General features: G+C 73.5%; 764 protein-coding genes, 3 rRNA genes, 28 pseudogenes and 2 riboswitches (2 of these 797 only partly in view). Of the genes and pseudogenes, 346 read left to right on the plus strand and 449 right to left on the minus strand.

Annotation, left to right across the window (positions count from 1 at the left end):
• Nucleotides 1-1,188, plus strand: partial view of a tetratricopeptide repeat protein gene (locus tag ACPU2J_RS02700; protein WP_423832653.1) — the 3' portion only. 162 nt of this gene lie to the left of the window's left edge; only the last 1,188 of its 1,350 coding nucleotides appear in the window; its start codon lies beyond the left edge, outside the window; its stop codon occupies nucleotides 1,186-1,188.
• A 466-nt stretch (nucleotides 1,189-1,654) separates the two neighbouring features.
• Here ACPU2J_RS02700 and ACPU2J_RS02705 read toward each other — a convergent pair whose 3' ends face one another.
• The 3 genes and pseudogenes from ACPU2J_RS02705 to ACPU2J_RS02715 form a co-directional block, all read right to left on the minus strand.
• The gene (locus tag ACPU2J_RS02705; protein ID WP_423832654.1) at nucleotides 1,655-2,209 is read right to left on the minus strand and encodes a GNAT family N-acetyltransferase; all 555 of its coding nucleotides are present in this window, start codon (nucleotides 2,207-2,209) and stop codon (nucleotides 1,655-1,657) included.
• A 111-nt stretch (nucleotides 2,210-2,320) separates the two neighbouring features.
• Nucleotides 2,321-3,577: a protein-glutamine gamma-glutamyltransferase gene (locus tag ACPU2J_RS02710; protein ID WP_423832655.1), complete on the minus strand. Its 1,257-nt coding sequence runs from the start codon at nucleotides 3,575-3,577 to the stop codon at nucleotides 2,321-2,323.
• 719 nt (nucleotides 3,578-4,296) lie between these two features.
• Nucleotides 4,297-5,303 (minus strand): annotated as a pseudogene (locus ACPU2J_RS02715) (SulP family inorganic anion transporter).
• A 327-nt stretch (nucleotides 5,304-5,630) separates the two neighbouring features.
• On the opposite strand from ACPU2J_RS02715, the pseudogene ACPU2J_RS02720 reads away from it, so the two are divergent.
• Both ACPU2J_RS02720 and ACPU2J_RS02725 read left to right on the plus strand, forming a co-directional pair.
• Nucleotides 5,631-6,039, plus strand: a pseudogene (locus tag ACPU2J_RS02720) (MerR family transcriptional regulator).
• Nucleotides 6,040-6,105: 66 nt separating this feature from the next.
• A complete protein-coding gene (locus tag ACPU2J_RS02725) occupies nucleotides 6,106-6,501 on the plus strand; it encodes a DUF4118 domain-containing protein (protein WP_423832656.1) in 396 nt (131 codons plus the stop codon).
• A gap of 14 nt (nucleotides 6,502-6,515) precedes the next feature.
• Here the strand turns inward: ACPU2J_RS02725 and ACPU2J_RS02730 are convergent, their stop codons facing one another.
• On the minus strand, nucleotides 6,516-7,469 hold the full coding sequence (locus ACPU2J_RS02730; RefSeq protein WP_423832657.1) for a helix-turn-helix transcriptional regulator: 954 nt from the start codon (nucleotides 7,467-7,469) through the stop codon (nucleotides 6,516-6,518).
• A 111-nt stretch (nucleotides 7,470-7,580) separates the two neighbouring features.
• On the opposite strand from ACPU2J_RS02730, the gene ACPU2J_RS02735 reads away from it, so the two are divergent.
• Nucleotides 7,581-8,225, plus strand: coding sequence for a TIGR03086 family metal-binding protein (locus tag ACPU2J_RS02735; protein ID WP_420081890.1), 645 nt, complete (start codon nucleotides 7,581-7,583; stop codon nucleotides 8,223-8,225).
• A 37-nt stretch (nucleotides 8,226-8,262) separates the two neighbouring features.
• On the opposite strand, the gene ACPU2J_RS02740 is transcribed toward ACPU2J_RS02735, so the two are convergent.
• Entirely contained in the window at nucleotides 8,263-9,567 is a 1,305-nt protein-coding gene (locus ACPU2J_RS02740) for a hypothetical protein (RefSeq protein ID WP_423832658.1), read from the minus strand.
• A 423-nt stretch (nucleotides 9,568-9,990) separates the two neighbouring features.
• Between ACPU2J_RS02740 and ACPU2J_RS02745 the strand changes: the two genes are divergently transcribed.
• Nucleotides 9,991-11,166, plus strand: coding sequence for a DNA gyrase subunit B (locus tag ACPU2J_RS02745; RefSeq protein ID WP_423832659.1), 1,176 nt, complete (start codon nucleotides 9,991-9,993; stop codon nucleotides 11,164-11,166).
• 112 nt (nucleotides 11,167-11,278) lie between these two features.
• Here the strand turns inward: ACPU2J_RS02745 and ACPU2J_RS02750 are convergent, their stop codons facing one another.
• The 6 genes from ACPU2J_RS02750 to ACPU2J_RS02775 form a co-directional block, all read right to left on the minus strand.
• Nucleotides 11,279-11,626 (minus strand): VOC family protein, encoded by a 348-nt coding sequence (locus ACPU2J_RS02750; protein WP_423832660.1) that lies wholly within the window; start codon nucleotides 11,624-11,626, stop codon nucleotides 11,279-11,281.
• Between the two features lie 91 nt (nucleotides 11,627-11,717).
• Nucleotides 11,718-12,227 (minus strand): hypothetical protein, encoded by a 510-nt coding sequence (locus ACPU2J_RS02755; protein ID WP_420081886.1) that lies wholly within the window; start codon nucleotides 12,225-12,227, stop codon nucleotides 11,718-11,720.
• A gap of 50 nt (nucleotides 12,228-12,277) precedes the next feature.
• Nucleotides 12,278-12,826 (minus strand): hypothetical protein, encoded by a 549-nt coding sequence (locus tag ACPU2J_RS02760; RefSeq protein WP_423832661.1) that lies wholly within the window; start codon nucleotides 12,824-12,826, stop codon nucleotides 12,278-12,280.
• Between the two features lie 29 nt (nucleotides 12,827-12,855).
• Nucleotides 12,856-14,220 (minus strand): hypothetical protein, encoded by a 1,365-nt coding sequence (locus ACPU2J_RS02765; protein WP_420081884.1) that lies wholly within the window; start codon nucleotides 14,218-14,220, stop codon nucleotides 12,856-12,858.
• 10 nt (nucleotides 14,221-14,230) lie between these two features.
• Nucleotides 14,231-14,581, minus strand: a complete 351-nt coding sequence (locus tag ACPU2J_RS02770; RefSeq protein ID WP_420081883.1) for a hypothetical protein — start codon at nucleotides 14,579-14,581, stop codon at nucleotides 14,231-14,233.
• A gap of 217 nt (nucleotides 14,582-14,798) precedes the next feature.
• Nucleotides 14,799-15,248, minus strand: a complete 450-nt coding sequence (locus ACPU2J_RS02775) for a hypothetical protein (RefSeq protein ID WP_423832662.1) — start codon at nucleotides 15,246-15,248, stop codon at nucleotides 14,799-14,801.
• Between the two features lie 123 nt (nucleotides 15,249-15,371).
• On the opposite strand from ACPU2J_RS02775, the gene ACPU2J_RS02780 reads away from it, so the two are divergent.
• Nucleotides 15,372-16,001, plus strand: coding sequence for a hypothetical protein (locus ACPU2J_RS02780; RefSeq protein WP_420081881.1), 630 nt, complete (start codon nucleotides 15,372-15,374; stop codon nucleotides 15,999-16,001).
• A gap of 138 nt (nucleotides 16,002-16,139) precedes the next feature.
• Here the strand turns inward: ACPU2J_RS02780 and ACPU2J_RS02785 are convergent, their stop codons facing one another.
• The 3 genes from ACPU2J_RS02785 to ACPU2J_RS02795 form a co-directional block, all read right to left on the minus strand.
• On the minus strand, nucleotides 16,140-16,520 hold the full coding sequence (locus ACPU2J_RS02785) for a hypothetical protein (RefSeq protein ID WP_423832663.1): 381 nt from the start codon (nucleotides 16,518-16,520) through the stop codon (nucleotides 16,140-16,142).
• A 104-nt stretch (nucleotides 16,521-16,624) separates the two neighbouring features.
• On the minus strand, nucleotides 16,625-17,074 hold the full coding sequence (locus ACPU2J_RS02790) for a hypothetical protein (RefSeq protein WP_423832664.1): 450 nt from the start codon (nucleotides 17,072-17,074) through the stop codon (nucleotides 16,625-16,627).
• A gap of 116 nt (nucleotides 17,075-17,190) precedes the next feature.
• Nucleotides 17,191-20,460, minus strand: coding sequence for an AfsR/SARP family transcriptional regulator (locus tag ACPU2J_RS02795; RefSeq protein ID WP_423832665.1), 3,270 nt, complete (start codon nucleotides 20,458-20,460; stop codon nucleotides 17,191-17,193).
• 220 nt (nucleotides 20,461-20,680) lie between these two features.
• On the opposite strand from ACPU2J_RS02795, the gene ACPU2J_RS02800 reads away from it, so the two are divergent.
• The 8 genes from ACPU2J_RS02800 (at nucleotide 20,681) to ACPU2J_RS02835 (ending at nucleotide 27,302) form a co-directional block, all read left to right on the plus strand.
• Nucleotides 20,681-21,346 carry a M15 family metallopeptidase gene (locus tag ACPU2J_RS02800; protein ID WP_420081878.1) on the plus strand — a complete coding sequence of 222 codons (666 nt, stop codon included), beginning with the start codon at nucleotides 20,681-20,683 and terminating at the stop codon, nucleotides 21,344-21,346.
• A 143-nt stretch (nucleotides 21,347-21,489) separates the two neighbouring features.
• Nucleotides 21,490-21,972, plus strand: coding sequence for an RNA polymerase sigma factor (locus ACPU2J_RS02805; protein ID WP_361597337.1), 483 nt, complete (start codon nucleotides 21,490-21,492; stop codon nucleotides 21,970-21,972).
• A 78-nt stretch (nucleotides 21,973-22,050) separates the two neighbouring features.
• Entirely contained in the window at nucleotides 22,051-22,926 is an 876-nt protein-coding gene (locus tag ACPU2J_RS02810; protein ID WP_423832666.1) for an NlpC/P60 family protein, read from the plus strand.
• Between the two features lie 89 nt (nucleotides 22,927-23,015).
• Nucleotides 23,016-23,786, plus strand: a complete 771-nt coding sequence (locus ACPU2J_RS02815) for a M23 family metallopeptidase (RefSeq protein WP_361597315.1) — start codon at nucleotides 23,016-23,018, stop codon at nucleotides 23,784-23,786.
• A gap of 35 nt (nucleotides 23,787-23,821) precedes the next feature.
• Nucleotides 23,822-24,187 carry a hypothetical protein gene (locus ACPU2J_RS02820; protein ID WP_420081875.1) on the plus strand — a complete coding sequence of 122 codons (366 nt, stop codon included), beginning with the start codon at nucleotides 23,822-23,824 and terminating at the stop codon, nucleotides 24,185-24,187.
• A 191-nt stretch (nucleotides 24,188-24,378) separates the two neighbouring features.
• Entirely contained in the window at nucleotides 24,379-25,563 is a 1,185-nt protein-coding gene (locus tag ACPU2J_RS02825; RefSeq protein WP_420081874.1) for a hypothetical protein, read from the plus strand.
• 31 nt (nucleotides 25,564-25,594) lie between these two features.
• A complete protein-coding gene (locus ACPU2J_RS02830; protein ID WP_420081873.1) occupies nucleotides 25,595-26,389 on the plus strand; it encodes a hypothetical protein in 795 nt (264 codons plus the stop codon).
• A gap of 58 nt (nucleotides 26,390-26,447) precedes the next feature.
• Nucleotides 26,448-27,302, plus strand: a complete 855-nt coding sequence (locus tag ACPU2J_RS02835) for a tetratricopeptide repeat protein (RefSeq protein ID WP_423832667.1) — start codon at nucleotides 26,448-26,450, stop codon at nucleotides 27,300-27,302.
• 61 nt (nucleotides 27,303-27,363) lie between these two features.
• Here the strand turns inward: ACPU2J_RS02835 and ACPU2J_RS02840 are convergent, their stop codons facing one another.
• A complete protein-coding gene (locus ACPU2J_RS02840) occupies nucleotides 27,364-29,130 on the minus strand; it encodes an IclR family transcriptional regulator (RefSeq protein WP_420081871.1) in 1,767 nt (588 codons plus the stop codon).
• Nucleotides 29,127-29,705 (minus strand): RNA polymerase sigma factor, encoded by a 579-nt coding sequence (locus tag ACPU2J_RS02845; RefSeq protein WP_361608139.1) that lies wholly within the window; start codon nucleotides 29,703-29,705, stop codon nucleotides 29,127-29,129. Before ACPU2J_RS02845 ends, ACPU2J_RS02840 begins: the two co-directional genes overlap by 4 nt.
• A 568-nt stretch (nucleotides 29,706-30,273) precedes the next feature.
• Here ACPU2J_RS02845 and ACPU2J_RS02850 point away from each other — a divergent pair.
• Nucleotides 30,274-32,262 (plus strand): hypothetical protein, encoded by a 1,989-nt coding sequence (locus tag ACPU2J_RS02850; protein WP_423832668.1) that lies wholly within the window; start codon nucleotides 30,274-30,276, stop codon nucleotides 32,260-32,262.
• A 37-nt stretch (nucleotides 32,263-32,299) separates the two neighbouring features.
• On the opposite strand, the gene ACPU2J_RS02855 is transcribed toward ACPU2J_RS02850, so the two are convergent.
• Nucleotides 32,300-32,983, minus strand: a complete 684-nt coding sequence (locus ACPU2J_RS02855; protein WP_423832669.1) for a hypothetical protein — start codon at nucleotides 32,981-32,983, stop codon at nucleotides 32,300-32,302.
• A 135-nt stretch (nucleotides 32,984-33,118) separates the two neighbouring features.
• Here ACPU2J_RS02855 and ACPU2J_RS02860 point away from each other — a divergent pair, with 135 nt between their 5' ends.
• The 4 genes from ACPU2J_RS02860 to ACPU2J_RS02875 all read left to right on the plus strand — a co-directional run bounded on the left by ACPU2J_RS02860 (nucleotide 33,119) and on the right by ACPU2J_RS02875 (nucleotide 38,181).
• Nucleotides 33,119-33,796: a response regulator transcription factor gene (locus tag ACPU2J_RS02860; RefSeq protein ID WP_420081867.1), complete on the plus strand. Its 678-nt coding sequence runs from the start codon at nucleotides 33,119-33,121 to the stop codon at nucleotides 33,794-33,796.
• A gap of 76 nt (nucleotides 33,797-33,872) precedes the next feature.
• Nucleotides 33,873-35,243: a sensor histidine kinase gene (locus tag ACPU2J_RS02865; protein ID WP_420082513.1), complete on the plus strand. Its 1,371-nt coding sequence runs from the start codon at nucleotides 33,873-33,875 to the stop codon at nucleotides 35,241-35,243.
• Between the two features lie 513 nt (nucleotides 35,244-35,756).
• Nucleotides 35,757-37,829, plus strand: coding sequence for an elongation factor G (fusA, locus tag ACPU2J_RS02870; RefSeq protein ID WP_420081866.1), 2,073 nt, complete (start codon nucleotides 35,757-35,759; stop codon nucleotides 37,827-37,829).
• A 154-nt stretch (nucleotides 37,830-37,983) separates the two neighbouring features.
• Complete coding sequence (locus tag ACPU2J_RS02875) at nucleotides 37,984-38,181, plus strand: DUF5133 domain-containing protein (protein ID WP_361606737.1); 198 nt, start codon at nucleotides 37,984-37,986, stop codon at nucleotides 38,179-38,181.
• A 67-nt stretch (nucleotides 38,182-38,248) separates the two neighbouring features.
• Here the strand turns inward: ACPU2J_RS02875 and ACPU2J_RS02880 are convergent, their stop codons facing one another.
• On the minus strand, nucleotides 38,249-38,515 hold the full coding sequence (locus tag ACPU2J_RS02880; protein ID WP_420081864.1) for a protealysin inhibitor emfourin: 267 nt from the start codon (nucleotides 38,513-38,515) through the stop codon (nucleotides 38,249-38,251).
• Nucleotides 38,516-38,697: 182 nt separating this feature from the next.
• On the minus strand, nucleotides 38,698-39,153 hold the full coding sequence (locus ACPU2J_RS02885) for a hypothetical protein (RefSeq protein WP_423832670.1): 456 nt from the start codon (nucleotides 39,151-39,153) through the stop codon (nucleotides 38,698-38,700).
• On the opposite strand from ACPU2J_RS02885, the gene ACPU2J_RS02890 reads away from it, so the two are divergent.
• Nucleotides 39,146-40,039, plus strand: coding sequence for an NAD-dependent protein deacetylase (locus tag ACPU2J_RS02890; RefSeq protein WP_423832671.1), 894 nt, complete (start codon nucleotides 39,146-39,148; stop codon nucleotides 40,037-40,039). The two genes, ACPU2J_RS02885 and ACPU2J_RS02890, sit on opposite strands and share 8 nt — an antisense overlap.
• A gap of 12 nt (nucleotides 40,040-40,051) precedes the next feature.
• On the opposite strand, the gene ACPU2J_RS02895 is transcribed toward ACPU2J_RS02890, so the two are convergent.
• The 3 genes from ACPU2J_RS02895 to ACPU2J_RS02905 all read right to left on the minus strand — a co-directional run bounded on the left by ACPU2J_RS02895 (nucleotide 40,052) and on the right by ACPU2J_RS02905 (nucleotide 43,553).
• On the minus strand, nucleotides 40,052-40,738 hold the full coding sequence (locus tag ACPU2J_RS02895) for a CE1759 family FMN reductase (protein WP_423832672.1): 687 nt from the start codon (nucleotides 40,736-40,738) through the stop codon (nucleotides 40,052-40,054).
• Entirely contained in the window at nucleotides 40,735-41,865 is a 1,131-nt protein-coding gene (locus ACPU2J_RS02900; protein ID WP_420081861.1) for an LLM class flavin-dependent oxidoreductase, read from the minus strand. The genes ACPU2J_RS02895 and ACPU2J_RS02900 overlap by 4 nt, the downstream gene beginning before the upstream one ends.
• A gap of 65 nt (nucleotides 41,866-41,930) precedes the next feature.
• Complete coding sequence (locus tag ACPU2J_RS02905) at nucleotides 41,931-43,553, minus strand: TROVE domain-containing protein (protein WP_423832673.1); 1,623 nt, start codon at nucleotides 43,551-43,553, stop codon at nucleotides 41,931-41,933.
• A gap of 387 nt (nucleotides 43,554-43,940) precedes the next feature.
• Between ACPU2J_RS02905 and cutA the strand changes: the two genes are divergently transcribed.
• Nucleotides 43,941-44,255 (plus strand): divalent-cation tolerance protein CutA, encoded by a 315-nt coding sequence (gene cutA, locus ACPU2J_RS02910; RefSeq protein WP_420081859.1) that lies wholly within the window; start codon nucleotides 43,941-43,943, stop codon nucleotides 44,253-44,255.
• 42 nt (nucleotides 44,256-44,297) lie between these two features.
• On the opposite strand, the gene ACPU2J_RS02915 is transcribed toward cutA, so the two are convergent.
• From ACPU2J_RS02915 to ACPU2J_RS02980, 14 genes are all read right to left on the minus strand, one after another.
• Nucleotides 44,298-44,678, minus strand: coding sequence for a VOC family protein (locus ACPU2J_RS02915; RefSeq protein ID WP_361606709.1), 381 nt, complete (start codon nucleotides 44,676-44,678; stop codon nucleotides 44,298-44,300).
• 51 nt (nucleotides 44,679-44,729) lie between these two features.
• Nucleotides 44,730-45,266 (minus strand): nuclear transport factor 2 family protein, encoded by a 537-nt coding sequence (locus ACPU2J_RS02920; protein ID WP_423832674.1) that lies wholly within the window; start codon nucleotides 45,264-45,266, stop codon nucleotides 44,730-44,732.
• 207 nt (nucleotides 45,267-45,473) lie between these two features.
• Nucleotides 45,474-46,916 (minus strand): NAD(P)/FAD-dependent oxidoreductase, encoded by a 1,443-nt coding sequence (locus ACPU2J_RS02925; protein WP_423832675.1) that lies wholly within the window; start codon nucleotides 46,914-46,916, stop codon nucleotides 45,474-45,476.
• A 238-nt stretch (nucleotides 46,917-47,154) separates the two neighbouring features.
• Nucleotides 47,155-48,447, minus strand: coding sequence for an NADH:flavin oxidoreductase/NADH oxidase family protein (locus ACPU2J_RS02930; protein WP_423832676.1), 1,293 nt, complete (start codon nucleotides 48,445-48,447; stop codon nucleotides 47,155-47,157).
• A gap of 129 nt (nucleotides 48,448-48,576) precedes the next feature.
• A complete protein-coding gene (locus ACPU2J_RS02935) occupies nucleotides 48,577-49,761 on the minus strand; it encodes an MAB_1171c family putative transporter (RefSeq protein WP_420081855.1) in 1,185 nt (394 codons plus the stop codon).
• Nucleotides 49,758-51,020 carry an MAB_1171c family putative transporter gene (locus tag ACPU2J_RS02940; RefSeq protein ID WP_423832677.1) on the minus strand — a complete coding sequence of 421 codons (1,263 nt, stop codon included), beginning with the start codon at nucleotides 51,018-51,020 and terminating at the stop codon, nucleotides 49,758-49,760. Before ACPU2J_RS02940 ends, ACPU2J_RS02935 begins: the two co-directional genes overlap by 4 nt.
• Nucleotides 51,021-51,022: 2 nt before the next feature.
• Nucleotides 51,023-51,580 (minus strand): toxin-antitoxin system, toxin component, encoded by a 558-nt coding sequence (locus ACPU2J_RS02945; RefSeq protein WP_420081853.1) that lies wholly within the window; start codon nucleotides 51,578-51,580, stop codon nucleotides 51,023-51,025.
• Nucleotides 51,581-51,681: 101 nt separating this feature from the next.
• Nucleotides 51,682-52,377 carry a hypothetical protein gene (locus ACPU2J_RS02950; protein ID WP_420081852.1) on the minus strand — a complete coding sequence of 232 codons (696 nt, stop codon included), beginning with the start codon at nucleotides 52,375-52,377 and terminating at the stop codon, nucleotides 51,682-51,684.
• 165 nt (nucleotides 52,378-52,542) lie between these two features.
• Nucleotides 52,543-52,836 (minus strand): hypothetical protein, encoded by a 294-nt coding sequence (locus ACPU2J_RS02955; protein WP_365082456.1) that lies wholly within the window; start codon nucleotides 52,834-52,836, stop codon nucleotides 52,543-52,545.
• A gap of 161 nt (nucleotides 52,837-52,997) precedes the next feature.
• Complete coding sequence (locus tag ACPU2J_RS02960; protein WP_361606734.1) at nucleotides 52,998-53,222, minus strand: hypothetical protein; 225 nt, start codon at nucleotides 53,220-53,222, stop codon at nucleotides 52,998-53,000.
• 219 nt (nucleotides 53,223-53,441) lie between these two features.
• Complete coding sequence (locus ACPU2J_RS02965; protein ID WP_420081851.1) at nucleotides 53,442-53,897, minus strand: transglycosylase SLT domain-containing protein; 456 nt, start codon at nucleotides 53,895-53,897, stop codon at nucleotides 53,442-53,444.
• Nucleotides 53,898-54,185: 288 nt separating this feature from the next.
• Nucleotides 54,186-54,959 carry a YqjF family protein gene (locus ACPU2J_RS02970; protein ID WP_423832679.1) on the minus strand — a complete coding sequence of 258 codons (774 nt, stop codon included), beginning with the start codon at nucleotides 54,957-54,959 and terminating at the stop codon, nucleotides 54,186-54,188.
• Between the two features lie 105 nt (nucleotides 54,960-55,064).
• Entirely contained in the window at nucleotides 55,065-56,294 is a 1,230-nt protein-coding gene (locus ACPU2J_RS02975; RefSeq protein ID WP_423832680.1) for a serine hydrolase domain-containing protein, read from the minus strand.
• 138 nt (nucleotides 56,295-56,432) lie between these two features.
• On the minus strand, nucleotides 56,433-56,981 hold the full coding sequence (locus tag ACPU2J_RS02980) for a hypothetical protein (RefSeq protein ID WP_361607443.1): 549 nt from the start codon (nucleotides 56,979-56,981) through the stop codon (nucleotides 56,433-56,435).
• Between the two features lie 205 nt (nucleotides 56,982-57,186).
• Here ACPU2J_RS02980 and ACPU2J_RS02985 point away from each other — a divergent pair, with 205 nt between their 5' ends.
• From ACPU2J_RS02985 to ACPU2J_RS03015, 7 genes are all read left to right on the plus strand, one after another.
• The gene (locus ACPU2J_RS02985) at nucleotides 57,187-58,452 is read left to right on the plus strand and encodes an FAD-dependent oxidoreductase (RefSeq protein WP_423832681.1); all 1,266 of its coding nucleotides are present in this window, start codon (nucleotides 57,187-57,189) and stop codon (nucleotides 58,450-58,452) included.
• A gap of 145 nt (nucleotides 58,453-58,597) precedes the next feature.
• Entirely contained in the window at nucleotides 58,598-59,137 is a 540-nt protein-coding gene (locus ACPU2J_RS02990) for an FABP family protein (RefSeq protein ID WP_420081847.1), read from the plus strand.
• A gap of 157 nt (nucleotides 59,138-59,294) precedes the next feature.
• A complete protein-coding gene (locus ACPU2J_RS02995; protein ID WP_423832682.1) occupies nucleotides 59,295-60,107 on the plus strand; it encodes a polysaccharide deacetylase family protein in 813 nt (270 codons plus the stop codon).
• A gap of 155 nt (nucleotides 60,108-60,262) precedes the next feature.
• On the plus strand, nucleotides 60,263-60,781 hold the full coding sequence (locus ACPU2J_RS03000; RefSeq protein WP_361607455.1) for a proline dehydrogenase: 519 nt from the start codon (nucleotides 60,263-60,265) through the stop codon (nucleotides 60,779-60,781).
• Nucleotides 60,782-60,899: 118 nt separating this feature from the next.
• On the plus strand, nucleotides 60,900-61,796 hold the full coding sequence (locus ACPU2J_RS03005; protein ID WP_361607458.1) for a sigma-70 family RNA polymerase sigma factor: 897 nt from the start codon (nucleotides 60,900-60,902) through the stop codon (nucleotides 61,794-61,796).
• Nucleotides 61,797-62,224: 428 nt separating this feature from the next.
• Nucleotides 62,225-64,291 carry an RICIN domain-containing protein gene (locus tag ACPU2J_RS03010; RefSeq protein WP_361607461.1) on the plus strand — a complete coding sequence of 689 codons (2,067 nt, stop codon included), beginning with the start codon at nucleotides 62,225-62,227 and terminating at the stop codon, nucleotides 64,289-64,291.
• Nucleotides 64,292-64,437: 146 nt separating this feature from the next.
• Nucleotides 64,438-65,094: a hypothetical protein gene (locus tag ACPU2J_RS03015; protein WP_365496036.1), complete on the plus strand. Its 657-nt coding sequence runs from the start codon at nucleotides 64,438-64,440 to the stop codon at nucleotides 65,092-65,094.
• 16 nt (nucleotides 65,095-65,110) lie between these two features.
• Here ACPU2J_RS03015 and ACPU2J_RS03020 read toward each other — a convergent pair whose 3' ends face one another.
• Nucleotides 65,111-66,055: an ATP-grasp domain-containing protein gene (locus ACPU2J_RS03020; protein ID WP_423832683.1), complete on the minus strand. Its 945-nt coding sequence runs from the start codon at nucleotides 66,053-66,055 to the stop codon at nucleotides 65,111-65,113.
• Between the two features lie 177 nt (nucleotides 66,056-66,232).
• On the opposite strand from ACPU2J_RS03020, the gene ACPU2J_RS03025 reads away from it, so the two are divergent.
• Nucleotides 66,233-67,225, plus strand: a complete 993-nt coding sequence (locus ACPU2J_RS03025) for an endonuclease/exonuclease/phosphatase family protein (protein ID WP_423832684.1) — start codon at nucleotides 66,233-66,235, stop codon at nucleotides 67,223-67,225.
• A gap of 18 nt (nucleotides 67,226-67,243) precedes the next feature.
• Here ACPU2J_RS03025 and ACPU2J_RS03030 read toward each other — a convergent pair whose 3' ends face one another.
• Both ACPU2J_RS03030 and ACPU2J_RS03035 read right to left on the minus strand, forming a co-directional pair.
• On the minus strand, nucleotides 67,244-67,993 hold the full coding sequence (locus tag ACPU2J_RS03030) for an SOS response-associated peptidase (RefSeq protein ID WP_423832685.1): 750 nt from the start codon (nucleotides 67,991-67,993) through the stop codon (nucleotides 67,244-67,246).
• Nucleotides 67,994-68,066: 73 nt separating this feature from the next.
• Nucleotides 68,067-69,626: a DUF6056 family protein gene (locus ACPU2J_RS03035; protein WP_423832686.1), complete on the minus strand. Its 1,560-nt coding sequence runs from the start codon at nucleotides 69,624-69,626 to the stop codon at nucleotides 68,067-68,069.
• Nucleotides 69,627-69,996: 370 nt separating this feature from the next.
• On the opposite strand from ACPU2J_RS03035, the gene ACPU2J_RS03040 reads away from it, so the two are divergent.
• Nucleotides 69,997-71,475, plus strand: coding sequence for a hypothetical protein (locus ACPU2J_RS03040; protein ID WP_423832687.1), 1,479 nt, complete (start codon nucleotides 69,997-69,999; stop codon nucleotides 71,473-71,475).
• 111 nt (nucleotides 71,476-71,586) lie between these two features.
• Here ACPU2J_RS03040 and ACPU2J_RS03045 read toward each other — a convergent pair whose 3' ends face one another.
• The gene (locus tag ACPU2J_RS03045) at nucleotides 71,587-72,075 is read right to left on the minus strand and encodes a hypothetical protein (RefSeq protein WP_361606853.1); all 489 of its coding nucleotides are present in this window, start codon (nucleotides 72,073-72,075) and stop codon (nucleotides 71,587-71,589) included.
• A gap of 158 nt (nucleotides 72,076-72,233) precedes the next feature.
• Nucleotides 72,234-74,465 carry a PIG-L family deacetylase gene (locus ACPU2J_RS03050; protein ID WP_420081838.1) on the minus strand — a complete coding sequence of 744 codons (2,232 nt, stop codon included), beginning with the start codon at nucleotides 74,463-74,465 and terminating at the stop codon, nucleotides 72,234-72,236.
• A 334-nt stretch (nucleotides 74,466-74,799) separates the two neighbouring features.
• Between ACPU2J_RS03050 and ACPU2J_RS03055 the strand changes: the two genes are divergently transcribed.
• The gene (locus tag ACPU2J_RS03055) at nucleotides 74,800-75,174 is read left to right on the plus strand and encodes a VOC family protein (RefSeq protein ID WP_420081837.1); all 375 of its coding nucleotides are present in this window, start codon (nucleotides 74,800-74,802) and stop codon (nucleotides 75,172-75,174) included.
• A 138-nt stretch (nucleotides 75,175-75,312) separates the two neighbouring features.
• Here the strand turns inward: ACPU2J_RS03055 and ACPU2J_RS03060 are convergent.
• Nucleotides 75,313-75,414 (minus strand): annotated as a pseudogene (locus tag ACPU2J_RS03060) (IS5/IS1182 family transposase); the annotation flags it as partial.
• A gap of 220 nt (nucleotides 75,415-75,634) precedes the next feature.
• Between ACPU2J_RS03060 and ACPU2J_RS03065 the strand changes: the two are divergent.
• A complete protein-coding gene (locus tag ACPU2J_RS03065; protein ID WP_423832688.1) occupies nucleotides 75,635-76,141 on the plus strand; it encodes a DUF6193 family natural product biosynthesis protein in 507 nt (168 codons plus the stop codon).
• Nucleotides 76,142-76,221: 80 nt separating this feature from the next.
• Here the strand turns inward: ACPU2J_RS03065 and ACPU2J_RS03070 are convergent, their stop codons facing one another.
• The 3 genes from ACPU2J_RS03070 to ACPU2J_RS03080 all read right to left on the minus strand — a co-directional run bounded on the left by ACPU2J_RS03070 (nucleotide 76,222) and on the right by ACPU2J_RS03080 (nucleotide 78,965).
• Nucleotides 76,222-76,749 carry an SUKH-4 family immunity protein gene (locus tag ACPU2J_RS03070; RefSeq protein ID WP_423832689.1) on the minus strand — a complete coding sequence of 176 codons (528 nt, stop codon included), beginning with the start codon at nucleotides 76,747-76,749 and terminating at the stop codon, nucleotides 76,222-76,224.
• A gap of 87 nt (nucleotides 76,750-76,836) precedes the next feature.
• Nucleotides 76,837-77,532, minus strand: a complete 696-nt coding sequence (locus ACPU2J_RS03075) for an HAD family hydrolase (protein ID WP_361606841.1) — start codon at nucleotides 77,530-77,532, stop codon at nucleotides 76,837-76,839.
• A 26-nt stretch (nucleotides 77,533-77,558) separates the two neighbouring features.
• Nucleotides 77,559-78,965, minus strand: coding sequence for a L,D-transpeptidase (locus tag ACPU2J_RS03080; RefSeq protein WP_423832690.1), 1,407 nt, complete (start codon nucleotides 78,963-78,965; stop codon nucleotides 77,559-77,561).
• A gap of 264 nt (nucleotides 78,966-79,229) precedes the next feature.
• Here ACPU2J_RS03080 and ACPU2J_RS03085 point away from each other — a divergent pair, with 264 nt between their 5' ends.
• The gene (locus ACPU2J_RS03085) at nucleotides 79,230-79,724 is read left to right on the plus strand and encodes a GNAT family N-acetyltransferase (protein WP_420081834.1); all 495 of its coding nucleotides are present in this window, start codon (nucleotides 79,230-79,232) and stop codon (nucleotides 79,722-79,724) included.
• A gap of 86 nt (nucleotides 79,725-79,810) precedes the next feature.
• Nucleotides 79,811-80,827, plus strand: a complete 1,017-nt coding sequence (locus tag ACPU2J_RS03090; protein ID WP_423832691.1) for an NAD-dependent epimerase/dehydratase family protein — start codon at nucleotides 79,811-79,813, stop codon at nucleotides 80,825-80,827.
• A 665-nt stretch (nucleotides 80,828-81,492) separates the two neighbouring features.
• Here ACPU2J_RS03090 and ACPU2J_RS03095 read toward each other — a convergent pair.
• Entirely contained in the window at nucleotides 81,493-83,517 is a 2,025-nt protein-coding gene (locus tag ACPU2J_RS03095) for a prolyl oligopeptidase family serine peptidase (protein ID WP_423832692.1), read from the minus strand.
• Between the two features lie 76 nt (nucleotides 83,518-83,593).
• A complete protein-coding gene (locus ACPU2J_RS03100) occupies nucleotides 83,594-84,658 on the minus strand; it encodes an AI-2E family transporter (protein WP_420081831.1) in 1,065 nt (354 codons plus the stop codon).
• Nucleotides 84,659-84,840: 182 nt separating this feature from the next.
• On the opposite strand from ACPU2J_RS03100, the gene ACPU2J_RS03105 reads away from it, so the two are divergent.
• Nucleotides 84,841-86,145: an MFS transporter gene (locus tag ACPU2J_RS03105; RefSeq protein ID WP_361602628.1), complete on the plus strand. Its 1,305-nt coding sequence runs from the start codon at nucleotides 84,841-84,843 to the stop codon at nucleotides 86,143-86,145.
• Between the two features lie 28 nt (nucleotides 86,146-86,173).
• On the opposite strand, the gene ACPU2J_RS03110 is transcribed toward ACPU2J_RS03105, so the two are convergent.
• The 4 genes and pseudogenes from ACPU2J_RS03110 to ACPU2J_RS03125 form a co-directional block, all read right to left on the minus strand.
• A complete protein-coding gene (locus tag ACPU2J_RS03110; protein ID WP_361602631.1) occupies nucleotides 86,174-86,347 on the minus strand; it encodes a hypothetical protein in 174 nt (57 codons plus the stop codon).
• A 136-nt stretch (nucleotides 86,348-86,483) separates the two neighbouring features.
• A complete protein-coding gene (locus ACPU2J_RS03115) occupies nucleotides 86,484-87,713 on the minus strand; it encodes an MFS transporter (protein ID WP_420081830.1) in 1,230 nt (409 codons plus the stop codon).
• A gap of 62 nt (nucleotides 87,714-87,775) precedes the next feature.
• Nucleotides 87,776-88,624: pseudogene (locus ACPU2J_RS03120) on the minus strand (alpha/beta fold hydrolase); the annotation flags it as partial.
• A gap of 97 nt (nucleotides 88,625-88,721) precedes the next feature.
• Nucleotides 88,722-89,681: an aldo/keto reductase gene (locus ACPU2J_RS03125; RefSeq protein WP_420081829.1), complete on the minus strand. Its 960-nt coding sequence runs from the start codon at nucleotides 89,679-89,681 to the stop codon at nucleotides 88,722-88,724.
• 82 nt (nucleotides 89,682-89,763) lie between these two features.
• On the opposite strand from ACPU2J_RS03125, the gene ACPU2J_RS03130 reads away from it, so the two are divergent.
• Nucleotides 89,764-90,729: an endonuclease/exonuclease/phosphatase family protein gene (locus tag ACPU2J_RS03130; RefSeq protein WP_423832693.1), complete on the plus strand. Its 966-nt coding sequence runs from the start codon at nucleotides 89,764-89,766 to the stop codon at nucleotides 90,727-90,729.
• Here the strand turns inward: ACPU2J_RS03130 and ACPU2J_RS03135 are convergent.
• From ACPU2J_RS03135 to ACPU2J_RS03155, 5 genes are all read right to left on the minus strand, one after another.
• Nucleotides 90,713-92,218 carry a hypothetical protein gene (locus ACPU2J_RS03135; RefSeq protein ID WP_420081827.1) on the minus strand — a complete coding sequence of 502 codons (1,506 nt, stop codon included), beginning with the start codon at nucleotides 92,216-92,218 and terminating at the stop codon, nucleotides 90,713-90,715. The two genes, ACPU2J_RS03130 and ACPU2J_RS03135, sit on opposite strands and share 17 nt — an antisense overlap.
• Nucleotides 92,211-95,981 carry a bifunctional glycosyltransferase/CDP-glycerol:glycerophosphate glycerophosphotransferase gene (locus tag ACPU2J_RS03140; protein ID WP_420082512.1) on the minus strand — a complete coding sequence of 1,257 codons (3,771 nt, stop codon included), beginning with the start codon at nucleotides 95,979-95,981 and terminating at the stop codon, nucleotides 92,211-92,213. The genes ACPU2J_RS03135 and ACPU2J_RS03140 overlap by 8 nt, the downstream gene beginning before the upstream one ends.
• Before the next feature lie 354 nt (nucleotides 95,982-96,335).
• Nucleotides 96,336-97,433, minus strand: coding sequence for a hypothetical protein (locus ACPU2J_RS03145; RefSeq protein WP_420081826.1), 1,098 nt, complete (start codon nucleotides 97,431-97,433; stop codon nucleotides 96,336-96,338).
• Nucleotides 97,434-97,657: 224 nt separating this feature from the next.
• On the minus strand, nucleotides 97,658-97,906 hold the full coding sequence (locus tag ACPU2J_RS03150) for a hypothetical protein (protein ID WP_365137099.1): 249 nt from the start codon (nucleotides 97,904-97,906) through the stop codon (nucleotides 97,658-97,660).
• A gap of 44 nt (nucleotides 97,907-97,950) precedes the next feature.
• Complete coding sequence (locus tag ACPU2J_RS03155) at nucleotides 97,951-98,466, minus strand: hypothetical protein (RefSeq protein ID WP_420081825.1); 516 nt, start codon at nucleotides 98,464-98,466, stop codon at nucleotides 97,951-97,953.
• A gap of 305 nt (nucleotides 98,467-98,771) precedes the next feature.
• Between ACPU2J_RS03155 and ACPU2J_RS03160 the strand changes: the two genes are divergently transcribed.
• A complete protein-coding gene (locus tag ACPU2J_RS03160) occupies nucleotides 98,772-99,146 on the plus strand; it encodes a toxin Doc (protein ID WP_361602658.1) in 375 nt (124 codons plus the stop codon).
• A gap of 63 nt (nucleotides 99,147-99,209) precedes the next feature.
• Here ACPU2J_RS03160 and ACPU2J_RS03165 read toward each other — a convergent pair whose 3' ends face one another.
• From ACPU2J_RS03165 to ACPU2J_RS03210, 10 genes are all read right to left on the minus strand, one after another.
• The gene (locus tag ACPU2J_RS03165) at nucleotides 99,210-99,596 is read right to left on the minus strand and encodes a hypothetical protein (protein ID WP_361602747.1); all 387 of its coding nucleotides are present in this window, start codon (nucleotides 99,594-99,596) and stop codon (nucleotides 99,210-99,212) included.
• 309 nt (nucleotides 99,597-99,905) lie between these two features.
• Nucleotides 99,906-100,823 (minus strand): MurR/RpiR family transcriptional regulator, encoded by a 918-nt coding sequence (locus ACPU2J_RS03170; protein ID WP_423832694.1) that lies wholly within the window; start codon nucleotides 100,821-100,823, stop codon nucleotides 99,906-99,908.
• Between the two features lie 64 nt (nucleotides 100,824-100,887).
• The gene (locus ACPU2J_RS03175) at nucleotides 100,888-101,595 is read right to left on the minus strand and encodes an NADPH-dependent FMN reductase (protein ID WP_389069738.1); all 708 of its coding nucleotides are present in this window, start codon (nucleotides 101,593-101,595) and stop codon (nucleotides 100,888-100,890) included.
• Between the two features lie 146 nt (nucleotides 101,596-101,741).
• Nucleotides 101,742-102,074: a TcmI family type II polyketide cyclase gene (locus ACPU2J_RS03180; RefSeq protein ID WP_361602750.1), complete on the minus strand. Its 333-nt coding sequence runs from the start codon at nucleotides 102,072-102,074 to the stop codon at nucleotides 101,742-101,744.
• A 52-nt stretch (nucleotides 102,075-102,126) separates the two neighbouring features.
• Complete coding sequence (locus ACPU2J_RS03185) at nucleotides 102,127-102,606, minus strand: SRPBCC family protein (protein ID WP_420081824.1); 480 nt, start codon at nucleotides 102,604-102,606, stop codon at nucleotides 102,127-102,129.
• 1 nt (nucleotide 102,607) lies between these two features.
• Nucleotides 102,608-102,862, minus strand: a complete 255-nt coding sequence (locus tag ACPU2J_RS03190; protein ID WP_365072858.1) for an acyl carrier protein — start codon at nucleotides 102,860-102,862, stop codon at nucleotides 102,608-102,610.
• A 49-nt stretch (nucleotides 102,863-102,911) separates the two neighbouring features.
• Entirely contained in the window at nucleotides 102,912-104,150 is a 1,239-nt protein-coding gene (locus tag ACPU2J_RS03195; protein WP_423832695.1) for a beta-ketoacyl synthase N-terminal-like domain-containing protein, read from the minus strand.
• On the minus strand, nucleotides 104,147-105,418 hold the full coding sequence (locus tag ACPU2J_RS03200) for a beta-ketoacyl-[acyl-carrier-protein] synthase family protein (protein WP_365072863.1): 1,272 nt from the start codon (nucleotides 105,416-105,418) through the stop codon (nucleotides 104,147-104,149). Before ACPU2J_RS03200 ends, ACPU2J_RS03195 begins: the two co-directional genes overlap by 4 nt.
• Nucleotides 105,415-105,858 (minus strand): cupin domain-containing protein, encoded by a 444-nt coding sequence (locus tag ACPU2J_RS03205; RefSeq protein WP_361602679.1) that lies wholly within the window; start codon nucleotides 105,856-105,858, stop codon nucleotides 105,415-105,417. Before ACPU2J_RS03205 ends, ACPU2J_RS03200 begins: the two co-directional genes overlap by 4 nt.
• A 98-nt stretch (nucleotides 105,859-105,956) precedes the next feature.
• Nucleotides 105,957-107,054 carry a SchA/CurD-like domain-containing protein gene (locus ACPU2J_RS03210; RefSeq protein WP_420081822.1) on the minus strand — a complete coding sequence of 366 codons (1,098 nt, stop codon included), beginning with the start codon at nucleotides 107,052-107,054 and terminating at the stop codon, nucleotides 105,957-105,959.
• Between the two features lie 277 nt (nucleotides 107,055-107,331).
• Here ACPU2J_RS03210 and ACPU2J_RS03215 point away from each other — a divergent pair, with 277 nt between their 5' ends.
• On the plus strand, nucleotides 107,332-108,963 hold the full coding sequence (locus tag ACPU2J_RS03215) for an FAD-dependent oxidoreductase (RefSeq protein WP_423832696.1): 1,632 nt from the start codon (nucleotides 107,332-107,334) through the stop codon (nucleotides 108,961-108,963).
• A gap of 50 nt (nucleotides 108,964-109,013) precedes the next feature.
• Here ACPU2J_RS03215 and ACPU2J_RS03220 read toward each other — a convergent pair whose 3' ends face one another.
• Nucleotides 109,014-109,250, minus strand: coding sequence for an acyl-CoA carboxylase epsilon subunit (locus ACPU2J_RS03220; RefSeq protein ID WP_361602688.1), 237 nt, complete (start codon nucleotides 109,248-109,250; stop codon nucleotides 109,014-109,016).
• Between the two features lie 287 nt (nucleotides 109,251-109,537).
• On the opposite strand from ACPU2J_RS03220, the gene ACPU2J_RS03225 reads away from it, so the two are divergent.
• From ACPU2J_RS03225 to ACPU2J_RS03245, 5 genes are all read left to right on the plus strand, one after another.
• On the plus strand, nucleotides 109,538-109,756 hold the full coding sequence (locus ACPU2J_RS03225) for a hypothetical protein (RefSeq protein WP_361602691.1): 219 nt from the start codon (nucleotides 109,538-109,540) through the stop codon (nucleotides 109,754-109,756).
• A 278-nt stretch (nucleotides 109,757-110,034) separates the two neighbouring features.
• Entirely contained in the window at nucleotides 110,035-111,441 is a 1,407-nt protein-coding gene (locus ACPU2J_RS03230; RefSeq protein WP_423832697.1) for a glycoside hydrolase family 16 protein, read from the plus strand.
• 124 nt (nucleotides 111,442-111,565) lie between these two features.
• The gene (locus tag ACPU2J_RS03235) at nucleotides 111,566-112,108 is read left to right on the plus strand and encodes a hypothetical protein (RefSeq protein WP_420081819.1); all 543 of its coding nucleotides are present in this window, start codon (nucleotides 111,566-111,568) and stop codon (nucleotides 112,106-112,108) included.
• Nucleotide 112,109: 1 nt separating this feature from the next.
• The gene (locus ACPU2J_RS03240; RefSeq protein WP_420081818.1) at nucleotides 112,110-112,670 is read left to right on the plus strand and encodes a hypothetical protein; all 561 of its coding nucleotides are present in this window, start codon (nucleotides 112,110-112,112) and stop codon (nucleotides 112,668-112,670) included.
• A gap of 226 nt (nucleotides 112,671-112,896) precedes the next feature.
• Entirely contained in the window at nucleotides 112,897-114,081 is a 1,185-nt protein-coding gene (locus ACPU2J_RS03245; protein ID WP_423832698.1) for an acyltransferase family protein, read from the plus strand.
• Between the two features lie 16 nt (nucleotides 114,082-114,097).
• Here ACPU2J_RS03245 and ACPU2J_RS03250 read toward each other — a convergent pair whose 3' ends face one another.
• Nucleotides 114,098-116,497, minus strand: a complete 2,400-nt coding sequence (locus tag ACPU2J_RS03250) for a SpoIIE family protein phosphatase (protein ID WP_420081816.1) — start codon at nucleotides 116,495-116,497, stop codon at nucleotides 114,098-114,100.
• Between the two features lie 89 nt (nucleotides 116,498-116,586).
• Between ACPU2J_RS03250 and ACPU2J_RS03255 the strand changes: the two genes are divergently transcribed.
• The 7 genes and pseudogenes from ACPU2J_RS03255 to ACPU2J_RS03285 all read left to right on the plus strand — a co-directional run bounded on the left by ACPU2J_RS03255 (nucleotide 116,587) and on the right by ACPU2J_RS03285 (nucleotide 122,178).
• Nucleotides 116,587-117,423 carry a class II glutamine amidotransferase gene (locus ACPU2J_RS03255; protein ID WP_361602709.1) on the plus strand — a complete coding sequence of 279 codons (837 nt, stop codon included), beginning with the start codon at nucleotides 116,587-116,589 and terminating at the stop codon, nucleotides 117,421-117,423.
• Between the two features lie 122 nt (nucleotides 117,424-117,545).
• Nucleotides 117,546-118,727, plus strand: coding sequence for a carboxylate-amine ligase (locus ACPU2J_RS03260; RefSeq protein WP_420081815.1), 1,182 nt, complete (start codon nucleotides 117,546-117,548; stop codon nucleotides 118,725-118,727).
• A 101-nt stretch (nucleotides 118,728-118,828) separates the two neighbouring features.
• The gene (locus tag ACPU2J_RS03265; RefSeq protein ID WP_420081814.1) at nucleotides 118,829-119,116 is read left to right on the plus strand and encodes a hypothetical protein; all 288 of its coding nucleotides are present in this window, start codon (nucleotides 118,829-118,831) and stop codon (nucleotides 119,114-119,116) included.
• The gene (locus ACPU2J_RS03270) at nucleotides 119,113-119,670 is read left to right on the plus strand and encodes a hypothetical protein (protein ID WP_420081813.1); all 558 of its coding nucleotides are present in this window, start codon (nucleotides 119,113-119,115) and stop codon (nucleotides 119,668-119,670) included. Before ACPU2J_RS03265 ends, ACPU2J_RS03270 begins: the two co-directional genes overlap by 4 nt.
• A 134-nt stretch (nucleotides 119,671-119,804) precedes the next feature.
• A complete protein-coding gene (locus ACPU2J_RS03275) occupies nucleotides 119,805-120,158 on the plus strand; it encodes a PRC-barrel domain containing protein (RefSeq protein WP_420081812.1) in 354 nt (117 codons plus the stop codon).
• Between the two features lie 82 nt (nucleotides 120,159-120,240).
• A pseudogene (locus ACPU2J_RS03280) lies at nucleotides 120,241-121,053 on the plus strand (glutathione S-transferase C-terminal domain-containing protein); the annotation flags it as partial.
• A gap of 81 nt (nucleotides 121,054-121,134) precedes the next feature.
• Nucleotides 121,135-122,178, plus strand: a complete 1,044-nt coding sequence (locus ACPU2J_RS03285) for a LacI family DNA-binding transcriptional regulator (RefSeq protein ID WP_391344351.1) — start codon at nucleotides 121,135-121,137, stop codon at nucleotides 122,176-122,178.
• A gap of 38 nt (nucleotides 122,179-122,216) precedes the next feature.
• Here the strand turns inward: ACPU2J_RS03285 and ACPU2J_RS03290 are convergent, their stop codons facing one another.
• On the minus strand, nucleotides 122,217-122,798 hold the full coding sequence (locus ACPU2J_RS03290; RefSeq protein WP_420081811.1) for a HutD/Ves family protein: 582 nt from the start codon (nucleotides 122,796-122,798) through the stop codon (nucleotides 122,217-122,219).
• Nucleotides 122,795-123,241, minus strand: coding sequence for a MarR family winged helix-turn-helix transcriptional regulator (locus tag ACPU2J_RS03295; RefSeq protein WP_423832699.1), 447 nt, complete (start codon nucleotides 123,239-123,241; stop codon nucleotides 122,795-122,797). Before ACPU2J_RS03295 ends, ACPU2J_RS03290 begins: the two co-directional genes overlap by 4 nt.
• 150 nt (nucleotides 123,242-123,391) lie before the next feature.
• Here ACPU2J_RS03295 and ACPU2J_RS03300 point away from each other — a divergent pair, with 150 nt between their 5' ends.
• Together ACPU2J_RS03300 and ACPU2J_RS03305 are read left to right on the plus strand one after the other, a co-directional pair.
• Nucleotides 123,392-124,948 (plus strand): MFS transporter, encoded by a 1,557-nt coding sequence (locus ACPU2J_RS03300; RefSeq protein WP_423832700.1) that lies wholly within the window; start codon nucleotides 123,392-123,394, stop codon nucleotides 124,946-124,948.
• Between the two features lie 82 nt (nucleotides 124,949-125,030).
• On the plus strand, nucleotides 125,031-125,549 hold the full coding sequence (locus tag ACPU2J_RS03305) for a mycothiol transferase (protein ID WP_420081808.1): 519 nt from the start codon (nucleotides 125,031-125,033) through the stop codon (nucleotides 125,547-125,549).
• Nucleotides 125,550-125,581: 32 nt separating this feature from the next.
• Here the strand turns inward: ACPU2J_RS03305 and ACPU2J_RS03310 are convergent, their stop codons facing one another.
• On the minus strand, nucleotides 125,582-126,010 hold the full coding sequence (locus tag ACPU2J_RS03310) for a hypothetical protein (RefSeq protein ID WP_420081807.1): 429 nt from the start codon (nucleotides 126,008-126,010) through the stop codon (nucleotides 125,582-125,584).
• A 204-nt stretch (nucleotides 126,011-126,214) separates the two neighbouring features.
• Nucleotides 126,215-127,576 carry an FAD-dependent oxidoreductase gene (locus tag ACPU2J_RS03315; RefSeq protein ID WP_365072918.1) on the minus strand — a complete coding sequence of 454 codons (1,362 nt, stop codon included), beginning with the start codon at nucleotides 127,574-127,576 and terminating at the stop codon, nucleotides 126,215-126,217.
• 217 nt (nucleotides 127,577-127,793) lie between these two features.
• On the opposite strand from ACPU2J_RS03315, the gene ACPU2J_RS03320 reads away from it, so the two are divergent.
• The 3 genes from ACPU2J_RS03320 to ACPU2J_RS03330 all read left to right on the plus strand — a co-directional run bounded on the left by ACPU2J_RS03320 (nucleotide 127,794) and on the right by ACPU2J_RS03330 (nucleotide 129,633).
• Nucleotides 127,794-127,985 carry a DUF5302 domain-containing protein gene (locus ACPU2J_RS03320; protein ID WP_420081805.1) on the plus strand — a complete coding sequence of 64 codons (192 nt, stop codon included), beginning with the start codon at nucleotides 127,794-127,796 and terminating at the stop codon, nucleotides 127,983-127,985.
• A 175-nt stretch (nucleotides 127,986-128,160) separates the two neighbouring features.
• Nucleotides 128,161-128,574, plus strand: a complete 414-nt coding sequence (locus ACPU2J_RS03325) for a rodlin (protein WP_423832701.1) — start codon at nucleotides 128,161-128,163, stop codon at nucleotides 128,572-128,574.
• Between the two features lie 144 nt (nucleotides 128,575-128,718).
• Complete coding sequence (locus ACPU2J_RS03330) at nucleotides 128,719-129,633, plus strand: glycoside hydrolase family 19 protein (RefSeq protein ID WP_389069785.1); 915 nt, start codon at nucleotides 128,719-128,721, stop codon at nucleotides 129,631-129,633.
• A 21-nt stretch (nucleotides 129,634-129,654) separates the two neighbouring features.
• On the opposite strand, the gene ACPU2J_RS03335 is transcribed toward ACPU2J_RS03330, so the two are convergent.
• The 3 genes from ACPU2J_RS03335 to ACPU2J_RS03345 all read right to left on the minus strand — a co-directional run bounded on the left by ACPU2J_RS03335 (nucleotide 129,655) and on the right by ACPU2J_RS03345 (nucleotide 135,693).
• Nucleotides 129,655-132,423 carry an AAA family ATPase gene (locus ACPU2J_RS03335; protein ID WP_423832702.1) on the minus strand — a complete coding sequence of 923 codons (2,769 nt, stop codon included), beginning with the start codon at nucleotides 132,421-132,423 and terminating at the stop codon, nucleotides 129,655-129,657.
• 234 nt (nucleotides 132,424-132,657) lie between these two features.
• A complete protein-coding gene (locus ACPU2J_RS03340; RefSeq protein WP_423834923.1) occupies nucleotides 132,658-134,421 on the minus strand; it encodes a S8 family peptidase in 1,764 nt (587 codons plus the stop codon).
• Between the two features lie 522 nt (nucleotides 134,422-134,943).
• Nucleotides 134,944-135,693 (minus strand): DUF1838 family protein, encoded by a 750-nt coding sequence (locus tag ACPU2J_RS03345; RefSeq protein WP_423832703.1) that lies wholly within the window; start codon nucleotides 135,691-135,693, stop codon nucleotides 134,944-134,946.
• 352 nt (nucleotides 135,694-136,045) lie between these two features.
• Here ACPU2J_RS03345 and ACPU2J_RS03350 point away from each other — a divergent pair, with 352 nt between their 5' ends.
• The 3 genes from ACPU2J_RS03350 to ACPU2J_RS03360 all read left to right on the plus strand — a co-directional run bounded on the left by ACPU2J_RS03350 (nucleotide 136,046) and on the right by ACPU2J_RS03360 (nucleotide 138,496).
• The gene (locus ACPU2J_RS03350) at nucleotides 136,046-137,044 is read left to right on the plus strand and encodes a DUF1996 domain-containing protein (protein ID WP_423832704.1); all 999 of its coding nucleotides are present in this window, start codon (nucleotides 136,046-136,048) and stop codon (nucleotides 137,042-137,044) included.
• A 112-nt stretch (nucleotides 137,045-137,156) separates the two neighbouring features.
• On the plus strand, nucleotides 137,157-137,768 hold the full coding sequence (locus tag ACPU2J_RS03355; RefSeq protein ID WP_420081800.1) for a sigma-70 family RNA polymerase sigma factor: 612 nt from the start codon (nucleotides 137,157-137,159) through the stop codon (nucleotides 137,766-137,768).
• Entirely contained in the window at nucleotides 137,765-138,496 is a 732-nt protein-coding gene (locus tag ACPU2J_RS03360; protein ID WP_423832705.1) for a zf-HC2 domain-containing protein, read from the plus strand. The genes ACPU2J_RS03355 and ACPU2J_RS03360 overlap by 4 nt, the downstream gene beginning before the upstream one ends.
• Before the next feature lie 479 nt (nucleotides 138,497-138,975).
• Here the strand turns inward: ACPU2J_RS03360 and ACPU2J_RS03365 are convergent, their stop codons facing one another.
• Entirely contained in the window at nucleotides 138,976-139,707 is a 732-nt protein-coding gene (locus ACPU2J_RS03365; protein WP_365072935.1) for a hypothetical protein, read from the minus strand.
• 180 nt (nucleotides 139,708-139,887) lie between these two features.
• Between ACPU2J_RS03365 and ACPU2J_RS03370 the strand changes: the two genes are divergently transcribed.
• The 6 genes from ACPU2J_RS03370 (at nucleotide 139,888) to ACPU2J_RS03395 (ending at nucleotide 145,103) form a co-directional block, all read left to right on the plus strand.
• Nucleotides 139,888-140,838 (plus strand): ATP-grasp domain-containing protein, encoded by a 951-nt coding sequence (locus ACPU2J_RS03370; RefSeq protein WP_423832706.1) that lies wholly within the window; start codon nucleotides 139,888-139,890, stop codon nucleotides 140,836-140,838.
• Nucleotides 140,835-141,632 carry an ATP-grasp domain-containing protein gene (locus ACPU2J_RS03375; protein ID WP_423832707.1) on the plus strand — a complete coding sequence of 266 codons (798 nt, stop codon included), beginning with the start codon at nucleotides 140,835-140,837 and terminating at the stop codon, nucleotides 141,630-141,632. The genes ACPU2J_RS03370 and ACPU2J_RS03375 overlap by 4 nt, the downstream gene beginning before the upstream one ends.
• A 151-nt stretch (nucleotides 141,633-141,783) precedes the next feature.
• Nucleotides 141,784-142,638 carry a DMT family transporter gene (locus ACPU2J_RS03380; RefSeq protein ID WP_365496124.1) on the plus strand — a complete coding sequence of 285 codons (855 nt, stop codon included), beginning with the start codon at nucleotides 141,784-141,786 and terminating at the stop codon, nucleotides 142,636-142,638.
• A gap of 42 nt (nucleotides 142,639-142,680) precedes the next feature.
• Nucleotides 142,681-143,733 (plus strand): zinc-binding dehydrogenase, encoded by a 1,053-nt coding sequence (locus ACPU2J_RS03385; RefSeq protein WP_423832708.1) that lies wholly within the window; start codon nucleotides 142,681-142,683, stop codon nucleotides 143,731-143,733.
• Between the two features lie 558 nt (nucleotides 143,734-144,291).
• Nucleotides 144,292-144,606 carry a hypothetical protein gene (locus tag ACPU2J_RS03390; RefSeq protein WP_423832709.1) on the plus strand — a complete coding sequence of 105 codons (315 nt, stop codon included), beginning with the start codon at nucleotides 144,292-144,294 and terminating at the stop codon, nucleotides 144,604-144,606.
• A 104-nt stretch (nucleotides 144,607-144,710) separates the two neighbouring features.
• Nucleotides 144,711-145,103 carry a DUF4440 domain-containing protein gene (locus ACPU2J_RS03395; protein ID WP_420081793.1) on the plus strand — a complete coding sequence of 131 codons (393 nt, stop codon included), beginning with the start codon at nucleotides 144,711-144,713 and terminating at the stop codon, nucleotides 145,101-145,103.
• A 46-nt stretch (nucleotides 145,104-145,149) separates the two neighbouring features.
• On the opposite strand, the gene ACPU2J_RS03400 is transcribed toward ACPU2J_RS03395, so the two are convergent.
• Nucleotides 145,150-146,037: a hypothetical protein gene (locus ACPU2J_RS03400; protein WP_420081792.1), complete on the minus strand. Its 888-nt coding sequence runs from the start codon at nucleotides 146,035-146,037 to the stop codon at nucleotides 145,150-145,152.
• 233 nt (nucleotides 146,038-146,270) lie between these two features.
• Between ACPU2J_RS03400 and ACPU2J_RS03405 the strand changes: the two genes are divergently transcribed.
• Nucleotides 146,271-147,215, plus strand: coding sequence for an alpha/beta hydrolase fold domain-containing protein (locus ACPU2J_RS03405; RefSeq protein ID WP_423832710.1), 945 nt, complete (start codon nucleotides 146,271-146,273; stop codon nucleotides 147,213-147,215).
• Between the two features lie 127 nt (nucleotides 147,216-147,342).
• Here the strand turns inward: ACPU2J_RS03405 and ACPU2J_RS03410 are convergent, their stop codons facing one another.
• From ACPU2J_RS03410 to ACPU2J_RS03420, 3 genes are all read right to left on the minus strand, one after another.
• Nucleotides 147,343-148,017: an HAD-IA family hydrolase gene (locus ACPU2J_RS03410; RefSeq protein WP_423832711.1), complete on the minus strand. Its 675-nt coding sequence runs from the start codon at nucleotides 148,015-148,017 to the stop codon at nucleotides 147,343-147,345.
• A gap of 136 nt (nucleotides 148,018-148,153) precedes the next feature.
• Nucleotides 148,154-148,783 (minus strand): class I SAM-dependent methyltransferase, encoded by a 630-nt coding sequence (locus tag ACPU2J_RS03415; protein ID WP_420081789.1) that lies wholly within the window; start codon nucleotides 148,781-148,783, stop codon nucleotides 148,154-148,156.
• A 55-nt stretch (nucleotides 148,784-148,838) separates the two neighbouring features.
• Nucleotides 148,839-149,846 carry a LacI family DNA-binding transcriptional regulator gene (locus ACPU2J_RS03420; protein ID WP_423832712.1) on the minus strand — a complete coding sequence of 336 codons (1,008 nt, stop codon included), beginning with the start codon at nucleotides 149,844-149,846 and terminating at the stop codon, nucleotides 148,839-148,841.
• A gap of 530 nt (nucleotides 149,847-150,376) precedes the next feature.
• Here ACPU2J_RS03420 and ACPU2J_RS03425 point away from each other — a divergent pair.
• Complete coding sequence (locus tag ACPU2J_RS03425) at nucleotides 150,377-151,630, plus strand: MFS transporter (RefSeq protein WP_423832713.1); 1,254 nt, start codon at nucleotides 150,377-150,379, stop codon at nucleotides 151,628-151,630.
• Nucleotides 151,631-151,715: 85 nt separating this feature from the next.
• Entirely contained in the window at nucleotides 151,716-152,630 is a 915-nt protein-coding gene (surE, locus tag ACPU2J_RS03430; protein ID WP_423832714.1) for a 5'/3'-nucleotidase SurE, read from the plus strand.
• A 57-nt stretch (nucleotides 152,631-152,687) separates the two neighbouring features.
• Here the strand turns inward: surE and ACPU2J_RS03435 are convergent, their stop codons facing one another.
• Nucleotides 152,688-153,797 (minus strand): DUF2330 domain-containing protein, encoded by a 1,110-nt coding sequence (locus ACPU2J_RS03435; protein ID WP_423832715.1) that lies wholly within the window; start codon nucleotides 153,795-153,797, stop codon nucleotides 152,688-152,690.
• Nucleotides 153,798-153,897: 100 nt separating this feature from the next.
• Complete coding sequence (locus tag ACPU2J_RS03440; RefSeq protein ID WP_420081785.1) at nucleotides 153,898-154,848, minus strand: NAD-dependent epimerase/dehydratase family protein; 951 nt, start codon at nucleotides 154,846-154,848, stop codon at nucleotides 153,898-153,900.
• A gap of 71 nt (nucleotides 154,849-154,919) precedes the next feature.
• Here ACPU2J_RS03440 and ACPU2J_RS03445 point away from each other — a divergent pair, with 71 nt between their 5' ends.
• Complete coding sequence (locus ACPU2J_RS03445; RefSeq protein WP_423832716.1) at nucleotides 154,920-155,873, plus strand: LysR family transcriptional regulator; 954 nt, start codon at nucleotides 154,920-154,922, stop codon at nucleotides 155,871-155,873.
• Here ACPU2J_RS03445 and ACPU2J_RS03450 read toward each other — a convergent pair.
• A pseudogene (locus tag ACPU2J_RS03450) lies at nucleotides 155,824-156,120 on the minus strand (response regulator transcription factor); the annotation flags it as partial. The gene ACPU2J_RS03445 and the pseudogene ACPU2J_RS03450 sit on opposite strands and share 50 nt — an antisense overlap.
• 181 nt (nucleotides 156,121-156,301) lie before the next feature.
• Here ACPU2J_RS03450 and ACPU2J_RS03455 point away from each other — a divergent pair.
• Both ACPU2J_RS03455 and ACPU2J_RS03460 read left to right on the plus strand, forming a co-directional pair.
• Nucleotides 156,302-156,598, plus strand: a complete 297-nt coding sequence (locus tag ACPU2J_RS03455; protein WP_420081783.1) for an FtsX-like permease family protein — start codon at nucleotides 156,302-156,304, stop codon at nucleotides 156,596-156,598.
• Between the two features lie 98 nt (nucleotides 156,599-156,696).
• On the plus strand, nucleotides 156,697-158,172 hold the full coding sequence (locus tag ACPU2J_RS03460) for a condensation domain-containing protein (protein WP_423832717.1): 1,476 nt from the start codon (nucleotides 156,697-156,699) through the stop codon (nucleotides 158,170-158,172).
• A gap of 61 nt (nucleotides 158,173-158,233) precedes the next feature.
• Here the strand turns inward: ACPU2J_RS03460 and ACPU2J_RS03465 are convergent, their stop codons facing one another.
• From ACPU2J_RS03465 to ACPU2J_RS03475, 3 genes are all read right to left on the minus strand, one after another.
• Nucleotides 158,234-159,454: an RNA polymerase sigma factor gene (locus tag ACPU2J_RS03465; RefSeq protein WP_420082511.1), complete on the minus strand. Its 1,221-nt coding sequence runs from the start codon at nucleotides 159,452-159,454 to the stop codon at nucleotides 158,234-158,236.
• 140 nt (nucleotides 159,455-159,594) lie between these two features.
• The gene (locus ACPU2J_RS03470) at nucleotides 159,595-159,951 is read right to left on the minus strand and encodes a YciI family protein (protein ID WP_361598170.1); all 357 of its coding nucleotides are present in this window, start codon (nucleotides 159,949-159,951) and stop codon (nucleotides 159,595-159,597) included.
• A gap of 157 nt (nucleotides 159,952-160,108) precedes the next feature.
• Nucleotides 160,109-160,417 (minus strand): hypothetical protein, encoded by a 309-nt coding sequence (locus tag ACPU2J_RS03475; protein WP_420081781.1) that lies wholly within the window; start codon nucleotides 160,415-160,417, stop codon nucleotides 160,109-160,111.
• 161 nt (nucleotides 160,418-160,578) lie between these two features.
• Between ACPU2J_RS03475 and ACPU2J_RS03480 the strand changes: the two genes are divergently transcribed.
• Nucleotides 160,579-160,953 (plus strand): DoxX family protein, encoded by a 375-nt coding sequence (locus ACPU2J_RS03480; protein ID WP_420081780.1) that lies wholly within the window; start codon nucleotides 160,579-160,581, stop codon nucleotides 160,951-160,953.
• 32 nt (nucleotides 160,954-160,985) lie between these two features.
• On the opposite strand, the gene ACPU2J_RS03485 is transcribed toward ACPU2J_RS03480, so the two are convergent.
• Nucleotides 160,986-161,255, minus strand: a complete 270-nt coding sequence (locus ACPU2J_RS03485; protein WP_420081779.1) for a hypothetical protein — start codon at nucleotides 161,253-161,255, stop codon at nucleotides 160,986-160,988.
• 102 nt (nucleotides 161,256-161,357) lie between these two features.
• On the opposite strand from ACPU2J_RS03485, the gene ACPU2J_RS03490 reads away from it, so the two are divergent.
• Complete coding sequence (locus ACPU2J_RS03490) at nucleotides 161,358-161,696, plus strand: thioredoxin family protein (RefSeq protein ID WP_423832718.1); 339 nt, start codon at nucleotides 161,358-161,360, stop codon at nucleotides 161,694-161,696.
• A gap of 46 nt (nucleotides 161,697-161,742) precedes the next feature.
• On the opposite strand, the gene ACPU2J_RS03495 is transcribed toward ACPU2J_RS03490, so the two are convergent.
• Entirely contained in the window at nucleotides 161,743-162,444 is a 702-nt protein-coding gene (locus ACPU2J_RS03495) for a BtrH N-terminal domain-containing protein (protein WP_423832719.1), read from the minus strand.
• A 146-nt stretch (nucleotides 162,445-162,590) separates the two neighbouring features.
• On the opposite strand from ACPU2J_RS03495, the gene ACPU2J_RS03500 reads away from it, so the two are divergent.
• Nucleotides 162,591-162,944 (plus strand): DUF1304 domain-containing protein, encoded by a 354-nt coding sequence (locus tag ACPU2J_RS03500; protein WP_423832720.1) that lies wholly within the window; start codon nucleotides 162,591-162,593, stop codon nucleotides 162,942-162,944.
• The gene (locus tag ACPU2J_RS03505) at nucleotides 162,941-163,558 is read left to right on the plus strand and encodes a TetR/AcrR family transcriptional regulator (RefSeq protein WP_423832721.1); all 618 of its coding nucleotides are present in this window, start codon (nucleotides 162,941-162,943) and stop codon (nucleotides 163,556-163,558) included. The genes ACPU2J_RS03500 and ACPU2J_RS03505 overlap by 4 nt, the downstream gene beginning before the upstream one ends.
• An 88-nt stretch (nucleotides 163,559-163,646) precedes the next feature.
• Here ACPU2J_RS03505 and ACPU2J_RS03510 read toward each other — a convergent pair whose 3' ends face one another.
• Both ACPU2J_RS03510 and ACPU2J_RS03515 read right to left on the minus strand, forming a co-directional pair.
• Nucleotides 163,647-163,853 (minus strand): cold-shock protein, encoded by a 207-nt coding sequence (locus tag ACPU2J_RS03510; RefSeq protein WP_361598193.1) that lies wholly within the window; start codon nucleotides 163,851-163,853, stop codon nucleotides 163,647-163,649.
• A 161-nt stretch (nucleotides 163,854-164,014) separates the two neighbouring features.
• Nucleotides 164,015-164,392, minus strand: a complete 378-nt coding sequence (locus ACPU2J_RS03515) for an HGxxPAAW family protein (protein WP_420081775.1) — start codon at nucleotides 164,390-164,392, stop codon at nucleotides 164,015-164,017.
• Between the two features lie 104 nt (nucleotides 164,393-164,496).
• On the opposite strand from ACPU2J_RS03515, the gene ACPU2J_RS03520 reads away from it, so the two are divergent.
• Nucleotides 164,497-165,018: a MarR family winged helix-turn-helix transcriptional regulator gene (locus ACPU2J_RS03520; protein ID WP_361598199.1), complete on the plus strand. Its 522-nt coding sequence runs from the start codon at nucleotides 164,497-164,499 to the stop codon at nucleotides 165,016-165,018.
• A 40-nt stretch (nucleotides 165,019-165,058) separates the two neighbouring features.
• Nucleotides 165,059-166,546, plus strand: coding sequence for a DEAD/DEAH box helicase (locus tag ACPU2J_RS03525; protein ID WP_423832722.1), 1,488 nt, complete (start codon nucleotides 165,059-165,061; stop codon nucleotides 166,544-166,546).
• Nucleotides 166,547-166,579: 33 nt separating this feature from the next.
• Here the strand turns inward: ACPU2J_RS03525 and ACPU2J_RS03530 are convergent, their stop codons facing one another.
• The 4 genes from ACPU2J_RS03530 to ACPU2J_RS03545 form a co-directional block, all read right to left on the minus strand.
• Nucleotides 166,580-167,305 (minus strand): GNAT family N-acetyltransferase, encoded by a 726-nt coding sequence (locus tag ACPU2J_RS03530; protein ID WP_420082510.1) that lies wholly within the window; start codon nucleotides 167,303-167,305, stop codon nucleotides 166,580-166,582.
• 556 nt (nucleotides 167,306-167,861) lie between these two features.
• Entirely contained in the window at nucleotides 167,862-168,356 is a 495-nt protein-coding gene (locus tag ACPU2J_RS03535; protein WP_420081774.1) for a hypothetical protein, read from the minus strand.
• Between the two features lie 411 nt (nucleotides 168,357-168,767).
• Nucleotides 168,768-169,268, minus strand: a complete 501-nt coding sequence (locus ACPU2J_RS03540; RefSeq protein ID WP_361598211.1) for an SRPBCC family protein — start codon at nucleotides 169,266-169,268, stop codon at nucleotides 168,768-168,770.
• A gap of 94 nt (nucleotides 169,269-169,362) precedes the next feature.
• The gene (locus ACPU2J_RS03545) at nucleotides 169,363-170,562 is read right to left on the minus strand and encodes an NUDIX domain-containing protein (protein ID WP_420081773.1); all 1,200 of its coding nucleotides are present in this window, start codon (nucleotides 170,560-170,562) and stop codon (nucleotides 169,363-169,365) included.
• Between the two features lie 255 nt (nucleotides 170,563-170,817).
• Between ACPU2J_RS03545 and ACPU2J_RS03550 the strand changes: the two genes are divergently transcribed.
• Together ACPU2J_RS03550 and ACPU2J_RS03555 are read left to right on the plus strand one after the other, a co-directional pair.
• Entirely contained in the window at nucleotides 170,818-172,563 is a 1,746-nt protein-coding gene (locus ACPU2J_RS03550; protein WP_420081772.1) for a VanW family protein, read from the plus strand.
• A complete protein-coding gene (locus ACPU2J_RS03555) occupies nucleotides 172,560-173,969 on the plus strand; it encodes a DUF418 domain-containing protein (protein WP_423832723.1) in 1,410 nt (469 codons plus the stop codon). Before ACPU2J_RS03550 ends, ACPU2J_RS03555 begins: the two co-directional genes overlap by 4 nt.
• A 13-nt stretch (nucleotides 173,970-173,982) precedes the next feature.
• Here ACPU2J_RS03555 and ACPU2J_RS03560 read toward each other — a convergent pair whose 3' ends face one another.
• Nucleotides 173,983-174,366 (minus strand): VOC family protein, encoded by a 384-nt coding sequence (locus tag ACPU2J_RS03560; RefSeq protein ID WP_420081770.1) that lies wholly within the window; start codon nucleotides 174,364-174,366, stop codon nucleotides 173,983-173,985.
• A gap of 130 nt (nucleotides 174,367-174,496) precedes the next feature.
• Between ACPU2J_RS03560 and ACPU2J_RS03565 the strand changes: the two genes are divergently transcribed.
• The 3 genes from ACPU2J_RS03565 to ACPU2J_RS03575 all read left to right on the plus strand — a co-directional run bounded on the left by ACPU2J_RS03565 (nucleotide 174,497) and on the right by ACPU2J_RS03575 (nucleotide 179,772).
• Nucleotides 174,497-174,964: a hypothetical protein gene (locus ACPU2J_RS03565; protein ID WP_423832724.1), complete on the plus strand. Its 468-nt coding sequence runs from the start codon at nucleotides 174,497-174,499 to the stop codon at nucleotides 174,962-174,964.
• A gap of 70 nt (nucleotides 174,965-175,034) precedes the next feature.
• Complete coding sequence (locus tag ACPU2J_RS03570) at nucleotides 175,035-176,870, plus strand: RNA ligase family protein (RefSeq protein ID WP_423834925.1); 1,836 nt, start codon at nucleotides 175,035-175,037, stop codon at nucleotides 176,868-176,870.
• Nucleotides 176,857-179,772, plus strand: coding sequence for a poly(A) polymerase (locus ACPU2J_RS03575; protein ID WP_423832725.1), 2,916 nt, complete (start codon nucleotides 176,857-176,859; stop codon nucleotides 179,770-179,772). Before ACPU2J_RS03570 ends, ACPU2J_RS03575 begins: the two co-directional genes overlap by 14 nt.
• A gap of 51 nt (nucleotides 179,773-179,823) precedes the next feature.
• Here the strand turns inward: ACPU2J_RS03575 and ACPU2J_RS03580 are convergent, their stop codons facing one another.
• The gene (locus tag ACPU2J_RS03580; RefSeq protein ID WP_361598232.1) at nucleotides 179,824-180,741 is read right to left on the minus strand and encodes an NADP-dependent oxidoreductase; all 918 of its coding nucleotides are present in this window, start codon (nucleotides 180,739-180,741) and stop codon (nucleotides 179,824-179,826) included.
• A 163-nt stretch (nucleotides 180,742-180,904) separates the two neighbouring features.
• Entirely contained in the window at nucleotides 180,905-181,981 is a 1,077-nt protein-coding gene (locus tag ACPU2J_RS03585; RefSeq protein ID WP_423832726.1) for an RNA ligase (ATP), read from the minus strand.
• Nucleotides 181,982-182,126: 145 nt separating this feature from the next.
• On the opposite strand from ACPU2J_RS03585, the gene ACPU2J_RS03590 reads away from it, so the two are divergent.
• Nucleotides 182,127-182,870 carry an SDR family NAD(P)-dependent oxidoreductase gene (locus tag ACPU2J_RS03590; protein ID WP_423832727.1) on the plus strand — a complete coding sequence of 248 codons (744 nt, stop codon included), beginning with the start codon at nucleotides 182,127-182,129 and terminating at the stop codon, nucleotides 182,868-182,870.
• A gap of 45 nt (nucleotides 182,871-182,915) precedes the next feature.
• On the opposite strand, the gene ACPU2J_RS03595 is transcribed toward ACPU2J_RS03590, so the two are convergent.
• The gene (locus ACPU2J_RS03595; RefSeq protein ID WP_423832728.1) at nucleotides 182,916-183,662 is read right to left on the minus strand and encodes a peptidoglycan-binding domain-containing protein; all 747 of its coding nucleotides are present in this window, start codon (nucleotides 183,660-183,662) and stop codon (nucleotides 182,916-182,918) included.
• A 61-nt stretch (nucleotides 183,663-183,723) separates the two neighbouring features.
• Nucleotides 183,724-183,849 (minus strand): hypothetical protein, encoded by a 126-nt coding sequence (locus tag ACPU2J_RS03600; protein ID WP_423832729.1) that lies wholly within the window; start codon nucleotides 183,847-183,849, stop codon nucleotides 183,724-183,726.
• Between the two features lie 246 nt (nucleotides 183,850-184,095).
• Between ACPU2J_RS03600 and ACPU2J_RS03605 the strand changes: the two genes are divergently transcribed.
• Together ACPU2J_RS03605 and ACPU2J_RS03610 are read left to right on the plus strand one after the other, a co-directional pair.
• Complete coding sequence (locus ACPU2J_RS03605; RefSeq protein WP_423832730.1) at nucleotides 184,096-184,569, plus strand: hypothetical protein; 474 nt, start codon at nucleotides 184,096-184,098, stop codon at nucleotides 184,567-184,569.
• Between the two features lie 86 nt (nucleotides 184,570-184,655).
• A complete protein-coding gene (locus ACPU2J_RS03610) occupies nucleotides 184,656-185,498 on the plus strand; it encodes a MerR family transcriptional regulator (RefSeq protein WP_420081762.1) in 843 nt (280 codons plus the stop codon).
• Here ACPU2J_RS03610 and ACPU2J_RS03615 read toward each other — a convergent pair.
• Nucleotides 185,485-185,787 (minus strand): hypothetical protein, encoded by a 303-nt coding sequence (locus ACPU2J_RS03615; protein ID WP_365073063.1) that lies wholly within the window; start codon nucleotides 185,785-185,787, stop codon nucleotides 185,485-185,487. The genes ACPU2J_RS03610 and ACPU2J_RS03615 overlap by 14 nt on opposite strands.
• A gap of 104 nt (nucleotides 185,788-185,891) precedes the next feature.
• On the opposite strand from ACPU2J_RS03615, the gene ACPU2J_RS03620 reads away from it, so the two are divergent.
• The gene (locus tag ACPU2J_RS03620) at nucleotides 185,892-186,368 is read left to right on the plus strand and encodes a hypothetical protein (protein ID WP_423832731.1); all 477 of its coding nucleotides are present in this window, start codon (nucleotides 185,892-185,894) and stop codon (nucleotides 186,366-186,368) included.
• Nucleotides 186,369-186,788: 420 nt separating this feature from the next.
• Complete coding sequence (locus tag ACPU2J_RS03625) at nucleotides 186,789-187,316, plus strand: GNAT family N-acetyltransferase (RefSeq protein ID WP_420082508.1); 528 nt, start codon at nucleotides 186,789-186,791, stop codon at nucleotides 187,314-187,316.
• On the opposite strand, the gene ACPU2J_RS03630 is transcribed toward ACPU2J_RS03625, so the two are convergent.
• From ACPU2J_RS03630 to ACPU2J_RS03665, 8 genes are all read right to left on the minus strand, one after another.
• Nucleotides 187,313-188,389, minus strand: a complete 1,077-nt coding sequence (locus ACPU2J_RS03630) for a class I SAM-dependent methyltransferase (RefSeq protein WP_423832732.1) — start codon at nucleotides 188,387-188,389, stop codon at nucleotides 187,313-187,315. The two genes, ACPU2J_RS03625 and ACPU2J_RS03630, sit on opposite strands and share 4 nt — an antisense overlap.
• On the minus strand, nucleotides 188,386-189,588 hold the full coding sequence (locus ACPU2J_RS03635; RefSeq protein WP_423832733.1) for a glycosyltransferase: 1,203 nt from the start codon (nucleotides 189,586-189,588) through the stop codon (nucleotides 188,386-188,388). The genes ACPU2J_RS03630 and ACPU2J_RS03635 overlap by 4 nt, the downstream gene beginning before the upstream one ends.
• Nucleotides 189,585-190,418: an alpha/beta fold hydrolase gene (locus tag ACPU2J_RS03640; protein WP_423832734.1), complete on the minus strand. Its 834-nt coding sequence runs from the start codon at nucleotides 190,416-190,418 to the stop codon at nucleotides 189,585-189,587. Before ACPU2J_RS03640 ends, ACPU2J_RS03635 begins: the two co-directional genes overlap by 4 nt.
• Complete coding sequence (locus ACPU2J_RS03645) at nucleotides 190,415-190,759, minus strand: acyl carrier protein (protein WP_365496206.1); 345 nt, start codon at nucleotides 190,757-190,759, stop codon at nucleotides 190,415-190,417. The genes ACPU2J_RS03640 and ACPU2J_RS03645 overlap by 4 nt, the downstream gene beginning before the upstream one ends.
• Complete coding sequence (locus tag ACPU2J_RS03650; protein WP_423832735.1) at nucleotides 190,756-195,396, minus strand: beta-ketoacyl synthase N-terminal-like domain-containing protein; 4,641 nt, start codon at nucleotides 195,394-195,396, stop codon at nucleotides 190,756-190,758. The genes ACPU2J_RS03645 and ACPU2J_RS03650 overlap by 4 nt, the downstream gene beginning before the upstream one ends.
• 1 nt (nucleotide 195,397) lies before the next feature.
• Nucleotides 195,398-202,486, minus strand: a complete 7,089-nt coding sequence (locus tag ACPU2J_RS03655; protein WP_423832736.1) for an SDR family oxidoreductase — start codon at nucleotides 202,484-202,486, stop codon at nucleotides 195,398-195,400.
• Nucleotides 202,487-202,986: 500 nt separating this feature from the next.
• Nucleotides 202,987-205,719 carry a DNRLRE domain-containing protein gene (locus ACPU2J_RS03660; RefSeq protein WP_423832737.1) on the minus strand — a complete coding sequence of 911 codons (2,733 nt, stop codon included), beginning with the start codon at nucleotides 205,717-205,719 and terminating at the stop codon, nucleotides 202,987-202,989.
• A 178-nt stretch (nucleotides 205,720-205,897) separates the two neighbouring features.
• Entirely contained in the window at nucleotides 205,898-206,539 is a 642-nt protein-coding gene (locus tag ACPU2J_RS03665; protein ID WP_423834926.1) for a helix-turn-helix domain-containing protein, read from the minus strand.
• Here ACPU2J_RS03665 and ACPU2J_RS03670 point away from each other — a divergent pair.
• Nucleotides 206,448-206,756, plus strand: a complete 309-nt coding sequence (locus ACPU2J_RS03670; protein WP_423835052.1) for a hypothetical protein — start codon at nucleotides 206,448-206,450, stop codon at nucleotides 206,754-206,756. The two genes, ACPU2J_RS03665 and ACPU2J_RS03670, sit on opposite strands and share 92 nt — an antisense overlap.
• Here ACPU2J_RS03670 and ACPU2J_RS03675 read toward each other — a convergent pair.
• Complete coding sequence (locus tag ACPU2J_RS03675) at nucleotides 206,680-208,599, minus strand: glycoside hydrolase family 5 protein (protein ID WP_420081754.1); 1,920 nt, start codon at nucleotides 208,597-208,599, stop codon at nucleotides 206,680-206,682. The two genes, ACPU2J_RS03670 and ACPU2J_RS03675, sit on opposite strands and share 77 nt — an antisense overlap.
• 262 nt (nucleotides 208,600-208,861) lie before the next feature.
• On the opposite strand from ACPU2J_RS03675, the gene ACPU2J_RS03680 reads away from it, so the two are divergent.
• The 3 genes from ACPU2J_RS03680 to ACPU2J_RS03690 all read left to right on the plus strand — a co-directional run bounded on the left by ACPU2J_RS03680 (nucleotide 208,862) and on the right by ACPU2J_RS03690 (nucleotide 210,523).
• Nucleotides 208,862-209,164, plus strand: a complete 303-nt coding sequence (locus tag ACPU2J_RS03680) for a hypothetical protein (protein WP_361603518.1) — start codon at nucleotides 208,862-208,864, stop codon at nucleotides 209,162-209,164.
• Nucleotides 209,165-209,298: 134 nt separating this feature from the next.
• Nucleotides 209,299-209,760 carry a Crp/Fnr family transcriptional regulator gene (locus ACPU2J_RS03685; protein ID WP_365496218.1) on the plus strand — a complete coding sequence of 154 codons (462 nt, stop codon included), beginning with the start codon at nucleotides 209,299-209,301 and terminating at the stop codon, nucleotides 209,758-209,760.
• 319 nt (nucleotides 209,761-210,079) lie between these two features.
• A complete protein-coding gene (locus tag ACPU2J_RS03690; RefSeq protein WP_420081753.1) occupies nucleotides 210,080-210,523 on the plus strand; it encodes a subtilase-type protease inhibitor in 444 nt (147 codons plus the stop codon).
• A gap of 113 nt (nucleotides 210,524-210,636) precedes the next feature.
• Here ACPU2J_RS03690 and ACPU2J_RS03695 read toward each other — a convergent pair whose 3' ends face one another.
• Both ACPU2J_RS03695 and ACPU2J_RS03700 read right to left on the minus strand, forming a co-directional pair.
• Nucleotides 210,637-211,494: a GNAT family N-acetyltransferase gene (locus ACPU2J_RS03695; protein WP_423832738.1), complete on the minus strand. Its 858-nt coding sequence runs from the start codon at nucleotides 211,492-211,494 to the stop codon at nucleotides 210,637-210,639.
• A gap of 70 nt (nucleotides 211,495-211,564) precedes the next feature.
• Nucleotides 211,565-212,026 (minus strand): hypothetical protein, encoded by a 462-nt coding sequence (locus tag ACPU2J_RS03700; RefSeq protein WP_423832739.1) that lies wholly within the window; start codon nucleotides 212,024-212,026, stop codon nucleotides 211,565-211,567.
• A 161-nt stretch (nucleotides 212,027-212,187) separates the two neighbouring features.
• Between ACPU2J_RS03700 and ACPU2J_RS03705 the strand changes: the two genes are divergently transcribed.
• Nucleotides 212,188-212,919 (plus strand): SIR2 family NAD-dependent protein deacylase, encoded by a 732-nt coding sequence (locus tag ACPU2J_RS03705; protein WP_420081751.1) that lies wholly within the window; start codon nucleotides 212,188-212,190, stop codon nucleotides 212,917-212,919.
• A 27-nt stretch (nucleotides 212,920-212,946) separates the two neighbouring features.
• On the opposite strand, the gene ACPU2J_RS03710 is transcribed toward ACPU2J_RS03705, so the two are convergent.
• The 13 genes from ACPU2J_RS03710 to ACPU2J_RS03770 all read right to left on the minus strand — a co-directional run bounded on the left by ACPU2J_RS03710 (nucleotide 212,947) and on the right by ACPU2J_RS03770 (nucleotide 227,671).
• Nucleotides 212,947-213,429, minus strand: a complete 483-nt coding sequence (locus ACPU2J_RS03710) for a VOC family protein (RefSeq protein WP_365496226.1) — start codon at nucleotides 213,427-213,429, stop codon at nucleotides 212,947-212,949.
• A gap of 126 nt (nucleotides 213,430-213,555) precedes the next feature.
• On the minus strand, nucleotides 213,556-217,134 hold the full coding sequence (locus ACPU2J_RS03715) for a bifunctional glycosyltransferase/CDP-glycerol:glycerophosphate glycerophosphotransferase (protein ID WP_420081750.1): 3,579 nt from the start codon (nucleotides 217,132-217,134) through the stop codon (nucleotides 213,556-213,558).
• Between the two features lie 196 nt (nucleotides 217,135-217,330).
• On the minus strand, nucleotides 217,331-217,705 hold the full coding sequence (locus tag ACPU2J_RS03720; RefSeq protein WP_361603494.1) for a hypothetical protein: 375 nt from the start codon (nucleotides 217,703-217,705) through the stop codon (nucleotides 217,331-217,333).
• Between the two features lie 128 nt (nucleotides 217,706-217,833).
• Nucleotides 217,834-218,247, minus strand: a complete 414-nt coding sequence (locus tag ACPU2J_RS03725) for a roadblock/LC7 domain-containing protein (protein WP_389069929.1) — start codon at nucleotides 218,245-218,247, stop codon at nucleotides 217,834-217,836.
• A 71-nt stretch (nucleotides 218,248-218,318) separates the two neighbouring features.
• A complete protein-coding gene (locus tag ACPU2J_RS03730; protein WP_361603491.1) occupies nucleotides 218,319-219,110 on the minus strand; it encodes a transcriptional regulator in 792 nt (263 codons plus the stop codon).
• Nucleotides 219,107-219,502: a hypothetical protein gene (locus ACPU2J_RS03735; protein WP_361603488.1), complete on the minus strand. Its 396-nt coding sequence runs from the start codon at nucleotides 219,500-219,502 to the stop codon at nucleotides 219,107-219,109. The genes ACPU2J_RS03730 and ACPU2J_RS03735 overlap by 4 nt, the downstream gene beginning before the upstream one ends.
• Nucleotides 219,503-219,662: 160 nt before the next feature.
• Nucleotides 219,663-219,905 carry a helix-turn-helix domain-containing protein gene (locus ACPU2J_RS03740; protein WP_389069933.1) on the minus strand — a complete coding sequence of 81 codons (243 nt, stop codon included), beginning with the start codon at nucleotides 219,903-219,905 and terminating at the stop codon, nucleotides 219,663-219,665.
• A 118-nt stretch (nucleotides 219,906-220,023) separates the two neighbouring features.
• Entirely contained in the window at nucleotides 220,024-220,644 is a 621-nt protein-coding gene (locus tag ACPU2J_RS03745) for a DUF6461 domain-containing protein (protein ID WP_423832740.1), read from the minus strand.
• Between the two features lie 55 nt (nucleotides 220,645-220,699).
• Nucleotides 220,700-221,263: a TetR/AcrR family transcriptional regulator gene (locus tag ACPU2J_RS03750; RefSeq protein WP_361603482.1), complete on the minus strand. Its 564-nt coding sequence runs from the start codon at nucleotides 221,261-221,263 to the stop codon at nucleotides 220,700-220,702.
• A 110-nt stretch (nucleotides 221,264-221,373) separates the two neighbouring features.
• Nucleotides 221,374-223,314, minus strand: coding sequence for an APC family permease (locus ACPU2J_RS03755; RefSeq protein ID WP_423832741.1), 1,941 nt, complete (start codon nucleotides 223,312-223,314; stop codon nucleotides 221,374-221,376).
• Nucleotides 223,315-223,365: 51 nt separating this feature from the next.
• On the minus strand, nucleotides 223,366-224,793 hold the full coding sequence (locus ACPU2J_RS03760) for a helix-turn-helix domain-containing protein (protein WP_420081747.1): 1,428 nt from the start codon (nucleotides 224,791-224,793) through the stop codon (nucleotides 223,366-223,368).
• Nucleotides 224,794-224,959: 166 nt separating this feature from the next.
• The gene (locus tag ACPU2J_RS03765; protein WP_420081746.1) at nucleotides 224,960-225,415 is read right to left on the minus strand and encodes a (2Fe-2S)-binding protein; all 456 of its coding nucleotides are present in this window, start codon (nucleotides 225,413-225,415) and stop codon (nucleotides 224,960-224,962) included.
• A gap of 21 nt (nucleotides 225,416-225,436) precedes the next feature.
• Entirely contained in the window at nucleotides 225,437-227,671 is a 2,235-nt protein-coding gene (locus ACPU2J_RS03770; protein WP_423832742.1) for a molybdopterin cofactor-binding domain-containing protein, read from the minus strand.
• A 485-nt stretch (nucleotides 227,672-228,156) separates the two neighbouring features.
• On the opposite strand from ACPU2J_RS03770, the gene ACPU2J_RS03775 reads away from it, so the two are divergent.
• On the plus strand, nucleotides 228,157-229,578 hold the full coding sequence (locus ACPU2J_RS03775) for a PP2C family protein-serine/threonine phosphatase (RefSeq protein ID WP_423832743.1): 1,422 nt from the start codon (nucleotides 228,157-228,159) through the stop codon (nucleotides 229,576-229,578).
• A 174-nt stretch (nucleotides 229,579-229,752) separates the two neighbouring features.
• On the opposite strand, the gene ACPU2J_RS03780 is transcribed toward ACPU2J_RS03775, so the two are convergent.
• Entirely contained in the window at nucleotides 229,753-231,246 is a 1,494-nt protein-coding gene (locus ACPU2J_RS03780) for a hypothetical protein (RefSeq protein WP_365496242.1), read from the minus strand.
• A 230-nt stretch (nucleotides 231,247-231,476) separates the two neighbouring features.
• On the opposite strand from ACPU2J_RS03780, the gene ACPU2J_RS03785 reads away from it, so the two are divergent.
• The 3 genes from ACPU2J_RS03785 (at nucleotide 231,477) to kstD (ending at nucleotide 235,034) form a co-directional block, all read left to right on the plus strand.
• The gene (locus tag ACPU2J_RS03785; RefSeq protein WP_399817957.1) at nucleotides 231,477-232,601 is read left to right on the plus strand and encodes an aminoglycoside phosphotransferase family protein; all 1,125 of its coding nucleotides are present in this window, start codon (nucleotides 231,477-231,479) and stop codon (nucleotides 232,599-232,601) included.
• A 122-nt stretch (nucleotides 232,602-232,723) separates the two neighbouring features.
• The gene (locus tag ACPU2J_RS03790) at nucleotides 232,724-233,116 is read left to right on the plus strand and encodes an MmcQ/YjbR family DNA-binding protein (protein WP_423832744.1); all 393 of its coding nucleotides are present in this window, start codon (nucleotides 232,724-232,726) and stop codon (nucleotides 233,114-233,116) included.
• 124 nt (nucleotides 233,117-233,240) lie between these two features.
• Nucleotides 233,241-235,034 carry a 3-oxosteroid 1-dehydrogenase gene (kstD, locus tag ACPU2J_RS03795; protein ID WP_423832745.1) on the plus strand — a complete coding sequence of 598 codons (1,794 nt, stop codon included), beginning with the start codon at nucleotides 233,241-233,243 and terminating at the stop codon, nucleotides 235,032-235,034.
• A 58-nt stretch (nucleotides 235,035-235,092) separates the two neighbouring features.
• Here the strand turns inward: kstD and ACPU2J_RS03800 are convergent, their stop codons facing one another.
• From ACPU2J_RS03800 to ACPU2J_RS03835, 8 genes are all read right to left on the minus strand, one after another.
• The gene (locus tag ACPU2J_RS03800; RefSeq protein WP_361603452.1) at nucleotides 235,093-235,593 is read right to left on the minus strand and encodes a hypothetical protein; all 501 of its coding nucleotides are present in this window, start codon (nucleotides 235,591-235,593) and stop codon (nucleotides 235,093-235,095) included.
• 492 nt (nucleotides 235,594-236,085) lie between these two features.
• Entirely contained in the window at nucleotides 236,086-238,911 is a 2,826-nt protein-coding gene (locus ACPU2J_RS03805) for an ATP-binding protein (protein ID WP_423832746.1), read from the minus strand.
• A 137-nt stretch (nucleotides 238,912-239,048) separates the two neighbouring features.
• Nucleotides 239,049-239,456 carry an ACT domain-containing protein gene (locus ACPU2J_RS03810; RefSeq protein ID WP_389069963.1) on the minus strand — a complete coding sequence of 136 codons (408 nt, stop codon included), beginning with the start codon at nucleotides 239,454-239,456 and terminating at the stop codon, nucleotides 239,049-239,051.
• 112 nt (nucleotides 239,457-239,568) lie between these two features.
• Nucleotides 239,569-239,796, minus strand: a complete 228-nt coding sequence (locus ACPU2J_RS03815; RefSeq protein ID WP_420082507.1) for a DUF397 domain-containing protein — start codon at nucleotides 239,794-239,796, stop codon at nucleotides 239,569-239,571.
• A 132-nt stretch (nucleotides 239,797-239,928) separates the two neighbouring features.
• Entirely contained in the window at nucleotides 239,929-241,113 is a 1,185-nt protein-coding gene (locus tag ACPU2J_RS03820; RefSeq protein WP_361605987.1) for a thiolase domain-containing protein, read from the minus strand.
• The gene (locus tag ACPU2J_RS03825) at nucleotides 241,110-242,183 is read right to left on the minus strand and encodes a thiolase domain-containing protein (protein ID WP_420081741.1); all 1,074 of its coding nucleotides are present in this window, start codon (nucleotides 242,181-242,183) and stop codon (nucleotides 241,110-241,112) included. The genes ACPU2J_RS03820 and ACPU2J_RS03825 overlap by 4 nt, the downstream gene beginning before the upstream one ends.
• Nucleotides 242,183-243,163 (minus strand): Zn-ribbon domain-containing OB-fold protein, encoded by a 981-nt coding sequence (locus ACPU2J_RS03830; protein ID WP_420081740.1) that lies wholly within the window; start codon nucleotides 243,161-243,163, stop codon nucleotides 242,183-242,185. Before ACPU2J_RS03830 ends, ACPU2J_RS03825 begins: the two co-directional genes overlap by 1 nt.
• 102 nt (nucleotides 243,164-243,265) lie before the next feature.
• Nucleotides 243,266-244,066 (minus strand): crotonase/enoyl-CoA hydratase family protein, encoded by an 801-nt coding sequence (locus ACPU2J_RS03835; protein ID WP_420081739.1) that lies wholly within the window; start codon nucleotides 244,064-244,066, stop codon nucleotides 243,266-243,268.
• Nucleotides 244,067-244,252: 186 nt separating this feature from the next.
• Here ACPU2J_RS03835 and ACPU2J_RS03840 point away from each other — a divergent pair, with 186 nt between their 5' ends.
• Nucleotides 244,253-245,926, plus strand: coding sequence for an acyl-CoA synthetase (locus ACPU2J_RS03840; RefSeq protein WP_423832747.1), 1,674 nt, complete (start codon nucleotides 244,253-244,255; stop codon nucleotides 245,924-245,926).
• A 130-nt stretch (nucleotides 245,927-246,056) separates the two neighbouring features.
• Here the strand turns inward: ACPU2J_RS03840 and ACPU2J_RS03845 are convergent, their stop codons facing one another.
• Complete coding sequence (locus ACPU2J_RS03845; RefSeq protein WP_423832748.1) at nucleotides 246,057-246,896, minus strand: alpha/beta fold hydrolase; 840 nt, start codon at nucleotides 246,894-246,896, stop codon at nucleotides 246,057-246,059.
• A 115-nt stretch (nucleotides 246,897-247,011) separates the two neighbouring features.
• Here ACPU2J_RS03845 and paaK point away from each other — a divergent pair, with 115 nt between their 5' ends.
• Nucleotides 247,012-248,343: a phenylacetate--CoA ligase PaaK gene (paaK, locus tag ACPU2J_RS03850; RefSeq protein ID WP_423832749.1), complete on the plus strand. Its 1,332-nt coding sequence runs from the start codon at nucleotides 247,012-247,014 to the stop codon at nucleotides 248,341-248,343.
• Nucleotides 248,344-248,472: 129 nt separating this feature from the next.
• On the plus strand, nucleotides 248,473-249,324 hold the full coding sequence (locus ACPU2J_RS03855) for a YhjD/YihY/BrkB family envelope integrity protein (protein ID WP_361605966.1): 852 nt from the start codon (nucleotides 248,473-248,475) through the stop codon (nucleotides 249,322-249,324).
• Nucleotides 249,325-249,381: 57 nt separating this feature from the next.
• On the opposite strand, the gene ACPU2J_RS03860 is transcribed toward ACPU2J_RS03855, so the two are convergent.
• Nucleotides 249,382-249,837 (minus strand): hypothetical protein, encoded by a 456-nt coding sequence (locus ACPU2J_RS03860; RefSeq protein WP_420081734.1) that lies wholly within the window; start codon nucleotides 249,835-249,837, stop codon nucleotides 249,382-249,384.
• A gap of 78 nt (nucleotides 249,838-249,915) precedes the next feature.
• Nucleotides 249,916-251,532, minus strand: coding sequence for a fatty acyl-CoA synthetase (locus ACPU2J_RS03865; RefSeq protein WP_423832750.1), 1,617 nt, complete (start codon nucleotides 251,530-251,532; stop codon nucleotides 249,916-249,918).
• A gap of 154 nt (nucleotides 251,533-251,686) precedes the next feature.
• Between ACPU2J_RS03865 and ACPU2J_RS03870 the strand changes: the two genes are divergently transcribed.
• Entirely contained in the window at nucleotides 251,687-254,140 is a 2,454-nt protein-coding gene (locus tag ACPU2J_RS03870) for a penicillin acylase family protein (protein WP_423832751.1), read from the plus strand.
• Between the two features lie 36 nt (nucleotides 254,141-254,176).
• On the opposite strand, the gene ACPU2J_RS03875 is transcribed toward ACPU2J_RS03870, so the two are convergent.
• The 3 genes from ACPU2J_RS03875 to ACPU2J_RS03885 all read right to left on the minus strand — a co-directional run bounded on the left by ACPU2J_RS03875 (nucleotide 254,177) and on the right by ACPU2J_RS03885 (nucleotide 258,148).
• Nucleotides 254,177-255,277, minus strand: a complete 1,101-nt coding sequence (locus ACPU2J_RS03875; RefSeq protein WP_420081731.1) for a calcium:proton antiporter — start codon at nucleotides 255,275-255,277, stop codon at nucleotides 254,177-254,179.
• Nucleotides 255,278-255,445: 168 nt separating this feature from the next.
• Nucleotides 255,446-257,029 (minus strand): acyl-CoA synthetase, encoded by a 1,584-nt coding sequence (locus tag ACPU2J_RS03880; protein ID WP_423832752.1) that lies wholly within the window; start codon nucleotides 257,027-257,029, stop codon nucleotides 255,446-255,448.
• 3 nt (nucleotides 257,030-257,032) lie between these two features.
• A complete protein-coding gene (locus ACPU2J_RS03885) occupies nucleotides 257,033-258,148 on the minus strand; it encodes an NAD(P)H-dependent flavin oxidoreductase (RefSeq protein WP_420081729.1) in 1,116 nt (371 codons plus the stop codon).
• Nucleotides 258,149-258,374: 226 nt separating this feature from the next.
• Here ACPU2J_RS03885 and ACPU2J_RS03890 point away from each other — a divergent pair, with 226 nt between their 5' ends.
• Entirely contained in the window at nucleotides 258,375-260,546 is a 2,172-nt protein-coding gene (locus ACPU2J_RS03890) for a serine hydrolase (RefSeq protein WP_423832753.1), read from the plus strand.
• A 67-nt stretch (nucleotides 260,547-260,613) separates the two neighbouring features.
• On the opposite strand, the gene ACPU2J_RS03895 is transcribed toward ACPU2J_RS03890, so the two are convergent.
• Together ACPU2J_RS03895 and ACPU2J_RS03900 are read right to left on the minus strand one after the other, a co-directional pair.
• Nucleotides 260,614-260,991 carry a VOC family protein gene (locus tag ACPU2J_RS03895; protein WP_420081727.1) on the minus strand — a complete coding sequence of 126 codons (378 nt, stop codon included), beginning with the start codon at nucleotides 260,989-260,991 and terminating at the stop codon, nucleotides 260,614-260,616.
• Nucleotides 260,992-261,029: 38 nt separating this feature from the next.
• On the minus strand, nucleotides 261,030-261,662 hold the full coding sequence (locus ACPU2J_RS03900) for a TetR/AcrR family transcriptional regulator (RefSeq protein ID WP_420081726.1): 633 nt from the start codon (nucleotides 261,660-261,662) through the stop codon (nucleotides 261,030-261,032).
• 76 nt (nucleotides 261,663-261,738) lie between these two features.
• Between ACPU2J_RS03900 and ACPU2J_RS03905 the strand changes: the two genes are divergently transcribed.
• Together ACPU2J_RS03905 and ACPU2J_RS03910 are read left to right on the plus strand one after the other, a co-directional pair.
• Complete coding sequence (locus ACPU2J_RS03905; RefSeq protein ID WP_423832754.1) at nucleotides 261,739-262,950, plus strand: FAD-dependent monooxygenase; 1,212 nt, start codon at nucleotides 261,739-261,741, stop codon at nucleotides 262,948-262,950.
• A 39-nt stretch (nucleotides 262,951-262,989) separates the two neighbouring features.
• Complete coding sequence (locus tag ACPU2J_RS03910; RefSeq protein ID WP_423832755.1) at nucleotides 262,990-263,439, plus strand: nitroreductase family deazaflavin-dependent oxidoreductase; 450 nt, start codon at nucleotides 262,990-262,992, stop codon at nucleotides 263,437-263,439.
• 20 nt (nucleotides 263,440-263,459) lie between these two features.
• Here ACPU2J_RS03910 and ACPU2J_RS03915 read toward each other — a convergent pair whose 3' ends face one another.
• The 3 genes from ACPU2J_RS03915 to ACPU2J_RS03925 are packed head-to-tail and all read right to left on the minus strand — an operon-like array spanning nucleotide 263,460 to nucleotide 268,104.
• Complete coding sequence (locus ACPU2J_RS03915; RefSeq protein ID WP_420081724.1) at nucleotides 263,460-265,058, minus strand: phytoene desaturase family protein; 1,599 nt, start codon at nucleotides 265,056-265,058, stop codon at nucleotides 263,460-263,462.
• Nucleotides 265,055-267,172, minus strand: coding sequence for a protein kinase domain-containing protein (locus tag ACPU2J_RS03920; protein WP_423832756.1), 2,118 nt, complete (start codon nucleotides 267,170-267,172; stop codon nucleotides 265,055-265,057). Before ACPU2J_RS03920 ends, ACPU2J_RS03915 begins: the two co-directional genes overlap by 4 nt.
• A 26-nt stretch (nucleotides 267,173-267,198) precedes the next feature.
• Complete coding sequence (locus ACPU2J_RS03925; RefSeq protein ID WP_423832757.1) at nucleotides 267,199-268,104, minus strand: oxygenase MpaB family protein; 906 nt, start codon at nucleotides 268,102-268,104, stop codon at nucleotides 267,199-267,201.
• An 87-nt stretch (nucleotides 268,105-268,191) separates the two neighbouring features.
• On the opposite strand from ACPU2J_RS03925, the gene ACPU2J_RS03930 reads away from it, so the two are divergent.
• Nucleotides 268,192-268,584, plus strand: a complete 393-nt coding sequence (locus tag ACPU2J_RS03930; protein ID WP_365073202.1) for a TOBE domain-containing protein — start codon at nucleotides 268,192-268,194, stop codon at nucleotides 268,582-268,584.
• A gap of 24 nt (nucleotides 268,585-268,608) precedes the next feature.
• On the opposite strand, the gene ACPU2J_RS03935 is transcribed toward ACPU2J_RS03930, so the two are convergent.
• Entirely contained in the window at nucleotides 268,609-269,061 is a 453-nt protein-coding gene (locus ACPU2J_RS03935; RefSeq protein ID WP_423832758.1) for a MarR family winged helix-turn-helix transcriptional regulator, read from the minus strand.
• A 345-nt stretch (nucleotides 269,062-269,406) separates the two neighbouring features.
• Between ACPU2J_RS03935 and ACPU2J_RS03940 the strand changes: the two genes are divergently transcribed.
• The 3 genes from ACPU2J_RS03940 to ACPU2J_RS03950 all read left to right on the plus strand — a co-directional run bounded on the left by ACPU2J_RS03940 (nucleotide 269,407) and on the right by ACPU2J_RS03950 (nucleotide 271,250).
• On the plus strand, nucleotides 269,407-269,655 hold the full coding sequence (locus ACPU2J_RS03940; protein ID WP_423832759.1) for a DUF1398 family protein: 249 nt from the start codon (nucleotides 269,407-269,409) through the stop codon (nucleotides 269,653-269,655).
• 124 nt (nucleotides 269,656-269,779) lie between these two features.
• Nucleotides 269,780-270,502, plus strand: a complete 723-nt coding sequence (locus ACPU2J_RS03945) for an SDR family oxidoreductase (protein WP_420081719.1) — start codon at nucleotides 269,780-269,782, stop codon at nucleotides 270,500-270,502.
• Nucleotides 270,503-270,524: 22 nt separating this feature from the next.
• Nucleotides 270,525-271,250, plus strand: coding sequence for a response regulator (locus tag ACPU2J_RS03950; protein ID WP_420081718.1), 726 nt, complete (start codon nucleotides 270,525-270,527; stop codon nucleotides 271,248-271,250).
• 17 nt (nucleotides 271,251-271,267) lie between these two features.
• Here ACPU2J_RS03950 and ACPU2J_RS03955 read toward each other — a convergent pair.
• Nucleotides 271,268-271,656, minus strand: a pseudogene (locus tag ACPU2J_RS03955) (transposase); the annotation flags it as partial.
• 527 nt (nucleotides 271,657-272,183) lie between these two features.
• Here ACPU2J_RS03955 and ACPU2J_RS03960 point away from each other — a divergent pair.
• Together ACPU2J_RS03960 and ACPU2J_RS03965 are read left to right on the plus strand one after the other, a co-directional pair.
• A complete protein-coding gene (locus ACPU2J_RS03960; RefSeq protein ID WP_423832760.1) occupies nucleotides 272,184-276,911 on the plus strand; it encodes an RHS repeat-associated core domain-containing protein in 4,728 nt (1,575 codons plus the stop codon).
• Between the two features lie 362 nt (nucleotides 276,912-277,273).
• Nucleotides 277,274-277,555: a hypothetical protein gene (locus tag ACPU2J_RS03965; protein ID WP_423832762.1), complete on the plus strand. Its 282-nt coding sequence runs from the start codon at nucleotides 277,274-277,276 to the stop codon at nucleotides 277,553-277,555.
• A 514-nt stretch (nucleotides 277,556-278,069) separates the two neighbouring features.
• Here ACPU2J_RS03965 and ACPU2J_RS03970 read toward each other — a convergent pair.
• The 3 genes and pseudogenes from ACPU2J_RS03970 to ACPU2J_RS03980 form a co-directional block, all read right to left on the minus strand.
• Nucleotides 278,070-278,162: pseudogene (locus ACPU2J_RS03970) on the minus strand (IS5/IS1182 family transposase); the annotation flags it as partial.
• A 16-nt stretch (nucleotides 278,163-278,178) separates the two neighbouring features.
• Entirely contained in the window at nucleotides 278,179-279,921 is a 1,743-nt protein-coding gene (locus ACPU2J_RS03975; protein ID WP_423832764.1) for a GAF domain-containing protein, read from the minus strand.
• Nucleotides 279,922-280,049: 128 nt separating this feature from the next.
• On the minus strand, nucleotides 280,050-280,463 hold the full coding sequence (locus ACPU2J_RS03980) for a universal stress protein (RefSeq protein ID WP_423832765.1): 414 nt from the start codon (nucleotides 280,461-280,463) through the stop codon (nucleotides 280,050-280,052).
• Between the two features lie 21 nt (nucleotides 280,464-280,484).
• On the opposite strand from ACPU2J_RS03980, the pseudogene ACPU2J_RS03985 reads away from it, so the two are divergent.
• The 3 genes and pseudogenes from ACPU2J_RS03985 to ACPU2J_RS03995 all read left to right on the plus strand — a co-directional run.
• Nucleotides 280,485-280,877 (plus strand): annotated as a pseudogene (locus ACPU2J_RS03985) (Acg family FMN-binding oxidoreductase); the annotation flags it as partial.
• A 75-nt stretch (nucleotides 280,878-280,952) separates the two neighbouring features.
• Nucleotides 280,953-281,600, plus strand: a complete 648-nt coding sequence (locus tag ACPU2J_RS03990; RefSeq protein WP_423832766.1) for a CatB-related O-acetyltransferase — start codon at nucleotides 280,953-280,955, stop codon at nucleotides 281,598-281,600.
• Nucleotides 281,601-281,716: 116 nt separating this feature from the next.
• Nucleotides 281,717-282,622: an ADP-ribosylglycohydrolase family protein gene (locus ACPU2J_RS03995; RefSeq protein WP_423832767.1), complete on the plus strand. Its 906-nt coding sequence runs from the start codon at nucleotides 281,717-281,719 to the stop codon at nucleotides 282,620-282,622.
• A gap of 48 nt (nucleotides 282,623-282,670) precedes the next feature.
• Here ACPU2J_RS03995 and ACPU2J_RS04000 read toward each other — a convergent pair whose 3' ends face one another.
• Nucleotides 282,671-283,342 carry a DUF6308 family protein gene (locus ACPU2J_RS04000; protein WP_420081712.1) on the minus strand — a complete coding sequence of 224 codons (672 nt, stop codon included), beginning with the start codon at nucleotides 283,340-283,342 and terminating at the stop codon, nucleotides 282,671-282,673.
• A 233-nt stretch (nucleotides 283,343-283,575) separates the two neighbouring features.
• Here ACPU2J_RS04000 and ACPU2J_RS04005 point away from each other — a divergent pair, with 233 nt between their 5' ends.
• The gene (locus ACPU2J_RS04005) at nucleotides 283,576-283,902 is read left to right on the plus strand and encodes a hypothetical protein (protein WP_423832768.1); all 327 of its coding nucleotides are present in this window, start codon (nucleotides 283,576-283,578) and stop codon (nucleotides 283,900-283,902) included.
• A gap of 698 nt (nucleotides 283,903-284,600) precedes the next feature.
• Here the strand turns inward: ACPU2J_RS04005 and ACPU2J_RS04010 are convergent.
• The 4 genes from ACPU2J_RS04010 to ACPU2J_RS04025 form a co-directional block, all read right to left on the minus strand.
• A complete protein-coding gene (locus ACPU2J_RS04010; RefSeq protein WP_365495127.1) occupies nucleotides 284,601-285,791 on the minus strand; it encodes an acyl-CoA dehydrogenase family protein in 1,191 nt (396 codons plus the stop codon).
• A gap of 148 nt (nucleotides 285,792-285,939) precedes the next feature.
• Nucleotides 285,940-286,464, minus strand: coding sequence for a hypothetical protein (locus ACPU2J_RS04015; RefSeq protein WP_423832769.1), 525 nt, complete (start codon nucleotides 286,462-286,464; stop codon nucleotides 285,940-285,942).
• 29 nt (nucleotides 286,465-286,493) lie between these two features.
• Nucleotides 286,494-287,330 carry a class II fructose-bisphosphate aldolase gene (locus ACPU2J_RS04020; RefSeq protein ID WP_423832770.1) on the minus strand — a complete coding sequence of 279 codons (837 nt, stop codon included), beginning with the start codon at nucleotides 287,328-287,330 and terminating at the stop codon, nucleotides 286,494-286,496.
• Nucleotides 287,327-288,229, minus strand: a complete 903-nt coding sequence (locus ACPU2J_RS04025; RefSeq protein WP_423832771.1) for an SIS domain-containing protein — start codon at nucleotides 288,227-288,229, stop codon at nucleotides 287,327-287,329. Before ACPU2J_RS04025 ends, ACPU2J_RS04020 begins: the two co-directional genes overlap by 4 nt.
• 220 nt (nucleotides 288,230-288,449) lie before the next feature.
• Here ACPU2J_RS04025 and ACPU2J_RS04030 point away from each other — a divergent pair, with 220 nt between their 5' ends.
• Complete coding sequence (locus ACPU2J_RS04030) at nucleotides 288,450-289,229, plus strand: DeoR/GlpR family DNA-binding transcription regulator (protein WP_420081707.1); 780 nt, start codon at nucleotides 288,450-288,452, stop codon at nucleotides 289,227-289,229.
• A gap of 87 nt (nucleotides 289,230-289,316) precedes the next feature.
• Here the strand turns inward: ACPU2J_RS04030 and ACPU2J_RS04035 are convergent, their stop codons facing one another.
• The 3 genes from ACPU2J_RS04035 to tdh all read right to left on the minus strand — a co-directional run bounded on the left by ACPU2J_RS04035 (nucleotide 289,317) and on the right by tdh (nucleotide 292,583).
• On the minus strand, nucleotides 289,317-290,231 hold the full coding sequence (locus ACPU2J_RS04035; protein ID WP_365073268.1) for a LysR family transcriptional regulator: 915 nt from the start codon (nucleotides 290,229-290,231) through the stop codon (nucleotides 289,317-289,319).
• Nucleotides 290,232-290,243: 12 nt separating this feature from the next.
• Nucleotides 290,244-291,452, minus strand: coding sequence for a glycine C-acetyltransferase (locus ACPU2J_RS04040; protein ID WP_361598942.1), 1,209 nt, complete (start codon nucleotides 291,450-291,452; stop codon nucleotides 290,244-290,246).
• A 102-nt stretch (nucleotides 291,453-291,554) separates the two neighbouring features.
• Nucleotides 291,555-292,583, minus strand: a complete 1,029-nt coding sequence (gene tdh / locus ACPU2J_RS04045) for an L-threonine 3-dehydrogenase (protein WP_365073272.1) — start codon at nucleotides 292,581-292,583, stop codon at nucleotides 291,555-291,557.
• Between the two features lie 188 nt (nucleotides 292,584-292,771).
• Between tdh and ACPU2J_RS04050 the strand changes: the two genes are divergently transcribed.
• The gene (locus ACPU2J_RS04050) at nucleotides 292,772-293,680 is read left to right on the plus strand and encodes an alpha/beta hydrolase fold domain-containing protein (protein ID WP_423832772.1); all 909 of its coding nucleotides are present in this window, start codon (nucleotides 292,772-292,774) and stop codon (nucleotides 293,678-293,680) included.
• A gap of 58 nt (nucleotides 293,681-293,738) precedes the next feature.
• Here the strand turns inward: ACPU2J_RS04050 and ACPU2J_RS04055 are convergent, their stop codons facing one another.
• The gene (locus ACPU2J_RS04055) at nucleotides 293,739-294,476 is read right to left on the minus strand and encodes a class I SAM-dependent methyltransferase (protein ID WP_361598933.1); all 738 of its coding nucleotides are present in this window, start codon (nucleotides 294,474-294,476) and stop codon (nucleotides 293,739-293,741) included.
• A gap of 396 nt (nucleotides 294,477-294,872) precedes the next feature.
• Between ACPU2J_RS04055 and ACPU2J_RS04060 the strand changes: the two genes are divergently transcribed.
• The gene (locus ACPU2J_RS04060; protein ID WP_423834927.1) at nucleotides 294,873-296,873 is read left to right on the plus strand and encodes a SpoIIE family protein phosphatase; all 2,001 of its coding nucleotides are present in this window, start codon (nucleotides 294,873-294,875) and stop codon (nucleotides 296,871-296,873) included.
• Between the two features lie 28 nt (nucleotides 296,874-296,901).
• Here ACPU2J_RS04060 and ACPU2J_RS04065 read toward each other — a convergent pair whose 3' ends face one another.
• Nucleotides 296,902-298,713, minus strand: a complete 1,812-nt coding sequence (locus tag ACPU2J_RS04065) for a glycoside hydrolase family 15 protein (RefSeq protein WP_423832773.1) — start codon at nucleotides 298,711-298,713, stop codon at nucleotides 296,902-296,904.
• Nucleotides 298,714-298,815: 102 nt separating this feature from the next.
• Complete coding sequence (locus tag ACPU2J_RS04070; protein WP_420081703.1) at nucleotides 298,816-299,376, minus strand: DoxX family protein; 561 nt, start codon at nucleotides 299,374-299,376, stop codon at nucleotides 298,816-298,818.
• Nucleotides 299,377-299,487: 111 nt separating this feature from the next.
• Here ACPU2J_RS04070 and ACPU2J_RS04075 point away from each other — a divergent pair, with 111 nt between their 5' ends.
• Both ACPU2J_RS04075 and ACPU2J_RS04080 read left to right on the plus strand, forming a co-directional pair.
• Complete coding sequence (locus ACPU2J_RS04075) at nucleotides 299,488-299,952, plus strand: MarR family winged helix-turn-helix transcriptional regulator (protein WP_365132715.1); 465 nt, start codon at nucleotides 299,488-299,490, stop codon at nucleotides 299,950-299,952.
• A gap of 58 nt (nucleotides 299,953-300,010) precedes the next feature.
• Entirely contained in the window at nucleotides 300,011-300,307 is a 297-nt protein-coding gene (locus tag ACPU2J_RS04080; protein ID WP_361598922.1) for a YkvA family protein, read from the plus strand.
• Between the two features lie 29 nt (nucleotides 300,308-300,336).
• Here the strand turns inward: ACPU2J_RS04080 and ACPU2J_RS04085 are convergent, their stop codons facing one another.
• Both ACPU2J_RS04085 and ACPU2J_RS04090 read right to left on the minus strand, forming a co-directional pair.
• Nucleotides 300,337-300,708: a VOC family protein gene (locus ACPU2J_RS04085; RefSeq protein ID WP_361598919.1), complete on the minus strand. Its 372-nt coding sequence runs from the start codon at nucleotides 300,706-300,708 to the stop codon at nucleotides 300,337-300,339.
• Nucleotides 300,709-300,772: 64 nt separating this feature from the next.
• Entirely contained in the window at nucleotides 300,773-301,408 is a 636-nt protein-coding gene (locus ACPU2J_RS04090; RefSeq protein ID WP_423832774.1) for an alpha-ketoglutarate-dependent dioxygenase AlkB, read from the minus strand.
• 380 nt (nucleotides 301,409-301,788) lie between these two features.
• On the opposite strand from ACPU2J_RS04090, the gene ACPU2J_RS04095 reads away from it, so the two are divergent.
• From ACPU2J_RS04095 to ACPU2J_RS04130, 8 genes are all read left to right on the plus strand, one after another.
• Nucleotides 301,789-302,016: a CbtB domain-containing protein gene (locus ACPU2J_RS04095; protein WP_361598913.1), complete on the plus strand. Its 228-nt coding sequence runs from the start codon at nucleotides 301,789-301,791 to the stop codon at nucleotides 302,014-302,016.
• A gap of 12 nt (nucleotides 302,017-302,028) precedes the next feature.
• Nucleotides 302,029-302,847, plus strand: a complete 819-nt coding sequence (locus ACPU2J_RS04100; RefSeq protein WP_423832775.1) for a CbtA family protein — start codon at nucleotides 302,029-302,031, stop codon at nucleotides 302,845-302,847.
• Nucleotides 302,848-303,027: 180 nt separating this feature from the next.
• Complete coding sequence (locus ACPU2J_RS04105; RefSeq protein WP_423832776.1) at nucleotides 303,028-304,443, plus strand: hypothetical protein; 1,416 nt, start codon at nucleotides 303,028-303,030, stop codon at nucleotides 304,441-304,443.
• A 274-nt stretch (nucleotides 304,444-304,717) separates the two neighbouring features.
• Nucleotides 304,718-306,010: an AAA family ATPase gene (locus ACPU2J_RS04110; RefSeq protein ID WP_423832777.1), complete on the plus strand. Its 1,293-nt coding sequence runs from the start codon at nucleotides 304,718-304,720 to the stop codon at nucleotides 306,008-306,010.
• Complete coding sequence (locus ACPU2J_RS04115; RefSeq protein ID WP_423832778.1) at nucleotides 306,007-307,317, plus strand: DUF2201 family putative metallopeptidase; 1,311 nt, start codon at nucleotides 306,007-306,009, stop codon at nucleotides 307,315-307,317. The genes ACPU2J_RS04110 and ACPU2J_RS04115 overlap by 4 nt, the downstream gene beginning before the upstream one ends.
• 131 nt (nucleotides 307,318-307,448) lie before the next feature.
• A complete protein-coding gene (gene dhaK, locus ACPU2J_RS04120; RefSeq protein ID WP_420081696.1) occupies nucleotides 307,449-308,453 on the plus strand; it encodes a dihydroxyacetone kinase subunit DhaK in 1,005 nt (334 codons plus the stop codon).
• A 51-nt stretch (nucleotides 308,454-308,504) separates the two neighbouring features.
• Nucleotides 308,505-309,119 carry a dihydroxyacetone kinase subunit DhaL gene (gene dhaL / locus ACPU2J_RS04125; RefSeq protein ID WP_423832780.1) on the plus strand — a complete coding sequence of 205 codons (615 nt, stop codon included), beginning with the start codon at nucleotides 308,505-308,507 and terminating at the stop codon, nucleotides 309,117-309,119.
• A complete protein-coding gene (locus ACPU2J_RS04130; protein ID WP_423832781.1) occupies nucleotides 309,116-309,547 on the plus strand; it encodes a PTS-dependent dihydroxyacetone kinase phosphotransferase subunit DhaM in 432 nt (143 codons plus the stop codon). The genes dhaL and ACPU2J_RS04130 overlap by 4 nt, the downstream gene beginning before the upstream one ends.
• A gap of 69 nt (nucleotides 309,548-309,616) precedes the next feature.
• Here ACPU2J_RS04130 and ACPU2J_RS04135 read toward each other — a convergent pair whose 3' ends face one another.
• Nucleotides 309,617-310,006: an RNA-binding S4 domain-containing protein gene (locus ACPU2J_RS04135; protein ID WP_420081693.1), complete on the minus strand. Its 390-nt coding sequence runs from the start codon at nucleotides 310,004-310,006 to the stop codon at nucleotides 309,617-309,619.
• A 146-nt stretch (nucleotides 310,007-310,152) separates the two neighbouring features.
• On the opposite strand from ACPU2J_RS04135, the gene ACPU2J_RS04140 reads away from it, so the two are divergent.
• From ACPU2J_RS04140 to ACPU2J_RS04150, 3 genes are all read left to right on the plus strand, one after another.
• Complete coding sequence (locus ACPU2J_RS04140; protein WP_420081692.1) at nucleotides 310,153-310,548, plus strand: TOBE domain-containing protein; 396 nt, start codon at nucleotides 310,153-310,155, stop codon at nucleotides 310,546-310,548.
• Between the two features lie 230 nt (nucleotides 310,549-310,778).
• Complete coding sequence (gene modA / locus ACPU2J_RS04145) at nucleotides 310,779-311,588, plus strand: molybdate ABC transporter substrate-binding protein (protein WP_420081691.1); 810 nt, start codon at nucleotides 310,779-310,781, stop codon at nucleotides 311,586-311,588.
• A gap of 194 nt (nucleotides 311,589-311,782) precedes the next feature.
• Entirely contained in the window at nucleotides 311,783-313,735 is a 1,953-nt protein-coding gene (locus tag ACPU2J_RS04150) for an ABC transporter permease (protein ID WP_420081690.1), read from the plus strand.
• A gap of 73 nt (nucleotides 313,736-313,808) precedes the next feature.
• Here ACPU2J_RS04150 and ACPU2J_RS04155 read toward each other — a convergent pair whose 3' ends face one another.
• Together ACPU2J_RS04155 and ACPU2J_RS04160 are read right to left on the minus strand one after the other, a co-directional pair.
• Nucleotides 313,809-315,878: a SpoIIE family protein phosphatase gene (locus tag ACPU2J_RS04155; RefSeq protein WP_423832782.1), complete on the minus strand. Its 2,070-nt coding sequence runs from the start codon at nucleotides 315,876-315,878 to the stop codon at nucleotides 313,809-313,811.
• A 308-nt stretch (nucleotides 315,879-316,186) separates the two neighbouring features.
• Nucleotides 316,187-317,587, minus strand: a pseudogene (locus ACPU2J_RS04160) (DUF6777 domain-containing protein); the annotation flags it as partial.
• 93 nt (nucleotides 317,588-317,680) lie between these two features.
• Between ACPU2J_RS04160 and ACPU2J_RS04165 the strand changes: the two are divergent.
• Nucleotides 317,681-318,964 carry a streptophobe family protein gene (locus tag ACPU2J_RS04165; protein WP_420081688.1) on the plus strand — a complete coding sequence of 428 codons (1,284 nt, stop codon included), beginning with the start codon at nucleotides 317,681-317,683 and terminating at the stop codon, nucleotides 318,962-318,964.
• A gap of 32 nt (nucleotides 318,965-318,996) precedes the next feature.
• On the opposite strand, the gene ACPU2J_RS04170 is transcribed toward ACPU2J_RS04165, so the two are convergent.
• A complete protein-coding gene (locus tag ACPU2J_RS04170; RefSeq protein WP_420081687.1) occupies nucleotides 318,997-319,671 on the minus strand; it encodes a hypothetical protein in 675 nt (224 codons plus the stop codon).
• 5 nt (nucleotides 319,672-319,676) lie between these two features.
• On the minus strand, nucleotides 319,677-322,055 hold the full coding sequence (locus ACPU2J_RS04175) for an FHA domain-containing protein (RefSeq protein WP_420081686.1): 2,379 nt from the start codon (nucleotides 322,053-322,055) through the stop codon (nucleotides 319,677-319,679).
• 179 nt (nucleotides 322,056-322,234) lie between these two features.
• Here ACPU2J_RS04175 and ACPU2J_RS04180 point away from each other — a divergent pair, with 179 nt between their 5' ends.
• The 5 genes from ACPU2J_RS04180 (at nucleotide 322,235) to ACPU2J_RS04200 (ending at nucleotide 327,454) form a co-directional block, all read left to right on the plus strand.
• Nucleotides 322,235-323,248 (plus strand): cation diffusion facilitator family transporter, encoded by a 1,014-nt coding sequence (locus ACPU2J_RS04180; protein WP_420081685.1) that lies wholly within the window; start codon nucleotides 322,235-322,237, stop codon nucleotides 323,246-323,248.
• A gap of 30 nt (nucleotides 323,249-323,278) precedes the next feature.
• Nucleotides 323,279-323,770, plus strand: coding sequence for an NUDIX domain-containing protein (locus ACPU2J_RS04185; RefSeq protein ID WP_420081684.1), 492 nt, complete (start codon nucleotides 323,279-323,281; stop codon nucleotides 323,768-323,770).
• 49 nt (nucleotides 323,771-323,819) lie between these two features.
• Nucleotides 323,820-325,067: a Tm-1-like ATP-binding domain-containing protein gene (locus ACPU2J_RS04190; RefSeq protein WP_423832783.1), complete on the plus strand. Its 1,248-nt coding sequence runs from the start codon at nucleotides 323,820-323,822 to the stop codon at nucleotides 325,065-325,067.
• 135 nt (nucleotides 325,068-325,202) lie between these two features.
• Nucleotides 325,203-326,852, plus strand: coding sequence for a serine/threonine-protein kinase (locus tag ACPU2J_RS04195; protein WP_423832784.1), 1,650 nt, complete (start codon nucleotides 325,203-325,205; stop codon nucleotides 326,850-326,852).
• Nucleotides 326,849-327,454, plus strand: a complete 606-nt coding sequence (locus tag ACPU2J_RS04200; protein ID WP_420081681.1) for a hypothetical protein — start codon at nucleotides 326,849-326,851, stop codon at nucleotides 327,452-327,454. Before ACPU2J_RS04195 ends, ACPU2J_RS04200 begins: the two co-directional genes overlap by 4 nt.
• On the opposite strand, the gene ACPU2J_RS04205 is transcribed toward ACPU2J_RS04200, so the two are convergent.
• Nucleotides 327,432-327,758, minus strand: coding sequence for a DUF6191 domain-containing protein (locus ACPU2J_RS04205; RefSeq protein WP_420081680.1), 327 nt, complete (start codon nucleotides 327,756-327,758; stop codon nucleotides 327,432-327,434). The genes ACPU2J_RS04200 and ACPU2J_RS04205 overlap by 23 nt on opposite strands.
• A gap of 116 nt (nucleotides 327,759-327,874) precedes the next feature.
• Nucleotides 327,875-329,164 (minus strand): ATP-binding protein, encoded by a 1,290-nt coding sequence (locus tag ACPU2J_RS04210; protein WP_399817671.1) that lies wholly within the window; start codon nucleotides 329,162-329,164, stop codon nucleotides 327,875-327,877.
• A gap of 160 nt (nucleotides 329,165-329,324) precedes the next feature.
• Between ACPU2J_RS04210 and ACPU2J_RS04215 the strand changes: the two genes are divergently transcribed.
• Both ACPU2J_RS04215 and ACPU2J_RS04220 read left to right on the plus strand, forming a co-directional pair.
• Complete coding sequence (locus ACPU2J_RS04215) at nucleotides 329,325-330,803, plus strand: glycosyltransferase family 39 protein (protein WP_423832785.1); 1,479 nt, start codon at nucleotides 329,325-329,327, stop codon at nucleotides 330,801-330,803.
• Nucleotides 330,804-330,966: 163 nt separating this feature from the next.
• Nucleotides 330,967-331,731 (plus strand): trypsin-like serine peptidase, encoded by a 765-nt coding sequence (locus ACPU2J_RS04220; RefSeq protein ID WP_420081677.1) that lies wholly within the window; start codon nucleotides 330,967-330,969, stop codon nucleotides 331,729-331,731.
• Between the two features lie 14 nt (nucleotides 331,732-331,745).
• On the opposite strand, the gene ACPU2J_RS04225 is transcribed toward ACPU2J_RS04220, so the two are convergent.
• From ACPU2J_RS04225 to ACPU2J_RS04245, 5 genes and pseudogenes are all read right to left on the minus strand, one after another.
• A complete protein-coding gene (locus ACPU2J_RS04225; RefSeq protein ID WP_423832786.1) occupies nucleotides 331,746-332,936 on the minus strand; it encodes an acyltransferase family protein in 1,191 nt (396 codons plus the stop codon).
• Nucleotides 332,937-333,038: 102 nt separating this feature from the next.
• Nucleotides 333,039-333,524 carry an NUDIX hydrolase gene (locus tag ACPU2J_RS04230; RefSeq protein WP_365073362.1) on the minus strand — a complete coding sequence of 162 codons (486 nt, stop codon included), beginning with the start codon at nucleotides 333,522-333,524 and terminating at the stop codon, nucleotides 333,039-333,041.
• 47 nt (nucleotides 333,525-333,571) lie between these two features.
• A complete protein-coding gene (gene lnt / locus ACPU2J_RS04235; RefSeq protein WP_399311082.1) occupies nucleotides 333,572-335,185 on the minus strand; it encodes an apolipoprotein N-acyltransferase in 1,614 nt (537 codons plus the stop codon).
• Between the two features lie 102 nt (nucleotides 335,186-335,287).
• Complete coding sequence (locus ACPU2J_RS04240; protein ID WP_365073368.1) at nucleotides 335,288-335,806, minus strand: hypothetical protein; 519 nt, start codon at nucleotides 335,804-335,806, stop codon at nucleotides 335,288-335,290.
• A 61-nt stretch (nucleotides 335,807-335,867) separates the two neighbouring features.
• A pseudogene (locus ACPU2J_RS04245) lies at nucleotides 335,868-336,155 on the minus strand (FAD-dependent oxidoreductase); the annotation flags it as partial.
• A gap of 96 nt (nucleotides 336,156-336,251) precedes the next feature.
• Between ACPU2J_RS04245 and ACPU2J_RS04250 the strand changes: the two are divergent.
• Nucleotides 336,252-336,845 (plus strand): TetR/AcrR family transcriptional regulator, encoded by a 594-nt coding sequence (locus ACPU2J_RS04250; RefSeq protein WP_423832787.1) that lies wholly within the window; start codon nucleotides 336,252-336,254, stop codon nucleotides 336,843-336,845.
• Nucleotides 336,842-337,828, plus strand: coding sequence for an ADP-ribosylglycohydrolase family protein (locus ACPU2J_RS04255; protein WP_423832788.1), 987 nt, complete (start codon nucleotides 336,842-336,844; stop codon nucleotides 337,826-337,828). The genes ACPU2J_RS04250 and ACPU2J_RS04255 overlap by 4 nt, the downstream gene beginning before the upstream one ends.
• Nucleotides 337,829-337,908: 80 nt before the next feature.
• Here the strand turns inward: ACPU2J_RS04255 and ACPU2J_RS04260 are convergent.
• Both ACPU2J_RS04260 and ACPU2J_RS04265 read right to left on the minus strand, forming a co-directional pair.
• A pseudogene (locus ACPU2J_RS04260) lies at nucleotides 337,909-339,489 on the minus strand (ABC-F family ATP-binding cassette domain-containing protein); the annotation flags it as partial.
• Nucleotides 339,490-339,662: 173 nt separating this feature from the next.
• A complete protein-coding gene (locus ACPU2J_RS04265; RefSeq protein ID WP_423832789.1) occupies nucleotides 339,663-340,454 on the minus strand; it encodes a glutamate racemase in 792 nt (263 codons plus the stop codon).
• 431 nt (nucleotides 340,455-340,885) lie between these two features.
• Here ACPU2J_RS04265 and ACPU2J_RS04270 point away from each other — a divergent pair, with 431 nt between their 5' ends.
• The 5 genes from ACPU2J_RS04270 to ACPU2J_RS04290 all read left to right on the plus strand — a co-directional run bounded on the left by ACPU2J_RS04270 (nucleotide 340,886) and on the right by ACPU2J_RS04290 (nucleotide 347,319).
• Nucleotides 340,886-342,067 (plus strand): glycosyltransferase, encoded by a 1,182-nt coding sequence (locus ACPU2J_RS04270; RefSeq protein ID WP_423832790.1) that lies wholly within the window; start codon nucleotides 340,886-340,888, stop codon nucleotides 342,065-342,067.
• 247 nt (nucleotides 342,068-342,314) lie between these two features.
• Nucleotides 342,315-342,818 (plus strand): DUF6643 family protein, encoded by a 504-nt coding sequence (locus tag ACPU2J_RS04275; RefSeq protein ID WP_399817648.1) that lies wholly within the window; start codon nucleotides 342,315-342,317, stop codon nucleotides 342,816-342,818.
• 54 nt (nucleotides 342,819-342,872) lie between these two features.
• Nucleotides 342,873-343,697, plus strand: coding sequence for an MOSC domain-containing protein (locus ACPU2J_RS04280; protein ID WP_423832791.1), 825 nt, complete (start codon nucleotides 342,873-342,875; stop codon nucleotides 343,695-343,697).
• A 345-nt stretch (nucleotides 343,698-344,042) separates the two neighbouring features.
• Nucleotides 344,043-344,711: an Rv1733c family protein gene (locus ACPU2J_RS04285; RefSeq protein WP_423832792.1), complete on the plus strand. Its 669-nt coding sequence runs from the start codon at nucleotides 344,043-344,045 to the stop codon at nucleotides 344,709-344,711.
• A 145-nt stretch (nucleotides 344,712-344,856) separates the two neighbouring features.
• A complete protein-coding gene (locus tag ACPU2J_RS04290) occupies nucleotides 344,857-347,319 on the plus strand; it encodes a right-handed parallel beta-helix repeat-containing protein (protein WP_423832793.1) in 2,463 nt (820 codons plus the stop codon).
• Here ACPU2J_RS04290 and ACPU2J_RS04295 read toward each other — a convergent pair.
• Nucleotides 347,270-349,717, minus strand: coding sequence for a hypothetical protein (locus ACPU2J_RS04295; RefSeq protein ID WP_420081665.1), 2,448 nt, complete (start codon nucleotides 349,715-349,717; stop codon nucleotides 347,270-347,272). The genes ACPU2J_RS04290 and ACPU2J_RS04295 overlap by 50 nt on opposite strands.
• 227 nt (nucleotides 349,718-349,944) lie before the next feature.
• Here ACPU2J_RS04295 and ACPU2J_RS04300 point away from each other — a divergent pair, with 227 nt between their 5' ends.
• On the plus strand, nucleotides 349,945-350,430 hold the full coding sequence (locus tag ACPU2J_RS04300) for an SRPBCC family protein (RefSeq protein WP_423832794.1): 486 nt from the start codon (nucleotides 349,945-349,947) through the stop codon (nucleotides 350,428-350,430).
• Nucleotides 350,431-350,474: 44 nt separating this feature from the next.
• Here ACPU2J_RS04300 and ACPU2J_RS04305 read toward each other — a convergent pair whose 3' ends face one another.
• The gene (locus ACPU2J_RS04305; protein ID WP_365073402.1) at nucleotides 350,475-351,647 is read right to left on the minus strand and encodes a PLP-dependent cysteine synthase family protein; all 1,173 of its coding nucleotides are present in this window, start codon (nucleotides 351,645-351,647) and stop codon (nucleotides 350,475-350,477) included.
• Between the two features lie 199 nt (nucleotides 351,648-351,846).
• On the opposite strand from ACPU2J_RS04305, the pseudogene ACPU2J_RS04310 reads away from it, so the two are divergent.
• Nucleotides 351,847-352,419, plus strand: a pseudogene (locus tag ACPU2J_RS04310) (ATP-binding protein); the annotation flags it as partial.
• 193 nt (nucleotides 352,420-352,612) lie between these two features.
• Here the strand turns inward: ACPU2J_RS04310 and ACPU2J_RS04315 are convergent.
• Complete coding sequence (locus tag ACPU2J_RS04315; RefSeq protein ID WP_420081663.1) at nucleotides 352,613-353,881, minus strand: ROK family protein; 1,269 nt, start codon at nucleotides 353,879-353,881, stop codon at nucleotides 352,613-352,615.
• Nucleotides 353,882-353,924: 43 nt separating this feature from the next.
• Nucleotides 353,925-354,578 carry an alpha-ketoglutarate-dependent dioxygenase AlkB family protein gene (locus tag ACPU2J_RS04320; RefSeq protein ID WP_423832795.1) on the minus strand — a complete coding sequence of 218 codons (654 nt, stop codon included), beginning with the start codon at nucleotides 354,576-354,578 and terminating at the stop codon, nucleotides 353,925-353,927.
• 37 nt (nucleotides 354,579-354,615) lie between these two features.
• Here ACPU2J_RS04320 and ACPU2J_RS04325 point away from each other — a divergent pair, with 37 nt between their 5' ends.
• From ACPU2J_RS04325 to ACPU2J_RS04335, 3 genes are all read left to right on the plus strand, one after another.
• Nucleotides 354,616-355,359, plus strand: coding sequence for a maleylpyruvate isomerase family mycothiol-dependent enzyme (locus ACPU2J_RS04325; RefSeq protein WP_365073411.1), 744 nt, complete (start codon nucleotides 354,616-354,618; stop codon nucleotides 355,357-355,359).
• A gap of 93 nt (nucleotides 355,360-355,452) precedes the next feature.
• The gene (locus ACPU2J_RS04330) at nucleotides 355,453-355,881 is read left to right on the plus strand and encodes a hypothetical protein (protein WP_423832796.1); all 429 of its coding nucleotides are present in this window, start codon (nucleotides 355,453-355,455) and stop codon (nucleotides 355,879-355,881) included.
• Nucleotides 355,882-356,187: 306 nt separating this feature from the next.
• Nucleotides 356,188-356,370: a hypothetical protein gene (locus ACPU2J_RS04335; protein ID WP_420081660.1), complete on the plus strand. Its 183-nt coding sequence runs from the start codon at nucleotides 356,188-356,190 to the stop codon at nucleotides 356,368-356,370.
• A 6-nt stretch (nucleotides 356,371-356,376) separates the two neighbouring features.
• Here ACPU2J_RS04335 and ACPU2J_RS04340 read toward each other — a convergent pair whose 3' ends face one another.
• The 3 genes from ACPU2J_RS04340 to ACPU2J_RS04350 form a co-directional block, all read right to left on the minus strand.
• Complete coding sequence (locus ACPU2J_RS04340) at nucleotides 356,377-357,054, minus strand: M15 family metallopeptidase (protein WP_423832797.1); 678 nt, start codon at nucleotides 357,052-357,054, stop codon at nucleotides 356,377-356,379.
• Nucleotides 357,055-357,407: 353 nt separating this feature from the next.
• On the minus strand, nucleotides 357,408-358,394 hold the full coding sequence (locus ACPU2J_RS04345; RefSeq protein ID WP_423832798.1) for a spherulation-specific family 4 protein: 987 nt from the start codon (nucleotides 358,392-358,394) through the stop codon (nucleotides 357,408-357,410).
• Between the two features lie 183 nt (nucleotides 358,395-358,577).
• Nucleotides 358,578-359,276: a TetR/AcrR family transcriptional regulator gene (locus ACPU2J_RS04350; RefSeq protein ID WP_420081657.1), complete on the minus strand. Its 699-nt coding sequence runs from the start codon at nucleotides 359,274-359,276 to the stop codon at nucleotides 358,578-358,580.
• Nucleotides 359,277-359,471: 195 nt separating this feature from the next.
• On the opposite strand from ACPU2J_RS04350, the gene ACPU2J_RS04355 reads away from it, so the two are divergent.
• The gene (locus tag ACPU2J_RS04355; protein WP_423832799.1) at nucleotides 359,472-359,930 is read left to right on the plus strand and encodes a nitroreductase/quinone reductase family protein; all 459 of its coding nucleotides are present in this window, start codon (nucleotides 359,472-359,474) and stop codon (nucleotides 359,928-359,930) included.
• A gap of 114 nt (nucleotides 359,931-360,044) precedes the next feature.
• Entirely contained in the window at nucleotides 360,045-360,344 is a 300-nt protein-coding gene (locus ACPU2J_RS04360; protein ID WP_420081655.1) for a hypothetical protein, read from the plus strand.
• Between the two features lie 137 nt (nucleotides 360,345-360,481).
• Here ACPU2J_RS04360 and ACPU2J_RS04365 read toward each other — a convergent pair whose 3' ends face one another.
• On the minus strand, nucleotides 360,482-361,684 hold the full coding sequence (locus ACPU2J_RS04365) for a geranylgeranyl reductase family protein (RefSeq protein ID WP_365073891.1): 1,203 nt from the start codon (nucleotides 361,682-361,684) through the stop codon (nucleotides 360,482-360,484).
• A 422-nt stretch (nucleotides 361,685-362,106) separates the two neighbouring features.
• Here ACPU2J_RS04365 and ACPU2J_RS04370 point away from each other — a divergent pair, with 422 nt between their 5' ends.
• Entirely contained in the window at nucleotides 362,107-363,471 is a 1,365-nt protein-coding gene (locus ACPU2J_RS04370; protein WP_361599650.1) for a dipeptidase, read from the plus strand.
• A 102-nt stretch (nucleotides 363,472-363,573) separates the two neighbouring features.
• Nucleotides 363,574-364,250 (plus strand): annotated as a pseudogene (locus tag ACPU2J_RS04375) (MBL fold metallo-hydrolase); the annotation flags it as partial.
• A 269-nt stretch (nucleotides 364,251-364,519) separates the two neighbouring features.
• Here ACPU2J_RS04375 and ACPU2J_RS04380 read toward each other — a convergent pair.
• The gene (locus ACPU2J_RS04380; RefSeq protein ID WP_420081653.1) at nucleotides 364,520-365,557 is read right to left on the minus strand and encodes an NUDIX hydrolase; all 1,038 of its coding nucleotides are present in this window, start codon (nucleotides 365,555-365,557) and stop codon (nucleotides 364,520-364,522) included.
• 186 nt (nucleotides 365,558-365,743) lie between these two features.
• Here ACPU2J_RS04380 and ACPU2J_RS04385 point away from each other — a divergent pair, with 186 nt between their 5' ends.
• Nucleotides 365,744-366,730, plus strand: coding sequence for a LacI family DNA-binding transcriptional regulator (locus tag ACPU2J_RS04385; protein WP_423834928.1), 987 nt, complete (start codon nucleotides 365,744-365,746; stop codon nucleotides 366,728-366,730).
• An 83-nt stretch (nucleotides 366,731-366,813) separates the two neighbouring features.
• On the opposite strand, the gene ACPU2J_RS04390 is transcribed toward ACPU2J_RS04385, so the two are convergent.
• From ACPU2J_RS04390 to ACPU2J_RS04410, 5 genes are all read right to left on the minus strand, one after another.
• A complete protein-coding gene (locus ACPU2J_RS04390; RefSeq protein ID WP_420081652.1) occupies nucleotides 366,814-368,112 on the minus strand; it encodes a DUF6986 family protein in 1,299 nt (432 codons plus the stop codon).
• 174 nt (nucleotides 368,113-368,286) lie between these two features.
• Entirely contained in the window at nucleotides 368,287-369,261 is a 975-nt protein-coding gene (locus tag ACPU2J_RS04395; protein ID WP_420081651.1) for an electron transfer flavoprotein subunit alpha/FixB family protein, read from the minus strand.
• 60 nt (nucleotides 369,262-369,321) lie between these two features.
• Nucleotides 369,322-370,107: an electron transfer flavoprotein subunit beta/FixA family protein gene (locus tag ACPU2J_RS04400; protein WP_361599635.1), complete on the minus strand. Its 786-nt coding sequence runs from the start codon at nucleotides 370,105-370,107 to the stop codon at nucleotides 369,322-369,324.
• Nucleotides 370,108-370,307: 200 nt separating this feature from the next.
• On the minus strand, nucleotides 370,308-370,847 hold the full coding sequence (locus ACPU2J_RS04405; RefSeq protein ID WP_420081649.1) for a flavin reductase family protein: 540 nt from the start codon (nucleotides 370,845-370,847) through the stop codon (nucleotides 370,308-370,310).
• Between the two features lie 295 nt (nucleotides 370,848-371,142).
• Nucleotides 371,143-371,472: a thioredoxin family protein gene (locus ACPU2J_RS04410; RefSeq protein ID WP_365495291.1), complete on the minus strand. Its 330-nt coding sequence runs from the start codon at nucleotides 371,470-371,472 to the stop codon at nucleotides 371,143-371,145.
• 322 nt (nucleotides 371,473-371,794) lie between these two features.
• On the opposite strand from ACPU2J_RS04410, the gene ACPU2J_RS04415 reads away from it, so the two are divergent.
• Complete coding sequence (locus tag ACPU2J_RS04415; protein WP_361599626.1) at nucleotides 371,795-372,517, plus strand: lysophospholipid acyltransferase family protein; 723 nt, start codon at nucleotides 371,795-371,797, stop codon at nucleotides 372,515-372,517.
• A gap of 76 nt (nucleotides 372,518-372,593) precedes the next feature.
• Here ACPU2J_RS04415 and ACPU2J_RS04420 read toward each other — a convergent pair whose 3' ends face one another.
• The 6 genes from ACPU2J_RS04420 to ACPU2J_RS04445 all read right to left on the minus strand — a co-directional run bounded on the left by ACPU2J_RS04420 (nucleotide 372,594) and on the right by ACPU2J_RS04445 (nucleotide 378,784).
• Entirely contained in the window at nucleotides 372,594-373,193 is a 600-nt protein-coding gene (locus ACPU2J_RS04420) for a transglutaminase-like domain-containing protein (RefSeq protein ID WP_420081648.1), read from the minus strand.
• Nucleotides 373,194-373,279: 86 nt separating this feature from the next.
• On the minus strand, nucleotides 373,280-374,374 hold the full coding sequence (locus tag ACPU2J_RS04425; RefSeq protein WP_389070148.1) for a threonine aldolase family protein: 1,095 nt from the start codon (nucleotides 374,372-374,374) through the stop codon (nucleotides 373,280-373,282).
• Nucleotides 374,353-375,114, minus strand: coding sequence for an SDR family NAD(P)-dependent oxidoreductase (locus tag ACPU2J_RS04430; RefSeq protein WP_423832800.1), 762 nt, complete (start codon nucleotides 375,112-375,114; stop codon nucleotides 374,353-374,355). Before ACPU2J_RS04430 ends, ACPU2J_RS04425 begins: the two co-directional genes overlap by 22 nt.
• A 26-nt stretch (nucleotides 375,115-375,140) precedes the next feature.
• The gene (locus ACPU2J_RS04435) at nucleotides 375,141-376,547 is read right to left on the minus strand and encodes a DUF6421 family protein (RefSeq protein ID WP_365073472.1); all 1,407 of its coding nucleotides are present in this window, start codon (nucleotides 376,545-376,547) and stop codon (nucleotides 375,141-375,143) included.
• An 81-nt stretch (nucleotides 376,548-376,628) separates the two neighbouring features.
• Nucleotides 376,629-377,657: an alpha/beta hydrolase gene (locus ACPU2J_RS04440; RefSeq protein ID WP_420081647.1), complete on the minus strand. Its 1,029-nt coding sequence runs from the start codon at nucleotides 377,655-377,657 to the stop codon at nucleotides 376,629-376,631.
• On the minus strand, nucleotides 377,657-378,784 hold the full coding sequence (locus ACPU2J_RS04445) for an LLM class flavin-dependent oxidoreductase (protein WP_420081646.1): 1,128 nt from the start codon (nucleotides 378,782-378,784) through the stop codon (nucleotides 377,657-377,659). Before ACPU2J_RS04445 ends, ACPU2J_RS04440 begins: the two co-directional genes overlap by 1 nt.
• A gap of 387 nt (nucleotides 378,785-379,171) precedes the next feature.
• Between ACPU2J_RS04445 and ACPU2J_RS04450 the strand changes: the two genes are divergently transcribed.
• A complete protein-coding gene (locus tag ACPU2J_RS04450; protein ID WP_420081645.1) occupies nucleotides 379,172-379,864 on the plus strand; it encodes a glycerophosphodiester phosphodiesterase in 693 nt (230 codons plus the stop codon).
• Nucleotides 379,865-379,903: 39 nt separating this feature from the next.
• Here ACPU2J_RS04450 and ACPU2J_RS04455 read toward each other — a convergent pair whose 3' ends face one another.
• Nucleotides 379,904-380,443 carry a GNAT family N-acetyltransferase gene (locus tag ACPU2J_RS04455; RefSeq protein WP_420081644.1) on the minus strand — a complete coding sequence of 180 codons (540 nt, stop codon included), beginning with the start codon at nucleotides 380,441-380,443 and terminating at the stop codon, nucleotides 379,904-379,906.
• 132 nt (nucleotides 380,444-380,575) lie between these two features.
• On the opposite strand from ACPU2J_RS04455, the gene ACPU2J_RS04460 reads away from it, so the two are divergent.
• The 4 genes from ACPU2J_RS04460 to ACPU2J_RS04475 all read left to right on the plus strand — a co-directional run bounded on the left by ACPU2J_RS04460 (nucleotide 380,576) and on the right by ACPU2J_RS04475 (nucleotide 383,665).
• The gene (locus tag ACPU2J_RS04460; RefSeq protein ID WP_423832801.1) at nucleotides 380,576-381,160 is read left to right on the plus strand and encodes a DUF5134 domain-containing protein; all 585 of its coding nucleotides are present in this window, start codon (nucleotides 380,576-380,578) and stop codon (nucleotides 381,158-381,160) included.
• A gap of 81 nt (nucleotides 381,161-381,241) precedes the next feature.
• Complete coding sequence (locus ACPU2J_RS04465) at nucleotides 381,242-382,180, plus strand: M56 family metallopeptidase (RefSeq protein WP_361599597.1); 939 nt, start codon at nucleotides 381,242-381,244, stop codon at nucleotides 382,178-382,180.
• An 82-nt stretch (nucleotides 382,181-382,262) separates the two neighbouring features.
• Nucleotides 382,263-382,907 (plus strand): phosphatase PAP2 family protein, encoded by a 645-nt coding sequence (locus ACPU2J_RS04470; protein WP_423832802.1) that lies wholly within the window; start codon nucleotides 382,263-382,265, stop codon nucleotides 382,905-382,907.
• Between the two features lie 128 nt (nucleotides 382,908-383,035).
• The gene (locus ACPU2J_RS04475; RefSeq protein ID WP_420081641.1) at nucleotides 383,036-383,665 is read left to right on the plus strand and encodes a TetR/AcrR family transcriptional regulator; all 630 of its coding nucleotides are present in this window, start codon (nucleotides 383,036-383,038) and stop codon (nucleotides 383,663-383,665) included.
• 61 nt (nucleotides 383,666-383,726) lie between these two features.
• On the opposite strand, the gene ACPU2J_RS04480 is transcribed toward ACPU2J_RS04475, so the two are convergent.
• A complete protein-coding gene (locus ACPU2J_RS04480; RefSeq protein WP_420081640.1) occupies nucleotides 383,727-385,211 on the minus strand; it encodes an LVIVD repeat-containing protein in 1,485 nt (494 codons plus the stop codon).
• 83 nt (nucleotides 385,212-385,294) lie between these two features.
• Between ACPU2J_RS04480 and ACPU2J_RS04485 the strand changes: the two genes are divergently transcribed.
• Entirely contained in the window at nucleotides 385,295-386,041 is a 747-nt protein-coding gene (locus ACPU2J_RS04485; protein ID WP_420082504.1) for a DUF305 domain-containing protein, read from the plus strand.
• Between the two features lie 52 nt (nucleotides 386,042-386,093).
• Nucleotides 386,094-387,491 carry an FAD-dependent oxidoreductase gene (locus tag ACPU2J_RS04490; RefSeq protein ID WP_420081639.1) on the plus strand — a complete coding sequence of 466 codons (1,398 nt, stop codon included), beginning with the start codon at nucleotides 386,094-386,096 and terminating at the stop codon, nucleotides 387,489-387,491.
• Between the two features lie 19 nt (nucleotides 387,492-387,510).
• Here the strand turns inward: ACPU2J_RS04490 and ACPU2J_RS04495 are convergent, their stop codons facing one another.
• The 5 genes from ACPU2J_RS04495 to ACPU2J_RS04515 all read right to left on the minus strand — a co-directional run bounded on the left by ACPU2J_RS04495 (nucleotide 387,511) and on the right by ACPU2J_RS04515 (nucleotide 391,523).
• Nucleotides 387,511-387,945: a DUF6892 domain-containing protein gene (locus ACPU2J_RS04495; RefSeq protein WP_399817586.1), complete on the minus strand. Its 435-nt coding sequence runs from the start codon at nucleotides 387,943-387,945 to the stop codon at nucleotides 387,511-387,513.
• Nucleotides 387,942-388,505, minus strand: coding sequence for a hypothetical protein (locus ACPU2J_RS04500; RefSeq protein ID WP_420081638.1), 564 nt, complete (start codon nucleotides 388,503-388,505; stop codon nucleotides 387,942-387,944). Before ACPU2J_RS04500 ends, ACPU2J_RS04495 begins: the two co-directional genes overlap by 4 nt.
• On the minus strand, nucleotides 388,502-388,849 hold the full coding sequence (locus ACPU2J_RS04505; RefSeq protein WP_420081637.1) for an ArsR/SmtB family transcription factor: 348 nt from the start codon (nucleotides 388,847-388,849) through the stop codon (nucleotides 388,502-388,504). Before ACPU2J_RS04505 ends, ACPU2J_RS04500 begins: the two co-directional genes overlap by 4 nt.
• Nucleotides 388,850-388,996: 147 nt before the next feature.
• Nucleotides 388,997-390,115: an NADH:flavin oxidoreductase/NADH oxidase gene (locus tag ACPU2J_RS04510; RefSeq protein WP_420081636.1), complete on the minus strand. Its 1,119-nt coding sequence runs from the start codon at nucleotides 390,113-390,115 to the stop codon at nucleotides 388,997-388,999.
• A gap of 79 nt (nucleotides 390,116-390,194) precedes the next feature.
• Nucleotides 390,195-391,523 (minus strand): wax ester/triacylglycerol synthase family O-acyltransferase, encoded by a 1,329-nt coding sequence (locus ACPU2J_RS04515; RefSeq protein ID WP_361599571.1) that lies wholly within the window; start codon nucleotides 391,521-391,523, stop codon nucleotides 390,195-390,197.
• A 248-nt stretch (nucleotides 391,524-391,771) separates the two neighbouring features.
• Here ACPU2J_RS04515 and ACPU2J_RS04520 point away from each other — a divergent pair, with 248 nt between their 5' ends.
• The 3 genes from ACPU2J_RS04520 (at nucleotide 391,772) to ACPU2J_RS04530 (ending at nucleotide 394,572) form a co-directional block, all read left to right on the plus strand.
• The gene (locus ACPU2J_RS04520) at nucleotides 391,772-392,863 is read left to right on the plus strand and encodes a WD40/YVTN/BNR-like repeat-containing protein (protein ID WP_420081635.1); all 1,092 of its coding nucleotides are present in this window, start codon (nucleotides 391,772-391,774) and stop codon (nucleotides 392,861-392,863) included.
• 11 nt (nucleotides 392,864-392,874) lie between these two features.
• Nucleotides 392,875-393,561, plus strand: coding sequence for a uracil-DNA glycosylase (locus ACPU2J_RS04525; RefSeq protein WP_381845168.1), 687 nt, complete (start codon nucleotides 392,875-392,877; stop codon nucleotides 393,559-393,561).
• Between the two features lie 96 nt (nucleotides 393,562-393,657).
• Nucleotides 393,658-394,572 carry a sirohydrochlorin chelatase gene (locus ACPU2J_RS04530; RefSeq protein ID WP_361599562.1) on the plus strand — a complete coding sequence of 305 codons (915 nt, stop codon included), beginning with the start codon at nucleotides 393,658-393,660 and terminating at the stop codon, nucleotides 394,570-394,572.
• An 87-nt stretch (nucleotides 394,573-394,659) separates the two neighbouring features.
• On the opposite strand, the gene ACPU2J_RS04535 is transcribed toward ACPU2J_RS04530, so the two are convergent.
• The 3 genes from ACPU2J_RS04535 to ACPU2J_RS04545 all read right to left on the minus strand — a co-directional run bounded on the left by ACPU2J_RS04535 (nucleotide 394,660) and on the right by ACPU2J_RS04545 (nucleotide 397,765).
• Nucleotides 394,660-395,724: a lactonase family protein gene (locus tag ACPU2J_RS04535; RefSeq protein WP_420081634.1), complete on the minus strand. Its 1,065-nt coding sequence runs from the start codon at nucleotides 395,722-395,724 to the stop codon at nucleotides 394,660-394,662.
• A 54-nt stretch (nucleotides 395,725-395,778) separates the two neighbouring features.
• On the minus strand, nucleotides 395,779-396,915 hold the full coding sequence (locus ACPU2J_RS04540; protein ID WP_420081633.1) for a nitric oxide synthase oxygenase: 1,137 nt from the start codon (nucleotides 396,913-396,915) through the stop codon (nucleotides 395,779-395,781).
• Between the two features lie 253 nt (nucleotides 396,916-397,168).
• Nucleotides 397,169-397,765 carry a GNAT family N-acetyltransferase gene (locus tag ACPU2J_RS04545; RefSeq protein WP_420081632.1) on the minus strand — a complete coding sequence of 199 codons (597 nt, stop codon included), beginning with the start codon at nucleotides 397,763-397,765 and terminating at the stop codon, nucleotides 397,169-397,171.
• 142 nt (nucleotides 397,766-397,907) lie between these two features.
• On the opposite strand from ACPU2J_RS04545, the gene ACPU2J_RS04550 reads away from it, so the two are divergent.
• On the plus strand, nucleotides 397,908-400,199 hold the full coding sequence (locus ACPU2J_RS04550) for a HelD family protein (protein ID WP_420081631.1): 2,292 nt from the start codon (nucleotides 397,908-397,910) through the stop codon (nucleotides 400,197-400,199).
• A 27-nt stretch (nucleotides 400,200-400,226) separates the two neighbouring features.
• Here ACPU2J_RS04550 and ACPU2J_RS04555 read toward each other — a convergent pair whose 3' ends face one another.
• Nucleotides 400,227-401,729 carry an FUSC family protein gene (locus tag ACPU2J_RS04555; protein ID WP_423832803.1) on the minus strand — a complete coding sequence of 501 codons (1,503 nt, stop codon included), beginning with the start codon at nucleotides 401,727-401,729 and terminating at the stop codon, nucleotides 400,227-400,229.
• A gap of 405 nt (nucleotides 401,730-402,134) precedes the next feature.
• Here ACPU2J_RS04555 and ACPU2J_RS04560 point away from each other — a divergent pair, with 405 nt between their 5' ends.
• Both ACPU2J_RS04560 and ACPU2J_RS04565 read left to right on the plus strand, forming a co-directional pair.
• On the plus strand, nucleotides 402,135-402,605 hold the full coding sequence (locus tag ACPU2J_RS04560) for a MarR family winged helix-turn-helix transcriptional regulator (RefSeq protein ID WP_361599544.1): 471 nt from the start codon (nucleotides 402,135-402,137) through the stop codon (nucleotides 402,603-402,605).
• Between the two features lie 141 nt (nucleotides 402,606-402,746).
• Entirely contained in the window at nucleotides 402,747-405,806 is a 3,060-nt protein-coding gene (locus ACPU2J_RS04565; RefSeq protein WP_420081629.1) for an AfsR/SARP family transcriptional regulator, read from the plus strand.
• A 97-nt stretch (nucleotides 405,807-405,903) separates the two neighbouring features.
• Here ACPU2J_RS04565 and ACPU2J_RS04570 read toward each other — a convergent pair whose 3' ends face one another.
• On the minus strand, nucleotides 405,904-406,110 hold the full coding sequence (locus tag ACPU2J_RS04570; RefSeq protein WP_361599538.1) for a hypothetical protein: 207 nt from the start codon (nucleotides 406,108-406,110) through the stop codon (nucleotides 405,904-405,906).
• 198 nt (nucleotides 406,111-406,308) lie between these two features.
• Here ACPU2J_RS04570 and ACPU2J_RS04575 point away from each other — a divergent pair, with 198 nt between their 5' ends.
• The 6 genes from ACPU2J_RS04575 (at nucleotide 406,309) to ACPU2J_RS04600 (ending at nucleotide 415,411) form a co-directional block, all read left to right on the plus strand.
• Nucleotides 406,309-408,180 (plus strand): BTAD domain-containing putative transcriptional regulator, encoded by a 1,872-nt coding sequence (locus ACPU2J_RS04575; RefSeq protein ID WP_423832804.1) that lies wholly within the window; start codon nucleotides 406,309-406,311, stop codon nucleotides 408,178-408,180.
• Nucleotides 408,181-408,286: 106 nt separating this feature from the next.
• Complete coding sequence (locus ACPU2J_RS04580) at nucleotides 408,287-411,586, plus strand: non-ribosomal peptide synthetase (protein WP_420081627.1); 3,300 nt, start codon at nucleotides 408,287-408,289, stop codon at nucleotides 411,584-411,586.
• Nucleotides 411,587-411,643: 57 nt separating this feature from the next.
• A complete protein-coding gene (gene glyA, locus ACPU2J_RS04585; protein ID WP_420081626.1) occupies nucleotides 411,644-413,041 on the plus strand; it encodes a serine hydroxymethyltransferase in 1,398 nt (465 codons plus the stop codon).
• Nucleotides 413,038-413,727 carry a DUF2461 domain-containing protein gene (locus ACPU2J_RS04590; RefSeq protein ID WP_420081625.1) on the plus strand — a complete coding sequence of 230 codons (690 nt, stop codon included), beginning with the start codon at nucleotides 413,038-413,040 and terminating at the stop codon, nucleotides 413,725-413,727. The genes glyA and ACPU2J_RS04590 overlap by 4 nt, the downstream gene beginning before the upstream one ends.
• Complete coding sequence (locus tag ACPU2J_RS04595; RefSeq protein ID WP_420081624.1) at nucleotides 413,724-414,803, plus strand: threonine aldolase family protein; 1,080 nt, start codon at nucleotides 413,724-413,726, stop codon at nucleotides 414,801-414,803. The genes ACPU2J_RS04590 and ACPU2J_RS04595 overlap by 4 nt, the downstream gene beginning before the upstream one ends.
• Nucleotides 414,804-414,829: 26 nt before the next feature.
• Nucleotides 414,830-415,411, plus strand: coding sequence for an N-acetyltransferase family protein (locus tag ACPU2J_RS04600; protein ID WP_423832805.1), 582 nt, complete (start codon nucleotides 414,830-414,832; stop codon nucleotides 415,409-415,411).
• Between the two features lie 67 nt (nucleotides 415,412-415,478).
• Here the strand turns inward: ACPU2J_RS04600 and ACPU2J_RS04605 are convergent, their stop codons facing one another.
• The 15 genes and pseudogenes from ACPU2J_RS04605 to ACPU2J_RS04675 all read right to left on the minus strand — a co-directional run bounded on the left by ACPU2J_RS04605 (nucleotide 415,479) and on the right by ACPU2J_RS04675 (nucleotide 440,819).
• On the minus strand, nucleotides 415,479-416,609 hold the full coding sequence (locus tag ACPU2J_RS04605; RefSeq protein WP_420081622.1) for an acyl-CoA dehydrogenase family protein: 1,131 nt from the start codon (nucleotides 416,607-416,609) through the stop codon (nucleotides 415,479-415,481).
• The gene (locus tag ACPU2J_RS04610) at nucleotides 416,606-417,796 is read right to left on the minus strand and encodes an acyl-CoA dehydrogenase family protein (protein WP_420081621.1); all 1,191 of its coding nucleotides are present in this window, start codon (nucleotides 417,794-417,796) and stop codon (nucleotides 416,606-416,608) included. The genes ACPU2J_RS04605 and ACPU2J_RS04610 overlap by 4 nt, the downstream gene beginning before the upstream one ends.
• A gap of 72 nt (nucleotides 417,797-417,868) precedes the next feature.
• Nucleotides 417,869-419,272 carry a condensation domain-containing protein gene (locus tag ACPU2J_RS04615; protein WP_423832806.1) on the minus strand — a complete coding sequence of 468 codons (1,404 nt, stop codon included), beginning with the start codon at nucleotides 419,270-419,272 and terminating at the stop codon, nucleotides 417,869-417,871.
• Nucleotides 419,272-422,628, minus strand: a complete 3,357-nt coding sequence (locus ACPU2J_RS04620) for a non-ribosomal peptide synthetase (RefSeq protein WP_423832807.1) — start codon at nucleotides 422,626-422,628, stop codon at nucleotides 419,272-419,274. The genes ACPU2J_RS04615 and ACPU2J_RS04620 overlap by 1 nt, the downstream gene beginning before the upstream one ends.
• Nucleotides 422,621-426,706: a non-ribosomal peptide synthetase gene (locus ACPU2J_RS04625; RefSeq protein ID WP_420081618.1), complete on the minus strand. Its 4,086-nt coding sequence runs from the start codon at nucleotides 426,704-426,706 to the stop codon at nucleotides 422,621-422,623. The genes ACPU2J_RS04620 and ACPU2J_RS04625 overlap by 8 nt, the downstream gene beginning before the upstream one ends.
• A 208-nt stretch (nucleotides 426,707-426,914) precedes the next feature.
• Nucleotides 426,915-428,192 (minus strand): MFS transporter, encoded by a 1,278-nt coding sequence (locus ACPU2J_RS04630; RefSeq protein ID WP_391347444.1) that lies wholly within the window; start codon nucleotides 428,190-428,192, stop codon nucleotides 426,915-426,917.
• A gap of 75 nt (nucleotides 428,193-428,267) precedes the next feature.
• Entirely contained in the window at nucleotides 428,268-429,344 is a 1,077-nt protein-coding gene (locus tag ACPU2J_RS04635) for a winged helix DNA-binding domain-containing protein (protein WP_423832808.1), read from the minus strand.
• A 12-nt stretch (nucleotides 429,345-429,356) separates the two neighbouring features.
• Complete coding sequence (locus ACPU2J_RS04640; protein ID WP_423832809.1) at nucleotides 429,357-430,001, minus strand: 4'-phosphopantetheinyl transferase family protein; 645 nt, start codon at nucleotides 429,999-430,001, stop codon at nucleotides 429,357-429,359.
• Nucleotides 430,001-433,942 carry an amino acid adenylation domain-containing protein gene (locus ACPU2J_RS04645; protein WP_423832810.1) on the minus strand — a complete coding sequence of 1,314 codons (3,942 nt, stop codon included), beginning with the start codon at nucleotides 433,940-433,942 and terminating at the stop codon, nucleotides 430,001-430,003. The genes ACPU2J_RS04640 and ACPU2J_RS04645 overlap by 1 nt, the downstream gene beginning before the upstream one ends.
• A gap of 15 nt (nucleotides 433,943-433,957) precedes the next feature.
• A complete protein-coding gene (locus ACPU2J_RS04650) occupies nucleotides 433,958-435,172 on the minus strand; it encodes a cytochrome P450 (protein ID WP_420081615.1) in 1,215 nt (404 codons plus the stop codon).
• Between the two features lies 1 nt (nucleotide 435,173).
• Nucleotides 435,174-435,356: pseudogene (locus ACPU2J_RS04655) on the minus strand (MbtH family protein); the annotation flags it as partial.
• A gap of 105 nt (nucleotides 435,357-435,461) precedes the next feature.
• Nucleotides 435,462-436,211, minus strand: coding sequence for a thioesterase II family protein (locus ACPU2J_RS04660; protein ID WP_365073577.1), 750 nt, complete (start codon nucleotides 436,209-436,211; stop codon nucleotides 435,462-435,464).
• A 3-nt stretch (nucleotides 436,212-436,214) separates the two neighbouring features.
• Nucleotides 436,215-438,143 (minus strand): non-ribosomal peptide synthetase, encoded by a 1,929-nt coding sequence (locus tag ACPU2J_RS04665; protein WP_423832811.1) that lies wholly within the window; start codon nucleotides 438,141-438,143, stop codon nucleotides 436,215-436,217.
• Nucleotides 438,140-439,723: an aldehyde dehydrogenase family protein gene (locus ACPU2J_RS04670; RefSeq protein WP_420081613.1), complete on the minus strand. Its 1,584-nt coding sequence runs from the start codon at nucleotides 439,721-439,723 to the stop codon at nucleotides 438,140-438,142. Before ACPU2J_RS04670 ends, ACPU2J_RS04665 begins: the two co-directional genes overlap by 4 nt.
• Before the next feature lie 115 nt (nucleotides 439,724-439,838).
• A complete protein-coding gene (locus ACPU2J_RS04675) occupies nucleotides 439,839-440,819 on the minus strand; it encodes an AfsR/SARP family transcriptional regulator (RefSeq protein WP_420081612.1) in 981 nt (326 codons plus the stop codon).
• 175 nt (nucleotides 440,820-440,994) lie between these two features.
• Here ACPU2J_RS04675 and ACPU2J_RS04680 point away from each other — a divergent pair, with 175 nt between their 5' ends.
• The 3 genes from ACPU2J_RS04680 to ACPU2J_RS04690 all read left to right on the plus strand — a co-directional run bounded on the left by ACPU2J_RS04680 (nucleotide 440,995) and on the right by ACPU2J_RS04690 (nucleotide 444,589).
• The gene (locus ACPU2J_RS04680) at nucleotides 440,995-442,596 is read left to right on the plus strand and encodes a tryptophan halogenase family protein (RefSeq protein WP_420081611.1); all 1,602 of its coding nucleotides are present in this window, start codon (nucleotides 440,995-440,997) and stop codon (nucleotides 442,594-442,596) included.
• A gap of 102 nt (nucleotides 442,597-442,698) precedes the next feature.
• Nucleotides 442,699-443,322 (plus strand): flavin reductase family protein, encoded by a 624-nt coding sequence (locus ACPU2J_RS04685; RefSeq protein WP_361599439.1) that lies wholly within the window; start codon nucleotides 442,699-442,701, stop codon nucleotides 443,320-443,322.
• Nucleotides 443,309-444,589, plus strand: coding sequence for a cation:proton antiporter (locus ACPU2J_RS04690; RefSeq protein WP_365495395.1), 1,281 nt, complete (start codon nucleotides 443,309-443,311; stop codon nucleotides 444,587-444,589). The genes ACPU2J_RS04685 and ACPU2J_RS04690 overlap by 14 nt, the downstream gene beginning before the upstream one ends.
• Nucleotides 444,590-444,630: 41 nt before the next feature.
• Here the strand turns inward: ACPU2J_RS04690 and ACPU2J_RS04695 are convergent, their stop codons facing one another.
• The 4 genes from ACPU2J_RS04695 to ACPU2J_RS04710 all read right to left on the minus strand — a co-directional run bounded on the left by ACPU2J_RS04695 (nucleotide 444,631) and on the right by ACPU2J_RS04710 (nucleotide 447,792).
• Entirely contained in the window at nucleotides 444,631-445,143 is a 513-nt protein-coding gene (locus ACPU2J_RS04695; protein WP_420081610.1) for a GNAT family N-acetyltransferase, read from the minus strand.
• 40 nt (nucleotides 445,144-445,183) lie between these two features.
• The gene (locus tag ACPU2J_RS04700; RefSeq protein WP_361599448.1) at nucleotides 445,184-445,606 is read right to left on the minus strand and encodes a universal stress protein; all 423 of its coding nucleotides are present in this window, start codon (nucleotides 445,604-445,606) and stop codon (nucleotides 445,184-445,186) included.
• 10 nt (nucleotides 445,607-445,616) lie between these two features.
• Nucleotides 445,617-447,125 (minus strand): APC family permease, encoded by a 1,509-nt coding sequence (locus ACPU2J_RS04705; RefSeq protein ID WP_361599451.1) that lies wholly within the window; start codon nucleotides 447,123-447,125, stop codon nucleotides 445,617-445,619.
• A gap of 73 nt (nucleotides 447,126-447,198) precedes the next feature.
• On the minus strand, nucleotides 447,199-447,792 hold the full coding sequence (locus tag ACPU2J_RS04710; RefSeq protein WP_361599454.1) for a histidine phosphatase family protein: 594 nt from the start codon (nucleotides 447,790-447,792) through the stop codon (nucleotides 447,199-447,201).
• A 61-nt stretch (nucleotides 447,793-447,853) separates the two neighbouring features.
• On the opposite strand from ACPU2J_RS04710, the gene ACPU2J_RS04715 reads away from it, so the two are divergent.
• The 5 genes and pseudogenes from ACPU2J_RS04715 to ACPU2J_RS04735 all read left to right on the plus strand — a co-directional run bounded on the left by ACPU2J_RS04715 (nucleotide 447,854) and on the right by ACPU2J_RS04735 (nucleotide 452,605).
• Entirely contained in the window at nucleotides 447,854-448,657 is an 804-nt protein-coding gene (locus ACPU2J_RS04715; protein WP_420081608.1) for a YoaK family protein, read from the plus strand.
• Between the two features lie 25 nt (nucleotides 448,658-448,682).
• Nucleotides 448,683-449,162 (plus strand): Lrp/AsnC family transcriptional regulator, encoded by a 480-nt coding sequence (locus ACPU2J_RS04720; protein ID WP_361599460.1) that lies wholly within the window; start codon nucleotides 448,683-448,685, stop codon nucleotides 449,160-449,162.
• Nucleotides 449,163-449,207: 45 nt separating this feature from the next.
• A pseudogene (locus ACPU2J_RS04725) lies at nucleotides 449,208-449,884 on the plus strand (HAD family hydrolase).
• Between the two features lie 133 nt (nucleotides 449,885-450,017).
• Nucleotides 450,018-451,379, plus strand: coding sequence for a cytochrome P450 (locus ACPU2J_RS04730; protein ID WP_391347476.1), 1,362 nt, complete (start codon nucleotides 450,018-450,020; stop codon nucleotides 451,377-451,379).
• A 71-nt stretch (nucleotides 451,380-451,450) separates the two neighbouring features.
• Nucleotides 451,451-452,605: an FAD-dependent oxidoreductase gene (locus ACPU2J_RS04735; RefSeq protein WP_423834929.1), complete on the plus strand. Its 1,155-nt coding sequence runs from the start codon at nucleotides 451,451-451,453 to the stop codon at nucleotides 452,603-452,605.
• A gap of 25 nt (nucleotides 452,606-452,630) precedes the next feature.
• On the opposite strand, the gene ACPU2J_RS04740 is transcribed toward ACPU2J_RS04735, so the two are convergent.
• The 3 genes from ACPU2J_RS04740 to ACPU2J_RS04750 form a co-directional block, all read right to left on the minus strand.
• On the minus strand, nucleotides 452,631-453,581 hold the full coding sequence (locus ACPU2J_RS04740) for a hypothetical protein (protein WP_423832812.1): 951 nt from the start codon (nucleotides 453,579-453,581) through the stop codon (nucleotides 452,631-452,633).
• A 69-nt stretch (nucleotides 453,582-453,650) separates the two neighbouring features.
• Nucleotides 453,651-454,514: an endolytic transglycosylase MltG gene (gene mltG, locus ACPU2J_RS04745; RefSeq protein ID WP_423832813.1), complete on the minus strand. Its 864-nt coding sequence runs from the start codon at nucleotides 454,512-454,514 to the stop codon at nucleotides 453,651-453,653.
• Between the two features lie 63 nt (nucleotides 454,515-454,577).
• Nucleotides 454,578-456,440, minus strand: a complete 1,863-nt coding sequence (locus ACPU2J_RS04750; protein WP_423832814.1) for an ABC transporter ATP-binding protein — start codon at nucleotides 456,438-456,440, stop codon at nucleotides 454,578-454,580.
• A gap of 122 nt (nucleotides 456,441-456,562) precedes the next feature.
• On the opposite strand from ACPU2J_RS04750, the gene ACPU2J_RS04755 reads away from it, so the two are divergent.
• From ACPU2J_RS04755 to ACPU2J_RS04770, 4 genes are all read left to right on the plus strand, one after another.
• Nucleotides 456,563-457,015, plus strand: coding sequence for a MarR family winged helix-turn-helix transcriptional regulator (locus ACPU2J_RS04755; protein WP_361599478.1), 453 nt, complete (start codon nucleotides 456,563-456,565; stop codon nucleotides 457,013-457,015).
• A 40-nt stretch (nucleotides 457,016-457,055) separates the two neighbouring features.
• Nucleotides 457,056-459,992, plus strand: coding sequence for an FAD-binding and (Fe-S)-binding domain-containing protein (locus ACPU2J_RS04760; RefSeq protein WP_423832815.1), 2,937 nt, complete (start codon nucleotides 457,056-457,058; stop codon nucleotides 459,990-459,992).
• Nucleotides 459,993-460,152: 160 nt separating this feature from the next.
• Nucleotides 460,153-462,015: an ABC transporter transmembrane domain-containing protein gene (locus ACPU2J_RS04765; RefSeq protein ID WP_423832816.1), complete on the plus strand. Its 1,863-nt coding sequence runs from the start codon at nucleotides 460,153-460,155 to the stop codon at nucleotides 462,013-462,015.
• A complete protein-coding gene (locus ACPU2J_RS04770; protein WP_399310953.1) occupies nucleotides 462,012-463,793 on the plus strand; it encodes an ABC transporter ATP-binding protein in 1,782 nt (593 codons plus the stop codon). Before ACPU2J_RS04765 ends, ACPU2J_RS04770 begins: the two co-directional genes overlap by 4 nt.
• An 87-nt stretch (nucleotides 463,794-463,880) precedes the next feature.
• On the opposite strand, the gene ACPU2J_RS04775 is transcribed toward ACPU2J_RS04770, so the two are convergent.
• On the minus strand, nucleotides 463,881-464,474 hold the full coding sequence (locus ACPU2J_RS04775) for a TIGR03086 family metal-binding protein (RefSeq protein ID WP_423832817.1): 594 nt from the start codon (nucleotides 464,472-464,474) through the stop codon (nucleotides 463,881-463,883).
• 79 nt (nucleotides 464,475-464,553) lie between these two features.
• Entirely contained in the window at nucleotides 464,554-465,345 is a 792-nt protein-coding gene (locus ACPU2J_RS04780; RefSeq protein WP_361599493.1) for a metal-dependent hydrolase, read from the minus strand.
• 82 nt (nucleotides 465,346-465,427) lie between these two features.
• Between ACPU2J_RS04780 and ACPU2J_RS04785 the strand changes: the two genes are divergently transcribed.
• From ACPU2J_RS04785 to ACPU2J_RS04795, 3 genes are all read left to right on the plus strand, one after another.
• A complete protein-coding gene (locus ACPU2J_RS04785; protein WP_423832818.1) occupies nucleotides 465,428-468,010 on the plus strand; it encodes a DEAD/DEAH box helicase in 2,583 nt (860 codons plus the stop codon).
• Between the two features lie 61 nt (nucleotides 468,011-468,071).
• Nucleotides 468,072-468,983: an acyl-CoA thioesterase gene (locus ACPU2J_RS04790; RefSeq protein WP_420081599.1), complete on the plus strand. Its 912-nt coding sequence runs from the start codon at nucleotides 468,072-468,074 to the stop codon at nucleotides 468,981-468,983.
• Between the two features lie 8 nt (nucleotides 468,984-468,991).
• A complete protein-coding gene (locus tag ACPU2J_RS04795) occupies nucleotides 468,992-469,393 on the plus strand; it encodes a YchJ family protein (protein ID WP_423832819.1) in 402 nt (133 codons plus the stop codon).
• Here ACPU2J_RS04795 and ACPU2J_RS04800 read toward each other — a convergent pair.
• Nucleotides 469,357-470,241 (minus strand): DUF6397 family protein, encoded by an 885-nt coding sequence (locus tag ACPU2J_RS04800; protein ID WP_423832820.1) that lies wholly within the window; start codon nucleotides 470,239-470,241, stop codon nucleotides 469,357-469,359. The genes ACPU2J_RS04795 and ACPU2J_RS04800 overlap by 37 nt on opposite strands.
• Nucleotides 470,242-470,346: 105 nt before the next feature.
• Nucleotides 470,347-470,745 carry a roadblock/LC7 domain-containing protein gene (locus ACPU2J_RS04805; protein WP_365073645.1) on the minus strand — a complete coding sequence of 133 codons (399 nt, stop codon included), beginning with the start codon at nucleotides 470,743-470,745 and terminating at the stop codon, nucleotides 470,347-470,349.
• A gap of 106 nt (nucleotides 470,746-470,851) precedes the next feature.
• On the opposite strand from ACPU2J_RS04805, the pseudogene ACPU2J_RS04810 reads away from it, so the two are divergent.
• Nucleotides 470,852-471,288 (plus strand): annotated as a pseudogene (locus ACPU2J_RS04810) (PPOX class F420-dependent oxidoreductase).
• A 53-nt stretch (nucleotides 471,289-471,341) separates the two neighbouring features.
• Here ACPU2J_RS04810 and ACPU2J_RS04815 read toward each other — a convergent pair.
• The 5 genes from ACPU2J_RS04815 to ACPU2J_RS04835 all read right to left on the minus strand — a co-directional run bounded on the left by ACPU2J_RS04815 (nucleotide 471,342) and on the right by ACPU2J_RS04835 (nucleotide 476,766).
• On the minus strand, nucleotides 471,342-472,094 hold the full coding sequence (locus ACPU2J_RS04815; RefSeq protein ID WP_423834930.1) for a GTP-binding protein: 753 nt from the start codon (nucleotides 472,092-472,094) through the stop codon (nucleotides 471,342-471,344).
• Between the two features lie 5 nt (nucleotides 472,095-472,099).
• Entirely contained in the window at nucleotides 472,100-472,501 is a 402-nt protein-coding gene (locus ACPU2J_RS04820; protein WP_361599529.1) for a DUF742 domain-containing protein, read from the minus strand.
• On the minus strand, nucleotides 472,498-472,941 hold the full coding sequence (locus ACPU2J_RS04825; protein ID WP_361599517.1) for a roadblock/LC7 domain-containing protein: 444 nt from the start codon (nucleotides 472,939-472,941) through the stop codon (nucleotides 472,498-472,500). The genes ACPU2J_RS04820 and ACPU2J_RS04825 overlap by 4 nt, the downstream gene beginning before the upstream one ends.
• Nucleotides 472,941-475,733 (minus strand): nitrate- and nitrite sensing domain-containing protein, encoded by a 2,793-nt coding sequence (locus ACPU2J_RS04830; RefSeq protein WP_423832821.1) that lies wholly within the window; start codon nucleotides 475,731-475,733, stop codon nucleotides 472,941-472,943. Before ACPU2J_RS04830 ends, ACPU2J_RS04825 begins: the two co-directional genes overlap by 1 nt.
• A gap of 175 nt (nucleotides 475,734-475,908) precedes the next feature.
• Nucleotides 475,909-476,766 carry an MHYT domain-containing protein gene (locus ACPU2J_RS04835; RefSeq protein WP_420082502.1) on the minus strand — a complete coding sequence of 286 codons (858 nt, stop codon included), beginning with the start codon at nucleotides 476,764-476,766 and terminating at the stop codon, nucleotides 475,909-475,911.
• Nucleotides 476,767-476,954: 188 nt separating this feature from the next.
• Between ACPU2J_RS04835 and ACPU2J_RS04840 the strand changes: the two genes are divergently transcribed.
• Nucleotides 476,955-477,581 carry a class I SAM-dependent methyltransferase gene (locus ACPU2J_RS04840; protein WP_423832822.1) on the plus strand — a complete coding sequence of 209 codons (627 nt, stop codon included), beginning with the start codon at nucleotides 476,955-476,957 and terminating at the stop codon, nucleotides 477,579-477,581.
• Between the two features lie 51 nt (nucleotides 477,582-477,632).
• Here ACPU2J_RS04840 and ACPU2J_RS04845 read toward each other — a convergent pair whose 3' ends face one another.
• Nucleotides 477,633-478,547 carry an oxygenase MpaB family protein gene (locus ACPU2J_RS04845; protein ID WP_420081594.1) on the minus strand — a complete coding sequence of 305 codons (915 nt, stop codon included), beginning with the start codon at nucleotides 478,545-478,547 and terminating at the stop codon, nucleotides 477,633-477,635.
• A 135-nt stretch (nucleotides 478,548-478,682) separates the two neighbouring features.
• Here ACPU2J_RS04845 and ACPU2J_RS04850 point away from each other — a divergent pair, with 135 nt between their 5' ends.
• Complete coding sequence (locus tag ACPU2J_RS04850) at nucleotides 478,683-479,480, plus strand: hypothetical protein (protein WP_420081593.1); 798 nt, start codon at nucleotides 478,683-478,685, stop codon at nucleotides 479,478-479,480.
• Nucleotides 479,481-479,601: 121 nt separating this feature from the next.
• Here ACPU2J_RS04850 and ACPU2J_RS04855 read toward each other — a convergent pair whose 3' ends face one another.
• Nucleotides 479,602-479,784: a hypothetical protein gene (locus ACPU2J_RS04855; protein ID WP_030845327.1), complete on the minus strand. Its 183-nt coding sequence runs from the start codon at nucleotides 479,782-479,784 to the stop codon at nucleotides 479,602-479,604.
• Nucleotides 479,785-479,977: 193 nt separating this feature from the next.
• Here ACPU2J_RS04855 and ACPU2J_RS04860 point away from each other — a divergent pair.
• The 5 genes and pseudogenes from ACPU2J_RS04860 to ACPU2J_RS04880 form a co-directional block, all read left to right on the plus strand.
• Nucleotides 479,978-481,197, plus strand: a pseudogene (locus ACPU2J_RS04860) (GAF domain-containing protein); the annotation flags it as partial.
• A pseudogene (locus tag ACPU2J_RS04865) lies at nucleotides 481,178-482,005 on the plus strand (aldehyde dehydrogenase family protein); the annotation flags it as partial. The pseudogenes ACPU2J_RS04860 and ACPU2J_RS04865, both read left to right, overlap by 20 nt.
• Nucleotides 482,006-483,032: 1,027 nt before the next feature.
• Nucleotides 483,033-483,608, plus strand: a complete 576-nt coding sequence (locus ACPU2J_RS04870; RefSeq protein WP_420081592.1) for a PAS domain-containing protein — start codon at nucleotides 483,033-483,035, stop codon at nucleotides 483,606-483,608.
• Nucleotides 483,609-484,081: 473 nt separating this feature from the next.
• Entirely contained in the window at nucleotides 484,082-485,362 is a 1,281-nt protein-coding gene (locus tag ACPU2J_RS04875) for an ATP-binding protein (RefSeq protein WP_423832823.1), read from the plus strand.
• Nucleotides 485,363-485,739: 377 nt separating this feature from the next.
• Complete coding sequence (locus ACPU2J_RS04880) at nucleotides 485,740-486,672, plus strand: ribosome-inactivating family protein (RefSeq protein WP_420081590.1); 933 nt, start codon at nucleotides 485,740-485,742, stop codon at nucleotides 486,670-486,672.
• 47 nt (nucleotides 486,673-486,719) lie between these two features.
• Here the strand turns inward: ACPU2J_RS04880 and ACPU2J_RS04885 are convergent, their stop codons facing one another.
• Nucleotides 486,720-489,476: a helix-turn-helix transcriptional regulator gene (locus tag ACPU2J_RS04885; protein ID WP_423832824.1), complete on the minus strand. Its 2,757-nt coding sequence runs from the start codon at nucleotides 489,474-489,476 to the stop codon at nucleotides 486,720-486,722.
• Nucleotides 489,477-489,615: 139 nt separating this feature from the next.
• Here ACPU2J_RS04885 and ACPU2J_RS04890 point away from each other — a divergent pair, with 139 nt between their 5' ends.
• The gene (locus tag ACPU2J_RS04890) at nucleotides 489,616-490,647 is read left to right on the plus strand and encodes a helix-turn-helix domain-containing protein (protein WP_423832825.1); all 1,032 of its coding nucleotides are present in this window, start codon (nucleotides 489,616-489,618) and stop codon (nucleotides 490,645-490,647) included.
• Nucleotides 490,648-490,702: 55 nt separating this feature from the next.
• Here ACPU2J_RS04890 and ACPU2J_RS04895 read toward each other — a convergent pair whose 3' ends face one another.
• The 7 genes from ACPU2J_RS04895 to ACPU2J_RS04925 form a co-directional block, all read right to left on the minus strand.
• Nucleotides 490,703-491,575, minus strand: coding sequence for an alpha/beta hydrolase (locus tag ACPU2J_RS04895; RefSeq protein WP_423832826.1), 873 nt, complete (start codon nucleotides 491,573-491,575; stop codon nucleotides 490,703-490,705).
• Between the two features lie 41 nt (nucleotides 491,576-491,616).
• The gene (locus ACPU2J_RS04900; protein ID WP_420081586.1) at nucleotides 491,617-492,456 is read right to left on the minus strand and encodes an alpha/beta hydrolase; all 840 of its coding nucleotides are present in this window, start codon (nucleotides 492,454-492,456) and stop codon (nucleotides 491,617-491,619) included.
• Nucleotides 492,456-492,983 (minus strand): DoxX family protein, encoded by a 528-nt coding sequence (locus ACPU2J_RS04905; protein ID WP_423832827.1) that lies wholly within the window; start codon nucleotides 492,981-492,983, stop codon nucleotides 492,456-492,458. Before ACPU2J_RS04905 ends, ACPU2J_RS04900 begins: the two co-directional genes overlap by 1 nt.
• Nucleotides 492,984-493,000: 17 nt before the next feature.
• A complete protein-coding gene (locus ACPU2J_RS04910) occupies nucleotides 493,001-493,675 on the minus strand; it encodes a hydrolase (RefSeq protein ID WP_423832828.1) in 675 nt (224 codons plus the stop codon).
• A gap of 79 nt (nucleotides 493,676-493,754) precedes the next feature.
• Entirely contained in the window at nucleotides 493,755-495,653 is a 1,899-nt protein-coding gene (locus ACPU2J_RS04915) for an amidohydrolase (protein WP_420081583.1), read from the minus strand.
• A 98-nt stretch (nucleotides 495,654-495,751) separates the two neighbouring features.
• Nucleotides 495,752-496,474 (minus strand): GPR1/FUN34/YaaH family transporter, encoded by a 723-nt coding sequence (locus ACPU2J_RS04920; RefSeq protein ID WP_420081582.1) that lies wholly within the window; start codon nucleotides 496,472-496,474, stop codon nucleotides 495,752-495,754.
• On the minus strand, nucleotides 496,467-497,444 hold the full coding sequence (locus tag ACPU2J_RS04925) for an alpha/beta hydrolase (RefSeq protein ID WP_423832829.1): 978 nt from the start codon (nucleotides 497,442-497,444) through the stop codon (nucleotides 496,467-496,469). Before ACPU2J_RS04925 ends, ACPU2J_RS04920 begins: the two co-directional genes overlap by 8 nt.
• A 233-nt stretch (nucleotides 497,445-497,677) precedes the next feature.
• Between ACPU2J_RS04925 and ACPU2J_RS04930 the strand changes: the two genes are divergently transcribed.
• Both ACPU2J_RS04930 and ACPU2J_RS04935 read left to right on the plus strand, forming a co-directional pair.
• Nucleotides 497,678-498,670, plus strand: a complete 993-nt coding sequence (locus ACPU2J_RS04930; RefSeq protein WP_420081580.1) for an AraC family transcriptional regulator — start codon at nucleotides 497,678-497,680, stop codon at nucleotides 498,668-498,670.
• A gap of 1,057 nt (nucleotides 498,671-499,727) precedes the next feature.
• The gene (locus tag ACPU2J_RS04935; RefSeq protein ID WP_423832830.1) at nucleotides 499,728-507,050 is read left to right on the plus strand and encodes a LamG-like jellyroll fold domain-containing protein; all 7,323 of its coding nucleotides are present in this window, start codon (nucleotides 499,728-499,730) and stop codon (nucleotides 507,048-507,050) included.
• A gap of 597 nt (nucleotides 507,051-507,647) precedes the next feature.
• On the opposite strand, the gene ACPU2J_RS04940 is transcribed toward ACPU2J_RS04935, so the two are convergent.
• A complete protein-coding gene (locus tag ACPU2J_RS04940) occupies nucleotides 507,648-508,787 on the minus strand; it encodes a PucR family transcriptional regulator (RefSeq protein WP_420081578.1) in 1,140 nt (379 codons plus the stop codon).
• A 131-nt stretch (nucleotides 508,788-508,918) separates the two neighbouring features.
• Here ACPU2J_RS04940 and ACPU2J_RS04945 point away from each other — a divergent pair, with 131 nt between their 5' ends.
• The 3 genes from ACPU2J_RS04945 to ACPU2J_RS04955 all read left to right on the plus strand — a co-directional run bounded on the left by ACPU2J_RS04945 (nucleotide 508,919) and on the right by ACPU2J_RS04955 (nucleotide 511,518).
• Nucleotides 508,919-509,929, plus strand: coding sequence for a ferredoxin reductase (locus ACPU2J_RS04945; RefSeq protein ID WP_420081577.1), 1,011 nt, complete (start codon nucleotides 508,919-508,921; stop codon nucleotides 509,927-509,929).
• A 7-nt stretch (nucleotides 509,930-509,936) separates the two neighbouring features.
• Nucleotides 509,937-511,055 carry a fatty acid desaturase family protein gene (locus ACPU2J_RS04950; RefSeq protein WP_420081576.1) on the plus strand — a complete coding sequence of 373 codons (1,119 nt, stop codon included), beginning with the start codon at nucleotides 509,937-509,939 and terminating at the stop codon, nucleotides 511,053-511,055.
• A gap of 85 nt (nucleotides 511,056-511,140) precedes the next feature.
• A complete protein-coding gene (locus ACPU2J_RS04955; protein ID WP_423832831.1) occupies nucleotides 511,141-511,518 on the plus strand; it encodes an FKBP-type peptidyl-prolyl cis-trans isomerase in 378 nt (125 codons plus the stop codon).
• An 18-nt stretch (nucleotides 511,519-511,536) separates the two neighbouring features.
• On the opposite strand, the gene ACPU2J_RS04960 is transcribed toward ACPU2J_RS04955, so the two are convergent.
• A complete protein-coding gene (locus tag ACPU2J_RS04960; RefSeq protein WP_361605310.1) occupies nucleotides 511,537-511,710 on the minus strand; it encodes a hypothetical protein in 174 nt (57 codons plus the stop codon).
• A gap of 212 nt (nucleotides 511,711-511,922) precedes the next feature.
• Here ACPU2J_RS04960 and ACPU2J_RS04965 point away from each other — a divergent pair, with 212 nt between their 5' ends.
• Nucleotides 511,923-513,431, plus strand: a complete 1,509-nt coding sequence (locus ACPU2J_RS04965) for a DUF4246 domain-containing protein (protein ID WP_423832832.1) — start codon at nucleotides 511,923-511,925, stop codon at nucleotides 513,429-513,431.
• Nucleotides 513,432-513,892: 461 nt separating this feature from the next.
• Nucleotides 513,893-515,359, plus strand: coding sequence for an amino acid permease (locus ACPU2J_RS04970; RefSeq protein WP_389070295.1), 1,467 nt, complete (start codon nucleotides 513,893-513,895; stop codon nucleotides 515,357-515,359).
• Between the two features lie 99 nt (nucleotides 515,360-515,458).
• Here the strand turns inward: ACPU2J_RS04970 and rocD are convergent, their stop codons facing one another.
• Both rocD and lysA read right to left on the minus strand, forming a co-directional pair.
• Nucleotides 515,459-516,718 carry an ornithine--oxo-acid transaminase gene (gene rocD, locus ACPU2J_RS04975; protein WP_423832833.1) on the minus strand — a complete coding sequence of 420 codons (1,260 nt, stop codon included), beginning with the start codon at nucleotides 516,716-516,718 and terminating at the stop codon, nucleotides 515,459-515,461.
• A 59-nt stretch (nucleotides 516,719-516,777) separates the two neighbouring features.
• Entirely contained in the window at nucleotides 516,778-518,109 is a 1,332-nt protein-coding gene (gene lysA, locus ACPU2J_RS04980) for a diaminopimelate decarboxylase (protein ID WP_423832834.1), read from the minus strand.
• 102 nt (nucleotides 518,110-518,211) lie between these two features.
• Here lysA and ACPU2J_RS04985 point away from each other — a divergent pair, with 102 nt between their 5' ends.
• From ACPU2J_RS04985 to ACPU2J_RS05000, 4 genes are all read left to right on the plus strand, one after another.
• Entirely contained in the window at nucleotides 518,212-519,849 is a 1,638-nt protein-coding gene (locus tag ACPU2J_RS04985) for a PucR family transcriptional regulator (protein ID WP_420081571.1), read from the plus strand.
• 148 nt (nucleotides 519,850-519,997) lie between these two features.
• On the plus strand, nucleotides 519,998-520,990 hold the full coding sequence (locus tag ACPU2J_RS04990; protein WP_420081570.1) for a polyphosphate kinase 2 family protein: 993 nt from the start codon (nucleotides 519,998-520,000) through the stop codon (nucleotides 520,988-520,990).
• A complete protein-coding gene (locus ACPU2J_RS04995) occupies nucleotides 520,987-523,707 on the plus strand; it encodes a cation-translocating P-type ATPase (protein ID WP_423832835.1) in 2,721 nt (906 codons plus the stop codon). Before ACPU2J_RS04990 ends, ACPU2J_RS04995 begins: the two co-directional genes overlap by 4 nt.
• 13 nt (nucleotides 523,708-523,720) lie before the next feature.
• Nucleotides 523,721-525,499 (plus strand): SulP family inorganic anion transporter, encoded by a 1,779-nt coding sequence (locus ACPU2J_RS05000; protein WP_423832836.1) that lies wholly within the window; start codon nucleotides 523,721-523,723, stop codon nucleotides 525,497-525,499.
• Between the two features lie 19 nt (nucleotides 525,500-525,518).
• Here the strand turns inward: ACPU2J_RS05000 and ACPU2J_RS05005 are convergent, their stop codons facing one another.
• Nucleotides 525,519-526,859: a diacylglycerol/lipid kinase family protein gene (locus ACPU2J_RS05005; RefSeq protein ID WP_423832837.1), complete on the minus strand. Its 1,341-nt coding sequence runs from the start codon at nucleotides 526,857-526,859 to the stop codon at nucleotides 525,519-525,521.
• Between the two features lie 196 nt (nucleotides 526,860-527,055).
• On the opposite strand from ACPU2J_RS05005, the gene ACPU2J_RS05010 reads away from it, so the two are divergent.
• On the plus strand, nucleotides 527,056-527,244 hold the full coding sequence (locus tag ACPU2J_RS05010; RefSeq protein WP_423832838.1) for an antitoxin: 189 nt from the start codon (nucleotides 527,056-527,058) through the stop codon (nucleotides 527,242-527,244).
• Nucleotides 527,245-527,266: 22 nt separating this feature from the next.
• Here the strand turns inward: ACPU2J_RS05010 and puuE are convergent, their stop codons facing one another.
• The 5 genes from puuE to ACPU2J_RS05035 all read right to left on the minus strand — a co-directional run bounded on the left by puuE (nucleotide 527,267) and on the right by ACPU2J_RS05035 (nucleotide 530,374).
• Nucleotides 527,267-528,175, minus strand: coding sequence for an allantoinase PuuE (gene puuE, locus ACPU2J_RS05015; RefSeq protein WP_420081565.1), 909 nt, complete (start codon nucleotides 528,173-528,175; stop codon nucleotides 527,267-527,269).
• A 69-nt stretch (nucleotides 528,176-528,244) separates the two neighbouring features.
• Nucleotides 528,245-528,520 (minus strand): hypothetical protein, encoded by a 276-nt coding sequence (locus ACPU2J_RS05020; RefSeq protein WP_420081564.1) that lies wholly within the window; start codon nucleotides 528,518-528,520, stop codon nucleotides 528,245-528,247.
• A 45-nt stretch (nucleotides 528,521-528,565) separates the two neighbouring features.
• Nucleotides 528,566-528,838, minus strand: coding sequence for a hypothetical protein (locus tag ACPU2J_RS05025; RefSeq protein ID WP_420081563.1), 273 nt, complete (start codon nucleotides 528,836-528,838; stop codon nucleotides 528,566-528,568).
• 67 nt (nucleotides 528,839-528,905) lie between these two features.
• Nucleotides 528,906-529,433 carry a CAP domain-containing protein gene (locus tag ACPU2J_RS05030; protein ID WP_365494629.1) on the minus strand — a complete coding sequence of 176 codons (528 nt, stop codon included), beginning with the start codon at nucleotides 529,431-529,433 and terminating at the stop codon, nucleotides 528,906-528,908.
• Nucleotides 529,434-529,636: 203 nt separating this feature from the next.
• Nucleotides 529,637-530,374, minus strand: a complete 738-nt coding sequence (locus ACPU2J_RS05035; protein WP_423834931.1) for a tyrosine-protein phosphatase — start codon at nucleotides 530,372-530,374, stop codon at nucleotides 529,637-529,639.
• 61 nt (nucleotides 530,375-530,435) lie between these two features.
• Here ACPU2J_RS05035 and ACPU2J_RS05040 point away from each other — a divergent pair, with 61 nt between their 5' ends.
• Both ACPU2J_RS05040 and gap read left to right on the plus strand, forming a co-directional pair.
• Complete coding sequence (locus tag ACPU2J_RS05040; RefSeq protein WP_420081562.1) at nucleotides 530,436-531,392, plus strand: GlxA family transcriptional regulator; 957 nt, start codon at nucleotides 530,436-530,438, stop codon at nucleotides 531,390-531,392.
• A 105-nt stretch (nucleotides 531,393-531,497) separates the two neighbouring features.
• A complete protein-coding gene (gene gap, locus ACPU2J_RS05045; protein ID WP_423832839.1) occupies nucleotides 531,498-532,496 on the plus strand; it encodes a type I glyceraldehyde-3-phosphate dehydrogenase in 999 nt (332 codons plus the stop codon).
• A 78-nt stretch (nucleotides 532,497-532,574) separates the two neighbouring features.
• Here gap and ACPU2J_RS05050 read toward each other — a convergent pair whose 3' ends face one another.
• Nucleotides 532,575-534,014, minus strand: a complete 1,440-nt coding sequence (locus ACPU2J_RS05050) for an MFS transporter (RefSeq protein WP_423832840.1) — start codon at nucleotides 534,012-534,014, stop codon at nucleotides 532,575-532,577.
• A 100-nt stretch (nucleotides 534,015-534,114) separates the two neighbouring features.
• Here ACPU2J_RS05050 and ACPU2J_RS05055 point away from each other — a divergent pair, with 100 nt between their 5' ends.
• The gene (locus ACPU2J_RS05055) at nucleotides 534,115-534,987 is read left to right on the plus strand and encodes a helix-turn-helix transcriptional regulator (protein WP_420081559.1); all 873 of its coding nucleotides are present in this window, start codon (nucleotides 534,115-534,117) and stop codon (nucleotides 534,985-534,987) included.
• An 81-nt stretch (nucleotides 534,988-535,068) separates the two neighbouring features.
• Nucleotides 535,069-536,154: an FUSC family protein gene (locus tag ACPU2J_RS05060; RefSeq protein WP_423832841.1), complete on the plus strand. Its 1,086-nt coding sequence runs from the start codon at nucleotides 535,069-535,071 to the stop codon at nucleotides 536,152-536,154.
• Nucleotides 536,155-536,214: 60 nt separating this feature from the next.
• Here the strand turns inward: ACPU2J_RS05060 and ACPU2J_RS05065 are convergent, their stop codons facing one another.
• Entirely contained in the window at nucleotides 536,215-537,366 is a 1,152-nt protein-coding gene (locus ACPU2J_RS05065; RefSeq protein WP_423832842.1) for an agmatine deiminase family protein, read from the minus strand.
• Nucleotides 537,367-537,526: 160 nt separating this feature from the next.
• On the opposite strand from ACPU2J_RS05065, the gene ACPU2J_RS05070 reads away from it, so the two are divergent.
• Nucleotides 537,527-538,138, plus strand: a complete 612-nt coding sequence (locus ACPU2J_RS05070; protein WP_389070339.1) for a TetR/AcrR family transcriptional regulator — start codon at nucleotides 537,527-537,529, stop codon at nucleotides 538,136-538,138.
• A 12-nt stretch (nucleotides 538,139-538,150) separates the two neighbouring features.
• On the opposite strand, the gene ACPU2J_RS05075 is transcribed toward ACPU2J_RS05070, so the two are convergent.
• From ACPU2J_RS05075 to ACPU2J_RS05115, 9 genes are all read right to left on the minus strand, one after another.
• Nucleotides 538,151-539,023, minus strand: coding sequence for an ABC transporter ATP-binding protein (locus tag ACPU2J_RS05075; RefSeq protein ID WP_423832843.1), 873 nt, complete (start codon nucleotides 539,021-539,023; stop codon nucleotides 538,151-538,153).
• Nucleotides 539,010-540,002, minus strand: coding sequence for an ABC transporter ATP-binding protein (locus tag ACPU2J_RS05080; protein WP_423832844.1), 993 nt, complete (start codon nucleotides 540,000-540,002; stop codon nucleotides 539,010-539,012). Before ACPU2J_RS05080 ends, ACPU2J_RS05075 begins: the two co-directional genes overlap by 14 nt.
• Complete coding sequence (locus ACPU2J_RS05085; protein ID WP_420081554.1) at nucleotides 539,999-540,856, minus strand: ABC transporter permease; 858 nt, start codon at nucleotides 540,854-540,856, stop codon at nucleotides 539,999-540,001. Before ACPU2J_RS05085 ends, ACPU2J_RS05080 begins: the two co-directional genes overlap by 4 nt.
• The gene (locus tag ACPU2J_RS05090; protein ID WP_420081553.1) at nucleotides 540,853-541,812 is read right to left on the minus strand and encodes an ABC transporter permease; all 960 of its coding nucleotides are present in this window, start codon (nucleotides 541,810-541,812) and stop codon (nucleotides 540,853-540,855) included. Before ACPU2J_RS05090 ends, ACPU2J_RS05085 begins: the two co-directional genes overlap by 4 nt.
• A complete protein-coding gene (locus tag ACPU2J_RS05095) occupies nucleotides 541,809-543,473 on the minus strand; it encodes an ABC transporter substrate-binding protein (protein WP_420081552.1) in 1,665 nt (554 codons plus the stop codon). Before ACPU2J_RS05095 ends, ACPU2J_RS05090 begins: the two co-directional genes overlap by 4 nt.
• Nucleotides 543,474-543,561: 88 nt before the next feature.
• On the minus strand, nucleotides 543,562-544,581 hold the full coding sequence (locus tag ACPU2J_RS05100) for an agmatine deiminase family protein (RefSeq protein WP_423832845.1): 1,020 nt from the start codon (nucleotides 544,579-544,581) through the stop codon (nucleotides 543,562-543,564).
• A gap of 287 nt (nucleotides 544,582-544,868) precedes the next feature.
• Nucleotides 544,869-545,450: a TetR/AcrR family transcriptional regulator gene (locus ACPU2J_RS05105; protein ID WP_420081550.1), complete on the minus strand. Its 582-nt coding sequence runs from the start codon at nucleotides 545,448-545,450 to the stop codon at nucleotides 544,869-544,871.
• 83 nt (nucleotides 545,451-545,533) lie between these two features.
• Nucleotides 545,534-546,562, minus strand: a complete 1,029-nt coding sequence (locus ACPU2J_RS05110; RefSeq protein ID WP_423832846.1) for an agmatine deiminase family protein — start codon at nucleotides 546,560-546,562, stop codon at nucleotides 545,534-545,536.
• A gap of 254 nt (nucleotides 546,563-546,816) precedes the next feature.
• A complete protein-coding gene (locus ACPU2J_RS05115; protein ID WP_423832847.1) occupies nucleotides 546,817-548,400 on the minus strand; it encodes a serine/threonine-protein kinase in 1,584 nt (527 codons plus the stop codon).
• 112 nt (nucleotides 548,401-548,512) lie between these two features.
• Between ACPU2J_RS05115 and ACPU2J_RS05120 the strand changes: the two genes are divergently transcribed.
• From ACPU2J_RS05120 to ACPU2J_RS05140, 5 genes are all read left to right on the plus strand, one after another.
• Complete coding sequence (locus ACPU2J_RS05120; protein ID WP_423832848.1) at nucleotides 548,513-549,133, plus strand: TetR/AcrR family transcriptional regulator; 621 nt, start codon at nucleotides 548,513-548,515, stop codon at nucleotides 549,131-549,133.
• A gap of 167 nt (nucleotides 549,134-549,300) precedes the next feature.
• Nucleotides 549,301-550,470, plus strand: coding sequence for an agmatine deiminase family protein (locus ACPU2J_RS05125; RefSeq protein WP_423832849.1), 1,170 nt, complete (start codon nucleotides 549,301-549,303; stop codon nucleotides 550,468-550,470).
• Between the two features lie 43 nt (nucleotides 550,471-550,513).
• Complete coding sequence (locus tag ACPU2J_RS05130) at nucleotides 550,514-551,395, plus strand: DUF4436 family protein (RefSeq protein WP_423832850.1); 882 nt, start codon at nucleotides 550,514-550,516, stop codon at nucleotides 551,393-551,395.
• 62 nt (nucleotides 551,396-551,457) lie between these two features.
• Complete coding sequence (locus tag ACPU2J_RS05135; protein WP_361599933.1) at nucleotides 551,458-551,712, plus strand: DUF6332 family protein; 255 nt, start codon at nucleotides 551,458-551,460, stop codon at nucleotides 551,710-551,712.
• A gap of 178 nt (nucleotides 551,713-551,890) precedes the next feature.
• Entirely contained in the window at nucleotides 551,891-552,760 is an 870-nt protein-coding gene (locus tag ACPU2J_RS05140) for a CAP domain-containing protein (RefSeq protein ID WP_423832851.1), read from the plus strand.
• 207 nt (nucleotides 552,761-552,967) lie between these two features.
• On the opposite strand, the gene ACPU2J_RS05145 is transcribed toward ACPU2J_RS05140, so the two are convergent.
• Nucleotides 552,968-553,546: a hypothetical protein gene (locus ACPU2J_RS05145; protein WP_391347554.1), complete on the minus strand. Its 579-nt coding sequence runs from the start codon at nucleotides 553,544-553,546 to the stop codon at nucleotides 552,968-552,970.
• A 299-nt stretch (nucleotides 553,547-553,845) separates the two neighbouring features.
• Between ACPU2J_RS05145 and ACPU2J_RS05150 the strand changes: the two genes are divergently transcribed.
• From ACPU2J_RS05150 to ACPU2J_RS05175, 6 genes are all read left to right on the plus strand, one after another.
• Nucleotides 553,846-554,634 carry a thioredoxin family protein gene (locus ACPU2J_RS05150; RefSeq protein WP_420081543.1) on the plus strand — a complete coding sequence of 263 codons (789 nt, stop codon included), beginning with the start codon at nucleotides 553,846-553,848 and terminating at the stop codon, nucleotides 554,632-554,634.
• Entirely contained in the window at nucleotides 554,631-555,227 is a 597-nt protein-coding gene (locus ACPU2J_RS05155; RefSeq protein ID WP_420081542.1) for a TlpA disulfide reductase family protein, read from the plus strand. The genes ACPU2J_RS05150 and ACPU2J_RS05155 overlap by 4 nt, the downstream gene beginning before the upstream one ends.
• A complete protein-coding gene (locus tag ACPU2J_RS05160) occupies nucleotides 555,224-556,003 on the plus strand; it encodes a cytochrome c biogenesis CcdA family protein (protein WP_420081541.1) in 780 nt (259 codons plus the stop codon). Before ACPU2J_RS05155 ends, ACPU2J_RS05160 begins: the two co-directional genes overlap by 4 nt.
• A gap of 80 nt (nucleotides 556,004-556,083) precedes the next feature.
• Entirely contained in the window at nucleotides 556,084-556,656 is a 573-nt protein-coding gene (locus tag ACPU2J_RS05165) for a hypothetical protein (RefSeq protein ID WP_423832852.1), read from the plus strand.
• A gap of 122 nt (nucleotides 556,657-556,778) precedes the next feature.
• Nucleotides 556,779-557,501 (plus strand): response regulator transcription factor, encoded by a 723-nt coding sequence (locus ACPU2J_RS05170; RefSeq protein ID WP_420081539.1) that lies wholly within the window; start codon nucleotides 556,779-556,781, stop codon nucleotides 557,499-557,501.
• Nucleotides 557,498-558,901 carry a HAMP domain-containing sensor histidine kinase gene (locus ACPU2J_RS05175; protein WP_420081538.1) on the plus strand — a complete coding sequence of 468 codons (1,404 nt, stop codon included), beginning with the start codon at nucleotides 557,498-557,500 and terminating at the stop codon, nucleotides 558,899-558,901. Before ACPU2J_RS05170 ends, ACPU2J_RS05175 begins: the two co-directional genes overlap by 4 nt.
• Nucleotides 558,902-558,907: 6 nt before the next feature.
• Here ACPU2J_RS05175 and ACPU2J_RS05180 read toward each other — a convergent pair whose 3' ends face one another.
• Nucleotides 558,908-559,393: a MarR family winged helix-turn-helix transcriptional regulator gene (locus ACPU2J_RS05180; RefSeq protein ID WP_420081537.1), complete on the minus strand. Its 486-nt coding sequence runs from the start codon at nucleotides 559,391-559,393 to the stop codon at nucleotides 558,908-558,910.
• An 86-nt stretch (nucleotides 559,394-559,479) separates the two neighbouring features.
• Between ACPU2J_RS05180 and ACPU2J_RS05185 the strand changes: the two genes are divergently transcribed.
• The 4 genes from ACPU2J_RS05185 (at nucleotide 559,480) to galK (ending at nucleotide 563,238) form a co-directional block, all read left to right on the plus strand.
• Nucleotides 559,480-560,340: an SDR family NAD(P)-dependent oxidoreductase gene (locus tag ACPU2J_RS05185; protein ID WP_420081536.1), complete on the plus strand. Its 861-nt coding sequence runs from the start codon at nucleotides 559,480-559,482 to the stop codon at nucleotides 560,338-560,340.
• 111 nt (nucleotides 560,341-560,451) lie between these two features.
• Nucleotides 560,452-560,856, plus strand: a complete 405-nt coding sequence (locus tag ACPU2J_RS05190) for an ATP-binding protein (protein ID WP_361599963.1) — start codon at nucleotides 560,452-560,454, stop codon at nucleotides 560,854-560,856.
• 169 nt (nucleotides 560,857-561,025) lie between these two features.
• Complete coding sequence (galT, locus tag ACPU2J_RS05195) at nucleotides 561,026-562,054, plus strand: galactose-1-phosphate uridylyltransferase (protein WP_423832853.1); 1,029 nt, start codon at nucleotides 561,026-561,028, stop codon at nucleotides 562,052-562,054.
• Complete coding sequence (galK, locus tag ACPU2J_RS05200) at nucleotides 562,051-563,238, plus strand: galactokinase (protein WP_420081534.1); 1,188 nt, start codon at nucleotides 562,051-562,053, stop codon at nucleotides 563,236-563,238. Before galT ends, galK begins: the two co-directional genes overlap by 4 nt.
• A gap of 36 nt (nucleotides 563,239-563,274) precedes the next feature.
• On the opposite strand, the gene ACPU2J_RS05205 is transcribed toward galK, so the two are convergent.
• A complete protein-coding gene (locus tag ACPU2J_RS05205) occupies nucleotides 563,275-563,664 on the minus strand; it encodes a hypothetical protein (protein ID WP_420081533.1) in 390 nt (129 codons plus the stop codon).
• A gap of 188 nt (nucleotides 563,665-563,852) precedes the next feature.
• Here ACPU2J_RS05205 and ACPU2J_RS05210 point away from each other — a divergent pair, with 188 nt between their 5' ends.
• Both ACPU2J_RS05210 and ACPU2J_RS05215 read left to right on the plus strand, forming a co-directional pair.
• Nucleotides 563,853-564,611: a 4'-phosphopantetheinyl transferase family protein gene (locus ACPU2J_RS05210; RefSeq protein ID WP_423832854.1), complete on the plus strand. Its 759-nt coding sequence runs from the start codon at nucleotides 563,853-563,855 to the stop codon at nucleotides 564,609-564,611.
• Between the two features lie 157 nt (nucleotides 564,612-564,768).
• A complete protein-coding gene (locus tag ACPU2J_RS05215) occupies nucleotides 564,769-567,198 on the plus strand; it encodes a SpoIIE family protein phosphatase (protein ID WP_423832855.1) in 2,430 nt (809 codons plus the stop codon).
• 21 nt (nucleotides 567,199-567,219) lie between these two features.
• On the opposite strand, the gene ACPU2J_RS05220 is transcribed toward ACPU2J_RS05215, so the two are convergent.
• Entirely contained in the window at nucleotides 567,220-568,203 is a 984-nt protein-coding gene (locus ACPU2J_RS05220; protein WP_423832856.1) for a serine/threonine-protein kinase, read from the minus strand.
• A gap of 548 nt (nucleotides 568,204-568,751) precedes the next feature.
• Between ACPU2J_RS05220 and ACPU2J_RS05225 the strand changes: the two genes are divergently transcribed.
• Nucleotides 568,752-571,415: a hypothetical protein gene (locus ACPU2J_RS05225; protein ID WP_423832857.1), complete on the plus strand. Its 2,664-nt coding sequence runs from the start codon at nucleotides 568,752-568,754 to the stop codon at nucleotides 571,413-571,415.
• A gap of 125 nt (nucleotides 571,416-571,540) precedes the next feature.
• Here the strand turns inward: ACPU2J_RS05225 and ACPU2J_RS05230 are convergent, their stop codons facing one another.
• From ACPU2J_RS05230 to ACPU2J_RS05245, 4 genes are all read right to left on the minus strand, one after another.
• Nucleotides 571,541-574,573, minus strand: a complete 3,033-nt coding sequence (locus ACPU2J_RS05230; RefSeq protein ID WP_423832858.1) for a helix-turn-helix transcriptional regulator — start codon at nucleotides 574,571-574,573, stop codon at nucleotides 571,541-571,543.
• Between the two features lie 105 nt (nucleotides 574,574-574,678).
• Nucleotides 574,679-575,398, minus strand: a complete 720-nt coding sequence (locus ACPU2J_RS05235) for a DNA-binding response regulator (RefSeq protein WP_423832859.1) — start codon at nucleotides 575,396-575,398, stop codon at nucleotides 574,679-574,681.
• Nucleotides 575,386-576,513, minus strand: coding sequence for a sensor histidine kinase (locus ACPU2J_RS05240; RefSeq protein WP_391347581.1), 1,128 nt, complete (start codon nucleotides 576,511-576,513; stop codon nucleotides 575,386-575,388). The genes ACPU2J_RS05235 and ACPU2J_RS05240 overlap by 13 nt, the downstream gene beginning before the upstream one ends.
• 224 nt (nucleotides 576,514-576,737) lie before the next feature.
• Nucleotides 576,738-577,685: a helix-turn-helix domain-containing protein gene (locus ACPU2J_RS05245; RefSeq protein ID WP_423832860.1), complete on the minus strand. Its 948-nt coding sequence runs from the start codon at nucleotides 577,683-577,685 to the stop codon at nucleotides 576,738-576,740.
• A 283-nt stretch (nucleotides 577,686-577,968) separates the two neighbouring features.
• Between ACPU2J_RS05245 and ACPU2J_RS05250 the strand changes: the two genes are divergently transcribed.
• Both ACPU2J_RS05250 and ACPU2J_RS05255 read left to right on the plus strand, forming a co-directional pair.
• Nucleotides 577,969-580,239: an MMPL family transporter gene (locus ACPU2J_RS05250; protein WP_423832861.1), complete on the plus strand. Its 2,271-nt coding sequence runs from the start codon at nucleotides 577,969-577,971 to the stop codon at nucleotides 580,237-580,239.
• A gap of 8 nt (nucleotides 580,240-580,247) precedes the next feature.
• Nucleotides 580,248-580,970, plus strand: a complete 723-nt coding sequence (locus tag ACPU2J_RS05255; protein ID WP_423832862.1) for a DUF2993 domain-containing protein — start codon at nucleotides 580,248-580,250, stop codon at nucleotides 580,968-580,970.
• A gap of 18 nt (nucleotides 580,971-580,988) precedes the next feature.
• Here ACPU2J_RS05255 and ACPU2J_RS05260 read toward each other — a convergent pair whose 3' ends face one another.
• The gene (locus ACPU2J_RS05260; RefSeq protein WP_420081523.1) at nucleotides 580,989-581,660 is read right to left on the minus strand and encodes a TetR/AcrR family transcriptional regulator; all 672 of its coding nucleotides are present in this window, start codon (nucleotides 581,658-581,660) and stop codon (nucleotides 580,989-580,991) included.
• 28 nt (nucleotides 581,661-581,688) lie between these two features.
• Nucleotides 581,689-582,285 carry a sigma-70 family RNA polymerase sigma factor gene (locus ACPU2J_RS05265; RefSeq protein WP_420081522.1) on the minus strand — a complete coding sequence of 199 codons (597 nt, stop codon included), beginning with the start codon at nucleotides 582,283-582,285 and terminating at the stop codon, nucleotides 581,689-581,691.
• Nucleotides 582,286-582,426: 141 nt separating this feature from the next.
• On the opposite strand from ACPU2J_RS05265, the gene ACPU2J_RS05270 reads away from it, so the two are divergent.
• Nucleotides 582,427-583,395: a MerR family transcriptional regulator gene (locus tag ACPU2J_RS05270; RefSeq protein ID WP_423832863.1), complete on the plus strand. Its 969-nt coding sequence runs from the start codon at nucleotides 582,427-582,429 to the stop codon at nucleotides 583,393-583,395.
• On the opposite strand, the gene ACPU2J_RS05275 is transcribed toward ACPU2J_RS05270, so the two are convergent.
• Together ACPU2J_RS05275 and ACPU2J_RS05280 are read right to left on the minus strand one after the other, a co-directional pair.
• Entirely contained in the window at nucleotides 583,386-584,759 is a 1,374-nt protein-coding gene (locus ACPU2J_RS05275) for a cryptochrome/photolyase family protein (protein ID WP_423832864.1), read from the minus strand. The genes ACPU2J_RS05270 and ACPU2J_RS05275 overlap by 10 nt on opposite strands.
• Nucleotides 584,756-586,354, minus strand: a complete 1,599-nt coding sequence (locus tag ACPU2J_RS05280; protein WP_420081519.1) for an SDR family oxidoreductase — start codon at nucleotides 586,352-586,354, stop codon at nucleotides 584,756-584,758. The genes ACPU2J_RS05275 and ACPU2J_RS05280 overlap by 4 nt, the downstream gene beginning before the upstream one ends.
• A 195-nt stretch (nucleotides 586,355-586,549) precedes the next feature.
• Between ACPU2J_RS05280 and ACPU2J_RS05285 the strand changes: the two are divergent.
• A pseudogene (locus ACPU2J_RS05285) lies at nucleotides 586,550-586,717 on the plus strand (cysteine hydrolase); the annotation flags it as partial.
• 66 nt (nucleotides 586,718-586,783) lie between these two features.
• Nucleotides 586,784-587,974, plus strand: a complete 1,191-nt coding sequence (locus tag ACPU2J_RS05290; protein WP_399817318.1) for an SLC13 family permease — start codon at nucleotides 586,784-586,786, stop codon at nucleotides 587,972-587,974.
• Between the two features lie 81 nt (nucleotides 587,975-588,055).
• Here ACPU2J_RS05290 and ACPU2J_RS05295 read toward each other — a convergent pair whose 3' ends face one another.
• The 6 genes and pseudogenes from ACPU2J_RS05295 to ACPU2J_RS05320 form a co-directional block, all read right to left on the minus strand.
• On the minus strand, nucleotides 588,056-588,253 hold the full coding sequence (locus tag ACPU2J_RS05295) for a hypothetical protein (protein ID WP_423832865.1): 198 nt from the start codon (nucleotides 588,251-588,253) through the stop codon (nucleotides 588,056-588,058).
• Between the two features lie 367 nt (nucleotides 588,254-588,620).
• Nucleotides 588,621-589,217: pseudogene (locus tag ACPU2J_RS05300) on the minus strand (alpha/beta hydrolase); the annotation flags it as partial.
• 95 nt (nucleotides 589,218-589,312) lie between these two features.
• Nucleotides 589,313-590,740: an MFS transporter gene (locus ACPU2J_RS05305; RefSeq protein ID WP_423832866.1), complete on the minus strand. Its 1,428-nt coding sequence runs from the start codon at nucleotides 590,738-590,740 to the stop codon at nucleotides 589,313-589,315.
• Between the two features lie 70 nt (nucleotides 590,741-590,810).
• Complete coding sequence (locus ACPU2J_RS05310; protein WP_423832867.1) at nucleotides 590,811-591,785, minus strand: ParB/RepB/Spo0J family partition protein; 975 nt, start codon at nucleotides 591,783-591,785, stop codon at nucleotides 590,811-590,813.
• 196 nt (nucleotides 591,786-591,981) lie between these two features.
• Nucleotides 591,982-592,805: pseudogene (locus ACPU2J_RS05315) on the minus strand (UTP--glucose-1-phosphate uridylyltransferase).
• A 21-nt stretch (nucleotides 592,806-592,826) separates the two neighbouring features.
• On the minus strand, nucleotides 592,827-593,411 hold the full coding sequence (locus ACPU2J_RS05320) for a TetR family transcriptional regulator (RefSeq protein WP_423832868.1): 585 nt from the start codon (nucleotides 593,409-593,411) through the stop codon (nucleotides 592,827-592,829).
• 310 nt (nucleotides 593,412-593,721) lie between these two features.
• Here ACPU2J_RS05320 and ACPU2J_RS05325 point away from each other — a divergent pair, with 310 nt between their 5' ends.
• The gene (locus ACPU2J_RS05325; RefSeq protein WP_423832869.1) at nucleotides 593,722-594,918 is read left to right on the plus strand and encodes an IS701 family transposase; all 1,197 of its coding nucleotides are present in this window, start codon (nucleotides 593,722-593,724) and stop codon (nucleotides 594,916-594,918) included.
• 131 nt (nucleotides 594,919-595,049) lie between these two features.
• On the opposite strand, the gene ACPU2J_RS05330 is transcribed toward ACPU2J_RS05325, so the two are convergent.
• The 3 genes from ACPU2J_RS05330 to ACPU2J_RS05340 all read right to left on the minus strand — a co-directional run bounded on the left by ACPU2J_RS05330 (nucleotide 595,050) and on the right by ACPU2J_RS05340 (nucleotide 597,489).
• Nucleotides 595,050-596,417, minus strand: coding sequence for a phosphomannomutase/phosphoglucomutase (locus ACPU2J_RS05330; RefSeq protein ID WP_423832870.1), 1,368 nt, complete (start codon nucleotides 596,415-596,417; stop codon nucleotides 595,050-595,052).
• Between the two features lie 107 nt (nucleotides 596,418-596,524).
• On the minus strand, nucleotides 596,525-596,773 hold the full coding sequence (locus ACPU2J_RS05335; RefSeq protein ID WP_420081510.1) for an NAD-dependent epimerase/dehydratase family protein: 249 nt from the start codon (nucleotides 596,771-596,773) through the stop codon (nucleotides 596,525-596,527).
• Nucleotides 596,770-597,489 carry a ScbR family autoregulator-binding transcription factor gene (locus tag ACPU2J_RS05340; RefSeq protein WP_423832871.1) on the minus strand — a complete coding sequence of 240 codons (720 nt, stop codon included), beginning with the start codon at nucleotides 597,487-597,489 and terminating at the stop codon, nucleotides 596,770-596,772. Before ACPU2J_RS05340 ends, ACPU2J_RS05335 begins: the two co-directional genes overlap by 4 nt.
• A 31-nt stretch (nucleotides 597,490-597,520) precedes the next feature.
• Between ACPU2J_RS05340 and ACPU2J_RS05345 the strand changes: the two genes are divergently transcribed.
• From ACPU2J_RS05345 to ACPU2J_RS05365, 5 genes are all read left to right on the plus strand, one after another.
• Nucleotides 597,521-598,534 (plus strand): ScbA/BarX family gamma-butyrolactone biosynthesis protein, encoded by a 1,014-nt coding sequence (locus tag ACPU2J_RS05345; RefSeq protein WP_423834932.1) that lies wholly within the window; start codon nucleotides 597,521-597,523, stop codon nucleotides 598,532-598,534.
• Nucleotides 598,535-598,815: 281 nt separating this feature from the next.
• Nucleotides 598,816-600,036 (plus strand): serine hydrolase domain-containing protein, encoded by a 1,221-nt coding sequence (locus tag ACPU2J_RS05350; protein ID WP_423832872.1) that lies wholly within the window; start codon nucleotides 598,816-598,818, stop codon nucleotides 600,034-600,036.
• 123 nt (nucleotides 600,037-600,159) lie between these two features.
• A complete protein-coding gene (locus ACPU2J_RS05355) occupies nucleotides 600,160-600,774 on the plus strand; it encodes a DUF4352 domain-containing protein (RefSeq protein WP_423832873.1) in 615 nt (204 codons plus the stop codon).
• Between the two features lie 271 nt (nucleotides 600,775-601,045).
• Nucleotides 601,046-603,106: a discoidin domain-containing protein gene (locus ACPU2J_RS05360; RefSeq protein WP_365138665.1), complete on the plus strand. Its 2,061-nt coding sequence runs from the start codon at nucleotides 601,046-601,048 to the stop codon at nucleotides 603,104-603,106.
• A gap of 112 nt (nucleotides 603,107-603,218) precedes the next feature.
• Entirely contained in the window at nucleotides 603,219-603,833 is a 615-nt protein-coding gene (locus tag ACPU2J_RS05365; protein ID WP_420081506.1) for a TetR/AcrR family transcriptional regulator, read from the plus strand.
• Nucleotides 603,834-603,948: 115 nt separating this feature from the next.
• On the opposite strand, the gene ACPU2J_RS05370 is transcribed toward ACPU2J_RS05365, so the two are convergent.
• Nucleotides 603,949-605,613, minus strand: coding sequence for an FAD-dependent oxidoreductase (locus ACPU2J_RS05370; protein ID WP_399310819.1), 1,665 nt, complete (start codon nucleotides 605,611-605,613; stop codon nucleotides 603,949-603,951).
• A gap of 150 nt (nucleotides 605,614-605,763) precedes the next feature.
• Here ACPU2J_RS05370 and ACPU2J_RS05375 point away from each other — a divergent pair, with 150 nt between their 5' ends.
• Together ACPU2J_RS05375 and ACPU2J_RS05380 are read left to right on the plus strand one after the other, a co-directional pair.
• Nucleotides 605,764-606,948 (plus strand): SchA/CurD-like domain-containing protein, encoded by a 1,185-nt coding sequence (locus ACPU2J_RS05375; RefSeq protein WP_361594161.1) that lies wholly within the window; start codon nucleotides 605,764-605,766, stop codon nucleotides 606,946-606,948.
• A gap of 12 nt (nucleotides 606,949-606,960) precedes the next feature.
• A complete protein-coding gene (locus ACPU2J_RS05380) occupies nucleotides 606,961-607,218 on the plus strand; it encodes an acyl carrier protein (protein WP_361594159.1) in 258 nt (85 codons plus the stop codon).
• 102 nt (nucleotides 607,219-607,320) lie between these two features.
• Here ACPU2J_RS05380 and ACPU2J_RS05385 read toward each other — a convergent pair whose 3' ends face one another.
• Complete coding sequence (locus ACPU2J_RS05385) at nucleotides 607,321-608,385, minus strand: methyltransferase (RefSeq protein WP_365138653.1); 1,065 nt, start codon at nucleotides 608,383-608,385, stop codon at nucleotides 607,321-607,323.
• A gap of 35 nt (nucleotides 608,386-608,420) precedes the next feature.
• Entirely contained in the window at nucleotides 608,421-609,503 is a 1,083-nt protein-coding gene (locus tag ACPU2J_RS05390; protein ID WP_423832874.1) for a right-handed parallel beta-helix repeat-containing protein, read from the minus strand.
• 356 nt (nucleotides 609,504-609,859) lie between these two features.
• Between ACPU2J_RS05390 and ACPU2J_RS05395 the strand changes: the two genes are divergently transcribed.
• Complete coding sequence (locus ACPU2J_RS05395; RefSeq protein WP_361594155.1) at nucleotides 609,860-610,222, plus strand: hypothetical protein; 363 nt, start codon at nucleotides 609,860-609,862, stop codon at nucleotides 610,220-610,222.
• 146 nt (nucleotides 610,223-610,368) lie between these two features.
• Nucleotides 610,369-614,196 (plus strand): helix-turn-helix domain-containing protein, encoded by a 3,828-nt coding sequence (locus ACPU2J_RS05400; RefSeq protein WP_423832875.1) that lies wholly within the window; start codon nucleotides 610,369-610,371, stop codon nucleotides 614,194-614,196.
• Between the two features lie 28 nt (nucleotides 614,197-614,224).
• On the opposite strand, the gene ACPU2J_RS05405 is transcribed toward ACPU2J_RS05400, so the two are convergent.
• The 7 genes from ACPU2J_RS05405 to ACPU2J_RS05435 form a co-directional block, all read right to left on the minus strand.
• Nucleotides 614,225-615,790 carry a hypothetical protein gene (locus tag ACPU2J_RS05405; protein ID WP_423832876.1) on the minus strand — a complete coding sequence of 522 codons (1,566 nt, stop codon included), beginning with the start codon at nucleotides 615,788-615,790 and terminating at the stop codon, nucleotides 614,225-614,227.
• A gap of 129 nt (nucleotides 615,791-615,919) precedes the next feature.
• On the minus strand, nucleotides 615,920-616,114 hold the full coding sequence (locus tag ACPU2J_RS05410; RefSeq protein WP_361594149.1) for a hypothetical protein: 195 nt from the start codon (nucleotides 616,112-616,114) through the stop codon (nucleotides 615,920-615,922).
• Nucleotides 616,115-616,212: 98 nt separating this feature from the next.
• Nucleotides 616,213-616,872: an ABC transporter ATP-binding protein gene (locus ACPU2J_RS05415; protein ID WP_361594147.1), complete on the minus strand. Its 660-nt coding sequence runs from the start codon at nucleotides 616,870-616,872 to the stop codon at nucleotides 616,213-616,215.
• Nucleotides 616,865-617,755: an ABC transporter ATP-binding protein gene (locus tag ACPU2J_RS05420; RefSeq protein WP_420082498.1), complete on the minus strand. Its 891-nt coding sequence runs from the start codon at nucleotides 617,753-617,755 to the stop codon at nucleotides 616,865-616,867. Before ACPU2J_RS05420 ends, ACPU2J_RS05415 begins: the two co-directional genes overlap by 8 nt.
• Before the next feature lie 53 nt (nucleotides 617,756-617,808).
• On the minus strand, nucleotides 617,809-618,675 hold the full coding sequence (locus ACPU2J_RS05425; protein WP_420081500.1) for an ABC transporter permease: 867 nt from the start codon (nucleotides 618,673-618,675) through the stop codon (nucleotides 617,809-617,811).
• Nucleotides 618,668-619,633, minus strand: a complete 966-nt coding sequence (locus ACPU2J_RS05430; protein ID WP_420082497.1) for an ABC transporter permease — start codon at nucleotides 619,631-619,633, stop codon at nucleotides 618,668-618,670. Before ACPU2J_RS05430 ends, ACPU2J_RS05425 begins: the two co-directional genes overlap by 8 nt.
• Nucleotides 619,634-619,688: 55 nt before the next feature.
• Entirely contained in the window at nucleotides 619,689-621,284 is a 1,596-nt protein-coding gene (locus tag ACPU2J_RS05435) for an ABC transporter substrate-binding protein (protein ID WP_423834933.1), read from the minus strand.
• A 181-nt stretch (nucleotides 621,285-621,465) separates the two neighbouring features.
• Between ACPU2J_RS05435 and ACPU2J_RS05440 the strand changes: the two genes are divergently transcribed.
• Both ACPU2J_RS05440 and ACPU2J_RS05445 read left to right on the plus strand, forming a co-directional pair.
• Nucleotides 621,466-622,431 carry a fibronectin type III domain-containing protein gene (locus ACPU2J_RS05440; protein WP_389070507.1) on the plus strand — a complete coding sequence of 322 codons (966 nt, stop codon included), beginning with the start codon at nucleotides 621,466-621,468 and terminating at the stop codon, nucleotides 622,429-622,431.
• Between the two features lie 221 nt (nucleotides 622,432-622,652).
• Nucleotides 622,653-624,599, plus strand: coding sequence for an ATP-binding protein (locus tag ACPU2J_RS05445; RefSeq protein ID WP_423832877.1), 1,947 nt, complete (start codon nucleotides 622,653-622,655; stop codon nucleotides 624,597-624,599).
• 229 nt (nucleotides 624,600-624,828) lie between these two features.
• On the opposite strand, the gene ACPU2J_RS05450 is transcribed toward ACPU2J_RS05445, so the two are convergent.
• The gene (locus ACPU2J_RS05450) at nucleotides 624,829-625,014 is read right to left on the minus strand and encodes a DUF5999 family protein (RefSeq protein WP_361594139.1); all 186 of its coding nucleotides are present in this window, start codon (nucleotides 625,012-625,014) and stop codon (nucleotides 624,829-624,831) included.
• A 155-nt stretch (nucleotides 625,015-625,169) separates the two neighbouring features.
• On the opposite strand from ACPU2J_RS05450, the gene ACPU2J_RS05455 reads away from it, so the two are divergent.
• Both ACPU2J_RS05455 and ACPU2J_RS05460 read left to right on the plus strand, forming a co-directional pair.
• Complete coding sequence (locus tag ACPU2J_RS05455; protein ID WP_399823127.1) at nucleotides 625,170-625,607, plus strand: SRPBCC family protein; 438 nt, start codon at nucleotides 625,170-625,172, stop codon at nucleotides 625,605-625,607.
• 129 nt (nucleotides 625,608-625,736) lie between these two features.
• On the plus strand, nucleotides 625,737-626,468 hold the full coding sequence (locus ACPU2J_RS05460) for an LppU/SCO3897 family protein (RefSeq protein ID WP_420081498.1): 732 nt from the start codon (nucleotides 625,737-625,739) through the stop codon (nucleotides 626,466-626,468).
• Nucleotides 626,469-626,526: 58 nt separating this feature from the next.
• Here the strand turns inward: ACPU2J_RS05460 and ACPU2J_RS05465 are convergent, their stop codons facing one another.
• Nucleotides 626,527-627,756 (minus strand): acyl-CoA dehydrogenase family protein, encoded by a 1,230-nt coding sequence (locus ACPU2J_RS05465; protein WP_365494858.1) that lies wholly within the window; start codon nucleotides 627,754-627,756, stop codon nucleotides 626,527-626,529.
• Nucleotides 627,757-627,971: 215 nt separating this feature from the next.
• On the opposite strand from ACPU2J_RS05465, the gene ACPU2J_RS05470 reads away from it, so the two are divergent.
• Nucleotides 627,972-628,619 (plus strand): TetR family transcriptional regulator, encoded by a 648-nt coding sequence (locus ACPU2J_RS05470; RefSeq protein WP_420081497.1) that lies wholly within the window; start codon nucleotides 627,972-627,974, stop codon nucleotides 628,617-628,619.
• Nucleotides 628,620-628,704: 85 nt separating this feature from the next.
• Here ACPU2J_RS05470 and def read toward each other — a convergent pair whose 3' ends face one another.
• Nucleotides 628,705-629,259 carry a peptide deformylase gene (def, locus tag ACPU2J_RS05475; RefSeq protein WP_423832878.1) on the minus strand — a complete coding sequence of 185 codons (555 nt, stop codon included), beginning with the start codon at nucleotides 629,257-629,259 and terminating at the stop codon, nucleotides 628,705-628,707.
• A gap of 123 nt (nucleotides 629,260-629,382) precedes the next feature.
• On the opposite strand from def, the gene ACPU2J_RS05480 reads away from it, so the two are divergent.
• The 6 genes from ACPU2J_RS05480 (at nucleotide 629,383) to ACPU2J_RS05505 (ending at nucleotide 634,652) form a co-directional block, all read left to right on the plus strand.
• Nucleotides 629,383-630,621, plus strand: coding sequence for a Mur ligase family protein (locus ACPU2J_RS05480; protein ID WP_361594127.1), 1,239 nt, complete (start codon nucleotides 629,383-629,385; stop codon nucleotides 630,619-630,621).
• Nucleotides 630,622-630,649: 28 nt separating this feature from the next.
• A complete protein-coding gene (locus ACPU2J_RS05485) occupies nucleotides 630,650-631,378 on the plus strand; it encodes a type 1 glutamine amidotransferase (protein WP_361594125.1) in 729 nt (242 codons plus the stop codon).
• Nucleotides 631,379-631,593: 215 nt separating this feature from the next.
• Nucleotides 631,594-632,619, plus strand: a complete 1,026-nt coding sequence (locus ACPU2J_RS05490) for a 6-phosphofructokinase (RefSeq protein WP_361594123.1) — start codon at nucleotides 631,594-631,596, stop codon at nucleotides 632,617-632,619.
• Between the two features lie 90 nt (nucleotides 632,620-632,709).
• Nucleotides 632,710-633,666 (plus strand): cytochrome c oxidase assembly protein, encoded by a 957-nt coding sequence (locus ACPU2J_RS05495; protein WP_361594121.1) that lies wholly within the window; start codon nucleotides 632,710-632,712, stop codon nucleotides 633,664-633,666.
• Nucleotides 633,667-633,698: 32 nt separating this feature from the next.
• Nucleotides 633,699-633,857: a hypothetical protein gene (locus tag ACPU2J_RS05500; protein WP_420081494.1), complete on the plus strand. Its 159-nt coding sequence runs from the start codon at nucleotides 633,699-633,701 to the stop codon at nucleotides 633,855-633,857.
• An 84-nt stretch (nucleotides 633,858-633,941) separates the two neighbouring features.
• A complete protein-coding gene (locus ACPU2J_RS05505; protein ID WP_420081493.1) occupies nucleotides 633,942-634,652 on the plus strand; it encodes a lysophospholipid acyltransferase family protein in 711 nt (236 codons plus the stop codon).
• A 105-nt stretch (nucleotides 634,653-634,757) separates the two neighbouring features.
• On the opposite strand, the gene ACPU2J_RS05510 is transcribed toward ACPU2J_RS05505, so the two are convergent.
• The 8 genes from ACPU2J_RS05510 to ACPU2J_RS05545 form a co-directional block, all read right to left on the minus strand.
• On the minus strand, nucleotides 634,758-636,434 hold the full coding sequence (locus ACPU2J_RS05510) for an alpha/beta hydrolase (protein ID WP_423832879.1): 1,677 nt from the start codon (nucleotides 636,432-636,434) through the stop codon (nucleotides 634,758-634,760).
• A 180-nt stretch (nucleotides 636,435-636,614) separates the two neighbouring features.
• On the minus strand, nucleotides 636,615-637,421 hold the full coding sequence (locus ACPU2J_RS05515; RefSeq protein WP_423832880.1) for an urease accessory protein UreD: 807 nt from the start codon (nucleotides 637,419-637,421) through the stop codon (nucleotides 636,615-636,617).
• Nucleotides 637,418-638,113 (minus strand): urease accessory protein UreG, encoded by a 696-nt coding sequence (ureG, locus tag ACPU2J_RS05520; protein WP_365080787.1) that lies wholly within the window; start codon nucleotides 638,111-638,113, stop codon nucleotides 637,418-637,420. Before ureG ends, ACPU2J_RS05515 begins: the two co-directional genes overlap by 4 nt.
• Nucleotides 638,114-638,140: 27 nt before the next feature.
• A complete protein-coding gene (locus tag ACPU2J_RS05525; RefSeq protein WP_423832881.1) occupies nucleotides 638,141-638,815 on the minus strand; it encodes an urease accessory protein UreF in 675 nt (224 codons plus the stop codon).
• A 13-nt stretch (nucleotides 638,816-638,828) separates the two neighbouring features.
• On the minus strand, nucleotides 638,829-640,550 hold the full coding sequence (locus tag ACPU2J_RS05530) for an urease subunit alpha (RefSeq protein WP_420081490.1): 1,722 nt from the start codon (nucleotides 640,548-640,550) through the stop codon (nucleotides 638,829-638,831).
• A complete protein-coding gene (locus tag ACPU2J_RS05535) occupies nucleotides 640,543-640,854 on the minus strand; it encodes an urease subunit beta (protein WP_365080793.1) in 312 nt (103 codons plus the stop codon). Before ACPU2J_RS05535 ends, ACPU2J_RS05530 begins: the two co-directional genes overlap by 8 nt.
• Nucleotides 640,855-640,870: 16 nt before the next feature.
• Entirely contained in the window at nucleotides 640,871-641,173 is a 303-nt protein-coding gene (locus ACPU2J_RS05540) for an urease subunit gamma (protein WP_361594105.1), read from the minus strand.
• A 290-nt stretch (nucleotides 641,174-641,463) separates the two neighbouring features.
• Nucleotides 641,464-641,922: an ATP-binding protein gene (locus ACPU2J_RS05545; RefSeq protein WP_420081489.1), complete on the minus strand. Its 459-nt coding sequence runs from the start codon at nucleotides 641,920-641,922 to the stop codon at nucleotides 641,464-641,466.
• Nucleotides 641,923-642,117: 195 nt separating this feature from the next.
• On the opposite strand from ACPU2J_RS05545, the gene ACPU2J_RS05550 reads away from it, so the two are divergent.
• A complete protein-coding gene (locus ACPU2J_RS05550; RefSeq protein WP_361594101.1) occupies nucleotides 642,118-643,002 on the plus strand; it encodes a helix-turn-helix domain-containing protein in 885 nt (294 codons plus the stop codon).
• 13 nt (nucleotides 643,003-643,015) lie between these two features.
• A complete protein-coding gene (locus tag ACPU2J_RS05555) occupies nucleotides 643,016-643,249 on the plus strand; it encodes a DUF397 domain-containing protein (RefSeq protein WP_423832882.1) in 234 nt (77 codons plus the stop codon).
• A 6-nt stretch (nucleotides 643,250-643,255) separates the two neighbouring features.
• On the opposite strand, the gene ACPU2J_RS05560 is transcribed toward ACPU2J_RS05555, so the two are convergent.
• Nucleotides 643,256-644,428, minus strand: a complete 1,173-nt coding sequence (locus ACPU2J_RS05560) for an 8-amino-7-oxononanoate synthase (RefSeq protein WP_361594097.1) — start codon at nucleotides 644,426-644,428, stop codon at nucleotides 643,256-643,258.
• A gap of 156 nt (nucleotides 644,429-644,584) precedes the next feature.
• Here ACPU2J_RS05560 and bioB point away from each other — a divergent pair, with 156 nt between their 5' ends.
• From bioB to bioD, 3 genes are read left to right on the plus strand one after another with little or no spacing between them, the layout of a single operon-like run.
• Nucleotides 644,585-645,844: a biotin synthase BioB gene (gene bioB / locus ACPU2J_RS05565; RefSeq protein ID WP_403632056.1), complete on the plus strand. Its 1,260-nt coding sequence runs from the start codon at nucleotides 644,585-644,587 to the stop codon at nucleotides 645,842-645,844.
• The gene (locus tag ACPU2J_RS05570) at nucleotides 645,837-647,159 is read left to right on the plus strand and encodes an adenosylmethionine--8-amino-7-oxononanoate transaminase (RefSeq protein ID WP_423832883.1); all 1,323 of its coding nucleotides are present in this window, start codon (nucleotides 645,837-645,839) and stop codon (nucleotides 647,157-647,159) included. Before bioB ends, ACPU2J_RS05570 begins: the two co-directional genes overlap by 8 nt.
• Nucleotide 647,160: 1 nt before the next feature.
• Complete coding sequence (gene bioD / locus ACPU2J_RS05575; protein WP_423832884.1) at nucleotides 647,161-647,904, plus strand: dethiobiotin synthase; 744 nt, start codon at nucleotides 647,161-647,163, stop codon at nucleotides 647,902-647,904.
• A gap of 131 nt (nucleotides 647,905-648,035) precedes the next feature.
• Here bioD and ACPU2J_RS05580 read toward each other — a convergent pair.
• A pseudogene (locus ACPU2J_RS05580) lies at nucleotides 648,036-648,451 on the minus strand (GNAT family N-acetyltransferase).
• Between the two features lie 183 nt (nucleotides 648,452-648,634).
• Between ACPU2J_RS05580 and ACPU2J_RS05585 the strand changes: the two are divergent.
• The 5 genes from ACPU2J_RS05585 (at nucleotide 648,635) to mug (ending at nucleotide 653,891) form a co-directional block, all read left to right on the plus strand.
• Nucleotides 648,635-649,978 (plus strand): hemolysin family protein, encoded by a 1,344-nt coding sequence (locus ACPU2J_RS05585; protein ID WP_361594087.1) that lies wholly within the window; start codon nucleotides 648,635-648,637, stop codon nucleotides 649,976-649,978.
• The gene (locus tag ACPU2J_RS05590) at nucleotides 649,975-651,003 is read left to right on the plus strand and encodes a hemolysin family protein (protein ID WP_365138618.1); all 1,029 of its coding nucleotides are present in this window, start codon (nucleotides 649,975-649,977) and stop codon (nucleotides 651,001-651,003) included. The genes ACPU2J_RS05585 and ACPU2J_RS05590 overlap by 4 nt, the downstream gene beginning before the upstream one ends.
• A 58-nt stretch (nucleotides 651,004-651,061) precedes the next feature.
• The gene (locus ACPU2J_RS05595; RefSeq protein ID WP_420081483.1) at nucleotides 651,062-651,844 is read left to right on the plus strand and encodes an SGNH/GDSL hydrolase family protein; all 783 of its coding nucleotides are present in this window, start codon (nucleotides 651,062-651,064) and stop codon (nucleotides 651,842-651,844) included.
• Between the two features lie 71 nt (nucleotides 651,845-651,915).
• The gene (gene purB, locus ACPU2J_RS05600; protein WP_420081482.1) at nucleotides 651,916-653,349 is read left to right on the plus strand and encodes an adenylosuccinate lyase; all 1,434 of its coding nucleotides are present in this window, start codon (nucleotides 651,916-651,918) and stop codon (nucleotides 653,347-653,349) included.
• Nucleotides 653,346-653,891 carry a G/U mismatch-specific DNA glycosylase gene (mug, locus tag ACPU2J_RS05605; RefSeq protein ID WP_420082495.1) on the plus strand — a complete coding sequence of 182 codons (546 nt, stop codon included), beginning with the start codon at nucleotides 653,346-653,348 and terminating at the stop codon, nucleotides 653,889-653,891. The genes purB and mug overlap by 4 nt, the downstream gene beginning before the upstream one ends.
• A gap of 76 nt (nucleotides 653,892-653,967) precedes the next feature.
• Here mug and ACPU2J_RS05610 read toward each other — a convergent pair whose 3' ends face one another.
• From ACPU2J_RS05610 to ACPU2J_RS05620, 3 genes are read right to left on the minus strand one after another with little or no spacing between them, the layout of a single operon-like run.
• On the minus strand, nucleotides 653,968-654,405 hold the full coding sequence (locus ACPU2J_RS05610) for a hypothetical protein (RefSeq protein ID WP_420081481.1): 438 nt from the start codon (nucleotides 654,403-654,405) through the stop codon (nucleotides 653,968-653,970).
• A gap of 40 nt (nucleotides 654,406-654,445) precedes the next feature.
• Nucleotides 654,446-655,195: an ABC transporter permease gene (locus ACPU2J_RS05615; protein WP_420081480.1), complete on the minus strand. Its 750-nt coding sequence runs from the start codon at nucleotides 655,193-655,195 to the stop codon at nucleotides 654,446-654,448.
• Between the two features lie 26 nt (nucleotides 655,196-655,221).
• The gene (locus ACPU2J_RS05620) at nucleotides 655,222-656,133 is read right to left on the minus strand and encodes an ABC transporter ATP-binding protein (protein WP_423832886.1); all 912 of its coding nucleotides are present in this window, start codon (nucleotides 656,131-656,133) and stop codon (nucleotides 655,222-655,224) included.
• Nucleotides 656,134-656,241: 108 nt separating this feature from the next.
• On the opposite strand from ACPU2J_RS05620, the gene ACPU2J_RS05625 reads away from it, so the two are divergent.
• From ACPU2J_RS05625 to ACPU2J_RS05635, 3 genes are all read left to right on the plus strand, one after another.
• The gene (locus ACPU2J_RS05625) at nucleotides 656,242-657,417 is read left to right on the plus strand and encodes a sensor histidine kinase (RefSeq protein ID WP_420081478.1); all 1,176 of its coding nucleotides are present in this window, start codon (nucleotides 656,242-656,244) and stop codon (nucleotides 657,415-657,417) included.
• Between the two features lie 4 nt (nucleotides 657,418-657,421).
• Entirely contained in the window at nucleotides 657,422-658,072 is a 651-nt protein-coding gene (locus ACPU2J_RS05630; protein ID WP_361594029.1) for a response regulator transcription factor, read from the plus strand.
• Nucleotides 658,073-658,172: 100 nt separating this feature from the next.
• A complete protein-coding gene (locus ACPU2J_RS05635) occupies nucleotides 658,173-659,330 on the plus strand; it encodes an ROK family transcriptional regulator (protein ID WP_361594027.1) in 1,158 nt (385 codons plus the stop codon).
• Between the two features lie 105 nt (nucleotides 659,331-659,435).
• Here the strand turns inward: ACPU2J_RS05635 and ACPU2J_RS05640 are convergent, their stop codons facing one another.
• Nucleotides 659,436-660,206, minus strand: coding sequence for a GntR family transcriptional regulator (locus tag ACPU2J_RS05640; RefSeq protein WP_361594025.1), 771 nt, complete (start codon nucleotides 660,204-660,206; stop codon nucleotides 659,436-659,438).
• A gap of 287 nt (nucleotides 660,207-660,493) precedes the next feature.
• Here ACPU2J_RS05640 and ACPU2J_RS05645 point away from each other — a divergent pair, with 287 nt between their 5' ends.
• From ACPU2J_RS05645 to ACPU2J_RS05660, 4 genes are all read left to right on the plus strand, one after another.
• Nucleotides 660,494-661,354: an alpha/beta fold hydrolase gene (locus ACPU2J_RS05645; protein WP_420081477.1), complete on the plus strand. Its 861-nt coding sequence runs from the start codon at nucleotides 660,494-660,496 to the stop codon at nucleotides 661,352-661,354.
• 106 nt (nucleotides 661,355-661,460) lie between these two features.
• Nucleotides 661,461-663,029, plus strand: a complete 1,569-nt coding sequence (locus tag ACPU2J_RS05650; protein WP_423832887.1) for an alkaline phosphatase D family protein — start codon at nucleotides 661,461-661,463, stop codon at nucleotides 663,027-663,029.
• 152 nt (nucleotides 663,030-663,181) lie between these two features.
• A complete protein-coding gene (locus ACPU2J_RS05655; RefSeq protein WP_423832888.1) occupies nucleotides 663,182-664,663 on the plus strand; it encodes an N-acetyltransferase family protein in 1,482 nt (493 codons plus the stop codon).
• Nucleotides 664,664-664,898: 235 nt separating this feature from the next.
• A complete protein-coding gene (locus tag ACPU2J_RS05660) occupies nucleotides 664,899-666,602 on the plus strand; it encodes a DUF885 domain-containing protein (RefSeq protein ID WP_423832889.1) in 1,704 nt (567 codons plus the stop codon).
• A gap of 82 nt (nucleotides 666,603-666,684) precedes the next feature.
• Here the strand turns inward: ACPU2J_RS05660 and ACPU2J_RS05665 are convergent, their stop codons facing one another.
• Complete coding sequence (locus ACPU2J_RS05665; RefSeq protein WP_423832890.1) at nucleotides 666,685-667,200, minus strand: rhodanese-like domain-containing protein; 516 nt, start codon at nucleotides 667,198-667,200, stop codon at nucleotides 666,685-666,687.
• Nucleotides 667,201-667,294: 94 nt separating this feature from the next.
• Between ACPU2J_RS05665 and ACPU2J_RS05670 the strand changes: the two genes are divergently transcribed.
• The gene (locus ACPU2J_RS05670) at nucleotides 667,295-667,741 is read left to right on the plus strand and encodes an Lrp/AsnC family transcriptional regulator (protein WP_361594013.1); all 447 of its coding nucleotides are present in this window, start codon (nucleotides 667,295-667,297) and stop codon (nucleotides 667,739-667,741) included.
• Nucleotides 667,742-667,774: 33 nt separating this feature from the next.
• On the opposite strand, the gene ACPU2J_RS05675 is transcribed toward ACPU2J_RS05670, so the two are convergent.
• The 3 genes from ACPU2J_RS05675 to ACPU2J_RS05685 all read right to left on the minus strand — a co-directional run bounded on the left by ACPU2J_RS05675 (nucleotide 667,775) and on the right by ACPU2J_RS05685 (nucleotide 672,663).
• Nucleotides 667,775-670,786 carry an AAA family ATPase gene (locus ACPU2J_RS05675; protein ID WP_423832891.1) on the minus strand — a complete coding sequence of 1,004 codons (3,012 nt, stop codon included), beginning with the start codon at nucleotides 670,784-670,786 and terminating at the stop codon, nucleotides 667,775-667,777.
• Nucleotides 670,783-671,952, minus strand: a complete 1,170-nt coding sequence (locus tag ACPU2J_RS05680; protein ID WP_399823068.1) for an exonuclease SbcCD subunit D — start codon at nucleotides 671,950-671,952, stop codon at nucleotides 670,783-670,785. Before ACPU2J_RS05680 ends, ACPU2J_RS05675 begins: the two co-directional genes overlap by 4 nt.
• 84 nt (nucleotides 671,953-672,036) lie before the next feature.
• Nucleotides 672,037-672,663: a YigZ family protein gene (locus ACPU2J_RS05685; protein WP_420081471.1), complete on the minus strand. Its 627-nt coding sequence runs from the start codon at nucleotides 672,661-672,663 to the stop codon at nucleotides 672,037-672,039.
• A 102-nt stretch (nucleotides 672,664-672,765) separates the two neighbouring features.
• Here ACPU2J_RS05685 and ACPU2J_RS05690 point away from each other — a divergent pair, with 102 nt between their 5' ends.
• Complete coding sequence (locus ACPU2J_RS05690) at nucleotides 672,766-673,170, plus strand: CoA-binding protein (protein ID WP_361594005.1); 405 nt, start codon at nucleotides 672,766-672,768, stop codon at nucleotides 673,168-673,170.
• A 64-nt stretch (nucleotides 673,171-673,234) separates the two neighbouring features.
• On the opposite strand, the pseudogene ACPU2J_RS05695 reads toward ACPU2J_RS05690, so the two are convergent.
• Nucleotides 673,235-673,801, minus strand: a pseudogene (locus tag ACPU2J_RS05695) (helix-turn-helix domain-containing protein); the annotation flags it as partial.
• A 105-nt stretch (nucleotides 673,802-673,906) separates the two neighbouring features.
• Here ACPU2J_RS05695 and ACPU2J_RS05700 point away from each other — a divergent pair.
• Nucleotides 673,907-674,773 carry a DMT family transporter gene (locus tag ACPU2J_RS05700; protein ID WP_365080860.1) on the plus strand — a complete coding sequence of 289 codons (867 nt, stop codon included), beginning with the start codon at nucleotides 673,907-673,909 and terminating at the stop codon, nucleotides 674,771-674,773.
• Nucleotides 674,774-674,843: 70 nt separating this feature from the next.
• On the opposite strand, the gene ACPU2J_RS05705 is transcribed toward ACPU2J_RS05700, so the two are convergent.
• Nucleotides 674,844-675,650, minus strand: a complete 807-nt coding sequence (locus ACPU2J_RS05705; RefSeq protein WP_423832892.1) for an acyltransferase — start codon at nucleotides 675,648-675,650, stop codon at nucleotides 674,844-674,846.
• A gap of 140 nt (nucleotides 675,651-675,790) precedes the next feature.
• Here ACPU2J_RS05705 and ACPU2J_RS05710 point away from each other — a divergent pair, with 140 nt between their 5' ends.
• Nucleotides 675,791-676,336 carry a gamma carbonic anhydrase family protein gene (locus ACPU2J_RS05710; RefSeq protein ID WP_365080866.1) on the plus strand — a complete coding sequence of 182 codons (546 nt, stop codon included), beginning with the start codon at nucleotides 675,791-675,793 and terminating at the stop codon, nucleotides 676,334-676,336.
• Nucleotides 676,337-676,437: 101 nt separating this feature from the next.
• Here the strand turns inward: ACPU2J_RS05710 and ACPU2J_RS05715 are convergent, their stop codons facing one another.
• The 4 genes from ACPU2J_RS05715 to ACPU2J_RS05730 all read right to left on the minus strand — a co-directional run bounded on the left by ACPU2J_RS05715 (nucleotide 676,438) and on the right by ACPU2J_RS05730 (nucleotide 680,581).
• Nucleotides 676,438-677,106 carry a DedA family protein gene (locus ACPU2J_RS05715; RefSeq protein ID WP_420081467.1) on the minus strand — a complete coding sequence of 223 codons (669 nt, stop codon included), beginning with the start codon at nucleotides 677,104-677,106 and terminating at the stop codon, nucleotides 676,438-676,440.
• 59 nt (nucleotides 677,107-677,165) lie between these two features.
• Complete coding sequence (locus tag ACPU2J_RS05720) at nucleotides 677,166-679,682, minus strand: glycoside hydrolase family 3 C-terminal domain-containing protein (protein ID WP_420081466.1); 2,517 nt, start codon at nucleotides 679,680-679,682, stop codon at nucleotides 677,166-677,168.
• Between the two features lie 121 nt (nucleotides 679,683-679,803).
• Entirely contained in the window at nucleotides 679,804-680,007 is a 204-nt protein-coding gene (locus ACPU2J_RS05725; RefSeq protein WP_360870013.1) for a type II toxin-antitoxin system VapB family antitoxin, read from the minus strand.
• Nucleotides 680,008-680,128: 121 nt separating this feature from the next.
• Nucleotides 680,129-680,581 (minus strand): DUF4442 domain-containing protein, encoded by a 453-nt coding sequence (locus ACPU2J_RS05730; RefSeq protein WP_420081465.1) that lies wholly within the window; start codon nucleotides 680,579-680,581, stop codon nucleotides 680,129-680,131.
• 96 nt (nucleotides 680,582-680,677) lie between these two features.
• Here ACPU2J_RS05730 and ACPU2J_RS05735 point away from each other — a divergent pair, with 96 nt between their 5' ends.
• Both ACPU2J_RS05735 and ACPU2J_RS05740 read left to right on the plus strand, forming a co-directional pair.
• The gene (locus ACPU2J_RS05735) at nucleotides 680,678-681,709 is read left to right on the plus strand and encodes a hypothetical protein (RefSeq protein WP_420081464.1); all 1,032 of its coding nucleotides are present in this window, start codon (nucleotides 680,678-680,680) and stop codon (nucleotides 681,707-681,709) included.
• 81 nt (nucleotides 681,710-681,790) lie between these two features.
• The gene (locus ACPU2J_RS05740; protein ID WP_420081463.1) at nucleotides 681,791-683,104 is read left to right on the plus strand and encodes an MFS transporter; all 1,314 of its coding nucleotides are present in this window, start codon (nucleotides 681,791-681,793) and stop codon (nucleotides 683,102-683,104) included.
• Between the two features lie 24 nt (nucleotides 683,105-683,128).
• Here ACPU2J_RS05740 and ACPU2J_RS05745 read toward each other — a convergent pair whose 3' ends face one another.
• The 4 genes from ACPU2J_RS05745 to ACPU2J_RS05760 all read right to left on the minus strand — a co-directional run bounded on the left by ACPU2J_RS05745 (nucleotide 683,129) and on the right by ACPU2J_RS05760 (nucleotide 687,167).
• The gene (locus ACPU2J_RS05745) at nucleotides 683,129-683,920 is read right to left on the minus strand and encodes a spermidine synthase (protein WP_423834934.1); all 792 of its coding nucleotides are present in this window, start codon (nucleotides 683,918-683,920) and stop codon (nucleotides 683,129-683,131) included.
• A 110-nt stretch (nucleotides 683,921-684,030) separates the two neighbouring features.
• On the minus strand, nucleotides 684,031-684,879 hold the full coding sequence (locus ACPU2J_RS05750; protein ID WP_365138578.1) for a patatin-like phospholipase family protein: 849 nt from the start codon (nucleotides 684,877-684,879) through the stop codon (nucleotides 684,031-684,033).
• 103 nt (nucleotides 684,880-684,982) lie between these two features.
• Entirely contained in the window at nucleotides 684,983-686,164 is a 1,182-nt protein-coding gene (tuf, locus tag ACPU2J_RS05755) for an elongation factor Tu (protein ID WP_365494949.1), read from the minus strand.
• A gap of 286 nt (nucleotides 686,165-686,450) precedes the next feature.
• On the minus strand, nucleotides 686,451-687,167 hold the full coding sequence (locus ACPU2J_RS05760; RefSeq protein ID WP_423832893.1) for a DNA alkylation repair protein: 717 nt from the start codon (nucleotides 687,165-687,167) through the stop codon (nucleotides 686,451-686,453).
• A gap of 49 nt (nucleotides 687,168-687,216) precedes the next feature.
• Here ACPU2J_RS05760 and ACPU2J_RS05765 point away from each other — a divergent pair, with 49 nt between their 5' ends.
• Both ACPU2J_RS05765 and ACPU2J_RS05770 read left to right on the plus strand, forming a co-directional pair.
• Nucleotides 687,217-687,945 carry a TVP38/TMEM64 family protein gene (locus ACPU2J_RS05765; RefSeq protein WP_365080884.1) on the plus strand — a complete coding sequence of 243 codons (729 nt, stop codon included), beginning with the start codon at nucleotides 687,217-687,219 and terminating at the stop codon, nucleotides 687,943-687,945.
• Nucleotides 687,946-687,993: 48 nt separating this feature from the next.
• Nucleotides 687,994-688,872: an undecaprenyl-diphosphate phosphatase gene (locus ACPU2J_RS05770; protein WP_420081461.1), complete on the plus strand. Its 879-nt coding sequence runs from the start codon at nucleotides 687,994-687,996 to the stop codon at nucleotides 688,870-688,872.
• A gap of 378 nt (nucleotides 688,873-689,250) precedes the next feature.
• Here the strand turns inward: ACPU2J_RS05770 and ACPU2J_RS05775 are convergent.
• Together ACPU2J_RS05775 and ACPU2J_RS05780 are read right to left on the minus strand one after the other, a co-directional pair.
• A pseudogene (locus ACPU2J_RS05775) lies at nucleotides 689,251-690,107 on the minus strand (IS5 family transposase).
• 369 nt (nucleotides 690,108-690,476) lie between these two features.
• The gene (locus ACPU2J_RS05780) at nucleotides 690,477-691,211 is read right to left on the minus strand and encodes a DDE-type integrase/transposase/recombinase (RefSeq protein ID WP_423832894.1); all 735 of its coding nucleotides are present in this window, start codon (nucleotides 691,209-691,211) and stop codon (nucleotides 690,477-690,479) included.
• A 622-nt stretch (nucleotides 691,212-691,833) separates the two neighbouring features.
• Between ACPU2J_RS05780 and ACPU2J_RS05785 the strand changes: the two genes are divergently transcribed.
• A complete protein-coding gene (locus ACPU2J_RS05785) occupies nucleotides 691,834-694,677 on the plus strand; it encodes a LuxR C-terminal-related transcriptional regulator (protein ID WP_423832895.1) in 2,844 nt (947 codons plus the stop codon).
• Between the two features lie 327 nt (nucleotides 694,678-695,004).
• On the opposite strand, the gene ACPU2J_RS05790 is transcribed toward ACPU2J_RS05785, so the two are convergent.
• Both ACPU2J_RS05790 and ACPU2J_RS05795 read right to left on the minus strand, forming a co-directional pair.
• Nucleotides 695,005-696,231: a cytochrome P450 gene (locus ACPU2J_RS05790; protein WP_420081459.1), complete on the minus strand. Its 1,227-nt coding sequence runs from the start codon at nucleotides 696,229-696,231 to the stop codon at nucleotides 695,005-695,007.
• The gene (locus ACPU2J_RS05795) at nucleotides 696,228-697,487 is read right to left on the minus strand and encodes a glycosyltransferase (RefSeq protein ID WP_423832896.1); all 1,260 of its coding nucleotides are present in this window, start codon (nucleotides 697,485-697,487) and stop codon (nucleotides 696,228-696,230) included. Before ACPU2J_RS05795 ends, ACPU2J_RS05790 begins: the two co-directional genes overlap by 4 nt.
• Before the next feature lie 430 nt (nucleotides 697,488-697,917).
• Between ACPU2J_RS05795 and ACPU2J_RS05800 the strand changes: the two genes are divergently transcribed.
• The 10 genes from ACPU2J_RS05800 to ACPU2J_RS05845 all read left to right on the plus strand — a co-directional run bounded on the left by ACPU2J_RS05800 (nucleotide 697,918) and on the right by ACPU2J_RS05845 (nucleotide 712,122).
• The gene (locus tag ACPU2J_RS05800) at nucleotides 697,918-699,432 is read left to right on the plus strand and encodes a flavin monoamine oxidase family protein (protein WP_423832897.1); all 1,515 of its coding nucleotides are present in this window, start codon (nucleotides 697,918-697,920) and stop codon (nucleotides 699,430-699,432) included.
• Nucleotides 699,429-702,716 (plus strand): ferritin-like domain-containing protein, encoded by a 3,288-nt coding sequence (locus ACPU2J_RS05805; RefSeq protein ID WP_423832898.1) that lies wholly within the window; start codon nucleotides 699,429-699,431, stop codon nucleotides 702,714-702,716. The genes ACPU2J_RS05800 and ACPU2J_RS05805 overlap by 4 nt, the downstream gene beginning before the upstream one ends.
• Before the next feature lie 108 nt (nucleotides 702,717-702,824).
• Complete coding sequence (locus tag ACPU2J_RS05810) at nucleotides 702,825-704,093, plus strand: cytochrome P450 (protein ID WP_423832899.1); 1,269 nt, start codon at nucleotides 702,825-702,827, stop codon at nucleotides 704,091-704,093.
• 52 nt (nucleotides 704,094-704,145) lie between these two features.
• On the plus strand, nucleotides 704,146-705,009 hold the full coding sequence (locus ACPU2J_RS05815; RefSeq protein ID WP_423832900.1) for an SAM-dependent methyltransferase: 864 nt from the start codon (nucleotides 704,146-704,148) through the stop codon (nucleotides 705,007-705,009).
• A gap of 91 nt (nucleotides 705,010-705,100) precedes the next feature.
• Complete coding sequence (locus ACPU2J_RS05820; RefSeq protein WP_420081453.1) at nucleotides 705,101-706,591, plus strand: NDP-hexose 2,3-dehydratase family protein; 1,491 nt, start codon at nucleotides 705,101-705,103, stop codon at nucleotides 706,589-706,591.
• Nucleotide 706,592: 1 nt separating this feature from the next.
• On the plus strand, nucleotides 706,593-707,591 hold the full coding sequence (locus tag ACPU2J_RS05825; RefSeq protein WP_420081452.1) for an NAD-dependent epimerase/dehydratase family protein: 999 nt from the start codon (nucleotides 706,593-706,595) through the stop codon (nucleotides 707,589-707,591).
• 50 nt (nucleotides 707,592-707,641) lie between these two features.
• Nucleotides 707,642-708,751, plus strand: a complete 1,110-nt coding sequence (locus tag ACPU2J_RS05830; RefSeq protein ID WP_423832901.1) for a DegT/DnrJ/EryC1/StrS family aminotransferase — start codon at nucleotides 707,642-707,644, stop codon at nucleotides 708,749-708,751.
• A gap of 79 nt (nucleotides 708,752-708,830) precedes the next feature.
• Entirely contained in the window at nucleotides 708,831-709,457 is a 627-nt protein-coding gene (locus ACPU2J_RS05835) for a dTDP-4-dehydrorhamnose 3,5-epimerase family protein (protein ID WP_420081450.1), read from the plus strand.
• A 95-nt stretch (nucleotides 709,458-709,552) separates the two neighbouring features.
• Entirely contained in the window at nucleotides 709,553-710,401 is an 849-nt protein-coding gene (locus ACPU2J_RS05840; RefSeq protein ID WP_420081449.1) for an SAM-dependent methyltransferase, read from the plus strand.
• 71 nt (nucleotides 710,402-710,472) lie between these two features.
• Nucleotides 710,473-712,122 carry an FAD-dependent monooxygenase gene (locus ACPU2J_RS05845; protein ID WP_423832902.1) on the plus strand — a complete coding sequence of 550 codons (1,650 nt, stop codon included), beginning with the start codon at nucleotides 710,473-710,475 and terminating at the stop codon, nucleotides 712,120-712,122.
• A 182-nt stretch (nucleotides 712,123-712,304) separates the two neighbouring features.
• Here ACPU2J_RS05845 and ACPU2J_RS05850 read toward each other — a convergent pair.
• A pseudogene (locus ACPU2J_RS05850) lies at nucleotides 712,305-712,925 on the minus strand (linear amide C-N hydrolase); the annotation flags it as partial.
• Between the two features lie 607 nt (nucleotides 712,926-713,532).
• On the opposite strand from ACPU2J_RS05850, the gene ACPU2J_RS05855 reads away from it, so the two are divergent.
• Nucleotides 713,533-714,000 carry a nuclear transport factor 2 family protein gene (locus tag ACPU2J_RS05855; protein ID WP_423832903.1) on the plus strand — a complete coding sequence of 156 codons (468 nt, stop codon included), beginning with the start codon at nucleotides 713,533-713,535 and terminating at the stop codon, nucleotides 713,998-714,000.
• 102 nt (nucleotides 714,001-714,102) lie between these two features.
• Complete coding sequence (gene lnt, locus ACPU2J_RS05860; RefSeq protein ID WP_423832904.1) at nucleotides 714,103-715,668, plus strand: apolipoprotein N-acyltransferase; 1,566 nt, start codon at nucleotides 714,103-714,105, stop codon at nucleotides 715,666-715,668.
• Here the strand turns inward: lnt (ACPU2J_RS05860) and ACPU2J_RS05865 are convergent.
• Nucleotides 715,613-716,518 (minus strand): Gfo/Idh/MocA family protein, encoded by a 906-nt coding sequence (locus tag ACPU2J_RS05865; RefSeq protein ID WP_420082492.1) that lies wholly within the window; start codon nucleotides 716,516-716,518, stop codon nucleotides 715,613-715,615. The genes lnt (ACPU2J_RS05860) and ACPU2J_RS05865 overlap by 56 nt on opposite strands.
• An 84-nt stretch (nucleotides 716,519-716,602) precedes the next feature.
• Between ACPU2J_RS05865 and ACPU2J_RS05870 the strand changes: the two genes are divergently transcribed.
• A complete protein-coding gene (locus ACPU2J_RS05870; RefSeq protein ID WP_423832905.1) occupies nucleotides 716,603-717,127 on the plus strand; it encodes a DinB family protein in 525 nt (174 codons plus the stop codon).
• Nucleotides 717,128-717,248: 121 nt separating this feature from the next.
• Nucleotides 717,249-717,788, plus strand: coding sequence for a hypothetical protein (locus ACPU2J_RS05875; RefSeq protein WP_423832906.1), 540 nt, complete (start codon nucleotides 717,249-717,251; stop codon nucleotides 717,786-717,788).
• 57 nt (nucleotides 717,789-717,845) lie between these two features.
• On the opposite strand, the gene ACPU2J_RS05880 is transcribed toward ACPU2J_RS05875, so the two are convergent.
• The 8 genes from ACPU2J_RS05880 to ACPU2J_RS05915 all read right to left on the minus strand — a co-directional run bounded on the left by ACPU2J_RS05880 (nucleotide 717,846) and on the right by ACPU2J_RS05915 (nucleotide 724,664).
• On the minus strand, nucleotides 717,846-718,379 hold the full coding sequence (locus ACPU2J_RS05880) for a hypothetical protein (RefSeq protein ID WP_420082491.1): 534 nt from the start codon (nucleotides 718,377-718,379) through the stop codon (nucleotides 717,846-717,848).
• A 95-nt stretch (nucleotides 718,380-718,474) separates the two neighbouring features.
• Nucleotides 718,475-719,143 (minus strand): uracil-DNA glycosylase, encoded by a 669-nt coding sequence (locus ACPU2J_RS05885; protein ID WP_361594183.1) that lies wholly within the window; start codon nucleotides 719,141-719,143, stop codon nucleotides 718,475-718,477.
• Between the two features lie 110 nt (nucleotides 719,144-719,253).
• Entirely contained in the window at nucleotides 719,254-720,837 is a 1,584-nt protein-coding gene (locus ACPU2J_RS05890; protein WP_365080901.1) for an ABC transporter substrate-binding protein, read from the minus strand.
• A 152-nt stretch (nucleotides 720,838-720,989) separates the two neighbouring features.
• Complete coding sequence (locus tag ACPU2J_RS05895) at nucleotides 720,990-721,751, minus strand: SDR family oxidoreductase (RefSeq protein WP_420081444.1); 762 nt, start codon at nucleotides 721,749-721,751, stop codon at nucleotides 720,990-720,992.
• A gap of 27 nt (nucleotides 721,752-721,778) precedes the next feature.
• Nucleotides 721,779-722,540, minus strand: a complete 762-nt coding sequence (gene fabG / locus ACPU2J_RS05900; protein WP_365138561.1) for a 3-oxoacyl-ACP reductase FabG — start codon at nucleotides 722,538-722,540, stop codon at nucleotides 721,779-721,781.
• Nucleotides 722,541-722,768: 228 nt separating this feature from the next.
• Complete coding sequence (locus ACPU2J_RS05905) at nucleotides 722,769-723,152, minus strand: DUF3037 domain-containing protein (RefSeq protein WP_361593963.1); 384 nt, start codon at nucleotides 723,150-723,152, stop codon at nucleotides 722,769-722,771.
• A complete protein-coding gene (locus ACPU2J_RS05910; RefSeq protein WP_420081443.1) occupies nucleotides 723,149-723,997 on the minus strand; it encodes a HipA family kinase in 849 nt (282 codons plus the stop codon). The genes ACPU2J_RS05905 and ACPU2J_RS05910 overlap by 4 nt, the downstream gene beginning before the upstream one ends.
• Nucleotides 723,998-724,040: 43 nt before the next feature.
• Nucleotides 724,041-724,664 (minus strand): cysteine hydrolase, encoded by a 624-nt coding sequence (locus ACPU2J_RS05915; RefSeq protein ID WP_361593959.1) that lies wholly within the window; start codon nucleotides 724,662-724,664, stop codon nucleotides 724,041-724,043.
• A 76-nt stretch (nucleotides 724,665-724,740) separates the two neighbouring features.
• On the opposite strand from ACPU2J_RS05915, the gene ACPU2J_RS05920 reads away from it, so the two are divergent.
• Entirely contained in the window at nucleotides 724,741-725,217 is a 477-nt protein-coding gene (locus tag ACPU2J_RS05920; protein ID WP_365080913.1) for a pyridoxamine 5'-phosphate oxidase family protein, read from the plus strand.
• Nucleotides 725,218-725,288: 71 nt separating this feature from the next.
• Here ACPU2J_RS05920 and ACPU2J_RS05925 read toward each other — a convergent pair whose 3' ends face one another.
• On the minus strand, nucleotides 725,289-726,194 hold the full coding sequence (locus ACPU2J_RS05925) for a LysR family transcriptional regulator (protein WP_365080916.1): 906 nt from the start codon (nucleotides 726,192-726,194) through the stop codon (nucleotides 725,289-725,291).
• A gap of 73 nt (nucleotides 726,195-726,267) precedes the next feature.
• Here ACPU2J_RS05925 and ACPU2J_RS05930 point away from each other — a divergent pair, with 73 nt between their 5' ends.
• Nucleotides 726,268-727,269 (plus strand): DMT family transporter, encoded by a 1,002-nt coding sequence (locus ACPU2J_RS05930; protein ID WP_423832907.1) that lies wholly within the window; start codon nucleotides 726,268-726,270, stop codon nucleotides 727,267-727,269.
• 59 nt (nucleotides 727,270-727,328) lie between these two features.
• On the opposite strand, the gene ACPU2J_RS05935 is transcribed toward ACPU2J_RS05930, so the two are convergent.
• Complete coding sequence (locus tag ACPU2J_RS05935; protein WP_423832908.1) at nucleotides 727,329-728,663, minus strand: aminotransferase class I/II-fold pyridoxal phosphate-dependent enzyme; 1,335 nt, start codon at nucleotides 728,661-728,663, stop codon at nucleotides 727,329-727,331.
• Nucleotides 728,664-728,700: 37 nt separating this feature from the next.
• On the opposite strand from ACPU2J_RS05935, the gene ACPU2J_RS05940 reads away from it, so the two are divergent.
• Entirely contained in the window at nucleotides 728,701-729,408 is a 708-nt protein-coding gene (locus tag ACPU2J_RS05940) for a pyridoxamine 5'-phosphate oxidase family protein (RefSeq protein WP_423832909.1), read from the plus strand.
• Here ACPU2J_RS05940 and ACPU2J_RS05945 read toward each other — a convergent pair.
• The gene (locus ACPU2J_RS05945) at nucleotides 729,390-730,415 is read right to left on the minus strand and encodes a DMT family transporter (RefSeq protein WP_401168575.1); all 1,026 of its coding nucleotides are present in this window, start codon (nucleotides 730,413-730,415) and stop codon (nucleotides 729,390-729,392) included. The two genes, ACPU2J_RS05940 and ACPU2J_RS05945, sit on opposite strands and share 19 nt — an antisense overlap.
• A gap of 157 nt (nucleotides 730,416-730,572) precedes the next feature.
• Nucleotides 730,573-731,535, minus strand: coding sequence for an EamA family transporter (locus tag ACPU2J_RS05950; protein WP_389070638.1), 963 nt, complete (start codon nucleotides 731,533-731,535; stop codon nucleotides 730,573-730,575).
• A gap of 171 nt (nucleotides 731,536-731,706) precedes the next feature.
• Here ACPU2J_RS05950 and ACPU2J_RS05955 point away from each other — a divergent pair, with 171 nt between their 5' ends.
• Nucleotides 731,707-732,135 (plus strand): type II toxin-antitoxin system Rv0910 family toxin, encoded by a 429-nt coding sequence (locus tag ACPU2J_RS05955; protein ID WP_361593943.1) that lies wholly within the window; start codon nucleotides 731,707-731,709, stop codon nucleotides 732,133-732,135.
• 103 nt (nucleotides 732,136-732,238) lie between these two features.
• Here ACPU2J_RS05955 and ACPU2J_RS05960 read toward each other — a convergent pair whose 3' ends face one another.
• Nucleotides 732,239-732,862: a PadR family transcriptional regulator gene (locus ACPU2J_RS05960; RefSeq protein WP_420081439.1), complete on the minus strand. Its 624-nt coding sequence runs from the start codon at nucleotides 732,860-732,862 to the stop codon at nucleotides 732,239-732,241.
• Between the two features lie 189 nt (nucleotides 732,863-733,051).
• Here ACPU2J_RS05960 and ACPU2J_RS05965 point away from each other — a divergent pair, with 189 nt between their 5' ends.
• Entirely contained in the window at nucleotides 733,052-733,882 is an 831-nt protein-coding gene (locus ACPU2J_RS05965; RefSeq protein ID WP_361593939.1) for a PhzF family phenazine biosynthesis protein, read from the plus strand.
• A gap of 100 nt (nucleotides 733,883-733,982) precedes the next feature.
• Here ACPU2J_RS05965 and ACPU2J_RS05970 read toward each other — a convergent pair whose 3' ends face one another.
• The 3 genes from ACPU2J_RS05970 to ACPU2J_RS05980 form a co-directional block, all read right to left on the minus strand.
• Nucleotides 733,983-734,717, minus strand: coding sequence for a hypothetical protein (locus ACPU2J_RS05970; RefSeq protein WP_365494995.1), 735 nt, complete (start codon nucleotides 734,715-734,717; stop codon nucleotides 733,983-733,985).
• 84 nt (nucleotides 734,718-734,801) lie between these two features.
• Nucleotides 734,802-735,623 (minus strand): CPBP family intramembrane glutamic endopeptidase, encoded by an 822-nt coding sequence (locus ACPU2J_RS05975; RefSeq protein ID WP_361593935.1) that lies wholly within the window; start codon nucleotides 735,621-735,623, stop codon nucleotides 734,802-734,804.
• 100 nt (nucleotides 735,624-735,723) lie between these two features.
• On the minus strand, nucleotides 735,724-737,256 hold the full coding sequence (locus tag ACPU2J_RS05980; RefSeq protein ID WP_365494998.1) for a glutamate-cysteine ligase family protein: 1,533 nt from the start codon (nucleotides 737,254-737,256) through the stop codon (nucleotides 735,724-735,726).
• Nucleotides 737,257-737,749: 493 nt separating this feature from the next.
• Between ACPU2J_RS05980 and ACPU2J_RS05985 the strand changes: the two genes are divergently transcribed.
• Together ACPU2J_RS05985 and ACPU2J_RS05990 are read left to right on the plus strand one after the other, a co-directional pair.
• Nucleotides 737,750-738,370 (plus strand): hypothetical protein, encoded by a 621-nt coding sequence (locus ACPU2J_RS05985; RefSeq protein WP_420081437.1) that lies wholly within the window; start codon nucleotides 737,750-737,752, stop codon nucleotides 738,368-738,370.
• Between the two features lie 261 nt (nucleotides 738,371-738,631).
• On the plus strand, nucleotides 738,632-738,820 hold the full coding sequence (locus ACPU2J_RS05990; protein ID WP_030009772.1) for a DUF5999 family protein: 189 nt from the start codon (nucleotides 738,632-738,634) through the stop codon (nucleotides 738,818-738,820).
• 91 nt (nucleotides 738,821-738,911) lie between these two features.
• Here ACPU2J_RS05990 and gcvP read toward each other — a convergent pair whose 3' ends face one another.
• Nucleotides 738,912-741,797 (minus strand): aminomethyl-transferring glycine dehydrogenase, encoded by a 2,886-nt coding sequence (gene gcvP / locus ACPU2J_RS05995; protein ID WP_420081436.1) that lies wholly within the window; start codon nucleotides 741,795-741,797, stop codon nucleotides 738,912-738,914.
• A 197-nt stretch (nucleotides 741,798-741,994) separates the two neighbouring features.
• A riboswitch (glycine riboswitch) is annotated at nucleotides 741,995-742,093 on the minus strand.
• Between the two features lie 112 nt (nucleotides 742,094-742,205).
• Between gcvP and ACPU2J_RS06000 the strand changes: the two genes are divergently transcribed.
• The gene (locus tag ACPU2J_RS06000) at nucleotides 742,206-742,571 is read left to right on the plus strand and encodes a PRC-barrel domain-containing protein (protein ID WP_361593927.1); all 366 of its coding nucleotides are present in this window, start codon (nucleotides 742,206-742,208) and stop codon (nucleotides 742,569-742,571) included.
• A gap of 25 nt (nucleotides 742,572-742,596) precedes the next feature.
• On the opposite strand, the gene ACPU2J_RS06005 is transcribed toward ACPU2J_RS06000, so the two are convergent.
• From ACPU2J_RS06005 to ACPU2J_RS06065, 13 genes are all read right to left on the minus strand, one after another.
• The gene (locus tag ACPU2J_RS06005; protein ID WP_423832910.1) at nucleotides 742,597-744,087 is read right to left on the minus strand and encodes a DNA polymerase IV; all 1,491 of its coding nucleotides are present in this window, start codon (nucleotides 744,085-744,087) and stop codon (nucleotides 742,597-742,599) included.
• Nucleotides 744,088-744,130: 43 nt separating this feature from the next.
• The gene (locus ACPU2J_RS06010) at nucleotides 744,131-744,769 is read right to left on the minus strand and encodes a MerR family transcriptional regulator (RefSeq protein WP_423832911.1); all 639 of its coding nucleotides are present in this window, start codon (nucleotides 744,767-744,769) and stop codon (nucleotides 744,131-744,133) included.
• Between the two features lie 181 nt (nucleotides 744,770-744,950).
• Nucleotides 744,951-745,424: a bifunctional nuclease family protein gene (locus ACPU2J_RS06015; protein ID WP_007262890.1), complete on the minus strand. Its 474-nt coding sequence runs from the start codon at nucleotides 745,422-745,424 to the stop codon at nucleotides 744,951-744,953.
• A gap of 63 nt (nucleotides 745,425-745,487) precedes the next feature.
• The gene (locus ACPU2J_RS06020) at nucleotides 745,488-746,234 is read right to left on the minus strand and encodes a MerR family transcriptional regulator (RefSeq protein ID WP_423832912.1); all 747 of its coding nucleotides are present in this window, start codon (nucleotides 746,232-746,234) and stop codon (nucleotides 745,488-745,490) included.
• Between the two features lie 68 nt (nucleotides 746,235-746,302).
• A complete protein-coding gene (locus ACPU2J_RS06025; RefSeq protein WP_423832913.1) occupies nucleotides 746,303-747,259 on the minus strand; it encodes an FHA domain-containing protein in 957 nt (318 codons plus the stop codon).
• A gap of 70 nt (nucleotides 747,260-747,329) precedes the next feature.
• Entirely contained in the window at nucleotides 747,330-748,139 is an 810-nt protein-coding gene (locus ACPU2J_RS06030) for a DUF881 domain-containing protein (RefSeq protein ID WP_420081433.1), read from the minus strand.
• A gap of 5 nt (nucleotides 748,140-748,144) precedes the next feature.
• Entirely contained in the window at nucleotides 748,145-748,477 is a 333-nt protein-coding gene (locus ACPU2J_RS06035; protein ID WP_361593917.1) for a small basic family protein, read from the minus strand.
• Entirely contained in the window at nucleotides 748,474-749,382 is a 909-nt protein-coding gene (locus tag ACPU2J_RS06040; protein WP_361593915.1) for a DUF881 domain-containing protein, read from the minus strand. The genes ACPU2J_RS06035 and ACPU2J_RS06040 overlap by 4 nt, the downstream gene beginning before the upstream one ends.
• 94 nt (nucleotides 749,383-749,476) lie before the next feature.
• Nucleotides 749,477-751,972 carry a mannose-1-phosphate guanyltransferase gene (locus ACPU2J_RS06045; RefSeq protein WP_361593913.1) on the minus strand — a complete coding sequence of 832 codons (2,496 nt, stop codon included), beginning with the start codon at nucleotides 751,970-751,972 and terminating at the stop codon, nucleotides 749,477-749,479.
• A gap of 99 nt (nucleotides 751,973-752,071) precedes the next feature.
• Entirely contained in the window at nucleotides 752,072-752,662 is a 591-nt protein-coding gene (locus ACPU2J_RS06050) for a CDP-alcohol phosphatidyltransferase family protein (protein ID WP_361593911.1), read from the minus strand.
• A gap of 140 nt (nucleotides 752,663-752,802) precedes the next feature.
• A 5S ribosomal RNA gene (gene rrf, locus ACPU2J_RS06055) occupies nucleotides 752,803-752,919 on the minus strand.
• Between the two features lie 76 nt (nucleotides 752,920-752,995).
• Nucleotides 752,996-756,119: ribosomal RNA gene (locus ACPU2J_RS06060) — 23S ribosomal RNA — on the minus strand.
• Nucleotides 756,120-756,402: 283 nt separating this feature from the next.
• Nucleotides 756,403-757,926, minus strand: a 16S ribosomal RNA gene (locus ACPU2J_RS06065).
• The 16S, 23S and 5S rRNA genes sit together here, the layout of an rRNA operon.
• A 762-nt stretch (nucleotides 757,927-758,688) precedes the next feature.
• Here ACPU2J_RS06065 and ACPU2J_RS06070 point away from each other — a divergent pair.
• Nucleotides 758,689-759,138, plus strand: a complete 450-nt coding sequence (locus ACPU2J_RS06070; RefSeq protein ID WP_365078814.1) for a PTS sugar transporter subunit IIA — start codon at nucleotides 758,689-758,691, stop codon at nucleotides 759,136-759,138.
• A 76-nt stretch (nucleotides 759,139-759,214) separates the two neighbouring features.
• Complete coding sequence (ptsP, locus tag ACPU2J_RS06075; RefSeq protein WP_423832914.1) at nucleotides 759,215-760,885, plus strand: phosphoenolpyruvate--protein phosphotransferase; 1,671 nt, start codon at nucleotides 759,215-759,217, stop codon at nucleotides 760,883-760,885.
• A 96-nt stretch (nucleotides 760,886-760,981) separates the two neighbouring features.
• Here the strand turns inward: ptsP and ACPU2J_RS06080 are convergent, their stop codons facing one another.
• Nucleotides 760,982-762,010, minus strand: coding sequence for a hypothetical protein (locus ACPU2J_RS06080; protein WP_423832915.1), 1,029 nt, complete (start codon nucleotides 762,008-762,010; stop codon nucleotides 760,982-760,984).
• A gap of 97 nt (nucleotides 762,011-762,107) precedes the next feature.
• Nucleotides 762,108-764,084, minus strand: a complete 1,977-nt coding sequence (locus tag ACPU2J_RS06085; protein ID WP_423832916.1) for an acetoacetate--CoA ligase — start codon at nucleotides 764,082-764,084, stop codon at nucleotides 762,108-762,110.
• 330 nt (nucleotides 764,085-764,414) lie between these two features.
• On the opposite strand from ACPU2J_RS06085, the gene ACPU2J_RS06090 reads away from it, so the two are divergent.
• On the plus strand, nucleotides 764,415-767,252 hold the full coding sequence (locus ACPU2J_RS06090) for a glycoside hydrolase family 31 protein (protein ID WP_423832917.1): 2,838 nt from the start codon (nucleotides 764,415-764,417) through the stop codon (nucleotides 767,250-767,252).
• Nucleotides 767,253-767,776: 524 nt separating this feature from the next.
• Here ACPU2J_RS06090 and ACPU2J_RS06095 read toward each other — a convergent pair.
• Nucleotides 767,777-768,286, minus strand: a complete 510-nt coding sequence (locus ACPU2J_RS06095) for an NUDIX domain-containing protein (RefSeq protein WP_365078805.1) — start codon at nucleotides 768,284-768,286, stop codon at nucleotides 767,777-767,779.
• 164 nt (nucleotides 768,287-768,450) lie between these two features.
• Between ACPU2J_RS06095 and ACPU2J_RS06100 the strand changes: the two genes are divergently transcribed.
• From ACPU2J_RS06100 to ACPU2J_RS06110, 3 genes are all read left to right on the plus strand, one after another.
• Entirely contained in the window at nucleotides 768,451-768,789 is a 339-nt protein-coding gene (locus tag ACPU2J_RS06100; protein WP_423832918.1) for an Mpo1-like protein, read from the plus strand.
• Nucleotides 768,790-768,887: 98 nt separating this feature from the next.
• Nucleotides 768,888-769,355 (plus strand): Zn-ribbon domain-containing OB-fold protein, encoded by a 468-nt coding sequence (locus ACPU2J_RS06105; RefSeq protein WP_420081427.1) that lies wholly within the window; start codon nucleotides 768,888-768,890, stop codon nucleotides 769,353-769,355.
• The gene (locus ACPU2J_RS06110; protein ID WP_420081426.1) at nucleotides 769,352-770,542 is read left to right on the plus strand and encodes a lipid-transfer protein; all 1,191 of its coding nucleotides are present in this window, start codon (nucleotides 769,352-769,354) and stop codon (nucleotides 770,540-770,542) included. The genes ACPU2J_RS06105 and ACPU2J_RS06110 overlap by 4 nt, the downstream gene beginning before the upstream one ends.
• A gap of 312 nt (nucleotides 770,543-770,854) precedes the next feature.
• Here the strand turns inward: ACPU2J_RS06110 and ACPU2J_RS06115 are convergent, their stop codons facing one another.
• From ACPU2J_RS06115 to ACPU2J_RS06130, 4 genes are read right to left on the minus strand one after another with little or no spacing between them, the layout of a single operon-like run.
• A complete protein-coding gene (locus tag ACPU2J_RS06115; RefSeq protein ID WP_361593877.1) occupies nucleotides 770,855-771,481 on the minus strand; it encodes a GTP-binding protein in 627 nt (208 codons plus the stop codon).
• Complete coding sequence (locus tag ACPU2J_RS06120) at nucleotides 771,462-771,914, minus strand: DUF742 domain-containing protein (RefSeq protein ID WP_361593875.1); 453 nt, start codon at nucleotides 771,912-771,914, stop codon at nucleotides 771,462-771,464. Before ACPU2J_RS06120 ends, ACPU2J_RS06115 begins: the two co-directional genes overlap by 20 nt.
• A 10-nt stretch (nucleotides 771,915-771,924) precedes the next feature.
• Nucleotides 771,925-772,362, minus strand: a complete 438-nt coding sequence (locus ACPU2J_RS06125) for a roadblock/LC7 domain-containing protein (RefSeq protein WP_420081425.1) — start codon at nucleotides 772,360-772,362, stop codon at nucleotides 771,925-771,927.
• Nucleotides 772,359-775,154, minus strand: a complete 2,796-nt coding sequence (locus ACPU2J_RS06130; RefSeq protein ID WP_423832919.1) for a nitrate- and nitrite sensing domain-containing protein — start codon at nucleotides 775,152-775,154, stop codon at nucleotides 772,359-772,361. Before ACPU2J_RS06130 ends, ACPU2J_RS06125 begins: the two co-directional genes overlap by 4 nt.
• A gap of 387 nt (nucleotides 775,155-775,541) precedes the next feature.
• Between ACPU2J_RS06130 and ACPU2J_RS06135 the strand changes: the two genes are divergently transcribed.
• On the plus strand, nucleotides 775,542-776,003 hold the full coding sequence (locus tag ACPU2J_RS06135) for a hypothetical protein (protein WP_420081423.1): 462 nt from the start codon (nucleotides 775,542-775,544) through the stop codon (nucleotides 776,001-776,003).
• 75 nt (nucleotides 776,004-776,078) lie between these two features.
• Here the strand turns inward: ACPU2J_RS06135 and ACPU2J_RS06140 are convergent, their stop codons facing one another.
• From ACPU2J_RS06140 to ACPU2J_RS06150, 3 genes are all read right to left on the minus strand, one after another.
• Entirely contained in the window at nucleotides 776,079-780,752 is a 4,674-nt protein-coding gene (locus ACPU2J_RS06140; protein WP_423832920.1) for a hypothetical protein, read from the minus strand.
• 63 nt (nucleotides 780,753-780,815) lie between these two features.
• Entirely contained in the window at nucleotides 780,816-781,715 is a 900-nt protein-coding gene (locus ACPU2J_RS06145) for a hypothetical protein (RefSeq protein WP_361593865.1), read from the minus strand.
• A gap of 301 nt (nucleotides 781,716-782,016) precedes the next feature.
• Nucleotides 782,017-783,522 carry a hypothetical protein gene (locus ACPU2J_RS06150; protein WP_420081421.1) on the minus strand — a complete coding sequence of 502 codons (1,506 nt, stop codon included), beginning with the start codon at nucleotides 783,520-783,522 and terminating at the stop codon, nucleotides 782,017-782,019.
• 134 nt (nucleotides 783,523-783,656) lie between these two features.
• On the opposite strand from ACPU2J_RS06150, the gene ACPU2J_RS06155 reads away from it, so the two are divergent.
• The 3 genes from ACPU2J_RS06155 to ACPU2J_RS06165 are packed head-to-tail and all read left to right on the plus strand — an operon-like array spanning nucleotide 783,657 to nucleotide 785,933.
• A complete protein-coding gene (locus ACPU2J_RS06155; RefSeq protein WP_423832921.1) occupies nucleotides 783,657-784,451 on the plus strand; it encodes a LamB/YcsF family protein in 795 nt (264 codons plus the stop codon).
• A complete protein-coding gene (locus tag ACPU2J_RS06160) occupies nucleotides 784,448-785,074 on the plus strand; it encodes a 5-oxoprolinase subunit B family protein (RefSeq protein ID WP_420081419.1) in 627 nt (208 codons plus the stop codon). Before ACPU2J_RS06155 ends, ACPU2J_RS06160 begins: the two co-directional genes overlap by 4 nt.
• Nucleotides 785,067-785,933 (plus strand): biotin-dependent carboxyltransferase family protein, encoded by an 867-nt coding sequence (locus ACPU2J_RS06165; RefSeq protein ID WP_420081418.1) that lies wholly within the window; start codon nucleotides 785,067-785,069, stop codon nucleotides 785,931-785,933. The genes ACPU2J_RS06160 and ACPU2J_RS06165 overlap by 8 nt, the downstream gene beginning before the upstream one ends.
• 331 nt (nucleotides 785,934-786,264) lie before the next feature.
• Here ACPU2J_RS06165 and ACPU2J_RS06170 read toward each other — a convergent pair whose 3' ends face one another.
• Together ACPU2J_RS06170 and ACPU2J_RS06175 are read right to left on the minus strand one after the other, a co-directional pair.
• Nucleotides 786,265-787,662: a HEAT repeat domain-containing protein gene (locus tag ACPU2J_RS06170; protein WP_361593853.1), complete on the minus strand. Its 1,398-nt coding sequence runs from the start codon at nucleotides 787,660-787,662 to the stop codon at nucleotides 786,265-786,267.
• A gap of 320 nt (nucleotides 787,663-787,982) precedes the next feature.
• On the minus strand, nucleotides 787,983-788,399 hold the full coding sequence (locus tag ACPU2J_RS06175) for an ankyrin repeat domain-containing protein (RefSeq protein WP_361593851.1): 417 nt from the start codon (nucleotides 788,397-788,399) through the stop codon (nucleotides 787,983-787,985).
• A gap of 303 nt (nucleotides 788,400-788,702) precedes the next feature.
• On the opposite strand from ACPU2J_RS06175, the gene ACPU2J_RS06180 reads away from it, so the two are divergent.
• Nucleotides 788,703-788,897 carry a hypothetical protein gene (locus ACPU2J_RS06180; protein ID WP_007262923.1) on the plus strand — a complete coding sequence of 65 codons (195 nt, stop codon included), beginning with the start codon at nucleotides 788,703-788,705 and terminating at the stop codon, nucleotides 788,895-788,897.
• A 100-nt stretch (nucleotides 788,898-788,997) separates the two neighbouring features.
• Complete coding sequence (locus ACPU2J_RS06185) at nucleotides 788,998-790,608, plus strand: hypothetical protein (protein ID WP_420081417.1); 1,611 nt, start codon at nucleotides 788,998-789,000, stop codon at nucleotides 790,606-790,608.
• A gap of 30 nt (nucleotides 790,609-790,638) precedes the next feature.
• Here ACPU2J_RS06185 and ACPU2J_RS06190 read toward each other — a convergent pair whose 3' ends face one another.
• Nucleotides 790,639-792,141, minus strand: a complete 1,503-nt coding sequence (locus ACPU2J_RS06190) for a PLP-dependent aminotransferase family protein (RefSeq protein ID WP_420081416.1) — start codon at nucleotides 792,139-792,141, stop codon at nucleotides 790,639-790,641.
• 183 nt (nucleotides 792,142-792,324) lie between these two features.
• On the opposite strand from ACPU2J_RS06190, the gene ACPU2J_RS06195 reads away from it, so the two are divergent.
• From ACPU2J_RS06195 to ACPU2J_RS06205, 3 genes are all read left to right on the plus strand, one after another.
• Nucleotides 792,325-793,095, plus strand: a complete 771-nt coding sequence (locus ACPU2J_RS06195; RefSeq protein ID WP_399820942.1) for a glycerophosphodiester phosphodiesterase family protein — start codon at nucleotides 792,325-792,327, stop codon at nucleotides 793,093-793,095.
• A 68-nt stretch (nucleotides 793,096-793,163) separates the two neighbouring features.
• On the plus strand, nucleotides 793,164-794,555 hold the full coding sequence (locus ACPU2J_RS06200; protein WP_389077675.1) for an MFS transporter: 1,392 nt from the start codon (nucleotides 793,164-793,166) through the stop codon (nucleotides 794,553-794,555).
• Nucleotides 794,556-794,869: 314 nt separating this feature from the next.
• On the plus strand, nucleotides 794,870-795,244 hold the full coding sequence (locus ACPU2J_RS06205) for an RNA polymerase-binding protein RbpA (RefSeq protein WP_007262928.1): 375 nt from the start codon (nucleotides 794,870-794,872) through the stop codon (nucleotides 795,242-795,244).
• 93 nt (nucleotides 795,245-795,337) lie between these two features.
• On the opposite strand, the gene fxsA is transcribed toward ACPU2J_RS06205, so the two are convergent.
• The 4 genes from fxsA to ACPU2J_RS06225 form a co-directional block, all read right to left on the minus strand.
• Nucleotides 795,338-795,931, minus strand: a complete 594-nt coding sequence (gene fxsA / locus ACPU2J_RS06210; RefSeq protein WP_420081415.1) for an FxsA family membrane protein — start codon at nucleotides 795,929-795,931, stop codon at nucleotides 795,338-795,340.
• A gap of 73 nt (nucleotides 795,932-796,004) precedes the next feature.
• Nucleotides 796,005-796,823: a polyprenol monophosphomannose synthase gene (locus ACPU2J_RS06215; RefSeq protein WP_423832923.1), complete on the minus strand. Its 819-nt coding sequence runs from the start codon at nucleotides 796,821-796,823 to the stop codon at nucleotides 796,005-796,007.
• Nucleotides 796,824-797,154: 331 nt separating this feature from the next.
• Nucleotides 797,155-798,783, minus strand: a complete 1,629-nt coding sequence (locus tag ACPU2J_RS06220) for an amidohydrolase (protein WP_423832924.1) — start codon at nucleotides 798,781-798,783, stop codon at nucleotides 797,155-797,157.
• A 70-nt stretch (nucleotides 798,784-798,853) separates the two neighbouring features.
• Nucleotides 798,854-799,294, minus strand: coding sequence for an Lrp/AsnC family transcriptional regulator (locus ACPU2J_RS06225; RefSeq protein WP_030240692.1), 441 nt, complete (start codon nucleotides 799,292-799,294; stop codon nucleotides 798,854-798,856).
• Between the two features lie 217 nt (nucleotides 799,295-799,511).
• Here ACPU2J_RS06225 and ACPU2J_RS06230 point away from each other — a divergent pair, with 217 nt between their 5' ends.
• Nucleotides 799,512-799,982, plus strand: a complete 471-nt coding sequence (locus ACPU2J_RS06230; RefSeq protein WP_399313881.1) for a hypothetical protein — start codon at nucleotides 799,512-799,514, stop codon at nucleotides 799,980-799,982.
• A 68-nt stretch (nucleotides 799,983-800,050) separates the two neighbouring features.
• On the opposite strand, the gene ACPU2J_RS06235 is transcribed toward ACPU2J_RS06230, so the two are convergent.
• Together ACPU2J_RS06235 and ACPU2J_RS06240 are read right to left on the minus strand one after the other, a co-directional pair.
• Nucleotides 800,051-801,142: a phosphotransferase family protein gene (locus tag ACPU2J_RS06235; RefSeq protein ID WP_423832925.1), complete on the minus strand. Its 1,092-nt coding sequence runs from the start codon at nucleotides 801,140-801,142 to the stop codon at nucleotides 800,051-800,053.
• Nucleotides 801,143-801,208: 66 nt separating this feature from the next.
• Nucleotides 801,209-802,342 (minus strand): hypothetical protein, encoded by a 1,134-nt coding sequence (locus tag ACPU2J_RS06240; protein ID WP_423832926.1) that lies wholly within the window; start codon nucleotides 802,340-802,342, stop codon nucleotides 801,209-801,211.
• 548 nt (nucleotides 802,343-802,890) lie between these two features.
• Between ACPU2J_RS06240 and ACPU2J_RS06245 the strand changes: the two are divergent.
• Nucleotides 802,891-803,085, plus strand: a pseudogene (locus ACPU2J_RS06245) (IS630 family transposase); the annotation flags it as partial.
• A 492-nt stretch (nucleotides 803,086-803,577) separates the two neighbouring features.
• Entirely contained in the window at nucleotides 803,578-804,108 is a 531-nt protein-coding gene (locus ACPU2J_RS06250; RefSeq protein ID WP_420081410.1) for a hypothetical protein, read from the plus strand.
• A 371-nt stretch (nucleotides 804,109-804,479) separates the two neighbouring features.
• Here ACPU2J_RS06250 and ACPU2J_RS06255 read toward each other — a convergent pair.
• A pseudogene (locus tag ACPU2J_RS06255) lies at nucleotides 804,480-805,284 on the minus strand (IS5 family transposase).
• Between the two features lie 12 nt (nucleotides 805,285-805,296).
• Nucleotides 805,297-805,764: a hypothetical protein gene (locus tag ACPU2J_RS06260; RefSeq protein WP_423832927.1), complete on the minus strand. Its 468-nt coding sequence runs from the start codon at nucleotides 805,762-805,764 to the stop codon at nucleotides 805,297-805,299.
• Nucleotides 805,765-806,682: 918 nt separating this feature from the next.
• Between ACPU2J_RS06260 and ACPU2J_RS06265 the strand changes: the two genes are divergently transcribed.
• Complete coding sequence (locus ACPU2J_RS06265; protein ID WP_420081407.1) at nucleotides 806,683-806,823, plus strand: hypothetical protein; 141 nt, start codon at nucleotides 806,683-806,685, stop codon at nucleotides 806,821-806,823.
• A gap of 21 nt (nucleotides 806,824-806,844) precedes the next feature.
• Here ACPU2J_RS06265 and ACPU2J_RS06270 read toward each other — a convergent pair whose 3' ends face one another.
• The 4 genes from ACPU2J_RS06270 to ACPU2J_RS06285 form a co-directional block, all read right to left on the minus strand.
• Complete coding sequence (locus tag ACPU2J_RS06270; RefSeq protein ID WP_361593904.1) at nucleotides 806,845-808,017, minus strand: acyl-CoA dehydrogenase family protein; 1,173 nt, start codon at nucleotides 808,015-808,017, stop codon at nucleotides 806,845-806,847.
• 701 nt (nucleotides 808,018-808,718) lie between these two features.
• A complete protein-coding gene (locus ACPU2J_RS06275) occupies nucleotides 808,719-808,871 on the minus strand; it encodes an SCO1431 family membrane protein (protein ID WP_361593826.1) in 153 nt (50 codons plus the stop codon).
• 151 nt (nucleotides 808,872-809,022) lie between these two features.
• Nucleotides 809,023-809,451: an SPW repeat protein gene (locus ACPU2J_RS06280; RefSeq protein ID WP_365493344.1), complete on the minus strand. Its 429-nt coding sequence runs from the start codon at nucleotides 809,449-809,451 to the stop codon at nucleotides 809,023-809,025.
• Between the two features lie 97 nt (nucleotides 809,452-809,548).
• Nucleotides 809,549-810,916: a peptidase C39 family protein gene (locus ACPU2J_RS06285; protein ID WP_423832928.1), complete on the minus strand. Its 1,368-nt coding sequence runs from the start codon at nucleotides 810,914-810,916 to the stop codon at nucleotides 809,549-809,551.
• 108 nt (nucleotides 810,917-811,024) lie between these two features.
• Between ACPU2J_RS06285 and ACPU2J_RS06290 the strand changes: the two genes are divergently transcribed.
• Together ACPU2J_RS06290 and ACPU2J_RS06295 are read left to right on the plus strand one after the other, a co-directional pair.
• Complete coding sequence (locus ACPU2J_RS06290; RefSeq protein WP_423832929.1) at nucleotides 811,025-811,615, plus strand: uridine kinase family protein; 591 nt, start codon at nucleotides 811,025-811,027, stop codon at nucleotides 811,613-811,615.
• A 437-nt stretch (nucleotides 811,616-812,052) separates the two neighbouring features.
• Complete coding sequence (locus ACPU2J_RS06295; protein ID WP_423832930.1) at nucleotides 812,053-813,978, plus strand: AAA family ATPase; 1,926 nt, start codon at nucleotides 812,053-812,055, stop codon at nucleotides 813,976-813,978.
• A 44-nt stretch (nucleotides 813,979-814,022) separates the two neighbouring features.
• Here the strand turns inward: ACPU2J_RS06295 and ACPU2J_RS06300 are convergent, their stop codons facing one another.
• The 10 genes from ACPU2J_RS06300 to ribD form a co-directional block, all read right to left on the minus strand.
• Nucleotides 814,023-815,096 (minus strand): hemolysin family protein, encoded by a 1,074-nt coding sequence (locus tag ACPU2J_RS06300; RefSeq protein WP_420081403.1) that lies wholly within the window; start codon nucleotides 815,094-815,096, stop codon nucleotides 814,023-814,025.
• Nucleotides 815,093-816,550 carry a hemolysin family protein gene (locus ACPU2J_RS06305; RefSeq protein ID WP_420081402.1) on the minus strand — a complete coding sequence of 486 codons (1,458 nt, stop codon included), beginning with the start codon at nucleotides 816,548-816,550 and terminating at the stop codon, nucleotides 815,093-815,095. The genes ACPU2J_RS06300 and ACPU2J_RS06305 overlap by 4 nt, the downstream gene beginning before the upstream one ends.
• 199 nt (nucleotides 816,551-816,749) lie before the next feature.
• Nucleotides 816,750-817,214 (minus strand): PH domain-containing protein, encoded by a 465-nt coding sequence (locus ACPU2J_RS06310; protein WP_423832931.1) that lies wholly within the window; start codon nucleotides 817,212-817,214, stop codon nucleotides 816,750-816,752.
• Between the two features lie 151 nt (nucleotides 817,215-817,365).
• Entirely contained in the window at nucleotides 817,366-818,214 is an 849-nt protein-coding gene (gene hisG / locus ACPU2J_RS06315) for an ATP phosphoribosyltransferase (protein WP_365493332.1), read from the minus strand.
• 55 nt (nucleotides 818,215-818,269) lie between these two features.
• Nucleotides 818,270-818,551: a phosphoribosyl-ATP diphosphatase gene (locus tag ACPU2J_RS06320; protein ID WP_361593808.1), complete on the minus strand. Its 282-nt coding sequence runs from the start codon at nucleotides 818,549-818,551 to the stop codon at nucleotides 818,270-818,272.
• 72 nt (nucleotides 818,552-818,623) lie between these two features.
• Nucleotides 818,624-819,109: a 6,7-dimethyl-8-ribityllumazine synthase gene (gene ribH, locus ACPU2J_RS06325; protein ID WP_007262951.1), complete on the minus strand. Its 486-nt coding sequence runs from the start codon at nucleotides 819,107-819,109 to the stop codon at nucleotides 818,624-818,626.
• Between the two features lie 52 nt (nucleotides 819,110-819,161).
• Nucleotides 819,162-820,451: a bifunctional 3,4-dihydroxy-2-butanone-4-phosphate synthase/GTP cyclohydrolase II gene (locus ACPU2J_RS06330; RefSeq protein ID WP_423832932.1), complete on the minus strand. Its 1,290-nt coding sequence runs from the start codon at nucleotides 820,449-820,451 to the stop codon at nucleotides 819,162-819,164.
• Nucleotides 820,448-821,101 carry a nicotinamide mononucleotide transporter family protein gene (locus ACPU2J_RS06335; protein ID WP_361593804.1) on the minus strand — a complete coding sequence of 218 codons (654 nt, stop codon included), beginning with the start codon at nucleotides 821,099-821,101 and terminating at the stop codon, nucleotides 820,448-820,450. The genes ACPU2J_RS06330 and ACPU2J_RS06335 overlap by 4 nt, the downstream gene beginning before the upstream one ends.
• Nucleotides 821,098-821,721 carry a riboflavin synthase gene (locus ACPU2J_RS06340; RefSeq protein ID WP_361593802.1) on the minus strand — a complete coding sequence of 208 codons (624 nt, stop codon included), beginning with the start codon at nucleotides 821,719-821,721 and terminating at the stop codon, nucleotides 821,098-821,100. The genes ACPU2J_RS06335 and ACPU2J_RS06340 overlap by 4 nt, the downstream gene beginning before the upstream one ends.
• Nucleotides 821,722-822,876 (minus strand): bifunctional diaminohydroxyphosphoribosylaminopyrimidine deaminase/5-amino-6-(5-phosphoribosylamino)uracil reductase RibD, encoded by a 1,155-nt coding sequence (gene ribD / locus ACPU2J_RS06345; protein ID WP_391346169.1) that lies wholly within the window; start codon nucleotides 822,874-822,876, stop codon nucleotides 821,722-821,724.
• Between the two features lie 148 nt (nucleotides 822,877-823,024).
• A riboswitch (FMN riboswitch) is annotated at nucleotides 823,025-823,155 on the minus strand.
• Nucleotides 823,156-823,453: 298 nt separating this feature from the next.
• On the opposite strand from ribD, the gene ACPU2J_RS06350 reads away from it, so the two are divergent.
• Both ACPU2J_RS06350 and ACPU2J_RS06355 read left to right on the plus strand, forming a co-directional pair.
• A complete protein-coding gene (locus ACPU2J_RS06350; RefSeq protein ID WP_420081400.1) occupies nucleotides 823,454-825,817 on the plus strand; it encodes a chitinase C-terminal domain-containing protein in 2,364 nt (787 codons plus the stop codon).
• Nucleotides 825,818-825,975: 158 nt separating this feature from the next.
• Complete coding sequence (locus tag ACPU2J_RS06355; RefSeq protein ID WP_420081399.1) at nucleotides 825,976-826,725, plus strand: SDR family oxidoreductase; 750 nt, start codon at nucleotides 825,976-825,978, stop codon at nucleotides 826,723-826,725.
• 45 nt (nucleotides 826,726-826,770) lie between these two features.
• Here ACPU2J_RS06355 and ACPU2J_RS06360 read toward each other — a convergent pair whose 3' ends face one another.
• Entirely contained in the window at nucleotides 826,771-827,361 is a 591-nt protein-coding gene (locus ACPU2J_RS06360) for a hypothetical protein (RefSeq protein WP_423832933.1), read from the minus strand.
• 34 nt (nucleotides 827,362-827,395) lie between these two features.
• Complete coding sequence (locus ACPU2J_RS06365) at nucleotides 827,396-828,553, minus strand: ROK family transcriptional regulator (RefSeq protein ID WP_420081397.1); 1,158 nt, start codon at nucleotides 828,551-828,553, stop codon at nucleotides 827,396-827,398.
• A gap of 74 nt (nucleotides 828,554-828,627) precedes the next feature.
• Here ACPU2J_RS06365 and ACPU2J_RS06370 point away from each other — a divergent pair, with 74 nt between their 5' ends.
• The 5 genes from ACPU2J_RS06370 to ACPU2J_RS06390 all read left to right on the plus strand — a co-directional run bounded on the left by ACPU2J_RS06370 (nucleotide 828,628) and on the right by ACPU2J_RS06390 (nucleotide 833,312).
• Nucleotides 828,628-829,866 (plus strand): MFS transporter, encoded by a 1,239-nt coding sequence (locus ACPU2J_RS06370; protein ID WP_423832934.1) that lies wholly within the window; start codon nucleotides 828,628-828,630, stop codon nucleotides 829,864-829,866.
• An 89-nt stretch (nucleotides 829,867-829,955) separates the two neighbouring features.
• Nucleotides 829,956-831,362: a uracil-xanthine permease family protein gene (locus tag ACPU2J_RS06375; protein ID WP_420081395.1), complete on the plus strand. Its 1,407-nt coding sequence runs from the start codon at nucleotides 829,956-829,958 to the stop codon at nucleotides 831,360-831,362.
• 76 nt (nucleotides 831,363-831,438) lie between these two features.
• A complete protein-coding gene (locus ACPU2J_RS06380; protein WP_423832935.1) occupies nucleotides 831,439-832,080 on the plus strand; it encodes a DUF5995 family protein in 642 nt (213 codons plus the stop codon).
• 45 nt (nucleotides 832,081-832,125) lie between these two features.
• On the plus strand, nucleotides 832,126-832,752 hold the full coding sequence (locus ACPU2J_RS06385) for a hypothetical protein (RefSeq protein ID WP_423832936.1): 627 nt from the start codon (nucleotides 832,126-832,128) through the stop codon (nucleotides 832,750-832,752).
• Entirely contained in the window at nucleotides 832,749-833,312 is a 564-nt protein-coding gene (locus ACPU2J_RS06390) for a hypothetical protein (RefSeq protein ID WP_423832937.1), read from the plus strand. The genes ACPU2J_RS06385 and ACPU2J_RS06390 overlap by 4 nt, the downstream gene beginning before the upstream one ends.
• Nucleotides 833,313-833,432: 120 nt before the next feature.
• Here the strand turns inward: ACPU2J_RS06390 and ACPU2J_RS06395 are convergent, their stop codons facing one another.
• The 5 genes from ACPU2J_RS06395 to ACPU2J_RS06415 all read right to left on the minus strand — a co-directional run bounded on the left by ACPU2J_RS06395 (nucleotide 833,433) and on the right by ACPU2J_RS06415 (nucleotide 838,913).
• Nucleotides 833,433-835,130, minus strand: a complete 1,698-nt coding sequence (locus tag ACPU2J_RS06395; protein WP_365493304.1) for a flavin monoamine oxidase family protein — start codon at nucleotides 835,128-835,130, stop codon at nucleotides 833,433-833,435.
• An 80-nt stretch (nucleotides 835,131-835,210) separates the two neighbouring features.
• Complete coding sequence (locus ACPU2J_RS06400) at nucleotides 835,211-836,011, minus strand: carbon-nitrogen hydrolase family protein (RefSeq protein WP_365078687.1); 801 nt, start codon at nucleotides 836,009-836,011, stop codon at nucleotides 835,211-835,213.
• Between the two features lie 161 nt (nucleotides 836,012-836,172).
• Nucleotides 836,173-836,910 (minus strand): SAM-dependent methyltransferase, encoded by a 738-nt coding sequence (locus tag ACPU2J_RS06405; protein ID WP_365078684.1) that lies wholly within the window; start codon nucleotides 836,908-836,910, stop codon nucleotides 836,173-836,175.
• 61 nt (nucleotides 836,911-836,971) lie between these two features.
• A complete protein-coding gene (locus ACPU2J_RS06410) occupies nucleotides 836,972-837,427 on the minus strand; it encodes an Lrp/AsnC family transcriptional regulator (protein ID WP_361593776.1) in 456 nt (151 codons plus the stop codon).
• A 10-nt stretch (nucleotides 837,428-837,437) separates the two neighbouring features.
• Nucleotides 837,438-838,913 (minus strand): amino acid transporter, encoded by a 1,476-nt coding sequence (locus ACPU2J_RS06415; protein WP_365078681.1) that lies wholly within the window; start codon nucleotides 838,911-838,913, stop codon nucleotides 837,438-837,440.
• A 476-nt stretch (nucleotides 838,914-839,389) separates the two neighbouring features.
• Here ACPU2J_RS06415 and ACPU2J_RS06420 point away from each other — a divergent pair, with 476 nt between their 5' ends.
• From ACPU2J_RS06420 to ACPU2J_RS06440, 5 genes are all read left to right on the plus strand, one after another.
• The gene (locus tag ACPU2J_RS06420) at nucleotides 839,390-840,415 is read left to right on the plus strand and encodes a GDSL-type esterase/lipase family protein (protein ID WP_361593772.1); all 1,026 of its coding nucleotides are present in this window, start codon (nucleotides 839,390-839,392) and stop codon (nucleotides 840,413-840,415) included.
• 118 nt (nucleotides 840,416-840,533) lie between these two features.
• Nucleotides 840,534-841,550: an SCO0930 family lipoprotein gene (locus tag ACPU2J_RS06425; protein WP_399313927.1), complete on the plus strand. Its 1,017-nt coding sequence runs from the start codon at nucleotides 840,534-840,536 to the stop codon at nucleotides 841,548-841,550.
• Nucleotides 841,551-841,710: 160 nt separating this feature from the next.
• Nucleotides 841,711-842,508: a LytR/AlgR family response regulator transcription factor gene (locus tag ACPU2J_RS06430; protein ID WP_420081391.1), complete on the plus strand. Its 798-nt coding sequence runs from the start codon at nucleotides 841,711-841,713 to the stop codon at nucleotides 842,506-842,508.
• A gap of 60 nt (nucleotides 842,509-842,568) precedes the next feature.
• Nucleotides 842,569-844,308 (plus strand): cation acetate symporter, encoded by a 1,740-nt coding sequence (locus tag ACPU2J_RS06435; RefSeq protein WP_365493295.1) that lies wholly within the window; start codon nucleotides 842,569-842,571, stop codon nucleotides 844,306-844,308.
• Nucleotides 844,305-845,537: a sensor histidine kinase gene (locus tag ACPU2J_RS06440; protein ID WP_420081389.1), complete on the plus strand. Its 1,233-nt coding sequence runs from the start codon at nucleotides 844,305-844,307 to the stop codon at nucleotides 845,535-845,537. Before ACPU2J_RS06435 ends, ACPU2J_RS06440 begins: the two co-directional genes overlap by 4 nt.
• Nucleotides 845,538-845,613: 76 nt before the next feature.
• Here ACPU2J_RS06440 and ACPU2J_RS06445 read toward each other — a convergent pair whose 3' ends face one another.
• Complete coding sequence (locus tag ACPU2J_RS06445) at nucleotides 845,614-847,056, minus strand: GuaB1 family IMP dehydrogenase-related protein (RefSeq protein WP_361593764.1); 1,443 nt, start codon at nucleotides 847,054-847,056, stop codon at nucleotides 845,614-845,616.
• A 230-nt stretch (nucleotides 847,057-847,286) separates the two neighbouring features.
• Nucleotides 847,287-848,519, minus strand: a complete 1,233-nt coding sequence (locus ACPU2J_RS06450) for an IS701 family transposase (protein ID WP_420081388.1) — start codon at nucleotides 848,517-848,519, stop codon at nucleotides 847,287-847,289.
• Nucleotides 848,520-848,770: 251 nt separating this feature from the next.
• Here ACPU2J_RS06450 and ACPU2J_RS06455 point away from each other — a divergent pair, with 251 nt between their 5' ends.
• Nucleotides 848,771-849,271: a hypothetical protein gene (locus ACPU2J_RS06455; protein ID WP_423832938.1), complete on the plus strand. Its 501-nt coding sequence runs from the start codon at nucleotides 848,771-848,773 to the stop codon at nucleotides 849,269-849,271.
• A gap of 94 nt (nucleotides 849,272-849,365) precedes the next feature.
• Nucleotides 849,366-849,851: a group II truncated hemoglobin gene (locus ACPU2J_RS06460; RefSeq protein WP_420081386.1), complete on the plus strand. Its 486-nt coding sequence runs from the start codon at nucleotides 849,366-849,368 to the stop codon at nucleotides 849,849-849,851.
• A gap of 46 nt (nucleotides 849,852-849,897) precedes the next feature.
• Here the strand turns inward: ACPU2J_RS06460 and ACPU2J_RS06465 are convergent, their stop codons facing one another.
• From ACPU2J_RS06465 to ACPU2J_RS06490, 6 genes are all read right to left on the minus strand, one after another.
• Nucleotides 849,898-850,317 carry a barstar family protein gene (locus tag ACPU2J_RS06465; protein ID WP_365078654.1) on the minus strand — a complete coding sequence of 140 codons (420 nt, stop codon included), beginning with the start codon at nucleotides 850,315-850,317 and terminating at the stop codon, nucleotides 849,898-849,900.
• The gene (locus ACPU2J_RS06470) at nucleotides 850,314-850,790 is read right to left on the minus strand and encodes a ribonuclease domain-containing protein (RefSeq protein ID WP_420082489.1); all 477 of its coding nucleotides are present in this window, start codon (nucleotides 850,788-850,790) and stop codon (nucleotides 850,314-850,316) included. The genes ACPU2J_RS06465 and ACPU2J_RS06470 overlap by 4 nt, the downstream gene beginning before the upstream one ends.
• Nucleotides 850,791-850,859: 69 nt before the next feature.
• Entirely contained in the window at nucleotides 850,860-851,081 is a 222-nt protein-coding gene (locus ACPU2J_RS06475) for a hypothetical protein (RefSeq protein ID WP_361593752.1), read from the minus strand.
• A gap of 106 nt (nucleotides 851,082-851,187) precedes the next feature.
• Nucleotides 851,188-852,234, minus strand: a complete 1,047-nt coding sequence (locus ACPU2J_RS06480) for a sugar-binding transcriptional regulator (RefSeq protein WP_361593750.1) — start codon at nucleotides 852,232-852,234, stop codon at nucleotides 851,188-851,190.
• A gap of 105 nt (nucleotides 852,235-852,339) precedes the next feature.
• A complete protein-coding gene (rpe, locus tag ACPU2J_RS06485; RefSeq protein WP_361593748.1) occupies nucleotides 852,340-853,026 on the minus strand; it encodes a ribulose-phosphate 3-epimerase in 687 nt (228 codons plus the stop codon).
• A 147-nt stretch (nucleotides 853,027-853,173) separates the two neighbouring features.
• Complete coding sequence (locus tag ACPU2J_RS06490) at nucleotides 853,174-857,124, minus strand: FG-GAP-like repeat-containing protein (protein ID WP_423832939.1); 3,951 nt, start codon at nucleotides 857,122-857,124, stop codon at nucleotides 853,174-853,176.
• 573 nt (nucleotides 857,125-857,697) lie between these two features.
• On the opposite strand from ACPU2J_RS06490, the gene ACPU2J_RS06495 reads away from it, so the two are divergent.
• Nucleotides 857,698-863,925, plus strand: a complete 6,228-nt coding sequence (locus ACPU2J_RS06495; RefSeq protein ID WP_423832940.1) for an RHS repeat-associated core domain-containing protein — start codon at nucleotides 857,698-857,700, stop codon at nucleotides 863,923-863,925.
• A 29-nt stretch (nucleotides 863,926-863,954) separates the two neighbouring features.
• Nucleotides 863,955-864,731: a DUF4253 domain-containing protein gene (locus tag ACPU2J_RS06500; RefSeq protein WP_420081383.1), complete on the plus strand. Its 777-nt coding sequence runs from the start codon at nucleotides 863,955-863,957 to the stop codon at nucleotides 864,729-864,731.
• A gap of 206 nt (nucleotides 864,732-864,937) precedes the next feature.
• Here the strand turns inward: ACPU2J_RS06500 and ACPU2J_RS06505 are convergent, their stop codons facing one another.
• Both ACPU2J_RS06505 and fmt read right to left on the minus strand, forming a co-directional pair.
• Entirely contained in the window at nucleotides 864,938-866,398 is a 1,461-nt protein-coding gene (locus tag ACPU2J_RS06505; RefSeq protein WP_365078645.1) for an RsmB/NOP family class I SAM-dependent RNA methyltransferase, read from the minus strand.
• A 71-nt stretch (nucleotides 866,399-866,469) separates the two neighbouring features.
• Entirely contained in the window at nucleotides 866,470-867,414 is a 945-nt protein-coding gene (fmt, locus tag ACPU2J_RS06510) for a methionyl-tRNA formyltransferase (RefSeq protein WP_361593744.1), read from the minus strand.
• 336 nt (nucleotides 867,415-867,750) lie between these two features.
• Between fmt and ACPU2J_RS06515 the strand changes: the two genes are divergently transcribed.
• A complete protein-coding gene (locus ACPU2J_RS06515) occupies nucleotides 867,751-868,296 on the plus strand; it encodes a hypothetical protein (protein WP_361593742.1) in 546 nt (181 codons plus the stop codon).
• A 156-nt stretch (nucleotides 868,297-868,452) separates the two neighbouring features.
• Here ACPU2J_RS06515 and ACPU2J_RS06520 read toward each other — a convergent pair whose 3' ends face one another.
• From ACPU2J_RS06520 to pyrR, 14 genes are all read right to left on the minus strand, one after another.
• Nucleotides 868,453-870,585 carry a primosomal protein N' gene (locus ACPU2J_RS06520; RefSeq protein ID WP_420081382.1) on the minus strand — a complete coding sequence of 711 codons (2,133 nt, stop codon included), beginning with the start codon at nucleotides 870,583-870,585 and terminating at the stop codon, nucleotides 868,453-868,455.
• A gap of 95 nt (nucleotides 870,586-870,680) precedes the next feature.
• Nucleotides 870,681-871,889, minus strand: a complete 1,209-nt coding sequence (gene metK / locus ACPU2J_RS06525) for a methionine adenosyltransferase (protein WP_365078640.1) — start codon at nucleotides 871,887-871,889, stop codon at nucleotides 870,681-870,683.
• Nucleotides 871,890-872,086: 197 nt separating this feature from the next.
• Nucleotides 872,087-873,301 (minus strand): bifunctional phosphopantothenoylcysteine decarboxylase/phosphopantothenate--cysteine ligase CoaBC, encoded by a 1,215-nt coding sequence (gene coaBC, locus ACPU2J_RS06530; protein ID WP_423832941.1) that lies wholly within the window; start codon nucleotides 873,299-873,301, stop codon nucleotides 872,087-872,089.
• Between the two features lie 128 nt (nucleotides 873,302-873,429).
• A complete protein-coding gene (rpoZ, locus tag ACPU2J_RS06535) occupies nucleotides 873,430-873,702 on the minus strand; it encodes a DNA-directed RNA polymerase subunit omega (RefSeq protein ID WP_004948662.1) in 273 nt (90 codons plus the stop codon).
• Between the two features lie 73 nt (nucleotides 873,703-873,775).
• The gene (gene gmk, locus ACPU2J_RS06540; RefSeq protein WP_361593734.1) at nucleotides 873,776-874,339 is read right to left on the minus strand and encodes a guanylate kinase; all 564 of its coding nucleotides are present in this window, start codon (nucleotides 874,337-874,339) and stop codon (nucleotides 873,776-873,778) included.
• 61 nt (nucleotides 874,340-874,400) lie between these two features.
• Nucleotides 874,401-874,724, minus strand: a complete 324-nt coding sequence (locus tag ACPU2J_RS06545) for an integration host factor (RefSeq protein ID WP_030008746.1) — start codon at nucleotides 874,722-874,724, stop codon at nucleotides 874,401-874,403.
• Nucleotides 874,725-875,028: 304 nt separating this feature from the next.
• Nucleotides 875,029-875,862 (minus strand): orotidine-5'-phosphate decarboxylase, encoded by an 834-nt coding sequence (pyrF, locus tag ACPU2J_RS06550; RefSeq protein ID WP_423832942.1) that lies wholly within the window; start codon nucleotides 875,860-875,862, stop codon nucleotides 875,029-875,031.
• Nucleotides 875,859-876,968, minus strand: coding sequence for a quinone-dependent dihydroorotate dehydrogenase (locus tag ACPU2J_RS06555; protein WP_420081381.1), 1,110 nt, complete (start codon nucleotides 876,966-876,968; stop codon nucleotides 875,859-875,861). The genes pyrF and ACPU2J_RS06555 overlap by 4 nt, the downstream gene beginning before the upstream one ends.
• A 99-nt stretch (nucleotides 876,969-877,067) precedes the next feature.
• Nucleotides 877,068-880,376, minus strand: coding sequence for a carbamoyl-phosphate synthase large subunit (gene carB, locus ACPU2J_RS06560; protein ID WP_423832943.1), 3,309 nt, complete (start codon nucleotides 880,374-880,376; stop codon nucleotides 877,068-877,070).
• The gene (carA, locus tag ACPU2J_RS06565; RefSeq protein WP_420081379.1) at nucleotides 880,369-881,517 is read right to left on the minus strand and encodes a glutamine-hydrolyzing carbamoyl-phosphate synthase small subunit; all 1,149 of its coding nucleotides are present in this window, start codon (nucleotides 881,515-881,517) and stop codon (nucleotides 880,369-880,371) included. Before carA ends, carB begins: the two co-directional genes overlap by 8 nt.
• Nucleotides 881,514-882,095, minus strand: a complete 582-nt coding sequence (locus ACPU2J_RS06570) for a hypothetical protein (RefSeq protein ID WP_361593726.1) — start codon at nucleotides 882,093-882,095, stop codon at nucleotides 881,514-881,516. The genes carA and ACPU2J_RS06570 overlap by 4 nt, the downstream gene beginning before the upstream one ends.
• A complete protein-coding gene (locus ACPU2J_RS06575; protein WP_423832944.1) occupies nucleotides 882,092-883,378 on the minus strand; it encodes a dihydroorotase in 1,287 nt (428 codons plus the stop codon). Before ACPU2J_RS06575 ends, ACPU2J_RS06570 begins: the two co-directional genes overlap by 4 nt.
• Nucleotides 883,379-883,380: 2 nt before the next feature.
• Nucleotides 883,381-884,370 carry an aspartate carbamoyltransferase catalytic subunit gene (locus tag ACPU2J_RS06580; protein ID WP_030965744.1) on the minus strand — a complete coding sequence of 330 codons (990 nt, stop codon included), beginning with the start codon at nucleotides 884,368-884,370 and terminating at the stop codon, nucleotides 883,381-883,383.
• Between the two features lie 129 nt (nucleotides 884,371-884,499).
• Nucleotides 884,500-885,075, minus strand: a complete 576-nt coding sequence (gene pyrR / locus ACPU2J_RS06585; RefSeq protein WP_361593720.1) for a bifunctional pyr operon transcriptional regulator/uracil phosphoribosyltransferase PyrR — start codon at nucleotides 885,073-885,075, stop codon at nucleotides 884,500-884,502.
• Nucleotides 885,076-885,347: 272 nt separating this feature from the next.
• Between pyrR and bldD the strand changes: the two genes are divergently transcribed.
• The gene (bldD, locus tag ACPU2J_RS06590) at nucleotides 885,348-885,848 is read left to right on the plus strand and encodes a transcriptional regulator BldD (protein WP_360865953.1); all 501 of its coding nucleotides are present in this window, start codon (nucleotides 885,348-885,350) and stop codon (nucleotides 885,846-885,848) included.
• Between the two features lie 170 nt (nucleotides 885,849-886,018).
• Here the strand turns inward: bldD and nusB are convergent, their stop codons facing one another.
• The 15 genes from nusB to ACPU2J_RS06665 all read right to left on the minus strand — a co-directional run bounded on the left by nusB (nucleotide 886,019) and on the right by ACPU2J_RS06665 (nucleotide 899,393).
• Nucleotides 886,019-886,453 (minus strand): transcription antitermination factor NusB, encoded by a 435-nt coding sequence (gene nusB, locus ACPU2J_RS06595; protein ID WP_045322065.1) that lies wholly within the window; start codon nucleotides 886,451-886,453, stop codon nucleotides 886,019-886,021.
• Between the two features lie 2 nt (nucleotides 886,454-886,455).
• Nucleotides 886,456-887,022: an elongation factor P gene (efp, locus tag ACPU2J_RS06600; protein WP_361593717.1), complete on the minus strand. Its 567-nt coding sequence runs from the start codon at nucleotides 887,020-887,022 to the stop codon at nucleotides 886,456-886,458.
• Between the two features lie 59 nt (nucleotides 887,023-887,081).
• Nucleotides 887,082-888,188: a M24 family metallopeptidase gene (locus ACPU2J_RS06605; protein ID WP_420081377.1), complete on the minus strand. Its 1,107-nt coding sequence runs from the start codon at nucleotides 888,186-888,188 to the stop codon at nucleotides 887,082-887,084.
• Nucleotides 888,189-888,274: 86 nt separating this feature from the next.
• Nucleotides 888,275-889,045, minus strand: coding sequence for an AAA family ATPase (locus tag ACPU2J_RS06610; protein ID WP_361593713.1), 771 nt, complete (start codon nucleotides 889,043-889,045; stop codon nucleotides 888,275-888,277).
• A 104-nt stretch (nucleotides 889,046-889,149) separates the two neighbouring features.
• Nucleotides 889,150-889,590, minus strand: a complete 441-nt coding sequence (gene aroQ, locus ACPU2J_RS06615) for a type II 3-dehydroquinate dehydratase (RefSeq protein ID WP_361593711.1) — start codon at nucleotides 889,588-889,590, stop codon at nucleotides 889,150-889,152.
• Nucleotides 889,587-890,678, minus strand: coding sequence for a 3-dehydroquinate synthase (gene aroB, locus ACPU2J_RS06620; protein WP_420081376.1), 1,092 nt, complete (start codon nucleotides 890,676-890,678; stop codon nucleotides 889,587-889,589). Before aroB ends, aroQ begins: the two co-directional genes overlap by 4 nt.
• Nucleotides 890,675-891,193, minus strand: coding sequence for a shikimate kinase (locus tag ACPU2J_RS06625; RefSeq protein ID WP_365493249.1), 519 nt, complete (start codon nucleotides 891,191-891,193; stop codon nucleotides 890,675-890,677). Before ACPU2J_RS06625 ends, aroB begins: the two co-directional genes overlap by 4 nt.
• On the minus strand, nucleotides 891,190-892,374 hold the full coding sequence (aroC, locus tag ACPU2J_RS06630) for a chorismate synthase (protein WP_361593705.1): 1,185 nt from the start codon (nucleotides 892,372-892,374) through the stop codon (nucleotides 891,190-891,192). Before aroC ends, ACPU2J_RS06625 begins: the two co-directional genes overlap by 4 nt.
• Nucleotides 892,375-892,506: 132 nt before the next feature.
• Entirely contained in the window at nucleotides 892,507-892,698 is a 192-nt protein-coding gene (locus ACPU2J_RS06635; RefSeq protein WP_420081375.1) for a hypothetical protein, read from the minus strand.
• Nucleotides 892,699-892,730: 32 nt separating this feature from the next.
• Nucleotides 892,731-893,555: a shikimate dehydrogenase gene (locus tag ACPU2J_RS06640; protein WP_423832945.1), complete on the minus strand. Its 825-nt coding sequence runs from the start codon at nucleotides 893,553-893,555 to the stop codon at nucleotides 892,731-892,733.
• A gap of 7 nt (nucleotides 893,556-893,562) precedes the next feature.
• Entirely contained in the window at nucleotides 893,563-895,317 is a 1,755-nt protein-coding gene (mltG, locus tag ACPU2J_RS06645; RefSeq protein WP_423832946.1) for an endolytic transglycosylase MltG, read from the minus strand.
• A 128-nt stretch (nucleotides 895,318-895,445) separates the two neighbouring features.
• Nucleotides 895,446-895,916 (minus strand): Holliday junction resolvase RuvX, encoded by a 471-nt coding sequence (ruvX, locus tag ACPU2J_RS06650; protein WP_361593697.1) that lies wholly within the window; start codon nucleotides 895,914-895,916, stop codon nucleotides 895,446-895,448.
• Between the two features lie 2 nt (nucleotides 895,917-895,918).
• On the minus strand, nucleotides 895,919-898,588 hold the full coding sequence (gene alaS, locus ACPU2J_RS06655; protein WP_420081372.1) for an alanine--tRNA ligase: 2,670 nt from the start codon (nucleotides 898,586-898,588) through the stop codon (nucleotides 895,919-895,921).
• Nucleotides 898,588-898,932: a DUF6167 family protein gene (locus tag ACPU2J_RS06660; RefSeq protein WP_361593693.1), complete on the minus strand. Its 345-nt coding sequence runs from the start codon at nucleotides 898,930-898,932 to the stop codon at nucleotides 898,588-898,590. Before ACPU2J_RS06660 ends, alaS begins: the two co-directional genes overlap by 1 nt.
• 8 nt (nucleotides 898,933-898,940) lie before the next feature.
• On the minus strand, nucleotides 898,941-899,393 hold the full coding sequence (locus ACPU2J_RS06665) for a DUF948 domain-containing protein (protein WP_420081371.1): 453 nt from the start codon (nucleotides 899,391-899,393) through the stop codon (nucleotides 898,941-898,943).
• 159 nt (nucleotides 899,394-899,552) lie between these two features.
• Between ACPU2J_RS06665 and ACPU2J_RS06670 the strand changes: the two genes are divergently transcribed.
• On the plus strand, nucleotides 899,553-901,301 hold the 5' portion of the coding sequence (locus tag ACPU2J_RS06670; protein WP_423832947.1) for an ATP-binding protein. Its footprint extends 456 nt past the window's final position; only the first 1,749 of its 2,205 coding nucleotides appear in the window; its start codon is at nucleotides 899,553-899,555; its stop codon lies off the right edge, out of view.

The raw sequence follows: 901,301 nt of genomic DNA on the forward strand, positions 1-901,301 counted from the left end.
GCGCGGGGGCGGGAAGCCGACGCGGTGGGGGTGCTCGCCCCGTACGTGGCGACGGGTTGGTGGACGGCTGTTGCCGCCGCGGCCGAGCTGCTGGAGGACTGGGGCCACGTAGACGAGGCGATCGAGATGATCCGGCACCGCATGAAGGCCGGACACCCGATGGCACTGGGGACCTACACGCGCCTGCTCGCCCGGTACGGCCGCGCCGAGGAGGCGTTCGAGCTGCTCGTGCCGTACGTGGACGACGGGGCACTGGCCGCCGCCCTGGTGGACGTCGCCGGCCCGGCCGGCCGTGACGAGGAGGCGGCAGAGCTGCTCGTCGGACGGATCAGGTTCGATCACTGCTGCGACGACCCGTGGTGCTGCCGCGGCCTCGACCCGGACACCGCGATCGGCCTGCTCGCCACGATCCGCGAGCGCCAGGGCCGGATCGAGGAGGCGATCGCCCTGCTCCGACGCCGACAGCTCACCTCGGTCAGCGGCCGCGATCAGCTCGCGGACCTGTTGTCCCGGCATGGCCGGATCGGGGAACTGCGCGACTACGCGGCGACCGAGGGCCACAGGGAGGCTCTGCGGCGGCTGGCGGTGCTGTTGGAGGAGGGCGGCGACGTGACGGGCGCGATCGACGTCTACCGGCAGGCCGGCGACTCCGCGAACGTGAAGTGGGAACTCGCGCAGCTCCTGGCACGGCACGGACGGCCCGACGAGGCGATCGCCGTGATGCGCTCCCTGTCCGACACCCACCACAACGACGACGCGATCCTCCACGCCTGGTCCGAGCTGTGTCTGGATCAGGGTCGCCCCGCCGACGGCCTGGCCCACCTCGATGCCCTCGACGCCCGGCGAGGGGGTGTGCCCGCATGGGAGCTGTACTGGATGCGACTGCCGCTGATCGCAGCCTGTGGCGGGGTCGACGAGGCGGTCGCTCGGGCCCGGGCGCACCCCGAGGGCGGCACCTGGTACGCAGCGGAGCACCTTGCCGACCTCCTCGCCCGTGCCGGGCGCGCCGAGGAAGCCGTTGCCGTCCTCCGGCAGCACGACCACGGGAACAGCCATGACCTCGCCGGCCACCTCGTCGACCTCGGCCGCGTCGAGGAAGCCCTGGCCCTTCTCCTGCCCGCGGCAGCCACCCCTACCCCGCCGCTCGTACCGACGGCACGGCTGTGGTCCGACGAGCCGCCGTTCTGAGGTACCGGCCGGGTACGGGTGCTGCCGGGGCACTCACTCGGCAGACGGGGGTGGTTCCGCGGACGGGTCGCCTTGGGAGAATGGTCCCCGCGTACACGATTCGGTCAGGGGTGGGTTCTTGGGGTTGGTGGCCGTGGACGCCTGCCGGGGGCCCACAGGTCAGCCTCGACGGCGTTCCTCTGGTCGGACGGCTGCCGTCCGAACGCGAACCGTGGATCGACGCGACCGTGCCGACACTCGAGGATCCGGATCTGCCCGAGTACGTCGACGGGCTGCGCTTCGGGGCCCGCGGGGAGCCGTGTCTCCTCGGTCTGGGGCTCGTCCTGCGCGGCCGGCAGAACGGTGACCACGTCCGCTGCCGCCCGGTGTTCCTCGCCCCGGGGTGGGCCATGCAGGGCCAGGAATGGATCGAGGACCTGATCCCCGACAGGGAGTGGTGGGGCGCACTGAGCGTCGAGGCCGGGCCTCACACGGTCACGCCGTCACGGCGTCGGGCCGGGCTCGCCCATTCCTCCCTCAGCATCCCGAAGAGCACGCTGTCGTAGCGCCTGCCGTCCATCAGTACGGCCGACCGGCGGCGGCCCTCTTCGCGGAAGCCGAGCGCGGTGAAGGCGCGGACGGCGCGTTCGTTGCCGCTCCAGGTGTCCAGTTCCAGCCGGTGCAGCCCGTACGCGCCGAACAGGTGGTCCACGAGCAGCCGCAGCGCCTCACTGCCGTGGCCGCGGCCCCAGAACTCCCGCTCGCCGATGGTGACTCCGAGCGTGGCCACGCCGGCGTAGGGGTCCAGATCCCGGTAGTCGACCATGCCGATCACGCTTCCGCCTGCCAGGTCCTCGACCGTGAACACGGCCGACTCCCTCGGGTTCAGGCGCAGCATGGTGTCGAAGCCGAGGCCGACCGCCTCCGCGGTGACCGGGCCGAAACACGGGTCGCCCGCCGCGGCCCAGCGCACCACTTCCGGGTCGTTGCGCCATCGAAGATGGTGTTCCGCGTCCTCGGGACGCAGCGCCCGAAGCCTCACTCGTTGTCCTTCGAACATTGCGTCACCCTAAACGATCAAGGGACGCGGCGGCCAGGTCGATACGCGCACTGCGGGCCCGGCCGCCGCTTCGACGCCTGAGGGGGCGAGCGGTTACGGCCAACCCTGCTTCACCTTGGCGGGCGCGGTGTTCCAGCTCTTCGGTATGAAGGTGACGACGTACGTCCCGCGGTCGAAGTCCGCGTATCCGGCCGACCAGCTGCGGAACTTGCTCTCGTACACCTGCATGGGCCCCATGCCGCCTTCCGGCGAGTGGTAGTGGTTGGCGTGCGTCCACACGGTGTTGTCGGGGTTCGATTCCTTCTGGTCGCCGAACCAGCCGTAGTCGAAGTTGACGTAGCTCTCGCCCGGCTTGGCGGGGCTGCGGGAGGTGTTCCTGTCCTTCGCCATGTCGACGAGGCCCGTGCTCGGGTGGGGACGGAAGGCCTCGGGGTCGCCGTACTTGCGCTTGTCGGCGGAGCTGAAGGGGTCCTGCCCGCTCCAGAAGTGCTTCGAGTAGATGACCGCCTTCATCTTGGACGGGTCGTGGTTGCCCCCGTTCCGGTCCTTGAAGGACGGCGTGTTCCGCAGGGCCGCGTAGAAGTTCGAGCGGCTGTCCTCGGCGGCGAGGGCGTCGTCGTTCTTCGCGAGTTCGGCCTTGAGGTTGCTCAGGTAGGTGCTCTCGTCGTGAGCGCTTTCCAGGGCCTTGTTCATGACGGACGCCACGTCCCGGGCACGGTTGAATCCCTTTGTCTCGTCGAAGCTCTGCTTGGCGACGCGCCCCTCGAACTCCGCCCGTGTTTCGCCCGGTCGGGGGCTGCCGTTCTCCAGAGCGCGCCGGTGCTTCTCCTCGTCGAAGGACGCGAAGGCCAGTTTGTTCGTCGGGTAGGGACCTGAATTCACCCAGGTGACACCGACGCACCCGTACGACAGCTGCTCCCGCTGCTGTTCGGTCATCTGCCGTATCTGACCGTCGCGGTGGCTGTAGGCCTGCTGCCACTTGCGTATGTAGTTGCTGATGCCGGTGGTGGCCCGGTCGCCATAGGCCCGGTACGCGTCGGGCATGCGGTCCAGCGGCTCGGCGGGCGGCGTCACCCTGCTGTCGACGGCGGCGGAGCCCCTGAGCGACTCGGTGGCGCTCGGCAGGCCCGCACCAGGGGTCTTGCCGGTCCGACCCAGCTCCAGGGCCTCCTCGTTGAGCGCGTTGATGAGCCTGATGTCGTCCGCTGTGAGGCCGTTGCTGTCGGCGTAGGAGCCCTTCTCCTCGCCCGGACCGGCGGCTGCGTGGCTGACGGACGGCGTGAGGCCGGCGGTGGACAGCACGATGCCGGCGGTGGTGAGGGCGAGTAACCCTGAACGTCGTTTGTACATGGAACCCCGGAATTCCTTTCATTGAAAAGTGAAACAGGAGAGCGCACGGCTTCGGCGCGGCGGCGAAAAGGAGCTGCCGGAGCCGACATGTCACCGACTCCCGCTCCTGCCTCGATGCGTCCGGCAACGGCAACGGCAAGAGAGCAAAACCGCTTGGTATTTCGCTGCTCCTGCACCGGCTCTCGAATGGGCCATCAGGTCGTACGGGAAGTGATCATGTCCCGGTGCCGATTCCTCGACAACACTGCGGCTCCACATTCGGCCAGCGATCCCACGGGATGGAATTCGGTCAGGCGGTCCGGGCCCGCCCTGCTCCGGTACGTGCCGCGGAAGTCCGGCGGAACGGTCCGTGGCGGCGGCGTCAGCCGCGGCAGAAGGCGTGCGGCGCCGGAGGCGATGCGGATTCGGGCACTCCGGCCGATGCGCACGGGCCTCCGGGACGGCGCGGCTCCGCCCGCCGGGAGGACCGCAAGGTCTGCGCCACGCTCCCCCGCGATCCGCGGGCGGCGCGCGGCCGGGCCGGCTCCGTCACGCACCGTCGACCTCCGTAGAACGGCCGGTAACACCCGCTTCGGGCGCCGCCCTTGTCCCGGTGCGACGCCCTCCGTCCGACAACGGCCGGGGCTGACGGGTCACCGGGTCACCGGGTCACCGGGTTGCGTCGAGGCCATCGAACCGGCGGGGCGGCCGCAGCGGCATGCTGCGGCCGCCCCCGCCGGTCAGTGGCCGGCGAGTTCGCCGGTGAGCCTGCCAAGGAGCTCGGCACTGGAGCGGTTGAGGCCCACGAGGTCGACGGTTTTGCCGCGCTGGGCGTTCCTCGCCACGACGGCGTCGAGGGCGGCGACGGAGGAGGCGTCCCAGACCTGTGCCCGGGAGAGGTCGATGACGACCTTGTCGGGGTCCGACGCGTAGGCGAAGCGGCCGACGAGGTCGTTGGAGGAGGCGAAGAACATCTCGCCCGTCACCGTGTACCGCACGCCGCTGCCGTCGGGGGCGGTGGCGGCCGTGGCCTCGGCGAGGTGGGCGACGCGCTGGGCGAAGATGACCATCGCGGTGACGGAGCCGACGACGACGACGCCGACGGCGAGGTTGTGGGTGGCGACCACGCAGACGACCGTGACGACCATGACCGTGATCTCACCGGCCGGCCGGCGATGGAGACCAGCGGGGCCGGGATCACCGTGGAGACCTTCGGGAAGAACACCAGCAGTGCGAGGCCGGCCGCGATCAGGGGATACACCGGCCTGGGGACGTCCGTCATCTCGGGGACCTGGGCCATGAAGATCAGGATCGCGAGGGAGTTGACGAAGCCGACCATCACCGAGCGGGGGACGAAGCGCATCAGCTTCGCCACGCCGAGCGCGCCCAGCACGATCTGGAAGACGCCGGCCAGGATGACCGCGGCGACCAGGTGGCCGAAGCCGTGCTCACGGTTCAGGGGTGCGATCACGAGTGCGACGGCTCCGGTGGCGGCGGAGATCATCGCGCGGCGGCCGCCGACGATCGAGATGACCACGGCCATCGTGAACGAGGTGAACAGTCCGATCGCCGGATCCACACCGGCGATGATCGAGAACGAGATCGCCTCGGGGATGAGTGCGAGGGCGACGACCAGGCCCGCCAGGACCTCGGTGCGCCAGACCTTCGGATCGGTCAGCCAGTCCGGGCGCAGACCGCGCAGCCGTGCGGCGGGGGACGGCGTTCCGCGGACGGCCCCACGGGACACGGGCCGGAACGAGCTGGGGGTGGAGCCGCGGCCCGCGCTCTTGCGACCCAGGCAGGAGCGGCCAGGCTCACGCGGAACGGTGGAGCGTCACGGCGGGCAGGGGGCGGCGACGGGCGTCGTGGGCTTGCGCACGCTCACTCTTGCGGCGATTCGGATCTGCACCAGAGGACGGACGCCGTCGGCACGACGTCCGGGAGGGGAGGGACGACACGGTCTGGCTCCTGGACCGGCAACTCTGCCCTGACGTGAGGGTAGGGATCGGGGTGGGGTCACGTCGGACGAGCGGGCCCGAGCCCGCGGTCACCGGAACGAGCAGGAAGCACGGGCGTGGACGACAGGCACATGCAGATCGGCGAGGTCGCCACGCGCACCGAGCTGTCCCTGCGCACGATCCGGCACTACGAGGAGACCGGTCTCGTCACCCCCTCGGCGCGCTCCCAGGGCGGTTTCCGCCTCTACACCGAGTCCGACGTCGCCCGGCTGATGGTCATCCGCCGTATGAAGCCGCTCGGCTTCACCCTGGATCAGATGCGCGACCTCCTCGAGGCCACCGACCGGCTCGACTCCGGCGCCGAGCCGGTGGACGCCGAACGGCGCGATGCTGGACCGGGTCCGCGCGTACGAGCGGTCGGCCACCGAGCAGGTCGACCGGCTCCGAACCCAGCTGTCCCGCGCAGAGGAGTTCGCCGCGGCCCTCGCCGATCGCCTGGACCAGGCCGCCGTACGGTCGTCCTGACCACCACCCGCGGTAGTGGACTATGGCGGGGGCTCCAACGGCGGGGCTCCGGAGAGGGAGACAGCGATGCTCGAATGGAAGCCGGTGCACTTCGGCCGCCGTCCCGTCCCCGAGCTGTCCGCGACCTCCTCGGTGTGCGCGGTGAGCACGGCGGCGACACTGGCCGTCGTGGTCTCCTTCGACCTCGTCGGCCGCCAGGGTGGCACCACCGCCGGCCTCGTCGTCCTCTCGCTCGTGGTCGCCCTCGCCAGCACCGGCGCCCGCCTCGCCGCCGCACCGGGTACGGCGCTACTGTGCTGGGCGGTCCTCAACGCCTTCGGTGCCCCGCCCATCGGCGAGATCACCTGGGCCGCCCCGCACGACCCCGTACGCATCGCCACGCTGCTCGCGGCGGCCGCCACCGGCACGGCAGCCGCCCGCATCGCCCATGCCCGCGCCGCCTACGGCCGCCTGAACCCCTGACCCGAGCCCCCCGCTCAGAGGTCATCCCCCGCGTACGTCCCCGTCAGTTCGGCGCCGATCCGGGCCAGCCACTGGCGCACCTCGGGCGGCTCCAGCACCTCGACGCGCGCTCCCAGCCCGGCCAGATGGCCCGCCAGCGCCTTGGCCGCCGGACCGTCCACCCGCACCTCGGTCCAGCCGTCGGGCAGCGGGCCTCCGACGCGGACGCGGCCGCCGAGGAACCGTTGCAGCAGGCCCAGCGCGTCGGGGTGGACGCGGGCCCGGGCGGTCACCGCGTGCATGCCGTCCTGGAAGGCTCCGGAAAGCTCCTCCCACACCGTGGCGAGGTCGAAGCCGGGCGGCCGGACCACCGGTTCGCCGGTCGGCTCGACGGAGGTGACCCGGCTGAGCCGGAAGGTGCGCAGGCCCTGGTCCGTGCCGGCGACCAGGTAGTCCACGCCCGCCTTGGCCACGAGTCCGAGGGGATCTACGGTGCGTTCGCCGGCCGGCTTCCCGACGCCCGCGTACCCGAGGCGGACGCGGATCCCGTCCACGACGGCGCTCTGGAGCACGGCGCGGTGGGCGCCGTCCGCGGTGACGGCGCGGCGGGCCCAGTCGGTGGCGTCGACGACCCCCGCGCGGGTCGCGGCCCTGGCCTGCTCCTGGAGGGTGGGCGGGAGGGCCCGGACCAGTTTGCGCAGTGTGGTGCGCAGTTCGGGGGTGGCCGAGAGGGGGCCGGTGGCGAGGAACAGCGCCCGGGTCTCGTCGGCGGTCAGTCCGGTGAGGTTGGTACGGGCCCCGCCGACGAGGGACCAGCCGCCGCCGCGGCCCCGCTGCGAGTAGACGGGGATGCCCGCTGCTGCCAGGGCCTCCAGGTCCCGGCGCGCGGTGCGCTCGGACACCTCCAGTTCGGCGGCCACTTCGGGGACGGTGACCCGGCCGCGTTCCTGGAGGAAGAGCAGGGTCGCCACCAGCCGGTCGGCTCTCATGTGCCTCTTTCCTCCTCACGTGGGTGCCGGGGTGCCGGGGCCCGGCCGGGGCTCTCATTCTCTTGGGGAAACAGGCCAGGAGATGGCCACTTTTGCTTGCAGGATCGCCTCATGAACACGACCGAGCAGCTCATCCCGACCCCGTCCGACTCCACCGGCAGCACCCGCACCGACGCCGTCCCCTCCTCCGTCGACCCGCGTACCGACCTGGCCGCGGCGGTCGCACTGGCCGGCCGTACGCTGGCCGCCGTCCGGCCCGGGCAGTACGACGCACCGACTCCGTGCGAGGAGTTCGACGTACGGCGCCTGTCGAGCCACCTCGTCGCCGTCGTACGCCGGATCGCGGTGATCGGGCGCGGCGAGGACCCGTTCAGCGTCCCGTCCTTCGCCGACGAGATCGCCGACGGCGGCTGGGCGGCGGCCTGGGGGCCGGGCGCGCGCGAGGTCGCGGAGGTGTGGTCGGATCCGGGCGTCCTCGGCCGGCAGCTGCGCCTGCCGATGGGCGTCCTGCCGGGCGCGGCCGCCGCGGCCGTCTACACCCACGAGCTCACGGTGCACACGTGGGACCTGGCCAGGGCCACCGGACAGGACCCCGCCTGGGACCCGGCGCTCATCGAGCGCGTGATCGCCGTGGTACGGCGGGCGCTGCCGGCCGAGCCCCGCGGCGGGCGGATCCCCTTCGGCGACGTGGTGGAGGTGGACCCCCAGGCCCCGGCCATCGACCGCCTGGTGGCCTGGACCGGCCGCCGCCCCTGAGAGCGGCGGCCGGCGGCGGGTCCCGTACGGTGTGCCGCTAGGCCGAGCGGCGGCGGCGGGCCGTGGCGTACAGGGCTGCGCCCAGCGTCACGGCCGCGGCGGCGAGGCCGCCCGCGGTCAGGGCGACGGACCCGGTGTTGGCCAGGTTGCCGCCGGTACCGCCGTTCGGGCCCGGGGTGTTGCCGGTGGCCGTGGTGGTGGTCGCCGAGGCCGTGGCCGTGGGCGTCGCCGAGGCGGACGGGCTCGGGGAGGCCGAGGCCGAGGCCGTCGGGCTGGGCTGCGTTCCCTCGGCCGGGGTGACGGTGATGGTGAGCGCGGCCTTGTTGTTGCCGAGGTCACGGTCGATGTCGACCATCGGGGGGAAGCCGGCGCCGCGGTCGACCTTGTACCGGTACTCGCCGTGGTAGGTGCCCGGCTTGACCCACGACTCGATCTTGAAGATGCCCTTGACCGAGCCGCCGGTGCCGCCCGCCACCCGGCGTCCTTCGGGGCCCGTGCGGCCGCCGGCGAAGGTGATGCCGGGCGGCAGCACGAACTCGGTCTCCACCACGTTGGCTTCGAGGGCCGTGACGGCGACCGATCCCGTGCCCTTGATCTGCCAGCCCGGGTTGAGCAGCGCCTGGCCGCCGGCCGGGCCGCTGCCGGTCGCCCCGTTCACGGTGAAGTCGACCTGGTTCGCCGGGTTTCCGACCGCGACCTCACGACCCCAGAAGCCCCAGTCCTTGAACGGTTCGGACGGTGCGACCTTCAGGGCGGCGGCGGTTCCCTTGACCCCGCCCTGCTCCGGCTTGTAGATCGGCTTGCCGCCCGGGGTCCAGGTGACGTAGAGGGAGTCGCGCCACAGCTCGGGGGTGGCGGTGACGTTCAGGCCCGTGTCGAGCCGGTAGTGCTTGCCGGGCTCGAAGGTGCCGGTGAAGCTGCAGAACAGGTACTCGTCGTGGTACTCCCGCACCGGGTCGACCTTGAAGTGCTCGCAGTTCGAAGGCCGTTCCGCCGGGTTCAGTTCCAGGCCGGGCGGCAGGTGGACGCCCAGCTCCGCACCCTGGACGGGCTTGTCGGCGATGACCTTGAAGCCCAGACGGAGGTTCTGCTTCTGGCCGTTCTCGACCGTGGTGTCGAGGAGCTCCTCGGAAACGGCGAGACCGCCGAAGGAATCCGGCGTGCCCGCGGGCTGGTTCAGGCCCTGCCGGCCGGCCCCGGTGCCCGGCGTCCCCGGAGTCGGTACCGGCGCCGCCTGGGCGGCGGTCGCGGCGCCGAGCACGACCGTACCGGCGGCCAGAGCCGCTCCGATCCGCCGAACTGCCGTGCTGTGCGTGCTGTGCGTGCTGTGCGTGCGGTTCAACCGCATCAGGATGGTCCCCCTCGTGTTCACGTGTGTTTCGGGCGTTCCAGCACACCCGACCCCTGTACGACCAACGGAGGGCATGATCGGTTGCCCGGAGCGATCAAGAAATCGGCGAGCGGGATCCCGACGACCTGCCCGGCGTACGGACGTTGGGTGCGCGCGGTGTTCGTACGGCCCCGCCGAGCCAGGCGCCCGAACCACTTGAGAACGGGGCCCCGGGAGCGCTCGGGAAGGGCCCGTCCACGCCCTCGGCGAGACCGCTGCCGCGCTCCGGAGCCTGGGCCCGCACTCCGGGCCGACGCCCGCCGGGCGGCTCCCCACCGCCCCGCCCGGAGCTTCGCGGAAAGGGCTCTGACCTGGTGTTTTCCCGGAATCCCCCTAGCCTTGTAGGTACTGCTCGACACCACCGGAGGGGACATCGTGAGCGAGGAAGCCACCATGTACGACGCCAGCCACATCCAGGTGCTGGAGGGGTGGGAAGCCGTTCGGAAGCGGCCCGGGATGTACATCGGCAGCACGGGCCCACGCGGCCTGCACCAGATGGTCTTCGAGGTCGCGTACCGGGCGGTGAACGAGGTCCTGGCGGGCCGTGCCACCTCCGTCGACGTCACGCTGACCCCCGACGGCGGCGTGCGCGTCGCCGACGACGGGCCGGGCATCCCCCTCTCCGAGAGCGGGGACGCGGGCGACGGTCCGGGGCTCGAAGCCCTGCTCACCCGGTTCCGTACCGGGGTCAGGAAAGGCCGCGGCCGCGACATGGCGCTCCAGGCGTACGACGTGGGGCCCGGCGTCGTCAACGCCCTGTCGCACCGGATGACGGCCGAGGTGCGGCGTGAGGGGGTCCGCTGGGTCCAGGAGTACGCGCGCGGCCTGGCGACCACCCCGCTCGCCGAGGCGGGGAAGGCCACCGCGAGCGGAACCACGCTCGTCTTCTGGCCGGACGCCGAGATCTTCGACAGCGTGGAGTTCTCCTTCGACGCGCTGGTGGAGCGGTTCAGGGAGCTGGCCTTCCTCAACCGGGGCCTGGACATCTCCCTGACCGATCTGCGCGACCCGGACGAGGCCCGTTCGGTACGGCTCCACTTCCCGGGCGGGACGCGGGACTTCGTCGACTTCCTCGACCTGCGCGACGGCCGCACCACCGCGTCCGCCGCCATGGAACCCGTTTCCTTCGAACGGGAGGATCCCAGGATGGAGGGGGTGATGGACATCGCCTTCCGCTGGTACGACGGGCCCGGGGGCCGGGTCGAGAGCTTCGCCAACAGCTCTGCCACCACCCGCGGTGCACACGTGTGGGGCTTCCGCGCCGGGGTGGCGGCGGCCCTCACCGCGTACGCGCGGGAGCGGGGGCTGCTGACGCCCGAGGATCCGGACTTCGACACCGATGGGATCCTCGAGGGCCTGACGGCGGTCGTGTCGGTGAAGCTGGACGATCCCGAGTTCGACGGCTGCGCGAGCGAACGGTTGGGCAACATCGCGGTGCAACACTGCGTCCGGGAAGCCGTCCAGGATCACCTCGGCCGCAGGCTCCGGCGCCACCCGGAGGAGGCAGCGGCCGTCATCGACCGGCTCGTCCGGGTCGCCCGCCGGGACTGACCGCCGAGACGAACCCCCGGGGACGGGCCCCCTGAACCGGCCGCCGCCGAAGCGCCCTGCCGGGTCCGAGGAGGACGAGACCGGCAGGGCGCCGGCCGGACGCGCACTCCGGTCAGCGGTGGCCCAGGACGTTGACCACCAGGCCGTTGGGGTCGCGGACGAAGAACCGGCGCACCCCCCAATCCTCGTCCTGCAGGGGATGGACGATCTCGGCGCCGCTCCCCCGCACGGCCTCGTACACCGCGTCCACGTCGTCCACCTCGACGCTCATGTCGGGGGTGACCGGTGCCGTCCTGTCTCCGGTCGTGAAGCTGATCTGCGCGACCGGAGTGGCCGGGGAGGCCATCGTCATGATCCACCCGTGGTTCATGACCTCCTCGAATCCGAGCAGGCCGTAGAAATCCCGGCTTTCCCCTGCGGCCTGCGAACGGACGTTGGGTACGACGCGGCGGACGGACATCGGCGACTCCTGGATGAGGTCGGGCCGGGCCCGGGGGCCACGGCTCGGGGGCCACGGGTGACGGGCGCGGGCACGGTGAGCCGGGGAGGGGTCAGAGCTTGAAGAGGGCTCCGCGCCAGGTCCAGCCCGCGCCGAGGACCGCGGTGCGCAGCGGGTCCTTGAGGTCCGCGGTGTCGAAGCGGTAGATCTCCTCCGCCTGCAGGCCGCCCTCGGGGCCCCGTTCGAGCGACCGGCGCCAGGAGACCGTCTTCACCTGCCCGCGCGAGGCTTCGGCCGACACGGCCAACCGGGGGGTGCCGCCGATCCACGAGACCTCGAACTGGCGGTCGACGACGCGGACCTCGTGGGACGCCGGGACCAGACGCATCCTGAACTGGGTGACCCGGCTGACCTGGGTGCGGACGAAGAAGGTGTGCCAGGCGGGATCCGAGATCCGCCATTCCGCCACGAGGTCGGCTCCTTCGGCCTCGCCGCCCCGCACGACGAACGGAACGTCCGGCCCGTTCAGCGCGAGCAGCGCCGCCCGGACCTCCTGGGCGGAGCGGGGTGCCGTGGCGCGGTCGGGGTGCTCGGTGCCGGTCAGTCTGTCGAAGAAACCCATCGGGCCAACCTACGAAGCTCCGGCCCCGACCACAACATCCGCCCCCGGTGTCACGGGGTGCCGCCGGGGGGCTCCTGCCCGGTGTCCGGGCGGGCCCCGGTGTCCGGGCGGGCCCCGGTGTCCGGGCGGACCGTGCGCAGGAAGTCCTGGAAGTCTTCCAGGACGCCGTCGTGCTGGGCCGCGGTGGCGGTGAGGTTCATCCGGATCACGGCGCGCCGCTTCGGGTCCGTGCTGTCGAGCATGGCCAGGTAGACCTGCGACTGGACGAGGTCGCGGCGTACTCCCGCGACGACCGCCGTGAGGGCCAGCCGCTGCGTGAGCCCGGGGGCCTCGGGGGAACCGATGCCGCGGCGCTGGAGGACCGTCACGGACTCGGTGCCCTCGCGCAGGCGCTCCACGGCGCCGTCGGCGACGCCTTCCAGCGTTTCGGTCTCCGCGAGGAGGTCGCCGTCGATGGTGATGTTGGCGGTGAACCCGGCGTCCGCGTGCGGGTGCAGGGCGACGAAGGCGGCGGCCGGTGCGTCGACCTCGTCCGGGGGTGCCGGGATCCAGCCCTCCGGCAGGCGGAACTCGATCGGGAGGGGCAACGTCGTGGCCATGGGGGTCCTTCCTTCCTTCGCACCGTACATCAGTCGAACCAGCTGGTGACTTCGTCCTTGACGGAGCCGGCGGCGTCGCCGACCGCGTTGGCCGCGTCCCCGACGGCGTTGGCCGCGTCACTCGCGGCGGCCGAGACCTTGGCGGGGTCGACCGTGAACTCTCCGCCCAGCTTTCCGCCGAGGCCGAGGGCCACGCCGGCCTCGCCGCCGATGTGGAATTTGCCGTCCTCGCCCTTGCCGAAGGTCACCTTGGCCTCGACGCCCGCGCCGGCCCATCCCTCGGCCGTGCCGCCTGCGCCGATCCCGGCGAGTTCTCCGCCTCCCGCGTAGGTGGCCTTCGCCCCGGCGAAGGCCTTGGCGCCGGCGTTGACGCCGCTCAGGCTGGCCCCGGCGCTGACTCCGGCCTCTGCTCCGGCGAATCCCTCGCCGCGCATGTAGTAGCCCATGTGACCGTATTCCGCCCGGCCCTCGGCCAGGGCCCGGCCGCCCACGGAGGCCTCGGCCTTGCCGGTGAGGCCGCCGTCGGTGAATCCGACGTTGGCGGTGGCTCGGGCTCCCGCGTAGGCGTCCGCGATTCCGGAGAGCTTCATGGACCCGTTGGTCAGGGAGCCCTCGGCGGTGGCGTGGCCGAGGTCGGCGTAGGCCTTGGCCGAGGCCTCCTTGCCGTACTGGGGGCCGTAGGCGGCGGCGCCCGCCGCGGGGCCGGTCGCCGAGGTCTTGCCCTCGGACTGCCACCCGTCGGTTTTGGTGGTGGCGTCCTTGTCGGCCGTTCCCGGCATCGGGACCTTCGCCAGGTCGCCCTCGGCACCGGCGTTGAACCCTCTCAGGGTCTGGTCGGCGCCCTTGCCGAAGTTGTCCTTGTTGCTGTCGGCCACGGCGGCGTCGAGGGCTGTCTTGACGTGCTGGTCCGCCTGGGTGACGGCCTTCACCCGGTCGTCGATGTGCTGCTGCCACTTGGCGACCGCGGTACGGATCGAGGTCTCGCCGTCGGGGTCGTGGTGGTAGGCGCTGCGTTCGGCGGGGGTGAGCCCGGCGTAGTCGAAGGCGACGCGCCCCTGCTCGGACACGGTCATGCCGGCGGCCATCGCGTCGGTCCGGGCGCTCTCGAGACGCTTCTTCAGGTCGGTGAACTGCTCGTGGGCGTCGCGCAGCAGGCTTGCGATGGCCTTGGCCTGGATCTGCGAGGCCGAGTACTCGTAGCGGGTCGCCGCGAAGCCGCTCTGTGCGGTGCCGGCGCTGACACCGACCCAGTTCTGGCCGGTCGACATCTTCTGCACGGTTTCGCCGTAGCGGATCTCGACCTTGTGCATCTCGCCCGCCATCGCGTCCCACTTGGCGGCGGCCGTCGTCAGCAGGCCCAGGTCGGTGTTCATGATCTCGTGGTACGTGGGCACGCCGGTCCCCCTACAGGCCGTTCAGCTTCGACTGCGACAGGAACTGGTTGTTGAGGCCGGTGTCGTTCTGGGTGAAGAGGCCGGAGGCTCCGCGCAGGGCGCTCTTCTCGCCGGCGAGGCGGCCCATCAAGGTCTTCACCTGCTGGTCCCAGGTCTCCGCCACCTTCTTCAGGCCGGCGGCCGTGTCCCAGCCGTCGAAGCCCTTCTGGGCCGAGCCGGTGGCTTCGTCGGCGTGCTCCGAGGCCTTCTTGGTGTTCGGCTCCAGCTCCGTCTCGATCGTGCCGGCCGCGGCCTTCTTCTCGGCCGGCGTCGAGGCGAAGTCCTGGGATCCGCCCGAGAGGTACGGTCCCGCAGCCGGCAATGTGACACCAGGGGCGTACGGGCCGTGCGGTGTGACGCCCGGAGCGTACGGGCCGGGCGGCGGTCCGCTGTTCAGTCGCAAACCCGCGTTCTGATCCGCGCTGGTCGTCGTTTCGAGAACCGGTTCCCGTTCGGAATTCCCTGACATGGTGCGCCTCCCCGTCGGCAGGCATCGATCATAGGATCGGCGTGCGCAGCGAGGTCGAACGGGGTCCCGGTCAGGCCGCGGCGGCGGGGGTGTCGTCGAGCCAGTCGCAGATGCGGACGATGGACAGGCGCATCGCGCCGGGGCGGCAGTGCGCGCCGGCGCCTTCCTCCGTGGTGAACTCCATGAAGGTCTTGGGGCAGGTCAGGTGCTCGTAGAGCTGCTCGGGCCGGCCCTGGAAGAACATGTCCTCTTCGGCGTCGCACACGAGGGTGGGGCACCGGATCCGTTCGGCGAGGGTGTAGTCGAGGTAGGAGGCGCTGAAGGCGCGGGGGGTGTCCACGCCCATGACGTACATGCCGTGGTTGATCGCCCAGCGTGCGAGCGGGTCGTGGGCCATGGCCTGCTCGAAGGCGGTGTCGAGTTCCGGTGCGGAGTCGGCGCGCAGGAGCCGTTCGGCGTCTTCGCGGGTGCCGGGGACGTTGCGCACCGCGACCTGGCCGAGTTCGTGGAGGCCGTCCACGGCGATCCGCGCTCCCGACCGGTGGGGCGCGGTCCGTACGCGGGCGGACACGGAGGCCCGTCAGGGTGAACCCCCGCGCGTCCATGCGGCGTACCGCCCACCGCGCGCCCCTAGGGTCGCTGCGTGGCCGACTGTCTTCCCCGCGACTCCGAGTCCGCCGTTGCCCTCGCATGCCCCCGCTGCCGGGCCCGGCCCTGCGACGGCTGCATCGCGCCGCGCGCCGAACGGCCCCTGGTGACCCGTGCCGCCCGCGTCTTCGGCCGACAGGGCGGACAGGTGTGCTGGCCCTACGGGCTCCGGCGGCCGGCCCCGCCGAGGGCGAGGACCGAGGTGGCACTCCGCCGGCACGAGGCGGCCGTCGCCGACCGGGACGCGGCCCAGGAACAGATCACTTCCTGGGCCGAGTCGCTGGGCCTCAAGCAGAGCCGGTCCGGCTGCTGTCCCCGCTGGCTCCAGCGCGGCCGTAGCGGCCGGTGCACGCCGTGGGCGTGCACGCAGTACGGCAGCAACGGCCTGGACCACGACTGGCTGGACCATCTGATCGCCTGGACCCGCGCCGGGAAGCCCGCGGCGATCACCACCGCGCCCTACGAGGTCGGCGCCAAGGACGAGGAACGGCTGAGCTGGTGGACGGCGACGGACCCCCGCCTCTCCGTGGCCCGAGGCACCGGCTGGCACGGGCTCGGCACCACGCAGATCGTCATGTGGCGCGCTGACCTGGTCAACGCCACCGCGTCCAACCCCACGGCCTGACGAACGGCTTCCCCGGCCGGGGCCGGTCGTGGCTGCGAGCCCGTCGGATCTGCTCCCCGGACGCGACCGGGCCCCGGGGCTCCGGGGGGGCGGAGGGCTCCGGGGCGTGGGTGGTGGCGGGTGCCGGGGGCGGGGCGGTCAGCAGAGGGGGATGCCGGGGGCGGGGTCGGCGCCCACGTTCACGTTGCCTCCCCACATCCACACGTTGCTGTAGATGTGGCCGATGTCGTAGTCGATGACGGTGCCGCGGTACCAGACGTCCGTGGTGTAGCCGCCCGCGGTGACCCGCTGGCCGCGCGCGTAGCACTCGACGCCGGCCTCGGTCACCTTCGTCGTCGTGCCCCAGATCCGGCTGCCGGTGTTGGGCGCGGCGCGCAGGTTGCTGTGGGCCTGCACGGTCGTCGCGTGCCCGCTGGTGCCGGCCTGGGCGGCCCCGGCCGTTCCGGCGGCGCCGAGGAGGGAGAGTGCCGCGCCGAGCGCCAGCCCCGTCGCCACCAGCCCGGTGGATCGCTTCCCCATTGCTTTCCCTTCTGTCGTGAACGCTTGCCGTTCGGCACGGTGACGGACGGCGCGGCGCGTCCGTATGAGCGCACCGCCCAGGACCTTCGCGGAAGTTCCCCCGGTCAGAACGTGCAGTCGCTGACGTGCGCCAGGTGCTCGTCCCCCGTGATGTACACGTTGTTCACCCAGCCCCACATGCCGCTCGGCGACTCCACGTACGTCCACCACCGGCTGCTGTATCCCGCGTCGCTGACGGGCTCCCCCTGCTTCTGGCAGTAGGCGGTCACCGTGGTGCTCGACACCGTGGCCACGACCTGGCAGTTCTGCCGGGACGGGAAGGTCTTGCACGTCTGGAAGGGGACCCCCGAGGCGGCGTTGCGGACGTTGACCCCGGTCGCCCAGACGTGCACCTTCGTGAACTCCATCGCCGCGGCGGCGACCTCGGCGGGCTGCGCGGGCTGTGCCGGCCGCTCCGTCGCCGAGGCGGTCGCGGGACCGGCCGCCACCGCCGCGGCGGCGACGAGGAAAGCCGTGGACAGCGCGCGGAGCGTGCGCGGTGACGTGTTCTTCATGGTGGAGGCCTCTCCCGGCAGTGGTCGCGCGCGGCGGGGTGCCGCGCCGGTCACCGGGGCGACGGGGCGCGGCCGCCCCTCGTATGAGTGCCGGCCGCCGGTCTCCGCACGCGGCCTCAGTGCCCCGGCGCCTCCCCCGGGTCCACGCGTTCCACGGGCTCCAGGGGTTCCAGGGGTTCCAGCGCTTCGCGGGTGCCCAGCCGGCGGAAGACCTCGTACGCCTCCTCCGCGAGCGCGCGCGCCGTCGCCGTCCGGCCGCCCCGGGCCAGGGCGACGCGGGCCAGGTCGCGCAGGGTGCGGGCGCGCCACAGCGGGAGTTGCAGCTTGTCCCACAGTCCGAGGGCCTGTCCCAGGGTCTCGTCCGCCGCCTCCCAGTCCGACACGGCGAGGTGCCACTCGCCGATGGTGCGCAGGACGAGCGCCTCACCGAACATGTCCTGACGCTTGCGGGTGATCTCCAGGCACCGGTCGAGCCGTTCCCGGGGCCCGGCCGTCCGGCCCTGCCGGAACTCGACCTTGGCCAGCGACAGGCTCGCGTACATGACGCCGAAGACGTCGTCCGTCTCCTCAAAGAGGGCGAGCGACCGCCGCAGCAGGGCCGCCGCCCCCGTCAGGTCCCCGCGCGCCCGGTGGCACAGACCCAGTGAGCGCAGGGCGAGCGCCTCGCCGTGCCGGTCCCGGGCTCCGACGTAGAGGCGGTGGGCCCGGGAGATCGCCTCCCACGCCTCGTCGTCGCGGCCCTGCTCCCGGTGGACGGAGCCGATGCCGTAGAGCACGTGGGCCATGGCCGAGCCGTCCTCCGGCTCCCGGTAGAGGCCGAGCGCCGAGGTCAGCAGGGGCAGCGCCTCGTCGAAGCGGGCCTGTTCGCGGCGGGCCGCACCCATGCCGGCCCGCGCGCCCGCGCAGCCGGTGCGTACGGACCGCTCCTCGAACAGGCGCAGCGCGCGGGCGAAGAAGGCGTGCGCCTCGTCGAAGCGGTCCTGCTCCAGGCGCAGTTGGCCCAGCCCGTTCAGGAGCCAGGCCTCGCCCTCGGCGTCCCCGCCCCGGCGTACGGCGGCCAGGGCCGCCTCGTGCGAGCGCGACCAGGCCTCGAACCGGTTGTAGAGGGCCACGGAAGCGGCCATGAGGGTGGCCGCGAGCTCGCGGGCGGCGTCGAACATCCCGTGGTCCGCGCAGTGGATGACGGCGGCCAGCAGACACGGCTGCTCCGCGGCGAACCAGGCGGCCGGATCGTCCGATGTCCGCGGCGGCCCGCCCGGGCCCTCCTCCGGTGCCTCCTGCAGGCCCTCCGTGACCCGCGAGGTCCCCCCGTCCGCGGCTCGCGCCGGTCCGTCCGCGGCGGCGACCGGGAGGAAGCGTGACGCGCCGCCCGGGGCGTGGGCCGCCGCGGTGCGGGCCATGTCCAGCCAGCGGTCGACCAGCCTGCGGACCGCCGCCTCCCGGTCCTCCCGGGGCTCGTCGGCGAGGCAGCGCTCCCGGGCGTACTCGCGCGCCAGGTCGTGGATCCGGTAGCGCGTCCTGCCCGTCTCGTCGGTGCCCACGACCTCCACGAAGTGGCAGTCCACGAGCTGCTCGACCGCGTCCTCGGCGTCGTCCTCGCCCACGTCCAGCAGCGGCCCGGCCACCCAGGCGGCGAAGTCCGGCAGATCCATCAGGGCCAGGCGGCGCAGGGCGCGCTGCTCCTGCCCGGCCAGGTCCGCGTAGCCCATTCCCAGGCTCGCGCGGACTTCGAGGTCGCCCGCCTGCAGCTCGTCCAGCCGACGGCGCTCGTCCCGCAGGCGCGACACCAGCCGCGCCGGCGTCCAGTGGGGGCGGGCGGCGAGACGGGCGCCGGCGATGCGGACCGCGAGCGGGAGCCGGCCGCACAGTGCGACGATCTCGGCGGCCCGGTCGGGCTCCAGCGCGGGCCGGGCCGGACCGGCCACCCGGGCGAGCAGGTCCAGGGCCTCCGGTTCGGACGGCACCCCCAGATCGAGGTGGGCCGCCCCCTCCAGCGCGACGAGCCGGCGGCGGGCGGTGATCAGCACGGCCGAGCCGCCGCCCGGCGGGAGCAGCGGGCGCAGCAGCGCCTCGTTGACAGCGTTGTCGAGGACGAGGAGGACCCGGCGGCGCGCGATGTGCGTCCGGTACAGCCCGAGGAGGTCCTCCTCGTCGCGCGCCGGGGTCTCGGGGTCCACCCCGAGGGTGCGGAGCAGTCGGGCCAGGGCGTCCGCGGTCCGGACCGGCTCGGAGTCCGAGGCGCGCAGGTCCACGAAGAGCTGTCCGTCGGGGAAGAGCGCGGCGGTGCGGTGCCCCACGTGGACGGCCAGGGCGGTCTTGCCGGTGCCCGACCGGCCGGAGATCACCCCGATCGGCGGCGCGGTGCGCGTCGGGTTGCGGACCTCCTCGAGCAGGGCGGTGGCCCAGGCCGTCTGTTCGGCACGCCCCATGAAGTCGGCTGCGTCGGGCGGGAGTTGGGTGGGCACCGGATGGCCGGTGCCGTGGTGCGAGCGGTCGGCCCGGCGGACTCCCGACGCCTCTTCGCCGGAGCCCGGACCCGATTCCGGGTCCGAGTCCGATCCCGGCCGGGGGGCGGCTGCCGCCGCGGGTTCGGCCGGCCTCCCGGCGGGCGCGGCCCTCCGGGGCACCGGCGCTCCCAGCACCGTCGTGTCCGCCCGCAGCAGCGCCTGGTGCAGCGCCCGCAGCTCGGGGCCGGGGTCCGCGCCCAGTTCCGTACGGAGCAGCCGGCGCCCCTCGTCGTAGCAGCGCAGCGCGTCGGACATCCGGCCGGTGCGGAACAGTGCGGTCATCAGCTGGCCGCGCGGGCGCTCCCGGAGGGGGTGGGCAGCGACGTGGGCGACGAGTTCGGAGACGAGGTCGGTGCGGCGGTCCAGGTCCAGTTCGGCGGAGAAGCGGAACTCCTGTGCCTCCAGGCGGAGTTCCGTGAGTCGCATGGCCTCGACACGGGCGAAGGACTGGCCGAGGCCTTCCAGGGCGTCCCGGCCGCGCCACAGGCGCGACGCCGCCTGGAGGATCTCGACGGCCTCCTCGGCCCGGCCCCGTACGGCCGCCTCCCGGCCGGCCGCGAACGCCCTCTCGAAGCACCGGGCGTCCACGGTCTCGGACGGGAACTCCGCGACGTAGCCCGGCGGGCGGGTCCGGATGGCCTCCGCACCCTCCGTACCGGCCAGGACCCGGCGCAGGCCGGAGACGTGCGAGGCGACGAGCGCCCGCGCGGTGGCGGGCGGCTCCTCCTCCCAGACCAGATCGACCAGCCGCTCGACGGACAGCACCTCGCCGAGATAGACGACGAGGGCCGCGAGCATCCCCGTCGGTTTTGCGCCCTTCAGCGCGATCCGGCGCCCCCCGCTCCACACCTCGACCGGGCCCAGAAGGCGAACGTCCACCGTGTCCCCCGATTTCGCGTACCGCAGTCGGGGACAACGTGTCGGTCCCCACTGAGATGAACGCGTTGCACCGGACCTCCGGTTTCACGGAGGGCGGATGTGGAGCGCAGGGTGGCCGAAACCATCGGGTCGCCCGATCCGGGTGGCCCGTTCCCGGCGCTGCATGCGTCCTGCAGAGGATCTGCAGCGATCCTGCAACGCCCGGCCCGACGCTGTGAGCGTGACGGACATCATCCTTCTCTCGGACCCACGGGTCGCCGCCACGCGTGTCACCGAGAACGGTGAACCCCTGATCGACGCAAGGGAGTTCGCCGCACTGCGGATCGACACGCGGAAGACGGACGACGACGGCTCGTACGCCCATCTGCGGGCCGACGTGCTGCGCCGGCTCCTCCTCGCCCAGGAGGCGCTGCCGGCGGGGCTGCGTCTGCTCGTGGTGGAGGGCTTCCGGCCGCCCGCACTGCAGCGCCGCTACTTCGACGAGTACGCGGCGACGCTGCGCACGGCCCATCCCGACGCCGGACCGGACCGGATCCGCGAGCTGGCCAGCGCCTACATCTCGCCCCCGGAGGTCGCCCCGCACGTCAGCGGTGGCGCGGTGGACCTGACGCTGTGCACCGAGGACGGTGTCGAACTGTCCCTCGGTACGGAGGTCAACGCCACCCCCGAGGAGAGCGCGGGCGGCTGCCGCACCGCCGCCCCCAACGTCGGCGCCGACGCCCGCGCCCACCGGGCGGCGATGGGCCGGGCCATGACGGCCGCGGGGTTCGTCAACTACCCGACCGAGTGGTGGCACTGGTCGTACGGGGACCGGTACTGGGCGCTGCTGACCGACGCGCCGGCGGCCAAGTACGGTCCCGCCTCCCTGAACCCCACCACAGCCTGAGAACAGCCGGACCCCGGGGGAACACCGTGGAGTACACCCGCAGCACGACGCAGACGCAGACGCCGATACCGGCGCCCACGCAGGAACCCACCACGAGTACGGGCACCGGCAGCGGCACCGTCGGGACGGGCTTCGCCGACCACATGACCGCCGCCGAGTTCGACGAGGCGTTCACCGCCGTGATGCCGAGGCTGCGGCGCCGGCTGCTGGTCCTCACCGGCAATCCGCACGACGCCGACGACCTGTTGCAGGAGACGTACCTGCGGCTCTCCCGCCGGGCCCGTGCCCGCACCCTGACGCGTCAGCAGCAGCCGTACGCCTACACCTGTGCGGCGGCGCTGAACCTGCTGCGCGACCTGTGGCGGCACCCCTCGCGCCAGGAACGCTGCACCGACCGGCTGCCGGAACACGGCTGGGACGGCGGCTTCGCCGGCCGGGAGGCCGAGGCGGTGACGGCCGCGCTGCTGCGCGGGCTGTCCCCCAAGGAGGCGGCGGCCGTGATCCTCGTCGACCTCGAGGGCCTGACCCACGACATGGCGGGGGAACGGCTCGGCGCCCACCGCGGCACGGTGCAGCGCAACCGCATGCGCGGCCTCGCCAAGATCCGCGCCGCACTCGCCGCCTAGCACCGGCCGCACCGGCCACCACCGACCCGCACCGCACCGCACCGGCGCACATCGCGCCGACCACTCCAGGGGGAAACCATGCACCGCGCCCACCGCACCCTCGCGACGGCGGGAGGACTGCTCCTCGCCACCGCCCTGACCTGTACCGGCACGGCGATGGCCGCCTCCGCGCCGGCCTCCGCGGCGACAGCGGCCGCCGCCGACTGCCGCGCCCTGGCGGACGCGTCCGCCCAGGCACAGGCGATCGTCAACGCCGCCTGCTCGCAGATCGGGGTCCCGTACTCCTGGGGCGGCGGTTCGATCCACGGGCCGACGTTCGGCCAGGACTATCCAGGCGGTGGTCCCGGCGCCCACGACAGCCGGGTGAAGGGCTTCGACTGCTCGCACCTGGTGCAGTACGCGGCCTGGCAGGGTGCGGGCATCGCCCTGCCCGAGGGGACGTGGAACCAGGCCCGGTGGAGCGGCGCCACCGCCCGGTTCGACCGCACCCGGGGAATCGCTCCGCTGCAGCCGGGCGATCTGCTGCTGTGGGGATCGGACCCGGCCAACCTCGGCAGCGTCCACCACATCGCCGTCTACCTCGGCAACGGCAAGATGGTCGAGGCCCGGGAGTCGGGGACGCTCGTGATGGTCAGCGACGTACGGCTCAACGCGCAGTACGCGGGCGCCCTGCGCATCGCCGGCACCGGGCAGCCGCCCGCGAACACCAAGCGGTTCATGACCTGGGGCACCGATGTGAGCCTGCGTCCCGAACCCGGCACCCGGAAGCCTCCCGTGAGCAGGCTGCCCGGCCCCACGGCCGTGGACGTGCTCTGCCAGGCGCGCGGAGAGACGGTCACCGCCGAGGGCTACACCAACGACGCCTGGTCGTACCTGCCCAAGTACAACGCGTGGATCTCGAACATCTACATCGACGACCCGGCCGCCTGGCTGCCCGGGGTTCCCACCTGCTGACGCGGTTCGCCCCGCCGACGCGCCGTTCCACCGCACCGTCCGGATCCCACACCTCTCGTCACCCCTCGCTCTCTCGAAGGAGACCCGCCATGCGCACACTGAAGCGCACCCAGTCCATCGGCCTGCTCGTCGCCGCGGTCACCGCGGCCGGGCTGGTCCCGCTCGCGGCCGGCCAGGCCGCCGCCGCTCCCGCCAAGGCCACCGGCTACGCCGGCTCCTGCCCGACGGCCGGCACGGTGACCCAGGGGTGGCACTCCGGCCACGACGGCGTCGACATCGCCAACAACCGCGGTACGCCGATCCACTCCACCGGGCCCGGCACCGTCATCGTCTCCGGCACCGCCAGCGGCTACGGCCAGTGGATCCGCATCAAGCACGACGACGGCACCGTCACCGAGTACGGCCACATGTACGAGCGTCTCGTCTCCGTGAACCAGCGGGTGAGCAGCGGTCAGCTGATCGCGCGGATGGGCTCCGAGGGCCAGTCCACCGGGCCGCACCTGCACTTCGAGGCGCACTCCTCCACGGCCAGCACCCGGGGCATGGACCCGGTCGCCTATCTGGCCGAGCGGGGTGTGAGCCTGCCGTGCACCCCGGGCAGCGGAACCCCCGGTACGAACTTCACCACCTGGGGCACCTCGGTCCGGGTCCGCGCCGACGCCCGGCTGAACGCGACGGTCGTGCGCACGCTGACCGGGCCGACGCCGGTCTACGTGCAGTGCCAGAAGAAGGGCGACCCGGTCACCGCCGAGGGCTACACCAACGACGCCTGGTCCTACATCCCGGCGCTCGGCGGCTTCATCTCGAACATCTACATCGACCACCCCGCCGCCTGGCTGCCGGGCGTGGGCACGTGCTGACCGGCGCCCTCGCCGGCAGGAGGGGTGCCGCGGCCGTGGCTCTCGCCTCCGCGCTGCTCCTCTCCCCCGGTCTCACCTCGTCCGCGCAGGCCGCCGACTCGGCGCCCTGCACCCCCGACCGGAACTATCCGGGCACGTTCCTGTGCCCGATCTGGGGGTCGAACGTCAATCTGCGCACCGCCCCCGATCCGCAGGCCCCGGTCAGCGCCACTTCGCCCGACGGCGGCGTGCTCAGGGTGCTGTGCCAGGTCAAGGGCGGCCGCGCGACCTACGGCGAGTACTGGCACACCTGGTGGGTCAAGACCCCGGCCGTCGGCATGGCCAAGTCCGCCTACATGAGCGAGATCTTCCTCGTCGGCGGCGGCAACGACGAGCGGGACTCGGGCCTGCCGAACTGCTGACGGACGGCCCGCGCCGGCCGGATGCCCCGGGACCCGCCGCGGCCCCGGGGCATCCGGCGTTCCGGCCCTCGCCGGCTTCACCGCGGCCGCCGCCCCGGTCTCCACCGCGGGCCCCACCTCCGCCTTCAGTTCCCTCCCCTCTTCCGCCGATTCCACCGGACACACCGGCTCCACCGATCCCGAGGACGATCATGACGACCTTGAAGAGCGCCCGCGGCACGATGCGGGCGGGCGTGCTGACCGCCGCCCTCGCCGCGCTCGTGTGCACCACCGCGACCACCACCTCCGCCGCCTTCGCCGAGTCCCCGCCGCCGCGCCCGGCGGCGGCGCAGGCCGAGGTGCCCGCCGGTGTGACGGCCGGCGTCGCCGTCTTCGACCGCCAGACCGGCACTTTCACCGAACAGCTCAACACCTCGGCGCAGTTCAGGTCGGCGTCGGTGGTGAAGCTGCTGATCGCGCTGGACGTGCTCTGGAACCGCAGCCCCGACGCCCTCCCGGCCGCCGACCGGGCCCGGATCGACACCATGCTGCGCGGCAGCGACGACACGGCCGCGAGTACCTTCTGGGCGAACAACGGCTCGGGGGCGATCGTCGACCGGATGGTCGCCCGGCTCGGTCTGACCGACACCGCCCGCCCGCCGGCCACGCACCCCGGCTACTGGGGCTACACGGCCCTCTCGGCCCGGGACACCGTGAAGATCTACCGCCATCTGCTGGACTCGGCGCCGGCGGCCACCCGCGACTACCTCCTCGGCGACCTGCGGCAGTCCACCCGCTGCGCCACCGACGGCTACGACCAGCACTTCGGGATCGCCGGTTCCTTCAACCGGCCCTGGGCGGTCAAGCAGGGCTGGTCGGGCTTCAGTTCGGGCGGCTGCACGGCGACGACCGCCAAGGCGGCGGCCACAGCCGCCGAACCGGAGGGAGCCGCCCCGGCGCCGGCGGGCGCCGACGCCGTGGACCTCTCCCGTCCGGCACTGCACACCACCGGTGTGGTGGGCACGGGCGACCGTTCCATCGTGGCCGTCTTCACCCTGCACCCCGGCGGGACCTCGTACGGCAAGGCCTACACGGACATCGGGCGGCTGACCCGTTCCCTGAACGTGCCCGGCGCCTCCCGTCCCGCCGGTACGTGGATCGGCACCTGGGGCAGCGGGGTCCGGGTCCGCACCCAGGCGACGACCGCCTCCGGCGCGATGACCACGCTGCCCGCCGGAGTGGAGGTCCTGGTGGGCTGCCAGAAGCGCGGGCAGCAGGTCAGCCAGCCGCCGTACCTCAACGACTGGTGGGCCCACCTGCCCCAGTACGGCGGCTACATGACCAACATCTACCTCAGCAGCCCCGAGAACCAGGTGCCCGGGGTGCCGGTCTGCTGAGCGGCGCGAGGGGCGGCCGTAGGATCGGCCGGTGATCCGCAAGCCACCCCCGCCCTCGCCCCCGCCCCCGTCCTCCGTGTGCGTCGACGTCCCCGACGGACTCGGCGCCGTGGAGGTGACGGGGGACGCGGACGGCAGCCTGCTCCTGCTGGCCGGCGATCCGGCGCTGCTGGAAGCCGGTGACGGCTGCGGCAGCCTCGGCCGGCTGGCGGCCCGCGCCGGTGCGGGGGCGCCCGGCATCGCCGAGGTCAGGTCGCTCGCCGCCTGGCTGGGCGCGCCCGGCCTGGTCCCCGATCCGGTCACCGGCCTCGTCGGTCCGCCGGATCCGGGGCGGCTACGGCCCCTGCTGTCGCTGCTGGCCCCGGGACGGTACGTGATGACGGCGGCGGTGGCTCCGGATCTGCTGCGGGTCGTCCGCCCCGACGGCCGCCGGACCGAGGGCCGGTACGCCGACGAGGAACTCGCCTTGGTGACCACCGATTTCCGGCCGCCGTCCGACCACGCGGCGGTGCGCCGGTACGGGGACCTCATCCGCGCCGGGGGCGCCCTGCCGGCGCTGGTGGTGCTGTTCCCCACCGTGGACAGCCGGGCGGGCTACCTCCTCGACGGACACCACAAGCTCGCCGCCTACGAACGCGCCGGCGCCCGGCCGCTGTTCGTCGGCCTCGCCCCGCAGGCGCCCCGCCCGCCGCGGCCCGAGGAGCTGGACCGGGCCCGGGAGGTCTTCCCGTACGGTCCGCACCCGCACCGAAACGACCCGCTGGACCGGGTCTTTTCCGCCATGGGGGCAGAAGCCTCCTTCTCGTCGGCGGGCCGCCGCCCGTAGGCTTGCGCGCTGCCGTCGGACAGCGTGTTCTCTGCCGTCACGAGACATGGACGTGAGTGTGGAACGGGACGATGCGCACCTCCTCGACCGGCGCCGGCTCACGGCGAAGCGCGACAGGGCCGAGGCCCTGGGCGAAGCGGGCAGGCCCCGGGAGGCCCGCCGGGTCCTGGTGGGCCTGCTCGCCGCCTTCGAGCGCGGGCTGGGACCCGACCATCCGGAGAGCCTCCTGACCCGCGGGCTGCTGGCCCGCTGGACCGGCGAGGCGGGCGAGCCGCGGGCGGCGGCCGCGGAGTTCCGGGACCTGGTGCGGCTGCGCGGCCGGATGCTGGGGATGTCCCACCCGGTCACCCTGGAGGCCCGCCACGCCCTGGCCCACTGGACGGCGGAGAGCGGCTGCGGGGCAACGGCGCTGGGGATGCTGGAGGAGCTGCTCGCGGTCCGGCTGCGGGTGCTGGGCGCGGACCATCCCGGCACCCTGGCCACCGAGCACGAGCTCGCCCGGCACATCGGCGGCGCCGGAGAGCCGGCGACGGCCGCCCGGCTGCTGGGCGACGTGTGCGCGGCCCGGACCCGGCTGCTCGGCGGCGACCATCCGCACACCCTCGACTCACGCCAGGAGCTGGCCCGTTGCACCGGCGCCGCGGGCGATCCGGGCCTCGCCGCGGACCAGCTGGCGGTGCTGCTCGCGCTGCGGCGCGGGGTGCAGGGCGACCGGCATCCGGCCACTCTCCTGGCCTGCCACGAACTGGCCGTCTGGGAGCTCGCGGCGGGGCGGGGCGCGGCGGCCCGGACACGGCTGCGGGAGCTGCTGCCGCTGCGCGCGGAGGTGCTGGGGGACGGGCACCCCCACGTCCGGGCGACCGCCGCGCTCCTCGGCCGCACGTCCCGCGCGGGACGGCCCGCGGCGGACTGAGGACGCGGCCGGTCCGCGGTGCGGTGCGGACCGGCGCACGGGAACCCCTCCGGCCACAGCGCTAGAAGGCGTCGGGGAGGGCGGGGACGGCCTGGCGGAGCGGGGCGGCGGCGCCGTCGTTCTGCGCCGTCCCGCCCGGGGCGTCCCGTGGCGGGTCCGCCGCCGGGGTGCGGGCGCTGCCGGCGACGATGAGCGCGAGCAGGACCGCGGCCGCCTCGGACTGCAGGATCCGCGCGGCCTGCTTGAGCCGGCCCGGGTCCGGCACCGGGATGGACAGGGCCAGGCATTCCGGGTTCGGCCCGGCCGTGATGGGCACCGCCGCGCACAGCGTGCCGAGCGCGTACTCCTGGAGGTCGAGGAGGGGGGCGTGGGGCGGCCTGGTGTCCAGCTGGTGGAAGAGGGCCCGCCGGCTGGTGAGGGTGTGGTGGGTGAAGCGGCTGGGCCGGTAGCGGGACAGGTGGTCGCGGCGCTCGTCGGGTCCGAGCTGGGTCAGCAGGGCCTTGCCCACCGCGGTGGCGTGCGCGGCCGCGCGGAAGTCGACCCATTCCTCGACCGCGGGTGCGGCGGGACCGTCCGCGTACTGGGTGATGGACACCTCGCCGTCGGTGTACCGGGCGACGTAGACGGCGGCGCCGACCGTGTCCCGCACCCAGGCCAGGGTTTCGCGCAGGTGCCCGTGCCCCCGGCCGCCCGGCGGGTCGACGGGCAGCAGGGCGTTGCCGGGGACGTACGCGTCAGGCCCGACCGGGGTGGCCAGGTCGGCGCGGATCAGCTGCTCCACGGCCCGGAGGAGGGCGAGTTGCGGCAGTCCGGTCTCGCGGGCGATCTGGGTGAGGTTCACCCCGCCGGAGAAGCGGTTGACGACCTCCAGCACCCGCAGTGCGTGGTGGACGGACTCCAGGGCCACGGGCGCGGGGCGTTCCCCAGGCGGGCGCGGGGCCGTGGGCGGTGGGCCGGGCGGCCGCAGTGCGCCCAGGGCCCAGGCTCCGGCCGCCTCGGTGAGGTGCAGCGGGTCGAGGCGGGCGTTGCGGGCGACGGCGACGGCGACCTGCGGCCCGGGGGTGAAGACCTCACCCAGGTCGGGGTGTTCCAGCGGGGGCCGGGCGGTGACGGCCCGGTGCAGCCGGGCGGGCAGCCGCACCGGCGGCCGCCCGGCCCGGCCCGGTCCCCCGGTGAGGGTGGTGAGGTCCTGGGTGGTGATGGGCGGGGAGGTCCAGATGACGGAGGCGCCGAGGGCGCCCTCCAGGTCCTCCGGGATACGGGGCAGCACGGGCAGGTGCTCGTCGGCCGGGAGGGTGCCCGCCTGGTGCTTCCAGTGCCGGGCGGTCGCGGCCTCGGCACGGGCCAGGTGGTACAGGTAGAGGCAGCGGGCTGCGGTCCGCGAGCCGGCGCCGGCGGCGTACTGGAACCAGAACCGGGCGCCCTCCGTGCGGTCGGCCAGGTGGAGCATGCAGCCGAAGAGCAGTGCGGAGTCGGGTCCGTGGGGCCAGGAGTCGGCGTCGAGGGCGAGGGCGGCGAAGTCCCGGCTCTCCACCAGGGACCAGGCGAGGTCGTCGAGCCCGCGGGCGGCCCGCACGTGGCAGGCCGCGTCGAGGACCAGGGCGTCGGACTCGGCGGGTACGCTCCGGCCGCGGGCCGGCGGGGGCCCGCCGCAGGGGCCGCCGCCCCGGCCGTGCCGGGCGCGGTCGGCGGCGATCCGGCGGGCGATCCGGCGCCGGGCGGCCCCTTCGTCGTAGCCGGCGTACTCCTCGGCGAGCACGGCCGCGTCCTCCAGGGCCGCGTCCAGTCCGCGCAGCGGCATGTCGCGGTGGCGTGGCACGTCGCTCACTGGTCCTTCTCCTCTCCGGGGATCCATTCCACCCCGAGCTTGCGGGACAGGGTGCGGCGCGCGCCGCGGATGTGCGAGCGGACCGTGGCCGGCGAGATCCCCATCATGCGGGCGACGGTGTCGGAGTCGTTGCCCAGCAGGAAGGCGAGGAGCACCACGTCGTACTGCCGCTCGGACAACCCGGCGATCGCCGCGTAGAGCCCGAGTTTGGACTCCAGCAGTTCCAGGCGTTCCCGGGAGGAGCGGCGCAGCGCGGCGAACCAGGCCGTCTCCACCATCGCCACCTGCCGGCCCAGGACGGCCAGTCTGCGTTCGACGTGCTCGCGGAGCACGGCCCAGGCGAAGCCGTGCAGGCTCGCTTCCTTCAGCGCCTGGCACCACACCTTCAGCAGGAAGGTGAAGACATCGTCGACGACCTCTTCCGCGTCCTTGCGGTTGCCGAGCTGGAGGTGGGCGTAGCGCAGGTAGGCGCGGTGCTGCTGGGAGTGGAACGCGGCGAACTCCACCGGCAGTACGCCGGCCAGTTCGCTGGAGACCGCGCGGTCCCCGGACGGGTCGAGTTCGCCTTCGTTCATGCGCTCCCCCACAGCTGTTCGTCGCCGTCCGCGGGGGCGGCGGGGACCTGGCGGTGCCGTGCCGGAGTCCCGGCGCGGCGCGGGGCTGCGGGTGGCCCGCCGGTGGCTCTGCCTCCTCCCGGGCCCGGGGGGCGTCCGGGCGCCCGGGGCCCGTCGGCGGCGACGGCGCGCGGAGCGGGGGCCGACGGGGCGAGGGCGGGCGTCTCGGCAGCGTTCACGGCGAAGTGGAACCTTCCAGGTGGAGTGGGCGCGGGGCGGCGTGCCTCCCCCCGGACCGGCAGCCGCGGAGCGTCGGGCGCTCCTTGTCACCACCCCATCGGAAATCGAGCCCGATCGTGCAAGCCGGTCCGCGGAAATCTTCCGGAGGAAGCGCATCCGCCTCGGTGCGCGCCCCGGCCCGCCCGCGTACGCCCCTCCGGTGGGGTGTCCGGCACCCCCTGACGTGCGCTTCGGCCGGGCCGGGGCGGCGTACTCCCGGCGCACGGGCCGCACTTCCTGTCACACGATCGGATGTAGGTACGGCCCCATCCGGTGGGACACGTCCCCACTCCGTGCTCCCCGGTGCCGGATGGCTGCATGGTGGGTGCAGCTCCCGGCGCCCCGGCACTCGCCGCGCGCCGCCCAGCAACGGAAGGGCCAGTACCCGATGGCGTTCGCGAGGACCCTCCTGCCCGCCCTGCTCTCCCTGGCGCTGACGGGTGTGCCCGCCGCCCTCCCCGACACCGACACCGCGGCCGCGGCCGCGTACGACGGGCAGAGCGCCCACGAGACCGCGCTGTTCAGCGTGAAGGCCGGCAACAACGCGGCGTCCCAGGAGTTCACGGTGGACGGGGCGCGGCTCACGCGGGTCGCCGTCTGGCTGGGCAGCGGGGCGGCGACCGGGTCGGTGACCGCCGAGATCCGGCGGGTGCGCGACGATCCGGCCTCGGTGATCGCCTCCAGGACCCTGCACCTGGCCGCCCTCGGCGGTCCGGGGGCCGGCTGGGTGGAGTTCCCGGTCGACGCCGCCGTGGTCCCGGGCACCACCTACCACCTGTTCGTCAGGGCGGTGACCGCGGAGAGCGGGCCGATCGCCTGGTACGGCACCACCCGGCCCGCGGCAGGGACGCCGGTCAGCTGGAACTACGACCGTTCCCACTGGGGCGGCTGGCACGCCGAGACCTCCCGGCTCGCCTTCCACGTGAACCCCACCGGCGGCGAACGGTGCGGGGAACGCGAGCCCTGCTACGTGCCCGTCTCCGTGCGCGCCGCGCGGACCTCGGGCCTGCTCGCCAACGGGGTGCACACCGAGGCCGTGCTGCCCTCCTTCGCCGTCGGTGCCTCCTACGTCGAGGGCAGCAACGTGCTGCGGCTGCCGTCCGGCCGGTGGCGCTACCTCCCCGAGGGCGCGTCCGTGTCCACCGTGGTCGAGGCCGACGATCCCGGGGCGCTGGCGCAGGTGGCGGAGAGCCGGGCCTGGCTGGCGGCGGGCCGGGTGCCCGGTGGCACCGGCCAGCGGCGGGCGGCCGCGGAGCGCGCCCTGCTGTCGATGCGTGCGCTGCTGAAGCCGAACGGCGCGTTCGCCGCGGCCTGGTCGCCCGCGTGGGCCTACTCCTGGCCCCGTGACGGGGCCTTCGCGGCCGCCGCGTTCGCCGCGACCGGGCACGACGAGGAGGCGTACCGGATCCTGCGCTACGACGCGCGCACCCAGCGGGCCGACGGGACGTGGGAGGCGCGCACCACCCTGGACGGCGCCGGGCCGCCGGACGGGCGCGAGTGGCAGCTGGACGGCAACGGCTGGGTGCCGTGGGCGACATGGCAGTGGTACCGGACGGCCCCGGCCGCGGGGCGGGACGAACGGCTGCGCGCGCTCTACCCGATGGTCCGCAGGGCGGCCGACCACACCGTGGGCGCGCTCGGACCGGACGGGCTGCCGCCAGCGTCCCCTGACTACTGGGAGCTGGGCACGACGAGCACCAACATCGGTACGGCGGCGCCGCTGCTGGCCGGGCTCAACGCGTCCGCCGACCTCGCCGCACGGCTGGGCAGGCAGGACGACGCGCGGCGGTGGTCCGACGCGGCCGGGCGGCTGTCGGCGGGGATCGCCGCCGCGTTCGCCCCGCTGGGATACCAGCGGACGGTCGACGGGGAGCACGGCCGGGACAGCGCGGTGGCGTTCATGGCGCCGCCCTTCAACGCCGCCCCGGCGGGGCTCGGCGAGGCGCTGGACTCCACGTACCGGGCGCTGCTCCTGCCGAACGGCGGCCTCACCCCGGGCGACGACCCCTCCTTCAGCTGGGGTCCGTACGCCTGGACCGCCAGTACGAGCTTCTTCGCGCTCGCGTGGGCCGGTACGGGCGAGCGGGCGCGGGCGGGCCGGGTGCTCGACTGGGTGCTGTCCAAGCGGAACGGGCTGGGCGAGCTGCCCGAGACGGTGAACGGGGACGGCCTGCCCTCCGCGGTGGCGCCCCTGGGCTGGACGGACTCGCTGGTCGTGCTCGCCGCCCTGGCCCTCCAGGGTTCCCCGCAGCCCGCCCCGCCGCTGCGGGCCGCGGTGCCCGCGGGCAAGGCCGGCTGAGCGCGGCTCCGCGTCGCGTCGGCCGGGTGGGTCCCGGTCAGCCGCCGGTGGCGGTGTCGCTGCCCTTGACGGTGTTGCCGGTGACGGTGTTTCCGGTGACCGACCCGTCCGTTCCCGACACGGTGACCGCGTGCCGGACGCCGTCGGGGCCGAGGACCACGGCGCGCCAGGCGCTGCCGCCGCCCTCCTGCCCGACCACGCGCAGGGAGACCACCTTGCCGCCGGTCACGGCCGCGGCGGCCTTCTCGGCCGCTTCGCCCGCGGGCAGCGAGGGCACCGGCGCCGGAGCCCGCTCGGCACGGCCGCCGTCCCCGTCGGCACGGTCGGGGGCGCCCGGACGGTCCGGGGCGGCGGGGCGGTCGGAGCGGTCGCGCTGCCCCGGGATCGCGCGCTGCTCGCCCGGCCCGGCGGCCCGCGGCCCGTGCCCGAAGGGCCCCGGACCGGCCTCGAAGCGGACGGCGTGCGGGCCCCGCCCGTGGTGGTCGTGGTGCGCGACGGCCACGGCGGTCACCACGCCGCCCACGACGACGACGGCGGCCCCGGCCGCGACCCACCGGGCGCTCCGGCCCGGGGGGACGAAGCGGCCCGGGAACCCGCGCCGGCCGCCGGCTCCGGGTTCCTTCCCGGAGGGTGCGGACGGCACGGGCGGTACGGCCGGCGGGGACGGGTCCGGCCGTGCGGGCGGCACGGACGGTTCCGTGGGCGGTACGGGTTCGGACATGCGGCGGCTCCTCGGGACGGCCGGGCACGGTGCCGGGCTCGTGCCAGAGCATGCGCGGCCGAAGCTGAAGCCCCGCTGAAGCCACCTGAAGACCTCTTCAGCCGCGCCCGGTGCGGCCCTGCGATCCTGTTCGGCATGCGCGTACTGGTGGTGGAGGACGAACGGCGGCTGGCGGTGGCCCTGCAGCGCGGGCTGCAGTCGGAGGGGTTCTCGGTGGACGTGGCCCACGACGGGACCCAGGGGCTGTGGATGGCGACCGAGCACGACTACGACCTGATCGTGCTCGACATCATGCTGCCGGGCCTGAACGGCTACCGGATCTGTGCCAGGCTGCGCGCGGCCGGCAACGAGTCGGGGATCCTGATGCTGACCGCCAAGGACGGCGAGTACGACGAGGCGGAGGCGCTGGACACCGGCGCGGACGACTTCCTGTCCAAGCCCTTCTCCTACCTCGTCCTCGTGGCCCGGCTGCGGGCGCTCGGCCGCCGCGCCGGCGGACGCCGGCCGCAGGTGATGCGGTTCGGCGACCTGCTGCTCGACCCGGCCGCCCACGCGTGCTCGCGCGGCGGCACGGAGATCCGGCTGACCGCGCGGGAGTTCGCGGTGCTGGAGTACCTGGCCCGGCGCTCCGGCGAGGTGGTGCCCAAGCGGGACATCCTGGAGCAGGTGTGGGACAGCGCCTTCGACGGCGATGCCAACGTCGTCGAGGTGCACGTCAGTGCCGTGCGCCGGAAGATCGACGCGCCGTTCGGGCGGGCCGCGCTGGAGACCGTGCGCGGCGCCGGGTACCGGCTGGCGGCCGACGGTGGCTGAGCCGCCGGCCCTGCTGCGGCGGGCGGCCCGCGCGCTGGCGGCGCTCCCGGGCGCGGCCGCGACCCGCTGGCCGGTGTTGCGCAGGCTGTGGCCGGCCACCGTACGGGCGCGGGCCACGGTGGCGGCGAGCCTGGTGGTGGCCGCGGCCCTGTCCGTCGCCTCGTTCGCCCTGCTGGGGCTGCTGGAGGCCAACCTGCTGCGGAACGCCGAGCAGGACGCCCGGCGGCAGGCCGACACCGTGGCGCAGCTGGTCGTGGCGGGCAAGCTGAACCGGGCCCGACTGCCCGCCCGCGGCGTGGAGTTCGTGCAGGTGGTGGGCGCCGACGGGCGACTGCTGTTCGCCAGCCCGAACCTGGGCGCCGTGGCCGCCCTGCCCCCGGCCCTGCCGGGCCCGCCGGGCCCGCGGGCCCACACCTGGTACGTCCCTCCGGTCGACGACCAGCACCGGCAGCGGGTGGTCCAGGTCGTCGTGGACACCCCGGACGGTCCGGCCACCGTGTACGCGGGCGCCTCCCTGCGCGGTGTCGACGCCGCCGACGACACGACGACGGCCGCGCTGGTCATCGGCGTACCGCTGCTGCTGGCCACCGTTGCCCTCGTGACCTGGCGGGTCACCGGGCACGCCCTGCGGCCGGTGGAGGCCATCCGCGCCGAGGTCGCCGGGATCTCCGACCGGGAGCTGCACCGCCGGGTTCCGGTGCCCGCCACGCACGACGAGGTCGCCCGGCTGGCGGCGACCATGAACGCCACCCTGGACCGGCTGGAGGCCTCCGGGCGCCGCCAGCGGCAGTTCATCGCGGACGCCTCGCACGAGCTGCGCAGCCCGATCACCGTGCTGCGGACACAGCTGGAAGTGGCCCTCGCCGTGCGCGACCCGGAGCTGTGGCCCGAGCTGATCGGTGGTGCGCTGGAGGACGTCGAACGGCTCCAGCGGCTCGCGGCGGACCTGCTGCTGCTCGCCCGCATCGATGCCGCCCAACCCGTGACGGCCGTACCGCTGGACCTGTCCGCGCTGGTGCGGGAGGTGGTGGACGCGCGCGTCGGGGACCGGGTGCCCGTACGGGTGGACCTGGCCGCCGACGTGGAGGTGAGCGCCGTCGCCCTGTGGCTGGGCCGGATCGTCACCAACCTCGTCGACAACGCGCAGCGTTTCGCCGACCGGCGCGTGGAGGTGACGCTGCGCACGACGGGCGGGTCCGCGGGTCGTGTGGCGGTCCTGGAGGTCGCGGACGACGGGCCGGGGATCCCGGAGGCCGACCGGGAGCGGGTCTTCGAGCGTTTCACGCGGCTCGACGACTCGCGCAGCCGCGACCACGGCGGAGCCGGCCTGGGCCTGGCCATCGCCCGGGACCTGAGTGCCCATCACGGGGGCAGCCTGACGGCGGAGCCGTCCGCGCGGGGCGGCGCCCGGCTGGTCCTGCGGCTGCCGGCGGCAGGCCGGGACTGACGGCCGCGCGGCGGGCGGCGGGCGGCGGGCGGCGGGCGGCGGGCGGCGGGCGGCGGAGGAAGCCCGCACCGGCGGGGCGTTTTGCGGGGCGTTCGAAAATGCGGTGCCCCGGACGGGTCCGGCTCCCTAAACTCGCCGTACGCGCCGCGGCCGAACGCCGCGCGTCCCGTGCCGAGTCCGATGAGAAGGGGAGCAGCCGCCATGCGCACGTACCGCACCGCCGCTGTCGCTCCCCCGTCCCGGTACGACGTGATCCCGGTGTCTCGTGACGCCCGGTGCCGGCTGCGCGGCCGTCACCGCTAGGAGTGCCGTGGCCCTGACCGGCCTGCTCCTCCTTCACCCCTGACGCCCTTTCGGGTTCCGTCACCCCGTCGTCCCGCTTCCGCGGCCCCGTGCCGCCCGGCTCGTCCCGGGCGCCCCGGCGGCTCGGTGGTGTGCGTACGGGGGACTGTGCCCCGCGTCCGGGACATTCGCGCCGCCCTCTCCCTCTCCCCACTCGAAAGGCCTCGGGCCATGCGCGCCAACGGGCGACTCCGCACCACCGTTCCCTCCTCCACCATCCGCAACCTGGGCATCCTCGCCCACGTGGACGCCGGGAAGACCACCCTCACCGAACGCGTCCTCTTCGCGACGGGCACCATCCACAAGCGGGGCGAGGTGCACACCGGTACCACCGTCACCGACTACGACCCGCAGGAGCGCGACCGCGGCATCACCATCTTCGCCGCCGCGGTGAGCTGCACCTGGGACGGGCACCGGGTCAACCTGATCGACACCCCGGGGCACGTCGACTTCTCCGACGAGGTCGAACGCTCCCTGCGGGTCCTGGACGGGGCCGTCGCGGTGTTCGACGCCGTCGCCGGGGTCGAGCCGCAGAGCGAGACCGTGTGGCGGCAGGCGGACCGGCACGGTGTGCCGCGGATCGCGTTCGTCAACAAGCTGGACCGGGCGGGCGCCGATCTCGACACGGCGGTCCGGTCCCTTTGCGACCGGCTGGGCGCCGTACCCCTCGTGGTGCAGCTCCCGATCGGCCGGGAGGACTCCTTCACCGGCGTGGTCGACCTGGTGGCCATGCGGGCGCTGCACTGGCCCGCGGGCGCGGACACCGTCGTGTCGGGCCCCGTGCCCGAGGCGCTGCGCGAGGAGGCCGGCCGGCGCCGCAGGCTGCTGGAGGAGACGGTGGCGGAGCTCCACGCGGGCGCCCTGGAGGAGTTCTGCGCGGACAACGCGCTGGGCGACGCCACCCTGTCCCGGGCGCTGCGGGAGCTGACGCTGAGCGGGGACGGTGTCGTGGTGCTGTGCGGATCGGCCTACCGCAACCGCGGGATCGAGCCGCTGCTGGACGCGGTCGTCGCGTACCTGCCGGCGCCGTCCGACATGCCGCCGGTCCGGGGAACCGCGGACGGGGCGGAGCAGGAACGCGCCCCCGACCAGTCGGAGCCCTTCACCGCCCTCGCCTTCAAGGTCACGGCGACGGCGACGGGCCGGCTCACGCACCTGCGGGTGTACGCGGGCACCCTGCGCAAGGGGGCGACGGTACTGGACGCGGCCACCGGCCGCACCGAGCGCGTCGGGCGGATCCTGCGGGTGCAGGCCGACCGGCACGAGGAGCGGGAGGAGGCGGTGGCGGGTGACATCGTCGCGGTGGTCGGGCTGAAGGCGGCCCGCGCGGGCACGACCCTGTGCGCGCCCGGGGCCCCGCTGCTCCTCGAACCGCCGTCCGTGGCCGAACCGGTGGTCTCGGTCGCGGTCGAGGCCCGCGTCAACGCCGACACCGGGCGGCTGGCGTCGGCGCTGGCGCGGCTCGCCGAGGAGGACCCCTCGCTGGTGGTGCGGTCCGATCCGGAAACGGGTCAGACGGTGCTGTCGGGGCTGGGCGAACTGCACCTGGAGGTGGCGGTGGAGAAGATCCGCCGCGGCCACGGGGTGGAGGTCGTCGTGGGCCGGCCGCAGGTCTCGTACCGGGAGACCGTGGTGCGCGGGGTGACCGGCCTGGTCCACCGGCACGTCAAACAGGACGGTGGCGCGGGCCAGTTCGCGCATGTCGTGCTGGACGTCGAACCGCTGGAGGGCACGGCCTTCGAGTTCCGCTCGACGGTGGTCGGCGGCCGTGTGCCGCAGGAGTACGCGCGCGCCGTGGAGGCGGGCTGCCGGGACGCCCTGGCCGAGGGCCCGCTCGGCGGGTTCCCGGTGACGGGGCTGCGCGTCACGCTGACCGACGGGTCCACGCACTCCAAGGACTCCTCGGAGATGGCGTTCCGGGCGGCGGGACGGTTCGGTCTGCGCGAGGCGCTGCGCCTGAGCACCGTCGAACTGCTGGAGCCGGTCGCCGAGGTGACGGTGAGCGTGCCGGAGGAGGCCGTCGGCGGTGTCCTCGGTGATCTCGCGGCGCGCCGCGGCCGGGTCCGCGGGTCGACCGCGGAGGCGGGCACCGCCGTGGTCACGGCCGTGGTGCCGCTGGCGGAGCTGTTCGGCTACGCGTCCGGGCTGCGCGGGCGGACCCGGGGCCGGGGCGTCTTCACGAGCCGACCGGCCGGCCTGGCCCCGGTGCCGGCCTCGGTCGCGGCGGCCCTCCCGGCCGGCTGACGGCGCCGTGTCCCCGCCCCCTTGTGTACGGGGGGCGGGGACACGGGCGGTTGCGGGGGTGCGCGGGGCGCATGGGACGGGCGGTCGGGGGCATGCGGGTGGCGGTGGCGTCCGGCCCCGGTGTAGGCGACCTGTGTGAAGGAGCGGATTCGTGATGATGGCTCACCCCGATGTGCTGGTCCGGCTGGTGGAGGAGTACGAGACCAGGTCGGCGCTGCGGGACGCGGGGCGGGACGCGCCGGCGCCGGGGCGGGTCGAGGACGTCGTCTACACGCTGTGCGTGACGACCGGGACCCGGGACATCGACGCCGCGCTGGCGGCCGTACGGGAGCGGCTGGCCTCGGCGCGGTAGGGCGCCGAGGTGGTGCCGGGCCGGGCCGCAGGGACACGGCCCGGCACCGCGGCTCACGCGGCGCGGCTCACCCGGCTTCGGCCAGGACCGCGTCGACCAGCTGCTGTTGGGCCTCGGTCAGGTGGGGGTCCTGCAGCTCCACCACCTTGCCGTCGACGTGGACCACGTAGCCGAAGGCGTCCGGGACGGGTGTGCGGGCCACCGGGGTCTCCTCGGCGAGGGCGCGTTCGGCCAGCGCCTCCAGTGCGGGTCCGTCGGGGCGGCACTCGGTCTCGACGGAAGCGGTCCGCTCGCGGCCCGCGAACCCGCCGGTGCGGATGACGGTGATCAGCATGGTGCGACCTCCTTGTGCGGGAGCGCCGCCCGTGCGGCGCGTCCCTGCGGATGGCTTCCGCCTGCCCGCGAACGGCGCTCCTGCGCACCCGCCGGCGGCATCGGGCGCGGATTGTCCGAATCCTGCCCACGGAGCGCGGCCCGTGGCTGCCGGCGACGGTGTACGCCGGGCGCCGCCCGGTGTCAGTCCCGTGCCGCGACCGCCTCGGCGAGGAAGGTCCACCCGTCGAGCCTGGTCTCCCGCCGCTCCCCCGGGTGCCACCCGCGGGCCCGCGCGGTGTCGAGGAGGAACCGGACGGTGCCCGGCTCGTGGAGGTTCAGGGAGCCGACGCCGACCTGGCCCACCTCCCCCGAGCCCGTGGTGAAGCCGGAGACGTACCGGCCGGGCCCCTCGTCGAAGAGGAGGCGCAGCGAGCCGCCGCTGCCGGACGGCTCCGGCCACAGGGCGAGCGTCTGCCGGCAGCCCCCGTCGTCCGTGACGCGGTGGCCGTGGCGGACCGTCCACAGGTAGGTGTCGCCGTCGGCGACGAGCCGGCGGGCGTTCTTCGGGGAGCGGGGCATGCGGTCGAGGGTACGCGGCGGCCAGGACGCGGGGCCGCCGCTGCGCCGGTCCGTTCCGTAGGCTGGCCGCATGCGCATGCGGCCCACTCTGACCTGGACCCCTCCCGAGGGGCTGCCTCCCGGCACCACCGATCTGGAGCCGGTCGCCGAAGTGCTGGGCGCCGGAGGCGTGCTGGTGCTGAGCGGGGCGGGCCTGTCCACGGAGTCGGGCATCCCCGCCTACCGGGGCGAGGGCGGGAGCCTCGGCCGGCACACCCCGATGACCTACCAGGACTTCGTGTCCGGGCCCGCGGCCAGGCGCCGGTACTGGGCCCGCAGCCACCTGGGGCGGCGCACCTTCCGGAGGGCGCGGCCCAACGCCGGGCACCGTGCGGTGGCGGCGTTCGGGAGGCACGGCCTGCTGTCCGGGGTGATCACCCAGAACGTCGACGGGCTGCACCAGGCCGCCGGCAGTGCCGAGGTGGTCGAGCTCCACGGGAGCCTGGAGCGGGTCGTCTGCCTGTCCTGCGACGCCGTGGTGTCCCGGCACGCGCTGGCCGTGCGGCTGGAGGCGGCGAATCCGGGTTTCGCGCCGGTGGCCGCCGCGCTGAACCCGGACGGCGACGCCGACCTCACCGACGAGCAGGTCGCGGACTTCCGGGTGGTGCCCTGCGAGGCCTGTGGCGGGGTGCTGAAGCCGGACGTGGTCTTCTTCGGCGAGAACGTTCCGCCGCAGCGGGTCGCACACTGCCGCGGGCTGGTGGCGGGGGCCGCTTCGCTGCTGGTCCTCGGCTCGTCGCTGACGGTGATGTCGGGGCTGCGCTTCGTCCGCGAGGCCGCCCGGGCCGGCAAGCCGGTGCTGATCGTCAACAGGGATCCGACCCGCGGTGACGGGCTGGCCGTCACGCGGGTCGCGGTCCCCCTGGGGGCCGCCCTGACCGCCGTCGCCGGCCGACTGGCCGTGCCCGTCGGCGACGCGACGTGAAGGGGCGGGGCCCTACACCCTCAGGGCGGCGAGCCGCTGTTCGAAGGGTACGACGGCGAAGCCGTCGGCCGGGTCGACCGAGGTGATCGCTCCCGTACGGGACCGGGGCGGTGAGATCGCGGCGGCGGTGTCGACGTCGGGGGCGATGGCGGCGCCGTCCGGATCCGTGACGGGAGCGGCCCCGCCGACGGACGGCCCGGTGAAGCGCGCCAGTTCCGCGCCCGCGCGGGCGATCCGCCGGGCCAGCCCCTCGTCGCCCCAGTCCTCGGAGGCCGCGTACACGGCGGTCGGGAGGACGAGCGCGCGGAGGTAGGTGAAGAGCGGGCGCAGGGCGTGTTCGGTGACCAGGGAGTGCCGGGCCGTGCCGCCCGTGGCGCCGAGGAGGACCGGCTTGCCGGTGAGGGAGTCCTTGTCGATGAGGTCGAAGAAGGACTTGAACAGGCCGCTGTACGAGCCGGCGAACACCGGTGTCACGGCGATCAGGCCGTCCGCGGCGGCGACCGCGTCGAGTGCTGCGGCCAGCCGGGCGGGCGGGAAGCCGGTCACGAAGTGCCGGGCGATCTCGGTCGCCAGTTCCCTCAGTTCGATCACTTCGAGTTCGGCGTCCACGTGCTCCCGGACGGCCGCGGCGAGCCGGTCGGCCAGCAGCCGCGTGGAGGAGGGCGTACTCAGTCCCGCCGAAACGACGACGATCTTCATGCCCGTGCCTCCTGCTGCGGGGTCTGCTGCTGCTCGGTCCTGCCGGCCGGGGTCCCCTGGGCGGCGGCCACCCGGGCGGCGTGGGTCGGTGCGTCCGGCACGCCCGCCGGGCGCAGGTTCGCGAACTCCTTGCGGAGCACGGGAACGACCTCTTCGCCGAGCAGGTCGAGCTGTTCCAGGACGGTCTTCAGGGGCAGCCCCGCGTGGTCCATCAGGAACAGCTGGCGCTGGTAGTCGCCCGCGTACTCCCGGAAGGAGAGCGTCCGTTCGATGACCTGCTGCGGGGAGCCGACGGTCAGCGGTGTCTGCGAGGTGAACTCCTCCAGGGACGGGCCGTGGCCGTATACCGGCGCGTTGTCGAAGTACGGGCGGAACTCGCGGACCGCGTCCTGGGAGTTCTTGCGCATGAACACCTGGCCGCCGAGGCCGACGATGGCCTGCTCGGGGGTGCCGTGCCCGTAGTGGGCATAGCGCTGCCGGTACAGGTTCACCATCTGCCGGGTGTGGGAGGCGGGCCAGAAGATGTTGTTGTGGAAGAAGCCGTCGCCGTAGTAGGCGGCCTGCTCGGCGATCTCGGGCGAGCGGATGGAGCCGTGCCACACGAAGGGCGCGACGCCGTCGAGCGGGCGCGGGGTGGAGGTGAAGGACTGCAGCGGGGTGCGGAACTTGCCCTTCCAGGTGACGGTGTCCTCGTCCCAGAGGCGGCGCAGCAGCGCGTAGTTCTCGATGGCGAGGTCGATGCCGTCGCGGATGTCCTTGCCGAACCAGGGGTAGACCGGCCCGGTGTTGCCGCGGCCCATCATGACGTCGACGCGGCCGTCCGCGACGTGCTGGAGCATCGCGAAGTCCTCGGCGATCTTCACCGGGTCGTTCGTGGTGATCAGCGTGGTGGAGGTGGACAGGATCAGGTTCTCGGTCCGTGCGGCGATGTAGCCGAGCATCGTCGTCGGCGAGGAGGGGACGAACGGCGGGTTGTGGTGCTCGCCGGTGGCGAAGACGTCGAGGCCGACCTCCTCGGCCTTCTGGGCGATGGCGAGCATCGCCTTGATCCGCTCGTGCTCGCCGGGCGTGCGTCCGGTCGTCGGATCGGCCGTGACGTCACCGACGGTGAAGATCCCGAACTGCATGGCTCGCTCCCCTTCCAAGGTTGTTTACGATTCAACTATACCCCTGAACGGAAGGTGCTCCGGAGCTATTCCCCGCACCACGGCCAGACGGCCTCGCGCCCCGCCTCGATCAGGCCGACCATCCGGAAGGCCGCGTCCGTCAGCCCGCCGAAGGTGTGCCGGTCCGGCCCCGTGGGCCCGTGCGCGGGCCGGTAGCCCGCCAGGTTCCAGGTGTAGACGGGTACGCCGGCCGGGACCGGGTCGGGCGGCACGCCGTCACGCCCGCCCGAGCGGCGGCCGGTGACGTCGGGGGCGCTCTGCTCGTCGGTGACGATCAGGACCCGGTCGTGCTCCCGGTAGTGGGTGCGTACCGCCTTCGTGGTGTGGGTGCCGCCGAGCCGGTGGAACCGCTTGACCACGTCGAGTACTCCCTCTCCCCGCCCGAAGGGCACCTCGGCGCTGCTCCAGCCGAACTCGACCAGGTCGGCGTGCTCGGCCCGCACCGCGAGCGCGGCGCCGAACACGGCCGCCGCGTCCGCCCGGGTCAGCTCCGACCGCTCGGAGAAGGTGTCGAAGAACATCGAGTCCGAGCGGTCCACGAGGATCAGGCTCCGGCCCGGGAGGGCCGGGACGTGGGCCAGGGAGTGGTGCAGCGCCCGCTCCAGGGCCTCGGCCCAGCGCTGCGCCGGCGCGTGCCGCCGGGCCGCGAGGTAGCGGAAGGGGAACTGCCGGGACCGGGCGACCTCGGCCTCGTCCGAGAGCCGGGCCACGACCCGGGCTGCGGCCTCGTCCGACACGCCCGCCCGGTCGAAGTTGCGCAGGTTCCGCAGCAGCGCCATCGGCCCCATGGCCGGGATCACCGCTTCCCAGACCGGCGCGTCCAGCGGCCCGCCCAGCCACCCGGCCAGGGCCTCCCAGGTCATGCCGGCCGCGGCCAGCCGCTCCGCGCCGCCCGGCCCCGTCACCAGCGCGCGCCGCTCGCCGGCGGGCGAGTCCACCAGCTCCTGATGGGCGGTCAGCAGGCGGTCGGAGGCAGGCGGTACGGCCCGCTCCGGGTGATGGCGCCGGTCCAGCGCGTACCGGAAGAGCTCCCCCTGCCAGGGCTTGTCCGGGGCAGGGGCCGCGTGCACGAGGTTGAGCACGTCGCCGAAGCGCAGGTCCTTGGACGCGGTGTCGTACTTGAGCAGGGACCGGGAGGTGTAGAGCCGCCGAACGGCGTCGGCGATCCCGCGCCTGACCGGCTGCGGCACCCGTCGCCCGTAGGCCGACATCCAGTACGCGAGGAGCTCTCCGGGCTCGTCGGCGCGCTGGAGCACCGAGTCGATCACGGACCGGTTGGACGGACCGCCGCAGGCCCCCGCCTCCAGCCGGGCCCGTACGAAGGCGGCGGCCCCCACGAGCGGCGCGGTGCGCAGGTTGCCCTCGGCCCGGAGCCAGCGCAGCAGGCCGGCGGTCCAGTCCGGATCCTCGACGGCGAGCCGTCCGACGAGGCGGACGTACCGCGAGTCCCGCTCCTCGCCGCTCTCGTAGTACGTGGCCTGGCCGACGAAGTCCGCGACCGCCAGGAGGAAGAGCTCCTCGCGCGGCTCCCTGGTGAAGCCCGGCCCTCCCTCGTACGTGCGCACCTCCTGCCCGGAGAGCCTGTGGTGCAGGAGCGCGGGGGGCAGCGGGCGGGCCGCGGCCGCGGACACGTGCGGGGCCACGAGCATCTCGGACCAGACCTTGGAGACGCGTGGGGTGTGACGAGGCAGGAAGACCCCCGGAAGGAGAGGGACGAAAGGGAAGGGCCCGGGCCTGACGGCACACCGGGTGGGAGCGCCCGCGCCTGCCGAGATCCAGGATGGCCGCGGCGTCACTTGGGTGTCAGAAGGAAGTAGCCGCAGCCGAGCGCATCGGAAGGCGCGGTCGCAACGCCACGCTACAAGCCCGCCCGAGCGGCGCACCAGCGAATAAACGCGCCGCGGAGGAGGGGCTCCGCGGGTGTCGGTGGGGCGGCTTGGCAGGTGCCGGAATCGTCGGTGATACTCCGGCCGTCCCCGAAAGTCCGGGGGCCTGGTTCGAGCGGGAGGCGGCGGAGCGTGCCGGACGGTGGGATCGTGATCGCGCAGACGACGGTGGACGACGAGTCGAAGGCGTACGAGCTGGCGCAGGCCGCGGTGACGGCCCGGCTGGCCGCCGGAGCGCACGTCGACGCCCGGATGACCTCGTTCTACTGGTGGCAGGGAGAGGTCCGGCACACCCGGGAGTACCGGGTCTCGTACCAGACCGCCGCGGACGTCCTGGACCGGCTGGCGGAGTGGGTGCACGCCCACCACCCGTACGAGGTGCCGCAGTGGATCGTCCTCCCGGACCTGCCCGCCTCCGAGGCCTACCGGGACTGGACGCGGACGGAGACCCGCGGCCGGGCGTAGCCGGTCCGGGGCCGGCGCCCCCGAGGTGGCGCCGGCCCCGGGTCAGGGGTTCAGCCTGCGGCGCAGCAGGCAGAACTCGTTGCCTTCCGGGTCGGCGAGGACGTGCCAGTTCTCGGTGCCGTCCTGGCCGACGTCCGCGCGCCTCGCGCCGAGCGCGAGCAGCCGCTCCAGCTCGGCGTCCTGGTCGCGGTCGGTGGCGTTGACGTCGATGTGCAGCCGCAGCTTCCCGGTCCGCGGGGCGGCGCCCGGGCTGAGGACCAGCGTGGGCTGCGGGCCGCCGAAGCCGGCGTCCGGCGGCCCGATCTCGATGCTTCCGTCGTCGTCGCGGCCGAGTTCCACGTAGCCGAGGACCTCGCTCCAGAAGAGGGCGAGCCGCTCGGGATCGGCGCAGTCCAGGACGAGTTCACTGATGCGGCATGCCATGCCAGCCAGTGTACGGAGACGGTCCGGGGCCCGGGGCCCGGACGCCGCCGGTCAGGGGGTGGCGGGCGGGGTCCATTCGGCGGGCAGGCCGGACTGGGCGAGGACGGCGGCGAGGCTGTAGTGGTCCTCGTCGGAGGCGATCCGGCAGCGGCTGCCGTCGAGGTCCAGGACGGTGGTCATCGGTACGGCGAAGGGCTTGGGCGCGCCCTTGAGCCGGCCCGAGTAGACGGCGTCGACGGTGATGCGGTCACCGTCGCGGCGAGTGGTGCGCACGGTGACGTGGACGTCGTCGATGAGGCGGTCGGCGCGGGCCTTCCAGCCGGAGATCTCCTTGCGGCCGCGGAAGGTGGCGCCCACGGCCCTGTCGACGTAGACGCCGTCGGCGGTGAACAGCGCGCCGAGCGCGCGGGGGTCGCTTCCGTTCCAGGCGCGGGCCCAGTCGGCGACGATCTTCGGTGTGCGCCGCCCCGCGTCCTGGGCGGCCGGGGAGGCGGGCACCGCGGCGGTGGCGGTGGTCGCGGTGGCGGCGCAGAGGGCCGCGGCGGCCATCAGCACGGTCATGGCTCGGGTGGGGCGGGACGACGTCATGGTGGTGCTCCTCGGGAGGTGGGGCCGGGCTGCCGGTGCGTCCGGCCGGGTACGGTGCCGGACGGCGTGCGTCCGGCGGTCACGGCACCCAGACTCGCCCCGGGCACTGTCCACTTCCCAGGCCCGGCGGGAGCCGCAGACCGTCCACTGCTGTCCGCCCCTGTCCGCACCGGGCAGGGCGCGGGCGGACCGAGGGCCGGCCGGGGGTCAGGGACGCGGGACGGCCTCGCTCCCGTACGCCGTGTCCCGGCCCGGGGCGTCCCGGACCCGCTCCTCGTCGGGGGTGAGGGCGGGCCCTTCGAGTGCGGGCAGGCGCGGGCCGCGGGCCGCGGCCAGCAGGACCCCGGGACGGGCCAGGGCTCCGGCGCCCCGCTGGAGGGTCATGACGTCGGTCAGGGCGCGGACCACGGTGAGGTCGGAGCACGCGGTCCTGATGAGGCGGTGCACGTAGCGGCCGGCCAGCCGGTCGGCGAAGGTCGGGCGCCTGCCCTCCGCGCCGGGGAAGAGGATGTCCTGGTCGGCGCCGAGCATCCAGGCCGCAGCCGCGGGCCGGCCCATCGCGCGCTGGGCGCGCCGGGCGAACCCCGGTGCGGTGATGTCCCGTTGCGCGGCCAGGTCGCGCAGCGCCCGCGCGCTCTGCGCGGCGACCGACATCCCGTGGCCGTAGACCGGGTTGAGCGACGTGGCCGCATCCCCGATGGCGAGGAAACCGTCGGGCATCCGGACCTTCTCGAAGTGCCGGCGGCGGTTGGCCGTGGTGCGGGTGACCGTCACCGGGCCGAGCGGTTCGGCCCGGGCGAGGTACTGGGCGATCAGGGGGCTGCGGAGCTGCTCGGTGAACTCGGCGAACCGCGCCTCGTCACCGCCGGGTTCGCCGCCCCGGGTGCCGGAGACGCTGACCAGCCACTGCGATCCCTCGATGGGGAGGATCGTGGCGGCCTTGCCGGGGACCGGGAGGCGGGAGTCCGCCTGGACGTTGATGACGGGCCAGTCCTCGGGCACCCGCGGTGCGCGGTAGCGGCGGCTGGCGTAGGTGACGCCCGCGTCGATGACGGTCTCGGGGACCTCGGCGACTCCGAGGGCGGCGAGCCAGCGGGTGGCGCGGGAGCCGCGGCCCGTGGCGTCGACGACGAGGTCGGCCTCCAGGTCCTCCGTGGTGCCGTCGGGGCGGCGGACGGCCGCTCCGGTGATGCGGGTGGCGGTGCCGAGCAGCCGCAGGGTCTCCGTCCCGGGAACGACGGTGACCTTCGGGTCCTCCAGGAGCCGGGTGCGTATGCCCCAGTCGATGAGGTCGCGGCCGGCGCTGACGAGGTACTGCACCTCCGGCCAGCACCGCCGGTACCACCCGCCGGGGGACAGGGAGACCATCCCGTTGGGCAGGGAGATCCTGCGGGCACCGGCGCCGGTCCACAGGGCCGTCGTGCCGGGGAGGAGGGACTCGATCGCGTCCGCGCCCCCGGACCAGAGCATGTGCGCGTGGCGGGCCTGCGGGAGCCCCCGGCGCGGAACGGGGGCGTCCGGCAGGGTGTACCGCTCCACGATGACGACGCTGTCGCAGTGCGGTGCGAGGGCTGCCGCGGCCAGCGTGCCGGACAGCCCGCCCCCGAGTACCAGGACTCGGCGGGCACGGTGGTGGGCGGCGGGTGACATGTGGTCCTGCTTTCTGCCGGCGGGATCTCTGTCGGGCCGGGGTCGGGCGACGGGTTGGTGGAAGCGGGGCGTGCGGCGGGGCGGTGCGCCGGGACCGGCACGCTGTGCGGGCGGGCCGGTCCTGTCCTGCGGAGCGCAGCGGAAGGGACCGCTGGGAGGGGATCAGGACGGACCGGGGAGCGGGCCCCGGGGAACCTGCGTGATCCGGCGTGATCCGGCGCGATCCGGAAGGCAGCCTCTAGGGCATTCCGGCGGGGTCGCCGGCCAGGGCGTCCGGGGCGGGGTCGCCCGCGTCCGGTGCGGGGTGGGCCCCGAGCCAGGCCCCGTACGCCCGCACGGCGGCCCGGGCGCGCCGGACGTCCCGTACGAAGATCAGGCGCGTGGGGGTCCGGGGACGGCCGGCCCGGCCGCGGGCGATGCGGCTCATGTGGGCCCGTACGACGGCCAGTATCGCGGCGCTGGCCAGGTCCTGGTCCTTCCAGCCGAGGCGCGGCGGCGGGACGTGGAGTTCCTCCCCCGCCGTCCACCGCGCCGCCAGGTCGGGGCGCAGGGCGAGGGCGGTGGCGATGCCGGCCACCGCGAAGCCCCGTGCGAGGACGCGTTCGGCGGTGGCCCTGCTGCAGATGCCCCCGGTCAGCATGAGGGGGACGGAGGAGGTGGCGACGAGCCGCTCCGCGAGGGACAGGAAGTACGCCTCCCGGTCCAGAGTGGTCTCGTCGGCCGTGCGGCCCATGGTCGCGGCGCTCTCGACGGTGCCGCCCGAGAGTTCCACGAGGTCGACGCCGAGCCCCTCGACGAGTTCCAGGACCCGGGCCACGTCCTCGACGGCGAAGCCGCCGCGCTGGAAGTCGGCCGTGTTGATCTTGATTCCCACGGCGAACCCCGGGGACACCCGGGCCCGCACCGCCCTGACGATCTCGACGAGCAGCCGGGCCCGGTTCTCGGGGCTGCCTCCCCAGCGGTCGGTGCGCCGGTTGACCAGCGGCGAGAGGAACTGGCTGAGGAGGTAGCCGTGGGCGGCGTGGATCTGTACGCCGTGGAAGCCCGCCCGCTCCGCGAGGTGGGCGGTGGTGGCGAACCGTGCGACGGTCGCCGCGATGTCGGCCTCGTCCATGGCGCGGGGGCGGGCGAAGGCCCCGGTGTGCCTGCCGAGGCGGACGGGGACCTCGGACGGCGCCCAGGCCACCCCCGGCAGGTCGGCGCGGATCTGGCGGCCCGGGTGGTTGATCTGCATCCAGACCTGGCCGCCCGCCGAGCCGGCGGCCTCGGCCCAGCGCCGGAAGGGCTCCAGGGGGGTGGCCGAGTCCAGGACGATGGTCTGGGGCGAGGTCAGGGCCCGTCTGTCGACCATGACGTTCCCGGTGATGATCAAGCCTGCCCCGCCGTCGGCCCATCGCCGGTACAACGCCTCGATCCCGGGGCCCGGGAGCTGTCCGGGCTGGACGGCGAGGCTCTCCTCCATGGCCGCTTTCGCCACGCGGTTGGGCAGCCGGGACCCGTTGGGAAGCTCGAACGGTGCGGCAAGGTGCATGGTAAACCCCCTGGTGTTGCTGTCCGGTGACATGTCGTCAGTGTCCGTAGTGTCCGCCGTCGCTTTTCGGCCGTTGTCGGCGGGGCCCCTGTTCGGCGCGTGGAGCGGGTACCGGGAGGGTACGGCTGCTCAGGCCCGGGCGGGGCCGGGGAGCGCGGCGGACCCGCGGACGGCCCGTACCCGTGGGGAACGCGCCAGTGCGTGGGACATGCGGACCAGGTCCTGGGGATCCTCCAGGGAGGTCACCACCCACCTGCCCCCGGGGCCGAACGGCGGCCCGGCGGAGCCCTTCGCGATGACCGCGGCGGCGATCACCGCGGCGTCGGCCTCCTCCCGTGCGCGGCTGCGCTCACGGTGTTCGGCCAGGGCCGCGGCGTAGACCGCCCTGCCCGTCGCGGCGTCGAAGTACGGACCCAACCGGTGCACCACGTCGTGGATGTCCCTCTCCCGCTGGGTGAGGCGCAGGAACACGGACCTCCACCAGGGCATGCTCCGCGGGCTCGTGGGGGGTATCTCGGGGCGGATCTCCAGCCAGAGCGGGCGCAGTTGCCGGAGGCGCCGCAGGGCCTTCCAGGAGGAGACGGCGCCCTCTCCGACGGGCGGGATGAGGAATCCCGCGGCGACCAGGAAGGCGGACACGCCGGCGACGGCGAAGGCCGCCCGGCTGCTCAGCCAGTCGAGGTCCTCGCCCAGCCAACGGGCCACGACGGCGGTGTACTTGAGCACGTCGTAGGCGAAGGTGCCGGTGGCTCCGGCGGCGATGGTGAGCAGTCCGGCGCGGAGGATCCCCGGCACCTGCCGCGACCAGCTCCAGCACAGGAAGGTCATGGTGGCGGCGGCGACGCTGTGCGCGGCCAGGTAGAGCACGATCATCTCGCGGATGTACGGCGTGTTCGCGTAGTAGGTGTCCAGGTCGCGGAGGCGTTCGACGGGGGCGTCGCCGAGCAGGAAGAGGACGGGGATGGCCGCCATGACGGCCGCGTAGGCCGTCAGGCACAGGCGGGTCTGGCGCCGGGTGCGGCGCTCGTCCTCGTTGCCCCGCCAGTGGATCAGCAGGACGATGATGATCCCGGCGAGTGCGGTCATGATGCAGTACACCACCGGGGCGGCGGCGTTGGGGACGCCGATCACGTCGTTCATCACGGCGATGTGCTCCGGGGCCGCCGCCACGAAGAGCAGGGCGGCGACGAAGAGCATGGCGCAGACGGCCCGCAGGAGCGGGTCCCCGGGGTTCTTCCGCAGCGCCCGCACCTTGATGAGGGTCGCCACGAACAGTCCGGTGGCCGCGCAGAGGAAGGCGTCCCCCGCACTCACCTGCGTCCTCCGGCCCCGGTGGGCTCGTCGGCACCCACCGTCAGGCCGGTCGCGTGGATCTCGGAGAAGTGGCGGCTGAGCCGGGCGAGCCCGTCGATTCCGGAGATGCGGACGGAGGGCATGCCTGCGGTGGGAGCCGGGTGGGCTCCGGGAGCCGGGGCCTGCTCCGGGCCGCCGGGGGCCGGCGCGGCTTCCTTCGGACGCCCGGCCGCCGCCGGCGCGACGGGGGTGGGGGCGGTGAGGAGGGCGGCCCTGATCCTGAAGGCCTCGGTCACGAACTGGACGGCCTCCTGCCCGTACCCCTTGGCGGCCGCGTAGCGTTCGGCGGCCTCCTGGTGGGTGATGTCGAAGGAGGGTGCGAGGCGCAGGAGCCGGTCCGCGATCTCGGTGGCGCGGAGCGTCGCGCGCATCTCGGCGGACGAGGTGAGGGGGATCCTCATGCGTGCGCCGCTCCCCCAGGGGTCGAGGGCCCGCCACAGCGGCTCCATGCGGCGGTAGGCGCGCCAGGCGTCGTACGTCGACTCGAGCCGGGGGCCGACCACGGGCACCAGGAAGCCCACCGTGGTCATGCCGGCCCCCAGTCCCGCGAGGGGCGGTGCGACCTCCGTGCTGAGACCGTCCCAGGCGTCGGTGCCGGCCCAGCGGGCCCCGACGGCAACGAACTTGAGCAGGGCGAAGGCGAGGCCCAGCCCGAAGGCCGTCACGAGGATGAGCAGCCCCCACCGGGTCCATCCGGCCTTGAGGTCCCTCAGCTCCTTGGACCACCGCCAGCACTTCGTCATCACGACGATGGCGGTGGCGGCGTGCGCGGTGAGGTAGAGGACGATCATCTCGCGGATGAACGGGGTGGTCGAGTAGAAGGTGTCGAGGTCGCGCGGACGTTCCACGGGGACGTCGCTCAGGGAGAACAGAACGCAGAAGGTCAGCAGGATGCAGCCGGTGGTGGCGATCCACAGGCGGGTCTGGCGTGTGACCGTCCGGCCGCCGCGCCAGTGGATGAGGAGCACCAGCGAGGCGCAGGACAGGCACGACAGGAACGAGTAGACGATCAGGGCGGAGATGTTGGGGACCCCGGTCAGCCGGTTGACGCGTTCCACGGTCGGGGGCGCCGCGAAGACGAAACCGGCGGCCGACGCCGCGATGATCACGAAGATGGCCCGCGACATCGGCGAGTGCCGGTTCTGCCACAGCGACGGCAGCCGCACGAGCAGGGCGACGGCCAGCACGAACGCGGGTATGTAGTAGTCCGGTCCGTCCATCGTCAGAATCCCCGGCCCATGCTGGACTGGATACGGGCGGCCAGACCCGTCGGCGGAACGGGGCCGGCGCCCGCTTCGAGGATCTCGCGGCAGCTGCTCCCGAGGAGCAGGCCGAAGGCCTCGGCGTCGTTCTCCTCACGGGTCTGGAAGTGCGTGCGCGCGGCGAGGGCGAGGACGTCGCTGTCCGCCAGCTCGCCCCCGAAGGAGCGGGCGGCGGCGGAGATCTCGTCGATGCTCGTCCCGTGGGCGCGGCACTGTCCCATGAGGGCGTGCCACATCTCGTGCGCGAAGATCACGAGCTGGTGCAGGGTGGTGGTGTGCCGCTCGACGACGATGACGAGGCGGTCGTCGAAGAAGAGCGTCAGTCCGCTCGCGGTCCCTTCGGGGAACTCCCGGAAGAGCAGCCTGACCGGGCGGTACTGCCCGGTCCCGGCCTCGTTGACCATGCGTTCCAGGACGGCCCTGAGGGACTCGAAGAGGTCGTCGGGGTCCGACGGGACGGGCCGGCCCAGTCCCGCGAGCACCTCGTTGCGGAGCTTGACCATCTTTCGCTTGCTCATGTGCGTTCCCCCCACTGCTGCCTCGGCCCGCGGACCGTTCCCGCCGAGTCCGTTCCGGCGGCTGACGACCAGCCGCCTCCTGTCCCGCTCCCCATGTGCCGCTAGAACTCTGCCCCATGCGGGGCCTGCGCATCGCGGGGGCCGTCGCCCCGTGGTCGGGAGCGGGTGGAGCCCTCCCGCGCGAGTCCGTCGACGAAGAGCATCAGGGCCCGTTCCATGGAGGCGTCGAGCTCCACGTCACCGAGCCGGCGCTGCACCTGGAGCGCGTAGCGGTTGCTGATGGCCCGGGGCCACAGGGAGAGGTGGGCGTCGAGCTGCTGCCCGGCCTCGCTCCGCAGCACGCGCAGCAGTGCCTCGGCCGGCTCGTCGGTGAGGAAGTTCAGCGGCACGCCGAAGAACCGGGCGAGGGCGGTGCTGTGCTTGAGGTTCGGCGAGCTCTGCTTGCGCTGGGTGAGCAGGGTGTTGAGCCACTGCGGGGTCACGCCGATCCCGGCGGCGATCTCGGGCACCGTGTACTGCCGGGTCCGTACCGTGCCGCCGGGGTCCTCCTCGGTGCACAGGCGGGTCTCGATCAGGAACTGGATCCTGCGGGCCACTTCCCGGTGCCCGACCTCCGGAACGTCCAGCTCCGCGCCGTCCAGCAGGCTCCGGACGTCCGCTTCGGAGAGGGAGGTCTGGTAGGAGAGCCTCTTCAGGTCGCCCGGGTGGGACCGGTCGAGGCCGGCGCGGGAGAGCAGGAGCGCCAGGTCGTTCACGGTGGCGGAGCGGTCCTCGTGGCCCGTGGAGCCGTCGTGCATCGACCCTCCTGGTGGACGTGCGGGGGGCGCGGGTCGGGGTGGGCCCCTGACCTGCGCGGTCACTAGATCACGGAAACGACCGTCGACGCAACGAAACGATCGTTTCCGCGGACACCCCGGACACCCCGGACACCCCGACGCAGGGGGACGCGGCCGGCGGCCGGTTCAGTCGCGCCAGGCGTACGCGACGACCTCACCGGCGGTGACCTGCGGTGGGTTCGGGAGGAACGGCGCGAGGTGGTCCCGCACGAAGTCCGCCGCGCGGCCGATCGACGCCTGCGCACCCGCGCGGTCCCGGAAGACGCTGGTCGACACCATCACGCCGTCTCCGGCGTCGACCCAGTAGTAGGCCACGAATCCCGGCACGCGCTGCATGATCGGCACGAACCGCTCGTCGACGATCCGGCCGGCCGCGGCCGGATCGGTCACGCCTTCGTAGCGCCGGACTGCTGCGTACATGGTCGGTCTCCTCGGCGTGGCTCGGCGTTGCGGGTTCGCGAGGACGGCGTACCCGCCGCGGGCCCCGATCCGCCCGCGCCCGGCCACCCGTCACCGGAAGGGACCCGCCCGGTCATCCGGACGGCCGCCGGACGCCCCCGCCGGACGCGCGGGACCGGCGGTCAGACGGGCTCGGTGGCGAAGAGTTCCAGATGGGCACAGCGGGGGCAGCGGAAGGCCTCGATGCGGCGGCGGGGTCTGCCCATCCTCCTCGCGCCGCCGAACAGGCCGCGCTCCAGTGGGCCCGCTATCCAGCGGGCGTAGCCCCGGGCCCCCTCGCCGGCGTCCTCGACGAAGCCGGGTTCCAGGCCGACGGCACCGCAGTACGTGCACCGCATCGCATCCATCGCATCCCTCGCGTCCACCGCAGGAGTGTACGAAGCGGGTTGCGGGCCCCTTCACGCGGTGGCGGCAAGTCGGCTCGCCCGGAAGGGGCCGAGCACCTTGGATGCGACCATGACAAGACATCGCAAGCGGCGCGCCCGTACGCGCGGACGCCCGGCCGGGGTGGTCCCGGCCGGGCGTCCTCACGTACTGCTGGTGCTGCTGGTGCTGCCGCTGGTGGCCTAGTACCAGTGGTTGGCCTGCCAGAAGTTCCAGGCGGCCACGGGGCTGCCGTAGCGCTCGTTCATGTAGTCCAGGCCCCACTTGATCTGGGTGGCCGGGTTGGTCTTCCAGTCGGCACCCGCGGAGGCCATCTTCGAGGCCGGCAGGGCCTGGACCAGACCGTAGGCGCCCGAGGAGGCGTTCGTGGCGGTGTGGTTCCAGCCGCTCTCACGGGAAACGATGTTGTTGAACGCCGCGAACTGCGCCGGGTCCTTGATCATCTGCTGGGCGATCGCCTTGGCGCTCGTCGGGGCCGCCTGCGCGGGAACCGCGGCCAGCATGGAACCGGCGACACCCAGGGCGAGCACGGAACCGACGAGGGTCTTCTTCGAAGCGGCGATGCGGCGGATGACAGCGTGGGACACGGAGGAACCTTCCGACGGGAACAAGGACGGCCGCACGCACACCGAGGACATGCGTGAACCACTCACACGAGGGGGAGAGGAACGCGGGCGGCGGGTGAAGCACCCGTGCCGCCCGGCGACACATCCCGTTCTACCGACACCCCCCACCCCCTGGCAAAGACCCCGCCTACTACCCGACCCGGCACCTACAGGCCCAACGACCCCGGACGAAACCCTCCAAAAAGGGCACCAAAGGTGTCTCGCGGCCCACTAACCGCTCTCGTATGTGACCTGCGTCCTGTGGGCCGCCTCACCGCCCAGGACCCCCGAAATCACCCCGGGTGACCGCGCGGGCACCCGTCAGCGAGCCGCCGGACCCCGGCGGGGACGGTCGAAGCGGACCGGGACCCCCGGGGAGTACAGCACGCTCACGGGCGCCCCGACCGGCGCGGGCAGGCCCGCGGCCGCGATCAGGTCCTCGTCGCAGCCCAGGAGCTCGGCGCGGTGCAGCGCCCAGCGCGGGTGGGTGTTCGGGAGGTACAGCAGACGGCCCGCGAACGCGCTGTGCAGGCCCCATCGCGCGGTGAGGAAGTGTTCGAGTCCGGTCGGCTCCGGGATCGGCTCGCCGACGCGCACGCTGATCGTGCTGTGCGCGCCCCGCGGTCCGGGCCACCTGCGCCTGCTGGTGTACGTCAGCGTGGGGCCGTCGCGGCGGACCGACATCCGCGACCAGACGTAGGGCAGGCGGAAGGCCGACCGGGCGGCGACGACGGGGATCAGACGGGAGGCGTCGAGGGAGCGGAAGACCACGCCGCGGCGGCCGCGGGCGTCCACCGAGTAGAGCCGGACGTTGGTCTCGGGGAACGAGCCGAGGTAGGGGACACCGGGCAGGCGGAACCAGCCGACGCGGTGCATCCGGAACGCGACCAGACCGACGTACGTGAGCCCTTCGTACGTGTCCGGCACGGTGCCCGCGGGGAGCAGGGGCGCGACAGTGGCCGGGGCGGCCGCCCAGTGCAGGAAGGTCAGGTCCAGCCAGGACTGGGTGAGCAGGGGGCGGTCCGTGTGGTGGGGCGGGTCCGCCGTTATCGGCTCGGGGGGTCCGGCGGAGGGCTCGGGCGGTGTGGACGGCATCGGCGGCACCACCTCAGTATCCAGGCGGCGGCTCCGAAGCCGCCCGGCGGCACCCGGCGGCGCGTCGGTACGGCTCCGGGCGCCGGGCCGGCGGGCGAGGGCGCTTCAACGGGTGGGGGCCGCGGGGTGCACGGGGGCGGGAGGGGCGGTCGGTGCGGGAGGGGTCGCGGGGACCGGCTGCGCGGGGCAGTACTCGGCTTCCGTGATCGCGAGGGGGGAGCCCGTGTCCCAGTCGCCGTTGCGGTTGTAGGCGAGCTGGTGCCGGCCGTCCTCGGTGGAGACGGCGAGGGAGGTGGACCCCACCATGCCCCCGCCGTGGCCCCAGAGGGTGGTGCCGCAGCTCGTACGGAACCGCGTGATGCCGAGGCCGTAGCCCGTGTCGGCGCTCCCCGGGACGCCGACGGTGGTCTTCATCGCCGCGAGCTGCTCCGGGGAGAGCAACGCGCCGCGCAGCAGGGCGCGGTAGAAGCGGTTGAGGTCGCCGGTGGTGGTGATCAGGTCGCCGTCCGCCCAGCCCTGCGAACCGTTCATCTCGGTGACGTCGTCGATCCGGTCGGGATCGGCGGGGAACAGCTGGGAGTAACTGCGGCTGCTGGGGCGGGGGATGTGGATGCTGTTGCCGGGGTTGGAGGTCGCGCGCAGGCCCAGCGGGCGGATGATGCGGTCGCGGACCTCGGCCTCGTAGGTGCGGCCGCCCGCCTTCTCGATGATCAGGCCGGCCAGGACGTAGTTGGTGTTCGAGTAGGAGAACCGCTCGCCGGGCGGGAACAGCGGCGCGTGGGAGAGGGCCACCTTCACATGCTTGCGGGGTGAGAGGGTGTCGTAGCGGTGCCGGAGGTAGCCGTCGCCGCGCAGATAGGTGTCGAGGTACTCCTCGTCGGCGAGGTAGTCGTAGAGGCCGCTGGTGTGGTTCAGGAGTTGGCGCACGGTGACGGTGCGGCCGTCGTTTCCGTTGCCCCGTACCAGGCCGGGCAGATGGCGCTCCACGGTGTCGTCGAGGTCGAGCCTGTGCTCCCCCTCCATCTGGAGCAGGACGGTCGCGACGAACGTCTTGGTGATGCTGCCCGCCCGGAACCGGTCGTCCACGGCGCGCGGTGCCCCGCTCCTGCGGTCGCCGACGCCGGAGGTCGCCTGCCAGACGCCGTGCGCGTCGCGCGCCTGGGCGGTGATCCCCGGGATCCCGGCCGCGACCTCCGCGTCCATGGCGCGCCGTGTGGCCTCATGGCCCGCCGGCGGGGCCTGGGAGGCCTGCGCCGGGGACGCGAGGACGGTGGCCGTCACCGCGGCCACCGCAAGTGCCGTCACCACCGACCGCGCGGTCTTCCGTAACCTCATGCGGTTGCTCCTTGTCGTCTGCGCCGCCCGCGGAAGCGGCGCGGCACCCTCTCCCGACAAGACCCCGGCGCACCCCGCCGGGTTGAGCACCCGCCCGACCCCTTCCCCGCAGGACGCACCGTCCGCCGGGCGGGCGGGTCAGGTCTGCTCGGCGGTGGACAGGGCGCGGGTGATCATGCGGGTGGCGTAGTCGCGGTCGTCGGTCAGGCGGTTGATGTGCTCTGCCAGCAGGAAGGCCGTGGCCTCCAGGGGGTTCATCTCCTCCTGGGTCCATTCCCCGTACTGCTTGCGCCACAGGTTGGGGCTGAGGCCGGTGCCCGCCGCGACCACCATGCCCGCCATGGTGGGGATGGCCTCGGGGCGCACGCTCCGCGGCATCATGCGCATGGTGGCGACGAGGTCGGGCACCACGTGCTCGATGGCGTCCCGGTCGTGCGCCTCGTACGCCTTCCGCAGCCAGGTCATGAACATGTAGATGAGAGTGCACGCGCCGTCCAGCAGGTCGCGGGCCTCGCCGGGTGCCATGGAGGCGGCGAACTGGTCGGTCAGCAGCCGCTGTTCCGCCTCGGCTTCGGCATCCGCGCCGACCCTGCCCTCGTAGACGGCCCGCAGCCGCGAGTCGATCACCATGAGCGCCCCGCCCACGTCGCCGGCGGGAGCGTACCGGGGGTCGCAGGGTGATGACACAGGAACCTCCTCGTGTGACCGCGGCAGGCAGCACGGCATGTCCGTACCGTAGACGGCCGCGCCGGGGTAATCCGGCGAATCCCACCGGAAGACCCACCCGGCCGCCGGTCGCGGCGGGGCGCGACCCGGCCGTTCGGGGTCCCCGTGCCGGGCGGCCGGTCGTGGAACAGTCGTCCCAGCAGCCGTCGGAGGAGAAGGTCGGTCAATGGCGAAGCGAAGCACAGCGGGCCCGGTGGTCGTCGTCGGAGCGGGGGTGGCCGGGCTGGCCTGCGCCCTGGACCTGGCCCGCGCGGGCACGCCGGTGCGCGTGCTGGAGGCGTCGGACGGGGTGGGCGGGCGGATGCGCACCGACCGCGCGGACGGGTTCCTGCTGGACCGCGGGTTCCAGGTGTTCAACACCTCCTACCCGCAGGTGAAACGCCGCATCGAGCTGGCCGCGCTGCGGCTGCACCCGTTCACGCCGGGCGTGCTCGTGCACACTCCGCGCGGGCGGGTCCGGTACGCGGATCCCAGCCGCCGGCCCGGGGACGCCCTGCGCATGCTCACCGGCCGGCACACCACGGCGCGCGGCGCCGCCTCGCTCGGTGCGCTGAGCGCCACCGACGCCCTCGCCCCCGTGCGCGCGCTGCGGGCGCTCCCCGAGCGGACGACACGTCAGGAGCTGGCGCGCTGGGGGGTTCCCGAGGAGACCGTGGAGGGGGTGCTGTGGCCGTTCCTGGCCGGGGTGTTCCTGGAGGACGGGCTGGAGACGTCCAGCCGGATGCTCCACCTGACGTGGCGCAGCATGATCCGGGGCAGCCTCACGCTGCCCGCGGCGGGCATCGGGGCGGTACCGGAGCAGCTCGCGCGGGGACTGCCGGCCGGGGCGCTCACGCTGGAGGCGGCGGTGGCGGCGGTCGATCCCGGAGGCGTCACGCTGTCCGAGGGTTCGCGCGTCGAGGCCGCGGCCGTGGTCGTCGCGACCGACGCGCCCGCGGCCGCCCGGCTGCTGCCCGCGCTCGACTCCGTCCCCACGCGCACGGTGACCACGTACTACCACGCGAGCAGCACCTCGCCGCTGCGCGAGCCCACGCTGCTCCTCGACAGCCGGCGGCGCTTCCTCAACTCCTGCGTGCTGACGGAGGTCTGCCCCTCGTACGCGGACGACCGTCGCGCGTTGGTGTCCACGTCGGTGCTGGGCCCCGACGCGCCGGGGCGCGCGGCGGCGCTGCTGCCCGTGCTCTCCGAGGCGTACGGGACGGACGCGGACCGCTGGCAGCCCGTGGCGGCGGTCACCGTGCCGGCGGCGCTGCCCGCGATGGCGCCGCCGCTGAAGCTGAGCCGTACCGGCCGGGTGGCGGAGGGGCTGTACGTGTGCGGGGACCACCGGGCCACCGGATCCGTCCAGGGCGCCATGGCCTCCGGGGCCCGCACGGCCCGGGAGCTCCTGGCCGACCTGGCCGGCCGTGGCGGCCTCGGCCACCGGCCCTGACCCGACGGCCCGGGCGGGCGTCCGCGGGCGGGCGTCCGCGGGCGGGCGTCCGCGGGCGCGGCAGTAGGCTGCGGTCCGGGCGCTGCGACATCCCGGCGGACGGCCGGACAGACGGCCGGACGGCCAGACAGAAGACAAGGTGCACATGTTCGAGCCGGTGCAGGACAATCCGTATCCCGACAGCCACGTCCTCGGCGAGGGTCCCGACCCGCATCCGCTGCTGGGGCCCGTCCTGCCCCTGCTGGGACGCTGGCACGGCAGCGGGGAGGGTGAGTACCCGACGCTGGAGGCGGACTTCCGCTACGAGCAGGAGGTCACCTTCAGCCATGACGGACGGCCTTTCCTGCGTTACGAGGCGCGTGCGTGGCTGATCGACGGTTCCGGAGCCGCGGTGCGGCCCGCCGGGCGGGAGGCGGGGTGGTGGCGGGTCACTCCCGACGCCACGCTGGAGGTGGTCCTCGCCCACCCCACCGGCATCGTCGAGACCTGTGTGGGGCGGGCGTCCGGCGCGGAGTTCGTGATCGAGACGAAGGACGTGTCGCTGACCCCGCTGGCCAAGGAGGTCACCGCGACCCGGCGGCGCTACACGGTGGAGGGGGACCGGATGACGGTCCTCCACGACATGGCCGCCGTCGGCCGGCCCCTCCAGCACCACCTCACGACCCGCCTGCGCCGCCGCCCGTGAACGCGTCACCCGAGTGCCCCGCCCGGGCTGCGCCCGCTGCGGGCGGCTCCGTCGCATAGTCGACTGGACGCTCGGGCGTCCGGTCGCCGCACCACCTCCTCACGGCCGCCGGGCCCGGGCGACGGCGCGGTGAGACGAGGGAGCGACAGTGGCAGGGATGCGACGACGGACCGCGCTGGCGGCACTGCTGGCCGCGGGAGCCGTACCGGCCTCCGCCCGCCTGGCGTACGGCGCGGCCGCCGGCCCGGCGCGAGCGGCCGCCGACACCGGCACCGGCACCGAGGCCGGCGGCGGCCCGCGGCCGCCGGCCTCCCTGCTCGGCGAGGAGATCCGCAGACTGCCCACGTCCCGCAGGGAGGTGGCGCTCACCTTCAACGCCGCCTGGGACGAGGCCGGGATCGCCGAGGTGCTGGAGGTCCTGCGGCGGCGCGGACTGCCCGCCACCTTCTTCCCTACGGGCGCGTTCGCCGACGCGCACCCCGCCGCGGTGCGCGCGATGGGCGCCGCGCACGGGCTGGGCAACCACTCCTACAGCCACCCCTTCTTCGACGACCTCGGCACGCAGGAACGTGCGGAGGAGGTGCGGCGCGCCGACGCCGCGATCCGGCGGGCGTCCGGCACGGAGCCGCTGCCGTTCTTCCGTTTCCCCTACAGCTCGACGACCGAGGAGTCCGTGGCCGACGTCAACGACCTCGGCTACGCGGCGATCGAGTTCACCGCCGACACCAACGGCTACCTCGGCCCGCAGGGCGGGATGACGGCGGCGGCCGCGGCGGGCCGGGCCATCGACGCGCTCGGTCCCGGGGCGATCATCCAGATGCACGTCGGCAGCAACGGCGACGGCGTCGTCCTCGACGCCGAGGCCCTGCCCCTCGTCATCGATGCGGCGGAGGAGGAGGGCTACCGGATCGTCGACCTCCGGGAGTTCCTCGTCCCGGCTCGCGCGGCCACCCCCTCCGGCGCCGCCTGAGCCCCCCCGAGCCGGACCGCACGGGCCGCACGGTCCCGCGGCGCACCGAAACCGCCCCGCCCCGGCGGTCGTTGCGACGGGCGGGCCCGCACCACCGTCCGTCGATCCCGCCCCCTCATGCCGGCGGAGGGGGCGGGCACGGCAGACTGGGGTGCATGGACTCAGGACTCGCCGCACTGCTCGGCGCCGCCGTCGGCTCCGTGACGACGCTCGGGGCCGCGATCGTCAACGGCCGCGCCCAGGCCAGGTCCCAGTACGCCCAGTGGAGCCGCCAGCACCGCCGCGAGGCGTACGTCGGCTACCTCAGCGCCCTGCACGACCGCGACATCGCCATGGACGCCGTCCTCGACGCGCTGCGGTCGGACCAGCCCGACCTGCCCGCCCTCGACGAGAGGACGAGCCGGTTCGTCACCCTGGCCCGCGAGGTGCACCGGGCGTGCGAGCTCGTCATCATCGAAGGTCCCGCGCCCCTCGCGGAGGCGGCGGAGCGGGTGACGAACGCCTCGGCCGGACTCTCCTCCGTCATGCGGCGGTTGGCCGAGGCCGCCCGGGCCGGGGACACCTCCCGCAGGGCGGAGGACCTCGCGCTCGCCGCGGAGCGGGAGCGCGCCCTCTACGAGGCGGTGAAGGAGTTCCGCCTCGCGGCGCGCGAGGGCATCGACGACGCCCGCTGACCGGGCCCGCAGGCTGCCCCGCCCCGGCGGTCGTTGCGACGGGCGGGGCCACGGGTGCCGGTGGGGCGGCTATCGTCCGCGGGGGGACTGACGCATCGCGCGAACGGGGACGTGACGAGTGGGCGGGAACGAGGAGCTGGCACGGCGTTTCGAGGAGCACCGGCCCCATCTGCGGGCCGTCGCCTACCGGATGCTGGGCTCGCTGGCCGAGTCCGAGGACGCCGTGCAGGAGGCCTGGATCAGGCTGAGCCGTTCGGACACCGGCGCGGTGGAGAACCTGGGCGGCTGGCTGACCACCGTGGTCGGCCGGTTGTGCCTGGACATGCTGCGTTCGCGGACCACCCGGCGCGAGGATCCGCTGCACGGGGAGGACGGGCGGGTGCGGCTGCCCGACCCGGTCGTCAGCCGCGCGGACGGGCTCGATCCCGAACAGGAGGTGCTCCTGGCGGACTCGGTGGGCATCGCCCTGATGGTGGTCCTGGAAACCCTGACGCCGGCCGAGCGGCTGGCCTTCGTCCTGCACGACCTGTTCGCCGTGCCCTTCGACGAGATCGCCCCCGTACTGGGGCGCGGCGCCGCGGCGACCCGTCAGCTGGCGAGCCGGGCCCGCCGCCGGGTCCAGGGCGCCGTGCCCTCACCCGCCCCGGACCGTGAACGGCTGCGGGCGATCGTGGACGCCTTCCTTTCCGCCTCGCGCGGCGGGGACTTCGAGGCCCTGATGGCCCTCCTGGACCCGGACGTCGTGGCCCGCTCCGACGGTGGCGCGCTGCGTCCCGGCCTGGTGCGCCGCGGTGCGGCCGAGGTCGCCTCGCAGGCCGTCACCTTCGCCCGGTTCGCGGAGGCCGCGCACCCGGTCCTCGTCAACGGGCTGCCGGGCGTCCTCGCGATGGCGGAGGGCAGGGCCCTGTCGGTCATGGCCTTCACGGTGCGGGACGGCCGTATCACGGCGCTGGACATCCTCACCGACCTCGAGCGGCTGGCGCGCCTCGATCCGGTCGCCCTCGGCGCCGCCTGAGCACCGCGCCCCTCCGCCGCCCCGCGCTGCGGCGGACCTGGGGCTAAACCTCAGTTCTTCCTCAATCGGCCGCCGTTCGGCGCCGCTTCGGCGGGCGGGACGGCGGCGAGCGGAAGGACTCGCTCCTCACCGGTCGTGACCGAGGCAATTCACCAGGTAGCAATTAGGTGAATTACTGACTGAATTCCCGTCAACAAGCCTTCACCCCATATCTCGATTTGATAACAACCAGTCCCGAAAGGCCTGGACCATTGGGGTGCGACGCGCGTAACTGGCCTTTTTTTATTGCCAATTGACTGTTCGTCAAATCAAGCCGACAGGTAACGGAATGATTTCTCGACGCGCGCCCCCGTTTGTCCGAATTCTCCGGCGCGTCCGTCTGGCAGGCTTCCGCGCACCCAGTCATCCGACAACGATTTGAGGTGCCCATGACAGGACGTCGTAGACGCCCGACCGCCGACCACCGCCGCAAACCGCGGCGGTTGGTGCTCGCCACCGCCGCCCTGGCGGCCGCGGGAATGCTCGCCGCGGGCATCGCCTACTCCGGAATCGGCGACGGCGCCCAGGCTGCGGACACCGTGGAAGCGGCCGCCGCCCCCAGCGCCTCCGCCCCGGCCGCGGCCCCCCATCGCGACCAGGAACCGGAGCCCCTCACCGCCGCACCCGCCAACGAGAGCGCGCGCGGCATGGTCTACGACGGCCTGGAGCCGGCGCCCAAGGGCGACCGGTGCGCAGGCGTGTACAAGACCGACAGCGGGCTCTGCAGCCACGGCCCCGACGCCCCGCCCAAGGGCATCGACATATCGAAGGACGTGCCGCCGGCGGTCAAGGAGACGGCCCCCGCGGCCGACCCGGCCAGCCCCGCGTCCGCCGACCCCGCCACCAAGGAAGGCGGCGGCCGGGCACAGGACGCGCCCGCCGCCGACGGCGAGGCGACCAAGGCCACCGCGCCCGAACCGGCCGCCGCCGAAGGCACGCAGGCCGTCGCCGCGGGCCCCGCGGGCCAGACCGTCCAGTGCGACGGGGACGGCAGCACCGGCAACCGCGTCCAGGTGGTGTACGTCCACGCACCCGGCCAGGACCGCTACTCCCAGTACCTCGCCTCCTTCCGCAAGTGGGCGGCCGACGCCGACCTCATCTACGCGAACAGCGCCAAGGAGACCGGCGGCGTACGCCACATCCGCTACGTGACGGCCGCGGACTGCACCCCCACGGTGCTCAACATCGAGCTCTCCTCCTCGGACCTGGCCGAGTTCAGCGCGACCAACCGCGCACTCGCCGCCAAGGGGCTCGACCGCCGCGACCGCAAGTACATGATCTTCGCGGACAGCAAGGTGTACTGCGGCATCGGCACCTTCGCCGGCGACGAGCGTCCCGGCCAGGCCAACCAGAGCAACTTCGGCCCGTCCTACGGGCGTACGGACTCCGGCTGCTGGGGCGGCCACACCGCCGCGCACGAGCTCGGGCACAACCTGGGCGCCGTGAACAACAGCGCGCCCAACACCAGTCGTGGCGCCCACTGCACCGACGAGTTCGACGTCATGTGCTACTCCGACACGCCATACTACCCGCAGATGCGCAACATCTGCACCAACCAGGCGTCGGAGAACATCCTGGACTGCAACCACGACGACTACTTCCACACCAGTCCCAAGGCCGGAAGCTATCTGGCCACGCACTGGAACATCGCCGACAACCAGTTCCTGATGCGCACGAAGGGCGGCGGCGGCACCGACCCCGGTCCCAACCCGAACCCGACGCCGACCAAGAAGCCGTCCCCGACGCCGACGAAGAAGCCCTCCGGCGGCCCCACCGCCACGGCCGGCGACATCAAGGCCGACTCCGTCGTGGTGAGCTGGCCCAAGGTCGAGGGCACCGCCTGGTACCAGGTGATGCTGAACGGCAAGCACCTGACGTGGGTCCAGTCCACGGTGCTGCGCATCTACAACCTCAAGCCCAACACCGCGTACACGGTGACGGTCTCCGCCCGTGACGGCTCCGGCAAGGACAGCGGGCCCGGCAAGGCCGCCTCCTTCCGTACGACCGGTGGCGGCGGCGGGGCGACCACCCCGGGCAGCCGCTACGTGCTCGGCAACGGCAGCACCGGCATGGCGGCCGAGATCTGGGGCGGCCGCACCGCCGACGGCGCCGTACTGGTCGGCGGCCGCACCAACGGCTACGCCCAGCAGCAGTGGTACTTCGACGACGCCGGCAACGGCCAGGTCCGCATCCGGTCCGCCGTATCGGGCAAGTGCCTGCAGCCCGGCGCCGCACCCGCCGCGGGCATGTGGGTGGCCCAGCAGCCCTGCGACAAGGCCAAGGCCGCGCAGGCGTGGAAGATCACGACCCGCGGCAGCGCGGTGACGGTGACGGACCCGAGCGGCGGCTTCGCCCTCACCGTCAGCAACCGCCCCTACTGGGGGAACTGGCTGCTCGACCTCCAGCGTGCGGACGGCCGCGCCGCCCAGGCCTGGAACCTCCAGAAGGCCGGCTGAGCATCGGCCCGAGGGTCACGGGGCGGCGGCTCCCCTGCGAGCGCCGCCGCCCCGCGCACCCGTGACGCCGTGAACCCGCCCCGGCGGACGGCCGCCCCGCGCGGCCGTCCGCCGGTTCCCCTCATCTCGACCGGAGCACCTCGACGATGCGCATACGAATCGCTCTCTCGGCCGCCGTGACCGCACTCGGCCTCCTCTTCCTGCTTCCCTCCGTGGCCCACGCCCACGGCGACACCCTGAAGGTGGTGGTGACCGGGCAGCGGGCGGGCCACGTCACCACCGAGATCACCTGGGAGAACGACGGGGACGCCGTCGACGAGGCGGTGTCCGCCACCGTGAACGCGGTGAGCGTCGACGGCACCCGCACCCTCGGACCGTGGGTCCTGGTCCGCGACCCGGCCGCCGCGCCGGCCGGATGGACCACGGCCGAGGTGCTGCCGCCAGGTTCGTGGAAGGTCAGCGTCGACGTCGGCTTCCCGGCACTCGGACACGGCGAGCTCGAGGTCGGCGTGCCCGTGGTGGACCCGGCCCCCGGCACCGCCGGCGGCACCGGGACGACCGGGGCCCCGACACCGGTCGCCTCCGCCCCCGCCCCGGCGCCCACCACCGCGTCGGGCGCGCAGTCCGCGTCCGCCCAGTCCGCGGTGCCGCCGTCCTCCCCGGCGCCGGCCCCGACGGCGTCGAGCGCCGCGGAAGGGGACGCCGTCTGGTGGACCACGGCGGGCGTGGCCGTGACCGCCCTGGCCGGGGCGGGCGTCGGCCTGCTCCTGCGCCGTCGGCGGCTGCGCCGCCGCCTGGGGTGACGGGAGCGTAGGGCCCTCAGGCCGTGGCCTCCCCGGCCACGGCCTCCCCCGGTTTCCCGGGCTCCCCGGCGACCGCGGCCGTGACCGCGGCGACGAGCCTGCCGAGGCCGTGCGGGTCCGTTCCCAGGAACAGGTTCGGCTCGATGAGCTCCAGTTCCATCACCACCGGTTCCCCCTCCGCGCCCAGCGCCAGGTCCACCCGGGCGAACAGCGGTCCGTCGGGACCGGGGACCGCCGCGAGCGCCGCCCGCGCCGTATCGAGCTCCGCGGCGGTGGGCCGGTACGGGGCGACGCCCGGATGCGCGACCCGGGCGTTGTCGACCACGCCCGGCTCGGTCAGCAGGGGCCCCTTGCGGATGGCGTGACTGAACGCTCCCCCGAAGAACACCAGCGCCCGCTCCCCCTCCTCCACCCGCCGCAGGTACGGCTGGACCATGGCCGTGCGCCCCTGCTCCCGCAGCATGCGCACGTGGCGTGCCGCGTCCGCCAGCTGTCCCGGCTCGTAGCGCGCGGTGTCCCGGGCGCCGGCGGACACGGACGGCTTGACGACCACCGCCCGCCCGGCCTCGAAGTCATCCTCGGCCCAGGGCGCGCCCGGTTCCACGAACCGCGTCGGCACCACGGGGACCCCGCGGGCGGCCAGCTCCAGCAGGTAGCGCTTGTCGCTGTTCCAGCGCACCGTCGCCGCCGGGTTCCACAGCCGGGTGACCCGGGCCGCGGCGTCGGCCCAGGCCAGGAACTCCTCCAGGCGTCCGGCGTAGTCCCAGGTCGAGCGGATGACCGCGAGGTCGTACCGCTCCCACTGCGCGTCGGCGGCGTCCCACGCGACCGACCGCGCGTCCAGTCCCGCGGCGCGCAGCGCCTCCACGATCAGCGGCAGGTCCGCGTCCTCGTGCTCGCCCACCGTGCTCGTCACGACGGCGACCCTCGCGGCCTCCGCGCCGACACCGGCAGCTCTCATCGCGGCTCTCCCGGTCCTCGTTCCGGGCCGCCCCCTGCGGCCCCGGCCGTCACTCTCGCACACGCCCCGTCCGGGAACCCGGGCGCCCGCTCCGGCGTCGTACCCGGCGACCCCGGTACGTGTGAGCGCGCGGGCGCGGGTCCGGAGGAACGGCAGCGGGGCGCGGGCGGGAGGCCGGTGGACGGAACGGGTGGGGGTGCGCGCCACCACGGCGGCGGAAGGTGGCGGGGGCCGGACGCCCGGGGCCGCTCGCCCCTGGTCCGCGGCCGTGTTCCGGCGGCGGTGGCCGTCGCGGCCGCGGGGCTGACGGCCTTCCACCCCGCGGTACCGGACGCGGGCGGTCTCGGCAGTCTGCTGGAGGCGTTCCTGCCCTGGCTCGGCCTCGTCGTGCCGGTCCTGTTCGTGACGGCCCTGGTGCGTCGCTCCGCCGTCGCCCTGGTCGTCCTGCTGCTGCCCGCCGCCGTCTGGGGCGCGCGATTCGGCCCGCTGCTGCTGCCGGCGGACCCCGGAGCCGCGGACGACCTCGTGGTGGTCCAGCACAACGTCGCCGACGACAATCCGGACCCGGCCGGCACCGCGGCCGCCGTGGCCGCGGCCGCACCGGACCTCATCGCACTGGAGGAGCTGACCCCGGCCGCGCTCCCCGCCTACACCGCGGCCCTCGCCGGGGAGTACCCGCACCACGCGGTCGAGGGCACGGTCGGGCTCTGGTCGAAGCGTCCGCTGACGGGCGTCCGGCGCCTGGACATCAGGCCGGCCGGCATCGGCGAGGACTGGAACCGGGGCCTGCGGGCCGTGGTGGGCACCGCGCGGGGCGAGGTCGCCGTGTACGTCGCCCACCTGCCGTCGGTCCGGATCCGGGCCGGCGGGTTCGCCTCCGGGCTGCGGGACGCCGGCGCCGCCCGGCTGGGCGCGGCCGTCGCCGCCGAGGAGGTCGAGCGGGTGGTGCTGCTCGGCGACCTCAACAGTACGGTGGACGACCGCGGACTCGCCCCGGTCACGGCGCTGCTGGACGCGCCCCGGCGGGGGTTCGCCCTCAGCTGGCCCGCCGCCTTCCCGGTCTCCCGCATCGACCAGGTCCTGGCCCGCTCGGTGACGGTGACGGGCATCCGGTCGCTGCCGGCGACGGGCAGCGACCACCTGCCGGTGGCCGCCCGGATCAGGCTCTGAACGCGATGCCGTACCGGGTCAGCGGCCCGGACCCGGGGTCCCGTCCGGGAGGTCGAGGAGCTCGGGGCCGTTGTTGCGGACGTTGTTGACGGCGGTGGAGACCGCCCGGACGTCGAGTCTGCCGCCGGCGGGTGCGGCGAGCAGGGCGCGCAGCTCGTCCGCGTCCTGGTGGGAGGGGTCCAGCCAGGCCTCGTAGTCGGCCGGGGCCAGCGCGAGCGGCATCCGGGGGTGCACCCGGCCGGCCGAGTCGGTGGCCTCGGTGGTGATGACGGTGCAGGTCGCCCACCAGGCCGTGGGATCGTCGTCGGGGACGGCGGGGTCGCGCCAGAACTCGTACAGTCCGGCCATCGCCATCACCTCGCCGCCCTCGGGGCGGATGAAGTAGGGCTGCTTGTAGGCCTTCGCCGTGCCGGAGGCCGGTACGGACTCCCACTCGTAGAAGCCGTCGGCCGGCAGCAGGCAGCGACGCTTGGCGAAGGCGCGCCGGTAGGCCGGCTTCTCGTGGACGGTCTCCACCCGCGCGTTGATCATCTTGGCTCCGCCGGAGGGGCTCTTGGACCAGGAGGGCACCAGGCCCCAGCGCAGCGGCCGCAGCCGGCGCTCCAGCAGCCCGCTGCCCCGGTCCGCCCGCTCCAGGACGGCCCACACCGTGTCGGTGGGGGCGACGTTCCAGCTCGGCTCCAGTGCCTCCCCCGGGTCCGGGGGCGCGGCCTGGAAGAGGCCGGAGAGGTCTTCGGGGCTACGGGTGGAGACGTATCGGCCGCACATGCCCCCACCCTGCCACCTGATCCGCCCTCCCGTCGGGCGCACCGCGAAACGGCCGGCGCGGGATGCGCGTCGTTCAGCGGCGGTGGATCCGGTCGACGCCGTACCAGCGCGCCACGCAGGCGGCGACCCAGTCCCGGTCGTAGGCGCGGGTGTAGAAGGGTTCGGCGAGGTTCCCGATGGGGAGCGGCCGGTAGCCCACGTCCGTCGCTCCGCGGGCGATCTCCGCGCGGATGCGGGCGTTCTGGGCGTCCCAGGCGACGGCGCGGGTGACGGTCGTCGTCGTCAGGTCCCGGACGGCCGGCACGAGGACGGCCACGGAGGCGAGGGTGAGGCAGCCGGCCGCCGCCGCGGCCGCGGTGAGGACGGTGCCCGCGCTCCGCGTGCGGGCGGCGGTCCACCGCCCGCCCCAGGTGCCGAGCAGCACGCCGTAACCGCAGAGCGCCAGTTCCATCAGGGCGAGGTGGCTGGTCCAGGTGCGGGCGTACGTCCAGCCGTCCGGGCCGTAGCCGCTGCGCAGCCCGACGACCACCGCGAACGAGCCGAGGAGCAGGACCGGTACGGGGAGCAGCAGCAGGGCCACCAGCGCCGGGCGCGGGACGGTGCGGCCCCGCCGCGGGCGGACGGGGGCGTGTGCGCCCCGCCCGCGGCGCAGGGCCTGCCCGAGGCCGAGGAGGACGCCGACCGCGGCGGCCCCGAGGTAGGCCCACTGGCCGGTGACGGTGTCCCACATGCGCAGCCAGTCCTCGATGGTGGCGTGCAGCTCGCCCGAGGAGAGCAGGGACTCCTTCTCCGGCTGCTGGGCGCGCCGCCAGCGGGCACCGGGTGAGGTGTAGAGCACGACGAGGCCGCACAGCAGCCCGGCGCACCAGAGCAGGCACCAGGTGGCGGGGCGTCCGTCGCGGGTGAGCCCCCGCCGGGGCAGCGCGAGCAGCGCGACCGCGGCGGCGAGCAGACCGCTGACGAGGGCGAACGGTTCGCTGAGGGTGCCCATGGCGAAGCCGACGAGGAAGGCCGCCGCGAAGCCGGCGGCGCGGGCGGGCGCGCGGGGCTGCCGGACGGTCCACACGCCCAGCAGCAGCGCCCACACCCCGATGACCGCGGGCACGGTGTGGGAGATGGTGGCCGGGGCCCACAGCAGCACCTGGTAGGTGCGGGTGCCCGCGTAGAAGAGCAGCGCCTGGACGACCAGGGCGGCGGCGGTCAGGAGCAGCGGGCGCGGTCTGCCGCCGAGGAGCCGGGTCAGCTCCCGGCCCAGCAGCACGAGGCCCGCGGTGAACGCGACCACGATGACGGTCGGGAGAAGTCTGGTGCCGAGGAAGCCGTCGCCGTAGACGATCCCGCTGAGGAAGGCGTTGGTGATCCTGCCGTTCTGGGTGGTGTAGAAGTCGGACGTGATGCCGAGGACCCCGAGGTCGCGGGCCTTGGCCGCGGCGCACCAGTCGTCGGACGTCGGGCGCAGGTAGAGGCCGAGGAAGCAGCCGACGGCGAGGAGGCCTCCGGCGGCCGCGACCAGGACCGCGCCGATGCCGGGCAGGACGCCGCGGGGGCCGGGGCGGCGGCGGGCCGCGCGGCCGGAGCCGGAGGCGGGGGTGCGGAGGTCCTCGTCCTCGCCCTCGATCGCAGCCGTACTCATCCACCACCCCTTCGCAGCGCGGGCCGGCCGGAGGGGAGGCCGGGAGCGCCCGCCGTCCTCGGGGTGACGGCGGGGCGCGGATTCCCATGATGCGCACGGCCCGGCGGGCCCGGCATCCGGGGATCGGCATCCGGGGACCGCCGGGCGGGGAAGCGGCGCCGGACGTACGCGGTGTCCGCGGTGCGCGGGGCGTACGCGGTGCGCGGGGCGTGCGGGGGTACGGGGTCCACGAGGCGTGCGGGGTCCACCAGGCGAGCGGGGCGTACGGGGCTCACCCGGGCGGCGGGCGTTCCGTGGCGGCGCCCCACCCGCTCTCCGAGGATGGGGATCCGGGTCCCCGCGTCCGGCGGCCCGACGGAGGGAGTCCCCGATGCCCCGTGTCCTGTTCGTCCGGTGGGCGTGTGTCACGGCGGCCCTCGGGGGCGTGACCGCCGCCCTGTGCGCTCCCGGCGCCCCCGCGGGGCGGCCGTCCGGCGACGGGCGGGCGGTGCACTCCGCCGGGCAGGCGGGGCATCCGGCCAGGGGCGCCGTGCCCGGGGTCCCCTCCCCGGTGTCGATGCTGGCCGCCCCCACCGTCGGGCTGCTCGCCAACGCGGCCTCCGCCGAGGGCGTCGCGGCGTCGACCGCGCAGGGCGCCCGGTACGTCGAGCGGAGCAACGTCCTGCGGCTGCCCGACGGCCGGTGGACGTACCTCCCGGAGAACGCGACGGCCTCCGTCGTCGTACCCGCCGACGATCCCGCGGCGCTGGCACAGATCGGACGCAGCCGGGCCTGGCTGGCCGCGGGCACGGTCCCGGGCGCCACGCCGGCGCGGCGCGAGGCGGCCGCGCGGGCCCTGCTGTCCATGCGGGCCCTGCTCCGGCCGAACGGCGCCCTCGCCGCCGGGTGGACCGACGGATGGAAGTACTCGTGGCCGCGGGACTCCAGCTTCGTCGCCGCCGCGTTCGCACACACCGGCCACGACGCAGAGGCCTACCGGATCCTGCGCTACAGCGCGGCGACCCAGCGCCGGGACGGCTCCTGGGAGGCGCGGACCCTGCTCGACGGGTCCGGCCCGCCGGACGCCAGGCGGTGGCAGCTCGACGCCGACGGCTGGGTGCCGTGGGCCGCCTGGCAGTGGTACCAGCAGGCTCCGCGGGCGGACCGGCGCGCCCGGCTGCTCGCCCTGTACCCGATGGTCCGCCGGGCCGCCGACCACGCGGCGGACTCCCTGCGGGCGGACGGCCTGCCGCCGCCGTCCCCGGACTACTGGGAGCTGGCCACGGCCACGCCCAACATCGGCACGGCCGCTCCCCTGCTCGCCGGGCTCCGCGCCTCGGCGGACCTCGCCCGGCAGGCCGGGCGGCCGCAGGACGCGGCACGCTGGGACCTCGCCGCGGGGCGGCTCTCCGCGGGGATCGCGGCGCGCTTCGCCCCGCTCGGCTACCAGCGGACCATCGACGGCCGCCACGGTCACGACAGCGCGGTGGCGTTCATGGCACCGCCCTTCAACCGGGCGCCCGCGGGCCTGGCCCGGGCGCTGGACGCCTCGTACCGGGCGCTGCTCCTGCCGACGGGCGGGCTGACGCCCGGGACCGATCCCGACGCGCCCTGGGGCGGGAACGCGTGGACGCCGAGCACGTCCTTCTTCGCGCTGGCGTGGGCCGGGACGGGGCGGCCCGCACAGGCCGGGCGGGTCGTGGACTGGGTCCTGTCGAAGCGGAACGCGCTCGGCGAGCTGCCGGAGAAGGTGGACCGGGAGGGGCGGGCCTCCTCGGTCGCACCGCTCGCCTGGACGGGCTCGATCGTCGTCCTCGCCCTGGCCGCACTGGACCGCCACGGGCTGCCGACCCCGCCCGCGCGGGGCTAGGTCGTGTCGTCAAAGTCCCGTCTGGTCGCCCTCCGGGCGGCCGACGCCACTTCGACGACACTTCCTAGGCCACAACCCGGCCGGGCCCTGCGGAGGGTCGGACGAGGTGTGTCAGAGGGGGTCCCTGGCGTCCCCGGCCGGCGGGGCGGTGCGCGCGGCCCGCAGGGCGTCGAGGAGGTCGCGGTAGGCGAGCCGCTCGGCGGCCACCGCGCGGGAGAACGGCGGGAAGTGCGGATCGCTACGGGCCCGGGCCTCCCGGGCGGCGATCGCGCGGGCCTCGCGCGCCCGGTCCAGCTCGTTCATGGCCGCGACGTACCCGTGGTCGAGGAGTTCGTGGTCGAGGACCTCGCCGAAGGCGCGCTCGGCGAGCCCGCCGAGCCGGTCCAGGTCCTCCACGCAGCTCTCCGGGACTGCCTCGTCGCAGCCGTCCTCCAGGGCCCGGGACAGTGCGGCGAGGGTCTTGCCGAGTTCGGGGTAGCCCCAGTCCGGCGCGGTCTCCCGTACGCATCCCGCGGCGAGCGCGGACAGGACGGCGAGCGAGGCCACGGTGCGGGCGGTGCCCGTTCGCGTGGGTCCGCAGGGGAGGGAGCGTGGCGTCATGGGAGCCCCGTTCGGCGATGGTGGACCTGCCTGCGCCGGGCCGCGGCCCGGCCTGCGCCGCTCGCCCGTCATCCTCACCCGACGCGTCCGGTCCTGCCACCGGAGGGACGGGCAGCGGCGGGCGGGGAGGGCAGCGGGGGGGGCGGGACGGTCCGGGTCTACGGGCGGTGCTCCGCCGCGGCGGCCGTGTCCGGTGCCGCGGCCTGCGCGGTCGTCCTGGCCGTGACCGCGCGGTGCCACGGGAGGGGCGGGCGGCTGTTCACCGGCTCGGATCCCGGCGAGGGGGCGGACAGGACGTGCAGGCCCGCGTCCAGGCCGAGCGCCGCGGCGACCGCCGTGCCGTCCGGCTCGGCCACCGCGGCGGGCGAGCCGGTGAAGAGCATCTGGGACTCGCGCCAGACCGGCGCGCCGGCCGACGCCGACCCCGACCCCGCCGCCGTGGCCGGTGCCGTGGTCGTGACGCCGACCGTGCCGGCTCCGGCCCGGCCGGCGAGCAGGGGGCCCGCGGCGCCGACACCGCCGTAGCCGCCCGCTCCGCCCGCTTCGGTGACCGGGGAGAACCGCGGCGCCGGTGCGTCCGACGTGGCCAGGGTGGTGGCGACGGTCCCGGTGCCGGGGAGCCGGAAGTACAGCCGGACGCCCCCGCCCTCCGGGGCGGCGGAGAGCGGACCGGTGCCGGTGGGCAGCCCGGTCGGGAACGGCCCGCCGAGCGGGGCGCCGGGGGCGGGCCGGGTCCAGGCGAGGACCGACGTGGCCGTGGCCGCGTACACGTGGGTGCGCCCGGCGGCGTCGGTCGCGGTGACCGGGTCGCCCTGGAGGCCCTTGCCGCCGAGGGACTGCCAGGCGCCGAAGGTCCCTCCCGGGGAGGTCTGGGTGCGCAGGCGCAGGGTGCGCCGCGAATCGCGTACGTACGCGGTCATCCGGCCGTCGGCGTCGACGGAGACGGCCGGGGCGCTGATGGCGGAGGTCCCGGAGATGTCCGCGGTGTCCGGGGTGCCGAGCGACTGCCAGGGCCCGAAGGCTCCGCCGGGCGCGGCCTGGACGGCGTAGACGACGGTGCGGCCGTACGCCTGGGGCGTGGCGCCGAGGGTGGTGCGGGTGCCGAACACGGCGATCCTGCCGTCGGGGAGCCGGGCCGCCGTCGCGCCGGTGTCCATGCCGGTGCCGGGCAGGAGGTTCGGGCCCTCCCAGGAGCCCCGGGGGCCGCTGCGCGACCAGTACGCCATCCGGCCGTCCAGGACGGCGAAGGCCCACAGCCGGCCGGGGACGCCCTCGGTCATCCAGGTGGTGCCTTCGCCCCGGCTGTAGCGGATGGCCCGGTTCCAGCCGGCTCCGGTGGGCCGGGTCGCGGTCTTGCGGTCGCCGCAGCCGGCCGGGCTGCCGCACCAGTCCTCGCGGTCCGTCCAGGCGTAGGTCTTGAGGTAGCCGAGCTTCTCCTCGGCCGTCCGCGGGTCGAGGACCGGCGGCAGGGCGCTGTTGGGGTAGCTCACATAGTTCTGGACGGTGAAGTGGGGCCGCCCGGCGGAGCGGGCGTAGCGCTCGGTGGCCGCCTGCACGAAGCGGGCGCCGTACATGTGGTCCTGGTGGTCGTGGAAGGCGCCGCCGCCCTCGGCCCGGCCGGGGGTCGGGTCCTGCGTCCGTACGGTGGTCGGCCGGTAGCGCTCGAGGACGCCCGCTATCGCGTCCACGGCCTGGTCCTTGGTGTACGAGAACGGGGCCCGGACCGGTGTCCCGGAGGTCAGCTGGGAGCCGAGCGCGGGGACCTTGGCGTCCCATAGGCCGCGCAGGCTGTCGGGGTTGTCGCCGGAGATGCTGCGGGCCTCGCGCAGCTGCATCCACACCAGGTTGACCTCGGGCCGGGCCAGGAGGACGTCGACCTCGGCGCTCCCGCCGCCGGCGGTGGGGACGGCCGCTCGCCGCCAGGCGCTGGTCCGGCTGCCGGTGGCCATCTCGGCGTAGGCGGCGCGTATGCCGTTCTGGCGGGCTTCCGCGTAGGCGGCGCGGTCGGCGGGGGCCGCGGGGTCCTCCAGGTGCGGGCTGTGGGCCTCGTTCCTGCCGTCGGACTCGCCGGACGTGAGGTAGACGGTGGTGACCTTGACGCCGGTGGCTATGGAGCGGCTGAGGTCGGGGTTCATGAAGAACAGGTCGTCGTCGGGGTGGGCGACGAGCTGGACGACGGAGCCCTCGGTGACGCTGGGGCGGACCGCGGCTTCGGGAGCGACCTGCGGCTGCGCGCTGCCGTGTCCGGAGGCCCAGGTCGTCACGCCCAGGGCGCCGACGGTCAGCGCGACGAACAGGGCCGCGAGGCGGGTGCGGCTGGGCAGGGGCATCGACAAGGCCTTGAGGATCGGTCCGGTGCGGGGTTCCGCCGAGGGGAGGTCGGTCGGCACCCCTCGGCTCCACTGCTTCCGGAGACGACCGGGGCCGATTATGTATCGCGTGTCTTGCCCTGACACACCGTCAAGCGACAAATGAAACGAGTCGACTTGATTGCCGGGAATGAGGAGATTTGTCCCTTTCGGAGGCGCCTGACGTGCGACGTCGCAATCGTCGGCCTGGCCGGTCGTGAGCGATGTCACGCCCCCGCCGCCGCCCCGTGTGATCCGGCCCACCGGCGCCGGCGGCCGCGCCGTGCGCCCCTCCCGGATCGGGGGGACCATGGACCGTGCAGGGCCGCGTGCGGCCGCACCGGGCGCGCCGGGCGGACGGAGGGAGCGACACACCATGCTGGGAGCCAGCGAGGCGTTCAGCGGATTCTCGGTGGACTCGATCGAGAACGTGCGGGACTTCTACAGCTCGATCCTGGGCCTGCGGGTCTCCGAGGAGAACGGAATGCTGGTCCTGAACCTCCAGGGCGGCACCACCGTCCTCCTCTACCCGAAGGAGGGCCACTCCCCCGCCACGTTCACCGTGCTGAACTTCCCCGTCCCCGACGTCGACGAAGCCGTAGACGGCCTGGCGGCCCGCGGGGTGGTCTTCGAGCGATACGAGGGTTTCGGCCAGGACGCGAAGGGCATCGCCCGCGGGGACGGGGGCCCGGCGATCGCCTGGTTCAAGGACCCCGCCGGCAACGTCCTCTCCGTCCTCCAGCCCGACTAGGAGCTGGCGGGTCGATCATGTCCGAAGCCGGATGACGACTGCTGCGGCGGCCAGGCCCGTCGACCGCGTTACGGAGACCGCCCGGCCAGACCCCAGGGCGCTTCTGCGCCCGCTCGGGTGCTCGCGGACAGGCGGGGCGGGTACGTCGTTGGTCTGCCCCGGGGTGAGGACAAAGCACAGCGGGCGGCAGCGGCTGTCCGCCGCGAGGTGGATCTCGGCGGTCGTCAGGCCGGAGCGATTCGGCCACACTGGTGCGATGAACTTCGGGGCGGGGCTTGGCGAGGGTGGCTGGGACGATGACGGAGCCCTCCGGGCTGCGCTGGGGCGTACGGCCGAGGGACTCGGGCTTGGCCTGCCCGAGTCGGACAGGAAATGGGGTCGCCTCGCTGAGTACGTCAACGCGAGGAGCGGTCGGCGCGTGCTGGTGTATCCGCCCGGAGATGGGCGTCGGACTTTCCAGGTGAACCTCCTGGACAAGGGCACACGTCTGGCCTGTGGGTGGACCGCAGACCTGGCCGAAGCGGTCAGAGCGACAGCGGCGTGGACGGGCGGCGCGGGCCTCGAGGAGACCAGAGCGCGCACCCCGTTCATCCGCTTCAGGCCCTGGGCCCTCGACCACGAGCGGGAGCCGTTCGGTGAGGTCGAGTTGACGTGGTGCGCCAAGCTCGACCGCATCCACATCCCGCCGGACGACCGGCACCCACGCCCCCACGCGCTGCTGGCGGCGGCGTACGCCCAACCGGTGCTCCGCCGGCTGATGCCGGTCAACAGTCACTTCGACCTCTGGTTCTCCACCAGTGTCGAGGAGGTCTGGAAGGCGCGGGTCGGGTACGGCATCCGCCCGTACGACGAGGGGCTGTACGGGGTGCGGAACAAAGGCGGGCTGGTTGCGCGCACCGAGACGCCGGAGGAAGCCGTCGCCCTCGTGGTGGCCGCCCTCCCGGAGGAGCTCGGGCCGGCGAGCTGAGGCCGAAGACCGCGGGCAGCGCGGGGCTTTGCAGCACGGGCAGTCGGGACGACCACCCTGACATGCCGAGGGCAAGATCCTCAGGACACACCCCGGCCCCCGGCGCTCCCGTCGGCCTGCACGGGCCCGAGCACGCCCAGCTCGACTTCTTCGAACACGCGCGACCACCACGAGTCCTCGTCGGTGAAGACCGGCGGATCCGCCCGTCGGGCCCGCTCGATGACGCCCGCCGCCCAGTCCTCGTAGTCGTCGTCCTCGTCGCTCCTGCCGGAGTGGAGGAACCCCTCCCAGATCCGCAGCACCTCGACGAGGTGGTCCACCGATGTGCTGACCAGCCCGTACTGCTCCTCCGCGGCGTCGTACCCCCTGACCATCCACACCTCGCCACTGCCGGTCAGCAGCCAGTAGGTGTTGACGCCGTCGTCGAACGCGCCGAGGAACACCGCCCGCCCGGCGGGCAGCTCGCGGACAGCGAGCTCCCTGTCCCGGTCACGGACGAACATGCGGTGGCAATCCGCCGGCAGCCCCTGCTCGACGAGGACGCGGGCCGCGCGGCCCCGCACCCCGACGGTGGCGAGACGGTGCTCGTCGTACGGCAGCCAGACCATGCCATCCACCTGTGCACCCAACCCTTCGCGCCCGCCCTCTGCGGTCGGGCCGATCCTGCCAGACCGGCGCGGCGGGCCGGCCTGTGGCTACTCGGGGAGCAGGTTCAGGAGGGGGGTCAGGGCGGTCGGGCGGTGGGTGACCGGGAGGTGGTCGACGAAGTGGACGGGGCAGCCCAGCTCGCGGGCCGCGCCGTCCGCGGTGCGGTCGTCGCCGACCATCAGCACCTCGGCCGGCGGCAGGCCCAGCCGGTCGCAGGCGGCGCGGAACATCCGCGGGTCGGGCTTCTGCGTGCCCAGCTCGAAGGACAGCACGTACGCGTCCACCAGCTCGTCCAGTCCGTGCGCGCGGAAGACCGGCCGCAGGTCCCAGCCGATGTTGCTCACGACGGCCACCGGTACGCCCCGCCGGCGCAGGGCGCGCAGTGTCGGCCCGGTGTCCGGGTACGGCTGCCAGGCCTCGGGGCTCATGTGGCGCTCGTACAGCGGCTGCACCAGGCCGGGCGCGGGCAGGCCCGCCGCCTCGGCCAGGCCCCCGTAGGCGGCGCGGTGGAGGGCCGCGCTCACGTCGCGCTCGGCCCACGCGGCCGCCAGGTGTGGGGGCACCCGCACCGGCGCGGGCCCGCCCGGGAGGGCTCCGTACTCCGTGAGGCGCCGCACCGCGTCCGCGAACTCGGCGTCGGACAGCCGCACTCCGGTCCGTTCCAGGGTGGCCCGGAGCCACTCCTCGGTCGACTCGATGCGCAGCAGCGTGCCGGAGAAGTCGAACATCACTCCCTTGATCATGAGTTGATCGTAGGACAGGGCGGGGCTCAGGTGGTGGGGTGCAGCCGGGTCGGGGTGAGCGGGGTCTGCGCGGGTGCGGTGTCGACGTCCGTCAGGGCGCTGCCGGCCAGCCAGGACCGCCAGTCCACGTTCCAGTCGCCGAAGCCGTTGTCGAAGGGGGCCATCGGCTCCCCGCCGCTGTTGACCACCTCCACGATGTCGCCCTCGCGGACCGTGTCGAAGAACCAGGCGGCGTTCTCGGTGCTCATGCCCGTGCAGCCGTGGCTGACGTTCTCCTCGCCCTGCGCCTCGACCGACCAGGGCGCCGCGTGGATGTACTCGCCGCTCCACGTCACGCGGGTCGCGTAGGAGACGGGCAGGTCGTAGAACTCCTTGGTGCCGCGCGCGATGCCGACGCTGTCCCCGCGCATGCGGACCTTCTGCTCCTTGCGCAGCACGACCTTGATGCCGCTGCGGGTGCGGAAGCCTGCCTTGCCGGTGGTGACGGGAATGGTCCTGATCACCCGGCCGTTGCGGCGTACGGTCATCCGGTGCGTGGCGGAGTCGGTGACGGCCTCGATCCGGTCCCCGATGGTGAAGCGCAGGTCCTCGGAGGGGCCGCCGTATCCGTGCTCGCCGAACTCGACGCCGTCCAGGCCGCTGCGCACGCGGACCCGGGTGTGGGCGGGCCAGTAGGTGCGCGGCCGGAAGTGCAGGGTCGACGCGTCGACCCAGTGCCAGGCGCCCTCGACGTGGGGCTCGGAGGACACCTCCAGCGCCTGTTCCAGCCGGGCCCGGGCGACCGGGTCGGCGGCGGGCACCGGCCGGCTCAGCTCGGCCGTCACGATCTCCCCCGCGCCGTAGGTGCCGGGACCGGGCCCGAACTCGACGGTGAGCCGGCCCCCGTCGGCGGGCGGCGTGGTCCGGAAGGCCATGGTCACGCCGACCGGCGTGCCGGCCGCGTCCTGGGCGCCGACCTGCACCGTGTAGGTCTCCCCGGCCCGCAGCGGCTCGCTGTTGGCCCAGCGTTCGCCGTCGGCGCCGAGGGCTCCGGCCAGCCGGCGGCCGCGCCCGTCCTGGACGGTGACGTCGGTGATCCGGCCCGGCTGCGCGAGGGCGATCTCCAGCGGGCCGCCGGGGTCGGTGGGCGGTTCGCCGGCCCGCGCGGGATGCGCCGTGCGGTCGAGCGTGGGCTCCCGGAGTACGGAGCCCGCGCCGCCCGCGGTGGCCCGTACGCGCCGCTCCTGCCAGCCGCTGCACAGTCCGGGGCGGAACACCCGGGCCGCGCAGGGCCCCGACGCCGCGGCGGGGCCTTCGTCCAGGACCCGCCCCACCAGCAGGGTGACCGCCGCCTCCCGCGGCCGGTCGGTGGCGGTCGGGTCCGCGCTGTCCCCTCCGGGCGCCCGGCCCGGGGCTGCGGCGACGACCAGCATGGTCCCCGTCACCGCAGCCACGGCGCCCCACGCCGTGGTCGGTCGTGTCCGTCGCATTCGTGGCATAGCCGTATCAAACCGATGGAGGGCCAACCCGATGATCATGCACTCGGCCCTGCGTCCGAACGGGCACCGGAAGAGAACTCGTACGGAGCACTCCGCCGACGCCGACGCCGACGCCCGCAGCGCGGAATCCCGGGTGCCGCCCCGGGGCCGGGCAAGCACAATGCCCGCATGCCCATACGACCCGTACGACCCATACGGCCTGTACGACCCATACGGCCCGTGCGCCAGGACGAACTGACGGCCCTCCAGGACATCGAGAGAGCCGCCGGGCTCTGCTTCCGGGAGGTCGGGATGCCGGAGATCGCCGACGACGAGCCGCCCACGACGGCCGAGCTCGCCGCCCACCGGGCCGCGGGGCTGGCCTGGACCGCGGTCGACGCCGCCGACACCCCGGTCGCCTACCTCCTCGCCGAACGCGTCGAGGAAGGCAGCCTCCACGTCGAGCAGGTGTCCGTCCACCCGGACCACGCCCGCCGGGGCATCGGCCGGTCCCTGCTGGAACACCTCGCGCGGTACGCCGTGGGCGAAGGGGCGGCCGCGCTGACGCTGACCACGTTCGCCGAGGTGCCGTGGAACGCCCCCTACTACACGCGCTGCGGCTTCCGCCTCGTGGAGGAGCACGAGCTCACCCCCGGCCTGCGGAGGATCCGCGCGCGCGAGGCGGCCCACGGTCTGGACCGGTGGCCGCGGGTCTGCATGCGGCGCGACCTCTGAACCGGCGCCGGAACCCTCCGCGCCGGGCTCCTTCGCCGAGCGCGAAGGGGGTCCCGGGCGCCGCCGGGATGTGCTGGGGTGGCGGTATGGATCTTCTGATACTGGGCGGGACGGCATGGCTGGGCCGTGAGATCACCCGGCAGGCCCTGCGCCGCGGGCACGACGTGACCTGTCTGGCGCGCGGCGAGAGCGGCGAAGTCGCCGCAGGGGCACGGCTGGTGGCGGCCGACCGGGGCGAGTCGTCCGCCTACGCGGACCTGCTCGGCCGGGACTGGGACGCCGTGGTGGAGGTGTCCTGGCAGCCGGACTTCGTGCTGGACGCGCTCACGCGGCTCGCCGACCGGGCCCGGCACTGGACGTACGTCTCCTCCATCAGCGCCTACGCCGACCACGGCACGGTCGGGGCCGACGAGTCGGCGCCGCTGCTGGCCCCGGCCGCCACCGGCCGGGTGGAACGGGAGGAGTACGGCGAGGCCAAGGTGGCCTGTGAGGCGGCGTCGCGCGCGGCCGTGGGTGACCGGCTCGTGATCGCCCGGCCCGGCCTGATCGCCGGTCCCGGCGACGGGAGCGGACGGTCGGGGTACTGGGTGGCCCGCGCCGCACGGCCGGCCGGGCAGCCGATGCTGGTGCCGCACTCTCCCGGTCTCCCCACGCAGGCCGTGGACGTGCGCGATCTCGCGGGCTGGCTGCTGGACCTGGCCGGGGAGGGCACGACCGGCACCTACAACGCGGTCGGCCCGGTCGTGCCCTTCGGCACGTGGGTGGAGCTGTCGCGGCGCGCGGCCGGGCACACCGGAGCGGTGGCGGAGGCGGACCCGCAGTGGCTGCTGGACCGGGGCGTCGGGCAGTTCATGGGGCCCGAGTCGATGGCCATGTGGATGGCGGACCCGCAGTGGGCCGGTTTCTGCGCCCGCAGCGGTGCCGCCGCACACGCGGCGGGACTGCGGCACCGGCCGCGCGCGGAGATGCTGGCGGACCTGCTGGAGTGGGAGCGGGCCCAGGGCCTGGACCGCCCGCGGCGGGCCGGCCTGAGCGCCGCCCGCGAGCGCGAACTCCTCGCCGAGCTGGACGGCTCGGCTCCCGCGGGAGGCCCGCTCGGCTGAACGGCCCCGCCCGCCCCGCGGCCGCGCACCGCGCCGGGTCAGCGCCGCGGCCTGGTGGCGAAGACGGCCCCCGACCCGCAGGGTCCACTCGAAGGCGTCACCCGGGTCGTGCTCCAGCAGCGCCCGGCACAGCGCGGCCTCGAAGGCGTCCGCGCGCGCACCGAGCACGGCGGGGCACGAGTACGGGAACGAGAGCTGGAGCCCGGCCAGTTGTTCCGCGGTGCAGCGGATCGGCTGCTCCCAGACGTGGGTCTCGACGTGGGAGAACGCCGACTTCGCGAGCAGATCGCCCAGCGTCTCCCAGTACTCCGCGGGGGGGCTCGCCGGGCGGCGCGCCGGGGCCGAGAAACCGCTCGCGCACCTCGTCGACCACGGCCCGCCAGGGTGGTTCCGGTTCTCCGGGCCGGTCCAGCGGGGGTGACGGTCGCGATCCCGGCCCGGTGCCCGAGGAGCGGGTCCAGGTCGTCCAGCACGCGGGTGCGGTCCATCAGGTGGAAGGCGCTGCCGATGACGCACAGGTCGATCCGGGGCAGACACAGCCGCCCGATGGCGGCGTCGTCACCGGTCAGCCAGGTGATGTCCGTCCGGGGGCGGGCGGGGAGTGTGCGCTCCCCCGCGCCGCTCCCCCGCCCGCCCCCGCCCGCCCCCGGTCCGCCTGCCCCCGGTCAGGCCGGCGGGGTCAGGCGCTCCCAGAGGAAGGTGTGGACGAGCGCCTCGTTGAAGGCGGTCTGGCGGTGGTCGGTGGCCCCCGCGTGGCCGCCTCCGAGGTGTTCGTGGAAGAGCACCGGGTGCCCGAACTCCCGCAGCCGCGCGGCCATCTTGCGGGCGTGGCCGGGGTGGACCCGGTCGTCGCGGGTGGAGGTGAGCAGCAGCAGCGGCGGGTACGCGGGCCCGTCGGCCGCGACCTGGTGGTACGGGGAGATCCGCTCCAGGTGGGGCCGGTCGGCGGGGTCGTCCGGGTCCCCGTACTCGGCGATCCAGCTGGCTCCGGCGAGCAGCTTGTGGAAGCGGAGCATGTCCAGGAGGGGCACGTGGGCGACGACCGCCCCGAAGAGCTCCGGTTCGCGGGTGAGCATGGCCCCCATGAGCAGGCCGCCGTTGCTGCCGCCCTCGATGCCCAGTTGGGCCGGGGTGGTGATGTCGCGGGCGATCAGGTCGCGGGCGACGGCGGCGAAGTCCTCGTAGGCGCGGACCCGGTCCGCACCGAGCGCCGCCCGGTGCCAGGCCGGACCGTACTCCCGCCCGCCCCGGATGCCGGCGACCACGTAGGTGCCGCCGCGGGCGAGCCAGGCCCGGCCGGTGACCGCGCTGTACTGCGGGACCATGGAGACCTCGAAGCCGCCGTACCCGTAGAGCAGGGTGGGGCCGGGGCCGGGGCGGTCCTCGGGGCCGACGACGAAGTACGGCACGCGGGTGCCGTCCGCGGAGGTCGCGAAGTGCTGCCGCACACAGAGGCCGGCGGTGTCGAAGAGTGCCGGGCCCTGCTTGACGCGCTCGGTGCCGGATTCCCCGGCCGTGCCCCGGTGGAGGGTGGAGGGCTGGAGGAAGCCGGTGACGAGGTGGAAGTACTCGTCGCCCACGTCCGGGTCGGTGCAGGTGACGGAGGCGGTGGAGAGGGGCGGCACGCCCGGCAGCGGGGCGCGGCTCCAGCCGTCCGGGCCGGGGGTGAGCAGCTCCATCGCGGAGGAGACGTCCGCGCGGGTGCCGAGGATCAGGTGGTGGCGGGTCCAGCTGTATCCGGCGAGCGCGGTGCGCTCGTCCGGGGTGAACAGCACCTCGGCCCGGCGCTCCCCCGCGAGGAAGGGGTCGAGCTCGAAGGCGAGGAGGCTGCCCGCGGGGTGGCCGAGCCACGGCGACTTGACGCTGACGGTCAGCCATTCGCGGTGCACGGACGCGGAGGCGTCCTCCGGTACGTCGATCCTGACGGGCGGGGCGGCCGGGTCCTCGGGCAGGAGGAAGAGCTCCTGGTTCCAGAAGTCGATCTGCCGGTGGACGAAGTCGCGGGCGAAGCCGGGGGTGTCGTCGTGCCATGCGGAGGCGGACAGGTCCGACGGCCGGCCCTCGTAGACGAGCTCGGCGTCCTGCGGCGGGGTGCCGCGCCGCCAGCGGCGGACCTGGAGCGGGTAGCCGGAGGAGGACATCGAGCCGGGGCCGAAGTCCGTCCCGAGCCAGACGCTGTCGTCGTCGATCCAGCCGATCCGGGTCTTGGCCTCGGGGAGGGTGAACCCGTCCTCGACGAACTCCAGGGTCGTCAGGTCGAACTCGCGCACCACGCAGGCGTCCGCGCCGTCCCGGGACAGCAGCACCAGGGCGCGGCGGTGTTCGGGGGCCAGGACGCGGCTGCCCGCCCAGGCCCACTTCTCGTCCTCCGCCCCGGCGAGCGCGTCGAGGTCGAGGAGCACCTCCCAGCGGGGCCGTTCGGTGCGGTACTCCTCCAGGGTGGTCCGCCGCCACAGTCCGCGGACGTGGTCGGCGTCCTGCCAGAAGTTGTAGAGGTGGCCGCCGCGGCGGATGACGTAGGGGATCCGGCCGTCGTCGTCCAGGACCTCGCGCATCTCCTGTTCGAGCACCTTGAACCCGGGCGCACCGGTCAGCGCGTCCACGGTCTCGGCGTTGCGCTCCCGGACCCAGGCGAGGGCGGCCTCGCCGGATACGTCTTCCAGCCACAGGTAGGGGTCTGCTTCGCTCATCAGGCGATTGTGCAGGAAACGGCGGGCCGCCGTGCGGCCCGCCTGTGGGTGGGCGGGCAGGCAGGTGGCCGGCCGGTCAGTCGCCGGACATGAGGCGGGATCCGAGGCGGGCCTCGCGCAGGGCCGAGTGGACCGACCAGGTCACGGAGACCAGCGGTACGGCGACCACGGCCCCGACCACCCCGGCGGCGATGGCCCCCGCGACGACCGAGATCGCCACGACGAGGGGGTGGAGCCGGACGGCGCGGCTCATCACCAGGGGGTGCAGGAGGTGACCCTCGATCTGGCCGATGACCACGATCAGCGCGACCACCACGGCCGCGACGAGCGGACCCTTGGCGGCCAGCGCCACGACGGCGGCGATCGCGAGGGCGACGGGTGATCCGATGAGGGGGACGAAGGCCGCGAAGAACTCCAGCAGGGCCAGCGGCACGGCGAGCGGGACGCCGAGGAGCCACAGGGCGAGGCCGACGAGGACGGCGTTCGTCGCCGCGACCACCACGATGCCGTGGGTGTAGGCGGTGAAGGTGCGCCAGGCCGCGCGGCCGGCGATCGCCACCCGGTCGCGGGCCGATTCCGGCAGCTGGGCGCAGAACCAGGTCCACTGCCGGTCCCCGCCGTGCAGGAAGAGGACGGAGCAGAAGACGGCGAGGGCCAGGACGGTCAGGACGTGCACCAGCCGGTCGGCTCCGCTGACGGCCTGGCTGAGCAGGGTGGAGCGGTGGGTGGACAGGTACTCGGCGGCTTTGGCCTGCACGTCGGACAGGGCGCGCGGGCTCAGCCGGAAGGGCGGCTGTTCCAGCCATCGCTCGATGCTGACGAGCCCTTCCCGGAACTCCCTGACCAGGGTCGTGCTCTCCCCCGCGACGGCCTCGCCGACCAGGGTCAGCACGCCCAGCAGCAGCACCGTGCTGCCGAGCAGGCAGAGAGTGACGGCGAGCGGGCGGGGCACGGCGCGGGCGAGGCCCCGGGTCGGCGTCCAGAGCAGAGCGGTGACGACCAGCCCGAGGAAGACGGCCACGGCGATCTCGTGGAAACGGCCGAGCACGGCGAAGACCACGTACACGGCGGCCCCGACGACGAGCAGGCGCCAGGCGTACGACGCGGCCGTGCGGAGCAGGGGTGACACGGGCTGCGGCATGGTCCATGGGTGCCACGGCGGGGCCGGGATGCCACGCGCGGCGGCGTGGGTTCGCCCGTCCGGGGCGGGCGTACGGGCCGTCCGCTGCAGCCGCCCGGCCCCGGTGCTCCGCCGCGGGCGGGCCCTCCTCACGCCGAAAACCGTTTGCCGGAGCAAGCGGGCGGCGCCGACGATGGCCTGTCGTGAGCACTTCCCGATGGACCGCCGTCCTGCCCGACCTCGCCCCGTGGCGGTCCAGCCGTGATTTCCGGCTGCTGTTCTACCAGGGGACGGTCACCTACTTCGGCTCCTTCATGGCGATGATCGCGCTGCCGCTGCAGATCAAGCACCTGACGGACTCGCCGCTGGCGGTCGGGGCGATGGGGGCCGTGGAGCTGGTTCCGCTGGTGGTCTGCGGGCTGTACGGGGGCGCCCTCGCCGACGCCGTGGACCGGCGGCGGATGATCCTGCTGACCGAGGCGGGGCTCGGGGTCCTGGCGGTGGTGCTGCTGGTGAACGCGCTGCTGCCGGATCCGCTGCTGTGGCCGCTGTACGTGGTCGCGGCCGGCGTGTCGGCCCTGGCCGGGCTCCAGCGTCCGGCGCTGGACTCGCTGATGGCGCGGATCGTGCCGCACGACCAGCTGAGCGCGGCCGCCGCGCTGAACGGGCTCCGTTACCAGTTCGGCGCGATCGCGGGTCCGTCGGTGGCGGGGCTGGTCGTCGCGTACGCCGGTTCCGCTTCCGCGTACGCGGTCACGGTCGTGGGCTTCGCCGTCTCGGTGGTCCTGTGCCTGCGACTCAGCCCGGCGCCGCCGGTCGAGAACGCCGAACGGCCGTCGCTGCGCGGCATCGCGGAGGGGGCGCGGTACGCGTGGAGCAGGCCGGTGCTGCTGGGGACGTACGCGGTGGACCTGGCGGCGATGTTCTTCGCCTTCCCGAACACGATCTTCCCCTTCCTCGCGGACGAGCTCGACGCGACCTGGGCACTGGGCCTGATGTACGCGGCGGGCGCCGTGGGATCCCTGCTGCTGGGGCTGACCAGCGGCTGGGTGTCGCGGGTGCGCCGGCACGGGCTGCTGGTGGTCCTCGGTGCCACGGCGTGGGGGCTGGCGATCGTGGCGGCCGGGGTGGTGCCGGGGATCTGGCTGGTGCTGGTGTGCCTCGCGGTGGCGGGTGCGGGCGACATGCTGAGCGGGCTCGGCCGCGCCACCATCTGGAACCAGACCATCCCCGAGGAACTGCGGGGCCGGCTGGCGGGCATCGAGGTGCTGTCGTACAGCGTCGGTCCGCAGCTCGGCCAGGTGCGGGCGGGCACGATGGCGGGCTGGACCGGGACCCGGACGGCCGTCTGGAGCGGCGGTCTGGCCTGCGTGGCCTCGGTGGCGGTGCTGGCTGCGCTGCTGCCGAAGCTGATCTCGTACGACGCGGACACCGACGAGGACGCCCTGCGCAGGCGGGCCGCCCGCGAGGCGGACCGGGTGGGCACGCAGGCCCCGGCCGGCGGGTAGCGGGGAGGGCGGGGGCGGGCCGGGGGGCTCAGCCCTCCTTCTCGGCGAGGATGCGGTCGGCCGCGTAGTGCGGGCAGTTGCGGGCGTGCCAGGTCACCGAGAGGAATCCGGATCCGGCCCGGAGCGTCCGCCCCGCGCCGTCGGCGGCGGTGGCCTTGCAGAAGGGGCACAGCACGGTTTTCGGGCGCAGTGGATCGAACATGCCCTGTCCTTCCCGCAGCTTTCTCACACCGGACCAGTCCAGAACTATCAAATCCGGCGCCATTCGGCCGCAGTACCCGCAAGTACGGATGACGGTGGGACGGAACCGGCCGGAAACCGGCCGGTCCGGCGGGCGTTCACCCCTCGCGCCGGGGCAGCAGCAGCGGCGTGAACAGCATCAGCAGACCGGCGGCGCCGATCGCCGCCCGCGGCCCGGTGAGGCCGGCCAGCAGACCCCACAGCGCGGTCAGGGCGGCGACGGCGGTCTTGCCGCTGACCGACCAGGCGGCCAGGGTGCGCGCGGTACGGTCGGCCGGGACCTGTTCGAGGCGGTGGGTGGCGAAGACCGGATTGAACACGCCCGTGCAGGTGATCAGGGCGAACTCGACGACGATGACGAGCAGCAGCCCTCCGGCACCGGGCCCGACGAGGACCAGCCCGAGCGACCAGCAGGCGCGCAGCGTCCCGGCGGTGCGCAAAACCCGGTGCCGTCCGAACCGGGTGACGAGCGGACGGGCCAGCCGGGCGCCCAGGATGCCGCCGAGGCAGGGCAGGCCGAAGGCGAGGCCGTACTGCCACGGCGCGAACCCGAGGTCGCCGAGCATGAGGACGGCGAGCAGCGGTGCGGTGGCCATGATCAGGGCGTTGACCAGGACGGTGTTGAAGAACAGGGGGCGCAGGGCCGGGTGGGTCAGGATGTACCGCCAGCCTTCGAGCAGCTCGCCACGCCGGAGCCGGCCGCTGCCGCCGCTCCGTCCGCTCTCTCCGCCCCCTCCGCTCCGGCCGGTCCGGGCCGGCGGCGGGGGCTCGCCGCCGCCGATCGCGCGCAGGCCCGCCGCCGAGAGCAGGTGGCTGACGGCGTCGGCGGCCAGGGTGACCACGGGGCCGAACAGCCCGATCGCGGCCGTGCCGAGGGGCGGTCCGAGCACGGTGGCAGTCCAGTTCGTGGACTCGAAGCGCCCGTTCGCGACGAGCAGGTCCTCCGCCGGTACGAGCGACGTGAGGTAGGCGCCGGCGGCCGCGCCGAACGCGATGCCCGCAGCGCTGACGACGACGGACACCACCACGAGCTGGGCCAGCCCGAGCACGCCGAGGACGTACGCGACGGGGATGCTGGCGAGCGCCGCGCACCGGGTCAGGTCCATCGCGATCATCACGGGGCGTTTGCGGCGGAACTCCACCCAGGGCCCGAGCGGGACGGCGGCCGCGGTGCCGACGGCGAGCCCGGTCGCCGTGAGCAGCGACACCTCGGCGGGGCCCGCGTGCAGGACGAGGATCGCAACGAGGGCGAACGCGTCGAAGGCGAGCCAGGTGCCGAAGGCGTTGACCGCGTAGGCCGCCCACAGCCATCCGAACCGGCGGCCCACCGTAGTCCTCCCCGATCCCGAAGCGGTGCGCGGGGCCCTGGGGAGGCCCCGTCGCCACGTCCGAGGCTACCGGCCGTCCGGTCGGGGTGGGCGGCCCAGGCGGCGAAGTCCGGGAAGCGGTCCGCGGCGCCCTGCGACATGTTCGCCAGCCAGCCCCGGGCGACCCGCGCCGGGTCGGGGTCGCCGACGCTGTCGAGGACCCAACGGTCGGTGCGCCACGGGTACTTCTGCGCGTACACGACTCCCACGTACGCCCCGTACGAGGTCCCCCAGGCGGAGATCCTGCGCTCGCCGAGGGCCTCGCGCAGCCGGTCGAGGTCGCGGACCTGGTTGGCGGTGGTGAAGCTCGCCAGCACGGGCCCGCCGTTGCGGGCGCAGGCCTCGGCCGTGCGCCGGGAGGGGGCGGTGTTCTCCGTGACGTCCCCGTCGGGGCCGGGCCACGACCGCAGGCTGGTCAGGCGGCGGTCCTCGGGGGCGAGGGCGCAGCTCGCGGTGGTGCTGCCGCCCACGCCGCGCGGATCGAACGCGACGAGGTCGTAGGCCCCGCCCAGTTCGCGCTGGAGGGCGGCGCCCTTCTGGGTCAGGCGCTGCACCCCGGAGCCGCCGGGGCCTCCGGGCAGGACGACGAGGGTGCCGCGCCGGGCCGCGTGGCGGTCGGTGCGGATCCGGGAGACGGCCACGTGGATCTGCGGACCGCGGGGGTCGGCGTGGTCGAGGGGGACGGGGAGCAGGGCGCACTCCTGGGCGGCGGGGCCGCCCTCCTTGGCGCAGGGCTTCCAGTCGAGGCGGGCGGCGGGTGCCGCGGTGCGGTCCGCGGCCGGGGCGGCGACGGCTGCCGGGGTGGCGGCGACGGCTGCCACCGAGGCGGTGGCGAGGGCCAGGAGCAGGGTCTTCTTCGGGTAAGTGGTCATGGCGCAAGCCTCGTTGACCGCTCGTACGGGTCCCACCCGGCGGGCCGGTCGGCCCGCGGTGAGGGTAACCCCCGCACCGCGGGACCGGTTCGCCGGCTCAGGGCAGCGGTACCCCGCGGGCGGTGACCCACAGCTCGTACCACTCCTCGTGGGTGAGGTCGGGCTCGCGCAGGACCGCGTCCCGGCAGGCGTGGATGCGCTCGGGCCGGGCGGTGCCGATGACCGGCGCGATGCCGGCGGGGTGCCGCATCAGCCACCACAGCAGCACGGTCTCGGGCGTGGTGTCCTTGTGCCGGGCCAGCTCGGCCAGCAGCTGCGCGGTGGCGTGCTCGGCGGGGGTCTGCTGGCGGCCGGTGAACCGGCCCTGTGCCAGCGAGCCCCAGGCCTGGAGGCGGATCCCGTGGTCGCGGCAGTGCTCCAGCGTCCCGAAGGGGAAGCCGTTGCGGGCGGAGTCGGGGGTGTTCAGCAGGACCCCGGCCTCGACCCAGTCGCGGCTGTGCAGGCTCATCTCCAGCTGGTTGGCGACGAGCGGCACGTCCAGCCGGGCCTGGAGGTGGGCGATCTGCGCGGCGCCCATGTTGGACACGCCGAAGGCCCTGACGAGGCCCTGCCGGTGGAGGGAGTGCAGGGCCTGCGCGACGGCGTCCGGGTCGGCCAGGGGGTCGGGGCGGTGCAGGAGGAGCACGTCGAGCACGTCGGTCCGCAGCCGGGTCAGGCTCTCCTCCACCCGCCGGGTGATGGTCCCGGCGCGCAGGTCGTACATCCCGGGACGGTCCTCGCCGCCGAGCCGGATCCCGCACTTGCTCTGGAGGGTGATCCGTTCGCGAAGGCCGGGGGTGCGCGCGAGGACCTCGCCGAACACGGCCTCGGACTTGCCGTGGCGGTAGATGTCGGCGTGGTCGAAGGCCGTGATCCCGCTGTCGAGGGCGGCCCGGACGGCCGCTTCGGCGGCGTCGATGTCCTGCGGGCCGTAGGGGTCCGGGTCCCAGCTCCCGCCGAGGCCCATGCATCCGTACAGCACCCGGTCGTCGTGCGCGCGCGCAGCTTCGTTCGTCACCGGGCCACCCTATGCGGTGGCTCCCGGCGCTCAGCAGGGGCCCGATTGGGCTCCTGACCGGCGCATACCCAATGATGTCCGCATGCAGAGACACGAGGGGACCGGGCGGGCGGCGCCGCTGCGCCGGCGGATCGGCGGCGCCGCGGCCGTGCTGGGCCTGCTGGCGTCGGCGGCGTGCACCTCTCCGCAGGCGCCGGCCTCGGTGGCCGGCGCGGGCGGCGGGAAGCCGGACGAGGTCTCCGTGGCGACGTGGAACATGTGCGGGGTGCAGCAGTGGAGCTGCGAGGGGACGGGCAGCCCGAAGGAGAAGTTCCAGCAGGTGCGCGACCTGGTCGGGAAATCGGCGGTGCGCGTCCTGCTGCTGCAGGAGGTGTGTTCGGAGGACCTGAAGTCCGCGGCGCTGCGGCTGGGTCCGGAGTGGCACTCCCTCTTCGAGCCGTACGCCGTCGTGGACGCCTCGGGCGGCCGCAGCGACGTCGACTGCACCGGCGAGGGCAACGGGCGCGCCGGGTACGGCCTGCTGGCGGCGTCCCCGTTCACCGACGCGGAGGTGATCCCGTCGGAGCAGCCGACGGTGGGGCTGCACCGCGGGATCCTGTGCGCGCGCGTCCAGGCCCAGGGGCTGCGGGTGTGCAGCGCGCACCTGTCCCTGCGGGAGAGCGACGACGCGCACCCGGACTGGGACTTCCGCGACGACCAGCTGGGCTCGCTGCTCGCCGCGGCCTCGACGGACGGCAGGACCGTCTTCGGCGGGGACTTCAACTCCCCGCCGCCCACGGGCGACCGCAACAAGTCCGCCTGGATCTGGCCGTCCGAGGCCTACACGGACTACCACGAGTGCGACCAGAAGGGCAGCTCGCGCAAGGGGCGCGCCACCCACCGGGACGGCACGAAGATCGACTACCTGTTCACGGCCCTGCCGCGGGCCGGGTGCGAGGTGGTGGAGACCGAGGTCTCCGACCACTTCGCGCTGGTGATGCGGGTGGCCCGGCCGGCCGCGGAGACCGCGTCCCCCGGCCCGCAGCCCGAGGTCAGTACCTCGGGCTGAAGTAGCCGCCCTGGGCGGGTGCGGAGTAGGTGTTCACCAGGCTGAAGGGGACGGCCGCCCACGGGGACGCGTTCCCGGCGGCGTCGACGGCTATGGCCTCGACGAAGTGGTCGCCCTCGTTCCACGCCCAGCCGGGCTCCCAGGTCCAGCTCCCGTCCGGCCTGACCTCGCACGTGCCCAGGCTCGCCCCGCCCTCGTGGAAGTCCACCCGGACGGCTCCGGGAGCGTAGCCCGCGAAGCCCACTGCGGGTCCGGGGACCTGCTGGTGGGCGGACGGGGCCGTCACGGACAGGACCAGGCGCTGCGTCGGCGGGGGCGGCGGCGGGGGTGCCTGCTCGTACTCGGGCAGGGGCGGTGTGGCGTTCTCCACGGCTGTGAAGACCAACTCGGTCCGCTCGGTCTGGTAGTTGTTGGCGTCCGCGGCGAAGAGCCTCACAACGTGCCGGCCCTTGGGCCAGGGGTTGGTGCGCTCCCAGACCCAGGTGCCGTCCGCCGCGACGGGCGCGGACCCCTTGTGCTTGCCGTCCTCCCAGAAGCTGACCCGTACGGCGCCCGCGGCGGTGCCCGCGAAGCGGACCTGGTTGGCCGGCAGCCGCTCTTCCGGCGCGGGGGTCAGCACCACGGGGCGGGGGAAGGTGTCGCCCTGCACCAGGGAGGTCTGGGTGAGGTAGGCCTCGATGGCCGACTTGTCCCGCTCCGGCTCCTCGTAGCCGTTGCGGACCATGCCGATGCGGGGCGTGATGCCGTCGACGAGGAGGTTCAGGAGCCCCATCAGGGTGGGGAGGTTGCGCAGGGTGACTTTCCCGTGGTCGGTGATGAGGGGAGAGTCGTTGTAGACGAAGTTGAAGTTCTCATGGCCCTGGAAGAGGCCGACGTACGGCTCGACCTGGCGCGCGTACTGCTCGTCCTGGGGCGAGGTGATCAGGTAGATGTTCGCCGAGCGGTTGGCGCCGCTGTGCACCAGGTCGGGAAGGACCGAGTCGAGGACGCGCACGTTGTGCTCCGTGGCCTCGCCCATCATCACGCGGACCGCCTCGGGGTTGCCCTCCTTGACGCGGGTGCCGATCTGGAACTGGGGCACGCTGGCCACGATGTTACGGAAGCCGTACTTCAGCCCGAAGAACAGGGCGGCGCTGCCGCCCTTCGAGCTGCCGAACATGGTCACCTGTTCCGGCGAGAGGCCCAGCGCGTTCATGACGCGCGAGATGAGCCCGGCGACGGACTGCTCCAGGGAGAAGTCCATCCCCTTGCACAGGTAGTAGGTGTTCGCGCCGTCGAACAGGTCGCGGACCCACAGGATGTTGGCCCGGAGCAGGTCGAGCTTGCCGTTCAGCCAGCCGTACTCCGCGGGCGCGTAGCGGTTCGCGAAGACGACGACGAGGTGGCGGTTGCCGTTCCTCGCGTGGGAGAACTTGTACTCGATCGGGACCGCTCCGGACGCGTCCACGCCGGTGAAGACGCGACGGGTGCTCTGGGCTGTCTTAGACATGCTCGGAATCCATTCTTCTCACCGGCTGGCGCGGCACCTGGCCGAGGGTGCCGCCGTTCCACGGTCCTGCCTGCCCCGCGACGGGGCCGCCGCGGCCGGCCCCGCGGGTGTCGACCGTACCCACGGCCGGGGCCTGCGCCCGGGCCGGGTCGAGGTCCCCGCCGGCGATCAGGATCCGGTCGGCCAGCCGGGCGGAAGCGTAGCCGTCGTCGAGGTCGCAGAACTCCTGCTGGAACCAGCGGTACCGGGCGGCGTAACCCTGCTGGATGCGGTCGATGTTGCGGATCGCGCCGATCAGCTCCGGGGAGCTGAACACGAGCGGGCCCGGGGCGGACTGCTCGAAGTCGAAGTAGAAGCCGCGCAGTGTGTCCCGGTAGTGGTCCAGGTCGTAGGTGAAGAACAGGATCGGCCGCCCGGTGTTGACGAAGTCGAACATCAGGGAGGAGTAGTCCGTGATCATCACGTCGGCGATGAGGGAGAGGTCCGCCATGTCCGGGTAGTCGGACACGTCGAAGACGAATCCGTCGCCGGCGCCGGGCACCGGGTCCACCACGTTGGGGTGGCGGCGCACCAGGAGGACGTGGTCGCTGCCGAGCCGGGCGCGGGCGTCGTCGAGGTCGATGCGGAAGTCGAGCTTGTACTTGCCCGGGGCGTAGAACTGGTCGTCGCGCCAGGTCGGCGCGTACATGATGACCTTCCTGCCCGGCGGCAGGCCGATGCGGCGGCGCACCTCCGCCGCCCGGTGGGCGGAGTCGGCACGGCGCAGGACGTCGTTGCGCGGGTATCCGCTCTCGACCATCTCGCCGGGGAACTGGAAGGCGCGCTTGAGGATCGGGGTGCTGAAGCTGTTCGGGGACACCAGCATGTCCCAGTTCTGCACCTCCTTCTCCACGCGTTCGAGGTACCGCTTGTCGGCGAAGTGCACGGCCTCGATGTCGTGGCCGATGCGCTTGAGCGGGGTGCCGTGCCAGGTCTGCACGACGACCTGGCCCTCGCGCTTCTCGAACCAGTCGGGGAGGTGGTTGTTGGCGACGACGTACTGCGCCCGCGCCATCGCCTCGTACCAGTCGGGCGACCACATGCGCACGGGGCGCGCGGTGGGCGGGACGTCCACCTGGTCGTCGCGGACCACCCACAGGTGCTCGAGGTCGAGACCGCGGCGGACCATCTCCTCGTGCAGAGCGCGCGGGCTGTCGGAGTACTGGGTGCCCTTGAAGGCGTCGAAGAGCACCGCCCGCATCACGGGCTTGCGGCGGGCCTCCGGGTAGCTCTTGGTGCGGAGCAGCTTCTGCCGGTACGGGCCGCGGGCCTCGTCGGGCATGGCCGAGTGCACCAGGAGCGAGAGGCGGTCGTACGCCTCCGACTGGAGCTCGTAGCGGCGCTCGTTGCTGGTCATGTCGCGCGGCAGGGTGGGGATGAGCTCCTGCGTCATCTTGATCATGAGGTCGGGGGAGCGGTTCTCCGGTGTGACGGCGGAGGGGTCGTGCCGGCGCAGGAAGAAGTCCCAGCGGCCGGAGGCGAGCGGAATTGCTCCGGCCAGGGTGCGCATCGCGGCGGGGGTGACGACGAAGCGGAACTCGTCTCCGCGCCAGACGACCGGGACGACGCGCTCCGCGCCGTGGGCGCGGGAACGCACGACGACGTGCGCCGCGGCGAACTGGGCGGTGTCGAGCATGTCCTGCGCCGCGTAGTCGACGACGACCTCGAGGGAGCCGTCCTCGCGCCAGGTGGCCGTCTTGGCCAGCGGGAGGGTGTCGCGCTCGAACAGCACCACGTAGCCGGAGCCGTTGCGGTGCACGAAGACCTCGCGGTCGCCGCCGTCGGTCTGCAACCCGCCCGGCACCCGGTAGTGGCCGTCGGTGGCGTCCTCGGCCATGACGGGGTAGATGGGCGCCTTGCGGCCCTCGACGTGGAAGGTGGTCTTCCAGCCGTTCGCCCCGGTGTTCCACGTCTCGGGGACCCCGTCGGAGGAGTTGGTGCGGTGGCCCGGGACGAGGGCCTTGATCGGGATGCGGGTGACGAAGGTGTACCAGCCCTCGCCGCCGGGCTGGAAGTTGACCCACGCGTCGTGGCGGCCGGCGCCGTTCATGCTGGTGACCCGGAACTTGCCCCACTCGGGGAGCTTGGGACCCAGGTAGACGCCGCGGAGTTCGAGGTTGTCGCCGACCATCCGGTGCTGGGTGATCCGGCACCGGACGATCTCGACGCGGAGCTTGAGCTTGCCCTGGAGGAAGAGCGGCACCACACGGGTGTTCTTGTCCACGTACTGGTAGGGCGGGTTGGCGGCGCTGCCGGCCCCGCCGCGGACCAGGCCCTTGTAGCGGAAGAGCCCGCGGCTGAGGACGCCGGCGGCGACGTCCCAGGTGCCCTCGGTCCACTCGCCCTTGCGCTTGAGGCGGGAGGTGTCGAAGCGGACCTGGAAGCCCGACCAGTCGTAGCAGTAACGGGCCTGCTGGGAGTACTCGGTGGCCTGCGGGTAGTAGGTGGACTTCGCCTTGGCGACGACGACCCGGCCCTGCTTCTTGTTGCGCAGCGCGATGGCCTTCATCGACATGTGCCGCTTGTGCACGTTGATGAAGCGGACGTAGGCGGAGCCTTCGAGGGTCAGGTGGTGGCCGTCGTCCCACTCGGCCCGCGACAGGGAGCCGTGCAGGGACAGTTCCTTGTCCAGCCGGTAGGCGCTGCGGTCCAGGCCGACCGAACGGTCGCCGAGGTAGGGGTAGTTGAGGTAGCGGTGGAAGCGTCGCTGCACGGGCAGCGGGCCGCCCTTGCGTTCGAACTCGACGACGTCCAGCAGCTCCTTGAGCCGTCCTTCGCGCACCAGCAGCCACTTCACCCGGGCGTCGGCGGGCAGTTCGCCGATGATGTCGGGGTCGGCCTCGTCGAGGAAGTCGTTCGCCCACTGCATGAAGGCCTCGCGGTACTCCTCGTCCGCGTCCGGGAGCACCTTCAGGTGCAGCATCAGGTCGGACTTGAGGCAGGCGAGGTCGTACTTGCGCTTGTGGTCGGAGTAGGACCTCGCGCGGTGGCCGGCGAGGAAGCGGCTGACCGACTGCACCGCGGAGACGCGGTCCTGGAGGTTGCTGAACTCGGTGTGGCGCTGGGTGATGGAGGGCGCGGCGCCGCCCTCGCGCCGGCGCCAGAAGTAGACGATGTCGGTGAGGATGTCGACCTTGGCCGCCCGGAAGTGGGCGAACATGTTGACCCAGGAGTCCTCGTACATGACGCCTTCGGGGAAGGCGATGTAGTGGTAGTCCCAGAAGGACCGGCGGAATACCTTGTTCCAGACGGTGCGGTCGTAGATGAGGTCGGGCACCTTGGTGATGTGCGTGCCGCGCTTGGCGGCCCGCATGGGCGCCTTGTGCAGGGGCGACTGCCACCGCTTGGTGGAGTTCATCATCTGGACGTTGCCGGAGACGAAGTCGGAGCCGGATCCCTCCAGCGTCCGCACGAGCAACTCGTAGGCGTACTCGGGGATGACGTCGTCACCGTCCACGAACGCGAGGAACTCGGCCTGGGGGTGAGCGGCACGGATGCCGACGTTGCGGGCGTGGCCCGGGCCCATGGACTCCTGCCGGATGAGGCGGAACCTCGGGTCCCGGCGGGCGAAGTCCGAGGCTATCGCCGTGGAGGAGTCGGTGGAGCCGTCGTCGACCATGATCACTTCGAGGTCGCGGAACGTCTGCCTGGCTATCGACTCCAGACACTCCTGGAGATAGATCTCGACGTCCATGAAGGGCACGACGACGCTCAGGCGGGGCATACCTGCCACTCAGCAAACTCCTTGGTAGACACACTTCCCAGGGCGCGCAGGGAGCGGGCACGGCATGCCGCCAGACCCGCCCCTGAATCCGGTCACCACCGCTCCCCGCATTTCCGACCCGCCCCGTGACCCCCACCGCACACTTATGCGAACCTCACAGGGTGTCCGCAGCGTAGGCCAACTCTTGAACGGCGAGCAACTATTCACAAGCTCGCAAGCACCTCGAACCTTCACATACGCGAAGGTGCGATGGCAGCGGAACCGCACGGAACGCGCCAACTCCCCCCGGCCCGGGGCGGCACACGGGCAACCGGTCACTCCGGGAGCGGAGCACAGGGCGGGCGGTGAGGAAGGTCACCCGACCCGCGTCCAGGGAAGGAAGGCGAGGCCCTGGTCCGCCGGGTCCTGGCGGGCGATTCTCAGCCCGCCGTCCGTGTCGAGCATCGCGATCGTGACGGAACCCCGGGCATCACGGGCGATGGCAGGCAAACCGGCACAACGGTCCCCCACCGGAGCCCACCAGGCGCCGTACTGCTCACCCTCCGTCGGATAGGCCGCGATCTCCGGGTGGCCCTCGGCCCCCCTCTGCAGCAGCACGGTGCAGTCGTAGCCGTTGATCCGCGCCCGGGTCACACCCACCGGTCCGACGCCGCCGGCGCCGCCCAGCGGCATGAAGGCGGGTGGCCGCCCCGCGGCGGCCCGCGGGCGATGGGCGACGACGCTGCCGTCCGCGGGGTGGCGCCAGAAGTAGGTGCCGCTGCCGGGCCCGGTCTCGTGGGAGCTGTAGCTGCCCTCGACCACATCGGTCTTCATCCGGCCCAGCCATCGGAAGCCGCCGTCGGGAGCCCCCTGGCTCCAGTACGAGGCGCCGCCGCGGAAGGGAGCGAGGAACTCCGCGCGCCCCTGCGAGGTCACGAAGGGCGCGACGGCCCCTCGTACCCATTTGCCCTGATAGTCCTGCCACGTGCCCCAGGCTCCGTCGGGCCCTCTGGTGCGGCCCCGCACGCCGGAGCCGAAGCGGGTGGCCAGGACGTGGAGCGCACCGGCCCCGTCGGGCAGGACGACCGGCTCCCCCGGTTCGGGCTGGGGTTCCTCCCCGCGCTCGGGGAACGGGTTGCCCAGCGACCGCCAGTCGCCGAGCGGGCGTCCGGTCTGGTACTGGGCGGCGACGACCAGCTCCCGGCCGCCCGGAGCGGTGTCCCGGTGGAGGTTCGCGGCGAACCAGACGAACCCGTTGTGGTCCTGCGCCAGGGTGAACCGGCCGGGCCAGCCGTCCACGGGGAACAGCTCGGGGCCGGACCAGACGTCCGAGCCGGGCAGCGACTCGGTCCAGCGCACCAGTCCCTCGGCGCAGCTCGCGTAGGCCGTCAGCCGGCCGTCCCGGCCGAGGCGCAGCCAGCCGGGCGCCAGATGTCCCGCGTCGGCCGCCTCGGCAATCCCGGAACCGGGCACCGCGCCCTCCGCGGGAAGGACACCTCGGTCGGCTTCCGCACGTCCGCGTCGCGCCATGTCCTGCCCACTCCTGCCCGCACCTGTGCCTTTTCGCCCGTACCGGCCCGTGGGGCCGGGGGCCAATGTACGTCAGTACGACAATCAGGAGGAGCCGGGGGCGGAATGTCTGATTCCTTAGGAGTCCGGCGGTGCGACCGCCGCCCGGGACGCCCTTTTCGCGGCCCTCAGGGGAGGTCCCCGGCCGGCGGGTCGGCCTCGTAGGCGTGCGGGCCGTCCGACTCCCACTCGACCAGCCCGGCGCCGCCGAGGACCGCGTCGTCGGGGTCCGGCACTCCGGCCCGCCGCAGGAACTCGATGACGTCGCGGTCCGAGCGGGCCAGGCCCAGGGGTTCCTCCCGGCCCGCTGTCCGCAGGGTCACCTGACGGCCCCCCGACGGGAGGATCCGGTGCACGACGACGGGTGCATGATGCATGCCCCCACCCTCGCCCGGTCCGCCCGGCCCGGCATCCCGGGGGATCAGGGCGTTCGGCCGACGGTGGCTCCGCGGCCGGCCGCCGGCCCGCGGACGCGGAAGGCCGCCGGGTCGGGGTAGGTGGCCTTCTCGGCCGCCAGGACCTCCTCCAGCTCCGCCCTGAACGCGGGCTCGAAGAATTCGGTCTCCAGCAGCAGCCGCAGCCCCTGCCGCGTCGGCGCGAGCAACGGGCGCGCCATCCGGGCCCCGCCCCCTCCGATGCCGGTGAATCCGGCGCGGACGTCCGCCGCCCTGCCGCCCGCCCGGCCCTCGACGCCCGCGGTGGCGTAGCCCAGGAGGACGGCGAGCTCGGCGAGGAACCTGCGGGCCCCCAGGGCCATCTCCTCGGCCCCCTGGAGCGTCTGGACGGCCCCTCCGGCCACTTCGAAGTCGCCGCCCGTGCGCTTGAGGCCCCGCGTCTCGTAGGCGGCGAGCGCCTCCTCGAAGAGCCTGCCCGCCTCGTCGACCGCCTTCATCACCGTCACCAGCTGGTCGGTGTCGATGTCGCTCTCGCTCTTCACGCTGCCTCCCGGTCCGGACCTGTGCTGCACGACCGTAGGAGGCAAACGGCCGCTGCGGAACACTTTTGCACTGGCCGGATCTCGCGGGTTTCGCGACCCCGAGGGGCCGTGTTCCGGGCTGTGACCCCAACTCCCCGTGAGAGCCTGCGGCTTGAACCCGTCGGACACCGGGGCCGGCGCGGCCGCAGGACCCGGATCGGCCCTGCCGGTCCTTCCCGCACCCGGGCAGCCCCCGGACGCCCCGGCTGTCCCCGCTCGGCCCGAAACGCCCAACTGCCGGGCCGCGGACGGGGATACTCGGAGGCGTGGAACTGCACATCGATCACCGGTGGCTGCTGGAGCGGCAGGAGGCGCTGTTCAAGGACGTGGAGGTCGCCGACCACTCCGCCCTCGTCGCCGCCGTGGCCCGGCACCGGGTGAACACGCCCAGCCTGGAAGTGGACACCCCCGACGCCTACTGGCGCGCGGCCGCCCTGCTCGACGCGATCGTGCTGCTCCGGCCGCTGCCCGAGTCGAACGAGTACTTCGCCTACGGGGTGGCCGTCGCGTACATCGAGGCGTCCGGCGAGGCGGTGGAGGGCTCCTACGAGCAGTGGCGCGACCTCATCACCGACATCCGGTCGCTCCGCGCGAGCGTCTTCGACACGGCGGCCCGCCTGCGCTCCTGGCGGCCGCGGTGAGTCTTCCGCGCGGCCGATCCGGAACCCGGGCGCGCGGCTGATCCGGGAGCCGGTCCGGCGCCCTCAGCGGCGGCGCTGGGCCGGGGTGCCCGCCAGGAGGGCGTCGGAGACCAGGCGTGCGCCGCGGCTGAGGCGGCCGAGCTGTTCGAGTTCGAGGGCGTACATGCGGATCGAGTTCTCGATGACCGACTCGGCTATGCCCATCGTCGGCAGTTCGGCGCGGCTGGTCTGGAGGGCCGCCCGCACCGCCCGCATCTCGTGCTGGAGCTGGAGCTGGACGTGCCGGGCGAGAAGTGCGTGGTGACGGGTCAGCGTCAGGTAGCCGCCGTAGCGGGCCGGGAGCAGGTCCCGCAGCCAGCGGGTGGCGCTGCGCTCCCAGTCGTGCGTCCCGGGCGCCTTGACCTGCAAGGGCCAGTCCGGGCTGAGCGTAAACGTGGCCGTCTGGGGCATTCTCGTCACTTCCGAATGGTGTCGAAGCTCTGATCGAGACGTTCTGAGGGGCGGCCCCGGCCCAGGGGTTGACCGAGGCCGCCAGGGGCGCTCTGCAGGATCCGAAGCCTGGACTCGACCCGCGGTCGCGACGTGAGGAGGTTCGTCGTGCCGCGGTGCGTTCGGGAGGACGTGGGGTCCTCCTTGGCATCTGGCGGATCAGGAGCGCCGCCGTCAGTAAACATATATACCGTCGAGTAAGCAAGAGTATGAAAAATTTCATGCACCAGAAAGGCTGAATATCCCCTGGTGGAACCGCGACGGACGGGGCTAGAGAAAGAAGCCGTGCTGGTCGGCCACGTGCTCGTAGTCCTCCAGCCGGGCCTGCGTCCGCTCGGGATCCGCGTCCGCCATCGCCTGCAGCAGGGCCGCCGACAGCATGCCCGGCGCCGCGTACGAGTCGAAGACCAGCCGGGATCCGGTCGCCGCCGTCAGCGCCACGTCCGCCTCGTCCACCAGCGGCCCGAGCGTGGGGTCCGTGATCAGCACCACCCGCAGCCCCGTGCTGCGCGCGGCGCGGATGGCCGACAGGGTCTCCTTCGCGTGCCGCGGCATGGCGAAGGCCAGCACCCAGGTGCCGCCGGCGGCCCGGGACTGCAGCAGCGCGTCGAAGGCCACGCTGCCGCCGCGGGTGACCAGGCGTACGTCGGGGTGGATGCGCCGGGCGGCGTAGGCGAAGTACTCCGCCAGGGAGACCGAGATCCGCAGGCCGAGGACGGTCAGCGGCACGGACGCGGCCAGCTCGCGGCCGATGTCGAGCACCTGGTTGGTGTCGGCGAGCAGCCGGCGCACGTTCTCCAGGTTCTCGATCTCGGCGTCGACGGCGGCCTGCAGCTCGTTGCGCCGGATCTGCTCACGGGTGTCGGTGACCCCGGCGACGGCGCTCAGGGCGATCGGCTGGAGGACGTCCCGCAGGGCCGGATAGCCGCTGAAGCCGAGGGAGGAGGCGAAGCGGGTGACCGAGGGCTGGCTCACGCCGACCCGTTCGGCGAGTTCGGTGATCGAGAGGAACGCGGCCTCGGTGAGGTGGTCGATGAGGTACTGGGCGATGCGGCGCTGGCCCGGCGAGAGCCGCCGGCCGTCGAAGAGCGCGAGGAGCCGGTCGGCCGGGGGGCGGACCTCCTCGGACGACTGGTCGCTCGGCGTGATCGCAGCCGCCTGGGCGCGTGCCTGCTGCCCCGATGACACCGGAGGGCCTCCTTCTCACGTCACTGCGGCTCAAACATAGCTCACCCCCGGTGGCCGATGATGATCAGTCCTGGGCGCGTGCGGTGACCGGGGCGTCGGTGCGGTCGCCGAGGAACTCGTACCAGCGCCGCTGCAGGCACAGGTAGCGGGTGTCGGCCTCGACGAGGTCGAGGAAGGAGCCGACCGTCTCCGTCAGCCGCTGCCCGAGTGCCGGGTCGCTCAGGGCTCCGACCTCGGTGAACGCGTGGTGGGCGTTGGCCAGGCTGAACATGTCCGGGTAGACGCGGGCGCCGAGGTGCTCCAGCGGGACCCGCAGGGCCCACAGCCCGCGGTTGCCGCCGACCATCGACGGCGAGGCCGAGACCAGGAGCGTCTGCTTGTCCTTGAACGGCTGCGGACGGTAGCGGGAGACCCAGTCGACGGCGTTTTTCACGACGCCCGGCACGGAGGCGTTGTACTCGGGCGAGGCGATGATCAGCGCCTGGGCGGCCTCGATCCGCTTGCAGAGCTCCTCGGCCCCGGCCGGCAGGCCCTCCCCGGCCTCCGTGTCGCCGTCGTACATGGGCATGGGGAAGTCGCCGATCGCGGCGGGCTCGGCGACGACACCGGCCTTGCCCACCTCGGTGGCGACCAGGGCCGCGAGCCGGGCGTTGACCGATCCGGAGCGGGAGGACCCGGACAGGACGAGGGCGTGCAGCGAGGCCCTGGGGTGGTGGCCGTCGTGCGGCCGGGCCGGGTCCTTCGGGAAGTGGTTCGGGTCGGTGGGGTTCATACCGGTCCCTGCTCTCTGTACGGGTCTCTGTACGTGCGCACCGGGCCGGCGGAGGGGCGGCCACGCGCGCGGGGTCGGCGGACGGGCGGGCGACGCACGGCGGGACCCGCACACTCCGGTGTGCGGGTCCCGTCCGGGCCGCCGGGTCACTTCGCGCCGGGGTACTCCCAGCGGTAGAACTCGTGGGCCATCGCGTCCTTCGGACTGCGCCAGGTCTCCGGGTCGTGCGGGCTGATGTACGCGGTGAGGCTGTCGCTCAGCCGCCGGAACTCCGGGTGCTCGGTCACCTTCGCGATGGCCGGGCCGGGCGGCCGGTCCGCCTCGATCAGGTGCATGTAGACGTCGCCGAACTGGAAGAGGCTCCGGCGCGTGACCCCGACGAGCTCCGGCAGTTCTCCGGCGTCCGAGTCGGCGAACAGTTCGGCGATGTCGGGGGCCGACCCGGGGGCCATGCGGGCGACGATGAGCGCCCGGTGCATCTGCTTCATCCGCGTGCTTGCCTTTCGTTGCGGTCGGACACGGCCGTGGCGGTCAGGCGCTGCCGACGGCGGCGCCGCGGCCCTCGCGCTCGCGCTGCTCGATCTTGTCCCGGATGAGGGCCATCTGGATCGGGGAGTTGCGGTTGATGTTGTCGGTCATCCACGCGTCGTCGACCGGCGCGTCCGGCTTCATCGCGAAGTCCTGGGTCCACTTCATCCGGGTGCCGCCGGGCACCGCGAAGTACTGCCAGTGGATGTCCATGTGCGCGAAGGGGCCCGTCTCCACCCGGCGCGCACGGACCGTCAGGCCCTCGCGGTCGACGGTGCGTTCCGAGACCCAGCTCCACACCGTGCCGTTCTCGTCGGGGTGCATGGTGAGGCGGAAGGTGGTGGTGTCGCCCTGCCGGTCGAGGACCTCCAGCGAGGCGTACTCGCTGAACAGGTGGGGCCAGTTGGGGAGGTCGTTGGTCATCTCCCAGACCAGCTCCACGGGCGCGTTGACGGTGATCTCGTTCTCGGTGTGTCCTGCCATGTCAGGCTCCGGTCATCAGGCTGTTGTTGACGAGGTCGAGGAATTCCCCGGGGGTCCTGCAGCGGTCGGCGTCGGTGGGCAGGGCCCGTCCGCGCCGGTTCTCCAGTTCGCCCACGACGCCGAGCAGGCCCAGCGAATCGAGGCCGAACTCGTCGAAGGAGGAGTCCGGACGGGACTCCAGCTCGATGGGGTCGACGGTGATGCCGGCGGTCTTCATCAGGGCCGCCAGCTCCTCCAGGGTCAGTCGGTCGGACATGTGCGTGCTCTCCTCACTACGGGGCGGGCAGCCGTTCGGGTCCGCCGGTTCAGGCTTCCGCGGGGAAGCCCTTGCGGACGACGAGCGCGGCGTTCGACCCCATCCGGCCCCGGCTCAGGACGAGCGCGGTGCGCAGCGGTGCGGGGCGGGCGCCGCCCGTGACGACGTCGATGTCGTGGCAGACGTCGTAGACGTTCGGGGTCGGCGGGACGATCCCGTGCTCGAGGGCCAGGACCGCGGCCGCCGTGTCGAGGGCGGGCGCGGCGCAGTAGGCCCGGCCCGTACCGGACTTGGGCGCCGTGACCGGCACCGTCCGTCCGTGTCGGCCGAGGGCGGCGTGGAGGGCCGCGGCCTCCGCCCGGTCGGCCTCCGGGGTCCCGAGGGCGTCGGCGAAGACGACGTCGATGTCCTCGGGGGCGCAGCCGGCCTGCCGGAGGGCGCCCCGGACGGCGTGGGCCAGGCCCTCGCCGTTCTCGTCCGGGCGTCTGGTCCCGGTGAAGGTCGCGGCGTGGCCGGCGACCACCGCCCGCACGGTGGCACCGCGCCGACGGGCGGCCGCCTCGTCCTCGACGACGAACATGGCACCGCCCTCCGCGGGGACGAAGCCGCAGGCCCGCTCGGTGAACGGCCGGTAGGCCCGCTCGGGGTCGTCCCGGGTGCTGAGGCCCTCGTACTCCATCTGGCAGACGATGGAGTAGGGCGCGAGGGGTGCCTCCGTCGCACCGACCAGCATGGCGGCGCTGCCCTGCCGGATCCCCCGGTCGGCGTGCGCGAAGGCGTCCAGTCCGCCCGCCTCGTCGCTGCACACCACCCCGCAGGGGCCCTTCAGCCCGCGGCGGATGGAGATCTGCCCGGTGCTCGCGGCGTAGAACCAGGCGATCGACTGGTACGGGCCCACGAAGCGCGGCCCCTGCTCCCAGAGGTGCTGGAGCTCGCGCTGCCCGAACTCGCCGCCGCCGGAGCCGGCGGCGGTGACGACGCCCACGGAGAAGGGGTCGTCCTCGTAGTCGGCCCGGCCGAGCCGGGCGTCCTCCAGGGCGAGGTCGGCCGCGGCGAGGGCGTGGTGGGTGAAGCGGTCGGTCTGGACGAGGAACTTGTCCTCGACCAGGGAGCCCGGGTCGAAGCCCCTGACCTCGCCCGCGACGCGCAGCGGCAGGTGTTCGCAGCCCGCCCTGGTGACGCGGTCGAGCACGCTGGTACCGGACTGGGTCGCCTTCCAGAAGGCGTCGGCTCCGATGCCGTTGGGGGCGACGACCCCGATGCCCGTGATGACCGTACGGCTGGTCACGAGACCTCCTCCTTCGGCCGGGTCATGACCACGGCGGACTGGAAGCCGCCGAAGCCGCTGCCCACGGAGAGCACGCTGCGCAGCTTCCGTTCCCGGGCGACCTTGGGCACGTAGTCCAGGTCGCATTCGGGGTCCGGGGTCTCGTAGTTCGCGGTCGGCGGCACCACCTGGTGGACCATGGCGAGGACGCAGGCCGCGAGTTCGATCGCCCCGATGGCGCCGAGGGAGTGCCCCACCATGGACTTGATGGAGGTCATCGGCGTCTTGTAGGCGTGGTCGCCGAGGACCCGCTTGACCGCCGCGGTCTCGTGGCGGTCGTTCTGCTTGGTCCCGGAACCGTGCGCGTTGACGTAGTCGATCTCGTGGGCGCCGATGCCGGCCTGCGTGAGTGCGGTCTCGATGGCCCTGGCCATCTCCAGGCCCTCGGTGGTCAGCCCGGTCATGTGGTGGGCGTTGCCGAAGGTGGCGTAGCCGCCGATCTCGCAGTAGACGGTGGCGCCGCGGGCCCGGGCCCGTTCCAGTTCCTCGAGGACCAGGACGGCACCACCCTCTCCGAGGACGAACCCGTCCCGGTCGGCGTCGAAGGGCCGGGAGGCGTGGGCGGGGTCGTCGTTGTTCGGGGAGGTGGCCTTGATCGCGTCGAAGCAGGCCACCGTGATGGGCGATATCGGGGAGTCGGAGGCGCCGGCGATGCACACGTCCATCCGGCCCTCCGCGATGGAGTGGACGGCGTAGCCGATGGCGTCCAGCCCCGAGGTGCAGCCGGTGGAGACCGTCTGTACGGGGCCCCGCGCCCCGGTCTCCTCCGCGACGGCAGAGGCGAGCGTGGCGGGGGTGAACGCCCGGTGCAGGTGGGCGCCGGCCAGCTTGTGGTCGACATCCCACCAGGAACCGGACTGGCTGACGGCGACGTAGTCGTGCTCCAGGCGGGTGGTGCCGCCCACGGCCGTGCCGAGGGAGACACCGGTCCGCCACGCGTCATCCGTGCCGAGGTCGAGTCCCGCGTCGCGCACCGCCTCGCGGGCGGCGACCAGGGCGAACTGGATGTACCGGTCCGCCCGGGCGGCGGCCTCCTCGTCGAGGCCGTGGGCGGCGGGGTCGAAGTCGACCTCCGCGGCTATCCGGGAGCGGAATCCCGTCGGGTCGAAGAGGCTGATGCCGCGTGTCGCCGTGCGTCCGTTGGACAGCAGGTCCCAGAAGTCGCGGACGCCGATGCCGCCGGGCGCGACCACGCCCACTCCGGTGACGGCCACCCGCCGGCGGGTCACGAGACGACCCCCGTACGGTCCGGCGGCTGCTCCCAGGCGGTGCCCTCCGGGTTCGGAGCCTCCTCCGTGTCCACGTGGCCCAGTTCGGGGCGCGGGGCCAGCGGGCCGAGGTGGAAGACCATGCGGGCCTCGGTGTCGCCGACGTTGCGGAAGCGGTGGCGCACGTTCAGCGGGACGAGCAGCCCCTGGTCGGTGCGCAGCGGGTGGGCCTCGCCGTCGAGGTCGACCTCCAGCCGCCCGGCGACCACGTACACGAACTCCTCGGAGTACGGGTGGTAGTGCTCGGCGATGGACTCCCCGGGGGCCATGACGGCCAGGCCCATGAAGCCGCTGGTGGAGCCCACCGAGGTCGGGGTGAGCACAGCTCTCAGGTCTCCGCCGCGCCGACGGTTCGGCGGCGTCTCGCTGAGGTCCACGATGCGTGGGCGCTGTTGGGTCATGGCGGGTTCCTCCAGGCGTGTGGGGAGAGCCCCGACGGGGATCGGGGTGGGGTTCGGGGGCGGGAGCGGGGCCGGGGACGGGCCGTCGGCCGGGCGGATCACGACTCGGCCGGTGCCCGGCGGTCGGTGATGAGGCTCATGGTGTGCTGCTCGGGCCGGATGCGCTCGCCGGGAGCGGCCGTCAGACGGGCGAGCACCTCGGCCTTGTGGGGTCCCGCGATGCCGAAGACGGCGTCGGGCTCGGCGTCGAGGGGGCCGTGTACGTCGATCAGCCGGACGACGATGTCGTCGCGCTGGAAGATGCTGCTGCTGCGGACGGGGCTGCCGGGGTGCTGCGCCGCCTCCTCGTCCTGCCTGGCGAGGAACTCGGCGAGGGTCTGACCGCAGCCCGCCTTCGCCGGGTAGAAGACGGCGTGCCGTTCCACCTCGCCGGTCTCGGTCTCGGAAGCGGCGATGTGGTGGACCGCGGGGAGAGCGGCGCGCATGAAGAACATCCGCGCGGACTCCGGGTCGCCGAGGTCGCGGTCCTTCTCGAGGTAGGGGTTGATGGCCTCCTCGACGGCGCGCACCTCGGGCTGCTCGGAGACGTGGCGCAGGGCTGCCATCAGGTCGCCCTGGACCTCCACGGTCCGGACGACCCGGTTGCCGTGCATGAACAGCGAGGTGCGGCACAGGCGGGTGTGGTCGTCGACGCGGGCGGCCGGGGAGGCGTAGCTGGAGAGGATGGCCGCGACGTTCTCCTCGCTGCCCGGCTTCACCGTGAAGGTGAGGGCGTGCCGGACGATGCCGGCGCCGAGGCGGGGGGTGGCCTGGAGGCGCGCGGTGGACGGCCGGGACGCCTGGTCGTAGCCGCGGCCGGTCTCGCGCAGGACGGTGAACTTCAGCGGGCGCATGGAGCGGGCGCAGGCGCCGAGCGGCCTCACCTGCTCGGCGTGGTGCTCGCTGTTGACCCAGGCGAGGTACTGCGGGGCGCTCTCCCACTCGCTGGTGATGAGCCACTGCGAGGGGTTCTCGAAGGACTGGCACAGCTGGTCGCTGATGTGGCCCGGGACCGACGCGATGTCGTTGCGGAGCTTTTCGTACGCCTCGAAGAACTGCTGCTGGGTCCCCTCGTGGAGATCCATCAGGAGGACGACCCGGAGCATGGAGCCGTCGAAGGCTGACTGCGACACCCGTTCGGACAGGGTGGTTGTCATCTACTCACTCCTTCATGAGGGGGTGGAGATCCATCGCGTACGGACCCCTCGTCCGTCACCGGTGGCGTCCGCCCGGCCCGGCGGCCGCCCCGGGTCGGGGAACGGCACGTCGGCATGTCTCAGGGGGAGCCGCTGTCGCTCATCGTCATCCGGGTCACGTCATAGCGCTACATGTCGGGATCAAGCGGGTGACAACCGGCGAATCAACCGGGCCTGATCCCGGATCGGGGGCATAAAGAGTCCACTCCCCCACACAGAAACCAGGAGCCCGCAGCTGATGGAAGACAACGCCGATGTTCGCGTACCGGTTCTCGTCGTGGGCGGCTCCCTCGTGGGCCTGTCCACCTCGCTTTTCCTGAGCCGCCACGGAGTGAGGCACCTGCTGGTCGAGAAGCACTCCGGGACCTCCGCGCACCCGCGCGGCCGTGGCATCAACGCCCGGACGATGGAGCTGTTCCGCACGGCAGGGGCGGAACCCGCGATCCGCCGGGCGGCGTCCGTACTGGAGGGCGTTCAGGGCATTCTGCAGACCCGGTCCCTGACCGACGCCGACGCGCACAAGTGGCTGGTCAAGTCGGTCGATCCGAGCGGGGCGATCGCCCGGTTCAGCCCGACCGGCTGGTGCCTGTGCAGCCAGAACAACATCGAGCCGGTGCTGGCGGAGCAGAGCGCGGCCATGGGCGCCGACATCCGCTTCTCCACCGAACTGATGAGTTTCGACCAGGACTCCACCGGAGTGAACGCGGTGGTGAAGGACCGCAGGTCCGGCGAGCACGTCACCGTGCGCGCGGACTTCCTGATCGCCGCGGACGGCCCGCGCAGCCCCGTGCGGGAGGCCCTGCGGATCCCGCAGACGGGCAACGGCGAGCTGTTCCACAACGTGAGCGTCACCTTCCGCTCGCGGCAGCTCATCGAGGTGCTCGGCGACCTGCGCTTCATCGTCTGCTACCTGATGCGGCCGGGGGCGGACGGTGCACTGCTGCCGGTGGACAACGACACGCAGTGGGTCTTCCACGCGCCGTGGCACCCGGAGCAGGGCGAGACCATGGAGGACTTCACCGACGAGCGGTGCACCCAGCAGATCCGCGAGGCGATCGGCGTGCCCGACCTGGACGTGGAGATCGGCGGCAAGGCCCCGTGGCACGCGGCCGAACGGGTGGCGGAGCGCTACTCGTCCGGACGGGTGTTCCTGGCCGGTGACGCGGCCCACGAGATGTGCCCGACGGGTGCCTTCGGCTCCAACACCGGCATCCAGGACGCGCACAACCTGGCGTGGAAGATCGCCGCGGTGCTGAACGGATCGGCCGGCGCGGGCCTGCTCGACACCTACCAGGCGGAGCGCCTGCCCGTGGCCCGGGCCACCAGCGAGCGGGCGTCGGCCCGTTCGGCCGAGCACAGCCACCCGGGGTACGTGCCTCCGCCCACCATGGGCGGCGGCCCCGGCAGCGGGGTCCTCACCACCGCCATGGGCTACCGCTACACCGAGGGCGCGCTCGTCGGCGCGCGTCCGGACCTGCCCGTGATCCCGGAGTCGCTGCGGATGACGGGCGACACCGGCACCAGGGCCCCGCACATGTGGGTGACCAGGGACGGGGCGCGGATCTCCACCCTGGACCTGTACGAGCGCTCCTTCGTGCTGCTGAGCGGCGCGGGGACGCCGTGGCGGGCGGCCGCGCAGCGCGTGGCCGGTCAGCTGCCGATCGGGCTGGAGGCCTACACCATCGGCTCGGGGCCGGGTGCCGACCTGCTCGAGGAGTCGGCGTCCTGGACCGAGGTGCACGGCACGGGCGCCGAGGGCGCGGTCCTCGTACGGCCGGACGGGTTCGTGGCGTGGCGCTCGGAGGGCGCCGTGGCCGATCCCGCGGGGACGCTGCGCGAGGTCCTCTCGACGGTGCTGCACCGGGCGTGACCACTTCGTCCCCCCGTCCGCCGGCCGTGCGCGCGGCCGGCGGACGGGGTTCAGCGGCAGGTCCAGCAGCCCGCCCAGCAGCCGGCGGCCGACCGGACGGTGCGGCGCCGGCCGCCGGATCCGTCCGGTCCGCCGCGCGCCCCGCCCCGCGCCCGGTCCTGGTCCCGGTCGAGGGAGGTGCGGTGCGCGTGACACGCGACGACGACCGCGATCGCGGCCAGTTCCTCGGGGGCGGCGACGCCCCTCTCCACACGCAGCAGGCTCGCTATCGGGACATCGTTCGACATCGGCACGGCCTCTCTCACGGGGGCTGCGCGTGCGCCCTGTCGCGTCGCGAGGGGCTGACCGGGTCTGCCCCGACGCGGGCGGCACACGGGTGGCTCGGCGCGCGGACGGACGGTGTTCCGCCCGCGCGGACCGGCCTGCGGAATCCTTTCGGATCCCGACGACTCCTGACGCGACCGACGCTACAAGCGCCCGGCGGACCCGGCACTCCGGGGCACGACGGCCCCGGGGTGCCCACCGGGCCGCGCTCCGCGCGGAGTTCGGGCCGCGACCCCCTGGCAGGTGCCCCGTGAAGCACCAGGGCCCCCTGCTGTGCCGGGGCTGCGCCGGCCGGCTCTACGCCGTCTGCACCGTCGACCGCACCGGCGGGAACAAGCTCGGGCAGTGGGAGGTGGACCATGAGATGCCCGGGGCGTGTCCGCTGTCCGGGTTGCTGCCGCTGACCGGGAAGGCCGCGTCCGTGCACGACCTGCCGGGCGCCGAAGAGGTCATCGGACCGCCCCGCTGAAACCCGCCCCGCCGGAACACGGCGGCCTGGTCCGTTCGGGTGAGCAGCGCGGTCTCCGTCCGCCGCCGCAGGCGGCAGGGCGGACGGAGACCCGCACCGCCCGCGTTCACTCCTTGAACTCCCCATCGCCCGGAGCCCTTTCACGGTTCCAACCCTTGACGGCCGCGGGGCCGCGGAGCACAGTGTCCAGCGGCGCCGTTCTGAGAGCGCTCTCAGAACGGTGGACCCGGCTCTTCCCCCCGCACCGCGCCTCACCGCGCGCACCAGAGAGGGCACCCATGAGCGAGACACCCGGCAGGAAACGCACCACCGTCCGGCGGGCCCTGGTGGCCGCCCTCGGCACGGCGGCGCTCGTCGCCGCCGCCACCGCGGGGGTCACCCGCACCGCCGACGCCGCGGCGCCCCCCGCACCGACCGGCTGGACCCAGGTGTTCCTGGACGACTTCGACGGCGCCGCCGGGTCGGGGGTGAACACGGCCGACTGGCAGTACACGACGGGGACCAGCTACCCGGGCGGGCCCGCCAACTTCGGGACCGGCGAGATAGAGACGATGACCGCCGACCCCTCCAACGTCTCCCTCGACGGGGCGGGCAACCTGCGCATCACGCCCAGGCGGGACGCGGCGGGCAACTGGACCTCGGGGCGCGTCGAGACCCGCCGCTCCGACTTCCGGCCCCCGGCCGGCGGCACGCTCCGCACCGAGGCCCGCATCCAGATGCCGAACGTGACGGGCCCCGCCGCCAAGGGCTACTGGCCCGCCTTCTGGATGCTCGGCGCCCCCTACCGGGGGAACTGGTGGAACTGGCCCGGCATCGGCGAGATCGACATCATGGAGAACGTCCAGGGCATCAACACCGTCTGGGCGACGATGCACTGCGGCACGAGCCCGGGCGGCCCCTGCAACGAGACCACCGGCATCGGCGGCCAGCGCGTCTGCCCCGGCGCGACCTGCCAGGCCGGCTTCCACACGTACGCCGTCGAGTGGGACCGGTCGACCGCGGTCGAGCAGCTGCGCTTCTCGGTGGACGGGTTCACCTACCACACCGTCCGCGCCGACCAGGTGCCCGCGGCGACCTGGGCCGACGCCACGAACCACGGCTACTTCGTCATCCTGAACGTGGCCATGGGCGGCGGCTTCCCCGACGCCTTCGGCGGCGGACCGGACGCGGGCACCGTGCCCGGGCACCCCATGCTCGTCGACTACGTGTCCGTACGCTCCACCGGCGGCACGACTCCCCCGACCACACCGCCCACCACTCCGCCGGCCGGCAACCGCGACGCGTACGCCGCCATCCAGGCCGAGTCGTACGACGACCAGGGCGGCACGGCCCGGGAGTCCACCACCGACACGGGAGGCGGCCAGAACCTGGCCTCGCTCGCCAACGGCGACTGGGCGCTCTTCAAGGGGGTGGACTTCGGCTCCACGCCCGCCCGGCAGTTCCACGGCCGGGTGGCGAGCGGAGCCGCGGACGGGGTCGGCGGGCTCGTCGAGGTCCGGCTGGACAGCCGCACCGCGCCCCCGATCGGCAGCTTCTCCCTCTCCGGCACCGGCGGCTGGCAGAGCTGGCGCACGGTGCCGGCGAACATCTCGGCGGTCACCGGGACCCACGACGTGTACCTGACCTTCACCAGCGGCCAGCCGGCGGACTTCGTGAACGTCAACTGGTTCGACTTCGGGCACTGACCGGCCGGGGCGCGGCCGACGCGGACCGGCGCGCCCGGCCGCGCCCCGGGTTTGGTCCCCCGCAACCCGGGCAGCCGCGTGAGCACACCACACACTCACGAGGGCCCCGGAACGGAGGCCGGACATGTCCACCACCACACTCGTCGTGGGAATCGTCATCGCGGCGATCGTCGTGATCGCGATCGTCGCGGCACTGTGGACGTCAGCCCGACGACGGCACCTGCGCAAGCGCTTCGGCCCGGAGTACGAGCGCACCGTGCAGGAAGAGGGCGGCACGCGGGCCGCGGAGCGGGACCTGCGGGCACGCGAACAGCGACACGACGAACTCGATCTGAAGGAACTCCCCGCCGAGCGCCGGCGTCAGTACGCCGACGCGTGGAGCGGCGTCCAGGAACACTTCGTGGACCGCCCGGCAAGCTCCGTGGCGGAGGCGGACGAGCTGGTCTCCCGGCTCATGGGCGAGCGCGGCTACCCCACCGAGGGGTACGAGGACCGGCTCCGCCACCTGTCCGTCGAGCACGGACGCACGCTGGACCACTACCGCGCCGCGCACGACGTCAAGGTGCGCAGCGGTGACGGAGGAGCGACGACGGAGGAGCTGCGCGGGGCGATGGTGCACTACCGCGCCCTGTTCGAGGAACTGCTGACGGACCAGAGGAGCAGGTGACATGCGTACGCACGGAAGTCCGCCGGTCCGGGACACCGACGGTCCCGGCCCCACCACGGAAGACATCATGAACTCGGGCACGGCCGGCGCAGCCGACCCGGCGGTCGAGCCGGACCGGGAGCGCGGGGCCGAAGGGCTCCCGGGCACCGGCCCGGACCGCGAGGGCGGGCGCGCGGCGGCCGCCGTCTACCCCGGCGAGGCCACGACCGACCTCGACGGGGAGCCCCCGGCCGGCTCGGCGGCGGACGGGAGCACCCGGCAGGACGCCCCGGCCGGACCGGGCGCGGCCGACCACGAGCCGCTGCTCGGCACCAAGGAGACGGAGGAGTACCGCAGGACGTGGAGCGAGATCCAGGGCCGGTTCGTCGACGACCCGCAGGAGGCCGTACGGTCCGCGGACACCCTGGTGGCCGAGGTCATGCAGGCGCTGGCCGGCACCTTCTCCACCCGCAAGCAGGGGCTGGAGGCGCAGTGGGGCCGCGGTGAACAGGTCGCGACGGAGGACCTCCGGGTGTCGCTGCAGCAGTACCGCTCGTTCTTCAACCGCCTGCTGAACACCTGAGGAGCACCGGCTGCCTGGGGTCCCACGGGACCCCAGGTTGCCGCGGAAGATCCGTTCATCATACAGTCGGGCTTTTGGGGTGAGCCCGAGGCTTCGCACCCTGCCGAACTTTGCGCAGCACATCAGAACAGGGGCGGGCGTTTTCGTGGAGAGCCGCACGACGTGGCGGAAGGTCCGTTGGTCTCACGGCACCGTCGCCGAGCTGTTGACCGGGCGGAACAACAGCATGAATGTCATCCGGCTCGTCCTCGCGGCAGCCGTGATCGTCTCCCATTCCCGCATCCTGGGTTTCGGAGAACCCGAATTCGGCCACGGATTCACCCAGGGGCAGGTCGACTTCGGTAAATGGTCGGTCTACGGATTTTTCGTCCTCTCGGGAATCCTCGTCACCCGCAGCGGAATGCGCCTGGGGCTGGGACGGTTCCTGTGGCACCGCGCACTGCGCCTCCTGCCGGGACTGTGGGCCTGCCTCTTCGTGACGGCGCTCGTCATCGCTCCGCTCATGTACTGGAAACTGCACGGAAGCCTCGACGGGTTCGCGCGGCGCGACGGCGGCCCGGTCGACTACCTCCTCTCGAACAGCGCGATCCGGATCCGCCAGGCCGACGTCTCCAGCGTGGTCACCGATGCCACGCAGAACGGCATCGCGCACGACCCCGGGATCAACGGCGCGCTCTGGTCGCTCCACTACGAGGTGCTCTGCTACCTGGGTGTGGCGTTGCTGGCCGTGACCGGCGTCCTCGCACGCGCACGGCGGGCCGTGCTCCTGATCGCGCTCGTGCTCGCCCTGCTCCTCGTCCGCGAGGCGGCGACCGAGCCCTTCTGGGCGGGCCCCTTCGACTCCTCGTACTCCCGGCTGGTGGAGATCCCGCTGCTGGGCCACACGCATCCCGCGTTCGCCCTCTACCTCACGTTCGCCTTCGTCCTGGGCACCGTCATCGAGCTGTACCGGGAGCGCATTCCCGTCAGTGACGTGCTCGGATTCCTTTCCCTGGTGACGCTGCTGGCCAGTGCGCGCTTCGGATACCTCTTCGTGGTCGGCATCCCGGCCTTCGCCTATTTCCTGGTGTGGCTGGCGATCCGCCTGCCTGCTCCGTTCCGCAGGATCGGCGCGCGCAACGACTATTCGTACGGCGTCTACATCTACGGTTTCGTGGTGGAGCAGGCACTCGCCGTCTTCGGATTCACGCGCTGGGGGCTGCTGCCCTATCTCGCCCTGAGCCTCACGGTCGCGTTCCTGCTGGCGGTGGTCTCCTGGCACTGCGTGGAGCGCCCCGCCATGCGCCTGAAGGACCTGGGCGGACGCCGGCCCGACGGCCGGCCGCGCCACCGCACCGGTCCGCACGACCCCGACGGCGCGGACCCCGCGGCCGGCTCCGCCCCCCGGGACGCGGTCGGCGCCGCTCGCTGACGGGCTCCCCCGGCGGTCAGCCGTCCGGGACGTGGAGGTGCAGGACGCAGATGTCGTCCCTGTTGCCCACGCGCAGGGCCGCGAGGGTCCGGGCGAGGGTTTCGCCGTAGCCCTCCCGCAGCAGCCCGCGGGCGGTGTCGGCGAGCCGGTCCAGTCCGGCGCCGAGCTCCTCGCCCGGCTCCTCCACGAGCCCGTCGGTGTAGAGCAGCAGGTCGTCGCCGGGCCGGAGGTCCACGGAGGCCTGCCCGTAGACGGAGTCGAACGCCGCGCCCAGCAGGGCGCCCTCGGGCTGCGGGAGGAAGGTCGCCCGGTCCTCGCGGATCAGCAGCGGCGGCAGATGGCCGGCCCGGGCCCACGCCAGGCTGTGGTCCTCCGGGTGGTACCGGGCCATCACCATGGTCGCGGTCGCGGAGGGGCCCGGACCGGAGTGGAGCAGCAGGTGGTTCAGCCGCCGCAGCACGGCGGTCAGGGGGGATCCGGTGATGGTCATGCCCTTCGCGGTGAACCGCAGCTGGGCCATGGTCCCGACGGCGGCCAGCCCGTGGCCGGCCACGTCGCCGACGACGAACAGTCCGCACCCGTCGGGCAGCTCGATGGCGCTGTACCAGTCGCCGCCGACGTTCACCCCGCTGTCGGAGGTCACGTAGGCCACGTCCACGCACAGCCCGGCCAGCTCGACGGACTGTTCGGGGACCGGCAGGAGGGTGTCCTGGAGCCGGGCGGCGAGGGCGTGCTCGGCCTGGAGCATGCCGCGCTGGACGAGGACGGCGCGCTCGCTCTCGCGCAGCGCCAGTTCGGCGTCGCGCAGCGCGCTGAGGTCCTGGAAGAAGCCGTGCACTTCGACGGGGGTGCCCTCGGCGTCCACCCGGGCCTCCACGACGATCCGCAGGTGCCGCACGCCCTGTGCGGTGGTGATCCGGAAGGGCTGGTCCGCGGCCCGCTGCCCGCCGCCCAGCAGCCGGTGCAGGGCCTCGCCCAGCCTCGCCCGGTCCTCGGCGAGCACGTGCCGGGGCAGTTCCTCCAGCCCGATCGGTCCCGCGGCCGGATCCCGGCCGAAGATCGTGTACACCTGGTCGGACCAGACGACGGTGTCCTCCGTCAGGTTCCACACGGCCCAGCCGAGATTGCCCAGGCGCTGCATGTCGGCGAGCCGGCGGACCTCCCGCTCGCTGGTGTCGTGGCGGATCCAGGAGACCACCAGGCGCCCGTCCAGGCGGGTGGCCCGGACCGAGTACACCGACTCCTGCGGGAAACCGGCTCCCACCTCCTGGTACGTGAAGGGCTCCCCCTCGTACACGGCTCCGGTGGCCAGCGTGTCGGCGTACCCCTGCCACAGCGCGCCGCCCGACACGGTGGGGTAGGTCTCCAGGACCCTGCGGCCGACGAGTTCCTTGCCCCTGCGCCCGACGACGTCGACCGATCCGGGTGCCGCCGCGTCGATCCGGTAGTCCTCGATCTCCCCGCTCCGCGAGCGCAGCGGGGTGAGCAGGACGGCGGGTCCGGAGAGCACGTCCAGGATCCGCTGGACGGATTCGACGGCGTCGGCGTCGGCTCCGGGGGCCGCGCCCTCGGGCTCGCCGGCGGTGCGCAGCAGCGCCCCGCACAGCCGCACCGCCCGGCCCAGCAGGGTCCGGGTGTCCGCGTCGAACCGGTCCGGCGTGGTCCGCAGGAAGCCCACGGCGACCCGTGCCGGTCCGTGGGCCGGCGCGGGCAGCCAGGCCCGCGAGGGCCAGCGCTCCGGGGGGTCGCCGATCAGGAGGTAGCGGCGGGCGTCGAGGTCCGGTTCCTCCAGCCACACCGGGTGCCCGGAGGCGAGGGCCTCGAAGGCGGCGATCCCGCCGAGCGGCGGGACGTGGCGCCACCGCTCGGCCAGGGTCTCCCCGACGCCGGCGTGGCCGGCCAGGTCCAGGCTGCCCGCGGGGTTGCGGCTGTAGATCATCACCCCGTCCACGCCCGCCGGTCCGCCGAGCACCGCCCGCAGCAGCTCCGCCACGTCGCCGGCGCCGCCCGCCTCGGCCAGGCCCTCGGCGAGCCGGGTCAGCACGGGGCGCTGTCCTGCGGCGTACCGGGCGGCGGGCTCGGGATGCTCGACGTCCTCCAGGCCGAGCGGGGAGGACGGCAGGCCCTGGAGGACGACGGCCCCCGGGCCGGGTCCGACCTGGCCGAGGACGAGCCAGCACTCCTCCAGGAGGGTCCGGCCGCCGCGGGTGCCCCGCTCGGTGAGCAGCTCGTGGGCGGCGTCGGCGGACAGGCCCGTCCGGGCCATCACCACTCCCTTGGCCCGCTCGACGACGGCGGTGGTCGTGGCGACACCCTCCAGGTCGGCGATCTCCGCGCGGAGCCTGGCCACGACCTTGGCCAACGCGAGCACCTGGGGAGGGGCGCCCTCGTCGGGCGGCACGGCGTCGCCCTTCATAGGTCGAGGATGGCACGCCGCCGGCGGTACGCGCGCTCCCGCGGCGGCCCGGGTTAGGCTCGGAGCAGGCCGCGAAAGGGATGGTGCGCATGTGTCGCTGGCTCGCCTACTCGGGTACGCCCGTCCTCCTCGACACCGTGCTCTACCGCCCGGAGCACTCCTTGATCAACCAGAGCCTGCGCTCGCGCATGGGTGTCGAGTCGACCAACGGCGACGGCTTCGGGCTCGGCTGGTACAGCGCCGACGGCAACGGCACCCCGGCGGTCTTCCGCGACATCGGGCCCGCCTGGAACAACCGCAACCTCCAGGAGCTCGCGGCGCACGTCCGCTCGCCCCTCTTCTTCGCGCACGTCCGGGCCTCCACGGGCTCGGCGATCCAGCAGACCAACTGCCACCCCTTCCGCCACGGGCGCTGGCTGTGGATGCACAACGGCGCCGTGGGGGACTTCCAGCGGCTCCAGCGCGACCTGTGCATGGCCGTCGACCCGGCGCTCTTCCCGTACATCGAGGGGTCCACCGACTCGGAGGTGATGTTCTACCTCGCGGTGACCTTCGGGCTGGACCAGGATCCGCCGGGCGCCGTGGCCAGGATGGCCGGGCTGGTGGAGCGCCTCGGCAAGGAGCACGGGGTGGCCGAGCCACTGCAGATGACGGTGGCGGTCAGCGACGGCGAGACGGTCTGGGCCTTCCGCTACTCCAGTCAGGGCCGGTCCCGCTCGCTGTTCTACAGCAGCAGGGCCGACACCGTACGGGACCTCTACCCGGAGCTGGACTACCTCAGGGAGGTCTCGGACGAGACGCGTATCGTGGTCTCAGAGCCCTTGGGAGACCTCCCCGGTGTGTGGAACGAACTTCCCGAGAGCAGCTACGCGGTGATCCCCTCCGGTCCGGAGACGGACTACCTCCCCTTCATCCCGGAACTCTGAGCGCCCTCGGCGTACGGGGTTCCGCCGCGGGTAAGCGCCCTTCGGGGGGAGCGTCCGGCACCGGCCCGGGCCCACCGGCCCGCCGACCGGCCGTCGGCGTCACCCGGCCGAAAGGACTCCCGATGGCACTGGTCCTGTCCCCGGCGACTCCCGGGCTCGCACACGATCCGCTCCCGCCGGCCGCCCACGCGCATCCGCCGGCCGCGGCCCGGCTGACCATGGGAGTCGAGGAGGAGTTCCTGCTGGTCGACCGCCGCACGCGGGCGCCGGTGGGCCGTGCGCCGCGCGTGATCGAGGCGGCCGCCCGCGCCCTCGGACCCCTGGTGCAGCCGGAGCTGTTCACGGCGCAGGTGGAAACGTGCACCAGCCCGACGGCGAGCACCGCCGTCCTGCGGGCCGAACTGGCCTGGCTGCGGGCCGGGCTGGTCCGGGCGGCGGCGGGCGAGGACTGTCTGCTCGTGGCGTCCGGGACACCCGTGATACCGCCCGAGGGACCGCTGACCCTGACACCGGACGACCGCTACCGGCGGATGGCCGTGCGCTTCGCCTCCGCCTTCGGGGACTACGACCAGGTCGTGTGCGGGTGCCACGTGCACGTCGGGGTGACCTCGCGGGCGGCGGCCCTGGACCTCGCCAACCGGATCCGGCCCTGGCTGCCCACCCTCCAGGCGATGACCGCGAACTCCCCCTTCGACCGCGGCCGGGACACCGGCCACGCCAGCTGGCGGGCGGTGCAGCACGCGAACTGGCCCACGGTCGGTCCGGCCCCGGTCCTGGACGAGGCCGCGTACGAGCGGATCGCGGGCGACCTGGTGCGGTGCGGGGCCCTGCTGGACCGGCGGATGATCTACTGGTACGCCCGGCCGTCGGAGCACGTGCCGACGCTGGAGATCCGCGTCGCCGACGTGAACGCCCGCCTGGACGGCGTCGTCCTGCTGGCGGTGCTCGTCCGGGGCCTCGCGGCCGTGCTGGGCGAGGAGGCCCGCGAGGGCAGGCCCGCGCCCACCCTGGAGTGCGGCCGGCTGCGCGAGGCGCACCGGCTCGCCGCCGTCCACGGGCTCGGCGGTGAGGGGCTCGAACCGGTCGGGGGAGCCCGGATGCCGGCGTGGGACCTCGTCGAACGGCTCCGCGAACGGGCCGCGCCGGGTCTGTGCGCGGCGGGCGACCTGCCGTACGTGGACGCGCTGCTCGACCGGCTGCGGGCGGAGGGCGACGGGGCCGCGCGGCAGCGCGCCTCCCACGGCCTGCGCGGGCGGCTCACCGACGTCGTGGACGCCCTGGCCGCGACGACGGCCCGCGCCTGAGCGGCGCCCCCGCCGGGCCGCCCGGTCCGGGCGGAGGTTTCCCGTACCGGCCACCGGGCACGCGCCGACCGAGGGGGGCCACCGAACCGGGAGGACCCGTCATGGACGACCAGGGCGGCGCAGGCGGCGTACCGCTGCACGGCGACGACGAGCAGGCCCGGCACCGGGCCCCGCACCACCACGAGCCCGAGCCCGGCGGCAACGGCTCCCGAGGGCCGGCCGGGACCACCCGGGCCGCGGACACGGACGAGGCGAGCCGGCTCGACCGGCCCGCCGGCACGGAGGGCCCCGGCGGCCCCCGGACCCGCTGGACGGCACCGGAGGGCGACCGCGCCCCGACTCCCCGCCGGCAGCACTCGGTGCGCCGGGAAGGGAACGACACCCCGTGAAGCGCAGCCCCCGGCCGCCCACGGGCCCGGCCGGCTCCTTCCTCGGCATCTACCTCAACGATCACCTGACGGGTGCGAACGCCGGGGTGGCCCTCCTGCGCAGGGCCGCACGCGCCCACCGCGGCGGCCCCTTCGAGGCGTCCCTGGTCTCCCTCGCCGAGGACGTGGCGCAGGACCGGGCGAGCCTGCGGGCCCTCATGGACGCCCTCGGGGTGCCGGTGCTGCGCACCCGGGCGGTGGCCGGACGGATCGCCGAGCGGGCGGGCCTGCTCAAGTTCAACGGGAGGCTGCTGTCCCGCTCGCCGTTGAGCGATGTCATGGAGCTGGAGGCGATGCTGGTGGGGGTGGAGGGAAAGGCGGCCTGCTGGCGTTCGCTGCGCAGCCTCGCCCGCACGGATCCACGGCTCGACGTGGCACTGCTGGACGAGCTGATCCGGCGTGCGGAACGGCAGGCGCGCACGCTGGAGGCCCTGCGCAGCGCCTGCGCCGTGCAGCTGTTCACGCGGGAGGCCCCGGACCGGACCGCAGCGCGGCACTCGCCCGCCCTGGGCTGACCGCGCGGCCGGTCCGCCGAGCCGGACGGGCGGGTGTGGGCGACCCTTTTGTGGCGAGGCGTCCCGTACGGGCGAGCCCGCCCGGCCGCGAGGGCCGGTGCACGCGATCGTCGACACGGAAAGAGGCATGTGCGATGTCCGAGGAACAGATCTGGGGCCACTCCCCGACGTCCGGCTACGCGCCGGGCCTCGACCTGGTCGGTTACAGGGTCGAGGCCTCCGACGGGCACATCGGGAAGATCGACAAGCACTCCGACGGGGTCGACGCCGCCCACATCGTGGTCGACACGGGCGTCTGGATCTTCGGGAAGCGGGTGCTGCTGCCCGCGGGTGTCATCGAGCGCATCGACACGGCCGGGGAGACGGTCCACGTGGGCCGGACCAAGGAACAGATCAAGGCCGCTCCGGACTTCGACGAGGGCCGGTACGCGGCCGAGCCGGGCTATCGCGAGGAGTTCTCCCGGCACTACAGCCAGTCCCATTCGTAGGGTTCCGTTCCGGTGACGTACGTCAGCCCCGGCCGGGAGTACACCCGGGACAGCCGGTACCTCACGGACCGGATCACCGCCGGCGGTCGCCGCCCCGACCCACGACGACCGCAGCTGGGACTTCTCCCTGGATCCGGGCGGGCGCGACCCCGTACTCGGCATCGAACGGCTCCGCGAGGCGTACCTGGCACGCGATCCCGGCTACCCCGGCGGCATCACGGTGCCGGCGATCGTGGACGTGCCGACCGGCGCGGTGGTGACCAACGACTTCGCGCAGATCACGGTCGACATGTCGCGGGAGTGGACGGCCTTCCACCGCGAGGGGGCACCGGCGCTGTATCCCCCGGCGCTCCGCCCCGAGATCGACGCGATCGACTCGGCGGTGTACGAGGACGTGAACAACGGCGTGTACCGGGCAGGGTTCGCGGGGTCCCAGGAGGCGTACGAGGCCGCGTACGAGCGGCTGTTCGGCCTGCTGGACCTGCTCTCCGAGCGGCTCGGCGCCTCCCGATACCCGGTCGGCGACACCCTCACCGAGGCCGACGTCCGGCTGTTCACCACGCTGGTGCGCCTCGACGCCGTCTACCACGGCCACTTCAAGTGCAACCGGAGCAAGCCGACCGAGATGCCGGTCCTGTGGGCCTACGCGCGGGACCTGTTCCAGACCCCCGGCTTCGGCGACACCGTGGACTTCGAACACATCAAGCGGCACTACTGCCTGGTGCACGAGGACATCAATCCCACGGGTGTGGTCCCGGCCGGGCCGGACCTGTCCGGCTGGCTGGAACCGCACGGCCGGGCGGCGCTGGGCGGCAGGCCCTTCGGCGACGGGACACCCCCCGGGCCGCCGGCGGCGCAGGAAGAGGTTCCGGACGGGCACGGTCCGCTGCCGTGATGACCCGGCGCCGCGGTGCGTCCACCGGTTACGCTGCTGTCGGTCGAGGTCACCGTCCGTGGACACCCTGGAGGAACTCCCGTGCCCGAACAGCGTCCCGGCAGCCGTCCCACCCTGGAGGCCGTCGCGGCGCACGCGGGGGTCTCGCGGGCCACGGCGTCCCGTGTCGTCAACGGCGGTGACGGGGTCCGGGCGCATCTGGTGGAGCGGGTGCGCACGGCGATCCGGGACCTGGGCTATGTCCCGAACCACGCGGCCCGCACCCTCGTCACGCGGCGCACCGGAGCCGTGGCGGTGATCATCGCCGAGCCCGAGGCCCGGATCTTCTCCGATCCCTTCTTCTCCCGTCAGGTCCGCGGCATCAGCAAGGAGTTGACCGCGCACGACACCCAACTCGTGCTGCTGCTGGTGGAGGACCGGGGCGACTACGACCGCATCGAGCGCTACCTGGCGGGCGGCCACGTGGACGGCGCGCTCGCGTTCTCGCTGCACACGGACGATCCGCTGCCGGCCATCACCCGCCGCATCGGCATGCCGACGGTCTACGGCGGCCGGCCCTGCTGGACGGCCGGGCCCGGCGAGGACGCGGGTGTGGCGTACGTCGACGCGGACAACCGGGGCGGTGCGCGGGACGCCGTACGTCATCTGCTGGCACAGGGCAGGCGGCGGATCGCGCACATCTGCGGCCCGCTCGATCAGACCTCGGCGGCGGACCGGTTGAGCGGCTACCGTGACGTACTCCCTTCCACGGAGGCCGAGTTGGTGGCCGTGGGGGACTTCACCCCGGCGGGCGGGGCCCGTGCGATGGGCGAACTGCTGGACCGCGACGGCTCGATCGACGGCGTCTTCGCCGGCAACGACCTGATGGCGACGGGCGCCCTGCGGGTGCTGCGCGAACGCGGCCGCAGCGTGCCGGGGGACGTGGCCGTGGTGGGCTTCGACGACGCGCAACCGCTGGCGGAGAGCGCCGACCCGCCGTTGACGACCGTGCGGCAGGACATAGAGGGCATGGGACGCACGATGGCCCGGCTGCTGATGGAAACCCTGGGCGGCGGAGCCGGTCGACGCACCCCGCCCGGTGCGGTGATCACGACCACGGCACTGGTACGGCGGGCGTCGGCCTGACCCGGGCGGGCCCCGGCCCCGATCCGCCGGGCGGGGTCCTAAGAGGCGCCCAGGCGCACCACGGCCACGCGGCCCGGGGTCCGCACCCGGCCGGTGAAGGGGCCCTGCGCGAGCACCGCGTCGTGGCGGCCCAGCTCGTGGCGGGGGCCGTCGGCGCGGTCCAGGACGGCGGGCCCGTCCAGGGCGACCACGAGCAGGGTCTCGCCCGGTCCGGCGGCGAGGCCGAGCCGTCCCCGGACGACGGCGGTGTCCGCCGCCACGCCCCGCCGGTGCATCACGTTGAGGTTGACCACCGGGCCGCCGAGCAGCCGGCAGCCGGTCGGCTCGTCCCCGGCGAAGTCCTGCGGCGCGAACCGCTCGTCGACGAGCCGGCGCACCTCCCCCACGCGCAGATCCATCCCCTCCCCCTCGACGAGGGTCAGGGTGCGGTCCACGCCGGGGAACACCGAGAACGGACCGTCTGCGGCCACCTCGGCGAGACTGACCCGCCACCGGAAGTCGTCCATGCCCGCACCCTCGGGCCCGGCGGCGATCTCGCGGGTCACTCCCCCGCCGTTCTTCCAGACGGCCGCGATCCGCTCCGCCGCGTGCAGGACGGTCACCGTTCCGGGAAGGGTCACGCTCGGGCACCCTTCTCCAAGGAGGGGCGCAGCCGGCCCAGCAGGGCGTAGAGGGTCGCACTCTCGTCCTCGTCGAGGGTGTCCAGCGCGCCGTGGATGGCCTGCATCTCCTCCCGGACCACGCGGATGACCTGCCGGCCCGCGTCGGTGGCGACGACGTTCTTGACGCGGCGGTCGGCGGGGGATGGCTCCCGGCGAACCAGCCCCCGGGCCTCCAGCCGGTCCACGATGCCGGTCACGTTGGACGCGTCGCACACCAGGAGGGTCGCGAGCCCCCGCATGGGGACCGGTCCGTCGAGCTGGGCGAGGACGCGGGCCTGGGTGGAGGTGAGGCCGTGCTGCGCGGCCGCGGCGGCGAACTCGCGCCACTGGGCGGTGCCGATCGCGGCGAGCAGTTCCAGCAGCTCGAGCTTGGTGGGGGCGGGCGGGGCGGTGTCGCTCATGCCGGGAGCCTACCCAGAATGCTTGACATTATCAATTGTTTACTTGACTCCCTGAAATATCCACGTCTACCGTCGGCCGAGTTACTTGATGACATCAAACATCACGGTTCCGAAGCTCTTCGCTCCGAACACGGAAAAGGTCCCCCAGTCATGAGCTCCCCCTCCCCCGCGTCCCCGGTCTCCGGGGCCGGGAACGAGACGGTCGTCGTCTTCGCCCTGAGCCTCGCCGCCATGGTCGTGTCGATGATGCAAACCCTGCCGGTCCCGATCCTCGGCCTGATCCGCGAGGACCTCGGCGCCTCCACCGCCGGGGTGAGCTGGGTGACCACCGCCACCCTGCTGTCGGCGGCCGTCTTCACCCCGCTCCTGGGCCGGTTCGGCGACCAGCACGGCAAGAAGCCCACCCTCGTCGCCGTGCTCGGCGTGATGGTGGCCGGTTCGGTGCTGACGGCGCTGGCCTCCTCGCTGCCGCTGCTGATCGCGGGCCGGGTGCTCCAGGGCGCCGCCACCGCGATCTTCCCGCTGGCGCTCTCCGTCCTGCGCGAAGAGGTCCGCCCGCAGAAGCTGCCCGGCGCGATGGCCCTGGTCAGCGGCACGCTCGCGTTCGGCAGCGGGCTCGCGCTGGTGGCCACGGGACTGCTCACCTCCGGCCCCGACGCCGACTACCGCAACGCCTTCTGGATGGCCACCGGCCTCGCGCTTCTCGCCCTGCTCGCGGTCCTCGTCCTGGTGCCCGCCACCCGCCACAAGACGGGCGGACGCACCGACGTACTGGGCGCCCTGACCCTCGGCACCGCCCTCCTGCTGCTGCTCCTCGGCATCTCCCAGGGCCACGAGTGGGGCTGGACCTCCGGTCGCACGCTGGGCAGCTTCGCCGGCGCCGCCGTCATGGCCGCCGTCTGGGTCGTGACCGAGCTGAAGGTCGCCGAGCCCCTCGTGGACATGAAGATGTTCGTCCACCGCCCGGTCCTCATGGCGAACCTGGCCGGCGTGCTCGTCGGCTTCGGGATGTTCGCCAGCTTCCTGGGCGTCTCCTACCTGGTCCAGATGCCCGAGGCGCTGACCGGCTACGGCTTCGACGCGTCGATCCTGCGCGCCTCCGTGCAGTTCCTGCTGCCCAGCGCCATCGTCTCGCTGCTCGCCTCGCCCATCGGCGGTCAGATCGTGCGCCACCGCGGCCCGCGCGCCGCCCTGGGCCTGGCCGCCGTGCTCGGCGCGGTCGGCTTCGGCTGGCTGGTCCTCGACCACGGGAACGCCTTCTCCGTGATCGGATCCGGCCTGGTGGTCGGAGCCGCGGTGAGCTTCGGGTACGCCGCCATGCCCGCCGTGATCATGTCCAGTGTCCCGCCCCACCAGAGCGGCATCGCCAACGGCATCAACTCGATCTCCCGTTCCACGGGCAGCGCCATCGGCAGCGCCGTCGTGACCACAATCCTGGCCTCCAAGACCATCGGGCACCTGCCCGCGGGCGTCCCCCCGCTGCCCGCCGAGTCCGGCTTCACCCTCACCTTCGGGATCGGGGCCGTGGCCTTCGCCCTGGTCGGCCTGATCGGCTGGTTCGGGCTGCGCGCCGGGCACGGCTCCACCCCCGCGGCCGCCCCGGCCGGCACCCCGGCACGGCCCGCGACGCAGGCCGCCGGCACGCTCGCGGAGGCCGGGACCTCCACCGGGGCCACCGCCCCCGAGAAGGCCGGCGCCACCCGCTGACCCGAACGGCCGCGGTGCGGCGGTCCGCCCGGCGCGTGTCGCTCGCGCCGGGCGGACCGCCGCACCTTGCATGGTGGGGAGCATGAAGGCTACGGACGTCATCGCAGACGGGTTCGGTCGTATCCGGGAGGTCGTGCACGAGGCCGTGGAGGACCTCCCGGCGCCGCTCCTGAACGCCCGCACCGATCCCGCCGCGAACTCGATCACCTGGCTGGTCTGGCACCTGACCCGCATCCAGGACGACCACGTCGCGGCCGCCGCCGACCGGGAACAGGTGTGGCTCACCGGCGGCTGGGCCGACCGGTTCGCCCTCCCGCTGCCCGCCGGGGCCACCGGCTACGGGCACACGGCCGAGGAGGCCGGATCGGTCCGGGTGGACTCCGGCGAGCTGCTGCTCGGCTACTACGACGAGGTGCACGAGGCGACCCTGCGCTTCGTACGGGGCCTCGGAGCCGCCGATCTCGACCGGGTGGTCGACGAGCGCTGGAAGCCGCCGGTCACCCTCGGGGTGCGCCTGGTCAGCGTGCTCGCCGACGACCTCCAGCACGCCGGTCAGGCCGCCTTCGTCCGGGGCTCCCTGGAGCGGGACGCCGGATCCTGAGCGGCCGCCCGCTCCCGGCCGCACCCCCGGACTCAGAACGGGTCGATCTCCAGCCGGCCCGTGGAGGCCGCGCAGACGTCCCAGCGGCCACCCGTCCGGCGCAGCTCCAGGACCACCGCGACCGGCTCTCCGCCCGCCGGGGTCAGGTCCACGTTGACGGCGGCGCCGTCACCGCTCTCGGTGGACGAGACGATGCGGTGCCCGAAGCGGGGGGCGAGGCCGTGCAGGGTGTCGGCGGGATCTGGAGCGCCGCCGGGGCATCCGCCGCCCGGTTCCGCGTCCGGCGCGGGCCCGCCGCCTCCCACCGCCTCGAGGTAGCCGTCGACCGCCCGGTGCAGGGGGCTGCGCCCCACCGCGCCGGTCCCGGTGAACACCACCGCCATGACGACCGCGGCCACCAGCAGCGGCAGCCCCACCGCGAGGGCCACCAGCCCCGCTCCCACCCCTCGGCGCTCCGGCACAGCCCCGCCCCTCCAGCCGTCGTACGGGCCTCCCGGTCCGTCCGGCAACCCTCCTGCCGGCGGAGACGCAGGGACGGGGGCGGCCGTTCCCGGGCCGGGCCGGGATTTCCCGGACGGGCCGAAGGAGGCCGGGGCGGCCGGGACCGGCGAGGGGCCGGCACCCGTCGGGTGCCGGCCCCTCGCCGGTCAGGCTCCGCTCGCCGGTCAGGCGCCGCTCGCGTCGAGCATCTCGTCGCGCTCGACGATCTTCACGCGCTCACGGCCCTGCGGCTCACCGAGGGCCTTCTCCGCGGCGTCGAGCCGGTACCAGCCCTCCCAGGTGGTGTAGCGGATGCTGCGCTCGGCGAGGAAGGACTCCACGGCGGCCGGCTCCGGCGTGACCGGGGTCGCGAGACGGCCCTCGGCGTGGTCGGCGAGCAGGTTCGCGACGGTCTCGTTCGCGTCGCCCTTCGTGTGGCCGATCAGGCCGATCGGGCCGCGGCGGATCCAGCCGGTCACGTACGTGGACTGCATGGGGCCACCGGCGTCGATCACCCGGCCGCCCTCGTCCGGGACGGTGCCCGACTCCACGTCCCAGGGGAGCTTGGGCAGCTCGTCGGAGAGGTAGCCGACCGCGCGGTAGACGGACTGCACGTCCCAGTCGGTGAACACGCCGGTGCCCTTGACGTTGCCGGTGCCGTCGAGCTCGGTGCGCTCGGTGCGCAGGCCGACGACCTTGCCGTCCTCGCCGAGGATCTCGGCCGGCGACTCGAAGAAGTGCAGGAACAGCTTGTGGGGCCGCTCGCCGATGTCGCGGATCGCCCAGTTCTCCAGGGTCTTGGCGACCATGTCGGCCTGCTTGTTGGCGCGGCGGGTCGCTATGGAGCCCTCGTCGTAGTCGATGTCCTCGGGGTTGACGATGACCTCGATGTTGGGCGAGTGGTCCAGCTCGCGCAGCTCCATGGGGCTGAACTTGGCCTGGGCCGGTCCGCGGCGCCCGAAGACGTGGACCTCGAGGGCCTTGTTGGCCTTGAGGCCGTCGTAGACGTTGGCCGGGATCTCCGTCGGCAGCAGTTCGTCGGCCGTCTTGGCGAGGACGCGCGCGACGTCCAGGGCGACGTTGCCGACGCCGAGCACCGCGACCTTCTCGGCCTCCAGGGGCCAGGTGCGCGGGACGTCGGGGTGGCCGTCGTACCAGGAGACGAAGTCGGCGGCGCCGTAGGAACCGTCGAGCTCGACGCCCGGGATGTCGAGCGCGCGGTCGGCCGTGGCGCCCGTGGAGAAGATCACCGCGTCGTAGAAGGAGCGCAGCTCGTCGAGGTTGATGTCGTTCGGGTAGTCGACGTTGCCGAAGAGGCGGACCTGGGGCTTGTCGAGCACCTGGTGCAGCGCGGTGATGATGCCCTTGATGCGCGGGTGGTCGGGAGCGACTCCGTACCGGATCAGACCGAAGGGCGCGGGCATCCGCTCGAAGAGGTCGATGGACACACCGGGCTCGACGGCGGCCTCGGACTTCAGCAGCGCGTCGGCGGCGTAGATGCCGGCGGGGCCGGCTCCGACGATTGCTACCCGCAGAGGGCGAGGCATGGCAGGGGTTCCCTTCGAGCGACGGCAAGGCGGATCTGGGTGGATCAAAGGGAACCCTAAACGAAGGTAAGCCTAACCCAGCACCCGGTGTCGCCTTATGACCCCATAACCCAATCTTATGACCTCCCCAAGCCCTCCTTGGAGTATCCCGGAACCCGCTGGTCAGCCCGCACACCGGCTGACAGACTGGGGCAGCTTGATCACTCCAGGAGGACGCATGGCCGACGAAGCAGACACCCCGCAGGACGAGTCCCCGGCGGAGGCGGCCAAGCGCCGCTTCCGGGAGGCCCTGGACCGCAACACGGCGAAGGCCCACGCGCAGCAGTCGCACCAGAACCGGGCCAAGGTGCAGGGCTCCAGCAGCGCCGCGAGCGGCAAGAACAAGAAGGTCCGTCGCAAGAGCGGCTGACCCGCCGACCGGGCGATCGTGCCCCGCCGCCGGGCGGCGGGGCATCACCCGGGCCCGTCCGCCATTGGGCCACTCGGGTGAGGGGGCATAACCCTTGGCGCCGTCGCCAGTTGATCAGCGCGTCCCCGCCGTGGACAGCCATCACATGCGACAGCGCGATCTAAGGATTCCCCACATGCTCAAGAAGTTCATGGCCACCGCCGCCGCCACCGCCGCCGTGCTCGGTGCGGGCGCCGCAGTCGCCGCCCCGGCGATGGCCATCGGCAACGACGGAGGCGTCTCCACCGTCAACGGCAACGACGCCGCGCAGATCTACGGCAACCAGGAGACCCGCGGCGACCAGAGCCCGCAGCTCAGCGCCATCCAGGGCTCCCTGAACAAGCTCTGCGTCGGCCTGCCGGCGAAGGTCAACGCCCAGTCCCTGGTCGCGATCCTCGCCAACATCGGTGTCCAGGACGTCAACGTCCTGTCCAACCCGCAGAACCAGCAGTGCGCCGAGAACTCCACCCAGGCGAAGGGCGACGAGGCCCTGTCGCACATCGCCAGCAACATCCCGGTGCTCTCCGGCAACCTCTCCGCCGGCAGCTGATCGGGGCGGATTCCGCGCCGGTGGTACGCGTCACGCGTACCACCGGCGCTTTCCTTTGGTCTAGACCTTGACAGGTTCAGACCATTTCGCTTCAGTGGGCGCTGTTGCCCCCACGGCAAGTCCCCCCACCGAAGGAGCAGTTACGTGATACGTGCGCTTCGCCGCCGCGCCTTCTCCCTGGCCGCCGCCGCGGCCGTGACGATCGGCCTCGCCGTCGCACTCCCCTCCTCGACCGCCTCCGCCGCGGCCCCCTGCGCCTCCCCCTGGGCCTCGTCCGCCGTCTACACGGGCGGCATGAGCGCCTCCCACGGCGGCCGCAACTGGCAGGCCAAGTGGTGGACCCAGGGCGAGACCCCGGGCACCACCGGACAGTGGGGCGTCTGGGCCGACCAGGGCGTCTGCGGCGGCGGTGGCGGCCAGGACCCGGATCCCGACCCGTCCGGATTCGTGGTCTCCGAGGCCCAGTTCAACCAGATGTTCCCGAACCGGAACCCCTTCTACACGTACAACGGCCTGGTCTCCGCGCTGTCCGCCTACCCGGGCTTCGCCAAGACCGGCGACGACACCACCAAGCGCCGGGAGGCCGCCGCCTTCCTCGCGAACGTCTCGCACGAGACGGGCGGGCTCGTCCACATCGTGGAGCAGAACACCGCCAACTACCCCCACTACTGCGACGCGACGCAGCCGTACGGCTGTCCGGCAGGCCAGGCGGCGTACTACGGCCGCGGGCCGATCCAGCTCAGCTGGAACTTCAACTACAAGGCGGCCGGCGACGCCCTCGGCATCAACCTGCTCGCCAACCCGTACCTGGTGGAGCAGGACCCGGCGGTCGCGATGAAGACGGCCCTCTGGTACTGGAACACCCAGAACGGTCCGGGCACCATGACGGCCCACGCCGCCATGGTCAACGGCGCGGGCTTCGGCGAGACCATCCGGTCGATCAACGGCGCCCTGGAGTGCAACGGCGGCAACCCCGCCCAGGTGCAGAGCCGCATCTCCAAGTACCAGAGCTTCACCCAGCTGCTGGGCGTCACCCCGGGCAACAACCTGGGCTGCTGACCCGCCGCACGGCCCGGCCGGTCACCGCGTGCGCAGCGCGGTGGCCAGCTGGGCCCGTGAGCGTACGTCGAGCTTCTGGTAGATCCGGGTCAGCCGGGCCTCCACCGTCTTGACGCTGAGGAACAGCTTGGCCGCGGCCTCCTGGTTGCTGGCCCCCTGGCTGACCAGCAGCGCGAGGCGGGCCTCGGCCTCGGTCAGGACGGCGGACGGGGAACCCCCGTCGCCGGCCCCGTCGCCCGCGGCCGGTTCCCGGGCCAGGTCCGCCCAGGGGCCGGCCCCCGCCCGTTCGAACACCTCGGAGGCCGCGCGGAGCGCCGTACGGGCCGGCGCCCGGCGTCTGCGGCGGCGCTCGACCCGGGCGAGCGCCAGCAGCGTCCTGCCGCGTTCCAGCGGCAGGCCGAGGGCTTCGAAGCGGTGCGCCGTGTCCTCCAGCAGGCTCACGGCCGCGTCGGCCTCGCCCCGGGCCGACAGGCACAGGGCGGTGGCCCGGTCCAGTGCGGCGAGCACCCCGGTCCGGCCGAGCCGCAGGGCGACCGGGCGTACGGAGTCCAGCAGGGCGGCGGCCTCGCCCGGCGCGTCGGCGGCGGTCAGGGCCTCGGCCAGCTCACCGTGCCAGCGCAGGATCGACGGGTCCACCACCTGCTGGGCGGCCTCCAGTTCGGCGACCCGGCGCAGGGTGGCCACGGCCTTCGCGGCCTCCCCCGTGGCCAGTTCGACGACGCCGAGCGCGTGCAGGCTGCGGGAGAGGAAGACCTGGTCCTGCTCCTCCTGGGAGGCCTGGATGCCGCGCCGGGCGTATCCCTCGGCGCGTGCGAAGCTGCCGCCCATGGTCTCCGCCATGGCGGCCACGTACCAGGCGGGCCCCGGCGAGAGGCCCGCCTCGATGGTCAGCTCCAGGGCCCGGCGGGCGTGTGCGGAGGCGGCTTCGCAGCGGCCGCTGCGCAGTTCGGTCTCGGTGAGGCTGCGCAGGACCTCGAAGACGTCCTCGGCGGAGCCGGTGCGCTGCACGGCGGGGAGCAGCAGCATCAGCTGGCGGCGGGCGTCCGTGAGCCGGTCGTCGAAGAGGGCGTGCCGGACGGCGAGGTACTGGGGGGCGTTGCGCATGCCGAGGGGCACCTCAGGTGCGGGCAGGGCGAGCGCCTCGGCCAGGATCTCCTCGGCGCCCGCGTCGCCGAGGATGCGGCCCATGCGGGCCCGTACGGTCAGGGCCATGGCTTCGGCGGTCTGGTCGCCGCCGAGCGCGGCGAGGGCTCCGGCCGTGGCCGCGGCGTCGCGGGAGCGTACGGGGTCGCCGTCGCTGAGGTTGTGTTTCCAGGCGATGCGCAGCTGGACGGCGGCCTGCAGCGAGGGGTCGCCGGCGGCCTCGTCCATGGCGTGGGCGAAGGTCTCCTCCAGGGTGCCGAGGGCCTGCCCGGCGGCGTCGATCACCGCGAGGCGGGCGCGGACCCGGTCGGCGGGCGAGGCGTCCCGGGCCAGGACGGCCCGGGCGGCGCGGCGGGCGAGGTCGGCGCGGCCGGACCAGCCCGCGTCCTCCGCCGCGGTGACCAGCCGGGCCAGTTCCTCGCCGGGCAGCCAGGACGGTGTGCGTTCGGCGGCGAGCAGGCCCAGCTCGGCGGCGAGGGCTCGCTGGCCCTTGCGCCGGCAGACGGCGGAGGCGTCGCTGATCTTCGCGGCCAGCCACTGGTCGGGGGTGTCGACGGCGAGCGCCCGGTGCCGTACGGCCTGCACGGGGTCGTCGACGGCGGTGGCCAGGGCGGCGTGCCCGGCGGCGCGCTCGGGCCAGCCCGCGTCGGCCGCGAGGGCGGTGGGCAGGGCTCCGGCGGCGAACTCGACGGTGCCGTCCGCGCCGACCCTGACCAGCGCGGCCCGCTCGGCCTCGGCCAGCTCGGCCTCGGCGTCGGGACGGCCGGCCCGGCGCAGCAGGGAGACGGTGGGACGGGAGGCGAGGGCGGCGAGCAGCAGGGTGCGGCGGGCAGGGGCGGAGGCTCCGGCGAGGAGCCGGCGGGCCACTTCGCGGGCCTGTCCGGAGAAGGGCAGGGGGTCGGCGTGGTGGGCGCTGCCGTCGCGGGCCTCGGCGGCCTCGGCGAGGGAGTGTCCGAGGGCGAGGGCGAGACGGGGGTTGCCGCCGCTGGCCTGGTGGACGCGTCCGGCGAGGCGGGCGGGCAGGCCGTGGCGCATGAGGAGTTCGGCCAGTTCGTCCGCACCGAGCGGGGGCACCCGGATCACGGGGGCGCCGGGGCCGCAGAGGGGTTCGCCGACGGGGGTCGCGCCCTGGACGCACTCGGCCGCGAGGACGCGGACGCGGGGCGGGGTCAGGCGCAGGGCGAAGCGCAGCAGGTCGGTGCTCTCGGCGTCGAGCCACTGGACGTTGTCGAGGACGAGCAGGACGGGCCGTTGGGCGGCGAGGGTGCGCAGGACCTCGACGACGGCGAGGCGCAGCGCGATGTGGTCGCGGCCGGCGCGCGGGGCGTCGGCCTCCCGGCGCAGCAGGGCGACGGCGGTGCGCTGGGGGCCGGAGAGCCGTTCCAGGGCGGCGGCGGGGACGGTGGCGAGGAGGGCCGCGGCGGAGGCCTCGGGTATCCACTGGTCCGCGGCCTCGGGGGCCAGGTGGAGCACGGTCTCGTCGCGTGCCTCGGCGGCCGCCGCGACGACGCGCACGACCTCCGTCTTGCCCGCTCCGGCGGGTCCGGTGAGGTGGGCCCGGCCGTGCGTGGTCAGCGCGCGGTCGACCGCCTTGATGAGTTCACCGTGTCCGACACTTGTGTCAGCGTGCCCCGTCGCCGCCACCACGCACAGCCACCAGCCTTCCAGTCCCCAGCTCCTGTGCCCTTCCTGTGAGAGGCGAGAATACGAGGTCGGACGCCGGTGGGACCCGGATTGTGACGCAGGAATCAGTCCGGGGGGCAGGAAAACCCGGCGGACCTGCCGATACGCGGGGTATCGGCAGGCCCGGGGATTCCATTGGTCCGTACTATCGCTCCGTCACGCCGAGTTGGCGCTCCGGGCCAAGTCGGTCCGAAGGGGTCAGAAGGTGAGGTTCCAGGAGTCGATCTTGCCGGTGTCGCCGCCGGCGTTGTCGTTGACCCGGAGCTTCCAGGTGCCGTTGGCGGCCTCGGAGGAGGCGTTCACGGTGAAGACCTGGTTGATGTTGTCGGCGCTGCCGCCGGTCCGGTTGTGGACCGTGTAGACGGAGCCGTCCGGGGCGACCAGGTCGACCTTGAGGTCACCGATGTAGCTGTGGACGATGTTCACGCCGACCTTGAGGGCGGCCGGGGCGTTGCCGGTCCGTCCGCTGACGGTGATCGCGCTCTCCACGGTGGTGTTGTCCCCGATGGCGACGTCCGTGGTGTTCTCGAAGGCCGGGGCGGGCTGGGTCGAGGTCACGGCGGCGACGGTCGCGGTGGCGTCGGCGAGGCCGGAGCCGCAGCCGCCGGTGCAGGTGCCGGCGAGCGGACGGGCGTTGTTCTTGATCGCCGTCTCGATCTGGGCGGGGGTCAGCGAGGAGTTCGCGGACTTCATCAGCGCGGCGAGGCCCGCGATGTGCGGGGCGGCCATGCTGGTGCCCTGGTACGGCTTGTAGTTCTCGGCGCCCGGGGTGGTGGTGCCCGCGTTCAGGGTCGAGAGGATCGCGTTCTCGGGAGTGGTGACGGTGCCGGGCGTGTCGGTGGCGCGGCGGGTCTCACCGCCCGGGGCCGAGATGTCGATGACCGAGCCGTAGTTCGAGTAGTACGAGCGGTCGCCGGCGCGGTTGGTCGACGCAACGTTGATCACGTTGTTGCAGCTGGCGGGCGAGTAGCCGGCGGCGTCCGCGTTGCTGTTGCCGGCCGCGACGACGACGGTCGTACCGCGGGCGACGGCGGCGTTGATGGCGTTCTGGTAGCTGGTGCCGCAGGCGCCGGGGCCACCGAGGCTCATGTTGATGACCTTGGCCGGGGTGGCGTTGGCCGGGACACCGGACACGGAACCGCCGGAGGCCCAGGTGATGGCGTCGACGATGTCCGAGGTGGAGCCGCCGCACTTGCCGAGCACGCGGACGGGCTGGATCTTCGCGCCGTAGGCGATACCGGCGACGCCCTTGGAGTTGTTCGTGGCGGCGGCGATGGTGCCCGCGACGTGGGTGCCGTGCCAGGAGGAGTTGCTGGCCTTGGAGTTGAGGCCGCACTCGCCGTCGGTGGCGTTCCAGTCGCCCTCGTCGGCGGGGTTGCTGTCGCGGCCGCCGCCGTCACGGGCGTACGCGGAGCTGCTGATGAAGTCGTAGCCGGCGACGATGTTCGGGGCGACGTCCGAGTGGGCGACGTAACCGGTGTCGATCACGGCGACGGTGACGCCGGAGCCGGTGGTCTTGTCCCAGGCGCCGGGGACGTTCATGCCGGCGGTGGGCTCGAAGAGGTCCCACTGCTTGGCGTAGTCGGTGTCGTTCGGCGTGACGGCCATGGCGTAGGCGCGGGTGTCCGGCTCCACGTAGGCGACGTCCGGGTCGGCACGGAACTGGGCCATCACGTCGGCGGCCTCGGCCGGGGCGACGGTCCCGCCCAGGTTCACCAGAGCGGCTCCGGTGCCCAGACGGCGGTCGAACTTCGCCTTCTTGCCGGCCTTCTTCCCCTTGGCGGCGGCGTCGTCGGCGGCAGCCGTGTTGGAGCTGGCCTCGGTGGCCGAGGACTTGTATCCGACGATCAGGTTCTCCACGGGCGCCGTGGCGGCGACCGCGGCCGCGGGGGCCGCGGCCGGGTTCTCGACGGCCACGGCCACCGAGGCGGTCGCGGTGCCGGCGAGCAGGGTGACGGACATGGCCACGACGGATATGAGCCTGCGTCTCGTTGCGTGCACGTGATCCCTTTCGAGGGCCGTTTCCGGACATGCCGGAGCGGCCGGTCGGTGCAGTGTGGGGGTGGTTCCGGCGGCCGCGGGGCCGGGAGCGAGTTGGTCGGTCTCGCCCCGGCCGCCGCCGCGCGCCACGCTGTCCCGGCCGCAACGGCGAGGCAGGGGCAACGGCGTCCCGGCTCTCTCCGCCGGGTCCGCGGGCCTACACGCCATGTGGGGTTGGAGTGTCGACCGCCCGGGCCGGGGAAGATCGCCGGTGGGCAGACAGTAGGCAACGCGACGGTGAACTCGATACGGGGAAAACCCTTGTCCGCCCCCCGCCACTCCCCCCGAGGGCCCCTCGGCACCGGCCCTGAACAGGCGTTTCGAGGGGCGCGGCGAAATGACGACCCTCGTCGGGACCCTCGGCGCGGCCCTCGGTACGACCCCGGCACGGCCCCCGGCAGGGCCCTCGGCGCGGCTCCCCAGGGAGCCTCGGCGGGGCGGACCTCAGTGGGGCGGGTGCAGCCTGCGGAAGTGGGTCCAGCTGGTCTCGTTCGGTTCGGTCCACTCCTGCGGGGCGTGGGCGAACTCGGGACGGTGGGCGGCAATGTGCTCGCGGGTGCGTCCGGGCACCTGCGCCCAGGAGTCGAGCTTGCGGCCGCGACAGTGGAAGGTGAGGCCGCCGGGGCGCGGACCCTGCTCCATCCACGGCAGCCACGGGGACATCCGGGTCCAGGACATGGTCGAGGGCACGCTGACCGCGTCGGTGGCCAGAACGGTGGCGGGTGCGAAGAACTGGAAGAGTTCCAGGGCCCGGTAGGTGTCCTCGGCCGAGTTCCGCGGGTACTGCGCGACGGGCAGCGGCGAGGGGTGGGACAGGGGGATCTCCAGGCTGAAGCAGACCTGGTCGCCCAGCTCGGTCAGCGGTACGGGGAAGGGGCGCAGCACGAGGCTGGCCGGGTCGTTCCAGACGTGCACCACCGGCTTGTTTTGCCAGGTCCCGAGGATCTCCCGGGTGCGGGGGTCGAGGTAGAACGCCGCCTCGCGGGCGAGGAGCCGGTAGCCCTCGCCGTTCCCGTCCGCCACCAGGCGTGCGACGTTGACCCCTTCGAAGCCGAAGAGCCGCCGGTAGGGCTCGCCCGGGGCCCACGAGTGGATGTCCCCGGTCCACCAGAAGACGACCTCGGCGCCGTCCAGGGAGGCGCGGGTACGAGCGAAGGCGCGCAGCAGCTCGGCGGGGGTCGCGGCGTGTGTCATGCGGCCCACTGTGCGCTCCGCCGGCTCCGGTCGGCAAGCCGCCGCAAGGACAACTCCGGTGCGTGCCGCGGCGGAAGCTCCGCGGGTACGGGCCCGGGGCGCCCGGGGTCCGCCCGCGCGCCCCGGGAATTCGCCCGGGCGAACGAGCCGCGCCCCGGGCGGCCGCGCGGGCCCCGTCCGGGGGCCGGCGGACGGGGCCCGGGACGGGAGTGCGCGCGGGTCCGGGACGGGAGTGCGCGCGGGTCGCCGGACCGGTGTCCGGGCCGGTGTCCGGGCCGGTCCCGGGCCGGTCCCGGGCCGGCATGCGGATGCCAGGTTGACGTCGGCGGATCCACCGGAGACGGTGACCGCCATGTGGATGGAACACCGACTGCTGGCCCTCGTCGTCTGCGTGGTCCTGGGCGGCGGGCTGACGGCCGCGGCCGTGGGGGCCTCGCGTTCGGACGGCACCCGTGCGGCACCGTCCTCCGGCGGGCCCGAACCCTCCGACTACGTGGACATACGCGACGTCCCGGTGGGACCGGCGGCGCCGGCCGCCACCGCCGGCGCGGGGTCGCCGGGATCCATGGTGGTCGCGTGCGGCCGCAACGAGGAGAGGCACTACAACGAGGACAACGTGGTGGTCTCGCCCGGTCTGCGGTCCGGCGCCCACCACACGCACGCGTACGTGGGGAACCTCTCCACGAACGCCCTCTCGGTCGAGGCCACCCTGGCCGCCGCGGCCACCAGCTGTACCGGCGGGGACCGTTCGACCTACTACTGGCCCGTCCTGCGCCGCCCGGAGCGGCCCGGCATCCTCCCGCACGAGACCTCCGCGGGACACGGCAACAGCGGCGAGATCCTGCCCGAGGCCTCCGTCCGCGTGGAGTACCGGGGCAATCCGGTGGCCGAGGTGGTGCCGATGCCGCCCTTCCTGCACGCGATGACCGGTGACGCCGTCGCCCGCACGGCCGCCGACCAGAGCAACGTCCGCGCCCGGTGGGGCTGCTCCGGCTCCCCCGAGCGGTCGACGACCCGCTATCCGCGCTGCCCCGAGGGCGACCGCCTCACCCGGACCCTGGTCTTCCCCAGCTGCTGGAACGGCCTGGACACCACCAGCCCCGGGCACCGTTCGCACCTGCGCTTCCCGTCGGCAGCCGGCGTCTGCCCGGCGGGCACCTTCCCGGTGCCGGAGCTGCGTCTCTCCCTCGCCTACGAGCTGCCTGCGGGGGCCCCGGTGGCCGTCGACTCCTTCCCGGAGCAGCGGCACAGCCCGGCCACGGACCACGCCATGTTCGTCAACGCGATGACCGACCGGCAGATGGCCGCCCTGGTCGACTGCCTGAACTCGGGCCGTCACTGCCGCACCTGAGCGGCGTCCCGCCGTACGGGCACACCGGAGTGACGCAGCTCACATGAACCGGCTGGGCTCCGGTGGCGTGTTCCGACCGCACCACCTGAGCGAGAAAGACGGAGAGGGTGAGATGGCCGGACCACTGTGGCCCCGAAGTCGGCGGGGCTCGACCGACGAGGCACTGATCAGATCGGTGTACGAGGAGCACGGCAACGCGCTGCTCGCCTACGCCACCCGGTTGACCGGGGACCGGGCCGCCGCCGAGGACGTCGTCCAGGAGACCCTCATCCGTGCCTGGCGGCACTCCGAGGTCCTCGTGAACGGGAAGGGCTCGGTGCGCGGCTGGCTGCTCACCGTGGCCCGCAACATCATCACCGACCGGTACCGCGCCAAGGCCGCCCGGCCGCCGGAGGTCTCCGGTTCCGCGGCCGCTCCCCCGGTGGAGGCCGACCACGCCGATGCGGTGGTGGACAGCATGACCGTCCTGGGGGCACTGGACCGGCTGTCGCCGGAACACCGGGACGTGCTGAAGGAGTTGTACTACCGGCAGCTCAGCGTGGCGGAGGCCGCCGACACCCTCGGGATCCCGGCGGGTACGGTCAAATCGCGTTCGCACTACGCGCTCAAGGCTCTGCGGGACGTCTTCAGGGACGACGGCCTGCGGGAGGGCACCGACAGACAGGGAAGACGATCGGGCAGGCCGCCCCAGCAGCCGTCCGGACTGCGTGAGGTGGTGGCATGAACGGGCAGCGGCACGAGGAGGAACTGCTCGGTCCCTACGTGCTCGGCGTCCTGGACGCCGAGGAGGCCCGCCGGGTCGAGGAACACATGGGCGGATGCGTGCGGTGCCGGGAGGAGGTGGCCGCCTTGCGCGAGATGGAAGCGGCCCTGGGAGAGGTGCCCGAGGAGGCGTTCCTCGACGGGCCCCCGCAGGGCGGGGACCTGATGCTCCAGCGCACCCTGCGGCAGATGCGCGGCGAGCGGACCGGTGCGCAGCGCCGGCGTGCGGGGCTCACGGGGCTCGCCGTCGCCGCTTCGCTGGCGGCGGTGTTCTGGGCCGGCACGCAGCTGGGCTCCGGGGATCAGGGGGCCGTGGCACTGCCCGTGCCGCCTGCGCCGACGGCGTCGGCGGACCCCTCGCCGCCTCCCAAGGGGACGCGCAACCTCTCCGCGACCGATCCGTCCACCGGTGCGCGGCTCACCGTCCAGATGACGCCCGCGACGGAGTGGGTGCGGCTGCGCGCCGCGGTCACGGGCGTGCCGCCGGGCGAGCGGTGCCGCCTGGTCGTGGTGGCCAAGGACGGCAAGCGCACGACGGCGGGCAGCTGGGTCGTCGGCGGCCAGACGCCGGAGAAGGGCGAGGGCAAGGGCGCGGCGTTGGACGGTTCGGCGGCCGTGGACCCGGCGGACGTCAAGGCGGTCCTGGTCGAGAACGAGTCCGGCAAGACCTTCGTGTCCGTGCCGGTGTGACGGACCGGTGCGCGGCCCGGCCGGTGATCTCCGGGCCGGGTCGCGCACCGGGTCGCGGGAAGTGACGGCCGGACGTGACGGCGGACGTGACGGAGCCCGGGAGCATATCCAGCTCCCGGGCTCCTGTGTGCCACCCAATTGCGCACACCGGCACGTTGAAGAGTCGCGGATCATTCTGAGGTCGACGTGTTCTGCCTTTGAACTACCGCGCCACGAGGAGAGGCGCAGGGGGGACTTGAACCCCCATCCGTCGATGATCGTCCGCGCTCGGTCGATCCGGTGTTCGGCGGCGAATACTGAGACTGGAGCGAGAATCTGAGATTTACGGGGCCGCCTCTGCCAGGCTTGGGCCACCCCGGCGCGTAGTGCCGGGGGAGGGATTCGAACCCCCAACTGACACCCCATGTCAGCTTCAACATCAGTTTCAGCTTGCGCGCTTCCGCGCACCCCCCGCGCTCGAACGGGGGGCGATCGTGGGGCTACCGGAACAGGTAGCCGAACACCGCGTCACCGATCCGCTGGTCGGTGACCTCGGTGCTGTTGGCCTCCTCGCGGGCGAACTTCACGGCCTGCTGGAGCTTCTCGACACGCTCCAGCAGCTCGTTCACCCGGCGGGCGGGCAGGGCGCCGGAGAACTTCACGGTCGTCCAGTAGCCGACGGGGACGTCCTCGTAGTAGACCTCGACCTGCGCCGGGTGCTTGTCGGTCGCCTCGGCCTTGACGTGGTTGCGGGGCACCTTTTTGGTGCGGATCGTGCGGACGGGGTCCGTCTTCCAGGCGTCGGTGGACGGGTCCGCGCTCCACGCCTCGGAGGCGTCCAGCACCGGCAGCTTGCGCACGAAGGTGTGCAGGTCGGTGAGCTGCTTCTCCAGGAAGAGCAGATAGGGCACGGGCACCTGCGGGAGCAGGACCGTTCCGTCCACGACCACGTCGGCGGACGCGCTGCGGTTCGCCCAGTCCTTGGTCGCCGTCACGTCGAACAGCCGGGTCAGCGTGGCCGCCGTCGAGCGCAGCACGTCCTCCGCCTTGATCTGCACCCGGGTGGACTCGGGCGGCAGCTGCTCGCCCTCCTCGTCCTTGGGCTGGTACGTACGCGAGATGCCGGCCAGCAGGGCGGGCTTCTGCACGTCGTGGTGAGCCTGGGTGAGCTCCTGGAGGGACTTGGACTTGACGCCCTTTTCCACTGCGATGATCTGATTCAGCTTCGGCACGCGGCCAACGTAGCAACGGCCGTCCGCGTGGTTCACCTGGTTTTCCGCGCGGGGCCGTTCCCGCCCCGCGCCGGGCAGGCCCACACCGGACCGATCATCACATTGCGGTTCATGACATCCTGTGACGTCACAACTCGCCGGGCGGAATCGGCGGACGTCCGGGGAACATGGGGAAGGTCGATGAGGCTCTGCTTCCTGGTGGAGGAGCACTACCGCCACGACGGCATGCCGAACGAGGTGATCCGGCAGCTGACCTCCTGGGGCCACCAGGTGGACGTCGTGCGGCCGGGCGGCTCGCTCCTGCGCATGACCGGTCTGATCGACGCGTCCGCGCACGACGCGTGGGTGCTGAAGACCGTCTCCGGGGGGCCGGGGCTGACTCTGCTCGAAGCCGCCGCCGCGGCCGGCACGACCACCGTCAACGACGCCCGCTCCATCCGGGGCGTGCGCGACAAGGCACTGGCGGCGGCGATCGGACGCGTCCGCGGGCTGCCGCTGCCCGCGACGTACGCCGTGGCCCACCCCGCGCTGCTCCGGGAGATACCGGCGGCCGAGTACCCGCTCGTGGTCAAGCCCGCGGACGGCAGCTCGGGCCGGGCCGTGCACCTGGTGTCCTCCCCGGGGCGGCTGGAGTCGCTGCTGCCCCTGCTGGCGGGCGAGGGCATGCTCATCGCCCAGCCGTACGTCCCCAACTCGGGCACGGACGTCAAGGTGTACGCGGTCGGCGGCGAGCTGTTCGCGACGGAGCGCTGCTCCCCCCTGCACCCCGACCCCGCGGTGCGGGAGCGGCGCGTACCGCTGACGTCCGAGGTCGCCGCGATCGCCGCGCAGGTCGGGGCCGTGTACGGGCTCGACCTGTACGGGGTGGACGTGCTGCTGGGGCCCGACGGGCCGGTGGTCGTCGACGTCAACGACTTCCCGAGCTTCCGTCAGGTGCCGGACGCGGCCGCACGGGTGGCCCGGGCCGTGCTGGAGCTGGCGAACGCGGGCGGCTCGGCACGTGCGGCGGCACCGTCGATCCCGTCGGCACCGTCGATCCCAGCCGCCACGCCCATCCCTTCCGCCCCGTCGATTCCTGCCGCCCCGTCGATTCCGGCGCAGGCAGCGGCCGGGGCGGGGGACACCGTATGAGGATCGGCCTGATCACCCCGGAGCCCGGCCACCCCCTGCTGGCGGACACGGCCGCCCTGCTCGCCCCGGAGCACACGGTGGTGGCCCTCGACCCGGCGTCGGCCGGAGAGGTGCCGGCGCGGACGGCCGACGTGTACCTGCTGAAGTCGCGCACTGCGCGGGCCCTGGAGCTCGCCCGGAGCCTGGAGGAGCGCGGGGCGCCCGTGGTGAACTCCGCCGCCGCCACCGCACGCGTACAGGACCGCACGGCCATGGCGGAGCTCGCCGTACGGGCCGGGCTGCCCTTCGCCGAGACCCTCTGCGTCGGCCCGCTGGCCGCGTGGGCCCGCACCGCCCGGCCCTCCGCGCCCGTGGTCGTCAAGAGCCGGCGCAGCCGCCGCGGTGACCTGGTCGCCCGCGCCGACGACGCCGCCGCACTGGCCGTGCTGGCCCGGGACTGGCCCGAGGAGCCCGTCGTGGTCCAGGAGTACGCCCCGAACAGCGGCTGGGACCACAAGCTGTGGGCCGTCGGCGACCAGGTCTTCGCCGCCCTGCGCCGCTCCGAGCTCTCGCCGCAGGGGCGCGGGCCCACGCGGCCGCTCGCGGTGGACGCGCTGCCGGCCGGCTGGGCCGACCTCGTCCGCGAGGTGGGCGCGGTGTTCGCCCTGGACGTCTACGGCGTGGACCTCATCGGCACCGGCACCGGCAGCCCGCTGATCGTCGACGTCAACGCCTTCCCCGGGATCCGGGGCCAGGCCGGCGCACCGCGCGCCCTCGCCGACCTGGCCCTGCGCAGGGCGGCCGGCCACCGCTGAGCCCCGAGGAGGGCTCCGGGAGGACGTCGAGGGCTCCCGGAGCCCTCCTCGGGGCTCCCGGAGGGCTCCGGACGGGGGAAAGCCGGGGACGCGTGGAGCGCCGCCCGGTGTCGCTGCCCCGGTCGAAGCCGGACCCGGTGAGGATCAGGGCATGGGCGTCGTCCTGCCGGTCCTCTTCGCGCTGTTCGCGGCGTTCAGCAACGCCCTGGCCACGGTGCTCCAGCGGCGCGCCGCCCTCACCGTGCCGCAGAGCGACGGCTTCCGTCCCGGGCTCGTCCTGGACCTGCTGCGCCGCCCGGTGTGGATCGGCGGCATCCTGGCCGTGATCGCCGCCGGGGTGGGACAGGCCGCGGCGCTGGCCACGGGCGCACTGGCCCTCGTACAGCCGCTGTTCGTGCTGGAACTCCCGCTGGCCCTGCTGATCGCCTCGCTGCTGACCCGGCAACGGCTGCCGGGCGCGCTGTGGCTGGCCGTCGCCGGGGTGGTGGCGGGCCTCGGGATCGCCCTGGTGGCCGCCTCCCCCGCGGGCAACCGTACGGACGTACCGCCCTCGCGGTGGGTGGTGGCGCTCGCCGCGTGCGCCGTCGTGGTCGCCCTGCTGGCGGTGGCCGGACTGCGCCGCCCGCCCGGCCGGTCCCGGGCCGGCTGCCTGGGCGCCGCCACCGCCGTCTGCTACGCCCTCACCGCCGCCCTGATGAAGTCGGCCGTGCACGTCCTCGACGAGCAGGGCCTCGGGGCGTTCCTGACCACCTGGGAGACGTACGCCTTCGGCGCGAGCGGCATCTGCGCCCTGCTCCTGCTCGAACACGCCATGCAGGGCGGCCCCCTGGTCGCCTCGCAGCCGGCGCTCACCCTCGGCGACGCGAGCGTCAGCGTCGCGCTCGGCGTGATCCTCTACGAGGAACACCTGCGCTCCGACTGGTGGCTGCTCCCCCAGCTGCTCGGCGTGGTCCTGATCTGCGCCGGGGTGCTGTCCCTCGCCCGCTCCGGCGACGGGGCGCCCTGAGGGCGGGTAGCGTGCCGCCCAGTCGAGCGGAGGGCGGGATCCATGCGAGCGGTGGTCTTCGAACGGTACGGCGGCCCGGCCGAGGTCAGGGAGCTGCCCGACCCGCGCCCCGCGCCGGGCGGGGTGGTCGTCCGGGTGGAGGCGACCGGCCTGTGCCGCAGCGACTGGCACGGCTGGATGGGACACGACCCCGGCATCGTGCTCCCGCACGTCCCCGGGCACGAACTCGCGGGCGTGGTCGAGGCCGTGGGAACGGGGGTGGTGAACTGGCGGAAGGGCGACCGGGTCACCGTGCCCTTCGTCTGCGCCTGCGGGAGCTGCGCCCAGTGCGCGGCCGGCGACCACCAGGTGTGCGCCCGCCAGACACAGCCCGGTTTCACCCACTGGGGGTCCTTCGCCGAGTACGTGGCGCTGGACCACGCCGACGTGAACCTGGTGGCGGTGCCCGAGGAGCTCTCGTACGCGACGGCGGCCTCGCTCGGCTGCCGCTTCGCGACGGCGTTCCGCGCGGTGGTGGCGCAGGGCCGGGCGGCCGCGGGTGAGTGGGTCGGCGTGTACGGCTGCGGCGGGGTCGGCCTGTCCGCCGTGATGATCGCGGCCGCGGCCGGGGCGCGGGTGATCGCCGTGGACACCTCACCGGAAGCCCTGGAGCTGGCGCGGAAGTTCGGCGCGGCGCACTGCGTGGACCCGTCGGCCGTGGATCCTGCGGCGGCGGTGCGGGAGCTGACCGGCGGGGGCGCGCACCTCTCGCTGGACGCACTGGGTTCGCCCGTGACGGCGGCGGCCTCGGTGGACGGGCTGCGCCGCCGCGGCCGCCACGTACAGGTGGGTCTGCTGCCCGCGGCGGCGGGCGCGGCGGCCCTGCCGATGGAGCGCGTGATCGGCTGGGAGCTGGAGATCCTCGGCAGCCACGGGATGGCGGCCCACGCGTACCCGCCGATGATGGAGCTGGTCCGCAGCGGGGCACTGCGGCCGGAACTGCTGGTGACCGCGACGATCCCGCTGGACGCGGCGCCGGCGGCGCTCGCCGCGATGGGCACGTCGCCGGGCCGCGGGGTCACCGTCGTCCTGCCCGGTGCGGTCGCCCGGGGCTGAGCCGGATCGGCCGGCGGTCCCGGCCGCCCGGGCGGCTGCCCGTAGGATCGCCGTGCGCGGGCGGAGGGTCCGTACGGCAGGGGTGGGTGGTGGACGTGGGTTCCAGGAGCGCGGTCCCCGGTGCGGCGGTGGCGTTGGCGGCGGCCCTGCTGCTGGCCGGCTGCTCCGGCGGCGCGGACGGGCGGGACGACCCGGCACCGGCCTCGTCCCCGTCGGCCCCTTCCCCCTCGGGCAGCCCGGCTCCGTCGGGCCCGTCCGGCTCGCCGCCGGCGGCGGAACCGGGCCCGACGGCATCCGGGGACCCGTCACCGCGCCCGAGCACGGCGGGCACGGGCACGGGCACGGGCGGTACGGCGGGTTCGGGCGGTACGGCGGGGTCGGCGGGCGCGGGCTCGGGCTCCCCGTCGGCATCCGCCCCGCCCCCTCCGTCGCCCTGGAAGCCACCGCCCTTCGACCCCAAGGACCCGTCGGTCCCGAACTACACGGTGCCCCCACCGATGCGCTGAGTCCGGTGGGCATCGGGCTGCGTACGCTGAGGAGCGCGCCGAGGGAAGGGACGTGTCCGTGGCGAGAGAAGCCCGGCTGGTGGTCGGCAACGACGGCGAGGAGCCGCTGGAGCTGATCCTGGAGCCCTGGGGCGACGTGCATCGGATCGTGCCGGGAGAGACCGGTGTCGTCCTCACGCACACCTCTTCGGAAAGCGGCGCGTGGCCCGGAACGCGGCTCGGGGACGAGCCCTTCGAGGTCCGCCTCGGGCCCGCCTGGCTGACGGTGTGGGTCAACGGCGACTGCTTCCACCTGTATGACAGGAAGGGCGACGAGATCGAGCCGTACGTCTACGGAGGGTGCCCCGCCCAGCAGCCGTCCGCCTGAAGCGGCCCCGGGCCGGGCGGAACGACCGGCTACCTGGGCCCCTGCGTAACGGGGCGCGGCAACCCGGTTGCGGCGGACCCGGCGGTGTGGAGGAGGATGCCCGCATGGACCGGGACCGGGAAGCCGATGACGTGCGCGCAGCGATCGCGGGCGAGCTCCGCCTCATGGACCCCGTCGTACGCGGTTCGCGCTCGCTCGCACGGGAGTTGCTGCACCCGGACTTCACGGAGGTCGGCGCTTCGGGGCGGCGGTGGACCTGCGACGAGATGCTCGCGGCGATGCCCGACATGGACGGGGCGGCGGAAACCGGTCCGCGCTACGAGCCCTCGGCCTTCACCGGCGTCCTGCTGGCGCCCGGGCTGGTGCACCTCACGTACGAGACCACGCTGAACGGGAACCGGGCACGGCGCAGCTCGCTCTGGCACAGCGAGGGGACGTCCGGGACCTGGCGGATGTACTACCACCAGGCCACTCCCGTCCCGCCCGACGGCAGGTGACCGCGAACCCCCCGATGGCGAGCGCCCGTTGCCCCGAGGACGACCGCTACGGGCCGGAGCGGGCGGACCGGGCCGGCGGGAGGGCACGGTGGACGAGACGCAGGGCCGGCGAGGGCCGGGGTTCCCAGACCCCGCGGTCCTCGTACGGCCAGGCGTAGACGGGCGCCCCGTCCCGGACGCAGCCCAGCAGGCCCGGGGCCGGGAGCTCCCCGGCCGACCACGTGTAGAGCTGCTCCAGCCGCGGGACGATCACGCCGTAGTCGAGGAGGCGGCCGAAGCCGATCTCCCGCTCCAGGTGGGAGCGGACCGAGCCACGGAGGGGGTACTCGTCGGGGAGCACGCGGGACAGCTGCAGGAAGATCCCGGTCATGCCGAGCCTCGGATCGCCGAGGAGGGGCGCGAGCGGACGCAGCGGGCCCAGGGAGAGGCGGGGCGCGGCGACGAGGGCGTGGGCGTAGAGCACCCGGCAGAGCACGACGTTCAGGAAGAACCGCTCGGCCTCGTTCTCCGCCTCCGCCAGAGCGCGGTGGTCGAGGTAGGCGGCGACCACGCTCCCGTTGTGCGCCCGGTACCAGGCACGTGCGGTGGGGCGGGCGACGAAGGACAGCCAGCTCGCGACCGTGGGCGAGGAGGCCGGTCCGGGCAGCCCGCCGCTGAGACCGACGGCCTCGCAGCCGTCGCGGAGGATGCGCTCGTTCACCGCCCGCCACCACGGGCTGCCGGGCCGGTCGGAGGTCTCCGGCCGCAGCACGCCCCGGCGTACCTGCCAGCCCATGAACGAGAGCGCCGCCCTGCGGAACGGCAGGTGGCGCGGCGCCCGGCCGAACGGGCCGGAGTAGCAGCGCCCCATCAGGGCGGTCCGCCCGGCGGGGTCGTCACGGACCCGGGCGACCTGTCCCGCCGCCCACACCGCTGCCGTCACGCCGGACGTCATGACCACAGGATCCCACGCGGCCGGCCCACGGCGCCCGACCGTGCCGTCGACGGTCCGCCGCCGCGCGGGTGTCTCGTGTAACGACTCGCCTCTCTGGCGTATCCACATGCTTGCCGGGAGGGAAAGGGCGTCGCTAGAGTCTTGCTTACACGTGTAACTGAGCATGCGTGCGCGGGGTGGACGGCTTCCGGCCGTGTCCGCCCCGCCGGAACCGCCGACCTGGAAGGGCCGCCATGACGCAATCTCCTCCGGCCGTGTTCGACATCGCCGAGACGGCCTGGCCTCCCCCGCCGTACCGGCCGCCCGTGCCGCCCGTGACGGGCGCGGACGGGGTGCGCCGCTTCGACGGGATCACCTACGCCACCACGCCCGGCTACCGTCCGCGCCTGCTCGACGTCCAGCTCCCGGCGGGCGACGGCCCCTTCCCCGCCGTCGTCTGGATCCACGGCGGCGGCTGGCTGGACGGCGACCGCCGCTACCCGCCGCCGACCGTGCCGGCCGAGCTGCTCCACGGTTCCGTCCTGGCCGCCGGGCTCGCCCTCGTCTCCGTCGACTACCGGCACAGCCTCGAAGCGCCCTTCCCCGCGCAGCTGCACGACGTGAAGGCCGCCATCCGCTACGTCCGCGCCTTCGCCGGGGAACTCGGCATCGACCCGGACCGGATCGGCGTGTGGGGCGAGTCCGCCGGCGGCCACCTGGCCGCCCTCGCCGGTCTCGTCGGCCCGGGCGGGCCCGGGCTGGAGGGCACCGAGGGAGTCGGCTCCGGCGACACGGGGGTCCTCGCCGTCGTCGACTGGTACGGGGTGTCCGACCTGGTCTCCCTGGCCGACCATCCCATGCCGGCGCTGCCGCCGGGCGTGGAGTTCCCGGACCCGTACGTGGCCCTGCTCGGCGCCTCCGTGGCCGACCGCCCGGACCTGGCCCGGGCGGCCAGCCCCGTGACCCACGCGGCCGGCTCCAGCCCCCCGCCCTTCCTCCTCGTCCACGGAACCCGGGACGGCCTGGTCCCCTACAGCCAGAGCGAAGCCCTTGCCGCCGCCCTGGAGGCCGCCGGGGGCGAGGTCGCCCTCCGGCCGGTGGACGGCGCGGACCACATCTTCCTCGGCGCCCCGGACATCACCCCGATCGTGCAGGAGAGCGTCGCCTTCCTGGCCGCCAGACTCACACCCCGCACCTGACGGCGCCCTCCCGTCCGACCGCGGCCGTCCGGGGCCCTGGACCGCCGGCCGCGGCGGCCGGGTGGCACCGTGCCCTGTGGGATGTCAGGGCTGCCGACGAGCGGGTGCTCGCCGAACTTCGGCGCCACTACCCGGGCGCCACGGACCTCTGAAGGACCCCGGACGCGAAGGCGAGGATCGCTGGGGCTGCCTCCCGCAGACGGGCGAAGTGGCGGTGCACACCGTCGACCGCCGTGGGGGTGTTGACGCCCCACACCGTCATCCCGGCGCGCAGCCCGGACTGCACCCCGGAGGGGGCGTCCTCGATGACCAGGCAGTCCCACGGCTGGGCACCGAGTTGCGCGGCCGCCTGCAGATACGGCACCGGCGACGGCTTGCCGTCCGCCACGGCGGCCGCGTCCACGACAACCTCCGGGACCGGCAGGCCCGTCCGCGCGAACCGTCCACGTACCCGGTGCTCGTAGTTCGAGGTCACCAGGGCCCAGCCCCCGGGCTCCAAGGCGTTCAGCAGTTCCGAGGCGCCGTCGAAGGCCGCATACGAGCCGGCCCGGACGTCCTCGTCCTCCAGCTCGTGCAGTGCGGCCAGGCACTCGTGAGGGTCCCGGTCCGGGGCGACCTGTGCGAACGCCTCCGTCGGCCTCGTCCGCAGCGCCACTCGGTGGACCTCGTCGGGATCGAGTCCGTACTGCTCCGCCCACGTGCGCCAGACCAGGCGCTGGTTGTCCACGGCATCCATCAACGTCCCATCGACATCGAACAGGACATACCGCTCGGCACCGGGACGGCTGCGCTCACTGATCACGCCTCGATCACGCCATCAGGCCCTGAGCATGCGGTGTGCGGGACGAGCCTCGGCAGGCGAGCGGCGCAGCGCCCCGTGCCAGGAGCATGGCCTCGGCCGGCGCGAGCCGCCCGGGGCCGCGAAGCCCCCTTACCCATCAGGGTCGTCGGGCCAGCACATGGGCGTCGAGGAAGCCGCGTTCGGATGCCGGGTCGTGGAGGAGACGGGCGAACGGGACGAGCCGCGCGCCGGCCATCAGGTCCGCGAACCGGTCCACGGGCCAGCTGTAGGCCGGGGTCACCTTGTGGTCGAAGCGGACCGGCTCCGGGCCCTCCGCGGCGAAGAACGAGGCCAGCAGCAGCCCGCCGGGGGCCAGGACCCGCGTCAGCTCGGCGAGCAGGGCGGGGAGCTCCTCCGGCGGTGTGTGGATCGTCGAGTAGTGGGCGAGCACACCGCCGAGCGCGCCGTCCTCGACCGGCAGGGCCTCCATGGACGCCTCGTCGAACCGCAGCGCCGGATGGGCCCGCCGGGCATGTCCCACCATGCCCGGGGAGAGGTCCAGCCCGAAGGCGTCCAGACCCAGGTCGTGGAGCATCGCCGTCAGGTGTCCGGGTCCGCAACCGACGTCGGCGGTCCTGAGGTTGCCCGTGGCGCGCACCAGCTCGGCGAAGGTGCCCAGCATGGTCCGCGAGAACGGCTGGTCCTCCAGCCGGCCGGCGAACAGCGAGGCGTACAGCTCGACGACCCCGTCGTAGGCCGCTCTGGTTTCGTTCCGGTGCTCCGCCACGGGGACGAAGCTAGCATCCGCGGGCTCCCGCGGACCGGGGTGCTGAGCCGGGCCGTCAGGAACTCAGGCGCTGCACCAGGACGGGCTCCACCGAGGGCACCTGCGCGGCCGTACCGGTCTCGATCAGCTGGTGCACGACCGCGGCGATCCGCGCCGCCGAGGGCAGTTCGAGGCGGACCGTGGTGAGCGGGGGGTGCTGGAGCTCCGCGAGCACCAGGTCGTCGCAGCCGACGACGGCGACCTCGTCCGGTACGGCGATCCCCTCGGCCTGGAGCGCGTGGAGCAGCAGCGCCGCGTACTCGTCGTTGTAGGCGAACACCGCGTCCAGGCCCAGGCGGCGCCAGCTGCGGGCCAGGGTGCGGGCGGAGTCCCGGCTGTAGGCCAGCTCCACCGGGGTGACGGTGGCCAGGTGGCGGGCCGCGACGGATTCGGCGCCGGCGAGGCGTGGCCGGGCCATGGTGTCCAGGCCGCGTTCCTTCGGCACGACGACGCCGATGCGGGTCCGGCCGCGGGCCACCAGGTGCGCGGCCGCGGTGGCACCGATGTGCGCGTGGTCGAAGCCGACCGTGTGCACGCCGTCGACGGGGTGGACCGCGAAGGCCAGCAGGCCCCGTACGCCGGCCCGGGTCAGCAGGTCGGCGGCCCGCGAGGTCAGGCGGTCGCCGTCCAGGGTGACGACGGCGGCGGGGCGCAGTTCGGCCCAGGCCCGGGCGGCGTCGAGCGGGTCCGAGAAGCGGCCGGCGTGGAGCACGGCGGTGTAGCCGAGCCGGTCGAGTCCGCTCTGCAGGTCGTCGACCCAGTCGCTGACCAGACGGCCCACCGCGGAGATGGACGCGGGCATCAGGACGAGGTTGCTGCGGCCGGCGCGCAGGGAGCGGGCCGCGGCGTGCGGTACGTACCCCAGGCGGCGGGCGGCCTCGAGCACGCGGTCGCGGGTGCCCGCGCTGACCCGGTGGCCCTGGGTGTCGTTGAGGACGAAGGACACCGTGGCACGTGACACCCCGGCGAGCCGGGCCACATCGGCACTGGTGATCGACGCCGGGACCTGCGCGTCTCTGGCCATGACGCCCCCTCGGCGTTCTCGTGCGCGGTATCTCCCCTGCCAAGTTACACGAGTCAGACGGCCTCGCCGGAGGCAGCACTCCCGGTCCGCGGGCTCGGGACGGGCACGGACGTACGGCACCTCGGCGGCGTCGCGCGCCGTGCGGCACGGCGTATTGCCGTCGCGCGACAGCGACCCCTGCGCTGCGCGGGCCAGGTCGACATTCGCGCTGCCCAGCGGGGCCGCTGGCTGGTTACACGTGACGGCATCGCATGCGAAAGAGCGGTCACGATCCGCGCAACAAAGCCCCCCAGGGCCTGGCGGTGGCTGGAATCCGGTGCTAGAACATGCCCATCGCACTTGGTGACACGTGTAACAAGCCACCGCACTCACCGTTCCACGCCGTGTTCCGGCCGCCCTCCCGCATGCCCCGCGGCAGCCCGCCGCCCCTGCGCCCCGCCCCGCGGCACTCTCCCCTCCCCCACCCCGCCCCGCGGCACTCTCCCCTCCCCCACCCCGCCACCGTCCCGCTCCGTCCCCGAGGAGTCGTCATGGCCACGCACGAAGTCGTCGATCCGCCCGTCCCTCCCGTCCCCGAACCCCCTCGCCGGCGCGGGCTCATGCTCCTGCTGCTCGTCGCCAACTCCGCGATGATGGCCGTCTACATGGGCGTGGGATCCGTCCTCCTGCCGACACACATCGCCGCCATCGCGCCCGATGACAAGGTCGCCGTCCTCGGCCTGATCGGGGGCGTGAGCGCGGTCTTCGCGACCGCCTGCAACCCGATCGCCGGCGCGCTCTCCGACCGCAGCGGCCGTCGCAACCCCTGGATCCTGGGCGGGGCCCTGGCCTCGCTCGCCGGCCTCGCCCTGCTCGGCAGCGTCACCACCGCGCTGCTCGTCGGCATCGCCTGGTGCCTGGTGCAGGCCACCATGAACGTCTACCAGGCGGCCGTCACCGCGATCGTGCCCGACCGGATATCGGCGGCCCGGCGCGGCACCGCCTCCGCCCTGGTGGGACTCGGGCTGCCGCTCGGCGGGACGGTCGGTGTGCTCGTGGCCGCACAGACCGCCGAGCACCTGCGCACCGGCTACCTCCTCTTCGGGGCGCTCGTCGCCGCGGCCGCGCTGCTGCTCACCGGATGGTGCAAGGACGTACCGCGTACGTGGCCGGCCGCCGACCGGCCCGCGGTGCCGGTCCGCGCCCAACTCGCCGCCTTCCTCTCCTCCCTGGCCCACCACGACTTCCGGTGGGCGTTCATCGGCCGGGCCCTGATGGTCCTCGGCTACTTCTCCGTCGTCGGCTACCAGCTCTACGTCCTCGACGACCACATCGCCCTCCCCGCAGGGCTCACGCCTCCCGCGGCGATGGCCGTCCTCACCCCCGTGTCGATGACGGCGATGGCGCTCTCCACCCTGCTGGGCGGGCTGCTGTCCGACCGCTGGGACCGCCGCAAGGTGTTCGTCGGGGTGTCGGCGGCACTCGCGGGCGTCGTGATGGTGATCCCGGTGATCAGCCCGACCTGGGCCGGCATGCTCCTCTTCAGCGCGCTCAACGGACTGGCCTTCGGCTGCTTCATGGCCGTGGACACCGCGCTCGTGACCCTCGTGCTGCCCCGGGCCGAGGACGCCGCGCGCGACATGGGCGTGCTCAACGTCGCGAACGCCGGCCCGCAGATCGTCGCGCCCTTCGTCGCCTCGGCCGTCGTGACGACCTTCGGCGGCTACACCCCGCTGTTCCTGGTCGGCGGGGCGCTGTCCCTGATCGGCGCGCTCGCCATCCTCCCGATCCGCAGCGTGCGCTGACTGCCGTCCCCGGCCCGCCCCCCGTTCCCCCCTCCCTCCGCCTTCTTCCTCCCCCCGTGCCCCTCTCGTCGCCCAAGGAGAACCCGTGAGACGCACAAGAGTCCTGTCGCTGGCCGCCCTGCTGCTGTGCGCGCCCGCCCTGGCCGGTACGGCGCCGGCCTCCGCGCTCCCACCGCTCCAGGGGCCGGCCTCCCGCGGGCCGTTGCGGATCCTGCTCACCAACGACGACGGCTACGACGCGCCCGGCATCCGCAAGGCCTTCGACCGGCTGACCGCCGCCGGGCACGACGTCACGATCGTGGCCCCGCTCACCAACCAGAGCGGCACCGGCACGAAGGTGCTGAGCGGTCCGGCCCTCGCGGTGAGGCACCCCGCGCCGAAGGTCTGGGCCGTCGACGGCACCCCCGGCGACTCCGTCGCCTTCGGCCTGTCCGAGGTCTTCGCCGGACGCGCTCCCGACCTGGTCGTCTCGGGCACCAACTTCGGCCCGAACGTGGCGGGCCTCGCCACCCACTCCGGCACGGTCGGCGGCGCCGTCGCGGCGCTGGAGAACGGTGTTCCGGCCATCGCCCTGAGCACCGGCGGCCTGTCCGCTCCCGACCCGGTGACCACCGTCAACGCGATGGACCCGACGCTGGACTTCGCCGTGAAGCTCATCGACCGGCTGCGGTCACGCGCACGGTCCGGGCCGCTGCTGCCCGCGGGGACCGGGCTGAACGTCAACCATCCGGTGGTGGGCGCGGACGGCCGCGGCCGGGCCTCCGGGGTCTCCGCGACCTTCCAGGACGCCCAGACCCTCCTGGAGCCGGACTTCACCGACGCCGGCGACGGCACCTGGAGGGTGACGGTGAAGGTGGCCCTGCGGCCGGCCGCCCGGGGCAGTGACGTGGAGGCGGTGGGCGCCGGGCGGATCGCGGTCAGCCCGATGAACGCCGACTGGAACCCCGGGCCCGCCGACCGGGCGGTGGCCGCCGCCCTCCTCGCGGGACTGCGCCCGTAGCGGCTGCCGCGCCACCCGGCCGGGCCGCTCCCGGCCGGCGTCGGCGGAACGCCCCGCTCAGACGGCTCCGGCCCCGGGCCCGGCCACCGGTACGGCCATGGTGCGCCGGCGGCGGGCCCGGACCAAGGAGAAGGACGATCCGGCCACCGCGACGGCGACACCGGTGACGGTCAGCAGCCAGGCCGGCACGCCGCCCACGGTGAGCAGTTCGTCGTGGAAGACCGTGCGGCGGTACGGGGTGTCCGCGGCCGCGGCGCGCAGTTCGTGGTCGGCGTGGATCCGCCCCGGCTCCGGGAACTCCTGGTCGATCGCCGTCAGGAACGTCGGCTTCCCGGCGACGAGGGTGGACAGCGGGCCGCTCTCCGGCCGCACGGGGCCGGCGAAGGTCACCTTCGGCGCGGCTCCGCCGATGGCGGAGGCGGGCTCCATGCGGTGGTCGGCCAGCACGTACAGGCCGAGGGACTGCGGTGTGCGGGCCATGCGGGAGAGCCGCATGGGGTAGACCAGCCGGTCGCTGGCGAAGCTGATCCGCAGCGGGTCCAGGTCGCCCCGCAGCACCGTGCCCGGTTCGCGGGGGGCGAGGCGTACCGCCACGTACTCCCACCGCTGGTCCACGTACGGCCGGACCTCGGTGGCGAGCCGGTCGGAGAGCTCGAAGCCGTTGCTCTCGAGCCAGTTCCTCAGGGCGTCCGGGTCCGTGGCGGTGAGCCGTGCGACGTCGAAGTCGCCGAGCTGCTCGCGGCCCACGACGCCGACCGGGGCGGCGGCGGGCGGGGCCGCGGCGCCCGCCCCGTCGCGGGTGCCGGAGGAGAAGGGCCAGTCGCGGTCGCGCGGCCAGAAGTAGCTGCGGCTCCGGTGCTCGGGCCGGGTCAGGTCACGGAGTTCGTCGAAGAGGGCGCCGTCGCCGAGCGCCACCGTGGCCCGGCCGGGCACCGGCATGATCCATGCGGCCCGGCGGGCGTCCCCGCGGACGGTGAACCGCATGACGATGTCCTCCGTCCGCCCGTCCCAGCGCACGACGGACGTCTCTCGGTCCACCCCGATCCGGGACTGCCCGTCGGACACCATCGCCCCGCATCCGCAGGCGTACGCGGGGCCGACCAGCGCCGCCACCTGCGTCGCGAGCAGGGCGAACAGCAGGGCTACGATCCTTCGACTCCTCCACACGGGGTCTCAGACGAAGGCCCGCGGGATCCGGTTCCGCCCGCCGGGCGGGGCCGGCCGGGAGCCCGCCCGGGCCGCCGCGGCCGGCCCCTACCTGCCCCCGTCAGGCGCCGCGGGCGGTCTCGTCCACGGCCTCGGGCAGCCAGTCGCCGACCCGTCCGAAGCGGAAACCGAGCGCCGTGGCGCGGCCGTTGTCCATGGCGTAGGGGCGGTCGAAGGAGAAGGGGGAGGCGGGTGCGCCGGCCGGGACGGTCCGCAGGCGAGCCCGCCGCCCGAGCCGTGCCTCGACGGTGCGGCACAGTGCGCGCACGTCGTGGGCCTCGTGCGAGGCGGCGTTGACGGGCCCGGTGAAGGTCCCTTCCGCCGTCCAGTGCAGGAATGCGGCGATCTCGTGGTGGTGGATGAACGAGGTGGCGTACGGGGCCTCGTGGACGTCGACGGGCGATCCGCCGCCGATCCGCTCCACGTAATGCGCCAGCCGCCCGGTGAACTCCGCCCGCCCGCCGCCGAGTACGTGTGCCGTCCGGACGCTGACGTACGGGAAGGGCGGCTCGTGCAGGAACACCGACTCGGCCTGCCGCTTCCCTTCGGCGTAGGCGTACGCGGGGTCCGCGTCCCGCCGCGCGGCGCCCGCCGGGTCCCGCAGCAGCGGCCGCAGGGACTCCTCGCCGACGGGGGCGGGGACGGCGACGCGGTCCGGGAACGGGACCGAGCCCGCTGCCGGGACCGGGGCCGGGAGCGTCGCGGGGTCGTACACCTCCATCGTCGAGGTCATCACGTAGCGGCCGGTCCGGCCCGCGAACACCCGGCGGGCGATCGCGGCCTGGTGCGGGGTGTAGCAGACCTGGTCGACGACCACGTCGAAGTCGCGCGGGCCCAGCACCTCCCGCAGCCGCTCCTCGTCGTCGCGGTCGGCGACGAGGTGGCCCGCTCCCGGGGGCGGTGAGCCGGAGCCCCGGTTGAGGACCGTCACCTCGTGCCCCGCGTCGCGTACGCGGGTGACGAGGGTCCTGCCGAAGTACCTGCTGCCGCCGATGACGAGAATCCGCTTCATGGGTCCGACTCTCCCGCTGTATCGTCCCCAGCGGAACCGATCACCCGCTGAACCGGTCGTAAGGAAAACTGATGATCGATGTGCAGCGGCTCCGTGTGCTGCGGGCCGTGGCCGAACACGGCAGCTTCAACAAGGCGGCCGGAGCGCTCCTGCTGACCCCGTCCGCCGTCTCCCAGCACATCGCCGCGCTCGAACGCACCCTCGGCCACCCGGTGGCGGTGCGCAGCACGCGCGGGGTCACCCTCACCGAACCCGGGCGGCTGCTGGTGGAGACGGCGGAGACGATCTCCGCCGAACTGGACCGGGTCCGCGGCGCGATCGACCGGCTCACCGCGGAACGGCCCCGCCTCACCGTCGCCACCTTCACGAGCGGTGGCCGCCGGCTGCTGCCGGCCGCGCTGTCCCGGTTCGTGGCCGCGCATCCCGAGGTGGAGCTGACCGTGCGGGAGGCCGAGCCGGAGGACGCCGTGCCGCTGGTGCGGCGCGGGGTGGCGGATCTTGCGCTGGCCTACCACTTCGACGGGCCGCCTCCGGTGCGGCCGGACGAGCGTCCGGCCCTGGACTGGGTGCCGCTGCGGGAGGACCCGTTGTCGCTGGTGCTGCCCCGGGGGCACCGGCTGGCCGGCCGCGACGGTCTGGAGCTCGGTGAACTGGCCGCCGAGCGCTGGGTGCTGGGCTGCCTGAAGACGGAGGCGTTCCTGCGCCGGTACGCCGGCCAGGCAGGATTCGAGCTGCGGGTGGGGGCGTCCACCACCGACTACTTCTTCGCGCAGACGCTGGTCGCCGCCGGGGTCGGGGTTTCGCTGGTCCCCCGGGTCGCCCTGGCTCCGGGGACGGAGCTGGTGGTCGTACCCGTCCACCCGCCGCGTCCCGCCCGGCACATCGGCCTGGTCCTGCCCCGTCGGCGCCGGCCCCAGCCGTACGCCGAGGCCCTGGCACGCGCCCTGACCGAGGCCGGCGCGGACGAGGCAGCCGTCAGCGCCGGGGGCCGGACCCCGCCGGGGGCGCCTGCCGCTCCGGCGTGACGGAGCCCGGGGCCACCAGGCCGGTCTCGTAGGCGAGGACCACGGCCTGGGCACGGTCGCGCAGCGACAGCTTGGCGAAGATCCGGGCCACGTGCGTCTTGACGGTGGCTTCGCTGAGGGTCAGCTCGTGCGCCAGCTCGGAGTTGGAGCGCCCGTGGCCCATCAGGGTCAGCACCTCGCGTTCGCGCGGGGTGAGGGCCGCCAGCTGACGGCGGGTGTCCGCGGTGGCGACGGTGTCCGCGGCGGCGGCGGCGGCCGAGGCCGTCGATCCGGCCCTGCGCGCGTCGGTGCCGGACGGCCGCAACGCGGGGACGACGACGGTCGTCGCGTTCGCGTCGGTGTTCACCGTGCTGATCGGTGTCGTCGCCTCGCTCGGTGTCTTCAACACCGTTCTCCTGAGCGTCCGGGAACGCCGCCGCTAGCTGGGCATGCTGAAGTCGATCGGCATGACCCCGCGCCAGGTGGTGGCGATGACGGTGGCCTCCGTCGCCGTTCCGGGGCTGGCCGGGGGGCTGTTGGGCCTCCCGCTGGGCGTGCTCGCGCACCGGCTGGTCGTGGACGACGTGGAGGTGATCACCTTCCCGGAGGCGATGAAGGACGTCTGGAGCGCCCCGCACGTGGCCGGGCTGCTGCTGGCCGGTGTCGCGATCGCGGTCGCCGGGGCGCTGGTCCCCGCCCGGTCGGCGGCCCGCATGACGATCGCGGCCGCCCTGCACACCGAGTAGCGCCGTGTGATCCGTCCCGCACGGGTGATTCCGTCACCTCCCCGGCCCGGGGGTCGTTAGGGCCTGGGGGTTGGCCAGGGGGACGAAGGGATGACGGAATGCGGCAGTTTCCTCTGGAAATGCACCGGATGGCACCCGGCCGGGTGGTCGAATGGCGGCTCGGACACGCGGCGCAGGGCGGCGGCGAGGGCGACCCGGCGGGCCGGAAGGCGTCCTTCAACCAGGACAAGCACTTCACGGTGGCGGAGGTGAGCCGGGGGGCGGACGACCCCGTCGCGTCGTGGATCGCGGTCACCTTCGAAGTGGACGGTCCGCTGGACGAGCCGGCGCTCGCACAGGCCCTGCTGTTGTTCGTACGCCGCCACGAGGTGCTGCGGTGCGCGTTCAGCCGGCTGGCCGGCGAGGTGGCGTGCGAGCCGTTCGACCCGGCCGGGCTGACCCTCCGGCCGGAACCGGTGGGCGAGTTCGCGACCTCCGAGGAGCTGGTGGCCTTCCTGTCGGACCGCTTCAAGCGGAGCATCGACACCCTGTCCTGGCCGCTCTTCGTCATGGGTGCGGTGGTCCGGGAGGAGTCGTCGACGGTCTACCTGGCCTTCGACCACATCGTCTGCGACGGCATGTCGATGCCGATCGTCGTCCACGAGGTGGAGACCGCGTACGAGGCCCTGTGCGGCGGCGGTGCCGCCGCACTGCCGCCCGCCCCCAGCTACCTCGACTTCGCCGAGGAGCAGCGCCGCGACTACCTGGCCATCGACGCGGACGATCCGCGCCTGGGTCACTGGAAGTCCTTCATGGGGCCGGCCGGGGAGTTCTTCCCCCGGCTTCCCCTGGACCTCGGGGTGGAGCCGGGCCGGATGTACCCGATCGTGAACGAGGCGTCGACCCTGCTGGACGCCGCCGAGGCCGAGGTGTTCGAGAAGACCTGCCGGGAGGCGGGGGGCCGGGCGTTCATGGGGATGCTCGCCTCGGTCGCGGTCTGTCTGCGGGAGGCCGGCGGGCCAGGCGTCTACCGCGGGCTGATGCCCGTCAGCGAACGCGGCCGGGACACCTGGGCGCATTCGGTGGGCTGGTTCGTGAACACCCTGCCCATCGAGTTCGACGCCTCGCCCGGACGGGACTTCGCGCAGGTGATGGCGTCGGTGCGGGCCGGTTTCGGCGAGATGATGGCGCACCTCGACGTGCCGTTCGTGCGGGCGTGGGAACTGCTGGCGCCGGTGGAGTTCGCCTCCGGTTCCTGGCCTTACCCGGTGAACTTCTTCTCGTACATCGACATGCGCAAGTGCCCCGGCGCCGAGCGGCACGACGACTGGCGGCCGACCACGCACGTGTGGTCGGCGCGCGCCAACGGGGCCTGTTCGTGGTTCCAGCGGGACGCGGACGGCATGCACATGAACTCGATCCACGTGGACACCCCGGCGGCACGCCGCAGCATGGGCGACTTCCAGGAGGCGCTGCGCCTGACGGTCCGGGAGGTGGCCCGCACCGGAGGTTTCCGGCGGCCCGTCGCGCTGACCGCGCCGCGCCGCCCCGTGGGGAGCCCGCTGGACGTGGCCGGGGCCGCCCGTCGCGGCTGACGCGCGGGGCGGGTGGAGCGCACGTGCCCGCCGGCCTCGGCGGGGTGCGCGGGCCGGTGGTTCAGAGGCGGGCCGCCCTCCGCTGCAGGAGGGCGCGCTCCCGGGCGTTGCGGGTGAGCGAGGCGGCGCGTTCGTACTCGTCGCGGGCCTCGGCGGTCCTGCCGAGCCGCTCCAGCAGGTCGCCGCGGACGCTCGGGAGCAGGTGGTAGGAGGCCAGGGCCGGCTCCGCCGCCAGGGCGTCCACCAGGGGGAGCGCCGCCGCCGGCCCCTCGGCCATGGACACCGCGACCGCCCGGTTGAGTTCCACCACGGGGGACGGGGTCAGCCGCACGAGCCGCCCGTAGAGAACCGCGATCCGGGACCAGTCCGTTTCCTCGTAGCGGACGGCGGCAGCGTGACATCCGGCGATGGCCGCCTGCACGGAGTAGGGGCCGTTGCCGGCACGGCCCATGGCCCGGGCTCCGCGGGCGATGAGGAGACGGTTCCAGCGGGCCCGGTTCTGGTCGGCGAGCAGCACCGGCTCGCCGTCGGGGCCGGTACGGGTGGCGATCCGGGAGGCCTGGAACTCCAGCAGGGCGGTGAGGCCGTGCACCTCGGGCTCCTCGGGCATGAGGCCGGCCAGGACGCGCGCCAGCCGCAGGGCGTCCTCGCACAGGGCGGGACGGACCAGGTCGTCGCCGGAGGTGGCCGAGTAACCCTCGTTGAAGATCAGGTAGATGACCTCCAGGACCGACGAGAGCCGGGCGTCGCGGTCGGCGCCGTAGGGCACCTCGAAGGGGACGTCCGCCTTGGCCAGGGCTCGTTTCGCCCGCACGATGCGCTGTGCGACGGTGGCCTCCGACGCCAGGAAGGCACGGGCGATCTCCTGGGTGGTGAGTCCGCCCATGAGGCGCAGGGTGAGCGCGATGCGGGCCTCGGTGGCGAGGAGCGGATGGCAGGCGGTGAAGATCAGCCGCAGCAGGTCGTCGTCGATGTCCTCGGGGTCGGCCGGTTCGGCGGGCGGCGGGACGTCCTCCAGACTCCGGCCGACCTCGGCGAGTTTGCGCGCGTACGTCTCCTTGCGGCGGACGAGGTCGATCGCACGGTGTTTGGCGGTGGCGGTGAGCCAGGCGCCCGGGCGGTCCGGGATGCCCGACCCGGGCCACTGCTCCAGCGCGGCGACCAGGGCGTCCTGGGCGATCTCCTCGGCGATGCCGACGTCCCGGACGATGCGGGTCACGGCGGCGATGATCCGCGCCGACTCGATCCTGAACACCGCTTCGACCGCCTGGGCCGTACTCACTGCCGTCACGGCCACCCATCAGAGCAGCCGTGACGGAGCAGGGCAAACACGAGGCGGGCCGACACCACCCGGGCAGACGCGGCGCGTGCGCACCGGACGCGGCGAACCGGCCTCGACGCACGGGCCGCCGCGTCCCGCGGTCACATCTCCTGGATCTCGCGGACCTCGGCGCTGACGTTCCAGTCGGCGGGGTGGATCTCCAGGAACCGCCGGGTCCACTCGATGGCCTCGGCCTTGTCCTTGCACTGGGTGAGGGAGTAGCCCCCGACGACCTCCTTGGTCTCGGTGAAGGGCCCGTCGGTGTAGCCGATCTTCCCGCCGGACCAGCTGAGACGGGTCGCCTCGGAGGTCGGGAGCAGCCCGGCGGTGTCGAGCATGACCCCGGCGTTGGTGATCTCCTCCAGGAGCGCACCCATGCGCTGCTCGAACTCGGGCGGGAACTCGTTGGGCGGCAGGTCCTGCTCGTTGATGCGGATCATCGTCAGGAAGCGCGGCATGGTGGCTCCTCGGTCTCGGTGGGCGGGCCCTTCCCGCCTCTCACCCCTGCGTCGAACGGGGGCGACCGGGATCGACAGACCTCGGGAAATTTTTTCGGGGGATTTTTTTCCCGGACGGATGGACGCGGATGTGCCCCGGAGGGCGGCCGTCGCCGTGTCAGTAGCGCAGGCGGGCCTCGGCCCCGTCGATCTTCAGCATGCAGTTCTCGAAGAGCCGCAGCGAAGGGTGCCGGCCGTCGGCCGGAGCCAGGCTGAGCCTCAGGTCGTGAATCGGCTTGGTCAGGGCGACGAACCTGGTCCCGTCCGGGTCCGGGCCCCTGTAGGCCGCCCACGCCTCGAACAGCCCCCGCACGCTCTCCCAGCCCGGTCCCGGAGTGAAGGTCGCCAGGAAGAACGGCTGATCACAGCCGTACTCGGCGAGCTCGCCGACCAGGACGTCCCCGTGCCAGAGCCGCCACTGCGTCATCCCGTGCCCCCGTCCCCCGGTGTCCGCGTGGTCCCACCCTCGCAGCGCGCACCGGTGCTGCCAAGGGTGCCTCGGCGGGGCCATCGGTCGGCCGGGGCCTCACACGCGGGTCTACTCACGAGTAGGATCGCCCGTCCCAGGCCCCTCCGAGAGGATCTCCGATGCCCCGCGTCTCCTCGCCCCTGCTGCTGTCCGGTCTGCTGGCCGGGGCGGCGGTCGCCCATGCCGTCGCGCCCCGGCAGTTCGACGCGATCGTGCCCCGGTCACTGCCGGGCGGCCCGCGCCGGTGGACCTACGCCAGCGGGGTGGCCGAGCTGGCCCTGGCCGCCGGGGTCGCCCACCCGCGCACGCGGAAGGCCGCCGCGCTGGCCGCCGCGGCCTTCTTCGTGGGCGTGTTCCCGGCGAACGTGAAGATGGCCGCCGACGCGCGGCACCGCTCCCCGGCGTTCCGGGCCGCGGCGATCGGCCGTCTGCCCCTCCAGGTCCCGCTGGTCCTGTGGGCCCGCAAGGTGAGCCGGGAGGCCGGGGAGCGCTGAGGCCCCGCGCCCGCAGGCCCTGCCGTGCGGGGTCAGCGGCTGTCGCCGGTCCAGTCCCAGCGCTCGGGACCACCGGCGCGGCGACGGTAGTGGGCCCGTCCGCCCGCCCCGTAGCGCCCAATCTCCGTGGGCAGCCGGGCCTCCTCGGCGAGCTGCGCCGGGCTCCAGTCCGTGATGTCCAGGAGGAGCCCGTCGAGCGGGCCGCCGACCAGCTCGCCGTAGACACGGCCCGGGCGCGGGCCGGGGTCGGGGTCCTCGTGGTCGGCGCCGTACACGCGGCGCCGGAGCATCCTGTCGTCCATGCCGGTCAGCTTCACAGGCCGCACTGACAGCAAGCCCCGGGCCGGGGGCGATGATGGGGTGCGGCCTTCGGACGGGGGCCGCGGGAACGAGGAGCTACACGCATGGCGCATCGGGTGCACCGGCCCCTGGAGGACCAGGAGTTCGACTTCGTCCTGTCGATGACGACCGGACCGGTCCTGGCCTACTTCTGCGGCGGCTGGCCGAAGGCCCTGGAGGCCTGCCGGGCGATGGACGCCCTGGTAGGGGAGGTGTCGGCGGAGTACGGGCCACGGCTCACCGCCGTGCGCACGGACATGACCCGCTGCCCGGGGACGACCCGGCGCTACGGCGTGACCGGGGCGCCGACCGTGGTGCTGGTCAAGGAGGGCGAGGCCGTCGCGAGCCAGGCCGGGCCGATGGACCGCGAGGAACTCATGGCCTTCCTGGAAGCCCACCTCTGAGCCGCGAGCCCCGCACACCCCAGGAAAGCGGCCGGAGGCGGGGACCTCAGAACAGCGTGACCGCGCGGCGCTCCAGCGCCGGCGCCGAGTCCACCAGCGCCGCACACTCGTCGAAGAGATGCCCCCGGGCCTCGGCGTCCGCGTCCGGGTCCGCGGCCCGGGCCAGACCCGCGACGGCGGACCAGCAGCCGCCGGACGGCCCGGTGGGCACGATCATCCGGTGGCGCCCCTTGCCGTGCCCGGACCAGGCGGCACCGAACTCCTCCTCCGAGATCCGGTGGGGCTCCCGGTCCCCGTCCTCCACCCAGAGGGTGTCGCCGGTGTGCCCGGCCAGGACCACGGTGTACGGGTCCGCGCCCGCCATCTCGTCACCCGCCTCGTGCCACGGGAGCCCCGACCGGTCGACGGTGCAGAACACCGGCCGGCCGGCGTCGAGGGCCGCGTGCACCCGGTCCCAGCGCGGCCGGGAGCTCTGCCCGACCTCGTACGGGACCCGCAGCCGGTCGAGGGCGGCGGGGACCCAGGGGTCCGGGTGGGCCGGCGCCACGATCGTCGGCAAAGGCGGGCGGCCGGCGTACTCGAAGACGAAGTACATGAAGCCGATCCCGCCCGCCAGGCCGGCGACGAGCGCCTCCTCGTGCCTGCTGCCGAGCGCGTGCCGCACGAGGGAGCTCTCGCGGTGGCGGCCGGTGCCGAAGTCGTCGTGGAGGAGTCCGGCCGGTAGCGGAGCGGGGCGCGGGTCGTTCACGGGGCCGGCGTAGCCGCGGCGGCCCGCCGACCCGTCGCCGATTTCCTGTACAGTTGTCCAGGAAGTCGGCGGGGTGACACGCCCTCCGACGCCCCGGCCCACGCCACCCCCACCGCCCCGCCGTCCGCCCGAGAAGTGGAGATGCCATGCACACGGTCGCGCAGATCCTGACCGGCCTCGTCGCCGCCCTGCACGTGTACTTCCTGGTCCTGGAGATGTTCCTGTGGCAGCGGCCGCCGGGCCGGGCGCTGTCCGGCTTCGACGCGGACACGGCCCGGCTGACCGCTCCGCTGGCCGCGAACCAGGGCCTCTACAACGGCTTCCTCGCCGCCGGGCTCGTCTGGGCGCTCGTCATCGGCTCGCTCGCCACGCAGGTGTTCTTCCTCGTGTGCGTGGTCGTGGCCGGGGTGTTCGGGGCCGCGACCGCCAACCGGCGCATCCTCGTCGCCCAGGCACTGCCCGGCGCCCTCGCGCTCGGCGCCGCGCTGATCGCCGGATGACCGCGCACCCCGGACAGCCCGGGCAGCCCTCGCACCCCTCCCGGACGGAGGACCCGCGGACGGCGCGCACCAAGGGCCGGCTGCGCGAGGGCCTGCTGGCGGAGTGCGCCGACCGGCCCCTGGCGGAGGTCAGCGTCTCGGCGGTGGTCCGCCGCGCCGGGGTCGGGCGCGCGACCTTCTACCTGCACTACGAGGACCTCACCGCGCTCGCCGTCGACGCCTGCGCCGACGTGGTCCACGCCGCCGTCGACGCCCTGCACGCCTGGCAGACCGGGCCCGCCGCGCTCCCGCCGACCCGGCCGCCGGAGGCCCTGGCAGCGTTCCTCGCGGAGGCGGCCGCCCGCGGGGCCCTGTACCGCACGCTGCTCCTGCCGGGCGGCGGCGGTCCACTCGGGGACCGCCTCCACCGGGAGCTGCGGGCCCGGGCGCGCGCCGAACGGGCGGCCGTGGGCGCCCCGCGGCCCGAACTCGTCGGCTCGGCCGTCGCCGCCGCGTTCACCGGGGTGTTCGCGGACTGGCTGCACGGGGAGGTCGAGGCGGCCCCGGCCGAGCTGGCGGAGGACCTGTGGCCGATGCTCCTGGCCCTTCACCGGGCCGGCGGCCACCGTCCGTGAAGGGGGCCGGGGCCGGAGCCGGGCATGCGAAGGCCCCGCCGGCGGGACCGGCGGGGCCTTCGTTCACGGGCGAGGCACGCGAAGGGGATCAGGCGAGGGTGGACACCTGCTCGGCCTGGGGACCCTTCGGGCCCTGGGTGACCTGGTACTCGACCCGGGCGTTCTCCTCCAGCGACTTGAAGCCGGTGCCCTGGATCGCGGAGAAGTGCACGAACACGTCGGGGCCGCCGTCGTCCTGCTGGATGAAGCCGAACCCCTTCTCCGAGTTGAACCACTTCACGATGCCTGTTGCCATCTGGCTGTTCCTTCTCAACGTTCCACTGCGGGCCGCACGCGCGGCCGTCTCGATCCTGCCCAACGCTCCCGCACGGCACACGCCGAACGCGTCCAACCGGGGCGCGCCGCGCCTTCGAACTTGCGACCGCCTTGTCCACGGAAAGAGGGACCGGGCGGACGTCAGGCCTGCTCGGGCGCCCCTGCGGCGCCGGGCAGGGCCACCTGCGGGTGGGGTCGCGGGGCGGCAGCGGCGGCCCGGTGCGGGGCGCTCATCCGGCAGCCGAGGCAGTCGGCGTGCCCGGTGCGGGCCGAGACGTCGCGGACGCGCCAGTCCCATTCGGCCTCGGGGCGCGGCCCGCTCGGCTTGCCCCATCCGGCGAGGTGCAGCAGCCAGGTGACGGCGCCCGCCAGGGCGACGACGCCGAGGCCGATCCAGATGCCGGGCGTCCAGGCCGCGCAGACGGCGGCCCCCGCACCGGCGAAGCCCAGCAGGGCGAGAGTGGTGCCGGTCCAGCCGGCCACCGTGTGGCCGAGGTCGACATGACCGTGCGCGCTCATGATTCCCCCTGAAGGGACGGGCCCCAGTAGGCTCGGAGAAAGAGATGCTTATTTAGCGAGGTAAGTATCTCACGTACTTAACTTAGATGCTAAGGAGATTGCGCGTGCAAGGCAAGCCCCGCCCCTCGGCCACCGCCGAGGAGGCGCTTTCACGCATGGACCAGTTCGTCGCCCTGGGCATCGTCGGACAGCAGGAGGTGGCCCAGCGGCTCGGCCTGAACGTCACCGACCTGACCTGCCTCGGGCACATCCTGGGCGCCGGGGAGAACCCGCTCGCCGCCGGCGACCTCGCCGAGCTGGTGGACATCACCACCGGAGCCGTCACCGGCGTGCTCAACCGCCTCGAACGGGCCGGGTACGCGCGCCGGCAGACCGATCCCGCCGACCGGCGCCGGGTACGGGTGGTGGCGGAGCCGGCTGCGGCCGCCCGCGTCTTCGCGGTCTACCAGCCCTTCTACGACCGGCTCGGAGCCCTCTTCGCCGACTACACCCCCGACGAGGTGGCCGTGATCGCCGACTGGTTCGGGCGCGCCGCCGGAGAGGTGCGCGCCCACTGCGCCCAGGTGCGCTCCGGCGAACTGGACGCCCCGGGCGGCCCGGGGCCCGCTGGTACCATGGGCGGTTGACCATCTGCTCCACGCTTCTCCCCGCTTCGAAAGGCCCTGCATGAGGAACCCGTCAGCTCATGGACGCTTCGGTGTGAAGGGCGCCGCCCGGCCCGGGTCCAGGACCCCGGCCAAGGCCCCCCGGAGCACCGGGCCGCAGGGTGAGTTCGCGATGCCCGAGCCGAAGTCGCCGGCCCTGCCGCCGGTGGAGTCGTTCTCCGAGCTCGACCTGCCCGTGGAGCTGGCGGAGACCCTGGCCTCCCTCTCGGTGACGAAGCCGTTCCCGATCCAGGCGGCGACGCTTCCCAACGCCCTCGCGGGCCGGGACGTCCTCGGCCGCGGCAGGACCGGTTCCGGCAAGACCCTCGCCTTCGGCCTGGCCCTGCTGGCCCGGACGGCGGGCCGGACGGCCGATCCGAAGCGGCCGCTCGCGCTGGTCCTCGTACCGACGCGCGAACTGGCGCAGCAGGTGACCGAGGCGCTGGAACCGTACGCGGCGGCTCTGCGGCTGCGCATGGCCACCGTCGTCGGCGGTCTGTCCATCGGACGCCAGGTGAGCGCCCTGCGCACCGGCGCCGAGGTCGTGGTGGCCACGCCGGGCCGGCTCAGCGACCTGGTGGGCCGGCGGGACGTGCACCTGGAGCGGGTCCGGATCACCGTGCTCGACGAGGCGGACCAGATGTGCGACATGGGCTTCATGCCGCAGGTCACGGAGATCCTCGACCAGGTGCACCACGCGGGGCAGCGGATGCTGTTCTCGGCGACCCTGGACCGCAACGTCGACCAGCTGGTGCGGAGCTACCTCAAGGACCCGGTCTCGCACTCGGTCGACCCGCAGGCGGGCGCCGTGACCACCATGGACCACCACGTGCTGCACATCCACGCGGCCGACAAGGTCTCGGCGGCGACCGAGATCGCCGCCCGCGACAAGCGGGTCCTGATGTTCCTCGACACCAAGCACGGCGTCGACCAGTTCGTGAAGCACCTGCGCGCCATGGGCGTACGGGCCGAGGGGCTGCACAGCGGCAAGGCCCAGCACCAGCGCACGCGCACCCTGGCGCAGTTCAAGAGCGGCGAGCTGAAGGTCCTCGTCGCGACCAACGTGGCGGCGCGCGGCATCCACGTCGACGACCTCGACCTCGTCGTCAACGTCGACCCGCCCGCCGACCACAAGGACTACCTGCACCGGGGCGGGCGCACCGCCCGCGCCGGCGAGTCCGGGAAGGTCGTCACACTGGTCACCCCGAACCAGCGCCGCGACATGGTGCGGCTGATGGCCGACGCCCGGATCCGTCCGACGATCACCCAGGTGCGCTCGGGCGAGGCCGCCCTCAGCCGGATCACCGGCGCGAAGGCCGCCCCCGGCGTCCCGCTCGCCGGGGCCGCGCCGGCCGACGCCCAGGGCCGGCCGTCCGGTACGGAGCTCGGGTTCCGCGGCATGGGCACCCGGCCGGGCCGGCCGGGCCGGGGCAAGGAGTCCCGCAAGACGCTGGAGGCCCGGCAGCAGGCCGAAGCCCGCCGCGCGGCCCGGGTGCGCCGCGGCATCTGAGGGCGGTGCGCGCCGGGCCCTCGGGCGGGCGGCTCAGCCGCGCTCGAAGGCGTGCGTACGGCCGATGACGGTGAAGCCGCGCCGCTCGTACCAGTGGCGCGGCCAGTCCGCAGCGTCGGCCGTCAGGAAGCACGTACCGCAGCCGTGGTCCGCGGCCGTGCGCAGCGCGGTGGCGAGGACCTCGTCGGCGTGGCCCTTCCGGAAGTGCGCCTCCGCGGTCATCAGGTCCTCGATCTGGGCCGTACCGGTCGCCGGGTCGAGGTAGAGGTCGGCCCACGAGGCGACCTCGCCGTCCTCGGCACGGGAGCCGATGAACCGTACGACGTCCGCCCCGCGGTGGCGGGCCGCGCGCCGGTCGACGAGGTGGCGGACGACCTCCGCGTCGACCTCGGGCAGGATGCCCCGCCAGCGCCGTGTCAGCGGGTCCCGCAGCGCGTCGAGGTCCACCTCCCCCGCGGCTCCGGCGTCCGGAACCGGCCCGGTGTGCAGCATCACCAGGTACGCGGAGTGGGTGTAGCCGGCGCGGACGAGCGGCTCGGCGCAGGCGCGCGCCGTGTCCTCGTCGAGGACGGACACCAGCCGGTGGGGGAAGCGCGCGAGTGCCTCGTCGGCGAGGGCGGGGACCGTCTCGGGGTCCACGGCGGCCTCGATGACGACGTGGTTGTTGGCGCGGGAGTGCGCGTACGCGTCGTCGTACGCGGCGAACCCGCCGGGCAGTTCGACGGTCCGGGCGGCCTGGCGCCGGGCGAAGGCCGCCATGAAGGCGTGGGCACGGGCGAGCTGGGGGCTGGTCACCCGGTCAGCCTAGGGGGTCGGCCGCCCGGAGCCGCCGCCCGCCCGGTGGCGTCCGGCGCCGTGCCGCGCACGGCCTGCGTCGGCCCGCGCACCGGACGTGCCCGGGAGGCCCGACAACGCGGCGAGGTGAGGGGCCTCGCGGGGTCGGGCGGGGCGGACACCGCCCGGAGCGCGCCCGGACCGCGAAGGGGGCCGTACCGCTGCGGCGCATCGGCAGGCCACCAACACGGGTCCGCAGGCGGGCGGACCGGCCGGTGGACCGCCGCAGGCCTCGCACCGCGGCGCCGGTCCCGTACGCGCGCCGGGCCGCCCAGGACCGACCGCGGCACCCCGGACACACCACGCCCACCCGAGTCAGCGAGACCGGTGCGGGCTCGCGACAGCACACCCGCAACACGACCGACCGCAGCACCACGCCCACCCGGGCCGGCGAGACCGGTGCGGGCTCGCCGTGGCAGGGCCACGCAGGCCCCGGAGCACACAGGCCTGGGTGCGGGCAGGAGGTGTGGTGTGCCCGGTCTCAGGCCGGGGTACGGCCTCGCAGGCGCTGGGCGGCCTCGTTGCGGACCCGGCGTGTCCGGGCGCCCTCGGCGAGCACGTTCAGCGCCTCGCACGAGGTGAGGGTCCGCGCCGCGGTGCGCTGGCACCAGTCGGTCGCGCCGGTCAGCGCCCCGGCGGACCAGGGCTCGCCGTTGGTGATGGCCTTGAGCAGGGCCCACTCCCTCAGCCTGCGCTCGGGGAAGGGCCGGCCCGCGATCTCGGCGGCCATGGCCACGGCCCACGCGGCGAAGTCCTCGTCCTCGAGGAGGCGCAGCGCGCGGCGGTCGAGGTGGGTGACCACGGCGGCCTCGGCCATCACCCGGTCGGGATCGCGCAGCACACCGGCCACGGCCCGCGCCTCGGCGCTGCCGTCGGGTGCCTGCGCCAGGGCTTCCAGGTGGCGGGCGTAGCGCCAGTGCTCGGGCGGCTCGTCGGGGTCGGGACCCGCCGCGGAGGGGTCTTCCAGGGCGTTCACCGTCCGGTCACCTCCCGGACCGGCCCGGCGCCGGCCGACTCGGGCCGGGCGCGGCCGACGGAGGACGCGGCGCGGCCGGCGGCGGCCGGCCTGACCGTGAGCGGCCCGCGCCCGCCCCGGGCGAACCGATTCTGCTTCCCTCTGCGCATGGCACCATTCCACACGATCCGCGCCGGACGGCGGTGGTCAGGGTGCCGTCCCGGCTCGGACGGCACGTGCGCGGAGGCGCGCTGCCGGTCCGGGCGGCCACCGCCGCGGTGAACTCGCGCACGGAGGCGGGCCGGTGGGGTCACCGGTGCAGGCGTGGGCGCGTTCGGCACGATGTTCCCAGCCCAGGATCTCCGTTCGGGCGGGTGGGCGGCGGGCGGCGGCACACGCCGGGAGGGCCGTGCGCCGCCCCGCCCGGCGCCGTCAGCTCGGGGGGGTCCCGTCCGGTTCGGGCAGCGGGGCGCCGGTCTCCAGCAGCGTCTTGAGGCTCGACGCGAGCAGGGGCCAGGCCTGACCGCACATGCCGATGAGGGTGCCGCCCGGCTCGAACCCCTCGTGCCGGACGGTGAGTCGGGCGAGGACGTCGCCCACCGGTTCGATCTCGTACGTCACCTTCGTGCGGGGTGCCCGCGCGAGCTCCGCCCGCAGTTCCTCGCCGATGCCCACCGCGGCCGCCCACTGCGGCGTGAAGGTGTGCCAGGTGTAGGAGAGGAGGCGGTCCGGGACGCACCCCAGGACCACCTGCGCGGGGTCGCTGGTGCGGGCCCCGCGCTCGACCCAGTCCATCGCCGATCCCACGGCCCAGTCGGTCTCGAAGCTCAGGCCCCAGTACCGGCGGGTGAACGCCGGATCGGTGAGTGCCTGCCAGACCCTCGAGGGATCGGCCTGGATGTAGAGGGTGTACGTGATCGCGCTGTCGCTCATGGCCCCATGCTGCGGGACCGCGGACCGCTCGGGCCGGATTTCGCCGCCACGGCGATGGCAGCCGCCCGCGGACGGCCCCGGACCTGCCGGTGCGTCACCAGCACAGTCCCTGCTCGGGAAGCTCCACGGGCGGCGTCCGCTCGGGGACGGGCAGCCCCAGCGCGGAGCGGGCCTCGTGGACGGACGCGAGTTCGTCCTCGCCCGCCCGCCCCCAGTCGTTCAGCTCGCGGACCTGCTCGGGGGTGGCCAGCAGGCGGGCGTACGCCGGGTCCCGGGCCGGCGGCAGGCCGGTGAGCCGGGCCGCGGTCCGGACGTGGACGTCCTCGTCCGTGCGGCGGTGGCCGAGTGCGACGGGCTCGGCGCCCACGGGCCCCGCCCCGGGGAGCGGCAGCAGGGCCGCGCCGGTGTCCCGGTCGATCAGCAGCAGGACCCGGCCGTCCGGGGCGAACAGCCAGGCGCAACGGTCCCGGACGGGCAGGTGCCCGGGGACCGGCCCGCGGTGCCAGGTGCCGTGCTGCGGGGTCCGGCGGGTGCGGAGTACGCCGAGCCGGTCGAGGGCGGTCGGCGCGGTGGGGCGGCCGCCCTCCAGGAGTGCGGTGCCGCAGCCGTTGATGCGGGCGCGCAGCGCGGAGAGGGTGCGCCGGGCGTCGCCGGGGTCCATCAGGGCGGGCAGGTCGGCCGGTTCGGCGAAGTCGATTCCGGTGATCTCCTGGTCCGGGAGGCGGACGGCCGCGATGCGGTCGGGGCACCAGGTGCCGCCGTCGTAGACGTGCAGGATCTCGCCGGGGAAGCGCATCTCCGGCGGGAATCCGGGGGTTTCGGCCGCGATCCAGTCCACGGCGAGGCCGCGCGGCCATCGGCCGTCGACCCCGAGTTCCTCGCGCAGTTCGCGCGCGGCCGCCGCGGACGGCGCCTCGCCCACGTCCACGGCACCGCCGGGAAGCAGCCGGTCGGCCCGGTAGTCGACGCTCTGGACGAGGACCCGGCCGTCGGTGTCGGTGACGAGGACGACGGCGGCCGTCCAGACGGCGGCGCGCGAGGCGCCGTACTCCTCGGGGGTCATCCACGTCCCCGCGCCCCGGCTGCCGGCCTCGTCACCGGTGCGGCCCACCGGGACGGTCCGGTCGGCCGGGTCGGGCCGGACGGAGCACGCGGGCGCGCGGCCGGTGCCGTCCGCCGCGGCGGCGGTCCCGGACGCGTCGGTGACCCCCGGCAGGTCGGTCGTGCCGGTCGTCTCCGTCAGGTCGGTCGTGCCGGTCGTGTCGGTCTCGCCGTGGTCGGTCAGCTGCGGCATCGGACTCCGTTCGCCCTGGGTGGACCCGCCGGCTGTGCAACTGCGGCCGGGTCCCAGGGGTTACGGCGCTCCGCCGCCGAAGGCGACTCCCGGGCTTTGCCACTCCTATACCTCCTTATTACCTGGTTATGCCGTCCTTGGTAGCGTGCGGACGCGGACCGGCGGGCTTGACCCCGCCGGTCCGACCAGCTTCCCCCCACGTCACAGCGCCGCACCGCGACCACGTCTGCGAGCGCACCGAGGAGAGACCCCCACATGCGACGCGCCTCCCACAGGAGCACCCGGCCGGACGGCGCGAAGCGGCGGACGGCGGCCCGGATCGGGGGCCTGGCCGCGGGCGCCGCGGCCGTCGGCTTCGGCGGACTGTACGCAGCCGGGCTCCTCCTGACGGGCGACGAGGTCGCGCCGGGCACGAAGGTCCGCGGTGTCCCCATAGGCGGGATGGGCCGGGCGGAGGCCGCCCGGACCCTGGACCGCGAGCTCGGTCCGGCCGCGTCGGCCTCGCTCGCGCTGCGCATCGGCGAGCGCACCGAACGGGCCTCCCCCGCGGCCCTCGGCCTGTCCCTGGACAGCGCGGCGACGGTCGAGCGGGCGGCCCCCTCGGGCTCGGCCCCGTTCACCGTGATCCGCCGTCTCTTCACCTCCGGCGACCCGGAGGTACGGCCCGCGGTCCGCCTCGACGAGCGGGCCGCGCGCGGCTCCCTCGACGCCCTGGCGAAGTCCACCGCCACCCCCGTGCGAGAGGGCTCCGTGCTCTTCGAGAAGGGCAAGGCCCGTGCCGTGACTCCGGTCACCGGGACCGGTGTGGACGTGGACGGCGCGCTGGACGCCCTGCGCGCCGGCTATCTCCGTGCGGGCGGCGAGCCGGTCACCCTGCCCGTCCGGCGGACCGAGCCGAAGGTCGGCCGGGAGGAAACGGAGCGGGCCCTGCGCGAGTTCGCCGAGCCGGCCCTGTCCGCGCCGGTCACCCTCACGGTGTCCGGGAAGCGCCTGCCCCTCTCCCCCGCGATCCTGTCGAAGCACCTGAGCCTGAAGGACGACGGCCGGGGCCGGCTCGTCCCCGGGGTCGACGCGGCGGCGCTGCTGGCCGATCCGGCGGTGGCGGGGCCGCTGCGGCAGGCGGTCCCGCCACCGGTCGAGGCCGGGCTGCGGCTGGACGCTTCCGGCAGGGTCACGGTCGCGGAGGAGGGCAAGGCGGGCCGGAAGGTCTCCGAACAGGCCCTGAGCACGGCCCTGTTGCCGCTCCTGACCGGTGGGAACGCCGCCGCGCGCACGGGCGAGCTGGCCACCGAGGCGGCCGCTCCCCGGCTGTCGCGCGAGACCGTCGACCGGCTAGGGATCAAGGAGGAGGTGTCCTCGTTCACCGTCGGGTTCGAGCGGGCCGCCTACCGCACGACCAACATCGGGCGGGCCGCGGAGCTGATCGACGGCTCGCTGGTGCTGCCCGACGAGACCTGGAGCTTCAACCGCACCGTCGGTGAACGCACCAAGGAGAACGGCTTCGTGGACGGGCTCATCATCAACAACGGCCAGTACGAGAAGGCTTCGGGCGGCGGGGTGTCCGCGGTGGCCACCACCGTCTTCAACGCCGTGTTCTTCGCCGGGGTCAAGCCCGTCGAGTACGGCGCCCACTCCTTCTACATCGAGCGCTATCCGGAGGGCCGGGAGGCCACCGTGGCCTGGGGCAGCCTCGACCTGCGCTTCACCAACGACTCCGGCAAGGCCCTCTACATCAAGGCGGAGGCCACGGACACCTCCGTCACCATCACCTTCCTCGGCACGAAGAAGTACGAGGCGATACGCGCCGACCACGGCCCGCGGACGAACGTCGTGCAACCCGCCGAGCGCTCCGGCAAGGGCCCGAAGTGCGAGCCGCAGACCCCGCTGGTCGGCTTCGACGTGGCCGTCGACCGGGTTTTCCAGCAGGGCGGCCGCGAGGTCAAGCGGGAGACGATGAAGACCCGTTACACGCCGCGTGACAAGGTGACGTGCGAGGCGTGAGCGGTACGGGACACGCGGGGGCGGCGACGGACGTCGCGGCGGTGGCAACCACGGGAGCGGGAACGGTGGCAGGGGCGGGAACGGACACGGCGGCGGCGGGCGGGCCCCCGCGGGCGGGAACGGCAGCGGGCCGGGCCGCCGCAGGCGCGGCCGGCGAGGACCGGAAGGGCAGCGGCGGAAGCGACGGCGCGGGAGGCGGAACCGGGAACGAGGCCCGGGCCACGGGCGGAGGCAGGCTCGCCGGGGTGGACGCCGTGCGCGGCATCGCCGTGCTCGGCATGTTCGCGGTGCACGTGGGTCCCGGCCCGCAGCCCGAGGGCGCCGGCTACCTGCTCGTCGCGGCCGACGGACGCGCTCCGGCGCTGTTCACCCTCCTCGCCGGCTACTCCATCGTCCTCGCCCAGCGCGGCGTCGACCCGGCGCTGCAGCCCACCGGCTGGGCGGCGCGGTGGCGTCCGCTGCTGATCCGCAGCGCCCTGCTGGCCGTACTCGGCCTGTGCCTGGCGTCGTTGTGGCCCGGGATCCTGGTCATCCTGGCGTTCTTCGCCGTGTACTTCCTGGCGGCGGAGCCCTTCGCCCGGCTGTCCGCACCGGCGCTCGCGGCCGTCGCGGGCCTGTCGGTGGCCGCCGGGCCGGTGCTGTCCTTCCTGCTGGGCCCGGTCTTCGGCTACGAGTCCTCCGGGCGCGGTCTGGTCCCGGAGGCCGCGGACCTGACCAGCTGGTCGGGGCTCGGCGAGGTGCTGTGCGAGCTGCTGCTCACCGGGGCGTACCCGGTGGCGACCTACCTCCCCTACGTCCTGGCCGGCATGGCCCTGGCCCGTCTGGGCGACGTGCGGGAGAAGGCGGTGGCCCTGCGGATGGCCCTGTGGGGCACGGCGGCGGCGCTCGCCGGGTACGGATCGGCCTGGCTCGCGACCCACGTCTTCGGCGTACGGCAGCGGCTGCTGGAGACGATAGCGGTGCACCACCCGGAGGCGCTGGCCGCCGTCGATCCGGTCCAGGAGGTGCTGCGGAGCCAGTTCGGCGCCGTCCCCAGCACCTCCTGGTACTGGCTGCTGGTGGCCGACCCCTACAGCCAGACGCCGCTCGAGACCCTGGGCAACGCCGGGGTGGGCTGCGCGCTGATCGGCCTGTGCGCGCTCGCCGCCCGCAAGGGGGCCGGGGCCCGCCTGCTGCGTCCGCTGACCGTCCTGGGGGCGATGGCGCTCAGCGCGTACGTGGTGCACGCCCTGGTGCTGGCAGGGCCGGCCCACGGGGCGGCGTCCTGGTCCGCCTGGATCGTCTTCAGTGCCACCGCGCTGGCCCTCACCTGGGCCTGGCAGCGGGTGTGGGCCGACAGCCCGCTGCGCCGCGGCCCGGTGGAGCACGTGCTACGGGTGGCGGCGCGGGGCCGGGTCCGGGCCTGAGGCCCGCCCCGCATCACCCGTGGGGTCCCCGGCGGTCGGACTCGCTGCGCAGTACGCAGAATTCGTTGCCCTCGGGATCGGCGAGGACGACCCATCCCGCGCCGTCGGGCTCCCGGTGGTCGGCGACGAAGGAGGCGCCGAGGCCCAGCAGCCGGTCCACCTCCGGGTCGCGGGAGGTGTCGGGGCGCAGGCACAGGTGGATCCGGTTCTTGACGGTCTTCGCCTCGGGCACCTCGTTGAAGTGGAGCACGGGGCCCTCCCCGAGCGGGACCTGGACCTCCCGGTCCCCTGGGCGCGCCTCCGGATCCAGCGGACGGCCCGTCACCCCGCTCCAGAACCGGGCCAACGCGTAGGCGTCGGCGCAGTCGACCGCCACGTTCTGCACTGTCGAAAACATGGGGGGAGCATCGCCTACGTGCCCGCCCCGGGCCAAACGGGCCGCCCCGCGGCCGGCGGACGCCGGTCCGTATCACCCGACCGTGTGAGGGGGTTCGGCCGGTGCCCCGGTGGTGCGGCAGGCTGGGCGGATGCAGCTGCGCCGGGCCCTGCCCCTGACCCTCGCCGCCCTCACCCTGGCGGCCGGATGCGTGACGGTGCGTCCCGGGCCCGCGCCGGAGGCACCCCGTCCGGCGCCCGCGGCGGCCCGTACCGCACCGGCGACCGCGGCCCCTGCCGCGCTGCCCCTGGGTTCGCTGCCCGCCTCCGCGCCACCGCCCGCCGCGGAGGCGGCCGCCGTGCCCCTACCGGCGGCGGCGCCGCACCGGCCGGTCCCCTCCCGGCGGGCGGAGCGGCCGCGCACCCCCGCCGCGGCCCAACCCGTACGGACCGCGAAGGCGGCGGGGAAGAAACGCACCGCAGCGCGCACGGGAACCGCCGGCCGTCCGGCGGCCCGGCCGAAGTCCGCTCCGGTGCCAGGGCGTTCGTACGACATGGGTCCCCTGTGCCGGGCGGCGAAGGGCACGGTGGCGCCGGAGATCGTCGCGCTCTGCCGCTGAAATGGGTGGAGGGGGCGACGCGCCGATACCTACAGTGACCGGGCACGCCGTCGTCGACCCGGAGCGGACCATGCGCACCTCCTACCCCCGTACGCCGCACCTTCCCTGGTCCCCGGGGGCCTCGGTGGACGACGTCCGGAGCACCGGGCCGGCAGGCCTCGCCGGCCGCGAGGTGGTGGTGACCGAGAAGCTCGACGGGGAGAACACCACCCTGTACGCGGACGGTCTGCACGCCCGTTCCCTGGACTCCGGCCACCATCCGTCCCGGGCCTGGGTCAAGGCCCTCCAGGGCCGCATCGGCCCCGGGATCCCGGCCGGGTGGCGGGTGTGCGGGGAGAACCTCCACGCCCGGCACTCGATCCCCTACGAGGACCTGGACAGCTGGTTCTACGGGTTCTCGGTGTGGGACGGGGAGAACTGCCTGGACTGGGACCGGACCGTGCGCTTCCTGCACGGCCTCGGGGTGCCCGTGCCGCGCGTGCTGTGGCGCGGCCGCTTCGACGAGCGCACGCTGCGCGGGCTGCGGCTCGACACCGGCAGGCAGGAGGGGTACGTCGTCCGGACGACGGACGGTTTCACCCGGGCGGACTTCGGCTCCCGCGTGGCGAAGTGGGTGCGCGCGGGACACGTACGGACGGACACGCACTGGATGTTCGCCGAGGTCGTGCCCAACGGCCTCGGTGCGGCGGCCCCGTTGTGGGCGGTCCGCTCGGGGGCCGGGCCGGACGTCGCGGCGCTGTCCGCCGCCGTGGGCGCGGACCTGCTGCCGGGGGCGCCGGTCACCGGCGAGGGCCCCGGCGCCGACGCGGTGGCGGAGGAGGTGTCCGAGGTGACGGCCCTGATCGACGGATCGGGCCGGACCGGGGACGCCCGGCTCGCGGGTGTGCTGGCGGCCCTGCTGCACCGCGCTCCGCGGGCCCGGGTCATGGCCCGCCTCGCGGCCGGACCGGCCGGGATGCGGCTCGCCCGGCAGGTCGCTGACCTGGTGGGCCTGTACCCGTACCTGACGCGGGAGTTCCCCGACGAGGAGCGGCGTGCCGGGCTGGTGCGGATGGCGGCCGCGGCGGACCTCGGGGTGCTGCACGCGCTCGCGGGGGCATTCGCCGAGGGTGCGACCGAGCGGGAGTGCGTGGAGTGGTCCGCGCTCTGTGCCGAGGAGGCGGGACTGTTCGGCCCCGATCCGCTGGGGCCCTTGCGGACCGGGCTGCGGGAGGCCCTGGCCGGGCTGGGCGCGGACGCCGCGGACCGGTGCTGGGCCGAGGTGCGGCGCGCGGTCGGGCGGGGTCGCGTGGGCGGGTGCGGCCCGCTCGCGGGCGACGGCCTGGTGGAGGAGGCGGTGGCCGCGAGCTGGCAGTGGCGTGACGGATCGTTTCCCCGGCTGGTGCGGCTGTGCGGTCCCTCGGGCAGCGGCAAGAGCACCTTCGGCCGGGACCTGCCCGGTGTGTCCACCTGCGTCAGCCTCGACGACCTGCGCGGCGCCCGGGGGTCCCGGGCCGACCAGCGGGCCAACGCGGAGGTGGTGGCGGAAGGGCTGCACCGGCTGGAGGCCGCCCTGCGCGCGGGCGGCACCGTGGTGTGGGACGCGACCTCGCTCACCGGCCGGCAGCGCGAACCCGCCGGTGCGGTCGCGCGCCGCCGCGACGCCCTGGTCACGGACGTCGTCGTGCTGGTCGACGAGCCCGAACTGCGACGGCGCAACGCCGTGCGCACCCATCCCGTACCGGAACGGGTGCTGACCTCGCAGCTGCACCGCTTCGGCCCGCCGTACGCGGGCGGGACGCACCGCACCTGGTACGTCGGCCCGGCCGGCACGGTCGAGGACACCGCGGGCTCCCTCGGCGCGGCCGCCGTGACCGACGTGCTCCGCGCGCCCGGCACCCTCGGGGCTTCCGATGCGCACCAGTGAGCAGCTCTACCACCAGGTCCGCTGGGACCCCCGCTTCGATCCGGCGCGGTTCGTCCTCGGGCTGCTGCAGCGCGGGGCGGCGCCCAAGCGGGTGCCGCTGCCGTCCTTCGTCCCCGGCGGCGACATCCCCTGGCACCGGGTGCTGTTCGTCGAGGCCGACGGCGAGCTCGTGTGGGACCGGACCACCGGCGTCGACCGGATCGACGCCACCTCCGCCGGCCGGGTCCGCGACGCGCGGCTGCTGCGGGCCCCCTTCTTCACCGCACGGACCCCGTACGCCTGGGACGCGTCGGGCGGCGGCGCCTGGCGCCCGGCACGGCCGGGCCCGCGTACCGGTGCGGGCGCGGACGCGGTCCGGATGCTCACCTGGAACACCCTCTGGGACCGCTACGACGCGCCGCTCATCGCCACCGGCCGACGCAGGCCGCTCCTGCTGGCGGACCTGGCCGCCGCGGACGCCGACGTCATCGCCCTCCAGGAGGTCGAACCGCAGCTGCTCACGCTGCTGTTGGCGCAGCCGTGGGTGCGGGAGGGCTACACCCTCGGCACGGACCCGGGCTGCCGCGACGTGGCCGAGTACGGGCTGCTGGTGCTGAGCCGGCTGCCGGTGCGCGAGGCGGGCCTGCACGCGCTCGGCCCGCACAAGGCGGTCAGCGCCGTGACGGTGGACACGGCCACCGGCCCGCTGGTCGTCGCCGCGACCCACCTGACCAGCGACCACGCGCAGGACGGCGCCGCCCGGAGGGAGGCCGAACTGGGCGGGCTCGCCGAGGGGCTGGGCGGTGTCGGGGCGGCGGTGGCGCTGCTCGGCGACTTCAACGACGGCCGGCACGGCGCCGCGGGGCCCGCCGTCGCCCTCGGGATGCGGGACGCCTGGTGCGAGGCGCACGGGGCGTCGGACGCCACACCGACCTTCGACCCGGTGCACAACCCGCTGGCCGCGGTCGGCTCGCTGACCGGCCGGGCGTCCCGGCTGGACCGGATCCTGCTCGGCGCCACGGCGGCCCGGGTGACCCGGGCGGCGCTGCGCGGGGACGCGCCGGCCGAGGGCGGGCTGTTCGTCTCCGACCACTTCGGGGTGGAGGCCACGGTGGAGTTCGGGGCGTCCGGTGACGCGCCGACCCGGCTCGACCTGCCCGCCACGGCGCGGACGGCCGTGGCCTGGCTGCCCCCGGGACTCCCCGCCGCGGTGGACGAACTGCGCCGGGCGCACGACCCGCAGGCCGGCCGCTGGCCCGCGCACGTGAACCTGCTCTTCGGCTTCGTGCCGGAGTCCGCCTTCCCGGAGGCGCTGCCGCTGCTGGCGGAAGCGGCCGCGCGGACCGCGCCGTTCGACGCCCGGCTGGAGGGGGTGCACGCCTTCGGCCACCGTGAGGACGCCACGGTGTGGCTGGATCCGGCGGCAGCCGGCGAGGCGCCGTGGCAGGAGCTCCGCAGCACGCTGGTGGAGCCCTTCCCCGGGTGCCGCGGGCGCGACGAGGGCTACACCCCGCATCTGACGCTGGGCCGCAGCGGTGATCCGCAGCGGGCGGTCCAGGCCTTCGCGGAGCGGATCGCGGCCGTGCCGACCGTGCGGGTCGGGGAGCTCGCCGTGCTCTCACGCCGCGGGGACGGCCCGATGCGGGTCCGGGCCACGGTGGCGCTGGGCACGGGTGAGGTGCGCTGGGTGGAGGAGTCCGGGCGGCGGCCGGGCCCTCCCGGCACGGAGTGCCCGACGGACACCACGGACACCACCGACACCACGGACACCACCGACACCGCGGACACCGCAGCCGCTGCGGACGCCGCCGCCGCGTCGGTGACGGCGCGGGTGCGGGAGGCCCTCGACGGCGCGCGGGTGCACCTGGCCGGCTCGCGCCGCATGGGCTGCGCCCTGCCGGGCGCCGATCTGGACCTGGTGGCCGTGCTGCCCGGCGACCCGGACACCGGCGAGGTGCGCCGCCGGCTGGCCTCGGCGCTGCCGGAGGCGGCACGGATGCGCGAGGTCACCGGCGCCCGGGTGCCGGGCCTGCGGTTCCGGGTCGGGGAGCTGTCGGTGGACCTGGTGCTGGTCGCCGCCGGGGAGGCGGATCCGGCAGGAGCGGTGGCCCGGCGGGCTGCGCTGGGCGGGGCCGCCGCCGTGGCCCTGAGTGCGGTGAGCGACGCCGACGCCGTACGGGAGGCCGTGGGCGCGGACCATGCGGCGTTCGCGGCCCTGGCACGGTGGGTGAAGGCGTGGGCGCGGGCCCGCGGGCTGGACGCGGCGCCGTTCGGGGGGCTGCCCGGGCTCGCCTGGTCGGTCCTCGCCGCGCGGACGGTCCGTGAGGTGGGGCCGCTGCCGCCGGTGGAGCTGCTGCGGGAGTTCTTCGGCAGGTGGGCCGCCTGGGACTGGCGCGACCCGGTGACACTCGTCGGGGCGGCCCCGGCGGCGGGGGCGGAGCCGGTGGTGGTGCTCACCCCGTCGGAGCCGGTGCGCAGTTGCTCGGGCCAGGTGTCGGCGGGCCTGCGCGACCTGCTGGTGCAGGAACTGTACGCGGCCTGGGAGCTGCTGGAGGGGCTGGAGGACGCTCCCGGGCGGGGCGTCCCGGATCCGGTCGCGCCACCGCTGCACCGCCGGCACTCCGCGTGGGTGGTGGTGACGGTACGGGACGGCCGCGAGGCCGGGTTCGAGGAGCTGCGGGGACGGGTGCGCGGGCGGCTGCGGGCACTGCTGGGAGCGCTGGAGGAGGCCGGGGTCACCGACGCGCACGCCTGGCCCCGGCCCTTCGGGAGCGGACCGGGGCGCGAGCGCTACGCGATCGGGCTGGGAGCGGCGCCGCCGGACGCGGCGGCGGTGGCCGCGGTGACCGCCCGCTGGCGGGCCGGCCTGCACGGGGTGGAGGTGTCGTGGGCCGCGGGCGGTGAGGTGCCGGACCTGGTCTGAAACCGGAGGCCGGAGGCCGGGGCCCGCGAACAGCGGGAGGCCGGCAGCCGGTCAGACCTCGATGACGATCTTGCCCGGGGTGTGGCCGCCCTGGCTGAGCTCGAAGGCGGCCGGGAGCTCCGACAGCGGGAAGGTCCTGGCGACGGGGACCGTCAGCCGGCCGCTGTCGGCGAGCCGGGCCAGCTCGGCGAGGTCTTCGGCGACGGGCCGGACCCAGATCCACTCGCCGCCGGACCCGAGGACGCTGGGGTCCGCGATGGAGGCGTGCCGGCCGTCGTCGTGGAGGACCTCCCGGGTGACCGCTCCGACGCCGCCGACGAAGTCGGCCACGACGGTCGGCCCGTCCGGCACGAGGGCGCGGACCCGGTCCGCGAGGCCGTCGCCGTACTCGACGGGCTCGCCGCCCAGTTCGCGTACGCGGTCGTGGTTGCGCGGGGAGGCCGTGCCGATGACCCGGGCGCCCAGCGCGCGGGCGATCTGGACCCCGAAGGAGCCGACGCCGCCCGCGGCGCCGTGGATGAGCACGGTGTCGGCCTCGCCGGTGCGCAGGCGGGTCAGGAGCTGGTAGGCGGTGAGCCCGGCGAGCGGAAGGCCGGCCGCCTGCGCCCAGTCGAGCGAGGCCGGCTTGTGCGCGAGGGCGCGGACCGGCACGGTGACGAACTCGGCGAAGGTCCCGCCGTGCACGTAGTCCTTGCGGGCGTAGGCCATGACCTCGTCGCCCTCGGCGTACTCGGGACAGTCGATGCCGACCCGCTCCACGGTCCCGGAGACGTCCCAGCCCGGGATCACCGGGAAGACGACGTCCATGAGGGGGTCCAGGCCCCCGGCCATGATCTTCCAGTCGACGGGGTTCACCGCGGCGCACCTGACGCGGACCAGGACCTCGCCGGGCCCGACCTTCGGCATCGGGAGGCGGATCTCGGAAAGCACCTCCGTCCCGCCGTACGTCTCGTACGCCATCGCCCGCATGGTTTCCCGACCGCTCCGGCCCGCCTGGGACATGTACCGACCTCTCCGTGTGTGGTGGTCCCCGCCCCGGCCCATCCCACCACGCCGTCGGCGGTACGGCCGGTCGGGGCGCCGCGGGCGCCGCGGTCCCGGGTGGGGGGCTCGGCGCCGGCCGGCCCGTCGGTCACTCGTACTCCGTACCGCCCTTGCGGGTCAGGTAGGCGGGGCTGACGGCCTTGGCGATGGCGCGGCCGCCGACGACCGGGCTGTAGCGCTCCGCGGCCGGCCGGATGACCACGCCCTCCCGCAGGTGCACGGCCCGCCCGGAGACCGTCTCCCGGCCGGTGGCGTGCTCCAGCACCGTGTCGAGGTCGTAGGGGCCCTCGTACAGCTTCGGGACGAGCGGCAGTTCGCCCCCGGTCAGGACGGCCGCCGGGTCCAGCCAGCGGACCTGTCCGTCGATCTCGGCGGAGACGTCGAAGACGGCGTATCCGGGCGGGGTGTCCGCGGTCCGCACGTCGGTCCCGTACCCCAGGTCCTGGACGCCCGCCCCGTACACCTCGCCGAAGATGCCGACCCTGGAGGCGCCCAGCCGCTCGGCGAGGGCGGCCGCGACCTCCGGTACGCCGTGGCCGCGCACGGCCCGCCAGTAGAGGTTGCGCTCGTCCTCCTTGAGCGCCAGGCCCTTGGACCCGAAGCCCTTGGAGGAGACGATGCACCGGCCGCCGTCGACCACGTACGTGAACAGTGAGGCGGTGCCGTGGAGCTTCTCCGTGAGGACGACCTGCTCGCCGGGCTCGAAGATCTGCGGGTAGCGCTGGAGGTTCTCGATGTCGACCCACGGCATCAGATCGGCGGCCGCCTCTACGTCACCGCTCATATTCGTCGGTATGGGCGGCGCCCATTTGGTGATGCCCAGCAGCTCCGCGAAGTCCGTGCCCTCCTCGGCCGCCCGGGCGAGGTCGACGTCCGCGAGGGCGCGCGGGCTGCACACCAGTCCCTGGGAGAGCTCGCCGCGCAGCCGGACCGCCTTGACCCGGTCGGCGGAGCCGCCCGCGAGCCGTCCGGTGAGGCCCAGTTCCTCGATGAGGTCGGCGGGCAGGACGGCCTGTTCGGGTATGTAGAGCGCGAAGTCACCGCTGCGGTAGGCACCCTTGGCGATGACGGCCCGGTAGAGGCCGACCTGGGCGAGCTCCAGGGCGTCGGCGTTCGGGTGCTCGTGGACGGTCAGTTGTTCTGCGGTGACGCGCAAGGTCGACATGTTCGGCTCCAACGGTTCGTCAGGTACAAGGCCGGCGGCTGGTGATGGGGCACGCCGGCGAGACCACTCTCCGTTCCGCCATTTCCGCTGGTCCAGCAATTATCACGGTGTTAGCCTGCCGCTCCACGTCGCTCTGGAGGCTCATATGTCACGTCGTCCGGTCACCGTCGTCACCGGGGGCAGCAGGGGGATCGGGGCGGCGACCTGTCTGCGGCTCGCGGAGGACGGGCACGACCTGGTGATGGCCTACGCCCGCGACGACGCCTCGGCCGAGGCCGTGGCGGAGCGGGTGCGGGCCGCCGGTGCCCGCTGCGTGCCCGTGCGCGGAGACCTCTCCGAGGAGTGCGCCGTCGAGCGGCTCTTCGACATCGCCGGAGCCGAACTCGGCGTGGTGACGGGCCTGGTGAACAACGCGGGGGTGACGGGGCCGCTCGGCCGGCTCGTCGACGCCCGGACCGAGGACCTGCGGCGCGTGGTCGAGGTGAACCTCCTCGGATACCTGCTCTGCTGCCGCCGGGCCGCCCGGGACATGGCCGCGTCCGGCGGCGGGGCGATCGTGAACGTGTCCTCCGCCGCCGCGACCGTGGGCAGCCCCGACGAGTACGTGCACTACGCGGCGACCAAGGCGGCCACGGACGCGCTGACGGTGGGCCTGTCCAAGGAACTGGGCCCGGACGGGATCCGGGTCAACGCCGTGGCGCCCGGCACCATCGAGACCGACATGCACGCCGCGATGGGCGATCCGGGCCGGCCGGCCCGGATCGGGGCCGCGACCCCGCTCCGGCGGCCCGGGCGGCCCGAGGAGATCGCCGCCGCGATCGCCTGGCTGCTGTCCCCGGACGCGTCGTACACGACCGGGACGGTCCTGCGGGTCGCGGGAGGCCGCTGACCGCCGGTACCAAGCCCCCGCGGCGGCAGCCGTCACCCGTCGCCGTCACTCCATCGCCGCGCGGGTGGCCGGGCCGTAGACGCCCTGCGGGTCGCCCTTGATGGAACGGTCGCGCTGGAGCTGGCCGACCCCGCGCTTGGTCTGGCCGTCGTAGATCCCGGTCACCGAGACGTAGGTGAACCCCTGGCCGTACAGCATCTGCTGCAGGGCCCGCACCTCCGGGCCGGAGTCCCCCATGCGCAGGGTCTCGCGGTCGGCCGACGGGCCGGCGGTGGGCGCGGCCGCCTCGGCCGACGGCCTCGGGTCCCGGGTGGCACCCGCCGACGGTGACGCCTGGGGCCGGTCCGGAGCCGGCCGGGGGGCGGGGCTCCCGGCCGTCGCCGCGGGGCTCTCGTCCGGGCTGCGGGCGGGCAGGGCCGGCACGGACAGTTCGGCGGGCGGCCCGGCGCGGGAGGGCTCCGGCTGCGCGTCGTCCGGCAGGAGCAGCAGGACGCCGACCAGCGCCGACCCGAGGACGGCGGCGGCGAGCGCCGCCCGGCGGCCGCGACGGCCCCGCGCGGGGGAACGGTCCGCTTCGCGCGGCCGCTGCGGGGCGGTCGGCGAGTCGGCGGACGGCGGGGCGGCGGGAGGGCCGTCGGCGCCGGCCGCGGGTCCGGGGAAGGCGAGCGGCCCCGCCTGCGGCCAGGCGGGAACCGGCCGCGCGGGCGGAGCCGGGGGCGGGGCGGAGACGTACGGGCGGACGAGCGGGGCGTCCTGGGGGACGGGCCGACTCGGTTCGTGGTTCTGGGACATGGCAGTCCCGGCGGGAGCGGGGGCCGGCGCGGCGGTGCGGTGCCGGCCCCCGCCCGGCCGGTCAGGCTCCGCGCCGCCGGGTGGTGGGACCCTGGCCGGGGTGCGTCCCGGGGACCTCGTGCGTACCGGGCAGCGGGAAGCCGCCGCCCGGGACCGGCGCGAGCGGTGTGCGGACCGATATGGACATCCGAGGCAACTCCGGGGTGCGGCTCCAGCAGTGGTTCCTGATCGGGCGCACTCTTGCCGCCCCCGGCGGCGGGGTCAAGCCTTCCGTCCGGTCCGACACGTTTCGTCCGCTCTGCGGGCGTGGTGGGCGGTGGGCCACGCCGACGCCCTGCGCACCGGCCGCCCGCCGGCGCCGGTGTCACCCACCGTCACCCGGACGCGTGAGGAGGGGAACCCGGGACGGCCCGGCGTGCGGCAAGGTGGTCGGATGCAGTTACGCCGGGCCGTGCCCCTGCCCCTCTCCCTCGTCGCGCTCCTCGCGAGCGCGGGCTGTGTGTCCGTCGGCCCCCGGGATCCGGCTCCGGTGCCCGCGCACGGGTCCGTACCGCCCCTGGGCGCACCCGAGGACCCCTCTGCGGGGACCGCCCTGCCCCTGGGGCAACTGCCCCCGGCGGCCGTCGGGGAGCCGCGCGGGACACCCGTGCCGGAACCGGGCCGGGGCCCGGCGTCCGGCAGCGCCGCGGCAGTGGACCGCCCGGCCCCGGACCCCGCCCCGCGGCGCGCCCGCGAGAAGGCCGTGCCGCACCCACGGCACACCCGCGCGGCCGGGCCGGCCGGCGGACATCCGCGCCGCCCGCCGGCCCCGCCCGCCCGGATGGACGAGATGTGCGCGGCGGCCGACGGAGCGGGGGTCGTCCCGCCGTCGATCGTCGACCTGTGCCTGCGGCAGTACGGGCACTGATCCGCGCCCCTCTCCCCGTCTCCCCTCCCCACCGAGGTGCGATGCTTGACCCTCTCCCTGTGTCAGACCTTGTAGTGGAGCCCGTCATGTTCACCATCGGAGACTTCGCCAAGCACGGCCGGGTGTCGGTCCGCATGCTGCGTCACTACGACGCGCTCGGACTGCTGCGCCCGGCGCGTGTCGACCCGTTCACCGGCTACCGCTACTACGAGGCGGGGCAGCTCGCCCGACTCAACCGTGTCATCGCGCTCAAGGAACTCGGCTTCAGCCTGGAACAGGTGGGAACCGTCCTCGGCGAGAAGGTGGCGGTGGAGGAGCTGCGCGGCATGCTGCGACTGCGGCAGGCCGAGCTGGAGGCCGCCGTGGCCGCTGCCGCGGCCCGGCTGGTGCAGGTCGAGGCGAGGCTCCGGACCATCGAGAACGAGGGATCCATGCCTGCCGACGACATCGTCGTCAAGAGTCTTCCGCCCGTCCGGCTCGCCCGTCTGACCGCAACGGCCGCGAGCTTCGAACCCGGGGACGTCTCGGAGGTGATCGCCCCGCTCTACGACGAGCTGTGCCGCCGGCTGGAGGAGGCGGGGGTCGCTCCGTGCGGTCCCAGCGTCTCCCACTACGAGGACGCGCCGGGCGCGGAACACGAGGCCGCGGTCCTGGTCCACGCCGGGCTGCCGGTGGCGGCCTCGGTCCGCGAGGAGGACCTCGGCGGCGCGGTGCGGATCGTCACGCTGCCGGCCGTGGAACGGGCGGCGACCGTCGTGCACCGCGGTGCGATGGACGGCGTACTGCCCACCGCGCAGGCCCTCGCGCGGTGGATCGACGCGCACGGCCACCGCTCGGCCGGCTACACCCGCGAGCTGACCCTCGCCTGCCCCGAGGACCCCGAGCAGTGGGTGACCGAGCTCCAGGAGCCCCTGGTCACCTCGGGCTGACGGGGCGGCGGGCGCGGGCGCACCGGCGGACCGTGTCGCGACGGGCCGTGCGCAGCCGGTGCAGGGTGGTGTGCCCGCGCCGCTTCCACTCGCCGCGCGGGAGGGCCGCCCGCTGACCGCCGCCCGCGATGAGGGCGTTGACCGGGGTCATCGGGTCGGCGGCCATCGCCTTGGCGAACAGGACGCCGACCACGAGCGGGACCAGGGCCACGGCGAGCGCCGAACCGGCGGTGGTCACGTGCTGCATGCGCGGGCGGGCGGTCGCGGTGCCCCGGGCGTCGGAAGTCATGCCCCCATTCGACCGGCTCCGGCGCTCCGGGGAATCGGGGCGGGTACTCAGGCCGTTGGGCACGACGTACTCAGTTCGGCGCGGCGTGCGGGTGGTGATGGGTGATGACGGCTCAGAACCGGGGCTTCGAGCCGGCGACCGGCGACGGCCCGGAGGAGCCCGCCGGGCCCTCCGGCCGGCCCGCGGCCGAGGTGCGCGCGGCCGAGCTGCGCACCGCCCACGAGGGCCTGTTGCAGATCCGCCGGCTGGTCAACGGCCCGGCCGGGGTGTCGGTCCCGGCGCCGTGGGAGCTCCGGCAGCTCCCGCGCGCGGTGGCCCTGGCCCTGGAGGCGGCGGGGATCACCCCGTCGGCCGTGGGTACGGACGGGCGCCGGACGCGTACGGGGTACCGGGTGGCGGCGGGTGCGGACCCGGGCCGGGCGGAGGTGACCTGGCAGGGTCCGCCGGGCGGTGGTGCGGCCGGGGAGGAGCAGGAGGGGCTCGCCGCCTGTGCGGCCGTGCTGGAGGGCCTGGGCTGGGTGTGCCTGATGTACCGGGGGCCGCGCGGGCGCCGGTTCCTGGAGGTGGAGCCTCCGCGGTGAGCGTGGCGGGCCCGCGCCGGCGGGGCCGTAATCCGGTGGCCGGGGAGGCGTGTGCGCGGCGAGACTGGCCCGATGGGCATGCTCGACGCGCAGGCGGACCGTATCGGCCGCGGGGAGACGGTGGAGTTCCGGCCGACCGGCGGTTCGATGGCGCCGCTGGTGCACAGCCGGCAGAAGGTCCGGGTGGCACCGGCCGACCCGGACCGGGTCGAGGTCGGTGACATCGTGCTGGCGCGCGTGGCCGGCACCGTCCACCTCCACCTGGTCTCCGCCGTGGACGCGCCGCGCCGGCGCGTGCAGATCAGCAACAACCACGGCCGCGTGAACGGCTGGACCGGCTACGACCGGGTGCTCGGCATCTGCCTGTCCGTGGACGGCGTGCCCCGGGCCGGAGCGGCCGCGAAGGTGCGCCGGCCCCCGGTGCGGCCGGTCGCCCTCGCCACCGCGCGACTGGACCTGCTCCCGCTCGCGGTGGAGCACGCCGACGAGATGAGCCGGGTCCTCGCCGATCCCGCCCTGCACGCCTTCACCGGCGGCGCGCCCCTGTCGCGCGACGCGCTGCGCGCCCGCTACGAACGGCTCGCCGCGGGCTCCCCCGACCCGGCGGTGGTCTGGGCGAACTGGGTGCTGCGGCTGCGCGGTCCGGGCGACCTGGTGGGTACGGTCCAGGCGACCGTCACTCCGGCGGCCGGCCTCGCCGAGCTGGCCTGGGTCGTCGGTGTGCCGTGGCAGGGCAGGGGCTTCGCCTCGGAGGCGGCCCGTGCGCTCGCCGCCTGGCTGGAGGGCCTCCCCGTGGAGCGTCTGATCGCCCACGTCCATCCGGAGCACGCCGCGTCGGCCGCGGTCGCGCGGGCCTGCGGACTCCGGCCGACCGGGCACCTCCAGGACGGCGAGGTCCGATGGCAGTCCCCGTCCCCCGGTCCCCGTGCGGGCGCGGCGGCAGGCTAGGCCTCCCTCCGGGCGATCAGGCGGTACGCGTTGGTCAGCCGCAGACGGCCCGCGAACAGCCGTGCCGTGAGCCGGTCCGCCAGGGTCGCCGCCAGCAGCAGCGGTACCCCGGTGACCAGCACCGCGGTACGCAGCGCCCGCCGCAAAAGCCCGGGCGGTGGGGACAGCCACGGCAGGTCCTCCCGCGGGGCGACGGCGTTCAGCGCGATCCATACGGCGGCCAGCAGGTCGACCGCGTCGTGTGCCTGCCCGTGTTCCTCGGCCACGACCGTGAAACCGGTCTCGGCCAGCCGTCGGCGCATGTTGGCCACCGGCGCCAGGTGAAGGTGCTGCGGCTGGAGCCAGGGCAGCCACCAGCGGCCCAGGAGCCGGGCGAACCGGCTCTCGGGATCCGGTACGTCGATGACCAGCAGCCCTCCGGGCCTCAGGACGGTGTGGGCGGCTTCCAGTTCGCGCTGGGGAGCGGTGGAATGTTCCAGGTAGTGGAACATGCTCACGACGTCGTAGGAGCCGGCGAGACTCCCGGCCAGTTCGGGGAACGAGCCCCGGTGGCCGCGGCGCACGCGGCCGGCGCCTTCCGCGAGCTCCGCTCCGTCGGAGCGGTCCAGCCCGTCGAAGGCGACCTCCGGGAGCACGGCGGCGGCACTGTGGCAGAAGTGTCCGTGCCCGGTGCCGACGTCCAGCCACTCGGCGCGGCCCGTGAGGTGCGGTTTCACCGATGCGGCCCGGGAGCGGTAGGACGCCGTACGCCCGGCGAAGAGGCTGCCCAGCTGCTCCTCGCCGATGCCGTCGTAGAAGTCGCGGTAGTAGAAGGCGAGTCCCCGGTCGTTGAGCCGGGGGTTCTGGAAGACGTGGCCGCAGTCCTCGCAGCGGTCGAGGGTGAAGTGGCCGGGCTTGTGCTGGAACAGGTCCGTGGTCCGCAGGTGCCCGCGGATCCGGGGCGATGCGCACCAGGGGCAGGCGGTGGCGCGCTCGGCGAAGAAGACGGCGGTGCCGTCGGCGAGCTCCTTGGCGTAGGCCTCGCGCAGCGCGGCCACCCGGAGCCTGCGGGCCTCGCGGGAAACGGCGTTCATGCCCTGTCCTTCCGGCCGTCGGCCAGTCGTTCCAGATGGCGTGCGGCCTCCGGGGCGCCGCCCGCGTCGCGGAAGGCGCGCGCGATCGTGTCGGCGGCGGCCCGTGGACCGGGGTCGTGCAGGACGGTGTCGACGGCCCTGCCGATCGTGTCGGCGTCGGCCCGTCCGAAGCGGACCCGGACGCCCGCCCCGGCGCCGGCCACCTGGGCGGCCACGATCGGCTGGTCGTCCCGGATGGGTGCGACCACGAGGGGAACCCCGTGCCACAACGCCTCGCACACGGTGTTGTGCCCGCCGTGGCAGACGACGGCGTCGGTGCGTGCCAGCAGGTCGAGCTGGGGGACGGTGGGCAGGGCGATGACGTTGTCGGAGGGCGGGGTGGTGCCGAGTGCGCCCGCCGGGTCCACGACGACGGCCTGCACCCGGTCGGCCCGGGCCCGCAGGGCGTCGGCCGACCGGGTCAGGAAGCGTGCCCCCACATCGGTGTTGGCCGTGCCCAGGGTGACCAGGACCAGGGCGCGTCGGGAATCGAGGCGTTCCCAGGGGAAGGCGGCCGGGGAGGGCCGGGACGTCAGGGACGGTCCGACCCAGCGCACCTGATCGCGGCCCCGGGCGGCACCGCCCGCCAGCTCCGGGGTGCTGAAGACGAGGACGAGGTGGGGGGAGAAGCGCGGGTCGCCGCTCCCGGCCGGATCGCCGATCCTGGCGCGCAGGTCGCTCAGCCGTGCCCGGCACCAGGCGTCGACCCGGGGCATCGACGCCAGGGCGTCCGTGAGCTCGGCCGAGGTGGTCGCCGAGGTCGCCCAGGGGAGCCGGAGGTCCTCCGCCACGAGGGCACCCGCCAGTGCCTGCTGGTCGGCGACGACCACGTCCGGCCGGAAGGCCTCGACGGCCCGTCGCACGCCCGGGGCCATCGCCTCGGCCAGCGGGACGAGGAAGCGCTCCCACAGGAACCGCAGGGCCTCCGGCCCCCGGATGTCGGCGGGCCGGGAGGTGTCCGGCCCGGCGTCCCCGCCCGGGGCTTCGCCGGGGATCGTGCAGGCGTACACGTCCGCGTCCGGGCCCGCGAGGCCGTGTACCAGGTCGGGTCGGCCCGCCCAGGCCACCCGGTGTCCGCGGGACGCGAGCGCGGCGGCGACTCCCACGGCCGGGTTGATGTGCCCGACCAGGGGCGGCACCACGAACAGGAAGCGGCTCACCGGGCCCTCCCCCGGGCGGCGGCAGGGGGCCGGGAGTGCCGGCCGACCCAGTCGAGGACCAGCGTGCGCACCCGGTCGGGTGCTTCCACCAGGACCGAGTGCCGGTGGCCGGGGAGCAGTTGGGTCTCGCAGTGCGGCAACAGCGCCCGCATGCGGGGTGCCTGGTCGGCCAGGTCGGAGTCGGCGCCGTACAGGGCGAGGACCGGGCAGCCGATCGCGCGGATGTCGTCGTCGTCCAGGACCGCACTCGCCGGGATGTCACGGGCGAGGGTGGTGTCGCGGACGAGCCGCCCGGCGGACTTCGCCAGCCGGGCGGTGTGGCCGCCGTGGTGGGTGGCTATCCAGGCGAGGGCGCCGTCCTCGTTCACGCTCATCTCGCGGCGGACCCGGTCCAGCAGCCCGGCGAGCTTGACTGCCCAGGCCGCGGTCGCCGGTTCCGATTCGACGACCACCATGCTGGCCACCCGCTCCGGCCGCCTGCGTGCGAGACCGAAGGCGACCGTCCCGCCGTAGGAGTTGCCCACCAGGTGTACGGGGGTCCGCACGCCGAGCCGGTCCAGGAGCAGGTCCAGGTCGTCGACGAAGGCCTCGAGCCCGTAGCCCCGCGGCGGCCGCCCGCTGCGGCCGTGCCCGCGGTGGTCGTACATGACCACGTCCAGGCCGGCTGCCGCGAAGGCGGGGGCGACGGTGAAGTAATAGCTGGCCAGGCTGTCGGTCAGCAGCCCGTGGAGCAGGACGACCGTGCCGACCGGGCCCGTGTCCGCGGCCGTGGGGTGCGCCGCCAGGCGCTGGACGTGCAGTCGGACCTCGCCGGTGTCGACGATCGTCATGCCCCGGCCTGCCCTTCGGCCCTCAGGCACCGGCAGACGTGCGCGACGAGCCGGCCCACGCTGAGCTCGATGATCTCCTCCAGCTCCATCGAGGCCACGAACTCGGCGAAGTTGACCGATCGGCCGTAGCGTTCCTCCAGCAGCCCCGCGAGCGTCACCAGGTCGATGCTCTCCAGTTCGAGGTCGCGGCCGAACCGGGTCTCCGCCGTGATCTCGGTGTCGTCGAGCCCGTACTCCCCCATCACCTTCTCGATCATGCCGGTCAGGTCGGTGAGGACCGCCGACTCGTCGGCACGCACGGAGCCGCCGGGTGCGGGGGCGTTGGGCCGGGTGGTGGTCACGTCTGGTCCCTTTCGTCACGGAGGGGGGCCGCGCCCGGGGGGTCCGGGTCCGGGCCGGTGGTCCAGGCCACGACGTACGCGCGCGGAGGCAGTCCGGGCGGATTGCCGACCCGCTCGCACGACACCTGGTACGTGCGGGAGGAGGTCGACGGGCCACCGGACGGGCCGGGGGACGGGCGCACCGTCACGGTCAGCCGGTCGGCGCGGGCACGGGTCACCTCGAAGTCGCGCGGCCGGCCGGCGAACCCGGTGCCCTCGGCCTTGGCGACGGCCTCCTTCGCCGCCCAGAAGCGGGTGAACCACAGGGCCCGCGCACCCGCGTCCGTCCCCTGCCGGGCGGCCAGCAGCTCGCGTTCGGCCTCCGTGAGGGCGGTGGCGACGGTCGCGTCGGCGGGCTCGTCGATCTCCTGGATGTCGATGCCCGGGCCGCCCGCGCCCCGCCCGCCCGCTCCCTCGCCGTGCGGTGGCGTGCGCCGGGCGTAGGCCACGCCGGCTTCGGCGCAGTGGGCTATCGACACCTCCAGGGGCGGCAGTTCCCGGCCGTGGCGCCCGGTGACGTACGGCCGGCCCGAGGCGTCGTTGTGCACGACCAACTCGGCCGGGTACACGGGTCCCTCGCCGCCCTCCCAGAGCAGGCGGCGCACCGCGTCCTTGGCGGCGATCCGGCCGAGCAGCCACTGCCGGCGGCCCCGGGGCGGGCGTTCGGCGTACCGGGTGCGTTCGGGGTCGCCCAGCACGTTGCGCATGATCAGTTCCCGTGAGGCGAGATCGGGCCAGCGCTCGTGGACCAGGGACCAGCCGCCGGGGCGGGCGGTGGAGAGGGTGTTGCGGTCGGGGAACCGCTCGACGGGCCGGGTGTGGGGGTCGTTGTCGAAGCGGCGGTCCTGCCAGCCGGTGAGCCGCGCCCACACCCGTCCGGCGACCGTGAGCACCGCGTCCGCCTCGAGCAGGGTGTCGGTCAGGGACACGATCCGGATCAGGCACTCCACGGGGGTGCCGGGGGCCGGGTGCGGGCCGAAGAAGCGCATCTGCCGCATGCGGACCGGGAAGACCACCGTGCGCCGCTCGTGCGTGGCCATGATCCAGTACCCGAGCACCTGTCCGACGTTGTCCAGGAGGGCGCCCGGTGCGGGCGGGGTGGTCAGTGTGGCGCGGACGTGCCGCTCCCCGATCGCGGACAGGCGCGTCACGCCCTGGTAGGACGGGCCGTGGAACATCCACCGCTCGCGGTAGATCTGCTCGGCGGTGTGCGCGGGGACGCGCTCCGATCCGGGGTCGGGGGGCTCCGGAGCGGGCGGCGGGTCGGGGTGGCGGTCCGCGAGCTCCACCACCGCGCGGGCGTCGGGGCCGAAGGAGACCGCCACCCGGTCCGGTTCCTGCCGGGTCACGGTGACGGGCACGTCCACGGCACCGGCGGCCGTGAGCCACCGGTCGAAGCAGGCGTCGTGCACCGCCACGGCCACGCGGCCCGGTGCGGAGCGCTCGGCCGCCTCCATCAGGTGCGCCACGATGGTGGTGGCCGGCACCACGGGCCACCGGTCGGCGACGTCGGGCCATCCGGCGCGCTGCGGGAAGAAGCAGTGGTCGAGCAGGTACGGCATCCGCTCCGCGCTGACGCGTACGTTCTCGCGCAGGAGGACGGGGGACGGATCGGCGGCAGGTCGCCGCGGTGCCGGCCGCGGGGCTTCCGGGGCGGGGCGGGGCGGTACCGCGGCCGGTCGGGCCGTGCCCGCCGCGGCGATCAGGGTCGCGGTGGTCCGCGCGGTCTCCCGGAGCAGGGCCGCCAGCTCGGCCGCCACCGGTGAGGAGGACAGCGCGGGCTCCAGGGCGACGGCCGGGTCCTCGCCGAGCGCGGTCACGAGCCGGGGGTCCGGCGGCAGGTCGACCAGCGCGCTGCCCAGGTCGAGGCGGACGGGCCGGGGCGCCGGGTCCGGAGCGGGGGCGGACCCGGGGCGGCGGTCCGGGCGGGGCGCGTCCAGTGCGCGGGGGTCGCTGGGCGCGCCGATCGTCCACAGGGCGACGGCGACCCGACGCAGCTGCGCCACGCCGCTGCGGTGCGGGGAGTTGGCGGCGACGACGAGGTGGTCCCGCCCGGCCAGGGTGTCGCCGACGAGGGAGCCGAGCTGTCCGGGGCCGACCTGGACGAAGGCCCGGACGCCGGCCCCGTACAGGGCCTCGGTCAGGGCGCGGAAGCGGACCGGCTCGAGGAGGTGGCGGACGAACAGCGCGCGGACGGCGGCTTCGCCGGCGGGGAAGGGCGCCGCGGTGGTGCCGGACCAGACGGGGACGTGCGGGGGGCGCAGTCTCATCGCGTCGGCGGCCTTCTTGAAGGGCTCCAGGCACGGTTCGAGCATCGGGGTGTGGAATCCGGACCGGAACGGCAGGGTGCGCACGAGGATTCCGTCGGCGCGCAGCCGGGTGGCGAAGGCTTCGACGTCGGCGGGCGGTCCGCACACCATCGACTGGTTCGGTGCGTTGTCGTGCGAGAGGACGACGGACGGGGGGCCGCCGTCGGCCAGGGCCAGGGCGACCCGGTCGGCGTGGGCGCCCACCGCGGCGTAGGCGAGGTCGGCGGCCCGGACCGTCTCGGGGTCGAGGGTGTGCACGAGGGCGTCGACGGCGTGCTCCTCGTAGAGCCCGCCGACGACCATGGCGGTCCACTCGCCGACGCTGTGTCCGGCGACGGCGTCGGGGACGATGCCCAGCCGGCGCAGGGCCCGGTCGAGGAGTCGTCCGACGGCGACGACGCCGAGCCCGTGCCGGCCCAGGCTGCCCCGGGGGTCCGCACCGGGTGCTCCGAGGGCCGGCCGGGGCAGCCCGAAGTGGTCGGCGACGTCGTCGACCTGGGGCGTGAACTCTCCTTCCAGTCCGGGGAAGAGGAACGCCGTCCGGCCCCGTCCGGAGCCGAGCAGGGCTTGTGGGGCGAACCAGACGTCGTTGCGGCCGTGCCACGGCGTGCCCTGCCCGACGACGCGCCGGGCCAGTGCGAGCCGCTTGGGTGTCGGGTCGACGATGCCCAGACGCGCGGGCCCGGCGTCGGGGGTGCCGGGTGCGGCGAGGGGGTCGGTGTCCTCCAGCAGGGCGCGGAGCGCCTCGGGTGTGGCCGCGCCCAGGAGCAGCACGCGTTCGCCCTCCGCGACGGTGGCCCGGCGGGCCGGCGGGTTGGCGGGCAGAGCGGGCGTACCGGCGGTGGCGGGTGCCTGCTCGAGTACGACGTGTGCGTTGATGCCTCCGAAGCCGAACGCGTTGACGGCGGCCCGGCGGGGGCGTCCGGGCGGTCCGGTCCAGGGGGTGGCCTCGGCCAGGGAGCGGAAGCGGGTGGCGGCGAGCGCCGGGTGCGGCTCCTCGCAGTGCAGGGTGGGCAGGAGCGTGCCGTGGTGGACGGCGAGGGCGGCCTTGACCAGTCCGGCGACCCCGGCCGCGGGCATCGCGTGCCCGATCATGGATTTCACCGAGCCGATCACGGGCCGGTCGCCCGGGTCCGTCACGCTCGCCGCGGGCGGGCCGAACACCGCGCGGAGCGTGGCGAGTTCGGCGGCGTCACCCGCCGGGGTCGCGGTGCCGTGGGCTTCCAGCAGCCCGAGGGAGCCGGGCTCGGCGGGGTCCAGGCCGGCCGCCCGCCAGGCCGCGCGGACCGCGCGGGTCTGCCCGGCCGGGTCCGGATTGACCAGCCCCGAGGTGCGGCCGTCGCTGCTGACACCGGTGGCCCGGATCACGGCGTAGACGCGGTCGCCGTCGCGCTCGGCGTCGCTCAGCCGCTTGAGGACCACCACGCCGGTGCCCTCGCCGATGAGGATGCCGTCGGCGCCGCGGTGGAAGGGGCGGATGCGCTCGCTCGGGGAGAGCGCCCGCAGCTGCGAGAACACGCTCCACAGCGTGATGTCGTGGCAGTGGTGCACTCCCCCGGCGAGCATGACGTCGCAGCGCCCGGAGGCGAGCGCGGCCACCGCCTGGTCGACGGCGAGCAGGGACGAGGCGCATGCGGCGTCGATCGTGTAGGCCGGGCCGCGCAGGTCCAGGCGGTTGGCGACCCGGGACGCGGCCAGGTTGGGCACCAGGCCGATGGCGTCCTCCGGCCGGTCCGGTCCGAGGCGTTCCGTGAACGCGGTCCGTACGCGCTCCAGTTGCTCCGGACTCAGACCGGGCACGAGGTCGCCGAGGGTGCGGGTCAGCTGGCGTGCGGTGCGGACGCGCTGGTCGAGCCGGACCAGTCCGGGGGTGAGGTAGCCGCCCCGGCCGAGCACGATGCCGACCCTGTCGCGGTCCGGCAGCCGCTCCGGGCCGCCCGCGTCCGCGAGGGCACGAGCGGCGACGTGGAGGGCGATCAGCTGGTCGGGTTCGGTGCCGGGCACCGAGTGCGGCATGACGCCGAACCGGGTGACGTCGACGTCGGCCAGGGAGTCCACGAAGCCGCCGCGCCGGCAGTACACCCGGTCGGCGGCCGGCGGTTCGGAGGCGCTTCCCGGGTGGTAGTAGTCGGGGTCCCAGCGTCCCGCGGGGACGTCGCCGATCGCGTCGACACCGGTGCGGAGGTTGTGCCAGTACGTCTCCAGGTCGGGCGCCCCGGGCAGCAGCACCGCCATGCCGGTGATGGCGACCGGGGTGTGGGGGGTGCCGTCGTGGTCGCGGGGGGTCATCTCACCACTCCGAGGCGGTGTACACGACCGCGCGGGTGGCCGGCTCGCCCCAGGCGAGCTCCTGCAGCAGGGTCAGTCCGCCCGCCTCGGGGTCGATGAGGTTGATCCCCCGCCGGGCGTAGTGCCGGGCCAGTTCGGGGCCGACCATGCCGGTGTGGTGCGCGGAGGGCGCCCACGGGCCCCAGTGCACGGTCAGCGCACGGCGTCCGGTCCGTTGGGCCCAGGCGGCGCCCAGCGTCTCCAGTGCGTCGTTGGCCGCCGCGTAGTCGGCCTGGCCCCGGTTGCCGAGTACGGCGGCGATGCTGCCGAACAGCACGGTGAAGGAGGGGGTGCGCGGCAGTTGTTCCAGGGCGGTGAGCAGTGCCGCGGCGCTGTCGGTCTTGGTGCCGTACACCTGGTCGAACGACGCGGGGGACTTCTCCTCGATCAGCTGGTCCTCGATGATGCCCGCGGCGTGGATCACCCCGTCGATGCGTCCGTGCTCGGAGTGGATCTCCTTGACCGCCTGGAGCACGGCCGGGGCGTCCCGGCAGTCCACGCTGCGGTAGCGGACCCGGCTGCCCGCGGCACTCAGGGCGTCCAGGGTCGCGGTCACCTCGCGCTGGGCCAGGATCAGGTCGGCGGCGCGGGCGATCTCGGCGGGGGTGGTGTACCGGCCGGTGCCCGCGAGCACGGCCCGGAGGGCCGCCCGGTCCGGGGCGCCGGAGGTCTCCGCGTCCTCGGGTCCGTGCGGTGCCGGTGTGCGCCCGAGGAGTTCGATCCGGCACCGGGAGGCGGTCGCGAGGGCACCCGCGCAGTGCGCGGCGATCCCGCGGGCCCCGCCGACGACCACGACGACGCTGTCCCGGTCCAGGCCCAGGGCTGCCGCTTCGGCGGCGCCCTCCCCTGCGGGACCGGCTCCCGTGGTGCCGAGGGCGCCGAGCGGGGCTGCGGTGAGTTCCGGTGCGAACCTCCCGGTGGGGGTGCGCAGGACCACCGGTACGGCGTCGTCCGCGAGGAGTTCGGCCAGCACGGCGTCCGCCGCCCCGGCGGGCGTGACGGGGACCCCCGGATCCAGCCCGACGCCGCGTACCTTCACCGCCGGGTACTCCCGTGCCGCCGTGCGGAGGAGCCCGTCCATCCCGGCGCCCCGGATCCCGGTCGCCGTGCGCGGGACGAGCAGCTCTCGGGGACCGCGCCGCAGGACGTCCCGCACGAGCGGGAATCCGGTCGGCAGGAACGGGGCGTCGTCGTCCCCGAGCACCGTGAGGAGGACGGCGCCGTCCAGCGGTCCCGGCTCCTGGCGCGCGACCTGTTCGGGGGTGAGGAGGACCGGATCGGCCTCCGCGAGGGCCAGCCGGGCGGACAGTTCCGCCGCGACGCCGTGGAGGGCGCCGGTGCCGTCGCCGACGAGGGCGTACCGCCTGCCCGCGAGCTGCGCCGGTCCGGCCGCGGCGGCCCGCGCGGGCAGGGGGACGGGGAGCATGGTGAAGCGCTGCGGAGCCGCGACGAGGGGCCGGTCGTCCTGACCGGCGTCCGGTGCGGTGGCCGCCGCGGCCTCGGGCTGCGCGGCGGCGGCCGCGTCGGGTGCCCGGCCCGCGGCGGAACCGGTGGCCCGTGCGACCATCCACCGGGCGATGGCCGACGCCGTCCGGGCGCGGGTGAGCTCCTCCAGCTCCGCGTCGTCCAGTGCGGGCCCGGCGGAGTCGTCGAAGGCGCCCAGGCGGCGGGCGAGTTCACCGGCTATCTCGGCGCGTTTGATGGAGTCGACGCTGAGGTCGGCCTCCAGGTCGAGGTCGGGTTCCACCATGTCCAGCGGGTAGCCCGTGCGCTCGCTGATGAGTTCCAGCACCGTGCGCAGCACCCCCTCCTCGGTGAGGGCTGCCTCGCCGCCGGGTCCGGTTCCGGATCCGGCCGCGGGCACGGGTGCGGGTGCGCGCGGCGGGGCCGTGGTGTGCGTCCCCGGTGCCGGGTGGGCCGCGGCGGGCGCCGAGGGCTCCGGCAGCCCGTACGGTTCGCCGTACGACGCGGTCGCGGCCGGAAGAGCTCTCGTACCCGGGAGCGTGAGGGGTCTCGCCAGCGGATCGGCGCCGAGGAAGGCGAGCAGGACGTCGCGTTGCGCGGCGACCATGTCGCGGCTCGTCCGGAGGAACTCGGCGACGAGGGCGTCGGCGGTGCCGGCGGCGGCGTCCGGGAGCCGGTCGGGATCGGTCGTCATGGGGGTCTCCACCACTCGTCGGGCCGGGGCCAGGCCGCCCGGGATCGTCTCGCCCGAGGCGGTGCGGACGAGGTGCCCGTCCACCGTCCATCCGGGGCGGCGGGGTGCGGGTGTGCGGTCGATGTCCACGGCGTCCCGGCCCTGGAACATCCAGTCCGTGACCACCGGCAGCCCGGCGGCGGCCAGTTGCGCGAGCGCGTCCAGGAGGTGCGGGAGGCCGCTGCCGGCCCGTGGCTCGCAGGCGACGACGCGGTGGGGACGTCCGGCGAGGATGTCCGCCACGAGCCGGGTCAGGACGCGCCCGGGCCCCACTTCGACGAAGGTGCGCGCGCCGGCCTCGTACATCGCCTCGATCTGCGCCACGAAGCGGACCGGGGACCCGATCTGGGCGGCGAGTTCGTCGCGTACGGCGTCGGGATCGGCCGGGTAGGGGCGGGCGGTCCGGTTGGCCCAGACCGGGAACTCGGGTGCGCGCAGGGCGTGCGCGGCGAGATCGCGCCGGAAGACGGGGCCCGCGGCGGCGAGCACCGGACTGTGGAACGCGCAGGCGACCTGGAGCCGCTGCGCGCCGAGACCGGCTTCGCGCAGATGACGGATCGCCGCGTCGACGGCGGCGGTCGGGCCGGAGAGCACGCTCTGCCGGGGAGCGTTGTGGTTGGCGACGACCAGGCCCTCCGGGAGCCGCCCGCCGAAGGCCCGTTCCACGTCCTCGGGTGTCGCGGCGACGGCGGCCATCGTCCCGGGGTCCTCCCCGGTCGCGCCGAGCACGGCCGCCGCGCGGGCGGCGCTCAGGCCGGGCAGCGCGTCGGGGTCGACGACGCCGGCGGCACACAGCGCGGCCAGTTCGCCGTAGCTGTGGCCGGCGGCGAGGTCGGGGCGGACACCGGCCCGGGTGAGGACCTCGTACGTTGCGAGTTCGACGAGCCCCAGGGCGGGCTGGGCCGCTCTGGTGTCGGTCAGGGCCCGCCGGGCCCGCTCCCGGGCCGCGTCGTCGAAGGCGGTGGGCGGGTAGAGGGCATCCGGAACGGGCGAGCCGCCACCGTCCGGGAACCGGACCAGGTCCGGGAAGCAGGTGAGCAGGTGGGCGGACATCCCGGGGCGCTGGCTTCCCTGTCCGGGGAACAGGAACGCCGTGAGGCCGGGCTCGGCGGCCTCGCCCGCCCGCAGGTGTATCCCCAGCGGCGGTGCACCGGTCGTCACGGCCCCGGGGCGCGCCTGTCGTTCTCCGTCGGCTGGGTCGGAGGACTCGAGGCCGTCGAGGCTGTCGAGCGACTGCCGCAGCCGCGCGCACAGTTCGGCCGGATCGTGCGCGACGAAGGCGGCCTGTACGGGCCCCTGTGCCCCGGCCGCGCGGCGGGAGGCCGTGACGGCCAGGTCGCGCAACCGCCAGGCGGTGGTGCCCGCTTCGGCCTCGGTGGCGAGGTCGAGCAGGTCGGCGGCGGCGCGGCGGGCGGCTGCCGGTGTCGTGCCCCGCAGGACGAACAGCTCTGCCGGCCAGGCGTCCCGGGCGTGGAGCGGCGGCGGTCCGTCGCCGTGCGCCGCGAGGACGACGTGGAAGTTGGTTCCGCCGAAGCCGAAGGCGCTCACGCCGGCGAAGCGCCGCTCGGGAGGGGCGGACCAGGGCAGCGCCTCCTGGTGGAAGACGAACGGGCTCTCGCCCTCCTTCCAGACGGCGACCGGACGTTCCAGGTGCAGGGTGGGGGGCCGGATGCCGGTGTGCAGGGCGAGGGTCGTCTTGATGAGCCCGGCCAGTCCCGCCGCGCACTTGGTGTGGCCGATCTGCGACTTGACCGATCCCAGGACGCAGGCGCCGCTCGGTGCTCCCGCCCGGCTGAACACGTCGGTGAGCACGCCCAGTTCGGTGCGGTCGCCGACGACGGTCCCGGTGCCGTGTGCCTCCACGAGGGTGACCTGTGCGGGCGACACGCCGGCACTGCGGTAGGCCCGGTCCAGGGCCGCCCGCTGGCCTTCCGGACGCGGGGCGGTCAGCCCGAGGGACCGGCCGTCGCTGGAGCTGCCGACCCCCTTGATGACGCCGTACACGCGGTCGCCGTCGCGTTCGGCGTCCGCGAGGCGCTTGAGGACGACGCAGGCGACGCCCTCCCCCAGGACGATCCCGTCGGATCCGTCGTCGAAGGGCCTCGACCGGCCGGTGGGCGAGAGCGCGTGGACGGAGGTGAACAGGGCGTAGTCGTTGATGCCGTTGTGCAGGTCGGCGCCTCCGCACAGCATCATGTCGCTGGTGCCGAGCAGCAGTTCCTTGCAGGCGACGTCGACGGCGGCCAGGGAGGAGGCGCAGGCGGCGTCGACGGTGAAGTTGGTGCCCCTCAGGTCGAGGCGGTTGGCCACCCGGCCGGAGACGACGTTGGCGAGCATGCCGGGGAAGGTGTCCTCGGTGAGCTGCGGCAGCTGCTCGTCCAGTGCGGCGGGGACACGGCCGTAGTAGGAGGGGAGGACGGCCCGCAGGGTGGTGGCGTTGGACAGGTCGCTGCCCGCCTCGGCGCCGAACACCACGCCGGCCCGGGTGCGGTCGAAGTCCCTGCCCGCGTCCCCGTATCCGGCGTCCTCCAGAGCACGCCGGGAGGCCTCCAGCGCCAGGAGCTGCACGGGCTCGATGCTGCCCAGGGAGGTGGGAGGTATTCCGTAGCGCAGCGGGTCGAAGGGGATGCGGGGCAGGAATCCGCCCCACTTGGAGGCGCTGGCCGCCCCCGGTTCGGCGGAATGGTGCACGTCGGGGTCCCAGCGCTCCGGGGGCACTTCGGTCACCGCGTCCTGTCCGTCGAGGACGAGTGCCCAGAACGCGGCCAGGTCGGGCGCCTTCGGGAACATGCAGGCCATCCCCACGATCGCCACGTCCAGCGGGGCGGGTACGGAGGCCTCGGCGCCTGCGGCGGCGGGGTCCGCTCCGAGGACGCCGCGGAGGCCGGCGGAACGCCGTTCGAGGAATTCCGCGGCTCCGTCGCCGACGGCCGTGTGCAGGGCGGCGACGGTCGTGGTGGCCGTGCGCAACACGGCGGCCTCCCCCGCCATGAACATCCCCTCGGCGTACTGGCGCGCCTCGTCCACGGGTGTCAGGGCTCCGGCGGCACCACGCTCGACGCCCTTGCTGGCGATGCGCAACCGGCCGACGTTCAGACGCTCCAGCCGCTCCCACACCTCACGTCCCGCGAGGCCCTCGGAACGCAGCTCCTCCTCCAGGTCGCGGAAACCGTCGGTGAACGGGCTGGGCACGCAGCGGGTGGCGTGCCCGGGGGCGGTGTGCAGCAGCGCGGTCCGCTCGGCGGCGAGGACCTGCCGCTGGAACAGCGGCTGGATCGCACCGCAGGCGACCGCTTCGTCGGTGAAGAGGTAGGCCGTGCCCATCAGCACACCCACGGCGCAGCCGCGAGCGGCCAGGGGGGCCGCGAGGGTGGCGGCCATGGCCGCGGAACGGGCGTCGTGGATCCCGCCGGCCAGCAGGACCTCGAGACCGGCCGCGCCGTCCGGCTCCCGGTCCAGCCAGTCGCCGAGCACGGCGAGCTGGGCCTCCCAGAGCGGGAAGCTGTTGCGCGGCCCGACGTGGCCGCCGCATTCGGCTCCTTCGAAGACGAACCGCCTGGCGCCCTGTTCCAGGTACTGGCGCAGGAGCCCCGGTGACGGCACGTGCAGGAAGGCCTTGATGCCGTCGGCTTCCAGGGACCGTGCCTGCGAGGGCCTGCCCCCGGCGATGATCACGTGGGTGGGCCGGTGGGCGCGTACGGCCTCCAGTTGCGCGGTGCGGGTCTCCTCCGGGGCGAATCCGAGCACGCCCACCCCCCACGGCCGGCCGGCCAGCGCGGCCCCGGCCTCGGCCAGCAGGGCGTGGGCCTGGTCACGACCGGCGAGGGCCAGGGCCAGGAACGGCAGGGCCCCGTCCTCGGCCACCGCCCGGGCGAAGGGGACGCCGTCGCTGACGCGCGTCATGGGGCCCTGGGCGATCGGAAGGCGGGTGCCCAGGGCGCGGCTCATGGCCGATCCCGGGCGCAGGAGGTCCGTGGCGCCGTGTCCCGCGACGGCGGCCCGCACCGCTTCGGTGACGGCACGGACGGCTCCCGCGGCGTCCCCGTACCGTTCGGCGAACCGGTCGGCGAGAAAGGCGTCCTGGCCGACGGGAAGCAGCCGGCCTTCCGCACCCCGGCCGCCGAGCAGGGAGGCCACCCGCTCCGGGTCGTCGGGCAGGCCGTCCCCGGCCGCGGTTCCACGCGCACGGCGGTGGAGGAACCGGTGGCCGGCCAGGAGGGTGGTCTCGGAGCCGTCCATGCCGCGCAGGACGGCCGCGACGGACGCGGGGACCGCGGATTCGGCCAGGAGCGCAAGCTGGGTGTCCAGCACCACGCCCGCCGCGCCGCCCATCACGGCGGCGGCGGCCGTACCCGGTGCCATGCCCCCGCAGGCCCAGACCGGGGGGCCGCCGGGGCCGGCGAGGTCGAGCACCTGCGGGAGCAGGGTGATGGTGCCGAGTTCTCCGACCCGTCCACCGCATTCGCTGCCGCGGGCGATCAGCCCGTGGGCGCCCGCGTCCAGGGCGGTCCGGGCCTCGTCCGCACTGGTCACCTCGGCCAGCACCCGCACGCCCCGCGGCAGGTCCCGGGGGCTCCAGGCGGCCCCGGCACCGATCACCACCGTGTGCGGCAACGCGTCGTGGGCGAGCTCGTCGACGGGTAATCGGCACTGCGCTCCGACGCGAATCCCGTGGCGGTCCGGGAGCCACCTGCGCAGGTCCGCCCATGCCGTGCGGGCCGCGCGGTCCCCGGTTCCGAGGTCCATCACGCCGAGCCCCCCACCGCGGGTGACGGCGGCCGCGAGCCGCGCGTCGGGCTCGCCGAAAGGAGTCAATCCGATGACCAGATCCTGGACGTTCTCTGCCGACGTCATAATTCTCCGAATATGCGATGCATTACCGGGGATGGTTTTTCGTCAACGAAAGTTCCGAAGGAAGGCATGGGTCGCGCGCAGGCTCGCAAGAGAATTCGAGCCGTTCGGTGGCCGTAGCGAAACTAGCGGCAAGTTACTTACGGGTCAACGCTGCGGCACTGATCCGACGGGGGCTCAAGGGCCCACGGGCACTGCCGAGGCGCCCCGCATTTCGGAAAAGGGCGCCCCTCACATCATGCGCACAGAAAGAACAACGGCGTGAATTCAACCCCCATCCGGAAACGCGCACCGAGAAAGGTACTGGTCAGTAGGGGATGTGTCGGGCACGTCGGGAACGACTTCCGGCGGGCCTGTCCGGTTTCCGTCGCACCGGGACCGCCCGCGCCGCGGACGGTCACCGTCGTGTGTTCGGCCGGCATCGACAGGGAAGGGGCCCCTCCACGGTCGCGGCTCTCGCCGGCCGTGGAGGGGCCCCTCTCCGTACCTGTGCCCCGGGTGGGTCAGGGCGCGCCGAAGGTCAGCGTCAGCTGCGGCGTCCCCTCGGCCGCCTGCGCCTCGGAGGACCACAGCCACAGGGCGTCGGTCCCGCTGCTGCCGAGCGCCAGGTTGTAGCTCCCGCCGAGTTCCGCGGCGACGGTGGCGGTGGTCAGCGAGGCGGTGTGGACGGCCGACCCGTCCGGGATCCCCGCGAAGGACCCCACGGCGGGACCGCCCAGGGAGGGACGGTTGTTGTAGGTGGTCCCTCCCTCGCTCCAGGAGCCGGTGACCGGGACGACCGAGACGGTGTCCGTGGTCCCGGCGCCGCTCATCGTGCTCGTCTTGACGCTGAGGACGGCCGACTTCAGCACGGTGCCGGCCGGCGCGGCCGGCAGGTCGAAGCGCAGGTAGCTCGCGTAGAACGAGGTGCCGCGCACGGCGAGGGAGCCGGAGGTGCCGTAGTTGGTGCCGGGGGCGCCGGCGTTGGCGTAGGTGTCCTCGCCGGCGGTGACGCGGACCACCGAGTCCGCCGGGGCGGTGGCGAGGGCGTAGTGGTTCTGCACCTGCGCCGCGCTGAGGACGCTCGGGTAGACGGCGCTCTCGTCGAGCTGCCCGGCCCAGTGGTCGCTGGTCGGCCGGTCGGGCCAGCCGCCGAGGCTGTCGCCGCCCGCGTGCCAGTAGCCCGAGTAGTTCTCGTGCGTGGTGACGGCCAGGGTGCCCCGCTGGACGCCGTCCACATAGAGGGTCATCCCGCCGGGGCCCTGCGTGGCGACGACGTGGTGCCACTTGTTGTCGTTGTACGCGGCGCCGGTGGCGATGGTGCGGGTGACGCCGGTGTAGGCGCCGAAGACCACGCGGCCGTCGTTGGTCATGTACAAGTGCTTGTCGTACTGGTAGCTGCCGCGGTCCTGGTTGCTGCCGAACCCGAAGAGCTTGCCGCCGCGGGTGGTGTTCGTCCGGAACCAGGTCTCGATGGTGTAGGCGCTGCCCACCGTCTGCCGCTTGTCGGCGAAGATCCGGGAGTCGGTGCCGTTGAAACCGATCGCCGTGCTCGCGCCGGAGACCGCGCCGGGCGTCTGGCGCAGGGCGGGGGCGTTCCAGTGCACGCCGTTCTGGTTGCCGCCGGCGGAGGAGTCGGCGGCGTAGGGCAGGACCGCGTCGTCGTAGCGCCAGTAGAGCTGCGCCCCGTCGGCGCGGACCCGGGTCGGGTAGCTCTCGGCCCGGGTGGGGACGGTCACGCTCGCCGTGGCGGACAGGGCGCTGGTGTTGCCGGCCGCGTCGGTGGCCGTCACCCGGTAGGTGTAGGACTGGCCCGCCGAGACGGTGGTGTCCTTCCAGGAGGCCTGCGGGCGTGAGAAGAAGAGGGAGTCGGCGGTGACCGTGGCGATCGGGGTGGCCGCGCCGTTGCGGTAGATCCGGTAGGTCAGCGCGCTGTCGTCGAGGTCGAGGCTGGTGCGCCAGCGCACCTCGGCCTCGCCCGGGGTGAAGCTGACCGCACTGGCCACGGGCACGGTGGGCGCGCCGGTGTCCCCGGTGGAGGCGAACCGCGTCAGGCTCTGCTGCGCCGCCCCGTTGACGGTGGTGAACTCACCGCCGACCCAGAGGTACTCCACCCCGTTCTTCGCGCCGACCGTCATCACGCGCGGGCCGATGCCCTCGCCGATGCCGTCGTTGGTGTCGGGGGACCAGCCCAGCTTGCCGGTGCTCGTGGTCGGCTGGGCGAGCAGGTGGTGGCGCCGGCCGTCGGGGAACTCCCCCATTGCGGCGCAGTCGTGGGCGTGCGAGGCGCTGTAGAGGACGTTCTCGTGCGGCAGGACGGCCTGGGTGGCTCCCAGGCAGGTGTCGCGCCAGCGCTGGCCGAAGCCGGGGAGGTCGAGCGCGATCCGGCCGTCGAAGACGCCGCCGCCGGTGCCCTCGTTGGCGGTGTAGAAGCCGGTCGCGTCGGTCGCGATGTCCTTGACGACGGAGTTGGTCTCGATGAAGCCCGGGTAGGACTTGGCGAGGGCGCCGCTCGTCGCGTCGACGACGGCCAGCGCGTGCGTGTTGGTCCCGTTGACGGTGAAGAAGTCGCCGCCGAGGACGACGTTCCTGCCGTCGGGGGTGACCTCGACGGCGCGTCCGGGCTCGTCGGCGTCGGCGGTGAAGGGCTTCAGGGACCCGTCGGCCGCGCCGACGGCGGCGAAGCGCTGCCGCGGCTGGCCTGCGACGGTGAGGAAGTCGCCGCCCGCGTAGACCGTGTCGCCGGTGACGGCGAGGGCCCGGACGGTGGCGGCGAAGGCGGGGCGGAAGCCGGTCTTCACCGTGCAGCTCGCCACGTCGACGGCGGCGAGGCTGGAGACGGCGGTGCCGTTGACGGCTCCGAAGTAGCCGCCGGCGTAGAGGGTCTTCTTGTCGGGCGAGAGGGCGAGGGCGCGGACGGTGGCCGTGCCGGAGCCGACGGTGAAGGACAGTCGGCAGGCGGTCGGAGCGCCCGTCGCGGCGTCCAGGGCCACGAAGTTCACGGCGTCCTGCTCGCTGCCGGAGCCGCCCGTGGGCGGGCGCACGGTGGAGAAGGTGCCGCCGGCGAAGATCTGGCCGCCCGCCTCGGCGAGGGCCCAGACGACCCCGTCGGGCTGCCAGGTCGGCAGGGCGTCCGCGGTGAAGGAGACGGGCGGGGTGATGGCCGCCGCCTGCGGCGCGAGGCCGAGGCCCGCACCGGTGCCGGCCAGGGCCAGGGCGACCGCGGCCGCGGCCGCCGGCCCTCGGGATGTACGCATGAACCCCCCAGTTGGGTGTGCGGTGCGGCCGGAAGGCGCCACTGGCGGGGCATGGCCGGAAACCGCCGAACAGGTGTCCGCGACGATGCTTATGGGCGCACCTTAGATCGGTTCGGCCCCCGATTCACCCCACCTGACGTATTTCGGCCACGAAATCGCGCCAGAACCGGGCCCGGTCTCAGGCCTTGGGCCGGGCCCGGACGTGCATCCGCTCCCCCTGCCTGCCGAACAGGCTGAGGATCTCCACCGGCCTCCCCTCGTCGGCGCTCGTGAACCAGTGCGGCAGCCGGGTGTCGAACTCGGCGGCCTCGCCCGGCCCGAGGACCAGGTCGTGCGCCCCGAGGACGAGGCGGAGCCGCCCGTCCAGCACGTACAGCCACTCGTAGCCCTCGTGGGTCCGCGGGTCCGGCTCGCTGCCGCGGTGGGGGATGAGCATCTTGAAGGCCTGGAGCGGTCCGGGCCCGCGGGTGAGGGGGACGACCGTGCCGCCGCCCGGCAGGGTCCGGGGCGTCAGCCGCACCCGGGGGTCGCCGACTTCGGGGGCGCCCACCAGCTCGTCCAGGGGGACCCGGTAGGCGGCGGCGAGCGGGAGCAGCAGTTCCAGACTGGGCCGGCGCCCGCCGGACTCCAGACGCGACAGCGTGCTCCTGGAGATGCCCGGGGTGCCCGCCGGGCAACTGGCGGACCGCTGGGGCGCGTCCCGTGCCACCGTCCTCGGCCTCGGGGTGATGGCGGACGTGCCGCCCGACCGGCGGGGAGTGGTCTCCGGCACGCTGAACCTCTCGCGCGACCTCGGGCTCGTCACCGGTGCGTCCGTCATGGGCGCGGTCTTCGCGCACGCCGCCGCCGCGGGGACGGACGTGGCGACGGCCTCCCCCGGGGCCGTGGCCGCCGCCACCCGCGTCACCTTCGCGGTGGCGGCGGCCCTGGTCCTGGTCGCCCTGGCCGTCGCGGCGCGCGCTACGGCGCGTCGGGGCCCGGCAGCGGACGGCACAGCAGCGCGGCCGGAGAGGGCCGCGCGGCGAACCGGGTCGTGAAGGCGATGCCCGCCACGTACTCGGTGGCGGCGCACTGGCCCTTGTAGTGGCCGGCGGCGTAGTCCGCTCCGGGAGCGCCCTCGGGGCGGTTGTCTCCGCGGTCGAACCACAGGGTGCGGCCACCCGCGGGGAGGACGGTACGGGCCGGGGCGCACAGCGCCGCGGAGACCCTCGCGCCGCGCAGGCTGTACCCGGTCAGGAACTGGCCCTGCGGGCACTGGTACTTCGTGTATCCGCCGGCCCAGTCCCCGCCCGCCGGGACGTACCTCTCGTCGCGGACCACCGTGTGCCCGCCGGACGCGGCGCGCAGCCCCGAGTCGACGCACAGGCCGCGGCCTCCGGTGTGGCTCAGCCCGGTGAGGCGGGAGCCGTCGGGGCAGACCGCCTTGCGGGCCCCGCCGTCCCAGTCGCCCGCGGCCCGGGTGAGCAGCGAGGCGTTGTGGTCCCGGTGGTCCGTGGTCAGCTGGTACCAGGCGGTCGCGGCCGGTACGGGTCCCTGGCGGCCGGGGGTGGCGACCAGCCCGGACCAGCGTGCGGTGCGCCAGTCACCCGGGTCCGGTACGCCGGAGCGGCGGCCGGCCGTGTCGTAGCGGAGCAGGGCCCAGGTGTCGCCGCCGGGGGCGCCCGTCGCGGTGGTGCTCCAGCCGACGAGCGGCCAGTACGCGAAGTCGGCGTCGGTGCGGGTCAGATGGCCGGTGAGGCGTTCGAACCAGGTGCGCGGGGCGGCCCCGCCCTCGTCGGCCCCGATGCCGAACTCGCTGATCCACACGGGGGCGGTGAAATGTGCGCCGGTCTCCGCGGAGACGAAGAACGCCTGGTCGTAGAGGGTCTGTTCCAGTTGCTCCGCGGTCATGTCCTGGTAGCGCAGGTCGCTGGTCTCGCCGATGCCGGTCGCGCCGCTGTGCCGGGGGCCGGTGTAGCCGTAGAAGTGCGCGGAGTAGACGAGCTTGTGCGAGGTGACCAGCGTGTGGGACAGGGTGCGGACCGGGGTGAGGGTGGGGCGGCCGTGCGGGAAGCCGTCCACGGGGAGGCCGAACCAGTTGATGCCCTCGACGACGATCAGCAGGTTCGGGTTGGCCTCCGTCAGGATGCGGTCCGCGGCCTCCTGGGCTGCCGCGTGCCAGTCGTGGTGGTCGCCGAGGCCCCAGTTGGGGTCGTCGAGGACGTCGCGGCGGACCTCGTTGTAGAGGTCGGCGCCGACCACCCGCGGGTTCTCGCGGTAGCGGCGGGCGAGGAAGACCCAGTCGTCGGCCCACTGCGCGGTGGTGCGGCCGCTGTTCCAGCGTTCGTTGCCGTCGAGGCCGCAGCACCAGCGGGTGGTGACGGTGTGGTTGTTGAGGATCACCGCGAAGCCGGCGTCGGTGAGGGCCGCGACGACCGCGTCGAAGACCTGGAGCGGGGTGCGGCCGCGCAGTGCGGGGTTGGCGGCGACGGCCGCGTCCGGGACCGGGGTGGTGGTGCGCAGCATCTCGTTCGAGAACGGCAGCCGGATGCTGTTGAGGCCCAGGGCGCGGAAGTCGGCGAGCAGGGTCGCCATCGGGACCCGGTCCAGGCCGAGCGGGATGCCGTTGGCGTTCTGGCCGCTGTGGTGCGTGGCGGGGTCGTTGCGGTCGCCCGAGCCGTTCCAGGAGCCCTGGGCGCCGTCCCAGTTCCCGGAGCGCAGGCGGAAGCGGTTGCCCGCGGCGTCGACGACGTAGCGGCCGCGGGTGGACAGCGGCGGGGTCCACGCCTCGGCGGCGGCCGCGCCCGCCGGGGCGGCCTCCGGGGCCGGGGCCGCGTGCGCGGGCAGCGTGCCGACCGTGAGCAGGAGGGCGCACAGGGCGGCGCGTAACAGGGACTTCATCGTGCTCCCGCCGGGGTTCGGCCGCCCGGGCGGGGCGGCAGCCGCGGGTCAAGTTACCGGCGGGTCTCCCCCGACGGAAGGCGAACGCGGGAACGGTTTCGCGGGAGGTGCGGCGCCTGCGCCCCGGCGCTCCCACCGGGGTGCGGGTTCCGGCCTTCCGCGCCCGCTCACGCAGCGTCACCCTGGCGAAACGCCCGCGCGCGGGGCGACGCCCCCTCTACCGTGCCCTGATAACCGGGCACGGCTGCGGAAGGCGGGGCGGATGGACGAAGAAGAGGACATGCGGCTGGCGGGGATGACGCCCGAGATCTCCCGCCGCACCCTCGTCATGCTGCGCGGCCTCGCCGGCCTGGAGCCGCCCGAACAGGTCCCCGAGGAGGCGATGATCGTCGCCGACTCGGTGCTGGCCCAGCACGGCACGGACGGCCTGCGTGTGCTGGTGATGACCTTGGCGGCCTGGGCCACGGCGCAGATCGAGAACGTGGCCGAGCTCAGCGGTCGCAGCCACGAGGCGGTCCTGGACGCGATGGAGCTGGCCTGCATGGAGGCGAACGGGGAGGACTGAGCGCCGCGGGGGGCGTGGAGCCCGGGGCCGGGGCATGCCGGGCAGAAACCCGTTCCCGGCGGGGTCGAAATCCGGCCCGCGTCGGCGACACTGGGAGAGCAGGAGCGTCGCGGGGGGTCCGATCGGAGGCCGTCGTGAGCACACCTTCCCCCATCCGAATCGCCGCCGTCCTGTCCACGGAGCACCGCGGACGGCTGATGTCGCAGGCCCGTGAGGTCAATTTCCCGGAGAACGCGCGGATCTTCGACGAGGGGAACCGTGCGGACGCCTTCTGGATCGTGCGCTCCGGGACGGTGACCCTGGAGGTCCCGGTGGCGGGCCGCCGGCCGGCCCCGGTGGAGAACCTCGGCCCCGGGGAGCTGGTGGGCTGGTCCTGGCTGTTCCCGCCGTACGTGTGGCAGCTCGGCGCGGAGGCGATGACGCCCGTGCGCGCGTACGAGTTCGACGCCGCGGCGGTCCGGATGCTGATGGACGCCGATCCCGCCTTCGGCTCGGCCGTCGGGCACTGGGTCGGGCGCGTCCTCGCGATGCGCCTCCAGCAGACGCGCACCCGGCTGATGGACCTCTACGCCCCCCGGCTGAGCGCGGCCGGCTAGGGCCCGGCCCCGAGGACGGTCCGAGGGGTTCCCCGAGGACGGACCACTCCGGCGCACCCACGGGCGGTGCGCCGGGGCCGCGGCGTGCTCCGGAATGCGCCGCGCGGCCCGTTCCGAAGGTTTCGGGGAGGTTTCGTGTCGGTGTTCGGCCGATTCGGGCGACTCTTCCCGCACTGGTCAGCACCACCCCACCGCTGCTGTCTGCACTCATCCGCACACGATGGGTGACGTAAAACGAGAGGGGGGGACGGGCGTTCGCGGCCCGCGTCGGCAAGACTCTGTCCGCTATCCGAAACACCAACCCAAGGGAGTGTTCGCAATGCGGTCCATCGCAAGGGGTCTCGGACTCGGTTCCGCCGCCATGGCGCTCACCGCGCTCACCGCGCTGGCCTGGCCCGGCACGGCCGGCGCCGCACCGGCCGGCACGGAGAGCCTGTACGCGCCGTCCGCGCTCGTCCTGAGCGTGAGCGCCGGGGCGGACGCCGACACCGGCACGGTCCTGCGCGCGGTGACACTGGTCTGCGCGCCGACGCCCGGGGGGACCCACCCGAACCCCGGCGCCGCGTGTCGCGAATTACGAGCCGCCGGAGCCCAGTTGGACCCGCTCGCCGCCCCGGCGGCCGACGCCGTGTGCACCCGCGAGTGGAACCCGATGACGGTGACGGCGGACGGGGTCTGGCAGGGGCAGCGGTTCAGCTACGCCTACACCTTCGCCAACCCGTGCGGCCTGCGGAACACCACGGGTGCCCTGTTCGACTTCTGACCCGGGAGGACCCGGGCCCGCGGGAGGGGACGGGCCGGACGGCGCCGTGCGACCGCCGTCCGGCCCGCACCGCACCACCGGGGTGCGCGCCGGGCCCGTACGCGCCTCTGTTGTCAGCCCAGCTCGAGGCTGGCCACACCGAACATCTCCGCCATGGCCACCTCGGGCGCCGGCCCCGTGTACATGCGGGCGGCCTCGAAGGTGGCCACCAGACCCAGCCCCTCGAGAAGGCGGACCGCCTCGGGGTTCGCATCCGGCACGTCCACGGACACCGGTCCGCCGCCGGCCCGCCGGCAGAGCCCCCGCAGCAGGGCGGCCGCCGTCCGCGCGTCGGCCGCGTACAGCGGACCGATGCGGTGCGCGCCGCTGCACGGCCGGATCACGCCCAGACCCTCGACCCGGCCGTCGCGCACGGCCGCGAGGGCCGTCCGGCCGGGCAGCCCGGTCCAGGCGGCCAGGAAGGCGTCCCGCGGCGCGGGGAAGAACCGCCGGTCGTAGGCCGCGAGGAGGGCGAAGGGGAGGGTGGCCGCGTCCACGATCCCGGCTCCGCCGGAGTCGGACCCGGTGTCGTCACCGGCGGCGGGCACCCCCTCCAGACGTACGTTGTTCCAGGCCCGGCGGAAGCCCGATGCACGGTAGTTGGCCTGCTGTGCGACGACCCCGTCCAGCCCGACGAGCCGTCCGTCGAGGCGGTCGGTCCCGGCGCGCCACAGGCGCATCCCGTATCCTCGGCCGCGGAAGGCGGGCCGGGCGATGTAGAGGCCGATGAACCCGAAGTCCGACCCGTAGCGGACGGCCGAGATGCAGGCGACGGGTTCACCGTCGAGCCGTCCCACGAGGAAGCCCTCCGGGTCGGCGACCGCGAAGGCGAACCGGTCCGACTCCCCCGGGTTCCAGCCCTCCTCCTCGGCCCAGGCCCGCATCATCTCCATGTCGGCGCCGCTCGCCCCGGTGATCACGAATCCCGTCATGGCGGTGTTGTACCAGATACGGGCGTTGTGCACAGGGGTGCCCGGTCGGCCGGGAACGCCCAACGGCCGGTCAGCCCGCGCAGATCACGTCGTCGACCCGGATGGGCCTGGTGTCCAGGCGCACGTACGCGGTGAAGGTGTCGGTGCGGTCGCCGCCCCAGTGGGTGGTGACGGTGGCCCAGCCCACCCCGGCGGACTGCGCGACGGTGACCGGTCCGACACCGATGTCCTGCGGCCGCTCCTGCGGCCGCTCCTGCGGCCGCTCCTGCGGCCGCTCCTGCACGCAGAGCAGGACGTCGCTGCCGGCGTTCTCCTTCTGCCGGTCCTTGAGGACCTGGGAGACGTGGTGGCGGCGGTCGTGCGCGGAGGGCCCGTGGTCGCCGTAGAAGCGCGTGAGGAACCGGCCGATCTCCGCGGCGGTGTGCCCCTCCCGGAAGGCGGCCGGCGCGGCGAGGGCGGGAGCGGGGGCCAGGGCGGGCAGCGCGAGCCCGGCGAGCAGCAGGGCACCGAGGGTGCGAGGGGTCAGGTTCATGTGCGCTCTGTACCCGCCCCGCCGGTCCACCGGGAGGGCGCGGCCCGGATCTCACTCCTGTGGGCGCGGCGATTCACCGCGGACCCACCCTTCCCGTACGCGCACCGTGGCCCGCTTAATCGGGTCGCGGGCGGGCGGCGGTCGTACGTAGGGTCCGGTCCATGGGAAAGCCGCTCGTCGCAGTGTTCAGTGGGGCCGGGATGTCCACGGACTCCGGGATCCCCGACTACCGGGGCCCCCAGGGGCTGTGGCGGCGGGACCCCGACGCCGAGAAGCTCGTGACCTACGAGTACTACATGGCCGATCCGGAGATCCGGCGGCGGTCCTGGCTGATGCGGGCCGAGATCGGCGCGCTGGGCGCCCGGCCGAACGCCGCACACCTCGCCGTGGCCGGACTGGAACGCTCCGGCACCCCGGTACGGGTCCTCACCCAGAACGTGGACGGGCTGCACCAGCTCGCCGGTGTGCCCGCACGGAAGGTCTTCGAACTGCACGGCAGCGCGCGCTCGGTGGTGTGCACGGCCTGCCACGCCCGGTCGGACATGGACGAGGCGCTGGCCCGGCTGGCGCAGGGGGAACCGGATCCCGCCTGCCGCGCGTGCGGCGGGATCCTGAAGCCGGCCACCGTGATGTTCGGACAGCGCCTGGACCCCGAGGTGCTGGCGCAGGCCGTCGCCGTGGCCAAGGGGTGCCAGGTGTTCGTCGCCGTCGGCTCCACCCTCCAGGTGCAGCCCGCCGCGTCGCTGGCCGGGATGGCCGCGGAGGCCGGGGCCCGGCTGATCATCGTGAACGCGGAGGAGACCCCGTACGACCCGCTCGCCGACGAGATCGTCCGCGAGCCGATCGGGACCGCGGTGCCGGAGCTGCTGGCCAGGATCGCGGCCGGCGGCTGAGCACGGCGGGCCGGCGCCCGCGTCCGCTCACCCGGCGTCGGCCGCGCGGCGCATCTCCGCGACGTCCAGCTTCTTCATCCCCATCATGACGGCGGTGGCGCGGGCGGCCCGTGCGGGGTCCGGGTCGGCCACCAGGTCGATCGCGCCCGGCGGGATCACCTGCCAGGACAGCCCGAACCGGTCCTTGACCCAGCCGCACTGGCCCTCCTCGCCGCCGTCCGCGGTCAGCACGTCCCAGTAGTGGTCCGCCTCGGCCTCGTCGGCGCAGTGGATCTGGAAGGAGATCGCCTCGCTGAAGGTGAACTGCGGGCCGCCGTTGAGACCGACGAACTTCTGGCCGTTGATCTCGAACTCGACGACCATCACCGAACCGGCCCGGCCGGGACCCGCCTCGTTGTACCGGCCGATCCGGCCCAGCCTGCCGTCCTTGAACACCGACAGGTAGAAGTCGGCCGCCTCCTCCGCGTTGCCGTCGAACCACAGACACGTGGTGAATCCGTTGCCGCTCATCTCTGCCTCCGGGCCGGTGCGTGGGCGGTGGTTACCGCTCCTCACCTGCAGACCGGCCCCGGACCCGAAAGTCATCGGTGGGTCCGGGGCCGGTCCTGCGGCGGCGGGGAATTTCGCCCGTTCGGGCTACTTGGCGGGGCCGGCGCCCTGCGCGAGCATCCGGTCGACGACGCGCGCGGCGGCGTTGCCGTCGTCCAGGTCGCAGAACTCCTCGCGGAACGCGGCGCGCGCACCTGCGTACTCCGCGCCCAGCGCCTCGGCGTTCCGCACGGCCTCGACCAGGCTCGCGGAGTCCGCAAGCATCGGGCCGGGGGCCTTCTCCACCAGGTCGAAGTTGAACCCGCGCAGCGTGCTGCGGTAGTGGTCCAGGTCGTAGGTGAAGAGCAGGATCGGCCGGTCGGTCAGCGCGAAGTCGAACAGCACCGAGGAGTAGTCCGAGATCAGCACGTCGGCGACGAGCAGGAGATCGGTGGCGTCCGGCCAGCGCGACACGTCGACCACGAAGCCGTCGCGGACCCCGTCGCGGACCTGCTCCGTGACGTGGTGGTGGCCGCGGACCAGCAGGACGTGGTCCTCGCCCAGTTCACGGCGGGCCGCGTCCAGGTCGATCCGCAGGTCCAGCTTGTAGCCGCCGGACCAGCCCTCGTTGTTCTCTCGCCACGTGGGCATGTAGAGGACGACCTTCTTGCCCTCGGGCAGGCCCAGCCGCCGCTTGACCTCGGCGATCCGCTCCGCGTCCGGCCGTACCAGCGCGTCCGTGCGCGGGCTGCCGGCCTCGATGACCTCGCCGTCGTAGCCGAGGGCGCGCTTGAGGAGCGGCGTGGCGAAGCTGCTGGGCGAGGCCAGCAGCGTCCACTGGGCGCTGTCGTGCGCGAGTCCTTCGAGGACCTCGGGGCTCGTGTAGTAGTCGTGCACGAAGTCGTGCCCGATCTGCTTGATCGGCGTGCCGTGCCAGGTCTGCAGGACGACCTGGCCGGGGCGGCGCCGGAACTGGCGCGGGACCGTGTCGTTGGTCACGAAGTAGCGGGCACGGGCCAGGAGTTCCCAGTACTCCACGCTCTCGTACTGCACGGCGCGGGCGGTCTCCGGGACCTCGGTGCGGCCGTCGCGGACCAGCCAGACGTGCTCCAGCTTCTCGCCGCGGCGCAGCAGCTCCTCGTGGACGGCGCGCGGCGAGTCGCCGGAGCCCTGCCCGTGGAAGGCGCTGTAGAGGACGACGTCCTTGACCGGCAGGGCGCGCTGTGCCGGGTAGGTCTCGTAGCGGGCGACGCGCTGGGTGTAGCGGGAGCGGTCGTGCGGGCTGAGCAGCGGGTCGGCGACGATCACCATGCGGTCGTAAAAGCGGGTCTCGATCCGCATCCGGCGGCCCTGCGTGCTGAACGCGTGGGGGCCGGAGAAGAGCAGGCCGGGCGCCATCTGCACCGGGGCGCCGCGGTCCACGCCGAGCAGGCCGGCGGTGGTTCCGCCCTGGGCGGCCGGGCGCAGCGTGGGCCACCAGCGGCCCTCGGGCAGCGTGGTGCGGCCGGCGTACGCCTCCGGGAGCATCGGCTGGAAGGTGGTCTCGAAGGTGTCGCCGTCCCGGGTGACGGGCCAGCTGAACTCGTGGCCGTGCGCGTTGTGCACGACCAGCTCGTAGGGCTCGTCGGTCGGGGCGGTGAAGCGGCCGCGCAGGCTGACGGTGCCGTCCTCGGCCTTGACCTCGTCGATCAGCGGCGGGGAGGGCTGGACGGACAGCGCGAGGTGGCCGGTGTTGCCGCGCTTGGCGAACAGGGAGCGGCCGGAGCTCTCGCCGGGCAGCGGCAGGACCAGGCCGGTGAAGCCGCCGCGCTCGTCGTGGACCAGCCGGTGCTCGGTGCCGTCGGCGCCGACCACGGACAGGCTCCACGGCTCCGGGTTCCACTCGCCCGGCTCGGACACGCGGTCCGGTACGGCGGCCAGGTCGGCCAGCGGCACCCGGGCGGTGAAGGGGGTGCTGCCGCCGGTGGACGCGGCCGCGGACTCCACCGGGAAGGTGCGGACGGTGCCGCTGGTGACGTGCACGGCCCGCAGGGTGGCGGTGCCGACCCCGGCCGACAGCTCGCCGCTGATCTCGACGGCGTCGCCGCCGGCGGGACGGACGTCCAGGGCGCGGGCGCGGGCGACCTCGACCTGGATGGTCAGGGCGCCGGAGACGGCCGGGACGATCCGGACGTCGGGGGCGACCCAGAACGGCGGCGGGTTCTGGCCTGTGTCGTGCTCACCGCCGCGCAGACGGGCGCGGTGCAGGCCGCCGGCACCGGTGACGGCGATGGAGGTGGTCCAGGTGCCGTCGTGCCACTTGCCGCCGGACTGGAAGATGGCGGGGTCGACGACGGCGGTGAAACCGGCCCAGTCGGCGTGGCGCAGCGCGAGGTGCGGTGCGTTCACGGTGGCCATCGGGGAGGCGACCGTGCGCGCGCTGACGACGGAGCGACGGCGCTTGCCGCCCTCGCGGAAGATCAGCATCTTGCGGGAGCCGAGGCGGCTCTCGGCGCCGAGGTGGCCGGGGAGGGCGTAGCCGCGCAGGAGCAGCTTGCCGTCGGCCCAGGCCGCCTGCTCCAGGCGGCTGACGACCCGGCGCTCGCGGGGGCCGAGGGTGAGGATCTTGGCGGGGACCGGCGGGCGGCCCTGGAGGAAGGGGTAGTCCGCCTGGGGGCGGGCGAGGCCCTTGACCGGCACGCTGTAGCTGTAGTCGCGCTGGTGGTCCGTGAGCGCGATGAAGTCCTCGACCCGGCCCTCGCCGGCCAGGTAGGCCTTGAGGCGGTCGGCCACGGTCAGGTCGGACCAGGGCGCGGTGCCGATCTCGCGGACGAGGCCGCCGACCTCCTTGACGAAGGCGGCACGGAAGTCGGCGCCGCCCTCACCCACGTACTTGTAGATGAGCGGGAGTTCCTCGCTCAGCACGTTGTAGTCGTAGTCGCGCAGGTAGCGGACGTACTTGGCGCCCTGCTTGGCCTTGAGGGACTCGCGGACCAGGCGCACGGAGGTGACGCGGTCGATGAGGGAGACCGGGTCGGTGGAGCGCTGGGTGATGGAGCGCTCGCCGGTCTCGCGGACGCGCCAGTGGTAGACGCACTCGCTGAGGATGTCGACGCTGGAGGCGAAGTAGTGGGCCGGGATGCTCACCGGGGCGTCCTCGTAGAGGATGCCCTCCGGGTACTGGAAGCCGTGCTCGTCCCAGAAGGTGCGCCGGTAGACCTTGTTCCACGCGGTGCGGTCGGTGACCAGCGCCGGGAACTTGGAGATGTGGGTCTTCAGCTGGGTCCGCGCGAAGGCGGCGCGGTGGCCCCACGACTGGTTCATGCCGACCGAGCGGAAGCGCTTGACGTTGCCGCCGGCGAAGTCCGATCCGGTCTCGTCGAGGGTCTCGATCAGCCTCTGGTAGGCGTAGTCCGGCATCGTGTCGTCACTGTCGACGAAGGCCAGGTACTCGCTGTCCGGGTGCATGTGGCGGGCGCCGGTGTTGCGGGCGGCGCCGAGGCCGGCGTTCTCCTGCATGACGACCCGGAAGCGCTTGTCGCGCGCGGCGAAGGCCTTGGCTATGACGGCGCTGGTGTCCGTGGAGCCGTCGTCCACGAGGATCGCCTCGAAGTCGCCGAACGTCTGAGCGGCGATGGATTCCAGGCACTCGTCGAGGTAGAGCTCGACGTTGTAGACGGGGACGACGATGCTCAGGCGCGGGGGCATGGGTGGCGGTTTCTCCAGCGTTTTATGCTTTTTCGATGATCAGCTCACAGCATCTTACTCTGTAACAGAGTTATAAACTCCACCGATATGGGGCACATCGAACTGATCGCCGGGGCGGACGGCAAAGAATTCAGCCGCCCGCCACCTCGACGGTACGGTGGGGCCCGCCCGGAGCGGTCCCCGCGGGGGTGCCCCGTCAGATCTCGAGGTCGGTCTCGATCTTCTTGAGCTGGTGCCTGGCCATGGCCAGGTTGGCCCGCTTCTTGTCGAGCGCCAGGTAGAGGAAGAAGCCGGCCGAGCCGCGCCCCTTCATCAGCCGGATCAGGTGGTACTGCGTGCCGAGGGTGATCAGGATGTCCTCGATCTCGTCGTTGAGGCCGAGCATCTCCATCGTGCGGACCTTGGCGCGGACCACGTCGGTGTTGCCGGCCGCGGCGACGGCGAGGTCCAGGTCCTTCCCGCCCCCGATGGTGCCGAGGGCCATGCCGCTGCCGTAGTCGACGAGGGCCGCGCCGATGGCGCCCTCGATGACGGTGGTGGCTTCCTTCAGTGCGGTCTCCACGTTGACCATGGGAGTTACCTCTTTCTCGGGTGTTCGTTGGCTGGGTGATGGACGTTCGGTCGACTGTGTTCGTGTTCCGGCCCGGTGCGGCCGGACGCTTCCGTGCGCCGTGGTGCGGCGAACGGTGCGGGCGCGGCTCACCCGGGCGCGGCGCCGCGGCGGCCCAGGGTGTGCTCGATGAGTTCGGCGATGCGCAGGCTGGAGCGGCGGGCCTCCAGGTGGAGGCGCCCGACGTTGATGCGGGGTTCCGCGGTCAGGGTGAGGACGGCCGCCAGGCCCGCCGCGTAGGTGGCCACGTATCCGTCCTCCCCGCGCACCAGGAGCTCGCGGAAGGCACCCTGGCCGGTGCTGTCGCTGAGCCGCTGGGCGACGCCGAGGGCGGCGGCGGTCAGCGCGGCGACGGCCTCCACCTCGGCCGCGGCGCTGTCCTGGGCGAGGACGAAGCCGTCGGTGCTGGCGGCGAGCGCGCCGGTGAGCTGGGGAACGCGGGCACGCAGCCGGCGGAGCTCGGCGAGTATCTCGGCCTCCGCCTCGGGGGGCACCGTACTCATGTCGGCCTTACTCCTTTCGGGCTGCCTCCTCTCGGAGCGGTCGGCACGCAGGGCCGGTCGCAGCGGGAGCCTCACAGGCTTGCCTCCAGTGCGTCGCGTAACCGGCGGAGCAGGGCCACGTCCGGGGATTGGGCCTCGGTCATCCAGTCGGGCAGGGGGGGAACAGCCGGCGGCGGGGGCGGGCTGTGCGGGGTCTCGACGAGTCCGGCCGCCGCGAGGCGCCGTACGTCGAGCAGCGTGTGGAAGGCCGGCCGGCCCAGGACCCAGGCCAGGTCCGCCGGGGTGCGCAGGCCGTCGGCCTGGCCGAGCAGGAGCCGCTGCCGGGCGGTGACCGTCTGGCCGGGTGCGGCCGCCCGGGGCACCACGGGCGAGGTGTCGAGCTGGGGGTAGGGCCAGACCGCGTCGAGGAGTTCCCTGCGCCGCCGGGTCTCGCGCTCGACGGCCGCGGCCGGAACGGAGCGGACGGAGCCGATCCAGTGGGTGGCTCCGCGGCGGAAGCGGGAGGGGCCCGTGCCCGGGGAGAGGGCGAAGAACGCGGCGTCGAATATCGCCGCGAGGTGGCATATCTCCAGCTCCCCACCGGCGAGTCCGCCGCTGTCCACGAGGAAGCGGGCCACCTGACGGCGGGCGCCGGCCCGGTCGACCGCTTCCCGCCAGCGTTCGGGGGTGAGGCCGCCGCCGGTGGTGAGCAGGACGTCGAGGCCGGGGGTGGCCGGGCTCTCGGCGTGCACGATCCGGCCGTCCTCCAGGAAGAGGGTGCCCCGGTCGCGGAGCAGGGCTCCGGTGGCGCGTTCGGCGGCGAGCCGGGTGAGCAGGGGGGACACGGCGGCGAAGGCGTTCGGGGCGGTGGCCGAGGCGGTCATCTGAGCACCAGCCCCTCGGCCAGGGCGCGCAGTCTGTGCCGGGCGAGGGCGAGGTTCCCGTCGGCCCGGTCGAGCCAGAGGTGCAGGAAGACGCTGCTGTCGAAGCTGGTCTCGACGAAGCGCAGGACGTGGTATCCGTTGCGGGTGGTGACGATCAGGTCCTCCACGGGCGGGCCGTCGGCGGCGGGGCCCGTGTCAGCCGGGGCGAAGGACTCGTACTCGGCGGCCGCCCGGGCCAGCTCGGCCGTCTCGGCCGCGGTGGTCTCGTGGTCGCCCACGGGCGACTCCCCCACGGTGCCGAGGGCGAGCCCGCTGCTCCAGTCGACCAGCGCGGCCCCGCGCGCACCAGGCAGGGCCATGGCTTCGAGCAGGCATTCGTCGATCCCGGGCACGCGGGCTCCCCTCCCGGCCGGACGTGCGGTGTGCACGGTAGTGCGGCGCGACAGGAGGGAACTTACTCAAGTTCCGCAGGGTGAAAAGGCGTTCTGGCATTTTCCGCTGGAACGTGCCAGGAAGGGCGTCAGAGCTTGGCCGGAACGCGTCGCAATCTGATCACGAGGCCAACGGAAGATCGTCCGCGAGACGGAACGCACCGCCTTCGCGCTGCACGTATCCCTCGTGGCTGAGGGTGCGCAGCAGGTGGTAGACGGTGGGCAGGGGGATCCCCGTGAGTCTGGCGAGCCTCTTGGCGGTCGCCCCGTTCTCGGCGGACATCGCCTCCAGGAGGCGCAGGGCGCGCTGCACGGAACCGATCAGGGTGGGCGTGCTGTCCTTCTGACTGTGCTCGGTGGCCATGGCTGGTCCCCCTGTGCTCCGGTACGAGGCCTGGCAGAGCCATCAAAGTGGCTTGCGGGGCGCAAAGCCAAGCGGACTCGCGTAAACCTGAGCATAAGATCACCGGATCCCGCCCCCGCTATGCGGTGCAGGTCACGTACGCGGGCAGCATGGCGTCCTCGATCAGGTGGCGGGGCAGGGCCAGGCCGAAGCGGCGTTCCAGCACGGCGAGGGTGCGGCGCTCGCCGTCCTCGTCCGGTTCCTCGCCGGGCCGGGCGCTCGCGCCGTCCGGGGTCAGGATCCCCGCCGCGACCAGCTCGGGCAGGAGGTGGTCCGGCCGGTGGCCGCCGCGCCAGCACTCCTCGCCGAGGCCGAAGCAGCAGACCAGCTCCCCGTCCTGGGCGTACGCGAACAGTTTGGGCGGGTGGTCCGGCTGGGGGTCGAGGTGGACGGCCTCGGCGCCTCCGCGGGAGACCTCGGCGAGCCGTTCCGCGCCGGCCGGCATCCCGTGCTCGACGGCGAAGGACCAGGCTCCCCAGGTGCCGACCCTGGCCACGCCGTCGCCCTCGGCGGTCTCGGTGACCATGCTCCAGGCGTCGCGGGAACCCAGCGGTCCGGGAAGCGGGCCCGGCAGCGCGCCGAGCCGGACGGCGAGCTCCTCGGGGCCTATGCCCCGGGCGAAGGTCAGGCCGACGAGCCATTCGCCCCAGTCGGCCAGCCACTGGATCCCGCGGACCCGTTCCTCGGTCGTGTTCGACATACCCGCACTCCCCACGGTCCTCCGGGACACCGGTACTCCCCCACGGGCACGATAGTCAGTCCGTGGCGTCCCGCGGGAGGAGTCGCCCGACCATCGTCTCGATGAGGCCCTCCACCGCATGCGGTTCCAGCAGCTCCGGCACGGTCAGGTCGTCCACGATCAGGCCGAGCATCGCCAGGTAGAGCAGCACCACGCCCTGCCGGTCCCCGGGCAGGCCCTGGTCGAGGTGCCAGGCGATGTTCGCCTCGAGCTCGGCGCCCTGGAAGCCGGCGAGCTCGGTGCGCAGCTCCGGGCGGCGGGTGGCCTCCAGCCGCAGCTCCAGCATCGCGATGTGGACGCTGCGCTCGCGCCGCATCCGCTCCAGGAGCCGGCCGAGGAGGACGGCGGTGTCGAGCGGAGGGGCCAGGTCGGCGGGGTCGGGGACCAGGCGTTCCCTGGTGCGGTGCAGGATCTCGACGAGGAGCTGGGAGCGGTCGGCGAAGTAGTTCGTGGTGGTGCCGGTGGGGACCGCGGCCTCCTTGTCCACCGCGCGCAGGGTCAGGCCCCGGGAGCCCTCGCGCGCCAGGACTTCGATGGCCGCGTCGAGGAGGGCGGCGCGGCGCTGGGGGTTCTGGCGCATGGGGGTCCTGGTTCTGGGTGCGGCCCGGCACGGTCCGGTGCGGGGGGACGAGAGCACTGCGGGTGCAGTGCTCCGCCCACGGTAGCGGACGCCCGCGGTCCGGGGCGGGGTCAGTCCTCCGGCCGCCCGGCCCGGGCGGGGCGGGCCGATTCCAGCAGGTACGGGACGTCGATGACGGCCACTCCGGGGGTGAAGAGCAGGCGGGCCTTGAGCCGCAGCGCGTTCTGGTTGTGCAGGGGCTGCTCCCACCAGTGGCCCACGACGTACTCGGGGATGACGACGGACAGCATGTCGGCGGCGCCGGCGGCGGCCTGTTCCTGCACGTACGCCAGGACCGGACCGACGACCTCGCGGTACGGGGAGTGGAGGATCGTCAGCGGCAGGCCCGGGTCGTGCGCCTCCCATGCCGCGCGCAGCCGGGCGGCCTCCGCCTCGTCCGCCGCGACCGTCACGGCCGTCAGGCTGTCGGGGCGCAGCCCCTGGGCGTAGCCGATGGCCTTGAGGGTGGGGGCGTGCACGGCGGCGACGAGGACGACGACGTGGTGGCGGGCCGGTCTGCGCGGCCGGGCGTCGGGGGCAACGTCGACCTGCCGTGCGACCTGTTCGTAGTGGCGGCGGACCCCCTTCATGCCGAAGAACAGGACGGGCATGGCGATGACGACCAGCCAGGCGCCGTGCGTGAACTTGGTGACGAGGACGATGACCAGGACGACGGCGGTCATGGTGGCGCCGACGGCGTTGATGGCGAGCCTGCGGTGGATGTGGACCCGTTCCTCGCGCGGTGTGGAGGGGGAGGCGAGCTCCTTGCGCCAGTGCCGGACCATGCCGGACTGGGAGAGGGTGAAGGAGACGAAGACGCCGATGATGTAGAGCTGGATGAGCCGGGTCAGTTCGGCGTCGAAGGCCACGATGAGGGCGATCGCGACGAGCGCGAGGAGCACGACCCCGTTGGAGTAGACGAGCCGGTCGCCGCGGTTGTAGAGCTGGCGGGGCGCGTAGCGGTCCTTGGCGAGGATGGACGCGAGCATCGGGAAGCCGTTGAAGGCGGTGTTCGCGGCGAGGATCAGGACCCCGGCGGTGACGGCCTGCAGCAGGTAGAAGAGGAAGTGCCAGCTGCCGAAGGTGGCGCGGCCGATCTGGGCGAGGGCGGTGGAGGTGGGCGTGCCCGGGGGCAGGCCCAGTTCGGTGGGGTCCGCGGCGACGTGCACCTGGTAGGTCATGGCGAGGGCGGTGATGCCGGCGAACATGGTCACCGAGAGGAAGCCCATGGCGGCGAGCGTGGTCGCCGCGTTCCTCGCCTTGGGCTTGCGGAAGGCGGGGACGCCGTTGCTGATGGCCTCGACGCCGGTGAGCGCGGTGCAGCCGGAGGCGAAGGCGCGCATGGCGAGGAAGACCACGGCGAGGCCGGTGTACGTCTCGGTGGCGATGATCGGCAGGTCGGCGGACTCGGCGCGGATGGTCTGACCGGTCCCCAGGCGTACGGCGGCCACGGCGAACATCAGGTAGATGACGAGCACGAAGCCGTAGGTGGGGATGGCGAAGATCCGGCCCGACTCCCGGACGCCGCGCAGGTTCATGACGGTCAGCAGGACCACGAAGGCGACGGACATGACCACTTCGTGGTCGCTGAGGGAGGGAACGGCGGAGGTGATGGCCGAGACCCCCGAGACGACGGAGACGGCCACGGTCATCACGTAGTCGACGAGGAGGGCACTGGCCGCGGTGAGGGCGGCGGTCGGGCCCAGGTTCTCGGCGCTGACGACGTAGGCGCCGCCTCCGCCGGGATAGGCGTGGCAGGTCTGCCGGTACGAGGCGATGACGACGACGAGCAGGAACACGATGGCGGCGGCCGCGTACCAGGTGAGGTGGAGCAGCGCGACGCCGCCGAGGGCGAGGATCAGCAGGATCTCCTCGGTGGCGTAGGCCACCGAGGAGAGCGGGTCGCTGCAGAAGATCGGCAGGGCGAGACGTTTGGGCAGCAGTGTCTCGCCCAGCCGCGCGCTGTCGAGGGGTTCACCGACCAGCACGCGTTTCGCATTGATGCGCCTCATTCGGGCATGATCGTGCATTTCGCCCCGACATCAGCCCTTCTGGGGCGGGTGTCACGGGGCGAGCTCCTCCGCCCGGTGCGCCAGCCACAGGTCGTGGCGGGCGCTCGGGGACTGGAGGAGTGAGCGCTCCAGCAGGGCCTCGATCCGGGCCAGCCGCTTGCGGGCGGCCGGCACCGAGACCCCCATCGCGGCGGCGGCCGGGACGAGCCGAGCCTCGTGGTCCAGCCAGGCGCGCACGGTGGCGCGGGCCCCCGCCGGGGCGCCGGGTGCGGTCAGCCGGCCCAGGTGGGAGGCGGCCCAGGCGGTCAGCCGGGGATCGCCGAGCACCTCGTCGAGACCGGGTGCGGCCGCCGGGGCGGCCGCCCCGCTCCCCCGCGGCGCGCCGCCGGTCAGCCGCAGGGCGAGCGACAGGGCGGCCTGGTCGGCCAGCCGGCCGAGGTCCACGTCCAGCAGGGTCTCCACCAGCCGGAGCCGGGCGGCGAGGGTGTTGCGGTGGATCTTCAGCAGCCGGGTCGCGTGCGAGGTGAAGTTCAGCCAGGCGTGCAGGGTCGCGCGCAGTTCCTGCGCGCCGGGGTCCTGGGGCCGCCGCGGCTCGTACGTGTGGAGCGGCGCGAGCAGGGCCGCGGCCCATCCCGCACCCGCCTCGTGGGCAGCGAGCTCCAGCTCCGGTCCGGGGCCGAAGCGGGCGTGGCGTTCGCTGCGGCCGCGGGCGACCGCCAGGGCGTGGAAGGCCTGGGTGTAGGCGGCCTGGGCCCGGCCCAGTCCCAGTTCCCCGCTGACCCCGACCGCGCAGTCCGGGGCCACCGCGGTCAGGGCCGCGGCCAGGGCGTCGTCCTCGGCGCAGGCGCCGGGGCCGGCCGGGACCAGCACGATCAGGTGCCGGACGTAGACCGGGCAGCGCACGATCCAGGCCCGGCCGCCCGTCAGTTCCGCGCAGAGCCGGGTGACTTCGGCGCGCTCCCCGGCCCGGCACTCGGCGACGTACATGCGCATGGGGTCGGGCAGCGACGGCCGCAGGGCCTCGGCGATCTGGTGGGCGGTGGAGAGCCGCCCGTTCATCAGCAGGTGCAGGACGGCCTCACGGGCCCGCGCCTCGGCGAGCGCGGCCCGCTCCTCCCGCCGCTCGCCCTCCTCGGCCCGCAGGACGAGTTCCAGCGGTACGGCGGCGTCGGCCAGCAGGGTGGGGGCGTCCGGGTGATGCGGCAGGGGCAGTACGGCGGCCAGCGCGCGGCCCGCGTCCAGGGCGAACAGCAGGGTGGCCGCGTCGGCCCCGTACAACACCGCGGACCGCACGCCGCGGGCGGACATCTCGGCGGTGCCCCGGGCGGCGGCCTCGGGCAGCGCCGGGCCCGGTTCCGCCCCGGGGCCGACGACCCCGGCCCATCCGCCGAGTCGGGCGGTGAGCCATTCCACGAGGGCGGCCGATCCGCCCGTGTGGGCGAGTCGGTGGAGCTTGAGGACGTCGTCGGACCGGGACACCGCCGCATTCAACCACCCCGGGGACGGACACTGTGCGGTGCGGTACCCCCTGCCGGCCGGTCACGGGGCAGGGCGAAACCTGCGCGCGGGTCCGCGGCCGCATAGCGTGGGCCGTGTGCGGCAGGGTCCCGGTCTCCACGGGGGAAAGACCGGGACCCGCCGCCGCTCACATCCGCGCGGCGGCGCTGCGGATGGCCTCCCGGATGCGGAAGTAGGTGCCGCAGCGGCAGATGTTGGCGATGGCGTCGATGTCCTCGTCGGTGGGGGAGCTCGTGCGCCGGAGCAGGGCCACGGCGGCCATGATCTGTCCGGGCTGGCAGAACCCGCACTGGGCGACGTCCTGTTCGAGCCAGGCCTCCTGCACGGGGTGCAGTACGTCACCGTCCGCCAGGCCCTCGATCGTGGTGACCGTCCGTCCCGCGCACGCCGAGACCGGAACGACGCACGGGCGGACGTCCTCGCCGTCGAGGTGGCTGGTGCAGGCCTTGCAGACGTCCACCCCGCAGCCGTACTTGGGGCCGCGGACGCCCAGCATGTCGCGCAGCACCCAGAGCAGGGGGAGATCGTCGGGGGCGTCGACGGTGACGCTCCGCCCGTTGACGGTGAAGGTGTGCGAGGGCACGGCGTACTCCTGGCTCCGGGGCTAGCGGGGGTAGGGGGTGAAGTCGACGTCGAAGTCGAGGGGGAAGCTGCGCGGCTTCGCACCGGTCGCGCGGGCCCAGGCGTTGGCGATGGCGCCGACGGCGGCGGGCACGCCCAGCTCCCCGGCGCCGCCGGGCTCCTCACCGGTGGCGGGCAGGACGAAGACGCGTACGTCGCGGGGGGTGTCGCGCTGCTGCGCCCAGTGGAACTGGCTGTAACTCCCCTCCAGTGGCAGCCCCTTGTCGATGTGCAGCCCGGCCCGCAGGGTCGTGGAGAGGGCGTCGGTGAGGCCGCCGATCATCTGGGCCTCCAGCCCCCGCGGGTTGACCGGCAGGCCCACGTCCACGGCGATCACCGCCTTGGTGACGCGGACGTGCTGCGGGTCCCGGGTGTCGACCTCCACGAGGCAGGCGGTACGGGACTTGTACTCCTCGTGGAAAGCGATGCCCTGCGCGCAGCCGGGCGGCATGGTCCGGCCCCAGCGGCCCTCGGTCGCCGCCTTGTCCAGCACGGCGCGCTGGGCGTCGGTCTTGAGGAAGGTCCGCCGGAAGCGGTACGGGTCGCGGCCGGTGCGCGCGGCGAGTTCGTCGACCACGATCTCCTCGGCGCCGCGGGTGTTGGCTGAGTACACCGAGCGCCAGGAGCCGGTGGGGATGCCGGTCGGCACTTCGGTGAGGACCTGGGTGGTGAGGCCGAAGTGGTAGGGGGACTTCACGGTGGTGTGGAAGAGGGTCTGGGCGAGGGTGGCGTTGCCGATGCCGAGCGGGAGGTGGGCGGCGGTGGCGGTGATGATCTCGCCGAGGCCGTGCCGGAAGTCGGTCTCGGCGGCGGCGACCCGGTGCTCGAAGCTGAGCACCTCGCCCAGCAGGTGCGTGGCCCGGATCTTGTGGTGGGTCGCGGGGCGCATCCGGCCGTGCCGGGTGTCGTCCACGCGCGTCCACATCACCTTGACCGGCCGGCGGCAGACCTTCGAGACGCGGGCGGCCTCCAGGGCCGCGTCGAAGAAGAGCCTGCGGCCGAAGGAGCCGCCGGCCTGGACCACGTGCACGGTGACCCGGTCCACGGGCAGGCCGAGCTCCGCCGCGATGGTCTGGCGGGCCACGATGGGGGACTTGAGGCCGGACCAGATCTCGGCCCGGTCCGCACGCACGTCCGCGACGGCGCAGTTGGTCTCCATCGGTGCGTGGCTGACGAAGGCGAAGTCGAACTCGGCGTCCACGTAGGGCGTCAGCAGCGGCGGCACCACCAGGGGCGCCGTGGCCGCCCGCAGTCCGGCGCGGATCTCGGGGTCGGACAGCCGGTCCGCGGGGCCCGGCCCCCAGGTGACCCGGAGCGCCGACTTGGCGTCGATGGCCTGGCCGAAGGTCTCCGCGACGACGGCCACGCCGGTGGGCACGGTCACCACGTCGAGGACACCGGGCATGGCCCGGACCGCGGCGAGGTTGGCGACGGAGACGACGGTGCCGCCGAAGGTGGGGGGCCGACGCAGCACGCACGGCTTCGCACCGGGCACGTCGAGGTCGAGGGTGTACTGCTGGGCGCCGGTGACCATGGCGCGGGCGTCGATCCGGTTCGCCGGCCTGCCCACGAGGGTGTGCTGCGCCGCCTTCTTGGGGGTGGCGGCCGGGACGACGAGTGCGGGGTCGGCGGCGGCCGCGGCGAGCTCCCCGTAGCGGGCGGTGCGGCCGTCGGGCGCGCGGACGGCGCCGTCGGCGGTGGTGAGGGAGTGCGGGGGCAGCTGCCAGCGGCGGGCGGCCGCGGCGACGAGGCGGGCCCGGGCGGTCGCGGCGCACTGGCGGACCGGCCCGTACAGGGAGCGGATGGAGTTGGACGATCCGGTGAGCTGGTTGAAGAGCAGCTCGGGGCGGGCGTCGTCCAGTTCCACCCGGACGTCGGCGGGCGGGGCGTCGAGTTCCTCCGCGACCAGCAGGGCCACGGCGGTGGTCAGGCCCTGGCCGACCTCCTCGCGCGGCAGCCGGAAGCGGACGGTGCCGTCGGCCTCCACGGAGAGTGCCAGCAGGGCGGAGGTCGGGGCGCCGGCGAGGATGAACAGGTCGCCGAGGTCGATGACGTCGGCGATCGCGGGGAGGCTGGGCACCACGGCGTGGGCGGACTGCGGGGCCAGGGCGTCGGCGCCAACACGGGTGACCAGGGCGAGGGTCGGCGCCGCGACGAGGTGGGTGAGGAAGGAACGCCGGCTGGGCCCGGCGGGGTTCGTGGCGCGCAGCCCGGTCATCGGTCGTCTTCCCCACGCTGTGCGGATCCGCCTGTGCGGACCTCCCCCGTCGTTACCGGCACGTAGAGTAGCGACGGCGTGGCGTGGTGGGAAGCCCCGTTCCCGCCGTCCCGCCCCGCGAAGGGGTCACTCGTTCGGGGGTATTGCGACCGGCGCGGTGAACCACCGCCCGGGTGATCTCGTCCGCCGGGGCGCTTGCCGTTGTTCGTCCGTACGATCGACCGGCCGGGGGCGGATGGCACGATTCCGGCCGCCCGTTCCGCCGTCCCGGATCCGGGACCGGCTGGTGTGCGGCCCGCACCGGAAAGGGCCATGACCGGATTCGTTCGCACGCCCCGAAAGCCCTCGCAAGGCCCTAGGCATATGCCGAAAGCAAGAACGTAGCGGATGTTGCCAAACGCCTTACACACTGTCGCTGCCTGTGCAACAGTCGTTACCGGTCCTTCCTTCAGACTTGGCCGTGCCGCGCCTGTATCGGAGTTCTCATGCCGTCCCACCTGTTCGCGGACCGTCCCGCGCAACCGCCCGAGCCGGGATCCGTGGACGCGCTGATCTCGCAGACCCGGCGACTGCGGGGTGACGTGGACGCCGTCCGCCGCGACACCGTCGTGGACGACGACGACGCGCAGGGCCGCTGGCAGCGCGCCCTGTGCGACCTGGCCGTCCATCATCTCGACGACCTCCGCGAGCACCTCGGCCAGCTCAAGGAGGGCCTGCCGCCCGCGCCCGAGCCCGTCGACTTCCCGCAGCCCGCCCCCGAGACCGTGCCCGAGGCACAGACCCGGGTCGGCAGCGCCGAGTGGAACCTGCTGACCGACGAGGTCATCTGGTCCGACGAGCTCTTCCAGATCTTCGGCCGGTCCCCCGAGTCCGGGGCGCTCCCCCTGGACGAACTGGGCTCCACCCTCTTCTCCGAGGACCAGCCGCTGCTCACCGCGTGGGTCACCGCCTGCCTGGTGGACGGCAGGCCGATCGACGGCGAGTTCCGCATCGTCCGGGCCGACGGCCGGGTCAGGACGCTGCACATGAGGGGCGAGCCGGTGCTCGACTCCGACGGCTGCGCCGCCTCCATGTGGGCGGTGCTCCGCGACGTGAGTGAACTGCGCAGGAGCCAGCGTGCGGTGCGCGAGTCCCGTGACTCGCTGCAGCGCCGGCTGGAGATCGCGCAGACCGAGCACCGGCTGGCGGTCGAGCTGCAGGAAGCCGTGCTCCCCCCGTGGCGCGGCTCCCTGCGGTTCCCGCACAGCGACGCCGGCTCGCTGGACGTCGCCGCGCACTACCTCCCTTCCGCCACGAGCGCCCTGATCGGCGGCGACTGGTACGACGCACTCGAACTCCCCGACGGAAGCTCGATGCTGACGGTCGGCGACCTGACCGGGCACGGGGTGACCGCCACCTCCGGCATGGCGATGATGCTGGGCGCCCTGCGCGGCATGGCCATGGCCGGCATCGAGCCGGGCCCCCTGATGGGCTGGCTCAACCAGCTGCTGGAAGCCTCGGTCCAGCCCGCCCTCGGCTCGGCCGTCTGCTGCCGCTACGACCCCGCCCGCCGCACGCTGTCCTGGGCCCAGGCGGGACACCCGGCCCCCCTGCTGTTCCGACGCGGCACGGGACGCTCCCTGACGCCCCCGGAGGGCGTGCTCCTGGGGGCGACCACGGGTGCCTCGTACGGACAGGCCGAGGAACAACTGCAAGCAGGCGACCTGTTGGTCCTGCACACCGACGGACTGACGCCGCGCAGCATCGAGTTCAGCCGGACGGACGGCACCGAACGGCTGCTGGCGATGGCGCCCCGACTCTCGGCGGCCCGGTCGGCGCAGGACTGCGTCCGGCTCGTCGTCGAGGAGTTCGCGGACGGCGAGCGGGAGGACGACGCCTGCGTGCTCGTGGCCCGCGTCGGCGGGTAGGAGCGGCACACCGGCCGGTACCAGGCCGGTCGTACGGGGCTTCTGGGCCGCGCCGGACGGCGCGGCCTTTCCCGTCTCCGCGTCCCGTCCCGTGTCCGTACCCGTATCCGGCCCGGTGGGGACGACGCCCCCGGGCGGGCGGGCCGCCGGACGCGCGCGAGGGCCGCCGAGGGGCTACACCCCCGCGGCACGGCCCGGAGCCGGGCTGTCGGGGAGGGCCAGCTTGATCTCCTGGCGCAGGTCCTCGATGCGCGCGTACCCCGCGTACTGGGCCGTCAGCCGGTACATCTCGCGCAGCCGGTCCCAGGTCCGGTGCGAGGAGGTCTCGTTCATCGAGACGAGGGCCAGCCGGGCATAACGGTCCGCCTGTTCCGGCTCGTCGGCGATGAAGCAGGCCGAGGCCATCGAGATGTAGTCGAAGATCTGGGAGCGCTGGTAGCCCTCACCCCGCAGCCGCAGGGCCTCCTTGGCGTGCCGGGCCGCGACCGGCGCCGCGGCGGCGTCGTGGTCGGCGAGGGTCCGGTAGGCGAGGGCCTGCATGCCGTGCAGGTCCGCCTCGTCGAAGTGCTGCATCCAGCTGGGCGGCGGCACGTCCCCCTTGTCGGAGACGAAGAGCTCCTCGGCCTCGCCCAGGGTGCGGCGCATGGCCTGCCCCTTGCCCATGGCGGCCTGCGCCCAGGCCTCGATGGTGTGCAGCATGGCCCGGGTGCGCGGCAGGGTCTGCTCGCCCGAGCCGGACTTGGCGAGCTTCATCAGGTCCAGGGCCTCGTTCGGCTTGCCGAGGTGGACCATCTGGCGGGCGGCGCGGGACAGGGCCTCCCCGGCGCGCGGCCGGTCGCCGCCTTCGCGGGCCGCGTGCGCCGCGATGACGAAGTACTTCTGCGCGGTCGGTTCGAGACCGACGTCGTGCGACATCCAGCCGGCGAGCACCGCCAGGTTGGCCGCCACCCCCCAGAGCCGTCGCTGGAGGTGGTCCGGGTGGTGGTAGGCCAGCATGCCGCCCACCTCGTTCAACTGGCCCACGACGGCCTTGCGCTGGAGGCCGCCGCCGCGGGAGGCGTCCCAGGCGCGGAACACCTCCACGGAGCGCTCCAGGGCCTCGATCTCCTGGGAGCCGATGGGGGCCGCCTCGTAGCGGTCGAAGCCCGCCTGGTCGGCCTGGAGGGTGTCCCCGACGCGCAGGGGTGCCGCCTTCGCCACGGCGGGGTCGGTGTGGAGCCAGTCGTACATGGCGTTGGTGAGGGCTGAGCCGGCGGTGAGCACCGCGCCCGCGCCCATCAGACCGCGACGGTTGAGCATGAGGTCCATTCCCGTGAATTCGGTGAGGACCGCGGCTGTGCGTTCGGGCGCCCAGGGCATGCCGTCGGGGTTCTCGCGAGCCCCGTCAGGCTGCCGTCCGGTGGTGCGCCGCTGCCGTACGAACCCGAGGTCCTCGATGGTCACGACACGACCGAGCCGCTCGGTGAACAGTGCTGCCAGTACCGTGGGCACCGGTTCGCGGGGGCTCTCCCCCATGTCGATCCAGCGCCGCACCCGCGAGGTGTCGGTGGCCAGCTGCGGGTGGCCCATGGCCGCCGCCTGCCGGTTCACCATCCTCGCCAGTTCGCCCTTCGACCAGCCGGCCAGGCCGAACAGGTCGTTCAGGCGGGTGTTTGGACCTTTGCTCACGTCAAGCCCCCAGGTTCTCGGCTGAGTTGACAGTAGCCCCCCGTCAGATGCCCAGCGACTATTCGCCAGGCTTCGCCAGGGCACGCCCGATGGTTCGCCACCTCGCGCCTGGTGTCAGGTAGGAATGCGCCTCCCCGCCCCGGTCACCGGCGGAACTCCCCAGGGTGAAGCAGGGGATCGGCGGGGTGGCGTACGCAACTCGTCGGCGCACGAAGGGATCCGTATACATCATGTACGCAGCAACGTCCTCCGTGTCCGCCCCGGTCCGGCCGCACCGCACGCTCCCGGCCGGCGGCGGCCCCTACCTCGAACCCGGCCGCCCGGCCGGCGTGGCGCAGGGCGTCGTGCGGCCCCGGCGCATGCCGGGAGCCGGATCGCAGCCCGTCAGCGGAAGACTCGACCTCTCGGGTCCGCAGGGAGCGCAGTTGCGCACCGCGCTGGCCTCGGTGCAGCGGATCTGTCCGGAGTTCGCACCCGTGCAGGTGCTTCGGCGCAGCGGCCGCTCGGTGCTCCTGGTGGGCACCACCGGGCGCCTGACCGCCGTCGCGAAGGTTTTACTGGACCACTCGCCGGAATGGCGTGAGCGCTACCGCCACGAAATAGCGGCGTACCGGGCGTTCGTCCGGCACCGCCCTCCGGTCCGGGTACCGCGGCTGATCGCGGCGGACCCCGAGAACTGCACCCTCGTCGTCGAACGGATGGCGGGACGGGTCGCCGCCCTCCAGCGGCACCCGGTGGAGCCGCCCCCGCGGGTGGACCTGCGGGCGGCCCTCGGAGCGGTCTGCCGGGTCAACCAGTGGCAGCCTCCGGCCGAGCTGTTCGGTACGCCGATGAACTACGCCCGCCGCATCGCACGGGACTACGAGCTGGGGCTGCTCACCGACCGCGACCTCGGCGACCTCCAGAAGCTCCTGCACGGGGTCAAGCTGTCGGGCACGGCACTGCAGTTCAACCACGGTGACGCGCTGCTGTCGAACCTGCTGCTCTCCCCCGCCGGACCGGTGCTGCTCGACTGGGAGCACGCGGGCTGGTACCTGCCGGGCTACGACCTCGCCACCCTGTGGACGGTCCTCGGCGACGCCCCGGCCGCCCGGGCGCAGATCAGCCGGCTCGCCCAGGCGGCCGGGCCGGCCGCCCGGGACGCCTTCCTGGTCAATCTGATGCTGGTGCTGACCCGGGAGATCCGGATGTCCGAGACGGCGGTGCAGCGCTCGATGCTGGCTGCCGCCCCGGCCCAGCCGCTGCCCTCGGGTGCGCTGTCCTCCGGCGAGGAGCAGCGGCTGCTGCTCCGTCGTCTGCACGACGACGCGGGCATGGCGCGCAGGGCGGTCCGCGCGGCGGTCGGCACGCGCTGAACCGCTCCCCCGAACGCGAAGTCCCGTGGCTCCCACCGCCACGGGACTTCGCCCGTTTCCCTGCCCGCCCTGCGCCCGGGGCTCCGTTGGCGTGGGAGGGGACGATCGGACGGGAGGCGCTGATGAGGTCCGGAGTGCGCACGTGGGAGGCGGTGCGGGAGTTCGCCCTCGGCCTGCCGGAGGCGGTCGAGGAGTTCCCGTGGAGCCCCGAGGACTGCGTGGTCAAGGTGAACAGGAAGATCTTCGTGTTCCCGGGGAACACCGACGGGCCGCAGACGCCCGGGCTGTCGGTCAAGCTGAAGGACGACGTGCTGCACGGGCACGCCATGGCCGCACCGGGTGCGGAGCCCACCGGTTACGGTCTGGGCAGGTCCGGGTGGGTGTCGGTGCCGCTCGCGGAGAAGGGCACGCCCCCGGTGCACGTGCTGTGCGAGTGGGTGGAGGAGAGCTACCGGACGGTGGCCCTCAAGCGGCACGTGAAGGAGCTGGACGCCCGCAGGCCGGCGGAGGGCTGAGCGGCGGGACCCTGGGCGCGGGTGTCGGATGCCTTGACATCCCATGATCCCCCGAACACCTTTTCTGACTGAGCATCAGACATGCCGAGTCACGCCCTCTGCCCCCTGCCGCTGGAGCCTGCCCATGTCCGCGAGCGCTTCACGCACACCGTCCGACGCACTCCCTTCGAGACGTGCGGTCCTCGCCGGTGCGGGGGCCGGGGCCCTTGCCGCCACCGTCCCGACGTCCGCCACCGCCCGCGCCGACAGCGCCCAGGACGGCCCGCCGCTCGGCGAGTACGACGTCGTCGTGGTCGGCTCCGGCGCCGCCGGGATGACGGCCGCGCTCACGGCGGCGCACCGCGCTCTGAGCGTGCTGGTCGTCGAGAAGGCCGCCACCTTCGGGGGGTCCGCCGCCCGTTCCGGAGCCGGCATCTGGCTGCCCAACAACTCGGTGATCCTCGCGGCCGGGGTGCCCGACACCCCGCAGAAGGCGGCGACGTACCTCTCGGCGGTGGTGGGCCCCGAGGTGCCCGCCGACCGCCAGGCCGCGTTCCTGGCCAACGGCCCCCGGATGCTGGACTTCGTGATGGCCGCGAGCCCGCTGCGGTTCCGCTTCATGGACGGGTACAGCGACTACTACCCCGGCCTTCCGGGCGGACTGCCGAACGGCCGCTCCATCGAGCCCGACCAGATCGACGGCAACGTGCTCGGACCGGAACTGGCCCGCCTGAACCCGGCGTACATGCCGGTCCCGGCCGGGATGGTGGTCTTCAGCCAGGACTACAAGTGGCTGAACCTGGCGGCGGTGAGCGCCAAGGGGCTGGCCGTCTCCGCGGAATGCCTCGCGCGCGGTACGAAGGCGGCGCTGCGCGGTGAGAAGCCGCTGACCATGGGCCAGGCACTGGCGGCGGGCCTGCGGGCCGGACTGCAGCGCGCCGGGGTCCCGGTGTGGCTGGGCAGTCCGCTGGTCGACCTGGTGCAGGAGGGCGGCGCCGTCACCGGGGTGGTGGTCGAGAGGGCGGGCGTACGGGGTGTCGTCCGGGCCCGGCGCGGGGTGGTCATCGGGTCGGGCGGTTTCGAGCACAACGCGGCGATGCGCGCCCAGTACCAGCAGCAGCCGATCGGGACCCAGTGGTCGGTGGGCGCGAAGGAGAACACGGGCGACGGGATCCTGGCGGGGCAGCGCGCGGGGGCCTCGCTGGCGCTGATGGACGACGCGTGGTGGGGGCCGTCGATCCCGCTGCCGGGCGAGCCGTACTTCTGCCTCGCCGAGCGGACCCTTCCGGGCGGGCTGATCGTGAACGCGAACGGGACCCGGTTCGTCAACGAGGCGGCGCCGTACAGCGACGTGGTGCACGTGATGTACGACAGGGACCGTGCGGCGCCGGGCTCGCACATCCCGGCGTGGCTGATCGTGGACCAGAACTACCGCAACAGGTACCTCTTCAAGGACATCCTGCCGACGCTCCCCTTCCCGGACGCGTGGTACGCGGCGGGCGCGGCGAAGAAGGCGTGGACCTGGGACGCGCTGGCCGGTCAGATCGGGGTCCCGGCCGGTGCGCTGCGGGCGACGCTGAACCGCTTCAACGCGCAGGCGTGGAACGGGACGGACGCCGACTTCCACCGGGGTGCCAGCGCCTACGACCACTACTACACGGACCCCGCCGTGCATCCGAACTCGTGCCTCGCGCCGGTGTGGGTCCCGCCGTTCCACGCCTTCCGGATCGTGCCGGGCGACCTGGGGACGAAGGGCGGCATCGTCACCGACGCACGGGCCCGGGCCCTGCGGCCGGACGGCTCGGTGATCCGCGGGCTGTACGCGGCGGGCAACGCCAGTGCCGCGGTGATGGGCCGCAGCTACGCGGGGGCGGGGTCGACGATCGGTCCCGCGATGACCTTCGGCTACGTGGCGGCGAACGACATCGCCGCCGCGTGAGGCGGCCGGGGGCCTCCCGGCCGGCCGGTCCGTGCCCGGATCCGGCCGGCCCGGGGGGTCAGCCCTGCTGGAAGAGCTCGGCGGGGAGCGGCTTCAGGAGGGCGTAGAGGTCGTCGGTGATCGGGCGATCCCAGCTGGCGATGGTGACCAGCACGTTGTCGCTGCGGTCGAACTGGACGCAGGAGATGCGGGACTCCGAAAGCTTGATCTTCCGGACGATGAGGAGGTTGTCGCCCTGCATGACGGGGCAGTCCTCGACGCCGGTGACCTCGACGTCCTCGTCGTTCTCCAGCGCGTCGAGGAGCTGGGCCACCTCGAAGGGCACCTCGCCGTCGCCGAGGTCCCGGGCCGGGGAGCCCTCCGGGAGGTTCCCGATGATCATCGCGGGGCCGCGTCCGCCGAACAGGTCGTAGCGGAGGAAGACACCCTGGCAGCTGCCGTCGGGGGCGGGCAGCAGCCCGGCCCCGAGATTGCCCGGCCAGTCCCCCGGGTCCATGGCCAGGACGTCGAAGTCCGGGCCGGCGGGTGTGGCGGCGCGGTGGCGGCGGAGGAAGGACATGCGGCCATGGTACGTGGCCGCGCGGGTTTTCCGGTCCGGGGGCCCCGCATCCCGCCACCGCGCCCGGCCGAGCGCTCGGACGGGTGGGACGGGGGTGAACCGGTGCGGCGCGAGTGCGGTGTCGCCGGTGGCGTGCGGGGCGCTGGGCGGGATCCGGCCCCGAAACCACGGGGCCGCTTCCCGGGGGCCCGGCCCGGGGCCTCGGCCCGTTCCCGGGGGCCTCGAGCCTCGGGCCTCGGGCCTCGGATCTCGGATCTTGGATCTTGGGCTCGGGCTCGGGCTCGGGAGCAGGGTCCGGGCGATCGCCCCGGCGGGCGCCCGTCCGGGGCCACGGGCCCCGGTCCGCCAGAGGCGGCGCGCCCGCTCACCGCGGGCGGCACCCACCGCCGGGCCCACCGGGCGGGCACCGTCACCCGGCTGCCGTGGATCACGGTCCCGGCCGCTTGCCCTGATCCGGCCCGTGCCGTCTCCTGCGGATCCTCAAGCGGCGGCCTAGCCTGCGTACGCCTCCAGTGCGGCCGGGAGGCCCTGGAGGTTCGTGCCGAGTTTGCGGCAGGCCGCGGACAGGTCCCAGTCGGGGTCGCGGCCGGGCGGGACCGGGTCGTCCGGTCCGTGCCCGGCGGCCGCGCGCCGGGCCGCCAGCAGCTCCTCCTCGGTGAGCCCGTCCGGCGAGGACGCCTCGCGGGGACAGGCGGCGCCCAGTCCGAGCAGGGTGTCCGTCGTCCGGGCCACCAGGCCGTCCGCGCCGCACTCGCGGGCCGTGACGACGGCCGCCGTCAGCAGGTCGGCGTCGCGCAGCTCGGTGCCGAGGGCCGCCAGGGCCTGGGCCAGCTCGTAGCCGGCGGGTGAGGCGGAGAGCAGGGTGACCGCCTCGCGCAGCAGGGCGGGGCGCTCCGCCTCCGGGGCGACCTGGGCCGCCACGCGCAGGGCCTGTCCGATCGCCGAGGGAGCGCCGAAGGCGCGGGCCCGCCGGACGGCGTCGGCGGCGAGGTCACGCGCCCGGGCGGGATCCTCCTCGGCCACGGCCCGGGCCAGGTGGAGCTGCCAGGGGCACCATGCCGGGTTCTGGATCCCGCGCGGGGTCAGGCGGCGGTCCACCGCTTCGAGTTCGGCGGCCGCCACCCGTACCTCACCGCGGGCCAGGAGGAGTTCGGCGTAGACGGTCTGGGAGTCCGGGAAGACGACGGCGGCCGGGAACGGGCTGCCGAACTCGTGCTCCCGGGCGAGGTCCCAGGCCTCGTCGGCGCGGCCCCGCGCGAGCAGGGTGGTGATGAGGATGGCGATGGCGTACCAGTGCACGGGGGTGCGCCGGCCGACGCGCTCGGCGAGCCGCAGCCCGGACCGGGCCAGGTCCTCGGCCTCCGTCAGCCGTCCGCGGCGGAAGCGGACGTAGGCGCGCAGGCTGTAGGCGAAGGAGAGGTGTGCCCCGCGCCAGCCCTGCCGCTCGAACTCGGCGGTGCCCGCCTCGAAGAGCTCTTCCGCGCGTCCGGGCCGGTCGGCGTACATGTGGACCATGGCGACCAGGACCGGGACCTCGAAGCCCCGGTCCTCGTGGGCCCAGCTGAACGGCTGTTCCAGGACGCGTCCGGCGTGGTGCAGCACCACGTCCACCGGTTCTCCGCGCAGGCAGGCGTCCCAGGCGCGCAGCCCGATGACGTACCGCTCGGTGAGGTCGCGGCCGGTGAGACGGTCGGCGAGTTTGGCGAGGCGCCGGGAGCGGGCCGGGGAGTCGGTCTCGGCGGCGTTGAAGGCGTCCCACATGAACTGTTCGGACTGCAGGCGCAGCCGGGCGCGGACGTCGGCGGTGTGGGGAATCTCCCGGGCGAGGGATTCCGAGGCCTCGGCGAGCCGGTCGCTGTGCGAGAGCACCTGGGCGAGGCGGATGACGATGCCCTGGCGCAGGGCCGGGTCGTCGAAGGGCTCGGCGAGGGCGGCCCGCAGGTGGTTGACGGTGGTGGCGGGCTCGGTGAGCAGGGAGGCGCAGCCCAGTTCGTAGAGCAGGGCGGCACGTTCGTCGAAGTCGGGCGGCTCCCGCAGCGCGCGGGCGAGCTGGCGGCGGGCTGCCTCGGGGGCGCCGGCCCGGAGATTCTCGGCGGCGGCCTCGCGCAGGACGCGGACCACCCAGGGGTCGTTCTCGGGGTGGGTCTCCAGCAGGTGGCGGGCGGCGGCGGACGGGCCGAGGCCGGCGTCGACGACGGCCGCGGCGGCCTTGCCGTGGAGGGCGACGCGGAGCGCGTCGGGGATGGCGCGGTAGATGGCGGTGGCGATGAGCGGGTGCACGAACTCCAGGCCGGTCTCCGGCTCCTGCTCGGACGCCGCCCCGCCGGCCGACAGGATGCGGGCCTCGCGCAGCCGCCAGGTGGCGGACGCGGCCTCCTCGATGCCGAGGGCGGCGACGCGGGCGGCGATGTCCTGCGGGATGGCGGTGCCGAGCACGGCGCAGGCCCAGGCGAAGCGGACGGTCGAGGGGCCGAGGCGTTCCAGGCGGGCGACGAGTCCGCTGCCGCGCTGGGCGGCGGCGAGGTCGGCCAGCTGCGGGGCGTTGGCCGCGACGGGCCGCAGGCCGGTGCCGCGGACCTTGGCGGTGAGCTCGACGGCCTCGAAGGGGTTGCCGGCGGTGACGGCCCAGGCCTCGCGGCAGAAGTCGTCCTCGGCGTGGTCACCGAGGGCGTCGCGGACGAGGTCCGCGACGGCGGCCGGGGTGAGCGGGGCGAGGGGCAGCGGGCGCTGTCCGGCCCGGCCGGGGAGGGTGCGGAAGGCGTCGGCGTCCGCGGGGAGTTCGTCGGGGCGGTAGGCGACGACCAGCAGCAGCGGGAGGTGCTCGGCGCGCGGGGCGAAGGCGGCGAGCCAGCCGAGCGACTCGGGATCGGCCCAGTGGGCGTCGTCGAGGACGAGGGTGACGGGGGCCCGTTTGACGACGAGGTGGGTGAGCACCCAGTCGAGGCCGTCGCGCAGGCCCTGGGGGTCGGGCGGGGCGCCCTGCTCGGGGGCGCAGAGGCCGAGGGCGGGGCCGACGATGGAGTACCAGCTCCCGAGGGCGGCGCGCAGCTCGTGCTCGGAGGTGCCGGCGAGCTGGGGCTGGATGAGCTGGCGGGCGACGTGGAAGGGCTGGGTCTGTTCCTGTTCGCCGCCGCGGGCGGTGAGGACGGTGCAGGAGCGGGCGTGGGCGCGGCGGCGGAGCTCGGCGAGGAGGGTGGTCTTGCCGAGGCCGGCGGGTCCGGAGAAGGCGAGCAGTGCGCCGCCCGCGTCCGGGGTGGGGCCGGTGAGTTGGTCCAGTGCTTCGTCGACGATGGCGAGTTCGGCCTCGCGTTCGACCATTGTGCGCCGTATGCGGGTCCGGCGGTCCGTCATGGCTGGTACCCCCCAGGCCTGTTCGGGGGGTTCAGCGTACGCCCGCGCGCGGGCCGGTGGATCCCACTGTCGGAAAGAATCCGATCTTCTCCTGCGCGGGTGCGTCAGTGCGGTAGTGAGCGGGCCGCGAGCCCTTCGAGGAGGGCCACCGCCTCGGCCGCCCGGTCGGCCGCCACGAAGAGGTGGTCGTGGTGGTAGCCGGCGATGACGTTGCAGCTCAGGCCGTGTGCGCCGAGCTCGGACGCGAAGGCGGCGGTGAGGCCGACGGCGTCGAGTGCGGAGTGCACCCGCAGGGTGATCCACCCGGCCGTGTAGTCGTACGGGAGTCCGGCCGCGTCGGCGTCCTCCCGGCGCAGGACGAGGGTGAGGCCCTCGGGCTCCAGCACGGTGGCGACGGGGGTGGTCCCGGCGGGGACCTCGGTGCCGGGGACGGTGCAGAACACGTACTCGCCCTCGTTGAGCTCGGGCCGCATGCCGCTCAGTAGTTTCCGCAGGTCGCTCTCTCCGCTCATGCCTCCACCCTACCGACGGCCCTCCCGGTGGGCGGGCGGACACCGGCGGCGGTCCACCGGGGGGGGTGTCCCCCACCCGCCCGGTGGTACCGCGCCGTGTCCGCCGGCCGTGCTAGGTGAGGTCGAACTCCCCGCCGCGCGCTCCCCGTACGAACGTGTGCCACTCGTCCGGCGAGAAGATCAGCGACGGGCTCTCGGGGCGCTCGCTGTTGCGCATCGCGATGAACCCCTCCACGAAGGCGATCTGGACGTCACCCGCCCCCCGGCTGCTCGACTGCCAGTCCGCCCCGCTGAGATCGAGGTCCGGCTTGCCCCAGCCAGCGAGGGGCTGTGAAGTCATGCTCTCGGCCACGTGCGTGCTCCTCCCGGTACGTCGTCCGGGGTCAGGTTATCCACCGCGGCGGGTGTCGCACAGGCCACGGTGCGTCACCCGTGACCGGTCCGGCACCCCCGCTGCGGGGGCCGCAGGCGGTCAGCGGTCCGGTTCCTCGGCCCCCACCAGCCACATCGCGAAGAACTGCGAGCCGCCGCCGTAGGCGTGTCCCATGGCCCGGCGGGCTCCCGGCACCTGGTGCTCTCCGGCGCGGCCGCGCACCTGGAGGGCCGCCTCGGCGAAGCGGATCATGCCGGAGGCCCCGATGGGGTTGGTGGACAGCACGCCGCCGGACGGGTTGACGGGCAGGTCGCCGTCGAGTTCGGTGACTCCGGCCTCGGTGAGCTTCCAGCCCTCGCCCTCCTCGGCGAAGCCGAGGTTCTCCAGCCACATCGGCTCGTACCAGGAGAAGGGCACGTACATCTCCACCGCGTCTATCTCCCGGCGCGGGTCGGTGATCCCGGCCTGGCGGTAGACGTCTGCGGCGCAGTCCTTGCCCGCCTGCGGGGAGACGAAGTCCTTCCCGGCGAAGAGGGTCGGCTCGCTGCGCATGGCCCCGCCGTGGACCCAGGCGGGCGGGTGCGGCGAACGGGCCGCGCCCGCCCGGTCGGTGAGGACCATGGCGCAGGCCCCGTCCGAGGAGGGGCAGGTCTCGGAGTAGCGGATCGGGTCCCACAGCATCGGCGAGGCCTGCACCTTCTCCAGGGTGATGCCGTGCTCGTGGAGGTGGGCGTAGGGGTTCTTCAGGGCGTTGCGCCGGTCCTTGTACGCCACCAGTGATCCGACCGTGTCGGGCGCGCCGGTGCGCCGCATGTACGCGCGCACGTGCGGGGCGAAGAAGCCGCCGGCCCCGGCCAGCAGCGGCTGCTGGAAGGGCACGGGCAGGGAGAGACCCCACATGGCGTTCGATTCGGACTGTTTCTCGAAGGCGAGGGTGAGGACCGTGCGGTGGACGCGGGCGGCGACCAGGTTGGAGGCGACGAGGGCGGTGGAGCCGCCGACCGAACCGGCCGTGTGCACCCGGAGCATGGGTTTGCCGACGGCGCCGAGCGCGTCGGCCAGGTACAGCTCCGGCATCATCACGCCCTCGAAGAAGTCGGGGGCCTTGCCGATGACGACCGCGTCGATGTCGGCCCAGGTCAGTTCGGCGTCGGCGAGGGCGCGCGCCGCCGCTTCCCGGACGAGTCCGGCGATGGAGACGTCGTGGCGGGCGGCGACGTGCTTGGTCTGGCCGATTCCGACGACGGCCACGGGCTCCTTGCCGGTGGTGCCGGAGGTGCTCATGCGCGGTCCCCTTCCAGGACGGCGACCAGGTTCTGCTGGAGGCAGGGGCCGGAGGTGGCGTGGGCGACGGCCCGGTCGGACGCGCCGCGGTGGATGCGGGCGGCCGCCTCGCCGATGCGGATGAGGCCGGCGGCCATCATCGGGTTGGCGGCGAGGGCTCCGCCGGAGGGGTTGACGGTGACGCCGTCGCCGAGTCCGAGGGCCTTGCGGAGCACGATCTCCTGGGAGGAGAAGGGGGCGTGGAGTTCGGCGGTGTCCACCGGGGCGTCGAAGACGCCGGCGTGCCGGGCGGCGATGCGGGTGGACGGGGAGTCGGTGAGGTCGCGCAGGCCCAGGCCGTGGGCCTCGATGCGGTGGTCGATGCCGGTGATCCAGGCGGGGCGCGGGCACAGTCGCCGCGCGAGGTCCCCGGCGGCGAGGACGACCGCGGCGGCCCCGTCGCCGATCGGCGGGCAGTCCCCGGTGCGCAGGGGCCGTACCCGGTAGTCGCCCTGGGGGACGGTGCCGCGCAGCTGGGCGTGCGGGTTGGCCGCGGCCGCCTCCCGGCTGCGTGCGCCGATGGCGGCCAGGGCGCTCTCGTCGGTCTCGCCGGCGTCGATCAGGGCCCGGGCCTGGAGGGCGGCCAGGGCGACGGAGTCGGGCCAGAGCGGGGCGAGGTAGTACGGGTCGAGCTGGCGGGTGAGCACGTCGCGCACGGAGCCGGGCGAGGACTTGCCGTACGCGTAGACGAGCGCGGTGTCGGCCTCACCGGTCTGGATCTTGACCCAGGCCTCGTGGAGGGCCCAGGCGCCGTCCATCTCGACGTGGGACTCGGAGATCGGTGGCCAGGCGCCGACCCCGTCGAGGGTCATGGTGAAGGAGAAGGCGCGGCCCGCGAGGTAGTCGCTGGAGCCGGAACAGGTGAAGCCGATCTCGCCGGCCTTGAGCCCGGTGGCGGCGAGCACCTCGTGGAGGACCGGCATGACCATCTCGACTTCGCTGAGTTCGTCGGTGCGGCGCAGGTGGTCGCTCTGCGCGAAGGCGACGACGGCGACGTCGCGCGCGTACCGGCTCGTCCTGGGCGCGGTCATCAGATGAGCTCCTTGTACACGTCGTAGTCCGCGTCCGGTTCGCCGGTGGGGCGGTAGTGGTCGGGGTAACGGCCGCCCTCGGTCCAGACGGGCTCGACGCGCAGGCCCATGCGGACCTCGTCGTAGGGGATGCCGCCGATCCGCCCGTGGAGGGCGAGTCCGGCGCCGTCGAGGGCGATGTGGGCGTAGACGTAGGGGACTTCGATGTCGAGGTTCTTGGCCTTGATGTTCACGATGCAGAAGGTGGTGACGGTGCCCGCCGGCCCGACCTCCACCCGGTCGGTGGTGGCCACCCCGCAGGTGGGGCACGCGCCGCGCGGCGGGACGTACACCTTGTGGCAGGAGGGGCAGCGCTCCCCGACGGTGCGGCGCTCGGAGAGGGCGTTGATGTACGCGGTCTGGGCGCGGCCGGGGCTGTAGGTGTAGTCGAGGCGGGCCTCGGCGACGATGCCGGTGACGGCGTCGGGGAAGACGCCGTCGTGCGCGGCGGGGACTCCGGCGGTGGGGGCGGCTTCGGCGGCGGGGCCGTCGTACGGCTCGAAGCAGGCGATGTCGGTGATGGCCCCGATGCGTTCGGCGGCCCAGCGGACGCGTACGCGCATGCCGGTGCGGACCGTGTCGGGGCCGGGCGCGTCGAGGGCGTGGAGGAGCGCGGTGTCGGCGCCGTCGAGCCGGACCAGGGCCCAGGCGAAGGGGGTGCCGAGGGGCTGGCCGGGCCGGGGGTGGTCGTTCCACGCCCAGGTGGTGACGGTGCCGGTGGGGGCGACCTCGACGAGGTCGCGGATCTCCTCGGAGGTGACGGGGTCGTACTCGGTGGGCGGGACCACCACCCGGCCGTCGGCGGTCCGGACCCCGAGGACGACGCGTTCGCGCAGGCCGGTGAGGAAGGCGCTCTGGACGGGGCCGAGGGAGCGGGTGAAGGGGAACTCGACGACCAGGGGCGCGCGGAGCACCTCGGGTGGGGACGCGGGTGCTGTCATGGCTCTCTCCGTTGTTCGGGACGGCTCGGGATCACTCACGCGGACGGGTGCGGCGCGGTGCGCCGCATGTACGCGCGCACCTGCGGGCCGGGTTCCGTACGGCTACTCCCGCCGGTAGTGGGGCGTGCGCTTCTCGGCGAAGGCGCGGGCGCCCTCCTTGGCGTCGGTGGTGTCGAAGACCGGCCAGCCGCGGACCAGTTCGGAGGCCAGGCCCTCCCGTTCGGTCATCTCGGCGGTCTCGTACACCGACGCCTTGACCGCCTCCACGGCCAGCGGCCCGCACGCGTTGATCCGCTCGGCGATCTCCAGTGCCGTCTCCAGGGCCTTCCCGTCGGGGACGACCCGTCCGACCAGGCCGATCTGCGCGGCCTCGGCGGCGGAGTAGGGGCGGCCGGTCAGCAGCATCTCCAGGGCGTGCGTGCGCGGGATCTGGCGCGGCAGCCGTACCGTCGACCCTCCGATCGGGAAGAGGCCGCGCCTGACCTCGAAGAGCCCGAAGGTGGCGCTCTCGGCCGCCACCCGGATGTCCGTGCCCTGGAGGATCTCCGTCCCGCCGGCCACGCAGTAGCCCTCGACCGCCGCGATCACGGGTTTGCGCGGTCGGTGGTGGCGCAGCATCGCCTTCCAGTGCAGATCGGGGTCGGCCTTGAGGCGGTCGCGGTACCCGTCCCCCGCCATCCCCTTGCCGGCCAGGGCCTTGAGGTCCATGCCGGCGCAGAAGTCCCCGCCGGCGCCCGTCAGGACCACGGAGCGGATCTCGTGGTCGGCGTCGGCCTCCAGCCAGCCGTCGTAGAGGCCCACCAGCAGCGGAAGCGAGAGAGCGTTCTTCGCCTCGGGTCTGTTCATGGTGAGCACCAGCGTGGCGCCGTGGCGTTCCACGGTCAGGTGTTCCGTTCCACCCATTGCCGTCCTCCCGTCTCAAGACCTAGAACAGGTTGCAGTAGGGGCGGGTGCAGTTCAATAGTTTTCTGACACTCAGTCAGTTTTCTTGTCCGGCACCCTTCCCAGTTGCCGTCCACGGCGCTCTAATGACCGCCGGAGAGACCACCACGGGGCCATTCATCAGCACGTTCGGGGTCAGGAGGAACGGTGGAGTACAACCTTGCCGACCTGTTCGAGTCGGTCGTGGACGTGGTCCCCGACCGCGAGGCCCTCGTCTACGTGGACCACCCCGGGACCGGCGCCGAACGCCGCCTCACGTACGCGGAACTGGACGCCGCCGCGAACCGCATCGCGCACCACCTGCTGGACAGCGGGATGCGGCCGGGCGAGCACGTCGGCCTGCACCTCTACAACGGGATCGAATACCTCCAGACCGTGCTGGCCTGCCTGAAGGCCCGCCTGGTACCGGTCAACGTCAACTACCGGTACGTCGAGGAGGAGCTGGTCTACCTCTACGGCGACGCCGACCTCGCCGCCCTCGTCTTCGAGGGGGAGTTCACCGAGCGGGTGGCGGCCGCGCTGCCGAAGACCCCGCGGCTGCGGCACCTGGTCCGCGTCGGCGAGGCGCCCGAAGGGGCCCCGGAGCCCTCCGTCGCACCGGTCCCGTACGCGCGGGCCGAGGCCGCCGGATCACCCGGGCGCGGATTCCCGCCCCGCAGCCCCGACGACCTGTTCATCATCTACACGGGCGGCACCACCGGCATGCCCAAGGGCGTCATGTGGCGGGCGGAGGACCTCTTCTTCGCCGGGCTCTTCGGCGGGGAGCCCTCGGGCGAGCCGGTGAAGCGGCCGGAGGAACTGGCCGAGCGGGTGGCTGCGCGCGGCGCGGGCCTCACCTTCTTCCCCGCGCCCCCGCTGATGCACGGCACGTCGACCCTGACCTCCTTCATCGCCTTCAACTACGGGCAGCGCGTGGTCATCCACCGCAAGTACGTGCCGGAGGAGGTGCTGCGCACCATCGAGAAGGAGAAGGTGTCGAGCGTGTCGCTGGTCGGCGACGCGATGCTGAGGCCGCTCATCGACGCGCTGAACGGCCCGCTGCGGGGGACGGACCTGTCCTCGCTGTTCAGCGTCTCCTCGTCCGGCGCGATCATGTCGGAGACGGTGCGGGCCGAGTTCCAGCGGCTGGTGCCGAACGTGCTGCTCCTCAACAACTTCGGATCCTCCGAATCCGGCTCCAACGGGCGCGCCACGGACGACTCCGGGCCGGAGAGGGGCTTCCGGCTGGAGGTCAACGACCGTACGCAGGTGGTGGACCCGGTGACGCACGAACCGGTGGCGGTCGGCGAGCCGGGGCGCCTCGCCCAGCGCGGCCACGTGCCGCTCGGCTACTACAACGACCCCGCCAAGACCGCCGAGACCTTCTTCGTCAAGGACGGGCAGCGCTGGGTGCTGCTCGGGGACATGGCCACCGTCGACGAGCAGGGCATCGTGACGGTGCTGGGCCGCGGCTCGCAGTGCATCAACACGGGCGGCGAGAAGGTGTACCCGGAGGAGGTCGAGCAGGCGCTGAAGTCCCACCCGGACGTGTACGACGCCCTGGTGGCCGGGGTGGCGGACCCCACCTGGGGCAGCCACGTGGCGGCCGTGGTCCAGGTCCGCGCGGGCGCCGCGGATCCGACCCTGGCCGAGATCCAGAGCCACTGCCGCACCCGGCTGGCGGGCTACAAGATCCCGCGTCAGCTGGTCATCACGCCCGAGATACAGCGCTCCCCGAGCGGGAAGGCGGACTACCGCTGGGCGAAGTCGGTGGCGACGAAGGCCGACGCGGGGGCGGGCCCGGGGGCGGACGCGGGTACGGGCTCGGGCGCTGCGGGCTGAGGCCCCGATGACGACCACTGGCCGGGACACCGGGCAGGCCGGGAAGTAGCCGCAGGCCGGACGGCGGGCACGGGCCGGACGCGGGCTCGCGGTCGCGGGCGCCCGCGGCCTCCGGTCACTCGTCGGCCCGTCAGACGCCGGTGGCCAGGAAGCGTTCGACGCGCTCCGCGAAGCCTGCCGCGTCGTCCAGCCACGGGAAGTGCGCCGCGGCCCGCCGGACGTCGAGACGACCCGCCGGAAAGGCGTCGGCGATCCGTGCCGCGAGCACGGGAGGAGGGTTGCCGTCCAGCTCCCCCGCCAGCACCAGCACCTCCCCCGCGACCCGGCGCAGCGCGGCCCGGGTGGCGGCAGGGTCGAAGGCGCCCGGGCCGGCGAAGGCCGCCGACGCCCGTTCGTTCTGCTCCCGGTAGCCGGCGGCGTAGTGCGCCCGGGCCGTCCCGTCCCAGCGGCCGTAGAAGAGGGGTGCGGCACGGTCCCAGTCCTCGTCGCTGTCGGCGCCGTCCAGGATGCGCACATAGGCCTCGCGGGCCGTGTCGTAGGGCTCGGCGCCCGCCCGGAGCCGGGCCGCGGCCAGCCGGTCCTGCGGGGTCGCGGCGAGGTCCAGGGCCCAGGCGGTGGGGGTGACCAGCACGGTCCGGCCCAGGCGCCGGGGGTGCGCGGCCGCGTAGAGCATCAGCAGGTTGCCGCCGGCCGAGTGCGCCAGGACGTCCATGCGATCCGTGCCGAGGTGGAGTCGGAGCGCTTCGACGTCGGCGACCTGGCGGTCCACGCGGTAGGTCGACTCGTCCGCGGGTACGGCGGAGTCGCCGGTGCCGCGCAGGTCGAGCAGGACCAGGGTCCGTCCGGCGGCCAGGCCTCCCAGGTAGCGCGAGGCGCGCATGGCGCCCCCGGGGAGGCAGACGAGCGGCGGGCCCTCGCCGCGGAGGTGGTAGGCGAGTTCCGTCCCGTCGGGTGCTGTGAAGGTCGGCATGCCGCCATGAGATCAGACGATCACTCGTTCGAGTCATTGATTTCACCTGCGGAGACCTGGCAATCTACCGAATGATCGGTCGGTTGCTCGGGGATACTCACGATGAGGTGACGACATGGCGGTGCACGCGGAATTCCACGACGAGGGCGAGCGGCTGGGCCCCGACGAGCTGGCCGCCCTCCAGCTCAGGCGGCTGCGCGCGAGCCTGCACCGCGCGTACGACAGGGTGCCGTTCTACCGTCAGGCCTTCGACAAGGCGGGCGTGCACCCGGACGACTGCCGTTCGCTGGCCGACCTCGCCCTGTTCCCCATGACCACCAAGGCCGACCTGCGCGAGCAGTACCCCTTCGGGATGTTCGCCGTTCCCCGCTCCGAGGTGCGTCGTCTGCACGCCTCCAGCGGGACGACGGGGCGCCCGACCGTGGTCGGCTACACCCAGGGGGACCTCTCGGTGTGGGCGGACGTGGTGGCCCGGTCCATACGCGCAGCGGGCGGGCGGCCCGGCCAGATCGTCCACATCGCCTACGGCTACGGCCTGTTCACGGGCGGGCTGGGCGCGCACTACGGTGCCGAGCGCCTCGGCTGTACGGTCGTGCCCGCGTCGGGCGGGATGACGGACCGCCAGGTCCGGCTCATCCAGGACTTCCGCCCCGAGGTCATCATGGTGACCCCCTCCTACATGCTGACCCTGCTCGACGAGATGGAGCGTCAGGGCATCGACCCGCGCACCACGTCGTTGCGGACGGGGATATTCGGCGCGGAGCCGTGGACGGAGGAGATGCGGCGCGAGATCGAGGAGCGGCTCGACATGGACGCCGTGGACATCTACGGCCTGTCCGAGGTGATCGGCCCGGGGGTGGCACAGGAGTGCGTCGAGACGAAGGACGGCCTGCACGTCTGGGAGGACCACTTCTACCCGGAGGTGGTCGACCCGCTGACGGGTGCCGTGCTGCCGGAGGGAGAGCTCGGGGAGCTGGTGTTCACCTCGCTCACCAAGGAGGCCATGCCGATCGTCCGCTACCGCACCAGGGATCTGACGCGTCTGCTGCCCGGCACGGCGCGGCCGGCCTTCCGGCGGATGGAGAAGGTCACCGGCCGCAGCGACGACATGATCATCGTCCGTGGTGTGAACCTCTACCCGACGCAGATCGAGGAGGTGCTGTTGCGGACACCGGGGCTGGCCCCGCACTTCCAGCTCCGGCTGACCAGGGAGGGCCGGATGGACACCCTCACCGTCCGGGTGGAGGCCCGCCTTGACACGGACGCCTCCGGCCGGGAGGCCGCGGCGGCCGACGTGGTCCGGGCGGTCAAGGACGGCATAGGCGTCTCCGTCCGCGTCGAGGTCGTCGACCCGGAGACGCTGGACCGTTCCGTGGGAAAGATCAAGAGGCTGGTGGACCTGCGCGACGCCGCGAGGACCGCACACCAGGGCCCGGCCGCCGGATAGGGGGGTGGACAGGACCCAGTCGCACCGGCGCCACCCGGAGCCGTCCGGGACCACGGGGAACCACCCCTTTGGATCCATTTCCCGGCGCCGCCCGGGACCGGCGGGGCGGGCGGGGGTAGTGCATCAGGCGTGACCTCGACCCTCCGGCAGCTCCACGACCGGCTCCAGGGCTCCCAGATCGGGCTGGCCTGGAGCCGCGGCCGGGAGATGGAGCTGATGCACCGGGCGATGGGCTTCGCGGCCCTCGGCTTCCTCACCCTGGTGCCCCTGCTGGTGGTGGTGGCCGCCGCCGCCCCCGGGAGCGGATCGGGGTTCGGCCGCTGGCTCGGCCAGGCCCTCGGGGTGACGGCGTCCTCGCGGGTCAGGATCGAGATGGTGTTCGGAGCCGCGGACCTGGCGCTGGAGCGGACCACCGCCTTCGGTCTGGCTGCCCTCGCGGTGTTCGGCCTGACCTTCGGTTCGGCCGTGCAGACGGGCTACGAGAAGGTCTGGGACCTGCCGACGGCGCGCTGGCACACCATGTGGCGCCATGTCGTCTGGCTCGCCCTGCTGGTCTGCTTCCTCGGGCTGCTCGTGGGGATCCCCGCACCCTCGAACGACGTCCTGGGCACGATCGTGGGCACCACCGGCGACCTTGTCGGCACCTGCCTGTTCTTCGTCGCCTCGCAGCGCCTGCTACTCGGGGGCCGGGTCCGCTGGCGCGCCCTGGTTCCGGGAGCCGTCGCGACGAGCATCGGGCTGCTGGGGCTGCGGATCTTCTCGCAGCTGGTCTTCTCCCCGCTCATCGCGTCCAACGCGGTGACCTACGGGCCGTTCGGGACCCTGCTGGTGGTCCAGTCCTGGCTGGTGGGCGTCGGCTTCGTAGTCTACGGCGGCGCTCTCGTCGGCCGGCTCGTGCACGAGCACCTCACCCTGCGCCGCCTGCGCCGCGGCGGAGTCTTCCCGCCCGAGGGGCCGGCCCACTTCCCCTGGCCGCACTGACGCCGCACTGAAACCGCGCCGAGGCCGCACCGGACCGCCCGCCCGGACACGGGGAAGTCACCCCTGCCGGGTAGGCACCCAGGTCAGCTCGCGCAGGGCGTCGGCCGCCTCCCGGCGCACGTCCGGGTGGGGGTGGTGCAGGAACCTCTCGACCACCGGCAGCGCGGCCCCGTCGTGCGTGTCGGCCAGGATGCCGAGGACGTAGTCCAGCAGCACGGGTGCGAACCGGTCCACGCCCGCGGCGAGCGGCTCCACCAGCGCGTAGGGGAACCGGTAGCGTGTCGAGGCGGTGCAGATCGCGTGCAGCGCGGACTCCAGCACCGCCGGCGGCTCCTCGCCGAGCGCGAGCGCGACCAGACGCCCGACGGCGCGTTCGGCCTCCTCCTGAGACGGGCGGGCGGTGTCCAGGGCGTCGCTGACGGCGTCGAGCACCAGTGACCGTTCCACGCCCGGGGCTTCCAGCTCCCTCCAGGCCGATGCGATCACCGCCGACGCGCTCGGGTATCCGTCCATACGGCCGGAGTGTACGCAGGCCGCTCCCCGGGCGTTCAGGCACAACGGCCGGCCGCGACCGGCCGCGGTCGACGGGCTTCAGCGGATCGGCGAGCCGAGGCGGTCGCGCAGTTCGCGCTTGAGGATCTTTCCGCTGGCGTTGCGCGGGAGGGAGTCCACGAAGAGCACCCGCTTGGGCGCCTTGAAGTGCGGCAGCTCCTCCCGTGCGTAGGCCATCAGTTCCGCCTCCGTCACGTCGCCGCGGGGGACCACCACCGCCGTCACCGCCTCGATCCACCGCTCGTCGGGCAGCCCGACCACCGCGGCCTCCGCCACGCCCGGATGGGTGTAGAGCACGTCCTCGACCTGGCGCGGGGCGATCAGGACCCCGCCCGAGTTGATGACGTCCTTCACCCGGTCCACGACGGTGAAGTAGCCCTCGGCGTCGCGCACCGCGAGGTCACCCGAGCGGAACCAGCCGTCCCGGAAGGCCTGCCGCGTCGCCCCGGGGTCGTTCCAGTAGCCGAGGCAGAGCTGCGGTGAGCGGTAGACCACCTCGCCCGCCGTCCCGTCCGGCACGTCCCGTCCGGCCTCGTCGACGATCTTCGCCTCCACGTGGCGGACCGGCCGGCCGCAGGAGTCCATCCTCCCCTCGTGCTCCGCCGGGCCGAGCACGGTGGCCAGCGGCCCGATCTCGCTCTGCCCGAAGCAGTTGTAGAAGGCGAGCCCCGGCAGCCGCTCGCGCAGCCGCTCCAGGACGGGGACGGGCATGATCGACGCCCCGTAGTACGCCTTGCGCAGGCCCCGCAGATCGCGGGAGGCGAATTCCGGATGGCCCGCCAGGCCGATCCACACGGTCGGCGGCGCGAAGACGCTGTCCGCCTCCCCCGCCTCCACGAGGTCGAAGAGCACCTGCGCGGCCGGGGCGTCCACCACGGTGTTGCGGGCGCCCACCGCCAGGTACGGGAGCAGGAAGACGTGCATCTGCGCCGAGTGGTAGAGCGGCAGCGCGTGCACCGGCCTGTCCTCCTCGGACAGGTCCAGTGCCGCGACGGCGCTCTCGTACTCGTGGGCGAGGGCGCGGTGCGTCATCATCGCGCCCTTGGGCAGGGCCGTGGTGCCCGAGGTGTAGAGGAGCTGGACCACCCGTCCCGGATCCGGTGCGGCGGCGGTGAAGGGCAGCGGCTCGGCGAGGCCCGTCAGGAAGGAGTCGGGGGTGTCGCGCAGCGCACGGACGGGGCGGTCGCCGGGGACCCGCCCGGCCAGGTCCGGATCGGCGAGGACCAGGGCGCTGCCGGAGTCGTCGAGGAGGTGGGCGAGGTCCCGTCCGGTGAGGTTCTGGTTGACGGGCACGTGGACGAGGCCGGCCCGGGCGCAGGCGAGGAAGGCCAGGAGGTAGGCGTCGCTGTTGTGGGCGTAGGTGGCGACCCGGTCGCCCTCGGCGAGGCCGTGGCGCTCCCTCAGCAGGGCGGCGCCCGTGGAGACGGCTGCGTCGAGTTCGGCGTAGGTCCAGCCGCGTGCGCCGTAGCGGAGGGCGGTGCGGCCGGGAAACCGCAGGGCGCTGTCGTGCACGAGTCCGTCGACCGTCCCGTCCCGGACGGCCCGTGCCTCCCGCGCCACGCCCGCCTCCCCCACCTCCCCCGCTTCCCGGGGTTCCCCCGCGTCCCGCGCCGCCCGTACGTCCCGTCCCGCCCGCACTTCCCGCGCTGCCGTCATGGCGCGATCCTCGTCCTCCGCCGGGCGCGGGTCAATGACGCCTGCCCGGACGGGATGTTGACAGACCATCGGCCTCCTGCATGAGTGTGGGGCAGTCAGGCACCGACCGTCCCACGGCAACAGTCCATTGTTCTCGCGCCACTTGGGAGGAACGTTGCACCTCGGCACACGTCCTTTGCTCCGCCGCGCCGCCCTCGTCGGGGCCGCGCTGCTCGCCGCGACGGCCGCGGCCCCGCACCCCCCGCCGCAGGCCCCGGCCGACGGACCGACCGCGGCCGGCGGCGGGCTGTCCGCCGTCATCCGGTACACCGAGAACGGCGTCCCGCACATCCTCGCCCGCGACTACGCGCGGCTCGGCTTCGGCACCGGCTGGGCGCAGGCCGCCGATCAGGTCTGCGTCCTCGCGGACGGGTTCGTGACCCTCGCGGGCGAGCGTTCGCGCTGGTTCGGTCCGCAGGCCGCGCCCGACGGATCGCTCTCCTACGCCACCGCGAACCTGTCGAGCGATCTGTACTTCAAGGGGGTGCGCGCGTCCGGGACCGTGGAGCGGCTGCTGGCGACCCCCGCTCCCGCAGGACCCACCAAGGACCTCAAGGAGCTGATGCGCGGGTGGGCGGCCGGGTACAACGCCTGGCTCGCCCAGAACGAGATCGGCGACCCGGCCTGCAAGGGCGCCGGGTGGGTCCGCCCGGTCACCGCGACCGACGTGGCGGCACGCGCCTTCGCGATATCCGTCCTCGGCGGGCAGGGCCGCGGGATCGAGGGCATCACGGCCGCTCAGCCCCCGGCACCGGCCGCGGGCCCCGCGGCGGGCCCGGAGGAGGTTCCGTCGCCGGACCCGGCCGCCGCGGAGCGGGCCGCGCGGGCCGCGCAGGAGTTCTTCGACACCGGCCGGTACGACATGGGTTCCAACGCGGTTGCCTTCGCCGGCTCCACGACGGCGAACGGGCGCGGGCTGCTGCTCGGCAACCCGCACTACCCGTGGCACGGCGGCCGCCGCTTCTGGCAGTCGCAGCAGACCATCCCGGGAGAGCTGAACGTCTCCGGGGCCTCGCTGCTCGGAACGGTCGCGGTCGGCATCGGCTTCAACGAGAAGACGGCCTGGAGCCACACCGTGGCGACCGGCACCCCGGTGAACCTGCACGAGCTCGCGCTCGCCCCCGGCGACCCCACCTCCTACCTCGTCGACGGCACGCCGGAGAGGATGACCCGGCGGACCGTCACCGTGCCGGTCGCGGGCGGCGATCCCGTCACCCGCACCCAGTGGTGGACCCGGTACGGGCCGGTGGTCACGCACCTCGGCGCGTCCCTGCCGTTGCCCTGGACCACCCGGTCGGCGTACGCCCTGAACGACCCCAACGCGTCGAACCTGCGCGGCTCGGACACCGCCCTCGCCCTCGGCAGGGCCCGCTCCGTCGCCGGCGTCCAGCAGGCCCTGGCGCGCACCCAGGGCCTGCCCTGGGTCAACACGGTGGCCGCCGACTCCGCGGGCGGCACCCTCTTCACCCAGACCCAGGTGCTGCCGCGGATCACGGACGAGCTGGCCGCCCGCTGCTCCACACCGCTGGGCAGGGCCATCTACCCGGCCTCGGGGCTGGCGGTCCTGGACGGCTCGCGCGGCGACTGCGCCCCGGGCTCCGACCCGGACGCGCTGCAGCCGGGGGTGTTCGGCCCGGGGAGGGCGCCGACGTTGCGCGACGCCCCGTACGCCGAGAACTCCAACGACAGCGCCTGGCTGACCAACGCCGACCGGCCGCTGACCGGGTACGAGCGGATCTGGGGCAACGTCTCCACACCGCGTTCCCTGCGCACGCGCGGCGCGCTGGAGGACGTCTCGGCGATGGCGTCGCGGGGCCGGCTGACCGTGGCGGACCTGCAACGCCAGCAGTTCGCCGACCGGGCGCCGGCCGGTGACCTGGCCGCGGCCGACGCGGCGGCCGCCTGCGGGGCGCTGCCCGGGGGCACGGCGACGGCGTCCGACGGCTCCGCGGTGGACGTGTCCGCCGCCTGCGGGGTGCTGGCGCGCTGGGACCGTACGACGGACGGGTCCAGCCGCGGCGCGCTGTTCTTCGACCGGTTCTGGCGCAGGCTGACCGCGTCGACACCCGCGCAGGAGCTGTGGCTGGTGCCGTTCTCGGCCGCCGATCCCGTCCGCACGCCCCGGACGCTCGACCGGCGGGCACCCGGCATCGGGCGGGCCCTCGCCGACACGGTGGCGGAGTTCGGTGCCGCCTCGATCGCCCTGGACGCGCCGCTGGGCGCGCACCAGTTCGTGGTGCGGGGCGGCCGGAGGTTCCCGGTCGGCGGTGGCACGGAGGCGCTCGGCGTGTGGAACAAGATCGAGGCACCGTGGAACGCCGCCGCCGGCGGCTACCCGGAGGTCGTGCACGGCACGAGCCATCTGCAGGCCGTCGGTTGGAACGGCGGTCCCTGCCCGGTGGCGCGCACCCTGCTGACGTACGGCCAGTCCTCGGACCCGGGCTCGCCCCACTTCGCGGACCAGACCCGGCTGTTCTCGCAGGAGCGCTGGGTGACGGCGCGTTTCTGCGAACGGGACATCCTCGGCTCGCCGCGGCTGAGGGTGGTGCCGGTGCGCGAGCGGCGGTGACCTGCCGGCCGCGTACGTCCTCCCGGCCGCGCTCCGTCAGGGACTGACGGCCAGGAAGAGGTACGCGGCCAGCAGCACGATGTGGACACCGCCCTGGAGGAGCGTGGCCCGCCCGGGGGCGATGGTGAGGGCGCTGACCACCACGGTCAGGGCGAGCAGCACCATGTGGATCGGCCCGAGGCCGAGCAGCAGCGGGCCGGAGAGCCAGATCGAGGCGAGGGCGATGGCCGGGATGGTCAGGCCGATGCTGGCGATCGCGGAGCCGTAGGCGAGGTTGAGGCTGGTCTGCACGCGGTCGCGGCGGGCGGCCCGGACGGCGGCGAGGGTCTCGGGCAGCAGGACCAGGAGGGCGATGACCACGCCGACGACCGCCTGGGGCAGCCCGGCGGCCGCGACGGCCCGCTCGATGGTCGGGGAGACCGCCTTGGCGTCGCCGACCACCGCGACGAGCGCGACCAGCAGCAGGCCCAGGCTGAGCAGGGCGGCGCGGGCGGTGGGCGGCTCGGCGTGCTCGTCCGTCCCGCCGTCCTGGCCGGTGTCCACGGGCAGGAAGTAGCTGCGGTGGCGGACCGTCTGGACGGCGACGAAGAGGCCGTACAGGGCGAGCGAGGCCACGGCGGCGAAGGTCAGCTGCGCGGTGGAGAACTCGGGGCCGGGCTTGCTGGTGGTGAAGGTGGGCAGGACGAGGCTGAGGGTGGCGAGGGTCGCGACGGTGGCGAGGGCCGCGCCGGACCCCTCGGGGTTGAAGACGGCGACCCGGTTGCGCAGGGCGCCGACGAGCAGGGAGAGGCCGACGATGCCGTTGCAGGTGATCATGACGGCGGCGAAGACCGTGTCCCGGGCCAGCGAGGCGGTCTTGTCCCCGCTGTCGACCATCAGTGTGACGATGAGGGCCACCTCGATGACGGTGACCGCCACGGCGAGCACGAGGGAGCCGAAGGGTTCGCCGACCCGGTGGGCGACGACCTCCGCGTGATGGACGGCGGCGAGCACCGCACCGGCCAGGCAGAGCGCGACGAGCGCCACCGCGAAGCCGGGCAGGTCCCGCCCCCAGCTGAGGACGAGGGCGACCAGCGCCACCACGGGGACGACGACGGTCCAGTCGGTCAGGGGGGATCTGCGCGCAGCCGTACTCATATCTGCAAACTTGCCAGAAGTGTTCCGCGAGTGCGGCTCAAGGCGCGCACCCACCCCTTTGACGTGGCGTTTCTCACGGGCCCGTCCGGCGTCGCGGATCGCCCGGGCAGCGCCCGGCCGTGCACGCGCCACGGGCCCGCCCCACCAGCCGGCCGGGACCGGGCCGGCTCACATCGCCCGGTCGTGGCCCTCCCAGTACGGGTCGCGCAGCCGCCGCTTGTACAGCTTGCCGTTGGGGTCGCGCGGCATCGTGTCGGTGAAGTCGATGGTCCTGGGCCGCTTGTAGCCCGCGAGCTGCCGCTCGCAGTGGTGCAGGATCTCCGCTGCGAGGGCCTCGCCGGCCACGAAGCCGTCGGCCGGTTCGACGACCGCCTTGACCTCCTCGCCCCAGTCGGCGTGCGGGATGCCGAAGGCCGCCGCGTCCGCCACGGCGGGGTGGGAGAGGAGGGCCGACTCGATCTCGGCGGGGTAGATGTTGACCCCACCCGAGATGATCATGTCTATCTTGCGGTCGCGGAGGAAGAGGTAGCCCTCCTCGTCGAGGAGCCCGAGGTCGCCGACCGTGAAGAAGTCACCGATGCGGTTCTTCCTCGTCTTGCCCTCGTCCTTGTGGTAGCTGAAGCCCCCGGTGTTCATCTTCATGTAGACGGTGCCGAGCTCGCCCGCGCCGAGCCGGTTGCCGTCGTCGTCGAAGACGGCGAGCTCGCTGATCGGCCAGGCACGGCCGACCGTCCCCGGCTTCTTCAGCCAGTCCTCGGCGGTCGCGAAGGCGCCGCCGCCCTCGCTCGCGGCGTAGTACTCCTCCACGCAGCCGCCCCACCAGTCGATCATCGCCCGTTTGACGTGGTCCGGGCAGGGCGCGGCGCCGTGGATGGCGTGCCGCATCGAGGAGACGTCGTACGCGTCCTTCGTCTCCTGCGGCAGGGCCAGGAGCCGGTGGAACTGGGTCGGCACCATGTGGGTGTGGGTGCACGCGTGGCGGTCGATCAGCCGCAGCATCTCCTGCGGGCTCCACTTGTCCATCATGACCAGGGGGTGCCCGATGTGCAGGGCCGCGCCCGCGAACTGGAGGACGGCCGTGTGGTAGAGCGGCGAGCAGACCAGGTGGACGTTGCCGTCGAAGGGCCGGATGCCGAAGATGCCGAGGAAGCCGCCGAGATGGGTCTCCTCCGGGAGCTTGCCGGGCAGCGGGCGGCGGATGCCGCGGGGGCGGCCGGTGGTGCCGGAGGTGTAGTTCATGACCCAGCCGAGGGTGCGGTCCCGGGGGGCCGTCGCGGGCCGGCCGTCGAGGAGCTCGCCGTACGGGCGGAAGCCGGGCACGGTCCCGACGGCGTAGCGGTGGCTCGCCGTGAGGGCGGCCTCGTCGGCCGCGTCGCGGGCGGCGTCGGCGAAGCGCTCGTGGGCGATCAGGACCTTCGCGCCGGAGTCGGAGACGATCCAGGCGATCTCGGGGCCGACCAGGTGGTGGTTGACCGGTACGAGGTAGAAGCCGGCCTGGGAGGCGGCGAGGTAGGCGGTGAGGAACTCGACGCCGTTGGGCAGGACGACCGCGAAGGCGTCGCCCTTCTCCAGGCCTGCGTCGCGCAGGCCGTGGACGAGGCGGTTGACGTCGGCGTGCAGTCGGCCCGCGGTCCACTCCTCGCCGCCGGGGTCGATCAGGACGGTGCGGCCGGGGTCCTCGGCCGCCTGCGCCCAGAAGCCGTTGGGCGGCTGCGCGCCGGTGGTGGGGTTCGTGGGGTTCGTGGCGGTCATGGCTCACGCCTCTCGGATGCGGCCGGCGATGCGGTTGATGCGGTCGATCGCCCTCTCGAAACCTGCGGTGAGATCGTCGAAGACGGCCCGGACACTGCGTTCGGTGTTCATCCGGCCGACGATCTGACCGACCGGGGTGCCGAGCAGCGGCCCGACCTCGTACTTCTGGATCCTGGAGACGGCCTCGGCCACGAGCAGTCCCTGGAGCGGCATGGGCAGCGCGCCGGGGCCCGCCGGGTCGTCCCAGGCGTCGGTCCACTCGGTGCGGAGCTGGCGGGCCGGTTTGCCGGTGAGGGCGCGCGAGCGGACGGTGTCGCCCGAGCCGGCGGCGAGCAGTTTTTCGGTGAGTGCGCGGGAGTGCAGGTCGGCCTCGGTGGTGGTGAGCCAGAGGGAGCCGAGCCAGACGCCCTGGGCGCCGAGCGCGAGTCCGGCCGCGATCTGCTCCCCGCTGCCGATGCCGCCGGCGGCGAGGACGGGCAGCGGGGCCACGGCCTCGACGATCTCCGGGACGAGGACCATGGTGGCGATGTCGCCGGTGTGGCCGCCGGCCTCGTACCCCTGGGCGACGACGACGTCGATGCCCGCGTCCGCGTGCCGGCGGGCGTGCTTGGCGCTGCCCGCGAGGGCCGCGACGAGGACGCCGTGGTCGTGGGCGCGTTCGATGACGTCGGCGGGAGGAGAGCCGAGGGCGTTCGCCAGGAGCCGGATCGGGTAGTCGAAGGCGACGTCGAGCTGGTTCCGGGCGACCTGTTCCATCCAGCCGGTGATCCGCCAGCCCGAGGCCTCGCCCTCGTCGAGCTCGGGTACGTGGTGCTTGGCGAGGGTCTCGCGGACGAACGCGCGGTGGCCGGCCGGGATCATCGCCTCGATGTCGGCCTCGCCGATGCCGTCGACGGCCTTCTTGGCGGGCATGACCACGTCGAGGCCGTAGGGCTTGCCGTCGGTGTGCGCCTGCATCCAGTCGAGGTCGCGCCGGAGGTCGTCGGGCGCGGCGTACCGGACGGCGCCGAGCACCCCGAACCCGCCCGCGCGGGTGATGGCGGCGGCGACCGCGGGGAAGGGGGTGAAGCCGAAGATGGCGTGCTCGACTCCCAGATTCTTGCTCAGCTCCGTCTCCATGGGCGGCAGGATGCCGCAGCCCGGCGGGCGAGGGAAGAGGTTTTCTGATGCAGTGTCAGATTCTTTGGGGGTGCGCCGGTGCGGAGGGCGGCCCGGGTGCGGGCAGATACCCACTGCGGGCGCGGCGCGGCGGCGGAGGGCGTCCGGCCGGCCGCCGGACTGACAGGCTGACGGGCCGACAGGCCGGACGGCCAGGACGGGCATCGGGCGGACAGGAGGGCCGGACATGGCACAGGACACGGGGGTCACGGCGGTGGGGGACGGTCGGGACACGGCACGGACGGCCGCCCCCGAACCCCCGGGGCGGCCCGGCGGACCGGCCGCATCCGGCACGGACACCGGAGCCGGTCCCGAACCGGCTCCGGCCGGCGCGGCGACCCGGGGCGGGGCGGCGACTGCGGACGGCGCGGCGACCCCGGCTAGCGCGGCCATCCCCGGCCCAGGCGGCGTGGCGACCCCGGGCGGAACGGCGACCCCCGGCCCGGACGGCGCGTCGACGACCCCGGCCGGCCCGGGCGGCGTGGCGACCCGGGGCGGAGCAACGCCCCCGGGCGGCACGCTCCCGGACGGCACGGGCCGGGGCGCCGGTCCGGCCGGGAGGGCGGAGCCCCGGCGCGGGGTGTCGCGGCGGCGGCTCGGGGCGCGGCTCCTCGCGCTCGGCGGGGTGCTCGCCCTGCACGCCGCGTTGCCCGGCTCCGCCGGCGCCGCGGGCGGCGGCCCGGCCGAACGGCGCGCGCTCCAGGGCCTTCGGCTCCGCTACGGGTCCGCACGCCAGGCGGGCCTGCTGGAGCGTCACTTGGAGGCGGTGGCGGACGAGGCGCGGCGCTTCCTCGGCCCCTCCCCCGAGCGCCCCTACTACGCCGGCGCGGTGGTCCTGGCCGGCCGCGGCCGCACGGTCGCCCTGCACCGGGCGATGGGCCACGCCGTCCGGTACGCCGAGTACGACGGACGGACCGACCGGGTCCGGGAGTTGCCCGCGGCCGAGCGGATCGCGATGGCCGAGGACACCGTCTTCGACCTGGCCTCGCTGAGCAAGCTGTTCACCTCCGTCCTGGCCGTGCAGCAGATGGAACGCGGGCGGCTGGAGCTGGAGGTCCCGGTCCGGCGGTACCTGCCGGAGTTCACGGGGGGCGGCAAGGAGCTCGTCACGGTCCGTCAGCTGCTGACGCACACTTCGGGTCTGCGCTCCTGGGCGCCCTTCTATCAGGAGTCCACGCCCGAGGGTCGGCTGCGGCTGCTGTGGTCGGTCCGGCCGCAGGAGCCGCCGGGCAGCGTCTACCGCTACTCCGACCTGAACCTCATCGCGCTGCAGCTGCTCCTGGAGCGGATCACCGGCCGCACCCTGGACGTCCTGCTCCACGACGAGATCACCGCTCCGCTCGGCATGCACCGCACGCGCTACAACCCGCCGCCCTCCTGGCGCCGGGTCACCGCCGCCACCGAGGTGCAGCGGCCGCCCTGGTCCGGACTGGACCGCGGTCTGGTGTGGGGCGAGGTCCACGACGAGAACGCGTACGCCCTCGGCGGGGTGGCGGGGCACGCCGGGGTCTTCGGCACCGCGTGGGACCTGGCCGTCCTGGCCCGCACCCTCCTGGACGGCGGGGCCTACGCGGGCCGGCGCATCCTGCGCCCCGCCTCCGTCGAGCTGCTGTTCACCGACTACAACACGGCCTTCCCCGGGGACGACCACGGCCTCGGTTTCGAGCTCTACCAGCACTGGTACATGGGCGCGATGGCCACTCCGCACTCGGCGGGGCACACCGGCTTCACCGGCACCTCCCTGGTGCTCGACCCCTCCACCGACTCCTTCCTGATCCTGCTGGGCAACTCCGTCCATCCGGTGCGCACCTGGCGGGCCGGCAGCGCGCCGCGGGTCGCCGTCGGCAACCGGTTCGCCCGCGCCGTGCCCGTGCGCACCCGGCACGGCGGCGCGGCGTGGTTCTCGGGGATGGCACCGGGCGGTTCGGGCACCCTGACCCTGCCGCCCCTCGTCCCCGCGACGGGCTCCGCCCGGCTGCGCTGCGCGGTGTGGTGGGACACCGTGCCCGGTGAGGGCTCCCTGCACCTGGAGGTCTCGCCCGACGGGAAGGACTGGGCGCCGCTGCCCTTCACGACCGTGCGGTCCACCGGCGGGGCGGCGGAGGAATGGCCGCAGGGGTCCGTCAGCGGGTGGTCGGGCCGGATCTGGCACCGCCTCGAAGCACCCCTGACCGCGGCCTGGGCGGGCCGCGAGGTGCGGATCCGCTTCCGCCACCGGGCGGCCGGCCGCTACGTGGGGCGCGGCGTGTACGTGGACGTCGTGCGCGTGGCCGAGCCGGCCCGGCTGCTGTTCGCGGAGGACCGACCGGCCGACGCGGCCCGGGTCGAGGCCGTCGGCTGGAGCCGCTCCGGCGACTGAACCCCCGCAGCCCGGCGGCGCGTCGGCCCCGCGCCCCCGGGTCCGGGCGGCCGCGGGGCCGCCTGACTCAGTCGCGGACCAGGCAGAACGGATGCCCGGCCGGATCGGCGTACACCCGCCAGCCGCGCCGGTCGTCGCCCCGTTCCAGGAGCGTGGCGCCGGCCGTCAGCACCTGTTCCTCGGCCCGGTCGAGGTCGGGGACGCCGAGGTCCAGGTGGAACTGCTGCGGCCGGGCGGGGTCGGGCCAGGCGGGCGGCCGGTGGTCCGCCGCGTACTGGAAGGCGAGGACGGTGCCGGAGGGCGTGTGCAGCGTCGACCAGGTCTCGTCGACGGACCAGCGCCGGTCGGGCCGGTCGGCGTCCCCGCCCAGCAGGGTCCGGTAGAACGCGGCGAGCACCCGCGGCTCGGGGCAGTCCAGGACCACGCACTGCAATTCAGCGATCATGGCCGGGATCCTAGGCGGTGCGCGCCCGGGGTGCGGGCTCAGGCCGGTGCGGCCAGGGCCGCGTCGATCATCCGGCGGGCGACCGCGGCCAGTTCGGCCTGGTCGGGGGCCGGACGGGAGCGGGCGAGCGCGCCCGCCAGCCGGTCGTAGAGCACGCCCTCCGTCCAGGCCACGAGCAGTTCGGCGGCTTCGGCCGGACGGTCCGCGCCGAGGGCGGCCACGATCTCCGCGGCGCGGGTCCGGGCGGTCAGGCCCGCCCGGTGGAGGGCGGCCTCCAGCTCGGGGTTGCGGGCAGCCTCCAGGCTCAGTTCGAAGCGTGCCAGCTGGCGCTCGCGGCCCACCGTCAGCCAGCGGTGCAGCAGCCCGGCCAGCGCGGCCGCGGCCGTCTCCCGGTCCAGGGGCGTGGCGCGCGCCGCAGGCCCGTGCGCGGTGCGGTCCTCGTCGTCCACGTCCGCGACGTCGAGTGCGGCAAGCCGCTCGTAGCAGGCTCCGATCAGGGCGGTCCGGGTCCGGAAGTAGTAGGAGGTGCTGCCGGCCGGGAGCCCCGCCGCGGCGTCGACCGCGCGATGGGTGAGGCCCCGGAGCCCCGCGGAGGCCACGAGGGCGATGGCGGTGTCGGCGATGAGCGTGCGGCGTTCCGCCGCGGGCGGACTGGTGCGGGGGGTCGACATCAGCCCACTCTACAGCTGTAGAGTAAAACCCGAGATCCTCTACATCTGTAGAGGGCCAGGGCAGGAGGGATGCGCCATGTCGGGAGTCGGACGCCACGCGGTCGTGGCAGGGGCGGGGATCGGCGGGCTCACCGCGGCCGTGGCGCTGCACCGCAGCGGATGGCGGGTCACCGTGTGCGAGCGGGCGCCGGGGCCCGCCGCCGTCGGCGCCGGGATCGTCCTCGCGCCGAACGCCCTGCGCGCCCTGGACCACATCGGCTTCGACCTCACCGCCGCGGCCGGCCGGGCCGTCCCGGCCGCGATGGGCCTGCGCCGCCCGGACGGGCGATGGCTCAGCCGGGCCGACACCGCCGCGCTGTCCGCCCGGTACGGGGGCCCGCCACTCGCCGTGCACCGCGCCGCCCTCACCGAGGCGCTGACCGGAGCGCTGCCTCCGGGGACGGTCCGCTACGGCGTCACGGTGACCTCCGTGGACGCTTCCGGGGACCACCCGGTCGTGCACACCTCGGCCGGGCGGCCCGAGGGCAGCGCGGACCTGGTGATCGCCGCCGACGGCATCCACAGCCCGCTGCGCCGGGCGTTCTTCCCCGCGCACCCCGGGCTCCGGTACAGCGGCGAGACCGCCTGGCGCACCGTCCTGCCGGCCTCCGCGCGCCCCGGCGGCCTGGCGACCGCCGAGACCTGGGGACGCGGCGAACGCTTCGGCGTGGTCCCGCTCGCCGACGGCCGGACGTACGTCTACGCGACCGCGGTCGTCCCCCCGGGCCACCGCCCGGCCGATGTCCGCGCCGAGCTCCTGCGACGCTTCGGCACCTGGCACGAGCCGGTCCCGGCCCTGCTGGAACGGTTCGACCCGGCGGCCGTGCTCCAGCACGACCTGTACGACCTGGCGGCGCCCCTGCCCCGCCTGCACCACGGCCGCATCGCCTGGCTCGGCGACGCGGCCCACGCCATGACCCCCAACCTCGGCCAGGGCGGCTGCCAGGCCATCGAGGACGCCGTCGTCCTCGCCCACCTCCTCACCGACACCCCCGCCCACCGGATCCCCACCGCTCTCGCCGCCTACACCACCGCCCGCCACACCCGCACCGACAGCATCCGCAGGCGGGCCCGCCGCACCGGCCGCGTCGCCGCCCTCACCCACCCCCTCGCCGTGGCCCTGCGGGACCTCGCGATCCGCGCCGTACCCGCCCGGGCCGCCCACCGGGCACTGGACGACCTCTTCGACGGATTCACCCTTCCGGACGGTACGGGCGGTGCGCGGGCGGTCGTTGGCACGGGCAGATGAGGTCCGTTGACCCTCCGACACGAAGGCAGGCACAAGCGCATGACGACCGACATCGACTGGGACCACCCCACCGACCCCCGCGAGGGCAGCTGGCAGCTCGACCACGTCAAGCAGTACGTGGCCTCCGGCGGCACCGAGGGCCAGTACTGGAACGGCACGCAGACCCTGCTGCTCACCACCGTCGGCCGGGTCTCCGGCCGGCCCGTGCGCACGCCCCTGATCTACGGGGAGGCCGACGGCCGCTTCCTGGTCGTCGCCTCCAAGGGCGGCGACGACGCCCATCCGCTCTGGTACCGGAACCTGACGGCCCACCCGGAGGTCCGCATCCAGGTCGGCCCCCGGGTCCTCCAGAGCACGGCGCGCACGGCGAGTTCCGCGGAGCGGGCCGCGTTCTGGCCGGTGATGGTCGGTCACTGGCCGGCGTACGACGAGTACCAGGCGAAGACGGACCGGGAGATCCCGGTCGTGGTCATCGAACCGGAGTCCTGACCGGTCCGCGGCGCCCGGGCTCAGCGCCCGAGCGCCGCCATCGCCGCGTTGTGCCCGGGGACCCCGCTGACACCGCCGCCGCGGATGGCGCCCGCCCCGCAGAGCAGGACGTTGGGGTGGGCCGTCTCCACGCCCCACCGGCCGCCACCGGCCACGTCCCCGTCCGCGTAGGGCCAGGAGAGGTCCCGGTGGAAGATGTGGCCGCCGGGCAGGCGCAGTTCGCGTTCGAGGTCCAGCGGGGTCTTCGCCTCGATGCACGGCCGGCCGTCCGCGTCGAAGGCGAGGCAGTCCGTGAGCGGTTCCGCCAGGTGTGCGTCGAGCTGCGCCAGGGTGGCGGTCAGCAGCACCTCGCGGGCCTGCCGGTTGTCCTTCTCGAACAGCCGGGCGGGGGTGTGCAGTCCGAAGAGGGTGAGCGTCTGGTAGCCCTGTTCCACCAGCTCCGGCCCCAGGATCGTCGGGTCGGCGAGCGAGTGGCAGTAGATCTCCGACGGCGGCACGGAGGGCAGCTCCCCCGCGCTCGCCTCCGCGTGGGCGCGGGCGAGTTCCGCGTAGCCCTCGGCGATGTGGAAGGTCCCGCCGAAGGCCTCCCGCGGGTCGACGGTGGTGTCCCGCAGCCGGGGCAGCCGGCGCAGCAGCATGTTGACCTTCAGCTGGGCTCCCTCGGGCGCGGGCTCCCCGCCGTCGGCCCGGGTGCCGCCGAGGAGTTCGGCGAGCGCCTGCGGCGAGGCGTTGACCAACACCGTGCGGCCGACGACGCGGCCCTCTCCGGTGGCGGTGCGGAAGACGACCTCGGCGGGGGCCGTGCCGTCGGTGTCGATCCGCAGCACCTCGTGCCCGGTGGCGATCTCGGCACCCGCGGAACGGGCCGCCGCCGCGAGCGCGTCCGTGAGGGCACCCATGCCGCCGACCGGCACGTCCCAGTCCCCGGTGCCGCCTCCGATGACGTGGTAGAGGAAGCAGCGGTTCTGGGCGAGCGACGGGTCGTGGGCGCCGGCGAAGGTGCCGATCAGCCCGTCCGTGAGCACCACGCCCCGCACCAGGTCGTCGGCGAAGCGGGCCTCCACGGCCCGCCCGAGCGGCTCCTCGAAGAGCATCCGCCAGGCGGCGTCGTCATCGATGCGCCGGCGCAGTTCCGCCCGGGTCGGCAGCGGTTCGGTCAGGGTCGGGAACACCGCGCGGGCCACCCGCCCGGTGGTCCCGTAGAAGTCGCGCCAGCTCTCGTACTCGCGGTCCGAGCCGGTCAGCCGGGCGAAGGACTCCCTGGTGCGCTGCTCGCCGCCGCCGACGAGCAGTCCGCCGGACCGTCCGCCGCGTTCGGTCGGCGTGTACGAGGACACCGTGCGCCGGCGTACGGAGAAGCGCAGGCCGAGGTCCTGGACGATCTTCGGCGGGAGCAGGGACACCAGGTAGGAGTAGCGCGAGAGGCGGGCGTCGACGCCCGCGAACGGGCGGGTGGAGATCGCCGCCCCGCCGGTGTGCCCGAGTCTTTCGAGGACGAGGACCGAGCGGCCCGCCCGGGCCAGGTAGGCCGCGGCCACCAGGCCGTTGTGACCGCCGCCGACGATCACGTGGTCGTACACGTCGTGCCCGAACCCTTGGGAGCCCCTCATGGCTGTCATGGCTCTTGGTAGCACACCTGGCCGAGTCGCTCCAGACAGTGTGCCTCGTCGGCGTGGGCCAGCACCGTGTCGGGGTGGTCGTCGCCCAGCGAGCGTTCGCGGATCCCCGAGAGGTCGCGGTAGATCGGCAGCGCCTCGTCCCAACGGCCAAGCATGCCCAGGCCGACGGCGACCTCACGGCGGCTGACCAGGGTGTCGGGGTGCTCGGCGCCGAGCACCCCGGCCCGCAGTCCGCTCACCCGGCGGGCCTCCTCGACGGCCTCCTCCCAGCGCTCCAGGCGGCCGAGGTTGACCCCGAGGACGTGCCGGGCGCGGAGCGTCTCGGGGTCGGTGGCGCCGTAGGCACGGGTGCGGTCGCGGACCAGGGCCCGGAACAGCTCCAGGGCCCGGGCGCTGTCGCCGGTGCGGCCGAGCGCGATGCCGACCTCGTAGCGGGCGGCCAGGGTGTCGGGATGGTCCCGGCCGAGGACCCGCTCCCGCACGACGGCGATGTCGTGGAAGGCGGCCAGGGCCTCCTGCCAGCGCTCCAGGCGGCCCAGCGCGTACGCGGCCTCGTAGCGGGTGAGCAGGGTGTCCGGATGCTCCGCGCCCAGGACGGCCGCCCGGTCCGCGGCCACCGCGAGGGCGGTGGCGTGGGCCTCCGCGAACCGGCCGAGCTCCCCGAGCGCGCAGGCCAGGTTGTGGCGGCAGCGCAGCGTGTCGGGGTGCAGCGGCCCTATGGACCGCTCGCGGGCGACCAGCACGGCGCGGTAGACGTCGTGGGCCTCCTGGTGCCGGCCGAGCCGTCCCATCTCGTACGCGGTCTCCTGGCGGGCGGCGAGGGTGTCGGGGTGGTCGGCGCCGAGCACCCGGACGCGTCCCTCGGCCACGGCGGCGTACGCGGAGAGGGCCTCCTCGGGCCGGCCCGCACGGCTGAGGGCGTGCGCGCGGGTGTGGTCGGCGGCGAGCGCCTCGAGGGCGTCCCGGCGCGGCCCGGACGGGCGCGGAACGCCGTGGACGGCGGTGAGCCGAGGGTCCTCGGCGGGGCGCGGCCGGCCGATCGTGGCGCCCGCGGGCACGGCCGGGTCGGCGGGTCCCGCGGCGGGGTGTCGGCCGCCGGGCCGAGCGGCGCCGGGGCGCGCGGCCGTCCACGCACCGGTGAGAACGGCCCACTCGCCGCTCGCGGGACGCGCGTCGATGCCGGCCTTGCGCCCTGCGGTCATCCCGCGGGCCCAGGCCGGCAGCGGGGGCTGCGCGCCGGGCAGCCCGCCCGGTCCCAGACGCGCCTCGACGAGCCGGCGGTGCACGTGGCGGGCGTCGCCGGGCCGGTCCTCGGGGCACTTGGCGAGCAGGTCGAGCACCACCTGCTCGAAGTACCCGGGGAGTTCGGGGCGGTGCCGGCGCAGCGGCACCGGGGCGTTGTCGCGGTGGCCGACCAGCACCGACCAGGAGTCGCCGAGGTCGAAGGGCGGGGCTCCGGTCGCGATCTCGTACAGGACGCAGCCGAGCGAGTAGAGGTCGCTGCGGTGGTCCACCTCGCCGCCCGCGATCTGCTCGGGGGACATGTAGTGGGGGGTGCCCATGGCCATGCCGCCGCCGGTGAGCTTGGCGGTGAAGCCGATGTCGTGCGCGAGGCGGGCGATGCCGAAGTCGCAGATCTTCACGGTGCCGTCGGTGAGCCGCATGATGTTGGCCGGCTTCAGGTCGCGGTGCACGACGCCCTGGTCGTGGGTGTAGCCGAGGGCGGCGGCCATCTGCTCGGCGATGTCGACGACCACGTCCACGGGGAGGGGACGGGTCGCGTTGTCCTCCATGAGCTGGCTGAGGTTGCGGCCCTCGAGCAGTTCCATGACGAGGTAGAGGGGGCCGCCCGCGGCGCTGTCGTCACCGAAGTCGTGGACGACGGTCACCCCGCGGTGCTGGAGGGAGGCGGCCACGCGCGCCTCGCGCCGGAAGCGTTCGCGGAGCACCTGGGTGAAGTGGGCGTCCTGGTCGGCGCCGATCGGCTTGAGGCACTTCACGGCGACATGCCGGCCCAGCGACTCGTCACGGGCGCGCCAAACCTCGCCCATGCCGCCGCGCCCGATCAGATCGAGCGACCGGTACCGGCCCTGGATCAGTCTGGACTCCGCCATGTCTTAAAGTCGCCCCCGTCGTCGCGCTACGCCCTCCCCGGCCGGTCCAGTATGGCCGCTGATGTACGCAGTGTGTACGGAGAGGGGCGGCTCCCGGGGCCCAGGCGGCGCATCGCTCTCAAGATGTGACCTGGCGGGAGCTTCCAGCGCAGACCTGCGGGAATGCTGCGCAGCACGCGTCCGGTGAGACGCAGGCGCCGGGTGACGCGGTGCGGGCTGGGGGCGGGTCGCCCGTACAGCCGGTGCGCCCACTCGGGGAGGGCCCCGTAGGCGAGCCCGACCACGGGACGCCACAGCAGGTTTCGGCCAGGCACGAGGAGGGGTGGGACCGGCGGGCCGCGCAGGAAGTCGTCCACGGCGTGGGCGTCGGCCCCGGCCGCGAGCTCCGGGCGGACCTTCCCGAAGTAGGCGGCGAGCTGCGCGGTGTCGGCGGGCACCGTGTCCGGATCGAGGCCCACGAGGCGGGCGTTGACGCGGTTCTCGTCGACGTAGCGGTCGGCCTGGGCGGGGGTCAGGGGGACGCCGGAGCGGCGCAGCACGTGCAGGAAGCTGTCGATCTGCGCGCAGTGGATCCACAGCAGCAGCTCGGGGTCGTCGACCGGAAAGATCCGGCCCGTTTCCGGGTCGGTGGCGGACAGGGTGCGGTGGAGGGCGCGGACGCGGGCGCCCGCGCGTTCGGCGGCCTCGGTGGTGCCGTAGGTGAGGGTGCCGACGAAGTCGGCGGTGCGCAGCAGCCGGCCCCACGCGTCCTTGCGGAAGTCCGAGTTCTCCATGACCCCGCGGACGGCGCGCGGGTGGAGGGCCTGGAGGTAGAGCGCGCGGACCCCGGCGATCCACATCATCGGGTCGCCGTGGCACTGCCAGGTGACGGACGACGGGCCGTACAGGCCCGGGTCGGGCCGGTCCGCGCCGTCCGCGGCACTGTTCCCCATCCCGCACCTCCCCGTAGCGCACGCCCCGGCGCTTCCAGCCTACCGACGGCGGCCCCGGCGGGAAGGTCCGCGGCATAGAGTTGCCGCGTGCAGCTCTACACCATCGGCGAGGCCGCCCAACTCCTTCGCGTCAGCACCGACACCGCCCGCCGCTGGGCCGACGCGGGCCGCTTCCCGACACGGCGGGAGGGGACCCGGCGGATGGTCGAGGGCGTGGACCTGGCGGCCTTCTGCACGGAGCTCGCGCGGGAGGGCGCGGAGGACGGGGGCGAGCCGGTGACGTCGGTCCGCAACGCGCTGCCCGGGATCGTGACCGCGGTGACGCTCGGAGAGGTCGCCGCCCAGGTCGAGATCCAGGCGGGCCCGCACCGGGTGGTCTCGCTGCTGACGCGTGAAGCCGTCGAGGAACTCGGCCTGGAGGTAGGGGTGCGGGCCGTGGCCCGCGTGAAGTCCACCAGCGTCCACGTCGACCGCGACTGACCCGGCCCGCGCGCCCGCCGCAGCCTACTCCGTGGGGGAGGTCGCGGAGTCCGTCCAGGCGTCCGTGCGGCGGGTCAGCGACCGGAGCAGTGCGCGCACCCGGACGAGGTCCTCGTCCGGCATCCCCTCCCCCATCACGCGGTGCGCGGCCTCCGCTCGCACGGTGATCGCGGCGAGGGAGCGGACGCCGTCCTCGGTGAGGGCGAGCAGGGGCGAGGTGCGGTGGTCGGGGTTGTCCCGGAACGCGGCGAGGCCGTCCCGCACGAGTTCGTTGGCGATGCGCTGGACGCCCTGCCGGGCGACGCCGAGGCGGCGGGCCGCCCGCGCCACGGGCAGGGGCTCCTCGCTGACCGCGCTCATCAGCTGCCAGCGCGCCTGGGTCTGCCCTTCCGCCGCCGCGAGGGCCTCGCCCGCCCGGCGCAGCGCACCCGCCGCCTCGAAGACATCGGCCACCAGCAGGGCCAGTTCGTCCGCCATCCGCCGCTCCACCTCATCCCATTCGTTTGGCATATTCGACAACATGTTGTCGGTTTGTCATCATGATGACAGACCGGCGTGGTGTACCCGTTCCCCGGACATCACGCACCCCACCGGAATCCTTGGAGATCACCATGACGAACGCGACCACCGACGCGACCACCGGCCACGGCCCCACCGGGACCGGAGCGATCGACCGCCTCCGGGCGGCGATGGACCGCGGCGCGGCGCTCCGCCCCCGGGTCGGCGGCTTCCCCCACCTCGCCGAGAGCCTGCGGCAGGCCGGGGTCACCCACTGCCGCATGGCCGTCCCGGCGAACGCCTTCCTGTACCTAGCACGGCAACGTGGTGGTGCAGGGCGAACCACTGGTCACCGGCTTCGCGGTGGCCCCACCCTTCGGCCGCGCGGCCCTGGAAGCCGCGCTGCGCGCCGACCAGGCAGGCCTGACGGCCTTCCCCGAGTTCGTCCGGGGCTGCTGGGAGGCCGGTGTCGTCTGGTACGAGGTCGATCTCGTCGCGCGGACCTGCACCTACCACGGAGCCGACGGGGCGTCCTACCGCGAGGACTACCCGGCCGTCACCCTCCCCGGGTAGCCGGCTCGCCGTCCCCGCCCCCCGGCGGCCCGCGCCGCCGGGGGGCGGGCCGGACCGGGCCGTGCTCTCCTGGTTCCGGGGCACGTCCGTGCCCGCCGATCGTGCCGTCGGAGAGGTGCAGCCCGTGCCCGAACCCCTGATCGTCATCACCGGCGCCAGCTCCGGCATCGGCGCGGCCACCGCGCGCCTGCTGTCCGGTCACGGCCACCCCCTGCTGCTCCTGGCGCGCAGGCTGGACCGGCTGGAGGAGCTCGGCCTGCCGCAGACCCTGTGCCGCAAGGTCGACGTGACCGACCGGGAGGCGCTCGCGGCCGCCGTACGGGAGGCGGAGGAGCAGTACGGGCCCGCCGACGCCCTCGTGAACAACGCCGGGGCCATGCTCCTGAGCCGCATCGCGGACCAGGACCCCGACGAGTGGGACCGCATGATCGACCTGAACATCAAGGGCGTGCTCTACGGCATCCACGCGGTCCTCCCCGGGATGCTCGCCCGGCGCGCCGGGACCATCGTCAACGTGAGCTCCATCGCCGGCCGCAAGACCTTCCCCAACCACGCCGCCTACGTGGGCACCAAGTTCGCCGTCCACGCGCTGTCGGAGAACCTCCGCGAGGAGGTCGCCTCCTCGGGCGTCCGCGTGGTCACCATCGCGCCCGGAGCGGTGGAGACCGAGCTGCTCTCCCACACCACCGACGAGCGGATCAAGAGCGACTACGACGCGTGGAAGCAGTCCGCGGGCGGCGCCCTGGACCCGCAGGTCGTGGCCGAGGCCATCGCGTACGCCTACCGGCAGCCGCCCGGTGTCACCGTCCGCGAGATCGTCCTCGCCGCCACCGGCCAGGAGTCCTGAGAACTCCCCCACGGGGGCGGTCATGACCGAGGGGACGAGGTCTCCGTCCGGGGCACCGATCAGGGTGTTCCTCCTCGACGACCACGAGGTCGTCCGCCGCGGACTGCGGGACCTGCTCGACTCCGAGCCCGACATCAGCGTGGTGGGCGAGGCCGGCACTGCAGCGCAGGCGCTGGCCCGCGGACCGGCGCCCCGTCCGGACGTCGCCGTGCTCGACGTACGGCTCCCCGACGGCGACGGCATTTCCGTCTGCCGCGCGCTGCGCTCGGCGATGCCCTCCCTGGCCTGTCTGATGCTGACCTCGTTCGACGACGAGGACACCCTCCTCGACGTGATCATGGCGGGCGCCGCGGGGTACGTGCTGAAGCAGATCAAGGGCTCCGACCTGGCCCGCGCCGTACGGACGGTCGCCGCCGGACGGTCCATGCTGGATCCGGACACCACCGCCCGGCTGATGCGCTCGCTGCGCGAACCCGGGGCGGGGACGGAGCCGCGGGACGACCTGCCGGCCCTGCTGTCGGAGCGGGAGCGGGGGGTCCTGAAGCTGATCGGCGAGGAGCTCACCAACCGGCAGATCGCCGAACGGCTCCACCTGTCGGAGAAGACGGTCAAGAACCACATCTCCCGGATCCTGGGGAAGCTCGGCGTCGAACGCCGGGTGCAGGCCGCGGTCATCGCCACGCAGGTGCGCGAACACGGTCAGGGTGACGGCGACAGGAACGGAGGCGGCCAGGGCCGAGGGGCCTAGGAGAAGTCGTCAAAGCGTCAGGGCCGCATCGGGAGCGATGCGAGGGGGACCGCTGCCTCGTAGGACTGGGCGGTCTTGTCGTAGCGGGTGGCGATGCTGCGCCATTCCTTGAGGCGGTTGAAGCACCGTTCCACGACGTTACGGTGCTTGCAGACCTCGCGGTCGAAGGCCGGCGGGCGACCGCCCAGGCGGCCTCGCCGGGCCCGGTTCACGATCTGGTCGAACCGCTGGGAAATGGTGTGGGCGATGCCCCGGCTCCGCAACCAGGTGCGGATCACCCTGGAGCTGTAGCCCTTGTCGCCGATGCCGTGATCTCGTTGGTGTTCCCGCCCGTCAGCACAAAGGCGAGCAGACGGCCGGAGCCGTCGCAAGCCAGGTGGATCTTCGGCCGACACCAGCCAGCCGATGTCACCAGCCGCGTCGGCCCGTGCCTGCGCAGCCTGAAGCATCCGCTCGAAGGTCCCGTCTGCGGCCCGTTCGCCCGTGGCGTCGGCCTTCCTGGTGTCGCCGAAGTAGAAGTGCCCTCCGCAGCCCGCGCCGAGCTGGTGAAGGTCGACTTTCGCCGAACAATTCACGTAGCACAGCGAGCAGGCCGTTTCACCCTTGCTGAGTGGCAGGTCATCACCGGCAATGCTCTTGATACGGCCGTCTTGGCACCCGGAATCAGACATGCCTTTCGGCAGCGGCACAGGATGGGGCTTGCGTTCCTAGCCTGAGTGGCTCCCAGGTGACGTCCTGGGGCTTAGGCGTGTCAGAGGGGCGGGAAGGGATGAACGGGTTAGGTCGAAGAGGGAGACTGCTGTTGGTCTTTCTCGTTTCGTGGACGTTATTGCATCCGGGTGTGTCGTGGGCGCTCCCGGTAGGTTCTGGTCAGTACGCCCCGGCAAAGGGGAGCCGGGGGACGGGCCGAGGCTGGGCGTCCCGCAGAAGGCGATGACTGCGGCAGAGCGTCGGGAGCAGGTTCTGCAGGATTCGGCGGGTGCCGCCGGACGTGCTCCGTCAGGTATTTCGGTCACGGCTGCCGAAACGCCGGCGGATACGGCTCGTGAGCAGGCAGTTCAGGCCCAGCGTCAGGTCACGGGCCAAGCTGCACCGGGCTCTGGATCCGACGCCCACGTGTGGGGGGTTCCCGACGACTTCCGGATCGTTGGCCCGGAGGGTTCGATACGTGCCGTCAATCGATGGCTCGGTGTGGCGCCCGCACTCCACTTTACGGGTCAGGTGTTCATGGGTGAGACGCTCACCCTGTCTACCGGAATGAAAAACTCCGACTCGAAGTTTCTGAACGGTGTCTGGGCGGAGCTCCCGCACCAAGTGAAAGTCACCTGGGAAGTTTCCTGCGGTGGCAAGATCACCACTCTTGACAGAGGCCAGGTGGTCACGGCGCCGTCCAGCACGTATCAAGCCGTGAACAAGGGGCCGGTCCCCTATGCCAGCACCACGGTATCCATGACTCCTGAGCTCTGTCCCAACCTGGGCAGCACTCCTCAGGTATCCATCACAGCTGTCGGTGAAGTCATGGACACCGATCCTGCTGCCGGTGACAGAAAGGGTGGGATACCGCTCGTTCCGGCGATCGCAGCGGCGATCACCGATGCGGAGACACCCGGATGCGCGATTGACTGCTCGACGACCGGGTTCGCGCAGCCGCAGGCCATCCGCAACGGCACGGTCAACTCCGCTACGGGTGCCTTCTCCCTCGGGGCAAACGACTTGGTTCAAGCCTCGCCTGGCGGAGGATGGAACGCGGAGCGCTACTACTCGTCGGGCAACGTTCCGCGCGGTCTCTCCGCGGGATCAGTGATGGGTGGATCCCTCGGGGTGGGATGGACCTCCTCGTGGGATACCCGGTTGCAGAAGGACGGCGCCACTGGCACTGTCACCCTGGTCTCGCCCACCGGATCCGTTCACCGGTACACCGCCAAGGGAGGAGGATCCTATGCGACGCCTTCCACGAGCCGCTCGGTACTCCAGCACCTTGATTCCGGCGGGTACTCGCTGACGACTCTGGACAAGAAGGTCCTGACCTTCGACGAGGCAGGCCGGATCCTGTCGGAGAAGGACAGGTCCGGACAGGGCGAGACCTACAGCTACACAGGTGACCACATCACCGCCGTCACAGGGCCTGCCGGCCCCATAGCCACCCTGAAGTACACCGGCGACCTCTTGACCCAGATCGTCCGGGCCGACGGCAGGACAGTGACCTACAGCTACACGGACAACCGGCTCACCTCGGTTGCCGGCGGCGGCAACACCACCACGTACGAGTACGACGTTGCTTCACGGCTGAACGCGGTCAAGGACGGCAACGGCCAGCCCCAGATACGCAACACCTACGACGCGCAGGGCCGCGTCATCTCCCAGACCAGCCCCATCGGGGCCGTCGTCTCCTACCTCTACACCGGCAGTCAGACGGACGTCACCATGCCCGACGGAGGGGTATGGACGGACATCTACGCCCACAACCACCTCCTCGCCCAGTACGACCCGTTCGGCAACCGGACCGATTACGTCTACGACGGCAGGTCCAACGTCTCCCGGTTCCAGGACGCGGCAGGCAACGTTGTGTCCTTCAAGTACAACGACGCCGGCCTTCCGACATCGAGAACGGATCCGGCCGGAACCACCAGCTACTCGTACAACACCGACGGGAACCTGGCCTCCTCCAAGGACGCCAACGGCAAGTCGACCATCTGCGGATACGACGCGGGCCGTCGGCTGACCTCCGTGAAGGACCCGCTGGGCAACTCATCGACGTTCACCTACACACCAGCCGGGCAGGTTGCGTCCGCGACCACCGCGCTTGGCAAGGTCTCACAGTACGAGTACGACGCGGCAGGCAACCTCACACTCGTCACCACACCGCTGGGCGCAAGAACAACCTCGACCTTCAGCACCTCGGGTATGCCCTTGACGGTGACCGACCCGAGGGGCAATACGAGCGGCGCGAACCCGGCGGCCTTCACCACGACGTACACCTACGATGACGGCAACCGAGTGCTGTCGGTGAAGGACCCTACGGGCAAGACAGCGACCAAAACCTACGACAAGGCCGGGAACCTCAAGACCGCCACCGACGCAGCCGGACGCGTCACCACATACACCTATGACGCAGCGAACCAGCTGAAGTCCGCCACAGATGCCGCCGGACGCGTCACTTCACTGACGTACGACGCCGGCGGCAATGTCCTCACCCGCACCGACGCCACCGGGGCCAAGACCACATACACCTACGACAAAGCCGGCCGGGTCACCGCGATGACCACCCCGCGAGGCAACGTCAGCGGTGCAGACGCGGCCCAATTCACATGGAAGTACGGGTACGACAACGTCGGTAACCAAACCAGCGTGACAGCCCCCGACGGCGGAACAACATCAACTGCATACGATGCAGCACATCGGCCTGTCTCCGTCACCGATCCACTCGGCAACGTCACCAAGACACGGTATGACGACGCCAGCAACGTGACCCAGACCACCGATCCCCTCGGAAAGGTCACCACATACACGTACGACCCTGCCAACCAGCTCACCGCCGTCAAAGACGCTAACGGCAGCACCCTCGCGTACGGATACGACGCAGACGGAAACCGCATCTCTGAAACCTCACCCCTCGGGTTCAAGAGCACCTACGCCTACGACCAAGCGGGCAGGCAGGTCGCTCGTACCGAACCCCGTGGCAACGTGACCGGTGCCGACCCCGCCCAGTTCACCTGGCGCACCGGGTACGACGCGGTGGGAAATCCCACCAGCGAATCCGATCCATTGGGCAACACCGTCACCCGTGCTTACGACACTCTGAACAACCTCATCGAGGTCACCGACCCTCAGGGAAAGAAAACGGGCTACGGCTACGACGTCCTAGGTCGTCTCACACAGACCACCGCACCCGACGGTGGCATAACCAAGGCGACCTTCGACACCGCCGGAAACGTCAGCACGCGGACCGATGCCAACCAGCACGTCACCACGCTCGCGTACGACAAGGCAGGCCGACGGACCAAGGTCACCGACCCGCTGAACCGCAGCACGCAGTACGCCTATGACCCGGAAGGGAACCGGACCAAGGTCATCAATGCTCGCGGCCAGAGCATGACGAGCACCTACGACAGCCGCAGCCTGTTGACCTCGACCACCTACTCCGACGGCACGCCGACAATCTCCTACACCTACGACAAAGCCGGCCGCCCCACCACAGTCGTCGACGGTACTGGCACCCGGACGTTCACCTACGACCGAGCCGGCAGGCCCCTGGCCATCAGCGCACCCGGATCGGCCAACCCGTTCAAGTACACCTACCGGCCCGACGGCTCGATCAGCAGCAGGACCTACCCCGACGGGCGGGCCACCTCATACCAGTACGACGCCGACGGCCGCATGACCAGCCAGACACAAAACAGCAGAGCCACGGCCTATAGCTGGGACGAGGCCGGCAACCTGCTCACCACCACGTGGCCGACCACGCCCGCCATGACGGAGACCCGGGCATACGACCGGGCCGGCCTTATGGCCTCGATATCCGAAGGCACCGGGGTGCGTTCGTTCGGCCGTGATGGCTCGGGCCGGGTGACGACCGAATCGTTCAAAGACGCGACGACGACCGGACTGCCCAAGAGGTACGAGTACGACCCGGCAGGGCGCGTCAGCCGGGTGTGCAGCGACACCAGCGCTCTCCTCACCTGCCTGCCCGGCGCGGCGGGTGAGCGCTACAGCTACGACAAGGTCGGTAACCGCACTACGTCAGCATTGGGGTCGACAACAACCACCAACGTGTTCGACGCGGCCGACCAGATGACCAGCACCACCACCGGTACGGCAGTCACCGATCTGACCTATGACTCCGACGGCAACCTGACCAAGGACGAAACCGGCACCTACATCTACGACGCCCTGGGCAGGGCGAAAACAACGACAATCGGTGCCGACACGTTCACCTTCCTCTACGACGCAGACGGAAACCGCACCACCACGAAAAAGAACGGCGCAGCGATCCGCTCTCACCAGTGGGACGTCAACAACAGCATTCCCCGCATCGCAACCGACCTCAGCCAACCTTCCGGCTGGCTCCTCGGCGACTACCACTACGGGCCCCTTGGCGAGCCGCAAGCCGTGGACACCGGAGCGGCGAGCTTCTACTACCTGCACGACCGGCAGAACTCGATCACCTCGGTTCGGGACCTGTCCGGGGTCGAGAACTACAAGTACGCCTATGGAACCTGGGGCACCTTCACCGGAACAGCCGGCGGCGGCACACAGCAGACCAGCGTCTTCGGTTTCACAGGAACCTTCAAAGACCAAGTGTCCCGGGGCAAGATCGACCTGCCCGCCCGCGGGTACGACCCGAAAGCCGGCCGCTTCACCAGCCCGGACCCCCGTCCGGACACAGCCTTACCGACCAATTCCTCCACCTACGCATATGCCAACAACGACCCCGTCAACCAGTCCGATCCCTCCGGTGCCTGCCCCCTTTGCATCAGCGCAGGAATCGGAGCGGTCATCGGGGCAGCCGTGGAAGGTGGCATCTACACCTGGCAACACCGTACGGTGGCTTCACCACCGGCGGGTTCGGCAAAGCCGTCGGCAAGGGCGCACTCATCGGAGGCGTCTCCGGGTTGCTCATGCCCGGCGCGGGCAGCCTGGCCGCCCGATCCCTTGGCCTGACCGGCGGTCGAGCACTTGCCGCCTCGACAGCAGTCAATGCAGGGGTCGGTGCGGGATTCTCGTACGCAGTCAACGAGGCCAACTGCCGCCCAACCGACCCCTGGGATCTACTGCTCGGCGCCGCCGGCGGAGGCAGTAGCGGTGTCATCGGCCCTGCCCTCAACTGGACGCGAGGGCTTCTCCGGCCCACCGTCACAGTTTCAGCTCACCAGAGCAGCATTGCATTCCGGTCGCTTCGTGCTGGCGAGGGCCCGTCGGCCAGTCTTGTTCGACCCGGGACACGAGACAGTACGCCACCCTGGCAACATATTGCCGAGGGAACGAATTCGCCATGGATTTCGCTCACCCTCGACCCTGATGTCATGATCGGCATCTATGGTGCGGGAAGTACCACGGCAGGTCGTGGTGCCGCAGGATACATAGCCGTCGATTTGAGCAAGGTCGATTCTGAAATGGTGCACGCGTGGCAGAGTGTGTCGGTGCCGTCATACATGCGGGATCTATATGGCGTAAACGTGGCGGAGACTGCATTCCGCGACAAAGAGGTACTGGTGAAAACACGCCTTCCTGCCGAGGCAGTCATCAGGTTCTGGCCGACAGGCGCCAGCAAGGATGAAATCCTACGGGACTTGGGGTGGAAGTGAGTCAGACACAGCCGACCGCGGTAAGTTCTGCCCGGTGGAAGATGTACGTGGGTGGACAGCCCGTCGGCCTCCTGTACCTGTCCGTTGCTGACCAGCCCTGGAGCACATGCCGGTTCCAGCCTCTCGAAGGATGGGAGTCAGTCCGCACTCTCTTTGAAGTCCAAAACCAAGCTGTCCTCGAAGGATTTCCGGAGGACAAGGGCTGGGCAACGAAGGAGATCCGTGAGCGCGGAGTGGAGCTCCGCCCGAGGGATGAAATCAGCGGCCCAGTAGTCAGGCCGTTCATGATCTACGTGTCGGGACACGAGGCACGGTTCCGCCCCTGAGGCAGGCCGTTGGTCAGCCAAGGCCTGTGAGCACCAGAGTCGGCGCCATCTGCCCACTCTGGTGCTCGCTCCGATGCAGTGGCACCGAGCGTGTGTATTCCGCCCCCGGGAGGCACAATCACCCAGCCACCGCGCTCGGGCTCACGGCAGACGACGGCCGTACACGGACGCAGAAACCTGTGGGCCGCCCCCAGTGCACGGGCGGCGAACAGGTCAACGACCGCGCTGCTGTCGGCATGGGCGGTGGACTCGCTGATCCTGAACCCGGCGGCGAGCTTCGCGGCAGGGGCTCAGGGCTCAGAGGTCAGCGCGCGGGGCGGGCGGGGTGAGGGGGACCCGCCACTCCAGGCGGGTGCCGCGCTCCCCGTCGTCCCGCGGGGCGACCGTCATCCGGCCGCCGAGCCGCTCGGCGCGCTCGGTGAGGTTGCGCAGGCCGCTGCGCCGCCCGCCGGCGGGAATGCCGACGCCGTCGTCCGTCACCGCGAGCGTGAGGGTGCCGTCGCCCGCGGCGAGCAGGACCTCCGCCCGGTGGGCGCGGGCGTGGCGGGCGACGTTCGACAGGGCTTCGCCCAGGACGGCGAGGGCCTCGTCGGCGACGGCCGGGGGTACGTCGGTGTCGAGCAGGCCCTCCATCCGCAGCGCGGGGGCGAAGCCCAGGTGGGCCGCGGCCTCCTCCAGGGCCCGCGCGGTGCGGGCACGCAGCCTCGAGCCGGTCTCGGGGCCCGCGTGGTCCCGGAGTCCGAAGATGGCGGAACGGATGATCCCGATCGTGGTGTCGAGGTCGTCGACGGCGCGCGCGAGCCGTTCGCGGGCCTCGGGGTGGTCGACGAACCGCTGTGCGCTCTGCAGGGTCATGCCGGTGGCGAAGAGCCGCTGGATGGCCAGATCGTGCAGGTCGCGGGCGATGCGGTCGCGGTCCTCCAGCACGCTCGTCCGCTCGGCGTCCCGGCGGCGGTCGGCCAGTTCCAGGGCCAGGGCCGCCTGGCCGGTGAATCCGGGCAGGGCGGCGAGCTCCGTCCGGGCGAAGGCCGCGCGGCCCCGGTGCCGGGCGAGGATCAGGACCCCGCCGGGCTTCCCGTTCGTCCCGACGGTGACGGCCACGGCGGGCCCGAACCGCTCCCCCGCCCCGGGGCCCGCGGTGGCGCTGCCGTCCGCGCCCGCGTCCGGGACGGCGACCACGCCGTCCCGCTCCAGGGCGGCCTCGGCCAGCGTGACCCGGGTGCCGGGCAGGACGATCCGGCCCAGTTCCTCGGCGCCCTCCCCCGCGGACAGCACGCCGCCCGGCGCGCCCGCGGGGCCGAGGAGGCGCAGGACGCCCGTGTCGGCGCGGGTGATGTCCCTGGCGCTCTCCAGCATGCGGGCGAGGACCTCGTCCCGGGGGGTGCCGGACAGCAGGGCGCTGGTGATGTCCGAACCGGCCGCCAGCCAGCGCTCCCGCACCCGGGCCTCCTCGTAGAGCCGGGCGTTGTCGATGGCGATGCCCGCGGCGACGGCGAGGGTGGACAGGACCGCCTCGTCCTCGGCGTCGAACTCCGCTCCTCCGCGCTTCTCGGTGAGGTAGAGGTTCCCGAAGACCTCCCCGCGGACCCGGACGGGCACCCCGAGGAAGGAGTGCATCGGCGGGTGGTGCGGCGGGAAGCCGTACGAGGCGGGGTGTGCGGAGAGTTCCGGCAGGCGCAGCGGTACGGGGTGGCGGATGAGCTCGCCCAGGATGCCGTGGCCGGACGGCAGCCCGCCGATGCGGGCGCGCTGTTCCTCCGTGACTCCGACGGGCAGGAACTCGGCGAGCCCGCGGTCCTCCCCGATCACGCCCAGGGCCCCGTACTCCGCGTCCACGAGCGCGACGGCGGCCTCGACGATGCCGTGCAGGACCTGCGGCAGGTCCAGTTCCCGCCCGACCGACAGGACGGCTTCCAGCAGGCCGTTCAGCCGGTCGCGGGCTCCCCTCACCTCGTCGATGCGCACCTGGAGTTCGTCGAGCAGCTCGTCCAGCCTCAGCCGCGGCACGACGCCCCCGGCGGGCAGGTCGTCTGCGCCCATGTCCCACCTCCGGCCGGCGGACACCCTGCGGGGAACTCCCCTCCCACGGTAGTCCCGGCCGGTCGGGGCTTCCCGTTCGCCTCCCGCGACGGCGGGGGCGCACGGGGGGCGTTCCCGGGAGGGGCGGGTCAGGGCGGGCCGGCGGCGTCGCCCGCGGTGGTGCGGGGGACGAGGAGGACGGGGCAGTGGGCGTGGTGGAGCAGGGTGTGCGTGACGCGGCCCAGGTTCCTGCCGAGGCCGAGGCGGCCCGGGGCCCGGCGGCCGCCCATGACGAGCAGGTCGGCGCCCCGGGACGCCTCGACCAGCACGCCGGCCACGGAGGCGCTCTTGTCCGCCTCCCCCTCGACCGTCAGGCCGGGGAACTCCTCGTGGACGGTGTCGGTGAGCGAGGTGAGGACCCTCTCGTGCTCGCCCGCCAGTCCGGCCATCGCGTCGAGCATGGGGATCACGTTGCCGACCGACTCCAGCACGTTCCACACGTGCCGCAGGCTCAGGGTGGCCTTGCGCGGTTCGGCCCCGCGGGCCGCGTGCCGGGCGCACACGAGGCGGACGCGGCCTGCCGGGACGGCATCCCCGCGGAGGCGTTCGGCCCGCGCGGCTCCGGCGGACGGACCGTGCCCGTACGGGACTTCGGCCGGACGCGGCGGGTGCCGGGGCCGGGCCGCGCCGCGTTCGAGGCACGGCCCCGGTTGGCGCTGCTCGGCACGCCCGGCGACACGCGGGCCGACTGGCTCCTGGCCGGCCGGGCCCTGGAGCACGTCCTGCTGCGGGCGACCACCGACGGTCTGGCCACGTCCATGACCTCGCAGCCCCTGGAGTGGCCGGAGTTGCGGTGGACGGTCCGCGACCCGCGCGCGTCCGTGGGCAACGTGCAGATGGTCCTGCGCCTCGGCTACGGCCCGACGGGCCCGGCCACACCGCGCCGTCCGGTCGCGGAGGTGCTGGACGTCGCCTGACGCGGCCGCTCCCGGGGGATCATGGACGGGACGTTCCGTCCCCGAGGTCCGCCGATCGTCCGGAGTGGTGCCGCCGTGCTTCCCGAAGTCCCCGACCCGTCCGTCCTGCACCCCGTCCCGGGCCGGCCGCGCGTGGTCCTGCTCAAACCCCTCGTGACCTCCCCGCTGATCGAGGTCGGAGAGTACTCGTACTACGACGACCCGGACGACGCGACGGCGTTCGAGTCGCGGAACGTGCTCTACCACTACGGTCCGGAGAAGCTGGTGATCGGCAGGTTCTGCGCGCTCGCCACCGGCGTCCGGTTCCTCATGAACGGGGCCAACCACCGCATGGACGGGCCCTCCACCTTCCCGTTCCCCATCATGGGCGGCTCCTGGTCCGAGCACGCCGACCTGATCACCGGGCTCCCGGGCCGCGGGGACACCGTCGTGGGGCACGACGTCTGGCTCGGGCACGGGGCGACCGTCATGCCGGGGGTCCGCATCGGCCACGGCGCGATCGTCGCCGCCGGATCGGTGGTCGTCGAGGACGTCCCGGACTACGGCATCGTCGGCGGCAACCCGGCCCGTCTGCTGCGCACCCGGCACTCGGAGGAGGACATCGCCCGCCTGCTGGCCGTCGCCTGGTGGCACTGGCCCCGCGAGCACCTCACCCGGCACGTCCGCACCGTCATGTCGGGCACCGTCTCCGCACTCGAAGCGGCCGCGGCCTCGCTCCCGTGACCGCGCCCGGGATCCCGTGACCGCGGGCGCCGGATCCTGAGCGCGGGTGGCCTGGCGGTGGCGGCTGGTGCGAAATCCGGGTGCCGGCCGTCCCGGTGCCCGGTGATACTGCTGCGATGACCGATCTGCCCGCCGCCGCCCTGGACGCACTGTCCGGCCTCGCCTTCGGCGACGCCTTCGGTGACCGCTGGTTCGGCATCCTGCGCCGCGAGGGCGAAGCGCCCCTGCGGGCACGCACCCTGCCGCCCGAACCGCAATGGCGGTGGAGCGACGACACCGCCCAGGCGGTCGTCCTCGTACGGGAACTCGCCGAGGGCGACGGCTCCGTGGACCAGGACCGGCTCGCCCTGCGCCTCGCCGCGGCCTACGCCGACGACCCGCACCGTGGCTACGGGGCGTCGATGCACGACGTCCTCCGCCGGATCGGGGCGGGCGAGCCCTGGCGTGCGGTGGTGTCCGGCCAGTTCGGCGGCCGGGGATCCTGGGGCAACGGCGCCGCCATGCGCGTCGCGCCGCTCGGCGCCTGGCACGCCGCCGACCCCGGCGCCGCCGCCGAGCAGGCCGCCCGCCAGAGCGAGGTCTCGCACCACCACCCCGACGCCGTGGCGGGTGCGGTGGCGGTGGCCGTGGCGGCCGCGCTGGCCGCCCGTACCCGGGGCGGCCCCGCTCCCGCGCGGGCCGACTTCCTCGGGGCGGTCGCCGAACCGCTCCCCCGGGGGGACGTCCGCTCGGGGATACGGATCGCGGCCCGGATGCCGGCGCACACCTCGGTACGGCACGCCGCGGAGGTGCTGGGCTCCGGCTACCGGATGTCCGGACCCGACACCGTCCCCTACGCGCTGTGGTGCGCCGCGGGACACCTCGACGACCTGCACGGGGGCCTGTGGTCCACCGTCGCCGGCCGCGGGGACATCGACACGACCTGCGCCATCGCGGGCGGGGTGATCGCCGCCCGTACCGGCACCGCCTCCCTGCCGTCCGCCTGGCACGCGGCACGCGAACCCCTGCCCGGCTTCGCGTAGCGGGACCGCCCGCGCGCGCCGCGGCCCGCGCCCGGCCGCGCCCCGGTCTCAGCTCCCGGGGCAGGCCCCCCGCTGGTGGTCCGTACGGTGGCGCATCCACAGGACCACGTCGCAGACCCTGAGCGCGCTGACCGTCGCGGGGAGACCGGCGGACCGCCCGAGGTCCGTCAGGGCGCGGTGGAGCGCTCGGTCGTCGGCGCGCAGCGCGGCGTGCAGGCCGAGCCAGAAGGACTCCGGCCGGCCGAGGAGGCAGCGGACGACCTGGTCGTAGACGGGCAGCAGCCGCGGGCGTTTGCGGGCGAGCAGCTTGCCCGCCGTCACCCAGCCGATCCCGGGCCGCTCGCACAGGAGCTGCCAGGCCGTGTGGGCGGGCGACCCTTCGGCGAGGTCGGCCGTCGCGGCCTCGGCCAGGTCGACGTCGATGGGGATACGGGCCAGCAGTGCGGAGAGCCGGTGCCCGAGGTCGCCCTCGAGGAGGTCGAGGGCGGCCTGCGCGGGAACCCGGACGGACAGGGTCTGCACGGCGATCAGGTCCTGTGCGGTCACCGTGTCGGCCACCTCCGGCCGGTCCCCTCCGCCGTCGAGCTGCTCGAAACGGCTCCCGGTGAAGGGCGGGACGGGATCGGGGCCGTCGGTTCCGAAGTACCTGCGCAGATCGGGAACGGCCCGTTCGGAGTCGATCAGGCTGCCGAGTCGGTGGGCGAGCGGTGGTTGGCTCAAGATCGCATCCAGGTGGTGTGGGCGCTGACGGGGACTGCCCGGAACCGTACGCCGGGAAGGGACACCGCGGGGCCCGAACGGCCTTCCCCCGTACCGCACTTCGCGCTGCGCTCGCCACTGCCGCGAGCCGGGGCGGTCGGTGCGCGGTCCGGGCTACGGGGAGGCCTGCCGGGTCCGCCCCGTGCCGTTCCGTCTCGCGGCCCGGTCGGCCTGCGCTGCTGCATAGTGTGCCCATGGAACGATTCGCGGGTCGGGGCCGCCTCGAATGGTGGGCCAATCAGTCGATATGCCTCGAGACGTACGACGTCGACCTCACCGTCACCGACGACGCGGTCGGCACGTGGCAGGCAACCGGTCGGCATGCCCACGCTCTTGACGCGCCCCGACGCGAGGGGTGGGACTTCCTCAGGGAGATGGATCCCCACTTCTCCCTCGCGTTTCCCGGTGAGGACCGCGGCGGGATCACCGTGCGCGTCGCCGAGGACGAGGACGGAACCCTCACGCTCGTGGAGGCGGCGGACCGGGACGGCTCCGCGAGCGTCACCTTCGACCTCACCTGAGTCCGGCCCGCAAGGGCAAGAACGGGCATATTCGCCGGGGTCACCGCCGCGGACTGCCGGCCTCGGGCCGCAGCGAGTTCGAGGCGACCGACCGGATCGGGGACCTGGCCCGGGAGTTGTGGCGCACACGGGTGCGGTGGCCCGGACGGATCGTCCGCTCCGGCCCGCACACCGTGCTGCCCGGCGGCGAGGAGCCGCCCGGTGACCGGGTCCTCGGCGCGGGCGACACGGCGACGGTCCGCCTCGGCCCGCTCCTCGGCGGGCACGGCGCGGACTTCACCCGCACCGTCGTCCTGAGCGACGGCTCGGCGGGGATCCGGCTCCGGCTCCACGAGGACCTGCCCACGCTCTTCGCGGCGGGCCGGGGGTGTTCCACGGCGACGCGGGGATCACCGGCAGGGAGCTGTACGCCGCACTCGGCGGCCTCGCCGGCAAGGCGGGCGGAGCCTCGTCGGCCCCCACGCGGGCCGCCTGGCGGGCGGGACCCCGTCCGCGGACCCGTGCTGCGCGCGGCCGGAGTCACTCATCGGCCCGGACAACGAGCTGCCGCTGCGCCGCACGACCCCGGACGGCCGGCAGGCCCACTGGAGCCTGGAACTCCACCTGGTCGACGCCCGTTCGACCTTCGGCGGCTCCCACGCGGACCTCCTCGGCCTCCCCTGAACGGCCCCCCACGAGCCGCGGCGGACGCGGCGGCCCTAACGGCGGACGCGGGGCATGCCGAGGCCCAGCCAGGAGATGATCTCGCGCTGGATCTCGTTGTTGCCGCCGCCGAAGGTGAAGATGACGGCGCTGCGGTAGCCGCGTTCGAGTTCGCCGTGGAGGACCGCTCCGGCCGAGCCGTCCTTCAGGGGACCGGCCGCGCCGACCACCTCCATCAGCCAGGCGTACGCGTCCCGGCGGGCCTCCGAGCCGTACACCTTGACCGCCGAGGCGTCCTGCGGGGTGAGGGTGCCGGCCTCCACCGCGTTCACCATCTGCCAGTTGAGGAGCTTCATCGCGTCGAGGCGGGCGTGGGTGCGGGCCAGCCGGCCGCGGACCCAGGACAGGTCCACCACCCGGCGTCCGTCGGCGAGTTTGGTGGCGGCCGCCCAGCGCTGGACGTCGTGGAGGGCCCGGATGGCCATCGTGCCGTGGGCGGCCAGCGTCACGCGCTCGTGGTTGAGCTGGTTGGTGATCAGGCGCCAGCCCTTGTTCTCCGCGCCGACGCGGCGGCTCGCCGGGACCCGGATGTCCTCGTAGTGGCTGGCGGTGGTGTCGTGCGAGGCGAGGGTGTTGATGAGGGTGCAGGAGTAGCCGGGGTCCGAGGTCGGCACCAGGAGCATGGTGATGCCCTTGTGCGCGGGGGCGTCCGGGTCCGTGCGGACGGCGAGCCACACCCAGTCGGCGGTGTCTCCGTTGGTGGTCCAGATCTTCTGCCCGTTGACGACGTAGGTGCCGGTCTCCTCGTCGCCCTCGCGGACGGCCTTGCACGTGAGCGCGGCGAGGTCGGTGCCGGCGTCGGGCTCGCTGTAGCCGATGGCGAAGTCGATCTCCCCCGAGAGGATCCGGGGCAGGAAGTACGCCTTCTGCTCCTCGGTGCCGAACTGCATGATGGTCGGCCCGACGGTGTTCAGCGCCATCAGCGGCAGCGGCACCACGGCCTGCGCGGCCTCGTCGAAGAAGATGAACTGGTCCATCGGGGTCATCCCGCGGCCGCCGTACTCCTCGGGCCAGCCCACTCCGAGCCAGCCGTCGGTGCCGAGCCTGCGGATGGTCTCCCGGTAGAAGCGCTTCTGCGCGGCCGGGTCCTCGTAGCGGGCGTAGACGTCCTGCGGTACGAGCTCGGCGAAGTAGGCGCGCAGCTCGGTGCGCAACTGCTGCTGCTCAGGCGTGTATTCGAGGTGCACGGCCCCTCCGGGAGTCTCGCGCCCAGCCGGTGCGCTGTGACGGCGGCGGTCAGGTTAGAACCTGTTCCAAGAATTCGGAAGGACCGCGGGCCGGCACCTCGCCCGCGGACGGCCGTGCCGTGCCCTGCGGGCAGGGGAGTCCGGGGCGTCAGGTGTAGAGGTAGAGGAGGTCGAAGCAGACGAGGTTGCGGGCCGTGTCGAAGGAGAACCGCCCGGACACCTGCGGCCGCGCTCCCGGCGGGTTGGCGTACGCGTCGAACTTCGGGCTGTGCCGCCACGCCGCGCCGGCGGGCAGGTGCGGTGCCAGGGGCTCGGGCAGTCCGGTCGGCGCGGCGCCGGGGGCGAAGTCGTACTCGGGGTTGCTCACGATCGCCTCGGCGCCGCCCGCCGCCAGACGGGCCACGCCCACCAGGCGGATCCGCGAGTCGGGGCCGGGGATCCCGCGGTCCTCGGCGGGGCCGTCGACGTCGTAGCCCACCCAGTGCGCCTCGGCGAGGTCCCCCAGGTACGGGCGCAGGCGGGTGTTCAGCGGCTCCGGGTCGGTGCGGACCCGGTGCCGGTACGGGGGCGGGGGCTTGAGCGCGTACGCCGTGCCCCCCGCCAGGCCCAGCAGCGGGATCCCGGCGATCAGCAGGAACCGGCGCCGGTTCGTCCTGCCCCGCTGTGGGTCCATGTCCGCCCCGCTCCCGCCCCGGCCGCCCGTCAGTTCAGGGCGCTGATCATAGCCGTCGCCGTCGCCGTCATCGCCGTACGGGCGGCCGTCAGGTAGGGCCGCGGGTCCGCCGGGGTGAGGTGGGCGCGGATGGCTTCGGTCATGGCCACGTTGAGCGCGGTGCCGATGTTGACCTTCCGGATGCCGCCGGCCACGGCGGCGGCCAGCTCGGCGTCGGGAAGACCGGAGGAGCCGTGCAGGACGAGGGGTACGTCCACGCTCTTCGCGAGCCGGGCGAGCAGCACGTGGTCCAGGGCCGCCGTCCGGCTGGTCATGGCGTGGCTGCTGCCGACGGCGACGGCCAGGGCGTCGACCCCGGAGTCCGCGACGAACCGCCGTGCCTCGTCGGGGTCCGTACGGGCGCCCGGCGCGTGCGGGTCCGGCGGGGCGGCCTCGTCCTTGCCGCCGACCTCGCCCAGCTCCGCCTCGATCCACAGGCCGTTGGCGTGCGCCCAGTCGGCGGCGGAGCGGGTCGCCTCCAGGTTCTCCGCGTACGGCATCCGGGCCGCGTCGTACATCACCGAGCTGTAGCCGGCGTCGCAGGCCTGCCGGAGCAGCTCGGTGCTCTTCACGTGGTCGAGGTGCAGGCCGACCGGGACGCCCGCGGCCTCGGCGCAGGCGGCCGCCGCCCGGGAGATGGGCAGCAGCCGTCCGGCGCGGAACTTCACGGCGTTCTCGCTGAGCTGGAGGATGACGGGCAGCCCGACGGCCTCGGCCCCGGCGACGACGGCCTCGGCGTGTTCCAGGGTGATGATGTTGAAGGCGGCGACGGCGCGGCCGGCGTCGGCCGCGTCCCGGACGAGCCTGCCGGCGGACACGAGGGTCATCGGACCGCCTCCTCTCCGGCGGTGAGGATCACCGAGCGGGTGAGGTGGCGCGGCGCGTCCGGGTCCAGGCGGCGGTGCATGGCGACGGCGAGGGCGAGGCGGTGCACGCGGACCAGTTCGGCGAGCGGGTCGAGCCGGCCCTCCACCCAGTGGCCGCCCGTACCGCGCACCTGCTCGGCGAGCCCGTCGGGGGTGTCGCCGAGCGACCAGGTGACGGTGCCGGGCCCGCTGACGCTGATCGGGCCGTGCCGGTACTCCATCGCCGGGTAGGACTCCGCCCACGACAGCGAGGCCTCGCGCATCTTGAGCGCGGCCTCGTGGGCGAGCCCGACGCTCCAGCCGCGCCCGAGGAAGGTGAACTGGCCCAGCTCGTCCAGGCCCGCGGGCAGCGGCTCGTCGAGTGCGGCGCGGGCGTCGGCGACGGCGGAGGGCGTGTGCAACCCGACGTGGGCGCGCAGCACGGTGAGGGCGGTGGTGGCGAAGCGGGTCTGCACGACGGACCGTTCGTCGGCGAAGTCGAGGACGACGAGGTCGTCCGCGAGGGTGCTCACCGGGGTGGCGGGATCGCCGATGACGGCGGTGGTCGGCACACCCGCGTCGCGCAGGCCGGCCAGCAGGTCGAGCACCTCGGTGGTGGTGCCGGACCGGGTCAGGGCGACGACGCGGTCGTAGCGGCGGTGGAGCGGGAACTCCGAGGCGGGGAAGGCGTCGGTCTCGCCGTGCCCGGCCTCCTCGCGCAGCACGGAGGCCGCCTGGGCCATGTAGTACGAGGTCCCGCAGCCGACGATCGCGGTGCGCTCCCCCGGCCGCGGCAGCACCGCCTTCAGGCCGGGGGCCAGTTCGGCGGCCCGCTCCCAGCAGGCGGGCTGCGTGCCCAGTTCGTACGCGACGTGACTCATGCGGGCTCCCTCGTGCGACGGACGGATCCGGAGGTGTGGTGCGTGCGTGGTGCGTGCGTGGTGCGTGCGTGCACGTGTGCGTGGTGCGTGCGTCGTGCGTTTTCCTGCAAGGTAGCTGGCGGTTTCGCGCAACTTCAAGCAACCACGAGCGACGGAGGCTGAGTTAATGTCACCGGAGCGCCGTGGAACGCACGACGCGGAACACCGGAGGGGGCGGCCGATGACCCGCAAGGAGCGCTGGCAGACACTGCTGGACCTGCTCGTGGAGCGGGGCGCGCTGGAGGTGGAGGCGGCCGCCGGGACCCTCGGCGTCTCCGCGGCGACCGTCCGCCGCGACCTCGACCTGCTCGCCGAGCAGCAGCTGCTGGTGCGCACGCGCGGCGGCGCCGTACCCCACGGCGTCTCCTACGAACTCCCGCTGCGCTACCGGACGTCGCGGCGCGCCGCGGAGAAGGCCCGCATCAGCGAGGCCGTCGCGGCCCTGGTCACCCCGGGCGAGGTGGTCGGCCTGACGGGGGGCACCACGACCACCGAGGTGGCCCGGGCGCTGGCCGGGCGCCCGGACCTGGCGCAGGGGTCCCCGGCACTCACCGTGGTCACCAACGCGCTCAACATCGCGGGCGAGCTGGTGATCCGGCCGCAGTTCAAGATCGTGCTCACGGGCGGCGTCGCCCGCCCCCAGTCGTACGAGCTGACGGGCCCCCTGGCCGAACAGGTCCTCGGCCAGCTCACGGTGGACACGGCGGTGCTCGGGGTGGACGGCTTCGACCCGCGGGACGGCGCGGCCACCCGGCACGAGGACGAGGCGTCGGTCAACCGCCTGCTGTGCGAGCGGGCCCGCCGGGTGGTGGTGGCGGCCGACTCCGGCAAGCTCGGTGTCCGGGCCTTCGCCCGCATCTGCGCCCCGGAGGCGGTGGACGTCCTGGTCACGGACACCGGGCTGCCGCCGGAAGCGGCACGCCGGTTCGAGGAGTCGGGGGTCGAGGTGCTGCGCGTCTGACGCCCCCCGGACGACAGCGGCGGGGACGCGGTCGGTGAGCACCCCCGGGGACGCGGTCCGGGACAGCGGCCGTGCGCCCCCGCCCGCTCAGTGGGGCGGGAGGCGGTCCGATTCGCGGACCAGGGCCGCCAGGACCGGGGCGATCAGGGGGTGGGTCTCGGCGCCGCGGCGGGTGGCCGCGAAGACGCGCCGGGTAGCCGCCGCGCCCGCGACCGGACGGACCTGGACCTCCTTGAGGTCCATGCCGCGCAGTGCCGAGCGCGGCACCAGGGCCACCCCGGCCCCCGCGCCCACCAGCGCCGTCACGGCGCGGAAGTCGTCGGAGGAATGGGCGAAGCGCGGCTGGAAACCAGCCAGTTCGCAGGCCAGCAGCGTCACGTCGTGGCACGGGTTGCCCGGGTACTGCCCCACCCAGTCCGAGTCGGCGAGGTCCGCGAGGGAGACCGCGGGCAGGTCGGCCAGCGGATGCCCGGCCGGCAGCACGGCGTCGAAGGGCTCCGCGTAGAGGGGCAGGACGGAGAGCCTGCCGTCGTCGGCGCCCGGCGCGCCGCGGTACTCGACCGCGAGGGCGAGGTCCGCCTGGCCGTCCAGGAGGAGCGGCAGGCTCTGGTCGCCCTCGGCGTCGCGGACCCGCAGCCGGATCCCGGGGTGGTCGAGGGCGAGCCGGGCGATGGCGGGGGCGAGGACCTCCGCGATGCCGGTCGCGAAGGCGGCGACCGTGACCTCGCCCGCGGCGCCGCCCGCGTAGGCCGCGAGCTCCGCCTCGGCCCGCTCCAGCTGGGCGAACACCTCGTGGGCGTGGCCGAGCAGGATCTCCCCGGCCGCGGTCAGCCGTACGCCGCGCCCGCTGCGGGTGAGCAGCGCGTGGCCCGTCTCCTGTTCCAGCGCCGCGAGCTGCTGGGAGACGGCCGAGGGCGTCAGGTAGAGGGCTGCGGCCGCGGCGGTCACCGTACGGTGGTCCGCCACGGCCCGCAGGATGCGCAGCCGGCGGGGGTCGATCACCCCTCCATGATGTCAGCCCTGAGCAGCGGAAAGCGCCGCGCGGGCGTCGACGAAGGCGGCCACGGCGCGCTCGACGTCGGCGGTGGAGTGGGCGGCGGAGAGCTGGACGCGGATGCGTGCCGCGCCCATCGGGACGACCGGGTAGGAGAAGCCGATCACGTACACGCCGCGCTCCAGGAGCAGCTCCGCCATCCGGCCCGCCTCGGCCGCGTCGCCGATCATGACGGGGGCGATCGCGTGGTCGCCGGGCAGGATCTCGAAGCCGGCCTCGGTCATCGCGCTGCGGAACAGCGCGGTGTTCGCGGCGAGGCGTTCGCGCAGGTCACCGGCGGACTCCAGGAGGTCGAGGACCTTGAGGGAGGCGGCGGCGATGACCGGGGCGAGGGAGTTGGAGAAGAGGTACGGGCGCGAGCGCTGGCGCAGCAGCTCGACGATCTCGGCGCGCGCGGCGACGTAGCCGCCGGAGGCGCCGCCGAGGGCCTTGCCGAGGGTGCCGGTGATGATGTCGACGCGGTCCATGACGCCGTGCAGTTCGGGGGTGCCGCGGCCGCCGGGGCCGACGAAGCCGACCGCGTGGGAGTCGTCGACCATGACCATGGCGTCGTAGCGCTCGGCGAGGTCGCAGATCTCGGCGAGGGGGGCGACGTAGCCGTCCATGGAGAAGACGCCGTCGGTGACGATCAGCTTGCGGCGGGCGCCGCCCTCGGCCGCCTCCTTGAGGCGGGCCTCCAGCTCGGCCATGTCGCGGTTGGCGTAGCGGAAGCGGCGGGCCTTGGAGAGGCGGATGCCGTCGATGATGGAGGCGTGGTTGAGGGCGTCGGAGATCACCGCGTCCTCGGCGCCGAGGAGGGTCTCGAAGACGCCGCCGTTGGCGTCGAAGCAGGAGGAGTAGAGGATGGTGTCCTCCTGGCCGAGGAAGGCCGAGAGGCGGGCCTCGAGCTCCTTGTGGACCTCCTGGGTGCCGCAGATGAAGCGGACGGAGGCCATGCCGTAGCCCCAGCGGTCCAGGGCGTCCTTGGCGGCGGCGACGACCTCGGGGTGGTCGGCCAGCCCGAGGTAGTTGTTGGCGCAGAAGTTGAGCACCTCGCCGGGGGCGCCGCCGGAGGTGACGGCGACGGCGGCGTTCTGCGGGGTGCCGATGACCCGCTCGGGCTTGTGGAGGCCGGCGGAGCGGATCTCGTCGAGGGTGCTGCGGAGGTCGTCGCGGACGGTCTCGAACATGCTGGGCTTTCTCCTTGTGCGGCGGAGTGGGGCCGGGCCCCGCGGAGGGGGGAGGGTGTGCGGGGCCCGGCCGGGGGGAGATGGTTCGGTGGGACGGGGCGGTTACGCCGTCCAGTCCAGGATGATCTTGCCGCTGCGGGCGGTCGACGCCTCGTCGAAGGCGGCCTCGAAGTCGCGGTGCGAGTAGCGGCCGGTGATGACGGGGGTGAGGTCGAGGCCGCCCTCCAGGAGGACCGTCATCGCGTACCAGGTCTCGAACATCTCGCGGCCGTAGATGCCCTTGATGGTGATCATCGAGGTGACGACCTTCGCCCAGTCGACGGGGAACTCCGTCGCGGGCAGGCCCAGCATGGCGATGCGGCCGCCGTGGGTCATGTTGTCGATCATGTCGCGCATCGCCTCGGCGCGGCCGGACATCTCCAGGCCGATGTCGAAGCCCTCGCGCAGGCCGAGCTGCTTCTGGGCCTCGGCGATGGAGGACTCGGCGACGTTCACGGCGAGGGTGGCGCCCGCCTTGCGGGCGATCTCCAGGCGCTCGGGGCTGACGTCCGTGATGACGACGTTGCGCGCCCCGGCGTGCCGGGCCACGGCGGCGGCCATGATGCCGATCGGACCGGCGCCGGTGATCAGCACGTCCTCGCCGACCAGCGGGAAGGACAGGGCGGTGTGCACGGCGTTGCCGAACGGGTCGAAGATCGCGGCGACGTCGAGGTCCACGGGGGTGCGGTGCACCCACACGTTCTGCGCGGGCAGCACCACGTACTCGGCGAAGGCACCGTCGCGGCCGACACCGAGGCCGACCGTGCTGCGGCACAGGTGGCGGCGGCCGGCGAGACAGTTGCGGCACTTGCCGCACACCAGGTGGCCCTCGCCGCTGACCAGCGCGCCCGTCTCGATGTCGCGCACGTCGGCGCCGACCGCGGCGACCTCGCCGACGAACTCGTGGCCGAGGATCAGCGGGGTCCTGACCGCGCCCTGCGCCCAGCCGTCCCAGGAGCGGATGTGGAGGTCGGTTCCGCAAATGCCGGTGCGCAGCACCTTGATCAGCACCTCGCCGGGGCCGTACTCCGGCTCGGGGACGTCCATGAGCCACAGGCCGGGCTCGGCTTTGTGCTTGACGAGTGCCTTCATGGGGTGGCTCCAGGCATGCGGAAGGGGGCGCCGGGGACGGGGCGGGCCCGGCCGGCGTCGGTGACGGGCACCAATCTGCCGATCACCACGGTGATCAGTCCATCGAGACTTTCTTAAGCGGGCCGACAGTGCAGCTTCACGCCTATGCTCCTCCGGTGACGGGGCAGGGAAAAGGGGAGGTGAGGCCCGTGCCGAGTCTGCGCAGCAGGGTGCTTTCGGCGGCGCTGGTGGCGGTGGGCCGGCGAAGACGGTTCGCGAGCGCGGAAGCGGTGCGGGACCGGGTGGCGCGGGCCGCCCGCAGGCCCGCTTCGCACCTGCCGCCGAGGCGGCTGGGCCGGGTCGCGGACGTCTCGCGGACGTTCGTCGGCGCGTGGCCGGTGTACGACGTCTGCCCGCGGGGGGTGGAGCCCTCGGCGCAGGTGCTCTACGTGCACGGCGGCGGGTACGTCGACGAGCTGGACCGCCCGCACTGGGAGCTGGTGCGGACGCTGGTGGTCCGGGCGCGGGCGCGGGTCGTCGTACCGGCCTACACCCTGGCGCCGCGCGGTACCGCCGCCCGGACCGTTCCGATCGCCACGGACCTGCTGAGCGGCCTGATCGCGAGCGGCGGCGACGGCGGGACGGTGCTGATCGGGGACTCGGCGGGGGCCGGGCTGGCGCTGGCGGCCGCGCAGCGGCTGCGGGACCGGGACCGGGAGCAGCCGTCCCGGATCGTGCTGATCTCCCCCTGGCTGGACGTCACCGTGAGCCATCCGGACCAGGCGGCGCTCGAGGCCGCGGATCCGGTGCTGGCCCGTGCCGGGCTGCGGGAGGCGGGGCGCCTGTACGCGGGGACGCTCGCCCCCGACGACCCGCGGGTCAACCCGTTGCACGGCGGGTTCGCCGGGCTGGCGCCGATGACGGTGTTCACCGGGACGCGGGACGTGCTGACGACGGACAGCCGGGAGCTGCTGCGGCGGGCCCGGGAGGACGGCGCCGAGGTGGAGTTCCACGAGGCGGCTGGGCTGCCGCACGGCTACCCGCTGCTGCCGCTGCCCGAGGGGCGTGCGGCGCGGGCCCGGATCGTCGAGCTGGTCAGGTCGGCGGGGGCCGCGTGAGGGGTGCGGCGCCACGGCGGGCCGGGGCGGGGGCGGCATCCGCGACGGGGCCGGGCCGTCACGCCGTGCAGGTCATCAGGGAGCTGATGGGCCAGGCGCGGTAGGCGGTCCAGTAGGCCTCGTCGCGCACGCCGTCGGCGGGCGGGGTCCGGTTCGGCTGCCAGCCGACGGTGACGAAGCCCGCGTCGACGGCGGCCTCGGCGAGGTCGCAGTGGGCCCATTCGCGGAACTCGAAGGGCACGGGCGGTTCGGTCAGGAAGTGCGCCTTCAGCAGGGGCGCGTCGCCTTCGCGGACCCGGTCGAGGATGCGCACCCCGTACGGGGACCAGTCCACCCGCGGGAAGGCGCCCGCGTTGGGCACGATGGCGAGCAGCCGGCCGCCGGCGCGCAGGTTCGCGCGGACGGACCGGAACATGGCGTGCAGGGTCCTGCGGTCGGGTGCGTAGCTGAAGACGTAGGCGGCGGTGGCGACGTCGAAGGGCCCCAGGTCGGGGAGTCCGGTGGCGTCGGCGACGAGGTATTCGACGTCGGAGCGGTCCTTGGTGGCCTCGTGCTCGCGGGCGAGCCGGATCATCTCCTCGGAGACGTCGACGCCGACGGTGCGGCGGGCTCCGCCGCGGGCCAGCAGGCGGGTGTTGTAGCCGTAGCCGCAGGCCAGGTCGAGGGCGTCGAGACCGCGCAGCCCGCCGAGGGCGTCGATGGCGCCGTGCAGGGTGTAGGTGTCGGCGGCGGAGTAGGCGGCCGCGGTCTGGGACTCCGCGTAGCGTTCGCCGATGGTGTCGTAGTGGAACCGCATGCTCTGCCTTCCGGTGGCCTGCCGGGGGGGGTGGTACGCGTGCGTATCGTGCCCCGCGGCGGCTCCGGGAGGCGGTCCGCACACCCGTACGTCCCCCGCACGGGGGAAGCGGTCGGCCCAGCCGGCCCCGGGGGCGGACGGCTGCCGCCGGCGGGCACGGCCGGGATGCACGGGGCGTGACCGAGGGGGCATGCTGGCTGTGTGATGGCGAGAGCGGACGGCGCAGGCCGCGCCACCGATGCCACGGCCCGGGCGCTCGCGCGGGCCGTCACGGGTGCCGTGGAGGCCGTCGGGGGGTTCGCGGGCGGGGTGTACCTGCGCTCCCCCACCCCCGATCTGCTGTTGCTGGCCACGTTCACGGGATTGCCGCTGCCGCTGTACCGGCCGTGGTGGCGGATGCACGTCAACCGGCCGTACCCGGTGGCGGAGGCGTACCGCTCGGGGCAGGCCGTGCACCTGCCCGACGCCGAGTCGGCGATGAGCCGGTTCCCGCAGCTGATGGCGGGGCTGCCCTTTCCGTTCGGTTCGCTCTACGAGCCGGTGACGGCCGGGCCGGAGCGGTTCGGCGTGCTGCTGGTGCTGCGGCCGGCGACGCCGGGCGTGCCGGTGGGCGCCGGGGACCGCAGGCGGCTGCGGGAGGCGGCGGACCGGCTGGCCCTGGACCTGGTGGAGCTGTCGGCGGCCGGCGGGCCGGTGGTGTGGGAGGGGGACCCGCTGGACGTGCCGGGTCCCGGTCCCGGGCCGCGGACGGGGGCGGAGGAGGCCCGGGCGGCGGTGGACCGGCTCGCGCAGGCGGTGCTGTCCCTGGACCGGCAGGGGCGGATCGGCTTCGTCAACGCCACGGCCGAGCGGCTGCTGGGCACCGGTGCCGCCGCGCTGCGGGGGCGGCTGCTGTGGGATGCCCTGCCCTGGCTGGGGCGCCCGGCCTACGACGACCACTTCCGGGCGGTGTTCATGGCGGCGAAGCCGGTGCGCTTCCCGGCCCGGCGCGGCCGTCATCCGCCCGGCGAGTGGCTTTCGGTGGACCTGTACCCCGCACCCGACGGCGTGACCCTGACCCTCACGGCCGGCGGTGCGGCGGCGTACACGCCGGCGGCCCTGGCCGACGCGGATCCGGGCACGGACGCCGACACCGCCTCGGGGACCGGCACCGGGACGGGCGTCGGGTCGCCCGCGGAACGGGCCTCCGCGCTCTACCGGCCGGTGGCGCTGGCCATCGCGCTGACGGAGGCGGTCACCGCCCGGCAGGTGTCGTCGGTGGTCACCGATGAGCTGCTGCCCGCCTTCGGGGGCCGTCAGCTGGCGATCTACCTGCTGGACGGACGGCAGCTGCACCTGGCGTGGGAGACGGGCTTCCCGCAGGGCTTCCTGAACCGGTTCGACGGGGTGGCCCTCGACGTGCGGCTCCCGGGCGTGGAGACGCTGACCACGGGCCGGCCGATGTTCTTCGAGTCGATGCAGCACCTCGCGGCCGCCTATCCGGGCATTCCGCTGGACGCCGACGTCGGGGCGCGCGCCTTCCTGCCGCTGATCGCCTCCGGCCGGCCGGTCGGCTCGTGCATCCTCGGCTTCGACGCGCCGCGCGGGTTCAGCCCGGAGGAGCGCACGGTGCTGACCGCGCTGGCCGGGCTGATCGCGCAGGCCCTGGCGCGGGCGCGGCGCTACGACAGCGAGGCGGCACTGGCCCACGGCCTGCAGTCGGCCCTGCTGCCGCACCGGCTCCCGGTGCGCGCGTCCGTGGACACGGTGGGGCGCTACCTGCCCGGATCGGCGGGCATGGACGTGGGCGGCGACTGGTACGACGTGGTCGAGACGGGTTCGGGCCGGCTGGCGCTGGTCATCGGGGACGTCCAGGGCCACGGGGTGGCGGCCGCGGCGACGATGGGCCAGCTCCGCAGCGCCGTACGGGCCTTCGCGCTGACCGGCAGCACCCCCGAGAAGGTGGTGAGCGGCACCAACCGGCTGCTCATCGACCTCGACCCGGGCCAGTTCGCGAGCTGCTGCTACGTGGTGCTGGACCCGGCGTCGGGCTCGGTGCAGGCGGTCCGGGCCGGGCACCCCCAGCCGCTGCTGCGCCATCCCGACGGCCGGACCGAGGTGCTGGACCTGGCGGGCGGGGTGGTGCTGGGCGTCGATCCGGAGGCCTCGTACCCGGTGACGGAGCTGCGGCTGGAGCGGGGCGCGGTCCTGGCGCTGTACACGGACGGGCTGGTGGAGCGGCCGGGGGTGGACATCGACGTGGGGGTGGAGCGGCTGCGGCTGGCGCTGGCGTCGGCGGAGCCGGTGCCGCTGACGGAGACCGCGGACCGGCTGGTCGGGCGGGCGGGCCACAGCGCGGAACGGCCGGACGACATCGCCCTGCTGCTGGCGTCGCGCACGGCCGGGGACATGACCTAGGCCCCGGCCGTGATCCGCCGGACCGGCCCTAGCGGGCGGCGGGTCCGTCGAGGCCGGCCAGGGTCAGGGCGGTGTTGACCAGGCCGACGTGGCTGAACGCCTGGGGGAAGTTGCCGAGCTGGCGGCCGGCGACGGCGTCGTACTCCTCGGCGAGCAGTCCCACGTCGTTGCGGACGGACAGCAGCCGTTCGAAGAGGGCGACGGCCTCGTCCTTGCGGCCGGTCATGTGCAGGGCGTCGGCCAGCCAGAACGAGCAGGCGAGGAAGGCTCCTTCGTCGCCGGGCAGGCCGTCGACGGTGGAGTCGGCCGTGCTGTAGCGGCGGACGAGTCCGCTGCGGCCGAGTTCGGCGCGGACCGCGTCGACGGTGCCGACCACCCGGGGGTCGTCGGGCGGCAGGAAGCCGACCCGGGGGATGAGCAGGGTGGCCGCGTCCAGCTCCTGGGATCCGTAGTACTGGGTGAAGGTGCCCCGTTCGGGGTCGTAGCCGCGTTCGCACACGTCGCGGTGGACCTCGTCCCGCATGGTGCGCCAGCGTTCGAGTTCGCCGGGGATGGAGGGGTCGGCCTCCATGGTCCGCACGGCGCGGTCGGCGGCGACCCATGCCATGACCTTGGAGTGCACGAAGTGCCGGCGCGGGCCGCGGACCTCCCACAGGCCCTCGTCGGGCCGGCGCCAGTTGCGTTCGAGGAAGTCGAGGAGGGCGAGCTGGATGCGCCAGGCGTGCTGTTCGGCGGGGAGCCCGGCGGACCGGGCGAGGTGGAGGGAGTCGATGACCTCGCCGTACACGTCCAGTTGGAGCTGGTCCACGGCGGCGTTGCCGACGCGGACGGGGGCGGAGGAGGCGTAGCCGCGCAGCCACGGCAGTTCGCTCTCGGGGATCCGCCGCTCGCCGGCGATCCCGTACATGATCTGGAGGTCGGCCGGGTCGCCGGCGACGGCGCGCAGGAGCCATTCGCGCCAGGCGCGGGCCTCGTCGAGGAAGCCCGTGTTGAGGAGGGAGCCGAGGGTGAGGGTGGCGTCGCGCAGCCAGCAGTAGCGGTAGTCCCAGTTGCGGACGCCGCCCAGCTCCTCGGGGAGCGAGGTGGTGGCGGCCGCGGCGATGCCGCCGGTGGGGGCGTAGGTGAGGGCCTTGAGGGTGATCAGGGAGCGGGTGACCGCCTCCTGGTGGGGGCCTTCGTAGCGGCACTGGGAGGCCCAGTCGCGCCAGTCGGCGAGGCTCTGGTCCAGGGCCTCGAACGGGTCGCAGGGCTCGGGTCGCGGCTGGTGGGAGGGGTGCCAGGTGAGGACGAAGGCGACGCGGCGGCCTGCGGTGACGGGGAACTGGGAGCGGGTGCTGTTGGCCTCGCCCCAGGTGCGGACCGGGGGGGCGCTGCGGAACCAGGCCGAGTCGGGGCCGGCGACGGCCACGCGTTCGCCGTCGCTGCGGCGCACCCAGGGCACGACGTGCCCGTAGTCGAAGCGCAGGCGCAGGGTGCTGAGCATCCTGACGGTGCCGCTGATGCCCTCGACGATGCGGACGACGTCGGGGGCCACGTCGGTGGCGACGCCGCGCTGGGGCATGAAGTCGGTGACCTTGACGGTGCCGGTCTCGGTCTCCCAGTACGACTCCAGGACGAGGGAGCCGTCGACGTAGGTGCGGCGGGTGCAGCGTTCGCCGTCGGCGGCGTCCAGGGGGGCGATCCGCCAGTGGCCGTTCTCCTCGTCTCCGAGGAGTTTGGCGAAGCAGGCCGCCGAGTCGAAGCGCGGCAGGCACAGCCAGTCGATGGACCCGTCGCGGCCCACCAGTGCGCTGGTCATGAGGTCGCCGATGAGTGCGTAGTCTTCGATGGGTTGTGTCATTTGTGCGCTCTTCCCCCGAATGCCCGGGGCCAATCAGCCCGGAGCCCGGACACCCCCGCCCAGCCGGGACGCCGTGCGTCACCGGCCGGGCGGAGGCCGGTCTCAGGCGCGCACGAGGAGCATGACGGCCGCGAGGACGGCGGCCAGGGCGAGGGCCGCGCCGCCGTGGGCGAGGCGGTGGGCGCGCAGCACGGGCAGGTGGCGGTCGACGGCGTACCGGCCGGGGCCGGTGAGGGTGAGGGCCGCGGCGCCGGCGGTGAGCAGGAGTTCGTACTCGATGCCCTCGGGGGCGAAGAAGGCGCCGGTGCCGTGGACGGCGATGGCGTTGACCATGGTGCCGACGAGGGCGGCGCCGGCGAGCGGGGTGAGCAGGCCGAGGGCGAGGCCGAGGCCGCCGAGGGTCTCGGTCAGGCCGGCGAGGACGGCCATGGCGTCACCGGCCGGGTAGCCGCTGGCGGTGAAGAACTGTCCGGTGCCACTGATGCCCCCGCCGCCGAACCAGCCGAAGAGCTTCTGCGTTCCGTGCGCGGCCATGGTCAGGCCGAGGACGAGGCGGAGCAGGAGCAGGCCGGTGTCGTGGCCGGGGGTGGAGAGGGCGGGGTGGGTCGGTGCGGCCGGGGCGGGGGCCTGCGGCTTCGTCGTGGTGACGGAGGGGCTGGTCATGGGGGTCCTTCCGGTCGTGCGGCCCGGGGAGGCAGGTTGTTCAAATTCGAACCGCTACCGAGGGACCCTAACCATTGATTCAAATTGGAACAACCCGTGTAGGGTGGCGCCATGGCTGAACCGAGATGGCTGGACGAACGCGAGATGCGGGCCTGGAGCGGCTTCCTGGCCGCCTCGGCCCTGGTGAACCGCCGCCTCGACCAGCAGCTCAAGGACGACTCCGGGCTGTCGCACCCGCAGTACGAGATCCTCGTGCGGCTCGCCGCCGCGCCCGGGCGCGAGCTGCGGATGACCGAGCTCGCGAACGGCCTGATCAACTCCAAGAGCGGCCTGACCTACCAGGTCACCCAGATGGAGAAGGCGGGCCTGGTCCGGCGCCGCAGCTGCCCCTCCGACGTGCGGGGCGTGTACGCCGTGCTCACGGAGGCGGGCCACGCCAAGCTGGAGGAGGCGGCGCCGGGGCACGTGGCGACCGTCCGGGAAGTCCTCGTCGACGTCCTCACCCCCGCCCAGCTCGACGCGCTCGCCGACGGGCTGGGCGAGGTCGGGCGACGGCTGCGCGAGCACGGCGGCTGAGCGCCCTCCGATGCCGCGGGGGGGGTAGCGGGGACCGGTTTCGGGGTATAGGGGCGCCATGGACGGAAAGGTCTGGCTCACCCTGGGCGTGATCCTCGCGATCGGCCTGGCGATCGCCGCAGCCGTGCTGCTCGCACGGGTCTTCGCGGCGCGCCGCCTGCTGCTGGACGCGGGCATCCCGCTGCGCGACAAGGCGCTGTTCTGGGTCGCCGTGATCTACACGGTGTCGCCGGTGGACCTCGTCCCGGACCCGGTCTACCTGGACGACATCGGGATGCTGCTGCTGGCCCTGCGCTCCCTGCACGCGGCGGCCGGGGCCGTGCGGCCCTCGAAGGAGATCGACAACGCCCTCTGAGGGCACTCCCCCGCAGGCCGGCGCACGGTTCAGACGTGCTGGTCGACCAGGACCGGATTGCCGTCCGGATCGACGACGAGGAAGCTGCCCGGACCCGATCCCGCCTCGTCGGTCTCCATCAGGAACGCCACACCGCGTTCCTTCAGCTCACGCTGCAGTTCGCGGATGTCGGTGAAGGAGCCGAGGGGCCGGGCCGAGGAGTCCCAGCCCGGGTTGAAGGTCAGCATGTTCTTCTCGAACATGTCCTGGAACAGCCCGATCACATGATCGCCGTTCTTGAGGATCAGCCAGTTCTGCGCCGGGTCCCCGCCGAAGGCGGTGAAACCGAGCTGCTCGTAGAAGGCCCTCGATGCCTCGATGTCCCGCACGGACAGACTCACGGAGAACGCGCCCAGATCCATGCGCACCAGCCTGGAGGCCCGCCGGGCGCCCCGCAAATCGACCGCGCGGCCGGCCGGACCGGGGTCAGCGGACTCCGCGCGTACGGAACTGGACGCTGATCCGCGGTCCCACCGCCCGAGCCGACTTCGGCACGGCGTGCTCCATCGTCCGCTGGCAGGAGCCGCCCATGACCACGAGGTCACCGTGACCCAGGGGCAGCCGCAGCAGGGTGGAGCCGCCGTCGCGGGGCCGCAGGACGAGGTCGCGGGGGTCGCCCACGGAGACGATCGCGACCATGGTGTCCTCGGTGGAGGAGCGCCCGGTGCGGTCCCCGTGCCAGGCGACGCTGTCCCGGCCGTCGCGGTAGAGGCACAGCCCGGCGGTGGTGAAGGGCTCCCCCAGTTCCGGGGCGTAGTGCCGGCTCAGCGCCTCGCGGGCCGTGACGAGCGAGGCGTGCGGCAGTTCCTCACCCTCACCGTAGAAGGCCAGCAGCCGGGGGACGTCCACCTCCCTCTCGTACATCCGGCGCCGCTCGGCACGCCAGGGGACGTCGGCGGCCAGCCTCTCGAAGAGGACGTCGGCACCCGCCAGCCAGCCGGGCAGGTGGTCCACCCAGGCACCGGAACCGAGCACCGTCCGGCGCAGCCCGTCGAGAGGGCCGAGGCCGATCTCGTCGCCCTGGTCGAAGAGGGAGCCCTGGAGGCCCTGCGCCGCGTACATGACTCCAGGGTATCGCCGAAACCGAACACATGCGCGAATCGGAGTGCGGACGCCGGAGGCCGACACCAGGACCCCGGCACCACCGGGCGTCCGACTGATGGACTGCCGACCCCCGTCGGCCCAGGTCAGAAGGCGATTTCTGCAGCCTATGCATGTGATCAGAAACTCACGGTCTTGGCCGGAAGCCCGCCGCGCGGTACGGTCACGGCGACATTTCCACATAGCGACGACGGCGAGACGGAAGCCCGGTGTGAATCCGGCATGGTCGCGCCACTGTGTGCTGCGGTGACCTCCCCGGGGGTGGCCAAGGCGAGTCAGACCCGAGGACCGTCGTCCTGCACCACCGTATGGGACGCGTTGTTCCCCGAGGAGGTTCCATCATGGCCGAGGCCGTCGCTTCCGCTGCCATACCCACCCCCGCCGTCTCCCCGTCGGCTCCGCTGCCCGTGCGCGCCGTCCTGCCCTGGGCGCTGTTCGTCGGTCTCCTGATGCTCGTCGCGCTGTACTTCGTCGGTGCCGAGCAGGGCGCGACCGCCCTGTTCGCCGGCGAGGGCGTGCACGAGTGGGTGCACGACGGGCGTCACCTGCTCGGCTTCCCCTGCCACTGAGAGGCCACGCACATGTACGCCTCCACTGTCAGAGGTCTCCTGGTCCGCGGCATGCTCGCGGGCCTGATCGCAGGTCTGTTCGCCTTCGCCGTCGCCTACGTGGTGGGTGAGCCCCCGGTACGGGACTCCATCGCCGTCGAAGAGGCCGCGGCCGCCCAGGAAGCCGCTCCCGCGTCCGGCCACGCCGGTCACGGCGGCGAGGCGCCCGCGGAGGAGGAGGAGGAAGAGCTCGTCAGCCGTCCGGTGCAGTCGACCGCCGGTCTGGCCACGGGCGTCCTCGTCTACGGGGTCGCGCTCGGCGGCATCGCCTCGCTCGCCTTCTCGTTCGCCCTCGGCCGCGTGGGCCGGTTCAGCCCGCGCGCGACGGCGGCCCTCACCGCGGCGGGCGCCTTCGCCACGGTGTACCTGGTGCCGTTCCTGAAGTACCCGGCGACCCCGCCCGCGGTGGGCAACCCGGACACGATCGGGCAGCGCACCACGCTGTTCTTCCTGATGATCCTGCTCAGCGTGCTCCTCGGCGTGGGTGCGATCGTCCTCGGGCGCAGGCTGGCCCCGCGCCTGGGCAACTGGAACGCGACGCTGGCGGCGGGCGCCGGCTTCGTCGTGGCGACGGCCGTGGCGTTCACGGTCCTGCCGGCCAACGACGACGCCGTCAAGCCGGAGTTCCCCGCGGCCCTGCTGTGGGAGTTCCGTCTCGCCTCCCTGGCCGTCCAGCTCGTGCTCTGGGTCGTGTTCGCCGTCGTCTTCGGTCTGCTGGCCCAGCGGCTGCTGGCCACGCGTACCGACGGCGCGGACGTGACGTCCCGGCAGGAAGCCCCCGCCGTCGGCTGATCCGCCCGCACGGCACGTCGCGAGCCCCGAGACCCCACCCGGGTCCCGGGGCTCGCGCGCGTCCGCGCCGGGCCCCGCGGGAAATCGCCGGCCGCCGCGGAGGGGTGCCGTTAAGATCACCGCGATGACCACTCACACCCTTCACGGATGGGGGGTCTCCACCGCGCAAGGTGAGTGCTGATGCGCACTCCCACCGCGGAGGAGGACTCCCGCGTTTCCCTCTGGCTCCGCGTACGCGAGTACGCCGTGCCGGAGTCGATGATCGAGACCGCGACCGCCCGCCGCCACGTCGGCGACTGGGCCGGGGCGTGCGCGGCGGCGGGCATCGACGTCGACTTCGACCTGCGGTCCGTCGCGCGTTCGCACGGCCGCGAACTGACGGCCCGGATCCGGGCCGATCTGCGCCACCTGGCCCCCGACCTGCTGCGCTGGCACATGCCGCGGATCGCCCCCGACGGGCTGCTGCGCCCGGGGCTGACCCTGGCCCTGGCCCGGTACGGCACGGCCGGACCGGACACCGGCCCGCCGGTGCACCTGGTGGCCCGTACTCCCCCGGCCTGGGCCGACGGCGGCCAGCGGATCAGCCTCGCGCTGTGGGACGGTTCCCGCTCCGAGTCGGGAGTCGCCCCGCGCGATCCGGGGCGGCGCTCCCACCCCGACCGGCGCCACCGCCTCGACCTGCACCGCCACCTCTGGGACGCCCGCAGGACGGCCGAACTGCGACTCCGCTCCGGGGCCGACCGGCCGCCCGCGGACCACGCGCAGCACGGCGGCGCGCCCAGCGGGCCCGGACTGCCCCCCGGCGTCCCGGACGGCCACCGCTGCGCCGTCGGCCGGTGGACGGACGAGGCCGCCCTCCTGCTGGCGGCGCAGGGCCGTCGCGGCGGCGAGGTCGCGGTACGGCTGGGCTCGCGGCACCGGCTCGTCCTCCAACTCCCCGCCGACGGGACCGGAAACGCGGACGGTGCGCCACCCCCGTTGCGCCTGCGCGCCGCGCGGACGGACGGCCGTGACTCCGCGCTGCCCGTGCTGCCCGACGCGGCCACCTGGGTGCTGCCCGACCTGGAGCTGATCCGTACGGGCGCGCTCACCGCCGACCGGCTCCACCCGCTGGTGGCCGCGGCGTTGCTGCCCGACGGGCCGCCGGCCGCGCGCTCCCGTGCGGCGAACCGCCCCGGAGGGCCGCGCATCGTCGACTGCCGCGGGGACCGTCACCGGATCGGGCTGCGCGACGGGGTCCTCGCCGCCCTGGACCACGACCCGGGCGAGGTCCGGCGGGAGGAGCTGCTGGCCGCGTTCGGCGGCACGCCCCTCCCCTGCCTGCACGCCATCGACACGGCGCACCGGCGCCCGGCCTGCCTGACCGGCGTACGCGAACGCCTGGACCACGGGGACACCGCCGGCGCACTGGCCGTCGTCGAAGGGCTGCTCGGCCCGGACGCGGCGCTGCGCAACGGGCCCCTGCTCGACGCCCTGGCGGCGGCGGCCGAACGGCGTGTCGTCCACGGCCTGTTCCGGGCGGGCCTGACCGGCCCGAACCCGGACCGGTTCGGGGCCCGGCCCACGACGCCCCGCCGGCGCCCCGGGGCGCGGTAGCCCGCAACCGGCCCGTCCCGCACGGCCGGACCGGGCCCGCGCCCGGCCGTACCCGGGGCCGTGGCACCCGTACCGCGCCCCGGACCGTCCGCGCGCGGGGCTGCGGTGTCTCCCTGTCCGCTCAAGGCCCCGGAGCCGGGCCGCCGCCGGCACGGCCGGCCGCACCACCGTCCTCGCGACCGGCGGGGTCCGGCGCACGGCGTCCCCCTGCCCGTCCCCTCCGGCTCCCCGGCCGCTTCCGTACCGTCCCTTCGCACCCCACAGGTGATCGCACATGACCCTTGCCAATCCGTCCCCCGTCGCCACCCCCGCTCCCCCGGCGCCCGTTCCGCCGGCCCCCACCGCCCCGGCCTGCCCGCCTTCCCGGCTCGACGTCGCGGGCGAGCTGCTCGCCCTGCTCGGCGCGACCACCACCGAGCCGCGCCCCGACGTCCAGCTGGAGGCCCTGACCCTGGCCGTGGCGGCCGACCTGCCCGTCCTCCTGTGGGGCGAGCCCGGCATCGGCAAGACCGCCGCCCTGACCCAGCTGGCCACGGCCCTGGACCTGCCGCTCACCACCGTGATCGCCAGCGTGCACGAGCCGTCCGACTTCTCCGGCCTGCCGGTCGTCGGGAACGACCCCGCCGAGCAGGGCGTCCCCATGGCCCCGCCGGACTGGGCGGTGCGCCTGGTCCGGGCCGGCCGGGGGCTGCTCTTCCTGGACGAACTGTCCACCGCCCCGCCGGCCGTGCAGGCCGCGCTGCTGCGCCTCGTCCTGGAACGGCGGATCGGCGCCCTGCAACTGCCGCCCGATGTACGGATCGTGGCCGCCGCGAACCCGCGCTCCTCGGCGGCCGACGGCTGGGAGCTGAGCCCGCCGCTCGCCAACCGCTTCGTCCACCTCCAGTGGACGCACGACCACGACGTGGTGGTGCGCGGCCTCGGCGGGACCTGGCCGCGGGCGACCCTGCCGGTCCTCGACCCGCACTCCCTGCCCGCCGCCGTGGAGTACGCCCGGCGGGCGGTGTGCGAGTTCCTCACCGTCCGGCCCCCGCTCGTCCACCGGCTGCCGTCCGGCGAGGCGCGGCGCGGCGGCGCCTGGCCGTCGCCCCGCAGCTGGGACATGACGCTGCGTCTGATCGCCTTCGCCACCGCGGCCGGTTCCTCCCGGGAGGTGCTGTCCCTGCTGGTGCGCGGCACGGTCGGGGACGGCCCGGCGCTGGAACTGCTCGCCTGCCTCGACCGGATGGACCTCCCGGACCCCGAGCTCTTCCTCGCCGATCCGCAGGGCGCGGAACTGCCCGAGCGGGGGGACCGGCGGCAGGCCGTGCTGGAGGGCGTGGTGGCCGCCGTCCGCGGGAACCCGCAGAAGTCCCGCTGGGACGCAGCCTGGGCGCTCCTGGTCCGGGCGGCGGAGACCGGCCCGCCGGACCTGGTGGTCGTCCCGGCGACCACGCTGGCCTCGGTGCGGCGGGAGGAGTGGGACGTCCCGCCGTCGATCGAGAAGCTCGCGGGGGTCGTCGGCCTGTCGCGGCGCGCGGACCGGGCGGCAGCCCGTACCGGCGTCCCGGCGGGGGCGGGCCGATGAGCGGGAGCGGACCGGCGGACGGCGCCGGCAGCGGGAGCGGCACGGGTACCGGCACCGTCCGGGTGGCGGCGCGTCCGGAGCCGGCCGGGGCCCTGGACCGCGAGAAGCTGTTCGCCGCCCGACTGCACGCGGCCCGGGTGCGGCCGTACCTCGCGACGGCCCTGTTCGCCCTGCACACCGTGGAGTCCGCGCGGGTGCCGACCATGGCCGTCGACCGGCACTGGCGCTGCTACGTCTCGCCCGGGTTCGTGGACCGGACCCCGGTGGAGGAGCTGGCCGGGGTGTGGGTGCACGAGGTGTCGCACCTGCTGCGCGACCACCACGGGCGCGGTGACCGGATCGCCCGGCAGTTGGGACTGAACGGGGCGGGGGACCGCCTGCGCATGAACATCGCGGCCGACTGCGAGATCAACGACGACGTGTTCGGCGAGGGGCTGGTGGCGCCGGAGGGCGTGGTCACGCCGGGACTCCTCGGGCTGGACGACGGCGAGCTGATGGAGGACTACGTACGCCGCATCGGGCTCGGGGCCCTGCCCCCGGGCCTGGTCTGGCTGGACTGCGGCAGCGGGGCCGACGGCCGCGAACGGGACTGGGACCTCGGCCCGGACGGGGCGGACGCGCTCAGCCCGCAGGAGCAGGACGCGGTCCGGTTCCGGGTGGCGCAGGGCGTCAACGGCCGGCCGGGCCGCGCCTCGAAGGGGTGGAAGCGGTGGGCGGAGGAGGCCTTCCACCCGCCGCAGGCCTGGCGGGACCTGCTCGGGGCGGCCGTGCGGTCGGCGGTCTGCGGGGCGGGCGCGGGCGACGACTACAGCTACGGCCGTCCCTCCCGGCGCTCGGCCGGCCTGCCCGGCCTGGTCCTGCCGAGCCTGCGGCGCACACCGCCGCGGGTCGCCGTGGTCGTCGACACCTCGGGGTCGGTCGGCGACGCCGAACTGGGCAGCGCCCTGCTGGAGGTCGCGGCGATCACACGGGCCGTGGGCGGCCGCCGCGACCTGGTCTCGGTGGTCTCCTGCGACGCGGCGGCCCACGTCGTGCACCCCCTGTGCCACGGCGAGGGCATCCCGCTCGTCGGCGGGGGCGGTACGGACCTGCGCGCGGGTTTCGCGGCGGCTCTGCGGGCGCGGCCACGCCCGGACGTGGTCGTGGTCCTGACCGACGGGCACACGCCGTGGCCGACGGCGGCGCCGCAGTGCCGCACGGTGGTGGGGCTGTTCGCCCGGGCCCGCGCGCCCCGCTGGGACGAGGACGACCCCGACCACGTGCCCAAGGGCCCGCCCGCGTGGGCCCGGGTGGTGGAGATCGGCTAGGGCCGATCCGGCCGATCAGGGCCGGTGGGGCGGGCCGGAGCCGGCCGGGGTGCGGCGTCGGCCCGCGGAACGGGCCGGGCTGCGGAAGACTGGCCCGGCAGCCCACGTGCCGAGTTCTACGGGAGACACCCATGAGGATGCTGATCAACAGTCCGCAGACCGTGGTCGACGACGCCCTGCGCGGGATGGCCGCCGCCCATCCCGACCTGGACGTCGACGTGGCGGCGCGCGTCGTCGTCCGGCGGGACGCGCGCACCGGAGGGCGGGTGGGGGTGGTGTCCGGGGGCGGGTCCGGGCACGAACCCCTGCACGCCGGGTTCGTCGGACTCGGGATGCTGTCCGCGGCGTGCCCCGGGGAGGTGTTCACGTCACCGGTCCCGGACCAGATGGTGCGGGCGGCCTCGGCGGTGGACTCCGGGCAGGGGGTGCTGTTCGTCGTCAAGAACTACACGGGGGACGTGCTCAACTTCGAGATGGCCGCCGAGCTCGCCGAGGAGGACGGCCTGCGCGTCGAACGGGTCCTGGTCGATGACGACGTGGCGGTGACCGACAGCCTGTTCACCGCCGGGCGGCGCGGTACGGGCGCCACCCTCTTCGTGGAGAAGATCGCCGGGGCGGCGGCCGAGGAGGGGGCGCCGCTGGACCGGGTCGCGGACCTCGCCCGGCGGGTGAACGCGTCCTCGCGCAGCTTCGGGGTGGCGCTGAGCGCCTGCACCACCCCGGCCAAGGGCAGCCCGACCTTCGACCTCCCCGACGGGGAACTGGAGTTGGGCATCGGCATCCACGGCGAGCCGGGCCGGGAACGCCGTCCGTCGATGCCGGCCCGGGAGATCGCCGAGGTGGCGCTGGGAGCCGTACTGGACGAGCTGGCGGAGGTCGGACCCGCCGACGGGCCGGTGCTGGCCCTGGTCAACGGGATGGGGGCGACACCGCTGCTGGAGCTCTACGGGTTCCACGCGGAGGTGGCCCGGATCCTCGCGGCACGCGGTGTGCCGGTGGCCCGGACCCTCGTCGGCAACTACGTCACCTCCCTCGACATGGCGGGGTGTTCGGTCACGCTGTGCCGCGCCGACGAGGAGCTGCTGCGACTGTGGGACGCGCCCGTCCGCACCCCGGCCCTGCGCTGGGGCGTCTGACCCGTGGTGGCGGTGACGGCGGGCGGTACGGATACGAGGCGAGGAGAACCGGTGCGTGACACAGACTTCTTCCGGAGCTGGATGACGGAGGCCGCGGCCGCCGTGGACCGCGAGGCGGGGTGGCTGACGGAGCTCGACTCCCCCATCGGGGACGCCGATCACGGCAGCAACATGCGGCGCGGGTTCACCGCCGTGCTCGCCGCGCTGGACGCGGACGCCCCGGCGACGCCGGGCGCGGTGCTCCAACTGGTCGGCAGGACGCTGATCTCCACGGTCGGCGGGGCCTCCGGCCCCCTGTACGGAATGCTGTTCCGACGGGCCGGGAAAGCACTCGGCGACGCGGCCGAGGTCTCCGACCCGGAGCTGCGCGAGGCCCTGGCCGCCGGGGTGGATGCGGTGGCGCAGCTCGGCGGTGCGGCCCCGGGCGACAAGACGATGCTGGACGCGCTCGTCCCGGGGGTGGCCGCGCTCGGCACCTCGTACCGAGCGGGCGCCGAGGCAGCGGCGGACGGCGCGCTCGCCACGGTGCCGCTGCGGGCCCGCAAGGGCCGCGCGAGCTACCTGGGCGAGCGGAGCATCGGGCACCAGGATCCGGGCGCTGCCTCGTCGGCCCTGCTGCTCGGGGCGTTGGCGGACATCGCCGAGCGGGCGGAGGGCGCACGATGACGGGCGCCCACCCGGGCCGGGACGACGGCTCCGGCCTGGTCGGCGTCGTGCTGGTCTCGCACAGCGCGCCGCTCGCGGAGGCGGTCGCCGACCTGGCGCGGGGGCTCACGGCGGGTGGACCGGTGGTCCCGGTGGCGGCGGCGGGCGGCACGGACGGGGGCGGCCTCGGCACGAGCGCCGCACGGATCCTCGCGGCCGCGCGGGAGGTGGACCGGGGCGCGGGAGTCGCACTGCTGGCGGACCTGGGGAGCTCGGTGCTCACGGTGAAGGCGCTGCTGCTGGGGGACGAACTGCCGCCGGGATCACGGCTGGTGGACGCGCCGTTCGTCGAGGGCGCGGTGGCCGCGGTGGTGGCGGCGTCGGCGGGGGTCCCGCTGGCACAGGTCGCGGAGGCCGCGGGCGAGGCGTACGCGTACCGCAAGGCCTGAGGAGGCCTGAGACGGGGGCGGGGGGTGAGGGGCGAGGGGCAGCGGACGCCCCTCGCCCGTCGGGCAGGGTCAGCGGCCCCGCAGGGACTGGATCTCGCGCCGGTCGCGCTTGGTGGGACGGCCCGCACCGCGGTCACGCAGGCCCAGCCCGGCGGCTTCCACCGGGGTCGGCGGCGGCGGGCTCTTGTCGATCAGGCACTCCGCGGCGACCGGGGCACCGACCCGCTTGGACACGGGCCGCCTGACGACCACGATCCGTTCCCGGCCCGCGTGGAAGAGGCGTACCTCGTCGCCCGCGCGCACCGTCTGGGCGGGCTTGGCCCGCTCCCCGTTGACCCGCACGTGGCCCGCGCGGCAGGCGGTCGCCGCGATCGACCGGGTCTTGGTCAGGCGTACGGACCAGATCCACGCGTCGACCCGCACCGTGCCCGTTTCCGTACCGGATACCTCTTCAGCCATGTCCCGACTCTAGCCAGCCGGAAGCCCCAGGACGGAACGCCTTTTTCCGGTGCCTTTGGCAGATGCGCCAAGAGGCATGGCACCTACCATGGATATCAGCCCAAGAGAATTGCAAATGCGCCACAGGTGCACCTACCTTGCCGCACATGCAGTCCTACACCATCGGACAGGCTGCGCGTCTGCTGGGCGTCAGCCCCGACACGGCGCGCCGCTGGGCCGACGCCGGCCGGGTCGTGACCCATCGCGACGAGGTCGGCCGGCGGCTGATCGACGGTCGCGCCCTGGCGGCCTTCTCCGTCGAGGTGGCCCAGGGCGCCCACACCGAGGAGGGCGACCCGTACACCTCGGTACGCAACGCCTTCCCCGGCATCGTCACGGCCGTCACCCTCGGCGACGTGGCCGCCCGGGTCGAGATCCAGGCGGGCCCGCACCGGCTGGTCTCCCTGCTCACCCGGGAGGCCGTCGAGGAGCTCGGGCTGGAGGTCGGCATGCGGGCCACCGCCCGGGTGAAGTCCACCAGCGTGCACGTCGACCGCGCCTGACCCGCGGCACCCGGGCGGGCCGGCAGGCCCGGCCGGCGAAGACGCGGGCCGGTGCCCGGAGGGCCCGCGGACGGCACCCGCCCGCCCTCCCCCGCCACGGCCGCACGCGGCCCCGCACGTCACCACCGACACGTCCCGTCCCCACCCGCTCCGCCCGTCACCGGCGCGGGTCACCACCAGGCGGCACCGGCACCCGGCCGGCCGCCGACCCGACCGAGGAGCACGCTCTCATGTCCCCGATCACGACCCGCCGCGTCACGACCGCCGCGCTGGCAGCCACCCTGCTCGCCGCCCTGACCGCCTGCGGCGGCGAGGACAAGCCCGCCGCCTCGGCCACCGGTTCCGGCTCGGCCTCGGCCTCCGCGGAGCCCAAGGCCGCGAACCTCACCGTGCTGGCCGCCTCGTCCCTGACCGACGTGTTCAAGACCGCGGGTGCGGCGTACGAGAAGGCCCACCCCGGCACGAAGGTCACCTTCTCCTTCGCCGGCTCGCAGGAGCTCGCGGCGCAGGTGAAGCAGGGAGCCCCGGCCGACGCCCTCGTCACCGCCGACACCAGGACCATGGACGGGCTGAAGGCCGAGACCGGCGACGCCACGGTCATCGCCAAGAACCGCCTGGTCATCGCGGCCGGCAAGGACAACCCCTTCAAGATCGACGAGCTGAAGGACCTGGCCGACACCAAGATCAAGGTCGTGCTGGCGGCCCCCGAGGTGCCGGTCGGCCGCTACAGCAAGCAGATCCTCGACGCCCAGAAGATCGAGGTGAAACCGGTCTCCCAGGAGCCCAACGTCCGTGCCGTCCTGAGCAAGGTGGAGCTGGGCGAGGCCGACGCCGGTCTCGTCTACAAGACCGACTCCGCCAAGTCGGGCGACAAGGTCGTCTCCGTCGACATCCCGGACGACCAGAACGCCGTGGCCTCCTACCCGGCCGCCACGCTGAAGCAGTCCGAGAACACCGAGGCGGCCGCCGCTTTCGTGGCGTGGCTGAGCACCCCGGAGGCGCAGAAGATCCTCCAGGACGCGGGATTCCAGAAGCCGTAGCCACGACCCCCACGGGGGCTGCCTGGTCCGGGGGGAACAGGCACCCCCGCGGCATTCCTCCCGCGGGTGTGCCCGCCCGGTGCTCCCCGCCGGGGCCGCGTCACCGGCCCGGCCGCCGTCCCCGTCCGATACGGTCCGACCCGAGTCCGACCCGAGTCCGACGCCCAGCCAGGAACCCAGCCAGGAACCGAGCCATGAGCAGACCCCGTACCCGCCGCACCCGGCCGCCGCTGACCCTCGCGCTCCCCGCGCTGCTCGCCGTCGCGTTCCTGCTGCTGCCCCTGATCGGCATCCTCGTCCGGACCCCGTGGGGCGACCTCGGCCGGCACCTGAGCAGCCCCGGCGTGGTCGAGGCGCTGCGCCTCTCGCTGCTGGTCTCCCTGTGGGCCCTCGGTCTCTCGCTGGTCCTCGGCGTGCCCCTGGCCTGGCTGCTGGCCCGTGTCGAGTTCAAGGGCAAGGCGCTGGTCCGCTCCCTGGTGCTGCTGCCCATGGTGCTGCCCCCGACCGTGGGCGGTGTGGCCCTCCTGCTCGGCTTCGGCCGGCGCGGGCTGCTCGGGCCCTGGCTGGAGGGCACCTTCGGCATCACCCTGCCCTTCCACACCTCCGGTGCCGTCGTCGCGGCCACCTTCGTCGCGATGCCCTTCCTCGTCATCAGCCTCGAAGGCGCTCTGGGCGGACTGAAGCAGAGCTACGAGGAGACCGCCGGCTCGCTCGGCGCCTCCCCGGTCCGGGTGTTCTTCACCGTCACCCTGCCGATGGTGGCCCCGGGGCTGGTCGCGGGGGCCGCCCTCACCTGGGCCCGCGCGCTCGGCGAGTTCGGTGCGACCATCACCTTCGCCGGGAACCTGCCGGGCACCACCCAGACCCTGCCGCTCCAGGTGTACCTGCTGCTCCAGGACCAGCCCGAGGCCGCGACCTCGGTCTCGCTGCTGCTGCTCGCCATCGCCATGGGCGTGCTGATCGCCCTGCGCGGCCGCTGGACGAGCACCCCGGTCGCCCGCGGCACGCGGCACCGGGAGGCGGCGGCCCCGGAGGAGGCCGTACGGGAGGCACCCGCCCCGGCCGCGGGCGCCGCCGTGCCGGACGGGCAAGCGGCGCGGGAGCCGGCCGGCCACTGGCCGCTGCACGCCGTCGTCACCGGCTTCAACCGGCTCACGTTCGATGCCGAACCCGGCACCACCATCGCGGTCGTCGGCGAGAACGGCGCGGGCAAGACCACCCTGCTGCGCGCCCTCCTCGGGCTGACCCCGCGGGCCCACGCCGCACTGCGGCTGGGCGACACCGACGTCACGGCACTGCCGCCGCACAAGCGGCAGGTGGCCTGGGTCCCGCAGGACGGCGCCCTGTTCCCGCACCTGAGCGCCCTGGCCAACACCGCGTACGGGCTCCGCGCCCGCAGGGTGCCGCGCGCCGAGGCCCGCCGCGAGGCGCAGGACTGGCTGGACCGGCTCGGGGTCGGGCACCTCGCGCACCGCAGGCCGGCCCAGCTCTCCGGCGGCCAGGCCCAGCGGGTGGCCCTGGCCCGCGCCCTCGCCGCCCGGCCCCGGCTGCTGCTCCTGGACGAGCCGCTCGCCGCCCTCGACCAGACCACGCGCGCCCATGTCCGGCACACCCTGCGCACGCACCTGGCCGGGTTCGGAGGGGTCTGCCTGATCGTGACCCACGACCCGGTGGAGGCGGTGTCGCTGGCCGACCGGGTGCTCGTCCTGGCCGACGGCCTGGCCCTCCAGGACGCCCCGCCCGCGGAGGTCTCCCGCCATCCGCGTTCCCCCTGGGTGGCGCGCATGCTGGGGCGCAACGCCTGGCCGGGGACGACGTCCGCGGACGGCCTGGCCCTCGCCGAGGGCGGCCGGCTGGTCGTCGCGGAAGCACTGCCGGAAGGGGCTCCGGCGCTGGCGATCATCGCGCCCGAGGCCGTGTCCGTGCACCGCGAACGCCCGGGCGGCAGCCCCCGCAACGTCTGGCCGGGCACCGTACGGGAGATCACCGCGGTCGGCAGCCGGCTGCGGGTGCTGGTCTCCTCCGCCGGGGCGCCCGACCTCGTCGCGGAGATCACCCCGGAGGCCTCGGCCGAACTGGGCCTGGCCGACGGCACCGAGGTGTGGACCAGCGTGAAGGCGACCGAGGTCACGCTGGTCCGTCTCTAGTGCTGCGAACGCCCCCGGCCGTGGCCGGGTGCGGGTGCGGGGTGTGGGGCGCGGGGTGCCGGGTGCGGGGCGGTCAGCCCGCCTCCGCCGGGGCTGCGAGGGCGAACTCGCACCACACGCTCTTGCCTCCGCCCCGCGGCTCCACGCCCCACGAGTCCGCGAGCTGCTGCACCAGCATCAGCCCCCGGCCCGAGACCGCCCAGTCACCTGCCTCGCGCACTCTCGGCAGCGCGCTGCTGGTGTCCTCGACCTCGATGCGGATCCGGCCCTGCGCGGTCAGCCGCAGGCTGACGTTGCCGCCGCCGTCGGTGTGGACGAGGGCGTTGGTCATCAGCTCGTCCGCCGCGAGTTCGATCTCGTCGGCCCGTTCCCTGGCCCCCCAGGCGGCCACCGCCGCCCGGATGAGGTGGCGGGCCAGCCCGGGGGCCTGGGTGTCCCCCGGGTCGAGGCGCTGGCGCAGCGGTCCGCCGCCGCTCCCGGTGGGCGTACCGCGGCGGCGCAGGACGAGGAGGGCCATGTCGTCCCCGCCGCCCGAGTCGCCGACCAGGTCGCACAGCACGTCGGCGAGTTCCTCCACGTCCACCGGACCGCTGTGGATCGCCTCCATCAGCTCCCGCATGCCGGTGTCGTGGTCCGCGCCGGGCCGTTCGACCAGGCCGTCCGTGCACAGGACGAGGGTGTCGCCGGGGTGCAGTTCCAGGCTGGTGACCGGGTAGCCGGAGCCCGTGGGGCCCGGCTCGCGCGCGGGCAGGCCGAGCGGCAGCCCGCCGGCCACCTGGATGCGGTGGCAGCTGCCGTCGCCGCGCCGTACGACGGGGTCGATGTGGCCGGCGCGGACCATCTGGACCATCCCGCTGATGAGGTCGAGCTGCGCGTACGTGCACGTGGCGAAGCGTTCCGTCTCCAGTTCGCGCAGGAAGGCCGAGGCCCGGGCCATCGCCGCGCCCGGGGTGTGGCCCTCGACGGCGTAGGCGCGCAGCACGATGCGCAGCTGTCCCATCACGGCTGCCGCGTCCGTGTCGTGTCCCTCGACGTCGCCGATCATCACGCCCACCCGGCCGTCGCCGAGCGGGACCACGTCGTACCAGTCGCCGCCGATGTCCCGGCCCATCCGGGCCGAGCGGTACCGTACGGCGATCAGTGCGCCCGGCACCTCCGGGATCCGGCGCGGCAGCATGGCTCGCTGGAGCCCTTCGGCGAGGTCGTGCTCCTGCTCGAAGAGCATGGCGCGCTGGAGGCTCTGGGCGACACCGCTGCCGAGCGCCATCAGCAGGTTGCGCTCCTCCGCGGTGAAGTCGCCGTCCCGCTTGTAGAGCAGCCCGAGGGCGCCGATGGGCCGGCCCTGCGCGATCAGCGGCAGGTACACGCCACTGCGGACGGACAGCGGCTCGATGTAGGGCCACAGCAGCGGGTAGCCCGTCTCGAACTCGTCGCGCGAGACGAGGAAGACGGGCTGCATGGTGCGCACGGCACGGCTCATCGGGAACTGCGCGTCGATGCGGGTGTACTCGATCTCGGGGACGTACGTGCCGAGCTGTCCCTCGGCGACGAGGTGGATGCGGCCCCCCTCCACGATGCCCAGCATCACGCTGATCGCGCCCAGGTGGCCGAGGGCCTGCGGGTCCTTCAGGACGTCGGTCACGTCGTTGATGGTGCGGGCGTGGGCGAGGATGGCGGTCGTCCGCTCGACGACGCCGGTCATCCGGCGGCGCCCCTCGTCCTGTTCGCCCCCGGCGCCGGGCTCGTCGGGATCGTGGGCGGCGTCGCGGAGGATCCCGATGACGCGGTACGGGCGGCCGCCCTGGTCGCGCAGGATGTGGCCCTGGATGTGGGTCCAGGCCGGTGTGCCGTCCCTGCGGCGGCTGCGGACGTAGGCGCCGTAGTGGCTGCGGCCGTCCTTGATCGCCTGGGCGACGCGGGCGTCGAGCCGGGCCGCCTCGGCGGGTGCGAGGCGTGCGCGCAGCCCGTCGGGGGTGCCCTCGTATTCGTCCGGGCGCAGGTCGAGGACCTCGAGGGCGGTGGGATCCAGGTGCATCCGCCCGCTGTCGAGGTCCCAGTCGAACGTGCCCATGCGGTTGAGCGCGAGACTCGTGTCCGGCCGCGCGGGCCAGTCGACCTCGGGGTTGTCTCCCCTGTGGGCCATGCAGCCAGGGTCTCACTCTCCCCCGCCGCTGTCCCTGCGGGACGCCGGACACCCCCTACGAGGTGCGGCGGGCGATTCGCTCGCCCGCCGCACCGGTTCCTGACCGTCCGTCCCTACGCGGCCGGCGGCGGGGACGCCGGTGTGCCGGTCGGGGCCGACGGCGAGGGGGCCTGCGGGGCCGTGGCGCTCGGCGGGGCCGGCGAGGACTGCGGGGCGGGCGGGGTGGCCGGGGACGGCGGGACCGGCGAGGGCCGGGTGGGCGTGCGGTCCGTGGGCGGGGCCGAGGTCGGCCTCGACGGGGAACCCGACGGCGGGGAGGGCGCGGCCGAGGGGGACGCCGAGGGCGAGGACGAGGGCGTCGCCGACGGTGAGGACGCCGGGGACGTGGACGGGGACGGACTCGGCGTCGGGGACGGCGAGGGGGAGGCGGACGGCGAGGTCGACGGCGGCCGGCTGCCCGACGGGGTGGGCGAGCCCGAGGGCGGGGCCGACGGGGAGCGCGAACCGGACGGTGTCGGCGATGTGGTCGGCGATGCCGAGGATGACGCGGAGGGTGAGGTCGACGGCTTCGTGGGCGAGGCCGACGGCGGCTTCGTGCCCGACGGCGGCCGACTGCCCGACGGCGTGGGTTCCGTCCGGGTCGGGACCGGCTTGGTCGGCTGCGGGCCCGTGGGCCTCGGCGTGGGGACCACCGGCGGCGGTATCGGCCGGTCGGGCCTGCCGCTCTGGTGGCGGCCCTTCTCGCGCTCGTACCAGCTGCGGTTCTGCCGGTCGTAGATCACGATCTTCTGCACGGGTTCGACCGCCGGGGCGATCACCACGACCCGCGCCGGCTGGTAGGAGGGCCAGGTCTGCCCGAAGCGCTTGGGGTCCGCCTTCAGCGGCACCGGCGGACCGAGCGGGTTCCCGCAGGCGCAGCGCACCCGCGGCACTCCCCGGTCGTCCACGAGCACGGCCGTCCCGGCCTGCAGCACGGCCTGGTAGCTGGTGGCCTTCCCGTTCTGGTAGCCGTGGTTGGTGACCCGGGTGTCCAGGCGCAGCTGTACGGCCGTCAGGGAGCGGAGGTACGCGGGAACGGCCGCGGGCCCGATGCCGAGGGCCGAGGCGAAGGCGGAGTTCCGGGCCGGTTCCGCGGCGAGGTACTGGATCTGCTTCTCGACGTCACAGCTGGCCACGTCCCGGGTGCCCGCGTAGACGCCCGGCGCGGAGCCGCTGATGCTCCGGGTGCCGGTGGGGGTGCCGTCCGTGGGGCTCGCGGTCGCGGTGCCGTTCCGGGTCGGGGACGGTGCGGCGCTCTCGGTCGCGGGTGCGTCCTGGGGCACCACCGTGGACGCGGTGAACGGGTCGGGGCCGGTGGCCGCGGCCGGCTGGAGGAAGACCTCGCCGCCGGCGTTGTCGTTGCCGCCGGTGGGCCGGGTCAGGACGACGACCAGGGCCACGACCGCGGCGACGGCGACGAGGGCGGTGGCGAGCCGCGGAACGGATCGCCACCAGGGTTCCTTGGACGGCCCCGTGCCGCCGGGGCCTCCCGGGCCCGTGGGGCCTCCCGGCCCGCCTGCGCCGCTGGAGCCGCCGGGCGGCCCCGGCGGCGGGGGCGGGGGCTCCTGTTGCTGCCCGCCCGACTGCTGCCCGCCCGACAGCGGGCCCGACGGCGGCCCGGAGGGGCGCTCTGGCGGCGGCGGCCTGCGGCCGGCGGGTTCTGTGGTCACGGGCTCTTCTTCCAGGAGGAGGGAGTTCCCATCCGGACCATTGTGTGCGCCGTCCGGGTGGTGGCCGCAAGCCGAGAGTGCCACGGTGGCAGGGTGACCCAGACGTCCGTAGCGGCATCGTCCGGGGGCCCCGCGGCGGCGTGGCGCGACGCGTTCGTCGCGGTCCTCGCCGCCTTCGCGGCCATGGCGGCGGTCGCCGCCGCCGGCCTCGTCTTCGCGGGTGCGGGCGACCTGCCGGGCGGGGCCTTCCCGCACGTGGTCGCCGCGGTCGTGGTGCTGGCCACGGGCGGCTCCGTCGAGGTGTCCGGAGGGGCGGGCCTGCTGGGCGGTGCGGAGGCGGTCCTGGCGCTGCTCCCGCTCTCGGTGAGCCTGGCGGGCGCCCTCACCGCGGGCTGCCTCTTCCTGCGCCCGCTGCGCCACCGGGCCGTGGCCGGTCCCCGCGAACTCCTCGGCCGTGCGGCCCCCTTGGTCGTGCTGTGGCTCCTCGCGCTCACCGGCGCCGGACTCCTGGCCCGCCGCACGTTCGGGGTGACCACCGGCGACTCCCCGATCGGCGTGATCGGCGAACTGCTGGACTCCGCGCCGACGGTGGGCTTCCGTGCCGATCTGCCGGCCACGCTGTTCTTCGGACTGCTCTGGATCCTGGGCCTGTTGGTGATCGCCCTGCTGGTCTCGCGCCGCGCGCCGCTGCCCGCCGGTCTGGTGCGGTTCCACACGGCGGTGCGGCCGGCCGCCTTCGCGACGGCCCTGCTGCTGCTCGTGTGCGTGGCGGTCGGCGCCGTGATCGGGCTGGTGGTGGCCCTGACCCAGGGACATGCCGCCCGGACCCTGGCCGTGCTCCTGCTCGGGCTGCCCAACCTGGCCTGGATCGCGCTCACCCTCGGGTTCGGCGGCGCCTGGGACGGCAGGGCCGAGGGCCCGTTCGCCCTGCCGATGCCCCGGGTGCTGGACGAGGTCCTGCGGGACTCCGACACCTCCCCGGTCGACGTGGCCGCGCTGGCGGAGCGGGATCCGCGGGTGTGGTGGCTGGTGGTGGCGGCCGCCGTGCTGCTGTTCGGCACGGGTGTGGTGGCGGCCGTACGGTCCCCGGCCCACGTACGGCCCTGGCAGCACGCCCTGCACCTGGGCGCGGCCCTGGCGCTGGCCACGCTGGTGGTGTGCCTGCTGGCCGGGGTCCGGGCCCGGTTCGCCCTGTCGCTCCTCGGCATCGGCGCGGTGGACGGCCTCGGGGGCGAGATCGGGCTGGACCCGGTGCTGTGGCGCACGGTCGGGCTCGGCCTGCTCTGGGGTGCGGTGGCCGGCTTCCTGGGCGCCCTGCCGGTGCGCAGGCTGCGGCGGCGCGGTCCGACGGACGCGGCCGCGCCGCGCCGGCACTGACCGCCGCCGCCCGCCCCGCCCGGGGGGGGCGGCTATTCCGCCGCGGCGTCGCGGGTGTCCACGATCCTGGTCGGGTCGTCCTCCGAGTCCCTGGCCTGCCGCGCGTCCACGGGGCCGGCCGGTGGCCGGTCCGGCGGGGCGCCCTCCGGTGCGGGGGCGGGAGCCTGGCCGGCCGTCGGTTCCGGCCCGGGCGCGGCGCCCGGGCCCTCGGCGACCGCGTACGTCGCCAGGCGCGTCCCGTCGCCGTACAGCCAGCGTCCCGAGGCCTCGTCGTAGAGCCACACGGACTCCCCGTCGAGCACGATCCCGGCCCGCAGGCCCCGCAAGGAGCGCCGGAAGCCGTCGGTGTCGACGTTCCCGGAGGCCAGCTCCTCCAGGGCGTGCCGGTAGCGTTCGAGGGCGTCGGCCCCGTGGGTGAGCAGGGGCCGCGGGTCGTCGGCGCGCAACGGGGGCCGCCGGCCGGTGGTCGGGGGCGGCAGGGGCACCGCGACGAGCAGCCTGCCGTCCACCCAGGCGCTCCAGCCGTTGGCGCAGAGGATCTCGGCCCATTCGCCGCGCCGGGACAGCAGCTGTACGGGCAGGAAGGCGTCCAGGGGTGCGGTCGGCCGGCTGACGTCGGGGACCTCCCAGGCGGCGAGGCCCTCGGGGGGCACCACATGGGTGGGCTGGAAGTCCTCGACCACGGTGCCGGGTTCCATCGTGCTCATGGGGCCTACTTCCGCATGATCGCGGGCTCTTGCCTGCGCAGGAGCCTCGCGACCAGCACCCCGAAGAGCAGGGACAGGACCACCAGCATGCCCATGTCGAGCAGCCAGACCCCGGCGCTGTGGGCGAACAGCGGGTCGGCGGTGAGGGCGCCGGGGATGATTGCCGCGAGGTCGATGGTGCCGGCCATGGCACCGAGCGCCCAGCGCGAGGGGACGAGCCAGGAGAGCTGCTCGACCACGGGCACGCCGTCCAGCGGGAGGAGCGCCCCGCAGAAGACCACCTGCACGATGGCGAGGAGGACCAGCAGGGGCATGGTGACCTCCTCCTTGCGGACCAGCGCGGAGATGAGCAGGCCGAGCATCATCGCGGTGAACGCGAGCAGGGCGACGGCGAGGGTGATCTCGAGGAGGGGAGGCATGAGCACCCCCTGGCCGCCGGGGGCGCCCAGGTCCACTCCGAGGAGGGCGACGAGGGTCAGCACGACGGCCTGGGCGACGGTGACGGCGCCCAGCACCACCACCTTGGACATGAGGTAGGCGGAGCGTGACAGTCCGACGGCGCGCTCGCGCTGGTAGATGACGCGTTCCTTGACCAGTTCGCGCACCGCGTTGGCGGCCCCGGTCAGGACGCCGCCGACGCACAGGATGAGCAGCGCGTTGACGGCGGTCTCCTGGGTGAGTGCGCCGCCGGCCAGGGCCCGGGCCATGACGCCCATGACGAAGGGCAGCGCGACCATGACGGCGAGGAAGGTCCGGTCGGCGCCGAGCGCGGCCGCGTAGCGCCGGACCAGGGTGGACAGCTGGGAGCCCCAGCTCTGCGCCTTGGGCGGCGGGGCCACGAAGGCCACCTGGTCCGGGCCTGCGGCGGCGTCCTGGTCCCCGGCCCGCCAGGGCTGGAGGACGGCGTGCCGGACGTACTTGCGGTGCTGGGTGGACGCGGCGTACTCGCCCGCCCAGTCCCGGCCGCGCTCTTTCTCGAAGGCTTCGAAGGCCTCCGGCCACTCGTCGAAGCCGAAGAAGCCGAGGGTCTCGCCGGGCGGCCCGTAGTAGGCGATGCGGCCGCCGGGGGCGAGCACCAGCAGGCGGTCGCAGACGTCCAGGCTGAGCACGCTGTGGGTGACGACGATGACGGTGCGGCCGTCGTCGGCGAGGCCGCGCAGCATGTGCATGACCGAGCGGTCCATCCCGGGGTCGAGGCCGGAGGTGGGTTCGTCCAGGAAGAGCAGGGAGGGTTTGGTGAGCAGTTCCAGCGCGACGGAGACGCGTTTGCGCTGGCCGCCGGAGAGGCTGTGGATGGGCTGGCCGGCGCGTTCCTCCAGGCCCAGTTCGCCGAGGACCTCGTCCACGCGGGCCTGGCGTTCGGCCGGGGCGGTGTCCTGCGGGAAGCGCAGTTCGGCGGCGTAGGAGAGGGCCCGGCGGACGGTGAGCTGCGCGTGCAGGATGTCGTCCTGGGGGACGAGGCCGATGCGGCTGCGCAGTTCGGCGTAGTCGCGGTAGAGGTCGCGGCCGTCGTAGAGGACGGCGCCCCGGTCGGCCGGCCGCAGTCCGGTGAGGGCGCCGAGCAGGGTGGACTTGCCGGCCCCGCTCGGTCCGATGACGGCGAGCAGGCATTTGGCGCCGACGGGGAAGGTGACGTGGTCGAGGAGGGTCCTGCGGCCGCGGTCGACGGTGACGGCGAGGCCCTGGACGTCGAGGGAGACCTCGCCGGTGTCCGCGTACTCCTGGAGCTGGTCGCCGACCAGGCAGAGGGCCCGATGACCGATCCCGACGATGTCGCCTTCGGTGAGGGGGGCGGGCGTGTCCACGACCGCGCCGTTGAGGTAGGTGCCGTTGTGGCTGCCGAGGTCGGCGATCTCGTAGCCGCCGTCGGCGCGGGCGCGCAGCTCCGCGTGGCGCCGCGAGACGATGAGCTCGTCGATGACGAGGTCGTTGTCGGGGGCGCGGCCGATGCGCAGGGCCGTCCGGGCGGGCAGCGGCATGACGGCGCTGGGGCGGCGGAAGGTGCCGGTGGACGAGGGGTTGGAGACCCCGGCGGGCCGGGCCCCGCCGGCCGCCGAGGGGGGTTCGCGGGGGACGAGGACGGCGCGGGGGCCGTCCTCGACGCTGCCGAAGCGCAGTTCGCTGCCGGCGCCGACGTGCCACTCGCGGATGCGGTGCCCGTCGGCCCAGGTGCCGTTGAGACTGTGCTCGTCCTCCACCGTCCAGTGGTCGCCCTCGGCCCGCAGGACGGCGTGGTGCCAGGAGACCCGGGGGTCGTCGAAGCAGATGTCGCACTGGGGGTCGCGGCCGACGTGGTAGGTCCGGCCCGGGCTCATCGGCGTGGAGCCCGTGTCGGTCGACAGTACGAGCTCGGGTGCGGTCGGCACACCGGGGCGCTGGACCATGAGCAGATTTTCCCACGCGGCGGGCCACCCGGCAGGCGCCGGATGAAACCGCAGGTCAGAGGCCTCTTATGGGTAATGACAACGGTCCCCGTTGCAGCCTTTGCCCATCGCGGCGGGGTGCGCTTCACTTCACGCGACGGAACCGTACGAACGGCTGCCGCGACGAGACGGGGGATGCCATGAGCGGGCACGACCACGCGCACGACGAGCACGGGCACGGGCACGGGCCGGGTGGGCACAGCCACGGCGTGTCCGCCGACGCGGACCGCCGCTGGCTGGCGATCGCGCTCGGCCTGATCGGCGGGTTCATGGCCGTCGAGGTGGTCATCGGCGTGATGGCCCACTCGCTGGCGCTGATCTCGGACGCGGCCCACATGCTGACCGACGCCGTCTCGATCGTCCTGGCGCTGATCGCCATGCGCCTCGCCGCCCGCCCGGCCCGCGGCGGCTTCACCTACGGCCTCAAGCGGGCGGAGATACTCTCCGCCCAGGCCAACGGCCTGACGCTGCTCCTGCTGGCGGTGTGGCTGGCGTACGAGGCGGTGCGGAGGCTGGTGGACCCGCCGCCGGTCGAGGGCGGGCTGGTGCTGGTGACCGCGCTGGCCGGCATCCTCGTGAACGTGGCGGCGGCCTGGTGCATCTCGCGGGCCAACCGGTCCTCGCTGGCCGTGGAGGGCGCCTACCAGCACGTCCTGAACGACCTGTTCGCCTTCATCGGGACCGCGGCGGCCGGCCTGATCGTGATGACCACCGGATTCCGGCAGGCGGACGCGATCGCCACGCTCGTGGTGGTGGTGCTGATGGTCAAGGCGGGCTACGGACTGGTCCGCGACTCCGGACGGATCTTCCTGGAGGCGGCTCCGGCCCATCTCGACCCGGATACGGTCGGCGACCGGCTCGTCGGGCACCCGCCGGTCACCGAGGTGCACGACCTGCACATATGGACCATCACCTCGGGTCAGGCGGCCCTGTCGGCGCACGTGCTGGTCGAGCCCGCGGGCGACTGCCACGCCGTCCGCCGGGATCTGGAGAGTCTGCTGGAGAAGGAGTACGGCATCACGCACACCACGCTCCAGGTGGACCACGCCCAGGACGCCCTCCTCACCGTCGGCCGCCCGGGAGAGGCCCCGTACGACGCGCACTGCGCGGACGCGCACGGCCCGGTCCACCGCCAGGGCCCGCACGACCACTGACCCGCGCCGGAACGGGGCATGCATGGGGGCATGACGCACAAGCGCAGTGCCGGACTGCTCCTGTTCCGGCGGACCGGCCCACGGCGGGGGACGGATGCGGGCACCGGGGTCGAAGTGCTGCTCGGCCGGATGGGCGGCCCGCTGTGGGCCTCCCGCGAGGTCGGGGGCTGGGCCATCCCGAAGGGCGAGTACGGGCCGGAGGAGACCCCGCGCGACGCGGCCCGGCGGGAGTTCACCGAGGAGATCGGGCTCCCGCCGCCGGAGGGCGAGTACCTGCCGCTCGGCGAGGTGCGACTCTCCAGCGGGAAGCTCGTGACCGTCTGGGCGGTGGAGGCCGATCTGGACCCGGCGCTGATGGTGCCGGGCACCTTCAGCATGGAGTGGCCGCCGCACTCGGGGACCGTACAGGAGTTCCCCGAGCTGGACCGGGTGGCCTGGTTCGCGCCACCGGACGCCCGGAGCCTGCTGATCCCGGGCCAGCTGCCGTTCCTGGAGCGGCTCCTGGGACTGCTGAAGCCCTGACCAGAGCGCGTACTTGCCAACCTCCGCGCCCGCGTGGACATTTCCCCCTATGACCAACGTCGTGCTGGTGGGAACCCTGGACACCAAGGGTGTGGAGTACGGCTGGCTGCGCGAGAGGCTGCTGCGCGCCGGCGTCGAGGTGGTGACGGTCGACACGGGCGTCATGGGCGAGCCCCGGGTGGCCGCCGACGTGCCGCGGGAGGCGGTGGCCCGGGCGGCCGGGACGGACCTGTCCGCCCTGCGGGCGGCCGGCGACCGGGGCGCGGCCGTGACCGCGATGGCCCGCGGCGCCGAGGCGACCGTGCTGCGCCTGCACGCCGAGGGCAGACTGGACGGGGTCCTCGCGATCGGCGGCAGCGGCGGCACCTCCATCGCCACCCGGGCGATGCGGGCCCTGCCGCTGGGCGTGCCGAAGCTGATGGTCTCGTCCATGGCGTCCGGGAACGTCGCCCCCTACGTGGGGTCCTCGGACATCACGATGATGTACAGCGTCGTGGACATCGCGGGGATCAACAGCGTCTCCGAACCGATCCTGGCGAACGCCGCGGCGGCCGTGGCCGCGATGGCCCGGGCCCACGCCCGGATGGACCACCACCGTCCCGTCCTGGGGGCGGGCGGGCGCCCGCTGGTCGCGGCGAGCATGGCGGGCGTGACCACGGCGGGGGTGGACGCGGCCCGGGAGCGGCTGACCGAGCTGGGCTACGAGGTGCTGGTCTTCCACGTCAGCGGCACCGGCGGACGCACCCTGGAGACCCTGGCGGGCCAGGGGGCCTTCGCCGGCGTCCTCGACCTCACCCTCAGCGAGCTGGCGGACGACCTGTGCGGCGGCATCCTCACCGCGGGCCCGGACCGGCTGAGCGCCGCCGGACGGGCCGGGGTGCCCCAGGTGGTGAGCCTGGGCGCCCTGGACATGGTGAAGTTCGGCCCGCTGGAGTCCCTGCCGCGGCACGTCCTGGACCGGGGCGTGCACGTCCACAACCCGTCCATCACGGTGATCCGCACGACCCCGGACGAGTGCGCGGAGCTGGGCCGCCGGGTCGCCGCGAAGCTGCGCGCGGCGACCGGGCCGACGGCCGTGTGCGTCCCGCTCCGTGGACTGTCCACCCTGGGCGCGCCGGGCGGGCCGTACCATGACCCCCGCGCGGACCGGGCGCTGTTCTCGGCCCTGCGCGAGGGCTTGCGGGGCAGTGCCGCGCGCCTCTACGACTACGACACGCACATCAACGACCCGGCCTTCGGGCGTGCGGCCGCCGAGCGGCTGCACACCCTGATCGGCTCGGTGTCGGCCGCGGCCTGAGTCCCCGTACGGTCGGGAACCGGCCGCGGCGGAAACCACGTCCCTCGGAGAGTCCCGGGCCTGCCGTCGGCGGCCGGCCCCACGGGCTGTTCCGGGGACGGCACGGCGCCGCACGGCAGGCAGGGGGAAAGCGGGATGGACACGCGGACGGCATGGTCGGTCCCCGGGTACACGGAGGTCCGTGAGCTCGGTTCGGGCGGCAGCGGCCGGGTGGCACTGGCCGTGCACGACGCCACCGGCACGGCGGTGGCCGTGAAGTACCTCAGCGACCGGCTGCGCGAGGACCCGGCGTTCGTCGGGGAGTTCCGCGCCGAGGCCCGCCTGCTGGGCGGACTGGAGAGCCCGTACGTGGTGCGGCTCTACGAGTACGTGGAGGCGCCCGGCGGGGCCGCCATCGTGATGGAGCTCGTGGACGGCGTGTCCCTGCGCGCGCTGCTGCGCCAGTCGGGGCAGGCCGATGCCGAGGCCGCCCTGGTGGTCCTCAAGGGGTCGCTGCTGGGGCTGGCCGCCGCACACCGTGCGGGCGTGGTCCACCGTGACTACAAGCCGGAGAACGTCCTGGTGGCGGCCGACGGCTCCTCCAAGCTGGTGGACTTCGGCATCGCGGCGAACCGCGGCAGCACGCCGGGGGTGGCCGGCACTCCCGCCTACATGGCTCCCGAGCAGTGGCAGGGCCGGCCGGCGTCGCCCGCCGCCGACGTGTACGCGGCCACCGCGACCTTCTTCGAGTGCCTGACGGGGCGCAAGCCGTACGACGGGGTCAACTTCGCGGAGCTCGCCGTGCAGCACGTCGAGGCGCCCGTTCCCGAGACCGAGGCCCCGGAGCCCGTCCGGCCGCTGATCCGGCGCGGCCTCGCGAAGGCCCCCGAGCAGCGCCCGGAGAACGCCGAGGCGTTCGTGGCGGAGCTGGAGGACGTGGCACTGGCCGCGTACGGCCCGCAGTGGGAGGAGCGCGGACAGCGCAAGCTGGCCGCGCTCGCGGCCCTGCTGCCGCTGCTCTTCCCGTCGGCCGGCGGCACCGCGGCGGGCACCACCGCGTCGGCGACGACCGCGCTGGGCGCGGGCTCGGGGTGGGCGCCGGGCCGCAGCGGCTGGCTGGCCGCGGGGATCGCGCTGGTCATGGGCGCGGTGCTGGTCCTGACGACGGACGCGATCGGCGCGGCCCCGGGCGGGGCGTCCGCGCTGAGCGCCTTCGCCACGACGAGCGCGGCCCCGCCCGGGCCGACCTCCCCGGGCCCGTCGGTCACGGCCTCGTCCACGGCCGATGCGAGCCCGTCGGCGGCCTCGTCCCCGTCCCCTTCGCCGTCGGCCCCGGCGTCCGCCTTCCCATCCGCCTCCCCATCCGCCTCGCCGAGCACGTCGCCGTCCGCGTCCTGGTCGCAGGCCCCCACCGGGCAGGCCACCCCGAGCGCGTCGCCCACACCGAGCTGGTCGCCGACCCCGACGCCGGCTCCGACCCCGAAGGTCACCTCGGTGGACGTGACGCTCAAGACCGCTGTGTACCGCGGCGACGCGACCGTCACCGTGTCCTCGCAGGGCACCGGTCCGGTGACCGTGGTCGTGGAGTGGTTCCTGGGCGGCGCGCAGGGCTCGTACGCGGTACCCGACGGCAGCGAGTCCTTCACGGTCCGGGCCGGTACGACGGTCACCACGACCAGGTCCCACGCCTTCAGCCGTGACCGCGGCTGCTACGGCGGCGTCCGGGTGACCACCAAGCCGGCCGCCGGCAACAAGTCCGCGTCCGCCTCGCAGTACCTGCTGCGCTGCGTGGAGGTTCCACGATGAGCGGTTCCCGCACCCCCGAGGACGACGAGTACAGCGCGACCGTCCTCGGCAGCCACTGGTTCAGCGGGCCTCCCGCCGGAGCGGAGGCGGTGGCCCCCGACCGGGTCGAGGGGTCCGTGCTGCGCTTCGGGCCGGGGGTCACCGCGGCTCTGCCCGCGCCGTTCCCGCTGACCGCGCCCCCCGCCGGGCCGCCCCGGCCGCGCCGCGGCCGCGGGCTGCGCCGCTACACCCTCGCCGCCGTGGTGCTGGCCGCCGTCGTCGCCTACCTCTGCTGGCAGCGGCTCGGTCCCGGGATCGAGGTCCGCGAGGTGGCGGTGACCACCGACCCGGCGGGTCCCTCGTGCGACGCCGCGGCCGACGTGGTGGCCGTCGTCGGGACGGACGGGCGGCCGGGCGTGCTGAGGTACCGATGGATCCGCAGCGACGGCACCCGGTCCGAGGAGCTGACCGAACGGGTGCCGCGCGGCGAGCGGGAGGCCCGGCTGCACCTGCTGTGGACCTTCAGGGGGACGGGCACCTATCCGGCGCGGGCCGAGCTGGAGCTGCTGTCGCCGCAGCGGCGCACGGCCGGGGTGGACTTCACGTACCGCTGCACCCCGTAGCGGGGATCCGGATGACGGCGAGGCCGCCGTCCAGGTCGACGCGGGTGCGCGGCGGCGCGCCGTCCTCCTCGTCGTCGCGCAGCACCAGGGCGCTCTGGCGCTCCTTCAGTTCGTTCTGCTTGCCCGGCGAGAAGCTGGCGTGCAGCTGCTCGAAACCGGTGGAGGAGATCTGCCCCCGGCGCCCGCTCCAGCGCCACGGGAGCAGGCCGGCCCGGCCCGCCCGCACCAGCGCCAGGTCGAGGAAGGCCATCGCGGTGAGCAGGATGGCCAGCCCCGGAAGGGTCATGAAGACGACGAAGCCCATGGCGGGACCGTAACCGACCGGGCGGGCCGGCGGCCATGCCCGCGGCCCGCTCCGGTGAGGGGCCGCGGGCCGCCGCCCGTGCTGCCCGTCCCCCGCCGCAACCGGGGGACGGGAGTTCAGAACCGCGCGTGCGCGGTGATGTCGGCCTCGAACTCGCCGGTCATCGCCGGCGTCACCGTCGGCCGGCACTGCCGGACGGCCTCCAGGTAGTCCCGGGTGGTGGCGCCGAGCTGGGCGGCCGCCGCGCCCCGCGCGCCCACCGCCTCCAGGTCCCGTTCGAAGGACTCCTGGGCCGCGATCCGGGCGGCGTGCTCGATGTCGGCCGGGGTGAACAGCTCGGTCGCCCCGACCAGGGCGTCGACGTCGACGTCCGCGCGGCCGGCCGTGTAGCGGCCCCAGATCGCGGCGCGGGCACCGGCGTCGGGAGTGCCGATGGGGATCAGGTAGTCGAAGCGGCCGGGCCGCAGGAAGGCGGGGTCGAGCGAGCGGATGGAGTTGGTGGCGCACACCAGCAGCCGTTCGTCGCCCTCCCGGAAGCCCGGTATCAGCTTCAGCAGTTCGTTGGTCACGCCGTGGATGCCACCGGGCTGCGCGGGCTCGGTGCGCACCGGTGCGATCTCCTCGACCTCGTCGATGAATACGAGTACCCGCTCCAGCTCCGCGATGCGCGCGAAGGCGTCGCGCAGTGCCGCGGCCAGGTTGCCCTCGTCGGCCAGGCGCGAGGGCAGCAGTTCCACGAAGGGCCAGCCGAGCCGGGAGGCGATGGCCCGGGCGAAGGTGGTCTTCCCGGTGCCGGGCGGCCCGAAGAGGGTGATGGCGCGCGGCGGGCGGACCCCGTGCGAGGCGGCCCGCTCGGGCTCGGCGAGCGGGAGCACCACACGGCGCTCGATGAGGTCCTTCTCCTTCTCCATTCCGGCGACCTTCGACCACAGGTCGTTCGGCAGGAAGCGGCCGCCGAGGTCGTCGAGGAGACCGGCGGCCGGTCCGTGCAGCGGCTCGGTCTTCTCGAAGTAGGCGACGGCCGGCTGCCGGGTGTAGCCGGCGTTGAGGAGGCCCTCGCCGAGCATGTCCTCCTCGGGGAGGACGTAGGCGATGCGGCCGACGCGTGCGGCGATGAGCCGTCGTTCCAGCTCGACGAGGAGGGCGCTGGCCAGGCCGCGGCCGCGCCAGCCGGACGCGATCGCGATCCGCATGACCCAGGCCCGCTCCCCCGTGACGCAGGCGAGGGCCGCGCCGATGGGGACGCCCTGGTGGACGGCGACCACGCAGGGCTGCCGGTCGGTCAGCGCGCCGATGCACTCGGCGAGCGAGAAGACGGACTCCTGGCCCAGTTCGGCCGTGGTGTCGATGAGGTGGACCACCGCTGCGAGATCGCTCTCGCGGTAGTCGTGGATGAGCCAGTTCACCGGGTACCGCCCCTCGTTCGTGCTCCTGCGGCGAGGCTAGGGGCGGCCGGGCCCGTCGCTCGCGCTCCGCACTGCACAACAGCCGGTCGGGAACCCCTCCGTGGCGTCCATAGACTGGTGGCTTCCGCCGAAAGCCCGCCCCGAGGATCCGCGCACCTTCATGACATCCGACATACCCGCGATAGCCGACTCCCCGCTCTCCGTTCGGCGCCGCCGCCACCTCGTGTGGCTGCTCCCGGTCCTGTGGACCGTGGCCCTCGGCCTGTGGGGGCTCTCGCGGCAGGACAGCGTGTGGCGGGACGAGGCGGCGACCTGGCAGGTGGCCGGTCGGCCGGCGGGTGAGATATGGCGGATGCTCGGGAACGTCGACGCCGTGCACGGGCTGTACTACCTGCTGATGCACTGCCTCTTCGAGGTGTTCGGGGCGAACACGGCGACCCTGCGGCTGCCGTCGGTGCTCGCGGTCGCGGGCGCGGCGGCGTGCGTGGCCCTGATCGGGCGGCGGCTGGCCGGCCCGGCGGCGGGCCTCGGCGGCGGGCTGGCCCTCGGCCTGCTCCCGGCCGTGCAGTTCTACCTCCAGGAAGGCCGGCCGTACGCGCTCGTCGCGGCCGGCGCGGGGGTCTCGACCCTGCTGCTGGTGTCCCTGGCGGGGAGCGGGCGCGGTCGGGGGGCGCGGCTGCGGTGGACCGCGTACGGGACGACCGTGCTGGTGTGCGCACTGCTGAACTGGCTGTCGCTGCTGGTCCTGCCCGCGCACGCGGTCACCCTGTGGTGGGTGCGGGCCGGGCGCGGGCTGTGGCTGCGCTGGGCGGCGTACGGCGCGGTGGCGGTGGCGGGGGCGCTGCCGCTGGTGCTGTTCAGCCGGAGCCAGTCGGAGCAGGTGTCGTGGATACCTCCGCTGACCTGGCACATGCTGATCGGTCCGGCGCTGCTTCTGGCGGTCGGGGCGGTCGGGGCCCTGGCGGACCGGCCCGTGCGCGGGCGGCTCTCGCTCGCCGCGGTCGGGCTGCCGCTGCTGGCGGTGCCCCAGCTCTGCCTGGCCGGGCTGTCGCTGGCGCAGCCCCTCTTCCAGGACCGGTACGTGCTGTTCGGCATGGTGGGGCTGGCCCTGCTGATCGGCGCCGGGCTGGGGGCGGCCGTACGGGCCTGCGCGCCCCGCTTCCCGAGGGGCGCGGACCTGCTCGTGCCCGGGGTGGTGGGGGTGGCCGCGCTGGCGCTGCTGCCGGTGGAGCTGGGCAAGCGGGCGCCCGCCAGCCGGATCGACGACGTGCTGGCGGTGGCCTGCGAGGTGTCCGGGCTGAAGCGGGACGGGGTCGCGGTGGTGTTCGTCCCGGCGGCGCGGCGGGACACCGCGCTGGTCTCCCCCGGCGCCTTCACGGGGCTGGCCGATGTGGCCCTGGCCGAGACCCCGGTGGCGTCGGCCACCCTCAAGGGGGAGGAGGCCGCTCCGGACCGGATCCGGGCGGCCCTGCTCGGGCAGCGCCGGGTCCTGCTGGTGACCGACGCGGCGGAGGTGGCGAAGCCGCCCTCGGCGGAACGGGACAGGGCCAAGGCCGCGGTCCTGCGCGAGCACTTCGACGTGGTGGCCGACCGGCAGGTGCGGGGCCGCCGGGTGACGGTGTTCGAGCGCCGCAAGTAGGACGCCGGCGCGGGGCGGTTCGTACGGGAACGGGGCGTCCCGCCCGGCATGCCCCGGGCTTCACACCGGCTTCACGGGCTTTACCGGATTCACAGCGGATTCATACGGAACAGCGCCGTCCGGTCACAGGTTCGGTGGGCAGGGTGAGTTCATGATCCGCCACGTGCTCCCCCGAACGGCCCGGCGCTCCCGTGCGCGGCGGGCATCACGGATCCTGCTCGCGCTCGCCGCGACGACCGCCCTCCTCGGCGTGGGCGTGCCCGGCGACCCTTCCGGGACGCCGCTCGGGCAGACCGTGCGGGCCCTGCCGGACCCGGTGGCCGACCGGGTCGGCGCCCTCTTCGCGGGCGGGCTCGACGGCGGCCACTTCTGCACCGCGGCCGTGGTCCGCAGCGACGACCGCGACGTGATCGCCACCGCGGCCCACTGCCTGGAGAGCCCGTACACGACCGTCTTCGCACCCGGCTACCGGGACGGGGAGGCCCCGTACGGCCTGTGGCGGATCACCGGCGTGCACATCGCGCCCGGCTGGACGGACGGCCAGGACCCGGACGAGGACATCGCCTTCGCGACGGTGGCCCCGGTGGACTCCGGGGAGACCCGTGGCGTCGAGGACCTGGTGGGCGGCTTCCCCGTAGAGCCCGGGCGGTCCGACGACCCGACGGTGACGGTCATCGGCTATCCGCGCACCCTGGACCAGCCGCTGCGCTGCGCCAACGGGACCGCCCTGTTCTCCGCGACGCAGCGACGGATCGAGTGCCCGGACCTCAGCGGCGGCACGAGCGGCAGCCCCTGGCTGGTGGACGGCGCGCTGGCCGGGGTGCTCGGCGGCCACGAGGGCGGCGGCACCGTCCCCGAGGTGTCCTACAGCGCGGTGATGGGCGACCAGGCGGTGGAGCTGTACCGCGAGGCGGCCGACGAGGGCTGACCGGCCGGGCGGCCCTACCGGCCCGCGGGCACCCGTTCCGTCGCGGTCCCCGAACGCTGCGCGGGCAGCCGGTCGAGCTGCGGCCGGGCCGGGGCGGCGGACCGGATGTCCTGGAGGCCGCGCCGCAGGCCGTCACGCAGGACGCGGCCCAGCGGGCGCTCTATCAGCCGGTGGACGAGCCAGGCCAGCACCACCATGGTGGCGGTCACCCCGAGGACGAGCGGTACGGGCGCCACCTCGCGGCGGAAATGGTGGATGAGGGTCAGCCCGGCCATCATGTGGATCAGGTAGAGCGGATAGGTGACCTCCCCGGCGTGCGGGAGCCAGCGCCAGCGGATCCCGTCGAGGGCGCCGAGCGCGATGGCGGCCATCACGGCGAAGCCCAGCGCGATGATCAGGTGGGCGGGCCAGGCGGGCGTCTGCTCGGTGACGGCGCGGCCCAGGTTGGTGATCATCCGGGGGTGCACGTAGTGCTGGGCGAGGAGGAACTGCACGCCGACGACGGCCCACAGGACCGCGTTCGGCCCGAAGCGGCGCATCAGGTGGAAGGCCATGCCCGCGATGAAGTACGGGGAGGCCGACGGGACCGCGAAGAAGGACAGCAGACCGTTGTCCACGGCGGGGGCGACGACGCCCGCGAGGGTCCAGAGCCCGCAGAACAGGACGCAGTTGCGGTAGGTCACGCCGCGCAGCACCACGACGGCGAACAGCAGGTAGAACTTGAGCTCGACGAAGAGCGTCCAGTAGGCGTCGTCGATGTGCGGGACGCCGACCCCGCCCTGGAGCATCGACAGGTTCACCATGACGTCGCTGAGCGAGCCGACCCGGCGCACCTCTGGCCAGGTGAACAGCACCAGTGAGGTGAAGACCACGGCCACCCAGTAGGCGGGGAAGAGCCGGGAGACGCGGGACACAGCAAAGTCGCCGACGCTCCTCCCCCAGGCGCTCATGCATATGACGAAGCCGCTGACCAGGAAGAAGATCTCGACGCCGAGCCAGCCGTACACGGCCATCCCGTGGGCGAGCGGGAAGACGCCCGACGCGGGCTCGCCCCAGGCGCTCTCCAGGGCCGCGTAGTGGTAGAAGAGCACCGAGAACGCGGCGAGCACCCGGACCCCGTCGAGGGCCGCGAGCCGCGGGCCCGGTACGGCGATCGGTGTGCTCTTGACCTGGTGTGTCTCACCGGCGGCGGCTCCCGTGCCCATTCTCGACCGTCCTCACATCGCTATGACGGTCCGATCGGCGCCGTCGGGTCCCGGGAACCCTACACGCGCCTCCGGAGCGCGAGGCACGCAGTCGATCAAGGTCTATTCCGTGATCTCCGCGGGGATCTCGAACCAGGTGGGCTCGTCGCGCAGGGCGCGGTGGATGCGGTCGAGGGCGAAGGACTCCAGCGGCGGCAGCGCGTCCACCTCGAACCACGCCACCTCGAGGGACTCGTTGTCGTTGGCGCGTGCCTCGCCCCCCGTGGCGCGGCAGCGGAAGGTGATGTCCTGGAACTGGCAGACGTCCCCGTTGGGGTAGGTGATGGGTTCGAGCATCTGGACCAGGACGACCCGCTCGGGCACGCACCGCACCGCCGTCTCCTCGTACACCTCGCGCACGGCCGTCTCGGCCGGTTGCTCGCCCGGCTCGGCGATGCCCCCGACGACGGACCAGCGGCCCGTGTCGGTGCGCCGGCCCAGCAGCACGCGGCCCCGGTCGTCGAGGACGATGGCCGTCACCCCCGGCAGCAGGAGCAGCTGGTGACCGGCCGAGGCACGGATCTCGCGGATGAAATCGGGTGTGGTCATCCCCCGACCCTACGAGGCCCGGGGACGGGTGGCCCGGCCGGACGCGGTCACCCGGCGCGCCGGGCCCGGATCCGGCGGACCAGGACCGTTCCGAGGCCGCCTGCGGCGAGGAGCAGCAGGGCGTACTCCGGGAGCGGGCCGAGCACCGTGGCCGGGGTCCGGCCGGAACGCAGCGGGATCTCGGCGACCAGGGCGTCCGCGGTGAACATCTTCGTCTGGGAGACGATGCGGCCGTCGGGGCGGATGACCGCGCTGACGCCGCTGGTGACGGGGACAAGGACGGTGCGGCTGTGCTCGACGGCCCGGATCCGGTCCATGGCGAGCTGCTGGTAGGTCATCTGCGTACGGCCGAAGGTGGCGTTGTTGCTGGGTACGGCGATCACCTGGGCACCGTCGAGGACGGTCGAGCGGACGGCGTCGTCGAAGGCGGCCTCGAAGCAGGTGACCATGCCCACGCCGCTGCCGGCCATGTCGAAGACGCCCGGCTCCTTGCCGGGGCCGAAGTCGCGGCGGACCCGGTCCACGTCGGCGCTGAAGAGGCGGACCACGGACCGCATGGGGATGCGCTCGCCGAAGGGCTGGATCTTGCGCTTGTCGTAGGTCACGGTGGGGCCGGCGACCGGATCCCAGAGGATCATCGTGTTGCGCAGCGGGCCGGTCTCCGGCGCCACGACCGCGCCGATCGCCACGGGGACGCCGATGGCCTTGACGGCCCGGTCGATGACGTCGTGGGCGTCGGGCTCGGCGTAGGGGTCGAGGTCGGAGGAGTTCTCGGGCCAGAGCACGAAGTCGGGCTTGGGGACGCGGCCGGCCTTGACGTCCTCGGCGAGCTGGACGGTCCGCCGGGCGTGGTTGTCGAGGACGGCGCGCCGCTGGGAGTTGAAGTCGAGGCCGAGGCGGGGCACGTTGCCCTGGATGACGGCGGCGACCGCGGTGCCGTCCTCGGCGGCGTCCGAGACCAGTGGCCGGGCGGCGAGCCCGGCGACCACGGGGGCGGCGACCGTGAGGGCGGTCAGCGCGGCGGTGGCGCGGCCCGGGTGGCGGCGGGCGATGCGCAGGGCCTCGTAGAGCCCGAATCCGCAGAGGGCCACGCCGAAGGAGAGCAGCGGGGTGCCGCCGAGGGCGGCGAGCGGGGTGAAGACCCCGTCGGCCTGCCCGAAGGCGAGCTTGCCCCAGGGGAACCCGCCGAACGGCACCCGGGCGCGCAGCGCCTCGCCGGCGACCCAGACGGCGGCGGCGAGGACGGGCCAGGCCCGGAAGCGGCTGACCAGGGCGATGCCCAGCCCGGTGAGTCCGTAGAAGAGGGATTCGAGGGTGGTCAGCGCCAGCCAGGGCACGGGGCCGACCTCCTCGCCGGTCCAGACGAGGAGCGGCAGCAGGAAGCCGAGCCCGGAGAGCGTGCCGAGTCCGAAGCCGGCCCGGGCGCGGCGGCCGTGGAGGCAGCCGGCGAGCAGGGCGAGGGCGAGGGGGGCCAGCCACCACAGGGGACGGGGCGGGAAGCTGAGGTAGAGCAGCACGCCGGACAGTGCGGCGAGCACGGCGCGCAGCAGCGCGGTCGCCCTGCGCCGGCGGGCGGTGGGGGGCGTCCCGGCGGCCTCGGCCGGCCCGTCGGCGGGCCGCGGGGGCGCGTGGTCGGCGGCGGGCTTCACACTGCTGCTCATCTGGCGGAGTGTACGTCCCCGAGCCGCCGGATCCGGTGAGCGCCCCGGCCCCCTGCCCCACCGCGGGACCGTCATGATCCGGCCCGGTCCGGAGGGCCGGCCCTACCGCGCCAGGGCGCGCAGGTGGGTGCGGATGACCCGGACGGCGTTCTCGGCGTCGTCGACGGTGACCGTGAAGAGCTTGCCGTCGCCGAGGGTCAGTGCGAGTCCCTCGCCGCGGCGGACGATCACGGCCGTGCCCTTCTGGGGGCGCCAGCGGTAGCCCCAGCCGCCCCAGTGCTGGGGGGTGATCCGGGGGAGGAAGTCGGCCGCCGTCACCTCGGTGAGGGGGATCGTGCGGCGGGGGACGCCGATGTGCCCGCAGCGCACCATGACGGCCTGGGCGTCGACGGTGACGGAGACGTTCACGAAGGCGAGGGTGCCGTACAGCATGAGCAGGCCGGCGGCGAGGCAGCCGGTCACGGCCATCAGCAGCGGGATGAAGTCGGTGCTCCAGGCGGCGTTGTCGACGGCCAGCTCGACGCCGAGCGCCACGCAGGCCGCACCGGCCGCGGCGAGCAGCCACTGCATGGGGTTGGTGGCCCGGCCCGTCCAGAGCGGACCCGGGGGGTGACCCGTCATACGTAGCAGCGTACCCACGTTCCGCAGGGCCGCCACCGTCCCGCGGCCGGTCGGTGCGGCACCCGGCGGTACGGCGGATGCGGGCGTCGCGGTAGGGGACCGAGCGGGTGCGCAGGGCGTCGCCGAGGCCGAGCCGGTCCAGGGCCGCCTGGGCGGTGGGGTGGATGCCGAAGGCGGTTCCGTAGCGCTCCGGTGCGGTGCGCCGTTCCAGGACCTCCACCTCCACCGTCCAGCCCGCGCGGCGCAGGCCGACGGCCGTGGCAAGGCCTCCGACCCAGGCGCCCACCACGACGGCCGTTCCCGCCGCGCGCCCGCCCGTTCCGGACGCGCTGCCGTTCCCGTGGTCCATGACGACCCCCTTCGTCTCGTCCCGGCTGCACACCGTCCCCCCACCACAGCCGTGGTACGACACCTGCGGTACCACGGCTGTGGTTCAGCTGGCACCGTGAATCAGGACAGGAGGGACCGGCTGCGGGACGCGGCCATCGCCGTACTGGCGGAAGCGGGCGGCCGTGGGCTGACCCACCGGGCCGTCGACGCGGCGGCGGAGGTGCCCACGGGCACCGCCAAGAACGACTTCCCGACCCGTGACGCGCTGCTGCGGGCCGTGGCCGAACGCTGCCTGGAGCAGCACCGGGCCGTGTCCGCCGCGCTGGCGGGCGCGGGGCCCGGGCCCGCCGACGCCGACCAGCTCGCGGCCCTGCTGGCCGGGCTGCTGCGGAACACGGCCGGGCCGGGGCGGCCGCGGGTCCTCGCGATGCTGGAGCTCCAGGCCGAGGGTGCGCGGCGCCCGTGGCTGGCGGCGCTGCTGGACCCGATCGCCGCCGGGGACTTCGCGGCGTACGCGCACCTGCTGCGGGCGGCGGGCCTGCCGAGCGGCCCCGACCGGGCGGGCGCCCTCACCCTCGCCCTGCACGGCGCCGTCCCGCACCTGCTGGCGGGAGCCCCGGCCACCCTGGCCGCCGCGGGCCTGGACGACCTGGACCTGTTCGCCCGCAGGCTGGTGGCCTCCGTGTGCTCCGGAACGGGGCCGGCGTGACCTCCCGGCCGGACCGGGCGGACCGGGCGGTCGGCGCGGTGCTGGGCTCGGCCGCGGGCGACGCGCTGGGCGCCCCGTACGAGTTCGGACCGGCGGGAGCCCTGACCGCGCGCGGCGAGGAGATGCGCGGGGGCGGCGGCTGGGATCCGGGCGAGGCGACCGACGACACGCAGATGGCCGTCCTCGTGGGCGAATCCCTGCTGGAGCACGGCGGGCTCCGGCTCCCCGACGTGTTCGCGCGGTTCCGGCGGTGGGCGGCCGGCGAGCCGAAGGACATCGGCCTGCAGACCGAGGACGTCCTGACGAACGGCTCGCCCTGGGACCTCGCCGCGGCGCTGCACTTCCGGACCAACGGCCGGGCCGCCGGCAACGGTTCCCTGATGCGGGCCTCGACCTCGGCGGTGTACTTCGCCGCCGCGGGCCGGGAGACCACGATGTCCGCCGCGCGGCGGATCGCCGCGCTGACGCACGGCGACCGTGCCGCCTGGGAGGGGACCGCGATCCTGCACGAGCTCGTCCGGGTCGCCCTCGACGGGGACGATCCGCTCGCGGCCCTGCCCGGCGTCCTCGCCGCGGTGCACCCCGGCCACCGGGAGCGCTACGGGCGGATCCTGGCCCCCGACTGGCACCCCGGCCTGGCCACCGAGTTCAACGGGGCGGTGTGGCCCTGCCTGGGATCGGCGGTCTGGGCACTGCGGACCACCGGCGGTTTTGCGGAGGCGGTCCGGGCGGCCGTCGACCTCGGCGGTGACACCGACACGGTCGCGGCCGTGACGGGCACCCTGGCCGGCGCCCGCTACGGGCGGGCTGCGGTCCCCCGGGAGTGGACGGCCCCGCTGCACGTGCCGCTGCCCGGTCACGGGGGCCGGGTCCTGGACGCCGACGACCTGTGCGCGCTCGCTCAGCGGCTCGCGGAGGCCGGTGCCGGGGCGGACACGGAGCCCCCGGAGGCCTGGGAGGGCCGGGAGGGCCCGGACGCCTGAGAGGGCCGGGAAAGCGGAGCGGACCGGGAGGGCAGAGCGGGCCGGGAGAGCCGCGGGGTCGGGGAGGGCTCGTCCGGCCGGAGCTCCAGACGTCGGCCGCGGAAGCCGGCGCGCAGCCGCCTGTCGTGCGTGACGAGGACCAGCGTGCCGCCGAACTGCGCGAGGGCCGCCTCCATTTCCTCCACGACGGCCGGCGCCAGGTGGTTGGTCGGTTCGTCGAGGAGGAGCAGGTCCAGGGGGCGCGTCACGAGCCGGGCCAGCTCCAGCTTGCGGCGCTGGCCGGCCGACAGGGCGCGTACGGGGCGGGTGAGGTCGTCCGGGGCCAGCAGCCCCAGGGCGGCGACCTGCTCGGCGTACTCCTCCCCGAACACCTCGGCGGCCGAGCGGGGTTCGCCCGACCACGGGTCGTCCTGGCGCAGCAGTCCGACGCGCGCCGGGGTGCGCACGGCCCCGCGTACGGGCGGCAGGTGCCCGGCGAGCAGGTGCAACAGGGTGGATTTCCCGGCCCCGTTGGGGCCGGTGACGAGGAGCCGTTCTCCGGGGGCGAGGGTCAGGGTGACCGGTCGGAGCCGTCCCGGCAGGGCGGCGCCGGCCAGTTCGGTCACCCCAGCCGAGCCCTCGGTGAACCGCCCGGTGAAGACGAGCGGCCGCGGGGGCGGCGGGACCGGGTTCCCGTGCAGCCGGTTCAGTCGTTCGCGGGCGGTACGGACACGGCTCGCGGCGCCGTGGGTGCGCGAGCGGGCACGGAAGGCCCCGGCCCCGCTGAAGCCGCGCGGCAGCTTGCGCGGGATCGCGGCGAACCGTCCGATGTTGGTCTCCGCGAGCCGCTCGGCGTCCCGGACCTCGGCCTTCCACTCCTCGTACTCCCGCTCCCGGCGGGCCCGTTCGGCGGCGCGGCCGGTCAGGAAGCCGGCGTAGCCGTTGCCGAAGCGGCGCACCGTACGGCGGTCCTGGTCGACCTCCAGGACGGCGGTCGTGACGCGGTCGAGGAAGAGCCGGTCGTGGGTGACGGCGACGACGGTCCCGCGGTGGGCGCACAGGTGCTCCTCCAGCCAGGCCACGGCCTCGTCGTCGAGGTCGTTGGTGGGCTCGTCGAGCAGGAGGAGCTCCGGCCCGGAGGCCAGGGCGGCCGCGAGGGCGAGCCGTGAACGCTGGCCGCCGGAGAGGGTGCCGAGCCTGCGGTCGCGGTCGATCGGGGTCCGCTCGCCGAGGCGGCGCAGGGTGGTCGCGATCCGGCGCTCGGCGTCGCGCCCGCCGCGCGCCTCGTGGGCGGCGAGGAGGTCGGCGTACGCGGCGAGCCCCTCGGGGCCGGCCAGGTGCAGGGCCGACTCGGCGGCGGCGATGCGGCGTTCGAGGGCCCGCAGGTCCGCGAGGGCCAGGTCGACGGCGTCGCCGACGCGGGCGTCCGGGGGGAGGTCGAGGGTCTGGGCGAGGTGCCCGACGCCGCCGGGTGCGGTGACGGTGACCTCGCCGTGGTCGGGGCGTTCGAGCCCGGCCAGGAGCCGGAGCAGGGTGGATTTCCCGGAGCCGTTGTCGCCGACGACACCGACCCGCTCGCCGGGCCGGACCGTGCAGCTGACCCGGTCCAGGACGACGCGGGTGTCGTAGCTCTTGGTGACCTCGGACAGGACGATGCGGGTGGAGGCGAGTGGAGTGCGCAAGGGCGGTCCCTTCGATGGACGATTTAACGAGACGAACCGTTTCGTCTCGCAACACGGTCGACGATAGACCAGGGCCGGACGGAACGCAAGACGGATCGTCTCGTCAGGGAGTGGAGGCAGGGGCCGGTGGGGCGGAAACGGGTCGGGCGGGGCTCCGGGTCAGCGCGGCGGCATCAGCCTACGGGGGCACCCAGGCCGGCGAGCAGCCTGCCCTCGGCGTAGGCGAGGGCAGCGGCCGGCAGCTCCCCCTCGCGGCCGCTGCGCAGGACGGTCAGCCCGCCCGTGCGCGGCAGACCGGGCTCCGGCGCCACGCCGAGGCGGCGCAGCGCCTGGACGGCGACGGCCTCGGCCGAACCATGGAAGACGAGCCCGGCTCCCCCGGTCCGCGCGGCGAGCGCGGACCGGATCGGGGTCTCGGTGAGCTCGTAGTGGGTGCAGCCCAGCACCACGTCGGTGACGTCGGCCGGGGTCAGCGCGGCGGCCGCGGCGACGGCCGCGCTCACGGCCCCGTCGTCGGCGGCCTCCACCGCGTCGGCGAGGCCGGGGCAGGGCACCTCGGTGACACGGGCCCCGGCGGCGAAGTCGCGGATCAGCCCGCGCTGGTAGGGGCTGCCGGTGGTGGCGGGAGTGGCCCAGATCGCCACGCGGCCCCCGGCGGCCGCGGCGGGCTTGATCGCCGGCACGGTGCCGACGACCGGGATGTCCGGCTCCAGTTCCGCCCGCACGGTGTCCAGGGCGTGCACGGTGGCGGTGTTGCAGGCCACGATGAGGGCGTCCGGACGGCGCGCGGCGGCGGCCCGGGCGACGGCGACGGCCCGCTCGGTGAGGTCGGCGGGGGTCCGCGGACCCCAGGGCATCCCGTCGGGGTCGGAGGACAGGACGAGATCCGCGTCCGGCCGCAGCCGGCGTACCGCCGCGGCTGCCGCGAGGAGGCCGATTCCGGAGTCCATGAGCGCGATCTTCACCGGGCCACCTTAGTCGACCCCACCCGCGCCACGCCGTACGGACGGCCCCACGGCCCCGGCCGACGGCCGGAACCGGCCGAGCATCCCCCACCGCCCCGGACGGCCCGGAACCGCCGCGACCGATGACGAGGCGGGGCGGCGCGGGCCGACTCTGCGCCGCGGACCGACGCGGCCGACCGGGACGGTCCCGGCTCCCGTTCGGCGCGGGCCCGCCCAGGCCACCACAACCCGCACAGGCCGGTCGGCACCCCCCGCCGGGAGGCGACGGCGCACCGGGGGCAGTCGGTGCAGGCCGGTGTGCAACCACCCCGGCCGGCGGCCCGGGCCGCCACAGCCCGCGCAGGCCGGTCGGCATCCCCCGCCGGGAGGCGACGGCGCACCGGGGGCGGTGGGTGCGGGACAGGCCCCCCGGGGCCGGGCACACTGCCGCCATGGGCCTCCTCACCGTCGCCACCGCCGCCGCCTGCACCTCCCTCGCCGCATGGCTCTGGCTCACCCTCGCCCAGGGCATGTTCTGGCGGACCGACGTCCGTCTCCCCCCGCGCACCGCCCCCGCCCACTGGCCGTCCGTCGCGATCGTCGTCCCCGCCCGGGACGAGGCCGCCGTGCTCCCACTGAGCCTGCCCTCGCTGCTCGCCCAGGACTATCCGGGCGCGGCCGGGATCTTCCTCGTCGACGACGGCAGCACCGACGGCACCGGCGCCCTCGCGCTCCGGCTCGCCGCCGAGCAGCCCGGACTGCCCCTGACCGTCCTCTCCGCCGGCGACCCCGACCCCGGCTGGACCGGCAAGCTCTGGGCCCTGCGCCACGGTATCGCGCACGCCCGCACCGCGGGCGACGGCGAGCCCGACTTCCTGCTCCTGACCGACGCCGACATCGCCCACGAGCCCGACAGCCTGCGCGAGCTGGTGTCCGCCGCCACCAGCGCCCGGCTGGACCTCGTCTCGCAGATGGCCCGGCTGCGCGTCGTCGGCTTCTGGGAGCGGCTCGTCGTACCGGCGTTCGTCTACTTCTTCGCGCAGCTCTACCCCTTCCGCCGGATCAACCGGCCGGGCTCGCGGACCGCCGCGGCCGCCGGCGGCTGCGTGCTGCTGCGCACGGAGACGGCCGTCCGGGCGGGGGTCCCCGACTGCATCCGGCAGGCCGTCATCGACGACGTGTCCCTCGCCCGCGCGGTCCGGCGCCAGGGCGGACGGATCTGGCTGGGGCTGGCCGAGCGCGTGGACAGCGTGCGCCCGTACCCCGCGCTCGGGGACCTCTGGCGGATGGTCTCGCGCAGCGCCTACGCCCAACTGCGCCACCGGCCCGCGGTGCTGGCGGGCACGGTCGCCGGTCTGACGCTCGTCTACCTCGTACCGCCGGCGGCCCTGCTGACGGGTCTCGCGTACGGGCACGCCGCCCTCGCGTGGGCGGGCGGCGCGGCATGGCTGCTGATGGCGGGCACCTACCTGCCGATGCTGCGCTACTACGGCCTGCCCCCCGCCCTGGCCCCGCTGCTTCCGCTCACGGCCCTGCTCTACCTCCTGATGACGGTCGATTCGGCCGTCCAGCACCATCGCGGCCGCGGGGCGTCGTGGAAGGGCCGCACCTATGCCCGGCCCAGCGACGCCTGAACCGGCGGCCCCGGACCGGAGCAGACGTCTTCCGAGGTCACCGCATTGTGACGCTGCGTCAGCACGAAGTCGGTGCAACGCACAACCGGTGGGTACGAGTTGCCGCAAGCCGGGGCGGAAGTGACGAAATCGTGCACGTGAACGCCAAGTGAAAGCTGTGGCTCTGACCTGCGAATATGCAGGTCAGGGCGGGGTTGACGGCACCTCGCTATGGACCCGGTGAAGCCGTGGGCTTAACTTATGTCTCATGACCTCCCCCCGCTCCACTTATGGCGGCGGTTACTACTCCGCGCCCTCTTTCCCGGACACCCCCATCTACGACTCCCTCGTCGCCGAACGGGGTACACCGCAGATCGCCCCGATCCGCGTCCCGGCCGCCTACGAGTCCCCGAGCGCGGGTTATTCGAGCGGCGGTTACCTCCCGGCCCTCGCTTCCGCGCTGCCCGCGCTCCCGTCGGCCGCGCCCCAGCAGCAGGCCCCGGCCTACGGCTACCCGTACCAGCAGCAGGCCGCGCCGCAGCCGATGCCGCTGCAGAACGCGCCCGCGCCGTACATCCCGCAGCAGCAGCCGGTGGCCGCGCGCGGCGGGTTCGTCGCGCAGCCCCAGCCCCAGCAGCCCCGCCCGGCCGCCATGGGCACGGGGTACGAGGCCATGCGTCCGGCCGCGCCGCGGCCGATGCAGGTGGCTCCGGTTCCGGCCGCCTCGTACGAGGACCCGTACGGCCGGCCCTACCAGGGGCGCGGCTACTGACGGAAAGGCCCTCGCGCCCGCCGGGAAGGCGCCGGGGCCTGGCAGTATTTCCCCATGTCCAAGTTGCACGTTCAGGCCCTCCACGTCCATCCCGTCAAATCGGTGGCGGGGTTCGCTCCCGACGCGGTGGCCGTGGAGCCCTGGGGGCTGTCCGGTGACCGGCGCTGGGCCCTGATCGACACCGGGGGCACGGTGCTCACCCAGCGCCGCCACGCGCGTCTCGCCCTCGCGGCGGCGCGCCCGGCCGGCGCGGGCCGGATCGCCGTGACGGCTCCGGGCATGGCGGAGCTGGTGGTGGAGGAGCCCGAGCCGGGACCGCTGGAGCCGGTGACCCTGTTCGGGAAGAAGGTCGACACCGTGGTCGCGGCACGGTCCGCGGCCGACTGGTTCAGCGCGTACCTGGGGGAACCGGTACGCCTGGTGCATCTGGACGACCCGGCCGTCCGCCGCCCGGTGGACCCGGACTACGCACTGCCCGGCGAGACGGTGAGCCTCGCCGACGGCTATCCCCTGCTGATCGCCACGCTCGCCTCGCTCGACGCCCTCAACTCCCTGATCGCACAGGGGGATCATCCCGAGGAGGGCCCCCTGCCCATGGACCGGTTCCGCCCCAACGTGGTGGTGTCCGGCGCCGAGGCATGGGCGGAGGACGGCTGGCGGCGCGTCGCGATCGGTGACGCGGTCTTCCGCGGGGCACGGGAATGCGGCCGCTGCGTCGTCACCACGACCGACCAGGCGACGGCGGAGCGCGGCAAGGAACCCCTGAAGACCCTGGCCCGGCACCGGCGGATCGGGAAGTCGCTGGCCTTCGGACGGCTCCTGGTGCCGCTGCGGCTGGGGACCCTGCGGGTCGGCGACGAGGTGCGCGTCCTGGACTGACGGGCCACCGCGACGGACCGCCGACGCGCGGAAATACGGGCCGCAGACGGGCCCGACCGGCGCCGACGGGCGGCGACCGGACGATCGGAATGACACCTTCGGGGGGCTCCGCCCCCGAGCCGGAACCAAGCGGCGTGACCAGGCCGTTGGATCAGGCAGAAGGCAGAGGCACCACAAGAGGGACACCCGCGCCACCGGCCGCACCGGAGCACCTGAGCCCCGGAGCATCGGCGGCGCATCGGGTGCCGCTCGAACCGCACGTCCCGGAATGCGTCCCCGGGGCGGGCGGACGACCACGGACGCGCAAGGCAGACGGAGACTGGCGCAAGTAGGGGGAGCCGGACCGTGCGGACAGCAATGGGTGTGTGGCGGTGGAGGCGCAATCCGCTGCGCAGGCCGACCGATCTCTTCGAGGCATGGGTGGCGTTCACCGCCCTGGTCTGCGTCCTGGTGGTGGCTCCGGCCATCGGCTGGGTTGCGGGCCTGAGCGTGGACGGGACCCTGCAGAGGGCCGCCCGGGAGCAGCGGCAGGAGCGCCATCTCGTTCCCGCGGTGGTGGTCCGGCCCGCCGCCGGGCCGGACGAGCGGCCGGCGGAAGCGCAGGCGCAGGCGGAAGCACAGGAGGAGGTGCAGGACCGGGCGGAGTCGGCCGCGGATCCCGCGGTGCAGCGGAGCTCTCCGCAGCGCACGCAGATCGTGGCCTCGTGGACCGCGCCGGACGGCAGCAGCCACCAGGGCACGGTGCCCGCCGCGGAGGAACCACCCCATCCCGGCGACCGGTTCCGGATATGGACGGACGAGCGGGGGCGCGTGGTGGGGCAGCCGCTCGACCCCGCCGCGGCCTCCTTCCACGCCGGGATGGCGGGCCTGGCCGCCGCGATCAGCGTGGCCGTCCTGGCCGAGACCGTCCGGCGCCTGGTCGTACGACGGCTCATGCATCATCGGTACGTACGCCTGGACCGGGCGTGGGCGGCGGTCGGTCCCGACTGGGGCCGGGCGGATGCGGGCAGCTGACCTGGCGGCCCGGCGGCTCCGCGCGCGCTACGGTGGAGCGGCCGGACCGTCGCTCCAGTAGCTTCAGTGGCTCGAGTGGCTTCGGACGTCGGCAGCTGCGGTCGTATCGGCAGCGCGAGCACGAGGGTGGGGGCACGACAGCACCATGGTTCAGGGCACGGTCCAGGTGACGCACGGCGGATCCTCGCGGTGGCGGCGCCGCTCCGGTGAATATCCGACGCTGGCCGCCGCGCTCGCCGTCGCGGGCGACGGGGACGTGCTGTCCATCGCCCCGGGCACCTACCGGGAGAACCTGGTGGTGCAGCACGCGGTCACCCTGCGCGGGCCCGAGGGCGGCCTCGGCTCGGTGCGGATCGCCCCCCTCGACGGGGTGGCACTGACCGTCCGCGCCTCGGCGGTGATCCAGGACCTGCACCTGGAGGGCCAGGACCGGGCGACCCCGGCGCTGCTGGTCGAGGACGGCTCCCCCGAGCTGACCGACCTGCGCGTGAGCACCTGGTCGGCGGCCGGCATCGAGGTGCGCGGCGCCGGGGCCCGGCCCGTGGTGCGGCGGTGCACCGTGGAGAACCCGGCCGGAGTCGGCATCGCCGTACTGGACGGCGGCGGCGGGGTGTTCGAGGAGTGCGAGGTCCTGTCCTCCGGACAGACCGGTGTCGCCGTGCGCGGCGGCGGCCGGCCCCGGCTGGAGCGCTGCCGGATCCACCACGCCACGGGCGCGGGCATCACCGTCACCGGCGAGGGCTCGGGGCTGGAGGCGCTGGGCTGCGAGGTGTACGAGGTGAAGGGCACGGGCGTGCAGATCGCCGCGCGGGCCGCGGCCCGGCTCACCGACTGCTCGGTGCACCGCACCTCCACCGACGGGGTGACCCTCGACACGGACGCGGTGCTCACCCTGTCCGGCTGCGACATCCACGACATCCCGGAGAACGCCGTCGACCTGCGGTCCCGTTCGGTGCTCACCCTCGGCCGGACCACGGTGCGCCGCTTCGGGCGCAACGGCCTGTCCGTGTGGGACCCGGGCACCCGGGTCGACGCCGAGTCCTGCGAGATCCACGACAGCACGGGCGACTACCCGGCGGTGTGGGTCAGCGACGGGGCGACCGCCTCCCTGGACTCCTGCCGGGTGCACGACGTGCCGGACGCGCTGTTCGTCCTGGACCGGGGCTCGCGCGTGCAGGTGACCGACAGCGACCTCTCCCAGGTGCGCAACACGGCCGTGTCGGTGAGCGACGGGGCGACGGCCGAGCTCGACGACTGCCGGATCCGCGAGGCGGCGACGGGCGCCTGGTTCCGCGACCACGGCAGCGGCGGCACCCTCGCCGGATGCACCATCGACGCCGTGCAGACCGGCGTGATCGTCACCAAGGGGGCCGACCCCTCCCTGGAGCGGTGCACGGTCACCTCCCCGGCGGAGGCGGGCTTCTACGTGTCGGCCGGCGGCCGGGGCACTTTCACCTCCTGCCGGGTGTCGGGCAGTTCGGGCTTCGGCTTCCACGTCATCGACGGCTGCCGCACCACCCTGACGCGCTGCCACACCGAGCGCTGCGCCCGGGGCGGCTACGAGTTCGCCGAGGAGGGCCCGCTGGCCGAGGAGTGCACGGCCGACGAGTCCGGCACCCGGCCGTCGGGCCGCAGCGTCCCGGGCGGCCCGACGGCCGGGGTGCGGGCGGGGGCGCGTACGGTCGCCGCCGTGCAGCAGCCGGCGGCGGAGCCCGCGCAGGCGTCCGTACCGCGGCCGTCGGACGGCGCGCCGGCGGAGCAGGCCGCCGCGGGCCCGCCGCCCGGGTCGCGGGGCTCCGGGGAGGTCCTGGGCCAGCTCGACGCGCTGGTCGGGCTGGAGAGCGTCAAACGCGAGGTGCGGGCGCTGACCGACATGATCGAGGTGGGCCGGCGCCGGCAGCGGGCGGGGCTGAAGGCCGCCTCGGTGCGCCGGCACCTGGTCTTCACCGGCTCCCCCGGCACCGGCAAGACCACGGTCGCCCGGCTGTACGGGGAGATCCTGGCCTCCCTCGGGGTCCTGGAACGCGGGCACCTGGTCGAGGTGTCCCGGGTGGACCTGGTCGGCGAGCACATCGGATCCACCGCGATCCGCACGCAGGAGGCCTTCGAACGGGCGCGCGGCGGGGTGCTGTTCATCGACGAGGCGTACGCGCTGGCGCCGGAGGACTCGGGCCGCGACTTCGGGCGCGAGGCCATCGACACGCTCGTGAAGCTGATGGAGGACCACCGGGACGCGGTGGTGGTGATCGTCGCCGGGTACACGGCGGAGATGGAGCGCTTCCTGTCCGTGAACCCGGGGGTGGCCTCGCGGTTCTCCCGGACCATCGCCTTCGGCGACTACGGTCCCGGCGAGCTGCTGCGGATCGTGCAACAGCAGGCCGAGGAGCACGAGTACCACCTCGCCGAGGGCACCGCGGCGGCCCTGCTCACGTACTTCGCGGAGCTTCCCAAGGGGCCGGCCTTCGGCAACGGCCGCACCGCGCGCCAGACCTTCGAGTCGATGGTGGAACGGCACGCGGGGCGGGTGGCCCAGTTGCCGGAGCCGAGCACGGACGACCTCACCCTGCTGTTCCCGGCGGACCTCCCGGCGCTCGCGGCTCCTTGCTGAGCCCGGCCGGCCCGGTGGCGGTGGTGCCCGGGGGCCCGGTGGCCGTGTCTGCGGACCCGGTGCCGGTGCCGGCGGACCCGTCGGCCGGCCGCTGACCCGGTACGCCGGTGCGTGCGGCGGTGTCCAGCAGGGCGAGCAGGGCGTCGCGTTCGGCGGCGAACGCGGGGTCGGCCTGGTAGTCGGCGTGGCCGAGGATCGGGGCGGGCAGCGGGTACAGGGCGCTGCGCCCGTAGGCGATCGGGTCGGGCAGCGGCCCCCGGTCCACGGCCGACAGGGCCGTGCCGTGCGGGCCGGGGAGCGCGGGGCCGCCGATGGGGTCGGTGGCCCGCCACAGGTTGCGCCAGCAGTCGAGCTCCTGGTGGAGGGCCGCGAGCGGGCCGGGGCCGAAGTAGGCGGGGAACCAGCGGCCGTAGAGCCGGGCGAGCGGTGAGCCGTAGGTGAGCAGGGCGACCCGGCGTCGGACGGGCGGCGGCAGCTGCCAGACGGCCGCTGCGGCCAGCACGCTGCCCTGGGAGTGCCCGGAGATCACCAGCCGGCCGCCGGTGCGTTCGGTCCAGCCCGCCATCCGCCAGGTCAGGTCGGGCACGGCGCGCTCGGCGTAGCAGGGCGGGGCGAAGGGGTGGGCGGCCCGCGGCCAGAAGGTGCCGACGTCCCAGAGGATCCCTATGGTCCGCCGGGCGGCGGGGTCGCGGTAGGCGCGGCGGCCCCAGGCGACGAAGAGGACGAATCCGAAGCCCACGAGCCAGGACCCGGCGTCCTGGGCGGCACGGGCGGCGGTCTCCAGCACGGGCAGGGTCCCGCGGGCGGCCTCGCCGGGCACCTCGCCACTGAGCCAGGCCCCGGCCAGGGCGCCCGCGCCGAGCACCAGCGTCACCCCGGAGACGGCGGCGACGAACCAGGGCGCGGAGTCGGTGAGGGCGGCGGCGGTCCGCGCGCCCGCGATGCGGCGGCTGCGGTCGCGGTCCGGGGTCTCCCCCGGGTACTCGTCCGCCACGGACTCGGCGAGCCTGCGCCGGGCCCGGCCGCCGCGCACGGTGAACCAGGCGGCGAGCAGGGCGAGGACGAGGAGCAGCGGCGGGAGCACGGCGGCCTGCCAGGACAGCAGGACCGGCGGTCCGGGCAGCGGCGCGCCCGGCGTGCCGGGGGTGGCCGCGCCGTCAAGCCAGTCGGCGACGCGCTGGGCGACGCCGCCGGACATCACTCCTCCGAGGGCGCAGCCGAGCATGGCGACGGCGGGCCCGCCGAGACCGCCCAGGGCGACCGACCGGTCGGGGGCGCGGCGCTGCAGGGAACGGGCGACTCCGGCGAGGGCGAGTACGCACAGCCCCTGGCCGAGCATGAGCACGCCGAAGGCGAAGTCCCCGGGCAGCCGTCCCGTGGAGGTCCAGCCGGGGCGGGACCAGCAGGCGTAGAGCAGGACGGCGGCGAGCAGGGCGAGGGAGGAGGCGGGCAGGAGGGTCAGTGCGGCCCGGTCGAGCCGGTGGTCGGGGCGGTCCTCGCTCCGGCCGCGGCGGCAGACGACCCAGGCCACGGCGAGCGCGGCGGCGGCGAGCAGGGCCTGGAGGCTCCAGCCGAGGGCTTCCAGGGCGGGGGCGTCCGCCCGCCGGTCGTGGCGGACGGTGGGCACGGCGACGGCCACCGCCACGGTGAGCAGTCCGGCGGCGGTGTGCGCGGCGCGCAGCCGGGCCACGATGCGGCGCCCGTACCAGAATCCGGGTCGGCCGAGCGCGGGTGCGGTGTCCGAGGCGATGTCCGGGTCGGCCGTGCCGGCGGGCGGGGGCTGGGACTCGTAGGCGCTCCAGGTGCGGTCGGCCAGGTACCACAGCAGGCAGGTGAGCGCGGCGGGGACCAGGGCCCCGAGGGCGAGGCGGCGCCCGGGCTGGGCCCACCAGCCGGCTCCGGGCGCGAGGAAGCCGAGCCAGGAGTGGGATCCGGTGCAGGTGGCCGAGCCGGCGCACTGCCAGGCGACGAGGTCGAGGGAGACCTCGCAGGCGGCGGCGATGAGCAGCACCGTCAGGGAGAGGGCGACGACCCGTACGAGGACGCCGTACGTGCGCACGGTGCGGGGGGCGGGGTCGGTGGCGGACTGGGCGGGGCGGGCCCAGTGGGCGAGGTTGACCACCATGAAGGGCAGGAGCAGCAGCCACAGGGCGCGGGCCCCGTTGCCGGAGGTGAGCCGGGACCAGCAGTAGGCCTCGGGGACGGGCCGGCCGGCGTACCGCTCGGGGTGGGCCTCGGCGTCGGCGTCGTCGGCGCGGCGGAAGACGGCGGCGGTGGAGTCGCCGGTGATGCGGACGGTGCGGGGGTCGCCGAGCAGGTCGGCGGGGGCGGCGCCGGCGACGCCGTGGACGAGGAGTTCGAGGGCGAGGGGCGGGTCGGTCGGGGGGTGGTCCGGCACGGGGACCTCCGCTCACGGGGGGCGGGACGCTCGCGCTCCAGCATCCCGCGCGAGGAGGGCGCTGCCCAGGCCCCGTTCGAGGGAATCCGCCGGGTATGTCCGTGGGGCGGTGGGGAGTTCCTGTGAATCGGCGTGACCGGACGGGGCAGGGCTGCGGACGGGGCGGGCGCGGATGGCTAGGGTGACGCGGACGCAGGTCCCGTTCTTCGGCCCCAGGAGGTACTGCCATGGCTCGCCGACTCCGCCCGGTGGGGCTCGACTTCGTCGGGGACGCACCGGTCCGGCTGGTGTTCACGACCACGGCCGCGGCCCCGCCGGAGGCGGTGTACCGGGCGCTGGCCGAGGAGGTGGAGGGCTGGCCGGAGTGGTTCGGGGCGGTGACCCTGGCCCGGCCCACGCACGGCGGCGCGGGCCGGGAGGTACGGCTGGCCGGTGGCGTCCGCTTCGCGGAGACGATCATGGCGGCGGATCCGGAGCGGCGCTACGCCTACCGGGTCGACACCACCAACGCGCCCGGTGTGCGGGCCCTGTTGGAGGAGTGGCTGCTCACCCCGTCGGGCTCCGGCACGCAGGTGCGGTGGACCTTTGCCGCGGACGGCAGCGCCCCGTTCCGGCTGGGGCTGACGGCGGCCCGCCCGGGGCTGGGCCACTCCTTCCGCCGCGCGGTCCGCGCCCTGGACTCCCGCCTCGCCCGGACGCACGGCACGGCGTAGGCCCGGGCGGGCGTCGCGGCTCAGGCCCGGGTGGGTCTGGCGGCTCAGGCGGCCGGTTCGCGCCAGACGCCGGTCGTCAGCAGGGTGTCGAGGGTCTGCGTGTACGGGGCGATGTCGAGCCCCTGGGCCGCCAGCCACTCGTCGGAGTAGTACTTGTCCAGGTAGCGGTCGCCCGGGTCGCACAGCAGGGTGACCACGCTGCCCGTGCGGCCGGCCTCCACCATCTCCGAGACGATCTTCAGGGCGCTCCACAGGCCGGTGCCGGTCGAGCCGCCCGCCTTGCGCCCTATGGCCGTCTCCAGCGCGCGGCAGGCGGCGACGGACGCCGCGTCCGGGACCTTCATCATCCGGTCGATGGCGCCCGGCACGAAGCTCGGCTCCATGCGCGGCCGCCCGATGCCCTCGATGCGTGAGCCGCAGTCGCTGCTCGCGTCCGGGTCGTTGTTCGTCCAGCCCTCGAAGAAGCAGGAGTTCTCCGGGTCGGGGACGCAGATGCGGGTGTCGTGCTGCATGTAGTGCACGTAGCGGGCGATGGTCGCCGAGGTGCCGCCGGTGCCGGCCGTCGCCACGATCCAGGCGGGCTCGGGGAAGCGTTCCAGCCTGAGCTGCTGGTACATCGACTCCGCGATGTTGTTGTTGCCGCGCCAGTCGGTGGCCCGCTCCGCGTAGGTGAACTGGTCCATGTAGTGACCGCCGGTGCGCGCGGCGAGGTCCGCGGACTCCTCGTACATCTTCATCGGGTCGTCCACGAAATGGCATTCGCCGCCGTGGAATTCGATGAGGCGGCACTTCTCCGGGCTGGTCGTGCGCGGCATCACCGCGATGAACGGGACACCGATCAGCTTGGCGAAGTACGCCTCGGAGACGGCCGTGGAACCGGACGAGGCCTCGATGACCGGACGGCCCGGACGGACCCAGCCGTTGCAGAGGGCGTAGAGGAACAGCGAGCGCGCGAGGCGGTGCTTGAGAGAGCCCGTCGGGTGCGTGGACTCGTCCTTCAGGTAGAGGTCGATGCCCCATGCCTCGGGAAGCGGGAAGCGCAGCAGGTGGGTGTCCGCGGAGCGGTTCGCGTCGGCCTGGACCTTGCGGACGGCCTCTTTCAGCCAGGCACGGTACTCGGCGTCGCTGCGGTCGACGTCGACGGTGGTCGCGGTCCGGCCGGTGGTGGTGCCGGTACCGCTCGGGCCGGTCGTGCGGGTGGTGCCGGTGGTACTCATGCGCCGCGCTCCTTCATGGATGTAATTCGCCCCCTCCTTTCGCAATGTACCTCTCTCACCTGCACAAACAGTCACTTTGGGTTTCCATGCGGATCGCTTTCGATCGCGTTCGGTTGCACTGCGCGGGACCGTGGGTGACCCTGGTGGAGCATTACCGAGGGTGCAGCACCCGTAACACTCATGTCGGGGAGTCGCAGCCGTGATCAGTCATTCCCGCAGGCACTGCGTCGTCGAACTGCAGGCCTTGCCGTCGCGGATCGGCCAAATCCGCAGGATCGTCTCGGCCCAGCTGCGCCACTGGCAGCTCGATCCCCTCATCGACCGGGCTGCGCTCGGCGTGACGGAACTGCTCAGCAATGTCCACCGACATGCGCAGCCCGACAAGACCTGCGTGGTCGAGATCGAACTCCGCCTCGGTCGCCTGACCGTATCGGTCATCGACAGCGATCCGCGGCTCCCCGTGCTGCGAACGGCACCGGTGGGGGCGATGGAGACCGGCGGGCGCGGCCTCGCGCTCGTCGCGGCGCTCAGCGAGTCCTGGGGCGTGCGGCAGCAGGCCGACGGGCGCGGCAAAGCCGTCTGGTTCTCGCTCACGGCGGCCCCCGCCCCCGTGCCGCAGCCCGAACCGGCCCGGATCGTCACCACGCCCGTACGGGAACCCGCGCGCACGCTGCTCGTCGGCGCCGACCCCGGCTCCGGCCCCGGCTCCGCTCCCGTTCCGGCGGGACTGCCGGACGCCCTGCCCGCGGGGCTGCCCGCCGGAGAGCCCGCGGGGGTTCCGGGTGCCGTTCCGGCCGGCGTCCCCGCGGGGGTTCCGGCGGGGATTCCCGCGGGGCTGCCGTCGACGGCACCGGCCGCCGGACTCCGTCCCGGCTGAGGCACGGGCCGGGCAGCGCCGGTATCACGGCTGGGGCGGCCGAGGTGAGCGCGGCGGCACCGTCACGGCCGGCGGGGCTTTCGCCTGCTCAGGCCAGCGCGCCCAGCGGATCGTCCAGCACCGGCTGCCAGGCCAGCTCGGCCGCGCCCACCAGGCTGTTGTGGTCCAGGGTGCAGGGCAGGATGGGCACCCCTCCGCTGCGGCCCCACAGGCTCCGGTCCGCGACCACGGCCCGCAGTCGTTCCGGGTCGGCGTGCAACAGCTCCCGGTGCAGGCCGCCCAGGATGATCCGGTCCGGGTTCAGGATGTTCACCAGGCCCGCGAGGCCGAGGCCGAGGCGGTCGATCAGCTCCTCCGTGGCTGCCCGTACCGCCGGCTCCCCCGGCTCGTCGCGCAGCAGGTCGCGGGCCTGCTGGAGCAGCGAGACCTCCGGGCCCGGGCTGCGGCCCGCCGCGGTGAGGAAGGCCAGCGGGTCCGCCTCCACGTCCAGGCAGCCGCGTCCGCCGCAGTGGCAGGCCCGCCCCTCCGGGTTCACCGTGAGATGGCCGACCTCCAGCGCCAGGCCCGAACTGCCGCTGTGCAGACGGCCGTCCAGGACCAGCGCGCCGCCCACACCGCGGTGCCCGGTCGCCACGCACAGCAGGTGCTGGGCGCTGCGCCCGGCGCCGTGGCGGTGCTCGGCCAGGGCCGCGAGGTTGACGTCGTTGCCGGTCAGTGCCGGACCGTCGATCCCGGCGGCCTTCACGCATTCCGCGAAGATCTCCCGTACGGGCGATCCGGCCGGCCAGGCCAGGTGCAGCGGGTTGAGCGCCGTACCGTCCGGTTCCGCGACGGCCGACGGCACCGCGAGCCCGGCGCCGACGCAGCGGCGGCCGCTCCGCGCGAGCAGCACCGCGCCCGCGTCGACGACCGCGCCGAGGACCTGCGCCGGGTCTGCGGAGACGGTGACCTTGCCCGGCGCGGTGGCCACGATCCGGCCGCCGAGGCCGACCAGGGCCGCCCGGAAGCCGTCCGAGTGGACCTGGGCCGCCAGCGCCACCGGGCCGTCCTCGGCGACGGAGAGGCGGTGCGAGGGGCGCCCCTGGGCACCGCCCGTGCCGCCGGCCCCGCCGGGCCGGGAGTCGACCCGGATCAGCCCGAGCGCCTCCAGCTCGGCGGCGACGGCCCCGGCGGTGGCCCGGGTGACGCCGAGCTCGGCGGTCAGGACGGCACGGGTGGGGGCCCGGCCGGTGTGGACGAGCTCCAGCGCCGGCCCGAGCGCGCCACGGCCCCGTTCCAGCCGGGTCCGCGCGCCCGTACCGGACACGGATGGCGTGGTCGCATCCCCCACCCGCGGCGGGGCCCCGTTGCCGTTCATGGCAACGATCCTCGCATGATCGGGGGTGCCGTTTCGCCGCCCCTCAGTGCAGCCCGCCCACCCGGAGGGTGATGTTGAGCCGCCCGGTCAGCCCCAGCTCGGGCGGGCCCGTCCCCGGCAGGACCTTCGGCACCCCGTGATAGGCCTGCCGGCTCGGGCCGCCGAAGACGAAGAGGTCCCCGCTGCGCAGCTCGACGTCCTGGTACGGGCGGCCGCGCGAGTCCGGGTTGCCGAAGCGGAAGACGCAGCTGTCGCCGAGGCTGAGCGAGACCACGGGGGCCTGCGACCGCTCCTCCGCGTCCCGGTGCATCCCCATGCGCGCGTCGCCGTCGTAGAAGTTGATCAGCGCGATGTCGTAGGCCTCGCCGGGCGCCGGAGGTTCCCCGTACGCGGCGGCCACCGCCTCCCTCCCCAGCTCCACGAGGCGCCCGGGCATCGGCTTGACCGGTGCGCCGTCGCCGTCCACGGCGGTGCGGGCGTAACCGTACGGGTACCAGTGCAGGCCCAGGCACACCTGCCGGGCGCTAATCACCCCGCCACCGGGGGTGCGCACGGTCCGCAGGCCCGCAGGCGGGCGCGCCCAGGCGCGGCACGCGGCCAGCAGCTCCGCCTGCCGGGCGGGCCCGAGCCAGTCGGGGACGTGCACGGCGCCGGGGGCGATCACGGTCCGCTCGCGCGGGAAGAGTTCCCCGTCCATCCCCCCATTGTCGGGCCGGGCGGGTAAGACTCCCGGTATGGAGACCACCGAGTACGTGAAGACGATCGCGCGCGAGGGCGAGCTGCTCGCGGACGTGGCCGAGCGGGCCGGGACGGACGCGCCGGTCCCGTCCTGCCCCGGCTGGCGCGTCACCGATCTGCTGCGCCACACCGGCTCGGTGCACCGGTGGGCGGCCGCGTACGTCGCGGAGGGGCGGCTGGAACCGGTCGCCTTCCCCGACCCTCCGGAGCTGGTGGGCGCGGAGCTGCTGGCGTGGTTCCGCGAGGGCCACGCGGACCTGGTGCGCGTCCTGACCGAGGCCCCGGCCGACGTCCAGTGCTGGACCTTCCTGCCGACCGCCCCGGCCTCGCCCCTGGAGTTCTGGGCCCGCCGCCAGGCGCACGAGACAGCGGTGCACCGGCTGGACGCGGAGGCGGCGCACGGAGTGCTGTTCTCGGCGCTGGACCCGGCCTTCGCGGAGGACGGGGTGGACGAGCTGCTGACCGGCTTCCACGCCCGGCCGCGCAGCCGGGTGCGCACCGCGGAGCCGCGGGTCCTGCGGGTGCGGGCCGCGGACACCGGCGCGGTCTGGACCGTCCACCTGTCGGCGGCGCCGGCCCGCACCGTGCAGGGCGACACGGGGGAACCGGCCGACTGCGAGGTGACGGACGAGGCGGCCTGGCTGTACGCGGCCCTGTGGAACCGCCTGCCGCTGGCGGGCCCGGGCGTGACGGGCGACCTGGCGGTGGCCCGGCTGTGGGAGGAGACGGCCGGAATCTGACCGGGCGGCGGCGCCGTGCGGGGCGGGGCCGCGGAGGGCCGGGCCGGCCGGAACTCGCATGACGACATCCGATCATGCGCCTAGGGTGACGGGATGTCGCTGAGCCACGTGATCCTGTCGTGCGGTCGTTCGATCGAGCTCACCCATCTGTCCATGTCCTCGACCTACGGAGGACTGCTGGAGGGCTACCCGTTCAAGCGCCTCAACGACATGAAGGTCGGCGCGCTGCGACGGGAGGCCGAACGCGAGTTCCCCACGGCGCCGGTCCACCTGGTCCCGCCGGTCCGCGCGTACCCGGACCACACGGGCGCCTTCGGACCCGCCGAGACGCTGCCCGCGGTGGCCTGCGTCGGAATGTTCCGGTCGACGACGGTCGACCCCGCACTCGACCCGGTGCTGCACCACTCGGTCCTCGCGGTGGCCTGGTTCCAGTCCACCGCGACCGTCCCCTCGGGCGAGGACGCGGACCCCGCACTGCGCGACCTGTCATGGCCCGAACTGGCCCGCAACCAGGAACTCTGAAACCGCCGGGCCCCGGCGAGCCGTACCGGAGGCCCTGTCTGCTCTGCTGGCCCTCGGGTCGCCGGGGCGGGCGCCGGGAACCCGGTACGGCGGGCCATGGACGCCTGGCATCATGGCTCACATGATCATGTGTCGAAAGGCCGATGCCGCGTAGACGGCCGCGCGCACTGCGCGCCGAACAACCGGCCTCCCGCGTCTGGGGGCCGACCCCACCGTTCCGGATCCATGGACTCTCCGCCGGCGCGAGCCTGGCCATTCTGCTCGTGCACCGGGTGCTCCCTCGACGACGTCAGACCTGCGCGCGACATGCCGGAGGAGGTGCTGGAGCGGCTGCCGGACCGAGCCCGTGGCGAGCTGGGCCGGCTCGTGAAGCCCATGGACGCGGTGTTCCAGCGCCGTACTCTGCCGGACCCGTTCGCGGACCGGCGCCCGTGGCGGACAGAGTTCTGGTGGTACCGCCGCCTGGTCGAGAGGTCGGAGTGGGGGTGACCGCCTTCAGCCGCTGGTGGCGGAGAAGTGCTGGTAGTCCGGGTTGCTCCAGCGGCCGCCCCAGTACCAGCCGACGTCGCGGAACGCCTTCACGACCGGACCACCGTCCTTGATCATTCCGGGGCGGGACGCGGTACGGCGGAGGTACTCCCGACCCGCCGGCGGATGCACCACGCCACGGACGTCGACGTACGGGTTCTCCAGGGGGTTGATGTCGACGGCGTCGCCGTACGCGTGCCGCGACAGCTTGCCGGAGTCGCCCACCACCTGGCGGCAGTTGAAGGCGGAGGTGTTGTCGTCGGCCATGGCCTTGAGGTCGTCGCCACCGTACTCGGCCATGACGCGCATCCGCCGGATCGGGAAGCGGGCGTCGAAGGCCCGGCCGAAGACGTGCAGCAGGGGTTCCACGGCGTCACGGTGGGCTATCAGCTCACCGCGGTGGAGGCGGCCGTCGAAGCCCCAGTGGTTCATCCGGATCAGCCGGAGCCGGTCGGGGGGTACGGGGCATCCGGGCCGGTGACTGGCGCCGAGCTTCCCGGCGGGCACGTCCACGACCTCCGCCGCCAGCGCGGGCGCCCGCGCGAGCGGCATCGCCGCCGGCGGCGGCGCCTGCTGCGCGGTGCACGACAGCGTGCCCACGCACAGGGTGAGGGCTGCGGCCAGTGAGACGGGCGTATGGCGCACGCTTCACGGTACGTCCGGCCGCGCGACGAGCGAGCTCCAAACTCGCCCGTTCGGGTGAATTCCTGCCGGTGGGGGCAGGCCGCACGGAAGCGGCCCGGTCCTCGGGAGGTGCGTCGGCGGAATGCGGGCCACCATGGCAGGAGGCCGGTGCAGAACACGTCGCACCCCGGCCGGGAGGCGGACCGTGGACCTCGACGAATCACAGCGGTCATGGGCCACGATCACCGTCGTCGTGGTGGTCATCCTCGCGAACCTCACGGCGATCGTCCTGATGAACACCCTGGGACGGTGACGGTGACGGTGACGGTGACGGTGACGGTGACAGGTGTCGTGGGGCGCGGCGCGCCGGGCGCTCAGCCCAGGGTGGCCGCGTAGCGGGTCTGGGCGGCGTACTTCCAGCCGGGCCCCTTGTTCCAGGGGTTGGGCATCACCGTGTCGGTGGCGTAGGCGTAACCGGCGCCCCGGTCGAACGCCGTGCGCAGGGTGGCGCGCATGGCCGCGTCGTCGGGAACGTCGTGCACCAGGTGCCAGAAGGCCGTTCCGCTGGGGTCGAGTTCGGTGCCTGAGCGGTAGCCGGTGAGGTGGTCGAAGACGTTCCCGCCGAGCCAGCCGGCACCCGTGTAGGCGGCGTAGGTGTCCTCGTACGTGACGAACACGTCCGCGGTGCGCCGGCCGGGGTCCAGATAGCAGTCTGCGATGGCGGTGCCGGGGTTGTTGACGACGAGGTCCGGCACGGTGGGGTCGGCCGCGTCCATGGCTTCCTGGACGTAGCGGCGCAGCTCGGCGTAGTGGTCGCGGGTGGCGTTGTCCGGTCCGCAGTCGCGGCTGACGACGTCGAAGAAGATCCCGTCGACGTGGAGACGGCCGTCGGGGGTCTTGAGGTAGTTGTCGACGGAGGCCTTCACTGCGGCGGCGGGGCGGTTGCCGTGGTCGGTGTGGACGTAACCGAGCACCCGGGTCCGCTCGCCGGTGGACGTGGTACGGGCGCGCAGCGCGTCGGCGCGGGCCCGCCAGGCGGAGTCGAAGGGGGCGTCGCCGTTGCCGGGGTTCAGCACGACGACCGAGGGGGCCGGGGAGGTGGCGGTGAGGTCGGACAGCATCCGGTCGTTCGTGTGGACGTACGCGGGGACGCCGATGTCCAGGCCCCGTACGCCCGGCAGCCGGGGGGTGGGCGTCGGGGCGGGCTCCCGGGCGGGGTCGGAACCGGGCTGCGGCGCCCCGCTCCCGGTGGCGGGGGCGGACACGTGGCGGGCGGGAGCGGGCGCGGTGACGGACGGAGCCGGGGCGGCCAGGAGGACGGTGGCCAGAACGGCGAACAGGGCCTTCACGGCGCGAGGCATGAAACGTTTCCTCCGACGGAGGCGGGGGTGGGGTCCCGAGGAACACTAGACGCGCACCCCGTGGTTCAAGGCTGAACCTCCCGGATTGGTGCGAGGAACAGACGATCGAACCATCGCCTCATCATGTGAACCTCGACCGAACCCCGGCCGAACCCCGGCCGAACCCCGGCGGCCCGCCCCTCCTCATGCGGTGGGCAGCCCGACCGCGTACGCCAGTTGACCGGCAGTGTGCGCGAAGAAGGCGGCACGGTCCTCGACGACCCGGTGGAACTGTCCGAACAGCTCGAAGGAGACCATCCCCGCCAACTGCGCCCAGGCGGCGACCAGTGCGGCCGTGACCTCGGGCGGCAGGCCCGCGGCGAAGTCGGCGGTCATCCGGTCAGCTTCGGGGCGGAGCCCGGCGGGCAGCGGCGGCAGGGCGAGGCCGCGGCCCTCGTGGGCGGCGCGCAGGATCCCGATCAGGACCTCGGCCACCCGGGAGGCCGGTCCGACGGTGTCGGCGGGCGCGCTGTAACCGGGGACCGGGGAACCGTAGACCAGGGCGTACTCGTGCGGGTGTTCCAGGGCCCAGGCGCGGAAGGCCTCGCAGACCGCGATCCAGCGGGCCCGGGGCGGGGCACCGTCGGCGAGGGCACGGGCGTCGGCCGCCTCGGCGGCGGCGCCGACGCTGTCGTAGGCGTCGATGATGAGAGCGGTCAGGAGCTCGTCCCGGCTGGGGAAGTAGCGGTAGACGGCGGACGAGACCATGCCCAGTTCTCGGGCGACGGCGCGGAGGGAGAGCTTGGCGGCGCCCTCGGCCGCCAGGGCCCGGCGGGCCTCGTCCTTGATGGCTGCGGTGACCTCGATGCGGGCCCGTTCCCTGGCCCCTCGCACGGTGTTCATGCGGGTCAGTGTGCCATGGGCGCGGAGCAGTGCCCATGAATCGGATTACCGCTCCGAAGCGAGAGCACTGCTCTTGTTTTGGTGCACCGATCCGTGCACACTGGTCTCAGACGGTGATCTCAGTTGGGAGCACCGCTCTCCGCACGCTTGCCCCAGGCTGCCCCGACCGCCCGCAGACCCGCCCCGGAGGTCCTCGTGAACGCGCCCGCCCCGTACTACGCCCAGGCCGGTCCGCTGGTCCAGCGCTTCAACGCGCTCCTCGGCAGGCTGGCCCGCCACGGCATCAGCCTGGCCGGCAGCGCCGAACTCTCGGTCCGGGGCCGCACCTCCGGAACGATGCAGCGCATCCCGGTCAATCCGCACGCGTACGAGGGCGCCGAGTACCTCGTGTCGGCGCGCGGCCACTCCCAGTGGGTCCGCAACATGCGGGTCGCGGGCGGCGGCGAGCTGCGTGTCGGCCGCAGGGTCCGGATCTTCACCGCCACCGAGATCACCGACCCGGGTCTGAAGGCCGCGATCCTGCGGACGTACCTGGAGAAGTGGGGCTGGGAGGTGGACCGGTTCTTCCGCGGTGTCGGCGCGAAGTCCTCCGACGCGGACATCCTCGCGATCGTCGGCGACCACCCGGTCTTCCGCATCACACCGTCCGACTGACCCTCCGCACGGCTCACCGCCCCAGCCCTCGCCCTCTGACCGCGTCGTACCGTTCGCCGACCCTGAGCCCGGCGGATGAGCCGTCGGCGCCATGCACGGGTGAGGATGGCGGGCATGGTCAGTGAACCCCTGCAGATCCCCATCGATCAGCTTCGCCGCGCCCTGGACGTCGCGCTGCGGCACGTCGAAGCGTCGGCCGGGCCCACCGTGTCGCTCGGCGAGGACCTGTTCTGGTCCGTCCCGGCCGACGAGCTCCACGACATGGGCAGCGAACCCCGCTCCCTCACCGTCGGACAGCTCTCCGAGTCGTGGCAGCACCTGGAGGATCTGCTCGCCGACCAGGACCGAGCCGTGGGCCACCACTTGGTGTGGCTCGCCGACGTGCTCCGGGCGATCGGCCGGGACGTCCCCTGACGGGGCCGCCGGGACCGCGACCGGAGCCGCGTACGGGGCAATGTGGCCCACCGGGGCCCGGGTGCGCAGGGGCACGGTGCACGGGACGGACGGCCGCCGCCCGCCCCGTGCACCGTTCTCCCGGGCTCGTACACCGGCTAGCGGCTGCGCTCGCCGCCCCGGGACGCCGCCTGCCGGGCGTCGAGCGCGTGCAGCGCCTTGCGCGCCACCGCGTGCGAACGCACCAGATCGGCCAGGGTGGTCGAACCGCGCGTGATGCGCGCGAACGCCCGCCACGCGGGCCGGAAGCCCGTGATCGCGGCGTGCAGCAGTCGCGGCTTCGCCTCGAAGAGGGTCAGCATGCGCGTGCCGACACCCATCTCCACGCCCAGGCCGGCCTTGATCGCGAAGGCGTAGTTCAGGGCCTGTCGGCGGGCGTCCACCGCATCCTGCGCCTCGGAGATCTTCACCGCCCACTCCCCCGCGAGCCGCCCCGAGCGCAGCGCGAAGGAGATACCCTCCCGGGTCCACGGCTCCAGCAGCCCCGCCGCGTCGCCCGCGACCAGCACCCGCCCGCGCGAGAGCGGCGAATCGGGCTTGCGGCAGCGCGTCAGGTGCCCCGAGGAGACGGCCGGTTCGAAGCCGGAGAGGCCGAGCCGTGCGATGAAGTCGTCCAGGTACCGCTTGGTGGCGGCGCCCTCCCCCTTGGCCGAGATCACCCCGACCGTCAGGGTGTCGCCCTTGGGGAACACCCAGCCGTAACTGCCGGGCAGCGGACCCCAGTCGATCAGGACCCGCCCCTTCCAGTCCTCCGCCACCGTCGCGGGGACGGGGATCTCGGCCTCCAGGCCGAGGTCCACCTGGTCCATCTCGACGCCGACGTGCGCGCCGATCCGGCTCGCGCTGCCGTCCGCCCCGACGACCGCACGTGCCAGGACGGTCTCGCCGTCGGCCAGTACGACGGCCACGGTCCGCCGGTCGGGCACGGCCGCGCCGTGCTGCTCCACGCGGGACACCGCGGTGCCGGTACGGACGGTGGCGCCCGCCTTCTCCGCCTCGGCGACCAGGCCCGCGTCGAACTCGGGCCGGTTGATGAGCCCGAACAGCATGTGCTTCGAGCGGCGGGTGCGGGTCAGCCTGCCGTCCATGGAGAAGGTGACCGCGTGGATGCGGTCCTTCAGCGGGAGCACGAAGCCCGGGGGCAGTGCGTCGCGCGAAGGGCCGATGATGCCGCCGCCGCAGGTCTTGTACCGGGGCAGTTCGGCCTTCTCCAGCAGGAGGACGCGCCGCCCCGCCTTCGCCGCGGCGTATGCGGCCGAGGACCCGGCGGGGCCGGCCCCGACCACGACCACGTCCCACACCTCGCCGGTCCCCCCGGCGTCCGCTGCGCCGGCATGCTCCTCACCGGCGTCGGCGTCCGCGCCGTCGAGGTGCTCCTCACCGGCGTCCTCGGCTCCGGGCGCACGCCCGGCCCGCCCCACGCCCGCGTCCACGTTCCCGTCCGCGCCCGCGTCTACCTCGGCGCCGGCCTCCGTGCCTGCGTCTGCACCCGCGTCCGCACCTGCGTCACCTGCGTCGCGTACGTCGTCGTCGCTGCTCACGATGTGTTGCTGCTCCTGATCACCCGGTTGCTCCGATGCCGGGGAAATCCTACGGTGAGACACCGCCCCACCCCGCTGTGCGAGGATCGGACTGTCTTTCGCCGTACCCGGCATACGCACATCCCGCGGCTGCGCGGGCGGCGTACACGGAGAACAACGTCGCACCCAAAAGGAGCGTGCCCATGTCCCAGAATCCGATCGCGGAAACCGTCGCCTCGCTGATGCCCCGCGCCAAGCAGGAGCTCGCCGAGCTGGTGGCCTTCCAGTCGGTTGCGGACTGGGCCCAGTTCCCCCGGAGCGAGAGCGAGGCGGCGGCCGCCTGGGTCGCAGACGCCCTGCGCGTCGAGGGCTTCCAGGACGTCGAGCTGCTCGACACCCCGGACGGCACGCAGTCCGTGTACGGCTTCCTGCCCGGCCCCGCGGGTGCGCCGACCGTCCTCCTCTACGCGCACTACGACGTCCAGCCGCCGCTGGACGACGCCGCCTGGATCTCCCCGGCGTTCGAGCTCACCGAGCGGGACGGCCGCTGGTACGGGCGCGGCGCGGCCGACTGCAAGGGCGGCTTCATCATGCACCTGCTGGCGCTGCGCGCGCTGAAGGCCAACGGCGGTGTGCCGGTGAGCGTCAAGGTCATCGTCGAGGGCTCGGAGGAGCAGGGCACCGGCGGCCTCCAGCAGTACGCCGAGGCGCACCCGGAGCTGCTGACCGCCGACACGATCGTCATCGGCGACGCCGGCAACTTCCGGCTCGGCCTGCCGACGGTGACGGCCACCCTGCGCGGCATGTGCCTGGTGAAGGTGAAGATCGACACCCTCGGCGGCAACCTGCACTCGGGCATGTTCGGGGGTGCCGCCCCGGACGCGCTGGCCGCCCTGATCCGGGTCCTCGACTCGCTGCGCGCGCAGGACGGTTCCACGACCGTCGACGGGCTCGCCTCGGACGAGGTGTGGGAGGGACTGCAGTACCCGGAGGCCGACTTCCGGGCCGACGCGAAGGTCCTGGACGGCGTCGAGCTGATCGGCGAGGGCACGATCGCCGACCGGCTGTGGGCCCGTCCGGCCGTCACCGTGCTCGGCATCGACTGCCCGCCGGTCGTCGGTGCGACGCCCTCGGTCCACGCGAGCGCCGGCGCGCTGATCAGCCTGCGCGTCCCGCCGGGCGTGGACACCGCCGAGGCCATCAAGCTGCTCCAGGCCCACCTGGAGGCGCACACCCCGTGGAAGGCGCGGCTCGAACTCGAAGTCGTGGGCCAGGGCCAGCCGTTCCAGGCGGACACCGACAGCCCGGCGTACGCGTCGATGCGCGCCGCCCTGGAAACCGCCTACCCCGGGCAGGAGATGCAGATCAGCGGCATGGGCGGCTCGATCCCCCTGTGCAACACGCTGACGTCGCTCTACCCGCAGGCCGAGATGCTGCTGATCGGGCTCAGCGAGCCGGAGGCGCAGATCCACGCCGTCAACGAGAGCGTGTCGCCGCAGGAGCTGGAACGCCTGTCGGTGGCGGAGGCCCTCTTCCTCGTCAACTACGCGGAGTCCAAGCGCGGCTGACCCGGCAGGTCCGTGTACGCCCGGGGGCGGTGCGCCCCGGGCGTACTGCGCCCACGGTGAAGTCGCGTGCGCGGCGCGGGGAGCGGTCCGTACGTTCGCCGTATGGATCTCGTCGAAGTGCTCCCGAACCGGCTCCACATGCTCCGCTTCCCGATCGGCCAGGCCTACCTCTGGCAGGACGGCGAAGCCCTCACTCTCATCGACGCGGGCAACGCCACGTCCGCCGCGGAGATCGAGGAGTGCATACGCTCCCTCGGGCTGCTGCCCGAACGGCTGGAGCGGATCGTCCTCACCCACTGCCATCGCGACCACGTCGGCGCGGCCGGTGAACTCGCGGCCCGCCGGGGAGCCCGGGTGCTCGCGCACCGGCTGGACGCACCGGTCGTCCGCGGGGAGCAGCCCGTACCGGAACCGGTCTGCTGGACTGGGAGATCCCCCTGTACGAGCACGGGCTGACCGTGCCCGAGGCGCCGCCGACCCCGGTCGACCGCGAGCTGGAGGACGGGGACCCGCTGGACTTCGGCGACGGGGCCTACGCCGTCCACGCCCCCGGCCACACCCCGGGCAGCATCGCGGTCCACCTCCCGCGCCACGGCGTGCTCTTCACGGGGGACTGCGTGGCGGCCGTCGGCCCGGTGATGCCGGGCGTCTTCAACGTCGACCGGGACCTGGCGGTCGCGACTTTCCACCGGCTGGCCGCGCTGGCCCCGGAGGTCGCCTGCTTCGGCCACGGCGACCCGCTGACGGTGGACACGGCGCGGACCCTGGCGGAGGCGGCGGCGCAGACGCCTCGGGCGCGCCCGCGAAGCAGCAGCGGGCGGAGGGTACTTCACACACCCGGAGCGAGCAGCCCCGTACGGCCGGACGGCGCAGGTGGACGACGGGCAGCAGGCCGACGGTGGCGGGCAGCGTGCGGCACACGAACGACGGCTGCCCGCGTGACGGCGACGGGGCAGCCCGCTCCCCTGCCTGTGCCCGCCACCCGCGTGCCGCCCGCCACCGCCCACGGTCACCAGCCGCACCGCCCGCATCAGCCACACCCGCCGGATCAGCCGGTCGGGACGCCGGCCTCCAGGTAGAGCGGCCGGCCGCGCTCGCGGGCCCGCAGGGCCCACCGCAGGCGCTCCAGGCGGTGCTGCGGCAGGAGTGCGGCGGCCTCCGTCTCCGTGACGAAGCGCCAGGCCCGCAGCTCCGGGCCGGGCAGCCGGAGCCGGGCCGTCGCCTCCGGCGTCAGCCGTCCGCCGTCGAAGAGGAGCCGCAACCCTCCGTACCCGGGCGGCTGCGGCGGCTCCCAGTCGACCACGAGGAGCCCGGGGGCGTCGTCCAGGACGAGGCCCAGTTCCTCGGCGACCTCCCGTACGCCCGCGGCGGCCGGGGCCTCGCCCGCCTCGACCACCCCTCCGGGGAACTCCCAGCCCGCCTTGTAGGTCGGGTCCACCAGGAGCACCCTGTCCCGGTCGTCGAAGAGCAGCACCCCGGCCGCCACGGTCTCCCGCGTCGGCTCCGGGGTCTGCACGATGTCGCAGACGGCGGCGGTCTCGGAGCGGACGGCCTCGGCGATCCGCTCGGCCGTCTCGCGCACGGTGAGGGCACCGTTGTCGATGACGTGCGCGTCCGCGGTGAGCCAGCCGAGGGCCTGCCGGTAGGCGGGGATGTGGTCGTAGGCCCACTGGCGGACGCGCCGTTCCACTTCCTCCGGTTCCCCGGGCTCGCGGCGGTGGGCGATCCGCTCCCGCAGGATCGTTTCCGCAGGCGCCAGCAGCACGTGCCGCACCGGAATCCGCCGCGCCGCCAGTCCCCCGAAGATCTCGTCGCGGTACTCCTGGCGCAGCAGTGTCATCGGCACCACGAGCACCCCGCCCAGCTCGGCGAGCATCGCCGCCGCGGTGTCCACCACCAGTCGGCGCCAGCTCGGCAGGTCCTGGTAGTCGTCGACCTCCGCCAGCCGCTTGGGCGGCAGCAGCACCCGCAGGGCGTCACCGATGAACTCGGGGTCGAACAGGGTGCTGTCCGGAAGGATTCCGGTCAGCTCGCGGGCCGTGCTGGTCTTCCCGGCGCTGAAGGTGCCGTTGATCCAGACAATCACGTCTACCCCTCTCCCATGGCTCGTCCCGAGCCTCCAGTGGCCTGCCCGCCCCACCCTGCCACGGAAACCTCACTCTCGGCCGAGTGCTTATGCTCGAGGTCACAAGCCCCGCAGAGCCCCGGAGGATTCGACGCCGTGCCCCACAACCGCCGCCCGTCCGAGCCCCGCTACGGCAACCGGCCGACCATGAAGGACGTGGCGGCCCGGGCGGGCGTCGGCCTGAAGACGGTGTCCCGGGTGGTCAACGGCGAGCCGGGCGTCACCCCCGAGACGGAGAACCGGGTCCGGGCGGCCATCGAGGCACTGGGGTTCCGCCGCAACGACAGCGCCCGCGTGCTGCGCAAGGGCCGGACGGCCACGGTCGGTCTGGTGCTGGAGGACCTCGCCGATCCGTTCTACGGACCGCTGAACCGGGCCGTCGAGGAGGTGGCCCGCGCGCACGGGGCACTCCTGATCAACGGCTCCAGCGCCGAGGACCCCGACCGGGAGCGGGAGTTGGCGCTCGCCCTGTGCGCCCGGCGGGTGGACGGACTCATCGTCATCCCCGCCGGGACCGACCACCGCTACCTGGAGCCGGAGATGAGGGCCGGCGTCGCCACGGTGTTCGTGGACCGGCCGGCCGGGCGGATCGACGCCGACGCGGTGCTGTCGGACAGCTTCGGCGGCGCCCGCGAGGGCGTCGCGCACCTGATCGCGGGCGGTCACCGGCGGATCGGTTTCATCGGGGACCACCCGCGCATCCACACGGCGACGGAGCGCCTGCGCGGCTACCGCGCGGCGATGGCCGCGGCCGGCCTGCCGGTGGCCGGGGAGTGGGTCTCTCTCGGCTCCACCGACCCCGGCCGGGTGGTCTCGGCGACGCGGGCGATGCTGGCGGGTCCTGAGCCGGTGACGGCCCTGTTCGCCGGAAACAACCGCGTGACCGTCACGGTGGTACGGCTCCTCGCGGCCCGGGAGCGCCCGGTGGCGCTGGTCGGCTTCGACGACTTCGAGCTCGCCGATCTGCTGCGCCCGGGCGTGACGGTGGTCGCGCAGGACCCGGCGGCCATGGGCCGGGTGGCCACGGACCTCCTGTTCCAGCGCCTCGGCGGCGCGGGCCTGCCCCCCACCCGCGTCGAACTCCCCACCCGCCTGATCCCCCGCGGCTCCGGCGAAATCCCGCCCGCGCCCTGAACGGCCACGGGCCCGTCCGCGCACGTTCCGGACGGGCCCACAGGGCAAGGACCGGCCCGGTCGGGGGCCGGGTCGGGCAGGGTTCAGGCCGAGGCCGTCAGGGTCGCCGAGCGGCGCGGGATGGCGAAGGCGTCCAGCTCGGCGCGGGTCAGGCCGGTCAGGGTGGTGACCTCCTCGATGCCGACGGCGCCGCAGTCCAGACCGCGGACCAGGTAGCCGGCCAGGGCCTTGGCGGTGGCGGGCTCGTCCATCACGTCGCCCTCGATCCGGGCCACGTAGGCCTTCAGGCGGGCGGCGGCGGCCTCCAGGCCCTCGCGGTAGAAGGTGAAGACGGCCGCGTAGCGGGTGGGCAGGTGGCCGGGGTGCATGTCCCAGCCCTGGTAGTAGGCGCGGGCCAGGGCGCGGCGGGTCAGGCCGTAGTGCAGCCTCCATGCCTCGTGGACCTTCTCGGTGGTGCCGACCGGCAGGACGTTCGTCGAGCCGTCGGAGACCCGTACGCCGGTGCCCGCGGCGGCGACCTGCATGATCGCCTTGGCGTGGTCGGCGGCGGGGTGGTCGCTGGCCTGGTAGGCCGCGGAGACGCCGACGCAGGCGCTGTAGTCGAAGGTGCCGTAGTGCAGGCCGGTGGCGCGGCCCCGGGAGGCCTCGATCATGCGGGCCACGGTGGCGGTGCCGTCGGAGGCCAGGATGGACTGGCTGGTCTCGATCTGGATCTCGAAGCCGATGCGGCCCTGGCGCAGGCCGCGGGCGCTCTCGAACGCCTCCAGCAGCTTGACGAAGGCGGTGACCTGCTCGGCGTAGGTGACCTTGGGCAGGGTGAGGACCAGGTTGTCCGGGAGGCCGCCGTGGGCGAGCAGGCCGGAGAGGAAGACGTCGGTGGTGCGGATGCCGCGGTCCCGGACGTTGGACTCCATGCACTTCATCCGGATGCCCATGTAGGGGGCGTTGGTGCCGTTGGAGTAGGCCTCGGCGACCAGGCGGGCGGCGCGGGCCGCTGCCTGGTCCTCCTCCTCGTCGGAGCGGACCCCGAAGCCGTCCTCGAAGTCGACGCGGAGGTCCTCGATGGGCTCGTCGCGCAGCTTGGCGCGTACGCGGTCGTAGACGGGCCCGGCCAGCTCGTCGGGAATGCCGAGCACCTTGGCGAAGGTGACGGCGTCCGGGGCGTGCTCGTCGAGGGCGGCGAGGGCCTGGTCGCCCCAGGAACGGACGGTGTCCGCGGCGAAGACGTCACCGGGCACGTAGACGGTGTGGACAGGCTGCCGGGTGCCGGGGTCGCCCGGGTAGTGGCGCGCGAGCTCCGCGTCCACCGGCGCGAGGGAGGCGCTGATGCCCTCGCTGACCGCGCCTGCGAGGCTCGTCGCCACCTTCTCCTGCTGACCCATCGTGCACACTCCTCTTTTCCGCTTCACGGAAGCTTAGATCCGCATAGCAGAATTTAGTCATGCGGTTCCGCTCCGTCAATGGTCCCCCGGGCGGCACGGGCAAACGACTCGGGGCCGTGCGGTGACGAACACCACACGGCCCCGAAGAAGCCAAGCTGTGAAGAGAAGCGCAGGTCAGCCCTTGCGCGCCTGGATCTCGTCGGTCAGCTGCGGGACGACCGCGAAGAGGTCGCCGACCACGCCGTAGTCGACGAGGTCGAAGATCGGGGCCTCGGCGTCCTTGTTGATGGCCACGATGGTCTTCGAGGTCTGCATGCCGGCCCGGTGCTGGATGGCGCCGGAGATGCCGGAGGCGATGTAGAGCTGCGGGGAGACCGACTTGCCGGTCTGGCCCACCTGGTTGGTGTGCGGGTACCAGCCGGCGTCGACGGCGGCGCGCGAGGCGCCGACGGCCGCACCGAGGGAGTCCGCGAGGGCCTCGATGATGCCGAAGTTCTCGGCACCGTTGACGCCGCGGCCGCCGGAGACCACGATCGCGGCCTCGGTCAGCTCCGGACGGCCGGTCGACTCGCGCGGGGTGCGCGCGGTGACCTTGGTACCGGTGGCCAGGGCGCCGAAGGTGACGGCGAGCGCCTCGACGGCACCGGCGGCCGGGGCGGCCTCGACCGGGGCCGAGTTCGGCTTGACGGTGATGACCGGGGTGCCCTTGGAGACGCGGGACTTGGTGGTGAACGACGCGGCGAAGGCGGACTGCGTCGCGACCGGACCCTCGTCACCCGCCTCCAGGTCGACGGCGTCGGTGATGATGCCGGAGCCGATGCGCACGGCGAGGCGCGCGGCGATCTCCTTGCCCTCGGCGGAGGACGGGACCAGCACGGCGGCGAGGGAGCCTGCGGCGGACACCGACTCGTACGCGGCCTGCAGCGCGTCCACCTTCGGTACGACGAGGTAGTCGGCGAACTCGGGGGCGTCGGCGGTGAGGACCTTGACCGCGCCGTGCTCGGCGAGCACCGCGGCGGTGGCGTCGGCACCGGCGCCCAGGGCGACGGCGACGGGCTCGCCGATGCGGCGGGCCAGCGTCAGCAGCTCGAGGGTGGGCTTGCGGACGGCACCGTCCACGTGGTCGACGTAGACGAGAACTTCAGCCATGGGACTGCTCTCCTGCTATTGCGAAGTGTCTGGGGGCTTTGAGGGGGATGACCGAAGCTCTTAGATGAACTTCTGGCCGGCCAGGAACTCGGCCAGCTGCTTGCCGCCCTCGCCCTCGTCCTTGACGATCGTGCCGGCGGTGCGCGCCGGGCGCTGCGCCGCGGAGTCCACCGCGGTCCAGGAGCCCTCGAGGCCGACCTCGTCGGACTCGATCTCCAGGTCCTCGAGGTCCCAGGACTCGACCGGCTTCTTCTTGGCGGCCATGATGCCCTTGAAGGACGGGTAGCGGGCCTCGCCCGACTGGTCCGTCACCGAGACGAGCGCCGGGAGGGAGGCCTCCAGCTGCTCGCTCGCGGTGTCGCCGTCACGGCGGCCGGTCACGGTGCCGTCCTCGACCTTGACCTCGGAAAGCAGGGTGACCTGCGGGACGCCCAGGCGCTCGGCCAGGATCGCCGGGAGGACGCCCATGGTGCCGTCGGTGGACGCCATGCCCGTGATGACCAGGTCGTAGCCGACCTTCTCGATGGCCTTGGCGAGCACCAGCGAGGTGCCCATGACGTCCGTGCCGTGCAGGTCGTCGTCCTCGACGTGGACGGCCTTGTCGGCACCCATCGACAGCGCCTTGCGCAGCGCGTCCTTGGCGTCCTCGGGACCGACCGTCAGGACGGTGATCTCGGCGTCGTCGGCCTCGTCGGCGATCTGCAGCGCCTGCTCGACGGCGTACTCGTCGAGCTCCGACAGCAGGCCGTCGACGTCGTCACGGTTGACGGTCAGGTCCTCGGTGAACTGCCGGTCGCCAGTGGCGTCGGGCACGTACTTCACACAGACAACGATCCTCAGGCTCACGCCGGCTCTCCTACCGCATCGTCTTTTCGTGTACCGCCTTATGCAGGCAGCATAGGCGCCTTGTCGGGCGGATCCCGATCGGGGCGGCCCGCGCCCCGAAGGGAATGTTACTCGTCAGTACACAGTGGGTCCCGCCACACCGCAAGGTCGGCGAGCTGTGATCTGCCCAACGCCGCCCAAGCCGTCCCAGCAGGGACGATTCAGTCACGCAGGGCGTTGAAGCGACCCTGGTGGTAGAGCAGCGGACGGCCCTCGCCCGTCGGATCACCCACGACGGCCTCGGCGATGATCACACGGTGCTCGCCGGCGGGCACCCGGGCCACCACCCGGCACACCAGCCACGCCAGCACGCCGTCCAGCACCGGCACCCCGTGCGGACCGACGGCCCAGCCCGTGCCGGACCCGAAACGGTCGGCTCCGCTGCGGGCGAACAGCCCGGCCAGCTCCCGCTGGTGCTCGCCCAGTATGTGGACGCCGAGGTGCTCGCTGTCGCGCACCGCGGGCCAGCTGGAGGCGCCGGTGGCGATGGTGAAGGACAGCAGGGGCGGGTCCGCCGAGACGGAGTTCAGCGAGGTCGCGGTGAACCCCACGGGCCGGCCGCCGTCCTGGGCGGTGATCACGGCCACTCCGGCGGCGTGCTGCCGGAAGACGGAGCGCAGGAGGTCGGGCGAGCCGGGACGGCCGGGGCCGGACGGGGACGGGGCGGCCGTCGGGATCGCCGGGACGGTCGGAGCACTCATCAGGGGTTCTGCCTTCTGCCGCAGGACGCGCGGGCACGGTTCGGGATCAGGGCGCGGAGCGTTCAGTGATCCGGACAGCGCGCGCTCGCGTGGCGGGCCGGGTCCCGGTGGACGCGCCCGTGGAGCAGGAGTTCATACCGCATACGGCAAGCCTGGCGATCTCCCTCGGACGCCGTCAAGCGGGATCGGGCAGATGTCAGGCGCGTCACGCGCTGTGCGGGCGCGTGCACCGGCGCGACCGGCCGCCCGGCGGTGCGGCGGCCCGCGACGTGCGGCACCGCGCCTTCCGCCCCGGTCATACGGCGGCGCCCAGGGCCGCGATCACGTCGGCCTTGCGGGGCATGCCGGCCGCGCGGCGGACGACCGCACCGCCGGCGTCCAGGACGAGCACGGTCGGGGTCTTCTCGATCCCGAGGGCGCGCACCAGGTCGAGCCGGTCCTCGGCGTCGATCTCGATGTGCGCGACGCCGTCCACCATCCCGGCGACCTCCGAGAGGATCCGCCGCGTGGCCCGGCAGGGCTGACAGAACGCGCTGGAGAACTGCACCAGGCTGGCCCGCTCCCCCGGCTCCGCGCCCAGCTCCGCGGCGCCCAGCCGTGCCGGTCCGCCCGTTTCCCCGCGCATCCGCGCTCCTGTCGTCCGTCGTTCGTCGTCCGTCGTCGGGTTCGCGTTCCCGTGCGCGCGCCCGCTTCGCGTTCCGTACATGCGCCCGCCCGCGCGTTCGCACGCCCGGGTGTTCACGTGCCCGCATGATCGTCGTACGCTCGTACCGGATGGCAGCGCCCGCGGGACCCCCGACATTCCCGGCGTGACGAGAATCTCCCCTGCCACGGACGTCTGGACTGGCCAGCGGGCTCGGTTTGGGGCACCATCCCCATGGTCGCGTACCTACGCTTCCGTAACTTCCGGCCGGGAGCACCTCCCCAGGCAGAAAGCGGGTCTCCCCATGGCTGAGCTCGTCTACCCTCCCGTGATCGCCGCCGCGCACGGGCTGTTCCGCGCGCTGGACATCCGGATCGACATGAAGGGCACCGAGAACATCCCCCGCAAGGGCGGTGCCGTGCTGGTGTCGAACCACATCGGATACCTCGACTTCATCTTCGCCGGGCTGACGGCCCGCCCCCAGAAGCGTCTGGTGCGCTTCATGGCCAAGGAGTCGGTGTTCCGGCACAAGGTGTCGGGGCCGCTCATGCGCGCGATGAAGCACATCCCGGTCGACCGCAAGCAGGGCGAGACGGCCTACCAGCACGCCCTGGAGTCGCTGCGGGCCGGTGAGATCATCGGCGTCTTCCCGGAGGCGACGATCTCCCAGTCCTTCACCCTCAAGAGCTTCAAGTCGGGTGCGGCGCGCATGGCGCAGGAGGCCGGGGTCCCGCTGATCCCCGTGGCGCTCTGGGGCACCCAGCGGCTGTGGACCAAGGGCCGGCCGAAGGACCTCAAGCGCAGCCACATCCCGGTGACCATGCGCGTGGGCGAGCCGATCGAGGCCCCCACCGACCAGTACGCCGGCGCCATCACCCGGCGTCTGCGCGAGCGCGTCCAGGAGCTCCTGGACAGCGCCCAGCGCGCCTACCCGGAGAAGCCGAAGGGCACCGAGGACTCCTGGTGGCTGCCGGCCCACCTGGGCGGCACGGCGCCGACCGCGGCCCAGGTCCGCGAAGCGGGCTGAGCCCCTCCGTCGCACGGCAGCGGCCTCCGGGACCCCGAGCGGGCCCGGAGGCCGCTGTCGTGCGCGCTCGCGGCGTTCAGAGGGAGGCGGGCAGCCTGCGCCAGAGCTCCGTACGGTCGGCGGACGTGCGCAGGGCGTCCAGGACGGCCGGGTGCGGGGCGGCGTGGACCCCGGGGTAGTCGACCTCGCCGAGCTCCGGGCGCACGGGGAAGGCGAGCCGCTCCTCGTCCAGGCCGAAGCGGGCGTCGATGCCGCCGACGTTGCCGCGCGGGTCGAGCCGGCTCCAGCGGTCCGCCCCGGGCAGGCGCAGGGCCACGAGCCCGTGGACGAGGGGATGCGAGCCGTCGTCGTCCGTGAGGCGCTGGTAGCACAGGCCGGCCGGGATGCCCTGGGCGCGCAGGAGGGCGACGAGGGCGTGGGACTTGGCGTGGCAGATGCCGTTGCGGGTCGCGAGCACCTCGGAGGCGCGCCAGGACACCCGCGGGTCCCCGGAGTCGGCGGAGTGCGGGATGGTGTCGCGGACGAACACGAAGGCGCGTTCCGCGTATGAGTATGCATCGCCACTGGCGGCCCACAGGGTCTCGGAGGTGTCCAGGACCTGTGGCTGCCAGTGGTCGATCGCCTCACTCGAGGCCAGGTAGGCGTAATCGTCTGGGGATTGCTGATCCGGCTGCATGGCGCGGAGCATAGGCATGCCACCCACCGAGAATCCATAGAATTACGGTGAGCGGCATACCTATGCAGCCCGTGGAGCGGGATCGCCTACCGGGCGAGCTCCTCCTTGAGCGCCTGGAGGAAGCCGTCGACGTCCTCCTCCGTGGTGTCGTAGCCGCACATCCAGCGGACGTCGCCCGCGGGCTCGTCCCAGAAGTAGAAGCGGTAACGCTTCTGCAGGCGCCGCGAGACCTCCTGCGGCAGCCGCGCGAACACCGCGTTCGCCTGCACCGGGTAGAGGATCTCCACGCCGTCCGTCTCGCGCACGCCCGCCGCGAGGCGCTGGGCCATCTCGTTGGCGTGCCGGGCGTTGCGCAGCCACAGGTCCTTGGCGAGCAGGGCTTCCAGTTGTACGGACACGAACCGCATCTTGGAGGCGAGCTGCATCGACATCTTGCGGATGTGCTTCATCTGGCGGACCGCGTCCGGGTTCAGCACGACGACGGCCTCGCCGAACATCATCCCGTTCTTGGTGCCGCCGTACGAGAGCACGTCCACGCCGACCGTGTTGGTGAAGGCGCGCATCGGCACGTCGAGCGAGGCCGCGGCGTTGGCTATCCGCGCCCCGTCGAGGTGGACCTTCATGCCGAGCCCGTGGGCGTGCTCGCAGATCGCCCGGATCTCGTCTGGGGTGTAGACCGTGCCCAGTTCGGTGTTCTGGGTGATCGACACGACCTGCGGCATCGCCCGGTGCTCGTCCTCGAAGCCCCAGGCCTCCTGGTCGATCAGCTCGGGGGTGAGCTTGCCGTCCGGCGTTGCGACGGTGAGCAGCTTGAGACCGGCCATCCGCTCGGGGGCGCCGCCCTCGTCCACGTTGATGTGGGCGGTCCTGGCACAGATCACCGCACCCCAGCGGTCGGTCATCGCCTGGAGGGCGGTGACGTTCGCGCCGGTGCCGTTGAAGACCGGGAAGGCCTCCGCGTACGGTCCGAAGTGGCTGCGGATGATCTTCTGCAGGTGTTCGGTGTACTCGTCCTCGCCGTACGCGACCTGGTGGCCGCCGTTGGCGAGCGCGACGGCGGCCAGGATCTCCGGGTGCACCCCCGCGTAGTTGTCGCTGGCGAAACCACGCACCGCGGGGTCGTGGTGGCGCCGGGCGTCGGTCTTCCCGGCATCGGTTCTCACGGTTGCGGAGTGAGCCACAGACGCTGTCCGTTCACATCGGTGGCGGGCCGCTCCCAGACGCCGGCGATGGCCTCGGCCAGCTCCTTCACGTCGGTGAAGCCCGCGAACTTCGCATTGGGACGCTCGGCGCGCATCGCGTCGTGCACCAGTGCCTTGATGACCAGGATCGCAGCTGCCGCGGCGGGGCCCTCGTCACCCCCCGCCTTGCGGAAGGAGTCGGCCATGGCGAGGGTCCAGGCCTCGGCCGCCGCCTTGCCCGCGTTGTAGGCGGCGTTGTTGGCGACCGGCTTGTGGGCGCCGGACTGGCTCACGAGCACGAAGCGCCCGCGGTCGCTGCGCAGCAGCACGTCGTGGAAGGCGAGCGAGGTGTGCTGGACGGTGCGGACGAGGAGCTTCTCGAGGAAGGTCCAGTCCGCGAGGTCCACGTCCGTGAAGGTCTTGGAGCCGCGCCAGCCGCCCACGAGGTGGACCAGGCCGTCGACCCGACCGAACTCCTTCTCGATCTGCCCGGCCCAGTCCTTGGTGGCTTCCAGGTCGAGCAGGTCCACGGTGTCACCGGTGATGGTGGAACCTCCGTGGGCGTAGCGCGCGGCGTCCACGGCCTCGGCGAGGCGGGCCGGGTCGGCGTCGGACGCGACGACCACGGCGCCGGCCTCGGCGAGGCGCATCAGCGTGCCACGGCCGGCGGGGCCGCCGGCCCCGGCCACCGCCACCACCGCACCGTTGAGGTTTCCGTTGCCGTTCCCGGAGCCGTTCATCCGTGCAGCCTCCTGAGTGCGGTCGCTCACGCGGCGGCCCGCTCGGTGCTCTCGGCGTTGAGAGCGGTGATGCCCTTGGTGGAGGCGATCACGCCCTTGAGCTTCTTGGCGAGGGCCTCATAGAACATGCTGAGCGGAAACTCGTCGGGAAGCACGTCGTCCACCAGCTTGCGGGGCGGCTGGGTCATGTCGAGGGCGTCGGGGCCCTTCGCCCACTTCGATCCCGGGTGCGGGGCGAGGTAGGTGGAGACGAGCTCGTAGGCCTTGAACCAGTGGACGAGCTTCGGGCGGTCGATGCCCGCGCGGTAGAGGTCCTCGATGTCGGCGCAGAGCTGGTTGGTGACCTGCGGGGCGCGCATCCAGTCGATCTTCAGCTTGTTGTCCGTCCAGCGCACGACGTCGTGCTTGTGGAGGTAGGCGAAGAGCAGCTGGCCGCCGAGGCCGTCGTAGTTGCGGTTGCGGTCGCCGGAGACCGGGAAGCGGAACATCCGGTCGAAGAGGACGGCGTACTGCACGTCACGGCCGTGCTCGTTGCCCTCGGACTCCAGCTTCACGGCCTCCTTGAAGGCGGTGAGGTCGCAGCGCAGCTCCTCCAGGCCGTACATCCAGAACGGCTGACGCTGCTTGATCATGAAGGGGTCGAACGGCAGGTCGCCGTGGCTGTGGGTGCGGTCGTGGACCATGTCCCACAGGACGAAGGCCTTCTCGCAGCGCTCCTGGTCCTCGACCATGCGGGCGATGTCCTCGGGCAGCTCGATGCCGAGGATGTCGACGGCCGCCGCGGTGACCTTGCGGTAGCGGGCCGCCTCGCGGTCGCAGAAGATGCCGCCCCAGGTGAAGCGCTCGGGGGCCTCGCGGACGGCGATGGTCTCCGGGAAGAGCACGGCGGAGTTGGTGTCGTAGCCCGGGGTGAAGTCCTCGAAGGTGATGCCGAGGAAGAGCGGGTTGTCGTAGCGCGTGCGCTCCAGCTCGGCGAGCCACTCGGGCCACACCATCTTCAGCGCGACGGCCTCCAGGTTGCGGTCCGGGTTGCCGTTCTGCGTGTACATGGGGAACACGACCAGGTGCTGGAGGCCGTCGGCGCGCTCGGCGGCCGGCTGGAAGGCCATCAGCGAGTCCAGGAAGTCCGGGACCCCGAAGTCCTCGGCGGCCCACTTGCGCAGGTCGGCGACGAGGGCCTTGTGGTACTCCTCGGCGTGCGGGAGCAGCGGGGACAGCGTCTCCACCGCGGTGATCACGCGCTCGACGGCGGCGTTCACGGTGGCGCGGGCGTGCTCGCCCTCGGCCTCGAAGTCGATGGAGCCGTCCGCCGACTGCCAGGGGCGGATCTCCTCCACGGCGGCCTTGAGCTCGGGCCACGCGGGGTGGTCGACCACCCGCGCCCCAGCGGTTATCACGGCCCCGCCGGTGCCCGGCACAAGAGTTTCCGTCATGTCACTTCCTCCACAGGAGAACCTCACGTCAGCACAGCGTATGTGTGCGAGGCTCTCCTACTCAAGAGGGATCTCCGGAAATTATCCTGTGGTACCCCCCACTCCACCGGAAGTCTTCCGGTTCTTCAGGGTGGAACTGATAGCTCCGCCCAGTCGCAGCAAGGCCTCATGTGCCTGGGGCAAGGCTGCGGAGAAGCCGAGGAATCCATGGAACATGCCGGGATGGGTGTCCAGAAACGAAGGTATGCCGCGCCGTTCCAGCCTGCGGTGGTACGCGACGCCCTCGTCGCGGAGCGGATCGCACCCGGCGACCACCACGTGGGCGGGCGGCAGTCCGGCGGGGTCGGCGCGCAGTGGTGAGGCCAGCGGGTGCCGGCCGTCTCCGCCGGGGCCGAGGTACTGCCCGCGGAACCACCGCATGTGGGTCGCGGTGAGGAATCCGCCCTCGGCGCAGGTCCGGTACGAGCGCCGCTCCCGGCCGAGGTCCAGCACGGGGCAGACCAGCACCTGGAGGGCGACGGGAGGGCCGCCCCGTTCCCGCGCGAGCAGCAGGGAGGCCGCGGCGAGGTTGCCTCCGGCGCTGTCCCCGGCGACGACGAGGGCGCGGGCGTCCCCGCCGAGCGCGCCGGCGCGCTCGCCCGCCCAGCGGAGCACGGCGTGGGCGTCCTCCGCGGCCGCGGGGAACGGGTGCTCCGGGGCCCGCCGGTAGTCGACGGACACGACGGCCGCGCCGGAGGCCCGCGCGAGGTTGCGGGCCGTCGTGTCGTGGGTGTCCAGGTCGCACAGCACCCAGCCCCCGCCGTGGCAGAACACCACGGTGGGCCGGGGCCCCGGCCACCGCCGGGGATCGGGCAGGTAGATCCGCACGGGAACGGGCGGCGCGCCGGGCGGCCCGGGCACCGTACGGTCCACGACCGCGCCGACGGGCGGCGCGGGAGCGGGCGGGCGGGGCGCCGCGGCCAGGATCCGCCGGGCCTCGCGGGCGTCGGTGACGCTCCGGCCGAGGTCGGGGAAGGACGCGGCGAGGGCGTCGGCCCAGGGGCGGGCCGCCGGGTCGAGCCGCTCCCGGCAGGAGCGGCCGGGGGCCGGACCAGCGGCGGGGCGGGACATCACAGGCCCCGGAGGCGGAAGTGCGGGATGACCGTCTCGCCCCACTGCCGCAGGGTCTCCATGCACGCCTCCTGCTCCACCGTGCCCATCTGGACCAGGCACATGATCTCGTCGGCGCCGGCCTGCCGGAGCCGCTCCACGTGGGCGATGGCGTCCTCCGCGGTCCCGTAGGCGTGCTCGGCGTTGAAGGTGGCCGTGGAGGACGGCCGGACCGGGATGTCCTGCTCGTGGAGCCGCGCGACGACCTGCTCCGCGGCCCTGCGCATCTCCTTGTCCTCGTCGGCTCCGGCGACCACGGCCTCGTCGGGAACCCCCGCCCCGCCGTACCAGTGGCCGATGGACTGGGCGAAGAAGCGCTGGCCGCGGACGCCGATGCGGCGTGCCTGAGCGCCGTCGTCGAGGACGATGGTGGGACACAGCACCGAGAAGTGGTCGTTGACCGCGGTGGAGACGAGGCGACTGCCGTCCCGCCCGGCGATCGCGGCGTCGTAGACGGAGCGCATCCGCGCGATCGACTCGGGTCCGGCGAAGCCCATCACCAGCGCCCCGACGCCCAGCTCGGCGGCTTGGACGAGGGTCTCCTCCCGGCTGCAGGCCAGGAACAGCGGCGGGTGCGGGGTCTGGCGGGGCCTCGGCAGGACGGGGTGCGGGCCGATGTCCAGCAGCTCCCCGTGGTACTCCAGCTCCTCGTCCTGCCAGGCCCGGCCGATGATCCGCAGGGCCTCCTCGACCTCCGCCGTGGTGCGTTCGCGGTCCACGCCGAACAGCGAGGTCTCCTGCTCGGTGCCGCCCCGCCCGGCCCCGAGGTCCAGCCGCCCGCCGGAGAGCAGGTCGAGCATGGCGGCCCGCTCGGCCACCCGGACGGGGTGGTTGAAGCGGAAGGGCATGCACACCACGCCGTGGCCGATGCGTATGGTGTTCGTCCTGGCCGCGACCCACGTGAGGAAGACCTCCGGGGCTGCCAGGTGGCTGTACCACGTGAGCGCGTGGTGCTCCACGGCCCAGATCCGGTCGAATCCCATGCGCTCGGCGAACACGGCCTGTTCGACGCAGTCGCGGATGACCTGGTGCTCCCGTTCCACCGTCGGGTCGGCGAGCTGTGCTTCGAAGATCACGGAGAATTTCACTGCGCCTCCAGGGTCGCGTCGCATGCCCGATGCTCTTTCGATTCGACATATGACTAGTAGTCATATGTCGAAGAAGCAAGAGCAGTTGCGCCCTCGATTCGGCCACCCGGCCGACCCGGACCGCTCCCGTGCCCCGCTCGCGCCCCGCTCCCGACACGGAGCGTCAAGCCCTGGGGGACGCGCCCACGCCCGGGTGACGCGGCACGGGCGGAAGTGCTGCCGCGCGGCCGCACACCCCTGGCGGGAAGCGGCCGGTGGGGCTCTCACGGGGCCGTGCACGCCCGGTCCCTTCGCACCCTCGGCGCACTAGCATGCGACCTCTATCGCGCGGCCGGTCGGGACACCGCCACCGCGCGGGGAGCCGCCGTCGACGGAAGCGAGAGAACCTTGACTTTCCTCACCATCGGTCACCGCGGGGTCATGGGTGTCGAACCGGAGAACACCCTGCGGTCGTACCTCCGAGCGGAACGTTCCGGCATGGACGTCATCGCCCTGGACCTCCGGCTGAGCAAGGACGGCGCGCTCGTCGCCGTGCACGATCCCGACGTGGACCGGACCACCGACGGCTCCGGGGCCGTCGCCGACCTGACCCTGGCCGAACTGCGCGGGCTCGACGCCGGTCAGGGCGAGCGGGTGCCGGTCCTGGACGAGGTGCTGGACGCGGTGCGGTGTCCGCTGCTCGTGTCCCTCGTGGACCAGCCCTCGGTCGCCGCGCTCGCCGATCTGGTGCGGCGGCGCGACCTGGCCTCGCGGGTGGAGGTGGCCTCCGCCCACGAGGTGGTGCTCGCCGAGACGGCCCGGCTGGTGCCGGGCGTGCGGACCACCCTGCTCACCGAGCCGCGCGCGGGCGACACCGAGGGGGTCGTGCACCGGGCGCTGGCGGTGGGTGCGGCCACGGTCGCCGTGGACGTCCGCCTCGTCACCCTGGCGACGGTGGAGGCGGCGCACGCCGCCGGCCTGCGGATCACCGGCCTGGCGGTCGACACCCTGGACCTGCTGCGGCTCGCGCGCGCCCTCGGACTGGACGGCGCGGCGACGGCGTTCCCGGAGATCCGCAGCACGGGCCGGTTCACCGCCTGAGCCGCCCGAGCCGCCTGAGCCGCCTCGGCGCCCGAGCCGTCAGAGGGGCTTGACCAGCAGTTCGAAGGCGAGGTCGTCGCGGAGCGGGATGCCGAAGCGCTCGTCGCCGTAGGGGAAGGGGCTCAGCTCACCGGTGCGCCGGTACCCGCGGCGCACGTAGTAGGCGATGAGCTCCTCCCGTACGTTCACCACCGTCATCCGCATCTCCGCGGCGCCCCAGGTCTCCCGGGCCCGACGCTCCGCCTCGGCCAGGATCTCCTTGCCGAGGCCGCCGCCCTGCAGGCCGGGGCGGACGGCGAACATGCCGAAGTACACGTGGTCACCGCGGTGTTCGAGCTGGCAGCAGGCGACCAGCTCGCCCGAGCGCTCCACCACCAGCAGGACCGAGTCCGGGCTGTCGATGACGGCGCGGACCCCGTCCGGGTCGGTGCGCTGGCCGTCCAGGTAGTCGGCCTCGGTGGTCCAGCCGGCCCGGCTCGCGTCGCCGCGGTAGGCGGACTCCACGAGCGTGACCAGTGCGGGCACGTCCGCCTCCACGGCGCCGCGGAAACTCAGGGCTGCGGACTGGGCGGTCGGCATCGGGCGCTCCGTTCAGTGCGGTGGCATATGACATGCCTGGTACGGCAGGGAGAGCCTATCCCGCGGCCGCGTGAGCGCCGCGCGAGAGGGGAAACCTTTCCCGGTGACGCCGACGAACCGGGAGGTTCCGCCGTGCACGGTTCCGCCACGTCCCTGTCCGCCTCCCTGTCCTCCTGGCTGCTGGTCCTCCTGTGCGCGGTGAGCGGCGCGTACTGCCTGCGGCGGGTGCGCCGAGCGGGCAGTGGGGCCGCCGCGGGCGAGGCGGTGATGGCCTTCGGCATGGCGCTGATGGCCGTCCCCCTGGCTCTGGGCGGGGGGTGGCGCGCGCCGCTGCTGGGTGGGGTCTTCTGCGCGGCGGCGCTGCACGCCCTGTGGATGCTGCGGCACGGCCTGCACCATGCGCACCACCTGGTGGGTTCGCTGACCATGGCCCACCTGGCCCTGGCGCCGGCCGCCGCCGGGCAGGGAGCGGCCCACGCGGCGCACACGGCGGCCGGGCCGGCCGCCGCGTCGGGGCCTCCGCTGCTGACGGGGGCGCTCCTCCTCTACTACGCGGGCTACGTGGTGCTCGGCGGGACGCGGCTGATCGCGGCGGGCGGCCCGGCGGGCGGGGAGGTGGCGCGCGCCCGTCCCGGCGGCGAGGAGCGGGCCGAGTTCGTCCGGGCCTGCCGACTGACCATGGGAATGGGGATGTTGGCGATGCTGCTCACGATGTGACGGCCGGCCCGGACGTGTCCTGCGTCACCAATGCGCCCGGCCCGTACCCGGAGGCAGTCCGGCGCTCATAGGCTGGTGCCCATGATGGTCCCCGCCGCTCTCCTGCTGCTCGGCGCCCTGACCGCGGTGCTCGCGCCCCGCCTGCTCGCCCGGGCACGGTGGCCCGAACGAGAACCTGTCGTGGCCCTCTGGGCGTGGCAGTGCGTGGTCGGCGCGGTCCTGCTGTGCCTGGGGCTGTCGATGCTGCTGAGCGCCGCGGACGCCTGGCTGGCGGTCCGGGACCGGCTCTTCGCCACCGCACCGCACGGAGTGGTGGACGCCTACGCGCTGGGCGCGTCGGGCGGGATCTGGGCGGCGTGCACGGCCCTCGCACTGGCGGGCGGCGGGCTGTGGACCGCGGCGATGCTGACCGGAGAGGTGCTGAGGGCGCGGGCCCGACGGCGCGCCCGGGGCAGCGAGCTGTTGGTGCGCGCCCCGCTGCTGCCCGGGGAGGACCCTTCGGGCGTACGGCTCGTCGTCCTGGAGGGCCCGCGGCCGGACGCCTGGTGGCTGCCGGGCGCGGCTCCCCAGCTCGTGGTCACGACGGCCGCGCTGGGCCGGCTGAAGGGCAGTCAGCTCGATGCCGTGCTCGCCCACGAGCAGGGGCACGCCGCGGCCCGGCACGACTGGCTGCTGCACTCCTCGCGGGCGCTGGCCCGGGCCTTCCCGCAGGTGCCGGTCTTCGCCGCGTTCGAGGCGGAGATGTACCGGCTGGTGGAGCTGGCCGCCGACGACGTGGCCTCACGGCGGTTCGGGCGGCTGACGGTCGCCCTCGCCCTGGTCGGGCTCAACGAGGACCGCGGGGTGTTCACCTCCTCCTCGCCCGAGCACGCGCACGTGCCGCAGCGGGTGCGCAGGCTGCTGTCGGCCGTTCCCCGGCTGTCGCCGGGCCGTCGGCTGCGGCTGACGGCACTGGCCACGCTGGTGCCCGCCGTCCCGCTGCTGGTGGCCTTCGTTCCGGGGCTGAGCGCGCTGCGGTAGCCCCGGCCCGCGCCCGGGTCGCCGTACGCGCCGGGGACCGCCGGGTCCTCGTCCGGACGCCGCCCGGTGCAAGGATCGGCGTATGCGGAACGATCTCTTTCTGTTGACCGGCATCTGCTGCGCGCTGCTCGCTGCCGCCCTCACCGGCCTGGTGGTGGCGGGCTGGCAGCCGCTCGTGGCGTACGACGGGCAGGTCGGCCGGGACCTGCACGCCCACGCCGTCTCCCACCCGGGCACCACCCGGCTGATGCAGGTGCTGTCGGACTGGGTGTGGGACCCCTGGACCCTGCGCGCCCTGGCCGCCGTCGCCGTGGTCCTGCTGTGGCGGCGCGGCGACCGGGACCGCGCCCTGTGCGTGGCACTGGCGACGCTGGCCGCCTCGGCGGTGCAGCAGGGCATGAAGGCGGCGGTGGGGCGGGAGCGTCCGGTGTGGCCGGATCCGGTGGACTCGGCGAGCTTCGCGGCCTTCCCCTCCGGCCATGCCATGACGGCGGCGGTGGTGTGCGGCCTGCTGCTGTGGCTGCTCCCCCGTCCCGCCCCGCGCTGGGCCGCGGCGGCGTGGGCGCTGGCGGTGGTCTCGGTGCTCGGGGTCGGCTTCACCCGGCTCTACCTGGGGGTGCACTGGTTCTCGGACGTGCTGGCGGGCTGGCTGCTGGGCGTGGCCCTCGTGGTGCTCGCGGTCCGCGTGACGGTGCGCCGGCGTGACCGGAGCCCGGTCGGGCGGTGAGTGCGGCGCGGGGCAGGTGCCGCTGACGGTCCGGAGCGCCTGCCCTGGATGATCCCCCGTGTCACCCAGAGCAGGCGACGCCGTGCGCTGAGTATATTGGCCCGGAGCCAGTCAACGCAGGAGTAAGCATGTCCCCGCGCAGCGCGTCGGTCAATGAAGAATTGCGCAGACGTTCCCGGGAGCGCCTGCTGCGCGCGGCCGTGGAGCTCGTCGCCGAACGCGGGTACGAGGCGACGACCCTGGGCGACATCGCCGACCGGGCGGGCGCGGCCCGCGGCCTGGTCTCCTACTACTTCCCGGGCAAGCGGCAGCTGCTGCAGTCGGCGGTGCACCGGCTGATGCACCTCACCCTGGAGGCCGGTCTGGAGCGGGAGCCCCGCACCGACGACGGCCGCGAGCGGCTCGCGCGGGCCGTCGACGCGGTGCTCGGACTGGCCCGCGACCAACCGCTGCTGATGCGGACGCACATGGCGGGCATCCTGACGGCCGAGGGCTTCGTGCAGTGTCCCGAGCAGCAGCGGCTGGCGGAGCTGCTGCGCGACACCCTCGCCCGCTACGGCTCGGCGGACGTGGACGCGGACTACCCGCTGCTGCGGGCGCTGCTGATGGGCGCGGTGGTGGCGGTGCTGCTGCCCGGGGCCCCGATGCCGTCGGCCCGGCTGCGCGCGGAGCTGTTCCAGCGCTACGGGCTGGAATGGGAGCTCGGTGTTCCGCCGGACGGCGGGCCGCCCGGCGGAACGTTCTCCTCGGCTCTCTAGGATCGGCTCTCTAGGACCGTGACCTCCCTCCGGGCCCGCGACGCCTCTCGCGCCGCACGGCTCAGCGGTAGTCGGGCTGGGTCTGTACGTTGAGCTGGTCCATGCGGACCCACTTCGCGCTGTCGGTGCGCCGGTCGTCGATCCTCAGCACGTCGAGGCCCTTGACGATGTCGTTCGAGTAGATGTGCCCGTTGTAGTAGTAGGCCGACCAGGATCCGCCGAGCCCGAGCCGGTCCGTCGACAGCGGGCCCCGCTCGAAGTACGCGATCTCCCGCGGCCGGTCGGAGTCGGTGAACTCCCAGACCGAGACCCCGCCCTGGTACCAGGCCTGGACCATGATGTCGCGACCGCCGCCGACCGGGATCAGCGAGCCGTTGTGGGCCACGCAGTTCTCGGTGTCGGCCTGGTGCCGCGGGATCTTGAAGTAGCTGCGGAAGGCGAGCTTGCGCTGGTCGCCGCGGCCGGTGATGTCGTAGATCCCGTCGGCGCCCCGGTTCGGGCCGGTCGCCTCGTTGCAGGTGGCGCCGCCGCCTCCGCCGAGCTCGTCGGTGAACACCACCTTGTTCGCGCGCTCGTTGAAGGTGGCCGAGTGCCAGAACGCGAAGTTCACGTTGTCCTGGACCCGGTCGATGACGCGTGGCTGCTCGGGTTTGCTGATGTCGAAGAGGATGCCGTCGCCCATGCAGGCGCCGGCGGCCAGCTTCTTGGAGGGCAGCACGGTGATGTCGTGGCAGCCCGTGGTCTTGGAGACGCCGGGGTTGGTCGGCGCCCCCGGGTTGCCCCCATCGGGGAAGAGCACCGGGAAGGCCACGACGGCGGCCTTGGTCGGGGACTTCTTCGGGACCTTCACCACGGAGATGCCGTCGTGCGGCGGCTTGCAGTCGGGGAAGGCCTCGTTCGGGGAGTAGGAGGCGACGTAGAGGTAGATGTCGCGGCCGTCCGGCACCAGGGTGTGTGTGTGGGAGCCGCAGGCGGTCTCGACGGACTTGATGTAGCGGGGGTTCTTCTTGTCCTTGATGTCGAAGATCTTGATGCCCTCCCACGAGGACTTCTCCGTCGCGGGCTGCGAGACGCTGTTGCAGGAGTCGTCGCTGCGCGAGGAGTCCGTGGAGAGGAAGAGCAGGTCACCGTGGACCGAGATGTCGTTCTGCCCGCCGGGGCAGAGCACTTCGGTGACGGTCTTCGGCGCCTTCGGGTTGGCTATGTCGTAGATCGTGAACCCGTTGTAGTTGCCCGCGTAGGCGTACCGGCCCTGGAACGCCAGGTCGGTGTTGACCCGCGTGGGGTCGGCGGCGGGGATGTTCGCGAGGGGCTTGATGTTGGCGCTGTGCACGATCTCGTCCTGGCCCGGGATCTCGCCGGGGGCGAGTTCCCCGCCCTCGGCCGAGCCCGTGCTCTGGTGATTGCCGTGCCCGGGGGTTAATTCGCCCGGGTCGGGAGTGGCGGCCGCCGGTCCGGCTGTCAGGAGGGTGGCGAGGAGACCGGCCGCCGCGACGGCCACCCCCACCCCCCTGTTCCGCACTCTCCTGGTGTGTAGCGAGGTCACAGTGCCCTCCCATGGGAGCCCGATCGGTTCCGTCCGCAGGGGAACGGAACCAGGACCCCGGCAGTATCTTCCCTTCCATGGACATGGCAAAAGACCTCAGGGGCCGCCAGGCCTTACCGGCACGGCCCGTCCGGCGCGCGGCGGTGGTGGCCGCAGCCCTCCTGCTCCCCCTCACCGGCTGCCAGGACGGCGGCGCCGAGGGGGGCGACGACGGGCGGGCCACGATCGTCGCCCCGGGCAGGCCGGGCGAGAAGGCGCGCAACCTCACCCCCGAGCAGGCCGCGAAGGCCAAACCCGACGACACCCCGAACGCCGCCGACCGCTCCTACGTACGGAACATGATCGAGCACCACCGGCAGGCCCTGACCATGAGCGCACTCGCCCCCGAGCGGGCCGCGGCCGACCCGGTCAAACGGCTGGCGGAGCGGATCACCGCCGCCCAGAAGCCCGAGATCGGCGCAATGGAGAAATGGCAGGCCCGCCACCCCGACCCGGCGGCGGGCGACGGGACCCACGGCGCGGACCACACCGGGCACGCCGCCGGCACCGGCGGCACCAGTGGCATCGGAAGCAGCGGCGGCGCAGGCGGGTCCGGCCACGGCGACATGCCGGGCATGGCCACGGAGCAGCAGCTCAAGGAGCTGACCGACGCCAGGGGCGCCGCCTTCGACCGCCTCTTCCTCCAGCTGATGACCGCCCACCACGAGGGCGCGCTGAAGATGGCCGGCGAGGCGCTCGCCGGGGGCAACAACGTCGCCGTCGAGGAGATGGCCACCGAGGTCGTGGCCACGCAGAGCGCCGAGATCCACCGGATGCGCACCATGGGCTGACGGGCCGGGGGGCCGGTGCCATGCTGGAACCACCTGCGGGAGGAGCTCCGCCGTGCTTCGAGTCGCCGTCGTCGGGTCCGGCCCCAGCGGGGTGTACGCGGCCCAGACGCTCGTCCAGCAGCGTGAGGTGCCCGGGGTGCGCGTGGACGTACTGGACCGGCTCCCCGCCCCCTACGGACTCGTCCGCTACGGGGTCGCCCCCGACCACGAGAAGATCAAGTCCCTCCAGGGCAGCCTGCGCACCGTCCTGGAGGACGAACGGATCCGCTTCCTCGGCAACGTCGAGGTGGGCGGGCCGGCCCTCGGCACGCAGCGGCTCCTGGAGCTGTACCACGCGGTCGTCTACTGCGTGGGCGCGGCGCGCGACCGCACGCTGGGCATCCCCGGCGAGGACCTCGCCGGGGTGCACTCCGCCACGGCGTTCGTGTCCTGGTACAGCGGACACCCGGACGCCGTGGCGGAGTCCTTCGACCTGGCCGGGGCGGAGAGCGCCGTGGTCGTCGGCGCGGGCAACGTGGCGGTGGACGTGACCCGGATCCTGGCGCGCGGGGCACGGGAGCTGACGCCGACGGACATGCCGCAGCAGGCGCTGGCCGCGCTCGCGGACAGCGCGGTGCGCACGGTGACGATGGTGGCCCGGCGCGGGCCCTCGCAGGCCCGGTTCACCACCAAGGAGCTGCGCGAGCTGGGCACCCTGCCCGGCGTGGCCGCCTGGACCGACCCCGCCGAACTGGCGCTGGACCCCGCGTACGCCGACCCCGCCGCGGCGGCCGCGCTGCCGGCGGTGGTCCGGCGCAACCTGGAGGTGCTGCGCGGCTGGGCGGAGGCTGCGGCTGCGGACCCGGGCGGGGCGTCCCGCCGGATCGCGCTGCGGTTCCACCTGCGGCCGGTGGAGATCCTCGGCGGGCCGGGCGGCCGGGTCCGCGGGGTGCGCTTCGAGCGGACCGCCCCCGACGGGCGGGGCGGGATCACCGGGACGGGGGTCCACGAGGACGTGGAGGCACAGCTGGTGCTGCGGTCGGTGGGGTACCGGGGCGTACCGCCGGCGGGGCTCCCCTGCGACCCGGCCGGGGGCACCGTCCCGCACGCCGCCGGGCGGGTCCTGCGCGCGGGGCGGGCCTCGGTGGGCGAGTACGTGGCGGGCTGGATCAAGCGCGGCCCGACCGGGGTGATCGGCACGAACCGGCCGTGCGCGAAGGAGACGGTGTCCTCCCTGCTCCAGGACGCGGGGGTGCTGGCCCGGCGGGACCTGCCGGCCGATCCGCTGGAGGCGCTGCGGGCGGCCGGCCTGCGGCCGGTGCGGTGGCCGGGCTGGCTTGCCATCGAGGCGGCGGAGGCGGAGCTGGGCAGCGCCCTGGGCCGGCGCACGGTGAAGATCCCCGACTGGAACGGCCTGCTGACCGCAGCGGACCCGGACCACCCCCGGGCCCCCGGCCGGCCGGCCGGCTGACGCCCGTCGGTGTGCTCGGTCAGCGGGACGCGATGCCGTGGGCGGCGAGGGTGTCGAGGGCTCCCGGGAGCATGTACTCCAGGGCGTCGGCGCCGGTGAAGAGCTTCAGGTTCGGGAGGAGGCGCAGGTCCTCCAGGGAGTGCAGGTCGAACAGGTCGTCCTCGCCGTCCCAGACCGGAGCGCACTCCTGGAAGACCTGGTGCCCGCCGTCGAAGGTGAGCTCGTCGACCGTGGCCAGCAGCTCCGCCGGGATCTCCAGCTCCTCGAAGTGGGCGCGGGCCTCGGGGAGGACGGTGTACTCCAGGCCGTTCGCCGCGACGTACGCGTCCAGGTCCTGCACGCCGCGCGCCCGCATGTGCGCGCGCAGGTCGAACGCGGGCTTCAGCGTCTCGTCCCAGTACATGAGCTTCTCTACGACGAGCAGCTTGAAGTTGACGTCACGGAATCCGGTCATGCCCCGTGTATATCAACGGGCGCCGACAGCAGTTCACGCAGGCGGGAGGCGGAGCCGGGCCCGGAGGCCCGGACCGTCAGCCACGAGCCGTCGGCGAAGCCGATGTCGACGCGCCGCCGCAGGCGCCGCGGCCACGGGGTCGCCCGTACGCCCGTGTGCGCGCCGGACCGCGCCTCCGACGGGTCCTGCCACGGCGCCCGTACGGAGATCCGGCCGTCGGCGACGACAAGCCGACAGTCCGCCTCCTCCGCGCGCAGGGCGTCCCGGACCCAGTAAGCGGTGTGGACGGCCAGGACGAGGCGGCCGGCCTCGCCGTCCCAGCCGCCGCGCATGCCCGGCCCGGCCAGCAGCCGGGTCAGCAGCCGGGCGGCCTTGCGGCCCGGGTCGGCCAGGGCGGACAGCGCCGACAGGGCGTCGTCCGGCAACGCGATCAGGAAGCGGAAGAGGAAGAAGGAGCGCAGGGCGCGCCGGCGGGTCCGGCGGGGGTGGGCGGGGAGCCGGCCCACCCGGGGCCGCCGTCCGTAGCGCGGCAGCCCGACCTCGAACTCCGCTCCGCTCACGCAGCGAGCCGGGCGGCCTCGGCGGCCGCCGAGGCCAGTACGCTGTCGAGCAGGCCGGGGAAGAGGGCGTCCAGGTCGTCCCGGCGCAGGGCGTTGAGCTTGGTGGTGCCGCGGTACGCCTGGCGCACGACGCCGCTCTCGCGCAGGACGCGGAAGTGGTGCGTGGTCGTGGACTTGGTGACGGGCAGGTCGAAGTGCGAGCAGGCCAGGTCGTCGGCCGAGGCCGCCAGGTCGCGCACGATGGACAGCCGGACCGGGTCGGAGAGCGCGTGCAGCACGCCCTCCAGGCGGATCTCGCCGGCTCCGGGGTGGGCGAGGGTGCGGGAGGTGTCCCGGTCGGTCATGTCCCTGCTCCACTCACTCGGCGCGTTCCGGGCCCCATGGTACGAGAGTTGCCGTAGGAACGGTCGGGTGCCCCGGCGTCGGGGCGCTCCGGCCGGGTGCGGCTCCGGTGCGCGCGGGGCCCGCCGCGCGCCGGAGCCGCACCGCGGTCACCAGGACCGGTGGTACTGCTCGGGCGTCCGCGGCTGCCCGCCCAGCTCCACGGCGGCGCGGCGGGCGAAGTACGGGTCGCGCAGCAGCTCACGGCCGAGCAGGACGGCGTCCGCCTCGCCGTCGGCGAGGATCTTCTCGGCCTGCCGCGGTTCGGTGATGAGGCCGACGGCCGCCACGGGGAGGGTGGTCTCGGCCTTCACGCGGGCGGCGAACGGCACCTGGTAGCCGGGCTCCACGGGGATCGTGACCCCGGGGGCGAGACCGCCGGTGGAGACGTCCAGGAGGTCCACTCCGTGCTCCTGGAGTGTGCGGGCCAGCCGGACCGTCTCGTCGGCGGTCCAGCCGTCCTCCTGCAGCCAGTCGGTCGCGGAGATCCGGAAGAACAGCGGGAGTTCCTCGGGCCAGACGGCACGGACGGCGTCGACGACCTCGAGGGCGAACCGGGTCCGGTTCTCGAAGGATCCGCCGTAGGAGTCGGTGCGCCGGTTGCTGTGCGGGGAGAGGAACTCGCCGATGAGGTAGCCGTGGGCGCCGTGGATCTCGACGACCTCGTAACCGGCGGCGAGCGAGCGCCGGGCGGCCGCGGCGAACTGGCCGGTGATCTCGTGGATCTGGTCGACCGTCAGCTCGTGGGGTACGGGGTGGCCCTCGGCGAAGGGCACGGCGCTGGGGGCGACGGGCCGCCAGCCGTGGGCGTCGGGGCCGACCGGTGCGCCGCCCTTCCAGGTGCGGTCCGTGGAGGCCTTGCGTCCGGCGTGTGCGAGCTGGATGCCGGGGACGGTGCCCTGGGACTTGAGGAAGGAGGTGATCCGACGCAGCGCCTCGACCTGGGTGTCGTTCCAGATGCCGAGGTCGTAGGGGGAGATCCGGCCCTCCGGGGAGACGGCGGTGGCCTCCTGGACGATCAGGCCGGTGCCGCCGGCCGCGCGGGCGGCGTAGTGCGCGAAGTGCCAGTCGTGGGCCACGCCGGCGGCGGGGCCGGAGGGCTCGGCGCTGTACTGGCACATCGCCGCCATCCACAGCCGGTTCGGGGCGGTGACCGAGCGCAGGGTGTAGGGCGTGAACAGGGCCGCGAAGGCGGTGGGGACGGCGGGGATGGTGGGGGCAGCACTCATCGGGGCTCTCCAGAGTTCACCGGGCGCGCCGGGGTCGGCGGCTAAGTACGAGATTCACCATACTACGAATTTCCTCGTACTACGAGACCTCTCGTACAAGGGAGTCCAGCTCCGCCCGCAGCGCGCCCGCCAGCTCCGCCAGGTCGGGGACGGCGGAGGCGTCGGCGACCAGCCCGTAGTGGACCGTCCCCTTGTAGGTGGAGACCGCCACGGCCAGCGACTGGCCCCGGGCGAGCGGTGCCAGCGGGTAGACCTCGTGGACCCGGCTCCCGCCGAGCGAGAAGGTGAGGCCGGGGAGCGGGACGCTGGTGACGAGGATGTCGAAGAGCAGCCTGGCGGCCTGCGCGACGAGCGGGCCGCCCAGGCGGTGGCCCAGCGGATGCACGTGGTCGGCGAGCAGCGCCACGGCCCCCGCGCCGCGGGCGGGCCCGGCGTCCTTGTTGCGGTCCATGGCGGTCCTCACCCGGTCCAGCCGGCGCAGCGGATCGGGTTCGCCGAGGGGCAGCCGGAGCAGGTAGCCGGACAGCCGGTTGCGGGCGTCGCCGGCGCCGCCGGGACCGCGCCTGCGGGAGACGGGGATCAGGGCGCGCGGGCCCGCACCGAGCGGCTCCGGGTCGCCCCGCCCCGCAAGCCAGCGCCGCAGCCCGCCCGCGACCAGGGCGATCAGCACGTCGTTGACCGTGCCGCCGGCTCCCTTGCGGATCAGGTTGACCTCGTCCAGGTCGAGCGTGAGGCCGGCGACCGCGCGGCTGCCCGCGGCGGCGGGGTCGGCGGTGAGGGCGGCCGGGATCCCGAAGGGCAGCCCGGAACGGGCAACGGCGGCGCCGATCTCCAGGGCCTGGCCGACCTCCTGCACCCGGGTGGCCAGGGCCGCGGGAATCCGGCCGAGCCCCGACCCTGCCCGCTGCTCGGGAACGGGGCGCGCGGGGGCCCGGAGCTCCTGCCCCTCGTCGAACAGCGCGGCGGCCAGCGCGAGGGCGCCCAGGCCGTCGGCGAGGGCGTGGTGGAACTTGAAGAGGACCGCGAAGGAGTCGGGGTCCGGCCCGGACAGGACGTGCGCCTCCCAGGGCGGCCGCCCGTGGTCCAGCGGGCGGGCCATCAGCGGTCCGGCCGCCTCGTGGGGGCCGGCGGCCGTACGGGACAGCACGACGTGCCGCGCCGGGTCGAAGCCGGGGTCGGGCGACCAGGCGGCCGCGCCCAGGGGCAGCAGCACGTCCCGGATCCGGCGACGCAGGCCCGGCACGGCGGCGCACCGGGCGGTGAGCAGTTCGGCGGCGTGCGCGGCGGCGGAGCGGGCGGTGCCGGGCGCCGGTCGGAAGACGGCCAGGGCACCGAGGTGCATGGGGTGGCCGGCGGATTCCATCCGCCAGAAGGCGAGGTCGAGCGGTGACAGGTGGTCGGTGGCCACGTACGTCCTCTCACGTGCGACAACGGTGTCCTGAAGTCAATCGATTCCGAACACCTTGATGCAAGCAGCAATCATTTCCTGGTTGTGAATGATCGGTGTCGATCAGCCACTTCACACGCCGCGCCGTGTGGCGGGCCACTGTCGGTGGGCAGGTGCAGACTGGCCGAAAGACGCTGTACGAGGGCCGGCCGTTCCCCGGGTGGGAGGGCTGTCCCCCGGAGGGACGACGAAGTCCGGAGGTGCCGGCCATGGCCGACGTACTGCTGCTCGTGGGAACCCGCAAGGGACTGTTCATCGGACGCCGCCGGGGCGACGGCCCGTGGGAGTTCGACGGGCCCCACTTCAACGCCCAGGCGGTCTACGCGGTCGCCGTGGACCGGCGCGGCGCGGCTCCCCGGCTGCTCGTCGGCGGGGACAGCACGCACTGGGGGCCTTCGGTCTTCAGCTCGGACGACCTCGGGGTGACCTGGCGGGAACCGGCCAGGGCCGCGGTGAAGTTCCCCCAGGACACCGGCGCCTCGCTGGAGCGCGTCTGGCAGCTCCAGCCGGCCGGGCCCGAGGCCCCCGACGTGGTGTACGCCGGGACGGAGCCGGCCGCACTGTTCCGCTCGACCGACCGCGGCGAGTCCTTCGAGCTGGTACGCCCCCTGTGGGAGCACCCGACGCGCGGCAAGTGGGAACCGGGCGGAGGCGGCGAGGGGCTGCACACCGTGCTCACCGACCCCCGCGACCCGGACACGGTGACGGTGGCGGTCTCCACCGCCGGGGTGTTCCGGACCGAGGACGGCGGCGCGAGCTGGAAGCCGTCCAACGACGGCGTGTCGGCGGTGTTCCTGCCGGACCCGAATCCCGAGTTCGGCCAGTGCGTCCACAAGATCGCCCGGGACGCCGGGGACACCGACCGGCTCTACCTGCAGAACCACTGGGGCGTCTACCGCAGCGACGACGCCGGGGGCCGCTGGACGGACATCGGCGGCGGCCTGCCCTCCGACTTCGGGTTCGCGGTCGCCGCCCACCCGCACCGGCCGGACACCGCCTACGTCTTCCCCCTCAACGCCGACTCCGACCGGGTCCCGGCCGGCCACCGCTGCCGGGTCTTCCGCACCCGGGACGCGGGCGCCACCTGGGAGCCGCTGACCCGGGGGCTGCCCGACGCCGACCACTACGGCACGGTGCTCCGGGACGCGCTGTGCACCGACGACGCCGACCCGGCGGGCATCTACTTCGGCAACCGCAACGGCGAGCTGTACGCGAGCCACGACGACGGCGACAGCTGGCAGTTGCTCGCCGGGCACCTGCCGGACGTCCTGTGCGTGCGGGCGGCGGTGATCGGCCAGTAGAGTGATCCACCGTGGCAGCAAGACCGTTGAACGAGATCGTCGAGCCGGGCTGGGCCCGGGCTCTGGAGCCGGTGGCCGCGCAGATCGCCGCGATGGGCGACTTCCTGCGCGCCGAGATCGCGGCGGGGAGGACGTACGTCCCCGCCGGGGCCAATGTGCTGCGGGCCTTCCAGCAGCCCTTCGACGAGGTGAAGGTGCTGATCGTCGGCCAGGACCCGTACCCCACCCCGGGGCACGCGGTGGGGCTGTCGTTCTCCGTGGCGCCCGACGTGCGGCCCGTGCCGCCGAGCCTGGACAACATCTTCCTGGAGATGCACCGGGACATCGGCACCGGCCGCCCTGCGAACGGCGACCTCACCCCGTGGACCCGCCAGGGCGTCCTGCTGCTGAACCGCTCGCTGACGACCGCGCCCCGCCGGTCGAACGCACACCAGGGCAAGGGCTGGGAAGCCGTCACCGACCAGGCCATCCGCGCGCTCGCCGCACGCGGCAAGCCGCTGGTCTCCATCCTGTGGGGGCGGGCGGCGCGCAACCTCCGGCCGCTCCTCGGCGACCTGCCGGTGGTCGAGTCCTCCCACCCCTCCCCCAAGTCCGCCGACTACGGCTTCTTCGGCTCCCGGCCGTTCAGCAGGACGAACGAGCTGCTCGTGGGCCAGGGTTCACAGCCCGTGGACTGGCGCTTGCCGTCAGTGAGCTGAACGTATCTGCAATTCACCGTATAAATACGGACAGATACGGCAGCGAAAGGCCCTGCCCGAACACCTGGTTCCGATAAGCCAGTAGCATGCGGCGCCATGAGTTCCCCCACTGGCCCCGCAAATGGCCTGCCCGTACGAATGCCGCGACCCCGCCCGACCGGACGGCACCGCCGGCCCGAGCCCGCCGCGGCGCCCGAGGGCGCTCCCGCGCTGGTGCTCGCCGTGCCCGGAGCGCCTTCGGCCGCCTCGCGGGGGCTGGCGGAAGAGATCATCAGCATCGGCCGGTCCGAGCTTCCGGGCCTCGACGCCCGGATCGGCTTCCTGGAGGGCGACGACGCCTCCGAGTTCCCGTCCCTGTCCGGCGTGCTGAGCGCCGTCGCGGCCGACCGGACCGCGCGCGCCGAGTTCGCCCGCACCGCCGGTCACGAGGTGCCCGAGCAGGCAGGACCGGACGCCGTGGTCGTCCCCCTGCTCGCCGGTCCGGACAGCGACCTGCTGCGCCGGATGCGTCAGGCGCTGATGGACTCCTCCGCCGCCGCCGAACTGGCCGACGTCCTCGGCCCGCACCCGCTGCTGGCCGAGGGCCTGCACGTGCGTCTCTCCGAGGCCGGCCTGGCCCGCGCCGACCGGGCCCGCCTGTTCACCGTGACCACCGCCGCCGACGGCATCGTCCTCGCCACCACCGGCGGCGAGGAGGCCGTGCAGGCGGCCGGGATCACCGGCATGCTGCTCGCCGCCCGCCTCGCCGTGCCCGTCCAGGCCGCGGCGCTGGACCAGGAGGGCTCGGTGGCCGCGGTCGCCGAGCAGCTGCGCCGCGAGGGCTCCACGCAGCTCGCGCTCGCCCCCTACCTGATCGGCCCCGAGGCGGCCGAAGGCCTGCTCGACACGGCCTGCAAGGAGGCCGACTGCGCCACCGCCGAGGTGCTCGGCGCGTACCCGGCGCTCGGCAAGCTGGCTGTCGCCCAGTACGCCGCGGCCCTCGGGACGCCCCAGGTCTCTCCCGCGCACTGATCCCGCCCGCACGACGCGAAGGGCCCCCGCCCGCCCGGCTCCCCGGGCCCGCGGGGGCCCTTCGCCGTACTCCGCCTCCTCGCCGGGTCAGCCGATGACCACGCAGGTGGCGGCGGGTACGGCGAGCGATCCGCGGCGCTGCGGCCGGCCGGTGAACGGGTCCACGTCGAACCAGGTGACGTCACCCGAGTGCTCGTTGGCCGCGTACAGCCGGCGCCCGGCGGGGTCGGCGCGCAGGTCGCGCGGCCAGCGCCCGCCGCAGTCCACGGTGCCGGTGGGGCGCGGCCGCTCGGGGCCGTCCGCGAGGGACAGGGTGACGAGGACGTCGGTGCCGCGCACGGCCGCCCACAGAAACCTTCCGTCGGGCGAGGCCACGATCGCCGAGGGGTAGGCCCGCACGGCCCCGGAGGCGCCCTCTGCGGCGATCGGGACCTCGCCGACCGGTTCCAGCCGCCCGGATGCCGCGTTCCACCGGCAGACGGTCACCTGCGGCTCCAGCTCGTGCAGGACGTAGGCCACGTCGCCCCGCGGGTGGAAGGCCAGGTGGCGGGGGCCGGTCCCGGCCCGCAGCGCGGTCCGCGCGTGCGGCACGGGCGCGCCGGTGTCCGCGTCGAGGGTGCAGACCCGGACCTCGTCGGTGCCGAGGTCCACGCCGAGCACCCAGCGGCCGGTCGGATCGGGCAGCACCTGGTGCGCGTGCGGACCGGCCTGGCGGTCGGCGTCGAGTCCGGAGCCGCGGTGCGCGAGGACCCGAGCGGGTCCGGCAGGGGCGCCGTCGGCGGCCAGGGCCAGGCTGCTGAGGCTGCCGGAGGTGTAGTTGGCGGTGAGCAGCCGGCCGCCGGCCAGGCTCAGGTGGGTGGGGCCGGCGCCGCCGACCGGTACGGGCGCGCCGAGCGGGGCGAGACCGCCGGCGGTGGTGCGGAAGGCCGCGACCGCGCCGGACCCGGCCTCGCTCACCGCGTAGAGCACCCGGCCGTCCGGGGCGAGGGCGAGGTAGGAGGGTTCCTCGGCGGCGGCGACCGAGAGCGTGGTCAGCGCCCCGGTCGCCGCGTCCACGGTCGCGACGGTGACGCCGCGGCCGCCCCCCGAGGTGAACGAACCGATGTAGGCCCGGTGTTCGCCGCTTCGGTCCGTACTGTCCGCGCCGCCCACAGGAGGCCCCTCTCACCGCTGTCGGATCGTTCGGAGCCGACGGTAACAGAAGGTCTAGACCAAATCCCGTCCGCGGGCCCGTTCCTGTGCCCCGGAGTGGTGGACGTACGCCGTGCTGCTGGGGGTGTCCTCGTACGTGCGGTGGAAGACCGGGGTCGCGGAGCCGGAGATCGGCGGCACGATCCAGGACCAGTCGGCGCCCACCTCGCGGCCCTTGCGTCCCTCGCGCTCCAGGTGCGACAGGAAGCGCCGGGACTCGGTGTGGTGGTCCGCGATGGTGACCCCGGCCCGGTCGAAGGAGTCCAGGACGGCGCGGTTGAGCTCGACCAGGGCGCGGTCCTTCCAGAGGGACCGGTCGCTGGAGGTGTCCAGGCCGAGGCGGCGGGCGACGGCGGGCAGGAGGTTGTACCGGTCGGTGTCGGCGAGGTTGCGGGCGCCGATCTCGGTGCCCATGTACCAGCCGTTGAACGGCGCCGCGGTGTAGTGGATGCCGCCGACCTCCAGGCACATGTTGGATATGGCCGGCACGGCGTGCCAGCGCAGTCCCCAGTCCGACCAGCCGGCCCCGTCCGGATGGTCGATGGGGACCTCCAGCACGGCGTCCGCGGGGGTCTCGAACCACCGGGGCTTGTCGTCGACCCCCTGGACCACCAGCGGCAGGAGGTCGAAGGGGGTGCCCGCACCGCCCGGCCAGCCGAGCCGGAGCAGGGCCCCGGTCAGCGGGGCGTTGCGGGCGTCGCCGACCGTGACGGAGGGGTGGTCGCCGTACCCCGCGTACCGCACCAGCTGCTCGCTCCAGATCAGCGGCCCGGGCCGGTGCTGGGTCTCCGGGGCGAAGACCGTGATGGTGGGTCGCACCCGGCCGCCGTTGGTGGCCTCGCGCAGGTGGTCGAAGCACTCGGCGGCGATGGCGTCCGCGTCGGCGGTCCCGCGCCGGTCGCGGACCCGCAGCGAGTTCCAGTAGAGCCGCCCTATGCACCGGTTGCTGTTGCGCCAGGCCACGCGCGCACCGTGGACCAGCTCCTCGGGGGTGTGCACGTAGGTCCCGGTGTCCGCCAGCTCGGCCCGCACGTCCGCGAGCCGGGTGCGCGGATCCCCGGCGCCCGGGTTCTCCCTGTGGAAGAGTCGGATGAACTCCTCTGCCGCCTGCCACACCTGAGCGGTGGTCGAGCGCTGTCGAAGGATTTCCATTCCGCCGGGGTACCCCCTGTCCGACCAGATCCACCCTGTACATGCCGGATGAATGTGCAATGAACAATGACCCGTTGTACCTTCCGCAGGTCAGCGACGTGCGGGCGACGGACCCGGAACACACCTCCGGGTGATCTTCGGCGATTGAGCTGCGTTCGGGACTCGAAGAGGCGTACGATCCGCTCCCGGTACGGGAGTTGAGGATGCGCTCGGCATATGCCCCAGCGGGTCCGCCCGGAAACGCCCGGGGCCGTCAGCGGCAGGACCGGCTCATGAACAGCGCCCCCTCCCCGGCGGACGCGGCGGCTCCGTAGAGCGAGGTGTCGAGACCGCAGAAGGCGAAGCCCATGGCCCGGTAGGCGTGCACGGCCGGCGCGTTGACCGAGCTGACCTCCAGCCACAGGTGTTCCGCGCCCCTCTCGCGGCCGAAGTCCGCCGCGCACTCCACCAGCGCGCGGCCGATCCCGCGACGCCGGTGGCCGGGGTCCACCTCGATGTCCTCGATCGTGAGCCGCCGGTTCCACGCGGCGTAGCCGACGGCGGCGTACCCGCGGATCCGGCCCCCGTCGAGGGCCACGAAGGTGCGGGTGTCGGCACCGGGGCCGGGGCCCGCGGCCGGCGCGAGGCCCTGCTCGTCGTGCTCCTCCGGCGGGAAGGGCCGGTACACCGGCGGGTCCACGGGGACCTCGCGGAGCAGGAAGCCGGAGCCGTCCTCGCCGGCCGTCACCTCGAAGACGGTGGCCGTGGTGAAGGAGCCGTCCAGGGCCTCGATGGCGCCGACGTCCTCGGGACGGGCCGGCCGGCAGACGATTCCGCCGGCGGAGCCGCGTGCGGCGTTCGCGGTGGTCATGGAATCCACGGTACGCAAAAAATCCCCCGGCGGAATTCGCTGCCGAGGGACGGGAAGGCGTATATTCAGGAGTTCGTGACTTCAATGGAACGTGAAGCCACGGGCAAGTTTACGAGGACATCGTATCGCGGCAGGAGTGGAATTGTCAACCGAGGAATTCCGGAAAGAGCAGCAATTCGTCACCGACCTCTATCGGCGCCTCGACGACCTGCGTGACCAGGCGGAACGGGCGGTGGAAGGGGCATTGCGGGACGTCGGCACCGGATTTCAGGCCCGGCTGGAGCGTGATGTCGTCGTCGGGGAACAGTCCGGTCTGCTCTCGGCCCTGAACGCCGGCGAGAACGGCCTGTGTTTCGGGCGCCTGGAGTTCTCGGACGGCCGGGACCACCACATCGGCCGGATCGGGATCCGAGCGGACGACACCGAACGCACCCCGCTGGTCCTCGACTGGCGTGCGGAGGTCGCACGCCCCTTCTACCTCGCCACGGGTCACACCTCCATGGGGCTGCGCCGCCGGCGCCACATCAGCACCCGGGGGCGCACCGTCACCGCCCTGCACGACGAGATCCTGGACCTGACCGATGCCGAGCGCACCGGTCACGAGGGGGCCGACGCGGACGCCGTGCTGCTCGCCGCGCTCGACGCCGCCCGGACCGGCCGCATGCACGACATCGTGCGCACCATCCAGGCCGAACAGGACCGGATCATCCGCTCCCCGCACCGCGGGGTGCTGGTCGTCGAGGGAGGGCCGGGCACCGGCAAGACCGCCGTCGCCCTGCACCGCGCCGCCTACCTGCTCTACGCCCACCGGGAGCTCCTCGCCCGGCGCGGCGTGCTGATCGTCGGACCGGGGCCCGCCTTCCTCGGCTACATCGGCGGGGTGCTCCCGGCCCTCGGCGAGACGGGCGTCCTGCTCTCGACGCCGGGCGAGCTGTTCCCCGGCGTCCACGCCACCGGCACCGACCGCCCCGGGGCCGCGGCGGTGAAGGGGCGTGCGTCGATGGCGGACGTCCTGGCCCGGGTCGTGGCGGACCGCCAGGCCCTGCCCGAGAGCGTGCCGGCGGGCGCGGGCGAGGAGTCCGACACGGTGCCGGAGGCGGCGCTGGAGATCGACCACGACGGCTACGGCACGCTCCTGCTCGACCGCACCATGGCGTACGAGGCCCGGGACCGGGCGCGCGCCACCGGCCTGCCGCACAACCTGGCCCGGCCCGCCTTCGCCTTCCGGATCATCGACGCCCTGACCGCTCAGCTCGCCGACCGGCTGGGGGCCGATCCGTACGGCGGTCCGAACCTGCTCGGCCCGGACGACGTGGCCCAACTCGGCAAGGAGATCGCGACCAGCCGTGCCGTGCACGCCGCGATCGAGACGCTGTGGCCCACGCTCACCCCGCAGCAGCTGGTGACGGACTTCCTGGCGGATCCCACGCACCTGCCCCCGGAGGACGCCGACCTCGTCCGCCGCCCGCCCTCGGCCCGGCCGGAGTGGACCCCGGCCGACGTACCGCTGCTGGACGAGGCCGCCGAGCTGCTCGGCGAGGACGACAGCGCCCGGCGGGCCGCCGAGGAGCGGCTGCGGGAGCAGCGGGTCGCCTACGCACAGGGCGTCCTGGACGTGTCGGCGGGCTCGGAGTCGTACGAGTTCGAGGACGAGGAGAGCGAGTTCCTCGCCGCCCACGACATCATCGACGCGGAGCGGATGGCCGAGCGGCACGAGGAGGCCGACCACCGCAGCACCGCCGAGCGGGCCGCCGCCGACCGCACCTGGGCCTTCGGGCACGTGATCGTGGACGAGGCGCAGGAGCTGTCGGAGATGGCCTGGCGGCTGCTGATGCGGCGCTGCCCGACCCGTTCGATGACGCTGGTCGGCGATCCGGCGCAGACCGGCGACGAGGCGGGCTGCGGCACGTGGGAGCGGATGCTCTCGCCGTACGTGGGCGAGCGCTGGGAGCTGGTCCGGCTCGGGGTCAACTACCGCACCCCGGCGGAGATCATGGACGTGGCGGCCGCCGTGCTGCGGGAGCGCGACCCGGCGTTCGAGCCGCCGCGGTCGGTCCGGGCGACCGGGGTGCGGCCCTGGTCACTGGCGGCGGGAGACCCGGCCGGGGCGGTCGCGGCGGCCGTGGAGCGGGAGGAGCCGGCCGAGGGACGGCTCGCGGTGATCGCGCCGCGGGAGCTGCACCCGGCCCTGGCCACCGTGCTGCCGGGCGCGGGGGCGGGCGCGGAACCGGACCTGACCCGGACGGTGGTCCTGCTGGACCCGCGGCAGGCCAAGGGGCTGGAGTTCGACACGGTGGTCGTGGTGGAGCCGGCCGACTTCGCGCCGAGCGACCTGTACGTGGCGCTCACCCGCGCGACGCAGCGCCTGGGTGTGGTGCACACCCCCGGCCGGCTGCCGGAGGGGCTGGCCGGGGGCGGGCTGGTCGAGCGCTGAGCGGCCCGACGGGACGGGCCCGACGCGTCAGGCGCTGACGACGTAGGGCGCCCGGGGGTCGGAGCCCAGCGGGGTGGCGAGTTCGGCGAGGGCCCGCTCCAGCCCGTGGAGGTGGGCGAGCGCCGGGCCGGCGGCGCCGGTGTGCGCCTCGGCGTCCCGTGCGGCGGCCGGCCCGTCGAGGGCGCGCTCGCCCGCCGTCAGCGCCCGTACGGCGTCCTCCACGCGCCAGCAGGCCGCGGCGAGGCGGGCGTCGTGGCCGGCGTCGGGGTCGGCGGCGACGGCCACCAGGCCGCGCACCTCCCGGGCGCAGTCGTCGAGCAGGGCGACGACCTGGCCGGCCCGGGCCTTGCGGCCGCGGAACGGGCTGAGCGGGTGGACCAGGGGTGCGAGCGCCATCCGGACCCGGGCCAGCAGGGCCTCCAGCTCGGCCGCGTGCGGGGCCGGGTCGGCCGTCGGGGACCCGGCGAGCCGGGCGGTGGCCTCGGCGGTGGCCGCGTGCACGCAGTGCAGGGCGCGCTGGATCCAGGCGTCGTTGGTGGCGTGGGTGGTGACGGGCAGGACCAGGACCACGGCCAGGGCCGCGCACACCGCGCCGACGGCGGTCTCCGCCAGGCGCAGTACGAGCAGCGCGGGATCCAGCACGCCGAGGAGGCCGTAGAGGAGCCCCGCCATCAGGGTGACGGCCAGCATCATCCAGCTGTACGAGACGGGGGCCGTGTAGAAGATCGCGAACACGCAGGCGGCGACGAGGACGGCGGTGGCGGCGGGCGCGCCGTCCAGCGGGATGGCGATCAGCACGCCGGCGGCGACGCCGACGACGGTGCCGAGCACCCGGCGGAAGCCGCGGACCAGGGTCTCGCCGCGCGAGGCGGTGTTGACGAAGATCCACCAGGTGGTGCCGACGGCCCAGTACCAGCGGTCCTCGGAGAGCACCTGCCCGATGGAGAGGGCGACGGCGCAGGCGAGGGTGGCCTGGAAGGCCTGGCGGGTGGTGGGCCGGGCCAGGCCCCGGCCGGGCAGCGGCGCGGGGGCGGCCGGCGGCGGGGTGCGCCGCTCGATGGGCCAGAGCAGGAAGCGCACGGCGGCGGAGGCGACCAGGGCCAGTCCCACGGCGGCGTACAGCTCGGGGAGCTGGCCGGGGAGGGCGTGCAGGAACTGCGTGATGAAGAAGTTCATGAACGCGAAGATCCCGAGCGCGTGTCCGCGCGCGACCCAGCGGCGGGCGTAGACCCCGCAGAAGACGACGAGGACGAAGGCGGCGTCGCGCAGCGGCGTGACGGCGTGCAGGGCCGTTGCCAGGGCGAGCACCGGGAAGCCGGCGGCGGGCAGCAGCGCGGTGGTGACCGCCTGGCGGCGCACGGTGGCGTCGGTGACGGTGAAGAGCGCGAGGAGGGCCGCGAGGCCCCCGGTGATGGAGGCGGTCAGGGAGAGACCGCACAGTTCGGCGAGGGCGACGGCGGCGGCGACGCCGACGACCGCGCGGGCCGAGGTCCTGAGCCGGAGGAGCCCCGGGTCCGGAGCTACGAACATCCTCTTCACAGCGGTGTGCCGCCCCCCTTGCAGTGGTGCGCGCCGTCCCGCAGGCGCCCGGGGGTGGTGGGCGGCTGACGGCACGGCGAAGGCGCCGCGGTCCGGATCCGGCCTCGTTGCCGTCCGGCGCTGCGCGGCGCCGTAAGTACATGGATAGGCCACAGATAAGCATCCGGAGGCCCAGTGGCTCAACTCGGGCCGTCATGACTGGTCCATTGGCACAGTCGCGCAGGGGTTCTGTCGGCCATGCACCCGCCAACGGTCCAGGGCCGCGCCCCTCCTCGCACGCGGCTCCGCACGGCCCTCGTACGGGGCCCCGCACGACCCTCGTACGGGTGACCACGCGCTGTTATCGTGCAGCGACCCGGTGGACCTGACCCGGACGACGTACGGAAGGGGCCGGCGTTGGCGCGCAAGGGGAAGTCCGGGGAGGCGGAGGCGTTCAGCCGGGCCGCCGTGGCGGTCTTCCGGCTGAACGGACGGTTCACCGCGGCCCTCGACCGGCTCGCCCTGCCCAGCGGTCTCAGCTCGGCGCGCTGGCAGGTCCTCAGCACGGTGACGGGCGAGTCCCTGTCGGTCTCCGAGGTGGCGCGGCGGGTGGGGACCACCCGGCAGAGCGTGCAGCGCATAGCCGACCTGCTGGTGCGCCAAGGCCTCGCGGTCTACCTGGACAATCCCGCGCACCGGCGGGCCAAACTGCTCACCGCCACCGAGCGGGGCGCGGAGGCGAAGCGGGAGATCGACTCCTGTCTGGCGGAGCTGGCCCGGCAGCTGTGCGAGCGGCTGGGCGGCGAGGACGAGATGCGGCGCACGGCCGAGGTGCTGCGCGGGCTGTCGGGCGCCCTGGCTGCGGCCGGAACCGACGACTCTGCGTGAGAATCGCGCCCACGTCTACCGCCGTACGGACAACTTGGCCTGAAAGCGCCGCCCGTTTTCCCAACTATTGACTGCACCGAGGAATCGTCTTTGCGGTACCGTTCGCGCCTGACGCGGGGGCTTCAGAGTGCGGGGGGACCTGTGAATAGGTTTGTCTTCAGACTGCTCGGACCACTGATCGTCCAGACAGATGACGGCCCTCTCCGGATCAACGGCCGGCGCCAGGCGACCGTGCTGTCGATGCTCGTCCTCTACGCCGACCGCGTCGTGTCGGTCGACACCCTGGTGGACGCGGTCTGGCCGGATTCCCCTCCGGCGACGGCGCGCAACCAGATCGCGATCTGCGTGGCCACCCTGCGCAAGACCTTCAAGCAGGCCGGGGTGACCGATCTGCTCGTCACCTCTCCCCCGGGCTACCTGCTCGCCAAGGGAGAGCACCGGGTCGACGTGCAGGAGTTCCTCGAACGGGCCGAGAAGGGCCGTGACGCGGCCCGGCGCGGACGGGCCGAGGAGGCATGCACCCTGTTCGAGGAGGCCCTCAGCATCTGGCGCGGATCGGCGCTCGACGAGACGCCCGGCTCCCGGCTGGAGGCCGAGGCGGTCCGGCTGGAGCAGATGAGGCTCACGCTGGTCGAGGAACGCGCGGGACTGATGCTCCAGCTGGGGCGGCACCGCGCCCTGACCGGCGAGCTCACCGAACTGGTGGCCCGGCACCCGCTGCGCGAGCAGTGCCGCGAGCACCTCATGCTGGCCCTGTACCGGTCGGGGCAGCGGGCCGAGGCCCTCGACGTGTTCCTCAACGGCCGCCGGTTACTCACCGAGCAGCTCGGGATCGAACCCGGTCCGGGGCTGCGGCAGCTGCACGACCTGATCCTGCGGGACTCGCCCGAACTGACCCGGCCCCCGGCCGTGGTGGCGCCCGCACCGACGGCCCTGCAGACCATCCCGGCGCAACTGCCCGCCGGGGTCATGGCATTCACCGGGCGGCAGCGCGAAATGGCTTCCCTGGACGGGCTCCTGAAGGAGCCCTACAACCCGCACACCCCGGCGCTGGCGACCATCGTGGGCGTGGGCGGGGTGGGCAAGACCGCCCTGGCGGTGCACTGGGCGAGCCAGGTCGCCGACCAGTTCCCCGACGGGCAGCTCTTCGCCGACCTGCGCGGCTACGACGAGGAGCACGCCCCGGTCTCCCCCGCCGCCGTCCTCGACCGGTTCCTGCGCGCCCTCGGGATCGGCGCACCGCAGATCCCGGCCGACGCCGACGAGCGGGCCTCGCTGTTCCGGAGCCTGCTCAGCACCCGCAAGACGCTGATCGTGCTGGACAACGTACGCTCCTTCCCCCAGCTCAGACCCCTGCTCCCGGGCGGCGGACGCAGCGTGGTGCTGGCCACCAGCCGGGAGAGCCTGGGCGATCTGACCGGCGACTACACCGCGCTCAGCATCCGGCTGCGGATGCTGGAGCCGACCGAGGCGACGGCCCTGCTCATCAAGCTCGCCGGCGCGGACCGGTTCGGCAGCGACCCGGTGGCGGTGGAGCAGCTCGGCGCGCTGTGCGACTGTCTGCCCCTGGCGCTGCGGATCGCCGGCGCCCGGCTGGCGGCGAAGCCCAACCTGAGCGTACGCAGCCTCGTGGAGCGGCTGCGCGACCAGCGGGGCCGGCTGGACGTGCTGAGCCCCGGTGAGGGCGGGGTCCGCGCCGGCTTCCGGCTGACCTACCGGGACCTGCCCGCGGAGGCGGCCCGGATGTACCGCCGTCTCGGGCTGCTGCGCACGGCGGACTTCGCCGCCTGGGCGGGCGCCGCCGTCCTGGACACCACCGTCTGGCACGCGGAGGAGCTGATCGACCAGCTGGTCGACGCCCAGCTGCTGGAGGTGGCCTCGGCCGATCCGGGCCGGGCCGCCCGCTACCGGTTCCAGGACCTGCTGCGGCTGTTCGCGCGCGAGCGGGCGGAGTCGGACGAGCCGGAGGGCGACACCGACGCCGCCCTCGAACGGGCCTTCGCGGCCTGGCTCTGGCTGGCCGAGGAGGCGCACCGCAGGATCGACGGGCGGCGGTTCCCGGTGAGCCGGGAACAGGCGCCCGCCCCCGACTTCCTGCGGGGGCTCGCCGACGAGCTGGTGGGCGCACCGATGGACTGGTTCGAATCGGAGCGCTCGGCGGTGACGGACATGGTGGCCCACGCCGCCGAGACGGGCCGGGCCTGGTACGCGTGGACGCTGACCCAGAGCGCGGTGCCGCACTTCGAGACGAAGAACTACCTGGAGGACTGGCAGCGCAGCGCCGAGCACGCGCTCGCCGCCGCCCGGCGCAGCGGGGACGAGCCCGGCGAGGCGACGATGCTGCGCAGCCTGGGCTCACTGGCGATCTACCAGCGGCGCTACGAGCAGGCCGAGGGCTGGAACAGGGCGGCGCTGCGGCTGCTGCGCAACACCGGTGACGTGGGCGGGGCCGCGCTCGCCCAGCGCAACCTGGCCATGTGCGCCCGGTTCCAGGGCGACTGGGCACGGGCGCTGGAGTACTGCGAGGAGGCCCTCAGCGGTTTCCACGCCTCGGGCGACACCGGGAACGAGGCCCACCTGATGGGCTTTCAGGCGCAGATCGAGCTGGACCGGGGCAACGTGGGCGGCGCCCTGCCGCTCGCGGAGCGGGCGGTGGCCCTCAGCCGGCGCACCGGGTCGGTGCGCGCGGAGGCGCAGAGCGTCTACCGGCTCGCCGAGGTACGGCTGCGTGCCGGGGAACTCGGCGAGGCGGGCGAGGCGTTCGAGGCGGTGCTGCGGCTCACCCGCGGGGAGGGCGACCGGGTCGGGGAGGCCCACGCGCTGCGGGGTCTCGGGCAGACGCAGTGGAGCCAGGGCCTGCTGCCGGCGGCGGGGGGAACGCTGCAGCAGGCCCTGGAGATCACGGATGAGCTGGCGGACCGGTTCCTGTACGCCCGCGTGGAGACGGACCTCGGGTGCGTGGACGCGCTCGGCGGTCACTGCGCCAAGGCGGCGGAGAGGTTCCGGCGGGCCTGCGCGGCCTTCGGGGAGGTGGGGGCGCAGCCCTGGCGGGCGCAGGCGGCCCGGCTGCTGGGGGCGGTGCAGGATGCGGCGGTGCAGGACGCGGGGCTCCCGCCGGGCGGTGGGGACGCCGTGGGGCTGCCGCATCGTTCCTTCACGCCGGAGGAGCTGACGGCCCTGCTGTCGGGCCCGGCGGACTAGAGCCTGTCCGGAACCCGGAACGGGAAGTACGGGGCGGCGTACCGGTCCGTGTGCGCCGGCCGTCGCGCGGGAAGTGCAGGAGTGTGCGGGGCGGGGGTCAGCCCCAGGGCATGTCGGCGTTGTACCGGGCCGAGCCGGGGTGCGCGGGGTCGATCGGCTTGACGACGCCCCAGGGCATGTCGTCGTCCGCGGCACCCGTACCCGTGGCGGCCAGCGCACCCCCCGAACCCGCGAACATCCCCGCCAGAACGACCAGGCAGGTGGCCGCGGTCTTCGCCGTCTTCGCCGTCCGGGTGCTCAGCATCTCGGATTCCCCTCTCGGTGGATCGTCACTGCCGCTCGCTGCGGCATGAAGGGAACAGTAGGGACGGCTCCTTTCTCTTCCGTGTTCCATCGATTTCGCGACCCGGTCCCCCATGAAATCGACACGATATCGAGGAGACAACGGCGTCCTCTAGCTTCGTTCGAAGATTCTTCCCATGAATCACGGATGGGGCGGTAGATGGAATTCCGAGTGCTCGGGCCAGTAGAGGTACGTCAGGACGGCCACCGGGCCGCGTTCTCCGGGGCGAAGCTCCACACCGTGCTCGCGGCGCTCCTCCTGGCCCGCGAAGAGGTGGTCTCGGACGACCGGCTGTGCCGGCTGCTGTGGGGCTGGGCGCCGCCGGCGACGGTCAGCGCACAGCTCTACACCTACATTTCGCGACTTCGCAAGATTCTCGGCGACGGAGTTTTGATCGATCGAAGGCCGCCTGGATATGCCATGTGCATCGGTAATGCGAGCTTCGATCTCAACGAATTCGAGAAACTGGCGCTCGACGGCCGCGAGGCCCTGGTCAACGAGGACTTCGAAAAGGCCGGTGAGCTGCTGCGCGACGCCCTGGCCCGGTGGAACGGCCAGCCCTTCGCCAACGCCACGGAATACCTCGCCGACGCCGAGGCCCCGCGGCTGATGGAGGCCCGGGCCGTCACCCTGGAGCACCGGATCGCGGCGGACCTCGCCCTCGGCCGGCACGAGCAGGTCACCGGCGAACTCACCGGCCTCGTCGCGGAGTTCCCGCTGCGCGAACGCATCCGCTGCCAGCTGATGACGGCCCTGTGCAGGTCGGGCCGGCAGGCCGACGCCATCCACCTCTACCACCACGGCCGGGCGGTGCTCTCCGACGAGCTGGGCGTGAACCCGGGCGAGGAACTCCAGGCCACCTACCGCGCCCTGCTGGAGGGCACCCTCGACCGGCGGCCCCGCTCGGCCGCCGCCGCGGGCTCCCGCGGCCGGCCCCGGCCCACGAGCCCGCCCGCGCCCGCCCCGGCCATGCTGCCGCCGGACACCGTCGACTTCACCGGCCGGGAACCCGAACTGGACCTGCTCTGCCGCGCCCTGGCCCCCGACCCGCAGGGCGCCGGACGGCCGCGCCGGGTCCTGGTGACCGGGATGGCCGGCCTCGGCAAGACCGCGCTGGCCGTCCACGCGGCCCACCGCTGCCAGCGGCACTTCCCCGACGGTCAGCTGTACGCGGACCTGCGCGCCGCCGACGGGACCCCGCGGCACCCCACGCGGGTGCTGCGCCGGCTGTTGCGGGCCCTGGGCCCGGCGGACGACGTGCCCGTCGCGGACGACCAGGACCAGCTGGTGCGCCTGTACCGGGAGCGGACCCGCGGAAGACAGCTGCTCATCGTGCTGGACAACGCCTCCGGGGCCGCCCAGCTCGGGCCGCTGCTGCCCAACACGCCGGAACCGGCGGTCCTGGTCACCGGACGCACCGCCCTGCCGACCGTGGCCGGAGCACACACCGTGGCCCTCGCCCCCCTGGAGCCCCACGACTCCCTCGAACTGCTCGCCGCCGCGGCCGGCCCGGCCCGGGTGGCGGCCGCGCCCTGCGCGGCGTCCACGATCGTCGAGCACTGCGCCGGCCTCCCGCTGGCCCTGCGGATCATAGGGACGCGGATCGCCGCACGGCCGCACTCCACGCCCGACCGGATCGCCCGCAGGCTGGCGGATCCCGTCACCCGGCTGCGGGAGCTGCACTCGGGCGACCTCGACGTGCACGCCTCGCTGCTGCCGTCCTGGCGCGCCCTGGACCCGGAGGTGCGGGCCGCGTTCCCGGCGCTGGCCGGGCTGGGCCCGCAGCCGTTCCCCGCGGTCCGGGCGGCGGCCCGCATGGACCTGCCGGAACCCGAGGCGGAACGGCTGCTGGAGGCGCTCGCCGACGCGGCCCTGCTGGAGGTCAGCGGCGCCGACCAGTGGGGCCGGCCGTGCTACCTGTTCCACCCGCTCGTGCGGCTCTTCGCGCTCTCCCTGGACGAGCGTGCGCCCGCGCCGGGCTCCTCCGGCGGCCGGCCGGAGCATAACCGGCGGCTAACCCGCCGGCCCTAGCCTCGCCCTGCCCCGCAGCAGGGCACCCCGGCCCCGCACCGTCCCCGGGCCCATCCGTCCCGGGCCCCGCACGCCCACGGCCCGTACCACCGAATGGAGTTGGACCATGACCGAGCTCCTGCCCGCTCGCGCGGACAGTGCCGCGTCCTTCCCGATGACCGAGACGCAGCAGGCACTGATGATCGGGCGAGGCGAAGCCGTCGAGCTGGGCGGTATCGGCTGCTACGGCTACTTCGAGTGGGAGCGCGCGGGCCTCGACCCCGAGCGTTTCGCCACCGCGTGGCGCAAGGTCGTCGCCCGCCACGACATGCTCCGCGCGATCGGCAGCACCGACGGCACCCAGTGGGTCCCGTCGGACCCCCTCCCCTTCGACATACCGGTCGTCGACCTGCGGCACCTCTCGGAGGACGCCGCGCGCGACCACCTCGCCGCGCTGCGCGAGGAGATGAGCCACGTCGTCTTCCCGGTGGGCAGCTGGCCGCTGTTCGACCTGCGGATCATCCGGCTGGGCGGTCCCGAGGACCTCGGCCGGGTCCACCTCGGGATCGACCTCCAGGTGCTGGACGCCTCCAGCGCCTTCCAGGTGCTGTTCCCCGAGCTGGTCGACCTGTACGAGGACCCGGACGCCGAACTCCCGCTGCCCGGGATCGACTTCGCCGAGTACGCCCGCTGGCGCGCCGACGCCCTCCCGCACACCGAGGCCTTCCGCGCCGCCCGCGACTACTGGGTGGAACGCGTCCCGGACCTGCCGCCGGCCCCGACACTGCCGTCGGGCGGGCCCGGCGGTGGCGAGAAGGACGGCGAGGTGCGCTTCGACCGGCGCGAGCACCGCCTCTCCCCCGCCGAGTGGCAGCGCTTCGCCGAACGGGCCCGGGAAGCCGGACTGACCCCGTCGGTGCTGCTCACGGCCGCCTTCGCCGAGGTGGTCAGAGCCTGGGCCGAGGAGACCGACTTCACGATCAACTACCCGGTCTTCCAGCGGCCCGCGGTGCACCCCGGCATCACCGGGGTGCTCGGCGACTTCACCAACGCCGTGATGCTCGCCGCCGACGGCTCGGGCGCGACCTTCCTCGACCGGGCGCACGCCCTGCGCGACCAGCTCGCCCGCGACGTGGAACACGGCTCCTTCAACGGCGTCCGCGTGCTGCGCGAGCTGACCCGGCTGCACGGCGTGGGCGCCCAGGCGGGCATGCCCGTCGTCGTCACCAGCCTGCTGGACTACCCCGTCCGCAGGCCCGTCACCGACCTGGGCCGGGAGGTGTACTCGATCTCGCAGACCCCGCAGGTCTCCCTGGACGTGCAGCTGCGCGAACTGGCCGGTGAGCTGCGCGTCATCTGGGACTTCGTCGACGGGGCCTTCGCCCCCGGGTTCATCGACGCCGCCTTCGGGGTGTACGTGGACCTGCTCGAGCGGCTCACCGACGACCCGGACAGCCTGCACACCGCACGCTTCGACCTGATCCCGCCCGCCGAACGGGAACTGCGCCGGCGCGTGAACGACACGGCCGGGCAGATCCCGTACGTCACCCTGCACGAGCTGTTCGCCCGGCAGGCCGATCTGACGCCCGACGCCGAGGCCGTCGTGGACGCCGGCCGGAGGCTGAGCTACGCCGAACTGGCCTCCTACGCCTGGCGGATCGGCCGGACGCTGCGCGAGCACGGCGCGGCCCCCGGCGAACTGGTCGCCGTCGTCATGGAGAAGGGCTGGGAGCAGTACGCCGCCGTCTACGGGATCCTCGCCGCCGGCGCCGCCTACCTGCCGCTGGACCCGTCCGTCCCGCCGGAGCGGCTGCGCCGGCTGCTCGCCGGGGCCAAGGTCGACCGGATCCTGACCCAGTCCTCGCTGGAGTCACGGATCAGCTGGCCCCCCACGGCCCGCCGCTACCGCGTGGACAAGGACTTCGAGACGGGTGACGCCACCCGGCCCGACACCGCGCAGACCCCCGCGGACCTCGCGTACACGATCTTCACCTCGGGGTCGACCGGTGAGCCCAAGGGGGTGATGGTGGACCACATCGGCGTGGTCAACCTGATCCGCGACGTCGCCGCGCGCTTCGCGGTCGGCGAGCGGGACCGGCTGCTGGCCATCTCGGGGCTGCACTTCGACGCCTCGATCTACGACGTCTTCGGGGTGCTGACACAGGGCGGGACCGTGGTGGTGCCGCCGCCGTTCGAGCATGCCGAGCCGGACGTGTGGGCCGACCTGGTAGAGGCCGAACGGGTCACGCTGTGGAACTCGGTACCGGTCCTGATGGAGCTCCTGGTGGGCGAGGCCGAGGTGCGCGAACGCCGCGGCGGCGGCCGTCCACTGGAGTCCCTGCGGCTGTCGGTCCTCTCCGGCGACTGGATCCCGCTGACCCTGCCGGACCGGCTGCGGGCACAGAGCCCGCGCATCGAGGTGGTGGGCTCCGGCGGCCCCACCGAGACGATCTGCTGGTCGCTGTTCCAGCCGATCGGCGAGGTGGACCCGTCCTGGACGAGCATCCCGTACGGCAAGCCGATCACCAACCAGCGGTACTACGTCGTCGACCGGGAGGCCCGCGAGCGCCCGCTCGGGGTCGTCGGCGAGATGGCGGTGGCCAGTGACGTCGGCCTCGCGCTCGGCTACTGGGACGACGAGGAGCGCACCGCCAGCCGCTTCGTCCGGCTCCCGGAGACCGGCGAACGCGCCTACCTCACCGGCGACCTGGGCCGCTACCTGCCGGACGGCAGCATCGAGATCCTGGGCCGGGACGACTTCCAGGTGAAGATCCAGGGGCACCGGATCGAGCTGGGCGAGATCGAGGCCGTGCTGCGCCAGGACCCGGAGCTGGAGGCCGCCGTGGTGGTGGCCCCCGCCAGCGCCCACGGGGTCCGGCGGCTGCACGCCTACGTCGTCCCGCGGCCCGGTGCGGACATCGTCACGTCCGCAGGGGTGCTGGAGCGGCTCGCCGCACAGCTGCCCGGTTACATGGTGCCGTCGGCGCTGACCCTGCTGGAGCGGCTGCCGCTGACCCGCAACGGCAAGGTCGACCGGCTGGCGCTGGCCTCCTCCGCCGGACAGCAGCAGGCCGAGGGCGACGGAGCGCGCGAGGGCACCGACGAGCCGGCCGGTGCGCTGGAGATGGTGCTGTGCGCGGCCGTCGCCGACATCCTCGGCCTGGACGGGGTGGCTCCCGGCGACAACTTCTTCAGCCTGGGCGGCGATTCGCTCAGCGGGACCCGGCTGGCCGGGCTGCTCAAGGAGCTCCTCGGGGTGCCGGTGCCCGTGAAGACCGTCTTCCAGAACCCGGTGGTGGCCGACCTGGCCGAGCGGATCGCCGCGGACGAGCAGCACGGTGCGGAGGCGGTCGCGGCCGCCGAGGCCTTCGGCGCGCTGGACGGGGACGAGCCCGACGGGACGGACACGGCCCGTGCGCAGGGCTGAGGACACCGACCGCCGCCACAGCACGGTCATCACGGACGATTCCGAGAGGGGACAGTCATGAGTCTCACCCTGCCCGCGCCCGTCACCGACCCGCCGTCCAGGGGCGGACTCCAGGACGGGGCGGACCGCTCCGCCGACCCCGACCTGGTCGACTTCGCCGCGCACGCCAACAGCCGGCTCAGAGAGCGCGACGGGGCCCTGTACACGCTGCTGGCCCGGGAGTCCGCGCGCCAGCGAGACACCCTGATGATGGTCGCCGCCTCCAGCGTGGCCGACCCGTCCGTCCTGGCCTGCGAGGGCAGCGCCCTCGGCAACCTCACCGCGGAGGGGTACCCGGGCAACCGCTACCACGCCGGCTGCGGGATCGCCGACGAGATCGAACGCCTCGCGATCGCACGGGCCTGCGCCGCCTTCGGGGCGCAGGACGCGATCGTGCAGCCGCACTCCGGCTCCTCGGCGAACCTGGCCGTGATCACCGCGCTGCTCGGCCCGGGCGACAGCCTGCTCGGTCTCGACCTCGACTGCGGCGGCCACCTCACCCACGGCTCCCCCGCCTCGGTCACGGGCCGCTACTACCGGGCCCACGGCTACCGAGTGACCCCCGACGGACTGCTCGACTACGACCAGATCCGCGAACTGGCCCTGGAACACCGCCCGAAGCTGATCGTGTGCGGGGCGAGCGCCTACCCGCGCAGCATCGACTTCGCCCGCTTCCGCGAGATCGCGGACGAGGCCAACGCCTACCTCCTGGCCGACATCTCGCACATCGCGGGCCTGGTGGCGGCCGGCCTGCACCAGAGCCCGGTCGACCACGCCCACGTGACCACCACCAGCACCTACAAACAGCTCTACGGCCCGCGCGGCGGTCTGATCCTGCTGGGCCGGGACGCGCGCAGGGCGGGCCCGGAACGCGGCACCCTGGCGGCGACCCTGCGCCGCGCCGTGTTCCCCTTCACCCAGGGCACCCCGGACCTGGCGTCCGTGGCGGCCAAGGCGCGGGCGCTGGACTTCGTGGCGAGCCCGGACTTCGCGGAGGTCGCCAAGCGGCTCGCCGACGGGGCGCAGGCCATCGCCGAACGGCTGCTGGACCGGGGCTTCCGCCTGGTCACCGGCGGCACGGACACCCACATGGTGCTGCTGGACCTGCGCGGCACCGGTGTCACCGGGGACGTCGCGGAAGAGGCCCTGGAATCGTGCGGGATCGTCGTCAACCGCAACCGGGTCCCCGGTGACACCACCCCGGTCCGGGTGACGGGCGGCCTGCGGCTGGGCACCAACACGCTGGCCGCGCGCGGGATGGACCGGACCGTGGCGGCGGAGTGCGCCGATCTGGTCGCGGACGTCCTCGCGGCGCTCGCGGCGGGCGGCGTGCTGCCCGGCGCGCTGCGCGACCGGGTGCGCACCCGGGTCTCCGAGCTGTGCGCGGCCCACCCCCTGCCGGGGTACCTGCCGTGACCTTCAGCGGCTTCCCGCCCTCGGCACTGCGCCTGTACGAGGACCTCGCGGCCGACAACAGCAAGGAGGCGTGGCGGCTGCGCCACCGCGAGCGGTACGAGCGCGACGTACGTGCGCCGATGGAGGAGCTGGCCGCTGAACTGGGCACGGAGTTCGCGGAGTCGGCCGGACCGGGCGGGGTGCAGGTGCTCGGCCCGGTCCGTGACACGCGGATGTCGCACGACAAGTCCCCCTACAAGACCTACCAGGGCGCCTATCTGGACCTGCTGCCCTGCCTGGGCGTGTGGGTGCACGTGGACCGGGAGGGCCTCTACGCCTCCGGCCGCTGGTACCCGTACGCCGGGGCCGAGGTCGCCCGCTACCGTGCCGCCGTCGAGGAGGAGGACAGCGGCTCGGAGCTGGCGGCGATCACCGGCCGGCTGGTGGAGCAGGGCTTCGTCCTCGGCGGGGACCGGCTCAGGTCCCGGCCGCGGGGGGTGCCCGCCGACCACCCGCGGCTGGACCTGCTGCGCCACCGCAAGATCGACGCGGGGCGCCGCTTCGGTCCGGCCGACGGCCTGCACACGGCGCGCGCCGCGGAGCTGGTGCGGGAGACCTGGCGGCTGGTGCGGCCCCTGCTGGACTGGGCGGCGGCCCGCGAGCTCACCCCACGGCCCCGCGAACGAGGAGTTGACGAACCGTCATGACCATAGGGTCTTTCGACACGGCCGGCCCGGCCGATCTGCGCAGCGACACGGTGACCCGGCCCGGTCCGGGCATGCGGGCCGCGATGGCCGCCGCCGAGGTCGGCGACGACCTCTTCGGGGAGGATCCGACCGTCCGCGCGCTGGAGGAGCGGCTGGCCGGCCTCTTCGGTTTCGCGGGGGCGCTGTTCACCCCCTCCGGGGTGATGGCCAACCAGATCGCCCTCCAGCTCCTCGTGCGTCCGGGCGAGGAGCTGGTCTGCGACGCGGAGGCGCACGTCCTGGCGCACGAGGAGGCCTCTCCGGCCCGCTACGGCGGCATCCAGACCCGTACGGTGTCGGCCGACCGCGGGGTGATCACCCCGGCCCTGCTGGCGGGCGTGGTCCGGCGCGGGAACCCGTACACCCTCGGCACCCGTGCGGTGGAGGTGGAGCAGACCCACACCCGGGCCGGGGGCACCGTCCATCCGCTGGAGACGCTGCGTGCCGTGCGGGAGCTGACGGCGGACCTGGGGCTGGCCGTACACATGGACGGGGCCCGGATCTGGAACGCCATGGCGGCGACCGGGACCCCGGCCCGCAGTTACGGGGAGACCGCCGACTCGCTGTCCGTGTGCCTGTCGAAGGGGCTGGGAGCGCCGGTCGGGTCGGTGCTCCTGCTGCCGCCCGAACACCTGCCCAGGGGGCGGAAGTTGCGCCACGGCCTGGGCGGGGGCATGCGCCAGTCGGGCATCCTGGCGGCTGCGGGGCTCTACGCCCTGGACCACCACACGGAGCGGATCGCCGAGGACCACGAACACGCCCGGCTGCTGGCCGCCGGGCTGCGGGACGCGGGCTTCACCGTGCGCCCGCCCGAGACCAACATCGTCCTCGTCGACGTGCCCGGCGCCGACCGGGTCGTCGCACGGGCCGCGGAGGAAGGAGTGCTGGTGACCGCCCCGGGGCCGGACACCGTCCGGCTGGTCACCCATCTGGACGTCGGGCGCGAGGCGTGCCGGCGCGCCGTCGAGGTGCTGGCGGCCGCCCGGACCGAGATCGTCACCCGGGCGCGGATCACCGCGCCCGCGGGACACCTGTAAGAAGCGGAAGAGAGCGAAGTAGCAGCATGAGTTTAGAAGTTCGGCCCGCCACCGCGGACCTGTGGGACGACGTCCGCACGGTGCTCCAGCCGAAGAAGAGCGCGCACACGTGCTGGTGCATGGCGTGGCGGCTGACGACCGGCGAATACGGGCGGATGACCGCCGAGGAGCGCGGGGAGCACCTGCGCACCCTGACCGAGAAGGCCGATCCGCCGCCGGGGGTCCTCGGGTTCCTCGACGGCGAGGTGGCCGGCTGGTGCAACGTGGCACCGCGCCGCCGGCTGGACCGGCTGACCGCCTCGAAGACCATCACCCCGGTGGACGACCTGCCCGTCTGGTCGGTGACCTGCTTCGTGGTGCGCAAGGAGCACCGCGGCAAGGGGGTCGCCTCCGGCCTGCTGGAGGGGGCCGTCGAGCACGCGCGTGCGCACGGCGCCCCCGCCGTGGAGGGCTATCCGGTGGACCCGGAGGGCGGCCGGGTGAACCCGACCCTCGCCTACGTGGGGACCATGGACATGTTCGAGCGTGCCGGTTTCCGCCGGGTGCAGCGCACCGAGGCGAAGAGCGACAAGCGCCACCGCTGGATCGTCCGCCGCGACCTGGTCTGAGACCGGGACGGCGGTACGGGGAAGGGGCTCCCGCGGTGCGGGGGCCCCTTCCTGCGTGCGGCGCCGGTCAGGGCGTGTGCGCGGCGGTGTCCCACAACTGGGCCGGGCGTCCGCAGCGCAGTGCCTCCCATGCCGCGCGCCGGTAGCAGCCGGCCACCAGGCCGTCCCGGACGAGCCCCGACGCCCCGTGCAGGTGGACGGCGTCCCGGGTCACGTCGAGGGTGGTCTCCGCGGTCAGCGCGATCAGCCCGGCGGCCTCCCCGGGGGTGAGCCGGCCCTCGTCGAGGTCCCGGGCCGCGTCGCCCACGGCCCAGCGCACGGCGTCCAGGCGGGCCAGCAGCCCGGCCACGCGCAGCCGGGGTCCCTGGTGCTTGACCAGCGCCTGGCCGAACTGCTGCCGGCCGCGGATCCGGGAGACGACGGCGGTCAGGGCGGCCGCCGTGATCCCGGCGAGCAGGGACGCCTGGTGGACGGCGGCGCGCAGGCCCACGCGGGCCAGGGCCCGTTCGGCGGCGAGGCCCCGCAGCAGCACGGCCCCGGCGGGGATCCGCGCCTCGTCGAAGACGGCGCCGGCGACGGCTCCGCCTCCGTGGTCGCGCAACGGCCGGACCCGGACGCCCGGCGCGGGCAGCTCGACGAGGGCCACGCAGGGCCCGTCGGGGCCGCTCGCCAGGATCAGAAGGGCGCCCGCGTCCACACCGGCGGCGAAGGGGCCGCCGGTGCCGGTGAGGACGACGCCCCCGTCGTCGCCGTCCGGTTTCCAGGCGATGCCGGGGGGTACGGCGCCGCGCGGGTCGGGCAGCCGGCCGGGGACGGCGAGCGTGAGCTCCCCGGCCCGCACCCGGTCGAGGGTGTTGTCGGTGCCCTCGGGGGCGAGGGGGCCGAGGCCGGCGAGGAGGTCCAGGGCGAGGAGGGTGTCGGCCAGCGGGACGGGCTGCATGGCGTTGCCCGCCTCCTCGCAGGCCATCGCGAGGACGGCCTGGCCGAGGTCGAGCCCGTCCTTGTCGATGGGCAGGGCGAACTCCCAGGCGCCGACCTGCGTCAGCGCCTCCCAGGCACCGCCGGGGGTGTCCCCGTCGACCTCCAGGCCCTGGCGCACGGTGAGCCGGAGCTGGCGGAAGAGCGAGTCCTCGTCCTCGCGTTCGCGCCACCGCTCCGCCCCGTCCGCGCCGTTCCCGTTGACCGCCTGCGTCGTCACGGCCGTACCTCCGCCCCAGAGTCCAGACGCAGCCGGGCCAGCGTCTCCAGCATCATTTCGGCGGTGCCGCCCGATATCCGCATCCCGGGGGCTTCGCGCATCGCCGAGTCCAGTGGGTGTGCCACCCCGTCGACCTCCGGGTCGTCGAGGGTCATGCTCGTGTCGCCGTCGAGTTCCGCGGCCCACCAGGCCACTTCGGCGGCGAGTTCGGTGGTGTACCACTTGGCGGCGGCGGCCTCGTCCTCGTTGAGCTCGCCCCGGTCCAGGCGGGTCAGGACGCGGCGGACCAGGGTCCCGGCCGCGAGCAGCCGCGCGTTGAGCTTGGCGAGGCCGATCTGGTCGTGCTGGCCGGCCTCCAGCCGGTCGGTGTGGGCCTCCAGCCGTTCCACGGCGGCCCGGTACCAGCGCAGCGCCTTCACGTAGTAGTCGAGTCCGGTGCGTTCGAAGGCGAGCGTCTTGACCACGATCGCCCAGCCCTGGCCGAGGGTGCCGACGACGTCGTCGGCGGTGACGGCGACCCCGTCGAGGGCGACCTCGTGGAAGGCGTCGTCGCCGATGCCGGGGATCTGGCGGATGGTGACGCCCGGCTGGGCCAGCGGGACGAGGAACAGGCTGAAGGCGTCGTCCTCGCCGCGGGCCAGGCACAGGCCGTAGTCGGCGAACCGGGCGAAGAGGGAGTGGACCTTGGTGCCGTAGAGCTTGTAGCCGCCCTTGCCGTCGGGGACGGCGCGGGTGGAGAGGATGTTGAGGTCGGAGCCGGCCTGCGGTTCGCTGAAGAGGACGCAGCCGAAGGAGGTGCCGGCGGCGAAGCCCGGCAGGTGGCGCGCCTTCATCTCGGGGCTCGCGACGTTGAGCAGGGTGGAGCCGACGATCTGCACGGTGAGGGTGTGCAGGAGGTCGGGGACGTCGTGCATGGCGAGTTCCTCGACCAGTACGGCGGCCGCGACCTGGCTGACGCCCCGGCCCCCGTACTCCTCGGGCCACTGGGGTGCGAGGAGGCCGTGTGCGCCGAGGGCCCGGTGGATGGGCCGGGGGTCGCGGCTGCGCCGGGCCTCGGCGACGGGGGCGGACACCAGGATGTCGTGGATGTCCTCGCGCAGGGCCCGCATGGGGGTGCGGGGCACGTCGGCCCCGCTCCGTACGAGCCCGCAGTCCGCGGGCGCGCGGTAGAACTCGGTGGTGAGCACGGGCAACTCCCTAGGCGGGTCTGGGTGGGTCCGGGTGGGGAAGCGGGGGCCGGCGGCGGATCCGGCCCCCGCTCAGTGCCGGGTGGTGAGCGGGGAGGCGGGTGCGGTGACGGCCGTGTCGAGTACGTCCTCGATCCCGCTGAGCAGGCCCCGTACGTCCTCGGGCGTGGCCGCGTGGCGGTTGTACTCGGCGGTGCCGCCGATCTCGCCGTCCCGTTCCACCAGGCCGACGCAGGCGAGGGCGGCGGCCGGGTCGGGACTGTAGAGCTCCAGGTGGCGGGCGGGCGGGCCGGGCAGCTGGCCGACCCGGATGCCGGGCAGGTCCAGGGGGACGGCCGGGTAGTTGTGCAGGGCGAACAGCACGCCGTACGGCGGGGGCGTGCCGTCGCCGAACAGAACGTCCACGGGCAGCCGCTGGTGGGCGAGCGCCTCGGCGACGGCGGTGCGGGTGCGGTGCAGCAGTTCGCGGAACGAGGGTCCGCCGGCGAGGTCGAGCCGGATGGGCACCACGGTCGTGAACTGTCCGACGGCGCCTTCGAGGGCCGTGGCGAACCGTCCCGCGGCCGGGGTGCCGATCACCACGGAGGTACGGCCCTCCCGGCGGGCGAGGACGACGGCCAGGGCGGCGAGCAGGGTCATGAAGGGGGTGGCCCCCTCGGCCGCGCCCAGCTCCAGCCCGGCCTGGACGGGTCCGCGCGCGAGCCGTACGGGCAGGTGGCCGCGTTCGAACCCGCCGGGGGCCCGGGGGGCGGGCGGGTCCGCGGCGAACACCGCGCGGCGCCGGGCGAGTTCGGCGGAGCCGTCCGCCGCGGCGAGCCAGCGGTGCTGCCAGTCCGCGTGGTCGGGGAGCTGGAGTGCGGGCGGGTCGAGTGCGCCGCCGCCCCCGCGGTAGGCGGCGGCCAGGTCCGCGAGGAACACCCCGGAGGACCAGCCGTCGAAGACCGCGAGGTGGGAGGCGAGGATCAGGACGTGCTCGTCGGCGGCGGTACGCAGCAGCCGGAAGGCGCTGGTGCGGCCGGCCTCCAGGTCCAGGACGGTGGAGGCGCTCTCGGTGAGGGCGACCGCCACGCGTTCCGCGGCGGCCTGCGGGGTGAAGCCGGAGAGGTCGGCGCGGGTGAGCCGGAGCACCGGTTCGTCCTCGACGTGCAGCCGCGGCTGTCCGGTGGCGGAGACGGCCAGCCGGGTGCGCAGGGCCTCGTGGCGGCGCAGCACCGACGTGAGGGCCTCGGTGAGCCGCCGCGGGTCGAGGGGGCCGGTCAGGCGCAGGGCGTGCGAGCCGGTGGCGACCGCCGGACGGCGGCGTTCCCGGCGCCACACGCGGGCCTGGAGGGCGGTGGGCGGGACCGGCCCCGCGCCGGAGCGCGGGACCGGGTGGGCGGGTACGGGTCTGCGGGCGGCCAGCATCAGGCGGGCCAGCTCGCGCTTCGCCTCGGGGAGCGCGGAGAGCGCTCCTTCGAGTCCGGCCGGCTCGGCCATCAGGAGCCGTCCGGGGTCTGCAGGGATCCGAGGAGGGCGGCGGCCTCCTCGTCGCTCATGTTCTCGATCTGCTCGAACACGGCGAGGAGCCGGTCCTGTTCGCCGGCCGCCTCGGCCTGGGCCGCGCGCACCAGTTCGGCGAGTCCGGAGACGGTGGGGCGGCCGAAGAAGTCGGCCAGGGCGATGTCGATGCCGAAGAGGGCGCGGACCCGGGAGACGACAATGGTGGCCTGGAGCGAGCTGCCGCCCAGGGCGAAGAAGTCGCCCTCCACGTCCGGGTTCTGCCACTCCAGGAGCGGGGTGAGGATGTCCCGGCAGATCTGCTCCTCGATGGCGTCGCGCGGCGGTGTGCCGCCCTGTCCGGCCTGTTCCGAGGGCAGCGGCAGGGCAGCGGTGTCGACCTTTCCGTGCGGGGTCAGGGGCAGCTCGGGCAGGACCGTGACCACCGGCACCATGTAGCCGGGGAGCCGGGCGGCCGCGTAGGAGCGCAGGCCCTCGGCGTCGGCGACCTCGGAGGCGTACGCGCCGACCTGCTCGACGGTGACGTAGGCGGCCAGCATCCGCTCGCCGCCGGCCGCGGGCTGGGCCACCACGACGGCCTGCTGCACGGAGGGGTGTCCGGTCAGGACGGCCTCGACCTCTCCGGGTTCGATCCGGTGGCCGCGCACCTTGAGCTGGCGGTCGGTGCGCCCGAGGAAGTCGAGGTTTCCGCCCGGGAGCCAGCGGACCAGGTCGCCGGTGCGGTAGAGCCGCGCGGTCTCGGGGCCGTCCGCGAAGGGGTTGTCGGCGAAGCGTTCGGCGGTCAGGTCGGGGCGGCCCAGGTAGCCGCGGGCGATGCCGGGGCCGGCGACGCACAGTTCGCCGGGGACGCCGGGCGGGACCGGGCGCAGCCGCTCGTCGAGGACGAAGGCCTGGTGGCCGGGCATGGGACGGCCGATGGGCGGGTTGCGGTCGTAGCTGCCGGTGCAGTCCATCAGGGTGACGGCGACGGTCGCCTCGGTGGGCCCGTAGCCGTTGACGAAGCGGCGCTCCCCCGCGGTCCATTCGGCGACGAGCCGGCCGGGGAAGGCCTCGCCGCCCACCGACACCAGGCGCAGGTCGGGCAGGGCGGCCTGGTCGAGCAGGGGCAGCAGGGCGGGCGGGATCTCGGCGACGGTCACCGCGTCCTCGCGCATGCGGGTCTGCAGGAGGGCGGGGTCGCGGCGCTCGTCGTCGGTGGCGATGACGAGGGTGGCGCCGGCGAGGAGGGTGGTGAAGACCTCGAAGACGGAGACGTCGAAGGTGAGCGGGGCGAACTGCAGGACCCGGTCCTCGGCCTTGATCTCGTAGGACCTGGCGATGGTGCGGGAGAAGTGGGTGACCGAGCGGTGCTCGATCATCACGCCCTTGGGGGTCCCGCTGCTGCCGGAGGTGTACAGCACGTAGGCCAGGTCGCCGGGGGTGGAGCTGGGGGCGAGGGAGGGGACCTCGCGCACGGGGGCGGCCGTGCCGGTGGTGACCAGTTCCAGCGGGACGGGCAGGTCGGCGGACTCGTCGACGAGGGCGTGGCGGACCTTGGCGTCGGCGAGGACCGTACGGGTCCGCTCGGCGGGGGCTGCGGGGTCGACGGGGAGGTAGTGGGCGCCTGCCTTGAGGACGCCGAGGACGGCGGCGACGGCGGCGGGGCCGCGGGCGACGCAGACGGCGACCGGGTCTCCGTGTCCGACGCCGCGGTCGCGCAGCCGGTGGGCGATGGCCTCGGACCAGCGGTCGAGTGCGGCGTAGTCGATGCGGGTGGCGCCGCAGCGGACGGCGACGGCGTCCGGGTTGATGGTGGCGCGCTCGCGGAAGGCGCGGTCCAGGGTGGTGGTCCAGGCGGCCTCGTCGACGGGGCCGCCGCGGGAGAGTTCGCGTGCGTGGCGGGAGGCGGCCGGCTCCTCGACCAGGGTGATGTCGCCGACGTGCAGGTCGGGGTCGTCCGCGACCTGTTCCAGGACCTGGCGGAAGGCGGTGAGCAGGGCGGAGGCCGTGCCGTGGCGGTAGAGGGAGGTGTTGTACTCGAGGGAGAGCTCCAGGCCGTCGTTCTCGCCGACCAGGAAGCTCATGTCGAACTTGGCCGCTCCGTCGTGCAGTTGGTCCATGGTGAACTCGACGTCGGCGGCCTCGGCACGGTGGGTGCCCCAGCGGCCGAGCGAGGTGAACTCGATCTGGAAGAGGGGGTGGCGCAGCGGGTCGCGGACCGGGCGGACCGCCTCGACGACCTGCTCGAAGGGGAGTTCGCTGCTGGTGAAGGAGTCCATCACCGAGGCGGCGGTGCGGGTGACGAGCTCGCGGAAGGTGAGTCCGTCGGTGACCTCGGTCCGCAGGGTGATCATCTGGACGAAGCAGCCGATGACCTGTTCCAGGTCGGGGTGCGGGCGGGAGGCGCTGGCGGTGCCGACGACGACGTCCTCGGTGCGGGTCCAGTGCCGCAGCAGCGCGTTGAAGGCGGCGAGGAGGGTGGTGAAGACGGTGGTGTTGGCGGCGTCGGCGAGTTCGGTCAGCCGGTCCAGCAGCTCCTGGTCCAGGGTGAGCTTGAGGCCCTTGCCGTCGCCCCGGGTCTCGGGGCCGCGCGGGTGGTCGGGCATGACCTCGGTGGCCACGGCGCCGGCCAGGATCTGGCGCCATTTCGCGGCGAGGGCCCGGCCGTGCTCGTCGTTCTCCAGTTTCGCGCGCTGCCAGGCGGCGAAGTCGGCGTACTCGACGGCGAGGCGGGGGGCCTCGGGGCGCCTGCCCGCGGCGGCGGCCGCGTAGCTGGCGGTCAGCTCCTCGGTGAAGATGCGGGTCGAGCCGGGGTCCCAGGCGATGTGGTGGACGACCCAGAGCAGGACGTGCCGGTCCTCGGCGAGGCGTACGAGGTGGGCGCGCACGGGCGGGGCGGCGGCCAGGTCGAAGGGGGCGGAGGCGGTGGCGGCGGTCAGCTCGGCGAGCTCCCGGTCGGCGTCCTCGCTGCCGGACAGGTCGGTGCTCTGGACGCCGAGCACGAAGGAGGGGACGGGCTCCTGCCAGGGGACGCCGTCGATCTCGACGAGTTTGCTGTGCAGCACCTGGTGGCGTGCGACGACGGCGTTGAGGGCCTCGTGGAGGGCGGCCCGGTCCAGGGGACCGCCCAGGCCTATGGAGAGGGCGATGTTGTTGCGGGCCTTGCCGGCGCCGAGCTTGTCGACGAACCACATCTGCTCCTGCTGGAAGGAGGAGCGGGAGCGCGGGCCGTGGTCGGCGCGCTTGAGTTCGACGCGGCGGCCCACTCCGGCCGTCATCTGGTTGCGCATCCTGCCCAGGAGCCGGGAGCGCTGTCCCTGGGGCAGGCGGCCGAGCCGTTCGGCGAGGTCAGACATGGGTTCCTCCGTTGCTGTGCAGGTCGGCGAGCAGGGCGGCGAGGCGGTCGGGGAGGTGCTTGGCGAAGTAGTGGCGGCCACCGGGGAGGACGGCGAGCCGCACGTCGGGCGCGTAGCGGGCCCAGGCGCGGTAGCCGTCCCGGTAGCCCTCGGTCGCGTCGTCGGCGTCGCCGATGATGCAGGTGAGCGGGGTGGCCAGGGGCCGGTCGTAGCCGGCCGGGGTGCGCGCGAAGAAGCGTGCGGCCTCGGTCATGTCGTGGCGGACCATCCGCAGGACCGCGGTGAGGTCGCGGTCGTCGAGGACCCCGTCGAAGCCGTCCATGGTGGTCAGGTAGGCGACAAGGTCGTCGTCGCCCGAGACGCGCTCCATCTCCAGGGCGTACTCCGGGTCCTCCTCGGGGAGGGCCGCGGCGAGGTCCAGGGCGAGGGGGCGCTGTCCGAGGCGTTCCAGGACGTGGGTGGTCTCCAGCGCGGTGACGACGCCGGCGCAGTGTCCGTAGACCGCGTACGGTCCGCGTACGGTGCGGGCGATCTCGGCGGCGGCCAGTTCGGCGAACTCGGCCACCGGGAGCATGGGGCCGGGGCGCAGCGGGTCGTGTCCGGGCGGCGAGACCGCCAGCAGTTCGATGTGCGGCGGGAGCTGTGCGGCGAGGGGCTGGTAGGCGATGGCGTCGCCGCCGCCGTGCGGGAAGCAGACGAGGGTGAGCGTCGTGGTGCCGGGGGGCCGCTGCGGGGTGAGCCGGTGCAGCAGCCGGTGGCCCTCGGCCGCGGCACCGGAGAGTTCGGCGGTGCGGGCGGCGAGGCCCGCCGGCGTCGGGTTGCTGAAGAGGTCGACGACGCGCAGGGCGGCGGCTCCGGTGTCCGGGAGGGCGGCGGCGACCGCGCGGACGGCGCGGACGGCGGCGAAGGAGTCGCCGCCGAGGGCGAAGAAGTCGTCGTCGGGGGCGGCCGCGGGCAGGCCGAGGACCTCGGCCCAGACGGCCGCGATCGCCTCGGCGAGGGGGTCGGTCCCGGCGGTGGGGGCGGCGGGGGTCCGACCCGGTGCGGGCGCGGCGGGGCGCGGGTCGGGCAGTGCCGTGCGGTCGACCTTGCCGTTGGGGCTGAGCGGCAGCCGGTCGAGCAGGACCAGTTCGGCAGGGACGCAGTGCGGCGGCAGGACGGTGGCGAGCGCGGTCCGCAGGGCCGCGGTGTCCACGTCGGCGCCCTCCTCGGGAACCACGTAGCCGATCAGGCGGGCGGATCCGGCGACCTGGCGTGCGGCGACGACGGCCTGCCGGACGCCGGGGTGGGCGTGCAGGGCGCTCTCGACCTCGCCGGGCTCGATGCGCAGCCCGTTGAGCTTGATCCGGAAGTCGGTGCGGCCGAGCAGCTCGATGGTGCCGTCGGCTCCGTAGCGGGCCAGGTCGCCGGTGCGGTAGAGCCGTTCGGTGCGGCCGGGCTCCAGTTCGACGTGGACGAACTTCTCGGCGGTCAGCTCGGGCCGGTTCAGGTAGCCGCGGGCCAGTCCCACGCCGCCGAGGTGGAGTTCGCCCGGTACGCCGACGGGGACGAGGCGGTCGTGCGGGTCGAGGACGTAGGCGAGCTGGTTGGCCATGGGCCGTCCGTAGGGGAGCTTGGTCCACTGCGGGTCGACCCGGCCGACGCGGTGCTCCACGGAGTGGATGGAGGCCTCGGTGGCCCCGCCGAGGGCGGCGAAGGACAGGTCCGGGGCGAAGGCGCGGATGCGGTCGGGCTGGGTGACGGGGATCCAGTCACCGCCGAGGAACGCGGTGCGCAGTCGCGGCAGGCGGGGGCCTCCGGCGTGTTCGAGCTGGTCGACGAGGAGGCCGAGGAGGGCGGGGGCGGAGTTCCAGACGGTGACGCCGTGCCGCTGGACGAGGTCGGCCCAGTGGGCCGGGTCCTTGGCGGCGGCCGGGTCGGGCAGCACGAGGGTGCCGCCGGCCGCCAGGATGCCGAGGGTCTCGTACACGCTCATGTCGAAGCTGGGCGAGGACAGGGCGAGGACGCGGTCGTCGGGGCCGATGCCGTAGGAGCGGTTGAGGTCGAGGATGTTGTTGACCACGCCGCGGTGTTCCAGGGCGATCCCCTTGGGGGTGCCGGTGGAGCCGGAGGTGAAGATGACGTAGGCCAGGTCGCGGGCCGTGACGGGGACGGCGGGCCGGGTCGCGGGACGTTCGGCGAGGGCGGCCCGGTCGGTGTCCAGCAGGATCCGGCCGGTGCCGGCGGGCACCGGGAGGCGGCCGATGAGTTCGGAGTCGGAGACGACGATGGGCGGCGCGGCGTCGGCCAGCAGCAGGGCCAGCCGTTCGGCGGGGTAGTCCGGGTCGAGGGGGACGTAGGCGCCGCCGGCCTTGAGGACGGCGAGGATCGCGGTGACCAGCCCGGGGCCGCGGCGCAGGCAGAGGGCGACGGTGCGGTCGGGGCCCGCGCCGGCTTCGACCAGGCGGTGGGCGAGCCGGTTGGCGCGCTCCTCCAGCTCCCGGTAGGTGACGTTCCAGCCGCCGGCTCCGCCGAGGACGACGGCGGGCGCGTCGGGCCGCCGGTCGGCGTGCTGCTCGAACAGCTGGTGCAGGCAGGCGTCCTGGGGGAAGGGGGCGCGGGTGGCGTTCCAGTCGTCGAGGGCGGTCCGGCGCTCGGCGTCGGTGAGCAGGGGCAGCGCGGACAGCGGGGCGTCGGGGCGGTCGACGGCGCCTTCGAGGGTGGTGAGGAAGTGGCCGAGGAGCCGGTCCACGGTGGCGGCGTCGAACAGGTCGGTGGGGTATTCGACGAGGGCGCGGACGACGGTGCCGGTGTCGTGGACGCTGATCATGAGGTCGTACTTGGTGGCGCGCGAGGAGAAGTCGATGGGCTCGGTGGCGAGGCCGGCCAGGCCGGGTGCGGTGTCCGGGGTCTCGTCGAGGAGGAACATGACGGAGGTGAGGGGCGGGCGGCTCGGGTCACGGGGCAGGCCGAGGGCGTCGACGATGAGGTCGAAGGGCAGTTCCTGGTGGGCGTAGGCCTGGAGGGTGGTGTGGCGGGTGGCGCGGACGAGCTCGGCGAAGCCGGGGTCCCCGCCGGTTCTGATGCGCAGCGGCAGGGTGTTGACGAAGAAGCCGATGAGCTCGCCGAAGGCCGGGTGGTCGCGGCCGGAGACGGAGGTGCCGACGACGACGTCCTCCTGGCCGGTCCAGCGGCGCAGGGTGGCGGCGAAGCCGGCCAGCATCGTCATGTAGAGGGTGGCGCCCTCGGACTTGCCGAACTCCCGCAGCCGGGCGATGAGCCGGGGCGGGAGCTCGATGTAGCGGGAGGCTCCGGCGTGTCCGAAGACCGGGGGTCTGGGCCGGTCGGTGGGGAGGTCAACGGGGGCGGCGCCGCCGAGTTCCTCCTGCCAGAAGGAGGTCAGCTGCTCCAGCCGGTCGCCGCTGACGCGGTGGCGCTGCCAGGTCGCGAAGTCGGCGTACTGGAGGGCGAGCGGGGCGTTCGGCTCGGTTGGGGCACCGGTGCGGGCGGCGTAGGCGCGCTCCAGTTCGGTGTAGAGGATCCGCATCGACCAGCCGTCGGTGACGATGTGGTGGAGGTTGAGGACGAGGACGTGGTCCTCGGCGCCGATGCGGCCCAGCCGGGCCCGGAGCGGGACGGCGCCGGCCAGGTCGAAGGGGGCGCCGGCGTCCGCGTCGTAGAAGGGGCGGACGGCGTCCTCGTCGGCGAGTTCGGTGAGCGGCAGGGGCAGCCGGAAGCCGTCCACGACGCGGGGCACGGCCTCGGAGGCGCCCTCACGGTAGGTGTAGACGGTGCGCAGGACCTCGTGGCGGTCGACGATGTCCTGGAGCGCGGCGTGCAGGGCGGGGACGTCGAGCGGGCCCCTGATGCGGGTGGCCACCGGCACGTTGTAGGCGGGGCTGCCGGGCTGCAGCTGGTCGATGAACCACAGCCGGCGCTGCGCGAAGGACAGCACGGGCGGGTCCGCGGGGTCGCGGGGTGCCGGCTCAGGGTCCTCCCGTACGGCGGCGCGCCCGCCGTTGCGGCCCGTCAGGGCCTGGAACAGTGCCCGGCGGGACTTCGGCAGTGCGGCTATGCGTTCGGCGAGGGACTCGCTCACCTTGAGCCTCCGTGCGTCTTCGGGAGAGGGAGTACGGCAGGACGCGCCGCGGGGACGCGGCGCGGGGCGTACGGGTGCGGGTGCGGGCGGGAGCGGTACGGGTGCGGGGGGTGCCGGGGCGGTGCGCCCCGGGGCGGCCGGGGCCCGGCCGGGCGGAGCCGGGAGCGGATGCCGATCGGCGGGCATCCGCTCCCGTCGGACCGGACGGTCAGGCGGTGATCCTGGCCTCGTCGGCGGCCGGGGATCCCTCCTGGGCGTCGTTGTCGCCGGCGGGCATTTCCTTGATCTTGGCCACCGGCCCCGTGAGCAGGGTCAGACCACCCACGATGGTCACGGCGCCGGCCACCGCGAGGCCGCCGGTCAGGCCGATCCCCTCGCCGAGCGCGCCGCCCGCGAAGTAGCCGAGGGACAGGGCGCCGTAGACCGCGGAGAGGGCGGTGCCGCTGACGCGGCCCATCTGCTCGTTCGGGGTGACCCCCTGGACGAGGCTGAGGACGTGGATGTCGAACATCGGGGAGACGAAGCCGATGACGGCCTGGACCACGATCAGCCCGATGAAGCCGCCGATGGCTCCGCCGGTCGGGACCAGGATGTAGCCGGCGCCGAGGACGACCGCGGTGATGACCAGGAGGCGGCCGACGGAGAGGCTCTTGGAGACGACCTCGGAGAGGACGGCGCCGACGATGACGAAGACCGACATGACGGCGAACGCGATGCCGACCTGGCCGGGGCTGAGGTCCAGCACCTTGTAGGCGTAGACGATCAGGAGTGCGTCACCCATCGCCGCGCCCAGGTTGACCACGACGTTGGCGGTGAACAGGCCGCGCAGGACCGGGTTGCCGAAGAGGGTCTTCATGCCCTCCTTCATCTCCGCCTTGGCGGAGGCCTTTCGCTCCTCGGTCCGCTCCCGCACGTCGCGGTGGCGGATGACCAGGAGGGCGACCAGCGAGACGAGGAAGGTGAAGGCGTCCGCGGTGATGGCGCGCGCGGCCCCGAGCAGCTGGATGAGGGCGCCGCCGGCGCCGGCGCCGACCGCTTCCGCCACGCTCCGGCTGATCTGGAGTTTCGTATTGCCTTCGATGAGGTTCTCGGTGCCGATGAGCTGGGGCAGCCAGGACTGGTAGGAGACCTCGAAGAAGGTGGTGAGGATACCGGTGAGGGCGGCCACGATGTAGACGTGGACCATGCTGACGGAATCGAGGGCGAATGCCAGCGGGATCGTCGCCAGGGCCAGGAAGCGGCCCAGGTCGGCGACGATCATGACGGTGCGCCGCGACACCCGGTCGGCCACGAGCCCCGCGAAGGGGGCGAGCAGCAGGAACGGGAGGAAGCGCAGCGCACCGAGCACGCCCACTTCGAGGGCTCCCCCGTCCAGCACCACGACCGCGAGGGTCGGGAGTGCGAGGAGGGAGATCTTGTCGCCGAAGTTGCTGACGGTCTGCCCGAACCACAGGCGATTGAAATCGGAATGCCGACCGAGTGCCATGTCGACGCCCTTTTCTGATTGGGTACGGAATTGTCGGGACGGCACTGACGGTATGGACCGGGAGTTAGGGCGCGGTTATGAATGCGGGGACTGTAGAACGCTTGTAGACAGGCGATGAGATCCGCTGGAGAAGCGTGCGATGTCGGCGCTCTCGCGGGCGATCCCGGCGGCCGCCCCGGGGCTCGGGGGCTCGGTTCCGGGGAAGGGCTCGACGGTCACGGGGGTGCCCCGGCGGCCTCCCGACCAGGTGCCGACGGCCAGGCCGTCGACGAGGACGGTGGCCCGGATCTGCCCGCCGCCGGGCCAGACCCTGCGTTGGTGCTCCGAGGGTACCGACAGGTCGCGGCTGCGGTAGCCCACGAGGTAGTTGTCGTAGGCCGGCAGCAGGCGGACGTCCGGTTCCCCGGGCGGGGGCGGGACGTCCGGCCCGGTGTCGCCGAGGGCGGCCCAGGCGTTCTTGCCGGCGGTGGTCCGCAGGCCCGACCAGTGGATGAAGTCCTGGGCGTCGGAGGGGCCGTGGGCCAGCCGGTAGCGGCGGGCCAGTTCGCGTTCGGCGGCGGCCCCGGTGAAGGGCAGCGGGCCGGCCGCGGGCAGCCAGTCGTCCAGGAGCACGAAGGTGGCCTCGTCGCCGCGCTGCGGGCCGTGGCAGATGATGCCGGCCAGCGCCGCGCGGCGGATCAGGTGGAAGGCGGACTGGCCCTTCGGCTCCACCCCGAGGGTGGTCAGGCGGGCGGTGAGTTCGGCGCGGGTGAGCGGCCCCTCGGCGGCGATCGCGTCGGCGATGAGCCGCTCGGAGCGGGTGCACAGGGCCTCGTCCAGGCCTAGTTCGCGCAGGCGCCGGGCGGCGAGCGCGAGGTAGACGGGGCCGAAGAGGTTCAGCAGCCAGCGGGCGTCGGCGGCGGGCACCAGTTGGAGGGTCCCCCGCATGAACCAGCCGCGGACGGCCGTGCGTTCGGTGTCGGTGGCCCGGCGGACCGCCTCCTGGGTCAGCCCGCGGGCCCGTACCCGCAGCCCGAGCTCCGCGGCGGGCAGGTCCTGGGCCTGCACGGCGAGCACCCGGTCGAGGACGGCGGCGACCGAATCCTCCCGGACCCCGCCCCCGATCGCCTGTGCGCGGGCCCTGAGCAGCCGTTCGGTCGTACGTCGTTCCACGTTCCCTGTCTTTCAGCCGAGCAGCCGCAGCCGCATCTCCTCGCGGGCCGCCACGCATCCGACGGCCTGCGTCCCGCCCCAGTCCAGCAGCCGCCAGCCGCGCCAGCGCGGCGGCTCCCGCCCGTACACGGGAAGGTCGAGGCGGGCCGCTTCGTCCAGCGTGCCCGCCCCGACCTTGACCAGGGACTCCTTTCGTACCCACTGGCGCAGGAAGGCGCGCCGCGGGTCGGGGTCCGACCGCAGGGCGGCCAGTTCCTTCCCGGTGCAGACGGCCCCGGCCGTCCGCCAGTCCACGTCCGTCCCGTCGACGGCCTCCACGTCCACGCCGACGGGGCCGTCGGCCGCGGCGGCCGCGACCCAGCCCCGGGCGTGCGCGAGGCTGACGCCGGTGCCGGGCGCCTCGACGAGCCGGGGCCTGCCGTGCGGCCGCTCGCACGCACCGCAGCTCTGAACGACGGTGAGGCCCTGCGCCGGGCGGCCGAGGAGCCGCCCGGCACAGAGCCGGACCAGGGCGTGCGCGGCGAGGAAGTCGTCCCGGTCTGAGGCCGACCGGAGGGCGCCGGCGCGGTCCAGTTCGGTACGGGTCAGCAGCCCCCGTACGTCACCGGCCGCCGCCAGCACCGCTCCGGTCGGACCGGCCAGCGCGAGACCGGCCATCAGCGCCTGCGGCGCAGCACGGCGTAGTAGCCGGGCAGGCGCAGGGCGTCGGAGTCGGACCGGGGGTCGATGGCGTGCAGCTCGATCGCCTCGTCCTCGACGACCTCCCACTCGTCCGCCCCGAAGGCCTCGGCCAGTTCGGGCCGGGTGAAGCGGTGCGAGTGCCGTACGCCGGCCGCCTCCAGCGGGCCGACGAGGTCCTCGGCCCGGCCCCGCTTGCCACCGACGAAGCCGAGGTAGCCGAAGGAGTTGCTGGAGTAGTCGGGCTCGTGGACGATCAGGGTGCCCTCGCTGCCCAGCAGCCGCGCGGCGACGGCGGCGAGCCGGGCCCGGGCCTCGGTGTCCAGGACGTGGAAGACGCCGCGCACGAAGATGTTGTACGGCCCCTCCCCCAGGGCGGCGGCCTGCTCGGCGTCGGTCATGTCGATGGCCAGGTAGTCGACGTTGGCCACGCCCGCCGCCTCGCGCCGGGCGTGCTCGATGGCGCTGGCGGACACGTCGACGCCGATGACCGCCGGGTAGTGCGGGGCGAGTTCGCGGCTGTAGCGGCCGTTGCCGCAGCCGAGGTCGATGACCGGGAGGCCGCTGCCGAAGTGGCGCTGCGCCTGGCCCAGCAGCCAGTGGAACTCCTCGCCGCTGTCGGCGTCCCAGATGACGTCCCCGCCGCGGCCGGTGCGCCGGATCCCGGCCCAGTAGCGTTCCCAGGCGTCGCCCGTGTCGCGCTCCTCGGCCTTGCCGGGGGCCTCGTCCTGCTGTCCGGGCGGCGGGGAGAGCCGCTCCCAGGCCTCGTCCTCGGCGAGGGACTCCAGCAGCGTGGTGAACTCCTCGAACATCGCGTCGACGAGTCCGTCGGGGTAGACCGCGGGCAGGTGGTCCCAGTTGAAGGTGAGCCCGTCGGGCTTCTCGAACACCTGGAAGTCGAGGGAGACCTGCGGGGTCTGGGAGATCCCGTAGACGGGCACGCCCAGCTCGTTCTCCTCGTACTGCGGCGGGTGGCCGGCCAGGCTGGTCATCACCACGGGCATGGCGGGGGCGAGGGAGCCGCGCAGCTTGGTCAGCTCGCGCAGCACCTGCACCCCGCTGAAGTAGCGGTGCTCCAGGTCGGCCCAGAGGCGGCGCTGGACGGCCTGGGCGCGTCCGGCGAAGGTGTGCTCCTGCTGTTCGACGGCGAGCAGCAGGGTGGTGGTGGTGTCCGCGAGCAGGGCGTTGACCTGCGGGTGCAGCGGGAGGCGGTTGAAGAGCGGGAAGTTGATGGTGAAGCGGGCCTGCCCGGAGGCCTTCCCGAGGATCTCGGCGTAGGCGGCGGCCAGCACCCCGGAGGGGGTCACCTCGCGGGCGTGCGCCCGTTCCTGGATCCGGGCCCACCGCTCGGGGGAGACGACGTGGCTGCGCCGCTCGAACCGGACGGGCAGCTCGGGGGCGTCGGCGGGGCGCTCGGGCAGGGCGGGGGCCGGCGGGAGGGTGGCGAGGCGGTCGCGCCAGTACCACTCGGAGCGGCGGTAGATCTCGCTGTCGCGCAGGGAGTTGCCGACGGCGAGGACGTAGTCGCGGAAGGTCAGCTCCAGCGGGGCGAGTTCGGCGTCCGGTTCCGCGTAGTAGGTGACCAGGTCGGGGACGAGGACCTGGAAGTAGCTCCAGGCGTCGGCGACGAGGAAGTCCAGGCAGAGGTGGATCCGGGCCCGGCCGCCGCCGAGGAGGCTGATCCGTACGTCGAACAGCGGCCAGGCGTCGGCGTCCAGCACCTGGTGGGAGAGCCGCTCGCGCAGGTCGGCCAGCTCGCGCTGCCGGGTCGCCTCGTCGAGGCCGCCGAGATCGGTGACGGGGATCTCGTACGCCGGGACCTCCTCGAAGACCTGCTGGGTGCCGTCGGGCAGGACCCGGGTGCGCAGGGCGTCGTGGCGTTCGACGAGCCGGCGCCAGGCGCTGTCGAAGCGGGGGACGTCGAGCTTCTCGCTCTCCCACTCGAAGTAACCGTGGCAGCCGACGTTGCCGAGCTCGACGATCCCGCCGCGGCCGATCCACAGCGCCTGCTGGCTCTCGGTGAGGGGGAACGGCTCGAACCGGGCGGCGGGGTCGGGGACGATCGCCGGGAGACCGCCGAAGGAGCCGCGTCCGCCGGCGCGTTCGGTGGTGACGAGGGTGGCGAGCTCGGCGACGGTGGGGCACCCGGAGAGGTCGGAGAGGCTCAGCTCCACGCTGTAGCGACGGCGGATCTCGTCGATCAGCTGGAAGGCCAGCAGCGAGTGCCCGCCCAGCTCGAAGAAGTTGTCGTGGATGCCGATGCCTTCGGTGCGGAAGGCCTCGGCCCACAGCCTGACGAGGCCGTCCTCGATCTCGTTGCGGGGCGCCTCGTAACCCGCGCCGACCCCGTCGCGGCCCTCCGGGGGCTGCGGCAGCGCGCGCCGGTCGACCTTGCCGTTGGCCAGCCGGGGCAGGGCGGGCAGGACGACGACCGAGCCGGGGACCATGTAGTAGGGCAGGGTGCGGGCGACCTCGGCGCGCACGGCGGCCGGGTCGGGCTCCGCGGCGCCCGCGGCCGGGGAGAGGTAGGCGACGAGCCGCTTGTCGCCGGGGCCGCGTTCCTGGGTGACGACGACGGCCTCGCCGATCCCGTCGAGCCGCGCGATGTGCGTCTCCACCTCTCCCAGCTCCACGCGGAAGCCGCGAATCTTGACCTGGGAGTCGGAGCGGCCGAGCAGCTCGACGGCTCCGTCCTCGCGGCGGCGGGCGAGGTCGCCGGTGTCGTAGAGGACGGGGTGCGGGTCACCGGGGACGGGGTTGGGGTGGAACTTCGCGGCGGTGAGTTCGGGGCGGCCGTGGTAGCCGGCGGCCACACCGGCGCCGGAGACGTGGAGCCGGCCGACCTCGCCCTCGGGGACCGGGCGGCCCTCCTCGTCGAGCAGGTGGACCCGCAGGTTGGCGATGGGCACCCCGACCGGGACCTGCCGGGTGGCGCGGACCTCCTCCGGGGTGGCCTGGCTGGTGTGGTCGATGCCCGCCCCGAGGTCCAGGCAGGACAGGACGTTGGTGGTCTCGGTGGTGCCGTAGGTCATGACGACGCGGAAGGAGGTGTCGACGGGCGGCCAGCTGTGGACCCGCTCGGCCGTGGTCACCATGATCCGCAGGGCGGCGTCGGCGGGCCACTCCAGCCCCCATACGGGCTCGGCCAGGGCCGCGACCAGCATGGTGTGGGTGATGCCCTCGGCAACCAGCCAGTCCCGGATCTGCTCCGGGGTCTGCGCCTGCCCGGCCTCGGGGATGTGGATCGCGGCGCCGGCCGGCAGGTAGGCGAGCCATTCCATGATCTGGACGGCGAAGCCGGGGGTGGACGTCCAGGAGGCCCGGTCGCCGGGCCGGACCCCGTAGGCACGGGTGGTCCAGTGCACCAGGTTGGTGAGGGCGCCGTGCCGTTCGAGGACGGCCTTGGGGGTGCCGGTGGAGCCGGAGGTGTAGATCAGGTGGCTGATGGTGTCGGGCCCGGTGACGGCCGGCGGGGCGGTCTCCGGCATGCCCCGGCCGGCGGCGGCGACCTCCGCCCGGTCCACGGACTCCGGTATGCGGCGGCCGAGTTCGGCCGGGGTGAGCACGAGCAGCGGACCGGCGTCGGCGATCATGGCGGCGAGCCGGTCGTCGGGGTTGACCGGGTCGAGGGCGACGACGGCCGCGCCCGTCTTGAGGATGGCGAGGGAGCCGAGGACGTAGTCGGCGCCGCGCGGGTAGCAGAGCCCGATCCGGGTGCCGGGCGCGGCACCGCGGGCGATCAGGGCGTGCGCCAGGCGGTTGGTGGCGGCCTCAAGTTCGGCGTAGGTCCAGGTGCGGTCGCCCTGCACGAGGGCGGTGGCCGTGGGGGTGCGCGCGGCCTGTTCGGCGAGGAGCTGCGGGTACCCGGTGTCGGGGAACGCGGCGTCCGTCCGGTTGAAGTCGACGAGTGCGGTGGTCACAGTACGGGCCCTTTCTTACTTCGCGAAGGCTCGGCTGCGCAGCAGCCGCACGGGGAGACTGTTGATCCCCCAGGTGAAGTTGGAGGAGTTGAACGAGACCGGTCCGGCGAGCTCGAACCCGTCCAGTACGGCGAGCATCTCGGACAGCAGCGCACCGAGTTCGAAGCGCGCGAGGCGGGCGCCGAGGCAGAGGTGGCGGCCGTGGCCGAAGGCGACGTGCCGGTTGGGGCGCCGGTCGACGCGGAAGGCGTGCGGGTCGGCGAAGACCTCCTCGTCCCGGTTGGCGGAGACGTTCCACAGGGTGACGCGGGCGCCGGCGGCGACGGGGATCCCGTTGATCTCCGTGTCGTGGGCGGCGGTGCGCAGGGCGTGCACCCCGGGGGTGGTCCAGCGCAGGACCTCCTCGACCGCGGGGGCGATGCCGTCGGGGCCGAGGGCCCGCAGCAGCCGCCACTGGTCGGGGTGCTCGGCGAACATGTGGACCGCGCCGGCGGCGGAGTAGCGGGTGGTCTCGTTGGCGCCGGAGAGGACTCCGTTGAGGTTGAAGACGATCTCGTGGTCGCTGAGCGGCCGTTCGCTGCCGTCGCCCTCGTCGACGAGCGTGTCGTGGGCGATCTGGCTGACCAGGTCGTCGCCGGGGCGGGCGCGGCGCTCGGCGAGCAGTTCGATGAAGTAGAGGAAGATCTCCGAGTGGGCGCTGCTGCGCACCGCCTCGTCCGGGGAGTCGAAGGCGTCGGTGGTGAGGGCCCCGATCCAGGCCCAGTCGGCGCGTGGGATGCCGAGGACGGCGCAGACCACCCGGTTGGGCAGCTGCTTGGCCAGGTCGATGAAGTCCAGTTCCTCGTGTTCCGCGGACTCGGTGACGAGCTCGCCGACCACCTGCTCCACCAGTGCTTCCAGGCGCGGCATCTGCTGCGGGCCGAAGGCCTGCTGGAGGGCGCGCTTGAGGCGGGTGTGGTGGGGGACGTCGGAGACGATGAGCATGCGCTGGGTGACGGCGGCGACGGCGGCGGGGTCGCTGCCCAGGCGCATCCCGCGGCCCGAGATGAAGGTGTCGCTGTCGGCGTAGGCCTTCATGATGTCGCGGTGCTTGGTCAGCGCCCAGAAGCCGCCGTCCTCGCTGCCGGGTTCGGGGTGCCAGTGGACGGGCGAGTTGGCGCGCAGCCAGCTGAACGCGGACCAGAAGTCGTTGCGACCGAAGGGGCCCGGGTCGAGCAGGTCGATCTCCATCTCAGGCTCCTCGCAGACCGAGCGGGCGGGTGTCGGGCCAGTGGGCGTCGACGAAGTCGGCGCACTCGTCCTCGGTGCCGTCGAAGCCGGCCGTGGTCCAGCCGTCGGGCGTCTCGCGTGCGGCGGGGTACAGCGCGTACTGCCCCTCGTGGTTCACGAGGACCTGATGGGTGGTGGGCACGGTGTCCTCCGGACTCGGGCGGGCGGTGGGGTGGGGTGGGGTCGTGCGGGACGGGGCGGGGGCCGGCCGGTCCGGGCGGGCGCCCGGGACCGGTCGGGTGCGCGGGTGTCAGGCCGTCGGGGTGAGGGGCGCGGCGTCCTCGCCGCGCAGCAGGGTGGTCAGGTGGTCCAGTACGGGCCGGGGGCGTCGCAGTACGGCGTGGTGGCCCCCGGTGGTGGTGTGCCGGGCGAAACCGGCGGTGGTGACCGCGGCCCAGCCGTCCAGGTCGGCCGCGCTGACGGTCTCGTCGCCGTCGGCGCCCCAGGCGTGCACGGGCACGTCCAGCCGGACGCCCGGCTTGTGGGTGTAGCTCAGGGACAGCTGGGCGTCCTTGCGGAGCATCCCGACCATCAGGGCGCGGGTGTCCTCGTCGAGGAGGGCGGGGTCCAGGCCGGCCGTGTCGAAGAGCTTGTCCAGCTCCTCGCCGTCGTCGACGATGCCGCGGCCGGCGCCGTCCCAGTGTCCGGGGGCCCGGCAGCCGCTGACGACCAGGGCCCGCGGCGCGGTCCTGCGGGACACCTCGTAGCCGAGGAGTCCGCCGAAGCTGTGGCCGAAGACGATGACCGGCCGATCGGCGACGGTGGCCGCCAGCTCGTCGGCGATGGCCTCCACGGCCTCGTCGAAGGTGTCCGGCATCGGTTCGCGCCAGCGGTTCTCCCGGCCCGGGAGCTGTACGCCGTAAACCTGGGCGATGCCGTCCAGTTCGGGCTGCCAGGCGCGGAACTGCTGGCAGCCGGCCCCGGCCGGGGGCAGGCAGAGCAGCACGGGCAGGTCCCCGTCGGCGGGGTCGCTCGTCCAGGTGGAGATCCAGCCGCCCATGGCCTAGGCCCCTTCCACGGCCGCGGCCCCGGCGGGGACGGGAACGGCTGCGGCGACGGCTTCGGCCGAGGCCGCGTCCTCGGATCCCGCGCCCGGTGCGGCGGCCAGCCGGTCGATCTCGGCGGCGACCTCCGCGACCGTCGGGCGGGCCAGCAGCGCGCCGAGGCCCACGCGCAGTCCGGTGCTGCGGCGCAGTTCCGACACCACGCGGGCCGCGGCGAGGGAGTGGCCGCCCAGCTCGAAGAAGTCGGCGTCGGTCCCGGCGACCCGGGTGCCGAGCACCTCGGCCCAGACGGTCATCACGACGCGCTCGCTCGCGCTCACGCCCGCGTCCCCGGTGCCGTCCGCCGCGCCGGCCGGTGTCTCCGGTGCCGCGAGGGCCAGGGCCAGCGCCTCCCGGTCGGCCTTGCCGGTGGTCAGCGTCGGGATCCGTTCGAGCACGCGCACGGTCGCCGGGACCGCGGCCGCGGGGAGCTGCTTGCGGCAGCGCTCCACGACCCGGGCCGCCAGTTCGGCCGGTTCGGCGCCGGGTGCGGCGACCACGGCGAGACCGAGGGTCTGGCCCGTGGTGAGCGGGCAGCAGGCCGCGGCGACGACCTCGGGGAGTTCGGCGGCGACGCGTTCGACCTCCCCCAGCTCGATGCGGTGGCCCCGCACCTTGACCTGGTCGTCGCGGCGCCCCCGGTACTCGAGCGCGCCGTCGGCGCGGCGGACGACCACGTCGCCGGTCCGGTACATGCGGGTGCCGCCGCCCTGGAAGGGGTCCGGCAGGAAGCGGGAGGCTGTGAGGCCGGGGCGGCCCCGGTAGCCCCGGGCGACGGCCGGGCCGCCGAGGTACAGCTCGCCCTCCGTACCGGCCGGGACGGGCACGAGCTGCTCGTCCAGGACGTAGGCCCGGTAGCCGGGCAGCGGTCGTCCGATGGTGGTCACGTCGTCCCCCCGTCGGCTGTCGGCCCAGGTCGCGGCGATGGTCACCTCCGTCGGCCCGTACACGTTGAGCAGCCGGCGGCCGTCGGCGAAGCGCTCGGCCAGGGCGGCGGGGCAGGCCTCCCCCGCGACCACGACCACCTCGGCGGAGTCGATGCCGGCTCCGTGCGCGGCGAGCAGGGAGGGGGTGAGGGAGACCGTGCGCAGGCCGCCGGGCAGGGCCTCGCGGCCTTCGGCGGCGGCCCGGCGCAGACCCTCCAGGGAAAGGTCGGTCAGGGCCACGCCCTGGCCGTGGACGAGGTAGAGCAGGGTGCACCAGAGCCAGCCGTCGAAGGCCGGTGAGACCGCGTTGAGGCCGAGCCCGCCGGGGGGCAGGCCGAGTCCGGCCAGGGCGGCGACGAAGGTGTCCAGGCCGCGGTAGGTGACCTCGACGCCCTTGGGCCGGCCGGTGGTTCCGGAGGTGTAGATCAGGTAGGCGCAGCCGTCGGCGGCGGGCACGGACACCGCGAGCGCGCCGGGGGCGCTGCGGCGGACCTCCCGCGGGGTGAGGAGGGTGATCCCGCCGGCCTCCAGACCGGCGGGGGTGCCGGGGGCCACCAGGACGGCGGCGCCGGCGTCGCGCAGGACACCGCCGAGCCGTTCCACCGGGTGCTCCGGGTCCAGGGGCACGGCGGTCCCGCCGAGGCTCCAGACGGCGAGCAGGGCGGGGACGCTCTCCCGGGACCGTCCGAGCAGCAGCCCGACGGGGGTCTCCGGGCCCACTCCGGCCCGGGCGAGCGCGGCGGCGTAGCGGGCGGTCCGGGCGGTGAGCGCGGCGAAGGTCAGGGAGCCGTCCGCGGCCCGGACCGCGGTCTCGTCCGGCTGCTCCCGGGTCCACCGTTCCAGGCGGGCGAACAGCGGCGGCAGCGCGCCCTCCGCAGGCTCCGCCGCGCCGGGCGGCGGGGTGTCGTCGGCCGGCCCGTCCGGGGCGGTGGCCCCGGACGGCGCGGCATGCGGCTCGGTCATCCGTCGTTCCTCTCGGTGTCCGCGGGGCGGGCGGCGGCGGTGGCCCGCAGGCGCGGGCCCACGACCTGGCCGGGTGCGCCCTGCGGGAGCTGCATCGACTTGGTTTCCAGGAAGGCCTCCAGCCCGGCCGTGCCGCATTCGCGGCCGATCCCGGACTGCTTGAACCCGCCGAACGGCGCCGCCGGGTTGAACTGGCCGCCGTTCACGTCGACCAGGCCGGAGCGGAAGCGGCGGGCCACGCGCGCGGCGCGGGCGTCGTCGCCGGACCAGACCGCTCCGTGCAGGCCGTAGCGGGTTCCGTTGACGATCCGGACCGCCTGCTCCTCGTCGTCGTAGGGGATGACGGACAGCACCGGGCCGAAGATCTCCTCCTGCGCGATGGTGGTGAGCGGGTCCACGTCGGCGAAGACCGTGGGCCGGACGTAGTAGCCGGTGTCCAGGCCGGCGGGGCGGCCGGGGCCGCCCAGGACCAGGCGGGCCCCGCCCTCCTCGGTGCCCCGGCGGACGTACGCGGTGACGCGCTCGTGCGCGGCCGCGGACACCAGGGGGCCGAGGTCGGTGGCGGGGTCGCGCGGATCGCCGGTGACGTAGCCGTCCATGGCCTCGGCGACCAGCTGCAGCGCCTCGTCCTGGCGGTCGCGCGGGACCAGCAGCCGGCTCCACTGCAGGCAGGTCTGTCCGGTGTTGAAGAGCATCTGGTCGACGGTGGCGGCGACGGCGGAGGCGAGGTCCGCGTCGTCGAGGACCAGGCTGGCGTTCTTGCCGCCGAGTTCGAGGTGGACGCGCTTGATCCGGTCGGCGCCGAGGGCGGAGACCTCGCGGCCCGCCCGGGTGGACCCGGTCAGGGAGACCACGTCGACCAGCGGGTGGGTGACGAGCGCCGTGCCGAGGTCGGCGCCGGTCCCGACGACCATGTTGAAGACGCCGGGCGGCAGGTCGGCCTCGGCGACGGCCTCGGCGAGCAGCCGGGCGTGCAGCGGGGTGATCTCGCTCGGCTTGTGCACGACGGTGCAGCCGGCCATGAGCGCGGGGACGATCTTCTGCACGGTGAGCAGCAGCGGGGTGTTCCACGGCGTGACGCAGGCGGCGACCCCGGCGGGTTCGCGCACGACGAGGGAGTGGCCCACGCGCTCCTCGAAGGTGTGCGAGGCGGCCGTCTCCACGCAGTGCGCGGCCATGCCCAGGGACAGGCCGACGTGGGTGTGGCGGGCCATCCGGGCGGGCGCGCCCACCTCGGCGGTGATGATCTCGGCGAAGCGGTCGGCCCGTGCCTCCATGGCCCCGACGACCCGGCGCAGGAGGGCCACCCGCTCGCGCAGCGGGGTGGCCGCCCAGCCCTCGAAGGCCGCGGCGGCGGCTCGGGCCGCGCGGTCGGCGTCCCGGGCGGTACCGGCGGGCACGGTGGCGAGGGGCCGCTCGGTGCTGGGGTCGGTGACGACCAGCCGGCCCTCCGCGTCGGAGGCGACCCAGGCGCCGTCGATCCACTGGTCGGTGTAACGGGGCGGCAGGAGGGCCGCGTCCGGTGCGGCGCCGGGCGGTCTGGAGTCCTGCGGCAGGGGCGGAACGGTCAGCACGGTCACGGTGGAGTCCTCACTCGGTCACGGAAATGCAGGGGCTCGCGGGACGGCGGTGGCACGGGCACGGCGGAGGGCGGACAGCGGGAGGTGGTGGGCGGTGCGGCGGCGGCCCGTCGGGTCAGTCGGCCGCCCGCAGCCGGGCGGCGGGGGCCCGGTTGTCGGGCCTGGCCCGCCGTACGGGGCGGACCGGGACGGGAGTACGGACCTCCACGCTCCACGGCGGCGTACCGGCCCGGCGGGGCGGCGGACGCAGGGCGCGGACGGCGGCGGGCGGCGCGGCGGCGGCCTGGGCGGGAGCGGCGGGGCGGGCGGCGGCGGCCGGGAGCAGGGTGCGCAGCAGCAGCTGGGTCTCGGGCTCGGGCGCCACGGCGAGCTCGTCGCGCATCCGCCGGGCGCACAGCTCGTACCAGCGCCGCACGCAGGCGAGTTCGCCGCGCCGGCCGTGGGCGGCCATCAGGGCCCGGTAGGTCTCCTCGTGGTGGCGGTCGATCTCCAGGGTGCGCTTGCAGAGCCCGATCAGCTCGACGAAGTCCTCGCGCGCCTCGGCGTCGGCGCGCAGCGCCCCGAGGGCCCGCAGCGCGAGCCCCCTGAGGTATTCGCGCTGTTCGACGACCCAGTCGGCGCTCTCGCCGCGCAGGAACTCGCCGCCGTAGAGGCCGAGCGCCGAGCGCAGCAGGGTCCGGGAGAGTCCGGCGTCCCCGGAGGTGGCGGCCCGCAGGCCGGCGTGCACGAGCTCCTGGAAGCGGTCGAGGTCGGACCAGATCCCGGCGACGTGCAGGACGTAGCCGAAGTCGCGGTAGACCAGCCGGATCCCGGAGTCGCCGGGACGGTCGGGGTGGGCGTCGAGGACGCGGCGCAGCGCGTGGGCGGCGACCTTGAGGGAGCTGCCGGCGGAGCTGTCGGTGCCGGGCCACAGGGAGGCGTAGAGCCGTTCGCGGGTGAGGGTCTGGCCGCGGTGGACGACGAGGTACTGGAAGAGGCCGCGGGCCTTGCCGGCCCGCCAGTGGCGTACGGGGGCGCCGTTGACGGTCAGTTCGAAGTCGCCCAGGAAGCGGACGCGTACCGCCGGCCCCGCCGTTTCGGTCGCTGCGGTGGTCATCGCGTCCTCCCCGTTGCTCGTTCGCCTGCCGCTCTGCCTGCGAGGAGTGTGTGCGGAGGGTCTACAACGGGCCTACAACGGCCGGATCTTTGCGGTGTAGAGCGGTGATAGGGCGGTTTTCGACACTGATGAGCACGACCACCCGCACCGCCGACTCCGAAATGAGGGCTGTTTCATGACCAGCACCGACACCCGGCTTCAGAAGGTCGTCATCCTGGGGGGCGGCACGGCCGGCTGGATGACGGCCGCGTATCTCGGCAAGGCGCTGCAGGGAACGGTCGAGATCACCGTGCTCGAGGCGCCGTCGATCCCGCGGATCGGCGTGGGCGAGGCGACCGTGCCCAACCTCCAGCGCTCCTTCTTCGACTACCTGGGCATCGCCGAGGACGAGTGGATGCGGGAGTGCAACGCGAGCTTCAAGATGGCGGTGCGCTTCGTGAACTGGCGCACCGGCGGTCAGGGCGAGTCGACGGCGCGCGAGCTGCCCGGCGGCGGGCCGGACCACTTCTACCACCCGTTCGGCCTGCTGCCCGACTACGACCAGACGCCGCTGTCGCACTACTGGTTCAAGCGCAAGTACGAGGGCCGCACCACCGAGCCCTTCGACTACGCCTGCTTCCGCGAGCCCCCCGTGATGGACGCGATGAAGGCGCCGCGCTGGCTCGACGGCCGTCCGGCCACCCGGTACGCCTGGCACTTCGACGCCCAGCTGGTGGCCGACTTCCTGCGCCGGTTCGCCACCGAGAAGCAGGGTGTGCAGCACGTGCAGGACGAGATGGTCCGGGTGGAGCAGGACTCCCGCGGTTTCGTGACGACCCTGCACACCAAGGGCGGTCTGGCGCTGGACGCCGACCTGTTCGTGGACTGCTCCGGCTTCCGCGGCCTGCTGATCAACCAGGCGCTGCAGGAGCCCTTCATCGACATGAGCGACCACCTGCTGTGCGACAGCGCGGTGGCGACGGCGGTCCCGCACGACGACGAGGCCAACGGCGTCGAGCCGTACACCTCGGCGATCGCCATGTCCTCCGGCTGGGCCTGGAAGATCCCCATGCTGGGGCGTTTCGGCACGGGCTACGTGTACTCCAGCAGGTTCGCCGACCAGGACACCGCCACCCGCGAGTTCGCGGACATGTGGGGCCTGGACCCGGAGCAGACGAAGTTCAACCACATCCGCTTCCGCGTGGGCCGCAACCGCCGCGCCTGGGTGAACAACGTCGTCAGCATCGGCCTGTCCTCCTGCTTCCTGGAGCCGCTGGAGTCGACCGGCATCTACTTCATCACCGCCGCCATCTACCAGCTCGCCAAGCACTTCCCGGACAAGACCTTCAACAAGGGTCTGGTCGACAGCTTCAACAACGAGATCGAGGTGATGTTCGACGACACCCGCGACTTCATCCAGGCGCACTTCTTCTACGCGCCGCGCAACGACACCCCGTTCTGGCAGGCCAACAAGAAGCTGGTGCTCCCCGAGAACATCAAGCAGAAGATCTCCGCCTACAAGGCCGGCCTGCCGATCAACTCCCCGATCACCGACGAGTCCACGTACTACGGCAACTTCGAGGCGGAGTTCCGCAACTTCTGGACCAACGGCAGCTACTACTGCATCTTCTCGGGCCTCGGCCTGGAGCCGGACGCGCCGCTGCCCACCCTCGCGCACCGGCCCGAGTCGGTGGCCGGCGCGGAACCCCTCTTCGAGACCGTCAAGCGCCAGCAGCAGAACCTGCTGGAGACCCTGCCCAGCGCCTACGACTACCTGCGCCGCCTGCACGGCGCGTAAGGACCGCTCCGCTCCCGCCACCACGCCACCACGGCCCGGCAGCACGGCTCTCCCGCCGGCTGCCGGGCCGCAGTCGCTCTTCAGCCACTCCAGGAGTCAGACATGCCCCACCGCTCCGCAACCGAGCACGCCGTGCCGGACGAACCCACCGGGGACCGGCAGGCGGACCTCCGCCCCTTCATGGCCGCGTTCCCCACGGGCGTGTCCGTGGTGACCACGCTGGGCTCCGACACCGTGCCCCACGGCCTGACCTGCAGTTCCCTCGCGAGCGTCGCGCTCGATCCGCCGACGGTCGTGGTCTGCATACGGGCCGCGAGCCCGACGCTCGCGGTGCTGCTCGCCCAGGGCGCCTTCGCCCTGAACCTGCTGCACGAGAGGGCCCGCACCACCTCCGACCTGTTCGCCTCCGGCGCCCCCGACCGCTTCGAACGGGTGGAGTGGCGGCTGCCGCTGGGGGCCGGCGGCCCGCACCTGACGGCGGACGCGCACGCCGTGGCGGACTGCTCCGTGGTCAGGACCGTCGGCTTCGGGGACCACACCGCGGTCTTCGCCCAGGTGGACCGGGTCACCGTCCGGGACGACCCGCAGCCGCTGCTGTACGGCCTGCGCCGCTACGCCCCGTGGTCGGCGGCCTCGTCGGCGCCGCTCCCCCAGGCCGCCCGCCTGGCCCCGCCCACGGCCCTGACCAACGCCGCTCCGGAGGGAGGCACCCGTGTCCGGGGCTGATCCGCTGCCCGCGCTGCTGATCGCCGTACCCGTGGTGATCGTGGCCTGCCAGGCGGGCGCGGCCGTCTGCCGGCGGCTGGGGCAGCCGCCCGTGGTGGGCGAGATCGCCACGGGCATCCTGCTCGGGCCGTCCCTGCTCGGCTGGCTCTGGCCACAGGCCCAGCACGCGCTGTTCCCGGCGACCGTGCTCCCGTACACCTCCGTGCTCGGCCAGATCGGCCTGCTCGCCTTCATGTTCCTGGTCGGGCTGGAGCTGGACCTGAAGAGCCTGCGCGGTCACACCCGGGTGGCGGTGGCCGTCAGCCAGGCCGGCATGGTGCTGCCGCTGGGACTGGGCGCCGTCCTCGCGCTCGCCCTCTACGGCGATTTCGCGCCGGACGGGGTGGGCCGGACGCCCTTCGTCCTGTTCATCGCCGTGGCCATGAGCATCACCGCGTTCCCCGTGCTGGCGCGCATCCTCATCGACCGCGGGCTGTACGGGACCCCGCTCGGGGCCCTCGCCATGGCCTGCGCGGCGGTGGACGACGTGGTCGCCTGGTGCCTGCTGGCCCTGGTGGTGGCGCTGGCCTCGGCCGGCTCCCCGATGGAGGCGGCCACCGCGGCGGTGCTCGCCGCGGCCTTCGCGGTGGCCATGCTCTACGGGGTGCGGCCGTTGCTGGCGCGCTGGGCGGAGCGCGCCGACCGGTGGCGGGACGCGGTGGTGCTGGTCGCGCTGTTCAGCGGGCTCAGCCTGTCGGCCCTGGTCACCGACCTGATCGGGGTGCACGCGCTGTTCGGGGCGTTCCTGTTCGGTGTGGTCACCCCGCGCACCGGGCGGCGCATCGAGGTCTCGGCGGCCCGGCTGCGGGCGTTCACCGTTCCCGTGCTGCTGCCGCTGTTCTTCGTGCACACGGGGCTGCGGACGGACATCGGCGGGCTGACGGCCTCTCCCGAGCTGTGGCTCTGGGCTCTGGCGATCCTCGCCGTCGCCGTCCTCGGCAAGTGGGGCGGCGCGGCGGGCGCGGCCCGGATCTGCGGAAGACCGTGGCGGGAGGCCCTGTCGATCGGCGCCCTGATGAACTGCCGGGGGCTGACCGAGCTGGTGGTGCTGAACGTCGGCCTCGAACTCGGCGTGATCGGGCCGCAGCTGTTCACCATGCTCGTGCTGATGGCGCTGGTGACTACCGCGGTGACCAGTCCGGCCCTGACCGGGCTGCGGGCGAAGGCGGCGGCCCCGCAGGGCCCACCGCAGCGGCCGGTGCCCGAGGGCGCCCTCTCCGGTCCCTGAGGGCCGGGCCGTACCGGCGGCCGGCGGATCCCGACGGCTGGTCAGGGATGCGCCGGCCGCGTCGGCGCGGGCGCCGTGAGCTCCCGTGCGTAGCGGACGGCGGGGCGGCCGTCGAGCACGGTCTCGCCGGCCGGGAGGAAGCCGTTGCGCACGAGGACCGTGCGGGATCCGAGGTTGTCCACGGTCGCCGCCGCCCGCAGGGACCGCAGCCCGTAGCCCTCCGCCGCGAGCACCAGGACCTGCCGGACCGCGCTCGTGGCCAGGCCCCGGCCGGCCGCCTCGCGGGCGACACGGAAGCCCAGTTCGGCACTTCCGTCGGCGATGTCGATCAGGTTGACCCGTCCGAGCACCTCCCCGTCCGCGGCGACGATCAGGTGGAGGCGGTCGCGCCCGGCGGCCTGCCCGGCGAGCAGCTCGGCGTGACGGCGGTCGAAGTCCGCGAAGTAGGCGTCCCCCCGGTCGGGCACCGAGGCCGCGAACCAGGAGCGGTTGGCGCGCTCGAACGCGAGCAGGGCCGGGGCGTGTTCGGCTCGCAGGAGCTGGATCTCCGTCATCGGTGCATCGTAGGCGGCGACGGCCCGCTCCGCTCCGCAGCTACGCCGTGTTCTCCGTCGGCACGCACAGCACGGGGATCGGCGACAGGTGCAGCAGCTTGTGCGGGGTGGAGCCGAGCAGGGCGCCGCGGATCGGGCTGTCGCCCCAGCTGCCGACGATGATGACGCGGGCCCGGTGACGTGCGGCGGCGTCCAGCAGTGCCTGCGCGGGCTTCTCGTCGACCACCTCCACCGTGGAGGGCACACCGGCGGCGTCGGCCTCCTCGACGGCGTGGGCGAGGGCGCTGCGGCCCGCCTGGCGGACGGCTTCCCGGTGGGCGCGGGACTCCTCGCCGGTGCTGCCCGGGGCGGCCGCCCCGTAGACGAGGACGAGGGGCTCGCCGAAGGCGGTCGCCACCTCCAGCGCCACGTGCAGGGCGCGTTCGGCGCCGGGCGACTCGTCGTATCCGAGGACCACGGACATCGGGGGCTCCTCAGCGCTTCCTGGGGTGGACGAGGGCCGGGTCGACGACGCCCCGCCGCTCCTGCCAGAACCTGCCGTCGCGGAGCCGCCAGAAGCACATGACGAGGACGCCGACGACGGCGATCGCGATGCCGATGACGAGGGGCGGTCCCAGCCCGAACCAGGACACCCCGCTCGCGGAGTTCTCGGGGTTGGACATGTCGCCGATCGACTCCACCAGCAGCCAGATCAGCAGGGCGGCTCCGACCACCGGCCCGACCCCGATGAGCAGGAGGTTGTGCGGACCCTCCAGCAGGTGGCGGCGGTAGTAGACGGCGCAGGCCAGACCGGTGAGCGCGTAGTAGAAGGCGATGAGCAGGGACAGCGCGGTGAGCGAGTCCAGCAGGGCGTTCTCGCTGATCTGGTTGACGGCGAGGTACCAGGCGATGGCGATGCCGGCGACCCACCAGGTGCTCACGTCGGGGGTGCGGAACCTCGGGTGGATGTGCGCGAGGTGCGGCGGGAGCGCGTGCCTGCGGGCCATCGACAGGGCGGTGCGGGAGGCCGGGATGATCGTGGTCTGGGTGGAGGCCAGCGCGGAGGTGCAGACGGCGAGGAGGACCACCCAGTCCCAGCCGCCCATGACCTCGTGGGCGAGGACGGCGAAGATGGCCTCCTCCTCGGCGGCGTTCTCGGCGAGGAACGCGGTGCCCGCGTAGGCGACGACGGCGAAGCCCACGGACAGGTAGGTGACCAGGAGGATCACCGTGGACCAGATGCCGGCCCGGCCGGGCGCCGTGGCGGAGTTCTCGACCTCTTCGGTGAGGTTGACCGCGGACTCCCAGCCCCAGTACATGAACACGCCGAGCAGCAGTCCGCCGGTGAGGGCGGCCCCTCCGGCGCCGAAGGGGTTGAGCCAGGCGATGCTCGGTTCGATCTCCTCGAGGGTGCTGTTCCCGGCGTAGACGCGGTAGATGGCGACCACGGCGAAGGTCAGGAGGAAGAAGACCTGGGCCAGGATGAGGATGTCCTGGAGGTGGGCCGACAGCTCGGTGCCGATCACGCAGATCGCGGTCATGGCCAGGATCACCGCGACGGTGAGGCCCTGCCGGATCCAGGCGTTGGCCGCCCAGTCGTCGAGTCCGAAGGCGAGCAGGCCGAAGTTGACGGCGACGTCGGCGAGCGAGCCGATGACCAGTACGCCCGTCATGGCGATCGCCCAGCCGCCGAGCCAGCCCGCCCACGGTCCCATGGCCCGGGTGACCCAGGAGAAGGTCGTGCCGCAGTCCTGGTCGACCTTGTTGAGGTAGTAGAAGGCCGCGGCGATGAGCAGCATCGGCACGAAGGAGGCCAGCATGACGCCCGGCGCGTAGATCCCGACCAGGGCCACGATCGGGCCGAGCACGGCCGCCAGGGAGTAGGCGGGCGAGGTGGAGTTCAGGCCGATGACGAGCGCGTCGAGGAATCCGATCGCGTTGGCCTTGAGCCTCGCGTCCTGGGTGGCAGTCCCGGGCCCGTCGCCCGCACCGTCATGGCTCATGTGTGAATGGTCACGCACGATGCACCGCCGCGCGAGGCGGGACGTCCGGTCAGGGGCCCGGGCTCGGGGCGGGTCAGGCGCGGGTGTTCCATCCCGCGATCACCGGCAGGCCGTGCTCGGTGGAGAGCGTGCTCACCGTTCCGGTGCGCAGCAGGAAGAGCCGGCCGTTCTCGGGGGCCAGGCGCAGGTAGCGGGCGGTGAGGACGCGCAGGAAGTGGCCGTGGGCGACGAGCACCACCTCGCCGTCGTCCGCTGCGAGGACGGGGGCGATCCGCGCGAGGACCCGGTCGGCGCGGGCGCCCACCTGGGCGGCGTTCTCCCCGGGGTGGTCGGCGTCGCCGGGCGGGACGCCGTGGGTCCACAGGGACCAGTCGGGCGTGGTCCGCAGGATCTCCGCCGTGGTGATTCCCTCGTAGCCGCCGTAGTCCCACTCGTAGAGGTCGGAGTCCAGGCCCGCCCCGGTGATCCCGGCGAGCTCGGCGGTGGCCACGGCGCGCCGCAGCGGGCTGGTCAGCACCAGGGCCGGGTGCCGGTCGCGGAAGAAGGGGGCCAGGGAGATGGCCTCCTCCACACCGCGTGCGGTCAGCGGTACGTCGGTGCGGCCGGTGTGCCGCCCGTTCGCGCTCCAGGCGGTCTCACCGTGTCTCACCAGCATCAGGTCGCTCACCCTGTGGACCCTATTGCCTCGCGGTTTGCCTCGCGGAGTGCCTCACGGATTGCCTCGCGGCATGTCGGCGGCGGCGGACCCGGCGGGCGTGTCACTGTCGGGCGTCATGGACGAGAACCGCAGGGCCTGCCGGGCGGCCGGTCCGCAGCTCCCTCCGCGCATGCCCGCGCTGATGGTGGCTCTGACCGCCGTGACGGGGGTGGTCGAGGCGGTCAGCCTGCTGGCGCTGGGGCCGGCCTTCACGGCGATGCAGACGGGGAACGTGCTGTTCCTCGCCTTCGGCGCGGCGGGGGCGGGGAGGCTGGAGACGCTGGCGCCCGGGATCTCGCTGGCCGCGTTCGTCGTCGGGGTGGTGACGGGCTCCCACCTGGAGTCGGTGGCCGAGGTCCGCGGGAGGCGCTGGTTCGTCATCGGGCTGGTCGTGGAGGCCGGGCTGATCCTCGTCGCCGCGGCCGTCGGATGGGGCCTGACCGCTCAGTACGGGGCCCCGGCCCCACGCCATCTGGCGGCGACGGCGGCCCTGGCCCTGGCCATGGGGCTGCGCAACACCACCATCATGCGGGCGAACGTGCCGGGCGTGCCGACGACGCTGGTCACCCGCTCGATGACGGCCTTCCTCGGGGGCTCCGCCATGGGGCGGGAGCAGATCTACGGCTTCGGGACGGGTGGCTGGACCCTGCGCGGCCTGTCGGTCCTGGCGATGTTCGCCGGCGGGTTCCTCGGGGCGGTGCTGGTGCGTTCCGGCTGGACGGTGGGCTGGATCCTGTTGCCGGCCGGCGCGGCGGTGCTGGTGGTGGGCCTGGTCTACCGCGGGCAGCCCCCGCTGCACACCGATCAGGCCCCGGGCCGGGAACGATCGGGCTGAACCGCGCCATTGGTACAGTCCCGGCATGGCGGTGGACGAGCTCGACACCAGAATCCTGCGCCTGCTGATCGAGCAGCCGCGCACGAGCGTCCGCGAGTACGCGCGGATCCTCGGCGTCGCGCGCGGAACCCTCCAGGCCCGGCTGGACCGGCTGGAGCGGACGGGCGTGATCACCGGGACCGGTCCGGTGCTCTCCCCCGCCGCCCTGGGCCACCCGGTGCTGGCCTTTGTGCACATCGAGGTCACCCAGGGCCATCTGGACGACGTGGGGGACGCGCTGGCCGCCGTACCGGAGATCATCGAGGCGTTCTCGATCACCGGCGGCGGGGACCTGCTGACCCGTGTGGCGGCCCGGGACAACGCCCACCTGGAGGACGTGATCCAGCGGCTGATCCGGCTCCCGGGCGTGGTCCGCACCCGGACGGAGGTCGCCCTGCGCGAGCGGGTCCCGCACCGGCTGCTGCCCCTGGTCGAAGCGGTCGGGAGGAACTCCCGCAAAAGCTGACAGGATGGCTGGTACAGGACGCGACAGGCAGGACGGTCCCAGCAGATGATCTCCGTCATATTCGATCTCGACGGCACCCTCGTGGACAGCGAGCCGAACTACTACGAGTCCGGCCGCCGCACCCTGGAACGGCACGGGGACCCGACTTCACCTGGGAACAGCACGCGCCCTTCATCGGCATCGGCACCATGGAGACCCTGGAGATCCTGCGGGAGCGGTACGGGCTGAGCGCGCCGGTCGAGGTGCTGCTCGCCGAGCAGAACGCCGCCTACCTGGAGCTCGCCCGCACCGGGACAGAGGTCTTCCCGCAGATGCGGAAGTTCGTGGAGCGGCTGCACTCCGAAGGGGTGCCGATGGCGGTGGCCTCCGGGTCCTCCCTGGCCGCCATCGACGCGGTCCTCGCCGGGACCGGGCTGGACGCCCTGCTGACCACGGTGGTCTCCGCCGAGGAGGTCGCCCGCGGCAAGCCGGCTCCGGACGTGTTCCTGGAGGCCGCCCGGCGGCTGGGCGCCGCACCGGCCGACTGCGTGGTCGTCGAGGACGCGGCGCCGGGGGTGCGGGCCGCCCGCGCCGCCGGGATGGGCTGCATCGTGGTCCCGTACGCCCCGGAGGTCGCGGACGACCCTGCGTTCGCCTCCGCCGGACTGCTCTTCCCGGGCGGACAAAGGGAGTTCGGCGCGGACACCGCCTACCGGTGGCTCGTCGCGCGCGGGGCCGCCTGACGCCCGGGCGCGCGGACGGGCGGACGGGCGGACGGGCGGACGGGCGGACACCTCCCGCCGGGCCCGCCGCCCGGTGCGAACGGCCCCGGTCCGCACCCTGGTGTCCCGGGGGCCCGGCTGTCACGATGCCTGCGTGACCGCGACCCTGCCTCCGGGCACCCGCAGCGTCGGCCCGCGCGGGTGGCCCCTGCTCGGGAACCTGCCCGCCTTCGCCCGTGACCCGCTGGCCTTCTTCGAGTCCCTGCGCGACGGGTACGGCGACTGGGTGTCCTGGAGCCTCGGCCCGACGCGCAACGTGCTGGTCTCCCTGCCCGAGCACGCCGGCGAGCTGCTCGGCGCCGTCGAGTCCACCTTCCGTCCCACCGAACTTGGCTGGGCCGTGCACCAGTTGCTGGGCGAGGGGGTGGTGGTCGCCACCGGTGACGACTGGCGGCGCAAGCGGGCCCTGGTCCAGCCGGCCGTCCGGCCGCGGCAGGTGCGCGGATACGCCGCCACGATGGCGGGCTGCGCGGACGCGCTGGCGGGCACCTGGCGCGAGGGCCAACGGATCGACGTGCACCGGGAGATGGCGGGACTCACCCAGCGGATCGCCGTGCACACGCTGTTCGGGAGCGACGCCGCCGGCCGGGAGGGGCCGATCGCCGCGGCCATGGCCGCGGCGCAGCGCGAACTGGGTGCGGAGTTCCGGGGGGTGACGATGTTCCTGCCGCCATGGGTGCGCACCCCGGGGCGGCGCCGGATGCGGGCGGCCGTGGCGGTCCTCGACCGGGAGATGGCGCACGTCATCGCCGAGCACGAGGCCGCCTCGGCCGGCGGCGCGGAGCGCGACGACCTGCTGAGCCGGCTGCTGGCGGCCCGCGACGAACAGGGCCTCCCGCTGTCCCGCAAGGAGCTCCGCGACGAGTCGATCACCCTGTACGTCGGTGGCCACGAGACCACCTCGACGACCCTCACCTGGGCCTGGCAACTGCTGTCGGGCGCCCCGGCGGCCCGCGCGCGGCTGACCGCCGAACTGGACACCGTGCTCGGCGGCCGGCTGCCGGCCTACGACGACTACGCGCGGCTGCCGTGGACCCGGCAGGTGGTCAAGGAGGCGCTGCGGCTCTATCCGCCGATCTGGCTGATCACCGCCGTGGCCGGAGCGGACGCGAGCCTCGGCGGGAGGCCGGTGGCGCCGGACACGAGGGTGTGGACGAGCCCCTGGTCGATGCACCGCGATCCGCGCTGGTTCCCGGACCCGGAGGCCTTCCGCCCGGAGCGGTGGGACGAGGACGCACCGCATCCGGTGCCGGAGCACGCCTGGTTCCCCTTCGGCGGCGGCCCCCGGGCCTGCCTGGGCGCCCGGTTCGCGCTGGTGGAGGCCGTGCTGGTGCTGGCCGTACTGGGGCAGAGGTTCCACCTGGACAGCGGCGCCGGGCGGGCCGGCGTCTTCCCCGGGCTCACCCTGCAGCCGGACCGGCCCGTCCTCGCGACCCTGCGCCGCCCCGTCCGCTGAACCGTCGGCGGGGATCCTCCGGCGGGAAGATCCCGCGCCCGCCCCCGGTTGGTAGAACCGTGAACGATCTGATGCGGAACGATCCGGTGCGGGACGATCAGGCGGGGAGCGGCCGGGAGGCGGCCGCCGTCGACGTGCTGGTCGTCGGCGCCGGGCAGGCCGGCCTGTCGAGCGCCTACCACCTGGCCCGGGCGGGCATCGGGCACGTCGTCCTGGACCACTCGCCGCGGCCGGGCGGGGCCTGGCAGTTCCGCTGGCCCTCCCTCACCTACGGGCGGGTCCACGGGATGCACTCGCTGCCCGGCATGGAGCTGACCGACGCCGACCCGCTGCGCCCCTCCTCCGAGGTGATCGGGGAGTACTTCGCCTCCTACGAGGACCGCTTCGGCCTGCGGGTGCGCCGCCCCGTGGACGTCACGGCGGTCCGGGAGGGCACGGGAGGCGGGCTGCGCGTGGAGACCTCGGCCGGCCCGTGGGCGGCCCGGGCACTGATCAACGCCACCGGGACCTGGGACCGGCCGTTCTGGCCGCGGTACCCGGGCCGGGAGACCTTCCGCGGCCGCCAGCTGCACACCGCGGACTACCCGGGACCGCAGGCCTTCGCCGGGCTCCGGGTGATCGTGGTGGGCGGTGGCACCTCGGCGGTGCAGCACCTGCTGGAGATCTCCGGGGTCGCGGCGGAGACCACCTGGGTCACCCGGCGGCCACCGGTCTTCCGCGACGGGAGCTTCGGCGAGGCCGAGGGCCGGGCGGCGGTGGCGCTGGTGGAGGAGCGGGTGCGCCGCGGGCTTCCGCCGCAGAGCGTGGTCAGCGTCACCGGCCTGCCGCTGAACGAGGCCGTCCGGGCCGGCCTGGCGTCGGGCGTCCTGGACCGCCGTCCCGTCTTCGACCGGATCACCGCCACGGGCGCCGTCTGGGCGGACGGCACCCGCGTGGACGCCGACGTCATCCTGTGGGCCACCGGCTTCCGCCCGGCCATCGACCACCTGGCGCCGCTGCGGCTGCGCGAGCCGGGCGGGGGCATCCGGCTCGACGGGACCCGGGCGGTGCGCGACGAGCGGATCCATCTGGTCGGCTACGGCCCGTCGGCGTCGACCGTGGGTGCCAACCGCGCGGGCGGGGCGGCCGTCCGCGACCTGCGCCGGCTCCTGACCCGCGCACCGCGGGAGGCCGGCCCGGCGGCGGTGGCGGAGCAGGCCGCCGCGGCGGTGGCGGTGGCGACCTGAGCCGTCCCGCGCCGGGCGGGGACCCTCAGGCCGGGTCCGGGCCGTCCTCCGGTTCCCCGACGGGGAACACCCGGTCGGGGGCGCCGTCGGCGTCCCGGTCCTCCCTGGTCGGGTACACGGAGGCGGTCCCGTCCCGCACGGCCAGGACGGGGTCGGTCCAGCTCTCGGTGTGCTCCGGGACGAGGATGCGGGTGGTGCCCCGTTCCGCGTCGTGGACCAGCAGCGAGACGATGTTGTAGAGCTGGTTCCCGATCGGGGCCGGCCCCTGCTCGGGGTGGTCGTCGGGCCCGCCGATCCGGATGACGAAGAAACGCTCCGCCACCCACCAGCCGCCCTTGTCCAGCCAGTGCCCCTCCCCCACCCGGACGCCGTCGACCCAGAGCAGGGCCTTGCCCGGGTGGTCACGGAAGAGGAGCACCGAACGGTGGCGGTCGCCGTGGGCGAAGGTCACGTCGATCTCGTGCGGGGTGTGGCAGTCGATGAAGCTGCTGCACGCCCCGGCGACCCCGCCGTGGCGGTGGCTCGCCAGTTCCTCGCCCGGCGCCAGGACGGGGTCCTGGCTGCAGATCTCCGCAAAACGGCAGGCCCGGTCCACGCGCCGGGTGCAGCCGAGCCCCATGGCCGCGACATCGCGCGCGGCCGCCTGTGAGAGCAGCTCGCCCAGGCGTTCCAGGTACCGCTCCTCCCCCACGAGGGCAATCAGTTCGGGCTCGTCGTGCCACCAGTGGAGCAGGTCCACGCCCACGGGGGAACGGGACAGCCAGTCGCGCCACCCCAGCACTCCTTCACCCCAGTGCTCGATCATCCGCCGGTGCCCGTGGCGCTCGGCGGCCTCGGCCGCCCTCGCGTCCTCCTCGATGCGGCGCTGGATGGTCTCGGCGAACGACTCCTCGCCGGAGGCCGGCTCGCCCGCGGCGTCGGCCCCCGCTCCGCCCTTGCCGTCAGTCCCCGGTTTCGCTCCCCATGGCCATTTCACCGTTCGCCCCCTCGGTCCACGCGGTCGGCAGGGCGCCGATCGTAGGCCGCCCGCGCGGACCGGCGCCTTTCATTTGCCGGCGGCCGGTCCCTGTCCTGCGCCCGAACCGGCCCGGGCGCGGATCCGGTTGAACTCGGCGACGTGCTTCCTGTGCTCGTCGTACGTCGTGGAGAAGCGGGTGTCCCCCGGTTTGACGGTGACGAAGTACAGCCACTTCCCGGGTGTCGGCGCGACCGCGGCGGCCATGGCCTCCAGCCCCGGACTGTCGATGGGGGTGGGCGGCAGGCCCTGCCGCTCGTAGGTGTTGAAGGGGCTGTCGATCCGGGTGTCGCTCAGCGTGGTCTCCACGGTGGAACGGCCCAGCGCGTAGTTGACCGTGGAGTCCATCTGGAGGGGCATCGACCGGGCCAGCCGGTTGTGCACCACCCGGGCCACCTTCCCCATGTCGGCCCGGTTGTCGGCCTCCGCCTCGATGACGCTGGCCATGGTGGCGGTCTGGTACGGGGTCATGCCGTGTGTCCTGGCGCCGGCCGCGACGGCCCGGGTGGCGAGCTTCTCGTTCGCCGTACGCACCATGTGGGCGAGGAGCAGGGCCGGGGTGGACTGCGAGGTCACCGGGTACGTCGCCGGGAAGAGGTAGCCCTCGGGGTTGCCCTTGGCCTCGGCGGGCAGACCCGGTGCGACGGAGGGCACGGCCGCCTTGGTGGAGCCCGGAGGCAGTTTCAGCACGCGGTCGACGGCGGCGTACACCTGAGCCGCGCGCCAGCCCTCGGGAATCACCAGCCGCCGGGGCTGTTCCGGTGTCTGCGCGCTCTTCAGCAGCGGTATCAGGACCACCGCGGAGAGGGCCAGGAGGGTGCCGAGGAAGAGGGCCAGCCGGCCCCGGCGGGTGAGCCGGGATCGGCGCTGCGGCGGCCGGTACTCATGACTCATGCGGCGACATTAAACCGCACACCATGACATCTCCGGCGCGACACCCGCCCTCCGGTCTGATGGTCATACATTCACCGGGGCGAGGGTGCGCTCCTCGGGCGGCTCGGGGGTGAGCGCCGCGTCCCGGTCCCGGCGGACCAGCGCCGCATACCGTCCGTCGGCCTTCAGCAGCTCTTCGTGGGTGCCGCGCTCGGCGATGCGCCCCGCGTCCAGGACCACGATCTGGTCGGCGTCGCGGACGGTGGACAGCCGGTGGGCGATGGTGATGGTGGTCCGGCCGGCGGAGAGGTGGTCTATCGCCCGCTGCACCGCGTGCTCCGTACGGGTGTCGAGGGCGCTCGTCGCCTCGTCGAGGATGAGCACCGGCGGGTCGCGCAGGATGGTGCGGGCGATGGCCAGGCGCTGCTTCTCACCCCCGGAGAAGCGGTAGCCGCGCTCGCCGACCAGGGTGTCGTAGCCCTCGGGCAGGGACGCGATGTGATCGTGGATCTGCGCCGCGCGGGCCGCCTCGACGATCTCCTCCTCGGTCGCGTCCGGCTTGGCGAAGCGCAGGTTGTCGGCGACCGAGGCGTGGAAGAGGTAGGTCTCCTGGGAGACCACGCCGATGGAGCGGGCCAGCGAGTCGAAGTCGAGGTCGCGCACGTCCACCCCGTCGAGCGCGACCCGGCCGCCCGTGACGTCGTACAGGCGGGGCACCAGGTAGCTGAGCGTGCTCTTGCCGGAGCCGGTCGGCCCGACGACGGCGAGCGAACCCCCGGCCGGGACGGTGATGTCGATGCCCGTGAGGGTGGGGCCGTTCTGCGCGTCGTAGGCGAAGTGCACGTCCTCCAGGGTGACCTCGCCCTTGGCGCGCTCCAGCCGCACCGGCTCCGCGCGCTCGGTGATGTCCACCGGCAGGTCGAGGTACTCGAAGATGCGGGTGAACAGCGCGAGCGAGGTCTGTATCTGCACGCCGGTCGACAGCAGGCTCACGGCGGGCCGGAAGAGCCCCTGCTGGAGGGTGACGAAGGCGACCAGCGTGCCGACGGACAGTGAGGGCGCGCCCGTCTGGAGCGCTATGCCGGCGGCCCAGTAGATGAGCGCGGGCATGGCCGCCATGACGATCCCGATGGTGGACATCCGCCAGCGCCCGGCCATGCTGGAGCGCACCTCCAGCCCGACGAGCTTCTCGGACTCCGCGGAGAAGGCGGCCGTGAGGGACTCCGAACGGCCCATGGTGCGGCCGAGCAGGATGCCGCTCACCGAGAGCGACTCCGTCACCGTGGCCGCCATGGCGGCCATCTGCTTCTGCCGCTTCATGGTGATCTTCTTGCGCTCGTTGCCGACCCGGCGGCTGATCCACACGAAGACGGGCAGCAGGAGCAGCGAGACGAGGGTGAGCCGCCAGTCGAGCGCGAGCATGGCGACCACGGTGGCGACCACGGCGGTCAGGTTCGAGACGAGCGAGGTCGCCGTGGAGGTCACGGTGGCCTGCATGCCGCCGATGTCGTTGGCTATCCGGGACTGGACCTCGCCGGTGCGCGTCCGGGTGAAGAAGGCCAGCGGCATCCGCTGGAGCTGCGCGTACACGGCGGTGCGCAGGTCGTGCATGACCCGCTGGCCGACCGTGGTGGAGATCAGCGTCTGGAGCACGCCGAAGACGCTGGTGAGGACCGCCGTGAGGATCATCCCGAGCGCGAGGAGGCTGAGCAGCCCCGTGCGGCCCTGCGGGATGGCGACGTCGAGGATCTCCTTCAGCAGGAACGGCGATGCGACGCCGACCAGCGAGGAGGCCCCGACGAGCAGGCCCACGACGGCGAGCCGGCCGCGGTAGGGCCGGAACAGCGCCACGATGCGGCGCAGCTCCCGCGGCTGGTCGGCCGGGGCGGGACGGGTGGGGTCGAGGGGATCTGGCGACGGGGTCCACTTCGGTTCGTCGTGCGGCATGGGCACCCTCCCGGGTCAGGAGTCATGGGGTCGACGGCCGGGGTCGCTGCGCGGCCGTTCCACTGAGCATAGGTCATTGTTACCTATACTCACAATGAACGGGGTCCTGATATCGTTCCCGCATGAGCGCCGCCGCCGACACCGATCGCCTCCTCGCCGAACAGCTCCTGCGCCTGACGCGCAGGCTCCACCGGATCCAGAAGCGCCACATGGAGCCGCTCGGGATCACTCCCGCCCAGAGTCGGCTGCTGCGGCTCGTCTCGCACTACGAGGACGAGCAGCCTCCCCGGATGGCGGACCTCGCGGCCCGCCTGGAGGTCGTCCCGCGCGCGGTCACCACCCTCGTGGACGGGCTGGAGGCGGCCGAGTGCGTACGGCGCGTGCCCGACCCCGCCAACCGGCGTGTCATCCGCATCGAGCTGACCGACACCGGGCGCGCCACGCTGCGTCGCCTGCGCAACGCGCGAACGGACGCCGCGGAGGAGATCCTGGCTCCGTTGACCGCCGACCAGCGCGAGGTGCTCGGCGGGCTGCTGAACGCCCTGTCGGACGCCCCGGCGGAGCGCACCTGCTGATTGGGCCACCCGAGGGTCGTGCCGAGGCGAGGGGTCGCACATGCCGCTGCTGGAACCGAGGCCCTCGTCGCTGCGCCCGCGCGGCGTCGGCGGCCCCGCACCCGACCGGCTCCCCGGACACCGCGCCGGCGGCACCCCGGAGCCCCTGCGCGGCGAACTGACCGGCCTGCTGGGCGCCGAGAAGGTGCTGTGGAAGGTGTCCGACCTGGTCCGCTACGCCTCGGACGCCTCCCCGTACCGGTTCGTGCCGCAGGTCGTGGTGATCGCCGAGGACCTTGACGACGTCTCCGCCGTCCTCTCGTACGCGCGCGGCCGCGGACGCGAGGTCGTCTTCCGAGCGGCCGGGACCTCCCTCAACGGGCAGGCCCAGGGTGAGGACATCCTGGTGGACGTACGGCGCCACTGGACCGGCATCGAGGTCCTGGACGGGGGACGGCGGGCCCGGATCCGGCCCGGCACCACCGTGCTGCGGGCCAACGCGGCCCTCGCCCGGCACGGCCGGGTGCTCGGCCCGGACCCGGCGAGCGCCCTCGCCTGCACGCTCGGCGGGGTCGTCGCCAACAACGCGTCGGGGATGACGGCCGGCACCACCAGGAACAGCTACCGCACCCTCTCCTCGCTGACCTTCGTCCTCCCCGGCGGCACCGTCGTGGACACCGCAGACCCGCTGGCCGACGAGGAACTGGCGCGCGCCGAGCCCGCCCTGTGCCGCGGCCTGATGGAGATCAAGCGGGAGATCGAGGCCGACCCCGCCCTCACCGCCCGGATCCGCGCCAAGTACGAGATCAAGAACACCACCGGCTACCGGCTGGACGCCTACCTCGACGGCTCCACCCCGGTCGAGATCCTGCGGGGCCTGATGGTCGGCTCGGAGGGCACCCTCGGCTTCATCTCCGAGGTCGTCTTCGACACCCTCCCCCTGGACCGCGAGGTCTGCTCCGCCCTGCTGTTCTTCCCCTCCCTGACGGCGGCGGCCGCCGCCGTCCCCCGCTTCAACGCGGCCGGCGCCCGCGCCGTCGAGCTGATGGACGGCAACACCCTGCGCGCCTCGGTGAGCGTCGACGGGGTCCCCGCCGACTGGGCGGACCTGCCCGGGCCGACCACCGCCCTGCTCGTCGAGTTCCGGGCCCCCGACCGCGCGGGCCTGGCCGCCTGCGAGCGCCGCGCGGCCGAGGCCCTGGCCGGGCTCGGCCTGGTCGCGCCCGTCCCCTCCGTCACCAACGCGTTCACCGGCGACCCGCGCACCGTCAACGGCTACTGGAAGGCCCGCAAGGCGTTCGTGACCGCCGTGGGCGGAGCCCGCGCCCGCGGCACCACGCTGATCACCGAGGACTTCGCGGTGCCGCCCGCACGGCTGGCCGAGACCTGCGAGGCGCTCCTCGCCCTCCAGGCGGAGCACGGGTTCGACGCGGCCGTCGCCGGACACGCGGCCCACGGGAACCTCCACTTCCTGCTCGCCTTCGACGCCGCCGACCCCGGGGACGTCGCCCGGTACGGGGCCTTCATGGAGGCCTTCTGCCGGCTCACCGTCGAACGCTTCGACGGCTCCCTGAAGGCCGAGCACTCCACCGGCCGCAACATGGCCCCCTTCCTGGAGCTGGAGTGGGGCCCCGGGGCCACCGCGCTGATGTGGCGCACCAAGCAGCTCGTCGACCCCGGCGGGGTGCTCGCCCCGCGGATCGTCCTGGACCGCGACCCGCAGGCCCACCTGCGCGGGCTGAAGACGATTCCGCAGGTGGAAGCCGTGGCCGACCCCTGCATCGAGTGCGGGTTCTGCGAGCCGACCTGCCCGAGCGAGGACCTGACGACCACTCCGCGCCAGCGGATCGTGCTGCGCCGGGAGATGACGCGCCAGCAGCCGGGCTCCCCCGTGCTCGACGGGCTGCTGGCCTCCTACGGGTACGACGCGGTGGACACCTGCGCCGGCGACTCCACCTGCAGCCTCGCCTGCCCGGTCGGCATCGACACCGGCGCGCTGATGAAGGACCTCCGTCACCGGCGGCACGGCCCGCGCGAGGAGGCGGCCGCCCGGCTCGCCGCGGAACGCTTCGGCACCGTCGAGACCGCCGCCCGGCTGGCCGTGGCCGTCGCCCACCGGGTGTCCGGCCTGGGCGGCGACCGGCTGCTGGAAGCGGGCACCGGGGCCGCGCGCAGGATCGTACGACCCGACCTCGTGCCGCGGTGGCTGCCGCAGCTCCCCCCGGCCGCTCCGCGCCGCCGGCCCGCGACGCGGCGCGTCGGCGCCGCGGCCGTGTACTACCCGGCCTGCGTCAACCGTGTGTTCGGCGGCCCGTCGGACCCGTCCGGCCCGTCCCTCCCCGAGGCCGTCGTGGCCTTGTCCCGGCGGGCCGGGAAGCCCGTCTGGATCCCCCGCGACGTCCACGGCACCTGCTGCGCGACGATCTGGCACTCGAAGGGGTACGACGCGGGCAACCGGGTGATGGCCAACAGGATCGTCGAGGCGGCCTGGGGCTGGACGGCCGGGGGGAGGCTGCCCCTGGTCGTCGACGCCTCCTCGTGCACGCTGGGCATCGCGCACGAGGTGGTCCCGTACCTGACGCCGGAGAACCGCTCCCTCCACGAGGAGCTCCGCGTCGTCGACTCCATCGTCTGGGCCGCCGAGGAGCTCCTGCCGCACCTGGAGGTCCGGCGCACGGTCGCCTCGGCCGTGCTCCACCCCACCTGCTCGATGCGCCACCTGGGTGACGAGGCGCAGCTACGGGAGGTGGCCGAGGCCTGCGCGGAGGAGGTGGTCGTCCCCGACGACGCGGGCTGCTGCGCCTTCGCCGGCGACCGGGGCCTGCTGCACCCGGAACTGACGGCCTCGGCGACCGCCCACGAGGCGGCGGAGGTGACGGCGCGGCCCTACGACGCGCACCTGTCGGCGAACCGGATGTGCGAGGTCGGCATGGACCGGGCCACCGGGCGCTCCTACCGCTCGGCCCTCCTCGAACTGGAGCGCGCCACCCGTCCGTGAGCGCCGGTGTGCGCGGGCCCCGTGACCAGGCCACGGGCCCCGTGACCAGGCGGGCAAAGCGCAGCGCGACGGCCGTCGGCGCCCGGAAAATCGATTGCCCGGTGTCGCCCCAGGCGCGAACCTTGCACGGCTCGCACCACTCGAACCGTCTTGAGGCGTCATGCAGATCAGCGATCTTCCGTATCCGGATCCGGGAGTGCCGGACGCCCGTTCCGGGCCGCGGTTCCTCCTGTGGCTGGGGCGCGGGCAACTCGGCGGGCAGCTCAAGAGCCTGTGCTGGGGCATGCTCCACTTCGGCGGTGTCGCGGGGCTTCCCTACGCGGTGGGGCTGGGCGTCGACGCGGTCGTCGACCGCGACGGGAACCGGCTGCTGCTCGTGGGCGCCCTGCTCGTCCTGGTCGGCATCGCCATCGCCCTCGGCGACACCATGCTCCACCGGACGGCCGTCACCAACTGGATCACCGCCGCGGCACGCGTGCAGCAGCTGCTCGCGCGGAAGACGGCCGAGCTGGGCTCGGCCCTGACCCGCAGGGTCGCCGCCGGCGAGGTGGTCGCCGTGTCCACCGGGGACGTGGAGAAGATCGGCTGGTTCGTGGAGGCGGTCTCCCGCTTCCTCGCCGCGGTGTTCTCCGTCGTCCTCGTCTGCGTGGGCCTGCTGTTCTACGCCCCCGAGCTGGGCGTGGTCGTCGCGGTCGGCGTGCCCGTGGTCGCCCTCGCCTCGCTCCCGCTGCTGCCGCGCGCCACCAAGCGCGCCGACGTGCAGCGCGAGAAGGCCGGCAAGGCCACCGAGCTGGCCTCCGACACGGTCGCCGGACTGCGGGTCCTGCGTGGCATCGGCGGGGAGGAGCTGTTCCTCGGCCGCTACCGCGAGGCCTCGCAGGAGGTCCGCAAGGCCTCCGTGCACAGTGCCCGGATGTGGGCCCTGATCTCCGCCCTCCAGGTGCTGCTGCCGGGCGCCCTGATGATCACCGTGGTCTGGTACGGCGCCACGCTGGCCCTGGACGGGCAGATCGCGGTGGGCGAACTCGTCGCCGCCTTCAGCGCGGTGGCGACCCTGCTCTACCCCCTCCGTCACTTCGAGGAGATCGCCATGGCGTACTCCTTCTCGCGTCCCTCCGCGAAGCGCGCCGCCCGGGTGCTGTCCCTCACCCGGACCGGCGGGACCCGCAGGCCCGACGCTGCCGACGCCGTGGAACCGCCCGCCCCGGGCGGCGACCTGTACGACCCGCTGACCGGGCTGCTGGCCCCCGCGGGACGGTTCACCGCCGTCGTGTGCGGGGACCCGGACCTGGCGGGCCGGCTCGCGGAACGCCTCGGGGGGCACGCCCCCGACGAGGACGAGGACAAGGACGAGGACAAGGAAGCCGGGGCGGAGGCGGCGCCGTCCGTACTGCTCGGCGGGGTCGCGCTGGACGAGCTCGCGCTGGACGCCGCGCGCCGGCTGGTCCTCGTCCAGGACAAGGACCCGGTGCTGCTGTCCGGGACCCTGAGCGAACTGTTCGACGTGCCGGCCTCCGGCGCGGTCGACCCGGAGGCCGCACTCGACGCCGCGCAGTGCGCCGACGTGCTCGACGCGGTGCTGCAGTCGGCTCCGGAAGGCGTCGAGGACTCCATGGACGCCCGGATCACCGAGCGCGGCAGGTCGCTCTCGGGCGGTCAGCGCCAGCGTCTGGCACTGGCCCGGTCCCTGGTCACCGACCCGGAGGTGCTGGTGCTGGACGAGCCGACCTCCGCGGTCGACTCGCACACCGAGGCGCGGATCGCGGACGGGGTGGCCCGGCTGCGCGAGGGCCGTACCACCGTCGTCCTGGCCTCCTCGCCGCTGCTCCTGGACCGGGCGGACCGGGTCGTGCTCGTCGACGGCGGCACGGTGGCCGCGGTGGGGACGCACCACGAACTGCTGCAGCGGGAGCCCCGGTACCGGGCGGTCGTCACCCGCGAGACGGACGAGGAACAGCGCCTCTCCGGGCTCGGACTGACGGAGCTGGAAGAAGCACTCACAGAGATCGAGGAATCCGCATGATCGGCGTGGCGCCGCCGGAGTACGACCCGGCGGCCCCCGAGACGGCCGCGACCCTGCCCGTGGGCACGGCGGCGACCGTACGGGGCTATGTGCGCGGCCTGTTCCGGCGCCATCGGCGGGCCTTCGTGGTGCTGGTGGCCGTCAACGCGGTCGCGGTGATCGCGTCCATGGTCGGCCCGTACCTGCTGGGCCGGGTCGTCGACGAGCTGGCGGCCGGGGCGCGCGAACTCCACCTGGGCCGCATGGCGCTGCTGTTCGCCGTGGCACTCGCCGTCCAGACGTTCTTCGTGCGGCTGGTCCGGCTGCGCGGGGCGATGCTGGGCGAGGAGATGCTCGCCGATCTGCGCGAGGACTTCCTGGTGCGGTCGGTGAAGCTGCCGCCGGGTGTGCTGGAGCGTGCCGGTACCGGGGACCTGCTGTCGCGGGTCACCACCGACATCGACCGGCTGGCCAACGCGATGCGGGAGGCCGTGCCGCAGCTGGCGATCGGCGTGGTGTGGGCGGGGCTGCTCTTCGGCGCGCTCACCGTGACCGCGCCGCCGCTGGCGCTGGCCGTGCTGGTGGCGCTTCCGGTGCTGGTGACCGGCTGCCGCTGGTACTTCCGGCGGGCGCCCGCCGGCTACCGGTCGGAGGCGGCGGGGTACGCGGCGGTCGCCTCCGTGCTCACGGAGACGGTGGACGCGGGCCGCACGGTCGAGGCGCACCGGCTGGGCCCGGACCGGATCGCGCTGTCGGAACGGCGCATCAAGGAGTGGACGGCGTGGGAGCGGTACACGCTGTTCCTGCGGACGATCCTCTTCCCCGTCCTGAACGTCACGTTCGTGACGATCCTCGGCGCGGTGCTGATGATCGGCGGCTACTGCGTGCTGCAGGGCTGGATGACCGTGGGGCAGCTGACCACGGGTGCGCTGCTGGCCCAGATGCTGGTCGATCCGATCGGTCTGATCCTGCGCTGGTACGACGAGCTGCAGATCGCCCAGGTCTCCCTGGGCCGCCTGGTCGGGGTGCGGGAGATCGAGCCGGACGCGGGTGACGAGAAGGTGGCGCCCGAGGGTCGCGACGTCCGGGCCCGGGAGGTCCGGTTCGGCTACCGGGAGGGCGTGGACGTCCTGCACCAGGTCTCGATGTCCGTGCCGCCGGGCACCCGGATGGCGCTCGTCGGGCCCTCGGGCGCGGGCAAGTCCACCCTGGGCCGGCTGCTCGCGGGCATCTACGAGCCGCGCGTCGGCGAGGTCACGCTGGGCGGGGCGCGGCTGTCACGGATGCCGGCGGAGCGGGTGCGCGAGCACGTGGCGCTGGTCAACCAGGAGCACCACGTGTTCGTGGGCTCGCTGCGCGACAACCTGCGGCTCGCCCGGGCGGCGGCCGGGGACGCCGAGCTGTGGGCGGCCCTGGGCGCGGTGGACGCGGACGGCTGGGCCCGGGCCCTGGAGGCCGGCCTGGACACCGAGGTCGGCTCCGGCGGCACCACCCTGACCCCGGCGCAGGCGCAGCAGGTCGCGCTGGCCCGGCTGGTGCTGGCGGATCCGCACACGCTCGTCCTTGACGAGGCCACCTCGCTGCTGGACCCCAGGGCGGCCCGGAACCTGGAGCGGTCGCTGGCCCGTGTGCTGGACGGCCGGACGGTGATCGCCATCGCGCACCGGCTCCACACGGCGCACGACGCCGACGTGATCGCCGTCGTGGAGGAGGGCCGGATCAGCGAACTGGGCTCGCACGACGAACTGGTCGCGGCGGACGGCGCCTACGCGGCCCTGTGGCGCTCCTGGCACGGCTGACCGCCGGTCGTCCGGGACGGGGCCGACTGCCGGAGCCGGTGTCGGACACCGGCCCAGGACGGGAACGGCGCCGGGATCGGCGCCGGCTCAGGCGGCCGGTGGGGTCCAGGCGGCGTCGCGGCCCAGGTGGGCCAGGAGGGACCGGGCCGGGTCCGCGGCCGGGTCCGGCGTGAGGGCGGGGCCGAAGGCGAACCCGCGCAGGGGCTCGACCAGCAGGTCGGCGGTGGGCCGCCGCGCCGCCGCGAGGGCTTCGGTCAGCGGGGAGGGGCGGCCCGTGGCCACGGCGATGTCCCAGGCGTGGACGGCCGCGTCGAGGGCCGCGGCGCCGACGGCCGTCTCGGCCGTGACGGTGAAGGGGGGCAGCGGGACGGGCACCTCGCCCGTCCCGGGAGCGATCCCGGCGAAGGCCGCCGCGGAGGCTTCGAGGGCCGCCTCCAGGAACGCCGCGGGGTCCTCCGCGAGGACGCCGGTCGGGGCGAAGGGATCATCGGCCGGGCCCGGTCCGCCGGTGAGGCGGGAGGCGTAGGCCAGCTGGTCCCCGGCGGCGTGCTGCACCACCTGCGTCACGTTCCACCGGTCGCAGGGCGTCGGCCGCCCGCCACCGCCGGGCGGCATCCCGGCGACGGCGGAGCGCAGCGCGGCGTGTGCCTGGTCGAGGAGGTCCCACTTGGATGTGATCATCCCCCGACCCTACCGACGCCCACCGGCCAAAGGGGCCGGTTTCAGAGGAAGTTGAGGCACGGAAGCCGTCGCGCGCGGCTCAGATGAATCCGAGGGCCGAAGCTCCGCCGAAGCCGCCCAGGAGGACGAACACCGGCATCAGCACCTTCAGCTCCACCCAGCTGCCGGCGCGGAAGCGCATCGCCTTCGGAGGCCCGATCGGGTACCAGCGCTTCCCGGCGATCGGCAGGGGCCACAGCACCGGACAGCCCGAGACGGTGAGGGCGTCTCCGATGTCGTGGACCAGCGCGCCGAGCACGATGGGCAGACCCAGCCAGAGGTACTCCTGGCCGGGGCCGGTGAACAGCCAGTTCGCCCCGTTGCCGGGCTGGTCGAGCACGCCCGCCAGGATCCAGGCGCTGGTCGCGCCGAGCAGCCAGACCAGGACGTCGCTGGACATCCGGGCCGCCCGCCACAGGAGGCCCTCGACCGCGAGGACCAGGTGGACGAACAGCAGCGCGAGGACGCCCCAGCGGTCCGCCGTGACGGCCAGCGCGGAGGAGCCGGCCCCGATGAGGACCGCCCAGAGCCAGGTGTGGGTGAGGGTGCGGTGGCCGCCGGTGCGGCGGGCGTCCTTGGTCGAGCGGGTGGCCTTGTAGACGGCGTAGGAGATCTTGTCGACGACCTCGCACAGCCCCTTGGAGAGGGGCCCGAAGGCGCGGGAGATCGTCGCCGACTTGTGGTCCAGGTCGGGCGCGAGCGCGGCACCGGCGCAGATCAGTGCGCCGACGATGAGGACCGGCCAGGGCATGGGATGGCCGGCGGCGGCCGTGGCCGCGCCCACCCCCAGCCACGCTGCCGCCCCGGACAGTGAGTGCGCCGGACCCATCATGGTCGTTCCCCGCCCCGCTGGTGTGTGTCGGGCCCGGTTGACCGGTTCGTTCGGGCCGCATCGACGCCACAGCGTACCGGCGGTGATCTTCATTCGGTCCTCCGGTTCCCTGATCCGGGGGGAAGCCAGGCAAGATGGGGGCGTGACCCTCATTGATCAGCTCCCGCCGACCGCCGACCCCGACGCCCTCTTCGAGGCTTTCTCCTCGTGGGCCGAGGAGCAGGGCATCACCCTGTACCCGGCACAGGAGGAGGCGCTGATCGAGGTCGTCTCCGGGGCGAACGTGATCCTCTCCACCCCCACCGGCTCGGGCAAGAGCCTGGTCGCGGCCGGGGCGCACTTCACGGCCCTGGCGCAGGACAAGGTCACCTTCTACACCGCCCCGATCAAGGCGCTGGTGTCGGAGAAGTTCTTCGACCTGTGCAAGATCTTCGGCACCGAGAACGTCGGCATGCTGACCGGCGACGCCTCCGTGAACGCCGACGCCCCGGTGATCTGCTGCACCGCCGAGGTGCTGGCCTCCATCGCCCTGCGCGACGGCAAGTACGCCGACATCGGCCAGGTCGTGATGGACGAGTTCCACTTCTACGCCGAGCCCGACCGAGGCTGGGCCTGGCAGATCCCGCTGCTGGAGCTGCCGCAGGCGCAGTTCGTCCTGATGTCGGCGACCCTCGGCGACGTGAAGCGCTTCGAGGACGACCTGACCCGGCGGACGGGCCGGCCGACCTCGGTGGTCCGCTCGGCGACCCGTCCCGTGCCGCTGTCGTACGAGTACGTCACGACGCCGATCACGGACACGATCACGGAGCTGCTGGAGACCCGGCAGGCGCCCGTCTACATCGTGCACTTCACGCAGGCCCAGGCGGTCGAGCGGGCGCAGTCGCTGATGAGCATCAACATGTGCACCCGCGAGGAGAAGGACAAGATCCAGGAGCTGATCGGCAGCTTCCGCTTCACCACCAAGTTCGGCCAGAACCTCTCCCGCTACGTCCGGCACGGCATCGGCGTGCACCACGCCGGCATGCTGCCCAAGTACCGGCGTCTGGTGGAGAAGCTGGCCCAGGCCGGTCTGCTGAAGGTGATCTGCGGCACCGACACCCTCGGTGTCGGCGTGAACGTGCCCATCCGCACGGTCCTCTTCACCGCGCTCACCAAGTACGACGGCAACCGGGTCCGCACGCTGCGCGCCCGGGAGTTCCACCAGATCGCGGGGCGTGCCGGGCGGGCGGGCTTCGACACGGCCGGCTTCGTGGTCGCCCAGGCACCCGAGCACGTCATCGAGAACGAGAAGGCGCTCGCGAAGGCGGGCGACGACCCGAAGAAGCGCCGCAAGGTGGTCCGCAAGAAGGCCCCGGAGGGCTTCGTCGCCTGGTCGGACACGACCTTCGAGAAGCTGATCGCCGCCGACCCGGAGCCGCTGACCTCGCGGTTCAAGGTCACCAACATCATGCTCCTGTCGGTCATCGCCCGGCCGGGCGACGCCTTCCAGGCGATGCGCCACCTGCTGGAGGACAACCACGAGCCCCGCAAGGCCCAGCTGCGGCACATCCGCCGGGCCATCGCGATCTACCGCTCCCTCCTGGACGGCGGTGTGGTGGAGAAGCTGGACACCCCGGACGCGGAGGGCCGCACCATCCGGCTCACCGTCGACCTCCAGCAGGACTTCGCGCTCAACCAGCCGCTCTCCACCTTCGCGCTGGCCGCCTTCGACCTGCTGGACCCCGAGTCCCCCTCCTACGCGCTGGACATGGTGTCCGTGGTGGAGTCCACCCTGGACGACCCGCGACAGATCCTGGCCGCCCAGCAGAACAAGGAACGCGGCATCGCGGTCGGCCAGATGAAGGCCGACGGGCTGGAGTACGAGGAGCGGATGGAACGGCTCCAGGACGTCACCTATCCCAAGCCGCTGGAGGAGCTGCTCCTCCACGCCTACGACATCTACTCCAAGAGCCACCCGTGGGTGCGCGACCACCCCGTCTCCCCGAAGTCGATCATCCGCGACATGTACGAGCGCGCGATGACCTTCACCGAGTTCACCTCCTTCTACGAGCTGGCCCGCACCGAGGGCATCGTGCTGCGCTACCTGGCCAGTGCCTTCAAGGCGCTGGACCACACCATCCCCGACGACCTGAAGTCCGAGGACCTCCAGGACCTGATCGCCTGGCTCGGCGAACTGGTCCGCCAGGTGGACTCCAGCCTGCTGGACGAGTGGGAGCAGCTGGCCAACCCGGAGGTGGAGACGGCGGAGCAGGCCCAGGAGAAGGCCGACCAGGTCAAGCCCGTCACGGCCAACGCCCGCGCCTTCCGGGTCCTGGTCCGCAACGCCATGTTCCGCCGGGTGGAGCTGGCCGCCCTCGACCACGTGAACGTCCTGGGCGAGCTGGACTCCGAGTCGGGCTGGGACGCCGACGCCTGGGGCGAGGCGATGGACGGCTACTGGGACGAGTACGACGACCTGGGCACCGGACCCGACGCGCGCGGCCCCAGGCTGCTGCAGATCGAGGAGGACCCGGCGCACGGTCTGTGGCGCGTCCGGCAGACCTTCGCCGACCCCAACGGCGACCATGGCTGGGGCATCAGCGCCGAGGTAGACCTCGCGGCGTCCGACGAGGAGGGCCGGGCCGTCATCCGGGTCACCTCCGTCGGTGAACTCGGCGCCCTCTGAACCGAACCGGCCCCGTACCGGACCGTCCCGACCGCCCGGCCCCGACAGTGGAGATCCTCTGATGACGAACCCCGCCGAGAGACTGGTCGATCTGCTCGACCTGGAGCAGATCGAGGTCAACATCTTCCGCGGGGCCAGCCCGCAGGAGTCCCTCCAGCGCGTGTTCGGCGGCCAGGTCGCCGGCCAGGCGCTGGTGGCCGCGGGACGGACGGTCGACAGCGACCGTCCGGTCCACTCGCTGCACGCGTACTTCCTGCGCCCCGGGATCCCCGGGGTGCCGATCGTGTACCAGGTGGAACGGGTGCGCGACGGGCGGTCCTTCACCACGCGCCGGGTCACCGCGGTCCAGCAGGGCAAGACGATCTTCAATCTGACCGCCTCCTTCCATCATCCGGAGGAGGGTGGCATCGAGCACCAGCTGCCTCCTCGTCACTTCCCCCATCCCGACACGCTCCCCAAGGTCGCGGACGAGATCCGCGAGCACCTGGGGGCGCTGCCGGAGGCACTGGAGCGGATGGCCCGCCGCCAGCCCTTCGACATCCGTTACGTGAACCGGCTCCGCTGGACCCCCGAGGACCTCAAGGACGCCGATCCGCGCAGCGCGGTGTGGATGCGTGCGGTCGGCCCGCTGGGCGACGACCCGCTCGTGCACACCTGCGCCCTCACCTACGCCAGTGACATGACCCTCCTCGACGCCGTGCGCATCCCGGTGGAGCCCCTGTGGGGCGTGCGCGGTTTCGACATGGCCTCGCTCGACCACGCCATGTGGTTCCACCGGCCGTTCCGCGCGGACGAGTGGTTCCTGTACGACCAGGAGTCGCCGATCGCCCACGGCGGCCGCGGCCTGGCCCGGGGCCGGATCTACGACCTGGACGGCAGGCTGCTGGTCTCCGTGGTCCAGGAGGGCCTCTTCCGCCCCTATCCCGCCAAGCCCCGCACCGCCGACGAGTCCCGGCCCGCCCCGAAGAACTGAGCAGACCCATGCCCACCCCCACCCTGCCGTGCCCCTGCGGGCTGCCCGCCGCCTACCCGGAGTGCTGCGGCCGCTTCCACTCCGGCACCCGGCAGGCGCCCTCCGCGGAGCTGCTGATGCGCTCCCGCTTCAGCGCCTTCGCCGTCGGCGACACCGCCTACCTGCTGCGCTCCTGGCACTCCTCGACCCGGCCCGCCCGCCTCGACCTGGACCCCGGGCAGCGCTGGGAGCGGCTGGAGATCCTCTCCACCGAACGCGGCGGGATGTTCGACACGGAGGGGGCGGTGGAGTTCCGCGCGCACTACCGCGAGGGCAGGCACACGGGGTCGATGCACGAGCACAGCAGCTTCGCCCGGGAGGCCGGGGCCTGGGTCTACGTCGGGCCGCTGTCCCCCGTCGGCTTCGGCTGAGCCCGTGCCGCCCGCGCACCGGTCAGGGCGAGGTCCAGGCCGGCGCGGTAGTGCCGGACCTCCTCCGGCGGCCCGGCTCTGAGGAGCCCCTCCGCCACCGCCGCTGCCGCCGGGACCTGCGGGTGCCCGTACGGCGGGGGCGGCGCCAGGGCCGCCAGCAGGATCCGCTCGGCGGGATCGGGCACCGCCTCCCGCAGCTCGGCTTCGGGAAGCACCCCGGCCAGGACGGCGGCGCGCTCCCAGGGGTCGGCGGTGCGTCCGAGCAGCAGGCCCACGTGCCGTCCGCGCCACCTGCGCGGCCGCAGGTCGTCCCGGGCCGCGAGCAGCTCCCGGTCCGCCTCGGGCGCCCGGCCGCGCAGCAGCTCCGGCTCCGCCGCGGCGAACTCCCGTAGCTCCGCGGCCAGGTAGAGCCACACCACGGCCCGGTAGCGGTTGATCCGGTAGCCGACCGGCACGAGGTGTCCGCAGCGTGCGAGCCGGGCGAACCTGCTGGGCCCGATGCCGAGCACCGTCGCGGCTCCCGGGGCTCCGGCCACCGTCTCCACCCGCTCGCGGAGGGTCTCCGGCCGACCGCCGGACGATCTGACCCGCTCCAGCTCAGCCCGCGCGAAGCGCACGGCCCCGCCGGCGGCCGGCGGGCCGGCCCGGACGATCCCGAGCTGCACCGCCCGGGCGAACTCCGTCCGGCTCAGGCCCAGCTCCCCCGCGGCGCGGGCGCTGTTCACCGGCTCCTCCGGAGCCGGTCCGGCGTCCGGTCCCACCCGGGCCGCCGACGCCCCGCGGCCCTCCGTCCCCGCCGGGCGCACGGTCACGCCCCCGCCCGTCGGCAGCACACTCGCTTGGCACATCATCTCGGCCTCCCCCACACGTCACGGTCACTCTCAGTGAAGACCGTAACCGTGAGCGACGGCAGTGCGCGAGGCCTGTGGACAACTCCAGGACACCCGGAGGGCTCAGCCGCCGGTGATCCGCCGCTCCGCGACCCCGAGGTGCTCCCCCACCCGGTTGACCAGCAGTGTCATCTCGTACGCGACCTGCCCGATGTCCGCCTCGGCCGCGCTCAGCACGCACAGACAGCTGCCGGCGCCCGCCGCCATCACGAAGAGCACCCCGTCGTCGTACTCGACCATCGTCTGACGCACTTCACCGGCCCGGAAATGCCGCCCCGACCCCTTCGCCAGGCTCTGCAGGCCGGCCGCGACGGCCGCGAGGTGCTCCGCGTCCTCCCGCGCCAGACCCGCGCTGGCCCCTGTCACCAGGCCGTCGTTGGACAGCACCACGGCGTGCCGCACCTGCTGGACCCTCCGGCTCAGATCGTCCAGCAGCCAGTCCAGTTGCTTGTCCAGCGCCATTCCAGGCCCCTCCCCGTCGACACGGTCGCGTGACCGCGCCGCCACCCCGCGTACTCGTGCCGCAAGCCTTCCCCACCAGCGCCTTTCGGGCAAGGAGGATGTCCCCATGGCGAAGAAGATGACTCAAGAGGAATGGCGGGCATTCGTCTCCCATTCCACCCGTACCGGAAAGCTCTGCACCGTCCGCGAGGACGGAAGTCCGCACGTCGCCCCCGTCTGGTTCGTGCTCGACGGCGATTCCTTCGTCTTCAACACCGGCCAGGACACCGTCAAGGGGCGAAATCTGGCCAGGGACGGTCGGGTCGCGCTCTGCGTGGACGACGACCGGCCACCGTTCTCCTACGTCGTGCTCCAGGGCCGGGCCGAGATCAGCGAGTACGCCGACGACGCCGCGGCGATGCTGACCTGGCGACCCGGATCGCCGCCCGCTACATGGGCGAGGAACGGGCGGAGGCCTTCGGCCGCCGCAACGCCGTCCCCGGCGAACTGCTGGTCCGGGTCCCGATCGACAGGGTGAACGCCACCGCGGGCGTCTCCGACTGACCTCCCGTCCGGCACCCGCAGAGCCGCGCCGGACCCGCCCGCGCCGCGCCGCCTCACACCGGACCGGCCTGGGGGGCCACGGAGTCGAGCAGCCGGGCGGTGTGCACCCGCCCGGCGTACTCGACCAGCCTGATCAGCACCTCCTTGCCCGAGTCGCGGTCCCTCGCGTCGCACAGCACCACCGGCGTGCCCTGCTCCAGGTCCAGCGCGCGGGAGACGTCGTGCGCCCCGTAACGCCGCGCGTCCGTGAAGCAGTTGACGGCCACCACGAACGGGATGCGCCGGTGCTCGAAGTAGTCGACCGCCGGGAAGCAGTCCTCCAGCCGCCGGGTGTCCGCGAGCACCACCGCGCCGAGCGCGCCCTGCGACAGCTCGTCCCACAGGAACCAGAACCGGTCCTGCCCGGGCGTGCCGAACAGGTAGAGCGACAGCCCGGACCGGATGGTGATCCGCCCGAAGTCCATGGCCACGGTCGTCGTCCTCTTCTGGTCCACGCCGTCCGTGTCGTCGACCAGCTCGCCCGCCTCGCTCAGCACCTCCTCCGTGCGCAGCGGACGGATCTCGCTCACGGCGCCGACCATCGTCGTCTTGCCCACGCCGAAGCCGCCGGCCACGAGGATCTTCAGGGCGAGCGCCGCGAGTTCGCTGTCCTCCCCGCCCTCCGGACCTCCCGAGCCTCCCGGACCTCCCGGCGCTCCCGGACCCCCTGCCCCTCCCGCCACTTCGGACCCGTCGGACCCGTCGGCCCGCTCGGACCCGCCGGCCGCCTCGGACCGTTCGGAGCCCTCCGGCCCGTTGTCACGCAGTCCCATCACAACGCTCTCAATCCCTCGATGACTTCACGCAGAATCCGCTCGTCCGGCAGTTGCGCCGGCGGTACCGGCCGGCTGACCTTCACGTGCCCGCCCTCCAGCAGGTCCCCGAGCAGCACCCGCACCACCCCCACCGGCAGGTCCGCGTCGGCGGCGAGCTCAGCCACCGACTGGGTCTCGGAACGGCAGAGCCGGAGCAGGGCGCGGTGCTCGGGGCCCATGAGCGACTCGGCCGCCTCGTCCGCGCCCTCCGGATCGACCGCGACCAGGGCTATCAGGTCGAACCGGACCCCGTGCGGGCCCGGCTTCGTACGCCCGCCGGTCATGGCGTACGGGCGGACGAGCGGCCCCGCCTCGGCGTCGTACCACTGGCCGTCCACGGGCCGGACCGCCGGGCTCAGCCCGCGGCCGGCGGCCACGCCGCGAACCGGGGCGGGGTGTAGAGGTGCTCCCCGACCCGCTTCACCAGGCGGGCCATCTCGTAGGCGATGAGGCCGATGTCGGCGTCGGCGCCGCTCAGCACGGCCAGGCAGGAGCCGTCTCCCGCGGCCGCGACGAAGAGGAAGCCCTCGTCCATCTCGACCATCGTCTGGCGCACGCCCCCCGCGCGGAAATGCCGTCCCGCGCCCTTGGCCAGGCTGTGGAAGCCCGAGGCCACCGCCGCCAGGTGCTCGGCGTCCTCCCGGCCGAGCCCGCCGGAGGCTCCGACCGCGAGTCCGTCGTTGGAGAGGACCACGGCGTGCCGCACCTCGCGGACCCGGTGCACCAGCTCGTCGAGCAGCCAGTCCAGTTCGCCGGTCCCGCGGACGCCGTCGTGGTCGGTCCGCTGGTGTTCGATCATCACAGTTCTCCTTCGCTGCCGGAGTGTGGGGAGTTCTCCCGAGCGCCGCGGACCCACCCGGCGCGGTAGGCGGTCATCCGGTCCCGGGCCTGTTCCGGACTGCGGCCGGGCGGGTCCTCGGGCGGGCGGACGCCGTCGGGGGCCTTCGCCTCGGGGGCCTGCCGCAGCTGCGGGACGAGGCTGGCCTGCCGTACGCGGCGCGGCAGTTCCGTCACCGAGGCGCCGGAGCGGTCGGCGGCCGCGGGGGACGCAAGCGGCGCGGGAGCCCGGTCCGCCGCGGCCGCGGACGCCCCGTCCGCCGGCGTACGGGCGAGCGCGCCGCCGGGGGTGCGCGGCCGGAGCGGAGCCACCGGCGCGGACCGCGGCTGCGCCGCCGCGCCCGGGCCGGAGGTGCCCGCTCCCGCACCGCCTGCCGTACCGGGGGCGGGGACGGGGACGGAGTGCGGGTCGCGCGGCAGGGCGCCGCGGGCGTCACCCCGTACGACGGTGACGGCCGGCTGCCGCGACTGCGCGGGCGCGGCACCAGCCGGCCGGGGCACAGACGGCGTCCGCCCGCTGCCGGCTCCGGGCCCCGGCTCGGGGCCGGACGGTGCGGCGCCCTCGGGGGAACCCGCGGTGAGGGCTCCCTGGAGCAGGGAGTGCGGCAGGAGCACCACCGCGGTGGTGCCTCCGTAGGGTGAGGTGCGCAGGTGCACCTTCACGCCGTGGCGGGCCGAGAGGCGGCTGACGACGAAGAGCCCGAGCCGGTCGCTGTCGAAGAGGTCGAGCGACTCGGACTGCTCGATGCGGCGGTTGGCCTCGGCCATGGAGCTGCGGCCCATGCCCAGTCCCCGGTCCTCGACCTCCAGGACGTAGCCGGTCCCGACCGGTTCGCCGCTGACCCGGACCTTGGTGTGCGGAGGGGAGAACTGGGTGGCGTTCTCGATGAGTTCGGCGAGCAGGTGGGTGAGGTCGGCCACGGCGCCGCCGGTCACCGCCGCCTCGGCGAGCCCGCGTACCTCGACGCGCGGGTAGTCCTCGATCTCGGAGACGGCCGCCCGGACGACGTTGGTGAGGGGGACCGGCATGCGCCACGCGCGTCCGGGTGAGGCACCCGACAGGATGATCAGGCTCTCGGCGTGCCGGCGCATGCGGGTGGTGAGGTGGTCGAGGCGGAAGAGGTCGCCGAGCTCGCCCGGATCGTCGGCGCGCCTCTCCATCGAGTCGAGCAGGGTGAGTTGCTTGTGCACGAGGACCTGGCTGCGGCGGGCGAGGTTGACGAAGACCCCGGAGACCCCGCCGGCCAGTTCCGCGCGTTCGACGGCGGCGTCGAGGGCGGCCCGGTGGACCGTGCCGAGTGCCTCGCCGACCTGGGTGATCTCGTCCTCGGCCGGTGGCCCGTGCGGGGCTTCGGCCGCGATGTCGATGTCCTCTCCGGCGCGCAGCCGGTCCATCGCCAGCGGGAGTTTGCGGTGGGCGATCTCCAGGGCGGAGTCGCGCAGGGACACCAGCTCCACGACGAGGACACGGCCGATGCGGACGGAGATGACGAGCGAGGCGCAGACGGCCAGCAGGCCGAAGAGCACGGCGGCCCCGTCCGGGCCGAACGCCCCCTCGGCGACCGGGTCGGAGCGCTCCGCGGCCGCGGTGTGCGCCGCCGCCGCGATCTCCCGCATCGAGGCGCCGATGTCGTCGTGGGCGGCCTCCCAGCCGGTGGGGGCGCCGCGGACGTCCTTGGCGGCGCCGGCGCTCAGCGCCCGGTCCTCGGCGCCGGTGAGGTCGGCGTAGGCGGCGCTCTTGGCGACGGCCTGCCAGGCGGCCCGCTGGTCCTCCGGGAGGTCCCTGGACGCGCTCTCGGTGAGCGCGCGGCGGGCCTCGACGGTACCGGTGAGCTGCCGAAGCGTTTCGGCGCTGCGCGGCCCCGGTACGGCGAGCAACGCGTCCTCCCTGGAGAGGAGTTCGGCGGCGCGGGCGAATTCGAGCAGGACGCGCGCGTCGGGGCCGAGTACGGCGTCCTCTCCCCCGGTGAGGGAGCCGCCGACGGCGAACGCGGAGTCGACCACCCGGGTGTAGATCGCGACGGCCGCCTCGGGGGTGGCGCGGCGGCCCGTGACGTCCTTGCGGGCCGACGCGAGCCCCTCGGCGGCGACGACGAACGCGCCGAGGCGGACCGCGGTCTCCGAGTCGTAGTCGCCCGAGTCCGCGACCGTGTGGCTGTCTCCCAGCCGCAGCGCGCGGACCGCGTCGTCGGTGCGGCGGGCCTGCCGGTCCAGGCCGGCGGGGTCGGCCGCGGGATCGGCCAGGAGGCGTACGGCGGCCCGCCGTTCGGCCTGGAGCTCGGCGACGGCGGCGGCGACGGGCGCCCGGATGCCGGCGTCGGCCCGCTGGACCCGGCCGAGCCCGGCCATGTCCTGGGCGGTGTTGACGGTGGCGAAGGCCCAGAGGGCGAGGAGCGAGACGACCGGGACCATCAGCAGGGAGACGATCTTCGCCCGGACGGTGGCGGGACGCAGGCCCGGCCGACGCCCGCGGGGGCGGTCCGGGGCGGACCCGGTGGCCGCTGCTGCGGCCGGGCCCGAACCGTACGACAGGCCCGGCTCGGGGGCCGCGTCGGATGCGGGGGCCGGGCCCGGGCGGCGGGGGCGGCCCGTCCCGCCGGTCCGGAACTGCCGGCCGGCCCGCTGCGCGCCCCCGTCCGCCGACTCCTCGGCGGGCGGCCCGGCATGGGCCCGCCGGCCCGTCCCCTTGCCGCCGCCCGAGGGCGCGCGCAGGCCCGGCGCCGTCGGTTCCGGTCTTCTGCGGGGTGTTCGCATGGGCTCCTCGTTCCGGGGCGGTGCGGGTGGGGCGGTACCTGTGGGGCGGTCGTGGGGTGGGTCCGGCCGACGTTCGCGTGGGGGCCGGCCGACAGGGCGCAGACGTGAGGGACGGTGGGGGCGTGCGGGGCAGCGGGGGCGTCCGGGGCCCCCGCCCACCGGAGGTGTGCGGGGCTCAGTGCGCGGGCGCGGTGGGCGGCTCCCCCGGGCTCCGGGCCGGGGCGGCGGCCGCGGGGACGCCCCCGCCGCGGGTCCCGGGGGCGGACCGCGGAGCGGCCGGGGAAGCGGACGGCGCGGCGGCGGCCGTGCGCTCGCCGGCCGGCGGGGAGAGGGAGACGAACGCGGCCGTGATGAAGAGGTAGGAGCCCAGGCCCACGGCGAGCGGGAAGACGAACTGCATGGCGGTGGCGCCGGGCAGGGCCGCGTCCGACGGGCTGACGACGACGGCGACGGCCGCCATCCCGGTGTAGTGCATGCTGCTGACGGCCGCGCCCATCACCAGGGAGGCGCCGGCGACGGCCAGCGGCGACCTGATGTTGACGGCGGCCCACAGGGCGGCGGTGGCCGCGACCACGGCGATGGCGACGGAGAGCCCGACGGTGAGCGGGTCGTAGGAGATCCTCCCGTGCAGGCGCAGGGCCGCCATGCCCAGGTAGTGCATGCTGGCGACGCCGAGACCGGTGGTGAGGCCGCCGAGGACGAGCGAGCGGCCGCGCGCCCCGCCGTGGCCGACGGCGAAGACGCCGGCGCCGACGACCAGCACGGCGACGAAGAGGCTGAGCAGGGTGAGCGGCACGTCGTAGTGGATCTCGGTGCCGGTGACCTCGAAGCCGAGCATCGCGACGAAGTGCATCGTCCAGATGCCGGTCCCGATCGCGGACGCGGCGGTGAGGAGCCAGTTGCGGCGGGAGGTTCCGGTCGCGGCGAGCGCGCGGACGGTGCAGCGCAGCCCCAGGGCGGCGCCGATCGATGCCATCACGTATGACAGCACGGGGGTCAGCCAGCCGTAAGCGGCGTGGTCCAGATGTCCCAGGTGTCCCATGGCCACGGGACGCTAGTCCGGGTGAGGGCGCGAACAGGGGGCGCATTTCGAAAGCAGCTGGAAAAGCAGGAATATGACAGAGCTACGTTCACCTTCGATCACCCCGGGCGTCACCTTGCGCACCACCCTGCGCACGGACGCCGACACCCGTGCGGGCCGCCGTGGGGGATCATGACCCCATGAGCGAAGACCGGACAGCAGAGCGGGAACACGTGCAGGAGTTCTTCGGGGCACGTGCCGCCGACTGGGACCGCAGGTTCGCCGAGGACGGTCCCGCCTTCGCGACCGCCGTGGCCGCGTGCGGCCTGCGGCCCGGCGACCGGGTGCTCGACGCGGGATGCGGCACCGGACGCGCCATGACCGCCCTGCGGGCCGCCGTGGGCCCCGCCGGAAGCGTGCTCGGGGTGGACCTCACCCCGCAGATGCTGGCCGCCGCACAGCGGGCCGGCCGGGCCGCCGACGGAGCCCTGCTGCTCGCGGACGTGGCCCGGCTGCCGCTGCGCGACGGGGCACTGGACGCGGTGTTCGCGGCCGGACTCATCGCCCACCTGCCGCAGCCGGAGGCGAACCTGCGGGAGCTCGCCCGTGTGGTCCGGCCCGGCGGCCAGCTCGCGCTCTTCCACCCGGTCGGCCGCGCGGCCCTGGCCGCCCGCCACGGACGCGAGCCGACCCCCGAGGACCTGCGGGCCGAGCACAACCTCCGCCCGCTCCTCGCCTCTTCCGGCTGGGAGATGACCTCCTACGCCGACGAGGAGCACCGTTTCCTGGTCCTGGCCACCCGCCCGCCCCGGTCCGGGCGCGGCTGAGAGCACACCGGTACGCCGCCACCGCGCCCGGCGGCGCCAGGGTGCCCGGGATCAGGCCGGGGGCTGCGCCCCGGCTCCGGTGGGCCGGCGCGGGTGCGGGACGGGGCAGCCGCCCGCACCCGGCACGGGGAAGGTGCCGAGCTCGCCCACGTCGTAGCCGTCGGGATAGCCCTTGATCTCGGGGTTCTGGCGGGCGTAGTGGGGAGCCCGGCGCGGGGGCAGCAGCCGGACCGCGCGGCCCCGCAGCCGCAGCGCTCCCCGTACCGCCGCGCGCAGCGCGGGAGCGGGGGCCGGGTAGCGGAAGGCGTCGACCAGCGGGTCGTCGAGCAGGGCGACGCCCGCGCGGCGCACGGCGGGTGCGAGGGGCGCCGGGTACCAGGACGCCATCAGGTCGAGGGTGGCGTCGGCGACCGCCCGGGAGCCCGCGTCCCAGCCGAAGTGGGCCGCCTCGTAGGCGTCGAGGGTGGACTCGAACTCCTCGTAGGAGCCCGGGATGTCCGGGATGCCCAGGTGCCGGCCGAGAGTGGCGTAGTAGTTCGCCGAGGCCCGGCGCTCGTGGTGGGTCATCGGGCGCCAGCCGTACGCGTCCAGCCAGCGCGAGGGGATCACCACGAAGGTGCACAGGACGTAGCGCATGTCCTCGTCGGAGATGTCGTAGCTGCGGTGCATCCGGTTGACGCGGCGGATGGCGGTGCGCGCGGTGTCGCTCTCGAAGCCGTGCTCGACGACGGCGTCGAGCAGGAGCGCGGTGTCGTCGTAGCGCTTCTGGGACCGCTCGGTGAACTCGGCGGTCTCGGAGAGCAGACGCCCGATGCTCGGGACGGCGTACGTCCGGAAGAGGGCGAGCTCCAGGGCGCGGGTGAAGTCCCAGGGGAACTCGTAGGTGGCGGTGAGCCGGTAGATGGCGAGGAAGTCCTGGTCGGGGTCGAGCCGGAGGATCTCCTTCAGCCGGTCGTAACGCTGCACCGGGTCTACCTTTCTGTGGCGGGCTCCCAACTCTACGTGCAGGTAGCGGCCTTGGAAATCGTGGCCCGCGGGCTCTCGACGGGCGGGTTACCGAGTAGTTAAGGTGCGCCGACGAGAGAGCGAGCGGGAGGTCCGGTGTCCGACGACGAGGGTGGCGGCTCGCTGTACGTGCTGACCGCCGTGCTGTTGACTCCCGCCCAGTTCCCGGGGTTCCTGGGCGACGACTTCCCCGAGGCCTGCTCCCTGCTGGGCGTGCCGCCCACCGCCGAGGGGTACGGGCTGGTGCTGGGGCAGGACGAGGAGGGCGCGCGCTGGACGGTCGTCGTGGACGACGTCTCGCTCGTGGCCGCCGCCATCGCCTCCTGGGACTGCGGGATGGAGTACGACCTGTCCCCCGACGAGCGGACGATCGTGGTCTCCCTCGCGGGCTGGCCGGTGGAGCTGTCGGTCGCCGCGCCGGGGATCCCAGAGCCGCACGATCCCGAGCAGGGCGCGGACGGTACGGGCCGGGTCCCGCTGGCGCCGCCGTCCGCCGAGGCCTGGGGGCCCGTGCAGCGGCGTCTGGGGGCCGACCAGATCGCCCGGGAGTGGGCCGACTGGCGCGAGCGGGTGGCGACGGACGGCGGGGCGGCCGCCGCCGCGCACCCGGGGATGGCCCGCGCCCTGGAGGAGGCCGTCGGGTACACACGCACCCCGCCGCCTCCCGGCCGGGTGCGTTCCTCCTTCGCCGGCGAGGGGGCTCGGACCCTGCGCGTGGACGGGCCGGGCTGGTCCCTGGTGGCCCGCACCGGTGAGGCCGCCTTCGTGCTGCTGGACGAGGAGCCGGGCGAGGTGCTGTCCGTCCCGCGGGACGGCGTGCCGGACCTGCCCGGGCTGCCGGAGCTCGGGGATCTGCTGACCGCGCTGGACGGGGTAGCGGTCCGCCCGTCGTGAGCGGTGGCGCGGCGGTGCGGGGCGGGTCGTGGAGGACGCCCCGCCCCTCTCCCGGGCGCTCTTGCTCCAACCGCCCCCGCGGGCCGGGCACGTCAGCGCGCCACCACGGGGGTGCCCGACGTCAGCGGCCGATCTGCTTCCTGGACAGCCCGCGCACCCGGCGGCGCTGCGAGGAGTCCAGCAGGAGGTAGGCCGCGGCCGGCACCCCGATCAGCACCAGCAGACCCGCCCAGAACCCCACGGCCCAGAACAACACGATGGCTGCCACGACCCCGGCAACCGCGACCTTTCCGCTGTTGGACATCTGCGGACACCTCCTCCTGCCGTCGACCACTACCCCCTCAACGCTCCACCCCGACCCCGCGTTCCCGCCACCCCGGCGCCCCGCCCCCGCGTTTTCCGGCCGGTGCACCCCTTGCCGCCACCCGTCACCGCCACCACCACGGGGCGCTCCGGGGCACCGCGGCACGGCAGCACGGCAGCACGGGGAGGACGGCATGGACGATCCGTCGGTGGCTCTGCCGGGCGGGGCCGATCCGGTGGTGCGCACGCGCGAACTGCGCCGGGCGCACGCCGCGTTCACCGCTGACGGTCGGATGGAGGGCCAGGTCCGGTCCGTGGTGGCGCGGTCCTGGCGGCGGTGCGCCCGGTCCCGGCTGAGCCCGGAGTGCGCGCCGGACACCGCGCTCGGGGAGGCGGACCTGCGCGCGTACCGGGAGGAGCACCCGCTGTCCCGGGTCATGCCCCTGATCCGCGACCTGGTCGGGGCCTTCGCCGCGCACGGCTCCCACGTGCTGGCCGTGTGCGACGCGCGCGGCAGCCTCCTGTGGGTGGAGGGCGAACCGGGCACGCTGCGGCGCGCCGACGACCTCGGCTTCGTCCCGGGCGCGCGCTGGGCGGAGACGGCCATGGGCACCAACGCCCCCGGGACGGCGTTCGCGCTCGGGCAGCCCGTGCAGATCTTCGGCGCCGAGCACTTCAGCCGCCGGGTCCATCCGTGGACCTGCGCGGCGGCCCCGGTCCGCGACCCCCGGACGGGCCGGGTGCTCGGCGCGGTGGACATCACCGGGGGCGACGGTCCGGCCCACCCCCATTCGCTCGCGTTCGTCCAGGCCGTGGCCCGGGCGGCGGAGGCCCAGCTCGCGCTCCTGGCCCCGGTGCCCGCCGGCCCCGGCGCCACCCTGACCGCGCTCGGCCGGGACGAGGCGCTGCTGACGGCCGGGGGCCGGCGGTTCCGGCTCGGGAGGCGGCACAGCGAGATCATGGTGCTGCTCGCGCACCACCCGGGGGGCCTGTCGGGCGAGGAGCTGTCGATCGCCCTGTACGAGGACGAGTCGGTCCGCCCGGTCACCCTGCGCGCGGAGATGGCGCGGCTGCGCGGGCTGCTGGGGCGGGCGTCCTGCTCTCCCGCCCCTACCGGACGGCCGTCCCGTCGGCGGCGGACTTCACGGCCGTCATCCGGCAGCTGGCGGCGGGGGCCGTGTCGGCCGCCCTGGAGCACTACCCGGGGCCGCTGCTGCCCGCCTCGACGGCGCCGGGGGTGGTCCGGCTGCGCCGTCTGATCGAGGACCAGGCGCGGGCCGCCGTCATCGCCCGCGCGGACCCGGGACTGCTCGGCGACTGGGTCTGCGGGCCCTGGGGCGCGGACGACGTGGAGGTGTGGCGGGCGCTGGCCGCGGCGCTGCCGCCGCGCTCGGCCGCGCTGGCCCGCGATCGCCTTCACCGGGGAGACCGCCACCGGCCGCCTGATCATGCAGTACGCGGCCGAGCACCTCAAGCCGGTCACCCTGGAGCTGGGCGGCAAGAGCCCCAACCTCTTCTTCGACGACATCTGGACGACGGACGACGACCTGCGTGACAAGGCGCTGGAGGGCTTCGCGATGTTCGCCCTCAACCAGGGCGAGGTCTGCACCAGCCCGTCGCGCGCCCTCGTCGAGCGCGGCCGGTACGGGGACTTCCTCGACGCGGCGGTGGCGCGCACCGAACTCATCGTGCCGGGGCATCCGTTGGACACGGACACCATGATCGGGGCGCAGGCCTCGGAGGAACCGCTGAAGAAGGTCCTGTCGTACGTGGAGATCGGGCAGCGGGAGGGGGCGAAGATCCTCACGGGCGGCCACAGGCAGGACCTGGGCGGCGAACTGGCGGGCGGCTTCTACGTCCAGCCGACCGTCTTCGAGGGCGACAACCGCATGCGGGTCTTCCAGGAGGAGATCTTCGGCCCCGTGGTGTCGGTGACCTCCTTCGAGGACTTCGACGACGCCGTCCGCATCGCCAACGACACGGCGTACGGGCTGGGCGCGGGCGTCTGGACCCGCGACCTCAACACGGCGTACCGCGCCGGCCGCGCGATCCAGGCGGGCCGCGTCTGGACGAACCGCTACCACGCCTACCCGGCCCACGCCGCCTTCGGCGGCTACAAGCAGTCCGGCATCGGGCGGGAGACCCACAAGATGATGCTGGAGCACTACCAGCAGGCGAAGAACGTTTACTGCAGCTATTCGCCGAAGGCAGTTGGGTTCTTCTTGAGCGCCAAGTCGATTTCCCGGAAGGGAAGTTACCCTTCTGAAAGAAGTCTCGGAGTGTCACCCATAGCCACAGGTCCATCGCACTAGGTGCCGAAGTCAGTCACTCGGTCGCGCCTCCCGGACCAGTCACGGACCAGGCTCCCGCCCGAGGATCAGAGAAGCCGGGCCCCACCCGTGGGGACGGGGTGAAAGGCGATGCCCCCGAGCCATTTGGCGACGCCACCGACGTGCCGTGCCGAGTCGGTGCGCGGCGCCACTCCGCGCTCCGGGGGAGGTGCGTCCTGCGCGTTCTTCGCATTCCACACCCGTGGCATCCACGCCAGGCCTTCCCAGCAGTCGGGGGCGGTCACGGACGCCACTCCGGCGCCCGAGACGCCCCAGCCACCCTGGACACACCTCGAAAGCGACGGGCCGGCCGACCGGCGCTGAAGGGCCTCACCCACTCTGCATGGCGCGGAAGCTGCGGAGGGCATGCCGATGTCGACGAGTGGGCCGCCTCGGCCACCCGGGCATGGTGTTTCCATGTGGGTGATATCCGGTGGAATTCTCACCTTTCGGGTCGTCGGCATGGCCGACTGCGGACGGTGACTCGAAGATGCCGAGGGACAGCACTCCGCCACATCGCGAGGACAGAAGCCCTCTTGGTGAGTGCGCACCGCGTGGTGAACCGTGGCAGGGGCGGTGGGCCTGCGGAAGGTCGCGGGGCGGTTGGCGAGAGCCACACAACCGACAAGCCGGGCGTCAGGCACCGGCCCAGGCCTGTGCGGCGTGCGGAGCGGGGTCGGATGTCGGCGCGGAGGTGGCGGAGGGTGGGCGCCACTTCGCGTACACGGCCACGCCGGTCGCCGTGAGGACCGGGTAGAGATCATGCAGTCGTCGTTCCGCAGTCCAGGACTCGGCGCCGGTATGGAGCAGGTGGAAGCTCTCATGACCGACGTCATGCGCGAGACCGGCGCGTCGGCCGGCCTGCTCTACCCTGCTGCCGCCCGGGGAACGGCTGCTGTGGCTGACTCTGCTGTCCGGCGTGTCCCGGCAGATCGCCGCGCCGTGGTCCCGAGCCTCGCTGGACTCCTCGACCCCGGTCACGGACGCCATGCGTCAACGGTGTCCGATCTGGCTGGACAGCGGAGAAGAGGTGGCCCGCCGCTACCCGCAGCTGGGCCTCGTCCTGCCGTACGACTTCGCGCTGGCCGCGGCTCCCTTCATCACCGGCACCCGGGCGTGGGGCGGCCTTGCGCTGCTGTGGCCCGTCGGACACCCCGCGCACCTGAGCACGCAGCAGCGTGAGGCCGTCATCGCCTGCTGCCGGCGAACGGCACTTCTTCTGGAGCAGGCTGCCTCCCAGGGGGACCCGCTGCTGCCTCCCGGGGAGGCCCGCTACCTGCCGGTATCGCCCGAGGACTCGGACCCCGAACAGGCCATGGCGGCGCTCGGTTTCACCGAACGCCTTCCCATGGCCTGCTGCGCACTGGACCTCGAAGGCCGGCTCACCTTCATCAACTCCGCAGGCGCCGAACTCGTGGGCGCCGATGCCGCCTCACTCACGGGCCGTCGGCCCTGGGAAGCACTGCCATGGCTGCACGCACCGGTCAGCGAGTAAAGCTACCGAGCCGCGGTGCTCACCCGCCGGCCCACCTCGTTCACCGCCGCGCGCTCCCCGCACCAGCCACTCCTCTTCCAGCTCTACCCCGACGACAGCGGCATCAGCGTCCACATCACACCCGCCCCGCCTGACATCGAAACAAGCAGAAACGCAGCGCCGCCCGACGGAGCTCAATCGGACGCCCCTCGGCCGGGGTCCGTGACCTATCCGAACCGTTCACGCACAAGGCGTGACGACCATTGCGCACAGCAGTCACGCGACACGCTGCAGCGGGCTCTGTGCGCCCTTGCGACGCAGGCGGGCGTATGTGACAGCCTGCCGTCGCCAGCGGCTCCTCCATGCAGAATCGGTCGACGCGCGCACGAGTGGCAGGCACGCGGAGAATGAGGCATGGATCCGTTGCCGGGAGCACCGTGCTCTCTGCCCTGCGGAACAGCGGTGGCCCCGGCTCCTTCACGAGGGTGGTTGCGATGCCGACGTGGCGACTGCGGGACTTCCACGACGACGACCTGGACCGCGCCATCCAGATCTGGGACCAGAACCAGCAAGCGGACGAGGCCCCTGCCGTCTTCCCCGTTTCGGAAGTCGTGACCGCAGCCAGGGCCGGAGGACCCGCCGTGGTGGCGGTGGTCGGCGGCGAGCTGGTGGGTGTCGCCGTGGCGCAGGCCTGTGGCGAGCGGGGTTGGATCATGGTGGTGGCTCTGGCCGGGACGTGGCGCAACCGCGGAATCGGGAGTTCCTTGATCGCCGAGCTTGAACGGCGCCTGCGGTCGCTGGGAGCCCGCCGGATCGGCGCGCTTCTCGCGCCGGGGGCGACGGGAACCGCAGCGTTGGAGAATTCCGGATACCGCCCCCGGGCCGGGCTCGTCTTCTACGAGAAGGTCGAACACCTCGGTGCAAGCGACGCCGGCCTCCTGGCGGAACTCGGGGGAAGGATGCTTCCGGAGGGTCTGTGGGACAGCCTCGCCGGAATGGAGCGGGAGAAAGAGGCCATCGAGCGGCGGATCGTGCTACCGCTGGCACAGTCCGTGCTGGCCGAGCAGTACGGAGTGAGGCCGCCGAAGGCGGTCATCCTCTTCGGACCGCCGGGCACGGGCAAGACCAGCTTCGCCAGAGCGGTCGCCTCGCGGCTGCGGTGGCCCTTCGTGGAACTCTTCCCCTCCCGGCTTGCCTCGTCCCACGAGGGAGGGCTGGCGACCTCGCTGCGGGAGGTGTTCACGGAACTGGCCGAACTGGAGACGGTGTTGCTCTTCATCGACGAGGTCGAGGAGATCGCCTCCGTCCGGTCCGGTACGGCTGTCGACCCCAGTCACGGAGTCACCAACGAACTGCTCAAGCTGATCCCCGGCTTCCGCGACCACGACGACCGCCTCCTGATCTGCGCCACGAACTCCGTCCGCTCCCTCGACCCGGCGTTCCTTCGGCCCGGCCGCTTCGACTACGTCATCCCCGTCGGTCCGCCGGATCCCGAGGCCCGTTCGGCCATCTGGCGGCGCTACCTCGGACCCGCCGCCGCCCAGGTCGACCTGCACCGTTTGGTGGAGGCAAGCGCAATGTTCACGCCGGCCGACATAGAGTTCGCCGCTCGCAAGGGGGCCGCCACCGCCTTCGAACGCGAGGTCGCTCAGCGCAAAGGCATCCCGATCGGCACGCAGGACTACCTGCAGGCCATAGCCCAGACCCGGCCCACACTCACCGACCAGGCACTGAAAGACTTCGCCGAGGACACCGAGGAGTACGTGCGCATGTGACGTCGAGGCACACGCCGCGAACCCGACCAGGATGCCTTCCGCGACGACGCCGCCGTCGACCGGATCCGCGACAAGGTCGAGGTCCTCAAGAAAGCCTCCGACGGCGGATTCCGGAGCGGGTGTTGCCGTCTCCCGCGGCCTTCCACACACCTTGAGCGATCGACGAGTACATCGCGCAGTCAGACGGGGATTCGGTCCGGTTTCCCGGACCTGGCACGGGCCACGAGCCGGGGTCGCGGACGGACCAGAGTCTGTCGCTCTCGGACGACTGCATGCCCTGGCTCTTGCCTAGCATCACAACCTCCATGTGAACCCATGCCGCGGTCCGGCCCTGCCCTCTTGCCGACCCGTTGCGGCATACGGACAGGAGACGCTTGATGAGGATTGCGATGGCCAGGACCTGGGCGAGGTCAGTCGCCGTCACCGCCCTGGCCGCCTTGACGGCCCTGCTGCTGACCTTGCTCGGGCCGGTCGGTGCAGCCCGTGCGGATACGGGGCCGTTCCAGGCCCGGCGCGTGTACGTGAACCTGTGGGCACCGCCGGGCATCGGGCTGCGTGACAGCTACTCGTATTTCCTGCAGAGCGTCCGGGACGCCGCGGGCCATGCGGGCCCGGCCGAAGTCATGCTGACACAGCACGAGGGCGTCGGCCTGATCTGGGTGACCCTGACCGCGCGCAACGACCACAACCAGGAGCGGCGCATTCACCTGTGGATGAACCCGACCAACATGTATATTCTCGGCTTCACCACGCACGACGGCCGGACGTACGAGTTCAACGACACCGGCCGGGTCGGCAGCAACGACACCACCCTGCGCTGGCGCATGCGCAACACCCGCGGCCAGGAGATCCAGGCTGCCGGGATATCGCGCGATCCCATCCAGCTGAACTTCGGCGGCGGCTACGGCGCGCTGGAGAACGCCGCACAGCGAGGCCGGGATCGGATGCTGGTGGGCTACATCGACGTCCAGGCGTCCATCCTGCAGTTGGCCACGGTTGCCAACCCGTCGGGAGCGGGTCGCCTGGACAGTGCCCGATCTCTCATGCTGATGATCCATCTGGTGTCGGAGGCGGCCCGGTTCCACGACATCGAGGGCTCCTTCCGGACGGCAATGGCCACGTACGAGCAGCGCCCCTTGCCGGGCTGGCAGATAGCCCTGGAGAACGCCTGGGGTGCGCTCTCCGGCTACTGGCGGCGCCTGCTGGACCCCCGGGTGGATGACAATCCGCCCTACCTGCCGGGGGTGGGCAACTACTACGGACTCGACAACGTGCGCCGGTACCTTTCGATCGCCAACAGCGGCACCTGACGGCCGTCGGCCCCGGCCCCGCGGCCGGGCCGGGCCGAGGGAACGGATCACCCGGGCAGGGAGCTTCTCAGGCTTCTGCGGGAGGCGACCCCAAGCTTCCTGAAGACCTTGGCGAGGTGGTACTCAACGGTGCTCGCGCTGAGGAAGAGATGGGTGGCGATCTCCTGGTTGGTGGCCCCGTCGGCGGCCATCCGCGCGATCCGTGTCTCCTGGGGCGTGAGGTCCGCGGGTGCGGGAGTACTCCGCCGCCGGGAGTGTTCACCCGTGGCCCGCAGCTCCAGGCGGGCCCGTTCCGCGAACGCGGTCGCCCCCATCCGGGTGAAGGCTTCATGGGCGGCGCGCAGGTGGACCCGGGCCTCACCACGGCGTCGGCGCCTTCTGAGCCACTCCCCGTGGAGGAGGTGGGTGTGGGCCTTCTCCGTACCGAGCGGAGTCGGGTCGAGGTGAGCCGCGGCGTCACGGAAGAGGGCATCGGCTTCGGCGCCGACCGCCATGACGGCACGACTGCGTGCGAGCAGCCCGAGGGCCCAGGGTGTGCGGCAGGCCTCGGCGCGCTCCGTGAGCCGGTCCAGGGCTCGTTGGGCGGTGCCGGTGTCGTGGTTGCGGACGGCTGCTTCGACGAGTCCGGGCAGGACGAGGCCGCCGCCGTGAGGGGGCGGTTCGTCAAGGACCGGGCCGGCTGCCGCCTGCGCCTCGGCGTAGCGACCTTGGCCCAGCCTGAGCACCACGTCGGCAGCCCGCACCAGTTGCACCGGGACGCCGCCGGGCCGTTCGGGGTACAGCTCCAGCTGGGCCCGTACGGCGGCCAGGGTGGCTGCCTCGTCGCCGCGCCAGCCGTGCAGCATGGCGTCGGTGGGGTGCGACAGACGGGAATCCGCGCCGGTCGCGTCGGCGACGTCCTTGAATTCGGCGAAGTGCAGCTGGGCGGTCGCCAGGTCACCGCGGAAGACCTCTGCGGTGGCGTTGGCGTGCGAGGCGATCTGCAGCATCCGCAGGGCGCCGTGCGAGCGGGCGGCGTCGGCGTAGCGCCGTCCGCACTCGGACAGTGCGTCTATGTCCCACGTCTCGATCGCGGCGAGCATGCCGAGCAGGCTCCAGCGGACGGCCCCGCCGTGTTCGGCGCCCGGTGCCCTCATGGCGGTGAGCGCCGCCTTCAGTACGGGTACCGCCTCGGTGTGGCCGACGGCCGCGAGCCGGGCGTGGCCCTCCAGGAGGAGGTCGGCCGGATCGGCGGACGGCTCTGGGGGTCCGGTGCGCCGGTCTCGCATCTCCAGCGCGGTCCGGGCTACGCGGGCCATGCTCGTGCCCGGACCGATGCGGGGGACGACCATGGCCGCGTCGACGGCCTCGAGCAGGCTGTCGCGACAGCCCCGCGGGTCGTGGGAGGACAGGGCGAGTGCGGCGTTGTGCAGCAGTCCTACGGCGCCCTCCTTGCCCAGCATCAGGTGTACCAGGCCGCGCAGGCGATCGGCGTGCGCGGCCAACGGCTCGGGGGCAGGCGCCAGCTGCGTGAGGAGTTCCTCGGCCCGGTGCGGGGCGCCGCCCGTGAGGGCCGCGGCGCAGGCCTCCAGCAGGCGGGCGGAGCCCGTGGCCGTGTCCTCGGTGAGCTCGGCCGCGCGGTGGAGGAACGCCGCCCTGGCGAGGTAGCCGCCGTTGTCCTTGGCGCGTTCGGCGCAGGCGTGCAGCTCGTCGGCCACCCGAGCGTCGGGGCCGTCGGCGGCCGAGGCCAGATGCCAGGCGTGTCTGCAGGGGTCGGCGAGCGGGTCGGTCACGGCGGCCAGGGCGGCATGGGCAGCGCGACGCTCGGCGCGGCCCGCTCCTGCGTACACGGCGGACCGGATGAGGGGGTGCCGGAACAGGAGGCCCGAGCCGTAAGTACCGGGGACCAGTACGTCAGCCCGCTCTGCCTCCTCGAAGGCGGCGTCGATCTCGTCGGGCGCGGAACGTACCTGACGGTGCAGCGCACGGCGTACCAGGTCGAGGTCGCCGGTGGCGTCCGCGGCGGCGGTCAGCACGGCGCTGCGGGCCAGGTCCGGGAGCAGCCGGAACCGCTCCAGGAACCTGGTCTCCAGGCTGCGGCTGACCGGCAGCGGTCTGCCGGCTGCGCTCGGCCGGAGGGAACCGGCGCCGCGGGCGAGCTCGCGGATCGCGAGCGGGTTGCCCGCGGCTTCGGCGATGATCCGGTCCCGCAGCAGGAGGTCTGTCGTGGGGTCGACGTGTTCGGCGAGCAGAGCGCGGGCATCGGTGTCCGCCAGACCCGGTATCGGAAGCTCTGGCAGACCTTGCAGAACGGCAGCGGAGTCCGGCTCGTCGCGCAGCGCGAACAGCAGGGCGATGCCGTCGGCGTGCAGGCGGCGCCCGACGAAGGCCAGGACGTCGAGGGATTCGCGGTCCAGCCATTGGGCGTCGTCACATACCACCAGCAGCGGTTGCCGGCGGGCGGCACCGGCGATGAGGGTCAGGACGGCCAGTCCCACGAGGAAGCGGTCGGGGGCGGTTCCTGCCGCCATGCCGAAAGCCGTCTCCAGTGCGGCGAGTTGGGGGCCGGGAAGGACTGCGCGTCGGTCCAGGAACGGAAGGAGCAGTCGGTGCGCGGCGGCGAAGCCGAGCTCCTGCTCCGCTTCCACACCGGCCAGGCGGGTCACGCGCAGCGGCGAGGCGGAGCGGACCGCGTGGTCCAACAGCGTGGTCTTGCCGATACCGGCATCGCCCCGCAGCACGAGGACACCGCTCATGCCGGTCCGGACGTCGTCGAGCAGTCGCTCCAACTCGGCGCATTCCGACCGCCGCCCCTTAATGATCATGAGGTCGAAAATACCTCGCCGATCCTCGGGACCGGGGCCGGCCCGTCAGTCCCTTCCCCAGCGCCGCGGGAAGACATCGCCCGGAGACTGGGGGTTTTCCAGGATACGAGGGCAGCCCGGCACCCGGCACGCTGCGGTCATGCCCTGGAAGACACAAGAACGATCACAGATCCCCGGCAGGGACTCCTCCCGAGCGGATCGGAACCGGCGCCTCGCGGTGCAGGGCGCCCGGGCCGGCACGGCACTCGGGACCGTCGGATTCGCGGGACGGGACCGCGTCGACCTTTGGTCCGAGGAGTTGCGCCGTGCCGTTGGCCCGGCGGCGGTGTCGCCCCGGGATCGCGCCTCCTTTTCGGCGCAGTTGGCCGTCAGCGAGCAAGGGCACCTGCGCATGGTGACGCTCGACGCAGATGCGCACCTCATCCGATGGGCAGCCGCTCCGGCCGGCGTGCGGCGGTACCCCGGCGGTGCGGTCCTCGCCATCGCGGTACAGGTCTCGGGCACCAGCATCCTGGTCCAGAGGGGCCGTAGGACGTGCCTGGCGCCGGCGGACGTCGCCTTCCTGCTCCTCGACCACCCCTTCAGCCTCGAGTTTCCGGAGCGGGGACGGCTTCACCTGTTGCTCGCGCCGCGCCGGTTCCTTCCGCTGTCGGACGAGCGCGTCCTGTCCGGGTCGGCCGATGAGGCGGGCCGGACTGTCGCCCCCCTGCTGACCGGCCTGGCCGAGACCATGACGAGGCTGCGGCCCGGGACCGGTACCTGGATCGCGGGATCCCTCGTGGAAGCTCTGGTCGCCCTGGCGGCCCCGCAGGCATTCCCCCGGTCCACCACGGCGGGCGAGCTGGTGGCCGGCGTGCGTGCCCACATCGATGACCGGCTCGCGGATCCGGAGCTCTCTCCGGCATCGATCGCGGCCGCTCATCACATCTCGGTCCGCTACCTGCACCGGCTCTTCGCTCAGGAAGGCACGACCGTGGGCACGTGGATCCGGCACCGCCGCCTGGAGGAGTCCCGCCGCGAACTGACCCGTCCCGGCCCGGCGTCGCCGACGATCGCTGCCGTCGCCAACCGGTGGGGGTTCGTCAGCGCGAGCCACTTCAGCCGCGCCTTCCGCCAGACCTACGGCATGGCGCCGCACGAATGGCGGAAACTGCACGCGCGCCCGCACTGAGCAGCCGGTCTCTGCCTCGGCGGTGGCAGGCAGGCCTGTCAACCTGGCGGGGCCGTCACGCGCTGGGCTCGACGAACCGCTGGACGAAGGCGAGTGCGGTGTCGGCGACCTCGCGCCAGCCGTGGTCGATGGTGAGGGCGTGACCGCGGCCGGGCATCTCGGTGATCTCGGTGACGGCGTGCTCGTTCTGCGCCTGCTTCTTGTACGAGGCGTTGGCAATGGCCCAGGGGACGGTGTTGTCCTTCTCTCCCGACATGATCAGCAGGGGCCCGCGGTCGGCGGCACCGGTGTCCACCTTGACCTCCGTCCACGGGTTGACGTTGGCCGCGGCCGCCTGGAACAGGGGCTCGCCGGAGGCGGGGACCGCGAAGGTGTCGTACAGCTCGCGGGCCTCCTCCTCGGGTACGGCGTTCGCGAAGGAGTAGCGGAACTGGTCGTAGGTCAGCGGTACGGCACGGTGGTAGTTCGCCGGGTTGCCGAGGACCGCGCTTGCGGCGCGCAGGGACGACAGCGGGAGCGGCAGGACGCCGCGGAACGGGGCCGGGTCGATGGCGACGGATGCCCGTGAGAGCCCCCGTCCGGCGGTGATCTGGGTGATCAGTCCGCCGAAGGAGTGGCCGACGACGACGGGCTTGCGCTCCAGCTTGCCGATCAGGTCGCAGAAGTGGTCGGCGACCTGCCCGACGCTCTTGCCGGCGAACACCTCCGGGTGGGCGTTGGCTTCCTCGACCGTCTCCGGGTCGTCCGGCCAGCCCGCCAGGACCGGAGCGAAGCCGGCGTCCTCGAACACAGCTGCCCACCTGTCCCAGCTGGTGGGAAGCAGCCACAGGCCGTGGATGAACAGGGCGGGAATGCGGCCGGTGGTGTTCGCCCGTTCGATCTGGGCGAGGTCCCGCGCGTAGGAAGGGCCGGACGGGGGGTTGCTCATGCTGTCTCCTCGGTGGGGTGGGATCGGGAGGACCCGCGGGGTCAGACGGTCCGGGCGGCGGCCCGGATGACCGACACGACGGCATCGGGCCTGCTGTACATGGGCAGGTGGGAGGAAGCGACCTCGGTGGTGCGGGATCCCGCCCGCCGGGCCTGGAAGCGCTGGAGTTCCGGGACGATCCCCCGGTCCTTGCCGGAGATCAGTGCCCAGGACGGCAGCGTGCGCCAGGCCGCGGCGGTGCATCGGTCGGTGAACGCCGCTGCGGTGAGCGGGCGTTGGGCCACCGCCAGGATCCGGGTATCGGAAGTGGGGACGTCCTGGGCGAAGACCTCACGGAACCGGTCGGACCGGATGTACAGGTCGGCGGCCGGGCTGTCGTCGGGGCCGGGGACCGCGACCGGGGTGAGGGCCGCTTCCAGCTGGGAGCCGGGGAAGCGCCCTGCGAGCTCGCCCAAGACCTCCCCTGCGTCGGGCATGAACGCCGCGATGTACACCAGGGCCCCGACGTTGCCGACCGCGGCAGCGGCCTCGGTGATGACCGCCCCACCGTACGAGTGGCCGACCAGGACTACCGGGCCGGGTACGGCGGCGAGGCGGGCGGCGACCTGGGCGGCGTCGTGGGCCAGACCGCGCAGCGGGTTGGGCGCTGCGATCACTTGGTGCCCGCAGCGCAGGAGGCGCTCGGTCACCGGGTTCCAACTGGCGGCGTCGGCGAACGCACCGTGCACGAGGACGATGGTCGCCCTGGTGCCGTCCGGGACGGATGCGGTCGCGGTACCGGCGGCCGCGGCGGGGGCCGCCGAGGAGGCAAGCAGTCCGGCTCCCGTGGCGGCGGCTCCGGCCAGAGCGGCGCGCCGGGAGAGGAAGGGGCGTGTGGTCATCAGGGGCGGTTCCTTTCGGCTGGGGGGAAGGCGGCGGGTGTGGGCAGAGGGCGGTGCAGCAGGGCGCGGGTCGCCATTCCGGCGAACACTCCGCCGGTCACGGCGGCCAGAGCAAGCCAGGAGGGCCAGGGCAGAAGCCCCAGGGCCCGGTCGAGGGAGTGGCGTCCGGGACCGGTGAGCGCCAGGACGGCGGCGATGACGACGAGCACCAAGGGATACTCGTAGCCGTCCTTCTGCACCCACAGGCCGTTGGGCCATTTCACGGTGAGGGCGACGGTCATCACGCCGATCGCCCCGGCGGCGGCGAGCGGGGTGAGTGCGCCGACGGCGAGCAGGAGGCCGGATCCGATCTGACCGGCTCCCGCGGCGAGGGCGGTGAGCGCCCCGCCGCGGAAGCCGTCGTGCCGGAACTCCTCGGTACCGCCCGCCAGCCCACTGCCGCCCAGTCGGAAGCTGACCTTCTGCACGCCGTGTCCGGCGATCAGCAGGCCCGCCAACAGGCGGAGGATCAGCAGACCGGTGTCCATGGTGTCGGTCCCGCCGCTCAGCCGGCCGCGTGCGGGGCGATCATGGTGTGGGCGTAGACCACGCCCAGCCCGTAGGCACCGCCGTGCTCCTTGACCACGTCGGTGGTCGCGGCGTACGTCTCGGTGCGGGCCCAGTCCCGCTGGAGCTCCAGCAGTACCTGGAGCCAGGTGACGGGGACGGCGCCGGCGGCCGTCATCCGCTGCATGGCGTGCTCGTGGGCGGCCGGGGTCACGCCGGCCGAGGCGTCTGCGACGACGTAGACCTCGTAGCCCTGGTTGAGCGCGGAGAGGGCGGGCAGGACCAGACAGACCTCGGTCCACAGCCCGGACAGGATGATCTTGCTTCGACCGGTGGCCTTCACGGCCTCGACCAGCGCGGTGTCCTCCCAGGCGTTCATCGAGGTGCGGTCGACTATCTCGTGCTTGGGGAAGACCTCGCGCAGCTGCGGCAGGATCGGTCCGGAGAACGACTCGGCCGCCACGGTGGACAGCACGACGGGGACGTCGAAGACCTTGGCGGCCTTGGCCAGACCCACGGTCGCGTTGATGACGGACACGCGGTCGGTGCTGGCGGCGCCGAAGAACATCTGCGGCTGGTGGTCGACGAACAGCATCATCGCGTTGTCGGGGGTGATCAGGTCCGGGCTCGGGGCGGCATGGACGGCGTCGAGGTCGAGTGCGAAGTCGGTCATGGAGATTCCTTCCGGTGGTGATCGGCACGGGCGTGCCGATATGAGGGCGAAAAGGAGGGGCTTCGGGGATGTCTTCGGGTCAGAGCGCGAAGCAGGGGTCGAAGACCGGCGGGGGCTCCCCCGGGGCGAATCCGCGGGCGATGCGCCACTGGCGGTGCCGCTCGGATTCGGCGGCGGCCTCCGTCAGCAGGTCGGCCTGGCGGGCACCGGCCGCCGAGGGCGCAAGAGTTGCCTGGTAGCCGCCGTAGTGGGCGACCGGGCTCCAGGCGGGGCTGACGGGCGGCAGCGCCTCGTCCAGGCCCTCGTAGGTGTCGGCGGCGTAGACGATCCGCCCGCCGGTCACCGTCAGGACGGACTCGATGTGCGGGATGTCCCCGGCCGGCACGGTGAGGTAGTCGTGCGAGAGGACGGCGAAGTCCGCGAACCGGCCCTCCGCGAGGACCCCTTTGTCCGCCTCCTCCCCGGTGAGCCGCGCCCCGCCCGCCGTGTACAGCTCCAGTGCCTGTTCACGGGACACGAGTTGCTCGGCGGGGCGAAGGGGCAGGTTGCCGACGGTACGGCCGGTGACCAGCCAGTGCAGTGCCACCCAGGGGTTGTAGGAGGAGACGCGGGTGGCGTCGGTACCTGCGGCGAGGGGAATCCCGGCGCGCAGCATGTCCACGATCGGCGGGGCTGTGCCGGCGGCCATCGCCCCGTACCGTTCGGCGAAGGCGCGCCCCTGGAAGGACATCCGGTTCTGGACCGAGATGCCGCCGCCGAGGGCGGCGATCCTCTCCAGGCTGTCCGGCGAGACGGTCTCGGCATGGTCGAACAGCCAGCGCCGGCCCGCCGGGAACAGCCCCTCGGCGGCGAGTTTCTCGAAGACGGCCAGGTCCCGGCGGATCGTCTCGTCGTAGGTGGCGTGCAGCCGGAAGCCCCAGCCGTGCTCCATCAGCAGCCGTACCGCCTGCTCGAACTCGCCCTCGTAGCCGTCCGCGAGATCCGGCCGCGGCTCGGAGAAGTTCTCGAAGTCGGCGGCCGCCCAGGTCAGGTTCTCCCCGGCGCCGTTGAGGCGCAGCCAGGCGTCTCCGTCGCCGGGGCGGACGGTCTCGGCCCAGCGGCGCAGGTCGGCCAGCTCCTGGCCGGCGGTCTGCGGGAAGAGGTGGTAGCCGATGCGGACGCTGAGCTCGCCGGCCCGGGCCAGTTCGGTGACGGTGGCGTAGTTCTCGGGGAAGTTCTGGAACCCGCCCGCCGCGTCCACGGCGGAGGTCAGGCCGAAGCGGTTCAGCTCGCGCAGGAAGTGCCGGGTGGAGACCCGCTTGTCGCTCTCGTCGAGGGTCGGCGCCTTGGCCAGCGTGGAGTACAGGACGAGAGCGCTGGGCGAAGCGAGGAGCAGCCCGTTGGGGTGGCCTTCGCGGTCCCGGACGATCTGCCCGCCCCTCGGGTCCGGGGTGTTCCGAGTGAAGCCGGCGGCTCGTACGGCGGCGCGGTTGAGGATCGCGGACTGGTAGAGGTGCAGCACGAACACGGGGGTGTCCGGTGCCGCGGCGGTCAGCTCGGCCGGCGTCGGTATCCGGCGCTCGGTGAACTGGTCCGCCGTCCAGCCGCCCACGACCCGGATCCACTGGCCCCGCGGGGTACGCCCGGCCTGCTCGCGGAGCATGGCCAGGGCCTGGCGCAGCGACGGCACGCCGTCCCAGCGCAGTTCCAGTACGTAGTTCAGGCCGCCGCGGATGACGTGCAGGTGCGAGTCGTTGAGCCCGGGCACGACCCGGCGGCCGAGCGCGTCCACGACCCGGGTTCCGGGCCCGACGGATCCGGCGATGTCGCCGTCGTCGCCCAGGGCGGTGATCCGGCCGCCGCGCACGGCGAGCGCCGTCGCGGTCGGCCGGGCCGGGTCCTGGGTGTGTATCTTGCCGTTGCGCAGGACGAGGTCGGCGTGTCCCCCGTCCGGTGAACCGTGGGCGGGCGTGATCCCGCCGACGGGCATGCTGGTCATGGTGCTCGCTTTCGATGCGTCACGACGTCAGAGGTCGGAGGCCGGTGCGTACGGGCCGGGCCGATGAAGGCCGGCTGCGAGTGGCCGGACGGCCGGGGTCAGAGGGTGCGCCGTACGCCGGCCTGGCGTTCGAGGTTGCGGAGCTGGACGGACAGGTCGCCCTCGACGGCGTGGTGCGCCGGGCCGCTGCGGCCGATCGGCAGGACCTCCTCGCCGCGCATGTCCTCCAGCATCAGCGCGAACGCCGTGTACAGGGCGACGGCGGCGAGCAACAGACCGAGCAGCCCGGAGACGGTGCCGAGCCAGGCGACGCCGGTGAGATGGGCGAGTGCCGCCACGGCGAACCGTGGCACGGCCGTACACAGCACGAGCCACAGGGCCCGCTTGCGGCCGGCCACCGAAGCCATCAGCGCGGCGAACAGCGCGAACACGGCGTTGAGCACGCCCAGGACGCGCGTCCCGCCCGGCGGGTCCAGCACCAGGGTCAGCGAGGACGCCAGCCACAGGCCGGAGAAGCAGGCCATCAGCGTGGCCGCCACCACGTCGCGGGCGCCGAACGCGAACCAACTCACCAGCAGTTGTAGGACGAACGCGGGCAAGACCGCCAGGCCTACCGCCCGGCGGGCCCCCTCCTCGAAGACGTCCAGCTGGAAACACCCGACGATCACCGAGGCAATGGCCACGGCGTAGAAGCCGAGCGGCATCGGGGAGGCGATCGGCCGCAGGTTGATCCGCGTCATCCCACGCAGGTCGGGCTCGAAGCGCCGGCCGCCGCCGAGCGGATCGTCTGCGGCGGCCGCCTGCCCTGTCGGTTCAGGCATCGGCCAGGGCTCGTCGGAGCGTGCCGATGGCGAGGTCGATGGCCGACTGGGCGGCGTGGGTGCCGCGCAGGGCGTTGAGCATCACGAAGTCGTGGATGATGCCCTGGTAGCGGACGGCCGTGACGGGTACTCCGGCGGCGCGGAGCTTGTTGGCGTAGGCCTCGCCCTCGTCGCGCAGGACATCGGCCTCGGCGGTGATGACCAGGGCCGGGGGCAGACCGGCCAGCTGCTCGGTGCCGGCGCGCAGCGGGGAGGCGGTGACCTGGGCCCGCTCGGTCTCGTCGGTCGTGTACTGGTCCCAGAACCACTGCATGCCGTCGCGGCGCAGGAAGTAGCCCTCCGCGAACTGGTGGTACGAGCCGGTGTCGAAGGAGGCGTCGGTGACCGGATAGAACAGCACCTGCTGGACCAGCGGCAGGCCGCCGCGCTCCTTGGCCATCAGGGTCAGTGCGGCGCTCATGTTCCCGCCGACCGAGTCACCGGCCACCGCGATCCGGGAGGCGTCCAGACCGTGAGCGGCCCCCTCGGTGACGATCCAGCGACCCACGGTCCAGTTCTGCTCGATCGCCACCGGGTAGCGGTGCTCGGGCGACAGGTCGTACTCGGGGAACACCACGGCCGCCCCGGCCCCGACGGCGAGCTCGCGCACGAGGCGATCGTGGGTGTGGGCATTGCCGAACACCCAGCCCGCGCCGTGGATGTAGACGATGACCGGGAGCGGGCCCGCGGCCCCGGCCGGGCGCACGATCCGTGCCCGGACCTCACCGGTGGGGCCACCGGACACGGTCACCCACTGCTCGTCCACGGCGGGCAGGTCGGCCGGGCCGGACTGCACCTCGTCGACGGCCTTGCGACCTTCGGCGGGCGGGATCTCGAAGAGGAACGGCGGCTTGGCCGTGGCCTGGGCGAATTCGGCCGCGGCCGGTTCCAGGACCGGGGTGACGGGGGTGAACGGATGCTGGTCGGTCATGATCCTGCCTTTGACTCGCAACGGGCGTGCCTCGGCGGCGGGGGATCCGCCGGACACGGATCCCGCACCGGAACTGCGGGAGCCGCTCCGAAAGTTAGGCGTTGTCGAGCGGCGCGGGTCGCCCCTGCGTGCACGGATCTGGCCCCTGCGTGCAGAGCCTGAACGGAGCCGTGCGCACCTCCCCCACAATCACCTCGACGGCACTCGACGGACCCTGACGGAGGTGGGATTTCGTGCTGCTCCTGGATCTGGACACCTATGCACCAGAGGAACGGGCGGACGCGTTCCACCACGCGATGAACGACGCCTCGGTACCGAACGACGTCGTCCACGAATCACCCGGAACGGGGATACGCGCCCGGTTCGAGACCTGGCGGGTAGGCTCCCTGGACCTCTTCGACGTCCGCAGCACGGGGTTCGAGGTCCGGCGGACCGCCCGGCACGTGCGACACCACCGCGACCGTCCCGTGGTCTCCGTATCGCTCCAGACCGCAGGCATCCACAGAGCGGAGAACGCGGGCGAACGGTACGTCCTGGGCGCGGACGACATCGGCGTCTTCCACGAGCTCACTCCACGCCGCTACGGCTGGTCCGGAGAGGGCTCCTCCTGGGCCGTCACCATCGACATGGAGCACCTCGGAGTACCGGTGGACACCGTAGCCAGGGCCTCCGTGCGCCTGCGGACCAGCCCGCTGCACGACCTGGTCCTGGCACACCTGCGCACCCTCCGGCGAGACCCCGGGCGGTTGGAGAAGGACCCGGGCGCAGCCGCACTCGGCAACGCCACCACCGACCTGGTCCGGGCCCTCCTGACATCGGCAGCCCACGATGAGGACGACCAGCGTGTCCGCTCCGTCATGGACGACTGCCTGGCCGGCAGGATCATGGCCTACACCCGTCGCCATCTGAGCGACCGGGAACTCTCGCCGGAGCGCATTGCGCACGAGCATGCGATCTCCAAACGCCAGCTGTACGCGGTCCTGTGCCGAGCCGGCATCAGGCTCGAACAGTGGGTCATATCCGAGCGACTCGAAGCGGCCTGCCGCCTGCTGACCTCTCCTCAGCACGCCGGCCTCCCCGTGTCGGCAGTGGCGGCGCGCTGCGGATTCACCAGCCCCAGCCACTTCACCCGTCGGTTCCGGGCCACGTACGGCGTCACACCGCGTGAATGGCGGCGCCACCGAACCGGGGAGGCCTCACGCGCCGTACCGGAGGACCGGCCTTGACCGTATCCGTGCCGTGCCGATGCGAGGCCGCCAGGAGCCTCCCAGCCCACCCCACGCCCTCCATCCCAAAACCGCCAGGACCCAAGATCCGGGCAGTTTCCGGACCAGCCCTCGCCAACAAGCCGCGCCAATTGCCCTTTTACCAGGTCAGGAGAGGTGTAGTTGCTGTACCACCAGGAGACGAAGAACGTTTTGGTCAGCCACTCCCCCAAGAAGCTCGGATTCTTCTGGAGCCCGAAGTCGAGCTCCTTGAATGGAGACTGCTCTCCGGGAGCTCTCTTGCGATCAGACACCGACCGGTGTGAAACCACTGCACCGACCCAAGGGGTCAGCTCAGCCCTTCCTTCCGGACCAGTCACGGACCAGATTCCCGGCCGGCGCCCCTGCGGAACAGCGCCGCCTCGCAGGATGTTCTCAGGGGGTGGGCGGCGGCGGAATGGGCTTGCCAAGGGCGTCCGCGAGTGCGGCACTGATCAGGTTCGCCGGTACGTCGCACGGGCCGTTGCGGCGGCTCTTCGCCAAGGTGGGGATCTGAGGCGGGCATCCTCCCGACGCGACATCGCTGTTGACCAGCACCACCACAGTGGCGTCCAGCCCCGGGTGGTAGAAGAGCGTCGCGTTGAAGCCGGGAATCTAGCCGGTGTGCCCGATCCAGTCGCGCACGCCCATAAGACCAAGGCCGTAGCTGGTTTCCGGTTTACCCGGCTCCGGCAGGGGCGAGTTGAGCCGCTCGGCCTACCGCTCGGGCGGCAGCAGGCGCCGGTCGCAACGGGTGCCGACGGCGGGTGGAACGCGGAACGACACGGCGGGGCGGCCACCCGACGGCTTCGCCGGGCCTGCGTCCCCTCGGCCGTGACAATGGTCGCCGGACGGCGAAGTCCGGCCACCCGGAGCGGTGTTCAAGCCGTGTACCGCCCGAGTGGCTCCACGACCTCCGCGCAATCGTAACTGTGGGTGCCAGAATGGCCGACGCTCCGTCAGGAGTGATCCGCACGTCCAGCGCCGCTCCGGACCGTGAGGGCCGGGGTCAGCGGTCATGCTCGCGGGAGGGGAAGCAGTGGCACCGCAGGAATCCCTGCTCAAGATCTACGGAGACCGGTCGTACCGGCACGTGACGATGGCGCGGCACCAGGGCACCACCATCGCGTTCGCGATGGATGCGTCCCGCCGGATCGTCTACTCGGTGTTGGACCTGTCCGGCCCGCCGGCCAAGGGCGAGGCGGACACCGCGTACTGGAGCGACAACCCGGCCGAGCTGGTCTTCCCCCGGGAGCTGGCCGAGGCGGGGTACGCAGTGGTCGGCGCGACGGCGATGCCGACGGTCAAGCGCGGCGGGGCCGAGGCGGCCGTCGACGAGCGGCCCACGGCCCAGGAGACCGACCCGTTCCTGTCCACCACCGCGCGGCTGACGGCGGACGCCCCGTTCCACGTGGTCTCCGACGGCACGTACGTGGTGGTGTTACGGCAGTCGGTCGGCGAGACGCACTCCGACGCGGTGTACAAGCTGACCGGCGGCGGCTGTTCGGGCAGCGCGTCCCGCACGGACTACGTGCTCAGCGGTACGAAGAAGGTGCCGCTGGTGCGCGACACCCTGCTGTGCGACCGGTTCCTGCTGGTGGACGGCAAGCTCAAGCCGGTTCTGGAGGTCCGCTACAAGCGCAGCCGGCACGCCACCCGTCCCGAGTCGGCCAAGGACAGCCTGGGCACCGAGGACATGGAGGGCCGCCCCTTCCACGAGCCGACCCAGGAGCTGTCCTTCGTACGGAACCTGACCCAGGGCCGGTTCGCCGCCGTGCTGGTGCCCACCGCGATCAGCAGCGTGCAGCGCTGGCAGCTGTTCGCCCACAACGACGCCACCGGGCGGGTCGACTCCTTCAGCGTCGAGCAGGGCGCCCAGGGCCTGTTCAACACCCGGGGCACCCGTTTCTACACCAGCCCCGACCCGCTCTACCGCGACGCGGTGTTCGAGCGCAGCCCGGGCAACTGCCCGTTCACCGGACGCGAGCTGGTGCCGGTGACGGGCACCGAGGGGCGGGCGGAGACCGCGCTGCGGCTGAACGGCACCGACGCCCACCTCGACCTGGGCGATCCGACGGCTCTGCGGTTCGGCGGCAGGGCGTACTCGATCGAGGCCTGGGTCAAACCCGCCTCCTACGACGGCCCGGTGCTGGCCAGGAGCGGGGAGTACCTGCTGGCGGTGGACGCCGCCGGCCTGGTGAGCCTCACCCACCAGGGCGCGCCGTCGCCGCTCCTGTCCACCGAGTCGGTACCGACGGACGCCTACACCCACATCGCCGCCACCTTCGACGGCACCACCGCGAAGCTGTACGTCAACGGCAGGCCGGCCGGCAGCGGGGCGCTGCCGTTCACCCCGGCCACCGGTGTGAACACCCTGGTCGGCAAGGACTCCTCCGGTGGTACGGACAGGCTTTTCAAGGGCGACGTCGACGAGATCCGGATCTGGGACCGGGTGCGCTCCGCCGCCGAGCTCACCGAGGACATGAGCTACCGGCTGATCGGCAACGAGCCGGGATTGGTGGCCTACTACCGGTTCGACGAGGGCACGGGGAGCACCGCGAACGACCAGACCGACCGGGCGCTGCACGGCACCCTCGGCGGCGGCGTGCAGTGGACCGGCTCGGAGGCCCCGGTCGGCGACCACCCCGGGGTGCGGCGCGACAGCTTCGTCCTCAAGGGGCGCTCGGTGGTTTCCGGCCTGTCGGCCGTGCTGTACCACCAGCAGGAGAACGTGGTCGCCGGGTACCGCCCCGACCCCAAGCCCGCCAAGCGGCAGGCCCGAGTGCTGCTGGCGTTCGCCGCCAGGTACGGCCAGAACCCGTGCCTGGCGGGCCTGGACTTCGCGGTCGGCCGCGACGGCCGGCTGGCCCAGGCGCCGGACGTGCTGGACCCGGCGGTGCTCAAGCGGCCGACGAAGGGCCAGGACTCGGAGCAGATCAGCGCCCTGCAGCAGCTGATCAAGCGGCTGGAGCCGGAGGTCGCGTCCCTTCAGTCGGAGACAACCCGGCTGGCCGGCACCGCGGGCAGGGTGGCCGAGTACCAGGCGGAAGTCGACCGGCTGAAGCCCGGCTTCGACGACCTCGAGCGGCGATACCTCGCCGAGAAGGACCTGGCCACCTCCTGGATCTACAGCCTGGAGCTCAAGACACCGCGCCAGTTGGCCAGCGGCCACCTGGCGCAGTCGCTCTTCGCCATCCTCACCTCGGAGTACGAGGCCGGAGTGCAGTTCGTCCCGCCCAACGGTCCTCGGTCGACCTGGTGGTTGGACGACACCGGCCAGAGCCAGGGCGGCCGGCCCTGCTACTTCCTGGTCGCCCGCGAGCGCAACCGGGACCTGCGCGTCACCGGCAACTCGACGTCCGAGACCGCCCGGCTGAGCACGATCGTCCGCGAACCGGGCAACGTCAGCGCGCAGTTCCAGCTGATCGCCGAGGGCGAGCACGTCCGCATCGTCAACCGCGGCAGCCGGCTCGCGATCGGCTTGCCCTCCACGTACCAGTTACCCCACCTGGTCCAGTCGAGCGAATGCCTCACCGCGGACTCGGGCCTGTTCAAGATGACGCGCCTGTCCATGCGCTCGGGTGTGGACGTGGCGTACCTCGCGGCGAAGGAGAAGCTGGACGCCGCGCGCCAGCTCCTCCAGGAGGCGCGCACAGCCCAACAGCGGGTCGCCGAACTGCAGCTCGTGCTGGCCGCCCAGCAGGCCGAACTCAAGGACGCCCGGGACCAGCTGGCCCGCCTGTCGACCGCCCTGCAGGGGGACGACGACCTGACGGTGGCGATGCCGCTGCTGGCGGTGGACTCCACCGGTCTGAGCCTGTCCGGCGGCCTGCTCGAATTCGCCCGGGGCACCGACCGGCCCGCACTACTGGACAGCGGCACCGGCAACGTCGTGCTGTACTTCCGCGGCGCCGAGAACCAGTTCTTCGCCGTGTACTACGACACCGGCGTCGTCCGCGGTGCCCAGACCCTCGCCGGGGACGGCGGCACGCTCACCTTCCTCGCCCGCGACCCGGCCGTTGCCCTGGACAGCGCCACCATCAAGGTCGCGGACGGCGACGCGCCCGGCCGCTGCGACCTCACGATCACCGTCGGGACGGACACCGAGACCTGGCGGTCGCTGCCGCGCAAGGCCGACCTGATGGCCGCCGCCCTGGCCGGGAGCCCCGGCCGGCCGGTGACGGTCGGGGCGGTCGCCCGGGTGACGGGCAGAAGTGTGGAGCTGACCGGGGCCACCACCGTGCCGGTCCCGGCCAAGGCCCACCTCGTGATCGGCAGCACCGGCTACGCCGCGGAGGCCGACAACCTCACCGGCGCCAAGACACTCACCCTCACGACGGCGGGCACCGCGATCAAGCCCGGCGACAAGGTCAGCCTGGTCGGCTACGACTGGGCCCGGGCGGAGTCCACCCGGGCCGGGGTCCTGCTGTCCGCCGGCTCCCGCCTGATCGGGCTCACCCCGGGCGGCGTCGACTCCGTCCCCAACGGCACGGCCAAGGCGACGATCACCGGCCGCGGCTGCCGCTGGCGGGCCGAGATGCCCGGCCGGGCCTTCCTCTTCGACGGCAAGGAGCAGTACCTGACCCTGCCCGCCGGCCAGCAGCAGAACATCGCCCCGACCGGTGACCTGAGCCTGGAGGCCTGGGTCAACCCCGAGGCCGGAGGGGGCCGGATCGTCCACGCCAGGACGGACGGATCGGGCTACTCCCTGGCGCTCGCCCCGGCCGCCCTGCCGGCCTGGCAGTTCGTCGGCGGCACCAAGGCCCAGCTGACTCCCTCGCTCGACCTGGCGAACCGGGACTTCACCATCGAGCTGTGGGCCAAGCGCAACCAGTCTCGGGGCCGCGTCGAGCCCCTGCTGTTCCACGGTGCGACGGACGGCCGGGTCGACCAGTCCCTGCACCTGTGGGTCCACCCCGACGAGACCTTCTACTTCTCGCTGTACGGCGACGACCTCAAGACCACCCAGGCCTACCCGGACCTGGAGTGGCACCACTGGGCCGCGGTCTACAAGAACGCCACCCGCGAGCAGATCCTCTACCGGGACGGCGTCGAGGTCGCCCGCCGCACCTCCAACGGGGCCTACACCGGCAACGGCCCGCTGATCCTGGGCCACTTCCCCTTCACCGGCGACTACCTCGACGGCCGGATCGACGAGGTCCGCGTCTTCGGTCGGGCCCGCACCCAGCACGAGATCTCCTCCGAGCGCCACCAGCGGCTCTCCGGCCGCGAACCGGGCCTGCTCGGGCACTGGACCTTCGACGGGCCGAGCAGCCCGCCCTCACCGATCAAGGGCTACCAGGTGGTCGCGCGGGTGGGCGACCGGGTGGTGCGCTCGGCGGAGCGTTTCCCGTGCAACGAATGGGCGCACCTGGCCGCCACCTTCGCCCAGTCCTGGGCCCTGAGCCTGAACGGCGGCGCGGGCCTGTCGGTGGCCCCGCAGAATTCGCTGGACGTCCTGGAGGACCTCACCATCGAGGCGTTCGTCCGGATCGACAAGCTCGGCGCCCCGATGGGCCTGCTCGCCAAGGGCACGGTGGTCGACGGCGGCCGGGACGGCGTCCCGTACCAGTTGGGCATCCTGGCCGACGGCCGGGTGGAGTTCGCCTTCGCCGAGGCCGACGGCAAGGCCGTCCGGCACACCTCCGACCGGGCCGTGACGGTCGGTGCCTTCCAGCGGGTGACCGTGGTGCGGCAGCGCCGCAAGCCCGACACCTCCGCTGCCGCCCAGGCGAACGCGAGCATCCAGTCCGAGCAGGACATCCGCTTCTACCTGGACGGCGCAGCCGCCGGCAGTCACCTGTACAGCGGCCCTGGTGCACAGTCCAACTCCGGCGAGCTGGAGATCGGCCGTGGGCTGCACGGTGTCCTGTGCGAGGTGCGGCTGTGGAACTCCGCACGGCCGGCCGTCCAGCTCGGGCAGCCGGTCACCGCGCGTGAGAAGGGGCTGCTGGCCCGCTGGCCCTTCAACGAGAACGCCGGGAACGTCACCGTCGACGTCTCCGGCTCCTTCCCGGCCAAGCTGCGGGGCGCCCGCTGGACCCGCGACGTCGACCCCACGGCCAGCCCGCTGCGGCTGTACCGCAACGGCGAGCCGCTGTCGGAGGCCCCCGTGACCGCCCAGGACACCGCCTCCTGGGGCGATCCCCAGCTCACCCTGGGCGCCCGCCTGGAAGGGGCCAGACCGACGGAGCTGCTGGCCGGAACGCTGGAGGAGGTGCGGATCTGGCGCACCGTCCGCACCCGGGAGCAGATCAGCGACAACCTGTTCACCCGCCTGCGCGAGAACAAGCGGGACCTGCTCGGCTACTGGCCCTTCGACCGGGACTCCACCGAACCCGGCACCACCTCGGTGCGCGACGAGGGCCTGCGCGGCAACAACCTCGCCTTCTCCGCGAAGCGGCCCCGCGTCCTGCTCTCCACCGCCCCCGTGTCCACGGACACCGCCCAGGTGCGGTCGGCCCTCGCCGACGTCCGCACTCCCTTCCACGACACCATCGCCGGCGCCCCCGGCGCCACCGAGTACGCCGACCTCCAGTACGACGCGAAGGGCGAGACGCTCGGTGTGCTCAAGCGCTGCTACGGCTTCGTCCGCGACGGCCGCTGGCACCTGGTCACCGGCTACAAGGTGGGTGACCTGACCACCGAGTGGGTCGGCCAGGCCCAGTTCGACCCGCAACTCATGGGCTACATCGAGGGCGCCCCGCCGGTTCCCTCGGAGAACCTCACCGACAAGGCCGACGGCTACGCCGCCGCCTCCTCGGTGGAGTTCGCCGAGGCCAACCAGGTGGTGCGGAGCCTGTCCTCCAGCAAGACCCGCAGCGTCAACGCCGCCTTCGGCTTCGCGGTGGGCTTCGAGACCGATGCCAGCGTCCTGTCGATCACTGCTCCGGCCGGCTTCGGCATCGCGTCCCCGCTCGCCGACGCCCAGTTGAAGGTCGGCCTGACGGGCCGCCTGGAGTTCTCCAACACCTGGAGCGAGGACACCAAGGTCAGCCAGGGCGCCAACACCGCCCGCAAGGCCAAGCTGGCCCTGACCGGCTACACCGAGGACGCCGCCAAGGTGCTGAACTCCGCCGTCGGCCGCCGGTACGTGCCCGCCAACAACGGCATGGCGCTCGTGCAGTCCCAGACCGCCGACGTCTTCGCGCTGCGCCTGGCGCACACCGGCGCCCTGGTCGCCTACCGGATGCTGCCCAACCCGGACATCCCGCCGGACTGGAACCTCATCCACTTCCCGATCAACCCCCGCTACACCAAGCAGGGCACCCTGGACGGCGCGGTCGGCTTCGACGACCGCGGCAAGGTCACCGACCCCGACTACCCCACCGCCACCGGCTACGGCGAGTACAGCTACTTCAAGCCGCGGGACGCCTACGCGCTCAAGCGCCGGATCACCCGCGACCAGCAGCGGCTGCACGCCTTCTACGAATCGGTCTCGACCGAGACCCACCGCCCAGACCCGACCCAGGGACAGGCCAACGCGCTCCTGCGCTCGATGGGCATGTCCGTCGAGCAGCAGGAGACCGGGCGCAGCACCGCCGGCAGCGCCGCCGCCACCGGCTTCTCGCACCGGGACCTGGTCAACACCTACGTCTGGACGGCCCAGGGCGGCTTCTTCGCCGAGACCACCGAGGCCACCGACGCCGTCAGCGAGACCACCTCCGGCTCCTACGCGCTCAGCGGCAGTATCGGCGGCACCTACGGGGGCAACTTCGGCTTCAAAGGTGTGAACTTCTACGGCCAGCTTGAGGCCTCCGTGGGAGGCGGTTTCAGCGTCACCCGGGCCAAGGGCAAGGACGCCTCCCGCTCCTTCGGCCTCGACGTCCAGTGCGCACCCCCGGGTGACCTGCAGCGCCGCGACAAGGACGGCAAGCCCGTCTACGACACGGCGGGCAAGCCCGTCCTGGTGCCGGGCAAGGTCGACGCCTACCGCTTCCTCACCTTCTACCTCGGCGAGAACAGCGCCAACTTCGACGACTTCTACCACAAGGTCGTCGACCCCACCTGGCTGTCGGGCAGCGACGCCCCCGACGCCGCCGCCCTGCGGCAGACCCGCCAGAACTCCGCCAAGCCCCCGTGCTGGCGGATCCTGCACCGCGTCACCTACGTCAGCCGGGTGCTCGCACCCGTCCCGCCGCCCGGGGCGCCGCCGTTGGAGAAGGCGATGCGCGCCGAGAACATCGACAGCAACTACGAGCTGATCAAGCGCCTGGAACCGTATGTCCGCCCCGCCGCCACCAGCACCGGCGCCCTCGCCACCGCCACCCGCGCGGCCCTGGCCGCCCAGCTGCCCGAGCTCCTCCCCCACTCCACGGAGATCATCGACTACCTCAGCCGCTACTTCGGCATGGACAACTGACCTGGGCCCGGCCCTCCGTCACCTCGGAGGGCCGGGCGCGCCAGGCGTCCGGCGACAGCATCCCACTGCGGAATGGAGAGGCGCTGCGCACGGGCGGGGATGAAGGCGGTGACCGTGTTGGCGGCGGTGCCGATCACCGAGTTGGTGCAGCCGGGCGAGGAACGAGCGCCACCCGACGCCGACCGTACGCGTCCCGGGCCGGCCCCAGTCCCAGCCCCAGCCCCAGCCCCAGCAGGCTCTCCACACGCTCGCGGCGCGCGGCCCACGCGCCGCTACCAGACATGCCAACCGGCTGCCTGATCGATCCCTGCGGGTGACCGCCCCGACCGGGATCACGCCCTCAACCGCCCACCGCATCCTGCACTGCAACGACGTCGCCAGCCCGGCAGCTTGGCCCTCCGGATGGGCAACCCGTGTCTGGTCGGCCGGGACCAAGATCCGGTCCGTTCTCGGACCATACTGCCGGGATGGACATCCCGAACCACCGTTTTGCCTGGTCAGCCCTATTCCAACTGCTGTACCACCAGCAGACCAAGAACCTCCTGGTCAGCTGCTCCCCGAAGAGGCTGGGCCTCTTCCAGGGGCCGGTGGACGGCGTCAGGCGGTCCGGAGGCCCACCGCCAGGGTCAGTTCGAGGACGCGGCGCGGGGAGGCGAGATCCGGGAAGAGCTCCCGCAGCTGCGACATCCGGTACCGGACGGTCTGGGGGTGGACGAACAGCTCCGCCGCCACCTCGTCCCGCCTGCCCTGGTGCAGGAGCCAGGACCGCAGTGTCTCCTCGAGCCGCCGCGCGGTCGCGACGGGTACGGCCCGCAGCGGTGCGAGGGCGCGGGCCCGCAGGTCGGCGAACGCGTCCACGTCGGCGCTCAGCACCAGTTCGGGCAGGTGGTCCTCGGTGTCGCGGATGTCGCAGGAGAGGGAGTGCGCGCGGGCGGCGCGCGTGTACGAGTCGCAGGCGCGGGTCCACGGCCGGGGCGGGCCGACCACGGCGGTGCGGTCGGCCAGCTGCCGCAGGAGGTGCGGCCGGTCGGCATCGGGGACGAGCAGCACGCCGAGGGCGTCCGGCAGGTCGTCGAGGACGAGGGTGCCCGGGTCGAGGGTGCGGTAGGCGGGCCGGGCCTGGGCAGCGGGCAGCAGGACGGCGGTCAGCGAGGCCGGGGGCTGCCACCCGGCCCGTTGGACTGAGGCCAGCAGCACGTCCGGGCTGGCGCCCGCGAGGAGGTCGCGGGCCAGGTGTTCCAGGTGGCGCTCGTGCTCCCGGCCCCGGGCGGCCAGTTCGTCGGCGTGGCCCGCGGCGCTCGCGGCGGAGAGCTCGTCGATGTAGGCGAAGGTCAGCTCGGCGAACCGGGCGACCTCGGCGGCGGGCAGGCCTGCCGGTACGGCGCCCGCCGCCAGGCAGCGCCAGGCCACGCGGGCGCCGACGCGGTAGGCGCTGAGGAGGGCGTCCATCGACCGCCCGTCGCGAACCTCGCCGCGGCCCAGCTCGTAGGCCGCGTCACCGGCGTCGCCGCCGGTGGCGTTCCCGCTCGCGAGGTCCAGGTAGTGCCCCAGTGCGGTGCGGACGGCTCGGCGGATGGTGACGCCCATGCGGCCCGAGAGGGCGTTGGCGTAGGGCGGGACCTCGTCGATGATCGCCTGGACGACCTCGTCGGCGGTGGTCGTCAGCGCGGCCCGAAGTGCGGTGACCGTCGTCTGATCCAGGGCCGGTTCGGTGACCCTCCGGATCGGATGGCTCATGCTTTATTCCCTGCGAACAATTCGTCCTGCCAGATTTACGTCTTGCGGTCAGGACTTTACGCCCTGAAGCGCATCAAGCTGGGGCCATGACGAGTGCAGCCCTCCGCAGTAGGGCGTGGAAAATGCTGGAGATGGTCACGACGCCGCTGCTGCCGTCGGACTACCTCGACCTGGTCAGCCCGCTGCGTGCGGGCGCGGACCTGCGGGGGCGCATCGAGGCCGTGCACCCCGAGACGGGCGACGCCGCGACCATCGTGATCAGACCGGGAAAGGGCTGGCGCGGTCACACGGCCGGTCAGTACGTGCGGATCGGGGTCGACGTCGACGGAAGGCGCCTGTGGCGTGCCTACTCCCTCACCTCGCCGACGGACCGCCGGGACGGCCGGGTCACGATCACCGTGAAGGCGATCCCGGACGGCAAGGTCAGCAACCACCTCGTCCGCAGGGCGAAGCCGGGCACGCTCGTCCAGCTCGACCAGCCGACCGGCGACTTCGTCCTGCCGGAACCCCCACCCGCCAAGGTGCTCTACCTGACGGCCGGCAGCGGCATCACACCCGTGATGGGCATGCTGCGGGACACCGGGCTCGACGACGTCGTCATGGTCCACAGCGCGCCGCGCCCGCAGGACGTGATCTTCCGTGACGAACTGCACGACCTGGTCGCGCGGAAGAAGCTGCGGCTCACCGAGGTGCACACCGACACGGACGGCGTGCTCGACATCGCCCGGCTCGGCGAACTGGTACCCGACTGGGCCGAGCGCGAGACCTGGGCCTGCGGGCCCGCGGGCCTGCTCGACGCCGCCGAAGCGTTCTGGAGCGAACACGGCGTCGCGGAGCGCCTGCACACCGAACGCTTCCGCGCCGGGGTCGTCGTCGCCGGCGACGGCGGCGAGGTCACCTTCAGCACCACCGGCAGGACCGTCGCCGCGGACGGCGCCACACCGTTGCTGGACGTCGGCGAGGAGGCCGGCGTGCTCATGCCCTCCGGCTGCCGCATGGGCATCTGCTTCGGCTGCGTCACACCGCTGAAGGCGGGCGCCGTCCGCGACCTGCGCACCGGCGAGATCACCGAGGCCGAACCGGGCGTCCTCATCCAGACCTGCGTGTCCGCCGCCGCGGGCCCCTGCGACATCGAACGGTAGGAGCACCTTGACCGCCATCGACCCCACCGCCCACCTGACCGCGGAGCAGATCGAGGAGCTCGGCCGCGAGCTGGACGCGATCCGCGACGAGGTGATCGCCAGCCGGGGCGAGAAGGACGCCGCCTACATCCGGAGGGTCATCTCGGCGCAGCGCAAGCTCGAGCTGGTCAGCAGGGGTGTACTGCTGTTCTCCTTCTTCCCGCCCGCCTGGCTGATCGGCACCGCCGGGCTGTCCGTGGCGAAGATCATGGACAACATGGAGATCGGCCACAACATCCTGCACGGCCAGTGGGACTGGATGCGTGACCCGAAGATCCACTCCACCACCTGGGACTGGGATCACGTCTCCCCGGCCGACCAGTGGAAGCACTCGCACAACGAGCTGCACCACACGTACACCAACGTGATCGGCAAGGACAACGACCTCGGCTACGGCATCATGCGCGTCGACGAGGACCAGAAGTGGCACCCGTTCCACCTCGGCCAACCGCTGTGGAACTTCATCAACGCCTGCTTCTTCGAGTACGGCATCGCGGCGTACGACCTGGAGCTCGGCAAGAACCTGCACAAGCGCCGCCGCAAGAACCCGGAGTTCCGCGCGCGGGCCAGGGCCGTGGGCCGCAAGATCCGCAAGCAGGTCCTCAAGGACTACGTGATCCACCCGCTGCTGTCGGGCCCGTCGTTCCTCACCACGCTCGCCGCCACCTTCACCGCGAACCTGGTCCGCAACCTCTGGACCCACTCGGTGATCATGTGCGGGCACTTCCCCGAGGGCGTGCAGGTCTTCGAGCGCCGGTCGATCAAGGGCGAGACGCGCGGCCAGTGGTACCTGCGCCAGATGATGGGCTCGGCCAACATCAGCGGCAGCAAGGCCATGCACTTCATGACCGGCAACCTCTCGCACCAGATCGAGCACCACCTGTTCCCGGACCTGCCGAGCAACCGGTACGCCGAGGTCGCGGTGAAGGTGCGGGCGCTGTTCGAGAAGTACGAGCTGGAGTACGTCACCGGGCCGCTGCCGAAGCAGGTTTTCTCCGCGTGGCGCAAGGTCTTCCGGCTCTCGCTGCCGAACAGGAAGCCCCGGGCCGGTGCGCCGGACCGCGAGCAGGAGCTGGTCGCCGCCTGAGTCCGGCAGGTGTTCTACTGCTCGCAGTGACCGTGCGTCCGGCAGCCCGCGTACGGGCTGCCGGCGGAGAGCGATGGGGCCCGCGATGAGCGAACCGACGAAGCCCGAGATCGTCCTGCCCGCGGGTGAGGCTCCCGAGGAGCTGACCGTCCGGGACCTCGTCGTCGGGGACGGGCCCGAGGCGAAGCCGGGGCGGGTCGTCCGGGTCCACTACGTCGGGGTGACCTTCGCGTCCGGCAAGGAGTTCGACGCCTCCTGGGACCGGGGGGAGCGGTTCAAGTTCGCCGTGGGCGGCGGCCGGGTCATCAAGGGCTGGGACCGGGGGATCAGGGGCATGCGGGTGGGCGGCCGGCGGGAGATCGTCGTGCCCCCGCGGCTGGGCTACGGCAAGCAGTCCCCCTCGCCGCTGATCCCGCCCGGCTCCACGCTCGTCTTCGTGGTGGACCTGATATCCGTCGTCTGACGCCCGCCGCGGCGCCCCCTACGGCCGGTAGACGATCTCGATCCCGAGGGCCGCGATGACGCCCCAGACGCCGATGCCGAGCAGCCACATCGCGTCGAGGACGGCGCCGGCGGCGACGAGGGTCACGCCGGATGCCGCGAGGGTGCGTACGGTCCGCCGGATGCCGCGGTCGGGGAGCCAGTCGATCGTCACCTCCCGAGGATCGCGCCGCCGGCCCCCCGATGGCGAGGGGGCGGCGGGATTCCTGGCGCCGTCTTGACGCGCGCCGGGCGGGCGTCGGGCCGACGCCGGGCCCCCGGCCGGGCCCGCTGCGGGGCCTCCGGCGCGGCCGCCGGCACGGAGCGTTGTCGGTCCACTGACATATCCTGCCCGCCACCGTACGTCGACCGGGAGGACCGAAAGAAGTGAGCGGCCTGTCTGCTTTCCCGCTGCCATTCCAAGCAACACGTTCCATGGCGTTCGCGACACCCCGGACGCTGCGGGAGATCGAGATGATGCAGTGCAGCGCGCACCTCCGGGAGAAGACGGGCTGGTTCGACAAGATGAACGACGCCGGCATCGCCGCCCGGTGGACACGGGAGGCGCTGGAACAGGGCCTGACCGAGGCGCAGGTCCGGTACGTGCTCGCCGAGCTCGCGCACTACGCGGGCCTGCGGGACGCGGAGACGGGCGTCGAGGTGGCCTCCGTCGACGGGGTGTGGCAGTCGGACGCCCTGGTCGACGACGAGCTGGGCTCGCGGCTGCGCGAGGCGGTGCGGGTCCTCGAAGAGGTGCCGGACGCGGAGAAGGACTGGCACCCCGGCTCGGACGGCCAGGTGCTGGACCTGGTGCACCCTTCGCTGTTCTGTCTGGTGCGCGAGGCGAGCGGCGCGCCCGAGCGGGCGTGGCGGAACCCGACGGACAGCTACTCGAAGTACGAGTTCTCGGAGCGGTTCCAGTGGCTGCCCACCGACGTCGACGTGAGCGAGAAGGGTGAGGTCTCCTTCCGTTCGTACGTCAACAACGTGCACCCGGAGCTGCACCGCGACCTCCTCCCCGTCCTGGCGGACGTGTTCGCGCGCATGGTCCCCCTGCTGGAGAACGTGCTGACCGATCTGCGCCGGCCCCGGCCCCTGCGCATCGAGGCCGATCCCTACGGGTGGTACGACTCGGAGCCGGTGCGTCCGAACAAGGCCGACTACAGCGACGAGGAGGCCTTCGCGAAGGCCCGCCGCGACTGGCAGAGCGCCCTGGACGACTGGTGGCAGAACCGCCGGCCGGTCGCCCCGGACGCCCCGGCCTTCACCGCTCCCGCACCGCCCGACGCGTCCACGCGGGTCAGCCTGCGCGGCCGCCGGCTGCAGGTGATCGTCAAGCTCGCGACCATCCACCTCACCCCGGAGAAGCCTGAGTACCAGGGCGGTTCCTGGCACGTCGAGGGGATGCTGAACGAACGCATCGTGTCGACCGGCATCCACTACTGGGACAGCGAGAACATCACCGAGAGCCGGCTGGGCTTCCGGGCCGCCCTCGACGACCCGTACTACGAGCAGAACGACGACAACGGCGTGCGCGAGATCTACGGCCTGGAGAACGAGGACGCGATGAACCAGGTGCTGGGGTCCGTGGCGACCCCGGCGGGCCGCTCCCTGGCGTTCCCCAACGTGCTGCAGCACCGCGTCGGCTCCTTCCGCCTCGCGGACGCCACCCGTCCGGGGTACCGCAAGATCCTCGCGTTCTTCCTCGTCGACCCGTCGGAGCGGATCGTGTCGACCTCCGACGTGCCGCCGCAGCAGCCCTGGTCGGACACCACGACGATGACGCTGGAGGAGGCGAAGGACTTCCGTGAGGAGCTCATGCGGGAGCGCAAGTTCTTCGTGGACGAGCACAACCAGGAGATCTTCGAGCGGGAGTTCTCCCTCTGCGAGCACTGAGCCCGGTGACGTCCGGGACGCACCGGTACGGCACGCGCCGTGAGCGGTGAAGGGGTCGGCCCAGGTCACGGGCCGACCCCTTTGCGTTCCGCCCCCGGCATCCGTCACGCTCCGTGACCGGACCGCGAGCGGACGTCCGCGGGGTGGCACGGTTTGCCTCGTCGGCACTTCGCGTTCGCTCAGTGGAACCTCAGATCCGGATAACGATCGCGTCATCACGCAAGGGTCTTTGGGCCTGGTCGGGGGCGAAGTGTTGATTTGCCCGTGATGTACCCCACGGCCCGAACTCGGACGGCGTGATAGACCTTCACGACCGCCTGCCGGACACCACCCACGTCCGCGCAGGGGCGCTGGAGCCGGCCGACCGCCGGCCGCAACTCCATCACCATCCGGGGGATCGGAACCCGATCCGCAGCCGAGCGCGGCGCGGATCGGCATGGAGCGGAAAGGCGCACCACGGCATGACCTCGACGCACGTCGAACAGCAGCACGGCGACAACGAAGCGACCAAGGGCGGCACGCCCGAGGAGGGCTACGAGCGAGGACTCGGCAGCCGCCAGGTCCAGATGATCGCCATCGGCGGCGCCATCGGCGTCGGCCTCTTCCTGGGCGCGGGCGCGAACATCGCGAAGGCCGGGCCCAGCCTCATCCTGATGTACGCCCTCGCGGGCGTCATCGTCTTCTTCATCATGCGGGCCCTCGGTGAGCTGCTGCTCTACCGGCCCGTCTCCGGTTCCTTCGCGGAGTACGCCCGCGAGTTCCTCGGCCCGTTCTTCGGGTTCGTGACCGGCTGGACGTACTGGCTCATGTGGGTGGTCACCGGCATGGCGGAGCTCACCGCCGCGGCGATCTACATGAACTACTGGTTCCCGAGCGTGCCCCAGTGGACGACCGCGCTGATCTTCCTGGTGGTCCTGTACGCCGCCAACCTGATCTCGGTGAAGATCTTCGGCGAGATCGAGTTCTGGTTCTCGATGGTCAAGGTCACCGCCCTCATCGGCATGATCGTGATCGGCATCGGTGTCGTCACCTTCGGCTTCAGCCAGGCCGGTGACACCGCCGCCGTCTCCAACCTGTGGGCCTTCGACGGGATCTTCCCCAAGGGTGTCGGCTCCAGCCTCATGACCCTCCAGGGCGTCATGTTCGCGTACCTGGCCGTCGAGCTCGTCGGCGTCACCGCGGGCGAGTCGGAGAACCCGGAGAAGACCCTCCCCAAGGCCATCAACACGCTGCCGTGGCGCATCATCGTCTTCTACGTCGGTGCCCTCAGCGTGATCCTCATGGTCGTGAAGTGGACCGAGTTCCAGCCGGGCGTCAGCCCCTTCGTCGCGGCCTTCGCCAAGATCGGCATCCCGGCCGGTGCCGCGATCGTCAACTTCGTGGTCCTCACCGCGGCCCTGTCGTCCTGCAACTCCGGCATGTACTCCACCGGCCGCATGCTGCGCGACCTGGCCGCCAACTCCGAGGCCCCCAAGATCCTGGGCCGGCTCAGCTCGACGAAGACCCCGGCCGTGGCCATCACCCTCTCCGTCGCCCTCATGGGCATCGGCGTCGTCCTGAACTACGTCGTCCCGGAGAAGGCCTTCGGCTACGTCATGTCGGTGGCCACCGCAGCCGGTATCTGGACCTGGATGATGATCCTGGTCAGCCACATCCGCTACCGCCGCGCGGTGGTGGCCGGCAAGCTCCCGGCGTCCTCCTTCCCGGCTCCCGGCGGCACGGTGTGCAGCTGGATCGCCGTGGCCTTCCTGCTGCTGGTCACCGTGATGATCGCCATCGACCCGGACAGCCGCGTCTCCCTGTACGTCGGTGCCGGCTGGGCCGTCTGCCTGGCGGTCGGCTGGGCGGTACTGAAGTCCCGCAACCCGCAGATCGCGGAGCGCACGTCGGCGTCCGGCCCGGAGTCGGAGCTCGCGGGACGTTCCTGATCCTGCCGCCGCGCGGGGCCCCGCCCCTCGCCGCTCGTACTCCCGACGGGGCGCACCGGTCTTCCGGCCGGTGCGCCCCCGTCGTCGTCACAGCTCCACTCAGGGCCGTCCGGCGAGCACCTCCTCGATGCGGTCGAGGCCCCACGCGAGGTCGGCCTCGTCGATGACCAGCGGAGGGGCGAGCCGGATCGTGGTGCCGTGGGTGTCCTTCACCAGCACTCCGCGCTCCAGCAGCCGGCCCGCCAGGGCGCTGCCGCTGCCGTGGCGCCCGGCGACGTCGACGCCCGCCCACAGGCCCCGGCCCCGGCTGCCCTCGATCACCCCGGCCCGCTCCATGGCGCGCAGCCGCTCGTGCAGGAGGGCCCCGAGCGCGGTCGCGCGTTCCTGGAACTCCCCCGTGCGCAGCATCGCGATGACCTCCAGGGCGACGGCGCAGGCCAACGGGTTCCCGCCGAAGGTGGAACCGTGCTGGCCGGGGCGCAGCACGCCGAGCACGGCGTGGGAGGAGACGACGGCGGAGACGGGGACGAGTCCTCCGCCGAGGGCCTTGCCGAGCAGGTACACGTCCGGGGTGACCTGTTCGTGGTCGCAGGCGAAGGTCCGGCCGGTGCGGGCCAGGCCGGACTGGATCTCGTCGGCGATGAACAGGACCCCGTGGCGGGCGGTGATCTCGCGGACCCGTGCGAGGTAGCCGGCGGGCGGGACGAGGACGCCGGCCTCGCCCTGGACCGGTTCGATCAGAACGGCCACCGTGTCCTCGGTGAGGGCGGCCTCCAGCGCGTCCGCGTCGCCGAAGGGCACGCTGTCGAAGCCGGGGGTGAAGGGGCCGAAGTCGGCGCGTGCCTCGGGGTCGGAGGAGAAGGAGACCACGGTGGTGGTGCGGCCGTGGAAGTTGCCGTCGGCCACGACGATCCGGGCGCGGCCGGGCGCCACGCCCTTGACCAGGTAGCCCCATTTGCGGGCCACCTTGACGGCGGTCTCGACGGCTTCGGCGCCGGTGTTCATCGGCAGGACGGCCTCCATCCCGCACAGGTCGGCCAGTTCGGAGCAGAAGTCGCCGAAGCGGTCGTGGTGGAAGGCGCGGGAGGTGAGGGTGAGCCGGTCGAGCTGTTCCTTGGCCGCGGCGATCAGCCGGGGGTTGCGGTGGCCGAAGTTGAGGGCGGAGTAGCCGGCGAGGAGGTCGAGGTGGCGGCGGCCCTCGATGTCGGTGGTCCAGGCACCGTCGGCGGAGGCGATGACGACGGGGAGCGGGTGGTAGTTGTGCGCGCTGTGGGCCTCGGCGGCCCGGACGGCGCGGCCGGTGGCCACACCGAGCGCGGTCGCGTCCGCGGTGGGCACGGTCTCGTTCGTGGTGGTCATGGTGCCTTCCGGTTCGGGTCGGGAGGTCGGGTGGCAGGGTCGCGGGAGGGGCGGCCGGGTCAGGTGCGGGACCCGAGGAAGGGCAGGGCGCGCGGGTGGGCGGTCCCGGCATCGCGGCGCAGCAGGTCGGCGTAGCTCTCCCGGCGGACGACCGCGCGGGCCCGGCCGTCACGGCAGAAGACCACCGGGGGCCGGCGTGCGCCGTTGTAGTTGTTCGCGAGCGAGTGGCAGTAGGCGCCGGTGGCCGGGACGGCGACGACGTCGCCGGGCCGGGGGTCGCGCAGGGAGACGTCCCGGATGAGGGTGTCGCCCTGTTCGCAGTGGCGGCCGACGAGGTCGCAGCGCTCGCCGCCGCCGACCCGGTCCACGAGGGTCGCCTCGAACCGCTGGCCGTACAGCATCGGTTCGAGGTTGTCGGCCATGCCGCCGTCGACGGCGACCAGCGTGCGTTCGCCGGGTTTGACGGTCACCACCCGGTAGAGGGTCACGGCGGTCGGCCCGACCAGGGAGCGGCCCGGTTCGATGATCAGCCGGGCGTCGTGCGGGAGGTACTCGCGCGCGGCGTCGGTGAGGTCCCGTACGTACGCGCCGATGTCGGGGGCCCGGTCGGCGTGGGTGTAGCGGACGCCGAGGCCGCCCCCCAGGTCGTACACGGTGTGCCGGCCGAGTCCGGGGAGCGCGGCGAGGGCCTCGACCGCCCGCCGGAACGGGACGGTGTCCATGAGCTGGGACCCGACGTGCACGTGGAGCCCGTCCAGGCGGAGCCGGGAGCTGCGGCGCACGCGGTCGGCGGCCTCCGCCGCCCGGTCGGCGGTCAGGCCGAACTTGGTGCCGCGGTGGCCGGTCATCATGGCGGCGTGGGTGTCGGCGTCCACCTCGGGGACGACCCGCAGGAGCACGGCCTGGCGTCCGTCCGTGACCAGCTTCTCCAGGCGGTCCAGGTCGTGCAGGTTGTCGAGCACGACGGTGCCCACTCCGGCCGCGACGGCCATGGCGAGCTCCTCGTCGGTCTTGGCGTTGCCGTGCAGGACGATGTGCGCCGGGTCGGCTCCGGCGGCCAGCGCGGTGACGAGTTCGCCGCCTCCGGCGACATCGACGCCGAGGCCCTCCTCGACAAGCGTGCGCACCACTTCCGTGCAGGGGAAGGACTTGGACGCGAACACCGCTTGGCTGTTCGGCCAATGCGTGGCGAGAGCCTGCCGGTAGGCCCGCGCCCGGCCCCGGAGGGCTGCCTCGTCGACCACGAGGGCCGGGGTGCCGAACCGGCCGGCGACCTCGGCGAGGCTGCAGCCGCCGACCGTGATCCGGCCCTGTCGGTCCAGTTGGGAGCCGTCCGGGAAGAGCTCCAGCAGTTCGTCGGCGGTGGCGTGGTCGGGGCGGTCGGTCGGCATGGAGCGCAGGTCCGTTCGGTTCGTGAAGGGGCTCTGACGGCTATCCTGGCAGCGCTTCCGAGGGAGCGCCGCTGCCGATCGGCCTACGAAACGGGACCCGCATTGTCCGATCTCACAACGCCTCCGGAGGAGCCGGCCACCCTGGGGGCCGTGCTCGACGACTGCGCCCGGGCGGGGGTTCGCCTGCTCGGCGCCCCGGCCGGGCTCGCCGTTCCGGTGCGCGGCACGGTCATCCACGACGCGGGCGACCGGATGGCGGAGTCGCCCGGCGGCCTGCTGCTCCTGGTGGGTGTGGATCCGGCGGACCCGCGGGCCGCGGTGCTGCCGGCGCAGGCGGCCGCACGCGGCTGCACGGCCGTGGTGGTCAAGTGCCGCGGCGGGGACCCCGCCCCGTTCGTGCGCGAGGCCTCGGCGCACGGGATCGCCGTGCTCGCCGCCGACGACGACCTGCCGTGGCGCAACATCGACGCGGTGCTCAGCTGCGCCGTCACCGGTCCGGGCACGGCGGCGGCCTTCGGGGCCGTGCCCGCGGGCGGCGAGCTGTACGCCCTCGCCGACCACCTGGCGGCCGTGGTGGGCGGAGCGGCCGTGGTGGAGGACCTGGCCCGGCGCGTCATCGCGTACTCCAGCGTTCCCGGTGTCCGGATCGACGCGCCCCGGGAACGGGGCATCCTCCAGCGCCGCATCGAGGACCTGCCGGAACTGCCCGTGCAGCGACGGCAGTACCAGCAGGTGCTGGCCGCACCCGGCGTCGTGCGGTTCCCCGTGATCGGCGAGGAGCTGCCGCGGGCGGCGGTGGCCGTACGGGCCGGGACGCTCCCGCTGGGGACCCTGTGGGTGATCGAGCCGGAGTCCGGCATCTCCGAGGAGGGGACCGCCGCGCTGGTCGAGACCGCGCGGCTGGTCGCCCCGCACCTGCTGCGGCTGCTGAACCTCCCGGAGGCGGAGCGGCGGCTGCGCCGGGACACCCTCCTCGCGCTGCTCGGCCCGGGCTCGGCGGCGCAGGAGTCCTGTTCGATCCTCGGGGTGCGCGCAGGTGTCCCCTTCCGGCTGCTGGCCCTCGCCCCGGCCGCCGCCGCGGCCGGGCCCGGCGGCGCGCCCCCGCCGGCGGCCGCCCTGGCCACCGTCGTCGAGCACGCGGAGTCGGAGGTGGCCCGGCACGCGGCGGCGCACCGGCCGGACGTCACCGTCGCGGCCACCGGCGGGGTGGTGTTCGCGCTGCTGCCGTACGCGGTGGAGGAGGGCGACGGCACCCGGTTCGCGGAGGCGGCCCTGGCCACCGTCCGGCGGGCGGTCTCCCCCGGCATCCGGGCCGCCCTGACCCGGCCCTGCGAGGACCCGGCCGCATCCGCCTCGCTGCGCAGGGAGGCCGAGGCGGTGCTGCGGGCGTCGGCGGGGACGGCCGCGGGCGGCCCGCCGGTGACGGTCGAGGAGGTCCGCCACCGGATCCTGCTGGACCGGCTCGGGGACGAGCTGGAGCGCGACCCGTGGCTGCGGCTGACCGGTGTCGACGCGCTGCTCGCCCACGACGCCGGGCACGGCACCGGATACGGCGCGTCGGTCACGGCCTGGCTGGACGAACTGGGGGACGTCGCCACGGCCGCCCACCGGCTGCGGGTGCACCCGAACACGCTCCGGCACCGGCTGCGCAGGGTGCGGGAGCTGTTCGGCCTCGACCTCGGCGACCCCGACGTCCGGCTGGCGGTGTGGCTGGAGCTCAGGCGGTCCGCCCGGCCGTAGGGCCTGCCCTGCGCAGCACGGGCGGGTGGGCCGGCGTCCGGGGGCGATCTTGTCCGGTCGCGCCCAGAATGACCCCGAGGGACAGGGCCGCGGGTCCCGGACCGGGCGGCCCGAGGTCCCGTGCCCGGAGCGGAGAGGGGCCGGCCCCATGACGGACGAGAGAGCCGAACGCATCGCGGAGTTCATCGAGCCGCTGAGGGTCAGACCGGGGTCGAAGGTGAAGCTGGGCCGGGACTTCGACCCGCGCTTCAAGGCGGGCATGAAGAAGCGGGACGGGGTCGAGCTGCTGCGGACGGGGGTCTCGCTGCTCGCCGAGTACCAGGAGCGGCTGGCCGCGCAGGACACGTACGGGGTGGTGCTCTGCCTCCAGGCGCTCGACGCGGGCGGCAAGGACGGCACGATCCGGCACGTGATGAGCGGCGTCAACCCGCAGGGGGTCCGCGTCAGCAGCTTCAAGGTGCCCTCGGACGAGGAGCTCGGGCACGACTACCTGTGGCGCTACGCCCGGCGGCTGCCCTCGCGGGGGGAGATCGCCATCTTCAACCGTTCGCACTACGAGGAGGTCCTCGTGGTGCGGGTGCACCCCGAGGTGCTGCTGCGTCAGCGGCTGCCCGAGCGGGTGCTCGGGCCGGACGTCTGGGACCGCCGCTTCCGGGAGATCAACCACTGGGAGCGCCACCTCACGGACAACGGGTTCAAGGTGGTGAAGGTCTTCCTGAACCTGTCGAAGGAGGAACAGCGCGTCCGCTTCCTCAAGCGCATCGACCGGCCGGAGAAGAACTGGAAGTTCTCGGCCGCGGACGTCCGCGAGCGGCGCCGGTGGGACGACTACCAGCACGCCTTCTCCGAGATGCTGTCCGCCACGAGCACCCGGTGGGCGCCCTGGTACGTGGTGCCGGCGGACCGGAAGTGGTTCGCGCGGATCTGCGCGGCGGCGATCCTCGCGCACACCCTGATGGAGATCGACCCGCAGTACCCGGACGTGGGCGAGGAGGCCCGCAAGGACCTCCTGGTCACCAGGCGGCGGCTGGAGCGGGAGGCCCCCGCCGGCGCCGAGGCCGACCCGTACGCGAGCAGGCATCCGGCGCCGGACGGGCACGGGCAGGGGCGGCGCCGGTCCGGGAAGGGGTCCCGGTCATGACCGTACGGGCGAACGCCACGGGCGGGCGGCCCCCGGACCCGGGAGCCGACTGGTACGCGCGCTCCCCCGAGGAGGTCCTGACGGCGTTCGGGGTGGACCCGGCCGTCGGACTGGCTCCGGCGCGCGCCGCCGAACTCCTCGCCGCGCACGGACCGAACGCGCTGCCGGAGGAGCGGCGGACACCGGCCTGGCGGCGGTTCCTCGCGCAGTACCGCAGCTACATGCAGCTCGTCCTGCTGGCCGCGGCGATCGTGTCGATGGTGGTGCAGGAGTGGACCACCGCGGTCCTGCTGATCGTGCTGACCCTGCTGAACGCCGTGGTGGGACTGCGTCAGGAGGGCAAGGCCGAGAGCGCGATGAACGCGCTGAAGTCGATGATGAAGGCGACGGCCCGGGTCCGCCGGGACGGCCAGGAGGCCGAGATCCCCGCCGAGCAGCTGGTGGCCGGGGACGTCGTGCTGATCTCCGCCGGGGACCGGGTCCCGGCGGACGGCCGGCTGGTCGCGGCCAGTTCCCTGCAGATCGACGAGTCGGCGCTCACGGGTGAGAGCGTGCCCGCCGCGAAGGAGACCGGCGCCCTGGAGGGCGCCGGGCTGCCGCCCGGGGACCGGACCAACACGGCGTTCATGAACACCCCGGTCACCCACGGCAGCGGGGTCGTGGTGGTCACGGCGACGGGCGCGGACACCGAGCTGGGCAAGATCTCCGGGATGCTGTCGGCGACGGAACGGGAGGTCCCTCCCCTCACCAGGGAGCTGGACCGGCTGACCCTGTGGATCACGGCGGCGGCCGGGCTCACCATGATCGTGATGTTCGCCCTGGGGCGCCAGCGCGACCAGGCCTGGGACGTGCTGTTCGTCAGCGCGGTCTCGCTGGCCATCGCCGCCATCCCGGAGGCGCTGCCGACGGTGACGCAGGCGATCCTCTCCGTCGGCAGCCTGAACCTGGCCCGGCGCAACGCCATCGTGAAGGAGCTGCCGTCGGTCGAGACCCTGGCGTTCACCTCGGCGATCAACTCGGACAAGACCGGCACCCTGACGATGAACCAGATGACGGCCGTCGAGGTGCTGAGCCCGACCGACCGCTACACCGTCTCGGGTACGGGCTACGCGCTGGACGGGAAGGTCCACCACGCCGCGGGCGCCTCGGCGGGCATCGAGGACGCGATCCTGCCGTACGTCGTGGCCAGTGACGCCCGGCTGGTCGGCGGCGAGGTGGTCGGGGATCCCACCGAGGGCGCGCTGCTCGTCCTCGCGCACAAGGCCGGTCTGGACACCGACGCCACCCGGGACGCGCTGCCCCGGCTCGCCACCCTCCCCTTCGACCCCGGCTACAAGCTGATGGCCACCTTCCACGCGGCGGCCGACGCCACCGGGCGCGAAGTGGTGCGGTGCTTCGTGAAGGGTGCGGCTCCGGCCGTGATGGACCGGGCCGCCACGGCGCTCGCCGCGGGCGAGACCGTCCCCTGGGACGCCGGGCTGCGGCGCCGCGCGGAGGAGGAGAGCGAGCGGATGGGCGGGGAGGGCCGCCGGGTGATGGCCGCGGCCACCCGGGACCTGGACCCGGCCGGCTTCGATCCGGAGGGCGATCTGCTGTCGTACGTCACGGACCTGCGGATGAGCAGCCTCGTCGGCATGGTCGACCCGCCGCGCGAGGAGGCCCGGGCAGCCGTCGCCGACGCGCAGGCGGCGCACATCAGGGTCCGTCTGGTGACCGGTGACGACGTCACGACCGGGGCGGCGATCGCCCGGCAGATCGGCATCCCCGGGGAGGCCGTCCTCGGCGCCGACTTCGCCGCCATGAGCGAGGAGGAGCAGCTCGCCCGGATCGAGGGGATCGGTGTGGTGGGGCGGGTGGCCCCCGAGCACAAGGTGCTGCTGGCGAACACGCTGAAGAAGAAGGGCGAGGTCGTGGCGATGACCGGGGACGGCGTCAACGACGCCCCGGCCATCAAGGCCGCCGACATCGGCATCGCCATGGGCAGCGGCACGGACGTGGCGAAGAACGCGGGCCGGATGATCCTCTCCGACGACAACTTCGCGACGATCGTCTACGCCGTGGAGCAGGGCAGGACGATCTACAACAACCTCACCAAGTACATCCGGTTCGTGCTGCTCCTGCTGGTCACGTTCGTGCTGACGTTCCTCGGGGCGACCGTCTTCGACATCGCGGCCGGTGAGCCCTTCACTCCCCCGCAGGTGCTGTGGGTCCACTTCGTCGTGAACGCCTCGTTCGGCTTCGCGCTCGGCTTCGACCACGAGAGCCCGGGGCTGATGCGGCGCCGGCCGCGGCCCCGCGGGGAGTCGGTGCTGACCCGGGGGGTGCTGGTCACCGTCGGCCTGGGCGGGCTGGCGGTCACCGTCGTCCTGCTGGGCCTGATCCGGCTCGGCGAGGGCCGGTACGGCAGTGTCGGGACGGGCCGGTCGATCGCGTTCACGGCGTTCGCGCTGTGCCTGATCGTGGCGGCGTTCGAGTGCCGCAGCGAGACGGATTCGGTGCTGACGACGTCCACGTTCGACAGCAGGCAGATGAACTGGACGGCCCTGGCCCAGTTCGCGCTGGCGGTGATGGTGACCCAGATGGACGGCTTCCGCAGGCTGCTGGGGACGACCGACATCGACGCGGGGCAGTTCGGCTGGGCGCTGCTGTCCGCCGTGGCGCTCCTGCTCGTGTGGGAACTGGGCAAGGCCCTCGCCCGCCGGTCGAGGAGCCGGTGAGGGCGGCGGGCCCGTGACGGCCCGCGGGGCCGGCCCCGTGGTCCGCTCCCGGCTGCGGGCCCTGCCGGGGGTCGCGGCGGTCGCGGACTACCGGCGCGCGTGGCTGGTCAAGGACCTGGTGGCCGGGGTGGTCCTCACCACGCTGCTGGTGCCCCAGGGCATGGCCTACGCCGAGCTGGCGGGCCTGCCGGCCATCACGGGGCTCTACACGAGCGTGCTGTGCCTGCTCGGGTACGCGGTCTTCGGACCGTCCCGGATCCTGGTGCTGGGCCCGGACTCCGCGCTCGGGCCGATGATCGCCGCGTCGGTGCTGCCACTGGTCGCCGCGGGCGGGGACCCCGACCGCGCCGTCGCCCTGGCCTCGATGCTCGCGGTCATGGTCGCGGCCGTCATGATCCTGGCCTCGGTGGCGAAGCTCGGGTTCATCGCCGACCTGGTCTCCAAACCGACCATGATCGGCTACATGAACGGCCTGGCCCTGACCATCCTGATCGGCCAGCTGCCCAAGCTGCTCGGCTTCTCGGTGGAGGCGGATGACCTGATCGGCGAGTGCGCCGGACTGGTGCGGGGGCTCGCCGGCGGGGCGGTGGTGCCGGCGGCCGCCGCGGTGGGCATCGGCGGGATCGCCGTCGTCCTGCTGCTGCAGCGGTTCCTGCCGAAGGTGCCCGCGGTCCTCGTCATGGTGCTCCTGGCGATCGCGGCGGCCTCCGCCTTCGGTCTGGGCGCGCGCGGGGTCGGTCTGGTCGGGGTGCTGCCGGAGGGCCTGCCGCCGTTCACCGTTCCCGAGGTCCGGCTCGCCGACCTCGCGCCGCTGCTGGCCGGCGCCCTGGGCATCGCCCTGGTGTCCCTCGCCGACACCATCTCCAACGCGTCGGCCTTCGCGGCCCGGACGGGCCAGGAGGTGCGCGGCAACCAGGAGATGGCGGGGGTCGGCGCGGCCAACCTGGCGGCCGCCCTCTTCCAGGGCTTCCCCGTCAGCACCAGCGGTTCCCGGACGGCGGTGGCCGAGCGCGCCGGGGCCCGCAGCCAGCTCACCGGCGTGGTCGGCGCGGCGCTGATCCTCCTCATGCTGGTGCTGGCTCCGGGCCTGTTCCGCAACCTCCCGCAGCCGGCCCTCGCCGCGGTGGTCATCACCGCCTCGCTGTCCCTGGCGGACCTGCCCGGTGCGGTGCGGCTGTGGCGGCAGCGGCGCGCGGAGTTCCTGCTGTGCCTGGCGGCCTTCGCCGGGGTGGCGCTGCTCGGCGTCCTCCAGGGGATCGCCATCGCCGTGGCCCTGTCCGTGCTGAACGTCTTCCGGCGCACCTGGTGGCCTTACAGCACCGTGCTGGGGCGGGTGCGCGGCCTGGAGGGCTACCACGACGTGCGTTCGTACCCGGACGCCGATCTGCTGCCGGGGCTGGTGATCCACCGGTTCGACGCGCCGCTCGTCTTCGCCAACGCCAAGAACTTCCGGGACGCCGTCCGGCGGCTGGCCGCCGCGGAGCCGCGGCCGCGCTGGATCGTGGTGGCGGCCGAGCCCATGACCGACGTGGACACCACCGCGGCCGACGTCCTGGAGGAGCTCGACGAGGAGCTCAACGCCGCGGGCGTGCATCTGGTGTTCGCCGAGCTCAAGGACCCCGTGCGACGGAAGATCGAGCGCTACGGGCTCACGCGCACCATCGACGCCCGGCACTTCTTCCCCACCGTGGGGTCGGCCGTCGCCGCCTACCGGCTGCGCACCGGGGCGCAGTGGTCGTCGGGCGGCGGCTCCGGAACGTCGCCGCCCGAGTCCCCGCCCGGCACGTCCTGAGGCGCCGCCCGCACCGCCCTCAGCGGGCCCGGTGACCCGCCGCGACCCGGCCCATCGTCAGCGCCAGCGTCCGTACGCGGCGCCAGTCCATCGGGGGCGCGCTGCGCGGGACGCCGGGGCGGTGGCGGGGCACCCTCACGCGCAGCGCTCCCGGTGCCAGGCGGCAGTGCACGGGGGTGGCCAGGGTCAGGGCCTCGCCGTCGACCCCGACGGGGATCTCCGGGACATCGGCGTCGACGACGATCTCCCGGGTGGTGAACTCGGTCAGGCCGCGGCCCTGGCCCCCGCGCACCAGCAGGTCGGCGGCGTCGCCGGCGCCGCCGACCTCGACGCCCAGGACGCCCAGTTCGCCGGAGTCCAGCCGCTCCCGGCGGCCCAGGCCCGCAGTGTCGCCCCGCTGATAGGGGTTGTTGCTGATGAGGACGGCCTGCGGGCCGTCGAGGGTGATGTCCCCGGCGCGGACGTTCAGCCGTGCGCCGCTGTCGTGGGTGAGCAGCTCCGGGAGCATCTCCAGGATGGTGCGGACCTTGTCGTCGCGGTAGGCGGGGCTCTGCACCACCTCCGCGTACACCCCGAACGAGGCGCTGTTGACGAAGACGCGGCCGGGGGTGCGGTCCGGGGGGCCTCCCGCGTGCAGGTAGCCGAGGTCGACGTGCAGTTCGACGCCGTCGGTGAGCGCGTCGAGGCAGGTCGAGGGGTCCTTGCGGTCCAGGCCGAGGTCCATGGCGAAGTGGTTGCGGGTGCCGGCGCTGATCACCAGGAAGGGGAGCCCGTGCTCCACGGCCACGGCGGCGACGAGCGCCTGGGTGCCGTCCCCGCCGGCGACGCCGAGCAGGTCGGCTCCGTCACGGACGGCCTGCCGGGCCAGTTCCGTCACGTCGCGCGGCTGTTCCGGGTCCAGTACGAAGACCTCGGCGCCCAGGGCCCGGGCCCGTTCCGCCAGGTGGAACCGGCCCACCTTGCCGCCGCCCGAGCGGGGGTTCATGACGAGGAACGGGCGCTCGGGTCGGGCCGCCTGATGCTCCGGCATGCCGTGCGGGCGGTCCCCGGCGAGGGCGGCCCGCCCCGCGGCGACGGCGAGGACCCACAGGGCGGCCGAGACCAGCACGACCCAGAGCAGGCCCGCGGAGGTGTACAGCACCAGCACGGCGAGGGGCGCGGCGACGACCAGCAGCCCGGCCAGCACCCTGATCCAGCCGGTGTGGGTGAGCATCCACCACGCGCCGGCCCCGGTGACCAGCAGCCCCGCCCAGCCCACCAGCATCAGCAGCAGGCTGGCGAACCCGCCGAAGAGCACCAGCACCACGAGCGCCGCCGCACCGGTGAGCAGCGCCAGCCGTGCGGCCCAGCGACCCTTCATCGGAGATCCTCCCGCCGCTCGGCCGGCTGCCGGACCGTTGTCGGGCATCCGGCTTCAGGCTACGGACCCCGCCCACGCGCGGCACGTCCGGCGGCTCCGGCCCTGCCCCGGGCGGCGGCGCGGGTGCTCCCCGAGCGCGCCGGGCCCGACGGGTCCATGCTGGTGGGGTCGTTCGTTCCCGACCGAGGAGACCGGCATGTCGATGCTCGACAAGCTCAAGAACATGTTGCGCGGCCACGAGGACCAGGCGGGCCAGGCCGTGGAGAAGGCGGGAGACGCCTTCGACGCGAAGACCCAGAACAAGTACCAGAGCCAGGTGGACACCGCGCAGCAGAAGCTGAACGAGCAGCTGCGGCGTTCCGGCCCGCCCCCGGAGCAGCGGTAGCCGGCCCCGCGGGGGCCCGCGCTCAGCCCTGCGGCGGGTGCGTGGCGAGCCAGTGGCGGGCGATCTGCTCGCGGGTGGCGACCCATGCCCCGCCGCGGCGTGCGAGGTGGCGGAGGAAGCCGTCGAGGGCGCGGATGCGGCCGGGCCGGCCGATGATCCGGGGGTGCAGGCCGACGCTCATCATGCGGGGCCGTTCGGCGCCTTCCGCGTGCAGCACGTCGAAGGTGTCGACCAGGTAGGCGAGCATGTCGTCGGCGGTGGTGAAGCCGTGGACGATCAGGAACTTGAAGTCGTTGGCGTCCAGGGCGTACGGCAGCACCAAATGCGGCCGTCCGGCGGCCTCGGTGTAGAACGGCAGGTCGTCGGAGTAGTCGTCGGAGTCGTAGAGGAAGCCGCCCTCCTCGGCGACGAGGCGCCGGGTGCGGGGGCTCGTCCGGCCGGTGTACCAGCCGACGGGGCGGCGGCCGACGAGGCGTCGGACGGCGGCGACCGTGCGCCGCACGTCGGCGCGTTCGGTCTCCTCGGGGACCTCGCGGTAGTCGATCCAGCGCCAGCCGTGGCCCGCTACCTCCCAGCCGGCGGCGGCCATCGCGCGCGCCGCCTCCGGGTTGCGGTCGAGCGCCTGCCCGACGGCGTGGACGGTGAGGGGGGCGCCGTGGGCGGCGAGGGTGCGGTGGACCCGCCAGAAGCCCGCGCGGGCGCCGTACGCGAACATCGACTCGGCGTTGAGGTCGCGCCCGCCGACGACCGGCGGGGCGCCGACGATCTCGTGGAGATACCCCTCGGAGGCGCGATCGCCTTCGAGGACGTTCGCTTCGCCGCCCTCCTCGTAGTTGAGGACGAGGCTGACGGCGACGCGTGCGCCGCCGGGCCAGGCCGCGTGCGGCGGCCGGGCGCCGTGGCCGACGAGGTCGCGCTGCTGCTCGGACACGGGCCGCACCCTATCCCCGCGCGGCGCCGGACGGCGGCGCCGCGCGGGGAACCTCGCCGGACGAGTGCCTCAGCGCGGTTCGTGGGCGGCGGCCCGGCAGGCCGCGCCCGCGGCGCCGCCCGGCACACCGGCCTCGGCCAGTGCGCCGACACAGGTCTGCAGGTCGCCGACCACGCCGCGGTGACAGCCCGCCCTGACGGAGTCGGTGGCGGTCGCACCGGCCTGTTCGGCCATCCGGGTGCAGGCGGGGATGTCCGCCCGGGCCGCGGGGGCGGCCAGGGCGGCTCCGCCGAGGGTGAGGGTCAGGCCGGTGAGGGCACCGGCGACCCGGGCCGCCGTACGCATGGCGGTCACCTGCTCTCGGGCTCGGTCGGTCAGGGGAGGAGGCGGTCAGTCGGGGGCGACCCGGCAGGCGCTCACGGCCGTCCCGTTGGTCACGCCGCCCTCGGTGAGGCCGGTCACGCACTGGGTGTGCTCGCCGGTCAGGCCGACGTAACACGCCATCCGGACGTAGTCGGGGGCCTCGCCGCCCCGCAGCTCGCGCTCGACCTGGTTGATGCAGGCCGTGACGTCGGCGTGGGCGGCGGGCGCCGTGAAGGCCACGCCGCCGAGGGCGAGGGTCAGGCCGGTGAGGACACCGGCGATACGGGTCGACGTGCGCATGGGACGCACCTGCCTTCCGTACGGGGAACTGCCGGGCGGAGCCGCCCGGCAGGGGCGGATCGTGCGGCTACCGGGACTGCGCGGCGAAGATCTGGACGGCGTACTGGCCGTTCGTGCCGATGCCGGTTTCCTTGTACGCGCAGTTCAGGATCGTGGACCGGTGGCCGCGGGTGCTGGCCATCCAGCCGTCGACGTGGGACTTGGAGGAGTCGTGGCCCGGTCCGGAGACGTTCTCCGCGGACGGTCCGAGGGGCGAGTAGCCGGCCCGTTCCATCCGTTCGAGGTCGCTGGAGCCGTCCGAGCCGGTGTGTGCGGTCAGTCCGTTGGCCGCCATGTCGTCGGCGTGCGCCTGCGCGGCCCGCATGAGCCGTGCGTCCTCCTTGAGGGGATCGCAACCGGCCTTCGCGCGTTCGGCGTTGACCAGGGCGAGGATCTCGCCGGGCGAGGACTGCTGGACGGCCGCCGTGACGGCGGCGGGCGCGGAGGGCGCCGCCGCGGGTGCGGCGATGGCGGTGACGGCTCCGCCGAGCACGAGCAGTGGGGCCGTGCAGGCCGCGGCACAGGCGCGGCGGAGCCGGCGGTTCTTGTTGCGCATCGGACTCCCCTTCGTCAGGGGTCGCGGGCCGCGCACGGCACCCGGCCCCGGGCGGCCGTACTCGGCTGCCGCAGGGCGGTGCGCGCGGCCGGTGGCGAGACGGCCACCAGCGCCGGTGGTGCGGGGGCGCGCCTCCTGCTCCCTCCACCGTACGACCGGGGGCAGCCGCCCACGAGCCGGGGCGGCCGTCCCCGGGCCGGGCGTCAGGCCGGCGCGTCCGTCAGCAGCCGGGCCCGCAGCCGCCGCACGGTCTCGTCGTTCAGTCCGGTGCGGTCCTTCAGGTAGGCCTCGACCGAGCCGTGGCGGGCCCGGAGGTCCGCCACGACCAGTTCCATGACGACCGCGGGGGCGCGGCCGTAGGACGGCCACTTCATGACCCGTCCGGGGTGGGCCGCGCGCCAGTCGGCGGCGAGGCGCTCGGTGGCGCGTTCGGTGAGGGCGAAGTCGGCGAGGACGTCCTCCCGGTCCACTCCGAGGAGGGTGAGGACGAACAGCGCGATCAGCCCGGTGCGGTCCTTGCCCGAGGTGCAGTGGAAGACCACCGGGCCCGGCGCGTCGGCGATCTGCTCCAACACCTGCCGGATCTCGTCGGCGCCGTCCTCGGTGACCTCGGCGAACCGGTCGGCGAGGTAGCGCCAGGGGTCGACCGAGGGGTCGATCGCCGCCTGGTCGTAGGGCCGGTGCTCGATGCTCAGGTTGACGTAGTGGAAGCGGTCCGCCTCGGGCACCCGCCCCTTGGCCTCGATCTCCCACGGGTAGCGCAGGTCGATGACGGTGCGGATGCCGAGCTCCTGGAACCTCTCCCAGTCCGCTCCGCGGAGCTTGCCCAGTGAGTCGGCCCGGTACAGCGTGCGCCACGGCACGGTGCGCCCGTCCGCCGAGCGGTAGCCGCCCAGGTCCCGGAAGTTGTGCAGGTTCTCGAACGCGACGTGCCGGTCCACCGTTTCCTCCCCCTCGTCCCCCGCGGGCCCCTGCGGCTCCCCCGACCGTACCCTGGTCACCGTGCCCGCCTCCCGTCTCCACCGTGTCGCCGTCCTCGTCCTGGAGGGCGCCAAGCCCCTGGACGTCGGGATTCCGGCGCAGGTCTTCACGACCCGCGCGAGCATGCCGTACGAGGTGCGGGTGTGCGGAGCGGCGCCCGGGCTGGTGACCGGCGGCGACGGCCTGTCCTACCACGTGACGCACGGGCTGGAGGCGCTCGCGTGGGCCGACGTCGTCTTCGTCCCGGGCTACCGCTTCCCGGACCGGGAGGACCCGCCGGCGGCCGTCGTCGAGGCACTGATCGCCGCCCACGAGCGGGGCGCGCGGCTCGCCGCGATCTCGACGGGGGCGTTCGCGCTCGCCGCTACGGGCCTGCTCGACGGCAAGCGCGCCACCACGCACTGGCACTACGCGCGGGCGCTCGCGGCGAAGCACCCGCTGATCCGGCTCGACGAGAACGTCCTGTTCGTCGACGAGGGCAGCGTCCTGACCTCGGCCGGGGCCGCGTCCGGCATCGACCTGTGCCTGCACATCCTGCGCGGCGACCTGGGGGTGGCCGCCTCGAACCACGCGGCCCGGCGCCTGGTCGCGGCGCCCTACCGCAGCGGCGGCCAGGCCCAGTACGTGCCGCGGAGCGTGCCGGAGCCGCTGGGCGAGCGGTTCGCCGCCACCCGGGAGTGGGCACTGCACCGGCTCGGCGATCCGCTGACCCTGGAGTCGCTGGCGCAGCACGCCGGGGTCTCGCCGCGCACGTTCTCGCGGCGCTTCGCCGAGGACACCGGCTACACGCCGATGCAGTGGGTGATGCGCGCCCGTATCGACGTGGCGCGTGAGCTGCTGGAACGCTCGCAGCGCAGTGTCGAGCAGATCGCCGCCGACGTGGGGCTCGGCACCGGGGCGAACCTGCGGCTGCACTTCCAGCGGATCCTGGGGACCACCCCGACCGAGTACCGGCGCACCTTCACCAAGGGCGAGTGACCGGCCCCGCCACCCGGTGGCGGGATACTTGCGAACCATGGCGATCTCGCCGCTGTCGCGGCCGTCGGCCCGGCGCGAGGCTGGGGGCGAACGAAAGGGACGCTCATGACTCGCATTGCCATCAACGGATTCGGCCGCATCGGACGCAACGTGCTGCGCGCGCTGCTGGAGCGCGACAGCGACCTGGAGGTCGTGGCCGTCAACGACCTCTCCGAGCCGAAGACCCTGGCCCGGCTGCTCGCCTACGACACCACCTCCGGCCGCCTCGGCCGCCCGGTGACCGTCGAGGGCAACGTCCTCGTCGTGGACGGCCGCCGCATCACGGTCCTCGCCGAGCGCGAGCCGGAGCAGCTGCCGTGGGGCGAGCTCGGTGTGGACATCGTGCTGGAGGCCACCGGCCGCTTCACCTCCGCCGAGGCCGCCCGCGCCCACCTCAAGGCCGGCGCTCGCAAGGTGCTGGTCTCCGCGCCGTCCGACGGTGCCGACGTCACGCTGGCGTACGGCGTGAACACCGACGCCTACGACCCGGCCGTGCACACGATCGTCTCGAACGCCTCGTGCACCACCAACGCGCTGGCCCCGCTGGCCTCCGTGCTCGACGAACTGGCGGGCATCGAGCACGGTTTCATGACCACCGTGCACGCCTACACGCAGGAGCAGAACCTGCAGGACGGCCCGCACCGCGACCCGCGCCGCGCCCGCGCCGCCGCCGTCAACATCGTGCCGACGTCGACCGGCGCCGCCAAGGCCATCGGCCTGGTGCTGCCGCAGCTCGACGGCAAGCTGTCCGGTGACTCCATCCGCGTGCCCGTGCCGGTGGGTTCGATCGTCGAGCTCAACACCACCGTCTCCCGCGAGGTGACCCGCGAGGAGATCCTCGAGGCCTACCGCACCGCGGCCGAGGGCCGGCTGGCCGGCGTCCTGGAGTACTCGGACGACCCGCTCGTCTCCGCCGACATCACGGGCAACCCCGCCTCGTCGATCTTCGACTCCGAGCTCACCCGCGTCGACGGCCGCCACGTCAAGGTCGTCGCCTGGTACGACAACGAGTGGGGCTTCTCGAACCGTGTGATCGACACGCTCACGCTCCTCGCCGCGAGCTGAACCGGCACACCCCGATCCCCGGGGCGGTCCCCGGGCGTCCCTCCGCGGCCGCCCCGGTGTCCTTCCCCGCATGCCGCTTCAGCGCATGCGGGGAAGGCGGCGACTGAGCAGGACGGTCAGCACGATCAGCCCCAGCTGCACCAGCAGGGTGCCCACGGCGGCGTCGCGCAGTCCGGCCGCCGGGACCAGCGCGAGGAAGAGGCTGCCCAGCGCGGCGACGCCGAGCGCCAGGGAGGACTGCTGGGCGGTGATCATGACCCCGCCGCCCACGCCGGCCCGGTCCGCCGGCACGTCCGACAGCATCAGCCGCATCAGCAGCGGCAGTTGGAGTCCCTGGCCCAGGCCCGCCAGGAAGACGCCCGGAGCGAGCACGACCGGGCCGAGGTCCGGCCATCCCAGGCGCAGGGTGCCCAGCAGCACGGCGACGCCCACCCCTTGGAGAACGCCCCCGGCCGTCACGACCCGGCTGCCGAAGCGGGCGACCAGGCGCGGTCCCGCCAGTGAGGCGGCGAAGAAGGCCAGCGCCATCGGCACCAGGGTCAGACCCGCCGTCACCGGGCCCATGCCCAGGCCCTGTTGCAGGGTCACGGCGAGGACGAACATGTAGCCGCTGAACCCGGCTGAGAAGGGCAGCAACATCACCAGCCCGCGGCGCAGCGATTCCAGCCGGAGCAGGCTCGGGGGCAGCAGCGGCGAACGGCCCAGGCGGTCCGCCCGCCGCTCGACCCGGTAGAACGCGGCGGCCGCCAGGGGGAACACGCCGAGCGAGACCCAGGTCCACAGCGGCCAGCCGGCCGCCCGGCCCTCGGTCAGCGGGAGCAGCAGCGAGACCAGCGACAGCGCGAGCAGCAGGGTTCCCGGTACGTCGACGGCCTCGGGTCGGCCGGCCCGGGTGTCGGGGACGGTGCGCACGGCCAGGACCATCCCGAGCAGCACCACCGGCACGTTGACGAGGAACACCGCGCGCCAGCCGGTCCCGCCGAGGTCCGCCGCGACCAGGACCCCGCCGAGGATCTGCCCGGCGACCATGGCCAGGCCCGCGGTCGCCCCGTACAGGCTCATGGCCCGGGCCCGGCGCGGTCCCTCGGTGGTGGCCTGGATGGTCGCGAGCACCTGCGGCAGCATGAGGGCCGAGGCCGCGCCCTGCGCGACGCGGGCGGCGACGAGGCTCCAGGCGTCCGGTGCGAGCCCACAGGCCAACGAGGTGACGCCGAAGGCGGCCATGCCGACGAGGAAGAGCCTGCGGCGGCCGAGGCCGTCGCCGATGCGCCCGCCGAGGACGAGCAGGACGGCGTAGGCGACGCCGTAGCCGCCGACGACCAGCTCCAGCAGGGCGGGGCCGGCGGCCAGGTCGCGCTCGATCGAGGGCAGCGCGACGTAGACGATGAAGAAGTCGATCAGGGGCAGGGCCGCCCCCAGCAGGACGGTGAACAGGCCCGGCCCGCTCAAGGGGGCGGTGGCGGGCCCGGCCGCGGCCACGGTCGGCGCGGCGGGGGTGCGTACACGGATGTCTGTCACCCCTCGACGGTCGCCCGGCCGCCGCGGCGCTGCCAGAGTGTCCTCATCCTGGTACCAGGAGCACCTGGCAACGGGATCGGGGGTGCGGCAGGCTGGGGGCATGACCACCGTGGCACCCGGAAGCGACGTACGCCGGCACGAACTGGCGGAGTTCCTGCGCAGCCGCCGGGAGCGGATCACCCCCGAGCAGGTCGGGCTGGTGCGCGGACCGCGCCGGCGGACCCCGGGGCTGCGCCGCGAGGAGGTGGCGCACCTGTCGTCGGTGGGGGTCACCTGGTACACGTGGCTGGAGCAGGCGCGCGACATCCAGGTGTCGGCGCAGGTGCTGGACGCGGTCGCGCGGGCCCTGCTGCTCGACGTGAGCGAGCGGGCCCATCTCTTCGCGCTGGCGGGCGGCCAGGACCCGGCGCCGCCGGACACCTGCCCGAGCGTGACGCCTGCCGTGCGGGCCATGATCGACCAGCTGGGTCCGATCCCGGCGTGCGTGCAGAACAGCCGCTACGACATCCTCGCCCACAACGCCACCTACGGGATGCTGCTGCGGGACCTGGCCGGTGTCCGGCCGGAGGACCGCAACTGCATGTGGCTGGCGTTCACCGACGCGGACTTCCGGGCGGCCGTGGTCGACCTGCCGTCCACGCACCGCCTGATGGCGGCGAAGTACCGGGCGGCGATGGCCGAGCACCTGACGGAGCCCGCGTGGACGCGGCTCCTGGCCCGCCTGGAGTCGGCGTCGGCGGAGTTCCGCGAGGTGTGGGCGCGCCACGAGGTGGTCGGCCAGAGCGCGAAGGCGAAGTACATCCGCAACGCCCATGTGGGGCTGCTGTACGTGGAGCACACCACGTTGTGGCTGGGGCCGGGCACGGGGGCGCGGCTGGTGTCCTACGTGCCGCTGGACGCCCGGACGCGGGAGCGGCTGGAACGGCTGGAGGAGCTGGCCGCGGCCCGCGAGCGGGTGCCGGCCGCGGTCTGAGGAGGCGCCGGGACACCGCCCGGGCGACGGGGCGCGTCCGCCGCGGGCGGCTGCCGCGCGGACGGATCTACGATGTCCGCCATGCCCGACCTGTCCGGTTCGTACGCCGCCGTACGCGCCCTCTCCCCCGGCCCGCGGTTCCGGTCCGCCGCCCGGCTGGCCGTGTGCGCCGCGGTGTCCTGGTACCTCTGCCTCTGGTGGGGCACGAGCACGCTCCCGGTGCCCGCCGCCCTGCCCGCCGTGCTGATCCTCCGTGACGACGTGTACGCCGCACCGCGCCTGGCCCGCGAGCGGATCGCGGGCGTGGCCGCGGGCGTCGCGCTGAGCACGCTCGTGCTGCGCTGGCTCCCGCCGTCCTCGCTGTCGTTCCTGGCCGTGCTGGTCTGCGGCTGCGCCGGCATGTACCTGTTGAACAGGGGTGGTTCGCCCAACCAGCAGGTCCTGATCACCGCCCTGGTCGTGTACGCCACCGCACTGCCCGGCTACCCCCTGGCGCGGCTCCTGGAGAGCGCGGTCGGGGTGGCGGTGGTCGTGCTGCTGGGGCCGCTGCTGTGGCCTCCGGACCCCTACCGGGCCGCCGCGGAGGGGCTCGAGGCCTACCGCTCCGGGGTGGGGGCACTGCTGGAGGGGGTCGCCGCGCGGCTGGCCCGCGGCGGTCCGCCGGCCGGCCCGGAGCGGTCCCCCGACGAGGCTCCGCCCTGGTCGGCGCCCCAGGACTGCCGCGCCCGTTTCGACCTGGCCGAGGCGCAGGTGCGGGCGCTGTTCCGGCCGTTCGCGCCGTTCGGGCCGCTGCGCCGCCGGGCGGTCCGGCCGCCCGCGGGACTCCGCGCGCGGCTGACCCTCGCCACCCGGACCTCCCTCACCCTGCGGTACTTCACGGAGGAGCTCCGGGAACGGGAGCGGGCCGGGGCGGGCTCGGGCGGAGCGGCCGGGGCCGCAGGGGCCGACCCGGCGCTGCACGACCTCGCCCCGCTGGTGCGGGCCACGGCCGACGCGGTGGACCGGGCCCTGCGGGGCGCGGACTTCACGGCGGCGCTCCGGCTGGCTCGCGGTCTCGACCGCGCCCACCGGGAGGCCCACCCGACCCGGCACGAGGCGGTGCTGCGGGCCGGACTGCATCTGACCCACGAGGCGCTCGCCGACCATCAGGCGGCGTCCGGTGCCTGACGGTCCGGCCGGTGTCGGCCGGCCGGACCGCCCCCCGGGCCGCCGCCCGGGCGCCCGCCGTTACGGCACGGGCTGCTGCTGGGTGACGCAGTGGATGCCGCCGCCTCCGGTACCGAGGCGGTCGATGTTGAGCTGTTCTACGACGCGGCCGGGAAAGAGGCGGGTCAGGGTGGCCTTGGCGGCGGTGTCGGCCCGGGTGTCGCCGAAGTGGGCCGAGATCACCGCCCCGTTGCACACGTAGTAGTTGGCGAAGGAGGCGAGGAAGTCCGGGTTGCTCGACCGGATCTTGTAGTAGTCCGGCCCCTGAAGCCGCTCGACGGCCATCGGGGTTCCGGTCGCGGAGGTGGACCCGGAGAGGATCTGGTACTGCTGCCGGGCGTCCTTGGCGTAGACGTCGTTGTCCGAGGCCAGGGGCATCTGGACGAGGGCCTTGCCGGGGGCGAGGAAGCGGGAGGTCGCGTCGACGTGGTCGTCGGTGATGTCCTGGCCGTAGACGCCGTCGAACCAGATCACCTTCGAGGCGCCGTAGGCGGTGCGCAGCGCGGCCTCGATCTGCGCCTGCGACTTGCCCGGGTTGCGGTTGGAGTTGACCAGGCTGCTGCGGGTGGCCATGAGGGTGCCGGCGCCGTCCTGCTCGACGGCGCCGCCCTCTCCGACGAGGCCGGCGACGGTGAAGGGCACGCCGACGTGGGCGGCGATCCGGCCGGCGACCAGGGCGTCCTTGGCGTGGACCTGCTTCCTGCCCCAGCCGTTGAAGCTGAGGCCGACCGCGTCGAGGCGGCCGGTCCCGTCGGTGCGGAAGACGGGACCGGTGTCGCGCATCCAGCAGTCGTCCACGGGGATGGAGGTGAGGACGGTGACGGTCGGGCCGCACAGCGAGCGGGCCCGGGCGGCGCTGGCGGAGTTCGCGCAGAGGTACACGGGCTCGTACTTGGCGATGGTCCGGGCGATGAGTGCGATGTCGGCCTGGACGCCGGACAGCTGACCGCCCCAGATGGAGCTGCTGTCGGGGAAGGCCATCCAGGTGCGGGTGTGCCGGACGTCCTCGATCGGCACGCGGAGGGTGCCGGCGGCCGCGGCGGGGCGGGCGGCCGCCCCGGCGCGCCCTTCGGCCGCGGCGAGCGCGGCGGTCGCGGCGGTGAGGCCGGCCGCGGTGAGGAAGCGGCGGCGGTTCATGCCCGCGCGGGGCGGGCTCGCTGCGTGGTCGTTCATGAGGGGTCTCCTTGGGTGCTCCAACTGCCCCCTGAAGGAGGGGGGTTGACCGGAAAACTAAAACTGGCCAAGCGCTCGGTCAATACTCTGGACGGGATCCTTCCGCACCGGTTGCAGAAGGCCCGGGACCCGTGGTGCTGCCGCTCGTTAGAGTGACGCCATGGCAGCTGCGACGGAGTCCCCGGAGCGCCCCGGACGGGGCCGCTCGGCGAAGGGCGAACAGACCCGCACCCGGTTGATCGCCGCAGCGCGGACCCTGCTGGCGGGCGGGATGAGCGAACGCTTCACCACCCGCAACGTGGCCGCGCTGAGCGGCGTCTCGCACGGGATGTGCCACTACCACTTCCAGGACCGCACCGATCTGGTCCTCGCGGTGATCACGGACATCCGCCCCGAGTGGATCCTGCCGCTGGAGGAGGCGGTGGCCGGACCGGGAACCTTCGAGGAGCGCGCGGAGCGCGTCGTCGAGCTGCTCTCCCGGCCCGAGGGCGCGGAACTCTCCCACCTCCATTCGGCGTTGCACTGGCACGCGCTGAACGACACCCGGGTCCGGGAGGCCCTGGAGGCCGAGTACCGGCGCTGGCGCGGCTGCTTCGTCGCCCTCTTCGGGGTGCTGGCCGGCGAGCGGGACTCCGCCGTCGACCCGCGGCTGCTGGGCGAGGCCGTCGCCGCGGCCGTCGACGGCCTGGCCGCCGTGGACTCCCTCGGCGCCGAGGTCGACCCGGGGCCGGTACTGCGCACGCTGATCCGTACGCTCGCCGCCGGCGCCTGAGCCGTCCCCCCGCTACAGGGCTCGCCGGGCCCCTGCGATCGCCTCCGGATCCCATCCCGGACGGGGTACGGAGTCCAGCAGCAGCCGGGTGTACGGATGCGCGGGCGCGGCCATGACCCGCTGCGTCGGGCCCTGCTCCACCACGGCCCCGTGCCGCATGACGACGATCTCGTCGGTGACGCACCGGACGACGCCGAGGTCGTGGGTGATGAAGAGGTAGCCGATGCCCGTCTGCTCCCGGATGTCGGCCAGCAGGCTGAGGATCTGCGCCTGCACGGACACGTCGAGGGCGGCCACCGCCTCGTCGAGGACCAGCACGGCCGGTTCGACGGCCAGCGCCCGTGCGATGGCCACCCGCTGGCGCTGGCCCCCGGAGAGCTGCCGGGGCAGGGCGTCGGCGGCCCGGGTGCCGAGCCCCACCCGGTCGAGCAGCTCGCGCACCCGGCGGCCGTGGTCGCGGCCCGGGAAGTGCAGGGCCAGGGTCTCGCGCAGGGCCTCCTCGACGCCGGTGCGCGGGTCGAGCGAGAGGTAGGGGTCCTGGAAGACCATCTGCACCTCCCGGGCGCGGGCCAGCCGTCCGGCCCGGCCCCGGGTGCGCACGGTCCGGTCGCGCCCGCGGACCAGGATCTCGCCGGCATCGGCCCGGTCCAGGCCGACGACGATGCGCGCGGTGGTCGTCTTGCCGGAGCCCGACTCCCCCACGATGCCCAGCGATCCTCCCTCGGGGAGGGTGAAGGACACCTCGTGCACGGCGCGCACGGGGCCGAAGGAGCGGCTCAGTGACCGCACTTCGAGGAGCGGCGGGCCCCCGTCCGCGGTGCTGCCGGCCGGCCCGGGCGGGACCGTCCTCCCGGCCTCCGCTGTCCTGCTGTCATCGGCGGACATCGATGGTGCTCCCTTCCAGCCGGTCGCTGTGGTGGCAGGCGGCCCGGTGCTCCGCCCGGTCCGGGGCGGCGGACGGCTGCGGTGCGCGCTGGTCGCAGATCTCGGTGGCGAGCGGGCAGCGGGCCGCGAAGGCGCAGCCCTGCAGGGGTTCGCGCAGGTCCGGTGGCTGCCCGTCGATGGCGGCGAGCCGGCCCGGGGGGCCTTCCATCCGCGGGGTCGAGGCGAGGAGCGCGGCCGTGTAGGGGTGCCGGGGCCGCGCGAACAGGGCCTCGGCGGGGCCGGTCTCGGCGATCCGGCCGGCGTACATGACGTAGACCCGGTCGCTGATGGCGGCGGCGAGGTCCAGGTCGTGGGTGACGAACAGCAGGCCGGTGCCGAAGCGTTCGCGCAGCCCCGCGAGGAGGGCCACGACCTCCGCCTGGTTGGTGACGTCCAGCGCGGTGGTCGGCTCGTCGGCGAGCAGCAGCTGCGGGTTGCCCATCAACGCGGCGGCGATGACGACCCGCTGGAGCATGCCGCCGGAGACCTGGCCGGGGTACTTGCGCAGGACGGACCGGTCCAGGCCCACGGCCTCCAGCAGTGCGGCCGCCCGGGCCTCGGCGTCGCGGCGGTTCGCGGTCCCGGTGAGCGTGACGCCCTCGGTGAGGAAATCGCCGATGCGGCGCAGCGGGTTGACGGCGGCGCGCGGGTCCTGGAAGACCATGGCGGCCGAGCCGGCCCGTACGGAGCGCAGTCCGGCAGCGTCGAGGGTGAGGACGTCGCGGCCGGCGACGCGTACGGAGCCTTCGACGGCCGCGCCGGGCGGCAGCAGGCGCAGCGCGCTGCGGGAGGTGATGCTCTTGCCGGAGCCCGACTCGCCGACGAGGGCGACGGTCTCTCCGGCGGCGACGCTGAGGTCGACGCCGTCCAGGACCGGGCGGGCGGTGCCGGGCAGGGTGATCCGCAGCCCTTGGATGTCGAGTGCGTGGGGGGCTTTCATCGGTCTCTCCTGGCGACGCGGTCGGCCCAGCGCTCGCCCACCACGTTGAAGGCGACCACGGTCAGCACGATGAAGGCGCAGGGCAGGATCGCGGACAGCGGGTAGCCGTGCTGGACGGCGGTCTGCCCGTCGAAGACCATGCGCCCCCAGTCGGGGGTCAGCGCGGGGACGCCGAGGCCGAGGAACGACAGTCCGGCGAGGTCCATGAGGGCGTAGCCGAAGTTGATGGTGGACTGGGCGAGGACGACGGGGGCGATGTTGGGCAGGACGTGGCGCAGGCAGATCTGGAGGCCGGAGTGGCCCTGGACCCGGTAGGCGCTGACGTAGGGGCGGGCCCGCTCGGCGAGGACGAGCGAACGGGTGAGGCGGCTGACGTAGGGCAGGTAGGCGACGGCGAGCGCGATGACCGGGGCGGTCAGCCCCTCCCCGTACACCGAGATGATCAGGATGGCCAGCAGCATGCCGGGGAAGGCGAAGACCAGCTCGGTGCTGCGGGACAGGAGCGAGTCCAGCCAGCCGCCGCGCCAGGCGGCGGCGGTTCCGACGGCCACTCCGGCGACGGTGGAGAAGACCACGACGCCGAGCGGGCCGAGCAGCGAGGTCCGTGCGCCGAGGAGCAGCCTCGAGAGGGTGTCGCGTCCGGCGGCGTCGACGCCGAGGGGGTGCGCGGCGGAGGGTGCGGCGAGGGCGCTGCCGAGGTCAACGTCGTTCGGGTCGTGGGGTACGAGCCAGGGGGCGAACAGCGCGGCCAGGACGACGAAGGCGACGAGGACCAGGCAGACGAGGTGGAGCGGGGAACCCGCGGCGGCGCGGATCCGGCCGAGGCCGGGCCGGCGGGTCAGGACGGCGGTCATGCGGCGGCGCTCCTGGGTCCGAGGGTGACCCGTGGGTCGACGAGGGGCAGCAGCAGGTCCACGAGGAGGTTCACGGCCATGAAGAGGGCGACGATGATCAGGGAGATGGCCTGCACCGTCGGGAAGTCCTTGGTGGTGGTGGACAGTTCGAGGAGCTGGCCGATGCCGCCGACGCTGAACGCGGTCTCCACCAGGATCGTGCACACCAGGAGGGTGGAGACGATGAGGCCGCCGGTGGTGAGGACGGTGCCCAGGGAGTTGCGGAACACATGGCGGCGGACGACCTGGCGTTCGGGGACGCCCCGGCTGCGGGCGACGGTGACGTGCTCGCTGTCGAGGGCTTCGAGCATGGCGGACCGGGTGACGCGGGCGAGCATGCCGACGAGGTAGAGGGCGAGGGCGATCGCGGGCAGGGTGAGGTGCCACAGCCTGTCGGCGAGGCCGTCGCCGGCGCCGCTGCTGGGGAACCAGCCCAGCCGGACCGCGAAGAGGCCCTGGAGCAGGACCGCGGCGACGAAGGACGGCGTTCCGACGGCGAAGGTGGTGGTGACCAGGACCGCCGAGTCGGTGGCGCCGCCGCGGACCGCGGCGAGGCGGCCGAGGAACAGGCCGACGGCCACGACCACGACGAGCGACATGGTGACGAGCAGCAGGGTGGTGGGCAGCCGGTCGGCGAGGAGCCGGGAGACGTCGGTGCGGTAGGTGATGGAGCGGCCGAAGTCGCCCTGGGCCATGTCGCCGAGCCAGCGGAAGTAGCGTACGAAGAAGGGGTCGTCCAGGTGGTACTGGGCGTTGACGGCGGCGAGCGCCTCCGGGGAGGCGGAGCGGCCGGCGAGCAGGAAGCTCGCCGGGTTGCCCGGGGCCAGGTAGAGGGCCCCGAAGACCACGAACGAGGCGGCCAGGAGGGTCGCGGCCATCTCCGCCAGCCTGCGTGCGGCGAATCTGACGAAACTCACAGCGCCGCTCCCACGTCGGCCGCCCACGGGTAGTACATGTAGGCGATGGTGGTGGGGGCGCCGGTGACCCGCTTGTTCATGAAGAGGGCGGTGGGCCATTCGGCGACGGGGATCCACAGCAGCTGTTCGGCGGCGTGCCGCTGGAGCTTGGCCTCGATGTCCATGCGCTGCCCGGTGTCGTAGACGGCGGCCGCCTGGTCGACGAGCCGGTCGTACTCGGGGTCGCTGTAGCCGGCGAAGTTCATGTAGGCGCCGGTCTTGAAGTTCGTCAGCAGGTCGAGCGGGTCGGTGATGGAGTCGTAGTAGGTCAGCGGGAACATGTCGATGCCCTCGCGTGCCGCGGGGTCGGTGAACAGTGCGGTGAAGGCGTTGGGGGCGATGGTCTTCAGCCGGATGTCCAGACCGATGCGGGTGCCGGCGGCCTGGACGGCGGTGGCGAGGAGGGAGACGTCCTGGCCGATGGAGCTGGTGGCCACGGTGAGGGTCTTGCCGGTGGCGCCGGCCTCCTCGACGAGGGCCTTCGCCCGAGCGATGTCCTGCCCGGTGGGCGGCAGTCCGTCGAAGGCGGTCTTCAGGGTGCGTTCGGGTGCGGCGGCCCAGGCGGCCCGTGTGGTCAGCGAGTTGGTGACCGTTCCGGCCCCGCCGAGGCCGGCCTTGACGAAGCCGGTGCGGTCCAGCGCCAGGGAGAGGGCGCGGCGGACCCGTACGTCGCCGAGGGGGCCCTGCATGTTGGTGACGTTGACGTTGACCGTGCTCAGGCCCTCGCCGAAGTAGAGGGTGCCGGAGCCGCCGGCCCGCAGTCGCGCGTAGCTCTCGGTGGGTATGAGGTAGCCGCCGTCGACCTCGCCGCTGAGCATCGCGTTGGTGCGGGCGGAGGGGTCGGTCAGGAAGCGGAAGACGGCCTTCTTGGACTTGGCCTTGGTGCCCCAGTAGTCGTCGAAGCGGTCCAGTTCGATCGACTGGCCCTTGTTCCAGGTGCCGAGCCGGAAGGGGCCGGTGCAGGCGAGGCCGCCGGTGGTCCCGTAGTCCTCGCCGGCCGCCTCGACGCCCGCCTTGGAGGCGACGACCCCGGCCGCGGTGGCCATGTACTGGGGGAACTGCGAGTCGGGCTTCTTCAGTCGGACCGTGACCTGGAGCGGCCCCGTCTTGGTGACGGAGACGACGTTCTGGAAGACCTGGGCCCAGGCGGCGGCGTTGTCGGGGTCCGTCTGGCGGCCGAGGCTGAAGACGACGTCGTCGGCGGTCATCTCGTTGCCGTCGTGGAACCGCACCCCGGGCCGCAGGTCGTACACCCAGGTGGTGGGGTCGGGGTTGGTCGCCTGCCGGGCGAGGCCGGGCTCGGTGGTCAGGCCCGGGGTCCAGCGCATCAGGCTCTCGCACACGTTGGACAGGATCGTGTTCTGCGGGTAGTCGAAGGCGACCGTGTGGTCGAGCGTGGGCGGTTCGGCGTAGACGGCCCAGCTGAAGGAGTCGATGTCGCCGCGGGCCGGCGGCGTCGAGGCGGAGAGCCGGACGTCGGTGACGGCGGCCGGGTCGGTCGCGGGCGGACCGGAGCAGGCCGCGAGCAGGGCGAAGGAGGTCAGGACGGCGGTGGTGACGGCCGCCGCGCGGCCGGGCCGGCGGTGGGGTCGTCTGCCCGTGCGGGTGGGTGAGGAGGTCATCGTCGCGCTCTCTGTTCCGTGAGGGATGCGGTGGGAGGAGCGGGCGGACCGCCGGGGCGGTCCGCCTGGAACGGCCGGTGGACCGGGGTCAGCGCACGGCGGGGACCGCGGGGATCTGCTGGGTGATGCAGTGGACCCCGCCGCCGCCGAACGCGATGGCGAGCGCGCGGACGCCGACGACCTTGCGGCCGGGGTGGGCGGAGGCGATGACGGCGAGGGCCGCCTCGTCCTGGGGCAGGCCCGCCACGGGGACGACTACTCCGCCGTTGGCGATGTAGTAGTTGAGGTACGAGACTTCGATCGTGCCGTCGGCGAGGTCCGTGAAGGCGGTCTGCGGGACGTCGATGATCTCCAGGCGGCGGCCGCGGGCGTCGGTGGTGGCCTCCAGGACCGCCCGGTTGGCGCGCATCCGGGCGTGGTCGGGGTGGTCGGGGTCGTCGGGGAGGGAGACGACGACGGTGCCGGGCGCGGCGAACGCGCAGACCCCGTCGACGTGCCCGTCGGTCTCGGTGTCGAGCAGACCGCCGTAGGGCAGCCAGACGACCTTGGTGACCCCGAGCCGGGCCTTCAGCTCGGCCTCGATCTCGTCGCGGCTCATGCCGGGGTTGCGGTTGGGGTGGAGGAGGCACTGCTCGGTGGTGATCAGGGTGCCCTCGCCGTCGACGGTGACGGCGCCGCCCTCCAGGATCATGCCGGAGGCGATGCGGTCGATCCCGAGGTGGTCCAGCAGCAGGCCGCTGATCCGGTCGTCGGAGTCGAAGGGGTGGTGCTTGCGGCCCCAGGCGTTGAAGCGGAAGTCCACGCCGGCGCGGTTGCCGGTGCCGTCGAGGACGAAGAGCGGGGCGGAGTCGCGGAACCAGGAGTCGTCCAGCGGCAGCTCGACGACCGTGATGGCCTCCTCGTCGCTGCAGTGGGTCCGGGCGTCGGCGCCGTGACCGGGAGGGGCCACCATCGTGACGGGCTCGAACTCGGCGATGGCGCGGGCGACGGCGGCGTACTCCTCCTTGACGTCGGCCAGCACGCTTCCCCAGAGGTCCACCCGTGTGGGCCAGGCCATCAGACAGCCCTCGTGCGGGGACCATTCGGCAGGCATACGGAAATCAGCCATCAGCTGTCTCATTTCTTTGGTTGGCGGAGTCTGGCATCCGACTGAAATTTCAGTCAATTGGCGAGACGCGCAGAGGGAAGATCCTTGGATCGCTTCCGGGGCGCGTCACACTCTCGGGAGTCCGGGCGCCCCGGAGGGGCCGGACGGAGGGGGCCTGCGGAGGAGCGGCCGACGTACAGGGCAGGCCTGCCGGGGCTTCACTGTGGCATTGACTGAATTTTCAGTCAATAGGTACGGCCTGAAACTCCCGCCCCACGAGAGGACGGGAAACGGAAGCGGGTGGGGCGTCAGCCCTGGCGCAGGGCCGACAGCTCGACGTCGATGGCACCGCGCATCAGGTCACGGGCGTGCCCGATGCGGATCCCGCCGCTGAGCCAGCGCATGCTCAGCCCCTCCAGCAGCGCGGTGAGCCGCTCCGCCGCCGCCGCGAGGGAGGACGCGGGGGCCATCGGGTGGACCTGTCCCAGCAGCGCGGCGACCTCCTGGACCCATACCAGAGTTGCCCTGGCGAGGTCCTCGCGCAGCACCTCGTCGAAGACCGCGCTGGCCCGCAGCTCGCCCCAGGCCGAGCTGTTCTCCCGGACCTCCACGGTGTCCTGGAGCTCCAGCAGGAGGGTCTCCTCCAGCTCCTCGCGGGGGGTGAGCGGAGGGTCGTCCGGGTCCCGGTCGGTGGTGTAGCGCTCGGCACGGTCGTTGATGAACTCCAGGGTCTGGCGCAGTACCCCGGTGCGGTCCTTGAAGTGGTAGTAGATCAGGGCGGTGGAGACGCCGGCCTCGGCCGCGAGTTCTTCCACGCGCAGCCCGCGGACCCCGCGCCGGGCGATGACCCGGGCGGCCGCTTCGAGGATCTGAGTGCTGCGAGACGCCATGGCCCGCACCTTACCCGGGGGTTCGGGCACAGAGGTAAGCGGCCCGTCACCGGGTGTGCGCCGCGCGGCGGACCGCCCGGCCGTCAGAGCGCCGGCGGCGGGACCGGCTGCGACTGGGTGGCGCAGTGGATCCCGCCGCCACCGCCGGCGATGCCGTCGATGGGGATCTGGACCACGTACCGGGAGGGGTAGGCGTCCTGGAGGATCGCGCGGGCCGGCTCGTCCGCGTGGGCGTCGCCGAACCGGGGCGCGAGGACGGCGCCGTTCGGCGTGTAGTAGTTGGTGTAGCTGGACAGGAACTCCGCTCCCCCGCCCCGGATCAGGCTGCGGTCGGGGCCGGGCAGCTCGGTGATGACCAGGGGCCGGCCGTGGAGGTCCGTGGCGCCCTGCAGCACGCGCCGGGTCTCCTCGTAGACGGCGATCCACTTGGGGTCCGCGCCGGCTCCGGGCCGGTCGAGGACGACCCGCCCCGGCGCCGTGAAGCGGGCCAGGCAGTCGATGTGGCAGTCGGTGATGTCCGCTCCGGCCAGGCCCGGCACCCAGATGACCTTGCCGATGCCGAGGGCCGCCTTCATCGCGTCCTCGACCTGCTGCCGGGACATGCCCGGGTTGCGGTTGGGGTTCACCAGCGAGCTGACGGTGGCGAGCAGGGTGCCCTGGCCGTCGGTCTCCTGGGATCCGCCCTCTCCGACGAATCCCGCCCGGATCCGCCCCACCCCGTACTCGTCGAGGAGGGTGCCGGCGGCGGCCGCGTCGGCGGCGAAGGGCTGGGCGTACTGCGTGCCCGCCTTGCCCCAGCCGTTGAAGTTGGTGTCCACTCCGGCGACGGTGCCGGGCCCCACCACGAAGGTCGGGCCGAAGTCGCGGATCCAGAGGTCGTCGACGGGGATCTCGATCACGTCGACGGCGTACCGGGCGCCGCGGCCGCGCAGGTGGCGGGCATCGGCCGCCTGCCCGGGGCGGGCCAGCACCACGACGGGCTCGAAGCGCGAGATCTCGTGCGCCATGGCGGCGATGTCGTCGCGGACCCTGCCGAGGGTGTCGCCCCAGACCGAGGAGTGGGCGGGCCACGCCATGAAGGTGCGCACGTGGTCGTCGGTCTCGGCGGGCATGGTGAAGGCCGCCGCGCCGCCGGCCGCGCTCTCCGCCCGCGCGGCGACGGCCGGGAGGGCCGTGCCGAGTGCGGCCAGCGGCAGGGCGGTCGCGCCGAGCGCGAGCAGCCGCCGGCGGGAGGTGGCGTACGTGCCGAACGTGTGTATGGGGACTCCCTGATGAGGACGGGCAGGGGGATGACCGGCATCCTTGCATTGACTGAAAATTCAGTCAAGGCCTGTGGCGTGCCGCGGCCGGGCAGGGCAGGGCCGGATCAGCCCGTGCGGTACTGGTCCACGAGGATCGTCACGCGGCCGTCCTCGGCCGCCTCCACGAGCCGTACGACGGCCAGCTCACTGCGGTCGGGGCTGCGGACGCAGAAGGGGCGCCGCCCCTCCGGCGGACCGAACGGCAGGACGGAGACGGGCCGGGTGTCCATGCCGTGCACGCAGTCGGCGACCGTCGGCCGGTCGGTGTCGGCCACGAAGGAGTCCGACTCCTCCGAGGGGACGAAGGACCGGCCCTCCCGCGCCAGGTACCAGGAGGCGGTCTCGGCCGGGACGACCTTGCCGGCCCGCAGGTCGAACTCGTAGCCGCCGTCGGGAGCGGTCAGCTCCACCTGGGCGTATCCGGGGACGTAGGACTCGGCGGGCGTCCCGGCGGCTCCCCCGCCCTCGGGTCCGTCCAGGTAGTACACGGCGGCGGCGCCGGCCAGCAGGGCCCCGGCCGCCGCCAGGGCGACGGCGGGCAGGCGGCGGCCGCGCCGCGCGGCACGCCGGGGCTCCGGGCGCGGCGGCGGCCCGTACCCGGGGTCCGGCCGCGGCACGGACCCCGGAACCGGAATCGGAGCCGGGGCCGGGGCCGGGGCCGACGGGGCGGGCGCCGGCGGGGGGACCTCCGTGGGGGGCCGGGCGGGCCTGCCGGGCCCGGTCACCGGTGCGGTCACGGTCACCGCCCCCGCCACACCGAGCGCGACCAGGGCGGGGAGCCAGCCTTCGGTGAACTCCGGTCTCGGCCCGACGGCGGGGTGCCCCTGGACGTACGCGATCAGCTCGGCGGTCGTGGGCCGGCCGCCCGGGTCCTTGGCGAGGCACCAGGCGACCAGGTCCCGCAGCGCGGGCGGGATCCGCGTCAGATCGGGATGCTCGTGCACGACCCGGTAGAGGGCGGTGGACTCGGGCCCGTCCCCGAAGGGCGGCGCGCCGCTCGCCACGTACGCGGCGAGCGCGCCGAGGGCGAAGACGTCGGTGGCCGGTGTCACCCGGTGCCCCAGGGCCTGCTCGGGTGCCATGAAGGCGGCCGTGCCGATGCGCAGCCCGGTGCCGGTCAGGGCCGCGGACCCGGCCGCGTGCGCGATCCCGAAGTCGATCACGCGCGGCCCGTCCGCCGCCACCAGCACGTTGGCCGGCTTGAGGTCGCGGTGGACGACACCGGCGCCGTGGATGGCCTGGAGCGCCTCGGCGATGCCCGCGACCAGCAGCAGCACCGTGCGGACCGGGAGCGGGCCGTGGCGGCGTACGACGTCGTGGAGCGAGGGGCCCGGTACGTAGGCGGTGGCCAGCCAGGGAGTGCGCGCGTCGACGCCGAAGTCGACGACCTGCGCCGTGAAGAGCCCGTGGATCCGGCGGGCGCTGGCCACCTCGCGGGCGAAGCGCTCGCGGAACTCGGGGTCGGCCGCGAACTCGGCGCGGACCACCTTCAGCGCGATGGGGCGCCCTCCGGGGGTGTGGGCCAGGTAGACGACGCCCATGCCGCCCGCGCCGAGGCGGGCGTGGAGGCGGTATCCGCCGATCTCGTGGGGGTCGTCGGCGGACAGTCCCGCGGGGGCGGGCTGCAGGCCGGGAAGCGGAGCGGACATGCGGTTGCTCTTTCAACGAGGTGGCAGGTGACCTGATGGCATCGTCGCCCTAACTAAACTTTCAGTCAATGTGTGAGAATACGAGACGCCATATCGCCAGGAGGGATCGACGGTGAGGGACGCGACCGGCACGACGGAGCGCAGACGGGCCATTCTCGAAGGCGCCGCCAGGGTCATCGCACGCCGCGGGGTCCGCGGGCTGCGGGTGGCGGACCTGGCGGCCGAGGCGGGTGTCTCGACCGCTCTCATCTACTACCACTTCAAGGACAGACCCGGTGTGCTGCGGCACGCGCTGGCGTTCATCGGGGACCGTGCCGACCGCTACACCGCTGCGGGGGACGGGGCGGCCGCACCCCCCACCGATCCGCAGGAGCTGCTGGAGCGGACGCTGCTCCTGGAATTCCAGGAGCAGCCCGAAGTCCGCGAGAACAGCACGGCCTGGGGGGAACTGCGGGCCCACACCGTCTTCGACCCGGAGCTGCGGGCGGAGCTGGCCGCCGCCGGCGCGGCCTGGGCGGCCGAGGTCGCGGACCTGCTCGGGGCCGTGTGCCCGGGGGTGCCCGGGCCCGCCGTGACCGGCGCCGCCGAGCGCCTGACCGCCCTGCTGGAGGGGCTGAGCGTCCGCTGGCTCAGCGGCCTGCTGCCCCTTTGGCACGCCCGGGACCTGATGCTCGCAGGGGTCCGCGCGGAGATCGCGCAGCTCGGTTCCGGACACTCCGCGGAGTTTGACTGAAATTCCAGTCAGTGCCAGAGTGGCGACACGGGCCCGTACCGCCGCTGCTGCGTACCGGCCATTCGCAGGGTGGAGAGCGCACCCTTGTCCCAGGAGCTCGTGGTCCTTCGGCCCGGGCCCGCCCCGGCGGGGCGCTCTCGCCCCCCGGCCACGATCGGAGTCATCCCGTGTCGACCCTTCCCCCCACCCGCAGGACCGCCCTCCGCACCCTCGCCGGACTCGGCGCCCTCGCCTTCGGCGCGGCGGCGTGCGGGCCCGGCGAACCGGACCGGCCGTCCGGCAGCACCCCGGCGGGCGCCCAGCAGCCGGCCCCGGCGGGGCCGAAGCGCAGGCTGGGCGCCGAGTGGGAGAGCCACACCCGCACCTTCATGTCCTGGCCGGCGCTCGCCGCGGGCGTGTGGGAGGAGGACCTGCCCTACGTGCGCGAGGACATCGCGCGGATCGCCCGGGCGGTCGGCGAGTACGAGGCCGTCGTGATGATGGCCCGGCCCGACCAGGTGACCGCCGCCCAGCGGGCCTGTGGTTCCCAGGTCGAGGTGATCCCGCTGATGGTCGACGACCTCTGGGCGCGCGACACCGTCCCCGTGTTCGTCGAGGAGGGCGGCAAAGTAGTCGGCGTCGACTTCAACTTCAACGGATGGGGCGGCAAGCAGGACCACCGCAACGACGGCCAGGTCGGCCGGGTCCTGCTCCAGAAGTACGGCATCCCGCGCGTGCAGGCCCCGCTCGTCGCGGAGGGCGGCTCCTTCGAGCCGGACGGCGAGGGCACCCTGATGATCACCGAGAGCTCGATCGTCAACGACAACCGCAACCGGGGGAAGTCCCGGGACACCATCGAGGCGGAGCTGAAGCGGACCCTCGGCGTCGAGAAGGTGATCTGGCTGGCCGGCGTGCGCGGCGAGGACATCACCGACGCCCACGTGGACAGTCTCGTACGCTTCACCGCGCCCGGCGTGGTCCTGCTGGACCGCGCGCACCCCAGCACCCCGGCGGACTCCTGGTCCCGCTCCGCCGACCAGGCGAAGTCCGTGCTGTCGAAGGCCACCGACGCCCGCGGGCGGCGCTTCGAGGTCATCGACCTGCCGCAGCCGGACCTGAACCGGATCACCGGACGCGGCGACGACTTCGTGTCGACCTACGCCAACTTCTACATCGCCAACGACTCTGTGTTCATGCCGAAGTTCGGTGACCGCAAGGCGGACGACCGCGCCCGGGCCATCCTGCAGGAGCACTTCCCGAAGCGGGACGTCGTGCCGGTGCAGATCGACACGATCGCCTCCGGCGGTGGCGGCATCCACTGCTCGACCCACGACCAGCCCGGCAAGCCCGCCGCCTGACCTCCCCCGCCCGTCCGTACGTCCCCGCACCACCGGAGTCCACGTGCCACCGTCCCGACGCTCCTCCCCCGCGCGCCGTGTCCGTCCGATCCCGGCCCTGGTGCTGGCCGCCGTGCTGGCGGCGGTGGTCGTGGGGGCGTGGCTCCAGTTCGGCGAGCGGCAGGCGCTGGACACGGTGCACACCGCCGGCCGAGCCGAACGCGACCGGGTGGACGTCGTGGCGACCGTCCAGCGGGTCGACGCGGCGGCCCGGGAGATGGTGCTGCGCGTCCAGGTCGCGCCCCGGGGTGCGCTCGCCGAGGCGGACGGGGTCTCCCCCGCGGACGACCTCACCCTCCAGACCTCGACGGCCACCCGGGGCGACCTCACCTTCAAGGCCCACCAGCGCATCTCGTCCATGGACGTACCGGTCGCCCTCGCCGGCGGCTCCATCGCGGACTACCCGTTCGACTCCTACGAGACGTCCGTCGAGTTCGGCGCGGTCTCCGGCGGTGAGAAGGTTCCGGTCCGCGTCCTGTTCACCAACAACGACGTCTCGTTCTCGGCCGCCGTGGACGCCTCCACCGCGGACGGCGTGGCCCTGCTCGACATCGGGCTGGCCCGCTCCAACAGCGTGCTCTTCTTCGCGGTCTTCATGATGATCGCGATGTGGGCGCTGGCCGTGTCCGTCCTGATCGGCGGCTGGTACCTGGTCACCCGCCGCAAGGGGCTCACCTGGCCCGCCCTGGGCTGGATGGCCGCCACCCTCTTCGCCCTGGCCGCCTTCCGCAACACCGCCCCCGGCACACCGCCGATCGGCTGCCTGCTCGACTATCTCGCCTTCCTCTGGGCGGAGATGATCGTCGCGTTCTGCCTGATCACCGTGGTGGTCTCGGGCATCCGCGCGGAGCCGCCGGCCGACGCGCCGACGGCGCCCGGTTCCTGAGCCACCCCTCCCCCGCCGTCCGCCCGACTCCCCCGGGACGAAAGCGATGTGACACTTCGTCCATGGACATGGGCCGGGAAGCACGCTGGGAGAAGGACGCGATGACGGTGGAGATCGCCTTCGCGCTGGTGACGGCCGCCGTACTGGCCGCGGCGGTGTTCGCCGTCGCCCTCGGCCTCACCCTGGTCCTCGGCATCTCCGGCCCCGCGGGGAAGCGCACGCTGACGGGGGGTGCGTTGCTGGGGGCGGCGGCGGGGCTGTGGCGCGTGGTGCGGGTCCTGCGCCGCTTCGACGCGCGGCGCCGCCGGGGACGCTGACCGCGGTCCCCGATTGCGGACGGCGGGTTGCGCTGATTGCCCGGATCGTCCCTGTGTTGACCCTGCGGGCTTCCTTAAGGGAACTTGAAGAACCCCTCCGGAGAGCTCTTTTGGCTGATCACCGGCCTAGGCTCGGGCGGACCCCCCTCCTCCCCTTCTCCTGTGAGGTGTTACCGGAATGAGCCGCAGCCGAAACCCCGAGACGCAGTCCCGTGCCGAGGCGCGACGGAAGAAGACGATGCGCACCCGCATCGTGCTGTCCGTCACGACGGCGGCCGCGGTGGTGGCGGTCGGGGTCGCGGTGGCCGACTCCGACGGTGAGGCCCGTACCGACCGGCGGACCGACACCGCCGCCGGTACCGCATCCGGGTCGGACACGGCGTCCACGGCCTCCGAGTCGGCCACGCCCGAGGCCTCCGCCACGGCCGAGGCGAGCGCGAGCCCGTCCGCGACGCCCGACGCCTCCGCCTCCCCGTCGGCCGCGCCCAGCGAGGCCCCGGCGGCCGACGCCGCGCCCAAGGCCGCTCCGGCCGAGGGGGCGAAGCCCACGCGCAAGCCCACCTCGTCCTCGGGCGGCGGCTCCGGCACCTCCGGTGGTTCCGGGGGCGGTTCCGGCAGCTCGGGCGGTTCCGGTGGGGGCGGTGGCGGTGGCGGCACGGTCAACACCGACGCCGAGTCCGCGGTCCTGGCCCTGGTCAACAAGGAGCGCGCCGCGGCCGGCTGCGGCCCCCTGACCGCGAACGCCAAGCTCAGCACCGCGGCGCGCAAGTACAGCGACACCATGGCGAAGGCCGGTGTCATGTCCCACACCGGACCCGACGGCTCCACCATGACCTCCCGGGTGGAGGCCGCCGGCTACGCCTGGTCCCGCCTGGGCGAGAACATAGCCCGCGGGCAGTCCGATGCCGACGCCGTCATGAAGGCGTGGATGAACAGCTCCGGGCACCGGGCCAACATCCTCAACTGCGGGTTCAAGGAGATCGGCATAGGCGTCCACAAGGGCGACGGCGGCCCGTGGTGGACCCAGAACTTCGGCGCCCCGAAGTAGCGGCTCCCGCGCGGCCGCCAGGTACCGGCGCCGGACGGCGCCGGCCCGTCCCCCTCCCCGTCCTCTTCCCCGGACCGGGGAGGGGGACATCGCCGTGCCCGGGTCCCGCCGCGGGGCCTCCGGGCCGGCGCCCGGTCCTCTTCGGGGGAGCCGTTGACGCGCCGCGCGGCGCGTCCGCCAGTATGGGGCCGTGCCCCGAACTCCGCGCTACCTGCTCATATGGCTGTCGTGCACGGCCGCCAGCGTGACTGCCGTGCTGGCCACGGTCCAGTTCGTGGTCGGCTCGACCCGGCATTCGCCGCCGGTCGCCCGGTCCGCCCCCATGGTCATCGACACCCCGCCGGCCTGGCTGGCGGGGCAGAGCCCGTCGCCGGACCCCGCGTCCCCGACCCCCTCCGCGAGCCCGTCGCCCACGGCGACGCAGAAGCCCTCCCCCAGCGCCTCGACGCCCGGCTCGCCCAGGGCCTCGGCGGTGAGCTCCCGGTCCACCGCGCCCCGTACGTCGGTCGACTGCGAGGAGGGCGGGGCCGGGCTGCACACCGTCCCCTCCCAGGGCGGCAAGGTGACGGTGCGGTACGGCAGCCGGGGCGTGTGCCTGATCTCGGCCATCCCCAGCCGCGGTTTCAAGGCGACCACCTCGCAGACCTCGGACAGCACCCTGTCGGTCACCTTCAGCAGCTCCGACCACCGGTCGGTGGTCACCGCGACGATCGATCCGAACGCCAAGGCCAGCGTCCGCGAGTCCTCGTTCTGACCCCGCCCGGCACCGTCGCGGCCGATCCGCACGGCTCGCACCTTCCGCGCCTTCCGCTCCTTTCGTCGGATGCAGGTGCATTCGCGGGCCCGTGGACCGGGCTCCGGCGAAGCGGAATCTGAGCTCTTCCTTAGGGCAAGCTCAAGATCGTGCGCAAGCGGTTCCGGGGGCCCTCCGCGGACCTATGCTCGCGTCAGCCGAGCGGCAGCCGACGCCGGGAAACCACACCCCGGAGGACCGTCGGGCCGCCGGCTTCCCCGAGCCGGGAGGCGTTCCGCCCGTCCCGCAGTCCGAACCGTGCCCCTGGGGTGTATCCGTCATGAGTTCTCGCATGCTCCGACCCGTCCGCACCGACCGACGCGACCCGGCGGCCCGCTCCGCCGCCCCCCTCGGGAGGCGGCTGCCGCTGGTCGCCGCGGCGGTGGTCGCGGCGGGTCTGACCGCCGCCTGCGGTCCGTCCTCCGCGCCCGCGGGTTCCTCGGCCCCGGCGGCGGAGCAGTCCGTGGCGGCGCTCCCCTCCACGTCGGAGTCCGCGGTTCCGTCGCCCGAGGCCTCCGGCAGCGCGTCCGCCTCGCCGTCGGCGTCCGCCCCGGCGTCCGCGTCCGCCTCCGCGGGCGCACCGGCCCCGTCGTCGGCTCCCCCGCGCACCGGGTCGGGCTCCGGTTCCGGATCCGGCTCGACCTCCGCCAAGCCCGCCCGTACCTCGGCCGCACCGGCCCCGGCGCGCGTCCCCGGCCCGGGCTACGACAGCTCGGCCGACGGCCGGCAGCTGGTCGACGCGGCCCTGCGCGCGGCCAAGGCCGACGGGCGGATGGTGCTGCTCGACTTCGGTGCCAACTGGTGCGGCAACTGCAAGGCCGCCGACAAGGTCTTCGCCCAGCAGCAGACGTCGGCGATCCTCGGGGCCTCGTACCACCTGGTGAAGATCGACATCGGTGGCAGCAGTTCCGCGAACTCCGCGCTGCTGCGCCAGTACAGCCCCTCCGGCGGGACCTACAAGATGCCCGTCCTGGTCGTCGTCTCCCCCTCGGGCACGGTCCGCGTCGACACGCACGTCACGGGCAACCCGGCCCTGACCTCGGACGGCATCAACTCCTTCCTGCGCAAGTGGGCGCCGTGAGACGACCGCTCCTCGTGGCCGCGGCCGGCCTCGCGCTGGCCGCCGGCTGCGTCCTCGCCGTGACCGCGGCGGACGACGGCGCCGACGGGGCGCCGGGCGGGGCACCCGGCGCCGTACGGGCCGCGGCACAGGCCACCGTCCTGGCTCCCGGCGACCGGCAGGACGCACCCGCCCTGGCGGGCGGGGACCTGAACGGGCGGCCGGTCGCCCTCGACGGGTTCCGGGGCGACGTCGTCGTCCTCAACGTCTGGGGTTCCTGGTGCGCGCCGTGCCGTGCGGAGGCCGGCGATCTGGAGCGGCTGAGCCGCGAGACCCGCTCTGCCGGGGTCCACTTCCTCGGCATCAACACCCGGGACCGGGACCGGAGCGCGGCCCTGGCCTTCGTCCGCTCCCACGGTCTGAGCTTCCCCAGCCTGCACGATCCGGACGGCGACCTGCTCCTGCGCTTCCCGCCGGCGCTGCTCAACCCGCAGGCGGTCCCGTCGACCCTGGTGATCGACCGTCGTGGTCGCGTGGCCGTCGCCATCGGGGGCGCCGTCACCGACGAGCAACTGCGGCCCCTGGTCACGCGCGTGGCACAGGAGGACTCATGACGACGCCCATGGACCTGGTCCTCGCCGCCGACGCCCCCTCCCTGGTCAACGGGACCCTCGCGATCGCCGCCCCGGTGGCCTTCGCCGCGGGGCTCGTCTCCTTCCTCTCCCCGTGCGTGCTCCCGCTCGTACCGGGCTACCTCAGCTACGTGACGAGCCTGTCGGTGGCGGACCTGGCCGACGCCCGCGGCGGGCGGCGCGGCCGGATGGCGGCCGGCGCCCTGCTGTTCGTCCTGGGATTCACCGCGGTCCTGGTGTCCGGCGGCGCCCTGTTCGGCTACTTCGGCCGCACGCTGCTGGCCCACCAGGAGATCGTCACCCAGGTACTGGGCGTGCTCACCGTGCTCATGGGACTGGCCTTCATGGGCTTCCTGCCCGGCTTCACCCAGCGGGAGCTGCGCAGCCACCGGCGGCCGGCCCTGGGGCTCGCCGGCGCCCCGCTGCTGGGCGCGGTGTTCGCGGTCGGCTGGACACCGTGCATCGGTCCGACCCTGGCCGCCGTCCAGGCACTCGCCTGGACCGAGGCGAGCGCGGTCCGCGGGGCCCTGCTGATGGCCTCCTACTGCCTGGGGCTGGGGCTGCCGTTCGTCCTGGCCGCGCTGGCGTTCCGGCGCGCCCTGGGTGCGTTCGGGCTGGTCAAGCGGCACTACCCGTGGGTCCTGCGGTTCGGCGGCGGCATGCTCGTGCTGGTGGGCGCCCTGCTGGCCACCGGCGTGTGGAACGACATGGTCTACGGCCTGCAGTTGTGGAGCGCGGACTTCGGCACGGCCCTCTAGCGCCGCGCGAACCGGTCCGGTTCCTCCCCCGCTCTTCCCGCCCCTCCCACTCCTCCCGATCCGCGAACACAGAGGCAGAGATGAACGTTTCCCCCTACTCGGCGCCGTCCCGGAAGGCCCGCGCCGCGGCCGTCCTCGTCTGCCTGGCGGCCCTCACCGCGTGCGGCGGTCAGCCCGCCGGGGGTGCCGGCGCCGGATCCGCCGCCCCCACGACGCGCTTCAGCGAGAACGGGGTCACCGTCGTGCTGTCGGTGTCCGCGTGGAAGGGCTCGCAGGGCACCCTCACCGCCGTCTTCACCCCGGAGGAGAAGGGATTCCACCTGTACAGCACAGACCTGCCCGCCACCGGCGTCGACGGGGTCGGCCGGCCCACCTCGGTGGCCGTCGACGGCGCCCTCGCCGCGCAGGGCGGGCTGAGGGCGGGCGCCGAGGTGCGGTCCATCCGCGTACCGGGGGTCGATTCGCCCCTCCCCGTCTACCCGGACGGCCCGGTCACGACGACGCTGCCGGTCCGCGCCAGCGGGAACGGCGACGCCCGGGTGCTCGTCGGGTACGCGAGCTGCAGCGCGGAGGAGGGCTGCACCATCCCGGTGGCGGACCGCCCCGTGCGGCTGCGCGTGACCGCCGACGGCCCGGTCTTCGAGGCGCCGTAGGCCCCGCCGTCCTGCCGCGGGCCCCCGGCGTCGCGCCGGGGGCCTCATCGCGCGCCCCCGCGGCCGGCGGTCCGCGCTCACCCGTCCGCCGACGTCCCCGACCGAGCCCCTAAGGTGTCCGCATGCCGAGCGTCCTGGTCGTGGAAGACGACCCCAGCATCCGCCAGTCACTCATCGAGGTCCTGGCCGAGCACGGGTATGCCGTACGCAGCGCCGCCGACGGCTTCGGCGCCCTGCGCGAGGTCACGCAGACGCCCGTCGACGCGGTGGTCCTGGACCTGGGGCTGCCGGATCTGGACGGAGGGGACGCTCTGCGCATGATCCGGGGCATATCCTCCGTGCCCGTGCTCGTCGCCACGGCACGGGACGACGAGGCCGAGATCATCAAGATCCTCAACGCGGGCGCCGACGACTACATGGTCAAACCCTTCTCCGGCGGGCAGCTCGTCGCACGGCTCTCGGCGGTCCTGCGGCGCACCAGCCACGTACCGCCCGTCGGGCCCGGGGCAGGGGCGCCGGCGGCCACCGCCGCCGATCCGCTGCGGCCCGCCACCGTCGGGGAGCTGACGGTGGACCCGGGGGCGCGCACCGCCTACCTGGCGGGTCGGGAGCTGCGGCTGACCCGGCGGGAGTTCGACCTGCTGGCGTTCCTCGCCCTGCACGCGGGCCAGGTGGTCTCCAAGCGCCGCCTGCTGACCGAGGTGTGGCGCGAGCCGTACGTGGACGACCAGACCGTCGACGTCCACCTGTCGTCCCTGCGCCGCAAGCTCGGCGAGCGCGCGGCGGCTCCGCGCTACCTGCTCACCGTCCGGGGCGTGGGCATCAAGCTGGTGGCACCGCGATGAGGCGCTCGCTGGCCGGGGTGGCCCTCGCCGTGACCTCGATGGTCGCCCTCTCCTTCCTCATACCGCTGGCCGCGCTGGTGATGTCCCTCGTCAGGGAGCAGGGCGTCACCGCCGCCGAGCAGCGGGCGGCCGCCCTGGCCCCGGTGCTCACCCTGACCACGGACCCGGCCGCCCTGCGGGAGTCCGCCGCGAGCCTGGACTCCTCCGAGCACCTGGTCGTGCACCTCCCCGGCTCCGGACCGCTCGGCAGCACCAAGGCCCCGGCCGGCCTGCTCGAACGGGCCCAGCGGGGCCGGGAGTCGATCTCCCAGGAGATCGCCGGGGGCTGGATCTGCCTCCAGCCGGTGGTGCTCCCCGGCGACGAGGTGGCCGTCATCGAGAACTTCGTCCCGGAGGAGGAACTGACCCGCGGCGTCAAGGAGTCGTGGGCGGTCATGGTCTTCCTCGCCGTGGGACTGATCGCCGGCTCCGTGCTGGTCGCCGACCGCCTCGGCGCGAAGGTCGTCCGTTCCTCGAAGCGGCTCGCCCAGGCCTCGCAGGCCCTGGGGCAGGGCGATCTGGACACGCGGGTGGACCCCATGGGCCCCCGGGAGCTGCGGGACGCGGGCGTCGCCTTCAACGCGATGGCCCACCGGATGACCGAACTGCTCGCCGTGGAACGCGAACTCGTCGCGGACCTGTCGCACCGGCTGCGCACCCCGCTGACCGCGCTGCACCTGGCGTCGGAGCGGATGGCCGGCACCCCGGAGTCGGCGCGGGTGGAGGCGGCCGTCGGAGAGCTGGAGACGGAGCTCCAGGCCATCATCGCGGCGGCGCGCACCCCGCTCGCGGTGGGCCCCATGGGGCAGGGACTGCTCGGCGGGGAGCCCGCGGGCGGTCCCCGGCCGGCTCCCCCGGCGCGGTCCGGCCCGCGCTGCGAGGCGGCCGAGGTCGTCCGCCGGCGTACGGCCTTCTGGTCGGTCCTGGCCGAGCAGCAGGACCGGCGCTGCTCGCTGGACCTCACCCAGGAGCCGACGGCCGTCAGCCTGTCCGACGACGACATCGCCGCGGTGGTGGACGCGCTGATCGGCAACGTCTTCCGGCACACCGCCTCCGGTACGCCGCTCGGCGTGCAGGTGGTCCGGACGGCCCAGGCCGTGGAACTCGTCGTGGAGGACGGCGGGCCGGGCATCCCGGACCCGGACCGGGCCCTCTCGCGCGGGAGCAGCACCGGGTCGACGGGGCTGGGGCTCGACATCGCGCAGCGGGCCGCGACGGCGACCGGAGGGGCGATGCGGATCGCGCGGAGCCCGCTGGGCGGCGCCCGCATCATCGTGTCCTTCTCACTGGCCCCCTGCGCGCCGGAGGGCGGCCGGGCACGCGGCTCGCGGCGCCGGCCCGCCTGGCCGCGCCGCCGCTGAGCGGCGCTACGCGCCCTGGGCGCCCTCGGCGGAGCGGGCCGCCTTCGCGGCCTTGAGCTTGCGCCACACCCGGCCGAGGGCCTCGAGGTCCTCGCCGTCGAGGAGGTCGGTGAAGTCCGCCGCCAGGGCCTCCCGGCGGGTGGCGTCGGCCGCGGCGAACACCTCGCGCCCCGCCGGGGTGAGGGAGACCTCCACCGAGCGGGCGTCGCGGGCGGACGGGGTGCGCGCCACCAGGCCCCGGGCCCGGAGCGCGTCGACGACCCGGGAGACCTGGCTCCGGCTGAGGAGGGTGCTGTTGCCGAGGACGGAGGCGGGCACCGGGTCGGGGCTGGACGCCAGCCACAGCATCACCTCGAACCAGGACACGGGGAGGTCGTGCGCCTTCACGAGGGCCTTGTCGACGCGCTCGGTCATCGTCGTACCGGCCCAGACGAGCCCGTAGAAGGCGTAGTCGGCCGCGGACATCTCGGCTTCGGTGAGCTTCTTCGGCATGTCGCACAGTCTAGAGCTTGCGTGCACACGCACATAACTTTAAAGTGTGTGTGCACGCACATAAATCCCCCTGCGAGAGGTGCAGCATGTCCACGCCCCCCACCACCCCCGCCCGCACCGTCCTGATCACCGGCACCTCCTCCGGCATCGGCCTGGCCGCGGCCGTCGCCGCCGCGCAGGCCGGCTGGCGCACGGTCGCCACCCTGCGCGACCCCTCCAGGGCCGACGCGCTGCGCACGGCGGCCGCCGCGGCCGGGGTCGACATCGACATCCGGCGCCTCGACGTGGTCGACGCGGACTCCGTCACCGCCGCCGTGGACGGGGTGATCGCCGACTACGGCCGGCTGGACGCCGTGGTCAACAACGCCGGAGCCGGTCACGTCGGCACCCTCGAACTCGAGACCGTCGCCGACGTGCGCGAGGTCATGGAGGTCAACTTCTTCGGCGTGCTGAACGTCTCCAAGGCCGCCCTCCCCCACCTGCGGGCCACCGGCGGCCGCCTGATCACCGTCACCAGCGTCGGCGGCGTCATCGGGCAGCCCTTCAACGAGGCCTACTGCGCGGCGAAGTTCGCGGTGGAGGGCTACATGGAGAGCCTGGCACCGGTGGCCCGCACCCTCGGCGTGAGCGTGTCAGTCGTGGAGCCGGGCGCGGTGGCGACCGAGTTCGTCAACAACATCGGGCTCGACCTGGAGGCGCGCATCGCCGCGGCCGGACCGTACTCCGAGGCCCTGCGCACCTACATCGACCGCACGGTCTCGCAGTTCACGGAGGGTTCCGCGCAGACCCCGGCCGGCGCGGCCGAGTCCGTCATGGAGGCCCTGACCGCCGAGACCCCCGCGTTCCGCATCCAGACCTCGCCGTGGGCCCGCGACTTCACGGCGACCAAGCTGTCGGACCAGGACGGATCCGCCGTCCTCGGGATGACCGGCACCTGGGTGGCCTGACGGCTCCCCCGCACCGGGACCGTAAATGGATGAATTGTGATGGTTCGTACACCCGGTCGAGCGGGTAAGCGGTGAGAGGAAGAGCCGGTTACCGGCCGCGGAGGGAAGACGATGGCTCTGACCCTGGAACGGTCCCTTGACCTCGGTCACGACACGCAGGCGGCAGCCGGCGCACGTGACGCCACCCTTCGTTTCCTGGAGGACTCGGCGCTCGCCGGATCCCCCGTCCCCCGGACCACCGGAGACATCGCGCTCCTGGTGGTCAGCGAACTCGTCACCAACGCGGTCCGGCACACGTCCGGACCGTGCAGTCTGCGGCTGTCCCGCTCGGCGACCTCGGTGGACATCGACGTCACCGACACGAGCCCGGACCCTCCCGTCATCCGCCCGCCCCACGTCGACGGGTCCGGCGGCTGGGGATGGATCCTCGTCAACCACCTCGTGGAGGACGTCACGGTCCGGCCGGCCGACGGCGGCGGCAAGACGGTCCACGCCCGCATCGCCGAATCGGACTGACCGCGGGACCCGCCCCCGCGGCCCGGCCGCGCGGCGCCCGCGGCCGGGCCGGCCGGCCGTCCCCGGCCGTATCATCGGGGGCGCGGCGGCCGGGTCCGGGGCGGGTCGCGCACCGGCCGTCCCGCACCGCTCCGCGGACTCCACGGACGACAGGGGCGAGGACGACCACGTGCACAGGACCGCCACGGAACTCGCGGACGGCCGCGAGCTCCTCTACTACGACAGCTCCCCCGGCCGGGACGTCGGCGCCGCCGACCCGCGCCCGCCGGACCCCGTCGGCGGCACGCCCGAGCTGCGCCGGGACCCGGCCACCGGGGACTGGGTCACCATCGCGGCCCACCGGCAGTCCCGCACCTACCACCCGCCCGCCGACGCCTGCCCGCTGTGCCCCTCCCGGGACGGGCGGCAGAGCGAGATCCCGGCCTCCGACTACGAGGTCGCCGTCTTCGAGAACCGTTTCCCCTCGCTCTCCGGCGAGGCGGGCCGCTGCGAGGTGGTGTGCTTCACGCCCGAGCACGGCGCCGGCTTCGCCGACCTGAGCCCGCAGCGCGTCCGGCTGGTCCTGGACGCGTGGACCGACCGCACCGCCGAGCTGTCCGCCCGCCCCGGCGTCGCCCAGGTGTACTGCTTCGAGAACCGCGGTGCGGAGATCGGCGTGACCCTGCCGCACCCGCACGGCCAGATCTACGCCTTCGGCGTCGTCCCTCCCCGCACCGCGAAGCACCTCGCCGCCGCGACCGCCCACCGGGCCGCGACCGGCCGCAACCTCTTCGAGGACCTGCTCGCCGAGGCCCGTTCGGCCACCGAACGCGTCGTCCTCGCCGGGGAGCACTGGACCGCCTTCGTCCCGTACGCGGCCCGCTGGCCGTACGAGGTGCACCTCTACCCGCACCGCAGGGTGGCCGACCTGACCGGGCTCTCCGAGGCGGAACGCGCGGAGTTCCCCGGCCTGTACCTGGACCTGCTGCGCCGCTTCGACCGCCTCTTCGGGCTGCCGGACCCGACCCCCTACGTCTCCGCCTGGCACCAGGCCCCGACCGAGGGCGGCGGCGAACTCGCCCTGCACCTGGAGCTGTTCACGGTCCGGCGGGCCGCCGACAAGCTCAAGCACCTGGCCGGGACGGAAGCGGGCATGGAGGCCTTCATGAACGACGTGGCCCCCGAGGCCGCCGCGCAGCGTCTGCGGGAGGCCCGGTGAGCGCGGACGCCGTCCCGTCCACGGGCGGCGACGAGGCCGCGGCCGCCGCCGTCGGACGGGGCTTCGAGCAGGTCCACGACCGGGCCCCCGAGGGGGTCTGGGCCGCGCCGGGCCGGGTCAACCTGATCGGCGAACACACCGACTACAACGACGGCTTCGCCCTCCCCATGGCCCTCCCGCAGACCACGGTGCTGGGCGCGCGCCTCCGCACCGACGGCCTGCTGCGGCTGCACAGCGCCCAAGGCGACGGCCGGGTCACCGAGCTGCGGGTGGCCGGCCTCGCGCCCGGCGCGGTCACCGGCTGGGCCCGCTACCCGGCCGGGGTGGTGTGGGCGCTGCGGGAGAGGGGCCTGCCGGTCGGTGGCGCCGACCTGCACCTGGACAGCTCCGTGCCGGTCGGCGCGGGCCTGTCCTCCTCCGCCGCCCTGGAGTGCGCCACGGCCGCGGCCTACGACGGGCTGTACGGGCTCCGGCTGGACGGGCCGGAGCTGGCCCGGGTGGCCCGGCACGCCGAGAACGCCTTCGCCGGGGTCCCCTGCGGGATCATGGACCAGATGGCGTCGGTGTGCTGCGTGGAGGGCAGCGCGCTGCGCCTCGACAGCCGCACGCTGGACGTCCGGCAGGTCCCCTTCGACCTGACCGGGCACGGCCTGCGCCTGCTGGTCCTCGACACCCGGGTGCAGCACGACCTGGCGGACGGGGCGTACGCCGCCCTGCGGGCCGGGTGCGAGCGCGCGGCCGGGCTGCTGGGGGTGCCCGCCCTGCGGGACCTCGCCACGGCGGACCTGTCCGCCGCCCTCGCGGAGCTGCCGCGCGACCTGGCGCCGCTGGTACGGCACGTGGTCACCGAGAACGACCGGGTCGGCCGGGCCGTGGACGCGCTCACGGCGGGCGCACCGGAGGCCCTCGGGGCGCTGCTGACCGCCGGGCACGCCTCGCTGCGGGACGACTACCGGGTCTCGTGCCCGGAGACCGACCTCGCGGTGGAGGCCGCCGTGGCCGCGGGCGCGCTGGGCGCCCGGATGACCGGCGGCGGATTCGGCGGCTCCGTGATCGCCCTCGTCCCCGTGGACGCGGCGCGCGCGGTGCGGCGGGCCGTCACCGGTGCGTTCGCGGAGGCCGGTTTCGCCGCGCCGGCGGTGCTGGAGGCGGTCCCCTCGGCCGGTGCCCGCCGGATCGCCTGACGCGGCTGCGCGCGGTGCGGCGCCGGGGCCCGGGTGTCAGCCCTCCAGGAGCGTCTGGGCCGGGCAGCCGCCGGGGCGGCTCCCGCCGGGCATCACGAACAGCGCGGAGGCCTCGTGCACCAGGTACCGGGAGAGCGCGTCCCCGCGGGACGGCCGGTGCTGGACGGGCACGAAGCCGGTGCGCGGGTCGGGCTGCCAGGCCGTGAACAGCAGCCCGGCGTCCGCCGCCCCGTCGGAGCGCAGGCCGTCGCGGTAGGACCAGCTGCGCCGGAGCATGCTGGCCCCGCCGTTGGAAGCGGGTGCCGCGAGCCGGATGTGGGCGTTGGCGGCGATGACCGGGACCCCGTCGGGGCGGGTGGCGGCGAGGTCGGCCGGGGTGCGCCCAATGCGGATGCGGCGCACCACGATCGTCGGAGGAACCCACATCCAGCACGCGCGACCTGGACCGGCAAACACCACGAGAATCGACATCCGAGGCTCTTGTCTGCTGGCAGTGATCGCTTCTGTCAAGGCACGAACGCCCGGGACTACGGCCGCACCCCGCCGCCGGAGAGGATGGCGGTCCACCGTCCTGCGCGACGCAGGAGCGGACCCCGTCCGGGCCGGAGGCAGCGATGTCCCGTCGTGCAACGAGCTCCGCGAACGGCCCGGCCCCGCCCGGACCGCGCGCCGCGGCCCCCGCGCCGGGTGCCCTCCGAACGGCCCCCGAGGCTCCCGGCGCGGCCTGCCCCGGCTTCCTGCCGGCCGCGCCCGGCGCCCTCCACCGGTGGGGCCGGGCCGGGCTCCTGGTGGCCCGGCACCGCGACGTCCGCCGGGCACCGCCGCTGTCCCCGGCCGAGCGGTGCGCGGCCGCCTCGCTCCCCGCCCCGCGGCGGGCCGCCTGGCCGGCCGTCCTCTTCCTCGCCCGGATCCTCGTCGCCGACGCCCTCGGCGTACCCGCGGCGGAGGTGGAGGTCCTGACCGGCGAGGACGGCCCGTACGCCCTCGTGGGCGGCGGCCCGGCACCCGGCGTGCACCTGTCCCTCGGCCGGGCCGGCGGCCACCTCGCCGCGGCGATCGCCCCGGGACCCGTCGGCGTGGACCTGCGCGAGACCTCGGCCGCCGCGGCCGGGCACCGCCCCGCCGACCACGCTCTCTCCCCGCGCGAGCGCGCCCTGGCCGGGGCGGACCGGCCCGAGGCGCTGGCTGCGGTCCGGGCGCTGAAGGAGGCCGCGGCGAAGGCGGACCGCGGGGCCGCCCCCGATGCGGCTCCCCGCCCCGCCGCGGTCCTGGGGCTGTGCCCGCCCGTGCTCGCGGGACGGCGCAGCGCGAGGGTGTGGCGGACCGGGGACGCCGTGGTCGCCCTCGTCCTGGCCGGCCCGTCGGGCCCCTGACCGCTCTCCCGCGGGGGCCGGCGGGCCGTGCCCCCTCGTGGCAGCACTGCGTTGGTGCTCCTCGGCCCGCCGGATGATGCTTGACAGTGGGGCCCCCGGCCGTGCAGGTTCCCGCGGGACATCCGCGACGTATCTAGCGAGGGCGAGATGAACGGCGATGGAGCAACTTCCCACCTCTCCCGGTGAGCGGCCGGAGGAGACCGGCCCCTCCCGCGGGCCGGCGTACACGGCCTCGGCCGTCGTCGACGCGGAGGGTGTCGTCACCGAGTGGAGCGAGGGTGCGGCCCGGCTGCTGGGCTACGCCCCCGACGAGGTGGTGGGACGGTCCGCCGGTCATCTGCTCTCCGCACCGGTCGGCGACGCGGAACGGTACCTCCCGCCCGAGCAGGACCGGTGGAGCGGCACCCTGGCGCTGCGCCACCGCGACGGCCACCGGCTGGACCGGGGAGTGCTCGCCCACCGCCGGACGTCGACGGACGGCAGGACGCGCTGGTCCCTGGTCTCGGCGGTGGCGGGCGGACCCGGCGGCGGCCGGCCGGCCGCGGTGCAGGAGTGGTTCGTCCAGTCCCCGTGCTTTCTGGCGGTCTTCGACGCGGACCTGCGCCTGCTGAGCGCGAACACCGGGATGGAGCGCACGCTGTCGTTCACCGAGGCCGAGATGCGGGGGCTGCGGCTGCCGGAGATCGCCCCCGATCCGGTGAGCGAGGAGACCGAGCGGCGGATGCGCCGGGTGCTGGAGTCCGGGGAGCCGCAGCGCGTTCAGGCCTTCGCCCCGACCACGGGCGCGAGCGCCGAGCACGGCTGGGCCACCTCCCTGGCCCCGCTGCGCGACGCGGACGGCCGGGTGTGTGCGGTGGTGGTGGCCGCGCACGACAGGACCGGTGTCGAGGTCCAGAAGCAGCAGATGATCGTGCCGGAGGCCGCGCACGCCCGGATCGGCACCACCGAGGACAGCACGCGGACGGCGCAGGAGCTCGCCGACGTCGTCGTCCCCCAGCTGGCCGACTTCGCCGTCGTCGACCTGCTGGAACCCGTCCCGCACGGAGGACGGCCCCCGGAGGGGGGCGCGCGGGAGCCGGTGACGGTGCGGCGCACGGCCGTCCGGTCGCTGGCGGAGGCCGGGGCGCCCTCGCGGGTCGCGGTGGGCGGGACCGCCGTGTACCCGGCGCTGTCTCCCCCGGTGCGGTGCCTGGCCGAAGGCCGCGGCGCGGTGTACGGGACGGCCGATCCTGCGGTGGCCCGCTGGGTGGCGGAGGACCCCGGCGCCGCCTGGGTCGGGGAGGACGGGGCCCACTCGGTGATGGTGGTCCCGATGCGCGCGGACGGTGTCACCCTCGGCGTCGCCGTCTTCAGCAGGCGGCTGCGGCGGGAACCCTTCCAGCCGGAGGACCTGTCGCTGGCGGAGGAGCTGGCGAGCCGGGCGGCCGCCAGCATCCACAGCGCGCACCGGTCGGCGCGGGAACACACCAGCACCATGACCCTGCAGCGCAGTCTGCTGCCGCAGAAGCTCCCCGACCACGCCGCCCTGGAGACCGCTTCCCGCTACCTCCCGGCCGGGACCGAGGCGGGTGTGGGCGGTGACTGGTTCGACGTGATCCCGCTCTCCGGCGCACGGGTGGCCCTGGTCGTGGGCGACGTCGTCGGGCACGGCATCCGCGCCTCCGCCACGATGGGCCGGCTGCGGACCGCGGTGCGCACCCTGGCCGACGTGGACCTGCCGCCCGACGAGCTGCTGACGCACCTCGACGACCTGATCATCCACCTGTCCACGGACGAGGGCGGTCAGTCGGGTGAGGCGGAGGCGGCCGGAGGCATCGGGACGACCTGTCTCTTCGTGGTCTACGACCCGGTCACCCGGCGGTGCACGCTGGCCCGCGCCGGGCACCCGCCGCCGGCCGTGGTCTCCCCCGAGGGCTCCGTGTACCTCCTCGACGTCCCGGCGGGCCCGCCGCTTGGCCTGGGCGGTCTGCCCTTCGAGACGGCGGAGGCCGACCTCCCGGAGGGCAGTGTCCTGGTGCTGTACACGGACGGCCTGCTGCAGCCGCGCGAACGGGACGTCGACGAGGCGCTGGACGGCATGTTCGCGGCGCTCGCCCGTCCCGCGGCCTCGCTGGACGCGGTGTGCGACCGGGTGCTGACGGCGCTGCTGACCCACCCGCCCGACGACGACGTCGCCCTCCTCGTCGCCCGCACCCGGGCCCTGCACGCGGACAAGGTCGTCGTCTGGGACCTGGCCGCGGACCCCTCCGTCGTCGGGCAGGCCCGGCGCCAGACCACCGAGCAGCTGACGTCCTGGGGGCTGGAGGACGCCGCCTTCGTCACCGAGCTCCTGGTCAGCGAGCTGGTCACCAATGCCATCCGCTACGGCCGGCCGCCCATCCAGCTGCGGCTGATCCACGAGAGGGACACGCTGATCTGCGAGGTCTCCGACGCCAGCAGTACGGCGCCGCACATGCGCCGGGCGCGGACCTTCGACGAGGGCGGGCGCGGCCTGCTGCTGGTGGCGCAGCTGGCCCAGCGCTGGGGCACGCGGCACGGGGCGGTCGGCAAGACCATCTGGGCCGAGCAGTCGCTCGTGGAACTCTGAGGACGCCGGCCCCCCGGCAGGTCAGGGCCGGGCGCCGGGTCCCCGGAGGACGGGCAGGGCCCAGGCCGGCGGCTCGGGCGGGGCCTCGTCCTCGGGTGCCGGCGCGGGCCTGCGGTCGGTACGGGGCTCCTCGTCGGCGGCGACGCGCAGGGCCGCGACGAACTCCAGGCAGGAGCCGTAGCGGTCCTCGGGAACCTTGGCCAGCGCCTTCGCGAGGACGGCGTCCACGTCGGGCCCGATCCCGGGCCGCTTCTCGCTCAGCGGGGGCGGCGGGTCGTACTGGTGCGCCCACAGCAGGGCCGCGTCCTCCTCGCGTACGAAGGGCGGCCCGCCGGCGAGGGTCTCGTAGACCACGCACGCGAGGCTGTAGAGGTCGCACCGGCCGTCCACGGGGCGGCCGGAGATCTGCTCGGGCGCCATGTAGTCGAGGGTGCCGACGAACTCGCCGGCCGTGGTGAATCCCGTGAGGGACAGGGACTTCTTCGTCAGCCCGAAGTCCGTGAGGTAGATGTGCTCGGGGTGCTCCCGGTCCGGGCCCGCGGCGACCAGGATGTTCCCGGGCTTGACGTCCCGGTGGACCAGGTCGTGGTCGTGGGCGGCGTCCAGGGCGGAGGCCACCTGGGCGGCGATCCGCAGGGCCGTGGCCATGGGCAGGGGGCCCTCGCGGTCCAGCAGGCCCCTCAGGTCGAGGCCGGGAACGTAGCGCATGGCGATGTAGAGGACGCCGTCCGTCTCCCCCGCCTCGAAGATCGGCACGATGTGCGGGTGCTCGATGGAGGCGGCCACCCGGGACTCGTGGGTGAAACGGCGCCTGAAGGTGTCGTCGCGGGCGCGCTCCGGCGCGATCAGCTTCAGGGCGACCGTGCGGTCCAGGCGCAGGTCCTTCGCGCAGTAGACGACGGCCATGCCGCCGCGGCCGATCATGCGCTCGACGCGGTAGCCGGCGATCTGCTGCCCGACCAGGCCGGACGGCCGGCCTGTGTACTGGCTCAGGTCCGCGCCCATCCGGCGCCCCCTTCACCGGAGAACCGGCTCGGACGCGCCCTCGACGCGACGGGCCGCTCTTCCATACCGGAATTCTATCCAGTGATCCACACGGGTGCAGGTCCGGCGACGGCCGCTCGGCACGGCCCGGCGCCCTCGGCGGGACGCCTCCTAGCACGGCGGGCGGTCCGGGCGAAGGCCTGCGGCCACCACCATTCCTCCGGTTGCCGGACGCGCCTTCGGTGGGGGTCCGGAACGCGAATATGCGGGGGCTGCGCCCATGTGCGGAGCGCGCCGATGGCGTTGAGTCGGGTATGCCGATCGGCCGGCGCCGTCCGACGTCAGCCGCGCTCTTCGCGCTCGAGACCTTCGAGGAGGTGGTCCGTACACGTGTCCGAAGGTTCCGGAACGCGGATGCCGGCATCCCACAGAGTGCCGCCGCCGCGGGTCCGGGCGACCCGGGCGACTCCGACCGACCCGGCGCATCCGTGCGGGGGTGCTCCCCCGCACCTCCGCACGGATCCCGCAGACCGTTCCCGTCTGCCGCTGCCTCGGGCGGCCCTCGGACGATGACGATCACAGAGGCTGCCATGCGCAACGAACGCTGGGTCCACCGCTTCCCCTTCACGTGGAACGACACTCCGTTCTTCGACCCGCTCGACGCCGTGTACGAGCCCGGCCCCGACCACTTCCTCGCCGAACTCGACGGGGCGGTCCGGGAGCGGTTCGTCCGCCGTGGTGTCCGCTGGGTCCACGCCTCGGGCCGTGAACTGCCCGAACAGGGCTGGAAGATCCACGTCTCGCCGGGCCCCCGCGACGTGCGCGGGGTGGCCGCCACGGTGATCCGCCACCTGACGCAGAACTCCTTCGACTTCGAGATCGCCCTCGACGCCAGGGTCTTCGCGATGCTCAACTCCCGCTCCGCGTCCCGGTCCGCCGACAGCGAGCTCGCGACGGTGCACCCGCACGACGAGGAGCGGTTCCGGACCTGCCTGAGCGATCTGTCCCGGCTGCTGGAGGGCGCCGAGGGGGCACCCGCCGCGGCGGACCAGCGCTACCGCGACAGCACCGTCCTCTCCTTCCGCTACGGCCGCTTCCGCGGTGCGCACGGGGTGGACGTGCTCGGCCGCCCGCTGCTGCGGATCGACGGCCCCGACGGCCCGGCGCCCGACGACCGTCACGCCGGGCAGGCCCGGCCGGACTGGGTCGCCTGGCCCTTCGACGACTGGAAGCCCGGGGACGAGGACGAGGGGGACGGCCTGCTCGCCGGCCGCTTCCGGGTGACCGGCGCGATCCGCTGCTCCCGGAGCGGCGGGGTGTACACGGCCGAGGACACCGACGACGGGGACCGGCCGGTGCTGATCAAGGAGGCCCGTCCGCACACCGGCCTCGACCCCCTCCGCGGCCACGACGCCGTGGCCGCGCTCGACCGGGAGTGGATGGTCCTGAACCTGCTCGCCGCGGTCGGCTCCTTCCCGGCGCCCGTCGCGAGGTTCCGGCACGGGGAGCGGCACTACGTCGCCGAGGAGTTCGTCGACCGGCCGGGGATCGACCGGGCGCTGCGCGTACACCCCGCGCTCGCGGGGGCGGGCACGGCCGCCGAGCGGTCGCGGGAGCACCTGAGGATCTTCCTCGCGGTCTTCGCGGGCCTGGCCCGCGCGGTCCGCGCCGCGCACGACCGCGGGGTGGTCCTCACCGGGCTGACCACCCGCGACGTGCTCGTCGACCCGGACACCCTGGAGGTCACCCTCGTCGGCCTGGAGGCCTGCCGGCTGGTCGACGGCGCGGAAGGCGGGGCGGGGAAGGACGCGCGGGCGGACGACCGCCGGGCCCTCGCGACGGCGATGGCCCACCTGATCCTCCCGGTCACGCAGATGGCGTACCTGTGCGAGGACCTCCTGGAGCGCTACCGCGCCCTCCTCACCGAGGACCTGGGCTGGCCGGAGCGGGTGCACCGGCTGATCACGGACCTCGCGGCCGACCGGATCTCGCTGGAGGACGTGCTCGACGCCGTGGAGCACGAGACGCCCGAACTGCTCGACGGCGTCGCGGACGTCACGCCGCGGCCCGTCGTCGAGGAACGGCTCGGACTGCGGGACGCCGAGGCCGGCGTGGGCGCCTTCGTCGAGGCCGTCGCGGACACCGGGCGCGGGACGCTCTTCCCCGTGGACCCCTTCGCGCACACCACCAACCCCCTGAGCCTGGGGTTCGGTGCGAGCGGTGTGCTGTGGGCCCTGCACGCCTCGGGCCTCCCGGTGCGCCCCGAGTGGCGCGACTGGCTGGCCGCGCGACTGGCCGGCATCGCACCGGAGGGGTATCCGGACGGGCTGATGAACGGCCTCTCCGGCATCGCCTGGGCCGCCGACGAGCTGGGACTGGCCGACCGGGCGCGGGAGTTGCTGGCCGTGGCCAACGGCCGGGTCCTGGACCGGGGCGACCACACCTACCACCACGGCCTGGCCGGGGTGGGCATGACGAACCTGCGCTTCTTCCTCCGCCACCGCGATCCCGGCCACCTGACGTCGGCGCGCGCCTGCGCGCAGGCTCTGGAGGGCTCGGTCCGGCGCGACGGCGGGCTCGCGTACTGGCTGAACGGCTTCTCCCCCGACGGGCCGCTGACCGGGCTGGGCTTCGGGCAGGCCGGTGTGGCGGTGTTCCTGCTGCGGATGCACCAGATCACGGGCGAGGAACGCCACCTGCGGCTGGGACGCGAAGCCCTCGCGTGGGAGACGGCCCGCATCTGGGACACCGCCGGCGGACCGGACGACGGGGCCGGCCCGGTCGTGTTCGGCCGGGAGGGGTCCGCGGAGCCGTGTGTCGAGGCGGGGGAGGCGGGCGTGGTGAAGGTGCTGCTGCGCTACGGGGACCTGGCCACGGCCCGCACCGTGCTGCGCGGGCTCGGCGCGCGCTGCGCGGCGGTGCCGGGCTACGCGTCCGGGATCAGCGGGGTCGCGGACACCCTGCTGGACGCGGCCGAGTTCACCGGGGACCGGTCCTACCGCGACACGGCGCTGCGTCAGCTCGGCTTCGTGCGGGAGCTCTTCCTGTTCGAGCCGGCGGGGCGGTTCGGGCTGGCGCACCCGGACGGCCGCATCCTGCTGGGCCTGCCGGGGGACGGGCTGCTGCGCTGCTCCACGGACTACCTCACGGGGTCGGCGGGGCTGCTGCGGGTGCTGCACCGGGTGAACTCGGGGGGTACCGCCGACTTCCTGCTCGACGAGGTCGGCCTGTGACACGGCTCCGGCGACCGCAGGGGAGCCGCCGGAGTCCGAGGGGAGGGAACCCGTACCACGCGGAGGGGGCGTGGTACGGGGCGACTTCCCCGCAGCGGGCCCCGTACGGGGCCCTGAACGGGGCCTCAGACGAGGTCGCGGGCGGCGGTGGCGAAGGCGCCGCGGTTCGGGTGGCCGGTCTTGTGCAGGAGGCTCGCCACGTGCTTCTCCACCGTGCGGTGCGAGATGTGCAACCGCCCCGCGATGTCCTTGTTGCTGATGCGCTCGGCGACGAGCCGGGCCACCTCGAACTCGCGGACGGTGATGCCGGACCGGCGCAGGTCCGGGGGAACCCGCTCGGTGCCCGTGCGGCGCTGGCGGACGGAGGCGCCCATCCCGCGCAGCAGGGCCCGTCCCGCGCCGGCCGCCGCACGCAGGCCCGCGCCGTGGAAGTACTCCTCGGCCTCGCGCAGCCACTCCACCGGTGTGCCCCAGCCGTCCTCGTGGGCCGGCCGGGCCACCAGGCGCAGACCGAGCCGGCGCGCCATGGGGTGGGGTCCGGCCGCCTCCAGCGCCCGGTCCGCCGCGGCCGCGGCTTCCTCGCGGCGGCCCTCGCGCCCGAGCAGTACGGCGTGCGCCAGGCCGGCGAACTGCCGGTTCCAGCGGGTGCCGGCGGCGCCCGCCCGCTCGGCCTCGGCGCGGTGGCCGCGGCCCAGCCGTCCCGCGAGGACGCCGAGCAGCAGGATGATGCCGTCCCGGCCGTAGTCCGCGGTGGTGGGGTTCTCCGTGTCGTAGGCGACGGCCTGCGCGAGTTCCCGCTCCGCCGCGTCGTGCCGTTCCTCCAGCAGCGAGCAGAACGCCCGGGCCTGGCCGTACGCGAGGGAGCGCAGCCCGGGGGCGGCGTCGAGCAGCGGTTCCAGCCGCTCCAGCGCCCCGAGCATCTCGGCGCGTCTGCCCTGGTGGGCGTGGCCGACGGCTTCGGCCAGTCGCATCCGGGCCAGGGAGCGGCCCAGTCCCAGCCGGGAGGCCTCCGCGGCGCCCTCGCGGACGCCGGCCGCCGCCGCGTCGAACTCGCAACGCCGGATCCGCTCCAGGGCGAGGGCGAAGCCGGCCTCGTGCGCGAGCGGGAGGAGGCCCGTGCGCAGGGCTTCCTCCCGGGCCCGTTCCAGGCGTGCGGGACGGCCGTCCAGGCCGGTCGCCGTGATGGCCAGGTGGACGTCGGCCGTGACGCGCGGGACGGGGAGCCGGTAGGCGAGGGCGATCGTACGGGCCCGTTCGAAGTGGGCGGTGGCCGTGGCCTCGTCCCGGTCCCCGGCCAGCCGGCCGAGCAGCAGCAGGGCGGCGCACGCGACGTCGGGCAGGCTTCCGCGCCGGGCCGCGTCCACCGCGTCGCGGGCGAACCCGGCGGCGGTGCGCAGCCGGTCGGGCGCGGGGCGGCCCAGTGCCACGTGCACGGCGGCGAGGTCGACGGCGGCGCGGTCGGCGGGCTCCGGCCGGTCGCCGAGCAGCGAGCGGGCGGTGTCGAGGTGCTGCTGGGCCTGCACCGGGTCGCCCATCAGGGTGGCGATGTCGCTGAGCCGGGCGTGGAGGCGGGCCCGCCGGCCGGCCGGTACGGCGTGTGCGCCGGCGCCGAGCGGTTCCGGGGCCGAGAGCGGTGCCGGCAGCCGGTCGAAGCGGGCCGACCGGGCGACGGCGTCGAGAAGCAGTTCCAGCACGGTCGCGCGCCGCTCGGGTGCGCTGCCGGGTCCGAGCAGCCGGTGGGCGCGGGTCAGGAGGTCGACGGCGTGGGCGACCTCGGTCTCCTCCAGGGCCCGCCGTGCGGCGTCGCAGTACAGGTGCAGGGCTTCGTCGGTGTCCCCGGCGTGCTCGTGCAGCCGGGCCGCGCGGGCGCACCACGGGCCGGGCAGCCCGGGGTGGAGCTCCGCCACGGCGCGGGCGGCGCGGCGGGCGTACCGGGCGCGGCCTCCCGGCCCCAGGCCGTCCAGCAGGGCTTCGGCGGCGAGCGGGTAGCGGAAGGCGTACCAGTGCGCGTCGGGGCCGGCGGGGGTGATGAGGCAGGTGGCGAGCGCGGCCCGGAGCGCGGCGGACACCTCGTGGTGGTCGCCGCCCGCGGCGCGTTCCAGGACGGGCAGCGGGAAGCGGGTACCGAAGAGGGCCGCGGTGCACAGGAGTTCGGCGCCGACGGGGCCGAGGGCGTCGACCCGGCGGCGTACGTCGTCGGCGACGGTGGCGGGGACGGCGACGGGTGCCGCGGGGCTGCCGGGGCCGCCCCGACGGGCGGGGCGGTGGCGGCCGGGGGGCCGGGTGGGGTCGTGGGGCGCGGTGTCCTGGAGGCCGGCCGGTTCGCGGGGGAAGTCCTTGACCAGTTCCTTGACCAGTTCCTTGACCACGAAGGGGATCCCGGCGCTGCCGTCGACGGCGCGGCGGACGAGCTCGGGGCGTACGTCGGCGGGTGCGGCGCCGAGCTCGGCCGCGACGAGCAGGTGGACGTCGGAGCGGCTGAGGGGCCGCAGTTCGAGGACCCCCGCGGCGCCGCGTTGCCGGGCCCGGGTGGCCAGGTCGGCCGCCGCCCGGGGGCTGCGGCCCGCGACCAGCAGGAGGGCGGCGGGCTGCTGTCCGACGTGGTCGAGGAGGTACTCCAGCACGGCGAGGGTCCCGGGGTCCGCGTCGTGCAGGTCGTCCAGGACGAGCAGGCAGCCCCGCTGCCGTCCGACGGCGGCGAGCAGGCGCAGGATCGCCTCGCCGACGACGAGGTGCGGGACGGCGGGGCCGCCGGTCTCGGGGGCGGCGCCGAGCAGCCCGGTGAGGACGGGCGCGTAGGGGCCGAGTGCGTCCGCTTCGGGCAGCAGGCCGGCGCGGGCCAGGAGCAGCAGCGCCTCGACGAACGGCCGGTGGGGGACGGTGGGGCCCAGGGTGCTGGCGCGTCCCCGGAGGATGACCATGTCGGTGGCGGCGGCCGCGGCGAGGGCCTCGGCGGCGAGCCGCGTCTTGCCGACGCCGGGCTCGCCGGTGACGAACAGCGCGCCGCCCCGTCCGGTCCGTGCGGCGCTGAGCAGTGCGGCGATCCGTTCCGTCTCGGCCGCGCGGCCGACGAGTTCGCCCTGCGCGGGCACGGGTCCACCGTGGTGGACCCGTGCGGTGCGGTCGTGGGCCGGCCGTGCCGGCCTGGGTGCGGACACCGGCTCTCCCCTTCCCGGCGGGCCGTCCGAGGCGCCGCCGGGACGACGGTACGCAGGGGGCGGGCGCGGTCTGAAGCCGTCCGTTTGGGGGGCTTGCGCGGGGGGTCACCCGGCGTCGAGGCTGTCCTCCCGTACCCGCTGGGCGAGGTCGAGCTTGGTGTAGGTGGGCCTGCCCGCCTGCTGGTACTTGGCCTTGACGCGGTCCAGGTAGTCCTTGGCCGTGTGCACGGTGATGCCGGCGCGGCGCGCGGCCGACTTGAGGGTCATCCCGGACGCGTAGTCCAGGAGGATCTCCCGCTCCCGGGGGGAGAGGCGGGGGCGGGCGGGGCTGTCGTCGTACGCGCAGGCGAAGGCGAGCTCCGCGGAGTGGGCGCCGCGGCCCGCGGCGAGGTCCTTGACGGCGGCGACCAGGGTGGGGAGGTCGTGGTCCTTGGTCAGGTACCCGTCGGCGCCGGCCCGGATCGCCTCGATGATCCGGGAGCGGTCGGGAACGGTGCTGATCATCAGGACGCGGCTGCCGGTGCGGAGCACCCGGCGGATGTTGTCGGCGGGGTCGGAGCCGTCCCGCAGGAGGAGATCGAGCAGGACGACGTCGGCAGGGGCGCGGGCCGCGGGGACGGCCGGGTCCGGGGGGCGCGGGTCCGCGCGGTCTGCCGGGACGGCGGGGGCTGCCGGGACGGCGGGGGCCGGGGCGCCGAGGAGTTCGGTGACGGTGGCCGCGGTCGCGACGAGGCGCAGTTCGGGGACACCGTCCAGCCAGGCGCTCAGGCCGTCGCGGAGCATCCGGTCGTCGTCGACCACGGCCACGCTGATCAGCCGGGCCATCTCAGCTCCACCCGTACGCCTTCACCGGGGGCGCTGTCCACGGTCGCGCGGCCGCCCACCTCCGCCATCCGGGCGTGGACCGATCCGCGCAGCCCGAGACCGGGCGTGCAGTTCTCCGGGTCGAAGCCGGGACCGCGGTCGACCACGGTGACGAGGGCTCCCCCGCGTCCGTCCGGGTCCGCGGTCGCGGTCAGGTACGCGTGGCCGGTTCCGGCGTGCCGGCGCACGTTGTTCAGGGCTTCCCGTACGGCGTCGCCGAGGGCGGCGGCGACGGCGGGCGGCACCTGGGGCAGGCGGTGGTACTGGGCGGTGACCCGCAGTTGCAGGCCCTCGACGGAACCGACGGCCTCCTCCAGGGCGGTGCCGATCTCCCGGTGCTGGACCTCGTCGGCGGTCTGCTGGATCAGCCGGCGCAGGTACGCGGCCTCGCGCGCGCACCGGGCGCGCACCTCGGGGGCGTTGGCGTCGACCGAACCGGCGGCGAGGGTGGTCAGGGTGGCAAGGACGGTGTCGTGCAGGGCCCGGTGGTGCTCCAGCCGCTCGGCGTAGCGGGCCTTGTGGGCCTCGGCGGCCAGGGCGCGGGCGTTGGCCTCGTCGAGGAGGCTGCCCTGGCGGAGCAGGTACCACCGGAAGACCCAGGTCATCACGGCGGAGGAGACGAGGGAGTTGAGGTGGCCGGCGATCACGGCGGAGCTCGCGCCGACGGCCTGGTAGCCGATGAAGTGGCTGAGCAGGAGGAGCGCGACGACGGCGACGGCGTGCAGCCGGTCCAGGGCGATGGCCGCCGCGGCGCTCGCCGATCCGCCGAGCAGCATCGCCCAGCCGAGGGCGGGCGGTGTGCTCACGCCTCCCCAGGCGATCAGGGCCAGGGGGAGCACACAACCGGTGACGACGACGTCCGCCCAGATGTGCCGCGCGTCGAACCGGCCGCGGCGCAGGGCCGCGCCGTAGGTGAGGCCGCTGAGGGCCAGGGCCAGCACGATCCCCACGTACGGCAGGGGCTGGTCGGTGGGGCGGCGGACGACGGCGAGGACACCGACCGCCAGGTGGCTGGCGCGGTAGAGCAGGGTGGCCACGATGAGGAAGGACTGGGCCCGTTGCCGCCCCGACGTCACCGCGGTCGTCTTCCGCGGTACGCGTAAGCGGCGTATGTGCAAGGACTGCAACGCCATGGCCCCGACCTTCCCGTACCGATGGCACCGCGTGGATCCCGGAGTCGTACCGTGGGGTGCGGGGTGGGCCGCGCAGCCCGCGATTGCCAGTGAACACCAGGCATTTTGCCCCAGTGGGCGGACGCCGAAAAAGGTGTGTTCCCGGCCTCCGGGCGGTCTTGGCCGGATCAGGTGGACCGGGCGCCGCGGAAGGAGCGGCGGTAGTCGGCGGGCGGGACGCCGACGATCCGCTTGAACTGGCGCCGCAGGGTCGTCGCCGTGCCCATGCCGGTGGCCCGGGCGATCGCCTCGACGCTCTCGTCGGTGGCCTCCAGCAGCTCCTGGGCGCGGCGCACGCGCTGGGCGAGGAGCCATTGCATGGGCGTCTGGCCGACCACGTCCCGGAACCGCCTGCCGAGGTTGCGGGGTCCGGTGTGGGCCCGGCGGGCCAGGTCGGTCACGGTGAGCGGCCGGTCCAGGCGCTGCTGCGCCCAGGCCAGCAGGTCGGTGAGGGCGTGGTCGGTGGTGGCCTGGACGGGGGTGGTGACGAACTGGGCCTGGCCGCCGCGCCGGTGGGGGGACATCACGAGCCGCCGGGCGACGGAGTTGGCGATCGCGGCGCCGTGGTCGAGGTGGATCAGGTGGAGGCAGAGGTCGACGGCCGCGGCCTTGCCCGCGGCCGTCAGCACGCTGCCGTTGTCGGTGTAGAGCACGTCGGCGTCGACGCGGGCCAGGGGGTGGCGCGCGGCGAGTTCGGCGGTGTGCGCCCAGTGGGTGGTGGCGCTGCGGCCGTCGAGGAGGCCCGCGGCGCCGAGCACGAAGGCTCCGGTGCAGAGGGAGGCGATCCGGGCACCGGCCTCGTGGGCCGCGCGGACGGCTTCGACGAGCTCCGCCGGGGGCGACTGGTCGACATCGGCGCACGCGGGCACGATCACGGTGTCGGCTGCGGCCAGGTGCTCCAGCCCGTGGTCGGGTTCCACGGTGAAGGGGCCGACGCGCACCGGCCCCGGCCCGCAGAGCACGACGTCGTACCAGCCCCGCGCGGCCTCGCGCGGAGGGTTGCCGAAGATCTCGTAGGCCACTGCCAGTTCGAAGTGCAGGAGATCGCCGGCGGTGGGCAGGGCGATGGTGGGCATATCCGGAAGTCTACGGGTGGCGCCCCTCCCCCTCCCATGGCCGAACTGCCCCCCGTTCCGGTCGTGTTGCGCGGGCCTCCTCGCAGTCCTCCACACGGCCCTCTCCGCGGTCCTCTCTGCGGGCCGCGAGGGCCGGCCGCGACCGCGGAGCGCGCGGCGGCACGCACCTCGATTGACATTCTTGCACTCCGAGTGCAAGCGTAAGCCAAAGCTGCACGGCAAGTGCAATATCTTCGACGGCGTGCCGCCCCGGCGGGCCGCCGTCCGACCGACGGAGGGCCTTATGTTCCTGAGGACGGGACGCTGGTGCGCCAGCCGCCCGAGACGGGTGATCGGGGCCTGGCTGGTGCTGCTCCTCGTGCTCGGCGGCGCGGTCCTGGCGTACGGGCGCGTCACCAGCGAGGCGGTGACCATCCCCGGCAGCGACAGCCAGGCCGCCCTCGACACCGCGGCGGCGGCGTTCCCCGGACCCGCCTCCGGGGGACAGCCGCTCGTCCTGCACATCGGGGCGGAAGGCACGGCACTGTCCGGCGACGCCTCCCGGGCCGCCGTCGAACAGAGCGCGCGGGCCATCGCCGAGGTGCCCCACGTGGTGAGCGTCGTCACGCCCTACGAGGCGGCCGGCGCCGGCGCGATGAGCGCGGACGGCCGCACGGCCTACCTCTCCGTCGGCCTGGACGTCACCGGCCGGGACATCACCCCCGAGCTGTCGCAGCGGATCACCGACGCCGGGGCGCCGGCCCGGACCGCCGGGATCGAGGTCACCCCGGGCGGCGACCTCGGCGCCGCCGTGGACCGGCCCGACACCGGGCACAGCGAGCTGATCGGGCTCGGCGCCGCCGCGGTCATCCTCTTCCTGGGCTTCCGCAAGGCGGCCGCCGCCGGACTGCCCCTGGCGGTGGGGGTCGTCGGGCTGGTGGCGTCCCTGGCCGTGATCGGCCTGGCCGGACACCTGATGGACATGCCGTCCTCCGCCACGACCATCGCGGCGATGATCGGCCTCGGCGTGGGCATCGACTACACGCTCTTCTGCCTGACCCGCTTCCGCGAGTTCCGCGGAGCGGGCCTCGCGGCGGTAGACGCCGCGGCCCTCGCCACCGCGACCGCGGGGAAGGCCTCGGCCTTCGCCGGGTGCGCCGTGATCGCGGCGCTGGCCGGGCTCGCGCTCGGCGGGCTGCCGCTGCTGCACGCCCTGGCCCTGGCTCCGGCGGTCGCGGTCCTGATCGCGGTGGCGGCGGCCCTCACCCTGCTCCCCGCCCTGCTGGCCCTGCTGGCCCCGTTCCTCGGCGAGGCCCCGCCGCCCGCCCCGCACGGCACGGACCGGGAGGACGGCACACACGGAACGGAGGACGGCAGCCACGGCACGCCGGACGGGGACTCCTCCGCGCACGGCTGGCAGCGGATCGCCGAACGGGTCACGGCCCGCCCCTGGCGCCACCTGTTCGCCGGGCTCGCACTGCTCCTGCTGCTCGCGGCGCCCGCCACCCGGCTGGAGTTCGGCCAGCTGGACGCGGGCGACAAACCGGCCGGGAGCGCGAGCCGCACCGCGTACGAGCGGCTCTCCGACGCCTTCGGCCCCGGCGCCAACGGCCCCCTCCAGGTGACCGACAGCCTCGCGGCCCCGGCCGCCGGACCGCAGGACGCCCGCGTCACGAAGGTATCCGCCGCACTGGCCGGCACGCCCGGCGTGGCCTCCGTGAGCCCGGCCCGGATCGCGGCCGACGGACGCACCGTCCGCTGGCAGGTCACGCCCGCCACCGCACCCGGCGACCCGGCGACCGCCCGGCTCGTCGACACCCTGCGGCAGGACGTACTGCCCGCGGCCACCGCCGACGGGGCCGGGACGGCCCACGTCGGCGGAGCGGCCGCGGCCGCCGGCGACCTCAACGACCGGCTCGCCGACCGGATGCCCGCCGTGATCGGGACCGTGGTGCTCGTCGCCGGGCTGCTCCTGCTGGCGGCCTTCCGCTCCCCGCTGCTCGCCCTGAAGGCCGCCGTGCTGAACCTGCTGTCGGTGGCCGCCGCGTACGGGGTGCTGACCGCGGTGTTCCCGTGGGGATGGGGCGCCGGCCTCATCGGCCTGGAGGGACCGGTGCCCGTACCCGGCTACGTCCCCCTGCTGATGTTCGCCGTCCTCTTCGGACTCTCGATGGACTACGAGGTCTTCCTCCTGACCTCGGTCCGCGAGCAGTGGCTGGCCTGCCGGGACGGCCGGCGGGCGGTGGTGGCCGGCCTCGCCTCCACCGGGCGGATCATCACCTCCGCCGCGCTGATCATGGTCAGCGTCTTCCTCGCCTACCTGCTCTCCGACGACCCCGTGGTGAAGATGTTCGGCACCGGACTCGCCGCCGCCGTCGCCCTCGACGTCACCGTCGTCCGCGGGCTGCTCGTGCCCGCCACCATGGCCCTGCTCGGGGACCGCGGCTGGTGGCTGCCCCGCCGCCTCGACCGGTTCCTCCCCGAGCTCGACATCGAGGGCGCCGCCCACACCCGTCCGGCCGGCCCGGACACCGCCGGATCCGACGCGACCACCGTCCCCCTTCCCACCCGGTGAGGTCCCGCATGCTCTCCCGCACCGCTGCCCGCCGCCCCGCAGGGGCGCCCGCCCGCCCCGCGCCCCGTCGGCGCGGACGCACCCTGGTCGCCGCCTGCGCGGCCGGCGCGCTGCTGCTCGCCCTGCCCGTGACCGACGTGCTGGCCCGCGGCCTGGCCGAGGACCGGCTCGCGGAGCGGATCGCCGGACGGCAGCCGGGCCTGGCGGGGCCGCCGGAGGTCTCCATCGCGGGGACCCCCTTCCTCCTCCAGGCCTCGCGGGGCGTCTTCCCCGAGGTGCGGGTGCGCGCCGACGCCACGGCCGGCGGGGCCAGGATCAAGGCCGACGTCGCCCTCGACCACGTCGTCCGCACGGGCGACTCCTACCGGGCGGACTCGGCCACGGCCCGGTTCACCGCCCCGTACGCCACCCTGGGCGACGGGCCCGACGGGAGCACCACGGTCTCCGACGCGGGCGACGGCCGGCTGCTGATCCGGCGCACCGTGCTGGGCGCGCCGCTGGTGCTGACCGCCGACGTCGAGCTCCGCGACGGCGTGGTCTCGCTGCGCCCGGCGTCGGCCTCGGTGGCCGGACGGCCCGTCGATCCCGCCAACCCGCTCATCGCCCAGGCGCTCGCCCGGCAGACCCGTACGCTGCCCGAACTCCCCCTCGGCCTGCGGGCGTCGGGGATCTCGGTGGGTGCAGACGGGGTGACGGTGAGCGCGCACGCCGAGGACGTCGTCCCGGCCTGAGCACGACGGCGTACCGGCTCAGGCGGCCGGCGGGCGGTCTCCCGCGGCCAGCAGGTTCAGCACGGTGGCCTCCATCGCCGCGCGGGCCTGCTCCTGGCTCTTCCCGCTGGTGCGCCAGTGGTGCCAGGCACCCCACGTGGTGACGGCGTCCAGGCCGTCCAGCAGCTCGGCCGCACGGTGGGCGTCGAGGCGGCCGAGCTCCTCCGCGAAGATCTCCGCGACCCGCAGCCGGGCTTCGGCGAAGGCCTCGTCGGTGACCTGCTGGATGCGCGGCGAGGGGTGTTCGATCCGCATCAGGGTCAGCCGGGCGGGGGTGATCCACTCCAGGATCCTCGCCCGCTGCTCGACCAGTGCGCCCACCCGGGTGGCACGGGGTCCGGAGACGGGCAACGGCCGCACCTGGTCGGCCAGTTGTTCCAGTCTGCGGGTGACGGCGAGGTCGATCAGCTGGGACATGTCCGCGAAGTGGTGGAAGACCAGCCGCCGGGAGACCCCGGCGCGTTCGGCCACCCGCTCGGCCGGGAACTCCACCACGCCCTCGTCGAGCAGGGACAGCAGGGCGTCGGCGATCTTCTCGCGGGTACGGCGTCCGCGTTCGGTCCGCCCGTCGACCCGGGCGGTGCCGGCGTCGGGCACCCGCTCGTCCGCGTCCGCCACCACCGCTCCCTCCGCCGCACGCCTCCGGAGCATCTTCGCACCCCCGCGGGGGTGCGCCGCACTACGGACGCCGGGACGCGGGGCCGAGGCGGTCCCGCATCCGGTGCAGTCCCCTGCGGGCGTGGCTCTTCACCGTGCCGAGGGGCATTCCGGTGCGCTCGGCGATCTGCACCTGGGTGAGGTCCCCGTAGAAGGCCATGGCGAGCACCTCGCGCTGGAGGCGGGGCAGCCTCGCCAGCTCCCCCGCGACGACGAGCCGGTCGAGGACCGCTTCGGGACCGGTCGCCGGTTCGCCCGGCGGCGGCAGGGCGGCGCCCGCGGCGGCGAGCAGTTCGAGCCTGCGGGTGCGCGCCGAGAGAGCGTCGGCGATCTTGCGCCGGGTGATGCCGGTCAGCCAGCCGGGGAGGGGCCCGCGCTCCGGCCGGTACCCGGCCCGGCCGCGCCAGGCGGCCAGGAAGACCTGCTGGACGATGTCCTCCGCCTCCCGCGGGTCGCCGAGGGTGCGGGATGCGAGGGCGAGGACCAGGCCGCCCCAGCGCTCGTACGCGATCGCCAGGCACTCGTCCTCGCCGCGCACGAAGCCCTCGGCCACCTCGTGGTCGAGGAGCCGCTCGCCGCGCGCGGGGGACGGATGGGCGGTGACGCTCGTCGCGGTCATGGCGGCTGCTCCTCGGGCCCGACGTGGACCGCCAGGTCGGCGGACGGATGCCCGCGGGCCGGGGCCCGGGGCCACTCCAAGATTCCGGCGTGGGCGCGTCCCGGCACCACTCGCATCGTTTGTGCGTCGCATCATGGAGTCATGACCGAGTCTCCTCACGGCCTGACCACCGGCGACGTGGCCCGCCGGCTGGGCGTCGCCCCCACGACCCTGCGGTCGTGGGACCGCCGCTACGGCCTGGGCCCCGCCGCGCGGCAGGACGGCCGGCACCGACGATGGACGGCGGAGGATCTTTCCGTGCTCCAGGAGATGTGCCGGCTGACCGCCTCGGGGGTCCCCCCGGCGGAGGCCGCGCGCGCCGCCCTGGCCGGAACGGCGACGCCGCCGCCCCCCGTCCGGCCCGTGCGGGCCCCGCGGCCGGGCCCGCCGCAGGGGCCGCCCCCGGCCGACGTGCGCCAGGAGTGCCGGGGCCTGGGGCGGGCCGCCGTACGGCTGGACGCGGGGGCGCTGGAAGCCGCGCTGGGGGCGGCCATCGGCCGGCACGGCCTGGTCGCCGCCTGGGAGGAGGTCATGGCTCCGGCGCTGCACGCCGTGGGACGCAAGTGGGAGAAGTCCGGCGAACGGTACGTCGAGGTCGAGCACCTGCTGTCCTGGCACGTGTCGACGGCGTTGCGGCGGGTGACGCCGGCCCCGGGCACCCGGCCCGGCACTCCCCCGGTGCTGCTCGCCTGTGTGCCCGGTGAGCAGCACACGCTGGCCCTGGAAGCCCTCGCCGCGGCCCTCGCCGAGCTGGGGCTGCCCGCCATGATGCTGGGGGCGGCCGTACCGGCCGAGGCCCTGGAGCAGGCCGTACGCCGCACCGGGCCCGCCGCGGTGGTGCTGTGGTCGCAGGCCCGCTGCACCGCGCACCCCCTGCTGGCCCGGCGGATCGCCGACACCATGTGGGGGGTCAAGGGCGCCCGGGCCCGGCCGGCGGTGCTGCTGGCCGGCCCCGGCTGGGCCGGCCCCGCCCCCGACCGGGGCCTGCTGCGTCCGGGCGGGCTGCGGGAGGCGCTGGCCGTCCTCGCCGGGCTGTACGCGCCGGGGCGCGGCGCCCCGGCTCAGTCCTGACCGCGGGCCTTGCGGAAGCGGGCCAGGCCGTCGGGCAGCGCGAGCAGCGGCTCCGGATAGTTGTAGCGGGCCCGTTCGGCCGCCGGCAGCTTCCACGGCTCGTGGACGGCGGGGCCGTCGAGCCCGGCGAGTTCGGGGAGCCAGCGGCGCACGTAGTCCCCCCGGGGGTCGTACCGCTTGGCCTGGATCACCGGGTTGAGCACGCGGTTGGGGCGGCTGTCGGTGCCGGTGCCGGCCATCCACTGCCAGTTCAGCTGGTTGTTCGCCACGTCCCCGTCGACCAGCAGGTCCAGGAAGTGCCGCGCTCCGGCCCGCCAGTCGATGTAGAGCGTCTTGGTGAGGAAGGAGGCGACGAGCAGTCTGCCGCGGCCCGGCATCCAGCCCTCGTGGGCGAGCTGGCGCATGGCGGCGTCCACGACCGGGTATCCCGTGCGCCCCTCCTTCCAGGCCTCCAGGTCGGCTTCGGCCTGCCGTCCGCCGCGCCAGTGGTCGGAGCGGGTGCGGTAGTCGTGCGTGGCGGCGGCGGGCCGGGCGGCGAGGAGCTGGTGGTGGAAGTCCCGCCAGCAGATCTGGCGGACGAAGGCCTCGGCGCCCGCCCCGCCGTGGGAGCGGGCCCGGTGCACGGCCTCGGCCGCCGAGAGCGCGCCGAAGTGGATGTACGGCGAGAGGCGCGAGGTGGTGTCCCCGGCGAGGTCGTCGTGCCCGTCCTCGTAGGCGTCGGCGTGGTGTTCCAGCCACCGGCCGAGCCGCTTGCGCCCCTCCTCCTCGCCCCCGGCGGCCAGGCCTTCGGAGACCTGCCCGCCGGTCGTGCGGGAGGGGAGGTCCTCGGAGCGGATCCCGGACGGCACGCGGACCACGCGCGGCGCGGCGAGCGGCGCGCGCAGGGTTTCGGCCGACCAGCGCCGGAAGTACGGGGTGAAGACGGCGAAGTGGTCGGAGCCGCTGGGCGTCACGGCCCCGGCGGGCAGGGCGGTGACGACGCCGTCGTGGACGTGGAGGCGCCGGCCCTCGGCCTCCAGGGCGCGGCGCAGGCGTCCCTCGCGGTGGCTCGCGAAGGCGCTGCATCCGGCGGCGACGTGCACCTCGTCGGCGTCCGCCTCCCGCGCGACGGCGCACACCTCGGCGACGGGGTCGCCGGAGCGGACGACGAGCCGGCCGCCGCGTTCGCGCAGCCCGGTGTCGAGGTCCGCGAGGCAGTCCGCGAGGAAGGCGAGCCGGTTCGGGGCCGCGAAGCCGGCGCGGTCGACGGCCGGGTCCCGGACGAAGAGCGGGACCACTTCGCGGCCGGGGCCGAGGGCGGCGCGCAGCGGCGGGTGGTCGTGGACGCGCAGGTCGGAGGTGTAGAGGACGACCGAAGTGCTCACGACGCGGCTCCGGGGGTGGCGGCGCCGGACGCGCCCGGGGCGGGCCGCCCCGCGGGCCGGGTGGCGGATCCGGTCCGTGCGGTCGCCGTACGGGCCGTCTCCGCCGTCCGCGCGATGTTGCGGGCCATGCCGCCGAAGACCACGGCGTGGAAGGGCGAGACGCTCCACCAGTAGGCGTGGCCGGCCAGGCCGCGGGGGTGGAACAGAGCACGCTGCCGGTAGCGGGTGCGGCCCTCGTCGTCGGTCTCGGCGTACATCTCCAGCCAGGCGAGGCCGGGCAGGCGCATCTCGGCGCGCAGCCTGAGCAGCCGGCCGCGTTCGATCTCCTCCACCCGCCAGAAGTCCAGCGAGTCGCCGATCCGCAGGCGGGTGGCGTCCCGCCGGCCGCGGCGCAGCCCGACGCCGCCGACGAGCCGGTCGAACCAGCCGCGCACGGCCCAGGCGAGCGGGAAGGAGTACCAGCCGTTCTCTCCGCCTATGCCTTCGATGACCCGCCAGAGTGCCTGCGGCGGGGCGTCGACGAGGCGTTCGCGGACGTCGGTGTAGAGGCTGCCGCCGGCCCAGTCGGGGTCGGTGGGCAGCGGGTCGCTCGGCGCGCCGGGGAAGGACGCCGAGGACCAGCGCGTGACCACCTGGGCGTCGCGGACCTTCTGGAGGGCGAGCGAGAGCGCCCGGTCGAAGGAGATCGGCGTGCCGGGCGGGTCCGGCACCCAGGTGGCGATGTCGTGCTCGTCGCAGACGACCTCGTGCTTCAGGGATTCCGCGAGGGGGCGGGCGATGGACCGGGGCACGGGGGTGACCAGCCCCACCCAGTGGCTGGACAGGCGCGGGGTGAGGACCGGGACGGGGAAGATCAGGCGCTGGGGCAGGCCGTCGACGGCGGCGTAGCGCTGCATCATGTCGAGGTAGGTGAGGACGTCGGGGCCGCCGATGTCGAAGGCGCGGTTGACGTGCTCGGGCATGCGGGCGCTGCCGACGAGGTAGCGCAGCACGTCCCGGACGGCGATGGGCTGGATGCGGGTGCGCACCCAGCTCGGGGTGACCATCACGGGGAGCCGCTCGGTCAGGTAGCGGAGCATCTCGAAGGAGGCCGAGCCGGATCCGATGATCACCGCGGCGCGCAGTACGGCGGTGGGGACCCCGGAGTCGAGGAAGATCCGGCCGACCTCGGCGCGGGAGCGCAGGTGCGGCGAGAGGTCCGCGTCGGGTACGCCGTTCGGAATGAGCCCGCCGAGGTAGACGATGCGGCGGACGCCGGCGGCGCGGGCCTGCTCGGCGAAGGTGAGGGCGGCCCGGCGGTCGGTGGCCTCGAAGCCGCGCCCGCTGTCGAGGGCGTGGACGAGGTAGTAGGCGACGTCGATGCCCTGGAGGGCGGGGGCGAGGGACTCGGCGTCCGTGACGTCGCCGCGGACGGTCTCCACCTGGCCCGCCCAGGGGTGGTCGCGGAGTTTTTCCGGGGTGCGCGCCAGGCAGCGCACTCGGTGTCCGGCCTTGAGCAGTTCCGGGACGAGCCGGCCGCCGATGTAGCCGGTGGCGCCGGTGACGAGGCAGTTCAGGCCGGGGGCTGCGGCTTCGTGCCCTGGGGTGTCGCTCATCGAGGTGCTCCGTTCCGCCGTCGGCCGGGGTGGTCTCCCCTCATCTTTTCCTCCCCGGCACCCGGAACGGATGCACGGTGGGTCCGAATGGCCCCGTGCGGTCCCCGCGCTGCCATACGTCACCGCCCCGGGACCCGCCAGGACATCGACTGCCGGGCGCGCGGCCGGCGCGCCCCTCGTCAGGGAGTGCTGTGGGCGTTCCTGCGCGGCAACCGGCCCACGGTGGTCGCCGACGCCTGCGCGACCGGGCCGCTGCGCTCGGTGGCCGGGGAGCTGCCGGCCGTACAGGTCCACCGGGCCGCGCTCGCGACGATCGCCGACCTGTACGGGGTCGTCGTACCCACCGCCGCGGCCCTCGGCTGACCTGCGCGCGCCCGCCGCCGGAGGCCCGTCCTCCGGCGGGCGTACGCGTGTGCGACCCTAAGGGCCGTGTCCCTCCTCAGGCGTCTGCATCCCCTCGACTGGCTGGCCGGCGGGCTCCTCGTACTCGGTGTGGTCTTCGTCGCCACGGGTCTGCTGCCCGCGGACCCCGCCGGGGACGTTCTGGAGCGCATCGGTCCGCTGCTGGTCTTCCTCGCCGCCGTCATCGTCCTCGCCGAGCTGACGGGCAGGGCCGAGGTCTTCGACGTGGTCGCGACGTGGGTGGCGCGGGCCGGGCGGGGCAGCTACGCCCTCCTGTTCGTCCTCTGCGTCGCCTTCGCGTCCCTGACCACCATCACGCTCAACCTGGACACGACGGCCGTCCTGTTGACACCGGTGATGCTGGCGCTGGCGACGCGCGTGGGCATCGCCTCCGTGCCGCTGGCGATGACCACGGTCTGGCTGGCCAACACGGCGAGCCTGCTGCTTCCCGTGTCGAACCTGACCAATCTGCTGGCCGCGGACCGGGTGGCGCTGGCCCCGTCCGAGATGGCCGCCGCCATGTGGGCTCCGCAGCTGGCCGCGATCGCCGTCACGATGGCCTGCCTGTGGGGGTTCTACTGGCGCCCGGGCCGCCGGGGCGCGGCCTCCTATGTGGCGCCGGAGCCGTCGGAGCCGGCCGATCCGGTGCTGCTGCGGATCTGCGCGACCGCCGTCGTCGGGTTCCTGCTGGCCATCCTGCTGGCGGACGTACCGCTGTCGGTTGCCTCTCTGACGGCCGCGTTCGTCGTCGTGGTGGCCTTCGCGGTGCGCGACCGCGGCGCGCTGCGGCTCTCGCTGATCCCGTGGCGGCTCCTGGTTCTGGTCCCGGGCATGTTCCTGGTGGTGGAGACCGTCAACGCGCACGGCCTGCACGAGGTGCTGGCGCGGGCGATGGGCTCCGACAACGACCTCGTCGGCATGCTGAGGTCGGCCGCGGTCGGCGCCGGGTTCTCCAACGCGCTGAACAACCTGCCCGCCTATCTCGCGGGCGAGGCGGTCATCCCCGCGGCCAACCACGAGCAGCTCCTGGCCCAGCTCGTCGGCGTGAACGTGGGCCCGGTCGTCACGCCCTGGGCCTCGCTGGCGACGCTGCTGTGGTTCGAGCGGTGCCGCTGGCACGGCACGCGCATCCACCTCGGCCGCTTCGTCGGTACGGGGCTGGTGCTGGCGGTCGCCGGCACCCTGGCGGCGACGGCGGCGCTGGCCGTCACCACCTGACGCACCGGGGCTCCCGCCGAGGGAGGCGCCGCGGGGCGCGGCAGCCCCGTACCGGCCGCTCCGGTCGGCGGGCTGCTCCGGTCAGCGGCCCGCGGGCACGGACGCCGGTACGCGCGCCGCGTGCGCGACGGTCGTCTCCGGACCGCCCGGCGGGAGGGCGAAGGCGTCGGCGAGCAGCTCGTACGAGCGGCGGCGGTCGGCCGGATCGGCGGTCAGGGTGTTCACGATCAGCTCGTCGACCCCGTGGGAGGCGGCGAGCGCCGTCAGGGCGGCGTGCACCTGCTCCGGTGCCCCGGAGACGAGGGCCGTGCGGTGGACCTCCGCCCGGGCCAGCTCCGCGCCCGTCCACCGGTGGCGGCGCGTGGTCTCGTCCGAGGGCAGCGGGGCGTCCTCGCCGAGGTCCTTGCGGGCGCGCCACAGCAGCAGGCCGCGGGCGAGTTCCTCGGCGCGGCCCGCGCTGTCGGCCGTGACGACGCGGACCGCGAGGGCGCCGCCCGCGGGCCGGCCGGTGGCGGTGCGGAACCGCTCCCGGTAGTCCTCGAACGCCTCCCGGCCGCCGACCGGCGAGAAGAAGTGCCCGAACGCGAAGGGCGGGTGCGAGGCCCCGCAGGTCGGCCGCCTCGAACGGGGTGCTGTACAGCCGGGTGCCGTCGGCGGCGACGGGCCGGCCCGGGTGGCGGTAGTCCTGCCAGGCGGCGGTCAGATGGGCGCCCGTGGGGAACAGGCCGGGGTGGCGGTGGTACGAGGGCGCCGCGCACCGGGGGTCGAGCGGGGGGTACGCGAGGACCTGCGCGGCCAGCGGCACCCCGCGGTCGCGGCAGACGAGCGCGGCACAGGCCGCCAGGGTGCCGCCCGCGCTGTCCCCGCCGACGGCGAGGACGGGCGGCGAGCCGGCGGGCCGGTCCTGCTCCCGCGCCCAGTCCAGGGCGGAGAGGACGTCCTCCACCATGGCGGGGTGGCGTACGGCGGGGGCCAGCCGGTGGTCGACGCTCACGACGCCGAAGCCGGAGGTCCGGGCGCGTTCGGCGGTGGGTCGGTGCCAGTCCCGGGCGGATCCGCCGCGCCGGCTGCCGCCGTGGGCCCACACCAGCCAGCCGCGGGGGGGGTGGCGGCGGCCGGCCGGTAGACCCGGACGGGGAGCGGACCGGCCGCGGACGGGAGGATCGCCTGCTCCCAGCTGACGGTCACGTGGCCGGGGCCGTCGGAGGGTCGGACGGGGGTTGCCATCGGGGTTCCTTTCCATCGGCGGCCGGCGCTCGCGCCGGACCCGGGGCCAACGTTCGCGGCCCGGGCGGGGCTGTCACAAGGCGGAGTTGCCTTAGTGGGAGCCGCACTTCGTCAGCTGGTCCGCTCGCGGCGGAGGAAGAGGACGGTGGTGAGGATGCCGAGGACGACCACGGCGGTGTTGACGATGACGGCGGTGGTGATGCCCGCGTGGATGTCGGTGTTCGCCGCCACGACCGCCGACATGATCGGCGTGCCCATGGTGATGCCGATCTGCTGCGTCATCGTCGCCAGACCCGTGGCCATGCCCTGCTCGTGATCCGGCAGACCCGTCGTCGCCGTCACCATGAACCCGACGATCACCAGCATGTTGCCGACACCACCCGCAAAGGTGGCGACCAGCAGCAGCCACATCGACGCCGACGTCTCTCCGAGCGCGACCAGGCTGAGCGTCGCCACCGCCTGGAGCACCCCACCGGTGATCAGGGTCGACCGCGTCCCCACCGCACCGATGACACGCGGTGCGATCGAACCGCCGATGACCGTGCCGATGCCGAGGACACCGAAGGACAGACCGGCCGTCAGCGGCGAGAAGTCCAGCACCTCCTGGAGGTAGAGCGTCATCAGGAAGACCAGGCTGGTCTCCGTCAGGAAGGCGATCAGACCGGCGATGTTGCCCCAGGCCACGGTCTTCTTCTTCAGTACGGAGACCGGCACCAGGGGCGCGGCGGACTTGGACTCGATCGCGTAGAAGACGACGAGCAGGACCACGCCGGCGGCGAGCCAGCCGAGCGCCGACGGGGCACCCCAGCCGTGTTCACCCGCCTGCGTCAGCCCGTAGATCAACGCCAGCAGACCCAACGTCACCGCCGTCGCACCCGGAACGTCCAGCCTCGGACGCTCGGCGGGGCGGGATTCCCTGATGACAGCCGGAGCGATGAACAACACGGCCAGGGCGACGGGCACGTTGATGAAGAACGCCCACCGCCACGACAGCAGATCCGTCAGCACACCACCGAGGATCGCGCCCGTGGTGAAACCGGCCGACATCAGCGCACCGTTGAGCCCCAGCGCCTTCTGACGCAACGGCCCCTCAGGAAACGAGGTCGTCAGCAGCGACAGACCCGCCGGCGTCACCGCAGCCGTCGCCAGACCCTGGAACACCCGCGCCACGATCAGCATCTCCGGCGACGTCGCCAGACCACCCACCAACGACGACAGGCCCAGCACAGCCAAACCCACCAGGAACAACCGCCGACGCCCGAACAGATCCGCGACCCGCCCGAACAACAACGTGAAACCCGCAGCACACAACGCGAACGACGTCGCAATCCACTGCAGATTCGACAACGAGAACCCGAGCCCGTCACCGATCACCGGCAGAGCCACGTTCAGAATCGAAAAATCCACCGCCAGCATGAACTGCGCCACCAGCAGCACCACCAACACCAGCTTCAAACGCCCGTCCAGCCGAACGGGACCGTCGGCTCCTCCTCCCTCCCCCGCGTCCGCGTCCACTCGCGCGCCCTCGACTACCGACATCGCCATACGTCCTTTCGATCACTACGGGGGCCTTCGCGGTGGAAGGCCGTGGTTCGCCGGGGAAGCCGGCTCAGGCAGGGGTCTGCGCGGAGGCGTGTCGTTGCAGTTCCCCCGACAGGTCCTGCCAGTCGCGTGCGCATTGGGCGGCCGCCGCGGCAGCCGTCTCCGCGCGGTACGGAGGGACCGCGGCCACGATCCGCTCCCGCCGGCGCAGGGCGCCGACCTGGAGGTCGAGCGTGCGCAGCAACAGTCGGCCCGCTTCGCCCAGTCTGAGCAGGGGGTCCTTGCACAGGCCGGTGACGAGAGCGGGCAGTGGCTGCCCCCTGCCCCGGGCGGGCACCGGGTCAGGGGCGGGGCCGTTGCCGGAGCGCCTCTGGGCGGCCGGTACGGGATCGGCCCCTTCGCCGATCCTGCGCCGGACGTCCCGCACGGTGGAGGGCGCGATGCCCGCCTCCCGGGCGATCTGCCGCAGCGAGGCGGTGGGCCGGGCCGCGAGGAGCCGGGCCGCGGCCTTCCTCCCGCGGACGGGGTCGGCCGGCCTGACGCGGCCGTCCCGGCCGACTCGGCCCTGCGGGGCCCGGGCCGGGGCCTCCCGGCGCCGGAGCGCCGCGACGGTCTTGGCCGCGAGTCCGGTGCGTTGTGCGATGCCCCGGTCGGACCAGCCCGGGTGGGACCGCAGGATCCGGGACGCCGCGGCGGCCCGCTCCGCGTGGTCCAGCGGCAGCCCGTGGCTGATGTTCGCCTCGACGGCGGCGACGAAGGCGTCCTCGGCGCTGCCCTCGAAGTAGGGCACCTGCACGGTGTCCTGGCCGCGGAGCACGGCGGCCCGCAACCGGTGGGTGCCGTCGATGACGCGCATCGTGGTCCGGTGCACCAGCAGGGGCGGCAGCGCGCGTCCGGAGGCGGCGAGTTCCTGTGCGTGGCCTTCGTCGACCCGGACCGCGCGCGGGGAGTCCGCGGCGAGCAGGGCGCCTACGGGCACCAGGACCACGGCGGTCGGGGCTCCGGGGGCCCCGGTCGCGGGGGATGCGTTCGGTTCGACCATGGATTTCACCTCCCTTCACGGGCTCGGTGCTTCGGGCGCCGCGCCGTTCGCCGGGCCCGGTGAAGAAATTACGTAATTACCGTTCGGTAACCTGCATGGTCACTGAAATCCCGTGCGATCTTGGCAAGTTGGCGAAGTGTCGGGCGGCGCGGGTGGGCGACCGGGGAAGTTCCCCGGTCGCCCACCCGCGGTGTGCTCACACGCCGACGAGCTCCTCGGGCCCCACGAACTCCCGCAGCCGGGAGAGGAATCCGGGGCCCAGGTCCTCGCGCTCGCAGGCGAGCCGCACCGTGGCACGCAGGTACTCGGCGCGGTCCCCCGTGTCGTAGCGCCGCCCGGAGAAGACCACCCCGTGCACGGGCCGGCCCGCCCCCACCAGGGCGCGCAGGGCGTCCGCGAGCTGGATCTCTCCGCCGCGCCCCGGCGGCGTCTCCCGCAGGACGTCGAAGATCTCCGGGACGAGGAGGTAGCGGCCGATGCCGCCGGGTCGCTGGGGGCGGTGCCGAGCTCCGGCTTCTCCACCAGGTCGGTGATGCGGACCCCGTCGCCGCCCGCCGGGTCCGGTCGTCGCTCGACGGCGGCGCATCCGTACAGGTGGATCGCGGAGGGATCCACCTCCATGAGGGCCACCACACTGCCCCCGAGCCGGGGGCGCACCTCGGCCATGCGGCTCAGCAGGGGATCCCTCGGGTCGATCAGGTCGTCGGCCAGGAGGACGGCGAACGGCTCGCGCCCGACGTGGGGCGCCGCGCACAGGACTGCGCGGCCCAGACCCTTGGGGTCCCGCCGGCGGACGTAGTGGATGTCGGCCAGTTCGGTCGAGGCGCAGACGCTGTTGAGTTTGTCCTGATCACCACGGCGCTGGAGGGCTTCCTCCAGCTCGTGGTTGCGGTCGAAGTGGTCTTCGAGCGGGCGCTTGTTACGGCCGGTGAACATGAGGACGTCGGACATCCCCGCCGCGACCGCCTCTTCCACCACGCACTGGACGGCCGGCTTGTCGTGCACTTCATCGAGCCGAATTCCACGCCCTTTCGGGCCTGCTTAGGCATTTCCCGGTGCGGCCGGCGCGGCGACGCGACGGCGCACGAGGCGCCACAGCTCTCCCAGTTCACCGACCACGGCCCCCGACGGACGCCCGTCCCGGCCGCGCCGGGCCCGCGCGACGGTGCCGCCGACCAGATGGGCCGTCAGCAGGGTGAGCGGGCCCGGATCGACCTCGGGGTGCAACTGCCCCTGCTCGGAGGCCTGCTCCAGGAGTTCTTCGACGTCCGGGACCCAGCAGCCGCACCACTCCGGACCCGCGCCGGCCCGCTCCTGGCTCAGCCGGGCCGCCGCGCGGACGGCCGCGTCGGTCTCGATCAGCCCGCCGAGCTCGAGGACGAGCGAGGAGACGGCGTCCAGGGCCGGCTCACCGCGGGACGTGACGCGTTCCACCACTTTCCGGGTGGCGGCCGGCCCCGAATCCTCGACGGCCGACGCGAGTTCGCCTTTCGCGGAGAAGTGAGAGGCGACGACTCCGATCGATGTTCCGGCGGAGCGGCTCAGCCGGGACAGGGACGTGCCGTCGTATCCGTGACGGTCGAATTCGGCGGCGGCCACCGAGATCAGATGCTTACGGGTGCGCACGCCGCACTCTCGCTCTACCACTGTGCCATCAGTGCCATCCGGTCGGTTCCTCACTCACCGTCGTCCTGCGCGGAGACGGCGGCTCACTCCAGCGTCACCCGGGTGGCGGAGTCGCACAACGCCGACTTGACGAAGAAGCGCCCCTGCCGCGCCACCCCGCACGAGGCCGCCGCCGGCGCCGACGGCGCCGGATACCCACGTGCCCAAGTCGCGCTGCGAACGCCATGACTTCACTGGAAACATAACGAACGTTCTGTACTCTATGGACGTCGATGATGCACGCCCACCTCCGCAGAGAAGGGGGAAACAGATGACGGCGCACATGCGGACCCGAGCCCTGGCTGCCGGTGACACCGCCCTGGACGACTACACAGAACGCCTCTTCGGCCACTTACCGAGGGCCGACCAGCGCAGATGGGCCCGGGTCTACCTGCAGGGCCTGCTCACCACCCCGGGGAAGAAGTCCGTACGCAGGCTCGCCGCGTCGGTGACCGAGTCGCCGACCGCCTCCCAGTCACTCCAGCAGTTCATCAACGCCAGTCCCTGGGAATGGGATCCGGCCCGTACGGAGCTGCTCCGCTGGGTCGAGGAGCAGCACCCGGTGCGCGCCTGGACCATCGGCCAGGTCTGCTTCCCGAAGCGGGGAGAGCACTCGGTCGGCGTGCACCGCCGCTTCGATCCGGCCGCCGGGCGCACCCTGAACTGCCAGTTCGGCTTCGGCCTCTTCCTCTCCCTGGACGGCATGAGCCTGCCGATCGACTGGCGGCTGGTGCTCCCCGAGACCTGGACGGCGGACGCCGCCCTGCGCCGCCGCGCGCGCATCGCGGACGGCGTCGCCCACCAGAGCCCCGAATCCCTGGTCCTGGAACTCGTCGACGCGATCACCGCACGCACCACGTCGGTCCGCGCGCCCGTCGTCGCCGACATCAGCCGAGTGGGCGCCGCCGCGGCGCTGATCGGCGCACTCGGGCGCCGGGGCCACGACTTCCTGGTGTCCGTGCCGCCCACGCTCACGGTCCGCGCCGACGGCCCCGGCCACGCCGGCGACACCGCACGGGGGGCCCGGCCCGAGACCACGGCGGGCGAGCTGGCCCGGCGGGGGAACACCACCCACCCGTACGTGGCACCGCCCGCCGGGCCCGCCGCGCGACGCACTCCGTGGATACGCATCCACTCGGCGCTGGTCCGCGTGCCGGGCAGCGGAGGGGCGGGGACGACGGCGTCGGCGCCGGCGTCGGGCGTCCACCAGACCTACCGGCTGTTCGGCGAGGGGCGGCCGGGCGGACAGGTCTGGCTGACCAACATGAGCCGTCGGCGGATGGACGACCTCCTGCACCTCGCCCGACAGTCGGCCCGCGCCGGTGCGACGCTGGGCTCCCTGGCGGAGGACTTCGGGCTCCTCGACTTCGAGGGCCGCTCCTTCCCCGGGTGGCACCACCACATGACCCTGATGTCCGCGGCGTACGCATACGCCCACCGGAGCCTCGCCGCCCTGCCGTTTCCCTAGCCGGGTGCGGGTGGGCCGTGGGTGAGCCCGGCTCCGCCGGGACCCGGGCGCTGCCCGGACCCGCGCCTCAAACGCCGGCGAGGCTGAAATGGGCCGGGCCCGGCCCTGGGGTGGGGGCCGGGCCGGAGGGGTCAGTTGCGGATGAGGGTCAGGGCCTCGTCGCGGATCTTCGCCAGCGTCGCCTCGTCTCGGGCCTCCACGTTCAGACGCAGCAACGGCTCGGTGTTCGACGCACGCACGTTGAACCACCAGTCCGCGGAGGACACCGTCAGGCCGTCGAGCTCGTCCAGACTCACGCCCTCACGGGTGCCGAACGCGGCCCTGACCGCCGCGAGCCGTGCCGCCTGGTCGTCGACCGTGGAGTTGATCTCTCCCGAACCGGCGTAGCGGTCGTAGGAGGACACCAGCTCCGACAGCGGGCCGTCCTGGCCGCCGAGGGCCGCCAGGACATGCAGCGCGGCCAGCATGCCGGTGTCGGCGTTCCAGAAGTCCTTGAAGTAGTAGTGCGCCGAGTGCTCACCACCGAAGATCGCACCCGTCTTCGCCATCTCCTCCTTGATGAAGGAATGACCCACCCGGGTCCGCACCGGCGTCCCGCCGTTCTCCCGCACCACCTCCGGCACCGACCACGAAGTGATCAGGTTGTGGATCACCGTGCCCGAACCACCGTTGCGGGCCAGCTCACGCGCCGCGACCAGCGCCGTGATCGCCGACGGAGACACCCCCACACCCCGCTCGTCCACGATGAAACACCGGTCCGCGTCCCCGTCGAACGCGATCCCCAGATCCGCACCCTCCGCCAGCACCCGCGCCTGCAGATCCACAATGTTCTTCGGATCCAACGGATTCGCCTCGTGGTTGGGGAACGTGCCGTCCAGCTCGAAGTACATCTGCGTCACCTCCAGCGGCAGACCGGCGAACACCGTCGGCACCGTGTGACCACCCATGCCGTTGCCCGCGTCCACGACCACCTTCAACGGGCGGACCGACGACAGGTCCACCAGCGAACGCAGGTGCTCCGCATACCCCTTCAGCGAATCCTGCTCCGTCACCGACCCCGCCACCGTGCCCGCGGCGATCTCCGGAACACCCGCCTCCAGCCACCCCTCCACCAGAGACCGGATCTGCGACAGACCCGTGTCCTGACCCACCGGCGCCGCACCCGCACGACACATCTTGATCCCGTTGTACCGAGCCGGATTGTGCGAAGCCGTGAACATCGCACCCGGCAGACCCATCGAACCCGACGCGTAATACAACTGATCCGTCGAACACAGACCGATCAACGTCACATCCACACCACGCGCCGCGGCACCCCGCGCAAAAGCCGCCGACAACCCCGGCGACGACGGACGCATGTCATGACCCACCACGATCGCCGAACCGCCCACGACCTCCACGAACGCCGCACCGAACAGCTCGGCCAACAACTCGTCCCACTCGTCCGGCACGACACCACGCACGTCGTACGCCTTGACGATGTTCGAAAGATCGGGCATGTCGACTCCTTCAGGGAAGACCGGCTGTGCTCCGGACGCTACCCGCAGCCCCTCCCCCGGCTCCCCGTCACCGCCCTATCCCACCGAGGCTTTGGCAGATCGCGTGCTCAGCCCGGGACGGCACCGCCCCGTTCCCGGTACCACAGCAGGACGTCGGCGCCGTCGCACACTCCCCGCAGGGACGTCGGGTCGGCCAGGTCCGCCCGGACCCACGGCCCGCGGTGCGCGGAGTCGGGCAGGGGCCTGCGGGACGCGACGCGGACCACGGCGTCGGGGTACCGGGCGGTGAGCCGGCGCGGGACCGCCGAGCCCACGAAGCCCGCCGCACCGGTGAGGACGACCAGGCGGCGTCTCAAGCCCGTCTCGCCGACTGCGGCTTCGGCCGGGCCGTCGGCTCGGCGTCCTGCTGCGGTGTGGACTCGGCCGCGGACTGCGGTACGGGCGGCTTCGGCGGCAGGGTCAGGCGCAGGCCGGGGCGGGTGTCGTCCGAGGCGACCGCGGGGAGCAGGTAGCGCCACAGGGAGGCGATCCGCTGGGGCAGGTCGGCGCGGCCGGTGGAGGCCTGGGAGAAGAGCTGTGCGCCGGTGAAGGAGCTGACCAGGATCCAGGCCAGCTCGTGGTCGTCGACGTCGGGCTGGAGTTCGCCCTTGGCGCGGGCGAAGCGCAGCTGCTGGCGGAACTCCAGCACCCAGGCCTGGTAGGCGACGTCGTCGCGCAGCCCGAACTCGCCCTGCTCCACGGCCAGTCGTACGCCGGCCCGGAGCACCGGATTGTGCTGGAGCTGCTCGGCGAGGTAGAGGGTGATGTCCACCAGGTGCTGCAGCCCGTCCTCCCCCTCGGGGAACTCCAGGCCCTCGCCCTGGCCGACCATGACGGCGTAGGCGAGCTCCTCCTTCGAGCTGAAGTGGAAGTACATCCCGCCCTGGGTGACGTCCGCCCGCTTCATGATCTTGCTGATGCTGGCGCCACTGAAGCCGAACTCGTCGAAGACCTCCGCCGCGGCACGCAGGATGGCTGCTTTTGTCTGAACTGCCCTGAGTTGCGGGGCACGTTGCCGCTTTCGCTCTGACATGAACACCTAACCTCTTCCGAAAAAAACGAACATCCTTTATTTTAGGACCAGCGCCGAACAGGCTCGACCAAGGACTGTCTCAACCTCAAGCACCGCTTCGCCCGCCAACGCCGTACTCAGCAGCGCCTTACCGCGCGAGTACGTGCACAAGAGCGTGCATTCCGACGTCCTGCTCACCGGCTGGCGGCCCGTCGCCGACGACGAGTTCGTCGTCACCGCACAGTGGCCCCGCACCCACAGCTTCTACTCGCCCGACGCGGGCCAACACGACCCGCTGCTCCTGACCGAGTCCGTCCGCCAGGCCATCCCGCTGCTGAGCCGCGTCGCGTACGAGGTCCCCTTCGGCCACCGCCGGATCTGGGACACCTTCAGCTACTCGACCAACCCGGCCGCACTCGTAGTGGGTTCGCGTCCGGCCGACATCACGCTTCACATCCGCTGCTCCGGCATCGCCCGGCGCGGCCACCGGCTCGCCCGCCTCACGATGCACGTCACCGCCACCCGTGACGGGGAGTTCCTCGGCACCGCCGAGGCCGGCTTCACCAACCAGCCCGATTCCGTCTACCAGCGGCTGCGCGGCGACAACGGGGACCGCGACCAGGCGGCCGCCCGCGTCATCCCGCTCCCGCCGATGACCCCGCGCCGGGTCGGCCGCGACCGCTTCCACGACGTGGTCCTCTCGCCCCCCAGCTCCACCCGCCGCGCCCAGCTGCGGACCGACATCAACCACCCGATCCTCTTCGACCACCCCGTCGACCACGCCCCCGGCATGCTGCTCCTGGAAGCGGTGTGCCAGGCCGCCCACGCGTCGGCCTTCCCCCACCGGGGCGTGCTGACCGACATGGAGATGCGGTTCTTCCGCTACGCGGAGCTGAGCTCCCCCTGCTGGATCGAGACGACCGCGGCCCCCGACCGGACCACCGCCTCGGGCTGCCACCGGCTCCCCGTGCGGGTGGTGGCCCGGCAGAACGGCGAGGACGTCTTCACCGCACGGGCCACGATCACCGCGACGGCACCCGAACCGCCGTGCCTCGGCACCTCCTGACCCCCGCTCCGCGGGCCGCCGGGCGGCACGTTCCCCCACAGGAAGGAGAAGGGCGCCCGACCGCTTCCCCCGGTCGGGCGCCCTTCCCGTTCGCCCGCCCTCGCACCCGGCCGGCCGAAGGAGGCCGGAACTGGCCACGCAGAACGGCGCGTTGCGGCTCGTACCACCGTCCGTCCTGTCCGAAGATCGTGAGTGGGGTCGCGGTCGTCCCCCACTCGGCCGGCCCGCACCACCCCGCGCCTTGCCGACCCTTCGACCAGAGGATCACCGTGCCCCTCCCCATGAACCGCCGTCTGGCCCTGACCTCGGCCCTGCTGGCGGTCACGGCCGCCGTGGCCCCCGTCTCCACCGCCCGGGCCGCCACGGCCCCGACCCCCGCGCCCGACCTCGCCGCGCTGACCCAGGCGCTGCGCAACACGACCGCCGCCGGAGCGCCCGGCGCCATGGCCCGCTTCAGCGGACCCGACGGGGTCAGCACCCGCGCCGTGGGCGTGCGCGACAAGGTCTCCGGTGCCGCCATGGACCCGCAGGCCCGCTTCCGGATCGGCAGCGTGAGCAAGACCTTCTCCTCCGTCGTCCTGCTGCAGCTGGTGGCGGAGGGCCGGATCGAGCTGGACACCGCCGTCAACCGCCACCTGCCGGGCCTGCTGCCCGACGACCGGATCACCGTGCGCCACCTGCTGACCCACCGCAGCGGCCTGGCGGACTACACGAACGCCATGTTCGCGCAGACCGTGCCCGGCTTCGAGGCCGTGCGCAACCGCGTCTTCACCCACCAGGAGCTGGTGAACCTCTCGCTGGCCGAACCGCGCACCACCGAGCCGGGCGTGGCGTACAAGTACTCGAACACCAACTTCGTCGTCGTGGGCATGCTCATCGAGAAGATCACCGGCAACGGGGTGGGCAAGGAGTACGAGCGCCGCATCTTCAAGCGGCTGGGGCTGAAGAACACCTCGTACGTGCACCCCGACACCCGGATCCGCGGCCTCCACGCCCGCGGCTACCTGCACCCCGACGAGGCGGGCGCGCCCCTGGTGGACTCCACCGAGCAGACCGTGTCGTGGGCCCAGTCCGCCGGAGCGGTGATCTCCAACCCGGCCGATCTGAACACCTTCACCTCCGCGCTGCTCGGCGGCCGGCTGCTGCCCCCGGCCCTGCTGGACGCCATGGTCACGGTGACCCCGACCGACACCACGAACACCCGGTTCTACGGGCTGGGCCTGCGCCGCTACGACCTGACGTGCGGCACGTCGGTCTACGGGCACACCGGCACCGTGCAGGGCTTCTACACCTACGCCTTCTCCACCCGCGACGGCCGGCGCAGCCTGTCGGCGATGGCCAACACCTCCAACAAGGGCGAGGCCAACACGGCCCTGGGCGCCACCCTGGAGGCCGCCTTCTGCGGCACGCAGCCGGTGAAGGCGGACAAGTCGGCGAAGACGAGCAGCCCCCGCGGCTTCACCCTCACCGAGGCCGACCGGGACCTGCCCGAGAACAACTGACCCTGACGGCACGCGCGGCGGGGGTGGTTGAACGTTCGATTGTCACGTTTCGGCTACTTCCGCACCGTGCCCCCCGAGCGCCCCTACGGTGACCGGATTCGCATCGTTTCCTGTGGGGGTCCCATGTCTCAGCAGTTCCCGCCGCCCGGTCAACAGCCTCCGCCCGGATACGGATACCCGCCGCCCCCACCGCCCCCGCAGCCCAGGAAGTCCAGCGCCGGGAAGATCGTCGGGTTCTCGTGCCTCGGCATCGTCGGCCTGTTCGTGCTCCTGGCGGTCGTCGGCTCGCTCCTCGGCGGCGGCACCGACGGCGGCTCGGAGAACGAGCCCGCCGCCCCGCAGGCCGCCGCGTCGTCCGGGGCCGCGCAGGCCCCGGACCCGGCGCCGTCGTCCGCGAAGCCGGAGAAGAAGGCGGCGGTGGCCGTGACGGCGAAGAAGACGGAGTTCAAGAAGAGCATCATCGCGCCGGACGGCGGCTACACGAGCGTGTCGGTCACGGTCACGAACAACAGCGGCAAGCCCATCGACGTCAACCCGCTCTACTTCGCGATCACCGACACCAACGGCACCAAGCACCAGTCGGAACTCGGCGTCGACGAGAACCAGATCGCCACCCTGGAGCTGGCGCCGGGCGAGAACGTGACCGGCGTGGTAAGCGGCAAGGGCGAGTTCACGGCGAAGACGGTGACGTACACCGACGGACTGATCGGGGACAGCGTCCGCGCCGACGTGTCCTGATCCCCGCCCGCACATCCCGCGCCCCGCACCCCGGCCACCGCCGGAGTGCGGGGCGCGTTCACGTCCGGCCGGGCCGGAGGCATTGGCTGACGATTCATCAGGTCATCCGTCCCGGACTCTTGACTCCGTTCGCGCCAGTCGGGATTCTCGAGCCACCGTTAGCGAGTTCATGACAACCAGCCATGGCGAGCAGCGGGTCCCCGTGACCGTCCCCACCCCCGAACGGATCCGGCTCCCCCACCGCGCCGGCCGCTGACCGAAGACGTGAGTGATGACCATTTCCCCACGAACGCACCGTACGCGTAGGCCCTTCGCGGTCCTGTCATTGCTCCTCGCCGTGGTGGCGATGGTGCTCGGCCCCGTGCCGAGCTCCGCCGCCGACCCCGGCTGGTGGACGCCGGTGGCACGACCCGCACCCGACTCCGAGATCAACGTCACGGGCGAGCCCTTCAAGGGCACCGACGCCCAGGGCCGCGTCCGCGGCTTCGTCGACGCCCACGACCACCTGATGTCCAACGAGGGCTTCGGCGGCCGTCTCATCTGCGGCAAGCCCTTCTCCGAGATGGGCGTCGCCGACGCCCTCAAGGACTGTCCCGAGCACTACCCCGACGGCTCCCTGGCGATCTTCGACTACATCACCAACGGCGGGGACGGCAAGCACGATCCCGACGGCTGGCCCACCTTCAAGGACTGGCCCGCCCACGACTCGCTCACCCACCAGCAGAACTACTACGCCTGGGTCGAACGTGCCTGGCGCGGCGGCCAGCGGGTCCTCGTCAACGACCTCGTCACCAACGGGGTGATCTGCTCGGTCTACTTCTTCAAGGACCGCGGCTGCGACGAGATGACCGCCATCCGCCTGGAGGCGCAGAAGACGTACGACATGCAGGCCTACATCGACAAGATGTACGGCGGCCCGGGGAAGGGCTGGTTCCGCATCGTCACCGACTCCGAGCAGGCCCGCGAGGTCGTCAAGCAGGGCAAGATGGCCGTCGTCCTGGGCGTCGAGACCTCCGAGCCGTTCGGCTGCAAGCAGATCCTCGACATCGCGCAGTGCAGCAAGGCCGACATCGACCGCGGCCTGGACGAGCTGCACAAGCTGGGCGTGCGCAGCATGTTCCTGTGCCACAAGTTCGACAACGCCCTGTGCGGCGTGCGCTTCGACCAGGGCGCCCTGGGCACGGCCATCAACGTCGGCCAGTTCCTGTCGACCGGCACCTTCTGGAAGACGGAGGAGTGCACCGGCCCGCAGCATGACAACCCGATCGGGCTCGCGGCGGCCCCCGCGGCGCAGAAGGAGCTGCCGGCCGGTGTGTCCGTACCCTCGTACGCGGCCGGCGCCCAGTGCAACACCCGCGGTCTGACCGAGCTCGGCGAGTACGCGGTACGCGGGATGATGAAACGCAAGATGATGCTGGAGATCGACCACATGAGCGTCAAGGCCGCCGGACGGGCCTTCGACATCCTGGAGTCGGAGTCCTACCCGGGCATCATCTCCTCGCACAGCTGGATGGACGACAACTGGACCGAGCGGCTGTACAAGCTCGGCGGTTTCGTGGCCCAGTACATGAACGGGGCCGAGGGCTTCAGCGCGGAGGCCAAGGCCAAGAACGCCCTGCGCGACAAGTACGGGGTGGGCTACGGGTACGGCACCGACATGAACGGCGTCGGCGGGTGGCCCGGGCCGCGCGGCGACACCCCCACCAAGGTGACCTACCCCTTCCGCAGCACCGACGGCGGCTCGGTCATCGACCGGCAGACCACGGGCCAGCGCACCTGGGACATCAACACCGACGGTGCCTCCCACTACGGCCTGGTCCCGGACTGGATCGAGGACATCCGCAAGGTGGGCGGCCAGGACGTGGTGGACGACCTCTTCCGCGGCGCGGAGTCGTACCTCACCACCTGGGGTTCGTCCGAGAAGCACAAGGCGGGGGTCAACCTCGCCGCGGGCGCCGCCGCCTCGGCCAGCTCGTCGGAGTGGAACCCGTTCGTCAGCTACGCGCCCCACCGGGCCGTGGACGGCAACACCGGAAGCCGCTGGGCGAGCGACTGGAACGACGACCAGTGGCTGCAGCTCGACCTCGGCTCGGCCCAGCTGGTCAAGCGCGTCACCCTGGACTGGGAGCGCGCGCACGGCAAGGGGTACCGGATCGAGCTGTCGGCCGACGGTACGAACTGGCAGACCGCCTGGTCCACGGCCACCGGTGACGGCGGCCTGGACACGGCCCGGTTCAACGGCACCCCGGCGCGCTACGTCCGGGTCCACGGGGTGCAGCGCGGCACCCAGTGGGGGTACTCGCTCTACGAGGTCGGCGTCTACAGCAGCTGACACCGCCCCGCGTACGGGGCCGGCCGGATCCCTGCCGATCCGGCCGGCCCCTGCGTCGCTCCCGGACCAGCGCACGCACCGAACGGAACAGCACGGAAAGGAACGAACGCCCATGGCACGGATGCCGTCGGCCGAACGGCGACGCCAGCTGACGGAGGCCGCGATCCGCGCGATGGCCCGCGACGGCGTGGCCGCCACCACCACCCGGTCCGTCTGTGCCGAAGCCGGCGTGTCCCTGAGCGTCTTCCACTACTGCTTCGACTCCAAGCAGGCCCTGCTGGAGTCCGTCATCACGGCCATCACCGAGCACAGCGTCACCCTCGTGCGCGAGGCCCTGCGCCCGAAGGCCACCCTCCGGGAGACCGTCCGCGCGGGCTTCCAGGCCTACTGGGACCACGTCTCCGCCCACCCCGGCGAGCACCTGCTCACCTACGAGCTCACCCAGTACGCCCTGCGCAACCCCGGCTTCGAGCACCTGGCCCGCCGCCAGTACGAGCTGTACTCCGACACCTACACCGAACTCATCGAGCAGCTCCGGGCACGCATGGGTTTCACCCTCCGCGTCCCGGTACCGGTCCTGGCCCGCTATCTGGCGGCCATGACGGACGGGCTGACCCTCCGGCACCTCGTCCTCGGGGACGACGCGGCCGCCGCGGCCATCCTGGACGCGCTCACCGCCCACGTCGCGGCCCTCGCCGGGGAGGAGACGGAACCGGCCCTGACCTGAGGCACCCGCCCGCGGCCGCCGTGTCCGGACCGCGTGAGCGGCACGGCGAGGGGCGCCGGGCCCGCGGGATCCGCGGGGCCGGCGCCCCTGGTGTCGTCCAAGCCGGGTGCGGTCGTCAGGCGCGGTCCAGCAGGGTGGTCAGCACGCGGGAGAGCACCGATTCGGGGTCGGCCACGGCCTGGGGCGCGCGCCAGGCGACGAAGCCGTCCGGGCGGACGAGGACCGCTCCGCCCGGTTCCGTGCCGTGTGCCTCCGCCCAGTCGGCGCCGTTCTCCGGGACCAGGTCGGCCTCGGGGCCCGTGCCGATCCCGTAGCCCTTGAGCCGTACGTTCATCCGCTTGGCGACGGACTGCGCGGCCCCGCTCCAGGGCGTCCCCTCGGAGCTGAGCAGCACGAAGGACCGCTCGTAGAGGTCGACCGTGGACAGGGGCTCCGCTTCTCCCGGCGCCCGCAGCCACAGGTGCGGCGCCCGCGTGCCCGGTTCCCCGCCCAGGCGCATCCGGTCCGGTACGACGGGGAGGTCCGGGTCGGCGCCGACCACCGCGCCCTCGCCGTAGTGGTAGCCCATGGCCACCGGCAGGACACCGTTCTGCGGTCCCTTCGCCCCGGGCTCCGCCGCGGCCGACCGGGCCGGGTCGTGGTCGGGCTCGTAGCCGGGGTGGCTGTGCTCCGCCGAACGGGCCGAGGCGCGCTCGCTGGTGGCCCGCGCCACCGGCAGCCGCTCCGACTCGTACGTCTCCAGCAGCCCCGGGCCCGCCGCGCCCTCGAGTACGGCGGCCAGCTTCCAGGCGAGGTTGTGGGCGTCCTGGATGCCGGTGTTCGAACCGAACGCCCCGGTCGGGGACATCTCGTGGGCGGAGTCCCCAGCGAGGAAGACCCGGCCGGCCGCGTAGCGCTGCGCGACCCGCTCGGCGGCGTGCCAGGGGGCCTTCCCGGTGACCTCGACGTCCAGGTCCGGGGCGCCGACGGCCCGCCGGATGTGCTCGACGCAGCGCTCGTCGGTGAAGTCCTCCAGGGTCTCGCCCCGGTCCGGGTGCCACGGGGCGTGGAAGACCCACTTCTCGTGGTTGTCGACGGGCAGCAGCGCGCCGTCGGCGTCCGGCTTGGTCAGGTAGCAGACGATGAAGCGCCGGTCGCCGATCACGTCCGCGAGCATGCGGGACCGGAAGGTGACGCTCACGTTGTGGAAGAGGTCGCCGTGTCCGCTCTGGCCGATGCGCAGCTGCTCGCGCACGGGGCTGCGCGGCCCGTCGGCGGCCACCAGGTAGTCCGCGCGCACCGTGCTGTGTTCCCCGGTCTCCCGGTTCTTGACGATCGCGGTGACGCCGCCGGTGTCCTGCTCGAAGGAGAGCAGTTCGGTGGAGAAGCGCAGGTCCGCCCCGAGGGTGGGGGTCACGGACATCAGGACGGGCTCGATGTCGTTCTGGCTGCACAGGCACCAGGTCGACGGGCTGAACCGGGCGAGGGCGCCGCCCGGGTCGATCCGTTCGAAGAGCCACTCCTGGTCGTCACCGGTGAGTGAGCCGCCCTGGAGGATGCCGTGGTTGTCGGACAGGACGGAGGCCGCTTCGCGGATCCGTCCCTCGACGCCGGCGACCCGGAACAGCTCCATGGTCCGTACGTTGATACCGCGTCCACGCGGGTGCAGCGAGGTTCCCGCGTGCTTCTCGACCAGCATGTGCGCGATGCCATGACGGCCGAGGAACAGCGAGGTGCACAAGCCCACCAGCGAGCCGCCCACGATGAGGACCGGGACGCGGTGGTCGACGTTTTCCTTCATGGCTCTTCCATGCCCTGTGCGGGCGGGGTTCCCTCGCGCGTTCACCCGCTTGGTTCTCTCCTCTCGCGCCGGGCGGGCTATCGGACCACGATCGGTTCGGGTGGCGCCGCCCCGTGGCGACGACCTTGTGGTCTCGAAGGAGTGTGAACGATGACGACCTTGTCGGAACGGATATCCCAGTCCGCCTTCGACGACTCGAGACTTCGGGTCGTGCTGCTGCTGGATCTGTACGACGGTGCCCAGAACCGGTTCCTGGAGGTGTACGAACGCCTCCACCAGCAGGTGTCCTCCGTCCCCGGGCACATCAGGGACGAGCTGTGCCAGTCGATCGAGAACCCGTCGCAGTGGCTGATCACCAGTGAGTGGGAGAGCGCGCCGCGGTTCCTGGCCTGGGTCAACAGCGAGGAGCACGTGGCGTCGGTCCAGCCCCTCCACGGCTGCGTCCGGGACACCCGTTCGCTGCGCTTCAGCGTCCTGCGGGCCACCGGCACGGATCCCGTGCCCTCCTTCGCCGCCGCCCGCGCGTTCACCGACGTCCTCTCCCCCGCCGGCGCTCCGGCCGAGGACACCGGGGACGGGACGCACGCGGGTCTGCGGGTCGCCCCGCGCCGCGGGGACGGGATCGTCCGCCACGCGCTCACCTTCACCGTGAAGCCGGGCAGCGAACCGGCCGTGGCCAAGCTGCTGGGCGGGTACGCGTCCCCGAAGGCGGAGGTCGACGACAAGACCCGGCTGCGCCGCACCTCGCTCTTCATGCACGGCAACCGGGTCGTACGGGCCGTCGAGGTGGAGGGCGACCTGCTGGCCGCGCTGCGCCACGTCGCCCTGCAGCCCGAGGTCAGGGCACTGGAGGAGGCGATCAACCCGTACCTGGAGCAGGACCGGGACCTCGACGACCCGGGGTCGGCCCGTACCTTCTTCACCCGTGCGGCACTGCCCGCGGTGCACCACGTGGCGGCCGGCGGCGGCGAGGTCCCGGGGCTCGGCCGGCACGCGCTCTTCTATCCCGCCAAGCAGGGCTGCGGGATGGCGCTGGCCAGGCTGCTCGCCCGCCAGGACGAGACCGCCGTGGACGACGTGACCAACCCCATCGAGGCGAGCACCGTCTTCCAGCGGGACGACGTCGTGGTGCGCCTCCTGGACCTGCGCGGCCCGCTCGACGCCCGGCCCGCGCTGAGTCTGGGCGTCGAGGGCGGCCACAAGGCGGCGGTGCTCGCCCGGCTGCTCGACAGCGCCAAGGACGGCGTCCCGACCACCCACCAGGAGATCTCGCAGTTCCTCGCGCGCTCCGAGATGCGCCTGATCACCGACCGGCGTGCGCCGGCCCGAGCCTGAGGAGAAGCCCTCATGACCGATCGACTCACCATCGAAGAACTGGCCTCGCTGATGAAGAAGGGCGCCGGGATCACCGTCGACCCCGCGGACATGGCGAACCGTCCCGATTCGGCGTTCGACGAGTGGGGGCTCGACTCCCTGGGCCTGCTCGGGATCGTCGGGGAGCTGGAGAACCGGCACAGCCGGCCGCTCCCCACCGACGCGGACAAGTGCAAGTCGCCGCGCGAGTTCCTCGACCTCGTCAACAGCGCCCTGACGGCCGGCACCTGACCCGGCCGGGCGGACGGGCGCGCCGCCACCCCGCCCGCAGGCCGACGCCCCGGGACCGGATCACCGCCGGTCCCGGGGCGTCGTCGTGTTGGCCTGCCGCAATCACCCGGGCACGGTGCACTCGAAGGCGTGCAGGTACGCGTTGACGGGGTGGATGTCGCCGATGGCCAGTCCGGCGTCCGCCAGACGGGTGCACAGGCTCTCCTTGGTGTGCTTCGCCCCGCCGACGTTGAGCAGCAGCATCAGGTCCATGGCGGTGGTGAAGCGCATGGACGGGGTGTCGTCGACGAGGTTCTCGATGACGACGACCCTGGTGCCGGGGCGGGCGGCGGAGACGACGTTGCCCAGGGTCCGCCTGGTGCTCTCGTCGTCCCATTCGAGGATGTTCTTGATGATGAACATGTCGGCCTCGACCGGGACGGACTCCCGGACGTCACCGGCGACGATGCCGGTCCGCCCGGCGAGCGCGCCGCCCTCCCGCAGCCGGGGGTCGGCCTTCGCGACGACGCCCGGCAGGTCGAGCAGGAAGCCCCGGACGTCGGGGTGCTTCTCCAGCAGGCTGGCCAGGACGTGGCCCTGGCCGCCGCCGATGTCGGCGACCACGCGGACGCCGGTGAGGTCGAGGAGCTCCGCGACGTCGAGCGCCGACTGCATGCTGGAGGTGGTCATGGCCCGGTTGAAGACGTGGGCCGAGTCGTGCGCGTCCTCGTGCAGGTAGTCGAAGAAGCCCTTGCCGTAGAGGTCGTGGAAGATGCTCCCGCCCGAGCGCACGGCGTCGTCGAGCTTCGGCCAGGCCTGCCAGGTCCACGGCTCGGTGCACCACAGGGCGATGTAGCGCAGGCTGTGCGGGTCGTCCTCGCGCAGGAGCCGGGACATCGGGGTGTGGGCGAAGCGGCCGTCCTCGGTCTCGGCGAAGACGCCGTAGCAGGACAGTGCCCGCAGCAGGCGCTGCAGCGGCTTCGGTTCGGCTCCCACCGCGGCGGCCAGCTCGGCGACGCCGGCGGGCTCCTCGTCGAGGGCGTCGGCGACCTTGAGCCGGGCCGCGGCCCGTACGGCGGCGGCGCAGGCCGCGCCGAAGACCAGCTCCCGCATCCGCATGGCGGGCGGCGGGGTGTGCGGTGCGGTGGGGGTGGGCACGGGGGCCGGGGTGGGGCTCACCGTGGTCATGGGGCCTCCATTCTGCTCGTGAGGGGGGACACCGGTCAGCACATCCCGGCGGGGACGGAGGTGTCGCACCGGTTGCCGAGGAAGCGGTTGCCGCTGCCGGTCCCCTGGTTGGCGAGGTCCGCGGGCTTGTTGTCGCGGACGACGTTGTCCTCGATGACGTTGTCGGTGTTGGTGGCGCCCACGAAGCTCTTGAACAGCAGGATGCCGCCCGAGAGGGGGGAGGCTCCGACGTTGCCGCGGACGGAGTTGGACCGGATGATCGTCTCCTCGGCCCCGGTGAGGACGATGCCGACGCCCTGGATGTCGGGGAGGCGGCTGTTGCCCTTGCAGAACTTGTTGTTCTCGTGGATGCGGTTGCCGCGGATCGTCAGGTCGCCGGCGCCGGGCTCGCCCTCGTCGCCGACGACGAAGACGCCCCCACAGTTGCCGGTGACCGTGTTGCCGGCGACGCTGAGGTTCCGCACGCGCCTGACGGTCACTCCGATGCGGTTGCCGGTCAGCGTGTTGCCGCGGATGACGGCGCCGAGGGTGTCGGTGGCGCCGCCCTCGCGTTCGACCGTGTTGGCGATGAAGATCCCCGACTCGGCGTTGTCACGGGCGGTGTTCCTGCGGAAGGTGCCCCGGGTGGAACGCTCCTGGGCGATGCCCCAGGTGCCGTTCTTCTCCGAGGTGACCCGCTCGACGTTCATCCGGTCGGTGTACGAGGCCCAGATGCCGTTGCGCTTGAACCCCGAGACGGTCAGGGCCCGGATGTCCACGCCGGTGACGGGCTCCTGTGCCGTGCCCATGACGCAGATGCCGGTGTCGGCCTGGGAGCAGGCGGTGGCCGCCCGCGCCGGGTTCGGCGGGGTCACGGCCGTGGCGGCGGGCGGCTTGATGACCGTCCGGTCCCCGTAGCCGCGCAGCGTCAGCCTCTTCGTGATCAGTACGTTCTCGTGGTAGGTGCCGGGCAGCACGGTGATGATGTCGCCCGGTCGCGCGGAGTCCACCGCGGCCTGGATCGAGTCGCCCGGTTGCACTCGGAGCCCGGCCGCGGAGGCGGGAGGCGCGAACGCGCCGAAACCAGCGGCCATGACGACTGCGATGCACGTGAGGGACTTCAGTTGTCGGTTCGTCACGATGCCGAAGTTATGGGCGTTTGGTACAAATCGCCACACTGGGTGACCGGAAAGGCACGTGCCGTGGCCGAACGGCGGTATTTCGGCGTCCGGACGGGTGGCCCGAGGTAACGGGCCCACCGCCCCGGCCGGAACGCCCGGGCGCACGCGCGCGGTCCGCCGGGTCCGCACCCGCGCGGACGCCGGACCGCGCCCGTCCGGGCGACCCGCACGTTGCCCGCCGTCCGGCCGCGGTGCTGGTGGGGCGGGGTTTCCCGGGCGCACGCGGGACGGGCAACGGGCAACCCGTCGACCCCGGTGCCGGGCCGGGCAAGGCTGGAGGCGTCAGAACGAGGCAAGAACCCCAAGGGGAGATCATGCGCAAGCTGTTCCGCGGCGCCGCCGCCCTCGCAACCTCCGTCGTCGCCGTGGTCGCACTGAGCGGCAGCGTGGAGGCCAAGCCCGCCGACGCCTGGGCCGGATGCCCGGACGGGGCGGTCTGCATCTATCCCCAGAACCAGAACCCCGCCGTCAAGCCGACCCACATCTTCTACAGCTACGGGGCCCACAACCTGAGCAACCAGTTCGGCAACCACTGGGTGCTCAACAACCAGTACGGCGGTGCGACCGCAAATCTGTGCACCGGGTACAACGGAGCGGGCTGCGGCGGCACCATCGCGGCCAAGACCGGTGTCTACGCCGACCTCACGCCCATCAACTCGGTCCGCCTCAACCGGTGACACCATCGCCGGGACCTCGGCCGGGGCCGCCCCCACGGCGGCCCCGGCCGCCCCACGTTCCGGTCATACCGGCATGAAGATCCACATCTCCCTCCCCGCTTCGCGGTAGCCTGTGCCCGGCCTTCTCACTGCCTGGGCACACTGCCATGGGGGATGCTTTGGGGGATCCGGACCGCCGGCGCGACACCGACCGCCGGCCGCAATCCGACGACGCCGTACCGCCCTTCCCCGCCCAGCTCAGACGTCTGCGGCTGCAACGCGGGCTGTCCCTCGCGGACCTCGCCCGGCGGACGCACTACAGCAAGGGCTACCTGAGCAAGATCGAGACCGGCGCGAAGCCCGTCACCGTCGACGTCGCACGGCGCTGTGACGAGGTCCTGGAGGCGGAGGGCGAACTGCTGCGGGTGGCCCGGGAGGCGGAGCACCCCGAGCACGGCGCCGCCGCCCGGGTCGGGCCGCCGCGGTCCGGCGGCGAATGCCCGTACCGCGGCCTGCCGGCGTTCACCGCGCACGACGCCCGGTGGTTCTTCGGCCGGGAGCGGGCGACCGCCGAACTGGCCGAACGGGTCTTCGAGCGGATCGGCGAGGGCCCCCTGATGCTGGTCGCCCCGTCGGGCGCCGGAAAGTCCTCGCTGCTCAACGCCGGTCTCGTTCCCGCGCTGCGGCGCGGCGCCTTCCCCATGGCGGGCGCCGACACCTGGCCGGTGGTGCGCTGCACACCGACCGCCCGGCCCGTGCAGGAGCTGCTGGACCGGACCGCGAAGGCCCTAGGCGGCGACCCGGGCGTCACCGCACGGCAGGTGCGCGAGCGGCCGCACGCCCTGCTGGAGGCGGTGCGCGCGCTGGCCCCGCCGGCCCCGGCGGACCCCGGTGCGCCGTGCCCGCCGCCCCCGCGCCTCGTGCTGATCGTGGACCAGTTCGAGGAGCTGTTCACCCTCTGCACCGAGCCGGAGGAGCGGCACGCGTTCGTGCGGGTGCTCTGCTCGCTCGCCGCCGCCGGGCCGGAGGGCTCTCCGTACGACCCGGCCGCGGTCGTCCTCGGCGTACGGGCCGACTTCTCCGGGAACTGCCTGGACCTGCCCGAGCTGGCTCCCGTCTTCACCGGCGGCCTGTTCGTCCTGCCCCCGATGACGCCGGCGGAGCTGCGGGAGTCCGTCACCGGTCCGGCGGAGCTGGCCGGCCTCGGCCTCGAACCGGGGCTGCTCCCGGTGCTGCTGCGCGACCTGGGCCTGCGCGAGGACCTGCCCGGCTCCGCGCCCTCGGGCGCGCTGCCCCTGGTGTCGCACGCCCTGATGGCCACCTGGGGCCTGCGTACGGACTCCACGCTCACCGTGGCCGGGTACGAGCGCACCGGCGGAATCCGCGGTGCGGTCGCCCGGACGGCGGAGGAGGTGTTCGCCGGACTGCACCCCGCCGAGCAGCACACCCTGCGCCGGGTCCTGGTGCGGCTGGTGCACCTGGCCGACGGCGCCGGGGCGACCCGGCGCCGGATGGACCGCACCGCCCTGATGGGACAACTGGCCGACGCGGGCCCGGCCGCGGCCGCGCTCGACGCCTTCGTACGGGCGCGTCTGATCACCATGGACAGCGACACGGTGGAGATCACCCACGAGGCCCTGCTCGACGCCTGGCCGCGGCTGCGCGGCTGGATCCGCGCCGACCGGGCGGGGCTGCTGATCCACCAGCAGCTGGCGCACGCGGCGGCCGAGTGGGAACGCGAGGGGCGCGACCCGTCGGCCCTCTACCGGGGCACGCGGCTCGACACCGCCCGGTCCTGGGCCGACGAGCTCGACGGCCGGACCCGGCTCGGCCCCCTGGAGGCCGCCTTCCTGCGGGAGAGCCGGGCCGCGCAGGAGGGCCGGGAGCGCCAGGCGCAACGTCAGGCCCGGCTGCGGCAGCGGATGCTGGCCACGCTGGTGGTCCTGCTGGTGCTGGCGGTGGGTGCGGGCGGGCTGGCCTACCAGCAGCGGGCCGGGGCGCTCGGACAGGAGCGGGTGGCCCGGTCGCGGGCGCTCGCCCTGCAGTCCGCGGCGCTGGCCGCCGGGCAGCCGGAGGCCTCCCTGCTGCTGGCGGGCGAGGCGTACCGCACGGCGCAGACGAGCGAGGCCCGGGGGGCGCTGCTCAGCACGCAGGCCCAACCGTTCGTGGGCCGCCTCGGCGGGCACGGCGGGCCCGTGAACGCGGTCGCCTTCGGCCCCGGCAACGACCTTCTGGTGACGGGCAGTTCGGACGGCACGGTCACACTGCGGCGGGTGTCCGACCGCAGCACGACCGCGACCTTCGCCCTGGCCGGGCGGGTCCGGGCGGTGGCAGTGAGCCCCGACGGCCGGACGGTGGCGGCGGCCTCCACCGAGGGGCCGGTCCGGCTCTGGGACACCGTGGACCACCGGACGAAGGCGGTGCTCCCGGCGCGTACGACGGGTGCGCGGGCGGTGGCGTTCGGTCCGGACGGGCGGACCCTGGCGACCGGGTGCGCCGACGGGACGATCCGGCTGTGGGAGGCGTCCGGGGAGTACGCCCCGGTCGCGGACCTGGCCGGGCACACCGGCCGGGTCAACGCGGTGGCGTTCGCGGCGGACGGCCGGACGCTGGTCTCCGCCGGGGCCGACCGGACCGTCCGGCTGTGGGATCCGGCGGAGGGCCGCGAGACGGCCACGCTGTCCGGGCACACGGACGAGGTGCTGGGCGCGGCCTTCGCCCCGGACGGCCGGACGGTGGCCACCGGGGGCGTCGACCGGACCGTCCGGCTGTGGGACGTGGCGGACCGCCGGACGGTGGCGACGCTGACCGGGCACAGCGACGACGTCAACGCGGTCGCCTACACCCCGGACGGTACGACGGTGATCAGCGCGGGAGGCGACGGCGCGACCCGGCTGTGGGACGTGGCGGGCGGGCGGCCGGCGGCGACCCTGTCCGGGCACACCGACTACGTGCTCGGGGTGGCCGTGGACGGCACGGGGTCGATGCTGGCCACCGCCGGCTTCGACCAGTCGGTGGTGCTCTGGGACCTGCGGGGCACGGCGCTGACCTCGCGGCCGTTCACGGAAGTCTGGCACGCCGCGTACAGTCCGGACGGGAAGCTGCTGGCCACCGCGGAGTCGGACCACGCGGTGCGGTTGTGGGACGTGGCGCGGCGGCGCGTGCTGGCCACCCTGCCGGGGCACAGCGAGACGGTGTTCACGGTGGCGTTCTCCCCCGACGGCCGCACGCTGGCCTCTGCCGGTTCCGACGGCACGATCCGGCTCTGGGACGTGGCCTCGGCCAAGCCGTCCGCGCTGCTGACCGGGCAGGGCGGGACCGTGTTCTCGGTGGCGTTCTCGCCCGACGGGCGGACCCTGGCCTCGGCCGGTTCCGACGGCACCGTAGGGCTGTGGGACGTGGAGTCGCGCCGCCGGCTCGCCGCGCTCGACGGGCACACGGACTTCGCCAACGACGTGGCCTTCTCCCCCGACGGCCGCACACTGGCGAGCGCGGGCGACGATCTGACGGTCCGTCTCTGGGACGTGGCCGGACGCCGCGCGCTGGCCGTCCTCACCGGCCACACGGGCGCGGTGCGGGGCGTGGCCTTCGGCCCGGACGGCCGGACCCTGGCCAGCAGCGGCAACGACGGGACGGTACGGCTGTGGGACGCGCGGAGCCACCGCCCGGTGGCCGCCCTGTCCGGACACACCGGGTCGGCCCGGGGTCTGGCGTTCTCCCCCGACGGCCGGACCCTGGCCAGCAGCGGGAACGACCGTACGGTGCGGCTGTGGGACGTGGCCGCCCGGCGGACGCTGGCCGTGCTCTCCGGGCACACGAACGCCGTGTGGGGCGTGGTGTTCGCGCCCGGCGGGCGGGCGTTGGCCAGCAGCAGCACGGACGGCACGGTACGGCTGTGGAGCCTGGACGTCGGGGAGCGGCTGGCGGCGGTCGACCGGCTGCGGGAGGGACTCGATCCGCGGCGCAGGGAGCAGCTCGCCGGGCGCGACGGGTGAGCCGTCCCGCCCGGTCGCGTGGCGGCGGTCAGCGGTCGCGGACCGCGACGATGCCGTTGAAGACGCCGATGTAGGCGGTGCCGTCGGGACCGAGGGTGATCGGGGCCCAGTTGTTGTCGTAGAGGGGGCCGGTGCCGGTCAGCCGGCTCCAGCGCCGCTCACCGGTGCGGAAGTCCACCGCCGTGAGGTACCAGCCGTCGATCCCCCAGGCGTGGGGCTGCTTCTCGTAGAAGTAGAGCAGCCCGTTCGCGGTCGAGAGCTTGGGGACCACGGAGGGGGCGCGCACGTCGCTGTGCCAGACGGTGTCGCAGCCGCTGCCGTCGGCGCGGACGTCGATCCGGGTGGCGCCGCCCACGACGGACTTGCCCAGCAGCACGGAGGTGGGGTTCTCGTAGCCGTAGTTGTTCTCGACGACGATGCTGTTGCCCCAGGTGATCAGCGAGTTGTCGGTGGTCGAGGCGCCGGAGCCGAACACCGGCACCCTGCAGACCAGCCGCCGGTCGGCGGGGACGTCGGTGCCGCGGCGGAAGACCAGGACGTTCATCCGGTCGTCGGCGTTGTCGGTGATCGCGACGTAGCCGTCGCCGAAGAGGTCGGGGGTGGTCCCCGAACCCTGGTTGACGGAGCCGGGCTTGGCGGCGGTGCCGCGGTCGTACGTCTGGCGCCACTGCACCTCGGGGGTGCCGTCGGCGGCGGCGCGGAAGCTGTAGAGCGCGTGGTCGGAGACGATGGAGACGCCGTCCCGGGCGACGGAGAAGGAGTTCTGGATCTCCTCGCCGGGCAGCCGCACGGAGCGGATCAGCGAGGTGGCCGGGTCCACGGTGCCGACCCGGCCCTGGCGGGTGACCCACCAGATCCGGCCGTCCCAGTCGGGCATCACCGAGGTGACGGGGTCGCAGGTGCCGCTGGGCCGGAGGTTGGTCCAGGTCACGCAGTCGTGCGGGACGTGGCCGGTGAGGTCCCAGTCGTCGTCGACGGTGAACTTCCAGCTGCCGTCGGGGGCCTGGGTGTGGGAGAGACGCAGGATGTGCTGGCGGGAGTCGGCGAGCACGGCGCGGTCCTGGGCGTCCAGGTAGAAGTAGGCGCCGCCCGAGGTGTCCTTGAAGATCTTCGAGAAGTCGAGCGAGGTGATCGCCTCGACGGTGGAGGAGCGCTGCGGGAGCTGGTACTCGGCGAGGGTGGCGAGCGTACGGGGCTCCAGGAGCTTGACCTTGAAGCCGGAGAAGGTGCCGCACACGGTGACCAGGCGGCCGCCGGAGTCGAAGGTGGCGGTGGCGCACTCGCCGCCCAGGGCGGCGATCTTCTCGCTGATCACCTCCGGGTTCCGGCCGAGCGGCCCCGACCAGGGCGAGGTGGCGCTGCCGGTGGCGTCGGAGTGCATGCCGCTGCGCCCGTTGGGCGCGAGGTGGGGGTGCTGCGGCGGGGCCTCGCCGGGCAGCGGGGCGGCCGTCGCGGGTTCGCCCTCGTACTGGCTGATCAGCCGGTGGCCCGCGGCCTTCGGTATCTCCTCGGCCTGGGCGGGAAAGCTCCCGTACAGCACGGTGAAGGCGGCGACGGCCGGTACCACGGCGCAGTTCAGCGCTCTTCGGAACATCCGGACTTCCTCCAGGACTCTTCGGTCTGTTGACAGATCGTCTGACGTCGCGCCGCCGCCCGACGCTAGGTCGCACCGCCCGAGGAGTCCATGGCCGCGCCCCATGATTCACGAAGGCGCAACAGTCGGTCAGGGGTTGAGGCCCGACACCGCGTTCGCCGTGGCCGTGAAGCCCTGGTGGAGGGTGGCTGCCAGGCTGCTGCCGGCGAGGTGGAAGCCGAGCAGCACGCAGATCACCGCGTGGGAGAGCTTCAGGCCGCCGCTGCGCACGAAGATCCATGCGAGGACGAGGAGCAGGACGACCACGGAGAGGGAAAGCACCATCGAGACCTCCTGGGTTCCCGACATGGTGGCGCAGCGGGTGCGCGCTTCGGGCGAAAGTCGTGTCCGCCGTACGGGTGTTGACCGTCCGTGACGGCAGGTCAGTCCTTGACGATCTCGTCCCAGCGGGTCGTGCGGCCGCACCAGCGGCCGAGGAGCACGGGGTCGTGGCCCACCGCGAGGAGCCCGGCGCCGGTCCGGGCACGGTACTCCTCGACGACCGCGACCAGGGCGGCCGTGGTGGAGGCGTCCAGCATGGCGGTCATCTCGTCGCAGACGAGCCAGCGTGGCCCCAGTACCAGGGCCCGCGCCAGGCAGGCGCGTTGGAGCTGGCCGTCGCTGACCTCGTGGGGGCGGCGGCCGAGCAGGTCCGCGTCGAGGCCCACGCGCTCCGCCCACTCGGGTACGGCGGAATCCGCTTCGGCACGCCGTCCGGTCGCGCGGAGCGGTTCGGCGACGAGGTCGCGCAGCCGCAGGCGGGGGTCAGCGGCGAGCCGGGGCTGCTGGAAGACCACCCCGACCGAGGTGCGCAGGGAGCGCGGGGCACGGTGGTGGAAGCCGGTCACCGTGTGGCCGTCGAGGGTGACGGTGCCCCGGTCGGGGGCGTGCAGCAGGGCGGCGACCCGGGCCAGGGTGGACTTGCCGCAGCCGCTCGGCCCGAGCAGGCCCAGGGCCTCGCCGGGGTGCAGGGTGAGGTGTGCGCCGCGGAAGGCGGGCGCCCGGCGGTCGTAGCCGGCGGTGATGTCCTTGAGCTCAAGCACGGTGGCAGGCCACCCCTTCGGTGAGCGCGGGCCGGTGGGCGCGGCAGTGTGGGTCGGCGGCGGCGCAGCGGGGGGCGAAGGCGCAGCCGGCCGGAAGGTTCCCGAGCTCGGGCGGGGCTCCGGGGACGGGGGTGAAGGCGCGCTCGGGGAGGGCGTGGAGCAGGCCGCGGGCATAGGGGTGACGGGGGCCGGGACGTCCGAAGAACGCGGGGGCCGGGGCGAGTTCCACGATCCGCCCGGCGTACATGACGGCGACGGTGTCGGCGATGCGTTCGGCGGCGGCAAGATCGTGCGTGATCATCAGCAGTGCCCGGCCGGCGTCGCGGGTGTGGGCGCGCAGCTCGTCGACGGTGCGTTCGACGAGGTCGCGGTCGAGGCCGGTGGTCGGCTCGTCGGCGAGGAGCAGCGGGGCGTCCCCGACGAGGGCGAGGGCGGTCGCGGCCCGCTGGGCCAGGCCTCCGGAGAGCTCGTGGGGATGGCGGTCGAGGTGGGTGGCGGGGAAGGCCGCCCGCTCCGCGGCCGCCTCGCCCGCCGCGCGCAGGTCGGCCCGGCGGACACCGGTCAGTTCGCGGACCGCTTCCTCCAGCTGGGACCTGATGGTGCGCACCGGGGTGAGGTGGGCGGCCGGGCTCTGCGGGACGAGTCCGACGCGCCGGCCGCGCACGGTCCGCGCGAGGGTGCGTTCGTCCGCGGCCAGCAGGTCCAGGCCGTCGGCGAGCCGGGCGGACCCGGCGGTCTCGGCGTTCTCCGGGAGCAGCCCGAGGAGGGCGGAGGCGAGCACGGACTTCCCGCAGCCGCTCTCCCCCACCAGGGCGAGGCATGTGCCGGGCGCGAGGCGGAGGTTCACGTCGGTGACGGCTTCGACGTGGCGGCGCCCGCGCATGCGGAAGCGGACCGAGAGGTGCTCCACGTCCAGGACGGGGACGGCGGGCGGGGTCACAGGGTCAGCTCCGAGCGGCGGCGGGGGTTCTGCCGGTCGCGCCAGGCTCCGGCGAGCCCGGCGATCGCCAGCGTGGGCACGATCAGGAGGAGGCCGGGGAAGAGGGTGGGCCACCAGTCCCCGGCGAGCAGCGAGCCGCGTCCGCTCTGCACCAGGCCGCCGAGGCTGGCCTGGTGGGCGGGCAGCCCCAGCCCGAGGAACGACAGGGCGGACTCGTGCCACATGGCGTGCGGGACCATCAGCACGGCGGCGAGCCCGGCCTGGGGCAGGATGCCCGGCACCAGGTGCCGTACGGCGACCCGCCACCGGGAGGCCCCGCCGGAGACGGCCGCGTCCACGTAGGGGCGGCCGCGCAGGGAGAGGACCTCGGCGCGGACGATCCTGGCCGTGGACAGCCAGTGGGTGACGGCGACGGAGACGATCACGGGCCAGATCCCGGGCCGGAACACGGCCACGATGAAGATGCCCAGGAGCAGGTGCGGGATGGAGGACAGCATGTCGACGGCCCGCATCACCGTCCGGTCGGTCCACCCGCCGAGCGCGCCGGCGGCGGCGCCCACCGCCGTGCCGATCACGGTGGCCGCGAGTGCGGCCACCAGGCCGACGAGGAGGGACACCCGCAGCCCGTACACGCAGCGCAGGAGCAGGTCGCGGCCGACGTCGTCGGTGCCGAAGGGGTGCTCCCAGGACGGGGGCAGCAGCTTGGCGCCGAGGTCAACCGCCTGCTGGTCGAGCTGGACGAGCGGTGGTACGGCGAGCACCGCGAGGACGGTCACGGCCAGCACGGCGGCGGAGCTGCGGACGCGCAGGGTGCGGGTGGAACGCCGGGCCCTGCCGCGGGTGCGCCAGACGGTCTCAGCCATCGAAGCCCACCCTCGGGTCGGCCAGCCCGTACAGGAGGTCGGAGAGCAGGTTGCCCGCCAGCACCGCCGCGGTGGCCAGCACGGTGAGGGCCGCGAGGAGGGGGAAGTCGACCGCGGTGGCGGCCTGGACGGTCGCCGCGGCGATCCCCGGCCAGCTGAAGACGGTCTCGACCAGCAGGGCGCCGGTGATCAGTTCCGGCACCCGGGAGCCGATCAGCGTCAGCATGGGCAGCATGCCGGAGCGGAGCGCGTGGCGGAGCAGGACGCTGCGCTCGGCGAGTCCGCGCGCGCGGGCTCCGCGTACGGGGTCCTCGGCCAGGGCGTCGGCCACGCCCTGGCGGACGTAGAGGAAGAACCAGGGCAGTTGGGAGACGCCGAGGACCAGGGCGGGGAGCACCAGGTGGGAGGCGACCTGGCCGGCGGTGACGGTGTCGCTGCCGGCGTCGGTCAGGCCGCCCGAGGGCAGGGCTCCGAGCCGTACGGAGAAGAACCAGATGGCGAGCAGGCCGAGCCAGAAGGCCGGTGCGGCCTCCAGGGTGTAGGCGAGCGCGGACACGGTCCGGTCCAGCGGGCCGCCCTGCCGGCGCGCGGCGAGCACCCCGAGCAGGGTGCCCGCCAGCACCGCCACGGTGAAGGCGCACGCGGCCAGCAGCGCCGACCAGCCCACCCGCTCGGTGACGACGTCGGCGACGGGCTGGCGCATCACGGAGGAGGTCCCGAGGTCGCCGGTCAGCGCGGAGCACAGCCAGTCCCACCAGCGCGTGACCAGCGGCCGGTCCGCTCCGAGGTTGGCGCGCAGCTGGTCGAGGTCGGCCTGCGAGGCGGTGAGCCCGGCGGTTCCGGCGTAGGCCTTGACGGGGTCGAAGGGGGACAGGGCCGCGACGGCGAACACCCCGAAGGTGACGGCGAGCAGCACCGGGGCGGCGGACAGGGTCCGCCGCCCCGCCATGCGCGCCATCCGCGCCCAGGGGATCCGGGTGGTACGGGTGGTACGGGTGCTCACGGGGCCGGGCTCACTTCTGCTTCGGCTTCCAGCTCTCGATGTTCCACCAGGGGCCGGAGCCGAGGCCGTGGTCGTGGGGTTCGACCTGGGTGCCGGGGCCGTCCCACCGGTCGTCGACGACGTAGAGGTGGTCGATGTGGGTGAGGAAGACGTAGCCGGGGTTCTGGGCGAGCCGGCGCTGCACGGTGTCGTACGCGGCCTTGCGCACCGCCGGGTCGCCGCTGCGGCGACCCTCGGCGAGGGCGGCGTCGACGGCAGGATCGTCGTACCAGGCCATGTTGTTGAAGCCGTCGCCGCCCAGTGAGGAGGTCAGCAGCTGGTACTGGTCGAAGTCCGGGTCGGCCGGGGAGCCGCCGCCGGCGAGGACGGCCTCGGTCTTCATCCGGGGCTCGATGACCTCCCAGGTCCCGGCCTCGGCCTTGATCTCGATGCCGGCCTTGCGGGCGTCGGAGGCGAAGGCGAGGGCGTGGTCCTGGCGGATCTTGTCCCCTGAGGTGTACCAGAGCGGGAAGGCGGCGCGGACCCCGTCCTTGGCGCGGATGCCGTCCTCGCCCGGCTTCCATCCGGCGTCGTCGAGGATCTTCCGGGCCCGGTCGAGGTCGTGGGTGCGCTCGGTGCCGGCCGTGAACCACGGGCTGTCGGTGGGCACGGGGCCGTAGGCGGGCCGGCCGGCGCCGTCCAGCAGTTTGTCGACCATGGCGGTGCGGTCCACGGCGAGGTCGAGCGCCTGGCGGACGGCGACGTCGCCGGTCACGGGGTGGTGGGTGGGGAGGGTCACGTTGCGGTAGTCGAAGGTCCGGGCCGCGTGGGTGCGCCGGTCCGCGTCCTTGGCGAAGCCCTTGGCGAGGTTCGGCGGCAGGATCGCCCCGTCCAGCTCGCCGGAGCGCAGCCGGGTGGCGCGGACGTCGTCGTCCTTGATCACGGCCATGGTGAACTTCTTGACGGCGGGCTCGCCGCCCCAGTAGCCGGGGTTGGCCTTGAAGCTGAGCTTCTCGCCCTTGGACCAGCCGGTGAGCACGTACGGTCCGGTGCCGACGGGCCGGGTGGTGAAGTCGCCGCTGTTGACGTCCTGCCGGCCCGCGACGTGTTCGGGGGCGATCGGCAGCACGGTCCGCTCGGCGAACGGCGCGTAGGGGTACTTCAGGGTGAAGACGACGGTGTCGTCCCCCTTGGCCTCGACCGTCTCGATCGCGTCGAGTTCGGTCTTCGAGGCGTTGTTGGTGCCGGCCGCGAGGATGGTCCGGTAGGTGAAGACCACGTCCTTGGCGGAGAAGGGCGCCCCGTCACTGAACTTCACGCCCCGGCGCAGCGGGTAGGTGTAGGTGCGCCCGTCGGCGGAGACCTCGGGCAGGGCCGAGGCGAGTGCGGGCTGCAGCTTCATGGCGGCGTCGTGGGTGAGCAGCCCGTCGAAGATCTTGGAGTTGCCGTCCTTGCCGTAGCCCAGCAGGGGGCTCAGGCTCTCCGGCTCGGTCGCGATGCCGACCACGACGGAATCGGCGTTCCTCGCCGCACCGGCGCCGGGGGCGGAGCAGGCCGCCAGGCCCGTGGTGAGTGCGGCGGCCAGCATCGTCGCCCTGGCCGCTCCCCGTACTGTCCGGGCCGTCATGCGCTGCACATCCCTGTTCATGATCATATGTTCTTGCAAACAGCATGCAATATTGCCAGACGGGATCAGACGAAGACGAACCGGGGCACAGTGCCGGACCAGGGCCGCAGGGGGCTTGTCGGCCCGCCGCCTTCCGTGCCATATATGTCTAGACCTTTACGGCAGCCGAGGAAGGCACCCCGTGCGACGCAGCGCCCCCACGCTCGCCCTCTTCCTGGCCCTCGCGGGCCTCGCCGGCACGGCGGGCCTCACGGCGTGCACCGCCCCCGACGACGAGCCCCCGCCCGCCCCCGCCGGGCTCACCGCCCAGGCCGGCAGTGCCACTTCCGTGCACGTCATGTGGGACGCGGTGGCGCAGTCCCACGGGGTGACCCGCTACCGGGTCTTCGAGGGCGGCCGCCCGGTCCGCGAACTCCCGGCGGACCGGACCATGGTGGACGTCACCGGCCTCACCCCGCTGACCGGCTACGCCTTCACCGTCCGGGCCGAGGACGCCGCCGGGAACCTCTCCGCCGCCGGCCCGGAGGTCCGCGTGACCACCCCCGCCGCACGGGCCGAGGACCGCAGCGCCCCCACCGCCCCCGCCACCACCACCGGCAGCGCGACCGGCCCCCGCTCCGCCCGGCTCACATGGACCCCGGCGACGGACGACACCGGCGTGACGGCGTACGACGTCTACCAGGGCGGGGCGCGCATCCACACGGCCGGCCCCGGCGAGAGCGCCACCACGCTGAGCGGGCTGCGGCCCGACACCGTCTACACCTTCACCGTCCGCGCCCGCGACGGGGCGGACAACTCCTCCCCCGACGGCCCGCCGGTGGACGTCACCACCCCGCCCGCCTCCGGCGACGGGCCGGGCACCGCGCCCGCCGGCTTCACCGCGACGGCCTCGCCGGGCGCCGTCACCCTCTCCTGGACCGCCCCGGACACCGGCCGCGAGACCTCCGAGTACGAACTGTTCGTCAACGGACGGTCCACCACCGTCGTCCAGTTCGGCGCGGGAGCCGTACCGGCGGGCAGGGTCGAACACCGGCTGTCGGTGTCCGAACCGGCCGGGACGACGTGGGCCGTGAAGCTGCGCGCCCGGCTCCCCGACGGCAACTGGGGGGCCTTCTCCGCGGAACGGACGATCACCCTCACCCCGTGAGGCAGGGCACGAATCCGGCCTTCACGGCACGGCCGGCCGGGAAGATCGCGCACAATACTCCCGTGTTCGGTGAGTACTCGGTCAATGACAGTCAGGCAGATTCCGCGGGTCCCCCGCACGGGAGCCCCCCGCCGGGCTCCGGCGCCGTCCCGGGGAACCTGCCGGCGGAGCCGGCCGGCTTCGTGGGCCGCGAACCGGAACTCCGCTTACTGGGAGGCCTGTTGCGCGAACGCCGGCTGACCACCCTCACCGGGACGGGCGGCGTGGGCAAGTCACGGCTCGCCCTGCGGGCCGTCGCCGACCCCGGCCAGGCACGGGCCGACGGCGTCTGGTGGGTGGAGCTGTCACCGCTGCGCGACCCCGGCCTGCTCACCGCGACCGTCGCGCACGCCGTGGGACTCGCCGGCCACTCGCCCCGGCCGCCCGACGAGGAGCTGTGCGCCTGGATGGCCGACAAGGAGCTCCTGCTGGTCCTGGACACCTGCGAGCACCTGGTGCCCGAATGCCGCCACCTCGTGGGCGAACTCCTGCAGTCCGCACCCGGACTCACCGTCCTGGTGACCTCCCGGGAGCCGCTCGGCTGCGCCACCGAGGAGGTCGTGGAGGTCCGCCCCCTCCCCTGCGAAGGGTCCGACAGCGACGCCCTGGCCCTCTTCCGCGCCCGCGCCCTCGCCGCGGCCCCCGCCTCCTCGGCCGTCTTCGCCGACCCCCGGAGCACCGCCGTCGCCGCGGAGGTGTGCCGACGGCTGGACGGCATCCCGCTCGCCCTCGAACTCGCCGGAGCACGGCTGCGGTCGTGGACCGTGGAGCAGATGGCCGAACGGATCGGCGAGCGCTTTGAGATGCTCGCCGACCTCGGCGGCGCCCTTCCCGCCCGACACCGGGCGATGCGGACCACGATCGGCTGGAGCCACGAGCTGTGCGAACCCCTCGAACGCCTGCTCTGGGCCCGGCTGTCGGTCTTCACGGGCGACTTCGACGCCGCGGCCGCCCGGGCGGTGTGCGCGGGCGGCCCGCTGCCCGCCGCCCGGGTGGAAGGCGTCCTGTGCGGGCTCGTGGCCAAATCGGTGGTGCTGCGCATACGGGAGCGGGGCTCCGGAACCCGCTACCGCATGCTGGACACGATCCGCGAGTACGGACACGACTGGCTGGACGAGCTCGGCGAGGTGCAGATCGTCACCGACCGGCACGCCCACTGGTACGCGGCGCTCTCCCAGGCCGCGGACCGCGGCTGGATGGGCCCGGGGCAGATCGACTGGTTCCGCCGCATCACCGCCGAGCACGCACAACTGCGCACCGCGCTGGAGCACCTGCTCGGCTCCGACCCCACGGCCGCGATGGAGATGGCCGGGGCGCTGTGGTTCTACTGGTTCTCCTGCGGACACGTCCGCGAGGGCCGCGCCTTCCTGGAGCGGGCACTGCGGGCCGCCCCGCGCACGGGGGCCGCCCACAACCAGGCCCTGTGGGCCCTCGGGCTCACCGCTCTGCTCCAGGGGGACCTGGACACGGCCCGCCGGATCGCCGAGGAGTGCACCCGGGACGCGGTGCGGCTCGCGGACCCCGAGCGGGAGCTGCGCGCCGCCCACCTGAAGGCGACCTCGGTCCTCATGCCCGGCGACCCGCTGCGGGCACTGTCCCTGGCCGGCCCCCGGGCCCGGGCCGGTCACGGCGGGCGCACCAGCGGGGCGGGCTGGCTGCTGTGCAAGCTGGCCGGCGCCTACGCCCTGTGCGACCTGGGGCGGTTCGAGGAGGCGGCCGAAGAGGCGCGGTCCCTGCGGGAGACCTGCGCGGAACTGGGCGAACGGTGGCTGCGGGCCTACGCCGACTACATCCTGGCCGTCGCCTCGCTGGGCCTGGGCGACCACGGCGAGGCCGCCCGGCACGTCCGGGCCATGCTGTCCGGCAAACGGCTGCTCGGTGACCGCTTCGGCATCGCGCTGGGGCTGGACCTGCTGGCCGCCGCGGTGGCGGGGCTGGGCGACGGGGAACTGGCGGCCCGCCTGCTCGGTACCGCGCACGCCTGGTGGCGGACCGTGGGGCGGCCGCAGATGGGCTCCCCCTCCCTGAAAGCCGTCAGGGACCGCGGCGAGCAGCAGGCACGGGCCTCGATCGGGGACGCCGCCTACGAGACGGCGTTCCGCGGCGGCGCGGCGGCGACCACGGGCTGAGCAGGGACCGAGCGGGGGCCGCGCCCGACCGGTCCGGGACCTCCCGCCGGGCCCCGGGGGCCGGGCGGCAGCTCTCGGACGCGGCGCGCGGTGCGAGGCGGTGTAACCGTGCCGGGGCTCCCGTCAGTACGGGAGGGGTCTGCCCGACGGTGTGCGCAGGTCCAGGTCTCGGGGAGCGGGCTTGGGGACGGGCTTGCGGATCAGCTGCTGGCGCATGCTGCCTCCTTGCTCAGACCAGGGCCGGGCGGCGCGGTTGCACCGCACGGCTGTCGGGGAGCAGCTCACCGGTGTCGTCGAAGATCACCACTCCGTTGCACAGCAGGCTCCACCCCTGTTCGGGGTGGGGGGCCACGATGCGTGCGGCGTCGTGATCGGCGCTGTCGGCGGCTGGGCAGGGGGGCTGGTGGGAGCACATGGCGCACCTCCTCGCAAAGTGGGGCGGGAGGGCCGGTGGTCACCCGGTCGAATCCGCGATCCACGGTGGCGGCGAGTATTACTGATCGCCACCCCCGGACGGAACCCATATTCGCCATCCAGTTCACGGTGTGTATGCCCCATTACCATGCGCTCATGCCCGTTATCCGGATCGTTCACCGCACGTCCGCACCGGCCCCCGAGGCGTGGTCGCGGCTCACCGACTGGCAGCGCCACGGCGCGCAGGTCCCCCTCACCCGGACGATCATCGAGACGGAGCCCCCGACGCGCGTCGGGACGGTCTTCACGGCGCGCACCGGTGTGGCCGGGATCACATTCGACGACCGCATGGAGGTCACCGTCTGGCGGCCGCCCGCGGGGTCCTCCGCGGGGCTGGCCCGGCTGGAGAAGCGCGGCCGTGTGGTGACGGGCTGGGCGGAGATCGAGATCCGCCCCCTGTCCGTGGGCGGCTCGGAGGTCCACTGGCGCGAGGAACTGCACCTGCGCGGCTTCCCCCGGCTCCTGGATCCCCTGGTGGCGGCGGCCGGCCGCCTCCTCTTCGGCCGGGCCGTCGTCCGGCTGCTGCGCCCCTGACACGCCGAGCCCGGGGCCTCCCGCCCGGTCCGCCGGGCCCGGCCGACCCCGCGGGCCCGGCATGATCGACGGGCCCTTAGGGTGCCGAGGTCACCACGCCGGTGATCCGCAGCGACCGAGGAGACCTCCGTGGCAACTCCGCCACCGCCACCGCACCCGCACGCCACGGGCCCGTACGCCGCCGGCCCCGCCGGCCCGTACGTCCCGCAGCCCTACGGCGCGTACGGATCCCACCCGCAGCCGGGCCGGTACGGCTGCAGCCTGTGCGGGGCCTGGCCGGCCGCGCCCGCGACCGTACGCGGCCACCAGGGCCTGGTCGTGCTGATGCGGTTCCTGAGCGCGCGCGGGCCGTTCTGCCGGGACTGCGGGCTCGCCACCTACCGGCGCATGTCCTCGGACACCCTGTGGCAGGGGTGGTGGAGCCCCCTGTCGCTGGTCGCGACGCCGGTGACCCTGCTGATGAACCTCGGCCCGCGCGCGGCCTTCCGCCGGCTCGCCCCGCCGAGCGGGGGCTTCCGCCCGGCCCTGGACCCGGGCAAGCCGCTGTGGTGCCGGGGCCCGGCCCTGCTCGTCCTCACGCCGCTCGCGCTGCTGGCCTTGGCGGTGCCGGCGCTCCTGCTGCTGGGACTGGTCGCCGGGGACGACGGTCCGCGCCCGCTGCAGTCCGGCCAGTGCGTGCGCAACGACGGCGACTGGAGCGACCAGGAGCTGGTGGTGACCGACTGCTCGTCCCGGCGGGCCGAGTACAAGGTGTCCCGTCCGACGGCGGCGACGGGCGGCACCTGCGCTCCCGGGGACTACGTCGCCCGCCCGGAGTACAGCCCCGACCTCACCCTCAACTGCCTGACCCCGCTGCGCTGAACGGGCCGTACGGGGCGGGGCGAAGCCCCCTCCCCCGTACGGCCCGCCGCACACCGTCCTAGCGGATCGGCATGCCGGAGATCGTGCGCGCGATGACCAGGCGCTGGATCTCGCTGGTCCCCTCGAAGATGGTGTAGATCGCGCTGTCGCGGTGCATGCGCTCCACCGGGTACTCGCGGGTGAAGCCGTTGCCGCCGAGGATCTGCACCGCCTGGGCGGTGACCTTCTTGGCGACCTCGCTCGCGAAGAGCTTGGACATCGACCCCTCGGCCGACTCGAACGGCCGGCCCGCGACCGCCATCCAGGAGGCCCGCCACACCAGCAGCCGGGCCGCGTCGATCTGCGTGCGCATGTCGGCGAGCTGGAAGGCCACGCCCTGGTTGTCGATGATGGGGCGCCCGAACTGCGTACGGGTCTTCGCGTAGTCCAGGGCGACCTCGTAGGCCGCGCGGGCGGTACCGACCGCCATCGCCCCGACCGCCGGCCGGGAGGCCTCGAAGGTGGCCATGGCCGCGTTCTTGACCCGCTCGCCCCCACCGCTGCGGGCGCGCTCGTGGGCCCGGGCGAGGCGCTCGTCCAGCTTCTCCTTGCCGCCGAGCAGGCAGGAGCCGGGGATCCGCACGTCCTCCAGGACCACCTCGGCGGTGTGCGAGGCGCGGATGCCGTGCTTCTTGAACTTCTGCCCCTGCGACAGCCCCGGGGTGCCGGGCGGCACGATGAAGGAGGCGTGCCCCTTGGTGCCCAGCGCGGGGTCGACGACGGCCACGACGATGTGGACGTTGGCGATGCCGCCGTTGGTGGCCCAGGTCTTGGTGCCGTTGAGGACCCACTCGTCCTTCGCCTGGTCGTAGACCGCGCGGGTGCGCATGGAGCCTACGTCCGACCCGGCGTCCGGCTCGGAGGAGCAGAAGGCCGCCACCTTCACGTCGTCGGGGGTGCCGTACATCTGCGGGATCCAGGTCCCGATCTGCTCCTCGGTGCCGTTGGCGACGACGCCGATGGCGGCGAGGCCGGTGCCGACGATGGACAGCGCGATCCCGGCGTCGCCCCAGAACAGCTCCTCCATGGCCATCGGGATGCCGAGGCCGGTCGGGTCGAAGAACTGCTGGGCGTAGAAGTCCAGCGAGTAGATGCCGACCTTGGCGGCCTCCTGGATGACGGGCCACGGAGTCTCTTCGCGCTCGTCCCATTCGGCGGCGGCGGGGCGCATCACATCGGCCGCGAAGCCGTGGATCCAGTCCCGCACCTGCTTCTGGTCGTCGTTCAGCTCCATGGTGAACTCCGCCATGTCCCCTCCACCTGTCCGTACTCGTCCCTACAGAGGTTACTAGCGGTAACCCTTGCGATGGCCACAGTCTGTTACCGGCGAGTAAGCACTGTCAAGCACCGCCGGCACCGGCGGCGGCCGCGGGCCGGACGCCCGCCGGTTCGATCGGCGGGGCGCCCCGGGTGTTACGTTGCGTGGGCGTCACGCACATCGCAAGGGCGGGGAGAGAACACGTCATGGAGACCACGCAGCAGGCCGGGGAACCGGGAGCGGCCGAGCGCCGCCGACGGGAACTGCTCGAAGCCGCCGACCGGGTCGTACTCAGGGACGGCCCCAAGGCCTCCATGAACGCCATCGCGGCCGAGGCCGGCATCACCAAGCCGATCCTCTACCGGCACTTCGGGGACAAGGCCGGTCTCTACCAGGCCCTGGCCGTCCGGCACACCGACGGGCTGCTCGACTCGCTGCGGGCGGCCCTCGACGCCCCCGCCGAACGCCGGCGCCGGGTCGAGGCCACCCTCGACACCTACCTCGCGGCCATCGAGGCCCGCCCGCAGGTCTACCGCTTCCTGATGCACCCGGCCGAGGACTCGCCGCACACCGCGGAGCGCGGCTTCGACGTGGGCCTGCACTCGGCGCCGCTGCTGCGCAGGCTCGGCGAGGAGCTGGCCCAGGTCATCAGCGAGCGGGTGGACCTCGGCACCGGCGGGGAGCAGCTCGCCCGCGTCTGGGGCCACGGGATCGTCGGCATGATGCACGCGGCCGGTGACTGGTGGCTGGGCGAACGGCCCTGCGAGCGAGCCGAGCTGGTCGCCGCCCTCACCGACCTCCTCTGGGGCCGCCTGGCGACCGCCGGCAACCGAGCCGACGGCCCCGGCTTCTGACGCTCCGGCCCCCATCCGGCTTTGCCCGGGGTACCTCCCAGGCAAAGCCGGGACACGGCCGCGGCTCGACAGCGCGCGGGCCCCGCTAGCCGTGCGCGGCGCGCCGGCCCCACGAGGTCCGGCCGATCGCCCGCCGCAGGCGCCGACCCCGCAGCCCCGTCACCCGGTCCGCGTACACCGTCCCGTCGAGGTGGTCGCACTCGTGCTGGAGGCACCGCGCGAAGAACCCGGTGCCCGACACCCGTACGGGGGCCCCGTCGGAGGTGACCCCCTCGACGACCGCGTGGTCGAAGCGGACGGTGCCCGCCTCCAGCCCGGGCAGGGACAGGCAGCCCTCGGGTCCGCGGAACTCGTCCCCGTCGGCCTCCACCAGACGCGGGTTGACGATGTGCCCGACGTGGCGGACCTCCTCGTCGTCGGGGCAGTCGTACACGAACACCCGCTGGGCGACGCCGATCTGGTTGGCGGCCAGGCCGACGCCCTCGGCCGCGTACATCGTGGCGAACATGTCCTCGATGAGCCGGTCCAGATCCGGGCCGAACGCGGTGACCTCCGCACAGGGAGAGTGGAGCACCGGGTCACCCAGCAGGCTCATGGTGCGGACGAGGCCGGTGGTACCGGGGATGGCGCGCTGTCGCATGGCCGTAAGCCTACGACGGGCGACTATATGAGGAGATCCGCGGCGGGGCGGGGGCGCCGCGGTCAAGGCTCCGGCAGGTACTGGATAGGCTGGGGGCGACCGACGCTAGGAGGACAAGGGACGATGGCAGGCAACACGGAGCCGCTTTCGCCGCGGGCCAAGCTGGCCGTGACGGCGGGCAAGGCCGCGGCGGCGGTGTCGCGGGCCGCGGGACGCGGAAGCGGATCGGTGATCGGTGGCAAGGTCGCACTCAAACTCGACCCCGATCTTCTCGGCGCGCTGGCGCAACACCTCGACGTCGTCCTCGTCTCCGCGACGAACGGCAAAACCACCACGACCCGGCTGATCGCGGAGGCCCTGCGGGCCAGCGGTCCGGTCGTCTCCAACGCCCTCGGCGCCAACATGCCGGCGGGCATCACCTCCGCGCTGGCGGGCGGCTCGGACGCCAAGTACGGCGTCATCGAGGTCGACGAGAAGTACCTGGCCGGAGTCGCCAGGGACGTCACCCCCAAGGTGATCGCCCTGCTCAACCTCTCCCGCGACCAGCTTGACCGCGCCGCCGAGACCCGCATGCTCGCGGAGAAGTGGCGCGAGGGCCTCTCCGGCTCCAAGGCCGTCGTCGTCGCGAACTGCGACGACCCGCTGATCGTCTGGTCCGCCTCCTCCTCGCAGAACGTGGTGTGGGTCGCGGCCGGCCAGGAGTGGAAGGACGACGCCTGGTCGTGCCCCTCCTGCGGTGGCGTCATGCAGCGTCCGGGCGACGACTGGTTCTGCGGCGAGTGCGGCTTCCGCCGCCCGACCCCGACCTGGGTGCTCTCCGGCGACCACGTCCTGGACCCGCACGGCTCGGCCTGGCCGATCCACCTCCAGCTGCCCGGCCGCGCCAACAAGGCCAACGCCGCCACCTCGGCCGCCGTGGCCGCCGTCTTCGGCGTCCCGCCGCAGGTGGCACTGGAGCGGATGTACCAGGTGCAGGCCGTCGCCGGCCGCTACGACGTGGTCCAGTTCCAGGGCCGTGAGCTGCGGCTGCTGCTCGCGAAGAACCCGGCCGGGTGGCTCGAGACGTTCTCGCTGATCGACCCGCCGCCGACCCCGGTCATCCTCTCCGTGAACGCGCGGGGCGCCGACGGCACCGACACCTCCTGGCTGTGGGACGTGGACTACCCCCGTCTGTCCGGCCACCCGATCTTCGTGATCGGCGACCGCAAGCTCGACCTCGCGGTCCGCCTGGAGGTCGCGGGCCTGGACTTCCGGGTGTGCGAGAGCATCGACGAGGCCGTGCAGCTCGCGCCGCCCGGACAGATCGAGCTGATCGCCAACTACACCGCCTTCCAGGACGTGCGCCGCCGCGTCGGCAACTAGTACTCATACCCCCAGAGGACACAAGAGCATGAGCGACAACAGCCTGCGTCTGGTGTGGGTCTACCCCGACCTGCTCAGCACGTACGGAGACCAGGGCAACGCCCTGGTCGTGGAGCGCCGGGCCCGCCAGCGCGGCCTGGACGTGCAGCGCGTGGACGTGCGCAGCGACCAGCCCATCCCCACCTCGGGCGACATCTACCTGATCGGCGGCGGCGAGGACCGCCCGCAGCGCCTCGCCGCGGAGCGCCTGCTGCGCGACGGCGGTCTGGAGCGGGCCGTCTCGAACGGGGCGATCGTCTTCTCCGTCTGCGCCGGCTACCAGATCCTCGGCAAGGAATTCGTCAACGACATGGGCCAGCGCCAGGAGGGCCTCGGCCTGCTGGACGTCGTCACCGTGCGCGGTGAGGGCGAGCGCTGCGTGGGCGACGTCCTCGCCGACATCGACCCGCGTCTGGGCCTGCCGCAGCTGACGGGCTTCGAGAACCACCAGGGCGTGACCCACCTCGGACCGACGGCGCGGCCGTTCGCCCGGGTGAGCATGGGCCGCGGGAACGGCACCGGCGACGGCACCGAAGGCGCCTACAACGACACGGTGTTCGGCACCTACATGCACGGTCCCGTGATGGCCCGCAACCCGCACATCGCGGACCTGCTGCTGAAGCTGGCCCTCGACGTGAACGCACTGCCGGCCATAGACGACCGGTGGTACGACGCGCTGCGCGCGGAGCGCATCGCCGCCGCGACGCAGCCCGCGTAGCGCACCCGCGGACCGCTCATCGGGGCGGCCCCCGCATCATGTGTTCGGCCCGGTTTTCCCTTGGGGGAACCGGGCCGACGTCGTTTCGTACGACGATCACGAAGAGGGGGTGGAGGATGGTTCAGCCCACCCTCCTTCCGCTTGTAGGGTGGCGTTAGTTCCAACCGGACGACGTGGTCCGGTCGTCGGCCCACGTTGCAAAGGTCTCTTCTGCCATGCGCATTGGTGTGCTCACTTCCGGTGGCGACTGCCCCGGCCTCAACGCCGTCATCCGCTCCGTCGTGCACCGCGCCGTCGTCGACCACGGCGACGAGGTGATCGGCTTCCACGACGGGTGGAAGGGCCTGCTGGAGGCGGACTACCGCAAGCTCGACCTGGACGCCGTCGGCGGCATCCTCGCCCGCGGCGGCACCATCCTCGGCTCCTCCCGGGTCCAGCCCGAGCACCTGCGCGACGGCGTCGAGCGGGCCCGCGGGCACGTCGCCGACCTCGGCCTCGACGCGATCATCCCGATCGGCGGCGAGGGCACCCTGAAGGCAGCGAACCTGCTCTCGCAGGCCGGCCTGCCGATCGTCGGCGTCCCGAAGACCATCGACAACGACATCGCCTCCACCGACGTCACCTTCGGCTTCGACACGGCCGTCGGAGTGGCGACGGAGGCGCTCGACCGGCTGAAGACCACCGCCGAGTCCCACCAGCGCGTGATGGTCGTCGAGGTCATGGGTCGCCACACGGGCTGGATCGCCCTGCACTCGGGCATGGCGGCCGGCGCGCACGCCATCGTCGTGCCGGAGCGCCCCTTCGACATAGACGAGCTGACGGAGATCGTCGGCGAGCGCTTCTCCGCGGGCAAGCGGTTCGCGATCGTCGTGGTCGCCGAGGGCGCCAAGCCGAAGCCCGGTTCGATGGCCTTCGAGGAGCGCGGCAAGGACATCTACGGCCACGAGCGGTTCGCCGGCATCGGCAACCTGCTGGCCGTCGAGCTGGAGAACCGCCTGGGCAAGGAGGCCCGGCCGGTGATCCTGGGCCACGTCCAGCGCGGCGGCACGCCCACCGCGTACGACCGGGTGCTGGCCACCCGCTTCGGCTGGCACGCGGTGGAGGCCGCGCACCGGGGTGAGTTCGGCATGCTGACGGCTCTGCGCGGCACGGACATCGTGATGGTGCCGCTCGCCGAGGCGACCTCCACCCTCAAGACGGTCCCGGCCGACCGCTACGACGAGGCCCAGACCGTTCTGTGACGTCCCTTTTGTGACAGGCCGCCCCCGCGCGCACGTGCGTCCGGGGGCGGCACTACTGTGGTGGGGCGCCACAGTCAAGGGAGTGAACAGATGGACCACAGCGGGCACGGCATGGACATGCACATGGACATGCCACCGTTCACTCTCGGCCGCGGACTGGAGTTCTCCTTCGACGGCTTCTTCCTGTTCGGCTCGCTGCTCGCGCTCGCGCTGTACGGGTGGGGCGTGCTGCGGCTGCGCCGGCGCGGCGACGCCTGGCCCCTGGGCCGGACGATCGCGTTCACCGTGGGCGTGCTGACCGTCGTCCTGGTGATGTGCACCAAGCTGAACGACTACGGCATGGTGATGTTCAGCGTGCACATGGTCCAGCACATGGTGATCAGCATGATCACGCCGATCCTGGTGCTGCTGGGCGCCCCCGTGACCCTGGCGCTGCGCGCCCTGCCGCCCGCCGGGCGCGGCCGCAAGGGACCCCGCGAACTGCTGCTGGCGCTGCTGCACAGCCGGTACATGCGGATCGTCACCCACCCGGCCTTCACCATCCCGATGTTCATCGCGAGCCTCTACGCGCTCTACTTCACGCCGCTCTTCGACTTCCTGATGGAGAGCCGCACGGGGCACATCGCGATGATGGTCCACTTCCTGGCCGTCGGACTGATCTTCTTCTGGCCGATCATGGGCATCGACCCGGGCCCGCACCGTCCGGGCTACGTGATGCGGATGCTGGAGCTCTTCGCCGGCATGCCCTTCCACGCCTTCTTCGGCATCGCCCTGATGATGGCGAGCGAGCCGATGATCAAGACGTACGCGAACCCGCCGGCCTCCCTGGGCATCGATCCGCTCCTCGACCAGCAGTGGGGCGGCGGCATCGCCTGGGCCTTCAGCGAGATCCCCTCGGTCCTCGTGCTGATCGCCCTGATCTACCAGTGGTACCACTCCGAGCAGCGCGCCGCGAAGCGCTCCGACCGGGCGGCCGACCGCAACGGCGACCAGGAGCTGGAGGCGTACAACGCGTATCTCGCCTCGCTCCAAGCGCGTGGCCAGTAGCGGATTGCCGTCTCCGCGCGCCACCATGGGGCATGACCGGATCCGTTAAGGCGATGGCCGTCATGACCTTCGCCGCACTGGTGGCAGTCGCCGCGTACTCCGTGGTCCTGGGCAGCAACGGCTGGCTGTGGTTCGGCTGGGTGGTGCTGGGCCTGCTGACCGCGGGGATGGCCGCATCGCGCAATGGCTGAGGAAGATTCCCACCGGCCCCTCCGGCCCGTGGCTCACCGTCCGTAAACTGGCGGTGACGACGGGATGACGACAGGAGCGGCCCGGTGTTCTACCTCTTGCTCAAGCACGTGTTCCTGGGACCGCTGCTGCGGCTGCTCTTCCGGCCGCGGATCGAGGGCCTGGAGAACGTCCCGGCGGAGGGGGCCGCGATCGTCGCGGGCAACCACCTGTCGTTCTCCGACCACTTCCTGATGCCCGCCATCCTGGCCCGGCGCATCACCTTCCTCGCGAAGGCCGAGTACTTCACCGGCCCCGGGGTGAAGGGGCGGCTCACCGCCTTCTTCTTCCGCAGCGCCGGGCAGATCCCCGTGGACCGCTCCGGCAAGGACGCCGGGCAGGCGGCCCTGCGGGAGGGGCTCGGCGTCCTCGCCAAGGGCGAGCTGCTGGGCATCTACCCGGAGGGGACCCGCTCGCACGACGGGCGGCTCTACAAGGGCAAGGTGGGCGTGGCCGCGATGGCCCTGGGCGCCGGGGTCCCGGTCGTGCCGTGCGCGATGGTCGGCACCTTCGAGATCCAGCCCCCGGGGAAGAGGATCCCGAAGATCCGCCGGGTCACCATCCGCTTCGGCGCCCCGCTGGACTTCTCCCGCTACGCCGGGATGGAGGGCGAGCGGGCCGTGCTGCGGGCCGTCACCGACGAGATCATGTACGCGATCCTCGGCCTGTCGGGCCAGGAGTACGTCGACCGGTACGCGGCCGAGGTCAAGGCCGAGGAGGAGGCCGAGCGGAAGAGGACCCGGCGCGGACCGCGCTGAGCCCCCTTCCGGAGCCCCGGACACGGGGCCGCCCGCCCCCGCGACCGGTGCGCGGGGACGGGCGGTTCCCCGGACGAGCCGGGGTAGGGTGTCGCGGGCGGTCCGCTAGCGGACGGCGGGGAGCTCCTCGCGGGCGGGCAGCTCCGCGGCCGGTGCGGCGGCGGCCTGCGGGCGGGCCGCGGCCGGGGCCGGGGCGACGGGGGTGGCGTGCGGGGCGCACGTCACGTCCTTGGCGTCGACCTTGCCCGTCAGCAGGTAGGTGTCGACCCGGGTGTTGATGCAGGCGTTCACCAGGCTGGTGACCCCGTGCGAGCCGGCGTTCTGCTCGGTGATCAGACGGGAGCCGGCGAGGCGGCGGTGCAGCTCGACGGCGCCCTTGTACGGGGTGGCCGCGTCGCGCTCCGACTGCACGATCAGGACGGGCGGCAGGCCGCGCTTGGCCCCGACCTGGATCGGGGTGCTCTGCTTGGACTTCCAGGTCGCGCAGGGCAGGTTCATCCACGCGTTCGACCAGGTCAGGAACGGGTACTTCTGGTGCAGCGCGGTGTTGTCCCGGTCCCACTTGGTCCAGCTGGTGGGCCACTTCGCGTCGGCGCACTCGACGGCCGTGTAGACGGCGTTGCCGTTCTCCGACGCCGCGTTGCCGGCCGTGTCCGACATGTCCGGGGCGATGGCGTCGACGAGCGCCTGCTCGTCACCGGCCTCGTAGGCGGCCCAGGTCTTGGCGACCGGCACCCACGAGGAGTCGTAGTACGGGGCGCCCTGGAAGAAGCCGATGAGCTCGGCCGGTCCGACGACCCCGCCGAGCGGGTTCGCCTTGGCCTTGGCGCGCAGCGCCTGCCACTTCGCCTCGACCTTGGCGCGGGTGTCGCCGAGGTGGAACGAGGCGTCGTTCTTGGCGACCCAGTCCTGCCAGTCGTTCCAGCGCATCTGGAACGCGACGTCCTGTCCGAGGTTGGCCTCGTACCAGATGTTGTCCTGGGAGGGGTCGACCACGCTGTCGACGACCATGCGGCGCACGTGGGTCGGGAAGAGGGTCGCGTAGACCCCACCGAGGTAGGTGCCGTAGGACACGCCGAGGAAGTTCAGCTTCCGCTCGCCGAGGGCGGCCCGGATGACGTCCATGTCCCGCGCGCTGTTCGGCGTGGTCATGTGCGGCAGCATCTCGCCGCTGCGCTCCTTGCAGCCGTCCGCGTACTCGGCTGCGAGCTTGCGCTGGGCGCGCTTGTCGGCCTCGGAGTCCGGGACCGGGTCGGCCTTCGGGGCCTTGACGAACTCCTGCGGGTCGATGCAGGAGATGGGCGCGGAGTGGCCGACGCCGCGCGGGTCGAAGCCGACGAAGTCGTAGGCCTTGGAGGTGTTCACCCACAGCGGGCTCTTGGTGGTGACCCGGCGCGGGAAGCGCATGCCGGAACCGCCGGGGCCGCCGGGGTTGTAGAGCAGGGCGCCCTGGCGCTCCTGCGGGGTGCCCGTGTTGCCGATCCGGTCGACGGCGATGTCGATGGTCTTGCCGTACGGCTTCGCGTAGTCGAGCGGGACCTTCACCCAGCCGCACTGGATGGGCTTCTCCAGACCCCAGTCCGCGGGGCAGTCCTTCCAGTCGATCCCGGTGCGGGCCGCACGGTTGGCGGCGATCTGCACGCCCAGCTCCACCGGGAGTCTGAGGTTCGCGTCGGAGCCGGCGGACGGGGCGGCGTTGGCCGACGGGGCCAGCAGCAGACCCGCTGCCAGCGCGCCGGTGATCAGTGTGGCGGCGCTCCCCAGCGTCGCGTTGCGTATCACGTGGTTGTTCCCCCTGCGTCAGGTGCAGCCGTGGGCAGCCGGGTTGGCCGCTTCGGTCGTCGGCGTGCAGGGGGATCCTTTCGCCTGGTCCGCTCCCCGCGACAGAGCGGTGTGGACTTCTTTGCCAACCCGATAACCGGAGAACCGTGTACCGCTGAGCGGTGCCCGATTCGCCCCCGTTCAGGGGCAGTAGGCGCGCAGGGCCTCGTCGAGCCGCTCGCGCAGCAGGAGCGCGTCCGGAGCCAGCGCCGTGACGAGGACGGCCGGCCCCGCCAGTGGCGCGGCGACGGCGAACTCCCCCAGCACGGCCGCCGGGGGCGGCTGCGCCGCGAAGTCCGGGTCCACGACCAGGAGCTGGCCGAGTGCCCGGTGGCCGGCGAGCACCGCCGGGCCGTCCCAGCCGCCGGGGGCGCCGGGCCCGCAGGCCAGTTCCTGGTCCAGCAGCGGGCGGCCGTCCCGGGTGACGGTGAGGCGGCTGCGCAGCAGGCCCGGCGCCTCCCCCGCGCGTCCGAGCACCTGCTCCTCGCGCAGCACCAGGCGGGCCGTGGGGGCCAGTCGGATCCGGGTGCGCACGCTCAGGTCGCTGCCGCGGACGGAGACCAGCGGCTCGGGCAGCCACCGTACGGACGCCCCTTCGTCCAGGGCGAGTTCGACGTCGTACCGGGCGGGCGCCCCGCCGCGCCCGGGCAGGGCGAGGGTGGCCGCCGCCGAGCCCAGGGACAGCCGGGCGCCGGGCCCCGCGGCGGCCCGTACGGTGAGGTGGTCCCCGCCGAGCGGAGCGGTCATGGCGCCGACCAGCACCACCGCGGCCTCTCCCGCCTCCCCCCGGGTGCGGCGCAGGGCGAGGGGGCCTTCCCCGGCCAGGACCGGCAGGGCGGTTCCGCCCCGGCCGTCGGCGGTGGCGTGGATGCGGGCGGTGGCCCGCACGCCCGCCGCCGGGAGCGGGGCGGGGGCGACGGGTACGGCCGCCGGGGGTGCGGAGGTCACACCGCGGTCCAGGCGGTGATCCGCTCGCGCACCCAGGCCGCGACGGGCGCCACGCCCTCGGGACCGCGCAGCGACTGGAAGGCGACGGGCAGTCCCCCGCGCTGTTCGGCTGCGTCCCGGGCCATCCGGCCGAGGTCGGAGCCGACGTGGGGGGCGAGGTCGGTCTTGTTGACGACGAGGAGGTCGGCGGTGGTGACGCCGGGCCCGCCCTTGCGGGGGATGTCGTCGCCGCCGGCCACGTCGATGACGAAGATCTGCGCGTCGGCCAGCCCGCGGGAGAAGGTGGCGGTGAGGTTGTCCCCGCCGGACTCGACGAGGATCAGGTCGAGCGGGGCGTGCTCCCGGAAGGCGTCCTCCAGCTCCTCCACGGCCTCCAGGTTGGCGGAGATGTCGTCGCGGATAGCGGTGTGCGGGCAGGCTCCGGTCTCGACGGCCGTGATCCGCTCGGGGGGCAGCACGGCCTCGCGCAGGAGGAACTCGGCGTCCTCGCGGGTGTAGATGTCGTTGGTGACCACCGCCATGGACAGTTCGGTGCGCAGGGCCCGGCACAGGGCGGCGACGGTGGCGGTCTTGCCGGAGCCGACGGGTCCGCCGAGTCCGATGCGCAGGGCGCGCCGGGTGCCGTCGGGGCGGAGCGGCTCGGCGCTGTGGGTGTGGCGGTGCGGGTGGGCGACGGCGTGGTCGAGGTGCATGGGGGCTCCGTGGTCGCGGGGACGGGGTCAGGAGGCGAAGAGGCGTACCGGCCAGGCGGCATGGGCCTCGGCCGTGATGTCCAGCAGGGGCGAGGAGGCCGCGGGCAGTGAGCCGACGCCTTCCAGGAGGGCCCGGTGTGCGGCGTCGGCGGCGCGGCCGGCGACGGCGTCCAGGGCCGGGGCGAGGCGGGCGAGGACCCCGCTCGCCTCGAAGGGGTCGAGGCCGAGGAGCCGGACCGTCGCGGTGGCCGGGCCCCCGATGCTCTCGTACGCCGCCACGTGCGCGGCGTCGAGCGGCCCGAGCCCGGCCGCCCGCGCGGTGACGCCGAGCACCACGGGCTGGTGGGCGCCGCGCGGGAACGCGGCGGCCAGCTCCTCCAGGGCGGGGTCGGGCCAGGTGGCGCGGGCGGCGCGCAGCAGTTGCCGGCCGAGTCGGCGGGCCGCGGTGCGCAGGGCGGGCGACGGGGTGCGGGCGTCGGCGGCCGCGTCCAGTTCGGCCGGGTCCAGGCCGAGGGCCGCCGCGCCGGCGAGGGCGGCGGCGGTCAGTCCGGCCGTGTGCAGCCGGCCCCGGCAGAAGTCCTCCAGGCTGGCGGCGTCGTGGATCCGGCCCGCCCTGCAGGCGGCCTCGGCCCCGCCGGAGTGGGCGTGTCCCCCGGCGGGGAAGCGTCCGTCGGCGAGGACGAGCAGTGCGGCGAGGCTCATGTGGTCCGGCCCCTCAGAACAGGAAGTAGCGCTGGGCCATGGGCAGTTCTGCGGCGGGTGCCGGTTCGATGGCCTCGCCGTCGATGGTGACGGTGAAGGTGTCGGCGTCGACCTCGACCCGTGGCATGGCGTCGTTGTTGCGCATGTCGGCCTTGGTCACCTTCCGGGTGCTCTCGATGGCGGCGAATCCCTTGCCGAGGCCGAGGCGTTCGGGCAGTCCGTCGTCGAGGGCGGCCTGGGCGGTGAAGTTCAGCGAGTTCAGCGCGGGGGCCCGGCCGTGGCTGCCGAACATGGGCCGGGGCAGGACCGGCTGCGGGGTGGGGATGGAGGCGTTGGCGTCACCCATCTGCGCGTAGGCGATCTGGCCCCCCTTGATGACGAGTTCGGGCTTGACCCCGAAGAAGGCGGGCTGCCACAGGACCAGGTCGGCGAGCTTGCCCGTCTCGACGGAGCCGACCTCGCGGGCCAGTCCCTGGGCGATGGCGGGGTTGATCGTGTACTTGGCGACGTAGCGGCGGGCGCGGTGGTTGTCGGCGGGTCCGTCGCCGGGGAGGAAGCCGCGCCGCCTCTTCATGACGTGGGCGGTCTGCCAGGTGCGCAGGATCACCTCGCCGACGCGCCCCATGGCCTGGGAGTCGGAGGAGATGATGGAGATGGCGCCGAGGTCGTGCAGGACGTCCTCGGCGGCGATGGTCGAGGGCCGGATGCGGGACTCGGCGAAGGCGAGGTCCTCGGGCACGGCCGGGTTGAGGTGGTGGCAGACCATCAGCATGTCGAGGTGCTCCTCGACGGTGTTGACGGTGTGCGGCCGGGTGGGGTTGGTGGAGCTGGGCAGGACGTTGGGCTCGGAGACCACGGTGATGATGTCGGGCGCGTGCCCGCCCCCGGCGCCTTCGGTGTGGTACGAGTGGATGGTCCGCCCGGCGATGGCCGCGAGGGTGTCGGCGACGAACCCGGCCTCGTTGAGGGTGTCGGTGTGGATGGCGACCTGGGCGCCGGTCTCCTCGCAGACGCCGAGGCAGGCGTCGATGACGGCCGGGGTGGAACCCCAGTCCTCGTGGATCTTGAATCCGAGGGCCCCGCCGCGCAGCTGGGAGTGCATGGCCTCGCGCGAGGTGGTGTTGCCCTTGCCGAGCAGGCCGATGTTGACGGGGTGGGCCTCCAGCGCCGCGAACATCCGGGCGAGGTGCCAGGGTCCGGGGGTGACGGTGGTGGCCTTGGTGCCCTCCGCCGGGCCGGTGCCGCCGCCGACCAGGGTGGTGATGCCGGAGGCGAGGGCCTCGTCGACGACGGTCGGGGAGATGAAGTGCACGTGGGCGTCGATGGCCCCGGCGGTGACGATCTTGCCGTTGCCGGCGATGATCTCGGTCTCGGGGCCGATGACCAGGGCGGGGTCGACCCCGTCCATGGTGTCGGGGTTGCCGGCCTTGCCGATGCCGCAGATCCGGCCGTCGCGGATGCCGACGTCGGCCTTGACGATGCCCCAGTGGTCGAGGACGACGACTCCGGTGATGACGGTGTCCGGGGCGCCCTCGGCGCGGGTGGTCCGGGCCTGCCCCATGGACTCGCGGATCACCTTGCCCCCGCCGAAGACGGCTTCGTCACCGGCTCGGCCGGGGCCGCCGGCGCGGTCCTCCTCGATCTCGACGAAGAGGTCGGTGTCGGCGAGCCGGATCCGGTCGCCGGTGGTCGGGCCGAAGAGGTCGGCGTACGCCCGGCGGGAGAGCTCAGCCATCGAGCGGCCCCCCGGTCTCCCCGCGCAGCCCGGGGACGGTGCGCAGGCCGGCGAGCGGGACGAGCTCCACCGCGACGGGGATGCCGGGCTCGAAGCGGACGGCGGTGCCGGCGGCGATGTGGAGCCGGAGGCCGCGGGCGGCGGAGCGGTCGAACTCCAGGCCCGGGTTGGCTTCGGCGAAGTGGTAGTGGGAGCCGACCTGCACGGGGCGGTCGGCGGCGTTGAGCACGGTGAGGCGGGTGACGGGGCGTCCCTCGTTGAGGAGCACCGGGCCGTCCCCGTGGGCGATCTCGCCGGGGATCATGCGGAGGTACTCCTCGTCAGACGATGGGGTCGTGGACGGTGACGAGCTTGGTGCCGTCGGGGAAGGTCGCCTCGACCTGGACGTCGTGGATCATCTCGGGTATGCCCTGCATGACGTCGGCGCGGCCGAGGACGGTGCGCCCGGAGGCCATCAGCTCGGCCACCGTCCGGCCGTCGCGCGCGCCTTCGAGGATGTGCGACGTGATGAGCGCGATCGCCTCCGGGTGGTTGAGGAGGAGGCCGCGGGCCCTCCGCTTCTCCGCCACGTCGGCGGCCACGTGGATGAGCAGTCTCTCCTGCTCGTGCGGTGTCAGTTGCACATCAATCACCAAGTTTCCGGGACAAGATCGACTTCGCGCCGGGGAGACCCTAACGGCCTTCAACACTCTGCTGACCTGCGCATATCCGAGCCAAGCTTCTCTTGCCCAACGCGGGGGAAGGCTTTCCGTTCCGACCACCGCCGCTTTACCGGTTCATGGCTGATCGTTGGCGATCGGACCCGACCGCCACGTTAAGGGCCGCTCTTTTCCACGGGGTTAACCCAGGTTTCGAAAAGCGACCCGGTCCGGCCCGCGGGCGCGCCCGCCCCGGTTCCGTATACGGTCCCGCGTCAGCAGCCGCCGGCGGGCGCCGCCCTCGCTCCCGCGGTCCAGGGCAGCGCGATCCACACCGTCTTGCCGCCCTCGTCGGTCGGGACGACGGAGAGCCGGCCACCGGCCTCGGCGGCGAGCCAGCGGATGATCACCATGCCCCGGCCGTTGTCCTGCTGCACGGCGGCGGGCAGCCGCCGGGGCCACCGCGGGTGGCTGTCGGTGACGCCGACGCGCAGCCATTCGTCCCGTTCCAGGCGGATGTCGACGGTGAAGGTGGGCGACTGGCCGAAGGTGTGCTGCACGGCGTTGGTGGCGAGCTCCGAGACGATCAGCCGGACGCTGTCCCCGGTGTCCGCACCGGCGCCCTCGTCCGGCAGCCCCCATGCGCTCAGCACGTCCGCGACGAAGCGCCGGGCGGTGGCGACCGAGGCGGGATCGCTCGGCAGAGTGACGGATGCTTCCTGGTGGTCTGCCATGGCAACGCCCTTTCCCACCGGGGCGGCGAGGCCCCGGATCTGTGCTGGACGCCAGAGTGCCACCCGCGGTTCCACCACTTCAGCCGTTTCCTCAAGATATGCATATATCTGTCGCTCGTTGCGGTGAACTCTGCTACGGAAGAACGTATTCGGAATGCAGACTGGTGCGACCTGTGCCGGTGGAAGGAGGCGGGTGTGCAGCACGGTCCCGCGGTGCGCCGGCGCAAGCTCGGCGAGGAACTGCGTGCCCTGCGCGACCGATCGGGGCTCACCAGTGGTGAGGCCGCCCGGATCGTGGGATGGCACCAGTCGAAGATCAGCCGTATCGAGACGGGCCGCAGTGGCGTGAAACCGGAGGACATCCGGCTGCTCCTCGACGCGTACGGGGACGTCGTCAGCCCCGAACAACGCGCCCTGCTGGAGGCCCTGTCGGCCTCGGCGTCCGGCCCCGGGACCGGCGACGGCACCGCACGAGGACGCCAGTGGTGGCACGACTACCGCGGCCTGCTCCCGCAGGAGTACCGCGACTTCATCAGCCTGGAGGCAGGCGCCCGTTCGGCGCGCACGGTGGAACTGTCCGTGGTTCCCGGACTGTTGCAGACCCCGGAGTACGCGCGGGCGGTGACCCGGGCCGCGCTGGGCGGCCTCCCCGAGCCGAAGGTCGACGCGCTGGTCGACGTACGGCTGGCGCGGCAGGCCGTACTGCGGGCCGATCCGCCGCTGGAGCTGAGCGCCGTACTGGACGAGGCGGTGCTGCGCCGGCAGATCGGCGGGCCCGGCGTGATGGCGGAGCAGCTGCGGCACCTGGTACGGGTGGCCGGACTGCCCCAAGTACGGCTCCAGGTATTGCCGTTCAGCGTGGGCGGGCATCTCGGCCTCACCGGACCGTTCGTCATTTTCTCATTTACGAACATTGCCGATCTGGATGTGGTGGTACTCGACCATCTGACGAGTAGCCTCTATCTGGAGCGGAAGGAAGACCTCGAGGCGTACGGCGCCGCGTTCCGCACCATCCAGGCGCACGCCCTCCCGCCCCAGGACTCCTGCGAGCTCATCGGCACCCTCGCTGACGACGCGTGAAGGAGGCACTCCCGTGTCCGCAACCCCCTTATCGACCAGCGGACTTCTGATCAGAGCGGCACGGTGGCGGCGGAGCAGCCGCAGCACCGGCATGAACAACTGCGTGGAGGCGGCCGTCCTCGGCGACGGCCTGCTGGCCGTCCGCGACTCCAAGCGGACGGACGGCCCGGCCGTGCTCTTCACCGGGCCCGCCTGGAGCGGCTTCCTCGGCTCGGTCCGGGAGGACGCGCACGGGCGGAAGGGGTAGCCCCCGCTACCGGTCCGTGGCACCGGCAGGGGCGGTCGCGAGGATCACCTCCACCGCACGATCGATCTCCTCCCCCGTGAGATCGGCCCGGGCGGTCAGCCGCAGCCGGGAGATGCCGTCCGGCACCGACGGCGGACGGAAGCACCCCACGGACAGACCCGCCTCGCGGCAGTCGGCGGCCCAGCCCAGCGCCGCCGACGCCGACGGGGCACGCACCGACACCACGGCCGCGTCCGGCCGGGCCGCGGTCAGGCCGGACGCGGTGAGCCGCTCGTACAGCCGGGCGGCCACCTCGCGGGCCCGGCCGGCCCGCTCCGGTTCCCGCCGCAGCAGGCGCAGGCTCGCCAGGGCGGCGCCCGCGGCCGCCGGGGCGAGACCCGTGTCGAAGATGAAGGTGCGCGCCGCGTTGACCAGGTGCCGGATCACCTTGGCCGGACCGAGCACCGCCCCGCCCTGGCTGCCCAGGGACTTCGACAGGGTCAGCGTCGCCACCACGTACGGGGCTCCCGCGAGCCCGGCGGCGTGCAGCGCGCCCCGTCCTCCCTCGCCCAGGACGCCCAGCCCGTGCGCGTCGTCGACGAGCAGCGCCGCGCCCTCGTCCCGGCAGGCGGCGGCGTACCCCGCGAGCGGCGCGGCGTCCCCGTCCACGGAGAACACCGAGTCGGTCACCAGCAGCGCGCTGCCCCCGTGCCCGGCCAGCGCCTTGCGGGCGGCCTCCGGGTCGGCGTGCGGGACGACGGCGGTCTCGGCGCGGGCGAGCCGGCAGCCGTCCACGATCGAGGCGTGGTTGCCGGCGTCGGAGACCACCAGCGCGCCCGGGCCGCCCAGCGCGGTGACGGCGGCGAGGTTGGCCGCGTAGCCCGAGGACAGGACGAGCGCCGCCTCGAAGCCGCAGAAGTCGGCGAGCTCCCGCTCCAGCTCCGCGTGCAGTTCCGTGGTACCCGTGACCAGGCGGGAGCCGGTGGCCCCGGCGCCCCAGCGCCCGGCCGCCTCCTGCGCCCCGCGAACCGTCTCGGGGTGCCGGGTCAGGCCGAGGTAGTCGTTGCCGGCGAGGTCCAGCAGCTCCGAGACCGCCGGCCGGGGGCGCAGCGTGCGGACCAGCCCGGCCTCCTTCCGCACGCGCTCCGCGTCGTCGATCCAGGCGAAGACGTCCGCGGGGGCGGGGGGGTGCTGGGGCATCGGCGTGTCCTCGTGTTTTGTCGGCAGTCCACAGACCTGCCCGACCCTAGCCGCCGCGGGTGCTGCGCCAGGTGTGGTGATACACACACACCCATCCGGCCATGTTGTCCGATCTCTCCTTGGCCGGGAGCGGTCGAGTGGTCCAGGATCAGGGACATGGACCTGCTGAACACCCTGGTGGACAAGGGGCTGCGGCGCGAGCTGCCGACCCGCGAAGAAGCCCTCGCCGTACTGGCGACTTCCGACGACGAACTGCTCGACGTGGTGGCCGCCGCCGGCAAGGTGCGCCGCCAGTGGTTCGGGCGTCGGGTCAAGCTGAACTACCTGGTCAACCTGAAGTCGGGCCTGTGCCCGGAGGACTGCTCCTACTGTTCCCAGCGCCTGGGCTCGAAGGCGGAGATCCTCAAGTACACGTGGCTGAAGCCCGAGGAGGCCTCGGCCGCCGCCGCGGCGGGCGTCGCGGGCGGCGCGAAGCGGGTCTGCCTGGTGGCGAGCGGCCGCGGCCCGACGGACCGCGACGTGGAGCGCGTCGGCCGGACGATCGAGGCCATCAAGGAGGAGAACGAGGGCATCGAGGTGTGCGCCTGCCTCGGCCTGCTCTCGGACGGCCAGGCGGAGAAGCTGCGCGACGCCGGCGCCGACGCCTACAACCACAACCTCAACACCTCCGAGGCCACGTACGGCCAGATCACCAAGACGCACACCTACGCGGACCGCGTCGACACCGTCCAGAAGGCGCACGCGGCCGGCATGTCCGCCTGCTCCGGTCTGATCGCGGGCATGGGCGAGAGCGACGAGGACCTGGTCGACGTCGTCTACTCGCTGCGCGAACTGGACTCGGACTCGGTGCCGGTCAACTTCCTCATCCCCTTCGAGGGCACCCCGCTCGCCAAGGAGTGGAACCTCACCCCGCAGCGCTGCCTGCGCATCCTCGCGATGGTCCGCTTCGTGTGCCCCGACGTCGAGGTCCGCCTCGCGGGCGGCCGCGAGGTCCACCTGCGCTCGATGCAGCCGCTCGCCCTGCACATCGTGAACTCGATCTTCCTCGGCGACTACCTCACCAGTGAGGGTCAGGCCGGGCAGGTCGACCTCGACATGATCGCGGACGCCGGTTTCGAGGTGGAGGGCGCCGGCACGACGACCCTGCCCGCCCACCGCGCCGACGCGGCGGCGGTCGCGGCCGCCGCGACCGCGGGCGGCTGCGGCTCCAACGGCGGAGCCTCGCTCTGCGGTTCGGGCGCCGGGGCCTCCGACGAGGCGGCCGCGGGCTGCGGCTCGGCGTGCGGCGGCTGCTCCGGGCACGCGCACGCCGCGGCGGCGCCGGCTCCGGTCCAGGCCGAGCCCGGCGAGGTCCGGTCCGACCTGGTGGCGGTACGCCGCCGTGGCGCGGGGACGGACATCGCCCCCAATGCCTGACCTGCCCGACCCGCTGCCGGCCGCGGCGGAACTCCTCGCCCTGGACCGGCAGCACGTCTGGCACCCGTACGGGCCGATGCCCGGACGCCAGGAGCCGCTGCTCGTCGCCTCCGCCTCGGGGGTGCGGCTGCGGCTCGCCGACCCCGCCCAGGGCCACGGCCACGAGGAACTGGTCGACGGCATGTCCTCCTGGTGGTCGGCGATCCACGGCTACAACCACCCGGTGCTCAACGAGGCCGCGACGGCCCAGCTGGGCCGGATGTCGCACGTCATGTTCGGCGGGCTCACCCACGAGCCCGCCGTCCGGCTCGCCGCACGGCTCGTGGAGATCACACCCGCGGGGCTGGAGCACGTCTTCCTCGCCGACTCGGGCTCGGTGTCCGTCGAGGTCGCGGTCAAGATGTGCCTGCAGTACTGGCGTTCGGTGGGGCGGGTCGGCAAGACCCGCCTGCTGACCTGGCGCGGCGGCTACCACGGGGACACCTGGCAGCCCATGGCCGTCTGCGACCCCGAGGGCGGCATGCACGAGCTGTGGCAGGGGCACCTGCCGCGGCAGGTCTTCGCGGACGCCCCGCCCGGCGACTTCGACACCCCGGTGGACCCCGCGTACGCCGAGCACCTCCGCACCATGATCGCCGCGCACGCGGACGAGCTCGCGGCCGTCATCGTGGAGCCGGTGGTGCAGGGCGCGGGCGGCATGCGCTTCCACCACCCCGGCCACCTGCGGGTGCTGCGCGAGCTGTGCGACGAGTACGGGGTGCTGCTGATCCTCGACGAGATCGCCACCGGCTTCGGCCGGACCGGCGCCCTCTTCGCCGCGGACCACGCGGGCATCACCCCGGACGTGATGTGCCTGGGCAAGTCCCTGACCGGGGGCTACCTCACGCTGGCGGCGACCCTGTGCACCGAGCGGGTGGCCGACGGGATCTCGCAGGGCGAGGTGCCCGTGCTGGCCCACGGGCCGACGTTCATGGGCAACCCCCTCGCCACCGCCGTGGCCCTGGCCTCCGTGGACCTGCTGCTCGGCCAGGACTGGGCGGGCGAGGTCAAGCGGATCGAGGCCGGCCTGCGCGACGGCCTGGCGGAGGCGGCCGCGATCCCGGGCGTGCGCGACGTACGCGTCCTCGGCGCCATCGGCGTGGTCCAGCTGGACCACGAGGTCGACGTGGCGGCCGCCACCCGCGCCGCGGTGCGCGAGGGCGTGTGGCTGCGGCCCTTCCGGGACCTGATCTACGTCATGCCGCCGTTCGTGACGGGCGCCGAGGACGTGACGCGCATCTGCCGCGCCGTGTGCGCGGCGGCACAGGAAGGCTGAGATGTCCGTAGTGATCGTGTCCGGGACGGGCACGGAGATCGGCAAGACCGTGGTCACGTCCGCCGTGGCCGCCGCCGCGGTGGTGGCCGGCCGCTCGGTGGCCGTGCTCAAGCCCGCGCAGACCGGGGTCGGCGCGGGCGAACCGGGGGACGCCGCCGAGGCCGTGCGGCTCGCCGGGCCGTCCGTCACGGCGACGGAACTGGCCCGCTACCCGGAGCCGCTGGCCCCGGACACCGCGGCCCGGCGCTCCGGGCTGCCGACGCTCGCCCCGGAGGAGATCGCGGAGGCCGCGCGGAGGCTGTCCCTCGACCACGACCTGGTCCTGGTGGAGGGTGCGGGCGGGCTGCTCGTGCGCTTCGACGAGGCGGGCCACACCCTGGCCGACGCGGCCCGGCTGCTGGACGCCCCCACCCTGGTCGTCGCCCAGGCCGGCCTGGGCACCCTCAACTCCACCACCCTCACGGCGGAGGCCCTGCGGGCCCGGGGCCTCGGGGCGCTGGGCGTGGTGATCGGCAGCTGGCCGGCCGATCCGGACCTGGCCGCCCGCTGCAACCTCGCGGACCTCACCCGTTCGTCGGGGCTGCCGCTCCTGGGCGCGGTCCCGGCGGGGGCGGGCGGCCTCGCCGCGGAACGCTTCCGCGCCGAGGCCCCCTCCTGGCTGGACCCTTCGCTGTCGGGCACCTGGTCCGAGGAGTCCTTCCTGGCCGACTGGGCACCGCCGGTGTTCGGCACGGCCCTGATCTGACGGGGCCGCACTGGCCGGGTCGGAGCCGGCCGGGCCCGCTGACGTACGGGGGCGCGGGCCGCGGCCGAGGTCCCGGCCCGGCGGCGCCCGGCGCTCCGGGGCGGCGGGGGCGGAGCCAGGCCTGTCCGGACCTAGCCGAGCGGCTTGACCCAGCGTGTCCACTCGGGCTGCGGCCCGTACCCGGCCGCGGTCCACGCCCCGTGCGCGTCCTCGTTGCGGTCGAGCACCATCGCGTCCGCCCGCCCAGCGCGGCGAACCGCTCCTCGGCCGCCGCCAGCAGCGCGCTCGCGATCCCCTGCCGCCGGAATCCCGGGTGCACGGCGAGCCGGTAGAGGTGGCAGCGCCAGCCGTCGAATCCCGCGATGACGGTCCCGACGAGCTCGCCGCCGCGGCGCGCGAGCAGCAGAGCCTGCGGGTCCCGTGCGAGGAGCCGCTCGACCCCCGCCGGATCGTCGCTGATACTCGTCCCCTCGGCGGCGGACTTCCAGAAATCCAGTACGGCGCTGAGGTCTGCGGCGGAGGCGGGGCCTATGTGAAGATCGCTCATGACCGGATCCCATCATCCCTCCGCTCTCCGTCCGGCGAGGGTCCCTCCCAGTGAAAGGTGTGAGCGTCCGCCCATGGGCGAGCCTCCCGGTACCCGTCGCACCCGACCTCCACGACACGGCGCCGCACGACGCCGCGCGGTCCCCCTCCTCCTGGCCGATCATGGGACGGAGGTGATCGACCGATGACGGAAGTCCTCCTGCTCCTCGTGGCACTGCTGCTCTGCGTGGCCTGCGGGGTCTTCGTCGCGGCGGAGTTCTCGCTGACGACCGTCGAGCGCAGCGAACTCGAACGGGCGGCCCAGCGCGGCGAGCGCGGGGCCGAGAGCGCCCTGGCCGCCGTCCGGACGCTGACCTTCCAGCTCTCCGGGGCCCAGCTGGGGATCACCGTGACCGGCCTGGTCATCGGCATGATCTCCAAGCCTTCGATCTCCGCCCTGCTCCAGGGCCCCTTCGAGGCCATGGGGCTCTCGGAGGGTGCCGCGGCCTCCACCGCCCTGGTCCTCGGCACCGCCGTGTCGACCGTGGTGCTGATGGTGGTCGGCGAGCTGGTCCCGAAGAACTGGGCGATCTCCTCGCCGCTGGCCATCGCCAAGCGCGTCGCGACCCTCCAGCGGGTGTTCAGCCGGGCGTTCAAGCCGCTGATCAGCCATCTCAACACCACCGCGAACCACCTGGTGCGCCGGTTCGGGATGGAGCCGACCGAGGAGCTGGCCTCCGCGCGCACCCCGCAGGAGCTGGTCGCCCTGGCCCGGCACTCAGCGAAGGAGGGCGCGCTGGAGAAGGACACGGCCGAGCTGTTCGTCCGGACCCTGAACCTGGCCGACCTGACCGCGGAGAACGTCATGACCCCGCGGGTCCAGGTCACCGCCCTGGACGTGCAGACCACCGCCGAGGACGTGGCGAACGCGACGATGGCCACGGGTCTGTCCCGCTTCCCCGTCTACCGCGGCAGTCTCGACACGGTGGTAGGCACCGTCCACATCAAGGACGTGCTGGCGCTGCCGGCCGAGGAGCGCCGCCGCCGTCCCGTCGCGCAGCTGCTGCGCGAACCCCTCTTCGTACCGGAGTCGCTGACGGTGGACCGGCTGCTGGACCGGCTCTCCGGGAAGCAGACCATGGCCGTGGTGATCGACGAGTACGGCGGCACGGCCGGAGTGGCCACGCTGGAGGACATCGTCGAGGAGGTCGTCGGCGAGGTGCGCGACGAGCACGACCCGCACGAGACCCCGGACCTGGCCCCGGCCGGTACGGACGCCTCCGGCCGCCTGCTCTACTCCGCCGACGGCGCGGCCCGCACCGACCAGCTGCGACGGGTCGGCCTGCGGGTGCCGGACGGGCCGTACGAGACCCTGGCCGGCCTGATAGCGACCGAACTGGGCCGGATCCCGGTGGTCGGCGACAGCATGGAGATGGACGGCTGGCGCCTCGACGTGGTGGACGCCGTCGGACGCCGGGCCTCGCGCGTGCTCCTGCACGCGCCCGAGACACCGGCCGAAGGCGCCGAAGGTACGGAGGAGACCCGATGACGACCGCGGTCCAGCTGCTGATCGGCCTGGCGACGCTCGTCGTGAACGCCTTCTTCGTCGGTGCGGAGTTCGCGCTGATCTCCGTCCGGCGCAGCCAGATCGAGCCGTACGCCGAGCAGGGCGACAGGCGGGCCCGCGCCGTCCTGTGGGGCCTGGAGCACGTGTCGGCACTGATGGCGGCGGCCCAACTCGGCATCACCCTGTGCACCCTGGTGCTGGGTGTGGTGGCGGAGCCGGCCATCGCGCACCTGCTGACGCCGCTGTTCGACCTCGTCGGGGTGCCGTCGGGGCTGACGCACGCGATCTCGTTCGTGGTGGCGCTGACCCTGGCGACCTATCTGCACATGCTCTTCGGCGAGATGCTGCCGAAGAACGTGGCGCTGTCCGAGCCGGTCCGCACGGCCCTGCTGCTGGGTCCGCCGCTGGTGACGCTGACCCGTGCGCTGCGGCCGGTGATCTTCGCGATCAACGCCTTCGCCAACACGCTGCTGAAGCTGCTGCGGGTGGAGACGAAGGACGAGGTCTCGGCGACGTTCTCGGACGACGAGCTGGCGCAGATGGTGAAGGACTCCAGTGACGCGGGGCTCCTGGACGACCGGGCGAGCGAGCGTCTGCACGACGCCCTGGAGCTGGGTCGGCGGCCCGTGACCGACGTGGTCCTCCCGGTGGACCGGGTGATCTCGGCGCAGGAGGGCATCACTCCGGCGGGCCTGGAGCGACTGTCGGCCCGGAGCGGCTACTCCCGCTTCCCGGTGGTGGACGCCCAGCGCCGGATCCTCGGGTACCTGCACGTCAAGGACGCCCTGGACGCGGACGGGGAGGCGCGGGACGTGCCGTTCCCGGTGTCGGAGCTGCGGCCCATCGCGCAGGTGCGGGCGGAGACGCCGCTGGACGACGTGCTCACCGCGATGCGGCGCAGCCGCACCCACCTGGCGGCGGTGCTGGGCGGGGAGGGCTCCATGACGGGCCTGGTGACGATGGAGGACGTGCTGCGGGAGCTGTTCGGCAGGCCCGCGTCGGCGTAGCAACGTGCGGTCCCCGGCCCTGCGGGGCCGGGGTACCACGCGGTAACATCACTTCGCCATGGAAATGAATGCGCCATACACCAGTTTCGTCGCGGTCGGCGACTCCTTCACCGAGGGGATGTCCGACCTGCTGCCCGACGGCTCCTACCGGGGCTGGGCCGACCTGCTGGCCGCGCGCCTGGCGGCGCGCCGGCCCGGTTTCGCCTACGCGAACCTCGCCGTCCGCGGCAAGCTGATCGCGCAGATCGCCCAGGACCAGGTCCCCGTGGCCGCCGCGATGCGCGCCGACGTGGTGACCCTGGTGGGCGGGCTCAACGACGCCCTGCGCCCCAAGGTGGACATGGGCCGGGTCCGTGACCACCTGGAGGAGTCGGTGGAGCTCCTCGCCCCCTCCTGCAAGAAGCTCGTCCTGATGCGCTCCCCCGGACGCAACGGACCGGTGATGGAACGCTTCCGGCCGCGCATGGAGCAGCTCTTCACCACCATCGACGAGCTCGCCGCCCGGCAAGGGGCCGTGGTCGTGGACCTGTACGGGGCCCCGGCGCTCGCGGACCCCCGGATGTGGGACGTCGACCGGCTGCACCTGACGGCCGAGGGCCACCGGCGGGTGGCGGAGGCGGTGTGGCAGGCCCTGGGCATGCCCCCGGAGCAGGACTGGCGCACCGAGCTGCCGGCCGCCGCGCCCGCGGGCTGGACCGTGCGCCGGGCCCAGGACCTGAGCTTCGCCCGGCAGCACCTGCTGCCCTGGATCGGCCGCCGTCTGACGGGCCGCTCCTCGGGCGACGGCCGCCCGGCGAAGCGTCCGGAGCTGTCGCCGTACGGGGACGGGCCGCTCTCGTAGCAACACACAACCGGAAGCGGGGGTCCGACCTGCGTAAACGCACAGCCGCGGCCCAAGTAGAATTCCTCCACGTGACTGCCAAGCCCCGCATCCCCAATGTCCTGGCCGGCCGCTACGCCTCTGCGGAGCTCGCCGTCCTGTGGTCCCCCGAGTACAAGGTGACGCTGGAGCGGCGGCTGTGGCTCGCCGTGCTGCGCGCCCAGAAGGACCTCGGTATCGACGTCCCGGACGAGGCCCTCGCCGACTACGAGCGCGTCCTCGAGGACGTCGACCTCGCCTCCATCTCCGAGCGCGAGAAGGTCACCCGGCACGACGTGAAGGCCCGCATCGAGGAGTTCAACGCCCTCGCCGGCCACGAGCACGTCCACAAGGGCATGACCTCCCGCGACCTGACCGAGAACGTCGAGCAGCTGCAGATCCGGCTCTCGCTGGAGCTGGCCCGCGACCGCACGGTCGCCGTCCTGGCCCGTCTCGGCAAGCTGGCCGCCGAGCACGCCGAGCTGGTCATGGCCGGCCGCTCCCACAACGTGGCCGCGCAGGCCACCACCCTGGGCAAGCGCTTCGCCACCGCCGCCGACGAGCTCCTGGTGGCCTACGACCGCCTGGAGAACCTCCTCGAGCGCTACCCGCTGCGCGGCATCAAGGGCCCCGTCGGCACCGCGCAGGACATGCTCGACCTGCTGGGCGGCGACGCCGCCAAGCTGGCCGACCTGGAACAGCGGATCGCCACGCACCTCGGCTTCGCCCAGGCCTTCACCTCGGTCGGTCAGGTCTACCCCCGCTCCCTCGACTACGACGTGGTCACCGCTCTGGTGCAGCTGGCCGCCGCCCCGTCGTCGATCGCCAAGACGATCCGCCTGATGGCCGGCCACGAGCTGGTCACCGAGGGCTTCAAGCCCGGCCAGGTCGGCTCCTCGGCCATGCCCCACAAGATGAACACCCGCTCCTGCGAGCGTGTGAACGGCCTGATGGTCATCCTGCGCGGCTACGCCTCGATGACCGGCGAGCTCGCCGGCGACCAGTGGAACGAGGGCGACGTCTCCTGCTCCGTGGTCCGCCGCGTGGCCCTGCCGGACGCCTTCTTCGCCTTCGACGGTCTGCTGGAGACCTTCCTGACCGTCCTCGACGAGTTCGGCGCCTTCCCGGCGGTCGTCGCCCGTGAGCTGGACCGCTACCTGCCGTTCCTCGCGACCACCAAGGTCCTGATGGGCGCGGTGCGGGCGGGCGTGGGCCGCGAGGCGGCGCACGAGGTCATCAAGGAGCACGCGGTGGCCTCCGCCCTGGCCATGCGCGAGCAGGGTGCCGAGCGCAACGAGCTGCTGGACAAGCTGGCCGCCGACGACCGGATGCCGCTGGACCGGGCCCAGCTCGACGCCCTGATGGCGGACAAGCTGTCCTTCACCGGCGCGGCCGGCGACCAGGTCTCGGCGGTGGTCGCCCGGATCGAGGCGATCGCCAAGCAGCACCCGGAGGCCGCCGGCTACACCCCGGGGTCGATCCTCTGACTCCCGACGAGCTGAACGCCGCCCGTGACCGCGTCCTCCCGGACGTGGTCGCGGGCGGTCTGCGTGTGCTGTTCTGCGGGATCAATCCCGGCCTCCTCTCCGCCGCGACCGGCCACCACTTCGCCCGGCCCGGCAACCGCTTCTGGCCCGTCCTGCACCTCTCCGGCTTCACCCCCCGCCGCCTCGCCCCCTCCGAGCAGGAGGAGCTGCTGACCTACCGTCTCGGCATCACCAACGTCGTGGCCCGGGCCACGGCCCGCGCCGACGAGCTGAGCGCCGAGGAGTTCCGCGAGGGCGGCCGCATCCTGACGGCCAAGGTGGAGCTGCTGCGCCCGCAGTGGCTCGCGGTCGTGGGCGTGACCGCCTACCGGACCGCCTTCGGCGACCGGAAGGCCCGGATCGGCCCGCAGGAGCGGACGATCGGTCCCACCCGGATCTGGACGCTCCCCAACCCCAGCGGCCTCAACGCCCATTGGACCGCCGAGTCCATGGCCCAGGAGTACGCCCGCCTCCGTACGGCCGCGGAGTCCCCCGAGGCCTGAGGCCCGGCGGGCCCAGGGCCGAAGACCCGAGGGCCACAGGTGCAGCGGGTGCGCGGGGCTGCGGGCCCGGCGCCCGTCAGGGCGGGTCGACCACCGTGACCGCCGCCGTGAGGAAGTAGGGGCCCTCCCCGTCCCACTGCGTCACGCACACCACCAGCCACCGCTCCCCCGCCCTCCAGAGGTGGACGTGGTCCGTGCATTCGCTCAGCTCGGCCCACGGCTGCGCCGCCTGCTCCCCCGCGAGGCCGCGCTCCAGCACGGTCCCCACAGCGAACACCTGCGGCTCCCCCCACCGGTCGGTCGCGGCCTGCACGAGAGCCCCGTACTCGGCACTGATCTGGTCGGCCGCCTCCGCCCTGCCCGAACCGTCGTCGTCCCAGAGGTCCGGTGTCCGCGAGAGCCGGACCAGATGGAATCCCGGACCGCCGCTGCCGGCGGTGGTCCGGACCGGCTCCGCCGCGAACTCCCTCGCCAGGAGCCGGTCGATCGTGTCGAGGTGCTCTGCGGTGGTCATGCCGTCAGTATCGCGACGACCACTGACATCTGGCCTGCCGTCACGCGTCCCTGCGCCGCAGGGCGACCCACCCGCCGAACAGTGCCGCTGCCGCCCACAGGGCCATGACACCGAGCCCGGTCCAGGGTCCGAGGTCGCCCTCCGCCTGCGTGTGCAGAACCACCTGCCCCGCACGGTCCGGCAGGAACTGAGCCGCACCGCCCGCGGCCTCGCCGACGACGAAGGACACCAGCAGGACGAAGGGTATGAGCAGGCTCAGTACCACCGTTCCGCTGCGCAGCACGGCGGTCAGGCCTGCCGCGAACAGCGCCATCAGCGTCAGGTACAGCCCGCTGCCGACGACGGCCCGGTAGGTGCCCGGGTCGCCGAACTCCAGCGCGTAGGGGCCCATGAACGCCTGGCCCGCGAAGAAGGTGACCAGGCCGGTGATCTGCCCTGCCAGCAGGGCCAGGGCGCCCACCGTGACGATCTTCGACAGGTAGAAGCGGGTGCGGTGGGGCACGGCGGCCAGCGAGGTGCGCAGGGCGCCGTTGTGGAACTCCGCCGACAGGGCTCCGGCGCCGAACACCATGGCGGCTATCTGGCCGAAGTTGAGACCGTAGTAGGCCCCAGTGAGGGGATCGTCTCCCAGACTTCCGGCCTCTGCCTGGCCGATGGCCGCGGCCGTGAGGGCCTGGATGCCGGCTGTGGCGGCGAGCACGGCCGCCAGCGCCCCGAGGGTGCCGCGGAGCGACCGTATCTTGATCCATTCCGAGTGCAGGGTGGACGGGGTGGGCAGAGCGGTGCGCATGGGGGTGCCTCCTGGGGTCGGGATGTTCAGTGGGTCGCGGTGAACCGCGCGTGATCCGCGGTGAGGTCGAGGTAGGCCTGCTCCAGTGAGGCCCGTTCGTCGGCCAGTTCCAGCAGAGGGACGCCTTCGCGGGCGGCCAGGGCGCCGAGTTGCTCCGCGTGGACGTCCTCGACGGTCCACCGCCCGCCCTCGGCGCTCTGCAGCTCGAATCCCTCGCGGGCGAGGGCGACCCGGAGCCGGACCGGGTCGGAGGTCCGCAGCCGTACCCGCGGTGTACTGCGGGAATTGATGAACTCCTCCATCGAGGTGTCGGCCAGCAGCCTGCCGTTGCCGAGGACGACCAGGTGGTCGGCCAGTGCCGAGGTCTCCGACATCAGGTGGCTGGAGACCAGGACCGTGCGCCCCTCGGCGGCCAGGGAGCGCATCAGCTCACGGATCCAGATGATGCCCTCGGGGTCGAGCCCGTTGGTCGGTTCGTCCAGCAGGAGCACGCCCGGGTCGCCCAGGAGGGCTGCCGCTATGCCGAGGCGCTGGCGCATGCCGAGCGAGAAGGACTTGATGCGTTTCCTGGCGACGGTGGCCAGCCCCGACTGCTCCAGCACCTCGTCCACCCGGCGCACCGGGATGCCGCCCGCCGCGGCGAGGACGTGGAGGTGGTCGCGGGCGGTGCGGCCGCCGTGTGCCGACCGTGCGTCCAGCAGGGCGCCGACCCGGCGCAGGGGCTCCTGGAGGTCCAGGTAGCGCCGGCCGCCGATGCGGGCCGTGCCGGAGGTGGGCCGGTCGAGGCCCAGCAGCAGGCGCATGGTCGTGGACTTCCCGGCGCCGTTGGGCCCGAGGAACCCGGTGACCCGGCCGGGCAGGACGTCGAAGGTGAGGCCGTCCACCGCTCGGTGGACGCCGTACGTCTTGGTGAGCTCTCGGAACTCGATGCTGTTCATGGCTCAAGGCTCGCCGCCGGCCCCCGCCCTCCTCCTCCCCCGCGCGAGGGTGCCGTCTCCCCCACGTGGGGGAGACGGCCGTGTGCGGTGCGCTGCCACGATGGGCACATGTACCGACTGCTGCGGGCCCCGCTCCGACCAGTGACGTATTCACGCTGGTTGCACCTCTGCGTGCCGATGCTCCTGCTGGCCATATGGATGTTCGTGTTCCCCCGGTGGCCGTGGGGGCCTCTGTTGGTCGTGCTGCCCTTCGGGCTGGTGCCGTGGGTGCGGCTGGCCGAGGGGCTGCAGGCGCAGTTCCTCCTCACTCCGCACGACCGCGGCTCCGCCGACGGAGCCATAGGCGTCAAGGCGTCGGCGCACTGGGGCGACCGCTGGCGGACGGTCCTGTGGATGGAGACGCGGATGGTCTTCGCGGCGGTCGCCGTGCCGGCCACCGTGTGGCTGCCGGCGGTCTCGGTGGAACTGATCGCGATCGCCGCCGGGCACCCGATCGACCCCGACCCGATGGTGCCGTTCGAGCCCGGCCGCTGGACCGCCGCGCTGCTCGCCCCGGTACCGCTGCTGGTGCTGATGGTCGTCGTGGTGCTCCTCGGTGAGCTGGTCACCGCGGCCGCCACGCGTCTGCTGGGGCCGTCCGCGGCGGAGCGGCTGACCGCCCTGGAGGCGCGTACGGAGCAGCTGCTGGAGCGCACCCGGATCGCGCGGGAGCTGCACGATTCCATCGGTCACGCGCTGACGGTGGCCGTGGTGCAGGCCGGCGCGGCGCGGGCGGCCGGGGATCCCGCCTTCACGGACCGGGCGCTGTGCGCCATCGAGGAGACGGGGCGGGCCGCGCTGGAGGATCTGGAGCGCGTGCTGGCGGTGCTGCGCGAGTCCGGTCGGCCGCCGTCACAGCGGCCGACGCTGGCGGAGGCCGGCCGGCTGCTGGAGTCGGCCCGTGCCTCCGGCTCCACCGTGGACGCACAACTGAGCGGTTCCTTGGACAAGTTGCCCGGTCCTGTCACCCGCGAGGGATACCGGATCCTTCAGGAGGCGCTGACGAACGTGCTGCGCCACTGCGGTCCCGTGCCGGTGCGGGTCCGGGTGGAGGTGGCCGCGGGCGGTCTGCACCTGGAGGTGACGAATCCGCTGCCGGAGCGGCCCGTCGTCACCTCCGGCGGGGGCAGCGGGCTGCGCGGGATGCGGGAGCGGGCGGCGCTGCTCGGCGGGGAGGCGGACACCGGTCCGCACGCGGGCGGTTGGAGAGTGCGCGCGCGGCTTCCGCTGGAGCGAATACGCTGACGGGATGCCGGTCACCGTACTGCTCGTCGACGACGAACCCCTGGTCCGCGCGGGTCTGCGCGCCGTCCTGGACTCCCAGCCCGACATCGAGGTGGTGGGTGAGGCGGCCGATGGCGCTTCCGTGATCCCGCTCGTGCGGCAGTTGCGGCCGGACGTGGTGGCCATGGACGTCCGGATGCCGCTCCTCGACGGGATCGAGGCGACGCGGGCGGTCCTGCGGACGGTCGACTCGCCGCCGAAGATCCTCGTGGTGACGACCTTCGAGAACGACGAGTACGTCTACCAGGCGCTGCGGGCAGGAGCGGACGGGTTCCTGCTGAAGCGGGCCCGGCCGTCGGAGATCGTGCACGCGGTACGGCTGGTCGCGGAGGGCGAGACGCTGCTCTTCCCGGCGGCCGTGCGGGCCCTGGCCGCGGAGTACGGGAACCGGCAGGCCCGGGCCGTGCTGGAGCGGGCGGCTCTCACCGAGCGGGAGGAGGCGGTGCTGCGGCTGATGGCGCGCGGTCTCACGAACGTGGAGATCGCAGGCGAGTTGATCATCGGAACGGAGACGGTCAAGTCCCATGTGAGCGCGATCCTGGCGAAGCTCGGGGCCCGCGACCGCACCCAGGCGGTGATCACGGCGTACGAATCGGGCTTCGTCTCGCCGGCCTGAGCGGAGGGCCCGCTCCGGCCGATGGGGGGCTGCTTCTCGCCGCGGCACCGGGGGCGCAGTACGATCCGGCTGAGAAGCTCGCTAGCTGGGAGGACACACGTTGGGGCAGCTGACCGGCGGGGATCCCTCTCTGCTCCGGCGGATCAACTCCGCGGTGGTGCTGCGTGCACTGCGCACGGCCGGATCGCCGACCCTCACGGACCTCACCCGGCTGACCGGGCTGTCCCGGCCGACCGTCGAAGGCGTCGTGGAGGGACTGATCGGCACCGGGCTCGTCGTCGAGGCGGAGGCCGAGGAAGGCGCGCGCCGGCAGGGGCGTCCGGCCAGGCGCTTCCGGTTCCGGGCCGAGGCGGGGCACCTCCTGGGCATAGAGATCGGCTCGCACCGGGTGGCCGTGCTGCTGTCCGGGCTCGACGGCCGCATCATCGGCGCCGGCACCAAGGAGGTCGCCGAGTCGGCGTCCGCCGACGAGCGGCTGGAGCGGGTCCGCGCGGCCGTCGCCGACCTGCTGCGCCGTGCCGGTGTGCCGCGGGGTTCGCTGCGTGCGGTCGGTGTCGGCAGCCCCGGCATCGTGGAGGCGGACGGTACGGTCCGGCTCGGCACCGCCCTGCCCGGCTGGACGGGGCTGCCGCTCGGGGAACGCCTCCAGCGTTCCTTCCGCTGCCCGGTGCAGGTGGAGAACGACGCCAATGCGGCGGCGGTCGCCGAGCACTGGAAGGGGGCGGCGAGGGACACCGGGGACATGGTGTTCGTGATGGCGGGGCTCAGCCCCGGCGCCGGTTCGCTGATCGGGGGCCGGCTGCACCGCGGCTTCGGCGGCGCCGCCGGCGAGATCGGCGCCCTGCACCTGCTGGGCCGCGAGGCGACCCCGGAGCGGCTGCTGTCGACCACCGGCGAGCCCCTGCACCCACTGGACGAGCCGGCGGTCGCCGAGGTCTTCGCCATGGCCAAGCGGGGCGACGAGCGTGCGGTGGCGGCGGTCGAGCGGTTCCTGCAGCGCCTGGTCCACGACGTCGCGGCGCTGGTTCTGGCCATGGACCCGGAGCTGGTGGTCGTGGGCGGCTGGGCGGCCGGGCTGGACGGCATCCTGGAGCCGCTGCGCAGGGAGCTGGAGCGCTACTGCCTGCGCCCGCCCCGGGTGACCCTGTCGATGCTCGGCGAGGCCGCGGTGGCGACGGGCGCGCTCCGGCTCGCGCTGGACCACGTCGAGGAGGAGCTCTTCGCCGTGGAGAAGACGGTCACGGCCCGCCACCGCTGAGCCGGACCTCCCCGCGCCGACGCGAAAGGCCTCGGCCCCGGCCCGCAGGGATGCGGGCCGGGGCCGAGGACCGAAACCAGGGCTGAGGCCGGGGGCGGCGCGGCGTCAGGACGCGACGCGCGGCTCGTGGGTGATCTCGACACCGCCGGAGTCGCCGAAGGTGAGCCGGCAGGTGTCCGCGCGGTAGGTGGCCACGGAGACCGCCGCGGTGCCCGCGGCGGTGAAGTAGCGCGTGGTCACCAGCAGGACCGGCGCGCCGGGCAGCCGGTCGAGCTCCTTGGCGTCGTCGGCGCGGGCGGAGCCGAGCTCCACCGAGCGGTCCTGGCCGTCGAGGACCAGCCGCTGCAGTTCGCGCAGGACCGCGCGGGCGCGGGCCGGGCCCGAGGGGGCCTCGATGGCGGGGAGTCCGGGGACCGAGGCGGCCGGCACGTGGAGCAGTTCCGCGGCGACGGCCTGGCCTCCGGTGACCCGGGTCCGGCGCACCGTGTGCACCGGCTGGTCCTCCGCGAAGGCACCGCCGGTGCCGAGGAGCTTCAGCACGGCGGCCGACGGGAGCGTCTCGGAGGCGTCCACCGGCTCCCAGCCGTCGGCGGCCTCACCGGGCCAGCTGTGCTGCGCGCTGCCGACGGCCACGCCGACGCGCGGCGGGGCGACCGTGGTGCCGACTCCGCGGCGGCGCTGCAGCCGGCCTTCGAGCTCGAGCTGCTCCAGGGCCTGACGCAGCGTCGCGCGGGCGACGCCGAAACGGGCCGCGAGCTCACGCTCGTTGGGCAGTACCTCGCCGACGGCGAAGTCCTGGTCGAGGGCCTCGCTGAGGACGGTCTTGAGGTGCCAGTACTTCGGTTCCGGCACCGTGTCGAGCTGCGTGGTCCCCACCCTGACTCCTCCTGCCGTCGCTGCACTCGCCGTGTGTTCCAGCGGCAGTTCCGCGCCCTTGTTTATTAAAGGTTCCTGCACTATCCCTGCGACGATAGGACGGTGCACCCCCTTGGTCAAGACCAATGCTCATACCTTTGCCGGGCAGATCGGGCATACGTAGCAAGGCGTTCACGGGATGTTCTCGTACGACCCGGGGCCTTGTAGTCAAGGGCTACCGGACGGTAATCATGGCGGTGGGTACTCCTGACAATCCGTCTCGCACGCGTCCACCGACGAGGAGCAGCATGGCCGCCACGGTCTCCGTCACGATCGATTCGCCGCTCGGCCCCCGGACCGCCACGGTCGCCTACGAGCGCAAGGGCGCCGGCGAACCCCTCCTCCTGCTGCACGGCATCGGCCACCACCTCCAGGCCTGGCACCCGGTGGCGGACGTCCTGGCCGCCGGCCACGACGTGATCGCCGTCGACCTGCCGGGCTTCGGCGCCTCGGACCCGCTGCCCCGGGGCGTCCCCTACTCCCTCGACTCCGTGGCTCCGGCCCTCGGCGCGCTCTGCGCGGCGCTCGGCGTGGAGCGCCCGCACGTCGCGGGCAACTCCCTCGGCGGACTGCTCGCCCTGGAGATGGGCCGCAGGAACCTCGCCCGTTCGGTCACCGCCCTCTCCCCCGCCGGATTCTGGACCGAGGCCGAACGCCGCTACGCCTTCGCCGCACTGCTCGCCATGCGGGCCGGCGCCAGGGCACTGCCCGTCCCGGCCGTCCGCCGCCTCGCGCGCAGCGCCGCGGGCCGTACCGCACTCACCGGGACCATCTACGCCCGCCCGGCGCGCCGTTCGCCGCAGGACGTGGTCGCCGAGACCCTGGCGCTGCGGCACGCCACGGGCTTCGAGGACACCCTGGCCGCCGGCGGCGCCGTACGCTTCACCCACGACGTGCCCGGTCTGCCCGTCACCGTCGCCTGGGGCACCCGCGACCGGCTGCTGCTGCGCCGCCAGGGCGTGCGGGCCAAGGAGACCATCCCGGGAGCGCGTCTGGTCCGCCTGCCCGGCTGCGGCCACGTCCCGATGCACGACGATCCCGCGCTGGTGGCCCGGGTGGTACTGGACACGACCCGCAGCGCGAGCGGGGTCCCGTACCCGCACGGATGAGCGGCTGGCCGCTGTTCATCCGCGGTTCGCGTGGGCGACGCGGCCGGGCCGGGGTGCGGCGGCACTCTGGTCCGACCCGTCCTCGCCGCCCCCTGGAGACGCACCGATGGCTTCGACGCCGCACACCCGACGGTCCCTGATCGGCGGTTCCCTCGCCCTGTCCTCCGCCCTCTTCGCCGCTCCGGCGCTCGCCGCCCCCGCCTTCGCCCGCTCCGGCAGGCCGGGGGCGCCCTGGGGCGTGCAGTCGGGCGAGATCACCGCGCACTCGGCCACCGTGTGGACGCGTGCGGACCGGGTGGCGCGGATGTACGTCGAGACCTCCCCGAGCGAGGCGTTCCGCTACGCCGTGCGCCGCCACCGCGGGCCGCTGCTGGGGCCGTCGAGCGACTACACCGGGACCACCGTCCTGCGCGACCTGCCTCCGGGACAGCAGATCCACTACCGGGTCGTCCTGGCCGACCCCGACGATCCGCGGCGCACCTCCCCGCCGGTCCGGGGCACCTTCCGCACCACCCCGGTCTCCCGTCGCCGTGACGTCCGCTTCCTCTGGTCCGGCGACCTCGCGGGGCAGGGCTGGGGCATCAACCCCGACCTCGGGGGCTACCGGGTCTTCGAGGAGATGCGGCTGCGCGATCCGGACTTCTTCCTCTTCAGCGGGGACACGATCTACGCCGACGGGCCGATCAGGCCCTCGGTGCCACTGCGGGACGGCAGCGTCTGGCTCAACGTCACCACGGAGGAGAAGTCCAAGGTCGCCGAGACGCTCGCGGAGTTCCGCGGGAACTTCCGCTACAACCTGCTGGACGGCAACCTGCGCGCCTTCAACGCCCAGGTGCCCGTCCTCGCCCAGTGGGACGACCACGAGGTGCGCAACAACTGGTACCCGGGCCAGCTGATCGACGACCCCCGCTACACCGTGAGGGAGGCCGACGTCCTCGCCGCCCGCGCACGCCAGGCCTTCGGCGAGTACTTCCCCGTCACCGATCTGCGCGGCGGCCGCGCCGAGGGGCGGATGTACCGCGTGATGCGGCACGGCCCGCTGCTCGACGTGTTCGTGCTGGACATGCGGACCCACCGCAACCTCAACTCCCCCGGCACCCAGACCGACGACCCGGTCGGAATCCTCGGCGCGGAACAACTCGCCTGGATCACAAGGGAACTCGCCCGCTCCCGGGCGACCTGGAAGGTCATCGCCGCCGACATGCCGCTGGGCATCGTCGTCCCGGACGGGGCGACGGACTTCGAGGCCGTCGCGCAGGGCGACCCGGGCGCCCCGCTGGGCCGTGAGCTCCAGATCGCCGAACTGCTGCGGCACATCAAGCACCGCCGCATCACCGGCACCGTCTGGCTCACCGCCGACGTGCACTACACGGCCGCGAACCACTACGCGCCCGAGCGGGCCGCGTTCACCGACTTCGCGCCGTTCTGGGAGTTCGTGTCCGGGCCGATCGGGGCCGGCGGGTTCCCCGCGGGCCGGCTCGACGCCACCTTCGGCCCGCGGACCGCGTTCGTCCAGTCGGCCCCGTTCGCCAACATGTCGCCGGCGGAGAACCCTCCGTACTACGGCGAGGTGGAGATCGACGGCGACAGCGGGGAGCTCACGGTGCGGCTGCGTCGCCAGGGCGGCGGCGTCCTGTTCACGCGGACGCTCCAGCCGGGGCGCGTGGGCCAGTAGCCCTACGGACCGGCCGGGGGCGCCGCGCGGCCCGCCTCGCCCCCGGCCCGTCCCGGTCCGGAAAACTGGAGGAAATCGACCAAGCGGACACTTAACCAGTCGGTCACAGATCGTTCGTGATCACGCAACACCCCTCGGCCACAGTGGTGTGCATGACTGACCGCAGCTCCGCCTCCGCCCAGCGTCCCCACCGTCACCACTGGCGCCGTGACGTCGTCGAACTCGCCGCCCTGTTCTGCGCCGTCGCGGTCGCCGACGGCATCGCGAACCTCGTGGTGCACGGCCCCAGGGGCCCCGTCCTGCTGGTGGCCTCGGCCGTCGCGCTCCTGGTGACGGCCGCGTTCCACACCTGGTGGGCCCGGCGGCACAGCCATGCGCCCCCGCACAGCGCACCGCCCGGAGATCCGGCACCGCCCGCGTCCGCGCATTCCGCCGCCACGCCGGCATCGGCCTCGTCATCGGCGACCACCGCGGCACCGGACGCCACGGGCGCGGGCGGCACGGCCGCGGCCACGGCCTCGCTCTGGCGGATGCGCACGACCGTCCACGACCGGCCCGGAGCCCTGGCCGCCCTCTGCACGGCCCTCGCCCGCAACGGCGTCGACATCCTGACCCTCCAGACGCACCCGCTCCCCGACGGCGGCACCGTCGACGAGTTCCTGCTGCGCGCCCCGCAGCAGCTGCCGTCCGCCGACCTCACCCGCGCCGTCGCACGGGCGGGCGGCCACAGCACCTGGATCGAGCGCGCCGACGCCCACGACCTCGTCGACACCCCGACCCGGATGCTGGGCCTGGCCACCCGTACCGCCCTGGACGCCGCCGAGCTCCCGCTCGCCCTCCGCCAGCTGCTCGGCCGCTGCACGATCCACTCGATCCCCGCGACCACCCTCTCGGGCCGCCCCAACGTCGGCGCGGACGCCCCCGTGGAAGGCGTCCTGGAGGCGACCGTGATGCGGCTGCGCGACCCCTCCGGCGGGGCGATCACCGTGGAGCGCCCCTACCTGCCCTTCACCCCGACCGAGTTCGCCCGGGCCCGCGCCCTGGTCGAGCTCGACGCGCGGCTCGGCCCGCGCGTCCCGCGCAGCCAGGACGTTCTGACCCTGCCCGAGGGCAACGAGATCACCGTACGGCGGGCCGACGGCTCCGACCTGGCCGCCGCCCGCGCCATGCACGACCGCTGCTCCGAGCGCACCCTCGGCCTGCGCTACCACGGGCCCGTGGCCGACGCCGACCGCTACCTCGCCCACCTGCTGAGCCCGCGCTTCGGCCGCACGCTGGCCGCCACCACCGCCTCGGGGAAGCTCGTCGCCCTCGGCCACCTGCTGTGGGACGGCGACGAGACCGAGCTCGCCCTCCTCATCGAGGACGAGTGGCAGCGCCGCGGCATCGGCTCGGAGCTGCTGCGCCGGCTCGTCGCCCTGGCGGTCGAGGCCGGCTGCGACAGCGTGTACGCCGTCACCCGGGCCGCCAACACCGGCATGGTCGCGGCCATGCGCGGCCTGGGCCTGCCCCTCGACTACCAGATCGAGGAGGGCACCCTCGTGATCACGGCCCGGCTGGACGCGACACCGGTCGGCTCCCGGGTGGCCTACGAGCTCCCCCAGGGCCGGCCGGCCCCGCGGCACCTGCCCTGAACACCGGGCCGGGGCACGCGGGGAGGAGCTGCCCGCGTGCCCCGGCCTGTCCGGTTCCGGCCAATCTCCGCGCCCTCCCGCTGTCCGCCGGATCCGCCTCCCGTCCCGAACTGCCTTCTGCACAGGGCTTGTCAGCGAGGTCCGGGGCGGGGCGGCACCGGGTCCGCGCCCCGCGCCCGGAGGGCGGCCCCAGTGGGTGATGACGGGAGCGCGTCGCCCGTACGAAGATGGCCGCATGTCAGAGACCCTCCACAGCGGCAGCGCACCTCGGCTGCCCCGCCAGGTGGCCGACGCGTACGTCGACGACCTCATCGCCCTCGACCCGATCACGGGCACCTACCTGGGTGTCGCCGAGAGCTCCGCCAGGCTCCCGGACTTCTCCCCGGCCGGCTCCGACGCCCTCGCCGATCTCGCCCGCACGACCCTCGCCCTCCTGGACGCCGCCGAGGCGCTGCCCGGTGCCGACGACGACGCCGAACGCCGTTGTGCCCGTCTGCTGCGCGAGCGGCTCACCGCCGAGCTCGCCGTCCACGAGGCGGACGAGCACCTCCGCGCGGTCAGCAACATCCACAGCCCCGCACACTCGGTCCGTGAGGTCTTCTCCCTCACACCCACGGAGACGGAGGCCGACTGGGCGGCCGTCTCCGAACGCCTCCGGGCCGTCCCGGCCGCCCTCGCCGGCTACCGCGAGTGCCTGCGGCTCGGCCTGGACCGCGGCCTGCTCGGCGGCCCGCGCGCCACCACGACCATGATCGGCCAGCTCACCACCTGGGCCGGCCAGGACGGCACCGCGCCCGCCTTCTTCGAGGAGTTCGTGTCCGCGGCCCCCGAGGGCCCGCGTGCCGGGCTCGACGAGGCGGCCGCCGTGGCGACGGCCGCCGTCGTCGACCTGCGCGACTGGATGGCCGCGGTCTACGCCCCGGCCGTCGCGGGCCGGCCGGACACCGTCGGCCGTGAGCGCTACGCCCGCTGGTCCCGCTTCTTCAACGGCACGGACCTGGACCTGGACGAGGCGTACGCCTACGGATGGTCGGAGTACCACCGGCTGCTCGCCGAGATGAAGACCGAGGCGGCGAAGATCCTCCCGGGCGCCGGACCCTGGGAGGCGCTGAAGCACCTGGACGAGCACGGCACCCACATCGAGGGCGTCGACGAGGTCCGGGCCTGGCTGCAGGGCCTGATGGACGAGGCCATGGAGAACCTCGACGGCACCCACTTCGAACTCGCCGACCGGGTCCGCAAGGTGGAGTCCCGGATCGCCCCGCCCGGCGGGCCGGCCGCGCCGTACTACACCTCCCCCTCGGAGGACTTCTCCCGCCCGGGCCGCACCTGGCTGCCCACCATGGGCCAGACCCGGTTCCCGGTGTACGACCTGGTGTCCACCTGGTACCACGAGGGCGTGCCCGGCCACCACCTGCAGCTCGCGCAGTGGACGCACGTGGCGGACCGGCTCTCCCGCTACCAGGCCACGGTCGGCATGGTCAGCGCCAACGCCGAGGGCTGGGCGCTGTACGCGGAGCGCCTCATGGACGAGCTGGGCTACCTCAAGGACGCCGAGCAGCGCCTGGGCTACCTGGACTGCCAGATGATGCGTGCCGCGCGGGTCATCGTGGACATCGGCATGCACCTGGGCCTGGAGATCCCGGCGGACTCCCCGTTCCACCCCGGCGAGACCTGGACGGTGGACCTGGCGCAGGAGTTCTTCGGCCTGCACAGCGGCCGGCCCGACGACTTCGTGGAAAGCGAGCTGACCCGCTACCTGTCGATGCCCGGGCAGGCGATCGGCTACAAGCTGGGCGAGCGGGCGTGGCTGCTGGGCCGGGACAACGCCCGGGCCGCGCGCGGCGAGTCCTTCGACCTGAAGGCCTGGCACATGGCGGCGCTGTCGCAGGGTTCGCTGGGGCTGGACGACCTGGTGGACGAGCTGTCGAAGCTCTGATCCCGTTCGCGTGCGGGCGGGCCCCCGGCCTCCGGGGGCCCGTCACGCCGCGGCCGGTCCCGCCCCCGGCCGTGCCGCACTCTCAGCAGCCACAGTCGTCCGAGTCGGTGGGGGCGGTCAGCGGGTCGGCCTCCATGCGCCGGCGGCCGCCCTGCCAGGTCTCGACCTCGAAGCCCTCGCGGATCCAGTACTCGATGCCGCCGAGCATCTCCTTGACCTGGAAGCCCAGTTCGGCGAGGGCGAGGGCCGCGCGGGTGCCGCCGTTGCATCCGGGGCCCCAGCAGTAGGTGACCACGGGGACGTCCTTGTCGAGGAGCCGTTCGGCCTGTTCGGGGATGAGGGCGGCCGGCAGGTGGACGGCACCGGGGATGTGGGCCTGGTCCCAGGACGGCGTGGAGCGGGAGTCGACGAGCCGGAACCCGAGCGGAGCGCCCTGCCCGCGGTGGGCCGCGAAGGCGGCGGCGACGTCCGAGACGTCCGCGTGGAAGGCCAGGCTCGCGGCGAAGTAGGCGGCGGCCGCGGCCGGCGGGGCCGGGGGCACCCGGAGCACGGGGTTGGTGGGGGCGGGGACTGCCGGGGTGTGCTGCGTCGTCGTCATGTCGAAGAATCTATGATCCGTTGATCTTGTCGGGAAGTGACTTTCCCCGGCCTTTTCCTTGTACTGCCGAGGAATCCCCTGCTAGACCTGGACCATGACCGACTATTCCCCTGACGCCACCGACTGGCGCATCCTGGACGCCCTCCAGCGCGACGGGCGGGCCAGCTTCACCGAGCTCGCCCGGTCCGTGTCGATGTCCGCGAGTGCCGTCACCGAGCGGGTGCGCCGGCTGGAGGAGGCCGGGATCATCACCGGCTACACGGCGGTGGTGGATCCCGAACGGCTGGGCAAGTCGATCCTGGCGCTGGTCCGGCTGCGCTATCCGCACGGCAACTACAAGCCGTTCCAGGACTTCCTGGAGGCCACCACGGAGATCCTGGAGGCCCATCACGTCACGGGCGACGACTGCTTCGTGCTCAAGGTGGCGGCCTCCTCGATGCGACACCTGGAGGAGGTCACCGGACGGATCGCGGGGCTCGGTCCGGTGACGACGAGCATCGTGTACTCCTCACCGCTGCCCCGTCGGCCGCTCAGCCCCTGAGGGCGGACCGGCCGGCGCCCCGGTGCGGGAGCCTCAGTCGGTGAGCGCGGCCGTACGGTGGCGCACCACCGAGCCGCCGCGCTGCTTGACGACCTCCAGCTGGGCCTGGACCCGGGTCCGCAGGTCGGCGACGTGGCTGACGATGCCGACGCTGCGGTCCCGTTCGCGCAGCGAGTCGAGCACGTCGAGCACCTCGTCCAGGGCCTGGTCGTCCAGGCTGCCGAACCCCTCGTCGATGAAGAGGGTGTCCAGCCGGGTGCCGCCCGCCTCGTCGGTGACCACGTCCGCCAGCCCGAGCGCGAGGGCGAGCGAGGCGAAGAAGGTCTCGCCGCCCGAGAGGGTGGCCGTGTCCCGCTCGCTGCCGGTCCACGCGTCCACCACGTGCAGTCCGAGGCCGGAACGGCCCCGTCCGCCCGAACGCGCGTCGGAGTGGACCAGGGTGTACCGGCCCCCGGACATGCGCTGCAGCCGTACGGTCGCGGCGGCGGCCACCTGTTCCAGCCGGGCGGCCAGCACGTACGCCTCCAGGCGCATCCTGCGTTCGTTGTCGGCGGAGGTGCCCGCCGTGAGCCCGGCCAGCCGGGCCACCCGGTCGTAGGCCTCGCGCAGCGGGCCGAGCGCCCGCAGTTCCCGTTCGGCCTGCCGGGAGAGCCGGTCCAGCTCCTCGCAGCGCACCCGGGCCGCGTCACAGGCGGAGCCGGCGGTACGGAGCTTCGCCGCGGCCCGGACGGCCAGCGCCTCGGCCTCCTCCGGCTCGGCCGGGGGCAGCGCCGCCGCCTCGGCGGTGCCGGTCTCGGCGAGGCGGTCCGCCAGCAGGGTCTGCTCGGACTGCCAGGCGTCCAGCCGGTGCTGGAGCGCGGTGCGTTCGTAGTCGGGGAGCACCGCCTCGGCGGCGGCCTCCACGGTGTCGAAGCCGGCCTTGAAGGCGGCGTCGGCGAGCTGGTCGTCGGCCTCCTTCAGCCGGCCGGCGGCGCTCTCCGCGCGGCGCAGGCAGGTGGCCGCGGCGGAGACCATCCGGACGCGGTCCTCCAGGGTGCGGGCGCGGGCGGCGACGGTGGGCGCGTCGCCCCGGACGAGGGCGAGTTCGCTCTCCAGCCCGGCCTGTTCGCGGTCCAGGGCCTCCCGGCGCGAGGCCCGGGCCGCGGCGCGGGTCTCGGCGCCGAGGCGGTCCGCGCTGCGGGCGGCGTGCTCCCGCTCGGCCCGGGCCAGCCGCTCGCGGGCCGTGTGCAGTCCCGCGGCGGCGGTGTGCGCGGCGGCGTGCCGGTCCGTCAGGTCCGAGGTGTACTCGAGGAGTTCGGCGGTGGTGGCGTCGCCGACGACGGAGGCGGCCTCGGCGCGGCCCTCCGCGGCGACGGCCAGCCGGCGCTCGGCGCCGGCCCGGTCCCGTTCGGCCCGTTCGAAGGCCGCGTGGGCGGCGTCCTCGGCGGCGCGGTCCACGTGGCCGGGGGCCGGACGGGCCGGAGCGGGGTGTTCGGAGGACCCGCACACGGTGCAGGCCTCGCCCGCCACCAGCGCCTCGGCGAGCTCGGCGGCGATGCCGCGCAGCCGGGCCTCCTTCAGGTCCAGCCAGCGTTCGCGGGCGGCGGCGGACTCCTCGCGCAGGGTGGCCAGTTCGGCCTCGGCGAGCTCGGCGTCGCGGGCGAAGCCGTCCCGCCTGCGGGCGGCGTCCAGCTGCATGCGGGCGGGTTCGAGGCGGCCCGCGAGCTGCTCGGCGAGGGTGGCGGCCTGCTGGGCGGCGTCCACGCGTTCCTGGAGCGCGGTCCGGATGTCGTCCCAGCGCTCCAGCCAGTCGGCCGACTCCTGGTGCTGCTCCTCGGCGGCGCGCGACTCCCGTTCCAGGTCGGCGCGTTCGCGGCCGATCTCGGCGCTGCGCTGTTCCGCGCGGTGGGCGGCGCCGAGCGCGCCCAGCTCCTCGCGCAGCCGCTGTTCGACGGCGGCGAGCTGTTCGGCGCCCGCCTCGCGGAGCGCGGGCGGGAGTTCGGCCCGGGCGGTGCTCTCGGCGTGCGCGGCGGTCAGGTGCGCGGCGAAGGCGGCGCCGCGCAGCTCCAGCGCGGGGGCCACCCGGGCGCCCCGTCCGGCCCGGTCGAGCAGGGCGCGGACCCGTGTGCGCTCGGGTTCCGCCTCGGCGAGGAGGGCGGAGCGGCGGAGGGTCTCGGCGTGCCGGCGCTGGAGCCGGTCCCGTTCGCGGGCATCCTCGGCGGCCCGCCGGGCGGCGGCGTGCCGGCTCTCGGTGGCGGCGAGCGCGTGTTCGGCGACGTCGAGGCGTTCCCGGGCGGAGCAGCGGGCGACGGCGGCCCAGGCGCGGACGGCCCCGGCCAGTCCGGGGTCGCCGGGCTGGTGTCCGGGCAGCGGCCAGTCCCGCAGGTCGACGCTGTCCCCGGCGGCCTGGGCGAGCCTCTGGGCGGTGTGGAGCACCTTCTCGTCGCCCGCGCGCACCTCGGCCTCGGCGGCACGGCGGCGCTCGGCGAGCAGGGTCTCGACGGCGGCGAAGCGCCGGGTGTCGAAGAGCCGGCCGAGCAGCCGGCCGCGGGCGGCCTCGTCGGCCCGCAGGAACCGTGCGAACTCCCCCTGCGGCAGCAGGACCACCTGGCAGAACTGCTCGCGGCTCATGCCGAGGAGCTGTTCGATCTCCTCGCCGATCTCCTGGTGGGACCGGCTGAGCGGTGTCCAGCCCTCGCCGGTGTGCTCCCGCAGCCGGCTCTGGGCCTTGTCCTTGGTCGTGCCGGTGCCGCGCTTCTTCGGGCGTTCCTGTTCGGGGCGGCGGCTGATCTCCAGGCGGCGGCCGCCGGCGGTGAGCTCCAGGGTCACCTCGGTGGGGGTGCCGGCCGTGGCGTGGTCGCTGCGCAGGCTGGTGCCGGGGGCCTGGCGGGATCCGGGCACGGACCCGTAGAGCGCGTAGCAGACGGCGTCGAGCACGGAGGTCTTGCCGGCGCCGGTGGGTCCGTGGAGCAGGAAGATCCCGGCGGCGGAGAGAGCGTCGAAGTCGATCTCCTGGGCCTCGGCGAAGGGCCCGAAGGCGGTGACGGCCAGCCGGTGCAGCCTCATCGGTGGATCTCCCGGCGTCCGTCGTCGGTGCGTACGTCGTCGAAGGCGCCCCGGAGCACGGCCCGTTCGGCCTCGTCGGGCTGCCCGCCGCCGCGCACGTGGGCGACGAAGTCCTCCGCGATCTCCTGGTCGCTGCGTCCACGCAGCCGCTGGGCGTAGGACGCGCCGGTCTCCTCCTCGCGGCCCTGGGGGTCGAAGGCGAGGGTGAGGGTGTGCGGGAAGCGGGCGGCGAGACGTGCCATGGGGTCGTCGGGGCGGACGGCGTCGGTGAGGGTGGCCTCGACCCAGGCGTCCTCGTGCACGGCGTGCGCGGGGTCGTCGAGCAGCTCGTCGAGCCGTCCGCGCAGCCGTGCGAGGGCGCGCGGGACGGGGGTGTCGAGGCGCTCGGCGGTGCGGATCTCGCCCTGCGGGCCGAGGTCGATCAGCCACATGGTCTTGCGGTGGTCGGCCTCGGAGAAGGAGTAGGCGAGGGGGGAACCGGAGTAGCGGACTCGTTCGTTGACGGACTGGCAGCCGTGGAGGTGGCCGAGGGCCGCGTAGTCCACTCCGGCGAAGACGGAAGCGGGCACGGAGTCGACCCCGCCGACGGTGATGTCGCGCTCGCTGTCGCTGGCCTGCCCGCCGGTGACGAAGGCGTGTGCCAGGACGACGGAGCGGGTGCCGGGCGGGCGGGACGCCAGGTCGGCCCGGATCCGGTCCATGGCCGCGCCGAGGACCGCCTCGTGGCTGACCTTCCGCGCGCCGAACTCGTCCTTGACGAGGGCCGGCTCCAGGTAGGGCAGGCCGTACAGCGCGACGTCGCCGTGCTCGTCGGTCAGCACGACGGGGTCCGCGCAGCCCGCCGGGTCGGTGCGCAGGTGGATCCCGGCGCGTCCGATGAGGCCGGCTCCGACCCCGAGCCGGCGGGCGGAGTCGTGGTTGCCGGAGATCATGACGGTGGGCACGCCGAGGTCGGCGAGCCGGTGCAGGGCCCGGTCGTACAGCTCGACGGCGGGGAGCGGGGGGACGGCCCGGTCGTAGACGTCACCGGCGACGAGGACGGCGTCGACGCCGTGTTCGCGGACCGCTGCGACGAGGTGGTCGAGGAAGGCCGCCTGGGCGCCGAGCAGGTTCACGCGGTGGAAGGCCCGGCCGAGGTGCCAGTCGGAGGTGTGCAGGAACTTCACTCGCCGGCCCCGCCGCACATGCCGTCTCCCCTGGTCGTCTCCCGCTCACCGGACCCCACTACGCTAACCCGTCCCCGGGGGCGCTCAGGGCGCGTACGTCTCGCCGCCCAGGGTGAGGCCGGCCGTTCCGGCCGTGGTGTCGGCGAGCCAGGCCTCGAAGGCGGGCAGGTCCGCCTCGGGGAGGGCCACCTCGATCTCGACGGCGGCCCCGTACCTGAGGTCGACCACGGTCCGGCCGGTGGAGCGCAGGTCGTTCTGGGTCTTGCCGGCCCGCTGGTGGTCGACGGTGACGGTGGCGAGGCGGTAGCGGCGGCGGGTGACGGTGCCGAGGGTGTCGAGGGCCTCGCCGACGACTCCTCCGTAGGCCCTGATGAGACCGCCGGCGCCGAGTTTCACGCCGCCGTAGTAGCGGGTGACGACGGCCACGGCGTAGCGCACGTCGCGGCGCATGAGCATCTGGAGCATGGGCACCCCGGCGGTGCCGCCGGGCTCCCCGTCGTCGCCGGCCTTCTGGACGGAGGCGTCGGCGCCGACGACGTAGGCGAAGCAGTTGTGGGAGGCGGTGGGGTGCTCCTTGCGGATGCGCGCGACGAAGTCCTGCGCCTCCTGCTCGGTCGCGGCGGGGGCGATCGAGCACAGGAAGCGGGAACGGTTGATCTCCGCCTCGTGCACGCCCTCGCGGGCCACGGTCACGTACTGGTCTGCCTTCACCGCTCCACCCTACGGGGAATCGGACAGGCGTCCTCCCGGTTGAGGCGGGTGAGCGGCGGCCCGGGCCGGGCCCCGCGCAGCGGACATCCAGGAGGCGGCACCGTGTACGGCGACCAGGCAACCACACGCAGGATCCTCACCGAGCTCGGCGACACCTGGGCCGTGGTGGGCCTCTCGAACAACACGGACCGGGCGGCGTACGGCGTGGCCCGCGTGCTCCAGCGGTTCGGCAAGCGCGTGGTCCCGGTGCACCCCAAGGCGGAGACGGTGCACGGCGAGCCCGGCTACGCCTCGCTGCGGGACATCCCGTTCCCGGTGGACGTCGTGGACGTCTTCGTGAACAGCGAGCTGGCGGGCGCGGTCGCCGACGAGGCGGTGGCGATCGGGGCCGGCGCCGTGTGGTTCCAGCTCGGCGTGATCGACGAGGCCGCCTACGAGCGCACCCGCGCCGCCGGGCTGTCCATGGTCATGGACCGCTGCCCGGCGATCGAGATCCCGGCGCTCTGACGGTCCGCCCGGTGCCCGTTCCCTGCGCGCCGTGGGCGGGAGCGGGTGCGGGCAGCGGCGCCGACACCGGCGGGACCGACACCGCGAGGGTCATCTCCATGGGCACGGCGCCGTCGTTGCGGTAGGAGTGCGGGAGGTTGGCCTCGAAGGCGGCCGCGGCCCCCGCCGGTACGCGGAACTCCTCCTCGCCGACGACCAGGGTCAGTTCGCCGGCCGTGACGTGGAGCATCTCGATGGTGCCGGAGGGGTGCGGGACGGAGTCCGTGCCCTCGCCCGGCACGAGGTGCCAGGTCCACAGCTCCATCGGCCCGCGCTCGTCGGTGCCGATCAGCATGGTCGTGGAGCTGCCGGCCCCGCTGGACCAGATCCGTACGGCCTCGTCGGGCGCCACGACCCGCACCTGCGGGCCGCGGTCGTGGTCGAGGAGGGCCGAGATGCTGACGCCCAGCGCGTCGGCCAGCCGGACGGTGGTGCCCACGCTGGGGTTCGTCCGGGCCTGCTCGATCTGGATGATCATGCCGCGGCTCACGCCCGCGCGGGCGGCCAGGGCGTCCAGGGTGAAACCGCGCTCGGCGCGCCAGCGCTTGAGGTTCCGGGCGAGCGCCTGGGTGAGCTGTTCGAGATCCGACACCATTCCGTCCAATATCCTGGATGACACAGTGCAGTGCACTGCACTACCGTGCCGTGTATCCGATGCTGTACTCCGACGTTCACCGCACTGTACTGCGAGGCCCGCATGACCGCCCTCTTCGCCCTGGCCACAGCCGTGCTGTGGGGTCTGGCCGACTTCGGCGGCGGGCTGCTGACCCGCCGCCTCCCGGCGCTCACGGTGGTCGTCGTCTCCCAGGTCGTCGCGGTCCTCGTGCTGGGCGCCGTGGTCCTCGGCACCGGGGCCTGGCGCGAGGCGGGGCCCCAGCTGTGGTTCGCGGTCGCCGCGGGCCTGGTCGGCCCCGTGGCCATGCTCGGTTTCTACAAGGCACTGGCCCTCGGCCCGATGGGTGTGGTCTCGCCGCTGGGCTCGCTCGGCGTGGTCGTGCCCGTCGCCGTGGGACTGACGCTGGGCGAGCGGCCCGGCCTCGGCCAGGTCGCGGGCATCGCCGTGGCGGTCGTCGGCATCGTCCTCGCGGGCGGACCGGAGCTGCGCGGCGCTCCCGTGCAGCGGCAGGCCGTCGTCCTCACCCTGGTCGCGGCCTTCGGCTTCGGCGCGGTGATGGCCCTCATCGCCGAGGCCTCCACCACCGTCACCGGCCTGTTCCTCGCCCTGTTCGTGCAGCGGGTGACCAACGTCGCCGTCGGCGGGGCGGCCCTGCTGGTCCAGGTGCGCCGCGGGGTCCCCGCCCTGCCGGCGGGCACCGGTCCGCGGATCCTGTGGAGCCTCCTGCCGGCCCTGGCCTTCGTCGGCCTGGCGGACGTCGCCGCGAACGGCACCTACTCGGTGGCCGCCCAGAACGGCCCGGTCACCGTGGCCGCCGTCCTGTCCTCGCTGTACCCGGTGGTCACCGCGCTGGCCGCGTTCGCCGTGCTGAAGGAACGGCTGCGCACCGTGCAGGCGGCGGGCGCCGGGCTGGCCCTCGCGGGCACGGTCCTGCTGGCCGCGGGCTGACACCCGCGGTCCGTCGGGCCGGTCCCGTCCTCCGGACCCTCCCGGGTCGGCACGATCCGGAGGACAGGCCCTACGCCTGCTCCGCCACGGCCGGTTCGGCGGCGGCCTCCCGGGCCGCGGCCCGCTCGACCTCGGCGAGCTCCGCCTCGGTGAGCTCGGCCAGCCCCCGCAACTGCTCCGGGGTCATTCCGTCGGGGATCGGCACCGGGGCGGGCGTCCGCAGCGGCGGCTGCCACCCCGTCTCCGGCTGCCAGCGCCGCACGATACGGGCCGGCGCGCCCGCGACCACCGCGTGATCGGGCACCTCGCCCCGTACGACCGCGCCCGCGGCCACCACGACGTTGCGGCCCAGCCGCGCGCCGGGAAGGATCACCGCGCCGGTGCCGAGCCAGCAGCCGGGGCCGATCTCCACCGGCGCGTTGCGCGGCCACTGGCGGCCGACCGGCTCGTGCGGGTCGTCGTAGCTGTGGTTGGTGGAGGTGATGTACACGCCGGGACCGCAGAAGGTGTTGGAGCCGATCGTGATCCGGGCGTCGGCGATCACGTGGCTGTCGCGGCCGATGACCACCCCGTCCCCGAGGACCAGCATGGGCTCCGTGCCGAGGTCGAGACCGGGCATCATGCCGGCGGTCAGGGTGACCTGCTCGCCGATGATGCAGTGCCCGCCGAGCGTGATCCACCGCTCGTTGAAGACCGTCCCCTGCGGGAAGGCCAGCCGGGTGCCGTCCCCGATCGCGCCGAAGCGCAGCGGGCCGGGGGTCTGCGCGGTGACCGCGCCGGCCTGCTGCATGAAGCGCCAGCCGGTGTGGACCACACGGCTCGCCAGCCGGCGGCGCAGGACCGCCACGGATGAGAACGTGTTCTTTTTCTTCGGCACCCGGCCACGGTAGTGCGCGCGGCCGCGGTCGTCGGGACCGCGGTCCTGTGATCTTCACCCCATCGCCGGAACCGCGACCGGTGTGGCCTACGGTGCTGTTGGCGCGGCACACCGGACGACCGACGGCAGAGGAAGAGCACATGACGCAGCAGGCGGCCCAGGCACTCGTGGCGGGTGTCAACGGCAAGGACCCGCAGATCGACCCGACGGCCTTCACGGCGCCCACCTCGGTCGTCGTCGGCGACGTCACCCTGGCCGCCGGCGCGAGCGTCTGGTACTCCGCGGTGCTGCGCGCCGACTGCGGCCCGATCACCCTCGGCGTGGACAGCAACGTGCAGGACAACTGCACCCTCCACGTGGACCCCGGGTTCCCGGTGTCCGTCGGCGCGCGCGTCTCCATCGGCCACAACGCCGTCGTGCACGGCTGCACGGTCGAGGACGACTGCCTGATCGGCATGGGCGCCACCGTGCTGAACGGCGCGGTGATCGGGGCCGGTTCCCTCGTGGCCGCGCAGGCCCTGGTCCCGCAGGGCATGGTGGTCCCGCCCGGCTCGCTGGTCGCGGGCGTGCCCGCGAAGGTCCGCCGGCCCCTGACCGACGAGGAGCGGGAGGGCATCAAGGTCAACGCCGCGATGTACGTGGACCTGGCCGGGCAGCACCGCGCCTCGGTGACCCCGGCCTCCTGACGCACGTCCGACCGCGGGCGGGCGGCCGGCCCCGGCGGGCCGCCGCCGATCCGCCGCCGGTCCGCCGACGGCGCGTCCCGGGACCGGCCGGGACGCCGGTGTCACTGGCCGGCGGCGGCCCGGGCCGCGGGCTGGGCCGGGATCTGCGCCTCGGCGCCGGCCGCCGCGGCCGCCTTCTTCATCCGACTGCGCATCACCAGCGTCACCGCGAGGCCGAACGCCACCGCGAGGCCCAGCGCCAGCCAGGAGAAGCGCTTCAGCCAGGGCTCGGCGACGATCCCGACGGAGTAGATGACGGCCGTGGTGCCGCCCGCCCAGAGGATGCCCCCGAGGACGTTGGCGACGAGGAAGCGCCAGTACGGCATGTGCAGCACACCGGCCAGCGGTCCGGCGAAGATCCGCAGCAGGGCCACGAAGCGTCCGAAGAAGACGGCCCACATGCCCCACTTCTCGAAGGAGCGCTCCGCCAGCGCCACCTGCTGCGGGCCGAAGTGCTTGGGGAAGCGCCGGCCCAGCCGCTCCAGCAGCGGCTTGCCGCCCCGGCGTCCGATCGCGTAGCCGATCGAGTCGCCGACGATGGCGCCGGTGATCGCGCACAGGCCCAGGACCACGGGGTCGATCTCGCCGTGCTGGGAGGCGAGCAGCGCCGAGCTCACCAGGATGATCTCGCCCGGGAGGGGGATGCCGAGGCTTTCGAGCCCGATGACGAGACCCACCAGGAGGTAGATGCTGACCGCCGGAATCGTCTCCAGCCATTCCTGGATGTGCACCGGTGCGTCCTCCCGAGTCGTCCCCGGCGCGCCCCCTGTGACATGCCGGACGAGGCAGCCTATCCGCTCGCGACCACGACCTTGGCACGCAGCGGCAGGTCGCCGGAGGAGCGCCCGGCGAACAGCTCCCTGCGGCCGGTGCCCCGGACCCAGGCGTGCTGTTCCGCGTCCCAGGAGGACAGGGCCCGCGCGTCGATGTCGACGGTGACCCGCTGGGCCTGGCCGGGAGCGAGGGTGAGCCGCCGGTAGCCGGCCAGCGCCCGTACCGGCTGGTCCAGCCGGAGGTCGGGCGACGGGCCGAGGTACACCTGGGCCACCTCGGTGCCCTTGCGGCGGCCGGTGTTGCGGACGGTGAACTCCGCGCGCAGGCCGCTGCGTTCGGGGCGGACGGTGAGCTTCTCGTACTGCCACGTCGTGTACGACAGCCCGTGCCCGAAGGGGAACAGCGGGGTCACGCGCCGGGCGTCGTACCAGCGGTGGCCGACGTGGACGCCCTCGGCGTACTCCTGCCGGCCGCCCACGCCCGGGTAGCGCAGCGGGTCCCCGCCGACGGGCGTGCGACGTTCGTCGGCCGGGAAGGTCTGGGTGAGGCGGCCCCCCGGGTCCACGTCCCCGAAGAGGACGTCGGCGGTGGCTCCCGCGCCCTCCTGTCCCGGGTAGTACATCTGGAGGACCGCGCCGGTGCGGGAGAGCCAGGGCATGGTCGTGGCGGACGGGGTGTTGAGCACCACCGTCGTACGGGGGTTGGCGGCCGCCACCGCCTCGATCAGCTTCTCCTGGCCGCCGGGGAGCGCCAGGGAGGTCCGGTCGCTGCCCTCGGTGGCGTCCGCGTAGGCGAACAGGATCACACTGCGGGCCGCCTTCGCCGTCCGCACCGCCTCCGCGAGGTCCGCGGCCCGGATCGCCCCGGTGACGTGCCGCAGCCGGAAGCGCTGGCCCCGCGCGCCACCCTCGGCGGTGACGGAGAGCCGGTGGACGCCCGCCGCGAGGGTGAGGGTGCGGCGCCGGACGGCCTTGCCGTCGGGGGCCGTGCCGAGCAGTCCTCCTTCGCGGTGCTCGGCCATGCCCTGCCGGACGGGGAAGAGCTCCGCACCGTCCAGGCGCACGACGGGGCGCTTGCCGGTGTAGTGCACGAGCAGGGTCCACTCGTCGGCGGCCGCGAGGCGGAACTCGCCCTCGTGGCGCCAGACCTGCCCGGGGCCCACGGCGCGGTCGTCGAGGGCGGCCGCCGGGGTGAGCAGTCCCGCCGGGAGGGCTCTGCCGTAGAGGTCCTCGCCGAGGGCGTGGCCGACGGTCGCGCCCTTGCCGGCCCGCCGCCGGATGGCGGTGAGCGGGGCCTCGGCCCCGTCGGGGACCACGTGTGCGCTGCCCCCGCCGCCGACGAACGGCACCTGCCCGGTGGGCCCGATCACCGCGAGGGAGCGGGCCGCGGGCCCGGTCAGCGGCAGTGTGCCGTGCTCGTTGCGCAGCAGCACCGCCCCGGCGGTGGCGACCTTGCGCGCGAGGCGCGCGCCCGCGGCGGCGTCGCGCGGGGGCCGGGCGGCAGGCCTGGCCGCCAGCAGCCCGAAGCGGTCCATGGTGGTCAGGATCCGGTGGACGGCCAGGTCGACGGCCGCCTCCTGGACCGAACCCCCGTGCACCGCGGCGCGCAGCGGGGCGCCCAGGTGGGTGCCGCCGGGCATCTCCATGTCGAGGCCGGCGCGGACGGCCGCGACGGTGCTGTGGGCGGCTCCCCAGTCGGACAGCACCCAGCCGTCGAAACCCCAGCGGCCGCGCAGCAGTTCGTCGAGCAGGGGCCGGCTCTCGCAGGCGTGGACGCCGTTGACCTTGTTGTAGGCGCCCATCACGGCGCCCGCGCCGGCGGCCACGGCGGCCTCGAAGCCGCGCAGCTCGGTCTCGTGGAGGGTCTGTTCGGAGGCGATCACGTCGATGGTGTCGCGGCCCCGCTCCTGGTTGTTGAGGGCGAAGTGCTTGACGGCGGCGACGAGGCCCTCGTCCTGGATCCCCCGGACGGTCGCGCCCGCGAGGTCGGCGGTCAGGCGCGGGTCCTCGGAGAAGGTCTCGAAGTTCCGGCCGGCGTACGGGGTGCGGATCAGGTTGACCATCGGGGCCAGCAGGACGTCCTGGCCCAGGGCGCGGCCCTCGCGGCCCAGGACCCGTCCGTACTCGCGGGCCAGTGCCGGGTCGAACGCGGAGGCGAGCAGGACGGGGGCGGGCAGCGCGGTGGCGCGCCGGGCGACGCGCACCCCGGCGGGCCCGTCGGCCAGGCGCAGCGGGGGGATCCCCAGGCGCGGCACGCCGGGCACGTACCCGGCCTGCCCCAGCGGGCCGGGGTCGCGGGCTCCGTGCAGCAGGGCCGTCTTCTCGTCGAGGGTGAGCCGCTCCAGCAGGCTGTCGATCCGGGCCGCGCTCCCGGGTTCCGCGGGGGCGGGCGCGGGGGGTGCGGCGGGCGGGCGGCCGGACGCGGGGGCGCCGGCCCCCGGGGGCACGGCGGGGGCGCAGGCGGCCGCTCCGAGGGCCGCGCCCGCCGCCGCCGCGATCCGCATCGCCGAGCGTCTGGAAACGGCCTCGTTCATGGGGTCTCCCTGTGGCCCGGTCCGGCGGGGCGGGAGCGGTCCGCGCCGGACCGCTCCCCGGGCCACTGTGCGCCGCGGCGCGGCGGGGCCCGCACAGACGCGCCACCGGCGGCGCCCAGGTTCAGCCCTCCGGCAGCGGCGGGGGCAGGCTCTCGCTCTTGCGTCCGGGCTCGTCCTGCAGCTGGACCCGCGCCTCGGTGCGGTGCCCGCGCGCGATGTAGTCCCGTACGACCGCCTCCACCGCGTCCTGCGGGGAGCCGACCCCGGCGAGCACCATCACCTCCACCACGAGTTCGGCGTCGAGGCTGATGTTGACCTTGGCCACGGGTACCCCCTCCATCCCATCGTCGTGCGAGGGACTCTAGCGCCGGGGCGGGCTCCCGGGCCCGAAACGGCGCGTGCCCGCGGCCCCGGGAGGGGCGGCGGGCACGCGCGGGCACCGGTGGTCAGGCGTGGGGCCGCAGCGTCCAGACCACGGTCATCTCTCCGGTCACGGCCTCGTCCTCGCGCTGGATGGCGATGGTGACGGGGAACTCGGGGCGGCCGCCCGCGTCGAGTTCGGCCACGACCTCCGCGGCCGGGCGGCCCAGGGTGGCGGTGGCGGTGACGACGCCCTTGGCGAGCTTCTTGTAGCCGATCTCGGCCTTCACGGCGAGGGGCACGGCGCGCGAGAGCTGGTCGCCGAAGGCGGCCAGGACGATGGCGCCGCTCGCGGACTCGGCGAGGGTGAACATGGCGCCGGCGTGCGGGCCGCCGACGTGGTTGTGGTAGTCGGGCTGGTCCGGGAGGCGGACGACGGCACGCTCGGGGGTGGTCTCCAGGAACTGGAGGTTCAGGGTCCGGGCCATCGGCACGGTCGCCGCGAGCAGTTCGCCCACGTTCATCTGGTCTGCGCTCATGGAACGCGATGTTACCCACGGGTAGGCCCCGTTGGCCAGAGCTCACCGGGGGGCGGCCGTGGCTCCCCCGGACCGCTCCCACTATCGTTACCGGCCATGTGGCCAGGACAGCAGCAGCCGCCCGGGGGCGAACAGAACCCTCAGGACGCGCAACAGAACCCGTACGCGCAGCCTCCGGGACAGCCGGGGCAGCAGCCGAACCCGTACCAGCAGCAGCCCGGTTACGGCTACCCGCAGCAGCCGGGCTACCAGCAGCCCGGCGGTGTGCCCGGACAGCCCTGGGGCCAGCCCCAGCAGCCTCAGCCGCCCCAGCCTCCGCAGGGATCCGGCGGCAGCCCCTACTCGACGAAGACCGTGGCGATCGTCGCCGCCGCCGCGGTGGTCGTGGCGGCCGCCGCCACCGGCGCCTATGTGCTGACCCGCGACGACAAGCAGACCGAGGCCAACGACAAGCCGCCGGCCAGCTCCTCCGCGCCCCCCGCCGAGACCCCCGCCCCGGCCGGGAGCAGCCCCAACCCGCGGGCCGGCGGCGAGCTGAAGCCCGTGATCCCGGGCTGGAAGGTCGTCGTCAACACCAAGTACGGCGTGGCCTACGACGTGCCGCCCGAGTGGAACGTCAACGAGTCCGGCGTGATCCTCTTCTACGACGACGAGGTCAAGAACGACGGCAAGCCCGTCATCACCATGACGGGAACGGCCACCCTCAAGCAGGAGTGGTGCACGGTCGACAAGAACGCCGACGGCAGCATGGAGAAGTTCTCCATCGCCGACGCCGGCGTCAAGGGAGCCCAGGGCGCCAAGGACACCGGCCAGGCCGCCCGCGACAACACGGGCACCTGGGTCTGGGCGGGCTTCGCCCAGAAGGAGCCCAAGGGCACGGTCAAGGTGACCGAACCGAAGGAGTACACGACCTCCTCCGGCCTCAAGGGCCACACGGTGGTGGCGACCGCGGCGGGCGTGAAGAAGGAGCACAAGTGCTCCACCGACGGCAAGGCCGTCGGCTTCGCCTTCAAGAACGCCGTCGGCGACTTCGCCAGCTTCGCGCTCATCAGCGCCGCGGGCGTGAAGGAGGAGGTCGCGACGGACGTCTCCGACAAGGTCCTCAGCTCCGTCCGGCTCACCGGCTGACGCCGTACGCGTGCACCGCGTCCCCGCCCCGGGCAGGCAATCCGTTTGGATTTCCGGGCCCGGGGCGGGGATAGTCCGGGGGTGAGCCTTCCTCCCGACGCACTGCCCCGCACGCCCGCGCCCCGCCGCCGCCCTGCCTGGGCCGGCCGCAACTACACCCTCCTCACGGGCGCCGCGGTCGTCACGAACCTCGGCAGTCACGGAGCGCTCATCGCCTCGGCCTTCGCCGTCCTGGAGGCCGGCGGGTCCGGCGGCGACGTGGGCCTGGTCGCGGCCGCGCGGACCGTGCCGCTGGTCCTCTTCCTGCTCATCGGCGGCGCCGTGGCCGACCGGATCCCCCGCCACCACGTGATGGTCGCCGCCAACGCCCTGAACTGCGTCTCGCAGGCCGTCTTCGCCGCGCTCGTGCTCGCGGGCGACCCCCAGCTCTGGCAGATGATGCTGCTGACCGCCCTGTGCGGCACCGGCACCGCCTTCTTCAACCCCGCGGCCGAGGGCATGCTGCTCTCCACCGTCTCCGGCGAGCACGCCAACCGCGCCTTCGCGCTCTTCCGCATGGCCATGAACGGCGCCGGCATCGGCGGGGCCGCCCTGGGCGGGGCGATGATCGCCGCCATGGGCCCGGGCTGGGTGCTGGCCGTGGACGCGGCGGCCTTCGCCGTCGCGGGCGCCCTGCGCGCCTTCCTCGACGTCCGCGCCGTACCGGACCGGGCGCCGGGCGGCGGGCTGCTGGCCGACCTGCGGGAGGGCTGGGTGGAATTCCGCACCCGCCCCTGGCTGTGGAGCATCGTCCTGCAGTTCTCCGTCGTCGTCGCCGTGGTCGGCGCCGCGGAGGCGGTCTACGGTCCGCTGGTCGCCCGGGACCGGCTCGGCGGGCCGGCCCCCTGGGGTCTTGCCCTGGCCTTCTTCGGGGTGGGCACGATCGCGGGGGCCGTGCTGATGATGGTGTGGAAGCCGCGACGGCTGCTGCTGATCGGCACGCTGTGCGTGTTCCCCCTGGCGCTGCCGTCGGCGGGGCTCGCCGTGCCGCTGCCCGTGTGGGGCCTGTGCGCGGTGATGTTCGTCAGCGGCGCCGCGATCGAGGTCTTCGGCGTGAACTGGATGACCACGATGCACCAGGAGATCCCGGAGGAGAAGTTCTCCCGGGTCTCCGCCTACGACTGGTTCGGGTCGGTCTCGATGCTGCCCCTGGCCACGGCCCTGGCCGGCCCGGTCGAGTCGGCCGTCGGCCGCACCGAGGCCCTGTGGGGGTGCGCGTCACTGGTCGTGCTCGTGACCGCGCTCGTCCTGCTGGTCCCGGACGTCCGGCGGATGACCCGTCGGCCCCCGGCCCCCAAGTCGGTGACGCTCCCCGCCCCCGCGCCCGCCGCGGTGCCCGGCCCCGCCGACGTCTGACCGGCGGGCGCACGCACCGCCGGGTCATCCCACGCTGAACGCGCCCGCCGGCGGCGGCGGGGACGCGGTGGCGTCCGCGTCCGCCACCGGCTCCGCTCCCCGCACGAACCGCGCCAGCGCGTCCCCCGACTCCACCCGTGCGGGGAAGGCGTCGGACGCGCACCTCCGCGACAGCGCGGCCACCGGCAGGGCCGCGTCCGAGGCCAGCAGCAGCGCGTTCCCGAACCGCCTCCCCCGCAGCACGGAGGGCTCCGCGACGAGGGCCAGCTCCGTGAAGGCCGCGGCGAAGTTGGCCAGCTGCGCCCGCAGGAAGGCGAACGGCGCCCCGTCCGCGAGGTTCGCCGCGTACAGCCCGCCCGGCCGCAGCGCCCGGGCCGCGGCCCTCGCGTACTCCACCGAGGTCAGCTGCGCGGGCACCCGCGAGCCCCCGAACACGTCGGCCACGATCAGGTCGGCGCTCGCCGGGGGCGCCGCCTCCAGCCACGCGCGGGCGTCGGCGGTGTGCACGGTGACCCCGGAACCCTCCGGCAGCGGAAGGTGCTCGGCGACGAGCCCGACCAGGCCCGCGTCGAACTCGACCACGTCCTGGCGGGACCCGGGCCGCGTCGCCGCGGCGTAGCGGGGCAGCGTGAGGGCGCCGCCGCCCAGGTGCAGCAGGTCCAGCGGCAGCCCGGGCTCCGCCGCACAGTCCAGGACGTGCGCCAGCCGGCGTGCGTACTCGAACTCCAGGTGCTCCGGATCGTCCAGGTCCACGTACGACTGCGGGGCCCCGTCGACGGTCAGCAGCCAGGCCCGCTCGGCGTCCACGTCCGGCATCAGCCTGGCGGTGCCCTGGACCGTGTCCCGGACGACCGGGATCTGTTCGTCGCTCACCGCACCATTGTCCGGCAGGGCCCGGGGCCGCCGCGGACGCGGCCCCGCCTCCTCTACGGAGACCAGACGGCGGCCGCCTCGGCCACGTGCCCGGCGGCCTGCGCCAGTCCGGCGCGGGCCGCCGGATCCCGCCGGGCCGGGTCCAGGACGTTGCGCCCGAAGGCCTTGCGGGCGGCGGCCGACGGCGTGATCAGCAGTACCTTCGCCCCCGCCGCGCGCAGCCGGGCCGCCTGCGCCGCCGGGGACGGGACCAGCCGGGAGCCGAGCGTGATCGGGGCGATGACGACGACCCGTTCGTGGCCGGCGGCCAGGTCGGCGTTGGTGGCGGAGCGGATTCCGCCGTCGACGAACCGGCGCCCGCCGACCGTCACCGGCGGCCACACCCCGGGCACCGCGCAGCTCGCGGAGACCGCGTCGACCAGCCCGCTGCCGCTCTCCCGGTCGAACGCCTCCAGCTCGCCGGTCAGCGCGTCGACCGCGGTGACCACGAGGCGACGGCCCGGCCAGTCGTGCGAGACCAGGCGGGCGGCCAGCACCTTGCGGCGCTCCGCCTCCGCCCCGGTGTCCGCCGCCAGTGCCATGGCGCCGACCCTGCGGCGGTAGGCGGCCGCGTCGCCCCGGGAGCGCGCCATGGCGAGGGCGAACCGGGCGAGGGTGCCCGCGCCGAGCCTCGCCACGGTCTCGCCGGAGGCGTCGCCGAGCTGGCGCTCGTAGAGTTCCTGTGCGGTGAGCAGGCCGGAGGTGAGCTGGGCGCCGACCACCGAACCCGCCGAGGTGCCGACCACCAGGTCGGCCGTGGTGAGGTCGACGCCGGCGCGGGCGAGCCCGTGGAGGATCCCGCACTCCCAGCCGATGCCGGTGAGTCCGCCGCCGCCGAGGACCAGTGCCGTCCCGCCGCCCATGTCCGTCCGCCCCTTCGCCCGTGCCTGCCCCTGTGCCTGTGGTGACGGCAGTCTCGCCCAGCGGGCGCGCCGCCACCACAGGGGGGTCCCGGTCGGGCCGGGCTCAGTCCAGGACGGCCGTCACCGTGCCCGCGCCGACGGTGCGCCCGCCCTCGCGGACGGCGAAGCCGAGCCCCGCCTCCAACGGCACGTCCCGGCCCAGCTCGACGGTCATCTCGACGGTCTCACCGGGCCGGGCCACGGCCGCGGCCCCGAGGTCCACCACCCCCACCACGTCGGCGGTGCGGATGTAGAACTGCGGCCGGTAGCCGCCGGCCACGGGCGTCGTACGGCCCCCCTCGGCTCCGGAGAGGACGTACACCCGCGCGGTGAAGCGGCGCCGGGGCGTCACGCTGCCGGGCGCGGCGACCACGTGGCCGCGGCGCACCCCGTCGCGCGGCACCCCGCGCAACAGCAGCGCGACGTTGTCCCCGGCCTCGGCGGACTCCATCGGCTTCCCGAAGGTCTCCAGGCCGGTGACCACCGTCTCGGTCGGCTCCCCGTCACCACCCAGGACGCTCACCCGGTCGCCCGGGCGCACGGTGCCGCGCTCGACGGCCCCGGTGACGACGGTCCCGCGCCCGGTGATGGTGAGCACGTTCTCCACCGGCAGCAGGAACGGAGCGTCCGTGTAGCGCACCGGCATCGGGACGTAGGTGTCCACGGCGTCCAGCAGGGCCTCGACGGCCCCGGTCCAGCGGGGGTCGCCCTGCAGCGCGCCGAGCCCGGAGACCCGTACGACGGGCGCCGCGTCCCCGCCGTAGCCGTGCGCGGTGAGGAGTTCGCGGACCTCCAGCTCGACCAGGTCGGTGAGTTCGGGGTCCCCCGCGTCGGCCTTGTTGAGCGCCACCACGATGTGGTCGACGCCGACCTGCCGGGCGAGGAGCACGTGCTCGGCGGTCTGGGGCATGACGCCGTCGAGGGCGGAGACGACGAGGATCGCGCCGTCGAGCTGGGCGGCGCCCGTGACCATGTTCTTGACGTAGTCGGCGTGGCCCGGCATGTCGACGTGGGCGTAGTGGCGGGTGTCGGTCTCGTACTCGACGTGCGTGAGGTTGATGGTGATGCCCCGGCGGGCCTCCTCGGGGGCCCGGTCGATGCGGTCGAAGGGCACGAAGGAGGCACCGCCGCGCTCGGCGAGGACCTTGGTGATGGCGGCGGTGAGGGTGGTCTTGCCGTGGTCGACGTGACCCATGGTGCCGATGTTGAGGTGCGGCTTGGTCCGCACGAAGGCCGTCTTGGCCATGATCTTCTTCCCGTGGCTGGTGAGCGGAACGGGACCCCGGAACCGAGCCGACCCTCCCCCTGTGGGGTCCGCCGGACGATCCGGGAAGGGTCAGCTTCGTGCGCCGTCGAACGCGGCGGGGGCGGTTGCGCCCGCGACCGCGGGGACGACCGGGAACGCGGCAGCCTTCGGCGCGTCCGCGACTGCGGACGGCGCTGCGGGGAAGGCGAACCGGGACATGCCCCTGATCCTGCCGGAGCGCGCCGTCCGCGTCGAACGATTTACCGGGGCGTGAACTGCGCCGCGGTCAGAGGTTCCTGAGGGCCTCGCGCACGGACAGCGGTGACAGTGCGGACCGTTCGGCGGCGACGAAGGCGCGCACCGCCCCCGGGTCCGTCTTCGCGTACGCGCGCAGCGCCCAGCCGATGGCCTTGCGCACGAAGAAGTCGGGGTGGCCCGCCTGCCGCCGGCAATAACGGAAGAGCCGCTCGGCGTCGGTGGCCCCCTTGGAGCCGAGCTGGTGGAGCAGTGCGGTGCGGACCGGCCAGAGGTCCTCGTCGCCGATCCAGTCGTCCATCACCGGGACCAGTCCCGGATCCGCGGCGACCAGCGGGCCCACCGTGTGCGCGGCCAGCAGGTCGACGGTGTCCCACCAGGGGACGGTGGTGATCAGGTGCCGGACCACGGGCAGGATGCCGGAGGAGCACCGGCCGACGTGCCGGCGGAGGTAGTCCACGGCGAAGTAGTGGTACTCCCGGTGCGGCAGCCGCCAGCAGCCCAGCGCGAGCGCCGCGCAGTCGTCCTCGGAGGGCGGGGGAGTGTTCTTGGTCACTGTCCGGGACAGCTCCCGGCGCAGCGGCGCGGGGATGCCGAGGAACGGGGCCACGTCCTTCATGTAGGCGGCCATGTCCGCGGCCCTGGCCGGGTCGGCGGCCGCCGGGTACGCCGCCGTCAGCCGCTCCAGGAGGGTGTCCGCGAGGGCGCTCGGGGGCACCCCCGGGGGCCGTGTGCCGTTCGACAGCATGAGGCCCAGATTACGGCGCCGTGTCCCCCGGGTCGGCTAGTCTCCCGGGATGTCCCTCCTCCTCGCGCCGTGGACCCGGCTGACGCTGCTCGCCGTCCTGCTCGTGACGGCCGGTGTGTGCGTCCTGGTGTACGAGCCCCAGCGGATCCTGTCGGAGGGCTGGCCCCCCGGGCTCCCGGTGGGCGCGGCGGTGCTGCTGTTCGCAGCCGCGTACGGCGTGTGCTCGGCCGCCTTCGTACCGCGCCCGCTGCTCAACCTGGCCGCGGGAGCCGTCTTCGGCACGCAGTTCGGCCTCGTGGCGGCGGTGGGCGGGACGGTGCTCGGCGCGGGCATCGCCTTCGGTCTGGGCCGGGTGATGGGGCAGGAGGCTTTGCGTCCGTTCCTGCGCGGGCGTCTGCTGGAGGCGGCCGACGGGCAGCTGAGCCGGCACGGCTTCCGCTCGATGCTCGCGGTGCGGCTCTTCCCCGGGGTGCCCTTCGTGGTGGCCAACTACTGCGCCGCGGTGTCCCGGTGCCGCTGGGGGCCGTTCCTCCTCGCGACGGCGCTCGGCGTGGTCCCGAACACCACGGCCTACGTGGTCGCGGGGGCCAGCGCCGCCTCCCCCGGATCGCCCGCCTTCCTCGTCTCCTTCGGCTTCATCGTGGTCTCCGTGGTGGGTGCGGGAGTCGTGGCATGGCGCAAACGGCACCGGCTGGCACCCGCCGGGGGCGCCGCTCCGGCGTACGAACTGACGCCCCAGCACCCCCCTGTGGTCAGCGGCGCTCCGCACGGGCCCTAGCATCGGGGGCGAACTGCCCGACGATCACAAGGACGAGCGCACCCCGACATGAGCTGGTTCGAATCCCTAATCCTCGGTCTCGTCCAGGGGCTTACGGAGTTCCTCCCGATCTCCTCCAGCGCCCACCTGCGGCTGACCGCGGCTTTCGCCGGCTGGCACGATCCGGGAGCGGCCTTCACGGCGATCACCCAGATCGGCACCGAGGCGGCCGTGCTGATCTACTTCCGCAAGGACATCGCGCGGATCGTGTCCACCTGGTGCCGCTCGCTGTTCAACAAGGAGCTGCGCTCCGAGCAGGACGCCAAGATGGGCTGGCTGGTCATCGTCGGCTCGCTCCCGATCGGCATCCTCGGTCTGGTCTTCAAGGACGCGATCGTGGGTCCCGCCCGCGACCTGCGGCTGACGGCGACCACCCTGATCGTCATGGGCATCGTGCTCGGCGTCGCCGACCGGCTGGCCGCGCGCGACGAGGAGGGCGGCCGGCACCGTGCGGTCCGCGAGCGCAAGACCCTCCAGCAGCTCGGCGTCAAGGACGGACTGGTCTTCGGCCTCTGCCAGGCGATGGCCCTCATCCCCGGCGTCTCCCGCTCCGGTGCGACGATCTCCGGCGGCCTGCTGCTCGGCTTCACCCGTGAGGCAGCGGCCCGCTACTCCTTCCTCCTCGCGATCCCGGCCGTGCTGGCCTCCGGCGCGTTCGAGATCAAGGACGTGATGGAGACCCCGGGCCACATCTCCTGGGGCCCGACGCTCTTCGCGACGGCCATCGCCTTCTTCGTGGGCTACGCGGTGATCGCCTGGTTCATGAAGTTCATCACAACGAAGTCCTTCATGCCGTTCGTGATCTACCGGATCATCCTCGGCATCCTGCTCTTCGTGCTGATCAGCATGGGTGTCCTGAGCCCGCACGCGGGCGAATCCGGCGGCTGAAACCGGACTGCACAGGTAGCGCCATCCAGCGTTTTCCAGCGCCTGATTGCAGCACCTCGCCTCCCACCGGGGAGGCGGGACACGCCCCACCAGCGTATGTGCGTCCGCAAAGTAGGGGATGGCGCGGAAGGGCCCGCACGGCAGTGCGGGCCCTTCCGCTTGGCGGTGCGGGCCGGGATGCCGAACGGAGAATCAACGTTCAGCCGGGCAGGCGGCAGCGCCGTTCGGTGGAGCCGGACGGTCTGTGGATGGGTTGGCCGGGGTCAGGCTGCGGTGGAAGCTTCCCCGTGACCCCGGACACTCGACGTCCATGCTGCGAGGGCGTGCTGATGCCACTGCCTGGTCTCGGTCGGGGTGAGCTGGGCCGTTTCGTTTGGATCACCGCGCAGACCAGAGGAAGATGCTCGCGATGTGAAGTCCGGCCAGGCAGATGGTCGCGGTCTTCTCGTAGCGGGTGGCGATGCCTCGCCACTGTCTCAAGCGGTTGATGCAGCGTTCGACGGTGTTGCGTTGCTTGTACGCCTCGCGGTCGAAGGCGGGTGGTCTGCCGCCCCGGCTGCCGCGCCGCCGTCGGTGGCGGCGCTGATCGGCCGGCACAGGGATGACCGCCCGGATACCGCGCTTGCGCAGGTGTTCACGGATCGCGCGGGAGGAGTACGCCTTATCGGCCAGCACCACGTCCGGCCTTGTGCGGGGCCGCCCTCGCCGTCGAGGAACGCGAAGGCGGGCCATGACGTGAGCGAAGGCGGGTGCGTCACCGGCCTGTCCGGCGGTGAGCACGAAGGCCAGTGGCCGGCATTGGGCATCGGAGGCCAGGTGAATCTTCGTGGTCTGTCCGCCGCGGGACCGGCCGATGGCGTGGTCCGTCGGTTCGCTGGCTGGGGCCCCTTTTGCGAGCCCCAGCCGCATGCTGGTGTGCGCGCACGATGGTGGAGTCCACCGAGACAACCCAGTTGAGGTCGCCGTCGGCGTCGGCCTGTGCGACCAGCGCGGTGAACACCCGCTCCCAGGTGCTGTCGATGGCCCACATCCGCAGCCGGTTGTAGACGCCTCGCCAGCTGCCGTACTTCTCAGGGAGATGGATCCACTGCGATCCCGTCCGGAACTTCCAGGCGATCGCGTCGATCACCTGGCGGTGATCCCGCCACCGGCCTCCACGCCGCGGTGTCCGGTCCGGGTAAGGGTTCGATCCGCGCCCACTGCGCGTCAGTCAACGGCACACCCGGACCAACGATCAGATGATCGGAGAGTGGCGGACTAATCGCCAGAGAAGGCAATGCGCAGTTCTCCGTCCGCGCGGCAGCGTAGACCCCAGGCCAGTAGCGTCGAGACGATTTGGCTCCCGGCGTCCCCCAGCCGAGCAAGATCCGAACCTTCCAGCTCCCGTACCAAGCGGTCCACTGCCTCACCGCGCAGCACGGTGTCCCCATAAGGATCGACGTCAGCCAGGGTGGGCAGCCGGTGTCGGCCCAACGTTTCCAGGGCCGCCCAGAGCTCGTCATCGACAACTATCCGCTCAAGTGCCCCTGCTGCGGGACGCGGTCCTGGCTTCCGTCCGGTCCGAGCGGTTGAGACCCCGCGCCGCAGCTCGATGACGAGCGTCATCACACCCCCTCGTTAACCCCACGGATCATCGATCTTATCGACCAACAGCCCACTTTCATGATCCGAAAGAAACGCGCCCTGGCCGAAGGCCCTGTGCTTGCGCAGGCGGCGGCGGTCGTAAAGGGTCTCGATGAAGTCGAAGATCTCGGCGCGGGGGGTGGCCCGGCGGGCCAGAGGCGGGTGCCGATCTCTTCTTTGAGGAGCGCTTTGTGGCGGAATGCGGCTGACGTGTATTCGCTTCCGAAGTCGCCGTACATGACGCGTCCGGGGCGGAGTCGGGCCCGGCCGCGGGCCATCTTCAGGGCGTCGGTGACGAGGAAGGCGCAGTGGTGGTCGGCCCTGGCGTAGCCGACGATCTCACGGGTGACCAGGTCCGGCCAGCAGGCGAGGTGGAGCCAACCCTCGGCGGTGGGCAGGCAGGTGATGCCGCCAACCAGCTTGGTGCCAGGGGGCTCGGCGTGGAAGTCACGGCCGGTCAGGTCCGGGACCGGCCGGGCCTTCTTGTCCGCTCGGGTCAGCGAGCGCCGCTCGCGGCGGGTGACACCCTGGAGCCGGCCTGGCGCATGATCCGGGCGCCACGCTTGCGGCTCACCCGTCGGCCCAGACGCCGCAGCTCGGCGTGGATCCGCGGCCCCCTTATGTCGCGCGGGACGCGATGTGGAGCACGGCGATCTCGTGCGCGATCGCGTCCCGCCGGTACTCCGCCGACAACCGCTTCGTGTACTGGCTCCCACCTGGCACTACTTCCTCTGGAACCTCACGTCCGAGTCTCCAGGTGTCCACCATCAAGGGGAAGCTTCGCACGCTGGGTGATCCCGAAATGTGGATCGGAGCCGTCTACTGACCGCCGCCGGACAAGGGAGCAGATATCAAGCCATTCACCCCGCATTCGGCATATGCATTATTGAGTTGCGACATGAATGCGGCGTAGGGTGACCATTCGTCAACTGCATGTCAAGAGGTCTGACTGAAGGGCGCCCGAAGACCGAGCCGGAGCTGTGTGAGTGTCGGGGAGGGGGATCACATGCTCTCGAACGGTACGACAGACCGGGGAGGTGGTCCGGGTCGGACGCGCGGGGGGGCCTCGCCCGGACGAGCGGCGGCCCCGTCGCGGCCGGCGCGCGAGCCCGACGCCGAGCAGGCCCACGGCCGCACCGGGCGGTGCACGCCTCCGCCCGCACGCGCTCGACGTTCTCACGCTCCCCGCGACCCCGGACCACGGTTCCGCAGGGTCCGGCATTCCCCCTCGGGGGCCAGGACCCTTCCCCGGCGGTACCCGCATCGGTGGGTCATGCGCCCCGTCCGGCGCGACGCAGTCGTCTCCGTACCCCCCTCGAAATTCTGATCTGGAGCGTCATGGGTCCTCACGCACGATCGTTGCCGGAGGTCCGCGGCCGGGAACAACAGCTGGCTCGGATAGGCGCGAGCCTGCAGGACGTCACCGGCATCCGGCAGAGCCAGGTCCTCCTGGTGGGGGCAGGGCCCGGCGCGGGCAAAACCCGCCTCCTGGTCGAAGCCGTCAACGCCGCTTCCCGGAACGGTTTCGCGGTCGTCCATGGCGCCGCGGCCGGTTCCGGTGCCGCTCCGGGGACCGCGTCCGCCGGTACCCGCCCCCGCGCGTCCGACACCGCCGAGCAGGCGTTCCCGCACCCCAATGCCTGCTCCGTGATCGAGGCGGCGCAGACCTGGCTGCGCAACGACCTCGAGGACGTCCGCACCCTGGTCACGCTCGACGACCTCCATCTGGTGCCCCCTTCCTCCCTCAAGGCGCTGGGTGACCTCGTCGTGGCCTGCCGGAACCGCCCGATTCTGTGGCTGCTCGCCTTCACCTCGGAGCGGAGCTCCACGCCGCCCGAGCCGCTGAGGTCCCACTTCGCCAGGCTCCGGAGCCGGCTCCCGGTGGAACCGGTGCCGGAGCTCGCTCCGCTCCGGGGCGAGGCGTTGGCCCGCCTGGTCGCCGACTACGCCGGAGCCGCTCCCGCCCCGGCGCTGCTCGCCCTGGCGGAATGCCTCAACGGCGTACCGCGTGCGGTGATCGAGCTGGTGCGCGGTCTTGCCGAGGACGATGACATCGATATCGTCGACGGCATCGCCCACTTACGGCCGACCGTGCCCCAGGAGTCCTCGACGGAGGACAGCATGGGCGTGCCTCCACTGGTGCCGAAACGTTTCTCCGCTTTGATCAGGGAGGATCTCAGCTCTCTCGCCGAGCCCACGATGACCGCTCTCCGGCTGGCGGCGGTGCTCGGATCGCCGTTCGCACCGGACGATCTCTCCGCCATGCTCGGCGAAGCGCCGGTGGGCCTGCTGGCGGTGGTGGACGAAGCGGTCACCCGGGGGCTGCTGGTCTGCGGCGAGCACGACTTCTCGTTCCGCGACGAGCCGGTCTGGCGGGTGCTGCTCGACTCGGTGCCGCCTCCGGTGCGCGCGGCGCTGCGCCGGCAGGCCGCGGAGATGCTGCTGTCGCGTCCCGACGGCATCGAGCGTGCCGCCCTTCAACTGGTGCACATCGCCCAGCCCGGCAACGTGGAGGCGCTGCGCATCATCTCCGAGGGGTCCCAGCGGCTGCTGGCCGTCGATCCGTCGACCGCGGCGACGCTGGCGATCCGCTGCATGGCGCTCGTGTCCCCCGGGCAGGCCGAGCGTCTGCGGTTCGCGAAGACGGCGGTCGGGGCGCTCACCAGGGCCGGCGATCTGGACCGGGCGATCGCCCTGGCCAAGGACACCATCGAGGAGAGCATCGGATTCGCGGCAGCGCGCCCGCCCGCGGCGTTCGCCCACGGCATCGCCGCGCTGCAGGCCTCGATGGCGGCCGCGCTGCTGCTGCGGGGAGACACCCGGTCGGCCCGCCGGTCCGCCCGCGACGCGCTCGCCGGGCAGGAGGCCGGAACCCAGCAGCACGAGGCCGTCATCACTCATCTCGCCGCCTCCTACCTGACCGGCGACAGCACCGCGGTCGAGCGGGCGCAGAAGATCATGCGCTCCCCCGATCGGCACGCGCAGTCCGTGCGGGTGGCCGCGATGACCCATCACGCGCTCGGTCAGTGGCGCGACGGCCAGGTGGGCGATTCGGTCCGGACGCTGCGCGAGGCCGTCGCGCTCGATCGCCGGGGAGAGGAGGTACAGCTTCTCGATCCGCGCTGGTTCCTTGCCTTCGCGCTCACCCGGACCGACGAGTACGAGGAGGCGGACGCGGTCATCCAGTGCTCCGTGCGGACCGGCGTATCGGAGGCGAGGACGCTGGCGGGTGCCACCCCCGCTCTGCTCCGGGCACCGCTGCTGCTCGCCCGGGGCCGGCTGGAGGAGGCGGAGGCCGCCGCGAGGGACGCGGTCGGAACGGACGGTCCCTGCCTGCCGATGCTCGCCCCGCAGGCGTGGCTGGTGCTCGGCGCGGTGGCGCTGCGCCGAGGGGCGCTCGGCCAGGCCGCGGTGCACGTGAAGACCCTGGAGCAGGAATTCCCGCAGCAGGACTCCAACCCCTGGCAGGGCGCACACCTGCTGCTGAGCGCACAGCTGGCCGAGGCCCAGGCGGACATGGCGGCGGTGGCGGACCTGCTGTCGGGGGTCGCGGCACGGGCCGACACGCTCCGCGCACTCCTCCTGGCGGATCCGGCCACCGCCGCGTGGTGCGTGCGTGCCTCGCTCGCGGCGGACCTTCCGGACGTCGCCCGGACGGTGGCCGCCTCGGCGGAGTGCCTCCGCGTGCTCAACCCGCGGGTTCCCGCGGTCCTCGCCGCGGCCACACACGCCCGCGCGCTCGTCGACAAGGACGCGGACGCCCTGGCCGGGGCGGGACAGCTGCACCGGAACCCGTGGGCGCGCGCCGCGGCGGCCGAGGACCTCGGGGTCCTTCTGCTCGACCGCGGCGACCAGGAGGCCGCGATCGCCGAACTGGACCGTTCGATGGGCGAGTACGGCGTGCTCGGCGGCGAGCACGATGCGGCGCGCGTGCGGGCACGGCTGCGTCAGCTCGGTGTACGGCGCCGGCACTGGACGCACACGAAGCGCCCGGCATCCGGCTGGGAGAGCCTCACCAAGACGGAACGGAAGGTGGCGGAGCTGGTGGCCGACGGGCTCACCAACCAGCAGGCCGCACGTCATCTGTTCATCTCACCGCACACAGTGGGATTCCATCTGCGGCAGGTCTACCGCAAGCTGGACATCAGGTCCCGTACGGCCCTGATCCGGATCAGGGCATAGCGTCCGCCCCGCCCCGGTGACCCGTAGCGGCGGTCGTGGCCCTTGCGGTCGGGCACCCGCAGGGCGCGCTGCCAGGGGCTCCTGGGGCGTCGAGCGGACGGGCTGGCCGGTTCCACTCCCTGGAGATCAGCACGGCGTGGGCCGGGTCCGGCGAGGCCTCCCGCGCGAGGCAGGTGACGTCCGGGCCGAACCGTGCGCCCTCTCCGACCGGGGCCTCGACCTCGGAAGCCGAGTCGCCACCATGACGCCGGCCTCGCGGATGCCCGGCGCCGGGACTTCCTCGGCGCCGGGCTGCGCGCGGCGGCCGCTCCCGCGCGAGCCCCGCCCTCAGGTGAGTACGGCCGGCAGGACGCTCATCCGCCGGATCATCCACTCCGACTCCCACTCGACGCCGGTGGCGGTGCTCAGCCGTGCCTGCGGGAAGCGGTGCAGGAATCCGCGCAGGGCGAGCTGTGCCTCCAGCCGGACCAGGGAGGCGCCGATGCAGTAGTGCATGCCGAGGCCGAAGGTCAGGTGGCCATGGCCCTTTCGCTCCGCGGCGAAACTGTCGGCCTCCTCGCCCGGTTCCCGGTTCGCCGCCGCGATGCTGACCTGGAGGGCGGCGCCCTCGGGGATCAGGTACCCGCCGAGGTCGAGGTCCTCGGTGGCGAAGCGCCAGGTCGGATGCGGGAACGGCGGGTGCACCCGCAGGGTCTCCTCGACCCATGCCGCGATGTCCTCCTCGGTGTGCGGCCGCTCCTGCGGCGGACGCCTGAGCGCCTCGTAGATCGCTGCGGAGATCAGGCTCCCGGTCGTCTCGTAACCGGTGATGATCATTCCGACCGTCCAGACGACGACCTCGCCCTCGGAGACCGCGGCGTCCGGCCCGTCGGAGGAGGCCAGCAGCCCCGTGATCACCCCGTCGCGCAGCGGAGCCGGGTCGCGTACCCAGCCCTCCACCGCGCCGAACAGCGCCCCGACCGCCTCGGTCCGGGCCGGGTAGTCGGAGGAGTAGAGCATGACGTCGGTGATGCTGCGCAGTTCGCGCTCGGCCGCGAGCGGGAGGCCGAGCATCTCGGAGATGAACGCCAGCGGAATCCGGTGCGTGTAGTCCGTCACCACGTTGACTTCGGCGGAACCCTCGGCGGACGCCTTCTCCAGCTCGTCCAGGAATCCGTCGACCTTGACGCTGACCCGCTCGCCCCACCTCTCGGTGTTGCGCGGGCTCAGCACCGGCGCGTGCAGCCGGCGGATCCGCGCGTGGTTCTCGCCGTCGCTCATGATCATGGCGCGGGCGTACTCGGGAGGCGGCTGCGAGCCCACCATCAGGCCCGGCTTGCGCATCCACTCGGGGACCAGCGAGATGTCCTTCTGCAGCTTGGGGTGCGTGAGCGCGACCCGTACCAGCTCCGGATCGCACACGACGTAGGCGTGGTGTTCGAGATACGGGATCCGGATGACGGGTGCCACGCGCGCGGCGGCCAGCAGGTCGGGCATGCAGTCGAAGGGGCCCGGGTCCGTGGGCATGGTGGTCTCGGGGGCTTGTGCCAAGCCGGTCCTCGTCGTGACGTTCATCGTGTGACACCTCCGGTGGGGATCTGGCCCTGGGACTGGGCCATGGACTCGATGAGTTCGGCGGCACGCTGCGAGGCGTCGCGGCTGCGGTGTTCCTCGGCGAGTGCGCGGGCGCGCCGTCGGTAGCGCTCGTCGTGCAGCACGGTGGTGACCGCTTCGCGCAGACCGGTTTCCGACACGGCCCGCCGTCCGAGGACGAGGCCGGCCCCGGCCCATGCGACCCGGGCGGCGACGTCGGGATTCTCCTCCGAGCGGGGCGCGACGACCAGCGGCACGCCCTGGGCGAGGGCGGCGTTGACACCGTTGTAGCCGCCATTGGTCACCATCACGTCCACGTGCGGAAGCAGGTGGTGGTACGGGACGAAGCGCTCCAGGCGGACATTGTCCGGCAGCGGCTCCAACAGGTCGACGTCCAGGGAGCTTCCGGTGGTGACCACGACCAGGACGTCTTGGTCGGCCAGGGCCCGGACGGCGGGGGCGAGCAGCCATTCGACGTCGTTGGCCGTGGTGCCCTGGGTGAGCAGCACCACCGGCCGCCCGCCGTGCAGTTCCGCCCACCAGGCGGGCGGATCGAAGTGGTCCGGCGGGGGCCCGAAGAGCCCGCCGACGAAGTGGGTTCCCGGCAGCAGGTCGCTGCGCGGAAACTCGAACGAGGGCACGGTTCCCATCAGGTACAGGGCCGGCGGGCGGGCGATGTTCTCCATGGCGCCGGTGCGCAGTCGGGGCAGTTTCACCTGGGCCCGGGTCCGGTCGGCCTCCTCGCGCAGGTCGCGCATCACCACCCGGTCCCCGAGGAATCCGAGGATCGTGTTGCGCACCCGTCCGAGCCGAGTTGCGCTCGGGCGCAGGCCGCGGCCGAGCGGGGCGGTGTCCCTGCTGCCGAGGATGTAGATCGAATTGTTCAGCCAGGCCAGCGGGATGCCGGTGTGCTCGGCGGCGAAGCACGCGCCGTAGCACATGTCGTCGGCGAGTATGCAGTCGGCATCGAAGCGCCGGAGCACGGCCAGCAGGTCATCCAGCTGGCCCGGTGCCGTCCGGTAGAAGATGTCCCGGATTCCGATCTTGAAGCTGGCGACACCGGTCAGCCCGGCGTGCTCGGGGAAGGCCTCCTCACGGCTCTTGCCGCCGAAGTCGATTCCCTCGCCCATGGGTTCGAAGTGCGCGCCGGTCTGCTCCACCTTCTGCTGGAAGGCACGACCGGTGTACCAGCGCACCTCGTGCCCGCGCCGGACGAGCTCCCGTGCGACCACGAGCATGCTGACGATGTGTCCCGGTGCCGGTGTGGTTGCGATCAACACTCGCGTCAACGTCGCCTCCGTCGGGTTCTTTGCCGCCGTTGCGGCCGGCCGTCCCGTCCGCTCGCCCGGTCCGCCCGGGTGCCTCGCGGTGCCGGGCCGACCGGCGGACGCACGTCAGCATTGCCCCTCCTGGGGCGCTGGACGCCGCAGCGCGCAAAGCCTGCGTGATCGCGCAGGTTGCCGTGGACGCGGCGCCCTGACCGGTCACCCGATCCGGTGATCAAGCCACCCGTGCCGGGGGCCGTTGGGGGATACGGGCGCCACTGCCCGCACGCAAGCATGGCCCGACAAGCAATCCCGGCATCGCCTTTCCGGTACCGGGTAAGGGCGCTGGCGTCCATCCAGGACATGCTCCCGGCCTAGGACATCGCGTACTGGAGGAGACTTGATGACGGCACCCTCGCAGGAGATTGACGGGCCGGACGGCGCCGACGGCGGACCGAAGAAGGTCACCGTCATCGGCGCCGGCATCTCGGGTCTTTTGGCGGCATACGAGTTGGAGCGGCTCGGGCACCACATCGAAGTCATCGAAGGAAGCCCCGATATCGGCGGCCGCATTCACACCCATCGCTTCCCGGGCGGTTCCGGCTCCGGGCCCTTCGCCGAGCTCGGTGCGATGCGGATACCGGCCGCGCATCGGCTGACGATGCGCTACATCGACGAGCTCGGACTGCAGGACCAGGTGCGCGAGTTCCGGACGCTGTTCTCGGACGAGGCCGCCTACCTGCCCAGCTCCACCGGCTATCTGAGGGTGCGTGACGCACGCGACACCCTCGTGAAGGAATTCGCCGCCGGGCTCCCGAACCACGACTTCCGCGACAACACCCTGATGTTCTGCGCCTGGCTGGACGCGAGCATAAGGGCCATCGCCCCACGGCAGTTCTACGACGGGCTGCACGGCGAGATAAGCATGGAACTGCTGAATCTCGTCGACCGGATCGACCTCACGCCGTACCGGAGCGGCAGCTCGGGAAACCAGGTCGACCTGCACGCCTTCTTCGCCGACCAACCCCAGGTGCGGTCGTTCTGCCCGCCGCGCCTCGACCGCTTTCTCGACGACGTGCTGGACGAGACGAGTTCCAGCATCGTCCGGCTGCGGGACGGCATGGACGTACTCCCCCGGCGCCTCGCGTCCCGGATTCGGGGAAAGATCACGACCGGACAAGAGGTGGTGGGCATCGACGTACGGGACGACAGGGTGGTACTGCGAATCCGCCAGGGCTTCAGGATTCTCACCAAGGTGTGCGACTACGTGGTGTGCACCATCCCGTTCACGGTGCTCAGAAGGATGCAGCTGTCCGGCTTCGACCAGGACAAGCTGGACATCGTCCGTCAGACGAAGTACTGGCCGGCGACGAAGGTGGCCTTCCACTGCCGTGAGCCCTTCTGGCAGAAGGACGGGATCAGCGGCGGCGCCTCCTTCACCGGCGGGCACGTGCGCCAGACCTACTACCCGCCGGCGCAGGGTGATCCCGCGAACGGCGCGGTACTGCTCGCGAGCTACTCCATCGGGCCGGACGCCGACGCTCTGGGCCACCTGGGCGAGGCGGAGCGCAACGCCGTCATCATTCGCGAACTGAGCGCGATGCATCCCGAGTTGCGCCGTCCCGGAATGATCCTGGAAGTGGCGGGCCGGGCCTGGGGGGCGCACCGATGGTCCTGGGGGGCGGCCACGGTCCGATGGGACCAGGAAGCCGTCCTGCGCGAGGCGGAGCGCCAGGAGGCGGCCCGCCCCCAACGGGGCCTCTTCTTCGCCGGCGAGCACTGCTCGTCGAAGCCCGCGTGGATCGAGGGCGCGATCGAGTCGGCGATCGACGCCGCGCGCGAGATCGAGCGGTACGCGCCGCGGGAAAGCCGCGTGTTCGCCGCCAGCCGACCGAGCCGCTCGAACGGATCAGCATGAGCGTATTCGACCTGCCCCGGCTGCACTTCCGTGGCTCCGCGACCACTCATCTGCCCACCGGCGCACGGAGCGGACTCGTCGACCTGGCGACGAACACGGCGCTCACCGAAGACGGGCGCCCCTTCCCCGCACACCGGCCGCCCGGTGAGTACCACGACTTCCTCGCACGGTTGGGCCCGAGGTTCGACCTCGAAGGCCGCCCGTCGCCGGACGGACCCTTCAGCGCGGCCAAGGGGGAGGACTTCGCGGGCAACGGCCACTTCTGCGTCGACGCGCACATCGTCGGCGTCGAGTGCCATGCCGGCGAGATCGACACAGCCGACCCCGTGGTCGGACGCGCTGTCGACATGTGGGGCCACTACAACGACTACCTCGCCACCACGGTGAACCGGGCCCGTGTCTTCGACGTCGACCCGTCCTGCGACTGGACCACCACGCTCATGGTCGGGCAGTTCGCCTTCGGCCGCGAGGGCCGCACCCACGACGTGGGCTACATGGCCACCGGAGGCGTCCGCGGCTTCCACCCCCCGAGGTGGCACAACGGCGGCCACGTCCGCGACGTGGCCGACCACTGGATGGCGAAGCGGCTGCGCAGGTCCGTGGTCCACCAGTTCGTCGTGGCCGAGGAGGACGAACTGGCCTGGCTCGACGGGTCGGCCACCTCTCCGGCCGTGCGGCGGCTGCGCGCCGCGACCGAATCCGCGGAGGCGGGGGGGCTGGTGGTGCAGTTCGCGCTCAGCCAGCTGTCCGCCCCGCGAGCGCCGGACCGGCCGGGCCGGTGGCAGCTGCGCGGGACGATCGCGCCCTGGAGCCCGCACGAGCCGCGCACCTACCCGGCGGGCCGGCTCCTCGTCCAGGACCGCCGCACGCACTCGGACGCCCCTGGCGCACTGCACAACCTCTCCGTCGAGCTGACGGACGAACACGTCACCCTCAACATGATCACCGCGGTGCCCGCCGTCGGCCCGGTGCCGGGGAGCCCGTCCGACGCGACCGCGCAGGCCCACGCACGGGTCGACGTCGGCGACCTGGAGCTGCGTACGGCAGGCACCGGCCGGCTGGTGGCCCGGGTGCCTCGGCAGGCGTACCTCGGGGAGGAGTTCGCCCTGTCCGGCGGCCTGGTGACGGTGCCGAGCGAGATGCCGGCGACCGCCGCGGCCGAGGAGGCACTGCTCCTCACGGGCCCCGGCGGGCAGATCGTGCATCTGCGCGAGAAGGAGATCAGCCTGCAGGTGGACGAGGCGTGCCTCTTCCTGGAGCACCCCCGGGACGCGGCCGACGCCGACCACGACGTCGAGGTGCTCGTCCGGTCCTTCGTGCGCGGCCGTCCGGGTCCCGTCGCCGGGATCGGCGTACGGCAGTTCTTCAATCCTGCGGCCCTTCCCCGCGATCCTCGCGCGCGCTCCCCCGAGGCGCGGAGCATCGACCTCGACATCGTCCGCTTCCGCGCGGGGCGGCTGGACGCCGCCGGTACGTGGTCGGGCGCCGGCGTGCTGGACACCGACGCCGACGGCCACGGCTGGTTCACCATGCGGGGCGCAACGGCGGGCACCTCGCGTGTCCTGCTGTCCGCAGGTGCGGGTGACCTGCCGTGCGACCCGGAGCTGCCCGGGTCGGCGGCCCTCGGCTACGACCGCGACGACGCCCTCGGCTACTGGCCCGGCGCCGGGTACCTGTCGGTGCGCGTGCTTCCCGACGACTGGCACCTCGCGGACCTCGGCCAGGACGAGGCGACCTTCGACCTGGTGTACAGGGAGGTCTTCGCGTACTACGAGCACCTGTACTCCTTCATGAAGTCGGAGGTCTTCGCCCTGGCGGACCGTTGCAAGGTGGAGACGTACGCGAAGCTGATCTGGCAGATGTGCGACCCGCGCAACCGGGCGAAGACCTACTACATGCCGCCGACCCGGGACCTGTCCGCACCCAAGTCGCAGCTCCTGCTGAAGTTCCTGCGCGCCCAGCAGACACCGGACGAGGTCCTGGTCGCGGCGGCCGCCACCGGCAGGGGGAGCGGGAGGATCTCCACCCGCTCGCAGCTCGTCAAGGTGCTGCGCGACGCCGCCGGGATCGAACTCGCCGTCATGCTCCAGTACTTGTACGCGGCATACTCGGTGCCCACGCACGGGGCCGGCGCGGAGTACGTACGGCGGGGCGTGTGGACGCCCGAGCAGCTGCGGCTCGCCTGCGGCGACGGCGGCGAGACCTCCGACGAGGGGATACGCGGCCTGCTCATGGGCATCGCCCGCGAGGAGATGATCCACTTCCTCCTCGTCAACAACATCCTCACCGCGGTGGGCGAGCCGTTCCACGTGCCCCGGATCGACTTCGGCACGATCAACCAGGAGCTGGCGGTTCCGCTGGACTTCGCCCTGGAAGGACTCGGGCTCGGCAGCATCGAGCGGTTCGTGCTGATCGAGCGGCCGGAGGGCCTGGTCCGCGACGTGCGTCGGGGTGCCGTTCCGTCATCTCCGCCGGCGTACGACGACCGGCATCCCTACGCCTCGCTGAGCGAGCTGTACGCGGACATCCGGGAGGGTCTGCAGCGGGTCCCGGATCTCTTCATGGTGGACCGGGGACGGGGGGGCGGTGAGCACCACCTGTTCCTGCGGGAGTCGGTCAACCGGCACCACCCGGACTACCAGTTGGAGGTGGACGACCTCTCCAGCGCACTGTTCGCGCTCGACGTCATCACCGAGCAGGGCGAGGGCGGGGTGATCGAGCCCGGGAGCGGTGAGGAGTCGCACTACACCTCGTTCCTGCGGATCTCCGAGCTGCTCTGCGGCCCACCGGCCCCGGGCGGGTCCCGGGGTGTCGCACGGTGGAACCCGGCCTACCCCGTCGTGCGCAACCCGAGCCTCAGGGAGGGGAATCCGGCTACGGAGACCGTCACCGACCCCGACGCCAGGTCGGTCATGGAGCTGTTCGACCGCTCCTACTTCATGGCTCTGCAGCTCATGGCCCAGCACTTCGGTGAACGCCCCGACGAGAGCCTGCGCCGGTCCGACCTGATGAACGCGGCCATCGACATGATGACCGGCATGATGCGCCCCTTGGCGGAGCTGCTGGTCACCATGGGCTCAGGGCGGCGGGGCACGACTGCCGGGCCGGCCTTCGAGCTGACCGAACAGCCCGCGCCCGTCGCCCGCCCGGACGTGGCGAGACGCATGATCGCGCTGCGCCTCGACCATCTCGCGGCGGCCTGCGGCAAGCACCCGCTGGTGCCGGCCCGGGTGGGTGAGATGAGCGCGTTCTGGGCCGACCACTTCCGGCTGCCGCGCCCGTAGGGCAGCCACGGCACCTCGCCCACCCACACCTCACTCAGCACACCGCATACCTCACACCGCCGAGGCACGAGGCGACCGCGCCCGTCCGCCGACCGAAGGAGAGACCGCATGCCATCCGCGACGCTGCCGCGGTTCGACCTCTTGGGCTGGGCCGAGGAGGACATCGCCCACCCGTACCCGGTGTACCGGCGCTACCGGGAGAACGCGCCGGTACACCGCGGGGCGCCGCAGGAGGGCAAACCCGACACCTACTACGTCTTCACCTATGCCGAGGCCGTCCACGTGCTGTCGAACCGGCGGTTCGGCCGGGACGCACGAGCGGCCTCCCCCGCCACCGGTGCGGCGTCCGGCCCGGTCCCCGCCGAGTACGAGGCCCTGCGGACACTCGTCGAGAACTGGCTGGTGTTCCTGGACCCGCCGCGGCACACCGAGTTGCGTGCCCTGCTCGGCACGGAGTTCTCCCCCTCGGTCGTCGCCGGCCTGCGGCCCCGCATCTCGGAGATCGCCCACGAACTCCTGGACGGGCTCGGGGAGCACCGCGAGGCCGACCTCGTCGAGGGCTTCGCAGCACCGTTTCCCCTCCTCGTCATCTCCGCGCTCCTCGGCCTTCCGGCGGAGCACCACGAGTGGCTCCGCGCCAACGCGCTGGCCCTCCAGGAGGCGAGCACCACCAGGTCGCGAGGCGGTGCGGGCGGTTACGCGCGGGCCGAGGCGGCCTCCCGGGAGTTCTCCCGCTACTTCCGCCGGGAGGCCCGCAGCCGCCGCGGCGGCTGCGCCGACGACGCGCGCGGGGACCTGCTCACGCGCCTCGTCCGCGCCCAGGAGGAGGGCGCACCGCTGGGCACGGACGCTCTGGTGGGGACCTGCGTCCATCTGCTGACCGCCGGACACGAGACCACGACCAACTTCCTGGCGAAGGCGGTCCTGGCACTTCGGGCGCACCCGCAGTCCCTGGAAGAGCTCCGCGCCGATCCCGAGCTGACGCCGGGTGCGGTCGAGGAACTCCTGCGCTACGACCCGCCGGTGCAGGCGGTGACGCGCTGGGCGTACGAGGACACGCACCTGGGCGGGCACGAGGTGCCTCGCGGCAGCCGGGTGATCGCACTGCTGGGTTCGGCGAACCGGGATCCCGCGCGTTTCCCCGACCCCGGCACCCTCGACCTGCACCGCCCCGCCGACCGCCACCTGGGCTTCGGCTTCGGCATCCACTACTGCCTGGGCGCGGGGCTGGCGCGCGCCGAGGCCGAGATCGGCCTCACCGCGCTGCTGAACCGCCTGCCCGGCCTGGACCACGGACGGCAGCAGGTCGAGTACGCCGACGACATGGTCTTCCACGGGCCGGCCCGCCTGGTGCTCCGCACGAGCGACCTTCCCTGATCCACCACCGCACGCCGGCAGCGCCGAAGAGTCCGTACGAGGAGAAGCAGCCATGACGCAGCAGTCCGATCCCGCCCGCAACGCGACCACCGATCCCACCTCCGGACCCACCGCCGACTCCGTCGGGCAGACCTACGAACTGTTCTCCGAGGCCGGTGCCACCACCGCCCTGGGCGGCAACATCCACGTGGGCTACTGGGACGACGACCAGGACCTGCCGATCGCCGAGGCCACCGACCGTCTCACCGACCTCGTCGCCGAGCGTCTCGCCCCGCGGCCGGGGCAGCGGCTCCTGGACGTGGGCTGCGGCAACGGGCTCCCGGCCCTGCGCATCGCGCAGAGGCGCAGGGTACGGGTCACCGGCATCACCGTCAGCCGCCCGCAGGTGGAGCAGGCTTCCCGGGAGGCGGACGGGTCCGAGGTCCGCGGCCTGGTCGACTTCCGGTTCGCCGACGCCATGAAGCTCCCCTACGAGGACGGTTCCTTCGACGGGGCCTGGGCCATCGAGTCGCTGCTCCACATGCCCGACCAGAGCGCCGCGCTGGCCGAGATCCACCGGGTGGTGCGCCCCGGCGGCAGGCTCGTCGTCGCCGACCTGTGCCAGCGGCAGCCGTTCACCGGCGAGGACAGGTCCGTGCTGGACGGCATGGTGCGAGCGTACGAGATCGCCGGCATCAACACGCCCGACGAGCACCGTGCGCACCTGGCGGAAGCGGGCTGGGAGTTGTTGGAACTGGCGGACATCGGCGAGCAGGTCCGCGCCAGCTACCGGCACGTCTCGGCGACCTTCCGGAAACTCGCCACCACCCTCGACGGCTTCGCCGCGGAGCAGATCACCGAGGCGGCCGACCTGATGGAGGCCTTCGGCAGGCACCCGCACGCCGGCTACCTCCTGATCACCGCGCAGCGGTCCTGACCCGAAGCCGGCCGGTTTCGTCCCGGACCTGCGTGACGAAGCCCGGCGGGCACCGACTCGTTCCGATCCCCCGCAGACAGGGAGTTCTCCGATGTCGTCCAGCCCCGTCCCCCCTCCCGCCGTCTCCGCGCCGGTGCCCGGCGCTCCAGGCTCCGCGTCCCTGGCAGCCCCCGGCCCCGTTGCCGTGCGCCCCCGCGAGGATCACGAACTGGTCGACCGTCTCGCCCTGTCGGCCGCGACGCCCCAGGGGGCGCACCTGCGCACCGAGGACGTCCACACCTGGCTGGCCGAGCGCCACCGGGCTCACGCCTTCCACGTACGACGCATACCGTTCGCGGAGCTGGGCGACTGGCGGTTCGAACCGGGCTCCGGCAATCTCGCGCACCGCAGTGGGCGGTTCTTCACCGTCGAGGGCCTGCACGTCGTGGAGCGCGACGGACCCTTCGGCGACGGACCCCGCCGGGAGTGGCAGCAGCCCGTCATCAGCCAGCCGGAAGTCGGCATCCTGGGAATCCTGGCCAAGGAGTTCGACGGGGTCCTGCACTTCCTGATGCAGGCCAAGATGGAGCCGGGCAACCCCAATCTGCTCCAGCTCTCACCGACCGTGCAGGCCACCCGCAGCAACTACACCAAGGCCCACCGGGGCACGGACGTCAAGTTCATCGAGCACTTCGGCCGACCCGACCCCGACCGGGTCGTCGTCGATGTCCTCCAGTCCGAACAGGGCTCGTGGTTCTACCGCAAGTCCAACCGCAACATGGTCGTCGAAACCACCGACGAGGTCCCCGTACTGGACGACTTCCGCTGGCTCACCCTCGGCCAGATCGCCGAACTGCTGCACGAGGACGACCTGGTCAACATGGACGCCAGGACCGTGCTGGCCTGTCTGCCGTATCGGGACCCCGCGCCCGGCGCGCTGCACTCCGACACCCAGCTCCTGTCGTGGTTCACCGGCGAGCGCTCCCGCCGCGACGTGCGCGCCCGCCGGATTCCGCTCGCCGCCGTGCGCGGCTGGAAGCACGGCGCCGAGGCGATCGAGCACGAGGACGGCTGCTTCTTCAAGGTGATCGCCGTCTCCGTGCAGGCCGGCAACCGTGAGGTGGTCCGCTGGACCCAGCCGTTGATCGAGCCCATCGGCCTGGGAGTCTCGGCATTCCTCGTGCGCGAGTTCGACGGGGTGCCGCACGTGCTGGTGCAGGCCAGGGCCGAGGGCGGCCTGCTGGACACGGTCGAGCTGGGTCCGACCGTGCAGTGCACGGTGGAGAACCACTCCCACCTGCCGGCGGCGGACCGTCCGCCCTTCCTCGACGTCGTCCTGGGTGCGGCCGCCTCGCGCATCCGCTACCAGGCGGTGCACGGCGAGGAGGGCGGACGCTTCCTGAACGCCAGGAGCCGCTACCTCCTGGTCGACGCCGACGAGTCCACGGCCCCGCTGCCGCCACCGCCCGGCTACACCTGGGCCACCCCGGGTCAGCTCACCGCACTCACCCGGCACGGCCACTACCTGAACGTGGAGGCCCGCACGCTCCTGGCCTGCCTCCATGCCGTGGCAGCACGCCCCCGGTCCCAAGAAGAGATGTGACATGACACGCACACCACAGACCCACCGACCGCTGGTCACCGTGCTCGGCGCCTCGGGCTTCGTGGGTTCCGCCGTCGTCCGCGCGCTGTCGAGCCGTCCGATCCGCCTGCGGACCGTGTCGCGCAGGCCGGCCATCCCCGTGGAGGGCGACGCGGAGACGACCGTCGTCACCGCCGACCTCACCGACCGGGCCGCCCTCGCCGAAGCGGTCGCCGGCTCGGACGCCGTGGTGTCCCTGCTCCTGGCGGACGGCGGGTGGCGGGCCGCCGAGAGCGACCCGGGCGCCGAACGCTTGCACGTCGGGGTGATGCGCGACCTCGTCGGTGTACTGCGTCCGGCCGCCGACGGGACCCTGCCACTGGTGCTGTACGGGGGCGCCGCCTCCCAGGTGGGAGTCCCACCGCGCGAGCCGCTCGACGGCAGCGAGCCGGACCACCCCGAAACGGCGTACGACCGGCAGAAGCTGGCGGCGGAGCAGATCCTGCTGAAGGCGACCGCCGCCGGCCGGGTGCGCGGCATCAGCCTGCGCCTGCCCATGGTGTTCGGGGAGTGCGCGGCGCCCGGAGCCACCGATCGCGGTGTCGTGTCCGCCATGGCCCGGCGGGCCCTCGCCGACCAGGCCCTCACGATGTGGCACGACGGCACGGTACGGCGCGACCTGGTGCACGTCGACGACGTCGCGGCGGCGTTCGCGGCGGCACTGGACCACCCGGACCCCCTGGTGGGCGGCTTCTGGCTGATCGGCGCGGGCCGGGGCGACGCGCTCGGTGACGTCTTTCGTCTGGTCGCCCGCAGCGCGTCCGACCACACGGGACGCCCCCCGGTGGACGTGGTGTCCGTGGAACCTCCCGCGCACGCTCCCCCGACGGACTTCCGCAGCGTGACCATCGACTCCTCGCCGTTCCGCGCGGCCACCGGCTGGAGCCCGCGGCTGTCGCTGCCCGAGGCGGTGCGCCGTACGGTCGCGGCCCTGGCACGCCGGCCGGACGAAGGCCGGTGAGCCCACCTGCTCCCCGTACATCCACCTCACAGTTCTCGAAAGGCTGGCACATGACCACGCGCGTATGGGATTACCTGGCGGAGTACGAAGCCGAGCGTCTGGACGTCCTCGACGCAGTGGAGTCGGTCTTCAACTCGGGCCAACTCGTGCTCGGCGCGAGCGTGCTCGGTTTCGAAGCCGAGTTCGCCGCCTACCACGGGGTGGACCACTGCGTCGGCGTCGACAACGGCACGAACGCCATCAAGCTGGGCCTCCAGGCACTGGGCATCGGCCCCGGCGACGAAGTGATCACCGTGTCGAACACCGCGGCGCCGACTGTGATCGCCATCGACTCCACCGGAGCCACCCCCGTCTTCGTCGACGTCCGCGCCGACGACTTCCTCATGGACACCGACCAGGTGGCCGCCGCGATCACGGACCGCACGCGGTGCCTGCTGCCGGTGCACCTGTACGGGCAGTGCGTGGACATGGCTCCGCTGAAGGAACTGGCCGCCCAACACGGGCTGACCGTTCTGGAGGACTGCGCGCAGGCCCACGGGGCACGGCAGAACGGGACCCCGGCGGGGGCCGCGGGCGACGCGGCCGCCTTCTCCTTCTACCCGACCAAGGTCCTCGGCGCCTACGGGGACGGCGGCGCGACGCTCACCTCCGACGCGACCGTGGAGCGACGGCTGCGACGGCTGCGGTACTACGGGATGGAGGAGCGCTACTACACCCTGGAGACACCGGCTCACAACAGCCGTCTGGACGAGGTCCAGGCCGAGATCCTGCGGCGCAAGCTCAAGCGGCTCGACACCTACGTCGCCGACCGCCGCGCCGTCGCGCAGCGTTACGTCGACGGCCTCGCCGACACCGAACTCGTACTGCCGCGCACCGTCCCGGGCAACGAGCACGTGTACTACGTGTACGTGGTGCGCCATCCCCGGCGCGGGGACATCATCGAGCGCCTCAAGGCGTACGACATCCACCTGAACATCAGCTACCCGTGGCCGGTGCACACCATGACCGGGTTCGCCCACCTCGGATACGCGACGGGCTCGCTCCCGGTCACGGAGGCACTGGCCGGTGAGATCTTCTCGCTGCCGATGTACCCCTCGCTCTCCCCCGGCCAGCAGGACAAGGTCATCGACGCCGTGCGCGAAGTGCTGGCCACGCTGTGAGGGCCCCGGCGCCCCGCCGGCCCCCACCTCCCACCGGACAACCCGCCGACAAGTCCATCGAGCCATCGGAGCAGACGACATGAAGGCCCGCAAACTCGCTGTCGAGGGAGCACTCGAATTCACCCCCAGCGTCTTTCCCGACGACCGGGGCAGGTTCCTCTCGCCCTTCCAGGAGGAGGCGTTCACCGCGGCGCACGGCGCCCCGCTCTTCCGCGTCGCGCAGACCAACCACAGCGTGTCCCGGCGCGACGTGGTCCGGGGGGTCCACTTCACCGCGACGCCTCCCGGTACGGCGAAGTACGTCTACTGCGCCCGGGGCAAGGCCCTGGACATCGTGGTCGACATCCGGGTCGGCTCGCCCACCTTCGGGCAGTGGGACGCGGTGCTGATGGACCAGCAGGATCACCGGGCCACCTACTTCCCCGTGGGAGTGGGCCACGCGTTCGTGGCACTGGAGGACGACACCGTCATGTCGTACATGCTCTCCGAGAGCTACGTGGCGCTGCACGAACTCTCGCTGTCCGTCCTGGATCCGGCCCTGGGACTGCCCCTGCCCGCGGACACCGAACTCGTCCTCTCCGACCGGGACCGCGCGGCGCCCACCCTCGCCGAGGCGCAGAAGCAGGGCCTGCTGCCCGACTACGAACGGTGCCGGGAGATCGAACGCCGACGCCTGCCGAACACCGCGACGGTGGGCGACTCCTGACCCGTACGACCTTCCCCAGGGCCCCTGAACCACCTGCCCACACCACCTGTACACACCTCTCGCGCCTCTCACACCCCAGAACGAAAGGCCATGCCATGACCGAGACCAAGACCGCCCAGACCCTTCCCGTGCCCGGAGCCGTGGGCGAGCTGTACGACCGGCTGACGCTGAGCGCGATGCGCGACGGCAGCTTCAACACCAACGTGCACATCGGCTACTGGGACACACCGGACTCCGAGGCCACGATCGAGGAGGCGATGGACCGGCTCACCGACGTGTTCATCGACTGGCTGAAGGTCGACGGTTCGTCCCACGTCCTCGACTTGGGCTGCGGGGTGGGCGGTCCCGGCCTGCGGCTCGTCTCGCACACCGGAGCCCGGGTCACCGGCATCAGCATCAGCGAGGAGCAGGTGAAGACCGCCAACCGGCTGGCGGCCGAGGCCGGGCTCGCCGACCGGGCCTCGTTCCAGCACGGCGACGCGATGAAGCTTCCCTTCGCGGACGCGTCGTTCGATGCCGTGATGGCGCTGGAGTCGATCTGTCACATGCCGGACCGGCAGCAGGTGCTCACCGACGCGGCCCGGGTGCTCGCCCCGGGCGGCCGCCTCGTCCTGACCGACGTGTTCGAGCGCCACCCGCGCAAGGAGGTCCGTCACCCGGGCATCGACAAGTTCTGCCGCGACCTGATGTCCACGACGGCGGACGTCGACGACTACGTCGCGCTGCTCCACCGCAGCGGACTGCGGCTGCGCGGCATCCTCGACATCACGGAGCAGACCACGCTGCGTCTCGCCGAGGAACTGGGGAAGCTCGCCACCGCGGAGGACCGCCCCGCGGCCATGAACGAGGGCAACTTCGCCTTCTCCGACGACGCCTTCCAGCCCTCCGACCTGGCGGGTGTCGACGACTTCGGCTGCCTGCTGGTCATCGCAGAACGCCCGTGAACCGCTGACCGTGCCGCGTCGTCCCACCAGGATCCCCCAGACCAGCCCCAGAAACGAAAGGCGAGAGCGACATGACACGTTCCGGTGAGCGGACCGGTGTGGAGCGCACTGACGTGCTGATCGCGGGTGGCGGCCCGGTCGGGATGGCGCTCGCGCTGGACCTGACGTACCGCGGGATCGACTGCATGGTCATCGACGCCGGCGACGGCACGGTTCGCCACCCCAAAGTGAGCACCATCGGTCCGCGCTCGATGGAACTGTTCCGCCGCTGGGGTGTCGCGGACGCGATCCGCGACACCGGCTGGCCGGCCGATCACCCTCTGGACATCGCCTGGGTGACCAAGGTCGGCGGCCACGAGGTCCACCGCTACCGCCGTGGTACGACGAAGGAGCGTCCCGCCTTCGCGCACACCCCCGAACCCGACCAGGTGTGCCCGGCCCACTGGCTGAACCCGGTGCTGACGCGGGCCGTCGGCATACACCCGGACGGCCCGCTGCGGCTGCGTACGACCGTCGACGACGTGCGTCAGCACGCCGGGCACGTCGATGCCACCCTCACCGACCACACCACCGGAACGACTGGTTCCGTACGGGCCCGGTACCTGGTCGCCTGCGACGGCGCGGCCTCCCCCATCCGGCGGTCCTGCGGCATCGACGCCCCCGCGCGCCACCGCCCGCAGGTCTTCCGCAACATCCTCTTCCGCGCCCCCGCGCTCAAGGACCGGCTCGGCGACCGCGCCGCGCTCGTCTACTTCCTCATGCGGTCGTCCACACTGCGCTTTCCCATGCGTTCGCTGAACGGCAGCGACCTGTACAACCTTGTCGTGGGGGTGGAGGACGAGACGGCGCCCCGCGTCGACGCGCTGTCACTGATCAACGACGCCCTCGCGTTCGACACGCCGGTGGAACTGCTGGGAGACGGGGAGTGGCACCTCACCCACCGCGTCGCCGAACGGTACCGGTCGGGCCGTGTCTTCCTCGCCGGCGACGCGGCGCACACGCTGTCGCCCTCCGGCGGTTTCGGGCTCAACACCGGCATAGCCGACGTCGCCGACCTGGGCTGGAAGCTCGCCGCCACGCTGAACGGCTGGGCCGGGCGCCAACTCCTCGACACGTACGAGACCGAGCGCAGGCCCATCGCCGTGGAAAGCCTGAACGAGGCCCACCTCAATCTCCAGCGCACCATGCGCAGGCAGGTGCCGCCCGAGATCCACCTCGACGGGCCCGAGGGCGAGCGCGCCCGTACGGAGATGTCGGAGCGCATGCAACAAAGTGGCGTGCAGCGGGAGTTCGACGCACCGGAGATCCACTTCGGGCTGCGCTACCACTCCCCCGTCACCGTCGAGGACCCCGGACTGCCGGTGCGCCACGGCAAGCCGGACGCCGCCTGGCGCCCCGGCAGCGAGCCGGGATTCCGCGCCGCGCACGCGTGGTGGGACGACACCCGCTCGACCCTCGACCTGTTCGGGCCCGGATTCGTGCTGCTGTGCTTCGCCGAGCACGCCGCGCTCCCGCGATTCGAGAATGCGTTCGCCGAGCGGGGCGTGCCGCTGACCACGCACAGGGGGCGTGAGGGCGAGGTGTCCAAGCTCTACGAACGCTCCTTCGTGCTGGTCCGCCCGGACGGCCATGTGGCGTGGCGCGGCGACAGTCTGCCCGAGGACCCGGCGGAACTGGTCGACACGGTAAGAGGGGACGGCACGCAGCCCGCCGCCCGGTGACCGGATCCGCAGGTGGGGTGTCGGCTCCATCCCGGTGCCCCACGGCGTGACCGAGTCGGCCCAGCCGGTTCGGAGCCGTTCCTCGACCCCGGCCCGCTCCGGAACGACCTGGACAGAGGCAGTGGGCGGCGCGTACGAAGCGGTCGGCCGCCTCCGTCGTGCCCGGCAGCGGCAGGGCGCCGCCGAACGCCTCGTACCGTTTTCAGACGGTCCAGCTGCTGATCAAGCTGCGGGGAGTTGGTCATCACCGTGTACGTGCGGTCGCAGTGAACGCGCGGCCTGCCGTCGGCGAACTCGACGACCGCCGAGTCTCCCGTGGCGTCGTCAGGCGCCAGGTGCAGCGTGCTCCACGTGTCCGCCTGGGCGTCCGCCTGTGGGCGCACCTGGAAGGGTTCGGCCTCCAGCGCGTCGACCGCCTCGGCGACGGCGGGGAAGCAGTCCGGGAGGTACTGCGTCCACCGTGCGGCGCTCACGGTCGGCAGGCGCGGGTCGCGCACCCCACAGTCCGATTCGGCCGGCCACGGCAGATGCACGCCACGACCCGCCTCGGTGATCCCGTCCAGGGGGGCGGAGTCGTACGCGATGGCCACCACCCTGCCGTAACGGGCTCCACCGCAGCGGCAGCGGGTCGTCCGCTCCCATGCCCGCCCGCTCCGCCCCGCGGGACAGCACCCACGGGCTGGTGTCCGGGCTCTGCTTCCCGTCCGCGTTCCGTCCCACGACGGCCGGCTGCCTGCCGCAGCACAGGCGCACACATCAGCCTCACGCTGGAGCGGCCGGTCGGGACGCGCGTGCCGGACCACCGGTGGGACTCAGACGGCCTGCACGGCTCTCCGCCCGACTGCAGGTCGGCACGGGCCGCCACAGCCCTGTGGGCTGTCATGATCGGTCAGCTCTTCGGCGGGATCCGGACGCGGAGCCAGGCGGGACGGCATCGAGCCTCCTCGCCCGTCACGCCGACCATGGAGCAGGAGATTGCCGATTCGCTGCACATCATCGTGCTGATCGGCACGGACGTGCCGAGTCCGCACGCGGGCGAGTCCGGGTCCTGATCCGCCCGGAACCACCACTTCGCGTGAACCGGAGGCCGCTCGGGAACGTTCCCGGGAGGCCTCCGCGTCGTTGTCCGTGAAGAGAACGGAAGGCGAGCAGCAGGGGGTGTCCCATGGGTCGTGTGGTTCTGGAGCGGTTTCCGGCCGGAAGTCCGCGGGGAAGTTGGCCGGCCGAGGAGTACGCGGCGCAGCGCATGCGCGAGGGCGTACCGGCCGAGGTGGTCATGGATCTGGCGAGTGACGCGTTCCTCGTCGTGGTCCGGCAGCGGGAGGGGCGTTCCGGCCACTGAGGGCGGGCGGCGGACAGGGTGCGCGCACACCCCTTGGCCTCGGGCCCCCGCAGCCCCACACTGACCCGATGACGCAGCGTGTGGACCTCGCGACGGTGATGGACCGGCTGGCTATCGACGAAGTGGTCACGGGCTACGCGGTGGCCGTGGACGACGGCGACTGGGAGGCGTACCGGGCCCTGTTCGTCCCGGCCGGGCGGGCCGACTACAGCTCGGCGGGCGGGATCGAGGGCCCGGTCGCCGAGGTGGCGCAGTGGCTCGCCGGGACCATGACGCTGTTCCCCGTGCGCCAGCACCTCATCGTGAACCGGCGGATCCGGCTGGAGGACGTGGCCGGTGCCCCGGGGGACGTCGCCGAGGTGCGGGCGGACTTCCTCAATCCGATGCGGCTGCGGGGACCGGATTCCGGCGAGGAGGCGACCTCGCCGAACTTCGTGGCCGCCGGGCGGTACACCTTCGCCCTGGCGCGCACCCGCGACGGCTGGCGGCTCACCCGTGTGACCGTGCACGAGAAGTGGCGGCACACGGCCCTCTGAGCCCTTCTCCCGCCCCGCCCCGGGCCCCGGGGCGGGCCGCGCCCGCCGGGCGCCGGAGGGGCGGGTACGAGCGGCACTGCCCACACTGGAAGCGGAGGCGCCATGGTCCCGATGCACAGCGGGTGGTTCCGCCGGTGGCGCGCGCCCGCGGCGCTCGCCGCCGGCGCCCTGCCCGCGCTCGCGTTCCCGGCCCCCGCCCTCTGGTGGTTCGCCTCCGTGGCCCTCGTGCCCTGGATGCTGCTGCTGCGCTCGGCCCCGACCCCGCGGCGGGCCGCCCTGGAGGGGTGGCTGGGCGGCGCCGGCTACATCCTGGCGGTGCATCACTGGCTGCTGCCCAGCCTCCACGTGTTCCTGCTCCCGGTGGCGGCGCTGGTCGGCCTGCTGTGGATTCCCTGGGCCCTGCTGGTGCAGCGGCTCCTCGGCGGGTCGCCCCCGGCGGGCCGGGCCGCCTGCGCGCTGGTCGTCGTGCCGGCCGGGTGGCTGCTGTCGGAGGTGGTCCGGTCCTGGCAGGGGCTGGGCGGCCCGTGGGGGCTGCTGGGGGCGAGCCAGTGGCAGGTGCCCGCGGCCCTGCGGCTGGCCTCGGTCGGCGGGGTGTGGCTGGTGAGCCTGCTGCTCGTGGCGGTCAACTGCGCGCTGGTGCTGCTCGTCGCGGTGCCGTCGGCGCGGGTCCCCGCGGTGGCGGGCGTGGCGGGGTGCGCGCTGCTCACCGGGGCGGTGTGGGTGTGGTCGGTCCGGCCCGCGGAGGCGGGCGGGCTGCGGGTGGCCGTCGTACAGCCCGGTCCGGTGCCGGACGGGCCGGACAGTGCGGAGCGCCGGTTCGCGGCCGGGGAGCGGCTGACGCGGCCGCTGGCCGGACGGGACGTCGACCTCGTGGTGTGGGGCGAGAGCAGTGTCGGCGAGGACCTGTCGGCGCGGCCCGACCTGGCCCGGCGGCTGGCCGCGCTGTCGGCGGAGGTCGGGGCGCCGCTGCTGGTGAACGTGGACGCCCGGCGGGCGGACCGGCCGGGCATCTACAAGAGCGCCGTCCTCGTCGGTCCGGCGGGCCCCACGGGCGACCGGTACGACAAGATGCGGCTGGTGCCGTTCGGGGAGTACGTACCGGCCAGGACGCTGCTCGGCTGGGCCACCTCGGTCGGCCGGGCGGCCGGCGAGGACCGCATGCGCGGCGACGCGCCCGTGGTCATGGACCTGCCCGGACGCCCCGACGGGCGGTCCGGCGTGCGGGTGGGGCCGCTGGTCTGCTTCGAGTCGGCCTTCCCCGACATGAGCCGGCGCCTGACCCTCGACGGGGCGTCCCTGCTGGTCGCCCAGTCGGCGACGTCCACCTTCCAGGACAGCTGGGCACCGGACCAGCACGCGTCACTGGCGGCCCTGCGGGCGGCGGAGAACGGCCGTCCGATGGTGCACGCCACCCTCACCGGCGTCAGCGTGGTGCACGGCCCGTCGGGCGAGCGGATCGGGTCCGCCCTGCCCACGTCGGCGCGTGCCGCCGCGGTGTACGAGGTGCCCCTCGCGCGGGGGACGACCCCCTTCGTCCGCTTCGGCGCCTGGCCGGTGGCCGTGGCGTTCGCCGTGCTGGCCGCCTACTGCGCGGCGGTCGGCGCGCGGGCTCTCAGAAAGCCTGCTCCAGCGCCGACTCCACCACCTTCTCGCACAGCTCGTGGGTGAGCAGAGCGTCGCGGGCGCTGAGGGTGCGGCCCGCCGCGACCGCCTCAAGGAAGTGGTCGACGACCTGTTCGATGCCGCGCTGGCGGGCGACCGGCACCCAGTCGCCGCGGCGGCGCACGGTGGGCTGCCCCTTGTGGTCGATGACCTCGGCGAGGTTGACGACCTGCCGCTTGGTGTCCGTGCCGGAGACCTCCAGGACCTCCTCGTTGGAGCCGGAGAGGCGGTTCATGATGCCGAGGGCGCTGAAGCCGGGGCCGGAGAGGTGGAGCACCACCTGGTGCATCAGGCCGTCGCGCACCACGGCCCGGACGTCGGTGCGGTCGGCCTCGCCGGGCAGCAGGAAGCGCAGGGTGTCGACGACGTGGATGAAGTCGTCGAGCACCAGCGTGCGCGGGTCCTCGGGCAGCCCGACCCGGTTCTTCTGCAGGACGATCAGGTCGCGGGGGTGGTCGGCGCACTGCGCGTACCCGGGCGCGTGGCGGCGGTTGAAGCCGACGGCGAGGGAGACCCCGCGCTTCTCGGCGAGTTCCACCAGGTGCCGTGACGCGGCGAACTCGTAGGCGAGCGGCTTGTCGACGTACGTGGGGACCCCGGCTTCCAGCAGGTGCGTCACGATCTCGGGGTGGGCGCCGGTCGGGGCGTGGACGAAGGCCGCGTCCAGGCCCTGGGCGAGCAGGGCGTCGAGATCGGTGTGCCGGCGGGCGTCCGGGACGTGATGGGTGTCGCCGACCCGGTGCAGGGTGGCCGGGGTGCGCGTCTGCAGGTGCAGTTCGACGTCCGGGCGGGTGGTGAGGACGGGCAGGTACGCCTTCTGCGCGATGTCGCCGAGTCCGATGCAGCCGACCTTCACCGTGGCCTCCAATGTGGGTCCTTGTGGGATCTCGGCAGCTTAATCCCTGGTGGCGGGGGGCTCGCGTCGCCGAGGATGGCCCTCATGACCTCCAGTTCAGGATCACATCGCGAAGAACCCTCCACCACCGCCGGCGAACGGGAGATGCTCGACGGCTGGCTCGACTACCACCGCGCCACCCTGCTGTGGAAGTGCGAGGGCCTCCAGGACGAGGAGCTGCGCGGGACCCCGCTCGCCCCGTCCGAGCTGAGCCTCATGGGCCTCGTACGGCACATGGCGGAGGTGGAGCGCTACTGGTTCCGCGAGATCATGCTGGGCGAGGTGCTGCCCGAGCTGTACGTCACGGAGGAGGACCAGGACGGCGACTTCCACTTCACCGAGGCGGACACCTGGGCCGACGCCGAGAAGGTGTGGCGCACCGAGGTCGACCTCGCGCGCCGGGCCGTCGCGGGCCGCCCGCTCGACCTGCGGTCGGAGGCGGCCAGCCACCACCGGGGCGAGGTGTTCAGCCTGCGCTGGGTCTACACCCACATGATCGAGGAGTACGCGCGCCACAACGGCCACGCGGACATGCTGCGCGAGCAGACGGACGGCGCCACCGGCGACTGACCGGCCCGGGCGCGGGGATGCGCCGGCTGTCCCCCGGTCACCGCGCCGCCCGTCACCCGTGCGGGGTGAATATGGGCTCCCGGTTTTCACAACGGGGTCCTCGCACAGCAGAGTTGCGCGGGTGCATCCAACCCGAACCACGACAACGCTGCTCCTCGGCGTCGCCTGCGCCGTCTCGGCCGTCTCCGGCTGTGTCCAGGTGAGACCCGGCCCCGTGCAGCCCGCGTCCGCCCCCGCCGCGGGGGCGCAGCCCCGCCACGAGCCGCGCGGCGGTCCCGGGGCCGCCGCCGTGGTGGTCCGGGCACCGGCCCTGGAGGCGCTGGAGGCGGTGGAGTCCGCTCCGGGCGCGGCCGGGCCTGCGGCCTCCGCCGCGCCCTCCCCCCGGCCCGCCGGGCGGAGCTCGGCCGGCGACGACCGGGGGCCCGGGGCGGACGCTCCGCCGGTCCCCGACATTCCCGAGCCCCCGCGCGGCGCGGTGCCCGGTCCCGGGCGGGAGGAGGGCGGCGGCCGGCGTGCGCGGCCCGACGCCGAGGTGGAGCGGGAGCTGATGCGGAAGCTGCCGGTGCGGCCGGCGGACGTGTGCGCGCTGGGCCGCCGGCACGGCCAGTGGCGCGACGACAGCCCGGAGGCCCGGATCTGCGCGGGTGTCCACGGCGGCTGACCGCTCCCGCCGGGGCCGGGCGGGCGGCGCGGGCCCGGCACGATCCGCAAGAGCGGCCTAGGACTGCTCGGGGAAGGACCGGGGGCCGGTGTCGGGCAGGTCGGCGAGGCGCCGTTCCAGCCGCGCGATGGCCGCCCGTACGCCGTTGCCGTAGCCGTCGTCGGACAGTGCCCCGGCGGCGGCGCGGGCCCGCGCCAGGTGGACCCGGGCCGCCTCCGGCCGCTCCAGCTTCACGTAGTCGTCGGCGAGGCTGAGGTGGAGGGAGGGGTAGAACCCGCGCATGGCCGGATGCGGCTCGCGCTGTGCCGGCCCGCCGTCCCCGTCGCCGCCCGCGGGGCCGTCGCCCGCGGTGCCCGCCGCGGTCAGGGCCCTCAGGTCCCAGGCCAGTTCGTCGGCGGGATCGTCCTGGGCGTCGGCCATGTAGTGGGCGAGGGTGCACCGGTGCAGGCAGTCACCGTCCTCGCCGATCTCCGACCAGATCGCGACGAGCCGGTTGCGGGCCTCCTCCCGGTCCCCGGCGTGCAGCAGGATGACCGCCTGGCCGATCCTGGTCATGACGGTGTCCTCCGACGCCTCCTGCTGCTCGGTCACGGCGGCCTCCGGCTCGCTCTGCCAGACCTCCTCCGGTCTGATCATCAAGAAGCTAACCGGAGGCACCGGCTGTGGGGCCGAGGCGCGGTGGGAGGTCAGCCGAGGTCCGGGATCCGCCAGTCGATCGGCTCATGGCCCTGTGCGGCGACGGCCTCGTTGATCTGGGTGAAGGGACGGGAGCCGAAGAACTTCTTCGCCGACAGCGGGGAGGGGTGGGCGCCCTTGACGATCACGTGCCGCTCGGCGTCGATGAGCGGGATCTTCTTCTGGGCGTAGGCGCCCCACAGGACGAAGACCGCCGGGTCGGGGCGGTCGGAGACGGCGCGGATCACGGCGTCGGTGAACTTCTCCCAGCCCTTGCCCTTGTGCGAGTTGGGCTCGGCCTCGCGGACGGTGAGCACCGCGTTGAGGAGCAGGACGCCCTGCTGGGCCCACGGCATGAGGTATCCGTTGTCCGGGACCTCCAGGCCGAGCTCCTCCTTCATCTCCTTGTAGATGTTGCGCAGCGAGGGCGGGGTCTTGACCCCGGGCTGCACGGAGAAGCACAGGCCGTGGCCCTGGCCGGCGCCGTGGTAGGGGTCCTGGCCGAGCACCAGCACCTTGACCTGGTCGAAGGGCGTGGCGTCGAGGGCCGCGAACACCTGCTCGCGGGGCGGGTAGACCGGCCCGTTCGCCCGCTCCTTCTCGACGAACTCGGTGAGTTCCCTGAAGTAGGGCTGGTCCAGCTCCCCGCCGAGGACGGGGAGCCAGGACTCGGGCAGCATCTGGGTCACGGCGACAACCTCCGGTACAAGTTCGTGCAACTGATCAGAACCTACCGGGGGCCACTGACAACGCGTCGGGCGCCCGGGGAACGGGCCCCCGGGCCGCTCCGCTACCAGCTGGTCTTGCGGTACAGCTCCCACATCTGCATCGCGGTCTGCGGGTCGAGCGCCCGCTCGCCGCCGGCGATGTCCTCGCGCGCGGCGACGTAGAGCTTGCCCTGCCACAGGGGCAGCAGCCGGACGTCCTCGGCGAAGATCTGCTGGGCCTTCTCGAACTCGTCGACGCCGGAGGAGCGGTCGCCGTCGCGGCGGGACTTGGGCAGCAGGTCGTTGAGGATCTCGGTGGACTCGTACGGGGTGCCGACCGCGTTCTCCTTGCCGACGAACGGCGCGATGAAGTTGTCCGGGTCCGGGAAGTCGGGGAACCAGCCGCGCCCGAAGACCGGGTACTCCTGGCCCTTGTAGCCCTCCTGGAAGGTCTTCCAGGGCTGGCTGCGCAGGGTGATGCGGAAGAGGTTGGTCTCGTCGAGCTGGCGCTTGAGCTCGGTGAACTCGTCGGCGGTCGAGGAGCCGTACCGGTCGGTGGTGTACCAGAAGGTCAGGTCGACGGTCTGGGTGATCCCGGCGTCCTTGAGGATCTTCTTGGCCTTGTTGACGTCGGGGGCGCCGTACTTGTCGTAGTAGGGCGTCTTGTGGCCGACGACGCCCTTGGGGACCATCGAGTACAGCGGCTCGGCGGTGCCCTGGTAGACCTTGGAGACGAGGGTGCCGCGGTCGACGATCTGGGCGATGGCCTGGCGGACCGCGAGCTTGTTGACCGCCGGGTCCTTCGGATTGAAGACCAGGTAGCGGATCTCCGCGCCGACGTTCTCCACGACCTGGACGCCGAGCTTGTGCGACTCGGGGGTCTGCAGGTCGGTGACCTGGGCGGCCGAGAGACCGCGGTAGGTGGCGTCGAGCTCCTTGCCCTTGAGGGCGGCGACCATCTTCGCGGAGTCGGCGTAGTAGCGGATGGTCACGGCCTTGTTCTGGCGGTTCGCGAATCCGGTGTAGCCGGCGTTCTCCGTGAGGACGGCCTCGGCGCCCTCCTTGTAGGAGTCCAGCAGGTAGGGGCCGGAGCCGGTGATCTTGCCGTCCTCGCGCAGCTTGTCCGCGGGGTACATCTTGGGCGCGACCAGCGAGGCGGCGGGCGAGCCGAGGACGTACGGGAAGGTGGCGTCGGAGGTCTTCAGGTGGAAGACGACGGTCAGCTCGTCGGGGGTCTCGATCTTGTCGAGGCTGCCGAAGAGGTCCTTGGGGCCGACCTTGGAACCGATGGTGCGGATGCGGTCCAGGGAGTGCTTGACGGCCTTGGAGTCGAGCGGCTCGCCGTTGGAGAACTTCAGGCCCTTGCGCAGGGTGCAGCGGTAGGCCTGGCTCGCGCCGTCCGTGAACTCGCAGTTCTGGGCGGCGTCGGGCTGGGGCTTGGTGGAGCCCGTGGGGAACGCCAGGAGGGTCTGGTAGACGTTCCGGTACAGCTCCCAGGAACCGTCCCAGGCGGCGGCCGGGTCGAGGGTGCTGGGGGCGCTGGTGGTGCCGACGACGATCGGCTTCGCCCCGTCGCCGTCGTCCTCCGACAGCATGCCGCATCCCGCGAGCAGGGATATGGACGCAAGGGCCGCAGTGATCTGCAGGCATCTGGTCCGGTTGAACACGTGCACGCTCCTCGATCAGCCAGGGGTGCGGCAGACCCTACCGCAGTGCCCCACGAATCCAATGGGGTGGTTTCGTGGGGCACTTGACCGGTTCCGTGCACATTCGATACACATTTGCCTCCCTTTCGGAGGCAAATTCGTCCGATTATCGGTCAGTGGACCCCGGCATTGAGGAACATCCCACCGTCGACGACCAGAGTTTGGCCCGTGACCCATTCCGCTTGTGCAGATGTAAGAAACGCCGCCACGCCCCCGATGTCCTCCGGGAGCCCCAGCCGGCCGAGCGGATAGGCCGCCGCGGCCTCCTGCTCGCGGCCCTCGTAGAGCGCCTGGGCGAACTTCGTCTTGACCACCGCCGGGGCGATCGCGTTGACCCGGACCCCGGGGGCCATCTCGTGGGCGAGCTGGAGGGTGAGGTTGACCATGGCGGCCTTGCTCATCCCGTAGGCGCCGATGAACGGGGACGCGGAGACGCCGGCGATCGAGGCGATGTTCACGATCGCACCGCCGTTGTCCTTCTGCCACGCGTGCCAGGTCCGCTGGGCGAACCCGAGCGCGGAGATCACGTTGGTCTCGAAGACCTTCCGGGCGACACCGAGGTCGAGGTCCGCGATCGGGCCGAAGACCGGGTTGGTGCCCGCGTTGTTCACCAGGAAGTCGACCCTGCCGAAGGCCTCCATGGCGCGCTCGACCGCGTGGGCCTGGTGGGCCTCGTCGTGCGCCTTCCCCGCCACCCCGATGACCCGGTCCGCCCCGAGGCGCTCCACGGCCTCCTTGAGGGCCTCCTCGTTGCGTCCGGTGATGCAGAGCCGGTCTCCGCGGGCGACCAGCGCCTCGGCGATGCCGTAGCCGATGCCCCGGCTCGCTCCGGTGATGAGTGCGACCTTGCCGCTGTCGGTACCGCTGTACGTCATGGCGTACGCCTGCCTCTCGTCGGGCCGTCAGTTGAGGGGGCCGCCGGCCACGTACATGACCTGGCCGGAGACGAAGCCGGCCGCCTCGCCCGTGAAGAAGGCGATGGCGTTGGCGATGTCGTCCGGGCGGCCGACGCGCTGCACGGGGATCTGGGTGGCCGCGGCGGCCTGGAAGTCCTCGAAGCCCATGCCGACGCGGGCGGCGGTCTGGGCGGTCATCTCGGTGACGATGAAGCCGGGCGCCACGGCGTTGGCGGTGACGCCGAACTTGCCGAGCTCGATGGCCAGGGTCTTGGTGAAGCCCTGCAGGCCCGCCTTGGCCGCGGAGTAGTTGACCTGGCCGCGGTTGCCGAGCGCGGAGCTGCTGGAGAGGTTCACGATGCGGCCGAACTTGGCTTCCACCATGTACTTCTGACAGGCCTTCGACATCAGGAAGGCACCGCGCAGGTGCACGTTCATGACCGTGTCCCAGTCGGACTCGCTCATCTTGAAGAGCAGGTTGTCGCGCAGCACGCCCGCGTTGTTGACCAGGATCGTGGGGGCTCCGAGCTCGGCGGCGACGCGCGCGACCGCGGCCTCCACCTGCGCGCCGTCGGAGACGTCGCAGCCGACCGCCAGGGCCCGGCCGCCGGCGGCCGTGATGGCCTCCACGGTGTCCTTGCAGGCCGCCTCGTCGAGGTCGAGTACGGCGACGGCGCGGCCCTCGGCGGCCAGGCGCACGGCGGTGGCCGCGCCGATGCCCCGGGCCGCCCCGGTCACGATCGCGACGCGCTGCTCGGTGGTGGACATGCTGGTTCTCCTCGCCCTTGAGAAGCGGCCACCCAGAGGTGAGCAACCGCTTAGTAGCTTCAGCTGAGGAGACGCTAGGAGCCCTGGCACCCGGTGTCAACGCCACCCGCCCGGGACGGGGCTCCGGCCCGCCGCGAGGCCGGTGGGGCCCCGGCGACGGGCCGGGCGGGGCGCTGGGCCCGCGGGAAGCGCCGGGCGGCCGGCGCGCGCGGGACGGCGCGGCGGCCGTCAGCGGACCAGGAGGTCCAGGAGCCGCTCCACCTCCGCGGCGGGATCGGCGGTGAGCCCGGTGTGCACCGGCCCGGGCTGCACGACCGTGCTGCGCGGGGCGATGAGCCAGCGGAACCTGCGCCCCGCGTCGTCGCCCGCCGCCTGCCCGGCGGCCTCGCCGCCGCCGCACACTCCCTCGACCCCGCGCAGGGCCGCCCGTACGCCGGCCACGTCGGCCCCGGGGTCCAGGGCGAGGAGCTTCGCCTCGTCCAGGTGGGTGCGCGCGGCGACGTAGGAATGCGCCCGGCAGTAGACGATCACGCCGGCGTTGAAGCACTCCCCGCGCTCCATCCGGGGCACCACGCGCACCAGCGCGTACTCGAACACGTCCCGCTGGGTCACTCGTCGCCGCTCTTCTTCGTGTGGGCCTTGTGGGGCCACTCGGGCAGGTGGTCGGTGAGCCAGCCCGGAGGTCCGGCCGGGGCCTTCACCTCGGCCTCCATCGAGATCCTCTCGTGGATCGTGGCGGCGCGCGGCAGCAGCGCCTCCACGTAGGCCCGGCGCAGCGCGTCGGTGGAGTCGAAGCCGGGCTCGTCGACCAGCCATTCGTCGGGGACGTCGGCGGTGACCTCGGTGAGCAGCTCCTCGGTGACCAGCGGGGCGAGCTCGGCGGCCGCGGCCGCGATGTCCGGGCCGACCGGGGCCAGGACGTGGTCGGAGGCGTTGTACGGCTTGGCCGCGGCGGCCTGGGCCGTGGGCCAGTTGTGGTGCCAGATCATGGTGGCCCCGTGGTCGATCAGCCAGAGGTCGCCGTGCCAGACCAGCATGTTCGGGTTGCGCCAGGAGCGGTCGACGTTGTTGATGAGGGCGTCGAACCAGACCACCCGTCCCGCCTCCACCGGATCCACCCGGTACGCGAGGGGGTCGAAGCCGATCGAGCCCGGCAGGTAGTCCATGCCGAGGTTGAGGCCGCCGCTCGCCTTGAGCAGCTCCTGCACCTCCTGGTCGGGCTCGCCGAGCCCGATGACGGGGTCGAGCTGCATCCGGACCAGGGTCGGCACCCTCAGCCCCAGCCGCTGGGCGAGGCGGCCACAGACCACCTCGGCCACCAGGGTCTTGCGCCCCTGCCCGGCGCCGGTGAACTTCATGACGTAGGTACCGAGGTCGTCGGCCTCGACGATCCCCGGCAACGAGCCGCCCTCACGCAGGGGCGTGACGTAGCGGGTCGCGATCACTTCTGTGAGCATCCCCCCAGGCTATCGGGCGCCCGGCCTGCCCCCGCAGGGCATTTCAGCGGGCGGCGCCGGTGACCGGCCAGGCGTCGAGGAGGGCCTGCGTGGTGGTGATCGTCGCCACCAGGGACAGGGAGTTGCGGATCACCTCGGCCGTGCAGGCGGCGGGGACGCCCGCGATGGCGTCCGCCGGGACCACGACCCGGTAGCCGAGGTTCACGGCGTCGAAGACCGTGTTCGGGACGGCGATGTTGGAGGAGACGCCGGTGACGACGAGGGTGCGGACGCCGAGGTTGCGCAGCAGGGCGTCCAGGTCGGTGCCGGCCATCGGCGAGAGCCCGTGCAGCCGGCGGAGCACGAGGTCCTGCTCGGCGACGGTGATCGGGGCCGCCACCTCCACCGCCCGGCTTCCGGTCAGCTGCCGCACGGGGAGCCGCTCGGCGGCGCGGAACAGCCGCGCGTTGCCGTTCGCGCCCCGCCCGTCGGGCCTGCGCTCGGCGACCGCGTGCAGGACCTGTACGCCGGCCCCGCGCGCGGCGTCGACCAGCGCGGCCACCCGCTCCAGCATCCCGGAGTCCCGGGCCTCCTTGGCGAGCTCGGGCAGCGCGCTCTCCTCCCCCACGACACCGTTCTGGCACTCGACGGTGAGCAGCGCGGTGGTGTCGGGATCCAGATCGGGCATGACTCCCCCTGGCGTGGCGACGGAAGAGCCCTCATGATTCCTGACACCTAGTCAGATGTGAAGGGGTGCGGGTGCGATGGACGAGGGCCAGCGGCGGGGGCGGCGGATCATGATGAGCGCGGCCGAGGTGGACGCCTTCCTGCGCGAACAGCGGACCTGCCGGGTGGCGACGGTCTCCCCGGACGGGCGGCCGCACGTCGGCGCGCTGTGGTTCGCGTGGGACGGCGGCTCGCTGTGGCTGTACTCGATCACGCGTAGCCGCCGCTGGTCGGACCTGCGCAAGGACCCGCGGATCTCGGTGGTCGTGGACGCGGGCGAGTCCTACGACGAGCTGCGCGGGGTGGAGCTGTCCGGGAGCGCCGTCTTCGTGGGCGAGGCCCCGCGCACCGGCGAACCGTGCCCCGAACTGGCCGTGCCCGAAAGGATCTTCCCGGTGAAGAACTTCGGGATCGAGGAGATGCCGCACGACGGCCGGCACGCGTGGATCCGCCTCACCCCCGACTCGGTCGTCTCCTGGGACTTCCGCAAGCTCGCGGGTCCGCAGGCACCCTGAGACGAGCGGCGCGACGGCCCGGCCGCCGCGGGTCCGGCCCCGCGGCGGCCCTCACCGTCACCGCCGCCGCACTAGCCGCCGATGCCCGAGGCCACCTGGCGCAGGGTGTCGACCGCCGCCCTGATCGAGGGCCGGCGGTCGGCGTCGGCGCGCCAGACCGCGTAGACGTGGCGGCGCACCGAGTCGCAGACCGGCAGCAGCCGCACCCCGTGCGGTACGGGGCCGCGGCCCAGCCGCGGGGTGACGCACACTCCCAGTCCGGCCTCCACGAACGACAGCTGGGTGTGGTGCTCCTCGGCGATGTGGGCGATGCGCGGTTCGACGCCCGCCCCGCGCAGGGAGAACACCAGCCACTCGTGGCAGAACTGGCCCTCGTTCCAGGAGATCCACTCGTCCTCGGCGAAGTCGGCGAGCGAGATCCGCTCCCGGCCCGCCAGCCGGTGGTCCGCCGGGACGGCGATGTCGACGGAGTCGTCCAGCAGGTGGGTGCGGGTGAGCTCGGCGGGCACCGGCATCCGCTTGTTGTGCCAGTCGATCGCGAGCGCCATGTCGAGATCGCCGCGGACGACCGCGGCCATGCTCTCCTCGGGTTCCTGCTCCCGGACCCGGACCCGCAGGTCCGGGTGGCAGGTCCGCAGCGCCGACAGCGTGCCGGGCAGCAGCCCCCGCATGGCCGTGGGGAAGGCGCCGACCCGCAGTTCGCCGACGGCGCGGCCGCGCTGGGCCTCCACGTCGGCCTGGGCCTGTTCGACCTGGGAGATGATCCGGGCGGCGTGGTCGGCGAGCAGCCGGCCGGCGTCGGTGAGCCGTACGCCCCGTCCGTTCCGGGCCAGCAGCGGCTGGCCGACCTCGCGCTCCAGCTTGGCCATCTGCTGGGACACGGCGGAGGTGGTGACGTGGAGGCCGTCGGCCGCGCCGCTGACCGAGCCGTGGCGGGCGAGGGCGTCCAGGGTGCGCAGGCGCTCCAGGTTCAACATGTAAGCGATGCTACGCCGTCGATCAGAGAAACTCTCGCTTGTCCTACGAAGTTGACACCCGCACAGTAGGTCCATGAGCGCACCCACCACCCCCCGGCGGCAGGGCCACCCGGCCACCGTCCCCGCCACGCCCCCGACCCCCGCCGGCCCCTCGGATGCGCCCACGACCCGCCGTCGCGGCCTCCTCGACTGGCGGGTCCGCTTCGCGGTCCTCTCGGTCGTCTGGGGCTTCAGCTTCCTGCTGATCAAGGTCGGCACCGAGGCCTACGCCCCCTTCCAGGTCGCCCTGGGCAGGGTCTTCTTCGGCGCGCTGGCCCTCCTGGCCGTCCTGGCGGTGCGGCGCGAGCCGCTCCCCCGCGGGCTGCGCACCTGGGGGCACCTCACCGTGGCGGCGCTCCTGCTCAACACCGCCCCCTTCTCGCTCTTCGCCTACGCGGAGCTGAGCATCCCCTCCAGCCTGGCCGGCATCTGCAACGCCACCTCGCCCCTGTGGGGCATGGCGCTGTCGCTGGTCTCCCTCTCGGAGGACCGCCCGACGCGCCGCAGGTTCGCCGGCCTGGGCCTGGGCTTCCTCGGGGTGCTCACCGTCCTCGGCGCCTGGCAGGGCTTCTCCGGCGTCGACGCCAAGGGCACGGCGTTCGCCCTGCTGGCCTCCCTCTGCTACCCCGTCGGCTGGATCTACGTACGCCGCACCCTGGCCGGGGTCCCCGGCTCGCCGGTGGCACTCACCGGCGCCCAGCTCATGGTCTCCACCCTGCAGCTCGCCCTGGTGAGCGCGGTGTTCACCACGGCCCCGGGGTCCTTCCCGCTCTGGCCGACCCTCTCGGTCGTCGCCCTGGGCGCGCTCGGCACCGGCATGGCCCTGCAGATGCAGTACGGCCTGGTGACGGAGGTCGGCCCGACCACCGCGCAGATGGTCACCTACTTCATCCCCGTCATCGCCACCACGGCGGGCGTGCTGGTCCTGGGCGAGCAGCTGCACTGGAACACCCCGGTCGGGGCCGCGATCGTGCTGGCGGGCGCCACGCTCACCCAGACCCGCCCCGGCGCCCGCAAGCCCGCCCCGTCCTCCTGACCCCTCCGCGATCGACGGGTCACCACCGCCGGCCGGCCCCTCGGGGCCGGCCGGCGGCGTCATTCGTACCGCCCGCCCGCCGGCCCCGTCCGGACCGCTCCGGCCACGGCGTCGGCCAGACCCGGCACGTCCGCGGTCCGCAGCCGGGAGACCGTCAGCCTGATGCCCGGACCCGACTCGACGCGGAAGAGGGACCCGGGGGCCACCGCCCAGCCGGCGGTGAGCAGCCGCGTCACCGCCGCCGTCTCGTCGGCGACCGGCACCCACACGTTGAGCCCGCTGCGCCCGGACGCGGGGACGCCGCGCGCCCGCAGCGCCTCGACCAGCCCGTCCCGGCGCTCCCCGTAGGCGCGCGCCACGACGGCCGGGTCCACCGCCCCGGAGGACCACAGCTCGACCACCGTGTACTGCAGCAGCCTGCTGACCCATCCCGGGCCCAGCCGCTGGCGTCCGCGCACCCGGTCCAGGGTGACCTCGTCGCCCGTCAGCACCGCGAGCCGCAGGTCGGGCCCGTACGACTTGGCCGTGGAACGCACGAGCGCCCAGTGCCGGGTCGCCCCGCCCAGCGGGTGGAGGGGGAGGTCGACGATGCCGTGGCCGTGGTCGTCGTCGATCACGAGCGTGCCGGGGTGGCGGGCCAGCAGCGCCCGCAGGTCCCGTGCGCGCCGCTCGCCCACCGCGGCCCCGGTCGGGTTCTGGGCGCGCGAGGTGACCACGAGCGCCCGCGCCCCCGCCTCCAGCGCGGCGGCCACCGCCTCGGTCCGCGGGCCGTCCTCGTCGACGGCGACCGGCAGCAGCCGCAGCCCCAGGGCCGGGACGAGGTCCAGGGCGCCTCCCCAGCCCGGGTCCTCCACCGCCACCGCGTCGCCGGGGCGCAGATGGGCGACCAGGACCCGTTCGATGGCGTCGAGGGCGCCCGAGGTCACGGCGACCGGCCCGGGCGGGACCCCGTCCGCGTCGAGGCCCGCCCGGGCGAGCCGCGCCAGCTCCGGGGCGACCGGGTCCTGCCCGTAGAGGGTCGGGGCCTGGGCGTGCCGCCGGGCCGCACCGGCCAGGGCCGCGTCCAGGGCGGGGAGCAGCTCCACGTCCGGATTGCCCTTGGCCACGTCCCGCACCCCGGCCGGGACCGGGGTGCGCAGCGCGTCCCGGGGGGTGCTCGACGGCCGGGACCGCACCCTGCTGCCGCGCCGTCCGTCCGTCTCGATGACCCCGCGCTCACGCAGGGCCCGGTAGGCGGCGGCCACGGTGTTGGGGTTGACCCCGAGCTCGCCCGCCAGTTCGCGCATCGGCGGCAGCAGCGTCCCCGGGAGGAGTCCGCCCGCGGCGACGCCCGCTTCGACGCTCGCCGCGATATCCGCTGCGCGTCGTCCTTCGATCCGATATTCTCCTAGCACAAACAATAGTATGCACTAGTGCAATGGAGTCCGCGTCATGACCGCCACCCCCGCCACGGAGACTTCCGAGACGCCCGAGCCGAGCGGGGCCGACGGCGCCTACGAGCACATCGACCGCACGGTCCCCACCCGCTCCCGCGACCGGGCGCGCTACGACCGCGAAACCGTGCACGCGATACTCGACGAGGCCTACGTCTGCCACCTCGGCTTCGTCCGCGACGGCGCGCCCGTCGTCCTGCCCACGCTCTTCGCCCGGGTCGGCGAGGCCCTCTACATGCACGGCTCCACCGGCTCCCGGCCGCTGCTGGCGGCCGGCCGCACCGACCCGGGCCTGCCGGTCTGCGTGACCGTGACGCACGTGGACGGCCTGGTCCTGGCCCGTTCCGCCTTCCACCACTCGCTCAACTACCGCTCGGTGGTCGTGCACGGAACGGCCCGTCAGGTGACCGACGAGCAGGAGCGGCGGACGGCGCTGGACGCGATGGTCGACGCCGTGGCCCCCGGCCGCGCCGCGGACGTGCGCCCCGCCAACGCGCGGGAGCTCGCCGCCACCGCCGTGATCCGCGTGGACCTCGGGGAGGTGTCGGCGAAGCTGCGCACCGGTCCGGTCAACGACGACGCCGAGGACCTGGCCCTGCCCCACTGGGCGGGGGTCGTGCCGGTCACCACGACGTACGGCACCCCCGTACCCGACGCGGACCTGGCCCCCGGCACCGCCGTCCCCGGCTACCTCGCCGCGCTCTGAGGCCCCGTACCCGCCGCGGCGGGATCCCCGGCGCCCGCCCGCGCGGCGGGTGCGGGGGTCCCGGCGGTCCGGGGCGCGGGCCGCCGCCGGGACTCCGCCGCGATCAGCGCGCCCACCGCCGCCAGCAGCAGGACGGTCCCCAGCACCACCGCGCCGGTCAGCCGCTCGCCGAGGACCAGCACGGCGATCACAGCGGCGCTCACCGGCTCGATCAGCATGATCACGGACACCGTCGCGGCACGCACGGCGGCCGCACCGGTGAAGTACAGGACGTACGCGAGGGCCGTCGGCACGGTGGCGACGTACACCAGCAGCCAGAGCACCCGGACCGGTTCGGCGGTGTGCGGCCAGATCCCCTCGACCGCCGCGAGCGGCAGCAGGCAGACCGCGCCCACGGCGACCGACCAGGCCGTGGTGACCAGCGGGTCCCCGCCGGCCCCGCGCTGCCCGAGCCAGCGGGCCCGCAGGGTCATCCCCGCGTAGCCCGCCGCCGACAGCAGCGCCCAGCCGACACCGAGCGGGCGCACCTCGGCGCCGCCGCTGCCGAGGACCAGTACGGCCAGCCCGGCGAGGGCCCCGGCGACGGCGGCGGTCCCGCCCCGGCCGAGGCGCTCCGACATCCAGTGGCGCGCGCCGAGCGCGATGAGCACGGGGCCGGCCCCGAGGGTGACCACCGTCCCGACCGCGAGACCGGTCTCGCGCACGGCGGCGAAGTAGGAGGCCTGGAAGACGGTGAAGAGCAGCCCGGTGGCCACCAGCGAACCCACCGAGGGCCGTGCGGGCCGCGGCGGCCGCACCGCCCGGCGGCGGGGCCCCGACCCGCGCAGCGCGAGCACCGCCAGGAGGACGGCGAGCCCGCCCGCGCACCGCCAGAACGACAGGGCGAGCGGGCCGAGGTCACTGGCCAGGAAGAGGAGGGAGGCGGCCGCCCCGGCGGTGCCCCAGGCGGCTCCGGCGACGACGAGGTACAGCAGACTGCGCCCGGCGGCGGGCGATGTGTTCGACACGTGTGTTCTCCGCGCGTGCGTGAAGGATGAAGGGATCGGGTCATCGCTTCGCGGGCAGCGCGGACCTGCCCGGGTGGTCCCCGGGCCGGGTCGTCGTGGGGGCGCCGCCCGCTAGGACGCGGGAGGCGGAAGCACGGTCGAAGGCATGCCCGCCACCTTACAGCGGGGCCTTCGTGGGTTCGCGGTCGACCGGGACCGGTTCGATCACGGGCTGCGGGGCCGGCCGGGAGGACTGGGCGATGAAGGCGCCGCCCAGCACCAGGGCGCCGCCGGCGATCTGCCAGGTGGAGAGGTGTTCCCCGAGCAGGATCCAGGCCAGGACGGTGGCCACGACCGCCTCCAGGAAGGCGACCACACCCGCGATCTGCGGGGAGAGCCGGCGCACCGAGACGACGCCGGTCACGTAGGCGAAGACCGTCGCGACGAGCACCACCCAGCCGAGCAGCACCGGTGCGGGCACCTGCATGCCGCCCACGGAGGCGTCCCCGGCCAGCACCTGCCACTCCATCTCCCACGGGCGGGCGATCACCGTCATCACCAGCGCGCCGATGAGCATCCCGTACGCGATCACCCCGAGCGGGTCGGGGGCGTCCTCGGCGTCGGCCCCCTGGTCGGCGAAGACGAAGTAGCAGGCCTGGCAGCAGGCGGCGGCGAGGCCGAAGAGCACGCCGAGGGGGTCGAGGCTCAGCCCCGCCCAGATCTCGACCACGCAGGCCAGGCCCACGACCGCGACGGCGGCACCGGCGGCGGCGCCGCGCGTGACGGGCTTGCGCTGCACGAAGCGGATGTAGCCGAGCAGCAGGGCCGGACCGAGGTACTCCAGCAGCAGGGCCACGCCGACCGGGATCCGGGACAGGGAGGCGAAGTAGAAGGCCTGCACGCCCGCGACGGCGACGAGGCCGAAGCCGGCGAGGAGGGCGGGCCGGCGCAGGAGGAGGCCGCGGTGGCGCCAGGCCAGCGGCGACAGCACCAGGGCCGCCCCGGCCACCCTGAGCCAGACCATGTGGAGCGGGTCCAGCCCCGCCTCGATCAGCGGCTTCGCAGCCACACCGGAACCACCGAACGCGAATGCCGAGACGAGCGCGAGGCTCAGTCCGGCATGTCTCCCTGACGCTTGCATCCGGCCATCATGACAGGGCCGGGTCAGGAGCGTCACTGCGGTGACACCTGTTGAGACGGAGCCGGGACCGTGCCTGTCACGGAGGCCTGTTTCTGACAGGCCGTCAGTATTGAATGTTCCGACCGCCGGGGCTACCTTCCGCGCACGAACCCGACGAGAAGGGGCGGTCGCATGGCCGAAGTCACCGCGGAATCGCGCATCGAGGCGCCCGCCGCGAAGCTCTGGTCCCAACTGACGGACTGGGACGCGTACGGGCAGTGGAGCATGACCCACACCGACTTCCCACAGGGCGGTCCGCAGACCCTCGCGGTCGGATCCACCTTCGCCGAGAACATGAAGATGATGGGCTTCCCGGCCGAGGTGCTGTGGACCGTCTCCGAGCTGGAGGACGAACGGCGCTTCGCCATCACCGGCAAGGGCCCGATGGGCGTGGCCGTGCTCACCCGGTACACCCTGACCCCGGACGGCGGGGCCACCACCGTCCGGATCGACGGCGAGTTCACCGGGGCCGCCGTCTCGCTGATGGCGGGCAAGCTGAAGGACTCCGCAACGGCCGCCCTGAACGAGTCCCTGCGCAAGCTGGCCGGCCTGGTCGCCTGACCGGCGCCCTTGCGGCCTCCCCGTACGCGGGAAAGCGGACGGCGGCGCTCCCCGCGGCACCGCGCCGCGGGGAGCGCCGCCCCCGTGTCCGCGCCGGCCGGGCTCAGTGCTCGTCGGCCAGGATCAGGTACAGCTTCTTGCGCGCGTCGTTGACGACCCCGAGCGCCTTCTGGCGCTGCTCGGGCGAGCCGGTCTTGAAGACCTGCCCGAAGGCCTCCATCAGGCCGGTCGCGGCCGCCCTGATCTCGTGCATCGCCTCGACGTCCACCCCGCGCCCGGCCTCGGCCCAGGGGGCCTCCGGCCCCGACTCGGCCTCGATACGGCCGGAGTCGGTGAGCGTGAACAGCTTCTTGCCGCCCTCGCTCTCGCTGCTGATGAGCCCCTCGTCCTCCAGCAGGCTCAGGGTGGGATAGACCGATCCCGGGCTGGGCCTCCAGGCCCCGCCGCTGCGCTCGCCGATCTCCTGGATCATCTCGTAGCCGTGCATCGGCCGGTCGGCGAGCAGCGCCAGGATCGAGGCGCGCACGTCGCCGCGCCGGGCGCGGCCGCGCGGTCCGCCGCGCCCGCCTCGCCCGCCGAAGGGGCCCGGCCCGAAGGGCGGCCCGAAGGGGCCGAAGGCGGCCCGCAGGCCCCGGAACTCCTCCCGACGGTCGGGGCCGCAGTGTCCGTGACCCCGCCCGTGCTCGGGCCCGTGGCCGTGCTGTCCGTGGTGTCCGTGTGAACGCATGACTGCGCTCCTTTCGTCTTCGTCAGTGCTTCGTCAGATCATCGGAATGTCCGATGCCTCCACTATCGGCGAACGGTCGCGATGCGTCAACGATATATCGGAAACTTCTTCACCGAACAGCGTCGAACAAGGCCAGTCACCCCGGATTGGCCTTTGTCGACGATCAAGGAACCGCCCTAACGTCGGGGCATGCGCATCCGAACCGTCGACGCCTTCACCGACCGCCCCTTCCACGGGAACCCCGCCGGAGTCCTGCTCCTCGACAGCGCGTTCCCGGCGGACGCCTGGCTCCAGCAGGTCGCCGCCGAGATGAACCTCTCCGAGACCGCCTTCGCCCATCCCCTCCCTCCCGGCGGGGACGCCGACTGGGCGCTGCGCTGGTTCACCCCGGCCGGGGAGGTCGACATGTGCGGGCACGCCACCCTGGCCACCGCGCACGTCCTCGCCACCGCCGGGCTCGCCACGGGCCTGATCCGCTTCTCCGCACGCTGCGGCGTGCTCACCGCCGAGACCGCCGACGACGGCACCATCACGATGGACTTCCCGACCTCCTCGCTGACCCCGGTCCCGGCGCCCGGCTCCGTGGACCACGCGCTCGGCGGGGCACCGATCCTCTCCGTGCACGACACCTCCGCGCACATCGGCGACCTCGTGGTCGAGCTGGCCGACGAGCGGACCGTCCGGGAGCTGCAGCCCGACCACGGCGCCCTGCGCGCCTTCGCCCGGCGCGGTGTGATCGTCACCGCCGCCGCCGAGGACCCCTCCCGCGGCTACGACTTCGTCTCGCGCGGCTTCTTCCCCGCCTTCGGCATCGACGAGGACCCGGTCACCGGCAGCGCCCACACCGCGCTCGCCCCCTTCTGGGCGCGGCGCCTGGGCCGCACCGAGCTGACCGGCCTCCAGGGCGGCGCCCGTCAAGGGCTGGTACGGGTCACCCTCGCGGGTGAGCGAACCCTGCTGACCGGCCGGGCGGTCACCGTCCTGGACGGCGAACTCCTCGTACCGCCGCCGGGGGCCTGAGAGGCGGCCGACGGGCGGAGCCGGACCGGGCCACCGAGCCCACGACGGCGGGGCCGGCGGGCTCCCGGATCCCCCGGCAGGGCCGTCGGCCCGGACCGGGTCAGTCCGCGGGCCCGCTCCCGCCCTCGTCCCCGTCTCCCCCGCCGGCCGGGCGCCGGTCCTCCGCCCCGGCCCCGGCCCGGATCCGGGCGGCTTCCCGCCGGCCCCGCTCGTGTTCCTCCCAGGCCGCCGAGTCGATCCGCTTGCGGTACACCTGCTCCGGCTCCGCCGCGCCCAGGTGCACCGTCCACAGCCACAGGGCGGCCGAGATCACGAAGAAGGTGACCGCGACCGCCAGGTAGGAGCCGATCTCGTCGCCCTCGGAGGCGTTCTCGTCGTGCACGAAACCGGGCACGCCGAGGACGAGCGCGTTCACCCACCACGCGAGCGCCGCGTTGAACAGGACCAGCGAGATCCAGTACGCGACGCGCACGCTCCTGGCCGGACCGCTCAGTTCCCCCAGCAGCAGCAGGCGCCGCAGCGAGACCGGGCCCGTCGGACGCCGGTCGCCCGACTCCGCCTGGGCGCGGCGCACCGACGCGTAGCACTCGTCGAGCCAGCGCCCGGGCTCCGGATCGGGGTCGGGGGCGTCGGTCGGCGCCAGCTGCTTGGCCTGGATCCAGCCGTTGAGGAACTGGATCTCCAGCTGGGCCTTCTCCAGCCGTCTGCGGTAGTGGTGGTCGGCGCTGCGCGCCTCCCGGCGGTCCCGGATGAGGAGGCTGGCCCCGCCCACCAGGCCGCTGATCACGGGCACGAGGAACGGCGCGAACGGTGTCAGGGAGTCCAGAACAGCCATCGGGCGCGCCTCCTCACTCCCTCCAGCCTCGCACCGCGGCGGCGCGCGCCCCTGCCGGAAGGGCCGATCGGGTGCCCGGCCGCGTCAGGGCGTCGGCAGCCAGCCCACCTTGCCGGCGAGGAGGGCGTACCCGCCGAACGCCACGATGTCGAGCAGCGCGTGGGCGACGACGAGGGGGCCGACCCGGCCCCAGCGGCGGTAGGCCAGCACGAAGACGACGCCCATCACCATGTTGCCGATGAACCCGCCGATGCCCTGGTAGAGGTGGTAGGAGCCGCGCAGCACCGCGCTCGCGGCCAGCGCGGCCGTCGGCGACCAGCCGAGCTGGTCCAGCCGGCGCAGCAGGTAGGCCAGGACGATGACCTCCTCCACCACGGAGTTCTGGATCGCGGAGAGGATCAGTACGGGGAACTTCCACCACACGTCGGGCAGGGCCTCCGGCACCACCGTCAGGTTGAACCCGGCGGCCCGCGAGCCCAGGTAGAAGGCCAGTCCGGCGCTCCCGATGCCGGCGGCGACGAGCAGTCCCCGGCCCAGGTCCTGGAGGGGCCGGGTGAGGTCGAAGCCCAGCACGCGCAGCCCGGGTGCCCCCTCGCGGGTCAGCAGGTGGGCCACCAGCAGCACGGGGACCAGGGCGCTCGCGATGCCGAACAGCTGCCAGGCCAGGTCCAGCCAGGGACGGCCGGGAGCGTAGGAGCCGTTGAGGGTGGCGGCCTGGTCCTTCAGGCCGCCGGGCTTGGTGAGCGAGCCGATGAAGCTGATCAGCGCCGAGACGCCGCTCGCGCCGAGGGAGAGGGCGAGGACGAGGAGCGTCTCCGTCCGCAGCAGGCTCCGCCGCCCGTTCTCGTCCAGCTCCACGAACACCGGCTCCGGCTCCGCCCGCACGCCCGACTCCCGTCCTGCCATCCCGTTGCGACCACCCCATACTGCCTCCTCGGCCGCGCGGGGGATCACCGAGGGAGGCCGCCGGCGGCCCCGGGCGGGCGGCGGCCCCCTGCCGGACGGGTCAGCGCACCACGGGCAGTGCGGCGCCCACCTCCTCCGTCAGCCCGACGGGCCAGGTGTGCACCGGGTCGCCCTTGTGCATCAGTTCGGTGTACCGCCGGGTGGTCGCGGCCAGCGCCTCGTCCCGCTCCAGTCCGGCCGCGAGCGCCCGGTGGTAGGTGTCCACCTGCCAGGTCGCCCCGTTCACCCGCCGGCGGCAGCGTTCCTCGATGATGCCGAGGTAGTGGTCGCGGTCGGCGGGCTCGATGCCCCAGGCGTCCAGTCCCGCCGCGGCCATCGGCAGCAGCTCGTCCAGCACCAGCCGTACGGCCGGCACGCTCACCAGTCCGCCCGCCCGGCCCCGGCGCGGCCACCGCAGCCGCGCGTCGATCCCGTACCGGCAGGCGGCGTCGAAGTTCGCCTCCGCCTCGGCGAAGGGCAGACGGGTCCACACCGGGCGCGGTTCGTCCGCGAGGGTGCGCACGAGCCCGTAGTAGAAGGCGGCGTTGGCGACGACGTCGGTGACCGTCGGCCCCGCCGGCAGCACCCGGTTCTCCACGCGCAGGTGCGGTACGCCGTCCGCGACCCCGTAGACGGGCCGGTTCCAGCGGTAGACCGTCCCGTTGTGCAGGACCAGCTCCTGGAGCCTCGGCACTCCCCCCTCCGCCAGCACCCGCAGCGGCTCCTCCTCGTCGCAGATCGGCAGCAGGGAGGGGAAGTAGCGGACGTTCTCGGCGAACAGCTCGTACGCGGAGTCCACCCACCGCTCCCCGAACCAGGTGCGCGGGCGCACCCCCTGCGCCTGCAGCTCGGGCGGGCGGGTGTCGGTGGCCTGCGTGAACAGGGGTGGCCGGGACTCCCTCCACAGCTCCCGCCCGAAGAGGAAGGGCGAGTTGGCGCCGACGGCTATCTGCGCGGCCGTCACCGCCTGCGCCGCGTTCCACACCGCGGAGAACCGGGCCGGCGTCACCTGGAGGTGCAGCTGCACCGAGGTGCAGGCGGCCTCGGGCACGATCGACCCGGAGGTCCAGATCAGCCGCTCGACACCGTCGATGTCGAGGGTGAAGTCCTCCCCGCGCATCATCAGGATCTGCTCGTTCAGCAGGGAGTACCGGTCCACCGCCGAGAGGTTCCCGGCGACGAGGTCCGCGCGGGAGATCGTCGGGAGGATGCCGATCATCACCACTCCGGCGTCGATCTCCGCGGCCTGCCGGTGCGCATAGCCGAGCCCCGCGCTGAGTTCTTCGGCGAGCTGGTCGAATACCCTTCCGCCGAGCCGGTGCGGGAGGACGTTCACCTCCAGGTTGAACATTCCGAGTTCCGTCTGGAAATCCGGGCTGGCAATACGCTCCAGCACCTGCGCATTCACCATGCGCGGCATTCCGTCGGTACCCGCGAGATTCAGCTCGATCTCCAGCCCCATCATGTTCTTCGGGCGATCGAACCTCTTCTCCGCCAGAAGTCGCTCCAGTCCCTCCAGGCACTCGTGAAGCTTCCTTCGATACCGCTGCCGATCGGACAGGTCGAATCCGCCTGCCACGACCTTCTCCCCCATCGAAGTGTCCCTCCTCGAGCGGGCCTGGCCCGGGGACCCGGGCGCACGTCACGGTCGATGATGCCCAGACGTCATGATCCATAACGCGGCGGGGGCGTGCGTGGCGAGGAGCGCGCGCCGGTTTGGCCGAAGGGCGCTTCGGCACATTCACCTGGCAAGGCGCCTCACGCAAATTCCGCTCTGAATTTGCGCGTTCTTCATAACCGGCGCTTTCCAGCCGAGCCCCCTTCCGGTAACCTCCGAGGTCAGCGCGGCACGTCCGCGCCCATCCGGCATGAATGCCATGTCAGCGGGTCCGGTAAGCACCTTGTCGGCAATGGCCGGGACAGCTAGCCGAAACACTGCGTGAACACATGTCGTATAAACTCCGCAAACGAGGCAGAGACTTGACGCGCGGCCATTGCCCCTCGGCCCCCCTCTGGCCCCAGAATGCGACAGCTCCGTCCGCACCTTCCCCCGTTCCACAGGTCTCCCAAGTGAGAGGCGACCCACCATGCCGCTGCATGTCCACCCGGCTCCCGCACCCGCCCTGCGCAGCGTCCTCGCGGCACTCGGTTCCCCCACCGCCGTCAACGAGGCACACACCCCGTCCCTGCGTGCCATCCAGGGGCCGCTGACCGCCGAGCTCCCCCTCCCGGTGCACGTCCTCGACCGGCTGAACATCTCCGACCTCGCGGCCGCCGGCCGGCCTCCCCGGACGCGGCTGGTCGGCTGGCGCTTCCTGATCCGCAGCGGGGACCGGCACGTCGCCGCGGCGGACACCCGGCTGACCCCCGACGGCTGGGCCTTCTCCCATTTCTTCGAGGGCCCCTACGTCGCCGCCACCGAGCGCGCCCTGCGGCAGGCGGAGTCCCTGGGCACGGCCTACCAGCCGCGGCTGCTGTCCGTGCCGGAGCTGTACATGCTCACCCTGTGGCTGCACGGGGCGGTCGGAGCCGCGGCCGCCGCGGGCCTCCCCGCCGGTGAGGACCTGCTCGTCCCCCTGGCGCCCGCGCCCCCCGGGATCGCCGCCTACCGGCCGCATCCGGTCTCCGAGCTGCTGCCCGTGCTGACCCACCGGCTGACGCCCGCGGCGGCGCCGGCCCCTCCCTCGCTGGCCGCGCCCGCCGCCTGACCCGATTGACCCATTCGGGCTAGCCCGCCCGGACCATCGGCGAACCATCCGAAATGACAGGGGAGTTGGCCTGAACCGCCCGCACGAGTGATGCGTCTTCAATGCGTGAGGACAGCTGCGGGGAAATCCCTGCGAACCGGCTGTCGTGGGGGAACACTGAGGACAAGCTCCCCGCGCCTGCGGGGATGACCCAGGGGGACGGCGATGACTCACGTATCGAGCCGTAGCACACAGACCACGTCGCAGCGAAAGAACGCATCCATGTGCCAGCACCAGCCTGCCTGCCCGTCAGCCGAATCCGCCGACCGGGAGGCCGCGCGTCCCGTGGCCAACCACCCGGAACAGGGCTGGAGCCTGCTGTGCAACGGCGTCCTGCTCTTCGAGGACACCGGTGAGCTGCTGCCGGACGGCCAGATCATCGCCCCGCACCGGCCGCTCGCGGCGGCGTAGCCGGAAAGGGCGAAGGGGCCGGTCCCGGGATTCCTCCCGGGACCGGCCCCTTCCGTCATGTCACGCGGCGGTCGTCGCCCGGCGGGACGACTCAGGCGTCGTACTCGTCCAGCGGCGGGCAGGAGCAGACCAGGTTGCGGTCGCCGAACGCCCCGTCGATGCGGCGGACCGGCGGCCAGTACTTCTCCGCCGGGGTGACCCCGCCCGGGAAGACCGCCTCGTCCCGCGTGTACGGGTGGTTCCACTCGCCGCCCAGCGCCGCGGCGGTGTGCGGGGCGTTGGCCAGCGGGTTGTCGCCGGCCGGCCACTCGCCGCCCGCGACCCGCTCGATCTCGGCGCGGATGGCGATCATCGCGTCGCAGAAGCGGTCGATCTCGGCGAGGTCCTCGGACTCCGTCGGCTCGATCATCAGCGTGCCGGCGACCGGGAAGGACATCGTCGGGGCGTGGAAGCCGTAGTCGATCAGACGCTTGGCGATGTCGTCCACGCTCACGCCCGTGGCCTTCGACAGCGGGCGCAGGTCGATGATGCACTCGTGCGCGACCAGGTTGCCCGGGCCGGTGTAGAGCACCGGGTAGTGCGGCTCCAGGCGCTTGGCGATGTAGTTGGCGCCGAGCACCGCGACCTGGGTGGCGCGCTTGAGGCCCTCGCCGCCCATGAGGCGCACGTACGACCAGGAGATCGGCAGGATGCCGGCGGAGCCCCACGGGGCCGCCGAGATCGGGCCGACACCGGTCTCCGGGCCCGCGGTCGGCTGGAGCGGGTGGTTCGGCAGGTACGGGGCCAGGTGCGCCCGGACACCGACCGGACCGACGCCCGGGCCGCCGCCGCCGTGCGGGATGCAGAAGGTCTTGTGCAGGTTCAGGTGCGAGACGTCGCCGCCGAAGTGACCCGGCTTGGCCAGGCCCACCAGGGCGTTGAGGTTGGCACCGTCGACGTAGACCTGGCCGCCGGCCTCGTGCACCTGGGCGCAGATGTCGGCGACGTGCTCCTCGAACACACCGTGCGTGGACGGGTAGGTGATCATCAGCACGGCGAGTTCGTCGCGGTACTGCTCGATCTTGGCGCGCAGGTCGTCCGCGTCCACCTCGCCGTCGTCGGCGGTCTTGACGACGACGACCTTCATGCCGGCCATCACGGCGCTGGCGGCGTTGGTGCCGTGCGCGGAGGACGGGATGAGGCAGATGGTGCGCTGCTCGTCGCCGTTCGCGCGGTGGTAGGCGCGCACGGCCAGCAGGCCGGCGAGCTCACCCTGGGAGCCGGCGTTCGGCTGGAGGGAGACCTTGTCGTAGCCGGTGACCTCGCAGAGACGTTCCTCCAGCTCGTGGATGAGCGTGAGGTAGCCCTCGGCCTGCGCCACGGGCGCGAAGGGGTGCAGCTGGCCGAACTCGGGCCAGGTCACCGGCTCCATCTCGGTGGTCGCGTTGAGCTTCATGGTGCAGGAGCCCAGCGGGATCATGCCGCGGTCCAGCGCGTAGTCCTTGTCCGACAGCTTGCGCAGGTAGCGCAGCATCGCGGTCTCGGAGCGGTGCTGGTGGAAGACCGGGTGGGTCAGGTAGTCGTCCGAGCGCAGCAGGCCCTCGGGCAGGGTGTCCGCCGCGGACCCGTCCAGCGCCTCGATGTCGGCGGTGACGCCGAAGGCGGCCCAGACGGCCTCGATGTCGGCGCGCAGGGTGGTCTCGTCGCAGCTGATCGAGACCAGGTCGGCGTCGACCGGGTGGAGGTTGACCCCGCCCTCGCGGGCAGCGGCGACGACCTCGGCCGCACGACCCGGGACGCGGACCGTGATCGTGTCGAAGTAGGAGCCGTGCACGATCTCCACCCCGCCGGCGCTCAGGCCGGCCGCGAGCAGCGTCGCGTAGCGGTGGGTGCGGCCGGCGATCGTGCGCAGGCCGTCCGGACCGTGGTAGACCGCGTACATGCCGGCCATGACGGCCAGCAGGACCTGCGCGGTGCAGATGTTGCTGGTCGCCTTCTCGCGGCGGATGTGCTGCTCGCGGGTCTGCAGCGCGAGGCGGTAGGCCTTGTTGCCGTCCGCGTCCACGGAGACGCCGACGAGGCGGCCCGGCAGCGAGCGGGCGTGCTTGTCCTGGACGGCCATGTAGCCGGCGTGCGGGCCGCCGAAGCCCATCGGGACGCCGAAGCGCTGGGTGGTGCCGACGGCGATGTCCGCGCCGAGGGCGCCCGGGGAGGTCAGCAGGGTCAGGGCGAGCAGGTCGGCCGAGACGGTGACGATCGCGCCGAGCTCGTGCGCCTGGTCGATGACCGGCTTGATGTCGCGTACGGCACCGGAGGCGCCCGGGTACTGGATCAGGACGCCGTAGACGCCGCGCTCGGCGATCTCGGCGGGGATGCCCTCGGACAGGTCGGCCACGACGACCTCGATGCCGATCGGCTCGGCGCGGGTCTCGATGACGGCGATGGTCTGCGGCAGGGCGTCGGCGTCGATGAGGAAGACGTTGCCCTTGACCTTGCCCACGCGGCGGGCGAGGGTCATGGCCTCGGCGGCGGCGGTGCCCTCGTCGAGCAGCGAGGCGCCCGAGGTCGGCAGGCCGGTGAGGTCGGCGACGACGGTCTGGAAGTTCAGCAGCGCCTCGAGGCGGCCCTGGGAGATCTCCGGCTGGTAGGGCGTGTACGCCGTGTACCAGGCCGGGTTCTCCATGACGTTGCGCAGGATCACCGGCGGCGTGAAGGTCCCGTAGTAGCCGAGACCGATCATGGAGGTGAGGACCTGGTTGCGGTCGGCGAGCGAACGGAGCTCGGCGAGCACCTCGGCCTCGGTCCGCGCCTCGGGCAGGGCGAGCGCGTCGGCGGTCTTGATCACATCCGGGACCGCGGCAGCGGTCAGTTCGTCCAGGGAGCCGTAGCCCACCTGGGCGAGCATCTTCGCCTGCGCCTCGGCATCCGGGCCGATGTGGCGCTGTTCGAAGGGGATGCCTCGCTCCAGCTGGGAGAGCGGAATGCGGTTGGCGGTCATGAACGGAGGCCTCCTGGTCGTATGACCTGCGAGGGGCACCACGGCGCGGGCACCCGGACGGCCTCCCCCTCTGTCATCTCAACCTGAGAGTTTCACCGGGCCCACGGGGATCGCCCGTGCTGGGTCCGGCTTTCACCGTCGGTGAGAGGTGGGACCGGCACTGCGCGCCCGGTACCGCCCCTGCTTTCCAGAGTGGCCTCGTCCGTGCGGTACGTATGCCTGAGAGATTCCGGGGAGGATTTGCTCCTTCGGCGCCTCCGTCGTACTCACTCGGAGGACTCTCCCGCACAGGGTCGACAGCCGTCACCCAGACTACCAGCGAGGTTCCCGGGCCTCCCCGAGTGGCCTCCACTGCGGATATGCACTTCTGTAGTCATTGGGGATCAGTTGCGACCATTTGGAGGGACCGTGCAGACCGACATCGATCCGCGCAGCCTGATCGGCCGCAAGGCGTTCGACCGCAACGGCGCCAAGATCGGCACCGTCGACGAGGTGTACCTCGACGACGCGACCGGCGTACCGGAATGGGCGGCCGTCCGGACGGGCCTGTTCAGCCGCGACGCCTTCGTCCCCCTGGAACCGAGCGAGCTGGTGGGCGACGCCCTCCGGGTGCCCTTCGAGCGCTCCCTCATCAGGGACGCCCCCGACTTCGGCGTGGGCCGCCACCTCTCCCCCGAACAGGAACTGCAGCTCTACCACCACTACGGACTGGACACGACCCTCCCGGCGGAGTTCGACCGCGACTTCGGCCGCCTCGCGGGCGACGAGGGCTGAGCCGCCCCCGGGCCCGCCGGGCCGGTCACCCGGCGTCCGGGCCCCCGGGCCCCGCGGCGGCGTCCGCGCCGGGCCCGCCCTCCCCCACCAGCGGCAGCGGATCGGACGGCTCCAGCTCCGGGTCGTCCACGCGGAAGGTCCGGACCCGCCCCGGTGGCGATCCGGGCTGCTCGAAGCGCACGGTCACCCGCCCGACGCCGCTGCCCTGCACCCATCCCGGCCCGTACAGGACGTGCCGTACGTCGCTCCCGGCCGCCCAGCGGCGCTCGGCGGCCCCGTCCCGGCCCGGGGGCGGCTCGGCGTCCTGCGGGGCGCCCGCGCGCCCTTCGGCGCCGTCCGTACCCCCGGGGGGCCCCGCGGCGCCCGCTCCGGCCCCGGACGCGTCCGTACCGGGTGCCGCGGCGGCCTCCGCCTCCGCGTCGGGCGGGCTGCCGGGCACGGCGGCCAGGGACTGGGCGAAGAGGTCCTCCTGCGTGTAGTCCGCGAGACCGGTCACCCCCACCCCCAGCAGCCGGACGCCGCCCGTGGTGTCCACGGCCTCCAGCAGCCGCGAGGCGGCCTCCCGGACCACGCCGGGATCGTCGGTGGGTCCGCGCAGCGTCTCGGACCGCGTCAGCGTCGAGAAGTTGTAGCGCCGCACCTTCAGCACGATGGTGCGCCCCGAGTGCCCGGAGCCGCGCAGCCGCTGCACGCACCGGTCGGCCAGGCGCTGCACCTCGCCCCGGATGCGGACCCGGTCGTGCAGGTCCACGTCGAAGGTGTCCTCGACGGACACCGACTTCGCGTCCCGCTCGGCCACCACCGGCCGGTCGTCCAGCCCCAGCGCCATCCGGTACAGACCCGTGCCGTGCGCGCGCCCGACCATCCGGACCAGCTCGTCCTCGCCGGCCTCCACCAGATCCCCGACCGTGGTGATCCCGGCCCGGCGCAGGTGCTCGCCCGTGGCCGGCCCCACCCCGGGCAGGGTGCGCACCGACATGGGGGCCAGCAGCTCCCGCTCCGTACCCGGTTCGATCAGCAGCAGCCCGGCCGGCTTGGCCTCCTCGGAGGCCACCTTGGCCAGCATCTTCGACCCCGCGAGCCCCACGGAGCCGCTGAGGCCCGTCGCGGCCCTGATGTCGGCCCGCAGCCGCTCCCCCGTGGCCCGCGCGGAGTGCGCGTCGAAGGCGACGCCGCCCGCCTCCAGGTCCACGAAGGCCTCGTCCAGGCTGAGCGGCTCCACCAGCGGCGACAGCTCCCGCAACAGGGCCATGACCAGGTCGCTGACCTGCCGGTAGAGGCTGAAGCGGGGGATGAGGTAGGCGCCGTTCGGGCAGAGCCGCCGGGCCTGCGCCGTCGGCATGGCCGAGTGCACCCCGAACCGCCGGGCCTCGTAGGAGGCCGTGGCGACGACCCCGCGCGGGCCGAGCCCGCCGACGATGACCGCCTTGCCCCGCAGGCTCGGCTTGGACGCCTGCTCGACCGAGGCGTAGAAGGCGTCCATGTCCAGGTGCAGGATGGTCGGCGCGGATCTCACGGCACCGATGCTGCCCTAGGCCACTGACATCGCCGGGGACCGGTCAGCCGGCGCGGTTGCGGCGGGCGGCGAGCTCGTCGGCGGGGTTGTGCCCGACCAGGGTCTCGCCCGTGTCCACGCGCTCCCCGTGCAGCTGCGACAGGGCGTTCTCGACGTCGCTCCACACGACGCCCACGGCGATGCCGAAGACGCCCTGGCCGCCCTGGAGCAGGCTCACGACCTGGTCCGGGGAGGTGCACTCGTACACCGAGGCGCCGTCGCTCATGAGCGTCATGCGCTCCAGGTCGGAGAGCCCGCGGTCCTGGAGGTGCTGCACCGCCGTGCGGATGTTCTGGAGCGCCACCCCGGTGTCGAGGAAGCGCTTGACGATCTTGAGGACGACGACGTCGCGGAAGCTGTACAGCCGCTGCGTGCCCGATCCGTAGGCGGCGCGCACGCTGGGCTCCACCAGCCCGGTGCGCGCCCAGTAGTCCAGCTGCCGGTAGGTGATGCCGGCCGCGGCGCAGGCCGTGGGCCCGCGGTAGCCGATCTGCTCGGGAGCCGGCTCGCCGGCCACCGGCCCGACCGGCGTCGACTCCGGCTGACGGCGCGCGGCCCCGGCCGCCGTGCTGTGCAGCGGATACGGCCCAGCGTCACTCCGTACGGGGGTGCCCCCGGTCGTACCGTCGCCCGTGATCCTCACGCCGACCCTCCGTCCTTGACCTGCCCACCTCGAAGGTAGGCAGTCACCAGGGGTGCGTCAACGATCGCCACACTCGGCACGCCGAGTGATAATCACCCTGAGAGTGGTTTCCCGTGTCCTTTTTCGGGGAAAGGCTACTCGAATGGGCTCGGGACGCCGTCCGGGACGGCGCGGCGGGGGCCTACTGCGGCCCGGTGCCGAAGTCCTCCGGCGAGATCTGGTCGAGGAACTCGCGGAACTTCTCCACCTCGTCCTCCTGCTCGTCCGGAATGGCGATTCCGGCGTCGTCCAGCACGCCGTCACTGCCGTAGATCGGCGTCCCCGTCCGCAGGGCGAGGGCTATGGCGTCCGACGGCCGGGCGCTCACCTCCACGCCGCTGGCGAAGACGAGCTCCGCGTAGAAGACGCCCTCCCGCAGATCCGTGATCCGGACCTCGGTGAGCTCCTCACCGACCGCCTCCAGCACGTCCTTGAACAGGTCGTGCGTCAGCGGCCGGGCAGGGGCCATGCCCTGCTGCGCGAAGGCAATGGCAGTCGCCTCCCCCGGACCGATCCAGATGGGGAGGTACCGATCGCCTCCCACTTCACGCAGGAGCACGATCGGTTGGTTGGAGGGCATTTCCACCCGGACACCCACAACGTCGAGCTCGTTCACACAGCAACCCTAGGACCTGCCCGGCAGGTTTGGGTAGTCGGGGCTCGACTCCGACCAGCGCGGTCAGCGCAACCGGACCCCGAGAGCGGACTGCACGAGGGCCTCGTGGAGCCGTACGGACAGCCCCGCGAGCTCTTTCATGGTGGCCTCGGCGTGGGCCCGCGTCTGCGGGTTGCGGTGCCGCCGCAGGGGTGCCACGACCTGTTCGACCAGGCCGGCCTCCCGTTCCGCTGCTGCCTTCATGGCCCGCAGGTGCCGCGGCTCCAGCCCGAACCGCCCCAGGTCGGCGACGAGTCCCGCCACCGTGACCGCGTCGGCGTCGAAACCGCCGCCGGAGGCCTCCGCCAGCAGCCCGTACGACTCCCATTCGGCCAACTGGGCCTCGTCGACGCCGACGGCCGCCAGCAGCTCCTCCCGGCCCACACGGGCCGCGGGGGGCGTCTCGCGCACCACACCGTCGGCCGGGGGGCCGTCCCCGTCCCCGTGCGCCGTGGGCGCCGGGATACGGATCTGCTCGCCGCGGGCGAGCGCGTCGAGCTGCTCGCGGATGACCTTCAGCGGCAGGTAGTGGTCGCGCTGGAGGCGCAGGATGCGGGCGAGGCGCTCCACGTCCTCGGTGCTGAACTTGCGGTACCCGGACGGCGTGCGCCGGGGCTCGACGAGCCCTTCGGCCTCCAGGAACCGGATCTTCGAGATCGTGACTTCGGGGAACTCGTCACGCAGCGTGGTGAGCACCGTTCCGATGCTCACCAGCCGCCCTGCCGAGCCGGCGCCGCCGTTGCCGGCACCGCTTGTCGGATTGCGCAGCATGGGACCTTCCCTGGGTGCCCCCGGACCCGGTCCGGGGGCAGGGCGCCCCCGGACGTCCTCCGGAGAGGTCAGACGCCCCGCAGGCTCGCGTAGAAGACCAGCCGGTACTTGCCGATCTGCACCTCGTCGCCGTTGTTCAGCGCGACGGAGTCGATCGGTTCGCGGTTGACGTAGGTGCCGTTGAGGCTGCCGACGTCACCGACGGTGAAGCCGCCGTCCGGGCTCCTGCGGAATTCGACATGCCGCCGGGACACGGTGACGTCGTCCAGGAAGATGTCGCTCTGCGGGTGCCGGCCTGCCGTGGTCAGCTCGCCGTCCAGCAGGAAGCGGCTCCCGGAGTTCGGACCGCGCCGCACGATGAGCAGGGCGGAACCGGGCGGGAGCGCCTCCACCGCGGCCTGGGCCTCGGGGGACAGCGAGGACGACACGTGCGACTGCCCGGACACCTCGGCCTCGTAGGCCTCGAGGCCCGAGATCGAGATGGTGGACGTGGTCTCCGAGGCACGCTCCGGCGTCAGACCCGCCCGCAGCGGCGCCCCGCAGTTGGAGCAGAAGCGGCTCGCCGCATCGCTGCGGTGGCCACACCTGCTGCAAACCTGCTCGGCCGACATGGACGGCTCCTCGCGCCGCGGCTGCCCCGCGGAGGCATTGGTGGCATACGGGTCGGGGGCAAACCCTCCACCCGCACTTGAGGTAGATGGATCACCGAAACCTATGCGTCCGGTACCGGCAGGGTCAACAGCCGACGCGCCGGGGGCGCCCAGAACGTCACCCGCGCCGGACACCTCGTCGCGGAACAGCGGCCGGTCGCCCTGCGCCTCCGCCTCGCCGTGGCCCGCACGGTGCCTCGCCGGGCCGTTCTCCTCGTTCTTCTTCTTTCCGAACAGCTTCTCAAACAACTTCACGGGCGATTCCCCTTGACCGAAACAGACCCGCCCGTGGGGCAGGACGAACTCCGAATGCAGACACCTGCCGACCCGGACATTCTCACAACGTCCGTAACCACCAGACAGTTTCCACCACACACCGCGACTTCGGTGCGCCGACCCCCCGCAGGCCTCAGCCCGCGTGAGCCGCTCCACCCTCCACTCCGCTTCATCCCGGTGACGACCGAGCGTAGTCAGGCTGCTTCGCAGCCCGCAAGGCATCCACAACGATCTTCGCCGACCGTGTGACGGCGACCGTGGCCTGCTCCTTCTCCAGCGTCTGGACCACACCGCCCGGGATGTTGAGCGCCGGTTCCAGGTCCTGCGGCTTGCCGATCACCTTGAACTCGTACGGCTGTGTGATCTTCTTACCGTCGATCGCGATCCCGTCGTTCTCGTCCGAGAAATAGGAGCTCGCGACGATCCGCTCGCCGTTGATCTGGATCGCCTCCGCACCGGCCGCCCGGAGCTCCTGGAGGGTGTCCAGCAGCTGGTCGGACTGCACCTGGCCCGTGGGGTCGGTGATCTTCAGCGTGATGCCCGGTCCCTGTGCTGCCACGGTACCGGCCAGGATGCCCAGTTGGCGTTCCTTCTCCACGGTCTGCCGGCGGGCCTCCTCGGCCTGGTTGGAACTGCTTTCCAGCTCCCTGCGCTGAGCCTCCAGCTGCTGCTTCTCCTCTTCCAGACGCTTGGTCCGCCCGTCGAGCTCGTCGAGGATCCGTACGAGGTCCTCCTGCCGGGCCCCGCGCAGCGCGCTGGACTCGCTGTTCGAGCGGACCTGGATGGCCAGCCCCAGTCCGAGGACGAACAGCAGCAGCGCGACGATCAGTTGGGCCCTGCTCACCCGCGGCGGCCACAACCCGGCGGCGAGCCGCTGCCGGCCGGTCTCCGCGGGAGCCTGCTCGACCTGTGCCTTTCCCTCTTCAAGAGGCCGTTCCGGGACGTTCGGTTCCTCGGGCGGGGTGCCGTTCGTACTCATCGGCGTCACGCCCGGAACACGTGGCGTCGGATGGCCGCCGCGTTGGAGAAGATCCGGATGCCGAGGACGACGACGACACCCGTGGACAGCTGCGACCCGACGCCCAGCTTGTCGCCGAGGAAGACGATCAGCGCGGCGACGACCACGTTCGACAGGAAGGACACCACGAAGACCTTGTCGTCGAAGATCCCGTCCAGCATGGCGCGCAGACCGCCGAACACCGCGTCCAGCGCCGCCACCACCGCGATGGGCAGATAAGGCTCCACCACGGCCGGCACTTCGGGCCGGACCAGTAGTCCGGCCACCACTCCGGCCAAGAGGCCCAGTACCGCGATCACGATGCACCCTTCTGCTGCTCTGCCGGTGTGGCTGTACGTACGGTCAGGCTGGAGGCGGCCGGCACCCGCACCTCGTCCTGCGGGGTCAGGGTGTACCTGATCCCGTAGCTCTCCTGCAGCACGTGCAGGTACTGGCCGTCCGCCGAGTCCTGGAAGGCCGGGCCGAGCCGCTTCTTGTCCCCCACCGCCAGCACCTCGTACGGCGGGACCAGCGGTCTGTTGTCGACCAGTATCGCGTCACCGGCGGCCCTGATCGCCGACAGTTCCGTCAGTCGCTGTCCGTTGATCGAGACCGCCTCGGCGCCGGACTGCCACAGACCGTTGACGATCTTCTGCATGTCGCGGTCGCGGAGCCGGCCGGTGTCCGAGAACCCGGCGCTCTCCCGCGGACCGCCACCGCCGCCCGAGGAGGAGCCCTTCGCGTCGTCCACGACCAGCTTGACGCCGGGACCGCGGACCTCCGTGGCACCGGAGAGCAGGGACACCAGTTCGCCCTGGCCCCCGCCCGGCTGCTTGAGGGCGGCCCGCTGGCGGGCGGCGACGTCCGTCCTGAGCCGGTCGATGTCGCCTTCGAGGGCGTGCGCCCGGTCGTCGGCGCGCTCCACCCGGTCGATGAGCTCCTGGCGCTCCTTGGCCAGCACCGGCGCGTCCAGGCGCGCCTCCGCGGCCCCGAGCGTGACGACCATCGCGGCCAGGACGAGTCCGGCCGCCAGCCCCAGCTTCGCCTTGAGGGTGCGGGGCAGTCCCGCCGTGCCGTCCGCCTCGCGGCGGGCCGCGGCCTCGGCGTACCCCTCGTCGAGGCTGTGGTCCATCACATGGGTCAGCAGCGACATGGAAGCGTCCGGGCGGGCCGGCGCGGCAGGGGCCGGAGTCCTATGGTGGGGCGGCTGCGACATGCCGCACATCGTCGCATGTCGGCACCGCCCACACCCAATGCGTCCGTCCCCCGGGCCCACGCCCCGCGCGGCTGCGCGGGGCGTGGGCCGTCACGGAGACGGGTCAGTGGCCGGAGCTGTCCACCACGGCGGCCCACTCGTCGAGCAGGGCCTGCGCGGAGGCGTCGTCGGGGCCTTCGGCCCACAGGTGCGTGACGGCTTCCGCAGGGTCGGGCAGGACCAGGGCCCAGCGCCCGTCGGCCTCGACCACCCGCACGCCGTCGGTGGTGTCCACCTGGCGTTCTCCGGCGGCCTCGACGACCTGGCGCATGACGAGCCCCTTCACGGCCCACGGCGTCGGCACGTCCCGCTTCAGGACGTGCGCCCGCGGGATGCGGGCGTCGATCTGGCTCAGGGTGAGCTGCGTACGCGCGACCAGCCCGAGGAGCTGTACGAACGCCGCCGACCCGTCGAAGACGCTGCTGAACTCCGGGACGATGAACCCGCCCCGGCCGTCCCCGCCGAAGATCGTGTTCTCGGCCCGTCCGACCCGGGTCAGATCGTCGGGCGAGGTCGTCGTCCACTCCACCTGGGTCCCGTGGTACGCCGCCACCTGCTCGGCGACGCGCGTCGTGGTCACCGGGAGCGCGACCTTGCCGCTGCGCTTCTCCGCGGCCACCAGGTCGAGCATGACGAGCAGCGCCCGGTCGTCCTCGATGATCCTGCCCCGCTCGTCGACGAGGGAGATCCGCTCACCGACCGGGTCGAAGCGGACGCCGAAGGCGGCCCGCGCCGAGGCCACGATCTCGCCCAGCCGCACCAGGCCGGCCCGGCGGGACTCGGCGGTCTCCGTCGGCCGGGACTCGTCGAGCCCGGGGTTGATCGTCAGGGCGTCGACCCCGAGCCGTCCCAGGAGGCTCGGCATGACCAGGCCGGCGCTGCCGTTCGTGGCGTCGACGACGACCTTCAGCCCGGCGTCGGCGATGCCCGTCGTGTCCACCCGGCGCAGCAGCGAGCCGGTGTAGGCGTCGAAGACGCTGCCGGGGAACTGCAGGTCGCCGATCTCTCCGGGGAACGCCCGCCGGTACTCCTGGCGCGCGTAGACGCGGTCCAGCTTGCGCTGCTGCTGGAGGGAGAGGTCCGCTCCCCGCTCGTCGAGGAACATGATGTCCACGGAGTCGGGCACGCCCGGCGAGGTGCGCAGGACGATTCCGCCGGCGCTGCCGCGCGCCGTCTGCTGGCGGGCGACGGGCAGCGGCACGTTCTCCAGGTCGCGCACGTTGATGGCGCTGGCCTGGAGGGCGGAGATCACGGCGCGTTTGAGCGCGCGGGCACCGCGGGAGTGGTCACGGGCCGTGGTGACGATGGCACCCTTCTTCAGGGTGGTGGCGTAGGCACCGGCGAGCCGTACGACGAGCTCGGGCGTGATCTCCACGTTCAGGATCCCGGAGACCCCTCGGGCACCGAAGAGGTGGGCCTGTCCGCGGGACTCCCAGATGACGGACGTGTTGACGAAGGCGCCGGCCTCGATGGTCTTGAAGGGGTAGACCCGCACGTTCCCCTGGACGATCGATTCCTCGCCGACGAGGCACTCGTCACCGATGACGGCCCCGTCCTCGATGCGGGCGGCCCGCATGATGTCGGTGTTCTTGCCGATGACGCAGCCGCGCAGGTTGCTGTGGGGGCCGATGTACACGTTGTCGTGGACGACCGCCTTGTGCAGGAAGGCTCCGCTCTTGACGACGACGTTCGACCCGACGACGGTGTGCTCGCGGATCTCCACGCCGGCCTCGACCTTGGCGTAGTCGCCGATGTAGAGGGGTCCGCGCAGCACGGCGTCGGGGCTGACCTCGGCTCCTTCGGCGACCCACACGCCGGGGGAGATCTCGAAGCCGTCCATCTCGATCTCGACCTTGCCCTCGAGCACGTCGGCCTGCGCCTTGACGTAGCTCTCGTGCGTGCCGACGTCCTCCCAGTAGCCCTCGGCCACGTAGCCGTAGATCGGCCGGCCTTCCTTCATGAGCTGGGGGAAGACGTCGCTGGACCAGTCGACGGAGACGTCCGGTTCGACGTAGTCGAAGACCTCGGGCTCCATGACGTAGATGCCGGTGTTGACGGTGTCGGAGAACACCTGTCCCCAGGTCGGCTTCTCCAGGAAGCGTTCGACCTTGCCTTCCTCGTCCACGATGGTGATGCCGAATTCCAGCGGGTTCGGCACCCGGGTCAGGCACACCGTGACGAGTGCGCCCTTCTCCTTGTGGAACCGGATGAGGTCGGTGAGGTCGAAGTCGGTCAGCGCATCGCCGGAAATGACGACGAAGGCGTCATCCTTCAAGGCCTCCTCGGCATTCTTCACGCTGCCGGCGGTCCCGAGTGGCTTTTCCTCGTTGGCATAGGTGAGCTCCATCCCGAGCTCCTCGCCATCCCCGAAGTAGTTCTTGACGAGTGACGCCAGGAACTGCACGGTGACCACGGTCTCACTGAGTCCGTGCCGCTTGAGCAGCCGCAGTACGTGCTCCATGATCGGCCGGTTGGCCACCGGCAGGAGCGGCTTGGGCATGCTCGAGGTCATCGGACGAAGACGCGTACCTTCGCCACCGGCCATCACGACGGCCTTCATGTCGGAAGAGTCCTCCTTGAGAGATGACAGTCGTACCGACCCTCACCCGTCGCGGGCGATGACTCCGCAGCTCTTCCGCGTCATCCGTGCCGGGCGGGCTCAATCGGCTGTGGCGTCAGCCTTCACCAGACGGCGGACTTGAACCACGTATAGGATTCCTGCCCACCAATAGAGGGTTGTACCCCATCCTGCGAACGCCCATCCGAAAACGGACGCCAACCAGGCCAACGAGCCGCTTCCGTCACTGAGCAGGAGCAATGGGAAGGCGTACATGAGGTTGAAGGTCGCGGCCTTGCCCAGGAAGTTGACCTGCGGCGGCGGATATCCGTGCCGGCGCAGGATCCACACCATGACCAGCAACATCAGCTCGCGCGCGAGCAGGGCCCCGGTCAGCCACAGCGGGAGCACTCCGCGATAGGTGAGCCCGAAGAGGGTCGACAGGATGTAGAGGCGGTCCGCCGCGGGGTCCAGCAGGCGCCCGAGCCTGCTGATCTGATTCCAGCGTCGTGCCAGCTTCCCGTCGAGGTAGTCGCTGATGCCGCTGAGCATGAGGACCGCCAGGGCCCATCCGTCGTACTCGGCGAGGATCAGCCACAGGAACAGGGGCACGCCGGCCAGGCGAGCCATGCTCAGGATGTTCGGAATGGTGAAAATTCGGTCAGTCTGAACCCGAGTCTCCTGGACCTCCACCCGGGGGCCTCCACTGTGACGGTAGAAATGGTCGTTCGATGCCCCCTGACCCTACAGGAGAGCACACACCTGCCCTGAACGCGGAAAAGCCCCGCACCGAACCCTCGAAAGGGCTGGTGCGGGGCTTTCCCACAATGATTGTTCGGCGGCGTCCTACTCTCCCACAGGGTCCCCCCTGCAGTACCATCGGCGCTGAAAGGCTTAGCTTCCGGGTTCGGAATGTAACCGGGCGTTTCCCTAACGCTATGACCACCGAAACACTATGAAATTTGAACGCTGGCGTTTTCACAGCCGTTCGTTATTTCAGAACTAACACAGTGGACGCGAGCAACTGAGGACAAGCCCTCGGCCTATTAGTACCAGTCAGCTTCACCCGTTACCGGGCTTCCACATCTGGCCTATCAACCCAGTCGTCTACTGGGAGCCTTACCCTCTCAAGGAGGTGGGAATACTCATCTTGAAGCAGGCTTCCCGCTTAGATGCTTTCAGCGGTTATCCCTCCCGAACGTAGCCAACCAGCCATGCCCTTGGCAGGACAACTGGCACACCAGAGGTTCGTCCGTCCCGGTCCTCTCGTACTAGGGACAGCCCTTCTCAATATTCCTACGCGCACAGCGGATAGGGACCGAACTGTCTCACGACGTTCTAAACCCAGCTCGCGTACCGCTTTAATGGGCGAACAGCCCAACCCTTGGGACCGACTCCAGCCCCAGGATGCGACGAGCCGACATCGAGGTGCCAAACCATCCCGTCGATATGGACTCTTGGGGAAGATCAGCCTGTTATCCCCGGGGTACCTTTTATCCGTTGAGCGACGGCGCTTCCACAAGCCACCGCCGGATCACTAGTCCCGACTTTCGTCCCTGCTCGACCCGTCGGTCTCACAGTCAAGCTCCCTTGTGCACTTACACTCAACACCTGATTGCCAACCAGGCTGAGGGAACCTTTGGGCGCCTCCGTTACCCTTTGGGAGGCAACCGCCCCAGTTAAACTACCCATCAGACACTGTCCCTGATCCGGATCACGGACCGAGGTTAGACATCCAGCACGACCAGAGTGGTATTTCAACGGCGACTCCACAACCACTGGCGTGGCTGCTTCAAAGTCTCCCACCTATCCTACACAAGCCGAACCGAACACCAATATCAAACTGTAGTAAAGGTCCCGGGGTCTTTCCGTCCTGCTGCGCGAAACGAGCATCTTTACTCGTAGTGCAATTTCACCGGGCCTATGGTTGAGACAGTCGAGAAGTCGTTACGCCATTCGTGCAGGTCGGAACTTACCCGACAAGGAATTTCGCTACCTTAGGATGGTTATAGTTACCACCGCCGTTTACTGGCGCTTAAGTTCTCAGCTTCGCAACCCCGAAAGGTCACTAACCGGTCCCCTTAACGTTCCAGCACCGGGCAGGCGTCAGTCCGTATACATCGCCTTACGGCTTCGCACGGACCTGTGTTTTTAGTAAACAGTCGCTTCTCGCTGGTCTCTGCGGCCACCCCCAGCTCACGGAGCAAGTCCGATCACCAGCGATGGCCCCCCTTCTCCCGAAGTTACGGGGGCATTTTGCCGAGTTCCTTAACCATAGTTCACCCGAACGCCTCGGTATTCTCTACCTGACCACCTGAGTCGGTTTAGGGTACGGGCCGCCATGAAACTCGCTAGAGGCTTTTCTCGACAGCATAGGATCATCCACTTCACCACAATCGGCTCGGCATCAGGTCTCAGCCTTGTATGAGGGACGGATTTGCCTACCCCTCGGCCTACACCCTTACCCCGGGACAACCACCGCCCGGGCTGGACTACCTTCCTGCGTCACCCCATCGCTTACCTACTACAAGTCTGGTTCGTCGGCTCCACCACTTTCCTTTCCCCGAAGGGTCCGGAACGGCTTCACGGACTTAGCATCGCCTGATTCGATATTGGGCGTTTCAAAGCGGGTACCGGAATATCAACCGGTTGTCCATCGACTACGCCTGTCGGCCTCGCCTTAGGTCCCGACTTACCCTGGGCAGATCAGCTTGACCCAGGAACCCTTAGTCAATCGGCGCACACGTTTCTCACGTGTGTATCGCTACTCATGCCTGCATTCTCACTCGTGAACCGTCCACAACTAGCTTCCGCTGCTGCTTCACCCGGCACACGACGCTCCCCTACCCATCACAGCCTCCGTTGGGAGTATTGCTGCAATGACACGACTTCGGCGGTACGCTTGAGCCCCGCTACATTGTCGGCGCGGAATCACTTGACCAGTGAGCTATTACGCACTCTTTCAAGGGTGGCTGCTTCTAAGCCAACCTCCTGGTTGTCTCTGCGACTCCACATCCTTTCCCACTTAGCGTACGCTTAGGGGCCTTAGTCGATGCTCTGGGCTGTTTCCCTCTCGACCATGGAGCTTATCCCCCACAGTCTCACTGCCGTGCTCTCACTTACCGGCATTCGGAGTTTGGCTAAGGTCAGTAACCCGGTAGGGCCCATCGCCTATCCAGTGCTCTACCTCCGGCAAGAAACACACGACGCTGCACCTAAATGCATTTCGGGGAGAACCAGCTATCACGGAGTTTGATTGGCCTTTCACCCCTAACCACAGGTCATCCCCCAGGTTTTCAACCCTGGTGGGTTCGGTCCTCCACGAAGTCTTACCTCCGCTTCAACCTGCCCATGGCTAGATCACTCCGCTTCGGGTCTAGAGCGTGCAACTCAATCGCCCTGTTCGGACTCGCTTTCGCTACGGCTTCCCCACACGGGTTAACCTCGCTACACACCGCTAACTCGCAGGCTCATTCTTCAAAAGGCACGCAGTCACGACCCATTGGGTAAACCCAATGAGCGACGCTCCCACGGCTTGTAGGCACACGGTTTCAGGTACTATTTCACTCCGCTCCCGCGGTACTTTTCACCATTCCCTCACGGTACTATCCGCTATCGGTCACCAGGGAATATTTAGGCTTAGCGGGTGGTCCCGCCAGATTCACACGGGATTTCTCGGGCCCCGTGCTACTTGGGAGATGAGCAAGCAAGCCGCTGATGTTTCGTCTACGGGGGTCTTACCCTCTACGCCGGACCTTTCGCATGTCCTTCGACTACATCAACGGTTTCTGACTCGCCCAGCCGCCGGCAGACGACTGAAGCTCATTCCCACAACCCCGCATGCGCAACCCCTGCCGGGTATCACACGCATACGGTTTGGCCTCATCCGGTTTCGCTCGCCACTACTCCCGGAATCACGGTTGTTTTCTCTTCCTGAGGGTACTGAGATGTTTCACTTCCCCTCGTTCCCTCCACACTGCCTATGTGTTCAGCAGTGGGTGACAGCCCATGACGACTGCCGGGTTTCCCCATTCGGACACCCCCGGATCAAAGCTCAGTTGGCAGCTCCCCGGGGCCTATCGCGGCCTCTCACGTCCTTCATCGGTTCCTGGTGCCAAGGCATCCACCGTGCGCCCTTAAAAACTTGGCCACAGATGCTCGCGTCCACTGTGTAGTTCTCAAACAACGACCAGCCACCCATCACCCTGCGCTCCGAAGAGCCCAAGTTCACTGGGGCCGGCACTGAAGAACAGCCATACGGCCGTACCTTCAGGACCCAACAACGTGCCAAGCACGATTCCGTCGACTTTCGCTGCGTTCCACGCCGAAGCAGTACTTGCAGGAAGTGTCAGAAACCGTGCCAACTAATCAACGTTCCACCCATGAGCTGACCGTGCAGAACGTTTGTCTGCAATCGGTACTGTGCTCCTTAGAAAGGAGGTGATCCAGCCGCACCTTCCGGTACGGCTACCTTGTTACGACTTCGTCCCAATCGCCAGTCCCACCTTCGACAGCTCCCTCCACAAGGGTTGGGCCACCGGCTTCGGGTGTTACCGACTTTCGTGACGTGACGGGCGGTGTGTACAAGGCCCGGGAACGTATTCACCGCAGCAATGCTGATCTGCGATTACTAGCGACTCCGACTTCATGGGGTCGAGTTGCAGACCCCAATCCGAACTGAGACCGGCTTTTTGAGATTCGCTCCACCTCACGGTATCGCAGCTCATTGTACCGGCCATTGTAGCACGTGTGCAGCCCAAGACATAAGGGGCATGATGACTTGACGTCGTCCCCACCTTCCTCCGAGTTGACCCCGGCGGTCTCCTGTGAGTCCCCATCACCCCGAAGGGCATGCTGGCAACACAGGACAAGGGTTGCGCTCGTTGCGGGACTTAACCCAACATCTCACGACACGAGCTGACGACAGCCATGCACCACCTGTATACCGACCACAAGGGGGGCACTATCTCTAATGCTTTCCGGTATATGTCAAGCCTTGGTAAGGTTCTTCGCGTTGCGTCGAATTAAGCCACATGCTCCGCCGCTTGTGCGGGCCCCCGTCAATTCCTTTGAGTTTTAGCCTTGCGGCCGTACTCCCCAGGCGGGGAACTTAATGCGTTAGCTGCGGCACCGACGACGTGGAATGTCGCCAACACCTAGTTCCCAACGTTTACGGCGTGGACTACCAGGGTATCTAATCCTGTTCGCTCCCCACGCTTTCGCTCCTCAGCGTCAGTAATGGCCCAGAGATCCGCCTTCGCCACCGGTGTTCCTCCTGATATCTGCGCATTTCACCGCTACACCAGGAATTCCGATCTCCCCTACCACACTCTAGCTAGCCCGTATCGAATGCAGACCCGAGGTTAAGCCTCGGGCTTTCACATCCGACGTGACAAGCCGCCTACGAGCTCTTTACGCCCAATAATTCCGGACAACGCTTGCGCCCTACGTATTACCGCGGCTGCTGGCACGTAGTTAGCCGGCGCTTCTTCTGCAGGTACCGTCACTTTCGCTTCTTCCCTGCTGAAAGAGGTTTACAACCCGAAGGCCGTCATCCCTCACGCGGCGTCGCTGCATCAGGCTTTCGCCCATTGTGCAATATTCCCCACTGCTGCCTCCCGTAGGAGTCTGGGCCGTGTCTCAGTCCCAGTGTGGCCGGTCGCCCTCTCAGGCCGGCTACCCGTCGTCGCCTTGGTGGGCCGTTACCCCACCAACAAGCTGATAGGCCGCGGGCTCATCCTTCACCGCCGGAGCTTTCAACCCCTGCCCATGCGGACAGGAGTGGTATCCGGTATTAGACCCCGTTTCCAGGGCTTGTCCCAGAGTGAAGGGCAGATTGCCCACGTGTTACTCACCCGTTCGCCACTAATCCACCCCGAAGGGCTTCATCGTTCGACTTGCATGTGTTAAGCACGCCGCCAGCGTTCGTCCTGAGCCAGGATCAAACTCTCCATGAATGTTTACCCGTAATCGGGTCCACACATCACGTTGAGCGGGCACGTCATGTCGGAATATGACCGACGTACCACTGCGTCCTCGCTGTGTTTGGTTGCCTGCAAGCATCACCCGAAGGCGACCTCACAGGTCTTTTTCAAAGGAACCTCATCCACCGAAGTGGACGGGGTATCAACTTCTGGCGTTGATTTTTGGCACGCTGTTGAGTTCTCAAGGAACGGACGCTTCCTTCGTAATCACCCTCAGCAACACTGGCTGGGGCTTTCCTCCGGGCTTTCGTTCTGTTGTCCTGCTGTGTTCTTGCGTTTCCGACTCTATCAGACTCTTTCGTGTCCGACTTCCTCGGTGCTTTCCAGGTTTCCGCTTTCGCGTTCCCCTTTCCGGCGGCCCCGACTCTATCAGTCGAATTCCGTCTCCCTGACCACTCGCCGCGAATACCCGAGGGCATGACGGGAAAGGATGGGATCAAGATCGAAACTGAAGGAGGAGAGGTTCCCGTCCATCAGCCGTTCGCGAGATGTTCACACGGGGCTTCCTGGCGGGAGTCACGACAGTACAGGCCGGGGGGGTGCCCAAGCAAATCGATTCAGGCGTATGGTCTAGTCCACCGGTCTAGTCCACTAGTCTCCGTGCCGAAGGGTCAGCTCGGACCGGGACTTACATCGGGCGAACCCGAACATCTCGTGACTTATCCTTCTGAAGAGTACGCCGTCCGCAACAGGCTGTGACGGCGACACTAAGAGCCCCACCCCTGGGAGGCCCCCATGACCAGCGTGACGTCCCCACTCGCCGGGCGCGCCATCGGACTCGCGGCAGTGCCGGATCCGGTGTTCTCCGGCGCGATGGTGGGACCGGGCACCGCCATCGATCCCGTACGCGAGCCCTCGGAGGCGGTGTCCCCCGTCGACGGTGTGGTCGTCTCCCTGCACCCGCACGCGTACGTGGTCGTCGACAGTGAGGGCCACGGTGTGCTCACGCACCTCGGGATCGACACGGTCCAGCTCAACGGCGAGGGCTTCGAGCTGCTCGTGAACAAGGGCGACACCGTGACCCGCGGCCAGGCCGTCATCCGCTGGAACCCCGCCGCGGTCGAGGCCGCCGGCAAGTCCCCGATCTGCCCCGTCGTGGCCCTCGAAGCCACCGCGGAGTCGCTTTCCGACGTCGTCGAGTCCGGTGACGTGAAGGCCGACGACGCTCTCTTCGGCTGGCAGTGACGTTTTCGCCCCACGGGGCGAGTCGGACAACCATCGCGGCGGCGACGGCCGCCGCTCTCTATCGGAGACGGGTGTAATGGAGACAACGCTGCGAGGCGTCGGCGTGAGCCACGGGGTGGCGATCGGCGAGGTGCGGCACATGGGCACGGCGGTCCTCGAACCGCCGGCCAGGCAGATCACCGCGGACGAGGCGGCGCGCGAACAGGGGCGCGCCCGTCAGGCCGTGAAGGCCGTCGCCGCGGACCTGGTCGCGCGCGGCCAGCTCGCCGGCGGCGAGGCCCAGCACGTACTGGAGGCCCAGGCGATGATCGCCGAGGACCCGGAGCTGATGGCCGACGTCGACCGGCGGATCGCCGTCGGCAGCACGGCCGAGCGCGGCGTGTACGACGCGTTCGCCGCCTACCGGGACCTGCTCGCGGGTGCCGGCGAGTACATGGCCGGCCGGGTGGCCGACCTGGACGACGTGCGCAACCGCATCGTGGCGCGGCTGCTGGGCGTGCCGATGCCGGGTGTGCCCGACAGCGACGAGCCGTACGTGCTGATCGCGCGGGACCTCGCTCCCGCCGACACGGCGCTGCTCGACCCGACGCTGGTGCTCGGTTTCGTGACCGAGGAGGGGGGGCCGACGAGCCACAGCGCGATCCTCGCCCGTGCGCTCGGGGTGCCGGCGATCGTGGCCCTCCCGGGTGCCGGTGAGATCGCCGAGGGCACCGTGATCGCCGTGGACGGCAGCACGGGTGACCTGTTCGTCGAGCCGACGCCGCAGAAGCGGGCCGAGCTGGAGGCCGCGGCGGCCGAGCGCAGGGCGGCGCTCGCCGCCTCCTCCGGTCCGGGTGCGACCTCCGACGGGCACAAGGTGCCGCTGCTCGCCAACGTCGGCGGTCCGGCGGACGTACCCGCGGCCGTCGAGGCGGGGGCCGAGGGTGTGGGGCTCTTCCGCACGGAGTTCCTGTTCCTGGACGACAGCAAGAAGGCGCCGTCGGAGGAGAAGCAGGTCGAGTCCTACCGCAAGGTGCTGGAGGCCTTCCCCGAGGGCCGGGTCGTGGTGCGCGTCCTGGACGCCGGCGCCGACAAGCCGCTGGACTTCCTGACGCCGGCCGACGAGCCGAACCCGGCGCTCGGTGTGCGGGGGCTCCGCTCGCTGCTGGACCACCCGGAGGTGCTGCGCACGCAGCTCACCGCGCTGGCGAAGGCGGCCGAGGGGCTGCCGGTCCACCTCGAGGTGATGGCCCCGATGGTCGCCGACCGGGCCGACGCCAAGGCGTTCGCGGACGCCTGCCGCGAGGCCGGTCTGAAGGCCAAGTTCGGCGCGATGGTGGAGATCCCCTCCGCCGCGCTCCGGGCGCGCTCGATCCTCCAGGAGGTCGAGTTCCTGTCGTTGGGCACGAACGACCTGGCCCAGTACGCCTTCGCCGCGGACCGCCAGGTCGGCGCCGTCTCGCGGCTGCAGGACCCGTGGCAGCCCGCGCTGCTCGACCTGATCGCCATGGCGGCCGAGGCCGCCAAGGCCGAGGGCAAGAGCTGCGGCGTCTGCGGCGAGGCGGCTGCCGACCCGCTGCTGGCGTGTGTGCTGACCGGTCTCGGTGTCACCTCCCTGTCGATGGGTGCCGCCTCGATCCCCTACGTGCGGGCGACGCTCGCCAAGCACACGCTGGCGCAGTGTGAGCGTGCGGCTGCGGCCGCCCGCGCGGCGGACAGCGCCGAGGAGGCCCGTGTGGCCGCGCAGGCGGTGCTGTCCGGCGAGTGACCGGGGTGTTGCGGCTGCCGGCCGGGCGCGGTCCGGGCGGCAGGCGGTGTGGATCGAGGGGCCTTCGCCGGTGGCGGGGGCCCCTCGGTCCGTCGGTCAGTGGTGCGGGCCGGGAGGGCCGGGCTCGTCCACCTCGTAGCCCGGGCAGTACTCGACGCCCGGCTCGGGAGAGACGAGGTCCCCGGTGTCGGCGTCCGTGCAGTAGGCGTCGAAGACCGCGGCGGCCGGGAGGGCGGTGAGCCGGCCGCGGTCCAGGCGCCAGCCGTGGACCCTGTCCCCCACTCCCTCCCTGGTGGTCCGCAGCACCAGCCCGCCGGGGCCACCGAGGACGAGTCCGGCGGCCAGGACCGTCACGAAGTCCAGGCTCTCGCCGGCGTCGAGGCGGGGCGTGGCGTCGCCCCGGCCCGAGGTTCCTCCTGTCCCGCCGGTCCCGTCGTCGCAGCTTTCGCCGGTGCCGTCGCCGGCGGTTTCGGCGTGGAGCACGGCGACGAGCTGTTCGGCCTCGGTGGGGATGCTGCAGACGAGGTGGTGCCGGCCGGGTCCGGCGCCGGCGACGAGTCGTCGGACCGTCTCGGCCGCGCGGTCGAAGGACGCGTGGCCCATGTCCTCGCCGCAGTCCGCGCAGCGGCCCGCTCCGGCGAGGACCGCGGTGGCGTACTCCCACGTGGCCCGGCGGACGGCCTCGTCGAGCAGGAGCGGGACCAGCTCGTCGACGGGCTGGCCCGCGTAGGGCAGAACGGCGCCGCTTCCGGCGAGCTCCGCGGTGAAGCGGGTGCGCGCGTCGGCGGTGTCCGGGTCGAGGCCCTGCTCGCCGCAGAACGCGGCGTACTCCTCGGGGTCGAAGAGGGCGACGGTCGTGTGGATGCCGCGGGCCGCGCGGGACCGGAGCAGCCCGTCCACGTCGCGCAGGTAGTCCGGGTAGTCGGAGTGGCGGTCGAAGGTGAAGCTGCGGTAGTCGCACATGGCCGCGAAGTCCGCGGCGTCGGCCAGCAGGCCGAGGGTGCCGGGGACTTCGCGGCGCAGGTTGCGGCGCCGGTCGTCGGGCGTGCTCTTCGTCGTACGGGTGGTGCCGCCGGTTCCCGTGGTGCGGGTCCGGTGGCTGCCGGTGGTGTTCCTGCGTGGCATGTCTCCCCCTGGATGTCGCAATCACTTGCTCACTCAGAGTAATCAGCGCCACTGACAGTCACCGGCTGTCGGTGGGGACGGGGCCGGAGCCCGGGGGTCAGCCGCGGGTGCGGGCCAGCTCCTCGTAGAAGCCGAGGAGGTCCAGGTTGTCCACGGAGCCCGGGTTCACCGCCTTGGCCAGGGGCGTCCCCTGGAGGAGCCGCTTGACCGGGACCTCGATGCGCTTGCCGGTGAGGGTGTGCGGGATGCCCGGGACCTCGATGATCTCGTCGGGGACGTGGCGCGGGGACAGTTCCGCGCGGATCGTCGACGTGATCCGGGCCCGCAGGTCGTCGTCGAGGGTGGCACCGGGGGCGAGGTGCACGAAGAGGGGCATCCAGTAGCCGCCGTTGGCCTCCTCCAGGCCGATGACCAGGGACTCCTTGATCTCCGGGAGGCGTTCGACGGCCTCGTAGATGTCGGCGGAGCCCATCCGGACGCCCTGGCGGTTGAGCGTGGAGTCGGAGCGCCCGTGGATGATCACCGAGCCGTGGTCGGTGATCGTGATCCAGTCCCCGTGCCGCCAGACGCCCGGGAACATCTCGAAGTAGCTGTCGCGGTAGCGGCTGCCGTCGGGGTCGTTCCAGAAGTGGATCGGCATCGAGGGCATGGGATTGGTGACGACCAGCTCGCCGACCTCGCCGACGACGGGCTTGCCCGACGGGTCCCAGGCCTGGAGGTCCGTGCCCAGGCAGGCGGCCTGGAGCTCGCCGATGTGGACCGGCAGGGTGGGGACGGCGCCGGCGAAGCAGCTGCAGACGTCGGTGCCGCCGCTGACGGAGGCGATCCACAGGTCCTCGGCGACCTCGTCGTGGAGCCAGCGGAAGCCGTCGGGCGGGAGCGGGGAGCCGGTGGTCGCCACGCACTTCACCGCGGAGAGGTCGAAGTCGCGGGACGGGTGGACCCCGGCCTTGCGGCAGGCCATGACGTAGGCGGCGGAGGTGCCGTACAGGGTGGCGCGGGTGCGCTCCGCGATGCGCCACTGGGCGCCGGTGTCCGGGAAGCCGGGGCTGCCGTCGTAGAGGACGACCGTCGTGCCGGTGAGGAGGCCGGAGACAAGGAAGTTCCACATCATCCAGCCGGTGGAGGTGTACCAGAAGAAGCGGTCCTCCGGGCCGAGGTCGCAGTGCAGGCCGAGCTGCTTGAGGTGTTCGAGGAGGATGCCGCCCTGCGACTGGACGATGGCCTTCGGCAGGCCGGTCGTGCCGGAGGAGTAGAGCACCCAGAGGGGGTGGTCGAAGGGGACCGGCTCGAAGACGGGCTCGGTGTCAGCGGCGGTGAGCGCTGACCAGTCGAGGGCTCCGTCGGGCGCGGGCGTGCCGAGGAGCGGGATGTGGACAACGGCGCGCAGGGAGGGGAGCTCCGCGCGGAGCTCGGCGACGGTGTCGCGGCGGTCGTGCTCCTTGCCGCCGTAGCGGTACCCGTCCACGGTGAACAGGACGACGGGCTCGACCTGCTGGAAGCGGTCGAGGACGCTGCGTGCGCCGAAGTCCGGGGCGCAGGAGGTCCATACGCCGCCCACCGCGGCGGTGGCGAGGAGGGCCACGGCGGCCTGGGGGATGTTGGGGAGGTAGCCGCTGACACGGTCCCCCGGGCGTACGCCGAGGGCGCGCAGCTCTGCGGCGAGCGAGCCGACCTGGCGGCGCAGCTCGGCCCAGGTGACGGGGACGGCCTCGTGCGTCTCGTCGACGTACAGCAGGGCGGGGTCGTCGGCGCGGGCCGGGTCCTCGGCGGCGCGCAGCGCGTGCTCGGCGTAGTTGAGGGTGGCTCCGGTGAACCACCGGGCGCCGGGCATGGACCGGTCGGCGAGGACGGCCTCGTAGGGGGTGGTGAAGCGGACGTCGAACCACTCGGCCACGGCCTGCCAGAAGGTGTCCAGCTCGTCGACCGACCAGCGGTGCAGGGCGGGGTAGCCGCCGTCCGCCGGCGCTCCGAAGCGGGTGGCGGCCCAGGCCTGGAAGGCGGTGATCCGGGCCGCGGCGATCCGGTCGGGGCCCGGTGCCCAGAGGGGTTCCGGCTGCGTGGCTGAGGTCATGGGTCGGCTCCCGGTCAAGTCTGCGGCTCGCGCTTCGTGTGCGTACGGTGCCGGCGCGCGGGGGTGCGTGCGGCGGCTGACAGGGACGATGCCATGTGATCGACGGCTGCACCAGGTCCGACCTGGCCGACCGTGTCCGGTGGCAGGGGGTGCGGGGGCCGGGGCGGGCCGGCCGACGACGGGGGTGCGCTGGGCGGGGCGGGAGCGGTGGGGAGCGGGCGGTGCGGGGTGGGTGTGTGGGGCGGGCGTGCGGGGTGGGCGGGCCGCCGCCGGGTGAACGGCAGTTGAACGTCGTCCCGGGGGACGGGGGGCGGTGGCAGGGTGATCGTCATGGACGGTCGTGATCTGGTGCGTGCGGTGAAGGACATCGGTACGGAGCGCGGGCGGCGCGCGTGGCTCTCGGCGTGGCGCCGTCGGCGGGCGGACGCGGTGGGGCTGCCGCGGAGGGGACCGGAACGGGCCCGGGTGCCGGGCCCGCTGATCGGTACGGAGCCCAGGCCGGGCGGGGGCGTCCTGCGCTTCGCGCGCTCGGAGCTGCAGGTGCGGGTCCTGGTGGGCGGGGTGGTGTTCTGGGCCTGGGACGGGGCGGGGGCGACGCCCTCGTACGCGGTGGTGGGCGACGGGCCCGAGCCGGATCCGCGGGCGGTGCTGGAGCCGGACACCGGCGGCGGCTGGCGGGTGGTGTCGGAGCGGGTGACGGTGGCGGTGTCCCGGACGGGGGCGGTGGAGGTGCGCACGCCGGGCGGGACGGTCCTGCGCCGGGAGGCGCCGCCACGGTGGTGGGAGCCGGTGCCGGGGCCTGAGCCGGCGGCCGGGCGCGGGGGAACCGGTGCTGCGGCCCCGGAGGCGGATACGGCCCCGGGCACGGCGGGAGGGCCGGGCACCGGCTCGGCCGTGAGCGGGGCCGGGGCGGGAGGGCTCGGCGGCCCCGGCTCCGGTGGGGACGGGGGCGGCCGTGCGGAGCGGGGTGTGCCGGGCACGGCGCCCCTCCGGCATGGCCACAACGCGCCAGGGTCCGGAGACGCCCGTGCGGGACTTCGGGTGCCCGGCGCGGCGGCCGCCGACCACAGGGCGCTAGGGGTGGACGCCGACGGGGCGGGAGACCAGGGCTCCGGCTTCGGTGGGGGCGGGGGTGGCCGTGTGGGAGACGGGCCGTCCAGCGCGGTGGACCCTGGGCGTGGCAGCGCCGGGCCGGTGCGTGGGGCGCTCGGGCAGGGAAACGCCGTGCTCGGGGTTCTCGCCCCTGGGGTTTCGGGCGAACGGCCGGGCAGCGGCGCGCGGGGGCGGTGGATGGTGCGGAGCGAGGTGGCCGCCGATGCGCGGTTCTTCGGGCTCGGCGGGCGGGCCGCGGGGCCCCGGCTCCGCGACGGGACGTACCGGCTGTGGAACACCGACCCCAAGGGCGGCTTCGGCCCCGGGGCCGACCCCCTCTACCTGACGATGCCCGTGCAGATGGTGGTCGCGGACGCGGGCACCCACCTGGTGTTCCACGACAACTCCTGGGACGGGCGGGTGGTGCTGCGCGAGGGCGCGGAGGGCGGTGGCTCGGGGCAGGACCGGCCCGGGTCGAGCGAGCTGCGGATGGAGGGCGGGCCACTGCGGTGCTGGGTGCTGGTGGGCACGCCCGCGCGGGTGCTGCAGGGCTGGTCGGCGCTGACGGGTGCGGCGGCGGTGCCGCCGGAGTGGGCGCTGGGCCTCCAGCACGCGCGGTGGGGTTTCGGCAGCGCGGACGAGGTGCGGCGGGTCGTGGCCGGGTACGCGTCGCGGGGGTTCGCGCTGTCCGCGGTGCACCTGGACATCGACCACTACGACGGGCACCGGGTGTTCACGGTGGACGAGGAGAGGTTCCCCGATCTGCCGGCGCTGGCGGGTGAGTTGCGCGAGCGCGGCGTACGGCTGGTGTCGATCGTGGATCCGGCCGTGAAGGCCGGCGACGCGCTGCACGCGGCCGGGCTCGCCGTCGGGCCGGACGGGGCCTTCGTACGGGACGCGCGGGGCGAGGAGGTGCGCGGCGAGGTCTGGCCGGGCGAGTGCGCGTATCCGGACTTCACGGATCCGGCGGTTCGCACGTGGTGGGGCGGGTTGTACGAGGAGCGGCTCGCGCGGGGCTTCGCGGGCTTCTGGCACGACATGAACGAGCCGGTCTCGTTCACCGCGTTCGGGGACAACACGCTCCCCCGGTCCGCGCGGCACGTGCTGGACGGGGCGGGCGGCGACCACCGGGAGGCGCACAACGTGTACGCGCTCGGCATGGCGCGGGCCGGCTGGGAGGGGCTGGTGCGGCTCCGGCCCGGGGAGCGGCCGTTCCTGTTCTCGCGGTCGGGCTGGGCGGGCATGCAGCGCTACGGGGGCACCTGGTCGGGGGACGTGGACAGCAGCTGGGAGGGGCTGCGGGCCTCGCTGGCGCTGGTCATGGGGCTGGGGCTGTGCGGGGTGCCGTACTCGGGGCCGGACGTGGGGGGCTTCGGCGGTTCGCCGTCGCCGGAGTTGTACGTGCGGTGGCTGGAACTGGGCGCCTTCCTGCCGTTGTTCCGCACGCACTCGGCGATCTGGGCGGGGCGGCGGGAGCCGTGGGAGTTCGGGGCCGCGGCGGAGGAGCAGGCACGGGCCGTGCTGGCCGAACGGGAGCGGCTGCGGCCGTACTTCGTGACGCTGGCGCATCTGGCGGCGCGTACGGGCGCGCCGTACGTGCGGCCGGTGTGGTGGGGTGCGCCGGAGGACCGGCGGCTGCGGGACTGCGAGGACGCGTTCCTGCTGGGCGACGCGCTGCTGGTGGCGCCGGTGCTGGAGTGCGGGGCGGACCGGCGGGCGGTACGTCTGCCGCGGGGCCGGTGGTACGACACGGCGACCGGGGAGGCGTACGAGGGGCCGGGCCAGATCCTGCTGGACGCCCCGCTCGGTCGGACCCCGGTGCTGGCGCGGGCGGGGGCGCTGCTGCCGGTGCGGTCCGGCTCCGGGGACGGGGACGGGGACGGGGACGGGGTGAGCCTGGAGATGTGGGCGCCGGCGCGGGGGCGCACGGGGGGCGGTGTGGTGATCCGCGACCCGGGGCCGGGGTTCGGGGCGGGCGTAATCGAGCGGTACACCGTGCGGTGGGCCGGAAACGCGGTGGTGGTGGAGGACGAGTCGGGTAAGGCGGTGGAAGGGGTGGTGGTGCGCGGGCTCTGAAAGGCGGCGTCGGATGCGGTGCCCGGGCCCTCGGAGGCAGCGTCAGACGTGATGCCCGCGCCCTCCGGGGCGGCATCGGGTGCGGAGCCCGAGCTCTCAGGGGCTTCGTGGGACGTGGTGCCCGGGCCCTCGGGGCCGGCGTCGGGTGAGGCGCCCCGGCTCACAAGGGCGACATCGGATGCCGTGCCCGCGCCACCAGGGGCGGCATCAGACGTGGTGCCCGGGCCCTCGGGGCCGGCGTCAACCGGGGCGCCGGGCCCTCGGGGGCGGCACCGGACGTGACGCCCGGCCCTCGGGGACGGCACCGGACGTGGTGCCCCGGCCCTCAGGGGCGGCGTCGGGTGCGGAGCCCCGGCTCTTAGGGGCGGCACCGGACGTTGCACCCGGGCCTCAGCGGCGGCATCGGACGTGGCGCCTGGGGCCTCAGCGCGGGCGTCCGAGGTGTGCCCGCGCCCTCCGGGGCGACGTCGGGCGTGGTGCCCGCGCCCGGGGGTGCGCCTTCGGGTCCGGGCGGGGGTGTGGCGTCAGGCGTAGCGGCCCGCGAACCAGGAGGCCGCCGCCTGGGTGTGGAGCGGGAAGGCGAGGGGGGACGGGGACCGCAGGAGGTGCCAGCCCGTGGTTTCGTCGGTCGGCTTCGAGGCGGGGAGGGTGTCCGCGGGGCGGGGCGGGAGGAGGCCGAAGAGGAGGAGGTGGCCCGCGGGTGAGCTCAGGGCGTCGGCGAGGGTGACGTCCGACGCGGGAGCGGTGATGCCGGTCTCCTCGCGCAGTTCGCGGACGACGGCGTCGCGCCAGTCCTCGCCGAAGTCGATGAAGCCGCCGGGCAGGGCGATGCCGCCGAGGGCCGGTTCGATGGTGCGGGTGATGACCACGAGCCCGGTGCCCTCGGCGTCCTCGACGGGGAGGAGCGTGACGGCCACCGGCAGGGGGTTGCGGTAGGCGGTGGTGGAGCACGACGGGCAGGTGCGGGGCCAGTTCGTCGTGTCGTACGGCGCTCCGCAGGTGGAGCAGTGCGAGTCCCTCAGGTGTGCCGGCATGGCGCGATGCTATGCCAAGGCGTGTGTGGGGTGCGGCGGTTGGGAGTGCCGGGGTGCCGGAAGCGCCCGCGGCCCGCTCCCGGGGTCCTGTATGCGGGCCGGCTGCCGGGGTTCTGTCTGCCGGGCCCTGTCCGCGGCGGGTGGGCGTGGGTACCGTGCCCGGCATGACGTTCTGCTCGTACGAGGAATTCTGGCCGTACTACGTCGCGATGCACTCGCGCGCCGCCACCCGCTGGATCCATCTCACCGGCACCCTCACCGGACTGGCGGTGGCCGCCTACGGGGTGGCGCGGGGCCGCAGGCGGCTGCTCGCCGCCCTCCCGCTGATCGGGTACGGGACGGCGTGGCCGGCCCATTTCCTGATCGAGGGGAACAACCCGGCGACCTTCGGGCATCCCGCCTGGTCGCTGCGCGGGGACGCGCGCATGATCGGAATGATGCTGGCCGGGCGGGACGCGGAGCTGGACGAGATCGCGCGGAAGTGGCTCGCCGAGAACGGGTGACCCGGTCGGCCGGGCGTGGCAGACTCCTCAGTTCTGACGAGTCGTCAGTTGCGGTCGGCCGACGGAAGCCGACGGCGGCCACGTTCGAGGGAGGGGTCTTGGCACACACACGCACACCCGTGGTGAGCGGGTGGTTCACCGAGTCCGCGCCGGACGGCGGCGGGTTCCGGCTGCTCGGCACCCGGTGCTCCGCCTGCGCCGCGGTGTTCTTCCCGCGGGAGGACGCGTTCTGCCGCAACCCGCGCTGCCCCGGCGGCGGGGACCTCGCCGAGGTGCCGCTGTCGCCGCGCGGCCGGATCTGGTCGTACACCGACGGCCGCTACCGGCCGCCCGCGCCCTACGTGTCCGACCCCGACGCGCCCTGGGAGCCGTACACCCTGGTCGCGGTCGAACTGGAGGCCGAGGGGATGGTCGTGCTGGGCCAGACGGTCCCCGGGGTCGGGGTCGGCGATCTGGCGGTGGGCATGGAGGTCGAGGTCGTCGGCGGCGTGCTGAACGAGGACCCCGCCACCGGCACCACCTGGACCACCTGGCGTTTCCGGCCGGTGGCGGGAGGCGCCCGGTGACCGCCGACGTCGCCGTGCTCGGGGCCGGAATGCACCCCTGGGGCAAGTGGGGGCGGAGCTTCGTGGAGTACGGGCGGACCGCCGCGCGGGAGGCGCTGGCCGACGCCGGCCTCGACTGGGCGGACGTCGGATCGGTCGTCGGCGCCGACACGGTGCGCTCCGGGTACCCGGGGTACGTGGCCGGTGCCACCTTCGCGCGGGCCCTGGGCTGGCAGGGCGCCCGGGTGACCAGCGTGTACGCGGCCTGCGCGTCCGGGGCCCAGGCGATCGGGGCGGCCCGGGCGCAGATCCTGGCCGGGCTGGCGGACGTGGTGCTCGTGGTCGGGGCGGACGCCGCGCCGAAGGGGTTCTTCGCGCCGGCCGGCGGGGACCGGCCGGACGATCCGGACTGGCTGCGCTTCCGGGTGCTCGGTGCCACCAACCCGGCGTACTTCGCGCTCTACGCCCGCCGCCGGATGGCCCTGTACGGGGACACTCTGGAGGACTTCGCGCAGGTCAAGGTGAAGAACGCGGCGGCCGGCCGGTTCAACCCGTACGCCCGCTACCGCAAGGCGGTCACGGCCGAGGAGGTCGCCGCGTCGGCGGTGGTGGCCGATCCGCTGCGGCTGCTGGACATCTGTGCCACCTCCGACGGGGGTGCGGCCCTGGTGCTGAGCAGCATGGACTTCGCGCGGGCGCGCGGGGTGGCGCGGCCGGTGCGGATCCGGGCCGTCTCGACGGTGACGCCCACCTATCCGCGCACGGTGCCGGACCTGCCGGACATCGCGACCGACTCGACGACGGCGGGGGCTCCCGAGGCCGGGTCGTTCCGTTCCGCGATCGCGCGCGCCGCGTACGAGGAGGCGGGGCTCGGCCCGGCGGACCTCTCGCTCGCCGAGGTCTACGACCTGTCCACGGCGCTGGAGTTGGAGTGGTACGAGGACATCGGCCTGTGCGGCGAGGGCGAGGGCGCCAAGCTGCTGCGGGAGGGTGCGACGGCTCTCGGGGGCCGGATCCCGGTGAACGCCGGGGGCGGGCTGGGCTCGTTCGGGGAGGCCGTCCCGGCGCAGGCCATCGCCCAGGTCTGCGAGCTGACGTGGCAGCTGCGCGGTACGGCCGGGGAGCGGCAGGTACCCGGGGCGCGGGCCGGGATCACGGCGAACCAGGGGCTGTTCGGGCACGGGTCGGCGGTCGTCGTGGTGCGCTGAGAGCGTGCCGGGAGGGCGCCGGGAGCCGGCGGCGGCGCGGCCGGACGGGCAGCCGAGGAGGCGGCGGAGAGGTCGGCCGAGAGAGCGGCGGAGAGGCAGCCCGACAGCCGCCGGAGGGGCGGCCGAGGAGCGGCCAAAGGGGCGGCGGTTGGGAGGCCGTGCAGAGCCCCCTGCCGGAACGCTTGACGGCCCCGGAGCGCGGGTTCACACTCGCTCCACGGTCCCGAGCCGCGACCGGCAGACAGGATCCCCCCGTGAGAGCTGCGGCCCGTACCCCAGTCGGCGGGGGTACGGGCCGCCCCCGTGCCGGGGTCAGGCTCCGGCGGACAGGCTCCGGCGGCGTTCGCGCGCCAGGGACATCGCGTGTTCCACGACCCCCACCAGCACGTCCTTGACGGATTCGCGGTCGCGGGCGTCGCACAGCAGGACGGGGACGCCCGGGTCGAGGTCGAGCGCCGTGCGGACGGTCACCACAGGGTGGCGGTCCGCGCCGTCGAAGCAGTTCACCGCGACCACGAACGGGATGCCGCGCCGCTCGAAGTAGTCGATCGCGGCGAAGCAGTCGGCGAGCCGGCGGGTGTCGGCCAGGACGACCGCGCCGAGCGAGCCCTGCGCCAGCTCGTCCCACAGGAACCAGAACCGGTCCTGGCCGGGCGTGCCGAACAGGTACAGCACCAGGTCCTCGCGGAGGGTGATGCGGCCGAAGTCCATGGCCACGGTCGTGGTGCTCTTGCCCTCCACTCCCCCGGTGTCGTCGATGCCGGCACCGGGCTCGGAGAGCCGTTCCTCGGTCCGCAGGGGTCTGATCTCGCTGACCGCGCTGACGAGGGTGGTCTTGCCCACCCCGAAGCCGCCCGCCACCAGGATCTTCAGGGTCAGCGGTTCGACCGGCGACACCGCGTGCATGGCACCGGTGCGGCTAAAGCGCCCGAAGGCCATCGATCACCTCACGCAGAATGGATTCATCGGGCAGTTCTGCCGGGGGTACCGGCCTGGTCACGTGGACCAGTTCCTCGTCGGTCAGATCGCCGATGAGGACGCGGACGACCCCGATCGCGAGGTCGAGGTCGGCCGCGAGTTCGGCCACCGACTGGGGCCGCTCCCGGCACAGCCCGAGGATGTGGGCGTGTTCCGGGGAGAGGGTCATGTCCCAGACCGGGTCGTCGGCCGCCGGTTCAGCGACGACGAGGGCGATCAGGTCCAGACGGTGCTGGCCCGCGTGGCTGGTGCGCCCGCGCGTCATGGCGTACGGGCGGACCACGGGGCCCGCTTCGTCGTCGAACCAGTGCGCCTGGTCGGGATCGGGTGCGGACGGGTCGGAAGCCGTGCCGGCCGGAGGGCCGGCGGGGTGGTCCTGGCCTGGTTCGCTCATACCGTCCGACTCACCCTCCGGCTGGCAGCCCGCTGCGTGGGGCGGTCGCCAGGTGGTCCCCCACGCGCTTGACCATGAGCGTCATCTCGTACGCGACCTGACCGACGTCGGAGTCGGCGTCGGCGAGCACGGCCAGGCAGCTGCCGTCGCCCGCGGCCATGACGAAGAGGAAGGCCTCGTCGAGCTCGACGACGGTCTGGCGGACCCGCCCGGAGTCGAAGTGGCGGCCGACGCCCTTGGCGAGGCTGTGGAAGCCGGAGGACACGGCGGCGAGGTGCTCGCTGTCCTCACGGGTCAGGTCCTTGGAGCTGCCGGTGGGCAGGCCGTCGCCGGAGAGGACCACCGCCTTGCGGATGGATCCGACCCGGTCGACGAGCTCGTCGAGGAGCCAGTTGAGCGGGCCGGAGCCGCGGCCCCTGTTGTCGTTGCCGGTCTGCGGTGCGGTCATCGACCGTCCCCTTCGTTCTCGTTCGCGGGACCGCCGTCGGGGCTGGTGCCCGCCTCGGTCGCCGACTGCTGCCGTGCGTGCTGGTTGCGGCCCGCCGTCCAGCCACGCTGGAGTGCGGACATGCGCGTGCGTACGTCCTCCGCGTCGCGGTCGGCCCCCTGGTCGGCGGGGGCGTCGGCGGGTGCGGGCGACGGGGCCTTCTTGAGCTGGGGAGCCAGGCTGGCCTGGCGGACGCGCCGGGGAAGTCCGCCCGTGTCCGGGCCGGGCGCCGGTTCGGTCTCCTCGGAGCCGGACGCGGTGGCGGTACCGGAGCGGCGCACCACGGACACCGGGCGGGTGTCCACCCGGCGGCCGTGGTCGGCCACCAGGGTCGGTGCGGGACGGCGGCGCGGCAGGGGCACGGCTCCCGCGGAGCGGGGGCCGTCGGGGCGCGGGGACTCCGCGTGCCGGGTGTCGAGGCGGACCGGCCCGGTGGGCGCGAGCGGCTCGCGGCCGCGGTCGGCGTCCCGGGAACCGTTGCGTTCGGCCCGCCGGTCGCCGCCGTGCGCGCGGTCCGCGGGACGCAGGCCCAGCAGGGCGCTGCGCGGGGTGCCGTTGGGCGGGGTCTCGTCGTCGAGGGTGGCCATGGCCGGGCGGGCTCCGCCGGTACGGCTCGCGGCCCCCGCGGGGTCGCCGTGCAGGAGGGCGCTCTCGTCGAGGCCGTCCAGCGCGTCGATGCCACGGCCGGCGAGCGGGGCCTCCAGCTCGACGGGGCCGCGCAGTTCACCGGCGGGCAGCGGACGGCCGGCACCGGTGCGCGCCATGGAAGGGGCGGGCCGCTCCGCGGTGGTCCGGCCGACCTGGACGGGCTGCGCGGACCGGGGGCCGTCCAGCCGCAGGCCGGAACCGCTGGTGTCGGGGGCGTCGGTGAGCAGGGCCGCGGGGAGGAAGACCACGGCGGTGGTGCCCCCGTACGGGCTGGGCTGGAGGACGACCTTGACGCCGTGGCGCTGGGCGAGGCGGCTGACGACGAACAGGCCGAGGCGGTCGGTGTCGGAGAGTTCGAACTCGGGGGTCTCGGCGATGCGGAGGTTGGCGTCGAGCAGCGCCTCCGGGGTCATGCCGAGGCCGCGGTCGTGGATCTCCAGGGTGAAGCCGTTCGCCACGCGTTCGCCGAGGACCTGGACCGCGGTGTGCGGCGGGGAGAACACCGTGGCGTTCTCCAGGAGTTCGGCGACGAGGTGGGTGATGTCGGCGACGGCCGGGCCGACGATGCCCAGGCGGGTGAGCCGGCGCACCTCGATGCGCTCGTAGTCCTCCACCTCGGCGACGGCGGCGCGTACCACGTCCATGAGCTGGACGGGCTTGCGCCACTGGCGGGAGGGGGCGGCGCCGGAGAGGATCACCAGGCCCTCGGCGTGGCGGCGCATGCGGGTGGTCATGTGGTCGAGGCGGAAGAGGTCGGCGAGTTCCTCGGTGTCCTCGGTGCGCCGTTCCATGGTGTCGAGGAGGGTGAGCTGGCGGTGCAACAGGACCTGGTTGCGGCGGGCCAGGTTGACGAACACCTCGGAGACCCCGCGGCGCAGGTCGGCCTGCTTGACCGCGGCCTCGACGGCGGCGCGCTGGAGGGTGTTGAGGGCCTGGCCGACCTGGCCGACCTCGTCCTTCTCGTATTCGAGGTGGGGCGCCTCGGTCTCGATGTCGACCTGCTCGCCGGCGGCGAGGCGGCGCATCACGCCGGGCAGTCGGACACCGGAGGCCTCGTGGGCCTCCTTGCGCAGCCGGGACAGGTCGCGGACCAGGTCGCGGCCGATGCGTACGGAGAGGGCCAGGGAGAAGGCCAGGGCGAGGAAGCCGAGGATGCCGGCGGCGGCCGCCTGGATCATGACGTCCCTGGCGACGGGCTCGATGCGCTTCTGGTAGCGGTCGCCGGCCTGGGTGTTCATCTCGCCGAGCTCGTCGAGGACCTTGCCGGCGGCCTCGTCCCACTGGGCGGCGGTGAGGTTGCGCGGCTTGTTGACCGCGCCGCCGGCGATGAAGCGTTCCTCGGCGTCGCGCAGGGGCTGGGTCTGCGGGTTCTTCCAGTACTGCTCGAACTGCTCCCGGTCCTCGGCGGGGAGGGTGACGAGGTTGAACTCGTAGAGCAGCGCGCGCTTGGCGGCGAGGTCGGAGACGATGCGGACGTCGCCGGCGGTGATGTTGCGCGCGGCGAGGGCGGAGGCGACGACGGCGTCCTCGCGGGCGAGCAGTTCGCGCGCGCGGCTGATGCCGACGAGGGCGCGGCCCTCCTTGTCGACCTCGACGTTGTCCAGGCCGTGGAGGTTCAGCAGGAAGTCGTAGCAGGGGTCGACCAGGCGGTTGTACAACTCCATCGACTGCGTGGGGTTGAGGGCGTTCTGGTCGACGGAGCGGCGCAGGGAGCCGATACCCTGGAAGGCGGTGACGATGGAGCGCAGGCGCTGCGCGCTCTCCGGGCTCAGCTCCTCGATGACCTTGGGGTCGCGGGCGCTGACGGCTATCTCCTCGACGACGAGGTCGGTTTCGGCGCGGCGCTTGGCGAGTTCGGCGGTGGCGTTCGCGGCGCGGGGGTCGCCGATGACGACGAGGGTCTGGCGCCGCTCCTTCTGGATGACGCGGGCGACGTCCTCGATGGGGTAGCCGACCTTGTCGATGATGTAGGCGACGTCGAGGAGCTGGATCGCCTCGCGGCCGGTGATGACCGTGGCGAATCCCCAGAGGGCGGTGAGGGAGACGAGCGGCACCATGAGCAACGCCACGATCTTCCGGCGGATGGATTTCCCGCGAAAGCGCATGGCCTCCCCAGCCTCCCCCAGGTCAACCCCGTTACCGGGGGTCGGTGTTCCGTCATTTAAACGGCGTGAGCCTACTACTGCTGTCGAGCAGGTTCGAAGGGGTGTCCGGACGTTTTCGGCCTGCCCTCCCGGCAGAGATCACCAGTTGTCCGATACTTCCGGTCAAGTGCCGCCCGTTATGTGGCACATGACACCTGGTGGGGCGTCAGTTCGCGCATCTTGACGGATGGCTGGAATTATTCGTTCCGCGATCAATGGGGCTTGCCGGGGGTATCCGGCATTCGGGAATCTCCCGGCGCCCCCGGACGTCTTCTGTTCGAGGGGACGGCTCGGGGCAGACGGGGTGGGGCAGGCATGGCGGACCGCGTGGTGGGGAGTGAGCGGACCATGAGCAGGGACGAGGGCGAAGGCCCGGGCGGTGGCGGACGGACGCGGCGCGCCCTCTGGGTGGAGGAGCCGGCCCGGCGGCAGCGGATGCCGGACCCGGTGCGCACCTCCGCGGTACGGGCGGTGCTGATCGTGGCCCTGACGCTGACGCAGGCGACGATCACCTTCTACCTGACCCTGACCGCCTCCTGGCTGGCCTTCCCGATGGCGCTCGGCGCCGTCGCCGGAACGATCGTCGCCACCTGGGGCGTCCTGGACGTGTGGATCACCCGGCAGACCTGGAACCAGCGGTACGGGGTCGTGTCGGAGCCCAGCAGCACCGCGCGACTGCGCCGCCGGGAGGCCCGCAGGGCCGGCCGGGCGGAGCGGGCCGCGGCCCGCTCCGCGGGCCGGGCGCCGCGGAACGGACCGGGCCGGATACCGGGCGAGGACGGCGGCCTGGCGGTCTTCGGCCGCCGCTGAGCGGCCGCGCCCGCCGGGAGGCGGTCTCAGCGGGGAGACGATCTTCCTCAGCCGGGAGACGGGCGCGGCCGGGCCTCAGGACGCGGCGGTGGCGGTCCCCCGGCGGAACATGCGCGTCGCCGTGATCTCGCCGTGGATCGTCTCCCCCTCCGGGGACTGCTGGGGCAGCCCCGGGCGCAGGTGCTCCTCGACGCTGATGTACTTCAGGCCCGCCCGCAGGTCCGCGTCGTTGCGCAGGCGGATCACCAGCGGGAACTCCGCCAGTGCCGTCGTGTCGAACAGCCCGGTCGTGTACAGCAGCTGGACGCCGAGGGCGTCGGAGACGGCCCGCTGGAGCTCCAGCAGGTACGTGGCGTTCGCGCGGCCGATCGGGTTGTCGAGGAACAACGTGCCCGCGTGCCGGTGCCGGTCGCGGCCCCGGTCGTTGCTGCGCAGCGCGGCCATCGTGCAGTACAGCGCGATCGCGGCCGTCAGCAGCTGCCCGCCGGAGAACACGTCGCCCATCTGTCCCACCGGCACCCGCTCGGCGCGCAGCACGGCGTCGGGCTTGAGGATCTCGACGCTGATGCCCTTGGGTTCCAGCGCCGCCTGGACGCCCCGCAGCAACAGGGACATGCCGTCGCGGCGGCCCTCGCCGAAGGCCGCGCCGCCGTGCTTCTTCACGGCCGTGCGCGTGGCCTCGTCGATGACCTCGCCGAGGCGCTCGGTGAGCGTGGCCTGGTCGGGCTCCTCGAAGCGGATCCGCAGAAACTCCTGGCCCGACCACTCCCCCAGGCCCTCGGGGAGCTGGGAGAGGCGCTGCGCGGACCGCAGCGTGGCCAGGGCGGACTCCACCAGGCCGCGCAGCCGGTCCACGATGCTGTCGCGGTTGCGTTCGAGCTGCGCCAGCTCGTCGGTGAGGACGCGCAGCCGGGGTGCGAAGGCCGCGGCCCAGGACGCCGCGTGCTCGGGCAGGGCGGAGGCGGGCAGTTCGCGGATCTGCTGGCGGGCGGGGGTGCGCACCTGCTCGTAGCGGGTGGCGTTGGCGTGCCGGACCAGGATGTCGCTCGCCTCGCGCACCGCTGAGTCGGCGGCCGAGAGCTCTGCCGCGCAGCCGCGCAGGGAGCGGCGGGCCTCGGTGGCGGACTGGCGGGCCTCCTCCAGGGTGCCCTGGTGCGCCGCCGGCTCCTGCTCGTCGTCCTGGTGGGTGTGGTCGCGCAGCAGGTCCCGCAGGAGCGCCGCGGTCTCGTCGAAGCCCCCGGCGCTGTCCTCGGCGGTCCGGTGGGCGCGCAGCAGGTCGGCGTGGGCGCCGCGGGCGGCCTCGACGGCCGCGCTGTGGGCGGCGAGCTGGGCGGTGGCCGTGCGCAGCAGGCCCTGGGCGTGGTCGACGTCCCCGGGGACCAGCTCGTCGGGGAGTTCGGTGTGCGCCTCCCCCTCGGCGGGGGCGAGCCGTTCGGCCTCGCCGCGCAGTCGGCCGAGCTGCTCGCTGGCGGTGGACGCGCGGGTCTCCAGCATCTGCACGAGGGACTCGGCGCGGGCCGCGGCGGCCTGCCGGGAGGGCCCGTCGGCGCCGTCGGTGCCCTCCAGGAGCTGGGCGGCGCGGGTGCGGACCTTGTTGGTGAGCCGGTCGAGTTCGGCGAGGGCGGCGCTCTCGTCGCTCTCGGCGCGGGCCTGCTCGGCGCGCAGGTCGGCGCCGACGCCGACCTTCTCGTAGAGCTGGGAGGCCGCGCGGTAGGCCTCGCGCAGGTCCGGGAGCGGCATCCGCGGGGCGTCCTCGTCGGCCTCGGGCAGCTGGTCGGGGGCTCCGGCGATCTCGGCGCGCTCGGCGCGCAGGGCGCGGGCGGTGCGGCGGGCGTCGTCGGCGGCGCGCTGGGCCGCGCGCCGGTCCTCGTCGGCGGCGCGGGCCCGGTCGAGGCAGACCTCCGCGCGGGCCTCGGACTCGGCGGCGTCGTCGGCGAGTTCCCGCAGGCGGGCCTGCCAGCCGGCCCGCTCGCGCAGCCGGAAGGCGAGGCCGGCGAGGGCGTCGGCGACGCGGCGGGCCCGCTGGGCGGTGTCCTGGCGTTCGTCGCGCACGCGGGCCGCGTCGGCGGCGGCCTCGTCGGCCTCGGCGCGTACGGTACGGGCCTCCGCGAGCTCGGCGTCGGCCTCCTCGGCGAACGACCGGGCGGCGGCGGCCTGCTGCGCGAGCTCGGCGAGGCGGCCGTGCGGGCAGCCGGTGCGCCAGGACGCGAGCCGGGCGGAGAGCTCGCGGTCCCCGGCGAGGCGGGCGGCGAGCTCGCGGATCTCGGTGTCGCGGGCGGCGGCGCGGCTGCGCAGTGCCCGGCGTTCCTCGTCGGCGGCGTGCTCGTCGTGCATGGCCGGGTTCGGGGTGACGATGAAGATGCCGGAGGCGGCGCCGTCCTCCCCGGCCGGGGAGGACGGGGGCACGGGGGCCAGCAGTGCGGCGGCGGTGCCGACGGCGACCGTGGAGCGGGGCAGCAGGGCGGCGCCGGAGAGGACCTCCCGGGCCCGGGCGTGGGCGTCGGGGTCGGTGATGACGACGCCGTCGACGAGCTCGGGGCGGGCGGCGAGGACGGCGGCGTGGTCCGCGGGGTCCACGGCCTGGGCGAGGTAGCGCCAGCCGGGCAGGGCGGGGATGCCGTGCTCGCCGAGGTACTCGACGGTGGCGAGGACGTCGGGGCCGGGGGGCAGCAGGCCGCCGTCGCCGAGCGCGCCGAGGATGCGGGCGTCGTCGGCGGCGGCGGTGCGCAGCTCGAACAGCTGGCGTTCGGCCGCGGCGACGCCGTCGGTCAGCAGCCGGTGCAGGTCGTCGGCGTTGCGGTCGAGGTCCTCCGCGGTGAGGGCCGCGGCGGGCAGGTCCGGATCGGCCGCTCCGGCCCGGTCGCCCGGGCGGGGGCCGGGGACGGCCGGCCCGTCGGCGGGGGTGTCCGGGAGGCCGAGCAGGGCGGCGAGCCGGGGGGCGGTGGCCAGGGCGGCGGCGGTGCGCTGTTCGGCCTCGTGGGCGCTCTCGGCGGCGTCCGCGGCGTCGGCGGCGCGGGCGGCGGTGAGCTCGGCGCGGGACTCCGCGGCGGCGGCCTCGCGGGCGGCCTCGGCGGTGCCGCGGGCGGCTTCGCGGGCTTCGTCCCAGGCGGCGACGGCGGTCTTCTCGGCGTCGGTGGCGGCGAGCGCGGCGCGGGCGGGGTCGGCGTCGGGGGCGGAGTCGTCGAGCCAGCCTGCGCGGACGGCCTCGGCGGTCTCCTGCTGGACCTCGCTGAGCCGGGCCCGGAGGTGTTCGGCCTCGCTGCGGGCCCGCTGGGCGGCCGTGGCGGCGGCGGTGGCGTCGCGGTGGGCGTCCTCGCCGGCGGCCTGGAGGGTGGCGGAGCGCTCCTCCTCCTCGTTGGCGAGGCGTTCGCCGTGCTCGGCGGCGGTGTGCAGGGCCCGTACGAGCTCGCCGGCGGCGGTGGCGCGGGCGGCGAGCGCCGGGGCGGCGTCGCGTTCGGCCTCGCGGATCGCGGCGGCGACGCGGGCGGAGCGGTCGGCGGCGGCGCGGTGGCGCAGGACGGTCTCGGCGGCCTGCCAGGCGGAGTGCAGGGTGCGTGCTTCGAGGAGTTCGCGACGCTGGGCGGCGGCCGCCTTGTCGGCGACGGTGAGGGCCAGCGAGGCGTGCCGGTAGGCGAGTTCGGCGGAGACGGCGGCGCTGCGGGCGCGCGCGGACTCGGCGGCGGTGACCTCGTGGGCGGCGGTGGTGACCTGCTGGGCGAGCTCGGCGGCCCGGCCCCGCTCCTCGGCGGCGCGGGCGGACAGCCGCCGCGCGAGGGTGCGCGTACGGCGTTCGGCGCCGGCGTGGACGTCGCGCAGCCGGGAGCGGTTCGCGGCGGCCTCCACGATCTTGGTGAGGAGGTCCACCGAGCCTGCGGTGAAGTCGCGTTCTGCCATCAGCTCGGCGCGGCGGCCGAGCTTGTTGCCGAAGCCGTGGACGAGGTCGGCGAGGCCGTCGGTGTCGCGGGTGTCGGTGACGGCGCGCAGCAGCAGGTCCGTGAAGTCGGAGTCCTTCTTGACGGCGAAGAGGCCGGCCGCCTCGCCCTCGTCGGCGTTCATCTCGCGCTGGTAGCGGAAGAGTTCGGGGTCGAGGCCGAGTTCGGTGAGGTGCTCGTTCCAGCGGTCGTGGATCTCCTCGACGTACACGTCGAGGTGCGGGTAGGCCTTGCCGGCCTCGGTGAGGGCGTCGCGGAAGCCCTTCATGGTGCGGCGGCGGCCCTGGGCGCCGGAGGCCCCCTCGACGGGCGGGCGTACGGCGGTTGCCTCGGCGACGGGCAGGTTGTCGAGGCTCAGCCCGGGTCCGGGGCGGAAGGAGTACCAGGCCTCGGCGAACTTGCGCGGGTCGTTGGAGACCTGGCGGCCGCGCCATTCGCTGACCTTGCCGACGACCACGCATTCGCCGGTCTGGGTGTGCTGCCATTCCAGGGCGACGTGGCCGCAGTCGTCGGCCAGCAGGAACTTGCGCAGGACGCCGGAGCTGGCGCCGCCGAGGGTGTTGCGGTGGCCCGGGAGCATCACCGAGAAGATCAGCTTGAGGAGGACGGACTTGCCGCCGCCGTTCTCCAGGAAGAGCACGCCGGCGGGTGCCGGGCGGCGCGGCGGTCCGGTCGGCTCCTCCTCGAAGAACTCCGCCTGGGTAGGAGCCGGGTGGGGCACCGGCTCGCCCACTCCGCGCAGGTCGAGCACGGTGTCGGCGTAGCGTGCGCCGGCGGGCCCGATGGAGTAGAGGCGGATCCGGGACAGCTCGTACATGGCGGCGGACTCTCGTGGTGTCTGGGTGAGGGGCGTACGGGGGCGGGGCGGGCCGGGGCCGGGTCAGGCGTGGAAGGGGAGCCCGGCGTCGGCGGCGAGTTCCAGGTCGTCGCCCTCGGGCGGCGGCAGGAGGGTCGCGGAGCCGTCGCTGACGGGGACCACGCCCAGGTCCAGGAGCTCGGCCATGGCCGCGCTGCCCGCCATGTCGCGGACCTGGAGCTGGTAGCGGGGGGTGGTGCGGTAGGTGCCGCCGGCGTCGTCGCCGGTGCGCTGGAGGAAGCCGGAGTCGGTGAGGAAGGCCGCGGCCTTGCCGACGATGCCGGTGGTGGAGCCGGCGAGGCGGCGGGCGTCCTTGGTGGCGCCGGTCGCGCTGCGGCGGGTGTAGACGCGCCAGGCGGCTTCCAGGCCGGGGGCGTCGGAGGCCGGGTCGGTGTTCTCGCCGAGTTCCGCGGCGCGCTCCTCCAGGCGCCGGCAGGTCTGCCGGACGAAGGCGTCGACCCCGTTGACGGTGATGCGCCCGATGTAGCCGTCGTCGGCGAGGTCCTCGGGTCGGGGGAAGGCCAGGGCGGCGACGGCGAGGTGGGCGAGGCCGTGCAGGAAGCGGTCGGCGGAGTCGGCGGCGGTGCGGCGGGCGTAGTCGCCCATCCGGACGGCGAAGACGGAGTCCTCGTCGGCGGCGACGGCCATGCCGGCGCGCGGGGACACCTCCAGGACGACGAGGCCGAGTCCGGTGGCGACGGCGTCGGCGAGGCGGCCGAAGGCGGGGTCCTCGCGGTAGCGGCGCAGCAGCTCGGCGTACTCGGCGTCCCGGGCGGGGGCCAGCTTGGGCTGGAGCCCGAAGGCGACGAGCCGGGCCGCGTCGGCGGCGTCGGCCGGGGTCACGGCGGCGTTCTGCGCGGGCGGTGCCGGCGCCGCCTGCGCGGGCTCGCTCCACGCGGGGCTCTCGGCGTGGTGGTCGCTCACGGGTGGGTCTCCTCGGCGGTGCGGGTCGTACGGGGCGTACGGGTCGTACGGGGGATGCGGGGCGGCTGCGCGGGCGTGCGGGGCGGCTCCGTCGGTGTGCGGTCCGGGTGCACGGGCGTGCGGGGTCCGACGTGCGCGACCGTGCTGCGGGTACCCCGGCTCCGCCGGGCACCGGGCTCCGCCCGGACCGGCGCCTCACACGCCGACGGGGCCGGATGTGGCGTCGCCAGGGCCGGGTTCGGCGCGGGCCGACTCGGGTTCGCCTCGGGCGGGACGGCAGCCATCCCAGGGAGACGGCAGGTCACGATGCCTCCGCGCGGTCCGCCGCCATGCCCGCGGCGTCGAGCAGGGCGGTGCCCACGATGAGGTCGGCGCCGCCGAACTCCGGGTCCTCCAACTGGGTCCCGTCGTCCACGGCGAAGAGCAGCCGCTCCTCGCCCTGGCGGTAGGCCGTGCCCACGGCCGGGCTCGCCGCGTGGACGGCGAGCAGGGCCACCAGGTAGGGCAGTTCGGGATCGCTGCGGCGGGCCTCGGCCAGCAGCCCGGACAGCCTGCGCGGGGCGTCGTGCGGCAGGGCGAGCAGCTCGGTCGCGGCGGCCAGCTGCTCCTCGCTGAAGCGGCTGTCGTCCGGGGTGGCGATCAGGTCGGGCTCGGGCATCTCCGCGCCGAGGTGCTCGCGCTCCACGGGCGGGGTGAGCAGGATCTCGACGAGGTCGGCCACCCGGACCGACACCGGCGTGCGCAGGCCCGTCCCGGCGGCGAAGAAGGCGTCGGTGACCCGGCGCGCCTGCTCCACGGGGAGCGGCAGGACCGGGGCGACGAGCTGGCCGTAGAGGTCGATACCGGTGCGGGGGGCGGGCGCGGCGAAGGCCTGGCGGTCCTGTTCGGCCCGGAACAGCGGGCCCGCGTCGAGCAGTCGGGACTGGAGCTGGGTGTGGCGGCGGATGCAGTCCTTGACGATGTCGACGAGTTCGGCGGCGCGGCGCTTGTTCTCCGGGTCCTCGGCCTCGTCGCGGGCCTTGCGGATGTTGGTCAGGATCGCGTTCTCGTGCCGGTAGCGGTCGGCGACGTGCTCCAGGGCCTCGGCGATCATGTCGGGGACGGCCTGGAGCCAGTCGACGGCGCGCACGTTGCGGCGGGTGGCGTCGAGGGTGCGGCGCAGGGTCTCGGCGTACTGCACGGTCCGGTAGCGGGCCTGCTCGGCGGCGAGCTGGGCGTCGGCCAGCCGCCCGCGGCTGATGAGCACCTCCAGCTTGACCTCGGCGGCGATCTGCGCGCTGGTGACGTCGGTGTCGAGGGCGCCGACGAGGACGTTGACGGCCTCGTCCGTTGTGCGCAGGTAGACCACCCCGCCGTGGCCGGGGACCTCCTCGATCAGCTTGAAGTCGTAGTCGCGGCGCACGTAGACGCCGTCCGGGCCGAACGTGCCGTAGATCGCGCGGAATCCGCGGTCCACGCTGCCGACGTTGATCAGGTTCTCCAGCACCCAGCGGGCCACCCGCTCGTGCTCGGCGGCCGGGCGGGCCGGGGCCTGGGCCGCGACGCGCGGCAGCAGCCTGGCCACTATCTGCTCGTGGTCGGCTCCGGTGTCGAAGTCCATGTTCAGCGTGACCAGGTCGATCGCGGCGAGCGCGACCTCCGCCATCGCGTAGACCCCGTACTCGCCCGCCAGATTGGCCTTGCGTACGTCGAGGTCGTGCAGCGGAGCGGTGCAGGCGAGGGCGCGCAGCCGCCGGGCCAGGCCCTCGTCGGCGGCCGGGCCCGGCGCCGGGGACGGAAGGGTCTTCGCCGGGGCTGGGAGAGTCACGGACAAAGACTAGGCGCTGTCACGGACAACATCCCAAACGGCATGGTTCGGCCGGATCGTCCCGCCGCCGCGGCGGGCCGGGGACCGGATCCGCGGCGGGCGCCGGGGCGGGGCGGCTGCTCTACGCTCAGCCCATGGATTCCATGATCGCATCCGCTCCGGTGATCGACCTCAACGCCGATCTCGGCGAGGGATTCGGACGCTGGACGCTCACCGACGACGAGGCCCTGCTCTCCGTCGTCACGAGCGCCAACGTCGCCTGCGGATTCCACGCCGGCGACCCGTCCATCATGCGCCGGGTCTGCGAGCTGGCCGCCGCACGGGGCGTACGGATCGGCGCCCAGGTCTCCTACCGCGATCTGGCGGGCTTCGGGCGGCGCGCCATGGACGTGCCGCCCGACGAGCTCGCCGACGAGGTCGCCTACCAGATCGGTGCGCTGGAGGTGTTCGCCCGGGCGGCCGGCTCCCGGGTGTCCTACGTGAAACCGCACGGGGCGCTCTACAACCGCACCGTGCACGACGCCGACCAGGCCGCCGCGGTCGTCGCCGGCGTCCGCCGCGCGGCCGGGCCGGGGACCACCGGGGGCCTGCCCGTGCTGGGCCTGCCCGGGTCGCTGCTGCTCTCCGCCGCCGAGGAGGCGGGGCTGACGCCCGTACCGGAGGCCTTCGCCGACCGTGCGTACACGCCCGGCGGGACGCTGGTGCCGCGCGCCGAGCCGGGCGCGGTCGTGCACGATCCGGACGCCGTCGTCGCCCGCGCCGTGCGGATGGCCGCCGGGCGCTCGGTGACGGCCGCGGACGGTTCGGAGGTGCCCGTGTCCGCCCGGTCGCTGTGCCTGCACGGGGACACCCCGGGCGCCTCGGGGCTCGCCCGGCGGGTCCGGGAGGCACTGGGCTCGGCCGGGGTCAGGGTGGAGGCGTTCACGTGAGGACGCGGGTGGTGGGGACGCGGGCGCTGCTGGTCGAGCTGGACTCGGCGCGGGAGGTGGCCGCGCTGCACGCGGAACTGCTGCGCCGCCGGGACGCCGGCGAGCTGGGCCCCGTCGAGGACCTGGTGCCGGCGGCGCGCACCGTGCTGCTGGACGGCGTACGGGACCCGGCCGCGCTCGGCGAGCGGATCGCGCGCTGGCAGGTGGAGCCGCTCGCCCCCGGGGAGGGGCCGCTCGTGACGGTCGCGGCGCGGTTCGACGGGCCGGACCTTCCGGAGGTGGCCCGGCTGTGGGGGGTGACGGCGCGGGAGGTGGCGCGGATCGTGACGGGGACGGAGTTCCGGGTGGCGTTCTGCGGGTTCGCGCCCGGGTTCGGCTACCTGACGGGGCTGCCGGAGCGGTTCCGCGTGCCGCGCCGGGACTCGCCCCGTACGGCGGTGCCGGCGGGCTCGCTGGCGCTGGCCGGGGAGTACGCCGGGGTGTACCCGCGCTCCTCCCCCGGCGGCTGGCAGCTGATCGGCTCCACGGACGCGGTGCTGTGGGACCCGGAGCGGGAACCGGCGGCGCTGTTCGCCCCGGGGGTCCGGGTGCGGTTCACGCAGGAGGGCGGGGGTCGTGGCTGAGCTGCTGGTGGTGCGGGCCGGGGCGCTGACCACCGTCCAGGACCGGGGCCGGCCCGGACACGCGCACCTGGGCGTCCCGCGCTCGGGGGCGCTCGACACGGCGGCGTACGCGCTGGCCAACCGGCTGCTGGGCAATCCGCCGGACGCGGCGGCGCTGGAGACGACCCTGGACGGGGTCGGGCTGCGCGCCCTCGGCGCGGTGACCGTGGCGGTCACCGGCGCCCCCTGTGCGGTACGGGTGGCGGGGCGCCCGGTGGCCTGGGGCGCCGGGGTGGCGCTGCCGGCGGGGGCGGTGCTGGAGGTGGGCCCGGCGCGGTCGGGGCTGCGCAGCTACGTCGCGGTGCGGGGAGGCCTGGCCGTCCCACCGGTCCTCGGCAGTCGCTCCACGGACCTGCTGTCGGGCCTGGGGCCGCCGCCGCTGTCGGACGGGGCGGTGCTGGCGGTGGGCGCGCCGGGCCCCGGCCCGGTGGCCCCGGGGGACGTGGCCCCGCTGCCCGGGCCGCCCGCGGAGCTGGTCCTCCCGCTGCGGCTCGGGCCGCGGGCGGACTGGTTCACCGGGGCCTCCCTCGCCGGTCTGTGGCGCTCGTCCTTCTCCGTGTCCCCGCGTTCCAACCGCATCGGCCTGCGCACGGAGGGCGGCCCCGCGCTGGTCCGCGCCCGGGCCGGGGAGCTGCCGAGCGAGGGGATGGTGCTGGGTGCGGTGCAGGTGCCGCCGGACGGGCTGCCGGTGGTGTTCCTGGCCGACCATCCGGTGACCGGCGGCTACCCGGTGGTGGGCGTGGTCCCGCCGGGCCCGGCCCTCGACGCGGCCGCGCAGGCCCGGCCGGGTACGCCAGTCCGGTTCGTGCGGGCCCGATGAAACGCTTTCGGGGGCTGCGGCCAAGTACCGGGCGAGGGGACCGAACGGATCCTGTGCAGGGGAGGAACCGGGTGCGCAGCCCACGACACGGGACCGGCCCGCCGGATCTCACGACGGCCGAGGGATTCGGGACGTTCTACGAGGACCACATCGACGCCGTGCTCGGCTTCGTCACCCGCCGGGGAGACCGCGAGGGTCACGCCCTGCGAGATCGAACCCGGGTGGGAGCCCTCCTCGCCGCCGAGCTGACCTTCGCGCGCGCCGGACGCGACGCGCCCGGGCTCCGTCGAGGCGGGCCCGGGCGCGGGGGTTCGGTGGTGCTCCGGGGGCGCTACACGGCCGACTCCGGGGCGATGCGGCTGCGGACGGCGGACTGCACGTCTTCCTCCTCGGCCGGGTCCGTCGCGAGACGGCGCAGGCGGGGGGCGACACGGGCGTCGGCGGTCTCGGCGTGCCGGGCGGCGACCTCGCGGGTGGTCTCCTCGCAGTCCCAGAGGCATTCGACGGCGAAGCCGGCCGCGAAGGAGGGGTCGGTGCTGGCGAGGGCCCGCGCGGCGCGGCCGCGCAGGTGGGACGAGGACGTCTCGCGGTAGATGTGGCGCAGGACGGGGGCCGCGCAGCCGATGGCCAGCCGGCCGGCGCCGTCCACGAGGGCGAACAGGCGGCCGGTGTCGGGGCCGGAGGCGCGGACGGTGGAGCGCAGGGCTCCGAGGACCAGGCCCGCGTCCTCGGCTCCGCCGCGGGCGGCGAGGACGGCCGCGGCGGCCTCCCCGAGCGCGTCGGGGCGGTGCACCCAGCGCCTGGCCCGGTCGACGGCCCCGGGGCCGCACATGCGCTCGTAGGCGGCGACGGCGGGCTCGTCGGCGGCCGCCTCGATGAGGTCCAGGACGGCCGGGTTCTCCGGCTCGGCGAGGACGAGGTGGTGCAGGGCGGTGGCGCGGGCGGCCTCGCCGTCGGCGCCGGCGGCGGCCGCGAGGATCGCGGAGCGGTCCTCGGGCTGTGCCACGGCGGCGAGGCAGCGGGCGGCGGGCACGTGCAGCGGGGTGCCGCGGCGCAAGCCGTCGGCGGCCCACTCGAAGACGGCCTGGACTCCCCAGCCGGGCCGGGGGCCGTTCGGGGTCAGCTGGCGCTGCCAGCGGTCGAAGGAGCCCTGCCGGCGGGCCGCGCTCAGGCGCTCGCCGTACTGCGGCAGCTCCTCCCACAGGCACCACGGCCGGGGCTCGTAGGCGTCGCGGACCGCGGCCGCCAGGTCCGCCTCGCCCTCGGCAGTGGCGGGGAAGCGGGCCAGGACGGAGCCGGCCAGGGACCGCAGGCCTTCGTCGTCGTCGCGCAGGGCGAGCTCGTCGAGGGCCCAGGCCCAGTTCGCCCCGGACGCGGCGTAGCGGCGCAGCAGCATGAGCGCGTCGTCGCGGCCGTACGAGGCCAGGTGGCCCAGGACGGACAGGGCGAGGCCCGTGCGGTGGTCCGTGTCGTCGACGAGGTCGTCGGCGCTGAAGAGGTGGCTCTCGATCTCGGCGAGGGGGCCGTCGAGGTCCAGGTAGAGCCTGGCGTAGTACAGCGAGCGGTTCTCGACCTGCCAGTCCTGGCGCGGATCGCGGAGCACGCACTGGTTGAGGGCCCGCAGGGCCTCCGCCCTGGGTGCCGCGAGTGCATGCAGCGTGCCGTCGCCACGGCCCCGCTGGAGGAGCCCGAGCAGGGTACCGCTCGGTGCTATGACTGGTTCGAACATGGGAATGGCCTCAAATCAAGCTGGGGACGCAACCGGGAATCGGGATTCACAGGGCCGCGTAACAGCATGTGAGGACGTCCGCCGTCTTGTTCCGCTCGATGTAGACCATTGCCTTCTCACTCTCGTCGGTGGTTCGTGACCAGGCGCCCGGGCGGGGCCGGGACACCCTTCGTGTCCTGCCCCTCCTGCCCGTCCGCCGTACTCGCGAATCGAATCCGACGCCATGATGACCCAGGCGGTTTGTGTGCCGCGACCACATTTACGGCCGCCGTGATCAACCTGTGAGGTCCGTGGCGGCCCCGGCCCGGGAAAAAAGCGGACTATGCGGCTCCGAAGAGTTCCAGCAGGTCGGCCTTGGCGAACATGCGCGCCGTGTCCACTGCGGAGGGGGTTCCGGCGTTCGGGTCGGCCCCTCCGGCGAGCAGGGCGCGGATGACGGCCTCCTCGCCCTTGAACACCGCGCCGGCGAGCGGGGTCTGGCCACGGTCGTTGGCGCGGTCGGCCTCGGCGCCGCGGGCCAGGAGGACCGTGACGGTGTCGGCGTGGCCGTGGTAGGCGGCAAGCATGACGAGGGTGTCACCGCGGTCGTTGGTGAGGTTCGCCGGGACCCCGGCGTCGAGGTACGCGGCGAGCTGTGCGCTCTCGCCCTGCCGGGCGAGGTCGAAGATCTTGGTGGCCAGTTCGATGACGTCCTCGTCGGGGGTCTCCGGAGAGGTGCCTTCGGTGTGCTCGCTCATCGCGCGTACCGCCTTTCACTCGCTGCTGGCATGAAGCTTCCCCAGGCCGTGCGGGCAGGGGGGCGCACGGCACTGCGTCCGTACGGGTGAATCGTCAGGGTAGCGCCCTGGCCTGCACGGCTCCGGGCCGGTCCGGGGCGTGGATCACCCCGGAGCCCCTCCGGGCCGGGCGCGCCAGCCGGAGTGGGCCGGTCAAGTGAAAAACCCCAGGATTCACCCGTATGCACCTTTTTTCGCATTGATACTTCCTGTGAGCCTGGAACAACTGATGGTGACTGTCCCCACCAACCAGGAGAACTCCTCATGGTCCTGTCCATCTCAGGCGTGGTCCTGCTCGGCATCATCTGCTTCCTCTTCTTCAAGAAGGACGGGATGAAGCTGACGCACGCGTTCGTCTGCGCGCTCTTCGGCTTCTTCCTCGCCGGCTCCGCCATCGCCCCGAGCATCACGGCGAGCACCGCGAGCCTCGCGAGCCTCCTCGGCGGGATCAAGCTCTAGGCGGTGTCCGCCTGGGCCGGACCCACCCGGTCCGGCCACCGCACAGCCACACCGGCACCACCCGGAACACCGCTCATCACCACAACTCCAGGAGACGCCCGTGGCCCGGCGCCCACTTCCCCGCATCCTCAGCAGCGGCACCGCGTCGCTGACCCGGGGCCGCGACCTCGCTCGCACGGCCGCCGACAACGCCACGGACGTCCTCCACCCCCTGCTCGTCATCGCCCGCGGCCTGCGCATCCTGGCCGCGACCGGGCGGCGAAAGTGGTCGGCCACCCCCAAGGACAAGCGCGGTCCCGCGCTGTTCCTGGCGGCCTCCTGCGTCCTCGTCGTCGCCCTCGTCCCCTACGGGCCGCTCCTCGCCATGATCACCCTCATGGCGGCGGCGGCCTGGTACGGGCGCGACCGCACCCCGGCGAAGACCGGCCCCAGCGAAGCCGAGTCGGAACGGCTCGCCGCCCTCTACGAAGCGCTCGTCCCCTACTTCTCCGTCCCCGAGGACCCCAGCCCGCTCTTCACCCACGGCGGGGAGTGGGACAAGGCCTTCAGCGGCCACACGTTCGACGCGGCGGGCCGGATCACCCGGCTCCGCATCCGCTACCCCGCCTACTTCACCGACGGCGAGGCCGCCTCGCGCGCCCGGATCGAGGCGCTGCTGCACGCCAAGTCCGGACGCGGCCGCGAGTACCTCTTCGACTGGGACGAGGAGGGCAACCAGCTCGACCTCTCCGTGCTGGAGGCGCTCCCGACGGGCATCGCCGCCCAGCCGTTCGTCACCTCACCCGGGGAGGCCGTCCTCGGCTTCACCGACTCCACCGCCGTGCAGCGCACCCTGCCCGTACAGGACGGCGACCGGCCGCGCGACGTCCCGCCCGTCGTCTGGCGCACCGGGCCCCGCTCCACCGAACCCCACCTGCTGGCCGTCGGGCGTCCCGGCAGCGGCGCCTCCACCCTCCTGCGCTCCCTCGCCCTCCAGGCCCTGCGCCACGACGCGGACGTCCTGGTCGTCGACGGAGGGGGCAACGGCGAGTACGCCTGCCTGGTGGGCCGCAGCGGGGTCCTCGCCGTGGAGTGCGGGCCGGTCGGCGCGCTCGCCACCCTGGAATGGGCCGCGCAGGAGACCGAACGCAGGCTCATCGCCCTCCACCGGGCCCGCGAGGCGGGCCGCCCTGCGCCCGAGGACACCCGGCGCCCCCTGTGGATCCTGCTGGACCAGCCCAGCGTGCTCGCCCACCTCGCGGTCGCCGAGGGCGGCCCCGACCCGCTGGCCCAGCTCCAGGTGCCGCTGCGCCACGGGCGGGCCGCCCACGTCACGGTGGCGGTGGCCGAGCGCTCCGACCACCTGGAACTGCTGCACGACGCCGTGTGGCAGCACACCCGCGCCCGGATCGTGCTCGGCCCGGCCGGCGTCCAGGAGATCGCCGACGTCCTGGGACTGCCGCCGCACACCACTCCGCCGGCCCTCGTCCCGCCCGGCCGCGGCTACGCCAGGCTCGGCACCGGCCCGGTGTACCGGCTCCAGGTCCCCGCCACCCCCGACCCGTACGACGAGGCCGCGCACCCGGAGCACCGCCAGGCCGTGCTGGAACTGCTGCCCGAACGGCACCAGGACGGCGGCCCGGCCGCGAAGCCCCTCCCCGGGCAGCCGGCGGCGCAGGTGCCGGCCGTCGGCACGGCGGACGCCCCCGGGGCACACGCCGAAACGCCCTAGACGACGCCCCGGGTTAGGAGCCCGGCCCCGCTACGCCACGAACGTGCGCGGGGGCTCGGCTCCGCTGCCGCCCGCACCCGTGCCGACCAGCCGGGCCGCCGCCGCCAGCCGCGCCGCCGCCTCCTCGGCCACGGGCCCGCCGACGGTGAACGGCAGCCGGACGTACCCCTCGAAGGCGCCGTCCACGCCGAAGCGGGGCCCCGAGGGGACCCGTACGCCGACCCGCTCCCCCACCTCCGCCAGCCGGGAGCCGGACAGCCCGCCCGCGCGGGCCCACAGGGTCAGTCCGCCCGCGGGGACCTCGAACTCCCAGTCCGGCAGCTCCCGGCGGACGGCCGCGACCAGCGCGTCCCGGTTCTCCCGGGCCTGCTGCCGGCGCAACCCGACGGCCTCCCGCCAGCCGCCGGTCCGCATCAGCCAGTTCACCGCGAGCTGCTCCAGCACCGGGGTGCCGAGGTCCGCGTAGGCGCGCGCGGCGACCAGGCTGCGGATCACGTCGGGGGCGGCCCTGACCCAGCCGATCCGCATGCCGGCCCAGAAGGCCTTGCTGGCCGACCCGACGGTGATCACGGTGCTGCCGGCCGGGTCGAACGCGCACACCGGCCGCGGCATCCGCAGGTCAGGGTCGAGCCCGAGCTCCACCATCGTCTCGTCGGCGACCAGGACAGTCCCGGCGGACCGGGCGGCCTCGACCATGGCGCGGCGCTGGTCCTCCGAGGCCAGGGCCCCGGTGGGGTTGTGGAAGTCGGCGACGACGTAGGCGAGCCGGGGCGCCGAGTCGCGCAGCACCTGCCGCCACACGTCCATGTCCCAGCCGCCCAGCCCGTCGGCCATGGCGACGGGCACGAGGCGGACCCCGGCGGCGCGCATGAGCTGGAGGATGTTGGCGTAGGAGGGGGACTCGACGGCGATCCGCTCCCCCCGCCCGGCGAACAGGCTGCAGATCGCGTCGATGGCGCCCATCGCCCCGGTGGTCACCATGATCTGCTCGGGCATGGTGGGGATGCCCTGCTCGGTGTAGCGGTCGGCGAGCATCCGGCGCAGCGCGGGCAGGCCCGCCGGATAGTCGCCGTGGGTGTGCGCGTAGGGCGGCAGCTCCTCCAGCGCTCCCTGGACGGCCTTGGTGAGCCAGGGCTCGGGGGCCGGGAGGGCGGCACAGCCGAGGTCGATCATCGAGCCCAGGGACTCGGGCGGCAGCGGCTCCAGGCCGCGGGCGGGCAGCGGGTTCCCGGCCGGGACCGAGGTCCAGCTGCCGGCGCCGCGGCGGGACTCCAGGAAGCCCTCGCCGCGCAGGGCCTCGTAGGCGGCGGCGACGGTCGTACGGCTGAGGGACAGGGCGACGGCGAGTTCCCGCTCGGCGGGCAGCCGGGCGGCCACGGGGACGCGTCCTTCGAGGACGAGGAGCCGGATCCCGTCGGCGAGGCTGCGGTAGGCGGGCGGCTTGCGGGCGCCCGGCACGGCGGTCCGCTCCTGCTGCGACGTGATCAGGCGCGCGAGCTGTGCGGCACCGACCGCTGAGGTCCATTCGGCCATGGCGTCCGGTCCACTTTCCTCGGATTGGCACCGGCACGGTCCGCCGGAACCCTGGATTGGATTGCTCTCCGGGGCACAGCGTGCCACGATCCAGTCCACTCGCACCAGGGGCCGGACACCCCCTCCCGTCTCCCGTTCACCTGGCGTACCACCGGCACCGCCCGGCAGGGGGATACTGCCGCCGTGACGCACGTACGCCTTCGCCACCCGTATCTGGACCACCCGGCTCCGATCCCCTTCGCGCACCGGGGAGGTGCCGCGGACGGGCTGGAGAACACCGCCGCCGCCTTCCGTCGGGCCGCGGAGGCGGGCTACCGCTACTTCGAGACCGACGTGCACGCCACGCTCGACGGGAAACTCGTGGCCTTCCACGACTCGACCCTGGACCGGGTCACGGACGGCCGGGGCCGGATCGCCGAGCAGACCTGGAAGCAGGTGCGGGAGGCCCGCGTGGGCGGCACCGAGCCCCTGCCGCTGTTCGAGGAGCTGCTCGAGGAGTTCCCGGACGCCCGCTGGAACATCGACGTCAAGGCCGAATCGGCGCTGCACCCGCTGGTCAACCTGATCGCGCGGACCGGCGTGTGGGACCGGGTGTGCGTGGGCTCCTTCTCGGAGAGCAGGGTGGCCCGCGCCCAGCGGATCGCCGGGCCCAGGCTGGCCACCTCCTACGGGGTGCGCGGGGTGGTCGGCCTGCGGCTGCGCTCGTACGCGATCCCGGCGGCGCTGCGCGTGGGGGCGGTGGCCGCGCAGGTCCCCGAGACCCAGGCGGGCATCCGGGTGGTAGACCGGCGCTTCGTACGGACGGCGCACGCGCGGGGCCTCCAGGTGCACGTGTGGACCGTGAACGAACCGGAACGCATGGAGGCTCTCCTCGACCTGGGTGTCGATGGCATCATGACCGACCGGATCGACATCTTGCGCACGGTGCTGGACCGGCGCGGGGTCTGGGCCTGACGCGCCCACGGACCCCGCGCGGGCCGCGGCGGCCGCTGCGGCACGGGATCAATCAGGGGGACACCGAGTTGAGCGCGGACAACGGCAGCAAGACCGAGGAAGCGGAACCGGGGGCGGACGGCGAGAGAACGCCCGCGGCCGCGACGGCGGCGCGCAAGCGGGAACAGCGGGGCTGGTACTTCTACGACTTCGCCGTGTCGGTGTACTCGGCGAGCGTGCTCACCGTGTTCCTCGGGCCGTACCTGACGTCGGTGGCGAAGGCGGCGGCCGACGCCGAGGGCTTCGTGCACCCGCTGGGCATCCCGGTGCGGGCCGGCTCCTACTTCGCCTACTCGGTGTCGGCCTCGGTGATCCTCGCCGTGCTGCTGATGCCCCTGGCGGGGGCGGTCGCGGACCGGACCGGCCGCAAGAAGCCCCTGCTGGCGGTGGCCGCCTACCTGGGGGCCGCGGCCACGACGGGCATGTTCTTCCTGGGCGGCGAGCGCTACCTGCTGGGCGGGCTGCTGCTGATCGTGGCGAACGCCTCGCTGTCGGTCTCGATGGTCCTCTACAACGCCTACCTGCCGCAGATCTCCACCCCGGACGAGCGGGACACCGTCTCCTCGCGCGGCTGGGCGTTCGGCTACACCGCGGGCTCGCTGATGCTCGTCATGAACCTGGCCCTGTACCTGGGGCACGACGCGATCGGCATCTCGGAGGGGATGGCCGTCCGGATCTGCCTGGCTTCCGCGGGTCTGTGGTGGGGTGCCTTCGCGCTGATCCCGCTGCGCAGGCTGCGGGACCGGGCCGTGGTCCGGGAGCCGGGGGCGGCCCCGGCCGTGAGCGGCTGGAAGCAGCTCGTCGCCACCTTCAAGGACATGCGGCGCTACCCGCTGACCCTGTCGTTCCTGCTCGCCTACCTGATCTACAACGACGGCGTGCAGACGGTGATCTCCCAGGCCTCCATCTACGGCTCGGAGGAGCTGCAGCTGGACCAGTCCACCCTGATCGGCGCGGTGCTGCTGGTGCAGGTGCTGGCGGTCGGCGGGGCGCTCGGCATGGGCCGGCTGGCCCGGATCTACGGCGCCAAGCGCACGATCCTGGGCTCGCTCGCCGCGTGGGCGGTGACCCTGGCGGTCGGCTACTTCCTGCCGGCGCGGACGCCCGTCTGGTTCTTCGCGCTGGCCGCGATGATCGGGCTGGTGCTCGGCGGCAGCCAGGCGCTGTCGCGGTCGCTGTTCTCGCACCTGGTCCCCGCGGGCAAGGAGGCGGAGTACTTCTCCGCGTACGAGATGAGCGACCGCGGTCTGAGCTGGGTGGGGCCGCTGGTCTTCGGCCTGACCTACCAGGTGACCGGTAGCTACCGGGACGCGATCATCTCGCTGGTCGCGTTCTTCGCACTGGGGTTCCTGCTGCTGGCGCGAGTGCCGGTGCGGCGCGCGGTGGAGGCGGCGGGCAATCCTGTACCGGAACGGATCTGAGGACGGCGCCGCGGCCCCGCCGGGCTCGGATCCACGAACGAATTCCGAACGGATTTAGACGTTGAAGCAAAGGGCCGGTAGTGTACGCCTTTGGCCTGCCAGGCGGACCGTTACTGCGCGCTCAGGAAGCGTGGACGTTGGGTGACATCTGCTGCCAGATGTGACAAAACGGGCACTGGTGGGTACAACAAGGGGCGGCACGACGGGCGACGCACGACCCGGAGCGGGAATCTATACCGCCGACCGGACGTTGACCGGATGACGACGACAGCGACACCTGTCCTGTGGGCGACAAAGCCCGGGAGGCACGATTCATGAGTGAGCGAGCTCTCCGCGGTACGCGCCTCGTGGTTACCAGCTACGAGACGGACCGCGGCATCGATCTGGCCCCGCGCCAGGCGGTGGAGTACGCATGCCAGAACGGACATCGATTTGAGATGCCGTTCTCGGTTGAGGCAGAAATTCCGCCGGAGTGGGAGTGCAAGGCGTGCGGCGCCATGGCACTCCTGGTCGACGGGGACGGGCCCGAAGAGAAGAAGGGCAAGCCCGCGCGAACGCACTGGGACATGCTCATGGAGCGACGCACCCGCGAGGAGCTGGAGGAAGTGCTGGCCGAACGGCTGGCGGTCCTGCGCTCCGGCGCCATGAACATTGCCGTGCATCCGCGGGACAGCCGCAAGTCCGCCTGACAGCCGGACACCGCACGAAGCCGAGGGGCCCCGCCACATCAGTGGCGGGGCCCCTCGGCGTGCCCTGTCCCCCGCGCGCGGCGGGGGCCGCCCTCACGGGGCCAGGGGCGGGCGGTACGTCGTGTCGGGGCCCGGGGAGCCCTCCGGCCGGTCCTCGCGGATGACCTCTCCCTGGACGACCTTGCCGTCCGGGTGGTGGATGCGGGCCTGCTGGAAGGCGTCGCCGAAGCTCCCCGCGGGTGCCGCGGACATCTTCCGCTCCAGCGAGCGGGCGAACCGACGGCCCGCCCAGGCCCGGACGGGAGGCAGCAGCAGGAGCAGGCCCACCACGTCGGAGAGCAGGCCGGGCAGCATCAGCAGCAGGCCGGCCAGCATGGTGAGGCCGTTGCCCCGGCCGGGCTGCTGCGGCACCGGCTGCTTGCCCTGCTGGGCCTGCTGAAAGGTGTCGGTCAGGTTCTTGAAGGCCCGCCGTCCGGCGCGCTTGATCACCACCGCGCCGAGGACGATCCCGCCCACGATCAGAGCAGCCACGGCCAGCCCGCCGGCCGCCTCGGCGACCACGCCGAGCAGCCAGATCTCCAGGATGAGCCAGGCGGCGACCGCCAGGGGGAGGAAGGTTCGGGCGGTCGAGCGCCGCCGGGGGGCGGTCGGATGTCCCGTCCGCAGGGATCCAGTGCCGGTCGTCATACCACCCAGTGTGCCTGGGACGGCATAAAGACGTCCTCAGCCGGAGGTACCGGACGGCCCCTAGGGGCCTGCGTCAGCGCGGAGGGGGCCCACCTGTCTCCCCGCCGGCCCCCTGGCCGAGGTGCTTGCCGGGGTCCTTGCCGAGGAGCTTGGCAGCCTGGGCCCTGAGCCCCCACTGGGTGACCCGCCACAGTGCCTCCACCACGATGTCCTTGCTCATCTTGCTGTCGCCGAACTCCCGCTCGACGAACGTGATGGGCACCTCCACCACCCGGTAGCCCTTCGCCACGGCCCGGCGCGCCAGGTCGACCTGGAAGCAGTAGCCGGCCGAGGCCACCTCCTCCAGGCCCAGGCCCTCCAGGGTCTCCCGCCGGAAGGCCCGGTAGCCGCCGGTCACGTCCCGGATCGGGACGTCCAGCATCAGCCGCGAGTACGTGGACCCGCCGCGCGAGAGGAACTCCCGGCTCTTGGGCCAGTTGACGACACGGCCGCCGGGCACCCAGCGCGAGCCGAGGACCAGGTCGGCGCCGGCCAGGGCCGTGAGCAGCCGGGGCAGCTCCTCCGGCTGGTGGGACCCGTCGGCGTCCATCTCCACGATCACGCCGTACCCGGCCTCCAGGGCCCAGACGAAGCCCGCCAGGTAGGCGGCGCCCAGTCCCTCCTTGCCCTTGCGGTGCAGTACGTGGACCTGGTCGTCGCCCGCCGCGAGCTCGTCGGCGAGCTTGCCGGTGCCGTCGGGGCTGTTGTCGTCGGCGACCAGGACGTGGGCCTCGGGAACCGCCGCCCGGACACGGCCGACGATCAGCCCGATGTTCTCCGCCTCGTTGTAGGTCGGAATGATCACCAGGGCCGTTCCGAGCGGGCCATGGGTCCGCTGTCCGCCGTCACTCACTGAGTCCCCTTTTGTGCTCGCGCACGTCCTGTACGTCTGGTCGCAGTGAATGACTCTAGAACATCGGCCGCCGCCGCCCCCGGCGGTGCGGGTGATCGGGGCCGGCGGTCCTTCGGGCCGGCCGGACGCCCGCTGGCTGCGGGTCGCCCCGACCGTTGTCTACTGGACCGCCGGGCACCGACCTGGGGCCACCCGCCGCCCGGCGAAACCTTCCCTCGCCCCCGAGGCGCGGGCGCGCTGAGCAGACGGAACCGTCCGGCACGACGTCCGTGGTGGACCCGGCCGAACCTATCCGGGTCCGGCCGCCCGCATCGAACCGAGGCCGACCGGATCACCCCTGTGGGCGTACGAATACCTCCCGCCCGCCGACGACCGTGGCCAGGCACACCGGCAGTTCGGAGCCGGGCGTCAGGTCGGGCAGCCCGGGGGTGCCCGAGCGGGGGTCGGTGGACCAGCGGGCCACCCGGTCGTCGGGCGCCTGGACCACCAGGTCGCCCGTCCGCCAGACCGCGTAGTCGGCCGGGGCGCCGGGGACGAGGACCCCCGCGTCGTCGCGGCCCAGCGCGCGCCAGCCCCCCCGGGTGTGCGCGGTGAAGCCCGCCCGGACCGAGATCCGGTGCTCGGGCGTCCGGTGGAACGCCGCCGCCCGGACGGTCCCCCAGGGATCCAGCGGGGTGACCGGCGCGTCCGATCCGAAGGCCAGCGGCACACCCGCCTTCAGCATGGCCGCGTACGGATTGAGGGTACGGGCGCGCTCGGCGCCGAGCCGGTCCGCGTACATGCCGTCCTCGCCGCCCCAGGCCGCGTCGAAGGCCGGCTGCACGGAGGCGGTCAGGCCCAGCTCGGCGAAGGCGGCGATCGTGGCCGGCGTCATCATCTCGGCGTGCTCCACGCGGTGCCGGGCCGCGCGGACCCGGTTCAGCCCCACCTTCTCGGCCGCCGCGCGCACGCCCTCCACGACGGCGGAGACCGCCGCGTCGCCGATCGCGTGGAAACCGGCCTGGAGTCCCTCCTCGGTGCAGGCGGCCACGTGCTCGGCGACGGCGAGCGCGTCCAGGTACTCGGTGCCCGTGTGCGGGACGTCGGCGTACGGGGCGTGCAGGCAGGCGGTGTGCGAGCCCAGGGCGCCGTCCACGAAGAGGTCGCCGGCGGCCCCCACGGCGCCCAGCTCCCGCGCCAGGGCCAGGTCCCGGTCCGCCCAGTAGCCGAAGACCCGCGGCCCGGGCCGCTCGGCGGCCAGGGCCAGCAGACCCGTGAAGTCCTCCGCGGAGGAGATGTCCGGCCCGCCGCACTCGTGCACGGAACCGATGCCGAGGGAGGCCGCCCGGTCCAGCGCCGCCCGCTGGGCCTCGGCGCGCTGGGCCGGGGTCACCGCCGCCAGGGCCGCCCGCCGCACCGCGTGGTGGTCGTCGGCGGTCAGCGGCAGGTCCCCCTCGGGCCGGACCCCGGGGACCAGGTCGAGCAGGGCCGTCGTGACCACGGCCGAGTGCACGTCCACCCGGCTCAGATAGAGGGGACGGCCGCCCGCGGCCTCGTCGAGCTCGCCGCGGCGCGGCGCGCGGCGCTCCGGCCAGCGGGAGGCGTCCCAGCCGTGCCCGAGCAGCACCCGGTCACCGGGCCGGCCCGCGGCGTAATCCCGTACGAGGTCCAGCGCGGCGGCCAGGGACGGCGCTCCGGAGAGGTCCAGGCCGGTGAGGGCCAGACCGGTGGAGGTGGTGTGCACGTGGGCGTCGGTGAAGGCGGGCGTCACCAGCGCGCCGCCGAGGTCGACGACCTCGTCGACCCCCTGCGCGAAGGCGTCGGCCGCGCCCTCGGAACCGACCCAGGCGATGTGGCCGCGCTCGACGACCACCGCCGTGGCGAAGGGATCGGCGGGGCTGTGTACCTCGCCCCCGCGGAGAAGGACGGTCCTGGTCGGCGCTCCGGCGGCTTCGGCGGAGTGGGCGGTGCGGTCAGTCATGCCGACCAGTGTCCCGCGTCGCCCCGGACCCGCCGACCGCCGGGTCCCCCGCGGGGAACCGGCAGGCCCCTCAGACGCGGGGCGGGCGGGCCTCGTAGGGCGTGGACAGGACCACCGTCGTACGTGTCGAGACGTGCGCGAGGGCGCGCAGCCGGCCCAGGAGGTCCTCCAGCTCCAGTGGCGTGGCCACGCGGACCTTCAGGATGTAGTTCTCGTCGCCCGCCACGCTGTGGCAGGCCTCGATCTCGGGGACGCCCGCCAGCCGCTCGGCGATGTCGTCCGGGGCGCTCGGATCGAACGGTTTGACCGAGATGAAAGCGGTCAGCGGCAGGCCCACGGCCTCCGGGTCGACCACGGCCGCGTAGCCGCGGATCACCCCGCGCTGCTCCAGTCGGCGTACCCGCTGATGGACTGCCGACGTGGACAGTCCCGTGGCCTTGCCCAGATCCGTGTAGCTCATCCGCCCGTCCCGCACGAGCAGATCCACGATCTGGCGGTCCAGCTCCTCCATTGCGCTCATAGCCGCACAACTTACGGCCCAACGGCACCTCAGGCACAGTGCTGTCCGCCCACTGGAGGCATCTGCGCCAGGCATGTGACGAAGGCCACATGGGTATGCAGGTGGAGGCCGGCTTGTTGTGGTTACTCGTGACGCGCGACGGGAAGTGGTTGCTGTGGCCGAGGCCCAAGAACCTGCCCGCCCGGCCCACCCAAGGGGGAGTACATCCATGCAGAACACCAAGCGCTCCGGTCGCACCGAACCGGAGCCTCTCGAACCGCTCGGATCCGGGGACGACGCCTACCCAGACGACGGCGAATACCTCGACGACGCCGACGCGTTCGAGATCCACCACGCCACCTGCCCGGACTGCGGCCAGTCGATCGCCCTCGTCGCCGACGAGGAGTACCTGCCGCAGCACGCGCTCTGCCTCACCCCGTGGAACCCCTTCGGCCTCACCGTCTGCGCGGGCACCGGACGGCCCGCCACCGACGCGCTGCCCACCGTCGGCGCCCTCCAGCAGCCGGAGGCGCAGGACCTCGAGGCCGTCCTGCGCCAGGCCCTGCCCCAGGGGCTGGACTGGCGGACGCAGCCGTTCTCGCACGTCGGCGGACCCGGATCGCGCCCGATCCGCGTGGTGCGCCCCGTACTGCCGCAGCCGCAGGCCCAGACCCGCCGGGAGCACGCGCAGGCCGCCTGAGGGTCGCCGGGGCACGCACTGCCCCGGCGACCCTCCTGCCCGGCTCCGCAGCCGCCGTGCGCCCCGCGCTACCAGTACGTCCCGTCCACCATGGCGGCGAGACTGGCGTGGTGCAGGATCAGGCCGTCCGGGTCGGCCGGGACGTCGACCTCACCGAAGTGGGCCTGCCGGTAGGCGATGCGCAGCATCACGATCCCGTGCCGCAGGGCCGCGTAGAGGGTGTGGAACTCCATGTCGCGCGGGACGTGGCCGGTCAGCTGCGCGTATCGCCACTCCAGGTCCTCGCGGCGCAGGAAGTCCGGCAGGCCGGGCTGGCCGAAGCTCACCGTCAGGTCCTGGAAGAAGCGGTGGAGGTAGACCGTCCACCCCAGGTCCACCTCGCGCGGGGCGTACGCCGCCATCTCCCAGTCGAGCACCGCCACCGGCGTGAAGCCGTCGTAGACGACGTTGCCGATGCGGGCGTCGCCCCAGTTGAGGACCGCGGGACCCTCGTCGGCCGGCCACAGCTCCTCCAGCCGGGCGAAGGCCCGCTCGATGAGCGGTGACCGGGCCAGTCCGCGCACCACCCATGCGTAGTAGGCGCGTTGGGCGTCCACGTGCCGGCGCAGGGGTGTCCCCTCGCCGTCCGGGAGGAGGAACTCGGCCTCCTTCGCGGGGAACTGGTCGTGCAGCCGGGCCAGCAGGGAGATGCTCGCCTCCTGCAGCCGGGCGCGCTCGGCGTCGGTCGCGGCGTGCAGCCAGTTCCCCTCGTACGTGTAGGGCATGACGTCCGGAGGCACCCGGCCCTCGGCGCGCGCCATCACGAAGAACGGTGCGCCGAGCGGCCGCGGGTCCTCCTCCAGCCACTGCACACGGGGGACGGGCAGGTCGGTGTGCTCGGCGACCAGGCCCATGACCCGGTGCTGGCGGGGCATGTCGTAGGTGGGGAAGACGGTGTAGGCCGCCGGGTCGGCGGCGAGCCGCAGTGCGCAGGCGCGCAGCGGGGTGTCCGGGTGCTCGATGTCGAAGAGCAGGGTCTCGCTGGACATCCCGTTCGATCCGGGCACGGAGACATGGGTGATGCGGGCCCCCGGAAGCCGGTCGCCGAGCCAGGCGGTCAGCCGCCGGCCGAGCTCCTCGGGCTCCCGGGTGGAGGTCCGCGGACGTGGTGCGGTAGCCATGAATACCCCTTCTCCTACGGCGACGTACGGGGTGCGGGACGGTGCGGGCCGGCCGGGCGGGCGCCGCTACGGGGCGACGGAGGTGTGGTCGGCGAATCCGCTCGGGTCGTGCCGGCCGAAGGTTCCGTGCTCGAAGATCCCGTGCCCGGTCCGCCCGTCGAGGGTGAAGCGGGCCGTGTGGTCGGTGACGCCGAAGGCGGCCAGGGGGTGGGCGGTGGGGTCGGAGAGGTCGTAGACCCGGCGATCGGTCCAGCCCCGGCCCTGCCAGGTGCCGTGCTGCCAGTCCGCGGCCGGGGGGTACCCGGCGCCGACGGCGAGCGGGGAGGAGTTCAGGACCTGCACGCCCAGCTCCAGGGGCTTGCGCGACGGGTCCGTGAGGTGGACCACGGCGCTCTCGGGGTGCCGGCTGCCGGAGCGGTAGCGGATGTCGGTGTGCGGCCAGCCGAGCTGGACGTCGCCCCGGCCGCTGCCGTCGGGAAAGACCTGGACGGCCTCGTTGAGGGTGCGGTGGCCGTCCGCGTCCTCCTGGACGATGACCATGACGAAGCGGTCGTCGAAGCGGACGGGGATCCAGAGCCAGTGGAACCCGTCGGGGCGGTGCTCGTCGGCGGCCCGGCCGCCCTCCTCGCCGGGAATCGGCCGCACCCCCCAACTGCGGTCGCGGGTCCCCGTCCACTCCCCCGCCGTGAGGAGGAACTCCTCGCCCTTGGCGCGGATGCTCCCGGTGACGCTGCCGGCCTGGACGAAACGCCGCCCCTCCAGGATCAGCCGGTCGCCGCGCCGCTGGGTGTGGTGAGGCTCCCAGACCGCGGGGAACTCGGCGTTCCAGGTGATGTCGTACGAGAGCCCCTGCGGGTCCGCCGGGTCGGCGGCGCAGCGGAGGGTCAGCTGCCGGAGCGGGATGTCGACGGTGATGGACAACGGTCCCACCGACAGGTTCATCCGGTCGTCGGTGAGCGCGTCGGAGGCCCGGACCGCGAGGAGTTCGTCACCGAGGCGGAGCGTGGCGTAGGCGTCGATGACCCCGGCGTTGGGATAGACACCGAGGCCGAGGATGAGGACGGCGCGTCCGGCGTGGTCGAAGACGTGGAAGATGCACCGGTCGTAGGCGTTCCGGTCGCCGCCGACGGTGTGCTTCATCGACAGCGGCGCCTGGTGGATGGGGTACTCGTCGAGGGCGACGGGCCGATCGGCAGGCATGACGAAACCTCCTGGGGGCGGCGACGCGAGCGAATGTGACGGTACGTCAGAACAGCGCTGCGGAACCAGAGTTCTGGCACGAACTGACACGGTGGCGCGATGTGGCGGGGGGGGCGGTGGCTTCGGCGGGGCGGGGGTAGGAGCGGGAGCCTGTGGGGCGGGAGCAGAGCAGTGCTGGGGGTTTCCCGTCAGTCCCATCGTCTCTCCGTGTCGGGCCGGTCCCTCAAGGGCGCTCGTTCCTCGCGTCGCTTCGCGATGGCCTGCGGCCACCCTTGACCGACCGTCCCGCCCCGGACATACGAGGACAGCCGGGAAACCCCCAAAGGAACGGGCCGGGACGATCCATCACGAGACGAGGGAGCGTCCTGCCCGGGCGGAGCCCGGCCCAGGGAACGCCCCAGATCGCTCCGCGCTTCTCCAGCAGAGCGACTGCGACCTCCAGTGGCCGGGCATAAGCCGCCACCCATCGCTACGCGCTTCTCGAGGACGGCGACTGCGAGCTGTCGCGGGTTGGTCATAGGCCGCCCCCGGAGCAGTGGGGAGGCGCGATGGCGCAACCGGTCCGGGTCGGGGGGTTGACCGAGCAGGAGGGGCAGAAACTCCAGCACATCGTCCGGCGAGGCAGCACCAGTTCGGTACGGTTCCGGCGGGCGATGATGCTGCTGGCCTCGGCCGGCGGCAGCGCGGTCCCGGTCATAGCCCGTCTGGTCCAGGCGGACGAGGACACCGTCCTCGACGTGATCCCCGCCGACCTCTGCCACCGTCACCTCGCCGCTGCCGCCGAGCAGGAGTGAACCGCCAACCCGGCGAACCTTCCCGGTCACAGCACTAGGCAGTCCCGAGTGCCACGCCGACCGATCCCCCGGACATACCCACACATAAATAAATCACCGAGGCGGTTTCGCGGTCCGTTGCTGCCCTACCGGCCGCGAGAGCACCACAAGGGGTGGAGAGGGGCCACAGGGGCCCTGACCAGGAAGGCACCGTCATGCAGGCGCAGCCCGGTCACGGTCCATGGAGCGCGGCTTTCCCTTCGCGGGTCTGGGAGGGTTGGTCACCAACTCAAGCGCGGAGCAATGCATTCCCGCTACTGACCCGAGTGTCGCTTACGAAGAGAGGGAGCTTGGGCCCACCCGAAGCGACGCAGCGCATGCACAGCATCTGACAGTCGCTCAAAGTCGTTTTGCAGGAAGTGATCATGCCGGTACAGTAAGCGAGAGTTGCTGATTTTCAGCATGCTGGATTCGACCTTGGGGGTAGATGTGAAGAGTTTTGCAAGAGCTTTGGCTTCATTCTCTGCTGTATCGGCGTTGGTTCTGACTGCTACCGGTACAGCACAAGCCGCTACGGCGGCACCGGATGCGACGATTGTCTCCTTGTGTTACCGGGCCCACGTTTCAGGTGTGGGATGGGAGACTAAGCCCACTTGCGGTGGATGGTCAGGAACCAAGGGACAGAACAGGGCTATCGAAGCTCTAGAGATCACCGCATACGGGGTTGGCTGGTTCTGCGCCCAGGCTCACACGCGGAACGTAGGCTGGGGCCCGAAGGAGACGTGTGCGGAGGGCGGCCAGACCATCACTATTGGAACCACCGGGCAAAACCGCCCGATGGAAGCTATTCGTTTCAGTAGCACCAAGACTGTATGGGCAAATGCGCACGTACAGAACCAGGGTTCTACGGGCTTCTCCATTGGCACCTGGATCGAAGTGGGTACGACCGGCAAGAATCAGAACCTGGAAGCTATCTCGATGAGTTTTCGCTAGCCGCCAACTTTAGAACCCGGTGCAGCAATTGGGCTCGGCTTAGCGGGGGCCCAATTGCCAGCCCCCTGCGGGGCGGGAAAAAGACCGGGCGGGGGAGCGAAGCGGACCCGCCCAACGGGCCGAAGGCCCAGACCCCGTGAAACGGGGTCAGTTCCGGTCCGCAGCGAAGCGCAGGAGCCCGAAGGGCCGGGCCTGGGCTCGGCTGCGCCGAGCCTCGTCGAGCGCAGCGAGGCGTTTCCTTGCTCCGGAGCGAAGCAGAGAAGCAGGCGCCGAAGGCGCCTCGGCCGAACGCGCTCGGTCTTCCCCGAGGGCCGGGAACTCAGCCCAATCCCCCCTTCGGACGCGTGCAGACTGGTCACTAAGAAGCCATCTCATTTGGTGAGTCTGCGGAAGCAGATGAGGGTGCAGGCGATGCCGGTGAAGGCGAGGAAGTGGTCGGCTTTGCGTTCGTAGCGTCGGTGGAGTCGTCGGCAGCCGGCGAGCCAGGACATGGTGCGTTCGATGGTCCAGCGGTGCCGGCCCAGCCGTTGTGAGGACTCGATCCCTTTGCGGGCGATGCGGTGGGTGATACCGCGTCCACGTAACCATCGCCGCAGGTGCGGGTAGTCGTAGCCCTTGTCCGCGTGGAGCTTTCCCGGCTTGCGCCGCCTGTGCCCACGGCGGGAGCGGATCGGCGGTATGCCCTTGACCAAGGGGATCAGGGCCTGGCTGTCGTGCAGGTTCGCGCCCGAGATTCCGACGGATATGGGCAGACCGGTCCGCTCGGTGATCAAGTGCATCTTCGAGCCGTACTTGCCCCGGTCGACAGGATTCGGACCTGTCAGGTCCCCCTTTTCAGGGCCCGCATGTTCACTGAGTCGATCGCACAGCGTGACCAGTCCAGCTCGCCGCGGGCACCGAGCTCGCCGAGCACCACGCGGTGGAGCTTGGCCCACACCCGGGCCTTCGACCACTCACTGAACCGCCGATGGGCCGTCGCCCCTGACAGCCCGAAGGACGCTGTCGGCAGCTGCTGCCACGTGCAGCCTGACGTCGCCACGAACACGATCGCCGCCAGCACCTCCCGGTCGCCATGCCGACGCCGGCCCCGCCCTGAGGCCGCGACGGCGCCTCCGGCACCACCCGTTGGAACAGCTCCCACAGCTCATCCGGCACCAGCCGCTCGACGATCCCCATGAGCTGTCGCGCCTACGCCTTGCTTGAGCAGAGGGTTTCGGTCCAGGTCGCCTGGAGGTCACGGCAGACGATGGTGAGTGTGCCGTCCCAGCAGGCGATCTCGTGGCTGCAGCCGTCCCTGTGCGGCAGGATCTCGTCGAGAATCACAGTCCCGAGGTCCGTTCCTAGGTCCTCGTCGGCGGGATCGATGATGAAACTGGACACCCCTGCGTAGCGGATCAGCAGGTCCTGGTCGTGCTTCCAGCAGTTGTGCCGGAACTCGACCTCCATCTCCTCACCGCCGACGCCCCGGACGGCCCGAAGCGTCAGGTCCTTCACACATCGCCTGCTGCGGAAGTCGTAGTGGTCCGCGTCAGTGGCGAAAGCCCGGGCGCCCGGCGGCAGGTCATCGGAGATCGAGGGTAGGTGGCTCAGGTAGCGAGCCGCGTCCAAGACCCCTGACAGGTCACCGACCTGCGCATCGAGATCGACGTACTCCATCGGCCTTCGCCCCCGCTCATGACTTCCCACCGGCCGAAAAATCGTCGCACAGACTCACCAAATGAGATGACGTCCAAGGCCCGTTGGGGGCTGGAAGTGGGTGGGACGACGCTCCCACCGAACTCAATCCAGGTCAGCGCGACGACGGCAGAGGAATGGCCCTTCGTCGGCACCTTTCGTGCCCCTTTGGGACAGGGGCGGGATGCCGGACTCGCGCTGACCTGGATTGAGTTCGGCTGACACGAACAATCCCCTCGAATTCCCTCCATCAGCGGGAAATGGGCATCCGAGCGACTCGCGGACGCCGTCGGGCAGGAGCGCGTAGCGATGGGTGGCGGCTTGTGCCCGGCCATCGGAGGTCACAGTCGCACAAGGCGCGCACTCCTGCGGATGAGAGGGCGTCCACCGGCCACGGACGAGGGGCGGACGCTGAGACGTGAGGAGCGCGTAGCGATCTGCGGCGTCCCCGGGCCGGGCTCCGCCCGGACAGGACGCTCCCTCGCCTCGCTCCTTCTGTCCCGGCCCGTTCCTTTGGGGGTTTCCCGGCTGTCCTCGTATGTCCGGGGCGGGACGGTCGGTCAAGGGTGGCCGAAGGCCATCGCGAAGCGACGCGACGAAGGAGCGCCCTTGAGGGGCCGGCCCGACACGGAGAGACGATGGGACTGACGGGAAACCCCCAGGACAGCCCTGATGCCGTTCCAGCGGCCCCCGCCCCCTACCCCCGCCCGCAGAAGCCCCCGCCCCGGGGACACCTCGAACGGATCCCCGGGGTTACTCCCTGCTCGCGTGCCGCGTTGGCCCGGTATGAACATGGTTCAGTCTTCTACCGGTCGGCGGCGGCGGTCGGCGGGTTCGGGTTGCGAAGAATCGGTTCAGCGGCAGTTCCCGGGGGAGCCGTACCGTGACCCGGCTCCCCCGGTGCCCGATCCGCCGATCTACCGGGACCTGCTGGCCCGGTGGGCCGACGCCGGCCGTACGCTGCCCGGACGGCGGGATCCGGAGTGGTCGCGGCTCGCGTCGTCGCCGGTCTGGCCCTCGACCAGCAGCGGTCTGTACTGACCCCACCGGCGAGGGCGCGCGTCAGCGCGTCTCGGGCCCCGCGAGGTGGCGGGCGATGACCATGCGCTGGATCTGGTTCGTGCCCTCCACGATCTGGAGCACCTTCGCCTCGCGCATCAGCCGCTCGACGGGGAAGTCCGCGGTGTAGCCGTAGCCGCCGAGGACCTGGACGGCGTCCGTGGTGACGGCCATCGCCGCGTCCGTGCAGAACAGCTTGGCCATGGCCGCCTGCCGGGAGAACGGCTTGCCCGCGTCCCGCAGCCGCGCCGCGGCCAGGTACAGCGACCGGCCCGCCTCGATCTTGGTGGCCATGTCGGCCAGCATGAAGCGCAGCCCCTGGAAGTCCGCGATGGGGTGCCCGAACTGCTTGCGGTCCAGGGCGTACGCGAGGGCCTCGTCCAGTGCCGCCTGGGCGACGCCGATGGCGCAGGCCGCGATGCCCAGGCGCCCCGCGTCGAGCGCGGCCAGCGCGATGGAGAAGCCCTGGCCCTCCTCGCCGATCCGGCGGGAGTCGGGCACCCGTACGCCGTCGAAGTGCAGCTGGGCGGTGGGAGAGCCCTTCATGCCCATCTTCTTCTCGGGCACCGCGGCCGTGAGCCCCTCGGCGTCCCCGGGCACGAGGAAGGCGGTGATGCCCTTGGGGCCGTCGACGCCGGTGCGGGCGAGGACGGTGTAGAAGTCCGCGACACCGCCGTGGGTGATCCACGCCTTGGTGCCGGTGATGATCCAGTCGTCGCCGTCGCGGACCGCCTTGGTGGTGAGCGACGCGGCGTCGGAGCCCGCGGCGGGCTCGGAGAGGCAGTAGGCGCCGAGCAGGCCGCCCCCGAGCATGGCGGGCAGGTGCGCCGCCTGCTGCTCCTTGGTCCCGTAGCCGCCGAGGCCGTGGCACGCGAGGGAGTGCACGCTGACGCCGAGGCCGACGGTCAGGCGGGCCGCGGCCAGCTCCTCCAGGACCTGGAGGTACACCTCGTAGGGCTGGTCGCCGCCGCCGAACTCGCCGGGGTACGGCAGGCCGAGCAGGCCGGCCTCGGAGAGCAGGGTGAAGACCTCCCGGGGGAACCGGCCGGCGTCCTCCTCCTCGGCCGCCCGGGGGCGGATCTCGCGCTGGGCGATCTCGCGAACGAGGGCGAGGAGGTCGCGGGACTCCTCGGTGGGCAGCTGACGGTCCACCGTCTGCGGGGCGCGGTCGGTCATGGCGGCGCTCTCCTCCATCTCGGGCACGGCGGCGACGCGCGAGGTGTGGGACGCGCCGCCGGGTCTCGGGCTCATGCAGCCGGTGCTGCCCGCTCCCGGATCACGGAAGGGGCTGTTCAGCGGCTGCGGCGGCTTGAGTATGCCCGATCAGGGGCGTCCCGTCACCGGGGCAAGATCACCGACGTGGTCGAACCGCTCTTCGGGGGCCGGAGGTGCCGGACACTCCGGGACGAACTCCTCGATCACCGCCAAGGTCGAACGAAGCCGGCGCACCGGCAGGCACCCGAGCACGTCCCGGCCCGGCCGGGGGTGGTCGGATCACCGGTCCATTCCAGGGTGGTCCCTTCCCCGGCGGAGAGCCAGCCCACGAGGGCGAGGCGGGCGACGGGCGGGAGGGTGCGGCGCCCGTGGGGCGCCCCGGCGAGGGTGGCGACGCGCTCTCCACGGACGGCGTCACGAATGGCGAGCACCTCGGCGGCCGGAAGCCGGGGTCACCGGCCGGGCGGGCGACGAGCCCGGCGACACCGGCCTGCCGGGCGGTGTCGTCCACGGCGAGCGCGTCGTACGGGGTGCGTCGCACCGGATGAGGGGTGCGGGATGCGGGGTCCGGGGTGCCGGCGGGCAACGCGTGCCCGGTGGCTGCGAGTTCGCTCCGGCGGGGCTGCGAGTTCGCCCCGGCGGGCCTGCGAACCGCCGGTGGGTCAGAACCAGCCGACCTGGGTGACGAACATGGCGACGACCACGACGAGGGTCCAGCCGAGTACGTGTTCCAGCCAGGAGGAGTCGTCCTTGGGTCCCCCGGTGCGGACGAGGTCCCCGGCGGCTGCGGTGGGAGCGGCGGTGTCAGCGGTCATGGTGTCCAATGTGCCAGCGTTTGCGCCCTTCGCGGTAGAGACGTGGGTCACTGGTGGCAGGGCTCACACGCGGACGGCTCCCGGTCGCTCCGCCGGGGAGGGCGGGGTGGCCGGGAGCCGGGGTGGCCTGCCGGGGCGTCCGGCGGTGGCCTCAGGTGCGGGTGTCGCGGCGGTTCGCCATGCCCGCCATGGCGAGGCCGAGGCACAGTGCGACGGCTCCGGTGATCACGTTGTTGACCACCGTGCGCGTCGTGTCCATCTCGCCGGCGATGACCCACGGGGCGATGATCGTCCAGGCGCCGAGGGCGACCGCCGTCCACGCCATGGCGTGGGTGCGCTCGTAGGCGGAGCCGAGACCGCTCATGCACAGGCAGAAGGCCAGGCCGGTGATCAGGTTGTTGACGGCCAGCGGGGTCAGGGTGCTGAACCCCGCGATCCAGGGGGAGGCGGCCAGGTAGAGGCCCGTGATCAGGGCCAGTGCCTCGACCCCCTGCGCGGCGGGAGTGCTGGTGACCCGCTCGAACCGAGTGCGCATCTCGGCGAGGTCGGGGTGGTGCTCGATGCTGGGATGGGTCGTCATGGCCGGCCGCCTCCTGTGAGAAGCCTTTATCTGCCATTTACCCCATTATGTTCCGCCTGTCCGCACCCCTGGTCAACGGGCGGACGACCCCTGTTTTTCACAGGACGCCGACGGACCGCAGGGCCGTGATCTGCGCGGGGGCGGGCCGGGCCGGGGCGTAGAGGTAGCAGACGCCGCCGCTGCCCGAGGCGGTCTTGCCGCCGGTGCCCGCGCGCTTGGTCCGCAGCCAGATGTTCTCCCACTCCCTGCGCCGGTAGACGCGGCGCACCGAGGGGTTGTCGGGCGAGTTGGGGTCGTTGGCGATCACGTCTCCGGCGGCGGTGAACCCGATGACGGTCATCAGGTGGCCCGCGGTGCCGTAGCCCGCGCCCGTCAGTTCCTCCTGGCGGAAGGACTGGGAGGTGATGACCGGGATCCCCGCCGCGATCAGGGTCTCCAGGTCGGTCAGGGAGGCGAGTCGGGTGACGACTCCGGCGAGGCCGCGGTAGGTCGCGGCGTAGGCGGCGTTGAAGGGCCAGTTCCCGCAGCCCTTGTACGCGGCGTCGTAGGTGGAGCGGGCCGCGTGGCAGACCTGGGGGTCGGAGTAGCCGCGGTCGACCCAGGCCAGGGCGTCCGCCCCGGCCCGGCCGCCCCAGAACTCGACGACCATCTGGGAGGAGGTGGGGCTGCACCAGGCCTCGCCGCCGTTGTCGTACTCCGGGTACCGGCCGGCGTGCACCTCCTGCGAATAGCGGGGGACGGCGAGCTCGCGGGCGGTTCCGGAGGGCGTGGAGGCGGGGACGGTGAACCGGTCGGGGACGGCGGAGGCCATCGCGCCGGCCAGCCACACGGTCGGCCCGGCGGTAGCGCCCGGCCTGCGGTGGAGGGTGAGCCGGAGCTGCCAGGCGGCGATCCGCAGGCCGCCGGCCGCGGCGGGGGCGTCGACGGCGAGGGTGTCGGTCCAGACGGTGGACCGGCCGTCGGTCTGGCCGTCGACGGAGGTGCGCCGGATGTCCGTCTCCCCCGAGGCCCACCGCGCCATGGTGTACCAGGGGGTGGTCGTGGTGTCGGTGTAGGTGCCGCGCAGCTCGATCCGGATCCAGGTGCCGGCCGGGGTGTCGGCGTTCCAGGAGGCGATGGCCTCGGTGGCGGGCACCGCGGAGAGGTGGACGGGGGAGGTCCAGGTGGCGTACTCCCAGGTGGCGCGGCGTCCCGTGTGGGGGTCGGCGTACTCGGTGCGTCCGACGGCCGAGGTCATCCGCAGGCCGGGGCGGGCGCCGTCGACGGCGGTGGTGCCGTGGTGGGTGCCGGCCGCCCAGTGGCGGTGGGCGTACCAGAAACGGTTGTCGACGGTGCGTCCCCCGGCGCGCGGGGTGGGGTGCCCGGCGGCCCGTGCTCCGCCGCCGGGGACGGAGGCGGCGGTGGCCGCGGTCGCGACCGCCAGCGCGGCGACGAGTACGGCCCGGCGTGGCGTGGGTGCGGTCATCGCGGGTTCCCCCAGGTGGGTCGGCGCTTCGGGTGGCCTCACCTTTCCAGGTTCCCGGCGGCCGGACGCCGAACCTCGGGTCGTGTCGGGCTTGTCTACGCTGGTCGGGTGGAGCCGCACCAGTCACTTGAGTCACTCGCCGGGGAGCTCGGCGCCCTGCCGCCCTCGCTGGGTCCGGTCCGCCTGATCGCGGTCGACGGGCACGCCGGATCGGGCAAGAGCACCTTCGCCGGACGGCTCGCGGCAGCCCTGGGCGGGGCGCCCGTGCTGCACCTGGACGACGTGGCCACCCACGCGGAGCTGTTCGGCTGGGAGGAGCGGCTGCGCGTCCAGGTGCTGGAGCCGCTCGCGGCGGGGCGGCCCGCGCACTGGGCCCCGTACGACTGGGTGGAGCGCCGGTTCGGTGCGCAGCGGGTGCTGGAGCCCGCTCCGGTGGTCCTGGTGGAGGGGGTCGGCGCCGGGCGGCGGGCACTGCGGCCGTGTCTGGCGCGGCTGCTGTGGATGGAGACGCCGCGGGCGCAGTCCTGGCTGCGGGGGCGAAACCGGGACGGGAGCGAACTGTCCGACTTCTGGGATGAATGGGAGCGCGCGGAGCGGGCGCACTTCTCCAGTGACCCTTCGCGCCCCTTCGCCGACACCCTGGTACGCCAGAGCGGTACGGGATACGAGTGGTCTTCCGCGGCCGGAGCGAACCCGTGAATTCCCCGCTTCGGTGACCGAGGGTGACGAACACCCCCGGGCCCGAGCCGGTGTCGACCCGCCCTCCGCCGGGCCTGTGCCTACCTCCTTGACCGGGGCCCCGCGACGGCCGTACGTTCTCCGTGCAAGGCCTTCACCGGCCGTTGCGGATGCGGAGCCCCCGATCGTTCCCCCGTGATCGGGGGCTTCGTTCTGCCCGTGGGCCGGGCCGGCCGGGCCGCTCAGCCCGGCCGGCACTCCCCCGCCCTTCACCCTGTGTCACCGTCGCGGGCCGGGGCGCGTGCCGGATCCGGGGCTTCCGCGCCCTACGTATGGTGCGAAAGCGCAGGTACGATGCAGCCCTGATTTCAGCGACGCCAGTCGGGGGCACCGGGCAACTCGCGCGCTCGAAGCGGGGGTTGCCGCGCACCACGGGGGCAGGCTACTGGGGGATCGTGATGGATTTCGGCACGCCGGGCAGCATGCACGCCCCGGCCGAACTCGCCTGGCTGCGCGGGGTCGACGCCTGCACGATGGGCGCCTACCCGCAGGCGGAGGAGGAGTTCCGGGCGGCGGTGCGGCTCGACCCCTCCATGGCCGACGCCTGGCTGGGCCTGCACGCGCTGCGGGTCGACACCGGCACCGCGTTATTGCGCATGTACGCGCACCAGGACCGGTTCGGCGAGCAGCGCGCCCGGCACCGCCGGACGCTGAACTCCTGGTACTGGCTGGGCTGGTGGGTGCAGCCGGTGCTGGAGAACCGGCGGGACCTGCTGCTCGCCCACGCCTCGCACTGGCTGGACGGCCGGCACGTGCCGGAGCTGGACCAGGCGCTGGCCGCGCTGCCGCCCGTCGACACCGACGCGCAGGTCCGGTTCCTGCACGCGTGCCGGGCGTACCTGGTCAAGGACTGGGAACAGCTGGTGCGGCACACCGAGCCACTGGTGAACGACCCCCTGCTGGGCATCGAGTCGGGGCTGTTCGGCGGGATGGCGCGGGTGCGGCTGGAGATGTACGGGCAGGCGGAGCCGATGCTGTCGGCGGCGTTGATGCGCTGCCGCAGTGAGCAGCCGCAGCGCAAGGAGCTGCGGTACTGGCTGGCGCGGGCGCGCGAGGGGACGGGGCGCAGCGCGGCGGCGCTGCCGCTGTACCGTGCGGTGCACCGGGTGGATCCCTCGTTCATGGACACGGCGGCCCGGCTGACGGCGATCGAGGACGGCGACGACACGGACGGGATGGCCGATCTGGCGGGCCTGGCCGGGTACGGCGGCTACGGGGGGTACGCCGGTCACGGTCCCTCCCCGGCCGGTGGTGACTTCGCGGCGGTGGCGCTGGGCGGAGGCCTTCCGGGGGGTGGCGGCCCCGTTCCGGACGTGGCGGCGGAGGGGCCGGCCGGGTCCGGCCCGCCGGTGCCGCCGGTGGGCCGGGCGGAGGGGGCGCGGCGGAAGGCGCCGGTGCCTTCGCAGGGGTCGCCCGAGGGGCTGCCGGCCGGTCCGGCCGATCCGGAGGCGCTCGCCGAGGCGCTGGCGGAGCTGGAGCGCATGGTGGGGCTGGAGCCGGTGAAGCGCCAGGTGAAGGCGTTGTCGGCGCAGTTGCACATGGCGCGGCTGAGGGCGGGTCAGGGGCTGCCGGTGCAGCCGCCCAAGCGGCACTTCGTGTTCTCGGGGCCCTCGGGGACCGGCAAGACGACGGTGGCGCGGATCCTGGGCCGGGTGTTCTACGCGCTCGGTCTGCTGGGCGGCGATCACCTGGTGGAGGCCCAGCGGGCCGATCTGGTGGGCGAGTTCCTGGGGCAGACGGCCGTGAAGGCGAACGAGCTGATCGATTCGGCGATCGGCGGGGTGCTGTTCGTCGACGAGGCGTACTCGCTGTCCAACTCGGGCTACAGCAAGGGCGACGCGTACGGCGACGAGGCCCTCCAGGTGCTGCTGAAGCGGGCGGAGGACAACCGGGACCGGCTGGTGGTGATCCTGGCGGGCTATCCGGCGGGGATGGACCGGCTGCTCGCGGCGAACCCGGGGCTGTCGTCGCGGTTCACGACCCGGGTGGACTTCCCGAGCTACCGGCCTCCGGAGCTGACGGCGATCGGCGAGGTGCTGGCGGACGCGAACGGCGACCAGTGGGACGAGGAGGCCCTGGAGGAGCTGCGCAGCATCAGCGGGCACGTGGTGGAGCAGGGCTGGATCGACGAGCTGGGCAACGGCCGGTTCCTGCGGACCCTGTACGAGAAGAGCTGCGCGTACCGGGACCTGCGGCTGGCCGGCTTCGCGGGCGAGCCGTCGCGGGACGATCTGGCGACGCTGCGGCTGCCGGACCTGATGCAGGCGTACGGGGAGGTCCTCTCGGGCCGGGGCCCGCAGGAGCGGCCGGATCCGTCGCTGTAGGACGGCCCGGCCGCCGCGGTGCCCCCGGGCCCGGGGGCACCTCGCTAGACGCGGCCCGCGGGCACCCGCTGCGCCGCCGGGCGGTGGGCCGGGACCCGGTGTGCGGGGTCCCGTACCTCGCCGACCAGCATCTCCAGTACGTCCTCCAGCGCGACCAGGCCCAGGACGCGGCCGGTCGGGTCGGCGACCTGGGCGAGGTGGGCGGCGTCCCGGCGCATGACGCCGAGTGCGTCGTCCAGCGCGACGGTGGCGCACAGGGTGGTCATCCGGCGCCAGACCCGCTGGGGCACGGCCCGTTCGCGGTCCTCCAGGTCGAGTACGTCCTTCACGTGCAGGTAGCCCATGAAGGCGCCGCTGTCCGCGCGGACGGGGAAGCGGGAGTACCCGGTGCGCACGGTGAGCTGTTCGATCTGCCGCGGGGTGACGGCGGGGCCGACCGTGACCAGGCGGTCGGGGTCGAGGAGGACGTCGGTGACGGGGCGGCTGCCCAGTTCCAGCGCGTCCTCCAGCCGTTCCTGCTCGACCGGTTCCAGGAGCCCGGCCTGCCGGGAGTCCTTGAGGAGCCGGCCCAGCTGGGTGGAGGTGTAGACGGCCTCGACCTCGTCCTTGGGCTCGACCTTGAAGAGCTTCAGGACGAGCCGGGAACAGGCCCCGAGGGCGGTGGTGACCGGCCCGCACACCCGCGCGAAGGCGACCAGGCCGGGGCTGAACCACAGGGCGGTCTTCTCGGGGGCGGCCATGGCGAGGTTCTTGGGGACCATCTCGCCGATGACCAGGTGGAGGAAGACCACGGCGGCCAGCGCGAGGGCGTAGCCGAGGGGGTGGATCAGGCCTTCCGGTACGTGGGCGGCGTGGAAGACGGGCTCCAGGAGCCGGGCCACGGTGGGTTCGGCGACCGCGCCGAGGGTGAGGGAGCAGACGGTGATGCCGAACTGGGCGGCGGCCATCATGCGGGGCAGGTTCTCCAGTCCGTGGAGGACCTGCCGGGCCCTCTTGGACCCGGCGGCGAGGGGCTCGATCTGGCTGCGGCGTACGGAGACGAGTGCGAACTCGGCGCCGACGAAGAAGCCGTTGGCGAGGACGAGGAGCAGCGCGAAGAGGAGCTGGAGCGCGTTCACCGGGAGGCTCCTTCCAGCTCGGCCCGCTGCGGGGCGGGGTCCTCGTGCCGGTCGGTGCCGGGTGCCGGGGGCGTCCCGGGAGCGGCGGCCTCGGCGTCCGGCGCCGGGGCGGCAGCGGCCCGGTGGCCGGCGGCGGCGGGTACGGCCGTGAGCCGGACCAGCCGGACCCGTTCCGCCCGGTTGCGGCGCACCCTGCGGACGGACAGCTTCCAGCCGGGGAGGTCGGCGCGGTCCCCGGGGGCGGGGATGCGGCCGAGGAGGTCGGCGACGAGGCCGGCGACGGTCTCGTAGGGGCCCTCGGGCACTTCCAGGCCTATCCGGCGCAGGGTGTGGACGCGGCAGCTGCCGTCGGCCTCCCAGGAGGGGCGGCCGTCCTCGGCGGGTACGGCGGCCAGTTCGGGGGTGGCGTCCTCGGCGAGGTCGTGCTCGTCGCGGACCTCCCCGACGAGTTCCTCCACGATGTCCTCCAGGGTGACCACGCCCGCGGTGCCGCCGTACTCGTCGACGACCACGGCCATCGGCTGTTCGCTGCGCAGCCGCTCCAGCAGGGGCTGCACCGGCAGGGAGCCGGGCACCAGGAGCGGGGGGACGCAGATCCGGCCGACACCGACGCGGTCGCGTTCGGACTCGGCGACGGCGAGGGCGTCCTTGAGGTGGACCACGCCGGTGACCTCGTCGATGCGTTCGCGGTAGACCGGGAAGCGGGACAGGCCGGTGGCGCGGGTCAGGTTGAGGACGTCGGCCGCGGTGGCCGTCTCCTGGAGGGCGCTGACCCTGACCCGGGGGGTCATGACGTGCTGGGCGGTCAGTCCGCCGAGGGAGAGGGTCCGTACGAAGAGGTCGGCGGTGTCCTGTTCGAGGGCGCCGGCCTGGGCCGAATGGCGTACCAGGGAGACCAGTTCGCCGGGGGTGCGGGCGGAGGCCATCTCCTCGGTGGGTTCCACGCCGAGGGCCCGTACGAGGCGGTTCGCGACGGCGTTGAGGCCGGCGATGACCGGCCGGAACAGGCGGGAGAAGGCGTGCTGCGGGCCGGCGACGAACCGGGCCACCTGGAGCGGCCGGGAGACCGCCCAGTTCTTCGGGACGAGTTCGCCGACGACCATCTGGACGGCGGAGGCGAGCAGCATGCCGATGACGACGGCGACGCCGGGGACGACTCCCTTCGGCAGGCCGGTCGCGGCGAGCGGCCCGGACAGCAGGGCGGCCAGGGCGGGCTCGGCGAGCATGCCGACCACGAGGGAGGTGATGGTGATGCCGAGCTGGGTGCCGGAGAGCTGGAAGGACAGCTCCCGCAGGGCCTTGACGACCGTGCGGGCACGGCGGTCCCCGTCGGCTGCGGCGCGTTCGGCCTCGGGGCGTTCCACGGTGACGAGGCCGAACTCGGCCGCCACGAAGAAGCCGTTGGCGAGGATCAGGGCGAATGCCGCCGCGAGCAGGAGTAGCGGGATGGTCATGCCGCCGCCTCCACGGGGAGGGCGGCGCGGGTATTACCGGACGATCCGTCCATTGCTGGAGGGAGTCACTCCTCGAGTTGCAGGTGCCCGCGGGTTCCGGTGTCCGGGGCCGGCGGGCGGGGCGCACGGCTGTGCCCCGCCACCAGGGTAGTCACTGGCCCGGCCGCCGCAACGGTAGGCGGCGACGGGGGTCGTCCGCTCAGCGGTCGTTCGTCCCGGTTCCGCGGGTCTCGGCGAGGGCGCGCAGGGCGCGCGCGTCGCCGATCGCCTGCTGCTTCGCGACGCCCGGCTGAATGCCGAGGGCGGGCAGGCTGGTGCCGTCGCTGAGGTCGAGGAAGACCCACGGGTCGCCGGGGCGCAGGTTGACCCGGAGGATCTCGGCCCAGGCGAGGCGGCGGGTGTTGGTGAGGTTGACGACGGTGACGCCGTCCTCGTCGGCGACGACCTTGGGGCGGCTGAGCAGGACGAGGACGGAGCTCAGCAGGACGGCGACGAAGACGAAGCTGATCCGCTCGCCGGGCTGCAGGCGCTCCAGCAGCACGGCGATGCCGGTGATGGTGGCGAACATGACGGCCCCCACGCCCAGCAGGACGGCCCGGGTGCGGGTCGGCCGGAAGGTGACCGGCAGGGCGGGGATGACGGGCTGGGCGGCGGACTCGGCCATGGTGCGGTGCCTTCTGGGTGGGCGTGCGGGCCGGGGGCGGGCAGGCCGGTCGGGCGTGCCGTCCCCGAGGGGAGCGGGGGGTGTCCGCGGGGCGGGGCCGCCCGCCCGGTGGGTGCCGGGCGGGCGGGACCTCGCGGACACGGCCCAGGTGTCAGAGGCGGCAGGCGTGGATCGACGTGGTGAGGATCGCGCGGGCGCCGAGTTCGTACAGGTCGTCCATGATCCTCTGGGCCTCCTTGGCCGGGACCATGGCGCGGACGGCGACCCAGCCCTCGTTGTGCAGCGGGGACACGGTCGGCGACTCCAGGCCCGGGGTGAGGGCGACGGCGCGCTCCAGGTGCTCGGCGCGGCAGTCGTAGTCCATCATCACGTAGCTGCGGGCCACCAGGACACCCTGGAGGCGGCGCAGGAACTGCTGGACCTGCGGGTCGTCGGCGTCGGCGCCGTTGCCGCGGATGACGACGGCCTCGGAGGTGAGGATCGGCTCGCCGATGACCTCCAGGCCGGCGTTGCGCAGGCTGGTGCCGGTCTCGACGACGTCGGCGATGATCTGGGCCACGCCGAGCTGGATGGCGGTCTCGACCGCGCCGTCCAGGTGGACGACGGAGGCGTCGATGCCCTGGTCGGCGAGGTGCTTGGCGACGATTCCCTCGTACGAGGTCGCGATCGTCATGCCGTCGAAGTCCTCGGGGCCCTTCGCGGTGCCGGGGGTGGTGGCGTAGCGGAAGGTGGACCGGCCGAAGTTCAGCGGCAGGATCTCCTCGGCGCTGGCGCCGGAGTCGAGCAGCAGGTCGCGGCCGGTGATGCCGATGTCGAGCTTGCCCGACGAGACGTAGATCGCGATGTCCTTGGGGCGGAGGTAGAAGAACTCCACCTCGTTCTCGGGGTCGACGACCACGAGCTCCTTGGACTCCTTGCGCATCCGGTAGCCGGCCTCATGGAGCATCGCCGACGCCGGTCCGGAGAGAGAACCCTTGTTGGGGACGGCGATGCGCAGCATGGGACTTCCTTTGTTGCGTGGGTGGCGTGGTTGCGGGTGGGTGTGCGGGCCGCGGTCAGAGGTGGGCGTAGACGTCGTCGAGGGAGATCCCGCGCGCGACCATCATCACCTGGACGTGGTACAGCAGCTGCGAGATCTCCTCGGCGGCGGCTTCCTTGCCCTCGTACTCGGCGGCCATCCAGACCTCGGCGGCCTCTTCGACGACCTTCTTGCCGATGGCATGGACTCCCTTGCCCACCAGCTCGGCGGTGCGGGAGGTGCTGGGGTCGCCGGTGGCGGCCTTGTGCTGGAGCTCGGTGAAGAGCTCCTCGAAGGTCTTGGAGGTCTTGTTCGCCATGATGTCCTTAGAGTACGGGCTGACCGGGGTGCCCCGGTGCCGGGGTTCACCCCTTGGACCGCGTGGGACGTCCTAGCGCCAGGGCTCGCTCACGGTGCGCAGGGTCATGGCGGTGGAGACCGCGGCGGTGACCGCTTCGTGGCCCTTGTCCTCGTTCGACCCTTCGAGTCCGGCGCGGTCCAGGGCCTGCTCGTCGTTGTCGCACGTCAGGACGCCGAAGCCGACGGGGACCCCGGTGTCGATGGAGACCTGGACCAGGCCCTGGGTGACGCCCTGGCAGACGTAGTCGAAGTGCGGGGTGCCGCCGCGGATGACCACGCCGAGGGCGACGATGGCGTCGTAGCCGCGGCCGGCCAGGACCTTCGCGACGACCGGGAGCTCGAAGCTGCCGGGGACGCGGAGCAGGGTCGGCTCGTCGATGCCGAGCTCGTGCAGGGCCCGCAGGGCCCCGTCGACCAGTCCGTCCATGACCTTCTCGTGCCACTGGGCCGCGATCACGGCCACGCGGAGGTCTCCGCAGTTCTTCACGCTCAGTTCGGGTGCGCCCTTGCCGCTCACAGCTCTGCTCCTCGGTGGTTCGTGGATGTACGTACGGGTGGGTGGTGCGTGTCTACTGGTTGCCGCAGGCGGAGGTGGTCACGGGCCCGTCCAGCCAGGGCAGGTCGTGACCCATCCGGTCCCGCTTGGTGCGCAGGTACCGCAGGTTGTGCTCCCCGGCCTCGACGGGCATGGACTCGCGGCTGGCGACCGTGATGCCGTGCCGGTCGAGGGCGTCGGACTTCTCGGGGTTGTTGGTCATCAGGCGGACGCTGCGGACGCCGAGGTCGGCGAGGATCTGCGCGCCGGCGGCGTAGTCGCGGGCGTCGGCGGGCAGGCCGAGCTCCAGGTTGGCGTCGAGGGTGTCGCGGCCGCGCTCCTGGAGTTCGTACGCGCGCAGCTTGGACAGCAGTCCGATGCCGCGGCCCTCGTGGCCGCGCAGGTAGACGACGACGCCGCGGCCCTCGTTCCTGATCCGTTCCATGGAGGCGTGCAGCTGGGGGCCGCAGTCGCAGCGCTGCGAGGCGAAGATGTCGCCGGTCAGGCACTCGGAATGCATGCGCACGAGGATGCCGGTGCCGTCGCCGATCTCGCCGTGGACGAGGGCGACGTGCTCGACGCCGTCGACGGTGGAGCGGTAGCCGTGGGCGGTGAACGGGCCGAAGGCGGTCGGCAGGCTGACCTCGGCCTCGCGGCGCACCGTGGGCTCGGCGGAGCGGCGGTAGGCGATCAGGTCCTCGATGGAGATGATCGTCAGGCCGTGCTTGCGGGCGAAGGGGATCAGCTCGGGCAGGCGGAGCATGACGCCGTCCTCGCCGGCGATCTCCACGATGGCGCCGGCCGGGCGCAGGCCCGCGAGGCGGGCGAGGTCGACGGCGGCCTCGGTGTGGCCGTTGCGGACCAGGACGCCGCCGGGCTTGGCCCGCAGCGGGAAGACGTGCCCCGGGCGGACGAAGTCGCCGGGTCCGCTGACTCCGTCGGCGAGCATCCGCAGGGTGGTGGCGCGGTCGGCGGCGGAGATGCCGGTGGTGACGCCGTGGGCGGCGCTCGCGTCGACGGAGACGGTGAAGGCGGTCTTCATCGACTCGGTGTTGTTCTGGACCATCTGGGGGAGTTCGAGCCGCTCCAGCTCGTCGCCCTCCATGGGGGCGCAGATCAGGCCGCGGCACTCGCTCATCATGAAGGCGATGATCTCGGGGGTGGCCTTCTCGGCGGCGATGACGAGGTCGCCCTCGTTCTCGCGGTCCTCGTCGTCGACGACGACGACGGGCCGGCCCGCGGCGATGTCACGGATCGCCTGCTCGACGGGGTCGAGGCGGAAGGTCTCTTCGGGGATGTCGGGCACGGGCTTGAGGCTGGTCATGCCGTTGCTCCTTCCAGGGCCGGGGCGGTGTTGGTGCGGGAGCGCTGGTACCAGTCGTAGGCACCCCACAGCACGAGGGCGAAGTAGACGACGTAGACGAGGCCGGAGAAGGCCAGGCCGCCGCTGAAGGCGAGGGGGACACCGACCAGGTCGACCAGGAGCCAGGCGAACCAGAACTCGACGAGGCCGCGGGCCTGGGCGACCATCGCGACGATGGTGCCGACGAAGATGTACGCGTCGGCCCAGGGGCTCCAGGACAGCGACGGGTAGAGGGTGAAGAGGCCTCCGACGGCGAGGGTGCCGAGGGCCGCTCCCCCGAGGAGCATGCCGCGTTCGGTCCAGGTGGCGGTGCGGACGGCGATGGAGCCGTCCTGGGCCTGCTGCCTGCCGCGCTGCCAGGAGATCCAGCCGAAGACGGCGACGCCGATGACGAGGAGCTGCTTGCCGACGCCGCCGGCGAGGTGCGCGGAGGCGTAGGCGGCGATGAGGATCAGGCCGGAGAGGAGCTGGGCGGGCCAGGTCCATATGGAGCGGCGCCAGCCGAGGGCCAGGGCGGCGAGGCCCATCAGGTTGCCGATCATGTCGGACCAGATGACCTTCTGCCCGAAGACCGTGAAGGCCTCCGTGTTGAGCCAGGTCAGGGCGCTCACCGGGCTTCTCCCGTCGGGTGCAGCGGGTCGACGCCGGCGGCGAGGAGGCGTTCGACGTACTTGGCGAGGACGTCGACCTCGAGGTTGACCGGGTCGCCGGGCTGCTTGATGCCCAGGGTGGTCAGGGCGAGGGTGGTGGGGATGAGGCTGATGGTGAACCAGTCGGCGGCGGCCTCGACGACGGTGAGGCTGACTCCGTCGACGGTGATGGAGCCCTTCTCGACGACGTAGCGGGAGAGGTTCGCGGGGAGCGCGACCTTGACGATCTCCCAGTGCTCGGAGGGGGTGCGGGAGAGGATCTCGCCGGTGCCGTCCACGTGGCCCTGGACGAGGTGGCCGCCGAGGCGTCCGCCGAGGGCCATGGGGCGTTCCAGGTTGACCCGGGAGCCGGTGGTCAGGGCGCCGAGGCTGGAGCGGTTGAGGGTCTCCTGCATGACGTCGGCGGTGAACTCGCCGTCGGCGGTCTCCACGACGGTGAGGCAGACGCCGTTGACCGCGATCGAGTCGCCGTGCTTGGCGTCCTCGGTGACGACGGGGCCGCGCAGGCGGAAGCGGGAGGCCTCCGCGAGCTGCTCGACGGCGGTGACCTCGCCCAGTTCTTCGACGATTCCGGTGAACACTCAGTGCTCCTTGGGGGCTGTGGGGACGGGCGTCGTCGCGGGGACGGCGGTGATGCGGAGGTCGGGGCCGATGCGGTCGGTCGCGGTGATGCGGAGCCGGAGCGCGTCGGTGAGGGTGGTGATGCCCGCGTCCGCGAGGGCGGCGGGGCCCGCGCCGAGGAGGACGGGGGCGAGGTAGCCGACGACGGTGTCGACGGCTCCGGCGGCGACGAAGGCGCCGGCCAGGGTGGGGCCGCCTTCGAGGAGGACGGAGCGGACGCCGCGCCGGTGCAGCTCGGCGAGGAGGGCGTCGACCCGGATGCCGTGCCCGTCGCGCGGGAGGCGGACGAGGTCCCTGCCGGCGAGGTGGCGGGTGGCCTCCTCGCCGAGGTCGTCGGCGACGGCGATCAGGGTGGGTGCGGCGTCGTCCAGGACGCGTGCGGCGGGGGGCACGGTGGCCCGGGTGTCCAGGACCACGCGCAGGGGCTGGGTGGCCCCGGCGATGCCGCGGACGGCCAGGTGGGGGTCGTCGGCGTGCAGGGTGCCGGAGCCGACCACGACGGCGTCGGCCTCGGCGCGCAGCCGGTGGACGTCGGCGCGGGACTCGGCGCTGCTGATCCAGCGGCTGCTGCCGTCCGCGGCGGCGATGCGGCCGTCGAGGGTGGCGGCGTACTTCCACAGGACGTGGGGGCGGCCCAGGCGTACGGAGGTGAGCCAGGCGGTGTTGCCGGCTTCGGCCTCGTCGGCGAGCAGCCCGGCCTCGGTGGCGACACCGGCGGCACGCAGGGTGGCCGCACCCCCGCTGGCCTGCGGGTTCGGGTCGGAGACGGCGTAGACCACGCGGGTGATGCCGGCGTCGAGGAGGGCTTGGGCGCAGGGGCCGGTGCGACCGGTGTGGTTACAGGGTTCCAAGGTGACGTAGGCGGTGCCGCCGCGGGCGGCGGGGCCGGCGGCGCGCAGGGCGTGGACCTCGGCATGGGGGCCGCCGGCCCGCTGGTGCCAGCCTTCGCCGACGATCGTGCCCGCGGCGTCGGTGACGACGCAGCCGACGACGGGGTTGGGGCTGGTGGAGCCGAGTCCGCGGGCGGCGAGCTCGACGGCTCGGCGCATGGCGCGGGTGTCCGCGTCGGGTACTGCGTGCGCGGCGTGGGTCGCCACCGGGTCCTCCTGCCTCATCGGGCACGGACTCCGGGGCCTGTCGGGATACGACAGATGGAGCGGAACAGCTCACGGGGACGCCGAGGCCGGAAAACGGCTCGACCTGGCACACCCCGCAGGGGTGCGCCGACGAACCGCCGACGGCGGCGTACCGGTCACTGGCCCGCCGCGCACTGCCTCCCATCCGGACTTTAACCGTCGGTCCAGGAATCTCACCTGGTCAACCGGCCGCTGGCTGCGGACGGGTCGCGGACTATAACCGCCGGTTCGGAATTACACCGACCCCGGAGTGCGCTGCTACTGGTACTCCAGCCAGTTTGCCACGGCCGATCGACCGCCATGCGGGTGATGCGGTGTGGCCTGGCTCACAGGGAGTGTCCGGAGGGTGACGCGCGAGTCGGACCGCACGAAGTGGACCCATGGTTGGTCCAGACCTATTGACGGGTTGGTCTAGTCCTCTTAACGTTCCCTTCATCTTCCCGGGAACAGCCCGTCAGATGTGCGCACGTCACGGGCCAACGAGCTTCCGCACCAGTCACGTTGCTCCACTTTGTGTCCACTTGTGTCCTGCATCCTCCCCTCCCCAGGAGGCACAATGCTGTCCCCCACACGTACGAGAGCGATGCTGCTGGCATCCGGCGCCGCGATCGCCGGACTGCTGGTCGGCGGTCTCTCGGCGGGCGTCTCGCACGCGGCAGACAACGAGAGCTGTCGCCCCGACGGCCTCTACAAGACGGCCGGGGTCGACGTCCCGTACTGCTCGGTCTACGACACCGAGGGCCGCGAGAAGATGGGCGCCGACCACCAGCGCCGCGTCATCGGCTACTTCACCGGCTGGCGAACCGGCAAGAACGGCCAGCCGTCCTACCTCGTCAACAACATCCCGTGGGACAAGATCACCCACATCAACTACGCGTTCGCGCACGTCGGCAGCGACAACAAGATCTCGGTCGGCGCCGACGGCCCGACGAACGAGGCCACCGGCATGACCTGGCCGGGCGTCGCCGGGGCCGAGATGGACCCCTCGCTCCCCTACAAGGGCCACTTCAACCTGCTGACGAAGTACAAGAAGCAGCATCCCGACGTGAAGACCCTGATCTCCGTCGGAGGCTGGGCCGAGACCGGCGGCTACTTCGGCGCGGACGGCAAGCGCGTGGCCTCCGGCGGCTTCTACAGCATGGCCACCAACGCGGACGGCTCCGTCAACCAGGCGGGCATCGACACCTTCGCCCAGTCCTCGGTCGACTTCGTCCGCAAGTACGGGTTCAACGGCGTCGACATCGACTACGAGTACCCGACCACGATGAAGGACGCCGGCAACCCGCTGGACTGGCAGATCGCCAACGCCCGCCGGGCCGGACTGGTCAAGGGCTACGACGCCCTCATGAAGAGCCTGCGCCAGAAGCTGGACGCGGCCGGCGCCGCCGACGGCAAGCACTACATGCTGACCGTCGCCGCTCCGTCCTCCGGCTACCTGCTGCGCGGCATGGAGACGTTCCAGATGCAGCAGTACCTGGACTACGTCAACATCATGTCCTACGACCTGCACGGCGCATGGAACGAGTACGTCGGCCCGAACGCCTCGCTCTTCGACGACGGCAAGGACGGCGAGCTCGCCGCCGCCGGCGTCTACGGCTCCCAGCAGTACGGCGGCATCGGCTACCTCAACACCGACTGGGCGTACCACTACTTCCGCGGCTCCATGCCGGCCGGCCGGATCAACATCGGCCTGCCCTACTACACCCGCGGCCACAAGAACGTCCAGGGCGGCACCGACGGCCTGTGGGGCAAGGCGGCGGCCACCAGCTGCCCGGCCGGCTCCGGGCTGACCAAGTGCGGTGACGGCGCGGTCGGCATCGACAACCTGTGGCACGACAAGGACGACAACGGCAACGAGTCCCCCGCGGGCTCCAACCCGATGTGGCACGCCAAGAACCTGGAGAAGGGGATCGTCGGCGACTACGTCTCGCAGTACGGCTTCCCCGCGAACACCTCACTGACCGGCACCTACGCCCGCAAGTACGACTCGACCCTGGTCGCGCCGTGGCTGTGGAACGCGCAGAAGAAGGTCTTCCTCTCCACCGAGGACGAGCAGTCGGTGGCCGCCAAGGCCGACTACGTGGTCGACCGCGGCATCGGCGGCACCATGGTCTGGGAGATGGCCGGCGACTACGGCTGGAACGCGGCCAAGGGCCAGTACGAGATGGGCTCCACCCTCACCTCGCTGATGTACGACAAGTTCAAGGCCGCTTCCCCGTACGGCGCGAAGAAGGCGGGCACCACCGTGCCGCCGGCCCAGGCGGTCGACATCAAGACCGAGTTCACCGAGTTCAAGCTCGGCGACTCGAACTACCCGATCACCCCGAAGATCAAGATCACGAACAACACCAGGACGGCGCTGCCGGGCGGCACCGAGTTCCAGTTCGACTACTCGACCTCGGCCCCGAACAACGCCTCCGACCAGTCCGGCTTCGGCACGAAGGTCATCAGCAGCGGCCACACCGGCACCAACGTGGGCGGACTGAAGGGCGACTTCCACCGGGTGTCGCTGAAGCTCCCGGCCTGGCAGTCCCTGGCCCCCGGCGCCTCCGTCGACCTGGCCTTCAACTACTACCTGCCGGTGTCCACCCCCTCCAACTGGACGGTGAACATCTCCGGCACGACGTACGCGCTCGCCGGTGACCTGGCGCGCGGCACCACGGTCGGCGAGCCGGGCGGCGGCAGCACCCCGCCCACGACGCCGCCGACCACGCCTCCCACCACTCCCCCGACGACCCCGCCGACCACCCCTCCGGGTGGTACGTGCACCAACCCGGCGTACACCGCGGGCACGGTCTACAACAGCGGCAACCTCGTCTCCCACAAGGGCCGCAACTGGCGGGCCCAGTGGTGGACGCAGAACGAGGAGCCCGGCACCACCGGCGAATGGGGTGTCTGGAAGGACCTGGGAGCCTGCTGACCGGCGGCTCCGCCAGGTGAACGCGAGGCAGGACCCGGTGGCCCGGCGGCCACCGGGTCCTCTGCCGTACGGCGGCGGACGCCCTCCGGCCCGGGGCCTGCCGCCCGGGGCCTTCCGGGAGGATCGGGTGGAGACGGTCCCCGGCGGAAGGAAGATCCATGAGCGGCATCGTCGTCACGGGCGGCACCGGCACCCTCGGCACACCCCTCGTCGCCCGGCTGCGGGACCTCGGGCACGAGGTCCGCGTGCTGAGCCGGCACTCCCCCGACCACCCGGTCGACCTGCGGGACGGCCGCGGCCTGGACGCGGCCCTGGCCGGCGCGGAGGTGGTCGTGCACTGCGCCAGTGACGCGCGGGGCGGCGGCAGGGGCGACGAGGCGGCCGCGGGCCGCCTGATCGACGCGGCCCGGCGGGCGGGGACCGTCACCAACATCGTCTACATCTCGATCGTCGGCGTGGACGTGGTGCCGCTCGGCTACTACCGCCGCAAGCTCGCGGTCGAGCGGATGCTGGAGGCGTCCGGGCTCGGCGTCACGGTCCTGCGGACGACGCAGTTCCACGACCTGGTGGCCACGATCGTGGGCACCCTGGCCGGACTGCCGGTCGTACTCGTCCCGAAGGGGGTACGGGTCCAGCCGGTCGCCGTCGGCGAGGTCGCGGACCGGCTGGCGGAGCTGGCCGTGCCCGCCCCCTCGGGCCGGGTGCCGGACCTGGGCGGCCCGGAGATCCGCAGCCTGGCGGAGCTGGCCCGCGCCTACCTGGCGGCCACCGGCGGACGCCGCCGGGTGCTGGCCGTCCCCCTGGCGGGCAGGACGTACGCGAGCCTGCGCCGGGGCGGCAACCTGGCACCGTCGCACGCGGTCGGACGGGGCACCTTCGCCGCGTACCTGCGGGAACGGGACGTCTGAGAGCCGGACGCGGCGGGTCCGCCCGGCACCCGGGCGTCCGGCCGCTCAGGACCCGGACGCCGGCCCCGCCGCCAGGGCGCGGCGGGCGACCGCCCGCAGCGCGGCGCGGCGGATCAGCCCGCCGAAGGGCCGGGCCAGCAGGTACCAGTACGGGGCGAACACCCGCCGGGTGCGCGGGTCGACGGCGACGACGCGGGTCTCGGTGTGCAGCAGGGCGCCGCGCGAGTGCGGGGTGACCCGGAGGTTGACGGCCGCCCTGAGGTGGCCGGGGGTGCGGAAGGAGTGGAACTCCTCGGGCCCCGCGAGGCGGACGAAGGGGGCCGCGGGCTTCCACCACTGGCCCGCGGCACCGGACACGGTCTCCCGGCCCGGCAGTTCGGCGAGCGGTACGAAGGTGCCGGCCATCGCCTCGCGCAGGGTCCTCGGCGCGCTCCGGGGCCGGGGAGCAGGCCGGGGCCCGCCGCGGCGGCGCGCCAGGCCCGGCAGGGTGCGGACGGCCATCAGGATCCGGGCGACGGGGACGTCCCCGGCTTCCAGGGCCTGCGCGGCCTCCCACACGGTCTGCGGCGGGGCGGGCACGACGAGGGTGTGCACCTCGCGGAAGTCCCAGCGCCCCAACACCTCGTCGATCAGCACCCGTTCCCCTCCCGGCGGTCGTGCCGCGACCTTCTCACACGGGGCCGGACCGCCCGGGGGCGGGTGGCCCGAAGAGCACCTCCTGGGCGGCGTCGCGGGCGGCGAGGCGGGCGCCGGACAGGACCGCGGGGTCGCCGAGCCCGGTGGCCCGTACGGCGGTCGGGACGGGCGTGAGTTCCGCCAGGCGGCGGGCCACCCGGTCGGCGAGGGCCGGACCGCCCGCGAGGCCCAGTCCGCCGCCGAGGATGACGCAGCCCGGGTCGAGGACGGCGGTGACGGCGGCGGCGCCGAGGGCCAGGCGTTCGGCGAGCTCGTCGAGGAACGCCGCGCCGGCCGCGCCGGCCACCGCCGCCTCCGGGGCTCCCGTGAAGCCGTGGCGGGCGGCCAGCGCGGCGACCGCGCCCCGGCCGGCCAGGGCGTGGAACCCGCCGTCGCAGCCGGTGGCCGAGGGCAGCCCCGAGGTGCCCGGCACCGGCAGGAAGCCGATCTCGCCAGCGCCGCCGGAGGCGCCGCGCCGGAGCCTGCCGTCCAGGACCACCGCGGCGCCGACGCCCGCGCCCAACCAGAGCAGCACGAAGGATTCGAGGTCGCGGGCGGCGCCGAGGCGCTGCTCCGCCACGGCCGCGAGGTTGGTCTCGTTCTCGACGAGCACCCGGGCCGGCAGTTCCCGCTGGAGCAGGGCGACCAGGTCGCGGTGCCAGGCCGGGAGGCCGCTGGTGTCGCGGAGTTCGCCGGTGGCGGGCGCGACCAGGCCGGGGGCTCCGACGACCACGGTGTGCAGCGCGTCCGCCCCGGCCTCGCGGGCCGTGCGCCGCAGGACCGCGACCGCGTCGCGCGGCGCGTCGACGGGCAGGGCGGCCTCGGCGAGGGGCCGGCCGAGCAGGTCGGTGACCACCATGGTCGCGCTGTCGGTGCGGACGTCGAGGGCGGCGAGGTGGGCGCGGTGGGCGACGATCCCGTACAGCTTGGCGTTGGGGCCGCGGCGCTGTTCCCCGGACTCCCCGACGATCTCGATCAGGCCGGCGGAGGCCAGCCGCTCGACGAGGTCGGCGACGGAGGGCCGGGACAGGCCGGTCAGCGCCTTGAGCCGGCTCGCCGTCAGGGGGCCTTCCTCCTGGAGGAGGTTGAGGGCCAGCCGGTCGTTGATGGCCCGGGCCGTGCTCGGGGAGGCGGGCGAGAGGGCTGAGGTCACGCGCTCATCCTAGGGAGTGACGGGGCGAACATACGTCTTATCTATCAGGCAGGGTTCCTGATAGTTTAAGGCGCATGATCGGGGACCCCCACTTCAGCCCGGCGCGACTGCGCCGTGCCCGCATCGCCATCGCCGCCGTCTTCTGCGTCCACGGCGCCGTCACCGGCTCCTTCGCCACCCGCATCCCCTGGATCCAGGACCACGCCGGACTCGGTGCGGGCACCCTGGGACTCGCCCTCGCCGCCCCCGCCGTGGGCGCCGCGCTCGCGATGCCGCTGGCCGGGCGGATCAACCACCGCTTCGGCGCCCGCCCGGCCCTGCGCGGACTGCTCGCCCTCTGGACCCTCTCCCTGGTCCTGCCGAGCCTCGCCCCCAACCTCCCGGCCCTGTGCCTGGTCCTCTTCGTGTACGGGGCCACCGCGGGCATGTCCGACGTGGCCATGAACGCCCTGGGCGTGGAGACCGAGAACAGGCTCGGCCGTTCGATCATGTCCTCGCTGCACGGCATGTGGAGCGTGGGCGCCCTCCTGGGGTCGGCCGCCGGTACGGTCGCCGCCCACACCGGGGTCGACGCCCGGCTGCACCACCTCGTCGCCGCGCTGGTGCTGACCGCGGCCGGCCTGGTCGCCGTACAGGGGGTGCTGGACCTGCGCAGCGCAGACGAGGCGCCGGCGCCGCCGCACTTCGCGATGCCGCCGAAGTCGGCGCTGCTCATCGGCGCCGTCGGCTTCTGCGCGGTGTTCGCCGAGGGGGCGAGCCTCGACTGGTCCGCGGTCTATCTGCGGGACGTCCTGGACACGGACGCCGGCCTGGCGGCCGCCTCCACCACGGCGTTCGCGCTCACCATGGCGGTCGCCCGGCTCGTCGGCGACCGCGTCGTGGACCGCTTCGGGCCCGTGCGCACCGTCCGCGCGGGCGGGGTGCTGGCCACCCTGGGCGGGCTGCTCGTCGTGGGGGTCCGCCATCCGGCCGCCGCGCTGGCCGGGTTCGGGCTGATCGGGCTCGGCATCGCGGTGGTGGTCCCGCTGGCCTTCGCCGCCGCTGGCCGCAGCGGACCGGCCCCGGCACAGGCCATCGCGGGGGTCGCGACGATCACCTACACGTCCGGGCTGATCGCTCCGTCGGCGATCGGCGCGGTGGCCGACGCCACCTCGCTGGTGGTGTCCTTCGCCCTGGTGACCCTGCTGGCCTCCGCGCTGGTCGTCGGCGCCTCGGTGCTGGGCCGCAAGCCCCCGGTGGGGCAGTCTGGGGGCGGGATCACCGGGCAGGCCGGGCCGGCCGGCCGGGACGAACCCGCCGATATACGGCCGTAATATGTCGACTGGCCGCAGCGGCACCCGTACGCTGCGGCCTCGACGTGTGCGCGGCAGGAGCCGCGATCCCCGGAGAACAGGAGTGGAACATGGGCCTCGGCGTGGGCTGGACCCTGCACGGAGACGGGCGGACCCCCGCCCCCGGCGCGGTGGTCCGCCCGGAGGAGCGGCTGTCGTGGCCGCGGACCGCCGGGCTGGGGGCCCAGCACGTCGTGGCCATGTTCGGCGCGAGTTTCGTCGCCCCGGTCCTGATGGGCCTGGACCCGAACCTGGCCATCATGATGTCCGGTGTCGCGACGGCGATCTTCCTGCTGGCGACGCGCGGCCGGGTCCCCTCCTACCTCGGCTGTTCGCTGGCGTTCGTCGGCGTCGCGGCGGCGATCCGGGCGTCGGGCGGGGACAGCGCGGTGGTCACCGGCGCGGTGTTCGTCGTGGGCGCGGCGCTGTTCCTCGCGGGACTGGCCGTCCAGCGGTTCGGGTCCCGGATCATCCACGCGGCGATGCCGCCCGTGGTGACGGGCGCCGTGGTGATGCTGATCGGCTTCAACCTGGCTCCGGTCACCGCGACCACCTACTTCCCGCAGGACCAGTGGACGGCCCTGCTGACCATGGCGTTCACCGGCTTCGCGGTGGTCTGCCTGCGCGGCTTCTGGTCGCGCATCGCGATCTTCCTGGGCCTGCTGTTCGGGTACGCGGTCTCCTGGCTCTTCGACCGGGTCTTCGGCATGATCCACTCCCCCGCGGGCGGCGCCGAGGCGGTGGACCACTGGCGGCTGGACCTCTCCGGGGTCGGCGAGGCCGACTGGATCGGGCTGCCGTCCTTCCACGCGCCCGCCTTCGAGTGGTCCGCCATCCTGATCGCCCTGCCCGTGGTGATCGCACTCATTGCCGAGAACACCGGCCACATCAAGGCCGTCGGGGAGATGACGGGGGACCCCCTGGACGACAAGCTGGGCACGGCCATCGCCGCGGACGGCGCCGCGTCCATGCTGTCCACCGCCGTCGGCGGCCCGCCGAACACCACCTACTCCGAGAACATCGGCGTGATGGCCGCCACCCGGGTCTACTCCACGGCGGCCTACTGGGCGGCCGCCGCCTTCGCCCTGCTCTTCGGGCTCTGCCCCAAGTTCGGCGCGGTCGTCGCCGCCATCCCCGGCGGGGTGCTGGGCGGCATCACGGTCATCCTCTACGGGATGATCGGCCTGCTCGGCGCCCAGATCTGGATCAACGGCGGGGTGGACCTGCGCAATCCGCTGAACCTGGTCCCGGCCGCCGCGGGCATCATCATCGGCGTCGGCGGGGTGACCCTGAAGATCACCGACAGCTTCGAACTCGGCGGCATCGCCCTGGGCACCATCGTGGTGATCGTCGGCTACCACGCGCTGCGGCGGTTCGCACCGGCGCACCTGAAGACGCAGGAGCCCCTGCTCGACGCGGGCACCTCCGCCTACGACGACACCGCGGACCGCGGGGAGGACGAGGACAAGCCCCGTTGACGCCGTTTCGCCCGAACCGGGGAAGGTGACGGCCAAGTTCCCCGGATCGGCGCCGGCGCCTGCGACTGTTCCTCCCATGGAAGCGGTGCTGGCGCGGATGCGCGCCCTGGACGAGCGGCTCCCGCCACAGGACGGTGTCGCCGTCTTCAACCGGGTCTACCTGACGGTCACGGAGACCCTGAACCGGGGCATCGAGACCGGTGGGTTCCCCGCTCCGCGGCGGGCCGAGACGCTCGGCGTGCGCTTCGCCGAGCGCTATCTGACGGCCGTCGAGGCCGACCGGGCCCCGGCCTGCTGGCGCCCCCTGCTGCAGTACCGGCGCCATCCCGGCATCCGCCCGCTGCAGCACGCGCTCGCGGGCATCAACGCCCACATCGGCCACGACCTGGCGCTCGCGGTGGTCTCCACCTGCCGCTCCCTGGAGTGCGAACCGGGCGCGCTGGAGGCGGACTTCGACCGGGTCGGCGACACGCTGGTCGCCCTGGAGGAGCACATCCGGGAGGACCTGATGCCGGGCCCGGACCTGCTGGAGGTCGCCGACCCGCTGACCCACCTGGTCGGCTCCTGGAGCCTGGAGCGGGCCCGGGCCGGCGCCTGGGCGGCGGCCCGCCTGCTGTGGACGCTGCGCCGCACCCCCGAACTGGCCGAGGAGTTCCGCGAGTCCCTCGACGCGGGCGTGGGTCTGGTCGGCCGCTGCCTGCTGGTCCCCACGGGCTGACACCCGGGCGGCCCCGTCCCGCGTCCGGACCGTAGGCTCGCGCGGGTGACCAGCTTCGCCACGCACCGGCTCCGGGTACACGACACGGCCCGCCCGGCCCACCGCCGCCTGTCGGCGCTGCGCACCTGCCTGACGCAGTTCGCCCCGTACGGCTTCCGTGCGACCTACGACCACCTGTGCCGCAGCGCCGGCGTACCGGTCCGGCTGGAGGAGGACCCCGGGGCACTGGTCTGGGCGGTGGAGGAGCTCCACGCCGCGCGGGAGATCTGGCGGGCGGAGCAGGCCGCCTGGGAGGCCCGTCGGCGCGTGCAGAAGGGCGAGGGCCGCCGCACCCCGGATCCGCCGCAGCCGACGCGCCTGCTGTCGTGCCCCGATCCCGAGTTCCACCCGGCCGGACCGCTGCCCGCCCTGATGCCCCGGATCATGCGCGCCCGCACGGACCGCCCGGCGGTGTCCTGTCCCCTGTGCGAGGCGGACCACGGAACGGTCGAGCGGCACGACGGGTACCGCTTCCACCGCACGTGCGCACGGTGCGGGGTGGGCCTCGGGCCACTGCCCGGACGCCTCCCGGCCGGGGCGGCCGCCGAACGGGAGGCCCGCTGGCGCGCGGTCTGGAACAGGACGGCCCGGACCGGGGAGCCGTCGGCGACGACGGACGGAGCGCGGCCGTGACGACATGGCTCCTGGACGGCGGGCCGGTCGCCGCGGACGCCCCGGTCAGCCGGACCGGCGGTGTGCCGCTGGCTCCCGTCGGCACGGTCTGGCCGGTGTGCCGCGCGTGCGCCGGGCCGCTGCAGTTCCTCGCGCAGCTGGTGCTCGACGCGGGCGTGCTGGCCCTGTTCATGTGCGCGCACCGGCCCGGCGGGTGCGAGCAGTGGAGCCCCTCGGCCGGAGGGAACCTGGCCCTGCTGCTGCCCGCCGGGGGCCTGGTGCCCGTACCGGTCCCGCGCGGCGCGGATCCGGAGGTGCTGGGGCTGGGCGCCGCACGGGCGGCCCTGGCGGCCCTCGCGGTGCCGGCCGGGCGGGCGGTGCTGGGCGTGCTCGGCGGGGAGCCCGCCTGGCTGCAGTACGACGAGACCCCCGGCTGCCCCGGGTGCGCCCGGCCCATGGAGTTCGCGGCGGGCCTGGAGGAGGGGCTGGCCCCGGTCACGTCCATGAACTTCGGCTCGGGGCGGGGCTACGCCCACGTCTGCCGCGGGTGCGGGCGGGCGGCGTTCCTCTGGCAGTGCTGAGCACCCGGCGGCGGACGGCGCGGCCCCGGGGCCGGGAGGTCCGGGCGGACATGAGGACGGGCCGCCGGCCCGCGTGCTGACGGCGCGGGGCGGCGGCCCGTGATCAGGGGGCCGGGAGGATCAGTCCTCCGGGAGCTCGACCGGGGCGATCTCGTCGTAGACGTCGCCCGGGCCCGGGTTGGTGGAGTCCGTGGACCCGCCGAGGTGGTGCATGACGCCCCAGACGGCGTTCAGGGCGGTCTGGACCGCACCCTCGGCCCAGCCGGCCGTCCAGGAGATGTCGTCGCCCGCGAGGAAGATGCCGCGCTTGTCCTCGGGGAGGCGGTCCTGCATGAAGTGCGTGTACAGGCGGCGCTGGTAGCGGTAGTGGCCGGGGAGGTTGGCCTTGAACGCGCCCATGAAGTAGGGCTCGTCCTCCCAGGACACGGTGACCGGGTTGCCGATGATGTGCCGGCGGATGTCGACGTTGGGGTAGATCTCGCCGAGGGACTTCAGCATGACCTCCATCCGCTCGTTCGCGGACAGCGGCAGCCACTTCAGGCTGTCGTCGCACCAGGTGTAGGACAGGCAGATGACGGCCGGCTTGTCGGGGCCGTTGTCCAGCAGGTACGTGCCGCGGGTCATGCGGTCGGTCAGGGTCATCGACATGACGTCGCGGCCGGTCGCCTCGTCCTTGTCCAGCCAGAACGGCCGGTCGACGGGGACGAACAGCTTCGACGACTCCATGTAGTGGGTGCGCTCGATCGCCGTCCAGTGGTCGATCGGGAACAGCGTGTCGTCACACTCGATCTTCGACAGCAGCATCCAGGACTGGGCCGTGAAGATCGCGGCGCGGTACGTGCGGATGTCGCCGGAGGAGTCGGTGACCGTGATGCGGTTGCCCGCCGTGCGGTGCAGCCGGGTCACGGCCGGACGCGGGGTGCCGCCGTGCAGGGAGGACAGCGAGGTGCCCTGCGCCCAGTGCACGATCTTCTCGGGCTCGCGCTCCCACAGGCGCAGCGGCAGCTGCTGGGAGCCGCCGACGATGCCGCGGTGGTGGTCGTCGGCCTCGGTGTAGACGACGCGCAGGATCTCCAGGATGGAGTTCGGGAAGTCGGTGTCCCAGCCGCCGGTGCCGAAGCCGACCTGGCCGAAGATCTCGCGCTTGCGGAAGGACTTGAACGCCTCCGACTTGCACAGGAAGCCGTAGAAGGTCTCGTCGTCGAGCTTCTCGACGAGCTTGGCCCAGATCTCGCGGATGCGCGGGACGTCCCGCTCGCGCATCGCGGTGTTCATGTCGGAGAAGTCGGCGCCCTCGTCGAGGCAGGCGTTCCAGGCCTCGGCGACGTCGCGGTAGATCTGCGGGAGGTCGGCGATGGTCTCGGCGTAGTGGCTCTCGCCCTTGAGGTCGACGACCGTGGAGGGGGTGGCCTCGGCGAGCGGGTTGGGGAAGGGCTCGGTGACCAGGCCGACCAGGTCGATGTAGTGCTGCAGGGCCGTGGAGGAGGGCGGGAAGCGCATGGCGCCCATCTCGGCGGTGAGGCCCTCGGTCTCCGCGCCCTCGAAGCCGACGGTGCGCAGGCGGCCGCCGATCTGGTCGGCCTCGTAGACGACGGGCTTGAGGCCCATCTTCATGAGCTCGTAGGCCGAGACGATGCCGGAGAGTCCGCCGCCGATGACGGCGACCTCGGTGCCGAGCTCGGTCGCGGGTATCTGCCCGAGGCCGGCCGGGTGGGCGAGGAAGTCGTCGTAGGCGTAGGGGAAGTCCGGACCGAACATGGTGATCGGCGGCTGGCCGTCGCTGTGCGGAACGGCGGTCGTGGGCACCGTGGACGTCATGGGTCGGACTCCTTGCGGGCAGGGCTCGGGGGTGGAGCGGTGGAGGCGGGGGGAGGGCCGTGCGGGGGGGCGGGCCGGGGTCAGACGAGGGAGGCGTAGAGCCCCGGGCGGCGGTCGCGCAGGTAGGGGTTGTTCTCGCGCGAGGCGCCGAGCAGCGCGGGGTCGACCTCGCCGAACACCATCTCCTCGCCGCGGCCGGCGCGGGTGCGGGTGGTGCCGTCGGGGCTGGCGAGGCAGCTGAGGCCGACGAACTCGAACTCGCCCTCGGGGCCGGTGCGGTTGACGTACGCGACGTACATCTGGTTCTCGAAGGCCCGCACGGGGACGACGTGCTCGGCGACGAACTGGAAGGGGTGCATCTGCGCGGTCGGCACGAGGAGGAGGTCGGTGCCGGCCAGGGCGTGGGAGCGGACGTTCTCGGGGAACTCCACGTCGTAGCAGATCATGATGCCGATGCGGATGCCGTCGAGCTCGGCCTGGACGACGGGGGTGTCGCCGGGGGTGAAGGCGTCCTGCTCGAAGCAGCCGAAGAGGTGGGTCTTGCGGTAGTTCGCGAGGGAGCTGCCGTCGCGGCCGATGAGCTGGGCGGAGTTGTAGACCGTCTCGCCGTCGCGCTCGGGGTAGCCGTAGAGGACGGCGAGGCCGTGGCGGCGGGCGATGTCGGCGATGGCCCGGGCGGAGTCGCCGTCGCGGGGCTCCGCGTAGCCGGGGACGGCGTCCAGGTCGAGGGCGTAGCCGGTGAGGAACATCTCCGAGGTGACCAGCAGCCCGGCCCCGCCCTGCGCGGCACGCTCGGCGGCCTCGTCGAGCGCCTTGAGGTTCTCGGCGACGTCGCCGAGCCGTCCGGAGCTCTGGAGGAGGGCGGTGCGCAGCGTGGGCATGTACGTACCTCTGTGGCAGGTGGGGTGGGTGCGGTCCTCTAAACGGTACGTTTCGCCCTCCCGACGCAACAAGGCGCCGATGTTGCGCGCTGCCGTGCGATTCGTTGCGCCTTGACGGCCCTTTACGGCGATTCGTTGCGTGACATGCGCGGGCCTGCGCTTCAGGCCGTGGTGCGGCGCAGCAGGAGGGTGGCGAATCCCCAGGTGGCGCGGTATCCGCCGAGCCATTCGGCGCGGTGGGCGGTGGCCGTGGCGAGGGCTTCGGCGCTGTCCGGGTGGTCGGGATGGTCCAGGGCCCATGCGGCCAGGGATCCGGTCCAGGACCACTCGTAGTCGTCGCGTTCCTCGCGGGTGCTGAGGTGACCGTACACCGGGGTCCAGCCGGCCGCTGTGACCTGGTCGACGGTGGTGGGCAGGTCGGCGAGGGGGCCGATGGTGTCGAGGTCGCCGGGGGTGGGCGGGTGCTCCCAGTAGCCCTCGCCGAGGAGGACGTGGCCGCCGGGGGCGAGGTGGGCGCGCAGGGCGTCGAGGGTGGGCAGGAGCCCGCCGAAGGCGTGGGTCGCGCCGATGCTGAGGACGAGGTCGTAGGGGTGCGGGGCGGTGTGGTCGGCGGCGGGCTGCCGGTGCAGGGTGAGCCGGTCGGAGAGGCCGAGTGCCCGTGCGGTGCTCGCGGCGCGGTCGAGGGCGGTCGCGGAGACGTCGACGCCGACGCCGCGGGTGCCGGGGCGGTCGCGCAGGGCCCGCAGCAGCCATTCGCCGGGGCCGCAGCCGAGGTCGAGGACGCGTTCGGTGCCGCGGGGCAGGGCGCGGTCCAGGAGCCGGGCGACGGCGGTGTCGGAGAGCGGGGCGGCGACGGGGTGGTGGGCGTGGGCGAGGTGCGAGATCAGTTCACGGTTCACCCGGACACCTTCCCGGGTGTGCCGCGGGCCCGGCACCTGGTTTTGCCCGCGGCCGGGTGGTTCACGCCGGTGCGCCGGAGGTGAAGCGGCGCAGGAGCGGGGAGAGGACGAGGACGGACTTGGTGCGTTCCACGAAGGGCTCGCCCGCGATGCGTTCCAGGACCCGTTCGAAGTGCCGCATGTCCGAGGCGAAGACCTGGACGAGGGCGTCCGCGTCGCCGGTGACGGTAGACGCGGACACCACCTCGGGGTAGCGCTCCAGTCCCCGCCGGATGTCGTCCGGCGAGGTGTTGTGCCGACAGTAGATCTCGATGAAGCCCTCGGTCTCCCAGCCCAGCGCCGCCGGGTCCACCCGGACGGTGAAGCCGGTGATGGCGCCCTCGGCCCGGAGCCGGTCCACCCGCCGCTTGACGGCGGGGGCGGACAGGCCGACCTCGGAGCCGATGTCCGCGTAGGAGCGGCGGGCGTCCTCGGCGAGGGCGTGCACGATGCGTTCGTCGAGATCGTTCAGTCGCACGGGGGGTGGGTCACTTCTCTGTCGGTACCTCGGCCGCGGCCACCGCCAGGGTGGAGCGGCGCATTCCGTAGAGGAAGTAGATCACGACTCCGACGGCCATCCAGACACCGAACGCGACCCAGGTCGCCACCGGCAGGCTGTACATCATGTAGCCGCAGGCGATGAAGCCGAGGATGGGGGTGACGGGGAACAGCGCCACCTTGAAGGTGCGCGGCATGTCGGGCTTGGTGCGGCGCAGGATCACCACGGCGATGTTGACCAGGGCGAAGGCGAAGAGCGTGCCGATGCTGGTGGCGTTGGCCAGCTCGCCCAGGGGGACGAAGGCGGCGAGGGCGCCGCAGAAGAGGGAGACGATGACCACGTTGGCGCGCGGGGCGCCGGTCTTGGGGTCGACCTTGGCGAAGACCTTGGGGACGAGGCCGTCGCGGGACATCGCGAAGAGGATGCGGGTCTGGCCGTAGAGGACGGCGAAGACGACGGAGGCGATGGCCACGACGGCGCCGGCGGCGAGGACGACGCCCCAGAAGGTTCCGCCGGTGACCTCGGTCATGATCTGGGCGAGCGCGGCCTCGGTGCCCTCGAAGTCCTGCCACGGCATGGCGCCGACGGCGACGAAGGCGACGAGGCAGTAGAGGACGGTGACGATGCCGAGCGACAGCATGATCGCGCGCGGCAGGTCCTTCTTGGGGTTCTTGGCCTCTTCACCGGCGGTGGAGGCGGCGTCGAAGCCGATGTAGGAGAAGAAGAGGGTGGAGGCGGCGGCGCTGATGCCGGCGACGCCGAGCGGGGCGAGCGGGGTGTAGTTGCCGGCCTTGATGCCCATGACGCCGATGCCGATGAAGAGCAGCAGCGTGATGACCTTGACGACGACCATGACCGTGTTGATCCGGGCGCTCTCCTTGGCGCCGCGCATCAGGAAGACCATGGCGAGCAGGACGACGACCAGCGAGGGCAGGTTGATCCAGCCACCGTCGCCGAGCGGGGCGGCGGAGAGCTTCTCGGGGAGGGTGATGCCGATCGTGCCGTCGAGGAGCTCGTTGAGGTACTGGCCCCAGCCCACGGCCACGGCCGAGACGGAGACGGCGTACTCCAGGACCAGGCACCAGCCGCAGACCCAGGCGATGAACTCGCCCATCGTGGCGTACGAGTACGAGTACGAGGAGCCCGAGACCGGGACGGAGCCGGCCAGCTCCGCGTAGGACAGCGCCGAGAACAGGGCGGTGAGGCCCGCGATGACGAAGGAGATCGTGACGGCCGGGCCCGCCTTGGGGGCCGCCTCGCCGAGGACGACGAAGATGCCGGTGCCCAGGGTGGCGCCGATGCTGATCATCGTCAGCTGCCACATGGTGAGCGAGCGGCGCAGGACGCCGCCCTCTCCCTGGCCGCCCTCGGAGACCAGCTGATCGACGGGCTTGCGGCGCAGCAACGGGTTCACAGGCTTGCGCGGCTCCTGCTGGAGCGGGGGCGCCTGACCGTGATCGAGCACGAGGGACTCCTTCTGACACTGCGGTTGGGGACGAAAGGCGTCGACCGCAGCGGTCCTGAGCAGGAGCAGGCAGAAGTCTGCCTGGGCATGGGGGACCGCCGAGCAGGCGGTCCGCGCCACTCCACGTACAGCGAGTGAGCCTACGAGCTGAGTGATACCGCCCGTAATGCACCATCCTTGCACATTGGCGCACGATCATTGCGCGGATCTGTCCGAGATGGTCCTTTGTTGCGTACGGATGATCGATCGCTGCGCAGGCCGTCCTCGACCGCCTTTCTTGACACTTCATCAGATCTGCCGCAGCGTGCCGCCGTGGACCCGGCCCGCGCGACATCGGCGCCCCCGGCCGGGGTGCGAACGGCTCCCCGCGGGGTACGGGTGAACCCGTCGTCTCGCAGGTGACGAGGTGGGCACACGGACGAGGGGGGCGCCCGGCGCGCGGCGGCCCCCCGCCCGACGAACGGAGGCGAGGACGCATGAGCGCACCGGCACACGACGAGACCCGGCCCGGCACCTGGCAGGACCCGCGGCCCTTCCTGCGCGGCGTCGCCTGGCTGGACCGGGGCCGCCCGGTGCGCGCCGACCCGGCGGACACCATGCGGCTGCCCTGGGACACCGGCGAGCGGTCGACCCTGCCCATCGGGGTCCGCCTCGAATTCACCACCGAGACCGCCCGCGCCGTGGAGATCCGCTACCGCGCCACCGTGCCGGGGCCCACCGACGCCCTGCGCGACCTCGCCCACGGCTTCGCCCTCTGGGACCGCCACGGCGTGGTGACCGAGGTGTACACCGAACCTGCCGCGGAAGCCGTCGTACGCATCGAACTCGGCGGCGGACACGGCCCGTTCACCGTCCACCCGCCGGAGAACCAGTCTCCGCTCGTACTCGGCCTGCGCGGCATCGGCGGGGAGCTCTCCCCGGCGCCGCCCGCACCGCGCTGGGTGGTGCACGGGGACTCCATCACCGAGGGCTGGTGGTCCACCCGGCCCGCCCACGGCTGGCCGGCCGTCGCCGGCCGGGCGCTCGGCTGGGACACGGTCAACATCGGCTACGCGGGCGCCGCACGCGGCGAGCTCGCCACCGCCGAGCAGCTCGCGGGCCTGCCCGCCGACGTCCTCACCCTCGCCTTCGGCACGAACTGCTGGTCCCGGGTGCCCTTCTCCGCGCCGCTGCTCTACGAGACCACCCGCGCCTTCCTCGACCTGGTCCGCCAGGGCCACCCGAGGACGCCGATGCTGCTGGTCTCCCCCGTCCTGAGACCCGACGCGGAACGCACCCCGAACAAGCTCGGCGCCACCCTGGGCGCCCTGCGCGACGCGATGGAGCGCGCCGCCCGGGACCGGATCTCCGCCGGGGACGACCGGTTGGCCGTACTCCCCGGCCGTGACCTGCTCGGACCCGAGCACCTGGCGGACGGCCTGCACCCCGACGACAGCGGACACCAGGTGCTCGGCCTCGCTGTGGTCACGGCCCTGCGGCGGGCCGGGTTCGACGCGGGGTGAGTGAAAGAGCCCACAGCGATCCGGCTGAACAGATCCGGGCCCCGGTGGCGTGTCCTGAGCACAGTTGCCGCCGCTCCGGTGGCGGCCACGCGAGACATCACACGTGGGAGAGATCAAGATGGGCATCAAGCGGGGAACCACTCTGGCCGCGGCCGCGATCACCGTCGTCCTCACGGCGACGGCCTGCGGCACGACGGACTACAAGGCCGGCGACAACGCCCAGCCCGCCGCGGCCGCGGCCGCGCAGCCCGCCTACCCGGCCGCCGACGAGGGCGGGGCGGCCAAGCCCGCCGGTCAGCTGGCGATCGCCCCCAACGACCAGCTCGGCAAGATCGTCACCGACAGCGCCGGCCTCACCCTCTACCGCTTCGACAAGGACGCCAACAAGCCGCCGAAGTCCAACTGCGAGGGCGACTGCGCGAAGACCTGGCCGGTGGTCGCCGCGGGCGACGCCACCGCCGCCGAGGGCATGGACCCGGCCGTCCTGGGCGAGGTGGAGCGCAGCGACGGCAGCAAGCAGCTGACGATCGGCGGCTGGCCCGCCTACCGCTACGCCAAGGACACCAAGGCGGGCGACGTCAACGGGCAGGGTGTCGGCGGTACCTGGTTCGCGCTGGCGCCGGACGGCAAGAAGGCGGCCAAGGACGCGGGCGGCGAGGCCGGCGCGGGCAAGCCGGAGGGCGGCGCCGAAGCGGGCGCGGGCAAGGCGGACGGCGGCTACGGAGCCGGTGCGGGCGCGGCGGAGGGCGGCTACGGGGCCGGTGCGGGCGAGGCGGCCCCCGGCCTGTCCGTGGCCAAGGACCCCAAGCTCGGCGAGCACATCGTCGACGGCAAGGGCATGACGGTCTACCGGTTCAAGCCCGACACCCAGTGGCCGATGGTCTCCAAGTGCGTCGGCGACTGCCTGCAGAAGTGGCCGGTCGTCCCCCCGGTGGACAAGGCCAACGCCAAGGGCATCATCGAGCGGAACTACCGGGTCATGGACCGCCCCGACGGCAAGAAGCAGCAGTCCGTCGACTGCTGGCCCCTCTACACCTTCGCCGGGGACAAGAAGCCCGGCGACATCAACGGGCAGGGCGTGGGCGGCACCTGGTACGCCGTGTCCCCCGACGGCAAGCTGATCACCGTCAAGTAGCCGCCCGTCCCGCCCTCCCCCGGCACCCGCCGTGTCCCCGCACCCCCCACCACGGTTCGCGCGGCCCCCGCCCTCCCTCCCCCCGGGGCGGGGGCCGCGCCCGTCGCCGCCGCGCGGGCCGACCGGACGGGACTCCGACGGCACGACCTAGACTCGCGGCATGCTGCGCGTACTCGCTGTCGACGACGAGAAGCCGCTCCTGGAGGAACTCCTCTACCTGCTGCGCTCCGACCCCCGGGTGCGCAGCGCGGAGGGCGCCTCGGACTCGACCGCGGCACTGCGCCGGATCACCCGGGCCCTCGAATCGGGCCCGGACGGCCCCGAGGCCATCGACGTGGTCCTCCTCGACATCCAGATGGCCGGGCTGACCGGGCTGGACGTCGCCCGGCTGCTGGCGGGGTTCGCACGGCCGCCGCTGATCGTGTTCGTCACGGCGCACGAGGGGTTCGCCGTCCAGGCCTTCGACCTCGACGCCGTGGACTACGTCCTCAAGCCCGTCCGTCCGGAGCGGCTCGCCGAGGCCGTCCGCCGGGCCTGCGAGCAGCTGGGCCGCGCCGGGTCCCCGACGGCCTCCGGGCCCGCGCCGCGCCACCCCGCCCCGCCGTCGTCCGCCGACCGGCGCGCCCCGGAGCAGATCGCCGTCGAACTCGGCGGGGTCACCCGCTTCGTGGCGGTGTCCGACGTCGCCCACGTCGAGGCGCAGGGCGACTACGCCCGGCTGCACACCGACGAGGGCAGCCATCTGGTCCGGATCCCGCTGTCCACCCTGGAGGAGCGGTGGGCGGCGCACGGGTTCGTCCGCATCCACCGGCGCCATCTGGTGGCCCTCTCCCGGATCGACGAGCTGCGGCTGGAGTCGGGCACCACCACGGTCCGGGTCGGGTCGGCCGAACTCCAGGTCAGCCGACGGCACGCGCGCGAGCTCCGGGACCTGCTGATGCGCCACGCGACCCGCTGACGGACGCCCTGGGGCCTGCATAGACTCCGGTCACCGCTCCCCCAGCCGAAGGACCGCCCGGTGAACCAGACGTACGCGCTGACCGCGGTCGCCGTCGTCGTCCTGGTCACGATCCTGCTGGGAGCGCTGGGCCTGCGCATGTCGCGCACCACCTCGGACTTCTACGTGGCCTCGCGCACGGTGGGACCGCGGCTGAACGCGGCCGCCGTCAGCGGCGAGTACCTCTCCGCCGCCTCCTTCCTCGGGGTGGCCGGGCTGGTGCTGCTCCAGGGGCCCGAGATGCTCTGGTACCCGGTGGGCTACACCGCCGGGTACGTGGTCCTGCTGGCCCTCGTCGCGGCCCCGCTGCGCCGCTCGGGGGCCTACACGCTGCCGGACTTCGCCGAGGCACGGCTGGAGTCGCGCGCGGTGCGCCGGATCGCGGTGCTGTTCGTGGTCGGGGTCGGCTGGCTGTACCTGCTGCCGCAGTTGCAGGGTGCCGGGCTGACCCTGGAGATCCTCACGGGCGCCCCGGAGTGGGTGGGGGGCGTGGTGGTGGCCTGCGCGGTGAGCGTGGCGGTGGCCGCCGGGGGGATGCGCAGCATCACCTTCGTGCAGGCCTTCCAGTACTGGCTGAAGCTCACGGCGCTGCTGGTCCCGGCGTTCTTCCTGATCGGCGCGTGGGCCGGGGACGGGGCTCCGCGGGCGAGCTTCGACGCCCCCGCGGTCTTCCGGGAGCACACCTCGGTCACGCTCGCGCAGGACGTGCGGCTGACGGTGCGCGAGCCGCTGGCGCTGACGGTGACCGGGCAGGTGGACGGGCGCGCCCACGCGGCGGCGCCGCTGACCCTGGAGCCCGGCGAGCATTCCGTACGGGCCCGCACCCGGCTGGAGTTCACCCCAGGCACCCCGCTGCCGGAGGCCCGGGCGGATACGGGACGGGCCGGGTCCACCTGGTCGCGGCCACCGTCCGGGGAGCCGGAGCGGTACCGGCTGTACGCCACGTACGGGCTGATCCTGGCCACGTTCCTCGGCACGATGGGCCTGCCGCACGTGGCGGTGCGGTTCTACACCAGCCCCGACGGGCGGGCCGCCCGGCGCACCACGCTGGTCGTCCTCGCCCTGGTCGGGGGCTTCTACCTGCTGCCCACGGTGTACGGGGCGCTGGGCCGGATCTACGCGCCCGAGCTGGCCCTGACCGGGGACGCGGACGCGGCCGTGCTGGTGCTGCCCGGGCGGATGCTCGGCGGGCTGCTCGGGGAACTCCTCGGGGCGCTGCTGGCCGGTGGTGCCTTCGCGGCGTTCCTGTCGACGGCGTCGGGACTGACGATGGCGGTGGCCGGGGTGCTGCACCAGGACGTGCTGACCCGCCGCGGGAAGCGCGGGGTGCGCGGGTTCCGTCCGGCGGCGCTGCTGGCGATCCTGGTGCCGCTGGCCGTGAGCACCGCGGCGACGGCGGTGCCGGTCGCGGACGCGGTGGGCCTGGCCTTCGCGGTGTCGGCCTCGTCGTTCTGCCCGCTGCTGGTGCTGGGCATCTGGTGGCGCGGGCTGACCCCGCCGGGGGCGGTGGCCGGGCTGGTCACGGGGGGCGGGGCGGCGCTGGGGGCCGTCCTGGCGACCCGGGCGGGGCTGGCCCCGGCGGGCTGGGCCCACGCCCTGCTGGCGTGGCCGGCGGTGTGGTCGGTGCCGCTGGGGTTCGCGACGATGGCCGGGGTGTCTCTGGCGACCCGGTCCCGGATCCCGCCCGGGACGGCGGCGGTCCTGGCCCGGCTGCACCTGCCCGAGGCCGTGGCCGTGGGCCGGGCGGGGAGCCCGCGGTGACCGGGTCGGCGCAGTTCCTCGCGGCGGCGGGCGCGCTGCTGATGCTGGGTGTCGGCTGGGCGGCCGGACGGTGGCACGCCCGCCGCGGCGAACGGCTCACCGGGACGGACCTCGGGACGCCGGTGGAGCGGGCCACCTTCCACACCCTGCACACGGCCTCACTGGCCGCTCCCCCGCTGCGGGCCGGGCTGACGGAGGAGTCCGCCCGCAGGGCGGCCCGGCGGCTGCGGTCGCTGCTGGGCACGGAGGCGCTGTGCCTGACGGACCGGGAAGCGGTGCTGGCCTGGGACGGGCCGGGCGCGGACCATCACGGGCCGGCGGTGATGGCCCGGGTGGCGGTGCTGCTGGAGTCGGGCCGCAGCCAGAGCCTGCGCACCGGGTGCCGGCGGCCCGACTGCCCGTTGAAGTGGGCGGTGTTCACGCCGCTGACCGGGGAGGACGGGGTGCTGGGGGCCCTGGTGGCGTACGGGTCGCGGGAGTCGGCGGTGCTGGTGCGGGCGGCGACGGAGGTCGCCCGGTGGGTGTCGGTCCAGCTGGAGCTCTCGGAGCTGGACCGCTCGCGGACCCGGCTGATGGAGGCCGAGATCAGGGCGCTGCGGGCGCAGATCTCCCCGCACTTCATCTTCAACTCGCTGGCCGCGATCGCCTCGTTCGTGCGGACGGATCCGGAACGGGCCCGGGAACTGCTGCTGGAGTTCGCGGAGTTCACCCGCTACTCCTTCCGGCGGCACGGGGACTTCACGACCCTCGCCGACGAGCTGCGTTCCGTCCAGCAGTACCTGGCGCTGGCCGGGGCCCGGTTCGGCGACCGGCTGAAGGTGACGCTGCAGGTGGCCCCGGAGGTGCTGCCGGTGGCCCTGCCGTTCCTGTGTCTGCAGCCGCTGGTGGAGAACGCGGTCAAGCACGGGCTGGAGGACTCCACCGAGGAGTGCCGGATCACCATCACGGCGCGGGACGCGGGCCCGGACGCGGTGATCACCGTGGAGGACAACGGGGTCGGGATGGACCCGGCCCTGCTGCGCCGGATCCTGGCCGGGGAACGCGGCGGCTCCGCCTCCGGGATCGGGCTGCCGAACGTGGACGAGCGGATCCGGCAGGTGTACGGGGACGCGTACGGGCCGGTGATGGAGACGGGTGTCGGCGCGGGCATGAAGGTGACGGTGCGGATCCCCAAGTACCGCGCGGGCGTGCACAGTCCGCCGCCCCAGCAGCCTCCGCGGCGGCCCTGAACGGGCCCGTGGCCCCCGGCCCGTCCGCGCGGGACGGGCCGGGGGCCACGGGAAGCCGGGCGCGAGGCCCGGTCTGCTAGCTCCAGCTGGCGTGCAGCGGCTTGCCCTCGGCGTAGCCCGCGGCGGACTGGATGCCGACGACGGCCTTCTCCTCGAACTCGGCGAGGGAGCCGGCACCGGCGTAGGTGCAGGAGGAGCGGACGCCCGCGATGATCGAGTCGATCAGGTCCTCGACGCCCGGGCGGGCCGGGTCGAGGAACATGCGCGAGGTGGAGATGCCCTCCTCGAACAGGCCCTTGCGGGCGCGGTCGTAGGCCGACTCCTCGCTCGTGCGGTTCTGCACCGCGCGGGCGGAGGCCATGCCGAAGGACTCCTTGTAGAGGCGGCCCTCGGCGGACTGCTGGAGGTCGCCCGGGGACTCGTACGTACCGGCGAACCAGGAGCCGATCATGACGTTGGAGGCGCCGGCGGCCAGCGCCATCGCCACGTCGCGCGGGTGGCGGACGCCGCCGTCGGCCCAGACGTGCTTGCCGTACTTCTTGGCCTCGGCCGCGCACTCCAGCACCGCGGAGAACTGCGGGCGGCCCACGCCCGTCATCATGCGGGTGGTGCACATGGCGCCGGGGCCCACACCGACCTTGATGATGTCCGCGCCGGCGTCGATGAGGTCCTTGACGCCCTCGGCGGCGACGATGTTGCCGGCCACGATCGGGACCTGCGGGTCCAGCGCGCGGACGGCCTTGATCGCGTTGATCATCGACTCCTGGTGGCCGTGCGCCGTGTCGATGACGAGCGTGTCCACGCCCGCGTCGAGGAGCTGCTTGGCCTTGCCCACGAAGTCGCCGTTGATGCCGACGGCGGCCGCGATGCGCAGCTTGCCGTCGGCGTCGGTGGCGGGGGTGTAGAGGGTCGCGCGCAGGGCGCCCTTGCGGGTCAGGATGCCGACGAGCCGGCCGTCCCCGTCCACGGCCGGGGCCAGCTTGCGGTGGCCTGCGTCGAGCTTGTTGAAGGCCTCGCGGGGGTCGATGTCGGCGTCGATGAGCAGCAGCTCCTTCGACATGACCTCGGAGAGCTGGGTGAAGCGGTCGACGCCGGTCAGGTCGTGCTCGGTGACGACGCCGACCGGGCGGCCCTCGCCGTCGACGACGACCCCGGCGCCGTGGGCGCGCTTGGGCAGCAGCGAGAGGGCGTCCGCGACCGTCTGGGTGGGCGCCAGCGTGATCGGGGTGTCGAGCACGAGGTGGCGGGTCTTCACCCAGGAGATGACGTCGGTGACGACCTCGATGGGGATGTCCTGCGGGATGACGACGATGCCGCCGCGGCGGGCGACGGTCTCGGCCATCCGGCGGCCCGCGATGGCGGTCATGTTCGCCACGACCAGCGGAATGGTGGTGCCGGTCCCGTCGGGCGAGGAGAGGTCGACGGCCTGGCGGGAACCGACCGCGGAGCGGCTCGGCACCATGAACACATCGTCGTACGTCAGGTCGTACGGCGGCTTCAGGTCATTGAGGAAACGCACGTGCTGAACATCCCAGTCAATCGGAGGTGCCTCGACAGGGTGCAGCCGAGGAAACGCACGTACTTCATTCTCCCACGACCTGGCGCTCACGCCGCCCGGGCCGATCGTCCAAGGCCCCGCGGGGCGTGTGGTGCCTTCCTACGGGACCTTCGTCCCGCGGTGGGGTGCGGGCGGTTCCCGCAGGGGCAGGATGCACCGGTCCGGGCCCCGTGGGAAGGCCCGCGGCGCGGTCAGCGGACGTGGGCGCGGCGCGGGGCCGGCCGCGGGAGGCCCGTACGGCCCGGCAGGGGATGCGCCTGCCCCGAGGGGGCGCGGGTGCCCAGCAGGCGGGCGGCGTGGGCCACGCTGGCGAGGGTGGCGTGGTGGTGCCAGCCGCGGAAGGACCGCCCCTCGAAGTCGCGGATGCCGACGGCCTCGCAGGTCTCGGTGAAGTCCAGGGCCACCCGGTCGGCCAGCCGGGCGAGCAGGAAGACCTGCGCGGCCGGCCGGTCGCCGATGTTGGTGAGCCAGAACTCGGAGGGGAGCGGGTCGTCCTCCGCCCAGGCTCCGACGAGGAGCAGCGGGGTGGGCGGGGCCGCCGGGGGGCCGTCCTCGCCCGGGGCGGCGAGGACCGGGGCCGAGGCCAGCAGGGTCACGGCTTCCTCGGCGCTGCCGTGCCGGGCCCATTCGACGGCGCGCCGCTGCGGGCGCAGGGAGTCGGCGAGTTCACGGGCGGGCACGGTGTACGGGCCGGCCTTGGGGCGCCCCGCGGGGGCGAAGGAGACGGGCTGCGATCCGTCGACCTTGAAGACGAAGGGGATGCCCCGGAGGGCGAAGGAGTCGACGCTCTGCGGGAGGTCGCAGGCGGCGACCTCCATCACCACGGGCCGACGCTGGAGTTGCCAGGTGGCGGCCATGCGGCGGACGGCGTGCACGGCGTCCTGCGCGGGGGTGAGGGAGCGTGCGGTCTCGGGTATGCCCGCGCGGCGGCGCAGGAGTTCGCCGGTCCAGGGTCCGGGGAGGGTGAGGGTCCACTCCACGGGGAAGCTCGCTTCGCCGGAGGCGAGCCAGATGCCCCCGGCCTGCTGGCAGTTGGCGGTGCGGCCGAGCTGGGGCACGAACTGCCGGCCCACGCCGACCGAGCGGTCTCCGGCCTTCTCCACGACCATGGGCCGGTGCACCCAGGCCAGCGGGCGGCGGGCGGTGCGTTCGAGGTGCTGGGCGAGGGAGCGGCGCACCGGGTTCCAGTCCCACGGGGACTTGCTGATGAACTGCTGGAGGCTCTGTTCGACCGAACTCGCGCCGGTTCCGGCGATGTTGCGGATCGTCTTCTTCCCCGCGGTGCGCACGAGTCCGTTCAGGTAGACGCGGGCCCAGTTGCGCTGGTCCCGCCGGGATAAGGACTCGAAGAGCGGCGCGATCATTCCGTCGATCACCTTCGAGACTTCCCTGACGGAATCATCCGGCAGGACGACGCGAGCCATCTGGGCCTCCCCGCGGCCAACTAGATCCGATGCCTTCCGGCCGAGGAGGGCGGCACGCCCCTGCGACCGCCTTCCGAATCGCCGGCGGCGCGACCGGGCCGTTCCCTCCCCCGGCCCCCGCGCCCCTCGCACACGCTACCCAGATTTCCGCTCCCGGCCGCCCGATCCGCCGGTCCGGGGCGGGATCCGGCCATCGCGGCAGGGCGGAGCCCCCTTGTGATCAAGGGCACAACGGATGCAACGTTGATTACATGATTACAGCCGAACAGAGCGAGCAGCTCCGGGTGTGGTTCGCCGAGCGCCTGCCGGCGGGCGTCTTCGACTCCCTCGTCTCGGTCACCGCCGACCGCGAGGAGATCACCGTCGTCGGCACGGTCCCGGCGGCCGAGTCGGTCGACGCGTTCCGCGAACGCACCCGCGAACAGCGCGTCGAGGTGGCCCGTGAGGCGGAGTCGCTCTACCGCCGCAAGGTCGCCTGGGGAGTGCGGGTGGGCGAGGAGACCACGCTCTTCACCCACCTCGCCGTGCCGGTCATGACCCGGCTGCGCCAGTCCGAGCGGCAGGTCCTCGACACCCTGGTCGCCGGCGGGGTCGCCCGCAGCCGGGCCGACGCGCTGGCCTGGTGCGTCCGCCTCGTCGGGCGCAACACCGACGCCTGGCTGGCCGAGCTGCGCGAGTCCCTGGACCGGGTCCAGCGGGTCCGCGCCCAGGGACCCGACGTCGCCGGTGCGGAGCCGTCCGGGTCCCCCTGACTCCCCCGCACGACCGCACGACCTCACGTCCGCACGACCGCGGCCGAGGCGCACGGCCGACAGGACCGACCGACCCCAGGGAGAGGCACGCACCATGGACACCACACCCACCCTCTACGAGTGGATGGGCGGCGCCGAGGCGCTCGACCGCCTCACCGAGGCCTTCTACGCCCACGTCCGGCGCGACGAGGTCCTCGCGCCGGTCTTCGCCGGGATGGACGCGGAGCACCCGCGGCACGTCGCGGTGTGGCTGGCCGAGGTCTTCGGCGGCCCCGCGGACTACACCGCCCACCACGGCGGGCACCGGCACATGGCCACCCGGCACCTGGGCCGCGGGATCACCGAGCGGCAGCGCCGCCGCTGGGCGGACCTGCTCATGGACACGGCCGACGAGGTCGGCCTGCCCTCGGACCCGGAGTTCCGCGGGGTCTTCGCCCACTACGTCGAGTGGGGCACGCGCATGGCCCTGATCTACTCGGGGCCCCATCCGCCGCCGGTCGACGCCGCCGAGGTCCCCGTCTGGTCCTGGGGCCGGACGCCGCCCTGGATCCCGGAACCGGAACCGGACCCGCAGCCGTAGCCAGACCCCCTCCGCCCGGGGCCGGAGCGGGCCCCGTCCCGCGCGGTCAGTCCCGCCGGCGGCCCGGGCGAGCGGTGCGGGAGGGCGCCCCGGGCACGGTCCCGTCCAGCACCACCCGCAGCTCCGGGCCGGGCCCGGCCTCCGGTTCCCGCCAGAACCCGGCGGCCTCCTCCAGCACCTCCAGGAAGGTCTCCCACTCCCGTGGCCGGGCCGCCGCGAACCCGCCCCACCCGGTCACGGCCACCAGCCGCCCCGTCGCGTCCGGCAGCCAGGACAGGTCCCGCAGCGCGTCCGCGAGCGCGTCCCAGTTCCCGCCGACCCACTCGGGCAGCCGCAGGGCCTCCCCGCAGCGCCGCATCAGCCCGGCCTTGCCGCGTACGCCGTCCAGGTCCAGCCGTACGGTGTCCCAGCCCGCGGCCTCGGCGGCCGCCAGCGCCGGGGCGATCGGCTCCGGTTCCAGGGTCATCGCAGGACCGCCTTGAAGCTGTCGTAGTGGTCGTCCGTGTAGTAGAACTCCCCGCCCTCGCCCGTGACGATCCGCCGCGCCCCGCGGTCCCGCTCACCCGGCGTGCGCACGGTGAACTCGTGGTAGTAGCCGCGTTTCTGCCGCGGCAGGAGCTTCTCGAAGTTCCCGAAGACGGTGCCGTCCTGGTGGTGCGGGTACGGGCCGCCCTTGTCGATCAGCACCAGGACCTCCTGCGCCTGCCGGGGCAGCGCGTCGGCCCGTACGACCGGCATCCCGCGCGCCCAGTCCGGAGTCGGACCGGCGACCGCGGAAGGGGAGGCGCTCAGGCCCGCACTGCCGCTCGCCGCGGCCGGGCCGGGCGAGCCCGCACCGCAGGCCGCCGCGCCGGCCAGCGCGACACAGAGGAGCAGCGCCCCCAGGACGCGCAGCAGGCGCGGCGGACGCGGTACGCGTGCCGGATGCGGCCGGCGCATCGACGATCGGGACATGCTCCGGAAGATCATGGCCCGATCGTGCCAAATATCCGATTCGCCGGCGAATCGTCAGAGGGCGGCCATCTTGTCGTAGGGGCTCAGGATGCGCTTCTGGACCGACCCGAAGTCGACGAGTACGGCGATTCCCTCCTCGATCCCGACGACACGGCCGAGGCCGTACTCGTCGTGGGTGACCCGGTCTCCGACGCCGAACTCCAGAACGGGCAGTTCCACGGCGGGCTTGAACGGGCTGGACGGCAAATGGCGGCGAGGTGCTGCGGGCTTAGTCATCGGAACCAGTATGCGCCCGGCGGCGCCCCGCGCGGCCGCCCTTCGCGGAACGGTCCACCCGCCCGGCTGCCGGCGCACCGCCGGACGGGGCGGGCCGACCGCCCCGTCAGTCGTCCGGGTCGGCCCGGTCCAGCGCCGGGCGCAGGCCCGGGGCGGACTCGGTGAGGAGGTAGTCGGCGACGGCCGTGTCCGTGACCAGGCTGGTCACCAGGCCCGACCGCAGCACCGCGCCGATCGCCGCGGCCTTGCGCAGCCCGCCCGCGATGGCGACGACCTCGGGGATGCGCCGCAGCCGGTCCGCCTCGACGGTGATGCACCGCTCTCCGAGGTCGCGGCCGACCCGCCGGCCCTCGGCGTCGAAGAGATGTGCTGACATCTCCGCGGCCACGCCCAGCGAGGCGTAGTGCGCCCGCTCCTCGTCGGTCAGCATGTCGTGGACGGTCGAGATGCCCGGCTCCCACGAACCGATCGACACCGCCGCCACCGTCACCTTGTCGAAGTACTCGAAGGCGCGCGCGATGCCGGTCTGACTCCGCAGGGCGGCCGCCGTCGCCGGGTCGGGCAGCAGCATCGGAGCGTAGATCGGGTGGGCGTCGCCGCCCGAGACCTGGGCCGCCCTGCGGACGGCCTCCACCGAACCGCGCTCCGCGGTCCCGGCGTCGTAGACACCCGTCAGCTGCACCACGGTGCACTGGGGCAGCCGGTGCAGGGAGGCGGCCATGTGGATGGTCGAGCGCCCCCACGCCAGGCCCAGCACGTCGCCCTCGCTGACCAGCTCGCCGAGCAGGTCGGCGGCGACCGCGCCCAGGTTCTCCGGGTCGGGCGCGTCCTCGGTGGCGTCGGCCGGCGACTCCACGACGACGGCGTGCCGGAGGCCGTAGCGGGCGCGCAGGGCGTCCGAGCGCTCCGCGTCCAGCTCGGCGGGCACCCGGATCTCGATGCGCACGAGGTCGCGTTCGAGGGCGGTCTCCAGGACCCGTGCCACCTTGAAGCGGCTCACGCCGAACTCCTCGGCGATCTGGATCTTGGATTTGCCCTCCAGGTAGAAGCGGCGGGCCATGGCCGCCGCCTGCACCAGCTCCGCGGGTCCCATCCGCAGGGCTGACCGTCCCGCCGACATTGCAGACACCGCGTTCTCCTCACTGCTGTTCACACTCTCGTGTTCACACTCTCGACTCGCCGTTCATCCTGTCAGATCCGACGGCCGTTGATCAGCCTGGACAGCTCCCGTTCACCGAGCTGTTCATCAACCCTTGGCTCAGTGGTCGCAAGCCCACGGCGCCGCCGCGATCGCCGCACCCGCCTGCTCACGGAGCGTACGGACGGCGGCGGCCGGGTCGACCGCGCCGTAGACCGCGCTGCCCGCCACGAACACGTCCGCGCCGGCCTCCGCGCAGCGCTCGATGGTCGACGCCGACACCCCGCCGTCGACCTGCAGCCACAGCTCCAGCCCGTGCTTGGCGATCAGCTCCCGGGTGCGGCGGATCTTGGGGAGCATGATGTCGAGAAAGGGCTGGCCGCCGAAGCCGGGCTCGACGGTCATGATCAGGAGCATGTCGAGCTCGGGGAGGATGTCCTCGTACTGCTCGATCGGCGTCGCGGGCTTGAGCGCCATCGACGCCCGCGCCCCCTTGGCCCGGATCTCCCGCGCGAGACGCACCGGGGCGGCCGCGGCCTCGGCGTGGAAGGTGACCGAGCCCGCGCCCGCCTCCACGTACTGGGGAGCCCAGCGGTCCGGGTCCTCGATCATCAGGTGCAGGTCGAGCGGGATGTCGGTGGCCCGGCTCAGGGACTCCACGACGGGGACGCCGAGGGTGAGGTTCGGGACGAAGTGGTTGTCCATGACGTCGACGTGCAGCCAGTCGGCGCCCTCGACGGCCTTCGCCTCCTCGGCGAGACGGGCGAAGTCGGCGGACAGGATGCTGGGGGAGATCTGAGCGGCCATGCCCCAAGCCTGCCATGCCTGCGGCCGCTTCCGGCCACTACCCCGCAAGTCAGGCGGCGGCGCGGGGGGTGAAGGGAGTGAGGACGCGGAAGGGGCGGCTCCACGCACGGATCGCGCGCAGAGCCGCCCCTCACCGGACGGTCGGACTCAGAGGATGATGTTGAAGCTCTGCCAGCCGACGCCGACGAGGATCCGCTCGTTCAAGAAGTCGAACAAGTCTCCCTTGCTGGTCACGCCGACCTGCTCCGGTGCGCCGTCGCTGTTGAGGTCGGCGGCATAGGGGGTCCACTCGCCCTGCCACCAGCCGTTGCCGGTGAGGTAGCGGCTGCCGAAGCTGACAGCGCCGTCCTTGGTCGTGTTGGGGAACACGTAGAGGTCGCCCCCATTGGTGCGGCCGAGGATGTCGATCCTGTGGTCACCGTTGAAGTCGGCGAACCGAAGAGTGGTCCATCCGTCGGGCCAGAAACCATTGCCCACGAAGGCGCGGGCTCCGAGCGTGCCGGTACCTGTCCCTCCGGTGTGCGGATACACCCACAGGTCGGCGGCCGCGTCGCGGGCGATGACGTCGGTCCGACCGTCCCCGTTGATGTCGCCGAATCCCAGCGCGTGGTAGCTCCAGCCGACGCCGATGAGAACGGGGGGGCCGAAGGAGTAGATTCCGGTCCCACCGTTGCCGGGGTAGAGCCAGAGGTCGCCGTCCTTGGTGCGTCCCACGGCGTCCGTGTAGCCGTCGTTGTTGAGGTCCGCGGTGTAGACGTGGGTCCAGTGCGCCGGCCACCAGCCGACTCCGACGAGATAGCGATTTCCGAGCGTGCTCGTTCCTGTACCGCCGGTGCCCGGGTACACCCACATGTCGCCCTGCGGGTCGACGGCGAGGACATCGGTGTAGCCGTCGCCGTTGTAGTCCGGGCGGCTCTGCGAGCCGCTGGTCCACAGTCCTTGCCCGGAGGCGCTGTACAGGACGAGGACACCGCGTGGGTTGAGTACGGCGTAGGAATACGGCGTGTTGGTGTTGCTGCTCCAGAGCTTGCTGGTGCCGTCGGCCTTGTAGACGACCAGGTTGCCGTCGGTCTGCATGCGGGCGATGGCACCCGCGTGTCCCTGCGTGTTGGTGGCCCAGATCGGCTTGCCGGTCTTGGTCTGCAGCACGAGATTGCCGTCCGTCTGCATCACCAGCTTGGCGTTGCCGCTGTTGAACTCCTGCCCGGAGGCCAGCGTGGTGCCCGCGGTGATCCGGGCTCCGCCGATCCCGTCGATGGGGAAGGGGGCGCCGAAGGAGACATTGTCGGCAGCGGGGGTCTTGCCCGGCCAGCCCGTCACGGTGTTGTCGGTCTTGCGGGCCCACAAGTCGGGCAACGCGTCCCCTGTGATGTCGCCTGCGGTGCCGACACTCGGGTAGGTCGCAGCGGGATAGCCGGTTCCGATCTTGACACGCGCAGCGGTGTTGCCCCAGGTGGTCGGGTCGAGCTGACCGTTGGGAGCCTTGCTGCCGTAAGAGCGCAGCAGGTCACCGCTCACGTCGTCACGCATCCACAGATCGGCGATCCCGTCACCGTTGAGGTCGCCGGGGGCGATGACGGTGTACTTGTCCCAGTCGCCGTCGCCGACGAGGACCGGGGTGCGCATGTCGAGCCTGCGAGCGGTTCGGTTGCCGAAGTAGGCCCAGAGGAACTTGCCCTGCTTGACCAGGAGGTCCGGATGGGTGTCACCGTTGATGTCGCCGACGGATACGACTTGTTCGGCGTTGTACCAGTGGTCGTTGCCGGTCCATGCGCTGTCGCCGACGCAACCCGCCTCCTCGTCCGGAACACGGCAGCGGACGGTCAGCTCGGTGCTTCGGCCGGTGACGGTTCCGTTTCCGTTGTTGGGGTATGTCCAGAGCTTCTTCCTCTTGTCTATCTCGTCGTACTTGAGTACGACGAGATCGTTGTAACCGTCCTGCCCCCAGTCGCCGCTCGCCTCGATGTACGCGCCGAGGAAGTTCTGCCCACCGTTGACGGCCGCCGAGAACTTGGCGTTGCCCTGGCCCGCGTAGCTCAGCAGGGAGCCCTGCTTGTCGAGCGTCCAGATATCGCGCTGACCATCACCATTGAGATCGTTGGGCGCGTCACGTTCTGCTGAACGGCCCGCGTAGTAGAGGTAGGTGGCCGTGTCGGAGCGGTTTCCCGCCTTGTCCACCGTGTACGCGTAGACGTAGTGGGGTCCTGCCCCCGGCGGCGTGATCGTCACGCTCCCGCCAGGTGCTGCGGCGCGTGCACCGGGATCGAAGTCGGTGTAGTAGACGATCTCCTTGGCATCGGTGACGCCATTGGCCCCGAGGGCGAAGGTGCCCGGGTTCCGCGCCTTGCCGGTGCTGGAGGGCCAGCCGTTCTTGCCGTCGGGGAACTGGGCCGAGGTGATCAGTGGCGGCTTGCTCGGACGGTCCCGGTCGATCGAGAACTTACATGCGGCCGACCAGGCGGAATAGGCGTTGTCCTGGTCCTTGGCTCGGACGCGCCACGTGTAGTCGCCGTCGGGAAGGTTCGCGTCGGGCACGGCCCAGGTCGCGACACGGCCCTTGTTCGCGGGGATGGACTGCTGCACGGCCGGAGCGCTCTGGCCGGCGCCGTAGATCTCGAAGTCGGCCTGGAGGTTGCCACCGTCGGCATCGTCAATGGTGGCGTGCAGGCTCACACGGGCGTTGCCGATGGCACCGCCCGCCGTGCATGAGCTGGACGGATTGGTACCGAGCTCGGCAGGGGTACTGGGCGGATTGTTGTACTCCGTCTCGACCGTGAGGGTCTTCGGGTCGAAGCGCTTCCAGCCGTAGGTGTCGGACTCGTTGGCGGCGTAGAGGCCCACGGTGACGCTGGACCAGCCGCTCGAGGCAGCCTGTCGGGCCAGGCCGGTCGTGTCGAACTCCAAGTTCCCGGCCGCACAGTCCTTGCTCCATCCCTTGGAGTCGTTGACCGTGTAGAGGGGCGACGAGCCGATTTTGCCCGGCTGGTTGTTCCAGGTGGTCTTGGGAGAGATCGCGTTGACGTGCCACAACTGCACGGGACGGTCCTGGCATGACCAGGACCAGGTGTTACGGACCCGCAGCGTCGACTTGTTGACCTGGGTTCCCTTGAGGTTCGAGGTGTCGAACTGGAAGAAGGATCGTGACAGACCGTTGGTCTGGGCCTCGTACCCGACTCGGACGTCGTCCTTGCTGTTCCAGTACGACGTGTTCGGGTACTTCTTGTAGACCCGGGTCCAGTTCTGCCGCTCGCCCCAGGCCCATGACGGATCGATGAAGACCGGGTACTTCGTCTGTGTGCCGGTCAGGAGGGTCTGGTCCGGCTTGATTTCAAGGGTGCCGTTCGAGACCGTCGTCGACATGTGCGCGTCGTTGGCGCCGACTTGCGGGATGAACGCGTCCCCGGGGGCGGAAGCCTCGCCGAGGGCAGCCGTCGTCGATGTACCGGACGCCAGGCCCTTCGCCCCCGGCGAGGGTTGCGCCCCGGCCGGGGCGGCCGTGGTGGTGGAGTCCCACATGAGCGGAGACGGGCTGGTGAAGACCGTCTGGCCCGCAGGGTTGACCGCGGTGATGGCGCCGGTAGCGGCATCCGTCCTGACACTGAGCCCGACGGTGTCGACCTTGAACTTCAGACTGGCGAGCTCGGGATTCTTGGCGGCTTCGGCCGTCTTGACCACCAGCAGCTGCGAGAAGCCCTCGATCTCGGCCTTCACCTGCAGGTCCACGCTCGGCAGGACGTTCGCGTACGTCGCCACGTTGCCGGCGAGCGTGGGCTTCGGCAGTGCCTTCGGCCACGACAACGACAGGGTCCGTCCGTCCATCACACCCGTCAGCAACGGCCCGGTACCACCGCCGGAGAACGAGACCGAGACCGTCGCGGCTTTGGAGACGACCTTTCCGTCGGACGCGAACATCAAAGACGGGTCCGTGGCCACCCACGCCCCGGCGCGCAGCACTCGAACGGGCGTACCGTGCCGCCGCACGGTCCATTTGCCGTCAGGTGTCGCCCAGGTGTCCGAGGTTTCCGTGCGCGCCGAAACCAGTTCCTGAAGTTGCCCCGTCTCCTTCGCCTTGGCGAGCGCGAAGTCCTCGGCGCTCACCGAACCCTCAGCCACCGGATCGGTGGCGGCCGCCGCTTCCGATACGGGAGCCACCCCACTAAGACCGGTAGCCATTATTCCACTTATGAGGGTGAGCGCGGCAATTCTCGCTGCACCCCGCCCGCCCCGAAAACCGGAACGGACCTTTCCAATTCTCACACACACTCCATCTGTCCTATGTATCGCCTCACTGTAGCGACCACGCGGATCCTCCACAGCTTCTGAGCTGCGGTTTTGTGCCCATCCCGGATCTGATGCCCCATTTGCTGCGGAGTTTCCCACACCCCGCCACCCCGACCGATCGGAGCACACGAAGCGCTTCCAGCCCTTCAGAACTCCACCCTTGCGCAGGGTCGCAAGCGGAGATATTCATTCCTTTTTCTCGCGACGTCATGGCCGGATTGTGCACATGATGCACAATCACACGCTTTGACCAACGACCGGGCCCAACCGGCCACGGTCGGCTGATATCCGGCATTTGAATAACACCTGTTACTGTGCGCCGGATCATCAGTGCGAACTACGCAGAGGTAAAGTGTGAGTAGATTTCATATGCGGAGATTTTCAGCCATCGTGGCTGCCTCCGTATTGGTGGGTGTGCTGCCCGGCACAGCCACAGCCGCGGGCTCCGATCGGGGGCCGGCCCTTCCGGAACTGAAGCAGCCCACAGCTGTTCCGGTCTCCAAGGCGGCCGTCGGAGGATCCAAGCGCCCGGACGCCGCTGCCACGCCCAAGGGCAAGAAGGCCAAAACGGCCTGGCCGAAGGCCGGCACGGCGGACGTCCACCTCGGCAACGGGAGCGGGCAGGCCGGTAAGCTGCCCGTCAAGATCACCCAAGCCCCGAAGCTGAGCCGGGCCACGGCGGGCTCCGTACCTGCGACCGTCGCAGCACCGGACGGGACGATCAAGGTCTCTGTCGCCGACCGCGACGTCACCCGACGCGCAGGTATCGACGGCGTGCTGCTTTCACTTCACCGCACCGAAGGCTCGGGCGGCACCGGCTCCGCCCGCGTCGAGGTCGGGTACGACTCGTACCGCGATGCGTACGGCGGAGATTGGGCAGCTCGCCTGCGTCTGGTGGAGCTGCCGGCCTGTGTGCTGACCGAACCGGAGCTCCCGGAGTGCCGAACGCAGAAGCCGCTGGCCACGAAGAACGATACGAAGACCGCCACCCTGGCGGCCGCCACAACCCTCGCCGCGGCCCCACAGGTTCTGGCCGCTGTTGCCGATGACGCCGGCCCCACCGGCAACTACAAGGCGACGTCGCTGCAAGCGTCCGGAAGCTGGTCCGCGGGTGCTTCGACCGGCGGCTTCTCCTGGACCTACCCGATCGCCGTCCCCGGTGTACCGGGCGGCGCCGCTCCGCAGATCGCCCTCGCTTACGACTCCCAGTCGGTGGACGGCCGCACCGCTGCCTCCAATGCCCAGGCGTCCTGGATCGGTGACGGCTGGAACTGGGAACCGGGATTCGTCGAGCGCAAGTACAAGGGCTGCGAGGACGACAAGGCCGGTGGGACCAACACCACCAAGGTCGGCGACCTGTGCTGGTTCAACGACAACGCCACCCTGTCCCTGAACGGCAAGACCACGGAGCTGGTTTTCGAGGCCGGCAAGGGCTGGCACCCGCAGGGCGACGGCGCGGAGAAGGTCGAGAAGCTCTCCGGCGCCGTCAATGGTGACGACAACGGAGAGCACTGGAAGGTCACCGGCACGGACGGTACTCAGTACTTCTTCGGCCTGAACCGCCTTCCCGGCTGGAAGGACAACGGAGTCGCGGCCGACGATCCCGTGACCAACTCCGCCTGGACCGTTCCGGTGTTCGGCAATCATCAGGGTGAGCCCTGTTACAACGCGACCTTCGCCAATGCCTCGTGCAAGCAGGCGTGGCGCTGGCAGCTCGACTACGCGGTCGACGCACGGGGCAACGCGATGGTCTACCACTGGAAGACCGAGACGAACAACTACACGCGCAACGTCTCCGAGACGACCGGCAAGGGTACGGTCACCCAGTACATCCGTGGAGGCTGGCTCGACCGCATCGACTACGGTCTGCGGTCCGACGCCCTGTTCACCGGCAAGCCCATGGGGCAGGTCCTCTTCGGCGTCGACGAACGCTGCCTCGCCAACTGCGGCACCTTCGACGAGGCCAACGCGAAGAACTGGCCGGACGCACCCTTCGACCAGTTCTGCAAGGACGGCTCGACGGAGTGCAAGGACAAGCACTCCCCGACCTTCTGGTCCCGGATGCGGCTCAAGTCCATCAACACGAGGGTGCTCACCGCCGGAGCGTACAAGGAGGCCGACACCTGGACCCTGGACCAGAGCTTCCCGCCGTCCGGCGACGGCGTCTCCACCCCTATGTGGCTGAAGTCCGTTCAGCACACCGGCAAGGCAGGCGGCACCAAAGCACTGCCCCCGGTCAGCTTCGCCGGCGAACAGAAGGCCAACCGGGTCGACAAGACCGGCGACGGCCTCGCCCCCTTCATCCGGCTGCGCCTGTCCCAGATCACCACCGAGACGGGCGGCACCATCGGCATAACCTATTCGCCGCAGGACTGCTCGCCGACAACCCTGCCGAAGCCGGACGCCACGAACACCACGCGGTGCTATCCGGTCAAATGGGCCTACGAGGGCTCGACCGCTCAGCTCGACTGGTTCAACAAGTACGTGGTGACGCAGGTGGTCGAGGGCGACAACCTCGCAGCGACACCCGACAAGGTCACTTCCTACAGCTACCTGGACGGAGCGGCCTGGGCCAAGAGCGAGGACGAGTTCACCAAGCCCGAGGACAGAGTGCACTCCGTGGCCCGCGGCTACGGACGGGTCCAGACCCGCACGGGCGCTGGGAACGACGCTCGCACCCTCACGGAGAATCGATACTTCCGCGGCTTGGACGGCACCGACGTCAAGGACTCCACCGGAACGTCCGTCACCGACCGCCCCGAGTTCGCCGGCGCACTTCGCGAAAGCGTGACCTTCGACGGCGACGACACCACCAAGCCGGTCACGGCGACTTCCTCCACCCCCTGGCGCTCGACAGCCATCGCCACACGGAACCGCCCCGGCCTTCCGGCGCTCGTTTCCTACAGGACGGGCACGGAGAAGGAGAGCACGAGAACCACCGTCACGGGCGGCATCCGGACCACGGAGGTTGCCCGTACCTTCGACGCGTACGGAATGGTGTCCGCCGAGTCCGCCACCGGCGACAAGGACAAGACCGGCGACGAGCAGTGCACGACGACCAGCTACGCGCGCAACACCACGACCCACATCCTCACCACGGTCAGCCGTGTCGAGATCGTGGCCGTTCCGTGCGGCGCCCCGGTCTCCCGCCCGGCGGACGTCATCGATGACGTCCGCAACTACTACGACAACGGAGCTTTGGACACGGTCTCCGGAGCAGGGCTGCTCACCCGCACCGAGAGGATCAACGGCAAGGGCGACGGCTACGAGACCCAGTCCTCGACCCCGAGTATCTGTGGACCGGGCAAGGACCAGCCCTGTTTCGACATCTACGGCAGGGCGCTGGCTGTCGCCGACCCGTTCGGCAGGGCGACCGCCACGGTCTTCACTCCCGCTACGGGCGAGGTGCCGACCTCGTCGAAGGTGACCAACCCGCTCGGTCACGTCACCACCACGGTCCTCGATCCCGTACGTAACCTGCCGACCCAGGTCACGGACGCCAACAACAAGGTCACGACCACCGGCTACGACGCACTGGGCCGGGTGACGAAGGTCTGGCTCCCCACGCGCCGCGCAGCCACGTACCCGGATTCGCCGAACTACGTGTTCGACTACCTGGTCCGCAATGACGGTCCGGTCGTCACCACGACCAAGATCCTCACGCATGACTCGAAGTACAGGGAGGCGTATGCGTTCCAGGACGGCCTTCTGCGTGACATCCAGAGGCAGGAACCCTCGCCCGACGGAGCGGGCCGGCTCATCACCGAGGCGCTCTACGACACCCGGGGCTTCGCCTGGCGGAATTCCGGCCGGTACTACGCGACCGGCGCTGCGGCCCCCGTCCTCGTGACCGGCCAGGAGCTGCAGTACCCGGCGTCCAGCGACACCGTGTTCGACGGCACCGGGCGGGTCACTGCTGTCGTGTCGAAGCGGTTCGGCGTCGAAACCGGCCGGACCACCACCTCGTACACGGGCGACACCACCACGGTCGTGCCGCCCAAGGGGGGCACGGCCACCACCAAGGTCGTCGACGCCAACGGCCGTGCCACGGCCCTTCTCTCGTACACCGCAGCGGACCGAACCACCTCGGCAGCCACTCAGTACAGCTACGACAAACTCGGCCGCCTGTCTGAGGTTCGCGACGCAGCCGGGGCCAAGTGGACCTACGGCTACGACGCCCGCGGCCGTGCCGTGCAGGTCAACGACCCCGACAAGGGCACCTCCCACTACGCCTTCGACGCCGCCAATCGAACCACGGACGTCACCGACGGCCGCAACATCACCCTTCACACCGACTTCGACGCCCTGGGCCGTCAGACCGCGGTCAGGAAGGGCACGACCACTCTCGCGGAGTGGGTCTACGACACGGTGGCCAAGGGGCAGCCGAGCAAGTCCGTACGCTGGGTGAACGGCAAGGCGTACGAGTTCGCCACCACCGGCTACAACTCGCTGTACCTGCCCGTCGTCCAGCAGGTGACCATCCCGGACAGCGAGGGCGCACTGGCCGGAACGTACCAGTGGATCAACGCGTACAACGCGAACACCGGACAGGTCATGTCCGTGCAGCACCCGGCCGCAGGTGGTCTGCCGCAGGAGGACGTCAGCAACACCTACCTGGAGACATCCGGTCTCCTCGACACCGTCACCGCGGGGGCCGACCCCCTTGTTTCCGCCAACACCTACGACCGCTACGGCAGGAACGTCCGGCAAGAGCTCGGTGCATTCGCCCAGCACGTCTGGGTGAGCAACGAATTCGACGAGCACACCGGCCGGCTCACGCGCAGGTACACCGACCGCGAGGCGGCTCCCCAGCGCATCGACGACTCCACGTACTCCTACGACTCCTTCGGGAACGTCACCGGCATCGCCACGTCTTTCGGGCAGGACTCCGGCAAGACGACCGACACCCAGTGCTTCACTCTGGATCAACTGCGCCGGATCACCGAAGCGTGGAGCAACACCGGAACGGCCTGCGCGGCAAGCCCGTCGGCCGCGGCGGTCGGCGGGCAGGACGCGTACTGGACGAGCTACACCTACGACGCAGTGGGCAACCGCAAGAGCGAAACGGAACACAAGACCCCCGCAGGGCCCGCCGCCGACACCGTACGCACCTATGCGGCTCCCACCGCGGGCAAGCACGACCTGCCCAAGGTCACCCAGACCGGAGCCACGCCCGGTGAGGACCTCTTCACCTACGACGCGGTCGGCAACACCAAGACGCGCAAGATCGGTTCGGCCGCTCAGCAAACCCTGAACTGGGACGACGAGGGCCATCTGGCATCCACGTCGCAGGACGCCAAGACCACTTCCTACCTCTACGACGCGCAGGGGGAGAGGCTGCTGCGCAAGGATTCCGGAGGAACCACCCTCTACCTGCCCGGCGGCAATGAACTCAAGCTGAACAAGTCAGGTACCACGGTCACCGGCACCCGCTACTACTCGGTCGCAGGCCAGACGATCGCCGTACGCACCGGCGACAAGCTGACCTTCGTCCTCGGTGACCACCATGGCACCGGCACGACACAGGTCTCTGCCGATGCCGCTCAGGCTGTCGTACGGCGCAAGACGGGAATCTTCGGCAAGGAGCGTGGTGGTCAGGCGGCCGGCTGGGTCGGTGACAAGGGGTTCGTCGGTGGCACCAAGGAACCCGACACGGGCCTCATCCACCTCGGAGCACGTGAGTACGATCAGGCAACCGGCCGCTTCCTCTCGGTCGACCCGATCATGGACCTGGCCGACCCGCAACAAACCCACGGCTACAGCTACGCCAACAACAATCCCGCTTCCCTCTCGGACCCGAGCGGCCTCAAGCCGATCGAATGCATCGAGGGTTACTCCTGCAAGTTCAACGGCAAGGGCTGGGAGGTAGGGGAGCCCAAGGGTCACAACAACGCTCCGGCCCCGAAGTCCAAGACCTACGCGAGTCAGGACGCGCAAGAGCGGCTCCGGAGCACGGACAGGAGCCGTGCGAAGAAGCAGCGTGAGAAGCGCTTCTCCCAGATCTTCGACGACAAGAAGTTCTCCATCGGCGAGTACATCGACGAGATCGACGACGCCAACAAGCTGGCGTGTCGGATGACCCCGGGTCCGGAGAAGGTCGGCTGCAACTACAACCGATACGCGAACCTGTACGGGGTCAAACTTTTCGGCCTCGAATACAAGGGGCTTGCCGGTATGGTGAGGGACGCTCTCTCGCGTATCGACGAATCCGCCATATCGTTGAAGAAGGACTCGGAGTTCGGTTTCACGGAGAGTGAGTTTGAGACAGCTTTCATTTTGGCCATGGAGGGACGCAACGTCGTAGCGCGTAGCGACGACACCGGCGCCCCTGGCTCCTTGGGGGACAGGAAGAGCTTCGATGCGTGGGTGGACGGCGTTCGAACAGAGTTCAAGACCCAGCCGTCCACCAAGCCCAAGACCATCGTCAGGGAAATTTTCGATTCGGCCGATCAAGGGGCTGATGCGGCGATCATCACCCTCCCGAACGGAAACGAGAAGCTCGTGAATACGGTCCTCGCCGATATTTCGAAGCGGGAATTCACCACGAAGACGACTCTCGGCCTGCAATCGGTGCGCATCATCGGCCCCGGTTTTGATGTGACCAAGCATTTCTCTTAATCAAGGCGATGGGATCAAGGAGATACGGGATGGACAAGGCAGAAGCTTCAGAAGCCCTTCGGGCAGCGGGCTCCGCAGTGCTGCCGACCGCGATCGAGGAAGCCTGTGCGCCTTCCGGTCAAGTGATTCTGGGCCGCCCCGTCACAGCGCAGGAAGCAGAGACTCTGTGGAGGCAGATGCTCGGCGCCTGCAGCCGCTCGGGATGGCACCCCGTGCTCACGGTGGGACGTCCTTCCGACCTGGTGGACTCTTCCCACCACACTCATCCCGCCTTCGACGCACGGGCGTTCACAGCACCCCGCGAGATCGTCACCGAGATCGAATCGGCCGCCCTGGCGAAGTGCCTCGACGGCGCGGACGAAGAAGAAGCGGCGGAGTGGAAGGCCGACTTCGACCCCGATCAGTTGGCCGGCACCCTCAACCTGGAGCCCCGTCCCACCAGCCCGCGGAGGAATTTCCATCCCCACTGGCTGTGCCTGGTCGAAGCCCAGTACGGCTATTCGGTGCCGAGTATCCTGCCGGTCCACCCCAGCCCGAGGAACTGGGCCCACGGACCGGGCGACCGGGCGATGCTGGCTTCCGACCATGTAGCGTTTCTGCATACATGGAACACCCGATTCGGGGCCGAGTTGTTGTACATGGCACACAATGTGCTGATGGTCGATGTCCCCCAGCCTCCGCAAGAACCGCTCGCGGTGGCGCGGGCTGCGATCGAACAGTACGCGTACTGCCCCGACGAGAATGACACGACAACGTACGCGGAACTGCAGACTCGAAACGGAACCTGGCAATTCTGCTGGGACTGACCGTAGCGGTCGGTCGCGACACCGGTGGCCCGGCGGGATGCTCCCGCCGGGCCACCGGCACGCCCGGACGCCACGTGCGGCATGGCGGCCGTGGGCACAGCCCTCCAGGGCAGCCCGGCTCTCAGCGGCCTCGGCTTCGCCGAGCGCGGAGGCGATCCCGCCCCGGCCGGATCGGTCCGGGGCACGGAGCGGGCGGGCCCGTGGTGCTACGCGGTGCGCCGCAGGAGGGCCAGGTACATCGCGTCCGTGCCGTGCAGGTGCGGCCACAGCTGGACGTCCGGGCCGTCCCCCAGGCCGGGCACGCCCGCCATGTGGGGCCGGGCGTCGATCAGTTCGGCGGACACCGGGGTGGCACCCGCGCCGCGTCCCTTGAGGACGTCGTCCACGACCACCCGGGTCTCCGCCAGGTGCGGCGAGCAGGTCGCGTAGCCCACGACGCCGCCCACGCGCACCGCCGACAGCGCCTGCCGCAGCAGGGCCCGCTGGAGCGGGGCGAAGCCCTCCAGGTCCTCCGGGCGGCGGCGCCAGCGCGCCTCGGGGCGGCGGCGCAGGGCGCCGAGGCCCGAGCAGGGGACGTCCATCAGGACCCGGTCGAAGGAGCCGGGCAGCCACGCCGGACGGGTGCCGTCCGCCGCGATCACCTGGTACGGCCCCGGGTTGCCCGCGAGCGACCGCTCCACCAGGCGGGCCCGGTGCGGCTGCTTCTCCGAGGCCAGCAGGAACGCACCGCGCTCGGCCGCCAGGGCGCCGAGCAGCGCCGCCTTGCCGCCGGGGCCGGCGCAGCCGTCGAGCCAGCGCTCGTCGCGGCCCTCGACGGGCACGGCCGCCAGCGCCATCGCCACCAGCTGGCTTCCCTCGTCCTGCACGCCCGCGCGGCCCTCGCGGACCGCTTCCAGCGCACCGGGCTCACCGCCCTCGGCCATCCGGACGGCGTACGGCGACCAGCGTCCGGGCAGGGTCGTGTCCTCGCCGAGCGCGTCCACCAGCTCCTGGGGCGTGGACCGGCCGGGGCGCGCGACCAGGGTCACCTCGGGCCGCTCGTTGTCGGCCTCCAGCAGGTCCTCGATCCCGGCGCGGCCGCCGCCCAGGGCGTCCCACAGGGCGCTGACCACCCAGCGTGGGTGCGAGTGGTAGACGGCGAGGTGCTCCTCGGCGTCCTCGTCGTACGGCGGGGCCACCCGCTCCAGCCAGCCGTCCAGGTCGTGCGCGGCGATCCGGCGCAGCACGGCGTTGACGAACTTGGCGCGCCCGTCGCCGAGGACGACCCGGGCGAGCTCCACACTGGCCGAGACGGCCGCGTGGGTGGGGATGCGGGTGCCCAGCAGCTGGTGGGCGCCGAGCGAGAGCACGTCGAGGACCGGCGGGTCCACCTCGCGCAGCGGACGGTCGATGCAGGCCTTGATGACCGCGTCGTAGGTGCCCTGGCGGCGCAGGGTGCCGTAGACCAGCTCGGTGGCCAGGGCCGCGTCGCGGGCCTCGAAGCCCTCGTCCTGGCGGGCCTTCTTCAGCAGCGGGGGCAGGACGAGGTTGGCGTAGGCGTCGCGTTCGTCCACCGCCCGCAGCACCTCGAAGGCCAGCATCCTGACGGGGTCCTTCTTGGGCCGCCGGTAGGGCTTGGCCGGCCGCTTGCCTGCGGTGCTGCGCGGGGGACGGTGCTGTTCGCTCACGTGAAAGGTGCTCCGGGGTTACGAGGTGGTGCCGACTGCGGACCGGTGCCCGATCGGGGTACCGGCACCGTTCAGCCTACGTCGGCCCCGCCGAGCCGCTCGCCGGGAGCGATCCGCACCCCGCGCGCCCAGTCGGCGGCGCGCATCGGCTTCTTGCCCTGGGGCTGCACCCAGAGGAGTTCCACGGCGTGCGAGCCCGTGCCGACGTGGACGGTGTTCTTGGCCGGGGCCAGCAGGCCCGGCTCCAGGTCCGTGCGGTCGGGGACCGGGGCGAGGGAGATCACCTTGAGCCGCTCGCCGCGGAAGACGGTCCAGGCGCCGGGGGCCGGTGTGCAGCCCCGGACGACCCGGTCGGCGCGCATCGCGGGCGCGGTCCAGTCGATCCGCGCGTCCTCGACGGTGATCTTGGGGGCGAGGGAGACGCCGTCGGCGGGCTGCTCGACCGCGCGCAGGGTGCCGTCCTCGATGCCGTCCATGGTGGCGGCGAGCAGTCCGGCCCCGGCGAACGCGAGCCGGGTGAGCAGGTCGCCGCTGGTGTCGGCCGGGCGGATCTCCTCGGTCAGGATGCCGTAGACCGGGCCCGAGTCGAGGCCCTCCTCGATGAGGAAGGTGGAGGCACCGGTAACCTGGTCGCCCGCCATGATCGAGTGCTGTACGGGCGCGGCCCCGCGCCAGGCCGGCAGCAGCGAGAAGTGCAGGTTCACCCAGCCCCGCCGGGGGATGTCGAGGGCGCTCTTGGGCAGCAGGGCCCCGTAGGCGACGACCGGGCAGCAGTCCGGGTCGATCTCGCGCAGCCGGGCCTGGAACTCGGGGTCGCGCGGGCGGACCGGCTTGAGGACCTCGATCCCGGCTTCCTCGGCGCGCTGGGCGACGGGGCTCGCGACGAGCCGGCGGCCGCGCCCGGCGGGTGCGTCGGGCCGGGTGACGACGGCGGCGACCTCGTGCCGCCCCGAGGCGATCAGTGCGTCCAGTGCGGGCACGGCGACCTCGGGGGTGCCGGCGAAGACGAGCTTCACGGGGTCCAACCTCGCTGTATGGGCGCACACAGCAGCGCACCAGTCTGTGAAGGCGCCCCCCGCTGGAGCGGCGGGCTTCCACCCGACGGTCGCGGTCCGGCCCGAACCGACCCCGTTCGGAGCAGCCCCAAACTACCAGAAAGATCCACGCGCGCACTGGGCGAAGGGGGGCGTACGCCCGCATCCGCGCACCCGTCGCATATGCCGACCCGGCTGCACAGCGTGACCTGTACGACGGCTGGAGCGTTGGTCAAGAGAGATTGACCGAAACGGGCCGCGTGCGAACGGTGTGTGCGACCCGATCAGCCCTTCAGCACCGGTTCGAGAGGCTTCTTCATGGCCGACCACGCCACCCACGACGCCCAGGCCCGGGCGAGCCTGCACCTGCTGGTGCGGGACATCGAGCGGGTTCGCCGGCAGGTGGACGCTCTGCGTACGCTCACCGCCCAGCTCGGCAATGTGTACCGTCCCCGCCGGTCGGGCCCCTCCACGGGCTTCGTCGTCTACGGCCGGGCTCCCGCGCCCACCGTCCGCCTCGCCCAGGAGCTGCGGGACAGCGTGGAGACGCTGGTCACCGCCGCCGTGGACTTCGACCGCTCGCTCGGCTTCTCGTGGGACGCGGTCGGCTCCGCCCTCGGAGTGACCAAGCAGGCCGTGCACCGCCGCTACGGCGCCCGCCGGGCCCAGTCGGCGGAGGCGGCCGAGCCGCTGGCCGAGGGGACTACCACCCGGACCATGGGACCGCTGCCGACCGTCCCGGCCGCCCGTTCCGTGCCGCCGCAGCCGGTCCGCGAGGAGGCGCAGGCCGCGGCCGCTCCGCAGGCCCGGGCCCTCGCGGAGCCCTCCCGCTCCCCCGCCTTCCCCGGACCGCGCGGAGGCTGAGGCCGGCCCGCCGCCGGGGCGCCGACTCCCGACGGCCGGCCCCGTGCGCCGCGCCCCTGACCGCCCCCGGTGGGACGACCGTACGGTCCCCGCCGGGGGCTTCGGCGTCCCCTGCCGGTCACCGGCCGCGGGCGCCCGCCCCGGCCGCCGTCCGTCTCAGCCGATGTCCGTCGGGTCGATCCTGACCCGCACCGCGTCGGATGCGGCCACCCGCCGGGCCGTCCTGGCCGCCTGGGCCGCCTTCAGGGCGGCCGCCAGGGCCGCCCCGCTGCCCGGCGGCACCCGCACCAGGGCCCGTTCCCCGGGCGAGGGCTCCCCGCGCCGGCCGGGCAGCGGCACCGGGCCCAGGATCTCGGCGTCCGGCGGCAGCTCGGCCGCGGCCAGGAAGGACTCCACGGCAGCCGCTCGTCCCACGACGGACGCCATCCGCGACACGGGCGGGAAGCGCAGCTCGGCGCGCTCCGCCAGCTCACGCAGCGCGTGCCCGACCGGGTCCCACCGCACCAGGGCCTGGACGGGGCGCAACGTCGGCTCCGCGACGACGACCACCTGTCCACCGGCCCGGACCAGACAGGCGGCGGCGATCCAGCGGCGCAGCGCCTCCTCCCCGGCCCGCAGGTCGGGGAAGCCCAGCATGGCCCAGCCGTCCAGCAGCAGGGACGCGGCGTAGCCGGCCCCCTCGGCGACCGGTTCGGCGCCGGGCGTCGACACGATCAGGGCGGGGGCGTCGGGGACGCGCTCCAGGACGTGGTCGCGGCCCGAGGTGCGCACGGGCACGTCGGGGAAGACGCGCCCGAGCTCCTCCGCGGTGCGCCGGGCGCCGACGACCTGCGCCCGGAGCCGGAAGGACCCGCATTCCTCACAGTGCCAGGAGGTCTCCGCCAGCCCGCACCAGCCGCAGTGCAGCTCCCGCTGGTCGGGGGCCTCCAGCGGGCCCGCGCAGGTCCGGCAGCGGGCCGGTGTCCGGCAGCGCTCGCAGGCCAGCCGGGGCACGTACCCCCGGCGCGGCACCTGGACGAGGACGGGGCCGGTCTTCAGCCCCTCCCGTACGGTCTCCCAGGCCAGGCTGGGCAGCCGGGCGGCGCGGGCCGCCTCGTCGCGGGCGAGCAGCTCGTCGCCGACGGTGCGGACGCGGGGGGCGCAGGCCCGTACGGTCGCGCGGTCCGCGACCAGGGGGCGCGCCCATCCGGACTCGACGAGCTGAGCGGCCTCGACGGTGCAGCTCGTACTGCCCAGGAGGAAGCCGCAGCCCTCGGTCAGGGCGCGCAGCTGGAGCACCTCACGGACGTGCGGGAAGGGGGCGCTGGTGTCGCTGTGGCTGGAGTCCCCGTCGTCCCAGACCGCCACGAGGCCGAGCCGGTGGACCGGCGCGAACATCGCGGCGCGGGTCCCGACGACGGCCCGCACGGAGCCCCGGTGCACGGCGAGCCACTGGGAGTACCGCTTCTGGGGACCGGACTCGGCGGTGAGCACGGCGTGCAGCCCCTTGCCGACGAGGGCCGTCAGGGCCTCGTCGACCCGCGCGGCGGTGCGGCCGTCGGGGACCACGGCGAGCGCCCCGCGGCCCGAGGCCATCGTGGCGGCCATGGCCCGGGCCAGCTCCCCGGGCCAGGTCGGCCCGGGCAGGGCGGTCCACACGGTGCGCGGGCTCGCGCCGGAGGCCAGGTCGCGCAGGAGGGCGGGCCCGGCCGGGTAGCGCTCCCAGCCGCCGGGCTCGGGGGCCTCGGGCGGCGGCAGCGGGGCGGGCGACGGGCGGCTCTCGGCCTGTCCGTGGCGGGGCGGGATGGCCAGCTGAAGGACGTCGGCCAGGCTTCCGCCGTACCGGCGTGCGACGGCCCGCGCGAGGCGCTCGATCTGCGGGCTGAGGACCCGCTCGGGCGAGACCACCTGGGCGAGCGCGGCGAGCGGCCGGTCGTAGTCGGTCTCGGCGATCCGCTCGATCAGGTAGCCGTCGATCAGGCCGCCGCCCTCGCGGCGGCCGTCGCGGACCCGGCCCTCGCCGGCGCCGAACCGGACGCGGACGCGGACTCCGGGCTGGGCCTCCTCGGCGAGGTGCTCGGGGACGGCGTAGTCCCAGGTCTGGTCCAGGTGCAGGACGCCCTTGTTCACCAGCACCCGGGCGATCGGCAGCTCCCCCGCCAGCGCGGCTCCGCGCCAGGTGCGCGGCTTCGCCTTGGGGGCCTTGGCCTTGGACTCGGCGACCATGCCCCGGATCAGCGCGAGCTGTTCCGGCGGGCCGCCGGGATCCTCGTCCCAGCGCCGCTGCTCGGACTCGTTCGCGCTGCTCACATCCGCATTCTTACCAAACCGCACCGACAGCGCGCGGGCCCGGGAACGCGGAAGGCCCCGGACCGCGAGGGTCCGGGGCCTTCCGTGCTCGGGTCCTACAGACCGGCGGCGGCGCGCAGGGCGTCCACGCGGTCGGTGCGCTCCCAGGTGAAGTCCGGCAGCTCACGGCCGAAGTGGCCGTAGGCGGCGGTCTGGGCGTAGATCGGGCGCAGCAGGTCCAGGTCGCGGATGATCGCGGCGGGGCGCAGGTCGAAGACCTCGCTGATCGCGTCCTCGATCTTCTGGACCTCCACCTTGGCGGTGCCGAAGGTCTCGACGAAGAGACCCACGGGCTCGGCCTTGCCGATGGCGTACGCGACCTGCACCTCGCAGCGCGAGGCGAGACCGGCGGCGACCACGTTCTTGGCGACCCAGCGCATGGCGTAGGCGGCCGAGCGGTCGACCTTCGACGGGTCCTTGCCGGAGAAGGCGCCGCCGCCGTGGCGGGCCATGCCGCCGTAGGTGTCGATGATGATCTTGCGGCCGGTGAGGCCGGCGTCGCCCATCGGACCGCCGATCTCGAAGCGGCCGGTCGGGTTCACCAGGAGGCGGTAGCCCTCGGTGTCGAGCTTGATGCCGTCCTCGACGAGCTGGGCCAGGACGTGCTCGACGACGAACTCGCGGATGTCGGGAGCGAGCAGCGAGTCCAGGTCGATGTCGGAGGCGTGCTGCGAGGAGACGACGACCGTGTCGAGGCGGACGGCCTTGTCGCCGTCGTACTCGATGGTGACCTGGGTCTTGCCGTCGGGGCGCAGGTACGGGATGGTCCCGTTCTTGCGGACCTCGGACAGGCGGCGCGAGAGCCGGTGCGCGAGGTGGATCGGCAGCGGCATCAGCTCGGGGGTCTCGTCGCAGGCGTAGCCGAACATCAGGCCCTGGTCGCCGGCGCCCTGCTTGTCGAGCTCGTCCTCGTCGCCCTCGACGCGCTTCTCGTAGGCGGTGTCGACGCCCTGCGCGATGTCCGGGGACTGCGCGCCGATGGACACCGACACGCCGCAGGAGGCGCCGTCGAAGCCCTTCTTCGAGGAGTCGTAGCCGATCTCGAGGATCTTCTCCCGGACGAGCTGGGCGATCGGCGCGTACGCCTTGGTCGTCACCTCACCCGCGATGTGCACGAGACCCGTGGTGATGAGGGTTTCCACGGCCACGCGCGAGGTCGGGTCCTCGGTGAGGAGTGCGTCGAGGATCGTGTCGCTGATCTGGTCAGCGATCTTGTCGGGGTGGCCCTCGGTCACGGACTCCGAGGTGAACAGACGACGGGACACAACGCTCCCTGGGGTTGCAGCGGCTGCTGGCTGATCATTTGGCGGAACCACATCGGGGGCTGCGCCCGATCACGTTCCGAATGCAGTTTATCGGTCGCCACCGTAGCCCGGACCACCCGTCTCGCCCTATGGGAGCCGTGTGACCTGCGGCACGCACATTCTTGCGCACGGAGTCGACCGGCGAAAGGCACCTCGGTTCAGGCGCGTCGGGGCCGGAGCCGCTCGGCCACCCGGTCCCAAATCACCTCTGCCAAGGCCTCCTTCGGGCCGTAGGGCACGGGGAACTCCGACCCGTCGGAGGCCAGGACGACGGCTTCGTTCTCCTCGGATCCGAAGGTCCGGCTCTCCCCGACCTCGTTCACGACGAGAAGATCACATCCCTTGCGGCGGAGCTTGGCCCGCCCGTTGTCGAGGACGTCGTCGGTCTCGGCGGCGAAGCCGACGACCACCTGTCCCTCCAGCGCCCGGTCGGCGGAGATCTCGGCGAGGACGTCGGGGTTGCGCACCAGGGCCACCGGTGCCGGCTCCTCCCCGTCCTTCTTCTTGATCTTCCCGTCGGCGTACACGGCGGGCCGGAAGTCGGCGACGGCGGCGGCCATCACCACGGCGTCGGCGTCGGCCGCGGCCTTGAGCACGGCCTCCCGCAGCTGCACGGCGGTCCCCACCCGGACGACGTCCACCCCGGCCGGGTCGGCCAGCGCGGTGTTGGCCGCCACCAGGGTGACCCGGGCGCCGCGGGCGACGGCCGTGCGGGCGAGCGCGTAGCCCTGCTTGCCCGAGGAGCGGTTGCCGAGGAAGCGGACCGGGTCGAGCGGCTCCCGGGTGCCGCCCGCGCTGACCACGACGTGCCGGCCGGCCAGGTCGGGCGCGGCGGTCCCGCGCCGCAGGACCTGGCGGCACACCTCGAAGATCTCCTCGGGGTCGGGCAGCCGGCCCTTGCCGGTGTCCTTGCCGGTGAGCCGGCCGACGGCGGGCTCGATGACGACGGCGCCGCGCCGGCGCAGGGTGGCCACGTTCTCCTGGGTGGCGGGGTGCTCCCACATCTCCGTGTGCATGGCGGGGGCGAAGACCACCGGACAGCGGGCGGTCAGCAGGGTGTTCGTCAGGAGGTCGTCGGCGAGCCCGTGGGCGGCCTTGGCCAGCATGTCGGCGGTGGCGGGGGCCACGACCACGAGGTCGGCGCCCTGCCCGATGCGGACGTGCGGCACCTCGTGGACGGTCTCCCACACCTGCGTGGAGGCCGGGTTCCCGGACAGGGCCGCCCAAGTGGCCTCCCCCACGAAGTTCAGCGAGGAAGCCGTGGGCACCACCCGTACGTCGTGACCGGACTCGGTCAGACGACGGAGCAGCTCGCACGCCTTGTAGGCGGCGATCCCGCCGCTGACGCCCAGCACGACCTTCGGCTTACCCACCACGCACTCCTCTTCGACACACCCGGCACGTCCGACGCGTGCGGCTCTGATCGTCGTACCCACCCATGACACACCACAGGCCCGGCAGATGTTCTGCCGGGCCTGTGGTGAAAGGAATTCCTGGTGCCTTACTGGGCCGGGGCCTCGATGGCCTCGGAGGTCAGCAGACCCGCGTTGATCTCGCGCAGCGCAATCGAGAGCGGCTTCTCGTGGACGTGGGTGTCCACCAGCGGGCCGACGTACTCGAGCAGGCCCTCGCCGAGCTGCGAGTAGTACGCGTTGATCTGACGCGCCCGCTTGGCCGCGTAGATCACGAGGCTGTACTTCGAGTCCGTGGCCTCGAGCAGCTCGTCGATCGGCGGGTTGATGATGCCCTCGGGCGCAGTGATGGAAGAGGACACGCTCTACCTTCCGAAGATGGGTGAAAGATCGGCCTGACCTGCTGCCGGGCGACGCGTGGGCATCGATCGGCGATCAGACAACGTGCATCAAGGCTAGCAGCTCGCGTGCCACGTCCTCGACGGAGGTGTTGACGAGGGTGACGTCGAACTCGGACTCGGCAGCGAGCTCCACCTTGGCGGCGCCCAGGCGGCGCTCGATGACCTCGGCCGACTCCGTGCCCCGGCCGGTGAGCCGGCGGACCAGCTCGTCCCAGCTCGGCGGGGCCAGGAAGACCAGCTGTGCCTCGGGCATCGACTCGCGGACGAGCCGTGCTCCCTGGAGGTCGATCTCCAGCAGTACCGGCTCGCCGTTTTCCAGGCGCTCCAGCACCGCGCCGCGCGGAGTGCCGTAGCGGTTGCCCGCGAACTCGGCCCACTCCAGCAGCTCGCCGTTGGCGATCAGCTTGTCGAACTCGTCGTCGTTGACGAAGAAGTACTGGACTCCGTGTCGCTCACCGGGCCGCGGCTTGCGGGTGGTGGCCGACACCGAGAGCCATACCTCGGGGTGAACCTTGCGCATATGCGCGACGACCGTGCTCTTGCCGACCCCCGAGGGGCCGGAGAGCACGGTCAGCCGCGGACGAACCTCTGCTGCCATAGAGCGATTATCCAGGCTCTCGGGACTGCCTGAGAACACCGGGAGAACGCCAGGCGACGCCTCAGGCGCCGGTGCTGCCGAACTCGCGCTCCAGAGAGGCGATCTGGTTGGAACCGAGACCTCGGACACGCCGGGACTCGGAGATGCCGAGACGCTCCATGATCTGCTTGGCGCGGACCTTGCCCACGCCGGGGAGGGACTCGAGCAGGGCGGAGACCTTCATCTTGCCGATGACGTCGTTCTCCTGACCCGTCTTGATGACCTCCTGGAGCGAGGCGCCGGAGTGCTTGAGTCGATTCTTCACCTCGGCCCGCTCCCGGCGAGCCGCGGCGGCCTTTTCGAGCGCGGCTGCGCGCTGTTCAGGGGTAAGGGGCGGAAGAGCCACGCCTACGTCACCTCGGATGTCGAACTGTCGGATACGGACCGGTGGGGAACCCAAAGGCACCACACCTGGAGAGCTCCCGAACAGCGATGGAACTCGTTCGCTGCGCGTTCACTCTGCTCGGAGACTAGCGGCCAACACCGCTCCAGTCAGCGAGAACGAACGAAAAGTCCTGGTCAGCCTCCACTGAACCGTACATCACGGACAAAATACCCCCGTTTTGTCCGGTGAAGTACGTTCGAATTTCGTCAGGACGTGCGAGCCCCCGCTCCGCGCGGATGCGGAACGGGGTCGCGGACGTGTTCGGCTACGCCTCGACGGCCGCGCGGATCTCGTCCGCGAAGCGCGCCGCGGCCTCCCGCAGCGCCGCCGCGTCCGGACCGTGCCGGAGCACCCCGCGGGAGACGTTGGGCACCACGTTGCGCACGGCGGCGCCGAAGACCGCCTGGAGGTCCGCCGCGGTCGCGCCCTGCGCGCCGACGCCCGGGGCCAGCAGCGGGCCGTTGATGTCGAGGTCGAACGAGGACAGGTCGCCGAGCGTGGCGCCGACCACCGCGCCGAAGGAGCCCATGGGCGCGGCGCCGGCGTTCTCGGCGGCCAGGTGGCGCAGCATGGTCGCGCCGACGCTCAGCCCGTCCTCGCGCACCGCCCGCTGCACCTGCGCCCCTTCCGGGTTGGAGGTGAGGGCGAGGACGAACAGGCCGGCGCCGTTCTCCCGGGCCAGCTCCACGGCGGGCGCCAGCGAGCCGTAGCCCAGGTACGGGGAGACCGTCAGGGCGTCGGAGAAGAGCGGTGAGTCCTTGCGCAGGAAGGCCTCGGCGTACGCCGCCATGGTGGAGCCGATGTCGCCGCGCTTGGCATCCATGACCACCAGGCCGCCCGCCGCGCGGACGTCGGCGACCGTGCGCTCCAGCACGGCGACACCGCGGGAGCCGAACCGCTCGAAGAAGGCGGCCTGCGGCTTGAAGACGGCCACCTGGCCGGCCAGCGCCTCGACCACCGTCCGGGAGAACCGCTCCACGCCCGCGACGTCGTCGGCCAGGCCCCAGGAGTCCAGCAGGGACGCGTGCGGGTCGATGCCCACGCAGAGCGGGCCGCGGGTGTCCATCGCCTCGCGGAGGCGGGTTCCGAAGGGGGTCACTGTGCGTCCTTCCGGGTCTCGGCGCCCACCGCGTCGGCGAGGGTCGCGTACGGGCTGGCGGCCAGGCGTGCGGCCAGGCCCTTGTGGATGGCGCGGGCGTAGCAGGGGCCCTCGTAGATGAAGGCGCTGTAGCCCTGGACCAGGGTGGCCCCGGCGAGGATCCGCTGCCAGGCGTCCTCGGCGTTCTCGATGCCGCCGACGCCCACCAGGACCAGGCGGTCGCCCACGCGGGCGTACAGGCGGCGCAGGACCTCCAGGGAGCGCTCCTTGACGGGGGCGCCGGACAGGCCGCCGGTCTCCTTCACCAGGGAGGGCGCGGACTTCAGACCGAGGCCCTCGCGCGCGATGGTGGTGTTGGTGGCGATGATGCCGTCGAGGCCGAGCTCCAGCGCCAGGTCGGCGACGGCGTCCACGTCCTCGTCGGCGAGGTCGGGGGCGATCTTAACCAGCAGCGGGACCCGGCGGTCGGCGACCGTGCGGTCCGCGGCCTCGCGCACGGCGGTGAGCAGCGGCCGCAGGGACTCCGTGGCCTGGAGGTTGCGCAGGCCGGGGGTGTTCGGGGAGGAGACGTTGACCACGAGGTAGTCGGCGTGGCGGGCCAGGCGCTCGGTGGACAGCACGTAGTCGGCGGCGGCGTCGGCCTCCGGCACGACCTTGGTCTTGCCGATGTTGACGCCGACGACGGTGCGGAAGACGGGGGTGCGGGCGGCCAGACGGGCGGCGACGGCCTCGGAGCCCTCGTTGTTGAAGCCCATGCGGTTGATCAGCGCCCGGTCCGGGACCAGGCGGAAGAGCCGCTTCTTCGGGTTGCCGGGCTGCGGCAGGCCGGTGACCGTGCCGATCTCGACGTGGTCGAACCCGAGCATGGACATGCCGTCGATGGCGACGGCGTTCTTGTCGAAGCCGGCGGCCAGGCCGAAGGGGCCGTGGAAGCGCAGGCCCAGGGCCTCGGTGCGCAGCTCCTTGTGGCGGGGGGCGAGGTAGGCGGCGACGAAGGTGCGGAGCACCGGGGTGCGGGCGGCGAGGCGGATCCAGCGGAAGGCCGTGTAGTGGGCCCGCTCGGGGTCCATTCGCTTGAAGACCAGGTTGAAGAACAGCTTGTACATCGTCCGTTTTATCCCTTGAATCCCTTGTGCGCTCTGACGGACCTCATGAAAGGGGGGACACCGGTCGCTGTCGCCGGTGCCCCCCTCTCGAACGGGCTGCTAGTCGCGGGCCGCGATCAGGTGGTCCGCGTGCTCCTGGAGGGAGCGGACGCCCACGTCACCGCGGTTGAGCGCGTCGATGCCCTGGACGGCCGCGGCGAGCGCCTGGACCGTCGTCAGGCACGGGACGCCGCGCGCCACGGCCGCCGTGCGGATCTCGTAGCCGTCGAGGCGGCCACCGGTGCCGTACGGCGTGTTGACGATCAGGTCGACCTGGCCGTCGTGGATCAGCTGGACGACGGTCTTCTCGCCGTTCGGGCCCTCGCCCTCGCTGAGCTTGCGCACCACGGTCACGTTGATGCCGTTGCGGCGCAGCACCTCGGCGGTGCCGGAGGTGGCCATCAGCTCGAAGCCGTGGGCGACGAGCTCGCGCGCCGGGAAGATCATCGAACGCTTGTCGCGGTTGGCGACGGAGATGAACGCGCGGCCCTTGGTGGGCAGCGGGCCGTAGGCGCCGGCCTGCGACTTGGCGTAGGCGGTGCCGAAGACGGCGTCGATGCCCATGACCTCGCCGGTGGAGCGCATCTCCGGGCCGAGGACGGTGTCCACGCCGCGGCCGTGGATGTCGCGGAAGCGCGACCACGGCATCACGGCCTCCTTGACGGAGATCGGCGCGTCGATCGGCAGGGTGCCGCCGTCGCCGGTCCGCGGCAGCAGGCCCTCCTCGCGCAGCTCGGCGATGGTGCTGCCGAGGGAGATGCGCGCGGCGGCCTTGGCGAGCGGGACGGCCGTGGCCTTCGAGGTGAAGGGGACGGTCCGGGAGGCGCGCGGGTTGGCCTCCAGGACGTAGAGGATGTCGCCCGCCATCGCGAACTGGATGTTGATCAGGCCGCGCACGCCGACGCCCTTGGCGATGGCCTCGGTGGAGGCGCGCAGGCGCTTGATGTTGTAGCCGCCGAGGGTGATCGGGGGCAGGGCGCAGGCGGAGTCGCCGGAGTGGATGCCGGCTTCCTCGATGTGCTCCATGACGCCGCCGAGGTAGAGCTCGTTGCCGTCGTAGAGGGCGTCGACGTCGATCTCGATGGCGTCGTCGAGGAAGCGGTCGACCAGCACGGGGCGGGTCGGGGAGATCTCGGTGGACTCCGCGATGTACGACTCCAGGCGGGTCTCGTCGTAGACGATCTCCATGCCGCGGCCGCCGAGCACGTAGGACGGGCGCACCAGGACCGGGTAGCCGATCTCGTCGGCGATCGCCTTGGCACCGGCGAAGGTGGTGGCGGTGCCGTGCTTGGGGGCCGGCAGGCCGGCCTCGGCGAGGACCCGGCCGAAGGCGCCGCGGTCCTCGGCGGCGTGGATCGCCTCGGGCGAGGTGCCGACGACGGGGACGCCGTTGTCCTTGAGGGCCTGGGCGAGGCCGAGCGGGGTCTGGCCGCCGAGCTGCACGACGACACCGGCGATGGGGCCGGCGAGGGACTCCGCGTGGACGATCTCCAGCACGTCCTCGAGCGTCAGCGGCTCGAAGTACAGGCGGTCGGAGGTGTTGTAGTCGGTGGAGACGGTCTCCGGGTTGCAGTTGACCATCACGGTCTCGTAGCCGGCGTCGCTGAGGGCGAAGGAGGCGTGGACGCAGGAGTAGTCGAACTCGATGCCCTGGCCGATGCGGTTCGGGCCGGAGCCCAGGATGATGACCGCGGGCTTCTCGCGCGGGGCGACCTCGGACTCCTCGTCGTAGGAGGAGTAGAAGTACGGGGTCTTCGCGGCGAACTCGGCGGCGCAGGTGTCGACCGTCTTGTAGACCGGGCGGACCCCGAGGGCGTGGCGCACCTCGCGGACGACGTCCTCGCGCAGGCCGCGGATCTCGGCGATCTGGGCGTCCGAGAAGCCGTGGCGCTTGGCCTCGGCGAGCAGCTCGGGCTCCAGCTTCTCGGCGCCGGCGAGCTCGTCGGCGATCTCCTTGATCAGGAAGAGCTGGTCGACGAACCAGGGGTCGATCTTCGTGGACTCGAAGACCTCCTCCTGGGTGGCGCCGGCGCGGATGGCCTGCATGACGGTGTTGATCCGGCCGTCGGTGGGGCGGACCGCGGTGGCGAGGAGCTCCTCCTTGTCGCCGGGCTCGCCGACGAAGGTGAACTGGGAGCCCTTCTTCTCCAGCGAGCGCATGGCCTTCTGGAGGGCCTCGGTGAAGTTGCGGCCGATGGCCATGGCCTCGCCGACCGACTTCATGGTCGTGGTCAGGGTGGCGTCGGCGAGCGGGAACTTCTCGAAGGCGAAGCGCGGGGCCTTGACGACGACGTAGTCGAGCGTCGGCTCGAAGGAGGCCGGCGTCTTCTCGGTGATGTCGTTGGGGACCTCGTCGAGGGTGTACCCGATGGCCAGCTTGGCGGCGATCTTGGCGATCGGGAAGCCGGTCGCCTTCGACGCGAGCGCCGAGGAGCGCGAGACGCGCGGGTTCATCTCGATGACGATGACGCGGCCGTCGGCCGGGTCGATCGCGAACTGGATGTTGCAGCCGCCGGTGTCGACGCCGACCTCGCGGATGATCGCGATGCCGATGTCGCGCAGCCGCTGGTACTCGCGGTCGGTGAGGGTCATGGCCGGGGCCACGGTGATGGAGTCGCCGGTGTGGACGCCCATCGGGTCGAAGTTCTCGATGGAGCAGACGACGACCACGTTGTCCTTGGTGTCGCGCATCAGCTCCAGCTCGTACTCCTTCCAGCCGAGGATGGACTCCTCCAGGAGCACCTCGGTGGTCGGGGAGAGCGTGAGGCCCTGGCCGGCGATGCGGCGCAGTTCGTCCTCGTCGTGGGCGAAGCCGGAGCCGGCGCCGCCCATGGTGAAGGAGGGGCGGACGACGACGGGGTAGCCGCCGAGGGTGTCGACGCCCTTGAGGACGTCGTCCATCGAGTGGCAGATGACCGAGCGGGCGGACTCGCCGTAGCCGATCTTGGCCTTGACGGCCTCGACGACGCCCTTGAAGAGGTCGCGGTCCTCGCCCTTGTTGATGGCCTCGACGTTGGCGCCGATCAGCTCGACGCCGTACTTCTCCAGCACACCCTGCTCGTGCATGGAGATGGCGGTGTTCAGCGCGGTCTGGCCGCCGAGGGTGGGGAGCAGCGCGTCGGGGCGCTCCTTCGCGATGATCTTCTCGACGAACTCGGGGGTGATCGGCTCGACGTACGTGGCGTCGGCGATCTCCGGGTCGGTCATGATCGTCGCGGGGTTGGAGTTGACCAGGATGACGCGCAGGCCCTCGGCCTTGAGGACGCGGCAGGCCTGGGTGCCGGAGTAGTCGAACTCCGCGGCCTGGCCGATGACGATCGGGCCGGAGCCGATGACCAGGACGGACTGGATATCGGTGCGCTTAGGCACGCTCGGCCTCCATCAGGGATACGAAACGGTCGAAGAGGTACGCGGCGTCGTGCGGGCCCGCGGCCGCTTCGGGGTGGTACTGGACGGAGAAGGCCGGCTGGTCGAGCAGCTGGAGGCCCTCGACGACCTGGTCGTTCAGGCAGACGTGGGAGACCTCGGCGCGGCCGTAGGGGGTCTCGGAGACCTTGTCGAGGGGCGCGTCCACGGCGAAGCCGTGGTTGTGCGCGGTGACCTCGACCTTGCCGGTGGTGCGGTCCTGGACCGGCTGGTTGATGCCGCGGTGGCCGTACTTCAGCTTGTAGGTGCCGAAGCCGAGCGCGCGGCCCAGGATCTGGTTGCCGAAGCAGATGCCGAAGAGCGGGGTCTTGCGCTCCAGCACGCCCCGCATGACGGCGACGGGGCCGTCGGCGGTGGCCGGGTCGCCCGGGCCGTTGGAGAAGAACACGCCGTCGGGGTCGACCGCGTACACGTCCTCGACGGTGGCGGTGGCGGGCAGCACGTGGACCTCGATGCCGCGCTCGGCCATGCGGTGCGGGGTCATGCCCTTGATGCCGAGGTCGACGGCGGCGACGGTGAAGCGCTTCTCGCCGATCGCGGGGACGACGTACGCCTCCTTGGTGGCGACCTCGGCGGAGAGGTTCGCGCCCTTCATCTCGGGCTGCGAGCGGACCTTGGCCAGCAGGGCCTCGTCGCGGATGCCGACCCAGGTGTCACCGGAGAAGATGCCGACGCGCATGGCGCCGCGCTCGCGCAGGTGGCGGGTGAGGGCGCGGGTGTCGATGCCGGAGATGCCGACGACGCCCTGCCGGGTGAGCTCCTCGTCCAGCGAGCGCTGCGAGCGCCAGTTGGAGGGGATGCGGGCGGGGTCGCGGACGACGTAGCCGGAGACCCAGATCCGCGAGGACTCGGGGTCCTCGTCGTTGACGCCGGTGTTGCCGACGTGGGGGGCGGTCATCACGACGACCTGCCGGTGGTACGACGGGTCGGTGAGGGTCTCCTGGTAGCCGGTCATGCCGGTGGAGAACACGGCCTCGCCGAAGGTCTCCCCCACTGCGCCGTAGGCGCGGCCGCGGAAGATGCGGCCGTCCTCCAGGACGAGTACGGCGGGAGCTTTGGCTGCTCCCCTGGTGGAGGTCGTCATCGTTCGGCGCCTTCCGTCGTGATGGATGAGTTCATGAGGTTGATCGCTTCGACCCATGCGGCGTGCTCGGCCGCGCGGTCGGAGCGGAATCCGGAGTCGATCAGCTTGTCGCCGTGCGCCCAGGTGACGACGAGCAGACCGCCCTCGGTGAGTACCTTGCCCGCGATTCCCTTGTCGAGGCGGGCGCCGCGCAGCTGCGCGGCCGGTACGAAGAAGTCGCCGGCACCCGGTCGGACCACGTCCAGGCCCGCGTCGGTGAGCGTGAGCTCGACCCGGCTGCGGACGCCCAGACCGTGGGCGACGATCCGGTCGAGCCACTGCCCGGCGGTGGTGGAGCCGTGGTAGCGGCCGGTGAGGGCCAGCCGGTGCTCGGGGAGTCCGTCGGGGGTGGCGGGGAGCTCGGGCAGGTCGTTCTGCAGGGCTCCGCGCCATTTCCAGCCCTGCCGCATCAGCCAGTACACGAAGGCGACGAAGACGGCGAGCCCGATCACCCATGCGATGCGGGCGCCCACCTCGGTCACCTCCGCCGACTGTCGTTCGGCGGCCTCCGCGGCCAGTTGGATCACTGCAGGTGTCACGCGAGATTCCCGTCCACGACCGTTGCCCGGCCCCGCAGGAAGGTGTGAGTGACGCGTCCCGGGAGCTCGCGGCCCTCGTAGGGCGTGTTGCGGCTGCGGGAGGCGAAGCGTGCGGGGTCCACGACACCACGGTACGAGGTGTCGACCAGGGTGAGGTTCGCGGGTTCACCTGCCGAGACGGGACGGCCGTGGTTCTCGAGACCGCCGATGCGCGCCGGGGCGGCGCTCATGCGGTCGGCAACGCCCGCCCAGTCCAGCAGCCCGGTCTCCACCATCGTCTGCTGGACGACGGAGAGCGCGGTCTCCAGGCCGACCATGCCCATGGCGGCGGCGGCCCACTCGCAGTCCTTGTCCTCGTGCGGATGCGGGGCGTGGTCGGTGGCGACGATGTCGATCGTGCCGTCGGCGAGCGCCTCGCGCAGGGCCATGACGTCGCGCTCGGTGCGCAGCGGCGGGTTGACCTTGTAGACCGCGTTGTACGAGCGGACGAGCTCGTCGGTGAGGAGCAGGTGGTGCGGGGTGACCTCGGCGGTGACGTCGATGCCGCGGGACTTGGCCCAGCGGACGATCTCGACGGAGCCGGCGGTGGAGAGGTGGCAGATGTGGACGCGGGAGCCGACGTGCTCGGCGAGGAGGACGTCGCGCGCGATGATCGACTCCTCGGCGACGGCGGGCCAGCCGCCGAGGCCGAGCTCGGCGGAGACGATGCCCTCGTTCATCTGGGCGCCCTCGGTGAGGCGGGGCTCCTGGGCGTGCTGGGCGACGACGCCGCCGAAGGCCTTCACGTACTCCAGGGCGCGGCGCATGATCACGGCGTCGTCCACGCACTTGCCGTCGTCGGAGAAGACGGTGACGCGGGCGGCGGACTCGTGCATGGCGCCCAGCTCGGAGAGCTGCTTGCCCTCCAGGCCGACGGTGACGGCGCCGATGGGCTGCACGTCGCAGTAGCCGGACTCCTTGCCCAGGCGCCACACCTGCTCGACGACGCCGGCGGTGTCGGCGACCGGGAAGGTGTTCGCCATGGCGAAGACGGCGGTGTAGCCGCCGGAGGCCGCGGCGCGGGTGCCGGTCAGGACGGTCTCGGAGTCCTCGCGGCCGGGCTCGCGCAGGTGGGTGTGCAGGTCGACGAGGCCGGGGAGGAGGACCTGGCCCTCGGCCTCGATGACGGTCGCGCCCTCGGCGGACAGGCCGGTGCCGACCTCCGCGATGGTCTCGCCGTCGATCAGGACGTCCTGCGCCTCGCCGCCGAGGACCTTCGCGCCACGGATAAGGATCTTGCTCATGGTTACTTGCTCTCCTCGGTACGCGCGGCGGGGGTGGTGGTGACGGCGGGCTCGGATCCGCCGAGCAGCAGGTAGAGGACGGCCATCCGGGTGGAGACGCCGTTGGCGACCTGCTCGACGGCCGTGCAGCGGTCGGAGTCGGCGACCTGGGCGGTGATCTCCATGCCGCGGTTCATCGGGCCGGGGTGCATCACGATGGCGTGCTCGGGCATCTTGGCCATCCGGTCGCCGTCGAGCCCGTACCGGCGGGAGTACTCGCGCTCGGTCGGGAAGAAGGCGGCGTTCATGCGTTCGCGCTGCACACGCAGCATCATCACCGCATCGGACTTCGGCAGCACGTCGTCGAGGCTGTAGGAGACCTCGCAGGGCCAGGTCTCGACGCCGATCGGGACCAGGGTGGGCGGGGCCACCAGGGTGACCTCGGCGCCGAGGGTGTGCAGCAGGTGGACGTTGGAGCGGGCCACCCGGCTGTGCAGCACGTCGCCGACGATGGTGATGCGGCGGCCGGAGAGGTCCTTGCCGAGGCCGGCGTCCCGGCCGACCAGGCGGCGGCGCATGGTGAAGGCGTCCAGCAGGGCCTGGGTGGGGTGCTCGTGGGTGCCGTCGCCGGCGTTGACCACGGCGGAGTCGATCCAGCCGGAGGTCGCGAGCCGGTAGGGGGCGCCGGAGGCGTGGTGGCGGATGACGACCGCGTCGGCGCCCATCGCCTCCAGGGTCAGCGCCGTGTCCTTCAGGGATTCGCCCTTGGAAACGGAGGAGCCCTTGGCGGAGAAGTTGATGACGTCCGCGGAGAGCCGCTTGGCGGCCGCCTCGAAGGAGATCCGGGTGCGGGTGGAGTCCTCGAAGAAGAGGTTGACGACGGTGAGGCCGCGCAGGGTGGGCAGCTTCTTGATCGGCCGGTCCGCGACGCGGGCCATCTCCTCGGCGGTGTCGAGGATCAGGACGGCGTCGTCGCGCGTGAGGTCGGCGGCCGAGATGAGGTGGCGCTTCATCTGGATGGCTCCGTAGGTCGGGAGGGCGGGATGCAGGCGGACTGACGTGCAGCGGACTGACGTACAGGGGTGCGAGCGGGCAGGGCAGGGCTCGGCGCGGACCCCGCCGGGGTCCGTCGTCGTGGTGGGCTACTGCCCTGCTGCCGGGGCGGTCCGCTGGCCGAGCAGCACGGCGTCACGGCCGTCCTCCTCCTGGAGCTGGACCTTGACGGTCTCCCGCAGCGACGTGGGGAGGTTCTTGCCGACGTAGTCGGCGCGGATCGGCAGCTCGCGGTGGCCCCGGTCGACGAGGACGGCGAGCTGCACCGCGCGGGGGCGGCCGAGGTCGCCGAGGGCGTCGAGCGCGGCGCGGATGGTGCGGCCGGAGAAGAGGACGTCGTCGACGAGGACGACGAGGCGGCCGTCGAGGTCGTCACCGGGGATCTCGGTGCGGCCGATCGCGCGGGCGGGCTTCATCCGCAGGTCGTCGCGGTACATGGTGATGTCGAGGGAACCGACCGGGATCTTCGTGCCGGTGATCTCTTCGAGCTTGGCGGCCAGCCGGCGGGCCAGGTACACACCGCGGGTGGGGATGCCGAGGAGCACCACGTCGTCGGCGCCCTTGGCGCGTTCGACGATCTCGTGGGCGATACGGGTCAGGACCCGTGCGATGTCCTGCGCCTCCAGTACGGGGCGCGCGGAATCGGAGTTCTGCTGGGCGTCCATGAAAAGGACCTCCTTCTCCGCCTCACGGGACGGACCTTAAAGGACGTCTGATGTACGTCTCACACGGTACCAGGGCCGGACGGGTGACCCGGCACCGGCCCGGCGTGCGGGGACGCCCACGGGCCGTCGGCGGCCGCCCGCCGAGGGCGGCGGTGACCATTCGGCTTGACGCACCCAAGTAACGCTGCGTAACCTCACAGTGAGTTACCAGCCCGCGCGGCGGAGCCGCATGGTGTCCATGTAGTCACAGCGTCACAGCGTCCGGGAGCGTTATGTCCAGCGAATACGCCAAACAGCTCGGGGCCAAGCTCCGCGCCATCCGCACCCAGCAGGGCCTCTCCCTCCACGGTGTCGAGGAGAAGTCCCAGGGCCGTTGGAAGGCCGTGGTGGTCGGGTCCTACGAGCGCGGGGACCGCGCCGTGACCGTCCAGCGCCTTGCCGAGCTCGCGGACTTCTACGGGGTGCCGGTGCAGGAGCTGCTGCCGGGTACGACGCCCGGCGGTGCGGCCGAGCCGCCGCCGAAGCTGCGCCTCGACCTGGAGCGGCTGGCGGGCGTTCCCGCCGAGAAGGCCGGCCCGCTGCAGCGCTACGCGGCGACGATCCAGAGCCAGCGCGGCGACTACAACGGCAAGGTGCTCTCGATCCGCCAGGACGACCTGCGCACCCTGGCCGTCATCTACGACCAGTCGCCCTCGGTCCTGACCGAGCAGCTCATCAGCTGGGGCGTGCTGGACGCCGACGCCCGTCGCGCCGTGGCGCACGAGGAGATCTGAGACCCCGGTCTCCAGACCAGCAGAAACGTTACCGGTGGCTGCCGGACCCCCTCGGGGGGCCGGCAGCCACCGGCTTTTTCACGCCCTCGCGCACAGCCGGAAGGGCCCGCAGCGTGTGCGCTGCGGGCCCTTCCGTATGGCGGTGCCAGTGCTGGTGCCGCGTGCGGTGGTCAGCTCTCGCTGCGCCGCAGGCTCGGCTTCAGGTCCTTGAAGCGGGCCAGCAGCCCGTTCACGAACGAGGGGGACTCGTCCGTCGAGAACTCCTTGGCCAGCTGGACGGCCTCGTCGATGGCCACGGCGTCCGGGGTGTCGTCCACCCAGATCAGCTCGTAGGCACCGAGCCGCACGATGTTCCGGTCCGCGGCCGGCATGCGGTCCAGGTCCCAGTCCACGGCGTAGGTGACGATCAGGTCGTCGATGCGGTTCACCTTGTCGGCGTACCCCTCGACGAGATCCATCGTGAAGGCGTTCACCGGCGGCTGCCGGTCGTCCGACCGCGCGTGGCGGATCCAGTCCGCGAGGACCTCGCGGACGGACACCCCGCGCTGGTCGGCCTCGAAGAGGATCTGGAAGGCGCGCTTGCGCGCGTTGCTCCGGGCAGCCACGGTTAGCTGTTCACCCGGCCGAGGTAGTCGCTGGTGCGGGTGTCGACCTTGACCTTCTCGCCGGTGTTGACGAAGAGGGGGACCTGGATCTCGTGGCCGGTCTCCAGCTTCGCCGGCTTGGTGCCGCCGGTGGAGCGGTCGCCCTGGACGCCCGGGTCGGTGTGCTCGATGGTGAGCTCGACGGCGGCGGGCAGCTCGACGTACAGCACCGAGCCCTCGTGCTGCGCGACCGAGGCGGTGAAGCCCTCGATGAGGAAGTTGGCGGCGTCGCCGACGGCCTTGCGGTCGACCATCAGCTGGTCGTAGGTCTGCATGTCCATGAAGACGAAGTACTCGCCGTCCATGTACGAGAACTGCATGTCACGGCGGTCGATGGTGGCCGTCTCGACCTTCGTGCCGGCGTTGAAGGTCTTGTCGACGACCTTGCCGGAGAGCACGTGCTTGAGCTTGGTGCGCACGAAGGCCGGGCCCTTGCCGGGCTTGACGTGCTGGAACTCGACGACGGACCAGAGCTGGTCACCGTCGAGCTTGAGCACCATGCCGTTCTTGAGGTCGTTCGTGGAAGCCACGGTTGCGGAATCTCCTGCACTGGAAGACCACGGGCGCGCGCACAGCCCGGCAGTGCGGGCTAGAGCGCGAGCAGCTCCTTGGTCGTAATGGTGAGTAGCTCGGGACCGCCGTCCGCCTCGGGGCGCACGACGAGCGTGTCATCGATCCGGACACCTCCCCGGCCGGGGAGGTGAACCCCCGGTTCGACGGTGACCGGCACGCAAGCGTCCAGTTTACCCATTGCCGTAGGTGCAAGCTGCGGGTCCTCGTCGATTTCGAGGCCGACCCCGTGCCCGGTCCACGGAGCGAGGGCTTCCGCGTGCCCTGCCGAGTCCAGGACGGAACGGGCCGCGTGGTCCACCTCCCGGTACGCGGCCCCCGGCAGCAGGGCCTCCCGGCCCGCCCGCTGGGCGCTGAAGACCACGTCGTAGAGGTCGATCTGCCAGTCGGCGGGCGTGGTGCCGATCACGAAGGTCCGGCCGATCTCGCACCGGTAGCCGCGGTAGCTGGCGCCGAGGCAGACGGAGAGGAAGTCGCCCTCCTCCACGCGCCGGTCGGAGGGCCGGTGCCGGGAGCGCCCGGAGTGCGGTCCGGTGCCGACGGAGGTGGGGAAGGCGGGGCCGTCCGCCCCGTGGTCGACGAGCCGCCGCTCCAGCTCCAGCGCCAGATGGCGTTCGGTGCGTCCGACCAGGATGGACTCCAGAAGCTCGCCGAGGGCCTGGTCGGCGATCTCCGCCGCGATCCGCAGGCAGGCGATCTCCCCTTCGTCCTTGACCAGCCGCTGCTGCTCCACGGCCGTGCCGAGGTCGGTGAGGCGCAGCCTGGGCGCGACGGAGGTGAGGGCGCGGTGCCGGGCGACGGTGAGGTGGTGCTCCTCCACGGCGAGCGAGTCGGCGCGTGCGGCCGCGGCGGCGTCCGCCGCGGCGACGGCCGGGTCGCCGCCGCGGCCCGCGAGCACGGAGACCCTGAGGTGCTCGTCGAGGCGGCCCTCGTCGACCTCCCCGGTGGGCGCGCCGGCGCAGAACATCACGTCGTCGGCGGGGCCGACGAGCAGGACGGCGCCCAGCGGCGAGGCGCCGGAGAGGTAGCGGACGTTCGCCGGACGCGTGATCAGCGCGGCGGCGTTCCCCGCGGCGGCGCAGCGGTCGCGGAGCAGGCCTCGACGGGCGGCGTACACGTCTGACATGTCTTCGAGACTACGAGCGCGCCGCCGATCCGGCCCGGCGAGCGCGTCCGGACGGGCGCGGGGCCCGGGCCCCGCCCGGACGACGGCTACCAGCCGCCGGGTGCCGAGAGCGAGCGGGCCAGGGCCTCGTCCAGGGCGCGGGCGGTGCCCTCCACGTCGAGGTGGGAGTTGTCGATGATCGGCAGGCCCGAGCCGTACCAGCCGGCCATCCGCCCGTGGATGCGGGCGACTTCCTCGTCCGAGAGCCGGCGGTTGCCGGAGCGTTCCGCGTTGCGCTCCAGGACGATCTCCAGGCCGGGCAGCAGTACGACGGGCAGCAGGGCCGGGCCCACGTGCCGCTTCCAGCCGCCGAGCCCCACCACGGGCCGGTCGGGGAAGACCGCGTCGTCGAGGATGCAGGAGATGCCGTTGGCGAGGTAGTTGCGGGCCGCGAAGCCGCAGGTGCGGCGGGCGAGCCGGTACTGGGCCTCGGAGTGCTCGTTCCAGCCGGCCTGGGGGTCGGCGAACCCCGAGCAGACCCATTCTCGGACGTCGTCCAGGCTGACGTGGGCGGTCGGCACCGGGCGGGTGCTGGCCCAGTGCCGGGCCACGGTGGTCTTGCCGGCGCCGGCCGGCCCGATGAGCAGCACGGCGAGCACCGCGCCGCCCGTCCCGGCCACCGCGGGCGGCAGCGGGATGTGCCCGGTCGCCTCCGGTACGGGTGGCACCGGGGGCTGCTGGGGCGGGGGCTGGTGGTGCGGAGACTGCGGCGGGGGAGGGGCGGGCCAGCCCTGCGCCGGGGGTATCGGCGGCTGCGGCGGTGCCGCCGGCTGCGGTCCCGGCTGCCCCCAGGCGCCGCCGCCCACTCCTTGCTGCATCCGCTGCCACTCCGTCTCGTTCCTGCGACTGATGCGAGAACGTTATATGACCGCAGGGGCCCGGCCGTCCACCAGGACCGCCGGGCCGTGTCACCGGGCGGGGCTCAGGAGGCGGTCTCGTCCGCCAGAGCCCGCAGGGCCAGCCGGTAGGAGCCGATCCCGAAGCCCGCGACGGTGCCGGTGGCCACCGCCGCGATCACCGAGGTGTGCCGGAACTCCTCGCGCGCGTACGGGTTCGAGATGTGCACCTCGATCAGCGGGGCGGTGCGCTGCGCGGCCGCGTCCCGCATCCCGTACGAGTAGTGCGTGAAGGCCCCCGGGTTGATGACCACGGGGAGCTTGCCGTCCGCCGCCTCGTGCAGCCAGCGGATCATCTCGCCCTCGTCGTTGGTCTCCCGGACCTCGACGTCGAAGCCGAGCTCCTCCCCCAGCGACCGGCAGCTGTCCACCAGTCCCGCGTACGAGGTGGCCCCGTACACGTCGGGCTCGCGCGAGCCCAGCCGGCCCAGGTTCGGGCCGTTGAGCACGAGCACGCGGCGGCTCACGCCGACACCTCGCCGTAGGCGGCGACGAGGTGCGCCGGGTCGGGGCCCTCCAGGACGGTCGGCTTGCCCAGGCCGTCCAGGACGATGAAGCGCAGCAGGTTGCCGCGGGACTTCTTGTCGACCTGCATGGTCTGGAGCAGCTTGGGCCACTGGTCGCCGCGGTAGGTCAGCGGGAGGCCGACGGCGGCGAGCACGGTCCGGTGCCGGTCGGCGGTCTCGTCGTCGAGCCGGCCCGCAAGCCTGCCGAGTTCGGCGGCGAACACCATGCCGACGGAGACGGCCGCGCCGTGCCGCCACTTGTAGCGCTCGTTCTTCTCGATGGCGTGCGCGAGGGTGTGGCCGTAGTTGAGGATCTCCCGCAGGCCCGATTCCTTGAGGTCGCTGGAGACCACGTCGGCCTTGACCCGGATGGAGCGCACGATCAGCTCGGCGGTGTGCGGGCCCGCGGGCGTGCGGGCCGCCTGCGGGTCCTCCTCGATCAGGTCCAGGATCACCGGGTCGGAGATGAAGCCGGCCTTGATGATCTCGGCGAGACCGCTGACGTAGTCGTTGACCGGCAGCGACTCCAGCGCCGCCAGGTCGCAGAGCACACCGGCCGGCGGGTGGAAGGCGCCGACGAGGTTCTTGCCCTCGGCGGTGTTGATGCCGGTTTTGCCGCCGACGGCCGCGTCCACCATCGCCAGGACGGTGGTGGGCACGGCGACCCAGCGCACGCCGCGCAGCCAGCTGGCCGCGACGAAGCCCGCGAGGTCGGTGGTGGCACCGCCGCCGACGCCGACGATGACGTCGGTGCGGGTGAAGCCGGACTGGCCGAGGGCCTTCCAGCAGTACGCGGCGACCTCGGCCGTCTTGGCCTCCTCGGCGTTGGGCACCTGGATGGCGATGGCCTCGTAGCCCTGATCGGCCAGGTCGTCGCGCAGCGCCTCCCCGGTCGAGGCCAGCGCCTCGGGGTGGATCACGGCGACCCGCTGGGCCTTGGTGCCGATCAGCGAGCCCAGCTCGCCGAGCAGCTGGTGCCCGACCAGCACGTCGTACGCCTCGTGGCCGGCGCTCGCGCCGACCTGGATCCGCGTCACCTGGTCTGTCATACGTCCTTCAACTCCAGTGCGTCGAGGACCGCCTGGGCGACCTCTGCGGGGGTGCGGTCGTCGGTGGGCACGACGACGCGCGCGACTTCGGTGTAGAGCGGGCGCCGGGCCTCCATCAGCTCGCGCCACTGGCGGCGCGGGTTGACGGCGAGGAGGGGGCGCGCGGCACCGAGTCCCACGCGCCGTACGGCCTCTTCGACGTCCATCGACAGGTAGGCGACGGGCAGGCCGGCCAGCAGCCCGCGGGTGCCCTCGTCGAGGACGGCGCCGCCGCCGAGGGCGAGCACTCCGCCGTGCTCGGCGACGGCGGCCGCGACGGCCTGCCGCTCCAGCTCGCGGAAGTACGGCTCGCCCTCGTCGACGAAGATGTCGGAGATGGGCCGGCCCTGGGAGGCGACGATGTCCGCGTCGGTGTCCCGGTAGGGGACGCCGAGCCGCTCGGCGAGCAGCGCCCCCACCGTGGACTTGCCGGACCCCATGGGCCCGACGAGGACGACGAGCGGTCCGGCCGTCACCGGATCTGCAGGTTGTCGAGGTAGGACCGGACGTTGCGGCGGGTCTCGGGGACCGAGTCGCCGCCGAACTTCTCCACGACGGCGTCGGCCAGCACCAGGGCGACCATCGCCTCGGCGACGATGCCGGCGGCCGGCACGGCGCACACGTCGGAGCGCTGGTGGTGGGCCACCGCGGCCTCACCGGTGGCGACGTCGACGGTGGCCAGGGCGCGCGGGACGGTCGCGATGGGCTTCATCGCGGCGCGGACGCGCAGCAGTTCGCCGGTGGTCAGGCCGCCCTCGGTGCCGCCGGAGCGGCCGGAGGTGCGCTTGATGCCCTCGTCGGTGGAGACGATCTCGTCGTGGGCCTTGGAGCCGGGCACGCGGGCGAGCTCGAAGCCGTCGCCGACCTCGACGCCCTTGATGGCCTGGATGCCCATGAGGGCGGCGGCGAGCCGGGCGTCGAGGCGGCGGTCCCAGTGGACGTGCGAGCCGAGGCCGACCGGGACGCCGTAGGCGAGGACCTCGACGACGCCGCCGAGGGTGTCGCCGTCCTTGTGGGCCTGGTCGATCTCGGCGACCATCGCCTTGCTCGCGTCGGCGTCGAGGCAGCGCACCGGGTCGGCGTCGAGCTTCTCCACGTCGGCGGGGGTCGGGTAGACGCCGTACGGGGCCTTGGCCGCGGCCAGCTCCACCACATGGGAGACGATCTCGATGCCCGCGACCTCCTTGATGAAGGAGCGGGCGACGGCGCCGAGGGCGACGCGAGCGGCGGTCTCACGGGCGCTGGCGCGCTCCAGGATCGGCCGGGCCTCGTCGAAGCCGTACTTCTGCATGCCCGCGAGGTCGGCGTGGCCGGGGCGCGGGCGGGTCAGCGGCGCGTTGCGGCCGGTGTCCTTCAGCAGCGACGGGTCGACCGGGTCGGCCGACATGACGGTCTCCCACTTGGGCCACTCGGTGTTGCCGATCATGACCGCGACCGGGCCGCCCTGGGACAGGCCGTGGCGGACGCCGCCGAGGAAGGTGATCTCGTCCTGCTCGAACTTCATGCGGGCACCGCGGCCATAGCCGAGCCGGCGCCTGGCCAGGTGATCGGCCACCAGCTCGGTGGTGACCGGGACACCGGCGGGAAGACCCTCCAGCGTCGCGACCAGTGCCGGTCCGTGCGACTCTCCTGCGGTCAGCCAACGCAACCTGCTCAACGATGCTCCTCATGCTCGCGCCGGGTACTGCGACGGCGCGACCGGGTGCGCGGCCCTGATCCGCCTGCCCCGATCCTCCCACGTCCGGAGGGTGTTCCAGGGCCGCGGTCCAGCCATCGGACGGTCAGTCCGTCATGTGGCACGCCGACGGCGCTCGCGCAGCCAGGTGACGGCGGTCCACACCCCCAGGGAGCCGACGAGTCCGCACACCACGAGCCGGACCCACAGGGGCAGGTCCCCGAAGGCCACTCTGAGTGTGCCGAAGAGCACGAAGGGGAGGTCCCACTTCGATGCCAGTAACCGCCCGCTGTCCGCCGCGTCCATGCCGTCCCCCTGTGAATGTGCAGGTGGAAAGCCTAACGGGCGGCGAGTGCCTGCTGTCCGGCGGCCCTCATCTCGGCGAGCGGGCCCGGGCTTCGGCCCGTCATCCGCTCGACCTGGAGCACGGCCTGGTGGACCAGGAGGTCCAGGCCGCCGACGACCGCGCCGCCCTGGCGCGACCAGGCCGCCGCCAGATCGGTGGGCCAGGGGTCGTAGAGCACGTCGAAGAGGGTGCCCGGCGTCCGCGGTACGGACGGGGCGAGGGAGTCCGTGGTGCCCGCGGGCGTGGTGGCGATCACCAGGGGCGCGCCGAGCGCCTCGGCCGCCTCGGACCAGTCGGCCGTGCGGACGGCGACGCCGAGCCGTTCTCCCCACTGCCGCATCTCGTCGGCCCGGGCCCGGGAGCGGACGTACGCGGTCACCTCCCCGGTGCAGATCCGCGCGAGGGCGGCCAGCGCCGACGAGGCGGTGGCGCCCGCCCCGAGGATGGCGGCGGACGGCACCTTCTCGACGCCGCGCTCCTGGAGGGCGGCGACGATGCCGGGGATGTCGGTGTTGTCGCCGAGCCGGCGGCCGTCCTCGGTGAGGACGACCGTGTTGACGGCCTCGACGGCGGCGGCCGTGTCGCTGACCTCGTCCAGCAGCGGGAGGATCGCCCGCTTCAGGGGCATGGTCAGCGACAGCCCGGCCCACTCGGGGCCCAGGCCGGCCACGAACCCGGGCAGCGCGGCCTCGTCGATCTCGAACCGGTCGTAGGACCAGTCGTCGAGGCCGAGCGCCCGGTAGGCGGCGCGGTGCAGCACCGGTGAGAGGGAGTGCTCGATGGGCGAACCCAGCACCGCGGCCCGTATCCGTGACATGTCGTGCCTACCCGCCGTTCTTCTGCTTCTGGCGCTCCTGGAACTCCGCGACGAGCTTCAGGTGCTCGTCGTAGGTCTTGGTGAAGGTCGTCTTGTCGCCGTCGACCGACACGAAGAACATCCAGCCGCCCTGGTCGGGGTTGAGCGTAGCGGTCACCGCGTCCGTGCCCGGGTTGCCGATCGGGCCGGGCGGGAGGCCCTTGACGAAGTGCGTGTTGTAGGGGTTGTCGAACCTCTGCGCTTCCTTGAGGTTGAAGTTGATCTCGCTCTGGTTCTTGACGTAGTTGTACGTCGAGTCGAACTCGATCTTCTGGTTCGTGACGTCGTTGGTCTTCTTGAGGCGGTTGTAGACGACCTCGGACATCTTGCGGAAGTCGTCGTGGTTCTTGCCCTCGGCGTTGACGAGGCTGGCGATGGTGACCACCTGGAGCGGGTTCTCCAGGCCCAGTTCCTTGGCCTTCGCCTCGACGCCCAGCTCCACGTACTTGTCGGCCGCGTTCTTGACCATCTGCCGGAGCAGCGACTCGGGGGTGGCGTCCTTGCCGAGGTCGTAGCGCGCCGGGTACAGGAAGCCCTCGAGCGGGTCGATGAGCTTGGGGTTGTTCCCCGCCCAGGCCGGCAGGCCGAGGTTCTTCGCCTCGCGCTGGGCGATCTCCTTGGTCGTGCCCTGCGGCTTGCCGAGCTTCTTGTCGATCGCCTCGTAGACCGTGGTGTTGCGCCAGCCCTCGGCGACGGTGAGGACGCTCAGCTTCTTCGGGTCGACCAGCACGGCGACGGCGGCCGCGGCCGACATCTTCTTCTTCAACGGGTAGACGCCGGGCTGGATGTTCTTGCCCATGGGGTTGGCGCCGGCGGCGTCGACGAAGGCCTGGGCGCTGGCGACGACTCCGGCCTCCTTCAGGATCCGGCCCATCTGGCCCAGGCCCGCGCCCTTGGGGATCTCGACGTCCACCGTCTCGCCGGAGCCCTCGCCGGCGAAGTCCTCGGCCGCGCCGAAGCGTTCCTCGAGGTAGGAGTAGCCGTAGTAGCCGCCTCCGCCGACGACGCCGATGATCACCACGGCGGCGAGCAGGCAGGCGGTACCGCTGCGCTTCTTGGGCTTGCCGCCCTTGGAGCGGCCACCGCGGCGGCCGGGCTGGTCGCCCTCGCCGTCGTCCCCGCCGCCACCGGCCGGGAGCGCGGCCTCGGGCTCTTCCTCTTCCTCGACCGGTTCCGGCTCCAGGTGCCGGCGGCCCGGGGGCTGCGGCGGAGCGTAGGCGTCCTGGGTGCTGTAGAGGTCGGGGGCCTCGCCCGGGTAGTCGGCGACCGGCTGCTGGGTGTACGGGTCCACGCCGGCGTAGAGGTCGGTCTGGACGGCGCCCTGGTACTGGCCCTGGCCGGTGTCCCAGCCCTGGTCGTCGTAGACCGGCTGCTGCTGCGGGTGCTGCCCGGTGTGCCCCTGCTGCTGGGCGTACCCGTGCTGCTGGGGGTGCCCCTGCTGCGGTGCGTAGCCCTGCTGGGGGTCGGCGTACTGCTGCTGCGGGTCGGCGTACTGCGGTTGCTGCACGTACTGCTGCTGGTACTCCGGGTGCTGCTGGTACTGCTGGGGGTACTGCTGCTGGTACTGGGGCTCCTGCGGGTACCCCTGCTGCGGAGCACCGCCGTAGGGCGCCTGGCCCTGCTGGGCCTGCTGGGCCTGCTGCCCGCTCCACTGCTGGTCCCCGTACAACGGGTCCTCAGGGTGCCAGGGTTCGGGGCCACGGCCCCGGCCATAGTCAGTCATCGGTCCCCTAGAGCCGCGAGACGGAGGCCACGGACTCCGTCATCCGTGGCAACCGGTTCCGCCTCTTTGACGGTGATCGACGGCTGTTCGAATGCCGTCTCATCGCGCGGAACGTTACCGTATCGCGATCAGACAACCACTTCGACGCACTCGCCAGGCGGATTACCTGATACCCGTTCGGTCTCAAGAGCGTTCTGGAGGATGATCACAGCGGCGGCCTGATCGATCACCGACCTGCCCTTCTTCGCGTTCTTGCCGGAGGCCCGCAGGCCCTGGGCGGCGGTGACCGTGGTCATCCGCTCGTCCACCAGACGGACCGTCACCGGCTTGATGCCCTTGGCCAGTTCGTTCGCGAAAGCACGCACCTTGGCCGCGGCCGGCCCCTCCCGCCCGCTGAGCGAGCGGGGGAGGCCGACCACGACTTCGAGGGGCTCGTACTCCTCGACGAGCTGCCGCAGCCGCCGGTGGGCGAAGGGGATGTCCCGGCCGGGGACGGTTTCGACCGGAGTGGCCAGCACCCCGTCGGGGTCGCAGGAGGCGACCCCGATCCGGGCGTCCCCGACGTCGATGGCCAGTCGGCGGCCGCGGCGCAGGCTCATCGTCAGACCGTCTCGGCGACGAGGCGCTCGACGGCGCCGACGGCCTCGGGGACCGCGGCCGGGTTCTGGCCGCCGCCCTGGGCCACGTCCGGCTTGCCGCCACCGCCGCCACCGAGGGTCTTGGCGGCCGTACGGACCAGGTCACCGGCCTTGAGACCGCGCTCGCGGGCGGCCTCGTTGGTGGCGATCACGGTCAGCGGGCGGTCGTTCGCCACGGTGAAGAGGGCCACGACGGCCGGACGGTCGCCGGGGATGCGGCCGCGGACGTCGAGGACCAGCTTGCGCAGGTCGTCGGCGCCGACGCCGTCCGCCACCTGGGCCACGACCAGGGCGACGCCCTTGATGTCCTGGGCGTTCTGGGCGAGCCCGGCGGCGGCCTGGAGGACCTTCTCCGCGCGGAACTTCTCGATCTCCTTCTCGGCGTCCTTCAGCTTGCCGAGCATGGCGGAGATCTTCTCCGGCAGCTCCTCCGGACGGCCCTTGACCAGCTCCTGGAGCTGGGCGACGACCGTGTGCTCCTTGGCGAGGAAGTTGTACGCGTCCACGCCGACGAGGGCCTCGACGCGGCGCACACCGGAGCCGATGGAGGACTCACCGAGCAGCTTGACCAGACCCAGCTGGGCGGTGTTGCCGACGTGCGTGCCGCCGCACAGCTCCTTGGAGAAGTCGCCGATGGTCACGACGCGGACCCGCTCACCGTACTTCTCGCCGAACTCGGCGATGGCGCCCTGCTTCTTCGCCTCGTCGATGCTCATGATCTCGGCGGTCACTTCGAGCTCGCGCGAGAGCACGTCGTTGATCTTCTGCTCGACGTCGGTGAGGACCGAGCCGGGGACCGCGTTCGGGGAGCCGAAGTCGAAGCGGAAGCGGCCGGGGCTGTTCTCGGAACCGGCCTGGGCGGCGGTCGGGCCGAGGGCGTCGCGCAGCGCCTGGTGGGTCAGGTGCGTGGCCGAGTGGGCGCGGGCGATGGCCCGGCGGCGCTTGACGTCGATGGCGGCGTACGCGGAGGCGCCCACCGTCACCTCGCCGACCTGGACGGATCCCTTGTGCACGGAGACGCCCGGGACGGGCTGCTGGACGTCGCGGATCTCGATGACGGCGCCCGTGTCGAGCTTGATGCGGCCCTGGTCGGCGAGCTGGCCGCCGCCCTCGGCGTAGAAGGGGGTGCGGTCGAGGACGACCTCGACCTCGTCGCCCTCGGAGGCGGCGGGCGCGGAGACGCCGTTGACCAGCAGGCCGACGATGGTGGACTCGCCCTGGGTGGTGGCGTAGCCGGTGAACTCGGTGGCGCCGGAGCCGTCGGCGATCTCCCGGTAGGCGGACATGTCCGCGTGGCCGGTCTTCTTGGCCTTGGCGTCGGCCTTGGCGCGGTCGCGCTGCTCCTGCATCAGGCGGCGGAAGCCGGGCTCGTCCACGGAGAGGCCCTGCTCGGCGGCCATCTCCAGGGTGAGGTCGATCGGGAAGCCCCAGGTGTCGTGGAGCAGGAACGCCTTGTCGCCGGAGAGGACCGTGCCGCCGGCGGCCTTGGTCTCGGTGACGGCGGTGTCGAGGATGTTGGTGCCGCCCTTGATGGCCTTCAGGAAGGCGGCCTCTTCGGCGAGGGCGACGGTCTCGATGCGCTTGCGGTCGGTGATGAGCTCCGGGTACTGCTGGCCCATCGTCTCGATCACGACGTCGATCAGGTCCCGGACGACCGGACCGGTGGCGCCCATGAGGCGCATGTTGCGGATGGCGCGGCGCATGATGCGGCGCAGCACGTAGCCGCGGCCCTCGTTGCCGGGGGTGACGCCGTCGCCGATGAGCATGGTCGAGGTGCGGATGTGGTCGGCGACCACGCGCAGCGAGACGTCCGTGTGCTGGGCGGCGCCGTACTGCACGCCGGTCAGCTCGGTGGCCTTGTCCATGACCACGCGCAGGGTGTCGGTCTCGTACATGTTCTGCACGCCCTGCAGGATCATCGCGAGGCGTTCGAGGCCGAGACCGGTGTCGATGTTCTTCGACGGCAGGTCGCCGAGGATCGGGAAGTCTTCCTTCCCGTCGCCGGCGCCGCGCTCGTACTGCATGAAGACCAGGTTCCAGATCTCCACGTAGCGCTCGTCGTTGACGGCCGGGCCGCCCTCGACGCCGAACTCGGGGCCGCGGTCGTAGTTGATCTCGGAGCAGGGGCCGCAGGGGCCGGGGACGCCCATGGACCAGAAGTTGTCCTTCTTGCCCAGGCGCTGGATGCGCTCGGCCGGGACGCCGATCTTGTCGCGCCAGATCTGCTCGGCCTCGTCGTCGTCGAGATAGACGGTGATCCAGAGCTTCTCCGGCTCCAGGCCGTAGCCGCCGTCCGCCACGGAGCTGGTGAGCAGCTCCCAGGCGTACTTGATGGCGCCTTCCTTGAAGTAGTCGCCGAAGGAGAAGTTGCCGCACATCTGGAAGAACGTGCCGTGGCGGGTGGTCTTGCCGACCTCTTCGATGTCGGGCGTGCGGACGCACTTCTGGACGCTGGTGAGCGTCGGGGCCGGCGGCTTGGTCTCGCCCAGGAAGTAGGGCTTGAACGGCACCATGCCGGCGGGCACCAGCAGCAGAGTCGGGTCGTCCGCGATGAGCGACGCCGAAGGGACAACGGCGTGACCGCGCTCCTCGAAGAAGCTCAGCCAGCGGCGACGAATTTCAGCCGACTCCATCAGTGGTCCTCATTCCGGTTGTACGAAAGCGTTGGTCGGTGGTTGCTCTGGTCGTTCTCGATGGCCCGCAGCCGCCGCGGTCCGGGCAGGGCGGTGACGTTGTCGGGCCGGTCGGGGTCCTGGTGGAGCCCCAGTGCATCGTTCAGCTCGTCCTCGCGCTGGGTCATTCCCGCCCGGACGTCGAGGGCGAAGTCCTTGAGGCGGTGCCCCGCCTCCACGGCCTTGTCGGCGGCCTGTGCGGCGAGGCTCTCCGGCGTCAGCTTCTTGAGCTGCCGGTTGACCTTGGTGGTGGCCCACACGCCGGCGGCTGCGCCTGCGGTGAACCAGAAAGCTCGGCGGAACATCGGCGCCCTCAGCCCTTCTGCTTGCGGCGCCGGGCGGCCGGCACCGTTCGGCCAACGATCACGGTACGGCGGCGGCCGTCGCTCCCCGCACCCCGGGTGGTCCCGGACGCCGCGCGGTCCCCTTTGCCGAGCGCCTTGCGGACGCCGTAGCCGAAGGCCGCGACCTTCACCAGGGGGCCGCCGAAGGTGCTCGCGACGGTGGAGGAGAGGGCGGAGGCGTTCGAGGTGACCTCCTGGACGTCGCTCGCGATGGCGTCCACCCGGTCGAGCTGGGTGCGCGCGGAGCGGACGGTGGTGGAGGCGTCCGCGAGCAGCGGTACGGCCTGGTCGGTCACCTCGGCCACCAGTCTGGTGGTCGCCCTGAGCACCTGGGCCAGCCTCACCAGGGCCAAGGCGAGGAAGGAGATCAGGATGGCCCAGAAGACGGCCACGATGATCCCGGCCACCTCTACACCGGACACGTCACACCGCTCTCTGTCTGGACCCGGACTGCTGCCTGGACTGCTCGAAGATTCCTTGTCCGACCCTATCGCGCCGGAGATCCCGGCCTGTACCCCAATTCGGGGACGGGCGCCATCGCCTTGGACGCAGCGCACCCGTACCAGTACGCTCCGTGTCCCATGCGACACAGACCCCTACGAGGCTCTGCCGGGGGCAATCTTCCCTCCGACCTGAGCGGCTTCGTCGGCCGGGGTGCCGAACTGGCCGAGCTGGAGCGGCTGCTGGCGTGCTCACGGCTGGTGACGGTGACCGGTGTGGGCGGGGTCGGCAAGTCCCGGCTGGTGCTCGCGGCGGCCCGGGCCGCCGCCGGGCCGGGGGCGGCCGGGCCGGGGGTGCCGCCCGGGCTCCCGCACGACGGCGTCCGGCTTGCCGAGCTGGACTCCGTACGGGATCCGGAGCTGCTGGAGGTGACCGTCGCCGAGGCGCTCGGCCTGACCGACCACACCACGCGGCCGCCGCGGACGGTGCTGGCCGAGCACCTGGCCGGGCGGACCCTGCTGCTGGTCCTGGACGGTTTCGAGCAGCTGGTGGAGGAGACCGCGGAGCTGGTCCGGGACCTGCTGCGGCACTCCCCCGGGCTGCGGGTGCTCGCGGCCGGCCGGCGGCCGCTGTCCGTGGACGGGGAGGCCGTCCTGCCGCTGGCCCCGCTGGCCCCGGAGGAGGCCCTCGAACTGCTGACGGCCCGGGCCGCGGCGCACGGCCCGGGGTCCGCCGCGTCCCCGGCCGACCGGGGCGAACTGCTGGAGCTGTGCGCCCGGCTCGACGGGATCCCGCTGGCCCTGGAGCTGGCGGCGGGCCGGCTGGGCACGCTGTCCCCGGCGCAGCTGCTGGACCGGCTGGAGGACCGGTTCACCCTGCTGACCGGCGGTGTGCGCGGCGGACTCCCCCGGCACCGGGCGCTGCGGACGGCGATCGGCTGGAGCCACGAGCTGTGCACTCCGGCGGAGCGCCTGCTGTGGGCGCGGCTGTCGGTGTTCGCCGGCCGCTTCGACCTCGACGCGGCCGAGTACGTGTGCGCGGGTCCGGACCTGCCGGTGGCGGACGTGCTGGACCTGGTGGGGGAACTGCTCGCGCAGTCGCTGCTGGTACGGGAGGACACGCCCGCCGGGGTGCGCTTCCGGATGCTGGAGACCGTACGGGCGTACGGGGCGGGATGGCTGGAGTCCACGGGTGACGCCGTCCGGCTGCGACGGCGCCACCGGGACTGGTACGTGGGGCTGGCGACCTGGTGCGAGCTGGACTGGTTCAGTCCGCGCCAGCACGAGGTGGCCGCCCTGGTGGAGGTGGAGCTGGCGAACCTCCGGCTGGCCCTGGAGTGCTGCCTGGACGAGCCGGACGAGGCGCACCTGGGCCAGTACCTGGCGGGCACGCTGTGGTTCTCCTGGGCGGGCTGCGGGCGGCTGACCGAGGGCCGGCACTGGCTGGACCGGACGCTGGAGGCCGGCGGGCGGGCGGCGGGCGAGTACGAGGGCTCGCGGCTGAAGGCGCTGTGGGTGCTGGGCTACGTGGCGGCGCTGCAGGGGGACGCGACGGCGTCGATGAGCGCCCTGTACGAGTGCCAGGACGCGGCGGCGCGCAGCGGCAACGCGGTCGCGGCGGCCTACGCCGTGCACCGGCTGGGGTGCCTTGCCCTGGTCTCGGACGACATGGAGCGGGCTCGGGAGCTGCTGGGGGCGGGGCTGGAGCGGTACCGGGCGGCGGGCGAGCTGAACAGCAACGTGCTGATGTGCCAGGTGGAGCTGGCGATGGCGCTGGCCTTCCTGGGGGACCTGCCGGGAGCGCTCGCGCTGTGCGGGGAGGTGCGGGAGGTCTGCGAGGAGCGGGGCGAGCGCTGGACGAAGGCGTACGCGCTGTACGTCCTCGCCTAC

This window comes from Streptomyces manipurensis, from assembly GCF_049570255.1.
Taxonomy (GTDB): domain Bacteria; phylum Actinomycetota; class Actinomycetes; order Streptomycetales; family Streptomycetaceae; genus Streptomyces; species Streptomyces manipurensis.

What these genes read in the sequence shown, in the direction of transcription:
- ACPU2J_RS02710 (WP_423832655.1), bottom strand. Translation starts at nt 3,577, where the DNA reads ATGTACAAACGACGTTCAGGGTTACTCGCCCTCACCACCGCCGGCATC.
- ACPU2J_RS02725 (WP_423832656.1), top strand. Translation starts at nt 6,106, where the DNA reads ATGCTCGAATGGAAGCCGGTGCACTTCGGCCGCCGTCCCGTCCCCGAG.
- ACPU2J_RS02730 (WP_423832657.1), bottom strand. Translation starts at nt 7,469, where the DNA reads ATGAGAGCCGACCGGCTGGTGGCGACCCTGCTCTTCCTCCAGGAACGC.
- ACPU2J_RS02735 (WP_420081890.1), top strand. Translation starts at nt 7,581, where the DNA reads ATGAACACGACCGAGCAGCTCATCCCGACCCCGTCCGACTCCACCGGC.
- ACPU2J_RS02750 (WP_423832660.1), bottom strand. Translation starts at nt 11,626, where the DNA reads ATGTCCGTCCGCCGCGTCGTACCCAACGTCCGTTCGCAGGCCGCAGGG.
- ACPU2J_RS02755 (WP_420081886.1), bottom strand. Translation starts at nt 12,227, where the DNA reads ATGGGTTTCTTCGACAGACTGACCGGCACCGAGCACCCCGACCGCGCC.
- ACPU2J_RS02760 (WP_423832661.1), bottom strand. Translation starts at nt 12,826, where the DNA reads ATGGCCACGACGTTGCCCCTCCCGATCGAGTTCCGCCTGCCGGAGGGC.
- ACPU2J_RS02785 (WP_423832663.1), bottom strand. Translation starts at nt 16,520, where the DNA reads ATGGGGAAGCGATCCACCGGGCTGGTGGCGACGGGGCTGGCGCTCGGC.
- ACPU2J_RS02790 (WP_423832664.1), bottom strand. Translation starts at nt 17,074, where the DNA reads ATGAAGAACACGTCACCGCGCACGCTCCGCGCGCTGTCCACGGCTTTC.
- ACPU2J_RS02805 (WP_361597337.1), top strand. Translation starts at nt 21,490, where the DNA reads ATGACCGCCGCCGAGTTCGACGAGGCGTTCACCGCCGTGATGCCGAGG.
- ACPU2J_RS02810 (WP_423832666.1), top strand. Translation starts at nt 22,051, where the DNA reads ATGCACCGCGCCCACCGCACCCTCGCGACGGCGGGAGGACTGCTCCTC.
- ACPU2J_RS02815 (WP_361597315.1), top strand. Translation starts at nt 23,016, where the DNA reads ATGCGCACACTGAAGCGCACCCAGTCCATCGGCCTGCTCGTCGCCGCG.
- ACPU2J_RS02825 (WP_420081874.1), top strand. Translation starts at nt 24,379, where the DNA reads ATGACGACCTTGAAGAGCGCCCGCGGCACGATGCGGGCGGGCGTGCTG.
- ACPU2J_RS02845 (WP_361608139.1), bottom strand. Translation starts at nt 29,705, where the DNA reads ATGAACGAAGGCGAACTCGACCCGTCCGGGGACCGCGCGGTCTCCAGC.
- ACPU2J_RS02850 (WP_423832668.1), top strand. Translation starts at nt 30,274, where the DNA reads ATGGCTGCATGGTGGGTGCAGCTCCCGGCGCCCCGGCACTCGCCGCGC.
- ACPU2J_RS02855 (WP_423832669.1), bottom strand. Translation starts at nt 32,983, where the DNA reads ATGTCCGAACCCGTACCGCCCACGGAACCGTCCGTGCCGCCCGCACGG.
- ACPU2J_RS02860 (WP_420081867.1), top strand. Translation starts at nt 33,119, where the DNA reads ATGCGCGTACTGGTGGTGGAGGACGAACGGCGGCTGGCGGTGGCCCTG.
- fusA (WP_420081866.1), top strand. Translation starts at nt 35,757, where the DNA reads ATGCGCGCCAACGGGCGACTCCGCACCACCGTTCCCTCCTCCACCATC.
- ACPU2J_RS02875 (WP_361606737.1), top strand. Translation starts at nt 37,984, where the DNA reads ATGATGGCTCACCCCGATGTGCTGGTCCGGCTGGTGGAGGAGTACGAG.
- ACPU2J_RS02880 (WP_420081864.1), bottom strand. Translation starts at nt 38,515, where the DNA reads ATGCTGATCACCGTCATCCGCACCGGCGGGTTCGCGGGCCGCGAGCGG.
- ACPU2J_RS02890 (WP_423832671.1), top strand. Translation starts at nt 39,146, where the DNA reads ATGCGCATGCGGCCCACTCTGACCTGGACCCCTCCCGAGGGGCTGCCT.
- ACPU2J_RS02885 (WP_423832670.1), bottom strand. Translation starts at nt 39,153, where the DNA reads ATGCGCATGCGGCCAGCCTACGGAACGGACCGGCGCAGCGGCGGCCCC.
- ACPU2J_RS02895 (WP_423832672.1), bottom strand. Translation starts at nt 40,738, where the DNA reads ATGAAGATCGTCGTCGTTTCGGCGGGACTGAGTACGCCCTCCTCCACG.
- ACPU2J_RS02900 (WP_420081861.1), bottom strand. Translation starts at nt 41,865, where the DNA reads ATGCAGTTCGGGATCTTCACCGTCGGTGACGTCACGGCCGATCCGACG.
- ACPU2J_RS02905 (WP_423832673.1), bottom strand. Translation starts at nt 43,553, where the DNA reads ATGCTCGTGGCCCCGCACGTGTCCGCGGCCGCGGCCCGCCCGCTGCCC.
- ACPU2J_RS02915 (WP_361606709.1), bottom strand. Translation starts at nt 44,678, where the DNA reads ATGGCATGCCGCATCAGTGAACTCGTCCTGGACTGCGCCGATCCCGAG.
- ACPU2J_RS02920 (WP_423832674.1), bottom strand. Translation starts at nt 45,266, where the DNA reads ATGACGTCGTCCCGCCCCACCCGAGCCATGACCGTGCTGATGGCCGCC.
- ACPU2J_RS02925 (WP_423832675.1), bottom strand. Translation starts at nt 46,916, where the DNA reads ATGTCACCCGCCGCCCACCACCGTGCCCGCCGAGTCCTGGTACTCGGG.
- ACPU2J_RS02930 (WP_423832676.1), bottom strand. Translation starts at nt 48,447, where the DNA reads ATGCACCTTGCCGCACCGTTCGAGCTTCCCAACGGGTCCCGGCTGCCC.
- ACPU2J_RS02940 (WP_423832677.1), bottom strand. Translation starts at nt 51,020, where the DNA reads ATGGACGGACCGGACTACTACATACCCGCGTTCGTGCTGGCCGTCGCC.
- ACPU2J_RS02945 (WP_420081853.1), bottom strand. Translation starts at nt 51,580, where the DNA reads ATGAGCAAGCGAAAGATGGTCAAGCTCCGCAACGAGGTGCTCGCGGGA.
- ACPU2J_RS02950 (WP_420081852.1), bottom strand. Translation starts at nt 52,377, where the DNA reads ATGCACGACGGCTCCACGGGCCACGAGGACCGCTCCGCCACCGTGAAC.
- ACPU2J_RS02955 (WP_365082456.1), bottom strand. Translation starts at nt 52,836, where the DNA reads ATGTACGCAGCAGTCCGGCGCTACGAAGGCGTGACCGATCCGGCCGCG.
- ACPU2J_RS02960 (WP_361606734.1), bottom strand. Translation starts at nt 53,222, where the DNA reads ATGGATGCGATGCGGTGCACGTACTGCGGTGCCGTCGGCCTGGAACCC.
- ACPU2J_RS02965 (WP_420081851.1), bottom strand. Translation starts at nt 53,897, where the DNA reads ATGTCCTCGGTGTGCGTGCGGCCGTCCTTGTTCCCGTCGGAAGGTTCC.
- ACPU2J_RS02970 (WP_423832679.1), bottom strand. Translation starts at nt 54,959, where the DNA reads ATGCCGTCCACACCGCCCGAGCCCTCCGCCGGACCCCCCGAGCCGATA.
- ACPU2J_RS02975 (WP_423832680.1), bottom strand. Translation starts at nt 56,294, where the DNA reads ATGAGGTTACGGAAGACCGCGCGGTCGGTGGTGACGGCACTTGCGGTG.
- ACPU2J_RS02985 (WP_423832681.1), top strand. Translation starts at nt 57,187, where the DNA reads ATGGCGAAGCGAAGCACAGCGGGCCCGGTGGTCGTCGTCGGAGCGGGG.
- ACPU2J_RS02990 (WP_420081847.1), top strand. Translation starts at nt 58,598, where the DNA reads ATGTTCGAGCCGGTGCAGGACAATCCGTATCCCGACAGCCACGTCCTC.
- ACPU2J_RS02995 (WP_423832682.1), top strand. Translation starts at nt 59,295, where the DNA reads ATGCGACGACGGACCGCGCTGGCGGCACTGCTGGCCGCGGGAGCCGTA.
- ACPU2J_RS03000 (WP_361607455.1), top strand. Translation starts at nt 60,263, where the DNA reads ATGGACTCAGGACTCGCCGCACTGCTCGGCGCCGCCGTCGGCTCCGTG.
- ACPU2J_RS03010 (WP_361607461.1), top strand. Translation starts at nt 62,225, where the DNA reads ATGACAGGACGTCGTAGACGCCCGACCGCCGACCACCGCCGCAAACCG.
- ACPU2J_RS03015 (WP_365496036.1), top strand. Translation starts at nt 64,438, where the DNA reads ATGCGCATACGAATCGCTCTCTCGGCCGCCGTGACCGCACTCGGCCTC.
- ACPU2J_RS03020 (WP_423832683.1), bottom strand. Translation starts at nt 66,055, where the DNA reads ATGAGAGCTGCCGGTGTCGGCGCGGAGGCCGCGAGGGTCGCCGTCGTG.
- ACPU2J_RS03030 (WP_423832685.1), bottom strand. Translation starts at nt 67,993, where the DNA reads ATGTGCGGCCGATACGTCTCCACCCGTAGCCCCGAAGACCTCTCCGGC.
- ACPU2J_RS03035 (WP_423832686.1), bottom strand. Translation starts at nt 69,626, where the DNA reads ATGAGTACGGCTGCGATCGAGGGCGAGGACGAGGACCTCCGCACCCCC.
- ACPU2J_RS03040 (WP_423832687.1), top strand. Translation starts at nt 69,997, where the DNA reads ATGCCCCGTGTCCTGTTCGTCCGGTGGGCGTGTGTCACGGCGGCCCTC.
- ACPU2J_RS03045 (WP_361606853.1), bottom strand. Translation starts at nt 72,075, where the DNA reads ATGACGCCACGCTCCCTCCCCTGCGGACCCACGCGAACGGGCACCGCC.
- ACPU2J_RS03055 (WP_420081837.1), top strand. Translation starts at nt 74,800, where the DNA reads ATGCTGGGAGCCAGCGAGGCGTTCAGCGGATTCTCGGTGGACTCGATC.
- ACPU2J_RS03070 (WP_423832689.1), bottom strand. Translation starts at nt 76,749, where the DNA reads ATGGTCTGGCTGCCGTACGACGAGCACCGTCTCGCCACCGTCGGGGTG.
- ACPU2J_RS03075 (WP_361606841.1), bottom strand. Translation starts at nt 77,532, where the DNA reads ATGATCAAGGGAGTGATGTTCGACTTCTCCGGCACGCTGCTGCGCATC.
- ACPU2J_RS03090 (WP_423832691.1), top strand. Translation starts at nt 79,811, where the DNA reads ATGGATCTTCTGATACTGGGCGGGACGGCATGGCTGGGCCGTGAGATC.
- ACPU2J_RS03095 (WP_423832692.1), bottom strand. Translation starts at nt 83,517, where the DNA reads ATGAGCGAAGCAGACCCCTACCTGTGGCTGGAAGACGTATCCGGCGAG.
- ACPU2J_RS03100 (WP_420081831.1), bottom strand. Translation starts at nt 84,658, where the DNA reads ATGCCGCAGCCCGTGTCACCCCTGCTCCGCACGGCCGCGTCGTACGCC.
- ACPU2J_RS03110 (WP_361602631.1), bottom strand. Translation starts at nt 86,347, where the DNA reads ATGTTCGATCCACTGCGCCCGAAAACCGTGCTGTGCCCCTTCTGCAAG.
- ACPU2J_RS03130 (WP_423832693.1), top strand. Translation starts at nt 89,764, where the DNA reads ATGCAGAGACACGAGGGGACCGGGCGGGCGGCGCCGCTGCGCCGGCGG.
- ACPU2J_RS03135 (WP_420081827.1), bottom strand. Translation starts at nt 92,218, where the DNA reads ATGTCTAAGACAGCCCAGAGCACCCGTCGCGTCTTCACCGGCGTGGAC.
- ACPU2J_RS03140 (WP_420082512.1), bottom strand. Translation starts at nt 95,981, where the DNA reads ATGCCCCGCCTGAGCGTCGTCGTGCCCTTCATGGACGTCGAGATCTAT.
- ACPU2J_RS03150 (WP_365137099.1), bottom strand. Translation starts at nt 97,906, where the DNA reads ATGCATCATGCACCCGTCGTCGTGCACCGGATCCTCCCGTCGGGGGGC.
- ACPU2J_RS03165 (WP_361602747.1), bottom strand. Translation starts at nt 99,596, where the DNA reads ATGCCCCAGACGGCCACGTTTACGCTCAGCCCGGACTGGCCCTTGCAG.
- ACPU2J_RS03175 (WP_389069738.1), bottom strand. Translation starts at nt 101,595, where the DNA reads ATGAACCCCACCGACCCGAACCACTTCCCGAAGGACCCGGCCCGGCCG.
- ACPU2J_RS03180 (WP_361602750.1), bottom strand. Translation starts at nt 102,074, where the DNA reads ATGCACCGGGCGCTCATCGTCGCCCGCATGGCCCCCGGGTCGGCCCCC.
- ACPU2J_RS03185 (WP_420081824.1), bottom strand. Translation starts at nt 102,606, where the DNA reads ATGGCAGGACACACCGAGAACGAGATCACCGTCAACGCGCCCGTGGAG.
- ACPU2J_RS03190 (WP_365072858.1), bottom strand. Translation starts at nt 102,862, where the DNA reads ATGTCCGACCGACTGACCCTGGAGGAGCTGGCGGCCCTGATGAAGACC.
- ACPU2J_RS03205 (WP_361602679.1), bottom strand. Translation starts at nt 105,858, where the DNA reads ATGACCCAACAGCGCCCACGCATCGTGGACCTCAGCGAGACGCCGCCG.
- ACPU2J_RS03210 (WP_420081822.1), bottom strand. Translation starts at nt 107,054, where the DNA reads ATGACAACCACCCTGTCCGAACGGGTGTCGCAGTCAGCCTTCGACGGC.
- ACPU2J_RS03215 (WP_423832696.1), top strand. Translation starts at nt 107,332, where the DNA reads ATGGAAGACAACGCCGATGTTCGCGTACCGGTTCTCGTCGTGGGCGGC.
- ACPU2J_RS03220 (WP_361602688.1), bottom strand. Translation starts at nt 109,250, where the DNA reads ATGTCGAACGATGTCCCGATAGCGAGCCTGCTGCGTGTGGAGAGGGGC.
- ACPU2J_RS03230 (WP_423832697.1), top strand. Translation starts at nt 110,035, where the DNA reads ATGAGCGAGACACCCGGCAGGAAACGCACCACCGTCCGGCGGGCCCTG.
- ACPU2J_RS03235 (WP_420081819.1), top strand. Translation starts at nt 111,566, where the DNA reads ATGTCCACCACCACACTCGTCGTGGGAATCGTCATCGCGGCGATCGTC.
- ACPU2J_RS03240 (WP_420081818.1), top strand. Translation starts at nt 112,110, where the DNA reads ATGCGTACGCACGGAAGTCCGCCGGTCCGGGACACCGACGGTCCCGGC.
- ACPU2J_RS03245 (WP_423832698.1), top strand. Translation starts at nt 112,897, where the DNA reads ATGAATGTCATCCGGCTCGTCCTCGCGGCAGCCGTGATCGTCTCCCAT.
- ACPU2J_RS03250 (WP_420081816.1), bottom strand. Translation starts at nt 116,497, where the DNA reads ATGAAGGGCGACGCCGTGCCGCCCGACGAGGGCGCCCCTCCCCAGGTG.
- ACPU2J_RS03255 (WP_361602709.1), top strand. Translation starts at nt 116,587, where the DNA reads ATGTGTCGCTGGCTCGCCTACTCGGGTACGCCCGTCCTCCTCGACACC.
- ACPU2J_RS03260 (WP_420081815.1), top strand. Translation starts at nt 117,546, where the DNA reads ATGGCACTGGTCCTGTCCCCGGCGACTCCCGGGCTCGCACACGATCCG.
- ACPU2J_RS03265 (WP_420081814.1), top strand. Translation starts at nt 118,829, where the DNA reads ATGGACGACCAGGGCGGCGCAGGCGGCGTACCGCTGCACGGCGACGAC.
- ACPU2J_RS03275 (WP_420081812.1), top strand. Translation starts at nt 119,805, where the DNA reads ATGTCCGAGGAACAGATCTGGGGCCACTCCCCGACGTCCGGCTACGCG.
- ACPU2J_RS03295 (WP_423832699.1), bottom strand. Translation starts at nt 123,241, where the DNA reads ATGAGCGACACCGCCCCGCCCGCCCCCACCAAGCTCGAGCTGCTGGAA.
- ACPU2J_RS03300 (WP_423832700.1), top strand. Translation starts at nt 123,392, where the DNA reads ATGAGCTCCCCCTCCCCCGCGTCCCCGGTCTCCGGGGCCGGGAACGAG.
- ACPU2J_RS03305 (WP_420081808.1), top strand. Translation starts at nt 125,031, where the DNA reads ATGAAGGCTACGGACGTCATCGCAGACGGGTTCGGTCGTATCCGGGAG.
- ACPU2J_RS03315 (WP_365072918.1), bottom strand. Translation starts at nt 127,576, where the DNA reads ATGCCTCGCCCTCTGCGGGTAGCAATCGTCGGAGCCGGCCCCGCCGGC.
- ACPU2J_RS03320 (WP_420081805.1), top strand. Translation starts at nt 127,794, where the DNA reads ATGGCCGACGAAGCAGACACCCCGCAGGACGAGTCCCCGGCGGAGGCG.
- ACPU2J_RS03325 (WP_423832701.1), top strand. Translation starts at nt 128,161, where the DNA reads ATGCTCAAGAAGTTCATGGCCACCGCCGCCGCCACCGCCGCCGTGCTC.
- ACPU2J_RS03340 (WP_423834923.1), bottom strand. Translation starts at nt 134,421, where the DNA reads ATGTCCGTCACCCTGCTCGCCGGCACCGCGACCGCCTCGGTGGCCGTG.
- ACPU2J_RS03345 (WP_423832703.1), bottom strand. Translation starts at nt 135,693, where the DNA reads ATGACACACGCCGCGACCCCCGCCGAGCTGCTGCGCGCCTTCGCTCGT.
- ACPU2J_RS03350 (WP_423832704.1), top strand. Translation starts at nt 136,046, where the DNA reads ATGTGGATGGAACACCGACTGCTGGCCCTCGTCGTCTGCGTGGTCCTG.
- ACPU2J_RS03355 (WP_420081800.1), top strand. Translation starts at nt 137,157, where the DNA reads ATGGCCGGACCACTGTGGCCCCGAAGTCGGCGGGGCTCGACCGACGAG.
- ACPU2J_RS03360 (WP_423832705.1), top strand. Translation starts at nt 137,765, where the DNA reads ATGAACGGGCAGCGGCACGAGGAGGAACTGCTCGGTCCCTACGTGCTC.
- ACPU2J_RS03370 (WP_423832706.1), top strand. Translation starts at nt 139,888, where the DNA reads ATGAGGCTCTGCTTCCTGGTGGAGGAGCACTACCGCCACGACGGCATG.
- ACPU2J_RS03375 (WP_423832707.1), top strand. Translation starts at nt 140,835, where the DNA reads ATGAGGATCGGCCTGATCACCCCGGAGCCCGGCCACCCCCTGCTGGCG.
- ACPU2J_RS03380 (WP_365496124.1), top strand. Translation starts at nt 141,784, where the DNA reads ATGGGCGTCGTCCTGCCGGTCCTCTTCGCGCTGTTCGCGGCGTTCAGC.
- ACPU2J_RS03385 (WP_423832708.1), top strand. Translation starts at nt 142,681, where the DNA reads ATGCGAGCGGTGGTCTTCGAACGGTACGGCGGCCCGGCCGAGGTCAGG.
- ACPU2J_RS03395 (WP_420081793.1), top strand. Translation starts at nt 144,711, where the DNA reads ATGGACCGGGACCGGGAAGCCGATGACGTGCGCGCAGCGATCGCGGGC.
- ACPU2J_RS03400 (WP_420081792.1), bottom strand. Translation starts at nt 146,037, where the DNA reads ATGACGTCCGGCGTGACGGCAGCGGTGTGGGCGGCGGGACAGGTCGCC.
- ACPU2J_RS03405 (WP_423832710.1), top strand. Translation starts at nt 146,271, where the DNA reads ATGACGCAATCTCCTCCGGCCGTGTTCGACATCGCCGAGACGGCCTGG.
- ACPU2J_RS03420 (WP_423832712.1), bottom strand. Translation starts at nt 149,846, where the DNA reads ATGGCCAGAGACGCGCAGGTCCCGGCGTCGATCACCAGTGCCGATGTG.
- ACPU2J_RS03425 (WP_423832713.1), top strand. Translation starts at nt 150,377, where the DNA reads ATGGCCACGCACGAAGTCGTCGATCCGCCCGTCCCTCCCGTCCCCGAA.
- ACPU2J_RS03440 (WP_420081785.1), bottom strand. Translation starts at nt 154,848, where the DNA reads ATGAAGCGGATTCTCGTCATCGGCGGCAGCAGGTACTTCGGCAGGACC.
- ACPU2J_RS03445 (WP_423832716.1), top strand. Translation starts at nt 154,920, where the DNA reads ATGATCGATGTGCAGCGGCTCCGTGTGCTGCGGGCCGTGGCCGAACAC.
- ACPU2J_RS03455 (WP_420081783.1), top strand. Translation starts at nt 156,302, where the DNA reads ATGCTGAAGTCGATCGGCATGACCCCGCGCCAGGTGGTGGCGATGACG.
- ACPU2J_RS03460 (WP_423832717.1), top strand. Translation starts at nt 156,697, where the DNA reads ATGCGGCAGTTTCCTCTGGAAATGCACCGGATGGCACCCGGCCGGGTG.
- ACPU2J_RS03470 (WP_361598170.1), bottom strand. Translation starts at nt 159,951, where the DNA reads ATGCCGCGCTTCCTGACGATGATCCGCATCAACGAGCAGGACCTGCCG.
- ACPU2J_RS03475 (WP_420081781.1), bottom strand. Translation starts at nt 160,417, where the DNA reads ATGACGCAGTGGCGGCTCTGGCACGGGGACGTCCTGGTCGGCGAGCTC.
- ACPU2J_RS03480 (WP_420081780.1), top strand. Translation starts at nt 160,579, where the DNA reads ATGCCCCGCGTCTCCTCGCCCCTGCTGCTGTCCGGTCTGCTGGCCGGG.
- ACPU2J_RS03485 (WP_420081779.1), bottom strand. Translation starts at nt 161,255, where the DNA reads ATGGACGACAGGATGCTCCGGCGCCGCGTGTACGGCGCCGACCACGAG.
- ACPU2J_RS03490 (WP_423832718.1), top strand. Translation starts at nt 161,358, where the DNA reads ATGGCGCATCGGGTGCACCGGCCCCTGGAGGACCAGGAGTTCGACTTC.
- ACPU2J_RS03500 (WP_423832720.1), top strand. Translation starts at nt 162,591, where the DNA reads ATGCACACGGTCGCGCAGATCCTGACCGGCCTCGTCGCCGCCCTGCAC.
- ACPU2J_RS03505 (WP_423832721.1), top strand. Translation starts at nt 162,941, where the DNA reads ATGACCGCGCACCCCGGACAGCCCGGGCAGCCCTCGCACCCCTCCCGG.
- ACPU2J_RS03510 (WP_361598193.1), bottom strand. Translation starts at nt 163,853, where the DNA reads ATGGCAACAGGCATCGTGAAGTGGTTCAACTCGGAGAAGGGGTTCGGC.
- ACPU2J_RS03515 (WP_420081775.1), bottom strand. Translation starts at nt 164,392, where the DNA reads ATGAGCGCGCACGGTCATGTCGACCTCGGCCACACGGTGGCCGGCTGG.
- ACPU2J_RS03525 (WP_423832722.1), top strand. Translation starts at nt 165,059, where the DNA reads ATGAGGAACCCGTCAGCTCATGGACGCTTCGGTGTGAAGGGCGCCGCC.
- ACPU2J_RS03530 (WP_420082510.1), bottom strand. Translation starts at nt 167,305, where the DNA reads ATGGCGGCCTTCGCCCGGCGCCAGGCCGCCCGGACCGTCGAACTGCCC.
- ACPU2J_RS03540 (WP_361598211.1), bottom strand. Translation starts at nt 169,268, where the DNA reads ATGAGCGACAGCGCGATCACGTACACCCTCTACATCCAGGCCGATCCC.
- ACPU2J_RS03545 (WP_420081773.1), bottom strand. Translation starts at nt 170,562, where the DNA reads ATGCCGCAGCTGACCGACCACGGCGAGACCGACACGACCGGCACGACC.
- ACPU2J_RS03550 (WP_420081772.1), top strand. Translation starts at nt 170,818, where the DNA reads ATGCGACGCGCCTCCCACAGGAGCACCCGGCCGGACGGCGCGAAGCGG.
- ACPU2J_RS03560 (WP_420081770.1), bottom strand. Translation starts at nt 174,366, where the DNA reads ATGTTTTCGACAGTGCAGAACGTGGCGGTCGACTGCGCCGACGCCTAC.
- ACPU2J_RS03565 (WP_423832724.1), top strand. Translation starts at nt 174,497, where the DNA reads ATGCAGCTGCGCCGGGCCCTGCCCCTGACCCTCGCCGCCCTCACCCTG.
- ACPU2J_RS03570 (WP_423834925.1), top strand. Translation starts at nt 175,035, where the DNA reads ATGCGCACCTCCTACCCCCGTACGCCGCACCTTCCCTGGTCCCCGGGG.
- ACPU2J_RS03575 (WP_423832725.1), top strand. Translation starts at nt 176,857, where the DNA reads ATGCGCACCAGTGAGCAGCTCTACCACCAGGTCCGCTGGGACCCCCGC.
- ACPU2J_RS03580 (WP_361598232.1), bottom strand. Translation starts at nt 180,741, where the DNA reads ATGCGGGCGATGGCGTACGAGACGTACGGCGGGACGGAGGTGCTTTCC.
- ACPU2J_RS03585 (WP_423832726.1), bottom strand. Translation starts at nt 181,981, where the DNA reads ATGTCGACCTTGCGCGTCACCGCAGAACAACTGACCGTCCACGAGCAC.
- ACPU2J_RS03590 (WP_423832727.1), top strand. Translation starts at nt 182,127, where the DNA reads ATGTCACGTCGTCCGGTCACCGTCGTCACCGGGGGCAGCAGGGGGATC.
- ACPU2J_RS03595 (WP_423832728.1), bottom strand. Translation starts at nt 183,662, where the DNA reads ATGTCCCAGAACCACGAACCGAGTCGGCCCGTCCCCCAGGACGCCCCG.
- ACPU2J_RS03600 (WP_423832729.1), bottom strand. Translation starts at nt 183,849, where the DNA reads ATGTCCATATCGGTCCGCACACCGCTCGCGCCGGTCCCGGGCGGCGGC.
- ACPU2J_RS03605 (WP_423832730.1), top strand. Translation starts at nt 184,096, where the DNA reads ATGCAGTTACGCCGGGCCGTGCCCCTGCCCCTCTCCCTCGTCGCGCTC.
- ACPU2J_RS03610 (WP_420081762.1), top strand. Translation starts at nt 184,656, where the DNA reads ATGTTCACCATCGGAGACTTCGCCAAGCACGGCCGGGTGTCGGTCCGC.
- ACPU2J_RS03615 (WP_365073063.1), bottom strand. Translation starts at nt 185,787, where the DNA reads ATGACTTCCGACGCCCGGGGCACCGCGACCGCCCGCCCGCGCATGCAG.
- ACPU2J_RS03620 (WP_423832731.1), top strand. Translation starts at nt 185,892, where the DNA reads ATGACGGCTCAGAACCGGGGCTTCGAGCCGGCGACCGGCGACGGCCCG.
- ACPU2J_RS03630 (WP_423832732.1), bottom strand. Translation starts at nt 188,389, where the DNA reads ATGAACGCCGTTTCCCGCGAGGCCCGCAGGCTCCGGGTGGCCGCGCTG.
- ACPU2J_RS03640 (WP_423832734.1), bottom strand. Translation starts at nt 190,418, where the DNA reads ATGACGATCGTCGACACCGGCGAGGTCCGACTGCACGTCCAGCGCCTG.
- ACPU2J_RS03650 (WP_423832735.1), bottom strand. Translation starts at nt 195,396, where the DNA reads ATGACCCCCCGCGACCACGACGGCACCCCCCACACCCCGGTCGCCATC.
- ACPU2J_RS03655 (WP_423832736.1), bottom strand. Translation starts at nt 202,486, where the DNA reads ATGACGTCGGCAGAGAACGTCCAGGATCTGGTCATCGGATTGACTCCT.
- ACPU2J_RS03660 (WP_423832737.1), bottom strand. Translation starts at nt 205,719, where the DNA reads ATGCGTACATCCCGAGGGCCGGCGGCCGCGGCCGCGGTCGCCCTGGCC.
- ACPU2J_RS03670 (WP_423835052.1), top strand. Translation starts at nt 206,448, where the DNA reads ATGGCGGACGTGCCGCCCGACCGGCGGGGAGTGGTCTCCGGCACGCTG.
- ACPU2J_RS03665 (WP_423834926.1), bottom strand. Translation starts at nt 206,539, where the DNA reads ATGACGGACGCACCGGTGACGAGCCCGAGGTCGCGCGAGAGGTTCAGC.
- ACPU2J_RS03675 (WP_420081754.1), bottom strand. Translation starts at nt 208,599, where the DNA reads ATGAAGTCCCTGTTACGCGCCGCCCTGTGCGCCCTCCTGCTCACGGTC.
- ACPU2J_RS03680 (WP_361603518.1), top strand. Translation starts at nt 208,862, where the DNA reads ATGGACGAAGAAGAGGACATGCGGCTGGCGGGGATGACGCCCGAGATC.
- ACPU2J_RS03690 (WP_420081753.1), top strand. Translation starts at nt 210,080, where the DNA reads ATGCGGTCCATCGCAAGGGGTCTCGGACTCGGTTCCGCCGCCATGGCG.
- ACPU2J_RS03695 (WP_423832738.1), bottom strand. Translation starts at nt 211,494, where the DNA reads ATGACGGGATTCGTGATCACCGGGGCGAGCGGCGCCGACATGGAGATG.
- ACPU2J_RS03700 (WP_423832739.1), bottom strand. Translation starts at nt 212,026, where the DNA reads ATGAACCTGACCCCTCGCACCCTCGGTGCCCTGCTGCTCGCCGGGCTC.
- ACPU2J_RS03705 (WP_420081751.1), top strand. Translation starts at nt 212,188, where the DNA reads ATGGGAAAGCCGCTCGTCGCAGTGTTCAGTGGGGCCGGGATGTCCACG.
- ACPU2J_RS03710 (WP_365496226.1), bottom strand. Translation starts at nt 213,429, where the DNA reads ATGAGCGGCAACGGATTCACCACGTGTCTGTGGTTCGACGGCAACGCG.
- ACPU2J_RS03715 (WP_420081750.1), bottom strand. Translation starts at nt 217,134, where the DNA reads ATGCCCCCGCGCCTGAGCATCGTCGTCCCCGTCTACAACGTCGAGCTC.
- ACPU2J_RS03720 (WP_361603494.1), bottom strand. Translation starts at nt 217,705, where the DNA reads ATGGTCAACGTGGAGACCGCACTGAAGGAAGCCACCACCGTCATCGAG.
- ACPU2J_RS03725 (WP_389069929.1), bottom strand. Translation starts at nt 218,247, where the DNA reads ATGAGTACGGTGCCCCCCGAGGCGGAGGCCGAGATACTCGCCGAGCTC.
- ACPU2J_RS03730 (WP_361603491.1), bottom strand. Translation starts at nt 219,110, where the DNA reads ATGACCGCCTCGGCCACCGCCCCGAACGCCTTCGCCGCCGTGTCCCCC.
- ACPU2J_RS03740 (WP_389069933.1), bottom strand. Translation starts at nt 219,905, where the DNA reads ATGGCCACCGAGCACAGTCAGAAGGACAGCACGCCCACCCTGATCGGT.
- ACPU2J_RS03745 (WP_423832740.1), bottom strand. Translation starts at nt 220,644, where the DNA reads ATGTCGAACACGACCGAGGAACGGGTCCGCGGGATCCAGTGGCTGGCC.
- ACPU2J_RS03750 (WP_361603482.1), bottom strand. Translation starts at nt 221,263, where the DNA reads ATGCGCCAGAACCCCCAGCGCCGCGCCGCCCTCCTCGACGCGGCCATC.
- ACPU2J_RS03755 (WP_423832741.1), bottom strand. Translation starts at nt 223,314, where the DNA reads ATGAGGCGCATCAATGCGAAACGCGTGCTGGTCGGTGAACCCCTCGAC.
- ACPU2J_RS03770 (WP_423832742.1), bottom strand. Translation starts at nt 227,671, where the DNA reads ATGACCGGGCTGCGCGCCACGAACCCCGCCGGGCCCAGCCGGCGTTCC.
- ACPU2J_RS03775 (WP_423832743.1), top strand. Translation starts at nt 228,157, where the DNA reads ATGCCGTCCCACCTGTTCGCGGACCGTCCCGCGCAACCGCCCGAGCCG.
- ACPU2J_RS03785 (WP_399817957.1), top strand. Translation starts at nt 231,477, where the DNA reads ATGTACGCAGCAACGTCCTCCGTGTCCGCCCCGGTCCGGCCGCACCGC.
- ACPU2J_RS03790 (WP_423832744.1), top strand. Translation starts at nt 232,724, where the DNA reads ATGAGGTCCGGAGTGCGCACGTGGGAGGCGGTGCGGGAGTTCGCCCTC.
- kstD (WP_423832745.1), top strand. Translation starts at nt 233,241, where the DNA reads ATGTCCGCGAGCGCTTCACGCACACCGTCCGACGCACTCCCTTCGAGA.
- ACPU2J_RS03800 (WP_361603452.1), bottom strand. Translation starts at nt 235,593, where the DNA reads ATGTCCTTCCTCCGCCGCCACCGCGCCGCCACACCCGCCGGCCCGGAC.
- ACPU2J_RS03805 (WP_423832746.1), bottom strand. Translation starts at nt 238,911, where the DNA reads ATGGTCGAACGCGAGGCCGAACTCGCCATCGTCGACGAAGCACTGGAC.
- ACPU2J_RS03810 (WP_389069963.1), bottom strand. Translation starts at nt 239,456, where the DNA reads ATGAGCGGAGAGAGCGACCTGCGGAAACTACTGAGCGGCATGCGGCCC.
- ACPU2J_RS03815 (WP_420082507.1), bottom strand. Translation starts at nt 239,796, where the DNA reads ATGACTTCACAGCCCCTCGCTGGCTGGGGCAAGCCGGACCTCGATCTC.
- ACPU2J_RS03820 (WP_361605987.1), bottom strand. Translation starts at nt 241,113, where the DNA reads ATGAGCACCTCCGGCACCACCGGCAAGGAGCCCGTGGCCGTCGTCGGA.
- ACPU2J_RS03825 (WP_420081741.1), bottom strand. Translation starts at nt 242,183, where the DNA reads ATGACCGCGCCCAGGACGAGCCGGTACGCGCGCGACGTCGCCGTCGTC.
- ACPU2J_RS03830 (WP_420081740.1), bottom strand. Translation starts at nt 243,163, where the DNA reads ATGACAGCACCCGCGTCCCCACCCGAGGTGCTCCGCGCGCCCCTGGTC.
- ACPU2J_RS03835 (WP_420081739.1), bottom strand. Translation starts at nt 244,066, where the DNA reads ATGGGTGGAACGGAACACCTGACCGTGGAACGCCACGGCGCCACGCTG.
- ACPU2J_RS03845 (WP_423832748.1), bottom strand. Translation starts at nt 246,896, where the DNA reads ATGCCGACCTTCACAGCACCCGACGGGACGGAACTCGCCTACCACCTC.
- paaK (WP_423832749.1), top strand. Translation starts at nt 247,012, where the DNA reads ATGGCGGTGCACGCGGAATTCCACGACGAGGGCGAGCGGCTGGGCCCC.
- ACPU2J_RS03860 (WP_420081734.1), bottom strand. Translation starts at nt 249,837, where the DNA reads ATGGACGGATACCCGAGCGCGTCGGCGGTGATCGCATCGGCCTGGAGG.
- ACPU2J_RS03865 (WP_423832750.1), bottom strand. Translation starts at nt 251,532, where the DNA reads ATGACGGCAGCGCGGGAAGTGCGGGCGGGACGGGACGTACGGGCGGCG.
- ACPU2J_RS03875 (WP_420081731.1), bottom strand. Translation starts at nt 255,277, where the DNA reads ATGAGTACGGCTGCGCGCAGATCCCCCCTGACCGACTGGACCGTCGTC.
- ACPU2J_RS03880 (WP_423832752.1), bottom strand. Translation starts at nt 257,029, where the DNA reads ATGACCGCCACGAACCCCACGAACCCCACCACCGGCGCGCAGCCGCCC.
- ACPU2J_RS03885 (WP_420081729.1), bottom strand. Translation starts at nt 258,148, where the DNA reads ATGGAGACGGAGCTGAGCAAGAATCTGGGAGTCGAGCACGCCATCTTC.
- ACPU2J_RS03890 (WP_423832753.1), top strand. Translation starts at nt 258,375, where the DNA reads ATGGCACAGGACACGGGGGTCACGGCGGTGGGGGACGGTCGGGACACG.
- ACPU2J_RS03895 (WP_420081727.1), bottom strand. Translation starts at nt 260,991, where the DNA reads ATGATCGCTGAATTGCAGTGCGTGGTCCTGGACTGCCCCGAGCCGCGG.
- ACPU2J_RS03900 (WP_420081726.1), bottom strand. Translation starts at nt 261,662, where the DNA reads ATGTCGACCCCCCGCACCAGTCCGCCCGCGGCGGAACGCCGCACGCTC.
- ACPU2J_RS03905 (WP_423832754.1), top strand. Translation starts at nt 261,739, where the DNA reads ATGTCGGGAGTCGGACGCCACGCGGTCGTGGCAGGGGCGGGGATCGGC.
- ACPU2J_RS03910 (WP_423832755.1), top strand. Translation starts at nt 262,990, where the DNA reads ATGACGACCGACATCGACTGGGACCACCCCACCGACCCCCGCGAGGGC.
- ACPU2J_RS03915 (WP_420081724.1), bottom strand. Translation starts at nt 265,058, where the DNA reads ATGACAGCCATGAGGGGCTCCCAAGGGTTCGGGCACGACGTGTACGAC.
- ACPU2J_RS03920 (WP_423832756.1), bottom strand. Translation starts at nt 267,172, where the DNA reads ATGGCGGAGTCCAGACTGATCCAGGGCCGGTACCGGTCGCTCGATCTG.
- ACPU2J_RS03925 (WP_423832757.1), bottom strand. Translation starts at nt 268,104, where the DNA reads ATGGGGAACAGTGCCGCGGACGGCGCGGACCGGCCCGACCCGGGCCTG.
- ACPU2J_RS03935 (WP_423832758.1), bottom strand. Translation starts at nt 269,061, where the DNA reads ATGGCGGACGAACTGGCCCTGCTGGTGGCCGATGTCTTCGAGGCGGCG.
- ACPU2J_RS03950 (WP_420081718.1), top strand. Translation starts at nt 270,525, where the DNA reads ATGACCGAGGGGACGAGGTCTCCGTCCGGGGCACCGATCAGGGTGTTC.
- ACPU2J_RS03960 (WP_423832760.1), top strand. Translation starts at nt 272,184, where the DNA reads ATGACTGCGGCAGAGCGTCGGGAGCAGGTTCTGCAGGATTCGGCGGGT.
- ACPU2J_RS03965 (WP_423832762.1), top strand. Translation starts at nt 277,274, where the DNA reads ATGATCGGCATCTATGGTGCGGGAAGTACCACGGCAGGTCGTGGTGCC.
- ACPU2J_RS03975 (WP_423832764.1), bottom strand. Translation starts at nt 279,921, where the DNA reads ATGGGCGCAGACGACCTGCCCGCCGGGGGCGTCGTGCCGCGGCTGAGG.
- ACPU2J_RS03995 (WP_423832767.1), top strand. Translation starts at nt 281,717, where the DNA reads ATGACCGATCTGCCCGCCGCCGCCCTGGACGCACTGTCCGGCCTCGCC.
- ACPU2J_RS04005 (WP_423832768.1), top strand. Translation starts at nt 283,576, where the DNA reads ATGGAACGATTCGCGGGTCGGGGCCGCCTCGAATGGTGGGCCAATCAG.
- ACPU2J_RS04015 (WP_423832769.1), bottom strand. Translation starts at nt 286,464, where the DNA reads ATGGACCCACAGCGGGGCAGGACGAACCGGCGCCGGTTCCTGCTGATC.
- ACPU2J_RS04020 (WP_423832770.1), bottom strand. Translation starts at nt 287,330, where the DNA reads ATGACCCTCGTGTCCGCCGGCAGGCTCGTCCGGGACGCGGCCGACGCC.
- ACPU2J_RS04025 (WP_423832771.1), bottom strand. Translation starts at nt 288,229, where the DNA reads ATGAGTCACGTCGCGTACGAACTGGGCACGCAGCCCGCCTGCTGGGAG.
- ACPU2J_RS04030 (WP_420081707.1), top strand. Translation starts at nt 288,450, where the DNA reads ATGACCCGCAAGGAGCGCTGGCAGACACTGCTGGACCTGCTCGTGGAG.
- ACPU2J_RS04040 (WP_361598942.1), bottom strand. Translation starts at nt 291,452, where the DNA reads ATGTTCGAGACCGTCCGCGACGACCTCCGCAGCACCCTCGACGAGATC.
- tdh (WP_365073272.1), bottom strand. Translation starts at nt 292,583, where the DNA reads ATGAAGGCACTCGTCAAGCACAAAGCCGAGCCCGGCCTGTGGCTCATG.
- ACPU2J_RS04055 (WP_361598933.1), bottom strand. Translation starts at nt 294,476, where the DNA reads ATGCGGTTCCACTACGACACCATCGGCGAACGCTACGCGGAGTCCCAG.
- ACPU2J_RS04060 (WP_423834927.1), top strand. Translation starts at nt 294,873, where the DNA reads ATGCACGTCAACCGGCCGTACCCGGTGGCGGAGGCGTACCGCTCGGGG.
- ACPU2J_RS04065 (WP_423832773.1), bottom strand. Translation starts at nt 298,713, where the DNA reads ATGACACAACCCATCGAAGACTACGCACTCATCGGCGACCTCATGACC.
- ACPU2J_RS04070 (WP_420081703.1), bottom strand. Translation starts at nt 299,376, where the DNA reads ATGACCAGCCCCTCCGTCACCACGACGAAGCCGCAGGCCCCCGCCCCG.
- ACPU2J_RS04075 (WP_365132715.1), top strand. Translation starts at nt 299,488, where the DNA reads ATGGCTGAACCGAGATGGCTGGACGAACGCGAGATGCGGGCCTGGAGC.
- ACPU2J_RS04080 (WP_361598922.1), top strand. Translation starts at nt 300,011, where the DNA reads ATGGACGGAAAGGTCTGGCTCACCCTGGGCGTGATCCTCGCGATCGGC.
- ACPU2J_RS04085 (WP_361598919.1), bottom strand. Translation starts at nt 300,708, where the DNA reads ATGGATCTGGGCGCGTTCTCCGTGAGTCTGTCCGTGCGGGACATCGAG.
- ACPU2J_RS04090 (WP_423832774.1), bottom strand. Translation starts at nt 301,408, where the DNA reads ATGTACGCGGCGCAGGGCCTCCAGGGCTCCCTCTTCGACCAGGGCGAC.
- ACPU2J_RS04095 (WP_361598913.1), top strand. Translation starts at nt 301,789, where the DNA reads ATGGCCGAGGCCGTCGCTTCCGCTGCCATACCCACCCCCGCCGTCTCC.
- ACPU2J_RS04100 (WP_423832775.1), top strand. Translation starts at nt 302,029, where the DNA reads ATGTACGCCTCCACTGTCAGAGGTCTCCTGGTCCGCGGCATGCTCGCG.
- ACPU2J_RS04105 (WP_423832776.1), top strand. Translation starts at nt 303,028, where the DNA reads ATGCGCACTCCCACCGCGGAGGAGGACTCCCGCGTTTCCCTCTGGCTC.
- ACPU2J_RS04110 (WP_423832777.1), top strand. Translation starts at nt 304,718, where the DNA reads ATGACCCTTGCCAATCCGTCCCCCGTCGCCACCCCCGCTCCCCCGGCG.
- ACPU2J_RS04115 (WP_423832778.1), top strand. Translation starts at nt 306,007, where the DNA reads ATGAGCGGGAGCGGACCGGCGGACGGCGCCGGCAGCGGGAGCGGCACG.
- dhaK (WP_420081696.1), top strand. Translation starts at nt 307,449, where the DNA reads ATGAGGATGCTGATCAACAGTCCGCAGACCGTGGTCGACGACGCCCTG.
- ACPU2J_RS04130 (WP_423832781.1), top strand. Translation starts at nt 309,116, where the DNA reads ATGACGGGCGCCCACCCGGGCCGGGACGACGGCTCCGGCCTGGTCGGC.
- ACPU2J_RS04135 (WP_420081693.1), bottom strand. Translation starts at nt 310,006, where the DNA reads ATGGCTGAAGAGGTATCCGGTACGGAAACGGGCACGGTGCGGGTCGAC.
- ACPU2J_RS04140 (WP_420081692.1), top strand. Translation starts at nt 310,153, where the DNA reads ATGCAGTCCTACACCATCGGACAGGCTGCGCGTCTGCTGGGCGTCAGC.
- modA (WP_420081691.1), top strand. Translation starts at nt 310,779, where the DNA reads ATGTCCCCGATCACGACCCGCCGCGTCACGACCGCCGCGCTGGCAGCC.
- ACPU2J_RS04150 (WP_420081690.1), top strand. Translation starts at nt 311,783, where the DNA reads ATGAGCAGACCCCGTACCCGCCGCACCCGGCCGCCGCTGACCCTCGCG.
- ACPU2J_RS04155 (WP_423832782.1), bottom strand. Translation starts at nt 315,878, where the DNA reads ATGGCCCACAGGGGAGACAACCCCGAGGTCGACTGGCCCGCGCGGCCG.
- ACPU2J_RS04170 (WP_420081687.1), bottom strand. Translation starts at nt 319,671, where the DNA reads ATGAGCACGATGGAACCCGGCACCGTGGTCGAGGACTTCCAGCCCACC.
- ACPU2J_RS04175 (WP_420081686.1), bottom strand. Translation starts at nt 322,055, where the DNA reads ATGGTCCAGCGCCCCGGTGTGCCGACCGCACCCGAGCTCGTACTGTCG.
- ACPU2J_RS04180 (WP_420081685.1), top strand. Translation starts at nt 322,235, where the DNA reads ATGAGCGGGCACGACCACGCGCACGACGAGCACGGGCACGGGCACGGG.
- ACPU2J_RS04185 (WP_420081684.1), top strand. Translation starts at nt 323,279, where the DNA reads ATGACGCACAAGCGCAGTGCCGGACTGCTCCTGTTCCGGCGGACCGGC.
- ACPU2J_RS04190 (WP_423832783.1), top strand. Translation starts at nt 323,820, where the DNA reads ATGACCAACGTCGTGCTGGTGGGAACCCTGGACACCAAGGGTGTGGAG.
- ACPU2J_RS04195 (WP_423832784.1), top strand. Translation starts at nt 325,203, where the DNA reads ATGGACACGCGGACGGCATGGTCGGTCCCCGGGTACACGGAGGTCCGT.
- ACPU2J_RS04200 (WP_420081681.1), top strand. Translation starts at nt 326,849, where the DNA reads ATGAGCGGTTCCCGCACCCCCGAGGACGACGAGTACAGCGCGACCGTC.
- ACPU2J_RS04205 (WP_420081680.1), bottom strand. Translation starts at nt 327,758, where the DNA reads ATGGGCTTCGTCGTCTTCATGACCCTTCCGGGGCTGGCCATCCTGCTC.
- ACPU2J_RS04215 (WP_423832785.1), top strand. Translation starts at nt 329,325, where the DNA reads ATGACATCCGACATACCCGCGATAGCCGACTCCCCGCTCTCCGTTCGG.
- ACPU2J_RS04225 (WP_423832786.1), bottom strand. Translation starts at nt 332,936, where the DNA reads ATGGGCACGGGAGCCGCCGCCGGTGAGACACACCAGGTCAAGAGCACA.
- ACPU2J_RS04230 (WP_365073362.1), bottom strand. Translation starts at nt 333,524, where the DNA reads ATGACCACACCCGATTTCATCCGCGAGATCCGTGCCTCGGCCGGTCAC.
- lnt (WP_399311082.1), bottom strand. Translation starts at nt 335,185, where the DNA reads ATGAGCAGCAGTGTGAAGCCCGCCGCCGACCACGCGCCCCCGCGGCCC.
- ACPU2J_RS04240 (WP_365073368.1), bottom strand. Translation starts at nt 335,806, where the DNA reads ATGACGGGTCACCCCCCGGGTCCGCTCTGGACGGGCCGGGCCACCAAC.
- ACPU2J_RS04270 (WP_423832790.1), top strand. Translation starts at nt 340,886, where the DNA reads ATGGGCCTCCTCACCGTCGCCACCGCCGCCGCCTGCACCTCCCTCGCC.
- ACPU2J_RS04275 (WP_399817648.1), top strand. Translation starts at nt 342,315, where the DNA reads ATGACCTCCCCCCGCTCCACTTATGGCGGCGGTTACTACTCCGCGCCC.
- ACPU2J_RS04280 (WP_423832791.1), top strand. Translation starts at nt 342,873, where the DNA reads ATGTCCAAGTTGCACGTTCAGGCCCTCCACGTCCATCCCGTCAAATCG.
- ACPU2J_RS04290 (WP_423832793.1), top strand. Translation starts at nt 344,857, where the DNA reads ATGGTTCAGGGCACGGTCCAGGTGACGCACGGCGGATCCTCGCGGTGG.
- ACPU2J_RS04300 (WP_423832794.1), top strand. Translation starts at nt 349,945, where the DNA reads ATGGCTCGCCGACTCCGCCCGGTGGGGCTCGACTTCGTCGGGGACGCA.
- ACPU2J_RS04305 (WP_365073402.1), bottom strand. Translation starts at nt 351,647, where the DNA reads ATGAGTACCACCGGCACCACCCGCACGACCGGCCCGAGCGGTACCGGC.
- ACPU2J_RS04315 (WP_420081663.1), bottom strand. Translation starts at nt 353,881, where the DNA reads ATGAACGGCAACGGGGCCCCGCCGCGGGTGGGGGATGCGACCACGCCA.
- ACPU2J_RS04320 (WP_423832795.1), bottom strand. Translation starts at nt 354,578, where the DNA reads ATGGACGGGGAACTCTTCCCGCGCGAGCGGACCGTGATCGCCCCCGGC.
- ACPU2J_RS04325 (WP_365073411.1), top strand. Translation starts at nt 354,616, where the DNA reads ATGGAGACCACCGAGTACGTGAAGACGATCGCGCGCGAGGGCGAGCTG.
- ACPU2J_RS04330 (WP_423832796.1), top strand. Translation starts at nt 355,453, where the DNA reads ATGTCGCTGAGCCACGTGATCCTGTCGTGCGGTCGTTCGATCGAGCTC.
- ACPU2J_RS04335 (WP_420081660.1), top strand. Translation starts at nt 356,188, where the DNA reads ATGCCGGAGGAGGTGCTGGAGCGGCTGCCGGACCGAGCCCGTGGCGAG.
- ACPU2J_RS04345 (WP_423832798.1), bottom strand. Translation starts at nt 358,394, where the DNA reads ATGCCTCGCGCCGTGAAGGCCCTGTTCGCCGTTCTGGCCACCGTCCTC.
- ACPU2J_RS04350 (WP_420081657.1), bottom strand. Translation starts at nt 359,276, where the DNA reads ATGAACACCGTGCGAGGGGCCAGGGAACGGGCCCGCATCGAGGTCACC.
- ACPU2J_RS04360 (WP_420081655.1), top strand. Translation starts at nt 360,045, where the DNA reads ATGGTCAGTGAACCCCTGCAGATCCCCATCGATCAGCTTCGCCGCGCC.
- ACPU2J_RS04370 (WP_361599650.1), top strand. Translation starts at nt 362,107, where the DNA reads ATGTCCCAGAATCCGATCGCGGAAACCGTCGCCTCGCTGATGCCCCGC.
- ACPU2J_RS04385 (WP_423834928.1), top strand. Translation starts at nt 365,744, where the DNA reads ATGAAGGACGTGGCGGCCCGGGCGGGCGTCGGCCTGAAGACGGTGTCC.
- ACPU2J_RS04390 (WP_420081652.1), bottom strand. Translation starts at nt 368,112, where the DNA reads ATGGGTCAGCAGGAGAAGGTGGCGACGAGCCTCGCAGGCGCGGTCAGC.
- ACPU2J_RS04395 (WP_420081651.1), bottom strand. Translation starts at nt 369,261, where the DNA reads ATGGCTGAAGTTCTCGTCTACGTCGACCACGTGGACGGTGCCGTCCGC.
- ACPU2J_RS04405 (WP_420081649.1), bottom strand. Translation starts at nt 370,847, where the DNA reads ATGAGTGCTCCGACCGTCCCGGCGATCCCGACGGCCGCCCCGTCCCCG.
- ACPU2J_RS04410 (WP_365495291.1), bottom strand. Translation starts at nt 371,472, where the DNA reads ATGCGCGGGGAAACGGGCGGACCGGCACGGCTGGGCGCCGCGGAGCTG.
- ACPU2J_RS04415 (WP_361599626.1), top strand. Translation starts at nt 371,795, where the DNA reads ATGGCTGAGCTCGTCTACCCTCCCGTGATCGCCGCCGCGCACGGGCTG.
- ACPU2J_RS04420 (WP_420081648.1), bottom strand. Translation starts at nt 373,193, where the DNA reads ATGCAGCCGGATCAGCAATCCCCAGACGATTACGCCTACCTGGCCTCG.
- ACPU2J_RS04430 (WP_423832800.1), bottom strand. Translation starts at nt 375,114, where the DNA reads ATGAACGGCTCCGGGAACGGCAACGGAAACCTCAACGGTGCGGTGGTG.
- ACPU2J_RS04435 (WP_365073472.1), bottom strand. Translation starts at nt 376,547, where the DNA reads ATGACGGAAACTCTTGTGCCGGGCACCGGCGGGGCCGTGATAACCGCT.
- ACPU2J_RS04440 (WP_420081647.1), bottom strand. Translation starts at nt 377,657, where the DNA reads ATGTCCCGCCCCGCCGCTGGTCCGGCCCCCGGCCGCTCCTGCCGGGAG.
- ACPU2J_RS04455 (WP_420081644.1), bottom strand. Translation starts at nt 380,443, where the DNA reads ATGCCGACCGCCCAGTCCGCAGCCCTGAGTTTCCGCGGCGCCGTGGAG.
- ACPU2J_RS04465 (WP_361599597.1), top strand. Translation starts at nt 381,242, where the DNA reads ATGATGGTCCCCGCCGCTCTCCTGCTGCTCGGCGCCCTGACCGCGGTG.
- ACPU2J_RS04470 (WP_423832802.1), top strand. Translation starts at nt 382,263, where the DNA reads ATGCGGAACGATCTCTTTCTGTTGACCGGCATCTGCTGCGCGCTGCTC.
- ACPU2J_RS04475 (WP_420081641.1), top strand. Translation starts at nt 383,036, where the DNA reads ATGTCCCCGCGCAGCGCGTCGGTCAATGAAGAATTGCGCAGACGTTCC.
- ACPU2J_RS04485 (WP_420082504.1), top strand. Translation starts at nt 385,295, where the DNA reads ATGGCAAAAGACCTCAGGGGCCGCCAGGCCTTACCGGCACGGCCCGTC.
- ACPU2J_RS04495 (WP_399817586.1), bottom strand. Translation starts at nt 387,945, where the DNA reads ATGACCGGATTCCGTGACGTCAACTTCAAGCTGCTCGTCGTAGAGAAG.
- ACPU2J_RS04505 (WP_420081637.1), bottom strand. Translation starts at nt 388,849, where the DNA reads ATGACCGACCGGGACACCTCCCGCACCCTCGCCCACCCCGGAGCCGGC.
- ACPU2J_RS04510 (WP_420081636.1), bottom strand. Translation starts at nt 390,115, where the DNA reads ATGAGTGCTGCCCCCACCATCCCCGCCGTCCCCACCGCCTTCGCGGCC.
- ACPU2J_RS04520 (WP_420081635.1), top strand. Translation starts at nt 391,772, where the DNA reads ATGGCCGACGTACTGCTGCTCGTGGGAACCCGCAAGGGACTGTTCATC.
- ACPU2J_RS04530 (WP_361599562.1), top strand. Translation starts at nt 393,658, where the DNA reads ATGAGTTCCCCCACTGGCCCCGCAAATGGCCTGCCCGTACGAATGCCG.
- ACPU2J_RS04540 (WP_420081633.1), bottom strand. Translation starts at nt 396,915, where the DNA reads ATGGAAATCCTTCGACAGCGCTCGACCACCGCTCAGGTGTGGCAGGCG.
- ACPU2J_RS04545 (WP_420081632.1), bottom strand. Translation starts at nt 397,765, where the DNA reads ATGACCACCGCGAACGCCGCACGCGGCTCCGCCGGCGGAATCGTCTGC.
- ACPU2J_RS04555 (WP_423832803.1), bottom strand. Translation starts at nt 401,729, where the DNA reads ATGTTCGTAGCTCCGGACCCGGGGCTCCTCCGGCTCAGGACCTCGGCC.
- ACPU2J_RS04570 (WP_361599538.1), bottom strand. Translation starts at nt 406,110, where the DNA reads ATGCTGAGCACCCGGACGGCGAAGACGGCGAAGACCGCGGCCACCTGC.
- ACPU2J_RS04575 (WP_423832804.1), top strand. Translation starts at nt 406,309, where the DNA reads ATGGAATTCCGAGTGCTCGGGCCAGTAGAGGTACGTCAGGACGGCCAC.
- ACPU2J_RS04580 (WP_420081627.1), top strand. Translation starts at nt 408,287, where the DNA reads ATGACCGAGCTCCTGCCCGCTCGCGCGGACAGTGCCGCGTCCTTCCCG.
- glyA (WP_420081626.1), top strand. Translation starts at nt 411,644, where the DNA reads ATGAGTCTCACCCTGCCCGCGCCCGTCACCGACCCGCCGTCCAGGGGC.
- ACPU2J_RS04595 (WP_420081624.1), top strand. Translation starts at nt 413,724, where the DNA reads ATGACCATAGGGTCTTTCGACACGGCCGGCCCGGCCGATCTGCGCAGC.
- ACPU2J_RS04600 (WP_423832805.1), top strand. Translation starts at nt 414,830, where the DNA reads ATGAGTTTAGAAGTTCGGCCCGCCACCGCGGACCTGTGGGACGACGTC.
- ACPU2J_RS04615 (WP_423832806.1), bottom strand. Translation starts at nt 419,272, where the DNA reads ATGGCCGAGCCGGCCGGACTCGAAGGAGCGCTCTCCGCGCTCCCCGAG.
- ACPU2J_RS04620 (WP_423832807.1), bottom strand. Translation starts at nt 422,628, where the DNA reads ATGTCTGACCTCGCCGAACGGCTCGGCCGCCTGCCCCAGGGACAGCGC.
- ACPU2J_RS04630 (WP_391347444.1), bottom strand. Translation starts at nt 428,192, where the DNA reads ATGGCACTCGGTCGGCATTCCGATTTCAATCGCCTGTGGTTCGGGCAG.
- ACPU2J_RS04640 (WP_423832809.1), bottom strand. Translation starts at nt 430,001, where the DNA reads ATGGCCGGTCTCGCGCTGGCCGGTCCGACCGGAGCGGTGCTGGCGGCG.
- ACPU2J_RS04650 (WP_420081615.1), bottom strand. Translation starts at nt 435,172, where the DNA reads ATGGAGATCGACCTGCTCGACCCGGGCCCCTTCGGTCGCAACGACTTC.
- ACPU2J_RS04660 (WP_365073577.1), bottom strand. Translation starts at nt 436,211, where the DNA reads ATGGGCGGCTGGATCTCCACCTGGACGAGCGACCCCGCCGACGGGGAC.
- ACPU2J_RS04665 (WP_423832811.1), bottom strand. Translation starts at nt 438,143, where the DNA reads ATGACCGAGCCGCATGCCGCGCCGTCCGGGGCCACCGCCCCGGACGGG.
- ACPU2J_RS04675 (WP_420081612.1), bottom strand. Translation starts at nt 440,819, where the DNA reads ATGACCACCGCAGCGACCGAAACGGCGGGGCCGGCGGTACGCGTCCGC.
- ACPU2J_RS04680 (WP_420081611.1), top strand. Translation starts at nt 440,995, where the DNA reads ATGACCAGCACCGACACCCGGCTTCAGAAGGTCGTCATCCTGGGGGGC.
- ACPU2J_RS04685 (WP_361599439.1), top strand. Translation starts at nt 442,699, where the DNA reads ATGCCCCACCGCTCCGCAACCGAGCACGCCGTGCCGGACGAACCCACC.
- ACPU2J_RS04695 (WP_420081610.1), bottom strand. Translation starts at nt 445,143, where the DNA reads ATGACGGAGATCCAGCTCCTGCGAGCCGAACACGCCCCGGCCCTGCTC.
- ACPU2J_RS04700 (WP_361599448.1), bottom strand. Translation starts at nt 445,606, where the DNA reads ATGTCCGTGGTCCTCGGATACGACGAGTCGCCCGGCGCCGAACGCGCC.
- ACPU2J_RS04705 (WP_361599451.1), bottom strand. Translation starts at nt 447,125, where the DNA reads ATGAGCCATGACGGTGCGGGCGACGGGCCCGGGACTGCCACCCAGGAC.
- ACPU2J_RS04715 (WP_420081608.1), top strand. Translation starts at nt 447,854, where the DNA reads ATGTCGGCGGCGGCGGACCCGGCGGGCGTGTCACTGTCGGGCGTCATG.
- ACPU2J_RS04720 (WP_361599460.1), top strand. Translation starts at nt 448,683, where the DNA reads ATGGCGGTGGACGAGCTCGACACCAGAATCCTGCGCCTGCTGATCGAG.
- ACPU2J_RS04735 (WP_423834929.1), top strand. Translation starts at nt 451,451, where the DNA reads ATGCGGAACGATCCGGTGCGGGACGATCAGGCGGGGAGCGGCCGGGAG.
- mltG (WP_423832813.1), bottom strand. Translation starts at nt 454,514, where the DNA reads ATGAGTCATGAGTACCGGCCGCCGCAGCGCCGATCCCGGCTCACCCGC.
- ACPU2J_RS04750 (WP_423832814.1), bottom strand. Translation starts at nt 456,440, where the DNA reads ATGCCGCACGACGAACCGAAGTGGACCCCGTCGCCAGATCCCCTCGAC.
- ACPU2J_RS04755 (WP_361599478.1), top strand. Translation starts at nt 456,563, where the DNA reads ATGAGCGCCGCCGCCGACACCGATCGCCTCCTCGCCGAACAGCTCCTG.
- ACPU2J_RS04760 (WP_423832815.1), top strand. Translation starts at nt 457,056, where the DNA reads ATGCCGCTGCTGGAACCGAGGCCCTCGTCGCTGCGCCCGCGCGGCGTC.
- ACPU2J_RS04765 (WP_423832816.1), top strand. Translation starts at nt 460,153, where the DNA reads ATGCAGATCAGCGATCTTCCGTATCCGGATCCGGGAGTGCCGGACGCC.
- ACPU2J_RS04770 (WP_399310953.1), top strand. Translation starts at nt 462,012, where the DNA reads ATGATCGGCGTGGCGCCGCCGGAGTACGACCCGGCGGCCCCCGAGACG.
- ACPU2J_RS04775 (WP_423832817.1), bottom strand. Translation starts at nt 464,474, where the DNA reads ATGATCACATCCAAGTGGGACCTCCTCGACCAGGCACACGCCGCGCTG.
- ACPU2J_RS04780 (WP_361599493.1), bottom strand. Translation starts at nt 465,345, where the DNA reads ATGATGGGTCCGGCGCACTCACTGTCCGGGGCGGCAGCGTGGCTGGGG.
- ACPU2J_RS04790 (WP_420081599.1), top strand. Translation starts at nt 468,072, where the DNA reads ATGACGAACCCCGCCGAGAGACTGGTCGATCTGCTCGACCTGGAGCAG.
- ACPU2J_RS04795 (WP_423832819.1), top strand. Translation starts at nt 468,992, where the DNA reads ATGCCCACCCCCACCCTGCCGTGCCCCTGCGGGCTGCCCGCCGCCTAC.
- ACPU2J_RS04800 (WP_423832820.1), bottom strand. Translation starts at nt 470,241, where the DNA reads ATGTGCCAAGCGAGTGTGCTGCCGACGGGCGGGGGCGTGACCGTGCGC.
- ACPU2J_RS04805 (WP_365073645.1), bottom strand. Translation starts at nt 470,745, where the DNA reads ATGGCGCTGGACAAGCAACTGGACTGGCTGCTGGACGATCTGAGCCGG.
- ACPU2J_RS04825 (WP_361599517.1), bottom strand. Translation starts at nt 472,941, where the DNA reads ATGATCGAACACCAGCGGACCGACCACGACGGCGTCCGCGGGACCGGC.
- ACPU2J_RS04830 (WP_423832821.1), bottom strand. Translation starts at nt 475,733, where the DNA reads ATGCGAACACCCCGCAGAAGACCGGAACCGACGGCGCCGGGCCTGCGC.
- ACPU2J_RS04840 (WP_423832822.1), top strand. Translation starts at nt 476,955, where the DNA reads ATGAGCGAAGACCGGACAGCAGAGCGGGAACACGTGCAGGAGTTCTTC.
- ACPU2J_RS04855 (WP_030845327.1), bottom strand. Translation starts at nt 479,784, where the DNA reads ATGTCCAACAGCGGAAAGGTCGCGGTTGCCGGGGTCGTGGCAGCCATC.
- ACPU2J_RS04875 (WP_423832823.1), top strand. Translation starts at nt 484,082, where the DNA reads ATGCCGACGTGGCGACTGCGGGACTTCCACGACGACGACCTGGACCGC.
- ACPU2J_RS04880 (WP_420081590.1), top strand. Translation starts at nt 485,740, where the DNA reads ATGAGGATTGCGATGGCCAGGACCTGGGCGAGGTCAGTCGCCGTCACC.
- ACPU2J_RS04885 (WP_423832824.1), bottom strand. Translation starts at nt 489,476, where the DNA reads ATGATCATTAAGGGGCGGCGGTCGGAATGCGCCGAGTTGGAGCGACTG.
- ACPU2J_RS04890 (WP_423832825.1), top strand. Translation starts at nt 489,616, where the DNA reads ATGCCCTGGAAGACACAAGAACGATCACAGATCCCCGGCAGGGACTCC.
- ACPU2J_RS04895 (WP_423832826.1), bottom strand. Translation starts at nt 491,575, where the DNA reads ATGAGCAACCCCCCGTCCGGCCCTTCCTACGCGCGGGACCTCGCCCAG.
- ACPU2J_RS04900 (WP_420081586.1), bottom strand. Translation starts at nt 492,456, where the DNA reads ATGACCACACGCCCCTTCCTCTCCCGGCGCGCCGCTCTGGCCGGAGCC.
- ACPU2J_RS04905 (WP_423832827.1), bottom strand. Translation starts at nt 492,983, where the DNA reads ATGGACACCGGTCTGCTGATCCTCCGCCTGTTGGCGGGCCTGCTGATC.
- ACPU2J_RS04910 (WP_423832828.1), bottom strand. Translation starts at nt 493,675, where the DNA reads ATGACCGACTTCGCACTCGACCTCGACGCCGTCCATGCCGCCCCGAGC.
- ACPU2J_RS04915 (WP_420081583.1), bottom strand. Translation starts at nt 495,653, where the DNA reads ATGACCAGCATGCCCGTCGGCGGGATCACGCCCGCCCACGGTTCACCG.
- ACPU2J_RS04920 (WP_420081582.1), bottom strand. Translation starts at nt 496,474, where the DNA reads ATGCCTGAACCGACAGGGCAGGCGGCCGCCGCAGACGATCCGCTCGGC.
- ACPU2J_RS04925 (WP_423832829.1), bottom strand. Translation starts at nt 497,444, where the DNA reads ATGACCGACCAGCATCCGTTCACCCCCGTCACCCCGGTCCTGGAACCG.
- ACPU2J_RS04940 (WP_420081578.1), bottom strand. Translation starts at nt 508,787, where the DNA reads ATGAGCCATCCGATCCGGAGGGTCACCGAACCGGCCCTGGATCAGACG.
- ACPU2J_RS04945 (WP_420081577.1), top strand. Translation starts at nt 508,919, where the DNA reads ATGGTCACGACGCCGCTGCTGCCGTCGGACTACCTCGACCTGGTCAGC.
- ACPU2J_RS04955 (WP_423832831.1), top strand. Translation starts at nt 511,141, where the DNA reads ATGAGCGAACCGACGAAGCCCGAGATCGTCCTGCCCGCGGGTGAGGCT.
- ACPU2J_RS04970 (WP_389070295.1), top strand. Translation starts at nt 513,893, where the DNA reads ATGACCTCGACGCACGTCGAACAGCAGCACGGCGACAACGAAGCGACC.
- rocD (WP_423832833.1), bottom strand. Translation starts at nt 516,718, where the DNA reads ATGACCACCACGAACGAGACCGTGCCCACCGCGGACGCGACCGCGCTC.
- lysA (WP_423832834.1), bottom strand. Translation starts at nt 518,109, where the DNA reads ATGCCGACCGACCGCCCCGACCACGCCACCGCCGACGAACTGCTGGAG.
- ACPU2J_RS04990 (WP_420081570.1), top strand. Translation starts at nt 519,998, where the DNA reads ATGACGGACGAGAGAGCCGAACGCATCGCGGAGTTCATCGAGCCGCTG.
- ACPU2J_RS04995 (WP_423832835.1), top strand. Translation starts at nt 520,987, where the DNA reads ATGACCGTACGGGCGAACGCCACGGGCGGGCGGCCCCCGGACCCGGGA.
- ACPU2J_RS05005 (WP_423832837.1), bottom strand. Translation starts at nt 526,859, where the DNA reads ATGAAGGGTCGCTGGGCCGCACGGCTGGCGCTGCTCACCGGTGCGGCG.
- ACPU2J_RS05010 (WP_423832838.1), top strand. Translation starts at nt 527,056, where the DNA reads ATGTCGATGCTCGACAAGCTCAAGAACATGTTGCGCGGCCACGAGGAC.
- ACPU2J_RS05020 (WP_420081564.1), bottom strand. Translation starts at nt 528,520, where the DNA reads ATGCGTACGGCGGCCCGGGTCGCCGGTGCCCTCACCGGCCTGACCCTC.
- ACPU2J_RS05025 (WP_420081563.1), bottom strand. Translation starts at nt 528,838, where the DNA reads ATGCGCACGTCGACCCGTATCGCCGGTGTCCTCACCGGCCTGACCCTC.
- ACPU2J_RS05030 (WP_365494629.1), bottom strand. Translation starts at nt 529,433, where the DNA reads ATGCGCAACAAGAACCGCCGGCTCCGCCGCGCCTGTGCCGCGGCCTGC.
- gap (WP_423832839.1), top strand. Translation starts at nt 531,498, where the DNA reads ATGACTCGCATTGCCATCAACGGATTCGGCCGCATCGGACGCAACGTG.
- ACPU2J_RS05055 (WP_420081559.1), top strand. Translation starts at nt 534,115, where the DNA reads ATGACCACCGTGGCACCCGGAAGCGACGTACGCCGGCACGAACTGGCG.
- ACPU2J_RS05060 (WP_423832841.1), top strand. Translation starts at nt 535,069, where the DNA reads ATGCCCGACCTGTCCGGTTCGTACGCCGCCGTACGCGCCCTCTCCCCC.
- ACPU2J_RS05065 (WP_423832842.1), bottom strand. Translation starts at nt 537,366, where the DNA reads ATGAACGACCACGCAGCGAGCCCGCCCCGCGCGGGCATGAACCGCCGC.
- ACPU2J_RS05070 (WP_389070339.1), top strand. Translation starts at nt 537,527, where the DNA reads ATGGCAGCTGCGACGGAGTCCCCGGAGCGCCCCGGACGGGGCCGCTCG.
- ACPU2J_RS05075 (WP_423832843.1), bottom strand. Translation starts at nt 539,023, where the DNA reads ATGTCCGCCGATGACAGCAGGACAGCGGAGGCCGGGAGGACGGTCCCG.
- ACPU2J_RS05080 (WP_423832844.1), bottom strand. Translation starts at nt 540,002, where the DNA reads ATGAAAGCCCCCCACGCACTCGACATCCAAGGGCTGCGGATCACCCTG.
- ACPU2J_RS05085 (WP_420081554.1), bottom strand. Translation starts at nt 540,856, where the DNA reads ATGACCGCCGTCCTGACCCGCCGGCCCGGCCTCGGCCGGATCCGCGCC.
- ACPU2J_RS05095 (WP_420081552.1), bottom strand. Translation starts at nt 543,473, where the DNA reads ATGACCTCCTCACCCACCCGCACGGGCAGACGACCCCACCGCCGGCCC.
- ACPU2J_RS05100 (WP_423832845.1), bottom strand. Translation starts at nt 544,581, where the DNA reads ATGGCTGATTTCCGTATGCCTGCCGAATGGTCCCCGCACGAGGGCTGT.
- ACPU2J_RS05105 (WP_420081550.1), bottom strand. Translation starts at nt 545,450, where the DNA reads ATGGCGTCTCGCAGCACTCAGATCCTCGAAGCGGCCGCCCGGGTCATC.
- ACPU2J_RS05110 (WP_423832846.1), bottom strand. Translation starts at nt 546,562, where the DNA reads ATGCCCGCCGAGACCGACGACCACGTGCGCACCTTCATGGCGTGGCCC.
- ACPU2J_RS05115 (WP_423832847.1), bottom strand. Translation starts at nt 548,400, where the DNA reads ATGTCCGCTCCGCTTCCCGGCCTGCAGCCCGCCCCCGCGGGACTGTCC.
- ACPU2J_RS05135 (WP_361599933.1), top strand. Translation starts at nt 551,458, where the DNA reads ATGGACATGGGCCGGGAAGCACGCTGGGAGAAGGACGCGATGACGGTG.
- ACPU2J_RS05140 (WP_423832851.1), top strand. Translation starts at nt 551,891, where the DNA reads ATGAGCCGCAGCCGAAACCCCGAGACGCAGTCCCGTGCCGAGGCGCGA.
- ACPU2J_RS05150 (WP_420081543.1), top strand. Translation starts at nt 553,846, where the DNA reads ATGCTCCGACCCGTCCGCACCGACCGACGCGACCCGGCGGCCCGCTCC.
- ACPU2J_RS05160 (WP_420081541.1), top strand. Translation starts at nt 555,224, where the DNA reads ATGACGACGCCCATGGACCTGGTCCTCGCCGCCGACGCCCCCTCCCTG.
- ACPU2J_RS05165 (WP_423832852.1), top strand. Translation starts at nt 556,084, where the DNA reads ATGAACGTTTCCCCCTACTCGGCGCCGTCCCGGAAGGCCCGCGCCGCG.
- ACPU2J_RS05170 (WP_420081539.1), top strand. Translation starts at nt 556,779, where the DNA reads ATGCCGAGCGTCCTGGTCGTGGAAGACGACCCCAGCATCCGCCAGTCA.
- ACPU2J_RS05175 (WP_420081538.1), top strand. Translation starts at nt 557,498, where the DNA reads ATGAGGCGCTCGCTGGCCGGGGTGGCCCTCGCCGTGACCTCGATGGTC.
- ACPU2J_RS05180 (WP_420081537.1), bottom strand. Translation starts at nt 559,393, where the DNA reads ATGCCGAAGAAGCTCACCGAAGCCGAGATGTCCGCGGCCGACTACGCC.
- ACPU2J_RS05185 (WP_420081536.1), top strand. Translation starts at nt 559,480, where the DNA reads ATGTCCACGCCCCCCACCACCCCCGCCCGCACCGTCCTGATCACCGGC.
- ACPU2J_RS05190 (WP_361599963.1), top strand. Translation starts at nt 560,452, where the DNA reads ATGGCTCTGACCCTGGAACGGTCCCTTGACCTCGGTCACGACACGCAG.
- ACPU2J_RS05205 (WP_420081533.1), bottom strand. Translation starts at nt 563,664, where the DNA reads ATGTGGGTTCCTCCGACGATCGTGGTGCGCCGCATCCGCATTGGGCGC.
- ACPU2J_RS05210 (WP_423832854.1), top strand. Translation starts at nt 563,853, where the DNA reads ATGTCCCGTCGTGCAACGAGCTCCGCGAACGGCCCGGCCCCGCCCGGA.
- ACPU2J_RS05215 (WP_423832855.1), top strand. Translation starts at nt 564,769, where the DNA reads ATGGAGCAACTTCCCACCTCTCCCGGTGAGCGGCCGGAGGAGACCGGC.
- ACPU2J_RS05220 (WP_423832856.1), bottom strand. Translation starts at nt 568,203, where the DNA reads ATGGGCGCGGACCTGAGCCAGTACACAGGCCGGCCGTCCGGCCTGGTC.
- ACPU2J_RS05225 (WP_423832857.1), top strand. Translation starts at nt 568,752, where the DNA reads ATGACGATCACAGAGGCTGCCATGCGCAACGAACGCTGGGTCCACCGC.
- ACPU2J_RS05235 (WP_423832859.1), bottom strand. Translation starts at nt 575,398, where the DNA reads ATGGCCCGGCTGATCAGCGTGGCCGTGGTCGACGACGACCGGATGCTC.
- ACPU2J_RS05245 (WP_423832860.1), bottom strand. Translation starts at nt 577,685, where the DNA reads ATGCCCACCATCGCCCTGCCCACCGCCGGCGATCTCCTGCACTTCGAA.
- ACPU2J_RS05250 (WP_423832861.1), top strand. Translation starts at nt 577,969, where the DNA reads ATGTTCCTGAGGACGGGACGCTGGTGCGCCAGCCGCCCGAGACGGGTG.
- ACPU2J_RS05255 (WP_423832862.1), top strand. Translation starts at nt 580,248, where the DNA reads ATGCTCTCCCGCACCGCTGCCCGCCGCCCCGCAGGGGCGCCCGCCCGC.
- ACPU2J_RS05260 (WP_420081523.1), bottom strand. Translation starts at nt 581,660, where the DNA reads ATGCTCCGGAGGCGTGCGGCGGAGGGAGCGGTGGTGGCGGACGCGGAC.
- ACPU2J_RS05265 (WP_420081522.1), bottom strand. Translation starts at nt 582,285, where the DNA reads ATGACCGCGACGAGCGTCACCGCCCATCCGTCCCCCGCGCGCGGCGAG.
- ACPU2J_RS05270 (WP_423832863.1), top strand. Translation starts at nt 582,427, where the DNA reads ATGACCGAGTCTCCTCACGGCCTGACCACCGGCGACGTGGCCCGCCGG.
- ACPU2J_RS05280 (WP_420081519.1), bottom strand. Translation starts at nt 586,354, where the DNA reads ATGAGCGACACCCCAGGGCACGAAGCCGCAGCCCCCGGCCTGAACTGC.
- ACPU2J_RS05305 (WP_423832866.1), bottom strand. Translation starts at nt 590,740, where the DNA reads ATGTCGGTAGTCGAGGGCGCGCGAGTGGACGCGGACGCGGGGGAGGGA.
- ACPU2J_RS05310 (WP_423832867.1), bottom strand. Translation starts at nt 591,785, where the DNA reads ATGGTCGAACCGAACGCATCCCCCGCGACCGGGGCCCCCGGAGCCCCG.
- ACPU2J_RS05325 (WP_423832869.1), top strand. Translation starts at nt 593,722, where the DNA reads ATGACGGCGCACATGCGGACCCGAGCCCTGGCTGCCGGTGACACCGCC.
- ACPU2J_RS05330 (WP_423832870.1), bottom strand. Translation starts at nt 596,417, where the DNA reads ATGCCCGATCTTTCGAACATCGTCAAGGCGTACGACGTGCGTGGTGTC.
- ACPU2J_RS05340 (WP_423832871.1), bottom strand. Translation starts at nt 597,489, where the DNA reads ATGTCAGAGCGAAAGCGGCAACGTGCCCCGCAACTCAGGGCAGTTCAG.
- ACPU2J_RS05350 (WP_423832872.1), top strand. Translation starts at nt 598,816, where the DNA reads ATGAACCGCCGTCTGGCCCTGACCTCGGCCCTGCTGGCGGTCACGGCC.
- ACPU2J_RS05355 (WP_423832873.1), top strand. Translation starts at nt 600,160, where the DNA reads ATGTCTCAGCAGTTCCCGCCGCCCGGTCAACAGCCTCCGCCCGGATAC.
- ACPU2J_RS05360 (WP_365138665.1), top strand. Translation starts at nt 601,046, where the DNA reads ATGACCATTTCCCCACGAACGCACCGTACGCGTAGGCCCTTCGCGGTC.
- ACPU2J_RS05365 (WP_420081506.1), top strand. Translation starts at nt 603,219, where the DNA reads ATGGCACGGATGCCGTCGGCCGAACGGCGACGCCAGCTGACGGAGGCC.
- ACPU2J_RS05370 (WP_399310819.1), bottom strand. Translation starts at nt 605,613, where the DNA reads ATGAAGGAAAACGTCGACCACCGCGTCCCGGTCCTCATCGTGGGCGGC.
- ACPU2J_RS05375 (WP_361594161.1), top strand. Translation starts at nt 605,764, where the DNA reads ATGACGACCTTGTCGGAACGGATATCCCAGTCCGCCTTCGACGACTCG.
- ACPU2J_RS05380 (WP_361594159.1), top strand. Translation starts at nt 606,961, where the DNA reads ATGACCGATCGACTCACCATCGAAGAACTGGCCTCGCTGATGAAGAAG.
- ACPU2J_RS05385 (WP_365138653.1), bottom strand. Translation starts at nt 608,385, where the DNA reads ATGACCACGGTGAGCCCCACCCCGGCCCCCGTGCCCACCCCCACCGCA.
- ACPU2J_RS05395 (WP_361594155.1), top strand. Translation starts at nt 609,860, where the DNA reads ATGCGCAAGCTGTTCCGCGGCGCCGCCGCCCTCGCAACCTCCGTCGTC.
- ACPU2J_RS05400 (WP_423832875.1), top strand. Translation starts at nt 610,369, where the DNA reads ATGGGGGATGCTTTGGGGGATCCGGACCGCCGGCGCGACACCGACCGC.
- ACPU2J_RS05405 (WP_423832876.1), bottom strand. Translation starts at nt 615,790, where the DNA reads ATGTTCCGAAGAGCGCTGAACTGCGCCGTGGTACCGGCCGTCGCCGCC.
- ACPU2J_RS05410 (WP_361594149.1), bottom strand. Translation starts at nt 616,114, where the DNA reads ATGGTGCTTTCCCTCTCCGTGGTCGTCCTGCTCCTCGTCCTCGCATGG.
- ACPU2J_RS05420 (WP_420082498.1), bottom strand. Translation starts at nt 617,755, where the DNA reads ATGCGCGGGCGCCGCCACGTCGAAGCCGTCACCGACGTGAACCTCCGC.
- ACPU2J_RS05425 (WP_420081500.1), bottom strand. Translation starts at nt 618,675, where the DNA reads ATGGCTGAGACCGTCTGGCGCACCCGCGGCAGGGCCCGGCGTTCCACC.
- ACPU2J_RS05430 (WP_420082497.1), bottom strand. Translation starts at nt 619,633, where the DNA reads ATGGCGCGCATGGCGGGGCGGCGGACCCTGTCCGCCGCCCCGGTGCTG.
- ACPU2J_RS05435 (WP_423834933.1), bottom strand. Translation starts at nt 621,284, where the DNA reads ATGACGGCCCGGACAGTACGGGGAGCGGCCAGGGCGACGATGCTGGCC.
- ACPU2J_RS05450 (WP_361594139.1), bottom strand. Translation starts at nt 625,014, where the DNA reads ATGTGCTCCCACCAGCCCCCCTGCCCAGCCGCCGACAGCGCCGATCAC.
- ACPU2J_RS05455 (WP_399823127.1), top strand. Translation starts at nt 625,170, where the DNA reads ATGCCCGTTATCCGGATCGTTCACCGCACGTCCGCACCGGCCCCCGAG.
- ACPU2J_RS05465 (WP_365494858.1), bottom strand. Translation starts at nt 627,756, where the DNA reads ATGGCGGAGTTCACCATGGAGCTGAACGACGACCAGAAGCAGGTGCGG.
- ACPU2J_RS05470 (WP_420081497.1), top strand. Translation starts at nt 627,972, where the DNA reads ATGGAGACCACGCAGCAGGCCGGGGAACCGGGAGCGGCCGAGCGCCGC.
- def (WP_423832878.1), bottom strand. Translation starts at nt 629,259, where the DNA reads ATGCGACAGCGCGCCATCCCCGGTACCACCGGCCTCGTCCGCACCATG.
- ACPU2J_RS05480 (WP_361594127.1), top strand. Translation starts at nt 629,383, where the DNA reads ATGGCAGGCAACACGGAGCCGCTTTCGCCGCGGGCCAAGCTGGCCGTG.
- ACPU2J_RS05485 (WP_361594125.1), top strand. Translation starts at nt 630,650, where the DNA reads ATGAGCGACAACAGCCTGCGTCTGGTGTGGGTCTACCCCGACCTGCTC.
- ACPU2J_RS05490 (WP_361594123.1), top strand. Translation starts at nt 631,594, where the DNA reads ATGCGCATTGGTGTGCTCACTTCCGGTGGCGACTGCCCCGGCCTCAAC.
- ACPU2J_RS05495 (WP_361594121.1), top strand. Translation starts at nt 632,710, where the DNA reads ATGGACCACAGCGGGCACGGCATGGACATGCACATGGACATGCCACCG.
- ACPU2J_RS05500 (WP_420081494.1), top strand. Translation starts at nt 633,699, where the DNA reads ATGACCGGATCCGTTAAGGCGATGGCCGTCATGACCTTCGCCGCACTG.
- ureG (WP_365080787.1), bottom strand. Translation starts at nt 638,113, where the DNA reads ATGCACCTCGACCACGCCGTCGCCCACCCGCACCGCCACACCCACAGC.
- ACPU2J_RS05525 (WP_423832881.1), bottom strand. Translation starts at nt 638,815, where the DNA reads ATGAGCCTCGCCGCACTGCTCGTCCTCGCCGACGGACGCTTCCCCGCC.
- ACPU2J_RS05530 (WP_420081490.1), bottom strand. Translation starts at nt 640,550, where the DNA reads ATGGCTGAGCTCTCCCGCCGGGCGTACGCCGACCTCTTCGGCCCGACC.
- ACPU2J_RS05535 (WP_365080793.1), bottom strand. Translation starts at nt 640,854, where the DNA reads ATGATCCCCGGCGAGATCGCCCACGGGGACGGCCCGGTGCTCCTCAAC.
- ACPU2J_RS05545 (WP_420081489.1), bottom strand. Translation starts at nt 641,922, where the DNA reads ATGGCAGACCACCAGGAAGCATCCGTCACTCTGCCGAGCGATCCCGCC.
- ACPU2J_RS05560 (WP_361594097.1), bottom strand. Translation starts at nt 644,428, where the DNA reads ATGCCCCAGCACCCCCCCGCCCCCGCGGACGTCTTCGCCTGGATCGAC.
- bioB (WP_403632056.1), top strand. Translation starts at nt 644,585, where the DNA reads ATGGACCTGCTGAACACCCTGGTGGACAAGGGGCTGCGGCGCGAGCTG.
- ACPU2J_RS05570 (WP_423832883.1), top strand. Translation starts at nt 645,837, where the DNA reads ATGCCTGACCTGCCCGACCCGCTGCCGGCCGCGGCGGAACTCCTCGCC.
- bioD (WP_423832884.1), top strand. Translation starts at nt 647,161, where the DNA reads ATGTCCGTAGTGATCGTGTCCGGGACGGGCACGGAGATCGGCAAGACC.
- ACPU2J_RS05585 (WP_361594087.1), top strand. Translation starts at nt 648,635, where the DNA reads ATGACGGAAGTCCTCCTGCTCCTCGTGGCACTGCTGCTCTGCGTGGCC.
- ACPU2J_RS05590 (WP_365138618.1), top strand. Translation starts at nt 649,975, where the DNA reads ATGACGACCGCGGTCCAGCTGCTGATCGGCCTGGCGACGCTCGTCGTG.
- ACPU2J_RS05595 (WP_420081483.1), top strand. Translation starts at nt 651,062, where the DNA reads ATGGAAATGAATGCGCCATACACCAGTTTCGTCGCGGTCGGCGACTCC.
- ACPU2J_RS05610 (WP_420081481.1), bottom strand. Translation starts at nt 654,405, where the DNA reads ATGACCACCGCAGAGCACCTCGACACGATCGACCGGCTCCTGGCGAGG.
- ACPU2J_RS05615 (WP_420081480.1), bottom strand. Translation starts at nt 655,195, where the DNA reads ATGCGCACCGCTCTGCCCACCCCGTCCACCCTGCACTCGGAATGGATC.
- ACPU2J_RS05620 (WP_423832886.1), bottom strand. Translation starts at nt 656,133, where the DNA reads ATGAACAGCATCGAGTTCCGAGAGCTCACCAAGACGTACGGCGTCCAC.
- ACPU2J_RS05625 (WP_420081478.1), top strand. Translation starts at nt 656,242, where the DNA reads ATGTACCGACTGCTGCGGGCCCCGCTCCGACCAGTGACGTATTCACGC.
- ACPU2J_RS05630 (WP_361594029.1), top strand. Translation starts at nt 657,422, where the DNA reads ATGCCGGTCACCGTACTGCTCGTCGACGACGAACCCCTGGTCCGCGCG.
- ACPU2J_RS05645 (WP_420081477.1), top strand. Translation starts at nt 660,494, where the DNA reads ATGGCCGCCACGGTCTCCGTCACGATCGATTCGCCGCTCGGCCCCCGG.
- ACPU2J_RS05650 (WP_423832887.1), top strand. Translation starts at nt 661,461, where the DNA reads ATGGCTTCGACGCCGCACACCCGACGGTCCCTGATCGGCGGTTCCCTC.
- ACPU2J_RS05655 (WP_423832888.1), top strand. Translation starts at nt 663,182, where the DNA reads ATGACTGACCGCAGCTCCGCCTCCGCCCAGCGTCCCCACCGTCACCAC.
- ACPU2J_RS05660 (WP_423832889.1), top strand. Translation starts at nt 664,899, where the DNA reads ATGTCAGAGACCCTCCACAGCGGCAGCGCACCTCGGCTGCCCCGCCAG.
- ACPU2J_RS05665 (WP_423832890.1), bottom strand. Translation starts at nt 667,200, where the DNA reads ATGACGACGACGCAGCACACCCCGGCAGTCCCCGCCCCCACCAACCCC.
- ACPU2J_RS05670 (WP_361594013.1), top strand. Translation starts at nt 667,295, where the DNA reads ATGACCGACTATTCCCCTGACGCCACCGACTGGCGCATCCTGGACGCC.
- ACPU2J_RS05675 (WP_423832891.1), bottom strand. Translation starts at nt 670,786, where the DNA reads ATGAGGCTGCACCGGCTGGCCGTCACCGCCTTCGGGCCCTTCGCCGAG.
- ACPU2J_RS05700 (WP_365080860.1), top strand. Translation starts at nt 673,907, where the DNA reads ATGACCGCCCTCTTCGCCCTGGCCACAGCCGTGCTGTGGGGTCTGGCC.
- ACPU2J_RS05710 (WP_365080866.1), top strand. Translation starts at nt 675,791, where the DNA reads ATGACGCAGCAGGCGGCCCAGGCACTCGTGGCGGGTGTCAACGGCAAG.
- ACPU2J_RS05720 (WP_420081466.1), bottom strand. Translation starts at nt 679,682, where the DNA reads ATGAACGAGGCCGTTTCCAGACGCTCGGCGATGCGGATCGCGGCGGCG.
- ACPU2J_RS05730 (WP_420081465.1), bottom strand. Translation starts at nt 680,581, where the DNA reads ATGAGCGCAGACCAGATGAACGTGGGCGAACTGCTCGCGGCGACCGTG.
- ACPU2J_RS05735 (WP_420081464.1), top strand. Translation starts at nt 680,678, where the DNA reads ATGTGGCCAGGACAGCAGCAGCCGCCCGGGGGCGAACAGAACCCTCAG.
- ACPU2J_RS05745 (WP_423834934.1), bottom strand. Translation starts at nt 683,920, where the DNA reads ATGCCGGACGTGGACGCCGAGCGGGCCTGGCTGCTGACCGTCGACGGG.
- ACPU2J_RS05750 (WP_365138578.1), bottom strand. Translation starts at nt 684,879, where the DNA reads ATGGGCGGCGGGACGGCACTGGTCCTCGGCGGCGGCGGACTCACCGGC.
- tuf (WP_365494949.1), bottom strand. Translation starts at nt 686,164, where the DNA reads ATGGCCAAGACGGCCTTCGTGCGGACCAAGCCGCACCTCAACATCGGC.
- ACPU2J_RS05760 (WP_423832893.1), bottom strand. Translation starts at nt 687,167, where the DNA reads ATGCTGTCGAACGGCACACGGCCCCCGGGGGTGCCCCCGAGCGCCCTC.
- ACPU2J_RS05765 (WP_365080884.1), top strand. Translation starts at nt 687,217, where the DNA reads ATGTCCCTCCTCCTCGCGCCGTGGACCCGGCTGACGCTGCTCGCCGTC.
- ACPU2J_RS05770 (WP_420081461.1), top strand. Translation starts at nt 687,994, where the DNA reads ATGAGCTGGTTCGAATCCCTAATCCTCGGTCTCGTCCAGGGGCTTACG.
- ACPU2J_RS05785 (WP_423832895.1), top strand. Translation starts at nt 691,834, where the DNA reads ATGGGTCCTCACGCACGATCGTTGCCGGAGGTCCGCGGCCGGGAACAA.
- ACPU2J_RS05790 (WP_420081459.1), bottom strand. Translation starts at nt 696,231, where the DNA reads ATGAACGTCACGACGAGGACCGGCTTGGCACAAGCCCCCGAGACCACC.
- ACPU2J_RS05795 (WP_423832896.1), bottom strand. Translation starts at nt 697,487, where the DNA reads ATGCTCGTGGTCGCACGGGAGCTCGTCCGGCGCGGGCACGAGGTGCGC.
- ACPU2J_RS05800 (WP_423832897.1), top strand. Translation starts at nt 697,918, where the DNA reads ATGACGGCACCCTCGCAGGAGATTGACGGGCCGGACGGCGCCGACGGC.
- ACPU2J_RS05805 (WP_423832898.1), top strand. Translation starts at nt 699,429, where the DNA reads ATGAGCGTATTCGACCTGCCCCGGCTGCACTTCCGTGGCTCCGCGACC.
- ACPU2J_RS05810 (WP_423832899.1), top strand. Translation starts at nt 702,825, where the DNA reads ATGCCATCCGCGACGCTGCCGCGGTTCGACCTCTTGGGCTGGGCCGAG.
- ACPU2J_RS05815 (WP_423832900.1), top strand. Translation starts at nt 704,146, where the DNA reads ATGACGCAGCAGTCCGATCCCGCCCGCAACGCGACCACCGATCCCACC.
- ACPU2J_RS05820 (WP_420081453.1), top strand. Translation starts at nt 705,101, where the DNA reads ATGTCGTCCAGCCCCGTCCCCCCTCCCGCCGTCTCCGCGCCGGTGCCC.
- ACPU2J_RS05825 (WP_420081452.1), top strand. Translation starts at nt 706,593, where the DNA reads ATGACACGCACACCACAGACCCACCGACCGCTGGTCACCGTGCTCGGC.
- ACPU2J_RS05830 (WP_423832901.1), top strand. Translation starts at nt 707,642, where the DNA reads ATGACCACGCGCGTATGGGATTACCTGGCGGAGTACGAAGCCGAGCGT.
- ACPU2J_RS05835 (WP_420081450.1), top strand. Translation starts at nt 708,831, where the DNA reads ATGAAGGCCCGCAAACTCGCTGTCGAGGGAGCACTCGAATTCACCCCC.
- ACPU2J_RS05840 (WP_420081449.1), top strand. Translation starts at nt 709,553, where the DNA reads ATGACCGAGACCAAGACCGCCCAGACCCTTCCCGTGCCCGGAGCCGTG.
- ACPU2J_RS05845 (WP_423832902.1), top strand. Translation starts at nt 710,473, where the DNA reads ATGACACGTTCCGGTGAGCGGACCGGTGTGGAGCGCACTGACGTGCTG.
- ACPU2J_RS05855 (WP_423832903.1), top strand. Translation starts at nt 713,533, where the DNA reads ATGACGCAGCGTGTGGACCTCGCGACGGTGATGGACCGGCTGGCTATC.
- lnt (WP_423832904.1), top strand. Translation starts at nt 714,103, where the DNA reads ATGGTCCCGATGCACAGCGGGTGGTTCCGCCGGTGGCGCGCGCCCGCG.
- ACPU2J_RS05870 (WP_423832905.1), top strand. Translation starts at nt 716,603, where the DNA reads ATGACCTCCAGTTCAGGATCACATCGCGAAGAACCCTCCACCACCGCC.
- ACPU2J_RS05885 (WP_361594183.1), bottom strand. Translation starts at nt 719,143, where the DNA reads ATGCTGCCCGAGTCCTGGCTCCCCGTCCTCGGCGGGGAGCTGGACCAG.
- ACPU2J_RS05895 (WP_420081444.1), bottom strand. Translation starts at nt 721,751, where the DNA reads ATGACGTACAGCGGTACCGACAGCGGCAAGGTCGCACTCATCACCGGA.
- fabG (WP_365138561.1), bottom strand. Translation starts at nt 722,540, where the DNA reads ATGTCCACCACCGAGCAGCGCGTCGCGATCGTGACCGGGGCGGCCCGG.
- ACPU2J_RS05910 (WP_420081443.1), bottom strand. Translation starts at nt 723,997, where the DNA reads ATGCTCACAGAAGTGATCGCGACCCGCTACGTCACGCCCCTGCGTGAG.
- ACPU2J_RS05915 (WP_361593959.1), bottom strand. Translation starts at nt 724,664, where the DNA reads ATGCCCGATCTGGATCCCGACACCACCGCGCTGCTCACCGTCGAGTGC.
- ACPU2J_RS05920 (WP_365080913.1), top strand. Translation starts at nt 724,741, where the DNA reads ATGGACGAGGGCCAGCGGCGGGGGCGGCGGATCATGATGAGCGCGGCC.
- ACPU2J_RS05925 (WP_365080916.1), bottom strand. Translation starts at nt 726,194, where the DNA reads ATGTTGAACCTGGAGCGCCTGCGCACCCTGGACGCCCTCGCCCGCCAC.
- ACPU2J_RS05930 (WP_423832907.1), top strand. Translation starts at nt 726,268, where the DNA reads ATGAGCGCACCCACCACCCCCCGGCGGCAGGGCCACCCGGCCACCGTC.
- ACPU2J_RS05940 (WP_423832909.1), top strand. Translation starts at nt 728,701, where the DNA reads ATGACCGCCACCCCCGCCACGGAGACTTCCGAGACGCCCGAGCCGAGC.
- ACPU2J_RS05950 (WP_389070638.1), bottom strand. Translation starts at nt 731,535, where the DNA reads ATGCAAGCGTCAGGGAGACATGCCGGACTGAGCCTCGCGCTCGTCTCG.
- ACPU2J_RS05955 (WP_361593943.1), top strand. Translation starts at nt 731,707, where the DNA reads ATGGCCGAAGTCACCGCGGAATCGCGCATCGAGGCGCCCGCCGCGAAG.
- ACPU2J_RS05960 (WP_420081439.1), bottom strand. Translation starts at nt 732,862, where the DNA reads ATGCGTTCACACGGACACCACGGACAGCACGGCCACGGGCCCGAGCAC.
- ACPU2J_RS05965 (WP_361593939.1), top strand. Translation starts at nt 733,052, where the DNA reads ATGCGCATCCGAACCGTCGACGCCTTCACCGACCGCCCCTTCCACGGG.
- ACPU2J_RS05970 (WP_365494995.1), bottom strand. Translation starts at nt 734,717, where the DNA reads ATGGCTGTTCTGGACTCCCTGACACCGTTCGCGCCGTTCCTCGTGCCC.
- ACPU2J_RS05975 (WP_361593935.1), bottom strand. Translation starts at nt 735,623, where the DNA reads ATGGCAGGACGGGAGTCGGGCGTGCGGGCGGAGCCGGAGCCGGTGTTC.
- ACPU2J_RS05980 (WP_365494998.1), bottom strand. Translation starts at nt 737,256, where the DNA reads ATGGGGGAGAAGGTCGTGGCAGGCGGATTCGACCTGTCCGATCGGCAG.
- ACPU2J_RS05985 (WP_420081437.1), top strand. Translation starts at nt 737,750, where the DNA reads ATGCCGCTGCATGTCCACCCGGCTCCCGCACCCGCCCTGCGCAGCGTC.
- ACPU2J_RS05990 (WP_030009772.1), top strand. Translation starts at nt 738,632, where the DNA reads ATGTGCCAGCACCAGCCTGCCTGCCCGTCAGCCGAATCCGCCGACCGG.
- gcvP (WP_420081436.1), bottom strand. Translation starts at nt 741,797, where the DNA reads ATGACCGCCAACCGCATTCCGCTCTCCCAGCTGGAGCGAGGCATCCCC.
- ACPU2J_RS06020 (WP_423832912.1), bottom strand. Translation starts at nt 746,234, where the DNA reads ATGCTGCGCAATCCGACAAGCGGTGCCGGCAACGGCGGCGCCGGCTCG.
- ACPU2J_RS06030 (WP_420081433.1), bottom strand. Translation starts at nt 748,139, where the DNA reads ATGAGTACGAACGGCACCCCGCCCGAGGAACCGAACGTCCCGGAACGG.
- ACPU2J_RS06040 (WP_361593915.1), bottom strand. Translation starts at nt 749,382, where the DNA reads ATGTGCGGCATGTCGCAGCCGCCCCACCATAGGACTCCGGCCCCTGCC.
- ACPU2J_RS06045 (WP_361593913.1), bottom strand. Translation starts at nt 751,972, where the DNA reads ATGAAGGCCGTCGTGATGGCCGGTGGCGAAGGTACGCGTCTTCGTCCG.
- ACPU2J_RS06070 (WP_365078814.1), top strand. Translation starts at nt 758,689, where the DNA reads ATGACCAGCGTGACGTCCCCACTCGCCGGGCGCGCCATCGGACTCGCG.
- ptsP (WP_423832914.1), top strand. Translation starts at nt 759,215, where the DNA reads ATGGAGACAACGCTGCGAGGCGTCGGCGTGAGCCACGGGGTGGCGATC.
- ACPU2J_RS06080 (WP_423832915.1), bottom strand. Translation starts at nt 762,010, where the DNA reads ATGCCACGCAGGAACACCACCGGCAGCCACCGGACCCGCACCACGGGA.
- ACPU2J_RS06085 (WP_423832916.1), bottom strand. Translation starts at nt 764,084, where the DNA reads ATGACCTCAGCCACGCAGCCGGAACCCCTCTGGGCACCGGGCCCCGAC.
- ACPU2J_RS06090 (WP_423832917.1), top strand. Translation starts at nt 764,415, where the DNA reads ATGGACGGTCGTGATCTGGTGCGTGCGGTGAAGGACATCGGTACGGAG.
- ACPU2J_RS06095 (WP_365078805.1), bottom strand. Translation starts at nt 768,286, where the DNA reads ATGCCGGCACACCTGAGGGACTCGCACTGCTCCACCTGCGGAGCGCCG.
- ACPU2J_RS06100 (WP_423832918.1), top strand. Translation starts at nt 768,451, where the DNA reads ATGACGTTCTGCTCGTACGAGGAATTCTGGCCGTACTACGTCGCGATG.
- ACPU2J_RS06115 (WP_361593877.1), bottom strand. Translation starts at nt 771,481, where the DNA reads ATGGCCTTCGGGCGCTTTAGCCGCACCGGTGCCATGCACGCGGTGTCG.
- ACPU2J_RS06120 (WP_361593875.1), bottom strand. Translation starts at nt 771,914, where the DNA reads ATGAGCGAACCAGGCCAGGACCACCCCGCCGGCCCTCCGGCCGGCACG.
- ACPU2J_RS06125 (WP_420081425.1), bottom strand. Translation starts at nt 772,362, where the DNA reads ATGACCGCACCGCAGACCGGCAACGACAACAGGGGCCGCGGCTCCGGC.
- ACPU2J_RS06130 (WP_423832919.1), bottom strand. Translation starts at nt 775,154, where the DNA reads ATGCGCTTTCGCGGGAAATCCATCCGCCGGAAGATCGTGGCGTTGCTC.
- ACPU2J_RS06135 (WP_420081423.1), top strand. Translation starts at nt 775,542, where the DNA reads ATGAGCAGGGACGAGGGCGAAGGCCCGGGCGGTGGCGGACGGACGCGG.
- ACPU2J_RS06140 (WP_423832920.1), bottom strand. Translation starts at nt 780,752, where the DNA reads ATGTACGAGCTGTCCCGGATCCGCCTCTACTCCATCGGGCCCGCCGGC.
- ACPU2J_RS06155 (WP_423832921.1), top strand. Translation starts at nt 783,657, where the DNA reads ATGGATTCCATGATCGCATCCGCTCCGGTGATCGACCTCAACGCCGAT.
- ACPU2J_RS06170 (WP_361593853.1), bottom strand. Translation starts at nt 787,662, where the DNA reads ATGTTCGAACCAGTCATAGCACCGAGCGGTACCCTGCTCGGGCTCCTC.
- ACPU2J_RS06175 (WP_361593851.1), bottom strand. Translation starts at nt 788,399, where the DNA reads ATGAGCGAGCACACCGAAGGCACCTCTCCGGAGACCCCCGACGAGGAC.
- ACPU2J_RS06180 (WP_007262923.1), top strand. Translation starts at nt 788,703, where the DNA reads ATGGTCCTGTCCATCTCAGGCGTGGTCCTGCTCGGCATCATCTGCTTC.
- ACPU2J_RS06190 (WP_420081416.1), bottom strand. Translation starts at nt 792,141, where the DNA reads ATGGCCGAATGGACCTCAGCGGTCGGTGCCGCACAGCTCGCGCGCCTG.
- ACPU2J_RS06205 (WP_007262928.1), top strand. Translation starts at nt 794,870, where the DNA reads ATGAGTGAGCGAGCTCTCCGCGGTACGCGCCTCGTGGTTACCAGCTAC.
- fxsA (WP_420081415.1), bottom strand. Translation starts at nt 795,931, where the DNA reads ATGACGACCGGCACTGGATCCCTGCGGACGGGACATCCGACCGCCCCC.
- ACPU2J_RS06220 (WP_423832924.1), bottom strand. Translation starts at nt 798,783, where the DNA reads ATGACTGACCGCACCGCCCACTCCGCCGAAGCCGCCGGAGCGCCGACC.
- ACPU2J_RS06225 (WP_030240692.1), bottom strand. Translation starts at nt 799,294, where the DNA reads ATGGAGGAGCTGGACCGCCAGATCGTGGATCTGCTCGTGCGGGACGGG.
- ACPU2J_RS06230 (WP_399313881.1), top strand. Translation starts at nt 799,512, where the DNA reads ATGCAGAACACCAAGCGCTCCGGTCGCACCGAACCGGAGCCTCTCGAA.
- ACPU2J_RS06235 (WP_423832925.1), bottom strand. Translation starts at nt 801,142, where the DNA reads ATGGCTACCGCACCACGTCCGCGGACCTCCACCCGGGAGCCCGAGGAG.
- ACPU2J_RS06240 (WP_423832926.1), bottom strand. Translation starts at nt 802,342, where the DNA reads ATGCCTGCCGATCGGCCCGTCGCCCTCGACGAGTACCCCATCCACCAG.
- ACPU2J_RS06250 (WP_420081410.1), top strand. Translation starts at nt 803,578, where the DNA reads ATGCTGGATTCGACCTTGGGGGTAGATGTGAAGAGTTTTGCAAGAGCT.
- ACPU2J_RS06260 (WP_423832927.1), bottom strand. Translation starts at nt 805,764, where the DNA reads ATGGAGTACGTCGATCTCGATGCGCAGGTCGGTGACCTGTCAGGGGTC.
- ACPU2J_RS06270 (WP_361593904.1), bottom strand. Translation starts at nt 808,017, where the DNA reads ATGACCGACCGCGCCCCGCAGACGGTGGACCGTCAGCTGCCCACCGAG.
- ACPU2J_RS06275 (WP_361593826.1), bottom strand. Translation starts at nt 808,871, where the DNA reads ATGACCGCTGACACCGCCGCTCCCACCGCAGCCGCCGGGGACCTCGTC.
- ACPU2J_RS06280 (WP_365493344.1), bottom strand. Translation starts at nt 809,451, where the DNA reads ATGACGACCCATCCCAGCATCGAGCACCACCCCGACCTCGCCGAGATG.
- ACPU2J_RS06285 (WP_423832928.1), bottom strand. Translation starts at nt 810,916, where the DNA reads ATGACCGCACCCACGCCACGCCGGGCCGTACTCGTCGCCGCGCTGGCG.
- ACPU2J_RS06295 (WP_423832930.1), top strand. Translation starts at nt 812,053, where the DNA reads ATGGATTTCGGCACGCCGGGCAGCATGCACGCCCCGGCCGAACTCGCC.
- ACPU2J_RS06305 (WP_420081402.1), bottom strand. Translation starts at nt 816,550, where the DNA reads ATGACCATCCCGCTACTCCTGCTCGCGGCGGCATTCGCCCTGATCCTC.
- ACPU2J_RS06310 (WP_423832931.1), bottom strand. Translation starts at nt 817,214, where the DNA reads ATGGCCGAGTCCGCCGCCCAGCCCGTCATCCCCGCCCTGCCGGTCACC.
- hisG (WP_365493332.1), bottom strand. Translation starts at nt 818,214, where the DNA reads ATGCTGCGCATCGCCGTCCCCAACAAGGGTTCTCTCTCCGGACCGGCG.
- ACPU2J_RS06320 (WP_361593808.1), bottom strand. Translation starts at nt 818,551, where the DNA reads ATGGCGAACAAGACCTCCAAGACCTTCGAGGAGCTCTTCACCGAGCTC.
- ACPU2J_RS06330 (WP_423832932.1), bottom strand. Translation starts at nt 820,451, where the DNA reads ATGACCAGCCTCAAGCCCGTGCCCGACATCCCCGAAGAGACCTTCCGC.
- ribD (WP_391346169.1), bottom strand. Translation starts at nt 822,876, where the DNA reads ATGAGGCAGGAGGACCCGGTGGCGACCCACGCCGCGCACGCAGTACCC.
- ACPU2J_RS06350 (WP_420081400.1), top strand. Translation starts at nt 823,454, where the DNA reads ATGCTGTCCCCCACACGTACGAGAGCGATGCTGCTGGCATCCGGCGCC.
- ACPU2J_RS06355 (WP_420081399.1), top strand. Translation starts at nt 825,976, where the DNA reads ATGAGCGGCATCGTCGTCACGGGCGGCACCGGCACCCTCGGCACACCC.
- ACPU2J_RS06370 (WP_423832934.1), top strand. Translation starts at nt 828,628, where the DNA reads ATGATCGGGGACCCCCACTTCAGCCCGGCGCGACTGCGCCGTGCCCGC.
- ACPU2J_RS06375 (WP_420081395.1), top strand. Translation starts at nt 829,956, where the DNA reads ATGGGCCTCGGCGTGGGCTGGACCCTGCACGGAGACGGGCGGACCCCC.
- ACPU2J_RS06380 (WP_423832935.1), top strand. Translation starts at nt 831,439, where the DNA reads ATGGAAGCGGTGCTGGCGCGGATGCGCGCCCTGGACGAGCGGCTCCCG.
- ACPU2J_RS06395 (WP_365493304.1), bottom strand. Translation starts at nt 835,130, where the DNA reads ATGACGTCCACGGTGCCCACGACCGCCGTTCCGCACAGCGACGGCCAG.
- ACPU2J_RS06400 (WP_365078687.1), bottom strand. Translation starts at nt 836,011, where the DNA reads ATGCCCACGCTGCGCACCGCCCTCCTCCAGAGCTCCGGACGGCTCGGC.
- ACPU2J_RS06420 (WP_361593772.1), top strand. Translation starts at nt 839,390, where the DNA reads ATGAGCGCACCGGCACACGACGAGACCCGGCCCGGCACCTGGCAGGAC.
- ACPU2J_RS06425 (WP_399313927.1), top strand. Translation starts at nt 840,534, where the DNA reads ATGGGCATCAAGCGGGGAACCACTCTGGCCGCGGCCGCGATCACCGTC.
- ACPU2J_RS06430 (WP_420081391.1), top strand. Translation starts at nt 841,711, where the DNA reads ATGCTGCGCGTACTCGCTGTCGACGACGAGAAGCCGCTCCTGGAGGAA.
- ACPU2J_RS06450 (WP_420081388.1), bottom strand. Translation starts at nt 848,519, where the DNA reads ATGGCTCGCGTCGTCCTGCCGGATGATTCCGTCAGGGAAGTCTCGAAG.
- ACPU2J_RS06455 (WP_423832938.1), top strand. Translation starts at nt 848,771, where the DNA reads ATGATTACAGCCGAACAGAGCGAGCAGCTCCGGGTGTGGTTCGCCGAG.
- ACPU2J_RS06460 (WP_420081386.1), top strand. Translation starts at nt 849,366, where the DNA reads ATGGACACCACACCCACCCTCTACGAGTGGATGGGCGGCGCCGAGGCG.
- ACPU2J_RS06465 (WP_365078654.1), bottom strand. Translation starts at nt 850,317, where the DNA reads ATGACCCTGGAACCGGAGCCGATCGCCCCGGCGCTGGCGGCCGCCGAG.
- ACPU2J_RS06470 (WP_420082489.1), bottom strand. Translation starts at nt 850,790, where the DNA reads ATGCGCCGGCCGCATCCGGCACGCGTACCGCGTCCGCCGCGCCTGCTG.
- ACPU2J_RS06475 (WP_361593752.1), bottom strand. Translation starts at nt 851,081, where the DNA reads ATGACTAAGCCCGCAGCACCTCGCCGCCATTTGCCGTCCAGCCCGTTC.
- rpe (WP_361593748.1), bottom strand. Translation starts at nt 853,026, where the DNA reads ATGGCCGCTCAGATCTCCCCCAGCATCCTGTCCGCCGACTTCGCCCGT.
- ACPU2J_RS06500 (WP_420081383.1), top strand. Translation starts at nt 863,955, where the DNA reads ATGGACAAGGCAGAAGCTTCAGAAGCCCTTCGGGCAGCGGGCTCCGCA.
- ACPU2J_RS06515 (WP_361593742.1), top strand. Translation starts at nt 867,751, where the DNA reads ATGGCCGACCACGCCACCCACGACGCCCAGGCCCGGGCGAGCCTGCAC.
- gmk (WP_361593734.1), bottom strand. Translation starts at nt 874,339, where the DNA reads ATGGCAGCAGAGGTTCGTCCGCGGCTGACCGTGCTCTCCGGCCCCTCG.
- ACPU2J_RS06555 (WP_420081381.1), bottom strand. Translation starts at nt 876,968, where the DNA reads ATGTACAAGCTGTTCTTCAACCTGGTCTTCAAGCGAATGGACCCCGAG.
- carA (WP_420081379.1), bottom strand. Translation starts at nt 881,517, where the DNA reads ATGACGACCTCCACCAGGGGAGCAGCCAAAGCTCCCGCCGTACTCGTC.
- ACPU2J_RS06575 (WP_423832944.1), bottom strand. Translation starts at nt 883,378, where the DNA reads ATGAGCAAGATCCTTATCCGTGGCGCGAAGGTCCTCGGCGGCGAGGCG.
- ACPU2J_RS06580 (WP_030965744.1), bottom strand. Translation starts at nt 884,370, where the DNA reads ATGAAGCGCCACCTCATCTCGGCCGCCGACCTCACGCGCGACGACGCC.
- pyrR (WP_361593720.1), bottom strand. Translation starts at nt 885,075, where the DNA reads ATGGACGCCCAGCAGAACTCCGATTCCGCGCGCCCCGTACTGGAGGCG.
- bldD (WP_360865953.1), top strand. Translation starts at nt 885,348, where the DNA reads ATGTCCAGCGAATACGCCAAACAGCTCGGGGCCAAGCTCCGCGCCATC.
- ACPU2J_RS06605 (WP_420081377.1), bottom strand. Translation starts at nt 888,188, where the DNA reads ATGTCAGACGTGTACGCCGCCCGTCGAGGCCTGCTCCGCGACCGCTGC.
- ACPU2J_RS06610 (WP_361593713.1), bottom strand. Translation starts at nt 889,045, where the DNA reads ATGCAGCAAGGAGTGGGCGGCGGCGCCTGGGGGCAGCCGGGACCGCAG.
- aroB (WP_420081376.1), bottom strand. Translation starts at nt 890,678, where the DNA reads ATGACAGACCAGGTGACGCGGATCCAGGTCGGCGCGAGCGCCGGCCAC.
- ACPU2J_RS06635 (WP_420081375.1), bottom strand. Translation starts at nt 892,698, where the DNA reads ATGGACGCGGCGGACAGCGGGCGGTTACTGGCATCGAAGTGGGACCTC.
- ACPU2J_RS06640 (WP_423832945.1), bottom strand. Translation starts at nt 893,555, where the DNA reads ATGTCACGGATACGGGCCGCGGTGCTGGGTTCGCCCATCGAGCACTCC.
- mltG (WP_423832946.1), bottom strand. Translation starts at nt 895,317, where the DNA reads ATGACTGACTATGGCCGGGGCCGTGGCCCCGAACCCTGGCACCCTGAG.
- ruvX (WP_361593697.1), bottom strand. Translation starts at nt 895,916, where the DNA reads ATGAGCCTGCGCCGCGGCCGCCGACTGGCCATCGACGTCGGGGACGCC.
- alaS (WP_420081372.1), bottom strand. Translation starts at nt 898,588, where the DNA reads ATGGAGTCGGCTGAAATTCGTCGCCGCTGGCTGAGCTTCTTCGAGGAG.
- ACPU2J_RS06660 (WP_361593693.1), bottom strand. Translation starts at nt 898,932, where the DNA reads ATGTTCCGCCGAGCTTTCTGGTTCACCGCAGGCGCAGCCGCCGGCGTG.